The sequence below is a fragment of the Sphingobacterium sp. WM genome (assembly GCF_029542465.1).
Taxonomy (GTDB): domain Bacteria; phylum Bacteroidota; class Bacteroidia; order Sphingobacteriales; family Sphingobacteriaceae; genus Sphingobacterium; species Sphingobacterium cellulitidis.
This window is the reverse complement of record NZ_CP120709.1, coordinates 865,072-1,787,817: the sequence shown is the minus strand read 5'-3', so window position 1 is coordinate 1,787,817 and position 922,746 is coordinate 865,072. Positions and strand designations below refer to the sequence as shown.

The following is a 922,746-nucleotide window of genomic DNA, read 5'->3' as shown; positions in this document are numbered from 1 at the left end:
GCTTAGATTTGGAAGCATTAGCTGAGAATCGACGGATAAACTCCTGCAATTCCTTCACTTTATCTTCCATTTTCTTGTTTTGGTCAGCACGTTGTTTTAATGCTAATTGCGACGACTCATACCAGAACGTATAGTTACCAGAATAAATAGTCATCTTACCAAAGTCAATATCCACAATATGCGTACATACTGCATCCAAGAAGTGACGGTCGTGAGATACTACCAATACGATCGCTTCATAGCTAGCAAGGAAGTCCTCTAACCAAGCGATGGTATTAATATCCAAGTCGTTGGTAGGCTCATCCAGGATTAAGATATCTGGATTACCAAATAAAGCCTGTGCCAAAAGGACACGAACTTTTTCATTACCATCCAACTCCTTAACTAATTTATAGTGTAGATCTTCTTTAATCCCAAGGTTACTTAATAAGGTCGCTGCATTACTTTCAGCATTCCAGCCATCCATCTCTGCAAAAAGGCTTTCCAATTCACCAGCTCTTTCACCATCAGCATCAGAGAAATCTTCTTTCATGTAGATTTCATCCTTTTCTTTCATCACCTTATATAGCTCTTGGTTACCCATCATTACCGTTTCGATAACTGGGAACTCATCAAATGCGTAGTGGTTCTGATTTAATACAGACATCCTCTCCCCCGGAGTGAAGGCTACTGATCCAGAAGTAGGATCTACTTCTCCAGAGATAATTTTTAAAAAAGTCGATTTTCCGGCACCATTCGCTCCAATAATACCGTAACAGTTTCCAGGAGTGAACTTTAAGTTGACATCTTCGAATAGGACACGTTTGCCATAACGAAGAGATAAATTCGAAACGTTAATCATGTCGCAAAGATACAGTTATTTATTGAGTTTGGGAAGGTAGTAATCTGGCCTTTTTATCGCGTGTTCTTGACGAATTTTTCCGCAACTAACTCAGCTTCATTTTGTTTCGTGAACATTATGAAACAGTAGATTAATTTTATTGAAATTTTTTAAAAAATACTCTTAAACCTTTCATAAATTGCGCAGTCAATAGGATATACTTTAACAATTATTAATTATTTTAACATGAAAGCAGTATTTTTAATTGCCCTAGCATTTATTGTTTTATTCACAAGCTCATGCGGAACTATTTTTACGGGAACCAAACAAGATGTAATGATCAAATCGTTTCCAAGTGGTGCAAAAATCCAGGTGGACGGGATAGATCGAGGTGTCACTCCTGCCACTGTGTCCTTGAAGAAAGGATTTAATGGTCCAGTCATTACGTTAACCAAAGACGGTTATGAAAAGTACCAGTTCAATCCTGAAACTACATTTAACACAGTTTCCATTTTGAACCTCCTGGGCATGGTAGGTTGGGCCATTGATGCTGCAACTGGGGCAATGATGAAATATGACCCTAAATTCTATGAACTAGAATTGAAACCAGCAAATCAATAATTTTTAGATTTATCGGAAAAATGCCATGATTTAATAAGCATGGCATTTTTTTATAGTCTTTCCAATTCAGAAGCCAATGCTTTTAAATCCTGCTTCATCAAATTGATATTTGACTCCAGTTGATCATACATGTCTGCGCGGTTTTCTAACTGCTCACTCGTATACTCGCCCCCTTCTCCAAAATAAAGCTCCAACATCTCCTCCTCAGACCCCTTCGTTATCTGCCCGAAACTACTCCATTTCTGAATAATCTGCTCCCGTAGTGAAGTCTTGATTCCATTCTCAGGACTTGAATAATTCAAATAATACCAAACCGCAGCCGGAAAATTCTTTGATGTCGATGCTCCAAACCAAACATCCTTTAATGCATTTCGCTTATGGAAGAAATCGGTCTTCTCATCATTCAATAACATCATGACCCCAAATGTGGCCTCTGCAACACCCGTTGAAATACCAACCACATGACTGGCCGTCTCTTCTTTTATCACTCCTTCAGTAAGAATAGCTCCCAAGGCACCTACAACAATCGCTGCAACCGTAAGCTTCGACTCCTTCTCCTGAATCTTCCCTTCCAGGTAATTGGCAACCTGGCTCGTCCGCTCCTCTTCACAATCCATCTCCGATGAAATAGCCGAAATCTCTAAGGATGATGTATTGATTTTTTGATCTATTGCTTGCTTTAATTCCAATAAGGTCAGTCGATAATTCAAATCCTCGCCCTTGGGATTCTGTTTCAATTCAACATATTTACTCACCAGATCCAAAATCCCGATAGCATTAGCCATATTCAAACTGTTAAAAGAAAGCTTCTTATCTAACAATGGTGATATCTCCTGTTCATGCAATGGGATTGGCAAACTATCCTCCGTATACTCATAAACATTCTGCTGATTACAATTACTATGATGCAAGAGGTCCCTTATCTCCAGATTCTTAACTGACCGACAAGAACTGATCATAAGACCAATAAATAGAAATGCAAAGATGAGGATGGACTTATTCATAGGCTAACTTGCGAATAAAGAAATAAATAATAAGACAATATTCCCGCTTGCAATTGAATTTTCCAAAATTAAATTACTTTTTTTCGATGATTGACAATTCCTTAATTATAGCTTTCATCGCAATATCATTACATTTTGTCCGATAATTTATTTGCGTTTTTTTCTAAAAAAAACCTTTACTTTACACAAATAATTAATGGCTAATAACTATTTAAACCAAATTAATGGATAATATTATCTCCTCGGTCTCCAACTTGGTGTGGAGCGATGTCCTAATTTATTTGTGCCTTTGCACAGGTCTATACTTCTCAATCCGAACCGGATTTCTCCAAGTTACTTACTTAAAAGATATGCTCAGATTACTTTTCGCTAAGAAAAAATCTGATGAGGGAATATCTTCCTTTCAGGCCTTTGCTCTGGCTATTTCCGGTCGTGTGGGTACTGGAAATATCATTGGGGTGGCTACTGCGATCTTTTATGGCGGCCCAGGTGCTATTTTCTGGATGTGGGTAATCGCATTCTTAGGATCTGCATCCGCATTCGTGGAAGCAACTTTAGGACAGTTATACAAACAAAAAGAAGGAAATGAGTTCCGCGGAGGTCCTGCTTTCTATATTGAGAAAGGTTTAGGCGTGAAATGGTATGCAGCAATATTCGCAATTCTAACCATTATCAGTGCCGGATTACTTTTGCCAGGTGTACAAAGTAATGCTATTGCTTCCTCGGCATTTAACGCCTATCAAATCCCAACCTCCTATACCGGAATGGCAGTAGTTGCCCTATTGGTCTTGATCATCTTCGGCGGTGTGAAAAGATTAGGAACTGTTGCTGAGTTTGTTGTTCCATTTATGGCGGGAGGTTATATTTTGATGACCTTGATTATTATTGCCTTAAACTATCATCAAATTCCGGAAGTCTTTGCATTGATTTTCAAAAGTGCTTTTAGTTTAGATGCTACTTTTGGAGGTATCATCGGAATGGCAATCGCTTGGGGTGTAAAACGTGGTATCTACTCAAACGAAGCGGGTCAAGGTACTGCTCCACATGCTGCAGCTGCAGCTGAAGTATCCCACCCTGCCCAACAAGGTCTCGTACAAGCTTTTTCTGTATATGTAGATACCCTATTTGTTTGTACCGCAACAGCATTGATGATTCTATTCACCGGGATGTATAATGTTACAGAGGTAGATGCCGCTGGTCAACCCACAACGCTGATTGTAGAAAATCTATCCAATGTTGATTACAATGGCTTTACCCAAGCAGCGGTATCCCATCATTTCCCAGGTTTCGGAAATGGATTTGTCGCAATTGCCCTTTTCTTTTTTGCATTCACCACCATCATGGCGTACTTCTATTATGCCGATACAAACATTGCTTATTTGGTGAAAAATGAAAAAACCAGAAAAGTAATTGGTTGGATTTTCAAAATCGTATTCTTATTCACTGTATATTTTGGAACGATTAGAACAGCCGATACAGCCTGGGCCATTGGAGATATTGGTGTTGGATTAATGGCATGGACAAATATTATTGCCATTCTTTTATTGAGCAAAATAGCCATGAAAGTTTGGAAGGATTATAAAACAAAAAGAAAACAAGGCATCGAAGATCCTAGCTTTGACCCTAAGGAACTCGGTATCAAAAACGCTGATTTCTGGGAAAACAACCAAGATTAAGATGAACCCACATTAAAAAAAGCGAGACTTGATAAAATATCGAGTCTCGCTTTTTTTAATGAATCCCGAAGCAGGTAGTAGCAAAAACTAAAACAAATGCCACTAATAACAACAGAATTAAAGTTGTCAATGGGGTTCTTTTCATTTCAATTGTTTTACGTTTATTTTGGTGATTGTAACTAAAGTTACACATTATTTCGGTTTAGCAAAGCATTAAGCCTTTGAAAATCAGTTTTTAATACATAATCTATAAAATTAATATAGCTAATAACATTCTATATTGACCTTGTTTTCATGGGGTTTGTGATTATTATACTACTTTTGGAAAATTTTTACTTAATCTAAGCTTATGAATAAAGGCAGTATTTGGGCCTTATTACCATTAATCCTCTTTGTAGTGATATACTTTGCAGGATCTTTTATTTTAGGTGACTTCTATGCATTACCAGTATTGGTTGTGTTTGTATTATGTCTGTTTGTCGCATTTTTTCAGTTTCCGAAAAAGCCTTTTCAGGAAAAATTGGTAAACTTTGCCCTAGGTGCTGGCAATGAAAATATCTTGATTATGATCTTGATATTTCTTCTTGCAGGTGCATTTGGTGAATTATCAAAGAACATCGGTGCGATTTCTTCAACCATTAACTTCGCCCTCACCTATATCCCACCGCAATTTGTGATATCAGGATTATTCTTGGTTTCTTGCTTTATTTCTACCTCTCTTGGTACCTCTGTGGGCACGATCGTAGCTCTTGCTCCAATTGCCGTAGGACTCGATGAAAACATCAGCGGAATTATGCCTATCGCTTTAGCATCCGTTATTGGTGGATCCATGTTTGGGGATAATCTTTCCTTTATTTCGGATACGACCATTGCCGCCACTAGAACACAAGGCGTCGGTATGAAGGAAAAATTCAAAGTCAATTTCAAAATGGTCCTTCCTGTAGCCATTGTTGTCATGATCATTTATGCCTTTCTGGGAAATCAAATGCTCCATAATACCGCAGATATGAATGTCGGAGACTTTGAATTAGTTAAAATCTTGCCATATATCGTGGTATTTATCTTAGCTCTTTCTGGATTGAATGTAATCTGGACACTGGGTATAGGTATTCTATGTGCTGCAGTAATTGGTATAACAACTGGATCAATAGACTTCTTAACCATCCTAAAATCAATAAACGATGGCTTTGCGGGAATGTTTGAACTCAGTATCTTATGTTTGATTATTGGGGGTGTTGTTGGAATCATTCGTATGAATGGCGGGATTGACTACTTGCTGAATACGGTCACCAAAAGAATCAATTCCAAAAAAAGAGCCGAACTCAGCATTGCTTTTTTAGTGAGTTTAGTCAATATGGCAATTGCTAATAATACCATTACCATTGTTATTGTTGGACCAATCGCCAAAGATATTTCGGATGAAAATGGACTACAGGGAAGTCGGGTAGCGAGTATATTGGATACAATTTCTTGTTTTGTTCAAGGTCTGGTCCCTTATGGAGCGCAAATCTTGGCCGCATTAGCTGCTGCAAACGCTGTATTATCCGAAGAACAAGGAAGAGAACTCTTATCTCCAATTGATATCATGCAATATTTATACTATCCTTTCCTAATGGGAATCGTGGCTTTCTTGTTTATCTTATTCAGAAAAGAAAAAGAAACTGCATAATAAATTATAGTTTTTATAAGGCAGGAAGCTCTATAGCATCCTGCCTTTCATATCTAATTTCTTAATCAGATTAGATTTCACAATAGAAAATAAACTATCCTTCGCTTCCGCAAATGAAAGCCCATACCTCCGGCTTTTAGGATGCAACTCCTCCGGAAAACGTGCTAACAAGGAATCATAATACGAATCCAAGGCAACTTGGTCCGGCATTTCATAATGTATCCGGATTTGAAATCTCCTGATTAATGCTGAATCAATAATATCAACATGATTCGTCGCACAAATTAATAGGACATCATTCGGTAAATAATCTATCTGCTGGATAATAGAATTAACCAACCTCCGCATCTCTCCAACATCATTATCATCATCTCCCCTGGCTTTACCTAATTGATCAAACTCATCCAAAAACAAAACCGCCTTATCTCGAGCAGCTCGATCAAAAACCTGCTTCACATTCTGGGAAGTCTCGCCTATTCTCGAATTAATAACATTACTCAGATTTAAAATGATCAGTGGCTTATGTAGGCTATTTGCTATGGCCTTTGCCGTTGTGGTTTTCCCACAGCCTGAATGACCAAATAACAACACTTTATTGCTAACAGGCAGACCGTACTCACTCAACTCCTCAAAATATCGATGCTCCTTAATCAATTGGTCAATCTTAACCCTATTTTCTTCACTCAAAAATACATCCTCTAATAAAACAAGGTCTTTGTCCTTAATTATAAGGTCTTGAATATTCATAATTTTCAATTAGCATTAAAACCCAAAGATAAGCCTATTCGCCCATAAAGAAGAAAGCCGTTTAATACAATTAAACGGCTTCCTCTGTTATATTTTCTTTCGGTTATCCTCCGAATCTGTATCCAATAACTTATAATTTGGATCAACCCCCACCTGCACAGGCTTCTTGTCAACCACAAACTTCAACTTATTGTTGATCTCTGAAAGCTTAACCTTCTTCAATAAAATAGGATTATCAAATTTAAACCCATTTTTCTCGGTCTCCTCCGCAAAAATCCCTATTTCAACATAATCCTCCAATGGCAAGGATTGAATGCTTTTCTTGCCTTCTTTATGGGTTAAGGCTGTCCCTTTTATATCCTCATAACTTTTCTTGCCTAAAGGATCTGTACGATATTTGGAAACTTGAAAGCTAATCTCCACCTCATATTTGTTATTACCCAAATCCTTCACCTTAGCATCCGTAACCTTATTGTCGTAAATCGTCACAGTCTCGAAAAGATCTTTAACCAAATATTGTAATGAATCCGGAACTACTGGTTTCAACATATTTACAAATTCAATCGAAGTAGTGTAAGGCGGATTTTGAAACTTATATTGACTCGTGTAGTTTTTCAAGAAATCATTAAACTTTTGCTCTCCTAAATAATCACTCATGGCATACATAACCATAGAACCCTTATTATAGTGAATATAGGGTTGATTTTCATTGAACATCAATGGGTTTTCCCGAATTTTCTCATTGGAACGCCCAAGAAGATATTTATCAAGTGCATCTTTCAAGAAACGGAACATTTGTTCCTTTCCATAAGTATGCTCCAAGACCTTTAATGAACTATATTCTGCTAGCGATTCTGACATCATTGTTGAACCTTGAACATAGGCACCAATCACCTGATGTGCCCACCATTGATGTGCAAACTCATGTGCAACCACGGAATATGCATAATCCACTGCATTTGGATCTTTTTCATCAACCTTGGCAATAAATCCTATCCCTTCCGAGAATGGAACCGTATTGGCAAATGCTTGGGCAAAAGTTCCCATACTAGATGGAAATTCAATGATCCGCATCTGTTGGAATTGGTATGGACCAAAGTTGTGTTCATAATAATCCAAGGACTTCTTCATCGATGCCATCATCCGGTCTAGATTAAACTCATGGCCTTTATGATAATAGATCTCTAAATTCTTGCCTTTATACTTTTCTTTTTTCGTCTCATATTTTGCAGACATAAAAGAATAGAAATTTAAGATTGGAGCATCCATTTTATAATGGAAATAACGCTTGCCATCCTTCTCCCACTCCTTCTGAAGATAACCCGGCGCAATCGCAATCTGATCCTTATCAGTGCTCAAAGTCGCCTCAAAAGTAATCCAATCAGCATCCTGAGAAATATAATTATTCCCTAATTTACTCGAGTCCCTTGGGTCAGGCATTCGCATTTTATCTGGCAAACCATATTTCTTGCGAACATTATTATCTACAAGCTCACCTGATTCTGAATAACTTAAAACCGGAAAAATAAGGTTGTTTAAGAAAGTTCCATTCTCCAAAACAGAGGACCTATCAAATAAGAAACCATTTGCCTTATTCCGAATAGTATAATCAATCTTTAAGGTATCTCCTGGATTTAATGCTTTGGACAGAAAATATATATCCACTGCCAAGACACTATCTTGAACAATTCGCTTAGCATCTCGATCAAATTTTGCAGAAATAATATTGTCAGGACTTTTGTTCATGAAAATGGTATCAATAGGCTCTGATGTTTTATTGACATATACAAATTTGCCCAAAGTGTTAAAGTTCCTGTTCTTAGGATCAATATCCATATCGACCTTCACATCCACTAATCGTGGAATCGAACGTCCCTCATAACGCTTGTATTGCTTTTCATAATCAACTTGCTGCAACTCACGTTCTAATGCTGAATAATGGGGTTGTTTGACATTATTCTCACTATAAATACCATATCCCAAACCAATAAATCCAGCAATTGCCAAGACCATTGGCACTATCAGCTGTGGTTTCGCGCGTTGAGCAACTAAATTGAACTTCTCCTTGATATTACTGATGATTCCACGTCTCCAGAATAACAAAGTCAAGCCAAACATGACAATGCCCAATAAGATCCAATAAATTCGGTAATAAATAAAATGGCGAATTTCCCCATAACCATTCATATCCGAATAATTGTAGGATGGATCTGCATGCGGACGGAAAATCATTTGTTCAATGCCAATTTTGGATAAAAATGGAAGACTGAAAAATAATACCAAACAAATGATAAAGCCTATAAAATAGTTCTTAAAGAAATTGTGAATGAAAAAGGCAAATAAGATCAAATACAGAACTTTAATAGGAATCAACACAAAAAGCTCATACATATAATGGCCAATTTCAAATTGGTAATATCCCTCATAGATTTGATAAACAATACCATTGATCAGACAAACCAACATGACCAGGTAAACCATCTTAATCATGGCAATTACTTTTGAAAATAAAAGAACCCAGTTTGGAACTGACGTCGCCTCAATTAACAAAAACATATTCGTCTGCCTTGACCTCTGAATCAGCATTCCTGAAAACAAGAAAATCATAATATTCAAAAAGAAGCTATAAATACTTCCCATGGAAATCAATACCTGCCAGGTCACAGGATAGGTAGAGGTCCCAAAGATCTCCCCAGAAACTGAAATTACCACCAAAACAAATAGAAAGGCAATAATCAACAGAATAATGAATGTCCAGTTTTTAACCAGGAACTTAAAATCATTATTAGATAATCGCCAGCTTAATTTCAAATTGCTCCAGAAACTGTAATCCTTCTTTACTTGAGGTAAGGCAATCTTAAGTATACTTCCGAAATTATCTTTGACCATCCGATCGCTGGACTTGGCCTTCTTGAAGGAAATACCCAACTGCGAAAAGCTAAATTTATAATAAACAAAACCAAACAGCAATGCTGCAAAACCTAACCAAATCAGCCTATTATAAATCAATACCCCACGTATGGGTAGTAAATTGGTATTCTGCTCATCCACACTCCAATATCGACTATAATACTGAATAGGTTCAAAACCAAATGGATCCAGGATTGCAGCCAAATAACGATTATCCATATTTTGCATCGCAGCATCCAACAAGGATTGAAGCAGGAATAAAATCAGGACAAAGACAAAGCCTACATAGATATTCCGACTAAAGGTTACTAAGGCAAATATGATAATCCCAAATAATATAAAGTTTGGAATAACCGTAACCAAGAATCCCTCAACATAGGCTCTAAAGTTATTCGGGCCTAAAAGATCTTTATTGATATTTGGCTGAAACTGTCCCAAATAGAAGGCTAGCACACATAACAATGCAATAATCGTCACAATAACCAATGAACTCAGGAATTTTGCCGATAAATAATTCAGCTTATTCAAAGGGTATGAGAACAATAAGGTATGCATATTATACAGGTAGTCTCTGTAAACAGAAGCTCCAATTATTGTGGGTAATAGAAAATAAATAAGTGTTGAAAAACTATTGAGAAACCCGGCAATATGCAATGGCGAATTAATATTTACAGGAGTAGAGGTTGTACTGCTTATTGCATCAAAAGCTCCTAAACTTGATATCGTCGTAAAATAGGCCAATCCAAAATAAATAGCACAATAAACATAAAAAACAGGTTGCTTCAACCAGCGTTTTATCTCGAACAAGAAAATAGTCTTAAACATTTACCTGATCACTTTTTAAAGTCACAAAATAAACGTCCTCCAAAATTGGCGTCGCCAAGCTAAAGGATTCATCCGGTTGAACATCCGCAAACACCCTAATATTTAAACTATTATCTTGATTATAGTTGGATGAAATAATATTATAAATCGCATTTTCCTTATCAAATTCGGAACGGTCAATTTTCTTCTTCCATATTTTTCCTACCAATGAATCCGTTCCCTCTTGAGTCGTACCTCTGAACAATACTTTACCCCCATTCATGATTGCTAACTCATGACATAACTCTCGCACATCATCCACAATATGAGTAGAAAAAATTACCGTATGCTCAGCACCAATTTCCCGTAGCACATTCAAAAAACGATGTCGCTCCGCAGGGTCTAAACCTGCCGTCGGTTCATCCACGATGATGAGTTTCGGATCATTCAACAACATCTGAGCAATCCCAAACCTTTGTTTCATACCCCCTGAATATCCACTTACATTTTTATTCTTAAAATCGTATAGATTGGTTATTTCCAAAGCATTATTGACAATCTTCTTGCGGTCTTCTTTATTGACGATGCCCTTTAACTCTGCAAAATAATTCAACAAATCCTCAGCAGATAAATTGGGATAGACACCAAACTCCTGCGGTAAATACCCTAAAACCCTTCTCAATGCATTATTATCCTGGAGCACATCAATATCTCCAAATTGAATACTTCCTTTATCAGGACTTTGTAAGGTCGCAATCGTACGCATCAAGGATGATTTCCCAGCTCCATTGGGCCCTAATAACCCAAACATTCCCGTCCCAATCTCTAAATTCACATCATCCAAAGCCTTCACCCCATTATTATAGGTCTTTGTTAAATTACTAATCTTAAGTTCCATTTATAATTCGTTTTTGTTAGTTAATCAATTAGTATGTTCTTGTTAAAAAAAGTTACAAAAAAATTAAATAATTATTGTATTTATTTGAAATTAGAACTCTAAAACTCTGAAATCATCGATTATTAAATGCTGTGTAAATTCTTGTGAAGCAAATAAAACGGTTATTTTTACTCGGTATCAGAACAAAAGAAAAGGCCGATAATTTCTTATCGGCCTTTTCCTGTATATTTTTAACTTATTGTTTTTTATAATACTTCATCGCTTCTGGAACCATGGCTTGCAATTGACTGATACGTCTTGCATCACTAGGGTGAGTACTTAACCATTCTGGAGGGCTTCCCTTTTTACCTTGCGCCATTCTTTCCCAGAATGAAACCGCTTCTTCCGGATTATATCCTGCCATCGCCATTAGAATTAAGCCTGCTTTATCTGCTGCTAACTCATCATTTCTAGAGAATTTCAATGATCCTACTTGGTATCCAATACCATAGATCTGATTGAATAATCCTGTATATCTACTATTGCTGATTGTTCCTGCTGCGTTTAATAACTGTGCACCAAATTGTGCTGCCATCGCATTGGAAACTTGCGATACGGAATGCTCTTCAATCGCATGGGCAATCTCATGCCCCATCACTGTAGCTAATCCGGCATCATTCTTTGCTATCGGTAAAATACCTGTATAGACAGCTACCTTACCTCCTGGCATACACCATGCATTTACTTGGTCACTCTCAATTAAGTTAAACTCCCAATTGAAAGAAAACTTATCTGCAGCCCCAATCTGCCTTAAATATTCATTCGTTGCTGCTGCAATCCTATTTCCTACTCGTTTAACTTGTGTTGCTGCCGCAGTACCAGTTTCTACTTTCGAACTGTTCTTACTCAAAAAATCTTTATAGGCTAAAGCCGCTTGATTATTGATGGTCTGGGAGTCAACCAGTTTTAGGTATTTACGTCCGGTAATTGCGGATGTAGCACAACCTACCAGAGTGGCTCCTAAAAGTACCATGGAGGCGTATTTTGTGAATCGTTTCATAAGTGTTCTTGATTTAGTTTATCTAATACAATACTATTATCTAGAAGTATTAAACAAAACTTGTACCCAAAAGTTTAATCTTGATTTTTTTTCTTGAATAAATATATCTTAGATTCCTTTCCCTTCAGTAAACGCTCAATATTTTTTTGATGGGTAACCAGGATTAAGGCACAAATTGCAATTCCATATAAGAGAATAGAAGGAACTGTGGTCTTAAATATAAAAGCTACACTAAATGGAAAGGCAAAACCTGCCATAATGGAGCTTAAAGAAACATAATGCGTAATTAATAATACCAACAGGAATACCGACACACACACTAGGGCTGCCGGCCAATGAATGGCAAGTACCATTCCAAATAAGGTTGCAACACCCTTACCACCTCTAAAGCCTGCAAAAATCGGAAACAAATGACCTAATACCGCAATCACGCCTAAAGCCAATTGCACATTTACAAATTGTGGCGCATCATGATTTCCAACGATACTACTATCTAGAAGATAAGGCAAATTGGTCGCTGTCCATCCCTTTAAGATATCGACAAACATCACCACAGAGCCCGCCTTCTTTCCTAATACACGAAAGGTATTTGTGGCACCAGCATTTCCACTCCCATACTCACGAACATCAACTCCATAAAATGCCTGTCCAAACCATACTGCTGTAGGGATTGAACCGAAAAGATATGCTAATATGACAATTCCAACAAGGTATATTGATATCATTTACAGCAATTTACTAAATAAGTTTTGCTTTTAAGCTTAAATCCAGGCTTTTAACCGAGTGGGTCAATGCACCTACAGAAATATAATCTACCCCTGCCTGTGCATAAGCTGCTATGCTGTCTAAAGTAATTCCGCCCGAAGCTTCCGTCACTAACCGATCCCCAACTAATTCTACCGCTTCTTTCACTTCAGCAGGACTAAAATTATCAAACATCACACGATCAACCGCCTCTAAACTTAAAACTTCGTTTAACTCTTTAAAATTTCTAACCTCAACCTCAATCGCAATATCTAATTGGTTTTGTTTCTTATAATCAAAAGCAGCATTCACCGCTGCAGAGATCCCTCCAGCATAATCAACATGATTATCCTTGATCAAAATCATATCATAAAGCCCAAATCGATGATTTGAACCACCACCAATCTCTACTGCTTTCTTCTCCAAAAATCTTAACAAAGGCGTGGTCTTACGCGTATCTAAAACCTTCGCTCCGGTTCCAGAAATCGCCTGAACATACTTTGAAGTTTGCGTAGCAATACCAGACATCCGCTGCATGATATTTAATACCAAACGCTCTCCTTTAAGGATTGTATGGATACTTCCTTTTATCTTGAAAGCAATGTCTCCATAGTGGACATGGCTCCCATCAGAAATAAGTGGGTTAAATTCTAATTCAGGATCTATTTGGGAAAATATTTCTTTGGCAACTTCTACTCCAGCAAGAACCCCATCCTCCTTGACCAATAATTGAGCCTCACCTAATTGATCTTCTTTTATCGTAGATAATGAGGTGTAATCGCCTGAACCTACATCTTCTAAAAGGGCCTCTTGAACAAAATGTACTAGTTTATCTTTGAATTCTCTCTCCATTTACCATTTAAAATTAAGCGAAGATGAATAAAAATATATTTATTTGGAAACTTAAATTCGAAAAACTGTAGTTTATTCTATTCTTAGCTCGTTGATTTGCGCATCGGATCCCGATTGCACAAACTTCACAAAAACACGATAAGAACCTTGATTGGTCTTGATTTGATAAACTATATAAAAACTATTGTTGTTACGATTGGTCCGTTGAACTTGCTTGGCCTCGCTTGTCTTTGTAAGCCTGAAAAAATCACTCAATATAACTTCGGCTTGAAACTTAGAATAATATCCCGAATCGTTTTTTATCGATAAGGATACATTCTGTCCAAAAAAGTTAGCAATGTTCTTCGCGTTATTCGCCTTTAATGCACCTAATAATTCAAGGGAAACATCCGACTGGAAACTAGAGAATATTAGCAATGGCAAAAGCATCATTGCTACCGCAATAAGCCTCATCCTTATACCTATACCTTTAATTGTCGCAATCATAATTGACTTGGGGTCATCAGCGCAGTACACAAAATTTACTGCCACTTAACATTAAATTCATTTTTCAATAATGTTTTAGCGAAAATTATGCCAATCCCTGTTGCATTCAGCAAAACCAATACAAATATTATATCGCCCTTACAGGTTCCTCCTTTTAGCATTTTTATGAATAATAAGTATATTTGTGTAATGAGTTCTGAAAATAAAAAAGTAGCACTACTAATTCTGGATGGATTAGGCTACGGAAAAAATGATAATTCAAACGCTGTAATAGCCGCTAACACTCCTTTTTTAGACTACTTGCTTGCAACCTACCCTAACTCCAAACTTGAAGCATCTGGCGAAGCCGTAGGTCTACCTGCTGGCCAAATGGGAAATTCTGAAGTTGGCCACATGAACCTTGGGGCCGGAAGAATCGTATACCAGGAATTAGGCCGTATCAATAAGGCTGCTCAAGAAGGTGTATTTAAAGTTGACCCTACTATTCAGGCTGCATTTGAATATGCAAAATCTAATCATAAAAAGGTACATTTTATTGGTTTGCTATCCGATGGTGGTGTGCATGCCCATATCGAACATCTAAAGGCTTTAACCGATGCCGCTAAAGATGCAAACCTTACAAATGAACAAGTATTTATCCATGCTTTCTTGGATGGCCGTGATACCGACCCTAACGGCGGTGTTGGTTATGTGAAAGATCTCGATAATCACTTGAAAAATTCTGTCGGCACCATCGCATCTGCTATCGGTAGATATTATGCCATGGACCGTGATAACCGTTGGGAACGTGTAAAACAGGCTTATGACCTTTTAATCAAAGGCCTAGGAACACCTTCAACTGACCTTGTAAATTCTATTGAAACTTCTTATAAAGAAGGGATTACAGATGAATTCTTGAAACCAATCGTGATGGTAGATGCCCAAGGTTCGCCTAAAGCAACTATCCACGAAGGTGATGTAGTAATCTGTTATAACTTCCGTACAGACCGTGGTCGTGAAATTACAGTAGCTTTAACTCAACAAGCATTTCCAGAATATGATATGCATCCGTTAAATCTTTACTATGTGACCATGACCTCTTACGATGATACTTTCAAAGATGTAAAGGTCATCTTCCAAAAAGATAATTTAACTCAAACCCTGGGTGAAACCCTTGCATTACAACATAAAACTCAAGTCAGAATCGCTGAAACTGAGAAATATCCACACGTTACGTTCTTCTTTTCAGGTGGTCGCGAGGAACAATTTGAAGGTGAAAGAAGGTTATTGATCCCTTCTCCGAAAGTTGCGACCTATGACTTGCAACCTGAAATGAGTGCTAATACCATTGCAGATTCTATTTGTAAGGATATGGTTGAAAACGGACCTGACTTTATCTGTTTGAATTTTGCAAACCCGGATATGGTCGGTCACACAGGCGTATTTGAGGCAGTAGTTAAAGCTGTTGAAACCGTAGATAACTGCACCAAGCGTGTTGTTGAAACGGGAATCAATGCAGGTTACTCCTTTATTATCCTGGCTGACCATGGTAATTCTGAGTTCATGATCAATGAGGATGGTTCAGTGAATACAGCACATACAACCAATTTGGTTCCGTGCATATTGATTGATAACCAATATAAAAATATCAAAGATGGTAAATTAGGCGATGTAGCACCAACAGTTCTGCAACTACTTAATCTTCCTATCCCAACTGAAATGACTGGTAATGTCCTTGCATATTAATCATAAGTTATTCAAAATATTAGCAGCAGTAATCATTACTGCTGCTTTTTATGCTTGTAACCCTTCCAAGAAATCGGAACAAGCAGCTATTAATCAGGAGAAATTCTTCGACATCCCGACTTTTTTCCAAAGGGAAATTGATTCCTTGGCATCTGTAAATCCCGAAATCAATAAAACGGTAAAAAAAGATGATCAGGAAGAAACGAAGAAGCTTAAAATTAAAGATTGGGCAGTTGAACTATCCAGTTTTCAGGCTATAGACTTAAACAAACCAGCTTATGCAGGTTTTGTGAAAGTTGACCGTACGGACAGCTTGATTCAATATAGTTTTACCAATCCGGAATTAGATTTGTCTTGCGTCCGCATCAAATTGGATGCCCAAGGAAATCCACACATGATCTCAGTTGAAAAACAGGTTAAAAACACCTTATATAAAACCTCTGAATTCTTGGCTTATGAAAAAAATGGATTCTATTTAGTAGAAAAGAATCAGCAAGTCAAGGTTATGGGGGATAATTATTATAAAGTCCAAGGTGAATTCTAAAAATAATAATTGAGGGCATAACCCTCAATTTATTTTTTAGTTATAGTGGACTAATGAAATAATACGTTCACTAAATCGGGTTAACCTTCCTGCACTTTGCAGAAAATCCAGACTAATTACAAAAGAGTAACCTGTAATTACTCCACCCAATTTTTCTACTAATTTACTGGCAGCAACAACGGTTCCGCCTGTAGCCAATAGATCATCATGCATCAATACTTTTGTTCCAGCTTGGATAGCATCTTCATGCATTTCAATGGTAGCCTGCCCGTATTCCAATTTATAGGATTCTGATATCGTATGGAAGGGTAATTTCCCCTGCTTGCGAATCGGAACAAATGGTTTATTCAACTCCTGAGCCAATAAAAAACCAAACAAAAACCCACGGCTTTCTATTCCAGCAATCACATCGATCTCTATCCCCTCTAATTTTCGAACAAATTCCTTTACCGCCAACTTCACCAAATCCGGCTGTTGAAGTAAAGGTGTAATGTCCTTAAATACAATTCCTGGTTGCGGAAAATCAGGAATATCCCGTATATATGCTTTCAGCTGCTCTTCAATCATAGATGTTATCTAAATTCCAAATAAAGTTCAATTTTACTAAAAAATTCCTCATCTAAAGAATGAATATTTCTCAGATCTGAAAGACTTTTAAACGCACCGTGTTGATCCCTATAATTGATAATTGTTCTTGCTCGCTTATATTTTATATAAGGATGTTTTCCTAAATCATTAACATTGACCGAATTGATATCTATTTTCTTGACCAGGCTCAAATCTAATTTTAAGTAAGGCAAAATGGCGACATAAGTTTCCGCAGGGATGCCATATACCTCTGAAATCTGTTCAAGCCTTACAAAACCTCCCAATGCCTCCCGAAACTTGATAATCCTTTTGGAATAAACCGGACCAATTCCATTCAAACTGATAAAACCAAGACTATCTGAACTATTCAACTCAATAATTTCGGGCGCTTTTTTAAACCTGAAATTCTTTTCCTTGGGATATTCAATATTTGCAAAAGAAGGTCTCTCTTCCATCTTGGAAATTATCACATAGGGCAACAGTTCCTGGATTTTCATACTATCCAATGAATATATTTTCCTTAAATCTTCCTTTTTATAAAACTTGCCACCCTTGTTTCTATAATTAATAATGACCTGGGCTTGCTTATCACTAAGCCCTAATTTTTCCCAACCTGCTTTATCCAAGGTATTAGGATCAAATGGAAAAAGGCTTACTGCTTTTCGGAATTTATTTTTTACAGGTTTTATGCTTTTTGGGGCTTTGCCTGTGAAAAGGATTTCTTCAGGAAAATGTTTGATAAGGATATTGATATCTTCTGGAGGATAAAAAACGGGCAAAAAAATATGACCTAATAGGAGGAGGAAAATAATCCAAATCAGAAAGAAATAGCCTCTTTGCTCCTTCCGATTTAATTGAAAGTACTGGACCAGCTTATTCATTAACAAAGATTAAATACTCTTTTCATACCTAAACTTTGATTAAATTTGTAAAAATATCTGATTGATACAATATGCATTTTGTCCGCCCTTTCTTTATCCTCAATTACGTTTATCCACAGGCGATTTGGCGAAAAGAAAAAGATATAAATAATATTTACTTAACATTTGACGATGGTCCTATCCCCGAAATAACGCCATGGATATTGGATTGTCTGAAGGAAAAAAAGGTGAAAGCGACTTTCTTCTGTGTGGGAGAAAACGTAAGCAAATATCCTGAAATTTTTCAACGGATTTTAGATGAAGGTCATGCCGTAGGAAACCATACCTACAACCATTTAAAAGGTTGGGTAACGGATGATCAAAAGTATTTTGAGAATATTGAAAAGTCCAATAAATTAATCCAATCCAATTTATTCCGCCCTCCTTACGGCCGAGCTTCCAAATCTCAAATGAAGGAGTTGGCGAAAGATTACCAAATAATCATGTGGGACGTTTTAACGGGCGATTATGACAAAAACATTAGCCCCGAACAGTGTTACAAGAATTGCATCAACTACAGCAGAAACGGAAGTATCATCGTATTCCACGACAATATTAAAGCCATTGACAATGTTCAATACGCCCTACCCCGAAGTATAGATTACCTTTTACAAAAAGGCTTTCAATTCAAGACCTTATTCGTCTGAGGGTTTAGCAATTTCTACCTTGTAATCACGTGCACTGCTAACACTAAAGTACCCCATTGCTCCATTATCGATATTTGAGGTTGGATTCCCTGGTGCTGCACTCCCCGGATTGGTGGACATATATTCAGACCAATAGTTGTAGGACTCCTTACTGATAATAAAGCGACGGATCAATAATTGATCTCCAGGTTTGATTTCATTGCCATACTCCCGACCTAATTGATGCGTTACCTCATTCCCATCATTAAATTTATCCGAGAAGACAGCATTCGACTTGAACGCTTCTCCATTTCTGGAAATGCTATATCGATAGTAATTCGCTTGCCCAGTAGGATCAAAAAATTTAAGATTGATAAAGTAATAGGTTTCATTCAGCAAAGTCTCTTGGTTGACTCCAATGGATTCAACATCTATAAATGGTAGCATCGTAGTCGTTGATTTATATTCTTCGTCATCGACCATCACCACCAAGGTATAAGTCTCTCCTGCTGCCAAGGCAATACTGCTATTACGATATTTACCCTCTCCTGCTGAATTAAAATAATAAGTTCTACCACTTTTGGATTGAATATAAACCGTCGCATTCAAGATTGGCTCGTAAGGTATAGGTTCATCAAAATCAACAGTCCTACTTACCAGAATTTCATGAATCTTCTCTTCATTATTAATGTCTGCAACAATGACAATCCTTGGATCAGTCTTATTCAGGTCGACATCAATTAAATCTTCACAACTGCTAAACAACAGTAAAAATGAAAATATTAGGATATGATATGTTAATCTCTTCTGCATCTTCTTAAAATTTAAAATTCCAGGTCACGGATGGAATTGCGCCAAATAAGGCAATTCTATAGGCCTCGGTAATATTTGGATTTTGTTCACTCTCTCTAAAGTCAATCATATAGGCATTCTTGCGGTTATAGGCATTATATACACCGATGGTCCAACTCGAATTAAACTTCTTATCCTTACGGGTTTCATAGGTTGCCGATAAATCTAAACGATGATAATCTGGCATTCGATAGCCATTCCTTTCGGAATAATAGAACATGGTCCGACCATCCACCTGATACTTTCCACTTGGAAAAGTAATGGCGTTACCAGTATAATAAACAAAGGTCGCACCAACTGTCCAGCGTTTGCTCAATTGGAAAATTCCAACTACTGAAACATCGTGGGTTCTGTCTTGTCGTGCATTAAACCAATTGCCATCATTGATTTCATCAAATTGGCGCTCACTCTTTGCCAGGGTATATCCAACCCATCCTGTCAATCGCCCTTTATTTTTACGCATAAGGAATTCCGTACCATAGGATCTGCCAATACCATACAATAAGTCGCCTTCCATGAATTTATTCGCTTGTAGATCGGCTCCATTTCTGAAATCAATCTGATTTTCCATGGTTTTATAATAAGCTTCTACCGAAAACTCATAGACATTCCCTTGGAAAGTGCGGAAATAACCTAAAGCTCCTTGATTTGCAATCTGAGGCTTTACATTTAAACTGCTGACAATATATTGGTCAGTTGGTAAACTCGCCGTAGTATTGGTCAACTGATGCAGGTTTTGAGCCATTCTATTAAAACTAGCCTTGATACTATGATTGCTGTTCAAAGCATAGGATAAGGATAAACGCGGTTCAAAATTTAAATAATGTTTCGCAATGACCTCCCCAAAATAGGATTCCGAAGTGGGCTCGCCCTCTTCATCAAATTCGTAAAATGTCCCAGGACCCATCACCATGAAATCACTTAATCGTAATCCATAAATTAAATTTAACTTCTCAAAAGGTTTCCATTCGTGCGATACGTAGGCAGAAGCCTCAATCCCTTGTCTTCTCTCAATTTCAATAGAATTAACATCTGAACCTTCTCTGGCTTCAATACTCGCCGGACGAATTTGTTGATGCAAAACATTCACTCCAAACTTCAAGGCATTATTGTCGTCCGAATAATAGGAGAAGTCCTGTTTGAAATTTAAATTCCGGATTTTAGACGCAATGGAGAACTTAGATTCATCACTGTTTACATTAACGTCATAGGAAAAGTCGCTATAAATTAATGAGGTATTACTAAATAATTGGGAATTCAGAATGGAATTCCAACGCACCGTAGCGGTAGAATTCCCCCAATCAAACCCGAATAAATCACTATATCCTAAATCATCCTTCCCAAAATAGCCCGATAAATACAAGGTATTGCGATCATTCAGCTTATAATTCATTTTTGCATTCAGATCGTAGAAATATAATTTACTGTTTTTGGTTTTATGGTCTTTGGATAATTTCAAGAATAAATCGGCATAGGTTCTTCTTGCACTCAGCATAAAGGAACTCTTATCTTTTACAATGGGGCCTTCCAACTTCAAACGGGAAGCTATCAATCCTACTCCACCTTCAGCACTGAACTTTTTACTATTTCCATCCAGCATACTGATGTCCATTACCGAAGAAATTCGACCACCATATTGCGCCGGAATCCCGCCTTTGTACAAATTGGCATCTTTTATTGCGTCTGAATTGAAAGTCGAGAAAAAGCCCATAAGATGGGAAGCATTATATACTGTAGCTTCATCCAATAGAATTAAATTCTGGTCTCCACCGCCCCCGCGAACATAAAAATTAGCACTTCCCTCACCTCCTGAGGAAACTCCCGGCAATAACTGAATGGATTTCAATAGGTCCTTCTCCCCAAATAAAACAGGTATATTCTTTAATTCTTCCATGGTGAACTTCAGATTACCCATCTGTGCAGAGGTAACATGATCCTCCTCTTTTTTGCCAGTCACCACAACTTCTTCGATCACATTGGAATTGGGAGTTAACTCAAAATTATGGCGTTTATCGGCAGAAATTTGAATGGTTTCAACCTTATTCGCATAGCCAACAAAGGACAATTCTACTTCATGGGTTCCCGCAGGAATTGAAATGGAATAGAATCCATAATTATTGGAATAAGTACTCAGGTTTAAATCTGAAACCCGAATTACCGCGGCGATTAAATTTTCCCCAGTATTAGCATCCTTCACATAGCCACTTAGCGTCAGTTTCTCTTGACCTAAAGCAAAATTGAACATAAAAATGAGCAGCATCAGCAAGCTGATACTCAGGAATTGAAATTGCGACTTTACGCGCCTTAGGTTAAAAATCATGGTCAAAATTAAAAAAGCCATTCTGAACATCAAAATGGCTTCTACAGGTTTATCCTCTCGTAGATAAATCAAATTTATCAATATTATTCAGATTCGCAAATAAATTATCCGATACCGCCAGCATTTCAGGCCTTTGAAAAAAAGTCATGAAAAAAAGTTAGCTGATACTGAATAGATTTGCTCCAATAGTCCCAATTATGCGCTCCTGGCATAGTTAAAAATTTATGCGGAATATTTAAGTAAGTTAATTTTTCGTGTAACTTATTATTAACCCCATAAAAAAAATCATCCGTGCCACAATCAATAAAAATTTCTAAAGATTTTGGTTTTATCAGGTGGGTTAGCTCCATAACAGTATGTTTATTCCATGATTCAGGATGCTGATCATAGGCTCCTATACGCTTTGCCATATCCCAATTATTAGGAAATGGGCGAATATCAACTCCTCCTGCTGTACTACCAACCGCTGCAAAAACATCTTGATGACGGATCGCTAGATACAATGCGCCATGGCCACCCATACTCAATCCCGTAATACCACGTTTACTCCGATCTTTGATTACTGGAAATTTCCCTTCCACATACTCCAGCAATTCCTTGGCCACGAAGGTCTCATATTGGAAATTAGGATCTTCCGTATCCCAATACCAACTTCCAAAGCCTCCATCCGGACAAACAATAACCATCTCATAGCGATCTGCCAATTCTTTGATGGCCGGAACCTTATTTACCCAATTACTATAACCACCTGAGTACCCATGCAGTAAATACAAAGTCGGAAATTCCTTTTTCTTCGATCCTTCAGGCTGAATAACAACCGTCTTGATCGATTTCTTCATGGCAGCACTTGGGATCGCCAAAGTATCCACTTTAGCAGCTTGGGCAAAAACAACCGTAAATAAAAGTAATAGCAGTAAAAATCTGGATTTCATCAGTTTTAAGGTTTTGAAATATAATAGTAATAAAGATAGGAGTCTAAACCAAAAGGTCGTTCACTAATCGTGTAAAATCCATCTGACAATCGATCGAATGTAATGGCTTCTCCTTGTGGCTCGGGTTCATAAGGAATAGGTAAATAAGATTTCTGTAAAGCTTTAACTATGGATTCATTAGAACCTATAGGCCAATAATATATATTGGTTAAATTCTTCATGATTATAGCATCCCTTTTCGAGGAAATATCCGCAGCGGTGATAAAAGTAAAAGGAAATCTCATTAATGGTTTCAATTGGAAATGATCAATAGCAGAACCAAAAATTGCGGCTGTATAGAGGCTGGATTGAAATTCCCGTTTTGAAATAATATAAAACTGCTTGTCCAGTGGATCCACAAATATCGCTTCAGCATCTCTGGCTTTGCCGGGATAGCTCAAAGTCTTGACCGATATGGATGTCTTAGCAATGGTATCCTGTTTATTGCCTTTCGAAAAAACTGGCTCCGGAAAGACATATAAGCTAATATTGCTACGTTGTCCTAAGTTATCCCCTACATCAGCCAATACAATATGAGACTTCCCATTGAGCTCCACCCAAGCGATATCTTCAATATCGATAGCATCAATTCCATCTAATTGATAGGTACACATCAATTGAGCTGCTGAATCAATTAAATAAACCCTCGCCTTATCACCACTATCATTATGTACCCAAAACATGCCTGGGTTATTTATTGATGAAATAATCCCGGAGATCTCGCCCAAAACAGGAGAGCTAATCTTGCCTCTAATGGATCGCTCCGAATGCTTGACTTCCTGAGAAAAGCCTAGATTCCAGCTTGTCAAGCATATCAAAAATGTAAAAAGAAAAATTTTCATCCTATTCATTCAGCCATTTCAAAATAAGTTCCAAGCTCGACCGCCGCCCGAAATCAGAAAAAAAAGGGTAACCATATTGGAAACCCTTTCTAAAATACATTAAATTATGTTTTATTTACCTTCAAAGGCTGAAATAATTGCAGCCCGGAAGGTTGAGTCTTTCTCACCCAATTCAAAAGATTGTTTATAGGTATCTATTTTACCAAACATCTCTGCCTCTTTCCCTGTTCCATTATCAAAGAAATATTTGAAACTATAGGTACCAGGATTGGATAAATCAACTTTCTTATTATTAGAAGAAAACACCAATGGATCTAAAGTATTAGTTGTCATCTTTCCATCTGTAGGAAGTTTAAATAAGGTTCCCAAAGTCTTGACGAAATTGTCAGATGGAGCACCATTGGAACTAATCCTAACCGCACCTTTTCTAAAGCCTAACTCTTCGTCCGCCTGACCTTTTTCATTAATCCCAGGCTCTATATTTTTTAATACTTCAACCTTAAACCCTACAGGTTCATTATTGAATTCAGCTTTTGCATCATAGACCATCGATGAGTCTGTAGCACTTGGATTCGTAAGATCAAAGTACAAATGAAACTGATTACTCTCCTTTTCATTGGTCAAGGGTTTTAATCCCTTTGCCACATTGCTACTTGTTGAATCGCCTGTTTTATCGCCTTTGTTATTAGCATTTCCACATGAACCCATCCAAACTGCCGTGGAAAGTAAAACTGCAAAAGTTGTTATCTTTTTCATAATTTCTCTGTTTATGTTTAATACAATAATATCCTTTTTTTGTTTATTATTTCTTAATTAAGGCATTATACATAATTTCTACCGGATGGTACGATTTTCTTTGCAAACCATCTTTGATTTGATGCCTACAACTTGTTCCAGCCGCCGCGATGATATAATCATCTGAAGTCTTCCTCAAGGTTGGGAACAATACAAGTTCGGCCACCTTTTGAGAAACTTCGAAATGCTCCTTTTCATATCCGAATGAACCCGCCATTCCACAACATCCAGATGGAATCACCTCCACTTCATAGTTGGATGGGAAGGACAATAATTCCTTCGTATAATCCACCAACTTAAATGCTTTCTGATAACAATGCCCATGTAACTTGATCTTTTGCGGTTCCGAGGTAAACTGCTCCGGATGCAATCTTCCAGCTTTTATTTCCCGAACCAGGAACTCATCGATCATCAAGGCATTCTTGGCAAGGTTATTTGCTTTTTCACGTTTCGAAGCATCCACTAAATCTGGATACTCATCCCTAAAAGTAATAATGGCAGACGGCTCTACCCCTAGCAAAGGTGATTCAGTGGTTACCTCCGCAGCTGCCAAATCAACATTCTGATTCGCCAGTTCTTTAGCCTTCTTGACAAAGCCTTTGGACAAATAAGTCCTACCACTTTCCTTTAACTTAGGAACGATAACTTCATATCCCAGAGCTGTTAATAATTTATAGGCAGCAATACCTACTTCGGTATCGTTGTAATTGGTAAACTCATCACTAAAAAGAAATACCTTCCTTTGTTGAGAGCTTGCTGGTTGTTTTGCAGCCCATTTACTGAAGGTGGTGCCATGAACTTTTGGCAATGACCTTCCCGGCGCAAAACCGACAACAGATTTTATGATACTGGAGGTAAATCCATTCGTTGCAAAGAAATTATAGATCGGAGCTACCAATGAACCTAATTTCTGAGACTCCGTAAAGTTAGCGATCAATTTCGCTCTGAAAGGACTTCCATTGGCATCATAATAGTGCTGCAGGAACTCCGCTTTCATTTTGGCAATATCCACACTCGATGGACACTCAGTTTTACAGCCCTTGCAACTCAAACAAAGATCCATCACATCTTTAATCTCTTCATGGTTAAAACGGTTGGTTTGTGTTGAGTTGGTTAGGAATTGGCGCAACATGTTTGCCCTGGCACGAGTAGTATCCTTTTCATCACGCGTAGCCATAAATGATGGACACATCGTTCCACCAGTGATTTCAGTTTTCCGACAATCCCCCGATCCGGAACATTTCTCCGCCAAGCGAAGAATGCTCTCGTTCTTTGTAAAATCAAAATAGGTCTTGATACTCTTGCCATCAGTCACCTGATCATAGCGCAAATGTGTATCCATTGGAGGTGTATTGACAATCTTTTTCGCATTAAAGACATTATGCGGGTCAAAGATGTTTTTCACCTGTAACAGAAGATCATATACCTTTTCTCCCAACACCTTTCCGATAAACTCCCCTCTCAATCGACCATCGCCGTGCTCCCCACTTAATGATCCATTGTACTTTAACACTAGATCAGTAGTTTTCTCTAAAATGCGTCGAAATTGTTTCTTTCCTTCAGCAGTTTTCAGATTAATAAAAGGTTCGATATGAAGCTCCCCTGCACCAGCATGGGCATAATAGGAAGCATGCACATTTTCAGTTTTTAGTAATTCCTGGATATCGGCAACATAATCGGGTAAATCCTCAGGAGAAACCGCACAGTCCTCGATCAGATTGACAGGCTGAGAATCTCCCGGTAGATTTCGGATCAAACCCAATCCAGCTTTCCGAACATCCCAAACTAAATTGGTTTGTTCAACCCCTGTAATCCATGGATAAGCATAACCCAGGCCTTCCGCCTTTAATTCAGCAATCAATCGTTCTGCTTTAGCAGCAATTTCAGCTTGTGAATTTCCTCGGAATTCAACGATTAATAAGGCTTCCGGATCTCCTTCAATGAAAAACCGATTATATTGATAGGTAGGATGTCCTACCGTAAAATCTAAAATATATTTGTCTACCAGTTCGGAAGCTTCAGGCTTATTGTTCAGTGCAACCACATTCCCACGCATACATTCCACCATATCCTTGAAATGCACACATAATAAACCAATTTCCTTTGCAGGTAATGGCATAAGCTTAATCTTTGCCTCTGTGATAATACCAATAGTACCTTCAGAACCTGCCAATAATCGGCATAGATTAAATGGTTCACTGGTATCACTCAACATATCCAAGGCATAGCCTGTATTTCTACGGGTAATCTCAGATTTTGGATAGCCTGCATGGATGGCATCCTGATTCTCCTTATTGGTCAACAGGTTGTTCAAGCCACGGTAAATATCACCTTCTCTATTTTGCTGGGAAAGCTTCTCAAAGTATTCCGTTTCGTTAAGGCTTTTGAATACTACCTCGGACTCATCATCCAATATCACATTCGCTTCCAACAAATTATGGCGCGTATCTCCCCAAACGATTGAATGCAATCCGGAGGAATTATTACCGATCATTCCTCCAACCATGGCCCTGCTGGCAGTAGAAGTCTCCGGACCAAACATCAATCCATAGGGTTTTAAGTAGGCATTCAGATCATCCCGAATCACGCCAGGCTGAACCCGCGCCCATTGCTCTTCCTGATTAACTTCCAGAATCTGATTGAAGAACCTGGAAATATCAATCACAATACCATTACCCACCACTTGTCCTGCCAAGGAAGTTCCGGCAGTACGAGGAATCAAGGTAACTTGGTTTTCCCGAGAAAAATGAATCAATTTCTTCAGATCCTGAATTTCCTGAGGGATACATACGGCTAATGGTAATTCCTGATAAACCGAGGCATCGGTGGAATAAGCTAAACGCATCGTTTGATGGGATGCATTTTTTTGATCATAAAATAAATCTCCCTTGAGAGATTCCGCTAAGGCTACTAATTTTAACTGTACTGACACTGTAGATAGATTGAATAACAAAACTACACATTGTTTCATAAATAATAAGTCATAAACATATATTTCCAGTTATTTATCAATTTCCGTATATTCGTGTACCTTCCAAGCCTATGGATTGATTTCCTAATCCATTGATAGACTGAATTTTTGCAACAATTATCTCCAGCAAGTCATAATCCACTGAATAAAATTCATTTTTTTGTTCATTTCTTTGAATTTAATTCGGAATTAGCGATATTTGCGGCATTATGGCAAAACTTGAAATTTCATTAGATCAAATTGACCTTCAGATCATCCGGATCATGCAAGATAATGCCCGTACCAATAATGCGGATATTGCCCGTGAACTTGGTATGGCACCTTCCGCTATCCTGGAGAGAGTCAAAAAACTCGAACAAAAAGAAGTTATCCTTCAATATAATGCTCGCATCAACCCAGCTGCTCTCGACCAAAAGATGCTTTCGTTCATCTTTATCAAGACCCAAGATATTATCGGTGTTCAAAAAGTAGGCTTATTATTAGCTGAAATACCAGAGGTATTGGAAGTACACGATATCGCTGGTGAAGATGGTTACCTGATCAAAGTCAGAACCAATGATTCTGCTGGATTGGTTGACCTTATGCGCAACACCTTGAGCAAGATAGAGGGTATTATCTCTACAAGAACTACAATCGTTTTAGAAACAGTGAAGGAAGACAATAAATTGGTTATTCCTTCAAAGGATTAAAATAAGTCATGGTTAAATCATCAAGTCCATCAGGCAGTCTTATCATCTTCGCCTATCTGGTGGTCTACATCGTTTGGGGATCTACCTTTTTCTTTATTGAGAAAGCATTACATGCTTTCCCTCCCTTTGTCCTAGGCTCCATCCGCTTTATTATTGCGGGTAGCTTATTGATGCTTTATTGCTGGCTGAAGGGTTATAAAATTTATATCAAGAAAGCAGTAAAGGATGCCGCTTTGGTGGGTTTCCTCTTGCTATTTATTGATATGGCGGCCATTATTTGGTCCGAACAATATATTTCCAGTGCGATTGTTTCCATTCTGTCTGCTGCAACAGCCATCTGGTTTATTATTCTAGATAAACCCAAATGGAAGGAGAATTTCTCCAGCATTCCAACCTTATTGGGACTTATCCTAGGTTTCATGGGTGTTGTGATGCTCTTTGCAGAGCAGATCTTCGGTGCATCTGCCGATGATGGTTCTTCGGATAAGAAGTTAACGGCCATGATTGTAATGACCGTAGGAACCATTGGCTGGACCGTTGGTTCATTGATTTCGAAATACAGCAAGAAGTCGGAAAACAATAAATCTTCTGATTCCACAGCTCCCAAAGAACCTGAAGAAGACCTGAATGTAATGGTAAAAACTGCTTGGCAAATGGTCGTAGCAGGGATAGCCTTTACAACAGTTGCCCTACTTAATGGGGAGTACATGAACTTCGACGTCAAGTCAGTTCCATTGGAATATTGGGGTGCCATGGTTTATCTGGCATTGATGGGTTCCATTCTAGCCTTTAGTTGTTATATCTTCCTATTACAGGTTCGTCCAGCAACTGAGGTGAGTACCTATGCCTATGTAAATCCAATTGTTGCCTTAATCTTGGTTCATTTCTTCACGGACCATATTGTGAGCAGGATGCAGATTATTGGGCTTGCAGTAGTATTATTCAGTGTATTATTGATGAACTGGAATCTATATCGGGATTCATCACTCATCAAAAATTACAAACGCAGACGTAAGATTCGCAAACTACGCTATATGGCACCGAAAAGTAGTATTCCTCGTATTGTGGAAGTTGCAGAATTCGGGAAGAAAAAACCAAAGAAACCAAAGGAAGGCGAAAAGGATATCAACAAATCCGAGAATCCAAACCCGGAAAAGAATAAAAATCAAAACTACGATCAAGAGTTTTACGATTAATCAGTCCAAAAAATATTAAAAACCCCGATGCATATCAGCTCGGGGTTTCTTTTTTTCTTTAATTCCTATTACTTCGCTCCTGTTCTTTCCAATCACTTGCTTATACTATTCCAATTTGGCTTTAATTATAGCTTTATACAGTTCAAACTAGGAGCTTTTCCGAACCTTCTTCGGACCTTCCTCGGAGGTTTTCCTGACCTTGTTCGAAAAAATTCGGCCAAGGTCCGAAGAAAGTCAGACCAAAATCCTAAGAAAGCCGGACCAAAGGTCGAATTATCCCCAAATTTGACTTAATCTATCTCAGAATTTAGCAACAGAATAGGGAATGGATTCATCTTGAACCAAAACAATTTTGTCATGGAATCGCCAAACTATTAGCCAATTGTCATATCAAATAATAATTATTGACTAAATATCATAGAAAAGTCAAATCGTCAATTCACTTCTTTATAAAATCATCAATAATATCTTTATTTGCAATACTTTTTGAATAACGATATAAAAAAGTCAAAAAGTCACAACATGAAAACGAGATTATTTTACTTGTCAATACTCTTTGGAATGTTATTTTCATTCCAATTTATTTATGCTCAGGAATTTATCACCATCAAGGGGAAAGTGATGAATGCTGACAATTACGAAGCTATTCCGTATGCATCCATCAAAGTGTTGGGTGCTGCAAAAGAAATGGGTACCAGCTCCAATGAAAAAGGTGAATATACATTGACCATCCCTTCCGAATACAAGAAGATCAAAATTAGTTCTGTCGGCTTTGATTCTGAAGAATATCCGGTTAGTGCTGAAAAGGAACAAACCATCCGTGTGATGTTGTTCCCTTCTAACTCCATTGAGGAAATTGTGGTTCGTGCTCCTAAGCGAATCAAATACTCCAATAAGAATAATCCTGCCGTAGAATTAATTCGCAAGGTAGTAGAACATAGGGACCAAAACCGATTGACAGGTCAGCAGTTTGCTGAATTTGACCAATATGAGAAAATAAGCTTGGGATTGAGCAACCTGGATGAGAAGTTCAAGAACAAAAAGGTATTCAAGAAATATCAATTCCTATTTGAGAAAGATGACACTGCAAAAAACGATGCTAACTATGTATTACCAGCATATATGGAGGAGAAATTCTCAAAGGTTTATTTCCGTAAAGATCCCAATGCCAAGAAACAATACATCCTTGCAGATCGCAAGGCAGAGTTTGATCCTAAATTCATTGATAACGATGGATTGAGCAAATATTTCAATAGACTCTATGATGAGATTGAAATCTATGATAACAATATCACGATTTTGACCAACCAGTTTTTGAGTCCGATTGCAAATACCGCACCTACTTTCTATCGCTTCTATATTACCGATACGATCAAGAATAAGGATGAGTCCTTGGTAGAATTAAGCTTTTACCCAAGAAACAAAAATGACCTTTTATTTAAGGGTAAACTTTATGTAACCCTAGACGGTAACTATGCTGTAAAAGCGGCGGAAATGACCGTAAGTGATGAAATCAACTTAAATTTTGTTCGAGACCTGAATATTGAATTAGGCTTCAACAAAACCGAGGATAATAAATATTACTTGAACAAATCCAGCTTGGGTATTGATTTCTCCATCACTAATAAAGGAAAGGGAATCAAGGGTAAGCGCGTGGTCTTAATCAATGATTATGTCAATGGTCAGGTTCGTCCGGATAGCATCTATGCTGTACCTGATAAATATGTGGTTGTCCCTGCTGAAGAAAACAAGGTTCAAGAAACGAAATCCGAAAGTTATTGGGCTACATTGAGACCGGAACCATTGAGCAAATCTGAACGTTCCATTTATACCAATATTGATAGTCTTCAAAGTATGCCCTCCTTCCGGACCTTTATGGATATTTCAGCATTGGTATTTTCAGGATATAAACAAGCAGGACCCGTTGAAATTGGTCCGGTTAATACGTTTTATTCGTACAACCCAGTTGAAGGATTTCGTCTTCGTGTTGGAGGTCGTACAACAGAACAGTTGAGCAAGAGATTTTATGCGGAAGGATATGGCGCCTATGGTTTCGAGGATCAGAAATGGAAATATTTCCTTGCAGGAACTTATTCTTTAAACAATAAGTCTATCTATAAATTCCCGCAACACTATATCCGGGTTTCGGCTTCTTATGACACCAAAATTCCGGGACAGAATCTAGAATTCGTTCAGGAAGACAACGTATTGCTTTCGTTCAAACGTGGTGAAAACAAAAGTTATCTCTACAATGAGGTTTATCGAGTTGATTATAAGGTTGAATTCAGCAATAACTTCTCCGTAAATGCTGGTCTAGGCACTTGGAAACAAACGCCTGCTGGGGTTCTTTCTTATTCCCTACCCATGGCTGATGGCTCTCATAAAATCATCAATAACCTTCAAAGTACAGAGGTTAATGTTGGTCTTCGTTGGGCACCTAAGGAGGAGTTTTATCAAGGGAAACTATACAGAACTCCAATATTCAACAAATATCCAATCATGACCTTAAATTATACCGCTGGTGTAAAAGGGGTTTTTGGCGGCGAATATAACTACCACAATTTCTCTGCTGGTATCTTCAAAAGATTATACTTATCTCAATTGGGATATGCAGATGTGAATGTCGATGGAACTTATATCCTAGGTAATAATTTACCTTTCCCAGTGTTGAATATCCATCGCGCAAACCAAACTTATGCTTATCAGTTGCAATCCTATAACTTGATGAACTTCATGGAATTTATTTCCGACCATCATGTTTCCTGGAATGTGCAATATTATATGAATGGCTTTATTTTCAATAAAATTCCTTTGTTGAACAAATTGAAATTGAGGGAGGTATTTAGCTTTAAAGGGGTATATGGTGGTCTTCGTGACAGCAACAACCCAAGCTTGAACAACCAGGTCTATTCTTGGCAAACAAATGGCGATGGCGATCAAATGTCCTTTACTTTTGGTAATAAGCCTTATATGGAAGCTAGTGCCGGCGTTGCCAATATCTTTAAGGTATTACGTGTGGATGTGGTAAAAAGGTTGAATTACCTGGATCATCCTGATGCTCCTGAATGGGGAATTAGAGCGAGAGTGAAGTTTGATTTCTAGTGAAGGTAGATGTGAGATGTGAGATGTGAGTATTGAGATAGTGGAAAGGAGTATTGAGAAGAAGATATTGATGTTGTGGGTTATGATTTGGGATGAAAAGCGGGTTAAAGACCGCTTTTTTGTTTTGGAAAATTTGTATATTTAATTTGAGAAACACTAACTACCTAATTGATTATGAGTCAAAAGACATCGAATAGTATAAACATTATTGTTGCCTATTTATCATTAATACTGAATTTGGCGTATTTAGGCTCTTGGATTTATTTTTCAAAAAATTCTACTGGATTTGATGAGGCCAAGGCTGATTTTGAAGGATTATGGAAGGTTGATGTGACTTACCTCACTATTGCACTCATTATTCTAAGTATTTTTTCATTTATCTATTTTGCGAGAACCAAAGGTATTGTTCCCAAAATATTGATGCTGGTTCAAATAATCATTGCTGGATGGCTCAGCTGGTCTTTATTGTAAGGATCGAGGAATTAGGTTAATCCGAATGTGAAAATTAACATATTGATCTTTTTTTAATTATTTCCTTGCATGACAAACTGATATCCATTACATTTGTTGCGATTATTAAAATGAAGAACGCTTGTACACATCAATACGTAATGCATCATCGCCATTGTGGCGATAGATATTAGTATTGGCTTCTACGTGAGGCGCAAGTAAACCCCAGATTCTTTTTTATTAATAATTTTTTACACTCAACATAAACTCTATATTTTGAAAAATCTCAAAATAGCTATCCAAAAGTCGGGTAGATTAAACGAAAAATCAGTTCAATTACTAAAAAATTGCGGATTGGACTTCGAAAACTATAAAAGCTCCTTAATCACTACCGTTTCTAATTTTAATCTTGAAATCCTTTTCCTTCGCGATGATGATATTCCTGGATATGTTGAACAAGGTATTGCAGATTTAGGAATTGTTGGTGAGAATGTGATCGAAGAAACCCTATCCAATGTTCAATATTTACAACGATTGGGATTTGGAAGATGCACCTTGAAATTGGCGATTCCCAAAGACTCTACCATCGATAGACTCGAAGACCTTAATGGCAAATCCATTGCTACCTCCTACCCTAATATCCTACAACAGTTTTTAGATGAATATAAAATCGAAGCTGACATCCAAATGATCTCAGGTTCTGTAGAAATTGCTCCTGGATTGGGATTGAGTGATGCCATTTGTGATATTGTTTCTACCGGCGGAACCCTAAAGAGTAATGGATTGAAACCATTCGTGGATGTTCGTAATTCTGAAGCCATATTAATCGGTAGAGATGGACTGGAAGAGAACCCTATTATCTGTGAGTTATTGCAGCGAATTCAATCTGTCCTTCGCGCGAAAGAAACGAAATATGTTGTTTTGAACGTTGAGAAGAAGAATCTGACGCAAATTACAGAACTCTTGCATGGTGTAAAGAGTCCTACTGTTGTTCCATTAGCGGAAGAAGGTTGGGTAGCAGTACACACTGTTATTTCTGAGGATGATTTTTGGGATAAAATCAACAAATTAAAGGCGGCCGGTGCGCAAGGTATCGTGGTGATGCCAATCGAAAAAATTATTATGTAATGCTAAAAACCTATCTATATAAAGATTTAAGCAAGGAAAAGAACCAGGAGCTGGTAAGTCGCAACACGGATCCCAATCATGCCATTCAGGATACCGTCCTGAATATCATTGAGGAGGTGAAGAACCATGGCGACTCTGCTTTAAAATCTTATGCCAAACAGTTTGATAAGGTTGAATTGGAGGAGTTATATTTAGGGCAGGATGAGATTGATGCGCTGGCAATGGGGATTTCCCGGGATCAGATGCGTGCATTGGAGATTGCCTTTCAGAATATCCATAAATTCCATCAGACTCAATTAAAAAGAGAACGTACTGTGGAAACCATGCCGGGAGTAAAATGCTGGCGTGAGGTTCGACCTATTGAAAAAGTAGGATTATATATTCCGGGTGGATCGGCAGTATTACCGAGCACATTATTGATGTTGGGTGTACCTGCGCGAATTGCTGGATGTAAGGAAATCGTGGTTTGTTCGCCGCCGCAGAACAATGGTAAAATCAATGGCTTTGTGGCTTATTGCCTGAAACTGTTGCAGATCAATAAGATCTACCTGGTTGGTGGTGCTCAGGCTGTTGCAGCCATGGCTTTTGGTACAGAAAGCATTCCGAAAGTCAATAAGATCTTCGGACCTGGGAATCAGTTTGTTACCAAAGCTAAAAGCATCATTCAGGGATTGACCGATGTAAGCATCGATATGCCGGCAGGTCCTTCAGAAGTCTTGGTTATTGCAGATGAAAGTGCCAATCCAGCTTATATTGCGGCCGATCTATTGGCGCAAGCTGAACATGGAATCGATAGCCAAGCTATTTTGGTTGCTACCTCCGAAACGATTACAGAGGCTGTAAAAAAGGAATTGGAAAGCCAGTTGCAGATATTGCCGAGAAAAGAATTGGCGGAGCAGGCGATGAAGAATTCGTACATGGTCGTGACTGAAACCCTGCAAGAAGCCATGGATTTCTCAAATCAATATGCTCCCGAGCATTTGATTTTAGAAACCAATGAATGGAAACCATTAATCAATAAGGTATTAAATGCAGGTTCAGTATTTCTGGGACATTTAACACCAGAGAGTGCCGGTGATTATGCGTCAGGTACCAACCATACCCTACCGACTTCTGGTTTTGCCAGATCCTATTCCGGGGTATCGGTAGATTCTTTTGTCAAGAAAATTACATTTCAACATATTTCAGAGGAAGGGCTGGAACAGATCGGCTCGACTGTAGAGATATTGGCAGAACTGGAAGGCTTACATGCCCATAAAAATGCGGTCAGCATCCGCAAGAAATAAGTTTATTTAAGACATAAAAAGGGATATCTGAGCAGATATCCCTTTATCAATCTCGATTGATTCCTCAATTATTTCTTTTTCTTCTTTTTACCATTATCGTCACCTACGATTTTATGGTAAATTTCAGCGAAAGCATTTTTCAATTTCTTTAAGGTTTTACCTTCATTCTTTTTCGTCTTTTTAGCTGTTTTTTCATCTTTTGCAGCATCTTTTTTAGACTTTTTCTTTGGAGCCTTCTTAGCCTTGGCTTTTTCTTCCTTAGCTTTTAGCTCGTCTTTTTTCTTCTTGCTGTCTTTCGACTTTTTGGCATCCTTGGATTTCAATTCCTTTTTATCAGATTTCTTTGAATCAGATTTCTTCTTCTCTGCCTTTTCAGGTTTTGATTTCTTATCAGGATTTTCCTTCACCGTTTTATTATTTGGAACTTCCTCCTTGTAGGAGGCTTCTTTTTCAATTTTCACTTCTTCAGTTTTCGAAGGAACAGTAGCTTTTGGAGCTTCTTTTTGCGCACTTGCTTTCGCAACCGGAGCTGCTTTTGGAGCTGCTGCGGGTTTAGCCGCTGTAGCTTTTGCACTTGCTGTAGTTTTAGATGCAGCAGGTTTTGCAGCGCTTGTTGTTTTAGCAGGAGCAGCTTTGCTTGCTGCAGAAGTTGCTGTCGCTTTACTAGCTGTTGAAGCAGCAGGCTTAGCCGCTGAAGCAGCCGCTGGCTTTGCAGCGGTTTTAGTTGCTAGGCTAGTCTTTGCAGCAGCTGTTGTAGTTGCTGATTTGGCTGCAGTTCTTGCAGCAGGTTTAGCCGCAGCAGGTTTCGCAGCACTTACTTTAGTTGCAGGACTTGCCTTCGCAGCCGTTGTAGCAGTTTTCGTAGCTGCGTTGCTTGCTGGCGTAGGTTTTGATTCTTCCATTGTCGTTTTGCGAGAACGCGTACTCGAGCCTTCCCCATTTCCTTTTCCAGGGTTAGGCGTATTTCTAGGAGCTGGAGTTTTTTCGGTTTCCTGTTTTGCAGGCCTTTTAGTCGGTGCTTTTCTTGTGCTAGCTACCGGTTTAGCGGGAGTGCTGTTTTCGGTTCCAGTTTCCGTAGCTGTTATTTTCGGGTTGTTTTCCTCAGCCATTGTGTATAGTTTTAGTATAGTACAATAATTTATTTCAACTCTGATTATTAAAAAATAATCGTTTATATGGTATAAAAAGGCAATTATTACCTTAGGTATTATGTTATTCGCTTGAAAATCAATTTCTCGATTCTGAGATGCTTTTTATTTTGTTAAAAACAAAAATCATAAAGGCCTAGAATATTAATTCAATCAAGACAATATTTTAACCTATTGTCTTTTAAAACAGTAATATAGCAATTATGTTTATAAAATCCTATCCAAATTAAACATCTTAGGGTTTTTGAAGTCCAATAAATTGATTACATTTGTTGCCCATACATAACGGGGTCGACCGGAATTGACAGGATAGCGATGGTTATGTAAGCATGCAGTGCATTGTTAGTCTAGCACTTTAATCTGAACTTTCAACTTTTCAAATGGCGAAGAAAACTACGCCTTAGCTGCTTAATTTAGAATTAAGATTTAGCTTTTGTCTCGTCAAGCTTTGTTCTACCGCTTGACATTAGAGGCACCGAATCGTAGAACTGGTCCTTGCGATTTTGCTAAGTAAGGATAAGACCCAGCAAATACGGAGTACGGTATAGGTAAGCAACTCACCTTCCCTCTCCCGACAATCAAAGAGAAGCTAAGCATGTAGAAAGCGTAAATCATACTATGTTTGGACGAGGGTTCGAATCCCTCCGGCTCCACAAAAACGCCTGTAAATCAATAGTTTACAGAATTTACACCCAAAATTACACCCAATAATTTTGGGTGTTTTTGTTTTAATACATTTAAGATGTTTAATTAGTCAGTTCATTTAATAATATACCGTAATCGTGTAATTCTGAAATTACCGAAGATATAGTGAATAGTTCGAATCCTGTTACCCCGACAAAAGCCACTGATTATCAGTGGCTTTTTCTTTTTTCGGACACATTTCGGACAAATTATATCTGAATATTTATTATTCAATAACCTAAGCAAAGTTAAGTTAAGCTAGAAGAATAACCCTTCTTAAAGAATGATTGGAGCATAATGCTTGTTTCTATAGAGCGTGAAAAGTTCATCTTATTCTTATAAAAAATCAAGAGGGCTAGGAGTCTTTTGCTTGTCTATGTCAGTGATATGAGTGTAGATCATAGTCGTTTTTATATTTTCATGACCCAATAACTCTTTTACAATTCGGATATCGATACCTGATTGGATTAAATGTGTGGCATAAGAATGTCGCAATGTATGTACAGAGCCTTCCGACTGAACATTTGCTTTGATCAATGCTTTTTTCAGAATCAACTGCACACTTCGTTCGCTATACTTGCCACCCTTCTCACCTTCGAAGAGGTACTCCTTTGGCTTGAATGCTTGATAATAATATCTCAAAGTCGCCAGCAATTTGTCTGGTAATGGTACAATCCGATCTTTATTACCTTTGCTTTGATGGATTCTGATAATTCCATCGGAAGATTTTATGTCTTTGATTTTGAGATTCAACAGTTCGCTAAGACGTAGTCCACAACTATAGATTGTCATCAGAATAGCCTTGTGTTTTAGATTTTGAGTGTTATCGAGAATATTTCTTACTTCTTCTTTTGAAAAGAATTTAGGTAATTTAGAAAATGAGCGTTTCGGGTATAAGTAATCCAGTTGGATTTTTTTGTCCAATATCAGTTCGTACATCTTCTTGATTGCGCCCACTAATCCTTTTTGATAGGAAACACTAATTTTCCCATTTTGAACTTTTTCGTTTATAAACGCCTCAATATCTGACAGTGGAATTTCTTCAAGGGAGGGATATTTGCTAACATGTTTAAGAAATATACTAGCGTAATCCTTGTACGATCTAATGGTATTGCCAGCATATCTCTGCATCAGCAATCTCTTTACGAAAGTTTCAAGTATGATTTCGCTATTCATATCAGGGAAATAGTATTTTATAATATTTTGTTTCGCTATTTGTGCGGTTTTATTTTTTAAATACAAATATATCAATATCTTAGGTAGAAAGAAAAGTCAAATAACGAAACACGTATATAGGGTTGGTTAAGCGAAATTATCCGTATTTTCGTTTCGTTAAAACAGATGTTGTTAGCAATCCGCTGCGCTCCTTGCTAACAATGGCTCGGCGACTTACGTCGCTTGCCGTAAGCCGCCGCTTCGCGGACTGCTTACAACAAGCGACTTGGCTAAATAGCTCCGCTTTTGTATCTTCGATACAGCTTCGCTACTTCGCCAATTCGCCGAGCCATTATGCGGCAGCTTAAAAGACGACACCAAACCAAAAAAATCATCTTGACAACCACCCGACTTTGAACTACGAAGGATGAAATTTTTCAGGGACAACTTCCAGCATTTCCAAAAAACAGTTTACCCATTGACTTGGAGACAAACAAACAATTTGAGCATTAAGGTTTAAACCGAATTTTTCCGAAATTGACCTGACCTGACTTTTCCTGAAAATCGACTTTAAAGCTGTTTTTACAGATAAATCAGGTTTCTCTAACAGACAGGAAATAAATGCTAAGTATTTGGCTTTAAACTTAAAATCAAAAAATAAGTGTTTTCTTTTAATGTTTAACAGGGCTGATTTGACAGTTGGCGGTGGCAAGAAACTTTCAGGACCTACCTCATAGACAAGTTTCAAATCAAAAAAAGTATGATAGAAAACGGTATATGGATTGTAAAGCTTCCTCGAAAATAACTTTTGTGTAGGTTCTAACTGAAGGATAATGGAACCTCCCAGAAAATTTCCAAGACTCTCAAACATCAGGATTTTGAAAATATCGGAAGTAATGCCATAAGGAATATTTGACACCACTTTGAAAGGAAATTTCGGAACTGCAAAATTCCTAAAATCACAACCGACAACTTGAACATTTCGGGCATCAGAAAATAATTTTCGTAAATGTTCAACCAAAGCTGTGTCGTTTTCAATAGCAACAACATTGTTGGCGATTTTTAATAAATGAACAGTAAAAAACCCCTTGCCTGCCCCAATATCTAAAACCGTATCCTGATTACTTATATTTGCTTGTCTTATTGCATCTTTTATTAGCACTTTATCAATAGTAAAGTGCTGACCCGTAAAACGAACGGGCAATTTCTTTTTTGTCATTACTGCAAATTTAGTAACTTTGCTTGACAAATTAACGAGAAAGAAGAGAAAATGAAAGCCGACCGCATAACATCACCTATACGCAAGCAGGGGGTTCGTGCTTCGTAAGACAGGAAAGTGGTAAATTTGAAGTTCAGTTCTTCGTAGGAAGTTCAGTGGTTAAAATCCCTGCCTGCGTATAGCTGAGAACCGTTATGTGCCATTTTTGAATGACAATGCGAATAGATACAGACAAACAAATGAATTTACTTAGTGATAAGAACGTTGCAATAATTGGTGGTGGACCCGTTGGACTGACTATGGCAAAATTATTACAGCAAAACGGCATAGACGTTTCAGTTTACGAAAGAGACAACGACCGAGAGGCAAGAATTTTTGGTGGAACCCTTGACCTACACAAAGGTTCAGGTCAGGAAGCAATGAAAAAAGCGGGATTGTTACAAACTTATTATGACTTAGCCTTACCAATGGGTGTAAATATTGCTGATGAAAAAGGCAATATTTTATCCACAAAAAATGTAAAGCCCGAAAATCGATTTGACAATCCTGAAATAAACAGAAATGACTTAAGGGCTATCTTGTTGAATAGTTTAGAAAACGACACGGTTATTTGGGATAGAAAACTTGTTATGCTTGAACCTGGTAAGAAGAAGTGGACACTAACTTTTGAGAATAAACCGAGTGAAACAGCAGATTTGGTTATTCTTGCCAATGGCGGGATGTCCAAGGTAAGAAAATTTGTTACCGACACGGAAGTTGAAGAAACAGGTACTTTCAATATACAAGCCGATATTCATCAACCAGAGATAAACTGTCCTGGATTTTTTCAGCTATGCAATGGAAACCGGCTAATGGCATCTCACCAAGGTAATTTATTATTTGCTAACCCCAATAATAATGGTGCATTGCATTTTGGAATAAGTTTTAAAACACCTGATGAATGGAAAAACCAAACGCAGGTAGATTTTCAAAACAGAAATAGTGTCGTTGATTTTCTTCTGAAAGAATTTTCCGATTGGGACGAACGCTACAAAGAATTGATTCATACGACGTTGTCATTTGTAGGATTGGCTACACGGATATTTCCTTTAGAAAAGCCTTGGAAAAGCAAGCGCCCATTACCCATAACAATGATTGGGGATGCCGCACATTTGATGCCGCCTTTTGCAGGGCAGGGAGTAAATAGTGGGTTGGTGGATGCCTTGATATTGTCTGATAATCTAGCCGATGGAAAATTTAATAGCATTGAAGAGGCTGTTAAAAATTATGAACAGCAAATGTTTATCTATGGCAAAGAAGCACAAGAAGAATCAACTCAAAACGAAATTGAAATGTTTAAACCCGACTTTACGTTTCAGCAATTGTTAAATGTATAAAATGGAATAAAACGGCACATAACAAACAAATTGGCAATAGAGCCGGTGAAGTACTTCTATTGAACTTTTGTGCAATGTTGAAGATTAGTAATTCTATTCAACATTTGTGCTAAAAGTCGGCTCCATCGCCAATTTGCCAAACGTTAGCGGGCATTGTGAAAGATACCAGCATAACAGTTAAACATTGATAAATGAAAAAAAAACTACTTTGGATATTAATTTTAGGACTGATAATAATCAGTTGCAAACAAAGGAAAACAGAAATGAAAGAGAAAATAATTAAAACAAACGGCATTGAACTCTGTACGGAAAGTTTTGGAAATAAGAAAAATCCAGCAATCCTTTTGGTAGCAGGTGCAACCGTATCAATGCTGTATTGGGACACTGAATTTTGCCAACAATTATCTGAAAAAGGATTTTTTGTTATTCGTTACGACAACAGAGATGTAGGAAAATCCACTAATTATGAACCAGGTTCTACTCCATACGATATTGTTGACTTAACTAATGACGCTATTTCAATATTGGATGGCTACAAGATTGACAAAGCACATTTTGTGGGGATTTCTTTGGGCGGACTAATTTCTCAAATAGCATCAATAAAGTTTGCCGACAGAGTTAACTCCTTAACTCTTATGTCATCAGGCCCTTGGGGAGACTCAGACCCAACTATACCTGAAATGGACACGAGTATTTTAGATTTCCATAGTAAAGCAGGTACAGTCAATTGGACAAATGAAGACAGTGTGGTAAACTATTTAATTCAGGGTGCAGAATTAATGAGTGGCAAGAAACAATTTGACAAACAAAGAAGTGAAAAACTGATAAGAGCTGAGTTCAATAGAGCCAACAATTATATAAGTATGTTCAATCACGCTGCATCGCAAGGTGGTGGTGGTGAAGAATATTGGAACAGATTAAACGAAATCAAACAACCCACCTTAATTATCCACGGAACAGACGACAAAATTTGGCATTATAAGAATGCAGGTTTTTTACTAGAAAAAATAAAAGGTTCAAATCTAATCACCCTTGAAGGTACAGGACACGAATTACACGTTGATGATTGGAAATCAATTATTGATGGAATAGAAAAACACATAAATGACTGATAAACAAAAACAACGCCCCGCGTGGGCCTATACGCTGCCGGCAGCACTGCTGCTGATGGCTCCTTTCGACATCCTCGCTTCACTGGCGATGGATATTTATCTCCCTGTCGTTCCAGCGATGCCCGGCATCCTGAACACGACGCCCGCTATGATCCAACTCACGTTGAGCCTCTATATGGTGATGCTCGGCGTGGGCCAGGTGATTTTTGGTCCGCTCTCAGACAGAATCGGGCGACGGCCAATTCTACTTGCGGGCGCAACGGCTTTCGTCATTGCGTCTCTGGGAGCAGCTTGGTCTTCAACTGCACCGGCCTTTGTCGCTTTCCGTCTACTTCAAGCAGTGGGCGCGTCGGCCATGCTGGTGGCGACGTTCGCGACGGTTCGCGACGTTTATGCCAACCGTCCTGAGGGTGTCGTCATCTACGGCCTTTTCAGTTCGATGCTGGCGTTCGTGCCTGCGCTCGGCCCTATCGCCGGAGTATTGATCGGCGAGTTCTTGGGATGGCAGGCGATATTCATTACTTTGGCTATACTGGCGATGCTCGCACTCCTAAATGCGGGTTTCAGGTGGCACGAAACCCGCCCTCTGGATCAAGTCAAGACGCGCCGATCTGTCTTGCCGATCTTCGCGAGTCCGGCTTTTTGGGTTTACACTGTCGGCTTTAGCGCCGGTATGGGCACCTACTTCGTCTTCTTCTCGACGGCTCCCCGTGTGCTCATAGGCCAAGCGGAATATTCCGAGATCGGATTCAGCTTTGCCTTCGCCACTGTCGCGCTTGTAATGATCGTGACAACCCGTTTCGCGAAGTCCTTTGTCGCCAGATGGGGCATCGCAGGATGCGTGGCGCGTGGGATGGCGTTGCTTGTTTGCGGAGCGGTCCTGTTGGGGATCGGCGAACTTTACGGCTCGCCGTCATTCCTCACCTTCATCCTACCGATGTGGGTTGTCGCGGTCGGTATTGTCTTCACGGTGTCCGTTACCGCGAACGGCGCTTTGGCAGAGTTCGACGACATCGCGGGATCAGCGGTCGCGTTCTACTTCTGCGTTCAAAGCCTGATAGTCAGCATTGTCGGGACATTGGCGGTGGCACTTTTAAACGGTGACACAGCGTGGCCCGTGATCTGTTACGCCACGGCGATGGCGGTACTGGTTTCGTTGGGGCTGGTGCTCCTTCGGCTCCGTGGGGCTGCCACCGAGAAGTCGCCAGTCGTCTAACCGACGACTGGTAGCAGGCCCGCTCCGATGCGGCGCACTAACCATCGAAACCTCGTGAATGTCGGTATCCTGTCTGGCAGGATACCGCTCATTTCCCTTGTTCAGTTCAACATCGCATTGGCAAAATGGCGGGTTAAGTTCAAAATTCAACTTTTGTGCTTTTTATTCCGCCGAATGTGTCCCACATTCAGCTTTTTTTTAATAATTTAGCTTCTGTGGAAACACATCGGCTACGTCACTGCTAAATTGAACTTTCGGTTCAATTTATCCGCCACTTCGCCAATGCGTTTCCCGTTATGTGAAAGAATAAAACGGCACCTCCAAAAAGAAAGTGCCGTTTCGAAATTAAATTTATAAATTCTCAATCCACTACTTCTGAAACAGTTGATTTTTCTATTAGAAAAATTCCGTCAAAAGCTTCTTCTATTTCAGTTTTTAGGCACATCGAATCAAATCGAATCTTATTACAATTTTTTAATTCCGTACTTCTGTTCATTAGTAAACAGCATTCTTTTCCTCCAAATTCTTGCATAATAAATTCAACAGAATCCGACTCTGGAAAATCAAGTGGAAATTTATCAACCCTAAAGCCAAATTGATAATCATTATCAGGATACAATGCCGCAGTTTCTCCACGTAGATTAGTTATTGCAAATGCTTTATATTTTTCTCCAAAAGTCATCGAAAGTCTTTGCCCCATTGGATAACAACTAATAAATCCATCAAAATCTACCGGAGTTTTTTGAATGTGAGCATTGTGGGCAACCAAAATAATCTTTTTACCAAGTGAATTTTTCAAAAACCAATCAATGCTTTCTGCCATATACTGGTCTTTTGCTCCCATATCTCCTTCAATTCCCCTTTCAGTAATGAAACTTTCCATAGCATCAGCATTATAATTCATATAAATCAAGCCTTTAACTTGATGAACTATCGATTGAAATTCTAAACTTTCTAATTTTGGTTGAAGAGTAATCAAACGAATGTAAACTTTTAATAGCAATGCTTTTAATTCATTATGTTCAGCTTCATCAAAAAGCGATAAATTTAACGCAAGCTGAGAAGTCGAATAGAAATCAAATTTCTCAGCAAGATTTAAAATCTTCTGTAAGACATCAGAAGAAACGATTGAAAGTCTTTGCAAATAATCAGATACAATACGAAAGTTTGGAAAATAAGAACCTCCATTTTTAGGAATATCCACACCTAAAAAGGTAATTTGATTATTATTGTCTTGATTATACCGACGAAGCCATAGCAAAGTATCTTTAAACTCATTTGGATAATAAAAGTGTGACAGTAACTTATCCAAATCGTCGAATGGAATTTGTGATTTTATCCACTTATCAACTTCTAATCCTTCAGAAAAACCAAACTCAAATGCCAAGGTGTCAAAATCACATTCAGTTACTAAAAACTCAATAACTTGATGCCTGAATGTAAAAAACTCTTTTATGAAATGTGCGTTTTCGCCTAAACCAACAATTGTAGAAGAATCAAAATATTCTCGAAATCGAAAAAGACTTTGTTTTATGGATGTATTATTTTCCGAATTAAACGGAAAAGTTAAGGGTTTTATATTTTTCATTATTACCTTATTTTAAATTAAAAATTAACGTACCAAATAGCAACCGTCTCAAAAAGACGATTTAATAATTTACTTTAATTTTTAATTACCAAGGCTTGCTGAAATACATAAAATGTGAATTATTTGAATACAAAGATACTAAAAATTCCTTCACATAACATCGCATTGGCAAAATGGCAGGTTAAGTGCTAAATTGAAAGTTTCTGCATTTTATTCCGCCGAATGTGTTCCACATTCGCTTTTTATTTGTAAGTTAGCTCTGTGGAAACACATCGGCTACGTTCTCGCTAAATTGAACTTTTTGTCCAATTTATCCGCCACTTCGCCAATGCGTTTCCCGTTGTTAGCAATCCGCTGCGCTCCTTGCTAACAATGGCTCGGCGACTTACGTCGCTTGCCGTAAGCCGCCGCTTCGCGGACTGCTTACAACAAGCGACTTGGCTAAATAGCTCCGCTTTTGTATCTTCGATACAGCTTCGCTACTTCGCCAATTCGCCGAGCCATTATGTGTAATTTTAGCCGCAAACGCAGTTAAAACAAAAAGGCTCCGAATTTCGGAACCTTCTTTTTATCATTTCATTTTTCTAAAAAACTTGTACAACAAATCGATTTTATTTGAACAAAGAATTGGCATTGCTTCAAAAAGGGTTTCTTCATCCCATTCCCACCATTTCATTTCCTGCAATTTTTGGATGTCATCATCACTAAATCTCTTTTTTATCAATTTGGCTGGATTTCCCCCTACAATTGAATAAGGTTCAACATCTTTTGTAACCAAAGCACGACTGCCAATAACAGCTCCATCTCCTATCTGAACTCCTGGCATTATCATAGCTTCACTACCAATCCAAACATCATTCCCAACAACTGTATCTCCTGCTTTTTGAAATCCATCTTGGCTTTTACTGAAAACATCAAATTCAGACATATAAAAAAATGGAAAACTGGAAATCCAATCATATTTATGACCTTGATTACCTGCCATTATGAAACTTGCACCGCTCCCTATTGAACAATAAGAACCGATAATTAGTTTATCGACATCATTCCTGTCCGGAAACAGATAACGAGCACAATCGTCAAATGAATGACCGTGATAATAACCAGAATAATAAGAATATTTACCCGAAATTATATTGGGATTAGTTATGTGGTCTTTGATTATTTTTCCTTTAAAAGGACTTTCGAAGTAATTTTTCATTATTTAACATATTTAATTTACAATAAGAGACAATAAGGAAACGAAGAATAATACTAAACTATTCTCTTCCTATACGTTGCGTAAAGTAAATTTGCTAATCTGATAATTTCATCTGACAAAGATACTAAAAAACTACACATAACATCGCATTGGCAAAATGGCGGGTTAAGTTCAAAATTCAACTTTTGTGCTTTTTATTCCGCCGAATGTGTCCCACATTCAGCTTTTTTTTAATAATTTAGCTTCTGTGGAAACACATCGGCTACGTCACTGCTAAATTGAACTTTCGGTTCAATTTATCCGCCACTTCGCCAATGCGTTTCCCGTTACCAGCAAGCATAAAAAACAAACCAAGAAACTAATGAAATCAATAAATCTATTTTTTTTTATTACCACACTATCTCTAATTTATGGCTGTTCGTCAAACAAACAAGCAGACGAAAAATCAAATATTTCGGTTAAAACTGAAATGACTGTACGGGACGACTTCCAAAGTTACTTTGACAGTTGTGGAGTTGAAGGCTCAATTGCTATTTATGATATAGAAAGTCAAAAATGGATTGTATCAGACACAGTTGGACTAGTAATCGAAACGCTTCCTGCGTCTACATTCAAGATTATTAATTTATTGATTGCCCTTGAAACTAATACTATAAAAGATGAAAACGAAATAGTAAAATGGGTCGGTAGTACAGATACGGTTAAATATGGTTATAGACCTGAGATTTATCACGATATGTCAGTCAAAGAAGCCTTTGAATTATCAGCAGGTTGGGTTTTTGTTGAACTTGCAAAGAAAATGGGAAAAGATACTTATAAAAAATACCTCACAGAGAGCAAGTATGGAAACAATAATTTGACCCAAACAGAAGCCGATTTTTGGAATTTTGGAGACTTTGCAATTTCCCCTAAGAATCAGGTTGAATTTTTAAAATCTTTATATGAAGAAAAATTACCCTTTTCCAAGCGGAATATTGACATTGTTAAAAACGTAATGATAACGGAACAAAATGAAGATTATATTACAAGGGGTAAAACAGGGTGGACAAGAGAAAATAACATCAATACAGGTTGGTGGACAGGGTACATTGAGACCAAAAATGGGACTTATATTTTTGCAACAAGACTTTTACAAGACAGAAAAATGAACAGGCCAGATTTCGGTAGTTGCAGAAAAGAAATTACCAAAAAAGTATTCAAAGACTTGAAAATAATTTAAAGAATGCCAGCAGGTAACAGACGTTTGGCTCAATGGCGGGTGAAGTGGTTAATTGAACATTCTTTCTCGCGTCAACTTTTGTGGTTTATTGACAGTTTTGTGCTCCGAAATCCGCCACTGCGCCAAGCGCCAAACCGTTGTTGAGAGGAAATCCCTCCGGGCTTCCCTCTCAACGGATCAGGCGCTTGCCGGAGTACAGCCCTTCGGGACTGTCCTCTAACACGCGCTTGGAGCAATGCTCCAACACGTGCGCCAAGCGCCTGATCCGTTGTGTGAAAGCCATTAAGACTATCATTAACCATAAGAAATATGATTCAACATGACCCATCCGAATACATCAGAGGTATTCAGCAAATACTAATTTCAGATAAAAAGAAAATAGGTTTCCTTTTTGGTGCAGGAAGTTCATTAGCGTACAAAAATGAAAAATCACTAACAGTTCCAGCAATTGGAAAGATGACCTCTGAAATTGTTGAAGAAGTAATTAAAATAAGTAAAGATTTTGAAACGGCTTTAAAAGAAATTAAAGATGAGCTTGGAGAAAGCAATTTTAATATTGAAACTATCCTTTCGAACCTTGAGCTAAAATATTCATTTATTGGTAAAGGAGTCCTTAATTCGCTTGACAAAGAAGGTTTTGCTAAACTCATATGTGAAGTAAAAAAGGGCGTAAGAGATAAAGTTAGTGTTCACCATGTAAGAAATGCAGATAATGATCCCCTTCAAATTGTAAAAAAAGAAGTAGTAGCAGAATTAGTACAAACAGACTTTGCAAACTGGATTGGGAAAGCAGAAAGAAAATATCCAATAGAAATTTTTACCACTAATTATGATTTCCTTTTTGAACTCGGGCTAGAGCACAAAGAAGTACCGTATTATGATGGATTTTGTGGAAGCTTGAGAGCTTTCTTTAATCCTGAGTCAGTTGAGGATTTTAGATTTCTCCCGAAGCAAACAAAGTTATGGAAAATACATGGTTCTTTAGGTTGGCATTTCGATAAGGATACTGAAAAAATTCTAAGAGTTAGTCCTGATGATGAGGATATATTAATCTATCCTTCTACTTTAAAATACAAAGATTCAAAAAAACAACCTTATGAAAGTTTATTAGATAGATTATCTAACTTTCTAAAACAGGATGATTCTATATTAATAACATGTGGCTATTCTTGGGGTGATGAACACATTAATTCACGAATAATTTCCGCTTTAAAAACGAATACCACATCACATGTCATAGGTCTGATTTTCGATAAATATGATCAAATTGATGCCGATTCGAAAGTGTCAAAAATAGGATTTGATAACTCTAAAATTTCATTTTATACTTCAAGAAACGCGATTATAGGAAATAATTTTGGAGAATGGAGAATTAAAAATCAAATGAATGTTGATAATAGTACGAAATTGTATTATGAACTTGACAAAAATGAAGAAGATACTTGGACAGGAAAAGGAGAATTCCACTTACCTGATTTTGGTAGTCTTGTTAATTTTTTAAACTCTATGATTAATGATAATGAAATTAAAAAATTAGGAGAAAATGTCAAGAAATAAAATAACAGAAATTGGAGAGATAGACAGCATAAGTGGAAATAGTATTTCAGTAAAACTATTAGATAATATTAAATCTAATATGCCAATTATTGATGGAGTTGTTTACAGAGTTGGTCAAATAGGCTCTTTTGTAAGAATTCCATTAGGATATGCTAATTTATATGGCATAGTTACTCAAATTGGCTCAGCAGCAATACCTGAAAGTTTAAGAGAAGCTGTAGCAAAAGACTATGAACATCTAAAGAACACACAATGGATAAACATTGTTTTAGCAGGAGAACAAGTAGGACATAAATTCGAACGAGGTGTTACTCAATATCCAACAACTGGTGATAAAGTTCATTTAGTAACTATTAATGACTTAAACATAATTTATGGCGGATATGAAGAAAACAATTCTATAAATGTTGGTAATATTAGTGTTTCAGAAAGTTTAGATGCTAAAATAGATTTAGATAAGCTTATTTCTAGACATTGCGCAATTGTTGGTTCAACCGGTAGTGGGAAATCAAATTCTGTTTCAGTTTTACTACAATCTATTGCAAGTAGAAACTTTAAAAGTTCAAGAATTATTGTAATTGATCCACATGGTGAGTACAATGACGCTCTATCTCAATATTCTAAAGTTATTGAGATAAATGCTGACAAAGATGAAAATAAACTTCATATTCCTTTTTGGGCTTTATCTTTTAATGAGTTAATTAATATATTTTCAGGAAATATAACAGACCAAAATAAAGAATACATTAGAGAAAAAGTTGTAGACGCTAAAATAAGAAGTGCAATAGTTAATAATATTACAGTTTCTAAAGAATCGATTACTGCCGATTCTCCTATTCCATTTAGTATAAGGAAACTATGGTTTGATTTAATAGATTTCGAAAAGCAAACTTTTTCGGATGCAGCTAGAACTACATTAAGTCCCTTAATTGTTATTGGAAATCCAGATAATCTAATTGCTAATGAATATACGCCAGCTGGTATGGGCAATACAGCCCCTTTTTTAAATCAAAAAGCAAAAGGATTATTAAGTTTTTTGGATAGTATGAGAAACAAATTAAATGACAGTAGTTATAGTTTCTTGTTTTCACCTGGAAAACTTAATCCAGATATTAATGGAATAATCACAGTAGACTTAGACTCTATGTTTATCAATTGGTTAGGTAATAATTTACCAATTACAATATTAGACTTATCTGGTATACCAAGTGAAATAATGTCATCAATTTCTGGAACACTTTTAAAAATTATATACGACGGATTATTTTGGGGTGTTAATACAAAAGTTGGAGGGAAAAATCAACCTTTACTCATCGTCTTAGAGGAAGCGCATAGCTATTTAAAGGCTGGTGAACATTCTATTTCTTCTAGAACAGTTCAAATGATTGCCAAAGAAGGAAGAAAATATGGTGTAGGCCTATTACTTGTAACTCAAAGACCCTCAGAACTAGATGAAACAGTTTTAAGTCAGTGTGGAACCATGATTGCATTACGAATGAATAATTCTAAAGATAGAGGTCATATTCGTTCTGCGGTACAAGATGAATTACAAAGCATGGTAGATTTATTACCAAGTTTGCGTACTGGTGAAGCTTTAATATCTGGTGAAGCTGTTAAAATTCCTTCTCGTGTGAAATTCTTTAAAACGACTAATGCACCGAAAAGTTCTGATCCAAAACCATCGGAAAAATGGGTTGAGAAAATAGAAAACCCAGAGAATGAGTATAAAAATTTAATTAAATCTTGGCGTAATAAAAATTATAAATTATGAATTTACCTGAAATGATAACAGTTAGCTCTTCAAACATTGCAAGTATAGGTTACAATGATGAAAATCAAGAAGTTTATGTTAGATTTCTTAACAATAGTCTTTATGTTTACAGGGGAGTTCCAGCACACGAATTTCAAAATTTATTAGAAGCTCCTTCTCAAGGAACTTATCTTCATGCTAATTTCAAGAATGTTTATCCTTATGAAAGAATAGAGTAAAATGGCCTTCACACAACATGGGTTTGGCGCAATGGCGGGCTAAGTGATTAATGAAAGTTTCGGCTTTCTATGTCGCAAAAAGCCAATTTCATTGACTTTTTTTATAAATTTATTCAATGAATTGGCTTTTGCTTACTGTGTCGCTAAATTGAAATTTTTCGCTTCAATTTCCGCCACTGACGCCAAGCGCCTGATCCGTTACCAGCAAGCATAAAACGACACGACACCAATGGAACAACAGGACATAAAAAATAAAATTTGGAGTAACCTTGACAAACTTCGGACTGAGCGAAATTTTATAGGTTTTCGTGACACCAAATTATTAGAACTCATCGGAACGACATTTGGAACGGAAAAACTTGACAGCATTTTTCAAGACAAAGAATTACTTGCTTTATTGACAAACTCTTATTCAATTACAGCACCGAACTATGTTTTTAAGTTCATAGAAGAACTAATAAAAGAAGATAACCATAAATCTGTCTTTGACCCTTGGTTGACATTATCTTCACCGTTGTTTTATATTCAAGCCGACAATCTAAATGGTACTTGTATAAATCAATCTGAATTTGAAGCAATTAAAACTTTGTTTAAAGACGAAAGCAAAAACTTCATACTTGGCGACACATTAAATCAACTTTCACAATCAAACGACAAATTTGATTTAATTCTTTCTTTTCCACCTTTTGGAATGCGGACACAAAGCATCAATGGAACAAAAAGTCCATTTGATTTTGCGACAACATTACTTTTGAAATGTGGAGAGAAAATTGAAAATACTGGAAAAATGATTTTCCTTGTTTCTAATTCTTTCCTAATGGACGACAAAGGAAAAGAAGCATTAAAAAAAGAAGGTCTTTTTGTTGAAGCAGTTTTTGCTATTCCTTCTGGTGCGTTTGCACCAATGACAAATATTTCTTCAAACTTAATTCTTGTTTCTAAAAACTCAAAAGAAAAAACATTTGTTGCCGAAATTTCACAAGATGAAACAACTAACAAAACTATTTTACAAAATTTCAAATCACAAAAAGAAGGCAAAGCGGTTCAACTTGGTACTTTAATAGATTTACCAGAATTCAAATCCTTAAACGCATTGGTTTCTGAAAAAGAAATGCAAGAATTGGTTAAAAGAATTGGCTATCCGCCAATTCTTTTAACTGACATTTCTGTTTCAATTAATACACTTAAAGCCGATAATTCCGAAGATGTTGAACATTTGGCAAATTCGATCTATTTACCAAAAGTGGGAAATAGTCCAGTTGTTGCAAGTTTGTCTGAACTGAAAATAAAACCTAAAAACTATTATCAAATTCAGCTTGACGAAACAAAAGCTAATTCAATTTACGTTGCCAACTATTTCAATACACCAGTTGGGAAAAAGTTAAGAGAGAGCTTAGAAGCAGGAGCTGTCATACCACAAATTTCAAAATCGCAACTTTCAAAATGTATATTTTTTTTACCCGATTTGGCAACACAAGCGGATTTAATAGAAGTTGACAACAAAATCCAGCAGTTTTCATTTAGACTTGACGAACTAAAAAGAAATCTTTGGAAACAACCTAAAAGCTACAAATCAATAGCAAAAGAACTAAAAACAATAAATCAAGAAGAAAAATTAGAAAATTGGATTGACAAATTACCTTTTCCAATTTCTTCCATTCTTTGGCGTTATTATGCAACCAAAGACAACAGTAAAAAAATTGAACACCTATTTCACTTTTTTGAAGCATTTTCCGAATTCCTATCAATGCTGATGTTAAGTGCTTTGGTTCAAGACAAAGAATTTTATAAAAAAGAAAGTCATAAATGGATTGGAAAGGACGAAAAATTTCAAAATTGGTATTTAAGAGCAACTTTTGGAAATTGGAATAACCTAACTTCAAATCTTTCAAAAGCAATCAGAACATACTTGACAGAGAATGATAAAAAAGAATATTGTAAAAATCTTTTTGGAAATCCGAGTGAAGCTTTTCTATCAATGATTACAAGTAAGGGAATTGTAAATGTTCTATTTGAGGTTGCAAATCTTCGCAATAAATGGAAAGGACACGGAGGAATAACAAGTGAAGAAGAAAACAACCAAAGAGTTCTAACACTTGAGCAACAACTAAACGAATTTAGAAAATACATTGCTGATGCTTTTGAGGACACAAGAATGCTTTCACCGACAACAAGCAGTTTTGAAGACGGAATTTTCACTTTCAACGCAAAAGAATTAATTGGAGCAAGAACACCTTTTAATGAAATAACAATCAAGAGTTTAATTCCACTTGACAGAAAGAAACTTTATTTAAGTAACTCACAACAGACAAGACCTTTGGAGTTGCTTCCTTTTATTAAATTTATAGAAGCATCAGACGCAATTTACTTTTATACAAGTATAGAAAGTAAAGACGTTCGTTGGGTTTCATATCATTTTGACAAAGAAGCAGAACTAAAACAACCAGCAGATAATGAGCTATTTAAAGCGTTCGATTTCCTTAAACCATAACGGACAAACAGAAATGCCAGCTGGTAACATCGGTTTGGCAATATGGCGGCTGAAGTGCTTCTATGAAACATTTGTGCAAGATTCAACAGCAGTAATTCTATTCAACTTTTGTGCTAAATATCCGCCACATCGCCAAGCCGCCGACCCGATCCGTTATGGGGCATAATAAGAAATGACAGACAGAGACTTTAAAATAGAATTTGAAACTTTAGTAAAGGAAGTAGTCGCACCTATTTTCCAAGGACTTGACTTTAAGAAAAACGGAAATAATTTCTACAGAGAAATAAACGGTATCGGACAAGCTTTCAATGTTCAGCAAAGCCAGTGGAACTCTAAAGACGACAAGGCTTTTATTTTTAATCTTGGCCTTATTGACAAAGAAACATATTCTGAAATCTACAAAAAAGAACTTCCAAAGTTTCCGAAAGAATATGACTGCGAAATCAGGTTACGACTTGGACACTTAATGAACAAAGGCGACAAATGGTATGACTTGAACCAGCGAACTGACTTTTCTAAACTAAAAGAACAAATTAATAAAGACCTTAAAACTTTTGCAGTTCCTTTTTATGAAAAGTATTCAGACCCTATGAAGTGGCTTAAATTCTTTGAGTGGAAGTATGAACCACTTACAAGTCCCATAGGAAAATTTTTAATTTTAGAACGATATGGACAACGTGAAAAAGCAGAAATATTTTGGAATAAACTATATAATGAAGCATTGACACCAAAGCCAAGCGTAAGCGAGATTCACACAAAGAATGGAGAAATAATTAGAACCGAATCTGAGCCGACTGTAAATAAAGAATGGCTCGGTAGACTTGAAAACTTTGCAAAAAGAAAAAACGTAGAGCTGAAAATTACGCCCCATAACAGCACCTTGCCAAAAGCGGGGCAGTCGTGGTTAAAGAAACTTTTCGGCTCCGAATAAACATTAATCGTAGCTTGACAGATAGTGCTCCGAACGCCTGATCCGTTGTGCCTCATTGTAGAAAGCCGACTGCACATTCAAGCACATTTGGTTTTTGCCGACACACAAAGCTTAAACAAAAAACCAAAAGAGCTTGAATTTTGCCAACGCTCAATAAAGATGACCTGCTGACTTGAGACGCTGAAAAATACGTTCTTTGAAATCCTGTGGAGAATTAACCTTGACTTGTTCTCCGAAAGAAAGAATCAATCTTTCCAACTCAAAATTTGGGATGACTTTGATTTTTACTTCAAGACCAGTTGGGTCATTCTTGTGCTTCTGACTAGGATGAATAGGCTTTGTGATGACATAAGGTGCAACTTCAGGAGAAAATTTCAAAACTATCTCCTGCAACTCGACACCTTCAGAACGAGTAACACCGACCAAATCAAAAAAGTACTCTTCCCAATCGGTTGCAGATGGTTTGTACTTTAGGGCAGTTTCTGACAAAAACTCAATTCTGTCTAAAGCAAGATTCCAATTCGGGACTTGATTATCGGAATTAAGCCCAAAGACAAACCACCGATTATTGTACTGCTTCAAATAGTATGGATGAAAAGTGATTTCATAGGGTTCTGAACTTTTAAAGTCCTTGTATTTGACAAGTAAAACCCGCTCATTAACAATAGCATTAAACAGTGGAGTTAAAAAATGAAGCCCTTTAAGGTCAATATTGCTCTCAAAACTGATGATTTCACTTTTACGCTCAATTAAGCCAAACTTAGATTCAAGCATTGGAATCATTTCATTGACCCACTCAAACTGAGGTGTACCGGAGAAACGAGAAAAAATTTGAAGAGCTGACTTTATTTGTTCGGCTTCCGAATCATTCAAAGGTTGGTTGCTGATTGAAAACGACAAATCTTCATATCGGTAATAAACCTTTCTACCATGACGGATTCTGCCAAGTGGGACAGACCAACCAGCTTCACTTTCCATGAAACGAATGTCGTCAAACAATTGCCTTCTTTGTATTCCTTCGCTGTTTGGGTCAAAATCCATTAATGCCTTGTTGCACTCTTCGAGTAGGTCGTCCCAAAAATACATCCTGCCCGTGTTGCGGAAGCAACGGTCTAAGACCTGATAGCGAATAAGTGCATTTTTATTGATGGACATACTATACGACTTTTAAGTGCAGATTGAATGCACAACACAAAGATACTTTTATTCCCTAAATGAGCAATGAAATGAGCAGAATCACAAAATACGCTTTTCAAATTTATTTTTATCTGTATTTTTACCGTGCAGATTGAGTGCACAGAAGCACCATACTTTTGCAGAAGTTCTTTGAAACACTTGTCACAAGATATTGATTCGTGGGTGCTGGTCTCAGATTTCGGTATGAGACAATGATCGGCATCTTTTCCCAACCCCTGGTTGGGATGAATGTCACTTAGGCATTGTTAACAGCGTTTATTGATTTCAATGTCAATAATATGAAGTTGTTATTGATGTAATTATTAGTGATGAATAGGTATTGAATTTAGCTATAGCTGAATTATTCATACAAAAAGAGTATCCGGCAGGTGTTTTCAAAGTCCTTCAAAACTTTAGACATGAAAATTGAACAGGCACATATCGACCAAATACGGAAGCAATTTGCAGAACTGCAAAGCAAGGAGGAATTAGTGAAACTATTAAGTGACGCTAAAAACATGCTTTATGGTGAGGAATGTAAGCGTGTTCAATTGAAGTCATTGACCTATTACGCAAACCCTGTTCTATGCAAGAAGCGTTACCAGACTTTTATCATCAAGAAAAAATCGGGTGCTGATAGAACAATTCATGCACCTGTTAAAGGGTTAAAATCTATTCTTTGCTCGTTAAACTTTGTCCTGCAATGCGTGTACGAACCGCATGAAGCAGCTACAGGTTTTGTTTTGGAAAAATCCATCGTTGATAATGCAAAAAAACATGTTGGGCATCATTACGTGCTGAATATGGACTTGAAAGATTTCTTTCACACTTTCGACAGAAACAGAGTGAAGATGGGCTTCATGTTTGAACCTTTTAACCTGAACGGAGACAAAGAACCTTTGGCGTTTTTATTAGCAAGTCTTTGTACGCATCCCTTCGAAATTGACGGAGAAGTAAAAACTGTGCTTCCACAGGGTAGCCCGACATCTCCGACTTTAACGAACATTCTTTGCAAAAAGCTTGACCGTAGATTGACCGGACTTGCCAACCGATTTGGTGCAACTTACACAAGGTATGCAGACGACATTACTTTTTCATCACCGCATAACATCTACACAGATGAAGAATTCAACAAGGAGCTAAAGCGAATTATTGAAGAAGATCAGAAACTGGTTATCAACCCAAAGAAAACACGTCTGCAAAAAGCCGGGTATCGCCAGGAAGCAACAGGCTTGATTGTAAACGACAAGGTAAATGTCCGCAGGAGATATGTGAAGCAAATACGCATGTGGCTGTACTATTGGGAAAAGTACGGCTATGAAAAAGCGGAGCAGATTTTTAAACGAGATTACATTGCCGATAAAGGACATGTAAAAAATATCAATGCTCATTTGGTGAATGTACTTGATGGGAAATTGGAGTTTTTGAAAATGGTGAAGGGAGTTGAGGATGGGACTTATATGGGATTAAAGGAGAGGTTTAATGAGTTAACCGGAATGAAAGATAAAAAGGATAATGAAAAAATTGACTTAGAAAGTGTAGTAAACACTATATTGAATAAAGGGCTTGATGAGGGCATAAACCTTTACGATAGGTTCAAAAACAGATAAAAATGAAGGATAGGGATAAACTTAAAAAACTTGTTCAAATCGTTGGAGACCTTCTAAAATTAGAAGGTAATGAATGGTTAATTGATGAAATATTGAAAATCATTGGTGAAACATCACCTATTGAAGAAATAGCAAAACATTCTGTTATTCAAAGTATCCATGAATATTGTGTTGAACAAAAAATTGAAAAACAAGCAACTGAGTTCTATAATTCATTCCCTATTCAAGAAATTAAAGACCAGCTAATTCAAGACTATAGAAAAATGGAGCATGAAAGGCGAAGAGATGATTTTGAGGGATTTTGCCTAAGCATGTTTCAGCAAATCGAAGCTATTGTAAATTTTCTATTTGAATCAGAATTGATAAAAAGCAAACTACAAATCGAGAGAAAATCACCTGCATTTTTAGAGTGGGATTCAGAAAAAAGAGTTTGGACTCGTAACAGCAATCAACGTTTAGTGCCATTCTTACTAATGAAAGTAAATCCTGAAAAGAATCCAAATTCTCCCAAATACAATCCAAATTCAAAAGCATCATTTTATGAAATGGATGAAAAAAGTGAAGATGCATATTTTGATAAAGATGGTAAACCAGTAATTGATTATAATCCAAATAAGAAAAGTTGGGGATTTGTAAATAGGTTTCGTGCAGTACTTTTTTATTACTACTTTAAAAGCGAACTGAAGCAAATAGATTTTGATAAAATTTATAAACCGGGATACGACCTTTATATAATGAGAAATCAAAATCACAGAGAAAGTAAACCTACAGACAATCAAAAGGAAATAATTGATACAATAGCAGGAAACGAAGGAAAGTATTTTTTAAAGTTTTATGGCTTTTTAGAAGACTTCATTTCACAAGTTGAACAGACTTTATTATCTCAAAATGTTCCAAATAACATTAGTAATCAAATAAATAAACCTAAACAGAAAAATAAATTCTCTAACACTCTTGGTGATGACCCTAAACTAGCCAAACTCTTTGAAAAATTAAAGAAAAATGATTAATGCAGATACACTGCACAGATAAAAATAACCTTTACATGAAAGAATAGCAGCCATGAAAATATTTGACCATTTCCAACATATCAATCTCACCAATGACCAACACCATGCGTTGGAAAAGCTTCATGCTTTTTTAGAAAGTGATGAGCGGATATTCATCCTTCAGGGATATGCGGGAAGTGGTAAAACCACTTTGCTCAAAGGTTTTGTTGAATATCTTCAATCTTTAGAGAAGAAATACCAATTGATGGCACCAACTGGAAGAGCGGCAAAAGTCGTTAGAGAGAAAACAAACAAAGAAGCCACAACAATTCACCGTGGCATTTACAACTTTGAAAGATTGGATACCATTGAAGCTGAAAATGAACTTGTGGAAGAACAATCATACCATTATGTTTTTCCTATCAATCAAATTAGTGAAGGCGAAAACATTCTTATCATTGACGAAGCGTCCATGATTTCTAGCAAAGAATCTAAGCATGAATTATTTACATTCGGCACAGGTTTTTTACTCAATGACCTTCTTACATATGCTAAAATTTCAACAAGCAAAAACAAGCTCATTTTTGTTGGTGACCCTGCACAGTTACCACCGGTAGGTGATAACAAATCCCTTGCACTTGACCCTGATTATTTTATCTGCGACCTTAATTTAAGTACTAAAACAGCTGAATTATCGGAGGTAGTTCGACAAAACGATAACTTAATTCTAAAAAATGCAGAAAAAATAAGGAACTTGATTTTTTCTGAAACTCGAAATGAATTAAAGTTTATTTACGATTCAGAAAGTTTCGTCCAATCCAATCCAAACGATTTTTTTGAGCATTTTGCAGATACCTTTCCCACTCCAAAAGTTGGCGATGGTGTAATTATTGCGTATTCAAATGGCCAATGTTTTCATAACAATATTGCTATTAGGGAAAAGCTATTTCCTAATCAAAAGGATCTGGTGGTTGGTGATATTATTCTCATCAACAATAATAACTACCACACCTATGGCACTGAATTATTTAATGGAGATTTAGCACAAGTTGTTGAAGTTAATCCAGCCACAATAAGTCAATCAGCTCCAGTAATGATAGATAAAAATGGAAAAAAGGAAAGAGTAGTTATTACATTAAGGTTCAAATGGATTAAAATTCGTCTTCCACATTTTTCCGAAGATATTTCATGCTTAATACATTACGACTTACTGAACTCTGTGAATAGGGATCTGAGTATAGATGAAATGAAAGCCGTGTATATTAATTTTTTAATCCGCTTTAATGAGAAGCAAAAAGAACAAAAAGAAAAAGGTCTACAAAGTTATAAAATAGGAAGTGAGGAGTTTAAAAACGCTCTAAAGTCTGACCCATTTTTTAATGCTCTTAAAATTAAGTACGGCTATAGCATTACATGTCATAAATCACAAGGTGGTGAATGGGATAAAGTGTTTGTTGATTATAGCGGTAGAGTAAGTTTAAAAACAGAACCATTAAAATGGTGCTACACGGCTACTACTAGGGCAAGAGAATCAGTAATTTGTTTGAATGCACCAAACTTCGGAACTTTTAGCCAGCTGAAATTTAGTCCTATAGGCCAAATTGGTCATTTTCCTAAAAATGCAATTTCTTATCTTGGGGTCAAAGATTCTCCTTTTCATAATAGCAATGCACACAAATGTAAAAGCTTAAAGTACTGGGAAATTTATGAGAAATTGGAGAACACAAATTTTAAAATTCAAAATGTATTCTCGCCTGTAAATGGATTTTTAGAAAGGTATCTTATTAATAACGAAAAAAACGAGATTATAGAGTTGGATTGGCATCACAATGGTGCCGGATACTTTACCCAAGCCTTCAAAGCAACGAGTAAACTTGAATTACCTGATGCAACAGAATTAGAGACAATCTTTAACGCTCCTTATGAAAGGCATTACTTGATTGATTGGAATCCTGTGGAGTCCTTTCTTAAAGAATTACATTCTTCTGTCTTACAAGCTTGTGATGAAAGTAATAGCGCCCTGACGAATGTTGTAAAAACGGGGAAATATGATGTAACCTACTACTTCATAACAGACTCGGTATGTTCATACATACAGTTCTACTATAATGGTCAAAACCAATTTACTTCTGCTTTACCCAAAAAAATCGGATCTCAAGAAGATGTAAAACTAAACTTAATCATTTCAAATCTGGAGTCTCATGTCATTTAAAGAAATCAAAGAACTAAGACAAGCAGGTAAGCTTGAAGAAGCTTTGCAAATGGCAAATCAAGCTTTGGAAACAGAACCCGAAAACATTTGGAACAAGCGGGCTGCTGCATGGGTGTATTATGATTATCTCAAGAAGAACGCTCAACCTGAATTATATGAAGCATTCAAGGATAATCTTACCAAAATTAAAGACCTGCAATTACCGGAAGATGAGAAAATGGTCTTTGTCAATTGTGCTTGGCAAATTGGCAGTTTAATTTTTACATTACAAAAAACAGAACATGTTGATTATGGCAAAATCAATGAGTTGTTTGAAATTATCAGAAACTTTCATTTCACCAAGCCATCTGAGGCGTATTCCTTTATTTACAAAGCCTTTCACAAAGGCTATCAAAACTGGTCCAACTATCTAACTTTTGCCGATTGGTGGAATTTCGATAACCTGCGTTCCGAAGACTATTTAAAAGAGGAATTCAATGGCAAAAAGATGATGTCTATTGCCGAACAGGCGTACATTGCTTATTCCAAGAAGCTTTTGGAAGGAGAACCTTTAGATCCTTTTGGACAGCAAAGGGCTATTGACAAGGAAAAGATCCAATTATTCTTGCCAAAACTTGATTCTTTGACAGAAAAACATCCCGACTACCAATATCCACCCTATTTCAAAGCAAAACTTCTATTGGCATTAGGCAGTGATGAAAATGTTTTGTCCGCTTTTCTACCTTTCGCAAAACAGAAAAAAAACGACTTTTGGGTTTGGGAATTGATGGCAGAAATATTTTCAGAAGATAGAGAAATTCAATTTGCTTGTTATTGCAAGGCATTAAGCCTAAAAACCCCCGAAGACTTTTTGGTAAAGCTAAGACAGACTTTTGCTGAAATGTTAATCGAAAAGAGAATGTACAATGAAGCAAAAACGGAAATCCAAAAAGCAATAACAGTAAGAGAGAAACACGAATGGAAGTTGCCAAACCAAATAGTTCAATGGACAGAACAGGATTGGTATAAATCAGCCACATCAAAAAAGGACAATTTAGATTTATATTCAAGTCACATCAAGAAAGCAGAGGAAATATTGTTTCAGGACATTCCAGAGGAAGTAATCGTAGTTGAATTTGTGAATGAAAATAAAAGCATGTTGAATTTTGTAAAGGACAAGAGAAAACATGGCTTCTTCAATTACTCTGGAAATTTGAATAAACCAAAAATTGGAGATCTGCTAAAAGTCCGATTTAATGGTGACGGGCAAGATGGTTTTTACAAAATTTTGACTGCAAAGAAAGCTGACTCAAATACAAAATCAGACGCAATAAAGGATTTTAAAGGAACATTGAAGTTAATTTCTCCACAGAACTTTGGTTTCATAGAGGACATCTTCATTGAACCTAAAATTATAGAAGAAAGCAAGCTAACTGACGGACAGGGAGTAAATGGAAGAGCAATACTATCATTCAATAAAAAGAAAAATGAATGGGGATGGAAAGCAATAGATATCAAATAGCCAACGCTCACAGTCACACACATTACAAAGCCGCTCAAGCCAACGCTGCAACCAAAGCTTTGCAAAGAGTGTGTCTGTCCCAATGCCCGACAAACAAACAGACGTAAAAGAACAACGAAGTCACAACATCACCTATACGCAAGCAGGGGTTTCGTGCTTCATAGGACAGGAAAGTGGTAAATTTGAAGTTCAGTTCTTTGTAGGAAGTTCAGTGGTAAAATGCCCTGCCTGCGTATAGCTGCAAAACGTTGAGAGGAAATCCCTCCGGGCTTCCCTCTCAACGGATCAGGCGCTTGCCGGAGTACAGCCCTTCGGGACTGTCTGGAGTTCATACACCCTGCGGATTCGTTTGTAGTTCCACTTCAGTCCCTCGTGTCGGATACGTGAATAGTAAAGGTCCTGTCCTTCGGTTGGATACCGATCGGCCAGCTCCCGGAGTTTCGCTATCGTTTCGCTGTCGTCCTTCCTGTTCCTGTAATAATACATCGACTTGGGCAGGTTGACAACCTTGCAGGCCCTGCTTGATCTGGTGCATAGAGATCACATAAGCAGCCATATCCTTGCGGTGGCAGGGCCTCAGAACTTTTTTGAGAGTACGTCCTTGAGGATCTTGTGGTCCAGGGCAAGGTCCGCATACATCTGCTTGAGACGACGGTTCTCTTCCTCCAGTTCCTTCATACGGCGCAGCTCTTGGCTGTCCATCCCGGAATACTTCTTCTTCCAAGTGTAAAAGGTGGCTTGGTGGACACCCAACTCCCTGCAGATGTCCGAAGTGCTTTTACCCGATTCATGTTGCTTGATCGCCGAAACGATCTGGCTCTCGCTGATTCTTGCTTTTTTCATTGTACTCTTCTAAGTTACGAATTTTCGCGTTTCAGACAGTCCGACTTTTCGGGAGGGTTACGCTGATAATCAATCAGTTACAGAATTTACACCCAAAACCACACCCAGTTTTGGGTGTTTTGTTATATAAATCTTTCTAAATATTTTTCAATCTCTGTGATTCGACTTTGATGATATCCTGTATTGTTATGTGGCTATTAATAATTAAATTTTCAAGATGTCCACGGTTTAGTAATGTTATGTCGTTAGACTTTGCTAAAATTGTTGCAGATGAACTGTAATCATTATTGGTTATTGTCAGCAATTTGAATTGCTCTTTAAATTTATCCTCGTAATATTTTTTTGCTGTACAAATTTCTTGTATCGCTTCATTACCAACTAAGGATTTTGTCTGTTTAGCTTGTATAAGATAATTTTCTCCGTTCTTTAAAACTACAACATCAACTCCTTTGTCGTTGGAATATGGTGTTAGATATACTTCAAAACCTTGTTTGTTATATAATGCTCCAATCGTTGCTTCAAACAAGTTTGGATTCAAACGGTCTATGTCAGTAATTGTCTGAACCTTTGGTTTACTTTCGGTTTTTGTTCCAAAAATATTTCCAAATAGTTCATCAGGTGTAATTTCTGCTTGTTCTGTTGGGAACAACGTATTACTTGCCAATGCTTTTTTGTTATTCAATAAGGTATCAAGAATTTCATCAAAAGATTTCATTCTGTTACCTTCTTCATCTTTCATATCATCAGGAAAAATTGCCATTGGATAGTAAACATAAACATCTTTTTGTTGCCCAATTCTATATGCTCTGTCTGTTGCCTGTTCCTCTTTTGCAGGATTCCAATGTCGAGTGTAATGAATGATGTGATTTGCTTTAGTAACGTTTAGTCCAACGCCTGCCGCAATAGGCGACATTATGATTACATTGAAGCCTTCCTCTTCTTGAAAACGGTCAATGGTTTGTTGTCGGCTTAGTTTGGATTTCCCTTCAAGTTGTTTTGTTGTAGGTGTATCTCCATTTATAATGCTCGTGAAAATTCCAAAAGTATCATAAACAACTTTCTGTAACATCTTTTGAGTTTCTCGCCTGTCTGCAAATACAATTACTTTTTCATTTTTGGATTTTATGTCTGCCAAAATCCCCACAGTAGTTTGTAGTTTAGACGAACTGTTAATAAGTTCATCGCTGGTAAAATTCAAAATTTGGCTTTCCAATAAATACGGGTGGTCTGAAATATCTCTAACTGCCCAAAGTGATTTCAGTTTTTGATTTCTTTTTTCTACACCTTCCAATTCTGAATTATTTGCCATTTCAATTTCCTGTTTGTATCGGTCTAATTGAACGGTAGGCATTATTTTTTTGATTCTTGAATTTTGATTATCGTGTTTTATAGGTAAATCTTTTGCAACATCGCTTTTTAATCTTCTTTTGATAAATACACCAATGTTGTTGCGAAGTTGTTCCGTTAATGCTTTAATGTCTGTATTTTCATCGCTCAATGGCTTTTGATATTCTTTTGCAAAATCTTTGGCATTCCCCAAAAGTCCGGGAACTGCAAAATCCATTAAACACCAAATATCAACGAGTGTATTTTCTACTGGTGTTCCTGTCATAGCGATTTTAAAATCGGCTTTGAGAGCTTTACTTGCATTGGTTATAAGCGTTCCTGGTGTTTTTATTTTTTGTGCTTCATCCAAAGCGATAACTGCAAAATCAACTAAACCCAAACTAATTTGGTACGACCTCAATGTTTCATAATTGGTTAGAATAATCTGTTTGAATTGTAGCCGTTTTGCGTCTTGCTGGTTTTGAATTGAATTGTTTTCTTTTGTTAATGATACACCGCCATACAACTTACATAATGGCAAATTCTGTGGACTGAAAAATTTCGCATATTCGTTTTCCCAATTTTCGAGCAAACTAACGGGTGCAACAATCAAGTAAGGTTTGTTATCATTGTAAGTTTGGCTGTGCCATTCTATGAAATACAAAAGTTGTAACGTTTTCCCTAATCCCATATCATCGGCAAGTAATCCGCCCGCAAAGTTTTCTTTGAACAAGGATTGTAGCCAAGAAATCCCTTCTTTTTGATGTTCTTTTAAACTAATGCCGTTATTCAAATTATGTATTTTGTAAAAGCTATGTTTCAAGTTTTCGGGCAATTCATTTCCGTTAGAAAACTCGGTTAGTTCTGCATTTTCTTTGATAATCAGAACTTCGTGGTCTGTTTTCTTTTCTTGTTTTATGAGTTTGTTTGGGTTTTCAAATTGCTTTTTTGCAGTCTTAATAAATTTTTCAGCATCTTCGATAGGAATTTCAGCATTTTCCCATTCAACAGTTTGCTTCTTTTCTTTTATGGCTTTTTCCTTTTGCTCAATAAAGTCATTGAGTTTTTCTGGCGTTTTGAAATAAATTTTCTTTTCTCCGTGAATTTTATCTTTTATTACAATTCCCGGGATCCATTGTGATTTATATGGGCTTGCAAAAGGGTAGAACTTCGGACTGTAAACGCCAATTTCCTTTACTCTATCGCTATAAAAAACAGTAAAATCAATTACATCATCATCAAAAAATAATTCGGGGTGTTCAATAATTTCCTGAATTGCTTCTTGATCTGAAATTTTCCTATTCTTTTTTATTTTTTGAAGTTCAGCTTTCTGACTTTCAGAAATAACCACTCTCGTTGTTTCTCCATTATTTGATGATACTGGATAAACATCACGAACCATTGGCAACTTGTCAAAAGTATTGGTGAAGCCAATTGCATTGTCAATTTCTATTGTTGGAATTATCTCAAAAAGTCCGTTATTAAAATCAACATCCAATTTTATTTTTTCAGGAATAAATAATTCCTGATTGTTTAGAAATTGTTCCAAAGTCAATCCGCTTTCTTTGGATAGTGTTTTTAATTCGGATAGCTTTTTTAGATTCGTTACATTTCCTTTTTCAACATCGGGTAAACTGTTAAATTCTTCAATAGCTTCACAAAGCAAATATTGATTTTCTGAAAGTAAGTATTCAGTTTGTTCAATTTTAATTATTGCACCGTTCCTGCTTATTTTTAATCTTGTTCCATTTGGTGCAAAATCGTAAAATCCATATTTGAACTTAAAGGAATTATGTGTTAAAGTTCCGTCTGATTCAACTAAAATTTCATAGGGATAACTGTTTGGTAATTCTAAAATTAGCTTATCTATGTCGTTTAGCTTTAAAATATCAATACTTTCAACTTCGCACGAGTTTTCCGTATAATCTGCTAATCCATTATCGTGTAACTCGTTTAGAATTGCAAGCTGTGATAAAAATTCTGATTGCAATTTTCCCCAATCCGAAACAGTTATTTTATTCCCTGAATTATGAAGGAAATAAAAAGAAAATTTTTTGTTTTTTTGTGTATATCTAAACATTTATCCCTGCTATATTTTTAAACCAATATTCAAATACTTGTTCCCAATTCAAGTCACCATCATTATGCGTTAAGCGACCTTCTCTGTTGGTGTCGTTAATACTATATCCAGAACGATAAACTAGCATAGGCATTGAACCATTCCTTAATTCATCTACACTTTCCAATCGATAGTTTAAATTTGGTTTATTTGTTCCGCTCATTTTGTAAGCATAGAAAGCATATCCTGCATCGCTAAATTCAATTAATATATAATCATTAATATAAAGTATAAACGCTGATACATCTCTGTTGCTAGAAACTGTTTGAAATCTACCGTCTAAATATTCAGTTATTCTATCATCTTGTTGAAGAATCCGTTTAGTTCTATTTGGACCATAAACCTTAAAGGAAACTCTATTTTTTGAGGCAATTTTAAGCCAAAAACGTTTTCTTCTATTATCATTAATACATACTCTAAAGAAAATATCAATGAATTGTTTTGCAATCCATTCATCGAGAATATTTCTCGCTTCAATAATTTCTCTGCGTTCCACTTCTGTTGCGTTGTCAAATGCTGCCCAATTGGAAACATTGCTTGGGTCGCCTATTTGAGTAAAGGCAATCTTTTTCACACTGTCTTGTAGAGTAGAAAATTCGGGCTTATTGGCTTGAATAATTATTTTACTGATTAACCTTTTGCTTGTTACTGAGCTATTGTGTTTTAATAAGACTTCATTCAGATTATCAATTTCACTTGATATATTATTTTTGTTTCTTTCGTAATAGGTTACAATAACTTTAGAGAAATAAGCATAGTCTAACCAGGATTCAGGCACACCTAATATTTTTGTAGCTTCTTGAATTGGCTTGTTAAGTTTTGCGATGGTGTCACCTAAAATTAAATCTCCATTTTTTGTGTTGAAAAATCTTTTGTTGATTTTGAATGAAGTTAATGCACTCCTATTGCCTGAATAACTGTCTAATTTTTGGCTGATGAAATTTTCTAATTGCTCTATTGATTTTAGAAACTTTGTTTCCCAATTTTTCAAAAAGCAATCTATTAAACCAACTAAAAATGAATCACGCCAGTTTGACTCTAATAATGTCAAAGCATATTTCAACTCATTTTCATTACTGAAAATTTTAGTCAAATTTTGTTCTGCATAATTTAAAGAATAGGTAAGCGTTCTTAATTCTCTGCGTTCAAAATCTGTATCGTTATTATGGATAGATTTTTTGAATTTTCTAAAAACTTGTGGAATAAGATTGTTCCCTGAAAATGAAAAAGAATTTGCCCCAACTTCTTCTGTTATTTTTTGAAGTTTGTCAATTCGATGGTCATTCAACGATTTAAGCGTAATGGGAATAATCTTTTGTGCCGACTGCTGAAATGTAGTCGGTGAAAAATGAAATTGTAATATGTCTTGTGTTGTTGGCATATTAGTTTCTTCTTCCGTTCAATTTGCTTAGTTGTTCAGTCAACTCTTCCAAAATATCTTCTTGCTTTGATGAAGCTCCTGCAAGTGATTCTGCTGTTTTAGTTAAGGCATCGGTGTACTTTCCTAAATACGTTTCAAGACTTTCTCTCACCGTTGTTTGATAGCCTCTTAGTCCTGTGTCAAGGTCTGCAAATACTTTTGACAGTCCTTTTTCAATAATTTCAAACTTCTGTGCATAATCAGTAGAAACACTTTTTGCTATTTCCAAAGATTTTTGAATTTCAGCGATAGTGTTTGAATTATTTTGTAGGAATTGGTTTGAATGTTTTGAAAATTCGTTTTGTGATTCTCCAAACTTGCTTGATGATGTGTTTATTTCCTGCGAAACATTTCTGAAAGTTGAAATAACCTTTTCCAATTCTGTTTGAGCCTGATTAAGCTTTGAAATGCTACCGTTTACTTCGGTAGAAAGTCCATTCATTTTTTCAATGCTTGTATTAAAAGCACTCAAAAGATTTTCGGAAACTTGTAAGTTTTTAGACTGTTCAGTAAGTAAAGTTTGTTGTCCTGATTGCAAATCTCCGACTTTGCTTCGTAGTATTTCGCTCATATCCTCTACCTGCTTTCTCATTTGATTAGTTGATTCTTCTGATTGAGAAAGTGTTTGCTTAGAAATTTGTTGTACAACTTCTTGTAGTTCTCTAAAGTTTTCATTGAGGTTGTCGGTCATATTTTGCAATTTCAAAGGGAAGTCGGTTAAAGAACCGCCTGCTTGTCCAAGCAATCCTGCCAAACGTTCCATTTCATTTTTAGTATCTCCGCTCATTGAAGTTTTAAATTCTTCAATCATTTTGCCCATTGATTCCTGCAATTCCTTTACAATATTTTGGGTCATATCTGTTGCAGGGTCTTTAAGTTTGTTGCCTAAACTTTCGATTTCTGCTTTTAATAATTTTAGTTCTGCTACAACACCTTCGGTTGGGTTATTTAAAATTTGTTCAAAACCAGCTGAAATGGTTAATGCCAAATCACTTGAAAATGTTTGCAAAGAAGTTGATTGCTTTTGGGATTCCTTGTAAATATCTCGAAATACATTTCCAGGCTTAATCGTATTCCCATTCTCATCAGTAGAAGTAAGTTCATTTCTTAATTCTATGATTGATTCAATTAATTTATTAATGGCATTGGTTTCATCACTTAAAACTCCTTTCTCATTTTTGTTTTTAATAAAAGAAATCCGTTTTGAAAAAATTATGGAAAGAGCAATCCCAAAAATCGAAGCAAAAAAAGCGGTTTTTAATCCCTTGAGTAATGTTGGAATACTTTTTTCTATGTCCTCTGGATTAAAGAACCAAAGTCCATAAGCAATACCGCCAAATGTTCCCAAAATCCCAATAGTGGTAAACATTGAGGGAATTAACTCCAAATCGTTTTGGTTCACTTGTGAGTAATCTTTCTTCGCTATATTAAGAACGTAGATTCCATAAATTAGATATGAAATCAGCCCTATTGCTATAATTATTTCAACTATGTTCATTTGTCATCAATATTTTTAAGTGCTTCGTTAATGATTGCTTCGCTTGTGGTTACTATTCTAAATTCAACCCTTCTTGATTTGTCGTTGTCAATCGGTTGTTTGCTATCAAAGGAAAGTTTGTAATCATTATCAACAGTCCGACCATAAGATAAACCGTTTGCAGTAAGCCAATATTGCAGTCTTTCTTGTTCCGTTGGTTGCAAGTTTTTAAAGCAATCTTGCGAACGAAGAAACGCTAATACATTTCTTCCTCTGTCTTGCGAAAGTTTCATATTGTCAATGTACGGGTCGCTTGTTAAGCCGATTGGCTTTGTGTCTGTATGTCCTTCGATTCTGATTTCAGCAATTTTGTCTTTGTATTTTTCCTGCAATACAACAGATAAATATTTTGGAAGGAAATCCGTTAAGATAGTTTGAAAATGTGGGGTAATATCAGACTTCCCAGTCTGAAAAAGCACTTGTGGATTTGTAAATTTTATAGAAAGGTCATTGTCGAGTTTTAAATCCCATTTCGCAAAATCGTCTTTAAATGCTTGGTTTAACTCATTGTACAATGCAATTTTTGATTCTTCATAATCTTTGAATATTTGGTTTTGCTCCTTTTGGCGTTTTTCCATTAGTGACATATATGAAATAGACATAAACAGAAAAATGACCATTAAAACGGTCATAAGGTCGGCTAATGGAATCCAATGGCTTTCATGTTTAGAAGACATAAATCAAATATTTAGGCAAAATACTATAAATGGTTAAAGTGAAAGTGTTATAAAAACACACTTAGATTTGCGTAAATATAATAAAACCAATAATATTAATAAATTGCAATATGCATTTTATAATTATTATTAAATTAATATGCTCTATGGCAATAAGTCCACGTACTCACATTCGAGGATTTGTTTTAATTTGACAAGCATATTTAGATTATATTTAGCTCTGTCTTTCGAGCTTTCCACATGACCAATAAAGCCAGCTGATACATCTAAAACATGAGCTAGTTGAGCTTGTGAAATTCCCTTTTCGGTTCTCAACTTCTTTACTCTCTCTATTAAATAGATCTCAACTTCGGTTGCATGTGGCTTATTTTCCATACATGCAATTAATAAAAGTTAAATTCCAAAAACACCGCTACATGTGTCAGTAAAATTTACTATATTTATATTATGAAATGGATATTTTGGTTTTTTATAGTAAATTTTATAAGCGTGATTGCAGCTTTCCAATCACTTTTTGCTAACACAAACAAAGGGTTTATATTCGCTCTTATAGCTTGGGCTTTATTAATTTGGGCTTTTAGAAAAGATCAAAAGAAAAAGCAGGAAGATCGTAATAGAAAGCGAATGCTTGATGAGTACTTACGTAGAAATCTCCAAAAGTAAAATTTTACAGATATTCTGTTTAAAGTATAAAAAAGCCCAAAGGATTTACACCTATGGGCTACGAAAGCGACTATTATTGTTTATCTAATTCTATCAATTCACGTTGCTTTTGCAGGACACTCCATTTAAGCCTTTGCTCCTCTTCTCGCTTTATAACTTTTGAATCAAATCTTTCAGAATCTATCGTATATAACGAATCTATAGACTTGGCAACATGGGGAAGTTCTAGACCTATCATCCGATAACGCATTTCATATGATTTTGCTCTATTCAATTGATGATTTATTAACCATATTTGGCCAAAGCTAAATAATGCAATACAGGTAATTATTGATAATATAGCTACTACACTCATTGATTTATAATCCAAGCTGTGCTTGTTGTGAATGAGTGTTTTAGTTGGAATCTGTCGTACAGAATTAATCAAAGATTTTTCAGCAAGTTCGATTTTCTTAACTCCCTCATCAATAGCGTCATCAATAATTGGGGTGAAATTTTTATATTGCTCAATAGTTAGTATAAAAGGTTGTAAAAACTTCACAAAATCTACAAGAGATTTCTCTCTTACATCGATCACTTTGATTAATCTTTGCATCTCACTTTCTAGTTCTTTTGATAAACTCGTGTTTTTCTTAATCAATTCATCAATTACTGGTGCCACATTAAGCAATTCTCGCTGTAATGCTTCAATAGTGTTATTTAATGATATAAGTGTATTTTCTAAATTATTATTATCCATTTTTAAAATTTCCTTTTACGTTTACGCTTATTAATATTTTCATCTTCTTCAGGTGCTACTCCAATTGAAGGTAGGTGCAGCTTTATTAAAGAATCAGATTGTGACTTAGTCTGCAATTCATGGTTTGGGTCAGATATTTGATCTATAGAATTATTAATTGAATCAACTTTAATTCCTTGATCAAAAACTTTATTAATTTTATCATACGACAAATCACGACCTAACTCAGACCCTTTAAATCGAAACTCTCCTTTAGCAAAAGATACACCCTGAATTTCATCGCTCTTTCCTTTGATCTTAAATTCAACCGTAATTCCTTTAGTGTTCAAATAGCGGTTTAGCTCATTCCAATTTTTACAAGGATTATTACCATGTATAGCCTGACGCAGATAATATGTTAACTCCTTCTTAGTTTGATAAAACTTATTCTTGGAATCTGTAAATGGACTATTTTGATGCTGTTGCTTGAATTCATATTTAAGATTAATCTCACGTATTGCTTTTAGAGATTTTAATTTGATATAGCTTTCATCCAACTTTTTATTACCTAAACTATTTTTCGAAAAAATGATATGACAGTGGGGGTGTTTACGGTCCTCATGTCGAACCACTACTAATCCAGTATCTCTAATTCCTAATTTCATTAGATAATCTTGTGCAATCATTCGCATAATATCATCTGATAGTTTATTATTCCAATCTTTTGAAAAAGAAAGTACGATATGACCTAAAGGATTTTTAATCCTATCATTACATTGAGCCAAAGTTTTCAACTGAAGAGCGATAAATTTACTATCTCCCAATCGAACGTTTTCAGTGTGTATAATCTTGGATTGATCTCGATTCAATACATAGTCCAATGAAGCTGAAAATCCAGATTTTGAATTAATTATTTTTGCTATCATGATTTAGGATTTTATGTATATAATGATCAATATGATCCAAAGTATTTTCCAATCTAATTACCAAATTGGGATCTTTACTTTGCGTATGAAGGGCTTTAGCAGCCTGATTCATATTGTTAGCTAAATTATATAGTCTGGACATGAATTGACGTTCTTCGTCAGAAAAATTCGGTTTAATTTCCTTCTTAAAACAAGCCGTTCTAACATATCGGCTTAACGTCATATTGCATTGATTAGATATAGATTTTAATTTATCAAAATCAGTTTCACTTAGTCGAATTACTAATTTCTTATTTAATATTTCTTTTTTCATTCTTTAAAATTTTAAGAGACCAACGGGATTACAAATGACTGATCAAATTTTATTTGTTCAGTCATTTGTACATCTTGCAAATACTAAACTATCTACCTTTATTTAGATTCATACGCTTAAGCGCTTCAATCATTTTATTCATTGCCACTAATGATTCGTTCAAGTCTACGTATCCATCGTATATAATTGAAAAATCAAATGCATGAGGAAACTCTTCTAAGATTAATTTAGTAGCATTCATACTAACATTATCTCTATCTAGAAAAAGTTGAATAGATTTATAGTTATCAGCATATTTAGAAATATATGGCGCATTGTTAATAGAGTTCAGCACTAACACATCACCTTTCAAAAGTTCATGATCATTACCATTAAATTTTTGGAAGTAGGACAACATAGAGAACATCCCCTCAAAGACTTGCAGCTTATCATAACCATGTTTAAAATAAGATTCTCCGCTACCGATTTTACCTTTGAAAAACTTATTTCGAACTGAGAATGAATTCTCATTTACAGTTGGCAAACCAATAGCAAAAAAGCTTTTTGTACCATTACTGTAATAAACTTCAGTACAGTAACGACCAGCAACATCAATATCAATGTATCTTGATAAAAGATATTTATTCAAAATCGGATTAGTTCCAATTGTCTTTTGCGCTAATACTTTTATTTTTCTATTAGCCGCACTACTTTTAACTTGGGTATTATCTAGTTTTGGAATAAACAAAGTTTCCACTTCATTCATTAATTCTTTCAACTTCTTTAAACCACCGCCTACTCCTGTTCCAAAATCCATAAATACATCTCCTTGAACTTTCATTGATGGTGTACGATCTTTACGATAGGGTGCATGATACATGCTATAATTTCTATATTTACGAGCTGGGGATATCCCTTTCGAAGACAAATAGTCTTCAATTATATTATTGTTATTCATGAAATTTTAAGATTTTTCGTAGTATTCGTAACCCTCGTAATTTTTCCGAATTACGAATGTTACGAGAATTACGAGCCTACAATCAGTTTACAATTAATTATTTGCTTTCTCCAACCAATTACGAATTGTACCTTCACTCCTACCAATTTGTCGTGCAATTTGGACGTTACTCATTCCTCTTGATTTTAATTGAAGTACTTCTTGAATTTTATCTTCATAACTACTCGACTCCTGAGCTTTAAGTAAGTCTCTTTCGTTCTGATATCCGATTTCTGATAAACCTAAAAATCCGCTTCGAGTGGTAAGTTCACATACTAACACATTTTCCTCATCATAAACTAATTCCCCACTCCTAACTTTTAACTGTTTGATGTATCGAATATTCTTGTCGTAGGCTGAGCGTCCGATGGTAAATACAGAATCAGCGAAGTTTGACTTCATTTTTGATCCCTGAAGGTCGTTCAAACTAATTGGCTTCCATTCATCTACTTTCTTATTATGCTCAAGGACTAAAAAAGTTATTCCTTGTTCGAATTTCATAGCTGACAATGCGTTCATGATCGGAATCGTACTCTTAGCAGAATCAGTTGAACCTGAAACAACTTTTGTCATATTATCAATGATAACTACCTCAGCACTAAATTCTTGAATTCGATCTCTTAAAGAACTAATAAAAAAGTCTTCATAAGCAATATCTTCAGGTAACTCCTTTAAAATTTCATAAGTCGCTCTGTAAAAATTAGCTGGAAAACTAAAGTGCTTACCCTCATCATTGCGATACCTCTTTTCAAATTGTTTATCTGTCAATTCGAGATCTACATACAATAGTTTGTACTTTTTAGCTATATAAATTGCTATCATCACACTCAATGCAGTTTTTCCGATTCCTGTATCCGCAAATAAAATCGTAATCTCTCCTTGAACTATAAGTGGAGCGTATAAAAAAATAGGATCGGGCAACAAAGCTGCATCAGCAAGTGTTTGGTTAGCAGATTTTATTGCCAATAAATTGAATTTATTTGTCATAAAAACCTCCTTTTTTTATTTCTCGAATAGTTCTGAAATAATGACAAGGCTTTCTTTACGTCAATAATAATCGTACGCTGATCTTGATCAATAGCATCTTTGATTATGCCATCCTTTAATTGTTGTGCTTTAGATTTAGAACAGCCAAAAATTCGCATTATACCCTGAAGACCATATTCATATTCAGGAATAGTCTCAACTATTGTTTCCTTAGGAATTTGTTTAACTGCTTCCGTTTGAAGAGCTATCAACTCCTCTCCTGTCATCATAGCGACAGGCTTTTTTAATAATGAATGTATATCCATTCTTTTAAAATTTAACGTTTAGAAATAGCTGTGTACAGCAGCCTGTTACTTTCGTTCTAGAACACGTTATAAAGGTAGAGTAAATCTCAGGTGCAGAGGAGTGCAGTAATTTGGTATATTGAAAATTATATCACTTAATACCAACGCTTTAAATAAATATATTTAGAAAAAAAGTGCACCTAAGGTGCAAGGTTCTCTAAAAACATCAAATAATATTTTTAAGCGTCGAATGTTGGAAAATATAAACACAAAAAAGCCCCAACATTATAAATATTGAGGCTTTTAAAGCTAAAAAAATAGTATTCGATTTAGCATTAGGAGTTTAACTACAATTAATACTAAATTAATCGAAATTCCTATATCACATTAATTCAATAAAGCTTTACGTCGCTCTATTTCAGCTTGAAGACTATTAAACCACTCACTATAAACCTGTGGCTCATAGATCATCTTTTCCTTCACATCTTTATTCACCGTACCCCAATAACCATTAGAGCTCGTTTCTGCACCCTCATAAAGCGTTATCTTAACCTCGCAAACCTCCTTATTTATAGCTTCTATATAGATCATAACCTTTGACGTATTCGCATCCTTCGAGGTGCCTACCAAAAAGCGTTGCATAGCCGCATTTTTGTTCTCTATACGTTTTGAACCATTTATCAAACCTGTTTCCTTGTCTGCACGATCTACTATATAACTTTCCGATTGTAGCAAGCTAATAACCGATTTAAATATCAAGTCATGATCTGACTCAAATTGCTTGGTCGTCATCATTTTCACCTCTGTAGGCGATTTAGTAACCATCTGTGTTGCACATGAACTAAACAACAATACAACGCCCAATAGATATAAAATTCTTTTCATAATGTATGTGATAATATGTATTAAAATGCTGTAGAAATAACCGAGTAATCATAAACTACATCCTGGTCATCGAACGTAATAATCAAATCAAATGAGCGACTACTACTGCTTTGACTTGCCCGTTGTCCAGTGAAGAAATCTGTCGATCCTGCTTTCTGTTCAACCGACATTCTATTGTAGCTCCAAACCTCACGATTCGATTTGTTTTTTAAAACTAGATTAGGTGAACCAAATAATTTAATAATCTCGTCTTGCGTTGTAGTACCCTTTACTATTTTGCTCTTCACAATACCCATAGTAAGGTTACTCTTTTCCGCAGTTCCTTCTGTGCCATACTTGTAACTATTACAAGAAATCAAACTCAGCACGATCAAACCAGTTAGTAGTGTTTTAATCATTATACAATTTTATATTTTCATAATTAGCTTATATTACAGCTGCCCGTAATATTCAGTCTTAAACTTGAACAAAGAAATAAACCAATTGTGAAGCCTATGTTCACTGATAAAATAATCCAATGAACATACAGTGCACTGAAATCGTACATCTTTGGAAATATTAATCTTTAAAACTTCAATCAATGAAAAGAAAAATTATGACTACAGCACTTTTAGCTGTATTATTCACGTCTGCATCTGCTCAAATGACTCGTGAACGTAATGGCTATATTGGTATCAATATTGGACCTTCTTTCCCAACTGGCGAGTTGAAAGCTGATGGACTAGCTAAAACTGGCCTAAATCTTTCACTAATTAATTTTGGTTACATTATATCCAGCAATTTTGGTATAGCAGCAAAATGGTCGGGCAACTCTCACCAAATCGATGACTCAGGTGAATATTGGGGTTATGGAACGTTGATGGCAGGTCCTTTATATTCTACTCCGATCAGTAATAATACCGAATGGGATCTTAGAGGATTAATTGGATTTGGAACAGCTAGTCTTGATACAGATTATGTAAAATATTCTGGTAATGGATTAGCTTACAGTATAGGCACAGGAATACGTAATAACTTTGCTAAAAAATGGGCACTAACTGTTAACCTAGACTACTTAAATTGTAAGCCGAAAGGTGATTTTTCAGGTGACAAATTTTCTGCTGTTGATTTATCGATTGGAATTGCATATCGTATAAAATAAATATATTAGTGCGTTTGTTTAACAACTAACAAACGCACAATTTATAACCAATCATGGCCACAAATAAACATGCACTAATTAGATACGAAGCTTTAGACAGATGCTTTTCAAATAAAGGCCGAAAGTTTTTTATTGAAGATTTAATACAATACGTATCCAATGCCTTGTATGAATATACAGGCTCTAACGCTACCATATCGAGAAGACAAATCTTTAAAGACATCAACTTCATGCGTGATGTAGCAGGATTTAATGCACCCATTATTGCAATCAAAGAAGGCAAAAGAGCGTATTATAAATACGAAGACAGTAATTACTCCATTGCCCTACAACAAATAAATCCTATCGAAGCTGAATTACTTAAAAATGCACTGGAGATATTGAAGAGATTCAAGGGGATACCCCAATTCGAATTTATTCAAGAGCTAAGCTTAAAACTGAAAAAATCATTCCACTTAGAAGAACTCGACCATATCATCTTCTTTGATCAAAATGAATACCTCAAGAACCTAGAATATTTAGCTCATCTTTTAAAAGCTATACAAGATAAAGATGTTATACAGGTTAACTACAAATCTTTCAACCAACTGCAAAGTGAAGAATTCATTTTCCACCCATACTTTCTAAAGCAATACAACAAACGTTGGTTCCTTATTGGGCAGCGAACAGAATTCGATACCTTGACGACTCTAGCCCTGGATCGTATTATTTCATTTCAAAAAGCTTACGACCAAACCTTTGTCCCTATCAAAGAAGATCCCGAAGAATACTTTGAAGATGTCATCGGTGTCAGCAAACCAATGGATGCTGAAGCACAGAAAGTGAGAGTGAAATTATCGAAAGCCATCTGGCTATATGTTGAGTCCAAGCCAATTCACCCTTCACAAAAAGTTGTACAACGTGAAGAGGAATTCCTAACAATCGAGTTAGAGATAATTCCCAATTACGAATTTTATTATCTTATGCTAGGCTTTGGTAATGCTGTCGAAGTAATAGCTCCATCCGATGTAAGATTACAACTAAAGGAAAAGATTGAACAAACCTGGAAACTATACACTTAACATCTTCTGTGAACATATAGTGCACAAATCACCTTTATATTTGTTCATATAATTGAATCAATATTTAGAATTATGATTGAATTTAAAAATAGAGACCTAAAGTTTGAGGTAGAAGATCACCTTTTTTGGATGTATCGAGTAACATACGAGATCGAAATGCATATTAATGCCGTTATTTCATTAGAAAGATTAATTTCAGCGAACTTATTATTTAGTGACATCAGCTCTGATTTGATTTTTTATCACAATGAATTAGCTCTAATTCGAACTGCCTTTATTCTGAAAAACAAAACTAGGGGTGATGAAAAACACTCTTTATTAGGATTGCAGAACTTTCTAGACGGTAAGCAAGTAAAAACCAATCATAATTCCATTAAAAGCATATTTGAAAAAATTTCCTCATTTTATCACACCTACCAAGCGGATATAGATATGCTAATCAAAAAGCGTGATGCTGAGGCTCATGAATTTAAGGTTGGAAAGCAAATCAAAATTTCAAATGATAATCCTATCAGTTTAATCAAGCAACTAAATATTGTTAAAGAGGTAAGAGCAATCATCACAGAACTATACATGTTGCTATTCCAAAGAGATTTACCTCTAAATTTACACTACCCGATTGATCTATACAGTAAAATATACAAACACAGTATAGGAATAATCGCCTCAGAAGTACAAGTACAATATTCAACTTAAAATATTTAAGCAACATCTAGATTGCCACGTCGTGCCTCCTCGCAATGACGAACGCAAACAACGTCATCACGAGCCAAACAAACCAATCTCTTCCAACTAGCAATCCAAATAGTTTGAATAATTGCCTATCTTTAACCCTATAAATGTTTCCTATTTGCAACATACGGAAACTCGCCAAATTAACTTTAGTTTTTTTTTGACTTTAAATTGTTGATTTTAAAACATGATCACCGGAGAATTAAAATCCCAAATAGATAAAATATGGAATGACTTCTGGACCGGAGGTATTTCAAACCCATTAACTGTAATCGAACAGTTTACATACTTGATTTTCTTAAAACAACTCGATGACAGACAAATCACCATCGACAAAGAAAAGCAATTGCTTGGCGCATCAAAGAAAAAAGACATCTATACCGAAGCGCAAAAACCACTGCGTTGGTCTTACTTCAAAGAGCTAGATCCTGAGCGAATGATAGAAATATTTCGCATACCGCAGACAGACATAGACAATCTTACGGCATTCGATTTTATGCGTACCCTTGGTGCTTCTGGCGGCAAATTCTCCGAATACATGAAAGGTGCTACCTTCATGATTGATTCGCCGACACTACTCGACAAAGTTGTCCAACAAATCGATAAACTTCCGCTTAATAATCGCGATACCAAAGGCGATCTATACGAATACATGTTGAGCAAAATTGCCGAAGCCGGTACCAATGGTCAGTTTCGTACTCCGCGCCACATCATCCGTATGATGGTTGAAATGATGCAACCTCAGCAAGACGACACCATCTGCGATCCAGCAATGGGAACTGCAGGCTTTTTAGTTAATGCGGCTGAATACATCCAAGAAACAAACGAAGACTGGTTCCTAGACAAAAATTTCCGTGAACACTACTACGGTAAAATGTTTAACGGCATGGAGATAGACCCATCTATGTTACGTATTGCTTCGATGAACCTTCAATTACATGGCATTGAAAACCCGGTGCTATACTCGGGATCCGCATTAGCTGAACGTAACGATATTAACGCGCAATATTCACTTATTTTAGCTAATCCGCCTTTCAAAGGTGCGTTAGATAGCAACGAAGTAGAAAACTCGTTGCTGAAAATGACCAACACCAAGAAAACGGAGATCCTATTCCTTAGCCTTATGCTGCGCATGATGACGCTAGGTGGTCGTGCTGCAGTGATCGTGCCCGATGGCGTACTTTTCGGCTCTTCAACGGCACACAAAGCTATCCGCAAAGAACTCGTTGACAACCAAAAACTTCAAGCGGTCATCTCGATGCCTTCAGGCGTATTCAAACCCTATGCAGGGGTATCTACCGCGATTCTCATCTTTACCAAAACCAATTCAGGTGGTACAGACAAAGTTTGGTACTACGATATGAAAGCAGACGGATACAGCTTAGACGATAAACGTAACGCTATTCAAGCAAACGACATTCCCGACATCATTGCCCGATACAAAGACCTGGACAATGAAGCAGCTCGTACACGTACCGAACAATCTTTCTTTGTTCCTGCCGATGAGATACGCGCCAATGCCTACGACTTGAGTATCAATCGCTACAAAGAAGTAGTCTACGAAGAGGTTTCTTACGAATCTCCTTCGACTATTTTAGAGCAGATCGAGCAAATCGACAGCGAGAGACAGAACCTAATTTCTCAACTTAAAAATTTATTGTAGTATGTGGGAAAAAGTTAAGTTGGGGACTCTATGTAAAATGAATAGTGGAGGAACTCCTTCAAGGAGCAAAGCAGCTTATTATGAGAATGGAGATATTCCTTGGGTAAAGATTTCAGATATTGAAAATGCCATAGGTGGAATAATTTATGACACCGAAGAAAAAATAACAACGGAAGGTCTAAAATCAATTAACAATCGGATTTTTAAACCCGGTACACTTTTACTAGCAATGTACGGTTCTGTAGGGAAAGTTGCATTTATAAAAAAGGAAATGTCAACGAATCAAGCAATTTTAGGTATAAATATCTTAAGAACTGATTTACTTAGTTATAAATATCTGAAATTATGGTTCACTACAATCAAAGAAAACCTTTCAAATAGAGCTGTCGGAGGAGTTTTAAAAAATATTTCATTAGGAATCGTCAAAGACCTCGAAATCCCACTTCCTCCACTTCAAATCCAAGAGCGAATTGCTGAAATATTGGATAAAGCGGACGAATTACGTCGTAAAGATAAAGACCTGCAAGAAAAATACGACCAACTAGCAAAAGCCATTTTCATCGACATGTTCGGCGATCCAGTCAAAAACGATAAAGGTTGGGAAAAAGGGACAATTAGAGATCTAGTGCAAGAAGTTAAATACGGCACAAGTTCACCTGCTGAAGAAAATGGTTCATATCCTTATTTAAGAATGAATAATATTACTTATGAAGGGTATTGGGATTTTTCAAATCTAAAGTATATAAATGCTACTGATACAGATTATGCTAAGTATGGTTTAGAATATAATGATTTAATTTTCAATAGAACTAATTCTAAAGAATTGGTAGGTAAGACGGCTCTATACAAAAGCTCTGAAAGAGTTATTATTGCAGGTTATTTAATACGTGTCAGAGTAAATAGTCTTGCTCATCCTGACTATATTTCTGCTTATCTTAATTCTAGTCATGGGAAAAAGACTCTGGCAAATATGTGTAAAAATATTGTTGGTCAAGCAAACATTAATGCTCAAGAACTTCAAGATATAAAAATACTTATTCCACCGCTTTATCTTCAAGAAGAATTTGCAAAGAAAATAGAATTGATTAACGAATTGAAAGCAAAAGTTAATGCTGAAAAATCCGAAGAGCTTTTCCAATCTCTTCTCCAAAAAGCTTTCAAAGGCGAGCTAGTAAGTTAATCTTGCTAACTCATACCCATAAAATTATCATGCAAATAACAAAAGCACAGCATTTTGTATGGAGAAAATATTTGGAAAACTGGTGTGTAAATAAGCAGCTATTCACTAAAGATCTAAGTACTGGGAAAACTTTTAATGTCAACCCAAAAAATCTTCTTAAAGAAAATTACATTTACAGAATACCAATTCTAACTGTAAATGAATTAATTGAAATAGAAGCATATGTAAAAAAATTATCAAACAACTCAGCGAAAGATTTAAACCTTATATTTTTTAAAATTATTAAAGATTTAGCATTACTCAATTTTGTAACAGCAAATAATAAAAATTTTGATATTACCCCTTACGAAAAGAATGGGTTAGAAGATTTTTATACAAAAATTGAAAATTATGGCAAAGAGTTAATTGAAATTACTTCAATTTTAGAATTAGAAAGATTACTTAAAAGTCATCAAGACAAAATATTAACTTTCATTCTTTTTCAATACATGAGAACTCAAAATATGAGAAATAAATTAAGGGCTTTAATAATTCGTGACTCAGAAAATATCAGACTCGCTAAAGAATTATTAACTCCCATAATAATAGCCAATAATATCCTTTGTGCTACTAATAATTCTGTAAAGTTTAAAATTTTAAATAATCAAACAAATACAACATTCATAACTTCAGACCAACCAGCTAGTAATCTTAAGAAAGATCAGGTAGATGAACATGAAAACGTAGAAGAATTAGTGGTCATGTATCCATTAAATCCCAGAATGCTATTAATTATCGACTTTAATTGTGATAAGACAAACATTGAAATTGTGACATGTGACATAGAGACAATATTGTATTACAACAATCAAATAGTATTTAATGCTAATAAATTTTTGATCAGCAGTGAAAGCGCAATATTGAATAGTATTTGATAATCATTGTTGTTACACACTATTAGGTACAAGATTCATTCTAATAAATAATGAAATAAATGAGATTTACCAATGCTATTTCTCCCTTTCCACCTAACCAAATATTGTTTATCTTTAATGACAAACGCAGTGACTTATAAATGGCATCAAATTTTGATTTTTTAGCGGAAGAGTTTCCTCTTATTTACCAAGAAATTGCACAAGCAGAACAAAATACGTTTACTGCACCTCGCTATGCGGCCATGCTTTGTCGCTCTACGTTAGAAATGTCGCTTTTTTGGTTATACGAGAACGATCCCGATTTCGAGATGCCATTTGACAAATCCATCAATAGTCTACTTCATACGGATTCTTTTCGTGACAACATACGTGCTTCGGTACGTGAGGAATTAAATACAGTGCGCTTATTAGGGAATCTTGCTGCGCACGCTGGCAAAGGTAATGCCGTAAAGACAATTAAAGACACTGAAGCTTTACATGCAATAAAATGCATGTACAACTTCCTCCATTGGATTGCCAAGTTATACGCTAGGCGTTTCCCTACAGATTTACAGTTTAATGAAGAACTTATCCCTCGTGGTAGTCTTACAGATATCAATGCCAAGAGGGTTAAAGAACTAAATCACTCTTACCAAGAAGCGCAAAAACGCGCTGAAGAATCTTACAAAGAAAAGCAAAAAGCATTACTTCAGAATGAAGCACTACGTAAACAGCTTGAGGAAATTCAAGCTCAGTTAGCTAACCGGAAAGAGGAACGAGAACAGATAATTGCTGAACTACCACAACCACCTTTGTTGGTGTCTGAGTATGAGACTCGCCGTTTATTAATTGACCTTTACTTACGTGAAGCGGGGTGGGAAGATCTTCAAAAGCCTCGTGATCTAGAATACGAAGTGTATGGAATGCCATTATCAACTAATCGTTCTGGAAAAGGATTCATCGACTATGTGCTTTGGGATGATGATGCCAAACCCTTAGCCATTGTCGAAGCAAAAAGTACATTGCATGATTCGAATAAAGGACAACATCAAGCTTCGTTATATGCCGATTGCTTAGAAAAAAGCACAGGTCAACGACCTATTATATTTTATTCTAATGGCTACGAAACGCATATCTGGGACGACCTGTTTTATCCTCCTCGCAAGATTCATGGATTTTATACCAAAGAAGAATTACAGTCTTTAATTAAAAGAAGAGAATCACGACAAGATATCAGAAACTTTGAAGTCAATACAGCTATCGCTGGTAGACCATACCAATTGGAAGCTGTACAACGTCTGTCTGAACATTTCGTGACAACTAAAGACAATAGACTAAGAGGAACCCATCGCCGTGCTTTATTGGTGATGGCTACTGGCTCGGGTAAGACACGAACAGCCGCAGCCATCGTGGATATGCTGACGAAATGCAACTGGGCAAAACGTATCCTTTTCTTAGCGGATAGGAATGCCTTAGTCAGCCAAGCTAAAAATGCCTTCAAAGAACATTTGCCTCATTTATCAGCTGTCGACCTTACCAAAGAAAAAGAAACTGGACACACCAGACTTGTTTTCTCTACTTATCCAACTATGTTGAACTTCATCAATAATCAGATGGAAGGCGAACATAGAGATTACGGAGTTGGGCATTTTGATGCTATATTCATAGATGAAGCACACCGGTCAATATATCAAAAATATAAGTCAATTTTTGATTACTTTGATGGCTTACTGATTGGTTTAACGGCTACGCCAAAGAAAGAATTAGATTCTGATAAAAACACATACCGCTTTTTTGATTTAGAAGATGACATCCCAACATTTGCTTATGAATTAGATACAGCTGTTGCCGATGGCTATTTAGTTCCACCCCGCTCCTATTCAGTACCCGTTCAAATGGTTCGCGATGGTGTAAAATACAAAGACCTTTCAGACCAGGATAAGGAAGAATTAGAGGAAAAACTTGGATTGACTGAAGTATCAGACGAGGCATTGCAAGAATTTGAAATTGGTTCTTCACAAATCAACTCCTTTTTATTCAATGAGAATACGGTTGACCTGGTTTTAGAACATTTAATGAATCATGGTCTTAAGGTAGCTTCCGGTGATAAAGTGGGTAAAACCATCATATTCGCCCGTAACCATCGCCATGCTGTTTATATCGAAGAACGTTTCAATAAAAATTATCCAGAATATGGTGGCAGTTTTTGTCGAGTAATTGACAATTACAATGACAAAGCACAAGACTTATTAGAGAAATTCTGTTACGACAAAGAAGAGCTTAATCCTCAAATTGCTATATCCGTCGATATGATGGACACCGGTGTAGATGCACCTAGCATTCTAAACTTAGTGTTTTTTAAACCCGTAAAATCATACGCCAAGTTTTGGCAAATGGTTGGTCGTGGTACGCGTTTGCGTCCTAATTTGTTCGGTCCTGGAGAAGATAAAGAGTACTTCTTAATATTTGATTATTGTCGAAATCTAGAGTTTTTTCAGGAAAATCCGGATGGTCATACAGCTAGTTTACAAAAACCTTTAAGCCAACTCTTGTTTCTTGAGCAGTTGAACATTATCAACTTAATTCAAGAAAATGCAGATGCTAACGCAGAAGATTTAGAATTAGCAAGGCAATATACAGACGCTCTACATAGTAAAGTAGCTCAACTAGATACAGCCCGTTATGAAGTCCGAAAACATCTAGCTGTAGTACAACAATTCTCTAATAGAGTCAAGTGGAACAACCTGTCAAAATCCGATATCCTAACGATTGAATCAGAATTATCACACTTAGTTCCATACACAGAGGATACAGACGAAATGGCCAAAAGATTCGATTTGAACAGCTACAAATTACAAGTAGCCATGTTAAACTCGTCTCCACGTCAATCGACCATAATCCAAAACTTTATGGATATAGGCAAAAGACTACTTAAAAAAAGAAATGTGCCTGCCGTAGCTGCTAAGGAAGTATTTATTCGCGAAATGGCATCAATTGATTTTTGGCAAGAATTAACTATTACCAAAGTAGAAAACATACGTAAGCAAATTAGAGACCTCATACATTTACTTAAAGAGGAGAATAACATTAAGCCGATCTATACCAAACTGGAGGATAATTTATTACGCGATGAAATTGTAGAATATGATATTATTGAGAATTTCAAAAATCTGCAAAGCTATAAAGATCGGGTAACTGCTTTTATCAGAAAAAATAAGCACCATATAGTTATTGATAAATTGCATAAAAATCGTCCAATCAATGCTTTTGAATTTCAACAACTCGAACAATACTTAATTGCTGAAGCTTTGGGTTCTAAAGAAGAATTCACTAAAGAATTTGGTGATCAACCTTTAGGTACATTCATCCGCTCAATTATTGGTTTGGATCAAAGTGCTATTCAATCTCATTTTACTAATTTTATTGCAGAAGCCAACTTATCAGCAAAACAGATAAAATTTATGGATACTGTCATTCGCTATTTTGTAACCAATGGTTATCTCGATACAGCAGATTTGATGGAACCTCCATTTACTGAATTAGATGATAGTGGTGTAATTGGATTATTTGATGAAAATAATGTTATTAAACTTATTGGATTAATAAAGCAGGTAAATCAGAACGCTGATATAGTAGCTTAAATTCTATGACAAACTAATAAGAAACTATATCAATATATAAAGATGTAAAAGAATAAAAAGGATTACTCTATTATCGCAACTAGATTGACAACCATTGACACAGTTTATTTTACACTCCCTTGGTCCCTAAACAACAACGTTTTATATAATGTAATTTTAGCTATCTCTTTTGGCTTCAATCTCTTCAATAATACTATCTAAATTATTTCCATTAATCACAATTAACTCCCCTTTTTTAAATCGTCGATTTAATTTTTTCAATTCGGAAATATTGAAAGAAGTAATAAAAGAAATAGGTATCAAACAAGCAAGCTTAGATTTAAACTCAAAATTAGCACTCTTCCCCTTCTGTGAGAATAATCTTTTAAGTCTTTCTAAATCTAGATCCCAATTTATAAATTGAACAATATGCTTCAACCAAGCATCTCTTTTTTGACTTTCTTTTATTAAATAAGATAAGTGTTTTAATGCAAAATAAATCTTATTAAGGGAATTATGTTTCAATTTAAACTTCCAGTTCGTAGTATTTCCCTGAAAAACATACTTAAATTCTTGTAATGTTATATTATCGAAGAGTTCGCTTTCAAATAAAGCAAAAACATTATTTAAAACTGAATTATCAAAGTAAAGTTGTTCTATATATTTAACTTCTAAAGGTCTATCGCTTTCTAAGCTATCATTATTTTTAACCTCGTTTTCTATAGTTTGATCTATTTTGTTGGTCACGAGATCAATACTTTTATCAATATTAGAGTTCGTTTCTACTACTAACTCTTTAAGTTCCTCTAGTTGTACAGTTAATTCAGTATTATTCTTCATATACTTATCAACGTTTTTTGTCAACTCTTCAATTTTTTCTTCTGCTTTATTATTATTTAGATGATCAATAGCTGAAACTATCTCTTCCACTAGTGTTGAAAACAAATCATTTTGTTCAATACTTCTATTTCTATTAGAATCTATGTATTCCTTTATTTGTTGAATTAAAATATCTATACTCTTTCTTTTAGAATTTTTTTTAGGTCTAATGAATGAATTATTTAAAAACTCATCCATATACGACAATAATGAATTATGCTTGCCTTCTATAAATATAGAATTGTTATTCCGGAACTCACTCTTATCGGCATATAATTGCTTTAATTTTTTTCTTTCATCCTTTAACAGTGGTTCAATAATCAGTTTTTCACTTTCAATATTACGCAGCACCACTTTCCTTTCTTCTTCGGAAATACTATACCCATGCCAATCCAATTTTTTATTTAATTCTTTATATTCATCATCATAAACCTTCAATCTCTTATGTTGTTCATCAATTAAATACTGAAACCATTTATCCTTTAAGTCCATCACAGATGCAAAAACATTCTTACCATTACATAATTCCAATCGTACTATAAGATTTTCTAGCGAATTTCTGCATCTCATAAATAAAGTAAATATTTCCTCGTACGAACGCTCTTTCGATTTTAAAATTTCACTTTGAATACTTGATTTAAAATCATCGTTGGTCAGGATAAATTTTACTTTTTTTTGTATCTCTACTATTTCATCCCATTTTATAGATTTATCCGAGCAAACTAACTTAGTAAGCTGAATATATCGATCAACAACATTTATTAAATCATAAGTTGCTTTACTCATATTATATATTTATTTGGGCAAATAAATATACTTAAAACCATCAAAACACACCTCAAAAGAAATTATTTAAAAATTTAACACTATAAAACTACATGTTATTGAACATCTCCATTGCTTTTGAACGCATTGAATCGACTGTATCAATATATGGACGCATTGAATCATAATCAGAATGTCCTGTCCATTTCATCATTATATGCACGGGTATCCCCATATATAAGCCATTACAAATAAAGCTCCTTCGGCCTATGTGTGATGTAAAATGTGCGTACATAGGCCTTACAGATTCCAATCGATCATTTCCTCTAAAGTAGACTTCTTTAACAGTTTCATTAAACCCTATTAACTCACCTAACTCTTTCAAATAATCATTATACTTTTGATTTGATATTACAGGTAAAACCTTATTTTTTGGAAAACGTGTATATCTATATTTCTCAATAATTGCTCTAGTATGATCATTGAGCTCAACAATAATTTTATCATCTGTCTTCTTCGTTATGAATTCCAAAGAATCTGATTTCATGTCGTCCCAAGTCAGTGCGTATAAATCAGAATAACGCATTCCTGAAAAACAAGAAAAAATAAGCACATCTCTAACTCTTTCTAAATATTGTTTTTCAGAGGGTATTTGAAATCTTTTAATCCTATCAATATCATCTTTAGTTAAGAAAATCACCTTCTTACTTACCTTTTTAATTTTTGGAAAGTAAGACTTGTAATCATCATTTGAGATGAAACCTTTATTTACACCCCATTTCAAAAAGCGTTTTAGAAACTTCAAATGCTTTTCGAGAGTCGTATTTTTGTATTTATGCTTAGTTACAAGATAATCTAAATATTTGTCAAGCTTTTTATGATCAAAGCTATCTAATGAAATACGACGATCAAATTTTTCCAAATTATTACGCAAGGTTGTATACTTTTTAATTGTACTAATTGTCCAATTATCCTCTTTTGCGCATTCTCTTAAAAAATGATTGAAGGTTTCAAAGAAATTTATTTTGGTGGTTTTATTTTCAACAATTGGAGTCTGATTCTTAATTTTTGCGTTTATATCCTCTTTAAGAACTGACAAAGACGGAATTTCTTCCTTTACCTCATATACTTTGAAGATATCTTGAATTATACTTTCTATTTTAGTTAATGAAGCATTAATTTCACTTGCTGCTTGTTTTAATTTATTAGTTGTAGAAGGCTTCACTCTTTGCTTACCTTCATCCCACTTAGTTAAATCCACACGATACCCAGTAGATAAATCAAGCCGTTCACCAGCATATATGATACGAACTCGAATTGGCAGATTCTCTACTATTTCAAGACCATTCTTTTTTCTTTTTTCAAGACTGAATATTATGTTACGTTTGATAATCATTTTTGGGTGTTAGTTCTAATCCACACCCAAATTTACACCCAATTTCTAAGAATACCTAATAACATAAAAAAATACACAAAACAAATAAATAACTATTAATCAATAATTTAAAAACAAAAATGAAATCATAAAAAACCTTATAAATACTTATAAAAAGAGCCACCGGCTCCACGAAAAAAAGCTCATCGAAAGATGAGCTTTTTTTGTGGGCCGCAGGGGTTCGAACTAGCGATGGCGTCCCTCGTAAAGAACAAGTTATATTTTATAATCTCTATATAAACAATTTCAGCGTCATAGATTATTACCCTAGCTTCCTTAATTCTTTGGAATATTTAACATTATCTATGTTAAAGGAATAATAACTTTGGATTCTCGCTGTAATTATTTCTTGCTTGCCATCCTTTAATAAAAATAAGTTAACATAATAAGTATCCTTAAAAATTCCACTCCGCAGATTATCAAGCAATAGAATGAAAAAATTCACTTTGAACTCTCCTGAGTTCAAGAATAATGGTTCAAAACTTTTCAGCTCAAATCCATATTCGTTTAAATCATAATCAATATATTCATTAATAGCTTTTCTAATAACAGTTTTTCTTGCATATAAACTATAAAATACTATTAATATAACTAACGTAATAAATATAAATACCTCTTGATGCACTGAACTACCTCCTAATTTATCATTCCCATTTTTAACAAGATACTTCCGCCCACGAAACCCGCGAACCCTGAAGCTCCTAATTGAATTCCACTAATATTTTTAATGGAACCATTACTTCGAAAATCTGTATTATGAAAAATAATCCAGACCCTACAGATAAGGTTCTTTTATCATTCTCAAGCGTATAATTTGGTCCGAAACCACTTGCATATACATACCTTGCCCCGTAGTCCTAAGTTAAAGAGCTATTTATATCTACTTCATTTAATTTCTTTTTGAATAGCCTTTCTGTAAAACGAAGTCATTCCAATTGAAAAATACTTTCCTTTTCTGAAGACCATTATCACCGAATCCCCTTTAACCTTACTTATTGAGTCTCCCACCTCCATTTGACTTACAAAAGCACCATTTATACCAATTACATCCCCATACATAAATTCGACCATTGAACTGTTATGATTTGATTTATCGTTATATATTTCCTTAATTACTCCTCTATAATCAGATTCAATCTCCAAAGCATAGTTTTGTTTTAACAAATAAAGCGTGTTTTTTTTTGTAATTACGAAGTAAATTACCCAAACGATAAAACATAGTATTAGGCAAAATAATACAGGGTTGTTTACAACATTTTTATTTGGCATAATCTTATTTTATTAAACCTAAAATTTCAAAATCCAAGTTCTTGTTGCATCGGGCATAACGGTAATTGTCCGCAGATCGATAAGCCATATTTGGTTTCGGCCCTTGCCAAGCGCATGGCATTCTTATAGGAAGACCTATAGACCACTTGTCCCGGATTGTATTCCATGGCAGCCTTGGAGAGCACCAATTTCCCATCAAAGTTCCTGATCCTTCGGAATAGCCTGTCAGGTTCAGCGAGATACTGCTTATGGTCACGTGCCATCTGAGCTGCAGACCTCCCCTCCTTGATACCCATGACCAAGTTGTTCTCAATCTCGAACCGGAACTAATTATGGTAGTTCCAAACCCTTTGGGAAAGGTCGAGCCCATTGGATCTGCTCTTTCGGGAAAGGAAAGCTTCAAGTGCATCACTATTTATTAAACACAAAGCTTCCTGGATCAAAGGACTGATGGTCTTTTCAAAGGTGTACTGTCCAAGGATTTCTTCAAAGCTTTGTTTCCGAGAGGTTCCATGCTTCATGGACACCATTAACCATGATGGTCATAAATTCTTCCTACCATTCGGCAAGGACATTATCGCCAAACCGATTGAGCTGAGGGATCCTTCCAATATCGAACCTGTCCTTTGCTTTCACATTGGGCAAGCCAGCAAAAATCTTGTTGATTGCCTTTTGAAAAGCATTCTTGACCTTTGCCTGGTTATTCCTGATATCGTTAAGATGCTTCTGATTAAACAGCCTTTTTATTTTATCGGTATTTTGCATTTTAAGCAATCAAATTTTAAGATTTACCACTTAAAATATTACTTTTAACAAAAATACACAAAATGAATGATTTAGGGGTCTATTTAGATAAAGTTGTAATTGAAAACTATAAGTGTTTTAGTGGCTCATTTTTATTAAACTTTTCAGTTCAAGGAAAAGTCTCCCAATGGAATGTAATTTTAGGAAATAATAATAGTGGTAAGACAAATATTTTAAAAGCTATCGCTCAATTAGAACCACACTTTTTAATTCATAAAGAAGGAGAAAAAAAATGTATTCCAATTGTTGCTATAGATAGTGATTATCCACATAAAAACACTTCAAAAAATTTTTTTATTGGCGCATCCTTTCTCTATTCTGATAAAAAAAACAATCACGCTAATCTTAAGGGACCATTTAAAAATTATAAACGAACTTCAAGCAATAAAATCCATAAATACTTTGGAATAGAGGATTCAAAGTCATTTGTTAATATATTGCCATGGGGATTTTCTAGAGAAGCTTTCACTGGAGGAGATGGAGATATTTTAGAAAATTTTGTGATTTTCAGCTATGGTGTATCAAGAAAATCAGGTTCAAAAGGTTTATCTATAGGTTCTAATAAATTTCAAAAAAAATCAAATCTCCTTGAACCAGAAACTCAATTGATAAATATTGAAGAATGGTTATTACAATTAGATTATGCGACGAAAAACGGCAATAAACAGGCTAAGAATCAATTAAAAAAACTGAAAGAACTAATTACTACTGATATTTTTCCTGGGATAACAGATTTTAAATTTATATCAAATGAGGAAGATGGCAATATTGTATTATTTAATTCGCAAAATCATTGGCGAAAACTAGATGAGCTAGGATATGGTTACCAAACTACATTTGCTTGGATATTTGATTTTTGCAAAAAGATGTTTGACCGTTATCCCACCTCAAAAAATCCTTTAGAAGAACATGCAGTATTATTAATTGATGAATTAGATTTGCACTTACATCCAAGTTGGCAAAAAAGTATTATCAAATATCTTTCTCGAATTTTCCCTGCAACTCAATTTATAGTAACTACTCATAGTGCTTACATTATTCAATCAATTCCAAACATAAACTTACATATTATTCAAAACAACGAAGGAAATGTCACAATAACACAAACAGACTTATCTACTTATAAAGGTTGGTCTTTTGAAGAAATTTCTGAAAATATTATGGGGCTTAATGAAGGAAAATTTAGTGAAGATTTTATAAAATTGGTCCAAAGGTTTGAAGAATACCTGGATGATAACAATAAAAAGGAAGCTAAAATAATTTTTGATAAAATTTCACAAATTATTCATCCAAATAGTCCAGAAAAAAGAATATTCCAAATTCAATTAAATCAAATTTCAGATGATTAAGCTAGAATACGCTTTAGCTCCAATTGAACTTAGTGAAGATTTTATTAAACAAAACACTGAAGAATATAAAAAAAAATCTACTCATGTTTGGGGAGTGAATTTTATTAAGGAAGGAGTTTATAATAGTTCATTCGGGAAATGTTGTTATTCGGAATCACAATTAAATGTTGAAGGAAAATATATGGAAATTGATCATTTTTTTCCAAAAATTCATTTTCCGCATTTAATACTTGAGTGGACCAACTTGCTACCGTCCAATAAAAAATGTAATACCACTAAAGGAGATTTAAACCCACTTGAAATAAAAATAATTAATCCTTATTCTGATAATCCAAAAGAGCATTTATATGTAAAAAATTTTAGATATTATCATTTGACACCTATTGGAAAAAATACTATTGATTATACAGCAATAAATGATTATTCTCATTTTACAAAAGTGAGAAGTGAAATTTGTTTGGAAATAATAGATGAATTAGATTATTTAAATGATAATTTAACAGAAGCCATTTCTTCTAAATCTCTAAGGAAAACAACTATTACAATCAATAAAATTAAGAATCTTTTAAAAAATGGATTTAGAACGCAAACATATGCAGCAGTGATTTCAACTACAATCCTTGCTGATGTTAAATTTATCGAGATTCGAGAAATTTTGACAAGAAATGAAAAGTGGGATTCTGAATTAAATGATATAATTAGTGAATTAGAATATTGTGCTCTTCCATCCCCGTAATGAAAAAAATCATATAGTATTTAAACTAAAAATTAGGTTTACCCCCTTCATCCGCTGTAAACAAAACCATTGGGGGTAAACCATTTCCACATATTGAAACTATGATAAGTCTACCAGCAAGTATCGCTTTGATATCCTCTTTATTAGGCAGCCATACCATATTGATGTAAGGATTCCCCTTTTCATCCTAACCTAAATAAGTATGTATTGGAAGACATTAACTTTTATCCATGGTAACCGGCTTATTGAAAGTCACATAGGTTTCATTAAAGTCTATTGGTCTAATTTTACCATTCAATTTTAACTGTGATTAAATCCTTCATGTCCTTATTCAAAATATTGCTGATTTCAAAAAGTTTGATCACAAATTCCTTTTAATTTTTAATCCCTACTTTTAACAAAGTAGTGAAAAAGTTGAGTCGTTAAAACACTTATTTATATTAAAATTAACCCCTACCTATACCAGCAGTCATCGTCCTCTTTACTTTTACTTGGAAATATAATATCTTGTTCGGTATCTTCATCATATTCAAATCCATCAAATTTCAATTCATTATCTCCGAAATAATCAATTTCTGATAATTTAATACCGCCATAATGTATCTTCAAAAATATGATCACATTTGAAGTCAAAATCTACAGATCCATTATCAGAAACTTTTTCTATTTTCTATAAACAAAAAATACAATTGATCCAGATTTAGCCGATTTTATTCTTGGATATAAAATGAAATAAATTGAGAACTTAATTCTGATCTATTTAATAAACAATTCACTTCCTTTTTCGAAATGTTCAAATAATACTTTGAGGATTATTGGAACTGTAAGGAGCGATTTATTGATAACTTTCTGTTCTCCTGTTTGTCCATTGAAAATAACAGATGACAGAAGCATTTATAGCAATATTAAATTTTTCATATATGAGTGCAGGATTAAATGTCTTAAAGGCATTTCCACAATAATTTTAATAATTTAAAATTTCCTCAAATAATAGGACAAACTAAGCAAAAAATATTGCTGTAGATTATTATTAATGGATTGTCCTATAATATTATTATATCCATAGTTTCGAACACCTTTCCATTGTCCCAATAGATCATATGCAGAAACTTTAATTTCTAAGTTCTCTTTTTTTAATGTTCTAAAAGATAGGTGTGCGTTCAAAAGATTTATTTTGCTTTGATTTACAGAAAAAGAGTTATCATTTATAAAGCTATAGCTTGCTAAAAAATACAGACCATTAAATGCTGTTAAACCAGTTTCAAGGCTAATACTGCTATGGTGGTACTTATTCTTTAAGGAGGTATTGGATGATGAAATAGAATTGAAGTAAGAATTCATTACTCCTTTAAGGTTAAAATCCAGCAGATCATTAAACTTGAATCCTACAGATAGATAGGAGTTAATACTTTCTTGCTTAAAGGAAAATAGTTCTTGGTTGAAATAATAAGATTTTTCTTTTATCGCGCTATTTAAATATCCCATAATGTTTACAGGAATATTTCCGTCAAATGAGGATCTGAAATCATAATTTAGATAATATTCAGGGGCTCTTTTACCATTAGTATTATAGAGTGTCCTACCTCCCAAAATATTTACGATTGTTGAATCAATTATTTGCTTATGGATTATATGATATCTGAAAACAAGGTTATGGCTTGTTTTATTTTCGATTCTGGACCTACTGTATTTCAGCTCATAGTTATCTGAATTCTCAGGCTTAAGATTGATATTTCCGCCAAAATTAAAGTCCTTTTGCGCGGTGTCAATTAAAGCAACTTTCTGAGATATTTCAGGGACTTTTATTAATCTTTTATATTCCAGCTCGAACCTATCTATATTTCCTCCAAAATTTTTGTCATAATATATCCTTGCATTAGGTAGGAAATTATCATAGTTGTCAGAGAAGTTTCTGGCTTCATTTTTAGAAATGTTTTCAACCAGATCATTTTGAATCAACATTTTTGCCTCAATTCCAAAACTTATTAATCCCCTTGCGACTCTTTTATTTCTATTCTTGGAATAAGCCAAGGAATTCATAATGCTTCTACTTTGAGATTTATCGAGATAACTTAAAAAATCGTTCCTAATCAATCTATTGGGCTCGTCAATATTCTCGAAGACATATACTTGGTTATCATTGTTTTTATTTAATATGATTTTGGATTCAATATTAAAAAACCCATGATTTGACAATCCCTTTCCTGCAAAAAGACTGTTTATGTTTAAGTCTACTATTCCTTCATGATAATCAGTATTTATCGTATTTGACTTTTGAAAATTATATTGAGTAGTATCATTCTTATCTTCACTAAAGGAATTACTTTGTTTAAGAGAATTGTTTTCTCTTGCATTTAGATAAGAGTAGTAGATCTTAAGTTTATAGTCAAAGATTTTGTCTGGAAAATAGTATTCACCAGTCAAGCCTTTAGCTATTCGCTTATTATCTTTAGTACTTATTTTATCGAGATCAGATAAAAATTTCCCATCTAAACCAAGGATGTAGCGATTATTTAAGGCAGATTCATTATTCTGAATATTTTCATAAAATCCGCCAAATTTATATCGGTTTATATTTCCTTCATTTTGGACATAAAAAGACCCCTTATAGACTTTGGTATTAAACACATTATCAGAGCTATCCTCTATTAATTGCTCTACTGTACCGGAATTCAACAGCTTTTCAGTGGATGATTTTTGGGTTTTATTATTTTTCTCAAAGAAAACAAATTCCATATTAGAACTTATAGAGTCTTTCCATACTCTTTGGTGTTTAGCTCCAAGCGTTGAAAACTCGTTATAGCCAGACATTAAAAAAGGAACTGAAAATGAATTTATATCATTAAGGCCTGGTTTGTAGGCATCGGCTCTCAGGAAATCAGATACGGAATAGGATTCTTTGTTTGTATTGTTTTTTGCGCCATAAAGGCTCAGTTGATCTTTCTTATTAAAGTAGTTTATTGAAGCACTACCTTCCATCCTATCTTTTGTACCCGCTCCGAGGGTTAATTTTCCAAACATTCCTGTATTGTTTTTTAAGGTTACATCCATAATTAATGGATTTTCAGTTTCCTTATTTTCTATCTTTTGGTTGACTCTTTCATACACTTTAATAGTCTCCAGAGAGCTGCCGGGAATATTTCGAGTGGCAATGTAATCTTCCCTATAAATAGCTACGATTATTAATGTAGTTTTATAATTTAGGGACAATGAAAAAAAGTAAGTTCAGCGAATCGCAGATCATCAAGATTTTATCACAGCAGGATTCGGGACAATCGGTTTCCGATATTTGCCGGGAACATGGTATTAGCCAAGGTACATTCTATTCATGGAAGAGCAAATACTCTGGTATGGAAGTATCTCAGCTCAAACAACTCCGTGAAATGGAAAAGGAGCTGGCCCAATATAAAAAGATCGTTGCCGAGCAGACCCTTCAGATTACCGTGCTAAAAGACGTTATCGAAAAAAAGCTTTAGGGCCTGCCGAAAAGCGTGAGCTTGTAGGTTATGCCCGTGAAGATTTTGGGATGAGCCTACGGCAGGCCTGTGCCGTATTTAATATCAGTACGTCTGTTTTTTATTACCGTGCAAAGCGCAGAGACGACACAGAAGTCATCGAGCAGCTTTCAAAGCTGGCCAGTCTGCACCGTACATGGGGCTTCTGGATGATGTACCACCGTCTCCGAAAGCTACAATATATGTGGAACCACAAACGTGTTTACAGAATATACACCGCCATGCGATTAAATTTGCGGAATAAGCGCAAGAAGCGTCTTCCTGCTCGGGTAAAAGCACCACTGCTGTGTCCTGTTGGGCCGAACATCACCTGGAGCCTTGATTTCATGCACGATACGCTTGCCAGTGGGAAAACGATCCGTACACTAAACGTCATCGATGATTTCAGCCGGGAGGCTCTTTCTATTACGGTGGACACCAGTCTGCCTGCACAACGAGTGATCCGAGAACTAGAAAAACTACTGGAGTGGCGCGGCAAACCCGACAAGATCCGTTCTGACAATGGTCCTGAGTTTGTTGCTGAGGCTATGCGGGGATGGTGTGAGCAGAACGGTATACAGTGGGAGTTTATCCAACCGGGCAAGCCTACACAGAACAGTTTGATCGAACGGTTTAACAGGACATTCAGGCAAGATGTACTAGATAGCTATATGTTTGACAGTTTGCCCGAGATAAGGAAATATGCAGATGCATGGGCATGGATGTACAACAATGAAAGACCCCATTCCTCATTGGGACAATTAACGCCGACAGAGTTCCTGTTGAAATATGGAAAACTCTCCGAGTTTCCCACATTCCAACAGGATAGCAATAGCAAATCTGATTGGAATTTTTTAGTTTTGAATGTAGCTAGCTAAGGGAAGATTACAGCAACAACTGGGTCTCCTCCAAAAAAAGGTTTTCCGTTAACTAAAATTTCGGAAACCGTTTTGCCATTAACAGTGATCTTGCCATCAGACCACAACACAATTCCTGGAACTTTAGATAGAACATCTTCCATCACAGCATTCTCTTTAAGATTAAAAGCATTAGGATTGATAATTAGTGTGTCCTTTCTTAGAAATATGGGAGGGCCATCTACAACAACCTCCTCTATGGAATTAGATTTAGGATTTAGATAGATGCTGTCTAGAACCAGTCCTTTTATTATCTTACCGTAATCTAACTTCTGAATTAGGGGTTCAAAATTAACATGGCTTATTTGCAGTTCCAATGAGTCATTCATTGCGGTCTTACCCATTATTTTAAATGATCCATTTTGTGAGGTAAACTGGTACTCAAGAATCTCTTTTGAATTTATCTTTTGGATGCTAACAGTAGCGTTGGGAACTGGCTGCTTGGTATTTTTATCGTATATAGCACCTTCTATTTGATATCCTTCTTGTTTAGATTGTGCTAAAAGAATATTGGAAAAACTAATAAAGAAAACAAAGGCGATGAAAATATTCAATTTATTGAATATAAAATTTGTTTTCATAATAAAAGGTCTATTGATAAACAAACATACAACTGGTATTCTAATCTGGTTAATCTCTCATTAAAATAATGATTTTTTCTTAGCGGAAAGAATTTGAAAATAAAATCCTACTTTTATTCAAACAACAAATTATAAACTATACGAATAATCTATTTTTATCGCTTTTGGTCATGATAGTTTATTTAATTCCACAAGCTATTTATTGATTTAAAAATCTTCCTACCTACCCATTATTGTCATTAAAATAAAAGCTATGAATAATATTCAAAAACTAATAATGTCAATTCTTTTCATGAACCTAGGAATTCACACAAATCTTTGGGTGGATTCAAGTACAATACTAAACGGTTCTGAGAAATTGGATATAGTTGAATTGAGGATTGACCCCAATTATTCGTCACTGATTGATTCATCTAATAATGCAATTACTACCCAAACCTTCCTACAACTTGAAACAAATAAAAACTGTGAAATTTCAAATATATCAGAGCTACAGGTAAGTTCTAATAATTTTTATATTTTAGACGAAAATCTAAATAACTTATTCATTTTCAATAAGAATGGTAAATTTTTGAATAAGGTCAATAATAATGGGAAGATCGATGTTAAAAACATTCATAGTTTCAGTGTTTCAGACTCACAAAATTTATTAAAAATAAATGATTCTCATTCTCCGTATTTCTACTACTTCGACCTTGAAGGGAATTTCATAAAAAAAGAAGAAAAAGTAAATTATGATGAACTAGATTTTACTTTAACAGATTACGGGGAAATCATTTATAAAGGTTTCCCGAGCAAAGAAGAGTCCCCATCCTCTTCAGAAAATTCATTTTTATCGCTTAAATACTTGAATAACGGAACAGTAAAAAACATCTTTCCAAATGAATTAAGAGGTATTAATTCAGAGGATATTTATGAAACAAGAAATCATTTCTATTCAAATACACCAAATAGGCCAACATTTGTTATGCCTTATGATTATTCAGTTTATGAGATAGACAGTCTAGGTACAATTTTAGAAAGATTTAAGTTCATTTTTCCAATTTCAAATACCATCCCGAAAGATTTTTTGATTGATGAAAAATACAAAGGAAATAGACAGAACTATCTTTCGAATAACAATTCCATAATTTATTCTTTTGAAGATGTTTATTACAACCAAAATTGGATAACCTTTAACGTCATAAATTATGGAGCTTTACTACTAAACCTGCAGACATCACAATTATTTTCATTGGATAAGTCCAAAATTAGATATAACGATGTTTCGATAAATCTAAATTATTCTCGAGTGTTGACAATGGAAAATGATCAAATTATCACAGCAATATATCCAAATAGCATAGTCAGTGAATTGAAAAAAGCGAATAAAAAGTTATTTGACAGTATGCCAAAAGAGTTGCAAAATTTAAAGACTTCAGGTTTTCAGAATCCTATTCTAATATTCTCTAAACTAAATTGATTAGATTGGAAATTCAGATTTGGGAATTTAAGTTATGACTGGCTAAACTAAAATAATAACCAATTATTTATGAATAGAATAATGATCTTACTTGCTTTAATTCCTTTGATGAAGGATGAAATTTTCTTCTTCACCATTTATTATTACTTTAACTTAAAAAAGTGGATATGGCATTACTTGAAACTATATACGTTGGAATCGGTGGCACAGGTGGGCAAATCATCAAATCCCAGGAGTCATTTTTTAGAGAGAAACAATATCTTTATTTGGATAGGGAACCGGATCTTCAATATGGATATGATGAACTCGCTGGGATTGAGCGAAATATCTATTCCAAGGATAATTTGTCCAGCTATTTTAGCACAGAAAATCGCTATATACTTTTCCTTGGACTTGGTGGCAAAACAGGCTCTTACATTATCTCCGAGATACTTGGCTATTTGGTTCTGAACAATATTGAATATAAATGCTTTTGTTTTTACCCATACCATTTTGAGCCGAAATCACGACTAACTATTGCTGATGAAACTTTGGCTCGCCTGGAGAGATATCAAGACGTAACCATTCTGGATATGTATGAATTAAAGAAGCGATTTCCTAACTTAAGTCTAGCGTCACCTTTTAGGATTCCAAATGAGATTTTAGTGCAGGAGTATTTAGGTTAGAAATGTAAAAACATGACAGAAGTATCGATCCGATTTGGAGAAGTATTTTCAATCGATTAAACAATCAACAAAAAAATGATTTTAGAAGTTGCTATATTAAATGTGAAGGCGGGAAAAGCAAAAGAATTTGAGGATGATTTTCGAATAGCTAGCCAATATATCTCTTCCATCGAAGGGTATATTCAACACACCTTAAAAAGATGTTTTGAAGTCGACAACCAATATATTTTATTGGTGGAATGGATTTCTTTGGAGGCACATGAAGTTTTGTTCCGACAATCAGAACAATACCAGAAATGGAAGGAGTTGTTACATGATTACTACGATCCTTTTCCGCAAGTTCTGCACTACGAAGATGTTAAAATGGAAAAGTTTTAAGGTAATATTAATGGGTCTGAATAGGCTTAGTTTTAATAATAGATTATCCATACATATGAAAATATATACAGAAACAGACCGCTTGCTTTTAAGGGAAATATTACCAACGGATGTCGACGCCATGTTTGCAATGGATTCCGATTCTGAGGTGCATAAATATTTAGGCAACAATCCTGTAAAAGATAAGGATCAAATTCGCGGTGCTATAGAATTCATTAGGGGGCAATATGTTGAATTTGGAATTGGCAGATGGGCAATTGTAGACAAAAAGACAAATCAATTTATCGGATGGGCAGGTCTAAAATATGTTACTGAAGAGACCAATGGCCATAAAGACTATTATGATCTTGGATATCGATTAAACAAGCAATATTGGGGAAATGGATTCGGTACTGAAGCTGCCTTAGCTTGTATTGAATACGGCTTTAAGATTCTTGGGTTAAATGAAATCTATGCTATTGTAGACCAAGAAAATGATGGATCAAATAAAATTTTGAAGAAAGTTGGATTTACCTTTATTGAAACTTTTGAATTGGATAGGATACCACATAATTGGTATAGGATGGAAAAATAAAAATTTAATATTAGTGGTAATTGTTCCTAGTGTTATAATTTCAAAAAACTGGTGAGTTTTTAAACGAACTTATGAAAAAATAGAAGCAGTGGAGGAATAATTGGAATAGTATTCCAACTCTACTTTTCAGAAAATTCATAATTAGAAATGAATGGGAAAAATTTTATTGCACGATGAGTATTTGCTACACTGGTCATTCTAATATTGACATTTTCCATAATATATTTATATAATCCTGCAATATCTGAAGGAGTAAATTCTGTTGATTTAGAAACCATAAATGATAAATCTAAGATATCTGCATTACCATCAATCATAAAAAACACATTAATCCAATCATGATTGTTTTTTAGGCTATTATAATTTGGCAGATTTTCTAAATAAGAGTAATAAGTATTATAATCATATACTCTTACTGAACCCATCACACTCTCTATTTTTATGTTACCAACAAAATCGGGATTTTTAGGAATTCCGTCTGAAAATTTACCTGTTTTTATTATAAATATATCGGGGTTGGAATCAGGATTTGATACATAAAAAGTCTCATTACTTATAGTAAAACTACCCACAGCAATTTTATCTTGACCATAAGCCATGGAATAACAAAGAAATAAAACAATAATGTAAATGGCTCTTTTCATAATTTGAGAGTAGATGAATAGATGTAAATTAGGTAATAATTTTTAATGCTTGGAAATATTTTAACATTACCAGTTGCCAGAGATAATATTTCATTAAGTGATTTAACATAATAATGAAATTTTACTTTTTATTGTAAGAAAAACCGTCAAAAGCTGACGGTTTCAAAGTTATTTTTCTTTAGAAATATTTAATTATTGATTAATTCAATAAAATCTACATATTCTGCATCTAATTTCTCAATAGCAATACTGAATTTTGATTTTTTTTCTTCCAATTTCAATAGCTCAATTTTACTTTCATTCAATTCTGACAATCTACTATCAAAGCTATTTTTAATATAATCCTCCAAATTTCTTATACAAGAATTTTTAATAGAATTAGAAAAACTTACTATAGTCGAAAAATATTGATTTTTTGCTTCTTTTAACACTTCTCTATTCTTTTCCTCTTTTATATTTGAATAATACTCTAATCCAATACCTACTACAGAAATAGCAGGTCCTAGAAATTTACCAAATTTCCCTACATTATTAGCAGTTTTAATAGCCCCCCAAGGTTTAAATTTATGACCGAAAAATTTACCAACTTTTAAAATCGCATTATGCATATTGCTACCACTAACATTACTAAAGCCGCTACCAGAGAGATTATTGAAACTCATTGAAGCTATTTTATCACCACTCTTTCCTAAAAAACTCAAAATTTCTTTTTGTTTTTCCAAATTCTGTTTCAATTCTTTAGGTATTTTAATATTCCCTAATTCCCTTTCCAAATTACCAATAAATGAATTAAAAGTTGGTTTAGATGTAAATTGATCAATCTCCGACATTAGCTTTTCTTCCTCATTTTCAATCACATTTTGGATTTTATCTTCAAGATCAGCAATTATTTGTTCAACCGAGAAATTAAAATCATCTTCATTAGATTTGAAAACACTTTCATATTTTACTTCTCCAATTTTATTAGTTAACTCTTGACCACGATTTTTAATATCAGTAATCGCGTCATTTATCAATAAATTAACTGTACGAGTAATATTTTTTTTAGCGTTCTTAATCTTGGATTCAGCCTGTTCTATTAAAATTTGTAATTCAGGATTTGCACTAGCTAATGCAATATCAGAAACTCCACTTTTCAATATTCTTATCGGTGTATCAAATTGCTTTTGAATAATTCCATTTTTTGCAACAAAATGATTGAGGGAAGAAATAAAAGCACTGAAGTTACTTAATTGAATAAAATCTTCATCACCTTCTTCTTTTCCTTCAATATAATCAGCTGCGTCCATAAAAATGGTTTCAAAATCAAATTTATACCCTCTTTCAGCAAAAATTTCTGACAAAGATTGCTTATAATTAAGAACAAGGTTATCAAATTCTCCTGCTTCCATAGACATTTTATTGATAGCAATAATCATTTTATCTTTTAAATGCTGCTCAAATGAAAGATTAATAAAATTCTCAAAAATAATATCATCAAATAACTGACTAGTAATCACATATACGATTAAATCACATTCTTTTAATGCTGATTTAGTAGCTTCGTCATGGCTTTCAATTTTACCAGCTAATATACCTGGAGTATCCATTAAGAGAATGTTATACCATCTATATTCTGAAACAACATCTGTTGCAACATTGGCATCAATTTTTATATTTTTATCACCTGTTAGAGCAGAGATAATAGTTGATTTACCTGAACTATATTGGCCAACGAAAGCAACTTTTAATACAGTTCGGTTTTCTAAATCTTCTAATTCTTGTTCAATTCGTTTTTTTATTTCCGTACTATTAGTTTGATCTAATAATTCAAATGTTTCGAAAACTAACTTTTTTAATTGTATATCTAACTCTTTAATTTTTATTTCTACCGACATATTTTTTTAGCCTATTATTATATTTAATTGTAATGCCTTATTCAACTGGATTACCTCTTCCTTTTTTAGTTTATATTTTGTATCAATAATTAAATTCTCCTTCTCTCGAGTGATAGTTGTATTTGCTAAATATCTATTTACTGTTTGTTCAGTAAGTATTCCCTTAAGCTTTATTTTACCCAAATGTTCTAACGACCTAAAAAATAAAACTTTATTAAAATAATCAGAATATGTTTTAGCATTTTTGTTAATGGATTTTAATACTTTCAAAATGTTTATTAAACCATCGATCATTTCATCAAAATTTGTATTGAGTTTGTTCTTAATTTCTCGAGAAGATTTTAAAAATTCTAAATCTAAATTCATCATAATTTCTTTTTCATTTTCCTGAATTTTTGGTTGGATAATGGTAATAATTTTCTCAACAGCTTTTTTTATTTTCTTTTCTTTACTATCAAAACTAAAATTTATTATCATTCCTACTCCTGATAGAGCTGCAGTAATACCAGCTGCTGCCCAACCAGTGGGATTCCAGAAATTAATTGCAGCAAACTTCATTGTTAAAACCAAAATAGCACTAACTATACTGTGCGCAAAAGAAGCTACAAATTTATAATTTGAAATATCGACTTCTATTTTCGGTATGTCTAAATTTGAAATATTTATAGTTATATCTTGTAGACTTTCCTTAATCTTTGCTTGAATATTTTGTTGAAAATCTGATATTACTTCTTCTAATTTCAAATTTAATGAGTTATAGTATCCTTTATCTTCTAAAAATTTTTTCCAAGAATTGCTGATATCTTTATTATGATATTCATTATTTGCAAATTCCTTTAAACCAGCCTCCATTTCTTTATGAATACTTTTTATTATCATACGTATTTCTTGAATAGTACTTTTCTCTAACTCTTCAAAATATTTAATCAAGCTTATCTTTTCAGATTTAACTTGCTTTAATAATATGCTTAATTGATTAATATCATTCGTGGTTTTATTTAGTGTAAGACTAGTTTGGTAATTACAACCGTCAATAATATTTTGCATTTTTTTTAAATGTCCATTCCTAAATACAGTTTGTTTTATGACTTTATTATACAACTTAATATTTGATCCATCTATAAGCTGTTTGTTATACTTTCTATGGACTTCTTTTGCTAATTTAGCAGCTAATAAATGAACAGGGATTATCTCAATTAAATTAGGATCATAATGAAATTTTGAAATCATTTCATTAATTCGCTTTATATGTCCATCTAATGATTTATCATTTTTATTTTCTAACCACGCTTTAGGATTTTTCAAAAATTTTTCTAACCTTATTGGATGTTCTAAATTTTCTTTGTAATTAATGATGACAAATATTGGTTTGTTTTTATTCTTTAATTCCGATAAGAAATTAAATTCAGTTTCTTGAATTGCATCATTAGTTACAACATAACATACTAAATCTGCTTCATCAATAATTGACCTAGCAACTTCAATATCATTTTTACCCCCAGGCGCACCAATTCCTGGTGTATCGATTATTCGAAGATTTTCCCAATTAAAAATTCGATTGAATCGAGTAGTTCTCAATTTACCAATTCCAACATCATCGGTTTCTTCTCCTGTAATTAATTTATGAAAGGTACTTTTCCCTGCCTTTGTACGACCCAAGAATGCTATTGTAAAATAATCGACTGTGTATTTTTTTTTCTCTAATACTTGGGTATTATCATTGATTGAAGTAATAATATCCTTCTTAGTTTCTTGATTTAACTTTCTAATAAATTCTAAGAGATTATCTTTTTTATGCTGACTATCAATCTTTTCTATTTTTTCTGAGTATGTTTCAATCTTATTGAAATTCTTTTCTAATAGTGAGTTGAACTTCAACATTTTTTCTGAAGTTAATTCAAGATCATCCTTTGCTCTAGCTGCTATTTGTTTGATTTTTTCAACAAAACTATTACCTTCTAAAAGATTTTCTTCAAAATATTCATCATCAGTAAAATCATACAATATTTTATTAATTGATTCATTTATCTTCTCAAATATTGATTGCTTCTTATTACTATATAATATTTTAAAATCACTTCCAATTCTATGAATAAGATGGTCAACAATAGCAGACTCAACTTTAAGACTTAAACCAACTTTCTTTATAAAATCACTTTCTTTCTGATGAAAATAACCATCAGAATACGAGAGTTTAATTAGTAACTCTAAAAAAACAACCTGATCATTTTTGTCAATAGATTTTAGTTTATCTAGTATTACTAAAATGTCAACTTTTTCATTATCATCAGACAAAATTTTTTTAGCCTCAATTTTTAACTGTTCCCCTAATTCAAATTGTTGGTTTTTTAGAAATTTTAATTCTTCAGAGTGAATTTCTTTATCAATAACTAATAAATAAATACATACTAAGTATTTATATTCTATTATATTCATTAATTTCTTAAATTAACTTTCTTTTTAAATATTCACCTCTTTCAACATTTTTGACACATAACCATCGTGCCTAAACCAGTTATGCGCCCAATTTGGTACCATAAAGATGTATCCACTTGGATCCTCATGAGGAGCACAATCCAATTGGTTACCAATAGCTAGGGTTGCTTCCATGACGGACATTCTACAGACTTTAGCAACTTCTTTTCTTAATAAATCATAAGTCACCTTCCTAATCATATCAGCAGTTACAGACTTTCTATTTAATGCTTCCGAGGTCACATTATGTTGAGTTAGAATATTTCTTAATTCATTCACATCAGGAGCCTTAACAACAGGAGAAATTCTCAATCCCCAAAAACAATATTCCCCATTAATCTTGTACATCTTGAATCCAGATCTAGAGTTTCTAGAATTACATTCTTTAGAGAAACCTGTTAATTTTTCATTATTAATACCTACCAACAATTCATTAATTATAGGCTGCCTTCTAAGTTGTCCATAAGAGTAACCTTCTCGATTAATTCCTCCATAACCTTGAGGTACATCGTTATCAGAAATTAAACAAAGCTCTACTTGTTTTATATGAGAAAAATTTGGGTAATCCTTGTTCTGTTCAATAAAATCTTTAATAGTATTCATATTAATAATTAGGTAATAAAACTACTTTTTCACCCTATTAGATTGGGTTTTTGTAAGCATTTAAATATAGCTACTAAGGTTAATATTATTGTAATAAATTTATCGTAATTCAATATGAAAATCGAATCCCCTGTATTTCAAAAAAATAAAATTCAGTCCTTTATTCAATTTTTTTTATAATTCTATAAATTTTCATCATTTATTTGATTAAAACGAATCGATAAAACAGCAAGTAAACAATCTATATTCTCTGAATATTAATATTGATTACTAACCTTTCTAATATCAAATATGATAACCTAATACGCCAAAATATGACGTCTAATAAATATATTTCAGAATCGAAGTTCGATTAATAAACCATCACTTCTTTACGGAAAACCGTATATAAACCTAATTACTGCTCTTTATTTAAAAATTCATAATACCGTCCCCTTAATCTTCCCTATCAAAACCTCTAAATCCTTCACTTTATGATCATCATTTATCAAAATCTATTTAACCTAATTAATTTCTTTGATGCTAAACTTTATCCTAGGCCAAGTAAATAAAGTGATGTTTACATAAGGTATTGTAAAAAGTATTCCTTTTACTTCAGCTAAGAATATATATTTTTACTTTATGGCTGAGAAAACTTCTTACCTTATTTACTTACGCGTTATTGCAACGATTTTTGTTGTATTAATTCATGCCTCTACTGGCTACCTCAATCGCATAGATACCCATGCCTTTGATTGGAATTATGCGAATTGGATCAATGCTGCTACACGTTGTTCTGTTCCAATATTTGTTATTATTTCAGGAGCCCTATTATTATCAAAGGATGAGGATACATGGACCTTCTATAAAAAACGTCTCCACAAGTTATTCTACCCCTTCCTATTTTGGACAATAATTTATCTCATTTATTATTTCTATCGATACACCAATTTTAGCTTGTTATCATCCGAAAAAATATGGTCAATAAGCCAGGATAAATTATTACATGGCTCATCAGCCCACCTGTGGTATCTATATATGATTATCGGATTATATTTAGCAATTCCCTTTTTACGAAAGATCCTGATTCACTGTACAAACCGAGAAATTGAAATCTTTTTGCTGCTCTGGCTATTGTCAAGTTGCTTCATGAGCAAACCACTTTATTCAGTAATGCCGAAGTTTGATTTGACATTTTTTTCTGGTTATATCGGATATCTTGTCTTAGGATATTACATCTCCATAAAAACATTTACATTTAAATACCAGAAAGTAATTTGGGCATTGATTTATATATTAATGGTCGCAATTTCTGCCATTGGAACAAACCTGCTCAATCAAAGTGCTAACAAACTCAACACATTCTTTTATAACTATACCTTTGCCACAACAGCTATTGCTGCAGGAGCATTATTTTTATGGGTAAAGGTCGCAACAGAAAATAAGAAGGTTCTTAATTGGATAATGGTGACCGATAAGTATAGCTTCGGAATTTATTTGGTACATATACTTCCATTGAATTATTTCCATCCTCTCATTGCAAAACAGGTAAGCACTCTTTGGGTAATTCCATTAGCTACCATTATTACGATAATTTCGTCCATCGCAATTACTTATTTAATTCGAAAGATTCCATATGGTAAATATGTTAGTGGTTAAGGTTCTGAATAAAAATCGCTAAGGAAAATATTTAGTAATAATCAGTAAACATTTGATATCTTAATACTGTTTATTAATAAATCACATCATCACTAACGTCATTTATAGCCATTTACTTCATAATATGTGATCCTTAGAAAACCATAATCTATATTTCCTATGAAAAAAAGATGGATAACTTATTCTATCATTAGTCTTATGATTAGTTTTTTTGCTAATGAGTCCTATTCTCAAGGTCAGAAATTTGTTTTTGCAGAAGGGTTTGGTGCAGGCATGTTACTCAGTGCCAATTATGATATGAGATTTCAGGCTGGTTCAAGAGAAGGTATGGGATTAAGAGCTGGTGTAGGTTCAGGAATTCTATTAGGGTTTTGGGACGCTACCCTTAATTTTCCTGTTGGAATAAATTATGTGAAGGGGAAAAACAAATCGGCTTTTATTATGGGGGTAAATCTAACGACCAGTATACTTTCTGATGGATTTGCCGGAGAAGCTGGAGTTAAAGCTATTCCTTCCCTTGAAATTGGTTACAGATTCAGACCAATAACCAAAGGATTGGCTTTCCAAGTAACCTATAATCCGACTTACCTTCCTGGAGATGAATTTTATCCCCTATATGGAGGAATTGGAATAGGTTATGCCTGGTAGAATAACCAAAATATCGATTGCTAAAGTTTTATCTCAAGCAATAAAAATTATTAGGAACATTTAACAATAGAGAACTAACGATAAACTTGCTGTTCACTAACTACTTTCTATGGCCAGAAAGACTTTGCTAAAGTCTTTTTTCGCTAGATCACTTTTATGAATTACGAAAAATAAATCTCCTGCATCTCCCCATTGAAAATCCCCTATTGACTTGACGAGCAATAAAATAATCCAATCCTGAGGTTTTCCTTTCCAATTTAAAGCTGTTTGCAGTTCCGGAGATTCATGTTGTGTAAACCCATAGGTATTCACAGCATGATCATATTCATTTAATTGTAGGACAGGCTTCTCAAAAATATCATATAAATTATAGAGAAAATCTTCTTTCCCAGCTAGAGATTTTGCATCCTTTTCAAATAAATAGGTATTGACATGATTTGCATAGAAAGAAGGCACTGAAACAGTGACGAATGCTTCTGCTTTGTAAGGGGTATATTCATTATCTAGAGAGTCAAAGAAATCTTCCTCCGAAAATTCAAACCTAGTCCCGGAAGCTAAATTTTTATTGTCCTCAACATAAATAATTTCAGCATTATTTAATTCATCTGAACCAATGAATTGCATGGAGGTAATAAAGAAAAACAAAGTACCTGTTCGAGGTAGATATTCCTGAAGGTGAGCAATTTCCTCACAATTTATTTGGGCAATAAATTCATAGTGGTAATCTTTATCCTCATAAGAATAATGATAAATTGGATAGGATATTTCCATAGGTAGGTCAGGTCTTCCACCAAACCGGTGATTTCCAATTTTGGAATAATCATCCTGCGTCGTTTGCTTAAATCCAATTGTTCTTTTTACCAATGATAGAAGAGCTTTTTTGTCTTTTGATAGTTTATTCTCTTCGATTATCTTTTCTACAGGCGCGATAAGTTCAGTATCTTTCGAAGCAAAATATTCAGTATCATCCCATTTTACTATTCCAGTTCCATCTGCTCCTTTATAGGTTGTATCTAGTAATCGATCCTTCTCCTCTTTGGTCAGTTCCAATCCTTTGAAGAAATTATATTCACTTGGAAGTTCAACAAAAGGATTATCTGAAGCATTGATGCTTTTTAGATTAGGTTGCTGAACCAAGGATATTGGCAATGTTGAAAGTAAATTCTTTCCTAAGTGGATGGACATTAATGAAGGTAAATTAATGTTTTCGGGAACGGTACGAACCTGATTTTGAGCGAAGTCCAAATATTTAAGTTTAGGCATGGAGAAAATAGAGTCCGGAATGCTGGAAAGTTTACAATTCCGAAGGGTCAATCTTTCTAATTCTTTAAGCTTTGAAATGGACTCGGGAATGGTGGAAAGGTCTGCTTTCAAAACCGTAAAATCTTTCAATTGGGTCAATTCAGCAATTCTCTCACTTATGTTTATTAAGGGCAGATAGGATTCTTCCCAATAATTCGACGAGTTAGTGATTTGTAGAATTTCTAAGTTCTTAAATTCAAAGATTCCTTCAGGAAGTTCCTTAAAGGTTGGATCCTTTAATTTAAGATAGGTTATTTTGTTAGGATCAATTCCTTTGGTTTCTTCTAAACTATTGAAAATATATTCTTTCCAGTTCAAAACTTGTGGATCAAATTTGATACTTGCGAACACTGGAAAACCTGATTCATTCCCATAAGGTTGCTTAAAGGTTCCGTCAATGATCACCCATCCCTCTTTGTACTCAATATTACCAAAGAAATCAAGGCTGTATTCCATACCTTCTTTCAGAAAATGGGTAAAGGTTTCGATATTTTTATCTTCTTCATAATTCAATACTCCGGTCGGAATACCGAAATTATTGATGCCAGAAGCTTCAAATGAAATTTTTACCTTTCCATCTTCAAAATAATCATCCAATAATCCTTTCTTTTTATCAGCTTCAATTTGCCTGCTTTGAATCGATATTTGAGTGTATAGAGTTTTGCTCAATTCTCCAATCACCCAACGTGTTTCATTTTCTAAAATATCATACTCGATTCCATCAATTAGAAATTCTGTTTTAAGACTTTGCACATTTTCCATACGAAGTAGTTTACGGTGTGACCTAACTCTAATTTAACGAAATCTAGATAAAACTATTTCCAAATTCCGTTAAAAAAAGAAAAAAATCCATTATGAGTATTCTAAAATAATCTTACATTTGAAAATCACAAATTACTGATTATTAATATTTTAATTAAATATTTTTAATAAAAATTTTTAATAAAAACGAGATTTTCAAAGCAACGGATTATTGGAAAATTCCATTCAGTAAGGAATACTTTTATTTATTGAATATTAGCTATCATAATATGATTTTCGTCTCATCTCTTTTGAAAGATAAATACAGCAGCATTTTTAATGATTTGAAAAAGAATGTTCAGGTAAAAGAAATCCCTAATACAAAGGATATTTGGATTAGAGATTTCATGCCTATTTGGTCAAATAACAATTCATGGGTGTTATTCCAATACTTCCCAAAATATCTACGGAATCCAAAATTTCAAAATCTAATCTCTGATAATCGAAGCATTTGCAATCAACTCGGAATAGATTATCAATACTCAGAAATCATTTTGGACGGAGGTTCAGTAGTTTATTTCAAGGGTATCTTTCTCGTTTCAGACCGTATCTATCTGGATAATCCAACTTTAAGTAAACAGCAAATCAGAACTAGTTTGGAAAATCTATTTCATTCTGACAAAATCATTATTGTACCTGCACTAGACCATGATTTTACCGGCCATTTGGATGGAATTTTAACTATCATTGATTCAAATTTGATTCTAATAAATGATTTCCAAGAAGAGGAGTATAAAAACCAATTGACCAAACTCCTGAGTCCAATTTTTGAGATTGATTTCCTCCCCTACAACCCTTATAAAAACAGAACCTATCAATCTGCAAAGGGCGTTTATATGAATTTTATTGAAACTACAGATTTTGTTCTTGTTCCGGTATTTAAACAAATTGAAGATGAGTTAGCAATAGAAAAATTAAATACCATATATTCAAAAAAAACCATTGTACCTATTAATTGTAATGTGTTGGCAGGCGAAGGAGGATTATTGCATTGTATAAGTTGGTCCTCCTACCCCCCATTAATCTGTAAAGAATCAAAAAATTCGGTGACAAAATAATAGGCTTCAAATTCAAGAATATAATCATTGAACAACAGGTCCAATTTGTTCTTGAGGAACAATTTATGATCTACTGACAGCATTTTATCCAAGTAATCAAATCCTTCAGAAATAGATCGCAGCTGAACAGGAATATCCTTTGAATGACTCTCCTGAAGAATTTCTGAAAAACTATAGGCCTCCCTACCCCAAAAAAGAATATTGAACATTTGTTTATCATGACCTTTTAGGAATGACACAATAATTAATAGAGCTAATAAATTTAGAAGGCTCTCTTGATCCATAAATTGGTAGTAGGTCTTCATGTATGCAAAATGCTTTAATGAAACTATCCATAAGTCATCAGAACACATATTGGAAATGAAATTGTCAATCTTGTTTTTCAATTTATTGATTGGAAAAGTAAAACTATTGGGATCATAAATAATATTCACCTTCTCTTGGAGAAAGGCACTTAAAGGTTTACGAATAATCTTAGGTCTTATTGAATCATATCCCAGTTTGGAGGCTAATAAGTTTGCTTGACCAGAAATCAACTGGTGCATAATTCCTGAAAACCTTATTGAAGATAATTTTTCTGAAAAGTGATCGGAGAATAAAATGGTAGTCTTAGGTCTGGAATTTAATTTTTGGAGCAAACTCCTAGTAATCTGGAAATTATTAGTGTTTTCAAATTTAAATGGAATCCGAATTAGAATCTGATAATCCGTATCTAAGATGTATTTAAGCACGGTATGAGAAATTGGTTCAGATAAACAAAGAACAAAAACAGCATCTTCTTTAACCTGACTCAATAGATCCAAAAATTTAGGTTCATTAAAATTATCAACCTGATACAACTCTTGTTTTTCAGCATAAAGGAATTCCTTTTTTCCTGGAAATGGAATAAAGTAATCTGCCAATTGCTTGTCCATGGAAAAATCAATATAACCTACGTTCTTAATACCATAATCTAGGATAAGCTTGGATAAAATGAGTTTCCCTTCAATGCCAATTCCGATTATACTCAGGTTATTGATCTTTAAGGATTGCTGAGTTGGCAATAATCCTTGAAATATTGCCCTTGGATGATTAAGAGTGGAGCTGAGTATTTGATTTGTCTGCATAAAATTTCAATATTTTGGGTTTAGAATATTTCATATAAATCCAAAATTGAATGCAGAGGCTGTCAAAATAGGTCGCTATCATTATTAATAAAAAAGATTTAAAGTCTAATGTAAAACGTCATATTTTGTCGTCTTGCTTTCTTATGTTTGCATTAACATAGATTATATCATGTCAGTAAGAGAAACCATAATTCGTCATAAACTAATCATCAATTACCTTAGAAATAAACCAAGGACATGGTTGGAAATTGATCAATACCTAAAGCGGGAATCTGAATTGCAGGATTATAAGCTTTCCATAAGTCAGCGACAGTTTCAGCGTGATATTGAAGATATACTTCCTTTATATGGTGTCATTATACAAAATAATCGTTCGAAAAAATGCTATTATATTGAGAATCTCGACAATGAAGCTGATCGTCCATTGGAAATCCTCGATGTATTGAACATATTGAGAATTGGGAATAACGGGAGTAATAACATTGTCTTTGAGAATCGTCGTCCCAGTGGATCTGAGAATTTATGGCCAATTGTTCAGGCTATGAGAGGCGAAAGGGCAATTAGCTTTTCCTACCATAAATTTTATGAAAATTATGCTGAAGACAGGAAGTTGTTTCCAATGGTTTTAAAAGAAGTAAAAAATAGATGGTATATATTGGGTCATGACTTAGAAAAGATGAGCTTACGTGTATTCGGATTGGATCGAATTACGGATTTGGAGATTGGAGGAAAACTTTCAATACCAAAACAATCCTTGGATACTGATTTTCTTTTCAAACATTGTTTTGGAATTATCCTTCCGAATAAAGATCAGAAAGTTGAGGAAGTTATTTTATCCTATTCACCTTTTCAGGCACGTTATGTAAAGTCTTTGCCCTTGCATAATACTCAAGAGGTAATACTCGAAAATGAAAATGAAGTAAGAATTAAATTGAATATTTATGTAACACATGATTTTATTATGGAAGTACTCTCCGTCGCCGGGGAAGTAAAAGTAATAGCTCCTGCATCCTTGAAAGAGGAAGTCGCTAGAGAGCACCAAAGAGCATTAGTCCCATGATTAATATTTAAAGATTTAAAAAGTTAAAACAAAAAAGCTCAAAATATTTGAGCTTTTTTGTTTATCTGATTATTGATTTGAAATCCATATTAATTTCCTTCTATAGCATTTTCCAACCCCTAACACAGATGCTATCAAACTGATAAATAACAAAGTGCCGAATAAAATAAATTCAATCAATTTCTTTTCTCCTGAATGCGGTTTTCTCAAATACAATACCCACAAGAAAAGCTTTCTTAATGATATCTGAAAAAGAAATACAATCAAGTTTAATATGAGAAATATTAACAAAGAAGGTAAATAAAAGACAAATCGAATCGCAAGGATTAGGTATCTGAATAAAACATTATTGCTTATTGAAAAATACTTTTTGCTGAAGATATCATAGAATTCAGATTTGAAAATAGATAGTTCACCAAGTACTTTTTTATATCCTTCCATCCTACTTAATAATATACCAAATAATAAATACACTAAGTTCCAGTCGAAGATCCTTTAAATATTTATCAATGCTTTTTAAGCTGTATTCCCAATAATAAATAACTGGCAAGGAAGGTTTTGCCAGGTCAGGAAATGCTATGTGGTATCCTTGAGTGATCACATTTCCGAATAAACCATAGCGAAGGACTTTAGCAAAAAACTCATAAATTAAGCCACATAATCCAATTATAGGCCGCAACAAAAACATCCTTTTGAAAAGTAGACTGATAAAGTAAATGGGGAGCTTGATAACTAAGAATAGTAGGTATTTTATTCCAAGATTCCTAAAAATAAAATACCATTTAAAAAGATGTTTAATGCCTATAGGCAGTTTGTCATAAATATTAAATCCATGATTAATACTTTTGACAAGTCGTACTCTTAAAGATTTTTTTTCTTCCTTCTCAAAGATCATGATTTGAAAAACATTGTCTTTCAAATCTAATCTTGGAAACGACATGCCAGGTCGCGATAACCTAGCCATTTGATATTAATCTCTAACTAAATGTAATACATCAGGTGCGGCCGTATTTGATATTTCATCCAGTACAATCTCATTGTCATTCTTGAAAGTAACTACATATACGATATCAAATAAATTTTTTAGAGTTAATACATATTTGCTATAAGTATAATTGCCTTTGACATTCTTATCAGCATTGCTACTGATCTCAAATTCATACGTATTATTTTCATGTAGATTTAAGGCAGGGACCGATTTCCCATCCGCTAGAACCCACCGGCCAACTATATATTCGGACTTTACAATTGGTTCTTCCTCAGAACAAGAGGTAAATGATAATACGGCAATGGTTGCTATAACTAGTTTCTTCGTTAATAGCTTCACTCTTTTTTCTATTGCTAACATTGATTAATTGAGAATAAATTATATTATAAATATCAAATATTAATTGAAGTAATCAATGTTTTATCGAAAAATTATTTTCAGTATTACTAATTTCCATTCTAGATAGCACCAAAAAAAAGATCGAGCAAATAAATTTGCCCGATCTCCATTTATTGATTTTTAACTATATACATTACCTATCCCAGAAAATTCTTCCCTGCGATTGATTCTGTTGCATGTATTCAGGTTTAGAAACTAACTTTTGAATCGCTTCAGTATAATTAGCCTCATTTGCCGAATTTGGATTTGGTAATTTTGATCTTCTAGGAATTAAGAAGGTCGTTCCACCCGACTTAATCTCATCTAAGAATGCTGTTCCATCTTTAGGATTCGGACTTTGATAAGCCTTAAATTTCGGCAATCCTGTTCTTTTCCAAGTTGCCCACGCCTCCTCAGGTCTCATAAAGAAGTTAACCCATGCTTGAGAAATAATTAATTCTAATTTATGTTGTTGGCTTCCTGTATACTGAACTTGCGGTTGTGCCAAGTATTCCGAAATTTTAGCATCATCAATTGGAGCGTAGTCAGCTACGGTATTATTAGCTGCAGAAAGCACTTTCATGCGAACTGCCCATGTCTGATATTGACGCATAGAGGCTGCAATTCCAGCTTCATACCATGCTTTTGCATCCTTTCCACCTTTTGCTGAGCCTAATTTTTCACAGATCTCTGCCATCATGAAACAAGTCTCGGCATAAGTGATTTGCGGAGAAAATAATTTCATATCATCATTATTGTCATAACGAGGATAATCAATATTTCTTGCTCCACCACCTGTCTCAGCATTACCACCATTCTTTACATAAAACCTACTTTGAACCTGTGAAATGGCACGAATAGTATAATTCAATGGACCACCTGGTTTATTCTCAGAGAAACTTAAAAATTCCCTAGAATCGTCAATTGTCGAATTATCCGGAGATGCTGGCATCCCTACATATCTCTTGGTATATTTTGAATATTGTGGGTCAGTTGCAAAATTCGGATGATATTTCTTCAATGAATCCGCTAGATTATCATTTGTGGGATTATTATTACCTGGACCGAAGCCATTCTTACGAATTAAGATTGGAAGCCTTGGATCGTTGTTGTCCTGTAGAAAGGAAACAAACGAGTTACTCGCAACAAATTGATAAGTTAAAATCGCTGTATCCCAAGTATCATTATTGTGTTCAAGGTTATGATAGTAAATACATGACTCCTCATTGTTCGAAATAATTCCTCCTGAATTAGTGAAAACATCATCAACTACACTTTTATAATGTGCGTTATCCACCTTTTCAAATCTTTGAGCCATTTTTATCCTAAGGGTATTTCCAAATTTCACCCACTTGGCAATATCGCCGCGGTAAAAGTAATCGTTATTTCCAAGCCCAATTTGATCAGCAGGATTGGAAATCAACTGCGTTACGGATTCCTTAATTATCTTATCAAATGCTTTATATTGATCTTCATACATGTCATATTTAGGAGTATTATTTCCTTGTAACCCTGATAAAGCTTCGGTATAAGGAGCAGCTCCATGGGTATCAAACATTAAGAATGCTTGATAAGTCTGAAGAATTTTGGAAATGGAACTGATGTTCTGATATCTGTCTTTGTCGGTTCTATTTGGAATTACAAAAGTAATCAGGTAATTCAGCTTGTTACCATAAGCGTTATAATAATAATTGTAATATGGCAAAAATGGACTTGGATTATCATTTCTTGTAGGATTCGCATAAATTCCTTCCGATGCTCCCCCATTTGACACAACATATTGCATCAATTGCATTACACCGCTGTATTTACTCATCAAATCCCCACGACCTGAATTATTCCAATTCAATGTAGCATTTGTGAATACGTATTTAGGATCAGTACTTACCAATAATTCCTCATTCGTATTCATATCTATCATGTCTTTCTTACAGCTAGTCATCATCAGACCACCTAAAAGACTATATATAATTATATTTTTAAACTTTTTCATCTTAGAATTTTACATTAAGTGATACAGAGAAACTTCTAGAATAAGGAACACCACCATACTCATATGGAGTCAATGGGTTGTTCGATTGGATGGATTCTGGATTCAAACCTCCTTTTAGACCATTGTAGATATAAAATAAGTTTCTACCTGATATTCCTATTCTAGCATAATCCATTTTTAACCTTTTAGTTAAGGATGTAGGTAATTTATATCCAAGAGTCACCTCTCTCATCATGATCCAAGAATTATCCATAATTGGATCCTGAACATTCGCACCCCAACCGAAGTTGTAAGCATAATATGCAGATGCTTGGATTGGCTCAATCAGACCTGACTCTACTGCTTCTTTGTAAGTCAATCCACCTACGTCAACCATATTTGCTGGGTTTGCTTTTGATGGAGCTGTTGTACCTTCTCTAAATACCGCATCCAACATGATTCCGTCGTATACAGTTTCTCCTTTGTAATTCGTTCTAGCGATACCACCATGGCCAGCAGAACGACCAATTAATGCATCCTCTAATGCTCCTCTACCCATGGCATATTTATAGGTATGTGAGAAAAATTGACCGCCAATACGACCATCTGCCTGTAAGAATAAATCAAAATTCTTGTAATATAAGCTGGTATTTAATCCACCAATAAAATCAGGCTCAATCTTTCCAATAGTTTTCCTATCTGGTTTACCCATATCCACATCAGTCGTCCAATAATAAACCGTTGCAGCATTAGGGTTTCCAGTTCTACCAGCGTATTCTAGAATACGTTTACCGTTTCTTGAATCATTTGGATCATCAGGATTTTCAAATATAGCAGGTGCTGAAGCATAGGAATTATTATATCCAGATGTAATGACACCAAACTCGCCTCCTTCGTAAGCCCAAATTTCAGGTCCCGCATCGGCAGAACCCATTAACTGCCATTCCTTGATTTCAGGATGTAACTTCTTAATCTTACCACGGTTAACAGTGTAGTTAAACTGAACATTCCAACGTAGTTTATCGTTACGGATTGGATCAATATCCAATAACAATTCTATACCTTGATTCTGAATATTACCTGCATTAATTCTTCTAGTTGAAGATCCAGATTCTAATACGTTTCCTAAGGTCAAAATTTGATTGAAAGTATTGGTCTTATAGTAGGTAAAATCTACTCCAAAACGATCATTTACAAATCTTAAATCAGTACCCAATTCAATAGATTGTTGGATCTCAGGTTTAAGGTCCGTATTGGGAATACTTGAAATATTTGGACTTGCAGAAATTACATTATTACGGTCTTGATCAAAAATGGTACTTTGGTTAAAACCTCCAGCACCATCACTAGTAGCAAATGCTCTAGAGCCCATACCTACTTGTGACCATGAAGCTCTCAACTTACCAAATGAAAATGCACTTGGAAGTGATTCTTTAAAAGTATCAGTGAATACCCAAGATAGATTTGCTGATGGATAAAAAATAGAATAATTATTCTTCCCAGATTCTATCCATGTTGGATATAATAATGATGAGTTCCAATCATTTCTTGCCGATAATTCTAAAAATACTTGATTTTTATACGCTAAGTTGGCAACAGCGAATAAACCTATAACTTGATAATTTCCTTTTGTATAATTATATGTTGGATAAATAGTATTTACTGAGTTTGAAAAAGCAAAAAGTCCAGGTACAATTAGCCCACCATTGGTGTTCTTTCCCCAGTTTTCATTTACCCCATTTCCATAAACTTCAGAAGCAATTTTTAAGTTAGTTTCAAGGTCTCCATCTAAGAAGTTCTTGCTACCATCCAACATAAATAGGAAGTTATAATTATTACGTCTTGTTCCATTTACGCCATAATAACCACCACCACCTAAGTAAGGTCCAGCACCATATTGTTTATTAACGTTTAAGGTGTTATAGATTGAATAGTTACCTTGAGCCAATGCCCGAATATTATCAGTAATCGTTGCACGTAAAGCCACATTTCCAATAACACTTTCTTCATCCCTATCCTCATTATAATAATCTAACCTATGTAAGAAGTTTGCTATTGTACCATATAATGGTTGGGATTTAACTGCATTGGTTACAGGATCACGATAAGTATCATAAAACTTTGCTAGATCCAATGAACGAGGCATATAATAAGTAGTCATTAGAGCCAAGTTTTGACCTTCTCTCCAAAACCCTTGATCATAAGCATTCTTTGCTTTTGACTTTGCATAGTTTACTCCAAAATCAACAGAGAAAATATCATTAATTTTTCCATTGGATTTCAAGCTAATTGCATCTCTCTTAAATTCATTGTTTTTTAAAACACCACCATTATCGGTGTGTGAATAAGATAGTCTAAATACAGCACGCTCATTACCTCCATTCACTGCTAGGTTAGTATTTGAATAATTACCATTTTGGTACAAAGCTCTCCAATTATCTGGTTGCGCTGAATAAGCAATTTTCTCTCCGTCATTGTAATATTGGTTTACCAATTGGCCATTATACTGAGGACCAAAACTTGACGTAGTTTGATTTGGATTACCCTCTGGTAAGAAATCACCTTGGTAACCATTTCCTACACTTCCTGCTCCAAATTCATTTTGTAATTTGATGTGTGGCGCATAGATATTTTGTATCTGATAGTTCTGTGAGAAATCAATACCTAGCCCTTTACGTGCCATCCCGCCTTTAGTTGTAATAACGATAGCGCCATTAGCACCGCGTGAACCATATAATGCAGTAGCTGCAGCACCTTTCAACACGTCTATACTCTCGTAATCATCAGGATTTAAATTCTTTAACTGAGAACCCCAATCCTTACCCCCGTAAGTATCTGTAATATTATTTTCCATTACAATACCATCGATTACAAAAATTGGTGAGTTGTTTTTGTCGAGTGATTTTGCCCCACGAATAGTAATGCTCGAAGATGAAGTAACCCCAGAAGTTCCAACAGCATTGATCTGAACCCCAGCTACCTTACCTTGCAAGGCATTAACGACATTGATGGTGTTAGTTCTTTGGATTTCTTCAGGTTTTACACTTGTAGCAGCATATCCTAATGATCTAGTTTGTTTTGTGATACCCATGGCAGTCACCACCACTTCATCGATCGAACTATTATCTTCTTCCAATGTAATATTAATCACCTGCGAAGAAACCGTGACCTCTTGTGATAAAAATCCTTGACTCGAAAATCTTAACTTTTCTCCATTGCTAGCTGCAATCCGATATTCCCCATTTAAATCGGTTTGGGTAGCCCTCGTAGTTCCGACTACGGAAATGGAAACACCAAGTAGTGCTCCATTACTGTCTGTCACCTTCCCAGTAACAAACTGTTGTGAAAATGACATATTGATGCAAAACATCAAAAGCAATGTCATTAAACACCCTTTGTAGATTTTACTCATAGTGAATTGGTTTATTATTATTAATATTTTATTGTGAAAGTTTGGTTTTACAATAACAATAGGTTACCCCTGTTTTAATCAGGGTCAAAAAATAATTAGTTAGTTATGATTATATGAAGGAGTTGTCAAATCCTTCTTTCTTAATAAATTTTTGTCTGAATGTTCAATACAAATACAAGCAGACCCTAGTAATTGCACATTATTTAAATCTGAAAAAACTATTTCTGTATTTTTTGAAAGCCTTGAAATACTAAATTCCAAAAGCGAACTTTTAATCTTTGGTGCTAATATCTCCTTAGCCTTTGACCCTCTACCACTTATTACAATAAGTTGAGGATTAATAATATGGATAAGTGTTGAAATGCCTTTTCCTAAAATATATCCTATTCTATTAATGGATTCCATAGCCAACTGATCCCCTTGGGTGGCCGCATCAATTAATTGCTCTCCTGTAATATATTTTTGATTAATGAAATCCTTTTGTAACGAAGATGGACTTCCTAATTGAAGAGTTTGTATAGTTGATTCTACTGCAGCAAGTAAGGATGCCTCAACTTCTAAACAACCTTTCTTTCCACAAGAACATAGTTTATTGGAATCCGATAATGGAATGTGGCTAAACTCACCAGCAAAACCTGAATGACCCCTATAGAGTTCATTATCCAAGATCATCCCCAGTCCTACTCCCCAATTTAAATTGATAACCATCACATCCTTGTATGATTTAGCTACTCCAAAATTATGTTCAGCAATGGCAATTGCTTTCGAATCATTCTCTATAAAAACTGGTAAATTAAATTCTTTCTGGAGATTTTTCTTCAAATTATGAAGCGGAGAATCAACTGGATAAGAATTATTCAATCCACTTTGATAATCGACAAATCCCGGAATTGTGACGCCAATTGCAAAAATTTCAGATACATCTGTCATTTGAAGACTTTCCTCAATTAGTTTGACGATTTTAGAATATGCATCAGTAGAGGCCAAGGCAATTTGAACTATTGCTACTTCGGTTTTAAACTGTCTATTAAAATCAATAATTACAGCTGAAGAATAAAACTGGTCAATTGCAATAGATAGAATATTAGGTAGTTTATCCTGATTAGGAATAAATTGACTTGCCCTCCTCCCACCTGTGGAAGCTGCAAGTCCTGCTTGCAAGATTAAACCCGATTGTAAAAGCCTATTAATGGCATTCGTAATATTAGGAATACTCTTCCCAATGGAAATGCTCAAATCCGCAATTGACTGTGGATTAGAAAAATATAGCCTTTTTACAATAGCAAGTTCAAGTGTAGGCATGACTTTATTGATTAGACAAGTAATATATTTTGTTAATAATTGTTAAGTCTAAGCTAAATAAAATATATTCTAATTCAAAAATACTTTTTAAAAAAAATAAAAAGTATCTCAGGATATAATAAATAAAAAATTAACATAAGGTTATTTTAATGGTTAATTCTTCAATAAACACAAAGAACTTGTCTGCTAACAATTTGCTTTTTAATTTTAAAAATAATTCCAAGTCCAGAATCTTATGTATCAGGATGATCCCCAGCATAAATCTTTGTCAGATATCCATGAAAGTATAGATATCAGTAAAAAGAAATCAAAATATAAAAGAATATTAGGCATGTTTGGACCTGCCTATCTGATAAGTGTTGGGTATATGGATCCTGGGAATTGGGCAACTGACCTTGCTGGTGGAAGTCAATTTGGCTATGCCTTATTATGGGTATTGCTGATGAGTAATATCATGGCTTTATTGCTTCAGAATTTATGTGCTCGTTTAGGTGTTGTTCGGGGGAAGGATCTGGCACAGTGTAACCGCGAAACCTATCCGAAAAAGGTCAATTTCGCACTTTACATCCTTGCTGAAATCGCAATTGCAGCTTGTGATTTAGCCGAAGTATTAGGAATGGCAATCGGACTGCATCTACTCTTTGGAATTGATATCATCTGGGGTGTATTAATCAGCTTTGCCGATACCTTCCTGCTCCTGTATCTTCAAAAGTTAGGAATGCGAAAGATGGAGCTTTTCATTATCGGATTGATTTCATTGATAGGCATGTGTTTTATGGTAGAAATGTTCTTAGCAAAGCCTGATTTTGCAGAAGTAGCTACGGGATTGATCCCAAGCATCCCAAATAGTGCCGCATTGTATATCGCAATAGGAATTATTGGTGCAACCGTAATGCCACATAATCTATACCTGCACTCCGCATTGGTCCAAACCAGAAAAATTGATAGAGACGCAAAATCCATAAAAAGATCTTTGAAATATAATTTCTGGGATAGTGCAATTGCCCTCAATATGGCCTTCTTTGTCAATGCAGCAATATTAATCCTCGCCGCTTCCGTATTTCACAAAAATGGATTACATGAGGTTGCTGAACTAGATGATGCCTACCATTTATTAAAAAATATTCTAGGTACAGAATTGGCTCCTAAATTATTTGCTGTAGCTTTAATTTTAGCCGGTCAAAGTTCAACAGTTACTGGTACTTTAGCTGGCCAAATTGTTATGGAAGGCTATTTAAGATTAAGAATCAGCCCTGCCCTTAGAAGAATAATTACCAGATTGCTGGCCATTATTCCGGCAGTCTTAGTAATTCTTATCTCTGGTGAAGACCATGTAGGACAACTCCTTATTTTTAGCCAGGTTATTCTCAGCATGCAATTGGCCTTTGCAGTCATCCCATTGATTCATTTCGTTTCTGATAAAAATAAAATGGGAATATTTGTGATCAATAACCTAACTAAGGTTTTTGCATGGCTTATTGCCGCAGTAATTGCAATATTAAACTTTAAACTGGTTTACGATGAATTATATAAATGGATCCAAAATGCAACAAACCCATTAGTTCCCATGCTGGTAATTCTATTGGCATTAGGATTAATCCTCCTATTATTGATCACCTTCTTCTACCCGATTTTCTGGAAAACAAAAACTGTTGAAACAGACGTTCACCAATCATTTGAACCCATCGCCATGGAAACCAAGAAATCCTTTAATACAATATTGATTGCTTTAGATTTTTCAATTTCAGATCAGAAGGTCATACAGTATGCATTACAACTAGCAGATTCCAAGAGCAAGTTTGTCTTGATCCACATTGTGGAAAGTGCATCAGTTAAATATGACGGCAACTCTTCTGATGATCTGGAATCAAGACAGGATTTGGAAAGACTAAAACGCTTTGCAGATTTTCTGATTTCCAATGGACATCAAACCCAATTTGAATTAGGGTATAATAACAGGATTAAGAATATCGTGAGGTTCTGTGAAAAATATCAAGCAGATCTTTTGATAGTAGGAAGTCATGGCCACAGAGGATTTAAAGATTTTATTTTTGGCGAAACAGTTAATAAGTTGCGCCATGCGGTTAATATCCCTGTTTTTATCGCCAAATAACTCTTCCCGAAATCTAAATAAATTAATTTACAAAATAGATACTTTATTGGTATGGTTTTGGTTTAACTAAAACAGCAAAATCACACTATACTATATGAAAAAAAGAATCTTATTTGGTGCAGGTATAGCACTATTCTCTGCACTAAGTTTTAGCTGTAGCAAAGACGATGGACCGAATGGCGAAGTTGGAAACAATTATTTTTCAGTTAAGATTGATGGAAAGGAAAAAACATTTCCAATTGTTGAAGCAGCTTGGGTTGAAGGCGGAAATTACCTAATGATTAGTGCAATGGATAACGGAAAAGAGTCCGTTATGATTTCTGTGATGTCAGACAAAACCAGAGTTCCAGCTGGTACTTATACACTTCAAGATAACTCTGGATTCTCCATCCTAGCAGCTCATAATACCACCAAAGATGAGGTTCAAGTAAATTCTACAGCTTCTAGGGATACCGATGCGCCTGAAGATTCTTTCAATTTGAAAATTGATAACATAAACAACAATCTCGTTGAAGGGACATTCTCAGGAACTTTGATTCGGGTTCAAGGATTAGAAACTCTTGGCTCAACCAAATTAACAGATGGGAAATTTAAGACTAGTATACAGCCTAACTAGTCTATAAAATATTTACTGAACTCTACCTCTATCAATTGAAATAGAGGTAGAGTTTTTTATACCTTTTCTTCAACAAAAATGGACCGAATTGACTCAATAAAATTCTTTTCCAGATTTTTAACCTTTTTCCTGAAGAAATCAAAATCCCCAATCAATTCATCGTAATTTGCTAGCATATCCTTTATTTTCGATACTACCAATTCCTCATTATTAAAATCCTCAAGTTTATATTGCTCAGGAATAGCTACATCAAAATTATTTTCTGAAGCATTTCTTTTCCCAACCAATAACATGGTACCATTTAAAACGGTTTCCTTAGGAAGTCGTTCAGGACCTGGAAATTTTCCAAAGTCAACATACAACTTACTCTGTTGAAAAAGGTTTTTCATGCCTTTTACATCCAGTCCTTGTATAGGTTCAAATTCTAAGTCAGTACGAGTTAATAACTTCTTCATGATCGTTGAACTTTTCGAAGGATTATATAAAATTTTATTACCCCGGTTTTTAGAGGATAAATCAATATCTCCAAAATCTAAAAACTCCATACCTAATGGTTCGACAAGCAGATGTACATTATTGAACTTTTCTTTAGTAAATTGATAAGTAAACATGGAACCACATAAATTATAGTCCTCTGGTTTAATTTTATAGGCTTGTACCAAATATTTTTCGTAATCAAATCTTTTATAAAACTCTTTTCTTAATTCAAAAATAGAAGAAGGTATGATTTTCCTAAGTTTGGATTTAATCTTACGCCTGATCGTTTGCGGAAATGCATCAAAGCCATCATAAAATTGTAATCCCAGCCACCAAATACATTTCCTCGCTTTCTTGATTTGATTGAGATATATGGTATGCATCTCCGGAACGATAATCACGTTCTCCTTACTATCTACAACTTGATCGATTGGAATTATCTGCGGAGTATATTTCTCATATTGTGGGTGCAACTTTGCATCCTGAAAATAAACCAAACGGGTTTGATACCCAGATTTGATTAAATAGTAATGCAACTGATGTAATGCTTCTGGACCACCAGATGCTAAATTACCCGGCGCTAAAACATAAATGATTGATTTCTTGAATAATTGAATCATCAAATAATAATATAAATAATAATATGGTTTGTTTTAATGTTGCTTAATTATTAATTGCTAATTTAATTAATTTTCAACTCATGCCACAAATTATTGCTCTAAACAATTAAACATCAATGCCTTTTAGATTATTTTTTTTAATTTTTAGCTCCTATCGTAACAATTTCACTTACACATAGTAATCTCTCTTTCATCTCTTAAAAATTTCATTTTTAATGACTTAAATTAGTTCTACCTAAACAAAAACAACTACCAATGGATAACAGAAGAGAATTTTTAAGGAAAATCATCATGCTTTCTGGCGCTACTGGAATGGTAAATGTGATTCCTTCCTCGATTCAAAAAGCAATGGCTATTGACCCAACCCCGGGAAGTACTTACTTAGATGCTGAACATATCGTAATTCTGATGCAGGAAAATCGTTCATTCGATCATGCATTTGGATCGCTTTCAGGCGTTCGTGGTTTTAATGACCCCCGTGCTGTACTTCTCCCTAATAAAAACCCTGTATGGTTTCAAACGGACTTAGTGGGTAAAACATTCGCTCCTTTCCGTTTAAACATGAAAGAAAGCAACAGCACTTGGACAGGTGATCTGCCACATTCTCGAGCAAGTCAAGTGGATGCCTACAATCTTGGAAAATATGATAATTGGCTTCCCTCTAAACGTTCTAATCATAAAAAATATGCTGATATGCCATTGACTCTCGGTCATTATACCCGAGAGGATCTTTCTTTCAATTATGCTTTAGCAGATGCTTTTACCATCTGTGATCAAAATTTCTGCTCGGCAATGACCAGCACCACTCCAAATCGATCTTTCTTTTGGACTGGAAAAATTATGAGCCAGGAAGATGGCTTAGCAAAGGCGAATATTAGAAATGAGGATTATTCTTATGGTAAACAAAAATGGAAGACTTTCCCTGAAGCCCTGGAGGAAAATGGAATTTCCTGGGGATTCTACCAGAATGAATTAAGCAGTGGCGGTGGGTTTCAGGGAGAAGAACGTTCCTGGTTAAGTAATTTTGGCTGTAACCTCCTTGAGTTTTTCCAAGCATATAATGTAAAATTCAAAGACAGATATATCGAAAATCTGCAAAATAGAGTGGATAAACTACCCGGTGAAATAAACCAATTGCAAGAGGAAAGCCCTTCTTCCGAAGATCGAGCAAAAAAAGTTCAAGCCAGTATTAGAGATAAACAAAATGCGCTCAATGATGCGCAAGAAGAATTGAAAATATGGAATAAAACAAATTTCAATAAACTTTCTTCCTCTCAAAAAAACTTATTTAACCGGGCATTCATTACCAATGAGAAGGATCCTGACTACCGAAGTTTAGATCAGCTTTCATATACCGATAATCAAACAAAAAGAGAACTAGCAGTTCCCAAAGGCAATCTCTTCCACCAGTTTCAAGAAGATGTAAACTCTGGAAAATTACCTACGGTTTCATGGTTGGCAGGACCACAAAATTTCTCTGACCATCCTAGTGCTCCTTGGTATGGAGCATGGTATGTTTCTGAAATTTTGGATATCCTGACCAAAAATCCAGAAGTATGGAAAAAAACTATTTTTATTGTTACCTATGACGAGAATGATGGCTATTATGACCATATTCCGCCTTTTAGTATTCCAGATAAAAACAAACCTGAAACAGGAAAGGTGTCAAATGGCATAGAAACGGAAGACGAATTCGTCCGGCTCTCCAATGAAATAAAACAAGGTGTTCCTGAAAAACAAGCGCGTGGTGCGGCCGTAGGCCTCGGATTTCGAGTCCCTATGATCATTGCTTCCCCTTGGAGTAGAGGTGGAAAAGTATGTTCTCAAGTATTTGACCACACCTCTACCCTACAGTTCCTGGAACATTTTGTCAATAAAAAATTCAAGAAAAATATCAATTTTGAAAACATTGGAACCTGGAGAAGAACTATTTGTGGAAATTTAACTTCTGCATTTACTGCATTTGATAGCAAGGATAAAAACCTGAATTTTATTGATAGAAATCCTTTCTTGGAAACAATTTATAATGCAAAATTCAAAGATAGTCCGGGAAATTTCAAAGAAATCAGTAAACAACAAATCCAAGAAGCCTATAAAACAAAAGATTATGCTTCCTTAATGTCCCAACAAGAGGTTGGTAAACGTCCATCGACAGCATTACCTTATCAGATCAGTGCCCATGGCCAAGTGAATAATGATAATTTCATTATCCGCATGAAAGCGGAAGATAAATTATTTGGAAATCAGTCCGCAGGATCACCATTTACGGTATATGCTCCAAATAATTTCAAAGATGAAACTTCCCCGGCAGAAGCCTGTAGAAACTGGTTCTTCGCAATTAAACCTGCTGATGAAATCCAATATGAATGGCCAATTAATGGTTTTGAAAATGGAAAATACAATCTCCATCTTCATGGTCCGAATGGTTTCTTTCGAGAATTCTCAGGCACTGCAAATGACCCTCATGTTTCAATTGAACTACTCTCTGAATTAAAAAGAATTACAAAAGCTCCTACTGAAAGCATGATATTAAACCTGAAAAACAATGGTAATTCCCCTATACAATTAGTTGTGAAGGATATGAGCTATGAGAGTGGAACCTTTTTTGAAAATAGTATTGCTGCAAATTCAGAAATAAAAATAAAATTAAATTTAGAAAAGAGCTACGGCTGGTATGACTTCATTGTATCCTCTCCCTCAAACCCGGAATTTTACCAAAGGTTTGCTGGAAGGATGGAAACAGGTAAGGAAAGTTTTACGGATCCTATAATCAATAGAAGCTAAACCCCAAGCTTTACTTGAGGCATGTTGAATCGACAATAAAATGCTTTGTATGTTATTTTAGATAATTATTTTTATCTTAAAAGAAATTTTATTTACAACAAAGATTTAACATGCCTCAAGTTCCGAAATGGATGACTGATGCCATGGAGTCCCTCTTCAAGGGAACCTATCACTCCGTAAAAATTACAACAATCAAATACATAAGTCCTTCCCTCAAATACATCCGCTTTAAAGGTGATTTCTCCCGTATTAAAAATGATTTTATTCCTGGAAATGTTATTGAATTTAGAATCAGTGACCGAGATTTCAGACATTATACTCCAAGTTACTTCAATTTGAAAAAAGGTATCTGCGATGTAATTTTCTATATCAATGGTAAAGGACCTGGAAGTATTTGGGCGGATAATCTAGCCTTGGATGATGAATTAAAAATAATGGGACCAAGTAGTAAAATGAACTTCAATTATTCTGCAAGTAGTCATGTTGTATTTGGTGATGAAACTTCTTTAGGCCTTATGCAGCACATCCATCTGGAAGCAAAAAAACAAGGTAAACCCTGTTGTTGCTTAATTGAAATTAATCCCAATCATTTGGATTGGCTCGATCATATACGAATAGATTTTGAAAACATAGTGGTTCTTGATTCCAGCACAGCAGGCATTGGACAAAGCACTTTTAAAGAATGGTTACTTAATCAAAGACCTATTCAATCCGAAATGGAATTTTACCTGACTGGAAATGCCAGTTCCATTCAAAAAATTCAAAAAGATCTTATTTCAAATGGCTATTCAAAGAAGCAGATTCAGACCTACCCTTATTGGGCTCAAGGTAAGGTAGGTCTCTAAATCTTCGAATTATTTAATTAATGATTCAAGCATCAAGGTTAGCATTTGTTCATTATCTGAATCCACCATAAAATCAGAATAGACAATTCTGCCTTCCTGATCAACTATGATATTGGTGGGTGCAGCATAGATCTTATAGTCTTTCTTTATCTCCTTTGAAGCACCTAAAGGTTTAAAGGTAAATCCGGTGTTTTCAATAAAGGGTTGGACAAGATGATCTTGTTCCCGATAAATATTGACTCCAAGGTATTGGAATTTATTCCGATCTATACCCTTTATCGCATTTTCAAAATGTGGCATCTCACCTCTACATGGTCCACATGCTGGATACCAAAAGGTCAGTAAGGTAACTTTACCCTTTAAATCATCTAGGGTAACTTTTTGCTCTGAATCAAAAGAATCTATTGAAAAAGGAAGTGCTTCTTTGGAGTTTGAAATGGCAAGTTGATAAACATCTCCTTTTACATCAGTCTCGGTTTTGCCTAGTTTCTTTCCATATGCAAAGATCGCTTCTTGAACTGCAATAGAAGGTTTTGTTGATTGGATAATAATCAAACTATCATAGGCAGCTTGAGTTTCCTTATTCGCATCTAAAGCCAATGCTTTATTCAGCATCAGTAAACTACCTAAATCATTGCCGTTCAAAGTTCTGTATTGGAGATTAATGATTTGCTCTTTGGCCTCAGCATACTTGCCGGCACGCATTTTTTCCTCATATAGCTTTAAGTCCTGTGCCAATTTAAGATTTTTGCCAAGACCTAAATCCGACTCGCCCTTATCCTTATACTTTGTGGCAACTTCAATTGCTTGATCATATTGTCCCTCCATTAAATAAGTATTCACCAATCGGGTTATGGCTACTAGAAAAACCATACTTTCTTCATCTGGAAATAGGGTCAGCATCTTTTCTCCTAACCTAATTTTCTCTTCATTGTTTTCCAATTCTAATCCAGCAATATTGAAAATCAACAATGCTTGTTCTGATTTCGGATATTGTTCAATAAAAGCATTGGCCTTTGTACTAAATTCATTTGGGTTATGAGAAAATAAGAAAACATATCTTACTTTTAAATCCAAATTATCAGGACTAGCTTGCATTGCTTGCTCAATATAGTTGATTTCATCTTCCTTATTCCCTTTAAAAGCGGCATCAGTAGCAAGGTTTTCCCAATTCTCAATATTTGAAGGGTCTATCTCCGCAGCTTTTAATAGATATTGCTGTCTTTTAGGACTAAAATCACCTAACTTATTGGCTATTGCTATCTGTAAGGTTGCTGACTTAGGATGTTTGGCAATAATTTTGGCATATTCCTTTTCCGCTTGTTCTGGATTGGCAAAACCTGCCAAATATTCCTCATTCAAATCCATGCTATCAGGATTTGCCATAACCGCAGCCCGCAATTCTGCCATTTCTTTCGCCGATAGCAAAAACTCTTCTGTACTTTGAGAATAAACCCTTGGAATATGACCTAAAACAAGTAGAAATAATGCTAATATTTTTAAAGAGTTATTTATCATAGCTATATTATTCTTAGTATTTATTCTGTTCTATAACGCCATTACTTGCTTCAATATCCGAAACAGGAATAGGTGCTGCCCAACGTCTAGACCCTTTTTCCAAGGTATAGTTCTGAACTTTCTGGTCGTCTAAAACAATGGAATTATCAAAAGGATAAAATGATCGCTTCAACAGAATATCATCTGTAGCAATCTCATTATGATTATATCGACGAACATCAAACCATCTTTGCGAAAATGGCATTTCTCTCCTTCGCTCTTCGGAAACCTTTTTTATCGCATCTTCCTTATTGGCTGCCGACAAATTTACCCAAGCTCCTGCAACCATTCTTTTAGCCCGCAAGGAATTCAATGTTTGCATTGAGGCTGCTGCATTTCCCAAATGTGCCTGAGCCTCAGCTTTGGTTAATAATACCTCTGCCACAGTTGGTCCTGAAGGAATTCTGTTTTTATAAAAAAATACATATCCAGGATAATTATAAGAAGGTTTGATCATTCCACGATCATAGGAATAACCTTCTACAACATTATATTTATAGCGTAAATCATGCTCCTTATCATATAAATTCAGCAATTCCGGACTCGGAATATACCAATACGAGTCATTTGCAAGCATTCGAAAATATAAAAACTCCTTCCAGCCTATCATATCCGTATATTCCACTTGATTATTATGCGTATATGGAAACTGGATTGTGAAATTCTTCTGACTTGCAGTTCCTGCATCCAGGGTCACTGTCTTTGGAATACCATAACGCATTTGAGTATTATAATCAACTAAAGTACTGTATCCAGCTAATGCCTCATTTGCATATTGCAATGCCTTATTGTAGTCATTTCTATTTAACCAATATCTAGCTGCAAATGCATTGACAGCCGTTTTATTGGCTCTCCAATGTACTGAACGACCACTTTGAACCAAAGGCGTACTAATCTGTAATGCCTCAGTTAGGTCGCTTTCAATCTGTTGATAAGTGGTTGCCAAAGACTGTCTTTGCGCATTTTCTTCAAAACTGATGGTTTGTTTAATTGGTAATCCTGGCTCATTCTTGTTAGCTTCAGTATATGGTAGACAGTAGGTGTTTACCAATACCCAATTGCTATAGGCTCTGATAAAATGAGCCTCTGCTTTTAAATTATTTTTCTGCTCTGCAGTCCCTCCAGATACTTGATCTAAATAAGTGAGCACCGTATTCGCATAAAATATTTTTTTATACTCATTCCCCCAAAAATCATCTCCAATATTCGTTGGTAAAAACTTGCTGTCCCATAAGGCATATTTAACCCGACTAATTGCAAACACGGAAGGGTCAGAATCATACATTGCAGAACTTAAATAGTAATCATCCGAACTAAAAACTGCAGTTTGATTTAACTCCTCCGAAAATACGCCTGAATAATTATTCAAGAGCTGATTGAGCTGATCAAAAGTCTTGATTTCCAACTCCGAAGTTTTACTCGGTGGAACATCTAAAAAATCATCGATCTTACTACAGGAACCTAATAATAGCGAGGTTAATATAATGATGGAAAATATTCTTTTTTTCATTTTTCAAAATTTTAAAAGTCGAACTTCAATCCAAAAGTATAGCTTGGCATAAGCCTCAAACTTCCCATCGGATATTCAGGATCCTCACCCGCTTTATTGGAATAAAAACTAAATAGATTATTCCCCTGGGCATACAATAACACATTATTCAATCCTATTTTATTTGAAATAGAACTCGGGAATGTATAACTCAAATTAACCTCTTGAAGTCGAACATGCGACGCTGATTGTATCAAATAATCCATTGAACTCGTGAAATACTCCCAGATATAATACTCTGAATCATCTTTATTTAATGGTAATGGAACTATCTTCGAAGGATCGCCGCTATTGACCTCTGTCAACTTAGCATTAGGTAATACTCTGGAAACCCAATTCGGTGGATAATTAAAACCTAAGGTCTGAAAGACGTGCCCAAATTTCCCAGTGACAATAAATGAAAAGTTGAAATCCTTGTATTTGAAGGAGTTCATAAAACCTAATGTATAAGGGGCAACCATAGTTCCCATATTTTTTAAATAGGTTAATGGATCCCCTTCCGGAAATGCAGAAAGTGGGAAAGGCTGACCTTCAGGACCTATTTTGGTCGGTTGATTATTTTCAATTCCCGAATATTGCCACCTCCATGCTGTATTCGCATCATAACCCTTGACATAAGCTGCTGTACCTCCTAATGGCATTTGGAATGCATTATAATTAACAACAAACAAGTCTGTGATCTCATTTTTATTATAAGAGAAATTCAGATTCCCCGTCCATTGTAAATCAGAACTTAAATTTTGTGAAGTCCCTAATTCAACTTCAACTCCTTTATTGACCATGGCAGCATTGTTGAGTTTCTGCATGAAAGTTCCATGAATTGATGGTATCGATAGCTCCGCCAATAAATCTGTTCCGTTTTTCTTATACAGGTCCAGCTTACCAAATAATTTATGATCAAATAATGAAAAGTCTACTCCCAAATCCCAATTGCTGGTTTGCTCCCATCTCAAAGTTGGATTTCCATAACTTGCAAAACTCGCTATTAATCCATTGATATAAAGGTCGGGAGATTGACTCGGTGTAATCAATGGCCTAAAGGTAGTGGAAGGATCATAATTCCCTAATTTACCATAGGTTATGCGAGCTGACAAGCGATCTACCCAATCAACATTTTCCATAAAGCCTTCTTTATGAGCATGCCACATCCCTCCAATGGAAAAGAATGGTGCATACCTATACCGAGGATTATCAGTGATTAAATTGGATGCATCAAAACGATAGCTACCACTTAAAACATACTTTTGTTTATAGGTATATGCTGCATTTCCATAGGCTGAAAATAAACGTTGCGTAGTATATCCGAAGGTATTTAGGTAAGGGAAAGTAATCTCTTGTCCCATGTAATCATATATTGGGCTATTGGGTCCTCCAGGGCCATTTGGAAAAGTACCAACAGCCAAGGTCTCTTCATTGTATCCATAGGCTGGCGGATTCTCAAAAGTTTGACCAACCAAACTCTGAAATTCCATTCCCGCAAGAGCATCCAGTTCATGATCCATTCCTAATTCTCGATTATACCTTAGTTGACCCCTTACATTATATAAATCTGTCCGAACTCGTTTTTGCTTTAAGATTCCTCCTAATGGAAGATTTGCAATAAATACATTTGGATCAACGGAGGAATCCCATGTCGTCGACTCATTGACAGTTTTTCTTACTTCAAAGCTATTCTCATTGTATAATTCTCGAGTATTATAGTTACCATATTCATATTGTCCCCTCAATTCCGCTGTTAAGCCATTCAATAGTTTAAAATTCAATGCTCCCTGAAATCTTGCCTGACTCTGGTCTACGCTAAGCTTTCTGTTAGCAATTTCTAAAATCGGATTGTAGGTCCAATCCGAATATGGAAAAGATGCAGTAGGAACATCCCTATCTAATATTGGTGTATAATATCTATGAATATTGGTATAAGATCCATCCGGATTCTTTAACATATCATATGGGGACCAACTGTTCAGATCTGTCAGGGTTACTCCGTTATTATTATCTTTATTATATAGATAATTCGCACCCAAGGTTAGATCCAACCATTTGGTAATACTTGAATTATTCCTAAAATTGATAAGGTATTTCTTAGAGTCTGTTTCTTTAAAATTGGATTGATTACTTTGATGCATTAATGACAAGTAATTTGTCATCCTTTCTGACCCACCTGAGATGGATAAATTATATTGAGTAGCAGTTGGATTCGCTAATAGATAATCTGAAATTTGTTTCTTATTGTCCAAGGTTTTCAAATTTGCCAGTTGGGCATCTCGCTCAGCTTTTGAAATAAATCCATAATTTGCTTCATTCATCACAATGGAGGCAGTACTCCAATCGTAACCAACATCAAAAAATGAAATGGGATCAGGTAAGGCTCTCCAATTTTCGTAGGCTTTCATCTCATAATCTACCGTTTCTGAAGACGACGCCAATGGACGTACATAATCCAAATCCATTTTCGGAGAAATTTTGGTGAACACATTTAAATCCACCTTTAAAGGCGAATTCTTACCGGCATTCTTCGTCGTAACGACGATAACCCCATTTGCTGATCGAGCACCCCAAACTGAACCTGCTGCTGCATCCTTCAACACAGTAACTGATTCCACATCATTGGGATTGATTGAAGCAAAGTCTCCTTGTATAGGAAACCCATCTACAACAACCAATGGCGATGCATTAGCCAATAAACTCGATTGCCCTCGGATTTCAAACTTCGGATTTCCTTTATCGTCGATGGAGCGTGCTTGAACACCAGCAATAGTACCTACTAACCGTTGCGAAATATCAGTTGCCGGTTTCTCAAGTTGTGCTTTCGAAACAGTCCCATAAGAACCTGTAGAGCGTTCCTTTGAAATCGTTTGAAAACCTGTATTGACAACAGTAACCTCTCCAATACTTTCTGGCTTGGGGTTTAATTGGATATTATAGAACTGTTTGTCATCAACCTTTACTTGCCCCCTTTCATAGCCCAAATAGCTGATTTCTAACACATCATTTGTCCGGACCTCATCAATACTAAAACTTCCCTGAGCATCCGTCGAATAGCTTTTGCCTGTACGAAGATTTTTGATGGTAGCTCCTGCCAACTTCTCTCCTTTTTCATTCAGCACCTGGCCTCCAATGGTTTCTTGAGCATTCGATTCGGAACTTTCCTTAATTGGAGAAATTACATTTTTTGAAATTGGCTTCATGGAAATTGAAATAGACTTTCCACTTCGCTTATATTGTAAAGGCCTATCCTCCAATAATTGCGGCATAACTTCTTGCAGCTCCTGATTAGAAACTTTTAGATTGACTTTCCAATTAGGATTAATGGACCCCTCCTCATAAATAAAAATAAAACCCGTCTGCTTAGTAATCTCTAAAAAAGCCTTTTTTAAAGTAGCTCCCTTAAGATCTAGGTTAATTTTCTGAGCATTGGAATTAGCCATTGCGCCAAACATGGAAAATAAAAACAAAAAGAAAGTTAGTTTCATTTTTAATAAAAAAACACGCTTTTTATTGCTCATTGTGAAATCATAAATGAACAATACACCCATTAAAAATTTTCAAGATGCTATTAAAGCTCTTTAATCACATCTTATTATTAAGTTTGTATTGTCTGGTTTAAAAAATAGTTAGCTAAACTCTATTTTGGTCAGGTAAATCTGCCAGAGGTGTCTTCAGCACCTCGGCAGACTTTGTTGATATTTCAACTCATTCGAATTACTTCTATTGATAAGCTGAAACTCTCCTATCCTTTACACTAAATTTAATTTTTGTATTTAATTCAATTGCCTCTAAAACTTCGTTCAATTTGACATCCCTGCGGATGGTTGCAGATAATTTTCGATCCTTAAATTTCCCCATATCTACCTCCACATCATACCAACGCTCAATCTGGTTTCCAAACTCCTCCAGGGTCAAATTATTAATCACATAAATACCATCTTTCCAAGATGCATACTCATCAATATCTACTTCCTGCGTCTTTAAACTCCCTTCAGAGGAAAGAATCGCTTGTTGTCCGGGTTTAATCAATACCTTTTCTTGGCTCTTTGTTGAACTCACCTCTAAACTTCCTTCAACTAAGGTCGTCAGGTATCGACCCTTATCCCCATAAGTGTTCACATTAAAACTAGTCCCCAGAACCTTAATCTCCTGCCACCCTGTTTCAACAATAAAAGGCTGCTCAGGGTTTTTACTAACCTCCAAATAGGCTTCCCCACTAACTTTTACTCTTCGGCTTGGTCCAACAAACTGCGTTGGATATTCTATAGAAGACGCAGAATTCAACCACACTTTCGTTCCATCTGCCAACTTAACTTGATACTGACCAGAACGCGGAGTACTCACCCTCGCAATTTTTACCGCATCAGATTTAACAAGACTTGTTCCATCGGAATAACTCATCCCATCTTCGGAAACAATTAATCCAGTTTGCGCTTCGCTTAGTGTAATGGATTTTTCACCTTCAAAGGATAAGGTTGCTCGATTGGATCCCGGAAGAATTTCTTCTGCTACAATTTGTACTTCTTGTCTTTCTTTACCTTTATTCAACATATAATACCAAACTGAACCAATGGTTAATAGTAGAACAATTGCAGCCACATATTTAAAATACTTCTGAAATTTATTTTGGGGAATTCTTAAAACGTGATTTTCTTCGTTGAGTTTTAGGGTTAATTGCTTCCAGGTTTCATCAACTATTGGCAAAGATTTATCCAATAATGCTTGGTCTGGCTCCTCCTCTTCGGATAACTGGAAATATTCTTTGAAACAGGCTTCTCGTTCGGATTCATATTCCTCCGACTCAATAATGGATGCTAACAACTCTAGTTCTGCTTCATCCAAAGTATCATGTATATATTTATAAAATAAAATACGATAATGTACCTTCTTTTCCATGCTGGATTTATAAAAGGGTCTTATTAATAGTTAGTAGTGTGTATATAATAAGTACACCAGCAATCCATAAACTAACAGTTCATCTTAATAAAAATTTTCAAATATTTTATAAACCCTTGTTTATCAATTAAATAAAATAACAAATTAACTCTTAAAATAATCGCTAGATAAAAAAGGAATAATAAAAAACAACAATTGGGGCAGATGATTTTGAAGATAAAGTCTGATTTGTTTATTAGCGAGTTGCAAATGTTGATTGATTGCTGAATGACTTATTTTTAGCGTATCGCTGATTTCCTTATAACTCTTACCTTCCAACTTATGCATCATATAGACTTCTCTTTGTCTATCAGTCAATGTGCTGAGCGCATCATTAAACACCTTATTTGTTTCTGCAAATTGCAGATCCTCCTCTATATGAGAATAGGATTCTCCAGGCTTGATTTGCATTATTCGGTTTTGTTCTCTGACTGCAGTTCGATAAGAATTAAGGGAAAGGTTTGTCGCCATCGTATATAGAAGGGCTGCAAAGGATCGCTCTTCCTTCAAGTCAGCACGCATTTGCCAAATTTTTAGAAATATGTCTTGTAATAGATCTTGAGCTAAATCCTCAGATTTTACCAATTGAAGAAGTTTTACTGTTAGTTTGGGCGCATATTGATGGTAAAGCTTCTCAAAAGCAACACGATCACCTTGCTGCAATTGTACAAGCAAATCTCTTTCATCAATATGGTCTGGTTTAATCATTTATTAGAGTGAATATCCTATGAATTGCACTAAAATACAAAAACAGTTCATTTTTGGTCATTTTTAAATCACGGAAAATATTAATTTTCAAATCTCCACAAAAAGGCACATCAGTTATCCATTTTTTATAAAAAAATTTATCTTCTGGTCGAAAAACATAATTCTAGAGATAATAATTCCACCCAAAATGCGATATTATTTTATCTATTCACGAGAAATCAAAGATGAGTAAAAGCAATTTTTTCCTTTATATTAAAAATCATTGACTATAAAATCATATAAAATATGGCCTCAAAGGCTAGAAATCGCATTTTACCCCCTGTTAGTAATTTCCTTAGAATTGTTAAAACTTACTCTATACTAAATGGTTGAACAAATAAATGTTCTTTTTAAATTTATTAACATAGATCAATGAATAACCCCTCCTCATAAAATACCTTTGAAATATACTTACATACAGAGATAATAATTTAAAAAGCAACTATTATTTAACTATTTATTTTTTCACTATTTAATTAAAAGATTATGACTTCCACAAATCCAACCCCAGCAAAATCACTTTTGACACCAGACAATCATGCTTTAGTGTTAATCGATCATGAAGGACAAATGGCTTTCGCTACTTCTTCTATCCCTATGATGCAATTGAGAGCGCATGTGGCTCTACTTGCAGGTGGATCTAAAATCTTCAATGTGCCTACAATCGTAACCACGGTTGCTGAAGAAACCTTCTCAGGACCTGTATTCCCAGAAATCGAAGATGTATACCCTCAATCATCACACCCTTATATCGACCGTACAACTATGAACACTTGGGAAGACCAAAATGCGCATGATGCAATCGTTGCAACCGGTAAAAAGAGAATTGTAATGGCAGGTTTATGGACTAGCGTTTGTATTGCAATGCCAGCATTATCTGCAATTGATGAAGGCTATGAAGTTTATGTAGTTACTGATGCATGTGGTGATATCACTCCTGAGGCTCATAACATGGCTATGATTCGTATGCAACAAGCTGGTGTAATCCCTATTACTGCTGTACAATATGTGCTTGAACTTCAAAGAGACTGGGCTCGCCAAGAAACTTATGAACCAGTAAACAACCTAATTAAACAAAGAGGTGGTTCTTATGGACTTGGTGTTCATTATGCAAAACATATGTTGAACAAAAACAATTAATCTTCTAGCCTTATTAAATATTAGAAGATGATAAAGAAAACCAAAAACTGGCGAATGATAATAAGTAAAGCTTTGCTATTAATAATTTTATTATTACCAGTTTTTGGTTTCTCTCAACAAAAGGATTCCACACATACTAATACCAAAATAAGTTTCAAACAGGGAGGAGATATCCGCGTGCAATACTTTCACTTCGATAACCAAGACTGGGAAAAAAACAATAATTCCAACTATTTATTGACCCGATTCTTATGGAATGCTGCACTTAATTTTGGAGATAATCATCAAATAAAAGTCGAATTCCAAAGTGGGTTGGCGAATGGGATTCCTAAGCCCGTCTCACCGGTCGATGAAAATGTATTGGACCTTCATCAAGCTTATTACAAATACACGCTTAATACAGGAAAGAAAACTAAACTCGCTGTGATTGCTGGTCGTCAGGAACTCCAATATGGTTCTCAAAGAATTATCTCCGTAAGAGAAGGCCCTAATAACAGGCAATCATTTGATGCGTTAAAAGTTAAATTTGAACAGAAAGATTTGACTTTGGATGCCTTCATTTCCACCTACGTACAAGCAAAAACTGGCTTCTTTAATGATAAATTCCTAAATCAAAATAATATCCTTTGGGGCATTTATGCCGTCAAGAAAAATGTCCCCCTGATTCAAAACTTGGACATCTACTACCTAGGAATTAAAAGGAATAAGGAAGTCATCAATCTACATACCTATGAAACTAAGAAACATTCTTTAGGTCTTCGTGTATGGGAAGGTAACTCAAACTTCACATATGACTTAGAAGCATTGCTCCAATGGGGAAAATCCAATACGGAAGATCGAATAAAATCATCAACCGCTTCGGCACATATTACCTATAAATTCGATGATTGGAAATGGAAACCCATCCTAGGAATCAAAGCACAATATATCTCTGGGGATAAAGACTCCACCGATAAGATCATAAACACCTTTGACCCGATCTACCCTAAAGGCGCATATTTCGGTTTAAGCCCTATCATAGGACCTAAAAACTTAACAAACATACATGTTTACAGCAAATTGAATCCAATTCAGGATTTAACCGTTTCCTTGGAATACATCTATTTCTGGCGAAACTCTACCCAAGATGCTGTATACGATGTCGGCGGAAATCCTTTGATCAATAGCTTGAATCAAAAATCTAAAAATATTGGTAGTCAATTTCAAATCAGTCCCCAATATCACCTCAAAGAAAAATTGGTGCTTATGGGTGATTTTGCCTACTTCAAAACAGATCAATTCTTAAAAGAATCGGATGCTGTGGATCTGTTCTCCGCTGCATTGGGAATTCAATATTCATTTTAGAAGTATAAACTTTAATTATAAATAATCATGAAAGCAGACATTATATTATACAACGGAAAGATTAATACTTTAGATAAAGAAAACCAAATAGCCAATGCAGTGGCTATAAAAGATGATAAATTTATTGCCGTTGGTACAGATAAAGAAGTAATGGATTTCGCAGACAACAAGACTAAACTTGTGGATTTGCACCAAAAAACTGTTATCCCTGGGATCAACGATTCTCATACCCATCTAATCCGCGGGGGATTAAACTATAACTTGGAACTACGTTGGGATGGTGTCCCTTCATTGGCAGATGCTCTCAGAATGTTAAAAGAGCAAGTTGACAGAACACCAAACCCACAATGGGTGCGCGTTGTCGGTGGCTGGACAGAACAACAATTCGCAGAAAAAAGAATGCCAACCCTGGAAGAAATCAATGCAATAGCTCCGGATACCCCGGTATTTATATTGCACCTTTATGATCGTGCTTTCTTGAATGCAGCAGCTTTGCGTGCAGTAGGATATGATAAAAACACGCCAAACCCTCCAGGTGGAGAAATCCAAAAAGATGCTAGTGGAAACCCTACAGGGTTAATTCTGGCAACTCCGAATGCAACAATCTTATACGCTACACTAGGTAAAGGTCCTAAATTGACCTTCGAGGAATCTTTGAACTCTACAAGACACTTTATGCGTGAATTGAACAGATTCGGAATTACCAGTGTTATCGACTCTGGTGGGGGTTCCCAAAACTATCCTGACGATTATAAAGTCATTGAAACCCTAAGGGATGAAGATGAACTTACCGTAAGAATTGCTTACAACCTATTCACTCAAAAACCGAAAGAAGAATATCAAGACTTCCAAGGCTGGATCGATAGTGTAAAACTATTCCAAGGTGATGATAAATACAGACATAATGGTGCTGGTGAAATGCTGGTCTATTCTGCAGCTGATTTTGAAGATTTCTTACAGCCAAGACCGGATCTACCTGATACTATGGAAGAAGAACTTGAAAAAGTGGTCAAATTATTGGTGACCAACAGATGGCCATTCCGATTACATGCTACTTATAACGAAAGCATCAATAGATTTTTAAATGTCTTTGAAAAAGTGAACAAAGAAGTTCCTTTTGATGGCTTACATTGGATCTTTGACCATGCTGAAACTATTACTGAACAGAACATCGAACGTGTTAAGGCATTGGGAGGTGGTATTGCAATTCAACATAGAATGGCATTTCAAGGTGAATACTTCTCTGATCGCTATGGTAAGGAAGCAACTGAACATACGCCACCAGTCAAAAAAATGTTGGAAATGGGTGTTCCTGTTGCTGGAGGTACCGATGCAACCCGTGTTGCCAGTTACAACCCTTGGATAGGATTATATTGGTTGACCGCTGGTAAAACCGTCGGTGGACAACGCATCTATTCTGATTCTACAGTTCTTGATCGTCAAACCGCACTCGAATTATATACGAAAGGTGGATCTTGGTTCTCCAATGAACAAGGCAAAAAAGGGGAAATAAAAGTAGGTCAGTTAGGAGATCTTGTCGTATTGGATCGTGATTATTTTAATGTTCAAGAGGACCAAATCAAGGATATTGAAGCAGACTTAACAGTAGTTGGGGGGAAGATCGTATATGCGAAGGGGGATTTCAGAAATGAGGCTCCTCCGGTTCTTCCAATTCTTCCAGATTGGTCACCAACTAAAAGCTATAATGGATATTACCCTGGTTCTAACAACTTGGAATTATCAAGCTATAATAGAAATGCTTCAGATGTAAATACAGCGAAAGCAAGAGCAATGGCTCAGGCACAAGCTCAATATATCCATGCTTGTATAGGTTCTTGTAACGTCCATGGACATAACCATAACGTAGCAAGAATGAGCAACATTCCTGTAAATAATTACACCTCTTTCTGGGGAACTTTAGGTTGTTCTTGTTTCTCATTTTAATACCTATCCATGTTAGAGCTATTATCCAAAATATTATACTCTGATTTAGGATCAGAATTTAACAACTGGGTATTCCTAGGATTTAGGGTGTTACTGATGATTGAACTTATCCGTGTCCATGGATTAAAAAAACTGGATGCACATCACGACACCCCCAATCCTTTGGGATTACCTCGAAAACTAAATAATTTCATTTCTGTTTTCGCGACACTTTATCTTCCAATCTTAGGAATAGTAGGCCTTGGAACTCGATTGGTTATCCTGCCAGCTTTAATGATTACCGCAATTGGGTACTTCGTAATCCATAGAAAGGATAGCGTAGTCGAAAGAGATGTACCCTATATGTACACTTTGACACTATTGCTTCTTGTATTATTAGGCCCTGGAACCAAATCCCTGGACTACTGGATCTTAAACAATTTTCTACATTAATTATTATGGAAAACAACATTTCAAAAATCATCTCTAATTTCCTCCTTGTATTCGTCGCTGGATATGCAGATACCGCAACGTTCACCTCTGGAAATGAAGTATTCTCGGCCCATGTGACAGGAAACTTTGTGGTATTTGCCAATAAATTGATCCATAATCCACAGCTCGCTGACTTTAGTATTCTGCTCACCTTTCCTGTTTTTATTATCGCGGTGTATTGTACAGGTTTCCTGAACAATAAAATCAAGGATGAAAGAGCATTGTACTTGGTAATGGGTGTAATATTAGCAATATCTGCATTGTTATCATACTTTGTTGGTAAGGATTACCCAGTAGAATCCTTTGTGAATTTCGCAATCGTACTGGTTGTAGTATTCGCTTTGGGAATCCAAAATGCAGTAAATAAACTTTATGGGAATTCAACATTTGGACCGACAACAGTGATGACCGGAAATGTTACGAAAGCAACCCTTGATTTCTGCCATGCATTTACTGGTGAAGAGAAAAATGCAGAGACCAAATCTAGCTTTTGGAGAGTCCTTGTATTAATCATAGGCTTTTTAATCGGATGTATCCTAGGTGCAATCTTATCGGCAAAATACGGACTGGTGGTCTTATTGATTCCTGCTCTATTAGTTCTTGCATACTACGCATTATTCTTCCAGAAAAAAAACGTAAGTAATTAGTTCATAAAATAATATCGATCATGAGAAACTTAAAGAATACCTTCCTGACTACATTTTTAGCTATCATAGTTGCACTTTCCTCTAATCATTTATATGCTCAAGGAAATGCTGATATCATAATATATAATGCTAAAGTCCATGCAATGGATGAAAACAATACAACTGCGGAAGCAATTGCTCTAAAAGGCAACAAAGTTCTTGCAATTGGAACAAATACAGAGATCAATAAACTTCGCAGCAAGAAAAGTAAGTCTATCGATGCGAAAGGCAAAACAGTAGTTCCGGGATTATTCGATTCTCATGCGCATGTTATTCGCGCTGGACGATTTTATAATAGTGAACTACGCTGGGACGGAGTGAACAGCCTCGAAAAAGCACTTCAAATGCTAAAAGAACAAGCCCAAAGAACACCAAAAGGGCAATGGGTCCGAGTAGTAGGTGGATGGTCACCATATCAATTCAAAGAAGAACGATTCCCAACACTTGAAGAAATCAATGCCGCAACTGGGGATGTTCCTACCTTTGTACTGTATTTATATGGGAAAGTGTATCTGAATAAAGCTGCAATTGCTGCCTTGAAACTTAATTCGGAAAGTGAAAACCCTCCAGGTGGATTAATTGAACGTGATAAGCATGGAAACCCTACGGGAATGCTATTTGCCGAACCTAATGCTTTTATCCTCTACTCTACCCTGGCTAAACTTCCTGAACTTTCTGATGCCGAAAAGATCAATTCCTCCTTATTGTATATGACGGAATTGAACAGATTGGGAATTACTTCCGTAATGGATGCGGGTGGTGGTTTCCAAAATTACCCTGATGATTACGGTATCACCGATCAATTAAATGAAGAAGGGAAAATAACCATTCGACTTCCACATTATCTGTTCGCACAAAAGAAAGGTCAAGAACTAAATGATTATACCAAATGGGTGGGCATGGTTGATGTAGGAATTCATCCCAAAGCAACCGCAACACCTAAGGATTATTATGTAGCTGGTGCGGGTGAAAATATCGTGGCTGATGCAGGAGACTTTGAAAACTTCCTTTTCCCTCGCCCTGAACTCCCAGATTCCATGGAAACTCAATTATTGCCAGTAATCCGATTATTGGTCAACAATAAATGGCCTTTCAGGTTGCACGCAACTTACGACCAAACCATTGGTAGAATGTTGGATGTAATCGAAGCTGTCAATGAGGAAAACCCATTGGGCGATCTGGTTTGGTTTATTGACCATGCTGAAACAGTCAGTGATGCAAACCTGAAGAGGATAAAAGCCCTAGGCGGTGGAATTGCAATCCAAAATAGAATGTCCTTTCAAGGTGAAAATTTTATTCGTCGATACGGAAAGAAAGCCGCCAATGAAGCCCCGCCAATTCATAAAATCTTAGAAATGGGCATCCCTGTTGGTTTAGGGACAGATGCTACCCGAGTATCTTCGTTCAACCCCTGGTTGGCAATCCATTGGTTGGTATCGGGAAAAACTGTCGGTAACACAGAAGTTCTACAGAAAGAAAATCGACTGGATAGAAATTTAGCATTAAAACTAATGACTAAAGGCGGCTATGACCTGATTAAACAAAGCCACGAAAAAGGAATGTTGAAACCTGGTTATTTTGCTGACTTAATTATCCTTAATGAGGATTACTTCAATATCCCTGAAGATAATATTAAAAACCTTAAATCTAACCTTACCATTGTTGATGGAAAGGTGGTATATGCTGATGATCAATTCCAGAATTTCAAAAAACCTGAGCTGGAAGTAATTCCGAGTTGGAGCCCTGTTAAATATTATGGAGGATACCAACATAATTAACATCCTTCTTTAATTAATAAAATTACCCTACTAGCAGAAGCCTACCCAGCTTCTGCTAGTCTTTTTATACCTTTCAATGCTTGACTCACATACAGCATAACCCAATGTGCATTGGTTTGATCTCTACCTTCTTCTTCCAATGGTTTAGCTTCCAAACATAAACTTATCCCCACAATATTCTCTTTTAAGGTATAGATATAATCAATATTATTTTCAATATCCCAATGGTTGATATAGGTCTTCTCCGAATCTACACGAAGCTCCTTAAAAATCTCAATGCCTGCCTCCCATTCCTTTATGTATTTATGGTTTACCAATAGCTCTTCAACGAATTCTAAATCTGCATTTATTGCAATCTCTTCATAGTACCTCATATCTAAAAATTTTGATCTTCTCATGGATGTATTTCCAATTATATAGAACCAAAATTAGTGCGCTTTATAAGGAAAACCGTTTCAACTTATAGTTTGGAACAACTAAAATAAAAAACAATCAAAAACCTGATTAAGTGTTAGTTACAAGTTCCACTTTATAAATACGAACAAGTATATCTAAGAATTTAGTTAAAATTCGTACTCGGCTTAAACTGTTTTAGGATTTGGATTGACGGAATTCGGATGGGGTCTGCCCTGTCATGTTTTTAAAAACAGTATTGAAAGCAGTTTTCGAATTAAAGCCAGAAGCAAATCCTATGGAAACCATATTATAGGCTTCCATGTCGGGATCGACTAACAGCTTTTTTGCCTTTTCAACACGATAGGCATTGATATATTGAAAGAAATTAACCTCGAAACCTGAATTGATAATATAAGACAACTGATGACTATTCAAATTCATCCTTTGTGCTAGTTTTACCAAATTTAACTCAGAATCTAGATAAACCTCCTCGGATTCCATTAATTTCGCAAGTCTTGACTTTGCCTCTAACAATTCCTTATCGCTCATCAATTTGACTTTGGCATCCGAGTTCTCACTCGAAATGGAACTAGCAGATTCCAAAGTTTCCTCCAACTTCAAGCCCACTGGAAAAATCTCAACCTGCCGAATGGAATAAAAAGTAACTAAATATAGAATGAACAAGAAAAATAGATTGGTTAATGAATTCAAATCCCTATCAGGATAAATCAGGTTCAGCATTAAGAAAAACACGGAGCATAGAAGGCAGAAATAGATAATGTATTTGATCCAACTTAAATCAATATTATAAGTATTGGAAGAAAAGGATTCTATTACTTTTTGATGTTTTTGTACTTTAAAATATGCCAACACATTACAAGCTAAAGCTTGTGTAAAAAACAAACCCATTAATATGGTTTTATAACCTTTAAATTCATGGTCCTTTCCTAAAAACATGACCGATAAAAAGATGACGGGTAGTACGAGAAAGAGTAAATCCCGGCTTTTGAATTTATAATGCGGATTGGTGTAGAACACAACACTTCCTAAAAACACCAATGGAACCATAAATTGTAAAAATCGGAGACTAAAGAAAATGGAATCCGAAGGAAAAGTTTGGGCTGGATAAATCATCTCATCGAGCCAAAAGCTGGACCAAATCAATACAAAGAACCCAAACCAGATATTAGCTTTTTTATTTACCCTTAATGCATTACTGAAGTTTAGAAATGCCAATAAAAACATTCCGCCTACAATCAGGGTTTTGATAAGGTTACCTAAGTCCATTAATAAACTTCTTATTCAAGCTAAAATCTTCCATAAAGAAAAATAAAACAAACCAAAGTCCAAAACTTTATGTTATCTCTTCAGTTGAATTAATAAAATATAATATTATATCTATTTATTTACTAATATATCAATTAAAACAGATTACCTTTGCAAATCATCGAGTTAATCTACTTATGAATTTAAGAACGCAACTATTAATTATTCTAGTATTTTTTTTAGGTTTTGGCTCACTAAATGTGCAAGCCCAGGATAGTAACCTGAATTCAGATGAACTTTTTCAAAGAGCTCGAATTGAGGCTTTTGACAATAAAGATTATCCAAAAGCAGTAAATTTAGCTAAAGTAGCTTTGGCTAAAAGTCCGGATTATACTGATATCAGTATTTTCCTGGGTAGGTTATACACTTGGATGGATAAAATAGACTCCGCGAGAATCGTATTTAATCAGCTTGATGTCAAGGATGTAAAAGATCCTGACTTCTATTTCGCTTATGGTTCGCTGGAGTACTGGGAAGATAATTATCCTCAAGCATTAACAATTGTAAACAAAGGCCTTCTTAAGGATCCTAAGTCAATGGATCTTCTCCTTCTAAAATCTAAAATTGCCAATGCCTCTAAGGATTATAAGTCCGCAAAAATCACATTGGATGAGATCTTAGAAATTGACCCTAAAAATGCAGATGCTAGAACCCTGCAAATCGCCATCAAAGAACAGGTTGCCAGCAATGAGGTTGGGATTAATTACAACTGGATGTATTTCGATAAGCAATTCGATGACAACTGGCATATTCTGGGATTGAGCTATAAAAGAGGAACCTCAATTGGATCCTTTATTTTTAGAGCAAACTTGGCCAATAAATTCGGAAGCAACGGAACCCAATTCGAATTGGAAGCCTATCCCCGTCTCTCCAAAATGTTTTATATGTACCTAGGAACAGGCTTTTCTAATAGTGAGGGACTATTCCCAAAATTTAGAACCGCAGCATCCTTATACGCTAATCTTCCCGCCAGCTTTGAAGCAGAAGTTGGTTTCAGGCAATTAAAATTTACTGATAATGTATGGATGTACACCGCATCCATTGGAAAGTATTATAAAAACTTCTGGTTCAATGCCAGAACTTACCTAACTCCTGGAGAAAACAATATCTCGCAATCCTATGCCGGAACGGTACGCTATTACACAAAAGGATCTGACGATTATTTAGGATTTATTGTAGGAACGGGTATTAGCCCTGATCAAAATCGAGAAAATCTTTTATTCGATAATGAATATAAGTTGAAGACCTTTAAAAGTGGGGTTGACTATAATTTCTCCCTAAAATCTAAGAATATATTTAATATCTCAGCAACTTATTATAATGTTGAATACAAACCTAAGACTCGAGACAATCAAGTTGATGTTAGTATTGGTTACAGAAGAAGATTCTAAATATTTAAGGCTTAAAATAGGATGAAAAAACACTATCAGGCAAGAGCTTCATCGAAGAGGTAAATTGCCTGTTCATCTTTTTGAAAATCTCAAATTTCTCATTCGCTTCTCGACCTCTCGAATCCATTTCTATTCGATCCTCAGTCATACCTTTGTTCAATTGATATTCGACACCTGAATTCAGATGAATATCGCCATAAACAAAATCAACCAACTGGGATTTACTCTGCATAATAGGAATACCAAATCCTTTTTTACTTCCTCCAACATCAAGTCCTTGACCTATCCAGGTCACCTTTTCGGGCACTTTTAGTTTATAATTCTCCTTGTAATACGCCATTATCGTCGGAGCAAGATCAAAATGACTTACAACCTGTTGGAACCTTCTTTTCGACTTTAATAATGGCGAATAAACAATCAATGGCACATGATATCGGTCAATCTTACTTTGCAATGGTATCTCTGGCATACTATGATCCCCCGTAATAATGAAGATAGTATGATTAAAATCCGTCCTTTTTTGGTAATCCATAAAGAATTCTCTCAAGGCATCATCCACATTCAATACTGAAATCAATTGCTTTCTATTCTCTAATGCGAATTTCTTTTGAACAGGACTCAGTTTTATTTTTTGAACCCTCTGATCAAACATGGCCCCATATTTCGCCGCATCATTGATCAAAAATGGATTATGGGTAGATAAGGTCAATGCGATATGGAAATGTTTTCTTGGATTGCCTCGGTCAGCCAATGCCAATTGATTCAATACTGCCTGATCTTCATATCCCCAACTTTCACCATTGCTGCTCGGTAACTTTTTGTAACCTTCCGGAAATGATTTCACATCTACTAAAGCATCAACCTTGTTCACCTCCAAGTATTTAGCCATGTAGTCAAATTCAGAATCCCCACCATAGAAAAAAGAAGTAGAAAACCCATTATGCTTTAGGATATTGATCAGATTAAAATGATTTGGATAGTCATTTAACTCCAAGAAACCAGAATTTCCAAAGGGTAGAGATCCTAATATTGTCGGAAGTACCGAAAAGGTACGTCCCGATGAACTCAAGTTATTTTCCCATACCAATGAACTATCTTTCAATCCATTCAGGAAAGGGGTAAAATCTCCAATATAACCGTTCGGGTCACTGTATGCATTTCCCAATCCTTCCACTAGGATTAAAACCAAATTTGGAACCGAATCACTATGACTCATCAATGGCCCCAAAATATCCTTTGTTTGGTCTACTTTAAGAAATGGATAATCTCCTGAAACTTGAGCATATATTTCATTATTTTTCGTTATTCCCAAGGTTTCTTCCAGGTCATCCATTAGCAATTTGGCATTGCTCTCAATAAAAAAGCCTAGTTTACTTTTTTCTGCACTCTCTAAAAACTCGTCTTTCGAGGTACTCTTTATTTCTCCACCTAATGAAAGATAACCAAGCGCTATCGCAGAAATACACAAGAATCCAAATGCCAATTTACCTGATCCCTGATACTTCTTTGTGATTTTATGAAATACAAAAAACAAGATACCTAGTCCGATAATTAACCCAAGTATATTCAGCCAATTCAAAACGCCACTTGCTAATAAAATATTCCTTAATTCTTCGGACGTGTAAAAAAATAAATCCGTTCCCAGGAGGTTTCGAGATTCTGCAAAATAAAATGCCAGAACAAGCTGTGAAACCAAAAGAACACTCGCCAAAACTTGAAGGGTTAATATGGATAAATGTCGATTGAACAATGATATTATCCCATAAATAACAAAGAACAACATCAAGATCACAAAGCCAATCAAGATATTATTCAACAAGAGCATAAAAAATGAATCAAGATGTGCGAATTGAGGGATATTATTCTTATAAATAAAGAATTCCAAGATGCTAAAAACAGAAATCAGAATCATAAAAACACTGGCCACGGAACTAAATTCTCTGAACAATGATTTTGCAATTCGTATTGCCTTCTGTTTGAAGGTTTCATCTTCCTGATCGGAAAATCCGCGTCTTGTCATTTCTCCCCAGGAATTATTTTTACGAAAATAATCTATCATTCCCCGAATTCCTGCCATGGTTACAATAGGATGGAAATAGAAAGGTTCAATAACTGCTGTCAGAATCAATTTTGTCAAATCCTTTCTTTTAGTATAAACCTGATAGCTGACCAAATCGACAGATATGGCGTATACAGAATAAAGAATACTAGAAAATAAAACTAAAGCAAATAAGGCTAGGAAAAAGGTCCAATTCAGTAGTCCGGCAAATAGAAATATCCAGAATATGATATAACCTGAAAACTCTATAAATGGACCTAAAAATTCAAAGAAAAACCAGTAAGGTAAACTTAGCATTCCCATTTTACCATACCTTGGATTGAACATCATTTTTCTATGCTTCCAGAGCGTTTCCATCGTTCCTCGCATCCAACGATTTCTTTGTTTCTTCAAAACAGCCTTATCTTCTGGAACCTCTGTCCAACATAATGGATCTGGGATGGTTATTACCTGATGGGGCAATTTATTCTCTTTCATGTAGCGTCGCATCCGAACGACCAATTCCATATCTTCTCCAACTGTATTAGAGTCATAACCACCACATGCCAGAACTATTTCCTTATCAAAAGCACCAAATGCCCCTGAAATTAAAATTAAACCACTGGCCCTAGACCATGCCATTCGACCCAATACAAATGCACGGATATATTCTAATGCCTGACTCCGTCCCAACCAACTCTTCGGTAAATTCACCTCCACGACCTTCCCATTCTCAACCTTGCAATTGTTTGCCAATCGAATGGTACCCCCACAAGCTATCAATCGCTTATCTGTTTGCTCCATAAATGGCTTTGCAAGGCGCAAGATTGCATCTTGCTCTATAATACAATCAACATCAATACATACTATATAATCCGACTTTGAAATATTGATCCCAACATTTAGGGCATCTGCTTTACCTCCATTCACTTTATCAACAACAATCAACTTTTTAAATGCTGGGTTCTTACTTTTATAGACCTGCAACACCTCCTTGGTAGGAATATTACCTGGAATAATATAAGAGACCTTCTCAAGTTGATAGGCTTCAATTAATCGAGCAATTGAATCATCCTTAGAACCATCATTGACAATGATAATCTCCAGTTTATGATAATAAATCGATAATAAGGAACGAACATTCTCAACCACTGTCATGCCCTCATTATAGGCTGGAGCAATTAAACTGAAACTCGGTGCGTTGGGATTGGAAGCAATAATCGAATAATCTGTAAAAATATTACCATGTTTATACCGCAATACAGCTCCATAGGAAAATAGTGCAATCCATGTATAAACACTAAAGATTCCAATGGAATAAATTAAAAACAACCAAACTATGATTTCATAAATAATCTCAGTCATCGTTAGGATTTTTTCTGTAAAGCGTGATTTAAAACCAATAAAGCAGGATCTTCGGGATCCAATTGATTACTTAGGTCAATTAAATACTTGAATTCGCCAAGGTTTGCCAATGCTTCGGCAGCCATGACTTTATTCCGTTTGGTAGGACTATGCAATAGATTAGATTTTAAAAAATCTACTTGATCAAAAGCCCTGGTTTGTCCCAAACCTTTTAAGATTTCAAATTGAATATTTTCATTCAATTCAGGATAACGCTCTACCAACATCGTGGATGTATCTTGTGAATCCAAACTGAACAATGTCTTGATAACCTCTTTCTGGATAAAATCATCCCCTTGCCCCAGAAAACTCATTACCAGGTCGTGTAACTCAAAGATTTGAAATTTCCGAACCAACTTTAAGGCAAACAACAAAACAGACGGATTATTGGATTTTAACCAAGAAGCGATCTTTGAAACGGAGCCCGCTGGCAAGGATTTTATATTATTGAGGATGCGTAATTGCTCCCAATTAGAAAGAACTCCTTCCAAATTATCCATAAAGGATAAGCCTTCGAATCCATTAAAGTATACCATGGCATATTGAACTTCATGGACCACATTTTTATTGCGGTGATTGATCTTGGATTCAATTTCAGGCAAAGCATCCCGCACATTCATAATGGTCAAGGCCTGTATTCCTCGAGCAACCAAGTGCCCCTTGAAACTCCTTAATAAATCATAAGACTCCTGATCCAAATGGTAGGTATAATACACTTTTTGAAGGCTAATGGCTGCAGCCCCCGAAAACTTCCGATCAGCCTCAATCAACTGACCTAAAAAAAATCTTCTGAACCGTTCTTGTTTTAATAATTCAGATAATTTTGGTTCAATGTTCAACTCCGCATTATTGCCTTCAACAATAACTTCCATCAGCCTCTCATTAAGCATATTCTTCCAATACTTCCTATTGATCTCCAATTTATACGCCCGAAAACTGTAGATCAGTAATCCAAGCGTGAACAGAAATACCAATATTAAAATGGTTAATATCCCTAATGTCAACTCATGAAGGGTAAACATTTGTCCCATATTTCTATTTCAACAATCTATTTACACGAATAATCAATTCATTCGGACTAAATGGTTTCACCATAAAATCAGAAGCTCCTAAATCAAATGCCTCCAATACAGTTTCCTCCTGTCCCATGCTCGATAACATTATAATTGGAACCCTTTTGTCTAGATTTTTCAGTTCTGAAAGTATCTCAATCCCTGATGCAAATGGCATCATGATATCACTGATAATCAAATCGATGTCAGTATTTTTCAATAAATCAATTGCTTCCATTCCATTTCTGGTTAGGATAACTTGATAACCCTCTTTTTTAAGTTTATGTTCGATAGTTTTGAGGATTAATTCATCATCTTCAGCTAATAACACAACCATCTTTATTCCTTTATGTCTATTAATAATTTTTGTAAAATTTCAATTTCTCTTAACACCATAGGCATATGATCCCAAATCTCTACTCCTTTGTCAAACTGACTCTCCAACTCAACCAGCATTTGATTTAGTTCTTTCAGCCCTGCACTACCTGAAGTTCCTTTTAACTTATGCAGGATTCTTCCCAATAAGGCTTCATCTCGATTTTCTATGGCTTGCTGTATATCCAAATCCTGCATTTGCAGCTCTTGAATAATTAATCCATAAAACTGTTGTTTGAAAACAGGATCTGAGTCTGTTGCCTCCTCGATCACCTCAAAATCGATGTGCTGAACCTCATTCAATTTCGTTGTATTCTTATGCGTTGCTTGACGAAGTGAATTATAGATTACTTCTTTAAAGCTTTCTACTTTAATAGGTTTGGTCAAAAAATCATTAACCCCTACTTGCAAACAACGTTCTCTTTCTCCAACTACATTTGCTGCTGTGATGCCAACAATTGGAGTCTTATCATAGGCTGCTAAAGTTCGAATTTTGCGAGTGGCCTCTAAACCATTCATGACAGGCATCTGAATGTCCATCAGGATCAAATCAAAAGAATGCTTTTCGCAAGATTCCACCGCCAATAACCCATTCTCAACACAAACCGTTGAACAATTGGGAAGTATATTTTCAATCAATCGATTATTCAAGGCCATATTCACGGGATTATCATCTGCCAATAGTACATGGAATGATTTATTTATGAATTGCTCCTCATCGCTGACCGAATGAATTCCATTGTTTTCAAATGCTTGGCTTGCTGAATTATCCTTATTTAATACCCGATAAAGATCTTCAGAAATTATAGGTTTAGTTAAGATATAGGAGTTTGGTTCCTGTCGGAAATGGCCAATATGATTTTGATCATCAGAAGAAGTATGAAGCACTAGAATAGGTAATTCTTCCTTTTGAAGCGCATAAAATTCTTTGATCTTCTCTAAGGTTTCTAGGCCATTTAAAATGGGCATCCTATAATCCATTAGAATTGCATCAAATCGCTTACCTGTGCTTAAAAGTTGGAGTGCCTCAAAGCCATTTTCAGCAGTTTCAGTCTCAACTGATTTATGGGCCAGCATATGTTCCAGAATCATTCTATTGCTAGCATTATCATCTACAATCAGAGCTGTTTGAATTGATAATTTATTCTCTGATTCAATCGGACTTTCATAAGGAACTTCTATTTCAAAATAAAATTCAGAACCTTCAGCAATTTTACTCTTTAAGGATAGATTACTACCCATATATTTTAAGATATTATTTGAAATGGTCAATCCTAAACCAGTTCCCCCAAATCTCTTGCTTACTGAACTATCCTCTTGGATAAATGCATCAAAAATTCTTTGTTGTTTATCCTCTGGAATTCCAATCCCGGTATCTCGAACCGTAAATCTTATCCCTACTTTCTCTGAATTCTTGAAAGTCTGTTCTACTCGTAATTCAATCTCCCCTTTCTCCGTAAATTTAACAGCATTCCCCAATAGATTAATTAGCACTTGCTTGATCCTGGACTCATCAATTTGTATTATGGCTGGCAAGCCTTGATCAATATTCAGAAGCAATTCGATGTCCTTGTTCTGCGCTTGATACAAGATGACATGGATAACTTGGTTGACTAATTCATAGAGATTATACTGGTCAACATAAAATTCCAATTTCCCAGACTCAATCTTAGAAAAATCTAGGATATCATTGATGATGGCCAACAAATTCGTGCCCGATTCGTTGACATATTTCAGGTATTGTTTTTGAAGATCATTGAGCGGTGTTTTTAACAACAAATCGGAGAACCCAATTACCCCATTTAATGGAGTACGGATTTCATGACTCATATTGGCTAGAAACTCAGACTTGGCTTTACTTGCTAAATCTGCCAACTGTTTCGCCTTCCGCAACTGTTCATTGATCTCTACCTGCTCAGTAATATTTTGTGAAAAAATTATTATCCCGCCAATGCTGTTATCCGATAGTCGCCATGGACGTACCTCCCAATTATAGTGTTGATTTTCTTCACAACCTTCAACCTCCACAATTTCATCCAAATTTTTATAAGGAATGCCTTCCAAGGCCTTTTGATAAATTTCTTTCCTACTTTCTGGTACATTTGGAAATAGTTCATAGAGATTTTTTTTCCCTTTTTGATTAGCCCCTCGATGGAATTCTTCAATCCATTGTTGACTAATAGCCAAATAATTCAATTCCGTATCAAACATCGCTACGGATGCCGGGACATGCTTCACAAAAGTTTGAAGCATTGCTTCCTTCAATTCAAGATCTAAATATAATTTCTTACTCTGATCGATATCCTGAATGATTCCAAATACACGCTCACAACGCCCTTCAATAATTTCTGGAATCCCTTTTAGGCGTACCCAGATCTGCTCAGAATTTGGCTTCCGAAGCAAGATCTCAAAATCATAGGACTTTCCAGTAGTTATCGCCGTAGAAAACTTATGTTCTATATATGCCCGTTCATCGGATTCAAAAAATGAAAATACATTCTCCATATTTGGAACGAAATCATCGGAAACCCCATGTATATATCGAGTGGAGTCTGACCAATAAATCTCATTCTTTGCAATATCAACTTCCCAACCCCCCACTTGTGCGACAATATTCGTTTGCTCCAAGATCTGTTTGGTATGCTGAAGGTCCTTCTCCAATTTGATCCGGTCGCTCAGGTTTAATGCTGAACTAACAATATATTTCTTTCCATTCTGATCCTCTTCCAGCATATTGTTGTACAACCAATAAATCCACTCACCATCCTTCCGCTTCAATATCATCATCCCAGAATCCTCCCCATTCTCCAAAATCCGATCTAAATATAGCTGGACGAGATGCCTCTTTTCTTTCGGTACCAAATCCTTTAAATTAAGGCTTGGAATCTCCGCTAACTCATAACCCAAGGTCTGTCTTCCTTTTTCATTGACCTCTAGAATATTCCCTTGGAGGTCATGCATACTCATCAAACCAATTCCGTTTTCAAAGAAATTCCTAAATCTTCGTTCTGAGATTTCCAACTTTACCTTCTCTGAGTTTTCCTTGGTGATGTTTCTTCCAAAAGCAAAGATTTCCTTATTCTCCTGACCATGCTTTAAATGCCAGTCAATTGTTGCAAACTCTTCCTCTGAGATTGGAGTATTAGTCTGTACATTTACCTCTTGTTGGGAACTACGAACGGATTTAATCCTAGTAGAAACCTGGGAATCGCGCACTTGAAGTACTTCTAAAAAGCTTTCTCCAAGTAAATCCTTGACAGGTCTTTGCATTAATGCAGCAAAAGCTGGATTCGCCTCTTTTATACTAAAATCTTCATTCAGAACACAAATCATATTCTGAGTAACTGAAAGAATATCTTTGAAATATCCGGCTTGATTTAGTTTTCGCTTCGCCAAAAGAACGGTCACAACCGCTTTAGCCAGGTCTTTCAACTCTTGTAATTGATGTTGATTTAAGGTTTTAGGAAGGTAATCAATCACACAAAGGGTTCCCAAGGCAATTCCGCGATCATCTAAAAGTGGCACCCCCGCATAAAATCGAATTTGACCAGCAATAATCAAGGGATTAGTGGATGTACGAGGATCTAAAAAAGTATCCTCAATCATCAATGAATCATCACTCAGTAAGGTATATTGGCAAACCGTATTTTTTCTTTCCACGGTTTCTAAATCCAGACCTATACAACTTTGAATCCGCTGCATGTCTTTCTCCATAATGGCTATGATGGAAGTCGGACAATTGGTAATCCGGCAGGCCAATTCCGCAAAAATATCGAGTTCCGGAAGTTTACCCAATCCAATAAGTCCAAACGAATAAAGGATATTCAAACGTTCCGCTTCATTTTCCGGGACAATAGACATGCTCATAGATAATTATGGTAGATTAATAACTAATGCAATTTAGCTATAACAAATGTTATAACGTATGCTTTTATTAATTTAAACCATAAATTTGCTATATAGTTCTAAAATTATTTTAAGATTTTAAAAAAAATTAACCAAACAAAAATCATATTATATAAATAACTTTCTTTATTAAATATTTTAGCGATAAACATCAGATTTTAATTGTAGGTTTTCAACCAGGCATAAAAAAGGATGGATATCATCATATCCATCCTTTTATGAAAATCTATTTCAGCTAATTTCGCCTTATTTCAAAAATTCTTTAATATTCTTATTGCTACCGTAGATCACGATAATCTCACCCTCCTGTAAAACAGTATCCGGTTTCGGAATTCCATGAAGAATGGTAGTAATAATTCGGCTCTTCCCAAATAAGGTATCACGCTCCGCACTTTTTAGAATCGTAAGCACCAAGATTTCATATTTTTCCCTAAAGCCAATTTCTTGAATGGTTTTTCCGATATACTGTGCTGGGATTATCGCTTCCACAATGCTATAATTGGCATTTAATTCAAAAGAATCTACCAAACCTGATAAACATAGTTTCTTGGACCAACGTTCTGCAGTTTCTTCCTCTGGATGAACTATTTCTGTAACTCCAATGGCATTTAATACTTTTTCATGTAAGGCATTCACCGCCCTACTCACTAATCTCTTGACTTGTGCTTCTTTACACAGGGCAGTGACCATAATATTTGCACCCTCATCTTCGCCAATAGCAACAATGACAACATCTGTATTCTTCAACGGTAATGAATGAAATGCATTGGGCTCAGCAGCATCCAAAGCAATAGTATGGGTTATCTTCTCTTTCAAAGCAGTAATGCGCTCCAACTTTAAATCCACTCCGATGACCTCATTCCCTTGCGCCGTCAGTTTCATAGCTAATGAAGCCCCAAAGTTTCCTAATCCTATTATGATGAATTTCATGTCTTAATTTATTGTAAGTTCTTCTTTTGCGTATCTATAATTTGTAAACTTCACTTTCTTGAACATCGCAATCATGATGGTCAACATGGTTACCCGACCAATAAACATCAGGATAATCAAGGTTGCCTTGCTGCCTACTGAAAGTTTTGCCGTAATGCCTAAGGTCAATCCAACCGTACTATAGGCTGAAAAACACTCAAAAGCAATTTCCAGTAAAGTACATTCTGGATCAAATATCGAAATGGAAATAATACAACATCCAATGACGAATAAGGACAGGGTCATAATGGCAAATGCTCTTTTTATGGTAATTCCCGCAATTTCTCGCTGAAAGACTTCTACCCTTTCCTTTCCTTTTACCAAACTTAATATATTTAATATTGCAACTGCGAAAGTACTCGTCTTAATACCACCCCCAGTAGAATTTGGAGAGGCTCCAATCCACATCAACAAAATAATAAATAATATGCTATACACATGGAGAGCCCCATAATCGATACTATTGTAACCGGCGGTTCTTGGTGATACAACGGTGAATAATGCTGTAACAAATTTGCCTGAGCCTTCATGCGTCACCAAGATATTATCATACTCCAAAATAAATATCAAAATGGTAGCAAAGACCGTAATACTTATGGTTGTGATCAAATTGATTTTACTATTGATATTAATAACCCAAGGCTTATAATCAAATTCCCTATAGGCCATTTTTTTAAAGATTCTACGAAATAAATGCTTTAAATATTTTAAGATATTTATTACAATCGGAAAACCTAAACCTCCAAAAATAATCAATATAATCAGCACCATTTGAAAGGAATAATTATGGATGACCAGCGGATTAGTCAAACCATCCGGCACCAAGGAGAATCCAGCATTACAAAAAGAGGATATCGAATGAAAAATAGAAAAGAACAGATGTTCCAGAAAGGTCTGATCCATCAGTTTGGGCGTAAATAAAAAAATAAAGATAGCCCCAACCATTTCAATGGAGAAAGTAATGATAATAATGCGTTTCAACATCAGAAATACCTCACCCAGTTTCTCATTATTCGAAAAGCTATTGGTCGCGATCTGATTTTCATAAGTACTAGCTCCCTTAAAGAAATAGGCGAAATAATTCGTAAAGGTCAAGATGCCTAATCCACCGATCTGAATCAGCAGAATAATAATAAAATGGCCAATGGGTGTGAATGCAGTTCCAGTATCCAAGGTCGTCAATCCTGTTACACAGACTGCACTGGTGGCGGTAAATAAGGCATCGATAAAGGTAATGGGAACCTTGGTCGAAAAGGGTGTCATTAGCAATAAGCATCCCGACAAGATGATTAAAATAAAACTAAACGTAAACAGCTGAGCTGGGTTATAGAATGATCTCAAATTTTTCATATTACAGAACGATGACAAAGTAAGGATAATTTCAAAAAATCAGGAATTATCCCAAAATACAGAGCTAATATTGCTTATTAGTTTATTTTTTAATACCTTTGTATCTTATTTATTAAAAAAAATCTGCAAATCCCATTCTTGGATTTACAATTGATTCCCATTTATTTTTCGTTAAAAAGGATAAATCCTGGGGAATTACCCGATCCCTCACCGGATCATTTTTTAATTATTCTTACAAGTCTAACTATTAATTATCACAACAAAAAAATAGAAAAAAAATGCAAAATGCTAATCTGAATGGAATTGAGAGTAAGGTTGAAAAATTTATTGATAGTGCGATCGCCTATGCACCTGCACTAATCAGTTCTTTGATATCCGCTACATTAGTCCTATTCTTTGGTTTATGGATGATCAAACTATTTGGAAAACTTCTTAATAAAATTTTTGAAAAACGGGATGTGGATCCGAGTATCCGAACTTTTCTCGGTAACTTCTTAAATTGGCTCTTAAAAATCATATTATTTATTGTTGTTGTCAGTCAATTAGGAGTTCAGACCTCTACCTTTATTGCCGTCATTGGTGCCGCTGGTTTAGCAATTGGTATGTCACTGCAAGGATCCTTATCCAATTTTGCCGGTGGTGTATTAATTCTTTTGTTTAAACCATTTAGAGTCGGAGATTATATTTCTTCATCCTCAGGGGTAGATGGAACAGTAAAGATTATTGATATTTTCAACACCAAATTAGTAACTCCACAAAATCAATTGGTCATAATTCCCAATGGTGAACTTTCGAATAGTAATATCACCAACTATTCTGAATTAGGAACCCGAAGAACTTGGTTTAATATTGGTGTAGGCTATGATACAGATTTAAAAGCCGCCAAAAAATTATTATTGGAAACCATATCTAAAAATGAATTTGCGTTTAAAGAACCTGCGCCAGATGTTGTCGTGACAGAATTAGGCGATAGCGCAATTAACCTTTCTATTCGAGTAACCACCTCCAATGAGAATTTTTGGGCCATGCAGGAACAACTTATTATCAATTGCAAAGAGGATTTGGATAAAGCAGGAATTGATATTCCCTTTCCACAAACCGACATACATATCAAAAAATAAAAAAAGGCGAGATGTTAATTCATCTCGCCTTTTCTCTGCATTTGATTTTTATTTATGTGATAAAATCCAAGTTACGATTTCATCTAAATCAGCATCTTTCAAATTCGGGTGAGCAGCCATAGCTACTTCTCCCCAAACACCACTACCACCATTCTTAATCTTTTTCACTAAGATACTGTGCGCATCTTTATTGTCTTTGTAGTGCTTAGCAATTTCTACATAAGAAGGACCTACAGATTTCTTATCCACTGCGTGACAAGCTTTACAATCTGAGGCTTCAATCAATGCTTCTCCTTTTGGTTTACTACTTCCTTGTTGATGTCCCATTGGACCTGCAACGCTAGCATCGCCATCTCCTTTAGGAGCTGTTGATTTATCTGCAGAAGCTGGTACAAAGTCAATTCTTGAAATTGCAGCATCCGGATTTTTACTAAACCAACCACTTCCATATTCCAACACATAGAATTTACCATCTGGACCTACTTCCATATCAATAGGGCTATTAAATTTAACACCTCCCATAAATGGCTCCATCTTATCAAAATCACCATTCGGAAGCATGGTTACCGCTTTGAACCATCCACGAATCCAATCATAAATAAATAGTTTGCCTTCATAATAATCCGGATAACGGGTTTCTTTAGGGAACATCTCCGCATAATAAATTGGTCCTGCCATAGCATTTCTACCGCCAGATCCTACTTGCGGGAATTCCGGAGAATCTGCATATGGATACCAAATAAATGCTGGCATAGCCTCTGGCAATTCTTTCAACCCGGTATTATTTCTGGAATCATTTATTGGTTTCTTCGCATCATATGCCGGACCGGTTTCACCCGTCTCATAATTGTAAGGATGGTATGCATAGTTGTTACCAACAAAATATGGCCAGCCAAAGAATCCTGCCTTACGCGCTTGATTAACCTCATCGTATCCTCTTGGACCTCTATTAACAGAATCCTTATTCGCATCCGGCCCTACTTCTCCCCAGTACAAGAACCCATTCTTCTTATCAATAGAAATTCTATAAGGATTACGGTTACCCATGACATAAATTTCAGGCTTGGTTTTTTCAGTTCCTTTAGGGAATAAGTTTCCTGCTGGAATATCATAAGTACCATCTTCCTTCACAATAATTCTTAAAATCTTACCACGTAAATCATTGGTATTACCCGAAGATCTTTGAACATCATATTGCTCATGTCCTGCTCTAGAATCTTTTGGCGAATATCCGTTACTAACAAATTTCTGATTCGGCTCATCAAATGGTGTGGAGTTATCCCCAGTGGAAAGATAAAGCATTCTATCTTGTCCAAAAGCTAAGGAACCACCAGTATGACAACATATATCACGTTGTGAATAGAACTCAAGTACAACTTTCTCTGATCCCATATCCAACTTGTTATCCTTAAACACAAAACGTGAAAGTCTATTCACAGAAGTATCCTTTGGACTATAGAAAGCATAGATATAATTGTTTTTAGCAAAATCAGGATCTGCTGTCAATCCCATAAAACCTTCCTCAGCATTCACATTTGGAGTCTCCGTTTTATGATAAACATCTAACATTCCAACTTGGGTAACTTTATTGGTTTCTTTGTTGTACAATAATAATTCTCCACGACGTTGTGCAATTAATATATCCAAATTAGGAAGGATTGCCATTTCAGTAGGTTCAAAAAACTCCCCTTCCGCCATGGTTACTTTTTTGAATTGATCAGCCGCTGGAACTTGCTTGCTCTTTGCTTTTTTGTAATCTAATTCATAATTCTTACCAATGGCATACTCGATTCCCCCTAAGATATGCTTCAAGAAATTAGGATCCGAATATTCGGCATCCTCATGTCCCAATCCTGTATAAAACGAACGACCTCCATCATAGTCATGATACCATGCCACCGGAGAATCTTTAATTTCATCCTTATTCGGGAAAACAGATTTATTTACGTTCAAAAGGACTTTTACAGAAGGATCCATCTTTTTGAAAGTGTACCATTCATCTATAATTTCCCAAGGATTAGGTAATGATTTTGTTGAAGGATGGTTTTTGTCAACAATCGTTAACTCGCCTTTCTTCAATTCTGGCTCTGAGCCAAAATAGCCCCCTACCAAACGACCATACCAACCCCAATCAATTTCCGTATCTGCTGCGGAATGAATACCCACAAATCCACCACCTGCTTGAATATAACGTTCAAAATCAGCTTCTTGATAATTATCCAAAACATCTCCAGAGGTATTTAGAAAAACAACTGCTGAATAGTTCTTTAATGAATCTTCTACGAACCTATCCGCATTTGATGTTGTATCCACTAGAAAATCATTCTCTAGTCCTAATTTTTGAATCGCAGCATTCCCTTTTTCAATTGAATTATGGTGAAAGCCCGAGGTTTTGCTAAAAACCAGTACTCTAGCTTTACCAGAGCGTTTTTGTTGACAAGAACTCATTACCGCGACAAGCATCAGTAATAGAGAAATCTTGGATAAACAATTTTTGATCATACCTGTGTTTATTTATGTTTTATATGTGTTTAGGTTTTTGCTAATCCGTTTTAACAATTTAGCAAATGTTAGTAAAAAAACAAATATGCAATTTATTATGACAGTCTGAAATTCTGCATTAAAAAAATTACATGCCTTGTATTGGTTTTGAATTAATAAGAATTGAATTTAAGAAAAATATCTTATGCAAATACCTAAAAAATACAATTCAAATTCATTGTACTACCGGATATTTGCCGGACCTTCTCCGGACTTCCTTCGGACCTTGGTCGAAAAAATTCGAACGAGGTCCGACGAAAATCCGGCAGAAGTATGAATTTGACTATAATGAAAACATAAATAAAACAAAGGATTTCCAAGCTTCACAACCCTTACACTAGAATGGAATTGTTCTAGCTGAACATACTCCGTTTAATAAAAAACGGGCTAAGTGAAACACTTAACCCGTTAACTATTTATTTTTACTATTGTTCACTACGATACAAAACTCATCCAGTCTGAATTTAATCCATACTCTACTAAAGGATTTGCTGTGTTTTTACTTATATATTGACCATGGAACATCGTTAAATCCATGACCATATGTTGACGGGTCATCTCAACCAACTCCGGGTTAAAACCATTCATTTGTAATACAAATTGGAAACTAATCACCCGAGCAATCATTCTACCAATGGTCACCAGATCTCTTTGTGGAATTCCTCCTTCTAAATTGAAGTTAAGCTGTTCCTTGAAATAAGCTGCACTTAAATTTGACGTAGGATAATTAGAAAGGAAATCAAAAAGATTAGCAGTTTTAGACTTACGCATTAATTTTGTAATTCCTTCTGCGATCTGAGCATATAACATTTCGTTTGATCCTTCGAAGATTTGAAATGGTCTGCTATCAACCACAGAACGTCCTGCAATATGATCCAAGCGATAACCGTTTGCGCCTGCTAATTGTAGGCTTATCTGAGCAGATTCTTGCATTAAATCAGTTACCAGAGCTTTTAATGTATTAGCTTCAATACTCAAGCCTGAAAGGTCATGCTCAATTCCTGATGTTTGAACGGAATAAGCGCACATTCCTGAACAGATAGTAAATGCTGCCTGAATACGTGATAGTTGATATTTTACGGAATCAATATTGATTAATGGATTTCCACTCACAATACGATCTTGGCAGTGTTGCAAGGATTCATCCATCAGACGTTTAATAAATCCTAATCCCATTCCTGGGAATTGCAACCTGCTTCTATGAAGCATATCTAACATTAATTTGATTCCGGTACTTTCAGGGTTTAATTTTTGATCTTCTGGAACAACCACATCAATTGGATTCACACCATAAGGAATGGCATATAGTCCAAGATTATTATAGCGTTCAACCATTGGGATATGTTGTTCTGGATTTCCGTTCTCCGTCACGAAGAAATCGATATCCCTGGTCAATTCACCAGTTGTTGTATATTTTCTGGCAGTCACCAACCAATAGTTGGCAGCACCACTTAAGCCTTGCCAATGCTTTTCACCTTTTATTTTATAGGAATTACCGATATGCTCATATCCTGTTTTCATATTTAAGGCATCACTTCCGTATGCTTTCTCGGTAATCATCAAGCCGCCCATGGCGTTATTTTCCATGAAGTCTTTAAATACACGCTCCTGAACGGAGAAATTACCATACTTCGCCAAAGGCTCAAGGAAAAGGGCGATATTGATTCCGAACATCAAGGATAAAGCCAAGGATTCGTAGGAAGCAGCAGAAAGTACAGCTAAGCATTCTTTAACTGAGACTCCTCGCCCTGCGTGCAATTTTGGAATAGCAACCGCCAAAGGCTTCTTCTTCATAATCTCCGCCAAGAACTCAGCTGGAAAATCACGCTTTAAACTTATTGATCCGTAATCAAACTCTTCTCTAAATAGATGGTATAAATGTTTTCTAAATGATGAAATATAGCTGTCAAAGTCTACATTTTCTATTACCTGGTTCATATTGTTTCAATCTAATTTTTACTTGTCCCATTGATATAGGTAAATCTCAAATTACCTATAGAGATTTATCTAGGTAGATATGATAAATTCACTAAGTGTAAAATTAGGGGGAATAGCAAGTAAGAACTATGAGGAATAGGACAATAGTTAGGACAAATCGTGCATGAATGTTAAAACAAGTTAATTCACTTTTTTCCGATACTCTGTTGGTGATATTCCAACAATTTTTTTGAATAATCTGGTAAAATAAGATGGGTCGTCAAATTCCAATTCATAGGCGATGGTAGCGACGCTTTTATTGGTTTCAAGTAACATTAATTGGCTATGAATAATAGCCACTTCAAGAATTAGCTGTTTAGACGTCTTTTTAAATACGGATGATACGCATCGGTTCAAATAATTAACAGAAACTGCCAATTTATCTGAATAAAAATTCACTGACTTATGCTTATTGTAATGTAAATGAACAAGTTGTTTAAAAGCGATGGCAACTTCTTGACGTCTCGCCAAGGATTTATTAGAATCTGAAATTTTAATGATCTTCAACATGACTGTTTTAAAGATACTTTCATAATACGCCTGATAAGGATTTTCAGTGTATATCTCCTTATATAATAAGTCGAGTAAAATATTGAGTTCTTTATTATCGGTATTATGGAGATTTAACAAAGGGGAGATCATAAAAATGTTCAGGATTTCCTGTTCCCGGAACAGGGAAGTCATTGCCTGTTCTTTTATTAAGATACAATAACCTTGTGCGGATTTATCAACTGAATCTATAGCAGAAATATTACCATAATTGGAAATAAGTACGGCAGGTGCCTGAACCATAAAACTTGTGGATTCGATCTGATGTTTAAAATACCCTTTATTGATATATATTAAAAGGTTATACCCAAAGAAGATTGGTGGAATTGGGGTTTTTAGATAGGGAGCAATATCACGTAATGGAAAGATTTTGATTGGCGTATGGATATAGGTCAGGTGTTTCAGGCTACCTGCCATGAACTTCTCAACAAACTCATCTGCATTGATTTTATTTTTTTCCATCAGTTTATTGGATTATAATAAAACAAACATAATAAAATTGAATGAGTAAGAATTACTGCCTTACCTGAAATGGGTAGTATTCTATTCTTAATTACGTTCCATGATTTTCAAACTATTATTTCTTGGTCTAAAGCAAGTGATAATAGGATTTGGAGAATGACAGTAAGCAAATATTACCCTAAAGATAATTTTTTCCTATTAGAGTATTTACAAAATCAACAGTTGTTACTGAAAACCAAATAATTAAAAATTTTATAGTGGTTTAAGCATAATATTCACTTTTTTCTCATTATATTCAATTCTGTTATTATTGACCATAAATAATTACTAATTTTGAAACAGTTTTTCAAGTAAGAAAGTAATGAGTACAGAAAATAAAATTAATGTGTTGTATTTAGATGATGAAGAGAACAATTTATTTTCTTTTAAGGCGGCCTTTAGGTTAAAATACAATGTATTTACAGCTATAAAGGGTGCTGATGCCTTAGACATCATTCGCAACAATGATATTCAGATCATTATTACAGACCAGCGTATGCCAGAAATGACAGGGGTTGAGTTTTTGGAGAAGGTGATTAAAATTAAGCCGGATCCGATGCGTATTCTGTTAACAGGATATACGGATATGGGTGCTGTAGTAGATGCGATTAATAAGGGTAAGATATTTCACTATCTTAATAAGCCATGGAGCGAGGAGGAATTGACCCAAACCATTTCTCGAGCTTATGAAATTTACTTAAACAAGAAGAATATCATCGATCAAAAATCGAAGTTGGAAATTTCTAATGAACAATTGGAGTTTTTACTTCGTCAAAGACTACTTTCATAAAATGGTAACTATTCCTTTGACGGAATAGTTACTATAAATTTTGAACCTTCATCAGGTTTGGATTCTACTACGATTTCCCCTTTTAATTTTTGAATGGCAGTTTTTACATTGTATAAACCAAAGCCCATTCCCTCTGCTTGGTCACTTGCTCTGAAAAACAAGCGGAATATATCATTAATGGATGATTCTGAAATTCCGATTCCATTATCTGAGACTGTTATTATGGCCTGCCCATTTTCCGTATTTGCGGAAAGCTTGACTTTCTTTTCAACAGTTTCATTTTTCTGATATTTAATGGCATTGGAAACCAGATTATGTAATATCAATTCTAAAATTGATTTATCATTGATAAAGGTATTCTCTTGATTCACTTCATAACTGATTTCAACACCCGAACTTTGGGTATATACTTTATAGAAATCCAAAATATCCTCGAAGATGACATTAAAGTCAATTTTAGATAGATTAAGTTCGCCTCTTCTTAGCAAATAATAATCCCTTAGGCTATTGATATAATCTTCAAGTTTCACCACTGAAGCCTTCATTAGATTCAATATTTCATGAACCTGCTCAACACTCTTGAAATCTAAGGCAATGCGGATTGCACCAAGGACACCCGCTAAAGGATCTCTTAAATCATGACTTACGCTATATGCAAATTTATCAAGTTCTTCATAAGCTTTTTGAAGCTCCATATTTCGGATGTCCAATAAGGAATTGGTCACATAAAATTTATTAGCTTCTTCAATACAAGAAATAATTTCAGCTTCTTCCCAAGGTTTTTTAATAAACCTAAAAATGTGTCCACGATTAATGGAGTCAATCACCGTTTCCATATCAGCAAATGCTGTTATCAGAATCCGAATTGGTCGTGGGTACTCCTTTTTGATTCGGCTAAAAAAATCAATACCGTTTTCTCCAGGCATCTTTTGGTCACAAAAAATAACCCTGATATTCGGATGAGTCATCAAAATATTTTCAGCATCTGTGGTATTGCTTGCAATATGTATATTGTAATGGAATCGCAACGCTGCCTTAAACCCAACTAAATTATTGTACTCGTCATCAATGTACAATACCTCAAAATTCTTATCCATACTATTACCTTTTAGTGTGACCTAAAAACTCATTTAAAAATCTAATACCTTATTGTCTTACAGGTAACTCAATATCAAAATTAGTTCCTTTGCCCTCAACAGAATTTAAACTAATCTTGCCATTATGCCTTTCAATTGTTTTATATGCAATTGACATCCCTAGGCCTGTACCTTCGCCAACATCTTTCGTCGTGAAAAATGGTTCAAAGATTCTTCCTACCACTTCTTTAGGAATTCCTGTACCGTTATCACTAATACTTATTATTACTTTCGACAAATCGTCGTTCAATTTTGTTTCAATTTTTATTTCTCCACCTGGATTTCCATTAAATTTTTTCTCAACTGCATAAATAGCATTTGAGAGGATATTCATAAAAACCTGATTTAATTTGCCAGCATAGCATTCCACCATAGGAATATTATAATAATTCTTGACCACTTCAATCCGTTCCTTGGTCATTGAATTCAATATTACCAGGGTAGAATCCATACATTCATTCAAATCGGCACGCTTTAAAGTGTCTTCATCAATTCTTGAGAATATCCGTAAGCTTCGGACAATCTCAGCAGTCCGTTCTGCCCCTTCTTGAATACCTTTCAACAAGAAATCTATTTCAGATTTCAAGTAATCCAAATCATTATTATCCTTGATGCTTTTAATCATCGATTGCTTTTCAGCAGTATTCAGTTTGTCATTCAAGGCTATCAATTCAATTTCGTCGATAATTTCCCAGAGGATTCCAACATCTCTACGCAATGGATTGACATTTGAAGTCACAAAATTAATCGGGTTATTAATTTCATGTGCAACACCTGCGGTCAGCTGTCCTAAGGAAGCCATTTTCTCTGACTCCACTAATTGGGCCTGAGCATCCTTTAAATTATCCAAGGTAAGACTTAAGGATTTATTGGACTCTTGTAATTCCTCTGTTCTTTCCAACACCTTTTTCTCCAAGATTACATTCTGCTCTCGAATAAGCTTTTCATTCTCTTGAGAAATCGCCAATTCACGAACCTGTAATTCCAGCATTTCTTTTCGATAAGTATTGATCTTATCTGCTAATGCAAATGATAAGAGAAGTGCCTCGATCACTGATCCAATTTGCACAGAGCGAGCTGTAAAAACATTGTTTGGCAAAACCCCGTAATCTTTTAGGACGAAAACTAGAACAGAGATCAAAAAGATACACCAGGCAAAAAGGAAGAATTTAGTTTGGCTATATTTTCTTCTTGAAAGCTCAAAGGCAAAAATTAGGACTATAGCTGCACCACCTCCAGCAACCAAATTCACGATTCTATAGGCAGGCGTGATATAGCCTATTATTAGTAAAACAATTGCAAAAAAGTAACCTAATAAAAAGACATTCAACAATTTATTAAACCCCTTAGCTTCGACGGATGTATGTAAAAAGGATTTCACAAATATGATGGCTCCAATACCAGACATTGCCCCCGAGAAAGCCAATATACGGGCAGAAATCCATTCGCTATGAACATTGAAAATCCGTTCAAATAATCCTTGAACAGCCATCTGAGCAAAGAAAACCCAAAAAATATAGTTCACATAACTCAGGTAATGCTTCTCACCGGTTGCTACGTATAAAAAGGCATTATAAAGCACTAGAGATAGCATCAATCCGATGTAAATTGCGGAGAGGATATCTTCTTGTTGTAGAAAGGAAAACAAACCTGCTGGGGAATGAATAGTAAGCGGAACAATGACTTGAGTTTCACTTTGCAACATCAAATAACAAGTTGCCTTCTCACCTTTTTGAAGCCTTAACTCAAAGAGATAAAATTGATGCGGGATTTCACGTTCCGCATAGTCATTCCCAATAGAATAACTTACACTATCAATTTTTGAATTAATGATCGAGTAAAATTTTACGTTCCCAATATTTGGATGTGATAAATCGACAATAACATGTTCCTCATCTGTGTTATTGATTACTTCAAATTTTAACCAATGGGGATTCTTGACAATGCCAAGGTTTGGTACATCCGTTAGGCATTTTTTAAATAATTCAGGATGGGCAATAACATCTTGCAGGGAAACCTTATTTGAACCTTCCTCATATAGGGATAAATACTTGCCAATATTTTTAATATCCTTTCCATTAAAATGAACGATACTATCCACGGCAGCAGTGGCCTGAATACTGCAAAGATTCAAGAATACAATAACAGAAAGTAGGAAATATTTAAACATTATCCACGTGTTAATTAGTACTATTCGCACTTAGAATCTTTTCTAAATCCACGTAATACCTACCTGAATTTAGCGTTTGATTCAATAATAATTTCCTTGAAGCCCAAGTGGAAATTCCACCACCTAAAATAACTTCTGAGGCCAATTGAGGCCATGATTTCAGCGATTTCCCAAGTTCCGGCAAAGAATCTTTCATCCTTTGCGACAAATCCTTAGCATTGACAATTTTCATGAGAATTCCCATTCGAGAATTAGGATCCAAGGCCTTAACTTCTTCGAGAGAAAGGTCCCCTACTAGTCCGTGAAAGATTTGTAAATCGGGATTTAAATCAAATCGCTCTATATCTAACATAGCTCTATCATTGGTTTCCATAATAACTGGAATTCCTAATGCACGAGCACGAAGTCTACTTTCGACCTTGACTTCAAAACTATCACAGACTTCAATCAATAGGTCTAACTTTTGATCGCCAAGTAAAAAGTCTTCGAAATTATCAGCATGAACTCCTTCAGGGAAGATTTCAATTTCCAGGTAAGGATCAATTTCAAAGATTTCCCTTGCAGCCAGAATAACTTTCGGGGTTCCAAGATGGAAAACACCAGCCCGCAATCTATTTAGATTACTCAGATCCAGACTATCAAAATCTGCCAGTTTTAGTTTACCACAACCGCGCTCCATGGCTATCGTCAAGGCCACAGATTGCCCAACTGACAGACCTAAAATCCCAATGGTTTTAGTAGCAAGGAGATCTTGCTCCTCTTGAGAAATTTTTAACTTATTTCGGTTTGTTCTTACCTCGATAAAATCCTGACGGTTCAAAATGTGTACTAAAGTTTTCCTCCATGGGTAAAATACCCATGCTCCCAATTCTTCCAAAGGTTGATTTTTACTGAATAAACGAAGAAATGCCTGAAATTGTTCTTCATTTTTTTCAGAAGTTGGATTTCGACAAACGAAGAGGTCGCGGACCTGACGTTCAAATTCATCCTGAATAAAAACGATCTCATTGGCATCAATAAGATCTTGAATTTCTTTGACATCCCCAGGTTTCGATTTATCAAAAAATATGGGTTTGAAAATATTTTTGGAGTCGGCTATTAGAGCTTTCATAATCAATTATAAAATATTTACCTCATCAGGATTTAAGCCTTGGTCCAAGGACCTAGGGCCATCAGCCATATGGATAATTTCCTGTAAGTTCCAATCCTTTAAATCATTCAGACTAAGGTCGTAATGGATTTCGATTTCTTTGTTTCGGAGGACTTCGATTCGAGGTCCTACGGCTAATTCCCTTAAGGAAAGAATGGCATTTCGGTCTTCCTCCGACGCGGTGGGTACATTCACAACATCATCCAAAACCATCGTAGTCGCAAGGAGGTCTAATTTGGGATAATAGAAGGTTCCATTATTGCCAACTCCAAATTCTTGTCGATAACCGACAGCTTTCGTTAAATTAATGGTATATGGAGCACAGAGTGCGAAGAGTGTTTTTAAACCAATTCTGGGTGCAATGGCGATTGCTGCGCGGGTTAGAAATATACTTCCAATCCCATAACCAGCAATTTCTCGGGAATTCCAAAGTCCACAGCCTTCGCCTGTTCCTTCTTGAGCATAAGACCATACTAGATCAAAAATTTTGGGGTCCATTTTTCCGGTGGCTTCTTCAATAGGGAGTGCTTGGGTTCCTCCGGCTACGTGAATTCGAGCCCCACCATAAACATTTTCTCCATCCAACGATTCAACAATCAACACAAAAGATGCAGGATTAAACATCCATTCATCCTTTGAAGAGGTAACTTTCTTGACGCCAATTGAGGTCAAAACGTGTTCATGACCTTTGATAAATCGTAAACAAGTTTCAGGGTCATCTATTGCTCTAAATGCCCTTAACCTAACAACAGGTCTACCATTTTTTAAAATTAATGTCACTTTTCCTTCGGCTATTTTTAATAAATAATATAAAATTTATTTTAAAGCTAATATTGCCAGCATCACACTAACATCCTTGTCGTCATATTAGTTAATTTATTGACACAATCAGCTTATAAAAACCAACACTGTTAATTGAAAAATTACCTTAATTCTATAGTTCTCGTTCGAACAATAAATGTTCTATGACAAATCTGGTTTGGTTCTTCATGCATTTTTCAATGAATAGGATGCTTTTTCTAACGATTCCAATGTAGTCTCCAATTAAGAGATGAAAATATCATTTACAATGACATCGGTTAATATTATTAAATGAATTAAAATTTCTTAAACTCATAAAATAAAATACCCCCTCATTTTCCTCGCATTTATTCATTTACAAATGCATAAATTCAATCTTTCAATGGTAGTACGTATAAAAATTTTGCAGATAATTTTCAACAAAACCCTTACAAAAGAACGCATTACCACGATTTAGATTTAATAATTGTGTTTATTAATAGTAAGTGTCATCATGATTATATACTCAGGTTAACAGGCACAAGTTAGCACTTTTTTTAATCTTATTTAATAAAATTTAAACGATAATGTATCGATTTTAGGGATTTTTCATGGAGTCAGGAACAAAAATTTCTTTATCTTTACTATAATTCTGGTATAGGTTTTCTAAAAACCTCCCGAGGAACACTAAAATATCTCACACTAATTATCACATCTACCAGAATAAAACTGGACAATTGCTTAATTGAAATGAAAATTCAAAACGCAGAAGACGAAATAAACTCGCTGAAAAGAAGACTGAAAGATTATGACCAACTCATTTCGTCCATCGATGATATCATCTTTGAAATCGATCAAGATGGTAGGATTTTGAATTGTTGGACCTCTACACCGGAGGAATTATTTTTTGAAAAGGAGAACTTCATCAATAAGACCATTGAAGAATTGTTTCCTGAAGAATTTTATAGAAGCATTTTTTATATCCTGAACAAGTCCTTTAGCAAACGCAAAGGTTATTCACTAAAATACAGGTCACCGTTTAAGATTGAATCTGAACAATGGTATAGATTAAAAACAAGAATAATCGATGATGTATCAGACCGACTTTTAATTATTATCACTAATATTACCCGCGACCAAAGGCTTTTTTCAAATATTCAAATCAAGGAAGAAAAGTTCAACAGAGCGTTCAAGAACTCTTCCATTGGGATGCTCCTCTTGAGTAGTAAATTGAAAGTGATTGAATATAATCAAGAATTACAGGATATGTTAGGCTATCCGGAAGCCGAAGAAATGTTGGAGAAAAAGCTAACCTCCTTCATCGACCCCGATCATTTAGAATATGTAAAAACGGCGATGGAAGAAGTAAAAGACGGGATTAAAGAAAAAACTATTATTGAAGCAAGCTGCATCGGCAAGGATGATCGTCCGATTTGTTGCCTAATCAATATTTCCTCCATTCGGGATGTTTCAGGAAAACTTATTTACTTTCTTTGTCAAATTCAGGATCTTTCTTTATTCAAAAACAATGAGATCAAACTTAATCAGCAAAATATTTTGTTGGAAAAAAGGAATTATGAATTAAAAGTAAAAGTAAATCAATTAGAAGCCTATAATCAGATTCTTACCCATAATTTGCGGACGCCAATCAGTAATATTGAAATGATTATTGGGCAATTGATTGAAGAAACTGATCCCAAAGAGAAAGAGATATTAATTAAATACCTAAAACAGAGCAATACTAAATTTCTGAATTTATTTGATCGACTAATTGAGAGCTTAGAAATTCAGAATTCCAATGATTCACTTTTTCAGATTTCTAATATGGAGGAAATATGCCAGCACCTCCTACTCCATTTTCAATCTAAGATTGAGAGTAAAAAATTGGTGATCGCTTGTGATTTTGAAGTCAAGGAAATTGCTTTTCCAGCAATCTATTTCTATAACATCATTCTTTATCTTATCTCAGAAAGTTTAAAGGGAGTCCAGTCCAATAAAGAAATTGCTATAAAAATAACTACTAAAATTGTAAACAATAATATTCAATTAATTGTTAAAAATAACTGTGAATCAATACGTTGTTTTGGAATTGAAAGAGAGCTAGAATCGAATGATTTAGAGGTAGATGAAAATACGTTGTTAGATTTGCATATGGCAAAACAACAAATCCAGAATTTTGGTGGTAACATACTAATTTCCAGAGATGTTGAATACGGTAATGAAATCATTATCACTTTACCAATTACTATCAAAGCCGAATAATTATGAATGATACCATAAAGGTTGCATTAGTAGATGATGATTCCATTTTTTGCTACCTCTTCAAAAAATACATGGAGAATTACACTCATAAAAAAATTGAGTTAAAGATTTTCTCTGATGGAATAATTGCGGCTGAATATTTTAGAAATAATGCGAATAATGCAAGTAGTTATCCGCAATTCCTGTTTATTGATATTAACATGCCATTGATGAATGGTTGGGAATTAATGAAAACCATCCGTGAAGAAAAGCTATTTCCAGAGAAAACTGTTCGAATTTATATCATAAGTTCATCCATTTGCATTACAGATCGACAAAATAGAAAAGACGAGTATCAATATATTGAATACCTAACTAAACCAATAAACTCCAAGACCTTATTTGATGTCCTAGACACCTCTAAAAACGATTAATAGTTAATTATACGCTTTATATTAAAACCAATTATTACTTAATATTATTAATTCATTACAGCTAGCAATTGTTAACAATATATTATCATTTAATTTATTTCACTAAAAACACGGTGAATACAGTCTAATTTTCTTTAATAAGATTAACTTTGTTGCGTTCTTATTAATAAATTAAGGCTATGCAGGATCGCACTATTTTCAAAATAAGTAGTAAAATAAAAGAAATCAGGAAGCAGAAAGGTATTACTATCCAAGCGTTAGCTAATCAAGCTGGGGTGAGTAAAGGATTAATCTCTCAAATAGAAAATAACAGAACCGTTCCATCGCTTTTGGTTTTAATCAACATTATTAATTCGCTTCAAATTGATCTTGATGAATTTTTTGAAGATTTTAAAGGTGCAAGAGAGCAAGGAATAGTACTTGTCATTAAGAAAGATGAGTATAGCCATTTTGAAAACGAACAACATAGTATTGGTTTCGACTACCAACGAATATTAAATAGCAATATTGAAAGCCACAATGTTGATATTGTATTATTACAAATAGCTCCTAAGGTAGAGAATACAGCTATTAAATCCGATGCATTCGTTTTTCAATATGCCATCCAAGGGCAGATTGAGTACATATTTGCGGACCGTACGATTCAACTGGAAGAAGGAGACTCCTTAATCTTTAACAGTAGATCAGCGTATGCAACAAAAAACATCAGTTCCGAAAAATGCCTTTTGCTAATGGTGAATTTTATTAAAAACAATTAATACTTAACGGTATCAGATTCTAAGAATGGTAAATTATAGTTTCCGGTATCGATTTTTGATTTCCCATTAGTTTTTTGCGCCTCTGGATTGAACTTAGCATCAGTTTGAAAAGCATAAATATTGCTTAGTGATTTGATTGAATTCAACTGTGTAATTCCTTGTTCGGAAACTTTTGTTCCCACCAGATTGATATAGTTTAATTGAGGTGCAGTTTTTAGCAAAGCGAGACCTTGGTCACTAACTCCAGTATATTCCAGATGTAATCGCATCAAATTTGGCATGGCTGCGATTTGCTTTAAACTCTGATCCGTTATTTTCGTATGTCCTAATTTTAGTTGAACAATGTTTTCTTTGATTTGCATCAATTCTTCCAAGTCTTTATCCGTTAATTCAGGATAATTGATGGCATTGACAACAACATAATTATTTTCCGCTGAGACTGGTAAGATTTTGATTCCTTTCGCCTGCCAATCATTGATTTTGTTTTCTGGTAAGGAAGGAGCTTCAGGTAAACTCGCGTATAATACTTCACTTTCCTCACTTTCTGCAGGACTTTCGAGTTTTTTTAGGATGGCAGCAATTTCCGGATTTTGTTGAATCTCACTGACTTTATTCTCGAAAGAAAGTCCTGAGTCGATCCACCAAGCAATCAATTTGATTTGGTCTTGGGTAATTGGCTTCCTTCCCTTTGGCGGCATTCTATCTTCATGGCCTTCCGGCAGGATTAATCTTGCATATAATTCACTTTTATCTTTGTTTCCCTTGATTAACAACTCTCCTGAATCTCCTCCTTTTATAAGGTTCTCCTTACTATTAAGTGCAAAGCCTCCCTCCTGCTTTTTCTCACCATGACAGCTCTGACACCTGGCTTGAAAAATAGGCTGGATCACTTCATTGTATACCTGAGCATTTTGTACATTTTCCAAAGGCAATATTTCATTTTCTTCAGGTTCAACACCCATAAAGTCCTTGATTGCGGTTGGCAAAGCATCTTTGATATAACCTTTTCCATGGGTTAATGTTCCACCGAAATGACCCGTAAAACCTAATAGTAAAACGATAATTCCAAGGAACAAGAAACGCTGAGACCGAAGTTTAGCAAGTTTATCTGTGCTGGAACCTTCTTTTTTATAGAGTACATAGGTAAAACTACTAACGATTGCTACGGCAATTCCCAGTTTCTCATGAAATTCCAATACATCTTCATCATAACCGCCGTCATTCGATAGGAGAAATCCCGTCACTGCAGCAACTATTGCTGCAACTGCACCGACCAATAATGAAAAACGAATTGCCGGGTTAAACTCGTCAGTCTTTTTGAATTTTCCAAAAAGCGCCATAAAAAATGCCAGTACCAACATTCCAATTGGCAAGTGTACTAAAATAGGATGAAATCTCCCGATAAATGAACCTAACTCTTCAAAGAAAATCATAACGATTGGTATCTATTTTTCAGGAGGTCTAACATATATTTATTAATTGTCCATTGGTCAGCCACAGGCTGTTGGGTATAAGGTAAGGTTGGCAGGTATCCATCTGGGCCAAATTCCATACACATCGTTAAAGTCTTTTTTCCTTGTTTTTTATGCAGTTCCACAATTTTATCCCACCAAGCGAGGTGTTGGTCAAGAGCAGCTTTCCATTCAGGAGCTGCAGGATCATTTACCTGAGGTCCTTCAGGATGTCCAACCCGTGTATGGATATGTCCTGTCCGCGATAAGGCTAAATCCACCACGTCTTTTTGATCAGTAAGCAAAGATTCATGAACTACACACCAATGCGAGATATCCAGCGCTAGTGTTAATTCAGGGATTTTCTTTAAATATTCTTGCGTAATATTTGCTGCGAAACTAAATCTTCCGCGATGAGTTTCATGGTAAATCGGAATACCAGACTGCTTACTGATTTCAAAACCTAGTTGAATTAATTTTTTATTCTGTTCAAAACTGTAATATTCCTTACCCGTATGGCAATTAATATAATCAGGTTTTATTTGAATGGCTTCATTGAGGCTATTACGAAAAGATTCATAATAAGACTCAAAATCCTTACCTCCGCCACCTGCTAAAATCCCAAGGCTTAGATTATTATTTTTCAAAGCGGTTAACATCTCCTTTCTTTCAGTTTCGGAGCCTGGCAACCAGGTTTCAACACCATCATATCCAGCAGCTTTTACTTTTTTGGAAAAGACCTCCCAAGAGTCAGTCATTCCCCAATTTGTACAATAATATTTTATGTTCAAGTCTGATTTGGATTGCCCAAGCAAGACATTCCATTGGCATGCCAATACGATAAATAAGCAGTAAATTAATCTCATTTTATGATTAAATAATATCCTTGATTACAACACCTTCAACATCTGTCAACCGGAAAGGCCTTCCTTGAAATTCATAGGTAAACTTTTCATGATCAAAGCCCAATAAATGGAGCATGGTAGCATGCACATCATGCACTGAAGATCGACCACTAACACCAGTAAAACCAATTTCATCCGTTTCACCATAGCTGATACCATTTCGGATACCTCCACCAGCCATCCAAATGGTGTATGCATCGGTATGGTGGTCTCTGCCTAAAAATGGCATATCATTATTATCCCGATTTTCCTGCATTGGCGTTCTTCCAAATTCCCCACCCCATACGACCAGGGTTTCTTCCAGGAGTCCGCGTTGTTTCAAGTCCATGATCAAAGCGGTCATTGGACGATCAATTTCACGACATTTATTTCGAAAACCTAAGTCAATTGAATCTGCAGGATTTGTACCATGGCTGTCCCAGCCCCAATCAAATAATTGCACAAAACGAACTCCTTTTTCCACCAGTTTTCTGGCTAAAAGGCAGTTGTTGGCAAAGGATTCCTTTCCTGGTTCTGTCCCATATAATTCATGGATATATTCAGGTTCATTATTGATATCCATCACTTCAGGAACCGCAACCTGCATTTTATAAGCCATTTCATATTGGGCAATTCTGGATAAGGTTTCAGGATCTTTAAAGGTCTTAAACTCTTCTTTATTGACGGTATTTATAGCGTCTATGGCATTACGTTTTAAATCGCGGTCCATCCCTTCGGGGTCTGCAATATATAAAACAGGATCACCTTTAGAACGGCATTGAACCCCCTGATAAACGGAAGGCAAGAACCCACTTCCCCAAACACTTTTTCCGGCATCTGGGGTTTTACCTCCTGAAGTCAGCACCACAAAGCCAGGGAGATTACTATTTTCAGAGCCCAGACCATAAGTTACCCAGGAACCGATGCTCGGTCTTCCCAATCGGGCACTCCCGGTATGCATAAATAATTGTGCGGGTCCATGGTTAAACTGATCGGTATGTACTGCCTTCAAGAAACTAACTTCATCAACCACCTTGCTAAAATGAGGTAAATGGTCAGAAACCCAGGCACCACTTTGGCCATATTGCTTAAAAGTTGCTTGAGGGCCTAACATTTTAGGAACTCCCCGGATAAAGGCGAAGGTTTTTCCTGCCAATAAAGACTCCGGACATGGTTGATCATGCAATTTCTGTAAGGCCGGTTTATAATCAAATAATTCTAGTTGCGATGGTGCTCCAGCCATGTGTAAATAAATAACATTCTTGGCTTTTCCAGCAAAATGTGGCGCACGTGGGCTCAAAGGGTTCAATGAATTCAAATCAACCTCATCAGCCTTTCCAGAGGAAAGAGGACCTATACAATTTGCCATCATGCTGCCTAAAGCAATACTACCAATTCCAGCGACACATTTCTTTAGAAAATGTCTCCTAGTTTCTGCCTGTAATTGTTTATGGTATGCTTCTTTTACCAACCTATCAAAATCTTTCATCCTCTTATGATTTGGTTAAAAATTCATCTAAATTCAATAATGCATTTGCTACCAATGTAAAAGCAGCATCTGTTAATAATTCATTACGATTTGCAGCCTTATGGTTCTCACCCATGAACTTTTCAGCTTCACCCGGTCTCTTCTCAAAATTCTCCAAGGCCTGCGCATAGAGCTTTTCAAGGGCAACTAATTTATCCTCAGAAAGTTTTCTAAACATGGTATGCTGGTAACCAGCGGCAATACTACTTTTCAGATCACCCTTGCCTTCCTTTTTCATAATTGATGCAAGACTTTTTGCTGCTTCAATATAGACTGGATCATTCAAGGTAGTCAATGCTTGTAAAGGAGTATTGGTTCGGATTCTATCCACCAAACAAACCTCCCTACTGGAAGCATCAAAAGAAATAAAGGAAGGATAAGGACTAGTACGTTTCAAGAAGGTATAGATTCCTCTTCTGAATTGGTCCTCGCCTTCGCTCTTTTTCCATGCTTCCCCGCTGTAAACCGTCATCCAAACCCCATCAGGTTGATAAGGCATCACACTAGGTCCGAACATTTTATTGCTCAATAAGCCACTCACCGTCAAAGCCTGGTCACGAATTTGTTCGGCTGATAACCTAAATCTAGGCCCTCTTGCCAAATAGTAATTTTCAGGATCTTTCTGTGCGTCTTTGGATTTCAGACTAGAAGATTGTTTATACGTGGATGAAAGCACCATATCCTTAATCAAGGATTTAATACTCCAATTCTTTTCATGCATCAGGTCCAAAGCCAAATAATCCAATAATTCACGATGGATTGGCGGAATACTTTGGGTTCCCATATCGCCTAATGGTTCAACGAGTCCTCTTCCAAAAATTTGAGCCCATACCCTATTCACTACTGTTCTAGCCGTAAGCGGATTGTCCTTAGCAACTAACCATTGCGCAAAACCTAGACGGTTATTAGGAGCATTCTTTGGAAATGGATTCAAGGTTTCCGGAACTTTTGGTTCCACGACATCCCCTAAAGCCAATCGATTTCCTCTTTCGAAAACATGCGTTGTACGCCTCATCTCCTTCGGATTCTCGATCATGATTGGCACGGATGAAGGGTTCGTATTTACCAATTGAAGGATACTTTTTTGAATGTGCTCTGAATTAGGTGCATCCGTATTTGGAAATGGTTCACGGAATGCAAACCATTCAATCATACAAACAGGTTGATCTTTACCAAGATTAGGATTTTTAAAAACTAGGTATAAATCATGTCTTCCAGTGACTTCAGCAATTGGAGCTTGAATTACCTGCCTACCATTTGTATTTGGAAGGTCGATTTCAGCTATGATTCCACCACCAATGGTATCCTTATGGATTTCCAGTTTACCACCCGTATTACCGGTCCAGTAATTTAAGTAAATCAACTTTTTCCCATCTAACTGAATATCCCTTAATCTGGCATTACCACCATTTCTTACCCCTAACCATTTGGTATCATACAATGCAGCGTTGACCAATCGATCTGAATAATGAGCATGGATTTTTGGTTCCAAGCTTTTCAAGAATAAATCGGTGGAATGCAATAGTTTTTCATTTCCGTATTTACTAAGCCAGGTTTTAATACTGTCTACACGTAATTGGTCGGCTTCACCATAGAATCTTAGTCTTGGATGATCACCTTCTGTATCTTCGTCGCGGGTATTATTAAAAAAGGCGACAGATTTATAATATTCCTCAAACTTAAATGGATCATAGGTATGACTATGGCATTGAACACATTCAAAAGTGGTACTTAGCCATACTTGGTAAGTTGTATTGACACGGTCCAGGACAGCTGCCACACGGAATTCCTCACTATCGGTACCACCTTCATCATTATTCATGGTATTTCTATGAAAGGCTGTAGCAATTAATTGATCCTTGGTCGGTTCAGGCAATAAATCACCGGCCAATTGCTCAATGGTAAATTGATCATAAGGCATATCCTTGTTAAAAGCCTTAATTACCCAATCTCTATATTCCCAGATTTGCCTAGATACATCCTTTTCATATCCTTTGGTATCCGCATATCTCGCCATATCCAACCACCATGAGGCCCATTTTTCACCATATTGTTCAGAAGCCAACAAGCTATCGATACGTTTCTCATAGGCATCCTCACTTTTATCATTAATAAACGAATTTACTTCAGCAAGACTTGGGGGAACTCCAGTCAGGTCTAGGTACAGCCTTCTTAATAAAGTTTCTTTATCCGCTTCTTCAGCAAAAGAAAGTCCTTTTTCATCTAATTTATCTTGAATAAAGTAATCGATATTATTGGAGATTCCATCCGGTTTAAAGCCAAACAAGGAAGCGAAGGAGAATGACTTTGGTACTTCCACCGTTTCAGGTAATTCATAAGCCCAGTGTTTACCCCATTTAGCACCTTGATCTATCCATTTCCGCAAAATATCAATTTCTTTATCATCCAATTTTGCCGCATTATAAGGCATCCTTAATTCAGGATCATCCTCCAACAAACGCTTAATTAAATTACTATGTTCAGCATCTCCACGGATAATGACAGGTTCACCAGATTTGGCATTCGCAAATGCTTCTTCTTCAAACAAAAAACTCAAGTCCCCATTCTTCTTCACTCCACCATGACACGAAATACAATGTTTGTTTAAGATTGGTTTGACATCATTACTAAAATCCACTTCCTCGTGGTTATGTACAGTAAAAAAACCAACCGTTACAATCAGCACAGCCAAAGCAGAAAAAACTAATAATTTCCTTTTCATTTCGGGTTTATATTACTTCTTGATTATTAGGTTTATCATTCAGACAATCATGCATCTTGTCCTTCACTGTAAAAATAAATTAGAATTAATAGACAAGCTAATACTAGATTGACCAATATTAACACTTTATTACCCTAGCCCATGAAAATCAATGATGGATTCAGGTTGTTATACAATAATTTACTATGAATCAGATTTATAATGATTTAAATTACTAAAAATTTAGTCTAGAATATGTATAAATTTTGAGACCAATAAAATAGTCCCAAGAATTGGGATTATAAGTTCGGATACTACTCTTGTATCCCATCTTAAGTTAATTTTTGCCAGATTTTATAATTGGGATTAATTTTTATATTTGTAATAATGAAGTTTATTTCTTCCATATTAATGATTTATGTCATGGTTTTAACCCTAATTCCATGCAGTGATCATATTGGGGAAACGCATACACATGATCATGGTAAGATCAGTCATCAAAACCATGAGAAAGAGGATACCAATGGCACAGAAGATAGCTGTACTCCATTTTGTACCTGTTCATGTTGTGGAATTTCGTTGACTGCTGCTAGTTTCCATATTTTCCAATTGGAAAATCCGGCGGAATCATTCAATCATACCGAACTTCAAGAAAAGGAATATCCTTTGGTAACCAAATACCAAGAAAACATCTGGCAGCCGCCACAAGCTTAATTTTCAGTATTATTTTCATTTATCCTAAACATTCAGCTTAGGATTATACTTAATGTAGGTAGAACTAATTCATACCTGCAGGACAATCAATAAATTGTTGAATTTAAAGCTATTCACGTGCTCGATAAGATCATTAAATTTAGTATTAAGAACAAGATCATTATAGGGATAATGACATTGGCATTAATTGTTTGGGGGCTTTGGTCTGCAAGCAAACTGCCGATTGATGCAGTCCCTGATAATACAAACAACCAAGTTCAAATATTTACAAGTACTCCTACCCTTGCCGGTCAGGAGGTTGAGAGGTTAGTCACCTTTCCAATAGAACAAAGCATTGCAAATATTCCTGATATTGAGGAAATAAGGTCTATTTCTCGATTTGGACTTTCCGTTATTACGGTGGTCTTCAAGGAGGAGGTCGATATCTATTTTGCGAGACAACTAATCAATGAGAAGTTAAATGAGGTCTCGGAAGATATTCCAAAAAATATCGGGAAACCTGAAATGTCTCCTGTCAGTACAGGATTGGGTGAAGTCTACCAGTATATTATTCACCCTAAGAAGGGAAGCGAGAATAAATATACCTCAATGGACCTCCGTGAAATCCAGGATTGGATTGTAGCGCGGCAACTTTATGGTACACCTGGAGTTGCAGAGGTCAACAGCTTCGGAGGACAATTGAAACAGTATGAAGTAGCAGTACATCCAGATCAATTGAGAGCAATGGGCGTAAGTATTCCAGAAATATTCACTGCCCTTGAAGAAAATAATCAAAATACAGGAGGTGCCTATATAGATAAAAAACCTAACGCATACTTTATCAGAGGAATAGGACTCGTAACTTCATTAGAAGATATAGGTAATATTCCAGTGAAAACCAATGGTGTAGTACCAATTTTCATCAAAGATGTTGCCGATGTACGTTTGGGATCTGCGGTTCGTTATGGGGCCTTAACCTATAATGGTGAGGTCGATGCTGTTGGTGGTGTAGTCATGATGCTGAAGGGGGAAAACAGTAATGAGGTAGTCAATCGAATCAAAGAAAAACTCCCTACCATTCAAAAATCTTTACCGGATGATATTATCATTGAGCCCTATTTAGACCGGACCGACTTGATTGACCGAGCGATTAGCACGGTAGAAAAGAACCTTGTTGAAGGAGCATTAATCGTGATTTTTGTTCTGGTTCTTTTTCTAGGAAATTTGAGAGCAGGTTTGATTGTTGCATCTGCCATTCCATTATCCTTACTTTTTGCATTAGGGATGATGAATGTCTTTGGTGTCAGCGCTAATTTGATGAGCTTGGGAGCAATTGACTTTGGGCTCATTGTAGATGGGGCGGTCATTGTTGTTGAAGCGACCTTGCATCATTTAGGACTTCGGAAATCAACACATCGTCTATCCCAGCAAGAAATGGATATTGAGGTGTTTAACTCTGCCTCGAAAATCAGAACCCAAGCTGCTTTTGGGGAGATCATCATCCTGATAGTTTATATTCCAATATTAACCCTGGTTGGTGTAGAAGGGAAAATGTTTGCTCCTATGGCAAAGACCGTAGGTTTTGCCATATTTGGAGCCCTTATTCTTTCCCTGACCTATATCCCAATGATGTGCGCTTTATTCTTGCCTAGAAAAGGTCATGACAAAAAAACCTTCAGTGATAAGTTTATTGAAAAGCTGCATCAGTGGTATGCCCCTTTATTTGAAAAAGCTATCCGCGTAAAATATGTAATTGTATCCATTGCGGTTGCTATCTTCTTATTTAGCATTTTCATTTTCAATCGCATGGGTGGTGAATTTATACCGCAACTCCAAGAGGGCGATTATGCATTTCACTGTATCCTTCCTCCCGGCACCTCCTTGAGTCAGAGTATTGAAACATCAATGCAAGCCTCCAGAATTATTAAAAAATTTGATGAGGTAAAAATGGTGGTTGGGAAAACAGGTTCTGCGGAGGTACCAACCGACCCTATGCCTCCTGAGGCCACAGATATGATGGTTATTCTAAAACCGCAGAGCGAATGGACTTCAGGTAGGTCTTATGAAGAACTTGGAGATGCCATCATGGAAAAATTGGAAGTGATACCAGGGGTTTTCTTTGAAAAAAATCAGCCGATTCAAATGCGGTTTAATGAACTAATGACTGGAATTCGTCAAGATGTCGCGGTGAAAATATTTGGAGAAAATCTGGATAGCTTAATGAGTTATGCCAATAAGGTAAATTCAATTATACAGACCGTTCAAGGCACTACGGCTCCGCAGGTGGAGCAAGTTACTGGCCTTCCGCAAATCAATATTAAGTATGACCGGGTTAGAATGGCGAATTATGGGCTAAGCATCGAGGATGTCAATGATATTGTCAGTACAGCTTTTGCAGGAAAAAGTAGTGGAATGGTCTACGAAAATGAAAGAAGATTTGATTTGGTCGTTCGTCTACATGATGAACATAGAAACAATATCGATGATGTCAGTCAATTATTGATACCTACAAAAAACAATCAACAGATCCCATTATCCCAGGTTGCAACTATTGATTTTACGGTTGGACCTGCACAGATAAGTCGTGAAGAAGGGAAAAGAAGAATTGTAATAGGCTTTAATGTTGCAGGCAGAGATGTTCAATCTGTTGTTGAAGAAATTCAGCAAAAGTTAAGTTCTGAAGTCAAGTTGCCTTCGGGCTATTATTTCACCTATGGCGGTCAATTTGAGAATCTTCAAATGGCAAGTGCGAGATTAATGATAGCTGTGCCTATTTCCCTGTTGTTGATTTTTATGCTTTTGTATTTCACTTTCCATTCCTTTAAACAGGCGATTTTGATTTTCACTGCTATCCCTATGAGTGCCATTGGTGGGGTTTTCGCATTACTGATAAGGGATATGCCTTTTAGTATCAGTGCCGGCGTTGGCTTTATAGCTTTATTTGGTGTAGCAGTATTGAACGGGATTGTGTTGATTGGCAAATTCAATCAATTGGAAAAGGAAGGGATTACAGATATTATTGAACGTGTAAAAATAGGGACTGAAATTCGATTAAGACCAGTATTAATGACGGCGACCGTTGCTTCCTTAGGTTTTTTACCAATGGCAATCAGTACCAGTGCGGGAGCAGAAGTGCAGAAACCATTAGCCACCGTGGTGATTGGAGGATTGATAACGGCAACTTTGTTGACCTTATTTGTATTACCCTTATTGTATATAATTTTTGGTTCAAAAGGAAAAATAAAAGGTGGGAGAATGAAAACAGTTGTTTCCATAATTGTATTAATATTGTTAAGTTTTTCAACGTTAAATGCTCAGCAAAAAATCGGAATTGACGAAGCAATTCGAATTGCCGTAGAGAACAATAAAGGCATCTTAGTAAATGACTTGGAAATTAAAGCCAGTGAAAGTCTATTGAAGACTAGTGGAGAATTACCAAAGACGGATTTAAATTTTCAATATGGCCAGAATGATGGTTTTGAGCAAAATGATGCGATATCCATTGCCCAAACGATTCCTTTCCCATCCTTATTCAAATCTAAAAAAGCCTTGATTAATGAACAGATAAAAGCCAAACAGGTTGAAAAATCTGCCAACTTGATTCAATTAAGACAGGAAGTTCGGACTTACTTTTATCAAATTGCTTATTTAGAAAACAATGACAGGGAGTTAAAATCTTTGGACAGTATCTATAAGGATTTTATTCGAATAGCGGAGGTCCGATATAATGCTGGTGATACCAAGAAAGTGGATATCAATACTGCCCAGGCAAAACAGGGAGAAATCAATCTACTGTTCACTCAAAATGAAATGTTAAAGCGGAATGCCTATAACAGCCTCAAAAACTTGATGCAGATTTCTGAGGATTTTGAGATTGAAACTGCTGATATTTTCGAGCCAATAAAGCTTACGGAAATTTTAGATACTTCAAAGATTTCTGAACATCCACAGATTCAAGCGCTATATCAGCAAGCAAAGATTGCTGAGTCTAGTAAAGCTGTTGAAAGGGCATCTGGCCTACCTGATTTTAATATTGGTTACACCAATGCATCCTTAATTGGGATGCATGAACGTAATGGCATAGAGAAGTTCTATGGACGTGGACAAAGGTTCAATTCCTTCGATATTGGGATTGCCATTCCGTTGACTTATGGAAGCACGAAAGCAAAAATCAGGTCCTTGGATTTTGAAAAACAAGCAGCAGAGATGTCCGCTGAATGGGAAAAACAAAAACTACAGAATGCATATATCAATTTGATGAATCAATATGAGCAGAATCTTGCTCAATTTAATTACTTCAAAAACAATGCACTTCCGAATGCCAATGAGATCATCAATGCGGCAAAACTCGGATATTCTGCAGGAGACATCTCCTATGTGGAATACCTGTTTGCCTTACAGACCACCACTGATATCTATTTGAATTACTTGCGTAGTATTCAAAGTATCAATGAGTCAGTTATATCAATTTATTCAATTATCAATCTATAAAAATATGCGTATCCTTAATAAAATAAAACTTTTCATTTTTTGCCTGCTCCTCATTGGTTTTGTGTCTTCTTGTACATCTAAAACTGGAAAAACAGAAGAAGCAGCAGAGCAAGAAGGAGAGCATGGGCATGGACATGGTTCTACGGAGAAAACAACCATTACCTCGCTGACCGAGGAACAAATCAAGGAGGTTGGAATTCAATTTGGCCAAATCGAACAGAAAAATTTAACTGCTAAAATTTCTGCCAATGGGGTTTTAAATGTTCCAAATAATAATAAATCCAGTGTCACTCCATTATATGGTGGAGTCGTACAGACCTTAAATGTACAATTGGGTGATTATGTTCGGAAGGGACAGACTGTAGCGACAATTATCAATCCTCAATTTATCCAATTACAGGAGGATTATTTGAATGCTAGCAATGAAATACAAGCTGCAGAACAGGAATTACAAAGACAGCAAGAGTTGAATGCTGGAAATGCAGGTGTCAAAAGGAATTTGCAAAATGCGGCCAGTAATCTTAATATTTTGAGGACAAAGAAGGCTTCTTCTGCAAAGCAGCTTCAAATGCTGGGGATTAATCCAGGTTCCGTTTCTACGAGTTCATTAAGGTCAGCATTATCCATTTCAAGCCCTATCAATGGGGTGGTATCAAATGTATTTGCAAAACTAGGAAGTTATGTAGATGTCTCCTCTCCCATTGTTGAGATCGTGGATAATAGTATGATTCACTTGGATCTTCAGGTATTTGAGAAAGACTTGACAAAATTAAAAATAGGTCAGGAGATAAACTTCACCACCACCAACAATCCTTCACAAGTGTATTCAGCAAAAGTATCCAGAATAGGTGCTTCCTTTGAAAATGAGAGCAAAACCATCGCTATCCATTGTTTGGTAACAGGAGATAAAACTGGATTAATTGATGGAATGAATACGACAGGTTCAATTAGCATTGATAATGTCAGCAGTCCGGCAGTTCCAGATGAGGCCATTGTAGAATCAGAGGGTAAGACTTATATTTTTGTGGAGACCACAAAAGAGGCAGAGGAAGAACATGAAGGTCACGACCATGGAGCTGAAGAAGAACATAATCATGCTGAGGAGCCACATGTTCATAAAGAGGGTGAAACACATGATCATAGTCATGAAAAAACAATCAATTTTGAGAAAATAGAAGTGCTAAAAGGGGTTTCAAACATGGGTTATACAGGGATTACAACAGTTGTTGAAATTCCACAAAACTCAAAAATTGTGGTTAAGAATGCTTTTTTCATCAACGCAAAAATGATTGGAACAGTGGGGCATAGTCATTAAGGAAATATAATTAGAAGGGAACAAAAAGGATTTCGAATTCTTTTGTTCCCTTTTCAACTATTTTTTGTTTTGATTGTTCAACCACAAAGAACGAGTTATGAAGAATTTTATTCCTGCACAACATGAAGGAAAGGATATGACTATTTCCGATTCGGTTGAATTCGAAAATGAGATTCAGGCGAAGAATTTTTATTTAGAAGCAAAAAACAGGGTTTTGGCAATAAATGATTGGGATGAAATCGGGAAGTTTTCAATTTCCACCTTTGAGCATCTTGATCCCTTTGGCAAACATTCTGAGGAGAAACCTCAAGAAGGTGACTTTGTTAAGATTGATATTCCAGGACCAGGTTTGTGGAGTAGTTCGGGTTATGATTATGTGCAAATTGAACAAATCACTGAGACCTCAGATAATTCCGAAGAATTATTCAGCTTGACTTTACGACCAAGTTCTATGCCTATGGGGAATGATGATCATGAGACCAAACATTTCTTTAAGAATATGGCTACTTCCACCCTTCAAATCAAGAGGGATGGAAAAACTGTAGAGGCTTCCTATTACGGTCGTAATGAAGTCATGAACTTGGATCTTAACTCCATCATTGATCGGCTTCGAAATATTTTCGTGGCTTTAGGTGCAAAACTAGGTGCATCCTATCCGCAATGGAAGTCCTTAATTGCTGGAATATTGGAGAAATAACTTACGATTTTCCTTCTTGCAGCAATGTATCCAACAATTCGCTTAAACATACTGTTGCATAGGTAGACTCATGATCGGAATAGGCATATGGTAAAATCAATTGATTGTTATGGATGATTTGTCCGCAGGAGTACAAAACATTCGGAACATATCCATTTCTTTCTTCTTCATTTGCAAACAGCAAGGGTTCTTTTAGTTTTCCAATAACCTTTGTCGGATCTTTCAAATCAAGCAGCATTGCCCCTATTACATACTCTCGCATGGGTCCAACAGAATGGGTAATAACCAGCCATCCTTTTTCGGTCTCTAAGGGGGATCCGCAGTTGCCTACCTGAATAAATTCCCAAGGACATTCTGGTTCTGCAACAAGATGGATTTCTTCATGCCAATTCGTGATTGAGTCTGAAAAAGACACATAACTATTTTCTCCATCCACACGACACAACATGACATATTTCCCATTTACTTTTCGTGGAAAAAGAGCAGCCCCTTTATTGGCAATCCTTCCATTAATTGGTTGAATTTTAAAATTGATAAAGTCCTTTGTTGAAAGAAGTTTTGGAAGGATAGAATGTCCGTCATAAGCGGTGTAGGTTGCATAATAAGTAGTAACTCCTTTATCACTTTTATAGGCCACAAAACGTGCATCTTCAATACCATTCTTTTCAGTATCAGATATTGGAAATATTACCCTTTCAGAAATAGAGGTATCCAAGGAATAGGAAATTTCGTAATGCGAAGATGCCAACCAATGAATTTGCTGCATTAAAATTTGATTATCATGTGTCAACTCGTTCTCTTCTTGTATTTCCTTGACAAATCGCAATAATTCATCATATATAAAAGTGTCTGTAAACTTCTTTTCAAGAATGGATAAAATCTCTTTATTTACAGAATGTATCTGTAATAGTTTTTCTAAAAAATCGTCTTTTTTGTACCTATAATTTTTGACATGTTTAGGCTTATCCAATAAAATACCAACTTCGTCTAAAGTAATATTCAGATGATTATCAATAATTCCTGATCGAAACACGATGGAAGAGAGATGCCCCTCACCTACAGCTCTGAAGCTTAATATTACTCTTTTCTCACCTTCATGGGTTTGCGTTTGGTCCGGAGATAAAACGATGGAAGGATTAAAATAGGCTGCTGCTTCAATTGAATATTCCATAGTGAAAAATGATCCTATCAGTAATTTTTCAACGTCAGAGAGTTTTTTAATATCAATTTTTAATTCCTTGAACTCTTGTTCTTTTAATTTAAAATTCCGCTCCAGTACATTTAATACACTTCGATGTCTACGCGCATAATTCCTTAAGATTTGAGTAATTAATGCGTTTTTACTTTCATCTGATAATTTCAGCACCCTTTCAATTATTCTTTTAGAACGTTCAGGAGACAGGTTAAATCGGCGAGCAAGTACGCGGTCCAATTTAGGTTTAAACAAAATATTTTTTCGATTTATAGTAATTCCCATAACAAATGATCTTAAGTCACAATAACTTATTAATAACGATTTAAAGTTTGACTTGTTTAATCTTTGTCATTTTAACTATTAATTCCTGCATTCAAGAACAATTTCATTTTACGGAATGTTCATAAGTAACTATAGCGTAGTTATAAACAATTTGCAAAAGGATATCTATGAAAATTTTAATTATTGGCACCTATATACCTAGGAAATGCGGAATTGCAACATTCACACATGATTTATTTAATTCGATTAGGGATTATTCCAATAAGGTCGATGTGATTGCTATTTCGGATGGTACAGAGAATAGCTTCCCGTCTGAGGTAAAAAAAGTAATTCAAAGGGACAATAAATTAGATTATATAGAAGTTGGAAAGTGGGCGAATCAGCAAAACTATTCAATTTGCATTATTCAGCACGAGTTCGGAATTTTTGGTGGGGAGGCTGGTGATTTTATTCTGGATTTTATATTAAGCATTAATTTCCCAATAATTTCAAATTTGCATACCATCCTGCAACATCCCAATCCGCAGGAATTTAAGGTGATTCAAAGACTTTGTTCACTCAGTGATAAAATTACAGTCATGACTACTCGGGGAGTACAAATGATGCAATCGGTATATCATATTAATCCTGAAAAAATCTCCTTAATTCCACATGGAGTTCCAAATTTTACACTCACAAAAGAAGATGCCAAATTTTTATTAGGATTGGAAGATAAAAAAGTGATGCTCTCATTTGGACTATTAGGTCGAAATAAAGGTTATGAAATTGCTATTGAGGCGACTTCTAAGGTTATCGCCGATGATTTCGTTTATATTATTCTTGGCGCAACTCATCCGAATGTTTTAAAGGAAGAAGGTGATTCCTATAAAAATAGTTTAATAGACCTTGCTGGCAAATTAAAGCTTTCTGGAAAAGTATTTTTTATCAATCATTTTGTAAGTGATGAACTGCTACAGCAATATTTAAAGGCCTGCGATATTTATGTGACCCCCTATCCAAATGAAAATCAAATGAGTAGTGGTACCTTATCCTTTGCATTAGGGGCTGGAGCGGCAGTAATTTCAACACCATATTGGTATGCTAGGGATTTATTAGCCAATAATCGCGGTATTCTCTTTGATTTTAATGATGTGAATGGATTAGCATCGAATATCAATCAGCTCCTTTCAGATCCAGAAAGTATGAAAAATTATCAACGAAGAGCGGAAGATTTCGGAAAATCTATGTCCTGGATGAATGTTGGAAAAATGCATCTGCGTTTAATATCTTCATTAATTTCTTCAAAAAAGAAAATCCAGGTTATTCATAATCAAGATAAAACCTTAAAATACTTAGCTCCAGGAAAAACTAAAAATTTATTATCATCCTAATTTCAGGTCCATTGGAGGTGTTTCTATTGAAGAATAATAATATAAAAGAACCATTAGCCGCATTTTTTGCTAAAGTTCCAGAATTGGATTTATCCTATATTGAAATTCTTACAAATCCTACCGGGATCTTCCAACATGCAAAATTCAATATTCCAGACTACAACCATGGGTACTGTTTGGATGACAATTGCAGAGCTTTATTACTGTTGCTGAAAGGACAAGAAAGTGTTGATCCCGCGAAGGCAACAAAATTGATCAGCACCTATTTAGCCTACATTTATTATTCCCAAAATTCGGATGGAACATTCCGGAATTTTATGTCTTATGATTTGAATTTCTTAGAAAGTATTGGATCAGATGATAGTATGGGACGAACGTTATGGATTTTGGGATACTTATTATCACGCCCAGAAAGTGCACAGTTCCACAATATTAGTAAGGAAATTTTTGACCGAACGATACCTCATTTAAAATATTGTAAATCAGTGCGAGCCATTTCCTTTTACATTTTAGGACTTCTATATTTTTTGGAAAAATACCCCGAGAATAAAACGGCTATTCATCAGTTAGAAACTTTTTGTGATTTTTTGATTCATGAATATAAGGTTTGTAGTATCGAGAATTGGCATTGGTTTGAAGAGGTCATTTCTTATGACAATGCCATTATTCCGTTGAGTTTATTAAAAGCTTCTCGATATTTCAAGAATGCAGGATTACAGAAAATTGGACTTGAAAGCGCTGATTTTCTAGACAAAATTTTATACAGGAATGGTCATTTTGCTCCCATTGGGAACCAAAACTGGTATAAAAAGCATGGAGAAATAAGTGCGTATGGGCAACAACCTGTTGAGGTATGTAGTTCAATTTATTTATATCAAGAATTAAGACAACACAACACTCAAATAAATTGTAAAGAAAGAATAAGAGATAGTTTTTTGTGGTTCCTAGGTAAGAATGATTTGAATATATCCTTATTTGATCATGAAAATATAGCCTGTTATGATGGTCTTGAACAATATGGAATAAATAAAAACCAAGGGGCTGAAAGTAATATAGTTTTTTGGTTATCCTATATTGAAGTAAAGAAAGTTTTATCCGTTTAATATTCAAATGCTTAATTCAAGTATTTATTCTCAAATTCAAGTATTTAGCTCCAAACAAATGATTTTTTCAGACTGTTTAATATGTATAAAAAGATACGGAGGTGAAAAGATGAAAAAGCAAACACAAGCACCTATTGATAGGCATCCACATAATAAAGACTCATTAGATTCTCGGAAAAGTAATGTTAAAGCCGATGAATTAGAAGAAAGTTCAAAATCAGATTTATTAGCAAAAGCTCGCGAAATCGGTATTACTGGAAGACATCAAATGAGTAAAGGCGAATTAATTGATGCTATCCGGAATCATTAATTAAAAGTATGGATAAATCCTTTACCCCAATTCCTTCCCCTAACAAGACAGGAATTAAGTATATTGACAGTAATATCGCTGGTTATTCAAGAGCTAAAAAGGGTAAAGGATTTTCCTATCAAGATCATAATCATCATAAAATAACCAATTCTAAAATTCTAGCTCGCATACATTCCTTAGTCATTCCTCCCAATTGGCAAGAGGTCTGGATTTGTCCTTTCGCAGAAGGACATATTCAAGCTACTGGAATTGATGACAAAGGAAGGAAACAATATATTTATCACCCCAAATGGGTTGATAATCGAGATGAGCATAAATTTGAGCTTCTTTCCATTTTTGGAAAAAACCTTGAAAAGCTTAGAAAACAGATAAAAAAAGATTTAAATCGAAAGGATTTAGATTGTCAAAAAGTATCTGCAATTGCTTTAAATATTATGGATTTAACCTCAATGCGGTCAGGTAATGAATATTATCAGAAGCATTATGGATCTTTTGGATTGACCACTTTACAAAATAAACACCTCAGCCTTGAAAACAACAAAATTTCATTTAAATACATTGGTAAAAAAGGTGTAAAACAGGAGAAAAATATTCAAAAAAAGAAGTTGGCAAAGCTCCTAAAAGAACTATCAGAATTAAAAGGTAAACGCCTATTTCAATATTTGGACGATCAACAAAAGGTTCGCCCATTGGAAGCTATTCATCTCAATGAATACTTATTTCAAGTCTTTAAAAAACATATCACCTGTAAAACTTTTAGAACCTGGAATGCTTGTTATTGCTGTATGGAATCATTACTATCAGAAAATAGCCCAACTAATCAGAAAACACGATTGAAGATTATTAAAAATGTAATTAATTCGGCAGCAAATGAACTTGGAAATACAAAAGCTGTAGTAACTAAACATTATATACATCCTGGAATTATTTCTACTTACAAGGAAGGAGCTTTAGATTCATGGATAATGAAAAACAGAAACCGTTCTAGGTCAATGAAGAAGAAAACCATTAGCGATAAACTTTTAAAAATAATATCCTCATGACCCTATCAAGTATTTTTACACAGAATAGTGTACAAATACCTGAAAATTAAAAACTTAGAACTTATCTCTTAGTTAAGGGTTTTGAAAATACTAATATGATAAATCATGGAGAACGTAGATAAAAAAATAGATATAGTTAATCAAGCTGTTGAGATTAATAATGACCGAATAAAAGGTTATGAGAAAGCCGTTGAAATTGCAGGAGAGTCTAATCTTCGGGAGTTACAGGCATTATTTCGGCAATACATTGATCAGTCGAGACAATTTATCATTGAATTGAGTCCGTATTTGGAGCAGTTTGGGGAGGAGCCAACTGAAGACACCAAATTTAGCGGCAAAATTTTTCGGATATGGATGGATATAAAATCAGCCATGTCACCTTCGATCAACCAGGCAATTTTAGAATGTTGTGAAAAAGGTGAGGACGAGTTTAAGGAGACCTATAAAAAGCTCCTTAGCGAAAGTTTGGATGATTATCAGGACTTAATTGATTTATTACAAAATCAGCTAGCCATAGCCATGGAAGCTCATCAACATATTAAAGAATTAAGAGATTTATAGTAGCACTCAAAAAACCCATTTCCATATTGTCAGGCAAAAGAACACCTCAATTCTTTTGCCTATTTTATTATTTAGGAATAAATACGGGATTATTTGGGGAAACTACGGGTTTTAATTGTGATTTAATTTAATATAACAGTAAATCAGTATTTTAACAGAAAGGATACCCAATGGAATCTATTACACTTACTATCTTTTTGATAGTTCTATGCATTTTAGTTATAGGATTTGCTGTTTATGGGATTCGATCAAAACGAAGAAATAAATCTAATCCGGACTAAGGGCACATAAAAAAGAATCATAATAACATACATTCATACTGTATTCGTTTATTTATTAATACCTTCATTTTTCCAAAACCTTTAAACTCCCCGTTTAAAGGTTTTATGTTTTAAGCAGGTGGTATCAACAATATTTATTATTAATAGCTTTAGTCCATTTTTTATGTTGACAAACAGGGCATGTAAAATCTATGTTAACATGTTCCAAAACCTTTCCACAATACATACAAGCATAAGGGCCATGGCTATTAACTGAAGGGACAATTTCTATGTAGTCATCTGGAAAAAGTGGTAAGCCAAATTTCACTTTAGAATTATCATATCGGAGTATGCTCATTGATCCATCTGTTTCCAGTACAGCAATCCTAACTTGGCCTAAATGTTCTATGGAGCTATTTCTTAATTCAGCGAAGAATTCCATTTTTGAAAAGCTGCTGATATTTTCCTCTGTAACCGCAAATTCCCCGTCTCTGACCACTACAAAAGGCTCTCCTTCCATGATTCGATTCACAAAGGTAAACTTTGCTGTTAACCAAGTAATTCCTTTGTAAAGTAGAATAACAGTCAGAAATACTAAGATAGCGTGAAAAATAGGTAGATCCTCCTGAAACATCGGATCTCCAGCGGCTGATCCCAGGCCCAAGATAATCGCAACCTCAAATAATGTTAGTTGTCTGACTCCCCTTCTTCCCGAAATTCGAAGGATTATTAAAATTAAAAGGAACATAATTAATGTTCTCAAAATAATCTCTACCAATAGATTAGGGCTTGCTCCATCGAATAAAATCTTATATAAACTGTTATCGGCCATTTTAATGAATGCTTTTTTATGCAGAACGATTATCCATTGAATTTGTTCTAATACTAGACAAGCAAATAATTGATTAAAGAAAAAGCAAATGAAAAATCAGAATTCGCAGAATCCAGAGACAAAGTATCCGCAACCACCATTCAAGACTCAGCCTCAATCTCCGCCAGGCGAAACAAAATTAATGGATCCAAGACCCGATCATGGAGAAGAAACCTATGTTGGACATGGGTTAATGGAAGGTAAATCAGTAATTATTACTGGAGCAGATTCAGGTATAGGAAGAGCGGTTGCCATTGCCATGGCTAGAGAAGGCGCAAATATTGTAATTGCTTACAAGGATGATATTGAAAATGAAGATGCTTATGACACAGCAGAATGGGTTAAACAAGCCGGTTCTAAAGTCATTCTATTTAAGGGTGATCTCAGTGAAGAATTAAACTGTAAAAATCTGATTGAAAATACCATCACAGAATTTCAAAAGATTGATGTATTAATTAACAATGCAGCCTACCAGATGACCTATAAAGATATTGAAGATATTACTGCGGAGGAATGGAATAAAACGTTTGAAGTAAACTTGAGTGCGATGTTTTATCTGGTCAAGTTTGCTAAGAAATATATTCCTGCAGGCGGCAGTATCATAAATACTACCTCTGTAAATGCTTATGATCCCAACCCCACTCTACTGCCATATGCAGCGAGTAAAGCGGCCATTCAAAATTTCACTTCCAGTTTAGCTCAAATGTTTCTCGAAGAAAATACAGGAATAAGGGTCAATGCAGTTGCACCAGGACCTATTTGGACGCCATTAATTCCGAGTACTATCCCTGATCATGAGAAATTCGGTAGTAATACCCCAATGGGAAGACCAGGACAACCTGCTGAAATCGCTCCAATCTATGTATTCTTAGCATCTGAAGCTGCATCCTATATTTCTGGTGCTACCATTCCTGCAACAGGTGGCAGAGTAACAATTTAGAGAGTGAAATCATGCTAAAAAGAGGGCTTTTATACTGCTCCTTGAACTAAATTGCCTAAAAATTGTTATTAAAAATAAAAACGACATGAAAGCAATATGGACTGGCGCGATTGGTTTTGGACTAGTAAATATTCCTATCAAAATATTTTCTGCTACGCAAACTAGCAGTCTTGATTTGGATATGCTGGATAGAAAAGACCATTCGAACATAAAGTACAAAAGAGTCAACGAAAGTACAGGGAAAGAAGTTACATGGGATAATATTGTGAAAGGATATCTCTTAAAGGACAAATATGTAGTCTTGGAGGATGCAGATTTTGAAGAGGCCATGCCTGAAAAGAATAAAATGATTAATCTTCAAACTTTTGTTAAGCTTCAGGAAATTGACAGTATTTATTTTGATACTCCCTATTATCTGGAACCGCAAAAGTCTGGGGAAAAAGCATATCAATTATTACTACAAGCCCTTGAAAAAAGTAAAATGGCAGGTTTAGGGACTTTTGTCATGAGAAGCGTTGAGAATCTGGCGATTATTAAACCCTACAAGAATATATTACTCCTTAACAAACTACGCTTTGAGGAAGAAATCCGAGATATAGACGAACTTAAAACTCCAGCGACTAAAATTTCAAAGCAGGAAATGGATATGGCACTTCAGCTAATAAAAATGAATAGTAAGGAATTTGATATTTCTGCATTCAAAAATGAATATTCTAAAGAATTGCTGAAGATTATCACCCAAAAAAGTAAAGGTAAGAGGGCAACCATTCGTAAGATTAATGTAGAGAATACAAAAGCTACGGATTTATTGGAAAAATTAAAGGCCAGTTTAGCTTAAAATTTAGCTAAAGCTGATTTGATATCTACCTTCATCTTTTTAATATCTATCCAAGGATCCTTCTTCTCACTAACACGCTCATATATATTGTGAATGGTAAACTGGTCTATCGATAGATCATAAGTAACTTCTTCCCAATCTATAGGTGTACTGACTGTGGCTTGAGGCTTAGGTCTGACTGAATATGGGGCAACAATAGTTTGTCCCTCTTTATTTTGCAAATAATCCAGATATATCAGATTTTTTCTTTTTTTTGGATCGCGAACCAAGCTTGTCGTGTCGGGGTGTATTTGTTGAATCAATTCTGCAATAAATTGTACAAAATCTCGGATAACCTGATAGTCATATTTCGCATCCATATTCATAAAGATGTGTAGTCCTGTGGACCCAGAGGTTTTAATAAATGCTGGAATATTTCCTTTATCCAATATCTCTTTAGCTGTTAATGCCACATCGATCAAGTCTTGCCATTTAGCACCATTGGGATCTAGATCCAATACTGCAAACTCTGGTTTATCCGGTTTCTTATAGGTCGATAGCCATGGATTTATTTCTATCGAACCCAGGTTTACAATATATAATAGACTGGGTAAATCATTGCATAGAAGGTAATCTATGTTTTTTTCAGTACTTTCCGAATAAACTTCGGTAGTCTTTAACCAGCTTGGTATCTTCTCAGGATCCACATCCTTTTGGAAGAAATTCTTTTCTTCGATTCCATTCGGAAATCGATTCATGGAAATTGGTTTATCCTTAAGAAAAGGGAGAATATATTCACTCATGCTTTCATAATAATGCAAGAGCTCGCCCTTTGTTATCTTTTCCTGAGGCCAATATATTTTATCTAAATTGGTTAGTTTAACAGTCTTCTTCCCGAATTTTAATTCTTTTTCCTTTTCCATAACTTTATTATCTAATTCCTCCTTCGTAGTTTCAAAAGCTGACTTATCATCTCTTAACCCTTTAAACACCGGATGTCTTAAGTGTTCTTCCTTGGTCCATTCCGAATAATAAACATCACAAACCAATTCAGGCTTAAGCCAAGTCACCTCTTTTTCTTTTGCTACAGTTATATTATTTGGAAATGGTTTAGAATTGGACTCATAGTTTTTGAATAACTGATGTAATTGTTTCAAGGATTTTTCACTGAAACCGGTACCACAATTCCCAATATATTTCAACCCCTTTGGCGTTTTTATGCCTAATACGAGAGCTCCAAAATAAAATCTTGAACCTTCGGGTTTTGTATAGCCACATATTATTGCTTCCTGCGTATTTCTAATTTTAATTTTCAACCAATTTCCATTCCTTGAAGCCTCAGCATAGGTGCTATTTTTTAATTTTACAATTACACCTTCCCATTTTTCTTTTTTTGCAAATTCGATTAAATCTTTTTTACCCTCATCCAGACTTTCCACTGGTCGAACATGATTGAAACTGTATTTTTTCAAAAGTAAGTCTAGAATTTCCTTTCGCTCAGATAATTGGAATGCTGTCAAATCATTATTGTCTAATTGCAGAATATCAAAAACATAATAATGGATTTTAAGATTTTTGGGAATAGGCTCTCCAGATTGAAGTAACTGAAATTGGGCAAGTCCTTTTTCATCTTCAATAACTACTTCCCCATCCAATATACATGGCCTGTCAATAACTTTTAAATCTTCAAACACGGAAGGGAATTTATCTTTTAAAGATTTTCCATTTCTGGATAATAATTTTCGGGTTTTCCCATCGAAGAAAAACAAGGTCCGGAAGCCATCAAATTTTTTCTCAAAAAGCCATTCACCTGAGCTTGGAATTTTCTCACTTAATTTTGCAAGCATAGGTTGTACACTACGCTGCTGGTTTTGATCAGGCTTTTTTTTTAACTTTTCGGAGAGAGATTTCTTGGAGTTTTCCTTAAAATCTTTACCTTCTTTTTTGATGGTTGTGCTTACCAAATCCTCGATATTATAAGCTTTTTCCTTGGCATATTTATCCTGATGTTTAATCAAGAGCCAATTCTTTCCATCCTCGGTATGCATTCGAACCAATGCAAAGTCCCCTTTCAATACTTTTCCATGAAGGGTAAATTTTATGGACCCCTTTTTCCAATTTTCAAGAAATTCTTTATTTGACTTCGTTTCAAGGGGATCATAGCTTCCTTCATCAAAAATACTCACTGTACCGGCGCCATAATTTCCTTTAGGAATACTTCCTTCGAATGAGCCATAACTCAAAGGGTGGTCTTCCACTTCGACGGCTAATCTTTTATCTTTAGGATTCATGGATGGGCCTTTGGGAACAGCCCAGCTTTTTAATGCCCCATCTATTTCCAACCTGAAATCATAATGCAGACGACTAGCATCATGACGTTGGACAACGAAACGATAACTGGCGGGTTTATTCTTTTCCTTTTCAGCTTTAGGCTCGGCTGTTTGAGAAAAATCACGCTTTTTATTATATAAATTAAGGTTCGACATGTTTTTTTATACTGAACAAATCGAACCTTAATAAAGTTTAATTAATTATTGAATCAATCCATTTAGCACTGCATATTTGATTAATGCAGGGGTATTTTTGGATTTAGTTTTATCTATTAAATTTTGTCTATGTCCTTCAACAGTTCGCTTGGATAAAAACAACTTTTTGGAGATTTCCAAATTGGTATATCCTTCTCCTAATAACTCCAAAACTTCCAGTTCTCTGGCGGTTAATTCTAAATCGATTGGATCTATCTCAGCCGCTTTTATTTTATTCTTATCAATTCCATTTTGGATCAGAGACATCATTAAATCTTCGCAAAGATGTTTTCCACCGGCAGCAACATGATTTATACAGTATATTAATTCTTCAGAACCCACATTTTTAACTAAATAAGCCTTTGCTCCATATTCAAAAGCTTTAAAAACGTGTTGTTCACAATCAAGCATAGTCAATACAATAACTTTGATATGCGGGTAAATAGAATTTACTTCTTGAATTAATTGTAACCCATCTAAGTTATTCATACTTAAATCTGTGATGATTATATCAATCGATACTCCAGAGTTTAATGTATCCAGAGCTTGTTTACCATTACTGACATCGGCTACAACCTCAAAGTTTTCTTGAGAATTCAAAAGTAATTTAATACCATTTCTTACAACTAAATGGTCCTCGGCTAATAATATTTTTATCTCGCCCATTTCTTTAAACCAAATTTAAAGTTATACTTACCGCACTTCCCTTCTTTAGGCTTATTATCTCCATTTCACCTTGATATAAATCTATTCGATTCTTTATACTTCGCAATCCAATTCCTTTCTTCATTTGTTTATTGAGATCCTCATTAAATCCCACACCATTATCTTTAACTATTATCTGAATTTTATCCTTGACCATTCCTACTTTCACGGCTACTTTGGAAGCCTGGGAATGTTTTAGGCAATTATTCAACAACTCTTGAATAATTCTATAAATAACTAATCTGATATCTTCATCATATTCCTCCACTTTTTTGGTAATAACAATTGATACTTGAAAATCTGGACTTTCAATTCGATTAACCATAAATTGGATGGCAGCTTTCAATCCAAAATCATGCAGGACAACAGGTACTAGGTCAATTGAAATATTACGGATTTGGGAAATTGCTTCATTCAACATTAACTTAATAGATTCAATTTCCTTGGATTTTTCTTTCCTCTCGCCCTCTAATTGTCTTAGGTTTAATTTTATCGCATACAGAGTTTGCGCAACACTATCATGTAATTGGGTTCCTATTCTAAATCTTTCTTGCTCTTGGGTATCCACAATAGCCTGAAAAATCTCCTTTTTTAATTCAACCCAATGATGATGTGGATAAAATTGTTTATCAAATAATAATAAGCAGTATAGAGGTTCATGAAATCGATTAGAGAATTTTTTGACAAAAGTTTCTATCCTTAAAAAAGGCTCTTTTTTATTTTTAAATCCCAACGATATTAATAACGGTTTAGCAGAAGTATCCCGATTTTCAAAAATACCTTTCAATTGATAGGCATCTTCAGTATTTAAAAATTCAAAAATATCCCGCTTTAATAAATCCTTTCCACCTAATCCGAAAATATAATCAGATCTACCATTGACGCGTTTGACATGGAAATTTTTATCCAACACAATAATGGCAAATGGGCCCTCTTTAAAAAACACATCAAAACATAGTAAATCACTATTGCAATCTTCCTGTAAGAGGGTAAACTGCCTCCCAGAGTCCGATTTATTATTTGATTTGTCCTTAGTTGAAGTTAGCATGACTAATTAATCTTTTATATATTACTTTAATTAGTTTACTGGCACCATATGACTGAAAAATTCAATCTATCCAATAATTAATTTCAAAATCCACAGGTTGTACTTAATTAAATTTTTATTAAGCTATTAAAATTAACTAAAATTAATCGCTAATGGCTTTGAGGAAAGCTCAATTAAAGATAATTAAGTACTTTTTAAGTCATTTCAGGTATTTGTCGCAATTTCGCTACAAAAATAACGTGTAACATTTCTTCATTCTAAGTATAAAATCAAAGGAATAAATAGTTAAAGCATACCTAAAAGCATTGATTAGCAATATTTTCATCCTCGAAAAAGAACCCTGATTACAAGTAATAAATACCTAAAAAAAATCAAAATACCTGAATGCAGTTACACCTACCTCCAACACAAAACATACTAATAAACAATACGTTATAATGTTACACTTCAATTAATATGTATAATCATGAAAAACTTAATAAATGATGTCATCCTTGAGAACTCACCCATACTCCAGCGTTTAGCTAATAATTTCACAACGGACCCAGATGAAAAGAATGACTTAGTACAAGAGACCTTTATTCGATCACTTAAATCCTTGGAAAGATTTATCAACCATCCAAAAATTGTTTCTTGGTTATATGTAATTATGAAAAATGTATACTTGAACAAGTATCGTCGAATGAACCTACATCGATTGGCAGAAAATGAATTAATCCATTCCGGAGAAAATAACACCTCCAAAAATATTGCAAATTCAAAATTTGTATTAAATGATATAGAAAAGGCAATTAAATCATTGTCAGAGGAAAATTATACTATTATTAGTATGTATTTGGAAGGCTTTAAGTATCATGAGATAGCGAAACAGATGGAAATAAAAGAAGGGACAATTAAAACCAGGATTCATAGCATCCGTAAATCTTTGAGAAAAAAGCTAGAAGTATATGCAACTAGTTAGAAAAATAAAAAAAATAGGTTAATAAAGATCCCTATTAATACAAAAGTCAAGGATTTCCCCTTGACTTAATACGATCTTAATAAAATTTACTCTTCATACAACTGTTCGGCATTGATTCCTAATGCTGTAATCGATTGTAAAATAGAATAGCTAACAATATTTATCCCTTTAACTGACAATAGATAACCATTAACATATGGTGCTATTTGCCAATCATTTATATTGGATATTTCGTTTAAGGCATCTTTTACTTTACTTAACTGATGAAGCGTAACTTTTCCGATTTCAAACTTTAAACTTTCCATGATATACCTCCTATTCTTTATGTTTTTCTTAAAAATGTTAATTACTATGTGGAAAAGATGTTAAGCCATGGATATTTATTTATCCATCAACACACTATCTATCAACAAGTTACGTAATTTATAATTATCTAGCAATAGCTTGATAAGAAAATCTAATAAGCAGGTAAATTTTTGTTATAAATTCAAAATTGATGGGTATATCAGTAAAAATTTTACAAAAAATATAGAAGGACCCTTTCAATATTTTTATTTCAATTAGGAAATTCCGTATATTTACTATGCAAACATAAGAAACTCTACCATGAAGTTCAGAAAAGCCCAAATTGTGGATCTAGAGAGAATTGTAGAATTACTTTCAGATGATACCTTGGGAAATATGCGGGAGGCCTTTCGCCAACCACTTCCAGCGGAGTATATTACAGCCTTCAATAAAATCTGTGAAGACAAGAATCAAGAACTCATTATATTAGAGTCTGATGAGGGTCATGTGATTGGATGTATGCAACTTAGTTTTATCCAATACCTAACCTATCGTGGCGGTATCCGTGCACAATTAGAAGGTGTAAGAATTGATAAGAAAGAACGATCCAAAGGTCTTGGGCAAAAAATGATTCGGTATGCAATCCGTAGAGCTAAAGAAAGAGGTGCACATATGATTCAATTGACCACCGATAAGGTGAGACCCGAGGCATTGAATTTTTATGAAAAACTAGGCTTTAAGTCTACTCATGAAGGGATGAAACTTGTTTTATAAACGAAAAAAACTGTTTAACAATAGCTATGGCGAAAGCCATATAAAATGAAACCCCAGTCGCCTGACTGGGGTTTTCTTTTTAGAATTATTCAGGAGAATGTTTTTCTAAATAAATCCCTCTATATAACATCCGTTTTTAAAAATTCTTATTTTTTTTAAACGGACTTTTCTATATTTCTTATTATTCCCTATCCTTCTGTATTACCTGGATCGGTTGGTTCTGTAGGAATCTCCGGAGTACCTGTGGTATCTGCAGGAGTTACCTTTCTATATTCCTCAAAAGCACCACTTTGAGTGCCATAGCCTAGGCGAAGTGTATTACCATGAACAACCACGGGCATTCCGCGATTACACTTATCAAACTTTATTCTATCAGCAGTTCCTCCAAGTTCAGAATTATTGACTGAGTAATACTCATAGGCTGCTTCTTGATTCTTATCGCGTTTTGTACCGAAATTACAGCACTCACCACGGCTTACCTTTACCTTTGCTGCGTCTAAAAATTCAATGACTTTAATCGTATCTAGATGCGGACCATCGACAATACTCGTATCAGCACCACCTGTCCCATCTATCCGCGCCCATTTGCCAATTAATTCAGCAGTGTCTTTTGGATTTTTTGCTTCTTCATCATCCTTTGAACATGAGGCAAACCCAATAACAATGGCGATAAATAAAAGAATATTTAATGTATTTTTCATATTAGCTCTAAATTCATTTTTTTAAGGATCAAATCGGCTTAGGAATAATGATCCAGATATGCAGCACAAAATGCACAAAATTTATGCCTCTTACAAATATTTTAGTGTTTTGCCTTCCCCAGTCCAAAAACCTTTTGAACCAATAACACAATCCCTAACACCACAAAACCAACAATAATACCCATTCCAAATTCTTTTACTATGGAAGGTATATTGGGAAGTAGATGATGGAAATAATCAATATTATGAACGAAAATACCTCCTGCTACTAACAATAGTGCAATGGTACCAATAACTCCTAAAGCCTTGATAACTATCGGTAATAACTTTACCAATAAATGTCCCAATTTAGCTGCTATACCCTTGTCGTTCGATCTTTTTATTAAACTATGTCCAGCATCATCCATTCTTACAATCAGTGCTACGATTCCATAAACTCCGACAGTCGCAACAATTGCAACAACAGAAACCGTCAATATTTGAATCGCCAAACTTTCCTCTAGAACTGTTCCTAAGGCGATGATTACAATTTCTACGGATAAAATAAAATCTGTTGTGATGGCGGATTTAACTTTTGCTGACTCGGCAGCCTCTCCTTCCAAAGCTTGCTCCTGAATAACCTCCTGTCCCTCTTTTTTCCGATGAAAAAGGTAATGAATAACTTTCTCCGCACCTTCATAGGCTAAATATGCGCCACCTACCAATAAAATATACTTGATTAATACAGGTAAAAAGGCATTCAACAAGAGTGCTATCGGAACAATAATCAGTTTATTGATAAATGAACCTTTTGTAATTGCCCAAAGGACGGGCAATTCTCTGGAGGCCAGGAATCCCGTTGCTTTTTCAGCATTTACGGCTAAATCATCCCCTAATATACCTGCGGTTTTTCGGGTTGCAATTTTACTCGCTACTGCTACGTCGTCCATTAGAGCGGCGATATCATCCAAAACCGCAAATATTCCTGATGCCATATATGTCTTTTAAATTCCTCCTAAAAATAAATAGATTTTGCGCAAATCCATGCATTGCCTTAATTTATTTGAAAAATTAGCCGGAAAATCAATAAAAAATTAGATGATTTTCAAAAAGCAAATCATATACCAAAGAAGCAGAATCTCAGCATTTTTACCAATTGTCTTCCAATTTCAACCATGCTAAAATATCCTTCAGAAAACTAAATATTAATCATTGGTTTTCCCGAAAAACCATTGGTTAATCAGAATATTATTTCGTTAAAATTTTTAATTAATGAATATTATTCGTACCTTTGTAGCAGTGAAGGAAAAAAACACATTTTTGTGTACAATGATCATTCAGCATCACCTAATTAACATCTTCCTTTAATTTAGCGTTTCTATTAATCGTAAAATTTTTACGACACTAATAAACACGCCTCCTATTTCCCCTGATGGGGACCTATAAAGCCTTTCGCATTTTCAGCAATTAATGGCTTATTGAAAAATGGATTTTTAAATTATAAAATAAAAGAATAAAATATGACAGATTTTAAAGTTGGAATTATTGGAGCTGGCCCTAGTGGTTTAGCTATGTTAAGAGCATTTGAATCAGAACAGAAAAAAGGTAATCCCATCCCAGAAATTAAATGTTATGAAAAACAAGATAATTGGGGCGGCATGTGGAACTATACCTGGAGAACAGGTGTAGGTAAATATGGCGAACCATTGCATGGTAGCATGTATAAATATTTATGGTCCAACGGACCAAAAGAGTGTTTGGAATTTGCCGACTATACATTCTCAGAACATTTCGGCCAACCTATCTCTTCTTACCCTCCAAGAGAAGTATTATTCGATTATATTCAGGGTAGAATCAAGAAAAGTAACGCAAGAGATTATATTAAATTTAATACGGTTGCCCGCTGGGTAGATTATATAGAAGATAAAAAACAATTTAGAGTGGTATTTGATGACCTTCAGAAAAATGAAACTTTCGAAGAGTATTTCGACTATTTGGTAGTTGGAACAGGTCACTTCTCTACTCCAAATATGCCTTACTTCAAAGGTATTGACAATTTCCCCGGAGCTGTTATGCATGCCCATGACTTTAGAGGGGCGGATCAATTCATTGGCCAGAAACTGCTTTTGATTGGTAGTAGCTATTCAGCTGAAGACATCGCTGTGCAATGTTTCAAACATGGCAGCGAGTCAGTGACCATTTCCTATAGAACAAACCCTATCGGAACAAAATGGCCTGAAGGAATCAAGGAAAAACCTCTGGTAACTCATTTTGAAGGCAACACAGCCTTCTTTAAAGATGGCACTACAGAAGATTTTGATGCCGTAATCCTTTGTACTGGATACCAACATAAATTCCCGTTCCTTCCGGATGAATTAAGATTGAAAACTAAAAACTGTCTGTACCCAGACAATTTATATAAAGGCGTGGTATTCAATGAAAATGAACGACTTATATTCTTAGGAATGCAAGATCAATACTACACTTTCAATATGTTTGATACCCAGGCTTGGTTTGCTCGAGATTATATGTTGGGAAGAATTGAATTCCCAGAAAAGGAAGTTAGAGATGCAGATATTAAGCAATGGATGGACTATGAGGCTAAAACAGTAACTGGTCCAGACCATGTGGACTTCCAAACAGATTATATTAAAAATCTGATCAGCTATACGGATTATCCAGCATTCGATCTGGATCGCGTAGCTGAAATGTTCAAAAGCTGGCTGAATGATAAAGAAGTCAATATCTTGAACTATAGAGATCAGGTTTATAAATCAGTGATGGATGAAACCAGTGCAGAACCGCATCACACCCCTTGGATGAAGGAACTTGATGATAGTCTTGAACGCTATCTCAATGAGGTCACCATGGATGAAAAAGAACTAGATAAGGTTATTAATTATTAATAACCACAACGCCAATCATACGATTGGCGTTTTTTTATGGATCATCTCCTCGGAAATCATCTTTTTTTTAAAATTGGGGTTTATTCTAACCTTTAGAATTCCTAAATTAGTTATCTAACTATTAAAAAACATCTATGGCAACCCAATCGCAGAATATTACGGATTACCCGAATAACAACACTATTTTCTCAGTTTGGAAATTTAAAGAAGGAACTGACTATAAGCCTGTTTTTGAAAGACTTTGCGCCTTGGTTTCTAATCTTAACCATTCCTTTGTGGTTCGTATTCCCGAAGGTAGAACCAGCTGTATCATGGGAATAGGATATGAAGCCTGGAAAAAATTAGGAATGCCTACCCCACTGCCTAAAGAACTTAAAACCTTCGAACCTATCGCAGGAGCTAAACATACCGCGGTTTCCACCGAAGGCGATTTGCACTTTCATTTACGTGCCATCAATGCTGGTATTTGCTACGAAATGGCTAAGGATATTTATGATATTATCAACCCAGTGGCAGATAATCTGGTCGAAGTTCATGGATTCAGATATTGGGATGGAAGATCCATCCTAGGTTTTGTCGATGGAACTGAAAACCCTATCGGTGATGAAAGAGCTCAATTTGCCTTGGTTGGCAAAGAAGATCCGCAGTATGAAGGTGGCAGTTACCTATTCGTTCAGAAGTATCAACATAATTTAAAGGCCTGGGAAGAATTACCGACTTCGGAACAGGAAAAAGCCTTCGGCCGCTATAAATTAACGGATATTGAAATGACCGATGAGGTAAAACCTAAGAATGCTCATAGTGCCTTGGCAAGTATTACCGACGAAAATGGTAATGACTTAAAAATCGTTCGTGACAACCTCCCATTTTCTAACCCCTCCAAAGGTGAATTTGGCACTTATTTTATCTCCTATGCAAATACCTTCTCCACTACCAAAAGAATGCTGGAGAATATGTTTCTAGGCGATCCAATTGGGAATTACGACCGGATCCTTGACTTTAGCACCGCAGAAACAGGAACCTTATTCTTTGTTCCTACACAAGAGATGCTAGACGGATATACCGCAAACCCATAAATTAAACCTATGTAAAATAATATTTCTCAAACCTTAGTAATATTTTCTTAAAATTATCATTCTAGGGTTTGAATATTATATCTACTTTTGTTGACTTTTAAAATCAAACCATCGTAAATGAGAAATAAGCTCTTCAAAAGAAAAAGTCTTGAACTAATTATCAAGGAAAAAGGTCAATCTGAAAGTTTGAATAAGGTCCTCGGGGTTCGTGACTTGGTTTCTTTGGGAATTGCCGCTATTGTGGGAGCCGGAATATTCAGTACCATTGGTCTTGCCAGCTTCGAAGGTGGACCTGCCATTTCCCTACTCTTTGTTTTTGTTGCCTTCGCCTGTGTTTTTACTGCTCTTTCTTACGCGCAATTCGCAAGTACCATCCCTGTTTCAGGAAGTGCTTATACCTATGCCTATGTGGCATTCGGAGAACTGTTTGCCTGGATTATTGGTTGGGCACTGGTATTAGAATATGCAGTATCCAATATTGTCGTCTCCATTTCCTGGTCCCAATATTTTGTAACCATGCTAGAAGGCTTTGGTATTCATATTCCTGCATGGCTCTCGATGGCGCCGCAATATGCTCTGGAGGCTCATCAGAAACTCATTATAGCAGGCCCTGAAGCACTGACGGTCGCTGATAAACTTGGCCTGAAAGCTTATGAATCAGCTCCTAGAATAGCCGATGTCCCTATTATTTTTGACCTTCCTTCGGGAGTCATTATCACCTTGATTACTTGGTTGGTTTACCGCGGAATCAAAGAGTCTCGACGCGCAAGCAATATCATGGTGATGGTCAAAATTGGAGTTATCCTAGCAATTATCATCGGTGGTGCATTTTTCGTCAATCCAGAAAACTGGGTGCCCTTTGCTCCTAATGGATTACATGGTGTCCTAGGATCAGTAGCCGCCGTATTCTTTGCTTTCATTGGTTTTGACTCTATCTCTACCACCGCTGAAGAATGTAAGAACCCACAAAGAGACCTTCCAAAAGCCATGATCATTACCTTGTTGATCTGTACAGTTTTATATGTAGGCATTACCTTGGTATTGACCGGAATGGTTAACTATACCGAGTTGAATGTAAAAGATCCATTGGCATTTGTGTTTAAATATATTGGGGTAGATTATCTTGCAGGAATAATCTCAGTAACCTCCGTTATTGCCATTACCAGTGCTTTATTGGTGTATCAATTAGCTCAACCAAGGATATGGATGACCATGAGTCGCGATGGATTATTATGGAAAAAATTCGCTACCATCCATCCAAAATATAAAACCCCATCCTTTGCAACGATTGTTACTGGTTTCGTAGTCGCGCTTCCATCGATGTTCTTCAAGATGGATTTCTTCGTAGACCTAACTTCGGTAGGCACATTTTTCGCCTTTATTCTAGTCTGTGCCGGAGTACTTTATATGGACTATTCTGGACTCTCAAAACAATCTAAATTCAGGGTGCCTTATGTCAATGCTAAGTACCTGATTGGAATAGGATTCATAGCTGCTTGGCTTTTGATATGGAAGTTCAACCCAGGAGTTTTCCAAGAATGGAAAGACCTTGATTTCCTTTATATCTTGGAGCATAAATCGCTTATCATCATCTTTTGGTTGGTTTGGATTATTATGTCTGTCATGGCTTATAAATTCAACTTTTCATTATTGCCAGTCATTGGAATCCTGATCAACTTATACTTAATGACCGAACTAGGAACCAGCAACTGGATTATCTTTTTGATTTGGTTAGCAATCGGACTTGTGGTATATTTCTTCTACGGATATAAACATTCCAAACTGAATAATTCAACCGAATAGATAACAAAAAAGCCGCATTCAATCGAATGCGGCTTTTTCATTATATAATTAGCTTTTATTTCCAGCCTTCATTTTGTGTTAAATTCTTATTTAACTCCAATTCTTGAATTGGAAGTGGATAGAAATAATCTCTTTTCTCATCAAACGTCTTTTTGATATGGGCGTTGATAATAACATTTCCACTAGTACCATTTTCCAATAAGATCTCCGATCCAAGTTTCAATAATTGAACACCTGGAGCTGTTGGTTTTGTTCCTTCATAGATCCAAACATCTTCTTTTCCATCCCCATCCAGATCAAATTTTCCAATACTTGGGAAATACATTCCTTTAAATTGACGAGTCAGGAATTGACCATTTTTCCAACGTAAGATATCGTCCCAACGATAAGATTCCATCACCAATTCAATTCTTCTTTCACGACGGATTTCTAAAATTGCACCTTTCATGCCGCCAGCTACATTCGGGTAACTTTTAGCAAGGTAGGCATCTGGTTTAGCATTAGCTGCCGCTAAAGTCATTGCAGGCATGTCTGCTCTTGCTCGGATTAAATTGATGGAGGCATCCAAATCTGCTTGACTCAATGTTCCTAATTCTGCTTTAGCCTCTGCGTAATTCAATAGTACTTCCGCATATCTAAAGATTGGCATATCATTTTCAGAACGGTTATAGTTGTCATATTTAACATCCCCTACAAACTTGATCAATTGATATCCAGTCACTGAATTACCAAAATTTGGAGCTATTGGCGCTGCACCCCCTATTCTCGTATATCCCGGAGTACGAATGGTTTGCTTTAGTCTCGGATCCCTATCCTTTACCTCCTCTAAAAAGGTCATTTTATCATAGTTGGGCTTATCCGTAAAACGAGAACCATCCTTCATCAAATAGGTGTTCACTAAATCCTTCTCTAAGCCTGGCTTTCCGTACGAGGCCGTAATCGTGTAATAGTTCACATTATGCCAGATCTGTAAAGCATCTGAGAATTTACGAGCCAGAATGACTTCTTGAGGAATACTAGTCACCGAGCTGAATAACTTACCATAAGATTCTGCACCAGCACCAGTATATAAACTGTATTGTCCAGCATCCATCAACTCTTTGGAAGCTGCTGCTGCCATTTCCAGATACTTATTCGCATCTGGCAAATTCAATTCGGTATGATACTTCCTGAATGTACCTTCAAATAATGCAACTCTTGATTTCAATGCCAAAGCTGTCCATTTCGTTGCCTTTTCATCTGATTTGGAATTAATCATATTATTGATCGCAAAATCCAAATCTGCCATAATAGAATCAATGATTACAGTTCTCTTGTCACGAGGCTTCATCAATTCCGCTTCATTATTTTCATCCAATACCTTCCCGTACCATGGCACGTCTCCGTACCTTCTTACTTTGTCATAATAGAAGTAGGCTCTGAAAAATTTCGCAACCCCAGCGTAAGGCGCTGCTTCTTCCTTCGATAAATGGTTATAACAATTCTCTAAGAAAAAATTAATGTTTCTTAAATTTCCCCATGACCAACCACCACCACTTACAGGTACGATACGTTTTCCGGTCAATTCATCTTGAAGGGTAGTTTTAACAATGTTGTCAATCGCTTCATTGTAAATCCCTTCGGCCGAAGGTAAGGCTGCATCATAGAAAGAATTGGTAAACAATTCCAAATCTTTGACACTCTTGAAGGATACATCCGGCGTAATATTCGCTCCGGGTTGCCTATCCAAATAATCTTTACTACAGCCTGTAAATAGTACAGCTAGTAGAATATATAATATAAATGAGTTTTTCATGGTTTAGAAAGTAAAATCAAGTCCAAAAGAAAATGTTCTAGAATATGGGTATGCTCTACCATTGGATTCTTGGGCGGCCTGCTCTGGATCAATATATTTAGACCTCAATTTTGTCGCTGTCCAAAGATTTTCACCCGATAAATAAATTCTAGCACTGCTCATCTTTAATTTGCTCATGATGTTGCTGGAAAGCGTATAACCAATGGTCAAATTCTTTAAACGGATATATGCCAAATCTTGTAAATAACGATCTGACTTCACATTCAATGAACTATTACCATCTAGCGCAACATAGCCACGTAGCAATGGAAAATAAGCATCCCGGTTCTCAGGTGTCCATACATCCTCTACGAAATCCTTAGGGATAAATGAATAATAGGGTCTTGAATATGGACCCCAGAATTTATCTGAATTTGATCCCGGCCACCAATTTTGTTTTCCTATTCCTTGGAAGAAAGCCGAAACATCAAATCCTTGCCAATTAGCACCTAGGTTAACCCCAAAATTATATCTCGCTCTATTATTACCGATGATGATCTGGTCGCCAGGATTATCCAAAGTGTTTAATCCCTGACTGATTTCCTTATCACCATTTAAATCAACAAAACGTGGATCTCCAGCTTGTAATTTAGACCAGTCTCCAGGCGCTGATAAACGACGTGCATCCACCTTATCTTGGTTCACATCCCAATTTGCAGCCTCTTCATTCGATTGGAATAAGCCATCAATCTTATAGCCCCATATTTCACCCAATGTTTGACCAACATAGTAGTTGTTCAACAACATCTCACGATTGTCAAACCTCGTAATTTTCGCCTTCGAATCCGATAGACCTAATCCAAAGCTATAGCCAAATGGTTTGTCTGCAACCTGGAATTGATCTCTCCAAGCCATCGACAGCTCCCATCCTACGTTCCTTAAATCGCCGGCATTGGTTTTCGGAGAACTCGCTCCATAAACCGAAGGAAGGGTTTTCCCAGGGATTAACATATCTAAGGTTTCGCGGATAAAGTAGTCGAATGAAGCCGTCAATCGGTTTTGAGCAAACTCGAAGTCTGCCCCGAAATTTAACGTGCTTGTTCTTTCCCAGGTTAAATCTTGTGAAATAGGAGATGGTGAACTTAAATATTGCGTTCTCCCCCCATTGGTGATATAAGCTGAGTTTCCAGCACCCAGCAATGGAATATATCCATAAGCACTTGCTTCTTGGGCATTACCCAATGATCCATAAGACACCCTTAACTTAGCCTCATTGATGTAGGATTTTGCAGATTCCAAGAATGGTTCTTCCATAATACGCCAACCGGCAGAAAAGGAAGGAAAGAAACCATATTGCTGACCTGCAGGGAATTTCGACGTACCATCATAACGACCATTAACCTCTAAAAGATAACGACCCTTATAATCGTAGTTAATCCTTCCAAAGAACCCTTGTAAGGCCCAGCTTTGCTCGCCTCCACGTAGTAATGGAACCCCTGTACCTAAGTTAAAGTCATTTAAATCTTCCGATAATAGGTTAGTTTGCGTTCCACCAACATTTCTCCATATACTCAATTCTTGGTTATAACCTGCAGTAGCACCAAAATTGTGATCCCCGAAACTCTTATTGAAGTTCGCGAAGATGTTTAAGGAATGTTTTTTATAGTTTTCTAAATTCTGTACCAACTGGTCATTCCCTAAATAGCTGATAACCCCAGGATAAACGGACCATGGAGCCTGAGCCCTTCTGTTAAATTTATCAATAGGATTATAAGTAAAGGTATAATTACCTGTAACTGTTAACCCTGGCATTACTTGAGCTACTGCCTCAAAAAGGTTGATAAACTCATATTCCTTCTCCCCACCTTTGGATTTACCATATAGCAAATCCGCCATGATACCATCACCAATGTTATAGTTATTCAACTCAGTTCTATAAGTGGCTGTTCCATCCGGATTCTGTGCGACATAGGATGGTAAGGCATGCACTGTGGTTGAAATAAAGTTATTATTCGCATCCACACTACCATTCCAGCCTGGGAAGGTATAATTCTGATAGTTGATCTGGCTATTATTGCTCACTTTCAACCAATCCCGAACTTGACCATTCAGACGTGCTCTTAGGTTATAGCCTTCAAATTTATCCTGCTGAATTTTCATGATACCACCTTTCTTATACATCCTTCCAGAAATATAATAATCCATTTTTTCCGAACCTCCAGAAAAAGTCAGGGCATGTTCCATGGAATTCATCTTATCCCTATAGAAAGTATTCCACCAATCTGTATTCGCATAATACACATATTGATCTTTACCATTTCTATTTTGAATCACTACCGAAGGTAATGAAGGATCATTCTTACGTTTTAATAATTCCGCATAATCCTCATCCGTATAACCTGTATAGCGGTTACCCGTAGCTCTTAGGAAGGCTTCATCATTTAAAACAGCAGCATCATACCCTGTGGTAATAAAATCAGTATTTACAGTAAGGTCAGAACTTCCGAAGTTATTGCTATACCCTATGGTCATTTTTCCAGCCTGTCCTTTTTTCGTAGTAACAAGCATTACCCCAAATGCACCTCGAGCACCATAAATTGCCGCTGCGGATGCATCTTTTAATACCGAAATGGATTCAATGTCTTTTGGGTTGATTGTGTTGATGTTCCCCGGAACTCCATCGATTAAGACCAAAGGAGCCGCATTCGCGGAGTTAATGGAGGCAAACCCACGAATATTGACTTTTCCTTCTCCTCCTGGCCTACCATTGGTAAAGTTAATGTTCAAGTTAGGTACTGCCCCTTGCAATGCCTGAGTAGCATTGGCAACTGGTCGGTCCTGTAAAACCTTGGAGTCAATTTGAGCAACGGCTCCCGTCAGATTCACTTTCTTCTGTTTACCATAACCTACTACGACCACTTCATCAAGGTTTTGGTCCGAGGAAACTATAGTCACATTCATCTGACTTCCAGTTACAGAAATCGTTTTAGTTGTGAAACCAACCATAGAAATTCGAAGTTCATTACCAACTGATCCTGATAATTCAAAATTCCCGCTCTCGTCCGTCTGCGCCACGGAACCCAACGTGATATTACTCACCGTCGCTCCTGCTACTGACTCACCAGTCTCGGAAACTACCTTGCCTCGAATAATGTTTTGACTAATTTCATACGCCCGATCATGGGGTACATGCCTATAAGTGGCATGTGCTGCTGACCAAGAAAGTAGCGATAAGCCCACTAGAATGGGCACAAATGCAGAGTGTTTTTTCATGGTTTAAGTTCAATTTCTTTGCATGCAAAGAAAGGTTACACAATATTGGCTTTTCGTTAATTAAATATTATTATATAATTAACTTCATTAAAATTTTGTTAGTTACTCGTTTAAGTTAATTCAAAAATAACAAAAAGTAAGGCTGATTTCAATATATTTTAAACAAAATAAATAAGCAATTTTTAATTATTAGTTCACTATTATATTACTTATTAAGAATACTAATGTATCAAAATAATGGAAAACCAAATGTTAAAACACAGATCATAAAAAAATTTGATGCCCGAACTATTTCTCAAAAATTTAGAAATATTTGGAAAGCATATTAAACAACACAGTTCCCCCAAATTCGCTGATATCAGGGATAGATATTTAGATTCTTTATTTTCATTTTTGCATTGTAACATTTATCGCTAATGAAAAAACTATTTATCTCCATCCTTTTCCTTTGCATGGGTCAATCGACCCTGCTAGCTCAAAATCAGAAAGTCCACAAGATCGACTATCAATCTTTCTCAAGCGAACAGGATATGGACAAATTAAAACCAACTGAAGATTTCTTTTTGAGAGTTTGGTTAAATGATAACTTTATTAAAATCACAAAAAACGAGGCAACCCCTAGCTTTTTGATTATTAACAAATCCAACAACCAATCTTATTATCTATTCACTGAATCTGAAGAATATTATAAAATGGGCGAAGGTTCCACTTTTGAAACTCAGGAGGACCTCGTTTCTATTGAAACGGTACCCGGTAAAACCAAAACCATTCTAGGTATGCCTTGTAAACTAGCTATTGCTACTATGGATTTTGAAACAGAAGAAAATCAAAACCTCAAAATAGAAATCTGGTATACGGAGAAATTGCCTAAACTTTATTGGAGTGAATTCTCTTTCCTAAAAGATGTTCCAGGCGCATTAATGGCCTTATCTGTTGATGGAAATGGTTTTATTGCAAATAAAATCAAACAAGAAACCCTGCCTACTTCGGAGTTTGAAATCCCTACTTTTTATTCGGAACTCCAGGTTGATACTGTGGCAACCGAAACTTGGGATGAAGGCGATGAATTAATCTCTGAAGAACAACAAGTGGATACGGATCGCTTCCTATATCAGGATGAGGATTCCGAATTGATGGGACTGAAAGATGAAAACGGCAATATCATTACAGAAGCAATTTATGGATATGTTGACCAATTCATGGCTGGAATCAGTACGGTTATCAATGCCGATAGCAAGTATGGTGCAATCGACAAAAATGGAAATATCAAAATTCCTTTCAAATATGACTTCCTGGCTTACGACCAAGAATACCAACAATATATCTATGCTGAGGGTGATAAGTTCGGAATCCTAGCGGCTAATGATCAACCTATCATTAAAGCCCAATACGATATGGTTAGTCATATGAGCCATGGGTATTTGACAGCTACAATTGGTGAAAAAACAGGGATACTGGACAAAACGGGAAAAGAAATCGTGCCTATCTCCTATCCGCTCATTATAGAATTCAATGCGGAGGTCTTTGTCACTGCAGATGAAAATTACTATCAGTTATATAATATTAAGAATAACAAGAAAATTGCCACCGGCTATAACCTGATTTCTCTTTCTGAAAGTGAACCTATTCATCTTGTTCAAAAAGGTGAAAAGTTTGGATACATCAATAATCAAGGGAAAATCGTTATTCCTATTAAATTCAGTAGTGGAACTACCTTTGATGATGGTACTGCTTCGGTCATGGACTCAGATGATGATGACGCCTATTTTATTAATAGCAAAGGTGAAAAAGTAGAAATTGATTAAAAGAGAAAAACTACATAAACAGAGTCTAGCTATTAGGCTCTGTTTATGTACTTTTGAGAATAATATAATTAAATAGCAGGGACTGAACATGAATCTGGAAAAATTTAAATCACACTTCAACTTCTTTTTTCTTTTTTTATGTTTTATTCTATGCCCTGCAATGCTAAAGTCTCAAGATCTAGTTGAGAAGCTTCAAAAGGAGTACAATCAATACCCTGAAAATAACCCTGAAAAATTCTATACCACCGGGAAATTAGCACAAGCCTTATTTTTTAATCAACGTGAATCTGAAGCCATCGAACTTTTGAATCATGACCTGGCCATTGCCAATAAATTAAAGGAAAGTAAATATGCTGCCTATCTGAATACCATATTGGCAATCAACAAATTGATTATTGAGGAAACGACCAGCTCCAGACAACATATTCTGAAAGCAAAGGCCCTAGCAGACCGTAGCAAGGACTTAGAAATCAAAGGTTATGTCTATTATGGTTATGGATGGATCTTAGCCAGACAGCAACAGGAAGCTGAAGCAGTGAAGCAATTCCTGATTTCATTGAGTTACTTGGATCAAGCTAAGGATTCGCCAACCATTTATAACAGGAAAGCGAATGTATATAAAGAACTGACCGCCATCTATTCCAATTGGAACGAATTTGACCTGCAGGAAAAATATAGCAAGCTCGCCTTAAACCTCGCCCTGAAACAAAAAGACCCTTTGACAATTTTTGACTCGTATATGCTCTTGGGCTATATGTACGAGCAAAAGTATCTGGAAGATGACAGCCAGCAGGAATATAGGAACTCAGCGGAACAATATTACCTGAAGGCCTTGGATACCTATCTTTCTAAAGAAAATGAAATCCCAATTCCTTCTAATCTAGCATTTGTAGCCAATAATCTGGCTCACCTGTATTTTAAATTTTATCCAAAGGAGTATCAGAATAAGGTCGTACATTATGCAGAACTTGCTAAAACCAATGCTCTAGAGACCAAACAATATAATCTAGTGGCATCTTCTTATGGGATCTTGTCTGAATTGGAACTGGACAAAGGAAATTTTAAAACAGCTAAAGAACATCTGTTGTCATCTTTGATTGAAATCAATAAGTCCCAGGTACAAGACCAACAAATCCTGATGAGCATTTACCATACCCTATCCCAAATCAGTGAAAAGGAAGGTAATTATGCTGATGCAATCAAATATAATAAAGATTATATCCAGCTCTTTACAACTGTTTATGATCAGGAAAAACTAAATATCGGCAAGCGTCTTGAAGCCCAATATGAAAAAGGAAAGCAAGATCAGGAATTGGCCTTATTACAGGTTGAGGCCGAAAAGAAAGAACAGCAGATCCAACTGATGGCTGCCCTGGGGATCCAACAAAAACAAGAGCTGGAAAACCTAAAACTGATCCAGGATAACCAGTCAAAGGAATTGGTTTTATCGAAATTAACAGCTGAAAAGCAGGTTAAAGAACTCCAGGTTTCTAAATTGGAGGCAGAAAACAGAGCCCAAGAAATCAGCACCTATCAAAAGGAAATTTCCTTCAAGGATAAATTGAACAAGTATTTTATCGCCTTGATGTTAACAGCACTTGCCATGCTGACCTTACTATTTTATGCTTACACCCAACGTTCAAAGCATATGAAACAAAGGGAAAAATTGCATAATCTGGCGATTGATCAGGAAAGACAGCATGCTAAAATCTCCATGCTGACGGCTTTATTGGATGGACAGGAACAGGAACGCGCAAGAATTGCTCGAGACCTGCATGATGGCCTCGGCGGACTCCTTTCTGGAACTAAACTTCAGCTTTCTCATCTGAATGATAAGGCGTCCTTAGAGGTACAGGAAAAAATGCAAAAAGGAATCTTCCAGCTCGATATGGCAGTAGATGAATTAAGACGGGTTGCACACAACCTGACCCCTGACCTTTTACAGAAATTTGGACTTCAAGAAGCTTTGAATGACTATGCCTCCAGGATGTGCAATGAACAGCTCGACATTGATGTACAATTCCTGCATTATACGAATTCCTTGACTCCGGACCAGCAATTGCTGATCTATCGCATTATTCAGGAATTAGTGAATAACGCCATAAAGCACGCTGATCCTTCTCAAATTATTATCCAATTGGTGGAAGAAGATCAGCAATTTAATATTACCGTAGAAGATGATGGTAAGGGTTTTGATTATGACCTTTCCAATCTGAACAAATCTGCTGGCCTGCAGAATATAAAATCCAGGGTAGAATTCCTGAAAGGATCCTTCCAGGTTCATTCCGAAACTGGGCAAGGTAGTAGTTTTGAAATTTACATCCCCAAATTCATAAAATCATGATAAATATCGCCATCACAGATGACCATCCTTTATTGTCTGAGGGATTAAAAAATATCTTAGCTCAGGAACCCGATTTAAATATTATCGGTTGTTATCCTACCGCGAAAAGCTTAATTGATGCGCTCAAGCAAACCCGTCTCGACGTATTACTATTGGATATCAATTTGAGCGATGCCAATGGATTGGAACTGATTCAACCCTTATTAAAAAGTAATAAGGACCTGAAGATTATTATGCTGAGTGTTCATAATGAATTTGCAGTGATAAATAGTGCTTTTCAAGAAGGTGCGCATGGTTACATCCAGAAAAACGCTTCCATCGATGAAATTAAACTGGGGATCCAAGAAATTCTGTATGGAAAGAAATTCCTCTGCAAGCAAACCCAGCAAATCATTGATAAGAAGAATAGTACTGAATTAAAAAGCGTCCCTAAATTGACTCGCCGTGAAAAAGAAATCCTTGCCGAAGCAGCATTGGGATTAACCACTCATCAAATTGCAGAAAAGCTTTTTATCAGTCATCATACTGTGGAAAGTCACCGTAAAAACCTGATCGAAAAATTCAAAACCTCTAATTTAAGTTCGGCTATTAAAATGGCTTATGACTACGGATTAATTAGAGAAGTCACTGGTTAACAGCTTTTTTAAACAAAACCTCTTCTAATTTGTTATATACTTTAACTAATGGAGGTAAATTATGCAAGAAAAAGAAGATGAACAAGGGAACAAAATCAATAATGCAGAAGATGTAGATCCTACAAAGGTTCCAGAAACTGTCATTAAAGAAAAAGATGACCAACCCGCTGCGAATAACATGAAGCGTACAATTATTCTTGCAATCGTTGTATTGGTGATCTTCTATCTGATCTATGAATACGTATTAAAAAGTCAATAATTTATTTTTCAAAAAAAAAGGGTCGTTCAAAAATTTGAACGACCCTTTTCTTATTTATGAAATCCTTAGAACCCAATGGTTCTTCCATTTTCTATTACTGCATTTTTCTTGATCACGATAATGCCATCGCAAATGGTATATTCTGGAAAATCACCATCTTTTAATTGCTTACCCCCTTTAATTCTTACATCATTTCCAATCCGACAATTCTTATCAAGGATAGCATTTTCAATATAACATCTTTCACCGACGCCAATTGGTGGTGGGGCCTGTGATGAAGTCAATTCAACCACCTCGTTCAATTCCTCATAATAATCCGAACCCATCATATAGGTCATTTTTATTACTGTTCCCTCCCCAATTCTAGATCGAATCCCAATCACGGAACGTTGGATTTTTTCAGCCAGAATAATACATCCATCGGCAATAATTGCATTATTCAAGGTCGTTCCAGAAACCTTAGATGGTGGTAACATACGCGCTCGCGTATATACAGTTTCACCAAATAAATTAAACTCTGGAATATCATCGGTTAATCCAATGTTCGCCTCAAAAAAGGAAGCTATCGTACCGATATCTGTCCAATAACTATCAAAAGGATAACTTAATACCTTGGAATTTTCGATCGCATCCGGAATGATTTCTTTACCAAAATCCATTCCGTTGTTTTCAGCAAGCATCCTCGACATCACTCCTTTGGAGAATACATAGATCCCCATCGAAGCCAGGTAATTACGTCCTTGCTTCTCAAGGTCCTCAGAAACTTCAGAGGTCCAGTCTGCTAATAAATCCTTGGTCGGTTTTTCAATAAATGAAACCACATTATTGGCTTCATCTGATTTTAATATCCCAAAGCCTGGCGCCTCTTTCGCGCTAACAGGAATTGTTCCAATCGTGATTTCGCCACCATTCTGCACATGGAAATCTACCATCGCAGAATAATCCATCTGATACAGTTGATCGCCCGAAAGAATCAAAACATAATCATAATCTACATTGACTAGATTCTTTTGCGTCCTACGAACCGCATCGGCTGTACCCTCAAACCAGCGGTCACCCTCATTGGTCTGCTCAGCAGCCAAAATATCCACAAAGCCCTTACTGAAAATACTGAAGTTGTAAGAGTTCTTGATATGCTTATTTAAAGATGCTGAGTTGTATTGCGTCAGTACATATATCTTATTATAGCCAGAATTAAGACAATTTGAAATCGGAATATCTACCAAACGGTATTTCCCCGCAATAGGAACAGCTGGTTTTGATCGTTGGTCTGTCAACGGATACAAGCGGGTTCCTCGACCCCCTCCTAATACAATAGAAACAACTTTATGCGACATATCATTTAAGTAATTGGTTATATAACTCTTTATATTTCTTTGCTGATTTATTCCATGAATAATCTAAGACCATAGCGGCATCCCTCGTCTTTGTTAAATTATCCGAATAGCTCAAATATTTTATGGCTCTTGTTACTGTAGCTGCAGCCTCTTCCGCATCTACATCATTGAAAAGAAACCCATAGCCGCCTTCTTCAACGTCTTTCACTGTATCCCCTAAACCACCAATCTTTCGAACCACAGGAATCGTCCCATATTTTAAAGCATACAATTGGTTCAACCCACATGGCTCAACCCGTGATGGCATAATCAATAAATCCGAAGCAGCATAAACCCGATGAGCTAATTGCTCATTGTAGCCAAAGAATACTGCTAAATCATTTTTATAGTTAGGAGCTATGTCCTGAATCGATTGCTGTATCAGCGCATCGCCAGAACCTAGTATAAATATACTTAATTTACCCGAGTTTTTCTTCAAAAGATTTTCTATTAAGTCTGGCAAAATATCTGCCCCTTTCTCAGTTGCAAAACGCCCTATATAACTTAATAAAGGCTTGCTCGGATCTAATCCAAACTCCTTGCAAAAACTCAACTTATTCTCGTCCTTACCCTGATCTACCGTTACCATGGAATACTGATGGTCAATTAGAGAGTCAACTTCCGGATCCCAGAATGAGGTGTCGATCCCATTCACAATGCCAACGGCCTTTCCTCTTTCATCTGAAAATAAATCCTGCAAGCCATTCGCATTCTCAAAAAGCTCTTTTAGATAGCCCTCCGAAACTGTGGTATAAGCATCGCAACACTTAATCGCTGTAGCCAAGGGATTGATTAATCCATCCCAATCCAATAAACCCCATTTCCAGGTATCAAATGCAGGTAGGACAATGCCTTTGCTCCATGACATCCAGCCTTGGTACTGCCCATTATGAACCGTTACAACGGTCTTAACACCCTTAAGTTCATTGAACTCATTGCTCCATTTCGTCAAAAACGGAACCAAGCCAACATGGTGATCATGACAATGCAATACATCCGGTTGAATATTATTGTACTTCAGATAATGTAAAACAGCATGTTGAAAAGCAATCCATTGATCCGCCTCATCTTGATAACTGTATATCTCCTCTCGGTCCAGAAGATTTGGAATCCTTACTAAGTATAACGGAAAACCCAGTTCATCTGTCTTTTCCTTCAATATTTCGTAAGTCAGCAAACTCGAACCCTGAAGAAATTCTCCTTCAGCAACTAGGTCAAATTCATGCTCCTGAGTAAACTTCCTATTAAAATAGGGCATGATCACCGAGGCATCAATCCCTAATTCTCTTTGATACTTAGGTAATGCTCCGACAACATCTGCCAATCCCCCAACCTTTGCGACTGGGAAACACTCTACACTTAAATGTATGACTTTCATTTGCCAAGTTTTCTTTTAAAAATTAAACCACTTAGTGGCGGTAGATCTACTGTTATGGATTGGTCTTGGCCCATCCATGATATATTTTCCGTAGAAATTACTTTTTTCACAGGTACGGCGCTTCCATTAAATTCTGCATCATCCGAATTCAAGACCAACTCCCATTGACCAGCATGCGGCACTCCTAATTTAAAATTATGACGCACGACCGGGGTGAGGTTTAAGATGACAACCAGGTCATTCTCCAAATCATGTCCCCTACGGCAGTAGGCGAAAATACTTTGTTCCCGATCCGCCAACTCAATCCAGAAGAACCCTTCCGGACTAAACGCCTTTTCGTATAATGCCGGATAGGTCTTGTAAACCTCATTCAACTTCGACACAAACTGCTTCATGCTCTTATGAGGCTTATATTGAAGCAAGTGCCAGTCCAAGGATTGGTTAACATTCCATTCCGAAGTCTGTCCAAATTCAGCACCCATAAACAATAATTTGGTGCCAATGAATGTGAACATGTATAAATACAAACTCCTTAAATTCGCAAACTTCTGCCATTCATCGCCCGGCATTTTATAGATCAGGGATTGCTTTCCATAGACCACCTCATCATGTGATAATGGCAACATGAAATTTTCCGTAAATCCATAAACCGTGGCAAAAGTCATTTTATCATGATGGTAGGTTCTATTGATAGGATCTTCCTTAAAATAGGCCAGCGTATCATGCATCCAACCCATCATCCATTTCATCCCAAAGCCTAAGCCGCCTTGGAAGGTGGCACGGCTAACGCCAGACCAGGAGGTCGACTCTTCTGCAATCGTCTGAACACTTGGATAGTATTTTGAAACCGCTTCATTGAATTCTTTCAAAAAGGCAACTGCCTCCAAATTCTCATTCCCTCCTAATTCATTGGGATCCCACTCTCCTGCTTTTCTGGAATAATCCAAATAAAGCATCGAAGCCACCGCATCCACTCTTAATCCATCAATATGGTACCGATCCAACCAGAAAAAGGCATTACTGATCAAAAAGGATTTAACCTCATTTCTTCCGTAATTAAAAATATACGATTGCCAATCAGGATGAAATCCTTTCTTTGGGTCGGCATGTTCAAAAAGGTGTGTCCCATCAAACTTATAAAGTCCGTGTGCATCCCCCGGAAAATGCGAAGGAACCCAATCCAAGATCACTCCAATATGGCTTTCATGCAGAAGTTCAATTAATTTCATCAGGTCCTGTGGACCGCCAAATCGTGAACTCGCCGCAAAATATCCCGTAATCTGATATCCCCAAGAAGGATAATAGGGATGCTCCATAATGGGCATAAACTCCACATGTGTAAATCCTGTTTCTTGGATATATGGAATTAGTCGAGCCGCAATCTCCTCATAGGTCAGGAACCGTTCTGGATCCTTTGGATCACGCATCCAGGAGCCCAGGTGCATCTCATAAACCGACATCGGCCGATCGAGCGCATTGTACTCCCGACGATTATACATCCATTCCGAATCATTCCAGCCAAACCATGTGGTGGCAACAATAGATGCCGTCATCGGTGGAATCTCCGTGTGCAAAGCAAAAGGATCCGATTTCTCCAGATGCTCCCCCGTATTCGAATGAATGTGGTACTTATAAACTTCTCCGTTCTCTATCCCCGGAATAAACCCCTCCCAGATTCCACTGCTATCCCAACGGACATGTAGCTGATGAGAATGTGGATTCCATCCATTAAAATTTCCGACGACCGAAACTGTCTGGGCATTGGGCGCCCATACCGCAAAATATACTCCTTTTACCCCATTCACTAATAATTCATGAGAACCAAACTTCTCATAAAGCTTATAATGACGTCCGGATTTGAATAAAAAAACATCAAATTCAGACAATAAGGAGTGTACTTCAACTGGTTGAGGCATAATTAGTTTTTTTAGCTTTTATATGTTATTGAATATTAATTTTCTTGAAATCGCGATCTAATTTTATAAATAACTTCCCTTCATCATCCTGCTGCATGGAAACCTTATTTCCGTCCACTGTGATTTGCTTTGGCTCAAATGGTAATCCAACCAGATACAAATTAAAACCAGTATAATATGGCGTGTACAAGCCATCTTCTCCTTGAATGACATTCACTTGCTTCGCATCACAGGTCGTAATAAAATGCTTCTCTACATAAACCCCTTGTTCGTATGCAAAGGTTTCACCATGGTCAGAATATAAGGACGATGTATGCTCTCCTTCGGCATAATATAGGTTCAAACGCAAGGATTCTACTCTGCGCTCTCCTGTAAATTGCATCACCGGATATTCTGGAATAATGGATCCACCACGAACAAAAAACGGCATTTCATCCAATGGGGTATCGATGGTATATTCCTGACCTCCTTCATAATATGTATTATCAAAATAATAATACCAGGTTCCTTCAGGCAAATAAACAATCTTATTCGCTTGACCTGGATGAAGTACTGGCGATACCAACAATTGGTTACCAAAGCCAAACTCCTCTTCACGAATCATATTCTTGGCCTTTTCTTGTTCCAGCATGGCAATAGGCCTCAAAATAGGTTCACCATATTTATGCTGCAACCAAAACGTAGAATAGATATATGGCAATAACTTGTATCTCAGCTCAATAAATTTCTTACAGATTGCCTCCCACTCTGGACCAAAGCTCCATGGCTCACGATCGCGGGTGTCTCCAGCTGAGTGGACCCGCATAAATGGCGAGAATACGCCAAACTGCATCCAACGCGTGTACAATTCCCCATCTGGTTCGCCTGTGAAGCCTCCAATGTCAGTTCCACAGAAAGATAATCCAGAAACAGAAAGACGTTGCAACTGCAGCGTTCCTATTCTAAGGTGCTCCCAGGTCGCAATATTATCTCCCGTCCAAACCGAAGAATACCGTTGTGTCCCAGCATAGGCAGCCCGGGTAATCGTAAATGGACGCTTATTTTTATATAATTTTTTCAAGCCATCGTAAGTCGCTCGAACCATCTGCATCCCATAAACATTATGAGCTTTACGATGGGAACCCCGATGTCCTTCAAATTGATGCCTTACATCATTAGGAAATGTTCCGCGACCAAATACCGCCGGCTCATTCATATCGTTCCAGAATCCTGCAACGCCATCATCAACCAACCCTTTGTATAAAGTTCCCCACCAGGTTCTAACTTCTGGATTGGTAAAGTCTGGGAATTGACATCTCCCTGGCCAAACAAATCCTTCCATAAAGTAGTCATCCCCACGGCGACAGAAGTAATTATTGTCCTTTCCTTGCTTGAATACCCAATAATTATCATCAACCTTAATCCCCGGATCAATCATCACAACCGTTTTGAAACCATTGGCATTCAAATCCGAAATCATCTTTTTAGGATCTGGAAAATAGCGTTTGTTCCAGGTAAAACAACGGTATCCATCCATATAATCAATATCCAGATAAATCGCATCACAAGGAATCTCCCGCTTCCTGAATTCGTAGGCAACTTCACGGACCTTGTTTTCCGGATAATAACTCCATCTGCATTGGTGATATCCTAATCCCCACATGGCCGGCATATAATGCGTTCCTGTAAGTTTATGATAGCGTTTCACCACATCCATCATCTTAGGACCTTGGATATAATAATATTGCAGCTCCCCACCTTCCGACCAAAAACTGGTCTGGTCCTGATGCTCTGCCGCAAAATCAAAATAGGTCTTGAAGGTATTATCAAAGAAAATACCGTAAGCCTTCCCTTCAGTCACACCTATATAAAATGGAATCGTTTTGTATAATGGATCCTGATTAAATGCATAGGAATAAGTGTCCGAATTCCAGTTCTTAACTCGTTTACCACGTAAATTCAGATTGGTTGCTTTATCGCCCAATCCGAAAAATGCCTCGTCAGCAGCTGCTTCCTTGGTACAATAAACATAGTAACCTCCGAAATCCACGTTCTCTTCCCAGTGCATTGCCGAATGATCACGGTTCAGCACCTGACCTTCCATATCGGAAAATGAAATATTAAAATCCGACTTACGGATCAAACAAATCGTAGTATTGGTCTTGACTTTGTAATATTCAGAGTCCTCAATGACCTCCACACTGACATAGTTATCCTCCTTAAAACTGATAGCATAGGAAAAGTCTTCCAAGAAGGAACCTTCGGGCGCTAATCGAATCCGAATGATATCTTCCGAGTAAACTTTAACTTCCACTTTGGATTTGCCATCGGTAAAATAAACCGTATTGGCTTCCTGTGAATAGCCTTTAACTGCAGTTAAATATAGTTTCTCAATGTTGGGCAGGTCTAGGACCGGGTTGTTGACGTGTTGAATTGTATCGTCTAAGGTTTCAGGGTTAGGTAGTAAATCGTTCGCAAAATCCCCCTTCTTTGTTGTATCCGCCATAAAAATAATATTCTAAAATGGTAATAGACAGTGTAAATGTCAGTTTTAAATTACAATATATTTTATAGAAATCAATGTTATTAAATAAATTCGTTTTAGTTGGACCAGAATTGTACCTCCATAGCTACAGGATTTTTCTTTAGGATTATCATTAAATTGTTGTAATACAAGAAAAAGGCAATAATTCAGCGAAAAATTCGTAATTTTGTAAGCCTTTTTAAAATCTAGCCCCAGTAAGGCTAGAGGGCATAATACATCAGTAGAATAACATGAAATTATCTCAATTCAACTTTAATCTTCCTGAGTCATTACTAGCATCTGAACCTTCAGAACAAAGAGATGAATCTCGTTTAATGGTTTTACACCGCGATAGCGGAAAAATCGAACACAAGATCTTCAAAGATGTTCTGGATTATTTTGATGATAAGGATGTAATGATTTTGAACAACACTAAGGTTTTCCCTGCTAGAATGTATGGCAATAAAGAGAAAACTGGCGCGACAATCGAAGTATTCTTATTAAGAGAACTTAATAAAGAATTACGTCTTTGGGATGTTTTAGTTGATCCAGCACGTAAAATCCGTGTGGGTAATAAATTATATTTCGGAGATGATGATTTATTAGTTGCGGAAGTTGTGGATAATACAACCTCACGTGGACGTACAATCCGTTTCCTTTTTGATGGTACTGACGAAGAATTCCGTAAGAATATCGAAATCTTAGGTGAAACTCCGCTTCCTAAATACATCAAAAGAAAAGCAACCCCGGAAGATAAATTCCGTTATCAAACAATCTATGCGAAAAACGAAGGTGCTGTAGCGGCTCCAACCGCAGGTCTACACTTCTCACGCGAACTTATGAAACGCCTTGAACTTAAAGGGGTGGATTTCGCCGAAGTAACCCTTCACGTGGGTCTAGGTACGTTCCGTACAGTGGAAGTTGAAGACTTGACGAAACATAAAATGGATTCTGAACAGTATATCATTTCTGAAGAAGCTGCTCGTATCGTAAATAAAGGTATTGACGACAAACGTAAAATCTGTGCCGTAGGTACTACTTCTATGCGTGCTATTGAATCTTCAGTGTCTGCTGACAAACACTTGAAAGCTGCGAATGACTGGACTTCAAAATTCATCTACCCACCTTATGACTTCAGCATTGCGAACTCAATGATTACTAACTTCCATACGCCTCAATCTACCCTATTGGTAATGATTGCAGCATTTGCAGGTTATGAAAACGTAATGAATGCTTATGAAGTGGCTGTAAAAGAAAAATACCGCTTCTATAGCTACGGGGATGCGATGTTAATTATTTAATTAAATTACTCCTATATACGAAAACGCAGATCCTACGATCTGCGTTTTTTATTTCCAATAATTTACTTACTTTTCCAAATTAATAGTGATTTAAGGTATGTCTACGCATTTTGTAATTATAGTTGCCGCCGGTACGGGCTCCAGGATTGGAGGAAATCTCCCGAAACAATTCTTATTGCTTCAGGAAAAACCCATATTGATGCATACCGTGGAAAAATTCGCCAACTCCAACTGCAAGCCCCAAATCATCCTCGTTCTTTCTGAACAAATGATCGATTACTGGAAAGAAATTTGTCAAAACTATAAGTTTAATATCCCACACCATATTACCATAGGTGGAAATAGCAGATTTCAAAGCGTAAAAAATGGTATTGAATTTATCAGGAATACCCAAACGCTAACAGCAGATTCTAAAATCGCTGTACATGATGCCGCAAGACCGCTGGTAAGTTCTGCATTGATTGATAATCTCTTCCTGACTTGTAATAAGAATCGCCCTGCAGTAATCCCTGCCGTACAAAGTACCAATTCAGTAAGATTAGGAAATCAAGAGAATAGTCATGCTGTCGATAGACAAACGGTTTGGTTGGTCCAAACCCCGCAATTATTTATGGCTGACCTTTTAGTAGAAGCTTACGAACAACCCGAGGAGGATTATTTTACCGATGATGCCTCTGTTGTTGAAAAGCTGAGCAACAACCTCTATCTCCTACCCGGTGAATATCAAAATCTGAAAATCACCTTCGAAGAAGACTTAGCCATTGCTCAACTCTTATTTAATAAAATCTAAGCGTTACCTCTGATTATTCTTAATAACACCACAATGATGGCAATAACCAATAAGATGTGGATAATACCACCAGTAGCATAACCTCCAAAAAAGCTAATTGCCCAAATGATGACAAGAATAACTGCGATTAAATACAAAATATTTCCCATAGTAGTTAAAATTTGTGTTTTGTTAAAATAGTTTATTCAATGATTCAATTTCATAAGGATAAACACACAGTTCAAACAAATTGTTTTAAACTGCCAATTTTTTTTAAAACAAATCAATAACTAACTGATCGTAAGATAGATAAATTCCATCCGGTAGACTAGCACTTATGTCCTCGTGCCGTCCAAATCGATGTGAAATATGGGTAAGATAGGTTTCTCTGGGTTGAATTCGATTGGAAACTTCAATCGCTTCTTCCAAGGTTAAATGAGAAATATGGGGTTCTCGTTGCAGGGCATTCAGGACTAAAACCTCTACCCCCTCCAGCAATTTGAAGCTCTCCTCCGATATGGTTTTGGCATCCGTGATATAAGCAAAATTATCAATCCTAAACCCCAGAACGGGCATCTTATAATGCATAACCTCGATAGGCAAAATATTTTTCCCGTAAAGCTCAAAAGCCTTTCCCGCGAAGATTTCTTCCAACTCCAATTGGGGTACCCCAGGATATTTATAATCACTGAAGGCATAATAGAATTCCTTCCTTAAAGCATCATGCGTCGCCTTATTGGAATAAATGGGAATAGATTGCTGTTGCTGATAATTATAAGCTCTGACATCATCTAAACCTGCAATATGATCTTTATGGGAATGAGTCATCAGTACCGCATCCAGGCGATTCACCGGTTGACGCAACATCTGATATCGGAAATCAGGACCCGTATCAACAACTAAGGTATGGTTATTATATTCAATCAATATCGAAGAACGTAGGCGTTTATCGCGCTTATCCTCCGAATGACAAACCGCACATGGACATGCTATAACCGGAACACCTTGCGAGGTCCCTGTACCTAAAAACGTTATTCTCAAACCGTAATCCTTGACTTTTTTATTTGCTGATAAAAGGCTTTTAACTTCTCCTGAATTAATAATTCATCAACTTCCATCGTCTCCAAGATCTGTAATAAGGATACAACCTTCATGTCGACCGTAGAAAATTTATTGACAACCACGACTTTGGAATTCTGCAAAACACAGGCTCCGGTTCGGAAAGAACCTTTTTCATAGCGCAATTTATAGCCTAAGTCGCCAAATAAGGCCTCTAATTTATCTAAACTTCCTTGTGTTAATGAAATCATATTTTCTCCTCATCACAATTTAAGAAAGCACAAGGAATTTATCAATTCTTTGGCCCCTTTTTATCCGTAATAAATTTATGTGCATATTGACTCAAAAAGCCTGAACCGTATGCAATCAATTGGGTAAAAGCCGCTACAACAGATAATATCGCCACCTTTAAGCTCTTCGTACTGACCAAGGCATGCAAGAATAATAATCCCGTATAGATTAGCAAGAATAAATTGCCCAATAAACCCAAAATATGCAAGAAATAAATTTCGTCCATGGTCAATAAGTTGATCACATTGATCATGAGCAAACCTATCAAACCCAATACAAATACTGCTGGTAAGGCATGAACAGGCTTTAATTCCTTAGGATATAAACAATAGATATCAATTCTTCCCTTTCCAAAATTATAGGTCTGTTTATAGAATTGACTAAAACTGGTTCGACGTTTATGGTAAACAAAGGCATCTGGTATTAAACCTACCTTAAACCCGGAATTTATCATCCGAATACTGAATTCAATATCTTCCGATCGTCTGGATAATTTGAAACCGCCGGTTTTTTCCCAGACCTCCCTTGAAATTCCTAAATTAAAACTCCGGGGATGGAATTGACCAACATGCTTTTTATTGCCACGAATCCCTCCTGTGGTAAATGGAGAAGTCATGGAATAACTTATGGCCTTCTGAATAGGTGTAAATGATTCATGTGCTGCATCCGGACCGCCAAAGGCATCCCAGTGATCCTTCTTAATGCCTTCCAGCACTTTGTTCAGGTAATCAACCGGTACAATGATGTCGGAATCAAAGACGATAAAATAATCCCCTTTCGCACGTTCAAAACCGTAGTTCCTAGCGAATCCCTGACCTTCATTCTCCTTAAAGAAATACTGTATATCAAGCTTATCTTTGAACTTATCTACAATATGTTCTGATTTATTCTTTGAACCATCTTCTACGATGATAACCTCAAAATCCTTGTAATCCTGATCCAACAATGAGGTCAGCATTTCCTTGATTTCTACTGGTCTATTATAGAGCGGAACAATGATGGAAAAAAACATATTAGATGACTTCGTCTACATGGTATTTATTTCGATCAGAACCGTTTCTAGAAACGAGCTCCGCCACAAATCCTGTCAAAAATAATTGTGATCCTATTAGGATGGCTACCAATGATAAGTAGAACAAAGGTTGATCCGTTACATTTCTATACTCTGTACCATTGGCAATGCTCATCAACTTTTCGCAAATCAACCAGATGGTAATAAAGAATCCTAACAAAAAGCTGATTACTCCCAATGGACCGAAAAAGTGCATCGGACGTTTGGCAAACTTCCCAACAAAGAAAATAGACATTAAGTCAAGGAAGCCTTTTACGAAACGACCCGGACCAAATTTTGTAGTACCATATTTCCTAGGATAATGCTGAACAACCTGTTCTTGGATTTGACTGAATCCTGCCCACTTCGCCAATACTGGAATATAACGATGCATTTCACCGTATACCTCAATACTCTTGACCACATCCTTCTTATAAGCCTTCAATCCACAATTAAAGTCATGTAGATTGTCAATGCCCGACATGCTACGTGTCGCCGAATTGAACAGTTTGGTAGGAATAGTCTTGGTTAAGGGATCATAACGCTTTTTCTTCCATCCAGACACCAAGTCAGCTCCTTGATTCTTGATCCGGTCGTATAATTCCGGAATCTCATCAGGGCTATCTTGCAAGTCCGCATCCATCGTGATCACAACATCGCCTTCCGCCGCTGCAAAACCAACATTTAAAGCCGCTGATTTTCCATAGTTCCTACGAAAACGAATCCCAATAATATGTTCATCCTGTGCCTTTAAGGACTTGATGACCTTCCAAGAATTATCCTTACTGCCATCATCTACCATAACAATCTCATAAGAGAAGTTATTGGCATCCATGACGCGCTTGATCCAAGCACTCAATTCAGGAAGTGATTCTTCCTCGTTGTATAATGGTATTACTACTGAAATGTCCATAATTAATAAAGAACAAAGGTATCATTTTTGGATGATACCTTTATCATATAAACGTTAGCGTTTATTATGCGTTATTGTCGTTGTTTTCATTACTCTGCCAAGGATGTGCATCACCCGCTGGACTTGCTGTCTTAAACATGGGCTTCTCTTTCCTGAAAATTGCAGCAAAAATCAATGCTAACACAAAATATAATAATAAGGAAATTGCAAGGCCTTTCAAGGTTTGACCAATAGACATGGAACCCAAAGCCTCTTTTTGTTGATCCAATAATTCTAATGTCGCATCAATTTGTTCATCCGATTGATTACTAGCTTCCATCATCTCAATCGTCAGATTTTGCGTATTCTCAATGGCTTCCCGCTGAAAATCCGGATTGATCACATTGAAAACTGTTATGCCGATTAAACCAATCGTTGCAGTGATTGCCAACATGATGAAGATATTCTTTAAGGCAGTGGAAAAATCCCAATACCCACCGTTAGCTTTTCTTAATTGCAATACAAAAAACACTGCGATCGCTATAAAAACAACATAATTTACCACAATGTTTAAAATGGTTGATGTCACGATGGACGTCGAAGTTTTCGAGAAATAAAGTGAAATAATGGAAAGAATAATAGAAATTACTCCTAAAATAACACCATTGATAATGGCTTTTTTCTTTACATCATTTGAAGGGTTGATAGCATCCATGATTTATGAGTTATAGTTTATGATTAGTTGCAATAGGGCAAGATCCAATGCTTTGTTGGGAGCTGCCTCAGCATAGGCTTCCAATTGCTCAGCATTAGGATTTTGTTCATTAAAAAAGGATACCAATGGATAAAACAGGTCCTGTAACTCATCATCTTCTGAAAGACCCTTCGCAATTTTTGAAATCTCAGGATAACTGCTCTCCACCAAGATCTGATTGGCAATTACCTTCTCATAAATTCTATATTCATCCTGAAACTCATCTTCCTCGACCAATAAAAACTCTTTTAAGAAGTCATCCAATGAAGGTTCTACATCATCGTCAGCACATTCACGTAGGTACAATAGAATATTCAATAACTCTGAACCACGATCCAATGTCTCCTCTTCAATAGCTTCCCACTCCTCGGAATCCAAATAATCCTCTTCCAGTTTTTGAACATCCTCCGCGAAGAAATTGATCATCAGTAAATCAAATGCGTATTCACGAAGTTCTTCAAATCGTTGATTATCATCAAAAACGCTATCCATAGCATCCACCTTCTCCATGAATGGTGCTTCTAATTCAAAAGCTGAAGCTAATCCTGGAAGAATGGATTGACCATCAATTTGCTCGATTGTAGCATAATTATTTACAGCAGCTTCTAGAGCTTTTTTTACTTTAGTATCCATATCATAATTAATTGATGTGCAATTTATTATTATTAATTACAGCCAAAACCTGACCCGTTAATTCTTGTCCAAATAATGGACTATTTGCCGATTTAGATTTATTGCTGTCTCTATCAAATATCCATTTTTTCGTTGGACTAAACAACAATAAATTTGCTTCCGCGCCTTCTTCAATCACTGGAACTTCCAATCCAAGGATTTTTCGAGGATTGATCGACAACTTCTCTACAATTTGCTCTACTGTCAACCCTGCCTTCAACAATAATGGTAACACAGTCTGAGAAGCAATGATTCCATTCTTCGCAATCTGAAACTCCACTTGTTTGAATTCAATTTCTTGTGGCGTGTGCTGGGAAACAACCGCATCGATTACCCCATCCTTCAAACCCTTGATCAATGCTTTTACATCTTTCTTGGTACGTAGTGGCGGACTTACTTTATAGTGGCTATCAAAACCTTTAACATCCTCATCTGTAAACACTAAGTTATGCGCAGCTACATCACAGGTTACCTTGATACCCTTGCTTTTTGCCTTCTTGATCAAGTCCACGGCCTCTTCTGTTGAAATGGTACTGAAGTGGATAGGCGCCTCATTATATTCTGCTAAGAACAGGTCTCTGGAAATCATCACGGATTCAGCAAGATTTGGAATACCTTTCATTCCCAAATAGGTGCTGACCTCGCCTTCATTCATCTTGGAATCTGCAGCAATGGAATCATCCTCCGGAAATGCCATAATCAAGCCACCAAATCCTTTTGCATATAATAATGCTCGAGACATCAATCCTGCCTGTTGAATGCTATGTGTTCCATCGCTATAAGCTACCGCTCCAGTGATCTTCATATCATAGAGCTCAGCAAGCTCATTGCCTTCGCGCTTTTTACTGACTGTTCCAACGGGAAAAACATCCACTAGATTTCCTTTCGCCGAATTAACGATCAATGCTACTTCCGAACGACTATGGATAGGCGGATTGGTATTGGGTTGTACAGCTACTGCTGTGAATCCTCCTGCCGCTGCTGCTGCAGTACCCGTCTGAATATCCTCCTTGGTCTCATATCCCGGTTCCCCGAAATTTACATTGAGGTCAAAAAAGCCAACCGAAAGAAAAGAGCCTTTCCCATCGATTACCTGAATCTTCTTGTCTTCTGACTTGATTTGCTTAGCAAGCTGTTCAATCTTGCCATTTTTCACAAGTACATCAACCGTAGACATATGCAGTGGGTGTCCTGCCGAAACCAAAGTCGCAGAATTAATTAATATTGTAGCCATGAATTGAATTGAAAATCAAAAAATTGTGCTGAACGCAATTGTTTAGTTTGTGAAAACCAGCCAGCCAATCATAGGTTCTTTTCCAATGAGCATTTTCAAAAACCTTCTTCAAGTATAAAAACTCCTTATTCGAAGATGTTAACAGCTGTTTCATTAAAAAACAAAAGTACAAAATTCAGTGAATACTGTAATAATATTTTTAGGAATCGTTCTTTTGACACTGAATCTGCTTACTCAATCTTCAGCTTGCGTATGGAAGTCTATGCTATTCTTTCCCCCAACGAAAACTGTCGAGTTCAAAGCCTGCAATATCTAATGCGCGATCAATCACTGTCGCTGCAAGCTCTTCAAATGTTTGTGGACGACTATAAAATGAGGGCGATGCCGGACAAATAATACCACCTGCCTCGGTTATCAGCGCCATATTCTGGATATGTATGCTACTTAAAGGAGTCTCCCGAGTAATCAAAATCAATTTGCGACGCTCTTTCAGGATAACATCCGCGGCACGTGTAGTCAAATCCGAGGAAATCCCATGCGCGATTCTGGCCATTGTCCCCATGGAACACGGAACTACGAACATGGTATCATATTTTGCTGAACCGGATGCAAAGGGCGCCATAAAGTCATTTTTCTGGTAAGTGGGGAAGTCATATTGCTTATAACCATCGTCATCCAGCTCAAAGCGCCACACATCCTTGGCATTGTCGGACATCACGACTCCTACCGCCTCGATCTGATCTGAAAGCTGCTGAAGCTTATCCATTAACACCTTCGCATAGATGGATCCGGACGCGCCAGTGATGGCTACAACGATTTTTTTCTTCCTCATGTTACAAACATATAAAACTTCCCGCAGACTACCTAAAACAGGGTTTTTCCAATGATTTTTAGATGTTTAAACAAATACCCTGAAGTCAAAAAATTACCAATTAGAAATTAAATCTGAAGAACTAAGAAAAAAAGGGTCGAATTAGATTAATTCGACCCTACATCTACCTATGAAAAACATGCCCTTGGGGAGGGCATTACAAAAGTAAAAAAATCATCAGAAAAGTTATAAGACTACCTGCTACAATTCCTATTTTGTAGACAACTAGCTACAAAAATTAAATAGTGTTCGTAACCGAACAAAAAAAATTGTATAGATTACATTTATTATTGGAAAAATTTTTATAAGAAAACAAAGAAATTTAGGCTATTAGTAACTTTAATTTAACTTTTTTTTGTTTATTTCGTAACGAAAAATTAGGACTATGAGTTTGACAGTACTGGAAGAATATATAGAAACCGGAAACTACCAAGATTTAGATTTATTACTTAGCCAAAACCCTGAACTTATCAAGGAAAATACCAGCCATGATATTTCAGCCCTCCTGTTGGCCTGCTATTATCAAAAAACACAGATCGTTCAGGTCATCCTAAAATATATAAAATCCATTACCATCCATGAAGCCTGCGCCGCCGGCCTGACCGAACAGGTGCAGTTTATGGTCGATCAAAAACCGGATGTCATCAATGAATTATCTTCCCATGGATTCTATCCCCTGGGGATCGCAGCACATTTTGGAAAAGAAGATATCGTAAGAATCCTCCTTCGCAACCGTGCTAACCCTAATTCATCATCTCAAAACGGCTATCAGGTTTTCCCATTGCATTCCGCATTGAGTAACAATCAAAATAATATCGCCAAAATGTTGATCGAAGCCGGTGCTGAAGTCAATGTCTTGCAATCATCCCGAATCAGCCCTCTGCACCTCGCTGCACAAGAAGGAAATATCGATTTGATCATTGTATTATTGGAACATGGAGCCAATATCGCCCAAAAGAATGAACTCGGACAGACAGCTTCAGACTTGGCAGCTCAAAAAGGATTCCTCGAAATCGCAGAAATCCTGAAAGCTTAACTCCTCTTTACGATAGATAAGCCAATACCACATTCTAAGCAACGCTTGGAATTACAATAGGCAGACCGCAAATGTAACACGGCTTGGGTTTCCAATGCATTGTACAAGGACATGCCATGTGCCGTATAGCGTTTACAAACTGAATTCACCTCCGGCTTTAATCCCTCCAGCCAATTGACGGCCCGATCCATATAGCTTTGGTTACCAATATAACGGCCATAAGAAAATAACAAGGGGATAAAACAGTTGATTGCCAGCAGATGGAAGAATTGATCCGAAATCCCACAATTATGATTCACCGATTCTTTTTCCAAATGAAAATGCGTCTTCCAAAAGACCGGAATAATCACTTCCGAACAATATCCCCGCAATTCCTCAAGATTTAATGCCGAAGTGATCAATGAAAACCAGGAACTGAACAGAGTGTACATCCCAGCCATTTGTGCCAGCTTTAAGGTCGGAAAATTATAAGGCCGCATCCGCATAAACTTCCATTGAAAAGCAGACAGTTCATTCAACTTATGACTTGATTTCATAAAATCATAGCGCTCCTTCAAACATAGAATATAGGCGTCATCCCCCTTATAAACCTTCAGGAAACCTGCCTGACCAAAAAACAAGGCCTGTATACTATCTCCATTATTCTTAAACTTTTGCATCAGCTTGAGTGATAATATCTGGCTCAGATCCAAAAAAGACTGTTTATTCACCTTGACACCAAATGCAGCTGCCATTAAGCCCAAGCATACCCGCTCCCAATCCCCACGGTAGGAATTCAACATCAAAACCACAATTTTGTATCGATGCTCCAACCTTTCCACCCCCATTCTATTCAACACCTGCAACTTTTGGAATTCCGGAACCTCCGATAAACCATAACTACAGGGCAACCAATGATTATTTTGTAACAATTGATCAATATTCTCCAGAAGTTCCGCATCTACCCTATCCTTCAACTCCAAACAAGGCAATTTGCTCCCATCTTCTGAAAAACAATCCTGCTTCCATTCCCAGAGCACATGCAAAATCACTGCATTATAGGCTTTGTCCATATGATGCCTATGCAAATTCCAATCGCCGGAATCTACATGGATCTCAATATGACCGTGCCATTCCTGATTATTGATTCGTAAATGTGCATGTAAAAAGTCCGGTCCAGAATCGGTATTGTAGTTCCCCGGATGTAAAACCTCAATCGTCTCACCATTCTTGCCGCTAAGCCCCAATGACTTAAACAATCGAAAACGCCAAATAAAATGTAATATATGCTCTGCTATTCGCATGATTAAATATAAATATATTTAATCTGCAATTACTATATTTAACCTATTGATAATATTTAGAAACCATTATCTCTGAACAGCATGATGTTCCATCATGCCTGTAACTAGCTAAAGAATACTTTTTTTTATGTTTTAAGGATTGGGAATATAAATATTCAATCGATCAGAACCGACCAAGGTGCTTTCTTTTAATTGTCCAACAAATTGAGGCGGCTTCATTCCTTCCGCCCATTCTTCTTTGCCCACAAATACCCGGGCTTCATCCCATAATCCAGCCTGAATAAATAAATCCAAGGTCTTCTTCCCACCTTCAATTATGATCGACTGAATATCCATCAGGTATAATTGATATAATATTTGCTGTGGCAAATAGAGATCAAAATTCTCTAATTCTATATATTTCCGATTTCCCTGCCAATCTGTTTTCAGCGCATTAAAAATAATGGTCTCCGCTGAATCATCATAAATTGCCAAATTATCCGACAGTTCCAATTGCTTATCAATCAAGACCCGCTTTGGATTCTTGCCTTCCCATTCCCGAACCGTCAAACTGGGATTATCAATTTCCGCAGTGCGCTTCCCAACCAAGATAGCATCCTCTTCTGAACGCCATTTATGAACCAATTGCTTGCTCGCCGCGTTACTGATCCAGCGCTGCCCTTCAACCGGCGCAAAATAACCATCCGAAGTCTCCGCCCATTTTAATATTACATAAGGCCTAAACTCCTTCAACTTGGTAAAAAACCTACGATTTACCCATTTTGCTTCTTCTTCCAACACTCCTACTTCAGTAACTACTCCTCCCTCCTGCAATTTCTGCAAGCCTAAGCCATTTACTTTGGCAAATGGATCCAAACATGCTATTACAGCCTTCTTGAAGCCCATCGCAACGATCATATCTGCGCAAGGCGGAGTTTTTCCAAAATGCGCACAAGGCTCCAAGCTAACATAGATGGTACTTTCCGAAAACATCTGCCTCGCATGCTCCTCTCCATATTTGGCAATAACGGATTGAACAGCGTTCACTTCTGCATGTGGCCCTCCATAAGGCGATGTATACCCTTCTCCAATAATCTCATTATTCCAGACAATGACCGAACCGACCATCGGATTCGGACTGGTTTTGCCTGCTCCTAAAACAGCCAATTCCAAACATCGTTTCATATAACGCTCATGCATGTTTCAAAGATAGGGATTAGTTTGATTATTGAGATTGCCCTTTCATGACAACAGCAAAATCGCCACTCATCCAATGCCGTTTTCAAAAATACTCCACGCATTTTTTTCGCTACCTTTGCTTTATGGAAACTCTGGGCAGCTTAAGACAACAATTTCTAGCAGATTTAGCTTCAATCTATGATCAAGATGAAATCCGCAGCATTTTTCAGATTTCTACGGAACATATCCTCGGCTATTCCAAACTTCAAATCAGTCTTAAACTGCAGGAAAATCCTTCAACCGAACAAGTGCAGGATTTCCAAGCTATTTTATCCCAACTCCAAACTGGCCGCCCAATTCAACATATTCTTCAAAAAGCCCCCTTCTACGGAATGGAATTTATTGTTTCGGAAGACACCCTGATTCCAAGACCTGAAACGGAAGAATTGGTTGATTTAATTATACAAGACCATATCAACACATCTAACTTAGAAGTTATCGATATTGGTACGGGCACTGGCTGTATTGCCATTAGTCTGGCTAAACACCTTAATCAAGCTGAGGTAACTGCAGTCGACATTTCTGCTGAAGCCATTCAAATTGCCCGCAACAATGCGGAAAACATGCAATGTGCCGTTCAATTCCGTTGCCTGGATATTTTAGAATGGAACCTCGTATTCGACAGCGAACAATTCGATATTATTGTCAGCAACCCACCTTATATCACCCAAGAGGAGAAATATGAAATGCACCGCAATGTCCTACAATTTGAACCGCATACTGCTTTGTTCGTCGAGGATTCTGCTCCACTCCTATTTTACGACTATATTTCATCCTTCGCCTTGCAACATCTCAAAAAAGATGGAACCCTCTATTTTGAAATCAATCAATACCTTTCCCTAGAAACCAAAAACCTTCTGATCAAAAAAGGTTTTAAGACCGTAGACATCATCAATGACATCAATGCAGTCCCTAGGATGATAATAGCTAAATTCTAGGCTTAGAAGGGCTAAAACTTAGTGTTCCTGAATTGATAACTTCAGTACTGCTTTCTCTTCATTTATTTCTTGGAATTATAAGTCATTTTAGTTCTCTCTAAAAATCTTTTTATTTCTGCCTTTTCCTCTATTGTTTCCAGAGGACATCAGAGTTTTAGATGCGACTTTTTGTTTCCATTTATTTTTCCGGCTTATATTTTATCCATAATCGGGAGGAATACTGCTCAAACTATGACCTTCTCCGGACCTCCTTCGGACCTTCTGGGGACTTTTTCCTGACCTTTCTCGAAAAATTTCGAACGAGGCCCGAAGGAACTCAGAAGAAAGTGAGGCGAAAGGTATAGTTTGGGCTGTTGTAAGGTTGAGTAAATGTAGAATTGGGAGTGTAGGGCTAAGGGAAATTGAAAGGGAGGAGATGATTGAGATGAGTGTGTAGAACGGAGGTCTGGAAATGGGTGAAATAGATTAATCCAACAGAAGGGTTCTAAAAATGGATGAGTTGATTAAAATAGATTGTGAATAACGAAGGTCTAGAAATGGTTGAAATAGAATGTTCCAACCGAAGGGTTCTAAAAATGGATGAGCTGATTAAAAATAGATTGTTCTCGCTGCTCACAATGACAAAGTCATGGGGTACAAAAAACAGATTCCTCGTTGCACTCGGAATCCCTCTAATACGAACAAATCTGAAAAGGATTTTATTATCCAAACGGAATTGGAAGAAGAAAATTAAAAATAGATTGTTCGCGTTGCTCACAATGACAAGCTCATTGCTGTAAAAAACAGATTCCTCGCTGCACTCGGAATCCCTCCGATGAAAGAAATCTGAAAAAGGATATTATTATTCAAAGGGAATTGAAAGAAGTAAATTGAAAATAGATTGTTCGCGCTGCTCACAATGACAAAGTCATGGGGGTGATAAAAAACAGATTCCTCGCTGCACTCGGAATCCCTCTCAAACAAAGAATTCTGAAAAGGATATTATTATCCAAACGGAATTGGAAGAAAAAAAAATGAAAATAGATTGTTCGCGTTGCTCACAATGACAAGGTCATAGGGGTAAAAAAAACAGATTCCTCGTTTAACTCGGAATCCCTCTCAAACGAACAATTCTGAAAAGGATATTATTATCCAAACGGAATTGGAAGCAGAAAATTGAAAATAGATTGTTCGCGCTGCTCACAATGACAAGGTCATGGGGGTAAAAAAAACAGATTCCTCGTTGCACTCGGAATCCCTCCGAAGAAAACTCGATTCGGCTAGATAGATTTTTTATTTCATTTTAGGGAAATCCTTGAAGTTTGAAAAGTATTTGGAGGTTAAGCTTTCCTAAATTTTCGCAAAAAACACAAAAAACCATACGGAGATAATGGGAAGTCCATTTTTTTATTCATTTTTTTCAAACTGAAAAACAGCGACTTATTTGATTAAACACAAATTTAAGTTCAAAAGATTTGGCACATATTAAGGATTTTTCTACCTTTGCATCACTTCAAACAACGAAGGGTTCTCGATAAAAGAACAACGATTCCGTAGCTCAGCTGGTAGAGCAATACACTTTTAATGTATGGGTCCTGGGTTCGAATCCCAGCGGGATCACAAAAAAAGCTTCACAGAAATGTGAGGCTTTTTTTGTATCCGCTGGATTCGAAAAAAGAGCTTGCCTGAGTTCGATTCTGGAAGGCTCAGGGTATGTGTTTGGGGTGCGCGGGGCTGAGCCAATCCCAGCGGGATCACAAAAAAAGCCTCAATCACAGATTGAGGCTTTTTTTTGTATCCGCAGGATTCGAAAGAAGGGCCGGCCTGGGTTCGATTCTGGAAGGCTCAGGGTGAGTGTTTGGGGTTGAGGGGCTGAGCCAATCCCAGCGGGATCACAAAAAAAGCCTCACAGAAATGTGAGGCATTTTTTTTTGTGCCCGCCTGGGATTCGAGTAATTGCATGTTCCGGATTGGGCTGTGGGCATGGCGTCTATATAGCTGCGAAGAGAATTTTCCGAATCAGCTCTGTTCTCAAAAGCATTTGCGTCCAAAGATTGATCAATCAGATTATTCCAGAGATATACATCCTTGAAGAGCATATTCACAGAATCAAGAATAGTTGGTTCCTCTTTAACCGGATCAATAGGTTTGGGCGAATCTTGCTTACATCCGGCCAAAATTAGTAGTAAAGCGAGTCGGCTGAATATTCCATTCAATTTGGGCATGATCAATTTGGGTAAGTGTGATATACGACATCTGCAACACCAATATTGTTACCGGTGCTGCAGATAATATGTGGAAGTAAAAACCTGTTACTCCACTTCGATTTCTATAAAGGTCTTGTCGTTGTTCGTAAAATACATGAAAACATCAGTCCAGTATCCCGGGGGATCCTTCTTTCCTGAGGAAAATCTTATAGGTAATGTACTGTATATCCTGTTTCCGTATTCATCCTTGTCGAAGCTCCCATGGATGCCGTAATCGATGTGGAACTTGCCCGCTTTTTCCAGTCTGTATGATTTCCTGAAGGTATAAGTTCGATTATCTTGAGAATATCGTTGAAACCGTAAGTTTTCAGTATTTATGATGTGAAATACGTTAGCATGTACATTAAGATTGTCGACAAAAAAGACTCGGAAATCTGATATATAAAGATCGCTCACTAACCATGAAAAATCTGGCAACTTTAAATTCTCCGCCAGAATTGTTCCATCAATCGAGATCGTGTCACCTACAGCATATACTTTCTTCCTGGGCACAAGCGTTAGCATTACCTCAGATCCCTCAATCCTGTCAATACCTTTAAACGACTCAAAATACTCAAGCTTTTTACATTGTGAAGCCGTGCAGAGTGACAAAATCACCACCGACAAGAATATCACCAGTCTTCTGTTTTTATTATTAATAGCCATATAACTTGAATAATTCTATAATTTCACCATTTGTATTTTTATTTGGATACTGCGCAATAATCTTGCTTTTCAGTTTAGGTATTTCGGTAATATCATTCGTCAATAGCGCATAGATCTGTCCGAATGTTGTGATTTCGTTTTCTGTTTCAGGCACTATGGACTTTTTTTGACATGATACTACAAAAATGGCAAGCATCATAAAAGTTAAGAAACGTGTTCTTTTCATTTTAATTTTTTCGCTAAAATATACACCATTTATATACGAACTAATAATATTTATTTTTTTAATAATTTGTTATCATTAATCGTATTTCTAAAAACTACAACAACACGCAACAATCACTGACTCCCAACAATCCTAAAAAACGGTGGAATAATGAGATTCTTAAAAAGATCCAAATTGACACATAAAATTGAAAACAAAGATTTTCAATAACTCGTATCATTAATCAAAGTTTCATCTGTTTATTATACTTAAGTTTAATGTAAAAAATATGAAGATAGGTTATGCAATAGATTCCATTAAGGACCAGAATTTGGATTTACAAATTAAAGCTCTGGAAAATGCTGGCAGTACCTCAAGATAGGATTGAATCTATATTGTCTATGACTAAAACGCCTAATAAAAGCTTTTCAAATGAGCAGGAAGAAATCTACCAAAGAATTTTCTTGAGTAATAGGAAAGCTCATAAAATAAAGCAGTCAAAGGTTATTAAAAAGATTTCTGGAAAACCTAATCCGTTTATGTAATCGTCAAACTTACTTGTTTCATTCATTGACAATTCAATCTCTTTTTGTGATAGTAAAATCGATTTAACCCCAGATGATACCTCATCCTTTTGCGGAGTACTTAAGTAAATAGGTTTAGGTAGGTCAATCCAATTATTTCGACCCGACCCTTTCTTAGCATATTCCTTAAGGAGATAGAATGAATTTCTAAACTCTATTTTAAATAGTCTGGTTAATATCGTAAATATTTGAACCTGTATCTAAATCGAATGATTGTAAAGAATATTTTCCATCAATTGTTTTGTAAAAACTTGCAACTGACTTGCTTGACAATTGCTCTTGTATAAATGTTTTACCCTCACTTCCAACTTTCCTTGCCCTCTTTGCTTCTTTGTGCTCAATAGTATTGGCAATCTCAACAATCGCCTTCGTATCTTTATCGAAAACTATAAAGCCAGAGGACTTTGTTGTTTGATTTGCTACTGAAGACCAATCAGAGTCGTAATGTACATTAATATGCGTATCAGTACTATATAGTTCTGTCATATGAAGCGAGAGGGTATATTTTATTAATTGTCTAATGTATCTATTCAAATAAAGCATTGATATTTTAGATCGAAGTTCAAGATAGCCTGACTGATCCGTAATATTATGTGACGGAACATCAAAGAAAACATTCATAGGAAGATTCTTTTATACTTAAAAGCCGATAGGAATTCACGTCAATCTTTTGGGATTAAACCTACTTTCAACTTATTCAATCGCCTCAAATCTTCCAATAAAAGGTTCAAGTTTTGTATCCGCTGGATTCGAAAGAAGAGCCCGCCTGGGTTCGATTCTGGAAGGTTCAGGGTATGTGTTTGGGATACGCGGGGCTGAGCCAACTACCTCGTTCAGGGTCGAGTTCGGGGAATACGGGGCTGAACAAATCCCAACAGGATCACCTCTTGGGACAAGTCTAAAAAATTTAGATTTGTCCCATTTTTTTTGACTCGTAACTTGCTGTTATTCTGATAGATAAGTGGGATGGCTGAATTGAGTTTTGTGGTTCGATGTTGTGTACCGTCAAATACCAAAAATTCAGGGAACATCGAACCAATTATTATTCGTTTTTCTTCAATATTGCCGTTTTCATACCTTCTATCGATGTTTGCAATTTTTTTTAGGGCTGATGCCACCAAGTCTTTAATTTCCGTTCCAACCTGCGCTAATTCGTTCAAACGCTTTTCTAAACTTTCGATCTTTCCTTTGATCAGGGATAGTTTAGGAATCTAAAGTCTTTTTTATATTCATTATGCCATCCTTCTCTTCTGGAGATGATCAGCAGGTATGAATGTGATGAGACTCTACCTTGATGCAGCAAAGAAGATCGCTTCGTCACTGGACGTGACGCTGAACAATCTTGCTAGCGAGGCTAGAAGGAAAGCTTTCGACCACCGAATAGTAGAAAGGATAGGATATCGAACAGCTCGAAGAAGGCCAAAAGCAGCATGTATTCGCCTCTGCTCGATGCGTCCCTCGTAAAGAACAAGATTCAGGTAATACTAGAGTAAAAAAGCCTGAACTAAACAGATCGGGGACAGATTTTCCTTTTCCTCAATCAGTCTGCGGTTTGGTATTGCCATTAACCGCTCCAGATAATCAATCACATTTCAGTTTAAGCCGTTTGTAATACCCGATACCAATAGAAGTTTTGACTTTTTTGAATCTCCTAATGTTGTTCCTTCAAAAGTAGTAATGTATGGATTTCTTCATGTCATCAACCAAATATGGTGGAATTATTCCATTAAAACCGTTTACATAAGTAGAATCAATGTGATTATATTTAGAAAGCATAGCAATAATTTCAACATTGATTGGCGTATCGGAAATCTGCCAGAAAGACAGCTTATTATTTATTTATATAAACTCTGTTGGGAATTCAATTGCAAGCGAATCAACTTTATCTTTAGGGTTTGCATAATATTTATTGTCCAGACCAAAAACTGAATCCTCCTCTACTTACTATTAAAAATAGAAAGAAAAATCTTGAACTCAAATAGACCTGCTTCGGACCTCAGCTTGACATTACCCACACCTCACCCACAATTTTGCGAATGAGTCTCGAATGAGGTACGGCTGAGCTGTGGGTGAGCAGGCCGTTTGATTTCGCAATAAACCGTGTTGAAATCCAATGAAGAGGGCTGGGTTTCTGCTGTTATTGGACGGAATTTGCTAAATGACGATTGACAAATTGATCGGTTATGGGACTAATTGAGAAACAGGAATTGTAACAATGTCAATGGCGCTATTTGCCTTATGCTGGATTAGGACAATGAGGGAAAGCAAAGTGTGTTTTTGAAAGAGCTTGTTTCTAAAAGGCATCAAGAAATTCATGCCTGTTGATGATTCAAGGATGTGATGAAAGTATTATTTTGAGCGGACTGGATCCTTTACTTAGTCCACAGCTTTTGTACATGATCCATTACAAGGCAAGGAAAACATATGTGCAATAAATAACACTGCCCAATCTTCATTAGATTGGGCGGTGTTATGAAATATAAAAACAACTACTTTAGTTCCTCCGAAATAAAGTTATCTAAAAGATCTAAACGAACCTGTAACATTTCAGCGTATTCTTTAGTAGGAGGAACCTCTACCGGATAACAATCTTCAACCGATTCTCCATCAAGCACAGTATCAACCCAATCTCGCATAATTGCCACATAGCTTTCAAGCGCTCCTTGAGGATCTCCTCCACTCTCTACATCAATATATGCAGGAGGAATATCGCCAACAACAATCCAAACATACTTATCAACACCACTCACCGCCGGTTCTATCTCAAAAAGAAAGACCCCTAATATCTCCTCCCAATAAACAGCTAACCATCCAGAAAGGATATCCTTGCACCATGTATGCCGTAATAGATAACTCTTCGCTTCTAAAGACAGATTATTTAGACTTTCATCATTTTCTTTGCTTATATCGATCAAACTATCAAAAGTCGATGATTGAGCTTTTAAATTCTTGTAATCATTCATAAAACTACTGTTTTCTTTTTTTATTTATTTCTTTGGCCCATCTTTTGAAATCACCTTTAAGTTTATGTGTTTCTTGATGTAACAACCAAGATTGAGGAAGGATATTATCAAGATCATTGCTACCACCATCTTTTAATGCTTTCCGATGACTTACGCTCTGATTTCTTCCAGCATACTTTTCATTGCTCCTTCCATCTGGCAAAAAGTCAGGCTCTTTGGGCCATGAGTCATTATTGGCCTTCTCCCATTGCTTTCTAAGCGTAGCAGAAGCAACTCTTTTCGTCCCTGCCTTGGCTACTTGCTTCAGTGTGTGCGAGACGGCTGTCTTAGTTCCTCCAGAAAACAGATCAATCAAGTTCTCCACTGCTCGGAACTCCGAATAAGTAGTAGCATGTATACTCCTTTCCCCTGGCGTAGGAGATTCTTGTTGACTATAGTTCGTGCCTATTCCAGATGTGTACTCCACATCAACATCCATCTCCCATTGAGTAATCCCACCATCACGAAACACTTTATCAAGGTCAATAACTGTTACGCCCCAGTCCAAGTATCTTACATTGTTGTTTGACACTTAATTCATGGTGTAAGGGGAAAATAAGATTGCATTTTTCTGACAGACTCAATTCCCCAATACTTTTTTTAGGAAATCTACCTGAACCTAAAGTTCTCCTATTTTGGAATACAGCTCTTTTTCCTCCAAGCTATCATCCTCAGTAGAGGATTTATCGGATGGAAAAACCGAATCTGCATTCTCTAAAAATTCTTTCTTCCAGGTGTTGATCTAGGTAGGATGTAAGTCGTATTTAGAAGCCAACTCCTGAATGGTTTGCTGCTCCTTAATCGCTTCAATGGCTACCTTTGCCTTAAAACTTGCGCTGAATTTTCTGAGTTCTTTTCTCATTTTCAAACTACTAAGTTAAACATTTCCAGTTCAGCTTCTGGACTAAAATTTTCGGATGGGCAAATTATCTGGTGTCAGACAATAGCAACTATCTTTATGATTATCGAATCGCTGAGAATCTGCTCCATAGGCATGTTCTTATTCAGAGCCCACATATGGAAAGGATCGAAAAAACCCTAAATGGAAAAATTTTAAAATTAGATAAAAACAAAAAGATAAAATCATCGAAACCTTGTTAAAATTAAGCTCAAAAAATCTGATAATACAAGTTATTTCTATATAAAACCTACGAACACTAACAAATCTGTTCGTGTTATTGTTGATATTAATAAATTAAATGATTCGCAAAAAGCCGCATTTGCTAAGGACTTTATTTTGAAGACTATCTTTAAATAAATTATTGTCACTCTAAAAGGCTTGTTAATAATTAATCTCTGGCTTTATGTATTTGAATTGAGAAGGCATATAAAGGATTATTTTTCTTTGGGATGAGGTATTAAGGGCCAATTTCTGTGGTGGTCACATAACCGCAGGATTTAGCAAAGGAAAGAAAAAACACTACCTGTATTACCATTTTGTAAAACATAGCTCTGTCAATATCTGTTAGTGCCAATGAAAAATATCTGACAAAAAAAAATTGCCATAACATCGAGATTAAATGTGTCCGGATAAAACAATATTTTATTCAATATTACCAACCAGCGACATAAACCTATAGGTATAATAACATCCCATAAAATGTTTTACAAACAAATCAAAAATGTATCTTAAATTAGTCTAAAAGCTGCCCAGAATATGGGTGGATTATTAATCTAGTAGTAATAACCCAAATTAGACTTCAATTATGCTTGGAATAAGGTGGACCAGATGGAGTCAATGCTTAACTCCATGTATATCTAATCAAGTCTAATCAAAGAAATTGACTATAAAATTTTAATTTTTAATAATGAATGAAATATGATAGGGTTTGAGATTACGATAAATAATAATCGTCCAATAGCTATTGCGAGCGATAGTTCTCAACTTTTTTTAACAACAGATCAAAAGAATATTTATTTATTTTCAAGTGGAATTGATAGAAATGAAAATCGATTGAAATGGGCGGACTTGAAATTAAATAAAGGAGATAGACTAACTATTAAAGTAAAAGAGTTGGATATGATAACTCCGCCTTTATCCATTGAGAAAGAGGATATCAATTACTTAAAGGAAACATATTATAGGCTTAAAGCCAAACTTGAAAAGAAAGGGTTAATATAATCATGATTGGCTTTATTACAAATCGGAATAGCCATGAATTCCGAATTCCAGATCACCTAGTGTTTACTATTAATATCGATCAACAAAAATTTATTGTTGAAGGATCTGGTTATCTGTTTTCATTACAGAAATTAAAACCAGGTTTCGAATATGATTTTTTAATTACTGAATTTGATGAACCGTCTCAATTATTATCTCCAATGGATGATGCAGCTGAAATTGACCAACAACTTGTAGAGATGATAAATGATGAAAATTGGCAATTGCAACAAGATTTGCAGGAATTTCGAAGATTAGAAACGATATTGAAAGCAGAAGGAATTATTTAATCTCACCCTCCTTCCCTGGGCAAAACTGTTCTTTGTCTATCAATTCTACTCTATCTGATGTTTTCATTTCTTCAATAAAATTGAATAATATTCGATAATCTTTTTATTTAATGGCCTCAAATCTTAAATTTATTAGTTTAAGCTTTATCCCAGCGGGATCACAAAAAAAGCTTCAATCATAGATTAAGGCTTTTTTTTATCTGCTGTATTCAAAAGAAGTGTTAGCTTGGGTTCCAAGTTTTAGAATTTTAAAACAACTTTCTTATTTAATAACATATAGTTGATACCTTATAAAAATTTATTAATTTTTATAAGGTATCTAAATAGCCTGGGGAGTATGGTTTAAATAACTCAACTAATTTCTGTTCATCAAAGTTTATATTTTTTTCAGTTACTCAACAACTACTTTTGCCATTTCCCTTGAACTGAACGGATTTTGGCCAGTTATCAAATTACCATAAACAACTACATTGGAGGTCATTGGGATCAGAGCTTTTTTAAAATTGGCACCTCGTTCTTTGATGGCAGCTTCAAGATTGAACGGTACTTCCCCTTTTCTTCTAGCAATGCTTTCCTCAAACCAGTCAAATCCTGTCATTGATTTTCCTTTGATCATATACTCACCATTGGTTAGCCTTACATTTAACAATCCACCTACACCATGACAGATTGCGGCGACCATTTTCCCGTTTTCGAATTGTTTACTGATAATGTTTTTAATATTCTCATCATCTGGAAAATCATACATTGTTGCATGCCCTCCAGCAAGATATACAGCATCAAAAGATTCATTTATTACTTCGTTTAGATCTTTTGAATGGTTCAGCTCTTCCATAAATAATGGATCTTCATAAAAATCTTTTGATACTTTATCAAGAACAAATGGTTTAAGACTTTCAGGGTCAATTGGTACATGACCTCCCTTTGGACTTGCTATTGTTATTTTCCATTTGTTCTCTTTGGCTTTATGATAAATATGGGTAAGCTCACTGAGCCATAATCCAGTTGGCAGGCCGCTTGTATATTTATCGACATTGGTAACTATTAATAAAAGCTTTTTCATAGATAACTTATTTGAATACCATAAAATTCGCAATATTAGATTATTTGGAAGTAGCTAAATTAAAGGAGTTACTAACTAAATCTCTGTTTTTCAACTTTTGTTTTAAAGCGATGTGCTAATTTAATGATGATCTGAATTGCAGTGGGGAAAGTGATGTTCGGCTTTTAAAAAGACGGTGAAATGATTGCGGATGTTCAAATCCAAGCTGATAAGCAATTTCTGAGACCGAAATTGAGGTATTAGAGAGCAATTCTTTTGCTTTCTCGATTAATCTATTCTGGATATGCTGCTGCGTGGTTTGCCCTGTTTGCACTCTTAACATATCGCTCAAATAATTTGCACTTAGGTGTAATTTATCAGCAATGGAGTGAACAGAAGGTATTCCGCTAATGGATAAATTATCATTTTTGAAATAATCGTCCAGTAATAGTTCCAACTTGGAAAGGAGGTCACTATTCACTTTCCTGCGGGTCAAAAATTGGCGGTTATAGTAACGGTCACAATATTTTAACAAAAGTTCAAGGTTCGAGACAAGTAAATCTTGAGTAAATGAATCCATGTTGATATCAATTTCCTGTTCAATATTCGCTATGATATCAAAAATGGTTTTCTCTTCCTTTACAGAAAGGTGCAAAGCTTCATTGGCCGAATAGGAAAAATATCCATATTCTTTTATGTTGGCTGCCAATCCATAACCATGCAGAAAATCCGGATGTACCAGCAGGACAAACCCTCTTACTTTATTAAGCAATATATCATCAAACCGAAGGACCTGATGTGGTGCAATAAAATACATGATACCTTCATCAAAATCATAGTATTGCTGGCCATATCTGCATTTTCCACCTGCACAGTCCTTTTTTAGGGCAATAACATAAAAGTCAGTGCTGATTGCATTGAGAAAAGTTTTCGATTCCAGATTAACATCATCAAAATTAAATACACTAATCAGCGGATTAGCAGGTTTCTCCAACCCTAAGAATTGATGAAGTGTACTTATTGATGATACTTTTTCCGGAGTATTCATATGTTTATTTTCATATTTAAACATGACTAATTTACTTAATTATTTTGTTTCCTAATCGTTGTTCATCTTTGATAATACTGATTCCCTGCTTATATGATGTGACCTGAAAGTCTGGAAATTTTTTTCTGAATTTTGAATCGTCAAATATATTATCATGTTCATATCGAGGAAGAAGCTCCAGTAATTCCTTTAAACTTTTGTTAAAAAATGAACCTATTTTAAACATCAATTTTGGAATAACAGAATATTTCAGGTCTCTGCTATAAATGCTTGAAGCTATTTGGATAAACTCTTTATAGGTAGAATGGCTTTTATCTACTGGGAGATGCCATGTCTGACCAAATGCGTCAGGGGTGTTCCCAATTAAAGCAGTAGCCCGACTTGCATCAGGAGTCCAAATCAGGCTTCTTTTCTTATTTACGCTCAAAGGAACTTTCAATCTTTTACCTTCTTTTATGTTGTTAAAAATCAAGGTATTTGTAATACTCTGCGTTTTGCCAGGACCATAAAATTCTGGAGCACGACAAATAACCGCTTCCAATTCACCGGATTCAATTTCCTTTAACAGCATTTCCGCCATTTTTCTTCTAACTCTACCCTTTCTTCCCACTGGGGCAAAAGCTGTTTTTTCGGTCAATACCCGATCATCCTGGGGATACATATATGTATTATCAAAGAAGACCAATTTTGTATTATTAATCTTACAGGCATCAATTACATTACGAAGGATAAGCGGAAACTGCCTTTCCCAAAGATCTGAACTGATAGGAAGTCCTAATGTAAAATAGGCAACATCACTGCCTTTTACCGCCTCTATCGCTTTCTCACGAATCGATAAATCTGCAGAAAAAACTTCGTCGGTGTCATTTACCTTTTTCGCAGCTCTACTGACAATTCGTATTGATGAAGTAAAATTTCTTTTAAGTTCTCTTGCGAGTTCTTCACCAATCTGACCATTAGCCCCTAATATCGTTTGCATATCTTTTGCTGTTTAAATTATAATACAAATTTCAGAAACCTACCTAAATGCAGAGTATCTGAATTAACGAAAGTTGTAACTTAATCTCTGATACATCCCTGATTCACATTAAAATCCTCTAACTGGCTAAATATATCATTTGAGTATTTGTATCTAATCAAGGAAATTTGCCAAGTAGTGTTTATTAAAAAAATAGTAAATTCAAAATGAATAATGAACAGAACATATTCATCCATTCTAAAAAGAGACAGTAACGTTTATTAGCTATCATAACATGAAAAAGACAATATTATTTCTTTTTGTTATTACACTATTTTCTTGTCAAGGAAGCTCAAATAGAGCGCACCAGGAGGACAACAAAGCAGTTTCAAAAGGAGATGATGTAGTTGCCTCGGTTAAATCGGATACTGCTTATGAATCAAGTGATGTGATGCAAGAAAAGGATATCCGCTTCAATGGTAAACTAAAAAGGTTTTTCACGCTCAAAGAGTTTGAACAGGTTTTTGGCAGGCCAGACAGTATCAGGTTGTTGAAGGATGAAGAACCATGTGTCACTATCTTCGGTACTGAAGCCCCGGAGGATAAATACTTGTACAAGAACGGTTCGCGTTTTGAAAATAATAAAGACAGTATTGCCGTGGATGAGTTTTGGTTCCAGCAAGGAAATTTTATCACTTATAAGGGCATCAGAATTGACGCCGAAACAACAATGGAAGATATCCAGAAATTGTTTCCTACTGCCGTAAAAGGAATGTTAGGACTCGACAAAGAAGGAAAACTATGGGTCGTTAAGCTCAGGGAAGATGAAAACGGTTTATCCGATGGGCATATCAAACTGTTTTTTAAAAACAACAGGGTTTATTTTATGCACTGGTGGTTTCCCTGCTAATAATAATTTGAGGAATATGGTAAAATTTACTACTATTTTATTGATAGCCGCATATTTTCTTTCATCTTGCTATGACAAGTCGCAAAAGGTAAATAGGTTATCACAAACAAAAACGGAATCTGCCATTGAAAAAGACGTCCTTGCAGATACTGCTAAAGAGATCTCCCCTACTTCAATCCAGTTGTTGAAAACACTTCCAATCCGAAATTTTCCGATAACTGACAGCACAGGTTTCGATAATTTTAATCAGATCGGGATTCCTGATAACGGATTTTTAAAACGTATTCAATTTAATCCGGAACATACTGAAGCAAAAAATTTCAGATTGAATTATAAAATACCCTTTTCCGAAAGCTTTACCTCCTTAGTGATTACCTATCAGCGCGGCGAACATGAGTTAATCAGCATGTTGTTAACAGTGAGTAAGGAAGAAAAAATAATAGATAGCTTGGAAATTTCTTATGATGAGATAGCGGAGTCTGCGTTTTCAAAATCCAGTATGATAGAAAAGAACAAAATAACCGTAACGGACTGGAACTGGATGAGTGGAGATGAACCGATCTCTGAAACGCATAGATATAAGCTGAATAGCAATGGTACTTTTGAATAAATTGAAAGGAATTCCGAAAAATTCAGCGATCAAAATATATAGCATGAAAATTAATTTATCGAAAGGATTAATTCGTTCAAATAAAATTATACGGATGACAACAAAACTACTTTTATCAGCTATACTTTGGAGTTTGGTTTGTTGTACTCCCTATAAATTTAAACGCTATGAAGGTTTTATCTATCAGGCGGAAAAACCACTCCCCCATGTCGAAATTTTCGAGCAGGATAATCCCGAGAATAGTACGCAGACCGATGAGGATGGATTCTTTAGTTTAAACAAACGAGATGGCGCTGTGTCCAGGTTTTTAATGGTCAGAAAAAACAATGCCATCATTGACTCCATACAGGTAATCCGTACGTCAGCTGGAGAACAGCTTGCATACTATTTTACTGAAAGCAGGAAAGACACCTTATTCCTTAAACCGGATACAAACGGGATGAATTTAGAAAGGAAGTAATTTTATTTGGGATATTATTCCTTTTTCAGGACTAGTCAGAAATTATTGGCGGCTCTAATCAGTAGTTAATCTCGCAATAGTAAACTTATACTATTCAGAATTTCTTTTGAGCCAGGACGCGGTGCATTTGCATTCCAAATATTTCCATTTGTATCTAGCAATACATAACGTGGTATTGATTTTATCTGTAATTCTTTAAGCAATTTATTATCCCCACCTACCAAATAACTGTTATCCATATTGAGTTTATATTTTTCAACTGCTTGTTGCCATTTTTCCATATCCTGATCTATGGAAAAATAAAGAATAGAAAACTCATTTTCTGAATATCTTTCTAATAATTTATTTGAATTAGGAAACTCTGCTATACAAGGTTGGCACCAACTTGCCCAAAAATCAATTAAAATTACTTTTCCCTTATGCTTATCTATTATATCTTTTAACAAAATAGGGTTATTAGATTTGGAGTTTAAATAGCTTCCATTGGCAAGTAAATCTTGTTTATGATTGAGCATAGTGACTTTTTTTGTTAAAAAATTAGAATATGGCATTTCTAATTTTACAAAATTTCGGTAATGATCTTTAGCGATAATATCATTCATAATCGCTAGATAAACATATCGAGAAAGAAGGAAATCTTTGGCTTGAGGTTGTATATTCTTGCTAATAAAACTAATAGCAGAATCGAATTTTGTTCTATTATCTAATATATCCTGAATATTAGCTGCCAAATTAACCAAATTGCTATTCACGAAATAATATGGAAAACTCCCCTCAAAACCTAAGCTACTTGCACTGGAAGAAACAACAGATAATTTTGAGGTAAATAGATTTAAATCCTCTAAAATCTTTCTATTATTTTGATACAATAAGATAGAATCATTCACTGCTGCAATATTAATAAAATCATTACTCACCTTTAATGCCGAATCAGACATCGTAAATTTTTCATGATATTCTTGTAAAAATTTTAACCGATCTTGTTTAAGTTTATTTATTTCAGTTTCAACTAAATTGATATTAACCTGCGAATTAACTCTTCTATGTTGTGGCGGTAAGTCGAAAACAAAAGGAAAAATTGCCCCATGTTTTCTTATTACTTCCTGCATAAATGTTATAAAATCATTTCTTTGTTTATTATTACTTCGAATAACAACAGAACCATCTGCTTCTGATCTAGAAAAATAAATGCTGTCTCCTTCAGAAACCCAAATAGGAGCTTGACTTTTATCAGATAATATAATAAATCCATCAGGCCCTGATAAATCAATTGATAAAGAATCTAATAGTTTGAATGGTATCCCGAAAAAAAGAGAATCATGTTGAAGAAAATTTAAATTCAAATCGTTGATTTTAGCTCCTTTATTTTCTAAAATAAAAATAACCTTATTACTTTTTTCGGTATTAATATTTGCAGATACCTGGGTAGATATTTTTGATTCATTGTTTACAGAACTTAAACAAGAAAATAGGCTTAATACAGATAATAACAAAGTAAATTTATGCGTTTTTAACATAAAGATATTATTTTGTCAAAATAAGTAATTGATTAAAATTATAAACACTAAATTAACTCAAATATTAAAATTTAACAACTATCACTGTACCACAATATTCTTCTTGCAGATTCTTTTAGAAAAAATGCAACATTCTGAAATGAAGTTCACTCTTTCATGTAATTACGATATATTAGATAACCAATCTTTCGTAAATATTATTGGTTAATATGATGCAAGAATTTTATATAAAAGAGTTTTTACATATTCCCGGAATTAGTTCCGCCTCTGGATTGGAATTTTTGGATGGGCATATTTATCTAGTATCAGACAATAGCAACTATCTTTATGATTATCGGATCTCAGAGAATCTGCTCAATAGGCATGTCCTTTTACCATGCCCGCAGATGGAAGAGATCGAAAAACCTCAAAAACTAGACCTGGAAGCAATGCTCTTTACTGCTGACCGAATATATACTTTCGGCTCTGGTTCTACTCCTGTGCGGGAACGGGGATTTTCCATTTCCAAAAATGACTGGAAGAGTACAGAGCTGGACATGAGAGATCTGTACAGTGCTATGAAAAAGTCGGCTAATATTACGTCTTCTGATTTTAATATTGAAGGGGCAGCGATCCATGGAGACAGCTGGATTTTCTTAAACCGTGGAAATGGTCCAGCTGGCCGTAATGTAACTTTCAAGGTTGAAGGAGATGATTTATTCAAGGACTTTAAGATTACATCCTTTGAAATTGACTTACCCCAGATTGATGGTTTGGTATTTGGTTTTTCAGGTGCTTCGGTAGTAGCTGATTCACTTTATTTCATCGCCACTGCAGAAGATGGATTATCAACTTATGACGATGGTGAAATCGGAGGAACAATATTCGGAAAACTAGATTTAAACAATATGAGAATTGATCACTGTCAAAAAATTTCAGCAGATCAGAAATTTGAAGGTATTACTCATTTTGAAATGCAAGCAGATATGATTTCTTTCCTATTGTGTGAGGATAGCGACGGTAGTTCCAATTTAACTACGATATTCAAGCTCGATATCAAACATTCATAATGAAAAATTCCATTTATCTGTTCTGTAAAATCTATCAAATACAATTTAGCTGTTAACTAGCCTTTCTATCTTATTTAACTAGAGATTTTGCAAAGCTTGTTTTACCAAGTCTTTGTTTGGCTTAGACACAGAATCACAAAACATAGCATTAATTAACAACAAATCAGAAAACCCAAACTTAATTTTAAGTTAAATCACATATTAACTCCATTAATGATTTAACGATGTTTTAACACAAGGCATCCATAATAGACATACTGCGTTTTTAATTTTATAGAAATTATTTTAACATATAAACAATATTAAAAATGAAAACAAATCTATTATCCTTATTATTGATTTTTTCAGTTGTCCTATTCAGCTGTAAAAAAGATAAAATTGTGCCTAAGGTAACTCCACCTCCAAAACCCACCACTACGAAAGAAGTTAAGAATCCCTTTAAAGGTACTGTCTTTGAAAATTACGAATCAAATAAAGATTATTCCTCTTTCCTATCCTTGGCATCAAAATCAGAGATTTCACCTGAGTTGTTAAAGCTCAAAAACAATTATACCTTAATGCTGCCTGACAACAAAGCGGTGGATGCCTATTTAAAGGACAAAAAGTTAGCTTTGGACAAGATCAGTAAAGAACAAGCTTTAGCGATCATCCAATATCATATTATTCCTTCCAAACTAGATAAGGATCAATTTGTGGCTAAATATAAATATGAAGCCTATAAAAATACGGATGGTAAATTTCACTATCATTCTTCCTACCATCAAACGATGTTAAGTTCGAGTTTTGGCGCGAAACTAAGTTTATTCGTATTTGGGGAACAAAAGTGGACCGACAAAGTAAAAGGAAAAGTATTCATTAACTCTACATTTGAACAAGACAAAGAAATTGAAAAATTCTTTAAGGGTGAGCCTGAAAACAAACTCCCTGTTATCGAAGTTTTGGATTTCGACAAGACTGAAGTAAAAGCAAACTCCGCTATTGTATATAAAATCTCAAATGTATTGATTCCATTAAACATCAGACAGTTTTTTGTTGTTGACCGAATTAACAACTCCGATATGATCAAGAATTATATTGGCGATGAAATCAATAAAAATCTTAAAGGCAAAAAGAATATTACAGTCTTTATTCCTCAGAGAAGATCTGGAGACCGATATTCAATTTTACAACTTTTCAAATTGGTTGGAAGTGCCAAAAATATTTTCCAATACCTCTCTCTAAACCAACCTTTGGAATTCAGTAAGCTTGGAAATAGTGCTGTGACCAACTTTAATGGTGAGAAGTTAATATTTGACACCAAGAAGGATGAAATCACAGATAGCAATAACCTAAAAACCAAAGTAATCATTAAGGATATTGTCAGCACTGATGGAGTATGCCATTACATTGACGACATTCTAGCTCCAAAAGGCCTAGGTATCTAAATTCTCGTTATCAAAATAATCGATTATGATACGTGCCAATCATTTTTTTCATTATAGCCTTTTATGGGCTATAATGATTTTAATTCTGAGTTCTTGTACAAAGGAGGAAGTGGAAATTGCGACCGGAAGAGGTCAGGAACATCAAAGGCTCTATAATATTTCATATGGATAGGGTTTGAGAAGACAAATGGATGTGTTCCTCCATGAGGAAAGATCGTCGGATAAGCCTTTTTTGATTTTTGTACATGGCGGTTCATGGGCATTTGGAAGTAAGCTATTGTTGGCTGGTCTACAAGAAGAAATGCTTCAAAAAGGTTATTCATCAGCTTCCATAAACTACTCTTTTGTGGGACCTACAACAAATTATACGCATCTCATGAATGACCTCAATGTTGTTGTAAGTGATATAAAAAAGCAATCTTCCAAATGGAATATTGCAAAGGATCAATATATCATGGTTGGCCATAGTGCGGGAGCTCATCTTTCCCTATTATATGGATACTCCCAACAAACAGGAAAAGAGGTTAAAGGCTTGGTTTCATTAGCTGGTCCTACCGATTTTACCAATGAAACTTTGGTAAAATCAATGATCGCCAAGAAACACCCTTTATTGGACCTAATCGAAATGATGGTAGGAAAACCTGCCGACCGCAAAAACCCAATTCCCCTTCCTGCTGAATATAAAGCTGCAAGTCCAGTCCATCAAATAAAGCATTTGATTCCTACCCTAATTATTCATGGTAAAAAGGATGAAACAGTGCATATATCACAAGCTGAAACATTAGTTACGGCCTTAAAGTCAAAAAAAGTCAATCACGAATTTATCACGCTTGACGCTGATCATTCGCTCGGACTATTCGATGGAAAAGACTCACATAAAATATCAAACCTATTGTTCAACTGGATAGAAAAAAACAAATAATTATGCCATTCGTTAAAATAGGGTTTATATTCATCATCTTATTGATGATATCAAGTATTGTACAGGCCCAGGAAATAAGCATATCAGGCAAAATAACTGATGACAAAGACAATCCCTTATCTGAGACAACTGTTAAAATAAATAAATCTGAGGTAAAAACAGACCATACCGGTGCATATAACTTAATTGTACCGACTACAGGAAAATATGAAATTATTATTCATCGATTAGGCTTTAAAAGTATCAATCAAACAATTGATATTAACAGTCAAAATCAAGTTTTTGATTTCAAACTTTTCCCGATGGATTATCATATTGAAGAAGTCTTGATAAGTACCCAAAAAAGGGTTCAGAATAAAGTCGATGTTCCAATTACCATTGATGTTCTGGGCGGCGAAAAACTAAATCGTTTGAATCTACAAGAGCTAAATGAACTTTCCGCATTTACGCCTGGGGTTCAATTGGCAATTCAAAGTGTAAACAATCCTGCATTTGTGATTCGAGGGATTACCTCAGATGATTTAGATCCAAGGTCACAGCCTCGAGTATCTCTAAGCATGGATGCTGTACCAATCTCTAGGCCAGCTCTAGCTGTTTCTGAATTATTTGATATGGAAAGAATTGAAGTAGCAAAAGGTCCTCAAGGAACTTTGTTGGGAAGGTCTGCACAAATTGGAGCCATTAACATGATCCGTAAAAAGCCAATCAAAGATCAGCAATTAGACTTCAAAGGACAATACGGAAATTACAACCGAAGGTTGATCAATGCAATGTATAATTATGGTTCTGAAGATTCCAGATTTGCCAACAGATTTTCATTAGCTTATCATGCACAAGATGGATTTGTAAAAAACCTTTCAGGTGGAACATTAAATGGGAAAAACACCTTGGCTTTCCGTAATTCTAGTCGTTATTTCCTGAAAAATGATGGCACTATAGACCTTATCCTAAGCTATCAACATGATGATGCTCCAGGAACCTCCTTCAAAAATGGGGTATGGAAACCAAAGAATGGGGACTTGAAACCATCAACTTTCGCAGATCTGGATAAAGGAAAAGAATTAGGAATAAAACGGGATGTATATAGTGCAACTTTATTACATGATCAAAGACTTTCGGAATCATGGACCTTGTCCACAGTCACAGGATTTAACAGGTATGATGCCAAAGAAAATTTTGATATTGATGGTACTGCAGCCCATGTTATCAATGGAATGGATCATTCCTTTGGAAACCAATTCTCTCAGGAATTAAGGCTGAATTACAACAAAGGCAATAGGTTCAATGGATTTATTGGGTTGAATTATTTCTATGAAGACTCTAAGGAAACGGTTGGATTAGATGTGAATGAACAAAATCTTTTCCCCGCATTTGCTTCTAGCCTATTCAATGCACAGTTCAAAAAACAACTGACAGGAGCTTTTAAAAACATGGGCGACGGAGCTTCAAGTTTTGCTCAATATACAGGGGTAATCAACAATTTAGTGGATAAGATTTTTCCTTTAAGTCCTCCGCTCCTATTGAATGGAGTGCCTCAACCCTACAGAACAATGCCCAACATTTACGAGATGTTAAGCTATGAGCTGAATTCCATGAATTTTATGGTTGTATTACCTGCTGAATATCAAGCTTTACTCAAACAGCTGGTTCCATCTGGTGAATTGACAGCTGATGTTTTAAAGAATTTACTGAATAGGTTTGCTGCAGAACAGGCAGAACAATTGAATGCTATTTCAGGAGCTCCATTGAGTCCTTCTCATAATGAAAGCTATTCCTTACTCGGAAGGACTAATTCCTTTGATATTTTCTTGGATGGCACCTATGATCTGACTGAAAAACTACAATTAACAGCTGGTATCAGGGGTACTTTTGAACGATTAACAGGTGGATATCTCGCGCCAGAATCTAAAGACCCGAGCATTATCGCTCAGATGCAAAACAAAAACAATAATCTGCTTGCACCAGTTGCCAATGATTGGATTACGGAATCGAAAAACTACTTCTCCTATGTAGGTCGTTTGGCCATGAATTACAAATTTCATAGCCAACATAATATCTATGCAACAGTGTCAAAAGGTAGAAGACCTCCGGTAATTTATATCTGGCCTGGAGCCAACAAAAATTTAAAGGCGGAGATTGTATGGAACTATGAACTAGGAATCAAAGGTATATACAACAATAAACTGTCTTATTCTTTTGCAGGTTATTATTATGATTGGTCAAATTTCCAAACAACGAGATTAGTTCAAGTAGAAGGAACTGTAGGTGTACAACCTGTTGCTGAAGATGCTGGTAAAGCAAGGTCCTATGGTTTTGAAGGAACAGTTGAATACCAACTACTAAAATCATTGAATGTATTTTCTAATTATGCTTATGTGGATGCTAGGTTCAACGAGAAAGATTCTCAGGGAAACCAACAGGTCTTTGCAGGCAATACGTTCAGAATGGTACCTAAGCATAGTATAACCGTTGGTTTTGATGCAGCACATGAATTATCCCCTACAAAACAGATTTTCCTTAGACCGAATTTCAATTTCAAATCCAAGGTTTACTTTGAAGACGAAAACCGCGAAGTGCTTTCTCAGGAAGGGTTTGGAATCATGAATGCGACCCTAGGGTTCAAGTTCAAAAAATCTAATAAACGCAGCTTTGAAATTGGCGTTTTCGGCAAAAACATCCTTGATCAAAAATACGTGATGGACGCTGGAAATTCTGGTGACAATATTGACTTACCTACGTTTGTGGCTGGTCCACGTGCAATTTATGGAGCCTCATTTGGATTAAATCTATAATCATGAAGAAGACTTTATACATTGCCATTCTTTTGTTGGGAATTTTAGCTGTACTGCCTATCTATATCTATTATTGGGCAAGCGGACAGACTCATGATAAGCGAGCCGTTAGTCAAATCATAAGACTATCGGACCAAACCTTGAGTTCGTCTTCAAAAAATGATTCTACTCTAAGTATAATGACTTATAATATCGGCTACCTAAGTGGAATGACCAATAATTTGCCAGTAAAGCAAGAGAGAAAATTCCATGAACAGAACCTATCTTTTATGAAATCTTTTCTCAAAGAATTAAATCCTGATATTGTTGCTTTCCAAGAAATAGACTATGGCTCGCATCGCAGCTTTGAAATTGACCAAGAATTTGAATTGGCCAATAAGCATTATCCTTATGCTGCTAGGGCAACTAACTGGGACAAGGAATATGTTCCCTACCCCTACTGGCCGATCAATATTCACTTCAAAAAGATTATTTCTGGTCAATCCCTAATTTCAAAATTCGAAATTAAAAAACAGAAGATAGATACCTTAGCTAGTGTGGAAAGTGCTCCATTCTATTACAAGGCTTTTTACCTGGACCGTCTGGCTCAAATATGTACTTTAAAGTTCGAAAATCAAGATATCTTGGTCATCAATGTACATCTTGAAGCCTTTGATCAAGATACCCGACAAAAGCACTCTGAAACGGTCCTTGAATTATATGAAAATTGCATCAAAAGATATCCAACTATTTTAGTTGGTGATTTTAACAGCAGTCCTGAAGAGAGAAATCCAACAATTAAGACATTCTTGGGTAAGAACATTCAGGCTGCAGCAATGAATGATAAAGGCAACTTCTTCACCTATCCATCTGACAAACCAGCAATGCGGTTGGACTATATCTTCTTCAGCGATCATTTTGAACTACTGGAAAGTCGAGTAATAAATGAAGTTGGTTCTGTTTCTGACCACCTGCCGGTGTATGCAAAGTTGAAGTTGATAAACTAGGAATAAGTTGCTGGAATTTGACTATTGACAAAAAAAGATCACAAAAAAAGCTTCATGGATTGAAGCTTTTTTGTGATCCAATATATTCGAAAAAAGAGGGCTTGTCAAAATTGGCAATAAAGAACTCAGGGTATGATTAAAAAGTTATTAAGGCCTTTTTTATTTGTTATCCCACAAACCATAAATCTCTCGAAATATCTGTATGTTGATCTGGACAACATCTCCATTTCTTACCTTATATTTCCTCAGAAGAGGGCTACCTTGAACATAAATGACTTTTGCTTCAATCAATTTATTCAGTTGGCTTGTTGAAAGATTTAGACAGGTCTTAATGATGGACGATGTTTTAAGTTGAAAATTAAACGGATAATCAATTCGAAAGACCATCGCACTATAGTCAGACTTTAATAAATCCTCTAGTTGATCGCCATTGTATTTTATCTGATATTCAACACTGCCAAAGTCAATTTCGACATTATTTTTCTTTCCAATTTCTGATGAAAAGGCATATTCCCAGGCTGTTTCTTTATCATTCTTAGAAAATTTATCGAACAAACCTTTGTCTATTAGATCTGATTTAGTTCTGGACAGGATGGTCATATTGAAGGTATTATCACAGCTTGAACATCTGTAAATTAACCAGATATCAATGTTCTTTTTTTGAGCATTCATTCTGAACTTCTCACTACAATAAAATTTATGGTTTTTGCAACGGTTGCATTGTTTATTTAAATGTGGAGGATTAAGAACTTTTATCCTCCATGTACTTTCCTTAATCATTATTTATAATCTCGCTTAATAAATTCTTTAGTGAATTTTTCGATATCATTCAGAATGATCGAAGGCAGCTTGGAATGGATGAGTTTATTGAATCATACAAAACACATTATGAGAATGCTCAATAATGCAAGGCTACGAATGAATGATATGATGAAATGAAAAACCGGTTAGGGCAGAATTACCCCAACGAAAGAATTATCAGCCTGTGGTTTTTGAGGCTAATATTAAGCTACTATAAATTTAAGAGTTGTTCTCAAAATATAAGATGTATATGTTCTTATGCTAAATATATTTAATTTCAATCAAGATTTAACAAGAAATCATCTTATAATTTTAATTTCTGATTGAATTGCTCATCATTAAGATTCATTTTTTATCAGAATTGTGAGCTGAAATTATGATTTATTGTTTTGAGCAAGATTTGAAATATTGACTATTTAAAATGTATAAGAAAAAATAAAGCCTTTATTCCAAGAAAGAAATTATATCTGAAAACTTATGTTCTCTTGCCAATTCCAGCGCTGTTTTCCCAAATGAAATATCATCTCCACAATCGAAGGTTTCTGGCTTATTTTTATCCACATTTTTACCAATGAGATATTTTACCATTTTTAAATTATTTTGCCTTACAGCAATAATCAAGGCAGTTTCACCATTACAATTCGAGTAATTGAGTTCATCTTTTGATAGGTTTAATAAATCTAACACTTCATAATCAGATTTAAGTACTGCCTTTTCAAATACCCAAATTTTTCCTCTTACATCACCCAATTCTTGATTGGCTCCTTTTTGCAAGAGTAATTTTGCACCCTCATAAAACTGATAAAATCCTGCCTTATTGAAAGCTTCATTATTTTTTATATCACAACCTATTTCAATCAAATACTTCAAGATCTCCAGTCGGCCATATTCGGATGCAGTCAATACTGCTGAAAAATCTTTGTTATGAATACCCGCACCTCCTTCAACTAACAACTTTACTAATTGTACATTATCGAAAGTCCAGATAACAGCCTGTAATGGGGTAATTTTATTTTTAGGCGCATAACTAGCTGGGAATTCTGTTTCCAACATTAGTTCAACTTTTTTAGCATCCTTATCGAAAATAGCTTTGTAGAATTCTTCAACCGTTTCAGTTGCCGGCGTATCAATTTGAGGGGATTGATTTCCTTGTTTTATATCATTGTCCTGTTGTGCGTTCTCAGCTTGGACTTGTTCATTTTCACTGATATGATTGGGACTTTTAGCCGATTTTTCAACTTTGTTTTCGCATGAAAACAAAATAAATATTATTCCTAGAAATAGTGGAAGTGAACTATTCATAAAATTGGACTGAATCATTCTACATTTTCAAGGTTTAATGAATTGATGATTGTATGGAAGCAAGTATTTCATTTGATATTTTCTTACTATAGCCAGACCATCCTTTGATAATTTTCCCATTTTTATCAATCAAGTAAAAGGTAGGATATCCGTTAATATTAAATTTTTCCAGATTACTCTTCGTATTCTCATTATTTAAGAAGAACTCATAATTGACAGCAAAACTTTGATTCATTTTGAGGACATTTTCCTTATTGTCCAATGGATACAAAGAAATAATTTTCAAATTCTTATTTGTAAACTGTTCCTTAAGCATGTTTAACATTGGAATAGATTGCATACAATGTGGACAACCAACCCAAGTGATATTTAGCAAAACTGTATTCCCATAAAAGTCCGACAAATTCATCTCCTTTCCATCCTCATTTCTAAATCCTAGAACTGGTGTAGCAGTTCCTTTCTCTAATAAGGGATTAATTTTGCGAGGAACTTCAAGCTTAATATGTTCAGGAATCCGCATATCTGCAATATCCAAGAAGTTAACATCATCCAATTTCAGATTTGTAATCCAATGTTCTTCAAAAAATACAATATGGGTTTCTGAATCGTCAATAAACCCCTCATCTTCTACTCTCAAATAAGCTGGAATTTGATTTTTTTTATCTACTAATAAAATCATTCCAGTATAAACTCTTTTCCCATGCTCAATGGAGTCAAGAGAAACATATTTATAATATAGATATGGAATATCATTAACTATGGTATCTTTTTGAGGTAATAGGGATTTACTTTTGGGATTCTCCTTAAAGAAACGCTGTAACCTTTCATTGAAAGAATTATAAATTAATCCTGCAAATTCATTTGCATTCTTAAGTCTGTAGGTACTATCATTTTTATCAATTAATACCAACTTATTAGGATCTCTCCAGGTTTCATATTTTGCAGTTTGGACTTTAATAAGGGTATCCTTATCTGAGTAATCAAAGTAAGCAATTGCAGTATCTCGAAACAGCTGATCACTAAAAAGATCTTTTTGTAATATATGGTCTGTATAACTAATATTTTTTGCACTAAGCAGTGGTTTAAATATTTGTTCCAAATCCTGGGCATTTAAATGATTTATGATAGAAAACAGGTATAAAAATGGAATTAACTTTTTCATAAAATGGTTGTAATTAATGGAAAGTTAAATGCTTATTTATGAGGAGCTAGTTTATAAAAAAATTGATATATTTCGCCTAATCATCTAATATATAAAATTTTATTTTTTTGATTTCTCTATAAGTTAATCTTTATATACAACAAGTCTTATCTCTCTATAACCATTAATATTCCTTTTAAACATAAATAAATATGCATTGAGTCCATCTGCTCTTTTAAATTTTAAATCATCTCTATAAGTCTTGTCACTGTCAGTAATGTGCTCAATATTTTTTAAGATAGGATTTCCGAATTCTCGGTAAAGAAAATTAGCTAATGAATCAAATTTTAATTGAAAAAAATCAGCATTTTTCTCATAATTTTCATCTTCAAAAAAGTCATCTTTCTTATGTTTGACAACGATCCATTCGTATAGTATTACTTTTACCAAACTGTCTTTTTCCGAATAGAAATAATTAGTTTTAAGATTAAAAATTGGCTTATCGTAAATTTCATAAATCTGAGGTATCCCCAAAACATAATTCTTTTTATTGGGATATAAATTTTTTCCTAATCCAAATTTATGTTTTGGAGTAATATCTTTTGATCTACTTTCATTTTTGATAACAGTTTTTAAATGGAGATTATCTAATTGAAAAGTATCCTTATAATGAACGACTAGTTGTTTTGATTTGCATGAGGTCAAAATAATTAAACAGATTGCTAATATTAAATTGGTTATTTTCATTTAATTGGCATTTATTTCAATATAATAATTCAAATGATTAATATTAAAAATAATCAAGTTATCAACATATTAGTAATAAATAGTCAGTTAATTAATCTATGAGAGTTGCAATAATAGGAGCCTATAATTTTTCCAAGGTCCAAAGAATAGCTTGTTCTTTTTTTGCTCTGAAAATGGTAGAGTGTTCCTCGTTTGGTTCAGGGGCAAATCCCCAGTCTAAATTTGGGGTATCGGTATGCTCCAGAATTTCCGCTAGTTTATGCGTATTATTTGAGATATCCGTAGCATTGGATCCGGCGAACCAAAGGGCCTTATGATCAGATGGTAATTTTGCCAGATGTTCTTTGGCAGAATTCAGCAAACTGGAATTGTTCCACCATAGTGAAGGGTCAAAGGCAATGTAATTCTCAAACATATCTGGATCTAGAAAGAATGTTTCCATTACAAAGAGCCCAGCCAGGGATTCGCCAATGATAGTTTTTCGATGAGTTGTCCGGTATCGTTTGTTGATTTCAGGGATAAGTTCCTCTTTGATAAAAGCTCTGAATTTTGCAGAACCTCCTACTACAGGGGCAATTTCTTTATCTTTTGCCACTTCAGTAGGGCCAGTTAAGTCTCTTCTTCTTTCAGTATTTTCTATCCCCACAAGAATCAAAGGATCTATCTTGCCTTCTTCCACGAGTTGTGCTAAAGTATTGGCAATATGAGGAAAATCTTCTTTAATTCCGCCATCTGGCATATACATAACTTCCAAGGAGTCCGTACTAGTCTTATAATTTTCGGGAGTCCAGACATTTATCGTCCTATCCTCATTTACTTGGGCGGATTTAATGGTAAAAGTTTCATGAACTGGAATTGGATCATTATGTTGAGTAGGGTTCGAACAACTTGAAAATAATAATAGCATTAGGAAAAAATAATATAGATTTCTCATTCAATGAAATTGGTTAATTACATTTATTAAAATATGATAGCCTATCAAATTTAAGAGTAAATCTAATTTTTTTCTTCAATCCTTTTACTATCTGACAAACAATTTTTTATATGATTCAAGTAGAATATTTCGTCAAACCGAATTGAAGGATTGCAGCTTGTTCCACTTAAGCTTCTATTGATAAGAGCGACAAATTTATTGATGTTTTAGTCATAAATTTGATAATATATAAATCTATAAGAAATTTGTTTAATCCGCTAATTAGCTCTATATTAGGTACTAACAATTCGCTATACTGGTTATTAATTTAGAAATACTGATTATGGAATTGAATATACCTTATATTAATCCAAGAGCCTATTTAAATTCCCTAACGCAGAATTATAATTTCATTGAAAATTCGGCTTGGAATTCAGTACAGATTGTTACACCAGATGAAATAGCGAGTGGTGGTCTCCTACTTTTTATTCGGAATGATTTTCATTTTATTCGGGGGAAGTGGAATTTCAAGGAAAGCACCCATTTTATATCCAATAATCCGGTTGGAGAAAAGGGAATGGTCGACCTCAGGATAGATAAACCAGGACAATTAAGATCAGCTAGTATACAAGGCGACAAGCAGTTTGAGTGGGATATTACGGAGGTTGATGGTTTTCGATTCTTTATACCTGAAAAGTATTTTTCAATTAAGAACCAGCATGTTTCTGAATGCTTTAGAATCTTCTGTGAGCATCCCAATATTCAAAATTTACAAAATCAGATTATTCAGATTTCACCCATGGATCTCGAAAAGACCATGTTATTGGAAAGTAAAATGTTGGAATTCCTGTTTTACTGGCTTGAATTTCAAAAAACTTTTGAAATTGATCAGCATTTTGAAAAGTTGTCAGATAAAACGAGAGCCATCGTTCAAAATGCAAGGGATATCATTCATGAAAACCTTCAACAAACCATAACCATCAAGGAAATCTGCAGGAAGGTAGGTATCAATGAATTTGACCTCAAGAAAAATTTCAAAAAGATGTATGGTCTGCCCATTCATCAATACTTAATTAAAGAAAAATTAGAACAATCTCGACACATGATTATTCATACGGACCTTCCTATTTCGGAGATTTGTCATCTCTATGGTTATAATAATCGAGGCCACTATGCAAACCTTTATAGGCGATTTTTCGGGGTTAGTCCATTGCAGGATCGAATGAAACAATGAAATATTCCTGTTTCGTATCAAAAAGCTCCTGTTTCGATATGAGTTTTTTATTATGCAAGCATAACTTTAAATAAATTTTGAGCCAATTCTTAGCAATTGGTATAACCAATAATAGCTTATGTTAATCTTTCCATCATTTTTGAAGATTCTATAAGACGATTTCCAGAAGAAACAGCAATAAGTTTCATAAAAGGATTTGAATTGGATTAGCATTAACTGGAACAGGGCAATATATAAATTAATTATAAAACCTTAATCTCTAAAAATATGAAATGGTCAATTTATTTTCTCAGCTTAATATTATTATTGAGTGGTTGTTCATCTCAAAAGTCAGTTAGTAGTTCGGAATCGATTATACTGAAAGATGTTGCCTATGGAACAGATGCGAGGAACATCATGGATGTGAAATTACCAGCCAAGCGCAACAAAGAGACTCCATTTGTTTTACTAATTCATGGCGGAGCTTGGACGATTGCCAACAAGGAAAATGTTCAGGATTTTATGGATACGCTATATACCAATGGGATATCAGTTGCAAGTATCAACCATCGATATGCTAACCATGAGAATGTCCATTATAAGGAAATGCTTGCTGATGTAGATGCTGCATTGAATTATTGTATTTCCCAAGCTGATAACTGGAATGTCCGCAAGAATGGTTTTGTGATGTCTGGAGTCAGTTCAGGTGCGCATTTAGCCATGTTATATAGTTACACTACAGACAAGAAAATCAATGCTATAACTGAATTTTGCGGACCTGTGGATTTTACGAGCAAAGAAATGATGGGCTTTGTTGAAAAAGCTGGTCTTAAGGAGGTTTTGGTAAAGATGACGGGTAAGGATTATGATATAAATAAGGATATTGACCCGGAATTCGTTTCCGCTAGTCCGGTCAGATTTGTAAAACCTATTCCAATACTAATTGTACATGGTACGGATGATAAAGTCGTACCATTTATCCAAGCTCAAATTCTAGTAAAAGCTTTGGAGGACAAGAAGGTCAAGAATAAATTCATTCCTATTCAAGGCGCAGGTCATGATCTGAACCTTAAAGATAGCAGCATCCGAAAGTTAGTCTATTCCGAAGTTGTCAAATGGGTCAAACAATATGGTCAATAATCAACCTCTTTAAATATGAAAAATATACTTATTTATTGCCTGACCTTTATTTTCCCCTACCTGTTACAGGCTCAGGAACATAAAGAGATAAAAATTTTAAGCAAAGAGGAGGTTAGCAAGCGTTTGCTGCCGCAATTTTCGCCACTTGCTTTCATGCCAGTTATGGAAGTTAATTTAAAGCATATTAAGGAAGAAAGAGAGAAGCAGGGGAAATTGGAAATCCCTAAAATTAGCAATGCGGATAGCGTTGATATTATCTATAAAAAGATTCCAGGTTTGAATGCTGGCGATCCCGAGATTCCAATCAGGATTTATAAGCCTAAAACTTCGGAAAAGACTCCCATATTTTTATGGTTCCATGGCGGCGGTTATGTTTATGGCAGTTTAAACTGGGACCATCAGAATTGCGCGAGTATTGCGGTTCGGTCAAATGTTTTGGTTATTTCGGTAGATTATCGATTTGCACCAGAGCATAAATATCCAGCTGCAGTTCATGATGCCTATGCTTCATTTTTATGGAGCATCAAAAATGCTCCGCAACTCAATGCAGATCCATCTTTAGTAGGTGTTGGAGGTGGTAGTGCAGGTGCAGGAATTGCTGGAAGCTTGGTCTTGATGAATCGCGAGAAGAAAGGTCCTGAAATAAAATTACAAGCCCTATTTTTTCCTCCGGGAAATATCGATACCACTTCTGTTTCAATGCGTGAATTATGGGAAATCCCTGGGGTGAAGGGTGCAGATATTCCTATTTTATTATCCTATTACTTTGGAGAAAATTATAAAAACAATTTGCCGAAAAACGCCATTTTAGGGGAAATTGAGGATTACAGAAACCTACCAGCTACCTACTTAGCAACATGTGGAGTAGATCCATTAAGAGATGCGGGATTGGATATTGGGATCAAGTTAATTGAAGCTGGAGTTCCTGTTGAATTACATAATTTCCCAGGTTATCCGCATGGGATGTTACCAGAAAGAGTGTTCCCAGAATTATATCATTTTCTCAAAACATATTACTATTTAGATCATTCCCTAAATAAAAATACATTGGCAAAATCACAGGATTAGAAATATAACAAGCCAATAATTCTGCGCTTAAGATAAGAACCTTTAAATTCTAAAAACATGAAAATTAAGATACCCTTTATTGGCTGTCTAGCCCTTGCTATGCTTATGCTGTTCAACATAGAGATTACTTGGGCCCAGGGAAATAACATCTTGGGAAAGATTCAAGATGAGCAAGGAATTCCTATTTCGGGAGCAACCATCAGAATCAAAAACAGCAATCGCAGCGTTCCGTCGGCTACAGATGGAACATTTGAAATTCTTAATGTAGAATCTCAGGAACTAACCTTGCAGATTAGTTTTCTAGGATATCAAAATCAAGAACTGAAAGCAAGTGCTGGGCAGTTCCTCACTGTAATATTATTACCATCCAGCAATACGATGGATCAGGTTTTTGTGACGGGGACCTTTGACAAACGAAAGCGAATGGATGCTTCAGTAGCGATTTCCACCTTAAATGCGAGTCAGATGGAGAAATTAGCGAGCACTTCAGCAGCCGATTTATTAAAGAATGTTCCTGGAGTTTTTGTGAATTCTTCATTGGGTGAAATTAGAAACTCGGTGGCTAGCCGTGGGATAACAGTAGGAACGCAAGATGGAAGTTTTGGATATGAGTATGTTTCCATGCAAGAAGATGGGATTCCTATTACGAATGCCACTTACTTCAACTATGGTCCGGACTTTTTCTTACGTCCAGATGTGACTTTATACCGTTTAGAGGCTGTGCGTGGTGGTACAGCATCCATAACAGCGGCAAATGCTCCTGGAGGGATTTTTAATTATGTTTCCAAAACTGGATCAGATACTAAGGAAGGAGAAGTTCGCTTAAAATATGGACTATTGGATCGTGATGGGCATAGTTATTCACGGGCTGATATTTCCTATGGGGGTCCATTGGGAAATAACTGGTATTACAATATTGGCGGTTTTTTCTGATATGACCAAAGTGGACGATATCCAGGATATGCCATGAACAATGGTGGACAGGCGAAAGGAAATCTAATGAAGAAATATTCCAAGGGTACATTAAAAGTATTTGTAAAATACTTGAATGATAAAAATGGTTATGCACAATTCATTCCGACCCACGGCTTTGACAATCCCGAGCCTGCAAATGGTTTTAATATTTATTCCAGTGTTCTGATGCCAGCGCTGGATTATTCTTCTCAAGACTTTATTTATGGAGGCTCAATGAAGTTCAACCCAAGGAACCTGGTTCACAGCAAATATCGTTCAGTTGCCATGAATTGGGAGCATCAGTTAGGCAACGATTGGACCTTTAACAATGCGGCTAGATATGCCAAAAACAATATTTTATACAATACTCCGGGTTCAGTAACCACAATGAGTGCCACAGATATCACCTCCTATTTCTTGTTATCGGGGATGACAGGTCTAGGCATTGGTTCTTATTCTTTTAAAAATGCGAAGACGGGAGAAGAAATGATGCAAGTGGCATCTGCTTTAGGTCCGGGTGGAATGCCTAATTATACGGTCAGCAAAAATGAGCTACCGGGTCAGGATTTATTGGCAAATGGAGTATTCATGACCACGTTTGGGGCCTACCACAACGATGTAAAGGAGTTTATCGATCAATTCAGTTTTCAGAAATCGACAGCTAACATGAACTTTACCATTGGTGGATATTTTGGTCACACCAATGTTGAGCGTTATTCAGGTATTGATGGTGTTGCAATCAGTACCATTGAAAACCGTCCTCAATACTTGACATTGGATTTTACGGGCGGAACACTAGGCGGGACCACAGGTCTACATCAGGTGACAAATTCGGATGGGATTGCGCAGGCGAATGGGGATAATGGAGCTTCCTTAACCTTTCATGCAAAACAGAGGTTAGCGGCTTTATTTTTCGGTCATTCCTGGAATATCAATCCGAATTTAACATTCGATTGGGGCGTCCGATATGAAAACATGAATGTAAAAGGGAATAATGATCGCGTATATATGAAAACCGGAGTCCAAGGAGGAGTCGATGGAGATCCTAAAACTTTCTATGACAATAATACGGTTGATAGAATATCTTCCGTAGACTTCAATAAAACCCTGCACAGTTTTTCATTTTCCGGAGCACTGAACTATAAATTCAATGAAAATTTAGCTTTATATGGCCGATATTCTCAAGGTAAGAAAGCACCAGATTTGGATATTTACTTTGCAGCAAACCGAGAGGAAACCATTGGATTGTTAAACCCACAGCAAAGAACCACACAACAGGTAGAATTGGGGTTAAAGGCAAGAACCGATCAATTAAATTTATTTGTCACTCCCTTTTACAGTATGTTAAGTGGGGTTCCAAATTCTCAATTTTTCCAAGCAGAAAGTGGCGGATTCTATGTTCCTGAGATGCTTTACGGAAAATATAGTACCCTTGGAGTTGAGGTTGAAGCAGATTGGCAGGTATATAAATCCTTGAGCGTCCGAGGAATATTAACTTTACAAAAATCCAAAATCAATAACTTGGAGCAATGGGTAGCCAACGAACCTGGACCAGATGATGATACAAAAATCTCATATTCAGGCAATGAAACGGACAATAATGCTCGTATAATTATGAACATCACTCCTACTTATACCATTGGAAAATTCTATAGTTTCCTTACTTGGTCATATCTAGGGAAAAGACAGGCGAATGTGGTCAATGCATTTACATTACCAGCTTTCTCACAATTTGATTTTGGTGCAGGATATGATATCAACAAAAGACTCAAATTGAGTCTGAATGTTAATAATTTATTGAACAAATATGCAGTCATGAGTTGGGTCAGGCCAGGTGGAATCTTAGAATCTTTGGCGGGGAATAATAGTTTCACGAAAGAGCAATATGATCAAGCTGTAAAAAATAATGCTTTATATTCTACAGTTTCCAATCCTCCAAGAGCATTTTATTTAACCGCGACCATTAAATTTTAAAAACAAACCTCACTAATTATTATATCTAATCAGGCGAAAAGGAATCTCAGTTTCGCCTTTTCTTATGATTATTTTCTAAAATCTATCAGGTTATAACTATAAAATATAAATAGAATTAAAAAGTCAATTCAATTTTTATTAACTTAAAGCATCCATTCACTAACCAATTGTTAAATGAAGTATCTATCTCTTTTATTGCTGATTTTCACATATTTCACTGTCCAAGGTCAAAAGGGTAGTTTTACCATAAATGCTGAAATAACAGGTTTTCCTGATGACACTAAATTTCATCTTTCTAGTCTTGGCAAAATTAGTGATAGTTATATCGGCACGATGAAAGATGGGAAACTGACTATTAAAGGCGAGGTTTTGGAACCATCAAGTTATCGCTTACAAGCTGAAAACGGCCCATATGTTTCCTTGTGGATTGAAAAAGGCACTTGGATAGTTAAAGGAGATAGTTCCAGTTTTGATAAATTAATTGTTGAAAATTCAGAAATTAATAAGTTAAATAGAGAAATTTCAGATCAACTTTCACCCTTATGGGATAAGCATAGTATGTTATATGAAAAGATTGAAGCAGAAAGCGATAAGGAGAAGAAAAAGATTTTGATCAATAAGTTAAGTCAATTTGGGGATTCTATCGATCGAGTGAGGGTCATAAACATTTTTTCCTTGGAGCCCTCCTACCCCTTGATGCAAGAGGTTTATTTTTTAAGAAACACCCTTTCAAAAGATAGTCTTAAGCTGGCATATGATCGATTTCCAGAAACCATACAAAATGGTTCCATGGGGAATTTTATAAAGGATTTTTTAAAGACCACTTTGCTTAAATCTGGAGATATAGCTCCCAACATCGAGGGTAAGACTGTAGATGGAAAATTAGTGAAGCTAAGTGATTTGAGAGGTAAGATGGTTTTATTAGATTTTTGGGCTGCATGGTGTGGACCATGTAGGCTAAGTAATAAGCAATTGATTACCTTATATAATCAGTATAAGGATAAAGGTTTTGAAATTTATTCCTTTAGTATAGATACGAATTTTAATGCATGGACAAAGGCGAGTCAGGAAGACCAGATTACCTGGACGAATGTTTCTGACCAACTGGGCATGTATTCTCCTGAAGCCATAAAATATAGAATTCAGGCTATTCCTAGGGCTTATCTTCTTGACAAGGATGGTAAGATCCTGGAAATATTTAGAGGATATTCAGAGGATAATCATGAATTGATTGAAAATCACTTAAAAGGTTTGTAATAGCAGGCAGTATGAACATGAGCCCATTAATGCCTGCAGAGATAATACGAGTCCTATGCGTTAGTCTTTAATGCTGTTGCTATTGGAGCATATTTACCATGAATACCCTAAATAAACACCACCCCAATAGTGGGTTCTTTGAAGTTCAGTTTTTAATTCTGATGTTCTTCCGGCATTAACGGCCCAAGTGACATCCAATGATCTTTTTGTATTTTTAAAGGGAATATGAGCACTTATTCCGGTTGTCCATTCAAGAATTAGATGATTAGTTTGGTTCCAATTCAAGGTATGGACTGAATTTCGCCAAATTGTTCCATTTAGCATGGCATTATAGGCCATAAAAGTAGGTTGAGCAGAAGCGAATACATATATTTCACCTAATTGTCTACCAGAATTATTATCTGTAATTCGTTTGCTCATATTTCCTAAAGGATTGAATTCTTGTATCCAGTTCCTGGAATCTAATAATCCTAATCTTAACGAGGCAAAACCATTTACCTGAGTATAATAACCCACAGAACCACCTGTACCAATTTTCATATCGAAATAGGATCTATTTTGTTTTTGTGACGGTAAGTCAACGACTCTTTTTCCAAGAGATAATGCATATAAGAATGCCGGTGCAAAGCCATTAGCAATTTGATTATGCCAACCACGTGGGGTATAAGGAGGCTTTGTATCATTTTCATTTGCATGTTCATGAATTTTTGTTTGTACCCATTTCCCTATATTTAAACCAAATGCTCCTATATTCAATTCTGACCTGAATACCATATCTCTTTCTGAGTCGATATATCCTCTTTTAGTAGATAGCGCTAGTAAAAAAGCATAGGGTCGATCATTAGTTATGGGCTCGGTAGATCGAAGGTCATCCGGAGTGAAGGCAGTGCCATTTAATGAAATTGATGGCGGCAGTACAATTGTATTTAATCCTTGAGTAGTGTTTTTCCCTAATATCCAATTATCAATTTTGGTAACCGGAGCAAAAATAAACCAAGATTTATATCTAAGACTTGAAATACCGAATCCAAAGCCCATCGTATAATTTTGGTCGGTTGCTTTAGGAAAAAGTTGAATGGGATTCAAATCTTCATCTGAATACAACTGGAAAGTTGTTATGGTATCTATAAATATTTCAGAATTATTTATAGATGATTGGGCGAAAAGGTTGCCTACTAATAATACCATCGTTAAGGAAAGGAAGATATTTTTCATGATTAATAATTTGAGGTAATTTGTGGAAATTAATTATTTAGGATCTCGGGAAAGAGGCTTGGTCCCTAAAAGGTACTGCGATTTTATCATCATCGAAATTGAAAGAGAGATTGACTCCCCTTCTACTTATTTCAGTATAAACAGGTTCTTGATTATCTTTTATTTTTTTATAAACTTTTTTGAATAGATCCCGGAATGATAAATTACTTGATGTATTTACGAATTGGAATAAAGTTTTAGTAAATACAGATCCACTATTGTCTAATTGAGCTAAGCGACCATCAAGTGAAGCACCTAAGTAAATAATTTCTGCGGAAAGACCGTCAAAATTATTTGTTTCTGATTTTTTAAAAAATGTTTCTCTATGTACATTTTTTTTATTCAATTTATAAGTTGTACCTGATGAGCATGCATCAACTACAAAAATAATTTGAGTTCCTTCTTCAAATTTGCAAAAGCAATCAAAGAGGTCATTATCAAGAAGTTTATCCCCATTATCCAAAAGAATGATTTCATCTTTTCGATCAATTTCACCTGGATCATTTTCAGCGCGTTGTTGGTCGCCATGTGCTGTAATATAAAAATATAATCTGTCAGAAGATTTCATTAAACTTGCAAAATACTGAAGACATTCTAACACCTCTTTGCTTCCTATCATAGTACCTTCCAAAAGCTTATATTCACTAATCGGAACAGGAACCTTGGCCAATAAACTATACCACATTTTCATGTCAGAGAGAGCCGCAGGATTGTAATGGTTAACTCGAAGAAATAATGAATAATATTTTACTGAAGAACCTAGTTCATTATTCGGGTTTTCATTTAATTGCTGCATAACTTAGAGTTTATACTGTAAATAAAAAATGATGTAAAAATAATTGGCTTATTCAATCTAATAATCAGGTACTTTCGGAAAGTATATACTAATTTAATTTCTTTTCTCAATAAAATAAAATATTATTGATGTTTGATGAAAAAATAGGCTACTACTAGCTAATAAATAAATATTTTTAACAAAATATTAATATTAAACATTGGTTTAAACGTCTAATGAGTCAGTTATCAAACTATTAGGAAAACAAAAAGAACACCTATATTAAATCGGGAATATTTACTAAATAACCCTATAAAAATTCAGCCTCTAAAATATTCTTTTAGAGGCTGCTTGATGATTACTCAAATATTAATTTTTATTTCCTAATATCCAATACTATTATCTACATCGTATTTCATACTAGGATAGTCTAAGATTCTACGCATTAAGGCCATCTGACCACATAGGTAATCCTCTCTTCCAATACACATACCAATGAAGTTCAATTTGTCTTCTTTGATGAATGGAATATCCATATGGATTTCAAAAATTTCTGCGAGTTGATTATCATCGGCATTCAATAATGTCTGATATACTTTTGGTGAAATGTGATGAAAATTATCGAGTAATTGCTTTAAAGAAGGGTATTCTTTCTGTGGATCTAGAGTTTTTCCCATATAAAATAGGTCTTGATAAGGATCTTCTTCTTTTAATCCCAAAATTGACCCCATGCTATAACGTACATTCACATAATTTCCAGCCATCCAAATTAAATTGTTTGTGCGGTCTTCAACTCTTTTCTTGGAATCTTCTTCAGAGACGCCATCCAATACATTGATAAACGTCTGGGTATGCATTCTATAGGCAGGGATAATAATATTCAATTGTGCTGATTTTGCTCTTTCCATGATTTTTTATTTATTAGTGTTAATCAAAGTTAGCCTATCAATCGGGGGAAAAACTTGCCCTATGACAAGAATTATGATTTAATAGGTTGGTTATGGGCAAAATAAAATATAAATTTGATTCCCACTCATAATCGATCGGTTTATCTACCTAGCATCAATAGAATAGTTTGGGCACCAATTATGAAAAGAAAAAAATCAAAATGAAATTAATTGTAGATGAGGACATCGTTTTGGAAGGCTCTTCCATCATGTATGTTTCTGAGTTATTCGAAATCATTCAAAACAATAGGGATTATTTATCGGTATTTCTTCCTTGGGTGGACCACATGGCGAAGGAAGCAGATTTTAGAGAGTATATTCTAAATGCAATTTTTAAAAATCAGGAGCATTATGAGGCGAGTTTTACCATTATATATCAAGGGAAAGCGGTAGGTCGGATTGGATTACATCATCTCAATAGGCACAATAAATTAGGAGCAATAGGATATTGGATCGATCAGAAAAAGAATGGTAAAGGCATTGTGGTAAAATCCTGTAAAAGATTGATAACCTATGGATTTGAAGAATTGGGATTGAATAGAATTGAGATAAAAGCAGCTGTAGAGAATCTAAAAAGTCAGGCTATTCCGCAAAAATTGAATTTTAAAAAAGAAGGGATTCTCAGGCAGGCGGAATATGTCAATGAAAAATACCTGGATTTAACCTTATATTCCTTACTAAAAGATGAATATCTGGCTTCCAAGTAGTTTGAAAGATAAAAGATGCTACCTTCAATTATTTGAGATCAAATTCAATGCAATTATCGTCTAAATTTTGGATTTCTATGAAGTTCAACCTTTGCAATAATTCAATTGCCTTTTTATTATCCTGATTAGTAATTGCAAAAATACGCTTCAGCTTTAAGTTAGTTCTTCCATAATCAATGGCTTGCTGAAGTGCCTGAGTCATATATCCTTTGCCATAATAATCAGAAAGCAAAATGCAGCCCAGTTCTCCAGCATTATCTTTGAATCCACGATAATAACCACAAGTGCCAACAATTTGCATGCTTTGCGAATCATAAATTCCCCAATGAATAGCTTCCCCATTTAAATAATCCTTATATATTTTCTCAAGAGTTTCAATGGTTTCAATTTGGGTAGATGGCAAAACTCCATCATAATAACAGATTTCCATAATTTCGTCCAGGTCAGAAAGAGCTATTTGCTTTAAAATAACCTTTTCACCTTTAACAGTTGGATAGTTAGGATCTTGGCTTAACTGCATTTTAATTATATTTATTCTAGTCTAAAATACTGGAAAATCTATTAATTTTAGTTTTGTTGCAAACATTTATTAAGCGGTTGATATTTTGTTAAATATCCATCAGCTTTTGGTTGTTGGATCCTGATAGAATAACTAGATTTAACAGAAAATTCATCACATTAATCAATGGAGGATTTAATTCTAAAAACTTGCCTTATCAATGATAAGAAGTATAAGATTAAGAATGTCCGAAAGATAGATCATTCCAAATTCACTCTACTTTCGGAAATGCTGGATAAAGATGTTAGTGGATTAGACCCTGAGTTTTTGGATGGGGTTTTATTAATGAGCTATCAAGATAAAATTCTCATGGATTACAGTTATTGGGATGATATCACAGATCTCTGGCATTATTTTATCAATTCAATTGAAGAGTTGCAAACCGCATCAAAAAGCTATTTTACCTTCCCTAGTCAACCCTTACCTGTGTCCATTGAATTAAATGCGGATAGAATCAAGATGACCATTGATGAAAACAGCATCAATATAGATGCAAAATCATTTTTTGCCATTATGATTCAGGAAGCGATAGATTTCTTTTCAAGGTTAAAAATATTGTTTCCCAGACATGAACTTGAATATAGCCTTGCATTGAACCGGATTGAAAAAATCAAAGCTGGATTTTAGGAAAAAAATCCAATTCTCTTGTAACCTTTCCAGTTGTCACTTACCCTAATTAAGTACAAACTTATTAAAAAGAAAAAACATGGAAAGTTCAATCAAGAATACCAGTTTGGTATCAACATTCAATTTATTAAAATACACATTTGTCATTGTACCTATTGTTGCTGGCGCGGACAAATTCACTAACTTGCTTACAGATTGGTCCCAATATGTAAACCCATCCTTTGCGTCCCTGTTGCCGGTTTCAGTATCGGTATTTATGATGATTGTTGGGGTTATAGAAATTGTGGCGGGGATTATTGTGTTCAAGAAAGCTGAAATTGGAGGTCTTATTGTTGCGGCATGGCTGACCTTGATTGCAATTACCTTATTAGCGGGATTTATGTATGTAGATGTGGCAGTACGTGATTTGGTTATGGCCATTGCCGCCTTATCCATGGCCAGACTAGCAAAAATAGTAGGATAATGATCATGAATCAGACAGAGCAATTAACGGAACCTGAAATTATCGAGCGCATATTACATGGAGAAAAGCCATTGTATGAGATCATTGTCAGGCGCTTTAACTCCTATCTCTATAAGATTGGCCGCTCTTATAATTACAATCATGAGGATACGCAGGATTTAATGCAAGATAGTTATATCGATGCATTCAAAAGTCTGGCTCAATTTAAACAAGGTTCCAGTTTTAAGACCTGGATCATCCGGATTATGCTGAATAACTGCTATCGTAAAAAACAGAAGTTCAGCTTCAAAAACGAACTTGCCAATGAACTTATTAATGAAAATGTAAGGCCTATGTTCAACAACACAAATAACGACGCTCAAAGGGAAGTTTATAGCCATGAATTGGGGAAAATAACTGAAGCTTCCCTGCTGAGGATCCCGGAAGATTATAGATTGGTTTTTGCACTTAGGGAGATCAATGGGTTAAATATTTCGGAAACTTCAACCTTGCTCGACATCAGTGAAGCTAATGTTAAGGTTCGCCTGAATAGAGCAAAGGGCATGTTGCGTTCTGAAATTGAAAAATCCTATTCCCCAGAAGAACTCTTCGATTTCAATCTATGCTATTGTAATCCTTTTACCGAAAGAGTCATGAAAAAAATTGAAGAAATTTAATTCTTCGGCTGAGTAAATACGAGAAGTTAACACCCATTTTTCTAGCAAATAATCCATCAATTTCTCCTAGAGAATTGAAATAAAGAAAGGTCATTTGATAGGTTAAAACCATTTCAAATGACCTTCATAGTGTAGTATTATCTTGAAAAAAACTTTACTAATTTGGTTCTAAATTATTGCTTTGTCCCTTCGAAGCTATACATTTTTTCACCTTCAGAAGTTACCTTAGCAACAAAAGATACCGCCTTATTTGACACGGTATAAATGAAAATTCCATTTGGCTCAGTGGAAGTGGTCAGAATTCCTTGACCTGCATTATTATAGACCTGAACCTCTTTTACAGGCAGATTTAAACTGCTGTTCTTAGCAGTAATCTTTATTTTATCATTCGATACTTTTGTTACCTCGATCAGCTCATTATATTTATCATCTCCACCAATAATTTTTATTGTCCCTTTATAGGTTCCTACAGCGGCGTCAATATTGCCACCTCCAGTGTCAGGATTATCGTCATCCTTAGAACAGCTGGAAACAATTGTTGCTAATCCTACCAACATAATTAGCATAGCAAACATCCCTTTTAATTTGATTATTCTTTTCATAATAAATATTTAATTTTTCTATAGATCTATTGGATTTTATGGAGTAAATCCTTTCTGAAATGCATTTCAGATGTTTACTCAGTTGTGTTTATCAAAAATATAGGCTGAAGGAATGTTAGTCAATCCCTAAATATCAGTATTGATTTTACCTGAAATCAGGTAATTTTTGTTGGATGTGGAATGGATATATGAAACGGCTTGTAGGGGCGGATTGCATACGCCCATTTATGATAAAATGGGGTTACAACAAATATGTCGCCCCGATGGGGTTTGATAATGTAGGATGGAATGGATAATGGATATTTAAAACGCATTGTAGGGGCGGATTGCATACGCCCATTTATGATAAAATGGGGTTACAACAAATATGTCGCCCCGATGGGGCTGTATACTGATAAATGATTTTTTGCTACAAATATGTCACCCCGATGGGGTTTGATAATGTAGGATGGAATGGATAATGGATATTTAAAACGCATTGTAGGGGCGGATTGCATACGTCCATTTATGATAAAATGGGGTTACAACAAATATGTCGCCCCGATAGGGCTGTATACTGATAAATGATTTTTTGCTACAAATATGTCACCCCGATGGGGTTTGATAATGTAGGATGGAGTGGATAATGGATATATAAAACAGATTGTAGGGGCGGATTGCATACGCCCATTTATGATAAAATGGGGTTACAACAAATATGTCGCCCCGATAGGGCTGTATACTGATAAATGATTTTTTGCTACAAATATGTCACCCCGATGGGGTTTGATAATGTAGGATGGAATGGATAATGGATATATGAAACGGATTGTAAGGGCGGATTGCATACGCCCATTTATGATAAAATGGGGTTACAACAAATATGTCGCCCCCATGGGGCTGTATACTGATAAATGATTTTTTGCTACAAATATGTCACCCCGATGGGGTTTGATAATGTAGGATGGAATGGATAATGGATATTTAAAACGCATTGTAGGGGCGGATTGCATACGCCCATTTATGATAAAATGGGGTTACAACAAATATGTCGCCCCCACGGGGCTGTATACTGATAAATGATTTTTTGCTACAAATATGTCACCCCGATGGGGTTTGATAATGTAGGATGGAATGGATAATGGATATATGAAACGGATTGTAAGGGCGGATTGCATACGCCCATTTATGATAAAATGGGGTTACAACAAATATGTCGCCCCCACGGGGCTGAATACTGATAAATGATTTTTTGCTACAAATATGTCACCCCGATGGGGTTTGATAATTCTGAACGGAATGTATAAATGAAACGAAATGTAGGGGCGGATTGCATACGCCCTCTAACCTGTGCCCATTCAGTATAGTTGAAATAGATTTTTGTTATTCAAAGCCTATAAAAGAATTGTCGGTATTAATTGCGATGACATTGGGTTGTTCATGATTTGGGGACTTGTGGATATTATCTACGATTTGTTTAAAGGCTCTTTTGCTTTCTCGGTTCAACATGTTGCTCCAGAAGAAGACAATGGTGCTTTGATCTTTTGATACTGGGATATTGAAATTGGATGTAATGGAATGTAAGCCTTTATTATTCGGTATCTCTAATGCGGTTTTGGGGAAATAGTTGTCAAATTTGCCGTCATAGTTCCAATCTAACCTCATGGTCAATGAGGGCTTTGCATAGCAGTTTGCATGAAATGATTTTAGTTGATCTTTATCAAAGTATAAAATTTGAATAGGCTGATCGAGTTCATTACGGGAAAATTCTGCAAAGGATTTTCTGTATGTTGTAAAAGCAGAGTCTGAAACGTAGATGGATTGGGTTGCAGGGTATAGTTCTTTGAAATATTCGGTCGTTTTTTCAAAATTCACTGAATCGAATTCCTGGATTTTCTTTATTCCAGCGGCACTCATCAGGATTTTATTACAGGAAGTCAGGGATAACAACAAAGGAAAGATTAAGAACACAATTGCCTTTTTCATGAATCATTAATTTACAGATAATTAAATCTATAAAAATTTCAATAAATTTCCTATACCTTAGTTTCTATTACTCAGTTTCTATTCAACCTTAAAATTAACCAATAGCGATGAACATAATGGTTGTCAGTACCTCCAGTAATGGAAGTCAATCTATTCCAGAGGTCATAATTGAAAAACCATATCTCCTATTGATCTGACCATATTTCGTAAATCATAATCAACTTTTACATTTCCAATTTGACTGATCCTATTCCATAGATCATAGTACACCTTATCATTTCCTATTCTTTCAACTCGATTATCAAAATCATACTCGATTTTTTCATCTCCAATTTGTTCAACCGCCTGATTAAAAAAACTGTATTTCACTCTACGGTTTCCTATTCTAGAAACACTATTATCAATAGAATTATAGTCGATTCTTTGATCCCCTATCCTGTCAATCCTATCATCAAAGTCATAATGGAAGTCAAGATTTCCAATGGATCGGATTCGACCCTGAAAATCATAATCCAATCTTACACCGGAGATAGATCTAACCTTATTATCAAAATCGTAATCAATTCTATTATGGAAATCATCAACAATTACGGGATCGACTGCCAATATTTTCCCTTGAATGCTGACCAGAAAATGAGCTTCATTAAATTGGATTCCAAAGTCTTGTTTTGTTTGATTTCCACTTAACCAGATTTGCTGAGAAAAAGCAGTTTGTAATGAAATAAACAGTAATAAAAGGCCAGTAAAATATCGCATAGGTCATTAATTAAATTGTCTATTGGTAAGACAAGAAATTCAAAGATAAGTTTAACCTTGACGATTAAATTTTAAATGAATAAAAACATTGGTTTTTGATCTGAAGAGATTAATCTTCCAAGCCTAAATCCTTTATTTTCTGCAATAGGTTGACGGTTTTGTTGACATTAAATTTCTGAAGGAGATTTCTACGATGGGTATCGACGGTAAATGGACTAACAAACATTTTTTCAGCGATTTGAACCGAGCTTAAGCCTTGGGCGAGGTATTTAATGATTTCCTTTTCTCGCCGTGTAATTGGCGGGAATTCTTCAGCGAGATTCACTTGCGATGAACCCAGACTTTTTTGTGCATTCTGATCCAAATAAACCCCACCTGCATAGATATGTAAAATAGCTTTCACGATTTCATCCATCGCAGCACTTTTAAGCAGATAACCCGAAGCTCCAGCATTCAACATCCGAAGGATAACATGCCGATCATCCAAATTACTAAGGCCTAAAACCTTGATATGGGGGTATTCCTGATTGATTTCGGCACATATTTCAACTCCATTCCCATCCGGCAATTGGATATCCAAAAGTAAAACATCAATTTCTTCTTCAGACAAAATGTTTTTAAGGTCGATAGCGGTAGAACTAGCACCAATAATTTGTATTTCATCATGAGAAGCGAGGTAACTTCTTAATCCTTGAGTTATCAAGGGATGGTCATCGCATATAATAGTTCTAATCATAATTTACAATTGACATTCAATAATAATATGAGTTCCTTCATTCGGTTTGGAATCAATTTTCATGCTTCCAGACATGGTTTTTAATCGAGATTCCAAGTTATCCAATCCCATATTCCGATTGATTTTGACAGGGTCAAATCCTTTTCCATTATCTTCAGCCTCAATCAAGAGGTAATTATTCTCCAGGGAACATTGCAATAAAATATGGGATGCATTCGCATGTTTTACTGCATTGGTAACCAACTCCTGCACGATTCGATAAATCGATAGCTGTAAGTTTTTATCAGTAATAGCTTCCATCCCATGCCCATAATAGGAAATCTTGGTTTTATCTGTCTGCATAGATTGGCAGAAATGTTGAATAGCTTCATTCAATCCATTCCTTTTTAGGATTGAAGGTTCCAAGTTTTGAGCAGTATGCCTTAAATCGTTGATAACAGTTTCCAGTTCACTGATCATCATGGGGTATTCATTTTGAGATTTATCTCTCGCTATTCGTTCGACATTCATTTTCAGTCCAGTCACGCGTCCCAATAATCCATCATGGAGCTCTCTTGCCACCCTTTTTCGTTCCTGCTCCTCTCCTTCTACCAATGCTTTGGCAACATCAATTTCACGTTGTTGCCGCAGTAAAATAGTATCCTTTAAATTCCTTTTTTTACGAACGTTCCAAGCGTACCATAGCCATGATCCCAATACAAGAACTAAAAAGGCTCCACCAAAGATTAATGCTCGGTTCAACAGGTTCCTGTTTTCGAGAATTTCAATTTCTTGTTCCTTTTCCTTGGTCCGATATTGGGTTTCCATCTCTGCAAGTTGCTTTCTGAAATCCAAAGCACTTAAGCTATCATTTGCGAGTTTATGTTTTAGAATTAACTCATATGCTCCTTTATAATTCCCTAATTGGAATTCCAATTGAGCGAGTTCAGTAATAATTGCCAAGCGGCTTTTGGTCATTGCAGATCCACGAGTATCATTCAAGAGCTCGGCAAGCTCTGTTTTTGCTGCTTGCAAATTTCCTGAGTTCTTATAAATCTGAGCCTTTTCATATTTTAGGGAGTAAAAATCCCAATAAGAATTATATTCCTTGGCAGCAGCCATCCCCTTTTCAATATTTTGGAGGGCTTCTACATATTTTCCTTCCTGGTTTAAGGAGCGAGCCTTATTTTTATATAATGCTCCGGCGAGTTTTTGTTCTGGCAGTTTCTTCAAGAGCGCTTCTGCTTTCTCCAAGATTCGCATCTGTTTATCTCGTTCCTTTTGATAGAAATAGACATCGAACATATTAAGATAGGTCCAAAGTAGGTTTTCAGTTTCATCCTGTTCTGTTTTTACCAACGAGACTGCTTTTTCATAATAATCCATGGCTTTCCCATATTCATTATTATTATAAAAAACCATTCCTACATCTGTAAAATAACTCATTAACAGATTATTATCTCCTGATTTAATGGCAAAGGGAATACAATAATTTAGGGTGATGTCCAGAAATAGCTTATCATTATCAGATTGCTGTTCCAGCGATCCGTAATTATGCCACAATTTCGCTCTATAACCGTAAGCTTCAGGACTTTCTATATGCTTAAAGTATTCTTCAGCCTCCATATAGAGTTTTTGGCTTTTAGGATTATCATAGCCATAATAAACCCCAGCTTGATAAAATAAGTATCGTGCTTGTCTGTATTTATCGCCTTCGATTAATGGCTGTGCTATTTTTAAGGATTCAAAGGATTTTGCAGTATCACGATAAGACCAATAATCGGATAACTTCAGAAGGGCACTGAATTTCTCTTCTTGATTTTTTGCTTGATTCAATTTATTTGACAACTGTTCAAATTCCTGCCCATTCACAAAAAGATGGATTAAGCTTAATAAGGCGCATTTAATATAAAGCTGAAATTTGGACATTAGGTTATAAGTTACGGTGATTTTATCAATAAAAATAACCAAAAAATAAAACTACTATAAAACTAGTAGAAGGAATTAATCAATTTAGAGTATTGCCTCCCCAAAAGACGACAATTAATTTTGTTATACCCCTTTAGGTAGAAAGATATGGAACTAATAATCAACCAATATTCATGAGGTCAATATGAAAACAAGATCAATATTATTCCCTTTAATACTGCTTTTTATGATTTCCTGTGCGGGCTGCAGTAAGGATGATCAAAGTTTAGGAGGATCGGGGAAGGCATTAAAAAATTTACCGGGCAGTCTTTATTGGCAGTTTGCAGGGGATGTTGGCCAAATGGATTTTAGTTCAGGTAAGAATTCCTCCCGATTATTAGGTGTTGGTCCGGGATCATCGCGATATGACAGCTATGATATTAGTTGGGACAATAAAAAAGTTTTGATTACCATGGATGTTGAAGGGGCATTTAACTTTACAGAAAGACGGTTTGTATTAAGGGATAAAAACTCAAAACTGGACTATAATTCTTTAAATGATGGCAATAATAACTTTGATATCCGCTACGAGGCAGATGATATTGAAATTACAGATGCTCATATATCACCAGATGAAAGATTTATTGCTCTAGATGCACAGCATTTTGCAGATTTACCGGTCACTATTATTGATAGCAAGACTGGCAATCTGGTAAGCTCCTGGATGGTTAAAGGCGTCAGCTTTTTAAATTATGGTATTCCTGTTTGGACTTCCGATAACACCTTATATTTCAGGATAGGCAATTCAGTGTATAAATCATTTGCTGCCGATGGATATCAATCTGCTCCGAAAGTATTCTCCATGGAAGGGATTTCATCCCTTACCGTGAATCCCCAAGGGACAAAGTTTGCCTTTCGGAAAAACAGGCATTTATGGATGTGTAATATTGATGGTAGTGATCTAAAGCAGATCACGACGAGTCAATTATCGGAGGTAATCAGCTATGATGGGGAGCATAGGCCAATATTCTCGCCAGATGGAAAATACATTGCTTTTACCGGTGCTAGTCAAAGAGGTACCCCATGGAGTGACCACGACTATCCAGATGGTTCATGGGTAGCAACAGTGGGTGGAAAATATGGTTATATCGTCATAATCCCAGCCGATGGGAAACAATATAACCTAGAAGATAAAGATAGTGGCGCAATATGGTTAAAACAACCAGATTCAGATTACGCAGGAATTCCCTGTAGTTCGCATTTAATTTGGCGATAGATTACTTACATCTAATCCTAGGTAGAATAGGATTCTCATAGTAATAATTAATGTTTCAATCGACCAAACAGACAGGAAGTCTGTTTGGTTAATTTTTTTTGGATTTTTAAAGAACCCGCAAGACTTAATAAGGGTTATTCAAACTTCTTACAATTCACTTTTGGGCTTAATCATTTCGTATTGATAATTATTAGAAAATAGGTAATAAGAGATAATCACTGTCAAAATTAATAGGACAATTGATAAATCATAAAGCATTAAAATAATTGCCATAAAAAAGAAAGTAAAGAGTACTTTCAAAATCAACATGGGTCTATTCCCAATTGACAGGACCATCGTTTTTATGAATAGCATGAAAATCAGCAATGAAAACAGAAACACTAAAAAATTAATTCCATCAAAATAAATAATGGAGACAACCTCTTCAGGAATCATCATGATTAAAAAGAATGGAAATGGCTTTAAAAATCTTTGATATTTTGACATTGGGAAATTCAAATAGAATTTCATTTTCGTTCCTTCGAAAACGCTGTCTTGATAGATTAGGATGGAGCTGAAAAGTGCAATAGATAGTGAGCAGAAAACTATTGCCTTAAATGCGATATTATCCCCATCAGTATTAAAATAGTTTGCAACTATAATAATGGTTATTATTCCTAAGATCTTGGAACCTATCCAAATAGGAGCCATTGATTTATACATGTGAATCAAATTCAATAACCACTTGTTGTTCTTGGGGTTTAAATTTTGAATTAGAATTCCCAGTTTTCCAAATGATTCCTTAGAACTGAATCTCCTAGAATCTGTAAGGAAGACCAAAAACAATAAAAGAATCAAACAGAACAAAAGCGTCCAAAAGCCATTCAAAGATTTTAAAATAACCAGTCCTACAATGGTGGAATACAAGCTAAAAAGCAGGATAGGCAAATAGATTAAAGAAAACAGCAGCAACCAACTTTTTAACCTTTTAGATTTTTCAATAGTGAAAAAAGTACATTTCAAAAATTCTAATTTTTTAGATTTTATTTCATTATTCACAAACCTAAAGGCAAGGATAGCATAACAAAAAGCAATTATCCAAAAGAAAAGAATAAACAGAGGGTCTGTGGCGAATTTTAAAGGAAGAAATAAGGTCCAGAAGTCTCTATTATGACTTAAAAATACACCTGCAATTTGAATAAACAGGAAATAACTAGCAAATAGGCAGAAACTTATAAAAAACAACTTGGTATATTTTTTATAAAACTCGCTTACTAACACTCTGGTAAGAAATTTATTCATTTGGAAATTCTTAAGGTTGCTTTGTTAATTCGACGTTAATGGTTTCAAAAGGAAGTTTTTCAAGATGAGAAGTTAGTATGATTGTTTTTCCATTTTGTTTCTGAATCATCAAATAGGCATTCAATACAGAAATAGCATTTTGGTCCAGTGTAATGTAAGGTTCATCTAACAAGATAACATCAGGATTCCCTATAAAGGCAAGGATAATAGAAAGTTTCTTTAACATCCCGCTAGAGAAATTTGAAACGGGTTCATTATCAATATAAAGCAGCATTTCGAAATCCTGGATTAATTTTTCTACCTCATTGATACTCCCCTTTTTACAGGAAATATAAAAATTAATCAATTGTCTGGCAGTTAAAAACTCCGGATAGATCGGTTCAGTTTCTGAGAAGTTCACCAGTTTTAAATAATATTCTGGCGACTTCTTTAGTGATTTACTATTTAATGAGATTTCACCTTGAAATGATAACAAACCGGCCAAGCACTTCAATAAGGTACTTTTCCCGGTCCCATTTTCTCCTTTTACCCAATATATTCCATTTTGAAATTCTAAAAGTTCCAATTGGAGAATAAGTTTTCTCCCATACGATTTACTAAAATTCTCGACCTTCAGCATAAGGTTTAATTTCGTTGGTTATAATAAAATCTAAGTGTAATTTAAGAATATAACACAGTTAAAAATCTCAATTACTGTTAATTAACTAAAAATAACATTATTCGTTTTTTGAGCCAATAATCCATTCCCTTCCAGGAAAACATTAAGTATATTTGTTAATAGACACTATGACTGATATGCTGCAGGATAAATTTGGGAGGACGATAAATTATTTAAGGTTGGCAATAACTGATCGTTGCAATCTTCGATGCACCTACTGTATGCCAGAAAATGGCCTTTCATGGATAAAAAAGCCTGAGTTAATGGCCGATGATGAAATCCTACGATTATGCAAAATCTTTACTGAATTAGGTGTCAATAAAATTCGAATCACAGGTGGTGAACCATTTGTTAGAAAGAACTGTATTGAGCTAATGGAGAGTATAGCTAAATTGGATAATATAACTGATTTAGGAATTACCACAAATGGCCTCCTAACCGAACCTTATATTCCTCAACTCAAAAAAATTGGTATTAAATCCGTGAACTTAAGTTTGGATAGCTTAGATGCAGATCGTTTTTTTAAGATAACCCGACGGAATGAGTTCAGCAAGGTTATGGAAACCTTGGATAGTCTATTGGAGCATGATATTCAGGTTAAGATCAATTGTGTAGTGATGGATGGGCAAAATATTGATGATATTATCCCTTTGGTTGAGCTAGGCAGGAAATTACCGATTTCTGTTCGTTTTATTGAGGAAATGCCTTTCAATGGAGATTCCAAGGAAGTTTCCTTGAAATGGAGTCATCAGACTATTTACGATTATATTCAAGATCATTTTCAGGAAATTCAAAAATTACAGGACCCCAAAAACTCAACATCCTACAACTATAAAATCCCAGGATTTATTGGCGAGTTTGGCATTATCGCAGCTTACACCCGCACTTTCTGTGGCGACTGCAATAGATTAAGAATTAGCCCACTAGGAATATTAAAAAACTGTCTTTACGAGAATGGCGGCATCAATTTAAAGGATGAATTACGTTCGGGAAAAAGTGATGAAGAATTGAAAAAGATCATCATCAACAATATACAACATAAACCTAAAGATGGATGGGAAGCAGAAAATGCAAATATAGATACAGCTTTTATCCATCAATCAATGGCAACAATTGGAGGTTAAGATGGAAATGATTACTGTAGAACAGGCTGAAAAGATAATTCTAAATGAAATCCGAGATTTTGGTATAGAAACTATTTCTTTTGACCAAGCCTTAGGAAGGGTTTTAGCAGAAGATCTATTTGCAGATCGAGACCTCCCTCCTTTTGACCGAGCAACTGTGGATGGTATTGCCATTCAAAATGAAGCTTATCAAGGAGGAATTCAAAGCTTTAGGATCAAAGGAATTCAAGCTGCAGGAGAAGTTCCTATTTCAGTGGATTCTAAGAAGGAATGTATTGAAATCATGACTGGTGCAGCATTGGACCAATCTTTAGATACAATAATCCGATATGAGGATATAACGATATCGAATGGGATTGCAACATTACAAACAGAAATTAACAAGGGGCAAAACATTCACCCTAAAGGCAAGGATAAATTGAAGGGCGAAGTTTTGGTTTCGACGAATCAAATTATTACTCCTGCCATCCTAGGAATTGCGGCCTCAATTGGGAAAGTCTATATTCAAGTAAAGAAATTGCCGAGGGTTGCTATTATCTCAACAGGCGATGAAATGGTACCTGCAGATACTGAACCAACAGCTTTTCAATTACGACGGTCCAATGGAATCAGCATTCGATCGGTTCTAGAGAGGTATAAAATTGATGCTGATTCATTTCATTTGAATGATAATTTGGAGGATATTAAAAAGTCCTTAGAACAGTTTTTAAAGGAATACGATGTCCTGATCTTAAGTGGTGGTGTTTCCATGGGTAAATACGATTATTTACCGACAGCATGTTTAGCACTTGGCGTTGAACAGTTATTTCATAAAATAAAGCAAAGACCGGGGAAACCATTTTGGTTTGGAAAGAATAAGGATGAGAAATTGGTATTTGCTTTTCCTGGTAATCCGGTTTCTGTTTTCATGTGTCTGCATCGGTACTTTATTCCTTGGTTGGAGAATTCCTTACAAGTACAAGGAGGTTCACCTGTAAATGCTGTTTTACAAAACGATATTGATTTTTCACCGTCCCTACAATATTTTGCTCAGGTAAAACTTAGGATAAATAAAGTGGGGCTATTAACTGCAGAATCTGTCCATAGCAATGGGTCTGGAGATTTTTCACATCTTGCTGAGACCAATGCTTTTATGGAGGTACCATTGGAAGGCCATAGTTTTAAAAAAGGAGAAGTCCACAAAGTATGGATTTATAATTATTAGAGAATGACTGATTTTTCACATATCAATAAAAAGCAACAACCGGGAATGGTCAATGTGACTGCGAAAAAAGTGACTCGTAGGAAGGCTATGGCGAAGGCAATAATCGAGCTTCCTGCGGATGTAATGAAGAAATTGCTGGAAGTAAATTTCAATACTGCGAAGGGGTCGATTATTCAGACTGCGATTATTGCAGGTATCATGGCTGCCAAGAAAACTGGCGATTTGATTCCTTTGTGTCATCCAATAGGATTGGAAAATTGTGAGGTTGATATTCAGTTTGATGAAAATCAAAGCAGCCTGAGTATATTTTCCACTGCTGAAGTAGAATCGAAAACAGGTGTCGAGATGGAGGCATTAACTGCTGTTTCAATTGCTGCCCTAACGATCTATGATATGTGCAAGGCATTAAGCCATGATATCATCATACGCGAGATTAAATTGATGGAAAAAACTGGAGGGAAGAATGATTTCAAAAGAGCAGAATAATGTCCCTGAAATCTACGGTTTGGTCTTAGCGGGAGGCAAAAGCCGCCGCATGGGCAAGCCAAAGGATTTAATGGATTGGCACGGAAAGGAACAGCGCTATTTTGCAGCCGATTTATTATCGGAGTTCTGTGAACAGGTTTTTATTTCGTGTCGAGAAGATCAATTGGAAGACTTTGATTCCCATTATCAATCATTGACAGATAGTTTTTTGAATATGGGTCCATTTGGAGGGATCCTGACGGCATTACATGCTCATCGAGATAAAGCTTGGCTGGTTGTTGCCTGTGACCTACCCTTGTTGGATCGCGAAACCTTAAATAATTTAGTAGAAAACCGGGATCCAGAGAGAATCGCCACAACCTTCAAAAGTCCTTTTGATGGTCTTCCCGAGCCTTTGATTAGTATTTGGGAGCCCAAGAGTTTTGGGAGTTTGCTGAATTCATTGGAAAAAGGTATTACCTGTCCGCGAAAAGTCTTAATCAATGGGGATATCTTGATATTAGACCCCGAAAGTCCCGATGCATTAATGAATGTAAACAGTCCTGAGGATGCCCAAAAAGCAAAACAGGTTCTAAAGGATGAAGGGAAAAAATAGATGGAAAGCAATTTTGGAAGATATCATTGTCAGATTGCCTTGCCAGGTTTTGGAAATAAGGGCCAGCAGCAACTACAAGAGGCGAAAGTACTTTTGATTGGTTTGGGTGGACTTGGATGTCCTGCAGCACAATACCTAGTTTCGGCAGGTATTGGAAAACTTGCTTTGCTGGATGATGATATTATTTCACTTTCCAATTTGCACCGCCAAATCCTTTATACTACCGAAGATATTGGAAAGTTGAAAGTTGAAATCGCGGCAAAGCGATTAAGCCTTCAAAATCCAGAGGCTACCATTATTCCAATTCCTGAACGAATAACCTCAGATAATGTAATTCAACTTATTCAAGAATACGACCTGATTATTGAGGGAACCGATAACCTTGAGACCAAATGTTTGATCAACGATGCTTGCGTTATTGCAGGAAAACCATTGGTTTATGGTGCCATTTATCAATTCGAGGGGCAGGTCAGTATTTTCAATGTTAAACAGGAAGATGGAAGTTATTCAGCGAATTATCGGGATGTCTTTAAGAATGCGGAAGAAACGGAGGTTCCAAATTGCCGTGAAGGTGGGGTTATTCCTTCATTAGCAGGTATTGTCGGTTGCATGCAGGCCAACGAAGCTCTCAAATATCTAACAGGAATTGATAATCTGACAGGGAAGTTATGGTTGTTTGATGCTAGTTCTGGCAGCGCCAGGACTATAAAATTGAAGAAGACCGATATAGAAATCAATACCTTAAAACCCACTACTCCTACGGTTTCATTTGAGGAATTTAATCGTCAAAGACCAAGTTTTAGTTTAATAGATGTTCGCCAAGAAGATGAGCATCAAACTTTCAATTTGGGTGGAAAGAATATTCCCTTGGATAATTTAGAATCCCATATTCAAGACTTATCAGAAATTAAGGGAAAGATATTGTTTTACTGCCTTTCCGGAAAAAGAAGCCTTGAAGCTGTCAAAAGAATAAAATCTATCTTTCCAAAACTAGAAGTCTTTTCTTTAAGAAATGGTATCCAAGATCTGAAAAGATAATTGCTTTATTAACAACCTAATCCGAAACTCTAGTCTATTATTTCTCGAAATGGTTGAGTTGTTTTAGTAATTGGATTACCCGGTATTTCCTGAATAGTGTCTTCAATCATTTCACTCATGCTATTTAAGGCAAGATCATTTGCTTCGGCACCAAATGGCTCTTCAATTTCATCAGCAATCGCTTCAAATGCCACAAAAGTATAAGCTATAAAAACTACTATTAGAGGCATAAACCAACCCAAGGAATCCACCAATCCTAATGGTAGCATAGCACAATAAATATAAATGGTGCGGTGCAAAAGAACACTATAGCTGTAAGGCAAGGGGGTAGAAATAATTCTTTCACATCCACCTACAATATCGGACAGTTTATCTAGGTTCTCATCCATTCTTGCTTGTTGAATGGAGTCAATCTTCCCTTCCATTTTGGTCTTTCTAATTTTCTCAGCCATCAACCTCATAATAATTACAGGCTTATATTTTGCGGCTTGCACTACTTCAAAGTCCTCCAAAGATAATCTCTTCTCCAAATCCCCTTGAGGCTCTGTCCCACGTAGCTCATGTTTTAATGCAAATACAAAACAGCTAATCAAAGCAATAAAATCGCTAGTAAAGGCTTTATCCGGTTCAGTATTATTCAGAGTAAGAATTTGTCTTGCCAAAGATCTAGAGGTATTGAGCAAAGCCCCCCACAACTTCCTACCCTCCCAAAAACGATCATAACTGGCATTATTTCTAAAACCTAGGAATAATGCAAGTACAAAACCAAATAGGGTTAATGGTGCAGGATTTAATGGAACTTTAAAATCTAAGACAGTACCGTGGAAATAAGCTACCACGATCGAAAAGGCAAGAAGTAGCAATAAACGCGGTACCAAGGAAGGTAGTACCGATCCATGCCAAACAAAAAGCATCTTGAACCAATGCTCTTTCTTTCTAATAATCATATTGAAATTACTGTTAGCGGATAAATTTAATCTTTTACTTTACCTAGAATCAATGCTTCTACTTGGTAAGAGCTACGGGCAAGTTTTTTCTCACCTTCTGCAACAATGCGAAGAGGTCCTCGATTTTCTGCTATTGCTTTCCCATCCATTTTATCAGCGAGAATAACATTTTTATCAGCAATAGATTGATCTAATTCTGCCAAGGAAAACAAAACTTGATAACCATCTGAGCATTTTACCAAAACGTATTTTAACAACTCTTCTCCTCGTAAATCTTTACCTGAAGGCACCCCTGCTTTTTGGAGAATCTCCCTTAAGGAAACTCCCTCATAAACATGCTTTCCACCATCTTTATCAAGTAATACTGCCTCTTTTCGAGGCATTTCTTTAAGGTCTGCCAAGGATAATTCCAAAGGCTTCTCAATTTCTCCTGATACTTTTAGCTTAAACTGCGCAAAAGCAGGTGCGATTCCAATTGCCAAAAGTAGGACTATTGTGCTGAATCTCCTTAAATAAATGTTTTTTAAGAGGTCTTTCATATTAATTATGGCCTTTGAATAGCTCCTTGATACAACATTTGATCTACTTTTTTATAGACTTCAGGGTCATGTTTCTCGATCTTAATCTTCACATATTTTGAAGCCGGCATATTACTTTCCTTGACCACATTGTTCACTGAAACCAAAACATTTGTTTCCGGGAAATAAGTCACAGTATTTTTTTCGGGAATCTGATAAGAAACGATGATAAATAATGGAGCAACCCGCTCTATTCCATCATCAAAATTATAAAGGTCTACCTTATCCCCTGCTTTAAAACCTGCTTTATCAATATCCTTCTGATTCATGAAAATCACACGTCGCTCATTTTTAATACCACGATAACGATCATCCAGTCCATAGATCGTCGTATTAAATTGATCGTGAGTTCTGGTGGTTGCCATCATATACTCATCTTCAGCTAGCGTATTATCAGGAATCTCGGTCAGGGTAAATGGTGCTCGACCATCCAATTTTTTAGAGAAATATTGTTTATCACGGGCAGCATTCGGTAGGTAAAAACCACCTTTCTCCCGAACACGTACATTATAGTTTTCAAATCCAGGAATACATTTCTCAATATCATCCCGAACAGCATCATAGCTATCATGATATTTTTGCCAATTTACAACCGACCGATCTCCTAAGGTTGCCATTGCCATTCGGCAAACAATCTGAGTTTCATTGATAAGGTTATCTGAAACAGCATCTAACATACCTTTCGATTGTTGAACCACACCCATGGAGTTTTCAGTGGAGATAATCTGGAGTTCACCATTGACAATATCTTTATCGCTACGACCATAGGTAGGCAGGATAATAGCCTCTTTTCCATGCACAAAATGCCCTCGATTCAACTTAGTCGAAACACAAACCAATAAATTAAGCTTGCGTAAAGCATTCGCGGTAAATGTGGTATCTGGAGTGGCAGAAAGGAAATTCCCACCCATACAAAACATTACCTTGATTTTTCCTTCGTGCATTGCTTTGATTGCGCGTACCACATCATAGCCATGTTCTCTAGGAACCTTAAATCCATAGTGATTTTCTAAGCGATCTAATTGTTCATTGGATGGTTTTTCATCAATCAACATGGTTCTATTTCCCTGGACATTACTATGGCCACGAACAGGACATACCCCAGCACCAGGAATTCCAATGCTCCCCTTGATCAGATGGATATTAAGGATTTCACGGATCATATCAACTCCGTTAGGTTGTTGGGTTAATCCCATCCCCCAGCTGAAGATTATCCGTTTCTTAAAAGCAATCATTGCAGCTGCTTCATAAATCAAGTCTTTGGAAACACCTGATAATTCAGCTAAGTGATCCAAATCATAATGATCAAATTGCTTTAGAAACTCATCAAAACCAACAGTTTTATTATCTATAAATTCCTGATCAAAAACAGATCCTGGGCTTTTCTTTTCAAATTCAATTAATAACAGTTCGATAGCTTTCAATAAAGCCATATCACCATTAATCTTCACTGGTAAATATAAATCTGCCAATTTCACCCCACCTTCCAAAACCCCTAAAACACTTTGGGGGTCTACGAAGCCCATCAGACCAGCTTCAGGTAAGGGATTGATAGCAATGATTTTAGCGCCATTTTTCTTTCCTTTCGATAACGCACTCATCATTCGGGGTGCATTGGTCCCAGGATTCTGACCAATGATTATGATTAGATCAGTATCATGAAAATCCTCCAATGTCACAGTACCTTTTCCAATCCCGATTGTTGGTCGTAAGGCTGAACCAGAAGTTTCATGACACATATTGGAACAATCCGGCATATTGTTCGTTCCATATTCCTTTGCGAATAATTGGTAAACAAAGGAAGCTTCATTGCTGGTTCTACCAGAGGTATAAAAAGCAGCTTCATCCGGAGATGACAAAGCATTATAATGTTCAGCAATTTTCTTAAAGGCATCCTCCCAACTTATCGGTTGATAATGGGTAGCTCCTTCTGGCAGATACATTGGATCAGTTAAACGGCCTAATTTTCCTATTTGATAGTCATCAAGTTTTGCGAGGTCATTCACGGAGTTTTCCTTAAAAAACTGTGGAGTTACCCTTTTACTGGTCGCTTCCTCAGCCAAGGCCTTAGCCCCATTTTCACAGTACTCACCCAGAACTGAACGTTCATCATCAGGATCCGGCCAAGCACAACTAGGGCAATCAAAACCATCCATCTGGTTCATCTTAAATAATGCTCGCCCACCTCGGAGAATAGTTTTCTCCTCAAATAAATCACTGAAGACTGCCAATACCGCAGGAATACCTGCTGCCTTCTTCTCCACATGAGTAAGTTTTAAATCAAGTAAACGGAATGGGTTTTCCGCACTGGGCTCTGATTTAATTTCCTGCTCTATTATTTTTTTATCTAATTCTTCCATGGCCTCACATTTTTAAGACGATCAACATTTTAGATTTGGATTCGGATAGTTGTCACTCTGATCCTCATCAGTATTATCAATACAAACAAAATCCTTTTCAATTAATAATTTCACTTGCCCAGATATACCGTCAAATCCCACCGTATCCGAATTTTTTAATTCCTCAAGAAATTCCACAGGAATTTTCATCGTAATTCTATTATCAATAAAATCAGCTGCTAAATCCGTTCCCTCAAAGCGTTCTACAGCATATTCAAATGGTTTGTCCAAAAACTGAGTGGATCTTGAAATAATACCATTATCATATAAATCTTCAACTTCAGACTGTGTCAGACGAAGTCTAACGGAATTATCTTTTATTCTAATCTTCATATCAAATTATTAATAGTTAGAGTTTCGGCTTGATGGTAAATATTAAATCTATCAGAACCAAGGAAACCCAATAAAGTAATATCAAATTCTTTCGCCAAACTTATGGCTAAGCTTGATGGCGCTCCTATCGCAGCAATGATTGGTATCCCAGCCATGGCAGCCTTTTGTACCAGTTCAAAGCTTGCACGACCACTCAACAACAAAATTCTATTTTGAAGAGGTAATTGATTGTTCATGAAAGCATAGCCAATCAACTTATCTAAGGCATTATGCCTGCCAACATCCTCCCGGAGGCCAAGTAAATTCCCTTCAAAATCAAATAGTCCAGAGGCATGAATTCCTCCTGTAGAACTAAAGTTTTGTTGAAAGGTTCTCAATTTATCCGACAACCCATATAGTAAATCTAATTCAATGACTGAATTCTCTTTTTGAATTTTTAAGAATGGATTCACTGTCCGTATTGATTCAATAGAACCTTTTCCACAGACCCCACAACTGGAGGTTGTATAGAAATTACGATCCACATTCATCAATTGCGGATGAATACCTTCATTTAATTCAACAATTATTATATTCTCATTGTTTTTTGAGCATTCGGATTGTGGATTTTGAATGCTTTTTACTTGATCAGAACTGGTCAGTACTCCTTCTGTAAATAAAAATCCTACAGCTAATTCTGGATCATTCCCAGGAGTCCGCATGGTTACCGATAGGTTTTTAGAAAATCTATCATCAGCATTTCCATAGAGCACCCTTATTTCAAGAGGTTCCTCCACCGAAACATCATCCTGAAATTGAAAACTACTGGAATTCTTAACTTTTATGATATCCAAACTTTGGATGGAACTGTTTTTCAGGGTATCTGCTTTCATCACTCCTCAAGGCTTATCTATTAAATATACGAAAATTTTAACGAATTAAGGGTGAGCTGAAACCCACTCTGCGCCATCTTCAAAAATTTCTCTTTTCCATATCGGCACAGTTTCTTTCAAGGTATCAATGATATAACGGCAAGCATCAAAAACTGATTCACGGTGACCATCATTGACCACAATAATAACCGCAACATCGCCAGGATACAAAACCCCAATCCGATGATGAATAACAACATTGCGAACTGCAAACTTCGCTATAGCAGATTCAGCAATCTTCTTCATTTCCTTGATTGCCATAGGCTCATAACATTCAAACTCAAGCTTTACAACTTCCTTTCCTTTGGTATTGTTTCGAACAGAACCAATAAAAGTTGCAACTCCTCCACTTTCTAGATCTTTGGAAATCTCTAGACAAGAAAGCAGGTCCAAAGCCTGATTTGAAATCTTTAACTCAATCATATTTTACCCCCCACTAACCGGCGGAATTACCGCAATCTCATGTAAATTGGAAATCTCCTGATCCTCATCAGCATATTCTTCATCCAATGCAATCATATAGGATTTGAGACTCATCATCTTTGGATACTTAGTCTCAAGAACTCCCCTTAATCCACTGACAGTCAAACCTTCATCAACATCAATCTCAATAGATTGGTTTCCAAAAATTTCACGTACAATTCCAAATCCTAATAACCTAATTTTCATATTCCTCCTCTACCAATATTTTATCAACACATTTATTCCAGCTATCAAAACTAGAACCGCTGTTACCCGCTTGATCACTAAAGGATTCCATTTCAATGACATCCTTGAACCCAGCTGTCCTCCTATCAGAACCGATAGACATAAAATGGAAATTCTCGAAAAGTTCATTTCCACAGAAAATTTCGAAAGTTGGCCAAGGATTCCCGAGATGGAGTTCATTAAAATAAATACACTTGAACAAGCAGCTATTTTTCTAGCGGTATCCCATCTCATCAGGTTTAGCAAGGGCGATAAAAAAATCCCACCACCTATACCTACCAATCCCGAAAGAAAGCCTATTCCTCCACCTAATAAACTATTCTTTACCAAACTTGGTTTTTCTGCGGATGCTATTTCTTCAGCTGTCGATGGTTCTGTTTTCACCCATAACAAGATGGCAGCAATCACCAAGGTAATTCCAAGAATTAAAAAGAAAGTTTCCTGGCTCAGCTTGACGATAGCTCCTAAAAAGGCCATTGGAACACTGATAATGGCTAAGGGAAGTATTTTTCTCCAATCTATCTGCTTGTTTTTATAATAAATAATCACTCCACCTATTACCACTATCACATTACAAATCAAGGCAGTAAGACGAATTTCCTGATATGGCAAACTGTAAACCGCTAGAACAGCCAAATAACTGGAGCCACCACCAAATCCTACAGATGAATATACAAATGCAATCATCAAAAAGATGAATATGAGCTCCCAATGTTCCATAGATAATACTTGATTCAAGGAAATAATTCATGTCAAAGACCTAAATTATTAACCGCTTCTTCAATTTACTAAAGTTTAAGGGAATTACTCATAAAATTCGGAAGGATATTGGACTATTCCACTGACTCCTTTTAGAGTATTTGGAATTAACTCGATGACCATGCAGTTTTCATCAGGCACATCAAATGGAAGTTTAATATCAAAATCTCGTGCTTTTCGGTATCCAAACCGAGGATAATAATCCTCATGGCCCAACAAAACAACTGATTCATAACCTAACTCTTGTGCCCTCTGATGGGCAAAATTCACCAATTGTGAACCAATTCCTTGGCCATGAAATTCAGGTAATACAGCAACTGGAGCAAGTGCTAGAATAGGATGTTTAGTTCCATTGATAGACAGGATTTCAACCTTTGTCAATAAAATATAGCCAACAATGCGTTCTTCAATCTGTGCAATTAAGGCTAAGTCGGGGATAAAACCTTTGGATAAACGCAAGCGATGAACAAGAAACTGTTCTTGATGATCGCTCATTTCTTCATTTTCAAAAGCTCTTTTTATTAATTCATAGATTGCTAGAAAATCACTTCCTTCTTCCCTTCTTATAATTAGATCCATATTCCAAAGTACAGATTATCTTTCTAAAATTATGAGAAGAAGAGGCCTAATCATTTCCAAATAAGGCTTTTTTAAGACCTAGAGCAGCTAATTCTGTAGAAAATTTAACCGCTTCGATATGATCCAAAGGATTTAACAAACCATAATCATGGATAAAGCCATTATAGCTTTGAATTGTCGTAGGGACTCCTGCTTCATCCAGTTTTCTTGCATAAGCCAAACCTTCATCATAGAGAATGTCATTTTCTGCCAACTGCACCAAAGCTGGCGGCAAGCCCTTCAGTTCTTCTATCCTGGCATTAAACGGAGTCGCATAGTATTCTTTTCTTTTGCTGACATCAGGCAAATAGTTATCCCACATCCATTTCATCATATTCGAGGTCAGAAATCTACCTTCTGCATATTTAGTCCAAGATTCACGTGAGAAATCCGCATCTGTGACTGGCCATAACAACAATTGGAACTTGATCTTTGGCCCAGCTTTATCTTTCGCCATCAGACAAGTAACCGCAGTCATATTTCCACCCACACTATTTCCAGCAACTGCAAGGTTGCTTCCATCGACGCCAATTTCATCACCATTTTCAGCCACCCATTTCGTTGCAGCATAGATTTCATTGATAGCTACTGGATATTTCGCTTCTGGAGAAGGCGTGTAGTCTACAAAAACAGCTGCAGCGCCAGAATGAACAACCAGATCGCGAACCAACCTTTTATGTGTCGGATAATCACCCAGTATCCAGCCTCCACCATGAATAAAGATAAATACCGGAAGTTTCTCATTTTTAGCATTTTCAGGTTTTACCACATGGATATTAGCAGTAATTCCATCTTGAGTAATCTTTCTTTCAGATTCACTAATACCTGAATAGTCTACTTTGACAGATTTCTGCGCATCTACCAGTACTTGGCGTGCATCCGCTGGAGAAAGGGTTTCTAAAGGTTCTCCTCCACTATTGTTAAGTTCACCTAAAAATTCACGGATTTGTACAATTATTTGTGGATCTTTTTCAGCTTTTTCGTGTGACATATTTTTCAGTTTTATTCAAAAATTCATTCTTTATGAGTACCTACCATAAGGTAGTCACCCATTTATTACAACAGAAAACCCTGACTTTTGTTGAAAAAGAAATGAATCTAAACTTTTAACCCCTAAGTATTCTTTTCCAAGCATTTTAGCAGAAAAGAAAGATAATCAAACAGTCTATACCCTTGATTCTCACTTCCAAACAACAAAATTTTTACATGAAGGTACAGGATGGTACTTGTTAAATAATACTTAACTTTAATGTATCTCTGGTCATCAAAAAAGGACCAAACATGTATAAACCGAAGTTTCAAAAGATTTTTAACATCAATAAATCCGCATTGCTATTCGTGGCCTTGATGCTTATTTCATGGAGCATAATGGCACAGGAAGCTACTGTGGAAATAGTGGAAGAGGTCAGCAAAGATGCAGACCCCTGGTGGGGATGGGTATTTTTAGGCAGGCTACACCCCATTCTAGTCCATTTCCCCGTTGCCTTAATTTTGGTAGCTGCATTCATGGAATTAGCAAAATTGAGAACCTTTCAATCTAACCTGCGATCTGGAATCAATTGGTTGATTTATGTAGGCGCTGCTTCTGCTCTGTTTGCAGCAGTCTTGGGTTTATTCCTCGCCAATACAGGCAGCTATGCAGGTGAAACATTTGAATGGCATCAATGGTCCGGAATAAGTACAGCAGTCTTTAGCTTATTAACAGCAATAATTCTGTGGACCATAACCAAAAAAGATAAAAAAGGGCTTATCCCTTTCTATCGTTTTACTTTGGTATTGAGTGTCCTCAGTATTTTTATGGCAGGTCATTTTGGGGGCTCTCTAACTCATGGTCAGGATTATCTATTGAGTACTACTCCTTGGGCTCCAAAAGACGATAGCCTTGGCGAACTGGCAGGTGCGGCTCCATCAGCAGAATTTGATTTTGCATCCTACTCTTCTGAATCAGATAGCCTTTCCGAAGAGCAACAAGTGAATCTGAATCTAGCCGTTCGCACTATATTTGCCCATCATTGTTTTCAATGTCATGGCAGTGATAAGACTGAAGGTGAGTTGCGTCTGGATCAAAAGGATTTGGTATTCAAGGGTGGTGAATCCGGAAAAGTAATTATCCCGGGCGATTCAGAGCATAGTGAACTCCTTAGACGAGTTTCTCTCCCACCTGGCCATAAGGAAGCGATGCCTGGAAAAGGAAAACCGCTAGGTGAAAAAGATATCGCCGTTATCAAATTATGGATTGATAAAGGCGCACCATGGCCCGATAACATCAAAGGAATTTTCCCTAACGCACCATTAGCTCCTAGAAAACCAGAGTTACCCCCTATTTCTGCAGGATTAGAAAATCCAATCGACCGCTTGGTGAATGTTTATTTCCAGAAAAACGGAATAAAATGGCCAAATCTGATTGATGACAGAACCTATATCCGTCGGGTTTACTTTGACCTGATTGGTTTACCACCTACCGAACAAGAATTAAAGAATTTCTTAGCCGATGGAAATCCAGATAAGCGAAATAAGCTTGTTGAAACCTTATTGGCAAAGGATCAAGAATATGCTACCCATTGGACGACATTCTGGAACGATCTTTTGCGAAATGATTATACTGGAACCGGATATATTACTCAAGGTAGATTCAATATCTCAGATTGGTTATTTAAATCCTTGCAAAGTAATAAGCCATACAAGCAGTTTACCATGGAGTTATTGGACCCAACGGAAGAATCCAAAGGATTTATCAAAGGTATAGCATGGCGTGGTGCTGTAAATAGTAGTCAAACGACTGCAATGCAAGCTGCCCAAAATGTATCGCAAGCCTTGCTTGGGGTGAACCTTAAATGTGCTTCTTGCCATGATAGCTTTGTAAGTGATTGGAAGTTGGATGATGCCTATGCTTTTGCCAATATCTTCTCTGAAGAAGCCTTAGAAATCAACCGCTGTGATATTCCCACTGGAAAAATGGCGGACACCCGCATCTTATGGCCTGAACTCGGAAATATCACTAAAACCGCATCTGTAAAAGAAAAGTCTCAAGAACTCTCCAATATTTTGACGCAACCTGAAAATGGACGCCTGTATCGAACATTAGTTAATCGTATCTGGGCTCAATTGATGGGTCGAGGTATAGTTTCGCCAACGGATGAAATGGATAAAAAACCTTGGAGTACGGATCTTTTGGACTGGATGGCTGTAAATTTTGTTGAAGAAGGCTATGACATCAAAAAATTATTATACCTGATTACCACTTCCAAGACCTATCAGCTACCATCTATCGGTTTAGCTGACCAAGCAGCCATCAATGCCGAGAGCTTCGTCTTTAAAGGCTTATTGAAAAAGAAATTAACAGCTGAGCAATTTTCAGACGCCTTAAGCACAGTGGTTTCACCTGTTTATTCGGTAGAATCCTTAAAATATAACCCACTAGCTGACCCTAAGGCTTATATGGACGCCTCCGCATTTGTTCGTGCCGCACTGGTTCAGAATGATCCATTTCAAACAGCCCTAGGAAGACCTAGTCGCGAAAATATCATCAGCGTGCGTGAAGGCCATGTCACATTGCTACAGGCAATGGAACTTACAAATGGTACGAAATTAAACGAAACCTTGATTCAAGGAGCAAAAAGATGGGTCTCGCAGTACAAGGATCCTAATGAAATGATTCAAGCGATATATGGACAAACTTTAGGAAGAAAACCTTCCAGCGATGAACTAAAGATTGCCAACGAACTATTCGACGGAAAAATAGATGAAGGATCGGTACAGGAATTACTATGGGCAATTGTACTACTGCCGGAATTCCAATTCATCGAATAGAATTGAAAATACAATGGGAGTTTGAAACAGAATTAATGAGTAATGATATAAGCGATGAAACTGAATTTTAATAGAAGGGATTTTTTAAAAACTGCAGGTGCAGGAACCCTGGCGGCATTAGCCGCAGGCTCGCCCTTGTCATCCATCTTATCTTCTTGTTCTCGCGGTAACAATTCCACTGCTGACAGTGTTATATTACTGTGGATGGCTGGCGGAATGGCACATACGGAAACCTTCGACCCTAAAAGGTATACCCCATATGAAAAAGGATTGGATTCAAATAAGGTGCTAAGCACTTTTAAATCTATTCCAACTGCATTGGATGGAATCGAATTTTCAGAAGGCTTGGAATCAATCGCTGCATTAATGGACAAAGGGACCTTGATTCGGTCTTATATGGCTGCGGACTTGGGACATATTTTGCATTCCAGACATCAATATCATTGGCATACCTGTTATGAACCGCCTCAAACCGTTGCAGCACCACATATTGGCTCTTGGATTGCCCAAGAATTAGGACCTAAGAACCCTGTAATCCCTGCCTTTATCAATATTGGACAAAGGATGACCGTTGGTGAAGCCGAAGAACTGAAGGCTTTTCATACTGCGGGAATATTGGGTAGTGAATTTGGACCTTTCATGATTCCAGACCCTTCATCAGGTTTAGACTCAGTGAAACCACCAGCTGGCATGTCATTCAGTCGTTTTGAAAGACGAAATCAGCTTTACAATGAATTGCTCAATAAAAACCCCATTGGAGAATTTGGTAGTGACTATCAAAAAGAATCCTTCAAAAGATCCATGGAGCAAGCTTATAGATTATTAAAATCACCTGAAGCCAAAGCCTTTGACCTCGCCTCTGAACCCAAGGAAAGCTATGATATTTACAATACCGGAAAATTTGGACTAGGTTGCTTAATGGCTAAGCGATTAGTTGAACAAGGAGCACGATTTATTTCTGTTACTTCCGAATATGAACCCTTTATGGGTTGGGATACCCATGAAAATGGGCATACCCGGGCAAAAGACATGAAAAAATTAATAGATGCTCCAATTGCCCAATTATTGAAGGATTTGGAAAAAAGTGGTCATCTTGATCGAACTTTAGTGATTCTGGCAAGTGAATTTAGCCGGGATATGGTGATGGAAGGTAGACCAGGTGCTGAAGTATTACACCAGGTAGATCAACCAGATGTCATCAACGACATCAAAAACTACGGTATGCACCGCCATTTTACAGATGGTAGCTCCATATTGATGTTCGGCGGTGGAGTAAAGAAAGGATTTGTCTACGGGAAAACAGCAGATGAACGCCCTTGTAAGACCATTGAAAAACCTATCCGCATAGAAAGAATCCATCAATCCATATATCATGCTCTTGGCGTTGATCCTCAAAAACATGTGGTAGTTGAAGGTAGACCATTTTACACCACTCCTGACGGAGTGCATAAAGCAGAATTAGAACTGTTTATTTAATTCCTTAATAACCAATTCTATTTTTGATAAATCCTAACATAATCGATCATATAGCTATGAGGGAATAGGCTGTCATCAATTCCTTTTTGACCTCCTAGACCTCCTCCTATTGCTAAATTTAGAAGCAAGTGGAACTTTTGATCAAAGGGCCATTCCGCAGGAGTTTTTCCTTCATTCTTGAAATTGAAATAAAGCTTTTTATCGACGAAAATCTTGATTTCGTTGGCATCCCATTCCAATACATAAGTATGAAATTTTTCATCGGCATCGGCTACTCTCGTGGACTTTCCTTTCTGTGTACCAATGATATGATTATAACTCTCTGTATGCACTGTTCCCAAAACTGTGTCCGGATCTGAACCTACATATTCCATAATATCGATTTCTCCACTTTTAGGCCAACCGCCATACGTATCCTCCGAAGGCATCATCCAGATAGCTGGCCAGGTTCCATTGCCACTGGGAACCTTCGCTCGGATTTCAAATCTTCCATATAACCAATCTCCTTTATGCAAGCTGCGTAGACGGGCTGAAGTATATTTTTTACCCCCAGCATCCTGTCTTTTGGCAGTAATGGTCAAGAAACCATTTTTCACGTAGGCATTTGAAGTGTCCTTATCCGTATAATGCTGCGCTTCATTATTCCCCCAATTATAGGCATTCCCTTTTGTATCAAAACTCCACTTCGTGGAATCTGGCAATCCAACATAATTAAACTCGTCTTGCCAAACTAACTTCCACATCTTATTCCCTTTACTCACTTTCTGAGCAAACACCGAGAAAATCAGGCAGGATAGAACAAGGGTTAATGAAACCTTTAGAAACGTCTTCATAGTGTGTGATTATAAAACAAACATACTAAATTCCCAAAGGGGATTAACAGGCAAATGAATTCCCATTTTCTACAACATTGATATAATTGCTGGGTCTCATTCCAAAATACTTGTAGAAATCTCTTGAGAAATTAGATTGTTCAGAATAGCCAACCATACTAGCAATTTGAGATACCGTGAATTTCTTCAATAACAAAAGCTCGGCAGACCGTTCTAATTTTGCCTGTTTTATTAACTCATTAGGTTTTAGTTGAGTATACTTACTGATTTTACGATAAAGGGTTGGACGTGATACATTCATTAGCTTTGCCAATAGATTTACGGACACATCCATATCCGAAATACTTTCCTCAATAATAGAATAAAGTTTATCCATAAATTGATCTGCAGGATGAGTTCTCAAGGATTTTTTAGTATAAATCGAAGGACTGCTGCTGAAGTAGTTCTTTACTTTCTGCCTGTTGAAAAGGATATTTTCAATTTGAGCTTTTAGAAAATCAAGTGAAAAAGGCTTTTCTATATAGGCATCAGCCCCACTATTCAGAACCTGAATTTTCATTTCCAATTCTTTGTGAGAAGTTAAAAAAACTACGGGGATATGAGAAAACAAAGCCGTGGACTTAATGGTTCTACACAAGCTTAAACCATCAGTTCCAGAAATAACAACTTCTGTAATAACCAAATGTATTTTATGTTGGTTCAGGATTTCATCGACTTCATAAGCATTAGAAGCACGCAAGATTACATATTGAGATTTCAGTTCCTTGTTCAGATTAGCGAGTAATTCCTTATCATGATCAACCAGTAATATCACTGGCATTTCCATTTCATACTTATTAATTACGGCTTCTTTTTTCTTGTTTGTCGACAGATTTAGTAGACTGGATTGACTGTTACTTAAAATTATAGAATTTGTACTCATAATCGATAAAGTTTACAAAAGTTTAATTAGTTAATCTAGGTATATACCTAATTTACAAAAAAATTTAATAATTAATCAAATTTCTTGTATTCAATAATTTCTTTTCCGCACTTAACACTGAGTTAAACCTAAAATTGTAAGCAATGTAACAAAATGATATAAAATTGAAACGATTTGACATGATTTAAGCTTCTAATTTATTGACTTTTATACTTAAACAGAACTAAACATATATGAACCTGACAATCTATGTGCATCATTTGCAATGTTTCATTGCATGGTGGTGCAAACTACAGCAGCAATTTTTCGAGATTGCAATCCCCTTTAGATTTAATAGACAAACCATTACCTATGAATTAATTAACATCAAATCTGTCAATTAAGTCTATAAAACCCTAGCTATACCTTTCATTAAAAACATTTGATTTTAACTTTATGAAAAAGACATTACTTAAAAAGTACTTACTCACTCTTATAGTACTAATGGTTTCCTTGGCAACCTTTGCCCAAGAGAAAAACATTTCAGGTACTGTAACAGATGAGGCTGGTAGTCCTTTAGGAGGAGCTACCCTAAGAGTAAAAGGAACAACAGTAGCCACAAGCACTGACAACAATGGTGCATTCTCTTTTAATGTTCCTAACGATGCAAAAACTTTGGAAGTTTCCTATATCGGATTCCAAAGTAAAGATGTGGACATTACGGGAACTGAAATTAACATTCAATTACAATCTTCAACAGACCAAGGCCTCGATGAGGTGGTAGTAATTGGATATGGAACTGCCCGAAAAAAAGATCTGACAGGTTCTTTGGTAACCATCCAAGCTAAGAACTTCAATAAAGGCTTGGTAACAGCTCCCGATCAATTGATTCAGGGTAAAACCCCTGGGGTAATGGTGATTAACAATACTGGACAACCAGGTGGTGCAGCAACAGTTCGGATCCGTGGTAACTCATCTATCCGTTCTAGTAACAACCCTCTATTTGTTTTAGATGGGGTGCCGATGTCAGGAAACTCCCCACTTCCTGAAGGCCGTGGAGGATTTTCTTCCGATCGTGGTAACCCATTGACTTATTTGAACCCAAGTGATATCGCAAGTATGGACATCTTAAAAGATGCTTCCGCAACAGCGATTTATGGTTCAAGAGGTGCAAATGGTGTCGTAATTATTAGTACGAAAAAAGGAGTCGCAGGTTCTCCGGTTGTAAGTGTGGGAGCAACAGCAGGTGTATCTAACATCCGCGAATACCCTAATATTTTGGATGCTGGCAGATTTAGAGAAGCATTAAACTATTACACCCCTTCTGAAGCGAGTACCTCCGATTACGGCGGTAATGAAAATGCCTTCAAAGCTATTACCCAACAAGCAGTCACCCAAAACTATTATGCTGATGTTTCGGGTGGTACTGAACATGGTAAGTATCGCTTGTCAGGTGGATATTTAAACCAAAATGGTATTATCAAAGGCTCTCAATTGAAGAAATACACTGGTAATTTCACTGGTAACTTCAATTTCCTTGAAAGCAAAAGATTAGGTTTGGATTTATCCCTATTCTTAACTCAGTTGGATAACCGTTATGCTCCAATCAACGTTTTTGCCGGAGCAGAAGGGAACTTGATCTCGCAAGCCATGCAATGGAATCCAACCCTGCCGTTAATAGATAAGGATGGTAAAAATACCTTCGTCAGTACCATGACCAGAAATCCTCTGACTTCCCTTGATGCCTTTAAAGATCGTGCAACAACCAATACAATGGTGGCTAACGTATCGCCTTACTATAAAATTACCGATGATTTGGAATATCGTTTTATCTATAGCATAATGCGTCAAACAGGTGGTCGTGAAGGAATGTATCGTTCAGGTTTAATAGATCCTTCTGCATCCAAAAATGAACAAGCATTTATTTCAAACAACAACGAAACTAACATGCAAATGACCCATACCCTATCCTATAACAAACAGGTTAATGAGGATTGGAATATCAACGCTTTATTGGGTTATGAATATTTGAACTATAATTTCAAAAACAACTTATCATTTGGTGGTGGATTTAATTACATGGGATTAGATTACTTTGATTATCTACAATATTCATCCATCTCTACCCGCGATATTTTATCCTATAGAAGCCCAACCAACGAATTACAATCCATGTTCTTACGTGGAGGATTTAACTATAGAAACCGCTATTTATTTACAGCAACAGTCCGTCGCGACGGTTCTACCAAATTTGGTTCTAATAATAAATATGCAATCTTCCCTTCCGTTGCTGCTGCATGGAACATCAATGAAGAAGATTTCATGAAAGACAATGAAATATTTGATCAGTTGAAAATCAGATTAGGTTGGGGTAAAACTGGTAACCAGGAATTCCCTTCTGGAGCTTCATTGAACAGATTCGTATTTGGAAACCAAAGCATCAGCCAGGTGAATTACGGAAATGATGACCTTAAATGGGAGACTTCAGCAACGATCAATGCAGGGATCGATTTCTCCATCTTTGACAATCGTTTATATGGATCCATCGATTATTTCAATAAGAAAACTACCGATGCCCTATTCGAACAAACTCTTGCTCAACCTGCTCCAAGTGGCCGTATCTGGGTAAACCTGGATGGTGAGATTGTCAACAAAGGGGTGGAAATCGCGTTGACCGGAAATATTGTAAGAGGTACGGATTGGAACTGGGACTTAACAGGAAATCTTACCCTACTTAAAAACAGCGTAAGTGGATTGGTTGGATACTATGAAACAGGTGCTCTTCGTGGTCAAGGTTTTACAGGAGTATTAGGTCAGCGTATGGTTAATGGTCAACCATTGAACGTATGGTACCTTGCCCAATACGAAGGAATTGATCCTCAAACGGGCATGAGCATGTACCTAGGCCAGGATGGAAGCATTAACAGCACCAATGACCCTGCAATTAATAAATTCTATTCCAATAGCCCGAATCCTACTACTCTAGTGGGTTTATCAACCAACGTGAGTTACAAGAAATTCACTTTCTCAGCGAATATGAACGGAGCATTTGGACATTACTTATTCAATAATACCGCAGCAACCGTTTTAGGATTGAGTAACTTATCTTCTAGAAATATTGGATCTCAATTCTTCGATACTTCGGTGAAAGAATCGACATCAAACTCGGCAGCACCTTCAACAAGATTCTTGGAAAAAGGTGATTACCTGAAAATGGCAAACCTAACATTAAGCTATAATGTGGGAAATATTGGCAATACATTCAAGAACTTTAATATATCCTTGACTGGCCAAAACTTGTTCATCATCACAAAATATTCGGGCTTCGACCCGGAAGTTAATACGGATGGTGCAAGCAATGGTATCCCTTCTTTGGGTATTGAGTATTTGCCGTATCCACCGTCCAGAAATATTTTATTAGGTGTCAATTTCTCACTTTAAGTGAGGTCGGTTATTTATAGTTTATTGATAAAATAAAAATTTAGACAGATGAAATTAAGATCATTATTATATATCGCTTTGGCAGGGACCGTGTTTACTGGCACCTATTCCTGTACCAAACTGAATGAGGAATTTAAAAGTGAGATGGAGGAAGGCGATGCAACCAATATCGACCCTGCAGGTTTATTGATTACTGCTTACAATTCCTTGAATACGCCATATCAACAAGAACAACGCTGGGTATTACAGGAGATTTCAACAGATGCCGCAATGGCGCCTACTCGTGGGGGTGACTGGGATGATAACGGAATGCACCGTGCCATACACCTCCATACCTGGAATGCTGATAATGCGTACATGGACGGAACCTTTGTTAGCTTAGGAACCGTCATTTATAATACCATTACGGTTTTAAAATATAAACCTACTCCTCAACAAGCCGCTGAAGCTCGATTTATTCGCGCATTGGCAATGTTCGATTTATTGGACTTATATGGTGTAGTTCCAATTCGTGAGGGGGACGCAGTGGATGATTTCAGAATTGCACCCGAAGTTTTGCAACCTCAGGCCGCAATCGACTACATGGTCAAAGATTTAAATGAAATTATTAATACACTCCCAGACAACGGACCATCATCAGCTTATGTTGCTAATAAAAATGCAGCTAAAACATTGTTGATGAAAATTTACCTGAACAAGGGAACTTTCTTAAATCGTAAGGCTCCTACTTTCGCGGCAGAAGACATGAATAAAGTAATTTCCTTAGCTAAGGAAATAACGGCCTCAGGTAAATATTCCGTTTCAGTTAAAGGTAAATACTTCGATAATTTTGCCCCAAACAATGATGCCATATCCACAGAAAACATTTATACCCTCTACAACAAAAATGCTGATCGTGGTGGTAATGTGGACCGTACATGGAATACCATCGCACATTATAACTTAAATCCAGGAGGATGGAATGGCTGGTGTACTTTATCTGATTATTATGACAAATTTGAAGCTGCGGATGAAAGAAGAGGTATCTATTACGAATATCCAGCAGATACTACCTCAAATCGCTTAAAAGGCTTCCATAGACAGAATGTAGGCTTCTTTGCTGGCCAACAATATAATTGGAGCACCAATAAGCCTTTAATGGCAAGAAATCCTGCAAATGCACCACTGGTATTTACCAGAGAAGTTACCATCCGTACTTCCGGCGCAACCCTGGAAACCGCAGGTATTCGTCCTATGAAATATGCATTTGATTATTCCGTGGAAGGACAACGTAATAATGACTGGGTGGTATATCGCTATTCTGATGTATTGCTGATGCAAGCTGAAGCAATTTTAAGAGGTGGAACTGGTTCTCCGGCGGAAGCTCTTACTTTGGTAAACTCTATTCGTACAAGACGTGGAGTTGCTGCCTTTCCTTCTTTGACATTAGAAAATCTACTTGATGAGCGTGCGCGTGAATTATATTGGGAAGGTTGGAGAAGACAAGATTTAATTCGTTTCGGAAAATTCCTGGATGCTTGGCAAGAAAAAGTCGCAGATCCTGATCCTAAGACTTTGGTATACCCTATTCCAAGTCAACAGATTTCGGTGAACCCGAACTTGAAACAAAATGAAGGTTATTAAGATCTGAATAAAATTTGGATTTTAAAATCCAATTAGTATAAATTAAAAATCCCTCGATTGGAAATCAATCGAGGGATTTTTAATTTAGCAGGAATACAGGATTAATAAACTATCCTTCACCCACTTCCAATTTAGATTGAACCTTATCAGATTCCACCTTGCTAATTCTCTGCAACTCCTCCCCTTTTAGCTCATACGTATCCGTCTCTGTCCAGGTCAAGGATGTAGCCTCCCTTAAATTAATGGCATTAATTTTTGAAACCACCATAATTTGATTCCCCTTGACTTCTAAATTGATTTCATCAAAAGTACTTTGAACAGTCGCTCCATCTGGGATGGTAGGACAATTTTCTAATTCCTCCAATATCTTTGGTTCACCTTTGAACCATTGCCTTAGAAAATCCTTATGCTTGGATGAACATTGGTAACCTAAATCCAAAGCCCATAAAATCTTACATTTCAAATTACTTCTATCTTCTTTAACAGCACCATCCCATTCACATTCATTACCCACAAAGGTCGCAACCAAGGCTAGCGCTGCCTTCTCTGGCTCGCTGATCGTCTTAATGTAATCCTCATTTAAAACAATGCTATTAACTTCTGCCTTTAGGTTTGAATCGTATTTATTCTCCCTACAAAGGAACTTAATATTTTTATCGCTCAATTTTGCTACAACCCCTGAGCTATCAGAAGAATGAGTCATAGAATCAACTTCAACGGTAATCGAATCTTTTGAACTGCTATTGTTTATCTTCGTATTTGAATCACAGGATTGGAATATTATTGCAAATAGTATAGCAAGAAACGCTTGACTTGAGAAGCTTATTTTCATCTCTTTAATAAATTAGTGAGGTATAAAAATCAGAAATATTGCTTTAAAATAAAAATGAATTCTTGGGACACAAGCATTGATACCCATTATTTTTTTAGAAAAAAATGGATGGAAATTAATCTTTATCCTAACTTAGTATTGTTCTTTACTGCTGAGGTATTTTTCAAATAAAACAGCATCCCATGAACATTAAATCATTAAACCAACAAACAAAAACATTCAATGGATTGGAAACCTAATATTGATCGCTACGATCAAATGCTTTATAATCGATGTGGCAAAAGTGGTCTACACTTACCAGCAATTTCCCTTGGATTATGGCATAATTTCGGCGATGATACGCCTCACAGCAGAAAAGTTGAGATCTGCACAACCGCTTTTGACTTAGGAATAAATCATTTTGACCTAGCAAATAACTATGGCCCTCCAGCGGGCAGTGCCGAACTTGCTTTCGGAAGAATATTAAAAGAAGAATTCGCCGGATTACGTGATGAACTCATTATTTCTTCAAAAGCAGGTTATCTCATGTGGCCTGGACCTTACGGCGAATGGGGAAGCCGTAAATATTTGATCGCTAGCTGTGATCAATCTCTAAAAAGAATGGGCGTTGATTATGTCGACATTTTTTATTCTCACCGCTTTGACCCTAATACGCCATTGGAGGAAACCATGTTGGCTCTTGATCAGATCGTACGCTCTGGAAAAGCTTTATATGTCGGAATATCATCCTATAACTCCGAAAGAACAAAACAGGCTTATGATATTTTGAAATCTTTAGGTACCCCATTTATTATTCATCAGCCTAGTTATTCCATGTTGAATCGCTGGGTAGAGGAAGATGGCTTATTAAATACCCTTGATGATTTAGGATTGGGCTCTATCGTATTCTCTCCCCTTGCCCAAGGAATGCTGACCAATAAGTACCTCAATGAGGTTCCTAAGGAAAGTCGCGCAAGCCAAGATAAATCCTTGGATAAAAATTTCCTTTCAGAAGAGAATTTAAAAAATATCTGGGCGCTAAATGAGATAGCAACAGGAAGAAACCAAACATTGGCGCAAATGGCAATTGCATGGGTGCTGAAACAAGGGCGTGTGACTTCTGCGCTAATTGGAGCAAGTAAACCGCAACAGGTAATAGATTGCGTTGGAGCATTGAAAAATCTAAATTTTACAGATGCGGAATTAAAACTTATCGACCAATATGCTAAAGATGCTGGAATTAATATCTGGCAACAATCTGCAGAATTGTAAGAAGAAAAAATAAAAAAGCCTCAATTAAATTGAGGCTTTTAAATTAATTGAATTGTGGACCATTGATGACCCCATCCAACCAATTAATTCTCGCTGCCATAAAATTCCTGATAAAATCTACATAATCCTGATGGCTTGTACCAACATACCAACTTTGATTAATATTAACCCCAATTACCTCCCAGCGGATAAAATTAAACTTTTGACTATAATTGATTTTTTTAGCGCGTTGATCTATATATTCAGGCATAGATTGAAGACTTCCTTTTACAGCATTCCAACGAGTCCGAACGAGTTTCTTGAAAGCCGGATCACTCATCAGCTTATTCATCCATGCGCGGGGCTCATGTGCCTTCGTTAACATCAAGACCTCCTGCGAATCCCCTAACCTTTTGTCACTGTTGAACGCAAGATCAAAATCCCAAACTGGACCAACATATATCTTTGGATCCGCATTACTCTTCTTGTACATCCGCATACTCCAAAGCATATCTGAATTACCACAAATTTCATTTGTCAGGTAATAATTCACAAAACTTGGAAGGTCAAAGAATTGGTTATAGTCTGCTGCTGCTCCCTCAACTTTATATAAGCTATTCTCAAAGGATGTCACATAATTCTTGATATAATCAAACTGTTCTGGCGTAATATCATCCTCATCAGGAAACTTCACAGTAATAGGCATATTTTTAGGAGTTACAAAATGAACAGGCTCTGAATAAGCATAACCGTCCTCTTCAAGGATAAATCCCCCATTATCTTCATCTATCGCTACCCTATCCTTCCCTTCTTTGATATGCTCCGTTAAGGTATAGTTCCCCATATATTCTCCATTCAGAAAAAACTCAACATATTGTTGCCTAGGAGTATAACCTAATTCTAATCTTCTACTAACCTCAAAGGCAACATCATTTCTTAGAAGGGATTGATCACCATAATTTGCCATCAAGGCCCAACTTTTATCCTCAGGCATCCCCAATAATCCTGCTTTTTTATCCAGTTTTATCCGATATGGCTTCTTAGGCATCCCCCAAGTGGAATTTCCCCGCCCTTTAACCTCTGTAACACCTTGATATACTACATTCCTGCCAAAATCTGAGGTGATCCTGATATCCCCAACGATATAATCCTCCTTGCTAACAATAGGCTTCCCATTGGTTGAAAGGTAAATCGCTGGCAATCCCGTATCAATAAATTTGACAACATAGGTTTTCTCATCACCATTTTCAGCAGCGACCGTATATTTAACTAAGTCCGAAAAATTCTGCTTGTCAACAGCACTCTTCTGTTCAACATTGTTTACTAATACCTTAACACCTTTATGTTCAAACTCAGGAATCAAGGAACTCACATCTGTACCTACCAAGGTGCGTGCAAAAATAGTATCCCCAATAATCTCGGTGACTATATCATTCTTTAAATTACTCTGATTTTCCTTCTTGATAACAAAACTGATCAGCTCATTCTCCGCAGATAACTTGGGTACAAATTTATCCTTCGCACAGGACAGGGTAATAAAGAGTAGAAGGGTAAAATACCATATTCTATGAATCGGTCTCCTGTTTATCATAATTAGATTTTTAATTGAGGTGATTTATTGGACTAAATGTAAAGACCTAGAAATAAATCCAATATTAAAAATAGAAAACGACATCTGTTAAAACAAATTTTAATCATAGATAAGTCATATCAGACATCTTCTTGACTACATTACTCAATATTCCCCTTACTTTTGATGTAATAAACCAGTAAATAAAATATCAAATGAATAAGAGAATCAATATCCAGGAACTTGAACCCAATGCATATAAAGCTATGCTAGGACTTGAACAATATCTTAGCAATTGTGGCCTTTCAAAAACTCATCATCATTTAATTTTAATCAGAGCATCCCAGATCAACGGTTGTGCTTTTTGCATAAATATGCACACATCGGATGCTGTTAAAGATGGGGAACGTCCAGAGAGAATATATTTACTAAATGCTTGGAAAGAAGCCGATATTTTTACTGAAGAAGAACAAGTTATCCTAGCAATGACGGAAGAAATCACCCTAATCTCGAAAAATGGCCTTTCTGAAGATACTTATCAAAAAGCTAAAGAAATATTCGATGACCATTATATCGCAAAAATTATCATGGCGGTGGTTACTATCAATGGTTGGAATCGAATTGCAATCAGTACACAAAAAATCCCAGAATTTACAAAAGCATAATACTTTCACTCTGATTTGGATTAAAAAAGGTACAGCCATCTTGTAGTGCAAGAACGCTGTACCTTTTTAAGATTTACTTCTAGTAATCAGAATAATCTGTGGGAGTACATAAAATGGTCACATTTTTAGAAACATTGTTCTGATATTTTGGCATCTCACTCATCGGTTTGTATAAGGGGCCAAATGCTTTCCAATGTTCATCCCGGTCGGCCATATTCTCAAAGCTGGTCAGATACATTAAGTTCGGCATTGTACTGCCTGCAATCACCTGACCATAAAATACTGCATTGAAATTCAGTTTTTTAAAGATCTCTATTTCACCGTTGTTAAACATCGACACCTTATTGGCTGCCAATTTCTCCGTTGGACCTTCATAACTCCGCAATTCATAAATCCGCTCTTTCTTTGCTGATTTCAACTTTGGAAGTTCCATGTAGGGCATTCCTTCAAATGCTTTCATCAAAATCGTTTCTATGCGACTAAATGGAGCTCTATTATGCGCCAAATCCAAGTAAAATGCTCCCGAACTTAAATATGCTGGATCCTTCAAAAGACCAACATCTAGATTTGCAAAATCCTCCAATTTAGGAGATGAACTCAACACATAAATTAACTTATCCGCATTCTCTGAGTTTTTGATAGGCTTAAATACTCCTACTTGCTTAAATCCTAATTTATGAAGTGCAGGTAAGTATGCCTTCTCCAAATACTGGTCTAACAGTTGCTCCTGTTCACTGGTTTGAAAATGATAAACTAACAACTGAAAATAAGTAGTCTTTGCCTTTGCAAAAACAAAATGATTACCCATGCTCATTAATAGCATGAGAAAAATTATGCGATAATTCAGCATTTTAATACATTTAGACATATTGTAATTTTAGGTTTAGGAACAATAAATTGTATCTGGATTTCATAACTCTTTGAAATATTAAATCCAAAAGTTAAATTAAAGATAATGATATTTTTAAGCTAAAAGATATATCGTAATTTAATAAATACGATTAACTCAAATTCAGGTGTAACTTTATTCAGATATTTCGACTAATATTTAAAATGATTCGAATATGCGAACTATAATTTTTTTGAAATTTCTGTTGCTATTGTTATTATTTTTGACATAATAATTTGTAAATACGTATTTATGTACACACGTGTTTACAAATATATTTTTATTTTAAACAAATTACCTAATTCTTATACCATTTTCAATATTGTAAAAAATTTTGTATTTTCTTTAAAAAAAACCGTAAACTTGGGTGTAATTATTTATCAATTTATTATTAACCATTTTAATTAAGTTTAATTAAAAACTCAATTAAAATGTAGGGCTAATCATTTTCTGTTACAGATATTTTATGTTAAAAAAGAAAGGTCTTCCAATTCCGAACAACTATGTTGCTTTATTATTGTTAATTTTCGCGTATTCGAGTGTCGCAGCAGTTAGACTTGGCGATGCAGCAGGATTATTCGCTCATAACCCTGTTGTGGGGGAGCTATGTTAGCTGTAACAGGAGGATGTTTAGTTTATGGAATATATAACGCTTTAAGTTAAAAATGAAACTATTAAAAATAATTTCAATAGTAATTACAGGATTGTTTTTGGTTATGAATCTGTATATGTACCTATATGGCAATTACTCAGAAAAAGAAGAAAATTGGATATTAATAGGGCTTTTTCTTTCGTTGTTATTTACTATATCTGTACAATATTACGATAATAAGAAAAACTCTAATAATCCTCAGAAAAATACTTGAAATTAATTTCTGGAGTTCAGTTGTATTTTTATAATTGAGCTCTTTTTTGAAATAAAAATTCATTTACAGCAATGCTCCAACTATTTCTCGCATAGTCTTTTTTATTTTTGTCTAATCTGCGATTTTACCTTTCATACTTTTAATGATGCTTATATTGTAAAATACATAATACAACTCCCTTATCTTCCTGTTTTTCTATTTCTTCCCATCTCAGCTAAAGTATTCTCAATTTTCTCTCTTTTCCCTCCAGAATAGGTGTCTAAAATTCCCAAACAATCCTATGGTCAACCTCCTTCATGTATTTCCGAATAGCCTCATCGATAACTAGTCCTTTGTCAGCTCCCCTTATTCTAGCTTTACGTTGCACTTCTTTAACTACCTCCTCCAATGCCTTTTCAAAACGTTGAGCAAAAATTTGCTCCCTATAATTTGGATCAATTAACAGCTTCTCTCTGGCTTCAGCTAACTGTTCATTCCGTTTCTTTAGATTATTAAGTCGATCAGATTGATTATGCTCAAAATTCTTAATAATAGTACCCTTTTTCTTCAATTTTTCCTGTCTTGATTTTAAAGCTGTCTTCCCAAAAGGAAAGATGATCAATAGATTTAAAGAATCAGCAACTGAAAAAATAGGTTCTCCTTTAACTGAAGATTTTGGAAAGGTAAATCAAAAAGAAGCTTTTGAAAACATCTTGAATATTGTAAATGAAGTTAGAATGAAGTATCACCTTGAGCATTCTAAAATATATTTGTGTGGAATGTCAAATGGAGGCTCTGCTACCTTTTGGTTTGCATCTCAAAAACCCAATATTTTCAATGGTTTTTTTGCCATTTCTGCTTTCCCGAAATTAAACTTTTCCGAAATTAACTTTGATAATATTTCCCAAAATAAACCGTTTATCATGCTTAGTGACCTAAATGATAAACTCTATAACCCTACTAACTATGTATGCAAAGGATTTCAAGGGAAAACACCCTAAATTTTACCATGGAACTAAAGCCGATTTAAAAATTGGAGACTTATTAACTGCTGGAAGAAATTCAAACTACCATCCAAATGTAATTATGAACCATATTTATTTCACAGCCCTGCCTAACGGTGCAGGTTTAGCTGCAGAACTCGCTCCGGGTGATGCTGAGCCAAGGGTATATCTAGTGGAGGCAACTGGGGAAATTGAGGATGACCCCAATGTTACTGATAAGAAATTTCCTGGCAATCCTACACAGTCTTACCGAAGTAAACAGCCCCTAAAAATTATTGCGGAAGTCAAAGATTGGACCAGGCTCACTCCTGAAGAACTAAAGAAATGGAAGGATAACTTAGCAAAAATCCATAAAGATCCCGATGCAAAAATCATCAACTAATAGATTATCCTCAAATTAATTCACATTTGATGCTTTCAATGCTTTGGCTTTTGCAAAATCTGCTTCTGCTTCTGTGTTTTTATTTAATTTTTTATACAGTTCACCTCGCTTCTGAAAGAGCTCAGGATCCGAGGAATTCAATTCAATAGCCTGATTGATATCTATCAATGCATGATCATAATCCTTATCATAATAATACATCGCGGCTCTATTGCTATAGGATTCACTATTTTTCGGATTTAATTTTATGGCTTTATCAAAATCTTGAATTGCCGCCTTATAGTTTTTTGATTCACTAAATAAATAGGCACGCAATAGATAAGCACGCTCGCTCTCAGGCTCCAAGGAAATAACCTTATTGATGGAAACCATCCCTTTCTCAAATTCCTGCATCATCACCTCAATAACAGCAATGGTAAGATAAGGCGAACTGTTATTGGGATTTAACTGAATGGACTTCTCAGCATCTGCATAGGCATTTTCAAAATCTTGAGTAAATATCTTTGCTTCAGCCCTTTTGTAATACCCCACTGAGGAGGTATCAGATAGCGATATCACCTGCGTAAATCAGAAACTGCTTGGTCAAAACTCCCTATAACCATATATTCGGACCCTCTTTTTAATAAACAGGAAATACATCGAGGATCTGATGCCAATTCTTTATTTAAGGAATCTATAGTAGCACTATTCGGGGCCTCTTGGGCCATAACATTACCCATGAAAATAAATGACATAGTGAAAATACAAAGGAATATTCTCCTTAATAATTGGATTGGTTTATTATTCATTTGGTTAGTTATTTATATCACATCTAATTTAACCAAAAAATAATATTCAATCATGTAAAATAAAAAAGATTCCTAACCTGTCGGTAAAGAACCTTTTGAATATTACTTAATCTAAAATAACTCAGGTTTTAATTCTTGCTGCTCAGAACCTGAGTTTAATTGGTTTGGCAAAAATTTTATTTACCCTCGGCTAAGCCGTAGATGTTAATGCGATGTTTATCGCGGATGGTTCTATCAAAAATTTGAACGGCTTGACCAACAAATTGACTGCGATTATTCACTAGCTTTTTGAATGCAGTTTTTATGTTCCTTTCCAATTTACTGACATTTTCCAGCCAAAATTGATCGGCTCGAAGCCGTCTTTCTGTACGATCGGATTTTAACTCCTCCAAATAATCATTGTATAAATAACTGTAAGCAACAATTGTATTGATATATGTCGTCATATGTGAGTCGTAAGGATTGAGATCCTTTCCTTGTCCATTTACTTTTTTAATTACTCTTTCCATTTCAATAAGCATAATAGTAGAAGCATTAATTCAACATAACCACTCAAGTCCTCTTTGAACTTGATATATCAAAATTAATGCTCCAAATTCGCTTATAATAGAGCAACAACACGGTATGTACCGATTCCGTATTTATACGGAATCCTTACTTCTTGGGTACAAAAATTTCATTCGCCAAGGCATAAATCACCAAGCCTATCGTATTCTTTAAACCTAATTTATCCAATACCCGTTGCCGGTGACTTTCAACAGTCCTTTTGCTTAAAAATAATTGATCAGCAATCTCCTGATTCGTAAATTCCTGACATATTAATCGGATGACCTCCACCTCTCGATCCGTCAATTGATCCTTTAAATCAAAGGATACTTTCTTATTCGGATTGTTTAAATATTGATGTAATAATTGATAATCTGCCGCCGAAACATAAACCCCAGTTTGATAAACTGTTTTTAAGGCAAGTTTTAATACTTCTAAATCAACAACCTTCGGCAAAAATCCAGAAACCCCAAGCTTCAACATATGGCCAATCATATTGGACTTATAATGAGAAGACAAAATCAATATTTTTATATTGGGAAAATTTGGCAGCAATTGTTCTACTAAAACCAAACCCGAAATAGGCTCCATCTGTATATCCAACAGCAAAATATCCGGCAATTCCTCCTCCTTTAGATCTCTGAAATCCTGAATCAAGGTCGCTGGATTATTATTCTTATAGACCACCTGACAATCCGGAATCCGCTCAATTAATAGACTTAATCCTTCCGTAAAGAGCAATTCATCATCCATTAACCCAATTTTCATCATACTCATAAATTAATTTGATTTTGGAAATACCATGATTAACCTTGTCCCTTTGTTGGGAAATGAACTCAATTTAGAATGTCCATGCAGCAAATCCACTCGATTGCTCATATTGGAAACCCCCATCCCATTTCCTTTTTCTAATGAAAATCCTTCCCCGTTATCCTTTAATAAAATGCAAAGTGATTTCAACCCCTCCCGTATTTGAATGCTGATTTTATCCGCATTGGCATGCTTGATGGTATTGCTCACAAATTCTAAAATAATCCTATATATCTGAACCTCAAATTCTATAGGTCGCTCTTGATAGGGTCTTAGCAGTACTAACTCTAAATCATAGCCTACAAGATTTTCCCGCATTTCTTCCAAGGTTAGCTTCAACCCAAAATACTCCAAATTCACTGGATACATCCGATGGGAAATCTCTCGAGCTGAATCAATCAATAACTCAACCTTCTCATTTAACCCTGCAAACTGAACGGAATCTATTCGTTCTCGTTCCGAAATCAAATTAAGCTTTAAAACCTGTAATTTATTACCTATTTCATCATGAAGGGTGCGCGCAATTCGCTTTCGCTCTTCCTCTTGGGTCTTGATGGCAAGCGTCCTCACCTCTGTCTGAAATTGAAGCTCTTGTTGATGCCTTAAATCATTCTCCTCCTGAATCTTTTTATAATATTGGTTATATAATACGATAACAAATAGAACAATGAATAAAGCTAAAATCAATAGTATGATTAGCTCATAAATTTCCAGGTAGATTTTCGAAAAGAATAAAAATAATAAAGACATACGGCATATAAACTTATGGACAGTAGGTTATTTATGGACCACAAAAAAGCAGCTTTTTCTATTCCTATTGTGCTCAATTGGTGTAGAATCAAAAACAAAATCGTTGACACAAAATAATAAAACAACAGGGCAAATAAAACATTGAACAATCCGGGATTTGTTCCCTTAAAACCTGACTTTAATGCAAATAATAAACACCTACCTAATTCAAAAACTATAATAATGTTGGATATCGGCTTTATCCAAATCACCCAAGAAACCTCTTGAAAAAAAGTATGGATAAGCGCTGACCCTATTGAAAATAACAGTAAACCAATGTAAAACACCGAAATTCTGTTTTTCTTAGATACTATGCTATTGGTAAAATTTATTAAAAATAATAGTTCGCCTGCGACAAATATGCTGAACAAAAACTCCATTTTCTCAGCATGAAAAACATAAATCAATAATTTGGAAATCACTTCTATTCCCAAAAGAAATAATAGAAAATATCTAAGATTTCTAGATGGAATTGAAAAATCAAAATGATACTTCAAATTCCAAAGACTCGCTAACAACAACATGACATTGGAGAGACCAATTGTCAAGTACAGAAAGAACATAATTAATCTTCAAGTAATGTAAAACCACCCTTAGGCCTGCAAAATGGCGGACAAGGTTGGGACCAGTTATATAAATTCGTCTGGACCGAATGCAACTTTTGGCTCTCTAAAACCTTACTAGCATGATGAACAAAAATAATAGTAGGCAATATTTGACCGTAAACCTTTGAATATTTGAATGCAAACAATCCTGTAATCTCGGTGCATCCCTCTGAAATATCTTCAATCGGAATATTAAATACATTGAAAATGGAAGCACCTCCACTATCACTGATTTGCTTGAAAAACCAGTCCGCCGAATCATTCCGCCAATCTTCAACCTGCTCTAAAATCGTATCCTGACACTCAATATCATGTTGATATAATGGCCGAGTCTCAGTGATTTCTCTCGAACTTATTTGTAAATCCGTAGATAATACGACAGTTTTCCTTACTGTCTTTACCTCCTGTTCCACAAACCTCAACTCCGAGCTCAAAGGCTCCAAATAAGAAACCGCATATTCTGGCAATCGCAATTCTCCACCTGAGGAATCCAAGGGAAATAACATCATGACCGATTGATTATTATGAACACCTATATAGGCATGGAACCGATCATTGTCATTGTTTTTATTCAACCATTCTATAGATTTCCCCGAAATTGTAAATACATAGTGTGAAGGGACTAGCCTAAGTACTTCATCAATATCACCCTTGGCAGTTTGCCACCTTTTCAGGGCCAATTGACATTCTTTTCTGCTTAGCATAATCGATTAGTTTTATAGATAAAGATAAGGAAACTAATCAAGCAATTCAATGTAAATACGCATTATTAGTAATTACAACATATTGATTATTAAAAACTTATAGAATTTTTATTATCAAACTTGATTAAAAATTTAATAAAAAAATGATTCATGGACGTATTAATTAATCAACTAAATTTGAATGAAAAATTTAGTTATTTCAGGACATTCATTTTGATTAAAATTTTAGTGATTCTGCAGAACTTCTAATAAAAAAACTCATCTTTCGATGAGTCTTATCAATTAAAATCTTGTCCATTTTTGCTCGGATTCATTGGACTCCAAAACCCGATCAATAAATAACATCCCTCGAATCCCCTCCTCTATATTCGGATATTCCGGAAAATTAATCTCTTCCTCCACTCCTGTCAATCGTTGCAATAACCGAACGGCAAAGGATTGATAAATATTGGCAAAGGCCTCAATATAACCCTCTGGATGACCGGTAGGTGTCCGCGTAAATGCTCCTGTCCCGGGTGACATCTGATAAACCTGATTTCCTCCAGTCCTATAAATTTGAATAGGTTGATCAACCCATTTAACTAATAAGGTATTGGGTTCCTCTTGGCGCCATTCTAAGCCTGCCTTCTCGCCGTAAATTCGGATTTTTAAGGCATTCTCCTCCCCAGTCGCTACTTGAGAAGCACTCAATACACCCGTAGCACCCGCCTCAAACTTTAATAAAATATCTCCATCATCATCAATCACTCTGTCCTTGCCGTAAATGTTTAAATTCGCACAGAGATGGGTAATCTTTAGTCCTGAAATATGCTCCGCTAAATGAGCCGCATGCGTTCCAATATCGCCCATACAACCACTTTTACCACTTCTCTTTGGATCTGTACGCCAAGCCGCTTGCACACTACCGGAATTTTCTATCCCTTTACTCAACCAACCTTGAGGATATTCCACATAGATCTTCCGGATAGGCCCGATTGCTCCTTTATCAACCAAATCCTTCGCCTGCTTAACCATGGGATATCCAACATAGGTATGGGTCAAACATAACATCAAACCTGTTTCCTCTACAACCTTAGCCAACTCCTTCGCCTCATCCAAAGTAAAGGTTATTGGCTTATCAATAACCACATGAAAACCATTTCTCAAGGCTAGAACTGCTGGCTCAAAATGCATATGATTCGGCGTAACAATAGACACAAAATCCATCCTGACATCCTCCGGAAGTTCTTTTTCCTTCTCAATCATTTCCTGAAATGAAGTATAAACCCGATTCGATGGAATGGCTAAATCTTTTCCGGATTGCTCTGCAACATCTGGCCTTGAACTGAAGGCTCCACAAACTAACTCTATCTTACCATCCAACAATGCCCCTGAACGATGAACAGCCCCAATAAAGGAACCTTGTCCACCTCCAATCATACCCATCCTTAATTTTCGATTTTCCATAATCAAATTTCTTATATGCTTTAATTAAAATCCTAAACTGAGTTAACTATTCAAATGGCGAGGGACTCACTGAAGTCCAGCCCCCATCAACCACTAAGGTTTGACCAGTGATATGTTTCGCATCTTCACTTACTAAAAACAATGCCGTCTGAGCAATATCAATCGGATATGCTGCTGAACCTATAGGCGTTAAATTAGCCCAAATCCGCTTATATTCCGGGTCTTCCAAAGTCCGCTCTGTCAGCGTCGCTCCGGGAGCTATGGCATTCACATTGATTCCATATGGCGAAAGCTCCAAAACCAAATGCTTCGCCAATAATTCTATCGCTGCTTTGGTCATCCCATAAGCTGCTAAATCTTTATGTGCTTGATGCCCGGTTACCGAGGACGTAAATAATATCGATCCTCTTCTCTTATTCGCAATAAAATACTTACCTGCCGCCTGCGCCAAAAAGAAAGTACCTCCAATATTCACTTGGAGAACCTTATAAAGATCTTCCGCCTGATAATCCAAGAAACTACCAAACAAGGTGATCCCTGCATTAGCCATTACCACATCTAATCCCCCAGTTTTTGAAACGGCAAAATCAACAAGTCCCTGATTAAACTCTGCTGTTGCTACATCGCCAGGAAAGGCTAAACAGTTCCCAAACTCCGATAATTTTCTTGCCGACTCCTCACACAATGCCTCCTCCACATCATTCAAAATCACCTTAGCACCTTCTTCCAATAAACTCTTGGCCATCTCAAAACCTATCCCTTTTCCTGCACCCGTAACAATGGCGGTTTTATTCTCAAATCTTCTTTTTCCCATTCCTATTATCTTATTTGATTAATGTGAATCGCGTAATACCTCACTGCCAGATCCACCTTTTAGAAAGTCCAAATCTGCACCCAAATGGGCTTGCTCAACATGGTCTACATATAACTTGCAATAACCACGACTATAAACATTAAAATCCTGTTTTAAATTTTGTTTTCGCAGATTCAGCTCTTTTGCATCAACCAATAGATTGAGCTTCCTAGCTTCTACGTCCAATTCAATCTCATCTCCATCCTGCACCAATGCTAAGGTTCCGCCAATGGCCGACTCTGGTGAAACATGTAAAACAACCGTTCCAAAGCCTGTTCCACTCATCCGCCCATCTGATATGCGAACCATATCATTGACTCCTTTTTCCAATAACTTCTTTGGAATACCCATGTTCCCAACTTCTGGCATCCCCGGATATCCTTTTGGTCCCACATTTTTTAAAACCAAAACACTGTTCGCATCTACATCCAGGTCCGGAGAATCAATCTTAGCTTTGTAGTCCTCAATATTCTCAAATACTACGGCTTTTCCGCGATGCTTCATCAATGCCGGAGTAGCTGCTGAAGGCTTTATTACAGCACCATTCTCACATAAATTCCCCTTTAACACCACAATCCCCGATCTGGGATTAAAAGGTTGATCGGTACTTGAAATAACTTCATCATTTAAACTGACCTGATCTGCAATATTCTCTGCGATGGTCCGACCATTTACCGTCAAAACATCTAGGTTTAAGGCTGCTTGAATGCTGTTCATCACCGCCGGAATGCCGCCTGCATAATACAGGTCTTCCATAAAGTATTTCCCCGAAGGTTGAAGGTTTGCTACCAATGGAATATCTTTTGAAAAATGATCAAAATCCTCCAGATTTAATTCAACACCTATTCTTCCTGCAATGGCCATTAAATGAATAGCAAAATTCGTAGATCCGCCAATAGCAGCATTTACCTTAATCGCATTCTCAAAGGCTTCCCGCTTGAGGATATCCGACATTTTAACATCATCCTTGATCAGCTGAACGATCCTTCTTCCCGACATTCTCGCCAATACTTTCCGATTGGAATCTGCAGCTGGAATTGCCGCATTCCCCGGTAAAGTCAAACCTAAGGATTCCACCATGCCGGCCATGGTAGATGCTGTGCCCATAACAGCACAATGACCTATACTCCGACACATACCTGCCTCTGCCATATTCATCTCCTCCTCCGACAACAAGCCTTTCTTCGACTCATCCGCAAATCGCCATAAATCACTAGTGCCTATATCTTTGCCCTTATATTTCCCCGTCAACATAGCACCCCCAGAAACAACAATGGTAGGTAAATCCACACTGCATGCCCCCATTACCAATGAAGGCGTAGTCTTATCACACCCACATAGTAGAATTACCCCATCTATCGGATTGGCTCGGATGGACTCCTCAACATCCATACTCGCCAAATTTCTGAACAACATGGCAGTGGGTTTCATCAAGGTTTCCCCCAATGACATGACCGGAAATTCCAATGGAAAGCCGCCAGCTTCCAAGACTCCTTTCTTTACAGCTTCCGCTAAATCCCGTAAATGCGCATTACATGGAGTCAATTCCGACCAGGTATTACAAATGCCAATAACCGGCTTCCCCTCAAACATATCCGCCGGAATCCCCTGGTTCTTCATCCAGGCACGATAAATAAAACCATCTTTGCCCTTCCGAGCAAACCATTCTTTGCTTCTTAGTTTCATATGCTATAGCTTAAATTTCTTTTTATAGGGCGCCAATGCTAACCCTTTTGAATTCATTTTGATAATAAATACCTTCCCGCTATCGGGGTATTTTTCTAAATCCTCTTGACTCAAATCTTTCCGAGAACTCGTAACTAATAAATGATCTAAATCCGGTCCTACAAAACAACAGGAAGAAACCTGCGGTATTGGCAAATCTAGAACGTCTTGAACCAACCAAGAGGAATTCCCAATTGCCTCTTGATGAAAACTTATTTTATCTGTCAATTTATTTGTGTCTATTCCCACAATCCGAAATCCTGACCAGATAGCAACCCATAAAACCCCATCCGAATCCATACACATCCCATCTGGAAAACCAACATCTTCTGAAACATCAATTTGAAAAGGTAATGCTTTTAGATGTGCCCCCTGAAACTCATAGCTATTTATTCTTCTATAACCACTGTCTGTATGGAAAAGAAACTTCCCATCAGGACTCCAACATGGCCCATTGGAAATACTCACATCGGATAAAACCTTATCCAACTTGCCATAGGAATCATAACGATATAAGACACCGGCAGCTTCTTGATGATCAATATGAGTCGTACTAAACCATAAATTCCAATCTGGATCAATGGCAGCATCATTACAGCGGGTTTCAAGCCATTCAATTCCCAAATCATCAAGAAGTTCCACTTGCTGGGTTTGCAGATCATATATCCCGACGCCACCCTGATACGTAATAATCAGGTTCGATAAATCATCCGCGATTTCAAAAATGGCAGATACCATTTTAGGTGCAGCATACTGACTAATTGTTTTGTTTGCCCAAGAATATTCAATGATTTGATCGGAAAGTATATCCACCCAGAAGGCCGATTGCCTTGCTGAATGCCAAATCGGCCCTTCCCCATGTTGGCAAATCGGAAAATCTAACATTTCAATTCTCTTCGATTCAAGCATTGCTTATAATTTGGTCTTTTGATTCATATAATTTACTGATTCTATTACGTCTTTTAAATTATTATCCCAATTATGTTCACATTCTATAAAAACATCCCCTACAAAACCTTGTCTTTTTAATTCCGAAACCACGGCATCAAAATCAATAACACCGGCTCCTGCATTAACATCCTTGGCATTAGGATTCCCCGCTGAATCTAGATCTTTCACATGAAGACTTAAGATATTTCCTTCCAACTTCTTCAAACATTCAACCGGATCCAACCCACTCCGAACCCAATGTCCAATATCAGCACAGGCCTTGAGATGAGAACGTCCATTGATAGCCGTTAATACCGAATCTGGATGCCAATAATGACTTAATCCTTTCGCATGCTCATGAATCCCAAATGGCAAATCATACTTCTTGGCAAGGTTATTTACAACATCCAATAGTTGCGGATCCGGCTCCCCAACAAGATATTTTAAGCCCAATTTATCCGCTTGTTTAAAAACCTTTTCCCAATCTGAAGTAGTTTTTGCATCAACATACATAGACTGCATTTGGATATTATTTGTTTTCAGAATTTCCTTCATTTTAGCAAGCTCTGAATCTGTCAGATCTACAAACAAAGATTTACCGAATTCTCTCCCCAATTGATGAAAGGAAAAACCCTCCACATTCCGGACATTTGCCTGTTTGGACATCTGAACCGCCTCTTTGAATGGAAACTTATTAAAGGAATATAGCCCAACCCCAATTTCAATTTTCCCTTTGGTCTGGGATACGACGCGAGTAGGCAACAACATAAAGCTGAACAGTAGAATGAACAGAATTGAACCTAATGGTGAAAAGAATGGTTTCATTAAATTAAGTTTAGGTTTATGATGCTTTTTAAAGCATCGAAAATGGTATTAATACCCTTAAATTTAATGAATATAAAAATACCCCTAACATCTTTAGAGGTATTTTTATGAAATAATTATGTTACTAGCTCAAGTCGTATTGGGAAGCAATTCCCAATTAAACTTTAACTTTTAAGCCTATCGATGGAGTCAAACGCTCCACTTTTCTTCAACAACCACATGCCTAATTTTTCCTCTGCTATTCCCTCCTTAATTTTATAGGTGAAAATCGGCAGTCCTTCTGAATCATTTTCAATGAGCATTTTATAAAAACCAACCGAAGGAATCTCGACAAGCTCCTTGGCTAGCTCGGTAATATGCGAGGAAACAATTACATAAGGCCCATCCACATCAGCCAGATTCTTTAATACTTTTAAAATGGCATTATAGGCATCAATATGATTGGTTCCCTTGAATAATTCATCCAAAATAATAACCGCATTGGAGTTCTTTGGCAATTGATCAACAATCGTTTTCAATCGAATGGCCTCCACATAAAAGTGACTATACCCAAGATCCAGGTTATCCTGCAAATTAATACTCGTAAAAACCCCATCAATTAAATCTGTCCGCATAGCATCTGCTGGTACTGGAAAGCCTATATGGGTTAAATACAAAGCTGTAGAAATCGTTTTGATGATGGATGATTTTCCCGCCATATTAGCACCCGTCAAAAACCAAATCTTCTTCCCTCGCTCCATCCGAATATCATTCTTGACCGGATTCTTATGAAAGGTATGATAAACCCCATCCATCTCAATTACCCCGGTCTGATTCTTTGGATAAACCTCCGGATAACAGAATCCATGTGCTTTCGAAACTTTAGCAACTGATAAAAAAGCATCAATCTCATAAAAAAATGAAATGATCTTTTTCAGTTGCGGCGCCAAGGTATACCGAATCATTTTATCAAAATTCTCAATATTGAAAATATTGATCTTTAATTTCTCAACATCATAATTTTTTTTCTTGAAAACCATGGATAAACATTCCTCAATTAACTGGATCATATCGTCTACGTCCTGATAAAAGGCATGTTGATTAACTTTCTTATAAAAATTCTGGCACTTGATCATAAATTCGCAAGCCTCTATAATAGATCTTTTCTTATAGTAATAGGCTGGAGCCTTTACTCCAATAAAATCCATTAGTGTCAAGGATGCTGCGCGACCTGAATGTGAAGACTTTACATATTTCTCCAAATCCTGGATAATTACCCGATAGAATAGAAATTCCTCATCAGCAACCGGCTCCAACCGACGGATCTTCATCTGTCGATCCTTGATAATATCAATATCCAAAACCGCATCATAGAAAATATCCATTAAGTAAAACATCCCCCCGTCCGTAATGGTATTATCAAAAAACTGTAGCAGCGTCCGACTATGACGGTCTCTCAGCTGTAAATCCTTCAGGGTTTGTTCATCTATCAGAAATTTTTCACTCATAATAATTCAATTTGAAAGATTTAGGTTTATCAATTTTTATGTCCAATTTGAAGCCTTTTCTAAAAATACAATTTTCATTCTTAAATAGATTATTTAACCGCTTCATTTTCACATTCCAATTGTCTACTATTTAAGATGAAAATTAATACACAATTCCATATTAATTCTCAATAAATCTAAAACACAATTGAGAATGAAATCTTTATAGTTTTATTTATAAAGAAAAGTTTATTTATTTTTTTTGATTTCTACAACCGTATCTATCTAAAAACTATTAATTTACCTAACATCTTCGAAAACAAAATGAAGGAAATTCATATTTATTATCTTATAATTTAAATTATCGTGACAATTTATCGACATAATTTAATTAATATGGCATGATATTTCATAATAGAATAATATCAAATAAACATTCTTATGAAATTACTACAAATTAGCACAGATCTAACTGGCGCAAACAACCTCTTGGACCAAGGAGGTGTTTGGATGATGAAAATCAAAGACATGGCCTTAAGTTATGCCCCGAAAATCCTGGGAGCTTTACTCGTTTATCTCATTGGACAATGGATCATTGGTCGAATTGGAGCCCTGTTTAGAAAGGTATTGGCAGGCAAAAATTTTGACCCTTCCTTACAGAATTTCCTGGTCTCCATTGTAAAAGTAACCCTGACCATCCTGATGTTCTTAGCCATTATCGGAATGCTGGGTGTCAACATCACAAGTTTTGCAGCCTTATTAGCAGGTGCAGGCTTAGCCATTGGGGCTGCCTTGAATGGTTCCCTTGGAAATCTTGCAGGTGGCGTCATGTTAATGATCTTTAAACCTTTTAGAATTGGAGATATTATTGAAGCCCAACAAAGCATGGGGCTGGTGACCGAAATCGGAATCTTCAATACTACCTTATTATCACCCGAAAATAAAACCATCATCCTCCCTAATGGAGCATTATCAACTGGGGTGATTGTTAATTTTAATACCCACGGAAACCTAAGGGTAGATATGAAATTGGCAGTAGGATTGGATCAGAACATTGATTTTGCAAGAGAAGTTGCTATTGGGGCTATGAAGCAACATCCTAAAGTTTTGGAAACTCCACAACCTGAGGTAAGTGTAATGGAAGTAGCAGATGGAATGACAACCTTAGCAATCAGACCCTACACTACCCAAGAGAATTATTGGACTGTCTATTTTGAAGTGCAAGAGTTAGTGAAAAAAGCTTTTGACAGCAATGGAATTAAAGCTCCAATCCCTCATCGGGTGATTATTAACAAATCCAACAATTAAGACTATTACTACATCTTAATACCCTGGGAGCTCCGAATTATTTTGGGGCTCCTTTTTTATTCCCCCAGCCTAACGCCCAAACTTCTTGATATAATCCCCTGGCGTACAATTGTGAAAAGCCTTGAATTGTTTTACAAAATAACTTAAGGAACTAAACCCAGTCTTATAGGCAACATCTGAAATATTGGAATCTGCCTGTAATAAAAGATTTCGAGCATTAAGCATTCGCTCCTGTAAAATATAGGCCCCAGGTGTAATCCCACAATAGGTTTCAAACATCCGATGTAAGGTACTTTTACTGCAATTGCCAATCTTCATCAATAGTTCCGAATTTAATGGCTGCCCCAGATTTTCCTTGATAAAATTCTTGATCACATGCAATTGACTGTTGGATTGTAAACTATTTTCCTCCCGAGCATGCTCCTTTTGAGACTCAATAATCCTGATCAAAAAGGACTTCAGCAATAAATCACTCAAGGGAAGATTAGGTTCGTCTTGTGTGGCAACCTGAAGCAACTCATTAAAAGCCCGAACCAAACCCGAGTTATTATTAAAGTGAAAATTTGAAAAATCTAAGGACCAGTTCTCATTCTCCGGATAATTTTCATTTAGAAATTTTAGTTGCCCCTCCAGAGATTCACTTGAAATCAAAATCGTAGCACATTGAACCGGATTCTTTAAATCCGCCTCCGGAAAGTCAGCAAAAATAGTCTCTCCCTCAGGCAAAATCAATGAGCTTCCCGGTAAAAATTTAAAGGTCTCACCCCCTTGCGTAAAAACCGTTTTATACCCTCTGATCATACTGGAAATGGACAAGCCCTGATAGGTAATTTTAACTTTCGTGGAGGATTGAAAAGTCTCGAATATATTGACCTCAAACTCCCCACAATCGAACCGAGTTTGATGCTCCTGACCACTTCGAAGATGCTCAGGCGTTTGTATAGACAATAAATCGATGGTATAGCTCATAAATTCCGCAGGTTCACACTCTTTTAAAGTTAAATTAATTTTTTGAAACTATCGTAATACTTAATGAAACTATACTTACATCTTCCTTGCCCTACATCCAATAACTTTATAGTATATAAACTTAAAAAACAATCAGCTATGAGTAACATCACATTAGAACAAGCAAGAAAAGTTGTGGACGCAGCTATTAAAAAATCCCAAGAATTAGGTGTTAAAATGAATATTGCAGTAGTAGATTCAGGAACCAATTTGGTGGCTTTTAATAAAATGGATGATGCCTGGTTGGGATCTATTGATATCTCACAAAAAAAGGCGCGTACAGCACGATATTTTAATATGGATACTGGTGAAATTGGTAAACTTTCTCAGCCTGGAGGACCATTATATAACATCGAACACTCCAATCATGGACTAATCAGTTTCCCTGGGGGTGTCCTGATCAAGGATGCTAGTGGCAATGTCATTGGTGCTGTTGGTGTCAGCGGTAGCACTGTGGAAGATGACCATGCAGTAGCTGCTGCAGGTGCGTCAGCAGTTTAAGATTTTTTAAACATTAAACCTATTTATTATGTGTCAAAATCACGGTGTTGTATATATGGGACCCGGAGAGGTTCAGGTACAAGAAATAGATTATCCAAAATTGGCGCTCGGGGATCGCAAATGTGAACACGGCGTAATTTTAAAAATAGTATCCACTAATATTTGTGGATCAGATCAACATATGGTCAGAGGACGGACAACGGCATCAGCGGGATTGGTACTGGGACATGAAATCACAGGACAAGTCATAGAAAAAGGTCGGGATGTGGAATTTATCAACGTGGGTGATATTGTCTCAGTTCCTTTTAATATAGCATGTGGACGATGTCGAAATTGCAAAGAAGGTAAAACAGGAATTTGCTTGAATGTAAACCCTTCACGTCCCGGTGCTGCTTATGGCTATGTTGATATGGGCGGCTGGGTCGGCGGACAAGCTGAATATGTAATGGTTCCTTACGCGGATTTTAATTTATTAAAGTTCCCCGATAATGAACAAGCATTAGCCTACATTCGCGATCTTACCATGCTTTCGGATATTTTTCCAACAGGATTCCATGGTGCTGTCTCTGCAGGTGTAGGACCCGGTTCTATTGTCTATGTTGCGGGAGCAGGACCTGTAGGATTAGCATGTGCTGCAAGTTGTCATTTATTAGGTGCCGCCGTCGTTATTGTCGGTGACCTCAATGAAGAAAGACTTGCTCAGGCTCGTAGCTTCGGCTGTGAAACCGTGAACTTAAATTCAGGAGCAGAACTGGCAGACTTGATTGAAGATATTATTGGAGTTCCAGAGGTAGACTGTTTTGTAGACTGTGTGGGCTTTGAAGCTCGAGCACACTCACATTCAGGAGCATCTGAAGAACAACCTGCTGTGGTCCTAAATCAAGCTATGGAAGTGACCAGAGCCGGTGGTGCAATTGGAATCCCTGGTCTCTATGTGACTGAAGATCCAGGCGCTGCAGATGGTGCCGCAAAACAAGGAAATCTCAAAATCCGATTCGGATTAGGATGGGCAAAATCTCACTGTTTCTATACAGGTCAATGTCCGGTTATGAAATATCATCGCCCTTTAATGAATGCAATCCTTTATGATAAAATAAAAATCGCAGATGCCGTAAATGTGCAAATCATTACGCTAAATGACGCGCCACAAGGTTATTCCGATTTTGATAAAGGTGCAGCAAGGAAATATGTCATTGATCCGCATGGCATGATTCCCGCATAGGAAATCAGATTATTTTTAAACAGGTGTAAAAACCATGTATGTATAAATAGGCCCGAATTTACCTATTGAAATCAAAAAGCCCCGAATAATCGGGGCTTTTTACAAAATATAAAACACAAAAATAGGTGTTTCACAAAATTATATATTGAAATAAAATAATTACTCGGTATCTAATTTCATTATTCAATTGAAATTATTATTTTTGCGCCGTAATAAATTAATTCAATTATAAAATATTGGTTGCAGCTGTATTTTCGAGGATAGCATCATTTTTAAAGACCGAGTCAAGTCTAGATGCCCTTCGAAACATTTTGGTAATATTAGTTCCGAGTTTCTTTATCTTCTTTTTCATTGATGGAGCCATAGCCATTGCCTTCGCTGTCGGAGCACTTCTAGCTGCTTTAACAGATGTTCCAGGTAATAAAACTGACAAACTTAGTACCGCAGCGTATTGTATACCTATATTTTTAATTACAGCGCTTTCCGTCTCTTTTACAATTTTTCATCATTCCTGGATTATCATTCCTCTGTTGGGAATTTTTGGGTTTATATATACCATCATTGCTTTACTCGGATTTCGAATAAATGTAGTTGGAAATTTAGGATTAATTGTGGCCAGTTTCACAATCGGCCTCAAACCTACGGACCCAATTATCTTTAGCTTATCCCTCACCGCAGGAGCCTTATTCTTCTTTATTGTTTGCATAATCCAAGTCTACCTTCACCCTCATCGCTCACTTCATTATGCTTTAGATGCTGGCTTGAATTCAATGGCAAAACTTATCCGTCTAAAAGTGGACTGTTATGATGAAAATGCTGCTCTTCCTAAAACATATAAAGATTTAAGTGCTCTCCATAGTAAATTGAGTGATCAATTGGAAGCCATCAGGTCCATTCTATTACGAGATAAAAAACTTCATTCTGAAAAGGATCAAGAAAGCAAAATTTGGCTAGCGAAACTCTACCAACTAGTCGATCTGTATGAATTATTGATGGCGATTGATAATGACTATGAGCATATCCGGGAAACCCTGAAAGGTGGGCAGACGCTGAAATTAATTCGCCAGGCTCTATTACTGCTTTCAAAGGAAACTAAAAGATTAACGCTTGCCAGCAACCTTAGAAAATCAAAAACCAAAAGATATAAATTAGAAGAATTATTGCTGCAATTAGAGACTGATGAGGCTGATGCCTCGCCAGAAAAATGGGCTTTAATTTGTTCTATTAGCACCCAACTGAGACATGTAGCAGACATTCTCCAAAAAATTGAAGCAAAGGAACTCTATCAAGATAACACTCTGGTCGAATCCAAGAATTTTGAAGCTTTTGTTGCTCCGAAGAGTAGCTTCAATACCATTATCAAGAACCTGACCTTTAAGTCTTCAATATTCTCTTATGCCGTTCGAATGGCCATTCTTCTTATGGCAGCTGGATTGATTGGATTTCTTCTTCCTGAGTTTAGATATGCATCTTGGATTTTACTGACCATTATCCTCGTTGCTCGGCCTAGTTATACCACGACCCAAAAAAGAAACTACGAACGTATCATTGGTTCTGTTATTGGCATAGCAATCAGCTTGATCCTCTTAGTATTCATTTCCAATACGTTCTTATTAATTGGTATAGCTGCACTATGTTTATACTTGTTCCTACTCTTCAACAAGCCCAATTACTTGGTCTGTGTAATCTTTATTACCATCACAATATTACTGGGGCAACATGTGCATGAAGGCAGTATTCAGGATTTATTGGGCAGCAGGTTCGCATTCACTTTACTAGGATCCATTTTTGCGGTTTTAGGCTGTCTTGCCATTCCAATCAATCACTATAGAACAGTGGAACAGAGTACAAATGCCTTAATGCAACACTTTACATCCTACCTCAAGAAAATTCAGGAAAGTTATTATTCAGGAAGTTTGAATTATTATGATTTAAGGTTACTTAGAAAGTCTACACAGGCCTCTCTAGCTCAATCCTATGATTCCTTGGATCAACTTGCCAAAGAACCACTCAAAGGCAAATACTTTAAGGCGGACATTGCCCACTTCCAAACCTTAGCATACCGCATCAATGCCCTTCTGGTTGGTTTATCTGTCAATATGACCAAGCTTGGTTTTACCCTTGCACAAGAGGAAATGGAGTTAAAAATAAATTATATCAACAGCATTATTGCAGAAGCTGAAGATTGTGCCCAAAAATTTTCCAAAGGCAAGAAAATAAAGACTGCTAATCCTATTAAATTCGAGACCAGCAAGTAATCTCTTATCCTGACAAGAAAAACAGCAATATCTAGAGTGATTTTAATTGCCTTTTCTTTTTGGCATCGGTGCTTTATTATTTTTCAGGATGGTCTGCAGTTCTGATTTCAAACTTTCAGCGATTTCTTGCATACCTTCTTTTTCTATAATATTATTTTGTTCTCCTAAATCCTCTTCTAAATCAAATAACTCAAAAGAATCATTTCTTAATGACCAAACAAGCTTATATTTTCCTTTTCGGATTGCAGATCGATAGTTAAAACCATCGCCATCACTCTTAGTCCACTTATTAGGAATATGGAATACCAATGGACGTTCTTGCCTTACTGTCCCTAAGTTTTTCAATGCACTCAATTGACTAATCCCATCTATTTCTTGAACAGTTTTTACCTTCTTTATCTGTGCCATATCTAGAACGGTAGGAAAAATATCCTCCACGATTACGGGCACATCATTTCGCTTATTTTTCACATTATTCTTAATTCCCTTTATCATCAAAGGAACTCGAATCCCACCTTCATAAATAGAACCCTTTCCAGAGCGTAATGGCTTATTATGTGTATGGGCAACCCCGTCCCTCGGGGGAATTGTACTTAACCCACCATTATCACTGATGAAAATGATATAGGTATTATCTTGGATATTTTTGCTCTCCAGAAAATCCAAAATTTCTCCTAAACTCTTATCCATGCTTTCGATCATGGATGCATATTTTGCCTCGTTTCGACTGAGCCCCTGATCCAGATACTTTTGAAAATATCGACGATCTTCCATTAAAGGGTCATGTAAGGCATAATGGCTTAAATGGAGGAAGAAAGGAAGCTTATGCTGAATCGGAAATTCCAAACTCTTTAATGCCTCTTGGGTAAGGGCTTCCGTCAAATTTATTTCTTGACCAAAATATTCTTGCAAATTCTCAATTCCATGATAATCTGTACTGGTCCGACCAAAATTCTGTTCCCCCCAATAACTTGCTGGTCGACCCGTTGAGGTCCCAGCGATATTCACAGTAAATCCAAGGGAATATGGATTCGAACCTGCTGTACCTGCAGAACCCCAATGTGCTTTCCCTGCATGAATGGTAAAATAACCATGATCCTTTAAGATTTGTGCCAATGGAGTTGCATAAATAGTATGCTCCACCCCGGCAATGGGACTCATCCCATTAAAATTCCAGTCCGGTTCTTCCATCTCCTCATCCTTATTTCCAGTTGGATTATCTTTCATCGGTGCTGTCCAATTGGTGACATGATGTTTGCTGGCGTTCATCCCTGTAATTAAACTAACCCTCGTAGGTGTACAAACAGGTGTACTATAAGCATCTGTAAAGGCCACCCCAGATTTTGCCAATCGCTCCATATTAGGAGTATGATATCTTGTATTGAATGCTGTAGTATTAGGTCCAAAGGGATAGGAAGTATCTTGCCAACCCATATCATCTACCATAAAAATGATAATATTAGATTTTTTCTGCGCATTAACAGCAAAACATAAAAAAATAGACAACATGCCTAATAAGACCCTCTTGAAATTCATAATAGATCGGTTGGAAAAAGTATATATAAAGTTTAAGTATGGAACAGAAGATAAGGATTTTTGAATATTATTAAAAATATTATATGCATTTCCTTTCATCTAAGCATCCTATAAATATGAAAACAATAACCATAATTATCCTAAGTTTCTTATGCATCCATGCTAATGCAAAAGAATATACCAAAAAAGATTCCTTAAAAAAAAGAATTGAAAAGCGGCACAATAGTGAATTAAAGGAGGATAGTTCAATTACAATTTCAAACGTGTCTTATTATAATTTAGCCGAAACTGTTCCAGTACAATATCCAGGCGGAAAAAATGCCTTTCGAGAGATATTATTCACTGAAATCTCAAATAAAATTGATTACCAGAACCTTAACAAATATGATTGGGACAAACCAATTACCTTTGTGGTTAATAAAAATGGCAACTTTAAATTCCAAAAAGATAATAACCTGAGCGAGTTGATCGATACAACTAAATTTAGAAAATTTCAACCTGGAATTGTAATGGGCAGGCCTGTTCCCTTTTATTTTGAAGTCCAACTCCCTCAACCCGAAAAACTCTTGGACTGGAAAGAGTTAAATCTATTTCATCGTAATTACCAAATTATCACTCACTCTTCAAATGGCGAACCTATATATATGAGTCCAACCTTGCCTAAAACAAAAGACAATTTGATAATTATTTCTTACCTATGTACACATCAATTAAATGAACCTCAGATAATTCAGGGTGATAAAAATGACGCCAATCATTTAAAACAACATCTAGCAAAATTAACAAACAAAGAATTACAAATTGATGATTTTTTTAACAATAAAAGGATATTTATTATGATGAAAAAAATTGCAAGTCTTTAGTTTATTAGTACTCTTATTTAGTTCTAATACTAACTCCAAAATCCTTGTCTTCAACTTGAAATTCTTTTTTTAATTTATCTTTATTCAACACCTTCAGCAAAATAAAATTTTCATCATTTATTTTGGACAATGCTTTTTCGACATCTTGTTTAACTACCTGGTTGTTGATAATAAACTGAACATTAGCATTTAGGTTATCCTCCATTATTAATTTTCGGAACTTTGCTGATTTGGCCCCTAAATAGTTTTGATATTTTTTTCTATTAGCAGATTTACTAATAATAAAAATGGCATCATCCTGAGTTTTTATACCTAATTGCTGAAGAATGGGATCCGTTGATCTTAATATACTAAATTCACTGACCTCATCTTTTTTGATTAGATATTCTACGGAATCTCTAGGTACCAAAACAGAATCCAATAAGAAAATAGTAATGTTATTTTTTAACCTGTTATGTTCTATCTTTTGTCCATACGAAGGCAAGAAATACAGAAACGCTAGAAAAATCAACAGAAATCGCATAATAATTGGGCTTATTTTATATTAAATTTAATAAAAAAGGTCAGTATTATTATACTGACCTTTAACTAATTAACAAATTAATTTTACTTAAAAAATTCTTCCACTCGATTTGGCGACAGCATTTGCCATAAAGAAGCTACGGTCCATCCCGGTGCGAAAATATCATTGTAGAATCCCTTTCCATTCTTTCCATAATCCCAGTTTGTATGCTGAACAACCTCTGGATAATAGCCTACTTTTGCAATATTATACAGTTGGCCTTGAATTGGCATTAATTGCAACATGGAAGTTTTGATCACCTTTGAAAAATCTGAAAAACGGCTTTGCTTTCTTTCTTTCGCTAACCAATCCAAAACTGTTGCGAACTCGAAAATAAAGACATCAACATGATTATTCTCCACGGAAACATTTCCCCAACCCCTGGATTGAAATCCAACATCGCCTAACATCTGACCTTGCGCAAATGGAACATCCCATGTATAATACCAAGTCAAACAAAAATAAGCCGCCTTCATACTCTGATCAACGTAATGTTGATGCTCCTTCCCTTTGGTTGCCATCGCCATGTAATACATGGCTGTAGATGCATACAAAGAAGCCTCTTTATCTTCACAATTCGCATCTAACGTTGATGAAAAATAATCTGATTTATTGATGATTTCCTTTTCAAGATAATCAGCAGAACGCTTCGCTTCTTCCAAATAGGATTTCTTTCCAAAATATTTATAAGCCATGGTTAATGGCAATGTAGCCGATGGAGTACTACCACCACTTTCATCCTTAACTTGAAGATTATCATCAAATTTCCTAGGAAAACTACCATCAGCAAGTTGCAGCTTCGAGAAGTTCGCCAAAATCTTCTCCATCCTCTTTTCCCATTCCGGATGCTTCCTTCCTTTGGATTTCTCGTACTTTAAATAATTTAATATCGCAAATACTCCTTCTGATTGTCTGCGGATGCTGAACACATCATCTTCTCGATTCCTCTCAAAATCAACAAACTCCTTGAAAAAACCATTCTTGGTAAATCCATTCTTCAAATAACTTTCAAATATGGCATTCGCATCTGCCATAAGTTTCTGATCTTGATGCTGTTCAGCAAACTCAAGGGAATTGTAGGCATTCAATAATACACGCCCCACAAATCCTATTTCAGCGGAACCCGTACTTACGCAATCATCTGTCCGCAAATGAACGCCTGAATAATATTTTAAATCATACTTATCAACGAAACTTTCCTTGAAAAAATTAGTCAGAATCTTCTTTGCTTCCTCATTGCTATACTTAGGTTGCAATGGTTTTGGAGCTTTGCTATCATATGCATAAGTCCAAATCTTGGAAACGAAATCTGAATAATCTGAAGCGTTTCCATGATTTATTTCCCATGTTAAGCTCCGAGTTTCTCCTGGCTCTAATTTTTCAAAAGCTATAATTTCTGGGACCAAGGTCAATTTCCGGATATAGGATTTCGGCGCTTCATGATATGGAAAGCCAAAAACCAAGGCTGAAGATCCATTTTCATTCTTGAAACCTGTAAACCCCAAATCTGTTTTCGAACTCAAGATCACTTCTCCGGATTGATGTTGAGCAATAGCATCTACCTTGGCTTCATCCAAACGTAAAACAGAATAATAAGCACCTTGCTCTTTATTGAATATCCCTGTCATCGCCGTACTCAAACGGTCTTCACGAACCTGCCAACTATCACTCGTAGCAAAGGATGGAGCCTCCTTGGGAGAGCGTAAATTCTTGTGATACCAAAATCCCGGCATGATAAATTCGCTCTCTTGATGTTTAAAATCATTGATTTTAAATGTCTTCTCAAAATTAAAATAAACCCGCTCCTTTGCAGTTAGGGTGACTTGGATCTTTGTACTTTTCCCGTTTTCTTCAATCTTTTGCTGAATCTCCAACGGAAGGGATTCAGTTGATTGAAGGCTCGTCCCATTCACAGTTAAATTATACTTCGTGGCAGGATTTCCAGGATTTTTTATAATGACAGCTTGACTCATCTCCTGCCCCTTCCCAACTAAGCAGAGCGCAACAGCAATTAAAGTCAGTTTCAATTTTATTTTCATATCGTTTGTGCGTATTTGTTGATTTATCTTCTTAAAGAATTATTTATTTCAATTTCGGACGAATAATTTCCCCTGTTATTTTCATAACAGGCATGGCATCATTAGTAAAGGTTACTTCGGCAATATACATCGCTCTTGGATGGATACTATCCTTGGAATGATGAGCATGAAAAACAATTCTCAATTTACCATCCTTATCCTTAAACATCGCACTATGCCCTACCCCCACCAGATCTTCCGGCATTTGTAGAATAGGATTCTTATCATATTTGGTCCATGGTCCATTGACCGATTTAGAAGTTGCAAATCCTACTCCGTACGATTGACTTTCATAACTGTTCCCTGAATAAGTCAGGTAATACAAATCCTTATGCTTAACTACAAAAGCACCTTCATTCACCCTGGGCCAAACCGTTTCCCAATCTTGCGAAACATGAATACATGGCTTCATACTGGCAAGATCAATAGTCTGTAAATCATCCTGTAACCCAGCTACCCAAATATTAAGTCCATCGTTAAAACGATCGAAGTATAAATAGGGCTTGCCATCACTATCGATAAATAATGAATTGTCAATGGCTTTCTCATCGGGTAGCATAGGTTCTTTTTTCTCCTGCACAAATGGTCCTAAAGGCGAGTCAGATGTGGCCACACAGATATGCTCATTGGCAGAGTAGTACATAAAGAATTTATTCTTTTCCTTAATATAATAGACTTCTGGAGCCCAAAACCAACGACCACCCCAAGAATCCTCCGATTTAAGGGCCAATGAACTTTCCTTGGTCCATTCCTTCAGATCGTCAGACGTATATACCTCAATTCCATTCTGCGCTTTGGTGCCATAGGCATAGTACTTCCCTTCATGCAACATGATAAAAGGATCACCCAATGGAACGGGATTTTTAAATTCAAAATCGGATTTTTCTGTTTTTGCGCAACCTATTAATGATAGCAGCATCAGAAAGAGAAAATAGCTTAGTTTTTTCATATCGTTTAATTTAAGTCTGTGACAATCCTCCTGATTATCTATTAATAACCAGGGTTTTGAGTCACATTTGGATTATTATTTACCTCATCCGAAGGAATTGGTAAACTGCGGTGTTTCTTGATTACAAAATTTTCAAAGTCAGGATCTCTCCCTTTCAGCTCATTCAAACCTTCTTGGCTGTCTAAAAGCCCCCAACGTTTCAAATCAGCCCAACGATAGCCTTCAGTCGCCAATTCTAGGAATCGCTCCATCTGCAACCTCTTCAGAAAAGCCGCTTTACCGCTGCTCGCAGAAGCATGATTTACGGATAATTTAGGCATATTTACTCGATTTCTAACTCGATCGACCATAGCAACAGCATCCGAAAGGGAACCATTTGTTTCAGCAATACATTCTGCATACATCAATAAAACATCTGCATATCGGATCAAGCGAACATTCGTAGGATTATAATAATCATCATAGGTGCGGTAATAATCAGAACTATATTTCCTGAAAAACACACGCCCTTTATAATTATCCTTATTCCATTGAGCTTCATTACTAACCAAACCATAAATCTTATCATTATTGGGAAAATCCAAATGCATACTGCTGTAAAATGCTGTATAGCGTAATCTGATATCAAAAGTATTGGTTACATTTTTTTCCTTTTTGAATTCATCGATAATCCATGGCCTTAACTCCCCATCGGTCCAGCCTATGCCTGGAGGCGCAAAAAACTGTCCCCGGTTCAATCCTAAGTTTGGATCTACACTGAAATCGCCATCTCCCGCTGGTGCAGGATTAGCATCGGAGTACTGGATTTCAAAAACCGATTCTGGATTGTTCTCCCGGTCTTTGGTGAAATTATCAAAATAATTTGCCGTTAGATCGTAGTACTTCTTTCCTACCCCTGTAACCAACCAATCCAAATCAGCTTTAGCCTCCGCAAATTGATGCATTTGCATATGACATTTTGCTTTGAATGCTAGTGCTGCACCCTTGGTTGCTCGGCCTTTATTTGGATTATCCCATTCCTCAGGCAAAAGTTCAGAAGCTTTCTTCAAGTCGGCAATTGCCTGTGCAAAAACTTCTTTCTCAGTATGCCCTTCCGGTTGCATCCCAGGAGTAGATGGCTCCAATACAATCGGAAGGCTCTTGCTTTCACTGCCCCACAACACGGTTAAATAGTAATAATAGAGACCTCTTAAAAAATAGGCTTGACCTAATATGTATTCCTTTTGTTTAGCATCAGCAAATTCGATCTCCGGAACAAAATGCAGCACTTGATTTGAACGGAAGATGGCTTCATAAAAATCCCGATAAGTCCATGCATTTCCTTCCCAGAAATTATAGTTATTGTATCTAAATTGAGTCCATTCCTTTAATTCTGCCCATGGACTTTGGCTAAAGCCTTCATCAGAAGTCAAATCCAACCGAAACCACAACCAACGACTAAAAGTACCTGGTTTGTAAAACATGTTGTATGCCGCATTGATACCAAATTGGGCATCTTTTTCACTTTTCCAAAAGGTCTTTGTCGAGATGGTATTTGGGTTATTTACTTCCACACTACAGCTTGTCATCAAGCAAGCCGCAAACAATATATTGATTAACTTTTTCATTGTTCTTTCTTAAGGTTAAAAGGTGATTTGTGCTCCAAAACTAAATCCTCTAGGGTTTGGAAATGATCCCCCATCATAACTACGCTCCCAGATACTCCGATTCAAAAACTCCGGATCCAAGCCTCTGTATTTAGTAAATGTGACCAGGTTCTGCGCATTCACATAAAGCCTAACTTGACTAAATGTATTACCTAAAATTGATGCAGGAAAATTATACCCTAGTGCCATTTGACGAATTCTCAGGTAATTACCATTTTCCAACCAACGATCTTGATCTGGACGAACATTTCTTGAATCTGCATAGATTGGTCGTGGATCCTTAGCATTTGGATTCTCAGCAGTCCATGGATCATAATCTGCACGATAATTGGAATTATCGTCAAATCGATCATAACCACTACGTGGACCATTAAATGATTTAAAGCCAAATGCTCCGGTCAACTGAAACTGCAGGTCAAAACCCTTGTATTCAAATCCTAAATTTGCACCAACCTGATACCGAGGCATGCTGCTTCCCATATACTGTCGGTCAGCCTCTGTAATTTGTCCATCATCGTTAAAATCAATAAATCGAACATCCCCAGGTTTAGCATTTGGTTGAATAAGTTGACCCGCACTATTTTTATGATTTTGTACTTCTTCCGCGCTCTGGAATAGACCGTCAGTTTTTATCAAATACCAATTTCCGATACTCTCACCAACTCGAGATTTAGTATTCCATTGTGTAAATTCTTTTCGATCATAACCTAATTCTACAATCTTGTTCTTGATATATGATGCATTGAATCCGATTTGATATTCAAAATCACCAACTTTATCCCTCCATTCTGTGGTCAACTCCAAACCAGTATTCTTTAAGGATGCCGAATTAACTACTGGATTACCACCATTATTACCAGTGGTCAATAAAATAGGCATGGGAGTCAGGACATCCTGTGTATTTTTTTCAAAATAATCCAAGGAAAGACTTAGCCTATTATCCGCTAAGACTGCATCAAAACCCGCATTTAACTGAGCAACTTTTTCCCATTTCAAATCCTCATTTGCCAACTTAATCTGAGTCATACCTGTATTTACAACCTGATCTGTTCCAAATACCGCTTGCGGAAACACTGTAATAAATGAAACCCAATCCCATACATTAATATTAGAGGTGCCTAATACACCGTAATTCGCCCGTAGTTTTAACTCATTGATCCAAGGCACATTAAAGAATTGCTCTTTACTGACTCTCCAGCCGGCCGCAACAGATGGGAAATAGCCAACACTTAAATCAGGATTGAATTTTGAAGACTGATCTCGACGCATGGTTAAACTCAATAAATAACGCTCATCATAGGTATAATTAACCCGACCAAAAACTGAAAATAGCTTTTCTAAATCCTGATAATTCCCTGTCTTGGGATTACTCAAGGCTGCATCAAGATTAGTAAAATAATCAGCACCATTCATTAATAGGTCGTTTTTTGTCCCCCAAATCTGCTCATAATTCGAGGTTTGATAACTGATCCCTGCAACAGCAGAAATATCATGCTTTCCGAATATCTTGGCGTATTCCAAGGTGTTATCATAAACATAACCTTGGTATTGGGCTTGGTTTTTATTCAAGGATGATGGATCGTATGGTTGATTATAAGTCCAAAATCCTTCTTTTCGTAATGCCATATGCTTATCATTGCTCAAATCAAAACCAAAATTCAACCTGTATTTCAACGATTTAAAGAATTCTAACTCAGTAAACACATTACCTCGGGTCCGTAGATTTCCATTTTCAGTTACCAAAAAATCTTCAATTGCAAATGGATTGGTTCCGAAGGTCACATCCCTACTGCCTTCACCAAAACCGTAGCCTCCTTTTGCCGCATTGTTTGGATCATAAATTGGAATGGTCGGCAACATTCTATAAACATCAATAATGGGGTTAGTATTGAGTTCATCGACTTGGAAATTACTCAATACTATGTTTTCGCCAAGACTAAATTTTATATTCTCCCCAAAGTTTCTTGAGGTTGACATATTGGACCTAAGGGTAAAACGCTTACTGGAAGCCCCTATCGTTGTGCCACTATTTGCTTGATAATTCCCAGAAAAAAAGTACCGGCTTTCCTTTCCTCCACCTGAAAAGGAGATATTTTGGTCCTGTAGCCAGCCGGTCTTGAATACCTCTTCTTGCCAGTCGGTATTGGCATCAAAGTGATTGGCAGGCGTTCTGTTGGCATTACTAAAGGCTAGATCATTCATGCTTATCCACAAATCTCGATCCGCCAAATTATAGCGTGGCAACCATTGGGCCGTTCCTCTGGAAGAGACATCAATTTTCATCTTGCCTTCACGACCTTGTTTAGTGGTAATAATAATCACCCCATTTCCTGCTCTAGAACCGTAAATCGCAGCTGCCGACGCGTCTTTTAGAACCTGAATACTTTCAATATCATTAAAGTTGAAATCCCGATTTGCCCCAGCAACTATTCCATCAACAACATATAGAGGATTGCTTGAGCCAAAAGTTCCAGTTCCTCTAATCTCGACTTTACCTTCTGAACCCGGGTTTCCAGCAGTTCTAACATTTAGGCCAGGTAAGGTTCCTAAGGCATCACCCACAGTTCCTGTAACCGTTGTATTTTTCATCTCACTCGGTTTAAAAACCGAGACTGCACCAGTCAAATCAGACTTCTTGACGGTCTGATATCCAATTACAACAACCTCATCTACTTGTTCATCCTCAGGTTTAAGAACAATATCCAATGTAGTCTGACTATTAATTTGCACAGTTTGGCTGCTATAGCCTATGATGGCAAATTGTAATGCCTGACCTGATTGAACAGGAATTTCAAAATTCCCATTATCATCTGTCATGACAGCAGTGCTGGTTCCTTGCACAGTAACCGTTACATTCGCTAACGATTCACCGGCATCGTTTGTGACCCTTCCTTTTATATTTCTGTCTTGAGCAAATGCTGATACAGAAATCAGTAAAATGAAAAGGATAATAATACTTTTCCGCATGTTTATTGGGTTTATTAATTTGGTTATAGAAATTTTTGGTTATATCAACATCTCAAATAAGCTACTTACCTGAGGTTATTTTTTTTCAATTAAAATGGTTTATAAGGTTCTTGAATTTTAATTAACAGATGGAAATCAGAGCGTTTTCAATTCATGTATTAAAAAAAAGCCTATTTTTCTTTAAAACCTAACAATGGTTAATTTTTACAACTTTTTACTAATAATTGCTATTTTTAGATATAATCCTGATAACCAACCGTAAGCTTATTAATGATGACATCGTGAAGACTTATCTAATATCCTTTCTTATTCTCCTGTTTTCCAGCATTTTTCATTCTGCATGGGGACAAAGACCCTCGAATATGCATTTCAAAAAATTGCAAGTTGCAGATGGTCTTTCAGAGAATAGCGTGTATTGTATTCTGCAAGATCAAACTGGATTTATGTGGTTTGGCACTAAAGATGGATTAAACAGGTACGATGGGAATTCTTTCCGGGTCTTTCAAAAACAACACCAGGATAAAAACAGTTTAGGGAATAATTTTGTTCGGAGCTTGGCTGAAAAAGATTCTAACTCCCTATATGTTGGGACTGACCATGGTCTTTATATCATGGATAAAACCAAAGAGGCTTTTTATTTTCTAGACCTCAAAACCAACCAAAACCTGAAGCTGCACTCCGCCATCAATACTTTGAAAATTGCAAAGGATGGAAGCCTGTGGATTGGAAGTATGAACCAGGGAATATTCCAATATTTTCCGAAGGAAAACAAGCTTATTCATCTGGATATTGAAAACGGAAACTTAGGTCAAAATGCCACTTGGGCGATATTCCAAGATCAATCAGGGGCAATCTGGGCTGGAACAAGGTTAGGCTTGTTAAAATATAATTCCAGCCTAGGGAAATTTCAGGCCGTACCAAACCTTTTTAACTCTTCTGATAACCCTGAATATGAAATTCTTTCCATTGGCGAGGATAAGCAGGGGGATTTATGGTTAGGAACCTGGGGAATTGGTCTGATAAGATTTAATAAACAGTTGGGCGTTCAAGAAAGATACATGGATAAATCCTCCATTGCTTTTGTCTCCCATATCCGTTCAATTTTTGAATATGATGAAAACCAACTCCTGATTGGATCAGACGATGGCCTTTACCTTTTTAATATAAAATCTAAGAAACAAAGCCGGGTAGATATCCCGCAATTCAAATATAGCCTCAGTGATCAAAATGTCTATTCAATTGCCAGAGATAAAGAAAATAGTATTTGGATTGGAACATATTTTGGAGGAGTCAATTATTTAAACACCTCCCTCCTACAAATTGAAACCTTTTATTCCGATATTATCAGGGGTTTTCTATCTGGAAAAGCTGTTAGTCAAATTACGGAGGACAGCAAGGGAAATATGTGGATTGCTACGGAAGATGGCGGAATAAATTATTTCGACTTAGAGAATGGAACGATTAGCCAACCCATAAAAACATCCTACCACAATACACACGCCTTATTATTAGACCAGAATAAACTCTGGATAGGAACTTTCTCAAGAGGTCTTGATGTATATGACTTAAATTCGAAAACCCTACTAAATTTCAGACATCAGGCATCCAACAAAAATAGCATCAATGATGATTGTATCTTTTCATTGTATAAGTCAAAGGCAGGAAAAATTTATGTAGGTACGCCAGCTGGCTTAAGCATCTTTAACCCCGAGAAGAATGCCTTTGACCGCATCGAAGGCATCCATGAGTTTATTTATGATATCAAGGAAGATTCTGATGGCAATATATGGCTGGCATCTTATGAAGCCGGACCTATTAAATTTGATCAGAAAACAAAAAAGTGGATACATTATAGTAAAATCAGACCCAATGAACCTATATCCTCGAGTAAATTAACCAGCATCTATATTGACAGTCAAAATAGGCTTATTTTCAGCAGTGAGGGAAAAGGTATTTTCATCTATCAGAAAGAAAATGATTCCTTCATCAATATTTCTCAGAAAAATGGTCTCCCCAACAATGTTATCTATGGGGTATTGGATGATCCTGAAGGCAATTTATGGTTAAGTAGCAATAAAGGAATTATCCATTTCCATCCCGATCGTCCAGCAGAATATGAATTATATACTGTTAATAATGGCTTACAAAGCAATCAATTCAATTTTAAATCCTCCTTCAAAAGCAGGGATGGAAAATTCTATTTTGGCGGAATAAATGGCTTTAGTAGTTTTTATCCACAGACTTTTCAAAAAGCAAAAAATAAAACCCAACCCAATGTGGCTTTTACGGGGCTTCAACTATTAAATAACTCAAGCTCTGAATTCGACCAAGAAATTCAAGAGAAAATCAATACGGGCCAATTAATTCAACTCCAATACAACCAGTCTTCATTTAGTATTTCCTTTGTCAGTTTGAGTTTTCTCTCGCCTTCTGAAAATCAGTATGCCTATATGCTCGTAGGTGCTGATGAAAACTGGACGGCTGCTGGAAACAGGCAATCGGTTTCTTATGTCAATCTCCCTTATGGAAAATACACTTTCCGTGTTAAGGCCAGTAATAATGATAAGCTCTGGAATCAAGAAGGCATCAGCATTGAAATCGAAATCTTACCACCATTTTGGTTAAGTGTGCCCGCAAAAGTAATTTACCTCCTACTATTTGTTACTGGTATACTGCTGTTGTTCTATTATTATGCAAAGGCAAATAAAGCCAAACACAATAGGCAACTTGCCAATTTTAAATTGGAACAAGAACAAAAATCATATTCATCAAAAATCGAATTCTTTACGAATGTGGCGCATGAAATTAGAACGCCAGTAAGCTTAATCAGTGCTCCATTGGAAGAAATCCTACATAAGGATAATATCAGCACGGACATTCGTAATAATCTGCATATCATCGAGAAAAATTGCGAACGATTACATATCCTTATCAATCAATTATTAGATTTCCGAAAGATGGAAGAAGGTCGCTTACAGATTAACCCTGAAAGCATTAACCTCAACAGCTTTTTATTGGAAATTTATGAGCGCTTTAAGAAATCAGCGCAAAGCAAGAAATTAAAACTTGATCTACAACTACCTTTGAAAAATGAAATAATTGTAGAGTCTGATATAGAGGCCTTAAACAAAATCATCAGCAATCTATTAAGCAATGCTATTAAGTTTGCGGATAAAAAAATAGAACTGAAGCTGGGTATCAATCCGGATCAGAGTTATTTTATCAGTGTAAGTGATGATGGTAAAGGCATACCCAAGGAATTTAAAAGCTTAATATTTGACCCTTTCTATCAGGTAAATTCAAACAAGGGCCATTCAGGAACTGGAATAGGTTTATTTTTAGTAAGGCATTTCAGCAACCAGATAGCAGGAAAAATAGATGTATTTGACCTCCAGCCCAAAGGCACCAGCTTTGTATTTAGTTTTACAAATTACCCTAAACTTCCGGAAATAACCTTGGAGGCGAGCGAATTGGAGGAACTCGAATTGGAACATAAGGATTCAGTAGGTTTACAGAAAATCTTATTAGTGGATGATAACCCTGAAATAACAACTTTCATTGGACAATCTCTACACGATGATTACAAAGTTGATATCGCTGAAAATGGTAGGGTAGCCTTAGAAAGGCTCGAAAAAAATAGTTATTCATTAATCATTTCAGATATTATGATGCCTGAAATTGATGGGATCAATTTATCAGAAATCATTAAAAGCAATCTGAATTACTCCCATATACCCATTATATTATTATCGGCAAAGATTGAAAATTCAACAAAGATCAAAGGTTTAATGACTGGAGCAGATGTATTCATTGAAAAGCCATTCTCCATTAACTTTCTTCGGGCACAGATCAGCAGTTTGCTGCGAAACCGAAAGAATATCTTAGAAATCTTCAATAACAATCCATTAGCCTCCTATTCATCCCTTGTGACAAACAAAAGTGATGAGGCATTTTTAAAGTGCATCAATGAAGAAATTGAGAAGAATTTAGCGGATGATCAATTCAATGTGGAATCTCTTACTCAGGTTCTTGGTCTTAGCCGTTCAAATTTCCAACGCAAATTAAAGGCAATCTCAGGTCATTCCCCAGGAGATTATGTCCGAACCTACCGACTCAAGAAGGCATGCAGCTTATTACTGGAAGGAGATTATCGCATTAATGAAGTTTGTTTTATGGTAGGTTTTAGTTCAGCCTCTTATTTCAGCAAAGCTTTTATCAAAGCGTATAACCTGACGCCAAAGGAATTTGTAAACACAATTAAGACTCAGGATGTTGAGTAAAAAAATCGGGATTAATCGACATTCGATAAAACAAAAAAAAACCGCTATCTATAATCGGTAAGTTGTGTAAAATATGTGTTCGTTTACGGTAAACCGTAGTGAATTCAGCGCGATTATAGCTACTTTAGTTTATCACACTAACGCAATGGAAACCACCGATTTTAACTTTTGGCTAAACCAAAATGTTAAGCTATCTAACATTAATCAGGTTTGGACTTTATACCATGCTGTAAGAACTGAAAGTAATGAGTTTTTTTCCTATTCAATTTATAGAGATGAGCATCGTTTAATCATAAAATGTGCGAAGACTCAGAATATTTTAATCATTGAAAACGAGGAAATAAAATTCAGGTTTTTACACACGCTTGAATATCCATTTCTGTATCAAGGAGGAATTGATACAGCTAAGGAGTTGAGCAAGAACTTTGCATAGCACTGGCTAGAAATAGCCTTTAAATATCATAGAAGGCAGCTGATTGGATCAGATTCAATCTTGCTGCCTTTGCTAAGCTTTTTCTTTCACTTTCAATTATCCACAGCTCGAATTTTTCTAAGAAATAGAAATTAAAAGTTCCTTGTTTTCCGAGAGGACAATAGGGCTATCAAAAACTATTATTATTACATCATTTTTGCTTTCAGTATTTTTAATTGACACGGAACTATTTCCAATTTTTGCTGTGACTTTGCTCTTAACAGTTGATTCTTTCAAGTTTGGCAATGTTAATTCCGCGATTTCCAGATTTCCATTCGCCAAGTCAATAATCGCTTCTAGCCGGTTATTTGATGAAATTTTCTGTGTATAACTCCCCCATCCATCTGCAGCGGTAAAAGCAGCCTTAAAGTTTTCCGGATTTATTTTAGGGTGAAAACCTATCTGTTTCTTCGGACCATGGTAGGTAAAGCCACAAGCATTGATAAAAGTTCCATAGCTAGCCATTGCTCTAGCATAATGATCACTACATTCAATTTCATTAAAAGGATTTCGCTTGGAGGCGTGATACCGTTCATGAATCTTTCGAGTTAAGATCATACTCTCATCAATCATCCCTTCAGCCATCATATGTGCCGCTACCTGATGCTCGAATCCTGTCATGCACTCATGAAAATATCCCAATTGCCAAGTTTCATTCTCCCCATAGGCATGTTTTTCATTTTTTGGATTGGTATTCATCACCATTCCAGCATCTCCGGCAATCGCATATGGTCGACCTTGTAAATGTGTTTTAATATACGGGCCAACATCTGGAGCATAATTATATTTCCACAAAGCCTGTAATGCCGATAATGTTTTCGCTTTATCATTCACCCTAGGCAATCCTAATTGAAACGTCCAGGCCTGCCCGTAAACCTGATCAATATGGCAGGTATTGTATGACCCTAATTTCTTTCTTCCAAATTCCTTATTCGGTCTATGGATATAATATTCTCCATTAAACAGTTGACTGTCCATATTTTTTGAACCTTTTGAAAAATAGCTGGCACATTTCTTCTCAAATTCAAGATCTCCAACCTCATTGGCCATTTTCTCGGCTGCTTTTATGGCGGCTAAACTCAAGCCTACGATCCAAGCAATCTCCCCTTCCCAGACAGCGTCCAAGGTATTCTCCATCGGGGTATCAGTCATTCCATCCCCATTTTTATCCTGATTCAAAATAAATTGACTTGCCTTTTTTATGGATGGCCAGTTCTTCTTTAAAAAAGTATCGTCCTTACTGGTTTGATGATCGCGATAAGTTCTTAAAATAACACCTGCCTGACCATCTATCGCTGGCCTGGATTCATATTCCGCCCGAAAGATAATAGCTCCTGAATTGGCATTAAAGCCTACGCCATAATCAGTAGTCTCCCGAAGGTTCCGTTCTAAGCCTGGGAATATTCTCCCCATGGCCTGTCCGTATTGCCAAACATGGGTACAGGTTCCTGCACAAGCGCCGACACCTTCCCAGCCCCAAAACCTCCCTGTTCCAAAACGCATGGTATTGGCTGTTGCCAAGCTGCCTATATTCACAAAGGTTCGGTCTAAAAACCAATATGGTAAGGTGGAATCATTCCAGGTCTGAACCCATTTCATCGTTTGACGATCCAACTCCTCCAGATGTGCTGCATAATAATTCAAAACCTCTGACGCATCTTTAAACCGCTTCCCATACCAATAGCCTTCCTTCGCATCCTTGAGATGCTCCTGTAATTTTGGATGTGGATTATTGAAGTACCAAGCAACAGAAAATTGAAAATCCTTTTTGCCATTACCTTCCACTTTCCCCTTGGAACTGATACTGGAAATCTGCAAATCCTTGAAATCTACAAGGGATCGTTGATCCGAACCTTGCAGATTTTCAGCCTGTACCGGCCAAGATTCAAGATTGCAAATTATTTTTGCATGCCCATCATGAGCCATAAATGCCATGTTACCATGGTCAGTAGCTTTTTGAAACTCCGTAGGGACCGAATCGCATTCAAAATAAACATGTCGATTGGAACCATTGCTTTCTTTGACGGAAGCCAGCTTTTTGACAGCATCAAAATCCTTCCTTCCCTTATGTACGCCATTTTCAAACCAGCCGATCACCTCAACTTCCAATGACTCGGAATTCTTATTTTTTATTTCAATATGAAAGGTTGTTAAGGGCAAGGAAGAGTTATCTTCATCCAAAGGAATAAACGGTGAAAAGGCGGTCAATTCAACATCCACAGGAAAGGACGCACTGCTATATAGTACTTTGCAGGTTGGGTAGCTAGGTTCAAAGATCACCTCATCCCATTGATTGGCTTCCAAGACCTTCTGCAGAACTTTACCATTCCGCTTTACCGAAACCAAAAAGCCTTGTTCCAAAATCCTTAGGTTATCTGAAAGTGCGGGCTCCACAAATGCTGCCCCATCTCTGGGTCTAACCCTTTGCATTTCCCGACCATTGTCCCACAAAACCACCTTATTCTCGACCCCTTCATTTAAACCATCATAAGAGGTATTAAAAACTTGCCACAACCATAAACGACCATCCCCAGAAATATAAACGGTACCCGAATGCAAACCACCAACAGGCATGCCTATATATTTAAACTCATTTAAGCTCTTTTTATATTGGATTTTCTCACCCCGACCATACAAAGATTTTATCCATTCCTTGCTATATCCTTTCTCAATAGGAATATTGTGAACAGCTGCATCCCAGGAAAAAATACTCCTTCCCCAAACTGGAAATTGACTAGCAAATACTCCAAGTCCCAATAAACTTGAATTTTTTAAGAAATTTCTTCTGTTCATAAATGAAAAAGATAGGAATTCTAGGTATACTTTGGATAGCTAGAATTAGGTTTATGATTATTTCTAAATTAAAAATTATTTCCTGAATCCTCAGCCCTAATAAATATTTATTTAAATTCGTATAAAAATTTTACAAGCAATGTTTTCAGCAGAAACCTATCAAAATCGAAGGAAAAACTTAAGAAATGAGGTATCGAATGGTGTAATCTTATTATTAGGTAATATTGAAAATCCTATCAATTTTGAACACAATACTTATCCATTTAGACAAGATAGCAGTTACTTATATTATTTTGGGATTAAAGCTCCGAATATTGCCGCAATAATTGATATTGATGAGCAAAGAGAAATAATTTTTGGGGATGAATTAGATACGGATGCCTTGGTATGGATGGGCAGACAAGAAACCTTGAAGGAGAAAAGTCTGAAATCGGGGGTTACAGAAACATTACCTTTCAAAGATTTAGAATCCTATCTTCAAAAAGCAAAATTCAACAACCGTACGATCCATTTCTTACCTCCTTATCAATCCTTCAATAAAATCTTATTGAGCAGATTGTTGGACAGGCATCTGGATGAATTATTGCCATCAGAGAAATTAATTAAAGCTGTTGTAAACCAACGATCTATTAAGGAAGCTCAAGAGATTGAACAAATCGAATCTGCATTAAAAGTTTCCACAGATATGCATTTATTGGCGATGCAGGTTGCCAAGCCAGGCATGAAAGAGTATGAAATTGTCAATGCAATTCAAAAATTTGCTGCTGATCAAAACTTCAGATTTGCTTACCCTCCTATTGTTACGGTTCATGGGGAGATCTTGCACAATCAATTTCAAGAAAATATATTAAAGAATGGCGACCTGATTCTAAATGATTCAGGAGCTGAAACACCGATGGGTTATGCAGCGGATCTAACCCGTACATTTCCAGTTGCTGCAACCTTTACTGAACGTCAAAAAGACCTTTATTACATCGTCTTACAAGCATTTACCGATGCTAGAGATCTCTTAAAGCCTGGTGTCAAATTTAAGGATATCCATTTGAAGGCGGCTAAAACCTTGGTTGAAGGGCTAAGTTCAGTAGGATTAATGCGTGGAAATGCTGAAGATGCGGTCGACAACCATGCACATACCATGTTTTTCCAATGCGGTTTGGGCCATATGATGGGGCTTGATGTTCATGACATGGAAGATTTAGGTGAACAATATGTGGGCTATACCGAATTCGAACCTAAAGACAAAAAAACATTCGGACTCAAATCCTTACGCCTAGGGAAGGAATTGCAAGCCGGAAATGTCCTAACGATAGAGCCTGGTATATACATTATACCTGATTTAATCGATATCTGGAAGGCCGAAAAGAAGAATCAAGAATTCATAAATTATGATGTCCTTGAATCTTTCCGTGACTTTTCAGGAATCCGGATTGAAGATAATTTCCTAATTGAAGAAAACGGTTATCGCTTGCTAGGTCCTGACCTTATAAAAACGGTATCAGAAATTGAAGATTTTAGAAAGATGAGCTTAAGCTAATTAAATCATGATTTCCCACTCGTCAATAAAATTTTTTAAAGATTTTACATTCAAATTTATCTAGCATCGACGAATAAACGCTAATTTTGCGAATGTTTCTTGTTCAAGAATTTGTTTGAACATCAAAATTTATTATTCAATAATGAGATCAACTGTAAAGTTTAACAATATAAATAGTCTTTTTTCAAAGACTTTAAAACAAAACATCAACGATTATTTTCAAAGTACAATCCAGAAAAAAACAGGTAATAGAAAACTATTCATCAAAGCAAGTATTCTATTATTATCCTTTATTACCCTGTATACGCTTTTAGTATTCATTCAACCACATTGGAGTATTTCAATTATCCTATGCATCTTGTTTGGGGTAAATTTTGCTGCAATTGGTTTTAATATTATGCATGATGCAGGTCATAATTCCTTTTCTGAAAACAAGAAAGTGAATAGTATTATGTCCTATTCCTTAAACCTATTGGGTGGGAATATTTTCTTTTGGAAATTAAAGCATAATATCGCGCATCATACATACACCAATATTGATGGTGAAGATCCAGATATTGAGGTGAATTTTATGAGGTTGCACCATGAGCAAAAATTAAAAAAGCATCATAAGTACCAACATTTATATTTTATTTTCCTGTACGGACTTTCTTACCTCGCATGGATCTTTTATCAGGATTATGAAAAATACTTCAAGCAAAAAAAGAGCGGATTGAGAAATAAATTTGATTTTGAATTTCCATTGAAGGAAAAACTAATATTCTGGATTAGCAAGATTCTTCATGCGTTTATATTCATTGTTGTTCCTATCTTGATGGTAGGCTGGATTCAAACCATTATTGGTATATTGATCGTTGGTGCGGTTTGTGGAATCTGTTTAGCGATTGTTTTCCAGTTGGCACATGTTGTTGAGGAAACTGAATTCAAATCCTCTAATCTTGACAAAATTGAAGAAGAATGGATGATTCATCAAATTCAGTCGACAGCAAATTTTTCAACGAATAACCGATTCTTAACTTGGTTATTAGGAGGATTAAATTTTCAGGTTGAACATCATTTATTTCCCAAAATAAGTCATATCCATTATCCCGAGATCAATAAAATAGTTCGGGAGACTTGTCAGAAATATAACATCAAATACAATGAGTTTGGAACCTTTTGGATGGCGTTCTCATCCCATGTCAAAGTTATCAAACAGATGTCTGTAGCATAAAAAAAAGGAGCTGAATTCAGCTCCTTTTTTTTATGCCTAAAACTCCTTCTAGGCTAATAATATTTTGATACTATATTAGTTCTACTTCAGAAATTTGATTTCCTTGTCTAGTTCTAGTGTATTTGTATCTCACATTTTGATTCAAGGAAAGGACTTTACCAGCAAGGGTATCATTAAAATAAACAGTCTCTCTCGTTTCATTATCACGAATAAAACCATAATGACCTGCTTCATTGTAATATGATACACGACCTAATAAGAATTCATCTTCTGGATCTTTAGGACGTTCTAAGTCTTCAGGTTTAAACTTATAAGTTTGTGTAGGTGGAGTATCAGAGATATTTCCAAATTCATCAACATAGGCAAACATCTCTTCCAATGCTTTTCCTTTATTGTTATTGGATTTATTAACTTCTCTACGTTCTTGTTTCTCCTGAAGTTTCTGTTGTTTTCTTTTTGCTAGCTCTTTTTTCTTGAATGTGAGTTGGTTTCTTGACATTAAATCTGATTAAGTTAAAAAATGAAAGGGATATCTTTTTTTATTTAGCGGGACTTGCTGCGGATTAAGATAGGGGCCTTTTTTGAATGAGTACAAATATACGCAAAATTTACGACAATAGCTAATTTCCGCAGTAGCAGTAAATTGTACCATAATACGGAAACAATTCAGGTCAAATAAAAGGTTTCTCCACATCTCAGCCGCGGTTTCTCCGGACCTTGTTCGAAAAAATTCGAACAAGGTCCGCGAGAGGTCCGAAGAAGCTCCGAAGAAGGTCCGGAAAAAGGCTTAATTATTTCCAAACTATTCCCCTATTTATTCCCTATCACTGAATGAAATATTCTCAAATCCGGTATCCAAAAACGCTATTTGTCAAGCTGTAGAAATCAACAAAAAAAGGACATCAATATCGATGTCCTACCTCATTTTGTAATAGTATTAATTATTTTAATAATCTGAATAATATTCACTTTGGCTAGAAGCAGATAATTGACGAACCAAAAATAATAGGATACTCCGTTCGTTCCGATGCCTTTCAAGCATCTTGTTCCATGCCGCCTGATTAAATTCTATTTTACCGCTTTCATTATCATTATACACCCATACTCCAAAAATATCTTTCTTCAAGGTTGCTGTGAATTTATTTCGGGTATAAGTCAATGACTTATCCAAGTTTCTTTTTATTGAAATACTTCCATTTTCTCCTTCCTCAGCGTAATATTCATGTCCGAAAATATCCACACCGGATTCGACACTATTTCCTCGGTTATCTTCAAAGATTTCTTTACCAAGAATATCGATTTCATGGGATGCTCGATATCCGGATTCTCGAATATATTTTCGAACCAAATACTTTAGAAAATCCACTTTCATTTCATTATCCGATAAAATTCCTGACATGTGACGATCAAGATATTTTTTCTCGAAAGTAACTGTATTTCGGGCATTATCAGAAAACTCCAGTCCATTAAAAAAATTCTTCTCCAAAGTGGCAGTATATCTTCCATCTGCAGAATTGAATTCTAAATGACCAAAGAAATTATTCTTAACGGTCCCCAATTGACCGAAGGAATATTGTGTGCTAATCAGCATCATAAGGAAAAGTAGGAGCTTATTCATATGCTTATTTTCTTATTTAGAACTCAAACCTTCAAAATGGTTTAACCTTTACGAAATTAAAAAATAATATAAAAATCATACCATACATATATTTAACCTGATTTTTTCATAGACTTTATCGACAAACAATCAATCATCTTGTTTTCAGGTTGTTAATAAAATATTATTTTAGGAATAATATTTTATTAACTTTAGATAGGGTATTAAATTAACGTAATCTTCACATAAAATTAGCTTGGTTTAGACAAATAGATATTTTACATGAAAATTAATTTTAGTGTTTAAACATTCTTCCTTATTTTAGAGTAAGTGAATTTATAGTTAATAAGCAAACCAGATATTAATTATTATGAATAACCTAGATGCGCAATTATTTGAGATCTCAAATGGTCTTCGAATAGGTGAATACACCGCGCCGGAGTTAGGGGCAATTTTACCGGCAAGTTTGATGATTCATGAATTGGAGGGAATAAACCCTGCTGGCTGCAGTTATATGAATAATTGGGGCACTAATTTTCTGGGGAAATATCCCGAGGAAATCCAGCAAATGGGGATGCGATATTATGATGAATTCTTCGTTCGGGAAGAAGCAATGGCGGCTTTGTCCGGATTACAACTATACTTAAATGACTCAGATGCTGACCTGAACTACAATTTCTTTCAACGCGTAAAATCTTATGCCCAGCAGAAATATAAATGGTGTTTTACCTCCTGTAAATTAGTGGAGTTACAAGCCGAAAATAAATTAGTAATTCTTTCCTCTCCTATTGATGGGATCGATACAATTATCCAAAGGGTCACAAAAACGCTGGACCAGAATGAATATGTTAATGCGAATTATAAAAAGTATGCTCAATTAACCAAAAGGGAAAAAGAGATTATCCGATTATTAGCAAACGGCAATTCAACCAATGAAATTTCGGATTATCTATTCTTATCCAGCCATACGGTTTCCACCCATCGGAAGAATATCTGTCGAAAACTAGAAAACAAATCTTTTGCAGAATTATTAAAATTCGCGGTTCATTTTAATTTGACTTAGGAGAATAGGATATAATCCGAATTTTCGAAATAAATATTAAAGAATAGCTATTAAAGTAAAAAACCTGAGCTGGGGAAGCTCAGGTTTTTTTAACTAACCAATTATTAACCTAAATTATGAAATTATTTACTCTTTACTTTTTTACTCTATTTGTACTTTAATAACGCAAAGCCAATGCCGATTGTATAAATAGCAAGATGTATTAACATTTTTTAACAAGGAAGACCATAAAAAAAGGCCTCAGAAGAATCTGAGGCCCGCTATTTATTTTGGTTAATAAAGATTGGTCTGTTTTGATAACTCAAAGATATTTGAAAAACCTATACTTTTATTACGGTTTTCCGTATTGTGATGAAAATCACTAAATCAATCCTTTATCCTTGCAATACAATACTAATTGTTCGTTTTTCGTGAAGCCTAAAACTTCCTTCATCAGGTTTAATCTTTTTTCGATACTACTCAAACCAGAGGGTCTGATATTCAGGTCCTGCAGAATTTGAGGGATATTCTTTTGTAAAATACCTTTTGATAAGGAAGATATTATCTGAATATCCATATTGGTAAATTCATGTGAATTTCGGGATCTCAGGGCAAGACGAATATCAGGGGACTGATAGATCTTATTCGTAGATACGGCTTTCATTGCATCCTTAAAATGCTGTCCATCGTGTCTTGCTTTACGGACATAGCCATCAATTTGATAATTTCGGAATAAATCTTCAATCAAGCTAATCCGATCAATTGAAGAGAAGACAATAACTTTCAATTCAGGCTGGATTTCTTTAGCCGCCTTGATTAAATCTTTGCCATGGGAAATTTTCTGGGGCACAATATCATCCTCAAATACAAGATCGGTGACCAATAGATCATAAGGTTCCCCTTCGCGGATTGCATTTTTTATCCAAGTAAGCGCATCATCGCAATAATATACGTAGTTAACTTGTTCAACTCCCAATTCTTGAACTGTTTTATGGACAGACAAATTAGCGACCTCGTGGTCTTCTGCAATTAATACTTTCTTAAACATAAAGTCTAATTTTGAGCTGGAATAGAAATATGAATCCCTAAACCATTATTATTATTTTTCTCAAATGTAAGGGTACCCTTCAATAGATTTATACGGTTTTCCGTATTCTTAATTCCGTTTCCATATTTAATGGAATCTGCGAGTCCCACTCCATCATCCTTGTAGAAAATATTTAGATTTTCACCAGAATATTCAAAGCGGACAATCACCTCATTTGCGCCAGAATGTTTTCGCATATTGACCATTAACTCCTGTAAGATCTGTTCAATTTCGCCTTTCTGTTTAGCATTAAATAAATCCCAAACAGTTTGGTCATTTCCCGCAATTAATATAGTTCTACAATCATTTGAGAAGGATTTCAATAATTCAGAGACTTGCAAGTGGAACGGTACCTCACTCATTCCCTCTTCTTCGACTTCATAGGATATATCCCTGGATTTATCATACATGATTTCTAAACGGTCCAATAATTCTTCCCGATCAATATCATCCCGATTTTCTAGTTCAGCCATTACGCGATATATTCCATTCGCAACAACATCATGTACCTTTCTAGAGGTCCTTAATTGACTCTCTTTCACGCGATTATCTGCTTCCAGTTTTAATCGTTGTTTTTTTCTATTATACCAACTCCAGATATAGTAAGCAGATAGTCCAACAATAATCAATATGGCAAGCAAGAAAATTCTAGTCAGGTTCAGACGATATTGTTTCTCAGCGATTTCATTGCTCAACTTCAGATTATCTGTTTTGCTTTTTTCAACCTCATAGCGTATCAGGGCAAATTGATTTTTCGCAGACAACCTTGCAATTTCCACGGAGTCTTCAATATGATGATATTTCCTGAGTAAGGCTTTATTTTTGTCGATGACGGTCAGGTTCAGGATGGACTTTAAAGCATCCATTTGAACATCTGGGTTTTTGATATCTTCTGCTAAATCTAACAGCATTTGAGAATAGAATAAAGCTGAATCTATATTTCTGTTTTTATAATAATTCATGAGATGGGTATAACTAGAGTTTAACCCAATGCGATCATTCAATTTTGTACGTATGGATAATCCTTTTCTAAATTCAGGAAGAGGGTTATAATTAGAATCTAGTTTAGTTTTTGCTCTGGCGTAATTGGTAATAAAGCGGGCATAATCTTTAGAATTAGGTTCGGAGGAATTTAATAAATCCTTCAAAAGTTCAACAGCTTCCTTCGGTTTGCCATAATTCAGGTAGGCATTCGCTAGGTTATTTTCATATACTCTTTTATTACTAGGATCTTTGGCATATTTAATTGCCAATTGAATGCTTTCCAGCGATTGTTTCGGGTTTTTTAAGTAATCATAGATTGTACTGAGGTTCCCATATACCATTGCCAGGAGAGAATATTGGGAAGTATCATTAAGATTAAGGAATTCCAGGGCCTGAGTTGAAGTTTCTTGGGAGCCATAATAATCGCCATATTCCAATTGGGAAACGGCCATATTAATTAAGCTCTGAGCAGCACCAAGGCTATCGTTGTTTTTAACAAACTCTTCCCTAGCCTTTTCAAAGTAAACGAAGGAACTATCGATTTCATTTTTATCCAAGAAATCATAAGCTTGTTCGTAATAAACATTCTTAGGAGATTCTGTAGGATTTGGTTTCGGACTATGACAAGACACAAAAAAGAAAATGCCTATCAGGAACAATAATGGCTTCACAGGTACAATAATTTGACCTAAAATAGGCAATATTACCAACACTTCCCAGATTAATATTGCTAATAAGGACGTAAATGAAATTATATTACGGATAAGGAAATTGTAGTCATGCTGAGAATTTCAATATTTTTTTTTGACTTTTTCTATAAGAAACTGTTATTCAATTTTTTAAGTTAGATTCATTATTGAAAACCATAAAAACAAATTAGCTGTTACAAAAGGGTTTAGGAGCGGATAAATTGGCAAATTTTTAATAAAAAGAACATTATAATCCTATTTTATATTAAAACTTACGTTTAGTTGAGGAGAAATTAATATTACCACTTTTCAATCGAGAAGTATTTTCGCTAACAAACAGTAGATATAACACTACGAAAATTGAATTTCTTACCTCTTTACAAAAGTCTTATTATGGATTTCCCACATCCTTTCTTAACTTAAATCTTTGAAAAGACAAACAACAGTAATTGAGAATAATATTATGGGATTTTTAAATAGATTATTTGGAAAATCTACAATTAAAAAAGAACCTGAAGTAAAGGAAAAACCAACAACCGAAACGACAACCCGGATAGAACCTATAAGAACCGAAAACGAATTATTTGAAAGATACGTAGGTTTAGGATTTGAGAAACAAGTTGATTTCTCTGAACTTATTGAAGGCAAGGCATGGGATGCTGATTTAACTCGTGGCACGATCACCTTTGGAGATGAATTTGAATTCCCCTTACAGATTATAGGTAGCTTTTCCTATTCTGTCAATACTTGGTTATGGTCTTGGGCGAATAAACAATCAGACCTACCTTTAAATTTGCTAGTGGATGCCAAAAAGCTGAAGTCTTATGGCATTCAGAACAAGATCAACAGACTTAGAACGCCGGAATATGCCTTCAAGCAAGATGATTTACATCGACTAGGCATTATTGCCATGGGGATGTTTGATGCAGATGGTTATTATTTTGCGGATTATGGTAGTGGGATTATGTTGATGACTGTAAAATCCGATCAAATTCGAAAAAACAGAAAAGACTTTCACCACCGTATCTTCAGTACCTTTCCGCAGGTTATATCGAATTTCCAAGTTGACCACAGAAACAGCCTTATTAATTACTTAAAAAGCAAGGGCTATAATATCTTAGAAAAGGACAATCAAATCATCGGCACGAAAGGTAAAGAAACCTGCATCACTACCCTAGATAGCGCAAACAGAGTGAGCAACTTAGAAGGTTAAAGCTATTAACCTTTTCTAATTGCCTTTATTAATTGCTCCTTATTCATATTATGTCGACCTTTAATACCTATTTCCTTAGCCTCAGCCAATAAATCAGATTTAGACCTTTCCTCCAATTTTTTTGAATTATGATCAATCGTTCCAGCTGCCTGTGCATTTGAAATTCTGGCCGCTTTTTCCTTACTCATTCCTTTATCAACCAATGCATCGTAAGTATCGGGCTTTTTCAATTGTGGTGTTTTATCTTTGGGCATAATTTTTATGTGTTGTTTTCTACCCATTGAACACTCGACTGCTAATTTTGTTGGTTTATTTTCACAGGTTTGCTTTTTGGTTCTGCCCTTTTAGAAAATATAGTGGTGCCAATACTAGCAATAACGACGCAGAAAACGGAAAGCCATTGATAAATAGACAAGTATTCATGCAAGAATATTAAACCGGATAATGCAGCAAAGGCCGGTTGAAGGCTGGTCAAGATGCTGAATGTTTTAGCAGGTAATTTACCTAACGCGATCATATCCAATGAAAATGGCAAAGCTGAAGATAGAATAGCTACCAATAATCCTTTCGAAAAAAGAGAAAAGTTTAGATTCAGGATAGCACCATCATAAATAGAAAAAGGAATAATAAACAGTGTAGCGATGAGCATACCGGTTGTTACCGCTTGTTTTCCCTCCATAATTTTGGATAATTTAGCCCCCATCATAATATATACAGCCCAAAAGGAACCAGCTAGTAATGCCAAGCCTAAGCCAACAGGGTCAACTCCGTTACTTTTCCAAGGCACAATTAAGAGAATTCCTGTCAATGCCAATGCGGCCCAGATAATATCAGTCCATTTTTTAGAAAGGGCGAATGCCAGGAACAATGGTCCTACAAACTCGATTGTTACACCTAATCCGAGAGGAATGCGCTGAATCGCCATATAAAAAACGAGGTTCATGACCGCAATTCCGACACCATATAACGCACAGTAAAGCCATTGTTCACCACTGAATGTAAGCAACTTAGGACGGTTGATAATATAAAGTAGAATAGCAGATAAACCTATCCTTAAGGTCGTGGTGGCAATGGGTCCAATTGCAGGAAACAACTGTTTGGCAAAAGAAGCTCCTCCCTGAACACAAATCATTGACAATATAGCTGCCACAACAGCAAAATTAGCATTACGGGTCATACTAAAAATGAATAAGGATAATAATTAAATGCTCCCAAAAATAGTCTTTCCAAAGAACTATTGAGACCTTTTTTAATTAAATATTATGTAATGAGAAAGTTTGGGTGGAAAAATTATTAAAATGTTAAATTTAGTTATCGTATTAGCTTGATTATTTGCTATTTGTTAATTTAGAATGGATTCCTAAAATTGAAAAAAGGAGGACTTTTATATGCCAAACAAACCAATCATTTTCTGTTTATTTTTATTTTTTACCCTCTCCTATTCTTTCGCTCAAGTTTCGAAAAGATATACAGGTACTATTTATTCCATAGATAGCACCCTATTGATAAAAAATGTGGATGTGATTAATCTACGAACCCAGCAAATGATTCGTTCAGATTTTGATGGTTCTTTTGGCATTGATGCCAACCCGATGGATAGTATTGCATTTGTTCACCCCCATTGGACTAGGAAAAGTGTGCTTGCACGTGAATTGACGAAGGATATATACCTACAAAAAAAGGCCCTGGTCATTGAGGAGATTGTCATTATGGGGAATACGAAGGCGGCAAAAATCAGGGAATTAGAGCAAATGAAGAAGGATTACAATGTGAAGGGTGGGTTATATTATTCAGGAGAACCGCCTTGGTATCTGTTATTACCATTTGGGATGCCGACAGTGACCTATTTTTATGAAAAGTTCAGCAAGGCTGGCAGAGATGCGAGAAGGTTTGATGCCTTTATGAAACAAGAGATTAAAAACATGGAGGTGGATCAGATTTTTAATAAATCTACGATTACAGATGTTATTCCCATGGACACTGAAGAATTGGAAAAATTCATGGTAGAATATCGACCCGATTTTGAAGTTGCCCAATATTGGACGACTTATGACCTGCATGTTTATGTGAAAAAACATTACAAGGAATTTAAGGAAAAAAGCCCCTCAAAATAAGGCTTAAGGGATACCATAAATTATATGAAGCAAGAAAATTATTTCTTTTAGTTAAATCTATTGACTAACTTGCGAAAGCTTTAGGGGTGTCTGCAATATTTGCAGGCTGAGATTTTACCCTTATAACCTGATCTAGATCATACTAGCGTAGGGAAAAGTAAAATGTCTTCATGGGTGCGTCCTGTACCTATTGTAGCCATTCCTAAAGCATTAATGCTATAAATAAATTAGGAATGCTACTCATCATTAATCATCAAACAAAACATTTCAATTTAGGTTCCTTGAACCTGAAAGAACTAATGGATTTGGAGTTAAAAGGCAAAACCAAAGGGATTGCTGTGGCTTTGAATAATCAGGTAATCCCCAAGGATTCCTGGTCAGATCAACTTTTGAATGACAACGATTCCATACTAATCATTACTGCCACCCAAGGCGGATAAACCCGAAATTTTAAAGACATGACAGAACAAACAATTACAACCCAACCATTTCCCAATTCTAAGAAAGTATTTATTCCAGGGAAGATCCATCCTATTCAGGTAGCGATGCGAGAAATCAGTTTGAATCCAACAAAATTAAGCAATGGAGGTTTGGAGATAAATCCGCCTATCAGCATTTACGATACATCAGGGCCCTACACGGACGAAAAAAGTGAAATTGACATCCGCAAGGGAATCAGCAGAATTCGGGAACAATGGATTCTCGATCGTGCTGATGTCGAAATACTATCAGGTATTAGTTCGGATTACGGAATAGAAAGACTGAATGACCCCAATTTAGCGGATTTACGTTTTTCATATAACCATAAACCAAAGCGTGCATCAGCAGGACAAAATGTAACCCAATTACATTATGCAAAGCAAGGGATTATAACCGCGGAGATGGAATATGTAGCGATTCGTGAAAATCAAAAGATAGAACAGTTACAAGCTGCTACCAAATGCATGGCAGATCAACATTTGGGAGAGAGTTTTGGTGCAAATACTCCAAAATATATAACGCCAGAATTTGTAAGGGATGAAATTGCTGCCGGCAGGGCTATTATTCCAAACAATATCAACCATCCAGAGAGTGAGCCCATGATTATTGGTCGCAATTTTTTGGTGAAGATCAATGCCAATATTGGAAATAGTGCCGTTAGTTCCAGCATTGAAGAGGAAGTAGAGAAGGCTGTTTGGGCATGCAGATGGGGAGCTGATACCATTATGGATTTGTCAACTGGTAAAAACATCCATGAGACGAGGGAATGGATTATCCGAAATTCACCAGTTCCAATTGGTACAGTACCAATTTATCAGGCACTTGAAAAGGTAAAGGGAGTTCCGGAGGATTTAACCTGGGAAATTTTCAAGGACACCTTGATTGAGCAAGCCGAACAGGGTGTTTCGTATTTTACGATTCACGCAGGTGTTTTGTTAAGATACATCCATTTAACGGCAAAACGTGTGACTGGGATTGTTTCTCGTGGCGGGTCAATTATGGCAAAATGGTGTTTATTTCATCATAAAGAGAACTTTTTATACACTCATTTTGAGGAGATCTGCCAGATTATGAAGCAATATGATGTTGCTTTTTCCTTGGGAGATGGACTTAGACCGGGTTCCATTGCAGATGCAAATGATGCGGCCCAGTTTTCTGAGTTGGAAACATTGGGTGAGCTTACCAAAATAGCTTGGAAACATGATGTGCAAGTGATGATTGAAGGGCCAGGTCACGTGCCTATGCATATGATAAAAGAAAACATGGAGAAACAACTTGCGGAATGTGATGAAGCTCCATTTTACACTTTAGGGCCATTGACTACTGATATCGCACCAGGGTATGATCATATTACTTCCGCAATTGGCGCTGCGATGATTGGTTGGTATGGTTGTGCCATGTTATGTTATGTGACGCCAAAGGAACATTTAGGATTACCGAATAAAAAAGATGTGAAGGATGGTGTGATTACCTATAAGTTGGCGGCACATGCAGCAGATCTAGCGAAGGGTCATCCGGGGGCACAATATCGTGATAACGCATTAAGTAAAGCGCGATTTGAATTCAGATGGGAAGATCAATTTAATCTATCCCTTGATCCGGATACTGCACGCGAGTTTCATGATGAAACCTTGCCTGCTGATGCTGCAAAAGTAGCTCACTTTTGTTCGATGTGCGGACCGAAATTCTGTTCCATGAAGATTACACAAGAAATCAGGGAAGCAACCGAAGAAGGAATGTTAGAGAAATCCAAAGAGTTTATTGAAAGCGGAAAAGAAATCTATCTATGATTATTGTGATTTCGGCAAATGGTTTAATTCCCAATGAAATTCAGATGTTGAACAATTTGTTTCAAAAGGGGCTTGAGCATTTTCATTTTAGAAAGTATGGGCTTTCTGATGATCAAGCTTTGGAATATTTGGAACAAATTGATCCTTCTTATTTAGGTAGAGTGGTTCTCCACTCCCATCGGCATTTGGCGAATGATTTGAAAATAGAAAGATTACATTTCAATACCTCTGACCGAATAGCCAATAAGCATATGGATCTTGAAAGGAAATATCAACTATCAACTTCTACCCATTCCATTCAAGAATTTAATGCCTTGGATAAGGTCTGGAATTATGCCTTTTTAAGTCCGTTATTTCAGAGCATTTCAAAACCGGGCTATGGTCGTTTTGAGTCTGTATTTACAGAAATCAAGCATAAGAAAAATGATTCTATTGCCTTAATTGGGCTTGGGGGTATTGATTATCAGAATATGGAAAGTGTATTTGAAATAGGTTCAGATGGGGTTGCATTATTAGGTAGCCTTTGGAATCAAGCAGATCCAGGCAATTATTTTTTGGCTTGTAAACGAAAAGCAAGTATTTGGAACAGTAAAAAAACAGATGGACAAAAAATTCAGTAGAATACAATATATCTCCAATGGATTGACCATTGAAGAACAGGAGAAAAATATCAGAATCGCCTTGGATGCTGGAATAAAATGGGTTCAATTACGATGGAAGAATCCAGGTTCTGAATTGAAATTATTTCAATTGGCAGAAATTTGCAAGAAGCTTTGTCAAAGCTATCAGGCAACATTCATCGTCAATGACCATGTTGATTTGGCCAGACAATTAAATGCGGATGGACTTCATTTGGGACTAACGGATGAGTCAGTTGAAAATGCACGCTTATTATTAGGTGAAGATAAAATTATCGGCGGTACAGCCAACAGTTATACAGATGTTCTACAACGCTGTGTTGAGAAATGCGATTATATCGGATTAGGCCCGTTCCGATTTACGGAAACCAAACAAAAACTAAGTCCCATTTTAGGGATATCCGGCTATCAGGAAATCATGGATAAATTAAAGCGGGATCAGGTTCAAGCAGTTCCAATTTTCGCCATTGGGGGTTTGCAGGAGAATGACATTATGATCCTCCATAACATTGGAATTCAAGGAATTGCTGTTTCAAGTTTGATCCAGAAAGATCCTAGCGTGGTATTACGAATAAATCAATTTTATGAAAAAGAATATGTTGAAGATTGGAGATAAAACCTTTCAATCCCGTTTATTTTTAGGTACGGGAAAATTTGGGAGTCTATCCCAAATGGAGGAGTCGATATTAGTTTCACAAACGGAGCTTGTGACCTTGGCCTTAAAGAGAATTGACCATCAATCTCAAGAGGATGATCTATTAAACTCTATCAGTTTGCCACAGGTTGATTTATTACCCAATACATCTGGAGCTAGGAATGCTAAGGAAGCAATTTTGGCTGCTCAGCTCGCTCGGGAAGCTTTGGAAACGAACTGGATAAAATTGGAAATACATCCAGACCCTCGATATTTAATGCCCGATCCCATTGAAACCTTGATCGCTACGGAAGCACTTGCTAAGCAAGGCTTTATCATTATGCCCTATATCCATGCGGATCCGGTTTTGTGCAAAAGATTGGAAGATGCAGGAACTGCGGTTGTTATGCCTTTAGGTTCACCTATAGGGAGTAATAAAGGATTGAAGACTGTTGATTTCTTAGAGATTATTATTGAGCAGAGTCAAGTGCCTGTGGTTGTGGATGCAGGAATCGGAAAGCCATCAGATGCTGCTCTGGCCATGGAGCTGGGTGCGGATGCAGTTTTGGTCAATACGGCAATTGCTACAGCCAGTAATCCAACGAAAATGGCTGAGGCATTTAAATTGGCAGTTATTTCCGGTCGGATGGCTTACGAGTCCGGCCTAGCAAGTAAATCCTTGAGTGCAATGGCATCTTCCCCACTTACAAGCTTCTTAATAGATTAATTAAAATGGATATCAAAGAAATCATAGCTCAATACAGTTGGAAGGAGATCCAGGACATCTTAGATCGTTGTACTGAAAAGGATGTTGAACTTTCCTTATACCGAGGAAAGAAATCAATTATGGATTTTTTGAATTTAATATCCCCAGCTGCGGAACCTTATTTGGAGGTCATGGCCAATATGAGTCATCAGATTACTCAACAACGATTTGGCAAGACCATTCAGTTATATGCTCCGCTTTATTTAAGCAATGAGTGTCAAAATATTTGCACCTATTGTGGCTTCAGTATGGACAATAAGATCAAACGGAAGACCTTGAATAATTCGGAAATTATTGTAGAAGCCATGGCTTTAAAAGAAATGGGGATCAACCATGTTCTATTGGTTTCCGGAGAAGCAAATAAAACGGTGGAAATCCAGTATTTCCTCAATGCCATTCGGATCTTGAAGCCTTATTTTGCAAATATTTCGATTGAAGTCCAACCCTTGCTGCAGGAGGAATATGAACAATTACATCAAGCGGGAGTTCACTCAGTTTTGCTGTATCAGGAGACCTACCATGAGGATGTTTATAAAGAATATCATCCCAAGGGCAAGAAATCAAATTTCAATTTCAGATTAGATACCCCAGATCGAATTGGCAAGGCTGGCATACATAAAATAGGGTTGGGTGTTTTGTTGGGGCTTGAGAATTGGCGGGTAGATAGTTTTTTCAATGCTATACATTTAAACTATTTGCAACAACGTTATTGGCAAACGAAATATTCCGTTTCATTCCCTAGGTTACGACCAGCAGAAGGAATTATTGAGCCGAATTTCATCATGGAGGATCGGCATTTATTGCAATTGATCTGTGCCTATCGGATTTGGAATCCTGATTTAGAGATTTCAATTTCTACACGTGAGAGTGAGAATTTTCGGAACCATATTATTTCATTGGGTGCTACCAGCATGAGCGCTGCATCAAAGACTAATCCTGGAGGTTACGCTGTGGACCCACAATCCTTGGAGCAATTTGAGATATCGGATGAACGCAGTATGGAGGAGATTAGAAGACAGATCCAATTGAAGGGCTATGACCCGGTCATGAAAGATTGGGATTCTTGTTTTTCTACGAGTAGCTCAATTTGAGATAACGATGGAAAAGAAATTTAGCCGGTACAGTCGACAAATCTTTATGGAAGAAGTCTCCATAGAAGGACAGAAAAAGTTAGATCAATCCAGGGTTTTGGTCATCGGTGCTGGTGGACTTGGATCGGCAATCCTTCCCTATTTAGCAGCCGCGGGCATAGGGAAATTAGGAGTAATAGACTTTGATCAAGTCGAATTCCACAATTTGAATAGGCAGGTCATCCATCAGGAAAAATTTGTGGGACAGTCAAAGATTAAAAGTGCTGAATCTTATATTCATCAATTTAATTCAGACATTGAATTCATAGGCTATAATGCTAAATTAACCTCTGGAAATATTGAGGAAATATTTTCAGACTATGATATGATTGTAGATGGATCGGACAATTTTGAAACCCGATATTTAGTAAATGACTTTTGTGTCAGCATGGGAAAACCCCTTATTTATGGAAGTATTTATTCCTTTGAGGGTCAGATAGCCGTATTTAATTATCAGGGGAGCAAGAATTTAAGGGATATCTTCCCTTTGGCACCGAATTCAGAGGATGTTCCCAATTGTGATCAGTTTGGGGTATTAGGAGCTTTAGCAGGAATGACGGGTAGCATGATGGCGATGTTGGCCCTGAAAGTGATCTTGGAAATTGAGGTTCCCATAAACCAGTTGACCATTATAGATAGTAAGCACTGGTCCTTTTTACAAGTGGGTTTTTAACAAGAAAATATCCAATATTTTCGAAGATAAAAAACAGGAAGGCAGATTTGAGAGTCTGCCTTTCCTGTCATTAAACTAATAAACCTAAACCTAACAATTATTTTTTAAGGACCACAGACTGACCCAGCGAGTAAACATTCTGGGCATAATTCGGGTCTTTTAATTTTGTCCATCCATTTAATCGAACCACAATATGATATTCACCACTTTCATTGGGGATATCAAAGAGGAATGAGGTCGCTTCTTCGTCGATGGTATGATTGAAAACGGTAATATGTTTTGTAGGACCAATAATTTTATTGACTTCCAAAGCAACTTTTAACGGTCTTTCAAATTCAGCAGGAATCTGTTGAGGTATACTCCAGGAGAGTTTTACCTGGTTTGCCCCTGCAGCTTCTGATTTTAGATTTTGAACGGTTGGCAAGGAAGGTCCCGCCTTCATTTCATATTCATTTTTTCGACAGGCACTGATTATTGTGATTGCCAAAAGTGCAATAATTAATCTTTTCATAATTCAAATCTTAATACCCTGGATTCTGTTTATATGAGCCTTTAGACCAGTTCATTTGTTGTTGTGGAATAGGTAAATATTCATCTCTTCCCGAGACAAACCGGCCTTGATTATACCAATCAAATCTTCCTTTTTCCTTATTGATGAAGGCATTCATTGTTTCAGGTAAGAGTCCCCAACGAAGGAGATCAAAAAACCTTCTACCTTCATTGGCGAATTCCAAACGGTTCTCCCAGATGATCGCCTTTTTTAAATTTTCTTTGTTCAAGGTGAAATTAACCCCAGGTTTATACTCTTGGATTTTATAATCCATCCATAAAGTACCATCTGGTTTTTTGAGCCTAGCCAAACTCGTTGCAGCTCTGGCTCGGATACGATTGACAAGATTCAATGACTCCTGGAGTTGACCTTGTTCCATTAATATTTCCGCTTTCCACAAAAGGACCTCTGCATATCGGATTTCCTTTTTGTTCATTGAATTGTAGATATAGAATGGTTTAAACAAGCAATTACAATTCGGATCTACCTGTTCCTTCATGGAGTTAAAGTATCCATATTGGAAAGGTGCCCTGGAGCCAGCTTCCTGATAAAGGATTGCATTATTATATTTCCATGGATAACCCGGGATAGCCGCTGTATGGCCCAATCGTGGATCGAAGGAATGCTGGGTAAAATATTCTTTATATTTACTTCCCTTAAATTCTGTTTGATTGTAATTTTCAAAGTCCGGCACCCCTGTTTTATCCGTTTTAAACGCATTGATCATGGTATAGGAAACCTTATGGAAATCGCAACAGCTGAAATAAGGTGCCCACCAAGGCGCATTCAATTCATCCCCTCGATTTATCCGGCCATCCGTAGTTCCATCATCAATGGAATACTGGACCTCCCATAAGGATTCTTTGGTATTATTATCGAATTCGGGAAGGAAGTTATTGGCGAAATCAGGTTCAAGGTCAAATTGACTTTTATCTTTGGTCATGATTGTATTGATATGATCCAAAGCCCTTTGCAGGGTTTGTTTATTGATATTCACCACTTTGTGTTGATCATTTTGTTCATAAGCCCGGAATAACAAAGCCTTTGCGGCAAAAGCATGCGCAGCATATTTTGTAGGTCTCCCCTTATCTGTTTGAATATCAGGGAGAACTTTGGCGGCATCTTCAAAATCCTTGATGATTCGATCCCATATTCCTAAGTCATTCTTCATTGAATCGGGTCTATTCGACATTCCTTCTACTACTACCGCATCATTTGGCACGGTTTCATCCATGAAAGGAATATATTTCCAGCGTAGTTTCATGCCGAGATAAATCCAGCTTCGAATGAATTTCATTTCAGCGATCCTGGAGTCCTTCATTTCATAAACTGCAGGATCAATTTCATTGAGTAATCGAATGGCCGTATTACAACGGCTTACTGCTACATAACCCAGATACCAAGGGGCATCATTGTTTCCGATATTTGGGGTAACAGCTGTAAAAATTTCCATTTCGTACCATGGAGTTTGGTCACTTAAACCACCACCACCTTTGTAAGCATCATCCGAGCGGACACTTTGTATCCAAGGGGCATGGGTAGTCCCGAAGCCTAATCCAGGCATGGTTGCATAAGCTGCCACCACAAAATTGTCTATTAACTCAGGTTTTGAAACCTGTTCTTCCGACAATACTCCCTTTGGGTTGACTTCCAAAAAGTCGGAACATCCAACGACAGAAAGGAGAAATAAGATTGCTATTATTGATTTAATTATTTTCATAACAAGGGCATTAGAATGAGACATTTAAACCGAAATAAACTGATAGAGGCATTGGATATCCGGTTCCAGGATTTTCTGGATCCATTCCAGTGAATTTATCATCCCCCCATGTTTTCTTGATTGCAAAAAGATTCTGCGCAGTAACATGGATTCGAAGATTGGACAGTTTAATTTTATCAACTACAGAAGAAGGAAAAGTATAACCCAGATTGATATTTCTCATTTTCAGATACGAACCATCTTCCACAAAGTAACTTGAGAATCTTTTCTCTCCATTTGCATCCCGACGAGATAAAGCAGGGATATTGGAATCTGGATTCGTAGGTGACCAAGCATCCAGGATTCTGCTAGGGTGGTTACGGTCATTTTGAATACCAATATTCCAAAAATCACTTAATTCTTTCCAGGTATTATGCACAGAATTTCCGAATACCCCTTGAAGGAAAAAACTAAAATCAAAGTTTTTATAAGCGGCTTCAAAATTTAATCCAGCAGCGAGTTTAGGGTCTCTTATACCCAACCATGTTCTGTCAAACACTTCGTTGATGACTCCATCTCCATCCAAGTCCTTATAACGAATTCTTCCAATACCTTTACCGGGCTGAATAGGACCATTATCCACTTCTTCTTGGGTTTTATAGATTCCATCAGCCACTAGGCCATAAAGGGAATTAAAAGGACGTCCGATTATATTATCCAACAAACCATTCCCTCCAAAAGCATATTTCACATTTTCAGGTATGGAGTTGATTTGATTTTTGTAGGTTGAAAGATTTCCCGAAACTGAGTATCTAAAATCATTAACAGTTTCTGCCCAGGTAAGTTGAAGTTCAATACCCTTATTGGTCATGTTGGCGGAGTTTATCCAACGATTTCCCCCTTCACCCAAAGCAGCAATGTAGGGAGGTTCGAACAACATTCCGGTTGTTTTTTTATTATACCAATCCAATGAACCGTAAAGTCTATTATTTAGAAAGGTAAAATCAACTCCAAAATTTGTTTGGGTTGTAGTTTCCCATTTTAAATCAGGGTTTCCTAGACTTCTTCGACGGAATCCAGAAGGAATACTTCCTGTTTCATTCCCTCCAATGGCGTAAGATGTTCCATTGATATCGGTGATATAAATATTAACTAATTTACCAGCGTTCAGCGGTTCGGAGTTACCATTTTGCCCCCAGCTGGCCCGAAGTTTCAAATCATCAATCCATAACACATCTTTCATAAATTCTTCGTTTTTCACCCGCCATCCTAAGGAGAAGGAAGGGAAATTTCCGTATCTATAATTTTTTCCAAATACTGAGGAACCATCTCGACGGAAGGTCGCAGAAGCTAGGTATTTCTCGGCAAAAGTATAATTGGCTTTAGCAAAAAACGACAGCATGGTTCTTTCATTACCACCACCATTGAAAGTTCTTTGGTCGCCGGTGGCAGTTGATAGGTAGGCGTAATCCCGATCTTCCAATAATATTCCAGAACGATATCCATTCAAGCTTTCATTTAAGAATTTAAATGCCTCAATACCACCCAATAAATCCAATTGATGTTGATTTTTTGAGAAATTGTACAATAAGGTATTGGTCCAGGTCCGACCTAGGTCATGCCAGTTATTTTGGGTAACACCATTAATTGTTCCTGCTTTACCGCCTGCTTCTTCCCATTTTTTATCGATTTTGCGATCATACCACATACTATAATCGACACCAAATTGAGAACGGAAGGTTAGGTTATTAATAATTTCAGCAGATAAATAGGCAGATCCCAAAACCTTCAAGAAATTACCGGTATTATCTTTATTGATCAGCATATCACGGACAGGATTAGCAAAATCATCCATACCAAGCGGCATGGCTACCCCACCCCAGGCACCATCATTTGCATAAACAGGGACATTTGGCGGCATGACCAATAAACCATACGTACTATTAACATCCCGCATTTTGAGGTTGGTTAAGGTTAGATTTTCTCCAATCTTCACGCGGCCATTAAAAAATTGATATTCATTATTTAATCTAGCTGCCAATCGCTTAAAGAAGGATGTTATTTGAGTTCCTTCATTGTTATAGTAATTGACTGAGAAAAAACTATTTGAGTAATCTGTCCCAGAGGATATCGATACCTGATGATTTTGTTGTACACCAGTTCTCATCCCTTCATTAAACCAATTTGTATTTGCTGAAGGCATTGTTTGGGCAGCATTCAGCCATTCGATTGGTTTTACGGAATTCAGGATAGGTATGCCCTGGGAATTGACTGACCAATCGTAATCATAATATCGAACAGCAGCTGCCGGATCATCACCATCATTTACTGTTGCTTGCCAAAGTGCTCGACCATATTCTTCGGCACTCAGCATTTTCGGCACATTTCCAGGGTTATTTAAGGCTACATAACCTTCATAAGTTACTTTTGCAGCACCTTTTTTCCCTTTTCGAGTAGTTACTAAAATCACCCCACCAGCTGCCCTCGAACCATAAATCGAAGCCGAGGATGCATCTTTTAAAAACTGGACGGTTTCGATGTCATTCGGATTGATATCGCGGAGGTTGATGGAAACAGGTTGGCCATCAATCACGATCAAAGGTGGTGATGAATTAAAAGAGGTAACACCCCGAAACTGAATTCCAACATTTTCAGCGGGATTTCCGTCGGTTGTAATACGAACTCCTGGAATTTTACCCTGTAAAGATCGCATCACATTCGCACTTGGATTATTTACAAAGTCTTCTCTTTTAATGACGGATACAGCACCTGTTAGATCCGCTTTCCTTTGGGACATATAACCTGTAACCAAGATTTCATCGACGCCAAGAACATCTTTTTCAAGAATGATTTTTGAAGCCTGCGCAATGGGTACATCTTGTCTTTTATAGCCGATTGCGGAAATGCGGATTTGGGTACTTCTACCGACTTCCAAGGAGAATTCACCATTTTCCCCAGTTTGAGTAACTTTTCCGGAAGGCAATGCGGTGACTGTTGCTGAAACAATAGGTAAGCCATCGGCATCGACAATTACCCCTTGGATTACTGCGTCTTGGGCCTGCAGCGAAGGCATCCCCAAGATTTGGAACCAAAAATACAGTGCAAATAGCCCTGATATTCGGAATTTTTTCCATCTAAAATAAGTCATAATTGATAGTTTAATCGATTAAGCATTTAAGCAGCAACGAAGTAATTGCCACCTATTGGAATAATTATTTAATTAGAAATTTAGTTTATAATGAATACAAGTTTAATGCTTAACCGATTAAGTTCCAAATTTATTTCAGATAAACAGTCAAAAATTAATTTAGGGGGGAAATTATGTAACAAACCTTCCATGAAAACAGTATTCATGAAAGGTTATTTAAATGGTTATAACGAATTTTCTGACATGCTTAATCTTCTCTAGATCCATCATCAGCCATTCTCACAATTTTAGGGTGAAAAGTTGCGACAGTTTCTACGAGATCCTTTTGTGCATCCATTACTTCATGGATATTTTTATAAGCCATTGGCGCTTCATCTAAGTCAGCACCGATCAGCGTAATACCGAGGTCTTGCAAGATGGCATTGACTTCAGATTTTGAGATTACTTTTTTGGCTTGAGTTCGGCTCATCAAACGTCCGGCACCATGCGATGCAGATTGAATAGCCTTCTCCTCTCCTTTTCCACGCACCAGGAATCCAGGGGCAGCCATGGAGCCGGGAATAATTCCTAATACCCCTTTTGCTGCTGGAGTAGCACCTTTACGATGGACGATAAGCTCCTCACCTTTCCATTGCTCTTTCCAAGCGAAGTTATGATGGTTTTCCACCATAGCCAATCGTTCAGCGCCTAGGGCGTTAAAAACTTTTTGATGAATGACTTCATGACAAGCAGAAGCATAGTCACCGGCAAGGTTCATTGCTAACCAATACTCTTGGCCTTCAGCAGAATTCAAATCGAAGTAAGCCAGATGTTTCGCCTCATATGGTAGCTTACAAATTTCCATAGCCAATTTGGTATAGTGATTCGCAATCATTGCACCTAATCCACGAGAGCCAGAATGGGTCAATAATGCCAAATAAGTTCCTTTAGGAATTCCTAATTCAGCATCGTCTTGAGCAAATTCCATTCGTCCAAATTCCACGAAATGATTTCCACCTCCAGAAGATCCCAATTGAGTCCAAGCCTTATCCTTCAATTGCTTAACGAAAGGATTTTCTTGGAACTGTTTGTTTTCCAACACCTCATGATCGATTCGTTCATGCTTTAAAAATCCATTACCGGCACCAAATCGAGAGCTGTTCAGTAATATATTCTTTAAATCATCCCGATTGGTTTCAAGATAATCTGCTGGTAGGTCAAAAATGGAAAGCGCCATACGGCAACCAATATCCACCCCAACTCCATAAGGAATGACCGCATTATTCGTTGCTAATACCCCGCCAATCGGCAATCCATAGCCTTGATGGGCATCTGGCATTAAAGCTCCAGCAACAGTAACTGGTAATTTCATAGCAGTTTGCATCTGTTTTTTAGCGCCTTCCTCAATATTTTCGACGCCATAGACCTCATAAGCTTGAGCATCAGTCTTCAAGGCGATTTTATCCTTTTCAATCAACTCAATATTCAACAAGAGATGAGAAAGTTTGGAAAAGTTAGGATCTGTCAAAAAATCATTTGGGTTTTCCAAAACATTTTTGAACATGTTCAACATTTCTTCACGATTATAGCCCAATCGTTTTTTATTGATTTTTAGGGCTTCCCCTAAAGCTTCATTCTCCTTATATCCGATAGCAATTAAATCATCGCCATTAATTCGTTTATTTTCCATTTTATGAATTTATTAATTCTTTAAATCATTTAATATGCAGGGCCAAATTACCCTGCATAGCTTCCTATTTATTCAAGAACAATTGTTTCAATTGATCTACGACTTGTCCATTTCCAGATACCGAGATACTGTTAATTTTTTCAGCGATTTTCTCGACGTATTCCATTTCTTTCAATCGGAATAACATGGCGTTCTCTTCCAAAAGCTTCGCAGTATTCAACAAACTCCTAGTTGAAGCGGTTTCTTCTCTTCGAGTAATGGTATTAGCCTGAGCTTTCTTTTCAGCGATCAACACTTGGCTCATGATCTCCTTCACCTCACCAGGTAAGATGATATCTTTGATACCCATTGACAACAATTGTACACCTAATTTTTCTGCCGCTTTCTTTCCTTCTTCCAAGATTGTTTTAGCGATAGAATCTTTATTTTCCAATAAGCTATCCAAAGTTTGATCGGCAACAAAAGTTCTAGCCATCATTTGCATCAACAAATACAATTGAGAATCATATTGCTGATTTTCCAATAAAGCCTTTTTCACATCCACTACTTTGTATTGAAAGCTAACATTCAACCTTATTTGAACTTTATCCTTGGTCAAGATCTCTTGTCCTGGTATATCCATATAAAGCACCCTTTGGTCCACATACAAAACCTCCAATTCATTTCTATATTTCCAGAAAAAGTACTCACCAGGCAATAATTCTCGTTCAAATTTACCATTGACAAAAAGTAAGCTTGACATATATTCTGCAACCTTGACCCTAGAAACATAAGGTTTGAAGACATCCAACATCAAGTATGATTTATTGATGCTATCTTGCACCTCCAAAGAATCCATGGATTCGATTTGAAAATGATAATCTGCCAAACCTTTCCAAAAGACATGTCTACCAGCAGGTAAGACGCGGCTAAAGTTATTATTGACGAATATCAAAGCGATTTCATTGTCTAATACTTCAACGATCTCAACAATTTCATCAAATTCCGGAATAGTCAATAAGACATCAAGATTATGATTAACATTGAAAGGCAATGACATATCATAAATTTCAACCTTCTCAGCGAAACTTAACCAATATTTACCTTCAGTAACAATGCGTTTTACCCCATTATTTTTGATGATAAATCCTATTTGATTTCTGTTAATTACTATCCTTTTCATTTTATTATGTTTTTAATTTTTCATTATTTAATTAAAAAGCTATTGTCAAGAATTCATCCCTCCGAATCGGAATTTAAAGGTAGTTCTGAAGTATTTATACTTAGTTCTTTACATAGTATGTTTACTTCAGGTCTAGCAAAAAATTGCAAGGATTCTTCCTGATTGTTCAAAACAAATTCATGTTTTGAACCGAATCATTGACAATAAGCTTTTGATCTTTTTAGAGAAGACCGAAACTCAACATTTGCGGTTTCAGCGCATGAAGGCATCTTTCGGATGCATGATGGTCCTATTTCAACCATGTTTGTTATTCTACCAATTGAACTACCCTGAAAATCAGGGGCAGGATTCGAACCTGCAACCAACAGATTTATTAATCCGACTCCTATCAGCATACTTAGACCGATTGGTTAAGCACTAGTCTGCTATTTCGAAACAGAACCCTAGGATCATGAATTCGTCTTAATAAACCATATATCCATTCGGACATATATCTTAAAAAAAGCTTATCGCTTGTTTGATCAAAGAACATTTGTCGTACCCGACATTACAAAGGTGCACCTACTATTACGCAGTACTTTTGCGCATGAAAGAAAAAGATTAAAAAAAGAAGAAATAAAACTACAAAACACTGTATATCAATAATTTTAATTTCATATTATTTAATGAACAAAATGAAATTAACCTTTACTACGCAAATCAATTGCGTAGTAAAAATCATTTCACTAACTTTAAATAAGAGAAAAGAGAACACGAACGCCATGTCGACTAATAAACTTGCATTAATCCGGTATAAAATCATTGACCAATGTCTACAGCAAAAGCACAGGAAATGGACCTTGGAAGATTTAATTGAGAAAGTTTCGGAAGGGCTTTACGAATTGGAGGGAATCCACAGTGGTATCAGCAAACGTACCATTCAAGGGGACATCCAATTAATGCGGAGTAATAAATTGGGATATAATGCACCAATTGTTGTAAAAGATAGGCGATATTACAGTTATGAGGATCCGGATTATAGCATCAGTAACTCTCCTATTTCGAACATGGACATGCAAAAGATCAAGGATGCCCTAGATCTTTTGAAGCATTTAAATGGTTTTTCATTTTTTGAGGAAATGAGCGATATGATCATTCGACTTGACAACCGTTTAAATTCTTCACACAAAGATGGCAAATCAATTGTTCAAATGGAGGCTAATCCTTTATTAAAGGGATTGAAATGGATAACCCCATTATATCAAGCCATAAAGGAGAAAACCCCTGTATTAATCAAATACAAATCTTTTCGATCCAAGCATGAGAGTTCAGAGGTTTATAATCCCTATCTACTAAAAGAATTTAGGAATCGATGGTTTTTGATTGCTCGAAAAAAGAATGAAAGCAGCTTGATTACGCTGGCATTAGATCGGATCAAGGAGGTTGATGAAATGTCAAAAGCTGGATATCAGCCAAATGAGGACATTGATTTTGACCGTTATTTTTCAGACACTATAGGTGTCACCAAATCAGCGAAGGACCGCGGACAAAAAGTAATTTTGGAGGTCGATGCCAGCAATGCACCTTATGTAGAAACTAAACCATTTCACGCATCACAACAGCTTTTAAAAAAGAACGATGATGGTTCCATCAAGATTCGGATCGATGTGGTTTTAAACTTAGAGCTGGAACGAGAAATACTAGGTTTTGGTGAATGTATTAAAGTAATTCAGCCTAAATCATTAGAACGGAGAATATCCTATCGTTTGTTCAAAGCGACAAAGCAGTATTTTGAAATTAATCGAATTTATCCAGAATAGATAGCAAAAATTAATTAATGGTTTAATCAATTTGCATCCAATAAAAAGAAGATTGCGTAAATTTAACCCTGTATTATTTAAATAGACATGAAAAGCACTCCGTCATCTGAACAAAAAACCAGAAAAGTAACTTCAGGTCCTGTTCGGGAAAAGGCAAGAACCAGCAACAAGATTATCAATGCTGTTGGAAAAGTTTTAAAAAAACATGGTTTCCCAGGATTGACAATTGCAAACATAGCGGCTGAAGCGAAAGTAGATCGCAAATTGATTTATACTTATTTTGATAATTTAGATAATCTCGTTGAACAATACATCGAGAAGCGAGATTATTGGAAAACAAAGGCTAAATCAACCATTAGTACCTTATTGAATCAAGAGTCCATTAATCATGAGGAAATGCATTCCTTGTTAATTGGCCAATTCAATTCGGTTTATAAGGACGAAATTCTACAAAGAATTATACAATGGGAATTATCGGAGGATAAGGAAATCCTAAGGAAGTTGGCAGATAGTCGGGAGGAAATTGGTGAAGAATTGATAAAGAAATACAGCAACAATCAAAACCCAGAGGTTGATACCCGTGCGATTTTAGCATTGCAAACTGCTGGATTATATTATTTGGCGATGCATGCCAGGACTAATGGAAGTACATTTTGTGGATTAGACCTAAACAAAGAAGAAGATCAAAAGAGAATTTCGGATACTTTAGATAATATTTTAAGAAAGAGTCAAACATGAAAAGAGTAATTGAAATCGATTCAAACCTTTCCTTGAAAGCTTTAGTGGAGAGCGATGCTATTCGCATGTTTAACATTATTGATACTCAGCGTGAATATTTGGGAGAATGGCTACCATTTGTTCAGTTCACAAATAAGATTGAGGATAGCAAAGGATTTGTTGAGATGGCAATGAACAATCGTAAGATCAAAAAAGACTATGTGTACAAAATCTGTTTGGAGGATCGCATGATCGGATTGATTGGTACAAAGGAGATCGACCTGATCAATAAAAACACAGAAATAGGGTATTGGTTATCTCGGGATTTTCAGAACCAAGGGATTATGACCAAATCGGTTCAAGCATTAATCCAAGAACTCTATGAAGAGCTGAAGTTGGAAAGGATTCAGATTTGCTGTGCCGTGGGTAATGAGAAAAGCATAAATATTCCTAAACGATTGGGGTTCAAATTAGAAGGAACCAAGCGGAATGGAGAATGGATAGGTAATCTTCAATTTAGGGAGTTGTTGGTTTTTAGCAAGTTAAAATCAGATTTCGATTAATTGATGATTATATTATAGCTAATTGCTTCTGTGAAGTTCATTTAGTTTATAACTAGTTTGAAAAATAAAAAAAGCCGGTAATACATTGAGTACCGGCTTATTTTTTGGCTTGGCAATTACCTATTTATTATTTTGCTTTTTCGCTTCTTTCATGGGATTACTTTCTGCGGACTGGCCACGAGCTGCTCTACCATTTTGTTGATAGATTTCAAATCTTGAAGGCTGAGCTGATCTTGGCCAAGCATTATTTGATTCATCGATATCTGCAGTTTCACGAAGTGGATCCAATTGGATTGATGCTACTTGTTTACTTTTTGCAAAGACCTTGGTAGCTTCGTTTTCATCCATTCTCCAAATATATGCTGGTACATAATCCTTCTCCTTTGATCCATCTGTAAAAGTCCATTCAACAATCAATGGCATGACTAATCCGCCATTATTCTTGAAGTTCAACTCATAAAATGAAGTTTTACCATTAAAAATATCTTTTTCTTTCTCGTTTAGCTTATTATAGAATTCTTGATAATTAGCTTCATCGGCAGGTTTCACAGCAAAACGGTCCCATTTGTTATAGAAATCCAATAAGGAGGTATCCTTATCAACCAGGAAAGCCATGTTTTCTTCCATATTACGTTGGCGGGTGATACTATTCAAATCTTTCTCAAAAGCATCTTTACGCTCTTGTTGTGTTTTTTTAGGATCGGCACCACTCATACGATATTGGGTTACATTTTCCAATGAGATTTCAACAGGGTCTGTACCAAAGAACCATCCTCTCCAGAACCAGTCCAAGTCCACCGCGGAGGCATCTTCCATTGTACGGAAAAAGTCTGCAGGAGTAGGATGTTTAAATTCCCATCTTCTAGCGTATTCCTTGAAAGCATAGTCAAATAACTCTCTACCCATAATGGTTTCGCGAAGGATATTCAATGCTGTTGCAGGTTTTGCATAGGCATTAGGTCCAAATTGAACAATATTTTCCGAATTGGTCATGATAGGTTCCAATTGATCTTTTGGAAGTTTCATGTAATCTACGATCTTATAGGCAGGACCACGACGAGAAGGGAAATCTTTATCCCATTCTTGTTCTGTTAAGTATTGTAGGAAAGTATTCAAGCCCTCATCCATCCAAGTCCATTGACGTTCATCGGAATTGACGATCATCGGGAAAAAGTTATGTCCAACCTCATGGATAATAACACCTATCATTCCATATTTCACAGCCTCCGTATAGGTTCCATCCTCATCTGCACGACCATAGTTGAAACAGATCATTGGATATTCCATCCCATTGGCAGCTTCTACAGAAATAGCAACCGGATAGGGATACGGGATTGAGAATTTAGAATATGTTTTTAAAGTATGTGCAACTACCTTAGTTGAGTATTTACGATACAAGGGATAAGCCTCAGGACCATAGTAAGACATGGCCATCGGTTGATTTCCAGGTACACCATCATTTACTTTCATGGCATCCCATATCAATCGACGAGAAGTTACGAAGGCGAAATCACGCACATTCTTAGCTTCATAAACCCAAGTTTTCTTGGCTGTTGATTTTTGTTGAATAGCTTTATTAGCATCTTCTAAAGTCACAATTTCAACCGGTTCTTTAGTTTGTTGTGCCTGTTTCCAACGTGCTAGTTGGGTAGATGATAAGACTTGGCTATAGTTTTGACATTCACCAGTAGCACCTACGATATGATCAGCAGGAACAGTGATATTTACTTTATAATCGCCGAAAACTAGAGCAAACTCTCCCCTTCCGGTAAATTGTTTATTCTGCCAACCTTGAAAGTCTGAATAAACAGCCATTCTCGGGAACCATTGTGCAATGGTATACAGATAATTATCATCTTTAGCGAAATGCTCATAGCCACCACGACCACCTTCAACCATACGGTCAGAGATTTTATAATCCCAATCAATTTTAAGTACAAACTTAGCTCCTGGCTTCAATGCTACGGGAAGATCAATTCGCATCATCGTGTAATTGATCGTATATTTTAATGGTTTATTAGCACCATCAGTTACTTTATGAATATTGACCCCAAAGCCTTTATTCTCCGGAACCAATGATTTTAGTTGATCGATGGACATTTTCTCACGAAGACTACTTTGCTCAAAACGCTTGTTTTCGGCATTGTCAGCATGCTCATTCTCATCCAACTGCAACCAAAGGTAGGTTAATGGGTCTGGCGAATTATTGGTATAGGTAATGGTTTCAGAGCCTTTTAATACCTGATTGGCATCATCCACTTCTACATCAATCAAGTAATCTGCTTTTTGTTGCCAATACATGGAACCCGGGGCTCCCGAAGCAGTACGAAAGATATTAGGATCGGTGAGCAGGTTTCCAAGTTGCTCGAATTTATTACCATGGTTAGACCCAGGGTTATGCTGCATTTGCGCATGTGTGGATAACCAACTAGCTGAGCCCAATAGAGCCAAGCATATGGTTTTAAATAGATTATGATTTATTTTCATAAGGGTATACGTTCAAGAGCCATAATAAAGGAAATTCCAATTACTGCTGATGATAAGAAGAAACTCCAATCACGATTGCTGACTGCAAAAATCTTTAACATCAATTCAGATAACAGAATAACAAAAAAGACAATAATTAGTTGCCCAAACTCTAGACCTATGTTAAAGGAGAGCAAAGGGATAACGATATTGGCTTCCTGACCTAATAAAGACTGTAAATAATTTGAAAAACCAAGACCGTGAATCAATCCAAAGAATAAGGTCATGGCATATAAGACATAGGTATTACGCTGTTTTCTACGTTTCGGCAGATTATAGAATGCCGTTGCGAGGATTGTAACCGGGATGAGGAATTCCACCCAAGCCGTATCCACACGAACTATTTTAAAAGCGGCTAAGGCTAGGGTTATGGAATGTCCTACCGTAAAGGCAGTCACCAACCATAATATTTTCTTCCAATCTTTTAGGGTATAACTACAACACAGGACCAATACAAAAAGTATATGGTCATAACCCGTCAGGTCTAAAATATGCTGCCAACCAAGCTGAAAATAGATAGAAAAATCGCTCATTAATTAGGTCTTGTAATAATTACATATCAAAATTAATATTATTTTAACATACACAAACGGAATTGCTAAATTTATACAGTTTTACACATAATTGTTGCAAAACTCTGCAAGATGAAATTGAAAAAAATACGTTTGGGATTGGTGTTATTGGGGTTAGGAATTGCCTTATTTGCCTATGCACACCCATTTTATGTAAGTATTACTTCCATAGATTTCAACCCCAATAAAAAAAGGATTGAAGTTTCTTGCAGACTATTTTATGATGATCTGGAAATGGCATTGAAAAATCAATTAGGACAACACATTGATGTCATTCATCCGAAAAACAAAGCCCAGGCAGATTCTGCCATTTCTAAATACATTCGTCAAAACCTAAAAATCAATGTAAATAATAAAGCCTATAACCTTCAATACGTCGGTTACGAGATTGAAGAGGATGTAGCATGGTGCTATTTGGAGTTAAAAGATATTTCGGCTGTCAGTAAATTGGATATTGTAAATCAGCTCTTGTACAAAGATTTTAAATCACAATCCAATATCATGCATATCAAGGTCAGCGACAAAAAGAAAAGCACGAAACTCGACAATCCTAAAAGAACAGCCAGTTTTACATTTTAAATAAGATTTTCTTGGAGAATGAAGGGTATTTTGGAGAGATGAACCCCTCTAAAACACAAAATGCTTTTTTCTCAAAAAGCACGTCTAAATTAATTTGTTTTGTTTTTTTAGAACGGTTAACTTTTCTTGTTAACTCTTCTATCTTGTGGGCTTGGTTGGTTTCCGATAAACCCGACATTTGTTACGTAAAATGAAAATGGGTTTTGGATTAGTTGTTCTTTGTTCTTTCTTTCTTTTTTAATCATATTATATTACCTTTCTTTTATTGTTTGCGAGTAATATAACAAATTTTGAGCCAAAAAGCAAATATTTCAATAATTAAATTAATAAAGCCATAAAAATTTCCTTCTAAAAAGATTGTTATCTTTTAGATTTTAAGCAAAAACTTGATATGTTGATGGGCCCTTTTCTTTTAGTTTGCCAGATTAACAGCATGTCGATGGATAAATTCTGAAGGCGAACTATGCAAAATATGTTTAAAGACTCTATTAAAATGTACGACGGTATTGAATCCACATTGATACGCAACTTCGGAAATATTTTCGGTTGACTTGTTAATTAACAATTGACATGCTTTTTCAATTCTGATTTCATTTAAAAAGGTCACATAGGTCTTCATGGTATGCTTTTTAAAGTATTTACAGAAGGCAGACGGAGTCATATGTATTAATTTAGCCACCGCATCGATACTGATCTCTTTATTATAGTTTTCCAATGAATAGCGAAGTACCTCATTAATCCTCACCCCTACTTTATCATTAAAATTAGACTCAGGCAATCCAGAGTACAAGGAAATCATTTCTTTTTCGTTCGCAATCAGATAATCGAATATTTCCAGTACACGCATTAGTTTCGGCAAACCGTCTTCTCGGAGAAGCGACTGAAAGATAGATCGAACTGGCAAGCTGTATCTCTGAAGTAGTTTTTTACTGGAATCTAGGGAATTGAAGATGTCTCGAATCCGATGCAACTCCTGCATATTGAAAAATGATTGCATCTTATCAAAGGCCACAAAGATATGGACAACATGGATTTGATCTTGATCGGCACCTTCCTTGATAAAGATGTGCGGATCATTAGCCTTTAAAATATAGATTTCATTTTCAAAAAATGGCTGAATCAAGTTTCCAATCACCACAGAACCTCTCCCTTTCAAAATATAAGAGATTTGAATTTCCTTATGTCTGTGATAGTGGCTATAGAAATCCTCTCTGAAGTCTTCTTGAATATAAAATGAACCAGCGCCAAAAGCGGGCACAGTAAATTCAATTGGAAATCTTGCCTCCATAGTTTTTAAAGCTTCCATACAATCCTAATTTTGTTCCCTTTCTACTGGTTAGTGGAGATTGGGAGTTGGTTTTCATAATTTAGTTATAACAAAAATATCATATTTTTTCAATCGTGAGGTATATTTTATAATAATATCCGATAATTTTGAAAAATATTTTCCGTAAAGAATTATTCCTATTTAATTAACAAGGGTTTGTATCATAACTGGATTAGTATCTTGGAATGGAAATTATTAAATTCGACCTACAATTCAATCTAAAATTCAAATTCTAAATGGTAAAAGAGGCAGTATTAATAGGACTTGGTGGAGCTACTGGAAGTATTTTAAGGTACATCTCCGGACAATTCATCAGTAAAAATTTCCCAAGTCAAATTCCAATGGGCACCTTGGTCGTGAATCTTTTGGGATGCCTATTAATTGGAATATTGGTTGGTTATTTCAGTAAAAATCAGATTTCCGGCAATGAATGGAAATTATTGTTGGTCACAGGCTTCTGCGGTGGATATACCACCTTTTCTGCATTTGCGATTGAAAATATCAATTTAATTCAAAATCAACAAGTCAGTCAAGCCCTAATTTATATTGGGCTAAGCATCATCCTAGGACTCTTAGCCGTGTGGCTAGGCTTAACGGTTGTTAAACTTTTTCAATAGTAATTCTTATTCCCGGCTCTTAGCCATCAATTCTGAGTTTAATACCTTTTTATGAATGGTATTATCCTTGATTTGTTGGGTCAATGCAATCACACTTTCTTTCGCTAACTGCTCAATTGGTTGTTTTACATGAATAATTGGGTGATAGAAGAAATCATAAACCTCACTAAAGTCAAAACACATCACATTGAGGTCTTTTGGTATCTGGATTCCTTTTTGGGTAAGATATTTCAAACCATCCACTGACAAGGTATTGGTTGCAAAAACTATTGCATCGGCTTTTTGGGAATTCAATATTTCATCAAGTGCCCCATTCAATTCCAACTGTTGCTTACTGAAATTAATCTTATAAACCTTTGAATTCACTTTGGAGCTAGCGTCCAGGAAACCTTGCTCGCGATCTTTCATATGTTGCAAACTACTATTGTAGGCTACAAAGGCTAGGTTTTTATAACCTAGGTCCAATAAATGACTAACAGCTTTTGTCATGGAGCTTTTGTTATCTGTTACCACATAGCTAGAGTCAACGTGATCAAAATGTCTATCGATCAAACAAATTGGAATCCCGAGGGATATGATATATTCAATGGTTTCTTCAGAGTTATCTGGTGGCGAGATAATGAAGCCATCTACCTGTCTCTTAATAAAAACATCAACGAGGTTTTTTAATTTCTCTGTGCTTTCATCCGAACTACCGATAATGGTTGTAAGACCATAATGACTGGTTTCATCTTCCACCCCACGAGCAATGGATGCAAAGAAGGGGTTGGAGATATCAGCCACGATAAGCCCCACTGTATTGGTTTTTCCTGTTTTTAAACTTTTAGCAATATGATTTGGTTGATAGTTAAGTTCTTTGGCTGCTTGACGTATTTTTTCAGCAGTTGCCTTTCCTACTCTACCCTTTTCTTCGTTACCACTTAATACGTAAGATACTAATGCTGTAGAAACCCCAATTTTCTGTGCAATATCTTTTAATGAAACCTTTTTTACCATTTTGTAAATATATTATTATTAATTCATAATTAGCCTTGCGCTACCATTCTGCAAGGACCTTTTCACCCCAGTGGTCAATAATTCTGTTGACGGCTTCCGCAGCAGCACCATTGCCCCAATCATAGATAGTAAACTCTCCAATACCTATTCCATTGGAATCCGTATGCCCATCATGGCCGTAATTCTCCATCATAAAACCGTAATCCTGAGAACCTAAGAATGGCCAGCGTTGTTGCCATTGCGCCATCGTTTCTTTATTCTCCGGTGCATACATCATCACAAAGGATGCTTTCAATGCAGCAATTCCACGCTGCATATAATCTTTTCTTTTCAACAACTTTCCATATTCCATAATGAGTTCAGCGAAAAGACTCTGACGGGAATCATTCCATTCCGCATCGGCATTCATCACACCAAAACCTCCAAATGCATGGATATAGATAAATGAAGGCTGCCAAACTGCTTGCCACATCAGCAATTCATCAAGCACCCTTTTGCCAGTTTTTAAATAACCTTTCTGTCCTGTTATTTTATAAGCTTCCAACGCCGCTTGAGCTGTATAATACATACTTAAGGTGTTCTGCTTATACATATTATTGCGTTGAAGTTTTTGGTCTACCAATTTATCATGACCTAAACGACTACAAGACCAATAAGTCTCAAAATCTTCCCAGCGACCTACCGGAACTATTTCCTTTTCAATAACCGCCATAGCTTTCAATGCAGCCGCTTTATATTTTTCGTTTTTATTAATCTGATATAGTTTCAGCAAGAAAGTGACAGACATGGCTGATTCTGGCGATCGACTCAATATTTCCATATCTTTTTGATCCTCCAAACTCAACCAAGCAGGAAAATAACCATCCGGTCTTTGGATACTAACCAATGCATCTGCATAGGTGGTTGCATAGTCTAAAAGTCTTTTATCCTGCTCCAGTTCACTGTACCATTGCAACATTAACAAGGCCGTATAGCTCATATCCAACACATGATATGGGGACTCCTTGGCATTCCAGGTAAATGGATTCCGATTGGAATTTCCAAAATAATAGGTATCCCAACCTGCAGAACGCCAGTATTTCTTGCCATCGATTACCTGCTCTTTCATTTCCGTTCCTATCAGTCCAGGAAAGAATCCATTTTTCTGAGGAAAAGAGAGCGCAAGTTCTTTTGTTAAATTAGCGTAGTTCAGTAAAGAGTCAACCTGTTTCCTTCTGGCATAGCGGAATAATCCAGATGCTGAGCGCAAAGAATTAAACCATGCTTGGTTCCAGATAGACCTGAATTCCCGCTCATTAACTTCACCTTTATAATTTGGGCTTTGCGTCACATTGACAATAAATGTTGGAGCACCAACCTTTTTACCCTTTAAATCAAATTCTTGCCATACCGCATCCCTCCAATGATTAAATGCCCAATTGTAGGTGTAGTCCACATAAGGATCCAGATTATTCTCAGGAAAAGGTTCGCCTTTTTTATAAAGTTCCTCTCCCCATTGCTTCCACATGAATTGATTCAATACAGCAAATGGATTTTCTATTTGGCGAGCCTTGGATGATAGTAAAACATAGAAAGCAAGCTTATAGCTACCCTTCTTAAAGTTGGTTATATCGGTTTGTTCATAAAGAATATGGTCCGTAATCTTGGAATCTGACTGCCCTAAGGTCAATAGGTTATCTTTTGCATTCAAGTCCATGAACCAGGGCACTAAAGGTTTTTCCTCCAATAAAGTCACATCCGGAACAATGGTCAAGGATTTCTTGGCATCATGGACAATCATTGCTGCCGAACGAAATACATGTTGCGCAATAATATGGTTGTCTGTAGGCGTTAAATGTGGAGCCCATTGAAAGCTAGGTACAAAATTAGGCTTGATGGACACATATAACCTCTTGAAACTGATATCATTGGTAATCGTCCAATCTAACTCAACCCGATAGGTTGACTTATTAATTTTCTTGAAATTAATTTCAGGGTTCTTCCCTTCAATTTGTGCATATTCTAAATTTGCTATATAGGGCATTAATGCTTTAGGAATATCATTGGCAGTGCTTTTTGATATCCCGAAAGGATTAATCCAACACAATAGCATAATTAAGATATGAAAACTATGAAACTTCATTCTTAAAACTTAATCATTATTTATTACGGTTCCGAAATAGAGGTATTTCTGATAACGCTTGTCATACAATTCTTTATTCTCTGGATTAGGAACATATTTTTTTTCGAATCCTGAACCCATTTCATCCATGGCATCTGATAAAGTTGGATATATGCCGGCAGCAGTTGCGGCCAACATACATGCGCCCATGGCACAAGTTTCATCCGAGCTGTGTACTTTTATTGGCCTCTGGAGCACATCTGCCAAGGTTTGCATCACATAATCCGATTTTTTTGCAATCCCTCCGATGCCAATTACCCCTTTGATTTCGACCCCTTGGGTTTCGACATGCTCAACAATAGCTCGCGAGCCAAAACAAGTGGCTTCCACCAATGCCTGAAATAAGCTGACGGGACCTGTAGCTAAATCAAGATGAAATAGTGCTGCTGTCAGAGTCGGATTAACATTGGGGGTTCTGCGTCCGTTAAACCAATCCAAGGCGAGCTCTGAGTCTTCGGTAATCGGCTGTTGTTTAGCCAATTCGGAAAGATCGGAAAGTAAAGATTGCTCAAGCTTTTCATGTAAATCGGAAATCGCCTGACTACCCATAGATGCATCCTCCTTCAAATTATTCCTAACCGGCCACAACAGCAAGTTCTTCAACCAATTATACACATCGCCGAAAGCAGACTGACCTGCCTCTAGCCCGATATATTGTGGAACGATAGATCCTTGAACCTGTCCACAGATTCCACGAACCAATCGATTCTGTAATTCTTCTTTTTCAATAACCATCATATCGCAAGTCGATGTCCCCATCACTTTGCACATATACCCCGGTTTTATTTGAGCTCCGATTGCTCCAACATGCGCATCAATGGCACCCACACAAATCAATACCTCTTCGTTAAGTCCAAATTTATCAGCCCATTCCTGAGAAAGGGTTCCAACGACCTCATCAGCCGTGTAAACCTCTTTGCCAATGGAATGATAAATCCGTTCCAGTTGAGGGTCTAAATGATTAAAAAAATCTACCGGAGGATAACCACCCAATTCTTTTGCCCAGAGAGCCTTATGCCCTGCAGCACAAACATTCCGTTGAATTAAATTAGCGTCCTGCTGACCTGTCAACAGATAGGGCAACCAATCACTTTGTTCCAACCATGAATAGGTTTCTTGGAAAACCTCTTGATCTGTTCTTACCAAGTGCAATAGTTTCGACCAAAACCATTCTGATGAATATGCTCCCCCACAATAACTGAGGTAATTCACATCAAAATCTTCGGCTTTCTTATTGATTTCCTCAACCTCTTTAATCGAGCTATGATCTTTCCACAGGAAGAACATCGCATTCGGGTTTTCAGAAAACCGTTCGGATAAAGCTAGCGGCTGTCCATTTTCATCTATCGCAACAGGTGTAGAACCGGTTGCATCTATGGAAATGGCAACAACATTCTCTTTTACGGAGTCATCCACATTGGCTAAACAGCCTTGCACACAAGCCTCCAAACTTTCAATATAGTCCAAAGGATGTTGTCTGAATTGACTACGTTTTGGATCGCAGTACAATCCCTCCTTCCATCTTTTGAAATTTGAAACTGCAGAACCGATTACTTCTCCATTCGAAGCATCAACCAATAAAGCTCTGGCTGAGTCGGTTCCAAAATCAACTCCAATAACATATGATTGTTTCATTCGATCATTTTTAATGCGTCGGATTTGACATATCCAACTTACCTTCTACTTTTCCCACACCCCAGATTGCAAAAATGGCAATCACCACATAACATAATACAGGAATAATAAAGCCTGTCGCCATAGAACTATGATCTGCGATCAAGCCCATTAATGGTGGACAAAATGCACCTCCAGCAACTGCCATAACCAAAAAGGAGGATCCTTTTTTGGTTAATGTTCCTAAATTGTTAATGCCTAAGGCAAAGATTGTTGGGAACATGATTGACATAAAGAAATAGGTCAAAAAGAGGGCAAAAACTGAAACCCAGCCTAAGTTCAGGAATACTAGGATATTCAGGATAACATTCATCACCGCATAAAATCCTAACAAACGATGCGGTGCAATAAACTTCATGAGATAGGAACCTGTAAGACGCCCTATCCAGAATGCTCCCATACCACCAATCGCTAAGATTAAGGAAGCGGCTTGTTCATCATTTTTAGGCATAAAGAACTCACCAAATGCCCCTAAATGATTCATAATATTTGAAATCGGAGTTTTTAAATCATGAATAGCATCAATCACATAATTGATGAAAAATGAATTCGTACCTGTTTGAGCAGCTACATATAAAAATTGAGCTATTACAGCAAAAATAAACACCGGGTGCTTCAATAGATTCCGCATTGGCGGATTCTCTTCATACTCACCAGCCTCTTTTTTCTCCTTAATCTCCGGAAGTTTGATAATGAGGAATACAATCGCCACCACAACTACCACACAACCGATTCCAATATAGGGCTGAACCAAGGAATCAAACTTATCATGTTCTCCTTCAGACTCTGTTCCGAATATCATCAATCCCCCAATCAGCGGGCCTAATATCCAGCCCAATCCATTGAAAGATTGCGATATATTAATTCTTCGAGCAGCTCCATCCTTGGATCCTAATACGATCGAATATGGATTGGCAGCAGTTTCCAGGAAGGCAAGTCCACAGGCAATAACGAATAAAGCGGTCAAGAATGGAATAAATGCGGCCAATTTAGCTGCTGGATAGAACATAAATGCGCCAATGGCAAACAACGTCAATCCGAAAATAATCCCTTTCTGATATCCGAACTTCTTGATAAATAACCCTGCCGGAATAGCCATCGCCAAATAGCCGATATAGAGCGAGAATTGTACAAATCCTGATTGTGCTTTGGATACATGCAACAAATCTTGAAAATGCTTGTCTAATACATCCAAAAAACCGTGGGCAAAACCCCAAAGCAGGAATAAACTACAGATAAATAAGAATGGAACCAATAGGTAGTTCCCTTCATCATCTCTAAACAAAGATTTCTTCTGATTGCTCATGTCTTTTATTTATAAAGTGGTCCAAATACCTCACAAGCCCTATAGTCTGCTCCTTCTTGATTCATTCCGAATGCTGCCCAAGTTGCAGGTCTAAACAATCGGTTAGCTGGTACATTGTGCATACATACTGGAATTCTTAACATCGCTGCCATGGTAATCAGGTCATGGCCGATATGGCCATAACTAATGGCTCCGTGATTTGAACCCCAATTTGCCATTACAGAATACACATTCGTAAAGGCTCCTTCTCCAGTCAATTCAGGCACAAACCAAGTGGTAGGCCATGTTTTATCCGTACGTTCATCCAGCACTTTATGTACTTTTTCAGGAATATCAATGGTATAGCCCTCAGCAATTTGTATCGTCGGACCTAAACCTTTAATCAAATTTATTCTACACATCGTTACCGGCATCCCACCCTTACTTAAAAAGTTGGAGGAATAACCACCACCCCTGAAATAATCCCGGTTAGCAGGATACCAAGTCGTTGCTTTTAAACATGCTTTAGCTTCCTTGTCTGAGATTTCCCAATAGGGTTTCATAACTGGTTTTCCATTTGCTGTTTGTTGTCCGGTTCCATCAAGTGTTGCCGAACCTGAATTTATCAAGTGGATAAAGCCATCTTTGGCAGCTCCGGTAGGTTTCCATCCGCTTACTCTTTTAACAGCATCAGGCGACCAGTACGTTCTCACATCCGCAAATATTTGCGCTGTATTGGTTAAAAGATAATTGAAAGCCATAGAAACACCATTCAAGGAGTCATTTTCCGTAGCAACCATGTAAGGAGCTCTATTTCCATTCCAATCAAAGGAGGAATTTAGAATTGCTTCCGAGAAATCGCCGTTAGGCAAAAAGTCGGTCCATTGTCTTTGTCCCTGAAATCCCGAAATAAAAGCATGGTGACCCATCGCCTCTTCAGCATGTCCCATCTCCTTTAACTTTGGATTTCCAATCATCAAATCTCGGATGATCAAGGTCATTTTTACTACAAATTCCCAATCCTCATCCTTTTCCTTCCGATTTTTTACTTTATGTTTCTGATTAAAATCAGCACCTTCTTTACAGTGTTTCTTGGTCCAAGATAATGCTTTCTTGAACTCCTCTTCATCGTAGATACCCAACTGAATACGTCTCAACACTTCCGAAGAATCCACATATTCATTGCGCATTCCTAGATATTCCTGGAAGAATTCAGCATTAACGATAGATCCCACGATACCCATAGATACCGATCCGATCGCCAAATAACTCTTACCGCGTAAAATTGAAACCGCTAAACCAGACTTAGCAAAGGATAACAGTTTATCCCGAACATCATTTGGAACTTTCGTATCCCCCATGTCCTGAACATCATGTCCATAAATGCTAAATACAGGTAATCCTTTTTGGTTATGCGCAGCTACTGTAGCAGCCAAATAGACTGCTCCAGGTCTTTCTGTTCCATTAAAACCCCAAATCGCTTTAGGACGAATAGGATCCATATCCATGGTCTCAGAGCCATAACACCAGCATGGAGTCACAGAAAGTGAAACGCCCACCTGTTCTAAATCAAACTTCTCTTGGCAATCTGCTGCTTCTTTCACTCCGCCAATGCAACTATCTGCAATTACACATTGTACAGGACTCCCATCCGGATATTTCAATTCAGATTCATATAATTTCGCAACAGCTTTTGCCATATTCATGGTGGTGTCTTCCAAGGATTCTCGGATACCACCCCAACGGCCATCGATTATTGGTCTAATCCCAATTTTTGGATATTTATTCATGTTGTAGTGCTTTAAAATGCAGATTGAATATCTTGAACAGTTATATTAAATAACGTTTTTAACAAACTAGCTATTTGCTCTTTATCTCCAATAAAATGATAGACATTATGCGTATGTTCCAGCTTTTCCGAAGGCTTTAAGAATGCAGCAGGTGAGACACTTTCAATTTCATAAAATGGCCCCATCTGACCTCCATCTTCCAATGGTCCATCATTATAGGCATTCACAGCATCGCCTAGGAATGGATCTTTTTCAGTTGTCCATTCTTGATTCAGATAAGTCTTACTGGGATCAACAGAAAACTTCGTCACCGTTAATACACCATGCTCTAAATCATAGCTCCCAGCAATGGTTTTAGCACGTGCTGGCGAAAGCCCAAGTTTGCCACGAGACTTACCATCGGCTTTGAAGTACAATATTCCATCCTTATAGCTGATTCGATCTTTATCGATTTCTCCGAAATAATCCGTTGTTGCCACCTTTCCCTTCGCTGCTTCTTGATACGGCACCAAAATAACCGTGCTGTCTGATGGCATAAACATATCTAAACTCCATAGACAAGGCGCACCTGTTTCTTTCGTCCAAGCTTCCTTACCCGTGTTGGTGATTCCATTCAACGTACTAAAACCTACAGATTTGATTTGATCATTCAATTGGATTCCTAAATCTGATTCGATTTGGGAATTACTAAGCATCTTGACCTCACGATTTAATTTCATCGTTAATACGGTTCCTGCATAATTCTTTAACTCCGCAGTTTTTTCCATGCTAGCCGAGTTTCCATTTGATGACAGCAAGGTCCATGCTTCCGTATCGATAGCGCTAGGTGTTTTCCAATAGTCATAAACCATTTCATTGCCTTTTTCAAAGTACAATGAAAATGGACCACCTTCAGGCCCTAACCATAAACGATCTTCACCACCATAGGCATTCATGTGCGGATCAACTGGAGCTGAAAATGCTTTATAATTCACCCAACCAAAGCTTTTTCCATCTGGTCCATCAGCTGTGGAAGTAAATACTTTACCTTGATATTTCGGGGAAACCAAAATCTGGCCTAAACCACTCTCATTACTCAAAATCAATACGCTATCGTATTTTTGTAAAAATTGTAGATCATATCCGAATTGACCTGCTTTATATGTTGTATTCACTGTTTTCTCGGTTGATGAATCACTTTTCTTATTTTGTTGACAGGAGCTAGCCATCATGACTGCTGATGCCCCCATTAACGCATATACCAATGTTTTTTTCATAGATATTAGTTTACTTCTAAATCATTTTTGGAAGGAAGATTCGGGAACTTACCATGCGGCTCTGCTTGATACCAGTACGCTACAGAGATCATATCTGATTTCTGAGGAAGGTACCGACCTTCTGATCGCCAGCCCAAATCCTGAATGGTAACCTTTAAATCACCATCGAATCTAACTGGATCCAAAATATGCCAACGGTACATCCCAAACCTTTGCTGAGACTCATAAACACCATCAGGACGTATGACTTGATGAAGTCCTGCATATGGCGTCGAATATTCTTGATATTGTCGAGTTGCTTTATTTTCAAAATTGTATGAACCACAGAAATAATCCTCCAACCCAGTTCCTACGATGGTAGCATAATCTTTATCTCCATCCATAAAGAACTTGATTTCACCTTCTCCCCACCAGCCGATATTGTTCACTCCTACTGCTAAATAGGTTCCTACATATTGTCCTTTGCCTTTTATTCCATCAATAATGGTATGCAATGACCCTTGGGTAGGGTTTGAACGACGATATTGGGCATGAAAATAGGCCTCATCCTCAGGCACCTCTGTAACTGTATAATCGATTTGGTAATAAAGGTTCATGGGCTCACCGGAAATATTCTCCATCGTGATCTTGCAACTCTTCCGGAATGGCATTTTCCAGTAAGAATTAAACGCACTACCCGGGTTCACGGTGATGGCCAAACTATTCAATGGTGCAAAACGATGCCAAGCCATTCCAAAAAATGGACCTACAGGAGATTCTACAGATGGATTGGACTCTCCATCCCAATAAATTCTAAAAATAGTATGATTCCAATTCCCGGTTGGCGTCATCCACATATGCTGAATTACCCCTGACTCATTGATTTCAGCCATGGTAAAGGTTTCTCCAGGTTGAATGGTTATATAAGGATTCACTTTCCAGCCAACGCCCAATTCTCTGGATGCATGGGACGCATTTGCAACATTCTTCTGCCCAGCTTGCTTCGCTGGATCGGCCATGCCCCCTTTCCCTTTTTCACCCGTAAAATTCTCCGGACTGATCGATCTGGTCTTCGCATTTGAAAGCTTGGACAAAGTTCCCATATTCATATCAATCCCATTAAATTGAGGCTTTTGCTGGGCATAGGTCATACCACTGAGTAATAAGGAAGCTAATAATAATTTTATTTTCATGATTTATGTATTAGTTGATTATTCACATGTTTAATTGGAATCAATCTTCAACTTGAAAGAGCAAGCTTATTTTCCCGGTTAGAAGGAATGCTTTATCATGCTTTAAACGTTTAAGCAATTAGGCAAAAATCAAATCATTGTTGCAAATGATTTCTTTAATAAAGCTGTGATACTTTTAAGTTTATAATTACACAATGTTAATGCTTAAACGTTTAATATCAAAATAAATTCCAATATTTTTTAATCATTAATCAATAAATTATCAGTATTTCGAAGGGAAAAAGAATAAGAAATCTTAGGTTATTTTAAATAAAACAACATTTTTGAGAAATAGTTCTTTTTTGTAACAATTTAAAAAATCAAAATCACAAAATCATCTTACCATTTCCACTTCCCGAAAAACATTAATGTCGGGATGGTTCCAATTGAGTGGGGAGAGAAATAAAAAGAGCTGCATTTTACTCAAAGCAGCTCCTGGTCGTTTACAAAAGGTAGTAAATGAATTTTAATCATTAATCAAGGCTCGATCCAAGTGAACATAGCCTCCGTCCACATGAATAAGTTGACCCGTGGTATGACTCGATCGATCCGAAATTAAGAATACTGCCATATTCGCAATTTCTTCAACGGTCGTCATTCTATTCTCCAGCGGAATTCTACTCGTTATTTTCTTTAAGGTTTCCTCCGGATTTGGAATGGTTTTAATCCAATTTTCATACTGTGGAGTCATGCTTTCAGCAACAACAATAGCATTTACTCGGATGGAATAAGGCAATAATTCCACTGCCCACTCCCGAGTTAGAGCATTCCTACCGCCATTTGAAGCCGCATACCCTGACGTTCCGCCCTGCCCTGTTTCGGCAGTCTTGGAAGTAATATTTAATATCGTTCCTTTATTTTTCTTTAGTTCAGGCAAGCAATAATGGGCCATCAAATAATAATGCACCAAGCTATTATGCAAAGATTTTACGAATGAATCATAATCCCCATCTTCCAAGCTAACTCCATCATTCAGTCCGGCATTGTTTACCAAAGCATCTATCTTGCCTAATTGAGAAACAACTTGTTCAACTGCAATTTTACAGTCTTCAGGCTTCGTCAATTCGGCCACTACTCCCAGGGACTGAAAGCCTTTCTCCGCCAACTCTGCTACCACTAAAGCATTATCTTTTTCTTTTCGGCCGATGATTACCGGAATAGCACCTTCCTCAGCCAACATCTCGACGATACCTTTTCCAATTCCCTTAGCACCGCCTGTAACCAATACTACTTTACCTTTTAAATTTAAGTTCATATAAACTATTTTAAACTATAGAATTTCACCGCATTATCACCCCAAAAACCTTTCAGTTCTGACTCACTGAAATCTCCCAAACGATGCTCAACAATCCGCAAGGCATCCTCATAACTACCAGCCAACAAGCACACCGGCCAATCCGAACCAACCATCAATCTATCCTTTCCAAAACATCTTATCACATGGTCTAAATACTCTGTGAAATGATCCAGCTTCCAGTTCTTCCAATCAGCCTCCGTCCCAAGTCCGGAAATCTTACAATGTACATTGGGAAAAGCAGCCAAATCCTCGATATATTTAGCCCAATCTCTAAATTCCTGAGACTTGATGGGCGGCTTAGCGATATGGTCCAGCACAAATGCCTGTTTCGGATTTGCTGCCACACAAACCAAGGAACTCTGATAATGCCTTGGTCGAAGCAACAAATCATAGGTATAACCATATTTCGTTAGAGCTGCAATCCCTCGCAAGAACTCATCTCTATTCAGAAAATCCGGATCATCCTCCCCTTCAACAACATGTCTGAACCCTTTGATAACCTCATGTTTCGAGAAATTTTCAAGATACTCCTCAACCCTTTCTGACCGTAAATCAACCCAACCTACAATTCCCTTAATCAGTTTATAAACCTGAGCTAACTCCAATAGAAACTCTGTTTCCCGATGCGACTGATCCGCTTGAACAGCTACGACCCCATCGAAACCTAATTCCTTCAGGGTTCCAGAGATATCATTGGGCAAAAAATTCCGCTGGATCGCCGACATTTCATCGGTAATCCAAGCATCCTTCTCAGGATGATAAAGCCAAAAATGCTGATGAGTATCTATTCTCATAACAATGGATTATGATTTTTGAAATGCAATAACTTCCTGACGTTGTTCACCTAAATGATCTGCACCTAATTCAATAACATCTCCAGGTTGCAAATAAATTGGCGGATTGAACCCTAAACCTACTCCTGCTGGTGTTCCAGTGGAAATAACATCCCCAGGCAACAAAGTCATGAATTGAGAAACATAAGAAACCACAAATGGAACATTGAAGATCAGGTTTGAAGTATTTCCATCCTGGTAAGTCTTTCCATTCACCTTCAACCATAATTTCACATTATTGATATCAGGAATTTCATCCGAAGTGGTCATATAAGGTCCCATTGGAGCAAACGTATCACAACCCTTCCCTTTATCCCATGTACCACCACGCTCTATTTGGAATTCACGCTCCGAAACATCATTATGCAAAACATAGCCACAAACGTAATCCAATGCTTCAGACTCATCTACATAAGATGCTTTCTTACCGATTACTATACAGAACTCCACTTCCCAATCCGTCTTCACAGAATTCCTAGGAATCATTACCTGATCGTTAGGTCCAACCAAGGCGGTTGTAGACTTCATAAAGATGATTGGTTCTTCTGGAATCTTTGCCCCTGTTTCATTGGCATGATCCAAATAGTTCAATCCAATACAAACAATTTTTGAAGGTCTTGCGAATGGAGCTCCAATTCGGCTATCTGCTGGAATCTCAATCAACTTACCATGGTTCGCCTTTACAAACTCCTCCAATCGCTCCAAACCATTATCCGTGAAGAACTCCTCATTATAATCTCCGCCAAATGCTGAAACATCATAGTTCTTACCATCAATATGAACTCCGATTTTCTCTCTTCCTGAATCTCCGTATCTAATTAATTTCATATGTAAAAAGTATTTCGATATGCGATTTAGGCCCCTAAAGTCTTAAACCTAAACCTCTATCCTGTAAAAAATATATTAAGCCAATATTAGATTGTAAGCTGAATAAATGCTGGTCGATCTAATCAACTCCAACATATTGGTTTAAGATCTAATTATTCAATTTAACAAATCCACCATCGATAGCATAGTCATTACCAGTGATAAAGCTAGCATCATCTGAACAAAGAAATAAAGCCAATTTTGCAATTTCCTCTGGCTGCGCCATCCGACCAATCGGTTGGGTTTGCGATAATTTCTCAAACATTTCCGCCTCTTGACCCGGATAATTCTTCGCAATAAACCCATCCACAAACGGCGTATGAACACGCGCTGGTGAAATTGAATTCGAACGAATATTATCCTTCAAATAATCTTTGGCTACCGACAAACTCATAGCGTAAATTGCCCCTTTACTCATCGAATAAGCAAAACGATCTGGTATACCAACCAATGTCGCTATGGAAGCTAAATTTAAGATGGCACCACCAGCATTTGCTTTCATAACCGGAACGACCGCAAATAAAGCGTTATAAGCGCCTTTTACATTCACTTGGTATATTCTATCAAAATCATCCGAAGAACAGTTCTCAAGCTTTCCTACATGGGCAATACCAGCATTATTCACCAAGATATCAATTCTGCCAATTTGCTTGACTGTTTCCAGAACCTCCGCCTGCTGACTCACATTACAGGTATGGATCTCACATTTCCCGCCTTGCGACTCAATATCAGCCTTCGTATCTTCTGCACCTGTAGGATTCAAATCCAAAATATGGACTGTCGCTCCCTCCTTGGCAAACAAGGTTGAAATCGCTCGTCCAATTCCGCTTCCTCCTCCGGTCACAATGGCTACCTTATCTTTTAACCTAGACATATTATATTGTATTATAGTATTTTAATTATTACATTTTAAAGTGAAACTCCACGTCTCCAAGGAATAAAATCATCCTGCCCAAGCTTCACCGCTTTGGCAGTAACCTCGCCACTTGCTACTGCAATGACGTATTCCAAAATCCGATGTGCCGCCTCAGCAATACTTTCTTCGCCGTCAATGATGGTCCCGCAATTTAAATCGATGGCATCATTCATTTTATTGAACACCTTGGTATTCGAAGCCACTTTGATCACCGGGCTAATCGGGTTACCAGTCGGCGTACCTAATCCTGTTGTGAACAAAACTATATTCGCACCGGCAGCAACCTCCGCCGTGGTACTCTCTACGTCATTTCCTGGGGTACAAAGTAAATTCAACCCGGGTTGATTTGCCAACTCTGGATAATCCACAACCGCAGCAACTGGGGATGTTCCACCCTTTTTAGCTGCTCCGGCTGATTTAATCGCATCAGTAATCAATCCATCCCGTATATTTCCTGGCGATGGATTCATGTAAAAACCTGAACCATCAGCCTCTGCTTTCGCATTATAAGTTCGCATTAAGTGGATAAACTTCTCAGCGGTAGGTTCGTCTATGCAACGATCACTCAACTCTTGCTCCACTCCACAAAGCTCCGGAAACTCAGATAAGATTACTGAACCTCCCAAAGTCACCATCATATCAGAAAGATATCCCAAGGTAGGATTGGCAGAAATCCCTGAAAATCCATCTGAACCTCCACATTCCAAACCAATACATAATTTATCCAACCCTGCAGGGGTTCTTTCCAATTTATTCGCTTGAACCAAACCTGTAAACGTAGATTTGATAGCTTTTTGCATCAATTCCTGTTCAGTTCCTTCAAACTGTTGTTCAAAAACAAACAATGGCTTATCGAACTCCAGATCCCGTTTCGCAATTTCAGCCTTCAGAATCGAAGCTTGCGCATGTTGGCATCCCAAACTCAATACGGTCGCTCCCGCAACATTAGGATGGGTGATATACCCTGCTAGCAATCCACATAAAGCATCCGAATCCATCCTCGTTCCACCACAACCCATGTCATGATTCAAGAACTTAACCCCATCCACATTCGGAAAAAGCTTGTTCTTGCCCTTGTTGGCCCGTGCAGTACTTAAATCAACCGCCATCAATTCATCTACAGAAGCTCCATTTTTATATTTGGAAATCAACTCATCTACCTCATCGGAATAGTCCTTCGATTCAACCTTATACCCTAACTTCTCCTCCAATGCTGATTTCAAGGTCAATACATTCCTGTTTTCGCAAAATACCAGGGGAATAACCAACCAATAATTGGCAGTTCCAACCAGACCATTACTACGGTGAAAACCCTTAAAACTGCGTTCTTTAAATGCCGAAACATCCGGTTGAACCCATTCTAACTTTCTCTCACCTAACTTAAAGTCCTCCGCAGCATGACGTAAATTATGCACATCCAGCAGCTCCCCTGCATCCAGATCTTCATTTACCTTCCCCACCAAAACACCATACATGTAAACCTCAGAATCCTTCTTCATAGGTTCAATCGTAAACTTGTGCTTTGCCGATACTGCTCTTTTCAAAACAACTTCCTTACCTTGAAATTTCAAGGTATAACCCGCTACTAAATCTCGTAGCGCTACTAATACATTATCTTTTGGATGGATTTGTAAAAATTCCAATCTCTCTTTTTCCATTTGATTTTATAATTCAAATATTTGTTCCATCATTACCCACTTTTCACCAGGCTTCGACCCTGGTATGGACTGCTGATATTTCCACATTAATTGCTCCCAAACCTGTACAGCAGGGTTCTCAGCATCCATCTGATCTTTACGCTCAAAGCTAAAGGTTTCATCCACTTCCATAATCATAAACAACCGATTACCAAAGCGATATATATCCATCACTGTGATACCAGCATCGGTTATTGATTTCTTTATTTCGTTAGAAACTCGCCTATGATGATCCTCATACTCAGCGATCATCGTCGGGTCATCAACAAGATCCAATGCTAAAGCATATCTTTTATTACTCATATATTTATTCTCAATGTCCTTGTTTAACAGCCAGGTTATTACTCTTGTTTTGAGAAGCAAATAACGCCACAACCAAGAAACAAACCAAAACTACAAAATATCCGTATTGCATATTGCCGGTTAAGTCCGATACATAGCCCAATACTGGTGGCAATAATGCTCCACCAACAATTGACATAATAATCAAACTTGATGCTGACTTGGTATCACTTCCAGTTCCTTCAACGCCAATCGCAAAGATCGTAGGGAACATAATGGACATGAAAAATGCGATAGCAACCATACTGTACATAGTTAGCTTTCCACTTCCAAAAATGCAAACTAAGGTCAATAGCGTTGCAATTCCGGCATAGTATAACAATAATTTTGATGGAGCGATATATCGCATAAAGAATGTTCCAACGAATCTCCCCAACATAAACATCAAACCTGCTACTCCGGCATAATATTTTGCCTCTTTCGCTTCAATACCTGAAACCTCAACGGCATACACAATTAAGAAACTCAAAACACAAACCTGAGCGCCAATATAGAAAAACTGCGCTAAAACAGCCCACATCACATTTTTATGGCGCAATGCTTTAATAAAGCTTGTTCCACCCTCTTCTTCATCTTTAACTTCTGGAAGTTTGATGAAAAAGAATATGATGGCTACCAATAAAATGATAACCCCTAATATCACATAAGGTCCCTTGACCACAGCCGTTTCGGTTTGAATATATGCTAATCGCTCTACATCCGACAATGCCGCAACCTGCTCTACAGTCTTGGGGTCCTCCGCCAAAATAAACTTCCCCCCTACAATTGGAGCAACAAAAGCAGCTAATCCATTAAATGATTGTGCAAAATTCAACCGCTGAGTTGCCGTATTGGGATCTCCCAAAACAGTCATATATGGATTTGCTGCCGTTTCTAGGATGGTTATCCCACAGGCTACAACAAACAATGCCGACAAAAAGAACACATAACTCATCGTGTTTGCAGCCGGAACAAATAAGAAACAGCCTATAGCAAACAAAATCAATCCAACCAAAATCCCAACCTTATACCCATATTTCTGCATAATCAGTCCGGCCGGAATACCCATCACCAAATAAGCCACAAAAACTGCGGAATCCACTAAAGAGGCTTGTAAATGACTCAAGCTAAAGGCACTTCTTAAGTGCGCAATTAGGATTGGGTCCAGATTATGAATAAAGCCCCAGAAAAAAAACAGGGACGTGATTAATATAATAGCTACCGTATTACTCCGATTGTTCATAGTGGATTATAATTGAAAATCTAAATACGAGATATTTAGCTAAAAAGTATTGAACTATATTACCTTCTTTATAAACTATTTTAACATTATTCTCCTTTGATATCCATTTTTTATGAATAAATTCGACAACAATGATCATTAAACAACTAGCTGTTCCAAAATCACACAATCAAAGCTTCCAAATGCGTAGGGATTATTATCCGAAACATCAGTCCATTTGGCACTACCACGAAGAACTAGAATTGGTGTATGTCAAAAAAGGATCAGGCACTTTGTTCGTGGGTGACCGCATCAAGAGTTTTCAACCCGGCATCGTGGTATTGATCCCATCCCAGATTCCTCATTATTGGCTATTTGATGAAACTACAAAAGAGGATCAAAATGAACCCATTGACTGTGTCGTAGTTCATTTTATTAATGATTTTGGTATCCAAAATTTTGTCAACACTCCTGAAATAAGTTCGCTAAAACCCTTATTGGAATTATCGTTCAAAGGAAAATTAATGCAGGTCGAACCTAATGATGATTTTGATCGACATATTCAGAGTTGCTTAAATAGCAATGGATTAGCCAAACTATTCCATCTTTTGGAAGGTCTTAGCCTTCTCCAACAAGCAGATTCTGTTGAACTCATTAGTGAAAATTACTCCATCCTAAATCAATCCGAAGATCAATTTAGAATGAACAGTTTAATGGGCTATATCCGTCAGAATTACAAACATAAAATCATGCTGAAGGACCTGGCAAAGGTCGCCGGAATGACTGAAAACTCCTTCTGTAGATATTTTAAACAAAAGACAGGCAAAACCCCAGTACAATTCATCAATGAATTACGAATTTCTCACGCTTGCTTCCAACTAAAGAATAACAACCTGAATTTGAAGGAGATCTGCTATGACTCCGGATTCAACAACTTCGTGAGCTTCCATAAATCCTTTAAAACTATCACTGGGATGACTCCAGGCCAGTTTAGAAGTTAATCTACATTCTTTCGAAAAAAAATTTACCGAATCCAACAATACATTTCTCAATTTAAGGGAAAAATATATTTTTGCAGCTTACAAAACGTCTCCAATGAATAAATTTTATCGATTCTTCAATTTGCACTTTGGCGAAGAAGCCAAAGACAAAGTGTTAGAAAATGTAACCTCGAGCATCTCCTTTCGTGGTGCTAATGTTTGGATTCTTGCCTGTGCCATCGTGGTAGCTTCGGTAGGTCTAAATGTAAACTCTACCGCTGTTATTATTGGAGCCATGTTAATTTCCCCTTTGATGGGACCAATCGTAGGTGCCGGCTTTGCACTTGGAACATATGATTTTAATTTATTGAAGAAATCCATCAAGAACCTTGGTATTGCAACCATCGTCAGCTTGTTTGTTTCCTTCCTATATTTTCTTTTAAGCCCTTTTAAAGACGCGTAATCTGAATTACTAGCCAGAACCGCCCCGAATATTTACGATGTCTTAATCGCTTTCTTTGGTGGTTTGGCGGGAGTAATCGCTTTAACACGGGTGGAAAAAGGGAATCCCATCCCGGGTGTGGCAATCGCAACTGCCCTCATGCCCCCTCTTTGTACTGCCGGTTATGGCCTTGCCATCGGAAATCTATCCTATTTCGGCGGAGCCCTTTACTTATACACCATAAACTGCTTCTTTATCTGTATATCAACCTTCTTGATTGTCAAATTGTTGAAATACCCTAAAGTAAAATTCGTAGATCAGGAAAGAGAAAAAAAGATTACCAAAACTATCAGTACATTGATTTTGGTTATTCTGATCCCTAGCTTCTATTTGGCTTACCTGCTTTTACAAGAGAAAAAATACAGTCAAAATGTAGATAATTTTATTCAAAATGAGTTTACCAGTAAGGGCTACACCTTAATCTATGAAAACACCCATTTCAATGCAAATCCTAAAAAAATAGAATTGGCTTTTCTTGCCAAAAAATTTGATTCCCTGGAAATTAAGGAGCTAAACAATAAACTTCTATCCTATAACCTCGGAAATACCAACCTGGTAATCAGACAGGATAGCACTGATTTAAAACGTGATATCCTTGCCGAGATCAATAAACAATCTAGAAATGTGTCGGAAAAGGATGTAACCATACAGAATCTAAGAAGGGAACTTTCCACCTATACATTTGATGACTCTGACTTAATCAAAGAAATTAATATCTTATTTCCTGAATTGGCTCCATTCAGCATAGGAAAGCAATTGGTGGTAGTGAATCCGGACAGTAGTTTTTACCAAAATACAATTACCTATACAGCACAAAAACCGCTTAACCCCGAGGTTTCAGCCAAACTCAAAAAATGGCTCGAAAACAAATTGCAAACAGAAAATATCAAAATTGCTCGAACGAATTAAATCAAAAAGAGGTAGCTGAATAAGCTACCTCTTTTTGATTATTTATATTCCTTTTTAGAATTTAGCGCCAGATAACCAAATATTCCGGCTAATAAAGATGTCACTAAAATGGAGAGCTTTGCCTCTGAAACGTGCTCCGGATCATTAAAGGATAAGATTGCAATGAAAATTGACATGGTAAATCCAATTCCCGCCAATAAGCCTACACCAATGATATGTTTCCATTCACTACCTTCCGGCAAACTACTCAACTTCGCTTTAGTACAAATAAATGAGGTCAACAAGATACCTACCGGTTTACCAACCAATAATCCTAAGGATATTCCTAATCCCAATCCAGAGGTCAATCCACCAAGCATTTCACTTTCCAAAGTAATATTTGTATTTGCAAAGGCAAACAATGGAATAATCAAGAAGTTTACAGGCTTAGTCAATGCATGCTCCAAACGCTCCAATGGCGATTCTACATCCGTTTCATTGGTTGGAATAGTCATAGCAACCAATACCCCTGCGATAGTCGCATGAATCCCTGAATGGTGCACGAAATACCAAATAAATGCTCCTGGAATCAAATATAGGTATGGATTCTGAATATTGAATTTGTTCATTAAAATCAATACCACCATACCAGCAACTGCATAGTAAAGATAAGTCAATTCAATTCCTGAGGAATAGAAAAAGGCAATAACGAGGATGGCAATTAAATCATCCACAATCGCTAATGCTGCCAAAAAGATCTTTAAACTTGAAGGAATACGATTTCCCAATAAATTGATCACCGCCAATGCAAAGGCGATATCTGTCGCCATGGGAATCCCCCAGCCGCCAGCTGTTTCTTTTCCTGCATTGAATGAAAGATAAATCAATGCCGGCACAACCGCCCCGCCAATCGCACATAAAATCGGTAAGGAAGCTTTTTTAGGGGATGACAACTCGCCTTCTACGATTTCACGCTTGATCTCTAAACCAACCAATAGAAAGAAGATCGCCATTAAACCATCATTGATCCATAATAAAACCGAGTATTTTAAATGAATTGATTCTGTTTCGAATCCTAATGGTAGGTCCAATAGATTTTGAAGCGATCCTGCCAAAGGACTATTTGCGAAAATCATGGAAAGGATAACACAGATAAAGAGCATGATCCCACCAGCATTACTGGAAGCAAAGAAATCCTTAAAAGCGTTTAGATTAATTAGTTTAGCCATAGATAATTATATAATTTATTTTTTCTCCCAAATTTCGACGTCAGAAAACTTAGTCTCCTGATTATTAAAGACCGGATCTTTTCCTTCTTTCCGTTGTTGATTGTAATCCTTAAACAGTTTCAACACCTTATTGTGCAATAGAATTATGGCGATCATATTCAACCAGGCCATCATGCCTACACCAATATCTCCTAAATCCCAAGCCATTTTTGCGGTCGAGATACAGCCAAAATAGACGGAACCCAAGATCATCGCTCTCAACACCCAAATCATCGCCAACCTACTTCTTTTCTTTCCCAAGAAACTTACATTACATTCCGCAATGTAATAGTAAGCCATGATGGTTGTAAAAGCAAAGAACATCAATGCAATCGCAATAAATCCCGAACCTATATTTGGGAAATGCTGCGAAACAGCCATTTGTGTAAATTCTGGCCCAGCTTCTATGCCAGGGATATGTTGAACGATAAAACCACCCTCTGGATGAACTACATTATACTGACCTGTAAAAAGGATCATTAAGGCTGTTGCTGTACAAACAAATAGGGTATCCACATAAACGGAAAACCCTTGAACCAATCCTTGTTTAATGGGATGGCTTACTTCTGCTGCCGCTGCAGCATGTGGTGCTGTACCCTGCCCTGCTTCATTGCTGTAAATACCACGCTTTACTCCCCATGAAATCGCCGATCCCACTATCCCACCAAAAGTCGCCTCTAAATTCAAGGCCGACTGAAATATCAATTTGAAAATCGCAGGTACCTGCTGAATATTTAATACAATGATGACAATAGCCATTAGAATATAGGCACCAGCCATAAAAGGAACTACAAACTCCGCAACCTTACTGATTCGCTTCACTCCACCGATAATGATAAATCCTAATAATAAAACTAAGAAAAGTCCGACAATTCCGGGTGAAAAATTAAATGCAGATTTCATTGCCACGGCAATACTATTACTCTGTACACTAGGCAGTAAGAAACCCGTACTGATAATGGTTACGATGGCAAAAACCCAGGCAAACAGTTTAATCTTTAATCCTTTTTGAATATAGTATGCAGGTCCGCCTCGGTATTGACCGTCTTTTTCTTCTTTATAAAGCTGTCCTAAGGTGGCTTCTATGATTGCGGACGAACTTCCCAGAAATGCGATTACCCACATCCAAAAAATGGCTCCTGGGCCTCCCATTCCGATTGCCGTTGCCACACCGGCTATGTTACCGGTACCCACACGACCAGAAATCGCCAAGGAAAATGCCTGAAAAGATGAAATCCCTTTCTTGGAACTTCCTCCCTTAAATAGCAAGCGGACCATCTCCTTGAGGTAAATCAGTTGTGGAAGTTTAAAACGGATACTAAAATAAACACCCGCTAATAAACAAAGATACACTAAGGCATCACTCCAAACTATACTATAAATTTTGTCTATAATTTCCTGCATAAATCCGCCCCTAGATTGGTAGGTCCGCTAAAATATAGAATACTTCTAAGCCTTTCTCGAATTTTTGCATAGATTCTCTCTATATTAACCGCTAATTTTATAGAAAGAATTGACACAGTTTTTCTATATATTTCAAATGGAAAATATAAGGGATTCAAGAATTTATCGATTTTCAGGTCTATTTTCCCACTCTTTTATTAAAATTAACACAATTCTATCCTTCCCGGTTTCAAATTCTGGAAAAGAAAAAAGCACCTTAATTCGGATCAACCTTCTTAAGATGCTTCTTACATTTCAGAAAATATGTTTATTTAGACTCTTTTTCGCTGCTCTTCGCACTTGTTTTATCTTTCCAAGGATCCCTCGGACGTTTTTTTCCATAAGATCCCATAATTATTTTGCCTCTTCTACTTTTTTTATCTCCTTTTCCCATAAGCTAAGTTTTATGTTATTGTTAAATAAAATTTGTTTCGAATTCTCAAGTTACTAAAAATCAGGTAGATTACAAAACTAATTACACAGCAAACCTAAAACTTACCTCATTCAAAAATTTCAATCACAAAAGTAAAATCCATGCTATTCTAAAAACAAAACAGGGTTATGGAAAATCCATAACCCTGTTTTTATACCCCATATCGGATATCCTTATCCTCTACTGTTGTAGTTAGGTGCTTCTTTTGTAATTTGGATATTATGCGGATGTGACTCCCTTAATCCTGCACCTGTAATACGAACAAATTTAGCTTCTTGTAATTTTTCAATTGTTGCAGCTCCACAGTAGCCCATTGATGCACGTAATCCACCAATATATTGGTAAACTACTTCAGCCAAGGTTCCTTTATAAGGAACACGACCTACAATACCTTCTGGAACCAATTTTTTGATATCATCCTCTACATCTTGGAAATAACGATCCTTTGAACCTTTTTCCATCGCCTCAACAGATCCCATTCCTCGGTAAGATTTGAATTTTCTACCTTCTAAAAGAATCGTTTCTCCTGGAGCTTCTTCAACACCTGCAAATAATGAACCTGCCATGATGGTGTTTGCACCAGCAGCAATTGCCTTCGCAATATCGCCAGTCTGTTTGATACCTCCATCAGCGATCAATGGAACTCCTGTTCCTTTTAATGCTTTTGCAACTTCATAAACTGCATATAACTGTGGTACTCCAACTCCTGCGATGATACGTGTTGTACAGATTGAACCTGGACCAATACCAACTTTAACCGCATCGGCACCTGCATCTGCCAACATTTTAGCGGCATCTCCAGTAGCAATATTACCAACGATAACCTGTAAATTAGGATATGCTGCTTTTACTTCTTTTAATTTATTGATAACACCTAAAGAGTGACCATGGGCAGTGTCTATGGTAACAACATCTACTCCAGCTTTTACTAAAGCTTCAACACGCTCTAAAGTATCTCCAGTAACACCTACCGCAGCGCCTACCAATAAACGTCCATGTTCATCTTTAGCAGCATTTGGATAGTGTTTATATTTCTGAATGTCTTTAAAAGTAATCAGTCCTTTTAAAATCCCATTGGCATCAACCACTGGCAATTTTTCTATTTTATGATTTTGAAGAATTTCTTCTGCTTTAATCAAATCTGTTCCTTCAGGAGCAACAACCAAATCAGTGTGAGTCATCAACTCAGAGATCGGACGCGTCATGTCTTTTTGGAAACGAAGATCACGGTTTGTAACAATGCCGACTAATTTATTCTCTAAATTAATCACCGGGATTCCACCGATCTTGTGATCTTTCATAATCTGAAAAGCATCACCAACCGTAGCATTCTCCAATAGAGTAACTGGATCTTGAATCATCCCGCTCTCCGAACGCTTGACTTTACGAACTTCCGCCGCTTGTTCAGCGATCGTCATGTTCTTATGTAACATTCCTATTCCACCAGCCTGCGCAATCGCAATAGCTAAATCAGCGCCGGTAACTGTGTCCATAGCTGCTGATACCAATGGAATATTTAATTTGATTTTCTTTGTTAAGAATGTACTTGTATCTACATCACGTGGTAAGATTTCCGAGTAAGCTGGGATTAATAATACATCGTCGTAGGTAAGTCCTTCTTGTACGAATTTTTGTGGATCTAATTGCATAGCAAATATTAAATGGGGTTTCCTATTTGCGAGGCAAATTTACGAAAATTTATAAAATAATAAAACTCTATACAACTATTTACATAAAATCGACATTAGCAATACCTTACCTAAAAACAGGTATTTTAGACAATAGTTAAAACTATGTTAAAATTTTGGCAAGCTAATTGCTAATCATGTACTAAATTAAAGTTTAATTAACACAATATTTATGAAAAAGACATTACTATCACTAGCAGCTGCAGCAGCATTAGTTTTTGGCTTTAACGAAGCAAAAGCTCAAACTCCTTATAAAACAGCAATCGGTCTAGGTATTGACTTAGGCGATGGCCCAACTTTATTTGGTCCTCAAGTTAAACACTCGTTTGGTGGTGCTAATGCAGGTCAAGCTCAAGTATTATTCGGTGATCACTTTACTGTGATTGGAGTTGATTACTCTTATAACCGCCCATTCTCTGGTGCTGGTGGCTTAGGTTGGTACTTAGGTGTTGGTCCTCAAATCGCTTTCGCAAATGATGATTCTGCTTTCGCGATCCGTCCAGCAGCTGGTCTTGAATACAAGATCCCTTCTACTCCACTTGGTATCCACTTCGATTGGAAACCTTGGTGGAACTTATCTAATGAATCTAACTTCGAAGCTGGTCGTTTCAGCTTAGGATTTAAATTTATCTTAAGATAATCCATTCAAACAATCATAAAAAAGGCTTTTTCAATTGAAAAAGCCTTTTTTATTTCCCCATTTCTTATTCCTCTAAACTCCTTTAAACCAGTCTTGAAACATCCCTCCAACTACAGGTACTGCTGTCTCTCGTCCATTGATTGCGCCAATTAATCCTATAATCCAAAAAATAAATAAAGCCAGAAATACAACATATAATAATATCCCGCCAATTCCCGGAATAAACCTCACTAATCCCCCAAGGATACTGACCGCAAAAAGACCTAAGTTTTGTCGGATATGAAATTTAACATAGGGGTCATTCTTATCCCGATTCATTAAAAATGCTACCAATAACCCAACCCAGGTTAGATAGGAAATTATCCCAAGGGATTTATTATCCTGAATCTTAATGTCTTTTGTGTTTAAATCGTTTCTTTCCATTGTGTGATTAAATTAAATTGTAAGCCTAATGATTGAAATGTTCACTATTAAATACATCTTGGTCAAATTTAGGGATACAGAACTCAGTAAAACATCCCTGAAAACAGGGCATTTTATTAAATCTTTAACAAAGGTACTGGTCACAATTTCCACTGAAAATGAAACAAATATTTAAAAACAAATTTTTCCGTATTAAGTTTGATATACTGTTTTCATTATGTAATTTTTTTATACCTTTGCGAATCTTGGTAAAATATTATTAAGCTTAAAAAAGAACATAAAAACCATAATTTATTACGATTAGACAATGAGTAAAGGGCTGATTAAATTTTTGGTGATAGTGGTTTCCTTAGCGTGCCTCTACTCCTTATCATTCACTTTTGTAACTAGAAAAGTTGAAAAAGACGCAGCGGAATACGCCAAAGGCGACATGGCTAAAGAAAAAGCCTACCTAGATTCCATTGCTGGTGAGGTGGTATATAATATAGGTATTGCTAAATTCACCTATCGCGAAGCGAAATCCAATGAAATTGCATTAGGACTAGATCTTAAAGGTGGTATGAACGTTACAATGGAAATTTCATTGAACGAATTGATTGCCAATCTAGCGGATAACCCCAAAGATGCAAACTTCAACAAAGCATTAGAAAATGCTGTAACAAAAAGTAAAACAAGTAACACTTCGTTAATTGAATTATTTTTAAACGAGTACAAAGAAACTGGTGCTTCTACACAAATTGCATCTTTCTTTGCAACCAAAGATAACGCTGCAATCATCAATGGTAACAGCTCTGAATCCGATGTACGTAATTTCTTGAATAAAGAAGCTGACAACGCAATCCAAAACTCGTATAAAGTTTTGCGTACGCGTATCGATAAATTCGGTGTTGCTTCTCCTAACATTCAAATCCAACAAGGAACCAACCGTATCTTAATCGAACTACCAGGTGTAAACGATGAAGAACGTGTTCGTAAGCTTTTACAAGGTTCTGCGAAATTGGAATTCTATGAAACTTACCAAAATCCTCAAGTATATTCACTTTTAGAAAATATCAACAGAACTTTAGCAACTACTTTAAAAGCAGATAAACCTGCTGCTAATGTAACTTCTGATTCTACTGCGACTGCAGCTGCTGATACGACTAAAAAAGAAGAAAACTTATTGGCAAAATTAGGTGCAAACCAAAAAGGAACAGATTCTGCTAAAGCAGATTCTTCAGCTCAACCTGATGCTACAGCATTAGCTGAAAATCCTTTATTCGCGGTTCTATCCCCTGCAACTTTCAACCAAAACGGACAACAACAATTGGCTCCTGGTGCTGTAGTGGGTTATGCGAACCTAAAAGATACAGCTAAAGTAAATGCTTTCTTCGCTCGTCCGGAAGTAAAATCTATCATTCCTGGAAACTTAAAATTGTTATGGGCTGTAAAACCTGAAAACAACGCTAAAGATTTCCTTTCTTTATACGCTATCAAAACTACAGGTACTGAAAATGGTCCTGTAATGACTGGTGAAGTGATCACGGATGCACGTGAAGGATTTGACCAACAAAACAGCCCTATCGTTTCTATGGAAATGAATGCGGATGGTGCGCGTCAATGGAAACGTGTTACTGCGCAAGCAGCACAAAATAGAGATGCTATCGCGATCGTATTGGATGGTGTGGTGTACTCTGCGCCAGGTGTAAATGAAGAAATTCCAAATGGTAACTCTCAAATCTCTGGAAACTTTACAATTGAAGATACCAAAGACTTAGCTAACGTATTGAAAGCTGGTAGACTTCCTACAACAGCTAAAATCGTTGAAGAAGCGATCGTAGGTCCTTCATTAGGTCAAGTAGCTATTGACTCCGGTGTAAACTCTGCAGTTATCGGTATTATCGTAGTAATGGCGTTTATGATCGCTTACTACAACCGTGCAGGTATCGCTGCGAATATCGCAGTTATCTTCAACGTGTTCTTCTTGATGGGTGTTCTTGCATCTTTGAATGCTGTACTGACCCTCCCAGGTATTGCAGGTATCGTGTTAACCATGGGTACGGCGGTGGATGCCAACGTACTTATCTACGAACGTATGCGTGAGGAAAAAGCCCTAGGTAAATCCCCTCGTCAAATCGTTGCTGATGGATATAAACATGCCATGCCTTCAATCCTTGACTCCCAAGTAACGACTTTCTTGGTTGGTTTAATCTTATTCTTTACAGGATCAGGACCAATCCAAGGATTCGCAACGACGTTAATGATCGGTATTATCACCTCTTTGTTCACTGCAATCTTCATCACTCGTTTGATTTTCGAATACATGTTGAGCAAAGACATGAAAATCACTTTGTCATTCCCTTGGTCTGATCATACAATGAAGAATGCTAACTTCCAATTCATCAAGAAGAGAAAAGTAGCATATACGATCTCCATTATTGCCGTGATTATTTCATTTGCTGCAATTATGATCAAAGGTTTCTCATACGGTGTAGACTTCCAAGGTGGTCGTACCTATACAGTACGTTATGACCAAAATGTTGCTCCAGAATCGATTCGTGAGAACTTGGATAATATTTTTGGAACTACAACAGAAGTAAAAACTTTTGGTAGTGAAAACCAATTACGAATCACTACTTCTTACCATATCGAAGAAACAAGTGACGAGGCTGACAAACAAGTATTAGCAAAATTGAACGAAGGTTTATCCAAAGTTCAAGGCAATAAATATGAGATCCTTTCTCAACAAAAGGTAGGTCCTACTATCGCCAGTGATATTCGCGATCGTGCAATTTATGCTTCAATCTTCTCAATTCTTGTGATTGCAGCTTATATCTTGGTTCGTTTCCACAAATGGCAATACTCTGCAGGTGCAGCAATTGCAACTATCCACGATGCGATCATCTTATTAGGTTTATTCTCCATCTTGGACGGAATTGTTCCTTTCTCATTGGATATTGACCAACACTTTGTTGCGGCGATCTTAACTGTATTAGGTTATTCAGTAAACGATACAGTCGTAGTATTTGACCGTCTGCGTGAATACTTGAAAAAACCAAATGCTCACCATGAAGATATGGGTTCAACTATCAACAATGCAATTAACTCTACATTAAGCCGTACCGTGATTACCTCATTGACTGTAATCTTCGTATTAGCTGTATTATTTGTATTTGGTGGTGAAGTTATCCGTGGTTTCTCATTCGCTATCCTTGTGGGTATCGTTGTAGCAACTTACTCTTCAATCTTCCTAGCAGCGCCTGCTATTTATGACCTAAGTGCTGGTAAACACTTAGCAGATTCAGCTAAAGAAAAAGACAAAAAACAAGCAAAAGTAGTAACTCCATAAGGAAATCTACCTTGAAAATAGAAGGCCCTGATTATTCAGGGCCTTTTTTTTTGCTCAGCAAGCAATAATTACCTTCCCCAATTCTGATTAATTCCTTCAAACTGAAAATTCTAGAATAATCTAAACCTCTAATAGAACTAATCAGGGTTCTTTATGTCAAAATACTGTTTTATCTATTGGAAGAATCCACTTACTCTATATTTTTTATTAGTTTTGAGTCTTAATTATAAGACATGAGAAATAAATTAATTCTATCCTCTCTTTGCCTTTCATTAGGTGTTTTAGCTGTGGGATGTAATAATCAGAACAATAAAACTGAAACTACTGAAGCACATGACGATCATGCTGGACATGACCATGCCGGACACGATCATAGTGCTCATGAACATGCTACTTCAGAACAACCTAGTACAAACCCCACACCTGCTGCAGCACAAACGGTAAAAGCCGCTGCATTAAGTATTCCTGACTTTAATTTTTATAAAGTGAAATCTGGAATCTCATTTACCAAAGCTGATATCCCTGCCGGAAAAAATACCGTCTTCGTACTGTTTGATCCAGGATGTAGTCACTGTCAAAGTGAAACCAAAGGATTGGCAAAAAACTACGATAAAATTAAAGATGTCAATGTGATCTATGTTTCCATGAATGATCCGGCTCTAGTTGCTCAATTCCTAAGTACTTTCGGAAAGGAACTAGAAGGAAAATCAAATGTTCAATTGCTTTGGGATAGAAACCAAGAATTCATTCAAAAATTCCATATCCCTAAAATGTTCCCAGCAAACTATGTTTATGGTCCTGACGGCCAATTGAAAACATATTGGGAAGGCGAAAAAGGAATTAATGATATCATTGCTGAATTTAATAAATAATGAAAATTGCCATCAATGGGTTTGGTCGTATCGGCCGTCATACCTTAAGAAATCTACTCAATCGAAACCTTGATCAAATCGAGGTACTGGCCATCAATGATCTTGCAGATGCAAAAACATTGGCACATCTCTTCAAATATGATTCTGTGCATGGTCCTTTAAATCGACAGGTGGATTTTGATCAGGAACACCTCTATATTGATGGCAAGGCTATAAAAATATTCAACAAGAAAAACCCCGAGGAACTTCCTTGGAAAGACCTGGATATTGATGTGGTCATCGAATCTACAGGGCTTTTCGTCAAGAGAGAACTGGCCGCTAAACACTTGCAGGCTGGAGCCAAACAAGTGGTTATTTCTGCTCCTTCTCCGGATAAAGAAGTTCCAACGGTTGTCCTAGGTATTAACGACCAGGATTTTGATTGGAATATTCCAATTTTTTCAAACGCCTCTTGTACCACAAACAATGTGGCTCCCCTGATTAAAATATTGGATGAAAATTGGGAAATTGTGGATGGTTATATCACTACTGTCCATTCGATGACTGGCGATCAAAATTTGCATGATGCTCCCCATCGTGACCTAAGACGCTCCAGAGCCGCATCGGCATCCATTATCCCAACCACAACTGGCGCCGCCAAAGCAATTACCAATGTTTTTAAACACTTGGATGGTAAACTGGGTGGTGCAGGGATACGTGTCCCAGTATTGAATGGTTCCTTAACGGATTTCACCTGTAACCTGGCCAAGGAAACAACAGTGGAAGAAATCAACCAAAAGTTCAAGGAAGCTGCGCAAAATGAATTAAAGAATGTTTTATACTATACTGAAGACCCTATTGTTTCGGTAGATATCATCAATAACCCGTACTCTTGTGTGTTCGATTCGGAATTGACAAGTATTGTTGGTGGCTTGGTAAAAGTTGTAGGATGGTATGATAATGAATTTGGATACTCCAACAGGTTGGTTGATATCCTAGAGCGATTATCAAATCGATGATTAGATTTATCAACGTACAGGACACATTAGCCCTAAGAAGCACTGTACTGCAAAAAGGGAAAGCATTGGATCTTTGTATTAACCCGGAGGATTTAAAGCCTGACAGCTTTCATTTGGGCTTATTTGACGAGGAACAAAAGCTTCAATGTGTTTTGACGGTTCATAAAACCAATCATCCAAAATTACCGCATGAAGGTTATCGCCTGCGTGGAATGGCAACACATCCGGAAGCAAGAAGAAAAGGCTATGCTAAACAACTCCTGAGCGCTGCTATTGAACACCTCCAATCCCAGTTGCACGCTGATTATTTATGGTGCATTGCTCGTGAAGTAGCCTATCCTTTCTATTTGGAAATGGGTTTTGAATTTATGTCGGATGAATTCGAATATAAGGATGCAGGTATGCACAAGGAAATGTATATTCCTTTTTACTAAATCCTGGATATTATAACTCCCCCGCAACGCCGAGTCCGAATAGCGCAAAATCATATTTCACCGGGTCATTGGGATCAAGTAACCTTAGATTTTCAGTTAATTCCAGTGCTGTTTTCCAATTGACCTTATCGGATTGGATCAACCCGAATTTGCGTCCTACCCGCTCCACATGCACATCACAAGGACAAATCAAATCTTTAGCCTGCAATCTATTCCATAACCCAAAATCGACCCCTTTGTTATCCTTTCTGACCATCCAACGCAAAAACATATTCAATCGTTTACAACTCGATTTCTGAAGCGGAGAACTCACATGTTTCCGGGTCCTTTCTGGAAAATCTGCCAAAGAAAAGAAATAAGATTTAAATGAATTTAAGGACTGTTCTGTCGTAAAATCATCCTCGAGGCCATCCAATAAAAAAGCATCCTCAAGACTCTCAAAATGACGATAATGGTACTGAAAGAAACTCACAAAATATAAGAGGTCGGTATCGTTGAAGGTTCGATGCTTAAATCCAAGAAGACTTTTCAAATCTTCTTCCTGATGATGCAAGATGAATTCATAGGGACTTCCATCCATACGTTGGATAAGCTCATTGCATTTATTGATAATGGTTTTTCTTTGTCCCCAAGCCAAAATGCTCGCAAAGAACCCCATAATCTCTATATCCTGTTTTCGCGTAAATTGATGTGGAATACTGATGGGATCATTGGGTATAAAATTCGGTTGATTATATTCTTCTACCTTCCGATCTAAAAAATCTTTTAATGCTAAATCCATTGCTGCAAAATTAAGGAAAAGAATTCTATCTCTATCTAGATTCAAATTCAGTTTAAGATTGACCAGCAGACAAGGAGATTTAAGAGAGATATTAAAACAAAAAAGCCATCTTTCGATGGCTTTTGTTTATTGTTCGTTGATTGCTTTCCAAATCATATCCTTAAGTTGCTGAATATTTTTTCCAGTAACGGAGGATATAAAGAGATAAGGAATCCCCTTTGGAACTTGCAGAGCCATTTCTTTTTCAAGCTCTTCATCCAGCATATCCGATTTACTAATCGCCAATAATTTTGGTTTATCCAGTAACTCGGGGTTATATGCTGTCAATTCATTCAACAGAATATTGTATTCTTCTTCTATTGTACGATCAGTATCGGCAGGAACAAGGAATAACAAAACAGAATTCCTTTCGATATGACGTAAAAATCGATGTCCTAGCCCTTTTCCTTCGGAAGCCCCTTCAATAATTCCAGGGATATCAGCCATGACAAAGGATTTGCCATCACGGTAACTTACGATTCCCAAATTCGGCACCAAGGTAGTAAAGGGGTAATCGGCAATTTCAGGTTTTGCTGCAGATACAACGGATAGTAAAGTTGATTTACCCGCATTTGGGAATCCTACTAATCCAACATCCGCCAAAACTTTCAATTCCAAGATCATCCATTCTTCCTTACCCGGCAATCCCGGTTGGGCAAATCGTGGAGTTTGAACCGTTGAGGACTTAAAATGCCAGTTTCCTAATCCACCACGACCACCAGGAGTTAAAATTTTGGTCTCACCATCTTCGGTGATTTCAAAAAGTACTTCTCCCGTCTCGGCATTTTTTGCAACGGTACCTAGTGGAACTTCCAAGATTTCATCTTTTCCATTAGCACCTGTACGCAATGCACTACCTCCGGCTTCACCAGAATCGGCAATAATATGTTTTCTGAATTTCAGGTGTAGCAAGGTCCAGTGCTGATGTGATCCCTTTAGAATAATATGTCCACCACGACCGCCATCACCACCATCAGGCCCACCTTTTGCCGTGTGTTTATCACGGTGAAGATGCGCTGAGCCGGCACCACCATGTCCTGAACGGCAACATACCTTTACATAATCAACAAAATTTGACCCCTGAGCCATACTATATCCTTAATCAGATTTTTTATTAATAATTATCGATAACGTTTGAAAGATTAGCGAAGATCTCCTCGATATCGCCAATACCATTCACTTTGCTAAGTTTACCTTGGCCTTCATAGTAAGGTAACACGTGAATCGTTTTTCCAAAATATTCTTCGATACGTTTTTTCAATTTATCAGCCGCGTCATCTGCACGTCCTGAAATTTCCTGACGTTTCGCGATACGCTGTGTAAGTTCAGCTTCATCTACATCTAAAGCAATGACACCAGTAATTGCGGTATTGTTTGCTTCCAAGAATTTATCCAAAGCCTCAGCCTGCGCTACAGTACGTGGGAAACCATCGAAAATAAATCCTTTTGCATCAGGATTATTTTTCAATTCTTCTTCTAACATAGAAATAGTGATCGAGTCTGGAACTAAATTTCCATCAGCAATAATCTGACTTACTTCTTTACCAAGTGCTGTCTGATTTTTGATGTGTCCTCTGAACATATCTCCTGTTGAAATATGATGTAAGGCGTATTTGTCGATCAATTTAGCCGACTGAGTTCCCTTACCTGCCCCTGGAGGTCCGAATAAAACTAGGTTTAGCATAATTTGTTGTTATTTCTTTAAGATGTAAAAAAAACAAAAGCCTAATCCCGTATAAGAATTAGGCTCTTTCCAAGTGCGCTCAAAGGGAGTCGAACCCCTAACCTTCTGATCCGTAGTCAGATGCTCTATCCAATTAAGCTATGAGCGCGGCAACCAATACTATACGACTGACGCCCTTTCTGTTTTGGTGATGCAAATATAAGGAAATAATAGTGTCAGCAAAATTTTTTTTTAATTTTAAAACCAATTGCTTTCATGCTCAACGAGTTATTTTTACGTTATGAATATGTTAAAAAAGAATCAATGTGGAAATCAATGGGATTCGGTTTAAAATAAAGAAAGTGCGCTCAAAGGGAGTCGAACCCCTAACCTTCTGATCCGTAGTCAGATGCTCTATCCAATTAAGCTATGAGCGCATTCTTGCAGGACATATTGTCCTTTGAGGTGGCGCAAATATCGTTACTTTTTTAATTATTCCAAATCCTTTTTCCCTTTTTTAATCAATTTCAAACTATATTTTGCTTATCGTGTTGATATTTATATATTTAAAATTATGGCCGAACGTATAATTAAAAGCAACAAAATCCGAATCGGAGATATTAGCATCTCCTATTATATAAAAAAAGCGACTGAACAGCCCGAAAAAACCATTATTTTCCTACACGGCTTCCCTTTCAACAAAAAAACTTGGCGTGAACAGCTCGAAAGCCTCGAAGATAATATCACCGGAATTGCTATCGATATCCGAGGACATGGTAATAGCACAAAAGGTCATGGTTTTTTCTCTATCGATGTTTTCGCAAAAGATTTAGGTGCATTCATGCGTAAAATGGAAATTGAAAAAGCAGTGCTTTGCGGAGTTTCCATGGGTGGATATATCGCACTTAGAGCCTATCAACTTTTTCCGGAACGCATCTCCGGACTGATCCTGTCGGATACACATAGTAAACCAGATGATAATGCTGGTAAGCAGAAACGTTTTGACGCTATTCAGGCGGTACTACAATATGGACGCCGTCCTTATGCTATCGGATTTATCGCCAATCTCTTCTCAAAAAAGAGTATAGAAAATAACCCGGATGCTGTAGAACTGATTAAGAGTAGCATCCGAAGAAATAGTATTGAATCCATTTGTGCTACCCTATTGGCTTTGGCAGCAAGGACGGATACTACCGAAGTCCTGGAGAAAATTTCTGTTCCGACCTTGATCATTCGTGGTAAAGAGGATAAAATTACTCCAGCCCCTTTGATGGAAGAATTATCGAAGCTTATCAAAGGTTCAAAATATATTGAAATGGAGGATTGTGGACATCTTCCAAACCTGGAACATCATGAAGAGTTTAATCTTCACATGAACAAATTATTATTAGAGGTCGAATAATCGACCTCTTTTTTTATTTCAGAAATTTCTTTGGGAATGAAAATGGAAAATCTCCATTTTCTTAAGATACTTTTCGCTCTTCTTTTTTAGGACTATCAGTTGAAATTCTCTTCTTTATTGGCACATCCGGCACCACTTTCTCAGTCAATTCTTTACCCTTTTCTATCATAAAGGATGCCTTATCATAATCCCAGATTCCCGCAATATTATGGGGTATATTAATGACATAATCGGGTTTATAAAGCTCTACACTTAACTGACTCAATCTTCTACGCATCATGAAATAGGACTCCTGCAACATGGAAATCGCATTTAACCCTTTTGCACCATTATATGGTCCATATTCTGAGTCTGGCTTTCCATCCAGATTCACTGCAATAACGATATTCCGCCGTTTTCTGCGAACATAATTGATAGGCAATGGATTGATGACACCGCCATCTACCAAATTCCAATCCTCACTTTCTATACTAGTGAATACTGCTGGAATTGCAATGGAAGCCCGAATAGCTTTGTAAACGCTACCCTTATCAAAAACAACTTCTTTTTCACTGACCATATCGGTAGCAATCGCCCGAAATGGAATATCCATATCCTCAATATTCTTGTCAGGAAAAATATCCTTAAGAGATTCAAAGACTCTTTCTCCCTTGAGTAATCCAAATTTAGGATTCGTAAAATCCATTAATTTAAACACTTGTCTTCTGGTTATGGACCGCATCCAATCTTCCAAATTCTCCAACTTCCCTTCCACATAGGCAGCGCCAATCAAGGATCCAATCGAACATCCTACGACCTCGTCAATCTCATATCCTTTTTCTTCTAAACAACGAATTACTCCAATTTGAACCAGCCCCCGAGCCCCTCCGCTCCCGAGAACTAATGATACTTTTCTCTTACTTTTTAAGAAGTTCATTCCTAAAGTTAGTCTTTATTTCCCAAAGCTAATTGTCATATTGATGTTTGTTTTTAATAGATGTTTGCAACATCTAAATATCATTGTTACTTTTGCTAACACTGTTAACTAAATGAGATATGGGACTGACGGAAAGAAAAATCAGACAACAACAAGAACTTAAAGAACAGATTATCTGCTGTTCCCGAGAAATCGTGGAAAATGAGGGTTGGGCTGCACTTTCTATCCGCAAGATTGCCGATGCAATTGAATATTCTGTACCTGTTATTTATAAACATTTCGAAAATAAAGAGGCCATATCTGCCTATTTCGTGCAAGAAGGATTTCAAAAACTCCTTCAATCCATGGATCAAGAAATTCAAGCAGACAAAGCTATCGCCATTAAAATTGATCAATTGGCCAAAGCCTATTGGCTATTCGCAGTCGCACATCCAAAACATTATGAAATTATGTTTGGATTGGGCATCCCAACCTGCGAAAAAACCAGGGAGTCCGAAGATATTAAAAAAGTATCCGACAAGATGCTGGATTTAATTGATGAAGCAATCTTAGAAAGTGGAAAAAAGAAAATTGATAGATATCTGAAACTGAAAACGCTATGGTCTATACTACATGGCATCGTAGCAATTGATCTTTTATCCATTGACTCGAATGAAAGTAGATGCCCATCGGAAGTCCTTGCAGACGCCATGGATGGTTACATCAAATCTATACTCGTATAATTCTAGAAACAACAAATTAATATACTAAAATGAGCTTATTACAAGACTTAAAATGGAGATACGCCACTAAAAAAATGACTGGCGCAGCTGTAGAACAAGAAAAAATCGACTATATTATTGAAGCAGCGCGTCTTGCTCCTACTTCTTCTGGACTACACCCTTTCAAAATCATCGAAATCAGCAACCAAGAAATCAAAGAGCAAATCCGTCCATTAGCATACAATCAATCACAAATCGTAGATGCATCCCACTTATTGATCTTTGCGGCTTATGATGAATATACCCAAGACCGTGTAGATTCGGTTTTCTTATTACAAGAACAAGAACGCGGATTGCCAGCAGGATTTGCTAATGACTATAAAAACAGTTTAATGACTCGTTTTAACCAACAAAGCAAAGAACAACATTTCGAGCACGCTGCTCGTCAGGCCTATATTGGATTCGGAATGGCAATCGCTGCTGCTGCAGAACAACGTATTGATGCTACCCCAATGGAAGGTTTTGACAATGCTGCATTAGATCAATTCCTTGGATTAAACGAACTTGGCTTACGTTCAGTAACCATCTTAGCATTAGGTCATCGTGATGAATCCAATGACTGGTTGGTGAACTTGAAAAAAGTAAGAATCGCAAAGGAAAACTTTGTAATCAGCAAAAACTAATCGCATAATAATCTTTTCTGAGCCGCCACTTTTGGCGGCTTTTTTATTTGTCAAAAAATTCTAAAGACTCACCTTGCAATCCGAATTTTATTCCAGAGACATATTCGACTTTAAGCAATCCAAAATCCAATAGAAATACTGCGTTTTATCGGACTTTCTCCGGACCTTCTTCGGACCTCTGTCGGATGTTGTTCGAATTTTTTCGAAGGAAGTCCCCACCAGGTCCGAAGGATTTCAGACCAATATCCGGTAGTCTCATTTATTTATCCTGAATTCATTCCCTATCATTTAATAATGCTATCCATAAAAAACTTCCTATCCTTCATTGATTTTTTTTATTTTAAAGAACGATTGGCTCTTAAAATCGATATTTTCAATATATAGCCACAATGAAATCCACTAACAACAATAAAAAGGACAACAATGAATAAGACTTCGAAAGAAAAGATGATAGCCGGAGAACCCTATATAGCATCTGGGGATGAATTATTTAAGGAACGACAGCATGCTAAGGTTGAATTACAAAAGTTCAACCTCATGGATCCCACAAAAATCAAAGCCAGGAATCAAATCATCAAAAAGCTGTTTGGGAAAACGAGCAGTAGATTTTTCATTGAGCCTCCATTTTACTGCGACTATGGCTATAACATCGAAGTTGGCGATAATTTTTATTCAAACTATAACTTGACCATCCTGGATTGCGCCAAGGTGATTATCGGGGATAATGTCATGATTGCACCCAATGTAAGTTTATTTACGGCGGGACATCCTGTTGACGCCGTACTTCGTGTTGAAGGGTGGGAATACGCCATGCCGATTGAGATTGGCGACAATGTTTGGATTGGTGGGAATACCGTCATTAATCCTGGCGTAAAGATCGGCGCAAATACGGTGATTGGATCCGGATCAGTTGTGACGAAAGATATTCCGGATAACGTGGTAGCAGCTGGAAACCCATGTAAGGTAATTCGGGAAATAAATGCTAGAGATAAGGTTTATTATTTTAGGGACAAGAAATTCGATTTTGAGGCGGATTAAACCCCTATCAAATAAAAATACCTGAGGTTGGGAACCCCAGGTATTTTACCAAACCAATTATTAACCTAAATTATGAAATTATGAATTTACTATCTAAACGGTAACTAAAACGCTTTATTATTAAGGATTAAGTTTTTTTTCAAAAATTTTATTCTCTACAATTGGTCTAAAAACAAAAATACCCGGAGCGGAGAACTCCAGGTATTTTACCAAACCAATTATTAACCTAAATATTTTCTATTTATCTAGATAGTGTAATAACGACATATATCTTGCCATATTGTATTATATTTTAAAAAAAATAGTCTATTATTTGACAAGGCTATATAAACAATTGATTTACAGATAAATAAATTTACAATTATTTTGAAATAACTTCTACAACTTTGTCGCTTAACTTAGTAATGTCGGATTTTAAACCGACCATTATTGAAAGCACATTCACTGGATTACCTTGCATTTTGCGGAAGTTGTGCAAATATCCGACTTCCATTCCAAGGAAAAAGCCTTTGAATTTATAATCGGAACCTACCCCTAATTTCACTGCTGGGGAAATACTATATTCATAATTCAATTCCACCGTTCCGTCTCCTACATCTTCCGATCGGGGTTCCATATTCAGTGCGCCAGATGGTCCTAAGTATGCATAGGTATTTAATCGTTCCCATTGCCTTCGAATTCCGCCGGCTAAGCTTAGGACGTACATCGTAGAGCGAGCATTCTTTAACACCCGATTATACTCTGGATCATCTTGCAATTGGTCGTATCCAAAACTGAGCATATATAAAGTGGGCTGTAAATAATATTTGGGATTCTTCAAGGATATATCCAAGCCCATGCTTCCGGTAAACAGTTTTGTCGTCAATACATTTCTGGTTTTCCCGATAGGGAACGACAAGCCCGTACCCCCAAAATAATACACCTTTCGGTAATGGAGGGTATCAGCTCCCGATTGTGCAAACGCGGAAATAGCTAAAAAAATGCAAATGCAGATCAATACAGTTTTCTTCATGAAATAGACGGTTTAATGGACAACATTAAACATAAACAAAATGTTTCACGAAGAAAATAAAAACTTATTAGAAATAGTTTTTCGATTGAGGACCTTGACTAAACAACAGGTCAATAATACTCAAGTTTGGTAAAAACCCGTTCTTATCCTCAAACAGCTGAAAATATGGCTTTTGATCAGGAACCAGGGAAGGTTTTTTAGGATGAATTACATTCCGATAATCCAGCGCATTGGACGATTCTGCTTCATACTTATCGTTGAAAACAATTTCACGATTCAACTTGAGCAGTTTTAAAATCAATTGCAGTTGCTCCACATTGTACTCGAGCAGGTGGCTGTACTCTTTTTCATAAAATCTACGAAAGTCATCTTCATAGAATTCAAAGTAAGCCGAACTACGGTAAGCCGTTTGGAGGCTTAACCAATGTAAACGTTGCCAAGGATGATCATAGTTGATCAAAACTTCATTCAATTTTTGTCTTTGTTTTTTACCATGCTGTATTGGCACCAGTAAGTCCAGAACACCATTTGCTGTTGCAATTTGGGTTCTTGTACGGAAGGTTTGTTTTGGAAAGTGCTCCCACTGCTCCACAATAATTGACCCTTCATTATTTTTGATTGTATGAAAATAACTGATATTGGGCAAATAAAACGCTGGTAATAATAATCCTACTGACATAAACGAATAATCACTTCAATTTGTCCGCAAAAATAACTTTATTTGGGGATATTTGTAAAGTACTTTAAAAAGGCATGAAGGAAAAACTGATTTATGGCACATTATATTTGATCTCCCTCCTGCCCTTTTGGTGCCTTTATATCCTCTCTGACTTTCTTTTTTTGCTGATTTACTATGTTTTTGGGTATCGCAAAAAAGTCGTTTTTCAAAATTTAAGAAATGCCTTTCCTGAGAAATCCGAGGCAGAAATTAAAGAAATTGCCTATCGTTTTTACCGTTATTTTCCTGATTTGCTGGTCGAGTCCGTTAAAATGGCGACCATAAAACCAGAGGAAGTCATCAAAAGGATTGAATTACTAAATCCTGAGGAAGTATATCAATATACCGAGCAAGGTAAGGGAGTCATCGGTGTGACCTCGCACTATGGGAATTGGGAGTTATCCATTCATCGCTTATCCTTGATGATGGATGTTCCAGAGCTAATTGTCTACAAACCATTAAACAATAAAGTTTTCAATACGATTCATAATCAGATACGTTCGCGATTTGGAGCCGAAATGGTGCCGATGAAACAGATTTTGAGACATATTATTAAGTTGAAAAATGTCCCGCATATTAGTATGTTTGTAGCAGACCAGACACCTACCTATCAGGATTCTGATTATTTCATGGAATTTTTGAACCAGGATACATTGGTTTACACTGGGGCAGAGCGAATTTCACGATTAACAAAATTTCCGGTGGTATTCTGTGAAGTTAGGCGAAAGAAAAAACGAGGGTATTATTCATGTAAGTTTACAACCTTGGTTGAAAATCCAGATGCATATCCGGAGCATGAGATTACCCATATTCACAATCGCTTTACGGAGGAAATCATCAAATCGGAGCCTGAATATTGGCTATGGTCCCATCGCAGATGGAAGCGTAAAAGAAGAAATTAAATGTCAAATTACCCGAAAGTTGCCGTTGTCATATTAAATTGGAACGGGAAGTATTTCTTGGAGAAATTCCTTCCTTCGGTATTTAATAGCACATACCCAAATATTGAATTTATCATTGGTGACAATGGTTCAACCGATGATTCTATAGCCTATGTGGAAGAGAACTTCCCGATGTTCAAGATTATCCGTAATCCGGAGAACCTAGGATTTGCGGGTGGCTATAATGAAATCCTAAAACAAGTTGAGGCGGATTATTTCATTTTACTGAACTCGGATGTTGAGGTTTCAGAAAATTGGGTTGAACCCGTGATTAAATACATGGAGCAGGATCCGTTAATGGTTGCTTGCCAGCCAAAGATCCAATCTTACCATAGCAAAGGTGAGTTTGAACATGCCGGAGCAGCAGGAGGATACCTGGATTATTTTGGTTTTCCTTTTTGTCGAGGTCGCATCCTGGACAAGGTGGAACAGGACAAGGGCCAATATAATGATGCAAGGGAGGTCTTTTGGGCAACGGGTGCAGCCTTGTTTATCAAATCCAAGGCATGGCATAAGGCCGAAGGCTTTGATGCGGATTTTTTTGCTCATTTTGAGGAAATCGACCTTTGCTGGCGATTAAAAAAGATGGGCTATAAAGTTGGTTATTGTCCGAACTCAGTGGTATACCATGTCGGGGGTGGTACATTAAAAACCAGCAACCCACAAAAGACCTATTTAAATTTCAGAAATAATTTAGTCATGCTCCAAAAGAACCTATCGGTTGGAGCGGCGATATGGAAAATATCGATTCGCTTATGGTTTGATTTATTCGCTTTAATCAAGTTTCTTTTTGATGGTAAATCCGCTGATGCTTGGGCAGTCAGCAGAGGACATCAATATTTCTTCATGAATTTCTTCAAAACCGCAAAAAAGAGAAAGAAATATCAGCAGAAAGAAAACAAGAAAGGACAATATAAAAATTCCATTATTTGGGATTATTACATGAATAATATCCATAAATACTCCGAACTGAATGACAATAATTTCCATTAAGTGTTAAAGTTCTGAATTATCTTTTATAGTTTAATTTTCAAGGTTCTGCAACACTTTGCGCAATTAATTAAATAGTTGTTTTAAATTATTTTACCCTTAATATATTTTGTATTTTCGTGGTCTATGTCAATAGATATTCAAGCGAAAATAGCAGAACTTACACGCGAGCTGAATGAATATAATTATCAATATTATGTTTTGGCTCAACCCTCTATATCTGATTACGATTTTGATCATAAATTAAAGGAACTAGAAGCTTTAGAACTTCAACATCCTGAGTTTAGGGATCCTAACTCCCCTACTTTAAAAGTAGGTGGTGATATCACCCAGCGATTTCAGACGGTTCGTCATAAATGGCCAATGATGTCTTTAGGAAATACCTACAACGAACAGGAGTTAAAGGATTTTGATAATCGTGTCCGTAAAGTAGTTGGAGATCAAGTTCAATATGTTGCTGAATTGAAATTTGATGGACTATCGATTTCCATTTCTTATGAGAATGGAAAATTGGTCCAGGCAGTAACTCGCGGAGATGGAACACAAGGTGACGATGTGACCAATAATGTAAAAACCATTCGGAGTATTCCGCATCAATTAAGAAAAGGAAACTACCCTGAGAGCTTTGATATTCGAGGTGAAATCTTTATGCATAAATCTGCATTTCTAAGATTAAATAATGAGCGGGAGGAAAACGGAGAGCAAACCTATGCCAATCCGAGAAACTTCGCTTCCGGGACCATCAAGCTACAGGATTCTGCAGAAGTTGCCAAAAGACCGTTGGATTGTTTTTTATACTTTTTGTATTGTGACAATCGCAACAAGCTTTTCCATGACCATTGGCATAGTATTGAAGAGGTAAAATCCTGGGGTTTTCCAGTTTGTGAGCATAGCAAATTATGTAATTCAATCGATGAGGTTTTAGAATTTATCCATTACTGGGACGATGCCCGTCATCAATTATCATACGAGATTGATGGGATTGTGATTAAAGTCAATGATTTTGTTCAACAAGAGGAATTAGGTTTCACAGCGAAATCTCCGAGATGGGCAATCTCTTATAAATTTAAGGCAGAACGGGTTGAAACCATTTTGAATAGCATCAGCTATCAGGTAGGTCGAACCGGAGCAGTTACACCAGTTGCTAATCTTAAACCCGTTTTATTGGCAGGCACCACGGTAAAACGTGCTTCCTTACACAATGCGAACGAAATTGAGAGATTGGGACTTCATGTTCATGACACTGTTTTTGTAGAAAAAGGGGGCGAGATCATTCCAAAGATTATTGGTGCCAATGTTGAGAAACGTCCTGAAGGAGCAAAACCTTTTGAATATCCGACACACTGTCCAGAATGCGGAACAGAATTGGTTCGTGAAGAGGGAGAAGCCGTGCATTATTGTCCAAATGAAGATGGTTGTAAACCTCAAATTGTAGGAAAACTACAACACTTTATTGGTCGTAAAATGATGGACATCCAAGGATTGGGTGATGAAACGATTGAAACATTTTTCCGTTTGGGCTTGATCCGTAAAATCTCTGATATCTATACCTTAAAAGATCGGGAGTCCGAATTGGTAGGCATAGAACGATTTGGACAAAAGTCCATCGACAATATGATAAAGGGTATTGAACAATCCAAGAGCAAGCCTTTTGAAAAGGTATTATTTGGATTGGGTATTCGTCATATTGGAGAAACTGTTGCTAAGAAACTTGCACAGCATTTCAAAAATATCGATGCTATTCGATCTGCGAATGTTGATGAAATACTTTCGGTCCAAGATATTGGATTACGCATTGCCGAGAGCATCAATGCCTACTTGGTCAATCCAGAACATTGGGAAGAGATCGAGAAATTAAAGGCCATGGGCCTTCAGTTTGAGATTGAAGAGAAGGAAGTTGTTTTAGCTGGAGATAACTTATCAGGGAAGACCTTTTTAATTTCAGGCGTGTTTGCAGATTATTCAAGAGAAGAATTGACTGAATTAATCGAGGCTCATGGAGGCAAGATGATCAGCAGTATATCTTCTAAATTGAATTATTTGGTAGCCGGAGATAAAATGGGTCCTTCCAAGTTAGCGAAGGCTGAAAAATTGCAAATCCCAATGATTTCCGAGAGTGAATTATTGGCGATGATTAATAAATAGAATTAAAATAACAAAATATATAATAAACGATGAACGAGCTTCAAGGTGCGGGAGTAGCATTAATAACTCCATTTCACGCAGACGGCACAGTAGATTACGACACTTTAGGAAATTTGATTGATTTTCAAATTGAGGGTGGAATTGATTATTTAGTTTCATTGGGTACCACTGGCGAAACAGCGACCCTAACTCAAGACGAACGAAAGAAGGTGTGGCAATTTACTTCCAAACACGTGAATAAACGCATTCCTCTGGTAGCTGGTATTGGTGGGAACAACACCTATGAAATCGTGGAGCAGATCAAGAATTTTGAAACATTGGATTATGTTGCGATTCTTTCTGTATCTCCATATTACAATAAACCAACACAAGAAGGTATTTACCAACATTATAAAGCCATTGCCGAAGCTTCAAAACTTCCTATTATTCTGTACAATGTACCGGGAAGAACAGGAAGCAATATGACGGCAGCCACAACGGTTCGTTTAGCGAATGATTTTAAGAATATCATCGCGACCAAGGAAGCTTCAGGAAATTTTGCGCAGTTCAGTGAAATTCTTCGGGATATGCCTAAAGGTTTCCTATTAATTTCTGGGGATGATCCAGTTACTTTGCCAATGATGGCCATGGGTGCTGCAGGAATTATTTCGGTGGTAGGAAACGCCTACCCGACCAAGGTTTCAGCATTAGCTCATCTATGCCGCGAGGGCAATTTTGAAGAAGCTAGGGCCATTCATTTGGAATTATTAAGAATCATTGACCTGTGTTTTGTGGAAGGCAATCCTGCTGGTGTAAAATATATTCTTGAGAAAAAAGGAATCGGACAAGATCATGTACGCTTGCCTTTGGTACCTGTCGGTCCGAAGACAAGAGAAGCAATAGATGCAGAGATGCAGCTACTAGCATAAAAAAATAACAGGTTGGCAATGAAAATTGACCAACCTTTTTTATTTTTAGGTATTCTTTTTGTTACCAAAATAAAAACTGAATTAAGAAAAATGGAAACAACAAACCAACAACCTAGTAATCGAGGCTCAAAATTCAAGAAATTCATAAGCTGGTTACTTTTAGTCCTATTTTTAGGCTTTGCCGGATTCGTTTACTTTAAATATTACTTTGTATTTGGTGAAGGTGTTAAATCTGGAGTTCTTAATTACGCAGTGAAAAAAGGAAATCTATTTAAGACCTACGAGGGAAAACTTATCCAAGAGGGAATTCGTTCGCAAAAAACTGGTACAGGATTATCGAGCAATGAATTTGAATTCTCCATTGAAAGTGATTCTGTATTTCATGAGTTAGAATTAAATAGCGGAAAGGCATTTGATTTACACTACAAGGAGTATCACGGGGTTCTTCCATGGCGAGGAAATACGCGATATGTAGTGGACAAGATCATCCAAATGCGTGATGCTAAACCAAATAGCTTTTAAAAGCATTTAATGCCAAGACCAGGCATTGGAGCTTCAATTAATGAGATGGAATATTTCAATCATTAATTGAAGCTCTTTTTATTTGGCATTCCACACTAAAATTAACCCTTACTTATTTCCTTGAAGAACATGCTTTTAGCAGGTTTTCAACAATCTTTTTTGAAAAAGATTGCAAAATTAAATTTCGTGAACTATATTTGCGGAGTACTTCGATAGTGGTACGCTAATCATTACCTCTCTAAAAAGATGGTCTTGATTTATAAAGAAGTGGCGAGAGACTGGCTCAATGACCCACTGGCAACCTTCAATAAGAATTGAAAAGGTGCCAATTCCTGTCCGAGGCAATAAAGCCCAGGAGCATATAAATGAAATAGACTATGACTTCAAAATTTTCAAAATCGGAATTATTGTATCTTGTTGGAAAACCAGCAAAGAATCAACTTATTCAATTTATTTCTTCTTGTATTGCGGGTGCTGCACGAATGCGATAGCCGTCTGTAGATTTCTACACGATAGGTATTTATCGTGCGGGGAATCATGTAGTCGGCCAAATCATCAAGCAATCAAGGGATAAAAAAAATCATTCAATTTACTAACATCTATAATCAACATAAAAATGTCGGAAAACAAAAATCTTAAATTTGAAACATTGCAAGTACATGCAGGACAAGAAGTAGACCCTACAACTGGTTCAAGAGCATTACCTATATACCAAACCTCATCATACGTTTTTGAAAATGCAGAACATGGTGCAAACCTATTCGCATTAAAGCAATTCGGAAACATCTATACCCGGATCATGAATCCTACGACGGATGTTTTTGAAAAACGCATTGCAGCCTTAGAAGGCGGTGTTGCAGCACTAGCTGTTGCATCAGGCCAGGCAGCTCAATTTATTGCATTGACAAATATCCTTGAAGCAGGTGAAAACTTTGTTTCAGGAGCTAACTTATATGGTGGTACTTATAACCAATTCAAAGTATCATTCAAAAGATTAGGTATCGAAGCTCGATTTGCTGAAGAATCAGATGCTGATAAAATCGAAGCCTTGATCGACGATAAGACCAAAGCGATCTACGTAGAAACCATTGGTAACCCAAGCTATAATATTCCTGACTTTGAGCGCATTGCTTCCGTTGCGAAGAAACATGACTTACCATTGATCGTGGATAATACATTTGGTGCAGGAGGTTATTTGTTCAAACCTTTGGAACATGGTGCAAACGTTGTAGTAGAATCAGCAACCAAATGGATTGGTGGACATGGTACAAGTATCGGTGGTGTTATTATCGATGGTGGTAACTACAACTGGGGTAATGGTAAATTCAAGCAATTTTCAGAACCATCAGAAGGTTATCATGGTTTAGTATTTTCAGATGTATTTGGCGAAGATGGTCCATTTGGAAACATCCAATTTGCTATCCGTGCGAGAGTTGAAGGATTGAGAGATTTCGGCCCTGCCCTATCTCCATTTAATTCATTTTTATTGGTTCAAGGTTTAGAGACTTTATCATTAAGAGTTCAACGTCATGTGGACAATACTTTAGAAATCGCACAATGGTTAGATGCGCATCCACAAGTGGAGCATGTAAGCTATCCAGGTTTGAAAAACCATCCATATCATCAAAATGCTCAGAAATATTTGAAAAATGGATATGGGGCGGTTCTTTCATTTACAGTAAAAGGTGGAGTTGATAAAGCTAATGAGTTTATTGATTCGTTGGAATTGATTAGCCATCTGGCGAATGTTGGGGATGCGAAGACATTGATCATTCACCCAGCAGCAACCACCCACCAACAATTAAGTGCTGAGGCACAGAAAAAAGCAGGTGTAGAACCAGGTCAATTGAGATTGTCAGTTGGTATTGAACATATTGATGACATTAAAGCTGATCTAGCACAAGCATTTGACAAAATTAAATAAGGGGGGCCTTATTTAATTTTTATGGAGGAAGATAATTTAATAGAATGAGTGTAAAGACTTTCGGATATAGCCAAGACTTCGAATTAGAAAGCGGGAAAAAACTGGCAAATCTACAGATAGCTTACCATAGTTATGGAGAGCTAAACGAAGATAAATCCAATGTGATATGGGTTTGTCATGCTTTGACTGCTAATTCAGATGTATTTGACTGGTGGCCAGGATTATTTGGCGAGCATGAGTTATTCAATGATAAAGATTATTTTATTATTTGTGCCAATGTATTGGGTTCACATTATGGAACGACGAATCCCTTATCCATTGACCCCAATACAAACCTGCCCTATTATTCAGACTTTCCACAGTTCACCATTCGTGATATCGTAAAAGCCCATCAATTGCTGGCAGACCATTTAGGGATAAATGAAATAAACACTTTGATCGGTGGATCCTTAGGTGGGCAGCAGGCATTGGAATGGACGGTTGCAAAAACTATTAAAATCCATAACCTGATAGCCATCGGAACCAATGCGTTCTTTTCTCCATGGGGCATTGCATTTAATGAGAGTCAACGACTGGCAATTGAGGCAGATTCAACCTTTACTGAAAAAAGAGACGATGCTGGTATGAAAGGCTTAAAAGCCGCACGCAGCATGGCCTTATTATCTTATCGAACATACAATGCCTATGGCACCACGCAGGTAGAGTCTGACCATGATAAGACGGATGCCTATAAAGCATCTTCCTATCAATCCTACCAAGGCGATAAATTGGTGAGAAGATTCAATGCATTCTCCTACTGGTATCTGACCAAAGCCATGGACAGTCATCATTTGGGAAGAAGTAGAGGCCAGGTAGAACAAGTTTTACAATCCATCGAAGGAGTTAATGCCCTAATCATAGGAATTCCTTCGGATGTTCTCTTTCCGCCACAGGAACAAGAATTTATTGCTAAAAACATTCCACATGCAGAGTACTATGAACTACACTCCTTTTTTGGACATGATGGATTCTTGATTGAAACAAAAACCCTAACTCAAGTCATTGGAAACTTTCTTGAGAAAAATAATACAAAAGCAGAAAATCACTTAAATTTAATTAAAGAATAATGAGTAAGAAACTTACCATCGGGATGTTTGGATTTGGTGTGGTGGGACAAGGTTTATACGATATCATAAAAACAAAGAACCTAAACTTAGAGATTAAGAAATTCGTAATCAAGAATGCAGACAAGAAAAGGACATTGCCTGCAGAGTTATTCACTACAGATGCCAATGCGATTTTAAATGACCCAGAAATCAATACGGTAGTTGAATTAATTGATGATGCGGAAGCTGCTTTTGAAATTACAAAAAGAGCGCTGACAAGCGGAAAAAATGTAGTTTCAGCCAATAAGAAAATGATTGCAACCCATTTGGAAGAATTAACGGAGATTCAAAATCAACATGGGACTTCCCTATTGTATGAAGGAGCTGTTTGTGGAAGTATTCCAATCATCCGGAATTTAGAGGAGTATTATGACAATGAGCTGTTGCACTCTGTGAGTGGTATTTTCAACGGTTCATCAAACTATATCCTATCCAAGATCTTCAATGAAAATCAAAGCTATGATGCAGCATTGAAGAAAGCACAGGAATTGGGATTCGCAGAAACTGACCCAACCTTGGACGTGGGAGGATATGATCCAAAATATAAATTGGCTATCGTGGCATCACATGCTTACGGAATCTACATCAACCCGGATGAAATCCTTAATTTAGGTATTGACACCTTAGGAGATGCAGATATTCGCTATGCAAGGGAGAAGAATTATAAAATCAAATTGATTCCATTGGCGAAGGAAATTTCCAACAATAAAGTAGTTCTTTATGTGCTTCCGAAATTTATTTCAAAAGGCAATATCCTACAAAATGTTGAGAATGAGTACAACGGAGTATTGGTAAAAGCAGCCTTTGCAGATGAGCAATTCTTCTATGGTAAAGGTGCTGGCGGTCATCCTACAGGATCAGCGGTTCTATCCGATATCGCGGCCCTGAGATATGATTATAAATACGAGTATAAAAAACATTTAGAGGCACAGCAAGTAAGCTACTCAACGGATTATAGTTTTAAAGTTTATTTCCGTTACGAGGATGAGGATGTATTGGAAAACATTGAATTCAGCAGTATTTCAGAGCGTTTTTACAGTGATGATCATAAATACGTAATTGGGACAATCAACCTACAGGAAATTATTGCAAAACGTGAAATTATCCATCAACAAGGTAATTTCTTAGCAGAGATTCTATAAATTCCATTTTAAATTAAAATAGAAAGTGTTTTTCCTTAATTGGATTAACACTTTTTTATTTTTAGAGGCTAAACCTCTCTATTTTAGGGATAAAATTATTTGAGAGTAAAAATCTTCAACAATATTATTTTATTTATAAACGGGAAATTAATGGCTGCCTAAAAAGTAGGACAATAAATTGAAATTTAGACTAGGAAGTAAAAAATTTTTTACGATATTAGCTAATATTCCCCTACCTAGAGTAACATTCTTATTACATAGTAGTTTTTTGGCATTTAATAGGTTAAATATCTGTTAATACATTTGCTTTGTCATGGTTTTTGCTTTATATTATCAAATATTTATTATATAAACTTAAAAATCAAGGTGATCATGAGAAAGTGGAATGTGTTAGTACTACTAAATGCAGTATCTATTGGTTTGTTTGCACAAGACGGAACCAAAACTAGCACGAGCGAGGGATCTGCATTAACGTATGTAATTATCGGAATTATTGTTTTGACAGTAGCTATTTATATGTTATATAGCCGTCAAAAGAGAAAGTTTAACGATTAAAAACGTATTTAAAATACGAATAATAAAAAAGGCCTGATTTCATCAGGCCTTTTTTGATTAATCTCTTTTAAGTCCAAATTTTTCAATTTTACTATAAAGATGACTACGTTGAATATCTAAATCATCTGCAGTTTTGGATACATTCCAATTGTTTCTTTCCAACTTATATTTAATGAATTCACATTCAGAGAAGTCTTTGAAGTCTTGGAAGGAAGTAAATTGTTCCATATCAAAACCATTGGAGTTATGATTGGAGGAATGGTTATTTGAAGCTGCCGGTCCACCTGGGTTAGCAAATTTCAATACATCTTCTTCGGTGATTTTCTTATCACAAAGAATAATCAAACGTTCAATCATATTTCTTAGCTCACGGATATTACCTGACCAAGGCAAAGATTGCAAGGCTTTCATTGCATCTGCTGTAAAGGCTTTCACCGGCATACTGTATTCGGCACAAATCTCCTCACAGAACGCTGTTGCTAAGGTTGGAATATCGTCTTTTCTTTCGGCTAAGGAAGGAACGTGAATTAAGATAACGCTCAAACGGTGGAATAAGTCCATTCTGAAGTTACCATCTTCAATTTCTTTTAGTAAATCTTTGTTGGTCGCTGCAATAACACGAACGTTGACATCAATTTCCTTTTCACCCCCTACCCTTGTAATTTTATTTTCTTGCAAGGCTCTCAACACCTTAGCTTGGGCAGAAAGGCTCATATCACCAATCTCATCCAAGAATAAAGTACCATTATTAGCTTGTTCGAATTTACCGATACGTTGTTTTACGGCAGAAGTAAAGGACCCTTTTTCATGTCCAAATAGTTCAGACTCGATCAATTCAGAAGGGATAGCCGCACAGTTGACTTCGATCAAAGGCGAGCTGGAGCGCGTAGATTTCTCATGCAACCAACGAGCTACCAATTCTTTACCGGCACCATTGGCACCTGTAATCAATACACGAGCTTCTGTTGGAGCAACCTTTTCAATGGTATCCTTAATTAAACTAATACCTGATGAATCTCCTAGGATTTCTTTGGTTTTGGAAATTTTACGTTTTAAGACTTTGGTTTCTTTGACCAAGGAGCCTTTTTCCAGCGCGTTTCTAACGGTTATTAATAACCTATTGAGGTCTAGCGGTTTTTCAAGGAAATCAAAAGCACCTTTTCGAGCTGCCTCCACGGCTGTTTCGATGGTACCATGTCCGGAGATCATGATGAACGGGATATCGGAAAATTCTTTGGCTGAGGTCAGTACTTCCATACCGTCCATCTTATTCATCTTGATATCACATAATACCAAGTCGATTTTTTCCTTTTGTAAGATTTTCAGACCATCTTCACCGTTATCAACATCTAGGACCTTATAGTCTTCGTATTCCAAGATGTCACGTAACGAGCTACGAATTGGACGCTCATCATCTATAATTAAAATTGTTGTCATAATTAACACACTTGTTTATAGGCAATAGAAAATGTTTAAATAAAAAGAAGCAAACTTTGTAAGCCGGGTTCTGTATTCTAAAATAAGAATTTCTATCATTTATCTAGGTTTGCATTCACATGCAAACTCCATCAACCTACCCATTGCAATTGCTCAAGGCAGAAAACGAGCAGCTTTCAATTCTTGCAACCTATTTGGTCTTTCAACATACGAGGTTTACCGAGATGCATGTTGCCATGCAAATCCGTGAGCTCTTACCTCACGTTTTCACCCTTACCCCGAAAGGCGGTATATTTTCTGTGGCACTTGCTGTCTAATTTTTTCAAATCAGCCTTCCCGTTAGGAAGCGTATTGCTCTGTGTTGCCCGGACTTTCCTCTTCATTTTTAAAATGCAGCGATAGAACCAGTTTGCTTCAATGTGCAAAATTACAAAAAATTCAACGGAATAAGGCTAAACATACATGTTAGGATAGGTTAAAAATATTTTTAAGAAATATGTAAAAATTTTCTTTAGCAGCTGTAGCGATATAAATAATTGTGTCGTTATATGATAAAACATAAGTCGACAAGATGTTCTTTTAACTATTTATTAATTTAATTTATATAACAAACAAAATGAAAACTACTACATTTTTAAGAACATTATTAGCTATTACGGCAGCAGCAGGTGCAATGACATTTATTTCTTGCAAAAAAGACGATCCAAAACCAAAACCTAAAACAAAATTGGTGAATGTGGTTTACAAAATTGACTCCAAAGAAAAGGATCTGAAATTGACTTCTTTAGTAATTACTGGATATAAAGGTCAAGATTCAACCGTTTCAACAAAAGATCTAAAATTCCCTAAAGAAATTAAATTGAGAAGACCAGCTCCAAAAAAGAATGCCATGTTGAAAATCAAAACAAAAGTAGACAAACCTGGAAAAGTAAATTTGGAAATCTTAGTTGACAATAAATCTGTTAAAAAAGCTGAAGCGAACATCACCGACATCAAAAATGAAGGCGTGATTGAACACAAATTCTAAGGAAAAAAAATTAAAAACAATTAATACTTCTTACCCAATAAAATTACCAGGCTGTACATTCATTGTACAGCTTTTTTTGTTTGAAAGAATTAAATATCTTGTGCAATAGCATAGCCAGCAGCCCATGCCCATTGGAAGTTATACCCGCCTAACCAACCCGTAATATCCACGGCTTCTCCTCCAAAATATAAACCCTTAATTTTCTTGCATTCTAAGGTTTTGGGATTTAATTCATCCGTAGAAAGACCTCCACGCATGACTTCTGCTTTATCATAACCTTTATCTCCTGCAGGTTTAACTTTAAACTGATGAATGCTATCTGCTAATAACTTTGCATCTGCTTTGCTTAGGGAGGCTATTTTGAGGTGAATTGGCAGAAAGGCTCCAAGTGCATCGACCATTTTTTTGGTAAAATGATCATTTAATAATTGTCCGACGGTCCTTCGGCCGCCTGCATTTCGCTCTTCTTTGATTAGTTGATCAATCTTGAATTTGGGCAACAAATCAATGGTGAATTGCTGACCTGGTCGCCAGTAAGATGATATTTGAAGAATAGCAGGTCCACTCAATCCCCAGTGGGTAAAAAGAATATTCTCCTCAAAGGATATCTTTTCATTGTAAACTCGAGAATAAACGGAATTTCCAGCAAGGGATGCATACCAATCGGCATCCTTACCTGTTATGGTCAATGGAACCAAGGCTGGAGCAGTTTCTACGAGATTGAGATTAAACTTTCTAGCCAATTTAAGAGCGAAGTCTGAAGCTCCTAATTTAGCTACCGGCAAACCGCCAGTGGCAATGACCACTTTCTTCGTTGATATTTTAGAGGCTTTCCCTTCCTTCTCCACCGTTATTTCAAAACCGAACTCAGTTTGTTTTACCTCATTTACCAAGGCGTTCAACCAAATATCTTGTCCAGTGTCATACATGAGTTTTGTAAAGACAGCAACAATATCCTTGGCTTTATTTGTTGTGGGAAACAATTGGCCCAAGGTTTTTTCCTGTCCTCTGATTTGGCCAAATTGTTCAAAAAAATTGATGGTATCCTCTACAGACCATTGTGAAAATACTGCATTAAGAAATTTGGGATTTTCGGAAACGAAGTTATCCGTAGAGGTATAAATATTGGTAAAATTACAGCGACCACCACCTGAGATTAGGATTTTTGCTCCCGGTTTATCATTCCTTTCGATCAATAAGGTTTTCTTTCCAAGAAGACCGGCTTGAACTGAACACATTAATCCACAAGCACCGCCTCCAATGATAATCGCATCGTAATCTTTCATTAGGAAATCAATTCTCCTTCCAATGAAATTGTTCTTTGTTCCGCCCAGGATTTTTCGGCAAGTTCTAAGATTCGAATGACATCTCTCGCTTGTTCTGGTTTAATATATAAATCTTCTTCTCCACGGATTGCTGATACGATATTTTTATAGAAATCTTGTCCAGACCCCCACTCACTAACTATTTTTTCTTCAACATCTGCCCCATTTTCCAGAATTGAAAGTGTTCCTTGAAATGCCGAATCTTCTTTTCCCCAGTCATTCACCGATGATGGAGATACTCCATCGCGCAGCAAAGTTTCTTGTGGGTCAACTCCCCATTTGACAAAACAGCCGTTCATTCCATAGACCGCATATCTTGCCGTCGATATTTTGGCTAGCATTTGACCTTTCAAGGAGACCTTGATTCCAGGGAAGGATAAAATAAATTCAAAATCATCTATCGCTTTTGCGCCATCGCGTTGAACTCGAAGGTCAGCAAAGATGGCCGTCGGCTTTCCAAATACTTGCAAAGCTTGGTCGATCAGATGCGCACCAAGGTCATAATGAATACCTGAACCTGGTAAATTCTCCTCACGCCATGCTCCTTCTCTCAGGAAATTTCTGAAACGATCATAGCGGGCCTCATAATTGACCACACGTCCTAATCTTCCAGATTCAATCACCTTCTTCACTGTTTTAAAGTCTGAATGATACCTGGCATTGTGATGCACAGAAATCAATAGATTTTTCTCTTTTGCCAAAGCAATTAGTTCATCAGCTTCGGAGCTGTAGTTGGTGAAAGGTTTTTCAACAACCACATGTTTGCCAGCCTCCAATGCTGATTTAGCCAAACTAAAGTGTACATCATTTGATGTAGCAATCGCTACAATATCCACTTCAGGATCATTGATGATATCATCTGCCGATAACACTCCAATCGCATCAGGATAGCGTTCCGCCAACATTTTCTGCTGCTCAGGTTTGCGGGCAGTGACCTTATATAACTCCAGATCAGGATTGCCATTAATAAATGGGGCATGAAAAACATGCCCACCTATTGAAAATCCTATTAATCCAACTTTAAGTTTTTTCATATTTACATTCTTTCAGGCACCTGAATACCTAATAAGTTCATACTTTCAGCAATGACTCTTGCAGCAGATGCTGACAATTGCAAACGGAATCCTTTGACATTTTCGTCTTCTGCCTTCAGGATGGTTTCCTCATGGTAAAATTTATTGTATAGCTTCGCTAAATCATAAGCGTAGTTGGCTAATTGCGCCGGGCTAAATTCATTTGCTGAAGCTTCGATAATCGCAGGATAATTTGATAAGGCCTGAATCAAATCTCGTTCATAAGAAGAAATAGAGGCAGGAGTTTTCACTTCAACAGCTTGATATTCAGCTTTACGCAACACTGATTTAATACGAGCATGGGTATATTGGATAAACGGGCCTGTATGACCTTGGAAATCCACAGATTCATTCGGATCAAAAAGAAGACGTTTTTTAGGATCCACCTTCAATAAGAAATATTTCAAAGCCCCCATACCAATGGTTTGGTACAAAGCAGTCTTCTCTTCTTCGTTGAAGCCTTCTGTTTTTCCTAATTCTTCTGTTCTTTCTTTCGCTGTTTCAATCATTTCGGACATTAAATCATCCGCATCCACTACAGTTCCTTCTCTAGATTTCATCTTTCCTGAAGGAAGGTCAACCATACCATAGGAAAGGTGATACATTCCATTAGCCCATTCCTTGCCTAGTTTTTTAAGGATTGCAAACAGCACTTTAAAGTGATAATCCTGCTCATTTCCAACCACATAAATAGACTCATCCATTTTGAATTCATCATATTTCAATTGGGCAGTCCCTAAGTCTTGGGTGATATACACAGATGTGCCATCACCTCTAAGCACTAATTTTTGATCTAATCCTTCATCCGTTAGGTCAATCCAGACTGAGTTATCTTCCTTTTTGAAGAAAACTCCTTTTTCAAGACCTTCCTGGATAATATCTTTTCCTAATAAATAGGTTTCTGATTCATAGTAGAATTTATCGAAATCAACACCCAACTGTTTGTAGGTTTTATCAAAACCTGCATATACCCAGCCGTTCATTGTTTTCCAAAGGTTGATAACCTCCGCATCGTTTGCTTCCCATTTCTGAAGCATCACTTGTGCTTCTTTCATCAATGGAGCATTCTTTTTGGCATCATCTTCAGATTGACCTTCTTGTTTTAGTTGATCAATTTCCTTTTTATATTCTTTGTCGAATACCACATAGTATTTTCCTACAAGATGGTCGCCTTTAAGTCCGGAAGATTCTGGTGTTTCACCGTTACCGAACTTCTGCCATGCCAACATGGATTTACAGATATGAATACCACGATCATTCACAAGGTTGGCTTTCACCACGTCATATCCGTAAGCTTTTAAGATTTCAGCAACGGAATACCCCAATAAGTTGTTACGAATGTGTCCAAGGTGCAATGGTTTGTTCGTATTTGGAGAAGAGTACTCCACCATAAGCTTTTTACCATTTTTAGGGTACTTAGCAAATGATTCCGAAAGGATGGTTTGATTTAATAATTCGATCCAATAGGTATCTGAGAAACTAAGGTTTAAAAATCCTTTGATGACATTGAAGTCCGCAATTTCTTGGATGTTTTCTTTTAGATAAGTACCTATTTCATTTCCAGTCACTTCCGGAGATTTTTTAGAAAATCGGGTAACAGGAAATACAACTAATGTGATTTGACCTTCAAACTCTTTTCTTGTCTCTTGTAATGCAAGCTGGGATGCAGGGATTTCTGCTCCATACAATGCACTTACCGCTTGAACTGTCTTCTCAATAAGCAGTTCTTGAATTGATTTTGCCATGTAAATATTTCGTAATATTCGTAACTTTCTGATAATGAATTTAAAAAATAACGCCTTGATTATTTAGGTATTCATCACGAAAGCATATCTTTGCCAAAAATAATAAAAAATGCAGAGCTATCAGGAATTTCTTGACTTAAGTGTTGGTTTTCCGCAAGACGGATTCGATATCATCGATGACGAATTGTACTTCCACGATTTGAATTTGATGGAAATGATAGAAACGTACGGTACGCCGCTACGTTTTACCTATTTACCCATTATCAGTAAAAAAATACAACAAGCGAAGATTTTATTTCAAACAGCCATGTTGAAATACAATTATCGCGGATCCTATAAATACTGTTATTGTACGAAATCTTCGCATTTCAAGCATATCGTAGAAGAGGCTTTGAAGAATGATATCCACTTGGAGACCTCTTCAGCTTTCGATATGCCAATGATTGATGCGTTGGAGAGACAAGGCAAAGTCACAAAGGACATTACAGTAATCTGTAATGGTTTCAAGACTTACCAGTACAAGCAATATATTGTAGACATGTTGCATGATGGTTTCCACAATATTATCCCTGTATTGGATAATAAAGAGGAGTTCAACATGTATGACGACGAGGTTGAATTATCGGAACCTTGTAATTTGGGTATCCGTATTGCTGCTGAGGAGCAACCTGATTCTCAATTCTATACTTCCAGATTAGGAATTAGAATGGAGGATGTTATTGATTTCTATAACAGCAAAATCGTTGATAATCCACACTTTAAAGTGAAACTATTACACTTCTTTATCAACTCGGGTATTTCGGATACTCCTTATTACTGGAATGAGTTAGAGAAATATGTGACGCTTTATTGTAAATTCAAGAAGATCAATCCGGATTTAGATACCCTAGATATTGGTGGTGGTATGCCTTTCAAAGATTCATTGGTTCATGATTTCGATTATGAATACATGGTCAATGAAATTGTCAACCGCATCAAACAAATCTGTGCGCACCACGAAGTCGTGGAACCAGATATCATTACTGAATTTGGTAAATACACAGTAGCAGAGGCTTCAGGAATTTTATATAAAGTATTAGGTAGAAAACAACAAAACGACCGTGAGAAATGGTTAATGTTGGATGGTTCATTTATTACGAACCTACCTGATGTTTGGGCATTGAACCAAAAGTATATCTTACTTCCAATCAATAACTGGGATTCAGAATATGAGCGCGTAAACTTAGGCGGTATCACTTGTGATGGTCAGGATTATTACAATCAAGAAGCCCATATGAACTCTGTGTTTATGCCAAAAACTAGAAAAGTGCAGTATTTGGGATTCTTCCATACAGGAGCGTATCAAGAAGTATTAAGTGGCTATGGTGGTATTCACCATTGTCTATTACCATCTCCAAAACATGTGTTAATTCGTAGAAATAGAGACGAAACATTTAACTATGAGGTATTTGGAGAAGAACAAAACTCGAAACAAGTAATGAAATTATTGGGCTACCAATAAGATCATCTCATAAACGAAAAAAAGCAAGTTAAATCAGATTAACTTGCTTTTTTGTTTTAAAGTGTAGGTGTTCAACTTTTAATTTCCCTCCTTTAGCACTAAACTTTTAATTTCTTTTCTTAATTCACGAGGTAATTGCATAAATACCTCTGGTTTTAAATTGAGTTCAACAGAACTAGATTTTGAAGTTCGGTGGACAAAAAATAAATTGATAAATCCACCTCCTAACCACTTCCCATCCTTGATTAGGTACTCGCCATACTTCAAATCCAATTCATTAATTGTGTTAAAAAACTTCTGCTGCGCAGAATTCTCAATTAAATACATGAATTTTTTGTTTAATGTGAAAGAACTGTGCACAAAAGTAAAAAACACATGATTAATTATTTGTTAAATTTTTAATTATTTTATAATATTAAACCACAAAGGTTAATCGTTAAGCGGATGCAATATCCTATTTTGAAATATTTTATTACAATTAGATTACAGTTTATGCTGTAAATTGCTTCGCATTAACATGAAAAAATTTTTTAAAATCCTTATGTATATCATACTTGCATTGGTCCTGATTGTTGGACTTGCAGTCTATCTTCTAAGCCGTTCTGAACAGATGGGAGCCTTAGCTTCAGGCGACCGTATAAAAAGAATGGAGAATACTTCAACTTTTAAAGATGGCGTATTCGATAACCTTGAAAAAACACCTGCAATAAAAGAAGGAGTTAGTCAGGTTTCTGTATTTAAATCCTTTTTCTTCGAGAAGGATAAAAGAAACGTTCCTTCGAAACCATTACCTGTTGAAAAAACAGATTTAAAGAACATTCCTCTGAATGAAAACGTATATGTTTGGTTTGGTCACTCATCTTACTATATGCAAATTGATGGAAAACGGATTCTTGTGGATCCAGTGATGAATGGACATGCCTCTCCTATTCCAGGAAGTGTAAAGGCTTTTCAAATGACTCATAAATATCAGGTTGAGGATTTTCCTGAAATTGATATTCTAATCATAACACACGATCATTATGATCATCTTGATTACCCAAGCATTTTAAAGTTAAAAACTAAAGTAAAGGATGTCGTAACGAGCTTAGGTGTTGGTGCGCATCTTGAGAAATGGGGCTACTCAAATGAACATATTCATGAATTATATTGGGGTGAAAAGTTAAAATTGGACAGTTTAGAATTTACTGCTGCTCCCGCAAGACATTTTTCAGGTCGTTGGTTAAAAAGAAACACCAGTCTTTGGTCCTCTTTCATACTTCAATCTGATTCTTTAAGAATTTTTGTTGGTGGTGATTCAGGATATGGAAAGCATTTCAAGGAAATCGGTGATAAATACGGTCCATTTGATATCGTAATCTTGGAAAATGGCCAGTATAATGAGCTTTGGAAATACATTCACTTGATGCCTGAGGAAGCGGTTCTTGCCGCCCATGATTTACAGGCCAAGAGAATTATACCGGTTCACAATTCTAAATTTCCTTTGGCAAATCATGCTTGGGATGATCCTATGATTCGAATTACGAAGGAAGCAAAGAATCAGAATTTTCCGATATGGACGCCTAAGATGGGGCAACTCATCTATTTAGATAAACCCAATGAAACTAATGAATGGTGGTTGGGAATAGACTAAAAATTAAGGGCTGCCAAAATTGGCAGCCCCACTTTTTATTAATAGTCTAGTTGTATCCTGGATTTTGTTTTACAGCGCCATTTGACTGATTTACGGCAGCTCTTGGTAAAGGATAGAGTACGACATGATCTCCCGGGGTATAGCCATCATCCTTAGCTCTCTGAACATATAAGCCCCAACGGATTAAATCGTCACGACGAACTCCTTCTTCCCATAACTCAAACAGTCTTTCGTTTTGTACTGCTTTTCTAAAGGTATCTTTCGTAAGACCCGATAAAGCTGGCAATTTACCATGAACAGTACGAACATCGTTCAAGAACGTATAAGCTTCAGAAGTTGGTCCATTGAGTTCATTCAAAGCTTCTGCATATAATAATTCGACATCAGCATAACGATAGACAATCACATCAACAGCTGTAGACATGGAAGATACTTTTGCTGGATCTGGACCGTATTTATCCATCACGGCTCCAATATCACCTCCTGCCCTCGCGTCGCGGTAAACGACCTTACCACCTTGCATAGTCGGGTATTTCTCCAATAATAACTTCAACCTATAATCCGCTTTGTTGAATTGATCATATGTTTTCCAAGGCATTCTATAACCTCCCCATGGAGCATCACCTCCCCCTACAGTCACATCATAATAATCGGTTGGTAGATAATGCGGTCTATAGCCATTCCCAGTGGTACTTGAAGTAGCATTCGCCACTACCGCGAGAATGATTTCATCGTTACCACCTTTGTTATTCATATTAAAGTTGTCTTCGTATTTTGGAGTAAGGCTGAATCCTATAGCTTTAATTTGTTTACCCATTTCAATGGCATCAGCCCAACGTTTCTCTTGCATGTAAAGTTTCATCAAAGCAGTCAGACAAGCTGATTTGGAAAAACGACCATAGTCTGCACCTTCAAATTTGGCAGGCAATACAGCAATAGCCTCCTTAAAGTCCTTTTCTATGAAGCCAATCATTGCTTCTTTAGTAGGACGAGGAATAGTATTTGATTCTGGAGTGTTCACCAAACTTGGATCTAAAACCACAGGAACTGGACCATAATATAAATACATTATCTGCATAAAGAACCCTCTCAAGCCTTTTAATTCTGCTATATATCTCTTTTTAAGGTCCTCATTCATAGATACTCCCTCAATCTGAGGAATCAATGTGGTAATCCTGGAAGTATAGCGCATTAAAAACACATAGTGTTGCGTAATCTGAGAGAAATCTGGATCAAAGTTCAACATATTTAGTTTTTTCCAACGACCAGCATCATCCCAGTTACATATAGCTTCATCTGTCGTCTGACCCGCTTGGGTCGTGATACCCGTCATTGTAGCTCCGTATCCATTCCACATACTTCCTTGCATAATTCCAGAATACATGGCTGTCACCGCGGAAGTCACATCATTTTCTGTTTTTAGGAAATTTGAACCGTTCAATTCCTGATCATCTCTGTATTCCAAACCTTTTTCACAAGAAGTGAAAATTGGGGACAAGGCAAGCATCAACACTGTTGCCTTAATCCATTTGTTCGTTATATATTTTCTTTTCATTATGCCTGCAATTAAAAACTAAGGTTTACACCCAATACGTAAGAAGTAGTAAGTGGGTAATAATTATTTTGATTCAATTCTGGGTCAAGTCCCGGATATTTGGTAATTGTCCAAGGATTTTGAACATCAAAGGAAATTCGAGCGCCTTTTATAACCTTCTGATTCTGCAACCATGCCGAAGGGAAAGAATATCCTAAAGTGACATTTCTTAACCTTAAGAAACTTGCATTCATCATCCAGTAATCTGAGTTGTTTTGATAATTGGCATATCTTGAATCAGATAAACCTGTTGGAAAATTCGCATCTGTATTATCAAATGACCATCTCTCTAAGCTAATTGGCATGGTATTCCAATCGAATGAGCCCATGTTTGCTGCTAAACTAGCAATACGGAAAGATCTGTTTGGTCCATATGGACTCCATGCTTTCAGGATAGCTCCTGAGAAAAATACATTCAAGTCAAAATTCTTAAAAGTGAATGTGTTTCCAAAACCAAAGTTGAACTTAGGATCTAAATTGGCAATCAAGGTTTGATCTGCTGCATTAATGATTCCATCAGGTCCTGCAAGATTACCTTGGTCATCATAACTCGCACGGTCATTTAGAATTAAGCTACCTGGTAATAAATTAGGCATATGTGCAGGAGCAGCTCCTTCTCCTCTGAAGATTCCATTCGAAATATATCCAAAGGCAGGGTTATAAAGTGCTTCTTTTCCTGTAGCTGCCTTAAATCTTTCTAGTGTTGCCAAAGTCTGTGGAGCACGCTCTGTCCAATAACTCAAATAATGTGAGAAGTTAATACTCGTCGACCAGGTAAATCCGTTATTACCGGACTGATCAACAACATTTTTTGTTTGAAGGGAAATATCATATCCATCGGTACGAGTTTTACCAGCATTGACAGTCTGAAGTCCAACTTCATAAGGTGAAGGCGTTACCACATTAAACAATAAACCGTTTATTGTCTTGGTATACACATCCACTGATCCTGAGATACGGTCGTTAAACAATCCAAAATCAAGACCTGCGTTCAATTCTTTGGCTGTCTCCCAACTTAAATCAGGATTTGCTAACCTACTAATACCAAATCCTGTTGCTGGATTGGTCCCATCTCCAAATAAATAGCTATAATAATAGTTACTAGATCCCTCACGAAAATAATTCAAGTAAGCCATTTGAGCTGCACTTGCAATATCTGAGTTTCCAGTTTCACCATACGAAAGACGCAGTTTCAAGAAATTAACAGGTCCTTCTGAATCTTTGATAAAGCTCTCCTCTGAAATCAACCAGTTCAAAGCTACCCCAGGGAAATAACCCCATTTCTTGTTATCAGCAAAGTTTGAGGCACCGTCTCTACGCAAGGATGCCTGTAAAGTATATCTATCTTTATAAGTATAGATTCCACGGATAAAGTAGGATGCAATAGTCTTTTCACTTGAACCCGATCCAACAGAAGGTTTCGGACTTTGGCCTACTCCTAAGTTATGATAAAGAAATGCATCTGTCGGGAAGTTTTGATTCCCCGCACTCATAAATCTCGTTTTAAATTGGTTGTAGGAATAACCTAACACCCCATTGATTTGATGATCAGATCCAAATCGCTTATTATAAGCTAAAGTATATTCTAGCAATTTGATACCAGCATCATTTTTTGACACATTACCAATACCGCCAGAACGCTCTCCTAATAAATATGTTCTCGGAAGATAAACATCACGGCCACTTGTAGAACGGTCATAACTGTACATCCCTTTAGCTGTTAATCCATCAATTATTTCCCAAGACAAGTAGGCGTTGGTTAATAAACGAAATGTATTCAAATCATTGGTAACATCTTGATAAGAAAGAGGATTTGGAAGATTTGGATATCTAGGATTTATTGGATAAGTACCATCAGGATTTTGAAGTGGTAAATTAGCTGGATGATACAAAGCCGCAGTTAAAACACCTCCTGCTTCATTAGCACCACCAGTACCTGTTGCTAATATTTTTCCATCTGACATGGTAGCACTGATTCCGGTTTTAATCTTATCTGTAATGTTTTGATCGAAATTAGCTCTAAAGTTATAGCGCTTCATTCCACTCGCAATCAACACTCCTTTTTGATCAAAATAGTTACCAGAAACAAAGTATTTAGTGTTTTCAGATCCTCCGGAAAGAGAAATGTTGTGTTGCGTGGTATAACCATTTCTATGAACAGCTTCCATAGCATTTGGCAACATCGCTGTATTCGCAATTTCATCTGTAGTAAAACGCGGTTTATATGGCGTAAGCGTTGAACCATCAACAGTTCCATAAAATGGTCCTACTTTATTATTCTGCATCCATCTCTCCAAACCAATTTTATTCACCTGTTCCATATAGGTTCTTGTATCTAGAACCTCATACATTTTATCAGCTTGTTGGAAACCATATGTCCCAGTATAATCAATCTTAGGAATTCCGGCTTTACCTCTTTTAGTGGTAATCAAAACTACACCAGCACCTGCCCTAGCACCATATATGGACGCTGAAGCCGCATCCTTTAACAACTCAATGGATTCAATATCATTGGAATTGATAAAGTTCAATGGACTCACATCCTGATTACCCTGTGTTGATACAGGTGATCCTGGAATGGATGCTCCACCATTTACAGGAACTCCATCCACAACATACAATACGCCAGCACTGGCATTTGAAGGGTTATTTCTAATTCTTACTGAAGCATTAGCACCCGGCTGACCCGTTGCTTGCATCACCTGAACCCCAGCAGCTTTACCTTGTAAGCCCTGCGTAAAGTTAGAAGTTGTGGAAACCGCAGCAAGGTCTGAACCTTTTACTGTAGAAACCGCACCTGAAACATTTTTACGGTTAACGGCCCCATAACCAATCACAACCAATTCTTCAATAGCTTCTGAGGATTCATGTAATACGATATTCTGCAAAGCAGCTGTTGAACTTACTGGAATCTCAAGGGTTTCATAGCCTAAAGACTTAATGACCAAAACATCTCCAGGGTTCACATCAATAGTAAACTTTCCTTCAGCATCTGTAGATGTTCCTCGGGTAGTACCTTTCACTGTAACTGTAACACCGGCCAATACTTTCCCTTGACTATCTTTAATTGCACCATTTACAGGATCGAAGGTCTTGGCAGATTGGTCTCGCTGAATCGAAATTGTTTTTCCCTTAATCGTATACTTAAAAGGAATATGCTTAAACAATTCATCCAAGGTTTCTGAATTCGACTTGTTGGCCATATCGAACTGCTTTACCCAAACATCTTTTATTTCAGATGTTTTGTAAAAGAAAACATAACCTGTTTTCTTTTCAACAGATTTCAACATTTTCTCAAGTTCAACCGAAGGAGCCGAAGAAACAACTGTCTGCGTATTGACATTCGCGTAAGTTTCTTGCACAGATGCACCTACAAGAATAAAGGAACACTGAATGGCAAACAAAAGGTTAGACTTGCGCTTCCAGAATTGATGAGATTCCTTCAAAGAACCGCATTTTCTAATTGATAATTTGGTCATTTTAGTTATTATGATTTATAATTTATTTATTATTCAGACTAAGAATCAACGGGGATTCTTAACCTTAATGGTTATTCAACAATTCGAATTTTATGGCTTGAAATAACTTTATATTTCAAATTGGTTCCTCCCAAAATCTCCAAGACTTGATTCAAAGTCAGATCCTTACCTATCTTTCCAGAATATTTTTCAGATTTTATAGAGTCTGGGAATTCCACCTCGAAATTATACCATCGACCCAATTCGGTCATGACATCCTTCAAATCCGCATTATTAAAGCTGAAGAAGTTCTCTTTCCAGGCTATATGATCATCCGGATTATCAAGTAGGCTTACAGTTATATTTCCATTTTTTGCAGCAAAAGCGACTTCTCCCGGTTTCAATATCCGATTTGAAGTACCATTGACCACCTTCACTTTTCCCTCAAAAAGTGAAGTATAAATCCCATTATTTTCTGGGTAGTTCCGAACATTAAAATGGGTTCCCAATACCTCTACTTCAGAATCTTGGTTTTCAAATTTTACTCGGAATGGTTTATTAGGATTTGAAGCCACTTCAAAGTAGGCCTCACCTATCAAATAAACCTCCCTTACCCCAGAACCAAATTGAATAGGATATCTCAATTTACTACCTGAATTCAACCAAATGGAAGTCCCATCACTCAGGTTAACTTTAAACTTTTTGCCTTTAGGAGTTTCTATTTCTTGATATACCAAGACGTCCATAGCTTTTTCCTGGATTATCGAATAGGTAGCATCGCTTCGATTTACCTGGATTCTTACATTTTCGATTTCATTGATCGTAGACTTGCCTTCAGGTAATGAACCCAGATCCAATATCTTACCACTTTCAAGTTTCAGAATACCACCATCAGTTCCTGGTTGAAAATCTTTCACAACAAAGCTTTCTTCTATTTCAGGAACCGACGATTTATGCTGTTTATAGAAGTAAAGGGGGATAATGGCCATTATGATAATGGCAGCAGCAATTGAAAACCACTTGATATAGCTTCTTTCCTTGAAAACAACTGGCGGCAATTCACTTTGGGAAACTTTATCAATTTCAAATATCTCATTAAGGCTATCTTGAAATTTCTCCTCCGAAAATGACAAACCTGAAGAAGATTCAGATAGTTCATGCATTAACAATTGCAACTTTTCTTCAACTAAAGATGGATTCTGAGACAGTAATTCCTCAAATTCAATCCATTCTTCTGCTGACAGGCAATCATGGTAATACCCCTTAATTAAATAATAAGCTCTGGTTTCTTGCATGGTTAGTAATAATTGAACCCCTATTCGAGTAGCTTCATATAGTAATGAATACAGTTTTGGGGACTACTACTATTCAAAGTGAAAAAATATTTAAATTATTTTCAGTGTGACCAATAATAGCAAGGTGATTTGGAAGTTTTGACTCTCTAAAGATTTTCGAATATCTTTTAATGCAGAGGTCAGGGTATTATACACCGTATTGGGAGAAATATTTAATACAACAGCTATCTCAGAGGCAGAAAGCCCTTTTTCTCTACTCAAAAGATAAACTTCCCGCCTACGTTCAGGCATATTCAAGATGGTTTCTTGAACCAATTGTTTTATTTCATAGAGCTCTGTAAATCGTGGATTTTCGAATCCCTGCAGATCTTTATTATCGTAAAGAGCTTTTAAATTATTTGCTTTTGTTTTTTGCTTTACTTCTTTGCGAATGAAGGTTAGACTTTCCGTGCTGACCACTTTAAAAATCCAAGCTTCAAAGTTTTCAATCTCAGATAATCGATCCCTATTAATCCAAACCCTCAAAAATGCTTCTTGCAAAATATCTGAAGCATGAGATTCATTAGATTTATAAATCCTGGTCAAATAAGCGTTCAGTTTAATAAAATAACGACGATAAAGTTCTGTGAAAGCACTTTCTTTACCGTTCGAAATCTCAATTAACAAACTCTTATCATCAATATTTTTCATCTAAGAGGACAGGAACAAATAGTTGTGAAAAATGGAAACAATTCAATAGTCAGGCAAAAATAATTAATATTGGAATAAATATTTTCCTGTTATCGCTTGTGAATATACAGTTATTAATGCTCCAAATTGAATAATTTATTGTAAAAAATTCAAATTAGAACTAAAATGAAAGTTTAACCACATTTTATTCCACTTTTTAACTATTCTTTTATTGCCTATTAAAGTTATTGCAGATTTTCAACGTATTAAGAAGTTTTTCTATAATTCCATATCGCCAATCCATTCAATAAAATTGCAAAGCCAATAATGATTAAGAAATGCTGTTGGATATCGGCAAAATCGCTTCCTTTTAAAACTATCATCCGAACCACTTCAATAAAATAGGTCATTGGGATAAACCTAGCAATAATATAAGCCCATTCCGGCATACTATCAATAGAAGTAAACAAGCCACTCATCAACATAAATATCATGATAAAAAAGAAGGCCACAGACATGGCTTGTTGCTGTGTTTCAGAAATTGTTGAAATAAGTAAACCTAATCCCAATACAGCGATCAGATAAATTGATAGGTATGCATACAACCATATTAAATTACCGACTGGTACAATTCCATAGATGAAACGTCCTACGACAAATAAACCTACAGTAAATACAAACAACCCTATTATCCAAAATGGAATTAGTTTCCCAAGGATAAACTGATATTTTTTGATCGGAGTCACATTGATTTGTTCAATGGTACCCACCTCCTTTTCCTTCACGATATTTAAGGCGCACATATAGGAACAAACCATGGTAACCAAGGCAACCAAAATTCCAGGAACCATAAATTTATTATAAATCAAATATGGATTAAACCAACTGGAAGAGGTAATATCAATTAATGAAGTCCCTGATTCTCCTTGCTGATTCAACCATTTCGTCCGGATATCAGCATTAAAATCCTTTATGATTCGACTTAAATAACTTGAACCCAATCCAGCTTTAACCCCATTGATAGCATTTGCTGCCACAAATAGTTCTGCGTTCTTTTCTTTTACAAGATCCCTTTCAAAGTGAGCCGGAATTTCTAAAACCAAATCAGCCTTATCCTGCTCTATTTGCTTTAAACCTTCTTTAAATGATTGTCCATAGTCGGTCAATCGAAAATAACCCGAGGCAGTTAACTTTGAAATCAACACCTGTGAATATGGGGAATGATCATGGTCAATGACTGAAATATTGATGTTCTTAACCTCAAAATCTGCAGCCAATGGCAAGATGATCAATTGCATGATCGGTGCAATAAAAATTAAAGGTAGCAAAGCTTTATTTCTAAAGATCTGTTTAAATTCTTTTTTCAATAAAAACATTAATGATTTCATTCCAACCTGGTTTTAAAATTCTTTAAACTTAAGAACAGTAACAAAACGGTCATTCCAACCAATATCAAAGTCTCCTTCCAAACTGCTGCTATCCCCAATCCCTTCAACATAATAGATTTCACAATAATGTAATACCATTTAGATGGTACAATATTCGAAATCAGTTGCAATGGCAGAGGCATATTCTCTACTGGAAACATAAAACCAGTGAACAACAAGATCGGCAACATCATCCCCATCATTGAAATCAACATGGCTGCTTGCTGTGATTTCGTAACATTAGAAATCAATAAACCCACCGATAAAGCACAGATAATCAAAAGAGCACTTTCCGCAATCAATAAGAGTAAACTTCCATGAATCGGCATCCCCAATAAAGTCACCGCCATGATTAGAATAACTGCTAGATTTATTAAGGAAAGAATAAAATAAGGAAGTGCTTTCGATACGATCACTAAAAAAGGATTGAAGGGTGAAACCAATAGGATTTCCATGGTCCCCATTTCTTTCTCCTTCACAATGGATACTGCAGTCATCAACACACATACCAACATCAACACCAACGCCATAATCCCAGGCACAAAGTTCGTTGCTCCTTTTAATTCTGGATTATACAACATTCTTAGTTCCGTATTTATGGAGTAAGGCTGGCTTTGGTTTTGCATCATCTCATTTTGATAGTCCATTATGATGGAGTTCGCATAATTTTGAAGCGTACTAGCCGTATTCGGATCTGAGCCATCCGATATAACCTGAATCTGAGCCTTCTTAAGATGCATCAAATCTTCATTAAAATTCACCGGAAAAATAATGGCCAACTTGATATTCTCACGCTGAAAGGATTCCTCTATCTGCTGATGATTCATCAAGGATTTAGTCAATTCAAAGTTTGGATTTGCTTCAAATTTCCTTGTAATTTCCATGCTTGCAACATCCTTAGCATAGTCGCAGATTACTATTTTGGCATTTTTAACCTCATTAGTCAAAGCAAATCCGAAGAGGAAAATCTGAACAATGGGCAAACCAAAAAGCATCAACAGGGTTTTTCTATCCCGAAAAACATGATAGAACTCCTTTCTTACAAATGACATAAACTGTTTCATTTAATCTCCTTTCCTTTTTGCGCCACGTGCTAAATCATAAAATACCTCATCCATCGTTTCAACGCCGAACTGCTTCTTTAAATTAATCGGACTATCCAAAGCCTTGATTTCCCCATCAACCATCATGGAAATCCGATTACAATATTCCGCTTCATCCATATAATGCGTCGTCACAAAAACCGTAATTCCATTTGCCGAAGCCGCATAGATCAAGTCCCAAAACTGTCGTCTCGTCACTGGATCAACACCTCCGGTCGGTTCGTCCAGAAATACAATCTTAGGATCATGAATGATAGCAACAGAAAATGCTAACTTCTGTTTCCAGCCCAAGGGCAATGAACCCACTAATTTCTTAGCCTCACTCTCCAGCCCCAATGTCTGAAGCAACTCCGCTTTTTTCGTCTTCAACTCCTTATTGTTCAAGCCATAAATTCCAGCGAAAAAATCAATATTTTCATTCACTGACAAGTCCTCATACAAGGAGAATTTCTGACTCATATAACCAATGTTCTTCTTAATTTCCTCCGTCTGCTTATAAATATCAAAGCCTGCAATACTCGCCTCCCCAGAACTCGGTTTCGATAAACCACATAGCATTTTCATCGCAGTAGTCTTACCAGCACCGTTCGCCCCTAAAAAGCCAAAAATCTCGCCCTTATAAACTTCAAAGCTAATGGCATTCGTAGCTATAAAATCCCCAAACTTCTTCGTCAATTTATCCGTTTTAATAACTATTTCTCGATCCATATCAATTCATCAGTTGAATAAAACAATCTTCAATATTGGGTTGTATCTTCTTGATTTCAACGCCTTTTTGCCCCTCTTCTTCCAATGACTTCAACAAATCATCAGTTTGATTCTCATTCATTTCATTGAAACTGATATGATGATACTCCCCAAATGCATTACAAGTTTTAATCATTGGATTTTTTCGAAGATCCAATAATAATTTCCCCATATCATTTGATTTAATGGCATATAATGGATCAGGATATTGTTTAATGATTTCATCCGGTGTTTCGACACTCAATATTTTCCCATTTTGAATCAATTCAATCCTTTCACATAAGGTCGCTTCATCCATATAAGGGGTGGAAACCAAAATGGTAATCCCCTGTTCCTTCAACCTGGATAGCATGTCCCAAAATTCCTTCCGGGATACAACATCTACACCAGTCGTAGGTTCGTCCAAAAAAAGAATCTCAGGCTTATGAATTAATGCACAACATAAAGCCAACTTCTGCTTCATTCCCCCAGATAGTTTCCCCGCTCTTCGATCTTTGAAAGGTTCAATCTGCACATAGATATCCTTGATCAAATCATAATTCTCCTCGATGCTCGTATCAAAAACGGATGCAAAGAAATTTAAATTCTCCTCCACCGTCAGGTCTTGATACAACGAAAACTTCCCCGGCATATAACCAACCATCTTCCGGATCTTTTTATAATCCTTCACCACATCCAATCCTCCAACACTGACATTCCCTTCATTTGGAAGCAACAAAGTCGTCAACACCCTGAAAATACTGGTCTTCCCCGCGCCATCAGGACCAATCAAACCAAATATCTCCCCTTTGTCAACCGAAAAACTAACCCGATCAACTGCCGTCAATGCCCCCTTATTATAGGTTTTTACCAAATCTTGGACTTGAACCATTTCCATGTTTACATGAATTTTATTTCGCCGTACATCCCTATTTTATAGCGACCATCGTTCTTAACCCTTACCTTAATCGCATAAACCTGATTTGCACGCTCATCCTTGGTTTGAATCGTCTTTGGTGTAAATTCAGCCTTGTCATTAATCCAGGTAATGATTCCTTCGGACTCATAGTAACCCTCGTCACCATTATCCGTCAATACTTTTACCTTCTGATTTAACTTCACATTCGGAAGCTGAGAACCAGTAATATAGGCCCTCAGAATCATGGTCGACAGATCAGCAATCTTATATAAAGGTTTTCCCATTCCTGCTGCTTCATTTACTTCTGCATATTTCGTCAACACAGTTCCATTGACCGGATTGATAATTTTTGATTTCTTCAATTGATCATCCAACTGATAGATTTGAACCTCCAAGGGAACAACCTCTTTTCCAATACTTTGATTTGATATCGACAATGATGATTGTTGAGCGTCCATTTGTTTGGTCAACAATTTGATTTGCGCTTCGATATCATCCAATTGCTTTGGTGTCGCAGCATCCCCAGCAATCAAATTTTGAGTCCTTACTTTCTCCTGTTCCAAGTGTCTGATCTGTTCTTTCAATGCCGATAATTGCACCGGAATATTGGGTTTTCTACTTAAGCCAGCCCCTACTTGCGCCTCCAACTGACGCTTCTTTAGATAGGTTTGAACCGTATCGATAAAGCCTACTTGCTGGCCTTCCTTCAATTGGTCACCTTCCTCCAAGTTAAACTCTTTGATCGTACCATTTGCCTCAGCGGATATAATGGTTTCAACAGCTTCAAAACTGCCCGAAGCATCAAAATCATCCTTATTATTTTTACAAGAACTCAAAAACAGTCCTACCATTAAAACCAAGCTTATATTAATTTTTTTCATACTGTATTAGTTGTCAATTGTACCTGAAGTTGTTAGTAAATTATATTGTGCCATCAAAAGCTGGACTTCATGAATCGCCAAACTTTGCTTCGCTTGTTCCACCACATTGACAGCGATGAGGTAATCATTGCTGGTCGCTGTACCATAATTCAATTGATTCAATGTCGAATTCTTTACCTGTTCTCTTAATTCAATAATTTGTTGATCTGTTTTTAATAGCTCTTGAATTTTCAAAATCTCGGTTTCCTGTTGGCTTAAATTCATTTTCGTATTGAATAGAAAGGTCTCCTCCTGCACATCCAGCATCTCTTGATTGGTTTTTACCAAACTCTTTTCATTACGTTGGGTATAGAACGTATTTAAATTCCAGGCTAACCTCAATCCGGCAATATAAAACCCCTGAGATTTATTACTCAACATATTTAAGGCAGGTTGTCCAACACCACCCTGAACAAACATGCTGAACTGCGGCAAGGATTTATCATCAATTAATTTATTCTGAACATCAAGAGCCTTTCTCTGTAAGGAAAATAAAGCTTGCTCTGGTCGATTAATCTGATCTGAATAGGTTGCTGACTTTGGAACAATCAATTGAACTTGATCATCCAATTTTTGACCAATCAAAATAGACAGAACATTCAAAAAAGATTTCTTGTTATATTGGACTTCAACGATTCGCTGTTCTGCCTTCAACCTTTCTGCTTGTAAATTACTGGCCGAACTCCGAAGGGCAACCCCATTCTTAACAGCTGTTTCCATTTTATCAATACCACTCTGAAGATCCACAATGCTGATCTTGATTTGTTCCTGCTGCTTATCCAACATCAGAATGGAAAAAAATAAATTATTGATCCGCTCCCTCAACTTATACATCTCAACCTCTACCTTCTGCGTTTCAACTGCCGAACTAGCTTCCAAATTCTCTTTCTGATCCTTAAGGTTTAGCAAACCTGTGATGGACTGTGAAATCTCTGCATAAACCTTGTATTGGTTTTTACTTATACTTGGAATATCCATGTTCGGCAAACTAATTGGAAGAGAGGTCACATCCGATTGATGGGTAGCTTGTCCAGCAATATTCATTTGGGGTAGAATTGCTTTTTCCATATTGTCCATGGAGAAATCCTTTGTCTTTTCGATCAATGAATGTTGTTTGATCATCGGATAATTTAACCGAGCCAACTTATAGCACTCCTCCAATTCCAAAGTTTTCATTTGCTGCCCATATCCCAGACTTAGCTTGAATCCGAGCAGAATTCCAATTAATAAAATTTTATAAAAGACATTTAACTTAATCATACATTTTAATATATTGATTTAAACATTTGACCAATTTTACCCTCAAAAAAAGAGTACTATGCCTTTAGCATAGCCTCTATCCAGATCGGAATCAACTTCTTACGCTGATCCATCAATTTGATAAACTCTTCATGATTGACACCTGTTCCATTCATAATCAGGGGTTGAGCAATAAAAGGAAACAAAACCAAACCCAACATATTCATCATAAATTGAATCGGGTTCACATCTTTCAAATTGCCTTTTTTTAGCTCCTCGTTGAACTGACGGATAATAACAGAATTCCCTAGAATTTCCTTGACGGGAATCCTTTCTAGGATATTATTTACATTATGACGAATTTCACTGATAATGAATCCAGGGATTTCTGGCTCCTTTTTGATGGAATCTATATAATGGTCTGCGACGGCACTGACTTTTTCAACTAAACTCGTGTCTTCATTATTCAAAACTGGAAACAAGCCTTTCACAAACTCACCCAAGGTCTCGAACATGATAATTTCAAAGAGTTTCTCCTTACTCCTGAAATAATAGTTCAACAAGGATAGGTTGATATCGGCCTCCTCCGCAATATCGCGAGTCCGCGTTGCCGCAAATCCCTTCTTATGAAAAACACGGCGTGCAGCTTCTTTTATTTTCTCCTCCGTTGAGGTATCCCGCTCCTTATCTGCAATTTTCTTAGCCATATTATTAACCTTGATTTCTCACAAAGTTAACAACAAAATAATATATTGAACAAATATTTTAATCAAATGACCAAATATTTGTTCAAAATATTAGTTTACTATACTAAAAACACTTATTTCTTATGTAAAATCATCCCGTGATCAAACCTTAAACTATCCATATTCGTAAATACCATCATCGAATCTCGCTCCTCTACATCCCCAAATCCTTCAATCAAACCTTCCGGAACAATCCCAAATACAGTCTCCCGTACCGAGCTGACTCCCTCCGACATAAACGTATATTGACCCACTAACAAGGAGTCCTTAATCACCCCTCTGAAAACTCCTTCGTTTTTATCCTTCTCCTCAAAATTATAATTCAATGGACCGACTAATGAATCATTCTGGTTATTTAATTCTAAAACTATGGTATCACCGCTGTCCTCAAAACTATATTTACCCGCCAACTCCGATGCCGTCCAATCTTTTTCTGATTCTGTCGAATGCCCAACCTCAGATTTTGGCTTTGAATTCTGACAAGAACTTAAACTAAATACTAATACGGAAACTGCAAGTAAGGATAATATCTTATTATTCATGATGTCTGCTTTTTTTATTGTTATAACAACATAATAATACGTAATGTTTCCGTAAAATCTTGCTAATTGTTCTTTTACAAGCAATTTTCCCTGAATTTATATTCGTAACTTTATATTCTATGAATATTCTAACAAAATCGTTCGAAACGAACTATAATACAGCTCCTTTTTCTAAAATTAATAATCAAGACTATGTCCCAGCATTCAAAGAGGCCATAGCTGAAACCAAAAAAGAAATCGAGCAAATCACAACTAATACTAATCCTGCGACATTCGAAAACACTATAGAAGCACTTTCCTTCTCCGGAATGCAGTTGGATAGAATCTCAAATATTTTCTTCAACCTTCACTCCGCAGAAACAAATGAAGAAATTGAAAAAATCGCCGTTCAAGTAGCACCCTTACTAGCCGAATTAAGCTCGGATATAACTTTGAATTACGACTTGTTCTTAAAGATAAAAGAAGTATATGACCAAAAGGATAAACTATCATTAAATCCTGAACAAGAAACTTTATTGGACAAATACTATAAAGACTTTGTTCGTAATGGCGCATTGCTTTCCGAAGACAAGAAAAAACAACTACGCGAAATTGACCAGGAAATGTCCGTTCTGAAATTGAACTTTGCTGAACATGTCCTTGCTGATACCAATGCTTATCAATTGCATATAACCAAGAAAGAAGATCTTGACGGTCTTCCTGATGCCATTGTAGAAGCCGCTCATGAACTAGCCAAAGACGAAGGTAAAGAAGGATGGATATTTACCTTGGATTACCCAAGTTATATTCCCTTTATGACCTATGCTAGCAATCGTGAACTCCGTAAGGAATTAGCAATTGCTGCGGGTAAAAAAGGATTCCAGGATAATGAAAACAACAATGAAGAAATTATCCTAAAAATCGCAAAATTAAGACATCAACGTGCAATTCTTCTAGGTTACGATTCCCATGCACATTTTAAACTGGAGGAAAGAATGGCCCAAAACCCTCACACGGTAAAGGCTTTTCTAAATGACCTCCTAGCTAAAGGAAAACCAGCTGCACTAAAAGAATTTCAGGAAATCTCTCAATATGCCAAAGAAAAAGATGGAATTGAAAAGCTGGAAAAATGGGATGGCAGCTACTATTCTGAAAAACTTAAACAGGAAAGATTTAACCTGGACGATGAAAAACTAAGACCCTATTTCAAATTAGAAAATGTTCTCAACGGTGTCTTTGAAATCGCTCACCGTCTTTACGGATTGAATTTTAAGGAAATCCATAACATCGATAAATATCATCCTGAAGTTCAAACTTATGAAGTAAGTACCGATGAAGGTGAATTGGTAGCAGTATTCTATGCCGATTTTTTCCCTAGAAAAGGTAAAAGAAATGGAGCTTGGATGACTTCCTATAAATCACAATTTATTAAGGATGACCACAATGAAAGACCCCATGTATCCATCGTCTGCAATTTCACCCGCCCAACAGCGAGCAAACCTTCCCTGTTAACATTCAATGAGGTCACTACCCTATTCCATGAATTTGGACATGCCTTACATGGTATTCTTGCTGACACTACTTACCCTACGCTTTCCGGAACATCAGTTTACTGGGATTTTGTAGAATTGCCAAGTCAAATAATGGAAAACTGGTGCTATGAAGAAGAGGCCTTAAAGCTCTTTGCTAAACATTATGAAACCGGCGAAACCATTCCTATGGAATACATCCAGAAAATTAAAGATAGTGCATCCTTTTTAGAAGGGTTGGCAACAGTCAGACAACTGAGCTTTGGCCTTTTGGATATGGGTTGGCATGGTCAAGACCCTAGTTCTATCGCCAATGTCAAAGATTTTGAAACCAAGCAATTTGAAGAAACAGCCATCTATCCGGATGTCAAGGAAAACGTAATGTCAACCTCCTTCTCCCATATTTTTGATGGTGGATATTCCTCTGGGTATTACTCCTATAAATGGGCTGAAGTATTGGATGCCGATGCATTTGATTATTTCAAACAGGAAGGTATTTTCAATAAGGAAGTCGCTCAAAAATTTAAAGAGCATGTTCTTTCCAAAGGCGGAACTGAACATCCAATGAAATTATATAAACAATTCAGAGGTCAGGAACCTTCAGTGGACCCTTTACTAAAACGGGCGGGATTGATTTAACCAAATAAAACATTCTATTTGCATCATAAAAAAAGGCTTAGATTAAATATCTAAGCCTTTTTGCAATTCTGCCTCAAATACAGAATCTATTTTCCATGTCGTTTTATCTTTTGAAGCTTTGACCGCCAATTGATCGCATCGCTCATTTAAGGGATGCCCCGCATGCCCTTTTACCCAAACCAACTTAATCTGATGAAGTTTGTAAACATTCATCAATCGTATCCATAAGTCTTTGTTCTTTTTCCCTTGAAATCCTTTTTTGATCCATCCATAAACCCATTTTTTGTCTATCGCATCGATAACATATTTGGAATCTGAAAAAATGGTCACTTGTTGATTGAGGTTTTTGAGAGCTTCCAAGCCAATAATTACAGCCATTAACTCCATTCGATTGTTGGTCGTTTTCCGAAATCCACCCGAAAATTCCTTCTCTATTAACTTCCCTTGAAACTCAGGATTTGAACCTTGGTAAATGGCTCTTAAGATAGTGCCATAGCCTCCAGGCCCCGGATTACCACTAGATGCGCCGTCAGTATATAATTCAATCATTGCCGTAAAAATAAGGATTTAATTGAAACTGACCGAGGATTAATACAAGTCCCTCTTATTCAGGTTCTGTAAAAATCTTGTACTTATCCCTTAAGAATTGAATAATCCCAGAAGTAAGGATGACGATAGTTAATCCAATCACACATCCCAATCCCGTAGAAAGGGCTCGGTAAATCGGTGTATAGGTAATTTGTGTATGATGTGGCTCTATCATAATAATCAATAGGGCAACGATGGCCACCCTTGCCATATTCAAAATCTTAAAACCCCAACATAGAATAATCGTAACGACAATTCCTACCATAATGGAATATACAGATTTCGGCAACAGCCAAACACAGGCCATCGCGACAACCGAACCAACAAAATTTGATTTGAAACGCTCAATGGATAATCTTTTGGAATCTTTCTCCTCTGGCGATATCACCAAGATAATCGATAATAAGGCCCAAAAAACTTCAAATTGCTTAAATCGTAGATACAGGAGGTAACCAAGTACAAATCCTATCAGACATCGAATAATATAGATCAATAGTGCAGAACTAATGACCCGCTTAATAAACCTTGTTGCAGAGCTATTGGGATTCATTGTCGCAAAAATACAGCTTATTAAATCATAATAAAAATTAAGGTTCTAAGATTAAATCAAACTGACAATCCTAACAAAAAAAGCACAACCCGCTGGGTTGTGCTTTTGATATATAACAATGTAGTTTTAATAATTATCACGGATTAGAACTTTTGCGTTCTTTACCTTCTCATCCAATAAGGCTAGTTTAACAACCTCACGCATTTCAGTTACATAATGGAAGTTCAAATCTTTGATATAATCTTCCTTAATTTCTAAAATATCCTTCTGATTAGACTTGCTCAGGATGATATCTTTAATGTTAGCACGTTTTGCTGCTAAAATTTTCTCCTTGATTCCTCCGACAGGCAATACCTTGCCACGAAGCGTAATCTCTCCAGTCATCGCCAATTTTGGCTTTACTTTATGCTGGGTAAATAAAGATGCCAATGCCGTCAACATCGTAATACCTGCTGATGGACCATCCTTTGGAGTCGCTCCAGCAGGAACGTGTATATTAACGTCCCATTGGTCGAAAATCTTGAAATCAATCCCAAATTCATCTGAATGCGAACGTAAGTAAGCCATCGCAATCGCGGCCGACTCCTTCATCACATCCCCTAAATTACCAGTCAAACTTAACTTGCCCTTCCCTGGACTTAAACTCGACTCAATAAATAATATATCACCGCCTACAGAAGTCCAAGCCAAACCTGTTACTACCCCAGCAATATCGTTATTCTCATATAAATCCTTATCGAAAATTGGTGGACCTAAAATCTCTTCAATATCATCTGAAGCTAAATTATGATCATATGGCTTCTCCATTACAATCCGAGTAGCAATACCACGAACTATGGAACCTATCTTCTTCTCCAAACCACGAACCCCAGATTCACGAGTATATTCCTCTATAATCTTCTCGATCATTTTAGGCTTCAATGCAATATCCTTTGCTTGAATACCATGCATCTCCCTTTGTTTAGGTAGTAAGTGCTTCTTCGCAATCTCAATCTTCTCTTCTATCGTATAGCCGTTTACCTCAATAATCTCCATACGATCCAATAAAGCCGGTTGAACTCCACTTAATGAGTTTGCAGTAGCAATAAACATAACCTTGGAAAGATCATACTCCATCTCTACATAATGATCGTAAAAATGAGTGTTCTGTTCTGGATCCAATACCTCCAATAAAGCTGAAGAGGGATCTCCTTTAAAATCAGAACCAATCTTATCAATCTCATCCAAAACAAAAACTGGATTTGAAGCTCCCGCTTTTTTCAAGGACTGAACAATACGACCCGGCATCGCTCCTATATAAGTCTTACGATGTCCTCTGATTTCTGCTTCGTCACGGATACCTCCTAAAGCCATACGGGTATATTTTCTACCCAAGGCCTTTGCGATGGATTTTCCCAAGGAAGTCTTACCAACCCCCGGAGGACCAACCAAACATAAAATCGGAGCCTTCATATCATTCTTCAACTTTAATACAGCCAAATACTCAACGATACGTTGCTTTACTTTCTCCAAGCCATAATGATCCTTATTCAGGATCTTCTCAGCTCTATTTAAATCAAAATTATCCTTGGTAAATTCACCCCATGGCAAATCCAACAATAATTCTAAATAATTCAATTGAACGGAATAGTCCGCAGCAGCTGGATTGATTCGGGCTAGCTTCTCCAATTCTTTTTGGAAATGCTTACTTACCTCTTCATTCCATTTCTTGGATTTTGCACGTTTCTTCAACTCCTCAATCTCCAAGTCAGGGGTATTGCCACCCAGCTCCTCTTGAATCGTCTTCAACTGTTGACTCAAAAAGTAATCCCTTTGTTGCTTGTCTAAATCAATACGAACCTTATTCTGAATCTGATTCTTCAACTCCAACATCTGAATTTCAGTCGTCAAATGCTCCAATAGTTGTTTAGCGCGTTTCACAAAATCCTTGATCTCCAATAAATCTTGCTTCTGTTCCAATTCTAAAGATAGATTCGAGGAAATAAAATTCACCAAAAAGGTTGGACTCTCAATATTCTTAATCGCAATCCCAGCCTCACTAGGAAGGTTTGGCGATAACTGAATAATCTGTAAGGCCATTTCCTTCACTGAAGAGATCAATGCTTTGAATTCTTTGCTACTGGTTTTAGGCTTATCCTCAGGGAATTTTTCAACTCTCGCTATTAAATATGGCTCTGTTTGTACCAATTCCTTAAGCTTTACCCTTTGCTTACCTTGAATAATAACAGTAGTGTTACCATCAGGCATTTGAAGGATCTTAATGATATGCGCCACAGTACCAATTTTGTTCAGCTGTTCAAAGGAAGGATCCTCTACTGTCATATCTTTCTGTGATACCACAGCAATTGTACGATCTCCTTTATATGCATCTTTGACCAACTTAATGGACTTATCTCTACCCACAGTAATTGGAATCACAACCCCAGGAAATAATACCGTATTCCGTAATGGTAAAATCGGCAATTGATCCGGAATCTCTGCGTTCCTCATCTCATCCTCATCTTGCTGAGTCAATAATGGAAAGAATTCAGTTTCTTCGTTTATGATAGGTAATGTTTGATTAAAATTGAATGAATCAAATTTGTTCATATGTATATATCCAGCTGCCGACATCTTGTCAGAACGTCAGCATATTTTTTCTTTAAATTTATTGAACCCTTATAGTACAAGCAGAATGCCAATCATGAAATTTGGTACATTTTATGCTATTATTGATTTGTATCTGTTAAATCGTCAGTAATCAGCACATTCTTTGTCACCTTTGTGTACTCTTTAACAATAAAAACTTACGCAAGTTACAAAATGTGGAAATGTTTATAACTATTGATTGCCAGGTTAAACTATTTAATAGATTTTTACTCTATTAGTAGGAGTATTGTATTTTACTGGAAAACAACATAAAAATTCAGACATGAAATTAAATAATTTGAATACGCAGATGAAGTCGATTAAGATTGGGTTAGCTACGGTTGCATTAGCACTAGCTACAATGGGTGCGCAGGCACAAGAAAAACAACAACACAGCGATCCTAATGTACGTGCTGGTGAAAAAGCACTTCTAGGTGGCGATTTCAAAACTGCTGCAGCTCAATTCGAAAAAGCATTACCTAATGCTGGAAATGAACCTGAAGTTGTCTATTTATTAGGTTATTCTCAATTCCAAAATGGAGAATACAAAAAAGCAATCGCAAACTTTACGAAAGTAATTTCTTTAGACCCGAAAAATGTTTCTGCTTACTACTATAAAGCGAAAGCAAACAATAATATGGCGGTAAATAAAGAACTTAAGTTAAGTAACCAAGAACGCGAAGGATTGTTGAAATCAGCAACTGCTGACTACACGAAAGCGATCGCAATCAATGCAACGGATGCAAAATTATACCAAAACCGTGCTATTGCTTACCGTGACCTAGGAATCTTGACTGGTACTAAAGGGGCTGCAAACTATAACAAAGCAACAGCTACTGATGCTTACAACAAAGCAATTACTGACTATGAGAAAGTATTAACGTATGATGCTTCTCGTAAAGACATTCAAACTGAAGTGAAAAAAGCTACAGTTTACCGTGATAACCTTAAATAGGGATATCCCTTATACAACAAAAAAGCTCGCGATTAGCGAGCTTTTTTGTTGTATATCCTTAGACCAATTGCTTTTTATAAGCTGATGGACTCAGTCCTGTGGTCTTTTTAAATTGATTACTTAAATGAGCAATACTGCTATATTGTAATTGGGATGCTATTTCAGCCAAAGTAGCATCATATCCCAGCAACTCCTTAACCTTATCTACTTTAATCCCTATTAGATATTTCTCAATGCTTTCTCCATGAACTTCGGAAAATACATTGCTTAAATAAGAATATTCCAGGCTAAATCTTTCCGACAAATAGCTGGAGGTCTTAATCAACATTGCATTTTCATCACTGATCATCTCTGCTAGAGCGATTTTTATCTCCTCCACCAAAACCGCCTTCCTATCCTTCAAAACCTGAAAACCAATCATCTGAAGCTCCTGATCAAAAATAATCTGCTCTTCCTCTGAAAGATTCCGACTAAGATTTACGGACCCAATATTCACCTCGCCAAATGGAATTTCCATTCGATTCAATATCTGTTCCACTGCCATAATACAACGTGGACAAACCATATTCTTGATGTGAATTTGCATAAAGTAAAGATAAAGAATATTTATCGGACACAAATTGACCTACAACATCATTTCTTTATCATAATTTCAGGAATTCCCTTAAAACTCCATAAATGCTGAACCTAAATGTTCAATGATATCGGTAGCAACCAAACTGGTCTCACCTACCCAATCTTTGGCATAATCGCCGGCAGATCCATGAATATAAACTCCTAAAACGGCCGCATCAAAAGCCGAATAACCTTGGGCCAACAAACTACTGATAATCCCTGTCAAGACATCGCCAGAACCACCGGTCGCCATCCCTGGATTGCCAGTCGAATTAAAATAAATCTCTCCCGACGGATTAATTATCGAGGTATTCGCCCCTTTAATAATTAATATGATTTGATATTCCTTTGAAAATGCCCTCGCCTTTTCCAATTTATCCAGATCATTCGACCAATCCCCAATCAAACGTCGCAACTCCTTCGGATGTGGCGTCATAATACTATTCTTAGGTATATATCGTAATAAATGCTCTTGCTCTGACAAAATATTCAATGCATCGGCATCCAAAACTAATTTTACATCTTCTGCTAATGATTGTAACCAGATTCCAAATCCGCGAATCGTTTCTTCATTGCGTCCCATCCCAATACCAATCCCAATCGCCGAAAAGGATCCTTGTACATTAAAGTCAACCAACAAATCCTCCGATGAATCCAGTTGAACCATCGCCTCAGGAAACCCAATTTGAAGAATTTGATAGCCACATCTAGGAATATAGGCGGTTACCAAACCGCAGCCTGATTTTAAAGCTGATTTGGATGCCAATAAAACCGAACCTATTTTGCCCAAACTCCCCCCAATAATGGCAACATGACCAAAGGTTCCCTTATGATCGTATTTTGTCCTTGAACGATACAGAACATCCAGCATATCTGAATCCACATACCGCATGCTGGTTTCCTGTTTATTAATCGAATAATTATCCAAGCCTATATTGACAAGCTCAAATTCCCCAACAAAATCGGAATTATCCGGAAGCAACAAGGCTAATTTGGGAACCTGAAAAGTATATACCTTTTCCGCACAGACAATAGGGTTCATATTTTCTCCAATGCCATCAACCATTAATCCCGAAGGCATGTCAATAGAAAGGATTCTCCCTGGAAATTCGTTGATCTGATCGATAATTTCCATCCAATCTTCCCCAAGTGGCGAACTCAATCCATACCCAAATAAACAATCAATCAAAAATCCTTCTGTCGGTAATTCCAGTTCTTCATTTAATTCGAAATATTGGATATCATCCAACATCTTCTGGTTTATCAGATTATCCCCCGAATAATCCTCCGATTTTATCAGACATATTGTAACTGGGTATCCTGATTCGCGTAAAATCCGGGCAATACACAAGCCATCACCTCCATTATTTCCCTTTCCACAGATCACCACAATGGAAGAATACTTAATCTCTTCTGAATAATCATCCAAAATAGCTGATGTAGCCATATGGGATGCTCGTTCCATCAATTCCCATGAACTGATTCCTTCATTTTGAATGGTCTCTTGATCCACCACTTTTAACTGCTGTGTGTTTAGAATTTTCATAAGGATATTAAATAAGTATAGCCCCTAAATTTAGGAGCTATACAGTTATATAACAACAGATTAATTTAAATGTTTGTGGAAAAAGCCCATCATGGCCTTATAGAATTCTATCTGATTCTCCTCTTTTCCAAATCCATGACCCTCATCATATTTTACCATATACGGCACATCGACCCCTTTCTCTCTTAAAGCTTTTACAATCTGATCTGCTTCCGCAATTTTTACCCTTGGATCATTCGCCCCTTGTACAACAAATAATGGTGCTTTTATTTTATCAACGTGAAATAAGGGAGAAACCTCCTTCGCAATTTCTGCCTCTTCTTTGTTATTTGGATCATACCAAACCTGATATAACATTTCAAGATAGGGCTTCCAATATTCCGGAATTGAATTCAATAAAGTGAAAATATTAGAAACTCCTACGTAATCAACACCTGCTTTATATAAATCTGGCGTCTTCGTTAATCCACGTAGAACTGCATATCCACCATGTGAACCGCCATAAATAGCTACATTATCCTTATCAACCCAACCTTGGTCGATGACATATTGAATTCCATCCTCCACATCATCCATCGCCTTTCTACCGACCTCCTTAAAACCTGCCTTCAAAAATTCTTTCCCATAGCCTCCAGATACTCGAAAATTAACCTGAAGGGTTGCAAATCCATGCGCCGCAAACAACTGAGTCTCCGGATTGAAGCCCCAGCTATCCCGAACTCCTTGTGGACCTCCATGCGGATTTACAATTAATGGAACTTTCTTCCCCTCAAGCGCAGCCTTTGGAAGCGTTATATATCCATGAAGAGTCAAGCCATCCCTCGATTTAAAGGTAATAGGACGCATATCAGCCATATCAGCCTCCTTCAACTGTGGCATCAAATCATATAACAACGTAATCTTATTCGATGTGGCATCCAAATGGTAATATTTTCCATAAAGCTTATCACTTTGGACCATTACCAAATACTGGTCTTCATTATCCGTCTTGCCAACAATCACATATTCATAATTCGGGAACTCCTTTTGAAATAAATCAAAAATGCCTTTAAAGGTCTTACTCTTAGGCTCTATCTCAACCTTTTCGCCTTCATAACCCACATAATCCAACTCCCAGTTTCTCTTTCTCGAAAGACCTAGGATCGTCGCATCATAATCTGGGTTTGAATAAATTTCCTTGATAATTTTCTTCGCAGCTAAATCATATAACACAATTCTGGCCTTGTCCGAATCAAGGTTTGTTAAAACGTAGGCTTCATCTGGATTCTTCGAAGCATAATTAAAGGACAAAACAGAAAACGTATCATACCATTTTGTGGTTCCAAATAATTCAAAATCTTGCTTGCCTTGTGGCTTATAGAAAAATTGGGTATTTATTCCATTTAGCATTTTCCCATAACCGCGCAAAACCCCATCCTTATCAAACTCATAGCCTACGATAGCATTTTCCGGATCCGTATTCGTAAATAACTTCTCCATCGCACCTGTCTGAATATTGACTTTATATGGCTCAAAAATCTGCTTATTATCCTTATTCATTTGAATAATGATATAATCTTTTTGCTCCTTCAGCATATTTAGGATGCCAGCTTGAACACCTTCAAATGGAGTAAGGTCTATATTATTACTTCCGTCAATATTAACAGCATATAAATGGTAATTCTCATTCCCGCCTTGGTCCATAATGTAAACCAATCGCTCATCATTTACCCAGCCCATGCCACGAATCAATTCATCCTTCTCCTCAATGGCACGCACAACCTTGCCTGTTGCTACCTCCTTAATCATCACATGTCGCTTATTTTTTTCATCTTTCTCCCGATAGGAAATGTATTTACCATTCGGTGAAAGTGCAAAACTTGATGATTTTGGCTTCGCAAAATAGTCTTCAACCTTGTACTTGTAATTTCCATTGCCAAGTGCAATTAATTTCGCAAGCTCAGCTTCCGAAGAAACTAAACTCGGATCCCCTGGCTTCGTAATTTTTGTCTTCTTTAATAGGAGCGGAAACTCCATCCCAGCTTGTTTAAATTTCCCTTCAATGGATTCCCCTTTCAGTTCCCCTTCATAAGAGAAACCAGCCTGTTCCATCGCAAGATTAAGCTTATTGTTTTCAAACTTTGCAGTCGTCATCGCTAATCCTGATGCACCTTGTGCTGGAATATCTAGGGTAGCCGATAAATTTCCGTCTTTTTCACTGATGTGGAAGATCATTTCCATTTTGGTGCCTTGGGCTTCCAATTCACCTTTCCAATCACCAGCAACTTGAGCTTTCGTTGTTATCATACTCAAAAGTAATAACAGCAGTGTGAATAATTTTTTCATAATCAAAATTTAATTAAATGGTCCTTAAATTTAATTAAATTATAGCAACAATTTCCTAGTAAAAATTATTCTTTCCTCAACACCTCCAATGGGGAACGATTGATGACTGTCAAGCTATTAATCAATCCTATCAGTACCGTTAATCCTACAATCACAACCATCAAGATGAATATCATCAGAAAGGATGGAACAAACACGGCTTCAAAAACAAAAATAGCCAACAAATAACTCGCAATTACCGCTATGACTATCCCTGTCAGAGCCGATAATAAGCCTAGAAATAAATATTCGCTGATCGTAATGAGAAATATTTGCTTCCTACTGGCTCCTATCGTTCTTAACAGAACATTCTCTCGAATCCGCTGATATTTACTGATCCGTACGGATGAAATAAGGACAATAACTCCAGTAAGAATACTGAATGCCCCCATAAATTGTATTATAAAACCAATCTTATCCAATATCTCCTGCAACACCATCAAAACAGCATTCATATCAATCACGGATACATTCGGAAAACTGTTGACAATTTTCTGTTGAAACTTACTGGACTCTAGTTCTGTTGGAACCTTGGCCATCATCAAATAGAATTGAGGCGCTTTATCAATACTTCCGGATGCAAAGACCACCCGAAAATTCGATTGAAACCTATTCCAATCAACTTGCCGGATACTGCCAACCTTCGCCGGAATGATTAATCCCTGCACATTGAAAGATAGCTTGTCCCCAACTTTAACTTTGATGTTCTCAGCATAATTTTTATCCAAGGAAACTATAGCGGTATCAGAACCACCAACCTTTGAAACCCATTTTCCTGAAGTGATCCGCTCGGTTGCCGTCAAGGAATCCCTATACGTTGCTCGGATCTCCCCTCGAAACGCACGCGAACTTACTTCATTACTCGTATCTGCTACTACATCCTTTAAGGTCACCCCATTCACACTCGCCAATTGCATGGTAACAACCGGCACAGATTCTAATATCGGATAGCCTTCCGATTTTGCTAAGGCATCCAAAGGTGCCCGCTGTGAGGGCTGAATATCAAACATGATCATGTTCGCCTGACTCTGCTCAGAAGATAGCTTAACCCGGTTAATCAATAGATCCTGAACCAAAAACATCGTGGCAATCAATGCTGTACCCAACCCTATGGATATCATCAAAATAACGGTCTGGTTGTTCGGACGATATAAATTCGATAAGCCCTGCCGCCATAAATATGGCCAGCCTTTTGGGAAATATTTCTTGATCAAAAAAGTGAATACCTTTGCCACTGAATAAAGTAGCAAAAAGGTCACCCCAACGCCTAGCACAAAAATGATGGTTTGCCCCCAATTTGGCATTTGTAGGCGAGCAAACAAGGTAATAAATACAAGAATCAATATATAAATCCACCAGCTCATCTTATCCTTCAAAACACTCTCTTCCTTGTCTGAAACCCGAATAGAATTTAATGGTGATATTTTCCGAACAGATAACAAGGGTAACAAGGCAAATAAAACCGCTATAACAAGTCCGAGTGCTATCCCTTCAAGAACGGCAAGCCAAGAGATTCCTGTACTTAAACTTACGGGTAATACATCCTGCATTACCACTGGAATGATATATTGAATCAAAGAACCTAGGACAGCACCTATAAAACCTCCTATGAGTCCTATTCCTGCAAATTGAACCAAAAATATATAAAAAGCCTGCTTCGCTGTTGCTCCTAGACATCGTAATACAGCAACGGAGAGTAATTTCTCCCGCACATAAATCTGAACTGAACTGGATACGCCAATACAACCTAGTAATAAGGCTACAAACCCTACCAACTCCATAAAACTGGCCATATCTGCAAAGGATCGCCCAGTATTTTCTTTGGTGCTCTGAATCGTGGATGCCCTCAATTGCAATTCCGTAATTCTATTCTCAAGCTCTTTAACCTTCTTATCTACCTGAAACCCTTTGGGAAGCTTAAAATAATAATGATACTCAATTCTGCTTCCTGTCTGTTGTAAACCAGAATTCTTTAACTGCTCGATCGGTACAAATACCGAAGGAGCCATCGCCCCAGAAATTGCTGTCTGCCCTGGTTGGGATAAAACATTCCCCCAGATTTCATAACTATTGTTCCCTAATTGAATGGAATCTCTGACATGGGCGTCAAATTGTAATAAAAGTGAATTCTCAACAAAGATAGCCTTATCCTTGCCAAATTCTTTAAAACTATGTGCGGGATTGGTTTCTACATCCCCATAAAAGGGATAACTCCCTTCAATCGCTCGGACTTGAACTAATCGCGATCCATCAGCTTTCGGAAAACGGATCATCGACATGAATCGCTCTTCCTTTGCAAAATCCTCACTCAAGCCTTTAAGTGAATCTATGAATTGCATGGCCTCAGCAGATGGCTCCCGCCTACTCTCCAACTCCAGATCTGCGCCTATCAATTCCGCTGCCTGACTATCAATATCCCTCCGTAAATTCTCATTAAAGGAATTCATGGCGACTAAGGCCGCAATCCCTAAAATTATAGAAGAAATAAACAGAAATAATCTCGACCTGTTTTTGCGGCTATCCCGCCAGGCCATTAAGAAAATCCATCGCCAATTCATTGAATCTTCCCTCCCTTGATTGGAATTATTTTTTGTGTCTTTGCCGCCAAATCCAAATCATGCGTCACGATAACCAAGGTAGTCCCTGACTCCTGATTTAATTGAAATAGCATTTCCTCAATAATAGCACTGGTTTCCGCATCCAAATTCCCAGTCGGTTCATCCGCAAATAAAATCTTTGGCCGGTTCGCAAAGGCTCGAGCTAAGGAAACGCGTTGCTGCTCTCCACCAGATAATTGCGATGGATAATGATCCGCACGTCCAGACAATCCAACTCGGTCCAACAACTCCAAGGCCTCTTTCTGCTTATTTCTTTGTCCCCGCAATTCCATCGGAACCAACACATTTTCTAAAGCGGTCAAGGTTGGTAGCAATTGAAAATTTTGAAAGACAAAGCCCACATGTTTATTTCTGATTTGGGCCAATTTATCCTCGTTTAAACCACTTAGTTGAATCCCATCCAAAATAATATTTCCCTCGGTGCTCTGGTCCAAACCTGCACATAAACCCAAAAGAGTAGTTTTACCACTTCCTGAAGGTCCAACAATGGCCACCGTCGAACCGGCCTCTATCTCAAAATTTATATCTTGTAAAACGGGTAATTGATGATCTCCAATCTGATAACTCTTGAAGACATGCTGCACTTGTAGGATCATAGTTGATGTCATATCTAATAAATTTATAGATATTTTTTAATTAAATTAGCTAGATGAATCACATGAAACCCCTAATCTCTATCATTTTAGCAGTTTTTTTACTTGCATCTTGCAATAATGCCAATCAACAGAACAATACAAGTGCTCCAACAGATATTACAAAATCTGATTCCATCCCTACGGAAACAACAAAACGCATCTTATTTTTTGGTAATAGCTTGACCGCTGGTTTAGGGCTAGATGATCAATCCTTGGCATTTCCAGCTTTGATTCAACAAAAAATTGATTCCTTGAAATTACCTTATACTTGTATTAATGCCGGATTAAGTGGTGAAACATCAGCAGGTGGAAAAGACCGGATCGACTGGCTATTAAAGGAAAAAGTCGATGTATTTGTATTAGAATTAGGTGCTAATGATGGTTTAAGAGGAATCTCTACAGAGTCTACCTATCAAAATTTAAATGAAATAGTCAATAAAGTTAAAAAGGCTTATCCTGAATGCAAAATGGTATTGGCTGGAATGATGGTTCCACCGAGCATGGGAGAAAAATATTTTAATGACTTTGCAGCAATCTTCCCCAAATTAGCCAAAGAACAAAATATGACTCTTGTACCCTTCTTATTGGATAAAGTTGCTGGAATACAAAATCTAAATCAAAATGACGGAGTACACCCTACCAAAGAAGGTCAAGAAATTCTCGCAAACAACGTTTGGCAACACTTAAAATCAATAGTGCAATAAATCTTACTAATTTTATTTATTGATTAACTGCAGTGCCTTTGCAAGATAAGGATCATGATGGTTTCGAACATCCTTCACTTTAAGCTCAACCTTTATATCAGGAACGATACCCAGCCCTTGGGTTTCCGTTCCGTCTGGATAATAAACCCCAAGTGCTGAGAAAGCTGTTCTATATCCGAATGGAAGTGGAATCCAACTAATGTTCCCATCAGCCCCTGCAGTTGTAGATCCCACAACTGTCACATTTGCTGATTGTCGAAGAGCCATAACCTGATACTCGGAAGCGCTTTGTGTATCCTCATTGATCAATACGATTACCTTGCCTTTGTAAAGTGGCGCCCCTTCATGTTTTAAAAATGATGAATAACTAAACCTAAATTCTCCAGGCCTAAATCCCATATTGGAACTGAATTTCACATATTCACTCTTCTTCGAAAATAAATATTTTGCAAATAATTCATGTGAATAGATTTTGGGATATCCCCTGAAATCCAAAATTAACCCCTTCGATGCTTCTAATATTTTAATAAAATCTTCAAAATCATCCTCAACAAAATTCCCAATATTAAGATAAGCTATATCAGCATCAATTAGATAATAAGGTCGAGTATCTTGTGGAAAGGGTCTTACCTCCTCAAAAGAATAGGTAGGAACCGTAATGGTTCGCTCTTTATTTCCATTTGAAATCCGGAGTTCTAAACTGTCAGCATTGGTCTGTGTCAATCGCTGTGCAAGGTCTCGCATTGCTACAACCTCATTTGATGCCGCAATAAATGGTCGTAATACCTTAATCCTTTCGGAAACTCGAATCCCCCCAATTGATTGAATAACATCGCCCACCTGAATAGATTTACTCAATCCTACGCTATCCGATCCTAAAGAATTGATTACCAAATTATTTTCAACTAGTTTTGTAGAAAAACTCAACCTGCGCTTTCCAAATACTCCCCTATGGTAATAATCTGATAACTCTGAAAATGCATGCGTATCATTAATTTTTGAAAACAATTGTAAATACGCACTATCTAACTTGGCCTCCGTATTCGCAGCAACGAATGTTGGGATAAATTTTTCAAGCTCTAATTCCCAAGGAGTATCGATCAAATAACGATAAGGATAATAATATTGTATGGTATTCCAATATCGGAACAATCCCAATAATCGGAAACCAACATCCGATTTTGATACCGAGGCATATTTAAACTCATTTAAAGATACATGACTGGCCGACCCAAAATAACTTACATAAACATTCGTATCGCCTTTTTCAGCCATGGTCAGATCTTTTAGCTTTTGTTTTAAACCAGAAGAGAAATCAAGTTTATCAATCCAAGTATGGTCTGCTTTTAACTTGATAGAATCTGTTTCAGGTTGATTCAAAGTATTCAGCTTATTAAAAACACCAAATTGATCAATCCAGCCGATAATTTCTTGTTCAAACTCAAGGGCGGACTGATTCTTCAATATTGAAGGGAAAAATTTGAACAACTCCGTATCCATATCCCATTTTCCAACCATAACTTGTGGATGAAAATATTTCAATAAACCCCATACTTGACCTGTCAATTTTATCCGTTTTATTCGTTCGCTAGTTAATTCAAAATCTGGAACATGAGAATTAAAATTATAGATACTATCTGATAAAATTTTAGGCTGGTAAACAGATGATTTACTGTAGTCAATATCATCAACAAGTAATTTCAAATTCTTGAATTTAGCCGTTCCCTTCCCAATTACATATATCCCTATTCGAATTTTCTTTGTTTCCTTCGGATTAAGGTTTATAGAAATACCATAATTATTCCAATCTGTTGTCCCATTAACCTTATTTCCCAACATATTCATAATATCAACCTTAGGCATAAGGCTTAAATATAAACCGGCTGATCCATCTGAAACAATTGAATCTGTACTGATATCAGCATATAATGTCAACTTTTTCCCAGCAAAATTATCATCGATATCAAAATATACAAAGCCAACTTCATCTGGGCTAAGTCCTTTATTTTTGATTGAAAAAATAGTAGTATCACTCCCATTGTTTGTTGCTTGATAGTCGCTAAACATACTGCCATCAATTTTCCAGCCTCTAGGAATATTATTTTCAACATGTTTAAAGCTCAGGTTATACCGATTGGTATCTATTTGTGAAAACCCCAAAAATTGTAGGAGTATCAAGAAAGAAAGTGAAAACAGGAATTTAAGCATAACATTGGTATTTGTTAATCAAAACTAAACTTTTAAATAGCATGCAACTGTTAAACAGGAGTTAAAACTCAATCAATTAGGTTAATAAACGTTAATTCCGTTTGTATTCTAACCATTGACCTTCAAGTCAAGGGAGAATACCGCTCCCAGTATGCCCGAACTTTCCAAAAGAAAAAGAAGGTGTCTAAAAAGGCACCTTCTTTTGTTTTAATACCTTTCTTGATCTCAATTATATTTTAAACAATATTAAGCTGCAAGTCGATTTTCTGTACTTTTCATCACGCTGATAGCTTGATTTATCGCAAATAGGGAGTTGTTGCCACCAGGTTTACCAATTAAAGTTTTGCTTTCCCACTTTTTTGCCCATTTTCTTAGGTTATGGGCAATAGCCATCAATCCGAACTCCACAGTAACTTTCTCGAGTCCTTTCATACTAAAGCGGGTAAACTTGTTGTTGCTTTTCATCTGTCCAAATACCGCTTCGACTTCCACGGGTCTTTTGCTTCGATGGTATAGCCCTTGTGTCGATAGTAGTCTTTCTCTAGCTTTAGCCTTGAGCCAAGCAAGGCGGTGATTGACTTCAATCAGACGATTGCCCTGTGCTTTATGACACCCATCACGCATCGGACAGCCCTCACATCGCTGAGCTTGATAGCAGCTCACCTGGGCGGCATATCCGTTGGTACTGACCCTGGTTGTTTGTCCGACAAAGCTTAGTTTCTGTCCTGCCGGACACACATAAAAATCCTCCTGATCATTGTAATATAGGTTCTGTACCGAAAAAGGATCCTGCTTATGCTTTCGCTTCTGCTCCATATGGAAGTAATTGTACTTGATAAAAGCGGTTATATCCTGTCCTTCCAACAACTCATAGTTCTGCTCACTGCCATATCCGGCATCTGCGACGATTGACTCACTTTGTTTTCCGTAACGGGACTCAAAGCCTTCCAAATGTTCCGGTAGGGTTGTCGTGTCTGCGGTAGTCTGATGGATACTGTAATGGGTGATGAACTGTTCCTCGGTACTGATCTGTGTATTGTAGGCGGGTTTGAGTTGACCGTTCTTCATGTGATCCTCTTTCATGCGCATAAACACAGCATCGGTATCGGTCTTACTATAACTATTGCGATCCCCTAGTATTTTCAGCTGTTCTTCATATTTCTGCAATCGTGGCAAGTAGTCATCTTCGAGTTTCTTAAGCTGCTTATCGGTAGACTTATTGGCCACTTTGAGCTTTGCATTGATCGCTTTGATCTTTTCCTTCAGCTGCGTGCTGTCGATAGCCTTGCTAACTTCTTGATTGCCTAATGTAGATTGGTCTTGGGTAATCTGCGCATCAATATCGGCAAGAACCGAAGCGATGTTCGCTTCTAACTTTACCTTGTTTTTCTCAACCGATTTCTTCCATACAAACGTATAACGACCAGCTGCAGATTCGATCTTGGTACCATCAACATACTGAACTTTCAGGCTGACGTACTCCATTTCATGTAACATCCGGACGATACTTGCAAACAACTCCTGTATTTGCCCCTTAAGACGCTTCCCCCTGAAATAGTTGATCGTACGATAATCAGGGGTACTGTTGCCAGAAAGCCACATGAAATAGATGTTCTCTTGTAAGGCGCGTTCAATCTTTCGGCAAGAATAGATATTGCTTAAATAGGCGTAGAACAACACTTTGATGAGCATCCGGGGATGGAAACTAGTAGTGCCTCCCCCTTTATAAAGTCGGATAATATGATCCAGATCCAACTGATCAACAACCTGATTCACCAACCGAACAGGATGGTTCAATGGAATACGATCAAAAATATTTTCAGGAAATAGACTCGGACTATTGGATGGAAGAGCTTTGAATTGTATGTTTGCCATATTGTTTTTTGGGTGCACCTTAAGATACTAAATCTTAAGGACAAAAAACAGAAAACCCCGCCATTTTTTAATGACGGGGTTATTTTTTTTTAGAGACCTTTTTAGACAGCTCCTTAAATTCAAAAAAAAAAACTAGCACTAGCATATATCTACATCCTACCTTAAATATACCTGTTGATGCAACTGTTTTAAATCTACATGTGGAAATTGCTTGTCAAAATCAATGACCACGTCACTTGAATCTTTTTTTCCATCGGCATTGGAATCCCAATCCAATGAGACAAAATATTGTACAGAATCGGTTTCCTGAACCTCGGGTTTAATCATCGTACGATGCTCTGAAGGCACCTCAAATTCAACCGTAAATGGAACTGAAGAGGCTTCAAAATCTACTTCAGCAATTAAGGTAGCTTCTACATCTGCTACATTCGCCGGAGCAGCATACAACATAGCTTTTCCTTTTGGATTTTGAATCGTGGAATCTTGCTCCCCTACAAATTCTATAGGTAACAATTGCGGCCCTACAACAGCTTCCCCAGAGCCTTTTAAACCACAACTGCTCATACTGAAAGCAAGCATGCCAGAGATAATAAATAAATTTCTCATAACTTAATTATTTAATGGTTAAAGATAATTTAAATTCTAATTAATCAAATATAATTTTAATTGTTTAACAAAAATCTAACATTAATGTTTTTATTATGAGTTAATTAATATAATAATAACCTAATTGGATGGATAACATTAAATAAAATCACCATACCTAAAAAAGAAAATCTTGAAATACCGCTGTACTTCAAGATTCTCATTTTAACTACTTAATAAACTAAGAGGGAACGGCAGCGTATATTTTTGATCCCCTAGCCAAATTGGCCAGTGATATAATTTGCAGTAACTTCATTGTTCGGATTCCCAAAAATTTGACTGGTCAACCCTTCTTCCTTAACCTCACCCAAATACATAAAAACTGTTTTATCAGCGATACGTTGAGCTTGTTGCATATTATGGGTAACAATCACAATGGTATATTTCTCCTTCAAATGCATGATTAGTTCTTCAATTTTTAAGGTACTCACCGGATCCAAAGCAGAACAAGGCTCATCCATCAAGATAACTTCCGGACGTAAGGCAACTGCCCTGGCAATACACAAGCGCTGTTGCTGCCCCCCTGATAACCGAGTGGCCGGCATCTTTAAGTCGTTCTTGACCTCCTCCCATAAAAAGGCTTCACGCAAGGCCTTCTCAATAACAGCCTTGTCATGTGGCAAATTATTGATCTTTAATCCGTAGGCTATGTTTTCATAAATACTTTTGGGAAATGGATTCGCTTTTTGGAATACCATGCCAATACGTTTTCGAATCTCCGTAACTGGAACAGTTCTCGAATATAAATCCAAATTCTCCAACTTCAGACTCCCCGTGATTTTTGCATCAGGTGATAAGTCATGCATTCTGTTGAATGATCGCAATAGGGTACTCTTTCCGCATCCCGAAGGGCCAATTAAGGCTGTGATTTCATTCTCAGCAAATTCCACATTCACATTGTTCAGTACATGCTTGGTACCAAAACTGATGTTTAGATTTTCTGCGGATAGTTTAGTTTTCATTTTTTCTGTACTTGTAACGAATATAAAATGCTGTCAGGTTTAATAAAAAGACAACAATGATCAATACCAAGGCTGTACCATAGGCAATCGGACGAACCTCATCGATCGATTGATGCTGTGTTGACAACATATATAAATGGTATGGCAAGGCCATAAACTCTTGATTGATAAAAGCACTCGTCCCATTTATATAGAACGCTGCCCCTGTAAATAATATCGGAGCAGTCTCACCTGCTGCACGCGAAAGGGTTAAAACAACCCCTGTCAATATGCCAGACATGGCCGATGGAATAATCACATCCTTGATGGTTTCAAACTTGGTCGCTCCCACCGCTAAGGCTGCTTCCCTCGTACTATTTGGAATCCGCATCAAGGCCTCCTCCGTCGTGGTAATAATATAAGGCAAGGACAATAAGCCTAAGGTTAATCCCGCAGCTATCAAGGAAGTCCCAAAATGCATGGCTTGAACAAATAATGCTAATCCAAATAATCCATAAATAATGGAAGGAACACCTGAAAGATTCCGAATAGAAGCCCTGATGGTTCTGGTTAACCAATTATCCTCTGCATATTCCTGCAAATAAATCGCACATGCTACTCCAAATGGAATCGAAAATAATGCAGTAATCAAGGTTAATAAAACTGTACCGATGATAGGTGTCAAGATACCTCCGCGGGTCATCCCTTCTGAAGGAACCTCACTGACAAAACTCCAGGACAACTGACTTGATCCCTTGGAAACAATTTCCCAAATTACTACAACCAAGAAAAAACAAACCAATAAGGTACTTGTCAATAATGTCCCCCATTCTATAATACTGGAGAATCTAAGTTTTCTATGCTGCATGATATTTTCTGAATCGGTTAATAAAATACTCGCCTAACATATTAGCAGCCAAGGTCATAATAAATAATACGGTAGCAATCGCATATAGTGCGAAATAGTGTGTGGTCTGATAAGGCACCTCACCCATTTCAATCGCAATCGTCGCGGTCATCGTTTTTACAGAGTCAAACATACTCGTCGGCAAGATGGATGCATTTCCTGTTGCCATTAAAACCGTCATAGTTTCACCAATCGCACGACCAACCCCTAACATTACCGCAGCAATAATACCCGGCGCAGCCGCAGGAATGACTACTTTACAAAGGGTCTGCCATTTGGTTGCTCCAACCCCATAACTCGCTTCCTTATAAGTCTTTGGAACAGCATGGATGGCATCTTCTGCAACTGTAATAATCGTGGGCAAGGCCATTACAGCTAATAAAATCGCACCATTCAATGCATTTAAACCATTGGATAAATCCGCTAAACTCGCAATCCCCGGACTCACAACCACAATTCCCAAAAATCCAATAACGACCGACGGAATCGCCGCCAACATCTCAATCGCTGGCTTTAAAATATTCTTTAATCTCGGACTCGCATATTCAGCAATGAATGCCGCTGTCCCAATCCCCAAAGGAATCGCAATTAACATCGCCCCAAATGTCACGATCGTGGTACTTAGGATCAATGGAACCATCCCATACTTTGGATTCTTCCCCGTAGGGTTCCATTCCATCCCTGTAATAAAATCCAAAGGCTTTACATCCAGGAAAAAGGAAAACGAATTGTAAACCAACATCGCTAGAATCCCGCCCAATAAAGCCAATACTAAGAATCCCGTTGCCTTGAAAACGTATTTGAAAAATATGTCCATCGACAGTCTCGCTCTATATTTCATTTTTTTGATTTTCTAATATGTAATAACCATGATCCTCTATCAATACCCTGCCGTTTGGACTGCGTTCAAAATTGATAAACGGACGAACCTTATCCCAAGATTTTGCTAGGATAAACTGATATAATGGCCTTTGAAAGTAATAAACCCCATTGTTGATTGCATCTTGATCCATGGGTGAAATGGATTCACTTTGTTTATCTTTCTTGATCTTTAATATCTTAATTCCTTGAGATTCCTTTGGTTCGGGTGCAACATAGCCTGCACCTACATAACCTATCCCAGTACGGTCTGCCTTTACCCCTTCAATAATTTGTGCATTACCCGTCATCTCTTTTGCCGTATTGGCAAACTCGATCTTCAGCTTCTTTTTCACAAACGAATGAGTTCCCGAACTACTTTGACGTCCATAAATATTAATGGGAGCATCATGTTTTGATACTTCAGACCAATTACGAATACTGCCATCCATAATCTTAGCCAAGGTCTCTACATCGATGGAGTCCAAGGGTAAATCCTTATGTACGATAAATGCAGTCGCATCCTCGGCAAACACAACAGTCTTGATATCAATCTTCTTGTCCTTGAATTGTTGAACTTCCTCCTGGGAAAGTGGTCGCGATGAATTCGCGATGTCAGCCTGACCATTCATCAAGGAGGTTATCCCTAATCCAGACCCACCACCCGAAATGGCAATACTGAAGGTAGGATCAAGCTTGGTAAACTTCTCTGCTAGATTAACTGCTAAATTAACCTCAGTATCAGAGCCTTTCATCTTAATTGAATTGGAATTATTACTACATGAATAGAAAAATGTAGTACCTAACAGGGTTAGGATTGGAAAAATGCGATTAATACCTTTTCTCATCTCCACAAAAATGAAAATTAAGAATTAACAAAATGTTAAGCCAGTATTAACGAATAGGTACTTTGCGTTTTTTGTGTAAAGAAATTGTAATAAAAATATTAAATCTATGTAAGGACTTAACCCAACCGACCAACTTTTAGCCCATCCGCTGTAAAAAATATCCAACAAGGAAATTTTATATGTTTGTCGCGAATCAATAAAATCAATAAAAAAACGTCCCTAGAATTTCTAAGGACGCTTTATTTTCAATTAAATAGTTAGGTGGATTACCATCCGGGATTTTGACCAAGATCTGGATTCACTACTAAATCCGCATTTGATATTGGCTTCAAATATTTTTTATCATCAAACTTACGATTCTCGTCTGCTCGCCAGATAATATGTCCTTTGCTGCCTTCAGTCAATTTCGCCGCTTTTCCATCAACAACAAAATAGGACACTCCTTGTTTTGGACTTGATGGTGTTTTGGTCACAAAGGATACATCAGGCGTTCCATTGCCATCTAGATCCATTTCTTGATCCATTCCCGGTACATAAATACCTTTCCATGGCATCTCTAATAAGGTTCCTTTTTTCCAACGCATCAGGTCATCATAACGTAAACCCTCATAAACCAATTCAATTCCTCTTTCTCTGCGAACTTCCAACAAGTATTTATCTGAAATTTCAGGGAAATAAACCTGTTGCAAATAACGATCAACATCTGCAGGTTGTTTTGAACTGATTCCCGCACGAGTCCGTAATGCTCCTATCGTCTCATTCCACAGGGCAGCATCACCTGCTAATTTACCTAATTCCGCTGATGCTTCCGCATAATTCAGTAAGATCTCCGCATAACGCATCATCGTAATGGAATTGTACCCCTCTGTTACCCCATCTAATCGCTTGTCATCCAAACTGAATTTCATAATATGGTAACCTGTAAAGGTATACCCAAAATTTGCAGGTGCTGCAGATCCATCTGAACGTTTATAACCCAACCCGCGAACCGTCTGTGATAATCGTGGATCGCGATTCTTCATTTCATCTACGAATAATAACTCATCATATCCTGCTTGATCTGTAAAACGGCTTCCATCCACATTCAAATAGGTATTGACAAATTGTTTATTCAATCCCCATCTCGCACCAAATGTAGCTGAATTAAATTTCCAGGTAATTTCATGCCATCTCTTTAAAGCATTATTATAAACATTGGACCACATTACCTCTCCTGAAACGGGATTCTCACTCGTAAATAGAGTTCGGTAATCCTTGCTTGGATTGCCTGTGCTGTATAAGGAGTATTGCTTTGAATCCACAAGCTGCTTGGAAGCATTCAACGACTCGGTCAACCATTTTTCTGCTGTATTGGTCAACTTGATCTCTGGATGATATTTGCGATAGGTCCCTTCGAATAGACAAATCCTGGATTTCATCCCCAAGGCTACCCATTTTGTCATCATGGAAGAGGTATTGTCTTTCTTATCACGAATATTGGCTACCGCATAATTCAAATCCGCAAGAACAGAATCCATTACCGCATGTCTGGGATCGCGACCCTTATATAATAACTCTTTATCTTCTGTTGCCAATGGCTTTGAATACCAAGGCACATCCCCATAATCTTTGACCATATCAAAATAAAACATGGCTCTGAACAACCGGGCAACCCCTGAGTAATGCTTCCTTGCTTCTTCTGGAATGGATGGATTATCGTATTTACTTAAGAAATAATTGATATTCCGAAGTTTCGTCCAGCTCCATGCCCCTTGATCAACAGCTGAGAAATTTCCCGAGATAAATTTTGGTGAATTATTCTTGGAGGTATATTCACCCATTTCATCCGCCTGTACAATGGATAATCCAGATGGGATAAATTGTTGATAGAAGGAATTTGCATATAGCTGTAAATCAGCCTCTGTTGTGAAATAAGTGTTTGGAACTAATTTATCAAATGGCTCACGGTCCAAGAAATCTTTGCTACATGAAGTAAATGCCAGCGCAGCCAATCCTAATATACTATATTTAATTTTTGAGTTCATGATGGTAGAATTAGAATGTTACGTTAAGACCAAAAGTTGTTGTTTTTAATTGTGGATAGGCGTATCCCTCTCCTGAACCATTGGTTAATTCACCAATTGGCTTCTCTATAACTTCTGGGTCAAAATTCTCGGTATGTTTAAACAATCCTGAGAAAGTGAATAAGTTTTGCGCACTTGCAAAGACTTGTACATTGGCTAACTTGGTTTTCTGTAACCATTTTTGTGGCACATTATAGTCAATGGTCAATGATTTTAATCGTAAATAAGAAGCATCTTGTAAATAACGGGTTTGCGGTGCTCCCAATGAACGGTCAGTACCCAAGGCGGTATAACCTCTATATCTAGGGAAATAAGCATCTGGATTCTCTTCTGACCACATATCCTCCATCATTTTGATTGGCTGATATCCATAAGGTCTATTGTAAGGACCCCAGAACAAGCCTGCTTCTGGTGAGAAATAATAATCACGCTTTGCAATCCCTTGGAAAAATGCCGATAAACCTATCCCATTCCATTTTCCGGATAAGGTAAACCCAAATTGGTAGCGTGCTGAATTATTACCAATAATGCGACGGTCTCCAGGATTATCTACGGTATTATCACCTGAGTTTATGACACCATCCACTTCTCCGTTTTGATTTGGTAAGTCTGCAAATTTCAAATCTCCAGGTAACCAAACATTATTGTTCGAGTTACGGATAAAACTTTGATCTGCATGGTTGGCAACATCTTCTTCTGAAGTAAAGAAACCTAAGGTTTCATAACCCCAAATCTCACCAATCTCCTGACCTACATAATAGTTGTTCAATAATTTTTTTGGATTGTTGAAGCGAGTAATATGGGATCTGCTATCCCATAAAGATCCATTGATCCCCCAGTTAAATGGTTTTCCGGCTAATTCAAATTGATTATTGTAATTCACCGTCAATTCCCATCCTTTTGTCGATAAGTCCGCAAAGTTTCCATAAGGAACAGCCGCACCAAAAACATTTGGTAATGGCTCACCCACGGTAAACATATCGTAAGTCATCCGGTTATACCAATCGAAAGTAAAGTTCAAGGCATTATCGAAGAACCCCAAATCTGCACCCACGTTAAACGTTGTGGATCTCTCCCAGGTTAAACCGGATGGAATAACTCCTGGAATGGATGTATAACTTGGTTGAACACCCCCTAGGATTACTCCGGTTTTGGCCACCGACATCTGTTCTAGATAACGGTATGGTACTACGTTTCCATTTCCTAATGAACCATAGGAAGCTCTGAACTTCAAATTACTAACCAAGGGTTTTGCATCTTGGAAAAACGATTCATTGGAAACAACCCATCCCGCTGACACCGAAGGAAAGAAACCAAATCGTTGGTCCTCAGGAAATTTCGACGATCCATCATAACGACCGTTCAACTCAATCAGGTATTTACTATCGTAAGCGTAATTGAAACGGTAGAATAACCCCAAATATGCCCATTCATTACCACCACCTGTAATATTAAAATTCAAACCATCCATTAAGTTGAAATCCGGTTTGTTCGGTAAAATAATACCATCCCGTTGTGAATTCAACTTTTTCAAGGTTTGAGTTTCTACGTTGTAACCTAATAAGGCATTGATATCATGCTTATCTGCAAATTTCTTGGTATAGTTTGCCGTTAAGTTCCCCGCAAGGTATTTTTTACGCTCGCCCAATTGTCTCAATAAGCTTCGACCAAAACGATCTATTACTCCCGGTGAGTTGCTATAATTGATATAATTATTGGTTCTTTGCTCATCTTCCCAAGTTCTGGAATAGGTGAAATCTCCTTTTAGCGTTAGTCCGCTAACCGGTTTGATAATCACTCCTGCGGTATTTCGCAAAACGGTATTATTCAGGTCAGAAGCGTTATTCCCCTCAATAAAGGAAGCTATTCCGGTATATGCAGCTGAATGGGTATAAGTTCCATCAGGATTATAAATTACCGCCATTGGATACCCCTGATGCTCAAACTGCCTCCAGATATTGCCATCACCATCTGCAAACATAGGATAGTGATAATCATAACTGCTGATTTCTGTATTGTTCTGGAAGGTCAACCAATCTGTAACTTTGACATCTCCTTTTCCACGGATATTGTACTTGTTAAACTTGTCTGGATTAAAATTGAATAATCCTCCTTGGTGAAAATATCGGCCAGATAGGAAATATGATGCTTTTTCTCCTCCTCCGGATACGCTCATAGCTTGTTCGGTACTCGGCATATTTTCTCTATAAACCATATTGTACCAATCGGTATTTCCAAAATACTCATAACGATTCGTCGCCTTATTGAAAACAACTTCCTCGCCTCCAGAATTCTCGGAATGCTGTTTCAAAGCTTCCAAATATTCCAATGAAAATGGATATATGTTATTTACGGAAATTGGAGTTGATTTATAATCATACCAGGCATTAAAAGCTTCATTAAAGTTTTTTGCCCATTCATAACCATTGGTCACCAATTTTGGTTCTACCACCCGGTTATTCATTGAGAAGTTAGAGTTTAAGGTTACGGTTGCTTTTCCGGCTTTCGGGTTTTTCGTGGTAATCAATACCACCCCAAACGCAGCTCTGGACCCGTAAATTGCTGCCGATGAGGCATCTTTTAATACCGTTACACTTTCGATATCATTCGGGTTGATCATATTGGGATCTCCTTCTACTCCATCAATCAACACCAAGGCACTACCTCCAGCACCAATCGAGGTTGATCCACGCACATTGAAAGTTGCTCCGCGCGTCGGACTTCCATCAACCATCTTTAGGTTTAAATTGGGAAGTGCTCCTTGCAACATCCTACTTAAACTTGCCGCAGGGCGGTTTTCAAGAACCTCTGAGGTTACCTGTGAAACGGCTCCGGTCAAATTGATCTTCTTTTGAGTTCCGTACCCGACAACCACGATCTCTTCTAGATCGTTCTTGTTGTCCAGCTGAATAACCACATTGTTCAAATCCCCTGAAACCTGTTGGGTTTTGGTGGTGAAGCCGACAAATGAGACAACCAATGTCACATTGGATTTACTACTTTCCAAGGTAAATTGACCATTCTTATCCGTCGCTGTAGCACGATTGCTGCCTTGAATAGCAACCGTCGCGCTTTCAATTGGATTTCCACTCCCATCAACTACCCTCCCCGAAATAGTTTGTTGAAAATCAACTGAATTCATTAACTCTGTCCTCAATTTTGAAGCCGAGCTTTGGATTGGTAAGGACAAAACAGTCCCCGCCAATAGAAATATTGGTATGTAAGATTTCATAAAATTAGAATTCGCTTTTTACTTTAAATTGATGTCAAATTGTAAATGCTTATCACTCCGAATAAATGTTGATATTATTTCATAGGTTAAATTCGATTGCCCTGCGTCGGCAGTCAAGATTTGAGTGGATTCTGGATATAAAACCAATCTCTTGGTGCCATTCCCTGCTTTTAATTCCAACTCAAAATATAAATCACTATTGTTCTTAACTTCGTAATAATTGGTTTTTACCTTGGTCTTTGCATTGGTTTTCTCATGGTAAGCTGGAGAAACTGAAATCGATGCTTTTACTAGATCTCTAACATTTTCTTCCTTTCCAAACAGGTAATTACTTGACCAAACTACCGTCCTACCAGCTTCCAATGCCTCGCGGATTCCGGCAGCTGTACGATCTTTCGCCATGACCAGTGTCATCGTTCTATGCACACCTTGCTTCTCGATGTTATAATCATGAGCAATCAGGTTATGGATATCCGTATTTCCAATAATGGTTAAATTACGGTCCAAAGCCCAATCCAATGCTTTCTTATGAAAACCTAAGCCATTTACAACCTCAATTCCATGCAGCTTTTTCTCTTGATACATCTTCTCAACAAAGTCAATCCATTCATAGGACCCTGGAATTGCAGTTGCTTTCCATCCGGGGTGGTTCCAGAAAATAAATGCTTTTTGGGCGTAAGCCTTGTCGATTGCTTCCTGATCTAAATTGGAATTGTTATCCGATACTAATTCGTTTGCATCTTGAATAAACAAAGCGTTAAAATGTCCTGGAGGCGTTTGTCTTGTTACTTCCGTTCCTTTGACCAAAACAATATTATTCTCCTTTGCCAGTTCAACAGCTAAGTCATGCGAACGATTGTGGTCTACCTTTACATCCGCACTGTGGGGATTATATTCCATATGCTCGGTATATGAAATAGCATCCAACCCTTCACGCCAGGCTTCTTGAATTCTCACATTTGGCCATACATGACCATCGGTAAATACCGTATGCATGTGAAAATCACATTTCAATACTTGATAGCCATTGACATCGGGAATAGTTAGATTTTGCCGTTTTTTTGGATATGCGAATTCTGTTAAACGCATAATGCCATCATCAGTCTGTGCTTGTAATAAGCTAACCGAAAAAAAGAAGATTCCAATTAAGGATAATTTCATTTTCATAGTTCACACTATTAGGTTGATTTATAACGGCAAAAATAATTAAGGTTTGTTAATACAATATTAAGAATATGTTTTCGATTAATTAATAAAAAAAAAGAATTTTAAACATTAATTTATCATTTTGTGCCGAATAATTATTAATAAAATTAAATTTTCCGTTCAATATTAGCGATATATAATTATGGTTATCAATTACTTATATTATCATCAATAATAATTTTACTAGACACACTCAAAAAACAGCATTTCATAACGATTGTAAAATAATTATTTAACATATAAGATTTGTTAAGAAAAATAAACCTATTAAGAAATCACTTTGTTTTCGGTTTATGATGCGGTTCTATGCATATACGACATGAATAGTATTCAAATTCAGGAAGCGGTCGGAGAATGACCGCAGTTCCTTCGGACCTCCTTCGAAAAAACTCGAACAAAATCCGACTGATCTCCGAAGAAGGTCCGGAGAAAGTCCCCAGAAACTCCAATTTTGACTCGAATATTTCCTGAAGTTTTTCTGATACAGAACACTGAATTAATAGCAGGAATAGATTTGGGAATTTTAAGGAGAAAATTTATAGAAGAAATACCCCTGGCAAAGGAATCTAATTGTGTAATTCGGTCAGCATAATTCCGAGATCTTGAATCTGGGCGCTTACATCAAAAGAACCAGGCACTTCCCAACCAATATTACAATGGGAAATATGGAGATCTTCCCATTGACTATCCTTTAAAAAACCATTCTCCTTCGCCAAAAGAAATGCTTTTTTGATTTCAGGGAAAACATCGTATTTCAGCATTTGACCTTTAGAACCAACTTTACTAACATTGTTTTCACCTAAAACCTCCTTCATATCAGGCATATAAATGAACTTTGCGGTAGTATTGAAATCCTTGTTGGCATATTGCGGCGCAAATTGATGCCTAAAATCATATAAGGAAAGTCCGAACCAAAAATAATCCCCAAACCCTGCTGAAGCCTGATTATTATTCTTTATGGAAAGAAACCATTGAAATTGGGCTGAATGCAGGTTCTTATTAAAATTTTTCTTGCTATGATTATTCTTTACCGCGAGGATAGCATAGGTGACTTGCATTTCTACAGATCTTAGATTTGCCAAACGACCTGCTGGATTTTCAATATCCTGCGAAATCAGTAAGTGTGGCCATTTCTGACCTTCTTTTCTTGGATTATCGGGACTTACTTCGTTTTTTCCATACTCTGAAGAAGTGTTTAATTTCAATCGCAACATCCTATTGGCTGTATCTATTCGAAACTCATTCCCAAACCTGGTTTTATAAATATCGATGCCCTTTTGTTTACTGTAAGCGGCATTTTCAATTTTATTATTATAGTTGTTCCATTGCGCTAATTGCCATACTGGACCTTGATGTTGATTAGAGTCTACTACAATTATTTTTTTAATGGTTAAAGGAAGGTTAGGAACTCCGTCTTCAACCATATACACAGAAAAGCCTCTTGAAAAACTTGGATCTTTCAATAGATTGACCTGCGCTGAAGAGTTCAATGCATTCAAAAAGATCATTAGCAAAACCCAAAGACTCCTCATAATTAATTATTTAAGATTAAATTTAATAAAAAACAACCTGAACATATCAAGCTATAAAACTTGTTACTGTTCAGGTTATTGTTTCCTTTGGCAAGATAAAATCCTGCCTTATTTGCTAAATCGGATGGCTCTTAAATTAAAGCCAGAGCGATCTACCACAAATTTTATCTTATGTTTTCCTTCGGTTAGATTAATTTCGACAGGAGTTGTTGGAATGTACCTCCATGAGTTCCAGCTGCCATTGTTAGGAGCTTGAATATCTCCAGGAACACGAACACCATCGACTTCAAGATGGAATAGACCATCGCCATTAGCTGATAAGGATGCATCGAACAGGTATTTACCAGCGTCTTTTACATCCACTGTATATTGATACCAATCCCCAGCGCTGATATAGCCAATATTATTTCCATTGCCTTCAATTTCCACTGGTTTACTTTTGGAATCTCCCTTACTTCGACGGTAATCATCATTTCCAATATTATTGCCTTCATCATCATTAAAGGCATAGCCTAAACCACCATAATCAAAATCTGCCGCCATAATCTCGGTTTGTTTTCCGGTTTGCAAGACATGAGGCCCGTTGAAAGGCGAAGTAAAGGTCACCATAACATTTACTTTTTTAACAATTGGACCCACAGTATATAGGATAGCAGTTTGTCCTTCTCCTACCCCTGTTATTTCACCCAGTTCATTCACCACTGCAACAGCACTATTTTCAGTGCTCCATACTGCCGCCGGAATATCGTTTGCATTATCTGGAACTCGCTGAACAGTGATGATTTTCTTCTCACCTGGCGTCATTTCTAAATCCGTATCGCTCAACACAATATCCTTCAGGCTGATACGAATGACAGAGTAAATCTCTACCTTCTGTCTAATATCCCCCGCTTCTACGACGATATTGGTAAATCCTTCACCGGTGAGTTTGACTTTTCCATCTTGGGAGACCGTAGCGATTTTCTCATCTTCCGAACTCCACTTGAACTGATAGCTACCATCTGTGGGGCTAGCAATTAATTGGACCTCCTCGCCGACAAAACCATTGATGATGGATTTATTCACGTATAACTCCTTGACAACTTCCGTTCGGATATATTCTTCACAACTATTGAAACTCAACAACAATACTAGTCCCAAGCCATATATTATTAATTTTTTCATTTTTCTAAAATTTAAGTCCATAATAACTGGAGGTATTATTTATTTTCAATTTCATCCTCTTCCTTAAATTCAAGTCTTAACTCTTCTTTCATTTCAACCACCGTATTTCCTGAAACATAGTTATACCGCAGCAAGAAAGTCTTGTACGTTTTAAAACCATCATCATCAATTTTGAAGATATTCGGAAAATCAGGATCTCCGTTTACCTGATTAACAACGATGTTTTTATAAGGCTTAATAGTGAGCTTATTGTCAGAACTTACTTCAATTAGAATGGCACCTTGATTAATGACATTGGCATTGGACTCAAAGGCTTCATTACCAGCCATCACCCGTACTGAATTTTTAGTAATGGGATGCATGACCTTATTTCCGGGCATTTCTAATTCCGACGCTGAACCTTGCTCTCTATATTTCCCACGCATGCTATAAATGCTTGTCCCGTCTGATTGAGCATAATAATTCTTTGTCCGGACGCTATACAGGATATAGCTCTTTTTCGGATTCGCTTCATAGGCAGAAAAAGATTGCACACGGAGTGGAATAAAATAAGATGAATCCGGCGATAACCCATCAGGTCTGATTTTGATTGGTAATCTTCCAGAAATCTCGCCTGCAGGAATGTTAAACTTTAAACTGGCAATATCGTATTTATCAGCTGGAAGCGGTCGTACATATTTAGAAACATCGGTATCAAAATTCACCAAATTGAACTGATCGATTAAGGTTTTATCCTCAACCAGACTGATTTCAATACCTTTTTCAATAGGCTCAGTTCCACCCAAGGATGCCGCAACATAACCTATAGACTCTTCGCCAAGCTTATGAAACTTTCGAGCAACATTATCCGATTCACTGATTAAGGCAAATACATTTTTATATTGTTCTTTTTCATATACTTCATCATCATTACATGATTGAAATATGGACAAAACTAGGCCCCCAAACAATACCGTTTTCCAAAACCCGGTATTGAATTTATTTATATTGATGTTTTTTCTTTTCATAATTCAATGGTTTTTAGTTTTCCCAACCTGGATTTTGATCTAAAGAAGGTAGCAATCGCACTTCATTCAGTGGAAGTGGTACAAAAGCTAACCTTTTATTCACGATTCTAGCACCAATTCTCGAGGTATTAGGAATCACCCGGTTAAAGAAAACATCACGAGAGCCTTCGATATTCATTCCGCGGATTGGCACAGATTCAACCTGCTCCATTATTCCCCATCTTCGTACATCGTAATATCTTCTATTTTCAAATAAGAACTCCACCATTCTTTCCTTCTCAATCAACCTTTGGATTGCGGCTTTGCCTTCAGTTCCACGAATCCCTGGTATTCCAGCACGATAACGAACTGGGTTGAAAGCTTTCCTGATCGCTTCCGGATCACGACTGATATTATATTGCTTTCCGTCCAATTCGACCGTATGCGAACCATTGATATTATTCAATGCTTCTGCATATGAAAGTAATATTTCAGCATAGCGAATAATTGGAAATGCTTTATCCATTCTACGCGCATTGGTTCCACCCCAAGCATCCGTTGGATGGATGAACTTTTTCAGAACATAGCCGGTAATCGGGAAATCCACCGGACTACTAACAGAACCTTTACCATTCGGAGAATCAAAATAATATTCAATGGTTTGGTTGTAATAGCCTGAAGAAGTGGATGAAGACATGGTCCAATAACTTCCAGAAAAACCAACACTTGCATAGAATCTAGGTTCTCGATTATTATACATATTGCTCACATTGGCATTCAAGCGAAACCCTGAGAATACTTTGGTCGTATTGGTAAAGCCAGATTCGGTATATGGATAATTGCTGCTTGAGTTAGAGATCTCACGACCATCGACCATGGAATAAGCATCCACGACTTTTTGAGTCACAGATGTACCATTCCATCCATCCAATTTTTGGGGGAAGGACATTCTGGTTTCATCAACCAAGGCTCCACTTCTTCGGGCCCAGACATACTCTGCATTCACAGGCACAACAGATTCGCCGTTGAACATCTCAGAATAGGAACGATAATGATCAATTCCTGCAGCTCCATTAGGCCATTGCTGATAGTAGTTCGGATCCGAAGTCACCCCTTCTGGTAATTCCGGGGTTTCTGAATCTGCAGGAACCACATGCAACCTGAACATACCGGTTTCACCCAGATCAATTATGCGCTTGGCAGCCGCAGCAGCTAATGCCCAACGTTTTTCATCATAGTTCTGAGAAATATAGTTTACCTTATCTGTCGACCTTTTCCAAGTACCGAAATAGGTTCTTGCACTTTCACCTCCATTGAACAATGGACTGGCATGGATTAATCTCACTCTCGCAATCAGACCGTAAGCTGCTGATTTAGTAGGTAATCCAAATTCAACCAAGGGAACTGAATTAGGCAAAAACTTAGCAGCTTCCTCCAATTCATTACAGATATATTCTACTGCCTCATCGTAGGTAGCACGTGGACGATCATAATCCGAAAGTTGAGCATTTGATTCAATAATTTCATCACCCAATAAAATTGGGGGACCAAAATCCATTAAGATATTGTAATAAGCATAGGCACGGATAAATCGTGCATATCCCAAGATCTTAAAACGGTTGTCCGTCTTTAGATCTTTAGCCTCATCAATTCGGTTGAAAATGGTATTACATTTACGAATGATTTTATAATAATTCCCCCATTGATTGAGAGAGTATAAGCTAGTAGCTGTAATCTCACCTAATACGAATCGCATTCCACTATAACCACTTGATGTTAGGAAGGAAGTAAAACCTTCGTCAGTAGCAAATGGTCCGGGAGTATGAGAGTTATTTTGTAACCTTCCTTCATCTGGAAAAAGGTTCGCCGTTCCCCAAAGGTAGGCTTCCACGTATCTTGCTTGCGAAAAAACCGTATCGAGTTTCAGCTCATCACTGAAATAATCATCCACACTTAGAAACTTCTTACATGAGGATGTAGAAACGACTATTAAAATCAGGACTATCGTAAATGATTTTATATGTTTAAAGAAAGTATTCATGGTTTCAGAAATTAAAGGTTTAGATACATTTGAAAGATAAAGGACGTTGGAATCGGATACACCTCCCCATTTCTATAAGCAAGTTCCGGATCAAAAATTTTGACTTTATCCCAAATAACTAAATTATTGGCAACGAGCTGAAAATCAACAGAAGCGATTTTTATGCGTTGCAAGAATGGGGCTCTTAAATTATAATTTAAGTTAACCTCTTGCAATCTTAGGTATCGCGCATCTCCTCTCCAGAAGTCTGAAAGCTGTGAGTTATTTGTGTTATTTCCATAGGTCAATCTTGGATAACGGGCATTAGGATTTTCAGCCAAGGATGGATCGATACCATTTGCAAGTGCATACTCCATTGGGATCCATCTGTTCGAAGGATCACTTGCCAGATTCAGCACATTCCCATTAACACCGTTGAAAAAAGGAACATAACCGGTACCTATTCCATTTCCAGAATAGAAGAAATCCGTTTGACCAGTACCTTTAAATAAGACACCGAGGGTAAACTTTTTATAATTGAACTCACCACCGAATCCATACATCAACAATGGATAGGTGCTATGCGTCAATGGAACCCGGTCATCAGAATTGATTACCCCATCCCCATTGATATCCCTGTATTTGATATCCCCTGGTTGTACTTTTCCAAATTGAGCCGGTGAATTATTGACGTCATCCCAATCTCTGAATAGTCCCAAGGATTGATAACCTCTAATGGAACCATACGGATAGCCTGACACTTCCTGATAAGGATATTTAGGGTTAGCTTCTTCCCAGTTTTGGACATTATTTTTGGAATAGGTAAAGTTACCTCGCACGGTGAAGCTCATATCATCATTGATGGTATGTTTATAAGAACCACTCCCATCAGCACCAATACTCTTCATCCGACCAACGTTTCCATAAGGCATGGTCGTCAGCCCCGCATAATCAGGAACCTGAACCCTTTGCATAAAGATTCCATTTCTTTGGTCATTGAATACATCGACAATAAAGCTTAGTTTATCGTTAAATAAATTCAATTCCATACCAATATTGGCTTTTTCAGCTTTTTCCCATTGTAAATTATCTGCTCCGATAACCGATTCATTCACGGCATCCAATAATGCGGAAGATCCCCAAGGACTAGCTATATAGCTATTGACCATGGTTAAATATGGGAAACGGCGGTCATTGGTGATACGGTCATTACCTACAGTTCCAAATGATCCTCTAAATTTCAGGAAGCTAATCCAAGGAAGGTGATCTTTTACAAATTTATAATTTGAGGGCACCCATCCAGCGGCAACAGAAGGGAAAAATCCATATTGTTTACCTGGTTGGAAGTTTTCAGAACCCGTATAACCAAAGTTAAAATCCACCATATAGGTATCCTGATACCCATAGGTAAACCTACTGGAAACCCCTTGATAGCGAATTGGAATTGCACTTAGGTTGTTTGTCCCCTTATCAGCTTCTTTTTGATCACTCAAATAATAATAGACAAGGGCCGATGTACGGTGATCCTCATTAATTTTCTTCTCATAATTCAAGGTACTTTCAAAATGATATTTACGGAATTGGTTAGTGGATTTACCATAAGAAATCGCTTGTGCAGGCGACCTTTCGATGGTAATCAACTCTCCTTGCTGATCTCTACCAACTGCTTGGAATAGTGCTGGAGAAATCAATCTAGACTCATTAAACCAACTCACGATATCATAAGCCCCTTGACCTCTAATTTTCAAGCCTGGTAGCAGAAAATCCAACTTTTGGTCCAATGCTAAAGTAAATTTACCACGAAACTCTTGGTTAGATCTTCTTCCCATATGGTTGATCATCACCAATGGCGAGCGCAAGGATCCAGTCGTGGATGTAGCAGGCAATTTCCCATCCGAATAAACCAAAGGAATTAACAAGGGATTCAGATTGGATTGGGCATACCAGATATAATCTGTAGAAGCTACCCCTGGCGTATTATTTACCGAAAGAAATCCATCTGTACCAAAGTATAAGGTCGAAGTTGGAGAAAGTTCAAGATCAATATTGGTTCTATAGTTATAGGTTTTATAACCTGCATTTGACGCATATACGCTGGCATCATCAAATTTGTAAGCTGCCGTTTCATCACTCATCCCTAAACTCAAGAAATAACGAGCTACTTGCGCACCACCACGAGCACTGGCATAGAAACTTTTCCGGTAAGCATTATTCCGAAGGACCTGATCTTGCCAACTAACATCTGGATACATATCTCTATCCAAGCCATCTTTTATGATATCAAGTTCAACTCCTGAGTATATAGGTGTTTCACCTCTGACTTCGCGGGCTTCATTTGCCAATCTTGCATAATCATAGGCTCTTAAATAATCCGGTAAACGAGGCAAGAAGTTTGCAGAAGCATTTACCCTTCCAGTTATACTTAATTTTCCTGCCTGTCCTCTTTTGGTCGTAATCAATACCACCCCGTTTGCTCCTCTTACGCCATATACCGCGGTTGCAGAGGCATCCTTCAGGATGGAAAAGCTTTCAATATCTGCTGGGTCGATGGAATTAATATTTCCTTCCAATCCGTCAATCAAAACCAGGGCGCTCGAATTGGCACCAAAGGTTCCAATCCCTCTTACCCAGAATTCTGAAATATTCTTTCCAGGTTCACCACTGCTTTGCAAGGAGATTACCCCGGCCGCTCTACCTCCTAAAAGGTTGGCAATAGAAACCACTGGAGTTTGCAGGGCTTTCACATCCACACTCGTAACGGCGGCAACATTGGATATTTTCCGTTGCTGACCTAGGCCGACAACCACTACTTCGTCGATTTCTTCGGCCTTTTCGTTGAATTGTATGGTTAAATCTGATTTTGCTTCAGTCACCAGGTACTCAATATCCTTGAAACCGACATGTTTAAACACTAACATATCACCTCGGGAGGCTTTGATGGTGAATTTACCATCTTCCAGAGAAGATGTACCAATACTGATTTTATCACGTAGATAAATGGTAACAGCCGGAATCGGGTTCCCTAAATCATCCAATACCGTTCCACTTATATTATAACTTTCTTGGCTATAGGCCGACAAAACTGAGAATGATAGAATTACCATCCACAGAGAAAGGATTTTAAATTTCATAATGTAGAATTTAGGCTTTTAATTAATGGATAGTTTTCTAACACGATTATTATTAAAATCAGCTACATAAACTGACCCATCGGAACTAATTCCGATTCCAGTAGGGTTATTGAACAGGGCATCTTCTTTACCTCCGTCTCTCCAGCCTGCCGTTCCGGGCATTCCAAGAACTGTTTCAACTAATCCTTCTGAATTAATTCTACGAATACAATGGTTTCCGCTATCAGCGATATACATATTCCCGTCGGCATCGGTAAAAATCTGCTCCGGGTTTCTAAATTGGGCGACTTCCAGCTTTCCATCCCGATGTCCACCTGCAGTGGATCCGGACAATTTTTTAAAGGTTGTCTCAGGTTTGGTTACATCGATACTGCAAATACTATTGGCATTGACCCCTGAGTTTCCAAAAAATGAAATATAAAGGATATTCGGATTATTAGGACTAAAGGTTAGGCCGTAGCTATCTCCTTGTTCGGTTTTAAAGATAGTTTCGACCTCATATGTTCGAGGATTGATTTTTACGATATGGCCATAATAGTAACGTGTATAAATAAATCCATCGGAAGGATTTACTACCATGGAATGTTTCCATCCATTTTCTGGGCGGTCCCCAGATGCGGGCCATCTCATTTCTCTAATCCTAGGTCCCCAGAATTCTTTTGGGTCTAAGGAGTAATAGGAACCTACCGTGGTTTCCGTTGGGAAACTGATAATGCCGGTAAGCGGATCTGCTGCTGGCACGTTGGCAATTACATTTCTTGCCACCGTAATCAATTCATTTTTCTCTTCATCAATTCTGGCAACATGATATTGGTCTGGCACCCGATTAATGATAAAGATATTATCATCTTTATCCACGCATAAATACCTTGGTGCAACGATGGATTGGGTGAGGTCGCCATCGCGATAAGTATCGCGGCTTCCGTTCCCTGCTAGCGTTGTTACCGTTACCGAAGTTTTGTAAAAGAAGTCTTTATTATAAGCGATGGAGTCATCGCCGATGGCGACAGAGATCTTACAGGTATCCCCAGGAAGTCGGGGCGCCAAGACATACATTCTACTGCCGGTTGATCCGACTACGGCAGCTTTTTTACCATTGAACCAAACCCGAATTTGCGAGGGGTCTGTTCCAAAATTATCACCGGTAATCATTACTTTTTCCAGGTATTTCCCGGAATCGGGGTAAACGAGATCAACTTTAATTGGTTTTGATGCATCGTAGGGGACATTGATGCCATCTTCGGCTTTTTCATCTTTACAAGAGCTTGAAAGAATCAATAATGCGAAAGCAAAAGCACCTAAAAAATGGCCAATACGCATCATCGAGAGATTGATACTGAACATAATTTTCGTTTAAGTAAATGGTTAGTTTTAATTCTATAAATTAGTGTAAGCTATTTATTATTTGGTTTTAAGAGTTTAATAATTGGTGTTAGTTGATTAATAATTTTCTTTGATAGTGTTAAGACAATATAATTAGACAGTTAGATATTACCATCCTGTACTATCCTGCATAAAAAAAGAGTCAATTCTTGGAATTGACTCTTTTTTCTTATTTTATTTTCTTATTTTTTAAATAATAAGCAAGATTTACCTTTCGTTCTCTTTCGTTAAATCTATCAATCCTTGTTTAAGTTTTTCAGATTTAAAATCCATCATGCCTACTTGTTTTCCAATGATATCACCATTTTTTGCAAAAATAACGGTCATCGGGATGGAGTTGGACATTAATTCCTCCGGCAATTCTGCATCTACGGTATAAAGCGGAAGGGTATATTTATTTTTAGCCATAAATTTTGCAGCTTTATCGATATCCTGATCAACTTCTATAGCCATAAATACGATATCTTTTTCAGACTTCAGCTCCTCATGTAATTTCTGTAGTGAAGGCATTTCCGCAATACATGGAGGACACCAGGTTGCCCAAAAATTCATGACAACAACTTTACCTTTTAAATCCTGAAGCGAAACCGTTTCTCCATTAATATTCTTGAAACTAGCATTTATGCTGTTCGCATTTTCGACCAACTTAGCTTCTGTAACTTCTTCCGTATTCGATTTATTTGCGATAGAATCATTCGATGATTGCTCTTTGACAGCAGTATTACAACCAACCGCTAAAAGGGCCAACATGGACATTCCCAATAAGATTTGTTTCGTTTTCATATTTAAATTTCTTAAGATTATTTGACTATTTGTACAATTTGACCTGAATTTATTTCTTCGGAGGCCTTTTCAATGATTCTGTCCGTAGGTTTGAGATCACCAAATACCTCCACTCCATTTTCCTGGCTTTGACCCAGAACAACTGGCACGCGTTCCACTTTATTAGCTTCGTCAAGTCTCAGAACGAACACCCCAGATTGAGAGTTTACCACACTACTTTGAGGGACAAAGACTGTCGGTCTTTTTCGTTTTAAATTGAGTTGAACATCGGTATAATCGCCACCATTCAAGGCACGGCTTTGATTAGGCACATCAAATTCAAGGGCTAAGGATCTTGATACGGGATCAATCACCAAGGCATTTCGCTTAAGTTTAGCCTTGAACACCGAATCAGGCATACTTAAGACCTTGAACTGGGCTACTGTACTATCAGAGATTGACTGCGCATGTAATTCAGGGACAACCACCTTGAGTTTCAAATTATTATTATCCACCAATTTAAAGAAAGGCATTCCAGTATCCCCCATCAGCGCCCCTACCGAAAAATTACGTTGGGTAATAATTCCGGAAAATGGCGCCCGAACCACCAAATATTCACGCATTTGGTTAGACTTTTTATAGGAGAAATTACTTTCTTCCAATGCAGCACTATCTCTCAACATGGATCCATAAGCCTGTTCAAATTCCAAATCAGAGACTGCACCTACACTTTGGTTTTTAACTTTTTTAAGTCGGTCATATCGACTTTTGCTAACCTCAAAATTTGCTCGTAATTGTTGAGATTTTGCGCGATCCGCTGTAGATTGGATATCCATTTCCGGCGCTTCCAGTACCGCCAGGATTTGCCCCTTTCGCACCTGATCTCCCACATCAACATTGATTTTCCGCACAAATCCTTTGATCTTTGCAAACACATCCACAGATTCATAAGGATGTAGCTCTGCTGGCAATTTCAAGGTATAAGAAGGTTGTTGTTCAATAGGTTGAACAACTTTTACGGAAATTGTATTTTCGGAAGGACTTTCCTTTTTAGTTTTTGTCTCCTCACTGTTTGCCTGGCAACCAGCCAATAACAAGACAAGTCCGAATATGCTAAGTTTTTTCATTGTTTATTTTTCTAAATAGAATTTACTATTGGAATCATCTGGATCTAACGAAGGTGAACCATATGATGCTTTATTCATGATTAAGCTAAAGATTAATGGGATTATTAATAGGATAGTCAGGGTTGAACTCACAAGTCCACCAATTACGGCTTGGCCTAATGGTGCCACTTGTTCACCACCATCTCCCATTCCAAGGGCCATTGGCGTCATTCCCGCCAGCATGGCCAAGGCGGTCATCAAGATGGGGCGAAATCTAGATTTCGCGGCCAACAAGGAAGCCCTTGATGCCGGAAGATGTAATTTCTTGCGATACCACTCTGCTTGATTGATCAACAATACTGCATTCGATACCGACACCCCGATAGACATGATTATTCCCATATAGGATTGTAGATTTAAGGTACTTCCACTGATCCAGATCATGATTGATGATCCTGCAATAACTGCGGGAACAACTGAAAGAATAACCAAGCTGACCCTTACAGATTGGTAATAAGCAGACATCATGAAGAAAATAACAACGATGGCAATGGACAGACCCGACAGCAATCCAGTTAAAGTTTCCTCCAATAACGGCAAGTTTCCTTCCTTCCAAATCCGGGTTCCACGCGGTGGTTCTCCTACTTTTTTCAAGCTTTCATTGACTGCCTTATTTGCAGCACCCAAGTCTTTTTCATGGATATCAGCGAGAATACTCACATACCGATTTGGTCCACGACGATTAACCTGAGCTGGAACTTCATTGGCAGTAATGGTTGCAATATCCTCAAGAACTGGAGTTGAAGAACCTTGTTTTACGGGTATGGATCTTAGATCCTGAAGTGTTTGGATCATATTTTCAGGGACTTGAACCTGGACTTGGAACACCAATCCCGATTTAGGATCGACCCATAGGTTTTTATCTGTAAATCGCGTGGAAGAGGTGGTTGCGGCCAAGTTTCTAGAAACTTCTTGCACGGTCAGTCCAAATTCAGCAAGCCTACGGCGATCGATTTTGATATCAATGGTAGGATAATGAAGCGGTTCAGATATTTGTACATCCTTAAGAAATGGATAGGCAGCAAGCTCCGTCTTAATCTTCTCGGCGAATTTTTCAGCATTTTTCAACTGAGCAGAACTTACCTTAACCTCCACAGGAGTCATTGAACCTTGTCCAATTATTTTTTCCATCAGTTCTATTGGCTCAAAATTAATTCTGGCATCCGGATATTTTTCCTGAACATGATTTCTCACGAACTCCTTGAACTCATCTGTTTTCATGCCCAATTTCTTTTTATCGAGGGACAATTGCATTACTGCTTCCCCCGTTGAACTGGTGAATAAAAAGATCGGGTTGATAGGGTTAGCTGAAGGATGCATCCCGACAAAGGAGGATGATATTTTCAAACTATTTTCAGGAAGTTGCGCCACTAAACTTTTGGTCAATGATTTTACGGTCTCTTCCGTGCGTTCCAATCGAGTACCATCCGGCATGCGTAATCTTACCTGAAAATCACCACCTTCAGATTTCGGCATAATATCCGTTCCTAAAATACTTACGGCTCCAAATACCAATAGAAGGGCAATAACAGCGTAGAGAATGGAAATCAACTTGGATTTTCCAAAGAAAGAACGCAGCTTAAATGTATATTTTATACCTACTTTATCAATGAATGATTTTTTATACTTTCCAGCATGATGTTTCTTCGTTTTCATGATCCAGTTAGCCATAATCGGCACAAAGGTCTGAGAAGAAATAAAGGATGCAATCATGGCAAATGCGACTGCCATTGACAAAGGCATAAACATATCACGCGGTATACCTTCCATCATAAACGCTGGGGTCAACACGGCAAGAATACTTAATAGAATCAGGAGTTTTGGTGCTGATATCTCCAATAAGGCGTCCAAAATGGCTTTAGCCTTTTTCTTTCCGAGTTCCATATGTTGGTGTATATTTTCGATAGTCACCGTGGCTTCATCGACGAGGATACCAATGGAGAGCGCCAGACCAGACAGGGTCATGATATTGATACTCTGTCCAAACATATGTAATGTGATTACAGCGGTAATAATCGCGATCGGAATTGTTAAGATTACGATCAATGCACCCCGAGGGTCACGTAAGAATAAAAAGACCATTAACCCAGTCAGTAAAGCACCTAAGGCACCTTCAAAAATCAAGTTAGAAAGGGATCTTGAAATATAAACCGATTGGTCAAAGGCATAGGTTATCTTGACACCCTCCGGCAATAAGCTTTCTAGCATTGGCAAAGACTTCTTCAGGTTATCCACCGCATCCAAGGTCGAAGCATCTGGTTTTTTGATAATCGGAAGGTAAACTGATCTTTTTCCATTGATAATAGCATATCCGACGGTTTGATCGGCTGCATCCATAACGGTTGCCACATCCCCAATTAGGATTGTTCTTCCATTCAAGGATTTGATTGGGGTTTCCAGGAACTCTTCAACCCCATTAGAAATTGAGTTAATTGGTGCCATTAGATTTTTATCACCAATCCGGACATTTCCTGCTGGTGAGGGCATGGAGTTTTTGGTGACCGCCAAGGTTACCTCCTCTGGGCTCAAGCCATGCGCTTTCATTTTTTGAGGATCAATATTCACGACCAAACTACGCATATTCCCTCCGAAAGGAGCTGGTGCTGTAATACCAGGAATATTGACAAACATGGGCCTCACTTTGGTTACTGCCATGGTTTGGAGTTCGGTGACCGAGTGTTGGTCAGAGTCAAAGACCAATTGACCAACAGGCAAGGAACTACCATCGAATCGTACGACCATGGGTGGTACTGCACCAGAAGGTAAGAAACCCATCGCCCGGGAAACCTGCATACTGATTTCTGCAGATGCCTGAGACATATCTGTTCCGGGATAGAAGGTAAGCTTCATTAAAGACAAACCTTGTACACTCTTAAAATCCAACTCTTTAACACCATTCACAAAGAGCAGGACTTTTTGAAATTCATTCGCCATAAAGCCATCCATATAGGCAGGTGATAAACCACCATAAGGCATGGCGATGTACATGGCAGGAGATTCGATTTCGGGAAATATATCGACTTTAATCTTTTTGATGACCGGCCAAGAGAAATAGGCAATCGCAAAGATTACCATCATGATGGCTATTGGTCTTCTTAAAGCAAAACGTATTAAATTCATAGGGGCTCTTTAAAAATGATTAAACAATTGACTGAAATCAGCCTGTTGGTAGCTTTTATTTACCTGCAGATTCCAATAATTTAAGTAAGCTGTTAGGTTCTGTCTTTCCGTTTGCAGGAGGATTTCCTGAACCTGCAACAGTTCTGCGAGATTGATTAAACCACCTTCATAGCGTGCTTTATACAGATTAAAAGCATCTTCGGCTTGTCTTCTACTGACATTGGATTCATGGATTCCATCGGCAGCAGCAGCAATCTCTGCATTTAACTGACCTAATTGACTATTGATTTCATTTTGAACAAGCTCCTGTTCAAATAAGTTATTCTGAAGCTTCAGGCTATAATGCTTCTTATCCGATTTTGATCTAAACATATCCTGAAGGTTCCAGGTAAGTCCGACACCTACGAAATAGTTATTTGCAAAGTCATTATAGATTTCAGGATAGGCACTATGTACATAACCATTGGAAGTAATTCCTGAGCTTCGATTCGCAAGTCCACCTAAAAGCATAATTCGAGGCAGAACTTCCCTACTTTGTTTTTTCTCCAATAGGTCCAAGGCCTCAGCCTCTTTCTTTTTCATCAAAACCAAAGGATGATCCTGTGCATTAACTTGTGTATTTCCTATTAGTTCTAAAAATGCCTGACTTTTTGATTCCGAATTATTTAGCATATCCTCATTGGTAAATTCCTTCAATAAGATTTTGGCCCCATTCAGTTTACCTTGGATTTGCAATAAGTTACTTTCCACATTCTTTAGGGAAGAAGTTGCCAATAAGGTGTCTGCTCCTGGAATAATCCCAGCTTTTGCAAGGCCTTTGCTAATGTCCAAAATGGACTGATAGCGATCAGAATGTTTCTGATACCAATCATCCATTACCTGAAAAAATAGGAATTCTATATATCGCTTCGTTAACTTCTGTTGGATATTAAAGGCGAATTCTTGTTCTTTTAATCTAGAATGATCGATTTTACTACGGGAAATATCTTTGTCCAGGCTTTTTCTACCGAAGTTGATCAGATCCCAATTCATGCTAGCAGAAAGGAAATGATTAAAGGTACTGGAGGCACCTTGCAATTGGTTTGGCCCAGAGATATTGAGGATTCCCGGCAGGGGCAAAAATGCACCTGAGGTTCCTTCCACAGAGCTTAGCCCTTGTTGCAATTGAGCTTGAACCTGAGGTTTATATTTTATTTGTTGAGCAATACTATCTTGTTTTGCCAGTAAGATTTGTTGTTTTTGAATATCAAATCCCTTATAGTAATTCCTAGTTTTCTCCCAAAGATGCTGAAGGTCTTGACCATTGCTTTGGAAAGCATAGAACAATCCCATGAGGATCAATAGGCTATTGATTTTTAAACCCATATTAAGTATTAAAATTTGTATTGATTGACAGCTTGACCAGAGCTAGTCCAATGAAAAAATGGTACGGACAGAAAAGTCCACATCCAGGTCATCAACATTTGTCCTCGGACAAATGCTTGCTAGGAATGCAATTCTATAAGTTTAATCGACGAAATTGTAGGAATAAGTCATTGGAATTCAGTTTTGGGGTATTCCAATGAAAATTTTCGACATCTTTCCTAGGCAGGAAAGCGAAAAGGATTAAGGCAAGGTTAAATAAAGCAAATACAGCAGGCTGTACCTGAAATTGTTTAACCATGAAATCGTGAGCATTGATTTGCTCGGTAGCCACGCTACAATCAGCCGCTTCATAGTCAATCCAAGAATCAGGCTTCGCAGATTTGTTATTTCTGCTTTCAGTTTTGGTTTCCTGCGCGAGATTTTGCTTGATTGATGCCTTAATCGGACATGAGGTTAAGACAAACAACAATACTATCCCTATTATCTTTGCGAATAGCGGTAGTTGTTGGTTGAACCCGATTGTTGTGTTAAGCATAAATGCAAAGTTAGGGCTAATATTAGGAAATAAAAAATATTTCAAGAATGTTACTAGTCTAGACGAGGACCCGAATTTCGTTTCTCAACAAAACGATTTTGTCTTCATTTTCAAGTTTTTTCAAGATTCTGGACACCACCACACGAGAAGTGTTTAGGTCCATTGCAATATCCTGATGGGTGACTGTTAGAATCCGATCCTCAGTTAATTTCACTTTTTCTTTCAGGTAGTTCATGATTCGATCTTCCATTTTCGAAAAGGCAAGATTATCGATTGCTCCCAGCATTTCATTCATTCTGGAAGAATAACTATTGAGGATAAAGTTCCGCCAGGAGCTGTATTTTCCTAACCATTCATTGAGGTATTGATTGGGAATCATCGCCACTGTGGTTTCCATTTCTGCCTGAGCTCTGATTTCACTTTTCTTATTCCCTACGCAGCAGGCAATGGACATGGTACAGGTTTCCCCTTTGGCGAGATAATACAACAGTAATTCGCCTTCTTTTTCATCCTCACGCATAATCTTGATAGCCCCCGTAAGTAACAAAGGCATTGCTCGAATATACTGACCAATATCAACGATGATTTCTCCCGATTGGAAGGTCTTTAAAGTAGCAACCGCCTCAATTTCTTCAATTAAGGCGGGTTCTAATATTCCTGTATAAGCGTTTTCTATTAGACTCATACTCAAATATACTATTTTGTTGTTTCTTTCCCTTGCTTTTTCCAGTCAATAAAACTACCAGCATAGTTATAAACTTTGTCGAATCCGTTTTTCTCAAGGAAGGACGCTGCAATGGTTGCACGGTCTCCAGATTGACATTGAATAATAATCTTTTTGTCCTTGATATCAGTAGGTAAACTCTTCCTAAACGAGCCTACAAAGCGATGTTCAGCACCTGGGATATGTTCAGCTTTAAACTCCGATAAGCCTCGTACATCCAGTAAGACAGTGTCTGCATTATCTTTCATGGATTCAACTGTATCCGCATCTACAAGATTTGTTTTCTCCAGTTCAGCATCATTTAAATCGGTAACAAAACCTTTGATATTATCCAATCCGATACGCATCAGTTTACGGGTAATTTCTTCTTGATTACCTTCATCCGCAATCATTACCATATTTTCATCGTAACCGATCATCCATCCTGCCCAATTTGCCAAAGAGTTATTATTTTGAATATTAATGGAGTTCTTCAAATGACCTTTTGCAAATTCAGTTTTATGGCGCGTATCGATCAAGGTAATATCTTTCATATCATCCACTTGTTCCACAGAAAGGGTTGGATGTTCAGGAACTTCAACTAAAAGAGGTCTATCCACTTTGTTTAGTTTCTTCATCATTGCAAAGTACACTGGAGCTTCGGGTTGATCACTTAGGAGGTAATTTTTAAATCCTTCGTAATCATCAGCAAATTGGAATGCCCAGTTTCTCAATTTTTCGTATCCTACTGTACTGCTAGGCACAGCTCCTAAAGCTTTACCACATGCAGAACCGGCACCATGACCTGGCCATACTTGCACATAATCAGGTAGAGCTTCAAATTTCTTAAGGGATTGAAACATTTGTTCAGCACCAATTTCTTTGGTACCAACTAATCCAGCGGCTTCTTCCAATAGATCTGGGCGGCCGATATCACCTACGAATACGAAGTCTCCAGTAAAAATCATAACGGGTTCATCCGAAGCAGGATGATCTCTTAACAAGAAGCTGATACTTTCCGGGGTATGACCAGGAGTATGCATAACTTCAAGGCTTAAATTTCCTACTTTAATAAGATCCCCTTCTTTAAGTCCAACGTGCGGGAATTCATATTGCCAATTTTCACCACCCTCATCTGACAAGTACAACTGAGCACCTGTTGCTTCTGCTAATTCACGAGATCCAGCCAAGAAATCAGCGTGAATATGCGTTTCAGCGATATGGGTGATTTTCATATTATTTTGCTTTGCAATTTCCAAATAGGTATCAATATCCCTTTTGGCATCAATTACAATAGCTTCATTTTTTGCTTGACAGCCAATAAAGAAACTGGCTTGCGCTAAGGTTTTATCATAAACTTGTTGAAAAAACATAGTATCCTTTTAATTTAATAATTTATAAATCTGTCTTAGTTAATGTTAATTATTTGTTGTTTTGGATCCAGGCAACATATCCTCCTTGGAGGTCATATATTTCTTTCGCACCAATATTTTCCAACAATTTTGCGGCGATCTGCGAACGCATTCCCGATCGACAATATAGATAAATAGGTTCATCGAGATTCACTTTTTGAGCTGCTAATTCTTCAAAATCTGAAGACTGAACATTGATAAGTGTTGATCCTTCGATTTTCCCTAAATCGTATTCCATTTCTGTTCTAACATCCAAAAGTTGAACAGGTTTATTTTCTATCTGAGCTTTAAACTCTGGGAGTGTTAATATTTTTATCATAACGATTAATTTAATATAACAAAACTAGCCTAGTTTGAAATGATTGACAGCTACTTTTGTTACACAGCAACTTGTTAATGAGGCAATTTATCTTTTACAAGTCCATAAAGATAAGTTCCGAGCACTGCAAAAGCAGCGACGATCAACATGCTATATAATCCTGAACCTATTAGGACAAAAATTGGTCCTGGGCATGCGCCGATTAAAGCCCAGCCTAGGCCAAAGATAATACCTCCAATTAAATAACGAGGGATAGATTTGTTTTTTGGTGCAATTATGATTTCTTCCCCTTTAACATCTTTTACTTTTTTACGTTTAAAATATTGCACGGCAGGCAATCCGATCAATAATGCTGTTGCCATAAATCCATACATATGGAAGGATTGGAAGCTAAACATTTCATAAATTCTAAACCAAGAAGCTGCTTCTGCTTTATACATTGCCATTCCGAAGATGACACCTAATACGATATATACTAATTTTTTCATGTTAAAAAATCAAAGGGAACAACAAGTGAACCATGGTTAAACCACCTATAAAGAAACCAATTACTGCGACTAATGAAGGCCATTGCAAATCACTTAATCCAGAAATTGCGTGTCCGGAGGTACATCCGCCGGCATATCTAGTTCCAAATCCTACCAACAGGCCACCAATAGCAAGGATAGCGATGGTTTTCACATTCCATGTATTGAATATTTCTGTTGGGGAATAGGCTTGTCCCGCACTTTCAAAGCCTAATTCCTTTAATTGACTTACCGTTACTTCGGAGATTTCGGGAATATGATTATCCGAAAGGAAATGAGCGGAGATGAATCCCCCAATGATAGCACCTACGAGAAAAAGCAGGTTCCATTTTTGTTTTCGCCAGTCAAATTGAAAAAAGCTACATGAATTACCTGCTCCCATTGCCGAGCACATGGTTCTAAAATTGGATGAGAATCCAAAGCTTCTACCTAATAATATTAAAGCAATCATTACTAATGCGACAATTCCGCCGCCTACGTACCAAGGCCAAGGCCCCATAATTAATTCCATAGTCTTCAAAAAAAAGTTTATGCAAAATTAAGTTCCAATTATTGCTAATACAGTAACCAATGTTACTTAGGACTGAATTAGCAGAAGATGTTTTCCTCTGTAACTAAAGTAACTGAATTCTGGCAATCTTTCTCTGACCTTTGCTGTACAAAAAATATATTATGGAATACTTAGGATATATAGCATCGATCGGTATTGGGATTTCTCTAGGCTTAATTGGCGGCGGCGGAAGTATTTTGACCGTACCTGTATTGGTGTATTTATTTCATATAGATCCGTTATTGGCAACCTCTTATTCTTTATTTATTGTAGGCGCGACTTCAGCGGTTGGAGCGGTTCCATATTTCAAGAATAATCTGGTTGATTTCCAAACAGCATTATATTTCGGTTTACCATCGATTATTACGGTTTTCTTGACTCGATTATTTGTTATTGAGGCGATTCCTGCACATTTATTTCAGCTAGGGAGTTTCGAAGTCACCAAAAACATGGGGATTATGCTTTTGTTTGCCATATTGATGTTATTTGCTTCTTACAAAATGATTAGGGGAAATAATGTAGAAGGCAAGCCAAAAAACTCTAGTATTTTACCTTTAATCATCCAGGGTGCTGGCGTAGGTTTTATCAGTGGTTTGGTAGGCGCTGGCGGTGGATTTTTAATCATCCCGGCTTTGATTATCTTTAATCAAATGCCGATGAAAAGAGCGGTAGGGACTTCCTTATTAATAATCGCGGCAAACTCTCTATTTGGATTTTTGGGGAAATTAGACTTTCATTTAATCAATTGGACATTTTTATTAAGTTTATCAAGCATAGCCATTATAGGAATACTAATAGGTTCAAAACTTAGCCAGCGGATTGATGGCAAAAAATTAAAACCTGCATTTGGTTGGTTTGTTTTATTGATGGGGATAGTCGTTATCATCCAAGAAATCAGCAAATAAGAGGTCGTTAGAATTTTCACCGATATTTTTTAGGCAGTTACCGAAAATTTATACCGATTAACCTAATCAGCATATTGAGAACGTTGTACAACTCTTATCTTTGATTATCAAATAAATTTAACAACGAATTGTATATCAAATAAAAACGAACAACTATGTCAATTAAAGAAACATTCTCAGTAACAGGAGAGAACTTATTAAAAAGAATCAAGGATTTAATCGCTGAGGGCAACGTTACGAAAATCAGCATTGCTGATAAACATGGCAAAGACATTATGAGTTTTCCAGTAACCCTAGGTGTAATTGGGGTTGTATTGGCACCCATCTTTGCCGCTGTGGGAGCGATTGCAGCCTTATTAACAGAGTGTAAGATCACTGTTGAACGCAGTGACAAGCCTGAAGACAATGATTCAGCTGAAACTCCTAATAAAGAGGAAAACACTCAAAGTACAGATATAGAAGTACACTAATTTCTTAGATTTTTTACTGTAAAAAAAGAGGCCATTGGGAGATCCAATGGCCTTTATATATTTTAATACTGCCACCTTACATCAAGATGGCATCTTTAACTTCTACTTTTGACCAATATTTAGAGAATTTCTCCGAAGCTGCTAAGTGGTCAGGATGATTCTCATAGGTATTGATTTCATCCATATTATTGAATGTAACCAATAGGAAATAGGAGAATGAATTATCGACTACAGGGCGTGGCGTTGTCGGTGCAGGTTTTCCAATTTCTAGGGCTTTAGGTCCTGGAACTTTTCTCAATTCATCAAAGAATACCAAAAATTCTTTTTCTTCTTCGGCCGTAATTCCCTCTTTTAACCAAAAATAAACAGAGTGAACAATCAATCCGGCATGGAGTTCATCTGATTGAACCTGAGTTTGGGATTCGGTATTGGATTGGCTTGAATCAGCAGGAGTTTCAGATTTAGAGCCTGCACTTTCATTAGCGCAAGAACTTAATAAAGCACCTGAACTTGCTCCTACTAAAATAGTGGTAATAAAATGTTTTCTTTTCATGTTTTTAATATAGATTGATCTAGGTACTTAAATATAGGTAATCTTTTTGGGGAAAAGAGGCAGAATACTTAAAAAATAATGATGCTTGGATTATAGCTTGAAATGAAATCGCTACAGATATTATTAAATATTACAAACTATCGAGATTTATTTTTTTGGAATTAATTGGTTACGAAAAAATAAAAATCATTGAATAAATAAGTTTAAATAATAGTTTACTAAGGTTTCAGCATTCCTAAAACACGATAGTTAATGTAAACAAATTGATTATTAATAGAATATACGGTACATTCTTTGCTTTATTTCACCGAAAGACAATAAAGAAAGCTAGCGTAATTTCCTTTCAGAAGTCTATATTTGCAAGGATATTATGCTGCGATTAAATTGATTTATTAATAAACAAATGTGGCAAATAGCTGTTAGTAAGAGATACAACATTAATTATATATAAAAGGATATTTTTCAGGCTTTGAATAGATTTGGTCGAATAGTATTAAAAACTGTCTTGTGGATTATAGGTTCCATAATTGCTTTACTTTTACTTCTTATTTTTCTTATCCGTTTACCATCTGTACAGAATTATGTGGTTGGTAAGGTTTCGAATTATTTAGAAAACAAGCTTGGGACTCAGGTAGATATTGGTCATATTTATATTAATTTCCCAAAAAAGCTTGAGTTGAACGATGTCTTTTTTGCGGATAAATCAAAGGATACCTTAATAGCTGGAGAGTCTTTAATGGTGGATATCAATATGTGGAAATTATTGAAGAACACGGTTGAGATTAATGAGTTACAGCTAAAAGGTATTACTGCAAAAATCAACAGGACCCTTCCTGATAGCAGTTTTAATTTTGATTATATCGTAGCCGCTTTTGCCTCCGAAAAAGAAAGTACGCCTACTGCAGACTCTACTTCCGCTTTAACTTTTGATATTGACAAAGTCCAGTTCGAAAAAATCAATTTTGTCTATAAAGATGATGTCATTGGAACATCAGCGAATATATATTTAAATAAATTTGACACACGGGTTTCAAAATTCGATTTAACAAATAATATGTCCTTCGGGATGCCAAATGTAAAAATCGATGGATTGTCCGCAGATATTAAACAGTGGGCAGTCATTACCTCCCAAGACTCCTTAAAAGCTTCAGATTTTGGGATAACAAGTACCAGTGTAGAACAATCTTCGCTCCTACCTAATATTGATATCAAGACGATTGATTTAAAAAACATCTTTATAAAGTATGATGACAAGGCCATCAATATGCAGAGTAAATTCGACATCAAGAATTTAGCAGGAAATATTGAGCAAATTGATTTAAATAAAGAACTTGTCAAATTAAAAGAGATTAAACTATCAGATTCCGATTCCGAGGTTTTATTTGGAAAAACGACTCGTGAACACACCTTTGATGACAAGGTTGATACTACCAGTAGTTCGAATAACTGGAAAGTTTCTGTTGATAAATTAGCCATTGAGAAAAGTAATTTTTGGTTCAAGGATGATAATCAAGCTCGAACCAAAGGAATTGATTATTTCAATTTGAAGTTAACTGACATTGCGGGTGCACTTGATGAACTATACTATTCCACAGATTCCATTTCGGGAGATTTGAAAGGATTTACCATAAAAGATCATTCGGGCTTTAATTTAAAGCAACTAAAGGGTGATTTTGTTTATACAAATACAGGCGCAACGATCAAGGACTTATTGCTTCAAACGCCAAATACCCTAATTCAGGACGAGATAATCATCTCCTATCCTTCATTGGATGCTGTTTCGAATAATCCAGCAGCAATGACCATCAATGCGAATATCAAAAAGAGCCATATTGATATGAAGGATATCCGTTTATTGGCTCCGGATCTTGAAAAAGAAGAGGTAATGAAACCTCTTATGAACAAGAGATTCTACATTGACGGAAAGGTAATGGGTAAGTTGAATGACCTTCGAATTCCTCGATTTGAATTCAAGACATTAACCAATACCCATGTGATTGCCACTGCGCATATCAAGGGTTTACCTGATGTAGAAAAAATGTATATCGACCTGAACCTTAAAAAAATGGTTACAGGTAGAAATGATCTAAAACAATTAATTGCTCCATCTTTATTACCAGATAGCATTGAGTTACCTAGAAACATTAGTTTAACAGGTACGTTCAAAGGCGGGATGAAAGGTTTTGACACCAACATGAAGCTGATTACAGAACAGGGGAATGCTACAGTCAATGGTAAATTGAACATGGGCAGGGATACCACCTATAATGCTTTTGTGACGGTTGACAACTTCAATTTGGGAGAATTCCTGAAACAAGACTCTGTTCTTGGATATGTTTCGGCTCAGGCTCAGGTGAGTGGTACGGGTTTAAATCCAAAAACCATGCAGGCGGATGTTTTAGGAACGTTGAACCGTTTTGATGCCATGGGTTATAGTTATAAGGATGTGAATTTTGATTTGACGGCACGTTCAGGAGATATTGCCGGAACCATCAAGAGTCCCGATCCGAATATAGATTTGGATGCAAATATCCAAGCGGATATGCGTGGCCAATTTCCTAAGTTATATGCTGAGATGATGATTGATAGCATTAACTTCAAGAACCTGAAGTTAATGGATCAGAATGTTCGTTATCATGGAAAAATTACAGCAGATTTTGAAGCATTGGACTTAGATAATCTGAATGGTTCTCTATTAGTGACGAACTCTTCAATTGCCTATGAAAAAGACCGTTATTCCTTGGATACGGTTTCATTGACAGCCCAATCTGACACTGGAAAGAACACTTTAATCTTAAACTCGGAGTTTTTAAGTGCGCATTTGACTGGAAGTTATAAATTGACCGAGTTGGGATCTTCCATCTCGGATATTATTCAAACCTATTACAATCCTTCCGGGATTAAACAGAAGTATGAGTATTCGCCACAGCAATTTGAGTTTTCAGCTCGATTATATCGTTCGAGGATTATCCGAGACTTCTTACCGGAGTTACAAGAATTACAAGATGTAACTTTAGATGGTACCTTCAATAGTGCTGATCATTCCTTGATGGCCAAGTTACTGGCGCCGAAGGTCACCTATGCCGGTACGGAGATTGAGAATGTCGGTGTGGATATCATTACAGCGGATAGTACTTTATATTATAATGCCTTGATAGGCCATATTCTGATCAACAATATCGAGTTACGCAATACAGTGATGAGTGGTAGTGTGGTAGAGAATAATGTTGATTTTGGATTATGGATCAAGGACAAGGAAGATAAGGAACAGTACCATTTAGGTGCGAAGATGCAAGTAGCGAACAACAGCTATAATATCTCATTGAAGGAAGATGGATTAATGCTGAATTATGAGGATTGGGACATCGAGCCAAACAATATCATCAGTTTTGGAGAAAAAGGGGTTCGTGCGAGTGGATTTATCCTGAGCAATGAAGGTCAGGAACTTCGAATTCAATCGCAGGATTCGACATCCAACTCTCCTATTGACCTTAATTTCAACAACTTTAGGATTGAGACTATTACCGAAATGCTTCAATCTGAGACCTTAAAATTAGGCGGTGGAATTAATGGTAACGCGACGGTTTCTCGTTTTGAGTCCTCCCCTGTTTTTGTATCGGATCTTACAATTGATAAATTCTTCTTTGGCACTGATACCATTGGTAATGTGGCATTGAAGGTCAATAATATTAAGGAGAACACCTATTCGGCAGATGTACGCATTACGGAGAACGGCAATGATGTACACTTTTTGGGAGATGTTATTTCACCACCAGAGGGCGATATGCAGATAGATGCGACCTTAAATCTGAACCCGATGCGGATGCAGACCATTCAAGCCTTCAGTTTAGGTAATTTACGGGATGCGCAAGGAGATTTATCAGGGACTTTAAAAATTACTGGGACGACTTCCGCACCGCGAATAAATGGGGAATTAACATTCCATGATGCTATTATCAATGCCTCCATGTTGAACTCCAATATGCGCGCGGATAATCAGAAGATTTATTTCAACGATCAAGGTATTACCTTCCGTCAATTTAATCTGGTTGATAGCAAAAACAACGTTGCTCGATTAAACGGTACAATCAAAACGACGACCTATACCGATTTCATTTTCAATTTAAACCTGACCACTGATGACTTTGAGGTCATGAATTCCACTAGGTTGGATAATGACTTGTTCTTTGGAAAGATGTATGTGACTTCCAATCTTCGGATAACCGGGAATTTGGACAAACCACGGATAGATGGAAATGTAAAGGCGAATGATCGGACAGAGTTTAATTTTATTGTTCCGAATGAAGATCCGGGAATTGCACAACGTGAGGGGGTGGTTAAATTTGTGGATAAAAGTGACACAGCCAGGGCGAATGTTTTTGCGCAATTGGATTCGATGACCACGGTATCCAGTGAGTTATCGGGATATGATATTGCCTTGAACCTGAGCACGGATCCGGACGCGAAATTCAAGATTATACTAGATGAAGGTACTCAGGATGCCCTCAATATTCAGGGTGTTGCGGAGATCAATACCAGTATTGATGCGAATGACAAGATTACCATGTCAGGAACCTTTACGGTAGAAAAAGGAGATTATACCTTCTCCTTTGGACCAATATCGAAGGACTTTAGTTTCCAGAAAGGAAGTACCATTACCTGGAATGGAGACCCATTGGATGCCAGGATGGATATTACAGCGGTATATTCCGGAAAATTCGCCACTTTAGAATTGGTACAGAATCAAATTTCCTCCGAGAGCCAGAACTTATATAAGCAAAGGGTTCCATTCAATGTATTATTGAAATTAACAGGAGAATTATTCAAACCACAGATCAATTTCGACATAGATCTTGATGAGGATAATGCCATTGTATCGCAAGATGTGGTGAACAAGGTTAATATAGCCTTATCCAATATGCGGGAAGACCCGGCAGAGTTGAACAAACAGGTCTTCTCCTTGATTGCATTGGGTAGATTTATGTCGGCGAATCCATTTGAGAGTTTATCAGGAGGAGGAACTGAGGCGATGGTCAGAAGTACAGTCAGTTCCTTCCTGACAGGACAGTTGAACAATTTAGCTTCTAACCTGATTAAAGGCGTGGAATTGGATTTCAACTTGAATTCGGAGGAAGATTATTTAACAGGAAATGCGGAAACCAGAACAGACTTGAATGTTGGGATATCGAAAATGTTGTTTGATGATCGATTAAAGATAACTATCGGTTCCAATTTTGAGGTTGAAGGGAATACACGTCCAGGAGAAAAGGCATCCAACATTGCAGGGGATATCTCCCTAGATTATCAATTATCGAAGGATGGTCGTTATTTTGCTCGGGTTTATCGTAAGAATCAATACCAAGCCACCTTGCAAGGTCAGTTTGTTGAGACAGGAATAGGATTTATCATCAACATGAGTTATAACAGATTCAGGGAGTTATTCATGAATTCCAAGGCTCTTCAGGAGTATTATAATACGGAAAGCCGCGGATTTAGAAGAAGATTTGATGTGGACCGGATGGAAACAGATTCTGTGTATAGGGATTCCGTAAGGTTGGTAATTCGTGATAGTTTAATGTTGCATAGTCCAGAATTCAGAAAAAGGATTGAGGAGCAAGAAAAAGAAAAACAACAGCTAGAATTGAAAAGGCAACAAGATAGTAGCAGTCTACCAATAGATAGCAATCGTACGAATAGAGATACTTCAAAAAATACAATTGAACCAAATAGATCAGCTATTAAAAATGAAGAAGAGGAAGGAGGGAATCATGAAAATTAAGCATTTATTCGCTTGCTCCCTTGGGTTATTATTGATTGCAAGTTGTAATCCGACCAAATATATTGCTGAAGGCGATAAGTTCTATAAAGAGGGGGATGTTGTCATTCATAATGACACGATTCCGAAGGAACGTAAGGAAGGATTTGAAACCTATCTGGAGAGTTCTTTATTGCCAAAACCGAATAGTAAGTTTTTAGGAGTTTATTTTAAGGTTGGTTTATGGAATATGGGTGGTGGTCCAGATACGAGTAATAATTTCATTCGTCGTTGGTTGAAAAAACAAGGTCAGGCGCCAGTATTGTTGAGCGATGTCAATCGGGAATACAACGAAAATTTACTACGTAATAAAATGGAGAACCTAGGTTTTTTCACGGCGAGAGTAACTTCAGATACCCTGATTGACGGCAAGATGGCAAGCATTCAATACGATGCATTTCCGGGTCCTATTTATCGAATAAATGAGGTCAAATTTGATGTGGATAGTAATTCCAGATTAGGTAGATCTATTATGGAACATAAGCATGAGAGTTTATTAAAACCGGGAAGCAATTACAACCTGGACGTTATTCTAAATGAGCGAGACCGGATTGATGGGAGATTAAAGGATAAAGGCTACTATTATTTTAGTCCGGATCATCTTTTGGTGGAGGTTGATAGTACGATTGGGGATCATAAGGTTGATATGTTTATGACCGTAAAACCGGAGACACCGCGTCAAGCGAAGGAGCCGCAACATATCGGAAATGTTTATGTATTTGCGGACTACAAAGAAACCAGTGGTAGCAATCGTCGCCGCGTTCCTAGAAGTGTAGAAAAATACGATGATAAATTTTATATCATTGATCCACAGAACAAATATCGTAAGAAAGTATTAGCAAACCATCTATTTTTGGAACCAGAAGCGATGTATAATCGTTGGAACCATAATATGACGATCAATCACTTGGTGAACCTGAATACCTTCAAATTTGTAAAAAATGAATTTGTGGACAGTCCAGATTCAGCCAATCACTTGGATGTACATTACTATTTAACACCAATGGATAAGAAATCCATTCGTATAGAGTTGGTTGGAAAAACTGCAGCGGTTTATAATGGTACGGAAGTAACTGCCAATTGGACTTTAAAAAATGCATTCAAAGGCTTTGAGAATCTAACGTTATCGGTTTTTGGTGGTTATGAGACGCAGACAGGTGGGAATGTGAACTTAAATTCGAGTTATATTCGATATGGTGCAGAAGTAGGAATTACCTGGCCAAGATTATTATCTCCTTATAAATGGGCTCCGAGCAAGCAATATATTCCAAAAACATTCTTAAAAGCTGGATATGAGTTTTTAAATCGAAGGACTGCCTACACCTTGAATTCGATGACCTTGAATTATGGATATGCCTGGAAGGAAAATCAACAGAAGGATCATAATTTAACACTTGCGGAGATTATTTACGTTCAGCCAAGAGGTATTTCAGATGAATATAGGGCACAAATGGATACGGTGCCAACCTTAAGGCATATTGTAGATCCGCAATTTTCCTTTGGTCCAAACTATGTGTACACTTTCACCAATACCATGGAGAACAAGAAACACACCTTTTATGCCAAGGCGGGATTAAATACTTCAGGTAATATATTAGGATTGATCCAAGGGGCAAATTATAAAGAAGGAAAAATCAAGGAATTATTTGGAACTGCTTATTCTCAATTTATCAAGGCGGAAGCGGATTTAAGGCATTATCTGAAGATAACCCCGACATCCACTCTAGCATCGAGATTTATGATTGGGACGAGTTATTCTTACGGAAATTCCCGTTCCCTACCCTATTTAAAGCAATATTTTACTGGTGGTCCAAATGGTCTTAGAGCATTTAGAGCGCGTTCAGTTGGTCCTGGTTCTTCATTACCTGAGAATTTGGGGGAAGAGAATTTCTTTGCTGACCAGACTGGGGATTTTAAATTGGAGCTGAACACCGAATATCGTGCAAAGATTGCGGGTATGCTACATTGGGCAGCCTTTATCGATGCTGGTAATGTTTGGTTACAAAATAAGGATGAAAATAAACCGGGCGGTCAGTTCAGCAAGGAATTCTTAAGTGAATTAGCTGTAGGTGGCGGTTTGGGTTTACGCTTGGATTTAGATTTTCTAATTATCCGTACGGATTTTGCGATTCCATTCCGCGTTCCCTATCGTCCGAAGGATGATCGTTGGGTCTTCAAATATATCGATATTCGAGACCGGGATTGGAGAAGAGATAATTTGGTTTTCAACTTAGCGATAGGTTATCCATTCTAGGAAAAAGAGCAGCAAAATATTTGTTGCTCTTTTTTGTTGGAATTATTGAATTACATTAAATTGACCGTTTTCTCCCTGAATTGACGATAATTTTTGTTAGATTTAATGGATATAAACATAACCCTTAACTATATGAAAATAACCGTAGTTGGAGCAGGGGCAGTTGGAGCAACGACCGCTGATAATCTGGTAAGAAAAAATGTAGCTGAAGAAATCATTTTGTTGGACATCAAGGAAGGATTTGCAGAAGGAAAAGCACAGGATATGATGCAAACATCTGCCCTATTAGGCTTTGATGCAAAAATCAAAGGTGTTACGAATGATTATTTAGCGACGGCAGGTTCATCTGTGGCGGTAATTACTTCTGGAATTCCTAGAAAACCAGGTATGACGCGGGAAGAATTGATTGGCACCAATGCGAATATTGTAAAAACCGTTGTTGAGAATCTAATCAAGCATTCACCGGATATTATCATATTAATTGTATCGAATCCAATGGATACGATGACCTATTTAGCGTTAAAATCGAGTGGACTTCCTAAAAACCGTATTATAGGTATGGGCGGAGCTTTAGATTCAGCGCGGTTTAAGTATCAAATCAGTGATAAGTTAAATGCATCAGCGAATGATCTGAATGCCATCGTTATAGGTGGACACGGAGATACCACGATGATTCCATTAATCAAGCATGCGACTTGGAATAGTGTCTCTGTTTCAGACTTTTTAACTCCTGAAGAGGAGCAAGAAATTGTTAAGAAAACCATGGTTGGAGGAGCGACTTTAACAGCCTTAATCGGCACTTCAGCATGGTATGCGCCAGGTGCTGCAGCTGCTGCGATGGTCGAAAGTATTGTTCATAACCAGAACAGATTGTTTACTGCGTCGGTTTATTTGGAAGGTGAATATGGTCAGGAAGACATCAATATTGGTGTTCCTGTCATCATTAACAATAAAGGTTGGGACCGCATAGTTCCGATGGAGCTTTCAAGTGAAGAAGAAGAACTGTTTAAAGCAAGTGCTGAAGCTGTTAGAAAGATGAATCAGGTGCTATTTGATGAGGGAGTTATAAAGAAATAGCGTAAAGAAGATTATAATATAAATGCAAAATATTCCTTTTGAAGTCATCGGTCTACAGGCCGATGGCTTTCATATTATTACTGAGATCGAGATTTTTGACAAGAAATTCAAGATGGTAATTGACACTGGAGCCTCCAAAACCGTGTTAGACAAAGAAACCTTATTAAATTCAGGGATCAATGAGGAAGAGTTTCTAAATACCGATATCCTATCTACCGGTCTAGGTACCAACACAATGGAGAGTTTTATGATTACCCTTCCTATTTTAAAGTTAGCGGAATGGCAAGTAAAAAACTTTACGGCTGCTGTATTGGATTTAAGTTCAATAAATTTTGCCTATAACCAGATAGGTTTAGACCCTGTTATTGGGGTTTTAGGTGGAGATATTTTAAAGCTTTACGGTGCGCGGATTGATTATCGTAAGAATTTACTGACGCTGAATCAACGCAAATTAAACTTGAATAAGCGACGTTGAATATGAAGTCTTAAATAGATATAAAATCCTATTCCGATTAACATTCCGCACCCTCCCATGATATAGAGGGTGTTTTTTATGCCTACAATTTCAGCAATTGCCCCAGTTAATAAGCTTCCCAGCGGGAATATTCCCTGGAATGCCATCACATAATAGGACATTGCCCTTGCTCTGTAGGCGGGCATGGCATGGGTTTGTATATAAGTATTGATGGAAGAATTCTGCATCATCATGGAGAAAGAAACAGCTCCTGTAAAGAATAAGGCTGAGGGTAAATAATGGGCAAATGCCAATAAAACCAAAGAAATTCCCATAAAAAAGGCTGCGAACATAATTCTATAACGGAGATTTTCACCAGTTTTTAGCCTTGCCATGTTGATTGCACCAATCATTGCCCCTAGTCCGGCAGCACTTTCAAACCAAGAAAAAGTTTGTTCATTACCATGGAATAATTCCCTAGCCACGGCGGGTAACAAGGAGGTATAAGGAATAACCAAGAGGCTTGAGATGGACAAAATAATGATCAGGGAGGCAATATGGGGCGATCTTTTCAGATAATTGAAACCTTTGACGAGTCCTTCAAAGGAGGATTCATTAGGGATAATAATAACATGTTCCGTAACTTTCATCAGCAATAAGCAGATGATAACCGGGATAAAACTGACAAAATTGAGTGTAAAACAAGCTAATTCCCCATAAGTTGAGAGCAAAATACCACCGATTGCAGGTCCTACCATTCGAGCGGCATTGAAAATAGAGCTGTTCAGGGCAATTGCATTCGGTAAATCCCGTCTATTATCGACCAAATTGACCAATAATGCTTGTCTTCCCAGGACGTCAAATGCATTTACCACACCTTGAATAAAGCCTAAAATGGAGAGATAAAGTACAGATTCCATCTTCAAATAGACCAATAGCGCGAGTAAACCGGCTTGAATCATCAATCCTATTTGGGTAATCAATACGAGTTTATATTTCTTGTGGCGATCCACAAATGCTCCGATAAAAGGAGACAGGACAAGCGAGGGTAATAGGGAGATAAAGGAGACAAATCCGAGCCAAAAGACAGAGTTAGTAAGTTGATAAACGAGCCAGCTAATGGCGATTCTTTGCATCCAGGTGCCCAACAGGGATATCGACTGCCCAATTACATGTAATCGATAGTTTGGGTACTTTAGGGATCTAAATATTTGCATGAAATGCGAATTCTTGTTACAGCGAGATAAATATAAAGGATTGAAATTCAAATAGAGAACAATCCAATAAAGCGTGAATAAAATATTACAATTCACTATTGATAACAATGGAAGGGCAAGAATTGTTGTAAAATGGACAGAATTTAGATTAAAAATCAGATAAATAAATTGGATTAGAGGTCAATAACTTCAATTCTTAAAACAATATAACTACCTTTGCATATCCAAAAGGATAATAGAGAATTCTACAAAACAAATTAATTCAAATACTATCATGAAATTTTTTATTGATACCGCAAACCTTGAACAAATCAAAGAAGCTCAAGACCTTGGCGTTTTAGACGGAGTAACTACCAATCCTAGCTTAATGGCGAAAGAAGGTATTTCTGGCGATGAAAATGTAATCAACCACTATAAAGCGATTTGCGAAATCGTTGATGGGGACGTTAGTGCAGAGGTAATTTCTACAGATTACGAAGGCATGATTAAGGAAGGTTTAGCTTTAGCTGCTTTGGACAGCAAGATTGTTGTTAAAGTTCCGATGATTAAAGACGGTGTAAAAGCAATTAAATATTTCAGCAAAAAGGGCATTAAAACGAACTGTACGTTAGTTTTCTCGGCTGGTCAAGCCTTATTGGCTGCGAAAGCAGGTGCTACGTATGTATCTCCATTCATTGGTCGTTTGGATGATATTTCTGTTGATGGTTTAGGATTAATCGAGGAAATCCGTGAGATTTACGATAATTATGGTTTTCAAACACAGATTTTAGCGGCTTCAGTACGTCACAGTGCACATATTTTAGGTTGTGCTAAGATTGGTGCAGACGTTATGACTGGTCCATTATCAGCGATTTTAGCGTTATTAAAACACCCATTAACGGATAGCGGTTTAGCTCAATTCTTGGCTGACCATGCGAAAGCGGCAGGTAAATAATTAGAATTTTCCTGAGAAAATATAGGGCCTCCAATTTGAAATTGGAGGCTTTTTTTATACCCGATTTAAATGCGTAAATTTATAGCATGAAAGCGGATATGAGTACGGAATTGGCTCCAGAAAAACTAGAAGAATACAGCCAATTATTAAAGGCAAATCAACTAAAAGTCACCCAACCAAGACTGCGAGTTTTGGACATAATATCGACAAAAATTTCAGCGATTTCACAACCAGAATTAGAGAAGATTTTAGGGTCTGAAATCGACCGTGTAACTCTCTATAGAATTCTTGCCAGCCTGGAAGAAAAAGGAATTCTTCATAAGGTTTTTGACCTGAATGGGACAGCGACTTACGCGATCTGTTCGACCCGATGTTCGGCGGATCATCACCATGATCAACATGTACATTTCATTTGTTCAGTCTGCAATTCTGTCTACTGTCTTGATGAAATTGCGCTTCCAAAAATCAAGTTGCCCAAAGACTTTTCTTTACATTCCATTGCCATCAATGCTGTGGGAATTTGCGACAATTGCAATAAAAAATCATCGTAATATTTCATAAATTTTATATAAATTGCTCTTGAATTTCAAAAGTACATTGGAAATTCAAGAGCAATTTTTTTGAGTAAAAACCACCTGCTAAACCAATTTTATTTTTCTTGCTAATTTTTAGTTTTAACATTCTTACTACTCTATTTTATAGGAACTTACAAAAATTCAAGTATACATAAATATAATATAAAATAGTTTAGCAAAATAGCATCTAAAACCTATCTTTTCTCATTTACATCTATTAATCAATAGTTTACAAAAAATATAGACAATTTTTGTTTTAGCAAATACAATATATTTTATTAAAAATCAGATACTTAATTAAGCTAAATAAAATTATTTATTCATTTTAAAATGAACTCAAATTTTTAAACTTCAAATTTTGTGTAATGAATCAAAAATGGAGAGATTTCAGTATATTAGATTCGGGGATTTGGATAAGCAAAATCAGGCAAGTAAAATAGCCCTTGTATTTGACCACTCCCCTATCCTTCATAAAAGAAAAGACAGCTGAAGGAACAGACAAAACGACAGCATATGAAATCAAAAAAAGAGAATCCTTACAAAGAAGTTTTAACCCAACTGATCGTTGACATATTTGAAAAATCAGGAAACACCGCACTTAACTATAAGCAAGTCGCAGCCAAATTAAACATCACAGATACGGACTCAAAAGTCACCATTTCGGACATCCTCACGGATGGCAGCAGGACGGGACAATTCAACCAACCCGAGCGTGGAAAATTTCAGCTCAAACAGCTTCATGTTTATGTGACCGGAAAGGTCGATATGACTGCTGATGGATCGGCATATATTGTTCCGGAAGATGATACTGAAAGTGACATTTATGTAGCCCCTCGAAAACTAAGACAAGCCTTACATAATGACATCGTCAAGGTCCATGTTTATGAGCGAAAGAAAGGTCGAAAAAGAGAGGGTGAAGTTGTAGAGATTTTACAGCGTGCGAAGACAGATTTTACAGGTACCATTGATATTTCAAAAACTTATGCATTCTTCCAGCCCGACGACCGGAAAATGCTACATGATATTTTTATTCCCTTAGACAACCTGAATGGTGCGAAAAACGGGGAGAAAGTTTTGGTCTCTATTTTGGAGTGGCCTAAAAACGCCAAAAATCCGATTGGAACGGTGAAGAGTGTTTTAGGTAAGAAAGGTGAGAACAACACAGAAATGAACGCGATCCTAGCGGACTTTGGCTTTCCACTAGAATTCCCTAAAGCTGTTGAGGACGCTGCAAATTCCATTTCCGATATTATCAGCGCAGAGGAAATTGCAAAACGTCATGATTTCAGAAACACAACCACCTTTACGATTGACCCGGCAGACGCCAAGGATTTTGACGATGCTATTTCATTTAAAAAATTAGAAAACGGGAATTACGAAGTTGGAGTCCATATTGCGGATGTTTCCCATTATGTCACTCCGGACTCTACTTTGGACAAGGAAGCATTTGAACGAGGCACATCAGTTTATCTGGTAGACCGAGTTATCCCGATGCTCCCAGAAAGATTATCCAATAATTTATGTTCCTTACGTCCGAATGAGGACAAATTGTGTTTTTCGGCCGTTTTTGAATTGGATGAAAAGGCCAATGTCCATGATCAATGGTTTGGCAGAACGGTAATTCATTCAGACCGAAGACTCTCCTATGAACAAGCACAGGAGATTATTGAAGGAAAAGAGGATGAATTATCCGAACCGATTTTAAAATTGAATGAGCTGGCATTTATTTTACGCGAGCGTAAATTCAAAGCTGGAGCAATCAGTTTTGAATCCGAGGAGGTAAAATTCAACCTTGATGAAAATGGAAAACCCACCGGGGTCTACACCAAGGTTAGAAAAGAAGCTCATAAATTGATTGAAGACTTTATGCTTTTGGCAAACCGAAAGGTTGCAGAATTTATTGGTAGAATGGGCAAAGGGAAAAACAAACTTCCATTTGTTTATAGATTCCATGATGTTCCTAATCCGGAGACCTTGACAAGCTTTTCACAATTCGCTTCGAGGTTTGGGCACCGCCTAAGCATCAAGACCGACAAGGAAACTGCGAAATCCCTAAATTCTTTATTAACAAAAATTGAAGGATCCAAAGAACAAAATCTATTAACCTCCCTAGCAATTCGCTCGATGGCCAAGGCTATTTACACAACGAAGAAGAGCTCCCATTATGGATTAGCATTTGATTTTTACACTCACTTCACCTCCCCTATCCGTCGATATCCGGATGTGATGGTCCATAGATTACTTCAATTTTATCTAGATGGCGGCAGAAAAGTAAATGCTGATCACTACGAAAAGATGTCTGAGCATTCCTCCCAAATGGAGAAGAAGGCAGCAGAGGCAGAAAGAGCATCGATCAAATACAAACAAGCGGAGTACTTACAGGACCAAATTGGCGTTGAATACAAAGGTCTTGTATCTGGAGTTACGGAATGGGGTATGTATGTAGAAATTGAGGAGAACAAATGTGAGGGAATGGTTCGATTAAGAGACATTACGGATGATTTTTACACGTTGGACGAGAAGAACTTTGCAATTATAGGACAAAGGAAGAAGAAAGTATATCAATTAGGAGATGAGGTTCAGATCAAGGTAAAGAAAGTAGATTTAGAGAAGAGGCAGATTGACTTCACCTTATTGAGTTAAGAAATAAAAAGAAGACTTTGGGTCTAAACGAGTGCTCCTTAAGCGATTAGGGAGCATTTTTAGTTGTTGGGGGCATGGGATTAGGGTGAATGGGGTTGGAAATTTCGGGAAAGCGAAAATATTTTAAAAAACTTAACACACAACTCTTTACAGTTTAGATTATTCTTTATATCTTTGCGGACTTAAAAACATTTTTTAACAAAAACAAATAAGAAAAACAGGTAAATGCCTACTATTCAACAATTAGTTAGAAAAGGTAGAGTAGCTCTGGTAGACAAGAGTAAGTCACCAGCGTTGGACTCATGTCCACAGCGAAGAGGTGTGTGTACACGTGTATACACTACTACCCCTAAAAAACCAAACTCAGCAATGCGTAAAGTAGCTCGCGTTCGTTTAACAAACGGTAAAGAGGTGAATGCTTACATCCCAGGAGAAGGCCACAACTTACAAGAGCACTCGATCGTATTAATTCGTGGCGGTCGTGTTAAGGACTTACCAGGAGTTCGTTACCACATTATTCGTGGTGCATTAGATACTTCCGGTGTTGCGGGTCGTAACCAACGTCGTTCTAAATACGGAACAAAACGTCCTAAACCAGGACAAGCAGCTGCTGCACCAGCAAAAGGTAAGAAAAAATAAACGGAGGAAAAGAAAATGAGAAAAGCAAAACCCAAAAAGAGAATCATTTTACCTGATCCAAAGTTTAACGATGTTCAGGTAACACGTTTCGTAAATAACATGATGTTTGATGGAAAGAAATCTATCGCATATTCAATTTTTTACGATGCAGTTGAATTAGTAGAGCAAAAGACTCAAGAGAATGGTCTTGAGACTTGGAAAAAAGCTCTTAACAATGTAATGCCAGCGGTAGAGGTTAAATCTCGTCGTGTTGGTGGTGCAAACTTCCAAGTACCTATGGAAGTTCGTCCTGAGCGCAAGATCGCTTTAGGTATGAAATGGTTAATTTCTTATGCTCGCAAGCGTGGTGAAAAAACTATGTTTGAGAAATTAGCGGGAGAAATCATTTCAGCTTCTAAAGGTGAAGGTGCTGCTGTTAAGAAGAAAGAAGATACGCACAAGATGGCGGAAGCTAACAAAGCGTTCTCACACTTCAGATTCTAATTTTGAACAAAAAGAATCAAATATGTTTACACCGACTTTAGATAATAGATTTTTTCGATTATCAAAGTCGGTGTATTTATTTCAAAAGAAATAACAATCAGCCAATAGGCAAACTGCAATAAAAAACATGGCAAAAGATTTAAAATTAGTAAGAAATATTGGTATCGCTGCACACATCGATGCTGGTAAAACTACAACTACAGAGCGTATTTTATTCTACTCAGGTGTAAACCACAAGTTAGGCGAGACTCACGAAGGATCTGCTACGACTGACTGGATGGCACAGGAGCAAGAGCGTGGTATCACGATTACGTCTGCAGCTGTAACCGTATTTTGGAACTACCGTAACAAAAAATACCAAGTAAACGTAATTGATACACCTGGACACGTTGACTTTACTGTAGAGGTAAACCGTTCATTACGTGTATTAGATGGGTTAGTATTCTTATTCTCTGCTGTTGATGGTGTTGAGCCACAATCAGAGACTAACTGGCGTTTAGCTGATGGATACAAAGTTCCACGTATTGGTTTCGTAAATAAAATGGACCGTTCTGGTGCTGACTTCTTAAAAGTAGTTAAGCAAGTAAAAGATATGTTAGGTTCTGAAGCTGTAGCGCTTCAATTACCTATCGGTGCTGAGGACAACTTCACTGGTGTTGTTGACTTAATCAACAACCGTGGTATCGTTTGGAATGAAGCAGATAAAGGGATGACCTTTACTGAAGTTCCAATTCCTGATGATATGCTTGATGAGGTTGCAGAATACCGTGAAAAATTATTAGAAGCTGTTGCTGGATATGATGAGTCATTAATGGAGAAATTCTTTGATGATCCAGATTCATTAACAGAGCGCGAAATCTTAGACGCTTTACGTAAGGCTGTTTTAGATAACGCTATTGTTCCTATGGTTTGTGGTTCATCTTTCAAAAACAAAGGTGTTCAAACTATGCTTGACTTCGTTATGGAGTTATTGCCTTCTCCATTGGATCAAGAAGCTGTTAAAGGTACAGACCCACGTACAGGTGAAGAGATTTCTCGTAAGCCATCAGAAGCTGAGCCATTTGCTGCATTAGGTTTCAAAATTGCTACTGACCCATTCGTAGGTCGTTTGTGTTTCACTCGTGTATATTCAGGATTCTTAGATGCTGGTTCTTATGTATTGAACACTCGTTCAGGAAACAAAGAGCGTATCTCTCGTATTTTCCAAATGCACGCGAACAAACAAAACCCTATTGAAAGAATCGGAGCTGGAGATATCGGTGCTGTAGTTGGTTTCAAAGACATCAAAACTGGTGACACTTTATGTGACGAGAAAAACCCAATCATTCTTGAGTCAATGGTATTCCCTGAGCCAGTAATTGGTTTAGCGATTGAGCCTAAGACACAAGCTGACGTTGATAAATTAGGTATCGGACTTAACAAATTAGCTGAGGAGGATCCAACCTTCGTAGTAAAAACTGACGAAGATACTGGCCAAACAGTTATTTCAGGTATGGGTGAGCTTCACTTAGATATCTTAATTGACCGTTTGAGACGTGAGTTCAAAGTAGAGGTTAACCAAGGTGCTCCACAAGTAGCATACAAAGAGTCTATCAACGGATCTACAGAACACCGTGAAGTTTACAAAAAGCAATCAGGTGGTCGTGGTAAATTCGCGGATATCAAAGTTGTTATTTCTCCTGCAGATGAGGATTGGGATGTAGTTAAAAACCCTCTTCAATTCGTTAATGAGATTGTTGGTGGTGCTATTCCTAAGGAATACATTCCTTCAGTTCAAAAAGGATTTGAAGTTTCCATGAAGAATGGTGTTTTAGCTGGTTACCAATTGTCAGGTATGAAAGTTCGTTTGATTGATGGTTCATTCCACGCAGTCGATTCAGACTCATTATCTTTCGAATTAGCAGCGAAGATGGCCTACCGTCAAGCACTTCCTAAATGTTCTCCAGTATTAATGGAGCCTATCATGAAAGTAGAAGTATTGACACCAGAAGAGAACATGGGTGATGTAATGGGAGACTTAAACCGTCGTCGTGGTCAAATGCAAGGTTTGGATTCACGTAACGGAGCACAAGTAATCAAAGCATTAGTTCCACTTTCAGAAATGTTTGGATATGTAACACAATTACGTACCATTACTTCAGGTCGTGCAACATCTACAATGGAATTTGATCACTATTCTGATGCACCTCGTAACGTTCAAGAGGACGTAATTGCGAAGTCAAAAGGAAAAGTTAAAGGAATCGAAGACTAATTCATTCGAATAAAAACAAACCGATCCCTGGTTGTAAATAGCTCTAACCAGGGGTCATCTTAAAAACAAAATATATAATGAGCCAAAGAATCAGAATCAAATTGAAATCATACGATTACAACTTGGTTGACAAGTCAGCTGAGAAAATCGTAAAAACAGTAAAACCTACAGGTGCAGTTGTTAGTGGACCTATTCCATTGCCTACTGAGAAAAAAATCTATACCGTTTTACGTTCTCCACACGTTAACAAAAAAGCACGTGAGCAATTCCAATTATGTTCTTACAAGAGATTGTTAGACATCTACTCATCTAACTCAAAAACTGTTGATGCGTTGATGAAATTAGAATTACCTTCAGGTGTTGAAGTTGAAATCAAAGTGTGATAGATTTCTTTTGAAAAAAACATGAAAGCCCATTGAAAAATGGGCTTTTGTTTTTTTCAAGATATGAGATGGGAGATGTGAGATTTGAGAAATTTGAAAGAAGGATAAGATTTCTTGAGAATCTCAAATCTCGAAACTCAACATAAGTTAAGGACCGATATTTAACCCTTAATATCTCAAATTTCAACACTTAAAACTCTCTAAACAACCCAATATTACCCATAATATCTCAAATCTCACATCTCAATACTCAAATCTACCTTCTCTAAAACTGGTAACCAATTCCAAAGTTCATTGTACGCGTGGAGAATTTTTTGGAGTTTTCGGAGGCATTTAAGTTAGATAAACCTAATCCATAGCCGGCTTGGATCAATAGACCATTAGAGAGCTTATACCCTACTGCAAAATTGATTCCGGCGTCCCAGCGATTCATCATTTTATTATCTCCGCTAAAGGAAACATCCTCAGACCTGGTTGTATTAGAGTTTGAGCTGCTGTTTTTTATTTTTCCACTGATGTTGTATCCTAAATAAGGACCAGCTGAAAGAAAAATATCGCCATTCCCGACAGGAACATAATAAACCGCATTGACAGGGATTTCAATGGACATTAAATTGAGATCAGATTTATTTGTCGTAGTGGATCTCTGTTGGAAAATGGGTATTTCATCTTCTATTCTTGTTCCTTTTCCTTGCAAGGAAATTCCTGGTTGGATAGAAAATTTTCCAGATAAAGGAATATCAGCAAAACCAGTAACAAAATAAGAAGGCTTTAATTTTTGGGAATCAAAATTGGTTATTTTCCCAAAGTTCATTCCAGCTTTAAGACCATAGGTCGTTTGAGCATTTGCTGCACCAATGCTTAGTGCAACAACCGCCAATGAAGATAAAATTGTTTTCATATTTAATTTTTTTTTTAGATTATATATCAAAACTAGATATCTAAAGCAATCCAATATGTTATCAACTAGTTAATTAACAAATTTTCACAATCAACAGTTAAATAAAAGGTAGTAAATGAAAAATTAATGCGTATAATTTTAACTTATCTAATAATATTCAAGGATTATCCAGGTGATGGTTTATGTTTGCTGGCAAACATTAAATAAAAAAACATTTTCCAGAGCATAACAACATAAAAGTCTGTTCATAAATGAACAGACTTTTCGAATAATACTGTATGAGTTGTTAGAATTGGAATCCAATTCCAAAATTGATCACTCGGTTAGAGCTATTCTTTTGATCTTTATCCGGGGATAAATTAGATAAACCAAGTCCGTAGCCAACATGAAATAAAATTCCATTATTCAATTTATATCCTACTAAGAAGTTCAATCCGGCATCGATCAGGTTCATTTGTCGATCTTCACCTGAGAATGTCATCTTGCGGGTAGAACTGCCGGTGAACATCTGGTTCAATGCTCCTTCTCCATGCTGTTTTCCTGAAACGTTAAATCCGATATAAGGCCCGGCACCTATAAATAGCTGACCCGGTTCCGTTTGGAAATAATATACAGCATTAAGCGGAATTTCAAGGGACATTACATTTTGTGTTAGGGCAAATTCAAGACCTTCGGCTTCTCCAGAATATTTAGTCCCCTTTCCTTGAAGGGAAATACCAGGTTGAATAGAGAATTGAGAAGTAATTGGAAAATCTGCATAAGCAGTTACAAAATAAGATAGGTTGTTTTTTTGATATTTTTGGAGTACATCTGCAACTTGGGAGTAATTGGCTAGATTCAATCCGGCTTTGACCCCATAACTAATTTGAGCTTGGGTTTTGAACATTCCAAATCCAACGATTACGCAGGTAATCCACATTCTTTTCATCATCAGCTTTTATTACTTTATTATTTAATATTTGAATTATAATTAATTTACAAAGTTTAAGCCAGTTTATGAAGTTTTATATAGAAGTTTTAGCAAATCATTTGGAGATTGACCTATTGTTCTGTTTTGGGAAAAGAAAAAGGCGACCTAAATGGGTCGCCTTTATATTCACTAAGGCTTAAAGCCTCCTAACATTTACTTAGAATTGGAATCCTAAACCGAATGATAATGTACGGTTAGTTAATTTATCTCCATCAGAGTCAGGATTAAGGTTAGATAAACCTAAACCATAACCAGCATTGATTAACAAACCATTATTGAATTTGTAACCAGCCATAAAGTTAGCACCAGCATCGATCAGGTTCATATCTTTATCATCACCTGAGAAGCTCAATTTACGGTCTCCAGAACCTTCAAGTCCGAAAGCTCCACCTTCCCATTTTTGTTTACCAGAAACGTTAAATCCTACATAAGGACCAGCTCCTAAGAATACCTGACCAGATCCAGCAGGGATATAGTAAACAGCATTTACTGGGATTTCAACGGACATTACATTTTGCGTTAATTTTCCGCTAGCATTATCGCCACTTTCCTCATATTTAGAACCCTTACCTTGTAATGATACACCAGGTTGGATTGAGAATTGAGGAGCAACAGGGATATCAGCAAAACCTGTTACATAGAAAGAAACATTGTTTTTTTGATTCTCATCTAATGCACCGCTTAATCCACTGTATTTACTTAAGTTAACACCAGCTTTTAAGCCGTAACTAGTTTGAGCTTGAGCTCCAGCTGCTAATAAAAGTGCAGCGCCAAATGAAAGTAGTAATTTTTTCATATCTATAATTTTTATCTTAACAAAAGCTCTCTAAAAATTTTTATTTGAGAGACACCGAAGTCTTGCAAAGTTTAGACCAAATTACCTCTGCTATAGCTAATGTTATCGCAATTCACTGATATTCAATAGGATAATTTTAGCATATTGACTTATAATTTTAAAAAAGTAAATTCCATTTTGATTAATTAAATTCTAAATCAAGGGATTATAGGGGTGATTTGGAAATACCTAAACAAAAAGCGAAAAAGGATTTTTTTATTTTAAAATTTAATCCTATTTTTGCATGCCTGTAAAGGTAAAAGGGTCGGATGGCCGAGTGGCTAGGCTGAGGTCTGCAAAACCTCCTACAGCGGTTCGAATCCGCTTCCGACCTCGTTAATAACAATAAAAAAATATTTGATACAATGGGAGTTACACGTTTAAAAAGAAAAGATAGAAGAAATAAAACTGTTGCACGCGTTGAAGTACAGTTTTTAAAGCTTGGCCGTAATATTGAACCAGGTTCAAAAAGCAAAATGCCAAAGAACAGCCAAATCACTAAGAACAATGAAATCTTAGATAACCTTTCTGCAGACGCAAAATAAGGTTCGAGACAATATATTAAAAGCCTGTAGAAAGTTCTACAGGCTTTTTTTATGATTGATTTTTATTAAAATCCATTAAAGAAATGGACATAATTTTATTCTACATACTTTGGATTGCAGTAATTATTTCAGCTACCTTCTCTTTCGAACTGTAGATTTCATCTTCATCCATTCCAGTTACTGAATTTGACTTAAATATCATTTTCGAAGGCACTATCACTTTGGCTGAAGAGTGAATACTTGTTGCTTTGGTATAATTTAATATTTCCTTCACATTGCTTGCATCAACACCAGAGCCAGGCATAATTTCAATTCTTCCATTTGCCTGTTCAATTAGTTCTTTCAGGAGGTCCTTACCTTGCCAAGCAGTATTTTGTAGTCCAGAGGTTAGAATACGGTCACATCCTAGTCCAATGATATCCTCCAGTGCTTGTTGAGGATCATTGCAGCGGTCAAAAGCCCTATGGAATACCACGCACATAGGTTTAGCCTCAGTGACTAAAACTTGCATTCTTTCCTTATCAACTGATCCGTCAGCATTCAAGACTCCGATCACTACGCCATCACAACCTACAGATTTACAGTATCGGATATCTTCAATAATTTCTTGAAATTCATCATCGGTATAGAGGAAGTCACCAGATCTAGGTCTTATCAGAACATGAACACCAATATGGAGTTGATTTCTTACCAATTTGATTTGTCCATAGGAAGGTGTTGTTCCGCCATTTTCTAAATTTTGGCAGAGCTCTACCCTACTTGCACCTGCTTGTTGCGCTTGATTAGCTGAATAAATTGAATTGGCACATATTTCCAATTCAATCCCATTTATTTTGACTTCCTTCATAGATTCAAATATATCCATTTGGTAGATTAAAAAGCCTGTGAAATTTTAATTCACAATAAATCAATAAATTAATAAAACAAAATTGAATTTGACTTGTTGAAAATTCTGCGAGCATCCAAAAAAATATACTATGCCACTTATTTCAAAACAACGAGAGGTACAGATTCATTTATCCACGATGTATGATCATCTGCAAACCAGAGTCGAAAAAATGAAAAAGGAACTGAAAATGCATCGTACAGAATACGAAGACGCCTGCCATATGCATATTAAATCGGGTTTTCAGCTTGAGAAGTTATGGTTAAAAGCCGACCAAAACTATCAGAACAAATTCCGCGAGTTTGAGACGCATTGTTTTCTTTTAGAGATTCTATCCGATTATCGGGATGAGGAGGGTAACTTTATTCATCTGGATGAATTCATTTTGACCTTAGATTCCTTAATACAGCAATTTGTAAAGCAAGAGGCCTACGAGACCTGTTCAGTGATCAAGAAATGGCAAGATCACATAAAAAACAACCTTTACGTAAATCGGTAACGGTATTGATTAATGATAAGCTGGATTTTTCTCATTAAATATATTGATTAAGATTGGCCAGTTATGGTTTTCTTCATTCAATAAATCCCTTGCTGAGATTCCATAATTATTTTTCAGATCGGGGTCAGCATGATATTGGATCAATAGGTTGATAATATTGATATCTACATTGTCCATCATGGCACGCCAGAGAGCTGTATTTCCGAAGCGGTCCTGCAAATCTACGCGGACCCCAGAATGTAACATCAGGGAAACGAAATCAAATTCATTCTTTTCCACGGCCACATGCAAGGCCGACAAACCTGTTGTGTCTTGATGATTGATATTAGCATGATGATCAATGGCCCATTTTGCTAATTCCAACTCTCCATAAATAATGGCATTCATGAGAAGTGTCCGATTCAATCTATCGGTTTTATCAATGTTAATGGTCCTATAATATTCTTTTACTTGTTGTATTTCACTTTTTCTTAATGCTTCGAGAGCAGTATCAGTTTTTTTAATTTTTAAAGTCAAAGCCAAACTCCTTTCTTTTCTATTTTGAAATATTCTTTCAATAATCCAGTTATTTTACACTTAAGTCTTAGCTATTCAATAAATAAGTTAACAAATATTTAATAAATCTCAAAATTATTCAAGGCATGAATACATGTCTAGACTATCGTATTCGTCAATCGAATATTTACCTGATTTCAGGGATGTTTCCAAAAATGAATCCTCCTTAAATTAGATTAACCTTTAAGGATGAAGAATTCAAACATTAAAGGGGTACTAGTTTCAATCAAAAACAAAATCAAGATAGCATGAAAAATTTGGGATCAATTTTATTTTTATATGGCATATTAGCCATCATTATGAATTTCTTTAATGCAGTGCCTCGCATTTTAATTTGGATTTATAATTGGGGCGAAGGAACTGCTTGGCTTATTAAAATAGCTTTTGTATTAGTTGGTGCGGCACTATGGTGGTTTGCTGGCAAAGACGAGGTAAAGGATGAGGAAAAAGATGAGGCTCCAACTGATCAGCCAAGCCAGCCTTAGTCCTTGACTAGGTTACTCCCGGAGGTGAATAGTTCTTTTTTCTTTTGCAGACTTCATGGCTGCATCGAGGATTTCGACTGCTGTCACATTGACCTTCAACCCATACTGGTCCAATGGATCCAGGACAATTGAACCATTGACCACTGCTGCTAAGATCGAGAAGGGATCATTGTAGGGAGCTGGACGATTATCCAATTTTATTATTTCCTCAGGTTGATTCTCTTGTAATCGCGTTTTCAGTGTTTTTGCATCCACTGCGATGGCGTAGCCTTTGTTACCATAAACCTCCATATCTTTTCTAGAGAATGTCCAATTCCAAGATCCTTGAATTACACATTGGGCATTCGGATATTGAAGAATAATGGTGGCTTCATCATCCACTTCCTTATATATTTCAGGTTTATTTTGTTGTACCACCGCAGTAACTGACAAGGGTTTTTCTCCATTCATCAACCAGGTCATCAAATTAGCTCCATAACATCCAAAGTCCACCAAAGCACCGGCTCCATTTTTTGCAGGGTCTGTCAATATCTCAAAAAACTCTTTACTCACTCCTATCTCTTTTGGACCTTGATGGCCATCATTCACCATTACCTTTTTTACTTCACCCAACTTTCCATCTTCCAATAATCTTTTTATTCTTTGGTTGCTTTCATACCAAGAAGTTTCAAAATTGGTCAGCACATGGATATTATTTTTCTTAGCGAGTTGTTCAATTTCTTTGGCATGGGCAAAATTCGTTGCCAATGGTTTTTCCACCATGACATGCACCTTTCTGGGGGCACAAGCTCGAACGACATCGATATGCTCAGAGATAGCTCCGAATGCTGAAACCGCATCTGGTTTCACCTTTTTCAGCATTTCCTCCAAATTCGTAAAGAACAAAGATTTATCCAATTGGTACCGTTTGATATATCTTTCTACCAATTCTGGATTTTGCTCATAAATTCCAACCAGGACCATATCCTTTTTGTCCTTCCGATTAAACACCCAATCCACATGGCCATGACTCAATCCCGCAACAGCCAATTTCAAAGGTTCCTGGGCAATCAATGATATTGAAAGAATCATAAAAAACATGCTTGACAAAATTGATTTCATATTGATTAGTTTAGGTGATGGTCTATTTGACTAAAAACATTCTAAATTATATAAAATCAAGAATAAACTCTTCTATCAGCTTCATATTTATCTATTTATAACAAAAATGTTCCATTCCTGATAAGCAGCAATCATAGATTTCCTAGATTAATTTTTTAACTTTAACAACAGTGAACCAAATATAAATTTTATGGAACTACCATGGGCCGAGCCCTATAAAGTAAAGATGGTTGAAGAAATCTTTATGTCTAGCCGAGAACAGCGTGAAAAGTGGATTGAGGAGGAAGGTAACAATCTTTTTAACCTTGCCAGCGACCGTGTTTTTATTGATTTATTAACAGATTCAGGAACTGGAGCCATGTCTGATCGACAGTGGGCAGAAATCATGATGGGCGATGAAAGTTATGCAGGCTCTCAATCCTATCTGAAACTCCGTGAAGTTGTCCGTCATACCTTAGGCTTTCCATATTTCTTGCCAACGCATCAAGGTCGAGCAGCAGAGAATGTGCTTTTCAGTATCTTAGTAAAGGAGAATAATGTGGTACCAGGAAATTCTCATTTTGACACCACCAAGGGTCATATTGAATTTCGTAAAGCGCATGCAATAGACTGTACCATTGATGAGGCTTTTGACATCAATAACCTCCACCCTTTTAAAGGAAATATAGATTTAGAGAAATTGGAAGTGGTGTATAAGGCACATCCAAAGGAAAATATTCCCTTTTGTATGATTACAGTAACCTGTAATTCTTCGGGAGGTCAGCCTGTTTCAATGCAAAACATTAAGGACGTTAAGGCCTTATCCGATCGATATGGAATTCCAGTCTTCTTTGACGCTGCAAGATTTGCTGAAAATGCCTATTTAATCAAAGAGCGCGAAGATGAATACCAAGACAAGACTATCAAGGAAATCGTAAAAGAGATGTTTTCATATGGTGATGGATTTACCATGTCAGCAAAAAAGGATGGCTTAGTAAATATTGGAGGTCTCCTCGGGATGCGTAATGAACAGCTTTATCGTGCCTGTGGAAACATGGGGATTATTTATGAGGGTTTCATTACCTATGGCGGATTAGCAGGTCGGGATCTTGCAGCCTTGGCTCAAGGATTATTAGAATCTACTGAATTACCTTATTTAAAAGCTAGGATTGATCAAGTGGAATATCTTGGGAATAAACTTATAGCATATGGTATTCCCATTCAGAAACCAATTGGCGGACATGCTGTTTTTGTGGATGCCTTAAATTTTCTGACTCATGTTCCTCGTGAGGAATATCCAGCACAGACCCTGGCGATCGAATTATATAAGGAATCAGGTGTTCGAGGGGTTGAAATAGGTACTCTTTTGGCAGATCGAGATCCAGAAACAAGGGAAGATCGTTTTCCAAAGCTTGAGTTACTACGATTGGCAATCCCACGAAGGACCTACAGCTATAAGCACCTGGACTATGTCGCAGCTGCCTTAAAGAACATTTTCGACAGGCGTGAAGAAATAAGATCAGGTCTTGAAATTGTGTGGGAATCAGAAATATTGAGACACTTCACTATTCTGTTAAAGAAAAAATAAATCTGGATGGACTTGAGAGAGATAAAAATCATATACTCTCTCAAGTCTTTATCTTTTAAAAGCCATCATTAAGTATATTCTCAACATAGATGAAGCGTACTATCTGAAATATGATAATGAAGATCAAAGGAATTGTAATTGACTTCGACCTATAGGACATTTGCTTTGAAATAAAATTCTGATTGAAAAGATGAATGATCAATAATCCAACACCTGCTAATACGGTAGCAAACAACCAACTTTCAAAAGTATCATAAAATTGGGCTTCGGGCAGGTAGTTTTGAATTAAGAATATTGATAGGAACAGAAGTAAAATTCCAATAATGAATAAAATAAACGCCAATCCATATTTTTTTAGAATTATATAATTTATCATGGCTAAGATATATCCAAACATAACTCCAAAAAGTAAGCTGATCATAAAAATGGCAAAATTGGTATAGAGTGGGATAGCATTTTCATTATCTGTCAATTTCTTATCAAATACCCTTATTTGCTTAAACTCCTTTTCGTTTTCTTCTTGGACTTTCCCATCAATAAAAGCTTCTACCCTTTCCTTTTCCTCATCTGAAAATTCGCGTCCTCTTTCCAATAGGATTTCATATGCCAATTTAATTGCTTCAGGAACCTTTCTAGAGTCCGGGAGGATAAATTTTTCCAATTCCTTATTAGGAAGCTTTTCTAATACACTTTTCTTAACCATTAAAATTCTATTAAAATCAATTTTTCAAAAATGAATTCATGATTCCGTAAAGATATCATTCAATAGATACTAGATTAAGCTATTATTAAATTATTAAGAAATAGGTAAATAAAAGGCTACAGGATTTGTTTGAAAAGTTTTAGGATGACCAAAGTTAATCAACTACTTGATAGATTCCTTTCTCTGGACCAAATGTTAGTGTATTAGTTACAAAATAAGGAATCCCCATATAGATCAATTCAGTGCCTTTACCAGATATGTATTGGTTCTCCGTAGCTAGCAAGGCAAAGGCCTTACGTTTTTTATCACGCCAGCCATAAGGGGTATAGATTAGACTTCCAAGCAAGGTATCCGCTTTTATCTCTCCTTCTACTTCCCCTAGCACTACATAATCACCAGGGCCAGTTACTTTATATTGTCCAACAAATCGCTTTTTGTGGAGCATCAAATCTATAGTCACGGTATCTCTACCTTGATAGGAAACTAATTTTTTTTCGATTAATTCACCTTTGATGGACTCAGTACAGCTTTGTAAAAAAGCTGAGGCCATGAATAAAAAGAAGGCTATTAAGAATAATAATGTGTTTTTCACTTGTTAAATATAGGCTAATTTTTGACTTGTTGTTTTGTGAAAGGTCTAAAAATAGATTAAAGGATGGGAGTTAATAGGGATTAGAAAGTCAGTTAGATTTAGTTCAAAGAAATTAGGAATTAAAATAAGATGGGGGATTACTAAGAGTAAGGGTTTGGAAAATGGGTGTTGTAACAAAAGCATAACAGTACAGGACAGTGCATTAATTTATATGTGGTACTTTCATATAAACCATTAAAAACTAAACCTTTTACTTAAACCTCAATTATGAAAAAAAGAAAACACCCCATGTTTTCGGGAGGCTTCGTGGCTATTGCTGTGATATTCCTTCTGATTTTAAGTAATCTGTCCGCTAATGCACAAGAAACCATTACTGTGACAGGTTTAGTAACCGATTCCCTTTCCAAACCACTAGCTGGCATTAGTGTTTCATCAGATGGGAAGGAAACAAGTACAGATTCTAACGGAAAGTACGTCCTAGATGTTAAAAAGGATGGGATAATAGTATTTTCTGCTATTGGGTTTGTACAGCTACAGATTCCTGTCGCAGGAAATAACGTAATCAATGCTACATTATTGGAGTCCTCGGCCGAGATTGAATCCGTAGTCGTTACTGCCTTTGGTAAGAAACAGAAGAAGGAAGCTATTGTAGGTTCCGTCACTTCAATCAATGCCAAGGAATTAAAAGTCCCATCGAGCAATTTAACAACTGCATTTGCGGGGCGGCTTTCGGGAGTAATTGCCTATCAACGATCTGGAGAGCCTGGGGCTGATGATGCCTCATTCTTTATACGTGGAGTTACAACGTTTGGAAATGGTAGTGGTAGTCCATTGATCTTAATTGATAACATTGAGCTTACCACGACCGACTTAGCACGTTTGCAACCGGATGACATTGAAAGTTTTTCGATCCTGAAAGATGCAAGTGCCACCTCACTTTATGGCGCACGTGGTGCCAACGGCGTAATTTTCGTCACTACCAAAGAAGGTAAAGAAGGTGCAACCAAGCTGAATTTCAGGATAGAGAATTCTATTTCTGCACCAACCCAAAAAATTGACATTGCAGATCCCGTGACTCATATGAAATTATATACTGAGGCACAATTAACAAGAGATCCCTTATCACACATATTATATCCCCAAAATAGAATTGATAAGGTTGCAGAAGGCGGAAATAACCCCTATGTCTATCCGGCAACCGATTGGTTTGATTTAATGTTCAAGGAAAGGACATCGAATCAAAGATCCAATCTAAGTGTAACCGGAGGAGGAAAGATTGCTCAATATTATGTTGCGGGAGCATATAATATTGATAACGGTATTTTAAAAGTAGATCCAAAAAACAACTTCAACAGTAATGTTAAGTTGAATAGTTATCAATTGCGTTCCAATGTAAACATGCGATTAACTCCGAAAACAGAACTTGTTGTTCGGATGTACGGAATTTTTGATGATTACAAGGGACCAATAGACGGTGGTACTGGGATGTATCAAAAAGCATTACGATCAAGTCCTACCCTATTTGCACCATTTTATGCGCCGGATGAAGCTAACAGTGCCTCACAACATGTTTTATTTGGAAATTACAAGTCAGGAAGTTCTTATTACTTAAATCCCTATGCAGAAATGTTGAGAGGATATAAGGAATATTCGCAATCGAGGATGCTAGCTCAATTGGAACTTAATCAAAATTTATTCTCGATTACTGAAGGCCTAAATGCCAAAGGATTATTCAGTACAAACCGTTATTCATATTTTGATGTTGCTAGGGCTTATGGTCCTTATTTCTATAATATTGGTATTTATGATAAAAACACAGATAAATACACCTTAAACTACCTTAATGAAAAAGAAGGTCCTGCTCATTATGAAGATATCAGGCCATTATACCAAAATAGAAATCTAAGCACCGAGCTTTATGGACAAGTGACCTTAGATTACAATCGTCTATTTAATGAGAAACACAATTTTGGTGGCACCTTGGTATTTGTGATGCAACAGCGATTATCAACCACTGAAAACTTTGATTTACAATCTTCGCTTCCCCATCGAAACATTGGTATTTCAGGTAGAGCTTCATATGCATACGACAATCGTTATTTTGGCGAGTTTAACTTTGGTTATAATGGTTCGGAGCGGTTTTATAGAGATAAGCAGTTTGGATTCTTCCCAACTATTGGTTTAGCTTGGGTTGTATCTAATGAGAAATTTTGGAATGTCTCTTCCATCAATAAATTAAAACTAAGAGGATCTTATGGTTTGGTTGGAAATGATGCCATTGGACGTGCTGAAGATCGCTTTTTCTATCTTTCAAGTGTTAATTTAGATAATGCAGGTCGAGGGGCAACCTTTGGATTTGACAACGGCTATACCGCCAATGGAGTTTCCATTTCCAGATATCCGAATCTGGATATTACTTGGGAAAAATCTTATCAGACGAATGCAGCAATTGAATTGGGATTATTTAATAAGGTCAATCTCGTTGCAGAGGCCTATCAACAAAGAAGAAAGAATATCTTGATGACTCGTTCATCCATACCATCAACCATGGGATTATCCACTGTTACGATGGCGAATGTGGGTGAAGCTAGTTCAAAGGGGGTAGATCTTTCCTTAGATTACACTCATAATTTCAATTCAAATTTCTGGATGATAACCCGCGGTAGTTTCACATTTGCTACCAGTGAATTTGTAAAATATGAGGAACCAGAATATGTAGATCGGTATAAATCACATGTGGGTCAGTCGATTAATCAAAACTGGGGTTATATCGCAGAACGATTATTCATAGATGAGAATGATGTTGCGAATTCACCAAGACAGAATTTCGGATTGTACCAGGCTGGAGACATTAAATATCGCGATGTAAATGGAGATGGTCAAATTACGACCTTAGATATGGTTCCTATCGGATACCCTACAGCACCAGAAATCACCTATGGTTTTGGTACTTCTATTGGGTTTAAGAATTTAGATTTCTCGGTATTTTTCCAAGGCTTAGCGCGGGAGTCCTTTTGGATAGACCCCTATGCTACAGCCCCATTTGTAAATTATGATGGCAATGGAATCAACAATGGGTTTTTAGGAGAAAATGCTTTGTTACAGGCTTATGCTGATAGTCATTGGTCTGAAGAAAGTCGGGATATCTATGCGGTTTGGCCTAGATTATCAACGATTGCCATTGCGAACAACAATCAATCGAGCACTTGGTTTATGCGTAATGGAAGTTTCTTACGTGTGAAAAGCGTAGAGGCGGGTTATACTCTTCCTCAAGACTTTACGAACAGATTCAAAATCACCAATTTCAGGATTTACTTTAGTGGAAGTAATCTCTTCAACTTCAGCAAATTCAAGCTTTGGGATCCTGAAATGGGAGGTAATGGTTTAGGCTATCCATTGCAAAAAGTATTCAACATAGGTCTTAATATGAATTTTTAACCTTTAAACTTTTGTTTAAATGAAAAGATATTTGATTTTAATAATAACTCCCCTACTATTTTCCATTGTCTTCACTGGTTGTAAACGTTATTTGAATGTTACTCCAGATGGAATTGGAACTATAGAATATGCTTTTAGAAAGCGTTCAGAGGCGGAGAAGTATTTATTTACGGTATATAATAATCTTCCTAGCTATGGTAATTCGGCTGCGGATCCAGGTTTTGTTACAGGCGATGAGTTTGCGATTCACTACCCTTCCACCTATTTTGACATAGGTTTAAATCGAATTCAGCGAGGTGAGCAGAATATCGTCAATCCATTTGGTAATTATTGGGATGGCTGGAATGGTGGCAAACCCTATTTCCAGGCATTGCGGGAGTGTAATATTTTCTTGGACAATGTTGAAACTGTACCTGATTTGACTGAGAGCGAACGCAAAAGATGGATAGCAGAAGTGAAATTTTTGAAGGCCTATTATCATTTTTATTTATTTAGAATGTATGGGCCAATTCCTTTAATTAAGGAAAGTTTGCCAGTATCAGCATCGATCGAGGAAGTACGTGTTTCTCGACAACCTGTAGATGAGGTTGTAAGTTATATAGTTAGCTTAATTGATGAATCAGTTACTGATTTACCTCAGAACATATTAAACGAGGCCTCAGAATTAGGTCGGATTACGAAGCCAATCGCATTGGCATTAAAGGCACAGGTTTTAGTCACTGCTGCCAGTCCCTTATTTAATGGTAATCAAGATTACTCAAGTTTTAAGAATAAGGATGGCTTAGGCTTATTTAATTCGAATGTAGACAAGGAGAAATGGAAAGCAGCATTGGATGCTACCAAAGCTGCTATCGATTTGGCTGTAAGTTCAGGTGCAACCTTATATTATTACACGCCGATTTCCGGGGAGACAATGTCAGATTCGACTCGTATAACGATGAATGTGCGAGCGAATATTACTGATAAATGGAATCCAGAGGTAATTTGGGGTTCAAGCAACGCAATGGCATCCAGTGTACAGGGATTGGCACAAGCAAGGATTTCTTCGGGAGATCCATCAAAATTGCCATCGCCACCAAGTACAAATGAGTCGATACGTTCGATGTTAGCACCGCCTTTACATATAGCCGAGATGTTTTACAGCAATAAGGGAGTTCCAATTGAGGAAGACAAAACTTATGACTATGAAAACAGATTCACCAGAATTCGCACTGCAACGGCTCAGGAGAAATATTATATCAAAGAAAATATGTCCACCGTGCAATTACATTTTGATAGAGAGCCTCGCTTTTATGCAAGCTTAGGTTTTGATGGCGGAATCTGGTATGGGAATGGTTTATTTGATGATAATAAAACCTGGTTTATCGAAGGAAAAGCAGGACAACGCGGAGCACAATTAGGAGCTTCTTTATATTCCATCACAGGTTATTGGCCTAAAAAATTGGTTAACTACAAGAATGACTTTGGAAGTAATTCTGACAGTTACACTACGATTAATTATCCATGGCCAGTTATCCGTTTAGCTGAATTATATCTCATGTATGCAGAAGCATTAAATGAATATAGTGGTCCAAGTGATGAAGTATATAAAAACCTTGATTTAGTTCGTAAAAGAGCTGGTTTATTGGGTGTAAAAGAAAGCTGGACAAAATATGCTCGGAATCCAAACAAACCAAATTCACAGGATGGGTTAAGAGATATAATCAGAAGAGAGCAATTGATTGAAACTGTTTTTGAAGGAAAAAGATATTGGAACCTTCGTCGCTGGAAAATAGCTGAGAATTACTTAAATCTACCAATTAAAGGATGGGATTTGGAACAGGATGATGACAATTATTATCGGGTTAAAACAGTGATCAGTCCAATATTTTCACTTAAGGATTATTTATGGCCGATTTCAGAAGATGCGATCATTAACAATCCAAATCTAGTACAGAACCCAGGATGGTAACCTTAAATGAATTTGAAATGAAAAATTTAATTAAATATTTACTGTTTTTTGCTGTTCTAAGCCTAATTGGTTCTTGCAGTAAGAGCGACTTAAATAATCATGAACCCATTAATAAAGATGGGGAAATACCGGGTCAGGTGACCAATGTAAAAATTGAAAACGGACCAGGATCAGCGATTATCACATATACTCTTCCGAAGAGCCAGGACTTACAATATGTCTTGGCAAAATATTCTATTAACAACGAAATAGTACGGGAAGCAAAAAGTTCCAGATACGGAGACACTATTCGCGTGGATGGTTTCAATAAGGAAGGTGAATACCAAGTAGAATTGTTTTCTGTAAGCAAAAGTGAAAGACTTTCAGAGCCAGTTGTTATCAAAGTAAATCCTTCAGAACCAACATTTAGAACAATTGCCAAGAGCATGAGTATTCGTGAGGATTTTGGTGGGATGAATGTAACTTTTCAAAACCCTGAGGAGTCAAAAATTGCCGTTGTGATATTGACCAAGGACAATAATGATGAGTTTTCACCTACAGAAACCTTTTATACTGCCATCAAGAACGGATCCTTTTCAGTTCGGGGATATGAACCAGAACTTAGAACCTTTGGGGTGTATATAAAAGATAGGTGGAATAACCATTCTGATACAGTTTACAAAGAGGTGAAGCCACTATTTGAAAAGATATTGGATAAGTCCAAATTTAGGCAATATGTGCTTCCTGGCGACCAGCCTGCTGCATGGGGCTGGGTGATGTCCAATATGTGGGACAATAAATTAGGTGAACCTGGATTTCACACCTTACAAGGTGCCCTTCCAAGGCCTCATAAATTTACATTTGACCTAGGTGCTGTCGTAAAATTGAGTCGATTTAAATTATTACAACGTACTGGAAGTTGGTTTTATGCACATGGAAATCCGAAGGAATGGCGCATGTATGGTTCAGCGACCGTACCAGATGCTTCTGGAGAAATGGATAAATGGATCAAGTTAATGGATTGTTACTCTGTAAAACCATCAGGATTACCAGTTGGCCAAGTTTCAGACGATGATAGAAACCATGCGAATGGAATTGATGGGCTTGGTGAGGAATTCAATTTCCCATTAAATGCTCCTCCAGTTCGGTATATCCGGATGGAGATCATAAAAAACTGGGGAAATACAGACTTTTTCCATGCACTTGAACTCACTTTCTGGGGTGATCCTCAATAACTTAAATGAAATCAACATGTTAAAAAAATATATTTATTTCGCAACAGGGATAATCCTATTAGCGATTTTTAGTCAATCCTGTAGGAAATGGGATGATTATAAAAAATACATTGAGGATGGCGAGAAGATCTATCCTAGCAAAGCTTCTGATATCAAGGCACATCCTGGCAACGGACGTGTGCTTCTTGCCTGGAAGAAAGAATTGGATGAAAGTGTGACCAAGTTCAGAGTATTCTGGAATAATGGGAATGACTCTTCCGAGGTTGATGCCTCTAAGTTCAAAATAGGCGATACAGTCAAACATTACATTGATAAATTAAAGGAATCGAGTTATACTTTTACCATTTATTCTTATGATGGCAATGGTAATCGTTCGGTAGCTACTGAAATTCCACCTGTCAATATTTATGGTTCAAAATATCAAGCAGCATTATTAAATAGACCTGTTAAAAAAGTGGATTATTTAGCGGATAAATCGCAATTGACAATCGAATGGGGAACTCCCGATACTATTTACATGCATACAGAAATAAAGTATGTGGATTCTCAGAATAAAGCAAGAGTGCTGGTGATTGGTCCGGAAGATGTAACGACCGATTTATCTTGGAAACTGGGTACTAAAGTTTATTACAAATCCACTTATCTCCCTATTACAGGAGCAATAGATTCATTTCAGAATGTGAATCAGGATTCAATTTTAGTTCAAAATGTAATGGTTTCGAAAGAAAAGTGGGTGAAAATTAATTTACCGAATGATATTCCAGCTGATGGTTATGGAACTAAATTATCGAATATCTGGGATGGTCAATTGGGAAGTTTTCCAAATATTTATCATTCAGAGGGAGGAAGTATACCGCATCATTTCACCATTGATTTAGGAGAGAGCAGGCAATTAACCATGTTTGAGGAATCTGGTCGTCAAGATTGTGCTTGTCATAATCCGATAGAGTTTGAAATATGGGGGATAAATGATGTGAAAAATGCTTCTACTGCCCTTCCAGCTACTGATCCAAAATGGTCAACAGAATCAACATCAAAAGGCTGGAAATTACTTAAAACAGTTAAGAGGACAGACAATGGCATTGCGCCATTCAAGGTGGAGTTGGACGAAGGTATACCTGCAGTTCGATATATTCGTATTCGAGTATTGAAAACCCAGGACAATAGCATAGAAAGTCATATGGGAGAAATATCATTCTGGTATAATCCATAATTTAAAAAAATACCTCAGGGATTTTGATTCAAATCTCTGAGGTATTTTTTTATCAGGCTAGCTATCTCAAGCTTACTTCTCTAGTTGTCATTCTGCCCTGTCCATGAATGATTAATTTATCAGGAAATAAACTCATATATCCAAAAGCATTGCTTTTAGTTTCCACCATCCCTTCTAAAGTGATAAAGGGAATAGATTTATACATTTCAAAATTTCCGGGATGATGATGTGCGGAAAGTACCGCCTTGACAGCTTTATGCTTGACAAATAAGTCGATTAATACTCTGTTATTTAAGGTTTCCAATCCATTCTCAGGAAGAAATGGATGATGAGAAAAAACGATGACTTTCAATCCTTTTTTATCTGCAGAATTCAATTCCTTTTCCAACCATCGCAATTGTTTGCTTCCAATACCCCCATTCCAATCCTGCACATTCTGACGACTTTCCGTAGATAAAACTGATTTCAACTTAGTATATTCTTTTTCTAATTTTGAGCCTTTTTTTACAGCATAAGAAGAGAGTTCATTGGTATTCAGGAAAATAAACTTCCAGCCTTCCTTTACTAAGGAATAATATTCTTTATCCATTTCAAAGGTTTTAAAGAGCTTATTCTGATATTCTTTAGGATAATCATGATTCCCTAAAAGGTTAAAATGTGGAGCATTCAATTCATTTAAACGGCTGAGAATTGGCGCTAAATCTTTCGGCCCTTCATCCACTAAGTCTCCCAATACCACATTAAATAGAATAGATTCTTGATTTAAGTAGGAAATTGCCTCTTCGAGTTTTTGAATGGACGATCTATAAAACCTTGATTTTCCATCCTCTTTATCGGCATATTGAATATCGGCAATCAGACCAATCTGCAAAGGTTTGTCTTGAACCTGACCAACAGTTTTGCTCAGATTCATTGATATTAGAAAAGTGAGAAGGAATGCGATTTTATTACTCATTTTGCTGTTCTTTTATCCTTTAAAAATAATAAATGAAAACCTGACAAACCTAGAAAATAAAATAATCTTCTTAGATTTCCACTCTAAGTAAAAATTCCTTCTGAGCGTCGTTTATTTGATAATTTCAATAGCTTCACGTACTTTCAGAAGATCAGGTTGTTGGTCTTTACATTCCTGAACGCCTTCCGGGTATAGGGCTGTGATGAAATTATTGAAATCTTTACAGCTTCGGAAAATATTAAATTCTTGATTTTTCACATCCCATACTATTCCTTTTGATTTAATCGACGCTGAGGCAATGGCGCCGCCAGCTACACCTCCCAAACCATAGCCCAAGCCTTGCTTCCAAGAGTTAGCTAATTCAAGTTCAGTGTATAAGAAGTTATCTCCAGCAATAAGAACTCGACAAAAAGAATTCGGGAAATTTGTTGTTTGGGCCTTATCTTTTTTCTCTCTGTTGGTCAAAATGGAAAAGGCTTGAAAATATAAATTGCCTTTATAACATACGGCGAAAGTTTTCCTCAATTTCTTGCCATTGTGTTTGTATAAAAACAAACATTGATCTGGAATTGTATCTGTGATTTCTTTAGATCCCCAAAGTATACCTTTAGCTATTAACTCCTTTGTATCATTGGGAGTCTTTTTAAGGAAATCTTCTTTGGTAGAATAAATACCCTCTGGGTAGGATAATTCTGGATTTGTTGATACTTGACCATAACTGTACAGTCCAAATATCAAGAACAATCCAATGAGTAATGTCTTGTTCATAATTGGTAAATTTTAACAAACCTAAGCTACAAATAATTCTTTATAGTTATAATTCACCCACTTACCTATCCACTCTCTTTACTTTAAATGTTCCATTGGGTTGAATAAAATAAAGCGCAGAAGCTTTTTTAGCATTATCATCAAATTCGAAGCGAATAGAATATCCTTTCAAATCTTTTAAATTGAAATTATGGTCGCCTTGCGCAATGGTTTCGTAATTGGTCTGGCCCGGAACATCAACAAATAAAACACCCTCTTTTATTGTCACTACGATATTCATTCCTTCAACACTGTATTTCCCTATATAACTTTCAAACAAGTCTTTCGGGATTTCTTTTGCCACAATTTCCTTTATGAATTCAACTGGATTTCCAGAAGGATCATCCAAATCGATCGTAGCGCTTTCAATTTTTCCATCCATACTTGATCGGAAATTAATTTTCGATACGCTTTCTGCTGTGTCTACTTTTCCTTTCTCATTAATTTCTCGCATTTCAAAAACATCAAAATGGTAATGGCTCAGCAAAGCATGCTGCTTTCCTAATGTTATTTTTAATGAGTCGTTTTTCAGTGCTATTTGGAAGGAGCCATAAGCCGGGTTACTAAATTTTCCAATATAGTCAGTTTTAATGTGTGATGGTTTAGTATTTAAAACTCGGACTAAATCGACCTTTTCTTCCTTTTCATCCTCTTTACTTTCTGGCGTAACACTTCGTTCATTCCAGTTGATAGTTGATAATCCTAACCAACGGTCTACGATTAAATTACGTATGATATCAGGCACTTGGGAACTATTTTGATTGGTAAGAACAACAATTCCTAGCTGATCACTTGGAAAGAAGCTGACACTAGCAGAAAATCCATCAATATTCCCACCATGTTCTACTTGGTAATGACCTCTATAGGAGCTTATCATCCAGCCTAATCCATAATTACTCACGTAGATATCGGGATATTTACCTGGTAGCCCTCCTGATATAACCATTTGCGAACTGGCAGCTTGTTCGATGTATTTACTTGGGAGAATTTCCTTTCCTTTAAATTTCCCACCTGCAATCCATAATTTAAGCCATTGTGAAATATCCATAACACTGCTATTAATACTTCCGGCAGGTCCCATACCCTGAATATCAAAATATGGAATTGCTTTGATGTTCTTTTTATCATCTACTGTATATCCTTTGGATGCATCTGGATCTTTTGCCATTTCCTTTACATCAAAATTTGTCCGTTTCATTGACAATGGAGTAAGGAATTGTTCCTTGACATTTTCCTCCCAGCTCTTTTTGGTAATATGCTCGGCAACCATACCCTGTGCCAAGTACATAAAATTATTGTATTGCCACTTTGCTCTCAGGTCAGCGGTAGGCTCCATATATTTTACACGTTGCAAGAGACTATCTCTGGAATCCGTGTTAAAAACATACCATGAATAATCATATCTATTTAATCCTGTTCTGTGAGTCATCAAATCTCTAATGGTTACCTGAAATTCACGGCCATCCTTAAAATGAAGAGATGGTAAATATTTAATAACCTTGTCATCTAGTGAGTTGCCATTATCCAGCAATTTCCCCAACAGAGCTGCTGTAAATGCTTTTGTGGAAGACCCTATTGCATATAAAGTCTGAGGAGTAGCCGGTAATTTTTTTTCCAAATCCCGAAACCCAAATCCTTTCGAATACACGACACTATCTTTATGGACCACTGCCACCGAAAAACCCGATACATGATAATCCTTCAGTATCTTGTTAAATACAGAATCAAGGTTATTAAGTTTATTTTGAGGGGATATGTTTTGGCCAAAACAATAAGCTGAAAGGGTCATGCTAACCAAAATGGAAAGCATCTTTTTGAAATTTGTCATTAATTGGTTTTTTATGTAACAGTTGTTCTAAAGTAGAAATAAGTAACTGAATAATAAAACGCTTTCTTCTGTAATTCAATAAAATTTGAATCAATTAATTTTGATTAGGAGGGTGGATCAAAAACCTCCTAAATTACTTGTATCAAGCTTATTAGAAGATTCTACACCCGGACATAAAAAAAGCCCGACGAAAGTCGAGCTTTTTTGTGCGGCTGTTGTCTAAATACTAAATAATTTCTACTAAATACTAGAGTGGGTGGCAGGATTTGCTGCGCCCCGCGAACCCCAAACTCTTACCCGCAGCGAGAAAAGTTGGCTTCAGCCCCACGAGCCCCAAACGCAAACCCTGAAGCTCCTACGGATCGAACCCCGGTTCGAATCTGCCACACCCGGACATAAAAAAAGCCCGACGAATGTCGAGCTTTTTATTGTGCGGCTGTTGTCTCAATACTAAATACTTTCTACTAAATACTAGAGTGGGTGGCAGGATTTGCTGCGCCCCGCGAACCCCAAACTCTTACCCGCAGCGAGAAAAGTTGGCTTCAGCCCCACGAGCCCCAAACGCAAACCCTGAAGCTCCTACGGATCGAACCCCGGTTCGAATCTGCCACACCCGGACATAAAAAAAGCCCGACGAATGTCGAGCTTTTTATTGTGCGGCTGTTGTCTCAATACTAAATACTTTCTACTAAATACTAGAGTGGGTGGCAGGATTTGCTGCGCCCCGCGAACCCCAAACTCTTACCCGCAGCGAGAAAAGTTGGCTTCAGCCCCACGAGCCCCAAACGCAAACCCTGAAGCTCCTACGGATCGAACCCCGGTTCGAATCTGCCACACCCGGACACAAAAAAAGCCCGACGAATGTCGAGCTTTTTTGTGTCGGGGTGGCAGGATTCGAACCGTTATCATACCCTATTTTTACTTTCCTTATTTAAACCTGATTATTAGGTATTTACAAATATTATTACCTATCTTTACCTAACCTTACAAAGGTGAAATATGGTAATATTAAGCATTTTTGTCCGAAATATGTCCGAAAAATATGAAAGTAAATTTTTATTTAGACAAGCCCTATAACCCTGATATTGCACCTGAAAAGGTCAAACTGGAACTGGCCAAGGTTGGAGGAAAAAAGAAAAACCTTGCACAGAAGTTCTGGAATCCATCGCTCACTGCGCTGTATCTATTCTTTTCACCGGATAAATCCTGTAGGATAAAATACAGGACAAACTATAAGATTTTACCCAAAAGTTGGGATTTTGAAAAGGAAAGGCTTAAACCAAGTGCCAGCGGAGCGTTGGAATTCAATGTCGAACTGAACAACCTTGCCAACCTCTGCATCCGGGAAGCGATGGGCAAAAAAGACAAAAACCAGTTTCTATCCAAAGAAGATTATAAACAGATCATACAGGGCTGTATCGACAGGGACAATGCGGTAAGCAACGAAATATCCATTTCCCACCTAAAAACACAGTTCCTGTCCTATAAATCCAATTTTGTCAAAGACGGCACACTAAAAGAATACAGGACGGTATTCAAAGGTCTGGAAGACTTTGAAAAACAGAAAGGTATAAATCTTGTCCTTAGGGAACTGGACAGCAAATTTCTCGATCAGTTCGAAGTGTTCCTGAGCAAGAAGAGGAATACGAACGATGAAGAAAAGGAAGGTTTGCTAAATGACACCATACACAAATACATATCCACGTTGAAGGTATTCCTAAAGTGGTGCAACGACAATGATTATCTGGTGCATCCCGACGTTTTCAAAACGCAAAAAACAAACTTTAAGAAGAAAGCCTACAATGAGATCATTGCCCTGTCCGAATCCGAAATAGAAAAACTGATGAACCATGATCTTTCGGACAGACCCAGTCTGGAAAGAGTACGGGATCTGTTCTGTCTATTGTGCTACACAGGGCAAAGATTTGAGGATCTGATCAACTTCGATCCAAAGGATATAAAAAACAATGCTTGGGACTTTATTTCGGTAAAGGTCAAGAAAAGGGTAATCGTACCTTTTGAGGGGTATATAGCCCCTGCAAAAGATATCTTGGAACGTATCGGTTACAGCGTACCCAAGATATCCAACCAGAAGTTCAATGAATACGTAAAAACGGTAGGAAAACTCGCAGGACTGGACGAGACCATCAAGATAACACGGTATTCGGGCAAGCAGAAGCTGGTGATAGAAAAAAGGAAGTACGATTTTCTAACCAGCCATGTCGGCAGAAGATCAATGGTAACGAACCTATTGAGCAGAAACGTACCGATCACGCTTGTACAAAAACTGACGGCACATTCTGACATACGGACTTTAATGAAATACGAATCGGCAAGCACAGATTCGTTAATCGATGCACTCAATAAATTTTAAAACTATGGAAGAAATTTTTTTTAAGTTGAGAAAAGCTTGGAAACTTCGAAAAAACAAATTTGATTTAGGTGGATTTCTGAAAGTAGAGCGTTTCCATACCCCAGGTTATTTAGTGATGTGTATTTTCAGCCTGAAAGAGAACGAATACCTACCCTTTTACCGTTACCACCTACAATACTATTTTGAAAACAACCCTCTTGGCAATGAGCAAACATTTCTTACAAAGGTTATCGAGTACGTTGACCAGGACATTAAATCAAGAGAGACATTGCATTATTACAAAACGATAACCAAAACAAGAATATACAGGCTATCCAAATTTAGAGAAGCCTTAAAACAGGTTGACAAATGGGAAGTAACCTTAACAAATGAGGATCGGATTAAAAAATCCGTTTCTTACGTGCAGGAAATCATGAATTGGCAAAACATAAACGACACAAAGACCGTTCTTTCCAAACTCCTATTTGATGAAGTTGGTTCGGACAAGTTTTTCATTGAGTATAAAAATATCATTGAACAAAGAGATCGTTTACAATCCGAACTGGCCGATAAAATCTCTGAATTGAATGAACAAAAGAAGAAGCACAAAGCAATAGCACCAATGACGAAGGTTCAGATTGTTAGCGGTGATCACAAACCCTTGCTAGATCTTTTGCTTCAAATGAAAGATTTAGAAAACCCTTCGACCAAAAGAAATTATTTACAAGGAAGCCCAGACACATGGGCATCACTACTTTCCAATTACTTTGAATATGGAGACAACAATATTCCTAAGGATAATAATCGAGAAATAAATTGGAATTCTGTCAGAGATTATTTTCTAGGAAAAAGTGGAATATCACTGCTTAAATCACACAACAGAGAAAAGTATTTCCATATCAAGGAATCCAATCGAGATTACACATAAAGTAGCTCCATGATACTTTAAACTAATTTTACTCCCTCAAAACCCCCATGACGTTTAACGATATGGGGATTTTTTATCTCTATACTTCCCAACTTTGCCCATGTTAATTCACTCGAAGAAAGTGGCCACGACTTCGAATCATTAAACGTGTAAACATGAGCAAAGTATGATTCAATTTGACCAAAAAGCCCTTAGGGACTGCATCAAGGATGCTGTAAGGGAAGAACTTCACCTTTTTATTTCAGATGTGAAGCACACATCGGACAACACCGAGAACAGATCTTCCGAAAAACTATTGACCAAAAAGGAAATGGCGGACGAACTTGACATTTCACTCGTCAGCCTGACCGAGTGGATGAAGCAGGGACATATCCCCTACATGCGTATGGGAAAGCGGATCTATTTCAAAAAACAGGAGGTAGTGGCTTCAATGGCCGGCTACAACCGGAACAAAGGAGGTAAATAATGATCTCGTTTAACCAGGACACAGCCACGGCACTAGACAGGGCTATAGTAAAAATAACAGATGAATTTTTAGAACCCCCTATCATGATAACAATCAGCAATTCCGATTCCGTTATCGGTACATTAGGGAATTTCAGCGCATCCACGGGAAAGGCGAAGAGCAGGAAAACATTCAATGTGATTTCATTGGTGGCTGCTGCATTGAGCGGAAAACAGATATTACAATACAAGGTCAAAGTTCCCATAAACCGTCCATTGGTGCTGTACTGCGATACAGAGCAGAGCAAGTTCCATTGCCACAGGTTACTTTCAAGGGTCTACAAGCTCATAAATTACCCGACAACGGAAGTCCATGAAAACCTAAAATTCATATCCTTGAGGGAATACCCCACCAAAGAGCGCATTAGTATCATCGAATATGCCCTGTCCAAATATGCGGGCAGGATAGGTCTAGTGATAATAGACGGGATCAGGGATCTTGTTTACGACATCAATAATGCAACGGAAGCGACTGAAATTACCGGCAAGCTGATGAAATGGTCACAGGAACTTAATATCCATATCCATACCGTACTACACTTAAACAAGGGTGATGACAACACAAGAGGCCATTTGGGGACTGAATTGAACAATAAGGCAGAATCCATCTTACAGGTCACCAAAAGCGATCTGGATGCAAACTACAGCACCGTGGCTCCAAAGTTCATCAGGGATATCGAGTTTGAGCCATTTACCTTTTATATAGATGATGGTTTGCCCGTACTGGACGAGAACTTTGACCTGTCAGGCACTGCATCGAGAAAAGGGTTCGACTATCAGGAGCTTTCCAAAGAGAACCATCGGGAAGTGTTACAGGAAATGTTTAACGATAGTGAAATAACCTGCAGTTATGATGACTTTGTCCGAAGATTAAAGGACGCTTATCTAGCAAAAGGCTTCAATTTCGGCATCAATAAAGCCAAACAGCTGAAGACATTTCTGGAAAACAAACGGATAGTCATCAAGAACGATAAGACCTACCGGTTTAATCCTGAATTCTATTACTAAAAAAACAGGTTTAGTTTAGTCCGACCCTATATAGTAATAGACTAAACTAAACCGACTTAAAAGATTACGATTATGACATGTGATGAACTTAAGCGCATACCGCTCATATCCATATTAAATTACCTGCAGATTCCGTGTGCCAGAATGAACAGCCGTGAAGCATGGCTTAGAAATCCGTTCAATGGAGGGAACGAAAGAACCGCTTCGACAAAGGTGGATATACACAGAAATATCTGGTATTCGCATTCGGATGGTTTGGGAGGTAACAACATTGACTTCCTGATGAAGTTTTTGGACACGGACAACCTATCAACAGTATTGGATTGGGCTGATGAAAGAAAAAATATCCTTTCTTTTCACCAGCAGACCGTATTGGATAAAGTACCGATTGTGCAACAGGAAAATAATCGGACGTACACCATACTATCCGTAAAACCACTTACAAACAAAGCGCTGATCGACTATCTGACCGATGTACGCAAAATAGATATTGAAATTGCCAGCGCATACTGTCAGGAAATCTATTACAGGACGGCAAATGGACAGACGTACTTTGCCGTCTGTTTTAAGAATGATGCAGGTGGATACGAACTGCGCAACAGCTATGACAAACGCTCCCTATTGACAAAGGGGATCACTACGATCGGTAACGGTAGCAAAGATGTTGTTGTGTTTGAGGGCTTCACAGATCTGCTGTCCTTTATGACGTTAAAAAAGAATGCAGGTAAGCCGTATCTAAATACGAACTTCTGTATCCTGAATACGACAGCCAATCTGCAAAAAGCATATCCATTCTTAGAGCGACATAACAGAATAACAAGCTATCTGGACACAGATAGCAGTGGCTTAAAATCTTACCACAGTTTGCGAACCCATTTTGAGAAAACGCATGCCGTAAAAAATGGAATGGAAGAATTGCAGAGGCAAGACAACAGGATCAAGGATGTCAATGACTACCTGATATTCAGATCACACAAAGAACAAATTCATAGCACCCAATCTGGAAGAAAGCTATCGAATAGGTAGGAAGCAAGGTTGTGTTTTGGTGACCCCAAAACCGATTGGCTCCCGATGGTCACAGCTAAAAAGAAACAAGATGAAAAATAACAAGAAAAAAGGCGGAAGACCCGCACTCGAAAATAAAAAACAGTTCAGGATCAATGTCCGTTTCGATGAAAGCGAACATAACAGAGTTTTGCATAATGCAAAAATTGCAGGTATGAGCAAATCGGAATGGGTACGCAAATCTGCGATCCTACGAAAAATTACACCTAGGTTTACCGAAGAACAATTGAAAGCTTTTAGGGCGATTACTGGGGCTTCGAACAATCTAAATCAGCTAACTAAAAAAGCACACCAGTCTGGACTGATTGAGGTGGCACAGGAATGCAAAAATACGATCCATCACATTGACCATTGTATCAATAAACTACTGCACCATGATAGCGAAGATAATTGAGGGCCGATCTTTCGGCGGATGCGTTGGATACGCCCTGAAAAAAGATAGTGAGATTATCCATGTAAATGGATTACGGACGGATTCGGCAAAGACCATCACACAGGACTTTAATTTTCAGCGGATGCTGAATCCAAGATTGGGCAAGGCAGTCGGACACATTATTCTTTCGTGGAATACAGAAGATAAAAACAAGCTGAATAATGACATCATGCTATCCGCAGCTAAGCGTTATTTATCAAAATTAGATATTAGGGATACCCAATGCTTAATGGTGCGCCACCACGACCGCCAACATGATCATATCCATATTATTTTTAATCGGGTAAACGATCATGGCAAAACTATCTCCAATAGCAATCAGCGGTATAAGAGCTTTAAAGCTTGTAAAGAATTAAATGCATTATATGGCTTTAAGCAGTCCGAAGGAAAACGAAATGTCAACAGAGGTAGACTGAAAGGTAATGATCTAACGAAATACCAAATTTACGACACCGTCAAGGCAGGCATACGACACAGTAAAAACTGGAAGGAACTACAAAATTATATCCGTTACAGAGGTGTGGAAATGCAGTTTAAATATAGATTGGGGTCGGATGAGGTTCAAGGTATTTCGTTCATCAAAGATGAACAGACATTTCGGGGTTCTGCCATAGACCGCTCATTGAGCTTCGGACAGATCGACAAGGCTTTAAATAGCATAGATAATTCTATTGAACTAAATCAAATTTCTGGAAGCTATGTTTCGAAGGATCATTCTATAGACAGAAATATCGGAGAAACACTTGGTCACATAACATCAGCTTTATTTTCGAACCCCGAAATTACACCAGAGCAAGATGATCCGTTGATCAAGAAAAGAAAAAAGAAAGAGAATTACGGACTAAAACGTTAATACCATGAACACAGAATTAGAAAATATACAGCAACAGGTAAGCGCATTGCAGGAAAACACAGACTTGATCACGCAGGATATTGTACGAATAATGCCTACAATTGTCTCCCTACTTTCTGAAAATGAAAAGAAAATGCAGGAATTTCATGAAATGCGAGCAAAGGATCAGGAACTACTACAACAGATCAAGCAATTTATTAAAAGAGAAAACGATGTACTATCTAAGATCATTAACGATTATGGGACACTTCAGGATGTAGCTAATGAAATCTCCACAATAACTAGACAGGAATTAGCTGTATTAACAATCAAAGAAAAAGACATTGTTTCAAAGATAGCTGAAATTCCTGATCAGGTCATTGTAAAACATCATTACGGCATTGATCTCAAATCAACACCTCTGATCATTGTTATGATAGCATTATCTACCATTATTTCGCTAGGTCTCGGTGTTCTATACGAGAAGAACAAACAATTAGACGATAGAAAATCGTATGAAATGCGTTACCGAATGATAGAATTGGAGCTACCGCATGTAACATCGCATATCGATTCTACTCATTCTCTTAACCCTAAGAAATTCCATAATTTGGTGATTAAAAGAGAGGAAGAAAATAAACTATTAAACAGTATAGACCAAAAACGTCAGGAGATCAAAAACTTAAACAGTCCTGAATAATGGCTCGGCGACTTGGCGAAGTAGCGAAGCTGTATCGAAGATACAAAAGCGGAGCTATTTAGCCAAGTCGCTTGTTGTAAGCAGTCCGCGAAGCGGCGGCTTACGGCAAGCGACGTAAGTCGCCGAGCCATTGTTAGCAAGGAGCGCAGCGGATTGCTAACAACGTTTCGCAGCTTGGCGAAGTGGCGGAAATCGAAGCACAAATGTTCCGTTTTGCACAAAAGTTCAATCGAAGAACTGCCATTGAATTTAGCACTGAACCCGCCATTTTGCCAAACTGCTGTTATGTGTTCGCCCTTTTTGCATTATAATGTTTTGTAGTATTCTTTAATTTTTTGAGCCATTAATTTTCTTCTTAAAGTCAAAAAGTCTTGGTAGTCGTCAATGCTCATTTCCATAATTTCTGTTGGCACGCAATTCATTTTTAGGTTGTCCAAAAGCTCTTGTTCGGTCGAAAGTCCACTAACCAATTTGTTGTCGTCAAGAATTTGCGTTTTGATAAGTTCAAAATAATCTTTAGGTGGTTTGTTACCCACTTTAATATTTACTTCCGATTGCATATAAACGTAGTTTGCAATTTGGTTGTATTTGCTTCTGTCAAGTCCATTTTTGCTTAAATAATCTTTTGGAAACAAATGATGAATGTCGCCACGTAAAGAAATTAAGTCGCCAACCAAAACGTCTTTTGATAAAAATCCTCTGTCGTTGGCTTTTACTTGTGAAGCCAAAAACACGTGAAAATATGGACTACTTGCAACGGAAGTATCTAAACTTTGTGGCAAAGATGCGTTCCAAAATGCGTCTGAAAGTTCTCCGTCTTCTTTTTCTTGTAAATATTCGCCAAATGGTTTTTGAGAAATTTGTTTGATGTCAAAGTCAAATGTACTTTCAGGTGAACCTGAATATCGTCCTGTCAAAATCGAGTAAACCAACCATTTTCTAACATAACTTTCAATGGCAACAGAGTTAACGCCAAGTTCTTTTAGTTTTAGGTAAACAATATAAGCAAAATTCAATGCGTTTTGCGAACGGATAAGTTTTGGCGAAATAAATCCTGCTGATTTCACAATCATTAAAAACCGTTTGAAATTGGTTTCGTTGATGAAGTTGTAAACACCTGTTTTCAATTTCAAAAATGATTGTTCGGCAATTTCTGTTTCGTAGCTTCTTGTTTCAAAATTTCTACCCGATAATAAACTTACCAAATCAGAAAGTCGTCCTCTGTTGAATTGCGAAGTAAATGCAACTCGAATTAAATCGTTGTAACTTGGGTCGTACAAATCTTCGTTTTCGGTTTTAAGCCACGACATTTTTTGAAAAAAATCGGTTTTCGAAAAATCTTTGTCGTTATCTACAATTTGCTTGTAAAATTCTGGTGCAATGGCTAAATGACAAAAATAGTCAATGGCTTTTCTCAGTTCGTTTCCGCCATTTTCTGTGTCAGATGCAATTTTGCTCATTGCAAAATCTGCTTGACTTAAAACAACACCTTTTGAATTTATTCTAATGAAAATTTCCGTTACGGTTTCAATATCCAATTCAGGTGCTAATTCTATCATTCCGATTGGTTTTTTTACAATGCTGATTAATCTTGAAAATGAGTTTTCAATTAAATCTTCGTCAATGTCTGGATTAAGAGCCAAATAATCTCTGACTAATTTTAGTAAACTAATTTTTCCAGAAAAAGCGTCTGTAATGTCGTGAAGCCAAACTTTGTCTTTTAAAATTGCAGGGTTTTGTACTTCAAAACGTTCTTCAATAGGGTTGAAGGCAATTTTTATTTTTATTCTTTGATAATTTTTGTTGATAACATATTGTCCAAGAATTGCAGCAGTCAAAGCTGTTACACGTTGTTGTCCGTCAATTAAAACTTTTTTTCCTTCGCTTAAACTACCATCTTTCAATTTTACGTTCGGGTTTCTCCAAGCGATTACATAACCGATTGGATAACCTTGATACAAACTGTCCATTAAGTCACGAACTTTTGAGCTGTCCCAAACGAAAGGTCTTTGAATTTCTGGAATTGCGATTTCGCCCGAATTTACCCAAGCTAAAATTGTTTCTATTAAATGTTGGTTTACTGAATATTTTTGCATTTGTCTTTTTGTCGTTCGTTTCTATTTGGTACGGTCGTCATAGGGTGACACATAACGTTTTGCAGCTTGGCGAAGTGGCGGAAATCAAAGCACAAATGTTCAGTTTTGCACAAAAGTTTAATCGAAGAACTGCCGTTGAATTTATCACTAAACCCGCCATTTTGCCAAACTGCTGTTGGGCGATCGTTATTTTTTATTTGTTTATTATTTTCCGATGTTCGGCTTTTAATACGTTGGGTTTTTGCATAAATACTTTGTCAAATAGAATTAATTTTTCTTGAAATTTTATCGTTACTTGGTCTTTATTGTCGCACCACCATTTGTAAAATTCAACAGGTTTTTCAGTGTAAGGAATGCTTGCTTTTACTTGTTTGTCATAACCTTTAAAGTCAATTCGCATATTTAGTCCAAGGCTATCACGAAAATGTTCAAAATGGTTTGCTTTAAGTTTTGAAACCAAAATTTCAAATATTTTTCCGTCAATTTTCAATTTGTGTTTTTGGAAGACTGTATGAAAGGAAACAGGATCCTCAACTAACCATTCCGAAATTTTCATCGTTCTTATTCCTTGTTCGTTTTCAATTGTCAATAAATTTGTGCTATTGTAAAACGATTCTGAATTTGGATGAAAAATGTGAATGTTGTTCTTTTCATCTAATTCTGTTGCTTCAGCTTTAATAGGTATAGAATTATTGTCTAAAAATTCTATGATATTTAGATTGTTTGCTTCGCCACCTTTATGTTTATCTAATAAAATATCAACATCTGATCCAAGGAAAAAATCCTCTACAAAATCCCAACGTTCATCGTTAGAAAAACTGCGTAAAAAGAAATGATCAAAAATTTGATTACTCAAATGATGTCTTTCTAAAGTTTTTGATAATAGAGTATTATTGTAACTATTATTGTTAGAATCTCTTTCAATTCTCAATGGATCATTTATACGAATGAAAACCATTGGATTTTCTCCACCTTTAATTTCAAAAGTTCCGAGTTCGAGCATTTCTAAAAAGTATCCAAGTCTTACATAATTAATAGAATTAGATTCTTTATTTGTTACATACCGATTTACAATGTATTCGTCAGTATTCCCGAACAAGTTATTTAGTCTATTTGTAAGTGCTGTAAAACTTGCTAAATATTGATTGTTGAAAATTCTGTATTTATAACCATCAATTTCTCTGCGTTGTTGTAAAAAAGCATTTGCTTCTATCACACCTGGTTGAATTAGTCTGCCTGAATAAGACGAAAGTATGAACTTGCTTATTTTTTCCGCTTTCACTTCGTCATTTAAAAATTTATTTAGTTCGGTTTCCAATTCTTTTTGATTGAAAAACGAACCTTCAAAATTTGCAAATATGGTTTGAATGTTTGCAAATAATGATTGTAGACTTTGATACAAATTGTTGAATGTATCTAATCTTTCAAATGACATTTTTAGTTGTGGAATTACTTCAATTCCATCGTTTCTGAATAAATAACCTGTATAAAAATCTCGTTTTACTATTGGAAAACTTTTATCATTAAAGTTTTGATACCATAATTTGTCTAAATCAATTTCTATAATGTTATTTCCATTTTCTAATGAACTTATATGTGCAAAAGTTTCAGCGTATTTAGCCCTATAAATTGATAAATGTTGATCGGAAATCCTTGCAAAAACTCGAACAAATAATTTTTTAGGTCTTGCAATAATTACATTGAATCGGGTTTTTGCCAAATAATCTTTTTCGATCATCATCAAAGCCGTTAAAACTTTTTGGTCAAGATCAAGAGCATTTTCAAAAATATGCCCAAAGTCATCTACAGATAAAAGCAAGTTTCTGCTTTTGTTGTTTTTAATGTATGCTTTGTGAATTTTTTTTAGAACTTCTTTGATTTGGTATTGTCTTAAAGCAGACATTCCGTGAAGTGCTTTTGTAAATCTTTGATCTTGAGAAGAATAATTTAAAGCTGCAAATCCTTTAATTTCTGGTTTTCTTGCAACTCTACCAATTTCTTGAACATAATCAGGTAATAAACCCGAAGGTGCGTGATGATAAACCAACTCGATGTCGGAAATATCTACACCCATACCAAATGCTTTGGTAGAGATCATTATTTTTTTCTGACCACTTTTGAATTGTCTAAATGAAAATTCCTTTTGTTCAGCAGGCATCGCACCATAATATCCTGTTGCAATTTCAAGATTGTCATTGTTAAGTTTGTCGATTATTTGACGAATATGCTTTGTATAAGGTGTATAAACTAAAGTTTTTAAACCAACTTCATTTATTTTTTTGATAAAATCAACCGTTTGAGCAAGTTTATTACTTTCATAATTTGCAGAAAAACGATCGTGGTTATTTACAGCAAATGTTATATCACTCCTTTTAACTTGTCCAATAAAAACGTGTGGATTGTGCATTACTAAACTATCAATACTATCAAAAACCATATCGTTCGCACCGCCATAAATCGCTGTTGCAGTAACTGCAACCATTGGAAAACTTAGATTGTGATATTTCCTTACTTTTCTAACGTGATTGCCTAAGAACCAATAATCCACACGAAAATCTCTTCCCCAAGTTGTAATTAAGTGAGCTTCGTCAATTACAAGTAAGCCAAGTTTTCTTTCGCCAATAAAATGTTTAATGTCGTAAGACATAAAAAGTTCAGGCGACATATACAAAATGTCGATTTCTCCACTTTGGCAATTTTCTATTACTCTTTCACGATCTATCAAACTTAATTCACTATTCAAATAGGCAACTTTATCAAAATTACGATCTGTAATAATTGCATTTACTTGGTCTTTCATTAATGCAATTAATGGCGAAATAACAATAGTAATGTCGCCACTTTGAGAAACGTAAAATGCAGGTAATTGAAAAAGAAGAGATTTACCTGCACCGGTAGGTGCAGTTAAAAACAAATCTCTTGTTTTTTCATTTCTTTTTGAATTTTCGTATTCTTTAATAATTGTTTCAACAATTAAGCCTTGTGAAATTTCAGAAACTTGATTCCCAATGTCAGGATTGCGATAAACTTTTAATCCTCGAAATTCTGCTTTTTCTCCCCAATATTTTAGAAGCAAATCTTTTGTTGACTGATTAACTTGATAGTCTTCTTTTATTATTTCTTCTTTTAGAAGATTTAATGAACCTCCAAATAGATTTAATACATAATTTACCTTTTCAACATTTTTTATTATTGAGCTATTAATTGGCTGTTTAGGATAAATCTTTACAATTGCATTTTTTTGCAGATTGTTCTCTAAAATACAGGAATTTAAGAAGAAATCTAATGCAGTTTGATCCGAACTAATATCAATATTGTCGAAATCTGAATTGTCGGATTCAATAAGTTTAGTCGTTTCTTCAAAAAGATTTATAGTTGTAAAGTCATCGTTTAATGTCTTTACTGAATAAAAGAAGTAATCTTTTATTTGTATTTGTTCAGCTTGATAAATTGGTATTTTTTCTGGTCGTGTTTCGATATTTTCATCACTGCTTTCCTCCAAATATTCATTCCTATTTATTGGAAAGAGTTGTCTTAAATTATCTTGAATTATTATTACTCTGTCTTTAAAGAATGAACTGTCAATATAGTGGATTAGGTAACTAAATTGAGCAAAGGAAAGTAAATGAAATTGTTTTTCAGAATTCAATTTTGTAAAAACGTTTGTAAACCAATTTTTGTCAAAAAGATCTTCATTTCCATTCAAGTGAAAAGTCTCCACGTCTGTTATGTTGTCTAAAAGAGTTGTTTTATTAATTAACTCCGATTGTCCAAGAAGCACAAATATTTGATTTGTCTTTCCTGCACTTTGTTTAGTCAAGATTTCAATTGTTTTGTTAGAGTAGAATTCTGAAAATGTCATATTGTGTCTTTATTTGCGGTCTGTTTGGTATAATGTCGCCCAATGGCTCGGCGAATTGGCGAAGTAGCGAAGCTGTATCGAAGATACAAAAGCGGAGCTATTTAGCCAAGTCGCTTGTTGTAAGCAGTCCGCGAAGCGGCGGCTTACGGCAAGCGACGTAAGTCGCCGAGCCATTGTTAGCAAGGAGCGCAGCGGATTGCTAACAACGTTTTGCAGATTTGCGATGGGCGGGATTTTTACCACTAATGTTTATGCGGAGCACAAAACTTTCGGTTACCACTAAACTGTCTGCGGAGCATGAAACCCCGCCTATTGCAAATGTGCTGTTACCAGCAGTGTTTTTTTCTCTGTCTAAATGGTCCATATCGAAGTCTGGGTGCTATTTTATTTTTTCAACCTCTATCCAACCTTCGTTTGCATGAAGCATGTAACAGACTATTGCGTCTTTTGCTGAACCGTTACATTCCTTTATCTTCTTGAAAGTCGCTGTTACAGCCGTCCCGTCTGAAAAGGATGAAACCTTTTCGAGGTTGCAAACTTGAAAGTCCTTGCCGTCTAAACGCAAATATGTCCCTGTGCAGTCACGCACTACTGTTACAGTTTGATTTCTCTCTTTTTTACAACTTGTAAACATTGTTGTCAAAACGAATAGAATTAAAATTGTTGAATATGTTTTTTGCATGTCGTATGTGTCTTTTAAGTTTTAAAAAATTGTCTAAAGTTAAAACGATTTATTGTCTATTGTCGTTGCCTACATTCATTTCTCATTTTCAAAAAGCGTTGTCAGTCGTTTTAGCTGATTGTCTGCCCGTGATAATTTTTTTCTTTAAAAGTCAGCGTTGAACTGTCTACCGCCAAAAGTTTAATAAAAGCACAAAACTTAAAAGTTACTGCAAAGTCAGGTCGAAGTCGTGAAGTGGACAGTCCACCGTTGACTTTACAAACTGTCGGGATTGTGCGGTCGTCTAACATTGCTGGTAACGAGCCGCGTATTGGCGATGGGCGGGATTTTTAGCACCAAAGTTGATACGAAGCACAAATGTTGAATTTAGCACTTCCGTTGATACGAAGCCGTTCGCCCGCCTATTGCCAATACGATGTTGGTGGCTGGCAAATTTTGTTGTCAAGTTTAGTCAAAATAATGAACTTTTTTTAATGCTTGTTTAAACTCGTCTTGAAATTTCCGTTGTCCGCCTTGTCCTGGAAATGTAATTCTTTGGTCAATTACGTTTTTGAATTTTTGCTTTAAGTAATAAAAAGCAATGTCGTAAACATTTGCCTTGATTAAAATAATTTGAGTGTTGTCGTCCGCAACAGAATTTATTTTGTCAACCAAACTCGGAAGTTGTGATTGCAAGTCCGTGTCAAGAAGCGAAAGTGGTAATTCAGACAAGTCAAGCAAGTAAAAACTGTCTTGTTGAAGTGTCTGCAAAATTGTGTTTTTTATTTCACTACTTCGTCCACTTAAAAGAAATTGTTCTTTAAGTTTTGGATAAAGTGCTTCTGCTACACCCAAAAATAAATAGTCGTGTTGGCGAACATCGTCGTAGTAGAAAAAACGTTCCAAACTGTCTGGCGGTGCTTCTGCAACAAGCAAATACTTTACTGTTTCGGGTTTGTATTTTTGACGTGCTTTTTCAAGTTGTTTTTTTAGTTGCGAAATATCGGTTGTCGTTTCTGTTGCTTTTGTCGGCTTAACAGTTGCTACTTTTTTTGTCTGTTGATTAGTGGACGAATAATTTGAAATAGCATTTTTTCCTTTGCTTGAATGTGGAATTGTCCAACTTGAACCTTTACCACCTGCTTGAAAAGCGTGTGGTAGTTGTCCTTTACGCAACAAGTCCCGAAGCGGTTTGCCTGGTCTGTCTTTGCTGTCTTTCAAAATTCCTGCTTTCGCAAGCAAATCATTAGCTTCAACAGGGTCAATGTCTGCTCTGCCTGATTTTGTCAAGTAGCCGTCTATGAATTTTGTAATTGCACTCATCTTTTGTCAGTTTTTCTGTCGGTGAAACGGTCGCCCATTGCTTGCCACCAACAATGGCTCGGCGAATTGGCGAAGTAGCGAAGCTGTATCGAAGATACAAAAGCGGAGCTATTTAGCCAAGTCGCTTGTTGTAAGCAGTCCGCGAAGCGGCGGCTTACGGCAAGCGACGTAAGTCGCCGAGCCATTGTTAGCAAGGAGCGCAGCGGATTGCTAACAACGTGCCGCGTATTGGCGATGGGCGGGATTTTTAGCACTGAACTTTAATCGAAGAACAGAAGTTGAATTTTGCACTTCCGTTGATACGAAGCCGTTCAGCCCGCCTATTGCCAATACGATGTTGTACGACGTAGTTATGTTTTGGGTTTTAGTCCAGCTAAATATTTTCGTATGTCATTTTCTAATTTATCCGGGTATTTGTACTCTAATTTTTTTGACAATTCAGTTCCTATTTCTGAAACTAAATCAGTCATTGAAAATAGAGCAGTCCAATTTTCCTTTATATCGCTCCCTGAAAATGTTTGTTCTGTTTTAGCCCACATTTCCTGGTTAAGATACTTTTTGAAAAGTCGTCCATATTTATTGGTCGTTATGTTCCAATTGTGTTCACTTGCAATGTGCCATTCAATTAAAGGAATTAAATATTCTGTGCGAATAACGGTTTCCGACATAAATTTCGCATAGAATATTTCATCTCTCACAAGACACTTTGCCACGTAAGTTGTGTCCCACCAAAAATCGTTTATTAGATTTTGAAACTCTTTTTCAGACGGTTTTTTGATAATGGAAATTTGATAAGTTGGTTTCAGCATTTGCTTTGTAATACCATCTTTATCAATTAAAATTTTATAACCAATATCCCAATCTTCTGGTAATTCTTTCTCTTGCGTTTCCTTTATAAATTTTGATTTGCTGTAAAGTTTAAAATCTACTTTCACACCGTCTTCATAAAGTAGCATTTTCATTGCGTGTTTATGGTTAAAACAACTTTCGTCTTCTTCAATCATAGCAATTGGATTTCCGAATTTAAGCGTCCAGCTTTTGTCTGAAATGTAATTTGTATTATCCTCAAAAACAAATTCAATGTCTAAATCACTAAATTCGTCAACAAGTGCTAAAGGATTTACAAGTGAACTTGTCAGAAGAAGAACTCTTACATCTTCGTTTTTCTCCGACCATTCTATAATTGTTCTTAACTTTTCTTCTCTGACTTTCATTTTGTTTGGTTCGGTTTTACTATGTCGTACAACGGGAAACGCATTGGCGAAGTGGCGGATAAATTGAACCGAAAGTTCAATTTAGCAGTGACGTAGCCGATGTGTTTCCACAGAAGCTAAATTATTAAAAAAAAGCTGAATGTGGGACACATTCGGCGGAATAAAAAGCACAAAAGTTGAATTTTGAACTTAACCCGCCATTTTGCCAATGCGATGTTATGTGTAGTTTTTTAGTATCTTTGTCAGATGAAATTATCAGATTAGCAAATTTACTTTACGCAACGTATAGGAAGAGAATAGTTTAGTATTATTCTTCGTTTCCTTATTGTCTCTTATTGTAAATTAAATATGTTAAATAATGAAAAATTACTTCGAAAGTCCTTTTAAAGGAAAAATAATCAAAGACCACATAACTAATCCCAATATAATTTCGGGTAAATATTCTTATTATTCTGGTTATTATCACGGTCATTCATTTGACGATTGTGCTCGTTATCTGTTTCCGGACAGGAATGATGTCGATAAACTAATTATCGGTTCTTATTGTTCAATAGGGAGCGGTGCAAGTTTCATAATGGCAGGTAATCAAGGTCATAAATATGATTGGATTTCCAGTTTTCCATTTTTTTATATGTCTGAATTTGATGTTTTCAGTAAAAGCCAAGATGGATTTCAAAAAGCAGGAGATACAGTTGTTGGGAATGATGTTTGGATTGGTAGTGAAGCTATGATAATGCCAGGAGTTCAGATAGGAGATGGAGCTGTTATTGGCAGTCGTGCTTTGGTTACAAAAGATGTTGAACCTTATTCAATTGTAGGGGGAAATCCAGCCAAATTGATAAAAAAGAGATTTAGTGATGATGACATCCAAAAATTGCAGGAAATGAAATGGTGGGAATGGGATGAAGAAACCCTTTTTGAAGCAATGCCAATTCTTTGTTCAAATAAAATCGATTTGTTGTACAAGTTTTTTAGAAAAATGAAATGATAAAAAGAAGGTTCCGAAATTCGGAGCCTTTTTGTTTTAACTGCGTTTGCGGCTAAAATTACACATAACGGCTGGCAAATTGGCGATGGAGCCGACTTTTAGCACAAATGTTGAATAGAATTACTAATCTTCAACATTGCACAAAAGTTCAATAGAAGTACTTCACCGGCTCTATTGCCAATTTGTTTGTTATGTGCCGTTTTATTCCATTTTATACATTTAACAATTGCTGAAACGTAAAGTCGGGTTTAAACATTTCAATTTCGTTTTGAGTTGATTCTTCTTGTGCTTCTTTGCCATAGATAAACATTTGCTGTTCATAATTTTTAACAGCCTCTTCAATGCTATTAAATTTTCCATCGGCTAGATTATCAGACAATATCAAGGCATCCACCAACCCACTATTTACTCCCTGCCCTGCAAAAGGCGGCATCAAATGTGCGGCATCCCCAATCATTGTTATGGGTAATGGGCGCTTGCTTTTCCAAGGCTTTTCTAAAGGAAATATCCGTGTAGCCAATCCTACAAATGACAACGTCGTATGAATCAATTCTTTGTAGCGTTCGTCCCAATCGGAAAATTCTTTCAGAAGAAAATCAACGACACTATTTCTGTTTTGAAAATCTACCTGCGTTTGGTTTTTCCATTCATCAGGTGTTTTAAAACTTATTCCAAAATGCAATGCACCATTATTATTGGGGTTAGCAAATAATAAATTACCTTGGTGAGATGCCATTAGCCGGTTTCCATTGCATAGCTGAAAAAATCCAGGACAGTTTATCTCTGGTTGATGAATATCGGCTTGTATATTGAAAGTACCTGTTTCTTCAACTTCCGTGTCGGTAACAAATTTTCTTACCTTGGACATCCCGCCATTGGCAAGAATAACCAAATCTGCTGTTTCACTCGGTTTATTCTCAAAAGTTAGTGTCCACTTCTTCTTACCAGGTTCAAGCATAACAAGTTTTCTATCCCAAATAACCGTGTCGTTTTCTAAACTATTCAACAAGATAGCCCTTAAGTCATTTCTGTTTATTTCAGGATTGTCAAATCGATTTTCGGGCTTTACATTTTTTGTGGATAAAATATTGCCTTTTTTATCAGCAATATTTACACCCATTGGTAAGGCTAAGTCATAATAAGTTTGTAACAATCCCGCTTTTTTCATTGCTTCCTGACCTGAACCTTTGTGTAGGTCAAGGGTTCCACCAAAAATTCTTGCCTCTCGGTCGTTGTCTCTTTCGTAAACTGAAACGTCTATGCCGTTTTGCTGTAATAATTTTGCCATAGTCAGTCCAACGGGTCCACCACCAATTATTGCAACGTTCTTATCACTAAGTAAATTCATTTGTTTGTCTGTATCTATTCGCATTGTCATTCAAAAATGGCCCATAACGGTTCTCAGCTATACGCAGGCAGGGATTTTAACCACTGAACTTCCTACGAAGAACTGAACTTTAAATTTACCACTTAACTGTCCTACGAAGCACGAAACCCCTGCTTGCGTATAGGTGATGTTATGCGGTCGGTTTTCATTTTCTCTTCTTTCTCGTTAATTTGTCAAGCAAAGTTACTAAATTTGCAGTCAAGCAATTTCAATTTTTGAATTATGTATTTCAGCAGACCTTGGACTTCTATCTAAGTGATAGGCAGTCCTGAAAATTCCAATCTCTTTTAGGTCAAGACAATTAGTCTATGGGTTTCGTGTACCGACTTTTTTGTAAAGGCGTTACGTTGTCATAGTTGCTCTGTCGGGTAATACTGTCTATTCACTTCTCCACGATTTGAATTCAAGTATTCACCTGTAAGTGTAATCTTCCCTATAAATAGCTACGATTATTAATGTAGTTTTATAATTTAGGGACAATGAAAAAAAGTAAGTTCAGCGAATCGCAGATCATCAAGATTTTATCACAGCAGGATTCGGGACAATCGGTTTCCGATATTTGCCGGGAACATGGTATTAGCCAAGGTACATTCTATTCATGGAAGAGCAAATACTCTGGTATGGAAGTATCTCAGCTCAAACAACTCCGTGAAATGGAAAAGGAGCTGGCCCAATATAAAAAGATCGTTGCCGAGCAGACCCTTCAGATTACCGTGCTAAAAGACGTTATCGAAAAAAAGCTTTAGGGCCTGCCGAAAAGCGTGAGCTTGTAGGTTATGCCCGTGAAGATTTTGGGATGAGCCTACGGCAGGCCTGTGCCGTATTTAATATCAGTACGTCTGTTTTTTATTACCGTGCAAAGCGCAGAGACGACACAGAAGTCATCGAGCAGCTTTCAAAGCTGGCCAGTCTGCACCGTACATGGGGCTTCTGGATGATGTACCACCGTCTCCGAAAGCTACAATATATGTGGAACCACAAACGTGTTTACAGAATATACACCGCCATGCGATTAAATTTGCGGAATAAGCGCAAGAAGCGTCTTCCTGCTCGGGTAAAAGCACCACTGCTGTGTCCTGTTGGGCCGAACATCACCTGGAGCCTTGATTTCATGCACGATACGCTTGCCAGTGGGAAAACGATCCGTACACTAAACGTCATCGATGATTTCAGCCGGGAGGCTCTTTCTATTACGGTGGACACCAGTCTGCCTGCACAACGAGTGATCCGAGAACTAGAAAAACTACTGGAGTGGCGCGGCAAACCCGACAAGATCCGTTCTGACAATGGTCCTGAGTTTGTTGCTGAGGCTATGCGGGGATGGTGTGAGCAGAACGGTATACAGTGGGAGTTTATCCAACCGGGCAAGCCTACACAGAACAGTTTGATCGAACGGTTTAACAGGACATTCAGGCAAGATGTACTAGATAGCTATATGTTTGACAGTTTGCCCGAGATAAGGAAATATGCAGATGCATGGGCATGGATGTACAACAATGAAAGACCCCATTCCTCATTGGGACAATTAACGCCGACAGAGTTCCTGTTGAAATATGGAAAACTCTCCGAGTTTCCCACATTCCAACAGGATAGCAATAGCAAATCTGATTGGAATTTTTTAGTTTTGAATGTAGCTAGCTAAGGGAAGATTACATAAGAAGTTACTAATGACAAAAAAGAAATTGCCCGTTCGTTTTACGGGTCAGCACTTTACTATTGATAAAGTGCTAATAAAAGATGCAATAAGACAAGCAAATATAAGTAATCAGGATACGGTTTTAGATATTGGGGCAGGCAAGGGGTTTCTTACTGTTCATTTATTAAAAATCGCCAACAATGTTGTTGCTATTGAAAACGACACAGCTTTGGTTGAACATTTACGAAAATTATTTTCTGATGCCCGAAATGTTCAAGTTGTCGGTTGTGATTTTAGGAATTTTGCAGTTCCGAAATTTCCTTTCAAAGTGGTGTCAAATATTCCTTATGGCATTACTTCCGATATTTTCAAAATCCTGATGTTTGAGAGTCTTGGAAATTTTCTGGGAGGTTCCATTGTCCTTCAGTTAGAACCTACACAAAAGTTATTTTCGAGGAAGCTTTACAGTCCATATACCGTTTTCTATCATACTTTTTTTGATTTGAAACTTGTCTATGAGGTAGGTCCTGAAAGTTTCTTTCCACCGCCAACTGTCAAATCAGCCCTGTTAAACATTAAAAGAAAACAGTTATTTTTTGATTTTAAGTTTAAAGCCAAATACTTAGCATTTATTTCCTGTCTGTTAGAGAAACCTGATTTATCTGTAAAAACAGCTTTAAAGTCGATTTTCAGGAAAAGTCAGGTCAGGTCAATTTCGGAAAAATTCGGTTTAAACCTTAATGCTCAAATTGTTTGTTTGTCTCCAAGTCAATGGGTAAACTGTTTTTTGGAAATGCTGGAAGTTGTCCCTGAAAAATTTCATCCTTCGTAGTTCAAAGTCGGGTGGTTGTCAAGATGATTTTTCTGGTTTGGTGTCGTCTTTTAAGCTGCCGCATAACGGCTCGGCGAATTGGCGAAGTAGCGAAGCTGTATCGAAGATACAAAAGCGGAGCTATTTAGCCAAGTCGCTTGTTGTAAGCAGTCCGCGAAGCGGCGGCTTACGGCAAGCGACGTAAGTCGCCGAGCCATTGTTAGCAAGGAGCGCAGCGGATTGCTAACAACGGTTAGTATATGAAAAGTAGGCGATTTCGAAGTGCCAAATTTTCGGTTAAGCACAAAGTATAATACGAGCCAAAAGCCTTGAATTTACTGCTGTTTCGCCTATTTTTTATATACATTGTTAGCGGGTCGTTGTTTTTGTTTATCAGTCATTTATGTGTTTTTCTATTCCATCAATTATTGATTTCCAATCATCAACGTGTAATTCGTGTCCTGTACCTTCAAGGGTGATTAGATTTGAACCTTTTATTTTTTCTAGTAATAAACCTGCATTCTTATAATGCCAAATTTTGTCGTCTGTTCCGTGGATAATTAAGGTGGGTTGTTTGATTTCGTTTAATCTGTTCCAATATTCTTCACCACCTTGCAATGCAGCGTGATTGAACATACTTATATAATTGTTGGCTCTATTGAACTCAGCTCTTATCAGTTTTTCACTTCTTTGTTTGTCAAATTGTTTCTTGCCACTCATTAATTCTGCACCCTGAATTAAATAGTTTACCACACTGTCTTCATTTGTCCAATTGACTGTACCTGCTTTACTATGGAAATCTAAAATACTCGTGTCCATTTCAGGTATAGTTGGGTCTGAGTCTCCCCAAGGGCCTGATGACATAAGAGTTAAGGAGTTAACTCTGTCGGCAAACTTTATTGATGCTATTTGAGAAATTAGTCCGCCCAAAGAAATCCCCACAAAATGTGCTTTGTCAATCTTGTAGCCATCCAATATTGAAATAGCGTCATTAGTTAAGTCAACAATATCGTATGGAGTAGAACCTGGTTCATAATTAGTGGATTTTCCTACATCTCTGTTGTCGTAACGAATAACAAAAAATCCTTTTTCAGATAATTGTTGGCAAAATTCAGTGTCCCAATACAGCATTGATACGGTTGCACCTGCTACCAAAAGGATTGCTGGATTTTTCTTATTTCCAAAACTTTCCGTACAGAGTTCAATGCCGTTTGTTTTAATTATTTTCTCTTTCATTTCTGTTTTCCTTTGTTTGCAACTGATTATTATCAGTCCTAAAATTAATATCCAAAGTAGTTTTTTTTTCATTTATCAATGTTTAACTGTTATGCTGGTATCTTTCACAATGCCCGCTAACGGTTTGGGGCTTTGCGAGGGCGGGGATTTTCAGCAGAAAATCTCGACCGAAGCACTAAGCTACAAATATAGCGAAAATCTCCAACGGAGTATTTTCGCCCCGCTCTTGCAAAACCCTTGTTACCTGCTGGCTGTGTTTTTAGGTTTGGATATTATGTTATCAACTTCTTTTTTCAGATAGTTTAAGTTGATTTTGTATTCTTCCGAATTGAGTTCGTCAAATTGTAATTGTTCGATAAACTCAAAAATATCTTGAAGTTTTCTACTTGTCAGATAATATTGTAAAACCGTTTCATTGATTTGATAATCAGGATTGAGTTCATAATATCTTTTGATAAACAAATCAAAATAAGGTTGCTGATAAATGCTGAAAATATCGGCTTCGGGTGGTGCAAACTTTATTCCTTCCCAATCCAAAAGATATAATTTTTGTTTGTCTGTGATAAGATTCCAATGATGAATATCTGTATGACATAAACAATATTTTAAATCTTTTTCCTTTAAAGCATTTGATAAATTATACCATTCGTTGATTTGATTTTTTATAATTGAAAGATTAGGTTGCAGTACCGTTTTGATTTCCGTTTTTAGTTGGTCAAGGTTTTTGTCTATCCAATTGTTTAGTTTAGAAATAAACGAAAGGTCAAATGTTTCAGAAATCTGCGAAAGGTCAAAAGGAGTTTTTTTTAAATGATGTAACTGACTGACAATTTCGGCTAATTGAGTTATTTGTTCTTTGGTTAAATTTTTTTCTCCAACTGTTTCTCCTTTAATGTAATCAAACAAAACATATATATAATTTTCATCTTCGCACCTAAAATCATCAGATTGCGTTTTAATCAATCGAATGATTTTTCCTTTCAGCAGAGTTTGATTATCAAGCCAATCCACAATGGGAAGATAAAGGTCGATGTGTTCCGTTAAATAAGAAGTTGATTTTCGACTTTTTTCATAAACTTTTAAAAAATAAAAATGCTCGTTTTCATCTTCTATTTTATAAGCCAAAGAAGCCCAACCACCTTTTTGTTTAGAAATTGTGTTTGTTTTGATAAGATATTTTTGTTGCAATGTTTTTATCAATGTTTCAACCATTTTATTTTGTCGGATTTTTGGTTTCAGCTTGCAGGTAATGGCTCGGCGAATTGGCGAAGTAGCGAAGCTGTATCGAAGATACAAAAGCGGAGCTATTTAGCCAAGTCGCTTGTTGTAAGCAGTCCGCGAAGCGGCGGCTTACGGCAAGCGACGTAAGTCGCCGAGCCATTGTTAGCAAGGAGCGCAGCGGATTGCTAACAACGGCTGGCAAATTGGCGATGGAGCCGACTTTTAGCACAAATGTTGAATAGAATTACTAATCTTCAACATTGCACAAAAGTTCAATAGAAGTACTTCACCGGCTCTATTGCCAATTTGTTTGTTATGTGCCGTTTTATTCCATTTTATACATTTAACAATTGCTGAAACGTAAAGTCGGGTTTAAACATTTCAATTTCGTTTTGAGTTGATTCTTCTTGTGCTTCTTTGCCATAGATAAACATTTGCTGTTCATAATTTTTAACAGCCTCTTCAATGCTATTAAATTTTCCATCGGCTAGATTATCAGACAATATCAAGGCATCCACCAACCCACTATTTACTCCCTGCCCTGCAAAAGGCGGCATCAAATGTGCGGCATCCCCAATCATTGTTATGGGTAATGGGCGCTTGCTTTTCCAAGGCTTTTCTAAAGGAAATATCCGTGTAGCCAATCCTACAAATGACAACGTCGTATGAATCAATTCTTTGTAGCGTTCGTCCCAATCGGAAAATTCTTTCAGAAGAAAATCAACGACACTATTTCTGTTTTGAAAATCTACCTGCGTTTGGTTTTTCCATTCATCAGGTGTTTTAAAACTTATTCCAAAATGCAATGCACCATTATTATTGGGGTTAGCAAATAATAAATTACCTTGGTGAGATGCCATTAGCCGGTTTCCATTGCATAGCTGAAAAAATCCAGGACAGTTTATCTCTGGTTGATGAATATCGGCTTGTATATTGAAAGTACCTGTTTCTTCAACTTCCGTGTCGGTAACAAATTTTCTTACCTTGGACATCCCGCCATTGGCAAGAATAACCAAATCTGCTGTTTCACTCGGTTTATTCTCAAAAGTTAGTGTCCACTTCTTCTTACCAGGTTCAAGCATAACAAGTTTTCTATCCCAAATAACCGTGTCGTTTTCTAAACTATTCAACAAGATAGCCCTTAAGTCATTTCTGTTTATTTCAGGATTGTCAAATCGATTTTCGGGCTTTACATTTTTTGTGGATAAAATATTGCCTTTTTTATCAGCAATATTTACACCCATTGGTAAGGCTAAGTCATAATAAGTTTGTAACAATCCCGCTTTTTTCATTGCTTCCTGACCTGAACCTTTGTGTAGGTCAAGGGTTCCACCAAAAATTCTTGCCTCTCGGTCGTTGTCTCTTTCGTAAACTGAAACGTCTATGCCGTTTTGCTGTAATAATTTTGCCATAGTCAGTCCAACGGGTCCACCACCAATTATTGCAACGTTCTTATCACTAAGTAAATTCATTTGTTTGTCTGTATCTATTCGCATTGTCATTCAAAAATGGCCCATAACGGGAAACGCATTGGCGAAGTGGCGGATAAATTGAACCGAAAGTTCAATTTAGCAGTGACGTAGCCGATGTGTTTCCACAGAAGCTAAATTATTAAAAAAAAGCTGAATGTGGGACACATTCGGCGGAATAAAAAGCACAAAAGTTGAATTTTGAACTTAACCCGCCATTTTGCCAATGCGATGTTATGTGTAGTTTTTTAGTATCTTTGTCAGATGAAATTATCAGATTAGCAAATTTACTTTACGCAACGTATAGGAAGAGAATAGTTTAGTATTATTCTTCGTTTCCTTATTGTCTCTTATTGTAAATTAAATATGTTAAATAATGAAAAATTACTTCGAAAGTCCTTTTAAAGGAAAAATAATCAAAGACCACATAACTAATCCCAATATAATTTCGGGTAAATATTCTTATTATTCTGGTTATTATCACGGTCATTCATTTGACGATTGTGCTCGTTATCTGTTTCCGGACAGGAATGATGTCGATAAACTAATTATCGGTTCTTATTGTTCAATAGGGAGCGGTGCAAGTTTCATAATGGCAGGTAATCAAGGTCATAAATATGATTGGATTTCCAGTTTTCCATTTTTTTATATGTCTGAATTTGATGTTTTCAGTAAAAGCCAAGATGGATTTCAAAAAGCAGGAGATACAGTTGTTGGGAATGATGTTTGGATTGGTAGTGAAGCTATGATAATGCCAGGAGTTCAGATAGGAGATGGAGCTGTTATTGGCAGTCGTGCTTTGGTTACAAAAGATGTTGAACCTTATTCAATTGTAGGGGGAAATCCAGCCAAATTGATAAAAAAGAGATTTAGTGATGATGACATCCAAAAATTGCAGGAAATGAAATGGTGGGAATGGGATGAAGAAACCCTTTTTGAAGCAATGCCAATTCTTTGTTCAAATAAAATCGATTTGTTGTACAAGTTTTTTAGAAAAATGAAATGATAAAAAGAAGGTTCCGAAATTCGGAGCCTTTTTGTTTTAACTGCGTTTGCGGCTAAAATTACACATAACTTATTTATTGATACGGCTTTTCTGTACAAAACAGCATAATACTTGATGTTTTTGTGCAGGTTTGTTTCTTTATTTGATCAAATATAACGAAAGTAGGTAGACAATGATTTCTTATTTCTCATCAAGTAATCACGTTACCTCCAATACCTTTTCACTTCAAACGCATAGGCATTTTTCTCATCCACTGCTTGGGTTGCTACCGTTTCAACATTCCAAGCGACAGCTTCGAATTTCGGGAAGAAGGTATCTGCACCAAATTCGCCCTGCACATGGGTAATAAACATCTCTTGAACACAATCAAGCGCTAAAGCTTCTCGGTAAATTTGTCCGCCTCCAATTATGAAAACGGTTCGTTCCACTTCATTTTTATAATGATCCAAACAGGATTCCAAGGAAGAAAAAACAACTGCTCCAGGAGCATGATATTCGGTATTGCGTGTTAAGACCGCATTCTCGCGGTTGGGCAACGGCCGAAAACGTTCCGGAATGGAATCGTAGTTTTTTCTACCTGTAACCACAATATGTCCCGTGGTTGTTTCTTTGAAAAATTTCATATCTGCAGGCAAATGCCACATCAAATCATTGTTCTTTCCAATACCGAATTGCTGATCAACAGCAACAATCAATGCTACTTTCATGGAAGTACTTTGTAAATTGTAGGTGAAATGAACACCATGCGGGGATTTGGAATTACTGCATCGTGAACCTGTGTTCCCCTGGCCTCTTCTTCCGTGAGAAAATAACCAATTACCCAATGATAGGTTCCATCCGGAGCCACCACCTTGTGGATCGTTGGGGTGAATTTTTTTGAGAAATTAATTGGATTGCGAAGTATCCCTTCTGAATACTCTTGGGCATAATACCCTGACAAAAGCAATTTGTAATGAGTCACAACCGTGGAATCAGCATCTACCTTATATTCAACAGATCCTTTCGAATGACTTTGAAAAAGTGCTCTTGAATCGGTGTAAAACAAGTTGCTTTTGGTTTGTACCTCAGGGGTGAAAAAATCCGGACGATGGATGCCATAATCAAACTCCGGTAGAATATAAAATGGTTTCACTGCAGCTTCTTGACGCGGATAAACCCAAGTGAAGGTATGTGTCACGTGTTCAATGTTGACTGCCTCGCTACTTTTTACCAAATCAGCCCGCAAAATCATACCGCCATCCTTGTAACGATCCCGCTTTTTTCATTGCTTCCTGACCTGAACCTTTGTGTAGGTCAAGGGTTCCACCAAAAATTCTTGCCTCTCGGTCGTTGTCTCTTTCGTAAACTGAAACGTCTATGCCGTTTTGCTGTAATAATTTTGCCATAGTCAGTCCAACGGGTCCACCACCAATTATTGCAACGTTCTTATCACTAAGTAAATTCATTTGTTTGTCTGTATCTATTCGCATTGTCATTCAAAAATGGCCCATAATGGCTCGGCGAATTGGCGAAGTAGCGAAGCTGTATCGAAGATACAAAAGCGGAGCTATTTAGCCAAGTCGCTTGTTGTAAGCAGTCCGCGAAGCGGCGGCTTACGGCAAGCGACGTAAGTCGCCGAGCCATTGTTAGCAAGGAGCGCAGCGGATTGCTAACAACGGGAAACGCATTGGCGAAGTGGCGGATAAATTGAACCGAAAGTTCAATTTAGCAGTGACGTAGCCGATGTGTTTCCACAGAAGCTAAATTATTAAAAAAAAGCTGAATGTGGGACACATTCGGCGGAATAAAAAGCACAAAAGTTGAATTTTGAACTTAACCCGCCATTTTGCCAATGCGATGTTGAACTAAACCTCCGGTAGCTTTCCCATTCGCCGTTTTAGTAATTTTGTTTTTATTAAACCCTAAAAAACATATAAAATGGCTACAAAAAAAAATCTCCGGAGGAGTTAAGGACTAACAAGTTTCTCAATCGTGCCTCTAGCGAAGTTAATGGTTTTGCCGAACTCCTGCAACGCTTTGAAAGAAATATTTCCATTCTGGGCAGAAGCAAACGAACCTTTGATAATTATTCCAGGCATGTTGCCGCCTTAGCGCTTCATTTCGGTAAAATCCCTACCGAATTAGACCCGGAAGACATCAAAGATTATCTCTTTGAACTTCTAAAGCGATCAAAAACCCCTTCTCAGTCGTACTTTAAACATACTGTTTACGGGCTGCGTTTCCTGCTGAAAACCGAAGGTCTACCTTACAGCTACCTCCATCTTCCCACCATTCCAAAAGTCAAGAAACTTCCTGTAATTCTCAGCCGGGAAGAGATCTGGCGCATGCTTCAAACCGCCGAACTCCTGAAGCATAAACTGCTCATAGGACTGATCTACGGTTGTGGACTCCGGTGTATGGAAGTGCGGAATATTGAACTTCAGCATCTGGATTTTGACCGGAAAATGCTTCACATTGTGCAGGGTAAAGGCCGGAAAGACCGTTATGTTCCGCTTTCAGAGCATTTAATCCGGGGATTGAAAACCTTTATTAAAGTTGAAAATCCGGTTCAATATTTATTCAACGGAAATCAAAACAGGAATGTTGAAGAGATTGACCAGCCGGATTCTGGCACACCGGATTTCGATTCCCGCTATAGTCAAAGAGGAGTTCAGTGGGTGATTAAAACTATTGCTAAAAAAGCCGGCATTACCAAAGAGGTTCATACCCACACTTTGCGACACAGCTTTGCCACTCATTTATTGGAAGATGGAGTTTCCATCATTATGGTTCAAAAACTTCTGGGCCATGAAAGAATTGAATCGACCATGGAATATTTGCATGTCTGTCAGCTGTCGGATCAGCAGCCGCACAGTCCTTTGGATACCGTGTTTGCTTTATGCCGCAAAAATGGAAACCCGAAGTAAGGGCGGAACTGTTGCTGAAGTTCTCCGCAAAATCGATTTACCGGCCAAAAACTTCAGCGTTCATCAGGAAAAGACACTTCGGGCTTTGTCCTGTTGCCGGACTTCCGCTCTGGGTGGTCATATCGATGCGTGTGACGGCTGCGGAAACCTTTCCATCAGTTACAATTCCTGCCGGAACAGGCACTGCCCGCAGTGTCAGGGACACAAAAAGGAAGAGTGGATCCAGAAGCGCGAACAGGATTTACTCCCGTGCAGTTATTATCATCTGGTTTTTACGCTTCCTGAAGAACTGAACGGTTTGGCCATTGCAAATCCCACCCTCATTTACAAAACCCTGTTTGAAGCCGCTTGGGCAACTTTAAACCAGTTCGGGAAAACCGAAGGAATCCAGTTGGGAATGATTGCGGTTTTGCACACCTGGGGGCAGAACCTGAGCTTGCATCCGCATTTGCACTGCATTGTACCGGGTGGTGGAATCAGCCAGCAGGGAAAATGGAGAAGGAAAGTACGAACAGATAAATATCTCTTCTCTGTAAAAGCGATGAGCAAAGTGTTCCGTGCGAAGTTTGTGGCTTTATTGAGAGCTAATGGTATGAGTGACCAAAACTTGACTGAAAGGCTTTTCTCCAAAAACTGGGTTGTGTATGCGAAAAGACCTTTTGGTGGTCCCAAGCAAGTCATCGAATATTTAGGCAGATACACGCACAAAGTGGCCATCAGCAATCACCGGATTAAGGAAGTCACAGATAAAGAAGTTCGTTTTGCCTACAAAGATTACCGCAAAGGCGGCGAGAAAAAAGAAATGACTTTATCGAATGTGGAGTTTATCAGACGCTTCAGTCTGCATATCCTGCCGAAAAGATTTGTAAGGATCCGCCATTACGGTATTTTAAGCAGCAGCTGGAAGCGTGGAAAACTCCAGGGTTTGCAAGAAAGTTTAAAAGTGGAACGGAGCGTTTTTGTTCCCCAGACTATGCTCAGAAAATGCCGCTGTTGCAAAAAAGGAAACCTGGTGGCCATTGCCATTTTCGGGCAACGTGGTCCGCCACAGGATTTTCTTTTCGTCACCCAAACTTTCTCTGCGAAATAAACTTTGCGGGTAAGGGAAATTATATGCTGAAACGAAAAATCACAGCATTTAAACCCTACAAAGTACCACTTCTGCCCACAAAAAAAGCAGTACTTCTAAAAAAACTGCTTTGTGTATCTAAATTCTAAAAACGATAACTCCATAGACTGCCAAAAAAGCTCCCGAAGCTTCCGTTCAACGGGCTTTCATTGTTGGCTTTTCAAGCCCAACGAAAGCTTAGTTATTATGTGTAGTTTTTTAGTATCTTTGTCAGATGAAATTATCAGATTAGCAAATTTACTTTACGCAACGTATAGGAAGAGAATAGTTTAGTATTATTCTTCGTTTCCTTATTGTCTCTTATTGTAAATTAAATATGTTAAATAATGAAAAATTACTTCGAAAGTCCTTTTAAAGGAAAAATAATCAAAGACCACATAACTAATCCCAATATAATTTCGGGTAAATATTCTTATTATTCTGGTTATTATCACGGTCATTCATTTGACGATTGTGCTCGTTATCTGTTTCCGGACAGGAATGATGTCGATAAACTAATTATCGGTTCTTATTGTTCAATAGGGAGCGGTGCAAGTTTCATAATGGCAGGTAATCAAGGTCATAAATATGATTGGATTTCCAGTTTTCCATTTTTTTATATGTCTGAATTTGATGTTTTCAGTAAAAGCCAAGATGGATTTCAAAAAGCAGGAGATACAGTTGTTGGGAATGATGTTTGGATTGGTAGTGAAGCTATGATAATGCCAGGAGTTCAGATAGGAGATGGAGCTGTTATTGGCAGTCGTGCTTTGGTTACAAAAGATGTTGAACCTTATTCAATTGTAGGGGGAAATCCAGCCAAATTGATAAAAAAGAGATTTAGTGATGATGACATCCAAAAATTGCAGGAAATGAAATGGTGGGAATGGGATGAAGAAACCCTTTTTGAAGCAATGCCAATTCTTTGTTCAAATAAAATCGATTTGTTGTACAAGTTTTTTAGAAAAATGAAATGATAAAAAGAAGGTTCCGAAATTCGGAGCCTTTTTGTTTTAACTGCGTTTGCGGCTAAAATTACACATAACGGCTCGGCGAATTGGCGAAGTAGCGAAGCTGTATCGAAGATACAAAAGCGGAGCTATTTAGCCAAGTCGCTTGTTGTAAGCAGTCCGCGAAGCGGCGGCTTACGGCAAGCGACGTAAGTCGCCGAGCCATTGTTAGCAAGGAGCGCAGCGGATTGCTAACAACGTTTGCGAGTATACGATGTTCACTGGCGGTATAATATCGCCTGAAAGGCGTTACCGCCAGTGAATATGGGTGAGCGACGGCAGGAGCGAACCGTATACTCGCTGTTAAACGACCCGACGACCGAAGGGAGGAGAGCGCAGCGGGGCGCAACTGAAAGGAGCGAGTTTGAAAAAACAAACCGATCATAATTTAAATTTTAGCAATTTTATACTTTGAATCTTTTTTTGAACATGGTGTACCCTTGCTCAAAGGTACACGGATACCCAATCATGGAATCAATCATGATAGAAAGCGGAACTCTTTTGAAATACAATTGCGACCTCTTTAGTATCTGACTGTCTTTTTTGCCAGAGTACAAGTCAAGAACTTTCTCAGTAAATTTCTGTCCATATTCCAATAGGCCACTAAAATCAATTGCTGGATCTCCAAATGCGCGGTCGGAAAAATCTATAATGTTAGTTTGTTTGAGTTTATCGTCCCAAAGAATATGCTCGGCTGATAAGTCATTATGGACGAGCGCATTTGAATATTTGTGGCCGAGAGCGTCTTTTAGTTCAACTAAATAATCTTCAATGAGCTGAATGTCTTTTTTTCGGAGCCGAGGAAAAAGAAGTTTTTTAACATTACTGACGAGTTCTTTGTAGATTTTTTCTTGGTTTTCATCTCTAACGTTGTATTTGGTCATAACTGACTTTGGCGTTGCGTGGAGGGCTGAAATAAATCCAGAAAGTTGTTTGGCAACGGTATCTTTTTCCGAGGCGGAGAGGCGACGAAAACGTGAAACGGTAAGCTCTCGGCCACGTACCATATCATATCCAGCAATTGATTTGTCTTTGGAAATATATTTGTACTCTGGAATACCTACACGGAATCTCTTTTTTAGATAGCGGAGCAATTGTATTTCATTTTGAAACTCGTCTTTGTACTCTTTGTCTTTGGGGAAGCGAAAAATGATTTTCTCATCAAGAACAATGATAATGTGATCCCATCCGTGAGTAAGTACGCGATGCTTTTTCCACTTTATCTGAGGAAAATCATTTTTGATCTTTTGTAAGTAGAGTTCCGCTTTCATAAAATTGCTAAAATTTTCAAATATTAAAAGGTTTGTTTTTTCAAATTTCGTTTAACAACATCTGTTTTAACGAAACGAATATACGGAAAATTTCGCTTAACCAACCCTATATACGTGTTTCGTTATTTGACTTTTCTTTCTACATAAGATATTGATATATTTGTATTTAAAAAATAAAACCGCACAAATAGCGAAACAAAATATTATAAAATACTATTTCCCTGATATGAATAGCGAAATCATACTTGAAACCTTCGAAAAGAGATTGCTGATGCAGAGATATGCTGGCAATACCATTAGATCGTACAAGGATTACGCTAGTATATTTCTTAAACATGTTAGCAAATATCCCTCCCTTGAAGAAATTCCACTGTCAGATATTGAGGCGTTTATAAACGAAAAAGTTCAAAATGGGAAAATTAGTGTTTCCTATCAAAAAGGATTAGTGGGCGCAATCAAGAAGATGTACGAACTGATATTGGACAAAAAAATCCAACTGTATTACTTATACCCGAAACGATCATTTTCTAAATTACCTAAATTCTTTTCAAAAGAAGAAGTAAGAAATATTCTCGATAACACTCAAAATCTAAAACACAAGGCTATTCTGATGACAATCTATAGTTGTGGACTACGTCTTAGCGAACTGTTGAATCTCAAAATCAAAGACATAAAATCTTCCGATGGAATTATCAGAATCCATCAAAGCAAAGGTAATAAAGATCGGATTGTATCATTACCAGACAAATTGCTGGCGACTTTGAGACATTATTATCAAGCATTCAAGCCAAAGGAGTACCTCTTCGAAGGTGAGAGGGGTGGCAAGTATAGCGAACGAAGTGTACAGTTGATTCTGAAAAAAGCATTGATCAAAGCAAATGTTCAGTCGGAAGGCTCTGTACATACATTGCGACATTCTTATGCCACACATTTAATCCAATCAGGTATCGATATCCGAATTGTAAAAGAGTTATTGGGTCATGAAAATATAAAAACGACTATGATCTACACTCATATCACTGACATAGACAAGCAAAAGACTCCTAGCCCTCTTGATTTTTTATAAGAATAAGATGAACTTTTCACGCTCTATAGAAACAAGCATTATGTTCCAATCATTCTTTAAGAAGGGTTATTCTTCTAGCTTAACTTTGCTTAGGTTATTGAATAATCAATATTCAGATATAATTTGTCCGAAATGTGCCCGAAAAAAGAAAAAGCCACTGATTATCAGTGGCTTTTGTCGGGGTGGCAGGATTCGAACCTACGACCTCCACATCCCAAATGTGGCGCGATACCGGGCTACGCTACACCCCGAGAAGGTATCACCTTTTTCTTGTGTGGCACAAATATACAACCTTTACCTACAATCTTCCAAATAGTAATCGAAACATTAAATTAACATATTGATTATTATGAGAATAAATTACTTTTTCTACGACACAATAACCCCCATTTCAACGTTTATACTATTAAATAGGAATTAAATACGATATTTGAACAAGAATGAAACATGCTTTAAACATAATTTCCAAAACAATTATGACGAAACTTTTTAGAAATTGTCTAATCTTATCCCTTTTTCTGACAGCCTGTGTTTCGAATACTAAGGAGGAGAATGGCACCGATACAACAAATGTTGAAAATCCTGAAGAATATAATTTAACAAAGGTGGAAGCATTGGAAGATTATATCCTTGCCTTGGATTCTACTGACATCGAAAGCGTAGGCAAAGCAACCACTAAATTCAAGGAGCTCTTCGAAAACAAAGAAAATCCTGAAAATGATAAAGCAGTTGCTTTACTAATGGATTATATCGATAAAGTGTCCATGTATGGAAACCGTTCCGCATTTGATGAAGAAATAAACTACAGACCCTTAGTAAATATTGAATTCGATGGAGGCAAAGCTGCAGTTCCTTCAGATCTTGAAAAAGCCTATGATAAAATTAATCGTAATGGCTTTAGAGTTCGTGAAACTGAAGGTATGTTTGACTTAGAGCCTAATCCATTGTATTTTCAAGATAATTTCTATCCATACATTTCATCGGATCTTGAGATATTATTGCAACAAATTGGAAGAGATAATATGGAAGGTTATGCAGATGATGCTGCAATTGCAATTCCTTTCCAATCATTGGTTCAAAGAACCGTTTGGTATGAAGATTTTGCAAATAAGACCAAAGGTTCAGTAGCTGGAGAAAAAGCGCAAAAGGAGTACGAGAAATACTTCACAACCCTTACGATTGGAATGGATAATACCCCAGCCATTGAAAGCCAACAAATTTCACCATATTTTCAGGAAGCTTATACTTATTTAAAAGATTTTGCTCCAAATTCTGCGACTTATAAAAAACTAGAACCTTATATCGCATTGCTTCAGGAACAAAAAATCGATGAGGCGAAAGCATTACTTCCTAATCTAATTGGCAGAAGCATCAATTAATATCTTCTTTCATGCGTTCTCTTCCCAAACCCAAAAAGACGGTCGATTTACATGCCGAGGCTTTTCTCGCCGACTTGGATAATTATGAGTTGGATGAATTGCTCATGGAAACAATTGATTACCTCAGGGAACAGCTAGATGCTGCCATTTATTGGGAATATCCGGAAATAAAATTTATTCATGGAAAAGGTAAAGGCGCACTAAGGAATGCCGTCTATGAGGAATTAAAAGTCTATAAACAATCCAATGCAATTAGCCAATTCTACCCTTCATACTCCAATGAAGATATTGTAGTCGTGGTAATTGGCTTATAGAACCTTGATTCGATAAACCTCGTAGGGATATTGAACCAAATCCTTCCCATTATTCCATGTCGGCAATAACTGCATTTGAGCACAAGAAAAATACAAATAACCATCTGAACCTACACCAAGGGAATCAGGCCAAAGTAATCTAGAATCCTGGACCAGCATTTCTAATTTCCCTTCTGGCGTTATTCGTCTAATAGAATAATCCAAGGAGGTTGTCAAATAAACATTTCCAACCTTGTCAGCAACCAAACCGTGAGTCACTCCCACTTCCCCAAGGTCCTCTACTTTTGCTAACAAATCATTTTCTTTTATACTAGAATCAGCCAAGTATTTAGTTTCAATCCTATAAAGATTCAAGGCATTAATGGGTTTAAAATAAAACCATTTATTATCCTTGGTCAAAGCAATACCATTCACATTAGATTTAAAAGGATTACCATCCTTATCCTTCATTTCATGTCCATTATAGGATAAAATAATATTTGGATTGGTTACAGTAAAAGGAGTATTGCTTAATACTTTTCTCGTATTACCAGTTTTCAGATCTAACACAATTATAGAGGCTTGGCCAGGATCTGAAAGATAAGCTAACTGCTTATCAGTATCAACACGGACATCATTCAAGCCGGATTTGTCTTTATCTAAATCCTCAAAAGTAAAGACTTTCTCCACTTGGTTATTCTTCAAATCAATTTGAACAAGCTTGAATTGACCTTGAGAGGTATTATTCCCATCCTTCCCAAAGATAGATCCAGCTGATGCAGGTTTCGAATCCAATACCCACAGTTGATCATTGGTATCAACATAGATATCTTGGACATTGACAAAATGCTTATCATAATCCCCTGAAGTAGCATTCCATTTATCATCTGGAAAAGCCTTCCTTTCACCATTTATAATTTCTGCTAAACCATATAAATATGGCTCTTTATGAGGGAAAGAAACAAAAACTCGATTATCAGAAGAAACGGAAACACCAATGGGTTGTGATTTTCCAAAAGATGCAACCAACTCTAAATGGGGACTTTTAGTTTGAGACATAACATTGAAAGTAAGGGAAATAGCAAATAAAAAGTTTATCAGAAAATACTTCATCATTATATTTTATCGATTGTTAACATGTGTTATTAAAATAACAACTTGAGAGAAATACTGTTTTAATCAATTGATTTTCAATAGCATATTTTAAGAATTTATTAAATAACTCTATGACTAAAACAAAAAAGGCCGCTAAATTTAGCAGCCTTTTTGTTTATTGGATTGTAAACCCTCGATGGGATTGATACAAATCCATGCTCTCAAAATTATTTTTGAGCCTCAGTAATGGTAATTTTTCTAAATTCAATTGGCCCATGATCACCTTGAATATACAATGGTCCTGGTTCTCCTTCTTTAGAATCCAAAGCACCACCAGTGATTCCTGGGATTTCTTGTTGATTAATAACAGTTTGACCATTGATAGCAACTGTTACTAAACGTCCAACTAAGGTAATCTCCATATTATTCCACTCGTTCGGCCCGTTTGTAACCATAGCATTAGGTGTCAAGAAACCGTAGATTGCTCCAAAATAAAGGTTTCCTGGGTGTCTATCTTTAGGGGAATCTTCGATTTGTACCTCATAACGTCCTCTTAAGTAAACTCCCGAGTTACTTCCTTCAGGATATTTGAATTCCAGGTTAAGTTTGAAGTCTTCAAAAGATTTTTCAGTGATTAAGTTAGCACCTGCTTCTTCATTTGTTAAGATTCCATCTATAACCACCCATTTGTTTTTATCATTAGAAGGCTTCCAACCCGTTAGGTCCTTACCATTGAATAATTCAACTGGAGTTCCCCATTTAGGAGCAACAGTTCTATTCAAATATGGAGCTTTAGTTCCTGTAAATGTATATTTTTCTCCATTGTTATTGGTGATCGTACCTTTTAGATCTGCACCTGTTAATTCACCTTCAATTACAACATCTCCTTCGCCTCCTTCCCACTGTGGTGGAATAGCAAACGAAAATTTACCGTCTTGCAATTTAATATGTGAAATAGGTCTGCTACTGCCAGAATCGCCAACCCAATAGCCTACCAAAGTAGTAAAACCAGATAATTTGATTTCAATCCAAGAAGGCACTTGTTTTCCATTCTTGTCTACATTAAGATCCCAGCGACCCAAAAGCTCTTTGGATTCCTCAGGAATAGTTTGTGATGCAGGATTATGTTCCACCTCTTCTTTTTTCTCTTGGTTGTCTGCTTTTTCCTGTGTACCATTTTGACATGAAGTCAAGCCCAATCCAAGGATACTTGAGATAGCTAAACCGTAAACAAATTGTTTGATCATCTTTAATTATTTTTGATTGATTTTTTTAAACTTTATAATATTGTTCGAAACCTTGTCTTGGCGGTGGTCCGATTAATAGTGCATTAGCAAATTTATCATTTGTAATTTCTTTTTTCACAGGATCGAACTTAAATTTTCCATTTAATCGCTGTGCTATCACACCTAAACAGAATACTTGACTCAAAGGTCCTGCAATATCGAATGAAGAACGAGTCTTTTCTTCCCCTTTACAAGCTTTTAAGAAGTTGGCAAAGTGATTAGAAGGAGTATTAGGTACTTCCGGTAGTTTATTCGCCAAATCTTTTGCTTTTGACTCAGGAATAATCGACAATGTACTAGCATGTGAACCACCTTTGAAGGTAAGATCTTTACCATAAATAATTTTTCCTGGATTTAATTTTGCAGGTTCTAGATTTCCTGTGCTTGGCGGTGGAATATTTGGATCCAATCCTGAAACTCCATAGCCCTCTGGAATTGGAGGAAGATTATTAATTCCATCATACCACATAATATCTAATGCAGGCATTCCCTTGCGTTTTGGAAAGCTAAATTTCAAGGTAGAAGACATTGGGAAGAAGAAAGAATTATGTCCTTCTAACATCTCTGCTCCTACTTCCGTAGGTAATCCTAATTTCAGGAACTCATGTGATGTATCCAAGATATGGGCTCCCCAATCTCCTAATGCTCCCATTCCAAAATCAAACCAACATCTCCACTGTCCATTTACAAAATCCTTGTTATAGTTGTGACCCAAGGTTTGCATTTGCCATAAATCCCAATCCATCGTACTAGGAATTGGTTCTGCAGGCGGGAAGTTCTTCATATTTACATCCCAGCCATGCCATCTACGTGGCATATTCATATGGCCTACAATCTGGGTTACATCTTTGATAATCCCAGCCTCTGTCCATTCCTTAAATTGAAAATAGTTGGCTTCGGAATGTCCTTGATTACCCATTTGGGTGGCTAATTTTGGATTTTTCCGAGCCTTTTCCATCATCAACTCCACTTCTAAAAAAGTACGAGCCATTGGCTTCTCTACATAAACATGCTTTCCAAGATCCAATGCCATCATGGTAATCGGGAAATGAGAAAAATCTGGTACACCAACAGTTACCGCATCGATTTGATTCCCCATTTTATCAAACATTTGTCTGAAATCCTGGAATCTCGGAACATCTGGAAATTGCTTGATTGCAGCTTCCGTATGTTTTGCACCCATATCCACATCACAAAGTGCAACGATATTACATAACCCAGTTTTATGAAGTTCCATAAGGATCTCTCCCCCTCTAAAACCAATCCCAATTGCAGCTAAGTTAACTCGCTCATTAGGTTTTGCCATTACAATACTGCCTAAAGGACTACTGGCCAAAGTCAAGGCTCCTCCAGCAATTATGGATTTCTTTAAAAAACTCCTTCGAGAAAAATAATGATTCATCTGTAATATGTTTAGGTTTATGAATGTTACATGAATGATTAGCTTAAAAATAAAAAAAAAACCTAATTTAAGCGACCTTATTGGTTAATAAACTATAAACCTGTTACACAAAACACATAAATGATGAGAAAAACCTATTTGAAATCTATGTTCAGCAGCGGTTTGAGTCTACTTTTACTGACTTCCTTGAACATTTCATGTCAGCAAAATAAAAAAACAGAAGACGGTTGGGAAAATTTATTCAATGGCAAGGACCTCAGTGGCTGGAAAAGTTTAGCTGGAAAAGCAGACTATCATGTTGAAGATGATGCGATCGTTGGAGTAATGACCAAAGGAACACCTAACTCCTTTTTGGTGACTGAAAAAGAATATGGTGACTTTATTTTAGAATTGGATGTAAAATTAGAAGGAAGTACAACTAACTCTGGAATTCAAACTAGGAGCCATTTTGATTCAACAGCAAATAATGGTAGCGGAAGAGTGTATGGAAGACAACTTGACATTGACCCTACTACCAGAGCTTGGACTGGCGGAATTTATGATGAAGGTCGTCGCGAGTGGTTATATCCTTTGGATCTGAACCCTGCAGCAAAAACTGCCTTCAAGCCCAATGAATTTAATCATTTTCGTATTGAGGCCATTGGTAATGAAACAAAAACTTGGGTCAATGGTGTGCCAGCTGCTTTTGTAATTGATAGTTTGGATGATTCTGGTTTTATTGGCCTTCAAGTACATAGCATCCCTGACTCATTGGATGGTAAAAAAGTTTATTTTAAAAATATTAAGATCCAAACCAGCAACTTAAAACCTCAAGAATTTCCTCAGGATATTTATATCGTAAATAAAAAGTCCAACGATCTGTCAGAGGCAGAAAAAGCAGCAGGATATAGCTTATTATTTAATGGAAAAGACAGTCAGGGTTGGCATAGTGCTCGTGGAGATAAATTCCCTGAGAAAGGTTGGAAAATTGAAAATGGCTTAATCGAAGTTCAAAAATCAGATGGCGCCGAATCCACGAATGGTGGTGACATCATAACCGATAAACAATATAAGGCATTTGATCTTGCTTTTGATTTCAAATTGACTCCTGGAGCAAACTCTGGAGTTAAATACTTTGTTACCTTGGATGAAAAGACAGCTGGCTCAGCAATTGGTCCAGAATACCAAATCCTGGATGATGAACTTCATCCTGATGCTAAATTAGGAAAGGATGGCAACCGTACTTTGGCCTCACTTTATGACCTGATTACATCCGACCGTAACCCAAGACCAAGGAAACCAATCGGTGAATGGAACCGCGGCAGAATCGTAGTTACTCCTGATAACCACGTTACATATTATTTAAACGGTTTCAAAATGTTGGAATTCGTGCGTGGCTCTGATGAATTCAGAAAACTTGTTGCAGGAAGTAAATATAAGGATTGGAATAAGTTTGGTGAGGCTGAACAAGGTCATATCCTTTTGCAGGATCATGGAGATGCAGTGTCCTTTAGAAGTATAAAAATCAAAGAACTTTAAGAGCATAAAAAAAGGAGAATAATATTATTCTCCTTTTTTTATCAAATGCAAACCTTATAAGCTTGATTTAAAATCTTTTATTTTAGATTGAAATCCTTCAAATTCAGCAGCCTGCTGGTTGATAAAACTATTATCCTCAAGTCGCCCAACAACTTCATTCATTTCAGCTTCCGATTCATAAACCATTAACCTAAATGGATTGTGATAATCCTTGCTTCTTGATTTATAGATTTCATCACATATCCACCTTTTGGTCTCCAATGCTTCATCAAATAGAGTATTCCAGAAATCTGCATCCCAATTTGTGGAATCTGTCTCCGTAATCTCTTGCAAGGATGCTAAACTATGTACAAGCTTATCTTGGATATATTCACTACTCAATTGATGGTAATTCGAATGAACCTCATCCCAAGAATTGATTTTTTTATCTTTTAGATTCTGTAATAGAGAGTTTAATTTATTCACAGGAACCAACTGACTTCCTACATTTTCAAAGTCTTCTCTTACCAATCCTTTTGTTGCGATAGTACGAATACTGTTTGTAAAATCAGCTGGATCTATCAAATCCAAAACCTGACAAACTGCATAATATCGAATCAACTTTTTGAATAATTGAAAAGATTCTTTAGGCTTTAGCAATACCACTTTCCGCTTTGAAAATTCGGCATTATCCAAGAAGATTTCCTCCGATGATTTATCTGAACTCTCCAACCAAGCTAAAGGATCAGCTGTCTGCAAAGATTTTTTAACAGCCATCTTAATCTCTTCTATCCCCGTAAACAACTCATTCACTGTATCCGGGGCTAGGATATCATATTCAAAATATTGGTTTTTAAATGAACGCTTATCACGACTTAGGAACTTGTTGGTATTACGCATTAATGCATACATATTATACATAAACCAATAACCAGGAACAATAATCAGGCGGTCATGAGTAACATCATTACTTACTAAAGAAAATGGAAATTTAATATCCAATTCATGCAGGAAGTCACCTTTTACAATTAATGTATATGAGGCGAATCTTGAATTATGTTTCAGACTCACACACAGACCTGGCCAAAAGCCTCGACCTGCGATAATTTCACCATCTGCACCTCTTGAGTTATGATTCGAACCTACTGTAGCACCCGCAGCCATATTACTTTGACCTTTTATCAATGCGGCGCATAAAAAGGAGTTATTATGATGCTGCTCATGTGCCGGGAAAATAAGTGAATTCAACACCTCACAACAAGAAATAGTGGAGTTATCTCCCAAGAATGAGTTAATCAACCTCGCACCATATTTCAACTGTGAATAAGAGGATAAAATAAAACGAACAGCTTTAACCCCATAAAACACACGACAACCATATCCTATGATACCATTTACCAACTCACAACCCTCGCCTATTTGGGTATAAGCCTCCGAAGTGGAATTAATGGTCACATTCTTCAATTTACTGATTCCTTTGATATAGGCATCAGAACCGATTTTAACGTTCTTGAAAGTATGCGAATTTTTGATAACTGTACGGTCTCCAATTTCGCTGTAATAGCCCCTGATATCATTGAATTTTTCATTGGTAATATCATAAAACCGCTTTTGAAGTTCCTTATCTTGACGATTACGCGTCCAAAGATAGACATCAGCTGCCTGCATACCATCAAATGGCAATACGGCACGACCTCCATTTTCATTACATAATTCTAAAAAAATCCGACTTGTATCAGGATCTCCAGCCTTCAAGATACCGTTCCCGAATTTAGCATTGGAACTGGTCTCCATCTCATTAACATTTAACAAGATGACTTCATTTCCAACAATAAAATGAGCAATATAACGAACTTGATGCAGTGCCACACAGTCGCCAAGATCACAAGAAATAATTTGAGAATTATAAATCCCTGCCGGTAAGCGGATATCTCGATATTCAAGATAAACCTCTTCCATATCACCAATCCGAATCAACCCAAAGAACTTAGATCTTTTGATTTGTCTTGGAAGAAATTTATCTGTAACCAGGACATCATTCCAATTGGTAGATTCATTATGGTTTAGCTCGAGGATGCGGATTTCCTCCTCGGTTAGATTACGATATTGCTTGTTGGATTTATTTTGTTCAAACCGAAGGTAGTATTCATTCTTCCCTTCTGGTAAATATTCGGCGGGTATGAAGTCATACCCGATCCGATTTAATGGTAATTTTATTATATATCCCATAATACTATTCCACAGTTACTGATTTAGCTAAATTCCTTGGTTTATCAACATCTAAACCGCGGTATACCCCAATGTAATAGGACAGTAGTTGCAATGGTACTACCGTTAATAATGGAGCTATAACTTCATCAGCCTCTGGAACAACCATCACATCATTGGAGATGCTAGGTGTGATTTCATCTCCTTCTGTCATAACAGAGATAACCATACCTTTTCTGGCTTTGATTTCTTGGATATTACTTACGATTTTTTCATGGTAAGCGTCTTTACTCGCAATAAAAACTACTGGTAATTCTTCATCAACCAAAGCGATTGGGCCATGCTTCATCTCAGCAGCAGGATATCCTTCAGCATGGATATATGAAATCTCTTTTAATTTCAAGGCACCTTCTAATGCCGTTGGAAAATTATACCCACGACCTAAGTATAGAACATCACGTGCATCCTTGTACTTATAAGCAATGGCTTTAATATTATCTACTTCGTTGTCTAATACCCATTGAACTTTCTCAGGGATATCGTTCAACTCTTTACATAATTCATCAAATCGTTCGTCACTTATAGTTCCTTTTGCCTTAGCAAGTTTTAATGCAAACAACATTAATACAGCCAACTGCGCAGTATAAGCTTTTGTACTCGCTACACCGATTTCTGGTCCAGCATGGGTATAACATCCCGCATGGGATATCCTAGCGATAGAAGAACCTACAACATTCACAATGCCGAAAATAGTAGCCCCTTGAGCTTTAGCACGTTCTAATGCAACTAAGGTATCAGCTGTCTCTCCACTCTGCGAAATAGCAATGATTACATCATCTGAACCAATTACTGGATTTCTGTATCTGAACTCAGATGCATACTCCACTTCCACATTCACCCGGCATAACTCCTCGATTACATACTCTGCAACAAGACCAGCATGCCAACTGGTTCCACAGGCTACAATAATGATACGTCGAGCATTTGCTAATTTATCTTGGATAGCATCTACTCCACTCAAAATAATACGATGTTCATTTAAAATCAATCGTCCTCTAAGTGAATCTGCAATGGTAGTTGGTTGCTCAAAGATCTCTTTTAACATAAAGTGATCATAACCTCCTTTTTCAATCGCAGCTAACTCAATATCCAACTTCTGAACAAAAGGAGTAATTACTTCATTTCCTAAATTCTTCAAGATTAATTCATCTGGCTTTACGATAGCCAATTCATAATCATTGATATACACCACTTCTTTGGTGTAAGCAAGCATCGGGGAAGCATCAGAACCTAAGAAATGTTCATTTTTTCCAATTCCAATTACCAAAGGACTTCCTTTACGAGCAGCAATGATCGTATCTGGCTGATCGGCAGCAATGATTAAGATCACATAAGCTCCTGTTACCCTTTTCAAGGCAATACGAATAGCTTCTTCTAATCCACATTCATTTTTTGCTTGAATATCTTCGATAAAGTTTAAAAGGACCTCTGAGTCAGTATCTGATTTAAATTCGTATCCAGCTTTAGTAAGTTCGTTTTTCAGTTGGGCATAATTCTCGATAATACCATTATGGATCATCGCAAGTTTCCCTGATTTGGAATAGTGAGGATGCGCATTTCGGTCCGAAGGCTCACCATGCGTCGCCCAACGCGTGTGACCAATTCCAGTTGTGCCAGCAGTAGATTGGTCTCCAACAAATTCTTCAAGTGCAGCTACTTTACCTGCTTTTTTATAGACCATCAAGGAATCTCCCTGTTGAAGTGCAACACCCGCACTATCATAACCCCTATATTCTAATTTCTTTAGGCCATCTATCACAATGGGATAGGCTTGGCGAGTTCCGGTATAACCGACAATTCCACACATACTTTGTTCTCTTTTAATTTAAGTTTTAAAATATTGAATAAATATATAAAATTTCTTCATGCAATCGTTTGCGCGCATTAAAAAACAAAAACCGAACCAATCTGGTCCGGTTTTGTAATTAATATTTTTTATTCAAGTTCGAACTTATAGCCAACCCCTTTTACCGTAGTGACATAGCTATCTCCGATCTTCTCTCGGAGCTTTCGAATGTGTACATCGATGGTCCGATTTGTAACAACGACTGAATCCTCCCATATCGCCTTTAAAATCTGTTCCCTAGTGAAAACCTTATTTGGTTTAGAAGCTAAAAGGTATAATAACTCAAATTCCTTCTTCGCTAATACGAACTTCTCATCTCCTCTAAATACCAAAAAGGAATCTCTATCTATGACAAGGTCCGCAATCTCTAATTTATCCGTCACCTGATCATCGATGACCTCTGTTGTATTTCTTCTTAAAATCGCATTAATCCGACTCATTAATGCCCTTGGTTTGATAGGCTTCGCAATATAATCATCTGCCCCTACATGAAAACCAGCAATCTCAGAATATTCCTCACTCCGCGCTGTTAAGAAAACCATAAAAACCTGTTTGAATTCAGGCATAGAACGCATTAATCGACAAGCTTCTATCCCATCCATCTCAGGCATCATCACATCTAAGATGATAAGGTCCGGAAAAACCTCTTTGGCTACTTTAATAGCTTCTTTCCCATTCGAAGCCGTATATACTTGGTACCCTTCCTTGGTTAAATTGTACGAAATAAGTTCGACAATATCCGATTCATCATCAACCACAAGAATCTTTTGATTATTGGCCATATAAGCTGTTTTTTTTGCTAAAGGTATATACTTAATTATAAAATAAAGTTACCTAAAAGTTATGAAATTGTTAAGCCTTAAAATAGACTTAACAATCTATTCTTATTTTATTAAGGTTTTCGTTAAAAAATCTTCTAATTGCTTACCTCTCAAATTCTTAGCAATAATCACTCCTTGCTCATCTAATAAGTATGATGCAGGGATGCCTTTTATCGAATAATCAATAATCAATGGCGAACTCCAAGCCTGTAAATCAGATATATTGGTCCAAGTCAATTTATCATCTTCGATCGCTCGCATCCATGAACCTGGGTTATTATCCAATGAAACTCCTAAAACAGTAAAATTACGATCTTTAAAAGCATTATATTGTTTGACGATATTTGGATTCTCTTCCCGACATGGCATACACCAGGAAGCCCAAAAGTCTACCAAAACATACTTCCCTTTATAATCAGACAATTTAACGGTTTTATTATCTGGAGTATAAGCCAATATCTCTGGTGCAACTTGACCAACAGCCAATTTCCTCAACTTATCAACCTCTGTCTTAAACTCATTGACAAAGCGGTTGTTCGGAAATTCATCCTTGATCTTGTCAGCGTAAGCTATTAATTCTGGCTCGGCCATTTCAGGATCCAAAGTACTCATGACATAAAAACCTGCTAAATCATTATTCTTCTGTGCAAATGATACAGCCTCAGCAATGTAGTTTTTAAAGAAAGGCTCAAACTTCATCAACATCTCCGAACGTAGGTTTTGAATACCATTGGCATCCATATCCGCCGTCGCACTGGAAAATGATTGTTGCAAGGAATCTCTCACAAAATCAATCCGTGATTTCTGAACAGCAAATTCTTTTAATTTTTGAGATAACTCGGAACCTTGAATATCATACTGCTCTGGACTCTGTAGATTAACATTGAATTCAACGGCCTTACCTGGTTCTAATATTATGGGATATCTATTTTTCCCAACTGCCAATGTAAGCAAACGCTCTTGGGTAGCTGGCCTCTCAAATTTAAACCTATTACCATCTGCAATAAACGTGGAATCTAACTTTTGATCACCCTCATAAAAGCTAACGACTTTTACATTACCTGGGTTTTCTATCACTCCAGAAATTTGAATGGTATCAGAATTTGAACAGGCAGCAAAGGTTGTTGCCAATAATCCTAGTAATCCAATTTGTATTGCAAACTTTTTCATTCCTTTATTTTATGTACTCTCTAGATTTTGAAATCGCTTTTTCTAAACCTGAAGCATCCTTACCTCCAGCTGTAGCAAAGAAGGGTTGACCACCTCCACCACCTTGGATTTCCTTCGCTAAATCCCTAACGATATTTCCAGCATGCATTCCTTTTTCCTTCGCCAGGTTATCAGAGATCATCACCGTAATACTTGGCTTACCATCTATAACTGCACCTAAGACGATGAAAATATCATTAATCGCTCCTTTCAAGGTATAAGCCAATGTTTTCACAGCATCCACGCTCGGAAGATCAACAATCGTAGCAACATAGTTGATATCCCCAACTTTTTCTAACTTCTTCTCGATCTCATCCTTAAGACCTTGAGACTTCTCTTTTACGTAATTCTCAATTTCTTTCTTCAATGAATTATTCTCATCCAACAACTTGGAAAGTGCTGAAACAAAATCCTTCGGATTGTTCATCAATTCCTTTAGATTATCCAATAATTCAAAATGCTCCCGAATAACCAATTCAGAGCGTGTACCTGTAATGGCTTCAATCCTTCTTACGCCTGCAGCAACCGCTGATTCTGAAAGAATCTTAAAGAAACCTATTTGACCTGTCGCAGCTACGTGAGTACCCCCACATAATTCCTTGGAATAAGTATCGTCGAATGTAATCACACGAACATGATCACCATATTTCTCACCAAACAATGCAGTAACTCCCGAGTCAATCGCCTTTTGGAATGGCACATTGCGCTCTTCTTTTAATGGAATATCCTGTCTGATTTTCGCATTGACAATATCCTCGATTTGCTTAATTTCCTCATAAGTTAATTTCGCAAAATGAGAAAAGTCAAAACGTAAAACATCTGGAGAAACCAATGAACCTTTTTGATTCACATGGTCACCTAATACCTGCTTCAATGCAGCATGTAGCAAATGCGTAGCTGAGTGGTTCGCCTCTGTATCTTTTCTTTTCTGTCCATCCACAACTGCCTCAAAACTTCCTGTTAATACAGAAGGTAATTGGTTCACAAAATGAATGAACAATCCATTCTCTTTTTTCGTATCGATGATACTTACTTTTTCATTGGTATCCAACGATCGAATATAGCCCTTATCACCAACCTGACCCCCACCTTCTGCATAGAATGGTGTTTCAGTCAAAACCAACTGGAATTGATCCTTACCTTTACTTGAAACTTTTCTATATTTTACAATCTCAGTAGTAGCATTTAAGGAGTCATATCCTACAAATTCACTTTCTTCATCATCATTCACCAAAACCCAATCTCCGGTATCAATTGCTGTTGCTGCTCTCGATCTTTCTTTTTGTGCTAGTAATGCTTGTTGAAAGCCATTCATATCAACGCTCAACCCTTGTTCTCTTGCCAATAATTCGGTCAAGTCAATTGGGAATCCAAATGTATCGAATAATTCAAAGGCAAATTCACCATCAATGGTCTTATTATCACTTGCATAAGATTCAAAACGTTGAATTCCTTGGGTCAAGGTTCTCAAAAACGAAACCTCTTCTTCTAAAATCACCTTTTCAACAAAATCCTGTTGTTGATATAACTCATCAAAAACTCCTTTGAACTGCTCTGCCAATACTGGAACTAATTCATGAATAAATGGATTTTTGAAATGAAGGAAGGTATAGGCATAACGAACCGCCCGTCTTAAAATACGACGGATCACATATCCTGCCTTATTATTTGATGGCAATTGCCCATCTGCAATCGCAAAACTAACAGCACGAATATGGTCAGATAATACTCGCATTGCGATATCTGTCTTTTCGTCTGCTCCATATTCAATTCCTGATTTCTTCGCTATAAATTGAATCAATGGTTGAAATACATCTGTATCATAATTCGAAGATTTCCCTTGAATAGCACGAACCAAACGTTCAAAGCCCATTCCCGTATCCACATGTTTTGCTGGTAAGGATACTAAGCTACCATCTTTTAGCCTGTTGAACTGCATAAATACCAGATTCCAGATCTCAATAACCTGCGGATCATCCATATTTACCAAATCCTGGCCTTTTACTGCTTCGCGTTCTTCGGTTGAGCGCATATCATAATGGATCTCGGAACAAGGACCACATGGACCCGTGTCACCCATCTCCCAGAAATTATCTTTTTTATTCCCTAATAGAATTCTATCTTCCGGAATCAAGGCTTTCCAAAGATTGAAGGCCTCTTCGTCTCTTTGCAATCCTTCTGTTGCATCTCCCTCGAAAATAGTGACATATAAACGGTCCTTATCTAATTTTAATACCTCCGTCAAAAGTTCCCAAGCCCACTCAATAGCTTCTTTCTTGAAATAATCACCAAATGACCAATTCCCCAACATTTCAAATAAGGTATGGTGATAGGTATCTATCCCTACTTCTTCAAGGTCATTATGCTTACCAGAAACACGAAGGCAACGCTGAGTATCCGCAACACGAGGATATTTTGCTACAGCTTCTCCTAGAAACAACTCCTTGAATTGGTTCATCCCTGCATTTGTAAACATTAATGTAGGGTCATTCTTCACTACTACAGGTGCTGATGGAACAATTTGATGCCCCTTACTTTTAAAAAAATCTAAAAAGGCTTGACGTATATCTCTACTAGTCATTTAATTCGTATCTAATTTTAGCTGCAAACTTACTTAAATTTGATGAGGAAACTCCCCCTTCAAGCCAATTTTTATTAATATGACGCATATTTTTACTAAATTTATCTCAGGAAAAACACACAACAAAATAATTCATGGAAATGACAATTATTGTCCCAACTGATTTTTCTGAAAATGCAAGATTCGCGGCCGATTATGCCTGCCAACTTGCCCAAGGAAAAGGTCATAACATCCACCTATTACATTGCTATACGACAAGCTCTGTCGGTGAAGATTCTTCTGAGGAAAGCAATGGTTCCGGCTTATTGGCGGATCAAAAAATTCAGGAACTCCAAACACAACTGGTTAAATCATATCCTGATCTGCATATCAGTATTGAATGCTCCAGAAGTTTAATCATTGATAAATTGACTGAATTATCGCAATCTGGGAAATATGCTCTAATTGTCATGGGAGCATCTGGGGCTAGTCAATTAAAATCCTTGTACTGGGGTTCGACAACCGTCGCAGTCGCATCCAAATCAGAAGTGCCTGTAATCGTTATTCCTAATCAAGCATTTACTTTTGATATTAACCACGCAGCCTTATTAACAAACTTTAAAGCTGCCGAACTTGACACTCTAAAAGAGTTTCAAGAAATAATCGGAATTCCGAACGACCTTACATTAATCCATGTTTTCAAAGATGGGCCTAAGCCAGAAAATGTAAAAGATGATTTAAATTCTTGGGCTTATAATGTTCGTGAAATGGGAGCCATCCACGAGGTTCTAACCATTGCCGAACCTATCAACAAAGAAGACATTGAATTGGATTCTGTCCCTGAAATGGTGAGTAAGATCATTTCTGAGGTCAACCCTCAAATTATATTAATCACACCAAGTAGAAAAACATTCTTCGAAAGATTGTTTAAGCGTTCTGTTTCTAAGGCTTTAGCCCTAGAATTAAACAAACCCGCATTTTTCGACAAAATTTAAAAAACTATACAGCATGAGTAAATTACTTATACCAATTGACTTTAGTGAGAATTCTGATAACGCAATCCATTATGCTGCTGAAATCGCTCAGCAAACAGGTCAGGAAATTGACTTGATTCATGTGTTCTCTCAACATTCAAATACCTATGCGAATGTTAAAGGAGATACTCCTTTAAATGACCCTAGAGTTCCTGAAGCTGAACAGAACATGATTGCAACCCTTGAAAAATATCAGCAAGAATTCCCATCTGTAAAGCTAAATAGCATTTTCAAAGATGGAAACCTATATGATGAAATCAAGGCTGTAACCAACGCTACTGCTTATGATGCCGTTGTAATGGGGACACATGGTGCTTCTGGATTAGATGCTGTATTTATTGGAAGCAATACTTATGACACCATTTCTAATACCACCACTCCAGTTTTAGCAGTTCCTGAAACATCAACAAAATTCAAAAAAGACAATGTTGCCTTGTTATGTAATTTCAAGGAGGCTGAGCTAACTGCATTACAACAAGCAATCCCTTTGTTCAAAACTGATTACCGTTTGATTTTAATCCATGTTAACACAACGGATAGACCTATAAAGGATATTGATGCTGATTTTAAAAATTGGATCGATAGAATTGAATCTGAATTAGGTATTTCGGATATCTCCTATATTATCAAGCCTCAAACTTTGTTCATGCGACAGAAAGAAACCGTTGCCCAGGCAATAACCTCTGTCCTATTAGATGAACAAGTAGATATTTTAATTCTTACTAAAAGTAAAAAAAGTGTTTTCAGACAATTGACGGAGTCAAATGTAATTAAGAAAATGGCTTTTAACATTCAAATTCCAACCTTTTTCGCCAGAGTACTGAAAGGATAGGTATAGAATTTTGACTACAAACACATGATATTTTATGCACTGTTGCCAAAACGAATTGTTTTGGCAACAAATTTGCCTTGCCAAAGACATAAAAGCATATAACATTATGAAAACACTCTACTTTAAAAAAGCCAGCGCAATTGCCGCAGCTATTTTAATTTCTTCTGCAACCTTCGCTCAAACCAACACGGCTACCGTTGAAGGTACTACCATTTTGGGTCCAACTTCGCAATACAGAACTTGGTCAGTTGGAGTAAATGCAGGAGTGCTAAACCAATCCAATATTTTCGGCTTCAACAGAGCTGGATTCGATAAATTAAACCACAACGTTGGTTACTCCGCTTACATTAAAAAGCAAATCTCACCTTCTTTCGGACTTAAAGCTCAATATATGGGCGGTAAAGTTGGTGGTGTAAATGAAGATGAAGGAATTGAGTTCGAAACTAAAACTCCTTGGTCTGCTGCTTTATCTGGTGAGTTTACAGCAGCTAATACGAACTGGAGATTCTTTAACAGCATTATCAAACCTTACTTCGCTGTGGGTATTGGAGCATTGAATTCTGAAACAACCCTTACTGAAGGTGAAACTTCAACAACTGCTGATTCTCAAACAAAACTTTTTGTTCCTGTTGATGCTGGTTTAAAATTCGCTGTTGCGCGTGGTATTAACGTAGATTTAGGATATCAATTGAATTGGGCTAACCAAAACTTCGACGGTATCCGCGGTGGTCAATACAAAAATGACCTATTCTCTTACGCTCATGCTGGTTTAGAGATTGCTTTAGGTGATGGAAATAAACCTTACTTAGGTAATTCAAACCCTGTTGCAACAATGGCAGCAAAATATGATGAGTTAAAAGCTGAACGCGATGCTTTAGTTGCTGCTAATGAAAAATTACAATCTAATATGGACGAAATCAATGCTGGTTTGGAAGATAACGATGGTGATGGGGTAGCAAATAAATTTGATAAATGTCCTGACACTCCAGCTGGAACTAAAGTTGATGGTGCTGGATGTCCTCTTCCTGAAGTTAAACACGAAACTAAAGTAGTTGAAAAAATCGTTGTTACCGAAGAAGATAGAAAAGTAGTGGATGAAGCTATTAAAAACCTTGAGTTTGATTTGAGCAAAGCAACTATTCGTCCTACATCTTACGAATCTTTAAACAGAGTGGCTGCTCTATTGATCGAGAAAAACTTCAGTTTGAAATTGGCTGGTCACACAGATAACACTGGTTCATTACAATTGAACTTACGTTTATCTAAAGAACGTGCTGAATCAGTAAAAGCTTACTTAGTATCTAAAGGAGCTAACGCGTCACGTATCGAAGCAACTGGATATGGTCCTAACCAACCTATTGCAACTAACAGTACTCCAGAAGGACGTCAGTTAAATCGTCGTGTTGAGTTCACTTTATTCTAAGAATAAATTCGCAATAAGCTAAACAACATACAATCATGAAGAAGGCCTGCGCTAGCAGGTCTTCTTTTTTATTTTATTTCCTCGCCAAATTGCAAGACATATCCATTGTTATCATAGATACCAAACTCCCGCATCCCCCATTCAAAATCTTCCAGCTCATAACATACCTCAACAGTATCTTTTAGTGCCTCCCAAATAGCGGAAACATCCTCACAAACCATATATAAACTCCCCGTAAAAATCGGCTTGCTAAAGGAAACAGAATCTGGAGCTTTTGATACCATGAGTTGTACTTCATCCTTTTGAAATCTGACCCAGGATAAATTCTCTGAACTAGAAATTAACCTGAATCCTAATACCTCGCAATAAAAAATAATTGATTCCTCAATATCCTTGCTATATAAAATGGGTTGTATGGCTGTAAGTTTCATATCCTTAAGTTAAAAAAACAAAGGGGTAGAAAGCAAATGCCCTACCCCTTAAAAAAAATATTATCTTCTTTTATTCAGATGGTCCTGAAGCTTCTGCTTCTTTCTCTTTTCTGATCTTTGAATGTTTATGCCCATATAAGAAATAGAGCACAACTCCAATTAGCATCCAGATCCCTAATCGTTCCCAACTTTCTATCGGAAGACCAGCCATCATCAAGACACATACTAAAATCCCTAAAATTGGAACTAATGGAACCAATGGTGTTTTAAATGGTCTTTCAATGGTAGGATTAGTTTTACGCAATACCAAAACGCCAATACAAACAAGGGTGAAGGCAAATAATGTTCCTATACTCACCATATGTCCTAAATCAGATACTGGAACAAAACCCGCGAATAAACTTACAAAAACCATGAAAATCAAGTTTGTTTTCCAAGGAGTTTGTCTCTTTGATAAATCAGAGAATAACTTTGGCAACAATCCATCCTTACTCATTGAATAGAACACCCTACTTTGACCTAATAACATCACTAGGATTACAGAGGTATAACCAGCAATAATAGTCACAATCATCGCTGTATTCAAGAAGTGATATCCCGTTTTTTCAAATGCTGTTGCTACTGGTTTCGCATCCCCACTAAAAATAGTATATGGTGCTAATCCAGTCATTACGTATGCAAACAATACATATAAAATAGTACAGACTATCAACGAACCGATAATCCCAATTGGCATTCCTTTTTTAGGATCTTTGGCTTCCTGAGCTGCTGTACTGACCGCATCAAATCCAATAAATGCAAAGAATACTACCCCTGCAGCTTGAAGAATCCCGGTCCAGCCATAGTGTCCCCGATAATCACTATTCCAGAACTCCCAAAATCCCATTTGACCATTTTTAACCATCTCCTCACCTTCATTCACTGGAATTAATGGGCTATGATTTGCTGGGTCAATAAACTGCCATCCCAATACAATAAATAAAATTACTACGGCTACCTTCAGGATAACCAAAATATTATTCACAAAGGAAGACTCTTGTGTTCCTCGCATTAATAATAAGGATAGCAAACAAACAATTATGATAGCAGGTAAGTTAATCACGCCTCCCTCAAAAGGTCCCGAAAGAACTTCTGGAGGAAGATGTATTCCCAGGAGCAAGAACAGCTCATTCACATATTGAGACCAGCTGACTGCAACTGTCGCTGCCGCCAATGCATATTCCAAGACAAGATCCCAACCAATAATCCAGGCCATAAACTCCCCCATTGTTGCATATGAGTACGTATAGGCACTCCCCGCAACCGGAATCATCGAAGCAAATTCAGCATAACACAAACCCGCAAAGGCACATCCTACAGCTGCAATAATAAATGAAATCATTACAGCAGGTCCAGCATGGTCTGCTGCTGCTATCCCCGTCAGCGAGAATAATCCAGCTCCAATAATGGCCCCAATCCCTAAGGCAATAAGCCCCGAGCTCGATAAGGTCCGCTTCAGCGTACCTTCCCCACTCTGCTCCGCCTCAGAAACTAATTTTGAAATTGATTTTTTATACCACATAAATTTAGATGAATAATTAAAGAATCAAACCTACAAAAAAATTAAAATAATTAACGAATCATTATAAATTCAATACAAACTCTCCCAATTAGTTCAAATTTCCCCTAATAACCCGCAATTGTTTTACAATAATTCTTAATTGAAATTATTTATCAGAATATATTTTGGCTATTTTTAATATCTCCAAAATATTATTATTGAAAAATATTTGCCTCCTCACTTCATTTTGTAAAATATCAATGATTTTATTTTAAAAGTATTGATTTTTAAACCAATACCTTATATCAACAGATAAGAATAAATTTTTAATAAAGATATTTTAATTCACTGAATATCACCAATTCAACTATTTTTAATAAAAATGGTAGTTTTTAATCCTCAAGCTATTGAAAATTAGGATATATCAATTATTGTGGTTACCTTTGCACCGCCTTAGGCAATTGTGCCTATTGTATATTTTATTTCATGAACCCATTTTTAGAACTGGGAATCCGTCATGAGATTGTTAATGCCATCACTGAGTTAGGTTTCGAGAAACCTTCTCCCATCCAGGAAAAAGCCATTCCTGTATTACTGACTGGTAACGACGATTTTGTCGGATTAGCCCAAACAGGTACAGGGAAGACAGCGGCATTTGGTCTTCCACTTTTAGAACAACTAGACTTTTCATCAAAACAACCTCAAGCATTGGTTCTATGTCCAACGCGTGAGCTATGTTTGCAAATCGCAAGAGACCTAGAAAAATTTGCCAAGTACATCGATAACGTACATGTGGTTGCCGTTTATGGCGGTGCCAATATCGGTGATCAATTACGCCAGATTCGTCGTGGCGTTCAAATCGTTGTTGCAACTCCAGGTAGAATGCTGGACATCATTGGCCGTAATGCCATCGATTTCTCCAATGTTCGCTATGTAGTGCTAGACGAAGCTGACGAAATGTTAAACATGGGATTCCAAGAGGACATCAACAATATCCTTTCGGAAACTCCTGACGACAAAAAAACATGGTTGTTCTCTGCAACTATGCCTAAAGAAGTGCGCCGTATTGCACAAAACTACATGACTGATCCGCAAGAACTGACTGTAGGTACTAAAAATACGGGGAACGAAAATATTGAACACCAATATTTCATGATTAAAGCAAAAGATAAATACGCTGCTTTTAAACGTATTGTCGATTTCTATCCTGATATCTTTGGTATTGTATTCTGTCGTACTAAAATTGAAACCCAAGAAATTGCTGAAGCATTGATCAAAGACGGTTATAACGCCGACTCACTACATGGTGATCTTTCGCAACAGCAACGTGATAAGGTAATGAAACGTTATCGCGAGCGCAACTTACAGCTTCTAATCGCTACGGACGTTGCTGCACGTGGTATTGACGTAAATGACGTAACTCACGTTATTAACTACTCATTGCCTGATGAAGTGGAAAACTATACGCACCGTTCTGGTCGTACTGCTCGTGCCGGTAAAACTGGTATTTCTATCTCATTAATCAATGTGAAAGAAATGAGTAAAATCCGTCATATCGAAAAGATTATCGGAAAAGAGTTTATCCGCAAGCAAGTGCCTCAAGGTACTGAAGTATGTGAAAAACAATTGTTCTCTATCGTGGACAAAGTTCACAACGTAGAAGTACATGAGGAGCAAATCAATGCTTTCTTACCTCAAATTATGGAAAGTCTTCAAGACCTATCCAAAGAAGAGGTAATCAAAAGATTTGCATCTCTAGAATTTAACAGATTCTTGAACTATTATCAAGATGCCCCTGACTTGAACATGGAAGCTCGCGAAGCGAGAGGAGAACGTTCTGAAAGAGGTGAGCGTCGTACTGGATCTAAAGGTTATACTAGATTATTTATCAACCTTGGATCAGTAGATGAGTTCAGCCGTGGAGAAATGCTTTCTTTTATTTGTAATAAAGGTAAAATCTCCGGAAAATCAGTTGGTAAAATAGACCTTAAAGGTGTATTCACTTTCTTCGAAGTATTAGATGCTGACGTGGATAGTGTATTCCAAGGATTTAAAGGCGTTGATTTCAACGGAAGAAATGTAAGAATTGAAGTTTCTGGTGACAGACCTTCTTCAGACAGAGGCGGAAGACGTCGCTCTGGAGGTGGTGGTGGTGACCGCAGAGACAGAGGTGATAGAGGTGGTGACAGAGGTTCGCGTGGTGGATCTGGTCGTAGAGACAGAAGTGATAGAGGTGGCGACAGAGGCGGTTCTGGTGGTGGTTTCCGTGATTTCTCAGGAAAACGTAGAGACAGAGAATCTAGAAGTAGATTTTAAGCATAAAAAAAATAAGCTCCTAATTAGGAGCTTATTTTTTTTATTTTATTCTGATATTTTCTTTATGCTTCTTCATCTTTTTATTTCCATTTGAAAAATTTCGCATTAATTCATACGTATTCGGAATTACAGCTTTAAATCGATCTAATGTCATCTCCGAAACATTCCCTTTATCAAACGGAACAACCTTAACATACTCCTGAATTTCATTTTCCTGACGACCATACTTATAATTATACGTAAATCTCGCCTCCTGCCCCTCTAATTCAACAGACCTATTATCCTGATTTGGAACGGAAATATAAAACTCTGAATTTCTCAACATATCCCCTTTCCCATTAAATAGATCCTTTTGCTCAAGTGCCTCATATAATTCTCTGGCAACAAAAACGGAAGGATCTATAATATGCACCTCATCATCTATCAATGCCTTGTACTTAAATTCACCATCATTCCCTTTATACTCTTTCAACTCAGCTAGTACTTGATTGATTTCTTTAACTAGATATGGATAATGCGTACAACCTAGAATCATAGATTTCAAAGGTTTCGCTCCTTCGGTTTTTCGCATTTGCTCCAAAAGACTCACTAAATGATAACGAATATAATTCTCCGATGAATTTATCTGCATCACACTGCAGTCTTCCGTATCCTTGCTATCGCATAACATTTGATTTTTATCAAAGTTAAAATTATAGATATCCAATAAGGTGCGATCTATTTGAAAGTCTTTATTATCCAAGGCAGGACCGCGATAATCTGATCTTGGGTCTTGTGCACTCCGCTTGATAAAATCAGGCTCCTCATCAACTGCCTCCGCCACGCCGTGACCACCTTGATTGTATATTTGGATATCTCCTGTTAAACCCAGTTGCGAAATCTGTTCTCGCAAAGTTCTCTCATATCCTCCCGAGGCAACCGTACCTACCGTTGCAAACACCGCAATTGAACCTGATTCATTTTTATCAAACAACGCTAAAGTACCTCTAGCAGCTGCATTGATAACACCTATTACAGGAACATTCAGATTTGTTTTATGCATAAATGCTTCGGCATCCTTGTATCCATAAGCAGTGGCCGTATTACAAGCAATCACAATCGCTTTTACCTTCTCTTTATCGGATTTATACTTTGGTGAATCATAACTCGGATAGTATTTATTCGATAATAAAAACTGAAAATCCTTAATAATATGCTCTATCAACAAATCGTCTTTTTTTGCTGAATGGTAGTTTCCATAGGGCATATTTGCCTGATCAGCCAAATAAATAAAATTCTCGTTTCTAAAATCTAGAATCCCATCTTTGCCATTGCTTTTTGAATGGTTATTATGCTCATCAAAATTAACTAAGGCATCTAAGACTGTTAGACCTCCTGTTCCAGAGTCAAAAACTCCAATAGGTAGATTCTTTAATGATTTGGGGTATTCCTTGAAATTGATGTAATAAAAACTTTTTTGATCCTTCAGGATCGCATTTTCAATTTGTAATGAAGTCTGAGCTTGAACACAAAATGTACTGCCAAGCGATAATGCAAAAATAGCAAAGCTATTCATCAGGGTTAGGTGTTTCATTGGACATTCGGTAGATTACCGTAAAGTTATTTGTTTATTCTTAATTTCAAAACAAATAACGCATAAACGTGCAAATATTACGCATAAAAAAGACCAATATTCTAAATATTGGTCTGCTTATTTAAAAACCGTTGTCTCAATTGCCTTCTTCTAGATCGTCTCAACCTGGAATATCGAACTGGATAATGCCTCTTTTTAGTGATATTATTAAAAATCAATGCAACTAACAATAAGATTAATGCGCCAGAAAACACAGGAGAAAGTACATACCAATAGCCTAGTTCCGTTATTTTAGCTCCTCCACTCACTGCAATTAATGCAGTAGCTCCGCCCGGTGGATGCAAGCTTCGTGTAACCTGCATCGCCACTATCGAACTGGCTACGGCTAATGGTGCCGTCATCCAAATAACGTCCGGCAATAGCTTTGCAACTGTTACCCCCACAATAGCAGATACCACATGACCGACAACCAGGTTTCTTGGCTGGGCTAATGGACTTTGAATGGCTCCATATACTAAAACAGCAGAGGCTCCAAAGGAGCCAATCAAGAATACGTTTTCTAATCCCGAAAATTGCAAGGACTGTAGGAAAGCAATAATCCCAATCCCTATAAATGCCCCAAAAAAGGACCAAATATGCTCTCTGATGTCAACTAAGGTCTCTCGATACATCACATAGCGATAGACTCGAAATTGCCTACTTACTGATTTCCTTAATTTTTCCAATTAATTTTAAGAAATATTGCGTTGTCTAACTGCTTCATAAATCACTACTGCCGCCGAAACAGACACGTTAAGCGACTCAATCTCACCAAACATCGGAATCTTAGCCAGTTTATCTGAAATACGAATCAAATCATCTGAAACGCCAACATCCTCTGCGCCCATAATAATACAGCTAGGGGCTGTATAATCTACATCATAAATTGATTCTTTTGTTTTCTCAGTACTCACGACCAATTGAATCCCTGAATCAATTAGATATCTTGCCACTCGTGGCAAGGAGTCTTGCCTACAAACTGGAATCTTATATAAGGCTCCTGCCGAAGTCTTGATCGCATCTGGATTGATTTCCGCTGATCCTTTCTTAGGAACAATGATCGCATGAACACCCGCACATTCCGCAGTACGTGCAATCGCGCCCATATTACGTACATCAGTCACCCCATCTAACATCAATAACAAAGGAGTCTCTCCTTTTTCATAAATACTTGGCAATAAATCTTCAATATCTTGATACGTAATCGGTGAAATAACCGCAACAATCCCTTGGTGGTTCTTACGTGTAATACGATTAAGTTTTTCAATAGGAACTTGTTGATAAGCTAAATTCTGTTCCTTGACCAAAGCTTTGAACTCTGCAAACAATGGACCTGATAACCCGCGTTGAACAAATAAGGATTCGATTTCCTTCCCGCTATCAATAGCTTCCATGACAGCACGAATACCAAAAACCATTTGATTGGTTTCTCGTTTCTCCGACCTGTCCCTACGTTGAAAATTTTGCATGTGTAATATTTATGAATAAAAGGGAATTACACCCTCAAATAATTCGTACAAAGGTAGAAAAGAAATTGATTAGCTTAAACCCAAATCAAATGTTTTTCTTAACTCATCAAGCAAAGGGTTTTTGGCAACCATCGCCTGATACTTTTCCTGTGAGGTATATGGCTTCCTTTCCTTGGTCTTCTCAACCATTACGCCATCTATATCCAAAGAGAAATTTCGTAGTTGAACCCGTAGGTAATTCAGCATATCGATCTTACCCAACTTCAATTCCTCCATCTGCACCATATTCTCAACCTCAACCTTAATTTTGGAACCTTCCAAAACAGGAGCGTTGGAAGTCATAATCGTATATAAGGTAATTTTACTCTCTGACCGAAGTTTTTCCGCAAACTCATTCCATTTACTTAAAAATGAGTTCTGAGTTACTTCATAGAATTCATTTCCTTCAACTAACTCATTCTCTTCCTCCCCATCCTTTTTCTTATCCTCAAAAATGGTATTCAAATTAGGAATGGCAACCGATGTTTTAATATTACCCCAGCCTTTAGAAGCGGGTTTTGGAGATTCTGAAGAAGGATTGCTGCTTGGGATCGTTGAATTTGCCGCCGGCTCAGGTTTAGCAACAACAGGACTTGCCATAGGCTTCGGAATTGAAGCTGCCGGCTTTGTTGTATTTGCTATATGACCTGTGGATACTGGTATTGAGCTGCTTGCAGATTGAGGACTTACACCTGAGTTAGGGAGTTTTTTTTTTAATTCAGCTAGTGCTGACACCCCTTCCGCTCCAAGTTGTATGGCACTCGCAATATGGCACATCTTTAACAAAGATAGCTCCACCTGTAAGCGTTGGTTTTTACTGCTTCGATAATTCACCTCACATTGATTGGCAATGTTTAAGGCCGATAGCAATAAACCACTGGATAATGCTTGAGACTGTTCTAGATATCTTTTCTTTACATTTTCACTTACCTCAAGCAACTTTAAGGTACTCGGTTCCTTGCTTACCAATAAGTTCCTGATATGAGAAGATAGTCCAGCAATAAAATGTCCCCCATCAAAACCATTATTTAACACCTTATCAAAGACCAAAAGACTATTAGCTGCATCTTGTTTTGCTAGCGAATCCATTAACTGAAAATAATAATCATAATCCAAGATATTCAGATTATTGATTACGGCTTGATAAGTAAGGTTTTTATTTGAAAAACTAACGATCTGGTCAAACATCGAAAGTGCATCCCGAAGTCCGCCGTCAGCTTTCTGAGCAATGACATGCAAGCCATCCATCTCATAGGTAACCCCTTCTTTCCCTGCAATTGCAGCAAGATGGTTCGCCATATCCTCAACCTTGATTCTGTTGAAATCAAAGATTTGACATCGAGAAAGAATAGTTGGAAGAATCTTATGTTTTTCAGTCGTTGCTAAGATAAAGATCGCATAGGAAGGTGGCTCTTCTAAGGTTTTCAAAAATGCATTGAAAGCCTGTTGTGAAAGCATGTGAACCTCATCAATGATATAAATCTTGTATTTCCCCGTTTGAGGTGGAATTCTTACCTGATCAATCAACGAACGGATATCATCAACCGAGTTGTTGGAGGCTGCATCTAGCTCATGAATACTGAATGAATTTCCATTTTGAAAAGACTTACAGCTATCACACTGACCACAGGCCTCATTTGAATCCGTAATATGTTCACAATTAATTGTTTTTGCTAGAATACGAGCACAGGTAGTCTTCCCCACACCACGTGGACCACAAAATAAAAATGCTTGTGCTAATTGATTATTATGAATTGCATTCTTAAGGGTACCGGTAATGTGTTGCTGGCCAACTACGGAGTCAAAGGTGACTGGTCTGTATTTCCGCGCAGAAACAATAAAATTATCCATGCACGAAGATAATCATTTTGAATTTTAGCCCAAAGAAAAAGCTACCAAAAGGTAGCTTTTCAAAAAATTAATAAAAAGAATATTATATAATGCTAATTCGCTTTTGGCTCGCTGTAAATTAATCGCCATAGGATAGCGCCAATTACAGCACCTACTAATGGTGCAACCATAAACAACCATACCTGTGAAATAGCATTGCCACCTGCAAAGATCGCAGGACCTAAACTTCTTGCAGGATTCACTGACGTACCGGTGATTGGAATAGCAACCATATGGATCAATACTAAAGTAAATCCAATCGCTAATCCAGCCATCGTGCCATTTCCTAACTTGGAAGTAGTCCCTAGAATAACAAATAAAAATAAGGCCGTCAAAACGGTTTCAGTGATGAAGGCAGCCATCATTCCATACTCATTCTGGTACCCTGCACCCCAACCATTGGAACCAAACGCCCATTCTGAAGCATGAAATCCTGCCAATTGACCCGAATGAATAGTTTTCAACACAAATGCACCTAAAATACCCCCCAAAACCTGGGCTGTAATATAAACGATCGCATCTTTTCCAGACATACGTCCAGATACCAAGACCCCTAAGGTTACTGCCGGATTAATGTGACATCCCGAAACCCCACCAATAGCATAGGCAAAGACCACTACCGATAAACCAAATGCTAAGGCTATCCCCAATAACCCTAAACCTGATGTTTGTGCAAGTGTATCTGCCCCCGCAATCGCAGCAGCACCACAGCCAAACAATACTAAACCAAATGTTCCAATTAGTTCAGCAATGAATTTAGATAATGTTTTTGTTTCCATAATTTATTATTTGAACACAAATTAATAATTAATATTAATATTTTCCTTATAAAATAAAATAGAAAACTATTGGTTTTAGGGAATTAACAGACACTATTTGCCTTTGAAAAAATTAACACCTTGATTCTAAGAAACATCCCCCAAAATCGAAGACATAAAAAAAAGGACCGATATCACATCGACCCTTTTTCTTAATTGTTTTACCTAATAACCTTTAAATCACCAAACAATTTATTGAAACAAATTACTTGACTCAAAAGTAAGGCTAACGGTTAAAGTTACTGTTAAGAGAAAATTAATAAATAAATTCCCTTGCTTATCGTGCTTGTGCTGTCGCCAGCATCCTGATTACCTCATCAATCGTAGTTCGACCCGCCTCTACCATTTTTGTAGGCCCTGGATAATCCGGATCAAACGTGACAGTTTTTGTCTTTTCTTTATAGGCATAGGTCAATTTGAACCTCGGCAAACGCTTTGAAGTTTCTCGCTTTGTCAAATCAACCGTCATATCATCCGGCAAATTCCAAAACCCTAACTCCTGAGCTTTTCGATGCAAAAACAACAAATCATTATCTCTAAGCTTCAATGTATCCTTCACCAATTTGTTATCCTTGGTTAGATAATCATATTGTTGCGTCTTTGAATTGTAATGATTCAACATGGAATCAGGAAACCCATAAGTAAGTTCAATATGATCAAAATCGGAATAGCGATACGGTGCATTTCTTACCATTGAGGAATAATAATATACACAGTAAATTAAAAATGGAACAATGACACAAAGGCCTAAAAAGATCTTTTTCGTTTTTTCTGACATGATACTCTATAAAATGTGCACAAAAATAGGGATTTGTAGACATTTTATCAGGCAATTTTTAGAATAAAGCCTTTTATTGACCATAATATTGTCATAATACATCAGGTCTCTTAGCTCCTTAGCTCTTTGGGGTACCACTACGCTTGAAATACTTGTAATACCAACTGTCGTTCAAGTTCGATATGATTACCCCTTTTCGGGTTGAAACATGAACAAACTTACCATTATGCAAATAGATCCCAACATGATCTATATTTCTTCCTCCAAATGAAAAGAAAACTAAATCCCCTTCCTTAAGCTGATTCTCATATTTCCTCTTCACATTATCCGCCATATCCCGAGAAGTTCGCGGTAGTTCCTTGCCGTAAATTTTATCATACATCAAGGTTACAAATCCAGAACAATCAACTCCGCGTTTATCCATCCCTCCCATACGATGAGGAGTCCCCATCCATTCATCAATCATAAAATAAAGGCTTTTGTTATCGAGATCCTTGGTCCTTACTCCTAAAAGTTCAGCGTAATTATCGAGCCTATTCCCTGAATATTCATTCGCTCGGGCATCACTCGCATCTGAAAGTGGCGCCCCTTTTTTAGGCTTGACACTGCCATAGGAATTCCCTCCCGCAGTCTTACGCTTAGCCCCACAGGAACTGAATAATAAGCCCGCAAAAAGAAGTAAAAATAAACCGTATTTAATCTTCATTCAAAACCTCCAACTCAAAAATATCAACCAACAACCTAATAAACCATCGCTTTTTTTCCACAAATGTTATTTCTTTTTTTGCCGATGCAGCACAATATAGGTTAATATTAGCCCAAAACAATCCAGAAAGGGCAAAATATTTGTTACGACAACCAAACCCAGCCTAACAATTACTGAAATCCCTTATTGTCTTTTCTTTGTCAACAACTTATTTATTCCTTAGCTCTAAGAAGATATTTAACCTACTTTTGCCAGCATGAACAAAACGAAAGGTGCTATTGCTGTTTTCATTGGAGCCGCTAGCTTCGGAATTCTATCAACTTTTGTAAAAAAAGCATATGAACAAGGCTTTAACTTAGGGGAAGTAACAGGGATACAAGCCTTATTAGGTGTAATTTTCTTATGGGCAACTTGGTTACTAATTAAAAACATCCAACCACAAACTAATCACCCTTCTATAAGTCCTAAATGGAAAATATTTCTTAGTGGTATTAGTACCGGAATGGTAAGCATCCTCTATTATAAATGTGTAGAGTTGGTCCCAGCATCCTTGGCGATTGTTCTACTGATGCAATACATCTGGATTGGACAGATTATTGAATTGATATTCTTTAAGGTTAAACCGCAACTAAGCCAAATTATTGTAATTGTCGCCATCTTAGCTGGAACAGTTTTAGCCACAGGAATGATCGAAGAACCCCTTGAATCTTTTTCATTGCTAGGAATTGGCTACGGCTTACTGGCTGCAACTGCATATTCTGTTTTTATGATTGTGAATGGAAGAGTGGGAAATGACTATCACCCTATCCATAAAAGTGCGATCATGATTTCTGGAGCACTTTTCCTTATTGCAATCACGCTTCAACCTATAAGCCTCTTATCTCCGGAGACCTTTCTTGGAATTTTACCTTACGGATTATTACTTTCCTTTTTTGGAACGGTCATTCCTCCCCTATTATTTGCCTATGGAATGCCGAAAACGGGTTATTCCCTGGGTGCCGTATTAAGTGCTGTGGAACTTCCGGTCGCTGTTTGCATGTCTTACTTAGTTTTGAATGAACCTGTAAGTTGGATAAAATGGCTAGGAGTCCTTTTCATCCTATTAACGATATTCTGGAAGAATATTTTAAAAACAAATAGCTAATTTTTAAGGTTTTTACGCTATACTTGCAGTTTTAGAAATTATTTCTCAGCTTATTTATCTGCTCATCAGATAAATCTAGATTAACAACTAACAAAAATATGGAGAACTATCTTTATCTCGTACTCATCACCTTAGCAGTTCTTGCTATAATAGATTTAATGGTTGGTGTAAGTAATGATGCAGTTAACTTCTTAAATTCCGCAATTGGATCTAAGGCTATCCCTTTCAAAAGCATTATGATTATTGCCAGTTTGGGTATCCTCTTTGGATCGGTTTTCTCAAGCGGGATGATGGAAATTGCACGTAGTGGTATTTATGTCCCCAGTAAATTCTCTTTTGATGATGTAATAACGATATTTCTCGCCGTCATGATAACGGATATTATCCTACTGGATGTATTCAATTATTTCGGGCTCCCAACGTCCACTACCGTATCGATCGTCTTCGAATTATTAGGTGCGGCAATTTGTCTTGCCATCTATAATATTGCAATAAAAGATGGCGATTGGTCTTCTTTGGCTTCTTATATCAACACTGAAAAAGCTTCTGAAATTGTTTATAGCATTTTACTTTCCGTCGTCATATCCTTTTCGGTCGGAATGGCTGTACAATATATCTCCAGGTTACTTTTTACCTTTCAATTTGAAAATAAACTAAAAACGATCGGTGTATTCTTCGGTGGAATTGCCATGGCTTTTATCTCTTATTTTATCCTGATCAAAGGTTTAAAAGGCGTATCCTTTATTGGATCAGAGGTTAAAGATTGGGTTCAAACCCATGAACTGATGTTATTGGCAGGTTCTTTTGTGGTCTTCACCATCATTAGCTATATCATCAACCTGCTAGGATACAATATTTTAAAAGTCATTATCGGTATCGGAACCTTTGCTTTGGCACTTTCCTTTGCAGGAAATGACTTGGTAAACTTTATCGGTGTTCCGGTTGCAGCGGTTCAATCCGTTGAGATTTTTCAATCTATTCCAGGTGCTAACCCTGATACCTTTACCATGGATGCCCTAGCTTCAAGTGAAATTATGGCTCCTACTTGGATCCTGTTATGTGCTGGAATTATCATGGTAATAACACTGTGGACCTCTAAAAAGGCAAAGACAGTTATTGAAACTGAAATGAGCCTATCTAACCAAGGTGATGGTACAGAAAAATTCAAATCCAATATGCTTTCTAGAAGCATCGTAAGAGGCTTTATTAAAATAGGATCAGGATTGAGTTATTTAATGCCTAGAACTTTGCAAGCTAGTTTAGACAAGAAATTTGAAAACCCGCTTTTGAACGCTCACCGCAAGAAAAAGAAATCTAAAGATGAACCGATGTTCGATATGATTCGGGCTTCAGTGAATCTGATGGTTGCTTCCAGTTTAATTGCATTGGGTACATCGATGAAATTACCCCTATCAACGACCTATGTGACTTTTATGGTAGCAATGGGTACTGCTTTTGCAGACCGTGCTTGGGGCCGCGAAAGTGCTGTTTATCGAGTATCTGGTGTATTCCATGTTATTGGAGGTTGGTTTGTAACTGCTGGTTGTGCTTTCTTGGGGGCAGTAGTCTTTGCATTCTTCCTGAAAATTGGTGGAATCGTAACTTTTGTGATCTCCCTGATCGTATTAGCGCTATTACTTTATAGAAATGCAAAAAGCCATGACCGTAAAATAAAGGCTAAAGCTCTGCAAGAACTTAATCTTGAAAAAGGTGATATTATTGGACTTCAGCAGGTCATCGAAACCAGTGCGCAGCAAATCAGTGAAACTTTTTCAAAAACAAACCTATTCTTCAAAGAATCTGTTGACTCCCTAATCAAGGAAGACTTAGATGGCTTAACCAATAACAAAAAGTTAATTAAAAAGCTTCAAAACGACCTGAACTCGACAAATAATGCAATGTATGACTATATCCGAAATCTGGACGATAATTCCGTTAAGGGTAGTCGATATTACATTATTTCCTTAGGATATCAACAAGATATGGTTGAAAACGTTGCTGTTATCAACTCAAATGCATTATCTCACGTAGACAACAACCATAAACCACTGAAGATTAGCCAAGCGAAGGATCTTAAATATGTGGTTGAGCGAATCGCAGAATGGTTCTCAAAAATCAATATGACTTATAAGCGTCTTGATTTTAGTAAAATTGATGAAATCATTAAGGAAAGAGAAGAAATTCAGGAGTATATAAACAATTTATTGGATAAACAGATAGATCGGATTAGAACTTCTGAAAACAGTCCAAAAAATAGCCGTTTGTATTTCTCCATTCTACTGGAAACAAACGAATTAATCAGCTCAACCTTCAAGTTGATGCGTCTACATAAAGAATTCGATAGCTTTAGACGTAGAAATGCTTAAAGCGCATAAAAAAATAGGATGCTGAATTCAGCATCCTATTTTTTTTATATCTTTTATTTCTTAATGAACCAATACTTCCGGTAGCTCTTCAATATCCACATCTCCATTTTCTGAAATGGTCAAAAACTTGACTGGAACTACTTCATTGACTAACAATGGATCATAAGGAGTACGTACTTTAACATAGTTTTTCGAGAATCCATGCATAAAACCGTCTTTGATATCACCTTCAAATAGAACTTCATCAATAGAGCCTAATTGCGACTCATAAAATGCTCTTCTTTTCTTTTCAGATAGAATGTGCAACATTTTACTACGATCGCTACGCTGTGCTCCTGGAACAGCACCTTCCATTTGAGCAGCAATGGTATTTTCACGTTCCGAATAAGTAAACACATGCAGATATGAAATATCCATTTCATTCAAGAAATTATAAGTGTCTATAAAATCTTCACGAGTCTCACCTGGAAAACCTACAATGACATCTACACCTATACAGCAATTCGGCATTAATGATTTTATTTTCGCAACTCGTTCTGCATATAATTCTCGCTTATAGCGACGTCTCATCTGTGCAAGGACCTTGTTATTCCCAGACTGCAATGGCATATGGAAATGCGGAACAAATCTTTTAGATTGTGCTACAAACTCAATAATCTCATTGGTTAATAAATTAGGCTCAATACTTGAAATCCTAATCCTATCAATCCCTTCTACTTCATCCAACGCTTTTACCAAATCTACAAAGCGATCTTGACGCTTGCCATCTCGAACGCCATAATCACCAATATTCACCCCTGTTAATACGATTTCCTTAACACCAGATGCCGCAATCTCCTCTGCTTGTAAAACGATATCCTCAATTTTGCCAGAACGACTTGCACCACGTGCCAATGGAATGGTACAGAAGGTACATGAATAATCACAGCCATCCTGAACTTTTAAAAATGTACGAGTTCGGTCTCCGATAGAAAAGGCTGAAACAAATTGATTCGTCTCATCAATTGGAGCATTGTGAACAATGGCCTTCTCATTTTTGGTTAAATCATCAATATGTTCAATGATATTGAACTTTTCTGCCGCGCCCAAGACCATATCAACCCCCGGAATTTCGGAGATCTCCTTTGGTTTCAATTGTGCGTAACAGCCAACAATAGTAATATAGGCATTAGGGGAATGCTTTAAAGCTTCCTTCACAACCTTTCGACATTTACGATCCGCATGGTCAGTAACTGAACATGTATTAATCACATAAACATCTGCCGCACTGTTGAAAGGCGTAGTTTCATAACCCGCATCCTTAAAGATCCGGCCAATGGAAGATGTCTCTGAAAAATTCAGCTTACACCCCAATGTATAGAAAGCAACTTTTTTTCCCATAATATTTTGCAAAAATACATAAAATGATCCAAAATGATAATTGTATAAAAATTGTGATAATTGAATGATGATTAATTTGCACATTTCTGCACCTGAATGTATTATGAAAACGATTTTCTCAATCCATACCAAAAACCGAAATACTTTATCAAAAAAATGGGTATCTTCGTAGGATATAAAATCAGGGAAATTTTCTATGAAACAATATTTAGACTTACTTGAACATGTATACACTACAGGTGTTGAAAAAACAGACCGGACTGGAACAGGAACAAAAAGTGTATTCGGGTATCAAATGCGTTTTAATTTGAAAGAGGGATTTCCTTTAGTAACCACTAAAAAACTGCACCTACGTTCCATTATCCATGAATTAATCTGGTTCCTGAAAGGTGAAACCAATATTCAATATCTGAAAGAAAATGGTGTGAGTATTTGGGATGAATGGGCAGATGAAAATGGAAACCTTGGACCTGTTTATGGTTCGCAGTGGAGATCTTGGCCAACACCGGATGGTCGTCATATCGATCAAATTACCCAAGTCATTAATCAGCTTAAAAACTCACCAGATTCTAGACGGATTATCGTCTCTGCTTGGAATGTAGCCGAAATAGAAAATATGGCTCTTCCTCCTTGTCATGCATTCTTCCAATTCTATGTAGCACCGGCTCAACCAGAAAAAGGAATCATGAAACCTCAACTTTCATGTCAATTATATCAAAGGAGTGCTGATATTTTCTTAGGGGTACCTTTTAATATCGCTTCCTATGCGCTATTAACCATGATGGTAGCTCAAGTTTGTGATATGGAAGCCGCTGAATTTGTACATACTTTGGGCGACGCTCATATCTATAGCAACCATTTTGAACAAACGGAATTGCAATTGTCCCGTGACCCAAAACCTCTTCCTCAAATGATTATCAATCCTGAAGTTAAAAATATATTTGACTTCAAGTTTGAAGACTTTGAACTAACAAACTACGAACATCATCCTCATATTAAAGCTCCAGTAGCTGTTTAATAAATCAAATACCGTAAATGAGTTATCCTAAAGTTACATTGATTGTGGCGGCAGCCGAAAATAATGCTATCGGAAAAGGAAACCAAATGCCTTGGCATTTACCCAATGATTTCAAATACTTCAAATCCAAAACAATGGACCACTCCATTGTCATGGGCCGAAAAACTTTTGAATCCATCGGAAAAGCATTGCCTGGAAGAAGAAACATCGTAATCAGCAGACAACCTAACTTTAAAGCTGATGAAGTAGATGTTGCCAATAGCGTCCAAGCCGTAATGAATTATTGCCGAGATGAAAATGAAATCTTTATCATCGGTGGTGCAGAAATCTATAAACAATCATTACCTCTTGCTGATGAAGTACTCCTAACGAGAGTACATACGACAATTTCTGATGCCGATGCATTCTTCCCCGAATTACCAGCAAATGAGTGGGAATTAATGAGTCAAGACCCACATAAAAAAGACGAAAAACATAAGTTTGATTATACTTTTGAAGTATATAAAAGAAAATAAGGGAGACCAAACTTGGTTTCCCTTTTTACGTTATTAAATTATGAGTAATAGCAGTATACAATTCCAGTTGTCATTTATTGAGCCCCAGGCTCACTATGTCGAAGTCCAAATGATTATTGATGGCTTTAGTCAAGATTTTCTTGACCTTAAAATGCCAGTATGGACACCAGGTTCTTATTTAATCCGTGAGTTTGCCAAAAACATCGAACAGATTAAAGCGGAAGACGCAACTGGCAATTTAATCCCTCTTCAAAAAACAAATAAAAACACCTGGAGACTTCACTCCTATGGTGCTCAGGTCAAAGTTTCTTATCGGGTATATAGTTTTGAACGTTCTGTCCGCACTAATTTTGTCGATGATCAACATGCCTTTATTAGTCCTGCAGGAACTTTTCTTTATATCGATGGATATTTAGACCATACCTCTACCGTAAAAGTTGATCTTCCAGATTATTGGAGTAAAATTTCAACAGGATTAGAATTGGTAGAAGGAAAAATCAATTTGTTTTTCGCGGACAACTTTGATATCCTTTTTGATTCTCCTTTGGAAATTGGAAACCAGGATGTATGGACTTTCAATGCCGCAGGTATTCCGCATGAATTTGCAATGGTAGGTACCGCATCTTACGATAAGGATAGACTGTCTGCGGATATTACAAAAATTGTAGAAGTAGAGACTTCTATTTGGGGCTCTAACCCTAATGATAAATATGTCTTTATTACCCATAACTATCTAAGTTCTCATGGTGGATTAGAACACTTAAATTCAACTGTCCTAGCTGCTTCAAGATCTGCATACAACAATAAAATTACCTATAACAATTTCCTAAGCCTTGTTGCTCATGAGTATTTTCATCTGTGGAATGTCAAACGCTTAAGACCTGCAAACCTTGGCCCTTTTAACTATGATGAGGAAAACTACACCCCTCTATTGTGGATTTTTGAAGGGTTCACAGCTTATTACGATAATTTAATCACGAGACGTTGTGGATTCAGGGATGAACAAGAGTATCTGAATGAATTGGTATCTGAGTTTAACTTGGTTTTAAACCGACCTGGACATAAAATTCAATCCGTAGGGCTCTCGAGTTTTGACACTTGGATCAAACAATATAGACCAGATGAAAATTCTGTCAATGTGAGCATCTCCTATTATAACAAGGGAGCCATGTTAGCAACCATGATTGACATCTATATCATTGCCAAAACAAACGGAAATAAGAGATTAGATAATGTCCTAAAGGCGGCTTATGACAAATATTACCTAATTGAAAATCGTGGCATTACCGAAAAAGAGTTTCAGGATTTAGCAGAGGAAATCGCTGGAGTTCCGTTGACTGAAATCTTCGAAGCGGTTTATAGTACTGAAGAAATTGATTATAATGCTTACTTCAATTTAGTAGGATATCAATTTTACGATATAAATCAAAATAACCAAACTCCAAGTATTGGAATCAAGGTTTCTCATCAGGATGGAAGAACGATTATCAAAAATGTAGATAGAAATTCTGCAGCTTGGAATGACGGATTAAACGTAGACGATGAGATTGTTGCTGTCAATGGCAACAGACTTGATCCTCAAGGAAGAGAATTAGACCAAGCCGTTCTAAACAGTAGCATTGGCGATAATCTTCGTATTCTTGTTGCTAGAGATGGATTAATGCGGGAAATCAGCATCAGCCTGAAAGCCAGCGAAAAAGTTTCTTATATCATTGAAAGAAAAGAAGATAGCACTAAGGAACAAAGAGAGCTTGGAAATATCTGGCTATCCTTGTAATTAAAAAATAATTTTTAGAACAGCATCATATCAACATGATGCTGTTTTTTTATGCTTTACTCAGCCAAAGTATTGCTTTACTCATTTTCGATACCAGTTTTTAGGTAATTCTTTAAATTTAATGTACAATCAAAACATAATTTGTTTGAATCTACGTTCTATACCTACAAATTTAACCAATTGATACCATGCAAATTAAACCCATTCAGAAACATAACTTGTATGCATATCGCCGTCTTCGGCGAGCCATAGGTTATCTAGGTATTTTTTTACCAACGATTCTTGTTTTGCTTTCCTTAATCAAGTTCTTCACAACCAAAATACAACCTTCCATCAGTCATTATTATTATACCAATCTCCGGGAGATCTTTACAGGTACTTTATGTGCAGTAGGTCTTTTCTTGATTTGTTACAAAGGAAACGGAAATAAATCTATTTTAAAAAACGACAACCTACTTACCAATATAGCTGGAATGATGGCCTTTGGGGTAGCATTTATCCCGACTGATCCCATTTCGGATTCTTGCCTTAAATGTACCCTGATAAACTTTAGCCTGACCTGGTTACATTATGCTTTTGCAGGGGTCTTATTTCTAATTTTTGCCTTATTATCCATTAATGTTTTCACCATCGGACAGCAAAAAAACACCGACATTCCTGTAAGCATGTTTAATGAAAATAAGATTTATAGGTTTTGTGGCTACGCCATTATTATTTGTGTCGTATTGGTACCCTTGAAATTATTCCCTTATTCTACTCTCGTCTTTGAGGCCTTGGCTTTATGGATGTTTGGAATCTCCTGGTTGATCAAAGGCCGTGCTTTAGGTGATGAAGGCGTAATTGGCGAGAAAATTTATAGAGAACATAATACCATTGACACCGAAAAGGCAGTCAATTAATACAAAATGTCCAATAAAAAAACACCTTGCATTTTACTGCAAGGTGTTTATATTTTTAAAACGTGTAACGGATAGAAAATCCAACACCGTCCCATATTCTAAATCCACTTTCTTGTAAAAAGTCGAAATAAGGTTTGATATCTAGGGATAATGCCAATGGAGCTTGTGGAATTTTATATTCAACCCCAACAATACCATCGATACTTAATGCCATCTCTGAATATTTATCAAAACGCTGGCCTTCTTTATTCGTATAGGCTTTACCAGAGTAAGATCCTACGGAACCACCAAAACCCCAAAACCATGAAAAATCATTGTATAATGGTAAATGGTTCTCATATAATCCAACCAATCTAAATCTGCTATATTCGGAGTTACTTTGAATACTCAAAATTCCTTCTAGAGCCTTATTTGGATTCATCGTATAACGATAAGTTAATCCTGTTGCAGAACCAAATCGAGCACCAATCGCATGTTGCGATGGTAATTGGGCATGAGCAAAATTTGTAGATGCAATAAATGCGATGAAAACAAATGATAATTGTAAGATTTTTTTCATTAAAAACATATTTCTATTCCTTCAAAAGTACTATTTATTTTTTAACGGTTAAAACCGATTTTCGGTATAACTAAAGTCAAAAATTATTCTGCAAGCATAGTTTTTCTTTAAAAAAACTGATTATCCGTTTATGCACCTGTTATATTCGCAATTACTAGTCTGTCAAAGAGTTTGTCTCCAAAATACCGTCTGTTTAATTTGTAAATAAACTCGTTGAGATACAACTGTAAGTATTTCCTTTTGATTTTATGGTAGTTGCCCAGCAATGTCCGTTTTGCATTACTGATTGCGATATGCACCCATTTGAGTGTTTCCTTGGTGGTTTTGGCGTCTGATTTCTCGGTGACGTGCAATTCCACCAGATCGGAGATGTCAACGTAAGAAGTGCTTTTGTCCGAAAATACGATGGCATCATCCTCCATGCAGTCCCTGACCACGCCGTTGATTCCTTCACTTTGATGGCTATCCAGTACCCTGGCCTTGAAATAACGCACATGCTTCTCCTTTTTGCCCGTTTCGATATCTTCCAACGGGGTGCTTTCGGCCATCACCGCAACGTTCTGCTTTCCCTCGGCTCCCCGGCCACGTGTACCCTTGCCTCGCTCGATTTCCTTACTGGCCACCGAAAAGTTAACGAATTCTTGCGGTTTCTTTCAGCGCCGCCAATACCGCCAGCCCGTCGCGCAAGGGGCGCGGCTCGTGTGTGCGGATGAAGTCAGCTCCACCTGCGGCGGCGGCAAGCTCTGCAGCGAGTGTCGCGGCCCCGACATCCCCCGGACCACGGCCTGTGAGCGCGCGCAGAAAGGATTTGCGCGAAACAGACAGAAGCACCGGCAAATCGAAGCGCAGCCGCAATTCATCGAACCGCGCCAGCACCGAGAGCGAGGTTTCGGGAGCAGCCCCCAGAAAAAACCCCATGCCGGGATCAAGGACAAGGCGGTTGCGTTTGATACCGGCACCCGTCAGCGCCGCGATGCGCGCGTCAAAGAACGCCGCAATGTGATCCATGATGTCGCCAGCGGGTGCCTCGCGCCGATCTGCCTGCCCGTCTTGCACCGAATGCATAACGACGAGTTTGGCAGATGATTTCGCCAATTGCGGATAGAACGCAGCGTCTGGAAAACCGCGAATATCATTGAGATAGGCCACACCACGCGACAAGGCATAGGCTTGCGTCGCGGGTTGATAACTGTCGAGCGAGACGGGAATGCCATCTGCCTTGAGCGCGTCCAGCACCGGCGCGATACGCGCGATTTCTGTGTCGGACGAAACAGGCGCGGCGTCGGGATTGCTGGATGCCGGACCGAGGTCGATCACATCTGCCCCCTCGGCCATCAGCTTACGCGCCTGCGCAATGGCTGCGTCTGGCGCCAGATACCGGCCTCCATCGGAGAAACTGTCCGAGGTTATGTTGACGATGCCGAAAATGATGAGCGATTTATTCATGGGGGCTTCTATAATAATACCTAAAATCCGCAGGTAGTTAATTAGGATGTTTAAAGATTCTGATTATCCGTTTATGCACCTGTTATATTCGCAATTACTAGTCTGTCAAAGAGTTTGTCTCCAAAATACCGTCTGTTTAATTTGTAAATAAACTCGTTGAGATACAACTGTAAGTATTTCCTTTTGATTTTATGGTAGTTGCCCAGCAATGTCCGTTTTGCATTACTGATTGCGATATGCACCCATTTGAGTGTTTCCTTGGTGGTTTTGGCGTCTGATTTCTCGGTGACGTGCAATTCCACCAGATCGGAGATGTCAACGTAAGAAGTGCTTTTGTCCGAAAATACGATGGCATCATCCTCCATGCAGTCCCTGACCACGCCGTTGATTCCTTCACTTTGATGGCTATCCAGTACCCTGGCCTTGAAATAACGCACATGCTTCTCCTTTTTGCCCGTTTCGATATCTTCCAACGGGGTGCTTTCGGCCATCACCGCAACGTTCTGCTTTCCCTCGGCTCCCCGGCCACGTGTACCCTTGCCTCGCTCGATTTCCTTACTGGCCACCGAAAAGTAACCCTCATCCAGTTCTATCATCCCTTCCAGTGTATACCTTGCATCCCGGTTGCCCATCGCCCTGCGGAGTTTGTGTACCATCGCCCATACCGGTTCGTAACGCTTCAATCCTAATTGCTTCTGGAGTTCGTTGGTGGAGAATCCCTTTTTTGTGCAACTCATCAGGAACATCGTTTTGTACCACACCAGAAACGGCAGCTTGGAGCTCTCCATGATCGTACCGCTGCGCAACGAGGTGCGGAAACGGCAACCTTTGCATTCATAACTCCATTTACCCTGTAACCAATAATGGGAAGTGCCCCCGCATCGCTTGCAGACAACCCCTTCCTTATCACGCTGCTCCTTGAAATGCAAACGACAATCTTCCTCCGAACCGAAATGAGCCGTAAAACTGAATATGTTCATAATCCCTGCTTTTTGAGCGCTAATATACTAAAAATATTAGGTGTGTTTGCGGAGAATCAGATTAAAAAATTATATATTAGTCAATACCTACAATATGTATAACCAATTTTTGTATTTTTAAGGGGAGAAAAACTTATGAACAATTATAAAAGATTAATTGACTTAATCAGCAATTACCAAAAAGAATTTGCTAAAGAGATTATGGTGGCCGGTCGTGCAAAAAATGGCTGGAAAACCTATTCAACCAAAGAGTTCGTAGAAATCATCGATAACATCAGTAAAGGTTTATTGGCAAAGGGAATCCAAAAGGGTGACCGTATCGCTTTGATGTCGGGAAACCGACCTGAATGGAACTTTATTGACTTCGCTTGTAACCAATTGGGAGTGGCGACGGTACCTCTATATCCCACCCTGTCTAATCAAGACCTGATCTTCATTCTAAATGATGCTGGAGCTAAACTCCTGTTCGTAAGCAATGAAGACCTTGCAAAAAAAGCGGATTTAGCGTTAAAAGAAAATAACCTTGAATTAGAAGTTTTCACCTTCGACGAAATTGAAGGTAGAAAAAACTATCAAGAAGTAATTGAACTTGGAAAACAAAACGAACAAGATTTGCAACCCTATCGTGATGCAATTCAACCTGAGGATTTATTAACCCTAATCTATACTTCAGGAACCACAGGTAAACCGAAAGGCGTATTTCTTTCCCATCACAATATTATTTCAAATGTTGAAGCTTCTAACCACCTTGTAACCGAAGAATTTAAAAAGGCATTAAGCTTTTTACCTTTATGTCATATTTTCGAGCGGATGGTCGTTTATCTTTACCTATCCAGAGGTGTACAGATATATTACGCTGAAAATCTAGACAATATTGTTGTTGACATTAATGATGTAAAACCCGACTTATTTACAACAGTGCCTCGGGTATTGGAAAAGGTCTACGATAAAGTGGTTGAAAAAGGTAAAAACTTGACAGGAATAAAAAAATCCTTATTCTTTTGGGCTTTAAACTTAGGTTTGCGTTATCAAGAACCAAAAAAGAATTCTGCCTTCTATAATTTCCAATTAGGTATTGCCAGAAAATTAATCTTCTCCAAATGGAAAGAGGCTTTAGGTGGCAATATCAAACTCATTATTTCTGGAGGGGCTGCACTTCAAGAAAGACTTGCACGTGTTTTCTGGGCTGCTGGAATTAAAGTATTGGAAGGATACGGCCTGACTGAAACTTCCCCAGTAATCGCTGTAAACTCCTGGAAAGATGAAGATGTAAAATTCGGAACGGTAGGTCGTGTCTTAAACAATCTAGATGTTAAGATTGCAAAAGATGGTGAAATCCTTGTAAAAGGTCCTAGTGTAACTACAGGTTATTACCACAATGAGGAAGCTACGAAAGAAGCATTTACCGAAGACGGCTATTTGCATACTGGCGACATTGGCGAAATTACTCCAGATGGTTTCTTGAAAATCACTGACCGTAAAAAAGAAATGTTTAAAACTGCAGGTGGTAAATATGTTGCCCCACAGGTTATTGAGAATAAATTGATGGAATCTACATTAATTGCTCAGGTTATGGTCATTGGTGAAAACCAAAGATTCCCGGCTGCATTAATTGTTCCGGCTTATGAAGAACTTGAAAAATACGCCAATCATAAGGGAATCAGTTATTCTTCCAAAGAAGATTTAATCAAAAACGAAGATATTTTATCCAAGTATGATCAAATAATCTCACAATCTATGGCTAACTTTGGCCATTGGGAGCAGGTTAAAAAGTTTAAGTTACTGCCGAAGGAATGGACCATCGATGCTGGTGAGTTGACTCCGAAATTAAGCCTTAAACGAAAAGTAATCCTCCAAAAAAATGAAGAGATCATAAAATCAATCTATTCTGAATAAGGATATTCTATGCTAAAAATAATTTGGACCAAAATAAAGGACTTCTGGCATTTATTAATAAATGCAGGCACTGCATTTGTCGATGATAATTGTATGAAGCTAAGCGCTTCACTAGCCTATTACACAGTCTTTTCTATTGGTCCACTCTTATTAATATTAACATGGACACTCGGTTTCTTCTATGGTAGTGCATTGGATGGAAGTGAAGGGGCCAGAGATCAGGTAATCGATGAACTAAATCAAATATTTGGTAAAGAAATTGCCTCCATGTTAGAATCTACTGTTCATAATCTTTCCTTAGATAGCCGTTCTAATATTGGGATTATTGTCGGTGCGGCAACCCTAATGTTTACTTCAACAACAATCTTTGTTGATATTCAAAATTCCATAAATTCTATTTGGAAGGTGAAACCAAAACCCAAAAAAGGTTGGTTGAAAATCATTATCAACAGATTAATTTCATTCTCCATGATTTTGGGTCTAGTATTCCTATTAATGGCCTCCCTGATTATATCGAGTTTAATTGGTGTTATGACCAATTACTTTAATCAATTCATGGATAACTGGGATATTAGTTTGATTGATTGGGTGAATACCGCAATTACTTTCTTGGTCATCTCTTCTCTATTTGGAATTATTTATGCTTTCCTACCAGATGCCAAAGTAAGGTTCAAAGATATCCTAGGTGGTTCTTTATTTACTGCATTGCTGTTTATGTTAGGTAAGTATCTTATTTCCATCTACCTGTCCCAAAACATCACGGCAACATCCTATGGTGCCGCAGGATCAATCATTATCTTGTTAGCATGGGTTTACTATTCTTCTGCCATTCTTTATTTTGGAGCCGAGTTCACGAAAGAATATGCCATCAAATACGGTAAGGGAATCCAACCTGCCTCATTCGCCGTTTTAGTCAAACAAACTGAATTAGAAATTGACCCTGAAACTGGTATCCGTGAAGTTGTAAAAAAACATAGCGACCCTGTACAATAGTGGAAGATAAAAAGAGCATCCAATACATGTTATTGGCGGGCTTCTTTTTTGCCCTAATGAATATTAGTGTCAAATTGGTATCTCATTTACCAACCATGGAAGTGGTTCTGTTCAGATCCATCGTCAGTCTCATCGCTTCCTACATCATCCTGAAAAAACAAAACATCCCAGTTCTAGGAAACAATAAAAAACTCCTGATTGCGCGAGGTATAGCAGGTTGCCTTGGACTGGTTGGTTCTTTCTATACCCTGCAAAATATCCCCTTGGCCTCCGCAGTTACTATTAATTATACCGCCCCTCTTTTTACAACCATATTAGGAATCTTTATGGTGAATCAAAAAGTTAAATCCATTCAATTTCTTTTCTTTGGAATGGCAATAGCCGGTGTATTAATGATGAAAGGTTTCGACACAAGGATCTCGAATCTCGACCTAATGATTGGCTTATTGTCAGCTCTATTTGCTGCATTTGCCTATAACATTATCGCTAAGATAAAAACCAGCGAACATCCATTGGTGATTATATTTTACTTCCCATTAATCACCATTCCATTTGCAGGAATTTATACTATTTTTAATTGGCAAATGCCTCAGGGAATCGATTGGATCTATCTTTTGTTCGTTGGTATTTTAACTCAATGCGCACAATATTATATGACCCTATCCTACCAAAATGCGAACCTTTCTAAGGTTTCTAGCTTGACTTATCTAGGAGTCGTTTATGCCTTAGGCATTGGTTTCTTTTTCTTTGAAGAATCCTATAATATGTATGCACTGTTTGGAATTGGGTTGATTATGCTTGCGATCCTCTTTAATTTGAGAGTGAAGACCTAATCTGTAAGATGATATCCAACAAAAAAGCAGCAATAAAATTGCTGCTTTTTTGTTGGATGAATCAATTCATCTATTTCACATTATAATAATAAATCTGTCTTCCTACATTACCTTGAAGGTCATTTCCTTCTACAACTACTTTATATTTACCTGTTCCATCAGCATTGAAGAATTCCAAATTTACCTCTCCTTTGGAATCAATCCTTACATCTGGATTCCAATAAACCGTAGTACGGTAATCATTGGTATTTTTAGATTCTGCTGTGTTATACTTAGGCTCATAGAACTTACGCTCTTTCACATAGCCTAAAGGATAAAAATCAATTACATTTGATTTTGGCAACATCGCTTCAATTTGTGACAAGGTCATGCGTGGTTGTTTCTTCTCTTTTTTCGTAATAATGGAAACAACACCATCATTATTGTAGATATTTCTAACCGTCCCTAAATCATCACGCATAAAAATCTCAATAGCTTCAATATCGGCTACCTGAATTGAATTAATCGATGGCTCGTCAATTGGCATACCATTCAAGAAAAACTGTACCGGAACCCGGCTACCCTGATTAAAGTTTCTGGTAATATAGTATTTCTGTGAGTTGACATCGAAGGTAATTCCTGTTAGCATTGTATTTAAACACATACTTAACACATTACATCCTCCGAAGCGGCTACCCTCAATGCGATGCTCTGGCATCGATAATCCCGTTAAGGCAGAAAAATCCTTACTCGTTTGTTTCTTTTCCTGCGTTCCGGTCACCACGACTTCTTCTATTAGGTTATTCACCCTAAACTCCTTCTTGCTGTTATCCAAATACGCTTTTAGGTTATCATCGATATTTTGAATTGAACCAGCCTTATTTGGATTGTTCGGATCGATTTCAGGAAACAATGTCGGATCCAGTGTAATCACTAAACTCCTAAAGTTATCATTCCCCCTCGCATTCAATGTCGCCTTTAGGGAATCACTAAATACTAAATTTTCAAAGATATATCGACCTGAATTATCTGTATAAGCATCCTTTTTTATCGCTGCTCCTGGAATATTTAAAAATAATCCTCCATTAGGTTGAACTCTACCTGTATTCTGACGAAGGATTCCGGTAATCGTGATTCCTTGCTCAGGCATGAATTTTACCTGTGGTAATTTTGCGTTCACCAAATCCTTGTATTCAAACCTTCTAAATCCTTGAGTCATCATCAAAGCGTCCAAAGCTTCCAATCGGTTTTCATTCTTCGGATTGAAATAATAATTTGGCTTTTCAATATAGCCCTTAAGATCTGAGGTCAATAGCATATTACTTACTATACCTTTATCATTATCATCATTATATGGAACTTTGGTTTCATCAATTACCGACACCGAGAAATTACCTGGTAGGCTATCAACCTTCGTATCCAAGTTTAATTTCATTTTTACCAAGTCCTTGCGAGCGTAATCAGATTTATCCGTGCTAACCTGAATTCCGATTAATTCTTGTGGCTGAATAAAAACTAAACGTTCCGAAACTGGCTGCCCGTCTGGTGTCATCAAGGTTACTTGGACTACTCCATTTGGCAATTCCTTTAATGGAATCTTAACAGAAACTGCAGGACTTTTTATCGAAGCTTGCGCAGCATAGATCAAATGACCATTTAACTGGCCAAATACATAATATGGCTTATTTTGAATGGTATTGAAATAGGCATCATTCGTCACCAAACCTAGATTGATAAATTCATTATCTTGAGATACCGCTACAACATTGATCTTGTCATCTACCACTGCTGGTAAATCAACCGTTTTCTCAACGCCATTGGCAATGGTTGCAACTGCCTTATAACTCTCACCTGAAATAGGTAATAGATTAAATGCACCCATACCTATTCCTAAATCCTCAAAACTAGCTACTTCTTTCTTTTTACTATCAATGATTTTTCCTTTAACCCCAATTGCACCTCCAGAGGAAGACATGGATTTAAAAGCGATCTTCTTCGATAATCCTGAAATTAAATCTCCACCTTCTGGAAAAAACTGAATATCAACATCTTGATAAGCATTCGTTAAAGAATACTGCCCAGTTTCTCCATCTTCCAATTGAAGTACCAAGCGACCCGCCTTAAACTTTTCCTTTTCCTTATGGGATAGGTTTATACTAATTCGACCTAAATCATCGGTTTCAGCTTTTCCTTTATCAAAAGCATCCCAACCATCATTCGCCTCCCAATTGAGTTTCTTTCGTCCTAATGCTTGACCATCGCGACCTCTTAATTGAATTGTAGCCTTGGTCTTATTTCCTTCTTGCAAGAACGTAATATTCGCACCCAGTTTTTTATTGATGGCATCTCCTATTGGCACTACCTTATTATAGAAGTAACCCATATCAAAATTCATCATCCATTTACTATAGGCCCTGAATCTATAATTATCCTGAGACCAATATTGAGGATCCAAAACCAATTGTCCTTTACCAGCACCTTCCTTTAATGGCACCCTAAGGGTCTGCATCAAGGAATCCTTACTATTGATGATATCAACATAAATGATTTTACTGGGATCATAATTGAATAGATTCGTATTTAGATAGGTTTTGAACCATAAGGTATCTCCTACAGCGTAATATGGCTTATCAAAATGTAAATGGACTTTTTCAACAGGATATACTGAGAAATATTTTTGAACATTTTCAACTGCAGTATTGATTGGAACTGCAGGTTTTTCTTGGCCCCTTGCCGTAAAAAATATGGAGGTAATTAGGAATACGGCTAAAAGGAAACGATTAGTTAAATTCATCAATAATCTATTTTTTGGAAAAGCTAAATATATTGATTTTTTAGGGAACAAGGGAAGTCTTAAAGAAATTTAACAGATACCTAGAGCAATGGTGCAAGCAAACGACATAGAGAATCTATTCCTCTTTTCCATGGTTTTCTCTTTTTCCAATCTTTGATCGAAATCAAAACACAATTTTCCCGATCTATATCATATTGTTTTTCCATTTCCCTACAGAAATCTCGGTTAGAAATGACTGCCTGAACCTCATAGTTAATGTAAAAACTCCTAAAATCTAAATTTACTGTCCCAACATAGGCGATTTTTCCATCAATGATGGAGGTTTTCGCATGTAAGAATCCTTTTTGATACTGGTAAACCTTCACTCCTCTTTCCAGTAATGGTTTTAAATAAGAATAGGTAGCATGCTGTACTATCCAGGAGTCTCCATCTTCTGGAATCATGAGTTCCACCTCTACTCCTGCTGCTGCGGCAGTTTTCAATGCTGTAGACAACTCTTCTGATGGAATAAAGTAAGGTGTACATAATTTGATGCTTTCACTGGCTTCACCAATACTAATCAATAAGGCTTCCATATTGAATGGACCTATCGAACCTGGATCACTCGAAGATAACGCAACGGCACTTAATTGATCGGTGACGACTGGTGTCTCACGAAGATATCCTTGATCCAGATTAAAAGACGCTCCATCGGTTTGGTTCCATTGATTCCAGAAACTTATTTGAAACATCGCGCCTACATTTCCAACGATCTTCACCGCCGTATCCCGCCAATAAAGTCCAAATTCATTCGGATTGGCATATCGGTCTGAAATATTAATTCCTCCTGTAAAACATACAAAACCATCAATGACCACAATTTTGCGGTGATTCCGGTAATTTGAATTCGCTAAGGATGTAAAGGTAACTGGCAGAAAAGGTTGAAATTCGATTTTACTATCTTTCTTCTTTCGCATGTAGCGAACAACTTTCGGAGAACCAAAACTATCCACAATTAATCTTACAATAATCCCTTCTGAAGCTTTCTTCTCCAATAAATCCAAGACCTTGGTCCCGATATTATCTAAATCGAAAATATAAAACTCCATATGGATGGAATGCTTGGCAGCTTCCATTGCCTCTAAAAGCGCTGGAAACATTTGCTCCCCATTTACCAATAAGGTTACTTCATTGTTTAAGGTGGGAGTAGATAATTTTTCATTTTTTAAATAGGAATAAACTCGGGAGAGATCGCCTATTTTACTTTGTATATTGCGAATAGACCACTGCATTAGTGGTTCCAAGCGTTGAAATTCCTTTTTAAGCCGAAGCGTTTGTTCCTGATTGATCCGCTTTAATTTCTTGACCTTTGAAAACTTCTGTCCAAATAAATAATAAAGTATTAAACCTACGAATGGGATAAATACAATCACTAAAACCCAGGAAATGGTTTTTGTTGGATTGCGGTTCTCAATCAAAATGGTGATGATGACACCCACATACATGATGGTCAATGGGATCCATCCCCATATTTCCAAAAATTGAATGACTGTCTTTATATGTTCGTGCATAGATAGGAATTCTTTCTAAAAACCAATTCTTCCAGCTTTTGTTTGCACAGTGCTGGCAGGACTATCTACAAGATATAAAGAAATATTTATTAAGCGCAATTCATTGCGCCTTCAACCTGTAATAAGGGGCTTAGATATGGGATATCTAAGTTCGCACCACGTAAAATAAACCAGGCGCCCATGATTAAAAATAAAATTGGCAAAACCGTGGAAAAGCCCTTTTTGAATATCCGCTTTGGAAAATTCCCAGCAAATGAAAAGACTAATAATAAGGGTAAGGTCCCTAGACCAAACAATAGCATAAATAGGAAGCTATTGCTTAAGGAATTTGCATTGACAGCAGAGGCCAATGCCATATAAACCATTCCACAAGGAAGGATTCCATTTAATATTCCGGCAACAAAACTTCCTCCAGGACGATATAACCACTGCCCCATAAAGCGTGCAAATGGCTGAATGGCTTTCGTTTGAAGAGCTACAAGTTTGCCTGAACTTTTCCCAAACATGTAGAATAGGCCTATGCTAAAAAGTATTATTCCGGTAACTAAGCTGAATCCTTGCTGCCAACCTTGAATGGTTGCTGCATTTCCAAGTAATCCCAGCAATAAACCTAAGAATCCATAGGTCAAAATACGACCCAATTGATATAATAACTTATTAAATGTCGTTTTCCATGAGATACTTTGTCCTGCTTGAACGGCAAGAAGCAATGGACCACACATCACCGCACAGTGAATGCTTCCCAATAACCCCATAAAAAATGCCAAATAATGATAAGTCATCTTATTGAATAAATACTGCGTGATCCGAAATATAGGACTTGTCTGAATGAACCCAGTCAATCTCTAAATTCCAATTCCCTTTCTTAAACGTGCTAACCGGCAGTTTAAACTGATTCGTTTTACTGAAAAAAGGCAGTTGAAGATCCAGTGATTTGTCATCTAATCGCTTAAAATTCAAATTACCTTCATTACCGGTAGTCGAAAATTGAATCAATAGCGTATCCTTCAGCAATTGAATTTTTGGTCGAGCATGATCGTTCAATAAATTCTCCTTCTTATGAAAGGTTTCATCGTAATTCAATCCTTTTTCATAATAGTCTGACTCAACCAAGGTATCATTGTCATGACTAACCATATAAATCCCTGCGCCAATAATGAAAAGCATAAATGCCCCTAGACCAAAAACTATTTTATATCCCCAGTTCATATCCTTATTTTATTGGTGGAGCAATAAAAGTAGTCTCCATCGTTTCTAATACTTTATCCCCAACCTTAATATCAACCTTTACATCTGTTTTGTATTGCTTGATTGACTTTTGATCGGCTATTAAAAATAAGCTTAATTTCGCATTGCCCTCACGACTTAAATGTGATATAGGATTCACTACTTGAATCTTCACGCCTTCTGTTGCACTGACAAGATCAAAATCCAAATCCTTGCTTGTTTTATTAATAACTTCCAAGGTATAAAGATTGCTCACGGTTCCATCATCGCGTTTTTGATAAGTACTTCCCTTGGCACGAAGCAACCTTCCATCCACATCCGAACGACTGAAAATCATATATCCGAAAATTCCCATGAGCAGCACAAGAATCGAGGTGTAAATCACTGCTCTCGTGTTTCTTTTCTTACCAGTATCTTCAGTTTCCTTGCCTTCTGCCTCGGCTAACGTATAAAACCCGATTAATCGCTTAGGTTTATTGATTTTTTCCATAACAGCATCACAGGCGTCGATACATGCAGTACAGGAAACACATTCCAATTGAGGACCTTTACGGATATCAATTCCGGTCGGACAAACATGAACACACAAATTACAATCGATACAATCTCCTTTAACCTCTGTAGATCCTTTCCTTTGTTTCCCCCTTGGCTCTCCACGCTGAACATTGTATGCTACGGTAACTGAATTATCATCCAATAAAACACCTTGAAGTCTGCCATATGGACAAATCCTCGTACATACAATCTCCCGCACAAAGGCAAATACAAAATAAAACACAAGAGTAAAAACGATAATGGAGATCAATCCCACGATATGATTTTCAATCGGATCTGTTACGATTTTATAAAGAGCATCTATTCCGATGATATAAGAAAGAAATAGATTGGAAATAATAAAGGAAATCAATAAAAATACGGAATGTTTTAATACCTTTTTCCATGCTTTGGCATCGGTATCAGGTCCTTCATTTAATTTCTTTTGTTGTAGCCAATCTCCTTCTATCAAATATTCAATCCGTCTGAATATCAACTCCATAAAAATCGTCTGTGGGCAGGTCCACCCACACCAAACTCGACCGTATACAGCTGTAAATAAAACTATACAAACCATCACGATCAACATCCCGAAGAGAAAAATATGAAAGTCTTGTGGGTAAAAGATGTTCCCAAAAATGGAGAACTTCCGTTCTATGATGTTGAACATCAAGAAGGGATTACCATTTATTTTTAGAATGGGTCCTAAAAAGAAGAACAGTAGTAATCCATACCCCACAACCTGTCGATAATTAAAGAAATGTCCGCCTGGTTTTTTAGCATATACCCAGTTTCTTTTCGATTTATCAATTGGTTTAGATTGGTTGGACTCATTTACTACTGTTCCCATGATTCTATTTTTTAATTTGTTGCTGTACTATCTGCAGGAGCTTCTCCTTCAGCAGATTCTGCAGCTCCACCTTCACTTTCATACTTCACGATTTCTTCCCCCTCAGCACCTTTTGGATTTGCAGGCTTACTGTCCCTCAAGGTGATGATGTAGTTACTGACCTCAGCAATTTGTGCTGGTGTTAAGGTTTGTTCCCATGGAACCATACCTTTTTCTGGCACCCCATATTTTACAGTGTGAAAGATATCTTTAATCTCACCGCCATGTAACCAGAATCTATCAGTTAAATTCGGCCCAATTGTACCTTCACCACTTCCGCCGTGACAAGCCGCACAGTTGGTTGCAAAAATTCCTTTTCCATTCGCTGCCAAGGTACCAGTCTCATCAACCTCAATGGTATTCTCATCAAATAGGTTCGCGGACTGTGCTAGATACTCTTGCTTCGCTATTTCTGCCTTAGCCATTTCTCGCTCATACTCCTGATCCTGATTTAATCCCCATCCAAATACCTGGTATATCAATAGGTAAACCACCGCAAAGACTACCGAAGAATAAAATAAAGCATTAAACCATACAGGAATTGGGTTGTTCAATTCTGAAATTCCATCATACTCATGGTCATCAATAATTAAATCTTTCTCCTGCTCGATTGGCTTTAAGCCCATGATATAATTCCATGTTCCTTTCCAATAGTTTCTTCTCGATATTTTCCGCTCTACAGCCAGTCTTTCTTCTTCTTTTACCACCTCAGGCATGGTCACCTTTAACATGGATTTCAATGCTCTATTGATGGCGATTGCTGCTATTAATACAGCAATCAATAAGATGAAAACTGCCAGATAGAACATATCATTATATAAGTCGCCTGTTCCGATAGCTACCAGCGTCCCGGAAATTGCACTGCTCATGATTACTATTAAATTCATATACGTTCTGATTCAGGTAAATTATCATTCAGTTTGTCGGACTCCTCAAAGGGCAATCCTTTCATGTAATCAACAAAGCTCTTTTTCATGGTAAACAACATGATTGCCACTAGAATAAAAAAGGTTAAGAAGATTAACAATGAGATGATTAGATAGATCTCATCCCCATGTAAATTTGTGATTTGTCTCCACATAGCTCTTTCTTTTTTGTGTTACATTAATTATTCTCTGCTACTTTATTTGCATCTTCCGCAGCTTTCGGCTCAGCTTTAATGTCTGTTCCCATGCGTTGTAAATATGCAATCATAGCAATGATTTCCTTAGTAGGTTCTACCTGTACATCGTTTGATTCCAGATCCTTTACAATAGCCTGCGCTTGTGCTTGTGCATGCTCAACGGCATTATTGATCTCATCATCCGAATATGGCACTCCTAAGTTCTTCATCACCTTCATCTTACCAGTCAAATACTTATAGTTGATATCTTGTTCAATCAACCAAGGATATGGCGGCATAATACTTCCAGGTGAAGTAATGGTTGGATCCAACATATGGTCAAAGTGCCATTTGTGTGGATATTTACCCCCAATACGGTGCAAATCTGGTCCGGTACGTTTTGAACCCCATAGGAATGGATGATCATAAACAAACTCTCCAGCTTTACTATACTCACCATAACGTGCCGTTTCCGAACGGAATGGTCGAATAGTCTGAGAGTGACAGTTCACACAGCCCTCACGGATATATAAATCCCGACCAGTTAATTCTAATGCTGTATATGGTTTTACGGATGCTATTTTAGGTACATTATTAGCAACTGTAAATGTTGGAATCATTTCCACAATACCACCAATTAAGATGGCAATTAATGACAACACCATAAATAATATAGGCTTACGCTCTAAACGACGGTGTGCTGATGGTTCTGATTTCTCAATTGGTTTCAACGCTGGTGCTTCCGCGGCCTCATTGGCAACCAAAGATCCTGTTTTTACAGTTTTAACCAAGTTGTATGTCATCAAGATTACTCCTGACAAGTACAATAATCCTCCTACCGCACGCATCATGTGCATTGGTAAGATCTCTAAGGTTGTCGCTAAGAAGTTAGGGTATTTCAATACTCCTTCTGGAGTAAAGTCTTTCCACATCAATCCTTGAACTACTGCTGCCCAATACATCGGAATCGCATAGAATAAAATACCTAAGGTTCCAATCCAGAAATGCGCGTTGGCTAATTTCTTAGAATATAATTGAGTCTTATAGATTCTTGGGATCAACCAATACAAGATTGCAAAGGTCATAAATCCGTTCCAGCCTAAAGCTCCAATATGTACGTGTGCAACAATCCAGTCTGTAAAGTGCGCAATTGCGTTAACTTGTTTTAAGGATAACATTGGACCCTCGAAAGTCGCCATACCGTAACAGGTCAATGCAACAACCATGAACTTTAAAACTGGTTCGGTTCTTACCTTATCCCATGCACCACGTAAGGTCAACAATCCATTGATCATACCACCCCAACTTGGAGCAATCAACATAATTGAGAACACTACTCCTAAGGATTGAACCCAGCTAGGTAATGAAGTATATAATAAGTGGTGTGGTCCAGCCCAGATATAAATAAATATCAGGGACCAAAAGTGTAGAATACTTAATTTATAGGAATAAACAGGACGGTTAGCCATTTTTGGCAAGAAGTAGTACATTAATCCTAAAAATGGTGTTGTTAGGAAGAATGCAACCGCATTATGACCATACCACCATTGAACCAATGCATCTTGTACGCCAGAATAAACATAATAACTCTTCCACAGACCTACTGGCATCTGAATGGAGTTAACAATGTGTAATACAGCAACAGTAACGAAAGTAGCAATGTAGAACCAAACGGCTACATACATATGTCTCTCTCTACGGCGAATGATGGTACCAAACATATTAATCCCAAATACCACCCATATAATGGTGATCGCTAGGTCAATTGGCCATTCCATTTCTGCATATTCATGCGAAGTGGTCAGCCCTAATGGAAGGGTAATTGCTGAGGCTACAATAATCAATTGCCAACCCCAAAAGTGGATCTTACTAAGTACATCGCTAAACATCCTGGCCTTTAACACCCGCTGCATCGAATAGTATACCCCCATAAATATGGCATTACCCACAAAGGCAAAAATTACTGCATTGGTATGTAAAGGGCGAATACGTCCGAATGTGGAATATTGAAGTCCAAAGTTTACCTCTGGCCATACTAACTGCAAAGCCGCAATTAGCCCTACAGTCATTCCGACGATCCCCCAGATTACAGTTGCGATTCCAAAATCTCTGACAATCTTATTGTCATAATTAAATTGCTCTACCTGCATTATTCTTATATATTAAGTTAACGATTCAAAATTAGCAGTCTACCCATGACATTCTAATGATAATGGGAAGTAAGAAAATGTGATTCCTATCACTTTTTGTAATAATTGAATAATCGCTAAATCGTATAACTAAAGAAAATAAGGTAAGAGCTTGAGGTCAATATCAGGTTAGTGTGTTCTTGTTGTTGAATCGGCATGTTTAAAAATCTCGGATATAGCATAGAGCTTCTCTTTAGTTTTCTCCCATCCAGCACAATCTCTCTTTCAATTGCTAAACAAAAAATCCCTATAAGGGATTTCATTACCCTAAACTTAATTAAAATTTTTAACAAATAGGATTGCATGCATTAATATCAATAGCGAATTAACGGAACCAAGTGAGGCATTCTAAAATTTTAGGCATAAAAAAAGGAAACCTAAGGTTTCCTGATTTGGTATTGTTCATAAAATTAGGCTTTCGCGCTTTATGTAGTTTCCAGAATTGCTTTCATGGAAATTATCTTATATACATAGGCAGCAGTTTCAGAATTCAATTTCAAGTCATAGTAACTATCCTTGTTTTGTCTTCTTAAGGAAGATCTTAAACTTCCTCCACCTACATTATAAGCTGCTGCTGCTAAGGTCCAATCACCAAACTCTTTGTGTAGTGATTTAAGATATTTTGCTGCCGCATGGGTAGACTTTATTAAGTCTAAGCGCTCATCCACACTTCCATTCACCTTTAATCCATACAATCTCGCTGTTGCGGGCATAAATTGCCAATAACCTCCGGCTCCCTTGTGGGAAGTGGTCTTAGGATTCAGACTACTCTCAACTACAGCAATGTACTTGAAATCTTCTGGAACACCGTAACTCTTAAGGATTTTCGCAATGCGGGGAAGTAATTGATCCGCTTTTCTGTGAATTTGATGTGTGGGCTTTTTTAGATAAGCAAACCTACTCAGGTACTTGTCTAGTTTTTTCTTTACTGTAACCTCCTCTAAAGGAATATCGGTCTCAGCAAAAGAAATTCGGCTGTAAATATCATCTTCAGCCTCTTTTTTGTTAGTCGCCATTGCATCTGCAATATTGGCTCTCATCGAGAGGTCCAATGCCTTTCTAAAAGGATCAGCCGTCTCTGGTTGGGGTTTTGAGTACAAGTTCGACATTAACATTAACATCAAAAGTGCACTACTACATAATACTCTTTTTTTAACCATTCATTCCCTTACTGCCACCCTATCCACGCAACTCCTAAAAGCCGATCAAAAAGTAGCTTGGTGAAAAATCAAGCTCCAAAAGTACAGCTTATTACTTTAACGCACAAACAATAGTATTAATAAAGAAAGTTAATTAAAGTTAAAACCATGTAAAATCTACGTTAAAACAACTTTAAACCAATATTTACAAATCCGCCTTTTTTGTAACATTTCCACTGTATTTTATGAGCATTTCATCGCAAGTTTAACCTAAATTTACCAGAACTCATCAATTTTATAGCTTATTATGACAATTCAAAGGTTAAATTCTCATCTTAAATCGGCTAAGATTCTTCAAAATACATAAATTACTAGAAACTAGATTTTTACACCTCTACAGCAAACAAACCGACCTTTTCCTTCTAATATGTCTACAGTTTCTAATATTTATTAAAGTATTCCTCTTAAATGTGGAATGAGTCAAAATTTTGCCTATCTTTGTGGCTCATTTTTTCGAATTATGCCATTCAATAGCAAAAGGAACAGTCGAGAGGACAACTCCAGAAAATCAAGAAGCAATTCCGACGGCTTCAAGAACAATAAAAAGGACGATAAATCATCCTTCGACTCATCAAGAAGTTACAAATCTGATAAATTTAATCGCGACTCAAATTCTGATAAAGGCAGATTTGATAAAGACGCTAAATTTGGAAGAGATTCTAAATTTAACAAGGACTCTAAATTCGCGAGAGATTCTAAATTCAACAAAGATTCTAGACCTGACAGAGATTCCAAATTTGGAAGAGACTCTAAATTTGATAGAAACTCAAAATTTGGTAAGGATTCTAGACCAGATAGAGATTCTAAATTTAGTAGAGACTCTAGACCAGACAGAGATTCTAGATTTAACAGAGAGGATAGAGATTCTAAATTCAATAGAGAAGAAAGATTCAATAAAGAAGATAGATTCAATAGAGAGGAAAGACCTGAAAGAAAATCAAGATACGGCGAAGAAGCAACGAAAAGATCTTCAAAATTCAGTAAAGACTCTAAATTCAATAAAGATGGTAAGTTTGAGAAATCTTTCAACTCAGACCGTCCTTACAAAAAATTCGATGGGAAAGGCAGAGATTTCAGCAAAAGAAATTCTGACCGTGACAACGAAGGTAGATCGGATAAAGATTTCCGCAAAGATAATTTCAGAAAACCTAAGCAAGAAAAAAACTTCAATGTTGAGGATGATGGCTTAATTCGTTTAAACCGTTATATCTCCAACTCTGGGATTTGTTCGCGTAGAAAGGCTGATGAGCTGATTGAAGCAGGTGTAATCTCGGTGAATGGTGAGGTGGTAACCGAGTTAGGAACTAAAGTTGATCCTGCAAAGGACGAAATTAGATATAACAACGAACGCCTAAAACGTGAAAAAATGGTATATATTCTTTTGAATAAACCAAAAGATTATATCACAACAACTGATGATCCTCAAGAACGTAAAACTGTAATGCACTTAGTAGCGAAAGCAACTAAGGAAAGAATCTACCCTGTGGGTCGATTGGACAGAAATACAACCGGACTTCTGTTGCTTACAAATGATGGCAATTTAGCTGAGAAACTTTCTCACCCAAGAAATAACATCAGCAAAATCTATCAAGTTGAATTAAACAAGAACTTATCACAAGGTGATTTTAATAAAATTCAATTCGGTATTGAACTAGAGGACGGATTCATCAAGCCTGACGACGTTAGCTTCGTTGTAGGCGCTTCAAAAAGGGAAGTTGGAATCCAAATCCATAGTGGTAAAAACAGGATTGTAAGACGTATTTTTGAATCATTAGGCTATGAGGTTGAAAAACTAGATCGCGTAGTCTATGCAAACCTGACCAAGAAAGATCTTCCACGTGGTCGTTGGAGATATTTGGAGGAAAAGGAAATTATTCAATTAAAACACTTAATGAAATAGCATACAAGGCGCAATCTAGATTGCGCCTTTTTTATTTGCCCCTACTTTCGTATTTTTAACAAAATTACAATTGATATGACAGACCCTAAATGTTTAACTTCGGTTGCCGAATTTCATAAAACTTTTCAGCATCCGATTTTAGATCAACCAACAATCCCTTCTGAGACGCGTTGCAACTTGAGAGTATCTTTAATCGCTGAAGAATTAAAAGAACTGGAAGAAGCAATTAAGGACAAAGACCTGGTAGAAATTGCGGATGCGCTTTGCGATATTCAATATGTCCTTTCAGGTGCTATCTTAGAATTTGGATTGAAGGATAAATTCAATGACCTTTTCAATGAAGTTCAACGTTCGAACATGAGTAAAGCTTGTAAAACTGAACAAGAAGCAATGGAAACTCAACAACATTATTTAGAAAAAGGTGTTGAATCTTACTATAAAGAAATTGATGGTAAATTCTTGGTTTTCCGTAAAGGCGATGATAAAACTTTGAAATCAATCTATTACTCTCCTGCCGATTTAAAAACAATCGTCGAGAGGTAATCATCAAGATGTTTCAAAAGAAAAGGGTTGCAGACTGCAACCCTTTTTTTATATTGTTAAATCAGCTTCTTTATACGCTGAACCTTGTTTCACACCTCTCTCTTCAAGTCCTTTATCAATTTTGGTTTGGATGCCTGATTTCGGAAATCCCCAATTTGGAGCAATCAATAATTCCTTATCGGCAATCCCAAATACACGTTGGATAATGATATCCGGTCTTAGCAAGGGAATAAATTTGGAAAGGAACTCAGTGTATTCTTCCAAGCTAAATAAGTGGAAGGGTTCTCTTTTATACTTCACACCCATAATGGACCCTTCAACGATATGAAGGTGGTGTAATTTCACAAACTTGATCTTAGGCTGCTTATTAATTTCATCAGCATATCTAAGCATCATCTCTTCCGTTTCCCATGGAAAACCAAAAATAGTATGAACACATAAATCCAAAGATGTATTTTCCAACATCTTCATGGTCGATATAAACTCGTCATGCGAACAGCCTCTATTGATACGCTCCAGCGTATCATTATAAATAGACTCCATTCCCATCTCTAAATCGACGTCAAGACGATCCGTATAGCTCTCTAATAGCGCAATCTTTTCAAAATCCAAGCAATCCGGACGAGTACCAACAGACAATCCAAGAGTATGTTCAGGACAAATACTCAAGGCTTCATCATACATCATTTTTAATAAATGCGTCGGTGCGTAGGTATTGGTATTTGGCTGGAAATAAATGATAAATTTTTCTGCTCCATAACTATTACGAGCTCTTTCAATACCATTTTCAACCTGTTCCCGAATAGAAGGAATCTTCCTTGCTGTATCAGGCGTAAATGAATCAACATTACAATAAGTACAGCCTCCATAACCTTTACTTCCATCACGATTCGGACATGTAAAATTACCATCAACAATAACTTTAAACACCCGTTGACCGTCGTATTTCTCCTTCAAATAAGCCCCATAATGATTATAAGGCTTGACTCCATTATCTAATTGTGTACCCATTGGACAGCAAAGATACGGATTTTTAAATTATTGTTTTGTCTGATTTATCTCCCAAAAAAATACAATATCCTATTCATAACCAATCAGATCCAAGAGGAAGTGAGGAGTAGATTTGTCCTGTAAGTATTACAAGGTCCAGCCCCAGCGGGGCGACATGTTTTTCTTCAGATCGCCAAAAATAGATTCCTCAGCAGAGATGCGGAAAGATAATGATATTAGGGTTTATTAAGAGGGCGTATGCGATACGCCCGTACAGTGCGTTTCATTTATCCGATAGGCATTCCGCCCTGCATGGTTAAACCCCGTAGGGGCGACATGTTTGACAAGCAATAACCAAATAATAAATAAAAGGGCGTATGCGATACGCCCGTACAATGCGTTTCATTTATCCGATTGGCATTCCGGCCTCGATGATCAAGCCCCAGCGGGGCGGCATATTTGTAGCAAGGATCATATAACAAGGTACAGCCCTGTAGGGGCGACATGTTTGTAGCAATGATCATATAACAAGACACAGCCCTGTAGGGGCGGCATATTTGTAGCAAGGGACATATAACAAGGTACAGCCCCAGCGGGGCGACATGTTTGTAGGAACCCCAGAGGGGTTCAATATTAGTAACACGAAGGTAGAAAAAAAAGAGCCCGTCCGCAGAACTGCAATCGCTTTAGCGATTGCAGTTCTGCGGACGGGCTTATTTCATGTTACGTTCCTTTCTACTAACATTAAACTCCTCTGGAGTTTCTTGCACCGCTGACGAGGTTCAAGCCTCGAGGAACGTCAAGTTCGCCTACATATCGCCTAAAATGGATTCCGCATCTTCGATGCGGAATGACAATGAGATCATTACATTAGGTCATGGGTTAAAAAAGGAGCTTCGGCCTTGCCGAAGCTCCTTTTTTAACCCATGACCCTGACACAATGACCCTGTCCTTCTGAGCGTAGCGAAGAATCCATTTTTAGCCCGCCAATCGTAGGGGCGTATCGCATACGCCCTCCTGCCAAAACCAATTCAAAAACGGCCATAAAACCCATATTACAACAAAAAGGGCGTATGCGATACGCCCGTACAATGCGTTTCATTTATCCGATAGGCATTTCGCGGCCTGGATGGTCAAGCCCCGTAGGGGCGGCATATGTGTAGGAACCCCAGCGGGGTTCAATATTAGTAACCCGAAGGTAGAAAACAAAGAGCCCCATCCCAAAGCAATCGCTAAAGCGATTGCTTTGGGATGGGGCATATTTCATGTTACGTTCCTTTCTACAAATATTAAACTCCTCTGGAGTTTCTTGCACCGCTGACGAGGTTCAAGCCCCTTAGGGGCGACATATTTGTAGCAAGGATCATATAACAAGATAAAGCCCCAGCGGGGCGACATGTTTGTCAATCCATGACCCAATAACAATACAAAAGGGCGTATGCGATACGCCCCTACCGACCGGGCCATCCGTTCCATTCATCCAGGCCCCTGAAAACACAAAAAGCCCGTTGTCTTCTGACAACGGGCTTTCGTATAAAATTAGGCACCGACCTACTCTCCCACCTGTTACGGCAATACCATCGGCTCTGGCGGGCTTAACTTCTCTGTTCGGAATGGGAAGAGGTGGACACCGCCGATATAGGCACCTGAATATCTTTTTGGTACTTTCGAGCGTTCCTTGATAGCAGACCCAAGGTCTAACTACTAAATACTAACTACTAAATACTAATTGACATGTTATTGGAAGAAAGGATGTTAAAAAGAGAGAGGACAACAGAACTATCCGCATTGGAAAGCTTCGGGCTATTAGTATCACTCGGCTTTGGTCTTTCAACCTTTACACCTGTGACCTATCAACGTTGTCATCTTCAACGACCCTTATGAGGAAGTCTCATCTCGTGGCTAGTTTCGCACTTAGATGCTTTCAGCGCTTATCTATCCCGGACGTAGCTACCCTGCCGTACACCTGGCGGCATAACAGGTTCACCAGCGGTCCGTCCAACCCGGTCCTCTCGTACTAAGGTCAGATCCACTCAAACTTCCAGCGCCCACAACAGATAGGGACCGAACTGTCTCGCGACGTTCTGAACCCAGCTCGCGTGCCACTTTAATGGGCGAACAGCCCAACCCTTGGGACCTTCTCCAGCCCCAGGATGTGACGAGCCGACATCGAGGTGCCAAACCTCCCCGTCGATATGAGCTCTTGGGGGAGATCAGCCTGTTATCCCCAGAGTACCTTTTATCCTTTGAGCGATGGCCCTTCCATACAGAACCACCGGATCACTATGTCCGTCTTTCGACCCTGGTCGACTTGTAGGTCTCACAGTCAAGCAAGCTTATGCCATTGCACTCCTCGTACGGTTACCAAGCGTACTGAGCTTACCTTTGAAAGCCTCCGTTACCTTTTTGGAGGCGACCACCCCAGTCAAACTACCCACCAAACAATGTCTCCCGCACAGCGGGATTAGAAACCGAATACAGAAAGGGCGGTATTTCAAGGTCGTATCCACGATTCCTGGCGAAACCGCTTCAATTACTCCCGCCTATCCTACACATCCTGTACCCAATTTCAATGTTAAGCTATAGTGAAGGTTCATGGGGTCTTTCCGTCCCGTTGCGGGTAACCGGCGTCTTCACCGATACCACAATTTCACCGAGCTCATGGCTGAGACAGCGCCCAGATCGTTACACCATTCGTGCAGGTCGGAACTTACCCGACAAGGAATTTCGCTACCTTAGGACCGTTATAGTTACGGCCGCCGTTTACTGGGGCTTCGATTCAATGCTTCTCCTTGCGGATGACATCCCCTCTTAACCTTCCAGCACCGGGCAGGTGTCAGGCCTTATACCTCATCTTTCGATTTCGCAAAGCCATATGTTTTTGCTAAACAGTCGCCTGGGCCTTTTCACTGCGGCTTCTCCACCCGAAGGTGGAGGAAGCGCCCCTTCTCCCGAAGTTACAGGGCCATTTTGCCGAGTTCCTTAGCCATGATTCACTCGAGCACCTTAGGATCCTCTCCTCGACTACCTGTGTCGGTTTACGGTACGGGTATTGATAACCTGGAGCTTAGCGGGTTTTCTTGGAAGTCTGCTTACCTGCGCTATCAGCGCCCCCGAGGGTTTGCTGTACTATCGGGCTTCAGCTGTACCAGCGGATTTGCCTACCGGTCCAATACCTTTGCCCTTCAACGAACTATTCCGTCAGTTCGCGGCAGTGTCACTACTCCGTCACCACATCGCAGTTATCAATAGTACGGGATTATTAACCCGTTGGCCATCGGCTGCCTCCCTTCGGATGCGCCTTAGGTCCCGACTAACCCTGATCCGATTAGCGTTGATCAGGAAACCTTAGTCTTTCGGTGGGCGGGTTTCTCACCCGCCTTATCGTTACTTATGCCTACATTTGCTTTTCCATCAGGTCCACCACGGGTCACCCCGCGGATTCACCCCCGATGGAATGCTCCCCTACCAGTGCAATAAATTGCAATCCATAGCTTCGGTATCGTTCTTGATGCCCGTTTATTATCCACGCCCGGCCGCTCGACTAGTGAGCTGTTACGCACTCTTTAAATGAATGGCTGCTTCCAAGCCAACATCCTAGCTGTCTGGGCAACCGGACCTCGTTAGTTCAACTTAGAACGAATTTGGGGACCTTAGCTGATGGTCTGGGTTCTTTCCCTCTCGGCCTTGGACCTTAGCACCCAAAGCCTCACTGCCGGCCATATCTAGCAGCATTCGGAGTTCGTCTGGATTTGGTAGGATTTGACTCCCCCGCACCCAATCGGTAGCTCTACCTCTGCTAGACTCATATGCCGACGCTGTTCCTAAAAACATTTCGGGGAGTACGAGCTATTTCCCAGTTTGATTGGCCTTTCACCCCTACCCTCAGGTCATCCGGAAACTTTTCAACGTTTATCGGTTCGGTCCTCCAGTACGTGTTACCGCACCTTCAACCTGCCCAAGGGTAGATCACAAGGTTTCGCGTCTACCTCGTCCGACTATACGCCCTGTTCAGACTCGCTTTCGCTTCGGCTCCTGGCCTTAAGCCATTAACCTTGCCGGACAAGAGTAACTCGTAGGCTCATTATGCAAAAGGCACGCCGTCACGGAATCACTCCGCTCCGACCGCTTGTAAGCACACGGTTTCAGGTTCTTTTCACTCCCCTGTTCGGGGTTCTTTTCACCTTTCCCTCACGGTACTGGTTCACTATCGGTCTCTCAGGAGTATTTAGCCTTGCCAGATGGTGCTGGCGGATTCCCACAGGATTTCTCCGGTCCCGCGGTACTCAGGATACCACTATGGCTGCATTCTTTACCTGTACGGGGCTCTCACCCTTATCGCGCAGTTTCCCACCTGCTTCCAGTTCATAGCACAGTCCAATGGCGTGGTCCTACAACCCCAGTATTGCCGTAACAATACTGGTTTGGGCTCTTTCCCGTTCGCTCGCCACTACTTGGGAAATCATTGTTATTTTCTCCTCCTACGCCTACTTAGATGTTTCAGTTCAGCGCGTTCGCTTCATTTGATGGCATGTCTTCAACATGCCGGGTTGCCCCATTCGGAAATCCACGGATCGAGTCGCATTTGCCGATCCCCGTGGCTTATCGCAGCTTATCACGTCCTTCATCGCCTCTGAGAGCCTAGGCATCCCCCGTGTGCCCTTGTTTACTTTCTTCACGCTATCACCCCTTTTGCTAAGTGATAGGTTGCTTATTGGCCGCCATCCATCGCTGGACGACATGCCTCTGTTGTCTTCTCTTGTTAATCTCTTTTCTTCCAATATGTCAAAGAACTCTTTATCTGGAGTACCTAGTAGTTAGTATTTGGTATTTAGACCAAAACCGTCCCATAAGGACCCAGACCTGTGGAGAATAACGGATTCGAACCGTTGACCCCCTGCGTGCAAGGCAGGTGCTCTAGCCAGCTGAGCTAATTCCCCGTGTGATGGTAGTCCCGAGCAGATTTGAACTGCTGACCCCTACATTATCAGTGTAGTGCTCTAACCAACTGAGCTACGGGACTAGCTTATCTCTCTCATCTCTCGGTGTCACCGTCTGTATGGAAGTTTTTATTATTCGTCGCCAATATCTAAATACTAAATACTAAATACTAACTACTAATCACTCCCCACAGGGTGGGCACTTTCTTCTGAATGTCTTTTTTTTCTATACGATCATGTATGTCGCGCAGCGATCCCAGAGCGGGCTCTAGAAAGGAGGTATTCCAGCCGCACCTTCCGGTACGGCTACCTTGTTACGACTTAGCCCCAATTACCGGTTTTACCCTAACACGCTCCTTGCGGTTACATGCTTTAGGTACCCCCAGCTTTCATGGCTTGACGGGCGGTGTGTACAAGGCCCGGGAACGTATTCACCGCGTCATTGCTGATACGCGATTACTAGCGAATCCAACTTCACGGGGTCGAGTTGCAGACCCCGATCCGAACTGTGAATGGCTTTTCGAGATTGGCATCACATTGCTGTGTAGCTGCCCGCTGTACCATCCATTGTAGCACGTGTGTAGCCCCGGACGTAAGGGCCATGATGACTTGACGTCGTCCCCGCCTTCCTCTCTGCTTGCGCAGGCAGTCTGTTTAGAGTCCCCACCTTGACGTGCTGGCAACTAAACATAGGGGTTGCGCTCGTTGCGGGACTTAACCCAACACCTCACGGCACGAGCTGACGACAGCCATGCAGCACCTAGTTTCCTGTCCCGAAGGACGGATGCGTCTCTGCATCCTTCAGTAACTTTCAAGCCCGGGTAAGGTTCCTCGCGTATCATCGAATTAAACCACATGCTCCTCCGCTTGTGCGGGCCCCCGTCAATTCCTTTGAGTTTCACCCTTGCGGGCGTACTCCCCAGGTGGATGACTTAACGCTTTCGCTTGGACGCTTACGGTATATCGCAAACATCGAGTCATCATCGTTTAGGGCGTGGACTACCAGGGTATCTAATCCTGTTCGATCCCCACGCTTTCGTGCATCAGCGTCAATAACGGCTTAGACAGCTGCCTTCGCAATCGGTGTTCTGAGACATATCTATGCATTTCACCGCTACTTGTCTCATTCCGCCGTCTTCAACCGCATTCAAGCACTTCAGTATCAAGGGCACTGCGACAGTTGAGCTGCCGTCTTTCACCCCTGACTTAAAGTGCCGCCTACGCACCCTTTAAACCCAATAAATCCGGATAACGCTCGGATCCTCCGTATTACCGCGGCTGCTGGCACGGAGTTAGCCGATCCTTATTCTTTAGGTACATTCAGCCCACTACACGTAGTGGGGTTTATTCCCTAACAAAAGCAGTTTACAACCCATAGGGCAGTCATCCTGCACGCGGCATGGCTGGTTCAGGGTTGCCCCCATTGACCAATATTCCTTACTGCTGCCTCCCGTAGGAGTCTGGTCCGTGTCTCAGTACCAGTGTGGGGGATTCTCCTCTCAGAGCCCCTAGACATCGTCGCCTTGGTGGGCCGTTACCCCACCAACTAGCTAATGTCACGCGAGCCCATCCATATCCTATGAATATTTGACAAATAAACCATGCGGTCAATTTGTGTCATGCGGTGTTAATCCGAATTTCTTCGGGCTATCCCCCTGATATGGGTAGGTTGCTCACGCGTTACGCACCCGTGCGCCACTCTCACCAGCCGGTAGCAAGCTACCAACTGGATCCCGTCCGACTTGCATGTATTAGGCCTGCCGCTAGCGTTCATCCTGAGCCAGGATCAAACTCTCCATTGTAAAATGAAGTGTAAGATCAAGACTATTTATAATAAATAGAATTGTCTTGTTTTAATGTTTTCCTCCCGCTCCGGGATATCTGAATTGATTTCTTAAAATCTTTGTTCAGCTATCGTACTCTCGTACGAGTCGCTGCGCTACATGATCATTTAAAGAACTTATATCGCCTGGGCATCTCGCTTCGGCTTTTTATGTTGTGGATCCCTCATCGCTGAAGGCTACAATCTGTCATTTTCTTGTCGCTCCGAGCATCGCGCTCATTGCTGTTTCCCTCGGTTGGGACTGCAAAGGTAGAAACCTTTTTTGATTCCGCAAAATTTATTTTAAAATAATTTTGAGGCGCTTTTTCAAAAGATCCGGCTGCATTGGATGTGACCCCTTTTTCGCCGTGTTCCATTCCCTGTTGTCAGTGGCCTTTCAGCCGTCCCTCCCTTGCGGAGTGGTGCAAAGATAGGGACAAAACATCCATACTTCCAAGACATCCCAGCAACAATTTTTGGCAGCATACCGTAACTCGCTAGCACATTGCACGATAAATTTTCAGGAAGGTTGCATTTTCATTGCCCAGGAGGTATTCCGGGGGCATGAACGGTAGAAAAGGGAGGTTGGAAGCTCTTATAGGTTTGGGATACATTCTGGTCAAATATTAGCGTAGGTTCTTTCGCATATGATTTCCATTGGTATCTATATACCCAATCATTATCGGAAATACTTCGGGAGGAGTTCCTACAAAATTCGACATTCCGGCGCTTCACTAGCGCAGATCCCCCGCAGATCCGCCGGACCTCGGCCGAAAAAATTCGAACAAGGTCAGGAAAAGATCCGAAGAAGGTCCGACCAAGGTGCGGAGAAGGTCCTGATTTGTTCAAAAGATGGACAGAATTATCGCTGAATTCGAAACTGTAGTATTACTGTATTCGAAACGGCAGTATTACTTAATTCGAAACTGTAGTATTACTGATTCGAAACGGCAGTATTACTGTATTCAAAATCGACTTTATTGCGGAATTCAAAACTGTAGTATTACTAAATTCGAAATTGGATTATTAATGAATTTGAAATCGTCCTAATAACAGTATTCAAAACCGATGTTATTACAGCATTAAAAATCTGTATTACGAAAGTATTCAATACCTATACTAATACAATCTTCACAACCTTCATTTGTACAGTAATTAAAACCGACCCTGACAAAGAGCAGAAGTAAAGGATTGATTTTAGTTTAAAATTATTACTGAGAGGAAAGGTTCTAAATAAATAAGATGAATGAATATAAAAGACCAGCACCGGGGCTAACTGCTTTTCAAAAATATTTTCAAATCCCCACTAAACAAAAAAGGGTGGACCGAAGTCCACCCCACCATCTATTTTAAATACCCATTTATTGCCAACCACCACCTAGGGCTTTATAGAGAACAACCTGATTCAGCATTTTCTCCTTATTGATATCCACATCGGCAACTTGTGCTTCAATCAACCCTTTTTGCGCAGTGATGATATCCAGGTAGGTCACCCGGCCTGCTATAAACAATTCTTCTGCCGCTCCAATGGAAGATTCCAAAGCAGCTACTTGGTCCTTTATATGTGTCGAACGATCAACAATCGCTTCCTGCGTATTGATCGCTAATGAAACTTCATTGACAGCATTCAAAACCGATTTCTCATATTCAATGAAATTAATCCCATAAGAGGCTTTCATTCTTTCGTATTCCGATTTCAACTCACGTTGTCTAAAAATCGGCATCGTAATGCCGCCGAACAGTCCATAGGTTACGGATTTCTCTAGATTGAATAACTTATCGAAACTAAAAGACTGTAGACCTAGATACGGACTAATGGCTACCGTTGGTAAAAACGCCAACCTCGAAGATTCCAATTCATGGAACCCTGCTTTTAAGTCCATACCCGCTTTTCGAATATCTAAACGATTATTTAATAAATCGTCAAGAGAACCGACAACCAAGTTTTCAAACAATAAATCATCGTTTATAGGTTCTCTATTTCGTGAAATTGGTTGATACACTCGACCTAATAAGGAATTTATCTGATGCTCATATGCTAAAATTTCTTGTTCCGCATGCGCACGACTAGCCTTTGATTGTGAAAGTAAGGATCTAAACTGTTGAACCGCCAACTCATCTGCTCGTCCGGCTTCCTTCTGTGCTTCAATAATTTCTAATGCACGCTCGTGGAGTTTAATGTTCTGTTCATAAACCTGAATTTTCTCATCTAGACTAATCAACTCATAATAAGAAGAGGCAATGCTAGAGATTAATTCAGTTTCAATTAAACGCTTTAACTCACTCTCAGACATTAATTGAAGAAAGGCAGCCTCTCTCCTGTTCCGAAGTTTTCCCCATAGATCCAACTCCCAGGAAGAGCGAACACCCACAAAGTAATCTGGAATAAAGGGTTCAGGTAATTTTTCATCATCTGTCAAGTTTTCTGAAAAATTAGAATCATAATTACCTATACCCGATTCTGTATAATGGCCATATTTCCTTAAACCGCCTTCAACCGCAGCATCCAAGCTTGGATAAATTGCCGATTTCCGAAACTTAAAGTTCGATTGTGCCATCTCAATCCGGTGGATCGCTTGACGAACATCTAGATTATTAATCAATGCCGAATCGATCAAGGAAATCAATTGAGAATCCGTAAATACATCTCGCCAAGCTAGACTTCCAATAGAAGTTGAATCATTCATCACCTGTCCGGCCTGCCCTGTAAGCTCTGGAGAAATATCTTTTTCTACTGTTGTTTTAGGAACTGAACAAGAACTTATAAAAAGTAAGACCGCAATTGCAACGGTAGCTTGTTTAAGTTTCTTCTTCTTTTCACGTTTAGAAAACAAGACCACCAATCCTGGGATTACGATTACCCCGATAATCGTACCGATTACCATTCCTCCGACAGCGGCTGAACCAATGGTTCTATTTCCGATTGCACCAGCTCCACTTGCCAACATCAATGGAATCAATCCGGCAGCAAATGCAAATGATGTCATTAAGATAGGTCTCAAACGAGCCACTGCTCCTTCAATGGAAGCTGTAAGAACATCCATGCCCTGTTTTCTTTTGAGGTTAGCATACTCCACAATCAGGATGGCATTTTTACCCAATAATCCAATAAGCATTACCAAAGAGACCTGTGCATAAATATTATTTTCCAAGCCAAAGACTTTTAGGAAAAGGAAAGCACCAAATAAACCTGCAGGTAAACATAGTAATACCGGCAAAGGCAATAAGAAACTCTCATATTGTGCAGCTAGTAATAAATAAACGAATACCAAACACAATAGGAAGATATAAGCCGCTTGATTACCAGAAATTTTCTGCTCACGAGTCATCCCCGACCATTCGATGGTATAACCTTGTGGGAGTTCAGCGGAAATACGCTCCACCGTTTCAATCGCTTGCCCCGAACTAAATCCTGGCGCTGCTTGACCTGTGATCATTGCCGAGGTAAACATATTATAGCGCGTGATTTGTTCCGGACCATAAACCCGCTCCATGGTCATAAATGATGAATATGGAACCATTTCGCCTTCTTCAGTTTTCACATAAAGATTCAGAACATCCTCTGGTCTCTGTCTTGCGAAAGCATCCGACTGCACCATAACCTTATACATCTGTCCATATCGGATAAAGTTGGTCGCATATAAACTTCCTAATAAAGTTTGAAGCGTATTCATGGAATTTTCAACAGAAATTCCTTTTTTAGCAGCCTGATCATAATCGATCTTCAACATATATTGAGGGAAGTTAACATCGAAAGTGGTACTAGCACTTTCAATTACTTCATCTTGTTCCAATTTAGCAATAAACTCATTCACCACCTCGTTCGTTTGAGCTAAATCTTCATTTCCAGAACGATCTAACAATCTTAATTCGAAACCAGAAGAGTTACCGAATCCAGGAACCGTTGGTGGAGGGAAGAATTCAATTACTGCATCTGCAATATGTGCTGTTTTTTCACGAAGAATTTTCATCACATCATCTACAGATTCTTTACGATCATCCCAGGATTTGAGGTTGATCATCCCCATACCATAGGAAGCCCCGGAAACCTCGGTTACAATACTATATCCTGCAAGAATGGAAACTGTCTCGACCATTTCCAATTCTCTGGAAATAGCATCAACTTCATTCAATACAGCCTCCGTACGGTCGACTGTAGCTCCGGGCGGCGTAGTAACAGCCACATAAATCATCCCTTGATCTTCAGTAGGAATAAATCCGGAAGGAAGGATCGCTGCGGAACCCCAAGTTGCGACGAACATAATAACTAACCCTAATAAAGTGATTACGCGACGGCCGGCAATCTTAGAGAGCAATCCTTTATATCCTCCGGAAATTCTGTTGTAAACATTATTGAATCCTCTGAAAAAACGATCCAATATATTATTGCTAGGCTTTTTATCATGCGGAGAGCGCAGGATAATAGCACATAGAGCTGGTGTAAGTGTTAATGCATTAATCCCTGAGATCACAATTGCTGCTGCAAGTGTCAAAGAGAACTGTCGATAGAAAATCCCAACAGGTCCAGACAGGAAAGCGACGGGAACAAATACTGCAGACATCACCAAAGTAATGGCAATAACTGCTGAACCTACCTCATCCATTGCCGCCAATGTTGCTTCCATTGGTGAAAGATGCTCTTCCTCCATTTTGGCATAGACGGCCTCGACGACAACAATTCCGTTGTCGACGACAATCCCGATGGCGAGAACCAGAGCAAACAAGGTCAATAAGTTGATCGAGAAGCCCATCATCTGCATAAAGAATAGGGACCCAATCAAACAAACCGGAACTGCCAGAATTGGAATAATGGTAGCACGGAAATCCTGCAAGAAGATAAATACCACTAGAAACACAAGGATAAAGGCCTCAATCAAGGTCACTAGTACACTTGAAATCGATGCATTCAAGAATCTGGAAACATCATAACCCATGGTATAGGTCATTCCCGGTGGGAAAGTAGCTTCCTTCAATTCAGCCATCCTGTCTTTTACCCTTTGGATTACCTCTTGGGCATTGGAGCCTGGCAACTGCTTGATCATAATAGAAGCAGATGGTCTACCGTCAGTTTTGGAAACCATTTCATAATCCAGGGATCCAAACTCAACATCGGCGATATCCTTCACTCGAATAATTGATCCATCCACATTAGCTCGAATAGGAATATTTTCATACTCACTGATTTCAGTAAATTTCCCTGGATAACGCAATACATACTGTTGCATGTTGACTGTTTTATCCGAACTGATCCCTGTTTGACCTGGGGCAGCTTCAATATTCTGTCTCCGTAATGCTGCAACCAATTCTTCAGTAGAAATGGAATATGCAGAAAGACGATCTGGCTTCACCCAAATACGCATGGCATAATCTTTCATTCCCATGATTTGAGCAAAACCTACACCTTCAATCCGCTTCAATTCCTTTAAGATATTGATATCGGTAAAGTTGTATATAAATCGTTCATCAGCAGTTACATCATCCGTATATAAATTCAGATACATCAACATACTGTTTACTTCCTTCTCGGTGGTTACACCGGCCTTGATAACTTCCTCTGGCAATTCATCGAGAACGGTAGTTACCCGGTTCTGGACATTCACCGCGGCGATATCCGGATCAGTACCTACTTCAAAGAAAACCTGAATTAAGGTATTACCATTGTTCGTGGAAACCGAACTCATATAAGTCATTCCGGCAACCCCGTTGATTGCTTTTTCCAAAGGAATTGCCACCGCATTCGTACTTACTTCGGCATTCGCTCCGGTATAGTTTGCCGTCACCACAACGGACGGAGGAACAATATCCGGGAACTGTGTAATTGGCAAGGTAAAGAGTGCCAATAGACCCAAAAGGGTAATAAAGATCGAGATGACCAGCGATAGCACTGGCCTCTTAATAAATTTTTCAAACATAAAATCGCTCTCCCTTTATTAGTTTTTAACCATTCTTGGTTGAATAACCATTCCGTCACGTAGCGATTGTACTCCTTCGTATACTACCTTGGCATCTGCTGGCAATCCGTTTTCCACAACATAATAATGTCCAACACGACGACCATTTTCAAATGGTGTCATTTTCACGGTATCCCCTTTCAAGGTATAAACGTAGGCTTTGTCCTGAATTTCGAAAACTGATTTTTGATGTACCAATAATAGGTCTCCAGTTTGAACCGGAACACCAATTCTACCGGTAGCACCATGCTTTAGTAAACCTTGCGGGTTATTAAATTTCGCACGTAGGGAGATTGAACCAGTACTAGCTTCAAACTCACTTTCCACAATTTCCGCGATTCCTTTATTTGGATATGTTGCTCCATTGGCTAGAATCAGTTGAACCTCTTTCTTGAAATTATTTCTATTAAAGGTAGAATCTGAGGCAATGCCTAAATATTCTTGTTCTGAAATATCAAAGTAAACATTCATATTGGCCATATCAGAAATGGTCGTCAATAGGGAACCTTCTTCTAATAGGGAACCTTCTTTGAGTTGAATCCGGTCGATTCGGCCATCAAAAGGCGCACGAATCTGGGTGTTTGATAATTTTGTTCTTGCTTGGTTCAATACGGCCTCTGCTTCAGCAACCTTTGCCTTTGCAGCACGCAATTGAACTTTTAATAAATCATACTCGGTGGAGCTCACGATATTTTTCTGAACCAACTTATGGGTTCTTTCCATTTCAAGCTCAACTTTTTTCACTTCAGCTTCAGCACTGCTAACAGAGGCCTGAGCTTGTGCTAGATCAGCTTTATACTCATCGGCAACCAAAGAGAATAAGACTTGTCCTTTGCGGACGTAAGCGCCCTCATCCACAAAGATTCTATCTAAGAATCCAACTAGGCGAGAACGCAATTCAACATTTCGTTGAGATTGGATATCTGCGATATACTCTTTGTAAACCACAGTATCCAATTGAACTAAATTCGATACAGGAACAACCTTAGGCGCATTAGCAGTAGTTTTTTCGTTACTAGTTGCTGTACATGACGCAAAAAATAATGCACAACCTGCTACTGATAGTAGCATGATATGTTTTTTCATAGCAAATAAAATATGGGTATTAATATAAAATAGAATACAAAGTCGAGGCGCTGGCTATAGAAAAACCCATAGCAAGCAACATCACTTCCAGAATGGAGGTGAAAAGGAATTTTAATTAGAAAGGACGGTATCTATACAAAAACTGATAATAGCCGGGAAGGCATAAAGTTTTAGATAGATAAAATGGGTGATTTATGCTGGATCTAACTCGATAGATTCGAGAAACCAGCCATGCAAAAAATAGAACTAATGGGATTAATCCTAGGAATAATGAGAAGATTCGATAATCATCAAAAATAATCTCCGGTAGTCTCTCCGAATGATCAGCATGAGAAAGATCAAGTACCTCTTCTAGTACAACTTCAACTAAGGTTTCACTGGCAATTATATTAGCAGAACCAAAGAGGTCCATCGATTTTACCTCCAAGCATAATACATTGAGGTAACCGAATAGCGCCAAGAAATGCAATAGTCGAAACATACAGCGCAAAGATAAACAAGCCTGTAAGCATTAAAGTATCAGGAATGTAAAAAAACTGTGATTTTAGGTTTTTGAAGTCGCTTTTTTGTCATTTTCGACTTCAGTTTCCAAAGGTTCGTCATCAAACAAGATTCTTACTGATGGCGTGTAAGTATCATCATGTTGTCCATTTTTGCTAGCCCAGAAAAAGGCTCCCAAAAAGAATAAAGCGATAAGAACACTACAACCGATTAAGAAAAATATGATGTTCATAGTATAAAGTTAAATTAATTTTCTCCGTTTTGCATATCCCCGAGTCATTAAACTGGTAAAAGATATGATCGTAACGGTACTAATAGGCATTAATATCGCTGCAAATAAAGGCGACATCGTGCCCTGCACAGCAAAACTAAGCCCGATAAGATTATATAAGATGGAAATGACAAAGGACATTTTGATCACTTTCACCGCATCTTTACTGAATTGGAAAAATCTTGGCAATAAATGAAAGGACTCCCCATCTAATATGGCATCGCATCCTGGAGAGAAATTATTGATATCATCCGATACCGCAATCCCTAGATCGGCTTTTCGTAATGCCCCGGCATCATTTAATCCATCACCAAGCATACATACCTTTTGCTTTTCGTCTTGCCAAGCAGTGATTTTATCCAATTTGGCAGCTGGTGTTTGATTAAATAACAATTTCGCATTGGATGGAAATATCATACGCAAAGCATCTGCTCGTCTTTCATTATCGCCAGAAATTAAATGCAAATTATAGCTCTCCCCTTTCAATTCATTGATAACCTCGGATAATCCGTTTCTCCAGGACTGTTCTAAAGTGAAGAATCCTTTTAAGACATCATTGATCATCACATAAACTACAGAACCTTCCAAATCAACCTTTGCCGTATTTACATAACTTGCACTACCGATTTGGATACTATAATCCTGAAATTTCCCCGATTGTCCCCTACCGACAACTTCTTCGTAGTTCTCGATATTGACCATCTGCACATCCCCGAGCCATTTAATAATTTCACGGCTTAAAGGATGATTGGAGTTTCTACACAAGGAAGCCAGTAAATCTTTTTCAAAGGAGTTTAGCTTGCCTTCAAAATACATACTCGACGCATTTGGCGAAGAAATAGTTCCTGTTTTATCAAATACCACTGTATCAATGCTAGCCATTTGCTCGATGGCTGCTGTATTTTTTATATACAATTTATTTTTATCGAAAATACTGAGTGCTGCAGAAAGGGTAAATGGTGAACTTAAAGCCAGTGCACAAGGACAAGCAATAATAAGGACTGCTGTAAAAGCTGCCCACGCCTTATCCCCAGTTCCTGACAGCAACCAAAATACACAGGCTGTAAATGCGATTAATAAAAGTCCGATGGTGAAGTATTTTGAAATGAAGCCAACGAAGGTGTCAAACTTCTTTTCATATTGTTTAAAGCTGTCGTTATTCCATAACTTGGTCAGGTAGCTTTGCGAGACGGCTTTTACGACTTCCAATTCTATCGCCTCGCCCATTTGCCGTCCACCAGCATATACAACCTCGCCCAATACCTTTTCCACGGGTTTACTTTCTCCGGTAACAAAACTAAAATCGACAGAAGCATTACCATTCAGTAAAATAGCATCTGCAGGAATAATCTCATTATTGCGAACCAAAATTCGATCTCCAACTTTAAGATCTGCAATCTGAGTAGGTTTTGAAACACCTTCTTGTAAGACTGTGACGGCAACTGGAAAATAGGAACGATAATCTCTTTCAAAAGAGATATGATAATAAGTCCTTTGCTGAACATATTTCCCGATCAGGATAAAGAACACCAAACTACAAAGGGTATCCATAAATCCAGCACCGGTTTGAGTGATGATTTCTATTGCGGAACGAAAAAACAAGACAAAGATTCCGAGCGCCAAAGGGACATCTAGATTAAGTCGTTTTTGTTTCAGGCTTATCCAGGCAGATTTGAAATAATCGGAAGCACTATATAATAGGACTGGTAATCCGAATGCTAAATTCATATATCCGAAAAAGTTGGAATACTGGCGTTCAAAATCTGCCATTCCAAAATACTCTGGAAATGAAATCATCATGGAGTTACCAAAACAGAATCCCGCAACTGTAAGTTTAGCGATGAGCCCATTCTGATTGATTTTCTTTCCTTCCTTAACTACATCCTGTAGGGTTATTTTTGGATCATATCCGATCTTATGTAATAAATCAACCAATTCACGGAGGGAAATTTCTTTTTTCCTGAAGGTGATACTTGCTTGCTTCTTCATAAAATCAACCTGCGAGTTTTTAACTCCGGGGTTTAATTTATAGAGATGTTCCAATAACCAAATGCATGAACTGCAATGGATCGCGGGAACATAAAAGGTAATGATTGCCAATTCATCATCCTGATAATCGACCAATTTGGCAATGATATTTGGTTCATCTAAATAAGATAAGTCTTCTTTCTGGGCTTTTTGAGACTTACCGGGATGGGAATTATACTTATAATAGCTCGCCATATTGTTATCATTCAAAATCTGATAAACCGTTTGGCAACCTAGACAACAAAAGCGATGGTCTTCTAAAATATAGGCAGCATCTTCTACCGGGTCACCACAGTGGTAACAGGTAGTATTTAATTGCAATCCCTCTTTTGTCGACATAATATAAATATAGGTTAAATAGCCTGACTAAATAAGTTTTCTCTTTCCTTGGTTTTTTGAAGTCGCTCATCAAATGCCATACAAACATTTCGAAGAAATGATTTCCCAACTTCTGTAATCTGGATGGTATGATGATCCACTTCAACTAGTCCATCTGCCTTTAATGGTATCAGGCGAATTAGAATTTTCTCATTCACTTCAAATCCATCCTTTAGCTGAACTTTTCCGCGACACATCATATCCAAAATATACTCTCGGATCACTAAATCTTCTTCATTTAAGATATGTCCTTTCACCACTGGCAGTTTTCCCTGACCGATTAATTCATGATATTCTTCCACAGTTTTAACATTTTGGGCAAATGCTGTCCATGAATCAGAAATGGAAGAAACCCCTAATCCTATTAATAAAGGAGTATATCGGTCGGCATAGCCCATAAAATTACGATGTAAGGTCCCATCCATTGAAGCCAGATAAAGGGCATCATCGATTTTCGCGAAATGATCCATACCTACATCTTGGAAACCATGATCTTGAATCATTTGTTTTCCAAGTTTATATAGATTCAATTTTTCCTCGCCTACAGGCAAATCATGTTCGGTGAATTTTCGTTGCCCCGGTTTAATCCATGGCACATGGGCATAACTATAAAAAGAAATCCGATCAGGATTCAATTTCATGGCATGTTCAATGGTCATCTTGACAGATTCTGCAGTTTGCAAGGGCAATCCATATATCAAATCAAAATTGATGGATTCATATCCTAGCTTACGAGCATCTTCCATGACACGAGCAACATCCTCTACAGTTTGATGCCTATTAATAATGTATTGAACTTTTTCATCAAAATCCTGAATTCCTAAGCTCAGTCTTTTAAAACCTAATTCATTTAATGTTTTCAAATGTTCATAGGTTGTATTTGCTGGATGGGCTTCGAAGGAAAATGATGCATCTGCAGTTTTTTCATTTCCTTCCAATAAGCCAGCGATCAATCGATGTAGATTTTCGGCAGTAAAGAATGTTGGAGTACCACCACCGAGATGAATCTCTGCAATCTTTAATTTTTCTTCTTGCAGAATCTCCTTATACATGTTCCACTCTTTCAACAAGGAGGTGATATAAGGATCTTCAACTTTATGATTTTTGGTAATTCGAGTATTACAGCCACAATACGTACAAAGGCTTTCACAATATGGCAGGTGGACATAAATACTTATTCCTTGGTCTTTGGATCTAGAGAAATTTAAGGCAACTCGATCTTTCCAATCTGCTGCATTGAATTTTTCATTTTCCCAGAAAGGTACTGTTGGATAACTGGTATAGCGAGGTGCCGCTACATTATATTTGTTGATCAGTTTGTTTAGAATCTCCGTTTCCATATTTTCTTAAATTTACCTTGTTCTTGCAATCTATACGACATTGACACGCATCCCCCGTACATCCGCCAACCATCCATTGTGTTAAATTGGAGATGGTTTCTCTGGCAATACCTTCCAGGGTATTTTCATACGGAACGTTGGCAACATGCATTTTGAGTTCTCCGGCATAATCTAGGTCAATATGTTCAGTGGATCTTGAACGGGTGATAATATTTCGTATCCCAATTTTGTAGAGTTCATATAACATTACTCTATCCAATAAATCACGGTCTGAAATGATAATCGCCTCTTTGCCCATCGCATAATGCATGGTACTAAAATTCAACTCATTCGATATTAAAGTCAAATCATGTACCTTTCCATTCGCTTTGGCGAGGTGCTCCTTCTCAGGCCCCAAAATGTTGTATGCAATCACTCTCATCCCTAAAGTAAAGTTGTATGATTCCAAAAGTAGCAGATAAGGCCTCAGAAACGAATGCAGTCCATCATCACAGAAAGTGATATAAATCATGTTTATCAAAAAAAACGAGGGATGAACTTTTGGTCCATCCCTCGTTTTATTTTAGATATGTGTATTACTAATCTTTTTTCTTATTGTTTTTGACATCAGATGCTAAAGAAGAATCATCATCTTTTTCCTTTTTTGCGGAAGAAACAACAATATCTTTCTTTTCTTCATCAAAATCTACCAAGATGGTATCGCCTGCCTTCAGTTCTCCTTTAAGGATTTCCTCAGCAATTGGGTCTTCAAGATATTTTTGAATAGCACGTTTCAAAGGTCTTGCACCAAAGTTACTATCATAACCTTTCTCAGCAATATAGTTTTTGGCATTTTCAGTCAAATTAATTTGATGACCTAAGCCTTCGATACGAGCGAATAGAGATCTCAATTCGATATCAATGATTTTGAAGATATGTTCTTTTGTCAATGAGTTAAAGACAATGACATCATCAATACGGTTCAAGAACTCAGGAGCGAAAGCACGTTTTAATGCGGTTTCAATTACTCCTCTTGAATGCGAATCAGCTTGATTTTCTTTGGCAGCAGTAGTAAATCCTACCCCTTGTCCAAATTCTTTTAACTGACGAGCACCAATATTCGAAGTCATGATAATGATGGTATTTCTAAAGTCCACTTTGCGACCAAGACTGTCTGTCAACTGACCTTCGTCCAAAACTTGTAATAACAAGTTAAATACATCGGGGTGAGCTTTTTCAATCTCATCGAGAAGAACAACAGCATATGGTTTACGGCGAACTTTCTCAGTTAACTGACCACCTTCTTCATAACCTACATATCCCGGAGGCGCACCTACCAAGCGTGATACAGCGAATTTCTCCATGTATTCACTCATGTCAATTTGAATCAATGCATCTTCAGAATCAAACATGAACCTTGCTAACTCTTTTGCTAACTCCGTTTTACCCACACCAGTCGGACCTAAGAAAATAAATGATCCAATTGGTTTCTTAGGATCTTTCAATCCTGCACGAGTACGTTGAATGGCTTTCACCAATTTCTGAACTGCATCATCTTGACCGATAATTCTACCTTTCATGGAATCACCCATGTTCAATAGTTTTTGGCTATCAGATTGACTTACTCGTTGAACAGGAATACCTGTCATCATGGAAACAACCTCAGCAACATTGTCTTCAGTAACGGTGTAGCGTTTGGTTTTTGTTTCTGCTTCCCAGGCTGCTTTTTCTTTTTCCAATTCTTCAATCAACTTCTTCTCGGTATCACGAAGTTTGGCTGCTTCCTCATATTTCTGACTGCGAACAACTTTATTTTTCTCCACTTTTACTTCCTCGATTTTTTCTTCGATATCAATAATCGACTGAGGAACATGGATATTATTTAAGTGAACACGAGATCCTGATTCATCCAAGGCATCAATAGCCTTGTCTGGTAAGAACCTGTCAGTAATATAACGTGTTGTCAAGGACACACAAGCATCAATCGCTTCTGGGGTATAGGTAACATTATGATGTTCCTCGTATTTATCTTTGATACGGTTTAAGATTTCAATCGTATCATCGATAGAAGTAGGCTCTACGGTCACTTTTTGGAAACGACGGTCTAATGCACCATCTTTCTCGATATACTGACGGTATTCATCTAATGTTGTAGCACCAATACATTGGATTTCTCCACGTGCTAATGCTGGTTTAAACATGTTTGAAGCATCCAAAGAACCAGAGGCACCACCAGCACCTACAATGGTATGAATCTCATCGATAAACAAGATTACATCAGGTGATTTCTCCAATTCGTTCATTACGGCTTTCATACGTTCTTCGAACTGGCCTCTATATTTAGTTCCAGCAACCAAAGACGCTAAATCAAGCGTTACGACACGTTTATTGAATAATACGCGGGATACTTTACGTTGGATAATACGCAGTGCCAGGCCTTCAGCAATTGCTGATTTACCCACACCAGGTTCACCAATTAAGATTGGGTTGTTTTTCTTTCTACGGGAAAGAATCTGCGAAACCCTTTCGATTTCTTTCTCACGACCTACGATAGGATCTAATTTACCTTCTTCAGCGGCTTTGGTTAAGTCGCGTCCAAAGTTATCTAGAACTGGAGTTTTAGATTTGATATCAGAAACCTTCTTAGGTGAAGAAAATTGTGAATCTTCATCAGCGTATTCTTCATCTCCTCCTGGAGGAGTGCTTGAAGCTTCATCAGTAATACCAGTAGCATTTTGTTCGACTTCAGTTTTGAATACGTTATATGAAACATTAAATTGTTGTAAGATTTGCGATGCGATGTTCTCTTCATCACGTAATATGGCTAACAATAAATGCTCGGTTCCAATAATATCACTTTTAAAAATTTTAGCTTCCAAATAAGTAATCTTAAGGACCTTTTCAGCTTGTTTAGTTAGTGGCATATTACTAATTGGAGAGCGTGAAACGGAAGAACCTTTCACAGCATCCTCCACTGATTGGCGGACTGCGCCCATGTCAACGCCGATATTTTTCAATATCTTAATTGCCACTCCATCGCCCTCACGTATTAATCCCAACAATAGATGTTCGGTACCGATATAATCGTGACGCAATCTGAGTGCTTCTTCACGACTATAGGAGATAACATCTTTTACTCGGGGTGAAAATTTTGCTTCCATTAAATTCCTTTCTCAATTAAATTCGGGTGATCAACAGTATAAATGTACTAAAAATACAACTCACACCCATTTGTTATAAATATTTTTTATCAACAATTGCGCCATCACGCTAAAACTATCAATTTGTCAGTAATTCCATTATCTTTGTGTAAAAACACAAAAAGAAACTTTCAAAGCACCTATGTCTGACGAAAAAATAATCTTCTCAATGGCTGGGGTAAACAAAATTTATCCCCCATCCAAACAAGTACTTAAGAACATTTACCTTTCCTTTTTCTATGGAGCGAAAATTGGGGTAATTGGTTTAAATGGTTCCGGAAAATCTTCCTTATTGAAGATCATTGCTGGCTTGGACAAATCCTACCAAGGAGAGGTAGTCTTCTCACCAGGTTATTCTGTGGGCTATTTAGCGCAGGAACCCGAATTAGACCCTACAAAAACAGTTAAAGAAATTGTAGAAGAAGGCGTTGCGGAAACGGCATCCATCCTCAAAGAATACGAAGAAATCAATGAGAAGTTTGGCCTTCCGGAAGTTTATGAAAATCCAGATGAAATGGATAAACTTTTGGCTAGACAAGGTGAATTACAAGATATTATCGACGCCACAAATGCTTGGGAATTAGACAGCAAATTAGAGCGAGCAATGGACGCGTTAAGATGCCCTGAGCCTGACGCTTTAATTGCCAATTTGTCAGGAGGAGAGCGAAGAAGAGTAGCAATGTGTCGACTTTTATTACAAGAACCTGACGTTTTATTATTAGATGAGCCTACCAACCACTTGGATGCCGAATCTATTGACTGGTTAGAACAACATTTACAACAGTATAAAGGAACGGTGATTGCCGTAACGCACGACCGTTATTTCTTGGATAATGTCGCAGGCTGGATCCTTGAATTAGACCGTGGTGAAGGTATTCCTTGGAAAGGAAATTATTCCTCTTGGTTGGATCAAAAAGCTAAAAGATTAGCTCAGGAAGAAAAAACAGAAAGCAAACGTCAGAAAACCTTAGAACGCGAGTTGGAATGGGTGAGAATGGCACCGAAAGCCAGACATGCCAAATCAAAAGCACGTTTGCATAACTACGAAAAACTAGCCTCTGAGGAAACGAAAGAGCGCGAAGAAAAGCTAGAATTATTTATTCCACCAGGACCTCGTTTAGGAAATGTGGTTATTGAAGCCACTAACGTGAGTAAAGCATACGGAGATAGAATTTTATTTGAAGATCTAAGCTTCTCTTTACCACCAGCAGGAATCGTTGGGATTATTGGTCCGAACGGTGCTGGAAAAACTACGCTATTCCGTTTGATCACTGGTCAGGAGCAACCTGATACAGGAACCTTCAAAGTTGGCGAAACTGTCGCTTTGGGTTATGTGGATCAGATGCATGATGACCTTGACCCAAACAAGACGGTATGGGAAAACATTACAGGAGGAAATGAAAACATTTCATTGGGGAACAAATCCATGAACTCCAGAGCCTATGTTTCTAAATTCAACTTTAATGGAGCAGATCAGCAAAAGAAAGTTGGGGTTCTATCCGGTGGGGAAAGAAATCGTGTTCACTTGGCTATCACTTTGAAAAAAGGATCAAACGTGTTATTGCTGGATGAGCCTACCAACGATATTGACGTGAATACATTACGAGCCCTGGAAGAAGGTTTGGAAAACTTCGGTGGTTGTGCTGTGATTATTTCTCACGACCGTTGGTTCTTAAACAGAATATGTACGCATATTTTGGCGTTTGAAGGAGATTCTCAAGTTTACTTCTTTGAAGGAAACTATACAGAATATGAAGAAAACCGTAAGAAACGTTTAGGAGATGTTGGTCCGAAACGTATCAAATACAAGAAATTAGTAAAATAACAACGTATTGGAATCAGCTAGGTTATTAGAAGCCATTATCGACAATGCCATTGATGGCATTATTACCATTGATAATCGTGGAATTGTAGAAAGCATCAATCCCGCAGCATTGGAATTATTCGGTTATGCTGCAGAGGAAGTCGTTGGTAGAAATATCAACGTCTTGATGCCTGAGCCAGACCGCTCGAACCATGATCGCTATATCTCCAACTACGAAGAAACTGGTAGAAAGAGAATCATTGGGATCGGACGTGAAGTAAGGGGTTTGAAAAAAGATGGTTCTACCTTCCCTTTTCGCCTAGCTGTCAGCGAAGTTTTTTATAAGGATCGTAAGATTTTTACCGGGTTTATTCATGATTTGACAAAAGAGAAACAAGCGCAAAATGAGTTAAAAAAACATACTCAGGAGCTTGAACTCAAAGTTCGTGAAAGAACCAAGGATTTGATCAAACTGGTTTCCGAACTGGAAAGAGCAAAAGCGGATGTCAGTGTTTCTTTGGAAAAAGAAAAGGAGTTGAGTCAACTAAAATCAAGATTCGTCTCCATGGCATCCCATGAGTTTAGAACTCCCCTTAGCTCGGTACAACTATCAGCTTCACTGATTGACCGATATGTTGAAAAAGGTGAATATGGACCTATTGAAAAGCATACCAATCGAATAAAAGGGTCTGTTCAATTACTGAACACCATTTTAAATGATTTCCTTAATCTGGAGAAATTGGAAGCTGGTGTTGTTGTGGTAAATAAATCAAACATTAACATCGTCCATCTAGGGGAAGAAATCGCTGAGGAAATGCAATTGATCTGTAAGAAAAATCAGCATATTGTTTATCAGCATACAGGTGAAGAGTCTGGTTTCTATATAGACCCTAACCTCCTAAAAAACAGTATCATCAATTTGATTTCCAATGCCATTAAATATTCTGGAGAAGATACCTTTATCGAATTCAATACGCAAATTGCAAGAAATCAATTATTGGTAACTGTGAAAGACAATGGAATAGGAATTCCATTGGAGCAACAGGTTAGTTTATTTGAGCCATTCTTTAGAGCTAACAATACGGGAAATATTCCAGGAACAGGATTAGGATTGAATATTGTGAAGCGCTATGTGGAACTGATGGGTGGAAGATTGGAATATTGGTCGGAAGTAAATCAAGGAGCTATTTTTAAGATGTTTTTTATCCAAGAGTAATGGAAAAAAGGAAAATATTAATAATCGAAGATAACAGTGATATTCGCGAAAGTACAGCAGAGATTCTGGAATTAACTGGTGAGTATTCTGTTTTAGTCGCTGAAGAAGGTAAAACTGGGGTTGATATGGCTATTAAACATAAGCCAGATTTGATTCTATGTGATATCATGATGCCTGAGCTTGATGGCTATGGGGTTTTATACATGTTGAGCAAACATGAAAACACCCAACAGATTCCCTTTATTTTCCTAACGGCTAAAACTGAAAAAGCTGATCTTAGAAAAGCCATGGAAATGGGTGCTGACGATTACCTAACTAAGCCATTTGATGATATGGAATTGTTAAATGCGATAGATAGTCGATTTAAAAAGCGTGCTCAGTTACAGACTAAGGCTGTCCCTAGTATGGATAGTTTAAGATTGGATGAACATGAGCAAGCATTTTTACTTCAGGATCTGGTAGAACATGGTCGTATAAAGAACATCAAGAAAAAACAGACGATTTATGAGTCCGGGGATACACCTATCTATGTATACTATATAAAAAAGGGGAAAGTACGCAGCTATCTGAATTATAAGGATGGTCGTGAATTGTCGACTAATATTTATATAGAAAATCAGTTTTTCGGGTTGGAATCCGTTTTATTGAATGATAAATACGGAGATAATTCGGCCACTTTGGAAGATGCTGAAATTGCCTTGATCCACAAGGATAACTTCTTTGAACTACTTTACAAAAAACCAGGAATCGCTTCTAAATTAATTAAGGAATTATCTCAGAATATCCGCGAAAAGGAAGAGCAGATGTTAGGTTTTGCGTATGACTCGGTTCGCAAACGCGTAGCCAATGCCTTGGTTAATGTGGCTGAGAAATCAGATCAGAAATCGGATGAAGTAACCATCAAAATTTCGCGAGATGATTTGGCAGCATTAGCAGGCACAGCCAATGAGACTATCAGCCGTATGTTAGCTGATTTTAAAGATGAAAAATTATTGACTAAAGAAGGCAATGCAATCATAATTTTTTCGGTCCACAAACTAAAAAACATCAAACAATAATAGAATAGATTTAGCTTTTTACCGTTTTTTCATAAAAATGGTCATGTTTTTGCAATAGCATTTAAACTTTATTCAGATTTAGCTGTCTGTATAAATAAGATAAATGAAATTATTTACTATAAACATTACCACTCATGAAAAAACTTTTATTAGCACTCGCAATAGGTACTGCTTCATTGGTAGGCTTTAGCTCTTGTACAAAAGAATATGTTACCAATAATTTTCTTCCTGGTGTAAGTTACTACAAACCTGTGAGCAACAAGGATTGGAAAAAAACTAGCGAAAATACGTTTGAAGTTGTCCTCTCTTTACCACAATTAGAAGATTTTATCTATGATGATGGTGCGGTAGATGTTGCAATTCAATTCGAAGACAAGAAAGGTATTTTTTATAACATCCCTGCAGAAGACCCTGATAACCGTGGACATGGATACAATGCTTCTTATGAGATTGGAAAAGTTCACTTAAAAGCATTCGACTTGTTTGGTGAAAACGCTGCTCCTGATGATATGCGAGTGAAAATCACTTTAACAGAAGGTGATATCGGCAACTAAGAAATAATAAAGGAGCATTAAATAATGCTCCTTTATTTTATTTCAACATTTCTTTGGCATGTTGAATTGCCGTATCTTCTGGATTTGCCCCACTCAACATTTGTGCTATCTCTAAAACCCGCTCCTCTTCGCTCATCAGCACAATATTCGATTTAGTTTTGTTTCCTTTATCTTCTTTATATACCTTAAAATGGCTATTCCCTTGGGAAGCAATCTGAGGCAAATGGGTAATACTAATAACTTGCATGTTTTCAGACAGCTCTTCCATCAACTCCCCTACTCTTAATGCTACTTCGCCGGAAATACCTGTATCAATTTCATCAAAGATAATTGTTGGCAATGCTGAGGTCTTGGCCACTAAAGATTTGATAGCAAGCATCACTCTGGAAAGCTCCCCTCCTGAGGCTACCTTATGAATAGGTTGTAGAGACTGGCCTTTATTTGCTGAAAATAAAAATGACACTTCATCCTGTCCACTAGATTTGAAACTGGAAAGCTTATTCAACTCCACATTCAATTGTGCATGTGGCATCCCAACTCGACTAAGCACCTCTTCAACTTCTTTCTGTACTACCTTGGTTGCTTTTAGTCGGTTTTTGGTTAACTGTTCTGTAATTTTTGAAATATCCTGATGAAGATTATCAATCTTCACTTTTAATAATTCAATTTGTTCTTCCTGTGAATCCGTTGCCTGCAATTTGTTTTCCAGCTCTGACTTGAGATCAAGTAACTCCTTGACAGTTGTAACCCGATGCTTTTTTTGGAGGTCATAAAGGATAGATAACCTTTCATGAACTATACTCAAGCGTTCCTCATCCATAGTAACTCCTTCAGCAACCTGCTCAACCTCGGCACTTAAATCCTTCAACTCTATCAAAGCGCTTTGAAGACGGTCTAATAAAGACTCCGAAGATGGTAAAAATCGTGCACCATTCTGAAGAGATGATTGAACTTGTTTTAGACTATCCAAAACATTGATTTCACCATCTTGTAACTGAATACTTGCGGCATGAAAATGACGTTTTATCTCTTCTGCATTTTCCAATTGGGATTGTTCGGATTCCAATTCCTCTTGTTCATTTTCCTGCAGATTGGCCTGATCCAACTCATTGAATACAAATTGTTGATAATCTGCTTCAGACTGGGCTTTTGCGAAATCATCTTCCAACTGACGCAGTTCCCCTAGGCTTTTCTTATATTCCTGATATCTTTTTTTGTAATCTGTTAATACCGATTGATGTTGAGCAACAGTGTCCAAAACCAATAATTGAAAAGACTCTGTATTGATTTGTAAAGTTGCATGTTGAGAGTGGATGTCAATAAGCTTTTCGCCAAGCACTTTCAAGGTTTGTAAAGTAACGGGGGTATCATTTACAAAAGCTCTTGATTTCCCATCGGCATGAAGTTCTCTACGGATCAAACTGACATCCTCATAATCTAGATCTAGAGATTGAAATAGTTCTCCTAAATTATAGTTCTTGATATTGAAATGCCCTTCAATGATACATTTACGAGATTCATCGAAAAAATGTTTACTTTCTGCACGATTTCCTAAGATCAATCCCAAAGCTCCCATGATAATGGATTTTCCAGCTCCGGTTTCACCGGTTATGATATTGAGTTTTTGGTCGAAATTTATGTCTAATGCATCAATTAATGCATAGTTTTTTATCTGTAGTTTACTTAACATCCGATCTTTTCTGTTTGAACTTTAAAACTATATTTAATAAATTCTAAATAGTCCTTAAGCTTATTCATCAAATATAAATAATTCTGAACCCATGGTAAAATTAAGCCTTTAATATTCTGAAATCTCCGAAAAACTAATAAGTTTGTAGTTCATGCCTGATTTTAGTAAACAGTTAAGTAAGTATATACCATCTGCCGCTGCACCCATCATTTCTGAATGGATAAATGATACTGGATGTCGGTTTAAGGTGACTCGTTCCAGAGCTTCAAAACTGGGCGACTATCGTTCGCCATTTAAAAATGAACCGCATCAGATCACCATCAATCATGATCTAAACCCCTATTCCTTTTTGATTACCACCGTACATGAGTTTGCCCATTTGAAAACTTGGCAGATGTACAAGAATAAGGTCAAACCCCATGGCTTAGAATGGAAAAATAATTTCAAAAGTTTGATGGAATCCTTTATCAAACTGAACCTATTTCCGCAAGACATTAATATTGCCTTGGTTAAATACATGAATAATCCAGCTGCTTCTAGCTGTACCGATTTAAACTTGTATAAGGTCTTGAAATCTTATGATACCACCGAAATAGAAACGGTAACGATTGATACCATTGAAATCAACAGCTATTTCACTATTAAAAATGGAAGGGTATTCCAAAAATTGGAAAGATTGAGAAAAAGATACAAATGTATGGAGGTAAAAACCCAAAGAATCTATCTATTTCATCCAATTGCTGAGGTAAAACCTATAGAATTAGAATCTAATTCTTAAATTGCGGAAAACCAAAGAATCTAAAATTGATATTCAACAAACATCATGAACAATAAACTATTTATTAGTGCGGCCTTATTATTAGGCTTGGCATCTTGTAAATCGGGGAGCGATAGTTCTTCCTATGACAAAAACAGTTTAGACTCGACAGCTCTTGCGGCCATTACTGAAGAAAGTTATAAGGCTTATGTCGCTAAATTATCTTCAGATGAATTTATGGGTAGATTACCTTTTAGTAAAGGTGACACTCTAACTGTAAATTACATTGAAGAACAATTTAAATCTCTTGGACTGGAACCAGGCAATGGGGATTCTTTCTTTCAGGAAGTCCCTATGGTTGAGATTAGCTCAAAACCTGTAAATCCAACCATGACCTTCAAAGGTAAGAACGGTGAACTTGCAGCAAAATACCTCGATGATTATGTAATCGGCACTCCCCAAATGGCTGAAAACATTGATGTAGAAAATACAGAACTAGTTTTCGCAGGCTTCGGAATTGTTGCCCCAGAGTATAAATGGAATGATTATGAAGGATTAGATGTTAAGGGAAAGACTGTCGTAGTGATGGTTTCTGACCCTGGACGCTATGATCATAATTTATTCAAAGCTGACACCATGACTTATTATGGTCGTTGGATCTATAAATTCGAAGAAGCTTCAAGACAAGGTGCTGCTGGTATCCTTCTGGTTCATGAAACTGAAGCTGCAAGCTACGGCTGGAATGTCGTAAGAAGCGGTTGGACAGGCCCTAGGTTATCTTTAGTACCTGAAAACAAAGGAGCTGATCTTACCAAGTTCCAAGGTTGGATTACGAATGAAACCACTAAAAAGTTATTTCAATTGGGTGGTTTGAGTGCTGATCTCATGGAACAAGCTAAAAAACCAGGTTTCAAAGCTGTTCCACTAAATGTGACCACCAATGTTAAATTGGCGAATACCTTAAGAGAGTCCAAATCAAACAATGTATTGGGAACTATTAAGGGATCGAAAAGGCCAGATGAAACCATCATATACACTGCCCATTGGGATCATATAGGAGTTGGTGAAGCTACGGCTGGAGATTCTATTTTCAATGGTGCTATCGACAATGCTTCAGGTGTTGCTGCATTATTTGAATTGGCGAAAGCTTTTAAAGCTGCAAAAGTACAACCTGAGCGTAGTATTGTGTTTTTGGCAGTAACTGCTGAAGAACAAGGCTTATTAGGTTCACAATATTATGCCGAACACCCAGTTTACCCATTGAATAAGACCGTTGCAAACATCAATATGGATTCATTCAATCCAGTCGGTGCGATGAATGGATTCCGTATCACGGGAACCGGACAAACAGAACTGGAGGATTATGCCATCCTTTCAGGCGCTAAATTTAACCGTAAGATGATACCAGAAGGAAAACAAACTACTGGTTCTTTCTACCGTTCTGACCACTTTAATTTTGTGAAGGTAGGTGTTCCAGGATTGTATATGGGTAGCAGTGGTGATTATTTGGAGACTGACACTACGGTAATTAAAAGCCGTCAGAAAGCATTAGCAGGCCGTTATCATGCTGTAACCGACGAATTAGATGACAATTGGAACTTCGATGGAATCCTTGCTGACATCCGTCTTTACTTCGATATTGGCTATACATTAAGTATGGATAAAATCTTCCCTAACTTTAAAGCAAAATCAGAGTTTAAAGAAATTGGCGATAAACGTCTTTCAAAATAGTATATTTGTGTTTATATAATTGAAAACTATGCTTACAGGAATGAAACATCTACACTCTACCTTAGCTATTGTATTGTTAATAGCTTTAGTGGTTGCTATTCTAATTACAATAGCAAATTACGCCGGAAACAAACCCTACAACCGTAAAATTGCATTGATCGGTTTAATCAGTGCACACATTCAGGGATTAATTGGGATCATACTTTATTTCGTATCCCCACTAGGATTAAGTAGCTTTTCCGGTGAAAACATGAAAAATGGAGATTTAAGATTATACTTTCTTGAGCATCCAATTATGATGATCATCGCACTTGTTTTGATCACAATGGGTTATTCAAAGGCAAAAAAACTTACTGATCAAAAAGCTGCCAATAAAACAGTGATCATATTCTACATCCTTGGATTGATTTTAATCCTGACTAGAATTCCTTGGTCTACTTGGTCTATTTTAAACTAGTATTTAGTATTTAGTATCTAGTATTTAGTATTTAGACAAAAATAAAAAAGGGGCAATGAAAATTGCCCCTTTCTCTTTTCTTACAGATAGCCATAGGTCTAAATACTAAATACTTACTACTAAATACTACAAAAAAGAGAGGGCTAAACATCTGTTTAGCCCTCTCTTTTATATTTTCTTACAATTATTTTTTGCTGAATCCTAAGATTGCAAAAACAACTTTGAATGCTAAGAAAGAAGCAACAAGAATTGCGATGTTAGCAACCCAAGAGAATAAAGAACCCATTTGGTCCAAAGCTGGGATAACATCCGGTACAAAACGAATAAACACTCCTACTAATCCGATTACGATTGCAACAGTTAATGATACATAATATTCAGTACGGTTTGCATTATTGTCCGTATGTTTTGCTGGTCTTTCTACAGTTGTATTTTCCATAATTGATAATCTCCTATTAAAGCTGCACAAATGTACAAAAGTCTGTGTGCAAATAAAATAATAATTACAATAATTTAACGTGATAGGGCTTGTTCCAAATCTGCAATCAGATCTTCTTCATCTTCAATCCCTACCGATAAACGTAATAGATTGTCTACTACTCCTACTTTCTCCCTAGTTTCTTTTGGAATGGAACCATGTGTCATGGTCGCAGGATGGTTGATCAAAGATTCAACCCCACCTAATGATTCTGCAAGTGTAAACACCTTAAATCCAGAAGCAATACGGAAAGTCTCTGCTAAATCAGCACCCTTAAGTACGATAGAAACCATTCCACCAAAGTCTTTCATTTGTTTCTTGGCAACATCATGTCCCGGATGATCTTCAAATCCTGGCCAATAAATTTTCTCTACTTTAGGATGGTTCTTTAAATATTCAGCAACTTTTCTTCCATTTTCACAATGTGCCTTCATACGTAGGTGCAAGGTTTTAATACCACGCAATACTAAGAAAGCATCTTGTGGTCCTGGGGTTCCCCCACATGCATTATAGTAAAACCAAAGTTGCTTGTAAAGTTCTTCATCATTCACGATCAAAGCACCCATTACCACATCCGAGTGACCTCCTAAATATTTAGTTACAGAATGCATAACGATATCAGCACCTAAATCCAATGGATTCTGAAGGTATGGCGATGCGAATGTATTATCAACTGCGTAAAGAATGTTCTTTGCTTTAGCTACTTTACCAATCGCTTCAATATCCGCCAATTTCAATGTTGGGTTTGTTGGAGTTTCAACCCAGATTAATTTTGTTTTTTCGGTAATAGCTTCCTCAACAGCTTTTACATCTGAAGTATTAACGAACTTGAAAACAATTCCTAGTGGTTCATATACTTTCGTAAATATTCTGTAGGAACCGCCATATAAGTCATCCCCTGTTACCACCTCATCTCCTGGCTTCAACAATCTCAGAACACAGTCCGTAGCCGCCATTCCGCTTGAGAAAGCTAAACCGAACTTACCATTTTCCAATGCAGCAAGACAATCTTCCAAGGCCTTACGCGTAGGGTTTGTACCACGAGAATACTCAAAACCTTTGTGATCACCAGGTGCTTTTTGCTGATAGGTAGAGGTTTGATATATTGGCGTCATCACCGCGCCAGTTGTAGGATCTGCCTCCTGTCCGGCATGAATTGCCTTGGTTGCAAATTTGTAATTCATATGCTTTTTATTTTCTGACTAAGTTATTAAAATTCTAATGGAGAAGGGTGTTTAAACTCATAATTCAACAAATCTATGATCTTATCCCCTTGGATAATCTTCTGAAAACTATGGCTTGGCTCGAATGCTGAAGGGTAACTGAACATGTATTTCTGTGCACTCCGCAAAATAACATCCTTTTTCAAAGGATGCTCCGGAGCAACAAGGTTATAATAGGTATATGGAATATTATTTTCCAAAGCTTGCTCAATCAATCCAACAACATCATCAAGGTGGATAAAATTAGCAGGTTGATCTCCGGTGCTCACGATTTTATCCTGAAAATACTTTCCAAAAATCCGATTCTTGCCAAATAAACCTCCTAATCGAAAGGTCATACTATAAGGTAAACTCATCATTTTCTTCTCCGCCATCCTTAATTTAGGAGACATTAATTCTTCTTCCTGATAAGTTTCATTAAAGGAACCATCCAAATCCGGGTATACCCCAACTGAACTCAAGAAAATATGTTTCTTATAGTTTACGGAGCAGAGAATGTTAAAAACATGTGAAAAGCGATGTTCAATTTCTGCTTCAGAATTTTTCTGGCTGGCTGGAATGGAATTTAAAACAGCATCAAAACTGACATCAACAGGTAAATCCAGGTAAAGGTCCCTATCAAAATCATGGATAAATGCAAAAATACCATCGGCTTTCAACCGATGGTATTTTTCTTCTGTTCTGGTTGTCACCCAGATATTCCAACCTTTCTTTTTGAGATGGTAAGCAAGCTCTTCACCTACCCATCCACAACCCAAGATCAAAAGGTTTTTCATGTTTTATTCTTAATATGCTTTCGCAAATAATACGCGTTGTTTAGAAGGTTTTCCAGTGAAAATACAAACACCTTCTTCTTCTTTTGCATCCAAAGGAATACAACGGATTGTAGCTTTTGTTTCTTCCTTAACGCGTTTTTCCGTTTCTACAGTACCGTCCCAGTGTGCAGAAATAAATCCGCCTTTTTCTTCCAATACTTGTTTGAACTCATCGTAAGAATTAACCTCTGTAATGTGTTCATCACGGTAAGTTAATGCTTTATTATAAATGTTATCTTGAATATCATTCAATAAAGCTGCAATACGATCTGGCAGTCCAGCTTGTTGAACAGTTTCCTTGGTTTGAGTATCTCTACGCGCAAGTTCTACTGTTCCGTTTTGCATATCACGAGCACCTAAAGCTACACGCAATGGAACGCCTTTCAATTCCCATTCAGCAAATTTGAATCCTGGTCTTTGGGTATCGCGGTCATCGTATTTCACGCGAATATCCAATTGTTTTAAAGCAGCAGATAATTCATCAACATACGCATCAAGATTAGCTTTTTCTTCCTCAGTTTTATAGATAGGAACAATAACCACTTGAGTAGGTGCCAACTTCGGAGGCAATACCAATCCTTGGTCATCCGAATGCGCCATGATCAATGCGCCCATCAAGCGAGTTGATACACCCCAAGATGTTGCCCATACATAATCCAGTTTACCTTCTTTCGAAGTAAATTTAACATCAAATGCCTTTGCAAAGTTCTGTCCTAAGAAATGTGATGTACCTGCTTGTAAAGCCTTTCCATCTTGCATTAATGCTTCAATACAAAGAGTATCTATTGCACCTGCGAATCTTTCATTCTCAGTTTTTCTACCACGAACAACAGGAACGGCCAAGGTATTCTCTGCAAATTCAGCATATACCTCCAGCATTTGTTCAGCTTCTGCAATTGCCTCTTCGCTGGTAGCATGTGCCGTATGGCCTTCTTGCCATAAGAATTCAGCTGTACGTAAGAACAAACGAGTACGCATTTCCCAACGAACCACATTCGCCCATTGATTCACCAAAATCGGAAGGTCACGGTAAGATTCAATCCAGCCGCGGTAAGTATTCCATATAATGGTTTCCGAAGTAGGTCTTACAATTAATTCCTCTTCCAGTTTCGCATCCTCATCCACGATAATATTTCCAGAACCATCGTTTTTCAATCTATAGTGGGTAACTACAGCACATTCAGTTGCAAAACCTTCAACGTGCGATGCTTCCTTGGAGAAAAATGACTTGGGGATAAATAAGGGGAAATAGGCATTAGAATGTCCGGTTTCTTTAAATCTCTTGTCAAGAACAGCTTGCATTCTTTCCCAGATTGCATATCCATATGGTTTGATCACCATACATCCTCTTACTGCAGAATATTCTGCTAGATCGGCTTTTATTACCAGATCATTGTACCATTGCGAATAATCCTCGCTTCGGCTTGTTATCCCTTTACTCATTCGAAATATTAAATAGTATTTTAACCAAAAACATGGGTTTAAGTGTACTTTAACACATAAATAACCAAAGCAAAAAAATAATTTGTAATTTTGATTGGTAGATTAAACCCTGACGATAAAATCGGGTCTAAGATAATAATTAATGACTGTAATATCGAATTTTAAACTGTTTTAGAATCATGAAAAACAACAAGATATTTTTGGGAGTGCTAACTTTAGCGATTGCAGCTTTGTTTAGCTCCTGTTCGACTTCTAGCCGGACAGTTTACCGGGATGATGTCTACAATAATAGAGACAACGGAGCGGTATACCAAAGTCCCGATTACTATTATACTGATGGCACGGATGATGAATCCCTTGCACAATCAGAGTATTATGCCGATGACTATTCAGATGAGGATTATGTAGAAGGTGGTGTTGAAGAGTTAGAATATGCTAACCGTATCAACAGATTTTACTACAACTCCCCAGGAATGATGTACTATGATCCATGGTTCGACCCTTGGTATGGTTATTCTGGATTTGGATTCGGATGGAACTCCGGATTTGGAATGTCCTTCGGCTGGGGATGGGGAAGCCCATACTATGGTTTAGGTTGGGGATGGGGAAGCCCATACTACGGATTTGGATACCCTTCTTATTATGGATGGGGTAACTACTGGGGACCTCAATCCTACTATAGCTATTGGGGACACCCTTACTACTATGGAAATGGTGGTTACTATGGCAACTCATACGGTGGAAACTACTACGGAAACAGAATCGCTTCTGGTAGAAGTTATTCTCCGAACTATGCCCCAAGAAATAATAGTGGTCGCGTGACTAGAGATGCAAGCGGTAGATTTGTAAATAGCAGATCAGGCATCGCATCCAATCGTAGCGGCTCAAGGTCAGATGGTACAATAGGTAGAACACCTTCTTCAAGATCAGGCTCTAGATCAGATGGAGCTATTAACAGAACTCCTTCTTCTAGATCAGGTTCAAGATCAGATGGTACTATCAACAGAACGCCATCTTCTAGATCAGGTTCAAGATCTGAGGGTACTATCAATAGAACTCCGTCATCTAGATCGGGTTCAAGATCTGAAGGTACAATCAACAGAACTCCATCTTCAAGAGGTACAATCAACAGAACACCATCTTCAAGATCAGGATCTAGCAGATCTCAAGGAACTATTCAAAGAACTCCTTCTAGATCATCTGCTCCTAGTACTAGATCATCAGCACCAAGCACGAGATCATCAGCTCCTTCACGTCCAAGCAGTGGTAGCTTCGACCGCGGTAGCTCATCAAGTGGTGGTGGATTTAGTAGAGGAAGTAGCTCCGGCGGCGGTAGCAGAAGCTCCGGTGGTGGCGCAACGTCCTCAGGAAGAAGCGGAAGCAGACGCTAATAAATAAGGATTACATATAGCCAATATTTTTAATATTGGCTATATCTTTTTCCCAAATTGCCATACCAATTTATCCTTTCAGAAAGATATTCAAGAAGCAATTCTTGTTTCAATATAGCATACAGAACCAGTACATAAAATGAAAAAATCATTACTATCTCTAACCTTTCTCGCATTAGCTTTTAACTATTCAAATATCCAAGCTCAATCCTTAGTCGATAATACCTTTATGATTTCTCGTGATCTGACAAATGGTACTGCCCGCTTTAAAGCAATGGGTGGTGTAAATACGGCATTAGGTGGAGATATTAGTTCAATTTCTGGAAATCCCGCAGGCTTAGGTTTCTACGGACAATCCGACGCCTCTATTTCCCTAAACTATTTGAACAATGAAAACAAAGCTACCTACTTCGGTAATTCAGTAAATCAAACCAAAGGAAAACTTGGTCTTGAAAATATTGGTGTAGTGATCCACTACCCTACGCATAATAATACAGATTTTGGCTGGCAGAATTTTAATGTCGGACTTAGTATCGACAAACAAAACAACTTCAATGATAATTTGAAGTATTTAGGAACCAATAATCAAAATTCGATCGTTCATTCATATACAGACATCATGGATGAAGATGCTGAGTTTGCTGGTGATTTCTGGAATTCCTATTTAGTTGACAAAGGTGCTGCAAATAGTGGTCGATATTTTCCTACTACACTAGAAGCTGATGACAAAAATCAACAGATGGACTTGATTACCACCGGCTATAAGTACAATACCAATGTATCTTTTGGTGCTAATTATGGCAATAAATTCTATATCGGTGCGCGCTTTGGATTCTTATCCTTTAATTATGATTCCAAAAGCACATTTCTAGAAAGTGGCTGGACTAAAACTGCAGATGAAATCAAAGCCGAAAATCCAACGACTGACTTTGCAAAACCTAGTAATCCTGCTTACCAGTACACAGATATAACCTACGACCTGACCGACATTAATGACCTTACCTTAAAAGGAACAGGAATCAATGCAGGCTTAGGTATTATTTACAAGCCAACTTGGGATTGGAATATTGGTGTCAACATCACCTCTCCTACTTGGACTGAAATCCAAGAAGATAGTAATATTGAAACCTTGGTCGATTATTATAAAGATCCCAATACCACGACTACCCTACATCCTGGATATGGTTCCAAAAACTACGGGCAATCCTTTGATTATGCAGTTATTTCACCATGGAAGTCATCAATAGGATTAACCAAATTCTTCGGAAAGGGTTTAATCTCAGCTGAAGCGGAATATATAAACTATGCTTCCATTAAATATCGTAAAATAGTTGCTAATGCAGACTTACAATTTGAATCCGAAACCAATTACCAGATTAAAAACTCCTTTAAAGGTGCTTTCAATTTAAAAATTGGTGGTGAGTTGTTAATTACAGATCAATTGGCAGTTCGCGCTGGATTCCATTATTTAGGTTCTCCTTATAAATATGACTCTCAAGACGATTATATTGCAAGTTTAGGTTTTGGCTATGTGATTACCCAATCATTGTATATTGATCTCGCAGCAATGCAGTTCAAACAATTCAATTATGGAAATTCACCTTATTCCTTTAAAACCTGGAATACTCCAACTCCAACCGCAGATGTAACAAATACTAGAACCAATGTAGTCTTAACTTTAGGCGCAAAATTCTAGATCAAATAAATAACAAGAAAGCCCGGAAATTATTTCCGGGCTTTCTTGTTTATGCTTTCTTTTCAGATAACTTTCTAACGAATAAGTTGTAGTTCTCATGCTTCTCCACATAGATTTCCTCACCAACATCGATATAACTATCTAAGGCTACCGCATCGTACCATACATTATCGATTTCTATTTTTCCACCTGGACGAAGAACGGTCTTAGTAATCCCAACCTTATTGATTAGATTAGGTTTCGCCACAGATGAGGTATAACCTTCCGTAGCTTTCTGTTCATCTTCCAGAACAAGTCTTTTAAATGTAGGAGATTGAAGTATATTTTTTCCGAAGATCACCATTAATACAATGGTCAAAATCATAGCTCCTATTACAATAATAAAGGAATTCATTAATAATCCTGGTTGGGTAAGTTTAAAATCAAAATAATCATTAGCCACCATTGAGAAGGCTAATCCACATAAAACTAATATAATTCCCGCAATTCCGGCGACTCCGAATCCAGGAATCACAAATATTTCAAGAACTAATAGGATGACTCCTAGAACAAAGATGGCAATCTCCCAATTATCAGCAAGCCCTTGCAGGTACAATGGAGCAAAGAATAACGCTCCACAAACTAGAGCAACCAACAGTGCAAATCCAATCCCTGGACTTTGAAGCTCAAAATAGATTCCGCCGATAATCCCCATAATCAGCAACCCACTTACCAACGGATTGATTAACCATCCGATTAGATGGTCAACCCAGGTAGTTTGATGCTCTTGAATTTGAGGCTTTTCGATATTTAAATCAGAGAAGATGTCTACCTCACTCTTGATCTCTTTTTTCGCAATCCCCACTTTTACAGCTTCAGATGCTGTTAAAGTCAGCAGTTTACCGTCTTCCTTCAACTCAGGAACAGAAATGGCAGGATCTACAAATGCTTCTGCGATTTTAGGGTCACGACCCTTCGCTTCCGCAGTGGCACGCATCAATCCACGCATATAGGATTGATACTTTTCAGGTAATATTTCCCCATTTTGATTCACTACGGATGCAGCACCCAAACTTGAACCAGAATGCATATAAATATAATCAGCTGCTAATGAGATTAATGCACCAGCAGATGCCGCATTATTATTAACATATACAATAGTTTTGAACTGATTTTCGTTTAATAGGCTAGAACGAATAGAATCAGCAAAATTTAGAGCTCCGCCGAACGTATTAAGATCAATTAACAAATACTCTGATTTATTTAATTTCGCCTGCTTAATCGCATTTTTCATGGTACGCCATGCATTGGGACCTATATCCTCCTTCAGGGGCACAGAATAAACCGTCTGGGCCTTAGCTTGGAAGAAACTCACAAAGCAAATGACGAGAATACCTAAAATGTATTTTGTAAATTTGTTCATAGTAGTATTTTTAACCGAATTTGCTTGTCATCGGATGACTAAATATACGATAAATAAAATTTTCGAGAAAGCATTCCCAACGAATATCTGGAAAATAGAGATTGATTCCGTCAAACCCTACATAGCTGTGGAAACTAGGGATGTGGAAACTACCTATGCCTCTTTTTTCGCTTTTGATTTTCAAGGGAATTGTTTAATGGATCCATGCCAAGCAGATGGAAAAGAATGGACCCTGGACTCTATTCAAAACGGTCACCTTATCCTGAAAAGAGTCGGTGAACAAACGCCTGTGCAGGAAGGCATACAAATCATTCAAATTGAAAACAACCAAGTCATTTTTAGCAGCTATGAATTTGTATTGATTGATGTTTACAAAGATTATATCCATGCCCGACACCGTAGTATTTCATCTGGCGAAAGTATCGCCATAGAAATTCTATCCGGTGAATACGCCAATGCCAATGAAATCCAATTTGATATGGCTTGTAATAAAATCCAATATCCTGTTACCTCACAGCAAACGCCTAGATTCTTAAAACAAGAACATAATACCGGGCCACTATGGCTTAGCAAAAGTGGTCACCATTTCCTTTGGTGCTACCATAAACAAAACAAATCCCGCTACGACCTTTGTCTAGCAACAAGTAATTTAAACCAGATACTAGATCAACAAGTCATACTTCATGACATGGAGAAAATGATTCCCCAACCTTATTTCCAATTGGGGAGCCAGGTCTTTTTTATGTCTTTTAACAAGAGAGAAATTGTTTCATATTTAGTATAATTGCAATTCATGATGAGAAAAAGAGTATTCAACATGTCTTTCAGAAAGACAATTATTATATTTTCTGCCACTTTTTTATTCGCCGGAGTATCTCTGGCTCAGGCACAATCCAATAATCCAAGTCAAAAAACTACAGTAGTAAACGGAAAAACTTTTATTGAACATAGCGTTAGTGCAAAAGATACCTACTACCAGTTAAGTCGGATTTACGGCATTCCTGTGAAGGATATTATGAATGCCAACAACAAAAAAAATCTTCGGGTAGGTGACTCTGTATATATCCCATATAAGGAGCCTGAAAAAAAACCGGATGAAAAACCTCATGTAGTTCAAAATAATACCAATAAAGACCGGGAATCAAAACCTCTGGGTGACCCGAATGGAAAAACCATTGAAGCGAAAATCTTAACGGAATATAAGGTCGGCTCCAATGAAACCCTTTTTTCTATTGCTAAAAGATTCTCAACCACGGTCGATAATATCAAAAAACTGAATGGTTTGAATTCTGATACGCTTCAAGAAGGACAAACTTTAAAGATTCCTGATGGTGATGTCATCGTTATCCAGAAGGAAGTGCCATCTTCATCGATCAATCTGCCAATCCCAGATAATATTAGCAAGGAAGAAATCGAATTCGAAACCAATCGTTATGGTATCCGTGAGAAAAAAGAAAAAGGTATTGGTATCTGGATGGAAAACCTTGAATCTGGTGGTCGCAGTAATTTAGCCTTACACCGTACTGCACCCGTAGGAACCATATTAAAAATTACAAACCCATTGACAAAAAGTGTTACCTTTGCCAAAGTTGTAGGAAAATTCTCCGATACTGCAGAAAGCAGAGATGCTATTGTGATTCTTTCAAAATCTGCAGCATCCTATATTGGAGCTCTTGATAAACGATTCCTTATAGAAATTGCCTACGGCGCTCCAGTAAATTAGTGCAAGCGTAAAAATGGACAAACCCTACGTAATTGGGATCGCCGGAAGTAGCGGTTCTGGAAAAACATTCTTCTTAAAAAGTTTTCTAAATCATTTCAATCAAGAAGAAGTCACCTTGATTTCGCAAGATGATTATTACATCCCTGCAAACACAAAGACCAGGGAAGAAAACAGACTCTATAACTTCGATTTACCAACTTCGATTGATAGACCCGCATTTTTCCATCATATCAAAGAACTGTTTGATGGAAATACGGTATATCAAAAGGAATATACATTCAACAACCCCGATCTTGAGCCTAAAATGCTTGAGATCAATCCTGCCCCTATCCTGGTCGTAGAAGGACTCTTTATTTTTCATTACGAAGAGATCAATGAATTATTGGATTACAAGATCTTCTTGGATGCTGATGAACCCGTAGCATTAGAAAGAAGGTTAAGAAGAGATTTGATTGAACGCGGTTACGACCATGACGATGTCATGTACAAATGGATTAACCATGTGGTTCCTTCTTATAATCAATACTTACTCCCACATCGGGATGAATGTGATCTAATTATTCACAATAATGTAGATGATCCTTTGATTATCCAAGCTTTCACAAACGACATTGCTACAGAATTAAGAAAAAGAATAGGTTAACTATTTTTAATTAATCTAAATTAGCTATCTTTGCATCATGTACGAGTCCATGATCAAGCTGCATATTTTAGAAAACAATCCATTTGAGAATTCAAAAGGCCATTCTCCTTTTAATTCCAATGGAGATTCTGTCTTTAAAAAATGTTGTAAAAAATATAAAAAGGGCAAAAGATGCAAGAAGTGCCCCGGTAGAATTGATTAATTTTAAATTCGGTTCCTTACTCTTCAACGTAATCCAAATCCTTATCAAAACTTTCTTTGAGTCTTGTCAAAGCAAATATGGCGATAAAGGAAAGCAGAACGATCATAATCATTGCCGCATAAATTATTCCTACCCAGTTTACCAGCACACCATATAATAAAGTTGATGGAATTAAAGCTCCCCTAACAAAGTTAGGTGCTGTGGTAGTAACTGTCGAACGGATATTGGTTCCAAATTGCTCGGCTGCAATCGTGATAAATGTCGCCCAGTAACCAACCCCCAATCCCATCAGAAAGGCTAACCATAGAAATTCATTTTCAGAAATCCCTTGTCTTGTCAGATAGATACAGGAGAATAGCAGAATCAAAATCTGATAAATAAACACCACTTTACGTCTGGATTTAAAAATCTGTGCCATCCAGCCTGCCAAAAAATCACCTAATGAGATTCCCAGATAAGTAAACATTACTCCCTTCCCTGCACTTAAAGTGGTTTGAGCATTTAATGCCTGACCAATCTCTGGAGCCTGAGTCACCAAGACACCCACTACAAACCAGATCGGTAGACCTATACATAAACAATATAAATACCTTCGGAATCGAGGCCCATTATTAAACAACATGGAAATCTTTCCTTTTTGCACTGACTTATTCTCCAAGGAAGAAAACATGCCCGACTCCAAAACGCCCACCCGCATAAAAAGTAATAGGATACCCATCCCCCCGCCTACAAAATAGGCTGTTCTCCAACTAAACCATTCAGAGATAAAATAAGCCAGGATGGCTCCCAATACACCTACACCAGCAACTATCATGGTTCCATAGCCTCGTTTCTTCCGATGCATGGACTCAGAAACCAAGGTAATCCCTGCTCCGAGTTCGCCCGCTAATCCTATCCCTGCAATAAACCGAATAATACCGTAGGTCGTCACATCTTGAACAAAGCCATTGGCAATGTTCGCGATAGAATATAACAGGATGGAACCAAATAAGACCTTTAATCGACCGTATTTATCCCCTAAAACACCCCAAATTATCCCTCCAATCAGCAATCCTCCCATTTGCATATTCAATACATACTCACCTTTGGTACGCATTTGATCGGCAGCAACGCCTATATCCGTAAAGGATTGAATCCGTACAATCGAAAAAATAATGAGATCATAGATATCCACAAAATAGCCTAACGCGGCTACGAAAATTAATATCCAAACATTCTTATTGGCATCCTTAGGGTTCATAATTCAGGAATATTTATTGAATATAAGGCTCAGAATCTTTTATTACAATAGAAGGATGTTATTTCTTAGAAATTAACTGTACTTTTACGCCCATGAAAGTATCTCCAAATACTTTAAAATGGGGCTTGCGATTATACCCACCATTTTTCTTCCAACGCATTTGGGTGCGGAAGATTTTAGATAATTTCCTGGGCGCAGAGGTTAAAATCAATAGAAGTCTGCTCAATATTAATTCTAATAAAACCATATTTGGAGGAACGATCTTTTCCGCTATCGATCCATTCTACCCTATCCTTTTGGATCAATACTTCAAACATCAAGGAATTACGAGGACAGTAGCTTGGTTAAAAACAGCGCATATTGATTATATAAAACCGGGAAGGTTTGACCTGGAAGTCAGTATTAAATTAAACCAAGAAACCCTGGACGAAACCTTGAGAACCATTAAGAAAGAGGGAAAAGTCGTACGAACCTTTCAAACGCAGGTCTTCGATAAACATGGTACATTATGCGCGGTAGCTCATAATGAAATCTATATCCGTGACCTCGACTTCAATTTTGAATCATTAAATCCTTCTCCTACTCAAACTGAGAAATCGAGTATTGAACTATAATTTAATTAATCATGAAAAAATTAATCGTATTAAGTGCAGCAATTTCGTTTGCTTTTGTTTCTTGTCAAAACAAACAAGTGGAAAACAAGGATCAAAAACTTTCTGAGCAAGCTATTGCTATACATGATGAAATCATGCCTCAAATATCGCAATTCGACAAAACAACGGTCGTTATTGATTCTATCATCACGAACTTGGCAACCATCAAAACAAGCAAAGCCGATTTAGATACTGCAAAAACTCGTGTTGAGTTGACCAATCTAAAAGATAGCATCGAAGATGCAACCGACCATATGATGACTTGGATGAAAGATTATGACGCCATGAATGAGGATGAAACCTACCAACAAAAGGAGGTAGATAAAATTACATCTATGAAAAAACAATTTGAACGCGTTTCGGAACAAATTAAAACTTCATTAGCAGCATTTAACTAAAATCCCTTATTCCAATGAAAAAGTATTTAGGCGGAGTATTAGCAGTGGCTTTAGGTAGTACCTTATTATTTTCTTGCGGACCAACTGAACGGAAACTTCCCATCTATGGCGAACGTTCTCCTGTTGAAAGAGAAGTCGATGGCAAAAAAGTCGTAGATACCATCTACCATACGATTCCAAATTTTTCTTTTTTGAATCAGGATAGCACGACTATCACCCAAGATTTTTTTAAAGATAAAATCTATGTCACCAACTTCTTCTTTACGCATTGTCCGAGTATCTGTCCGACGATGCAACGTAATTTGTTGAAGGCCTATGAAAAATATAAAGGCAATGATAAAATTGTCTTCCTTTCCCATAGCATTGATTTTAAATACGATCAACCATCCGTACTTAAAGACTATGCTACGAAGTTAGGAGTAGACGATGATCATTGGCAATTTGTAACTGGTAGCAAAGCCGATATTTATGGCATTGCTGAGAAATACATGGTTTACACCAAGGAAGATGCAAATGCTCCGGGGGGTTATGACCACCAAGGTTATTTAGTCATTATTGACCCTGAGAAAAGAATTCGTGGTGCCTATGACGGTACCAATGATGAACAGGTCAAACAGTTTTTGGAAGATCTTGATGTTATTCTAGCGGAATATAAATAATGATTAATCGCTTCACTTTCGGCACAATATGCCTCGTTTCCATGCTTTACCTCTTGTTTTCATGTAATTCAGACTTAAGTGTGGAAACGATGCAATATGCTACCAATGGTCAAAAACTTTATGTCAAGCACTGTCAAAACTGTCATGGTGCCAATGCTGAGGGATTAGGTAAACTCTACCCCCCACTAACCGATGTTCAGTACTTAAATGAAAATCGAAGCAAACTCGCCTGCATTGTAAAAAATGGAATGTCCGGTGAAATCAAAGTCAACAATGTCACCTATAATCAACAAATGCCTGGAGTACCTGAACTCTCAGCGGTTGATATCGCTTATGTTCTTACTTATGTCACCACCTATTTTGGTGATAGTAAAACACATTTCAAGAAAGAAGAGATCGAAGAATTCTTAAAGAATTGTAAATAAAATTATTCATCTCGGTCAATAACTTTTGGGCTCACCAAAATCAAATCTCTCCTAGAGAAAAATATTCTTTTTTTCAACCTAATTTTTCCATTAAAAATTTTAGAAATTTGGTCTTTAGACCTCAAGAAATTTTATTTTTTTCAGCATTTAATCTTTTGAAGATTCTTGATCAGGCATTGATCAAGATCAATTGAACTCTTCTTTTCACCTCCTGGAAACACCCCCCCCTTCAACCCCTCATTATCAATACTTTAACTCAATTCCTATAAAAAGAAAAAGGTTTTCAAACGGGGAGAATGAAAACCTTTAATAACCAATTATAAACCTAAATTATGATACTACAAAGGTAAGTGTAAAAACTACACCAGTCAAGAGTAATTTGAATATTTAACAATTTGTTAACATTGGAATAAATTAATCGCCATTATAACGAATACGTGACAAAATTAGCGTAAAAAAAAGCCTACATTTGCAACCGAATGAACATTCAATTGACAGAAAAAAAAGAGCAGATATTTATTAGCACATTAAAGCTTATCAATATTCATGGGTTCCACGGATCCCCGATGAGTAAAATTGCTAAGGATGCCGATGTAGCAGTAGGCTCGATCTATCATTATTTCCCGTCTAAGGAGGATTTGATCTTAGAATTATACTGGTATTGTAAAGAAAAACTTAATAATAAAGTTTTTTCAATCGTCAACCCTACATTCGCATACGAAAAACGATTCAAGGAAATCTGGAGAAACTTAGTCCTGTACTATTTGGACAACTTAGACCACTTCGGATTTTTAGAACAATTTTATGGCTCACCTTTCTATGAAGGTATCCGAAGTAATCTTTTCCAACAAAAATCAGAAAGAAACGTTCTAATGCATTTTTTGGAGGAAGGGGTACGCTTAAAACATTTAAAAGATTTAAATGTTCGACTATTAATATCAGCCTATCTAGGAGTCGCTATCTCCCTGGTTAGAGGCAGTTTATATGAAAAAACAAAACCTACCGACGAAGAAATTGAAACCATGGTAGAAATCATTTGGAACGGGGTTAAAAAATAATATATATGAATTTTAAAATTAAGGACTTAGTAGTATACCTTTCCTTCACTGCGATCTCTGTAGGATCTGTATTTGCCCAAACGACAAATAACCTTAACAGTAATGCCACATTGGATGAATTAATCCAATATGCCTTGGAAAACAAAATCGAAATCAAACAAGCAAAGATTGATCAGGAAATTGGTGAACGTGAAATTGCTTCTGCCCTTTCTGGATGGTTTCCACAAATCAATGCCAATGGTAGTCTAACCCATTTTCTGCAATTACCAACAGCCAATATCAATGGTCAAAACATTGCAATGGGTCAGAGCAATACTTCCGCATTGACTTTTCAAGCTGATCAGGCAATCATTAACCCAGGCTTGTTCCAAGCAAATAGAGCTGCCAAATATATCAGACAACAAAATAATCTAAGTGTAGAAGACACCAAGATCAACACCGTTGTTGATGTCAGCAAAGCTTATTATGATATCTTGACCAGTGAGGAACAAATCAATATCATTCAAGAAAATATCGCTCGTCTGAATAGACAGTACACCGAAGCAAATGCACGCTACGAGACTGGTTTAGTTGATAAAACAGATTATAAAAGAGCGCAAATCTCATTGAATAATGCGAAAGCGGAATTGAAAACAGCCCTAGAGTTTAGAAAATATAAATATGATTTTCTAAAAACATTGCTCGGCATGAATCCTAATAATGGTTTGACGCTATCTTTTGAAAATCAAAACATGGAATCCAATGTCTTAATGGACACGACTGAAGTTTTAAATTTCAATAACCGCGTTGAACTTAGACAATTGCAGACTATCAAGGATATCCAGAAATTAAATACCCAATATCAAAAATGGCAATTCCTTCCTAAACTAGGAGCTTTTGCAAACTACGGACTTAACTATAGAAACAATACGTTCTCAGATTTATATTCAGATAATTTCCCACAGTCTAGCATTGGACTAAGCCTGACCTTCCCTATTTTCCAAGGTGGAAAGCGTATTCAGGAAATTAGAAAATCTGAATTGCAAGAATCCAGAATTGATATGGACATCGAAAATTTGGAAAACCAAATTGGTGCTCAATACTCAGCAGCGATGGCAGCTTACCGCGCAAATATGAACGAATGGAGAAATGCAAAGGAAAATGTTGAGTTATCCGAAGAGGTTTATAACACCATCAAATTACAATATGATGCAGGGGTAAAAACTTACCTGGAATTAATGACTGCAGAAACAGACTTGAAAACCAGTCAACTGAACTACTTGAACTCTCTGTATGCCGTATTATCTAGTAAGCTAGATATTCAACAAGCTTTGGGTACCGTTCAAATTAATAATTAAGATTACAATCAACCGCAACAAAATATACAAGAAATTACGACACAATATGAATACGACTCGTTTATTTTCCACGATACTTTTAGGCTCAGGACTGTTTTTTACAGCATGTGGCAACAAAGAAGGCGCAAAACAGCAAGGTGGTCCTGGTCAGATGCAAGCTCAAGCTATGCCGGTTACCATGGCTGTTGTCCAACATGAAATTGTTTCCGGTCAACACAGTTACCCGGCAAACGTAGTACCTCTTCAAGAAACTGAAATCAGAGCTGAGGTTTCTGGCTATATTACCAGTATCAATGTAGCTGATGGTGCTTTTGTGAGCAAAGGACAGAAGTTATATGAAATCGACAGAGTTCGTTATGCTGCTGCTGTAGATCAGGCAAAAGCTAATCTAGAAATCGCAAAAGCCAATTTAGCTCGTGTTGAAAAAGACTTGCAACGCTATCAAACATTAGCAGAAAAAGATGCGATTGCTAAACAAACATTAGATTATGCATTTACCGATGTCAATAATCAAAAAGCACAGGTTCAAGCAGCAGAAGCTGCTTTAACTACGGCTAGAGTCAACTTACAACGTTCAAACATCGTTGCTCCATTCTCAGGAAATATTGGTATTTCACAAGTTCGTACAGGAGCTTTAGTTTCTGCAGGTACTACATTATTGAATACCATTAGTTCGACTAACCCGATTGCTGTAGAATTCCAAATCAATGAAAAAGAAATTATGGAATTCAGCAACCTTCAATCCGGAAAGGCGAGCACAGAAATTAACTTAACACTTCCTGATGCTAGTACCTATGGTTCGCAAGGCCGCATTTCAACAATCGACCGTGCCGTAGATCCGCAAACAGGTACATTGAAGGTGAGAGCAACATTTGATAATCCGAACAATACCTTACGCGCTGGAATGAACTTAAACTTAAATGTTGTGAGTACTTCCAAAGAAGAAGCCGTGGTAATTCCTTACCGTGCGATCTTCGAGCAATTAGGTTCCTTCTCTGTTTACACCGTTACAGATAGTAATACAGTTGATTTGAAACAAGTAAGCTTAGGCCAGAAATTAGGCGATAGAGTGGTGATTTCAAAAGGTGTTAACCCAGGTGAGAAAATCGTCGTTGACGGAGTTTCATCTTTGAAACCAGGTGCAAAAGTAGTGGATAAAGCAACAATGACTCCACAACAACCACAAGCTCAACCAAAAAAATAAGTGCTATTCCTATAAAATATTAAAGAATGATCTCAGAAGTATTTATAAAAAGACCGGTAACGGCGATGGTGGTCTCCATTTTGATCTCGATCATTGGGGTTATCGCCATCACAACCTTACCAATCAGTCAATATCCCAATATTGCTCCGCCTACGGTTTCTGTTTCAGCAACCTATACTGGTGCGGATGCTCAAACTGTAGAAAAAACAGTAACAACGCCTATTGAGAGCCAGATCAACGGTACTCCAGGAATGATTTATATGAGTTCCAACAGTACCTCCGATGGTGGATCTAGGATTACAGTAACCTTTGAAGTAGGTACAGATATCGATATCGCGACGCTGGATGTTCAGAACCGTGTGAGTATTGCTGAACCCGTATTGCCAGAGGCAGTTCGTCGTTTAGGGGTAACCACTCGTAAGGTAAATACGGATATCTTAATGATGGTATCCTTGGTATCTCCAGATGGTAGCCGTGATATCAATTTCCTATCCAACTACATTAACTTATACCTAAAAGACGCTTTATTACGTGTTCCAGGTGTGGGTGATGTGCAAGCATTTGGACAACCATTTGCTATGCGTGTATGGTTAGATGCTAATAAATTAGCAAATATCGGGATGTCACCAGCAGATGTAAACACTGCGATTCAGGAGCAAAACTCGCGTATGCCGGGTGGTTCCGTAGGTGCTCGTCCGCAAGAAAACATGCAGGTATTTGAATACCCTATTGTAATGGACTCCGATTTGGAAGAAGTTGACCAGTTTGAAAACATTGTTGTAAAAACTAATGCTGACGGATCCATTGTTTTATTAAAAGATATTGCTAGAGTTGAATTGGGACAATTTAACTATGGTATTACCAATAAGGTGAATGGAAATACGGCTTCAGGTATGATGATTTCCCAGACACCTGGAGGAAATGCGGTACAAACAGCTGACGGAATTTACGAAACCTTGGAGGAATTGAAAAAATCATTCCCTACTGGTGTTGATTATGTTGTAGGTTATGAAACTGTTTCGGTGGTAAATGCATCCATCAGCTCCGTAATCCACACCTTGATTGAAGCCTTGATCTTGGTAACCTTGGTGGTATTCTTCTTCCTTCAAAGCTGGAGAGCAACCTTGATTCCATTATTGGCGATTCCAGTATCCATTGTCGGTACGTTTATATTCTTTACGATGTTTGGATTCTCCATCAACAACTTGACGATGTTAGCATTCGTACTCGCCATTGGTATTGTGGTGGATGATGCGATCGTTGTGGTGGAAGCCGTCCAGCATTATATCGACCATTATAAGATGGATGCGAAAGAAGCAACCATGCGTGCGATGAAAGATATTACAGCGCCGGTAATTGCGATTGCATTGATCTTGGCAGCCGTATTCGTTCCGGTAGGATTTATCCCAGGGATGGTAGGTAAATTGTATCAACAATTTGCGATAACCATTGCTGTATCCGTAATGCTTTCTGCATTTATTGCACTTTCCTTGACGCCAGCACTTTGTTCAATCATGTTGAAACCTTCTGCAACAACGAAGGATTCTAAAGGCTTGAACAAGTTCTTCTATAAATTCAACGTTTGGTTTGATAAAGTGACTTACAGATACTCCAAAGGGGTAAAAAAAGCCATTAAATCAGCACCACTGGTATTAATTATCCTGGTATGTATTTTCGTAGGTACAGGCTGGATGTTCAGTGCCAAGAAAGCCGGATTTATTCCAAACGAAGATGGTGGTATCTTCTTTATGGGGGTGAGTTTACCTGAGGGTGCTTCAAGTGCCCGTACAGAAGAGGTATTGACCGAACTTACCAATGATTTAAGAGAGACCTTCCCAGAAATCAATTATGTGACTTCCATTAATGGTATGAACTTATTGAACCGTTCAGCAAAACCGAATGGTGCATCCCTTTTCGTTTCCTTGAAACCTTGGGATCAACGGGAAAAAACAGTTTCAGAAATCACAGGAGCTATCATGGGAAAATATCGTGGATACTCTAAGGCAACAGTTATTGCGGCAACTCCGCCTCCAATTCCTGGTTTAGGTACAGCGGGTGGTTTTACCATGGAGATCCAGGATAGACAAACCGTCGACATTAAGGACTTTGAAGCAATGGTAGGGCGTTTCCTTGCTGCAGCTAATCAACGTCCGGAAATCGGAATGGCTTATACCCTATTCAACAGTAATTCACCAAACTATAAGTTACAGGTGGATCGTGAAATGGCTAAGAGAATGGGGGTTCCTGTTTCCAATATATATAGTACGATATCTTCTTATTTAGGTAGTAGTTATGTGAATGACTTCACCAAATACGGACGTAACTTCCGTGTAGTAACGCAGGCTGATACCAGCTACCGTATGCATATTGAGGATATCAATAAATTATATGTGAAGAATGTACAAGGACAACCAGTTCCTATTTCAAACTTGGTAAGATATGAATTGACGACCAATCCTTCGATTGTAAACCACTTTAATATCTTCCGTTCGATCCAATTATCCGGTGAAGCTGGCCCAGGTTATTCTTCGGGTGATGCAATCCGTGCATTGGAGGAAGTAGCAGCTCAAACATTGTCTGATGGATATTCTTATGAATTCTCAGGATTGTCTTTGCAAGAGAAACAATCGGGTAGTAAAACAATTCAGATCTTTGCGCTCTGTATCCTGTTTGTATTCTTGTTATTGGCATCCTTATACGAAAGTTGGTCTGTACCATTCTCGATTTTATTATCGGTACCATTGGGTATTTTCGGTGCGATCCTAGCCTTGACCTTGTTACCAAAACTAGATAACAATATTTATGCTCAGATTGGATTGGTTACCATTATCGGTTTGGCGGCGAAGAATGCGATTCTAATCGTTGAATTTGCCAAGGAACGGGTCGATATTGGAATGAACCTGGTCGAAGCAACCTTAGATGCTGTAAAACTTCGTCTTCGTCCGATTATCATGACCTCCCTAGCCTTTATCTTAGGTATTATTCCTTTGATGTTGTCAACAGGTGCAGGTGCAGTTTCCAGACAGACTATCGGTTGGACAGTATTTGGCGGTATGACCGCAGCAACTTTCCTTGCTATCTTTATTGTACCTGTACTATTCGTGGTGATTACCCGAATGGCTTATGGTAAAAAGAAATTAGCTGAACTAGAAGCTAACTTCGATGAAGAGAAAAAGAAAAGTTTAAGTGCGCACTAGTAGTAGTTAACTCCATAATTTCAAAGGCTCGTTCAATATTGAACGAGCCTTTTTATTTTTTGCTTTACTTCCAAAATCCAGAGTCTTCTTTTCTCGGATTTATTGCAAATAGTTAGTGTGATTCCAATTTATTAACCTAATAAACCTCTCCATCTGGATTTGGCTGTTTATCTAATCCATCCTGAAAACCCATGGATGCATGTGTTCCATCACAAAATGGTTTATTGGACGATTGTCCACAGCGACATAAGGTTTGTCGATTCCGAACTTCATAATATTTACCATTAGCACTCTTCAGGGGAATCCCTCCCCATAATGCCAAAGGTCCCGCACAACTGTTAGGCATATCCTCGACCAATCCCACGCGAGGTTTGATATCCTTATCTTCAATTGGCTTTCCTCCATCCCAGACGATTAATCGACCTGCTGGACAATGATGAGCCATGGATACACTTAATTCTATGGATTCATGATTCGCCTCCATCACCTCATTCCAGATCCGCTGCCCATTATCACAAAATCGAGCAAATGCACATAATTTCTCATCATCAGATAAGGAAACTACAGGTCCTTCAATAATTTCGGCAGTAACGAATTCCGGTTTGAAGGTCGCTGTCTCGGTTAGATCAACCCCATTTTCTCGTGCTTTCAAATGGGAATTATCACAATAGGGTTTGTTTTTTGAAAGGCCACATCGGCATAAGTAGGTGTCGGTATCCTCTGCTTTAAATTCTTTCCCCTCCTGATAAGCGATTGATATTCCAGCATTATTAGCGATGATAAACTGTTGAATAATCTGGGCTTTTCCATGTAAAACATAAGGCCCATCCTTGGTCACTTCAATAGAAATGTCTTCCTTATTCAACTCCGTTCCTAATTGAATATCAAGTTTATCTTTTTCTAGTTTCATGTGATTGAATCTTATTGGGAACATCCCCTATTAATGGATAATATAAAATCCATTCCATTTGTTTTTTGAAGACCTCAATAAGTACCTTTCAACATAAGGTCAAATTCGATATTACGCCGGACTTTCGCCGGACCTTGTTCGAAATTTTCCGGCCAATGTCCGGAGAAGGTCCGAAGAAAGTCCGGCAAAAATCCGGTAGTAGGACGAATTATTCTTGAATTTTTCATGAATTAGTATACAATAAAAAAAGGTCCTCCATCTGTATTTTAGAATGGAGAACCTTTTAAAAAAAAATTTTATCCTAACTAGTAGTCGGGATCAATCTTATGGATTAGAATATCTTATTTCAACATAATCCCTACAGAGAGGTTGATATGTTGGTGGGTAAAGTTGGATTCATAGAAATTTCCGCGTAATTGTTGGATTGCATACGTTGCGGAAACGGTAAACTTTGTTTTGCGAATAGAATCATACAAATAGAAAAATCCCATTTTCCCCATAAATCCTCTATCATAAACTGGACCTATACTTGGAGCATAACCTACATTGGCTAAAGCTCCTACTTTGGATACCAAACCAAAATCCATAAAAGGCAATCGACCATCAATAAAGATTGGGAATAAATTACGGTCGTATTTGATCGTCCTTACATCTTCATTCGCAGTGTTAGCTGATTTAGAATAATCTCCGCGAAGCGTTTCATTTCCTAGTCCTAAACCTAGAAATGCTTTTTCATTCAAATTCCTTCCAAAAATAAAATGTAATGAATAACCATTGAAACTACCTTCGTATTTAGGAATTTGAACTCCAATATTTCCACCAGCTTGGATCACGGTATAATAGGTATTTTGTCCAAAGCCTAGATGGCCAAGCAAGGACAGGCATAACACAGCAAGTAACTTACGCATAAGAATTAGTTTAAGATTTTATAGATCAATTCGGTCAAGAGGTCTCCGGATTCAGTAAGATGACCAACATTCATTCCTTTGGATTTCAGATCGAATTCCTTGATGAGGTGAATAATTTCGAAGGTCTTCCTGCGGTTGAAATTCCGGGCAGCATATTCATATTCTTTCACAAAGAAAGGATGAACTCCGAGTTGCTTGGCCGCTGCAGCCGAGGATTTATCAGGAAGGTAATGGTATTTTAGAATTTTGGTAAAGTAAGTCCCCAGAGATCCTATCACTACAGGCATGGGGGTACTTTTTGGATTTGCAGCAAAATAATCAACGATTTGAAAAGCTTTCAAGGCATTCCGTTTCGAAAGAGCAGTATTCAGTTCGAAAACATTGAAATCCTTACTGATACCAATATTCTGTTCCACATCCGTGGTTGTAATTTCTTTATCAGCTGCAATATTCAATTGCAGTTTTTCGATTTCATTGGCAATCTTAGAAAGGTCGGTTCCCAGATATTCGGCCATCAATGCCGCAGCTTGAGGATGTAGTTTCCGACCGGAGGCTTGCAACTGTTCGCTGATCCATGCCGCAACTTTATCGTCGTAGAGCTTATTTGACTCAAGGACTACCCCTGCTTTTTCCAACAATTTGAAAGATTTTTTCCGTTTGTCAAACTTGCTGTATTTATGTGCAAAGACTAAAACAGTCGTTGGTGTTGGTTGCTCAAGATATTTTTGCAACAAATCGTCATCTTTCCATTTGAGGTTTTGGGCTTCCTTGACCACGATTACCTGATGATTGCTCATCATGGGATATCGTTTGGCCATACTGATAATATTTGAAAAATCAGTATCCTTTCCATAGACGACAGATTGGTCGAATCCTTTCTGGGCATCATCTAGGACAGAATGTTCGATAGCATCGGAAATCAGGTCAATAAAATAGGGTTCTTCACCATGCAACAGGTAAACGGGTGCTAGTTTTTTTTTCTTGATATCTGATAATATGGTTTGGACATTCATGCTGTACGAAAGTACGAAAATTGATAGACTTTTGGGAGTTGGAAAAGGTTGGAAAATTTCGTAATTTTGTAAATGTTTAGACCAGTTCCTTTGAACTTACCGCCCTTTCCGGCAAAAATCAGCAAAAAACAGGATCAGTATTACATTTTCGACGAACTGCGGAAGAAGCATCTGTTGTTGACACCGGAGGAGTGGGTACGACAACACTGGGTAAGTCATTTGAACAAGCATTATCAATATCCGATGGCATTGATGAAGATCGAGGGCGGATTATCCTTAAACGAGTTACAAAAGCGCAGTGATTTGGTAATTTATAACCGCGAGGGATCACGCGTACTTTTGGCAGAATTTAAGGCTCCATCTGTCAAAATAACAGAAAAAGTCTTCGAACAGATCGCAAATTACAACAGTATTTATAAAATTCCCCTTCTTTTAGTCAGTAATGGAATTGAGCATTATTATTGTAGAATAAATTTCGAGCAGGAGAATTTCACATTTATAACGGAACTGCCATCTTTTAATCAGGAAGATTTTGGATATTAAAATAAATATTATATTAGTAGTTTAAAGACAGAAGGACACACAATGAATATAGATAAGAACGAATTTAGAAAATATGCGATTAAGCATCATAGAATTGGTAGCCAACATGTAGATGGTTATATTTCTAGGTTACAACAACAGATTCCGAGCAACTTGACACCTTATATTATTGAGGAGCGTCAATTGAATGTAGCTCAGATGGACGTTTTTTCACGCTTGATGATGGATCGTATTATCTTTTTAGGAGATGGGATCAATGATCAGGTTGCTAATATCGTTCAAGCGCAGTTGTTGTTTTTACAATCGACTGATGCACAACGCGACATTCAGATTTACATTAACTCTCCAGGGGGTAGTGTATATGCTGGATTAGGTATTTATGATACCATGCAATATATTTCTCCGGACGTTGCGACTATCTGTACAGGTATGGCGGCATCCATGGGAGCGGTATTATTAGTAGCGGGTGCAAAAGGTAAACGTGCTGCATTACGTCATTCACGAGTTATGATCCACCAACCATCAGGCGGTGCACAGGGTGTTGCTGCGGATATGGAGATCAACTTACGTGAGATGTTGAAATTAAAAGAAGAATTATATACGATTATTGCTGATCATTCCGGCCAGACTTATGACTGGGTTGAGAAGTCATCAGATCGTGATTATTGGATGCGTGCCGCTGAAGCCAAAGAATTTGGTATGATAGATGAGGTATTGCTACCTAAGAAAGAAACAAAATAAAAACAATGAGTAAATCGAACAATAGAGATATCCATTGCTCATTTTGCGGAATCAGTAAAAATGAGGCGCAAATGCTTATTGCGGGTGATGGTGCGCATATCTGCGACAGATGTGTGCAACAAGCTGGGGAGATTTTGGCGGAAGAGCTTAAGCAACGCAAGAATAAATCTATTCAAACTGCTCTTAAATTAATCCGTCCAAAGGAAATCAAAGAACATTTGGATCAGTATGTGATTGGCCAAGATGATGCGAAGAAAGTTATTTCTGTAGCGGTTTACAATCATTACAAGCGTTTAAACCAACGTATTGATTCGGATGAGACTGAGATTGAGAAATCAAACTTGATTATCGTTGGAGAAACCGGTACAGGTAAGACCTTATTGGCTAAAACCGTTGCCAAGATTCTGAATGTACCATTTTGTATCGTAGATGCAACGGTATTGACAGAGGCAGGTTATGTAGGTGAGGATGTTGAGAGTATCTTGACGAGATTGTTGCAAGCAGCGGATTATGATGTTGCTGCAGCAGAACGTGGAATCATCTATATTGATGAGATCGACAAAATTGCGAGAAAAAGTGATAACCCATCCATTACTCGCGATGTATCTGGTGAAGGGGTTCAACAAGCTTTATTGAAGATCTTGGAAGGTACGAATGTGAATGTTCCACCTCAAGGTGGTCGTAAGCATCCGGATCAAAAAATGATCTCGGTAAACACCAGCAATATATTATTTATTTGTGGTGGAGCTTTTGATGGTATTCAAAAGAAAATTGCAAACAGATTGAGAACTCAAACTGTTGGTTATAAAATGAAAGATGAAGATCAGGAAATCGACCTGAACAACTTATATAAATACATCACGCCGCAAGATTTGAAAAACTTCGGTTTGATTCCAGAGTTGATTGGTCGTCTACCTGTATTGACGCATCTGAACCCATTGGATAAGGAAACATTATTGAATATCCTGACCAAGCCAAAAAATGCTTTAGTAAAACAGTACATTAAATTGTTCGAGTACGAGGGCGTTAAATTATCATTTGAACCTGAGGTTTATGACTTTATTGTCGACAAGGCATGGGAGTTTAAATTAGGGGCTCGAGGATTACGGAGCATTTGTGAGGCCATTATGCTGGACGCGATGTTTGAGACGCCGAGCAATAAGGAAAACACAGAAGACAAGACCTTGCAGATAAGTTTGGATTACGCAAAGAACAAATTTGCCAAGACGGACTTTAAAAAATTGCAAGTTGCATAAAGACCTAAACCCTCGCCTACGTTGCGAGGGTTTTTTGTATTATTAGATTATTAAGAAAGGATGAAATTATGACTAAAAAGAAAACTGAAAACCAAGAGAATATCCAAGAAGTTAACTCCCCTATTAAGGCAGGATTAAAAACCAAAGAAGATATTGTGAACAATTGGTTGCCTAGATATACTGGAAGACCTTTGAAAGAGTTTGGTGAATATATTTTATTGACAAATTTCAGCAATTACGTCAAACTATTTTCTCAGATGCATGGGGATGCTCCTATTCTCGGAGAGGATAAACCTATGCAAACTTGTACAGCGGATGGCATTACCATTATTAATTTTGGGATGGGTTCACCGGTTGCTGCAACCGTGATGGATTTACTGACTGCCATTCATCCAAAAGCGGTATTATTCTTAGGGAAAACAGGTGTCTTGAAAAAGAAAATTGATGTTGGGGAATTGATATTGCCGATTGCAGCCATTCGTGGAGAGGGAACTTCCAATGATTACTTACCAGCAGAGGTACCTTCCTTACCGGCCTTTGCCTTGCAGAAAGCAATCTCTACGACCATTCGCGATCACTCCAGGGATTATTGGACCGGAACGGTTTACACAACCAACCGTCGAGTTTGGGAACATGATAAGCAATTTAAGAAATACCTGAAGAGCATCCGTGCGATGGCTGTCGATATGGAAACAGCGACCATCTTCTCGGTGGGTTTTGCGAATAAAATTCCGACAGGAGCTTTATTGTTGGTCTCTGATCAGCCGATGGTACCAGAAGGTGTAAAAACTGATAAATCAGATGTAACAGTAACCAAATCTTATGTGGAAACCCATGTAAAAATTGGTATTGATGCCTTAAAGCAATTAATCAATAATGGATTAACGGTAAAACATCTGAAGTTCTAAAAAATATCTACTTTTGTGGTAGACAACAAACAGACAGAAATTCACCTATGTGGTATAACAACATTTTAGAAACCATTGGGAACACTCCCTTGGTTAAACTAAACAAGATAACGCAAAACTTAAAGGGCACTATATTAGCCAAAATTGAAACCAGCAATCCTGGGAATTCCATTAAGGACCGTATGGCTTTGAAAATGATCGAAGATGCGGAGGAAGCAGGACTCTTAAAACCTGGAGGTACCATTATCGAAGGTACTTCAGGAAATACCGGGATGGGATTAGCCATGGCGGCAGTGGTCAAAGGTTATCGTTGTATATTCACGACTACGGATAAGCAGTCGAAGGAAAAGATCGATGCTTTACGTGCATTTGGTGCTGAAGTTATTGTCTGCCCGACAAACGTTGATCCGGAGGACCCTCGCTCCTATTATTCTGTTTCAAGCCGTTTGGAGAAAGAAGTTCCAAACGCATGGAAGGCAAATCAGTATGATAATTTATCCAATTCCAAGGCTCATTATGAGCAAACGGGACCAGAGATCTGGGAGCAAACGGAGGGTAAGATTACACACTTGGTTGTAGGCGTAGGAACGGGCGGTACCATCTCAGGAACAGCAAGATACCTCAGAGAAAAGAATCCTAATATTAAGGTTTGGGGTATAGATACCTATGGCTCCGTCTTCAAGAAATATAAAGAAACCGGAATTTTTGACAAGAATGAAATCTATCCATATATCACAGAAGGTATTGGGGAAGACTTTTTGCCAAAAAATGTGGATTTCAGCCTTATTGATTTATTTGAAAAAGTGACTGACAGGGATGCGGCATTAATGACGCGTGATTTAGCCAGAAAAGAAGGAATTTTTGCTGGTAACTCTGCGGGAGCTGCAGTTGCAGGACTAATGCAATTAGGACAAGACCTTAAAGAGGATGATGTGGTTGTGGTTATTTTCCATGATCATGGATCTCGCTATATGGGTAAAATGTACAATGAAGATTGGCTTCGTGAACGTGGGTTCTTAAAAGACGAAAAGTTGACTGCAAAATCCATCTTGAAGAAGCGTGGTGAGCAAGCAATTATTACAGCTGATGCAAACCAAACGGTCTTGGAGGCTTTCAATACCATGAAGTCTTTAAATATCTCTCAGATTCCTGTAACACAACAAGGCATGGTCATCGGAAAGGTTACTGAATCTGATATCCTGACAGCCTTATTGGAGAATCCATCCTTAAAATCCTCAGCAGTGGAAGACATCGCTACCAAGCCATTTCCATTTGTGGATTTAAATACCTCCATTGATAAAATATCTGGATTGATCAACAAAGATACGCAGGCCGTATTGGTGGAAGATGAATTAGGTAGGATCAATATCATAACACAATATGATATAATTAATGCCATTTCAGAAGTTTAGGTTTTTTCCATTTTTTGGGTATATTTAAAATTATCTACCAAAAAGAATGGAAAGAAACGACAAACTTAAAAGATTAGAATATTGGGTAAAAGCACGTATTGGCAAGATAGCATTTATTGACGTTGAAGAAAAACGTGCTAAGGAATGGTATGGTAATGGTTATGGTGGTTTTTATGTAGACCCTAGCCTAGTCCCTGACAATGCGATAGTTTATTCCTTTGGAATCGGAGAAGATATTTCCTTTGATAAAGCGATTATAGCAAAGCATGGCTCGAAGGTGTTTGGTTTTGACCCGACGCCCAAATCCATCAATTATGTTCGCAATAATGAAACCCCGGAGCAGTTTTATTTTCATCCTTATGGCTTAGGTGAGAAAACCGAAATGGTAACTTTCCACTTGCCCAAAAACAAGGATCATGTATCAGGAAGTGTATACGACCATAGTCTAGTTAATGAGAAGGATTCTGTGGAGGTTCTTTTAAAGGATTTTAACGAGATTGTAAAGGATTTGGGGCATACACACATAGATGTCCTAAAAATGGATATAGAGGGCTCAGAATACGTTGTTATGGATGGTATTTTGAATTCAGGAATACCAATCAAACAGATACTGGTTGAAACCCACGAGCGGTTCTTCGAGAATGGTAAAGAAAGAGGGAAGAAGTTTTTTAAGCAATTACATGATCATGGTTACAGGATCTTTGCTATATCAGACACCTATCAAGAAATATCATTGGTAAAAAGTCATTAATACTAGAAGGATAAACTTATTTATACACAAAAAAGAGCTTGGAAATAATCCAAGCTCTTTTTTTAGTTATTTTCTGGAGCATCTATTTCGGTAAGGATATAGACATCTTCATGGTCTTTTTTCATTTTATATTTTTCGCGGGCAATCCTTTGAATTTCACTTTGATTGAACTGCACGTCTTTAATGGATTGGGAAATGCTTTCAATTTCGTTGGTATAGTATTCCTTTTCTTTTTCCAGCTTTGTTTTTTCTGTTTGAAAATTATACTGGGTAGTAATATCGTAACGGTCGAAAAAGCACATCCAAACAATGAAAGCGACTCCGGCGATTAGATATTGATTACGAATAGTATTAATAAAGCGTTCCATAGGCTCAACCAAAGAAATTTAAATTCGGTTAAAGATAACTATTTTAGGATGAACAAAACAAGGATAGAACAAGGATTGTCAAATAATTAAATTAACCTATGTGGAAAAATAATCCTATCATGAAGATGATGTATCCTAGGTAGGTAAAAAGCGAATTTATTCCATAAAAAAAAGGAACCGATTGGTTCCTTTTCCTATTTAATATGATAATTATTTTTTCGGAGCGTATTTAAAATCTTTTCCGATGAACTTAGCGTTGTTGCCTAATTCTTCTTCGATACGCAATAATTGGTTGTATTTCGCGATCCGGTCAGAACGAGAGATAGAACCAGTTTTGATTTGACCACAGTTTAAAGCTACTGCTAAATCTGCGATTGTAGTATCTTCAGTTTCTCCAGAACGGTGAGACATTACAGAAGTATAACCGTTTGTTTGTGCTAAGTGAACCGCATTGATTGTCTCAGTAAGAGATCCGATTTGGTTAACTTTTACCAAGATTGAATTTCCGATACCTTTGTCAATACCTTCTTGAAGACGTTTTGTATTTGTAACAAATAAATCGTCACCAACTAGTTGAACACGGTCACCGATTTTCTCAGTTAACAATTTCCAACCTTTCCAGTCATCTTCCGCCATACCATCTTCGATAGAGATAATTGGGTATTTAGCAGTTAATTCAGCAAGGTAATCAACTTGTTCCTCGATAGTACGAACTGCACCGCCTTTACCTTCGAATTTAGCGTAGTCATATTTTCCTTTTTCGAAGAATTCTGTAGAAGCACAGTCTAATGCCAAGCAGATTTCTTTACCCGGTTTGTAACCAGCTTTTTTGATCGCTTCAAGGATAGTTTCAATAGCATCTTCAGTACCTTCGAAAGTTGGTGCGAAACCACCTTCGTCACCTACAGCAGTAGATAAGTTACGGTCATGAAGGATTTTTTTCAAGCTATGGAATACTTCAGCACCCCAACGTAAAGCTTCAGAGAAAGATTCAGCACCCACTGGCATGATCATAAACTCTTGGAAAGCGATAGGAGCATCAGAGTGAGCACCACCGTTTACAATGTTCATCATTGGCAATGGAAGTGTATTTGCATTTACTCCACCGATATAACGATATAATGGTTGACGGCTTTCTTGAGCTGCTGCTTTAGCTACTGCTAAAGAAACCCCTAAGATTGCGTTTGCACCTAATTTACCTTTGTTTTCAGAACCGTCTAAATCGATCATTAATTTATCGATTGCATTTTGTTCAAATACGTCAACACCTTCTAAAGCTTTAGCGATTTTAGTATTTACGTTTTCAACAGCTTTCAAAACACCTTTACCTAGGTATTTCTTTTTATCACCGTCGCGTAATTCTACAGCTTCGTGTGCACCTGTAGAAGCTCCTGAAGGAACTGCTGCACGGCCAACAAAACCGTTTTGCGTTGTTACATCAACTTCTATTGTAGGATTTCCGCGCGAATCTAAAATCTGGCGCGCATGTACGTCAATTATCAAGCTCATTTTATCTGTGGTTTATTTAAATATCTTACTTAGTGTATTTAAGACACTAATATAGCAATAATTCTTTCTTAATCAAAAATATGAAAAAATCTAAGTCATTCGCCTTATTTGATAGAAAAATTACCACCATCGAGGAAATAATATTATTAAAATCATAAATATTAGGGAGCTAAGGTCTAAGGAATTATTTCGATACCTTCCAACCGTAACATCTGTATTGCCATAACACTGGAAAATGAAGGATAAAAAAAAGGTCGCATCCTTGCGGATACGACCTTTTCTAAAATTTTATATTATTTATGATTTTACCATGGCGATAAAATCATCGAATAAATATCTAGAATCGTGAGGACCTGGAGAAGATTCTGGGTGATATTGTACCGAGAATGCATTCTTACCTTTTACACGAATACCTTCAATAGAGTTATCATTTAAGTTTACGTGAGTGATCTCAACTTTATCTGATTTTTCAATATCCTCAGCCACTACTCCAAAACCATGGTTTTGAGAAGTGATCTCACATTTATTAGCGATAATATTTTTTACAGGGTGGTTGATACCTCTGTGACCATTATGCATTTTTTGCGTTCTGATATCATTTGCTAATGCTAAGATTTGGTGACCAAGACAAATCCCGAACATTGGTTTATCAGCAGCTAAAATATCTTTCACGGTTTGAATAGCATAATCCATTGCAGCCGGATCACCAGGACCATTAGAGATAAAATAACCATCAGGATTCCACTCCTGCATTTCCGCGAAGGTAGTTTTTGCTGGGAAAACCTTAGCATAAACTTGACGCGAGTCGAAATTTCTCAGGATGTTCTTTTTGATACCTAGATCTAATACAGCGATACGTGTAGGAGCACCTTCTTCGCCATAATAATAAGGTTCTTTCGTTGAAACTTTAGAAGATAGTTCTAAACCATCCATAGAAGGAACTTGAGCCAATTGCGCTTTCAATGCATTCTCATCTAGGTTCTCCGAAGAAATAATCGCATTCATAGCACCTTTACTACGAATATGGCGAACTAAAGAACGCGTATCAATATCTGAGATACCGACCAAATTTTCTTCTTCAAAATAGTTTTGGATGGATTGATCAGCCATTTTACGGCTGTAGTTAATGTTGTAGTTTTTACAAACTAAACCTGCAATCTGAATTTCTTTAGATTCTTCATCTGCATCATCGATACCATAATTCCCGATATGCGCATTGGTTGTAACCATGATTTGTGCATAGTAGGAAGGATCTGTAAAGATCTCTTGGTAACCTGTAGTTCCAGTGTTGAAACAAATTTCACCTGTGGTAGTACCGATTTTACCTGCGGCTTTACCATGAAAAACTGTTCCATCCTCTAGGACTAAAATTGCTGGCAATTTGCTGTAGTTGGTCATTCTTATTTCTAGTTAAAACGTATTCACTAAATTAATGATTGATTTTCTTAACACCCAAACATAAAAAAAGCCCAAACGGGCTAACAGATCAATTAATATATTGACGAGAAGTAGAAACTACTTTTTGATTCGCTATCGGGTAGAAGGTCTCTTTCATTTTTATCGGGAGACAAAGGTACAAATTATTTTAATTTGCAAACAATTGTTTTTTATAAATTATCTCAATTCCTAATACACGATAAAGCCCCAAGATGTTTTACACCTTGGGGCTTTTCTTTTATTTTATTGGAATTACTTCGTCAATTTGAAAATATCATTTCCAAAGACAAAGATCATTAAGGCCACAATGATAAAGAAACCCACAATTTGAGCTTTCTCCAAGAACTTGTCACTTAATGGTTTTCCTTGAATCATTTCTACTAAAAGGAAGATCACATGTCCCCCATCCAGTGCTGGAATAGGTAAAATATTCATAAAGGCTAAAGCCATAGAAAGCATACCTACCAAGCTCCAGAATTTAACCCAGTTTACCTCTGTACCGAACATGGTTGCAATCCCTACAGGGCCAGATAATGCCTTGTCAGCACGAACCTCACCTTTGAAGATCTTACCAAAACCCTTGATATTATCCGTAATAACCGAGAATGCTTTGGCAGTACCAATAGGCAAGGATTCCATAAATCCATATTGATATTGAACAACTGGTAGGTTAGAGAAACCTAATACCGAGGAACTATCAGCTGCTGCCTTAAGAACCATCGGGCTTCCCTTACGAACTACATCCAAGGAAACTTCTTTATTTTTGTTGGCTGCTAATTCTGATTTAAACAGATCCAATTGTTGTACTTGCACGCCATTGATAGATACGATGCTATCTCCTACCTGCAGTCCCATTTTATCCGCACGACTTCCTTTTTCCACCAAAGTGATTGGAAGCATCTTGAACATAGGTTGAACCAATTCATTTTTCTTATGTTCAGAAACATCATTCAGGATATCTTTAGGCAAAGTAATATCCAATTGTTGCCCTTGGCGTTCAACTGTCAATACCGCATCCCCCATCAATACATCAGAAGTCAATAAGTCCTGATAGAACAAGTTTGCTTTTTTACCATTTACGGCTAGGATTTTATCACCTTCTTTAAGACCAACTTTTTCACCGATAATACCTGGTTTTACCCCATATAACTGGGTATTGTTTAAGTCAGTTGTACCATACTTGAAGGTCAACATCCAGAAAACAATAATACCTACAATCACATTGACGATAATACCACCAAGCATGACAATCAATCTTTGCCAAGCAGGTTTAGAGCGGAATTCCCAAGGTTGAGGTTCGCCTTTCATTTGCTCTGTATCCATCGATTCATCGATCATACCTGCAATTTTCACATAGCCCCCTAATGGTAACCAGCCAATACCGTATTCACAGCCTTTATAATTGAATTTGAATAATTTTACACCCCAGGCATCAAAGAAAAGATAAAACTTCTCCACCTTGATTCCGAATGCTCGAGCAGCTAAAAAGTGCCCAAGCTCATGCAAGATGATTAATAATGACAAGCCTAAAAGTACTTGCCCAACCATGATTACAATTCCCATCTATTATATTTTTATTAATTTATTTAAATTTATTTAATTCGTTCTATTAAACTTCGTGCCACAGTTCGGCTTTCTAAATCGAACTGCAAATAATCCTCTAAACTTAACGTTTTTTGTGATTTCACCTGACACAATGTCTCCTCAATCACCTCACTCATTTGTACAAAGCCTACTTTATCTTGCAAGAACGCTTCAACCACAACTTCATTGGCACCGTTTAAAACACAAGGTGCATTCCCCCCTTCTTCCAAAGCTTGAAAAGCAAGTTTCAGGTTCTTGAACACTTGTAAATCTGGCTGTTCGAAGGTAAGATTAGGATAATCCAGGAAATTAAATCTCTTAAAGTTGTTTTCGAAACGTTGCGGATAGGTTAAGGCATACTGAATTGGGAGTTTCATATCCGGAAGGCCCAATTGAGCTTTTAAAGATCCATCTTGAAACTGCACTAAGGAGTGAATGATGGATTGCGGATGGATAATCACATCGATTTGATTGTATTCCAATCCGAATAACCATTTCGCCTCTATAACCTCCAGGCCTTTATTCATTAAGGAAGCAGAATCAATAGTGATCTTTGCTCCCATGGTCCAGTTAGGATGTTTTAAAGCCTGTGCTTTGGTAACCTGCAAGAGGTCATTCAAAGTTTTTCCGCGGAAAGGTCCTCCAGAAGCTGTTAGGATGATTTTTTCAATAGGATTGGCTTCTTCACCAGCAAGGCATTGAAATATTGCAGAATGTTCCGAATCAACGGGAAGTAATTTGACCTGATGTTTCTCTACCAAGGAGGTAATCAATTCACCAGCGACAACTAAAGTTTCCTTATTCGCCAAGGCGATATCTTTTCCCGACTCAATTGCAGCAACCGTAGGTCTAAGACCAGCCGCTCCCACTACAGCCGTAAGAACGATATCGATATCGTCTCTTTTCATGGCATCTACCAGTGCATCTTCGCCGAACAGCACTTCAATCCCCTTCCCTGCCAATTCCTGTTTCACTTTTTCGTAAGCTGTTTGGTCGCAAAGGATCACCGCTGCTGGCTTAAATTTTAAAGCCTGTTGAATCAACAAATCAGCATTTTTCCCGGCAGATAAAACAGTAATTGAAAAATGATCAGGATATAGTTCTACTACTTCTAAGGTCTGTGTACCGATACTCCCTGTAGAACCTAATATGGCTAATTTTCTTTTACTCAAAACTTAAATGATTTTTAAATAATGTTATCCATAAGGGATGGGTCAGAACCACCCTTATAGGCTTTCATCATATCAATATACACAATTGACATGACAAGACTAACCACGGGAATAATAACAAAGGCATTGATAAGGCTCAAAATCTTTGAAACTAGTGAATAACCCATGTATTCCGTACCTAATTGTAGTAGATGAGTGAATGCAACGATAAATATTATTGTCAGTAATTTCAATACATTCCCTTTGGTCATTGCCAAGCTGAAACGGTATGATTTGAACGTATTGAAGCCATTCTCTAGAATAAAGAATGGAAAGAATGTGGTTCTGATCAATACAAACAACATAATCAATCCGGTTAAGAAAGGATGGATTTCGGTTTGAACAGTATTCATATTTACCCCAAGATATAACAGCGGGAATAAAAGGACATACATCACGATATAGACCACGAAGGCAATCAAACTATATAAAAGCAGACCCAAGATATAGTAACAGAATTGCGGCATACTAGGAAGGTAATCCATGATACCATGACTTTTTTCTTCCTTGGCTAAAAATATTGCCTTCTTAAGGAGTACCAATTGCAAGCTGAAATAAACCCCAACAAACAATAATAACAAGCAGATTTTAACCAAAAGATTGGAAGAATCCAGATACAATGCTAGAAAGGAAGAAAGGTTGGAAGTTACAAAAAGTAAAAAGCAGAGACCGGCGATAGAAATATAATTCCGCATCAGGATATCTACCGCTCTTAAAACAACGTCGTTAGCTTTAAATGTAATGTCTTTAAGAAAATCTAGCATGTCATAAATAATATTGCAAATATGATAATTTTTTTCGGTGGAATCAATTATCTGAAGGCGGTTATCACATAAAAAAAAGGCTAAGAAATTACATTCTTAGCCTAATTAAAACTTTTATTATTTCAAATTCTCCGGAATTGGTTTTTCCAGAAGATATTGATAATAGAATCTTGTTCTTTCCTTGAAATCATAGGCACTTTTTGAGCGTTCAAAACCGTGTCTACTTCCCGGATAAATCATTAATTCAAAAGGTACAGCTCTACTGGTAAGCGCATCCACCAATTGAATGGTATTCTGCATATGAACATTATCGTCCATATCACCATGCATAATTCTCAAACGGCCTTTATATTGATTTACATAAGGTAAAATAGAACCGTTTTTATATCCTTCAGGGTTAGATTGCGGGGTATCCATCCAACGCTCGGTATAGTGGGTATCATATAATTCCCAACTTGTTACCGGAGCACCAGCAATACCGAAATCAAAATAATCGGCACCTTTGGTCAATGCTAAACATGTCATGTAACCACCATAGCTATGGCCAGTCATCAATAATTTGTTTTTAGCCACATAAGGTTTAGCTTTCAACCATTTCGCAATGGTGATATAGTCTACCAATTCCCAGTTTCCTAAATTTCTATGCATCCAAGCGACACCTTGTTTACCAAAATGACCAGATGCTCTGTGATCAGCTTCAATCTGGATTACACCTTCTTGCGACCAAAACTCTCCATTCACACCTTTCCACGTATTTTTTACCGTTCCCGCATCAGGACCACCATAAATACTCATGATCACTGGATATTGCTTTGACTCATCGAAATCCGTAGGATACGTGATAATCACCGGAAGGTTGAACTTGCCATCCTCCGAAGGAACGGTCAGGTATTCGCGTTTTGCTACTTTATAATTTGCAAAATCATCAGCTTTGCTATCCGCCAATTCCTTCAATACTTTGCCTTTGTTATCAAGCAAAGCGACCTTATTTGGAGTCAGGATATTGGAATAATTTGTAATGAAGTATTTTCCATCAGGAGAAACCATTACATTGTGCGTATAATCTCCGAAAGTCAATCTCTTCATATTCTTGCCATCAAAACCAATGCGATATAGGTCTTTGGTTGCCGAATTTTCTTTTCTGGCAGAGAAATATAGCACTTTACCCTTCTCGTCGATATGTTCGATTGCTGTCACTTGCCAATCACCTTGTGTAATAGGATTTACTAATTTTCCATCCAGGTTATACAGGTAATAATGCGCCCAACCAGTTTTATCCGATTTTAAGATGTAATGTTTATTATCTGCTAAATAAGTGATTCGCTCATCATGGTCAAGATTGATCCAAGTAGGCTGTTCCTCATTATAGATTTCAGATTTTTGACCAGACTGCGGATTTACAGCATAGAATTTTAAATTATTTTGCTCTCTATTCATCCACTGAACCATGATAGACTTGCTATCAAAGCTCCAGTATGGTTGACCAAAATATTGATCGTCTTTTTCGTTAAAATCAGCCCATACAATTGGAGAACCTTCAGCTTTTACGAATCCTACTTTTACTTCAGGGTTTGGATCGCCAGCTTTCGGGTATCTGGTTTCTTCCAAGTAGCCATGTTGCCCTTTCGAAACATAGATTGGGAACATAGGCACCTTTGTATCATCAAAACGCATAAAAGCGATTTCTTCACTGTTAGGAGACCACCAGAATGCACGGTAGTTGGTTGGACGACCTAAGATTTCTTCATAATACACCCAAGATGACCAACCGTTATAAATTACATCTGTACCATCATTGGTATAGCGAATCTCTTTACCTGACGCTATTTCGAGGCCATATAAATCACTTTTGCGGGTGAAGGCTACATATTTACCATCTGGGGATAAAGTAGGGTTTTGTTCATCAACTTCTGGGGATTGGGTAAGTTGCTTGGCTGGAGAGTCAGGATATTGGATATAAACATCTTTATCCTTGATAAATACCCGTGTAGACGTATTGACAGGGTAGCTATAACTTTCTCTTTTACCAGATTTAACATTGACTTTATAGAGCTGATTATTTGCTCTTTCAATATAGTGGTTAGCATCCGCCCAACCTTCGAATCGACTAATAGTTTTAGTTAAAGAGGGAGCTTGGTTCCAAGCTTGTTCAAAAGAAAGTTTCTTAGTTTGCGCGATTGTCGCATCTGTGGAAAGGATGAACAGAGCGAAGCAAGCCGCAGAAAACAGTTTATTCATATGTGATAGTTTGTAATTTGATTCAATAAACTTCGAAAATAGGAAATTCATATCAATCTGTTAAGAAATGCCTGTAACATGTTTAACGAAATCGATGGCGTAAAATTCGAAGGGATTAAATTGGTTATTCGAAATATAAAAAGAGCCACTAAATGATTAGTGGCCCATTAATAATTTATTCAAAACTAAATTAAAAAGAGTAATTGTCTTTTTGTACTAGCTCGCCATTGTTTTCAAAACCTTGATCGTCTTGATTTGGCTCATATCTTTTTTCCACAACATCCTGGTTCGCTTTAATGTATTCAACTACATCTTGAAGTCCTTCAGCAAACTTTTCAAAGTCTTCTTTATAAAGGAAGATCTTGTGTTTGATGAACTGTCCATCTTCGAAGCGTTTTTTGCTTTCAGTAATTGTCACATAATAATCGTTCGAGCGAGTGGCTTTCACATCAAAAAAATAAGTACGTTTGCCCGCTCTCACCTTTTTTGAAAATACCTCTTCACGCTCTTTATTGTCAAAATCTCCCATTAGATTAATATAAAATTTAAGTTTAACCCTCTATTTTCAGTCATAAATATATAATAATTAATTTCAATCATCCAAATTTTATTTAAAAATTATTATTATAATAATTAAAATATTGCTACAAAATTGAGGTTGTCTTAAAAGAGATTTGAGTTTTTACCGACTAATTCTCGTATTTCACCGAAAAAAATGCCCAAGAGACCTATTAGCTCTGTTGCTATGCTTATATTCGCTATACTTTTGAGTAAACTAATTCAAAAGGAAACAACATCATGAACAATCAAACAACGAAAACAGATTACGGAAAGCCACCAAAAAACAATAAATCTTCGAATTTAGTTGGGTTTATCATCGTTTTTTTAGGAGTAGCCATTCTTTTTAAGAACATGAATATGGGTAACATCATCCCGAATTGGATGTTTGGATGGGAAACCATATTGATCATTATCGGTCTTGTAATTGGGGTAAATTCAAAATTCGAAAAGAAATCTTCGATAGTCCTTATTATTATAGGTTCGGTATTCTTACTTAAAAATGAACTTGATATCCACTTAGGAAAATTCATAATTCCAGCTGCAGCAATCGCATTAGGCTTTTACCTGATCAATCGTAACAAAAGCAACCCGCAATTGCCTCCAACAACTCCTCCGCAAAACGATGAGTATGATTGGGATAGACGTGTAAACCAAGATCAACCAGGAAATACCGATGGAACAAATAATCCATCGTCAACAAATCCTAATGATTCCTATGCTCAGGCCAGCGGTACTGAGCATAGACCTTATGGCAGAAATTTCTTACCTGACTTTGAAAACTATTTAAAGGTGGACAATTTCTTTAGTGATACTAAAAAAGTAATCCTAAGCAAGAACTTCTTGGGCGGAAATATTACCTCTGTATTTGGAAGCACTCAATTAAACTTCTTACAAGCGGATTTGAAACAACCGGTAGTAATTGATACTTTCCAACTTTTTGGAAGTACAAAAATCATTGTTCCAACCAACTGGAAAGTATATTCTAATGTTTCTTCCATTTTTGGCGAAGTTGATGATAGAAGACCGATGATCGAAGTGGTTACAGATGAAAACAAGAAAATTTATATCACAGGGACCTCTTTATTTGGGGGATTAACGATTAAGAACAGTTAGTTTAAGGCATGCAAAAACCCATTAGTGAACAATCCAAACGCTATGTAATCCATGCCTCTTCGTGGATTATTTGTGTTTTATACTTTCTTATAGTTTACGGGCTATTGCTATGGTCCAATATCGCCAAAGTAACTGCAGCTTATGACGCAGTGATTGGTGCCTTGACCATGACAGGTATTTCATACCTCATCTACAGTACCTTGCAGTTTTATCTTCCAAACAATAAAAACTATTGGAAGCTGTTTTCCATGGCTGCGATTTTTTCAGCAATCAGTGTGCTCATCATCCGTATCTTGATTATTCAGGTAACACCTGATGACAACCTGGTTTACCTGGACTTTTCCCTACCCTTTCGTTTTGTAATCAATTTCCTGATCATTACCTGTGTAATGACAATCAATATTTTCTGGAACATCCAGGAAGAATTAGTTTTTAACAAGAGAAGAAAAGATGAAAGTGAGCGCATGGTTCGTGATGCCGAATTATATAATTTAAGACAGCAATTACAACCTCACTTTTTATTCAATAGCTTGAACTCCATCATCGCCTTGATTGGTAGCAAACCTACTGAAGCGCGGAATATGGTTTTTCAATTATCAGATTTTTTGCGTGGAACCATGCGCAAGGATGAGAAACAATTTACAAGTGTTGAAGAAGAAATCAATCACTTAAGCCTATATTTGGATATAGAAAAAGTGCGTTTCGGCCACAGGCTGAGCACTGAGTTTGAATATGACGAAGAGGTTTTTAATGCAAAAATCCCTGTTATGATTCTTCAACCCTTAGTAGAAAATGCGATTAAATTCGGTTTATATAATGTAACTGATCAAGTAACTATTAAAACGCGTATATATTTAGAGAACAATCTGCTGACCATTGAAATCAGTAATCCATTTGAAATGGATCAACCGGAACAGAAGAAAGGAACTGGATTTGGTCTTACCAGTATTCAGCGAAGACTATTCCTTCTATTCGGCAGAACTGATTTATTGCAGACAGCGGTTGACGGCAATACATTTATATCCACCCTAAGAATCCCACAATTATGATAAAGACAATCCTTATAGACGACGAACCATTGGCACGTAGTATGGTGCTGGAATATTTAAAAGAACATCCTGATTTTGAAGTATTGGCTGAATGTAATGATGGATTTGAAGGTGTGAAAGCCATCCAACAACACCAGCCAGATTTAGTATTCCTGGATATTCAAATGCCTAAATTGACAGGCTTTGAAATGTTGGAGCTATTGGATAACCAACCTCATATTATCTTTACGACAGCATTTGATGAATACGCACTAAAAGCTTTTGAAAAGAATGCGATTGATTATTTATTGAAACCTATCCGTCCGGATCGTTTTCAAAAAGCTATTGATAAATTCAAGGCTTCCTTTGGGACGCAACAAGCTCCAAAAATAGATTCTGCTAAACTGCAGGAAACTATGGAAGAAGATAGTTCCTTGGAGCGTATTGTTGTAAAAACAGGAAATCAAATCAAGATTATTCCGGTTCAACAGATTAATTTTTTAGAGGCCTATGATGACTATGTAAAGATTCATACTCCTGATGGCATGTTCCTAAAAAATAAAACCATGAGCTCATTTGAAAAGCAATTGGACGGAAAACAATACGTTCGTGTTCACCGATCATTTATTGTTAAGGTGGACCAATTGCAGAAGATTGAACCGATGGAAAAGGATAGTTATATAGCCACTTTACTAACCGGCGAAAAGGTAAATATTAGTAAATCTGGATATGCACGCTTAAAACAAGTTATAGGTTTATAATTTGTTTTGTATTTTTGGGCATGAGTAAAAAAGCATTCAACTTCCTCATTATCCTTTTATTAACAGCCTCTGGGTTTACAAAAGCCCAAACTATTGATGAAAACAACAATAGAGCGGTTTTTAATCGGATTGAGTATTTTTACAATTCGCAACAAACGGATTCCATCTACAACTTAGCAAGTGAATCATTTAAAGAGGGTATCAGCCTTGACAATATGAAAAGCTTGCTGGAGAACCTATATACACTTGGGAAAATTAAAAATGTTACCAAGGAAGCTTTCAGTAAGGGAATTGCTACTTACAAAGTAGAACTTGAACAGACGACTTTTAGCATGTTATTATCTATTGATTCTACCATGCACTATAATGGCTTTCAGATAAAGCCTTATGAAGCCAAGGCTGTTCCGCAGAAAGAGGAAATCATCTCTAATGTAGAAGCAAAAAGTCCTTTGGATTTGTATGTAGATTCAGTAGCACGGAAATATGCTAAAAATGGAAATGCACATTCCTTGTCGGTTGCAATAATACATCAGAATAAAATCAACACCTTCTTTTACGGAGAAACGACCCCTGGAAATAATAGCCTGCCTGATGCAATTACCATTTATGAGATTGGTTCAGTAACCAAAACTTTTACAGCGACCTTATTGGCTGAAATGGTAAATAAAGGCATATTGTCATTGGATGACTCCATTGCTAAATATTTACCTGACTCGGTAGCTCAGAATCCAGACATTCAAAAAATAACATTCAAAATGCTTGCGAACCACACTTCGGGATTACCTAGGTTGGCCAGCAATTGGAATAAGGTTCCGAAGCATTCAGACAGTGACCCCTATGCTGTATATGATAAAAAAGCTTTATACTCTTATTTAAAGGACTACAAAGCAAGCAAGGAAGCAGGATTGGAATATGAATACAGCAATCTTGGATTTGGATTGTTGGGCGATTTACTGTCCACTATTAGCAAGAAACCGTACATGACGATGGTCAAGGAAATGATCCTTACACCCTTGGAAATGACCAACACTTCGGATAAAATCAACCCAAAGGATAAAAATATTGCACCTCCATTTGATGATAAAGGACAACAAGTTCCATTTTGGAGCTTTCAATCCATGTCAGCAGCGGGTTCATTAAAATCAAGTCTGAACGATCTTCTTCGCTATACTCTTGCACAGTTGACTTATCCGGAGACAGAGGTTCAAAAGGCGATGAATCTGACCAAACAGTTTACTTTCTTAGTACCTCCGAATGGAGACATTGGGTTAGGATGGCATATGAATATGTTGGATGGGGTGATTTACTACCATCATACGGGTGCTACAGCGGGCTCCAATTCATTTGTAGGTTTTGTTCCAGATGAACACTCCGTAGTTATTCTATTATCTAATTCCAGCAATGGTTTGGGAGAAATAGGAATTGAATTACTTGAGAAAGTTTTATCAACTAAATAGTCTATTTAACATGAGATAAGCTAAATATTTAGCTTAGGAAAAGATAAAAAATAAAGGGGAGGATTCTTTCGAATCCTCCCCTTACTTGTTGTTTAGTTCTCATTAAAATTTGTGTCTTTGAATCAATTCTGTTTAGTGAATAGATTTCTTGATGTAATTCCAAGTAAGAATTAAAAACCAATCGCTATTTCAATCGACATTGAGTTAGAAACTTTTATTAAAGAAATGATTATCTAATTAATAATCGTTTCTAAACTCAATATATAGAATGAAAAGGAATATGCGGGTTTAATAAAATGTGTGCATACTGTTAAACTTCTGCTATTAGATCTACTTCAATTTTAAATCCATGTCGCAATGCTGGAACTGTAATGACAGTTCGCGCTGGTTTATGCTTTCCAATAAAGTCTGCAAATAAGGCGTTAAATTGGGGACAAAATTTAACATCACTTAGATAGGCTGTCACCTTCACAATTTTGTGCAAACTACTTGAAGAGGCTAATAGGATATTTTCAATGTTCTGAAATACTACAGTAAACTGACTTTCAAAGTCTTCATCTTCATAAGGTTTTCCGTCAGCTGAAATTGGTAGTTGACCAGAAACAAATAATAGATGGTTTGACACAATAGCTGTACTATAATGTCCGTTTGGTTTTGGAAGGCGATTACCCTGTAATATTTTCATGTTAAACAATTGTTTTATATCCGCTTATTACAAAATAAACCTATGCTTAAAATTTAAAATAGAACGAAATTAGCGTCAGTTCTTCTGAAGCTCTTTAGGCAAGAATCCAATCATTTGACGAAAGTACCTCGTGAAATGACTTTGATCTGAAAACCCACACAAAAAAGCTATCTCAGTTAGCGAATAACCGCTAATATACATGAGTTCCAATGCTCGAATCATTCGTATCTTCCTCTGGTACAGCAGTACTGTACTACCAGCATATTTTTCGAAATATTTCGATATTGTTACTTTATGTACTGAGCAAAGCTTGGATAATTCATCCAAAGAGATCTGCTTGTTCCAATGGTCTTTAATATAATCTTTGACAATATACACCCAATCAGGAAACTGGTTAGAAACCAATTTCTTTTGAGGTCCCAGGTCAAGTGAATTAATTAAAGACTCCACCGCAATAAAAGATTCTTTATCACGGTAATTTAATTCCTTATAAATGTTAATCATAAATAAATAAATACATCAACCAAATTGTAATTTAATTGGCCCTTACAATATTCTATTCTTGGTTGGTTGATACTCGCAAAGACAGTATTTTTTTGAAAATGTTTAATGCAGCTTGAAAATATTTTCTTACTTAAATCGCCGATTGAACTTGTACTATCCTGCAGGAAACTAAAAACAACTCATTCCCAACAGTTTAACGATTTCCTAGTTAGTAATATTATCAATAGTTTTGCTCCAAATGATCTCTAAAAAATGGATCCTAGTTTTTCTTTTTAGGTATTCATTATTCGCACTTTCCATTACCCTACATAAATTTCATTTAAAAAAACAATAATCTCAATGCTAGATATCAAATTTTACTACCAATCAAGAATAGTTTTTTCCTTTAAAACTTTTAACGATGTAAATATATGAAAACAATTAAATAAATAATATCACTTTGTTTTATTAAGAAAATTTTAATAATAAAAAGTAATTTCTGAAAAGTTTAACTTTATGATAGTTCTAGTCCTGTTTTTCAAGGTATAATAGGAGTTTTTCGGCCTTATTTTCGCCGTCAAATTGTTTGATTATTTGTAGAGATTTAGCTTCATAAATATAGCTGGATGGAAAATTCTTTGGATTGAATTTTAGGATAAATTCTCCCTCAGGATCGTAAATAAATTTAACCCGCTTATCAGATTTTAACGGTTTTGCGAACATATTGATGAAACCATCCACCAAAGGCTTCTCTTGCATAGAGATAAAATAGAAGTCTACATCCTCTCGAATCTTGCCCAATGCCTTTCCAATACCTTGTCCTAACTCTTGACAATGCCCACAACCTGGATCGAATAATATAAAAACTTGAGTATGTTGAGTGTTCAATGAATCAGAGGTGAATTTAGCGCCAGTATTCATGTCAATAAACTTAGAGAAAGCAGGAATTTTCTCGGGGATCTGGGCGGTGCAGAAACCAACAGATGCAAATACTAAAAACATGGTAAAGATAAAATTCCTCATAACTGAAAAATTAAGCTAAATGATCTTAAATCTAACAAATTTGCCTCAATGTTGCAGCAAATTAGGCCTTTATTGCAAAAAATCAGCTATATTTGTCAAATAATTATTTAAATATCTCAAACGATAACACACTGTGAAAAAGCGTATTGCTATTTTTGCTTCAGGTTCCGGATCAAATGCCCAAAAAATCATGGAGCATTTCAAATATTCTGACGGCGCTGAAGTTGCCTTAGTTTTAAGTAATAATCCAGATGCATATGTTTTACAACGTGCAGACAACTTTGAAATCCCTACTCACGTATTTGATAAACATGATTTCTATCAAACTGATGAAATCGTTGACCTATTAAAAAGACTTGAAATTGATTTAGTTGTTTTAGCTGGCTTCCTATGGTTAGTCCCTGAAAACTTGTTAAAAAGTTTTCCTAATAAAATTATTAATATACACCCTGCCCTATTACCAAAATTTGGTGGCAAAGGCATGTATGGTGACCGTGTCCATAAAGCAGTATTGGAAGCAGGAGAAGATGAGCATGGTATAACCATTCATTTTGTCAATGAGAATTTTGATGAGGGTGAAATCATCCATCAGGCAAGATTCAGAGTAGATCCTGGAGATACTTTAGAAATCCTTAAATTCAATGGTCAACAACTGGAGCATACGCACTACCCTAAGGTCATTGAAAACCTTCTAAAAAAATATAATTAATATAACTATCCATTATATAAAAAAAGGCCGAAGCTAACTTCGGCCTTTTTTTATTTACCCACTGGCTTGAAAAGGTGACTTGTAAACTCCACTAAGTAATCTCTCCAATTTGACCAGGTATGTCCACCTTCGGATTCGTGATACACATATTCCATTGTGATACTATCAATTTTTTTTCGAAAATCAACACCAGTCTCATACAAAAAGTCTTCCTTCCCCATTCCTATCCAATATAACTTATAGCCATTTTTATTTTGTGTCAATAGATTTTGTTCAAAATTATCATAGACATCTCTTTTTATCTTATCATTAATTCTATAAGCTGCAGAGAACAATCCCACATAATCAAAGGTATTTGGATAGTAACTGGAGATAAATAGAGAATGAGAGCCACCCATGGACAATCCTGCAATCGCTCTATTGGCTTTATTCTTTTTAACCCGGTAGTTCTTCTCAACGAAATTGATCACTTCAGCAAAGTTGGTCTCCATATCACCTGACCCTACATCAGGAGTAAAAAACTCTATTTTATACTCTCCTTTTTCCGAATTACCAGGAGCCGCTGAATTACTGGTATGTCCATTTGGCATAACCACAATCATGGGTTTTACTTTACCTTCAGATATTAAGTTATCCATGATCTGTGAAACCCTGCCTAAGGTTGGCCAAGCATCCTCATCTCCCCCCATTCCATGTAATAAATAAAGGACTGGAAACTTTTCCTTGGACTTCTCATATCCTGGAGGAGTATAGACTGTCATTCGGCGTTCCGCATTATTAATGGCAGATGGATACCATTGTTTAATCATTGAACCATGAGGAACTGCCTTAGTTTTATAATATTCAGCATTACCTCCATTCGTAATAAAGTAATTGAATACATTGCTTACATCCCTTACTTGGTAAACATTCAAGGGGTCATTGATACGAACTCCATCTATAATAAAATTATAGAGGTATAAATCAGAGCCGATGTTATTCTGACTCACTGACCATAGGCCTGAAGCATCTTTTTTCATTTCAACTTGCGGTGCAGCTTGCGAAGTCTGTTTCATCCAATTTCCTGTTAAATAAACAGAATTTGCCTTTGGTGCTACGAGGTTGAATGATACGGAATTGTCTGCGGAAACAATCGGGGAAGCTGTTTTTATTTCTTTGGCGCCTATATTTTCTTGAGCACTTAATTGACTGCTGCAAAGGCCCATCGATACGGCTAACAATAGGAAGATGTTTTTTCTCATGTTTAAGTCTTGTTTTTAAATTGGGTACTCCAATATACTAATTATTAAAGATTGTTTAACCGCATAGTTATAATTAGGTAACAAAATTGAGAAAATTAGATTTTAAATTTTTATCTTTGCGGCTCCAAACAAAGCACAATGAATCATCCTGTTAAGATTAAAAATGCATTGGTTTCAGTTTATTACAAAGATAACCTTGCACCTCTAATTCAACTACTAAACAAATACGGAGTTACATTTTATTCCACTGGTGGAACTGAGTCATTTATCCGCGATTTAGATATCCCTGTTGAGCGTGTTGAAGATTTAACTGGTTACCCTTCAATTTTAGGTGGCCGCGTAAAGACTTTACATCCAAAAGTATTCGGAGGAATTTTGTCTCGCCGTCCTTTGGATGACGACAAGAAACAATTGGAGGAATACCAAATTCCAGAGATTGATTTAGTAATTGTAGATCTTTACCCATTTGAAGAAACTGTAGCTTCTGGTGCTTCAGAGCAAGATATTATTGAAAAAATCGATATCGGCGGGATCTCTTTAATCCGTGCAGCAGCGAAAAACTTCAATGATGTTGTAATTATCTCTTCGAAAAACGATTACAAAGAACTTGAAGAAATATTAGCGGCTCAAGAAGGTGCTACTTCTTTAGAACAACGTAAATCATTCGCAAAACGTGCTTTCAATACTTCTTCACATTACGATACTGCAATTTTCAACTATTTTAATCAGGAAGAACCATTAGACGTTTTCAAACAGTCTGAGCAAAATGCTCAAGTATTGCGTTACGGAGAAAACCCACATCAAAAAGGTGTTTTCTACGGAAACCTTGATGCTATGTTTGATAAATTAAATGGTAAAGAACTTTCTTACAACAATTTAGTGGACGTAGATGCAGCTGTTGCGATTATTGACGAGTTTAATGAGCCAACATTCGCGATCTTAAAACATACCAACGCTTGTGGAGTGGCCTCACGCCCTACTATCAAAGCAGCTTGGGAAGCAGCATTAGCTTGTGATCCTGTTTCTGCTTTCGGTGGTGTATTGATCACAAACGGTGAAGTTGATAAAGCTACTGCTGAAGAAATCAACAACCTTTTCTTCGAAGTTCTAATCGCTCCTTCATACACTGAAGAAGCTTTACAAATCCTTACTGCTAAGAAAAACCGTATTATCCTTCGTCGTAAAGACGTTCAATTACCTGCTCAACAGTTTAAAACTTTATTGAACGGTGTAATTCAACAAGACAAAGACAATACTGTTGAAGGTCCTGAATTAATGACCGCTGTAACGGAAGTAAAACCTACAGAAGAGCAATTAAAAGACCTTTATTTTGCTAACAAAATTGTAAAACATACTAAATCAAATACAATTGTATTTGCAAAAGACGGTACTTTAATCGCTTCAGGTGTTGGTCAAACATCACGTGTTGATGCGTTGAAACAAGCAATCGAGAAAGCACAATCCTTCGGTTTTGACATCAAGGGTTCAGTGATGGCATCTGATGCTTTCTTCCCATTCCCTGATTGTGTTGAAATCGCTGGAGATGCTGGTGTTTCGGCTGTATTACAACCAGGTGGATCCATTAAAGATCAATTATCAATTGACATGGCGAATGAAAAAGGAGTAGCCATGGTGACAACTGGTGTTCGTCACTTCAAACATTAATAAAAACATTAGCTTCGGCTATCAAATAAAGCCCATTGTAAAATTTACAATGGGCTTTTTGTTTATTCTCACCTCCTTGGAATTATTTTTGCACCCTCCCTACCAAACTATTAATAAAAACATATGAAATATCTAGCAATATATTCAGTAGCGACCATCCTTGCTCTCAGTGCTTGTCAAGGAAATAAAAATCAAGGAACAGATCAAGCTGATACAAGCAACACACAGGAAAATCCAGTAATAGACAGTAATGCGAATGTTCATAACACAGATTCTACCCTAATCGTTCGGGAAAACTTTGAGAGAATCAATGGCATTAAAGACTGGGATAAAATAGACTCCGCACAGATTCATGAGTCTACCGAAGGTGGTGTTGCTACCTATTTCTTTAAAAACAACAACCTTGAATTAATCAAGGTCAGAAACTATGGTGAAGGTGGGTATTTATTACAAGACATGTATTTAAAGGATAACAAACTATCTTTTGTATATGAGCAAATCTATAATTACAACACTCATATCATCGATCCTAAATTTGATATGAAGCAGACCAAAAAAGCTGGTGAAGCCAGATATTATTATTTCGACGATAAACTCTTCAATATCATTGCTACTGACAAGGAAAACGAAAAATACTTGAAGGAGGATACACGTACTGACAGCAATATGAAACGTTTATTCAGTCAATTGATCAAGGTCAAGGACAATGGATTTAACCCTAAAGGTATATCTGAATAAGGAAACAAAGACTTATTTAAAGGAAATAACTTAAGATAACTCATGAATTGGTTTATATTAAGTAATATATTCAAAGACAAACCTCTCTAAACGAAATATTTTCGCAATAATCGAGAGGTTTGTTTATTTTTGCAGCACGATGTCAGATTTAAAATACAACCAACGAGGTGTATCCGCAGGGAAAGAGGATGTACACAACGCAATCAAAAACATTGATAAAGGATTATTTCCGAAAGCTTTCTGTAAGATAGTACCGGATATTTTAGCAGGTGATGAGCAATATTGCAACATTATGCATGCTGATGGTGCCGGAACAAAATCTTCTTTAGCCTATGTATATTGGAAAGAAACTGGCGATGCATCGGTATGGCGTGGTATCGCTCAAGACGCGATCATCATGAACCTGGATGACCTATTGTGTGTTGGAGCTATTGACAATATTATTCTTTCATCTACCATTGGTAGAAACAAAAACTTGATTCCTGGAGAAGTTATTGCTGAAATCATTAATGGAACGGAAGAAATTCTTGCTGAATTAAGAGAATTGGGTATAGGTATCTACTCAACAGGTGGTGAAACTGCTGATGTTGGTGACTTGGTGAGAACCATTATCGTAGATAGTACAGTTACTTGTAGAATGAAACGTGAGGATGTGATTTCCAATCACAAAATCAAGGGTGGAAATGTGATTGTCGGACTTGCATCATACGGAAAAGCAAGCTACGAAAAAGAGTACAATGGCGGAATGGGATCCAATGGATTAACTTCAGCACGTCATGACGTTTTCAGCAAGTATATTGCTGAGAAATATCCGGAGAGCTTTGACCCAGCGGTGCCATATGATTTAGTATTTGCAGGTGGAAAAGCATTAACGGATCAAATTAAAACCGAAACAGGTGAAGAAGTGACAGCAGGAAAGTTAGTATTATCTCCTACTCGTACATATGCACCTGTTATCAAGCAAATTCTGGACAAATACCGTAGCCAAATTGATGGTATGGTTCACTGTTCAGGAGGTGCACAAACTAAAGTATTGCATTTTGTAGACCATGTACATGTGATCAAGGATAATCTTTTTCCAATCCCTCCACTATTTGAATTGATTCAAAAAGAATCCAATACAGAGTGGCAAGAGATGTACAAGGTATTTAATATGGGACACCGCATGGAATTATATGTTCCAGAAGAGATTGCGGCTGATATTATTCAGATTTCAGAGTCATTTGGAATTCCTGCCCAGATTATTGGACGTGTAGAATCTTCAGAGAAGAAACAGGTGACCATCCGTTCAGCATTTGGAGAATTTGTATACGAATAGATTTGGCTGTGAAAGGTAAGAAAACCATTGGCAGAACAGAAGTTATCGATCTTCCGGAACTTGGTCTTTACAATATCCATGCAAAGATAGATACCGGCGCGGAAACATCCGTTCTCCACTGTGAAGAAATGGAAGTGGTCAAAAAATCCGGCCACTTATATATTACCGCCTATATCAGACCTGATGAAGACAGCGAAAAGACCTTGAAGCTGACTTTCCCAGTTCACCGGGAAAGAACAGTTAAAAGCTCTTTTGGACAATCGGAGATACGCTATATCTTTTTGACCAAGATCCGCATGTTCAACCAGCTATATGATATCAAATTGTCCTTTCGAAATCGATCAGCAATGTCCTATCCCATGTTATTGGGACGTAATTTTATTACAGGGAAATTCTTGGTAGATGTATCTAAAAAAAATCTAGCAACTAATATCATATAGAACACGGAACATCGTTTATCTGTTTAACAAATAAAGAATTGTGAAAATAGCCGTTTTATCGACGAATAAGTCATTATATTCTACTCGTAGACTAGTAGAATCTGCCATTAATAGAGGTCACGAATGCGAAGTGATCGATCATAGCAAATGCTATGTAGGCATTCAGCAAGCAAAACCCTCCATTCATTATAAAGGTCAAGATATCGCAGAGGTTGATGCCATTATCCCTAGGATTGGTTCATCAGTTACTTTTTATGGATCTGCTATTGTACGACAATTTGAGGTTATGGGCGTTATTTCGGCCAATCCCTCACAAGCCATCACCAGATCCAGAGACAAACTGAGATGTATGCAGATCCTATCAGGTGCAGGTCTTGGTTTACCTATCACGGGATTCGCAAGAACCGCATCCAATGTGGATGATTTGATATCTATGGTAGGTGGAGCTCCTTTGGTGATCAAACTATTGGAAGGAACCCAAGGAATCGGAGTCGTATTAGCAGAAACCAAGAAAGCTGCTTCTTCTGTTATTGAGGCGTTCTATGGTTTAGGAAATAACATCTTGATCCAAGAATATATCAAAGAAGCCAAAGGTACTGACATCCGTGCTTTTGTGGTTGATGGAAAAGTTGTTGGCGCAATGAAAAGAACTGCTAAAGAAGGAGAATTCCGCTCTAATCTCCACCGTGGTGGTACAGCTGAGGTTGTTAAATTAACCAGAACAGAAAGAGAAACTGCGATTGCTGCTGCCAGAGCTATGGGATTAACTGTTGCTGGTGTCGATATGTTACCTTCAGCCAGAGGTCCTCTTATTCTGGAAGTCAATTCTTCTCCTGGATTAGAAGGTATCGAACAGGCAACGGGAAAGGATATCGCCGGAGAAATTATCAAATATCTGGAAAGACAATATGAAGCTAAACAATTAGCTAAACCTGTTACTACCAGAAGAAAATTGAAAAAAGAAAGTAATCTTTAAGCCAGATGTGAGATGACCTATAGTTACTTAAAAATCTCACAAAAAAGAATCTAGTTTTATATGAAGGTGTCTAAAAAGGCACCTTCTTTTGTTTTAATACCTTTCTTGATCTCAATTATATTTTAAACAATATTAAGCTGCAAGTCGATTTTCTGTACTTTTCATCACGCTGATAGCTTGATTTATCGCAAATAGGGAGTTGTTGCCACCAGGTTTACCAATTAAAGTTTTGCTTTCCCACTTTTTTGCCCATTTTCTTAGGTTATGGGCAATAGCCATCAATCCGAACTCCACAGTAACTTTCTCGAGTCCTTTCATACTAAAGCGGGTAAACTTGTTGTTGCTTTTCATCTGTCCAAATACCGCTTCGACTTCCACGGGTCTTTTGCTTCGATGGTATAGCCCTTGTGTCGATAGTAGTCTTTCTCTAGCTTTAGCCTTGAGCCAAGCAAGGCGGTGATTGACTTCAATCAGACGATTGCCCTGTGCTTTATGACACCCATCACGCATCGGACAGCCCTCACATCGCTGAGCTTGATAGCAGCTCACCTGGGCGGCATATCCGTTGGTACTGACCCTGGTTGTTTGTCCGACAAAGCTTAGTTTCTGTCCTGCCGGACACACATAAAAATCCTCCTGATCATTGTAATATAGGTTCTGTACCGAAAAAGGATCCTGCTTATGCTTTCGCTTCTGCTCCATATGGAAGTAATTGTACTTGATAAAAGCGGTTATATCCTGTCCTTCCAACAACTCATAGTTCTGCTCACTGCCATATCCGGCATCTGCGACGATTGACTCACTTTGTTTTCCGTAACGGGACTCAAAGCCTTCCAAATGTTCCGGTAGGGTTGTCGTGTCTGCGGTAGTCTGATGGATACTGTAATGGGTGATGAACTGTTCCTCGGTACTGATCTGTGTATTGTAGGCGGGTTTGAGTTGACCGTTCTTCATGTGATCCTCTTTCATGCGCATAAACACAGCATCGGTATCGGTCTTACTATAACTATTGCGATCCCCTAGTATTTTCAGCTGTTCTTCATATTTCTGCAATCGTGGCAAGTAGTCATCTTCGAGTTTCTTAAGCTGCTTATCGGTAGACTTATTGGCCACTTTGAGCTTTGCATTGATCGCTTTGATCTTTTCCTTCAGCTGCGTGCTGTCGATAGCCTTGCTAACTTCTTGATTGCCTAATGTAGATTGGTCTTGGGTAATCTGCGCATCAATATCGGCAAGAACCGAAGCGATGTTCGCTTCTAACTTTACCTTGTTTTTCTCAACCGATTTCTTCCATACAAACGTATAACGACCAGCTGCAGATTCGATCTTGGTACCATCAACATACTGAACTTTCAGGCTGACGTACTCCATTTCATGTAACATCCGGACGATACTTGCAAACAACTCCTGTATTTGCCCCTTAAGACGCTTCCCCCTGAAATAGTTGATCGTACGATAATCAGGGGTACTGTTGCCAGAAAGCCACATGAAATAGATGTTCTCTTGTAAGGCGCGTTCAATCTTTCGGCAAGAATAGATATTGCTTAAATAGGCGTAGAACAACACTTTGATGAGCATCCGGGGATGGAAACTAGTAGTGCCTCCCCCTTTATAAAGTCGGATAATATGATCCAGATCCAACTGATCAACAACCTGATTCACCAACCGAACAGGATGGTTCAATGGAATACGATCAAAAATATTTTCAGGAAATAGACTCGGACTATTGGATGGAAGAGCTTTGAATTGTATGTTTGCCATATTGTTTTTTGGGTGCACCTTAAGATACTAAATCTTAAGGACAAAAAACAGAAAACCCCGCCATTTTTTAATGACGGGGTTATTTTTTTTTAGAGACCTTTTTAGACAGCCCCATCACATATTCCAATAATTTCAAGTCCCTATAAACCTTTTTAAACATCCCTATTTCATTCATTCAATGGATGTGGACCATAGTTTTCCATGGGTGGATTCTCAGGTCCATTAGAGGAGTCCCTATCTGATGACTCGTCTCCTACTGAATAGTAATAATTTTCCTTATTGTATGGTACGGTAAAAGTTTCTTTCACCCTTTTGGAAACCCGTAAATAAATGGCCCATGCTATAATTATTAAAATAGACCAAAAGTCTGCTGGATTCATAAAACCCCATGCTAGACCATCAGGATAAATAATTGTATATCCCATATTAGCTAGAATCAGAAGCACCAACCCACCCAAATTCACGAAAAAATAGGTCTGAGGAAATATATCTCTCCGTTCTAACAACAATACACAAGAATAGATAGTAAAAGCTAAATAAGCAGCCTGAAACACTAAATAGACTATATTAAAGAGAAGCAAATAGCCATAGGCATGACCGACCTTATCTAGCATTGACCATAAGCTATCACTAACTGAGTTTTCTGCAACAAATAACATGAGTACTATTGCAAATGTTGTAATGACAATCCTAATTAACAATACGATTAACCATCCCCCAATACTATTTCGACGAGATACATGGTCCAGGTTGATAAATCCAGTCGGTTTTGTTTTATAATGAGTCTTAAATAAAAAGATCAGTGTTGCAATAACGATGATGAAAAAGGCAAGCAGGGCTCCATAATTCATTTTGGAGATTTTAGGGGTGTTAAAAGACCCAATCGTTAGATATCCATCATTATTAATAAAATAGCTATATCCCAATCCCTCTCCCATCAGCTTATGATCCTCTAGGTATTGTTGAGCTTGGTCCATTGGAATAAAGGAATCATTATTACGAAAATTGAAGGTAATCTTGAGGGTATCCTTATCCGGGTATTCAGCTCTTGAATACCAATATGTTTCACGTTCTATAACCTTTTCTTCCGACTGAAAAAAGCCCACGGCTTTATTGTCCTTATTAACAATCTTGATTTCATGATGGACATCAAAGGGAAAATCAATAGCAATTGGTTGTATGACGCCTTCTTGTACTTTTGGAAGACGATCATAAATGTATTTGCCATATATTGGAGCTGCCTTTTGCTCATCCTCTTCGATGATATATGCCTCCAAAAGATATTCTTCTTTGATGATCAAAATATTATTTTCCAAATCATCATCAATGGTCAAGGGACTAACATTCCTGGCTTTGTTATAAATCCGTTGATAATAATCTTCATAATCCTTCTGCAACTGTTTTTTTGAAGTACTTTTAAGTTGGTTTCTTATTCCATCAGCCTCCTGCTCATAGTAAATGGTCTTTACCTTAAGGTTTGCCTTGCCATCATCCAAGATCTGGATTACTTCTTCGATATTGATAAAGGAACCATGCTTTGAAATGGGTTTACTTACTTCGGAAAGTTTATTGCCATTTTCAAGAAACAATACTTTCCCATAATAAGGAAAATATCGATTCAGGATGCTTCCCCCTTGGTTACTAATCGTTGGATCGACAGCAATCATACGACCATCGATTACAGCTGCCAAGACCACATGATTAAAGGCAAATGGACTTGGTTGCACCTTGTCTAATTCCTTGTTTTGATAGGTATTTGCAAAGATCAGTGATGAACTAATGCCTTTACGCTTAAGCATGGACGCCAATAAAAGAGATTTATCCTTACAATCTCCATACCGTTGGTTGAATACCTTTTCAGGGAGATGGGCTCGATGGGAATGCTCTCCCATTTCAATGCCCATATAACGGATAGAATTCTGAACGAAATCTAGACTTTTCTGAAAAAATTTCAAACTGTCTCCATCTGCTTCCTTCCAGAATTTTTGAATCTCTTTATCGAGGGCAGTGCCGGCTTTAACATCAGGAATCGGATTGATCCTTTTACCCCAATCCGCTACTTGTCGCCAGGTTGAAAATTCAGAAACCTCCACACGGGCAGTATTATCATACCAACTTGGGGCATATATTCCGATTTGTTCATTTGCCATCATGGGTTGTTCCCAATAATAATAGGTCAAATTCCCAATGACCTCACGTTTCTCTGCTGGTGCATTATAATGTTTTCGGATGTTTAATATACGTCCTTCTGGAACAATATAACCCAGATGCACTAGCCCATTGGGCTCTGATCCTTCTAAATAAAAAGTATTGGCGAATTTCCCTTCAAATACCGGATTGAAACCAATTAGAGAATACGAAAATACAATCTTATCATCTTTCCTGATATCATCTAAAACAGCAACAGCGGAGTATGTGCCATTGTATATCATCCTGGAAAGATCAGTTTCAACTGCTACGGTCTTGAATTTGGAAAGATCCAAGCGATTGAAAACTTCACCATTTCTGATAATATTTAACTCATGGATAACCAGTTTTTGGTAGCTGGGGTCAAAGCTGACACTCGCCTGGCCTGCATTTTCCGCTCCAGCATCCTCAGTAACGACTTTTATGGTTCTATTGAAAAGAGTCTTGTTCTGCAGATTATATTGGCTTTCAATCAATTCAAAATAATACCCCATACTGATTTCATTTAAATCAACGGATTGGGGCTTCATTTTAGTTGCTCTCAACCAAGTTGGAAGATTGGACTTGCTAATATTTACTGCCGATTGGGCCCATAAAACAGTGCTACCAACCAGTAGTAGGAGTACGGTTAGAAAAATTAGTTTTCTCATGTGTTAATAATCAGAAAACGAAGATACTGATTATTAAAGCCGCTTTATCAGGCAAACAAAAATTATTAACAACTGATAAACAACAACTTAAACCAAAACAACTTTCGTCACACTCAATAACCGTTAAAAAACAAAAAAGGAAACCAGTGTTGGTTTCCTTATTCTATAAACTTAATTAACCTTGGGTTATTTAATAGCTCTACTGACCTCTATCGGCAAATCTGATTCCAATACAGTTGCTCCATCTGCAAAAACAGCCCTATATTTTTCAGCACGCTCTTCTACAGTTGGCAACTTATCATATGTTGGAGCCGAAGAAATCATACATAACACCCCTTTTTCTTTGAAGAAGCTATACATCTCTTGATTTGAAGCCTTTATTTCCGGACCGATATATACAATCATCCGATCATAAGGCAAGCCTGAAGCTTTAAAAGCCTCTAAATCCGCTTTCGTTTTAATGTGCATGGATAAGTATTGCTTTGGATTTTTATCCAAATAAAACTTCGCCTGCTCAACATTGTGTACAGTTACCCAAACCCAAGCATAGGCATTATGCTTCCGGATAATTTCAGCCGTCATTTCCATAGGAAGATCTTTCTTATCCAGGTTTAAAACAGTCTTCCCCTTTGCCCACTTGATCATCTCCTCCAAAGTATTGATCTTATACTTCGTTGCATTTCCTTTATGATCCTTCAAATTCAACCTCTGAAGTTCCTTCCAGGTAAAGTCACTCACCTTCCCAGTTCCGGTGGTTGTGCGGTCCAAGGTAGCATCATGAACCATGACCGGCACTCCATCCTTAGTTAACCGAGGATCAATCTCAAAGATAGCTGAGGTATGCTTCAACACCGCTTCCATTGATGGAATAGAATTTTCCGGCATTTGTTCTTCAATAGTACCACGATGGCCTGAGATAATCTTCTTGCCATCCGCATATTTAAAATATGCATACATGTCCTCAACCTTTTTAAAATTGAGTTTATGCAATTTCTGAGCAGATGCTGGCAGGCCCTGCATCAACGCCATTAAAGTAAATAAAGCGAAATAGGTCTTCTTCATAGGTTGTTTTTCAAGATCTAAAATTAAGCATTCAGTTTTAACAAATTAAAACCATTATGTTTATCCAAGGTTACCATTGTCAAGGCGGAGTTCTCCTGAACAATTCTTCGATAGTTCTTCAATGGCATCCCCAGTTGATGAGCCATAAAGAATCTATTTACACCATTATGCCCAACGACCAAAATGGTTTGTCCATCGTATTTATCAAGCAGTTCCGAATAGAAATTATCCAATCTGTTGATGACCTGACTTGCATTTTCACCGGTTCTTCCTGCTTCAAAACTCCCTGGGTCGGATAACCAATTATACCAGGAGTTCGGGTCTTCAGCGATGAAATCTTCAGAACGCTTTCCTTCCCACTGCCCAAAGTCTACCTCAATCAACCGTTCATCCACTTGCACCTTCTCAGGCGTTCCTGAAGCAATTTCAGCGGTATTCTTTGCTCTTTGTAGAGGCGAACAAAAGATTTGGTCAAAAGTCACATCTTTCAACAACTCCTGCATTCTTTTTGCCTGGGACAATCCCTTTTCAGTCAAAGGTATATCTGTTCTTCCACAGTACTTATTTCCGTCGGCATTATAGGCTGTTTCTCCATGCCTCAATAGACAAATTGTAATCATCTATAAATAGTTTAAATCTTTAAGCTTCTGTTTAAAATTCTCGTATTGTAATTGATAGGATTCAATCAACCTTGGGTCTGCATGGACCACCTTTTCTATGGCCGTCATTTTTTCGGAGGCCTCCGTAAGCGAATGATAATAGGTATTGGAAGCCGCCATGATGGCTGCACCAAATGCCCCACTCGCTTCTTTACATTTGTAGATGGGCACATTCATCACCGAAGCTCTAATTTTTAACCAGACATCACTATTGCTTCCACCACCAGCAGAGTAAATGGCATCTACTTGTTCGCCTGATAAATCTTCAATAATTTCATAGGCCAATTTTTCAATGAATGCCACTCCTTCCAGGTTTGCTGCGAATATTTTTTCACGCTCTAATCCTTTTGGTGCAAATCCTTTCGCTTGGGGTGCCATAATTGGATATCGCTCGCCTTCTTGCAATAATGGCCATGCCAATTCGCCTGTCGGTATTAATTGCTCTGCCTCCTGATTCAATTCTTCCAATCCTTCGGAAAATTGCAATGAAATCCAGTCCGCACCTGTATTACTTGCTCCTCCGGGCATCCAATAGCCCTCTGGATGGCGATGACTATACAACCGACCTAATGGATCAACCACATTGGATTTAGTCACTCCTTTAATCACCAAGGTCGTGCCGATAGTAGTGTTCCAAGTTCCCGGTTTTACAGCACCTGATGCCATTTGCGTAGCACAGCCATCAGTCATTCCAACTACGACCTGAATCTCTGGTATTCCCCAAGATTTGGCTAATGCGGGCAATAAATTCCCGACAACGGTTCCTGATGGAACCACCGATTGAAGCCATGATTTCTGAATCCCAATTTCATCGCTTACAAAGGCTGGCCATTCCAATTTCTCGAGGTCGAAAGCTGATTTCAACACATTGGTATAATCCGTGCTTTTGAAATTTCCAGACAATTGACCAACCAAGTAGTCGGAAGCATGTATCCATAAGGCAATGTCCTTTACCTTTTCAGGAAAATTTTCGATGTACCATAGCATTTTACTGATTCCACTGGATGCATTAAAACCTGTATATCCATTTGGAACATGCTTTTTGGCAATAGCTTTAATGCGTTGCCCTTGATCTGCAGAACGAGGGTCACTATACATGATGGCATCATGCAAAGGATTATTCTGCGAATCCATGGGTATAACAGTTCCAGAGGTGGATGTCACGGAGATTGCCAGGATATCTCGTTTATTTATTTCCTCCGGAAGATTATGGATTAAAGCACTCAGCATTTCCTCACAATCCTTCCACCAGATGGCTGGGGATTGTTCTTCACGGAAGGTATCTGTTAACTGGAATTTTCGGGAATCGGATGCGATTAATTCACCCTTCTCATCCACTAGTACTACTCGAGCGCCTTGAGTCCCGACATCCAATCCAAAAAAATATTTACTCATTTACGAAATGACCTGTTTAAATGTTTTACGAGCGTTTCTCCACTCTTGATATAGCTTTTCAAACTCCTCATGGTCTTTGGGATGAACTTCTTCCAATAATTCCGGACTAACATTCTTTACCCCCAATGCATCGTTGCATAGGAACACTCCGCCCAATACCGAAGCCTGGCGAAAGGTATCTCTGATTTTGATGCTCTTTCCAAATAGGTTGGCAATAAATTGACGTAGTTTCCTACTTTCTACTCCACCCCCACAGGCCCATATATAGGATTCTTGATGCGGAGAGACTGCGCTCAAAAACTTATAATTCTCATAAATACTGCAAGCAATATCCCATAAAATCGCAAAGACAAAGCTCCCACGAGTTAGTTGATGAGATACCGGTGCATTGAAGATAAAACCGCCTTTGGTCAATGGTTCTTCTTCATCAGCAATCAAGGACCCCAAGGAAGCTACACATTGAGAATATGTCGCATCCTCCAGCTCCTTCTCGATAACATCATATCCTTCATTGGGGTAAAATATCTCCTTCAAGCGTTGATAATTTAATCCAGTTACCCCTGCATTCGCCTCTAGAATAAAATTATCCGCATCAATATGACGGCTGGTCCAAGTGCGCTGCTCGGCATCTTTTTCATAGGTATTGACGATTTTTATTATCGGTGTAGTCGTACCCGAAACAATAACCACATCGTTTGCTGATGGCTCCATACTGCGAATTGCTAATTGCGTATCTCCACCTCCAACAACCACTACCGCATCCGGATTGATCCCAAATAATTCAGCTATTTCAGGCTTAACCTTTCCAAGAATGGATCCTGAATCTTTGACTTCCGGCAGGATACTCGCTGGCAATTGAAATTGTTCCAATAAGGCTGCTGACCACGATTTCTGCTCAACATCATATAATAAGGTTTCTGAAGCCTGTGAATGTTCATAACCATGGATTCCGGAGAATTGAAATTGAATCCAATCACTGATACTCATGACAGAGACAATCTGTTCAAACAGTTCAGGATACACCTCCCTAACGCCTACCAGCTTGAAAGCTGAAAATAAAGAAGTCGGATAACGACCAGATAGGTTATAAACCAAATCTTTATCCTTCAGATCTCTTTCCCATTTACGGCCTCGGTGGTCTATATTAGGCATGCCCAACAAGGATTTTCCTGCGGCATCCACGACCACTATTCCCTCCCTTTGGCTGGTTGCAATGATTGCATTGATCTGAACCTCTCCCGATTCCGCCAAGGCTTCTTTAGATAGCTTTAATATCTGGGTCCATAATTCCTCTGGATTGAAATAGATAGAATCATCATATTTCAAATCCGATTCATAATGAACATTCTCCCTTTTGATACTCAAGATCTCGCCATCTGTAGCACAAACAGCTACCCGAGCATTCCCAGTACCAATATCAACGATTAAATAAGCTTCTTTTTTTGCCATGATTAGCTAATTGATGTTTTCCCTATTACAGCTTTATTAACAAGTTGTTTAATAGATTTATTACCCTTGTGAAAATATTCTTGCAAGTTATTGTTCATGATAAATGCATGATGGTCTTCAACTTCATGGGTTGCGCCGGCGATATGCGGTGTTGCAATAACATTCTTGTTTAAGATCATCTTATAGTCGATCTCATCCGGTGGTTCATTGTAGAACACATCTAAAACTGCACCTCGGATTTGTCCTGATTCAATGACTGCTAATAAATCCTCACGGTTGACCACTGTAGCACGGGCAGTATTCACAAAAATGGAATTCTTGTTCAACAGCGATAGATATTTCTTGTCGATCATGCCGGTAGTTTCAGGAGTAACGGGAAGATGTATTCCAACCACATCGCAGCTTGAAAACAACTCCTCCAGTTCAACTTTTTTATAGTCAGTGCTCGGATCAGTATAATAAGGGTCGAAGTAATAAATTTCACATGGAAAGTTTTGCAACATTCTTGCTATATGCTGACCAACAGCACCAAAACCAACCATGCCCACTCGCTTACCTGCCAATTCATTCCCTTTAAATTCCAAATAAGAAGTATGTGCACCTTCGCCCCAATTTTTACCTTCCAACCAGTTAATAGCTGGCATGGTATTCCGCATTAATGTAATCACATTGGCGATAAACATCTCCGCAACAGCTTGTGCATTTCTTGCTGGAGTATTGAAAACTGGAATTCCCAATTCGGTTGCTACCTTCAAATCAATATTTGATGGAGTACCGCGGCAGATTCCCACAAATTTCAAATGTGGATTCTCACGTAATACTTCCTCCGTAATTTCATCATGCTCCGAAATCAAGGCATCAACTCCTGTTTCTTTCAGTAATGCATTTAATTCAGCCGGATTATAGGCACGCCCATGAGGTTTCCAAGAACGATAAATGACTTCATCAAAAAGGCCTTTTAGCTCATTCAATGCTTTTTCGTTCTCATAAGGCGCAGTTAACAATACTTTCATAGGTTGTAAATTCAATTTTATTCTATACTCAATTCTATTCGACTTTCAACTCTTGTTTCGATTCCTTAGTCGCATCAGGAATCGTAATAAACTTGGTTAATATTGCACTGATCACATATAATCCAGCCAATACCCAAATCACCCCTTCACTTCCAATGGTCCCGATGAGCAATCCTACGATGGCAGGTCCCACAAATACCGGCAAACCAGCACCCAGGTTGAGGATAGCCATGGCTGCTCCTTTATCCTCCTTCACCAAGGAAGGAACCAATGCGGACAAAGGAACATAACCGGCCAATAGCCCTCCCCAAGCTATACCTGCTGCCATTACTGCCCAATAGGCTCCTCCGAACCATACCGGCGAGTAATAAAATAAGACCGTAGTAATCGCACAGCCTACACCACCAAACCACATAATGGTGCGCTGCCAACCTAATCGGTCTCCAACAAATCCAAATATTAAATTAAAGGCTATGTTACTCGTGAAAATAGTCCCCCAGATCTGTAACCATTCCTTGGTATTGAATCCATGCTCTGCCATATACATAGGCAAGAAAACTGGAAACGCAAATTGAGCAGTCGTATTGATGACCCGTACAATTCCGCCAATCAATACTTTTGGTTCCTTTTTCACGATGGTAAGCCCGTTTAATAATTCCTGCCCTTTTGATCCTTTGGAAGCTTTCGTTTCAAACTTGTCACGATTCAATACCAGTGCAAAAAATGCCCCGATCAACACCCAAATAATCGAAGACCACAACGTGTTCTCATATCCAATTCGCTCTAATGCCCAACTTGAATAGTAAGCCCCAAGGACATTCAAACCTCCCGTGAATACAAACCAAAACCATCCTACAGCACGACCTAACATCTGCTTTGGACTACGGTAGTTAATCCAGACCATAAAGGAATACGCAAATAAGGGATAACCAAAACCACGTATTGCATAAAATAGAAGCATGGCATTGTAATCCAATTTGGCCATTCCCATCGACACAAAACCAATGGTCCCAATCAGGTACAGAATCAAACCCATAAACATGGATTTCCGCGGACCATAACTTTCGGCTAACACACCTGAAAACCATGATGAAATAGCAATTGTGATTCCATATACCGTGAAAAGCGCAGCAGATTGCTCCATACTCATTCCATGATCAATCAGGTATGGACTCAACCAACCCTGCTCTACACCGTCACCCATCATGAAAATAAGAATGCCTAGGTAGCCCCATTTTAAATTACTAGGTATCCCTAGCTTTTCAATTGAATTCGTCTGTGTCATTTAATTTTGTTAAGGTTTATTTAGGTTTAATAGATTATAAAAATAAAAATAAACAATTTTTAACATAATTAAACCTTTTATAGCTAAAAAAGACCAAATTTTATTCTATCCTTTTTTCCTTAACTAAACTTGTTGATTATTGGCACCCTAAAAGGAATGCAAAAAATAATGAACACTTGTAAGTAAAGCCTTCTACTACCCTTGATAATATCGGGGTCAACATTAAAATCACCAGTAAGAATCTGGGCAAGACCATTTTGACATTGTGAAAGCCATCTCCTGGATCTAATTAGGTGGGTAAAGTGAATTTCGACAAAAGACGGATTCTGTTATAAATTATTCTCTGTAATAAATTCAAATGCAGAAACAAATGAATAAAAAAGAAATATTTTTAAATAAAAAAAAAGAATAGGCAAGTCCGAAAAACCTAACTATATTTGCTTTTATATTAACTTATTTAAATGAATTATGATGAATATCACGGACAGACACGAATTCATTCTAAAAAGCTTAAAGGAAAAAGGAAAAATTACGATTGACTGGCTTTGTGAAACCATGAAAGTTTCCAGTGTAACCATCCGCAAGGACCTGAAGGTATTAGAAGACAAAAACCTGCTATTCAGAATTAAAGGAGGGGCCTCGAATAGCAACCCCTACGCCATTGATCGACCGATCGTGGTTAAGGAATCCATCAACAGCGAAGAAAAACAACGTATTGCTCAAGCCGCAATTAAATTAATCAAAGACAATGATTCAATTATGATCGGTTCGGGAACAACGGTTTTTACTTTAGCTAAAAACATCGAATCTACGCATATGTTAACGGTCATTACCCCCGCGTTAAAAGTAGGTTTGGAGCTCAGTGGCAAACCAAATATTGAAGTTTTACAACTCGGTGGTCTTATCAGATCCAACTCATCCTCTGTTGCGGGACAATATGCCATTCGCATCCTTGATGAGATAAGCTGTGGAATCTTATTCCTTGGTGCGGACGGTATTGACCTCGAATTTGGAATCTCAATCAGCAATCTCCCCGAAGCAACCCTCAATCAAAAAATGATCGAAACCTCTCAAAAAATCGCTATCCTGGCAGATAGCAGTAAATTCGGAAAAAGAGGTCTCGGAAAAATCTGCGAACTTATTGACGTAAATTACATTATTACTGACAACAAGGTGTCCCCAAACATCGTCAAAGCTATCGAAGACCTCGGTATCAAAATCATATTAGCATAAAGCTACCCCTAACTATACTTTTGAAGAAAAAAGATTTTTAAATATTTAGTTTAAAAATCTTTTTTTTATTTTCACACACTCTAACAAACACACTAGTTATTGTTATTTTCTAATGAAAACGATTGTTATATTGGTTAATTCGCCATATTTTAACATAACAAAAACGCTGAATTAATAATGATTTAACGTTATTGATCTCCTTTTGAAATAGTCTTATACATATTGTAAGGGCATTAAATTACTACTATTACCGCCTTCAAATAGAACCTATTTTATTAAATACACAGCTAAATGAGCAAGCAATCTCAACTTATTTCTTGATGCAATCCCTGCTTATAAAGCATCTACGGATACTGAAACAACTATCGCTTACAATTCATACAAACACTTTAATTTCTCAACCGTGACCCGCCCAGGTCACGGTTGTTTTTTTTCCAAGCAATTATTATTAACTTCATCGTATGAAAACCAATTCTCATAACCGAAATTGTTGTTATTGCGATAAAGATTTATCCAGCAATCTGGTTCTAAAAATAATTTTCAACAAAAAATCAATTACCTGTCCTAAGTGTAAACATGTGAATAACATTGAAATAAAATCCACGAAAAGGAGTTTCAGTTTAGGTGCGGTATCCGGAGTTATCTTTGGCATATATATCAATAGGTTAAAATTATCAATACAAAAAGAGATAATTATATTCCTGATCGCATTAACATTGGTAGTCCTATTAACAAGTCTCCTGGAATTGAAGAAGGTCAGTTTGGAAAAGGGAGATGAATTAGGTTTGGAATCCTCCCAATAAAGAATCATATAAACAACAAAAGCCATCCCTAAAAGGAATGGCTTTGAATATCTAACAAAATGATGCGGTTTAAACTTATTTTACTGCGTCTACAACTGCTTTGAAAGCATCTGGATTGTTTAAAGCTAAGTCAGCTAATACCTTACGGTTTAGGCCGATGTTTTTAGCGTTTAATTTACCAATCAACTGAGAATAAGAAATTCCGTGTTGACGAGCTCCAGCGTTGATACGTTGAATCCATAAAGCTCTAAACTCGCGTTTTTTGGTTTTACGGTCGCGGTAAGCGTACTGTAAACCTTTTTCTACTGTATTTTTAGCAATAGTATATACTTTGCTACGAGATCCGTAATAGCCTTTAGCTAATTTAAGGATTCTTTTTCTTCTTCTTCTAGAAGCAACTGCGTTAACCGAACGTGGCATAATTTTTAAAATTTAATTTGGTAAAAGGTGTTACGTTTTTCAGCAATCTTACAACCCAATACCCGGTTAAAAAAATATTGTTATAAAATGTTTTTCTAAACTTATTTACCGATAGCAAGCATACGTTTAACGTTGCCCATATCAGCGTCATTAACATAACTAGTAGTAGTTAAGTTACGTTTTTGTTTAGTCGTTTTCTTAGTCAAGATGTGGCTTTTGAAAGCGTTTTTTCTTGCTATTTTACCTGTTCCAGTCAATTTAAAGCGTTTTTTCGCGCTGGAATTGGTTTTAACTTTTGGCATAATACTTATATAATTTATTTCAATCTGTTAGATACTCCTTATTTTTTGGGGCTAGCTTTTGGCGCCAAAGTCAGGAACATACGTTTTCCTTCTAACTTCGGCAACAATTCTACCTTACCATAATCCTCAAGGGCTTGCGCAAAACGTAACAACAAGATTTCACCTTGTTCCTTAAACACGATTGCACGACCTTTAAAATGTACGTAGGCACGAACTTTCTCCCCACTCTCCAAGAAACGCATCGCGTGTTTCAACTTAAATTCGAAGTCATGCTCGCTGGTATTCGGTCCGAAACGAATCTCTTTAATGACCGTTTGCTTCGCATTCGCTTTGATTTCCTTTTGCTTTTTCTTTTGTTCGTAAACGAATTTACTGTAATCAATAATCTTACAAACAGGTGGCGTAGCATTAGGAGAAATTTCAACCAAATCCAACTCAAGCTCATCAGCTAGTGCCAAGGCTTGTCTTGTTGGATACACCCCTTGTTCTACATTGTCACCAACCAACCGCACTTCTGGAACACGGATATGTTCATTGATACGATGTTCGGGTTCTTTTTTCCTAATCGGGCCTCTAGGGCCGAAATTGTTACTTTTTGCCAAATGTTTCTTTAATTAAACAGTTATTTCTTTTATTAATAAATCTTTAAATTCCTCTGCTGTGATTGAACCTAAATCAACCCCACCATGTTTACGAACTGAGATTGTTCCGCTTTCCATCTCCTTCTCCCCTACAATCAACATGTAAGGCATTTTCTTCACCTCCGCATCACGGATCTTACGCCCAACTTTCTCGTCACGCAAGTCAATCAGACCGCGAATATCGGAATTATTTAGCGATTCCAAAAGTTTTTGAGCATATTCTTCATATTTTTCTGACACTGGCAGGATGATAAACTGCTCAGGAGCAAGCCATAACGGAAACTGACCCCCACAATGCTCGATCAATACTGCAACAAAACGCTCCAAGGATCCAAACGGTGCCCGGTGAATCATGACTGGACGATGTTTCATATTGTCACTACCGGTGTACTCCAACTCAAAACGCTCCGGAAGATTGTAGTCAACCTGGATTGTTCCTAGTTGCCATTTCCTTCCTAAAGCATCCTTCACCATGAAGTCTAACTTAGGACCATAAAACGCCGCCTCACCATATTCCACAACAGTAGGCAATCCCTTTTCAGCAGTGGATTCAATAATCGCTGCCTCAGCTAATGCCCAGTTCTCATCAGAACCGATATATTTAGTTTTGTTATCCGGGTCACGTAAGGATATCTGAGCAATAAACTCATTAAACCCTAAAGCACCAAATACATAAAGAACTAAATCAATTACTTTCTTGAACTCTTCTTTCACCTGATCAGGACGACAGAATAAGTGCGCATCATCTTGAGTAAACCCTCTTACACGAGTTAATCCATGTAACTCACCAGATTGCTCATAACGATAAACAGTTCCAAACTCTGCAAAACGAACCGGTAACTCCTTGTAAGAGCGAGGTTTAGTCTTGTAAATCTCACAGTGATGTGGACAGTTCATTGGTTTTAATAAGAACTCTTCACCATCAACCGGAGTCTTAATCGCTTGAAACGAATCCGCACCATACTTTTCGTAATGGCCAGAAGTGATATAAAGTTGTTTATGACCAATATGCGGAGTTATTACAGGCTCATAGCCTGCTTTGATCTGCGCTTTTTGTAAAAAGTCCTGAAGTTTTTGTCTCAAGGCAGTACCTTTTGGTAACCACAATGGTAATCCCATCCCTACTTTTTCAGAGAAGGCAAATAACTCCAATTCCTTACCCAATTTACGGTGGTCACGTTTCTTTGCTTCTTCAATAAACTTCAAGTATTCAGTTAATTCTGAAGCTTTTGGAAAAGTAACACCATAAATACGAGTCAGTTGCTTACGTGATTCATCACCACGCCAATAAGCACCTGCCACATTGGTCAATTTAATAGCTTTGATAAATCCTGTATTCGGGATATGTGGTCCACGACACAGGTCTGTAAAGTTACCCTGAGAATAAAAAGTAATCTTTCCATCCTCTAGATCCTTGATCAAATCCAGCTTGTATTCATCGCCTTTGTCCTCGAAATAAGCTAATGCATCCGCTTTTGAAACCGCTTTACGTTCAAAAACCTCTTTTTGCTTCGCCAATTCCAACATCTTGTCCTCGATTTGTTTAAAATCATCCGAGGAGAACTCACGGTCACCGAAATCTACATCATAATAGAACCCAGTTTCAATTGCTGGACCAATCCCAAACTTAACACCTGGATAAAGCGCTTCTAAAGCTTCTGCTAATAAGTGTGCTGATGAATGCCAAAAAGTAGATTTACCTTTATCATCATTCCAGGTTAACAATTTAACCGAAGAGTCTTCTTCAATAGGTCTTGAAGAATCCCAAACCTCAGCATTCACCTCTGCCGCTAATACATTTCTAGCTAATCCTTCGGAAATTGATTGGGCAACCTGCATAGCAGTTGTACCCTTTTCATACTGACGTACTGAACCGTCAGGTAATGTAATATTAATCATTTACAACATGATTTATTGTTTGTATAAAATTGTGACCCTTCCAATATGTACAATTATATTGCTTGATAAAGGTCACCTGAATAAATGCAAGACAAAAATACGGAAATTTTCAATCAATTCGAAATGAAGTTTCCTGCAAAAAAGTTTATTTACAGTGATTTCACAATTGATTTTCATCTTTTTATTGAAATCAACACAAAGCAGAAATTAACCTAGCAGATTATTTATATCCTAAATAGGGAAATATTCGGATCAATTTCATCCCACTATCTGATTTGGGTTGGACATTGGCCTCAACTCCTCCGGACCTTGTTCGAATTTTTTCGACCAAGATCCGCCAAAGGTCCGAAGAAAGTCCGGAGAAGGTCCGATAAAACTAGGATTTTGAACCATATTTCAAGCCTACCTGATACGAATATGAAAGACCGTTTTTTACCAACGCTTTTCTCATGATTCTGTCAAGTGCTTGTAATCACAATTCCATTTATCTTGATTTTTTGCTAATTTTGCAACTCAAATTCAGAGACATGTCAAATCAAGTTCCAGAGGACGGCACATTTCTTCCTTTAATGGAAGAATTCTACACGATACAGGGGGAAGGATACCACACCGGAAAAGCAGCATATTTTATTCGATTAGGGGGATGTGATGTGGGTTGCCATTGGTGTGATGTTAAGGAAAGCTGGGATGCTGAATTACATCCTTTGACTTCAGCAGATGTGATTGTTGAACATGCCTTGCAACATCCTGCTAAAACCGTGGTAATAACGGGTGGTGAGCCTTTATTATATAATCTGACTTACCTGACTCAAAAATTAAAGGAAGCCGGAATCAAGATCTTTTTGGAAACTTCAGGCGCCTATCCTTTGACAGGATATTGGGATTGGATCTGTTTGTCTCCCAAAAAATTCAAAGGCCCCAGAGAAGATGTCTTGAGTGCTGCTGGTGAATTGAAAGTTATTGTTTTCAATAAAAGCGATTTCCAATGGGCAGAAGATCATGCTAAGTTTGTTAATGCGAACTGTAAACTTTATTTGCAGCCAGAATGGTCAAAAGCAGCTGAAATGACTCCATTGATTATTGACTACGTAAAGGATAATCCAAGATGGGAAATATCCTTACAAACTCATAAATACTTAAATATTCCTTAATGGAATGGGTTGATATAAAAAAGCGGGATACCTGGTCAGGTATCCCGCTTTTTTATGTTCTAATAATTTTATTGAAAGGGAAAAATCTCACTTTCTGTTCTGGCTTCAGCCATGATTTTTTTTGCTTTTTCCACTAATTCCGGATGTTTATCCGCGATATTATTTTGTTCCGCAATATCCGTAGGAAGATGATAAATGGCAATTTCAGCATTCGGATTCCCTTTGGCATTCAAGCGGATTGCTTTGTAATCCCCTATTCTCAGTCCTTGTTTTCCGCCTTGCTCATGAAATTCCCAATATAAATAGTCATGTTCCTTTTGTCCTTTTTTACCAAGAAGTGTTGGAAGAAAACTGATTCCATCGGTTTTCTTTAAAGGTTTAGCTTGTGCAATTTCCAACAAGGTTGGAGCGATATCCCAGAAAGCACCGATATGGTCTGAAGTAGAATTCGCTTTTACTTTTGCTGGCCAATGTACGATAAATGGCGTACGAACACCACCTTCGTAGACATCTCTTTTATTTCCTCGGAAAGGCCCTGAGCTTTTAAAGAAATCAGGGTCAGCTCCACCTTCGCGGTGTGAACCATTATCACTAGTAATAATGATGATGGTATTATCTAGAATTCCTTCTTCCTCCAAGGCTGAAACCACCTCACCAACTTGCTCATCCATGCGAGTTACCATGGCAGCAAAGGTTGCTCTTGGCTTAGCTTGGGTGGTATATCCTGGTCCTGCATTAGGACCATAAGGACTCCCCTGATAGGGTTTTTCCTCAAATTTACCATCAAACTTCGCAAAGATTTCATCCTCTGGAACGATCAATTCCGCATGTGGTAATACCGTTGGAATAAATATAAAAAGGGCAGCATCCCGATTATTATGAATAAAGGTCAAAGACTTTTTATGAATAAGATCAGGCGCATAGGTGGTCGTTTTCATCAGGTCCTCATTCCCTTTCAGGTCAATGCGTTGTTCATTTTCCCAGAGATGTGTAGGATAATACCGATGCGATTGACGTTGACAGTTGTACCCATAGAATTCATCAAATCCTTTTCGCAAAGGATCACCTGTGGTTCCAACCATTCCTAATCCCCATTTACCAAAAGCAGCAGTCAAATAGCCTGCTTTTTGTAAGGACAGGGCAAAGGTCTCAATATCCTGGGCTAAAGGCTCCTGTCCTTCTGGGACAATCTCCTTATTCCCACGGATATAAGTATGGCCTGTATGTTTACCTGTCATTAAAGCTGATCTTGAAGGCGCACATACCGGAGCACCCGCATAAAAATCAGTAAATAACATCCCCTTTTTAGCTAAGGCATCAATATTTGGGGTACTAAATTTTTCTTGCCCATAGACACTGAGGTCTCCATAACCAAGATCATCTGCAAGGATTAATACAATATTCGGCTTCTTAGACTGCGCAAATAGCGACAGACTAAACACCGTAGCTGCTAACAATACTAGATATTTTCGCATGTTATAATTTTACTATCCCTCCAGTTTTTACTGACTCATCACAAGCAATGGCAATCTGCAAACTATTGATTGCATCCTGCATGGATTTATCCAAGTTCAGATCCTCTTGAATAGCTTTCAGGAAAAAGCTTTGCTCCCGATTACATAGTTCCTGATGATCAGGCTCATCGGTCAAATCGATCCATTCATCAGCTTTTATAAATTCATTTTTTGTGTTGATATCGGCATAATGAACTTTTAAGGATTCTGTTTTGGTGTGCGACTCCACGGAGTCTGAATTCCCTGCTTTTCCAGCTTCTTTAGCTACAATGGAAACACAACCTTTTGGTCCGATGACATCCTTGATAAAGAATGCCGTATCACTAATCATAGGGCCCCAGCCCGCTTCATACCAACCAACACTTCCATCATCAAAGCGAATCTGCAACTGCCCGTAATTATAATTATCCTGAGGAATATCATCGGTCAATCGAGCTCCAATAGCACTCACCGATACCGGATTGGCGTTGGTCATTTGGCACATGACATCAATATAATGCACCCCACAATCTACGATTGGGCTTAAACTTTTCATCAAGTTACGATGCACATCCCACATATAGCCCTGACTCTGTTGATTTAAATTCATCCGCATAACCAAGGGATGGCCCATGGTTTTGCCAATTTCAATAAATTTGATCCAGGAAGGGTGATGTCTCAGGATATAGCCCACCACTAACTTTTTGCCAACGGCATTTGCGGCATCGACTACTTTTTGAGCACCAATGACGGTATCAGCCAATGGTTTTTCGATAAAAACATGCGCATTAGCTTGGAAAGCTTTGATGGCATAATCTTCATGTGTATCCGGATAGGTGGATATGCATACGGCATCAGGCTTACTTTGCTCCAATGCTTGTTCGTAATCTTCATACAAGGGGTAATCAGCCCCTAATTTTTCATTTAATTTCAGTTTGGAATCACCACGGGAAACTAAACCCACAATTTCAAACGCTTCCATATCGTGATAGGCTTTGGCATGAGAAGCCCCCATATTGCCACAACCAACCACTAAAATTTTAATTTTTTCCAAAATTCCTTTCTTCAATTATGAATTAGCTAAACCTGGTCTAGGGATTCTAGCTGTATCAATTGCCATTTCCCAATTATACTCATCGGCACTCGGACCATAGGTTTTGGTTGAGTTTTCGATTTCATCCAAGGAGATAATGCTTCCTGAATAAGCAGCTTCACGAGCCCAGATTGCCATTAAGGTAGAATCAGCCATGAAATCACCATCATTGATGACTTGCTTATTCTTCACTGCGGCAAAAAGTTCATCATGTTGGGTTTGGTACATATTGTTCATTTTCCCTTCAAACTTCCATGGGTTCGCACCATTGATTTGGTAAGAACTTAATAAGCTTACATTGAAGTTACCTTTCGTCCCTAATGCTTCCACGGAATTTCTAGGTTGCGTACCGTTTTGTTGTCTACCAAAGTGGAAACCTTTCATTCCATCACCATAGTCAAATTCAATTGCGAAGTGATCAAAAACATTTCCGTATTTATCCCAAGGTCGACTTTGTCTACCACCAGTTCCGGATACCGTTTTCGGCAAGCCACGGTTTAAGATCCAGTTCATAAAATCAATACTATGAACGGTCTGTTCTACGATAATATCGCCAGAATAGCGTTGGTAGTAGAACCAATTATATAATTGATATTTAAGATCAGTCCAATCTGCTTGTTTAGGTTTTTCAGTTAATTCACCACCCAGTCTAAAAGTACTGATGGAGTAAATATCCCCGATAGTTCCGGAATGAATTAGTTTTGCTAATTCGCGGTTAGGGGTTGAATATCTAAAGCAATAGCCTGAAACAATATTTAACTTTTTATCTTTTGCTAACTTTACGGCTTCACGCACTTTATGTACGCCTGGAATATCGACAGCCATTGGTTTTTCACAGAAAATATGTTTTCCTTTTTTCACGGCTTCTGCCAAATGATCCGGTCTAAAGCAAGGCGGTGTAGCCAATAATACGACATCAACATCGGTTGCCATCAGTTTTTTATAGGCATCAAAACCAATAAATTTCTTGTTTTCCGGTACATTTACGCGGTCCTTATGCGCTTCTTGCAAGGAAGCGAGGGCAGTTTCCAATTGTGGGGAAAAAATATCAGCTAAGGCTACGATTTCCACATCTGGATCTGCAGTTAATGCTTGAAATGCCGCACCAGTTCCACGTCCACCACAACCTACTAATCCGACTTTTATTTTTTTCTTGAAGTTTAGGTTTGTATTTGATAGGTCTAATGAAGTGGCACCAAGGACAATACCACTATTTTTAATAAAATTTCTTCGGTCCATTCGATTTATTTTTGAAGGATTCAGATTGATTTAATAATGTTGATAATATGATTATTTCAATAAATAACTGAAAAAATAGCTATTTTCACAGCAAAATAACAATTATTACAATTTTATGCAAATAACCGAGACAGAAGCCACAGCATTGATACAAAACACAACTGTTGTTTTTGGCCTATTAATGACTATCTTAGGTTTAGTATTCTATACCTCTAGTTTATCCAATAAATATGTAAAAGGTTTTTACAATGTAATTCCACCATTATTACTCTGCTATTTTCTGCCGGGATTATTAAATTCATTTAATATCATTGATGGGGCAAATTCTCCCCTAACTACAATTGGGAGTCGATATTTCTTACCGGCATGTTTGATACTTTTTGTGATCAATCTTGACCTCAAGGAAATGTGGGCATTACGCAAACGTGCAGGATTAATGTTTATTACAGGTACGGTGGGGATTCTGTTAGGCGGACCCTTGGCGGTTTACCTAACATCACTGGTTGCCCCTGAAGTTGTTGGAGGAACAGGTCCTGATGAAGTTTGGCGAGGGCTAGGAGCTTTAGCAGGGTCATGGATCGGGGGAAGTGCTAATCAGGTCGCTTTAAAAGAAATTTTACAGCCATCTCCGGCACTTTTTTCTTCCATCATTGCCGTGGATGTCTTTGTCGCTTATATCTGGATGGCCATTTTATTGTATGGAGCGAGTAAATATAAGGTCGTTGATAAATTTTTCAAGGCCGATTCCCAAGATGTGGAGCATCTGAAAGCAAAAATGGATGAACGCGTGAAAGTCAACAGCAAGATCCCAGAAACCAAGGATTATATGATTATGATTGCTTTGGCCTTTGGTGGAACTGGATTGGCGACTTTACTTTCTGAACCAGTTGCCAACTTTATGGCAACACATTATCCAGAGACTGAGAAATTCTCCTTAACGAACACCTTTTTTTGGCTGGTATTTTTTGCTACTGTTTTTGGGATTGCTTTATCCTTTACACCTGCCAAAAAATTGGAATTCGCTGGGGCTTCCAAAATTGGAACGGTATTACTTTACGTTCTGATCACGACCATTGGAATGCAGATGGATATTATGGCCATACTAGGAAATCCTGGTTTATTTATAGTAGGATTTTTATGGATCAGTTTCCATGCTATATTATTGATTATTGTTGCGAAGATATTTAAGGTTCCATTTTTCTATCTATCCGTTGGTAGTATGGCCAATGTTGGTGGGGTGGCATCAGCCTCGGTCATGTCTGCAGCTTTTCATCCATCCCTTATTTCTGTAGGAGTGATCTTATCCGTCTTTAGTTACGCTATCGGTACATATGCAGGTTGGCTAACTGCACTCTTAATGAAATTAGCCTCCGGAGTATAGATATCAAAACTGAATTAATAAAAAGAAAATTCGATTTAATACCTCTATAATAACCATAAAAAAGGAGCCGAAAACTTAAGTTTTCGGCTCCTTTTTTATGGTTAAGACCTTCTCCAACTATTAATTTCTACCTGCAACGGTCAGGTTTTTTTAATAAACCCCTGAATATCAAATACAGTCGACCAATTTTACAACATTCTTGTTACATTCATCTTCCCTATTCAAGGCAATATTTTAACAATAAATTAATCAAATTAAATTTTAAAGATTGTTTTAGCTGATTCAACCGCCTTATTTAGGAATTTAAGTTAAAGTTTGTGTTATTATTATATAATTTATTTCAAGGGTTACAATTATTACCTAATTTTGATATCGTTAGTTAAAAATCACTTTATTAAGGAAATACAAGGGGTTGATTACTGATAAACAATCAATAAAATAGATCAATAAACCAATTAATATATGAAGGCCAAACACAATATTTTAGATTGGGAAATTCAGCGATTGAAGGGTCCCACTTCAACTTCTTTCCGAAGACCATATATGGCTCCCAAGGTAACTCTGCATAGGATTAATTTAGAATTTGATATCCTGATAACCTCTAGCAACATTCGAACAGCGGGGCCTGGAGATCAGCGACCAGAAGTGGAAAATTGGGAGGACGAGAGTGATTATACCCACAACATAGATTTTTAAAGATCTGGCAAAAAAATATTTATGATTATGAAAACTAGATACAACCTTTCTTTTCTGATAGGCTTCATTTGCATGACCTTATTCAGCAACTGTAAGCGACCTATAGAAGATTTACCTTCCGATAAGGGATTAATTTTTGGCATTAATGGCTTGGATGAAAATTCCGATTCCGAGGATATTATTACCAAAGGAAGTCATTCTAATAGCGATACTACGTTTAATTATTATCAAAAGAATGCAGGTGCAATTGATGGATTGGAATATGATCTTTTTATAGAAGAAAAGGCGAAACGAGTTCCAACGAAAGCAGTGACGACGACTCGTTTAGCTAACAACACCAGGTTTCGGGTATTATTATTTAACACTGATGCACAAGGCAATACCACTGATTTTGAGGCTCAAGGTGAATCCAATGCAGCAAGCAATCTTTCGCTTCCGGTTTATCGGAATAAACAATATCGATGGATTGCCTATTCATTCAACAATTCCACGGAGATTCCTACTTTAGATCCAGCGAATCCCACTCTAGCCATTAAAGCAACTTCTACGACCGCCGGCACTGACCTATTGTACGCGAGCGGGTTGATTCGTACATCGGATGATGGTAATGCTGAAAACCGCATCAACATAACATTTAAAAGGATGGTAAGTGCAATTCGATACGAAATTGACGCACGCGGGGCATTCACCAGCATTAAGGAATTGGTGATGGATTTTATCACTTCGCAAACTCGAGGTTTAAGAGATGGTATATTTCATGTGGTAAATGGGTCTTTTACCTCCACTAGTATACCTCCTGATTTTAGACTGACAAATTGGGATAACGTAATCTCTGATACCATTCCGACAGGTTGGGTGAAGTATAAACAATTTCTAACAGTCCCATCTAGCAGCCCTATGAATTTTGTTGCGGTTATCAGGTATATTACTTTAACGAGCCAAATGATAAATCCAGATAATCCCACCACAGAAATTCCTGTTGACCGTCAATTCAACACTATAGAATCGGTCACCCCTTTATTTTATGCTCCATTTAATATCGCTTCTGGAAAACAATACAACATAAAAATGAGATTAAGAGAATCAGCAGTAGGGTACTCAGGAACATATTGGGCACGGGGCAATTTAACTTACAATCCAAATGTAGACCGCAACAAATACAGGATTCAGTACAATAATGTTCTGATAAAGAACATCAACGGGGGAATGAACAATTTTTTGGAGCGGGATTATTTTGACACAAGACCACCCCAACAACCACAGGGCAATCCTAGTAATTGGGATCCTTGCCAATTAGTCTATCCGGAAAAAACATGGCGGCTCCCTACCGTTATAGAAGCTACATTATTGGTAGGTTCAACTAATTATGCTGATAGGAGAAGGTTCTCCCAACCGGGAAATGCTGGTTGGTATATGCATTTTGAAAATGTTGCTGGAATGGGAGAGCCTCGCTATCCAAATAGGCATTTAACTTTTGTTGCAGCAGGACACCGGAATAAAGATCGGGCATTGGTAGATTTCAATTATCAAAGTGGAAACTCCAATCTCCCACCCTTTCCAATAGTTTATGGAGATGTAGGTTATTTCAGAACGAATGATACCTCCCAATTTATCGTCACAAGATACCGAGGCGGAGAATGGGATTTCAACCTATTTATGGGCGTAAGTGAATTTAATGATAGGAGAGCTGCGAATGTAAGGTGCGTTAGAAACAACTAAGTATAGAAATATTTTTTGGCCTTTTCGTTCAAATGTGAAATTAAACCATGTAATAAAGGAGAATCGAAAAGGTCAAAAAAAGTATTATCTATTAACTTGACTCTAATTTATAACAAGCAATATTTAGAATTATGGAAATACCTTATAAATATCGTTTCTTTTGACAAATCGAGCTAATTCAATAGTATTTTCATATTTAAAAAAACCTAAACGATATTCGCCAATGCGAAATCGATAGGCAGTGGAGAATCCTTTCATTTTAACAATATCAGGAATTTCAGTTAAAGTCTTAGCCTTTTCTACCTGAATGATAAATTCTTTGATCTTTGACTTAATAGATTTGTCATTGATTTTTTTAATATCATTGACAAATGATCGCAAAAAAATTATTTCCATTAGTCTAAAATATCCATTACCTCTTCACGAGTCGAAGTATCATTTCTATCTGATTGTTGCATTAGCAATAACAAGCCTAAATCTTCTTTTTCTTCCTCCGTCAACATCTTAAAACGCTCATGCTCTTTATATTCCACATAAAAGGAAACTGCTTTTTCTAATAGATGCTTTACACTTATACCTTCAAAAGCTGATAGAATTTTAACTTTCGTTAGGACACTATCTTCAAGGTCGATATTCTTTCTCATAGTCTTTATTTTAATTGCAGTAAATATACTTTATATATACAATATACAGCATATATTTATTATTAATGTAAGATTAAAATTCATGTTGAATTGATATTTTAAACAAGCCTCATCCAAAAACCCATAAAAAATCGAACATTAATTTTAAAGATTATTTATTAAATTCAACTGAATTGTCAATTAGCTGGGAGAAACGGTTGATACAATCATGAAATCACGCATACTATATATGCAAAATTGCATTTTATTAAATCAAGAATTTATTAAGATTGTGGCTAATGAACTATGGAGAGATTTTAAGCGAAATAAAAAAATATTATCCGTTTGGCATTCCTTTTATGAGTCCCGACTATTTAAGTAGTAAAGAATTTCAAAATAACAGAAAGGTCCTAAAAGAACAATATGAACAAGAGTCTGCAAACCTCATTAACACCAAACAGGAACTAGGCAGGTTGTTGGATTCAGAAATATATATTTTCGCTTTTGCTGCGGGACATTTTTGCCTTCATTATACTTTTTTTATCCAAGGAAATCCAGACAAATATTACTCAATACTTGTCAGTACGATTATTCCATTTTACACGATACGAATACTTGATATAAAAACGTGGGAGACAGATTTTTCATCATTTCAGGAAAAATTCCCCCTGAATGCGAAAATAATTTCGGAATATATTGAAGAGCACTTCGCCGGCTATCAAATCATTACTGACAATGAACTATTGAATAGGCCTATTGAAGGGGTTGAGGTTGATGAAAGCGACCATCCAAACTTACTTAATCTGGCCTTTACGAGCATACTGACTTAAGGCATTAAGAACATTAGCTAACAGCTAAATAAGGATCAAAAAAAGAAGGCCCCGATAATCGTGGCCTTCCATTTTTATTAAAATTACTAATTTTTAGCATCAATAATATCCTGAAATTCTTGCCAATTATAGTAATGGAATACCATTCCGTTACTCATAGCAACTAACATTCCTTTCGGGAATTTGCTACCAATCGGCATTGAGATTGCATCAGCGCCATCACATTCAATTGCTGATACGGGCACTTCGGCAATACGAGTGTATTGATTCGGGTTTCCAGCATCACCTTCACGAGGATAGATATTGAAAGAGTTATTTTGTTGGTTAGACGCTACAATATAACCAGTACTATCTGTTGTTTTATAAATAGCAATACCTTCATGGTCCCCTTTAAAATCCTTTTGACCAAAAATCGCCAGTTCCTCATTTCCTTTACTTGGATCAGCATAGTATTTATGGATTCCAAATCCTTCATCCGAATAATATACATAGCCTAATTCATTATCAACCGCAATGGCTTCAATCTCTTTTCCTCCTTGAAAACTTCCAAACTCACGAACCTTAGCTCCTACAATTACTCCATCTTTATCTTGAAGTTCGTATTGATACAGGTATTTACCTGAAGGTCCAATCTTTCTACCTACGATGGCGTATATTTTATTTCCGGTCGAGTCCAATTGCGTATACAGTGCAATACCCATTGGAGATCTTTCCGTTTCACCTTCAAAAACGGGGATACCACCATTATCTAGAGGTTTCAAATCAGGAAGACTAAAAACTCTGATTTTATCTGTACCACGTTCAGTAACTACAGCGATATCTTGTTTTTTGCCAGCCAAGTTGAATCCGTATGCGATATCTACATTATTGGGTCTATCCAATGGAACAACCTTATTAATGATCTTACCATCCATATCGTAGGCATACAAACCGCCTGTTTTTTCATGTTTATCAGTTCCGATAATGATGACTTGGCTGCTATCATTTGGATTCACCCAAATAGCAGGGTCATCGGTGTCATTAGGTACAACTTCAGTTGTTACTGTTGGTTTCAAAGCATTTTCAGCTACTGGAGCCAGTTTATCTCCACATGAGGCAAATACGATTGCCGCAAAACTTAGTAATGTAATTTGTTTCTTCATTTGATTATCCATTATAAATCATATTTCACACCAAGCGTATAACGAGGCTTGTAATATTCTAATTGAAGCATGCGTTGTACTTCACCTTGGTAGTATCGTAATGGTTGGTTCGTTAAGTTGTTGGCTTCAGCAAAAATGCGGATAGACTTGGTTACTTTATAAGCCGCATTTGCATCAAGGAAGAATTGCTTATCATAGTAAGCATCTGAAAACGCATCACTTCCGATTTCATCCAAGTAAGCAGCTGTATAGTTCGCGGATACGCGAGCGGAGAATTTATTATTTTCCCAAGACAAAGATCCGTTTAACATGTGCGGCGCCGTTCTAGGTAATCCCAATCCTTCACGTAAAACACCTTTTTCACCTGAAATACCTTTAGCTTTTGATTTGGTAAAAGTATAATTCGTATAGATTGCCAATCCTTGTAAAAATTTTCCAGGAAGAAAATCCAACTGTCTTTGGAAGGCAACCTCTAATCCATACACATCTACTTTTTCACCGTTTCTAAATTGCGAGAAGTTCCAATCTTCACCTGCCTGAATAGGGTTATCTAATGTTGGGAATGCTTCTTTAAAACGTTCTGAGGTAAAACGTCTATCATTGTACATGTAGATAAAGTTTTTCAAGTTTTTATAGAAGGCACCTCCTGAAATAATACCCACATTTCTAAAGTAATGCTCCAACATTACATCGTAGTTAGTTGCGTAGGTAGCTTTCAAGTTAGGATTTCCGGCTAAAAGCTCTTTATCTTCTATTTTAGTATTTACATAAGGAGCTAAGGCATAATAGTTAGGTCTTGCCAAGCTTGTTGTTACAGCTGCACGAAGAACGAAGTTATCCGTAAAATTGTGTTTTAAAGTAATACTAGGAAGGAAGTTGGTGTAGTTGTTTTTATTGCGAATCTGTCCTTCCAACTCTTTTTCATCAACTACATTATTACCAGTATAATCAATTCTGGTATGTTCCACACGACCACCTAAAATCAAGGCTGTATTTTCAGTAATATTTTGATCCCAACGAATATATCCTGCGTAGATATGTTCTTTCGCATTGTAGTTTACGGAAAGGAATTCTGAAGGATCAGACTCTTCGGTAAATTGAGATTTATCATGAAGATTTAACCCACCTAAGTAGTTTTTATCTACAAAAGTACCTGCAGCATATCTTTCACCTTGGTCCCATCCTTTAGCGCTCCAATTTACTAATGGCAAAGCTGACATATCATTAAAGCCTTTTGAAGGTTTACATTCGAAGAAGTTATTATTTCTTTCTTTCGTTTTTAAGCGAAGACGACCACCGAAGCGTAATCTACCTTTTTGACCATCAATAACTGATAGGGGTAATCTGAAATTTAATTTAGCACCGATTTCATCTTCATCAGTATTATTTTCGTTTTCAGTTATTTTACCAAATTCAAATTTGCTCAAATCGGCACTTGTAGGATTTACAAAAGGTAAATAAGGATCAGAGATATCTACCGATACAGGAGTTTTTGCTTGTTCATAAGCAATGTACCTTTCATTTGGTCTCCATTCAGAAGCTCTAGAATAAGATGCAGACCAGTCCATATCCAAGAATGAAGAGATCAGGTGTTCCCCTTGTAGGGAGAAATTCATGACTGTTTGACGTTCAAGACGACGACCTTTATTACGGTCATTATCTATACCACCTTTAGTTTCACGTTCAACTTGTGCGGTATAGGTCTTTGATGCTTCATCGAATTTAAATTTTGAGTATTTTGTTGCGAAACGGTTTTCACGGTCATCGCGCCAGTTATACATAGCATTCAAAGCGATTCTATTTCTAGCATTAAAATCATAATCTAATGCCGCAGAAACACTACGACGAACACGAGTTACATCATATTTACGGATTTGCATTTTATTCAAGGATACTTTTCCAGCATCCTCTTTCCATTCTGCCTCTATATTATTCGAGCCAAAATCATTGGTTTGCATAGTTCCACTCAATACAATACCCATTTTATTATTTAAAAAGCGATTACCGTAGATTAATGATCCGTTATAAATAGCTTTTTCACGAACTGGGGAATAGCCTCCCGCCAATGTTGCTGAAATCCTTTGTTTATTAGGGGCAGCACGCGTAATCAAATTGACACTACCACCGATTGCATCAGCATCCATATCAGGAGTAAGGGTTTTATTTACTTCGATGGAAGAAATCATATCCGAAGGAATTAAATCCATCTGTACATTTCTATTGTCACCTTCTGCCGATGGAATCCGGTCACCATTCAATGTAACAGAGTTTAACTCAGGAGATAAACCACGAACGATAATATTACGGGCTTCACCTTGGTCATTTTGCATTGTAATACCGGGCACACGTTTCAAGGCATCTCCAATATTTTGGTCAGGGAAACGACCAACTTGGTCTGATGAAATGATATTACTGATATTACTGTTGTTTTTTTGTTGATTCAGGGCTTTGGCCTGTCCTTTTGCAATATCTCCAATGACTTGCACCTCGTCAATCGTTTTACTTGCTGGTTCTAGTAAAATCTCAATGGCTTGATTGGTTGTATTGATTTTTTGTTCATAATGTTGGTAGCCTAAATAATCTACAGAAAGAGTATAAGTTCCTGCAGGTAGGTTTAAAAATTCAAAATTACCATTTGCATCCGAAATGGTGAATTTGTTACCTTCAGCAATTCTTAATGTTGCTCCTGGTAACGAAAAATGATCATTGCTGTCCATAATCTTTCCCTTCAAAACTGTGTTTTGAGCAAAGGAAATACAGCAGATTAAGTTGAATAATAGTAATAGAGATATTCTCATAAAGTCAATAATTTATTGGGGCAAAAATATTTACAGAGGTTTACTAGACTATTAACCAAATGTTATTAAAATATTAACAAATAAGATATTACATTTTCTTTAATAAACATTTTTGCGGTTATACGAAAGCGATTAAGAGCAATAAATTAGGACAATTCATAAAGCGTGCATGCTACCATCATGTTAATGTTAGGATCGATTAAATCCTGCAAAGCATTGTATATTTTTCATATTTTTAGAAAAAAAGTTTAGGATTGATTTTATGGAAAACAATATTTTTTACGAAGGACAGGTGTTATGGTCACAAATTGATGCGAATGTACATTTACGTCATTCAGCATATGCGGATTTTTGTGCTCAAGCACGAAGCAACATGTTAAATCAATTGGGATTATCCTTAGAGGAATTCAATAAACGTAAGATTGGACCTATTTTATTTAGGGAAGAGTTAAATTATCTACGGGAAATTGGATTGGACGAGCGTATTAAAGTGAGCGTTGTTATTACCAAGTTCAACAGCTTGAATTCAAGGTTTTCATTTCGTCATGAGATCTTCAAGGAAAACGGTGTTAAAGCCGCGGTTGTGGTTGTAGATGGGGCATGGATGAATATAATAGAGCGTAAATTGACGAACATCCCTGATGAATGGAAGGAAATTGTTCGTAATATTCCTAAGTCCGAAGATTATACCGAAATAGATTCTTAGTTTATCGTTATCTTTGGCATATGTTATACATCGTTCCCACCCCCATTGGAAATTTGGAAGATATGACCTTTCGGGCAATCAATGTTCTAAAGCAGGTTGATATTATCCTAGCGGAAGATACGCGAACAAGTGCACCTTTGTTAAAGCATTTTGGCATCGATAAAAAGGTCTTTGCCCATCATCAGCATAATGAGCATAAAGCGGTTCAGGAAATTATCCGATTATTAAAAGAAGGAAACCAAATAGCCTTAATTTCTGATGCAGGAACTCCTGCCATTTCAGACCCGGGATTTTTATTAGTTCGCGAAACAATCAAAGAGGGGTTGGATGTTCAATGTCTGCCAGGAGCTACGGCTTTTGTTCCGGCATTGGTAAATTCAGGGCTGCCAAATGATCGGTTTTGCTTTGAGGGCTTTTTGCCAGTAAAAAAAGGTAGGCAGACGAGGCTGAAATCCTTGGCAGAGGAAAAAAGAACGATGATTTTTTATGAGTCACCACATCGAATATTAAAGACTATCGATGAGTTTATCCAGGTTTTTGGCGCTGAGAGGCAGGCATCAATTTCGAGAGAAATCAGTAAATTGTATGAAGAAACTGTCCGTGGAAGTTTAGCTGAGGTAAAAGCACATTTCGAGGCGAATCCCATCAAGGGAGAATTTGTATGCTGTGTGGCAGGACACGAATAATTAGGTAAGAATAAAAGACGAAAATATCAGATCAATGGAAAATTATCAAATCGACAAATTTGTTCAAGATGGACAGGATGCAAAAGTGGTTGAAAAGATCCACGGTAAGATTTTAGATATGCTGACCCCTGGGGAATCCATTAATTACATTGCATTGCAAAAGAAACCAGCTGTAAATCTATTACCAGATAGTATTACGGTTTCGAATAATAGAATTTTTCTTTGCGAATTCACCAAATTAGGATTGGCGACGAATTTTGAAATCTTTCCTTGGAAGGATATTAAAGATATAGCATTTAAGGAAGAGATTTTTGGTTCGAAAGTTACGGTAATTCCATTTACGGGAGAAAATTTAACAATTGATTACATTCCAAAAACACAAGCCAGGAAATTGTATCAGTTGATCAAGGATGCATTAGCGAATTTACAAAACCAAAAAGCTGAAAATAAAGAAAACAAGGTTGTGATTGAAAACAAACCAGTTTTCAATGCTCCGGTTACCAAGCCCGAGGAGAAGGTTGAACCGATTCAACCTGTTGCTCCTATTGAACCTGAGCGTCCTACAGAACTTCCAAAATTTGAGGAAAGACCTAGTTTGAATTCTATGTTTGCGCAGCAAAATCAGCAGCAGCATTCGAAACCTGAAAACCAAGGTTTTCAACAGCCAAATAGTTATACTCCCCCTACTCCAGCTGTTCCGGAACCAATCGTATCGGAAAACAAGGTTGAAGAGGATGATGAGATTACTTTGAAGTTAAAAAAACTTAAAACACTTTACGATAAGCAGCTTATTACTCAGGCTGAGTATGAAACCAAAAAAGCTGAGGTTTTAAGCCAACTATAAAACATGAAGAATAATTATTTTCTATCCATTCTGAGTGCAGCCTTATTATGGTTGGCATGGCCACCGATTCCTTATACAAGCTTTTTGTTGTTTATTGCTTTTGTACCTTTATTAATAGCGGTTGAAAACATTATCCGTGGGGATTATAAGCACAAAGGTCGTAAGGTATTTGGATTTGCATTCTTAACTGGAGTAATTTGGAATACAGCCTCAATTTATTGGGTTTATAATGCGATGAATGCATTTTTAGGCGCATTTCCATCCTTTATGATATCTCTAATTCCATTTACTCTTGCACCATTATTAATGGGATTGGTTTTTCGTCTGTATTACCAGTTACGGAAAAAGAATTCTATTCTGATCAGTTTTATGGGATTGGTTTCCTTTTGGATGGCCTATGAATATTTACATCAGAGTTGGGAATTAGCCTTTCCATGGATGACCTTGGGCAATGGTTTTGCCAACTTCCATCAGATTATCCAATGGTATAGTGTGACCGGGGTATATGGAGGGACCTTGTGGATTTGGGTAGCAAATATCTTGGCATTTTTATGGTATTGGCAGCGAAAGGAGAAAATCGAAGTCTATAATCAAAAGGTATTATTGGCAATTTTTGGAGGATGGGTTTTAATTCCAGCCATTGGTTCATTCATTGGCTACAGCAGTTATGAAGAACATGTAAATCCATCGGAGGTAGTAACTGTACAGCCCAATATTGATCCCTATTCAAAATGGGGACCGATTTCACCAGAGGAACAATTAAAGACCCTGACGGATCTATCTCAGAAAGTTGCTAAGCTAAATACAGAGTTTTTCATTTGGCCTGAAACAGCAATTTCTGGTTCAAATGGGATAAATGAGGAAGAGTTCAGAGAATATGACCAATACCAGACGGTCGTTGACTTTTTGGAACCATATCATAATGGCAATGTGCTTTCAGGAATTGAGAGCTATGTCATCTATCAGGATCAAAAGACCATTACGGCAAGACCCATTGGCAATGTATTTTATGATAGTTTCAATGCGGGGGTATTAGTTGACGGCTCAAGTAAGCTACAATTTTATCACAAGTCAAAATTAGTACCTGGAGCTGAGAAAATGCCTTTTGGGAAGGCTTTAACGATCTTAACACCCTTGTTTAAACATTTTGGTGGCACCACTGGGGGATATGGCAGTCAGGCAGAACCTTCCGTTTTTTATTCAGCAAGTGGAATTGGTGTAGCCCCCGTGATTTGTTATGAATCTATTTGGGGGAATTATGTTGCTGAATACATTAAAAAAGGTGCTCAGTTTATCGCTGTGATTACGAATGATGGTTGGTGGGGAGATACTTCGGGCAAGGACCAACACCTCCAATATGCGAAGCTACGAGCCATAGAAAATCGTCGTTGGGTGGTTCGATCAGCCAATACGGGTATTTCAGCTTTTATCAACCAACGAGGTGATATTGTTCAAAAGAGTTCTTGGTGGGTACCAACTGCTCTCTCCCAAGAAATAAATTTAAGTGAAGACTTGAGTTTCTATACAAAATATAGTGACTTAATAGTCTATTTTTCCTTCATAACAGGCTTATTATCAATTGTCTTAATGATTGTCAGAAAAAAATAAATATATCTTCTTTTTCCTATTGAATAATTATATTTGCCGACATGCAAGTTTATTTTGATAATGCCGCCACCACTGCCTTAGATAAGGAAGTTATTGAGGTCATGGTACAGATGTTGAATGAGAATTTCGGGAATCCCTCATCGATCCATGCACATGGTCGAGAAATGAAAACCATCGTTGAAAAAGCACGTAGATCCGTAGCTAAATTATTGAATGCATCTCCATCGGAGATATTCTTTACTTCAGGCGGTACAGAAGCTGATAACATGGCAATTGTACGAGCGATTGAAGCCTATAATATTACTCACGCAATCAGTTCACCAATAGAACACCACGCTGTTCTTCATACTTTAGAAGAGATGGAGAAAGCAGGTAAGATTCATTTAGATCTACTTTCAGTAGATTCCAAAGGGAATGTAGACCTTGTTCAGTTAGAAGAATTACTTTCAAAGAATCCAAGAACCTTTGTTTCCTTGATGCATGCCAACAATGAATTGGGTAACCTAACGGATTTGAAAAAAGTAAGTGAGCTATGTGAGCAATTTGATGCAGTTTTCCATTCGGATACTGTTCAAACAATGGGTCATTATGCTCATGATTTATCCAATTTAAAAATTGATTTTATCACTGGAGCAGCCCACAAATTCCATGGTCCAAAAGGCGTAGGATTTTTATATATCAATAGTCGTAACAAAATTAAGCCATTGATTTATGGTGGTGCTCAGGAGCGTAATATGCGTGGGGGTACTGAAAATGTTTATGGCATTGTAGGATTGGCTAAGGCTTTGGAAATTGCTTATGCTGAAATGGAAGAGCATCAAAACTATATTCAATCATTGAAGGATTACATGAAGGATGAGTTGATCAAAGCAATTCCAGATGTAAAATTCAATGGTGAAGTAGATGCTGACAAATCTTTATATACGGTATTGAATGTTTCATTACCATGTACTAACATGGGCGATATGTTATTATTCAATTTGGACATCAAAGGCGTTTCAGCTTCCGGTGGTAGCGCTTGTAGTTCAGGCTCAGAAATTGGTTCACACGTTCTTCAAGGTATCTGTGCAGATTCAAAAAGACCATCAGTAAGATTCTCATTCAGCAAATACAATACGAAAGAAGAAATTGATTTTGTAGTGCAGATTGTCAAAGAAATCTGCGAACATAAATAAGCGAAAAGAGCTGTCAGAAATGGCAGCTCTTTTTACTTGTCCTTGTGCAGCTTTACAAGTATGAAATCATGACCTTTCTTCAGAGAAAGATGCATTTCATCATTTGCTAGATATAGAACCTGGAAGGTTGTAAGATGTGTATTTGTAGAATCATTCAGGATAAGCTTTGCCTCTTCTAAGTCCAATTCCCAATTGGCTTTAATGGTTTGGTTATAGGATTCATCATAGACCATTTGTTGGCATCCAGAATCAAAAGAGTTTTTCTTATAAAACTGCTTTTCATAAATCTCTGCTTTAGCATTGGCATTAAAATTTATCTTAAAGTATTCCAAACGTTGTTCAATCTTACTTAGTTTATCTGAACAAGGTTTTTCGATGGAATTGAAGGTGATCAATTTATTGATTTGATTTATTTGGGAGTAATCGAAACTTGAGAGTTCACCTTTAGGTTTAATGTTACTATCGTAGTATTCGTAAGCAGTCCAATGACCGACAATTTGATGAGCCAATTCATAGGAATCCTTCTTTTCACTCAACACCTGAAAAAGGGGTCCAAAACCTATTAACAACAATAAAAGAAGGGGCAAAATAAAAAAGGAATATTTGGTTTTCATGAATTCATCATTAGTGCTTACCAAATATAAATAACCGATAAGATTGCAAAAATACCTAGTACTAGGTATTCATGTAATTCAATAAACCATGAAAATAGAGAGATTCTGAAGCTCGAGTAATAAAAAAGACCTGTCGAAAACAGGTCTTAATTTATTTTTTGAAGGATATATTTTTCAGCGAGATCGCCTTTTATTTCTTTTCCGGCGAGGTCTAACTGATTTAATTGTCCTTTAGAGATTTTGAAGCTATAATCGACATTTTCCAAACTCAAAATGTCTTTATTAATTATCCATTTACCAGTACTTTCAAATACCTCGCTACTTTTGCCAACATATTCGTAGCGCATGGAATAAGTTTTATTTTTATCCAGATTTAGTACTGTCGCAATTGTAGTACAATCAGCACAGGGTAATTTCCCTTCATAGGTGCCTACTATTGCGATTCCTTTGATAGCATTGTCCTCGGAACCAACAAGCTGATTGACATTGGACTTGTTATTTATACAACTAAATCCAAAAATCAAGATGATGACTCCAATTAATGACAATGTTAAAGCTCGCATAGTTAAATTCTATACCTAATAAAAAAACAAAAAAGATACCACAATTCTGTTTTTTATAAAATTTAACATTAATCTTCGTCGTCAAGTAATCCTTGAGCTAATAAGAGGGCGTTTTTCAGTTCGCCTAAAGCATGGAAATTTCTTTTTTGTTGTGCGATTAGGATTCCTTTTTCATAGATTTCAATACCTGCATCTTTTTCATTTTCAGCTTCTAAAAACTTTCCGAAATGATAGTAGGTGCCGACATAATCAGGGTGAGCTTCCAATAAATCTTCAAAGCCTTTTCTTGCGTTTTGCTTATCCCCCAATTTCAGGAATTCCATGGTCAGGGCATATTTCAGGAAAGGATCATTTGGACTTTCATTTAAGAAATCCTGTAATTGTTCGAGTCTACTTTGCATAGACAAAAGTAAATAATATTTGGGAATGGTTTAGGGTCAGGAAATAAAGTAAAAATTACTATGCTAGCATAGAAAATGACAAATCTATGACTATTGGTTTTTTAGCCTTTTTGTTGCCATATTTTAAATTTTATAAGGGCAACCGGTTGTTATTTTAAATAATCATCAAATCACAAGCTAATTAATTGAAATTTTATCAATTAACAAATATTAGCGCAGATGGGAAAACGATGAATTCTTGGCTTTGAAATGCTCGTTAATTAATGTAGGTTTGTGTAAAACGTAAGAATTATGAGAATATTAGTATGTATAAGTAATGTCCCAGACACCACTTCAAAAATAACATTCAGCAACGATAATACAGTTTTTAATAGTAATGGTATTCAGTATATCATTAATCCATATGATGAGATTGCTTTATCCAAGGCAGTTGAGTTGGCAGAAGGCGGAAAAGGTACTGTCACAGTAATCAATGTTGGCGATGCGAGTACAGAGCCTACGATTAGAAAGGCATTGGCTATTGGTGCTGACGATGCAGTTCGCATTAACTCACAGCCTAGAGATGCATGGTTTGTGGCCAACCAGATTGCCAATTATGCTAAGGAGCAGAATTTTGATTTGATCTTAACGGGTCGTGAATCCATAGATTATAACGGTGCGCAGGTTGCTGCCTTATTAGGTGAATTATTGAATTTACCTTCAGTTTCGATTGCGAAGAAATTAGATATCCAAGACAACAATGCAACCATCGATAGAGAAATCGAAGGTGGTAAGGAAGTATTAACAGTATCCTTGCCAGTTGTAGTAGGTACAGCCGAAGGTGTTGCGGAGCCAAAGATTCCAAATATGCGTGGGATCATGGGCGCAAGAACAAAACCTTTGCAGGTAATAGAGCCGATCACGGTGAATGAATTATCGAGCATTTCGAAATTTGAATCACCTGCTCCACGTGGTGCAGTGAAATTGGTGGAAGATGTGGACCAATTGGTTCAATTATTACACAGTGAAGCAAAAGTTATTTAATTCATTTATCCTTAAGAAATTATCATGGCAATTTTAGTATATATTGAAAATACAGATGGAGTATTAAAGAAGTCAGCATTTGAGGTTGCATCTTATGCAAAAGCAATTGCTGATCAGTCAGGCGATTCTGTGACTGCACTTTCCATAGGAAATGTAGAGAAATCAGAGTTGGAAAAACTAGGAAAATACGGAGTATCCAAAGTGTTGGATGCTAATCAAGATAAATTAAAGAGTTTTGTAAATAAAGCTTACGCTTCGATCATTGCATCGGCAGCGAAGCAAGAGGGCGCCAAAGTCGTTGTGCTTTCAAACTCCTTCAGCGGAAAAGGATTGGGACCGAGAGTTGCTGCGAAATTGGATGCTGGATTTGCAGACGGAGCGATTAACTTACCTACTTTCAATGGAGAGCAAATGGAAGTTAAGAAAACTGCGTTTTCAAATAAAGCATTCGCAACAGAAGTCATCAGTTCAGCTGTTAAGGTAATTGCTGTAAACCCGAATGCCTTTGAATTGAAGGAAAATGCTGGTTCGGTAGAAATCGTTGATTTCACTCCAGAATTACAGGATCAAGACTTTAATGTTATGGTTAAGGAGATTGTTCGTGCAACGGATAAGATTTCATTACCAGAGGCAGAGATTGTTGTATCAGCCGGTAGAGGGCTGAAAGGTCCTGAGAACTGGGGGATGATCGAGGAATTGGCGGAAGTATTAGGTGCAGCTACAGCATGTTCAAAACCAGTTTCCGATGCAGGTTGGAGACCACATTCAGAGCACGTAGGACAAACAGGAATTGTTGTAAGTCCAAATTTGTATATTGCAATTGGTATTTCAGGAGCGATTCAGCATTTAGCTGGGGTTAGCTCATCGAAAAATATCGTAGTAATCAACAAAGATCCGGAGGCACCCTTCTTTAAGGTTGCGGATTATGGGATAGTTGGGGACGCGTTTGAAATCGTACCCAAGTTGACAGAAGCGATTAAAAACATTAAAAACAACTAGGAATAACTAAACAATGAACGAGTGGCCTTGCCTAAAAAAACGCAGGGTCACTTTTTTTTTGCTGTTAATATTCCCATCTTTGTAATCACGTTAACGTGTTATCGATGAAGAAAATCAAGTTAGATATCGTAGGCTTATCCTATAGCCAGACGCAGTCAGGAGCATACGCTCTTGTCCTAGGAGAGGTAGGAGGAAACCGTAGACTACCTGTTATCATTGGTGGTTTTGAGGCTCAATCCATTGCCGTAGAAATTGAAAAAATGACTCCTAGCAGGCCACTAACGCATGATTTATTCAAATCATTTGCAGAAACTTTCAAAATAAAACTCGAAGAAGTACTGATTTATAATCTGGTAGATGGAATTTTCTTTGCCAAGTTAATCTGTACCGATGGCGAGCAAACCTCCGAAATCGATGCAAGAACTTCTGACGCTGTAGCTTTGGCTGTACGTTTTGAATGTCCGATTTATACCTATGATTTCATCATGAATACAGCTGGTATTGTCATTGAGGGCAATGATTTTGCCTTTTTGGAGAACATTGAGAACGTTGGAAATTACAAACAAACTGAAAATCCAAGCGAGGAGAAAGAACACGAAAGTGTTGAAAAAGAAAAAGAAAAAGAACCAGCAAAGAACAAACCATCACCCTACGCCTCATTAACGCTGGAACAACTTGAAAAAACCCTAGAAAAGGCTATCGAGAATGAACAATACGAGACAGCTGCCAAAATTAGGGACGAAATAGAAAAGCGAAAATCATAATTTCTACCTAAAACATCCATAACAAAAATACGATGTCAATTAAACTGAGGTTAACAATCATGAACTTCCTACAATTTTTCGTTTGGGGAGCATGGTTGATTACAATTGCAAACTATTGGTTTGGGACTAAAAATTGGGGAGGTACCGAGTTTGGTGCTATTTTCTCAACCATGGGGATTGCCTCATTATTCATGCCTACGCTGATGGGAATCATCGCGGACCGCTGGATCAATGCAGAAAAATTATATGTTGCTCTACACTTGCTGTATGCTGCATGTTTGATTTATCTGGCACAAGTCCAGGATCCTAGTTCCTTCTTTACGGTCATGTTATTAAGCATGTGTTGTTATATGCCTACGCTGGCCTTATCCAACTCCATAGCTTATACCGCGTTAAATCAAGGGAATTACGACTTGATTAAAGCCTTCCCTCCTATTCGGGTTTGGGGAACAGTTGGATTTATCGCAGCGATGTGGATGACCAACCTAAGTGGCAGTAAAGCAACCGAAGGTCAATTCTATATTGCTGCCGGAGGTTCTATCCTATTAGGAATCTATTCGATTTTCAACCTGCCTAAATGTCCTCCTCAAAGAAATATTAAAGAAAATGCCAGTATATCGGAATTGTTGGGCTTGGAAGCATTCAAACTTTTCGGCAATTTCAAAATGGCCATGTTCTTTGTATTTTCCATGTTTCTAGGAGCAGCATTGCAACTTACAAATGCCTATGGAGATGTATTTTTGGACGAATTCAAGTTTTTCCCTAAATACGTAGACTCCTTCGTTGTTAAATATTCGACCATCATTATGTCGATTTCCCAGATTTCAGAAACCTTGTTCATCCTTGCTATTCCATTCTTTTTGAAGAAATTCGGAATCAAGCAGGTTATGCTGATTGCAATGGTTGCCTGGGTATTGCGCTTTGGATTGTTCGCATATGGAAATCCTTCATCAGGTTTATGGATGATCATTCTTTCCTGTGTGGTCTATGGAATGGCATTTGACTTTTTCAATATCTCAGGTTCCTTATTTGTGGAGACCAATACCAATAACAAAATTCGTTCTTCGGCTCAAGGATTGTTCATGATGATGACGAACGGTTTTGGGGCTGTTTTTGGCTCTTGGGTATCGGGATGGATCATTGATAGGTTTTACACCCTATCGTTTACTGACAGCTCTTCTTTGGCTCAATTTTTAGATACTACAGCCGATAACAGTAGTCTCCAAAATTTCATTACTTCCAGAGGGGTCTCTGTAAGCAATGGAATCTTTGATCAGGTTATCCACTTGAAAGATTGGCATCATATCTGGCTAGCCTTTGCTTTATACACACTCGTAATTGCTATTCTATTTGCAGTTTTGTTTAGACATAAACATGAAACGCAAGCGTAGTAGTAAAGTATTTAGTATTTAGTATTTAGACTTATGGCGGGCGCATAGTTTTAGGGATTGAATAGATTATAAAGTCAAAATATTAGAATTAATAGAAATGGTTTAGGGGTTGAATCTCTTAAACCATTTTTATTTTGGGATGGTTTTTTACTCTTTTATTGGGGTTAATACTCTATTCTAGGGAAGTTGTAATTGTGTGGATTATGATTGCTTGAATGCTGAATAATATTTTTTTGGGGGATAGGGATTGTATGGAGATTAATATTTGGGGTTGGTTTAATAAGAGATTAGAAATTAATAGCCATTAATTTTTGTAGAAAGGTGTTGATGGGATCCTTATTGATAAGATGGGTCTAGATGGGATAGATGTTGCTTCAGATACTGATTGTTGTGGATAGGTATTGTGGGAAAGGACAGTTTTACTGACAGGGGGATTTATTTTTCTGGGGCTGAAGGTGAGGATTTGTTAGCTGAAAGTCTTTGGGGTCGGTTTTTGTCATGGAATTCTAACGGGATTGTTAAAAGATGTTAATAGCAATAGGTAGAAATACAATCGGCATATGCTTTGCGTTATTATAGTACAAACAGAGTAAAAGAGTAAAAATTTCATAATTTAGGTTAATAATTGGTTAGTTAGAAATCCTGAGGTTCCCCGCCTCAGGATTTTTTTATATATATGAAGTTTGTGTGCAATAACCTTATAGTAGAAGATAAGATCTCGTAAATTCTTTGATTAATTAAGCTCCAGTCCATACATAAAAAAAGGACTGCCATAAATGGCAGTCCTAATTGTATTTGATAAACTATTTTTTCTTTGATTAAAACTTGTATTTAGTCCATCCGAATGCTGATACATCAGCACCTTTTAAACCGTCTTTAGCTGTAGCAGTAGTTCCAGTAACTGTTTTTACTTTAGCTTTGTCAAGGTTGTTTTCTTTTACAATAGTATATTCAATAGAAGTTCCAGCAGCTGCATCACCGTTTTTGTCTGTGTAATCAGCTAAGTCAACCACTACTGCACCTTTATCATCAAGGACATTAGTTTTAGGGCCAAATTTCACGAAAGCATTCGTAATTGTAGCTTTAGCACCTCTTCTGATTTTGAATACATCGTGCATTGTTAAGTTAGCACCAAGACCTGGAGCATTGTTGATAATTGTAATACCATCAACTTTGAAGTTTGATTGGTTTACATGGGTTGGAGCCTTACCATCCATGTTACCATCAGCTTCGATACCACGAGGGTCAACAGTTACAGGTAAGTAACCTTCTTCACGGATACCATAAACGTTTTTCACAGTTCCAGAATAACCTTCAGTAAAGTCGAACATATCATCAGTACAGTTAACTACTAAGATGTTCGTAGCGTTTACTGAACCACCGAAGAATTCGATTGCATCATCATCACCGTAAGCAAGGTAGATGTTTGATAAAGTAGTTTTGTTACCAACACCGTTTAAAGTAAGACCGTTGTGTTCTTTTTCTTCAGAAATACGTGCACCAGTATATTCAATTCTAACATAGTTAAGAATACCTGAGTTATCATCCACTACACTACCACCATATTTGAATGCTTCACCGATTTCGGCATTGTTTTCTGTAACTTTACCAGCATCACCTGAGATTGGAGCCTTACCATTGATTAATACACCACCCCAATCACCTTCTTTAGGTTTTGCAGCTTTAGAAGTAAATACGATTGGTTTGTCAGCAGTACCATTAGCCATGATCTTTCCACCACGTTCAACCATTAAGTAAACGTCAGTACCACCATCTAATGCTTTAATTACTGTACCTGCAGGGATAGTTAAAGTTACTCCATCTTGAACATATACCGCTCCTGTCATTGTGTACTCGATATTCGCATCTAAAGTTGTGTTTTTAGTGATTTTACCGATAAGGTTTTCTTCTCCCTTCTTGTCAATTGGCTTAACTGTGTTGTCAGTTGAACAAGCTGTAAATGCTAGAGCGCTAGCTGCTAAAATTGAGAATAATTTTGTCTTCATAATCTTTTAATTTCTACACAAAGAAACCGCTATGGATTAACCTTTATGTTAGTTATTTATTAATTTATTGTTAAAATTTATAAGATACACCTGCACTGAAATCAATTCCACGTTTGAAACTTTCGACAAGGATACTTGGAGCACCATTTGCGAATTCACGATTGTATTGTCTTTCAGGATTTAAGATGTTTTCTGCTTTAATATTGATTCCAAATTTCTTGTTGATTGTACCATTCATTACGAAATCAAGGGTTGGATATCCTTTTTCCATTACGTTTTTATAGCCATTGGTTCCCAATGCATAAATACGGTCAGAGAAGTAGTTCAAGACTAGGGTTGGTTGTAAATCAAAGTTTTTGAAATACGCTTTATACGAGATATCTGCATTCACTAGGATTGGAGAAGCACCTTCCAACATATCTTCGGTACTTTCAAATCTTGCGAAAGAGTAATCTAATTTTTGTTTAGAATATAGGTATGAGAAATTCAAGCCTGCTGAAAGAACATTTTCACCAAAGTCACCAGCTGTACGCAATAAGTCTTTTTTAACTTCTAACTCAGCACCTAATACTGTTGCTTGGCTACCTGTATTAGCAAATGTAAATGGGTTACCAGCAGAGAAGATTTGAATTCTCGAGATTGGGTTCTTGATATGTTTATAGAATACACCTACTGAAACTAGATCACCGGCACCTGGGTATAATTCCCATTTTAAGTCAGCATTGATTACTTCCGAAGGAACTAAGTTACTATTACCTTGGGTTGTGATATTTTGACCATTATAAAGCATTGGCGCAATCTCGATAAATTGAGGTAAGATATAGGATTGACTTCCTGAAGCTCTCAAGATCATCTTATCTGTTAAACTATATTTAAGGTTCAAACTAGGTAATAAGTAGTTCTTGTCTATAATAGAAGGACCATTCACGTCGCTATTACCAACGTTGGTATTGTATGTAACAGTTTGTTTGACTTTGTCGAAACGAAGACCAACCAATGCTGTAAATTTCTCATCGAATTGGTAAGTCAAATTCGCCAATGCAGAATGAACATCTTTATTTCCTAAGTAATAGAAAGGATCCACATTACTTCTACCACGTCCAGTTTCGATATTGTATTTAGTTCCAAGATTTTCTTGTGTAAAGAAGTTGTCTAACCCATTGATATCAGCTGTTTCAGGATAAGGAGGGGTTAATTTGAAGGTATAGATGGTTGCTTTAAAATCTCTCTTTACAATATTACCGTTATAACCGAAGTCAATTTTTCTTTCAAAATCTTGATTATCACCTAATTTGTAAGATAAGATCGCTTTTGCAGTCAAACCTTTTTCATTCATGTAAGAATAGAATCTTTCATTGCTATTTGCAGAACTAGTGTGGAAAGCATATTTATCATTTCTGAATAATAGCTTGTTACTTCTACGATCAGGTTCATTTCCGATGGTATAGTTAAATCCTAATCCTAAATCAGCAGAAAGTTTTTCTGTCAGGTGTAATCTTGAAAGTAATTGGTTTACAAATAAATGGTTATCATTTATTTGTTGTCTTCTGTTTAATTCTTTATCACCTTCTAATTCATTTTCACCCATACCGAACATATCCCAAATAGTTTGAGTTTGGTCATGGATATAAAGTGAATTGTAGCTGACGTAACTATTATTCCAAGTGTAACGAACATTCAACATACCGTTTTGTGATACATTGTACTCATTCGATGAATAATCTTTATCTAAATACAGTTTACCTTCGTTATTTGCCGCTTGGAATTTACCTTCATAGAAGCGGTATTTACTTTCCATTCCAGCTGTAAAGAATACGCTTAAAGGATTATTATTAATCAAGAATCTTTTATTTGCTGCTAGCTTGATTCCAGAGTTAATCAAGTTTTTGATTGGGGAAGGAGTCCAAGCATTTTGGAAACCATAAGTATTCAAATCAGCAAGTGGAGGTTTAGATCCAGCAGGAAGAGTCCCGAACCAGTTAGTTCCATCAATTCTACGGAAATTATCTTGACCGATTGTTTGAGAGTTACCACCACCCGAAATTCCGATCTCAAAGCTGTTTCCAGTAGCCTCTTTGGTGAAGATATCAATATTTGCACCTGCTACATCACCAGAGATAGTCGGGTTAAAGGTTTTGTTCACATTGATATTTTGGATCACATCAGTACCAAAGAAATCAAGGGAAACGTTTTTATACAATGGATTTTCAGAAGGCAAAGGCAAACCATTTAGGGAAGTAGAGTTATAACGATCACCTAAACCACGTACCAATACGTTTCTTACACCTTCTTGTCTAGAAACACCGGCCATTTTAGTCAATGCTGCCCTTGCATCGCTAACACCTTTTCTAGAAAGTTCTTGAGCTCCAATGGACTCAATCATCAGGTTTGATTTTTTTCTTTCTTCCAATAGCGCCAATTCAGTGAATTTCTCACGGCGTCTAGTTACCACGACTTCTTCGATTACGGCATCTACATTTTTAAGTGCAAAAGACAAGAACTCAGTGTCGTTGGATTGAAGGGTAAAGTTAAGTTCTTGGGCATCGTAGCCCATTAGAGTTGCACGAATTAGGTATTCTGCAGATTTATCACTAGGTAGCGGGATGTAAAATTCTCCCTTGTCATTGGTAGTTGTTCCTAATTGGGAGTTAGCAATTGTTACTGTAACACCTGCCAGCGGTTGGTAAGACTCGATGTCGACAACCGTTCCTTTTACTCCAAATGGTGCTTGCTGAGCATAAGTCATTAATACGCCTAAGCATAGGACCAACAATGAAAATAGTTTTTTAATACAATTCATACTATGTTAATATTATGTTGCAAAAGTATAATCGCATTGTTACGTGAATATTAACACTCCATTATGTTAATATTAGTCTCTGGTTAATTAATTGTTAAGACATCTATTAGTCAAATTGTTACCCTTTAGATTGGTTTTAGCCAACAATTAGTGTTATTTTGCAACAAAGAAATATTATGAGCGATTTTGTATTAAAGACTTCCAATTTATCGTATCAATATCCAAAAGGTCCCCAATTATCTTTTCAAGATTTACAACTTTCTGACCAGGAGCATACTCTAGTTTTAGGGGACTCAGGTTCTGGGAAATCCACTTTATTGAATCTAATTGCAGGATTTTCATTACCGACAACTGGCGAGGTAATTATTAAGGGTCAGAATTTATACCAACTTTCGGGGAGTGATTTGGATAAATTCAGAGCGCAAAACCTAGGATTTATTTTTCAGGAGGCTCATTTATTAAAAAACTTAAATGTAACAGAAAATATCAAATTAGCTCAGAGTTTGGCAGGTCTTGCTACGGATGCTTCAGCGATCCAAACCTTGTTGGAGAAATTACAACTTGGAGGTTATGGAAACCGGAAGCCCAATGAATTAAGTCGGGGTCAGGTTCAACGAGTGGCCATTGCAAGAGCATTGATCAATAAACCGGCTTTATTGATTGCGGATGAACCAACGGCTGCATTGGATGATAAAAATACTTTTCTAGTAGTGGAATTAATCAAGGAACTGGCGAAAGAACAAGGCAGTACCTTATTAATATCGACCCACGACAAGAGATTGAAGGATGAATTTACAAACAACTATATATTAGCTGCTCAATAAGATGAATACATTACAATTAGTTTGGAAAAACATATCACAACAATGGGGATCCACTTTGTTAAGTATCATCCTAACTGCATTTGGCGTTGCGATTTTGGTCAGTATCTATATTACAAGCGATACGTTTGAAAAACAACTGGATAGTAACAGTAAGCAAGTCGATTTAGTGGTGGGTGCAAAAGGAAGCCCATTGCAATTAATTCTAAGTTCGCTATACCATGTAGATAACCCAACAGGAAACATCAAACTGGCCGAGGCAGAAAAGTTGATGCAGAATCCATTTATTGAGAAAGCAGTTCCAATTTCCTTAGGAGATAATTTCAAAGGACATCGTATTGTAGGTACTGACACCAGTTTTATGGGCCTGTATGAATTGCAACTTGCTGAAGGGAAATTATGGGGGAAAAGTTATGAGGTTGTCATTGGAAGTGAAACTGCGAGAAAAAATAAATTAAAATTAGGTGATAATGTTCATGGCGCCCATGGTTTGGCTGAAAATGCACATGTTCATGAAGACCATCCTTTTACTATAGTAGGTATTTTAAAACCTTCAGGATCCATTGTTGACAATCTGTTGTTGACGAATTTGGAAAGTGTGTGGGATATTCATGGTATTGGTCATGAAGACCATGATCATGAGCATGACCATGCAGAAGGAGATCATGATCATGACCATGCTGACCATAGTCATGAACAGGATGATCATCAACATGAGGCTGGTCATTCACATGAGGATCATGATCATGCTGACCATGACCACGATCATGCGCATGAAGCCGAAACTCCTCAAACAAGTCCATCAGCGCAGGTAACTGAAGATAGTCTTGTAACCGAGCGACCAAGATCGGATGTATTTGTAAAAAGTATTGCTGATGACATTGTTCAAGATAAAGGATTAGAAATTACTGCTTTATTGGTGAAATTTAGCAGTCCTGCAGCCATTGGGGTTGTTCCTAAATTGGTGAACCAATCCACAAGCATGCAAGCGGCATCGCCGGCATTAGAAACAGCCCGTCTATTTTCATTGATGGGGGTTGGAATTGACTCCTTGGAGATCTTGGCATACGTGATTATGATCATTGCAGGTTTGAGCGTATTTATTAGTTTATATAATGCATTGAAAGACCGCAAATATGATCTTGCCATCATGCGGACCTTAGGCGCCAGCAAAATTAAACTATTCACTATGCTGATTGTCGAAGGATTAGTAATAACATGTATCGGAGGGATTCTAGGATTATTGATTGGACATATCGGACTATATTTGATCAGCACCCAAACGAGTCAAAGTGCTGACTTTATACATGCATTCCAGATTTATAGTAAAGAATGGTTAATTTTGCTTACTGCTTGTTTGATTGGTGTGATTGCATCGATCATCCCTGCGGTGAAAGCATACAACACAACAATTTCTACCATTTTAGGTAATAAGTAATGATGAAGAAGATTTTATTTACAGTATTCGTATTGATGATGACAGTGAGCTTTTCAAAGGCTCAGATTGGGAATTATAGCAGTGAGGCTCAGGTACCGGATCATACTCCAATGATGAACAGCACCTGGGAGGCCATTGATAAGATGATGTATAAGGTTTCGACGGTTGGAAATAAAAAAGTTTATACCCCCACCTATCCACCTGCATTAAAAAAATTGGAAAACACCGTGGTAGATTTACCAGGTTATATGGTTCCATTGGTAAGTGGAAGAAACCACAGTACTTATATGTTATCGGTATTGCCGATCACGCAATGTCAATTTTGTGGTACTAATGGTATTCCGCCAATGGTAGAGATTTTTATGAAAAAAGGTACTGTTAAATTCACGGACGAACCGATCAAGATCAAAGGCAAGATGAAATTTAATCCGGAGCCATTAAAAGGGAATGCCGAGATTCAAATTATTGATGCGGAATTAGTAAACTAACGGTTTAGAAGCGCAATTTCTGCGCAGGCATATAAAGCGGCCGTTTCTGTGCGTAATCTGGCTTCTCCTAGAGAAACTGGAATAAAACCTACAGAAATGGCTTTTTCTATTTCTGATGGGGAGAAATCTCCTTCAGGGCCAATCAGGATAAGGTAGTTTTGATGAGGCTTAAATTCTTGATTCAGGAACTTCTTATCTTGATCTTCAACACAATGAGCAATGGCTTTATTCAGTGATTGATGGTCTGCAATATTCTTCAGGAAGGAATCTAAGGAGGTAGCTTCGTTTAGAACGGGCATATAAGCCTTTAGAGACTGTTTCATCGCGGAGACGATTACTTTATTCAAACGTTCAGTTTTTACGTCCTTACGCTCAGAATGCTCCGAAATAATAGGTGTAATTTCTTGAATTCCGATTTCAGTTGCTTTTTCCAAAAACCATTCGATACGATCAATATTTTTGGTAGGAGCTACAGCAATATGCAAATGATATTGCGGCTTCTGAAATTCGGCTTGATAAGAAAGAATGTTTAATTGAGTTCTTTTTGGATGTGGATCTGAAATCTCAGCATCATAGAATCCCCCTACTCCATCAATGAGTTGAACTTTGTCACCTTGATTCAATCGCAATACACGAACAGCATGCTTACTTTCTTCTTCAGAAAGCTGATAAGATTTTTGTTCGGGAATTAAATCAGCTGTATAGAATAAATGCACAATATCAATAATTATTCTTCGTCCTCGTCGTTTGCAGTTTCGACAAGATCAAGTTTTACAAATTCAATATTTTGCTGTGTTTTTTTGATAATGGTAAATCTATACCCAAGTTCTTCAGTACTATCGCCTACATCAGGGATTTTTTCAAATAAATGAGAAACCAATCCAGCTACAGTATCGTAATCAGAACTTTCAGGTAATTCTAAAGGAAGATATCCATTGGCATCATGCACACTAGCACCTGCGTCTACCATAAACTCCGTTTCAGAGATTTGCTCAACAACTGGTGTTTCTTCATCATACTCATCCTGGATCTCTCCAACTAACTCTTCTACAATATCCTCCAAGGTCACCATCCCTGCCGTTCCACCAAATTCATCAAGTACAAATGCGATCTGAATTCTCTTTTGTTGGAACTCAGTCATTAAGTCATTGATTTTCTTTGTTTCCGGGATAAAATAAGGCTTACGCATGATATTCTTAAGAACGACCTCTTTTCCTTTAACTAATAAAGGAAGGATATCCTTCGTATGGACAACACCGATAATTTGGTCGATATTATCATCATAAATAGGAATACGTGAGTACCCTTCTTCAGTCACAGTATTGATAAAATCTTCAGCAGAATCGTCTTTATCGACCGCTACGATCTTGGTTCTAGGAACCATAATATTCTTAACAATCCGCTCATTGAAATCGAATACATTCTTGATCAATTCATGTTCTGCATTGTTCAATGCACCGCTTTCTTTACCTTTCTCAAGAAGGTATTGTAATTCTTCAGAAGAGTGGCTGGCTTCATGCGCACTTACTTGAATTCCGATTAATCTTAAAAGGAAATTTGCAAAGCCATTCAAACACCAGATTATAGGTCTGAAGATGTAATAGAAAAATTGAAGGGGAAGCGCCACTTTCATTGTAGTAGCCACGGGTTTTTGGATCGCAATAGATTTAGGTGCTAATTCACCAAAAACAATATGTAAGAAGGTAATGATACTAAATGCAAGGACGTGTCCTAGATTAGTAGCTAATTTACCAGTAAGTTCAATGCTGAATACTCCGAAGATTTGATGCACAATTTTGGTCATCACGGCTTCACCCACCCAACCAAGTGCTAGGGAAGCCAGGGTGATACCTAATTGAGTCGCTGCGAGGTAGCCATCCAAATGTTCAGTAATGTTTTTAGCCATTTTGGCCACATTACCTCCGGATTTAGCTTGCAGCTCTATTTGAGAGGCTCGGACTTTAACAATAGCGAATTCAGCTGCAACGAAAAAACCATTTGCAAGCACTAAAAAGATAGTCCAAAAAATATCAATTGCCATGATTTAGGTTTTTATTAGCGAATTCTTTCTTGTACAATTCTAAACTCTCTAATATAACATTTTGAGCGATAGCTCGATTACTTAATTTATTAATAATAACTTTTTTTCCTTCAAGGTTTTTATACTCTTGAAAGAAGTTCACGATTTCTTTCATGGTATGGGGAGGGAGTTCGGAGATATCGTTGATATAATTTACGGCCATATCATTTTTAGCTACGGCAATAATTTTATCATCTTGATCTCCAGAATCGGTCATGCTCATCACACCAATGACCTTAGCATCTACTAGGGATGCAGGAACAAGATCCACTGAACATAGCACAAGTATGTCCAGTGGATCTTTGTCGCCACAGTAACTTTGTGGAATAAAACCATAATTAGCAGGATAGACCATTGAAGAATGTAAAACTCTATCCAACTTAATCATTCCGGAAGCCTTGTCAATTTCATATTTCCCTCTGGATCCTTTTGGGATTTCAATGACTGCAGTTACAGTATTTGGAACATCTTTCCCAGGGGAAACTTGATGCCAAGGGTGCTGTTCTTGTCCTAGCCCAGTAAGGCTGGAAAACATTAAGAACAGGGACAATAAAATTGAGAGGTCCATGAAAATGGTTACTTAGTCCTAATTTCTTTATTGTAAAGTTCTACACTTTCCATGATGATATTTTGGGCATAAGCGCGGCCATAAAGATTTTCGATGGTCACATTTTTGCCTTCAAGTGCTTTATAATCTTGGAAGAAGCGAACGATTTCCTTCATTGTATGAGGAGGTAATTCAGATAGGTCGTTAATGTAATTTACGGACATATCGTGTTTAGCTACAGCAATGATTTTATCATCTTGTTCACCATTATCAATCATGTGCATAACACCGACAACTTTGGCTTCGATCATACACATAGGGTAAACATCAACTGAACATAAAACCAAGATATCCAAAGGGTCTTTATCGTCGCAATAAGTTTGAGGAATGAATCCGTAGTTTGCAGGATACATTACAGAGGAGAACAAAACGCGGTCTAATTTAATCAAACCACTGTCTTTGTCGATTTCGTACTTCGCTTTAGAACCTTTAGGAATTTCGATAATGGCATTTACGGAGTTAGGCAAGTCCTCACCAGGAGACACTTGATGCCAAGGATGTTGTGTACTCATTAAATAATTACTGTTTGTTTATTTCGTTTTTCGTTTTTCTATTTTTCAACCACTTTTTAAGTAGTGCAATTGCAATTGGAAGGAATGCTATGACGATTAGACCGACGATGATATATTCAACATAGTCAATAATCCAAGGGAATTTAACGCCCAAATAGTATCCAGTTAGTGTTAACAAGGACACCCATAATAATGCTCCCAAGATGTTATAAAGGACGAACTTCCTGAAGTTCAGCTGTACAACACCTGCAAATATCGGTGCAAATGTACGAATAATGGGTACAAATCGTCCAATTATTAATGCAGTTCCGCCATATTTCTGGAAAAACTCTTCCGCCATGATGACATATTTGCGTTTAAAAAGGATGGAATCCTTTCGTTTAAACAGCATTGGACCCGTTCGATGGCCAAACCAATAGCCTGCGAAGTTACCGAGTATTCCGGCGGCTAATATGCCGAAATAAAGTGTAACAATATCTACATCTATTTTATGAAGGGCACAGAAAAGACCTGCTAAAAACAGCAAATAATCTCCTGGAAGGAAGAATCCAAAGAAGAGACCGGTTTCGGCAAAAACGATAAGACAAACGATGTAGAACCCACCGTGACTTAAAAGATATTCAGCATCTAGCAATTGTTGAAAAGACAACAAGTATTCTTGCATAGTTAAGTATATTTCCCGCTATGAAATTAAGCTGGGTTTGTTATTGTTGAGATTGCTTCACGAATATTGTCTGCAATAGTATTCATTGTTTCCTCTGAAAGTTTCAACTTTGGTTTTTCAAAGTTCATGTCATGGACATGATTCAAAGGCATCAAGTGAATATGAGCGTGGGCAACTTCTAATCCTACTACAGCTACACCGACTTTTTTACATGGATAAGCTTGTTTGATTCCTTGCGCTACGATTTTAGCGAAAACCCACATTCCCATATATTCTTCGTCATTAATATCAAAGATATAGTCTGTTTCTTTTTTGGGAATTACTAGGACATGTCCTTCTGTTAGTGGATTTACATCTAAAAAAGCTAAGTAATCATTGCTCTCGGCAACTTTATAGGCAGGAATTTCTCCTGCAACGATTTTAGCGAATATGGTTGACATAAACTATAGTTCAATTTCGTGAGAAACAAAGATAATAATTTTGTGCAGATATGAACAGGAAATAGCCCCCATAACAGCGTAAGATTTAACTTGAATGTGACATTTAATGATTTCTTAATACTAAAAACAGACAATTATTGGCAAATTCTTAAAAATTCCTGAAATCCTAACGCCTTTATGCTCAGATGTAAGCCATTGAAAATCCCTAAAAACAAAAAAAGCCCCTCGATTGAGGGGCTCATAAATTTTAAGATAAGTGCGGTTATGGCATACCGCACATAACCTATATATCGTTATCTTGAAATCTCCAAAACTTCTAACTCCAGCTGTCCTGCAGGAACGTCAACCGTCGCGATATCGCCAACCTGAAGCCCTAAAAGACCCTGGGCAATCGGTGATTTAACAGAGATCTTTCCTGCTTTTAAATCAGCCTCAGTCTCCGATACCAATTGATAGGACATCACTGCTCCGTTCTTCTTGTTCTTTATCTTCACATATGATAATGCCAATACTTTGGAAGTATCGAGATTTGATTCATCAATGATTCTTGCAGATGCCAATACTTCTTCTAATTTCGCAATCTTCGCTTCATGTAGCCCTTGAGCTTCTTTCGCGGCATCATATTCTGCATTCTCAGAAAGGTCACCTTTATCTCTCGCTTCAGCAATCGCTTTAGCAATGTTTGAACGACCTTCTGTTTTTAGGTATTGTAGCTCTTCTCTTAGCTTTGTTAGACCTTCTTCTGTGTAATAAGTTACTTCTGCCATAATATTAACCTTTTACCCTCTTTTTATAGTTTTCTAATTTTTTAATAAACAAAAAAAAAGACAAGACCACACTATCCACTAATAGGACAACATGGTCTTGCTCTTCTGACGAAGTTATATAATTTAATTCAATAAACCAAATTTCTAACTTACATCTTCATTCTCTTCATTGATGAATCTATAACCCAATCCTCTAACCGTTTGTAAGTAGTAAGGTTTATCTGGATTGGTCTCAATTTTCTTTCTTAAACGCACAACGTGCATGTCTAATGTACGGGTATTTACATTTGAACTATAACCCCAAACGACCTCCATTAATTCCTCACGAGTAATATCGCGACCTTTATTCTGAAGGAAGTGCAATAAAATTCGGTTTTCAAGAATGGTAAGCTCGATTTTCTTGCCATCACGTACTAAGGAGTGTACATTCGGATGGTGTTCGGTATCACCAAAGTGATACACTTCATTTTGTGTTTTAGGCACAAAGAAACGAACCTTATTCTCAATCATGGCCACTAACACATCCATATTGAATGGTTTGGTGATATAATCAGTTACACCATAGCTGTATGCATCAATTTTATCGATGTCTTGAGATTTTGCGGTCATCATAATGATGATGTTTTCAAACCCAGATTTTCTTACTGATTCACATACATCTATCCCTTCCTTTCCTGGCAGCATCCAATCCAATAGAACGATATCAGGTTTTTGATCCAGAATTATTTTTTCTGCTTCTAAACCGTCACTGCATTGAATCACTTGAAAATTCTCGGTTTGCAGACGGTGACTAACCAAAAACCTTAGGTTATCATCATCTTCTACAACGGCAATAGTTATATCTTTATTCATAGTATTCTAAACATTATTTGGGAAAGCTTAAAGTAAAAGTCGTCCCTTCACCCTCTTCACTGCTCACTTTAATCTCGCCCCCCATAAATTCGGTAATCTCTTTACAAAATGCTAATCCGAGCCCTACACTTCCACCCTGATTAAATTGATTCTTTACTCGATAGAATTTCTTAAATATATTCTTTAGTTCATTTTTGTTAATCCCAATCCCCTTATCACTAAATTTCATAATGAAGTGTTTTTTGGATTGTTGAACACTAATATCAATAAATTTTCTCGAAACTTCGGAATATTTATAAGCATTATCTATTAAATTCTGGAACACGGAATTCAATAAAACCGGATCAGTATGCATTTTACTATCCACATCAATATGATGGGTCAAGTTTAAATCCGGATACTTAATTCGTGTAGCCTCAAATACTTCCTCGCAAAAACTGTTCAAATCAATGTATTCTCCCTTGAATTTTAACGATTTATTTTCTATCTGCGTGAAAGACAAGAGTTTATTCATTAAATTATTTAGCTTATCCGCCTCCTGATCTAAGATCTTCCCATACATCGCCCGCTCTTGGTCACTAATCTTCTCCGCACTTCTAATATTATTTCCCGCAATCTTGATCACACTTACCGGTGTTTTAAACTCATGTGTAAGGTTGTTAATAAAATCATATTGCAACTGAAATAACCTACTGTTTATTGAAATATTCCTATAAATTAAATAAATAATTAACAATAAAATTAAATATAAAAGTGAAACTCCCAATACTACAGGAAAAAATCTTCTATTTATTTCTCCTCTCAAAAAATGTTCCGAGGAATCAAACTGCAATTTATAATCCGACAAAGCCCCTGGCAAAGGCATATCCGTTGATAAATAAGCCTTTTCCTCCATCACATTTGGATCAGCAACTGCCTTTATCCTAATACTTTCAAATAGTCGCTGTTGATTATTGACAATTTTAATCTTTTGAGGATTGACCTTATAAACGAATAAATCCTGGTCAAATGCTACAGGTGTGGTGACAGAAGTAGTATCATCCATCAATGATTTATAGGCACGAAGGGTATTTACTCGTGGAATATTTAAATAAGTAATCTTTCCAGGTACTGTATTATAAAATATTCTATAAATATCATTTTCACTTAAAGAGGTAGAATCGTCCAGGACGTCCAGGAAATTCACCATCTTAATCGCCATATTATTGAAATCATCCGAATTTAATCGGTTCTCCATCCCCGAAATACTCTCCTTGACCAATTTATTTTCTTTATCCAACTTATATGAAAAAATAGATCTTGGATAAATAAATAGGTTTTGAAGCCTCACTCCTCTCACGGCAGCATTTTGATTCGTGAATAGAACATCATAAAATATGATTTCATCCACAAAAGGATTCTTCCTCAGAACATTCTCTGAATAATTGATGGCATGCGTAGAATCCAAATAACCTTGGTAATTGGAAACTTCAGAAATATCGTTGTTAAAAAAGCTGTTGAAGGGCTTTAAGGTCGCATCGAAGACATCGACTTTACGGTTGTAGAATTCGGATTCCACAAAATTCGACATCATGGTTCTAGCCAAAAAAACTGAAATGATATACAAAACAGTCAAAAAGGCTAAAAAGGCTATTAATAAACCGATGTTTTTTCTGTATTTACTAGCTCTCTTTACCATAATGGTCTACTTCAGGTATCCGGCAAGAAATTTTTCAATCTCCTGGTAATATTGCACAATATTCTCTTCATTTCTAAAACGCTTACCTTCCTCCTTCTTGAAGATATATCGTACAGGTATCTCATTGCTCTTCAATTTACCAACAAATTGATTAGCATCCGTCACTGAGCTATATTTATCTTTTCCTCCTTGGAAAAATAATACAGGAATACGCACTTTATCAGCATGAAATATTGGGGAAATAGCTTGGAAAAGCTCTGGTTCTGTTTCCGGATTCCCAATGATTCTATAAAACAATTGCACATAGTGCTTTAAGTGCGGCGGGATTTCTCTAAAATAGGTAAATAGATTACTATATCCTGAAGAGGAAATGGCGCATTTATAGAGAGACGGATTAAAGGCCGCTGCATAAAGCGCTGAATAACCGCCAAAACCTGTCCCCATGATTGCGATCTTCTCTTTATCAGCAATCCCTTGGTGAATCAGCCAGGCCACACCATCCGTGATATCCGATTGAATCTTGCCACCCCATTCCTTAAACCCTGCGGTCCAGAATTCTTTACCATAACCTGTGGAGCCACGATAATTGACCTGAAAAACAGCATAACCTCGGTTAGCCAAAAACTGCACCTCTGGATCAAAGCCCCATTCAGACCTCCGATTTGGACCATCATGGACCAAAACGACTACCGGACTATTCTTTCGTTTATGCTTCGGATAAGTAATATAGGCATGAATGGTTTTATTATCACGTGAAAGAAATTCGACTTCCTCCATCTGATTGAATTCCATCCCTTTCAACTTCGGATTCTCCTCATTTAACAATTGTAGATCATCCTTTTCCTTATTGTAATAATAGGTCTCCCCCGGGTGAACATCACTATACACCCTCACAATGAACCCATTCAAACTTTTATCACTATCCAAAAAGCCAATTTCAGATTTGTCAAATTTCTTTTTCAGTTTTTTGTAAACCTCTTTATAGGTTTCGTTGAAGATGTTTTTCTTGTATTTATCAATAAAAGAAGTGGCATAAAGCATTTCTTGCAGATTCGCAGAATATCCTTCAGCTCCTAAATCACCTGATTCATTCTCATAGATATTTCGGACTTCTTTTCCCTTTTCCACATCAAATTCAACCAAGGCTAATTTATCCCGCTCCTGATTAGATAAGGCATAGACATTTTTCGGAGAATTCTTAACAAAGCCTAACGGAATAAACACCGTTTCAAAATCATTTTTCATGACCTCCTTGAAGGGCTGGTTTTCTGCATTTCGATAAAGAATGGACTCCTGAACACTATCGCTGGTCAATGCCATCCTTACCACTGCATCTGGTGCACCAATCCAACTCACGACATTCCCAGGGTTGCGATGTACCAATTCTGGCTTTTTCCCATTAAGATAAATTCTATAGAGGTCAAAAAGCGAAGAATCACGCAAATTCATACTTGCCAAAATACTACTGTCTTTCTCAATGATTGGATAAACCCAGCGTAACTTGGATTTCTTCGGTTCAAACAATGCCTGACGTTTTTCCGTACGCACATTGATTTGAAACATTCTTAAACTATCTGTTGGGGATTGTGTATTAGAGAAGATAATCTTATCATTATTCAGCCAAAAGAAACTTTGGACATTGAGGTTGATCTGATAAGTGAGTTGTTTTGAAGAATCCGGCTCTATTAAGTCCAGAATAAAGATATTTTTACAATGATCATGTACGCCTAAGTAAGCAACTTTACTCCCATCAGGAGACAGTCTAAAAGAGGTTCTTTCAGGTTTTACAAAAAAATCCTCAATAGGGACACGTACATGTGCAGCCTGCTCTTGTTTACATGACGATAAAGCAATCAACATAAGTAGAACAGAGAACAAGTAATTAATATTCATTCTATTTTTTTAGACTCTAATCAAATATTATAAAAAAATACCGTAAAGTTCCTTTTGCAACCTTAATTTTACAGCATTAAAAAAGTTTAAATAATTATGTTTTTATACAACGTATCCATCATCATAGAAGATTCTGTACATCAAGAATTAATCAATTGGACGAAAGGGTTATTAAATGAAAACCCTGACTACACCATTAAATTATTAAAAATGCTGCATTCTCCACACGAAGGACAAACGTATTGCCTTCAAACTATTTTGAATAGTGAAGAAGAAATTGAGATGATTAAAGAACAGGTTATTCAGAAACTCCAGGACTATATTAGCACACATCATGTTGAAAAAGCATTCCTTTTTGACAGCATCATGCAATATATCCCTCATAATTAACCTCCTAAATTTGCACTATTCTTTCTGTCCCCATATAGTTTTGGGTCAAAAGACACCTTTGGAGAAAGGTAGTGCAATAATACTAATCTTGAATAACGGTAATTAAAAGGAGCAAATATTATTATGGCAATGAACAGAACTGCGATATATAACCAAGGGGACTCACTTCCTGTAAAGTAGGCTGTAGCCAAGGCTAACATCAAAACTTCTGCAACTGAAAATGCATAACTTACATACATGGCTGCATAAAAATAGCCGGGCTCTATTTCGAATTTAAATCCACAATGTGGACAAAATTCATGCATTTTCTGCTTTGATAAACCATATGCTGAACCAGAATACATATTCCCAGTTCTACATTTTGGACATTTACTTTGACAAACAGCTTGAAATTTTGAAATCATTTTTTATTCCTCAATCTGTTTTATCATGTGCATAGAATTGGAACCACTCGTGTTTCTGAATTTTTTGTACCATAAAAATCCAACCCCTGCGGCTATCATAAATGGCATTGCTAATAAAAACAAAATACCATCATTCAAACCTTTCCCTTGGGTATTGCCTTCTTGCGTACTATTCTCAGCATTCAAAGTACACATCGCACATTGAGCCGAACTCACAGTAGGCAAAGTCATAAGCGTAATACTCAATAGACTAGCAATTAAACTTATTCTGAATTTATGAATGATACTCATACCGCAAAGTTAACGTAATTATCCTAAATTTCTTATATGTTTCCTTTAATCAGGACATTAAATTTCTCCCAGAAGCCATCTTCAGGCAATGGCGCCTTAATGATCATCGCTTCTTCTTTGATCGGATGGACAAAACTTAAAGACCTAGAATGCAAACAAATCGTACGTCTATGGCTTCCACGTTGGTAGCCGTATTTGTTGTCTCCAACAATCGGACATCCCATATAAGCCAGTTGGCTACGAATTTGATGCGTACGACCTGTCAACGGATTCACCTTCAACAAATAATAGCCATCTAACTGTCCAACAACCTCATAATTCAACTCCGCATAACTTCCATTCTTTACTTCACGATCATAAGCCTTGGTAATCATCTTCTTCCGATCCCGGAGTAACCAATTCTTAAGTGTTCCTTTAGGATGTTTCGGTTTTTCACGAACTAATGCCAAATAGGTTTTCTCCACCTTACGGTCATGAAATAATCGATTCATTCGGTCCAAACCCTTACTGGTTTTGGCAAATAAAATCATCCCACTTACCGGGCGGTCCAAACGATGGATTACCCCTAAAAATGCTGCATTCGGCTTATTATATTTCTTGGCTAAAAAATCCTTCAACATGTCTTCCATGGATGCATCTCCTGAAACATCGACTTGGACAATGTCTCCACCTCGTTTATTGATCGCTATTAAATGGTTGTCTTCGTAAAGAACATCCTTTTCTGAAATACTCATATTAATTATAAAAAAAGCGTCTGCTATGGACGCTTTTTAATTTTTTATTTAATTCTTGAAATTATTTGATTGAATCTTGTGCTGCAGCTGCTTCTTCTTTTGCTTTTTTCTTGAAGAAACCTCTTAACAAGAAATTGCTTTGTAAAGCCTCCATATTCTGATCCAATTTCTCAGTGCTCAAGTTCAAGTTTCTTAAGATCTGCTTGATCTCATTTGCAGCCTCCGGATCGTTGGTCAACACCCCGATTGCATTGTCCTTATCATTTAAACGCTCAGTAGTTTGGTTCAAATTAGCCATTAATGCTGAAGCTGTTTGGGTAACTCCTTGCAATTGAGCCGCTGATTCTCTTAAACTAGCGAATACTGCAGTATCAGTGGATAACTCATGAATTAATCCTTGATTGCTGTTTAATTTCTTAGTCAAAGTAACCAAGTTATTAACTGCTTGATTCGCTTGAGTCATGGTTCCATTTAAGGTTGTAACCGACTGTTTTAAGTTATTAGCAATCGTTTCATCGGTCATCATCGCTCCAACAGCACCTTTTCCTTCTAGAAGATTCTTCGATAATGCGGCGAAGTTTTTAGTGATTTCCACAAGGTTTTCATTGTTTACTTGTAGTGTAGCCAGCATCGCATCCATTCCTCCTGAAACTCCAGACTTGATTTCATCTCCATTTTCAATCTGAGGGTAAGCTTCTGTCCCGCCAACTAAGCTAATAATCGCATTACCAATTAATCCATCTGAACTCAAGGTAGCAATCACGTCCTTACGAATGAATTTGCTTGATTTCTCCTCCACATTCATGACCACACGCACATTCTCAACGCTTTCAAATCCTATCTCCTTGATAATACCAACTTTAACCCCTGAAAACCAAACGTTATTCCCAACTTTCAAACCTTTTACATCTTTGAAATATGTTGTAACGGTCAAGTTTTTAGAGAATTTGTTTTGCTGAGTTCCAATAACTAAAATCCCTGCAACTAAAATGATTAACCCGATAAAGGTAAACAACCCTACTATAATCGATCGTTTTCTCTCTGATGCTGCCATATATTCTGTTATACTATAAAATTATAATCATAAAAAGGTTTAACTCTCTCATCATCTGTATCAAATATTTCTGAGAATTTACCTACTCGTTCAAATTTACCTTCCAATAACATCGCCACGCGATCACCTACCATCTTTGCACAAGCTAAATCGTGGGTAATAATAATGGAGGATGTTTTATATCGTTCCTGAACCTCATTGATCAAGGTATTAATATCCAAACAGGTTAATGGATCCAATCCAGCTGTTGGTTCATCATACATCATGATATCAGGTCTCAAAATCAATGTTCTAGCAATACCTATCCGTTTTCTTTGTCCACCAGAAAGCTCCGAAGGCATCTGATTAATAGTCCTCAACAACCCCACCCCATCTAACACATCTTCAACCTCACGGTTGATTTCTGCCCTGGTCAGATTTCTTTTATTCCTAACTAAAGGAAACTCAAGGTTTTCACGAACAGTCATACTATCATATAACGCACTATTCTGAAAAGAAAAGCCTATTTTCAAACGTAAATCCCGCAATTCCTTTTCATTCAATTCATTGACAACCTCTCCTAGAACAGTAATATTCCCTGCATCAGGTTTTAATAATCCGGAGATTAATTTGATCAATACAGATTTCCCTGTACCCGATCTCCCCAAGACTACCAAGTTCTCGCCATTATATAATTGTAAATCAACGTTGCGCAATACATGCAAATCCCCAAAGGACTTACTTACACCCTCAACATTGATAACAACATCTTCGTAATTAATATCTACTGGTTTTTTCTGTTCCATAAATGATTATCCCATTAATGCTAGAACCTGAACAATTAATAATTCCTCAATAAATACAATAAACATGGAAGCAACTACAGCACTATTTGCTGCTTTACCAACTCCTTCTGTACCTTTTGAAGAATAATAACCGACATAAGTACTCACAAACCCAATTGTAAAACCGAATACAATAGCCCTGAAAACCATTGCAAAAATATCTTTTGGCGCAATGGCTTCAAAAACTTGAGTAATAAAACTTAATATACTTAATTGATCTTTTGAAATAATACTCAAATATCCACCTGCTAATCCAATTCCTGCTACATAAAAACATAAAACAGGAATCATAAAAGTTGTAGCAATTATTCTACTAACAATCAGAAATTTAAATGGATTTGTACCAGACACTTCCATTGCATCGATCTGTTCAGTAACATTCATGGAACTTAGTTCCGCCCCAATCTGTGAACCTACTTTCCCAGATGCAATCAAAGCCGTCACCAATGGTGCTAAGGCCCGAACAATAGCGATTGAAATCAATGCTGGTAGCCAAGATGCTGCTCCAAACTCCTCCAATGAGGGCCTAGACTGCTTGGTAAATACAAAACCAACAATAAATCCAGTTAAACTAATCAAAGGAAAGGATTTCCATCCAATTTCATAACACTGTCTGATGATCTCTTTAAACTCGTAAGGTGGGCTCACCACTTCGCGAAAAAAACGCATCAGAAAGCGGTGAATCTTCGCAAACTCTAGTAATAAGGACTCAATTTTCTTAGCCATTAACTATCTGTATTATCGTATTTCTTCAATATTGAAATCGGAAATATTTCGTGGCAAATGTACAAAATTTCTATTATCCATGCGGAAACTGTATTCAATATTAGCAGAAACAGCTTCACAGCAAAAAAGTTTGACAAAATTATTATACAATTAAACCTTTCCTAAAAACCTCATGTCATACCTACAAATTATGGTGAAAAATAAACATTTTGACATATGAAAAATTTGAAAACATCCACAATATACAGCGCATTTCTAATAATGCTTCTTGGGTTATTCAGCATGAAACCTGCCGCTGCCCAAGGTTATGATGATGTCGATTTCGATGTTTTTCATGAAGAACTGGATCCGTATGGTGACTGGGACTATGATGATGAATATGGAAATGTATGGTATCCAGATGAAGATGATGATTTCAGACCTTATGGCTCTAACGGTTATTGGACAATGACCGAATATGGTAACACTTGGGTTTCAAATTATGACTGGGGATGGGCGCCATTCCACTATGGTCGCTGGATTCACAGACCCCATAGAGGATGGGCATGGATTCCAGGATATGAATGGGGACCTGCTTGGGTAGATTGGCGTACCGGTGGTGGATACTACGGTTGGGCTCCTATGCGCCCTGGTGTAAGTGTAAATGTGAGCATTGGATTGCCACTTGACTTATGGGTATTTATTCCAACGAACCGAATCTATGATCGTTATATAAATAGACATTGGTCTTATGGTCGTCGTAATATCTATAACAACACAACAATCATCAATAACACCTATATTGTAAACAACAATCGTTATTACGGTGGTCCCGCTCGTCGCGACATCGAAAGACATATTGGTAGACGCGTTGATGTTAGAAATGTAAACTTCGATAATAGACGTGGGGCATCACGTGTTAGTCGTAGTTCAGTTTCAATGTACCGTCCTGACCGAAACAACCGCAACGATCGCGCTCTAACTAACAGAAGTGGTCGCCTTGAAAACTCGCGTAACTCCCGTTCGAATGACAGATCTCCAGCAAATCGCGTAGAGAAAAGCAGAACTTCTGGACGTGGAAATAGCGAAAGAAGCAACAATGGTTATAGAATTACCAGAAATGCAAACGGCCAACGTGAAATGCATATCGGAAGTGGAAATTCAAGCCGTGCCGAACGTGGAAACAGCAATAATTCTCGCTCTGGTAGAGTAGAAAGAGGAACCAGCACTAGAGATCGTCAACCAACTTCTCGTGGTCAAGTTTCAATGGACCGTTCTAACTCTAGAAACGAATCCGTGAACCGTAACTCTAGATCTTCTAGAAACGAGTCAATGAATCGTAGTTCTAGACCAACTAGAAACGAATCTATGAACCGTAGTTCTAGACCTACTAGAAACGAGTCAATGAACCGTAGCTCTAGACCTACTAGAAACGAATCCATGAACCGTAGCTCTAGACCTGCTAGAAACGAATCCATGAATCGTAGTTCTAGACCTGCTAGAAATGAATCCATGAACCGTAGTCAACCAAGACAATCGGCTCCTCAAAGAGAACAACGTCAACCTAGACAAGAATCTAGGTCACAAAATAGAGTATTCCAAGCTCGTTCTTCTGAAAGACCTCAAAGCCGTCCTTCAGTTCAACGTAGCTCCAATGAATCTCGTTCTTCTGCTAGACCATCCAACAGCCAACGTGCTGAACGTGGTTCAGGAAGAGGAAATAGAGGATAAATTTTTATTTAGTTGAAACAATTTGTTAAAACGGTCCGTCGATTGGCGGACCGTTTTTATTTTCACTTCATTTCCTAAAACCTTTCAACTTCTTTTTTTGAGTTAAAATCAACCTTCATTTTTGTTTAGTAAAAGAGAAAAAAGCATTTTTGTGCCTCCTTTTTGTTAACTTCAATAAAGCACAAGAATAATTTTTACAGTAAATGGCGAAACTTACATCCATTTTAGACAATGATTTTTACAAGTTCACAATGCAATATGCTGTTGTGAAACTCTTTCCGAAAGCGAAAGCACGATATCAATTTATCAACCGCGGAAAACATCAATTCCCTGAAGGCTTTGCAGAAAAACTAAGGGAAGCTGTAAATCAATTGGCAAATCTAAAGCTTACTGCCGCCGAGAAATCTTTCTTTGCCAAAACTTGTCCGTATATCGACCCTACTTATTTTGATTTTCTTCAAGGATATCATTATGACCCCGATGAAGTAACAATTACCCAAGATGGACCTAACTTATCTGTAAAAGTCGAAGGTTACTGGTATAGAACCATTCTTTGGGAAGTACCGCTAATGGCTTTGATTTGTGAAACGTACTATGAGGTGACTGGACAAAAAAGAGTTGATGATGCTGAAGTCATGAAAATTGTCAATGACAAAATGGATAAGTATGATAAACTCAATATTACTATCGCAGACTTCGGAACCAGGAGAAGACATTCTTACGCAGTTCACAACCTGGTGATTAAAGCATTGAAAGAACATCCTTCCAAAACATTTATTGGAACTAGCAATGTTCATTTTGCTATGAAATACCATATCAAACCTATCGGCACTCATGCCCATGAATGGTTTATGTTCCATGCTGCTAAATACGGCTATAAAATGGCCAATCTATTAGGTCTCGAAAATTGGTCTGACGTATATCGGGGCGACTTGGGGATTGCCCTTTCGGACACTTACACCACCGAGGTATTCTTTAAGCAATTTGATAAAAAACTAAGCAAATTATTTGACGGAGTAAGACATGATAGCGGAGATCCAATCGAATTTGCTCAAAAAACAATCGACCATTACAAAGGCAAAGGCATTAACCCACTGACTAAAACTATTATCTTCTCGGATGGATTAGATTATGAAAAAGTGGTGAAAATTGTCAATTTCAGTAAAGATAAAATTGGACATTCCTTTGGTATTGGAACAGACTTCACCAATGATGTAGGTCTGTCTCGAATGAATATTGTCATTAAAATGACCGAAGCATTCCCTGATGAAGGCGAGTGGACTCCCGTAATCAAACTTTCTGATGAACCAAACAAGCACACCGGTGATCCTGAAGAAATAAAAATGGCAAAACGTTTTTTAAATATCCATGGCCATGAATAGAGATGTATATGGCGAAGCCCTCTACGATTATCATGCGCTTGGCAAATTGAATGAACCTCTCCTATTGCATAGCAGCTATGGGGACATCGAAGAAATGCCTATTGAAGTGTTCTTTCGTGAGGAGGAAGATATTCCTGAATTGGAATATATCGCACTATCACTATGTGATGGCAAAGTTTTAGACGTCGGTGCTGGCGCAGGTGTGCATGCCTTATATCTGCAGGAAAAAGGATTCGAGGTTGTTGCCATGGAGATTTCTGAGACAGCTTGTAAGATCATGGAAAAACGTGGGGTAAAGAATATTATCCATGCTGATTTCTTTGACTTCAAGGATCAAAAATATGACACCCTGCTATTTTTAATGAATGGAATAGGGATCGCTGAAACTCTAGATGGGTTTAAGAAGCTCCTGCAACATGCAAAATCGATCCTCACTGACAAAGGACAACTGATCTTTGATAGCTCCGATATTTCTTACCTATACGAAGAATATAGAATCCCTAGACCCGAACATTATTTTGGAGAAATCAATTTCCAATATGAATACAAGGGAAACTTGGGAGAACCTTTTCATTGGCTCTATATTGACCAACAAACCCTTATAAAAATTGCTCATGAAGAGAATTGGGTTGTTCAAATTCTTTTCGAAGATGACAACGATCAATATTTGGTGAGAATGGAACCAAGAAAAGAAATGGATGACGAAATCGATGAAAGTATATAGATTTAAAAAATCAATAAATTAGAATCCTATAATCATTCTTTAATAAAATCAGAAATAAAGAATATTAAACAATTCTATCTCAAATCTCACATCTCATAATAAAAAAATCCCCTCTTTTGGAGGGGATTTTTTATTATGAGATATATTCAAAACCTACATAAGGTACCAGTACCTCCGGAATCTTGATTCCTTTTTCGGTTTGATTATTTTCTAATAGGGTTGCTACGATTCTTGGCAATGCAAGCGCAGAACCATTTAAGGTATGTGCTAATTGCGTTTTTCCATCTTCACCTTTGAAACGAACTTTTAGACGGTTCGCTTGATAAGTTTCGAAGTTTGAAACGGAAGAAACCTCCAACCAACGCTCTTGTGCTGCAGAATAAGTTTCCATATCATAAGTCATCGCTGAGGTAAAACTCATATCTCCACCACATAGACGTAAAACACGGTATGGCAATCCCAATTTTTGCAATAAGGATTGAACATAAGTACTCATCTCTTCCAAAGTTTCATAAGATTTCTCTGGATTTACAATCTGTACCAGCTCTACTTTATCAAATTGGTGCAACCTGTTCAAGCCACGAACATGTGCTCCGTATGACCCTGCTTCTCGACGGAAACAAGGTGTATAACCACAATGTCTGATTGGGAAGTCTTCGCTTTTTACAATCGTATCACGGTAGATATTTGTAATTGGAACCTCTGCTGTTGGAATTAAATAAAAATCGTCATTTGTAACATGATACATCTGCCCCTCTTTATCTGGCAATTGTCCGGTTGCATATGCTGAATCTTCATTTACAACAATTGGAACTTGAACCTCACGATAGCCCATCTTCGCAGCCTCATCTAAGAAAAAGTTAATCAAACCACGTTGTAAACGAGCTCCTTTTCCTTTGTAAACTGGAAATCCAGCACCCGTGATTTTTGTTCCTAATTCAAAATCGATGATATCGTATTTCGCCGCTAGTTCCCAATGTGGCAATGACCCTTCAGGCAATTGTGGAATAGAACCATTTTCTAAAACCACCTCATTGTCCTCAGGAGTTAACCCTTGTGGAACCATTTTATAAGGAAGATTCGGTAATTGAATCAACTTGTCATGCAATTCCTTTTCAACCTTATCCAAGGACTCTGTTAGTTCCTTGATTTGCTCCTTATATGATGCAGATCGCGATTTGATTGCTTCAGCTTCCTCTTTCTTACCTTGACGCATCAAGTCCCCAATTTGCTTCGCGGACGAATTTGCCTCGGCTGCAATAGAGTCAGATTGATTTTGAGTTTTACGACGTTGTTCGTCTAAAGCAATGATCTGATCGACCAATTCTACCTCGTTGAAATTCTTAACTTTTAGTCTCTCAACTACATGGTCCCGATTTTCACGGATGTAATTTAATTGCAACATATAATTATGCTTTTTTATTGATAACGGTAGCAAAGATAAGAAGACAACCGCAATTAATAAACTTGAATTTATTTCCTGACATTTCTAGAATCCATTCATTTTTGTATCATTGCATCATGAAAAACAGATGGTTTCTTTACTTATGCCTTGGTATCATGTACCTTATGCCTCAATTTTTATTGGCGCAAAACTCAATTATTAAGGACTTTACCGTTAAAGAAAATCTTTCTCAGAATGGTAAACTGGCAATTATTGCGATTGATACCGCCGAAAAAACTGATAACACCGTAAATGGTGATTACAATTTTACTATCAACGGTTTTTCCCAAAATCTTAAATTTATTGATGGTGTCGCTGTTACAAGCAACCCTATTGAATCTTCTACCTTCGTATTCTTCAAACATAAATTCGCCGGCTCCGATTTAGGAAAACTCTTCTTCTTGAGAGTGACCGACAAAGGAATAACACCCTACAAAATCAGTGGATTCTTATTGATTATTCTTCCTCTTCTGATTTTATACATCGCCTACAAGTTCAAGCGATTCTTGATTACACTATTAATTATTGCCGCTGTATATTTCTACCTGAACTACAGCAAAGGTTTGGATGTTCGCCAATTAATCGAAAGTAGTATTATGAGCTTGAAGGAACTCTTCTAGAAAGGCATTCCTACCCCGAAGTTGTATTGGATAAAACTATATCTGTCTGGCCAGTTGGTCTGATAGTAATCTTGTTTGAATTTCTTGGAATTGAAAAAATCCTTGATGACCCATTGATTTGAACCTGTAAATTGTGGATCTTTTAACTTCAAACCCGCATCTAAGCGGATAATAAAGTAATCCAAATCAACTCGCAATCCAAATCCTGTCCCTAAAGCTATCTGTGACAGGAATTTGTCGCCTCGGAATTCTCCATTCGGATTGATGATGTCTTCGCGTAATCGCCAAACGTTTCCCGCATCCAAAAAGGTCGCCCCATTTAATTTGGCACCAAAGAAATTATTTAACATCCGGAACCGAAATTCCGCATTGGACTCTATCTTGATCTCTCCTAATTGATCTAGGTTACGAAGGTTTACACGAAATTCAGGATTGATGGAGGAGCGGTTGTAACCCCCTGGACCTAACGTTCTAACCTGCCATGCCCGAATCCCATTCATCCCCCCCGCAAAAAAACTCTTCTCAAAGATCATATTCAATGAGGAATTATTTCCATATGGAACTGCAATCCCTGAATTTAAGCGGAATACAAACTGCTTATTCCCGCCTAAATGTCTATACCACCTGTAATCCACCTCCCCTTTGACATATTGCAGGAATGGAACCCCAAAAATCAACTTCTCACCATCTTCATTTTGCTCAAATTTCATCACATTCCCCAACAATCCTAGTAAATTACCACTCACATCTAAGGCTCCACGGAAATAACTGAAATTCTCCTTACTGGTCAGCTTCGGAGCATTATAGGTATAGGCATATTGTGCCCCCAATCCAAAATACTTACGGTCATTGCTTCGAACATATAGGCCATAGCCCTGGTCATTTAAACTCTGCTTAAATTCTTCATTTAATTGCCCATGCCTATACTCTAAAACAACTGGAGTCAAGCTGTGGATCTTATTGACAGCTTGATACCAAATATAATTCAAGCTATTGATCCAATAACGGTTTGCATAGGTCTGATCTTGAAAAAACAACTGTAAGCTGGATGAAAAAGTGGTCCTTGGCAATCCGTATCGGCCAACACTCCTTACCCTAAATGGGGTAAGCAATCTTGGAAACGACAGGTTCACACCCACCTGAAAATCATTATTGAATATTTTATCTGCCAAATTTCCTGGTAACCTTGAATCAAATAAAACCCCATAGCGTAATTTGACCTCGATAGTTTCAGATCCACCAAATACATTCCGATGGGAAAAAGTATTTCCAACGTTGAATCCGCTCATCCCTGAACTAAAGGTAAACTCCCCTTCTATTTGGTTACTCATGGCTGAACGCGGAACCAAATTATAGTGAACATCCAACTTATTGGAGTCTTTCTGAACATAATTAATCTTTACAGATCGAAAACCATTCATTTCATATAATCGGTCATAGGATAACTCTTCATTACGGCTATTGAACTTGTGCCCTGTTCTTAACAATGCATATCGCGACAAGGGTCTCAACTTAAAATTACCAGTTTGATCGGTATAGAAGATCTTGGTCAAGCTGTCATATTTCCCTTCATTATTCCGCTTTAATTCTGGATCTGCAGCCTCCACGGTGAAGTACACGCTATCTATATAATAAATCTTATGTTTAGTAGAATCCTCCCTGTTGGACACTTGAATCAACAAATCAGCCTGATTTGGCAGTCCAATTGTGTCAATTCCCGTACGCATATATTGTCGCAAATAATCATAGTAACCTGACTCTCGCATTTGGGTGTATAAGCGCTCGCGTTCCAGGTATAAATCTCCGGCATCATAGCGCTTGCCAGATTTTAATAAACTATTCGGAACTACCTTCTCTTGATAAATGGAATCTACCGCCGGATCCTGAACATTGCGACTGATTTCCCGAACAGTATAAGGGTTTCCTAAGTCAGCATTGAAATCAATCTTTGCTTTCTTTTTATTGAACTCTATCTTCGGCTCTACCTTCGCATTGAAATAACCTTTTGTTTGTAAAAATCGTTGAATTTGGGTCGCAGACAATTCCACAACTGCCGAATCTAGAACCCTAGGTGCCTCACCCACATTCTTGATTTTCTCAGTTTTATATCGACCGTTTCGAGTATTGAATAAATTATAAATAGTAAGGTATAGTGGAGAATTTGGACGGATTTCGTTAGCCACATAAAGTCCCGCTGGCTCTTTTAACTCAGGCGTAACACCATTTAAATCAACATCAGTCACCAAATACTGATTATCATCCAGATATTTCGCTGAACGACAGGACGCAATAATTAGCGACAAAAACGTTATACTTGCAAAAAATAAAAAACTTCTTTTATTAGTCATTCATCCCATGTTGTCAAAAGCTCAAATCAGTCTAATTACTTCATTGCAGCATAAAAAGTTCCGTACTCAGCATAACTTATTTGTGGTCGAAGGCATTAAATCCGTTTTGGAATTTATACATTCTTCCTACAAGATAAGTAAAATATTCGCGACAGCTGAGGCAGCTGCAAAATTGGGCAAAATACCGCAAAATATAAAACTTGATGAACTTACAGATGCTGAGTTTAATAAAATAAGTGGATTAAAGAACCCTCAGGGCGCTTTAGCATTGGTAGAAATTCCCCAATTTGACCAATTGCACATTACGAATTTGAAAGGAAAACACAGTTTGATCCTCGATGATGTCCAAGATCCAGGAAATCTAGGAACGATTATTCGAACCGCAGAATGGTTTGGAATCGAAAATATCATCTGCTCAATTGGAACGGTCGATGCCTATAATCCTAAAGTCGTTCAAGCGACCATGGGCTCGCTATCAAGAATAAAAATCCACTATCTCGACCTTGAAGAGTTTATTCTCAAAAACAACATGCCAATTTTTGGAGCTTTATTGAATGGGGAATCCATCTATGAAACCAATTTCGGTGATGAAGGGTTTATTATGATGGGAAATGAAGGAAATGGAATCCGCGAAAGCTTAATCCCAAAAGTGGACAAAGCCGTCACCATTCCAAGAGTAGGAAATGCAGAATCATTAAATGTCGCCGTTGCAACAACAATATTTTGTTCAGAATTGACTCGACAAAATATGGAAAAGAAAAATGGATAAAATAGAAAACGAAGAACAACCTCTATACACCCTCCAGTTTGGACTGCTCTGCCTGAGCTCGCTGCTTTTCTCAGCTAGCTTTAACATGATTATTCCAGAATTACCAAATTACCTCTCCTCTTTAGGTGGTGCTGCCCATAAAGGATTAATTATCGCTCTCTTTACTTTAACAGCCGGAATCTCTAGACCTTTCAGTGGTCGACTGACTGATAAATGGGGTCGTGTGCCTGTAATGGCAATCGGTTCTACCGTTTGTGTGATCTGCGGATTTTTATACCCTTTCCTGAGCAGCGTCTCTGGATTCTTCTTACTTAGACTCGTACATGGATTTTCGACAGGCTTTAAACCAACCGCAACATCCGCCTATATATCAGATATCATCCCTTCCAACCGCTGGGGTGAAGCCCTGGGAATGCATGGATTATGCTTCAGCATCGGTGGTGCTGTCGGACCTGCAATCGGTAGTTACATCGCATCAAATTTTGATCTCAACACGATGTTCTATAGCTCCTCTGCTTTCGCATTCTTCTCGATTATCATCGTGATGAACATGAAAGAAACCCTCAAGGATAAAAAACGATTCTCCCCTGAAATGCTCAAAATATCACGCCGTGATATTATTGAATTCCGTGTAATACCGGCCGCCGTAGTAACTTTACTTTCCTATACGGCATATGGAGTAATCCTGACTCTAATCCCCGATTGGAGTGAACATCTAGGAATAAGTAACAAAGGACTGTTCTTTACCGCTTATACCCTGGCATCCATCGGAATAAGGTTTGTTTCCGGAAAAGTGGCCGACCGGTATGGACGAATCAAAGTGATGAAGGTCGGTTTGATTGTGATTGCAATTTCAATCCTTTATCTTGGATTTGGAAATAGTGTCACCCACTTGGTTATTGGTGCCTGCTTATATGGTATCGGAACGGGAATCTTCTCCCCTGCAGTCAATGCTTGGACAATAGATCTTTCCCTTCCCCAGTACCGCGGAAAAGCAATGGCAACAATGTACATCGCCTTAGAAGCTGGTATCGGTTTTGGTGCATTATTTGCTGGTTATATTTATCATGATCATATCCTGAGGATTCCGTATATATTTTATGGAAATGCAATAATAATCTTACTCGCATTTTTTTACGTGATACATTGGAATTCAAAAAACAAAAAAACTAATAACCTGTTATAGCAATCATATGGAAAACAAACAAACCAAGAGACCTTATTCTTTTGAGCTTGCATCCAGCCTAATGGCTCTGGCCTTAATCTTAGCACTAATGTATGTCACCCAGGGCGTATTGTTACCCCTGATTTTTTCAATCCTGATCTCAATATCCCTCTATCCCTTAGCCCGTCTTTTCGAAAGAATACGCCTCGGGAAAGCCTTCTCAGCAATCTTGGCCGTAATTGTAGCCATTGCTATTATCTCAGGTCTGTCTTGGTTTATTGTTTATGAAAGTATCCTCATTGGAAAAGATGCCTCTGCAATTACGGATAAGGTATTGTCTGTTCTCGAAGGTGGACAAAAATGGCTCGAAAACCAATTCGGAATTGAAAGAACAGAGGTCATGGAAAAACTCCGTGAACAAGGTGAAAAAGCAATGGAAAATGCCGGCGGCATGATCTCCACGACCTTCGGATCCATCGGAAATATCCTGGCTAGCGCAATCCTAGTTCCTCTACTAAGCTTTTTCCTACTATACTATCGCGATTTCTTCCGCGAATTCTTCTTCAAAGCCTTCAAATCATCCCCTCAAAGTAAAGTCAATGAGGTGCTGAATAAAATATACGAGGTAGTTCAAAGTTACCTAGTCGGATTAATTACTGTAATGGGAATTGTAGCAGTTTTAAATACTGTTGGATTAATGGCATTGGGAATTGATTATGCCTGGTTCTTCGGATCTCTGGCTTCCCTACTAATGCTTCTACCTTATATTGGAATTGCTATTGGATCAATTTTACCAGCCCTATTTGCTTTGGCAACTAAAGACAGTGCCCTGTATGCCCTTGGTGTGGTTGCTTGGTTTCAAGTCGTGCAATTCTTGGAAGGAAATATCATTACCCCGAATATCGTGGGATCAAAAGTCAGCATTAACCCGCTGATGGCAATCATCGGAATCTTGTTGGGAGGTATGCTATTTGGTTTAGCCGGATTGATCATCGCCCTTCCTTTCATCGCAACATTGAAGGTCATCTTCGATGCTAACCCGAATATGGAAGCCTTCGGATTCCTAATCGGCGAACCTGAAAAACTACATCTTAAACGAAATTCAACACAGGAACTGCTGATGAAGTGGGGAATCGTTAGAATGCCTAAAAACAAGAAAAAAATCGAAATGGATATCAATGTCAATGTCGATACTCCCGATGAAACTCCTCATACCGAAGTAACCTATAAAGAAATTAATGAATCCGAAGAACTTCCTTATGAAGATCTTCCCCAAGATGAGTTCGACAAAAAAGACGACGATAAAAAAACAGAATAAAAATAATATGCAATAGGCCTAAGCAGCGAAGAAATTTCAACCCTTAGGCCTATTTTTTTATCTATTGCCCAACATTAAAACCTAGCTTCCGCATCGCAGAAACCTCAATACTAAACACTCCAAACTCTTCCATTACCCGACCATGCAACTCATAAAACCCACTCCCCTGAAATGGATATTGCCTTAATGTCGGTGGAAAATGAACCGTATCCAACCAGTCCCCATCAACATCTAAAAAAGTACCAAAACTCATCCGTTCCTTCTTGATCGTACGCGTTTCTTTTATGGTTACTAAGCGTCCCACAATCTTTACTTGTTGCCCTAAAAGGCTATCTAATTGATTTACCCGTATCGTTCCTTGCAAATGAATCGGATCCAATAACTCATAAAAATCCCCAACAACAAAACCTAGTAAATCAAGTTCATCCCGTAGGTCATCCATTCTGTTTTTCTCGAAATCAGGCAAGGAAAACTTGATCTCTTCAGTTTCAAATAAGGTAATGGGATCATCCTTTTCTGTCCTTTTATTCCTGAAATTCGCTTCCCATAACAGGGTTTTCTTATCCAGACCTGTAAAACGCAAAGCTCCAATTCGGATCAAAATATTCAACTGCTCAGGTGCTGGATGTAGACGCTGTAGAACATCATTCAAATTCTTGTACATGCCATTCCTTTGCCGCTCCTCTACAACCCTATGGGCAAACTCCTGCTCGAGACCTTGCAAATGAATAAATCCCACAAAAACCTGGTTGTCTTGAATATTAGTCAGAAAATCACTGTTGTTCATGCAGGGAAGCTCAATTATCCCCCCATTCCGCCGCAACTCATGAAAGTAAAACTCCGTCCGATAGAAGCCCCCGAAATTATTTATTACTGCAACATAAAACTCACATGGATAATAAGTCTTCAGATAAAGACTCTGATAACTCTCGACTGCAAATGAGGCTGAGTGCCCCTTGGCAAAGGAATAGCCCCCAAAACTTTCCATTTGGCGCCAAACCTCCGCCGTCGTCTCTTCCTCATAACCTTGAGCCCGACAATTCACAAAGAACTTCTCCCGCATCAATTCAAACTTGTTCTCTGAACGATATTTGCCACTCATTGCCCTCCGTAGAATATCAGCCTCTTCCAAAGATATGCCCCCAAAATGATGCGCAACCTTGATCACATCCTCCTGATAAACCATAACCCCAAAAGTCTCCTCCAACAACTCCTTCATTTTGGGATGTAGATATTCAATCTTATCCCGATCATGATATCGCTCTATATATTGTTTCATCATCCCCGACTGCGCAACACCAGGCCGAATAATAGAACTCGCAGCCACTAAAGTCAGATAATCTGAACATTTTAACTTGCCCAATAGCTGACGCATAGCCGGACTCTCGATATAAAAACAACCAATGGTATCCGCTTTCCGAATCATCTCCGCCAGTTTCGGGTCTTCAAAAAATCGATCTACCTGATGAATGTCAATATGCTTGCCCTTATTTTGTTGAACCAATGCCAGTGCATCCTTAATATGGCCTAAGCCACGTTGACTCAGGATATCGAACTTGAATAAGCCAACCCGGTCCGCCTCAAACATATCCATATGCAAGGTCAGAAAACCCTTTGGCGGCAATTCCAAGACGCCATACTCATTCAAGGGCTTCTCACTAATCAATACACCCCCCGCATGAACACTTATATTACTTGGAAAATCAACCAACATGGCACCATATTTCTGAATCCAACGCTGAATCTTATCCTCTGCACTCCATTCCCGCTTATGAACCAACTCGTCAATCTCTTCCTTCGGCAATCCAAAAACCTTCCCCAATTCCCGAATAATCGCACGACGCTGAAAGGTATTGTACATCCCCAATAATGACACATTCTGCCGCCCGTAACGCATAAACAGATATTCAAAAATCGAATCCCGATCCTTCCAACTGAAATCAATATCAAAATCCGGAGGTGAAGTCCGATTAGGATTCAAAAATCGCTCAAAATAAAGATCCAATTTAATCGGATCTACATCCGTAATCCGTAAACAATATGCAACAACAGAATTCGCCCCGCTCCCCCGACCAACATGATAAAAACCCTGCTCATTAGCATATCGCAACATATCCCAAACTATTAAGAAATAGGAATTAAACTCAGATTGCTTGATGATCCCCAACTCCTTCTCTACCCGCTCCATCGCCCGTTTATTCTTTGGCCCATACCGAATCTTGCAACCCTCGATAGCCAACTTCCGCAATAACTCATGATCCCCCTCCTGGGACGCTGTAAAATGCTTCTTGTTCTTGTCAACATGAAATTCCATCTCAATCGAACAGCTCTTGACAACCTCCATCGTCCTGCTAATAAGCGATGGAAATCGCGCAAAAGTGGAAACCAAAGACTCTTCACCGATTAAAACCTCATTAGGTCGCGCATAATCATCCTTCGTCAACTTCGATAATAAGGTGTTCTTCGCAATGGCCCTTAAAATCCGATGTAAATCATAATACGACTTATCCTGATAGGTCACCGGCTGCAATACCACCCAACAATCCGCCGATAAGGCCTCTTGCCAATTTAATTTATTTAGATCCTCCTGCCGGATTCCAATTAACTCTTGACGACCCAAGTCCTCAATCGCTGGATGATCATCATAAGAATAAATAATCCAAACATCATCAGAATCAAATGGTAGCTTCTTTGGAAAATTCAACTTCCGCTGCTTATAAAACGAAAGAAAACTCTGAATAACCAATAAACCCGCATTGTTCTTCGCCAAAAGTATATAGCAAAACTCATTCTCATTCCGAATCTCTACACCCAAAATAGGCTTGATCTTTGCCTCCTGACATTTTAAGACAAAGTCCCAACAATCCGCAGTACTATTGATATTCGTTAAGGCCATGGCCTTAACTCCCAATGACTGCGCTCGCTCAACCAAATCCTTCGTAGGATAGGTCCCATAATGAAAACTAAACCAAGTCTTGCAATTCAAAAACATTTTACAAGATTAAGAATTTTTTAAATCATTTTACTAAAAATATTAGCAAAATTAAATAGTTAAAATGCCCCAATCCCTCAGAATAAAACAAAATATTGAACGCAATTACCCTCTGCTATTGGCAATTAAGCTCTATCCAAAAAAATTAAAATAAAAAAAAGCCGAGAATGGGAATTCTCAGCTGATCACTGTTATATATTTAATGGTTAATCAAATTTTAATGCCCCTAATCTTCCCATGTCCAATTCAATTGCATGGAAACCGCAAGGTGATCGGATAGGGCTTCTCCTTCGGTATTCGTGAAATGTTGGATCTCTACCTGATAATCCATCGGCTGAAATTTCAAATGAGCACTGTTTCTATAAAATATCTTATCCAAACTTTCAGTCTCATTACTCAAACTCAACATATGTTGCGCAATAAATTTGGGAATAACCTCTGGAAAAACTCCTTTCCGAAGAAACTGAACCCAACCATCAGATAAGCCGGTGGTCAATAAAAACTCATGTAAATTATCACGCTTATAAGCATAATGGGCATTAAAATCACCCATCACAATGACTGGCCGATCTACTGAATGCTCATTGATATAGTTTGCCAATTGACGAAAGTTCTCGCGCCTTGCTCGCGCTGCGCGGGCAACATCACTGGAATTGGCATGAACATTATAAACATCAACCGTAACCTGATTCGCAAGTTGAATCTGAGCAAAACTAAACCCCTTAACCGTCCAACAATCTGGCCCACTACAATGACGCCATGGAATCCTTCGGTACTCGATAATAGGAAATTTTGATAAAGTATTTAAACCATCCCCAACAGGAATCTTCCCTTTTGTTTGGGTCCGATAAGGATGTAAGTTTCGAGAATAAAATGAACTGTTATAGTTAAAATCTTCCTGAACATTCACAATATCATAGGGCGCAACTTTCTCTCCAATATCCGCAATACTTAACTTCCTCGGTAACTTCGCCGCAGAAATCCCCTGAGGCAAACCCGCAATATTATAAGTCAATAAGGAGATTTCCCCCTGTAAAAAACGCTCTGAACTCGTCTCCTCCTGTGGAATGGCTACCTCAATCAATTTCCCCTTCAAGCCCTTAAAAATGAATAGTAAAACTATGATTACCCCTGCAAGTATAAAAAGTATGGTCATCTATTAACTTATATGAAATAAAAGTATTGTCTTCAAATTATATAATCTGGAATTCTGTATTAAGTTTTTGTTACTTATCAACATCTTAACGCCAATTCCTAAACTATAAACCAGAAATAGGATCGGAATGTCCCAATGAATCAGTCAATTCCCATTCCAACTTTAACGAAATAGCACAATGATCGGATAAGGGCTCCCCTGCTGCTGTGCTGAATAAATCATGCTCAACCTGATATTTTTTCGGCGTAAAAACAATCTGATCGCTATTCCGGAAATATATTTTATCTATGCTCTCGCATGAATCTGTAACCGTCAAGGCATGCTTCGCCATAAAATTCAACTCAACACCTGGAATCATCCCACGATTATGAAGCAATGCCCAGGTGTCAATCAAGGACATCTCCTCACGAAAGGAAACTACATGGTCCTCTCCAAAAGCATAATGTGAATTAAAATCACCCATAATCAACAAAGCCTCACAGGATGATTTATCTTCAATATAGCTCTGCAGCTGTTTTAAGTTCTTCTTCCTCGCCAAAACTGCAACCGGATTGTCCTGAGCCGTAGCATGCACATTATAAACATCGATAAAAACGCCCTTCGCAATTTCTAATCGGGTATAGCTAAACCCCTTGGGCGTCAAACAATCACTCCCACTGCAATCCTTCCAGGCAACACGCTCCGTCGCGCGAATCGGATATTTCGATAAGGTACTCAAACCATCCCCAAATGGAACTCCTCCCATACTCTCCGTCCGAAATAAATGTAGATTCGATGAATATAACTCGGAATTATAATTGAAATCTTCTTGAACATTCACTATATCAAAGCGGTTGATCCGCTCGCCTATGCTTCGGATACTCGAGGCTCGCGGGGTCTCCGCACTCGAAATCAGCTGAGGCAAACCCGCAATATTATACGTCAATAAACTCAATTCCCCAGAATGCCTTTTTTCCAACTCCAACGTGGGACCCAATAAACTCGGCTTTGAACCATTACTGCGCTTATAACTGAAAATAAAGAGAAGGGAAAATATAACCGACATCAGTACCAAAAACCTGAAATGCCACGCTCTACTTTTTGGAGGATAAGGAAGGTTGATTAACATATCGATCATTCATAAATCCTATCACAAAATTATCGTACACAATTAAATCTAATCTTAAATCAATATTAAAGGTTTGTTGATTCAATGTTTACAACCTGTTAAGCCTTTACTAAACATAAACATTTCATTCACAATAGCTTAATGAGAAATTAGCAATAAGGAAATATTGAGACAATACTTTTACCCGATAGACAATTGAATTCTAAATGAAGAAAGTTGCTTTTTTTTCGGAAATCCTAATTGAAGATTTCGATGGCGCCTCAAGGACCATGTTTCAAATCATAAACCGTATCGATCACGCGGCATTTTCTTATCTTTTTATCTATGGTAAAGGTCCTGAAAATTTCAGAACCCACCAGTCTTACCAGGTCCCGACCTTTAAAATCCCGATCAATGACGACTACTCTTTCGCAGTCCCACAACTTTCAAAGTGGAAACTCGAAGAAACCCTAGATAATTTTGCCCCTGACGTTATCCACATCGCAACTCCATCCCTCTTGGGATTCTTCGCCATGAAATACGCCAGAAAAAAGAATATCCCCATTATTAGTATTTATCATACCCATTTTATCTCTTACATCGCTTATTACCTTCGAAACCTATCTTCTCTGATCAGACCTGCTGAGTATTGGATGCGTAGAGCAATGTTGAGATTCTATAATAGTTGCCATAAAATTTATGTCCCTGCAAATAATATCATGGATGAATTGAAAGAAATCGGCATACAACCCGATCGGCTTACCTTATGGCAACGTGGAATTGACCTACGATTGTTTAATCCCGAAAAAGCCGACTCAAACTATATCCGTAAGATCAGCAATAACGATAAACCAAACATCTTATTCGCCAGCCGATTAGTATGGGAGAAAAATGTGCAAACCTTAATTGATATTTATCAGCAGCTCAAAAAGTCAAATATCGAGTATAACCTGATTATTGCTGGTGATGGTGCAGCCAAAGAAGAGGCCCAAGCGCTAATGCCTACTGCAATCTTCTTGGGAAAATTAGACCATGAGGAACTTTCTAAATTATACGCCTCATCGGATGTATTCCTCTTTACCTCCACTTCTGAAACCTATGGCAATGTGGTCATTGAAGCAATGGCTTCCGGATTACCTTGTGTAATCGCCAATGGCGGGGGGAGTTCAAGCCTAATCGAACATGGTCGGACTGGCTACAAATGTATGCCTAACAATGCCCTCGAATACGTGTATTTTATCCATAAAATACTTAGTGACAACAGCATTAAACAAGAATTCCAACAAGCAGGATTATCCTATGTGAAAAAATTAGACTGGGGTAAACTCGCTGAAACATATTTTGACGATATCCAAGAACTCGCTTCGGAACCCCTAAACTCTATGGCATGGGCCAACAACTAAGGATTAATAAAAAAACAATTAAACTTATTTTAATCCTGGTGATCCTTGGATTTATCACCGTATTTATTCTTAACACCGATTTTTCAGCAACAAAGGAAGAACTCAATAAAATCAACTATAAATTTGTCTACCTCATTGCAGTCACATTCTTAGCTTATTTCTTCGGAACTTGGTCTTGGTACACCTGCCTAGCCGATGATCGCAAAAAAATAAGCCTCTTCAGACTCTTTATGATTCGACAAGTCGGTGAAACCGTCGGACAATTCAACCCCACTAGCATTCTCGGGGGTGACCTCCTCAAAGCGGAAATGCTCAGACCTTATGAAATCTCTAAAGAGAAGGCATTGAGCGCGGTTGCAACTTCTAGAATTACGCTAGTCCTCTCGCAAATCCTTCTGCTCCTATTGGCTTGTTTATGGCTTAGCAATACCCAAATCGGAATGGCGGCCCTACAAAATATCAGGATCCCATTCTATATCTTTATTGCCCTGTTGATTTTTATAAATTTTGCCTTTTTTTATTGGCTCATCTTTGGTGAATCAACACCTGAACACTCCGCAAAAAATCCAAAATCATTCCTCGGAAAACTAAAGAGTAAGATTATTCAGCTTATTTTCAATATCAGAACTGCTTATCGTGCCAACCCTAAATCTTTTTGGTATTCCTATCTGCTCGCTGGAATCCATTGGATCATTGGAAGTCTAGAGTTTTATCTCATTATTATTTTTCTTGGCTACCATATCCTCCCTATGCATGGCTTATTGCTCGATATGGGAATTATTGTTTTCAAAAGCGCTGCTGCATTTGTCCCAGGACAATTGGGCTTCGAAGAGTTGGGAAATAAAATGATGCTCCAAATCATCGGTATAACCTCTGCCTCTGTTTGGATATCAGCATCCATTCTACGTCGAACAAGACAGTTGTTTTGGATTGCAATCGGATTCATCCTTTACCTTTTCATAAAAAAGGATAGTAAAAACACCGCTACTTTACAAAATGGAAATATTATTTGTTAGCCATAAGTATCCACCAGCAACTGGTGGAATGGAAAAACAATCCTTTGAACTAATTAATGCTTTTTGCAATAACCCGCAAGCCCAGGTGCATATGCTGGTATATCAAAAAGATCAGGAAAGCCTATTGTCTTTTTTCTGGAACCTCAATAGCAATATCTTGAAAATCATTCATGCTAATCCCAATATCCAATTAATTCACTTTAATGATGGACTTATTGCCTCCCTTGCTTTATTCCACTCGGGATATAAGCATCTTAAAAGAGTCGTAACCATCCATGGACTCGATGTGGTATTCCCCTGGAAATATTTCCAGAAGAAAATCCTCACCCGATTCAATGAATATGATCATATTATTGCCGTAAGCTCCGCAACAGCCAATGCTGCCATTCAACGTGGCATTGCTCAACATAAGATCACCGTTATCAAAAATGGCGTCGACCATGATATTGCTCATGCTGAACCCATCCCCCTGGAGCAAATTAAATCCTATTATCCCCAAGTTGACTTCAATAAAAAATTCATGCTTACCCTCGGTCGACCTGTCAAAAGAAAAGGGTTCTCCTGGTTGTTAAAAGAAGTGGTACCAACCTTGACAGATGACTTTCAGCTTCTCATGATTGGCCCCTTCAACCAAAAAGCTAGCAGAATAGAAAAAATACTCCGTATCCTTCCAAAAGGAGCATATCACTTGATTACTCTCTTCTTAGGATACCCTTCGGATGAAAGAGAAATCCGGAAACTCCTTCAACAGGAAAATATCAATAGTCGGGTCAAACATTTAGGTAAAATCCCATTTCCTCATTTACAGTCCCTACTTGCTCATGCTAACGCATTCTTGATGCCTAATATTCACGTAAATGGCGATATGGAAGGCTTTGGATTGGTTTGCCTCGAAGCCTCACTCGCAGGGACAATCGTTATTGCCTCCGCAATGGAAGGAATAACAGATGCTATTCAATATGAAAAAAATGGAATCTTGCTCCCCTCCCAAAATCCGAGAGCCTGGAAAAAACAAATCAATGAAATTTTAGCTGATCCTGAAAAATATCAGCTCTTGGCCAAGTCTTATCAAAAGTTTAGCATCGAAAATTATAGCTGGGAAATTATGGCATCCCAATATTTTAAGACCTTCCAAAATATTACCTACGGAAAGCCTTCTTTAAAAGTAGTGCATTTCAAACCATATTAAATTAGAAATGCGGACTACGGTCTTTCTTGTTAATCTCTTTTAGAGAGATTGCCCGCTTGATCGCCTCATCGCCATATCGAGCACGCATCGCGTCCATCGCCTGATATAAACGAACCGCCTCTTCGGTATCCTCAAATAAATTAATCTGTTGAGACCCCTGAACCAAATGACTGAAACGAACACCAATTAATCGAACCAACATCCGCCGATCATATAGCTTCGCAAATAACTCCTTGACCTTCTTCAGCAAAACAGTATCTGAGGCTGTATATGAAATGACCATTTGCTTACTCACCGTATCAAAATTCGCATACCGTAGCTTCACCGTAACACAACCCGTCAAACGCTCCTGCTTCCGTAACTGAAACGTCAAACGCTCCGTCATCCGAATTAACTCACTATTCAAAAACTGCATATTAATCGTATCCTGGACAAACGTCTCCTCGGTACCAATGCTCTTCTGCTCAGAATATGGAATAATCGGTGAAGGATCAATCCCATTTGCCTTCCTCGATAGATCAATCCCATTTTTCCCCAATAAATTATGCATCATCGGAACCGGAATCTCACTCAAAATCTTAATCGTCCTAACCCCCATCTGCAATAAAAGAACACTCGTCTTCTCGCCAATTCCAGGCATCCGTTGGATCTTCAAAGGAGCTAGATAATCCTTCTCTAATCCATGCAGAATCTCCTTCTTCCCATCAGGCTTCGCATCATCCGTCGCAACTTTACTAATCAACTTATTCGAAGCCAAAGCGTAACTGATCGGTAGACCACTCTCCTTCTGAATCTTGCTCTTCAAATCTATCATAAACTGACTGCAACCAAAAAAACGATCAACTCCAGTCAAGTCCACATAAAACTCATCAACACTAGCCTTCTCCATCACAGGAACCGTTTCCCGAACAACATCCGTCACCACTCTCGAATAATAACTGTAACTATCCATATCCCCTCGAACAACAATGGCATGCGGACAAAGTCGCAATGCCAACTTCATCGGCATAGCACTGTGAACCCCAAATTTCCGAGTCTCATAACTACAGGCCGAAACAACCGCTCGATCACTCATACCACCCACAATCAACGGCTTCCCAATGAACTTACTGTTCTTCAAACGCTCAACGCTTACAAAAAACGTGTCTAAGTCCAAATGAGCCACAAAACGCTTGCTATCAACTAAATCCATAGTAATTCCAATTATCAGATAATTCAAAATTACTAAAAATATTAGCAAAACAAGAGTTTATTTATTTATTCAAACGTGCAATTTCCTTAAGTAATAGGGGGAAAGCAGGATACGTCATCCCATGATCATAACCATCCAATTCTAACAGCTTCACGTCGGGATGACCAACAATCTTAAACATCCGGGCTAAATACGCATTCTCTTCATATCGACCTACCATTTCCAACTCCCGATCTCCCGTAATCAAGGTGATAGGAACCTCGTTCTTACGAACCCAATAAAGCGGCGCATATTCATCCACAACAGGTTGGTTGATGCCAATTCCACGCTCTGAACGAGCCGTAAAATGACTGATACATTGCGCACTAAATGGGATCACAGCAAATAAATCATCCGCATTAATCCCCTCATCAGCCAAATACCGTGGGTTTAAAGCCAGCATCAAATTCAAATACCCCCCAGCAGAATGACCCGACAAAACAATCTTTTTATTGCTCCCCCCGAATTCTGAAATATGATCAAAGGTCCAATGAACTGCCTTTGCAGCATCTTTGATAATATCTTCAACTTTCACCTTGGGCGACAAACGATAACCAACACCAATAACAGCAACCCCTTTATCCTTTAAGTAGGCAGGAATTTCTTTCCGACCCTCCGTCAAACCACCTCCATGAAACCATAAAACCGTCGTGAAATCTTTCTTGTCCTTCGGATAATAAACATCCAATTGACATCGCTCCTTGCTATAAGAATCTGCTGAAGAAGAAACGTAAGAAATATTTTCTTTCAATTCATACTGCCCTTCTTGAGCAAAAAGAAGGTTGATGGAAAAACAAAAAATCAATAGAAATATAAAGTATCTCATAGTATGGTTTCAATAAATTGTAGAATAATCCTAAAAATAAAACAAATAAAATGAATTTCGTATTTTTACGAGGTTTGCAGAAATCATTCCTGTAAACCCATCAAAATCTTACGGAAAAGTTCATGAGTGACGAAATCAACGATATAGAAGAAAATAACGACTCAAACCCAAATCAAGACCAACAAAGCAATACTATCCCCTTGTCGGGACTATATGAAAATTGGTTTCTGGATTATGCTTCTTATGTAATATTGGACCGTGCAGTGCCTCATATCAATGATGGCTTCAAGCCGGTACAACGTCGGATCCTCCATTCCCTTAAAGAAATGGACGACGGACGATATAATAAGGCCGCAAATGTCATTGGAAATACCATGAAATATCACCCCCATGGGGATGCTTCAATTGGTGATGCCATGGTACAATTGGGACAAAAGGATTTATTGATCGACTGCCAAGGAAACTGGGGAGACCCCATTACTGGAGACTCCGCTGCCGCACCAAGGTATATTGAAGGGCGTTTATCCAAATTTGCCAATGAAGTCGTCTTTAATCCCGATACAACAGATTGGCAATTAAGCTATGATGGCCGTAATAAGGAACCTATTACACTACCCGTAAAATTCCCGCTCCTCTTAGCTCAAGGTGCTGAAGGTATTGCCGTAGGATTGGCAACCAAAATTATGCCCCACAACTTCATCGAACTTATCGATGGCTCCATCCAAGTTTTAAAAGGCGAAAGACCAGCCATATATCCAGACTTCCCAACAGGAGGAATGGCAGATGTTACTGGGTATAATGAAGGACAACGTGGTGGAAAAATCCGCGTGCGTGCGAAAATCGAAGAACGCGACAAAAAAACACTCGCAATAACGGAAATCCCCTTCGGAACAACAACCGGTTCATTGATAGACAGTATTGTCTCTGCCAATGAAAAAGGAAAAATAAAAATTAAAAAAATTGAAGATAATACAGCCGAATTCGTAGAAATCATCGTCCACCTTGCCCCTGGAATCTCTCCAGATGTAACAATCGATGCCCTATATGCTTTCACTGGCTGTGAAACCTCTATATCTCCAAATACCTGTGTCATCAAGAAGAATAAACCTCATTTTATGAGCGTGAATGATATCTTGATCGAAAACACAAAACAAACCAAGAGCTTGTTGAAACAAGAACTTGAAATCAGACTACACGAACTCCAGGAAAAGATCTTCTTTAGCTCATTGCTGAAAATCTTTATTCAAGAAGGAATGTATAAGCACGCTGATTATGAAAACGCAGGTGATTTCGAAACCGTAGTAGAGGTCTTAAACCAATTATTCAGCCCATTCTTCGACCAATTCTATCGTCCAATTACAGCGGAAGATTATAAACGATTGATCGATAAACCAATGAGTAGCATCACCCGATTCGACGTTAAAAAAGCAGACGATCAGATGAAAGCGCTCGAGGATGAAATAAAAGAAGTTAAAAAGAACCTCAGAAACTTGACCGAATATACCATCAAATGGTATGAGTATATCCGTGGAAAATATAGTAAAGGAAGAGAACGTAAAACCGAATTACGTGTTTTTGACAGAGTTGAAGCAACACAAGTAGCCTTGGCAAATGCTAAACTTTATGTAAATCGCGAAGAAGGATTCATCGGTACCAATATGCGTAAGGATGAATTGGTTTCTGATTGTTCCGATATCGATGATATTATTGTATTTAGAGCAGATGGAAAATATTCTGTCGTAAAAGTACAAGACAAAATCTTTGTGGGCAAAGACATTATCCATGTTGCAGTCTTCAAAAAAGGCGATGAAAGAACCGTCTACAATGCAATTTACAAAGACGGAGGAACCGGCACCAGCTATATCAAACGTTTCTCGGTAACCGCAGTAACGCGAGATAAGGATTATGACATCGGTAAATCGAGTAAAGGAACTAAAATCCTATACTTTACGGCCAATCCAAATGGTGAAGCTGAAATTGTCAATATCCAGCTTAAACCGCATACCAAATTAAGGAAGCTAAACTTCGATATGGACTTCGCTGAAATCGCCATTAAAGGTCGTGCATCCCAAGGAAATATTGTCAGCAAATATCCAGTGAAAAAAGTCACTTTCAAAAGCGCTGGCGTATCTACCCTTGCGGGAAGAAAAATCTGGTATGATGATATCCTGAAAAGATTAAATGCAGATAATAGAGGAAAATTCCTTGGTGAATTTGATGGCGATGACAAAATTTTAATGGCCGTAAATGATGGTTCTTACGAGTTGTCAAACTTCGATTTGAATAATCACTTCGATGAGAAAATGATTCGCCTCGAAAAATTTATCCCAGGGCAAATCTATACAGCAATCCATCAAGACACCAAAACTGGAACCTACTTCGTCAAAAGATTCAATTTTGATGATAATCCTGTTGGTAAACGTGTGAGATTTATTCCTGAGGAAAGCAAACTCATCCTCTTGACCAACAACGACGCACCAGTGGTCGCATTGGATATTCTAAAAGGTAAATCCCAAACCCATGAGCATCTAGAGCAAGAGTTAACCGAGATCGTTGATGTCAAAGGTATGAAAGCCCAAGGCAATAGACTCTCTTTCCATACAGTACAAAAAATCAAACTTCTGTCGGATGAAAAAGACCTTTCAATCACGGAACAACCAGCCCTGAATGAAACGATAACTCAAGAAACCCCGATCGAAGCAGAAAAATCAGCCCCTGAAAAACCAGCTGCTGAAAAGGAATCTGAAAAATCAAAAGCAGAACCGACTGAAAAAACAGAACAAAAACCTGCTCCAGTGGATGATATTCCATTTGAAATAACAAACCCTGATGATATCCAAATGGATAACAATGGTCAACTTGGTTTATTCGGAGCCAATGATGATGAAGAAGACTAGTCCTTCGATAAATTTATTGGTAAAGGGAGAATATTCAAATTGAATATTCTCCCTTTTTATTTATTAAAAAGGAGCCATATACAAATATGAACTCCTAAAAAATCAATAGTAATTATAGAAAAATTAGTGCATCCAATGGAATAACTTCGAATAGGAGGAAGCTTGGTTCCATCCTAAACCCTGATAATATTTATTTAAATCCAATTCGGATTCAATCGGAATATAACAGGATAAACCTGAAAAAACCTCTATAGGAGTTCCTAAAAAATGTGTCGTTGACACTTTGAACAAAACCGTTTCTTTCAACTGTTTTTTTACTTTTTCCACATCCGCTTTTGAAAAATTCTTCTCACAAAAATCTAGCAAATCAAATGCTGGAACAGTCTGTGTAGCAAATGGATCTAAATCCAACCTTTGCACATTAGCCCTGATAACCTGTCTTGGGCCATTCTGCCTATTAATCACAGATCCCATCACTACAGCTAAATTTTGCATCTCTTTCATATTTATCAACGAAAAACTTGCTGAACGCATTTTGCCTTGTTTACTATTATAAAAATCAAAATATACTTGTCCAGCATTCGTTAAGCCTCGCTCAACATTTTCATCAAAAAGATGCGAAATAATCTGATCATATGGCATTCCCACACTGATGACCTCCGTAGGAGAAGCTAATACATAGGGCACCAAATCTTTCAACTCATATAATACCTCAACTGATCCCATGGAACATGCATCAAAAACTAGATAAGATAGATTATTGGGTAAAGCCTTTTTCAAATCCTTTACATCCATAGTATCACCATTGTCCTCTCCAAAGGATTTAACCTTGGCCATTTTCTTATTTCCAGGATACCAATTTGTCGCATGGGACCATAAAACCGCAGCATAACTCCTCGCGCGTCCTAGACTCTCCATATCCTCAAATACCATTTTCATCGTTGATGGATCAGAGGCATTATGTTCTGGGTATTCTTTCAATACTTTACTCATGATTTTATCAGAAGTATCATGAATTACTTCATAAATCCTTGGCCGCTGACCAAAAATTTTGGCATAAACCAACAGCTTTCCATGAGCTCCGCTAAAGCCCGATTCCATCTGATTGAGGTTATCAATGGCCTCACTCGCTAAATTATTATTGGCAGACATATAAACCATTACTGTTCTTGATACCTCCGCTGAAACTTCATTTTCCGAATCTTTCGTACAAGACACAAACAGAATGATCGGAAGTAAATAAAATAATAGGATATTGGAATGCCTGCTCATAATTTTCTACTCAATTTCTTTCAACAAATAAATAAGGACTGGAAAGTGATCCGAGTACCCATTCTGAAATAAATTCCCCGAAAAAGTCCGTAATGGGTAGCCTTTATATCGTCCATCCTTGCTAATCAAAAAATCAGCGTTGTAAATTTCGGACTTCCAAAGTTTTAATGCCTTACGATCCTCACCCAAAAGTGATTCTGAAACAATAATCTGATCAAATAAACTCCATTTAGCCTGATAACCTAAAGACCCAATCCCTTTGGAATAATGCTTATACATGGTATTGTACAACTCCCCAACTCTTACTTCCTCCCGCTTACCCTTTGCTCCTAAAACATTCTTCACACTGATATCTACCGGATCATCATTCAGGTCACCCATGATAATAATCTTTGCCTGTGGATTTGATTGATGGATAGAGTCTACCGCATTTTTTACAAGACTCGCTGCAAACTCCCTTAATTCGGAAGACTTCCCACCAAAACGTGATGGCCAATGGTTCACAAAAACATGAACCATCTCATTTGCAATAACTCCTTTCACCATTAAAATATCCCGCGTCACATAATCCTCCTTACCCGGAAACCTGTATGGTATTAAACTCGAACTTACATATCTGAAAAATTGCGGATTATATAACATCGCCACATCAATTCCCCGTCGGTCTGGAGAATCATAATGAACAATTTGATAACCCCTGTGCGATATATCCTTTTGCTTCACCAGATCCTCTAATACCTTTCTGTTTTCAATCTCTGATAATCCAATCAATACCGGTCCTGTCTGACCATATTTTTGACCTATCCTCCCTAATACCGATGCTATTTTTTCTTGCTTCTTCCAGTACTTATCCTTGGTCCAATTCATGCCACCTTTAGGCGTAAATTCCTCATCCAAAACCGTACTATCCCGCTCAGTATCAAACAAATTCTCCACATTATAAAATGCAATTGGATAAACCGAATATTGCTTGGCCTGCCCCCGTAGGGTTAGCCCTGAAATCAATAACAAGCCCAAAAAGGAGAACCTGACCATCAATTCTCTAATCATGACTCTTCTTTTCTCTAATCAGTATTATTTCCTTTTTCCCCACAGCCCCATCGCCCCCAATCAACTCTATATTATCTAGACGGAAACCAATTTTATTTTCAGAAGCCGCAGAAATAAATTCAATTGTCAGATTATTGACTTGAGGAAGCTTGGGAATACTGATAGTAAACCACTTGTTATTATCCCCAGCCGAATTGGATACCACTTTCGAAGGAACCGTAACTCGCTGCCCATTCACCTTGAGGGCTATTTGATTTAGATCAGCAGTCGCCGTTGGCTCAAATAAATTTGCCGTCAGTTGATAATTTAATGTCACCTCTCCCTTCCCTTGCGTATTGATTCCAGATACTACAATGCTGGCATCTCGATTCGCTGGTAACCAAATATGAGCACCATTGTCCCCAGAAACACTTCGTATATCTGCAGTCCCAGAATCATCCCGGTATTGAACCGGTGACTTCATGTCAAAATCCTTGAAATCATTGATCTTAGGACGATTGCCAGACGGATAAGTCCCTAAACCAAAAGTCTCCTTGAAAAAACTTCCCGAAACGGGTTTCACCTCCTCTGGATCTTCCCCATCAAATTCCTTAACATCATTCTTCGTTCGTAAAATTAATTGCCAAGCCCCATTAAACCGACCCAAAATCCCAACCAAACTCCCCGTTCCTCTCGGTAATAAGTCCTGAGAAAAATTGGAATAATTACTCGTCCGAACAATTAACACCTTCCCTGATTTATCTTTTATCTCTTCATTGCTAGTAGCATCTTTATCAGAAAAAGTCTTCTTCCCCCCATTACTAAAACGGATATCCGTAACTTCTACCAATTGATGAACCAAATCGTCTGTTAACTTATCAAAACTCACCTGCCGTGGCTTCACATTCGACGGATTTGGCCATGAATGCATCTGAACCTTCTCCTTGAAACTCTGCCACGAAATCCGATTCGCATTCGTCGTGCCTAAACCAACCTGCAACTCACCTCCATATTTTAATATATAAAGCTCCTTCAAATTCACATAAACCTCTTGACCTACCTGGTAAGTGGCATAAACCGAATTCTGCTCTACGCCAATGTTGATTCCACCCGTACCATCTTGAATATAGATCTGTTTATAGATATTCCCCGATTCATCATTCGCAGAAACAACTCCCTTGATCACCAATTCCTCCTCCAGAAAAAATGGATCCTTAATATCCTTGAAACGATCTTTTAATTGCTTGATCGTAATATTAGCCAACTTCCCTTTATAGGTTGGCTCATTTAAAGCAGGTGGCGTATATTCCCGTTCACATGCCATAAATAGCAAACTGAATAGAAACAAATAAACTAACCTCATATTTTTCATGCTCTGTAATTTTTAAAACCTATAACTTGTATTGAAAAAAACATTCAACCCCTGCATATAGAAATAGCGGGAACTAAACTTATCCGGGTATTCTAAATCCAATCTACCCTGCTCAAATCCCCCTGTACCAACATTCCTGGCATTCAACAGGTTCATCACCGAAAGATTGAAATTCAACGATTTTCTGTTCTTTAAATAAACCAGCTTTCCAATAGAAGCATCAAAAGTTGTCCGACTCGGCAATCGCTCCTGATGGGTTAGCTTCTGATAAGCTTGAAAACTCTCCTCCTGATACGGATTTACCGTGGTATAAACAGAAGCCATCCGACGTAAAGCTGCCGGTGACATATAATTCCATCCAACCATATTCCCGCTAACCTCAAAAAACCAATAATTATAAAAGTACCTCGCAGCTACAATACCCGCCGCCTGTGGTGTGCCTGACACAAAGAGATTCTTCATAATGACCTGCTCCTCCAAATTCACCAATAACCCATTCTCAGAATTTAAAGTCCCCATCGGATTATTACTGTAATAATACTCCGCCAAAGTCCCTATAAAATCAAAATTCCAATTCTGATTTAAACTATATGTAACACTCGCCTCAATACCGCGATGCTTCCTATCTACCCCACTCAAATTGTGAAATACAAAGGTCCGCTGAGAATCATGATAATAATTCATCCGCTCCAATTGATCATAAAAGTTGGTCTGAAAAACAGAAACACGCCCCGCAAGATGTGGCATCGAAAACACATAATTAATATCACTGTGAAAAATCCTCGAACTCGATAAACCTTTCACCACCCGATCCGTAACCCTCGGCATCACATAGGAACGATCAGGAATTGGTGGTTCAGTAATATATGCCGTATTCGCAGATATAAAATTCCGGCCATCTAACTTATACGTCAAGCCTCCCTTGACTGTAAAATCTATAAAATCATACTTCGGACCATAGCCATACGAATGATCTGGAAATCGACCATTCTGCATATTCCCCTTCCGCTGAAAATCAGTATAACTGATCTTCGTACCATAATAAACTTCCAAATTCCGGGTCTGAAACCCATTCGAAACCCAAGCATTCACCGATTGAACATCAATATCATAATCGTATCCAAAAATGTCCCCCCGGTAAACCTTGCGGTCTGGAAATAAGAGATCATTCTGCTTGACTTGTGCATTCCCCGGATTCTCACGCTCCGCAAACTTATCCAAGTCAACAACATGGTTCGAACCCATTAAATCATCTACCGTCTTATATTGATAAGATTTACTCTTCCTCGCTTCAACACCAGCTAAAATCGTATAATTATTATCATACAATTTGTTGAACGTAACACTCATCGTCCCCTCTAATAAATCGGAATGCCTCCGCTCAACCATATACAAGGCCGCCCCATTATTTTTACGCCAATTCTCCACGTTCATATTCTGCCGGTACATCTCATCCCAATTTAATTGGGTGACCTTGGGATCCCTGGATTTCCACAAATCGGTATACTGCGCAATGGTCCGCACATCCAGATAAGGCGTAAACCTTGAAAAATTCGATGGCAAATACCGGTAATAATCTGGCCTTGGATCCATCGCATCATACCAGTTTAATGCGCTATTGCTATATCTACCATAATGAAACATTCCGCCTGAACTTAAACTGGTCTTCTCATCTATTTTCCATCGATGCGAAATAACCATGCTCGGATCAAAGGCATGGACCACCCTCGAATTTCGAACCTTCCCATCTTGGTAGCCCCAATTAGGATTGTACAAATTATCCCCCACCAGATCATAAACCTCCTGAAAGGAAGACCCCTGCTGCCCACGGACAACCGGAGAACCATAAGTGAGTAAGGATAAGGAATGTGCCCCATTTGCCCATTGCTTCTCCATCGAAAAAGCATAGGATAAATTCTGATACGAGGTTCCCGGAATATATCCCTTATCGGAATACCGACCGCCAATAGCTCCCGTAAATGCCCAACCCTTGTCGTTTAGCCCAGTCGAATAACTGAACATCGAACGCGCATAATAATTTCTGTTGGTATAGGACAAAGTAACCTTCCCCCCTTTGGCAAATGAACTTGCCCGCATATTGATATTTTCAGAACCTCCAATGGTTCCGAAACTGAATGTTCCTGTTTGATTGTAATTGACCACATCCCCATTCCGGGTCAAGTCATTTAATGCCCCAATGGAAGCATAATTGAAAACACGACGATATTGATCATTGGCCAAAACACCATTGATATACGTCTGCTCATAAAAGGGATCATAGCCCCGAACACGAAATCGATACGGCGATAATTTAAACCCTACCTTATTCAAATAAATATCATTGGAAAGAATAACAGATGCCTGAATATCTTGTGAACTCATGTCCCCCTCCGAAGAAATCACATCGTCATCAATGACCCCCATAACCGTCTGTACATCAATCTGATTCTCAACATCTAATGCAATGTCCTCCAATATAGTCTCGGAATCCTTTAATTCGAATTCCATTTCAAAATTCCTGAACCCTGCCGCCTGAATAATCAATCGCTCCATCCCTGGCCTTAGATTCACAAAAACAAAATCCCCCTCCTCATTACTACTACTGCTCATTTTGTTCCGCTCCAGGTTAATTGTAATTCCAACCAACGGAACTTTCGTCCGACTATGAACCACCTTGCCCCTAAGCTGAACAGCTTCTTGACCAAATCCAGCACTTAAACTAAAAATGAACAAAAAGATAATTGCTAATATCTTTTGCATATCCTATCTCAATCGAAAGAATGTAAAGTACAAGGATGAGGCTTCAAACCCCATCCTTGATGAATTTGATTAATTATTTTGTACCTAATAACTTGATGTTATCTAAACGATATCCCGCTTTGTTTACCGAAGCATCTGCCGAAAATTCAATCGTCAAATTGCCTGTTGGAACAGCTGAATTAACTTGAATAGTCGTGAATTCATGCTGCGCTCCTAAATTTCCGTTTGGCGTAGTAGTCATCTCCTGACCATTTACCTTAACCTTAACCACACCGATTGGTTGCTCGCTGCCATTTGCCGCTAAACTGTAGCTTAATTTAAGATTTGAATAGCCCGTAGCATTTACATTTTCAATCTTGATACCTGTAGTTCTGTTCGCCGGCATCCAAACGTGCATACCAATAGTTGATGTCTTGCGGATATCAACATATGAATCTGTATACAAATCAGAATATTGTACAGTCTTGTTTAAGAAATACTTATAATCAGCAATTCTTACTCTTGACACATCTTCTGTTGGATCTCCAAAAGTCTCCTCATAAACAGTTTCTTCTTTTCCTTCCGTAACTGGAGGTGTAACTGTTCCTTTGTCTTTTTCAATCGTATAAGATCCACCTGCAACTGATGTCCAATCTGTAATGGTTGCTGTTCCTTCAACCTTTACTGCACCACCTACTTGAAGCGTAATATTGTATGAATATTTCTTACCTGATTCATATTTTGAATCCCCAGGTAATGCCCATTTGTAAGTATCCGCACCAATACTGAAAATCACTTCCTTAGCACCATATTCGCCTGGAATTAAAATCGCTTCAACAAGCTGATCTGTATTCTGAGCCGCAACTTTAGCCGATACATTCGCTGGACTTGTTCCTGCACTGATCGCTCCTGTTCCTAAATCCAAACTTGAAACCGTTGGAATAGCTTGGTAAGAAACTGCTAAGCCTGATAAACTAGAAACACCTGTTCCCGCTTTTACCAATAATTCAATCTTCGATAACTTGTGAACAAACTCCAATTTCGGAGAACCCGAGTTCTTGTCCAAATTCTTCGCATTGTCAGAATACATCACATCGATCGCCGCCTGGCTACTTTGATTTGATACATTAATACCCAATGAAGTACCTTCTAAAGAAGCCGAATAAGGGTAGTAAGCAATAAAATCAACAGCACCCGTCTCTGGATAATTGATAAGGTCAGAACCTGAAGCCGTAAAGTTTCCGTTTCCTTGGGTTACATACTTTTTGTTCGACGCTAAAGCATTGTTTAATCCAACACCTTGCTTCATGTAAACACCGATTTCATCATTCGCATCCCAACTTGTACCTGACGCTTTGGTCAGCTGGTTGCCCACAATCTTCGAAGTAAACTGTACCTCCGAAGGATTGCCTTTTTCTAATTTCCTGTAATCATCCTTCTTACAAGAAGAAACTAAGGCGATAAACGCCAATGCAGCACCTAATAATTGATTTGTTTTCATTGAAATTTATTAAATTGATATTTAGTAAGTCTTAATTCCAGATCGCATTATTGATCGTCTTTTTCTTTTCCTCAGCAAGACCAGGGAAAAATGTATATCCCGTCTCCTTCTCTAAGTCACTGACCGTCATCCGATAACTACTGATTAATGCGTTCGTCTGAGTAACCTCATTTTTCATGTAGTACCCTATCGTATAGTACTCCGTCCCTCTTTTTACCGCTAATGCTTTGAAGTAGGATTTAGGCTTCGCAACCTGCTTTTGATTGTTGTCCTGTACATATTCAATCCGACTATCGGTTTTTGTTTTTATCAGCGCACCAGTGACCACATACATGGTGTCAACCCCACTGCTAGTTGCCCATTCCCGAACTTTCCCCTCTAACTTCGCCCAAACCCCTTGATTCAAAGTAGCCTCCTGCGCAGTCATATTCGTATAGTAAAATGTAGTTGCATTCTCCGCATAATTCTTCGTGCGATCAGCACTCGGAAGCTGATGCCCACGATCTATTCCCGTAATGCCAAACCCTTTTTTTAAGTAGGGTTGAAAACCATATGAAAAATCTGGATCGTAATCCCAATCATCCGTCCGACTCTGCCCCCCCAAATAACTCCGACTTAAGGGATATGCAACCCAATAAGCTAGGCGGTTCTCCGTATCATAAAGCATCGAAAAATTACGCTTGGAACCATCTGGTGTCATCTTGAACTTGTATTCCAATTTTCCAGCATTTGAAATCACCGGTATCTCCATGTAGGAAACATTCGGTTGTGGATTTATAACCCCAGAACCTGATAAATTAATGGTATACTGATAGCGATTCCCGCGCTCAAAGGAAACAGCCTGCTTCCCTATCTCCCATGTAAAAGTCTCCCCCTGTTGATTCTGAAACACAATTTTGGATTGCTCCTGTAATCGCCCCGGAAATATAACCCACTCAATAACCGCCTCGGAACCCGATTGAACCACTTTCCCGAAAACTTCCTTACTGCCACCTGAAACCGATAATTCACCCTTACCCAAATCAAAACTCCCCGAAGTGGACAATCCATGCAGTTTCGCCGTGACACCTTCCCCCTGACTCGGAATCCGAACCTGTATCTTCGACATGATCCGCTCAAATACTAGCGGTACCGGACCACTAGTCAAATTCGTAGCCTTGCTATTCCTGCCATATAAATAGTCTATCCCAGCAAGATTCTCCTGAGAGGATATATCCAGCTTCATCACTAATTGATCCGTTTCCTGATAAGGATAAAAACCCACAAAATTTGCCGCCTTCCCCACCGGAAATACGATGGAATCTGAACCTGTCCTTGGTGAAAAATTTCCCGATGAATTGCTGATGAAATGACGGTTAAATCCGCCCTTGAAAATTGAACCTAAATGAAGCGTATTGCCCTCATACATAAAAATTGAAATCGAATCACCATTATCCCATGAACTCCCCGAAACCCTCGTCTGAACCTGACCCGAAATCTTACTCGAAAATAAAACTACCCTCGATTGTTGCTGCTGGTCAATAATGAAATCCTTCCTACATGAACCAAATAACACAACCGCAGCAGTAAGAATAAATAATAATTTTTTAATCATTATTTTAATATTTCTATAATTAAATTTATTGTTATCGTAATAATTAGTAAAACACACAAAATAAATCCCATAATTCTGTAAATCCCATAATTACTTTGTTTGTTTAAACAAATTTAGGTTTGACGTGATAAAAATTAATTAAAAAGACATTAAGAATTTGTTATTAAAACGAAGTAGTTTTAAGATATTGTTAAACAATAAAAAAATGCCGGATAAATAATGATAACCCCAGAAAAATTTACAATATTTACAGCACAGGACAGTAGACACAATATAAAAAGGCAAAAACAGATTTCTGTTTTTGCCTTCTTTAATTAATAAATCTAAATTTTCTATTTTGGTTGGTAATGAAACTTACCTTTCTCTATTAAATCTTGCTTTTCTGAATCACAAATCGCAAATGTAAACCCATCCTGCAACGCATAGGATCCATATTCACCATTTTTATTCAAAGCCAAAAACCCGACTTGGATATCCTTGGCAATATCAGGCTTCTTCTTCACAATCCGCATGACAGCCTCCTTACAGGCATCCTCCGGTGAATATCCCTGACGCATCAACTCTACTACCAAGAAACTACCTACATTTCGAATAACCTCTTCCCCAACGCCTGTCGATGTGGCTCCCCCAACCTCATTATCCACATACAAGCCTGCACCAATAATTGGGCTATCACCAACCCGGCCATGCATCTTAAAGGCCATACCACTCGTCGTACAGGCTCCTGAAAGATTCCCATCCGCATCAATTGCCAACATCCCAATGGTATCGTGATTGTATTTATTCCCCGGAAGTTTCTCCGTCGCAAAGGATTTATTCTCAATATTCATTACAGGTTTGTAGTTCTTCTCCTTCAACCATTCTTTCCAGGCCTCTTCTGAACTTGGAGTCAATAAATTCTCCGCCTGAAAGCCGTTTTCTAATGCAAATTGCCTAGCCCCTGCTCCCATCAACATCACATGCGGCGTTTTTTCCATCACCAATCTCGCAACAGAAATCGGATGTGCAATATCCTCCATCGCTGCAACCGAACCACAATTCCCCAACTCATCCATAATACATGCATCCAAGGTGACATGACCATCCCGATCGGGATAGCCTCCCTTACCAACCGTAACATTCTTTAAGTCCGCTTCCGGAACCTTAACACCAGCCTCAACGGCATCTAATGCCCGACCATTCTTTTTCAAGATCTCCCATGCAGCCTGATTCGCCGCAACACCAAAATCCCAAGTCGAAATTACTATCGGCTTCCGAACAGTTTTCTTCTCTTTCCCCGCCTCCTGACAGGAAATCGCCGAAGCAACCGTACCAAGACTAGCTGCCCCCAATATACCTTGTTTGATAAATTTTCTTCGTGAATGCATATATTACAATATTAGGAATACAATTTACAATGTACAAACTCAATTTATGTGTAAAATATGCGTTATCTCCTTTAAATTATCAGGAAAAAACGTAAAAAGATGCTTCAATCCGCCCAATATTTCGCATATTTATGCGGTTTTACCCAAATAACTAATATTTAAGACTAGAATGATGATACGTATTGCTTCGCTATTCTGCACATTTATCTGTTTGAACAACCTTTCTTATGCACAAACAGACTCTACAATTTACAAAAAAGTAGACCTTATTGTTCAAGATGCAAAAAAACAATTTGCACCTGATAAAAGAACTAAAATTGTGGCGATCACTGCTGCCAATGCTATTAATAATAACTATGTAATTGAATCTTCAGTCCCTGAAGCCAGTCAATTTATCAAAACTCAAACAGCAAATATCCCCGCACATATTCAAATCAACCCTTTACCAGACGCTACAGTCGGCGAAAAACAACATGGGGTTGTGAATCTTTCTGTAGCTAACTTTAGGACAAAACCTGGAAATGCCTCTGAAATGGCAACACAAGCTATCCTTGGTACAGAAGTGGACTTATTACAAAAAGTCGATGGCGAATATCGTGCTAGAACTCCAGAAGGTTATATCTCTTATGTTCCTGCTTCTTCTGTTGCTGCAATGAATGAAACAGAATTGCAAAACTGGAGAAAGCTTCCCAAAGTAATCTATACTGCTGAATTTGGAAAATCACTTTCTAAAGCTGATTCTAAAAGCATCCGTGTCTCTGACCTCGTTTATGGAAATATCCTGGGACTGCTGGCAGAGGAAGGAAAGTTTTACAAAGTCTCCTATCCTGATCAAAGGATAGCATATATCCCTAAAGATGAAGCCTTGACTTTCGAAAAATGGATTAGCTCTCGCAATCTTACGCCTGAAAATGTTATCAGTAGCGCAAAAACAATGATGGGACTACCATATTTATGGGGCGGAACTTCGGTTAAAGGTGTCGATTGTAGTGGCTTCACCAAAACAGCGTATTATATGAATGGCTATATCATCCCTCGGGATGCCTCCCAACAAGTGTTGGCCGGACAAACCATTGATATCCTCGATAAAGACGGTCATTTTGACCCAACAAAAGCACTTAAAAATCTTAAACCTGCAGACTTACTATTCTTTGCTTCTGGCAAAAATAGTAACCCGAATGCCAGGGTAACACACGTTGCGCTTTACATTGGCAATGGTGAATTTATTCACTCTGCTGGAACCGTACGCATCAATTCTATGCTTAAGGATGCCACTAACTATGACGACTTCCAAACGAGAACAGTCGTAGCCGCTAAAAGATACATCGGTGTTCAAGACCAACAAGTTCAAAAAATTCAAGAAAACCCTTATTACAACCAAAAATAACCATGAACAGCAACGATTGGCATAGCAAAAAAATGGGGAAATTTACCCTTCGCTTTAAACCATATACCTTGGAATTACGCCATGTATTCACCGTCGCTTCTTTTAGCCGATCCACAACTCCTGTAGTTCTTACAGAATTGGAATACGACGGAATAATTGGTTATGGTGAAGCTAGTATGCCTCCTTATCTTGGTGAATCCCAAGAGTCGGTCATGAATTTCCTCAGTAAAGTGGATCTTTCTGATTTTGATTCCCCATTCCAAACGGAAGAAATCTTACACTATATCGATCAGGTCGACAGCAAAAATACCGCTGCAAAAGCAGCCGTAGATATCGCCTTGCATGATGTACTTGGTAAATTAATGGGGCAACCCTTTTATAAAATCTGGGGCTTGAACCCAGACCTTATCCCTCCGACTTCCTATACTATTGGTATTGATACGGAAGATATGATCCGTAAAAAAGTGGCAGAAGCTCAACAATTCAAAATCTTGAAAGTCAAGCTTGGCCTCGATACGGATAAAATGATCATTGATACCATCCGTTCAGTAACTGATGTCCCACTTTGTGCTGATGTCAACCAAGGTTGGAAAAATAAAGAGGAAGCCCTCGAAATGGCTAATTGGCTCAAGGAAAGAAATGTTGTGTTCTTGGAACAGCCCATGCCTAAGGAGATGATTGATGAAAATGCATGGTTGACTGAAAATTCACCAATTCCTACCATCGCTGATGAAGGATGCCAACGCCTAGGGGATGTTCCGGCCCTGAAAGGGGTGTACTCTGGAATCAATATCAAATTGATGAAATGTACAGGAATGCGAGAAGCTAAAAAAATGGCTGAGTTGGCTCGCGCCTTAGAAATGAAAGTTATGTTAGGCTGCATGACTGAAACATCCTGTGCCATTACGGCGGCAGCTCAATTAGCTCCTTTAGTGGATTGGGCGGACTTAGACGGCGCTCTATTAATAGGAAACGATATCTATCACGGAATGACCGTGAATGATGGCTTATGCCATCTGCCTAACCGTCCAGGAATTGGAATCCAAAAAATTTAACTTACTGATTACCACATAATCTACAAACAAACAAAACAGACACAAATACCTATATTTCAATAGTTTACCTATAATAACAAATTACCAAAATTATGAAACATCATTTACTCACAACTTTGTGTGTAATGGCTTGTACATCCATGCAAGTCGTAAATGCACAACAAATTGCTGTGGCTGGTAAAGTTTCTGCTTCTGATGGAACTCCACTCGTTGGAGTGACAATATCAGTAAAAGGAACTTCACTCAGCACCAGCAGCAATGAAAATGGCTTGTTTTCTTTAAATGCAGATCACAATGCCACCCTAACTGTATCTTATATCGGATATAAAACCCTGGAAATCCCTCTGAACGGAAGAAAAACAATCAACATTACGCTTGACCAAGATGATCAAGCTATTGATGAGGTTATGGTCATTGCCTATGGAACAGTCAAGAAAAGCTCCTTCACGGGATCCACTGCCAATATCAATTACGCTGAAAAAGCAAAGGACGTTCCTGTTACTTCCTTCGAACAAGCCTTGAATGGTAGACTTCCAGGTGTTCAAATTAATACGACATCAGGACAGGCAGGCGCAACCTCTACTATCCGAGTTCGTGGTATTGGTTCTATGAACGCCTCCAACGAACCTTTATATGTGGTCGATGGTGTTCCAGTAACCTCTGGAAATGTCGGACAAATGGAAGGAAAACTCGCTGGAACAACCAATAATATCATGTCTACCATAAATCCTAATGACATTGAATCCATCAACGTCCTAAAGGATGCTGCCGCAGCCTCACTATATGGTTCAAGAGCAGCAAATGGGGTAGTAATGATTACCACCAAATCAGGAAAATCAGGAAAACCAAAAATTGATTTTAGAACCTCCCTTGGATTGACCCCAACTTGGGCTACTGATAACTATAAACCTGCAGATGTTCAAGATCAAATCCAATACATGTATGAAATCTTCCATGATTACAGAACATCAAATGGATATACCGATGAACAAGCAAATACTTATGCCCTAAACAGCATCAATAATAGATTTGGAAAACATGGATATGAATTTAAAACCAATGGAACCGGTCTTTTTGATAAAGTTAATATCACTGGTAAAACAGACGGTGTAGAAAATAGAGATGGAAAATATTTCGATTGGAATGACGCTTTATTCCGTACCGGTAAATTCCAAACCAATGACCTGGCAGTGAGTGGAGCAAATGATAAAACCCGATACTATTCTTCTTTATCATATACCACTGATAAAGGCCGTGCTTATACCAACGAATATGAAAGAATTGCAGGTAGATTAAATCTATCGCAAAAACTTTCTGAAAAAGTAGAATTTGCGACCAATTTTAATTTAAGCCATAACGATAAACAAGGATATAACGATACAAGAAACAATGGTACTAACTATATGTACCTTGCCAATAACTTGCTCTTCCCTTTATACTGGCCTACGGATTATAAAACAGGAGATGAATATTCCTTACGTTTTGGATCATTGGGATACAACCCGCTATATTACGATAAACAATGGGAAAACAATTCTAAGACCCTTAGAATGATTGTTTCTCCATCCTTAACCGTAAATCTCGCGCCTGGTTTGGTTGGAAAAACCGTATTCTCTTATGATAATTCTGAAGTAAAAGACCATTTATATTATAGTGGCAAACACTTCCATACCACTTACGGAGCAACTGCGAATGGTTCTGTGTTTGAATACAGCACCAATTATATGAAAATGGTTTCTTCAACGACCTTAACTTATAACAAAAGTTTTGATGACCATAACATCGATTTATTAGGTGGTTTCGAAGCTGAAAAAAATAAGGTGGACTATCAATATGCGAGTGGATCAAACCTTCCGAACAGCTCCCTACATACGGTAGCAACGGCAGGGATAAAAGATGCAAACGCTTATTCTTGGGGACATAATATGATGTCTATTTTCTCAAGGGCACAATATAATTTCCAGGAAAGATTTTTTGCTTCTGCATCTTACCGTTTTGATGCTTCTTCTAAATTAAGTCCAGACTCGCGATGGGGTGACTTTTGGTCGATCTCAGGTGCTTGGAACTTGAAAAAAGAATCTTTCTTTGCTGATATACAACAAATCGACCAGATTAAGTTAAAAGCTTCATATGGTACCAATGGTACTCTACCAACCGAAAATTTCGGTTATATGAGCTTAGCAACTTTTGGATTCAATTACAATGGTAAACCTGGTGGTGCCATTACTACCATTGCAGATCAAAACCTGAAATGGGAAAAAAGCTATTCCTTCAACGTAGGAACTGAATTTGCCTTATTCAATAATAGAATCAATGGTTCTGTGGAGTATTTCTCCAGAGATTCAAAACAACTATTACAGGATGTGAACATTTCAAATGTCACTGGATTCTCTAACATCCTGAAGAATATAGGTACTGTTAATAATAAAGGTGTGGAGATTTCCATTGCTGGTGATATCATCCGCAATGAAAACTTAAGATGGTCTGCTGGTGTAAACACGTCTTTAATCAAGTCTAAAGTCATTGCTTTAAATGAAGGTCAAGATGTTATCTGGAGTGACCCTACTGGTGGCGATGGCCGTGTTGACTTTATTTACCGTGAAGGTGGAGACGTTTATACCTTCTACCTTAAAGAATGGGCTGGAGTAGACAAGACCAATGGTAAACCTATTTGGTATACCAACGACGGAACTGAAGGTGAATTCTTACACAACGGTCGTGGAGCAACTAATAAAGTAGCAGATGCTGATTATGTTCCTTTTGGAACCCCAATTCCTAAAGCTTTTGGTGGTATCAATACAGATTTAGAATACAAAGGATTTAGCCTATCCCTTAACTTTAATTATAAGATTGGTGGCAAATTATTTGACCACGCTTCAAGGGATGTCGCTGAAGACGGTTATTACTGGGAAAGAATCCGTTCTTACTATGCTTATGAGAATGCTTGGACTCCTGATAATACCGATGCCTTGTATCCTAAGATTAGTGGAAATGACCCTGAGGATGGTATTGCATATTCAACCCGTCACCTATACGACGCCTCTTTTATCCGCTTGAAAAATGTAAACCTAGCTTATAGATTGCCAAGTTCAATAACCAATAAAATCGGATTGAGCAGCACTAGAATCTTCTTCAATGGAACAAATTTATTAACGTCTTCTAAATTCAAATGGGCAGACCCTGAGGTTAACCAATATGGAACGAGAGGTTGGGAAACACCTTATGGTAAGACCTATACCTTTGGTTTAGAAATCAGTTTATAACCTTCAATTATTATCCACATGAAAAAGAAATCTTTATATATCATAGCCTTAGCAAGTTTATCATTATTTTCTTGTAAAGGATTTTTGGATGTTGATCCAACCAACTCGATCGAAGCCTCGGCTACGATCAAGACTGTAGAAGATGCCCAAGTCATGATCAATGGCTTAACCAGCAAATTAGGCGCCGGTTCTCTTTATGGTCGTAATATACTATTATACGCAGATGCAAAAGGTGGCGATTTAACAATCGTTTCCCAAGGTCGTGGTTTAGATGCCTTTTATGTTTTTAATCATAACAAAGACAATAATAGCTACTCCGGATTTTGGACCGATGGATTTAATGCCATCCTGCAAGCCAATAATATTATCAGTAACATCGAAGCACTGCAAGCTGCCGGTTCCACCCTTAAGTTTGACAATGAAAAAGGACAAGCATTGACCCTTCGCGCAATGATGTACTTTGATCTGGTGAGAATTTATGGCAAAACCTATACGGATGATCCTAATGCATTGGGAGTTCCAATTACAACAGCTTTATTAGAGGATACAGCAAAACCTTCACGCGAAAAAGTAGCCGATGTCTATAAGCAAATCCTTGCTGATTTAAACGCAGCAACGGCAATCTTGCCTAAAAATATTAATCATGGCTACATTAATTACTACGCTGCAAAAGCAATTCTTTCCCGAGTGTATTTGACTATGGGGGATTATGACAAAGCTTTGGAAGCCGCAGATGAAGTCATCGCCAGTAAAGCTTATTCCCTTTATTCCAATGAAAATTGGGTAGCTTCTTGGTCTAAAGAAAAAGGTTCTGAGTCCATCTTTGAAATCATTAAAATGAAAGACCAAGGCGATTTAGGTTCATCCTCTCTTGGGTTCTATTATTTAAGAAACAAGGATGAAAACGCTATTGGAAATTTCACAGCATCTGATTACTTCGTCAATCGTTTGGCTCAAGACCCTAATGATGTTCGTTGGGGAATATTCACCAAAGATGAATTAGACCGCGTTGCAGCTTGTTATAAGTATGTAGGTGGTACTGCAGCTAAAAAACCAGGTGATGGTAAAACACCTTATACTGCTGTTAACATTAAGGTGATTCGTCTTTCGGAAATGTACTTAACTGCAGCGGAAGCAGCATTAAAGAAAAAAGCAGCTGATCCTGCAAAAGCAGCTGAATATCTAAATCAAATCCGTAAAAGATCTCCTGACCTGGCAGCAGCAACCGCAGCAACTATTACTGAACAGATGATCCTGGACGAAAAAAGTAAAGAATTATATGGCGAAGGTCATCGCTTCTGGGATATGATCCGCCTGAATAAAACAATTACCTTTAATGATGAACATGTTGGTGTCGCAATGACCCACCGTGAGAAAACCATTACAAGGAAATTCTATAAAACATTGTTACCTATTCCACAGGTAGAAATCAATGCTAACCCAGGATTAGAAGCACAACAAAACCCAGGGTATTAATATTACAATATTCTAGAAATGACAAGGACGATCACATGTGATCGTCCTTTTTTTTGATCCTCATATCAGTTCCGCCTTTTCTGAAAAACTTCACAAACACGCAAAGATTATAATAGTATTCGCAAAAATAACCCCATTAGGTAATGAATACAACAATGCATCTTGCATATTTTTGCAATTTATTCATTGTTTTTAACATGAATCCGTTATATTCGTTTATCTAAATAACCAATAACTCTAAAAATGAATCTACCAACTTGCTTATCAATTGCGGTAGCATCCTTGTGTTCCATACAGATGCTCTCCGCACAACAATTGTCCATAGCTGGAAAGGTGACCAATGCCGAAGGAGAACCAATTGTAGGGGCTTCTATCTTTATTAAAGGCACGCAACAAGGAACCGCCAGCAATGAGAACGGATTGTTTTCTTTGAATGCCCCAAGTAATGGGATTTTAACGATTCGTGCAGTAGGATACAGCAGCATTGAAGTACCTATCAATGGAAAGACAAACCTGTCTGTACAACTACAACATGTAGATAGTGAAATCGATGAAGTCGTAGTCACCGCACTCGGGATTCAAAGAAGTGAAAAATCTCTAGGATATGCCGCTCAAGGTGTTACAAATGAAACTTTGAACAGCAACAAACAACCGAACCTGGTAAACGCCTTACAGGGTAAAATTGCAGGTGCTACCATTAGTTCTACGGGGGGTGCTCCAGGACAAGGTGCAAATATCCAAATCCGCGGGATCAACTCCATCGACCCAACCCGAGACAACAACCCTCTTTTCGTAATAGATGGTATCCTAATGGATAACTCTACTTCGGTTCAAGGTGGCGCTGAAGTTCGCGGTATGAGTAACCGTTCGGTTGATATTAATCCCGACGACATTGAAACCATCAATATCCTAAAAGGTGGTGCAGCAACCGCCCTATATGGCTTGAGAGGAGCAAATGGGGTGGTAATCATTACTACAAAAAGCGGTAAAGCTGGAACCCTCAAAATTGATTACCAAGGAACTGTTGGCTTTGAAAATGTCAATAAATTCCCTAAAATGCAAGATACCTATACCCAAGGTTGGAAAGGGGTATATAATAAAGATGATTTCTGGCCTGCATGGGGACCTACAGTAGAAGAAGCCATGAAAGTAGACCCTACCCATCCAAGTACATTATATAAACCTTTTGAAGAAGCATTTGATACCGGAAATCAATTCCGTAACTCCCTAAATATTTCGGGTGGATCCGAGAAATTTACTTTCTTAACCTCCCTTTCTCAAATGAAACACAATGGGGTAATGCCGTCCACCGATTTCAAGACTTACCAGGCTCGATTGAATACCAATTTTATTATTAGTGAAAAATTTAAAGGTGGGTCTTCCCTAGCTGTATCTAATTCAGGTGGCTATCGTGGAAATGCAAACCGATATGCGGAACAATTAATCTATTGGACTCCAAGATACAATATCAGGGATTACTTGATGGAAAATGGAACCATGAAATCTTATGGTGATACCGACAATCCAATTTATGTCGCGAATACCAATAGATTGAAAGATGATGTTTTACGGGTTATTGGTGGAGTCGATTTCACCTTTTCCCCAGCGAAATGGTTAGACCTAATGTATAGAGCAGGGATTGACGCCTATCGCGATAATCGCGAAGGAACAGCCATCGGCTACCAAGGTCTTGCCGATGAAAGACTGGTCTATGATAATGGTGTTGAAGGGGCTGATGGACGTGGATTCTATAATGTCTATAGCAATAATTTCAGAGCTATTAACAGCACCTTTATTGCAACCTTCAAACATGATTTCAATGAAGATTTCAATGCAAAATTGAGACTTGGTCAAGATATTTATGATCGATATATCAAGAGAACATCTACACAAGGTGGTGACTTAACAGTCTATAATTGGTTCGACTTAGGAAATGCTAACATCATTAAGGCCGACTCATATATTGAAAAATATAGGTTGATGGGATTTTTTGCTGAATTAGAAATGACTTATAAAGATTTTCTATTTTTAACACTAACCTCTAGACAAGATATAACTTCTTCTTTAGCACCTAAAAACAGATCTTTCAATTACCCTTCTGCAACCGTTAGTTATGTAATTTCCGACCATATCACTCTTCCGGAAGTCATTAACTTTGGAAAGCTGAGGTTCTCCTATGCTCAAATTGGTAAGGATGCTCCTCCATATTCTACAAGTTCAGGTTTTGGACCTTATAGCAACCTGCCTACAGGATATATTGGTTTTACTAGACCTGCACTCCTAGGAAATGTTGAGTTAAAACCTGAATTCACAGACACTTATGAAGCTGGATTTGAATTGAAATTCTTTCAAAGTAGACTAGGATTGGATTTTACTTTGTATAATTCTATCAGTAGGGATCAAATCATTCAAGTACCTGTGACCTCGGCAACCGGTTTTGTAACGGCATCAATAAATGCTGGAAGTATCCGAAACCGTGGTTTGGAATTAACCCTGAATACGGTACCTGTTAAAAAAGACAATTTTACATGGAACTCAAATATCAATTTCTCCATCAATAGAAATAAAATTCTTGAAATTCGCGAAGACCTAGATGATGAAATCGTTGTTTCATCGGAATATGGTTATTTGAACTCTACAGTTTCCATGCGTATTCGTCCAGGTGAATCTTATGGTACACTTTACGGTAGAACTTACAAACGTTATTACACAGCTGATGAGATCGCTCAAGGATTGGACAAAACTCGTGAGTATGACGAAAGCCGTCCTTTATTGATCGGTGCTAATGGTTTCCCAGTATTAGAATCTACATCAGTACCTAAAAAATTAGGAAATGTGCAGCCTAGCTGGGTGGGTGGTTGGAATAATACCTTCAACTATAAAAACCTTTCCTTAAATATCTTGGTGGATGCTCGCGTAGGTCAATCCCGATATAATCAATTAGGAAACTTTATGGCCGCATTCGGTGAAGCCGATTATACGGAAGACCGTAATGATTATAAAGTATTTGACGGGGTACTAGCTGATGGAAGCAAGAATACAAAAGAAGTATGGTTAGGACAAGGTAAAGATCCTAAAAATGGCGTTGATTATGGAAATGGTTATTACAGGGATAACTTCCGTGGAAACTCTCAGTTTTTCGTAGAAGATGCCTCTTGGTTGAGACTACGCTCCGTTTCAATCGGCTATAGCCTCCCTCAACAATGGTTAGATAATAAAGTTATTAAGAATGCTCGGATTTCTGTTATTGGAAATAACCTTGCACTGTGGACTAAATATTCAGGTTATGACCCTGAAAACTCAACAACAGCAAGTGGATCAAATATCGAAGGTTTTGCTGGGATGACTTATCCTGCAGTTCGTAGTTTCTTATTCAGCTTAAATGTTGGCTTTTAATACTTAAAATCATGAACAAATTCATCAAAATAGGAAAAATATCGTTATTAGCTTTGGCCTTGTTCTCAATGAACAGCTGTAAAGACTATTTCGATTTAACTGAAAATCCTAACTTCGTTCAAAATCCACCTTTGACCGCATTATTATCTACAGCTACTCATAAGGCGGCGTATAATAATTACAGAATAGCGTACTTTAATAATCAATATTCGCAATATTTCGCCAGTCCATCCGGAGGTTCGGATACAGATACCTATCAGATCACAAACAACTCCACTACTTGGAATAATTTGTACTATGCTTTGGCTGATCTGTATGACTTGATGGTCAAATCTGAAGAAGTAGGTGCTTATCACCATTTGGCTGTTTCGCAAGCATTAACTGCCTACCAATTGGGTTTAGTCGCTGATACTTGGGGCTCCGCTCCTTACAGCAAAGCCTTCGGAAAAGAAACAATCCTGACTGTACCTTACGATTCTGAAGAAGATCTTTATAAAGCGCAAGTTGACTTGATCAATAAGGCTCTTGAAAACTTCAAAAAAGCCGATCCATCCCAACAATTAAGTGAAAAAGACGACTTATTATGTGGCGGAGATATCGACAAATGGATCAAACTTACCAATGGTCTGAAAGCTCGTGTATTAAATAAAGTCAGTAAAAAATCCTCTTATAACCCTAAACAAGTATTGGCTGCTGCGCAAGCTTCATTGGAGTCCAATGCCGAAGACGTTGGAATGAGCACTTTCCAAGGTGTTAACCCTTGGGCATCAATTTCAATCAGTAACTTATTAAACAACCTTGATGGCTGGTTAGGTAGTAATTTCATTGATCAATTAAATGGAAAAACCTACGGAATCGAAGACCCACGGGTATCAAAGATTACTGAAAAAACAGTGCATGGTGTATATGTTGGTACTGTAAGTGGCCAAGGGAATGTTGGAGCAGCAAATACCGTCCGTGATGAATGCTATATAAGCTCTAAATCTCCGGTAAGTAGCGAAACTTCTCCATTAATGATCCTGACCTACGCTGAGGTGAAATTCATTGAAGCCGAAGCCGCATTCAGGGATAATAATAAACCTGTTGCGTATGCTGCATTCCTAGCAGGGGTCAAAGCCAGTATGGATAAATTGGGTGTTCCTGCAGCCGATGCAACTAAATACATTACCGCCATCTCTAAAGGACAAGCTAACTTGACCCTTTTGGATATCTTCCGCGAAAAATACGTGGTAACTTATCTGAATGCAGAAGCTTGGAATGATGTGCGTCGTTTTGATTATAAATACAAGGATTTCAAACTTCCTATTGGAGCGGTCCTTGGTGATAAATTTATCCGTAGAGTAGCTTACCCTGCTGATGAAATCACAGAAAACGGATCAAATGTCCCAGCTGAAGTGCCTTTAAGCACTGAATTGTGGTGGGATAAACCATAAAAACAGAAAGGGGCATATGATTATGCCCCTTCTTTGTTTATATAAACCCCTCTAAAGGACTTTATTCTTTAACAATCCTATTTCCGATAACGGTTTGGATAGGTCAATTAAATAACCGTTTAGGATAGCATATTTTAAATTAGCATTGGAATCCCCAATATAGAAATTTGCTGTTCCTCCTAAATCAATTACTGGCGTTGTCGCAAAGGCTTGAGCTCCATAAACATGTATTGGAAGGTTGTGCAACATACTCGCCTGCTCCGGTTTTAAGCTAGTCACTTGAACAGCCATATATCCTTTTTTCAAAAGATCATAGGCAATTTCAGGGGTTATTGATTCAAAAGTCGGAACCGGCTTCTCCGCAATCTTTCCCTGTATAAATTTTAATCCCTCGCCATCGACCTCATCATAGCCAAATGATTCAGGTAAATCTCCAATATCTTCTACACGGCCGCGGACAAAGTAATCTCGTCCCTCGGTGCTTTCACCACGTCGAATAGCAATATCACTCTTTAAAGGAATGGAATCTGAACCAAATTCTAAACCACGGATTACAATATCATGCATATTACTTGCATTAAATGGAATCTCCTCGTAGCCCTTGGCATCATAGTTCTCATAGGTCCCTTGTGCAATTTCCATCAAAGCATTCAGGATGATTACAAAATTCAACTTTCTGATTTCCTGTTTTTCAGGATCTCCCTTCAATCCGCCAGATTCAATTAAGACCGTACTAGCTCCCCAGGATTGGAAATTATCACCAAACCCTCTAGGAGTATAGGTATCATCATACTTCGCAACGGCATCAGGTATATACTGCTGAAGAATTTTATTCATCCCCACAATAATTTGCATCGCTCCTTCCCGAACCTCATTGATTTCTCTCTCCGTATTGTAAGCGGGTGCCAAAAGGGAAATGGTCACTGGATTTTTAGTTCCAGGAACATTGTAATAAATATTTTGATCATGAAGATTGAAGCCATACCGAGGTTGAATAGCCTTTGCTCTAGACTTTAATAAAGCCCCTTCAACCGTTTGGGATGCTCGAGCATCTCGATTTAAATCAATGCTCTGTGCATTTCTACGTAAATAACGTTCTGCACCATCAGGATTCAACATGGGTATAAAGTGAATATTCAACTTTTCCTTTAACAAGGTGCGGACGGAATCAAACCCATCCCCTTTGCCTTCCAAAAAATTGAACAAATCAAATAATGCCATCGTTGCAGTCGGTTCATCACCATGCATCTGGGACCATAACATTACTTTTTTATCGCCATTTCCATATTCCAATTCATTGATCGAACGGCCTTCAACTGATTTACCAATTTCAGTGATCTTAAATAGATCACTTTTTCTATGTAATTGAATCAATGAATCAACATCCTGATGTTTGAATCTTCTTGAAAATAAAGCCGATTCTTTATAGGTGGAATGTATCTTATTCATCTGCGCAGTATCCAATTTATACCCCGGAATATTCCCGTTGGAAGACCCTGAGAATGGATTACTGCAGGCCGTTGCAGCCAAAAGACTTAAGGAAATGACAAAAAACTTCATATTATACTAACGCTTTTTCTAAAATTTCTATTGTACCCTTATTCGCATCAATTCTTGCTTTTACACCAACCGGCAATAAAAACTGATCATTGATATGCCCAATAACTGCTCCTGAGTAAGATGGAATATTCAATGGTTTGATATAATCCCTTAGAATCTGATCTAAGTTCAAGGAACCATAACCTCCCGAAGGCGAACAGTCTGTACATTTACCAAAGACAAACCCCTTTATTTGTGAAAGGATTCCAGCGTTCATCAATTGACAGAACATCCGGTCTACCTTTTCCGGGGATTCATTGATTTCTTCCAAAAACAAAATACTATCCTTGAAATCCGGCAAGAATTCAGAACCACATAATCCCGAAATCAAAGTCAAATTCCCACCTAATAGTTTCCCTTCTGCAACTCCTGGATTGATGGTGCTAATCCTATCTTTATACTGAACAATATCATCCCCTTTTTTCTCAGGGTTTGTATAGGTCACTAACTTATTTTCAATGAATTGATCTGTAAAGGTTTTAGCAACAAAATTACTCCAGGTACTTGTACCAACAGGCCCATGAAAAGTAACCATGCCAATTTTGGCATGAAAAGCCATGATCAATGCCGTAATATCACTATATCCCAATAAGGCTTTCGGGTTTTTGGCTATCATATCATAATCGATACGCTTCAATAACCTGGAGGCGCCAGCACCACCACGAATGCATAGTATACCAGCGACAGATTTATCTGCAAACATCGCATGTAAATCCTCCAAACGTTGGTCATCCGTTCCTGCTAAGTTTCCATAGCGTTCTCGGATATATTTTCCTTCTTTTACTTTAAAACCAAAATACTCTAGAACCTCTTTGGTCAAGCTAATGGAATCTTCACCTGTAACTGCACTCGCCGGTGCAATAATGCCAATAGTATCACCAGCTTTTAAGACCTTTCCTTTAATTAAAGGTTTCAACTGGTTGGCAACAGCCATGGCTTCCGTCTTCCCAATTAATGGAAGTGCCGCTAATCCTATCCCCAAGGATTTAATAAATGAACGTTTATTCATGGTTAACGATTGAATAGTAAACGATGTCCTGAACCTACTTCCTGAATCTGCCCCTTGGTATAAGCCAATAATCCCGAAACAATAGTATGTTCAATAGTCGAAGTAAATGTATGATTTTCAAAAGGAGACCAAGCGCACTTGGATAAAATATTCTCTTTTGTTACCGTATAAGGTTTGTTCAAATCTACCAAGACCAAATCCGCCCAAAATCCCTCTCGAATAAATCCTCTTTGTTCTATTTGAAATAGAATGGCCGTATTATGAGCCGTCTTTTGAACCATCTGCTCCAAGGTCATTTTCCCTTGCTTAACCATATCCAACAAAGCTTGAAGGGCATGTTGAACCAATGGCCCTCCTGATGGGGCTTGCAAATAAGCCTGTGATTTTTCCTCAATGGTATGTGGAGCATGATCAGTAGCAATCACATCAATATGACCATCCAAAACTGCTTTTAAAATCGCATCCCGATCATTAGCCGTCTTTACCGCTGGATTCCATTTGATAAAATTCCCTTTGCTTTTATAGTCTGCATCTGAAAACCATAAATGATGAATACAAGCCTCAGCTGTTATTCTTTTTTGATCCAATGGAATGGTATTATCAAATAAACCGGTCTCTTTGGCGGTCGAAATATGCAAGATATGCAAACGGGTATTATTCTTTTTTGCTAATTCAACAGCTTTCGAAGAAGAAAGATAACAAGCCTCGGCAGAACGGATCAATGGATGCATTTCAATGCTTACATTCTCGCCATATTGATCTTTATATTTTGCTAGATTCGCCTGAATTGTAGCTTCATCTTCACAATGGGTAGCAATTAAGGTTGGAGCCTGACTAAAAATAGCCTCGAGTGCCTTTTCATTATCTACCAACATATTCCCGGTGGATGAACCCATAAAAACCTTAATCCCACAAACATCCCGAGGATTTGTTTTTAAGACCTCATCTAGGTTATCATTGGCGGCTCCCATAAAGAAAGAATAATTCGCCAAGGAACTATCCTGTCCAATATCGTACTTGTCTTGAAGTAATTTTTGAGTCAAAGTATTGGGTACAGTATTAGGCATTTCCATAAAGGAAGTTGTTCCACCAGCAACTGCAGCCCTACTTTCTGTAAATATATTCGCCTTATGTGTTAATCCGGGTTCGCGAAAATGAACCTGATCATCAATCAGACCTGGAAACAAATGTAATCCTTCTGCATTGATGACTTGGTCAGCATCCATGTCGATGCTGCCAGCAATCTTTTCAATACGACCATTTTTAATAAATAGATCCAACACCTGGATGCTGCCTTCATTTACAACATGGGCATTCTTTATCAATATTGTAGACATGTAATTTATCTTTAAGGGTTTTGCTAAGCAAATATACTAATTTAGAGGTGCCTAATGGAGAATAAGCCATTTAAAACCGAATATTAAGCCTCCAAATTTGGATCTCGGCGAACATCAAAAGTCCCGATGGGAACATAGAATTGTTCCAACTCTTCCTTCTTATTAATTTTTCGACAACCGCCATTTTCCAGTAACAGCAATTGGTTACTGATATCCAAAACATTCATATAATCATGATCAGAAACCAAAATACCTTTGATTCTGGATTTCTCAATTATTAAGGCCTGTATTTTCTCCTTTAAAATGGGTGATAAACCCGTAAATGGCTCATCCAATAGAATAAATGTAGCATCCTGTTCCATTAAGAGCATAATCTCCAGATATCTTAATTCTCCTCCCGCTAGCTCTGCAATCTTATTACCGAGAATACGAAAGATCACCTCATCCCGTTCCAAATTGGAAATACGTTGGGAATCGGAAAGCATAAACTCAATTGATTTTTTGACCGTAAAATTCGTGGGTAAAAATGAATCCTGTGGTAAATAACAAACATCCTTTGATGGAAAAGCTTTCCTAATCTTCTTTCCATTCAATCGGATATATGCATATTGAGCTCGTAAATCACCGAAGATTATCCGCATAAAGGTAGACTTGCCTGATCCGTTACGCCCCAATAATCCAATGATATCCCCTACTTTTAACACTAGATAGCCCCCTGTCAAAAGCGGTCGGTCACTTTTATAGCTAAATTGAACAGAGTCCACAAACAATTCTTTATCGGCTAAATCCATAGTAAAAGATCAGAATAAATACGAAAGAAATTATCAGATTGGCAATAAAGGTATAGAGGACTAAATCCTTTCTGGTCAAACCGAGATTAAAAAACAGATACTTGGTATTTCCTTCAAAAAAACGAACTATCGCTGCTGAACTCAGATATCCTGCCGTCATAAATACATAGGGATAATATCCTAAATATTGAACACTCATCGCCAAACTCAAGGCAAGATTGATGAAGAAAATCGGCTTATAAAATTGCCAAAGATGTTTGAAAGCTATCGGCATAATTAAATCTACTAAGAAATTAGCCAAGTGCAAAATAAATAAACCAATAATCAACAGCACCTTAAATACAAAAAAGGAGCCGTCTATAAAGACGGCTCCAAACCAATTTACCCTATAATAGATTAGATCTACTTATAATAACAAAAAGGTCATCACAACGCCTGGTTTTTCCACTCCAGTAATTCTACCGTAAGAAACGCCAGATTCTTCGTAATAATCCAATTTAAAACTACTTTCCAATAGGAATTTCTCCATCTGATCCATAATTGCTGACACATAACCTCCAGTAGCATTAGAACGCTTACTGAATTTGAAGGTTTGCGAAGCTTCATCAAAGACATAACTGAAACCAATAGTCGTGTTCCATCCTGATGCTCCTCCATTTTGACTACTAAATCCTATTAAGTTTACACGTTGATTGAAACTATCCCATGTAAAATAGAGGTCACCATAATTGAATGGGAATCCGGTTCCATTTAATAGTCCATCATGGTAACGTTTTAAAATCGTCAAACCATCAGCTGATGTACCAGGGAAATAAGTCTTATACGGTGAAAACAAATACTTGAACTTAATACCTATCGCTTTGTTCAAAGGAATAACAGCTTCCGTATGGTTCTTAATCTCATATTTCTTGCCGTTGCTATCGTGAATAAACAAGCGATTGCCTTCCCAAACTGCTTTCTTGAAAATTACCCCAAACATACTCACACTATCCGTGGTAAAATCCAAACCTGTCAGATTGAAAGTAAAGAGACTATTCTCCCCACGAACCAGTTTTTCTTTAGTCATCGTTGAAAATGACGTGGTTTTCATGACCGGATATAAATCCACAGCAACCATATTATTTACGCCAGCGGAGTCAATTGAAATATAAGAATAGGGATTATCTATGAAAAACTGCTTGGTCTTATCCATTGAAGTTTTTAACCCTTTATTCATATAACCATCACTCTCTGCCTTGGTAGCTTTCACTAAAACCAACGATTGATCATACTTTTTCCCACGCATGTAAATACTGTCCCCGGATTGTTTGAGATATTCAAACTCAATATCACTCATATACCCATTTGGCGAGACACCTCCGAATTGTGAAGAAGGCTCTTGAAGCATGGTGATGTAATTAAAGGAATCAAACAATAATGAAGCATTCATAGTCCACAATACGCGATAGGTGGATTGTGAGGGAACCGTCGCTGTCTCATCAGTAAAGTCACTGATCATCGTACAGAACTTGTCATCATCAAATTTAAAATAGAAAGAATATGAGCTCATAAGACCTACCATTAAATTTGCCTTCCAACCGTTCTCCGATGATTTCAATAAGGTACGAAGCTCGGTTAAACGTTCGTTCATCCTTTCTTCAGGCTTCTCCCCAAAGGTTAAATCAACATGCTCCTTTCTACAGCCCGTAAAGAGTATAAAAAGAAAGGCTATATATAAAAATCTTTTCATGATTATTTCTTATTTAAGTGTAACTGGTCCATAAAAATAACTCGACGGATTGTCCTTCACATAGAATCCAGCAAACTTCATAAGGTTTCCTGAACCAACAATTGTCGGCGATACCCAATTCGTAGTGAAAGTATTGTTCTGAATATATCTCAACAAAGGAGCAAAGCCATCGAAAACAAACCGTCCATTATTATATTGAGTTTGATCTATCCCTTTATCTACAAACTTGAAATTAATGGTCCCGTCAGGATTCTGAATCATCTGGAAATCATAATATGCCATATAAGTAGTGGATCCATCTCGTTCTGAGAAAATGGCCTGTACTTGCATTTCTGTCTGCGATACAAAGGAAACAGTAAATGCACCTGGCTTAAATCCACGATTATTATACATTGGAGCTAATGTAGCTCTAACTTCTTCCCAAACCTTCGAAAACGCCTCTGATTTTCCATACATCGCAGTAGCACTTCCATCCATATCAACCACCAAGTTTTGGATATTGTTGGATTTCAAATAGGTCAAGAACATCATCGACTGATCATTATACCTGGTCGCTAACGTTTGTTGGAATTCATATTGCAATTTCTTGAAATCAATATTCAGATATTTCATGAAGTAATCTTCAACAAGGCTCTGTTTAAGCTTTAACTTAGCTTGACCATCAGCAGTTGAACCCGCGGCATAGATATCATACCAAACCTGTCCCTTTACTAATAGATGCGCTACGGTTTCAGCAAAATCCTCCGGAAAACTACTCCTAGAATATCTGGAAACAAATCCTAATGCTTTTGCTTCCGCATCGGTATTGGCAGCTGCCAACCAATCTGCTACGTAGTCCGTCGTAACGGTACGGAATGCTTCCTGAATTGGAACAATCTGATTCAAAATATGCGTGAACTCGTGGTGAATAGTTTGCAAACGGCGACTAATATCCGATGGACTATTCGCATTGATATTATTCACATCATATAAAACCACGCGACGTCCTCCATCTGCTGTTCCTAAGGTCACTGAACCGTTGGCATTGTAGGCATGTGAACCAAACAACACAAACTGTTTCGGGGTATAGGTTTTAATAAATGTTGGTCCAGCTACTCGTTCGTAAACCTTAATAAATCCCTCTAATACCATATCAACGGCCGGTTGAACTTGATTGATAACAGGCGGTGAAATATTCTTAGATATATCAGAATGACTGCGGTCAAATCTATAAATGACCTCCACATTATATGGCTTGGTTAAATTTTCACTGATATAATCGTCAATAGGTAATTTCTCAAAATCATCATAATTGTATGAGTCCATATCCACATCAAGGACTTCATTTTTATCGCAAGACGTACTGCTTACCAATAAGGATAAGGCCAGTAAACTAAAGATTATTTTTTTCATAACGGTTATCTTGGATTTTGTTCAATACCTGCCAATTTACCTTCCACCGGAATTTGGAATACCCGGCGCAAATCTTCTGGCTTTAATTCTCTAATCGTCTCCGTATCTTTCGCATCTAGATCAATATGCTTCACTGTGAGATCATGTCTGATAATATCCATCCAACGAATTCCTTCACTCATAAATGCAGCACGTTTTATTCTTAAGATTGCCTCTAATAATGCCTTCTTAGGATCAGAAATTCCGTATGATCTCAGCGCCTTATCAACTGTTAAATTGTGAACTGAACTGTTGTAATTCCTTACACGAACACTTATAAATTGGTTAATATCGATGAGACCTTTAACAAAATCTCCTTTTTGTACATAAGCCTCTGCTCTATTGATCAAAGCTTCATCCGATGTAAACAATGGTTGCATGATATATGGATAACCAATACCTGCCTGTGCATTTGTTAAATAGAAATACTCATTGTACATATACACCGTATAATCCTGACCTGAGCTATAACTGATACCTCTGGAGTATAAGGTAGTTCCTTCAAATACCGGAGTTGAAAACAACTCATTGTACAAGGTCTGGCTATAACCGTAGCGTTGGAATGTAGCATCACGTTGGTACACCGAATAGGTTTCTCTCAATAACAAGTTATATTCTTTATCCGCTTTGGTATACTCAATTAATTGTTGAGCCAAACTGTACGCTTGAATAGTAGTTGTGATGGGTCTTAATTTCCCTGCAAAGTCTCCGTTTGGAAATATTTGATTTGCTGCTTGAATGGCTTTGTCATATTCCCCAATAAATAAATAGAAGCGTGCTGCAAATGCATAGGCCGCTGCTGGAGTAAAGTGATATTTTGGAACTTTCCACTGTCCGCCAGCTAATAAGGCTAAGCCTTCTTCTAAATCTTGACGAATCTTATCATAAGTTTCCTTCACTGTACCTCTGGTATACATTGGTAAAGCTTCTTTCTCTGGCTCTGATACATAAGGTATCCCGGCTGTTGAGTTATCTCCGCCAATATTATAGGGTTGTGCAAAGAAAATAGCCAACATAAAATGTCCATAAGCTCTGGCAATCAATGCCTCCCCTTTATATGGATTGACTTCTGGACCAAAGTTGTTCGTACGAATCGCTTCTAAGGCATGGTTTGCCGCAGAAATCCCCTCATACACACCATTCCAATATTGAGTAGGTGTATTATTATCATCACCGGCCACGTCTACCCAGTTGTAATAGGAAACATAAGGTTCATCAAGATTGCCTATTCCAACTCCTTTATCATGGATGTTATCAGAATAGGATTCTGCCATCGCTAAATAATTATAGGATGGATAGGCCGAGCCTACCAACTGCGCTACCTTCTCCACATCGTCAATTTGTGTCCTCATATCTGGACTTTGGTCCAAATATTTATTGCAAGAACTCGTGAATAACACCCCTGCAAAAACAAATAGTATATATCTATTAATTTTCATTTCTCTTATTTTTAAAAACCAACCTTCAATGAAAATGTATATTGCCTTGGAACTGGCATAGCTACACCACCATTATTAAAGAACTCAGGATCTGCTCCATTTAATTTCTTATCTGAATAAAGCAAGGCAATATTGTTTCCTACCAACGCTACTTGCGCAGATCTCATCTTCAACCTGGAAAGGAAGCTTTGTGGAAGGATATAAGATATTTGAACTTGTTTTAATCGGATAAAATCTCCCTTGGCAACACGCTGATCTGAGTAATTATAGTGATTGTAGGTATATCGAGGATCAACTGTATTTCCATTTGGCCTCTTGATTCTATAACCAAGGCTAAAGCCATCCAAAAGGGATGGAATATTGGTTTTTTCTTCATCACCAGGCATAATCCATCTGTTTACCATGTCTTTACTCACGGATACCATATCATCATATGCATATTCATATGTTGGCTGTAACCTGATGTAGTTACCTGTAGCAAATGTGAATAATGCTGTTAAACCAAAGTTCTTGTATCTGAAGTTATTGTAGAAACCTCCCGTTAAGATTGGGTCTACTGGACCATGATATTTTAGGTAATCGATATCCTCACTTTGTAGGTACAAATAGGTGTCTTTTGTTCCTTCTGTACCAATATAAGTTGGATAACCATAGTTAGGATCCAAACCATCAAAAGCTATCGAGAATAATCCTCTCTGCGCATGGCCTTCAACCGCAGCTCCTTCAGCACGAACCAAGGTCCAGATATTTTGATTTACCTCTAGCTTGGTAACCTCATTCTTGTTGTAACCAAAATTAAACTGGGTTCTCCAATTAAATCCATCTGCATTCTGAACTGGATTTCCTGCTACAGTCAACTCAAAACCTGAAGATTTCATATCCGCGTAATTGGCCTGTTTTCTACCCTGACCTCCAATTCCTGAAGTACGAATAGTTCCAATCAAATCGAAAATATTACGATTATACCAATCTGCTGTTAAATCAATTTTATTGAACAATTGCATATCAGCACCGATGTTCAATTCGTACAATTTCTCCCAAGTCAAGTTACTGTTTTCAAGACTGGAAAGATTAGTAATCGCTTCTTTTTCAGATTCATACGGACGGTAAGCAATTTGGTTATAATAAATTGCTGTTGAGTTTCTTGCATTTCCAAGACTGGCAACCAAACCATATGTACCACGAATTCCAATCGCTGACACGATACCATTATCTTGGTTGAAGAATTCTTCTTGGTCAATATTCCATTTACCAGACACGTTCCAAGTAGGTAACCAACGTGCAACACGGGATTCACCTAATTTATTGGAACCATCTAAACGAGTTGTGACGTTAACACTATATTTGTCCTTGTAAGCATAGGCTGCTCTAAACATCCCAGCAACAAAACGGTCATACTCATATCCCATTCCAAAATATGGATCCCCAGCTTCGATCATCTTTTTGAAGTATCTATAATTTGGATTTACTAATCCGCCATTCTTGTATTGATAGCCAATCCCTTCATAGTCGGAATTCTGTCTATCCGTATAACGCACCTCAAATGAACCGAATAAATTTAATCGGTGGTCCATGTTATAGGTGTCATCATACTCTAAATTTGAACGGAAATAATAATTCTTTAAGTTATTCAAAGAAGTATTGTAGAAACCTCCTTCAGGTAAAATAACTTGTGGTAAGGAGTTTGGTAAATCTGGATCAGAATATAAGAAATCATTACCATCCATAATGGTTGCATCTCCTGCCGCCCTAAAAGTCTGCGCCATATTCGAATTTTCTAGAATATAGTGCTGTCTTTCTGTTCTCGCATAACGATAAGCTCCATCTACGGATGCTGTCAATTCAGGAAGGATTTTATAACGAAGTCCACCCTGAACCTTTAAGTCCATATTTCCTAATTTCAAATAGTTTTGATCAAGCTCGTTTAGAATATTAAATGGAGCATAGTTTCTTGTAAAATATTCTAAATTTCCATTCTCATCATAAGGAGTCAACAAACGGCTGGTATTCAACGCATAGGAATATGGATTGATATCAAAATCTCTGGAATATTTACCATACACTGGATCGGACTCCCTAGTTAATGTACCTGGAGCTCTTTGATCACGAACGGATCCATTAATTAACAACTCTGCCGAGAATTTCTCACTAAATCTCAGGTTATTTCTAATGTTGGCTGTATAACGTTTTACATTATCCCCTAAGGTCTGACCAGAATCATGGATAAAACTGGTAGAAACATACGTTTGTGATTTCGCAGATCCCGATGTAATACTAACAGAATGGTCTTGTAATAAGGATTGCTTAAATAATACATCAAACCAATCGGTATTTGCTTTGGTATATCTTTCTAAATATCCCAGTTTAGCTTCACGTGTGTTCTCTAATCCAAATGTTCCATTCGATTCATCATAGATATACATTTGGTTGTACATCTTGGAAAAAATTCCTCCGTTTTTACTTCTTGAAGCTGCACTGTGGTTAAAGAAACCTTTATTGTCAAGCTCTAACAAAATGGACATCTGCTCAGCAGAGTTCATGATATCGAATTGACTATATTCCGGTTTCAAATAAGTAGTAAAGTTACCTGTGTAATTTACTTGTGCTACTCCATCGGTATTTCTACCTTTTTTGGTGGTTACAACGATTACACCATTCATCGCACGTGCACCATACATCGCAGTAGCTGCAGCATCCTTTAAGATGGTGAATGATTCAATATCATCAGGGTTTAATCCAGCAACGGATGAACCAATCAAGGTATTTGCATCACCAGTAGAAAGCGCTTCATTAGAAATATTCACTAAGTCTTCCAAAATGATTCCATCCACAACCCATAAAGGCTTATTTTCACCGGATAGAGAAGTTGCACCACGCACACGAATTTTAGGAGCAGCCCCGAATGTACCAGATACGTTCTGTACTGATACCCCTGCAACCTGTCCTTCCAACATTCTGGAAATATCAGGAACCCCGTTACGTTCTGCATCTAAGGCATTTACTTTAGCTGTAGCACCTGTAAATAATTTACGATCTAGATTTTGGTAACCTGTAGAAACTACATTCACCTGCTCTAAAGTATTACTTACTGCCGTTAAGGTAATATTGATGTTTTTTCTATTGTCTACTGGGATCTCACGAGATTGGTATCCAATATACCGAACAACCAAGGTCGCATTCGATGCGGCCTGAATACTGAATTCACCGTTCGAATTCGTCGTCGTTCCTGAGGAAGAACCTTTCACTAAAACCGAAGCTCCGGAAAGAACCTGCCCTTGGTCCGAACGAATAACCCCAGTTACTGTATTTTGTTCCATGCTTGTATTCGATTCCACAGAAGTTACATTTGCGGAATTGACAACTGGAGAACTGATCGTAATGGTTTGACCAATTATTTGAAAATTGAATTTATTATCCTTCAATAATAATAAAACCGCCTCCTTAATAGGAGAATTTTCAATGTTTAGGTTTACCCTTCGAGCATGCTTTACAAGGTTGTCATTATAAAGAAATTTAAACTCAGTCTGTTTAGAAATTTCCTTAAAGGCATCCTCCAACTTTGCATTTTTCAATGCAAGCGTAACTTTTTGAGCTTTACCACTAGCATATGCACAAGTCAGCCCAATTAGCATCAACGCTGTCGTAATTTTCATAATTCGGAAAATTCTTGGAAAAAGGGAATAAGATTGCATACCTCGCCTTTTGCCAAATGTTAAGTTATTCATACATTTGATTGTTGAGTTAATGTTAATAATTAGTAATTCGCGTTAGCTTAATAGTCTTGAACAGGGATGCTGCTACATCTCTGTTCTCTTTTTTTCATAATTTTTTAGTAGTAATTTATTTCATAGTTATTTATTTAGGATAAGTAATTTGTTTCCTTGAATTCTAAAATCGAGGCTACTGACATACTCCAACATATTGAGTACCTCAGATAATTTCGCATCTCTTTTAATTTCTCCTGTATAGGTTTGGGTTAATGAAACTTCTTTTGAGAAAGAAATTTCCAAATCATACCAATTCTGTAATTGCTTCGCAATATTGACAATATTGTCCCCCTTGAATTGAAAAATATTGTTCTTCCAGGCCAAATCCTTCTCGACATTTGCTTCCCCTACATCCACTTTGGATTCTGAAATAATGGCTTGTTCCCCAGGGATGAGCTCAACTGTCTTCTTGCCATTGCTTACTTGGACCTTTCCTTCGGCCAAGGTTGTTTTACAAAAAGCTGAGTAACTGTTTACATTGAAGTGTGTTCCTAGAACCTTGATTTCTGCGCCTTCACTTTCTACGTAAAAGGGTCTTTCCGCATCCTTGGCAACTTCAAAATAAACTTCCCCTTTCACCTTCACCCTTCTCTCATGCGCACTAAATACCGATGGAAAGCGAAGTTGGGAGTTCGCATTGATCCAGACTTTGGTACCATCCGATAATGTCAAATTAAAAAATCTTGCCGAAGGAACAACCAGGGTATTCTCCATGGAAGGTTGATCTTCCTTGCCTAACAAGGACTCTCCTTTTTCGCTGGAAATATCCCCATTCTTTTGAACCACTACATTGCCTTCAACCTGAACCTGCTCACCTTCTTCATTAAATAAATAGGCGCCATTTCCTGCTGGCAATACGTCGTTCTGATGTTTAACACTTTCGATCTGCGTAAAACGATTATCCGCAGCTTCAGGTTTATTCAAGAAAAACACATAACCAAGTCCAATTGCGAATAAGATAGCAGCAGCATAGGCAAGAAACCCAAATCTGCGACCCTTATTCTTTGCTTGAAAACTTTGAAATGCAGCTTCTTCGTCGAATTTTTCGAAAATAGATAGGTCAACACCTGATTTCGCTTTCTCCAATAAATCATTCGCTAATTCCTGATTCTTCGGATTAGAGGCTAACCAAGTATTCAACACTTCTTCTTCTTCCTTTGTAAGAAAAGAATGATGTTTTTTGATTAATAATTTAGAAATATAAAATGATTGGTCTTTCATAATTTAAGTACAAGAAACCTAAATCACGAAAAGGGGTGACAAGTATTTAATATTTTTTTAACAAAAAAATAATGCAGCAAAAACAACCATCAATTCTGGGTTCAGATTCTGCCTGATAACTTTTAGGGCGCGTTGTTTTTGGGTTTTGATGGTATTGACAGAAATGGATAATTCATCCGCAATTTGTTGATTAGACAAACCTTCAACATAGCTTAAATTAAAAATTTGCTGACAACTTGCAGGCAAGGCCGAAACTATTTTATAAAGTTCAGCAAAAAACTCACTGGTAATCAATTGATGTTCATAATCGATGGTATCAATTTCATTATTTCCCAAGCGATTAAAATATTTTTGAATGACTTTATTCTTACGCTGAATATTGTACACGGCATGTCGCACCGAACTATACAGAAAGGCCTTGATGGAATCTTCTTCAATGGACACCCTACTTCTATTGTTCCAATAGGCAGTAAAAGCATCCTGAACCAAATCCTCCGCTAAATCTGAATCATTCACCATTTCCCATGCAAAAAAGCACAGGGGTTTATAGTATTTCTGAAAAAATGCTCTATCTAGATTTCCGTCCTTCATAATTCATAAATCCATTGGTCGTGGATCATCAATAATTGTAATAAAAATCAATTTGCTAAAAAAAGAAAAGAAAAACAAACCATTCCTGTAAATAAAATTAACATTGACAATATTTTTCTTGATTTTTCAACCTCCAAAGTGAACAAACCTCGATTTAAAGCTAAAAATGATGATATTTTCGAAATATTAAATTTTCCATAGAAGTAACTAAATCTAAGAGATTCCTTTCAAACTTAGTTCGAATTCAATATTAGTTCAGAGCTTCTTCTGACTTCTGTCGGAGCTTGTCCGCAAAAATTCGAAGGAGCTCCGAAGAAGGTCCGGCGAAGCTGCGGAAAAAGTCCGGTAGAACGTGCCATTTGAACTGTTGAAAAACAGTCCAAATCTCGAATATTCATTTAGCACCAAACCGAGATAGCAATCCGATTATTTTTTAGTTTTTTGAAATTATTTTACAGTGAATTCAGGTAGATTCGACCACCATTTGGTTAATATCTTCGCATATTTTTTGGCGAGCTTCTTCCTTTCACTTGCAAGGTTATGCTGTTCATGAGGATCTGAACTTAAATCGTATAATTCCATCTCCGATTGATCTTCATTCATGAAGAATTTCCAATTTTGGTCTCGTAAGGCCAAGGCAGGACTTCGATTGATTTTTTTCGGGAAACTGAAAACCGTGGAATCATTTCTTCCATATTCCCAGATTAATGGTTCTTTTCTTTTGATGGGAGAACCAAAAAAAGCCTGACTTACATCTTGGCCATCCAAGACCTTGGTTTCAGCTATGGGGGCATCTGCAATTTTTGCCAAGGTCGGCAGCAGGTCCAACGCTGAAATAATGGTTTGTTGATCTTCTTGATTTGCTTTGATCTTTGCTGGCCAACGAATCAACATGGGCATGCGTATGCCACCTTCATATAAGGATAACTTACTTCCACGTAATCCTGCAGAGCGGTCTTGTCGAAAATTCGGCAAGGGTCCATTATCACTAATAAAAATAACAAGGGTATTTTGATCAATGCCCAAGTCCTTTAATCCGGTCATTAATCTCCCGATCTGCTTATCATATTCTTTGAGAACATTTTTAAAACTACGCTCCTCTTGAGGTTTCCAATTGTATTTTCCTTGTTCATCATCGGCAGCAATCCAGGGGGTATGAACATCGTCGGTCCATACATTAATAAAGCAGGGTTTTTCTTTATTTTCCTTCAGGAAATTAAGGGTTTTATCCACAAAATACTTGGTCCTATTCCAGCGTTTGATACTGTCTTGGTCAGACCAGATCCAATTACTGGCGGTTATTGCGGGATCAGGATCCGGACTTTCATAAGTTCCAGACCATGCATCAAAACCATATTGATCAAAGTTTGGAGCATTCGTAACATCCCTGCCACCACCTAAATGCCATTTCCCAAAATGCGCTGTCTTGTATCCTTGATTTTTCAAAACCTTAGCCATAGTTTGAACATTAGGATCCAAGAAATCAACCTGTTGTTTTTTTCGATTATCTTCGCGGGTATTTAGAAAGGTGGTGAAATGTAGTTTTGCTGGACGCTGTCCCGTTAACAATCCAGCTCTAGAGGGGGAACAGATTGGTGAGGCACTATAATAATTGCTAAACTTGATTCCTTCTTTTCCAAGTTGATCCAAATAAGGGGTTTCATACTTATTGTAATAAGTCGACAGGTCGCCTATCCCCAAATCATCTGCGAGGATAATGATAATATGAGGTTGTTTATCAGTTTGAGCCTGACTTTGTAAAAAGAACAGGGTCAATAGAAATACAAAACTGGATTTAAGAAAAGAATACATAATTTTTGGGTTTAAGAATTTAATCAATTTCGATCCTGACTGATTTCTCTTCGAATTCTACTTAAGGATTGTGCCGTTATTTTTAGGTAGGATGCGATATATTGCTGAGGAACTTGAAGTGCTAAGTTAGGATATCGACGTACAAATTCTAGATATTTCGTCTTTGAACTTCCAAAATTTAGAAAGTCATTGTCCTTGATTTTATTCAATAAGGTAGCCTCAGTAATGCTTTTTAGAAAAATAAAGAAATTAGGAATTTTTTCACAGAGCTTTTCAACTTGTAACTTATGGATAGTAAAAAGTTGGGTATCAACTACAGCTTGAAATGCTTCACTTGAAGGTGTTGCTGAGTAATAACTTTCGAGATCAACAAAGAATTGATTCTCTTTAAAGAAATATTTTGTGATTTCATTTCCCTCCTGATCTGGTTTAAAGATTCTCACAATTCCAGATTCAATAAAAGCGATTTCATGTGCAATTTGACCTATTTCCAAGAAATATTCGGAGGTCCGCAGGGATTTACTTTTAAAGTGAGCAGCAATCTCATCAACGTCTTGATCCGACAAGATTGCCCCAAACTTCAATATGGATTTTAGCTTTTGCATTTACTTAACGATTCCAAGATTAATAACACTGTTTGCACATGCTAGGATAGATTCTTCCATAGAATAAGGATTCCATTTCAGGATCCGATTGGCTTTACTGGCATCCACCTTTCTTTTCAAACCTAAATCTAATAAAACGGGTTTTAATGCAGGTTCAAAAATAGAGATTAACCGAGCCATAAAATTCGGCAATTCCTTACTACTGATTTTACGATCAGGAAATTGAGTTTTTAATATTAAGGCTAGGTCTTTCATAGTCAGATGTCCAGCGGAAGCCATAAAACGGTGGCCAGCAGCTTGTTTTAATTCAATAGAATCCACCAACAATTGAGCCACAGATCGTACATCTACGATTTCAAAGCCAATTTTTGGCATTGCAGGCATACCTCCAGAAAGAATCTTGATTACGATATTTGCTGAAGTTCCGAAATCATGCTCTAAAACTGGACCTAACATCGCTCCAGGCAGAATGCTCACCAATTCCATGCCCTTTCCTTCCTCTTCAATAAACTTCCAAGCCGCCTTTTCTGCAATAGTCTTGCTTCTGAAATAAGGCATGGTATCCTGGCTATTCTTTTCATCCGTCCAATCTTTTTCAGTGAAAATCCTATTCAAATCCCCCCTATTCTTTCCATAAACCACTGTTGAAATGGAGGAAACCAAGACCACACGTTTTACCCCATTTAGATTTGCAGCTTTGAGTACGTTTAGGGTTCCGTCATGCGCAGGAATGATTAATTCATTTTCGTCCTTGGGGAGTTCCCTTGGAAATGGAGAAGCTGCATGGATGATGTAATCCATACCTTTGCAAGCCTCCAACCATACTTCTTTTTGGAGGAGATCTGCCTGGATAAAACTCAATCGATCACTATGATCTGTATATTTTGCAATAAGTTGTCGGATGGAGTCGGCTCTTTTAATATCCCTCAAAGACCCTTTGACCCTATATCCTCTATTCAATAATTCGATTGCCGTATGAGTTCCAAGAAAACCTGTTACTCCAGTTAATAATACCTGAGAATTTTCCATGATAGTAATTTTTGTTTTAAACAAAGTACCTGAACATGAAGAGGTTCTCAATTACCAAATGGTAAAAAATAAAATTTAAAGAAGAAGGACTGCCTTTTGAGCAGTCCTTCTTAAATATTTAAATAATTTTATTCCATGGTTGGGTTGAATGTTCCACCCCAATCTTTATTTTGTAGAACTTTTGGATTTCTATCAATGATAGATTGTTGAATTGGAAAGAAATAATAAGTATCAGGCACTTCACTTACCTTCACCCCATTTTTAGGAACTTGAAGGATACTGTATTTAAAGTTAGCTTCCTTCAACTGATAGGTTTTTGCAAGGGTATTCGCTTGTTTAATATCCATTTCAGAACCATCGGCATTAATCGCTATGGCTTCAACGCCGTATTTTGTTCCCTTATCAAGTGTTTTTAATTTATTGCTTCTTCTCAAGTCCCAAAAGCGATGACCTTCAAAACAAAGTTCAATATTTCTTTCAGCCAAAATTGCTTCGCGCATTTGGTCACGGTTGGAAGCAGTTACACCATATTTTCCATCAGCTCCAGGTTCGATACCAGCACGTTTCCTCAAGTGGTTCAGCATTTCCTGTGCAGTAGCTAAGTCGCCAGTTTCATTTGCTGTTTCTGCGTAATTAAGCATAACCTCTGCTAGTCGCATCAACACAAAATCCACATCGTATTGAGTTTCCACCTCCGTTTGCTTTAAGGAAAGCTTACTATTCTTCAGAATAAAGAAACCACTATATCGATCTTGGTTGGTCGAGTTTATACCTGCAGCGGGGTTAATTCCAAAGTTATCCAATGCATCTGCAATCCCTAAAGAGGTATACTGACGTTTACCGGCTTTACCTGAAACTTCATAAATCTTACCATTCCAAACAATTGATTTATCAAATCTAGGATCTCTATTCATCCAGTAGGATTGCAAGAAATCAGTTTCAGATTTAAAATATTTTCCTGTTGGATCTGAATAGATTTTCCCATCTTTCATTGGAAATTCTTTTACAAAATCCCAAGTTGGTACGGCCCCAGCAGGTCCACGGCTTTCATAACCTGGTCTCACTCCATAATCCCAGTTCGCGACTTTATTAGGATAGGTATTTATCACTGCAAAGACCACCTCAGGTCCTTTCTCTTGTAAAGTAATATTCGCATAATCAGGGGTCAATGAATAACTATTTTTTATCAATTGCTCATATGCAGTTTTATTTGCAGCATGAGCTTCTTTCCAATAGGCGTTATTAAAAGGATTTGAAGGATTAAATTGCGGTGAAGCTTTATACAATAAAACTTTTGCTTTAAAAGCTGCTGCAAAGTTTCCATCAATCCTACCATAATTCGAGGAGGATTTTTCTATAGTCTGCGGCAATAATTTGATAGCTTCATCCAAATCTTTTACCAATAAATCAAATGTTTCCTTGGTTGAATTCCTTGGTGTATTCAAATCATCAGTTTTTGCATCCTGAGGAATAGTAATATAGGGTATACCACCATATAATCTCAACATATCAAAATATACGTATGCCCTTAAGAAATAAGCTTCTCCTAGGGTTTTATTTTTAACATCTTCAGTAATGCTCGTACTCTCTTGTACTTTTTGAATAGCCGTATTGATTTTTCGGATATTGGTATAGTTCCACGTTTTAAAAGGTCCTGCAGTTGGAGTGATCGTATTCAACTGCATTGGAATTCCAACGAGTTGTTCACTATAAGCATCAGCGCTGGTATTCCAGTTTCCAAAGACCGTATACAAATTCGCCATATAGGCATTGATTAAATTTGGATCTTTCCACACCTTCTCTTCATCTAATGATTGAAGGTCTTCTATATCCAACACATTTTTACAGGAAGTAAAGATGGCGGATAGTCCAATTGCTACTAATAATATCTTTTTCATGATTAATTCCGGTTAAAATTTAATGTCCAAGCCAAAGGTGAACGTCTTCATTAATGGGTAAGAGTCATAATTCAATTGCTCAGGGTCATGAAACTCCGTCATAGGTGAGAATACAAATAGGTTAGTACCATTGAAAAATACATTGATACTGTTCATTTTTATTTTCTCAGTGAAACTAGTTGGCAATTGATAGGCAACATTCAGATCTTTCAATCTGAAAAATGCACCACTACGCATCCAGAAGGATGAAGGATTAGTTCCTGATTCAGCCCAATTATAACCGACCGGTCTAGGATATTTGGCATTTGGATTTTCAGTAGTCCAAACATCATCAGCCCAGATAGGATAATACGGTCTAAAGGTACCACCATGCTGACGCATACCCCCACCTTCTTGGTTAGAAATCATCCGATCATAATTGAAAACACCTTGGAATAATGCATTCACAGAAATTCCTTTCCAAGAAGCATTTAACCCCAATCCATAATCCCATCGTGGCGAGTTATTGGTCGATAGCAAGGTGACATCATTTTCATCAATTTTTCCATCGGGGGTATCAGAATATCCTTGTCCACGAATATCATCATACAAGATCATTCCTAAATACGGATCTCTTCCATAAGTTTTAAATCCTTTGGCTAATAGGTCATCTAATTCCTGTTGGGTTCTCACGATTCCTAAGGAATTCAATCCATAAATCACATTATTAGGTCTTCCGATTCTGGATCTGAAATGTTCCAGACCACCGTCAGCATAGGCTGCAGGTTCGTCAAAAATATCCCATTGATCCACCGCATAACCTAAATTACCCGAGATTCCATATCCAACTTCACCGATTCTATCATTCCAGTTGATCGAAATCTCACCTCCTTTATAACTTCTAGCAGCATAGTTTTCAGGTGCTAGAGCACGTCCATAGGTATCTGGTAATAAAACTGTTCTTGGACCTAAAATATTTGATTCAGAGCGTTTAAAGACTTCAATTGAACCATTTAACTTATTATTGATAAAACCATAATCTAGACCAAGGTTATAACTTTCGGATTTAGTCCAAGTGATTGCGCGATTAGGGGTAGAACCATAAGCTAAACCATTATAATAACGATCTCCAAAGATAAATCCGGTTGTAGTGGTATATTTCTCAACAAATGAGAATGGGTTAATAGGGTTACCATTTACGTCGAGGTAATTACCTGTTGCACCATAGGCGAAACGAAGTTTCAAATCTGAAATTTTGTCCTTGATATTGGCAAAGAATTCTTCTTCAGAGATTCTCCAAGCAGCAGAAACTGAAGGGAAGAAACCAAATCTTTTTTGTTCAGGGAACAATGCCGCACCATCATAACGGAATGAGGCTTCAAGAAGATATTTACTTCCATAGGCATAATTAAAACGACCGATTACAGATTGTCTAGCATCAATTCCTTCTAATCCATTTGTTGACCTAAAGTTTCGGTCAGTCGGATACACATGCATTTGGTCCAAAGGAGTAATAGGACTTTGCGCCATGGAATTGATATTGGTATATCCTTTTTCTCCTTGTTCAAATACCAAGGTTGCTCCAACATCATGCTTTCCAAAGGTTTGCATATAATTCAAGAAGAAGTTCATTTGATATTCCCATTTCCGCTGCGTATAATAATCCATAAATGGATTCTGCTGGCTAAATGTGAAAATATTGATTCGATCTTCAGAAGGAGGTGCCGGAATAAATGGATTTCCGTCAGGATTCAAGGAAGTGAAAGTGTAGTTCTTTTGGAAACTCATATATCTTTTTCTGAGGTAATCCTCAGCGATATAACTTCCTACAAATTTGGTCGATAGACCAGGGATCAATTTATCCAACTTTAGGTTAAGAGACAATATAGGATTGATCTGTCGAACTTTTCGGTCAATATATCGGTCTCCGATTACCTGATCAATGACATTCCATGCTTGCCAGCTTCCCATTGGAGTTTGTACAGGGAATTCAGTTGGCGTATCACTTGGCGTACCATCTTGCGTCAGATAGAATGGATACATTTTTGGCCAGTTGAAAGTTACCCTATAGAAATCGGAAACATCAAAATCATCATCATTTGATGAGGTACTGAAAGGCCAATAGAAGCGATTAGAATTTTGCTGATTAGCAGAGATATTCATATCAATACTAAAGGCATCGGTAATATTCGCGGAGACATTTGATCTCAAATTAAACTTTTGATGATCGATGGATTTATAGGAGCCATTTTCATTTCTGAAGCTCAAAAGGTTATAATAAGTAATTTTTTCACTACCACCGGAGACTGAAATAGACTGGCGATGACTTACAGGATTTCTCCAGATAACATCGTTTACACTATAGCTTTTATCCTTGAAATAATTGAATTCCTCATCACCATTAGGGATTGGGAGACCTTGAAATTCTGCTACTCTATTTTGATAAATCAATTCATCAGTGGCTGTGGTTAGATCTGCCAAAGGGGTCATTGTAGGGTTTCCAATAGCGACATTGGATTGGAAATTAAATTCAGGTTTTTTTACGGTTCCTTTTTTTGTTGTGACAATCACAACCCCATTACCTGCACGAGTTCCATAAACTGCAGCCGCACCTGCATCTTTTAAGAATGACATTTGTTCAACCTCATTAGCTTCTAAGGCGTCAAATGCAGCTTTATCACGCACTATCCCATCAATAACGAATAAAGGTTCGGCAAAACTTCCCCTGAATCTAATTTTTGATGTTGCACCAGCAAGGCCTGAAGTACCCGTTACTTTAACTCCGGGAGCACGACCAGCAATGGCGTTAGAAAGATTAGATGGAGAAACATTCTTCAAGGCATCTCCATTTACCGTTGATATAGCGGAAGTAATATTGGCCCGTTTTTGAGTACCATATCCGATCACAACAACCTCATCAATATTGGCATTATCAGGGAGTAACGTGATGGAAAGGGGTTGGGTTCCTGAGACAGTAATATCTTGGCTCAAATAACCTAAATTTCGAATAATAATAATATCTCCATTATTAGCGGAAATTGAAAATTCGCCTTTTGCATCAGAACTAGTGGCCTTCGTAGTCCCTTTAACAAGGACAGTAGCCCCTACGATTGGGTTTCCAGCCTCGTCTTTTATCGATCCGGAAACAGTTTGTTGTCGATGCCCAACAACAATATTGGCAATATCCTTTTTATGAGCAAATACATCCGGGGAACTTAATAATAAGCACACGGTCAGTATCGAAAAGGATTTTGCCCCAAAAAAAGTTCGATTTTTTTGAGTCATAATAGTAATAATTGAAATTGAAAGATTGCCTAAATAGGCATTAATTAAGGTTTATTTGTTTGTTTTTCAGGTGTTCGGAGGTAAGTTAGTTTTAATTCATCTTTATCATTTTAGGTTAGAATTTAATTTGATTAGGATGAAAATAAAGCATAGAAATTTATTTGCAAAATCATTTTTTGGGGAATTCAAGATAATATTAGATTATTACCTACAAATATAATTATCTAATAAAAAAGCGTTTTAAATTTCAAACTAATTAAAATTTAAACATTTATTAAGCAAAATTAAGCTAACTAAAATTTACTATTGTAACAACCTAAATTGCTTATATGAGAAAAAAGGGGTAAAAAAATAACCTTCTGAGATTCAGAATTGAATTGAAATCAAACAGAGCAACAATCAATCAATTCCGAACCTAGAAGGTTTATAGAAAAATAGATAAATTATTATCCTCCACTTGGAAGGTGAAGGAACATAAAAACATAATACATGGCCCAACCTATAAATACAATCATAATAATCCAGACCCACCAAGGAATACCTTGCGGGGTTTCACTACCGTCAATGAGAAAAGTTTCTGAATTACCTTTTCCATAGGCATTGATCATAATTGGCACCCGATCGTCAAGCACCGCATTTTCTCTGATTCCTGTGATTTCTATTGCAGGACCGTTACGAACTTCAAAAGGAATAATTCGAATTCCTTCCTTACCTTCAGGGTCTTTACTGACAATTCTTAACTGATGCTTCCCATCGGCTAATTTATGGGTATCCAATTCAAAGTTGACAGGACTATAAGTTTCTGCAATTGGGATATTTTCATCATCGATAAAAATGAATATTTTACTTTTTTGGCTCATAGTTTTCAGGATTTAAGATACCTCTTTTAATATGGTCTGCTTGGTTTTCACCGGGTTTGATCAACATTTTAATAAAAAGGATCAGTGCAATAACCGAGATGAGGAATATAGCGAGGACCAATACATATTCAAGATCGCTTTTTGGCATTGTTCCATGCGCCCAGCCGCGAAAAATTTTGGGTTGATTTCGTTCACAAACGGGACATGCCATCAAGAAAGAATAGATAGAGCAAAACAGTAGGGTTAATTGAAATTTCTTCATGTTAGTTGGATTGAGTTTTTACGAAATCAACAATTTGTTTAATATCTTCTGGTTTAATTTTCTTGCCATTATTTCCCCAGCTTGTTCTTTCATAATTAATAATTGCGGCGACTTCTTTTTCAGTAAATCCTGCGGTTACACCTACTGGGGCCATAACACCATATTCAGGTCTACTATCGTAGCCATTCATGATGATATCCACATACAATTCGAGGTCATCGCCAGTTACTACGGGACTACCTTTCAAAGGTGGAAAAGCTCCCGGTAGCCCATTGCCATCGGCTTGATGACAGGCTTGACAATGAGCTACATAAAGTGCCTCTCCGTCTAATTCATCATTAGCTGCACCCGAATTGGAGTCGGCAGGAGCTTTCCTCTTATATAGAAATTCTGGAACATCAGCTTCCAGTTTAACTTGTTTCAGAGATTGTAAATAGGCAATTAGTTGCAAAGCTTCTTTGCTGGCAATAACTTTATGACCATTACTAGGAGCAAATTCTTCAGGAATATTTACCACTACATCATTTTTTCCTGGAATGGATTTCGATTCAAACAGGAAAGGGTAAGCCGGCATAATGGATTCCTTTACGACAATTCTAGGGTTGTAAAGATGGACAAGATTCCATTCTTTACTTGGTTGGCGATTACCTACATCTGCTAAATCAGGCCCTGTTCTTTCAGTTCCCATTAAGGTCGCAGTGTTTCTCCACAGGTCCATTCGTTCGTTTCGGGCATAATCTGCCGCTACACTGGGACGTTGACCGAATACCTTATCCATATCCACATTTCTGACTTGTTGGGTATGACAGGCCACACATCCATTGGCAATAAAAAGAGACTTACCAGCCATGGCATCTTCGGAAAGTGGTTCAGAGTCCGGCAATGGCGCATTAATCAGCTGGTTATTCAATGCTGGAAGAATGGCCACGAAGACGGTCAGCAGCACGAAGAACAAGGTTGCTGTAATAAATAGTTTTTTATGATCGTCAAAAAAATTCATGATCGATAGTTTTATTTTTGAACTCTAAGAGTTGACTGGTTTTCAAATTGGGTTGTTATTTCCTCCGCGATGTCTATTTCTTTGACTGGGACCATCATCTTGTATAAGTTATATGCAAATATGAGGTGGGAAAGCCACATCAAACTACCTCCTATCGCTCTCCATAACCAATAAGGCGCCATAAACATGACTCCATCAATAAATGGTTTACCTTCCAGCCACATGATCCCTTTCAATGTAGATCCATACATCAATGGAACGGTATACATGAGCATACCAATAAATGCGAACCAGAAGTGTGCACCAATACTAATCTGTGGGGCTTCTTTTCCAGTAAAGCGGGGTACAATCGTATATATTGATGCCCAAAGGAAGAAGCTAATGATGCCATACATGGTCAGGTGTGAGTGTGCAACGGTAAAGTCGGTGAAGTGCCAGATCAGGTTAGTTTCGCGGAAGGCTTCTGCTGTTCCTTGCATAGATCCGGTGAAGTAAAAGATAATACCGACCAAGAAAAATGGAAGGATATAACTATCTCCTAATTTGTACCAGGATCCCTTGAAAGTCATCAGGAAGTTGGTTGTACCCGCAATAACAGGGATTGCCATTCCTGCACTTCCGACGATTGCAACAGTTTGCAACCACCAAGGAATCGAACTAAAGACAAAATGGTGACTACCGATGAGGGTATAAAAAAGAATCTGGGTCCAGAAAGCCAAGATACCTAAGCTATAGGAATAGATAGGCCTATTCAATTGCTGGGGCAAAAAGTAATATACCAGGCCTAAGCAGAAAAGCATAAACCACATTCCTACCCCTTGGTGCATAAAATATCCCTGGATAATTGTTTCACCAAGACCCTTTTGCCAGAAAGGTAAGTAGGCTGCCAAACTGATGACAATCGTAAAGATTACCGCTGATACGATATACCAATTTGAGATATAGATTTCTTTTGTCGTTCTATTTGCAATGGTCTTATAATAATTGATTAGTGTTAATACCAATGCAATTCCGAACAGCAGCATAATAGGCCATATATATTCCCTATACTCGCCACCACTATTGTTAATTCCGGCCATCAAGGCGATGGTCCCCAGAGTTACACACAAATTTATTAGGAACAGGCTGTACCAGCCTAATTTCATACTAAAGAGTTTTGTATTACTCACCCTTGGTACTACATAGTATCCTAAGCCGATCATGGCTAAGGATGCCCAACCCCAAAATACAGCATTGGTATGAACAGGTCTTAGTCGGCCGAAGCTCAACCAACTCAAGTCTTCCATATCAGGAGCTACGAATTTAAAGCCAAGATATTCACCAATAGTAGTTCCGAATACCAGCCAAAAGGTGGCGGAGATTAGATAGCAATTCACCATTTTCGATAACTTGACATCAAAATTTGTACGAAGGGTAGCTTTTTTCTTTTTGGAAACAATTGGAATACCTTCTACTTCATTTAGGGTCAGTAGACCTTTTGGATCTTCCGCGGGATCTTTTCCAGCGAGGAGATTTTCCTCCAGTTGATAATCGGCAGCTTCCTGAAAAGCGGTCAATTCTTTTTGAACCTCAGCTAAAGGCCTTTTTTCCAATTCCTGCACGATTAAATCTGCTTCCTCTTTTTGGGCCTGAATATTTAAATGGGTTAGCTTTCTATTGATTCTAACAAACAACAAAACTAGAATAAAAATAGTCGGTATCAAGAGCAAAACCAACGTAATAATCACACCCGCTTTAGACCAAACGGATTCACTGATACCATCAATTGAAACGGTTTGAGCAAAGGAATCGAGCGGAAATAAAGAGCAGCCAAAAAGGAAAAAGGCCAGTAACCAAGATTTAATTTCTTGTTTACTCTTGTGTTTAAGGATCCGAGCAATTTGGTTTGAGTTCATTTTCCGTAAAGCATTCTTGAAGGGGTTTTGAGAGAAATTTGATTTCTCTTTTAATAGATAAGTACTGATTTGTTTAATACGATCAATCAAAAGCAGAACCACGATCAATATGGACAGGAAAATCAATAAGAGAAATCCTAGCCAAAACTCAATCGGACTGATTTTGGAGTGAAAGAAAATGGATTGGAGGAGTAAACCATGTGCTGAATCCGCAGCAGAATGGAATAAATTAAAAGTTAAAATTGAACCCATGTTAATTTGTTATGACCTTAGCATTCACATCAAATCATCATTTTTGTCCAAATTGGATATGAGGATTTCCCGATAGAACTCAATCAATTTGATGACTTGATTGGACAAAGTTAAAACAAGAATTAATAAAAGACAAATTTATCTTTTATTAATTCAAAGGAAACATAAGGTGAAAAATATGTTAAGCTCCTGACAAGTGTTTAAGGTGTCTTATCAGGAGCTAAAGGAGTTCAATTGAAATAAGCGAAAGAGAAGAATTAGACGGCTTGTCCAAAAGTTATCAGGTTACTATCAGGGTCGAGGATTGCAAATTCCTTTTGCCCCCAAGGTTTGACAGCAAGGCTGCCGTTTGGATGAATATTTACCCCTTTTTCAATTAATTCCTGATACAATTGGTCAATATTGTCTACACGAATATAAACTTGTCCATAATTTTCTTCAGGAACAAGATCCAAGAAAATGAAAAAATGGAGTTCCACATTATCTTTTTTCAAGATCATATAACTTTCAAAGTTTGCGAATCCAATTTCCTGGAAACCTAACTGATTCAAATAATATTCTTTCGTCACTGTCTTGACGCGCATGGGCAATTTAGGGCAAGCTAATGTTAACATAGTTCAAATTTTTAAAGTTAAAATATGGATAAAATCTTAGAGTTTGAATAGAAAGAGCCATCCCCCCACTCATTTCTCTATTGGGATACCATTACCTAAAACAACTACTCAAAATTAAATTATTTTCTGTTCAAAATATTATTTTTACCCGCCAAATCAAAGCAGGATTAATTTGAGATTAGTAGCTAAAAATTATTAATTATTTATTCAGTATATAACCAATTAGTTTACAGTAACATATGATTACAAGCGCTTTTGAAAAGCTTTTTACTTGAATTTTTAACATAAAAAGACAAAATATATCCCCCATATGTACGTTTTGTAATCATTGTATCATTGTCGTTACAATAAAATCACATTCATAAACTTCAATTATGTATAAAACACTAACCCATCTATTTCTATGGCTATTTGCTATACAATTAACTTATGGACAGCAACGAACAATAAAAGGGACCGTTGTTGATGAACAAACAAAATCAGCGATTGTTGGTGCTACTGTTCGTTTAGATGCCAGCAAGAAAGCCACTTCGACCGACGAATCAGGAAAATTTAGTTTAGAGGCACCCGCAGGCTCTGTAAATCTAAGCATCAGTGTTTTGGGCTACAACACTGTAAAGCAAACTGTATCAGCGACTGATTCAGTGATCAATATTTCGATGAGTCCTCAGACTGCTCGCATCGATGATGTCGTAGTAACTGCACTTGGGGTACAACGAAAATCTAAAAGCCTAACCTACTCTACACAAACCGTTAAAGGGGAAGAGTTGACCAAGGTAAAAGATGCGAATCCTATGAACAACCTGACAGGTAAGGTATCCGGGATGCAAATCAATCGAAGTTCTTCCGGTATTGGAGGTTCGGTTAATATTGTTCTTCGGGGATTTAAGTCCAACCGGAATAATCAGCCTCTCTATGTAATCGATGGACTCCCAATCACCAATACAGGGGGTAGTGGTTCAGAAGGAGCCTTTGGTGGCGGCCCAGATCGAGGGGATATTTTAAGTACCTTGAATGCCGATGACATCCTAAGCATCAATGTTTTGAAAGGAGCATCCGCATCAGCCTTATACGGTAGTCAAGGTGCCAACGGAGCTATTATGATTACCACCAAGAAAGGTGCTGAAGGAAATCTAAAGATCGATGTATCCTCCAGCATCACCGCGGATCAAGCATTTTATCTTCCGAAATTACAATACCGATATGGTCAGACCACCCAAGATTCTGAAGAGAGCTGGGGTGAGAAAGGTTCCTTTCAAGATCCAGTGGACAACTTCTTTAATACAGGTACGACCTTAATCAATACCATTTCCTTGAGTGGTGGAACCGAAAAGATGCAAAATTATTTCTCTTATGGTAATACCAGCAATAAAGGAATTCTTCCAACCAATTCTTTTAAGCAGCATTCAGCGACTTTTAGAAATTCGACCAATTTTTTCGATAATAAATTAACCTTTGATGGAAGTATGATGTACTCCAGACAAGACATTCATAATCGTCCATCTTCGGGTTTATATTTTAATCCTATTGCGGGTTTATACCTTTTCCCAAGAGGCTTGGACTTTGACAAATACAAGAATAATTACGAATACCTATCCCCGACACGGAATTTATACCTTCAAGATTGGTGGAATATCAATGCGGATGCAGGGTTGACAGGAACGCATCATTCACAGAATCCGTTTTGGGTGTTGAATAGGAATCCGACTTTCCAATGGAGAGATAATATTATCGCCCAAGGGCAATTAAAATACAACATTAATGAGTGGTTATCGGTAAGTGCCAGAGGTACCTTGAACAAACGTTGGGATAAATGGGAGCGTCATGTCTATGCAGGTACGCAGGGAGTTTTATCAGGTGAGAAAATTGAAGGTGTCTTAAATGATAATGGCCGATATACCCGCGATCAAACAGAAAGCACAGCGTTATATGGAGATTTATTGTTCATTGGAAATAAGACCTTTGCTGAGGATTGGGATTTGAACTTTACTGCAGGAACATCCATTAACGATACCCGTTCCAACGGATGGAATTTAGATCAGTTAAAACTAGCCGTGGCGAATAAGTTTTTGCTCAGCAATATATACCGTGATGCACCCATCAATGTCCTGAACGAATCCATTAGCAGAAGGCAATTGCAATCTCTTTTTGCATCGACCAATTTAGGATATAAGGATAAGATCTTTTTGGATTTGACCGCACGTAACGATTGGGCCTCTACCCTAGCGAATACACCGCAGGAGAAAAAAGGATATTTCTATTGGTCCGCAGGTTTATCGGCAGTCCTTTCAGACATGATAAAAATGCCAAGCTTTATTACCTACAGTAAACTTAGGTTAACCATGGCAGAGGTAGGAAACGATGTGGGAATTTATAGTACCATTCCGACCAATACTTTAGCGACCGGTATCCTGAATGCCAATGTTTCGGGTCCATATCAAGGTTTACCACTTCGTCCTGAAATCAGTAGAAGTTATGAAGTTGGGTATGAAGGTAGATTTTGGAATGATCGGATCAACTTTGATTTAGCCCTTTACAAAACCAATACCAAGGATCAGTATTTTTCGTATGAAGCAACAGTTGGTCAGGTCTATACCACGGTATTTTTGAATGCAGGAAATGTGGAGAACAAGGGTATAGAAGCTGCCTTGGGGATTGATGCGATTAAGAAGGATAATTTCACCTGGAATACCTCGGTAAATTTCACTGCAAATAGAAATAAGATCTTGGAGTTAGCCCCGAAACTTGGGGAGCGTTATTCCGTAGGTGGTAATTTCAATGTTCTGAGATTAAATGGATCATTTGGGGATTTTTGGGCAAGAACATTTTTAAGAGACAGTAACGGCGTTATGGTTGTTGATGACACTGGTAGGCCACAAATTGGACCTGAAGGATATATCGGCAATAACAATCCTAAATCCATTGTGGGATGGAATAACACGATCAATTACGGAAAATTCGGATTGAGTTTTACGATTGATGCTAGATTTGGCGGACAAGTAATTTCAGTAACAGACGGGTATTTAAATTCCTTTGGTGTTAGTGAGGAAAGTGCTGCCGCGAGAGATGCAGGTGGATTGGATATCCCTGCCGTGAAGGTGGATGGAACCCCATGGCAAGGAAAGATTCCTGCTCAAGCATATTATAGTGCCGTTGGGAATCGCGATGGTATAATCGAGGGTCAGGTTTATGATGCTACGAATATCAGGATGCGTGAGATCGCATTGACCTATGCATTACCAATCAAATGGAAAGGTGTAAATAGTGCATCGATTTCATTGACAGGTAGAAATTTATTTTTCTTCCGCAATGATGCGCCCTATGATCCAGAGTTGAATACGACCACTGGTGTTGGAGCACAAGGCTATGACAGCTTTTCCTTACCAGCAACACGTAGCTATGGACTAAACCTAAAAGTATCCTTTTAATAACCAAGAGAAACGAAATGAAGACATTAAAATCATATTATAAATTGTCGGGAATATTATTGAGTAGTTTATTCCTGACCATGAGCTGTACCAAGGACTTTACAGAATTAAATACAAATCCTGCAGGTGTTACGGATGAAGAAGCCATGGGAGACTTTGCCTTGGTCGCTTCTTTCCTTGCACAAGGTCAGCGAGCGATCTTATCCGAAAATGTTGGAGAATATCAGGTATCGAACAACTTGACGAGTGATGCCTATGGCGGGTATTTTGGAGCGGAAGCACCCTTTGTAGGAAATGCCAATAACCTGACTTATAGTTTGGTTCCGGGTTGGTATTCTTCCCTATGGGTTGACCGTTATATCCGCGCCATGAATCCATTGTTTCGAGTAGAACTAATGACCCGAAATGATGAAAAGATGAAGGATATTTTTGCTTTTGCTAAGATTCTTAAGGTTTCGGCCATGCATAGAACATCGGACAAAGTTGGGCCAATTATCTATAGTAAATATAATGCACCAGATGAATCCGATCAAATTCATTATGATAATCAGGAAGATGCCTATAAGAACTTTTTCAAGGATTTGGATACCGCAACGACTATTTTAAAGACTTACAAGGGGAAAGAAGTATCTGCGGCAATGAAAAAATCTGATTTAGCCTATACATCCAACAATTATGATCGTTGGTTAAGGATTGCGAATACCTTGAGATTACGATTAGCCTTACGAGTAGCCTTCAAAGATGCAGCTTTGGCAAAAACAGAAGGTGAAAAAGCGCTAAATCCAGAAAATGGAGGATTACTAGAGTCCACGGCTGACAATTGCTTTATCAAATTGAGTACCGACCATCCTTTAAATATTATTACTACGACCTGGAGTGATACCAGGATGCACGCTAGTATTGAATCGTTTTTAGGTGGATACAAGGATCCACGTATGGAAAAATTGTTTGAAAAGGCTACTGATCCTGCTGTCAAAGGACAGTATAAAGGGATCAGGACAGGTATTGACATCGATGCAAAGAGCAGGTATGATAATTATTCCAAACTTCTCCCATTACCAAATAAAATGCAATTAATGGTTTCTTCCGAGAGTTGGTTTCTAAAAGCTGAAGCTGCTTTGAGAGGATGGAGCAATGCTGGGGATGCGAAGAGCAATTATGAAAAGGGAATCGATAGGTCATTTGAAATGTACGGATTGAGTGCGGCAGCAACGGCTTATAAAAATAATTCAAGCGACAAGCCTATGCCTTACATCGATCCAAAGGCAATCAAAGCAGGGCAAAATGATATCAAAGCGGGTTCACCGTTTTTAAGTACGATCACCATTGCTTGGAATGAGGCTGATAGCAAGGATCGAAAGTTAGAAAGAATCATCACCCAGAAATGGATATCGATGTTTCCTGATGGAGATGAAGCCTGGGCCGAATATCGTAGGTCGGGCTATCCAATTTTATTTCCAGTAGTGGTTAACTACAGCAATAACACCATTCCTACGAATCCTGGAATTCGCAGAATGCCATATCCTGAGCGAGAATATAACAGCAATAGCGCTGCGGTGAATGAAGCGGTAAAAATGTTGGGAGGTCCTGATAATGGTGGAACCAGATTATGGTGGGATTCAACAAACAAAAAGTTATAATAAAATTCAATGGGTAGTATAATAAGCGGGTAGGAGAAATCCTACTCCGCTTTTTTTATGCCCCACACGTTCATTTTTGAACATAAGCTGTCCGAAAACGAACACAATAAAGGCTACAATAAAGCGTAATTTATTAAAAACAAACAACTTATACCGATGGCAATGAAATTGCTCTTCGAGCTTCATATTTAAACTATTAATCAGCATTTGCAAAATCCTAAAAAATGAATTGGAGTTATATAAAAATTGCTTGGCGAAATATTAGCAAGAAAAAACTACAGAACATTATCAATTTAATCGGATTAATCTGTGGAATTACTTTCATAATGATCGTAGGCGCCTACATTTGGGATGCTAAGCAGGTAAATGCCCATTTAAGAAATAAGGATCAGCAATATTTATTACAGAGCACGTATAAAAAAGAAGGTTTAGGAATTGAGCTCACTACCCTTGGGGCACTTCCTAAAGCTTTGGCAGAAGAATATCCACAGCTAGTCAAAAACTACTATAGAATAGACGGGTTGACCTGCATTGTTTCCAATGGATCAGATAAGTTTGAGGAATCAGCTAGTTTAGGTGACCCCACATTCTTAGCTATGTTTGGATTTGAGCTGCATGCTGGAGATGTAAATACCGCCTTGGTTGATCCTTTTTCATTAGTTATTACTGAGGCTGCCGCGATAAAGTACTTTGGTCGGATAGATGCTTTGGGAGAACAACTTTCCATTAGAAACTTCAAAGGTGAGAAACATGATTTTAAAGTAACTGGGATCATCAAACCAAATTACCGAAATTCAGTTCAGGAGTTAACTCCAGGCTTAAAAGGGGATTTCTTTTTACCTATTGCTTCCGAGAAATATTTTGGTCGAGAGCTTGATAGCTGGGAGAATCCTTATATCGTAGGATTCGTAGAATTGGAAAAGAATGTTTCTTTAGATCAACTCAAAGCAGCTATTAAAACCTTAGTGGGCAAACATACTGACCAGGTATTTTCAGACAATTACAGTCCGGATCTAAAACCTCTCAAGACCTATTATCTGGAGAGCAATAATGGTGCAATTCAAAAAATGATTGATATCCTCCTTTACATTTCCGGATTCATCCTGTTGATGGCTATTATTAATTTTATCAATTTCAATTTAGGTCAAAACATAAGTCGCTTAAAAGAAATTGGCATCAGGAAGATTATGGGAGCTCGTTCCAATCAGATAGCCAGCCTCCTACTTACGGAATATGTCATTCTCCTTGTTTTGATTTTATTAATCTGTTTTCCATTATATGTGTTTGCCAAGCCCTTATTTGAAAACATCTTTATGCGAAAACTACCCCAGATAACGGAATTGCCTTATTATTTTTATTTGGGTATTTTCTTATTTTCAATTTTAATAGGTTTAATCTCTGGCTTTTATCCAGCAATTAAACTTTCAAGGAACAGTTTATTGAATTCTGTAAAACTTCAGTTTGATAAAGTAAAAAACAAACAGAGTCTCCGAAAGACCTTGCTATTCCTTCAATTTACCACCGCCATTATTATTTTGACTTCCACCATTATCGTTGCTAGACAAATCCACTTGTTTGTAAATAGTGATTTAGGATATAATAAAGATTACATACTAACGGTCCAAACAACACGGGATTGGAGTCCGGAAGGTGTTCGGAAAACACAAACCATCCAACAAGAACTAGGGAAGCTGAATGAGGTTGAAGAGATCAGTTTATCTTATGAAACGCCAAATAATATCGTTGGGAAGGCAGAAATAGCCTTAATGGATAAGTCCGACGAGCCCATTAATTCTCAAATGATCATTTCCGATTCCAAGTTTGCTGAGACCTATCAGATTCCAATGTTGGCTGGCAGTTTTTTCAGTTCGGACCTTGTTGATTCGATGGCACCGAAAGAAGTGGTAATGAATCGAAAAGCGATGAATGTATTGGGCATACAGCATGCTGATGATGTAATTGGTAGAAATCTAAAGTTTAATGGCACTCCTGATCCTGTGCGCGTAGTTGGGATAACTGAAAACTTTATTCCTAATTCCATGCATAGTCCTAACACGGCAATTATTTGGCTGAATGTATCACAAAACAATCTCTATAGGTATTTCAATATTCGCATGAAACCCGGATCGATATCCAGTTCGATTGATAATATTGAGAAGAAATGGCATTTCCTGATGCCTGAAGCACCTTTTGAATATCATTTTATGGAGGAGAATATTCGAAAAATGTATGAAACCGAATTGCAATTGTACAGAGCTTCGATTTCAGCAACGGTAATTACATTAATCATCGTTTGTTTGGGTATTTTAGGTTTAGTTTCCTTATCCATTACTGCGCGAAGCAAGGAAGTTGGAATGAGGAAGATATTAGGCGCAAAACTATCAGATTTACTGATATTATTTTCTAAAGAATATTACCTTTTATTTTTCACATCTATCCTCGTTGCAGTACCAATCAGCTTCTTGATGATGAAAAAATGGTTGTACAACTATGAGTTTAGAATAGAAATTTCAGCATGGAATTTTTTATTGCCGATCTTAATCCTATTGACATTATTGGCAGGAATAATATTATTTGTTTTATACAAAAAAGGTAGGGGTAATCCTATTCACCGTTTAAAAGAAGATTAAGAAATCACCTAATAAAAAAGCCGGTATAAGCCGGCTTTTTTATTTTATTCTTATACTTTGGGCAATTGATAGCCATTATGATATTTAGCGGCTAAATAAGTATTAGCCTCCTCATCTGTAAATCTGGCTTTATTTTTATCCCAATAGAGTTTTTTTCCAGTTCTATAGGCGACATTTCCCATTTGGGAAAGAATAGCGATATGAGCACCTGCTTCGACAGGAGCATGGAGGATACTTTTGTCATTGGTTCGGATTGCGGTAACAAAATTTTCCATATGTTTTTCCAATCCATTGTCTTTCGAAGGTTGAGGAATTACTGCCTGCATCCTACCTCCTTCTGGAATTACCTCCCAACTGCCTCTATTCACGACCAGGGTTCCATTGTTTCCGATAAAGGCAACGCCATGATCTTTTCCATAGGGACCAAGATCTATACCAGTAGCTTGTTCCCATTGCAAGTAAAAATCATCAAAAGCGAATACCGTTATTAGGGAGTCTGGAGTTTCGGCGGCATCATCAGGATATGCGAATTTACCTCCTGTTGCCATGATTGAAATCGGGTCTGAAACTTTCATTCCAATCAATGCGAAATCCAACATATGAACTCCCCAGTCAGTCATCAGTCCGCCAGCATAATCCCAGAACCATCTGAAGTCAAAATGGAAGCGATTCGGGTTGAAAGGTCTTTTAGTTGCTGGTCCCAGCCATTTATCATAATGCACACCAGCAGGCGGAGCAGAATCCGGTTTTACCGGAATACTCTTCATCCATCCTTGGTATGCCCATGCTTTTACAGATCTGATTTTCCCTAATTTTCCACTATGGACAAATCCCATTGCATCCCTAAAATGTTGTTGACTACGTTGCCATTGGCCGACCTGAACAATTTTATTGTATTTTTTGTCGGCTGCAAGCATTACTTCACATTCCTTGATGGAGTTTCCGAGCGGTTTTTCCACATAAACATGTTTTCCAGCAGCAACAGCATCGACCATGATCATACAATGCCAGTGGTCAGGGGTTCCAATAATAACCGCATCAACATTCGGATCTTTTAACAAGTCCTTATAATCAATATATTTTTTGACTTTGATATTCTTTTGTTCGAGTTCGTTGCTTCTTTTGTTCAGTACATTTTCATCCACATCACAAAGCGCTGTACAGGTCACTTTATCAATCTTTAAAATTGCATTTAAGTTTGACCAGCCCATACCATTCGCACCGATAAGACCGATTCTCAAAGGTGAGTTTTGATTGGCAAAGGCTTGACTTCGAAAAAACAAAGAAGATGCAGCAAGTACAGCTGAACTTTTAATAAAATCTTTTCTTTTCATTTATGAATAATGTTTTAGGTTTAAAAAAAAGATATACAACGAGGGAATTGTTAATCTTTTAGAAAGATACAAAAATTCCAAAATAAAAGTTCTTCAAAATTCAAAAGAAGTATCGAAAAGAGTTAAGGATATTTTAGTATCTTGTAGAGAAGCAACGTTTATCCTATGGACGAAAAGACGACATCAGTTCCTATAAACTTGCTCATTGTCGAGGATCAACAGATTATAGTCGATGGTTTGGTCATGATATTGAGTGGGCATCCGCAATTTGGCAATATTCAATCCTGCACCAACCCCAAGGAGCTGCTGGCATCTATTGAGCAGAACCGTCCTGATGTGATATTGATGGATTTCAATATGCCTGATATGGACGGGATTCAATGTATAGAAGCTGTTTTAGAAGAGAATCCTGAACAGAAAATATTAATGCTTACCGGCTACGATGATACGGAGCTTATCCGAGAGGCCCTACGAAAAGGAGCTTTAGGCTATGTATTAAAAAACATTGCGAAGGAGGAACTCATAAAGGCTATTGTAGCAGTCAACGAACGCAAAAGACATCTTGACCAGCAGGTTCAGAATAAAGTCGTTGAAGCCTTTTTAATGAATGAGGAATCAGGAAGCCTTGATCAAAATTCGAAAAAGGATAGTTTCAACCTATCGCATCGGGAGTTGGAAATCCTCAAGCTCATAGCTGAGGGTAATTCCAGCAACAAGATCGCAGATCAGTTATTTATCAGTTCGAATACCGTGGATACCCATCGCAAGAATATCATGGCCAAATGCGGAGTCAAGAAAATAACGGAGTTGATCACATTTGCCAATAAAAATCAGCTACTTTAATCCTGAATTGGCAAAGTAATGGAGAAAAAAGAACCAGCATCCAGTTTGCTATCGACTTCAAATTTCCCTCCGATCAATTGGGATCTGGTAAGAATACTTTTTAATCCTAGACCTGTAGTTTTTTCCGGATTATAAATAAAGCCTTTACCATTGTCTTCCAAACTTATGATTAGCTCTGCTTCATTTTGGATCAATTGAATATTTATCTCCGTAGGCATGGCGTGCTTGATCATGTTATTCAGCAATTCTTGGATAATCCTATAAATATGAACCTCCTTGTTTGGAGCTAATTTTTTAGAATCGTATTGCTGAAACAGATTAATTTTTATGGCTGGATAACTGGATTTAACATGATTGACCAATTCTTGGATAGCCGCTTTCAACCCCAATTTGCTCAATGAAATTGGCATCAGGTTATGGGAAATCGTTCTAATATCTGAATTTACACGATCAACATCCTGCATTAATTTTCGAATATTATCACTCATAAGTTTATTTTCCAATTGATCTTCGAGATGTGTTAATTTCATGCGGATAGCTGACAGCTGAACCCCGGAGCTATCATGCAATTCCTGGGCAATTCTTTTCCTTTCCTGCTCGACGGTCGCCATAAGAAGCTTCGTGTCTTCCTCTTGTTTTTTTCCGAGCTCAAGTAACATTGCATTGTGCTGTTCATACATTTTTTTCAGCCGCAGCATCATCAATGTAAATACAATCAATACCTCCCAGACCATGGACCAGAGCATCATATTCTGCACATGAATGGTCCACAGAAAGAAGGGAACCTTGGAGACTATATCGAGTTCCAAATTAAAATAATATTGTCCCAACTGACGGATACTGGTAGTAAGAATGGTATAAGCATGTGGGGCAAATGCGATCATAAACCAAATGGTTTCGGTCTTATTCCGCTGTCTCGTCAATAAAATTATTAATATGTACAGAATAATAGCACAGGTCATTGAAAACATGATTGTATTCAATTTTTGGATCAGCGAAAAAAGACCATGTGGAATCCATTGATAACCCATTGCAATTATGGTCAAGGCTAGAGAACAAAGAACAAAAATCCATAATACCTGATCAAGTTTCCGCACAAATCGTCTGGTTACAAAATATTCCCTGAAGAAGCTCACTCCAAAAATCAGATATAGATTAGTAAAGATATAGCTGGAAATATTTTGAATCGACGGATAATTACCCCAAAGGTTTTTGTAGGATAAGCCCAGGTCTGAGTAGATATAACAGGCACCAAAAAGAATATAAAAGAAGAAAGTCCATTGTTTCTTTTCCTTGGTTAGGATTAAGGTTATTCCAAGAACAAAAAGGAAAGCAGTTGTAATAAAAAAGAAATAAGAAATGGTGGTGGTTTCTTTCAAATAATATCCTTCTCGTTCATGTTTATCCCAGAGCAGGAGGTTAAAGTTGATTGCCGAATAATTGGAATGGACCTTAATATAATAATTAGCAATTTCTAAGGGGTCCAATTCCAATTGGAATATTAAATTTTGATGATTGACCGATCGGTTATGATAAGGATAACTGGAACCTAAAATTTTGACCAATACCATGCGATCAGCATACTTTTTATATAAGGTCAGGGAATTGAGGTTGGGATTGGTAAATTCCAAATACAGGGTTCTTTTGATAGAATCTTGATTTGCTAGTATTGTCCGAATCCATAGGTTGCCATCCTTTTTACCGAAATTATAAATTGGTTCCTGAAAGGGTTGGAATTGATTTTCTGGGGGTACAGAATCATTTGCAGACTCATCATAAAAGAAAGCGGTTGATTGGGCGATATTCAAATGATTGGCTGTATCGGGCAATAGAATGGTCTGGGCTTCCAGTTTTACAGAAAACAGGAAGAACAGCATATTCACTGCCAGTGTCCATATCAGTCCATGCATCTTCATCAATCTAATTTACAGTTAAATCTGTTAGAATAAGGAGGTAAATCACTAGAAAATAAGGTTTCTAATGGGAATATCACCTTTTCAGGTTATGGAAATACACCAAAAAAGGGATTTGGATAAAATCCTCTTTTTGGATGTTTTCTGCTATTCTAAAATGTCGTCACTTTGAATTAACCAATCAGAAAGGAATTACAAAATGAAGACATTAAAGATAAAATCACTATTCATTATCCTTGGGCTTATAGGATTGAATTATTTACAAAGCTCATGTAGTCGTTATTATTATCAACCGAATGCGGTCAATGCTCCGATGATGAAGGAGAAGGGCGATTTAAAAATTGGCATTTCGGGAACGACGAGTTCAGGAGATTTAAATGGGACAAATACCAGTTCTTCAATTTTAAATCTACAAACAGCCTACTCCCCTATTCAATATCTAGGGTTAATGGTAAACTATTCGAATTACAATTATAGTTTTGGGGAGGAGGATCCTTCGAAGGGGGATGTTGATGCCAATGCGGGTTTATTTGAAGGTGGAGTTGGGGGATATTACCCTATTATCAATAGGGAGAGTGGTTTTGGATTGATTGCTGACACCTATGTAGGTTATGGTGGCGGAAAGTTGAGCAGTGATGTCAACATGAATTTTAACAGGTTATTTATTCAACCGGGTATCAATGTTACATTTCCCTATTTTGATATTGGATTGGCAACGAGGATTTCAGGCATTAAATACAGTAATTTTGATGCCAACGGCATGAGTCCGGAATATATATCGCAACAAGGATTGACAGAAATTACGCAGAAAAGGCATTATTTCTTTGAACCGGCCTTAACCTTACGTGCTGGATACAAATTTATCAAAGCAGAATTGCAGGTGGTTGGAAGTACTCCTATGAATGAATTAGATTGGGAAAGCAATGGTACAGTCGTAACCTTTGGGATTCATTTTTCTTTAATGGATGCGATTAAATTTGGAAAAAGCAAAGGGTTTTAAATTTGAATTTCACCAATAAAGACACTTAAAAATAGTGCAGCAAAAAAAGTGTTTATCGACCAAAAGAATCAGAATATCGATTCTTTTGGTTATTTGTTTTATTGCCAATGGGAAAAGATTTTCTAAAGATTAATAATCCTAGATGAATGTTTATTTTAAAGGTTCAATAAGTTTTATTTTCACCCCACTAAAACAATCATCCATACAGCCTTTAGGCCAAAATCCAGCTAAGGAAATCATTCCGTTATTATTATTCTCAAAAAAAACATCTACTTTATCATTTTTTATTAACCATTTATTTTTTGCTCTTTCATAAATTTCATCCAAAGTAATAGTGGAGAAAGCACTGTGGTATTTACTTTGACCTGTAAACTTGCCATTTTCTTCTGTAAAGGATAGGATGTCTAAAAATGAAATACCTTCTTCTTTCAGCGCCTCAAAATAGCTTTCAGGGCCGTCTGCAATAATTTTATCGAGGTCATTCTCTGTCCAACCATTTGCTGGTTTTTCAAAACGATTAAAAACGAGGTATTGATATTCACGTTTCACTACTGTCCCATTTTTTACTGTAATGGTAGTCTCCCAAGAAAAGCCAGCATATGAATCACCACTCACTACATAGCGATAACTATTATTATTCTGGGCTTTAAAAGATTTGAAGGCTTTCAGGCTCGATTCGTATTCCGAATTAAATTCGATATCATCTTTTTCACAAGAGCTAGACAGAAATGTAATTAGAAAGAGGAATAATAAGTTCTTTAGTTTCATAAGGTTATAATTAATGTTGATAATTAGCTTTTAATAATGACGATAGCATTTTTAAAAATGCTACAGAAGGGGGAGTATTATTTATGGATTCAAGATATAAATACTTACTTCTGGCCTAATAGGTTATCTAACCAACTTTTTCGTTTTTTTACAACCCCTATCTTTTTCTTTTTCGGATTCCAGAGGGAATTAGTTTGAGTAGTAGCATATTTTTCAGCTATTTCTGCGTAATTCTGTGCTTGCTCAAAATCCCTTTTATATTCTGCATAATCCCAGATGTATGTTTATTTTAAAGGTTCAATAAGTTTTATTCTCACCCCTCTAAAACAACCATCATTACAGACTTTAAGCCAAGATCCAGCTAAGGAAATCATTCCGTTATTATTATTCTCAAAAGATACATTTACATTATCATTTTTTATTAACCATTCATTTTTTGCTCTTTCATAAATTTCATCCAAAGTAATGGCGGAGAAAGCACGGGGGTATTTACTTTGACCTGTAAACTTGCCATTTTCTTCTGTAAAGGATAGGATGTCCAAAAAGGAAATACCTTCTTCTTTCAAAGTCTCAAAATAGTCTTTAGGACCTCTTGCAATAATTTTATCTAGGTCATTCTCTGTCCAACCATTTGCTGGTTTTTCAAAACTATTAAAAACGAGGTATTCAAATTCGCGTTTCACTACTGTCCCATTTTTTACTGTAATGGTAGTCTCCCAAGAAAAGCCATCATATGTATAACCACTTTCTACATAGCGATAACTATTATTATTCTGGGCTTTAAAGGTATTGAAGGCTTTCAGGCTCGATTCGTATTCCGAATTAAATTCGATATCATCTTTTTCACAAGAGCTAGACAGAAATGTAATTAGAAAGAGGAATAATAAGTTCTTTAGTTTCATAAGGTTATAATTAATGTTGATAATTAGCTTTTAATAATGACGATAGCATTTCTAAAAATGCTACAACACAGGCATTTTAATATTAATTGGGCCAAATCAACCTAAATATATTAGATAGCCTTAGTACCTCTTACTTCTTTTAATTTCATGGTCATGCGTTTCGCAGTATCCAAGATCCATTCATCGTATTCTTTGATAGCTTTCAATCTATCTTCTTCCGAAATATACCCTTCCTCTACTACTTGTTTTAAGTTGGCAACCTTAGACCAAATTCCAATTCTTGAAATAAAATTATCATCTCCTTTTTGGTATGTTTCATCGGAATTAATGGTTTCGATATCACTAAATCCAGCATCTTTGAAATAGTCGGCTAGATCTTCAGAAATATGATTGTTCATTCCCGCATCTGCTCGCCAATTCAAAAAAGCTTTGTAAAACAATTGCATGCTTATAGGAGGTCGAGGTTCCCATTCCAATTGTTCATGATTATAATCTAAGATGGACAATTGACCAGCAGGTTTCAATAATTCCTTCATTTTTAATATAGCCTCTCTTGGATTACTCAACCATTGCAAGGTTCTTGCAGACACAATCAAGTCGAATTTTTCATCAGAATGAAAATTAAATAGATCACAATGCTGCAGTTCTAAATTTTTAGTATCTGAATAGGTATCCTGACCACTTAAGATAAATTTTTCAGTATTATCAATTCCAACCACAGAACCCTTTGGTCCAACATAATTAGCTATACCATTGGATATTGCACCAGTACCACATCCAATGTCCAAAACATGCATTCCCTCTTTTAGAATTGGTATTAATGTGGCATAGTCCTTTTCAAGACTTCTATCATCAAATATTTTATTAGAAATTTTAGCATCACGATTTATTACTTTGTTTGCCATAGATTTGAAATTAGGTTAGGATGTAATTTATGGTTTATTTAAGGAATCAAGAAAATAATATTTACTTCCGTCCTACTAGCTTATCTAACCAACTTTTTCGTTTTTTTACAACCCCTATCTTTTTCTTTTTCGGATTCCAGAGGGAATTAGTTTGAGTAGTAGCATATTTTTCAGCTATTTCTGCGTAATTCTGTGCTTGCTCAAAATCCCTTTTATACTCTGCAATTACCGCCATTACTGAATACATAATATAATTTTCAACTGGAAAATATAAGCCGTTATTATTAATTTTTTGGGTAAATATATTTTCAACTTTTTCATATAATTCTGTTTTATTCGTTCGAATAACAGTTTCAGAAAAATTCAAATAGGCAGATGTAATAGAATGTGGAAATTCTTTTTCAGCGTCAAGTGCTTTTTGGAAATAAGCTAAGGCAGTTTCATATTTTTCTCTTAAAATATTAATCTGACCTAAAGAATTGTAAACTGAACTTTTTTCCATTTGGTTTTCGGGATATTCTGTCAAGATCCTATTTAGCAACATTTCGGCAATGTATATTAGATTATTATCCTCAGTTGCCATAAGTTCTCCAGCTTGAACTCTTAAATATTGGGGCCGGTTATATTTTCTTGCACGTCCAAGTTTAACGAAGAATTCATCTTCGTCAGTTTTAGTCCAAGTTTTTCTTCTATACCAATCATTCATATCTATGCTTTTCTAATGGTTACATTTCGGCTCTGAATAAATCGAGAAAGGCTGGTGCAGATAAGTTAAAAAAGTCAACCAGAAAATGAGATAAAATAACCCATCTTAAGCTATTCGTTTTTTTATAGGTTATGGCCCAAACTATTCCCATAATAAGGGTTGAAATTACGACAGCACTTCCTCTAAATATTTCTGAGTTTATACCGAATACAAAATGATTGCCTGCAAAAACGATACTAGAAAATAGAATCGATAATATACTATTCCAATTCTTAGTTGCATCAGTCAGAAATCCTCTCCAATAGAACTCCTCAAGCCAAGGATTTATGAGGGCTAGAAGTAGCCATGGGATGAATATGGTCCAATCTTGTAATAAATGATAATGTTTAATAAAAATCGGAATTGGAATTAACCCAACGAATAAAGTCACTATTATCCATAACCAATTTGTATTTCCTTTTTTTAACCAATTTTTTATGGATGATCTATCTCCAAATTTGAGAATGAAGAATAAAAAGAGAAACCATTCGATAATAATTAATGGAATGAAAGACCATTTACCAATTAGTTTCCCAAAAATTAATGCAGAGAAAATATTTACTATAATAATAACAAAAGGAGAAAAAAGAACAATAGATTGTTTTGATATGGTACTCATAAAATTTACTTAGGGCTTTGCATTCGTGATATAGTGAAACAATAATTCTCACGAAAATAAAAAATTTCTTTTGCCCTTCGGCTTTGATATATTGCAAGTTTTAGATTTCACAATAACTTAACAGACTATACTTGTCTTCTATATTTTATCAGGGTTAGGATGTGGTAGAGGGTGAGGGTCTTATGGATCGAACTCCGGTTCGAATCTGCCACACCCGGACACAAAAAAAGCCCGACGAAAGTCGAGCTTTTTTGTTTATGGTTATCGTTTTCTGTTGTGATTTCAAATCCATTCTTGTTAAGTTTTATTGACATCTTATATTTCTACTGAAAATGGTATTAGTCTAATTATTTTTAGTTTTCATAATCAATAAAATAAAGGTTGGATTTTTTATTATTTTTTATTCTCCAAATACTTACGAGCAGTTACATTTTCTGAATTTAATTCCAAAGATTTTCTATAATTAATAATTGCCTCTTTTTGTTTTCCAATAGATTCAAGAGTCTCAGCATAACTATCATATACATTCCAACTATTAGGGAATAAAAAGGTATTTAATTTGAAAACCTCCAGAGCTTCATTTATTTTATTTTGCTCTACTAATTGATATCCCCAGGTGTTAACTTCATCCTCCATTAAAATAAAATTTTTATTAGATTGGCTTAACTTATGGTAAACTTTAAAAATATTTTGAAAATTACTTTTAATAACTTTTTCTCGGAATAATTTCAAATTCATACTGAATCCAAAACCGTTTTCTACTTTCATATCAGGAAAATAATAGCCGGCAATCTCATCTATGAACCATTCTGGATTTGATCCTTGAAGATTGGTTAAAATTATTATTGATAAATCATCTATTGGGTACACAAATAATGCAGATCGCATGCCTCCAACAGGCGAAACTGCAGGATGTTCATCTCTTTCAACGGTTGGCCAACCTAATGCATAACCATTTGTCAATTTATTGAATCCTCCAAATTTTCCATTATTTAATTTTGTGGCAGTAAACATTTGATTTATACTTTCTTTATTTTTCAATAATTTTCCACTTTGTAGGGCTATTAACCATTTACTCAAATCTTCTGCAGTTGAAATGATTCCAGTTGCAGTCCGGAAGAATAAAGGAAATGAAGCATAAGCATTGTGCAATTTTCCATCATTTATCCATTTTCCGTCAATATTAATTAGCGTTGAATAAGAATTTGAATTGTGAGGAATAATGTCGAATGAATCTCCAAATACAGTTGAAGACATCTCGCAAGTTTTAAATTGATTTTCTTCTATAAATTGAGTAAAATTTTGACCACTTAAGGAATCAATAATTCTTCCTAAAATATAATATCCTGTTTGATTATAACTAAATTTTTCACCAGGTTTAAATTCCAAAGGAAGTTGTTTAACCATTTTCCAATTTAAACTTTCTGAACCATCACCAAGGACTTGTTCTTTCTCATCAATATTGTTAGGAAGCCCAGAAACATTACTCAAAATTTGCTTGATTGTAATTGATTCCCAAGTTTCTGGTATGTCTGTTATATATAGGGAAATAGAATCATCAATATTTAACTTCCCCTGTTCTTGTAATTGCATTATAGCCACCCCAACAAAAGCTTTCGTCATTGAATTAATAGAAAAAGTAGTTTTTGTATTAGTAGGAATCTGGTGTTCAATATTTGCAACACCATAATTAGCCACTTTATCTAATTTCCCATCTTTAATAATTGCTAATTGAAGACCAGGTATTTGAAGTTGACCCATCTTCCTTTTGATAAAAACATCAATGCTATCAACTGTATTTTGTGCAAATGCCTGTTGGGAAAACAATATTACTATTTGCAAAATAATCAAGTTTAATTTCTTCATTTTATTATTCAATATGACATTAACACTTCTTGTTATATTAAAAAACTTAAAAAATCTTTAAAAAACTATCGTTTAACGAAGCTAATTTACAAAATCCATCCTTTATATAAACCCTTTAATTGATGAGATAGCATGGATAACTATCTGTTAACCACGAGTTTTTTTTCAAATGTTAATCGAGTTGAAGCTCCTACGGATGGAACCCCCCTTTCGAATCTGCCACACCCGGACACAAAAAAAGCCCGACGAAAGTCGAGCTTTTTTGTGCGGTTGTGTCTAAATTCTAAATACATTCTACTAAATACTAGAGTGGGTGGCAGGATTGGCTGCGCCCCGCCAGGCCCAAACTCTTACCCGCAGCGAGAAAAGTTGGCTTCAGCCCCGCGAGCCCCAAACACTACCCTGAAGCTCCTACGGATCGAACCCCGGTTCGAATCTGCCACACCCGAACACAAAAAAAGCCCGACGAAAGTCGAGCTTTTTTGTGCGGTTGTGTCTAAATTCTAAATACTTTCTACTAAATACTAGAGTGGGTGGCAGGATTGCTTCAGCCCCGCGAACCCAAACTCTTACCCTGAAGCTCCTACGGATCGAACCCCGGTTCGAATCTGCCACACCCGGACACAAAAAAAGCCCGACGAAAGTCGAGCTTTTTTGTACGGTTGTGTCTAAATTCTAAATACTTTCTACTAAATACTAGAGTGGGTGGCAGGATTGCTTCAGCCCCGCGAGCCCCAAACTCTTACCCTGAAGCTCCTACGGATCGAACCCCGGTTCGAATCTGCCACACCCGGACACAAAAAAAGCCCGACGAAAGTCGAGCTTTTTTGTGTCGGGGTGGCAGGATTCGAACCTACGACCTCCACATCCCAAATGTGGCGCGATACCGGGCTACGCTACACCCCGAAAAGGTATCACCTTTGTTTTGTGTGGCACAAATATAAGGGGATATTTTTTAAATCCAATAGTTAAATTTCATTTTATATGTAAACATCTGATAATTTGAATAATATTTTTATTTCAGCCCTAAAAAGAGGTGTCAAATTTCATTAAATAGGAGTAGTGAAATGTGTTCCAATGGCTATTTGTATGAGCAATTAAAGAATATACTTATATAAGTAGAATAGAAATTTTGAGAATGCGAACTTATTCCTTCTGGTTTTTTAAGAAAGAGGAAAGAGTCTAAAAATTTAGGGTAAAAAGATAACAAACTCATTTTATGTAGTTTAATTTGGGCTAAGGAAGAAATAACAAAAATATTCAGAGATATTGTGAAATAGGTATGGGAATCTTTTATATTTTATTTACTTTTGCAGGCATTCTATGGAAAGTAGAATATTTTTAAAAAAGAATTTTCAAATATCAAAATAAAGCTGTAATATTGCATTCCGATTTTTACAGGTTAAATATCGTTATTAATTACTCAGAATCATGGATTTAGTAAAATTTGTAGAAGAACAAGCGGTAGTAAAAAATGAAAATCCCGCTTTCAAAGCCGGAGATACCATCAGCGTTCATTATAAAATTCGCGAAGGAAATAAAGAGCGTGTACAGGTGTACCAAGGTGTGGTAATTCAATTAAACAGCGAAGGAGCTAATGCTACTTTTACCGTTCGTAAAATTTCTAACGGTATTGGCGTAGAGCGTATTTTCCCTGTAAATTCTCCAAACATTGAGAAAATCGAAGTTAACAGCATTGGTAAAGTACGTCGCGCGAAATTATTTTATTTACGTGGTCTTACCGGAAAAGCTGCTCGTATCAAATCAAAAAGATAATCGAGAGACTTTAAGAATTATATTTAAGGGCTTTGCAATGCGCGAAGCCCTTATTTATTGATTCTTTCTTCCAATTAATTTTGAATTACGACGGGTTTAGTTCCCATTATCTCGTCTATTTTTTCCTTGACTTCCGCCGTTATCAAAGGCAAAACCTCTAATGCTTTCAGGTTTTCTGTGAGCTGACTTTCTTTGGTCGCTCCAAGGATTGCTGTTGTTACATTCGGATTGCTAATACACCAGGCGATACATAATGTTGGCAAGGATACGCCTAACTCATTAGCGAAATCTCCCAATGCCTTTACCCGGTTCAATTTATCATTGACAACCGCCTTATCCCTTAACCATTCATAGCCTTCCAATGACATTCTCGATCCTTCAGGGATACCATCATTATATTTACCTGTCAATAATCCCGATGCCAAAGGACTCCAAATGGTGGTTCCCATTCCGATGTTTTTAAAGATAGGAGCATAATCCACTTCGATTTTCCTTCTATTGAATAAATTATATTCAGGTTGCTCGACAGAAGGTCCTTCCAATCCCATTTCTTTAGCATGCATATGTGCTTCCATGATTTCAGAAGCGGACCATTCTGAGGTTCCCCAATAAAAGATCTTACCTTGTTGGATCAAGGTATTCATCGTGCGCACCACTTCTTCAATTGGAACATTAGGATCAGGACGATGGCAGTAGTATAAATCCAAATACTCAACTTGCAATCTTTCCAATGCTTCATGACAAGCTTCCATCAAATGCTTTCTACTCAAGCCATGCTGGTTAGGTTTTTTATCCAGCCCTTTCCATCCAAAGAAGGCTTTACTTGATAATACATAGGAGGATCTATCCCAATTCAATTTTCTTAATACCCTGCCCATCATTTCTTCAGACAGCCCTGCAGAATACACTTCGGCATTATCAAAAAAGTTTACTCCGGCCTCATAAGCTTGAGCCATTAGCCTTTCATTGGTATTATCATCTGTTTGTCGAGCAAAGGTAACCCAGGAGCCAAATGACAATGCACTTAGCTGGAGGCCAGTTTTACCCATTCTTCTATATTCCATAAAATTCAATTTTATGATAAAGTTAGCAGAAATCTACTGCTGGAGATATCTGATTTAAGTAAAAAAATGGATAAAAAATGGTTCAAGTGATTGACAATGGTTTTGTTAGGCGGGCAAAAGCGTTGGATAGTTTTTTTTTGGCCCATATTTAATAAAATTTCGTACCTTTGTATCCCGTACATAGAGCAGATGAACGATGCTTTTTATCTAGGCATCTAAGTTAGAAATCCATTATTGTTATGACTAAATATATCTTTGTTACGGGCGGCGTAACTTCGTCGTTAGGGAAAGGAATTATTGCAGCTTCCCTTGCCAAGCTTCTCCAAGCACGTGGTTTAAAAGTAACCATCCAGAAATTTGACCCGTACATCAATATTGATCCAGGAACGTTGAACCCTTATGAACATGGCGAATGTTATGTTACAGAAGATGGTGCAGAAACCGATCTTGACTTAGGTCACTATGAGCGTTTCTTAAATGTTCCGACCTCACAGGCGAATAATGTGACTACCGGTCGTATTTATAGCCATGTGATCGAGCAAGAGCGCGCGGGTGCCTATTTAGGTAAGACTGTTCAGGTAGTTCCACATATTACTGATGAGATCAAACGTCGCATGTTATTATTGGGACAGTCTGGAGAATATGATATCGTCATCACTGAATTAGGAGGTACCGTTGGTGATATTGAATCCTTACCATTTATTGAGGCAGTACGCCAATTACGTTGGGAGTTGGGCAATAACGACTCTTTAGTAATCCACTTGACCTTAGTTCCTTACCTTGCAGCAGCTGGTGAGTTAAAAACTAAGCCTACACAACATTCAGTAAAGACTTTATTGGAATATGGTGTTCAACCAGACATTTTAGTTTGTAGAACAGAACATAAATTAAACAATGATATCCGCAAGAAACTTGCATTGTTTTGCAATGTGAATATCAATGCAGTAGTTGAATCTATTGATGCACCTACGATTTATGATGTACCATTGAATATGTTGAAAGAGCAATTGGACAAGACTGTCTTGGCGAAATTGAAACTTTCTACGAAGAATGAGCCGGATTTAGAGAACTGGAAATCATTCTTAGGCCGATTAAAAAATCCAACTGACGAGGTTAATATTGGTTTGGTAGGTAAATACGTTGAATTACCAGATGCCTACAAATCCATAGCGGAGGCATTTATCCATGCAGGGGCGACCAATGAGACCCGTGTAAAGGTAAAATATATCGCTGCTGAGAGTGTTAACCAGGAGAATGTATCGGAGAAATTAAAAGGCCTAGATGGTGTTTTAGTAGCTCCTGGATTTGGAGAACGCGGATTGGAAGGCAAGCTAGAAACTATTCGTTTCGTTCGTGAGAACAAAATTCCATTCTTTGGGATTTGTTTAGGAATGCAATGTTCAGTTATTGAATTTGGTAGAAATGTCCTAGGATTAAAAGGAGCAAACAGCTTTGAAATGGACGAGCATACCCCACATCCAGTTATCAATTTGATGGAGGAGCAAAAGAACATCAAAAATATGGGTGGCACAATGCGCTTAGGAGCTTACGATTGTGAGATCAAAAAAGGAACGAAAGCGTATGGGGTTTATGGAAAGTCAAAAATTTCGGAGAGACACCGTCATCGTTACGAATTTAACAATGCGTATCTAAAAGATTACGAAAATGCCGGAATGATAGCCTCAGGTATCAATCCAAGCACAGGATTGGTGGAAATTGTAGAATTGAAGGACCATCCATTCTTTGTTGCTGGACAATTTCATCCAGAATTAAAGTCAACAGTGGTAAATCCTCACCCACTTTTTGTTAGCTTTGTAGCCGCTGCATTAACGCATAAGAAATCACAGTAGAGTTTCGACCTCTACATATTTATAGTAATTAATAAACAATGGATAGAAATAACATTCTAGGTTTCATCTTTATCTTCGCCATCTTGGCAGGTTCTTTTTATTTTTTGAAGCCCTCTGATGCTGAGATTAAGAAAGAGCAACAACATCAAGATTCAATCAAAAGAGCAAAAGACGGATTAGCTCCGATTAGCGATTCATTAAAAGCCGCTACTACCGTGACTCCTGCAGTTGCTGACTCTGTTTTATTAAGTCAACCATTTGGGGCAGCCTCCGTAGGTTCAGAACAAATCGTGACTTTAGAGAACGAGCTTATCAAAGTTAATTTGACCAACAAAGGAGGTCGAGTAAAATCAGTTGAGTTAAAAGGAGAGACTAATTTCGATGGTTCAAAACTTATTTTATTTGAAGGTAATGACAATCGTTTTGGTCTTGAATTCAATATCCCAGGGAAAGCTGTAAAAACGAACGATTTATTTTTCCAAGCACAAGGAGCTAGCGTTTCTGTTGCTGGACAAGATTCCAAATCGGTAACTATGCGTCTTTCATATGCTGCAGATAAATACATTGATTACATCTATACCTTAAAAGGGAATGATTACAACGTTCAATTCGACATTAAAACTGTAGGCATTGGAAGTTTAGTAGATGTTAATTCTAATAAAGTACTATTAAATTGGGAAACTACATTATTGCAGAAAGAGCGTAATGTAAAGTCCGAGCGTGAGAAATCAGCAATCTTCTATAGAGAAGATGATGGTTCGGTAGACCACTTATCGGAATCAAGTGATGATGAGGAAAAGGTTGAAAAGAAACTTTCTTGGATTGCTTTCAAACAACATTTCTTCTCGAGTATCTTGACTAGTAAGGAAGGGTTTGTGAATGCAGATCTTAAATCTACACTAATTACGCAAGACAGCGTTGTAAAGCATTATCGTGCTACAACGGAATTAGCTTTAAACAAACAAAACGATAGCCAACATGGCTTCAGCTTCTTCTTTGGTCCTAACAAATATAAAACGCTTAAAGCAGAAGGAAATGGATTCGAGAAGATCATCAATATGGGCTGGGGACCAATGGGATGGATCAATAAATTTATCACAGTTCCAATTTTTGACTTCCTAGACGGATTCAACATGAACTATGGTATTGTGATCTTGATTCTGACCTTGTTCTTAAAACTTCTAATGTTCCCATTAACTTACAAATCATACCAATCCATGGGTAAGATGCGTGTGTTAAAGCCACAATTAGATGAAATTAAAGCCAAAGTAGGTGATGACAATCCAATGTTGTTGCAACAAGAGCAAATGAAGCTTTATAAACAAGCTGGTGTTAACCCATTGGGTGGATGTTTACCATTGTTGCTTCAAATGCCATTCACTTTAGCGTTCTTCTTCTTCTTCCCGAATTTATTTGAATTACGTGGTGAGAGCTTCCTTTGGATTAAAGATTTATCAACATACGATGCGCCGATAACCTTCGCTCCTCTTCCTTTATTAGGAGTTGATCACATTTCATTTATGTGTATCCTGATGACATTGACTACCTTGTTAACGACTTGGTATAACAACTCGACATCTGGTGCAGTAAACAATCAAATGAAATACATCGGATACATCATGCCATTAGTATTCTTCTTTGTATTGAATAGCTTCCCAGCAGGTTTGAACTACTACTACTTCTTATCAGCAGTACTTACGTTCTTAACTCAGGTTATTATCCGTCAATTTGTTAATGACGATAAAATCCTTGCAGGAATCGAAGCAAACAAAAAGAAACCTAAAGCTGAAAAGAAACAGTCTTCCTTCCAAAAGAAAATGGAAGAAATGATGAGAGCTCAACAAGCCGCTCAACAGAATAAGGATAAGAAATAAAACAAAAAACTCCTCGGCCAAATGACCGAGGAGTTTTTGTTTTATTTCAGATTTGAGATGTTAGATCTGAGATTTGAGATAGTAGAAAGAATGAGATTATCTCAAATCTCATTATTCAGTACTAATCAATTTTCTATCTCAATACTCACATCTCAAATCTCAATACTAATCCGATTACTATCTCAATACTCAAATCTCAAATCTCATATCTACCTTATACAAACGCGCTGAAGCCTGTGATGCTTCTGCCGACGATAAGGGAATTGATTTCTTTGGTTCCTTCGTAGGAATAGATAGCTTCGGCATCGGCAAGGAAGCGAGCTACATTATATTCCAGGAGGATACCGTTCCCACCCATTACCTCACGGGCTTTGGAGACAATGTCCCGCATTCTTAATGTACAGAATACCTTTGCCAGGGAAGCGTGTTCATCTTTTAATTTCTCGTCATCCTGTAATTCTGATAAGCGGAATACCAATGTTTGCATGGCAGTAAGGTTTGAGAGCATTTCGACCAAATGATTTTGAATCAACTGGAATGAAGCGATTGGTTTACCGAATTGCTCTCTTTTGATAGTATAGTCCAAAGCATTTTCATAAGCTCCTCTAGCACATCCAACAGCCATCCAGGCTACCCCTGCCCTTGTCATCTGCAATACCTTAGCTGTATCCTTGAAGGAATTGGCATTTGGCAGGCGATCAGATTCTGGCACTACGCAGTCTGTTAAAGTAATTAATCCATTTTGAACAATCCGAAGGGCCATTTTATCTTTTATCTTCTCTACTGCAAATCCCGGGTTTTCCTTACGGACGATGAATCCTTTCACTTGCTGGTCATCAAGATCCCTTGCCCAGATAATGGTAATATCAGAGAATGTGGAGTTTCCAATCCATTTTTTCTGACCATTCAGCACCCAATTATCGCCATCGCGTTTACAAGTAGTGGTTAATCCACCTGCTGTTGCCGAACCAACCAGAGGTTCTGTCAGTCCAAATGCTCCAATTTTATTCAGTTGTTGCATTGCTGGCAACCACTCATTTTTCTGCTCATCGGATCCACACATATAGATGGAGCCCATTGCCAATCCACTTTGTACACCTAGGAAGGTTGCGATTGAAGGGTCGACACGGCCAAATTCAGCAGCGATAATTCCATCCATTAGGGATGTACCACCTGCACAGCCATAGCCATCATATACATAACCACAGACATTCAGTTCTCTTAACTTGGGGATAATTTCAAATGGAAACTCATCATGTAGCCAATATTTATTGACAATAGGTTTAATTTCAGTTTCCAGGAAAGATCTAACTTTCATTTGTAAGGCTCTATCTTCTTCGGAAAGTTTTGCGGAGATATCGTAAAAATCAGCATTAATTGGCGGAGGATCTTTTTTCTTTTTACTTCCCGTCAACATTTTCATGGCCATTTTAAGTTGATTTTCGTCCATTTTAGAAACAGCACCTAAAACTTCCGCCAAATCCACCTTCTTTGAAATCTTGTCTAATTGCTCCAAATCGACTGATTTCATGAGCTTTAGGATATTCTGTAGTCTTTCTAGCATAACATTCTTTTAAAAAATTAACAGAAATATAACAATTTTTGTTTTTTGTTGTTGCAAATCAGCAAAACAGTAGTATATTTGCGCTGCCTTAAGGAAAATATTTAAAATCAAACGACTGAAAATCAAAAGGTTCAATAAAAATTTTAAAAAAACTTTATTTCTTGGGTTACCTTTTTAGGTATTGGGTATTAAGAATTAAATAAACAAATTTGTTTCAACTAAATAGAAAATTAAAAATGAAAAATTTATTCAAATTCGGATTCTTAGGTTTAGCATTAACTATCGCTGTTGCTTCTTGTAACAACGCAGAAACTAAAACTGAAGCTACTGCTGACTCTTTGTCAAACGTTGTAGATTCAACAACTGAAAACGTTGCTGATTCATTAGAAAACGTTGCTGATTCAGTACGTGCTACTGGTGATTCAATCGCTGATTCTTTGAAAAACGTTCAATAATCCGAACAAAATTTTTAAAAATACATCAAGAGCTCGTTTTAGAAACGAGCTTTTGTTGTTTTTGGGGTAAAGTAGTATTGAGATATGAGATATGAGTATTGAGATATTAACTTTCTTAGTATTGAGATGTGAGATATGAGTATTGAGATATTAACCTTCAAAAACATCTCAAATCTTTTTTCTAAGTAGTACTACACTCACTGTCACAAATCTCATATCTCACATCTCACATCTATTTCACAAATCTCATATCTCAAATCTCACTTCTATTTCATATCTATTTCTTATTTTTGCATCCGTACAAAAGAAAATAAAATGACTTTATCAGCATTAACTGCGATTACACCCATCGATGGCAGATATTATAACAGCACCAAAGATCTTTCGAATTACTTTTCTGAATTCGCTTTAATCAAATACCGAGTATTAGTAGAGGTTGAATATTTTATTGCCTTATCAGAATCTGGTATTTCTCAATTAAGCCATTTTGATGGTAGTTTAAATGATAAGTTGCGTGATATCTACCGTAATTTTAGTCAGGAAGATGCTCAATGGATAAAGGATACAGAAAAGGTTACCAACCATGATGTTAAAGCTGTTGAGTACTTTTTAAAGAATGAATTCGAAAAATTAGGTTTACATGATTCCCTGGAGTTTATCCATTTTGGTTTAACATCGCAGGACATCAATAACACGGCGATTCCTCACTCTTGGAAAGATGCCTTAAAGGAAGTTTATCAGCCAGCGATTCAGGAATTAATCGATGAATTAAAAAAACTGAGTGCTGAATGGGAGAATGTTTCGATGTTGGCAAGAACCCATGGACAACCAGCCTCTCCTACTCGTTTGGGAAAAGAGATCAAGGTATTTATTGAGCGTATTGAAAAACAAATCCATTTGTTGAATCAAGTTCCATTTTCTGCAAAATTTGGTGGTGCAACAGGTAATTTTAATGCTCATCATGTGGCATATCCAAATAATGACTGGGTAGCATTCGGAAACAAATTTGTAAATGAAGTATTAGGTCTTGACCGTTCCCAAACAACCACGCAAATTGAGCATTACGACAATTTTGCGGCTAGCTGTGATGCAATGAAACGGATCAATAATATCATAGTTGATTTATGTCGTGATATCTGGACTTATATATCCATGGATTACTTCAAACAAAAGATCACTGCGGGTCAAATTGGATCATCGGCAATGCCCCATAAGGTCAACCCTATTGATTTCGAAAATGCAGAGGGTAACTTAGGCTTAGCTAATGCTGTTTTTGAGCACCTAGCGGCAAAGCTTCCAATCTCAAGATTACAAAGGGATTTAACGGATTCTACGGTTTTAAGAAATATAGGAGTTCCATTTTCATATACGTTAATTGCTATTAAATCGACATTGAGAGGTTTAAGAAAATTAATTTTGAATGAAACAGCATTCCAAGAGGATCTGGAAAACAACTGGGCAGTTGTGGCAGAAGCGATTCAAACGATTTTAAGAAGAGAAGGATATCCAAAACCATACGAAGCATTAAAGGACCTTACTCGTACAAACAGTCATGTGACCAAAGATACCATTGCGGTATTTGTGGATCAACTGAATGTTACAGACGAGGTCAAAGAAGAGCTGAAAGCAATTTCCCCAAGCAACTATACAGGGGTTAAGTTATAAGCTTTTACGCAGTAATGACGGATAGCAACTAGATTAAACAGTATATTTGTATCTTTAATTACAACTTGAATACATGGCGACTATTAACGTATATACAGAAAGTACTCCTAATCCAGCAACGATGAAGTTCTTGGTCAACAAATTGTTGATTAATGGAAGCTTGGATTACCCAGATAGAGAAAAAGCTCAGGAATCTGCATTTGCAAGGGAATTATTCAAATTCAACTTTGTAAATGGTGTTTTCTTTGCGAGTAACTTCGTTACAATCACCAAAACTGAGGATGCGGAATGGGATGATATCGAAGCCCTATTAAAGGAATTCGTTAAAGGAGCTGTTGAGTCAGAATTGGCGGTTAAACCAGAAGAACATTCTGAAGAGATTAATTTTGAAGGTTCTGAGGTTGAAGTTAAGATTCAACAAGTGCTACACGACTATGTACGTCCTGCTGTAGAACAAGATGGTGGAGCTATTGCTTATAAATCATTTGACAATGGAACAGTTACGGTTGAGCTTCGTGGTTCATGTTCAGGCTGTCCATCTTCAACCATCACTTTGAAAGCTGGAATCGAAGGTTTATTGAAACGTATGGTTCCTGAAGTTGAAGAAGTGGTTGCAAATGCGATGTAGTATTTAGTATTTAGTATTTAGTATTTAGTATTTAGTATTTAGTATTTATAATAATTAAAATTAATTATTAGATACTTGAAGAAATAAATGGGAAAGCCTGATTGAGAAATCAGGCTTTTCTTTTCTGATAAAATCTCAGGAGCTATCTCTTTCTTTGGGGTAATTGGTTTCGGGCAGGTTTTAGTTTTTCTAAACATTTCTATTATTTTTTGTAAATTCCGATTAATTCAATGCGAACCTGAATATTAAAATTTTCATAAATGTGAATTGTGGACAAAAATCTTTTAGAAGTTGGGATTAAGGGCTAAATAATTCAGCTTTTTCAAGGGCACTCCATTAAAAATCACTACCTTTATCGGCAAAATAATCGAAACTTTATAATTAAAATGAGTGCAGATATAAACAAACTAGAACAGATCGCTTCGCAAGTAAGAAGAGACATCGTTCGTATGGTACATGCATGCCAATCAGGTCACCCGGGTGGATCCTTGGGCTGTACTGATTATTTTGTGGCCTTGTATTTCCACGCAATGAAAAATGACCCATCTTTTAACATGGATGGCATTGGGGAAGACATTTTCTTCTTGTCAAACGGTCACATTTCTCCAGTTTTCTACAGTACCTTGGCTAGAGCTGGATATTTTCCAGTGAGCGAACTTGCTACTTTCAGAAAAATCAACTCACGTCTTCAGGGTCACCCAACTACGCATGAGCATCTTCCAGGAATTCGTATTGCTTCGGGTTCATTAGGCCAAGGCTTATCAGTTGCGTTAGGTGCGGCACAAGCTAAAAAGTTGAACAAAGACAACAATTTAGTTTATGTATTGATGGGTGATGGAGAATTGCAAGAAGGACAGGTTTGGGAAGCTGCGATGTATGCTCCGCACAATAAAGTAGATAACATTATTGCTGCTGTAGATTATAACCGTGCTCAAATTGATGGTTCTACTGATGATGTATTATCATTGGGCAACCTACGTGCGAAATGGGAAGCATTTGGATGGGATGTTTTAGAGGTAGACAAAGGAAATGATATGGCATCAGTAATCGCAGGATTAGATGAGGCTAAATCACGTACAGGAAAAGGAAAACCAGTTATCATTTTATTACACACAGAAATGGGGTCAGGTGTTGATTTCATGATGGGTTCACATAAATGGCATGGTGTTGCTCCAAATGATGAGCAATTAGAATCTGCATTAAACCAAATCCCTAGAACGATAGGTGATTATTAATCATTGATTACACGATAGTATTAGTAATGAAAAAATATACATACACAGAATCAAAAGATACACGTTCAGGTTTCGGCGCCGGGTTATTAGAGGCTGGTCAGAAAAATGAGAACGTAGTAGCCTTATGTGCTGACTTGATTGGTTCATTGAAAATGAACGACTTTATAAAAGCTTATCCTGAGCGTTTCTTCCAAATTGGTATTGCGGAAGCTAACATGATGGGTATTGCTGCAGGACTTACCATTGGTGGTAAGATTCCATTCACAGGAACATTTGCGAACTTCTCTACTGGTCGTGTTTATGACCAGATCCGTCAATCCATTGCTTATTCAGGTAAGAATGTAAAAATCTGTGCTTCACACGCGGGCTTAACCCTAGGTGAAGACGGAGCTACACACCAAATTTTGGAAGATATCGGATTAATGAAGATGTTGCCAGGAATGACTGTGATCAATCCATGTGATTACAACCAAACAAAGGCAGCTACTGTTGCGTTAGTAGACCATGAAGGTCCTGTATATTTACGTTTTGGTCGTCCAGTAGTTCCTAACTTCACTCCTGCGGATCAAAAATTTGAGATTGGCAAGGCAGTTATGTTAAACGAAGGAACAGATGTAACGATTATTGCTACAGGTCACTTGGTTTGGGAAGCTATCCAAGCGGGTGAGGAATTGGAGAAATTAGGCATCAGTGCTGAAATCATCAATATCCACACGATTAAACCATTGGATGAAGAAGCTGTATTAAAGTCAGTTACGAAGACAGGTTGTGTCGTTACCGCAGAGGAACACAATCGTTTGGGTGGACTTGGCGACAGTGTGGCCCAATTATTGGCACAGAAATTACCTACTCCACAAGAGTATGTTGCAGTAAACGATAGCTTTGGCGAATCAGGTACTCCGGCACAACTGATGGAGAAATACGGATTAAATGCTGCAAACATTGTAAATGCAGTACGTAAAGTAATTACAAGAAAATAACAATCTATGGAAGATTCCCTGATAATAGCCAAGTTTGCGGATGAAAAGACTCGAGAAGAGGCATTCCGTTTACTGCTAAAAAAATATCAGCAAAAGATTTATTGGCATGTCAGACGAATGGTTATAGACCATGACGATGCTGATGATGTTGTACAAGATATATTTATCAAAGTATGGCGTAATCTTGAGAAATTCAGGGAAGATTCTCAATTGTACACTTGGTTATACCGCATTGCTACCAATGAGTGTATTACCTTTTTGAACAAGAAAAAACAAAAGCAGAGTGTTTCATTGGATGATGAAAACTCTGCTTATTTAGCTGATTCATTGGCTGACGGCGCTTATTTCAATGGTGACAAGGCACAGATGAAGCTACAACAGGCCTTATTAACCTTGCCTGATAAACAGCGTTTGGTTTTTAACATGAAGTATTTCGAGGATATGAAATACGAGGAAATATCCGAGGTGTTAGGAACAAGCGTAGGAGCATTAAAGGCTTCATACCATTTAGCAGTTAAAAAAATAGAGAACTTTTTTGCCTCAAACGATTAAACCTTTTGCCGCAAAAACCATCTATTATGGTACTATGAAAGAAAATAACACATATTACGAAAATTTAGGAGACAACCAACTACCTAACTCGTTGCGTGTCAACCCTTTCATTGTACCTGAAAATTACTTTGAAAAGCTAACCGAAAGAAGTTTATTCTTCGCTAAACTTGATCAGATTTCAGACACAGGAAAAGTAGGATTGAGCACCCCTCGTGGATTCTTTGAACAACAAGAATCGCAACTATTAGGTCAGATAAAGATTGACCAGTATAGAGATGTTGCTGCCTTCAATGTTCCTGAGGGTTATTTTGATCAGATGAGCGAGCAAATCCTTTCCCAAGTTCATATTGAAGAGGTGAAAGCGATGGAAGAAAATGATGTTCCGGCTGGTTACTTTGATAACTTGACTGCTCGGATTCTAAACAGAATTGAAGAAGAAGAGTTAACCCTAGAAATAGCAGAACCTGGATTTACAGTTCCTGAAGGTTATTTTGAAGAGGCAGATGATCAAATCATGGCTTCGATTTATACGGAGGAATTGAAGGCTCAGGTAGCGACAGAAGGATTTGAAGTACCTGCGGGATATTTTGACCAGATGTCAAATGCTATTCTTGACAAAGTACAGGACAAGAAGGTTATTCAAATGCCTTCGCGTAATGAGTCTGAAACTTCAGTATCTGGGAAGAAGAGAAAAGTCTTTACTTGGTTGACATCCGCTGCGGCTGCATGCGTTGCTGCAATAGTTGCTGTATCTGTATATAATGCAGATCAGAATCAACCAATGAAAACGGAAATGATGTCGTTGAATGAAATCCCTGAGGATGAAATTATCAACTACCTTTCCAATTACAGCGATGCTTCTGATCTAGAATACTATGCTGAGTATATCTATCAACCAGAAGAGTCAAAAGAGGTGGGATCTGGGATTGATAAGGAAGTTTTAGAAGATTACTTAAATTATAATTTATAATGATTCGTTTAAAACATATTATTTCAACAATTTGTTTGATTTGTATAGCTTGTTTTGTTGCGAATGGACAGTCACGTCAGGAAAGGTTTGATGCTATTGAACGCCAAAAGGCTGCTTATATTTCTAAACAATTACGGTTAACACCAGTGGAAGCACAACAGTTCTTTCCCTTATACAATATGTATTCGAAAGAAATCAGGAGTGTGAAATCAAAGAAATCGCAAGGACATCAGAATTCTAAATCCCAAGGAAATTCCTTTCGATCAAATAATGATGTTATTGAATTTGATGCACAAGAGGTCGACATAAAGAAGAAATATCGGGCGAAGTTTGCTGATGTCGTCGGGCAAGCCCGAGCATCACAGTTCTTTGCCGTAGAACAGGAATTTATTGAACTGCTCTACAAAGAACTCAACAGTAGAAGACATTAAGAAAGAAGCTCTCCATTTAGAGCTTCTTTTTTTTGATGTGCCTAAACTATTTTCCAATAGGATAAGTTATAGGTTTGTAGGCTTTATACCTATCTTTGCAACATCATGATAAGTAATAGAGAACTCTTCCTAAAAAACACTGCCCAAACTTCAGATTCACCAAGATTATTAGAAATTGATCGTGCTGAAGGAGTTTACCTATATGGGCCAAACGGAGAGAAATATATTGATTTGGTTTCTGGTTTCAATGTGAGCAACATTGGCCATAGACATCCACAAGTATTAAAGGCCATTCAAGAACAATTAGATCGTTTCATGCACGTGACGGTGTATGGTGAATTTGTTCAAGCACCGCAAGTCCAGTTCGCAACAGAACTTCTAGAAGTTCTTCCAGAAAGCTTTCAATCGGTTTACTTCACCAATTCTGGTGCTGAAGCTGTTGAAGGATCGATGAAGGTTGCCAAGAAATTTACAGGCCGCAGGGAGATCATCGCTGCCAAGCAGGCCTACCATGGCAGTACGCAAGGAGCATTAAGTTTAATTGGAAATGATGAGTATCGGGAAGCTTATGCTCCCCTATTGCCTGAGGTTTCCTTTATAGGCTACAATAACCTTACTGACTTGGATAAGATTACGGATAAAACCGCAGCAGTCATAGTGGAAGCAATCCAAGGTGAGGCAGGTGTTCGAGTTCCAAGCAAGGAATACATGCAGGCCTTACGCCAGAAATGTACTGAGACTGGCGCTCTATTGATATTTGATGAAATCCAAACGGGATTTGGAAGAACAGGAAAACTATTTGCTTTTGAGCACTTCGGCATTATTCCAGATATTCTAATGTTAGCTAAAGGAATAGGTGGTGGAATGCCATTAGGCGCCTTTGTTGCTCCAAAAGAAATGATGGATGTCATCAAATCTAACCCCATGCTTGGGCATATTACAACCTTTGGTGGACATCCTGTAAGTTGTGCAGCTGCTCGCGCCTCCCTAAAAGTCATTCGAGATGAGAAATTAGTTGAGGATGTGGAGCGGAAAGCGAATTTATTCAGAACAGAACTCAATATTCCGCAGATAAAAGAAATCCGTGGCTTGGGATTAATGATGTGTCTTCAATTGGAGAACTTTGACCAAGTGTATCAAGTCAGTAATTATTGTGCAAGTCAGGGATTAATTATTGACTGGTATCTTCACTGTGAAACTGCTCTAAGAGTAGCTCCACCGCTGACCATCAGTGATGAGGAAATTATACATTCCTGCAAAATAATTAGGGAAGGGATTGAAAAATTCTGTTAGAATAGGTAAATTGCTTTAACACAATCAACCTAGTTATTATAAACAATGGAAAACAGAAGAGACTTTTTAAAGAAGAGCTTGTTGACTTTGGGAGCAGCCGGCTTAGGGACTTCCTTAGCAAATGCTATTGATTTTTCAACCGGTGCTAAAGCAAAATTAACGATCAACAAAGGGGATGTTATCTTATTTCAAGGCGACTCCATTACAGATGCTGGTCGTAATAGAGAAAACCTAAAGCCAAATGATGGCAATGCCTTCGGAAACGGCTATGCATTCATGGCGGCAAGTACTTTGTTAAATAAATATGCAGATAAGGATATCAAGGTTTATAACCGCGGTATCAGTGGTAACCGTGTTCCTGACTTAATCAATCGATGGCAAACTGATGCATTGGATCTAAAGCCTAATATCCTAAGTATTATGATTGGGGTAAATGATTTTTGGAGAACAATGGATAGCGGTGCGAAAAACTCACCTGAGCAATATAAAGCTCAATACAAAGAGTTACTTGATAAAACAAAAGCTGCCCTTCCAGATGTTAAGTTGATTATTATTGAACCATTCGGTGTTAAAAATGTAAAACATGTAACGGATGCATGGTATCCTGAATTTCCAAAATATTTGAATGCCGCCAAAGAAATTGCTCAGGAATATGGAGCTATATTCTTGCCGTATCAAACGATTTTCGATCAAGGATTAAAAAGAAATAAAGATGGTGGCTATTGGACAACAGATGGAGTTCACACCACGATGGCAGGTGCCAACCTTATGGCAGAAGCCTGGTTGAATCTGATAAAATAATAAACAAACAAAACCGCCTCAGTTTTTCTGAGGCGGTTTTGTTTGTTTATTAGATATGAGAAGTGAGATGTGAGTATTGTGATATTAAACGGGTTAAATTATCGCCAGAAATTTCTCAAATCTCAAATCTCATATCTCATTTCTGTTTAAATCAGACTACTCTGACCAATAATCCTTTCAAGTATTCACCTTCAGGGAAAGAAGCTCGAACGGGATGGTCTTCGGGTTGGCAGTATTGATAGATAAACTGAATTTCTTTTCCGGCATCCAACGCAGCCCAGGCAATCACTTGTTTAAAAGTTTCAATATCCATAGCTCCTGAACAGGAGAATGTTGCTAACAGTCCGCCACTGTTGAGAAGCATTAATCCGCGGCGGTTTAAATCTTTATACGCTCTAGAAGCTTTATCTAGGGTTGCTCTTGATGGAGCATATTTTGGTGGATCCAGGACGATTAGGTCAAACTTCTCACCTTTTTCACCCAGCTCTCTCAAATATTTATTAACATCAGATTGCACTGCAATATGTTTGCTGCTATCGAAGCCATTATTCTTTACATTGTTTTTAAGGGTTTCAATCGCCAAAGCAGAACTATCTACAGAGGTCACAGAAGATGCGCCCTCATGGAATGCATTCAATGTAAATCCTCCGGAATAACAGAAACAATCCAATACCGATTTTCCTTTGGCATATTTTGCTGTAATGGCTCTATTTTCTCTTTGATCACAATAGAATCCCGATTTCTGCCCCTCAGCGATATTGACCTGATAATGTATTCCATTCTCAATGACATCCACAAATTCAGGCGGCATAATTCCGAATAATTTTCCATTGGTATCCGGCAAGCCTTCATATTCACGAGACTTTAAATCACTACGTTCATAAATTCCTTGTGGTTGTAATAACTGCACTAACTGATCTACAATTATATCCTTCACTCTTTCGATACCCGTAGAATGCACCTGAACAGAGATAAAGTCAGCATATTTATCGGCGATTAAGCCAGGAAGGAAATCGGCTTCTGCGAAAATCAAACGGACCGTATTATTTTGCTCATTCAAGAGGGACTTACGGTTATTAACAGCCTTGGTTACACGATTTCGCCACCATTGCTCATTAATTTCATTTCGAGGATCCCATTCCAATAAACGAACAGCAACCCTAGAGTTTCCGTTATAAATTCCGTAGGCAATAAACTCATCTTCTATATTAAAAACAGAAACGATATCTCCATTTTGCGGTTTCCCCAGGGCAGCTGAGATTGCACCGGAAAAGACCCATGGATGTAATTGCCAAGCAGCTTTATCCTTTCCTTTGTTCAGGATTATTTTATTCATGACTGCAAAAATAAATAGAATTGAAAGAAATTAATTCATCATGGAATAAAAAACTTTGAATAACATCCTTCTTTTCTTGATTTAACCTCCACACTTTTCTTAATGTTGGATCATTTATTCTTTTTCAATAATTAATTTCATTAAATTCATATAACCATCTAATAAACAACTTATGAAACTTTTCAATACCGTAGTCCTCTTTATTGCGGTTCTTTTTCAATCCGTAGTGGCCCAAGAGATAAGCATCAAAGGAAGCATCAATAACCTTGACGATAGTATTCAGTATATACACCTATCAAGTTTTAATGGCTTTCAAGTTCATAAATTGGAAAACAATACTTTTGAATTTAAGATACCTGTTGAATTGCCTAAGGAACAGGTAAACCATTCTTTCTTTGTACTGAGCAAAAATGAATATCCAACATTCGATGAGTTACATGATGAATTGTTAAAAAGAAAGGAAATCAACTATGAAAGAGATGCATTGTCTATAATCGTGGATAATAAAAACATGATAATAACCTTAGATGCAAAAGAGAAAAAAGCATCTGTAGAGGATAGTGAATTGAATAAGCAACTAGCTGAAATGAATGCCATCCAAATACAACAAAGAGAAAAATACAAGGAAAAGAAGTTCTCACTAGAAGAGATTACAGAATGGGGATTTAATGAAAAGATCAATGCACTAAATAAATACCCGAATTCCTTATTGACAGTTGAATATTTGGGTAATTTTTTAACGAATCCGTTTATGTCTACAGGCTTTCCAGAATTATCGCCGAAGCATTTGGAGCGGATTGAGCAATTAATAGCCAAAGTTAAAGAACAGGACCTTTCTCAGAGCAAAATCAATGAGTTACAGAATCAATATGATATGGTAGATTACAAGAATAAATCGATGACTGACATATCTTTCCCAGCGTTAAAGTTAAGTAACCTCAAGAATGAAAAACTCAATATCAAAGATTTATACAAGGAAGCAGACTATATAGTAATTGATGTTTGGGCAACATGGTGCGTTCCTTGCCTTCAACAGCATCCGGAGTATGAAAGGATAGCAATTACAAGTAAAAAGAACATCAAATTTATTGGGCTCTCCATAGATCAAAAAGAAGATGTTTGGAAAAACCACCTAGCCAAAGAACCAAAGAAATACGATAATTTTTGGTTGGATAAGTCGGAAGTAAAAGTTTTGGAAGATTCTTTATCTGTACAAAGCTACCCTACCTATATGATCATCAATACAAGGACTGGGAAATTAGCGAAAATCAGGTTCCATCTGGATAAGTTGGAAGAAATATTGGCAACTTTGGAATAACTTGCTTTATTAGAATAAAAAAAGGATCAATCCGACATTAATGGACTGATCCTTTTTTATTTAAAGAAGATATTAATTGTTCTCTATTAAATAAGCTTTGAAAGCGACGTAATCTACTTTCAATTCTTCAGCTAACTTGGGTAATCCTTGTAGTTTTTCTGCTCCTGCTGGAAGTTTCACTTCTTTATAAACCTCTTCTGAAATCGCTTCTGGGAATTTGCATGGATGTGCCGTGGATAGGAACACTGAGGCATATTCACCTGGATGGTCTTTTCTGTAAGCTTTGGAGGCTAGATACGCGATTGCTGTATGAGGACAAGCCACATATTTGAACTGCTCATATAGCTCATCCATTCCTTTTTTCGTTTCTTCATCATTGTAGGTGTATGAACTGATCATTCCCTGCAATTCGGAAAGGTTATTATGGAAAAGGTCTTGAATCCGCACCCAGTTGCTTGGGTTTCCAACATCCATAGCATTTGCCAGAGTTTGTACAGAAGCCTTAGGTTCATACAATCCCGAATTTAAGAAACGAGGTACCGTATCATTAACATTGGTTCCCGCGACAAAATGCGAAACGGGCAAGCCCATTTTAAAAGCTAATAAACCTGCACCAATATTTCCAAAGTTTCCACTTGGCACTGTAAATACGACCTCACCCATTCCTTGCGATTTCAACTGAGCATAAGCCCAGAAGTAATAGAAGGTTTGCGGGATTAATCGTGCGATATTGATTGAATTAGCAGAGGTAAGTCTTAGCTTTTGATTCAATTCAGGATCATTGAATGCTTGTTTGACCAAAGCTTGGCAATCATCAAAGGTTCCTTCCACTTCCAAGGCTCTGATGTTTTGTCCATTGGTTGTCAATTGTTCTTCCTGAACCTTGGACACTTTGCCTTTAGGGTATAGGATTGTCACTCTCGTACCTTCAACGCCAAGGAAACCTAAGGCCACTGCCCCACCGGTATCACCTGAAGTAGCCACCAAGACATCTAATAACTGATCCCCTTGTTTCGAAAAATAGCCCATAACCCGGCTCATAAATCTTGCACCGAAATCCTTAAATGCATAGGAAGGTCCATGGAAAAGTTCTAAAACTGCTGTTTCGGGACTTAGGAACCTTAATGGTGCATCAAAATTAATTGCATCCTCGATGATAGCTTTCAGGTCTTTTTCAGGTATATCGTCGCCAATTATGGCATTCGCAATTTGGAAAGCAATTTCCTGAAATGAATATTGCTGTATATTTTTTATGAAATAAGGATCTAAAGTTGGAATATTTTCAGGCATATAAAGTCCCTTGTCCTGAGGCAGAGAATTGAAAACGGCTTCTTGGAAGGATACTCTTAGATTTTTATTGTTTGTACTATAAAATTGCATGGTAATAAGTTTAGATTTAAGAAAGAATTTTTGGTCCTTCAGCATTTACAGCAGATACAAACTGTAAACTTTCAATTCCATTCGCTGTTAAATGTTCCTGAATACGGTTCACTGCCAATTGAGCAGCCTCAGCACCTTTGCTGATCGCAACTACAGATGGTCCCGATCCGGAGATACCAAAGCTCAAAGCTCCAGCTTCCATGGCGATTCGTTTCATCTCATAGAATTCCGGGATCAATATTGCTCTGGTTGGTTCAATCAACACATCGTGCATGCTTCGACCAATAAGATCATAATCGCTCCTATATAAACCCGCAACCAATCCTGCGATATTTCCCCATTGATTGACAGCATCTTTTAAAGAAACTTTCTCTTTGATCAACTGCCTAGCATCCCTTGTCGGAACATCCACTTGCGGGAACACGATTCCGGCAACTAAATCTTCAGGAACGGGCAAACTGATGATATCCAATGGTTCGTATCCACGAATCAAGGTGATACCGCCCATTAATGCCGGAGCAACATTATCTGCATGTCCATGGCCACAAGCCAATCTCTCCCCTTCCACACAAAATGGCATAAGTTCGTTTTTGGTCAATGGGTTTCCAAGCAAAGCATTGATGGCAAATAATCCGGCAACCGTACTTGCGGAACTGGAACCTAATCCACTACCAATTGGCATATGCTTGATTAAATCGATTTCAACACCTATTTCATTTTCAATCCCTAGGTGGTTCAATAGCATTTTTACACAGGCACTCACTGTATTTTTATCCGGATCTAATGGCAAACGGCCATCGTCTCCTTTGATCGAGCGGATTCTAACCCCTACCTCTTCCACCTGCTGCATGAATACCTCATCGCCAGGTTTTTCAACAGCAAAACCCAAAATATCGAAGCCACAAATCATATTTGCCACTGTTGCAGGTGCAAAAACTCGTACTTCTTTTAACCAATTATCTGGATTCAATGTATTTTCCTTTTTTATTAATTGTTCAGGATTTGACATGTTCTTAGTTTTTATGATTTTGAATTATGCACCTACGTTGACTAAATCGGCAAATACACCAGCTGCTGTCACCTCTGCTCCTGCGCCAGGTCCTTTCACCACCAATGGTCTTTCCTTATAACGTTCCGTAGTAAATGAGATAATATTATCACTACCAGATAGGGCATAAAATGGATGACTCTCATCGACCATCTGTAAGCTGATGGCTACTTTACCATTCTCCAGCGTTCCGATATAACGAATTACCTTTCCTTGCTGCTCTGCTTCTTGCTTGATGTTATTGAAGAAATCATCCGCTTTCAACAGTTCTGCATAGAACTCATCCACCGAAGAAGCTTTCAAACAGCTTTCAGGAAGGATATTTCCTAACTGCACATCTGAAGACTCGATTGGATAACCAGCATCACGACCAAGAATCAACATCTTTCTCATGAAATCTATTCCACCAAGGTCATCCCGTGGATCCGGTTCAGTGTATCCCAGTTCCTGTGCTTTTTTCACCACATCGTAGAAGGATGCATCCCCTTTAAAGTTATTAAAGATATAAGAGATAGTTCCGGAAAGAATAGCTTCAATTTTCAATAATTGGTCTCCACTCATCATCAAGTCCTTCAAGACGCGAACGATCGGTAAACCTGCCCCTACGTTAGTTTCATAGAAGAAATCAACGCCATGTTTGCGGGCAGTTTCATGGAGTAATTTATATTGTGCATATTCTCCAGAATTGGCAATCTTATTACAGGTTACAACTGAAATATTGGATTTAAATATATTCTCATAATAAGTTGCCGGAAGCTTGCTTGCTGTATTATCGATAAATACACAGTTAGGCAAGTTCATTTCCTGCATTTTTGAGATAAAGGTTGCTAAGTCAGCTACCTCTCCATTTGCATCCATTTCTGCTTGCCAGTTTCCTAAATCAACCCCATCAGCATTGAAATACATGCGTCTAGAATTTGAAATACCCACAACTTTAATCTCAACATCATTTTGATCTTCAAGGAAGGAATGTTGTTTATGTAATTGACTGAACAAAGTAGAGCCAATATTTCCGGTACCTATATTAAATACATGCAGCGTCTTTTTCAACTCTGCGAAGAAGGCATCATGTACTGCATTTAGAGCTTTTGATAAATCTTCCTTATTGATAATAACAGAGATATTAAATTCAGAGGATCCCTGTGCTATTGCACGAACATTGATACCATTTCTACCTAAAGCATGGAATAATTTACCTGACATCCCTGGCGTACGCTTCATATTCTCTCCTACGATTGCCAAGATGGATAAATTATCCTCCACCACAGGCATAGCGAGTTTATTAGCCAGTAGCTCCAATTCAAACTCATTCTGGATTAGATTAACTGCTTTTTGGGAATCACTTGGATTTACCGCAAAGGTGATGCTATGTTCAGAAGAAGACTGCGTAATCAAGATCACATTGATCTGCTCTCTCGCCAACAAGGTAAATAAC

747 protein-coding genes, 8 tRNA genes, 3 rRNA genes, 2 other RNA genes, 4 pseudogenes and 2 riboswitches (2 of these 766 cut by a window edge) are annotated in these 922,746 nt (G+C 37.3%); of the genes and pseudogenes, 318 read left to right on the top strand and 446 right to left on the bottom strand.

All coding sequences use genetic code 11. The annotated features are described in order from the left end of the window. Positions 1–841 carry the 5' portion of an ATP-binding cassette domain-containing protein gene (locus tag PZ892_RS07580; RefSeq protein WP_094258091.1) on the bottom strand. It extends 785 nt beyond the left edge of the window, so 841 of the gene's 1,626 nt are visible here — the first part of the coding sequence; its start codon is at positions 839–841; its stop codon lies beyond the left edge, outside the window. Positions 842–1,066: 225 nt separating this feature from the next. Here PZ892_RS07580 and PZ892_RS07575 point away from each other — a divergent pair, with 225 nt between their 5' ends. Continuing rightward, positions 1,067–1,441, top strand: a complete 375-nt coding sequence (locus PZ892_RS07575; protein WP_094258154.1) for a PEGA domain-containing protein — start codon at positions 1,067–1,069, stop codon at positions 1,439–1,441. 50 nt (positions 1,442–1,491) lie between these two features. Here PZ892_RS07575 and PZ892_RS07570 read toward each other — a convergent pair whose 3' ends face one another. Further along, positions 1,492–2,445: a hypothetical protein gene (locus PZ892_RS07570; protein ID WP_277712645.1), complete on the bottom strand. Its 954-nt coding sequence runs from the start codon at positions 2,443–2,445 to the stop codon at positions 1,492–1,494. Between the two features lie 224 nt (positions 2,446–2,669). On the opposite strand from PZ892_RS07570, the gene PZ892_RS07565 reads away from it, so the two are divergent. Beyond that, positions 2,670–4,121 carry an alanine/glycine:cation symporter family protein gene (locus PZ892_RS07565; RefSeq protein ID WP_182498721.1) on the top strand — a complete coding sequence of 484 codons (1,452 nt, stop codon included), beginning with the start codon at positions 2,670–2,672 and terminating at the stop codon, positions 4,119–4,121. Positions 4,122–4,470: 349 nt separating this feature from the next. Next, positions 4,471–5,790, top strand: a complete 1,320-nt coding sequence (locus PZ892_RS07560; RefSeq protein WP_277712644.1) for a Na+/H+ antiporter NhaC family protein — start codon at positions 4,471–4,473, stop codon at positions 5,788–5,790. A 30-nt stretch (positions 5,791–5,820) separates the two neighbouring features. Here PZ892_RS07560 and PZ892_RS07555 read toward each other — a convergent pair whose 3' ends face one another. From PZ892_RS07555 to PZ892_RS07525, 7 genes are all read right to left on the bottom strand, one after another. Beyond that, a complete protein-coding gene (locus tag PZ892_RS07555) occupies positions 5,821–6,537 on the bottom strand; it encodes an ATP-binding protein (protein ID WP_277712643.1) in 717 nt (238 codons plus the stop codon). Positions 6,538–6,624: 87 nt separating this feature from the next. After that, positions 6,625–10,272, bottom strand: a complete 3,648-nt coding sequence (locus tag PZ892_RS07550) for a M1 family aminopeptidase (protein ID WP_277712642.1) — start codon at positions 10,270–10,272, stop codon at positions 6,625–6,627. Continuing rightward, a complete protein-coding gene (locus PZ892_RS07545; protein WP_277712641.1) occupies positions 10,265–11,149 on the bottom strand; it encodes an ABC transporter ATP-binding protein in 885 nt (294 codons plus the stop codon). The genes PZ892_RS07550 and PZ892_RS07545 overlap by 8 nt, the downstream gene beginning before the upstream one ends. A 235-nt stretch (positions 11,150–11,384) precedes the next feature. Beyond that, positions 11,385–12,188: a M48 family metallopeptidase gene (locus PZ892_RS07540; RefSeq protein ID WP_094257167.1), complete on the bottom strand. Its 804-nt coding sequence runs from the start codon at positions 12,186–12,188 to the stop codon at positions 11,385–11,387. 74 nt (positions 12,189–12,262) lie between these two features. Next, positions 12,263–12,913: a glycerol-3-phosphate 1-O-acyltransferase PlsY gene (gene plsY / locus PZ892_RS07535; protein WP_094257166.1), complete on the bottom strand. Its 651-nt coding sequence runs from the start codon at positions 12,911–12,913 to the stop codon at positions 12,263–12,265. A gap of 13 nt (positions 12,914–12,926) precedes the next feature. Further along, on the bottom strand, positions 12,927–13,784 hold the full coding sequence (gene nadC, locus PZ892_RS07530) for a carboxylating nicotinate-nucleotide diphosphorylase (protein ID WP_277712640.1): 858 nt from the start codon (positions 13,782–13,784) through the stop codon (positions 12,927–12,929). Between the two features lie 72 nt (positions 13,785–13,856). Continuing rightward, complete coding sequence (locus PZ892_RS07525) at positions 13,857–14,270, bottom strand: DUF4783 domain-containing protein (protein WP_277712639.1); 414 nt, start codon at positions 14,268–14,270, stop codon at positions 13,857–13,859. Positions 14,271–14,435: 165 nt separating this feature from the next. Between PZ892_RS07525 and gpmI the strand changes: the two genes are divergently transcribed. Both gpmI and PZ892_RS07515 read left to right on the top strand, forming a co-directional pair. Next, entirely contained in the window at positions 14,436–15,995 is a 1,560-nt protein-coding gene (gene gpmI, locus PZ892_RS07520) for a 2,3-bisphosphoglycerate-independent phosphoglycerate mutase (RefSeq protein WP_229678270.1), read from the top strand. After that, positions 15,979–16,539, top strand: coding sequence for a hypothetical protein (locus PZ892_RS07515; protein ID WP_277712638.1), 561 nt, complete (start codon positions 15,979–15,981; stop codon positions 16,537–16,539). Before gpmI ends, PZ892_RS07515 begins: the two co-directional genes overlap by 17 nt. Positions 16,540–16,575: 36 nt before the next feature. Here the strand turns inward: PZ892_RS07515 and PZ892_RS07510 are convergent, their stop codons facing one another. Both PZ892_RS07510 and PZ892_RS07505 read right to left on the bottom strand, forming a co-directional pair. Beyond that, positions 16,576–17,106 carry an adenine phosphoribosyltransferase gene (locus PZ892_RS07510; RefSeq protein WP_277712637.1) on the bottom strand — a complete coding sequence of 177 codons (531 nt, stop codon included), beginning with the start codon at positions 17,104–17,106 and terminating at the stop codon, positions 16,576–16,578. 5 nt (positions 17,107–17,111) lie between these two features. Continuing rightward, positions 17,112–18,008: a helix-hairpin-helix domain-containing protein gene (locus PZ892_RS07505; protein ID WP_277712636.1), complete on the bottom strand. Its 897-nt coding sequence runs from the start codon at positions 18,006–18,008 to the stop codon at positions 17,112–17,114. Between the two features lie 71 nt (positions 18,009–18,079). Between PZ892_RS07505 and PZ892_RS07500 the strand changes: the two genes are divergently transcribed. Beyond that, positions 18,080–18,694 (top strand): polysaccharide deacetylase family protein, encoded by a 615-nt coding sequence (locus tag PZ892_RS07500; protein ID WP_277712635.1) that lies wholly within the window; start codon positions 18,080–18,082, stop codon positions 18,692–18,694. On the opposite strand, the gene PZ892_RS07495 is transcribed toward PZ892_RS07500, so the two are convergent. From PZ892_RS07495 to PZ892_RS07470, 6 genes are all read right to left on the bottom strand, one after another. Continuing rightward, positions 18,683–19,486: a DUF4249 domain-containing protein gene (locus PZ892_RS07495; protein WP_277712634.1), complete on the bottom strand. Its 804-nt coding sequence runs from the start codon at positions 19,484–19,486 to the stop codon at positions 18,683–18,685. The genes PZ892_RS07500 and PZ892_RS07495 overlap by 12 nt on opposite strands. Before the next feature lie 4 nt (positions 19,487–19,490). After that, on the bottom strand, positions 19,491–21,917 hold the full coding sequence (locus PZ892_RS07490) for a TonB-dependent receptor (protein WP_347176398.1): 2,427 nt from the start codon (positions 21,915–21,917) through the stop codon (positions 19,491–19,493). A 53-nt stretch (positions 21,918–21,970) separates the two neighbouring features. Continuing rightward, positions 21,971–22,777, bottom strand: coding sequence for an alpha/beta hydrolase family protein (locus tag PZ892_RS07485; protein WP_277712633.1), 807 nt, complete (start codon positions 22,775–22,777; stop codon positions 21,971–21,973). Between the two features lie 5 nt (positions 22,778–22,782). After that, positions 22,783–23,658, bottom strand: coding sequence for a hypothetical protein (locus tag PZ892_RS07480; protein WP_277712632.1), 876 nt, complete (start codon positions 23,656–23,658; stop codon positions 22,783–22,785). 111 nt (positions 23,659–23,769) lie between these two features. Next, a complete protein-coding gene (locus tag PZ892_RS07475) occupies positions 23,770–24,414 on the bottom strand; it encodes a hypothetical protein (RefSeq protein WP_094257156.1) in 645 nt (214 codons plus the stop codon). 46 nt (positions 24,415–24,460) lie between these two features. Beyond that, positions 24,461–27,385, bottom strand: a complete 2,925-nt coding sequence (locus tag PZ892_RS07470) for an FAD-binding and (Fe-S)-binding domain-containing protein (protein ID WP_277712631.1) — start codon at positions 27,383–27,385, stop codon at positions 24,461–24,463. 248 nt (positions 27,386–27,633) lie between these two features. Between PZ892_RS07470 and PZ892_RS07465 the strand changes: the two genes are divergently transcribed. The 6 genes from PZ892_RS07465 (at position 27,634) to hisD (ending at position 35,275) form a co-directional block, all read left to right on the top strand. Further along, positions 27,634–28,113 carry an Lrp/AsnC family transcriptional regulator gene (locus PZ892_RS07465; protein ID WP_093095838.1) on the top strand — a complete coding sequence of 160 codons (480 nt, stop codon included), beginning with the start codon at positions 27,634–27,636 and terminating at the stop codon, positions 28,111–28,113. Between the two features lie 8 nt (positions 28,114–28,121). Next, positions 28,122–29,309 (top strand): EamA family transporter, encoded by a 1,188-nt coding sequence (locus PZ892_RS07460; protein WP_277712630.1) that lies wholly within the window; start codon positions 28,122–28,124, stop codon positions 29,307–29,309. A 522-nt stretch (positions 29,310–29,831) separates the two neighbouring features. Next, positions 29,832–32,411, top strand: a complete 2,580-nt coding sequence (locus PZ892_RS07455) for a DUF5686 and carboxypeptidase-like regulatory domain-containing protein (RefSeq protein WP_277712629.1) — start codon at positions 29,832–29,834, stop codon at positions 32,409–32,411. 174 nt (positions 32,412–32,585) lie between these two features. Then, on the top strand, positions 32,586–32,882 hold the full coding sequence (locus PZ892_RS07450) for a hypothetical protein (protein ID WP_277712628.1): 297 nt from the start codon (positions 32,586–32,588) through the stop codon (positions 32,880–32,882). 255 nt (positions 32,883–33,137) lie between these two features. After that, entirely contained in the window at positions 33,138–33,989 is an 852-nt protein-coding gene (hisG, locus tag PZ892_RS07445; protein WP_094257150.1) for an ATP phosphoribosyltransferase, read from the top strand. Further along, a complete protein-coding gene (gene hisD / locus PZ892_RS07440) occupies positions 33,989–35,275 on the top strand; it encodes a histidinol dehydrogenase (protein ID WP_277712627.1) in 1,287 nt (428 codons plus the stop codon). Before hisG ends, hisD begins: the two co-directional genes overlap by 1 nt. A 68-nt stretch (positions 35,276–35,343) precedes the next feature. Here the strand turns inward: hisD and PZ892_RS07435 are convergent, their stop codons facing one another. Further along, positions 35,344–36,384: a hypothetical protein gene (locus tag PZ892_RS07435; protein WP_182498735.1), complete on the bottom strand. Its 1,041-nt coding sequence runs from the start codon at positions 36,382–36,384 to the stop codon at positions 35,344–35,346. 326 nt (positions 36,385–36,710) lie between these two features. Here PZ892_RS07435 and ssrA point away from each other — a divergent pair. Continuing rightward, positions 36,711–37,079: a transfer-messenger RNA gene (gene ssrA / locus PZ892_RS07430) on the top strand. A gap of 364 nt (positions 37,080–37,443) precedes the next feature. Here ssrA and PZ892_RS07425 read toward each other — a convergent pair. Together PZ892_RS07425 and erm(F) (PZ892_RS07420) are read right to left on the bottom strand one after the other, a co-directional pair. Beyond that, positions 37,444–38,283 (bottom strand): tyrosine-type recombinase/integrase, encoded by an 840-nt coding sequence (locus tag PZ892_RS07425; RefSeq protein ID WP_277712626.1) that lies wholly within the window; start codon positions 38,281–38,283, stop codon positions 37,444–37,446. 397 nt (positions 38,284–38,680) lie between these two features. Beyond that, a complete protein-coding gene (gene erm(F), locus PZ892_RS07420) occupies positions 38,681–39,481 on the bottom strand; it encodes a 23S rRNA (adenine(2058)-N(6))-methyltransferase Erm(F) (RefSeq protein ID WP_182650836.1) in 801 nt (266 codons plus the stop codon). A gap of 209 nt (positions 39,482–39,690) precedes the next feature. On the opposite strand from erm(F) (PZ892_RS07420), the gene PZ892_RS07415 reads away from it, so the two are divergent. The 4 genes and pseudogenes from PZ892_RS07415 to PZ892_RS07400 form a co-directional block, all read left to right on the top strand. Then, on the top strand, positions 39,691–40,857 hold the full coding sequence (locus tag PZ892_RS07415; protein ID WP_008651082.1) for a tetracycline-inactivating monooxygenase Tet(X2): 1,167 nt from the start codon (positions 39,691–39,693) through the stop codon (positions 40,855–40,857). Positions 40,858–41,048: 191 nt separating this feature from the next. Continuing rightward, the gene (gene estT / locus PZ892_RS07410) at positions 41,049–41,969 is read left to right on the top strand and encodes a macrolide hydrolase EstT (protein ID WP_046701559.1); all 921 of its coding nucleotides are present in this window, start codon (positions 41,049–41,051) and stop codon (positions 41,967–41,969) included. Then, complete coding sequence (gene floR, locus PZ892_RS07405) at positions 41,962–43,185, top strand: chloramphenicol/florfenicol efflux MFS transporter FloR (RefSeq protein WP_014053560.1); 1,224 nt, start codon at positions 41,962–41,964, stop codon at positions 43,183–43,185. Before estT (PZ892_RS07410) ends, floR begins: the two co-directional genes overlap by 8 nt. Positions 43,186–43,212: 27 nt before the next feature. Further along, positions 43,213–43,311: pseudogene (locus PZ892_RS07400) on the top strand (LysR family transcriptional regulator); the annotation flags it as partial. Between the two features lie 235 nt (positions 43,312–43,546). Here PZ892_RS07400 and ere(D) read toward each other — a convergent pair. Together ere(D) and catB (PZ892_RS07390) are read right to left on the bottom strand one after the other, a co-directional pair. Beyond that, positions 43,547–44,773, bottom strand: coding sequence for an EreD family erythromycin esterase (gene ere(D), locus PZ892_RS07395; protein ID WP_009040233.1), 1,227 nt, complete (start codon positions 44,771–44,773; stop codon positions 43,547–43,549). A 571-nt stretch (positions 44,774–45,344) separates the two neighbouring features. Further along, on the bottom strand, positions 45,345–45,974 hold the full coding sequence (gene catB, locus PZ892_RS07390) for a type B chloramphenicol O-acetyltransferase (protein WP_010256763.1): 630 nt from the start codon (positions 45,972–45,974) through the stop codon (positions 45,345–45,347). Positions 45,975–46,335: 361 nt separating this feature from the next. Here catB (PZ892_RS07390) and PZ892_RS07385 point away from each other — a divergent pair, with 361 nt between their 5' ends. The 6 genes from PZ892_RS07385 (at position 46,336) to PZ892_RS07360 (ending at position 54,161) form a co-directional block, all read left to right on the top strand. Further along, positions 46,336–47,193, top strand: coding sequence for a penicillin-binding transpeptidase domain-containing protein (locus tag PZ892_RS07385; protein ID WP_277712625.1), 858 nt, complete (start codon positions 46,336–46,338; stop codon positions 47,191–47,193). 309 nt (positions 47,194–47,502) lie between these two features. Beyond that, positions 47,503–48,750 carry an SIR2 family protein gene (locus tag PZ892_RS07380; RefSeq protein WP_277712624.1) on the top strand — a complete coding sequence of 416 codons (1,248 nt, stop codon included), beginning with the start codon at positions 47,503–47,505 and terminating at the stop codon, positions 48,748–48,750. Then, positions 48,737–50,521 carry an ATP-binding protein gene (locus PZ892_RS07375; protein ID WP_277712623.1) on the top strand — a complete coding sequence of 595 codons (1,785 nt, stop codon included), beginning with the start codon at positions 48,737–48,739 and terminating at the stop codon, positions 50,519–50,521. Before PZ892_RS07380 ends, PZ892_RS07375 begins: the two co-directional genes overlap by 14 nt. Continuing rightward, positions 50,518–50,739: a KTSC domain-containing protein gene (locus PZ892_RS07370; RefSeq protein WP_277712622.1), complete on the top strand. Its 222-nt coding sequence runs from the start codon at positions 50,518–50,520 to the stop codon at positions 50,737–50,739. The genes PZ892_RS07375 and PZ892_RS07370 overlap by 4 nt, the downstream gene beginning before the upstream one ends. A 229-nt stretch (positions 50,740–50,968) precedes the next feature. Further along, positions 50,969–53,230 carry an N-6 DNA methylase gene (locus PZ892_RS07365; protein ID WP_277712621.1) on the top strand — a complete coding sequence of 754 codons (2,262 nt, stop codon included), beginning with the start codon at positions 50,969–50,971 and terminating at the stop codon, positions 53,228–53,230. A gap of 172 nt (positions 53,231–53,402) precedes the next feature. Continuing rightward, positions 53,403–54,161 (top strand): DUF4304 domain-containing protein, encoded by a 759-nt coding sequence (locus tag PZ892_RS07360; protein ID WP_277712620.1) that lies wholly within the window; start codon positions 53,403–53,405, stop codon positions 54,159–54,161. Between the two features lie 150 nt (positions 54,162–54,311). Here the strand turns inward: PZ892_RS07360 and PZ892_RS07355 are convergent, their stop codons facing one another. Beyond that, complete coding sequence (locus tag PZ892_RS07355; RefSeq protein WP_277712619.1) at positions 54,312–55,316, bottom strand: WYL domain-containing protein; 1,005 nt, start codon at positions 55,314–55,316, stop codon at positions 54,312–54,314. Positions 55,317–55,756: 440 nt separating this feature from the next. Here PZ892_RS07355 and PZ892_RS07350 point away from each other — a divergent pair, with 440 nt between their 5' ends. From PZ892_RS07350 to PZ892_RS07335, 4 genes are read left to right on the top strand one after another with little or no spacing between them, the layout of a single operon-like run. Then, positions 55,757–56,947, top strand: a complete 1,191-nt coding sequence (locus tag PZ892_RS07350) for a reverse transcriptase family protein (RefSeq protein ID WP_277712618.1) — start codon at positions 55,757–55,759, stop codon at positions 56,945–56,947. Positions 56,948–56,949: 2 nt separating this feature from the next. Then, complete coding sequence (locus tag PZ892_RS07345) at positions 56,950–57,957, top strand: hypothetical protein (protein WP_277712617.1); 1,008 nt, start codon at positions 56,950–56,952, stop codon at positions 57,955–57,957. 52 nt (positions 57,958–58,009) lie between these two features. Continuing rightward, a complete protein-coding gene (locus tag PZ892_RS07340) occupies positions 58,010–60,148 on the top strand; it encodes an AAA family ATPase (protein ID WP_277712616.1) in 2,139 nt (712 codons plus the stop codon). Continuing rightward, positions 60,138–61,649, top strand: a complete 1,512-nt coding sequence (locus tag PZ892_RS07335; RefSeq protein WP_277712615.1) for a hypothetical protein — start codon at positions 60,138–60,140, stop codon at positions 61,647–61,649. The genes PZ892_RS07340 and PZ892_RS07335 overlap by 11 nt, the downstream gene beginning before the upstream one ends. Positions 61,650–62,225: 576 nt before the next feature. Here the strand turns inward: PZ892_RS07335 and PZ892_RS07330 are convergent. The 6 genes from PZ892_RS07330 to PZ892_RS07305 all read right to left on the bottom strand — a co-directional run bounded on the left by PZ892_RS07330 (position 62,226) and on the right by PZ892_RS07305 (position 69,946). Next, positions 62,226–62,492: a transposase gene (locus tag PZ892_RS07330; RefSeq protein WP_277712614.1), complete on the bottom strand. Its 267-nt coding sequence runs from the start codon at positions 62,490–62,492 to the stop codon at positions 62,226–62,228. Between the two features lie 136 nt (positions 62,493–62,628). Further along, complete coding sequence (locus PZ892_RS07325) at positions 62,629–65,898, bottom strand: SNF2-related protein (RefSeq protein ID WP_277712613.1); 3,270 nt, start codon at positions 65,896–65,898, stop codon at positions 62,629–62,631. Then, entirely contained in the window at positions 65,891–67,318 is a 1,428-nt protein-coding gene (locus tag PZ892_RS07320; protein ID WP_277712612.1) for an EH signature domain-containing protein, read from the bottom strand. The genes PZ892_RS07325 and PZ892_RS07320 overlap by 8 nt, the downstream gene beginning before the upstream one ends. Position 67,319: 1 nt before the next feature. After that, positions 67,320–68,855 carry a hypothetical protein gene (locus PZ892_RS07315; protein ID WP_277712611.1) on the bottom strand — a complete coding sequence of 512 codons (1,536 nt, stop codon included), beginning with the start codon at positions 68,853–68,855 and terminating at the stop codon, positions 67,320–67,322. Beyond that, positions 68,852–69,571 (bottom strand): OmpA family protein, encoded by a 720-nt coding sequence (locus PZ892_RS07310; RefSeq protein WP_277712610.1) that lies wholly within the window; start codon positions 69,569–69,571, stop codon positions 68,852–68,854. The genes PZ892_RS07315 and PZ892_RS07310 overlap by 4 nt, the downstream gene beginning before the upstream one ends. Positions 69,572–69,715: 144 nt before the next feature. Next, positions 69,716–69,946: a helix-turn-helix transcriptional regulator gene (locus tag PZ892_RS07305; RefSeq protein WP_277712609.1), complete on the bottom strand. Its 231-nt coding sequence runs from the start codon at positions 69,944–69,946 to the stop codon at positions 69,716–69,718. A gap of 72 nt (positions 69,947–70,018) precedes the next feature. On the opposite strand from PZ892_RS07305, the gene PZ892_RS07300 reads away from it, so the two are divergent. After that, positions 70,019–70,234: a hypothetical protein gene (locus tag PZ892_RS07300; RefSeq protein ID WP_277712608.1), complete on the top strand. Its 216-nt coding sequence runs from the start codon at positions 70,019–70,021 to the stop codon at positions 70,232–70,234. Between the two features lie 73 nt (positions 70,235–70,307). On the opposite strand, the gene PZ892_RS07295 is transcribed toward PZ892_RS07300, so the two are convergent. From PZ892_RS07295 to PZ892_RS07260, 8 genes are all read right to left on the bottom strand, one after another. Then, on the bottom strand, positions 70,308–70,973 hold the full coding sequence (locus PZ892_RS07295) for a hypothetical protein (RefSeq protein WP_277712607.1): 666 nt from the start codon (positions 70,971–70,973) through the stop codon (positions 70,308–70,310). 2 nt (positions 70,974–70,975) lie between these two features. Next, positions 70,976–71,878: a relaxase/mobilization nuclease domain-containing protein gene (locus tag PZ892_RS07290; protein ID WP_277712606.1), complete on the bottom strand. Its 903-nt coding sequence runs from the start codon at positions 71,876–71,878 to the stop codon at positions 70,976–70,978. Beyond that, positions 71,859–72,191: a hypothetical protein gene (locus PZ892_RS07285; RefSeq protein ID WP_277712605.1), complete on the bottom strand. Its 333-nt coding sequence runs from the start codon at positions 72,189–72,191 to the stop codon at positions 71,859–71,861. Before PZ892_RS07285 ends, PZ892_RS07290 begins: the two co-directional genes overlap by 20 nt. 88 nt (positions 72,192–72,279) lie before the next feature. Beyond that, entirely contained in the window at positions 72,280–73,128 is an 849-nt protein-coding gene (locus PZ892_RS07280) for a hypothetical protein (RefSeq protein ID WP_277712604.1), read from the bottom strand. A 93-nt stretch (positions 73,129–73,221) separates the two neighbouring features. Further along, a complete protein-coding gene (locus tag PZ892_RS07275; RefSeq protein WP_277712603.1) occupies positions 73,222–74,154 on the bottom strand; it encodes an AAA family ATPase in 933 nt (310 codons plus the stop codon). Beyond that, positions 74,151–74,459 (bottom strand): DUF3853 family protein, encoded by a 309-nt coding sequence (locus PZ892_RS07270; RefSeq protein WP_277712602.1) that lies wholly within the window; start codon positions 74,457–74,459, stop codon positions 74,151–74,153. Before PZ892_RS07270 ends, PZ892_RS07275 begins: the two co-directional genes overlap by 4 nt. A 366-nt stretch (positions 74,460–74,825) precedes the next feature. Further along, positions 74,826–75,323, bottom strand: coding sequence for a hypothetical protein (locus PZ892_RS07265; RefSeq protein ID WP_277712601.1), 498 nt, complete (start codon positions 75,321–75,323; stop codon positions 74,826–74,828). Between the two features lie 20 nt (positions 75,324–75,343). Next, positions 75,344–75,721: a hypothetical protein gene (locus PZ892_RS07260; RefSeq protein ID WP_277712600.1), complete on the bottom strand. Its 378-nt coding sequence runs from the start codon at positions 75,719–75,721 to the stop codon at positions 75,344–75,346. 182 nt (positions 75,722–75,903) lie between these two features. On the opposite strand from PZ892_RS07260, the gene PZ892_RS07255 reads away from it, so the two are divergent. The 7 genes from PZ892_RS07255 (at position 75,904) to PZ892_RS07225 (ending at position 85,634) form a co-directional block, all read left to right on the top strand. Next, the gene (locus PZ892_RS07255) at positions 75,904–76,464 is read left to right on the top strand and encodes an outer membrane beta-barrel protein (protein WP_277712599.1); all 561 of its coding nucleotides are present in this window, start codon (positions 75,904–75,906) and stop codon (positions 76,462–76,464) included. A gap of 53 nt (positions 76,465–76,517) precedes the next feature. Next, positions 76,518–77,525, top strand: a complete 1,008-nt coding sequence (locus tag PZ892_RS07250; protein WP_277712598.1) for a WYL domain-containing protein — start codon at positions 76,518–76,520, stop codon at positions 77,523–77,525. A gap of 72 nt (positions 77,526–77,597) precedes the next feature. Further along, entirely contained in the window at positions 77,598–78,221 is a 624-nt protein-coding gene (locus PZ892_RS07245) for a hypothetical protein (protein ID WP_277712597.1), read from the top strand. Positions 78,222–78,444: 223 nt separating this feature from the next. Continuing rightward, positions 78,445–79,920 (top strand): class I SAM-dependent DNA methyltransferase, encoded by a 1,476-nt coding sequence (locus PZ892_RS07240; protein WP_277712596.1) that lies wholly within the window; start codon positions 78,445–78,447, stop codon positions 79,918–79,920. A 1-nt stretch (position 79,921) separates the two neighbouring features. Further along, positions 79,922–81,100, top strand: a complete 1,179-nt coding sequence (locus PZ892_RS07235) for a restriction endonuclease subunit S (RefSeq protein WP_277712595.1) — start codon at positions 79,922–79,924, stop codon at positions 81,098–81,100. A 29-nt stretch (positions 81,101–81,129) separates the two neighbouring features. Then, complete coding sequence (locus tag PZ892_RS07230) at positions 81,130–82,014, top strand: DUF4238 domain-containing protein (protein WP_277712594.1); 885 nt, start codon at positions 81,130–81,132, stop codon at positions 82,012–82,014. Between the two features lie 140 nt (positions 82,015–82,154). Continuing rightward, positions 82,155–85,634, top strand: a complete 3,480-nt coding sequence (locus PZ892_RS07225) for a DEAD/DEAH box helicase family protein (RefSeq protein WP_277712593.1) — start codon at positions 82,155–82,157, stop codon at positions 85,632–85,634. 156 nt (positions 85,635–85,790) lie between these two features. Here the strand turns inward: PZ892_RS07225 and PZ892_RS07220 are convergent, their stop codons facing one another. The 6 genes from PZ892_RS07220 to PZ892_RS07195 all read right to left on the bottom strand — a co-directional run bounded on the left by PZ892_RS07220 (position 85,791) and on the right by PZ892_RS07195 (position 90,726). Then, positions 85,791–87,278, bottom strand: coding sequence for a hypothetical protein (locus PZ892_RS07220; RefSeq protein WP_277712592.1), 1,488 nt, complete (start codon positions 87,276–87,278; stop codon positions 85,791–85,793). Between the two features lie 88 nt (positions 87,279–87,366). Further along, entirely contained in the window at positions 87,367–88,653 is a 1,287-nt protein-coding gene (locus tag PZ892_RS07215) for a site-specific integrase (RefSeq protein WP_277712591.1), read from the bottom strand. A 924-nt stretch (positions 88,654–89,577) separates the two neighbouring features. Next, on the bottom strand, positions 89,578–89,961 hold the full coding sequence (locus PZ892_RS07210; protein WP_182498736.1) for a hypothetical protein: 384 nt from the start codon (positions 89,959–89,961) through the stop codon (positions 89,578–89,580). Between the two features lie 26 nt (positions 89,962–89,987). Next, positions 89,988–90,257 carry a hypothetical protein gene (locus PZ892_RS07205; protein WP_182498737.1) on the bottom strand — a complete coding sequence of 90 codons (270 nt, stop codon included), beginning with the start codon at positions 90,255–90,257 and terminating at the stop codon, positions 89,988–89,990. A gap of 30 nt (positions 90,258–90,287) precedes the next feature. Next, positions 90,288–90,482 carry a hypothetical protein gene (locus PZ892_RS07200; protein ID WP_182498738.1) on the bottom strand — a complete coding sequence of 65 codons (195 nt, stop codon included), beginning with the start codon at positions 90,480–90,482 and terminating at the stop codon, positions 90,288–90,290. 34 nt (positions 90,483–90,516) lie between these two features. Further along, positions 90,517–90,726 (bottom strand): hypothetical protein, encoded by a 210-nt coding sequence (locus tag PZ892_RS07195; protein WP_182498739.1) that lies wholly within the window; start codon positions 90,724–90,726, stop codon positions 90,517–90,519. 62 nt (positions 90,727–90,788) lie between these two features. On the opposite strand from PZ892_RS07195, the gene PZ892_RS07190 reads away from it, so the two are divergent. Together PZ892_RS07190 and PZ892_RS07185 are read left to right on the top strand one after the other, a co-directional pair. Beyond that, positions 90,789–92,114 (top strand): ATP-binding protein, encoded by a 1,326-nt coding sequence (locus PZ892_RS07190; RefSeq protein WP_182498740.1) that lies wholly within the window; start codon positions 90,789–90,791, stop codon positions 92,112–92,114. After that, the gene (locus tag PZ892_RS07185; RefSeq protein WP_182498741.1) at positions 92,107–92,850 is read left to right on the top strand and encodes a hypothetical protein; all 744 of its coding nucleotides are present in this window, start codon (positions 92,107–92,109) and stop codon (positions 92,848–92,850) included. Before PZ892_RS07190 ends, PZ892_RS07185 begins: the two co-directional genes overlap by 8 nt. A gap of 453 nt (positions 92,851–93,303) precedes the next feature. On the opposite strand, the gene PZ892_RS07180 is transcribed toward PZ892_RS07185, so the two are convergent. Both PZ892_RS07180 and PZ892_RS07175 read right to left on the bottom strand, forming a co-directional pair. Beyond that, positions 93,304–93,459 (bottom strand): hypothetical protein, encoded by a 156-nt coding sequence (locus PZ892_RS07180; RefSeq protein ID WP_182498742.1) that lies wholly within the window; start codon positions 93,457–93,459, stop codon positions 93,304–93,306. Between the two features lie 363 nt (positions 93,460–93,822). Next, positions 93,823–95,901: a hypothetical protein gene (locus tag PZ892_RS07175; protein ID WP_277712590.1), complete on the bottom strand. Its 2,079-nt coding sequence runs from the start codon at positions 95,899–95,901 to the stop codon at positions 93,823–93,825. A 158-nt stretch (positions 95,902–96,059) separates the two neighbouring features. Between PZ892_RS07175 and PZ892_RS07170 the strand changes: the two genes are divergently transcribed. Continuing rightward, a protein-coding gene (locus tag PZ892_RS07170; RefSeq protein WP_277712265.1) for an IS3 family transposase occupies positions 96,060–97,222 on the top strand; the annotation gives its coding sequence in 2 pieces (ribosomal slippage) (positions 96,060–96,312 and positions 96,312–97,222; 1,164 coding nt in all). Here PZ892_RS07170 and PZ892_RS07165 read toward each other — a convergent pair. After that, positions 97,219–97,842: a carboxypeptidase-like regulatory domain-containing protein gene (locus tag PZ892_RS07165; RefSeq protein ID WP_277712589.1), complete on the bottom strand. Its 624-nt coding sequence runs from the start codon at positions 97,840–97,842 to the stop codon at positions 97,219–97,221. The two genes, PZ892_RS07170 and PZ892_RS07165, sit on opposite strands and share 4 nt — an antisense overlap. Positions 97,843–98,095: 253 nt before the next feature. Between PZ892_RS07165 and PZ892_RS07160 the strand changes: the two genes are divergently transcribed. From PZ892_RS07160 to PZ892_RS07145, 4 genes are all read left to right on the top strand, one after another. Beyond that, entirely contained in the window at positions 98,096–99,304 is a 1,209-nt protein-coding gene (locus PZ892_RS07160; RefSeq protein WP_182498744.1) for a 6-bladed beta-propeller, read from the top strand. A 167-nt stretch (positions 99,305–99,471) separates the two neighbouring features. Then, entirely contained in the window at positions 99,472–99,969 is a 498-nt protein-coding gene (locus tag PZ892_RS07155) for a hypothetical protein (protein WP_182498745.1), read from the top strand. Between the two features lie 75 nt (positions 99,970–100,044). Continuing rightward, the gene (locus PZ892_RS07150; RefSeq protein ID WP_182498746.1) at positions 100,045–100,347 is read left to right on the top strand and encodes an antibiotic biosynthesis monooxygenase; all 303 of its coding nucleotides are present in this window, start codon (positions 100,045–100,047) and stop codon (positions 100,345–100,347) included. A 55-nt stretch (positions 100,348–100,402) separates the two neighbouring features. Continuing rightward, positions 100,403–100,921: a GNAT family N-acetyltransferase gene (locus PZ892_RS07145; RefSeq protein WP_182498747.1), complete on the top strand. Its 519-nt coding sequence runs from the start codon at positions 100,403–100,405 to the stop codon at positions 100,919–100,921. Positions 100,922–101,040: 119 nt separating this feature from the next. Here the strand turns inward: PZ892_RS07145 and PZ892_RS07140 are convergent, their stop codons facing one another. The 4 genes from PZ892_RS07140 to PZ892_RS07125 all read right to left on the bottom strand — a co-directional run bounded on the left by PZ892_RS07140 (position 101,041) and on the right by PZ892_RS07125 (position 106,520). Then, on the bottom strand, positions 101,041–101,565 hold the full coding sequence (locus tag PZ892_RS07140; RefSeq protein WP_182498748.1) for a hypothetical protein: 525 nt from the start codon (positions 101,563–101,565) through the stop codon (positions 101,041–101,043). A gap of 188 nt (positions 101,566–101,753) precedes the next feature. Further along, positions 101,754–103,442 carry a GTPase gene (locus PZ892_RS07135; protein ID WP_182498749.1) on the bottom strand — a complete coding sequence of 563 codons (1,689 nt, stop codon included), beginning with the start codon at positions 103,440–103,442 and terminating at the stop codon, positions 101,754–101,756. 6 nt (positions 103,443–103,448) lie between these two features. Continuing rightward, positions 103,449–105,878, bottom strand: a complete 2,430-nt coding sequence (locus PZ892_RS07130) for a GTPase (RefSeq protein ID WP_277712588.1) — start codon at positions 105,876–105,878, stop codon at positions 103,449–103,451. Between the two features lie 24 nt (positions 105,879–105,902). Next, positions 105,903–106,520: a hypothetical protein gene (locus PZ892_RS07125; protein WP_220476701.1), complete on the bottom strand. Its 618-nt coding sequence runs from the start codon at positions 106,518–106,520 to the stop codon at positions 105,903–105,905. 621 nt (positions 106,521–107,141) lie between these two features. Here PZ892_RS07125 and PZ892_RS07120 point away from each other — a divergent pair. Both PZ892_RS07120 and PZ892_RS07115 read left to right on the top strand, forming a co-directional pair. After that, the gene (locus PZ892_RS07120; protein WP_182498751.1) at positions 107,142–108,158 is read left to right on the top strand and encodes an acyltransferase family protein; all 1,017 of its coding nucleotides are present in this window, start codon (positions 107,142–107,144) and stop codon (positions 108,156–108,158) included. Between the two features lie 198 nt (positions 108,159–108,356). Continuing rightward, on the top strand, positions 108,357–108,806 hold the full coding sequence (locus PZ892_RS07115) for a hypothetical protein (RefSeq protein ID WP_182498752.1): 450 nt from the start codon (positions 108,357–108,359) through the stop codon (positions 108,804–108,806). A gap of 96 nt (positions 108,807–108,902) precedes the next feature. Here the strand turns inward: PZ892_RS07115 and PZ892_RS07110 are convergent, their stop codons facing one another. Next, positions 108,903–110,870 (bottom strand): DUF1963 domain-containing protein, encoded by a 1,968-nt coding sequence (locus PZ892_RS07110; RefSeq protein ID WP_182498753.1) that lies wholly within the window; start codon positions 110,868–110,870, stop codon positions 108,903–108,905. Between the two features lie 269 nt (positions 110,871–111,139). On the opposite strand from PZ892_RS07110, the gene PZ892_RS07105 reads away from it, so the two are divergent. Further along, entirely contained in the window at positions 111,140–111,967 is an 828-nt protein-coding gene (locus PZ892_RS07105; RefSeq protein ID WP_182498754.1) for an agmatine deiminase family protein, read from the top strand. Here the strand turns inward: PZ892_RS07105 and PZ892_RS07100 are convergent. Then, positions 111,919–113,073 carry a hypothetical protein gene (locus PZ892_RS07100; RefSeq protein ID WP_182498755.1) on the bottom strand — a complete coding sequence of 385 codons (1,155 nt, stop codon included), beginning with the start codon at positions 113,071–113,073 and terminating at the stop codon, positions 111,919–111,921. The two genes, PZ892_RS07105 and PZ892_RS07100, sit on opposite strands and share 49 nt — an antisense overlap. 169 nt (positions 113,074–113,242) lie before the next feature. Between PZ892_RS07100 and PZ892_RS07095 the strand changes: the two genes are divergently transcribed. Beyond that, the gene (locus PZ892_RS07095) at positions 113,243–114,133 is read left to right on the top strand and encodes a WYL domain-containing protein (RefSeq protein WP_277712587.1); all 891 of its coding nucleotides are present in this window, start codon (positions 113,243–113,245) and stop codon (positions 114,131–114,133) included. 442 nt (positions 114,134–114,575) lie between these two features. Here PZ892_RS07095 and PZ892_RS07090 read toward each other — a convergent pair whose 3' ends face one another. The 5 genes from PZ892_RS07090 to PZ892_RS07070 form a co-directional block, all read right to left on the bottom strand. Continuing rightward, positions 114,576–115,097, bottom strand: coding sequence for a hypothetical protein (locus PZ892_RS07090; RefSeq protein WP_182498757.1), 522 nt, complete (start codon positions 115,095–115,097; stop codon positions 114,576–114,578). Between the two features lie 6 nt (positions 115,098–115,103). Beyond that, positions 115,104–115,481 (bottom strand): hypothetical protein, encoded by a 378-nt coding sequence (locus PZ892_RS07085; protein WP_182498758.1) that lies wholly within the window; start codon positions 115,479–115,481, stop codon positions 115,104–115,106. 172 nt (positions 115,482–115,653) lie between these two features. Continuing rightward, a complete protein-coding gene (locus tag PZ892_RS07080) occupies positions 115,654–117,492 on the bottom strand; it encodes a SusD/RagB family nutrient-binding outer membrane lipoprotein (protein WP_182498759.1) in 1,839 nt (612 codons plus the stop codon). A gap of 1 nt (position 117,493) precedes the next feature. After that, on the bottom strand, positions 117,494–120,883 hold the full coding sequence (locus PZ892_RS07075) for a SusC/RagA family TonB-linked outer membrane protein (RefSeq protein ID WP_220476703.1): 3,390 nt from the start codon (positions 120,881–120,883) through the stop codon (positions 117,494–117,496). A 99-nt stretch (positions 120,884–120,982) separates the two neighbouring features. Continuing rightward, positions 120,983–122,185 carry an ROK family transcriptional regulator gene (locus PZ892_RS07070; RefSeq protein ID WP_182498760.1) on the bottom strand — a complete coding sequence of 401 codons (1,203 nt, stop codon included), beginning with the start codon at positions 122,183–122,185 and terminating at the stop codon, positions 120,983–120,985. A gap of 235 nt (positions 122,186–122,420) precedes the next feature. On the opposite strand from PZ892_RS07070, the gene PZ892_RS07065 reads away from it, so the two are divergent. Further along, positions 122,421–124,298, top strand: a complete 1,878-nt coding sequence (locus PZ892_RS07065; protein ID WP_182498761.1) for an Nramp family divalent metal transporter — start codon at positions 122,421–122,423, stop codon at positions 124,296–124,298. 94 nt (positions 124,299–124,392) lie between these two features. After that, positions 124,393–124,914 carry a hypothetical protein gene (locus PZ892_RS07060; protein WP_094281530.1) on the top strand — a complete coding sequence of 174 codons (522 nt, stop codon included), beginning with the start codon at positions 124,393–124,395 and terminating at the stop codon, positions 124,912–124,914. Positions 124,915–124,970: 56 nt separating this feature from the next. Here the strand turns inward: PZ892_RS07060 and PZ892_RS07055 are convergent, their stop codons facing one another. Continuing rightward, complete coding sequence (locus tag PZ892_RS07055) at positions 124,971–126,011, bottom strand: hypothetical protein (RefSeq protein WP_182498762.1); 1,041 nt, start codon at positions 126,009–126,011, stop codon at positions 124,971–124,973. A 255-nt stretch (positions 126,012–126,266) separates the two neighbouring features. Here PZ892_RS07055 and PZ892_RS07050 point away from each other — a divergent pair, with 255 nt between their 5' ends. Both PZ892_RS07050 and PZ892_RS07045 read left to right on the top strand, forming a co-directional pair. Continuing rightward, complete coding sequence (locus PZ892_RS07050; RefSeq protein WP_182498763.1) at positions 126,267–128,795, top strand: phospholipase C, phosphocholine-specific; 2,529 nt, start codon at positions 126,267–126,269, stop codon at positions 128,793–128,795. 110 nt (positions 128,796–128,905) lie between these two features. Then, complete coding sequence (locus PZ892_RS07045) at positions 128,906–129,640, top strand: siderophore-interacting protein (protein WP_277712586.1); 735 nt, start codon at positions 128,906–128,908, stop codon at positions 129,638–129,640. A 9-nt stretch (positions 129,641–129,649) separates the two neighbouring features. Here PZ892_RS07045 and PZ892_RS07040 read toward each other — a convergent pair whose 3' ends face one another. The 5 genes from PZ892_RS07040 to PZ892_RS07020 form a co-directional block, all read right to left on the bottom strand. After that, positions 129,650–131,158 (bottom strand): redoxin domain-containing protein, encoded by a 1,509-nt coding sequence (locus tag PZ892_RS07040; RefSeq protein WP_182498765.1) that lies wholly within the window; start codon positions 131,156–131,158, stop codon positions 129,650–129,652. 13 nt (positions 131,159–131,171) lie between these two features. Continuing rightward, complete coding sequence (locus PZ892_RS07035) at positions 131,172–132,707, bottom strand: RagB/SusD family nutrient uptake outer membrane protein (protein WP_182498766.1); 1,536 nt, start codon at positions 132,705–132,707, stop codon at positions 131,172–131,174. 11 nt (positions 132,708–132,718) lie between these two features. Then, complete coding sequence (locus tag PZ892_RS07030; protein WP_277712585.1) at positions 132,719–136,216, bottom strand: SusC/RagA family TonB-linked outer membrane protein; 3,498 nt, start codon at positions 136,214–136,216, stop codon at positions 132,719–132,721. 235 nt (positions 136,217–136,451) lie between these two features. Beyond that, positions 136,452–137,627 carry a FecR family protein gene (locus tag PZ892_RS07025; protein WP_182498769.1) on the bottom strand — a complete coding sequence of 392 codons (1,176 nt, stop codon included), beginning with the start codon at positions 137,625–137,627 and terminating at the stop codon, positions 136,452–136,454. A 144-nt stretch (positions 137,628–137,771) separates the two neighbouring features. Beyond that, on the bottom strand, positions 137,772–138,374 hold the full coding sequence (locus PZ892_RS07020; protein ID WP_277712584.1) for a sigma-70 family RNA polymerase sigma factor: 603 nt from the start codon (positions 138,372–138,374) through the stop codon (positions 137,772–137,774). Positions 138,375–138,899: 525 nt separating this feature from the next. Here PZ892_RS07020 and PZ892_RS07015 point away from each other — a divergent pair. The 6 genes from PZ892_RS07015 to PZ892_RS06990 are packed head-to-tail and all read left to right on the top strand — an operon-like array spanning position 138,900 to position 145,776. Next, a complete protein-coding gene (locus tag PZ892_RS07015; RefSeq protein WP_094281514.1) occupies positions 138,900–139,553 on the top strand; it encodes a hydrolase in 654 nt (217 codons plus the stop codon). 27 nt (positions 139,554–139,580) lie between these two features. Then, entirely contained in the window at positions 139,581–140,897 is a 1,317-nt protein-coding gene (locus PZ892_RS07010; protein WP_188713406.1) for an alginate export family protein, read from the top strand. A 27-nt stretch (positions 140,898–140,924) separates the two neighbouring features. Further along, positions 140,925–142,841: an amidohydrolase gene (locus tag PZ892_RS07005; protein ID WP_182498772.1), complete on the top strand. Its 1,917-nt coding sequence runs from the start codon at positions 140,925–140,927 to the stop codon at positions 142,839–142,841. A 9-nt stretch (positions 142,842–142,850) separates the two neighbouring features. Next, complete coding sequence (locus tag PZ892_RS07000; RefSeq protein WP_094281508.1) at positions 142,851–143,273, top strand: DoxX family membrane protein; 423 nt, start codon at positions 142,851–142,853, stop codon at positions 143,271–143,273. A gap of 5 nt (positions 143,274–143,278) precedes the next feature. Further along, positions 143,279–143,959, top strand: coding sequence for a YoaK family protein (locus PZ892_RS06995; RefSeq protein WP_182498773.1), 681 nt, complete (start codon positions 143,279–143,281; stop codon positions 143,957–143,959). A 20-nt stretch (positions 143,960–143,979) separates the two neighbouring features. After that, positions 143,980–145,776, top strand: coding sequence for an amidohydrolase (locus tag PZ892_RS06990; protein ID WP_182498774.1), 1,797 nt, complete (start codon positions 143,980–143,982; stop codon positions 145,774–145,776). Between the two features lie 41 nt (positions 145,777–145,817). On the opposite strand, the gene PZ892_RS06985 is transcribed toward PZ892_RS06990, so the two are convergent. Continuing rightward, entirely contained in the window at positions 145,818–146,150 is a 333-nt protein-coding gene (locus tag PZ892_RS06985; RefSeq protein ID WP_182498775.1) for a hypothetical protein, read from the bottom strand. Positions 146,151–146,367: 217 nt separating this feature from the next. Further along, complete coding sequence (locus PZ892_RS06980) at positions 146,368–147,459, bottom strand: helix-turn-helix domain-containing protein (protein ID WP_182498776.1); 1,092 nt, start codon at positions 147,457–147,459, stop codon at positions 146,368–146,370. Positions 147,460–147,635: 176 nt separating this feature from the next. Between PZ892_RS06980 and PZ892_RS06975 the strand changes: the two genes are divergently transcribed. Further along, entirely contained in the window at positions 147,636–148,889 is a 1,254-nt protein-coding gene (locus PZ892_RS06975; protein ID WP_182498777.1) for a YaiO family outer membrane beta-barrel protein, read from the top strand. 4 nt (positions 148,890–148,893) lie between these two features. On the opposite strand, the gene PZ892_RS06970 is transcribed toward PZ892_RS06975, so the two are convergent. From PZ892_RS06970 to PZ892_RS06945, 6 genes are all read right to left on the bottom strand, one after another. Continuing rightward, positions 148,894–152,292: a sulfatase-like hydrolase/transferase gene (locus PZ892_RS06970; protein WP_277712583.1), complete on the bottom strand. Its 3,399-nt coding sequence runs from the start codon at positions 152,290–152,292 to the stop codon at positions 148,894–148,896. A 2-nt stretch (positions 152,293–152,294) separates the two neighbouring features. Continuing rightward, on the bottom strand, positions 152,295–153,362 hold the full coding sequence (locus PZ892_RS06965; RefSeq protein ID WP_182498779.1) for a hypothetical protein: 1,068 nt from the start codon (positions 153,360–153,362) through the stop codon (positions 152,295–152,297). 4 nt (positions 153,363–153,366) lie between these two features. After that, complete coding sequence (locus tag PZ892_RS06960) at positions 153,367–153,720, bottom strand: response regulator (RefSeq protein ID WP_094281492.1); 354 nt, start codon at positions 153,718–153,720, stop codon at positions 153,367–153,369. A 2-nt stretch (positions 153,721–153,722) separates the two neighbouring features. Further along, positions 153,723–157,619: a response regulator gene (locus PZ892_RS06955; protein ID WP_182498780.1), complete on the bottom strand. Its 3,897-nt coding sequence runs from the start codon at positions 157,617–157,619 to the stop codon at positions 153,723–153,725. Between the two features lie 291 nt (positions 157,620–157,910). Further along, positions 157,911–158,594 carry a TrkA family potassium uptake protein gene (locus PZ892_RS06950; RefSeq protein ID WP_182498781.1) on the bottom strand — a complete coding sequence of 228 codons (684 nt, stop codon included), beginning with the start codon at positions 158,592–158,594 and terminating at the stop codon, positions 157,911–157,913. A 3-nt stretch (positions 158,595–158,597) separates the two neighbouring features. Next, the gene (locus PZ892_RS06945; protein WP_094257054.1) at positions 158,598–159,983 is read right to left on the bottom strand and encodes a potassium transporter TrkG; all 1,386 of its coding nucleotides are present in this window, start codon (positions 159,981–159,983) and stop codon (positions 158,598–158,600) included. Between the two features lie 278 nt (positions 159,984–160,261). Here PZ892_RS06945 and PZ892_RS06940 point away from each other — a divergent pair, with 278 nt between their 5' ends. After that, complete coding sequence (locus PZ892_RS06940; RefSeq protein WP_182498782.1) at positions 160,262–161,104, top strand: mechanosensitive ion channel domain-containing protein; 843 nt, start codon at positions 160,262–160,264, stop codon at positions 161,102–161,104. A gap of 48 nt (positions 161,105–161,152) precedes the next feature. Here PZ892_RS06940 and PZ892_RS06935 read toward each other — a convergent pair whose 3' ends face one another. From PZ892_RS06935 to PZ892_RS06925, 3 genes are all read right to left on the bottom strand, one after another. Then, positions 161,153–163,606, bottom strand: coding sequence for a ThuA domain-containing protein (locus PZ892_RS06935; protein WP_220476709.1), 2,454 nt, complete (start codon positions 163,604–163,606; stop codon positions 161,153–161,155). A gap of 474 nt (positions 163,607–164,080) precedes the next feature. Continuing rightward, positions 164,081–165,583, bottom strand: coding sequence for an acyl-CoA dehydrogenase family protein (locus PZ892_RS06930; RefSeq protein ID WP_182498783.1), 1,503 nt, complete (start codon positions 165,581–165,583; stop codon positions 164,081–164,083). Positions 165,584–165,763: 180 nt separating this feature from the next. Beyond that, the gene (locus tag PZ892_RS06925; RefSeq protein WP_277712582.1) at positions 165,764–166,633 is read right to left on the bottom strand and encodes an AraC family transcriptional regulator; all 870 of its coding nucleotides are present in this window, start codon (positions 166,631–166,633) and stop codon (positions 165,764–165,766) included. Positions 166,634–166,994: 361 nt separating this feature from the next. On the opposite strand from PZ892_RS06925, the gene PZ892_RS06920 reads away from it, so the two are divergent. Further along, a complete protein-coding gene (locus PZ892_RS06920; protein WP_094257049.1) occupies positions 166,995–167,462 on the top strand; it encodes a response regulator in 468 nt (155 codons plus the stop codon). Positions 167,463–167,470: 8 nt separating this feature from the next. Here the strand turns inward: PZ892_RS06920 and PZ892_RS06915 are convergent, their stop codons facing one another. The 4 genes from PZ892_RS06915 to PZ892_RS06900 are packed head-to-tail and all read right to left on the bottom strand — an operon-like array spanning position 167,471 to position 172,698. Beyond that, on the bottom strand, positions 167,471–168,559 hold the full coding sequence (locus tag PZ892_RS06915; RefSeq protein ID WP_182498785.1) for a hybrid sensor histidine kinase/response regulator: 1,089 nt from the start codon (positions 168,557–168,559) through the stop codon (positions 167,471–167,473). A gap of 49 nt (positions 168,560–168,608) precedes the next feature. Beyond that, positions 168,609–170,768, bottom strand: a complete 2,160-nt coding sequence (locus PZ892_RS06910; protein WP_182498786.1) for a 7TM diverse intracellular signaling domain-containing protein — start codon at positions 170,766–170,768, stop codon at positions 168,609–168,611. A 10-nt stretch (positions 170,769–170,778) separates the two neighbouring features. Beyond that, on the bottom strand, positions 170,779–171,879 hold the full coding sequence (locus PZ892_RS06905; protein ID WP_277712581.1) for a ThiF family adenylyltransferase: 1,101 nt from the start codon (positions 171,877–171,879) through the stop codon (positions 170,779–170,781). Between the two features lie 6 nt (positions 171,880–171,885). Next, positions 171,886–172,698: a hypothetical protein gene (locus tag PZ892_RS06900; RefSeq protein WP_229678272.1), complete on the bottom strand. Its 813-nt coding sequence runs from the start codon at positions 172,696–172,698 to the stop codon at positions 171,886–171,888. 750 nt (positions 172,699–173,448) lie between these two features. Between PZ892_RS06900 and PZ892_RS06895 the strand changes: the two genes are divergently transcribed. The 3 genes from PZ892_RS06895 to PZ892_RS06885 all read left to right on the top strand — a co-directional run bounded on the left by PZ892_RS06895 (position 173,449) and on the right by PZ892_RS06885 (position 176,131). Beyond that, positions 173,449–174,960, top strand: coding sequence for a PAS domain-containing protein (locus PZ892_RS06895; RefSeq protein WP_277712580.1), 1,512 nt, complete (start codon positions 173,449–173,451; stop codon positions 174,958–174,960). A gap of 2 nt (positions 174,961–174,962) precedes the next feature. Then, complete coding sequence (locus tag PZ892_RS06890) at positions 174,963–175,373, top strand: response regulator (protein WP_182498789.1); 411 nt, start codon at positions 174,963–174,965, stop codon at positions 175,371–175,373. A 179-nt stretch (positions 175,374–175,552) separates the two neighbouring features. Continuing rightward, positions 175,553–176,131, top strand: coding sequence for an XRE family transcriptional regulator (locus PZ892_RS06885; RefSeq protein ID WP_182498790.1), 579 nt, complete (start codon positions 175,553–175,555; stop codon positions 176,129–176,131). Here the strand turns inward: PZ892_RS06885 and PZ892_RS06880 are convergent. The 4 genes from PZ892_RS06880 to PZ892_RS06865 are packed head-to-tail and all read right to left on the bottom strand — an operon-like array spanning position 176,128 to position 182,716. After that, positions 176,128–177,564, bottom strand: coding sequence for a c-type cytochrome domain-containing protein (locus PZ892_RS06880; protein WP_277712579.1), 1,437 nt, complete (start codon positions 177,562–177,564; stop codon positions 176,128–176,130). The two genes, PZ892_RS06885 and PZ892_RS06880, sit on opposite strands and share 4 nt — an antisense overlap. After that, positions 177,561–178,448, bottom strand: a complete 888-nt coding sequence (locus PZ892_RS06875; protein ID WP_277712578.1) for a TIM barrel protein — start codon at positions 178,446–178,448, stop codon at positions 177,561–177,563. Before PZ892_RS06875 ends, PZ892_RS06880 begins: the two co-directional genes overlap by 4 nt. 7 nt (positions 178,449–178,455) lie before the next feature. Next, positions 178,456–179,955 (bottom strand): DUF1501 domain-containing protein, encoded by a 1,500-nt coding sequence (locus tag PZ892_RS06870; RefSeq protein ID WP_277712577.1) that lies wholly within the window; start codon positions 179,953–179,955, stop codon positions 178,456–178,458. A 4-nt stretch (positions 179,956–179,959) separates the two neighbouring features. Continuing rightward, positions 179,960–182,716: a DUF1553 domain-containing protein gene (locus PZ892_RS06865; protein ID WP_277712576.1), complete on the bottom strand. Its 2,757-nt coding sequence runs from the start codon at positions 182,714–182,716 to the stop codon at positions 179,960–179,962. Between the two features lie 366 nt (positions 182,717–183,082). Between PZ892_RS06865 and PZ892_RS06860 the strand changes: the two genes are divergently transcribed. From PZ892_RS06860 to PZ892_RS06845, 4 genes are all read left to right on the top strand, one after another. Then, entirely contained in the window at positions 183,083–183,409 is a 327-nt protein-coding gene (locus PZ892_RS06860) for a DUF6660 family protein (protein ID WP_277712575.1), read from the top strand. Positions 183,410–183,526: 117 nt separating this feature from the next. Further along, a complete protein-coding gene (locus PZ892_RS06855) occupies positions 183,527–187,879 on the top strand; it encodes a CusA/CzcA family heavy metal efflux RND transporter (RefSeq protein ID WP_277712574.1) in 4,353 nt (1,450 codons plus the stop codon). Further along, positions 187,839–189,194, top strand: coding sequence for an efflux RND transporter periplasmic adaptor subunit (locus tag PZ892_RS06850; RefSeq protein ID WP_277712573.1), 1,356 nt, complete (start codon positions 187,839–187,841; stop codon positions 189,192–189,194). The genes PZ892_RS06855 and PZ892_RS06850 overlap by 41 nt, the downstream gene beginning before the upstream one ends. Positions 189,195–189,291: 97 nt before the next feature. After that, positions 189,292–189,891: a hypothetical protein gene (locus PZ892_RS06845; RefSeq protein WP_182498796.1), complete on the top strand. Its 600-nt coding sequence runs from the start codon at positions 189,292–189,294 to the stop codon at positions 189,889–189,891. 1 nt (position 189,892) lies between these two features. Here the strand turns inward: PZ892_RS06845 and PZ892_RS06840 are convergent, their stop codons facing one another. Beyond that, a complete protein-coding gene (locus tag PZ892_RS06840) occupies positions 189,893–191,368 on the bottom strand; it encodes a glycoside hydrolase family 130 protein (protein ID WP_182498797.1) in 1,476 nt (491 codons plus the stop codon). Positions 191,369–191,535: 167 nt separating this feature from the next. Here PZ892_RS06840 and PZ892_RS06835 point away from each other — a divergent pair, with 167 nt between their 5' ends. The 5 genes from PZ892_RS06835 to PZ892_RS06815 all read left to right on the top strand — a co-directional run bounded on the left by PZ892_RS06835 (position 191,536) and on the right by PZ892_RS06815 (position 195,755). Beyond that, complete coding sequence (locus tag PZ892_RS06835; protein ID WP_277712572.1) at positions 191,536–192,738, top strand: glycosyltransferase family 4 protein; 1,203 nt, start codon at positions 191,536–191,538, stop codon at positions 192,736–192,738. 11 nt (positions 192,739–192,749) lie between these two features. After that, complete coding sequence (locus PZ892_RS06830) at positions 192,750–193,841, top strand: hypothetical protein (protein ID WP_277712571.1); 1,092 nt, start codon at positions 192,750–192,752, stop codon at positions 193,839–193,841. 7 nt (positions 193,842–193,848) lie between these two features. After that, a complete protein-coding gene (locus PZ892_RS06825) occupies positions 193,849–194,151 on the top strand; it encodes a Rho termination factor N-terminal domain-containing protein (RefSeq protein WP_277712570.1) in 303 nt (100 codons plus the stop codon). Between the two features lie 8 nt (positions 194,152–194,159). Continuing rightward, positions 194,160–195,194, top strand: coding sequence for a DNA topoisomerase IB (locus PZ892_RS06820; RefSeq protein WP_277712569.1), 1,035 nt, complete (start codon positions 194,160–194,162; stop codon positions 195,192–195,194). A 105-nt stretch (positions 195,195–195,299) separates the two neighbouring features. Beyond that, positions 195,300–195,755: a PA2169 family four-helix-bundle protein gene (locus tag PZ892_RS06815; protein WP_277712568.1), complete on the top strand. Its 456-nt coding sequence runs from the start codon at positions 195,300–195,302 to the stop codon at positions 195,753–195,755. 405 nt (positions 195,756–196,160) lie between these two features. Here PZ892_RS06815 and PZ892_RS06810 read toward each other — a convergent pair whose 3' ends face one another. Next, positions 196,161–196,847 carry a YetF domain-containing protein gene (locus tag PZ892_RS06810; RefSeq protein WP_182498802.1) on the bottom strand — a complete coding sequence of 229 codons (687 nt, stop codon included), beginning with the start codon at positions 196,845–196,847 and terminating at the stop codon, positions 196,161–196,163. Between the two features lie 88 nt (positions 196,848–196,935). Between PZ892_RS06810 and PZ892_RS06805 the strand changes: the two genes are divergently transcribed. Beyond that, positions 196,936–197,826, top strand: coding sequence for an SDR family oxidoreductase (locus PZ892_RS06805; RefSeq protein ID WP_182498803.1), 891 nt, complete (start codon positions 196,936–196,938; stop codon positions 197,824–197,826). Between the two features lie 85 nt (positions 197,827–197,911). Then, positions 197,912–198,664, top strand: coding sequence for a Ku protein (locus PZ892_RS06800; protein WP_094281444.1), 753 nt, complete (start codon positions 197,912–197,914; stop codon positions 198,662–198,664). On the opposite strand, the gene ligD is transcribed toward PZ892_RS06800, so the two are convergent. The 3 genes from ligD to PZ892_RS06785 are packed head-to-tail and all read right to left on the bottom strand — an operon-like array spanning position 198,661 to position 202,921. After that, the gene (gene ligD, locus PZ892_RS06795) at positions 198,661–201,129 is read right to left on the bottom strand and encodes a DNA ligase D (RefSeq protein ID WP_277712567.1); all 2,469 of its coding nucleotides are present in this window, start codon (positions 201,127–201,129) and stop codon (positions 198,661–198,663) included. The two genes, PZ892_RS06800 and ligD, sit on opposite strands and share 4 nt — an antisense overlap. Before the next feature lie 45 nt (positions 201,130–201,174). Continuing rightward, positions 201,175–201,834: a response regulator transcription factor gene (locus PZ892_RS06790; protein WP_182498806.1), complete on the bottom strand. Its 660-nt coding sequence runs from the start codon at positions 201,832–201,834 to the stop codon at positions 201,175–201,177. A gap of 4 nt (positions 201,835–201,838) precedes the next feature. Continuing rightward, positions 201,839–202,921, bottom strand: a complete 1,083-nt coding sequence (locus PZ892_RS06785) for an ATP-binding protein (protein ID WP_277712566.1) — start codon at positions 202,919–202,921, stop codon at positions 201,839–201,841. 466 nt (positions 202,922–203,387) lie between these two features. Between PZ892_RS06785 and PZ892_RS06780 the strand changes: the two genes are divergently transcribed. Beyond that, the gene (locus PZ892_RS06780; protein ID WP_182498808.1) at positions 203,388–203,882 is read left to right on the top strand and encodes an RNA polymerase sigma factor; all 495 of its coding nucleotides are present in this window, start codon (positions 203,388–203,390) and stop codon (positions 203,880–203,882) included. Between the two features lie 86 nt (positions 203,883–203,968). Here PZ892_RS06780 and PZ892_RS06775 read toward each other — a convergent pair whose 3' ends face one another. Continuing rightward, positions 203,969–204,187: a hypothetical protein gene (locus tag PZ892_RS06775; RefSeq protein WP_094257023.1), complete on the bottom strand. Its 219-nt coding sequence runs from the start codon at positions 204,185–204,187 to the stop codon at positions 203,969–203,971. Between the two features lie 301 nt (positions 204,188–204,488). On the opposite strand from PZ892_RS06775, the gene PZ892_RS06770 reads away from it, so the two are divergent. Beyond that, positions 204,489–204,941, top strand: coding sequence for a GNAT family N-acetyltransferase (locus tag PZ892_RS06770; protein WP_277712565.1), 453 nt, complete (start codon positions 204,489–204,491; stop codon positions 204,939–204,941). Positions 204,942–205,129: 188 nt separating this feature from the next. On the opposite strand, the gene PZ892_RS06765 is transcribed toward PZ892_RS06770, so the two are convergent. Continuing rightward, on the bottom strand, positions 205,130–205,642 hold the full coding sequence (locus tag PZ892_RS06765; RefSeq protein WP_094257021.1) for a hypothetical protein: 513 nt from the start codon (positions 205,640–205,642) through the stop codon (positions 205,130–205,132). Between the two features lie 101 nt (positions 205,643–205,743). Beyond that, complete coding sequence (locus tag PZ892_RS06760; protein WP_277712564.1) at positions 205,744–206,616, bottom strand: DUF808 domain-containing protein; 873 nt, start codon at positions 206,614–206,616, stop codon at positions 205,744–205,746. 525 nt (positions 206,617–207,141) lie between these two features. On the opposite strand from PZ892_RS06760, the gene PZ892_RS06755 reads away from it, so the two are divergent. The 3 genes from PZ892_RS06755 (at position 207,142) to PZ892_RS06745 (ending at position 211,406) form a co-directional block, all read left to right on the top strand. Next, the gene (locus PZ892_RS06755; RefSeq protein WP_277712563.1) at positions 207,142–208,527 is read left to right on the top strand and encodes an NAD(P)/FAD-dependent oxidoreductase; all 1,386 of its coding nucleotides are present in this window, start codon (positions 207,142–207,144) and stop codon (positions 208,525–208,527) included. Positions 208,528–208,661: 134 nt separating this feature from the next. Beyond that, on the top strand, positions 208,662–209,603 hold the full coding sequence (locus PZ892_RS06750) for a Dyp-type peroxidase (protein ID WP_277712562.1): 942 nt from the start codon (positions 208,662–208,664) through the stop codon (positions 209,601–209,603). A 117-nt stretch (positions 209,604–209,720) separates the two neighbouring features. Then, positions 209,721–211,406, top strand: coding sequence for an amino acid permease (locus PZ892_RS06745; RefSeq protein WP_277712561.1), 1,686 nt, complete (start codon positions 209,721–209,723; stop codon positions 211,404–211,406). Between the two features lie 55 nt (positions 211,407–211,461). Here the strand turns inward: PZ892_RS06745 and PZ892_RS06740 are convergent, their stop codons facing one another. Both PZ892_RS06740 and PZ892_RS06735 read right to left on the bottom strand, forming a co-directional pair. Then, complete coding sequence (locus tag PZ892_RS06740) at positions 211,462–213,201, bottom strand: RagB/SusD family nutrient uptake outer membrane protein (protein WP_094281424.1); 1,740 nt, start codon at positions 213,199–213,201, stop codon at positions 211,462–211,464. Positions 213,202–213,204: 3 nt separating this feature from the next. Then, on the bottom strand, positions 213,205–216,453 hold the full coding sequence (locus PZ892_RS06735; protein ID WP_094281422.1) for a TonB-dependent receptor: 3,249 nt from the start codon (positions 216,451–216,453) through the stop codon (positions 213,205–213,207). Positions 216,454–216,869: 416 nt separating this feature from the next. On the opposite strand from PZ892_RS06735, the gene PZ892_RS06730 reads away from it, so the two are divergent. From PZ892_RS06730 to PZ892_RS06715, 4 genes are all read left to right on the top strand, one after another. Further along, positions 216,870–218,258, top strand: coding sequence for a WG repeat-containing protein (locus tag PZ892_RS06730; protein ID WP_277712560.1), 1,389 nt, complete (start codon positions 216,870–216,872; stop codon positions 218,256–218,258). A 160-nt stretch (positions 218,259–218,418) separates the two neighbouring features. Further along, positions 218,419–220,602, top strand: a complete 2,184-nt coding sequence (locus PZ892_RS06725) for an ATP-binding protein (protein WP_277712559.1) — start codon at positions 218,419–218,421, stop codon at positions 220,600–220,602. Then, complete coding sequence (locus tag PZ892_RS06720) at positions 220,599–221,237, top strand: response regulator transcription factor (protein ID WP_182498816.1); 639 nt, start codon at positions 220,599–220,601, stop codon at positions 221,235–221,237. Before PZ892_RS06725 ends, PZ892_RS06720 begins: the two co-directional genes overlap by 4 nt. 61 nt (positions 221,238–221,298) lie before the next feature. Continuing rightward, the gene (locus tag PZ892_RS06715) at positions 221,299–221,496 is read left to right on the top strand and encodes a hypothetical protein (RefSeq protein WP_094257011.1); all 198 of its coding nucleotides are present in this window, start codon (positions 221,299–221,301) and stop codon (positions 221,494–221,496) included. 65 nt (positions 221,497–221,561) lie between these two features. On the opposite strand, the gene PZ892_RS06710 is transcribed toward PZ892_RS06715, so the two are convergent. From PZ892_RS06710 to PZ892_RS06695, 4 genes are read right to left on the bottom strand one after another with little or no spacing between them, the layout of a single operon-like run. Then, entirely contained in the window at positions 221,562–222,833 is a 1,272-nt protein-coding gene (locus tag PZ892_RS06710; protein ID WP_277712558.1) for a glucose-1-phosphate adenylyltransferase, read from the bottom strand. Between the two features lies 1 nt (position 222,834). Next, the gene (locus PZ892_RS06705) at positions 222,835–224,250 is read right to left on the bottom strand and encodes a glycogen/starch synthase (RefSeq protein WP_277712557.1); all 1,416 of its coding nucleotides are present in this window, start codon (positions 224,248–224,250) and stop codon (positions 222,835–222,837) included. Then, on the bottom strand, positions 224,247–226,166 hold the full coding sequence (glgB, locus tag PZ892_RS06700; protein WP_277712556.1) for a 1,4-alpha-glucan branching protein GlgB: 1,920 nt from the start codon (positions 226,164–226,166) through the stop codon (positions 224,247–224,249). The genes PZ892_RS06705 and glgB overlap by 4 nt, the downstream gene beginning before the upstream one ends. A 25-nt stretch (positions 226,167–226,191) precedes the next feature. Beyond that, positions 226,192–228,651, bottom strand: coding sequence for a glycoside hydrolase family 31 protein (locus PZ892_RS06695; protein ID WP_277712555.1), 2,460 nt, complete (start codon positions 228,649–228,651; stop codon positions 226,192–226,194). A gap of 269 nt (positions 228,652–228,920) precedes the next feature. Here PZ892_RS06695 and queA point away from each other — a divergent pair, with 269 nt between their 5' ends. Both queA and PZ892_RS06685 read left to right on the top strand, forming a co-directional pair. Beyond that, positions 228,921–229,970 carry a tRNA preQ1(34) S-adenosylmethionine ribosyltransferase-isomerase QueA gene (gene queA, locus PZ892_RS06690; RefSeq protein WP_094257006.1) on the top strand — a complete coding sequence of 350 codons (1,050 nt, stop codon included), beginning with the start codon at positions 228,921–228,923 and terminating at the stop codon, positions 229,968–229,970. A gap of 97 nt (positions 229,971–230,067) precedes the next feature. Then, positions 230,068–230,760, top strand: a complete 693-nt coding sequence (locus PZ892_RS06685) for a 2-C-methyl-D-erythritol 4-phosphate cytidylyltransferase (RefSeq protein ID WP_277712554.1) — start codon at positions 230,068–230,070, stop codon at positions 230,758–230,760. Here PZ892_RS06685 and PZ892_RS06680 read toward each other — a convergent pair. From PZ892_RS06680 to PZ892_RS06640, 9 genes are all read right to left on the bottom strand, one after another. Continuing rightward, the gene (locus PZ892_RS06680; RefSeq protein ID WP_138090834.1) at positions 230,757–230,909 is read right to left on the bottom strand and encodes a lmo0937 family membrane protein; all 153 of its coding nucleotides are present in this window, start codon (positions 230,907–230,909) and stop codon (positions 230,757–230,759) included. The two genes, PZ892_RS06685 and PZ892_RS06680, sit on opposite strands and share 4 nt — an antisense overlap. Before the next feature lie 103 nt (positions 230,910–231,012). After that, on the bottom strand, positions 231,013–231,780 hold the full coding sequence (locus PZ892_RS06675) for an MBL fold metallo-hydrolase (protein WP_277712553.1): 768 nt from the start codon (positions 231,778–231,780) through the stop codon (positions 231,013–231,015). Continuing rightward, the gene (locus PZ892_RS06670) at positions 231,777–232,049 is read right to left on the bottom strand and encodes a hypothetical protein (RefSeq protein ID WP_094257003.1); all 273 of its coding nucleotides are present in this window, start codon (positions 232,047–232,049) and stop codon (positions 231,777–231,779) included. The genes PZ892_RS06675 and PZ892_RS06670 overlap by 4 nt, the downstream gene beginning before the upstream one ends. Before the next feature lie 41 nt (positions 232,050–232,090). Beyond that, positions 232,091–233,101, bottom strand: a complete 1,011-nt coding sequence (locus PZ892_RS06665; RefSeq protein ID WP_277712552.1) for a glycosyltransferase — start codon at positions 233,099–233,101, stop codon at positions 232,091–232,093. A 1-nt stretch (position 233,102) separates the two neighbouring features. Then, positions 233,103–234,053 (bottom strand): glycosyltransferase family 2 protein, encoded by a 951-nt coding sequence (locus PZ892_RS06660; protein WP_094281406.1) that lies wholly within the window; start codon positions 234,051–234,053, stop codon positions 233,103–233,105. 64 nt (positions 234,054–234,117) lie between these two features. Continuing rightward, positions 234,118–234,747: a DUF4199 domain-containing protein gene (locus tag PZ892_RS06655; RefSeq protein WP_182498822.1), complete on the bottom strand. Its 630-nt coding sequence runs from the start codon at positions 234,745–234,747 to the stop codon at positions 234,118–234,120. Between the two features lie 3 nt (positions 234,748–234,750). Then, a complete protein-coding gene (locus PZ892_RS06650) occupies positions 234,751–235,419 on the bottom strand; it encodes a hypothetical protein (protein ID WP_277712551.1) in 669 nt (222 codons plus the stop codon). A gap of 7 nt (positions 235,420–235,426) precedes the next feature. Continuing rightward, positions 235,427–236,692 (bottom strand): dihydroorotase, encoded by a 1,266-nt coding sequence (locus tag PZ892_RS06645; RefSeq protein ID WP_277712550.1) that lies wholly within the window; start codon positions 236,690–236,692, stop codon positions 235,427–235,429. A gap of 265 nt (positions 236,693–236,957) precedes the next feature. Beyond that, positions 236,958–237,524: a UbiX family flavin prenyltransferase gene (locus tag PZ892_RS06640; protein WP_277712549.1), complete on the bottom strand. Its 567-nt coding sequence runs from the start codon at positions 237,522–237,524 to the stop codon at positions 236,958–236,960. Positions 237,525–237,948: 424 nt separating this feature from the next. Between PZ892_RS06640 and PZ892_RS06635 the strand changes: the two genes are divergently transcribed. Continuing rightward, positions 237,949–238,599 (top strand): ankyrin repeat domain-containing protein, encoded by a 651-nt coding sequence (locus tag PZ892_RS06635; RefSeq protein WP_094256996.1) that lies wholly within the window; start codon positions 237,949–237,951, stop codon positions 238,597–238,599. Here PZ892_RS06635 and PZ892_RS06630 read toward each other — a convergent pair. Beyond that, a complete protein-coding gene (locus PZ892_RS06630; protein ID WP_277712548.1) occupies positions 238,596–239,882 on the bottom strand; it encodes a DUF2851 family protein in 1,287 nt (428 codons plus the stop codon). The two genes, PZ892_RS06635 and PZ892_RS06630, sit on opposite strands and share 4 nt — an antisense overlap. A 132-nt stretch (positions 239,883–240,014) precedes the next feature. Then, entirely contained in the window at positions 240,015–241,061 is a 1,047-nt protein-coding gene (ribD, locus tag PZ892_RS06625; protein WP_277712547.1) for a bifunctional diaminohydroxyphosphoribosylaminopyrimidine deaminase/5-amino-6-(5-phosphoribosylamino)uracil reductase RibD, read from the bottom strand. Between the two features lie 122 nt (positions 241,062–241,183). On the opposite strand from ribD, the gene prmC reads away from it, so the two are divergent. Continuing rightward, positions 241,184–242,038, top strand: a complete 855-nt coding sequence (prmC, locus tag PZ892_RS06620; protein ID WP_277712546.1) for a peptide chain release factor N(5)-glutamine methyltransferase — start codon at positions 241,184–241,186, stop codon at positions 242,036–242,038. 1,526 nt (positions 242,039–243,564) lie between these two features. Beyond that, positions 243,565–243,637: transfer RNA gene (locus PZ892_RS06615), tRNA-Lys, on the top strand. 692 nt (positions 243,638–244,329) lie between these two features. On the opposite strand, the gene PZ892_RS06610 is transcribed toward PZ892_RS06615, so the two are convergent. The 6 genes from PZ892_RS06610 to PZ892_RS06585 all read right to left on the bottom strand — a co-directional run bounded on the left by PZ892_RS06610 (position 244,330) and on the right by PZ892_RS06585 (position 249,252). Next, a complete protein-coding gene (locus PZ892_RS06610; protein WP_277712545.1) occupies positions 244,330–244,776 on the bottom strand; it encodes a hypothetical protein in 447 nt (148 codons plus the stop codon). Between the two features lie 142 nt (positions 244,777–244,918). Beyond that, positions 244,919–245,155, bottom strand: a complete 237-nt coding sequence (locus PZ892_RS06605) for a hypothetical protein (protein WP_277712544.1) — start codon at positions 245,153–245,155, stop codon at positions 244,919–244,921. Between the two features lie 722 nt (positions 245,156–245,877). Further along, the gene (locus tag PZ892_RS06600) at positions 245,878–246,339 is read right to left on the bottom strand and encodes a hypothetical protein (protein ID WP_277712543.1); all 462 of its coding nucleotides are present in this window, start codon (positions 246,337–246,339) and stop codon (positions 245,878–245,880) included. A gap of 212 nt (positions 246,340–246,551) precedes the next feature. Next, positions 246,552–246,878 (bottom strand): hypothetical protein, encoded by a 327-nt coding sequence (locus PZ892_RS06595; RefSeq protein WP_277712542.1) that lies wholly within the window; start codon positions 246,876–246,878, stop codon positions 246,552–246,554. 1,329 nt (positions 246,879–248,207) lie between these two features. Beyond that, positions 248,208–248,681 carry a hypothetical protein gene (locus PZ892_RS06590; protein WP_277712541.1) on the bottom strand — a complete coding sequence of 158 codons (474 nt, stop codon included), beginning with the start codon at positions 248,679–248,681 and terminating at the stop codon, positions 248,208–248,210. A 4-nt stretch (positions 248,682–248,685) separates the two neighbouring features. Next, positions 248,686–249,252 (bottom strand): hypothetical protein, encoded by a 567-nt coding sequence (locus tag PZ892_RS06585; protein ID WP_277712540.1) that lies wholly within the window; start codon positions 249,250–249,252, stop codon positions 248,686–248,688. 1,287 nt (positions 249,253–250,539) lie between these two features. Here PZ892_RS06585 and PZ892_RS06580 point away from each other — a divergent pair. Continuing rightward, positions 250,540–250,842: a hypothetical protein gene (locus PZ892_RS06580; protein WP_277712539.1), complete on the top strand. Its 303-nt coding sequence runs from the start codon at positions 250,540–250,542 to the stop codon at positions 250,840–250,842. Positions 250,843–250,844: 2 nt separating this feature from the next. After that, a complete protein-coding gene (locus tag PZ892_RS06575; RefSeq protein ID WP_182498836.1) occupies positions 250,845–251,171 on the top strand; it encodes a hypothetical protein in 327 nt (108 codons plus the stop codon). Positions 251,172–251,562: 391 nt separating this feature from the next. On the opposite strand, the gene PZ892_RS06570 is transcribed toward PZ892_RS06575, so the two are convergent. The 3 genes from PZ892_RS06570 to PZ892_RS06560 all read right to left on the bottom strand — a co-directional run bounded on the left by PZ892_RS06570 (position 251,563) and on the right by PZ892_RS06560 (position 254,240). Then, on the bottom strand, positions 251,563–252,234 hold the full coding sequence (locus PZ892_RS06570) for a type 1 glutamine amidotransferase domain-containing protein (protein ID WP_277712538.1): 672 nt from the start codon (positions 252,232–252,234) through the stop codon (positions 251,563–251,565). A 115-nt stretch (positions 252,235–252,349) separates the two neighbouring features. After that, on the bottom strand, positions 252,350–253,261 hold the full coding sequence (locus PZ892_RS06565; protein WP_277712537.1) for a helix-turn-helix transcriptional regulator: 912 nt from the start codon (positions 253,259–253,261) through the stop codon (positions 252,350–252,352). Positions 253,262–253,292: 31 nt separating this feature from the next. After that, positions 253,293–254,240, bottom strand: coding sequence for an NAD-dependent epimerase/dehydratase family protein (locus PZ892_RS06560; RefSeq protein WP_277712536.1), 948 nt, complete (start codon positions 254,238–254,240; stop codon positions 253,293–253,295). 274 nt (positions 254,241–254,514) lie between these two features. On the opposite strand from PZ892_RS06560, the gene PZ892_RS06555 reads away from it, so the two are divergent. The 3 genes from PZ892_RS06555 to PZ892_RS06545 all read left to right on the top strand — a co-directional run bounded on the left by PZ892_RS06555 (position 254,515) and on the right by PZ892_RS06545 (position 256,199). After that, positions 254,515–255,129 (top strand): hypothetical protein, encoded by a 615-nt coding sequence (locus PZ892_RS06555; protein WP_277712535.1) that lies wholly within the window; start codon positions 254,515–254,517, stop codon positions 255,127–255,129. A gap of 16 nt (positions 255,130–255,145) precedes the next feature. After that, the gene (locus PZ892_RS06550; protein WP_277712534.1) at positions 255,146–255,739 is read left to right on the top strand and encodes a hypothetical protein; all 594 of its coding nucleotides are present in this window, start codon (positions 255,146–255,148) and stop codon (positions 255,737–255,739) included. A gap of 94 nt (positions 255,740–255,833) precedes the next feature. After that, positions 255,834–256,199, top strand: a complete 366-nt coding sequence (locus PZ892_RS06545; RefSeq protein WP_277712533.1) for a hypothetical protein — start codon at positions 255,834–255,836, stop codon at positions 256,197–256,199. A gap of 65 nt (positions 256,200–256,264) precedes the next feature. Here the strand turns inward: PZ892_RS06545 and PZ892_RS06540 are convergent, their stop codons facing one another. Continuing rightward, positions 256,265–257,716 carry a thioredoxin-like domain-containing protein gene (locus tag PZ892_RS06540; protein ID WP_277712532.1) on the bottom strand — a complete coding sequence of 484 codons (1,452 nt, stop codon included), beginning with the start codon at positions 257,714–257,716 and terminating at the stop codon, positions 256,265–256,267. Positions 257,717–257,925: 209 nt separating this feature from the next. Between PZ892_RS06540 and PZ892_RS06535 the strand changes: the two genes are divergently transcribed. The 5 genes from PZ892_RS06535 to PZ892_RS06515 all read left to right on the top strand — a co-directional run bounded on the left by PZ892_RS06535 (position 257,926) and on the right by PZ892_RS06515 (position 264,889). Then, positions 257,926–258,765: a hypothetical protein gene (locus PZ892_RS06535; RefSeq protein ID WP_277712531.1), complete on the top strand. Its 840-nt coding sequence runs from the start codon at positions 257,926–257,928 to the stop codon at positions 258,763–258,765. Between the two features lie 308 nt (positions 258,766–259,073). Then, positions 259,074–260,189, top strand: coding sequence for a fasciclin domain-containing protein (locus tag PZ892_RS06530; RefSeq protein WP_277712530.1), 1,116 nt, complete (start codon positions 259,074–259,076; stop codon positions 260,187–260,189). 175 nt (positions 260,190–260,364) lie between these two features. Further along, positions 260,365–261,111 carry an alpha/beta hydrolase gene (locus PZ892_RS06525; RefSeq protein ID WP_277712529.1) on the top strand — a complete coding sequence of 249 codons (747 nt, stop codon included), beginning with the start codon at positions 260,365–260,367 and terminating at the stop codon, positions 261,109–261,111. Positions 261,112–261,113: 2 nt separating this feature from the next. Next, complete coding sequence (locus PZ892_RS06520) at positions 261,114–263,903, top strand: TonB-dependent receptor (protein ID WP_277712528.1); 2,790 nt, start codon at positions 261,114–261,116, stop codon at positions 263,901–263,903. A gap of 2 nt (positions 263,904–263,905) precedes the next feature. Continuing rightward, on the top strand, positions 263,906–264,889 hold the full coding sequence (locus tag PZ892_RS06515) for an endonuclease/exonuclease/phosphatase family protein (RefSeq protein ID WP_277712527.1): 984 nt from the start codon (positions 263,906–263,908) through the stop codon (positions 264,887–264,889). 159 nt (positions 264,890–265,048) lie between these two features. Here PZ892_RS06515 and PZ892_RS06510 read toward each other — a convergent pair whose 3' ends face one another. The 5 genes from PZ892_RS06510 to PZ892_RS06490 form a co-directional block, all read right to left on the bottom strand. Next, positions 265,049–265,561: a DUF1062 domain-containing protein gene (locus PZ892_RS06510; RefSeq protein ID WP_277712526.1), complete on the bottom strand. Its 513-nt coding sequence runs from the start codon at positions 265,559–265,561 to the stop codon at positions 265,049–265,051. Positions 265,562–266,134: 573 nt separating this feature from the next. After that, positions 266,135–266,992, bottom strand: a complete 858-nt coding sequence (locus PZ892_RS06505; RefSeq protein WP_277712525.1) for an ankyrin repeat domain-containing protein — start codon at positions 266,990–266,992, stop codon at positions 266,135–266,137. A gap of 34 nt (positions 266,993–267,026) precedes the next feature. Further along, the gene (locus PZ892_RS06500; protein WP_277712524.1) at positions 267,027–268,154 is read right to left on the bottom strand and encodes a TlpA disulfide reductase family protein; all 1,128 of its coding nucleotides are present in this window, start codon (positions 268,152–268,154) and stop codon (positions 267,027–267,029) included. Between the two features lie 123 nt (positions 268,155–268,277). Next, positions 268,278–268,880: a hypothetical protein gene (locus PZ892_RS06495; RefSeq protein ID WP_277712523.1), complete on the bottom strand. Its 603-nt coding sequence runs from the start codon at positions 268,878–268,880 to the stop codon at positions 268,278–268,280. A 121-nt stretch (positions 268,881–269,001) separates the two neighbouring features. Next, positions 269,002–269,787 carry an alpha/beta hydrolase-fold protein gene (locus tag PZ892_RS06490; RefSeq protein WP_277712522.1) on the bottom strand — a complete coding sequence of 262 codons (786 nt, stop codon included), beginning with the start codon at positions 269,785–269,787 and terminating at the stop codon, positions 269,002–269,004. A gap of 349 nt (positions 269,788–270,136) precedes the next feature. On the opposite strand from PZ892_RS06490, the gene PZ892_RS06485 reads away from it, so the two are divergent. From PZ892_RS06485 to PZ892_RS06460, 6 genes are all read left to right on the top strand, one after another. Next, on the top strand, positions 270,137–271,027 hold the full coding sequence (locus PZ892_RS06485; RefSeq protein WP_277712521.1) for an AraC family transcriptional regulator: 891 nt from the start codon (positions 270,137–270,139) through the stop codon (positions 271,025–271,027). A gap of 267 nt (positions 271,028–271,294) precedes the next feature. Beyond that, complete coding sequence (locus PZ892_RS06480) at positions 271,295–272,146, top strand: alpha/beta hydrolase (RefSeq protein ID WP_277712520.1); 852 nt, start codon at positions 271,295–271,297, stop codon at positions 272,144–272,146. A 15-nt stretch (positions 272,147–272,161) separates the two neighbouring features. Next, complete coding sequence (locus tag PZ892_RS06475; RefSeq protein WP_277712519.1) at positions 272,162–273,214, top strand: alpha/beta hydrolase; 1,053 nt, start codon at positions 272,162–272,164, stop codon at positions 273,212–273,214. A 57-nt stretch (positions 273,215–273,271) separates the two neighbouring features. Then, on the top strand, positions 273,272–274,147 hold the full coding sequence (locus PZ892_RS06470) for a TonB-dependent receptor (protein ID WP_277712518.1): 876 nt from the start codon (positions 273,272–273,274) through the stop codon (positions 274,145–274,147). Positions 274,148–274,180: 33 nt separating this feature from the next. After that, on the top strand, positions 274,181–276,142 hold the full coding sequence (locus PZ892_RS06465; RefSeq protein WP_277712517.1) for a TonB-dependent receptor: 1,962 nt from the start codon (positions 274,181–274,183) through the stop codon (positions 276,140–276,142). Positions 276,143–276,316: 174 nt separating this feature from the next. Beyond that, a complete protein-coding gene (locus PZ892_RS06460; RefSeq protein WP_277712516.1) occupies positions 276,317–277,399 on the top strand; it encodes a TlpA disulfide reductase family protein in 1,083 nt (360 codons plus the stop codon). Positions 277,400–277,492: 93 nt separating this feature from the next. Here PZ892_RS06460 and PZ892_RS06455 read toward each other — a convergent pair whose 3' ends face one another. The 3 genes from PZ892_RS06455 to PZ892_RS06445 form a co-directional block, all read right to left on the bottom strand. Next, positions 277,493–278,614: a lipid A-modifier LpxR family protein gene (locus tag PZ892_RS06455; protein WP_277712515.1), complete on the bottom strand. Its 1,122-nt coding sequence runs from the start codon at positions 278,612–278,614 to the stop codon at positions 277,493–277,495. Between the two features lie 37 nt (positions 278,615–278,651). Further along, on the bottom strand, positions 278,652–279,449 hold the full coding sequence (locus tag PZ892_RS06450; protein ID WP_277712514.1) for a caspase family protein: 798 nt from the start codon (positions 279,447–279,449) through the stop codon (positions 278,652–278,654). Between the two features lie 362 nt (positions 279,450–279,811). After that, positions 279,812–280,336: a DinB family protein gene (locus PZ892_RS06445; RefSeq protein ID WP_277712513.1), complete on the bottom strand. Its 525-nt coding sequence runs from the start codon at positions 280,334–280,336 to the stop codon at positions 279,812–279,814. A gap of 200 nt (positions 280,337–280,536) precedes the next feature. Between PZ892_RS06445 and PZ892_RS06440 the strand changes: the two genes are divergently transcribed. Beyond that, positions 280,537–281,082: a GNAT family protein gene (locus tag PZ892_RS06440; RefSeq protein WP_094257186.1), complete on the top strand. Its 546-nt coding sequence runs from the start codon at positions 280,537–280,539 to the stop codon at positions 281,080–281,082. Positions 281,083–281,110: 28 nt separating this feature from the next. On the opposite strand, the gene PZ892_RS06435 is transcribed toward PZ892_RS06440, so the two are convergent. Next, positions 281,111–281,602 (bottom strand): GNAT family N-acetyltransferase, encoded by a 492-nt coding sequence (locus PZ892_RS06435; protein ID WP_277712512.1) that lies wholly within the window; start codon positions 281,600–281,602, stop codon positions 281,111–281,113. 165 nt (positions 281,603–281,767) lie between these two features. Here PZ892_RS06435 and PZ892_RS06430 point away from each other — a divergent pair, with 165 nt between their 5' ends. The 3 genes from PZ892_RS06430 (at position 281,768) to PZ892_RS06420 (ending at position 283,387) form a co-directional block, all read left to right on the top strand. Then, complete coding sequence (locus PZ892_RS06430; RefSeq protein WP_277712511.1) at positions 281,768–282,268, top strand: hypothetical protein; 501 nt, start codon at positions 281,768–281,770, stop codon at positions 282,266–282,268. Positions 282,269–282,347: 79 nt separating this feature from the next. Beyond that, positions 282,348–282,731 (top strand): hypothetical protein, encoded by a 384-nt coding sequence (locus PZ892_RS06425; protein WP_094256960.1) that lies wholly within the window; start codon positions 282,348–282,350, stop codon positions 282,729–282,731. Continuing rightward, complete coding sequence (locus tag PZ892_RS06420; protein WP_277712510.1) at positions 282,731–283,387, top strand: sigma-70 family RNA polymerase sigma factor; 657 nt, start codon at positions 282,731–282,733, stop codon at positions 283,385–283,387. Before PZ892_RS06425 ends, PZ892_RS06420 begins: the two co-directional genes overlap by 1 nt. A gap of 173 nt (positions 283,388–283,560) precedes the next feature. On the opposite strand, the gene PZ892_RS06415 is transcribed toward PZ892_RS06420, so the two are convergent. From PZ892_RS06415 to PZ892_RS06395, 5 genes are all read right to left on the bottom strand, one after another. Next, positions 283,561–283,989 (bottom strand): hypothetical protein, encoded by a 429-nt coding sequence (locus PZ892_RS06415; protein ID WP_277712509.1) that lies wholly within the window; start codon positions 283,987–283,989, stop codon positions 283,561–283,563. Positions 283,990–285,351: 1,362 nt separating this feature from the next. After that, positions 285,352–285,954 (bottom strand): hypothetical protein, encoded by a 603-nt coding sequence (locus tag PZ892_RS06410; RefSeq protein WP_277712508.1) that lies wholly within the window; start codon positions 285,952–285,954, stop codon positions 285,352–285,354. Between the two features lie 162 nt (positions 285,955–286,116). Next, positions 286,117–286,710: a hypothetical protein gene (locus PZ892_RS06405; protein ID WP_277712507.1), complete on the bottom strand. Its 594-nt coding sequence runs from the start codon at positions 286,708–286,710 to the stop codon at positions 286,117–286,119. A 109-nt stretch (positions 286,711–286,819) separates the two neighbouring features. Then, on the bottom strand, positions 286,820–287,446 hold the full coding sequence (locus PZ892_RS06400; protein WP_182498866.1) for a response regulator transcription factor: 627 nt from the start codon (positions 287,444–287,446) through the stop codon (positions 286,820–286,822). Between the two features lie 3 nt (positions 287,447–287,449). Continuing rightward, positions 287,450–289,354, bottom strand: coding sequence for an ATP-binding protein (locus PZ892_RS06395; protein WP_277712506.1), 1,905 nt, complete (start codon positions 289,352–289,354; stop codon positions 287,450–287,452). A 184-nt stretch (positions 289,355–289,538) separates the two neighbouring features. Between PZ892_RS06395 and PZ892_RS06390 the strand changes: the two genes are divergently transcribed. After that, positions 289,539–290,609, top strand: coding sequence for a hypothetical protein (locus PZ892_RS06390; protein WP_277712505.1), 1,071 nt, complete (start codon positions 289,539–289,541; stop codon positions 290,607–290,609). A 147-nt stretch (positions 290,610–290,756) separates the two neighbouring features. Here the strand turns inward: PZ892_RS06390 and PZ892_RS06385 are convergent, their stop codons facing one another. Next, the gene (locus PZ892_RS06385; protein WP_277712504.1) at positions 290,757–291,311 is read right to left on the bottom strand and encodes a hypothetical protein; all 555 of its coding nucleotides are present in this window, start codon (positions 291,309–291,311) and stop codon (positions 290,757–290,759) included. A 589-nt stretch (positions 291,312–291,900) separates the two neighbouring features. Beyond that, positions 291,901–292,509, bottom strand: a complete 609-nt coding sequence (locus PZ892_RS06380) for an ATP-binding cassette domain-containing protein (RefSeq protein WP_277712503.1) — start codon at positions 292,507–292,509, stop codon at positions 291,901–291,903. A gap of 167 nt (positions 292,510–292,676) precedes the next feature. Between PZ892_RS06380 and moaA the strand changes: the two genes are divergently transcribed. The 5 genes from moaA to PZ892_RS06355 are packed head-to-tail and all read left to right on the top strand — an operon-like array spanning position 292,677 to position 296,995. Further along, on the top strand, positions 292,677–293,672 hold the full coding sequence (gene moaA / locus PZ892_RS06375; protein ID WP_347176397.1) for a GTP 3',8-cyclase MoaA: 996 nt from the start codon (positions 292,677–292,679) through the stop codon (positions 293,670–293,672). 1 nt (position 293,673) lies between these two features. Continuing rightward, entirely contained in the window at positions 293,674–294,876 is a 1,203-nt protein-coding gene (locus PZ892_RS06370; protein WP_277712502.1) for a molybdopterin molybdotransferase MoeA, read from the top strand. Positions 294,877–294,879: 3 nt separating this feature from the next. Further along, a complete protein-coding gene (gene moaC, locus PZ892_RS06365) occupies positions 294,880–295,362 on the top strand; it encodes a cyclic pyranopterin monophosphate synthase MoaC (protein ID WP_277712501.1) in 483 nt (160 codons plus the stop codon). Beyond that, positions 295,340–295,957 (top strand): NTP transferase domain-containing protein, encoded by a 618-nt coding sequence (locus PZ892_RS06360; protein WP_277712500.1) that lies wholly within the window; start codon positions 295,340–295,342, stop codon positions 295,955–295,957. Before moaC ends, PZ892_RS06360 begins: the two co-directional genes overlap by 23 nt. After that, positions 295,958–296,995: a HesA/MoeB/ThiF family protein gene (locus PZ892_RS06355; protein WP_277712499.1), complete on the top strand. Its 1,038-nt coding sequence runs from the start codon at positions 295,958–295,960 to the stop codon at positions 296,993–296,995. A gap of 29 nt (positions 296,996–297,024) precedes the next feature. On the opposite strand, the gene PZ892_RS06350 is transcribed toward PZ892_RS06355, so the two are convergent. From PZ892_RS06350 to PZ892_RS06305, 10 genes are all read right to left on the bottom strand, one after another. Continuing rightward, positions 297,025–297,942: a bestrophin family ion channel gene (locus PZ892_RS06350; RefSeq protein WP_277712498.1), complete on the bottom strand. Its 918-nt coding sequence runs from the start codon at positions 297,940–297,942 to the stop codon at positions 297,025–297,027. Between the two features lie 26 nt (positions 297,943–297,968). After that, positions 297,969–298,481 (bottom strand): molybdopterin-dependent oxidoreductase, encoded by a 513-nt coding sequence (locus PZ892_RS06345; protein ID WP_277712497.1) that lies wholly within the window; start codon positions 298,479–298,481, stop codon positions 297,969–297,971. A 5-nt stretch (positions 298,482–298,486) separates the two neighbouring features. After that, complete coding sequence (locus PZ892_RS06340; protein WP_277712496.1) at positions 298,487–300,880, bottom strand: FdhF/YdeP family oxidoreductase; 2,394 nt, start codon at positions 300,878–300,880, stop codon at positions 298,487–298,489. A gap of 21 nt (positions 300,881–300,901) precedes the next feature. Further along, on the bottom strand, positions 300,902–301,252 hold the full coding sequence (locus PZ892_RS06335) for a hypothetical protein (protein ID WP_277712495.1): 351 nt from the start codon (positions 301,250–301,252) through the stop codon (positions 300,902–300,904). After that, on the bottom strand, positions 301,249–302,124 hold the full coding sequence (gene fdhD, locus PZ892_RS06330; RefSeq protein ID WP_277712920.1) for a formate dehydrogenase accessory sulfurtransferase FdhD: 876 nt from the start codon (positions 302,122–302,124) through the stop codon (positions 301,249–301,251). Before fdhD ends, PZ892_RS06335 begins: the two co-directional genes overlap by 4 nt. Positions 302,125–302,169: 45 nt before the next feature. Further along, positions 302,170–302,586: a molybdenum cofactor biosynthesis protein MoaE gene (locus tag PZ892_RS06325; RefSeq protein WP_277712494.1), complete on the bottom strand. Its 417-nt coding sequence runs from the start codon at positions 302,584–302,586 to the stop codon at positions 302,170–302,172. Positions 302,587–302,589: 3 nt separating this feature from the next. After that, positions 302,590–302,832, bottom strand: coding sequence for a MoaD/ThiS family protein (locus PZ892_RS06320; RefSeq protein ID WP_277712493.1), 243 nt, complete (start codon positions 302,830–302,832; stop codon positions 302,590–302,592). A 9-nt stretch (positions 302,833–302,841) separates the two neighbouring features. Continuing rightward, positions 302,842–303,591 (bottom strand): sulfite exporter TauE/SafE family protein, encoded by a 750-nt coding sequence (locus tag PZ892_RS06315; RefSeq protein ID WP_277712492.1) that lies wholly within the window; start codon positions 303,589–303,591, stop codon positions 302,842–302,844. Positions 303,592–303,675: 84 nt separating this feature from the next. Next, a complete protein-coding gene (locus tag PZ892_RS06310) occupies positions 303,676–304,209 on the bottom strand; it encodes an N-acetyltransferase (RefSeq protein ID WP_277712491.1) in 534 nt (177 codons plus the stop codon). Positions 304,210–304,255: 46 nt separating this feature from the next. Next, positions 304,256–305,239 (bottom strand): alpha/beta hydrolase, encoded by a 984-nt coding sequence (locus PZ892_RS06305; protein WP_277712490.1) that lies wholly within the window; start codon positions 305,237–305,239, stop codon positions 304,256–304,258. A gap of 290 nt (positions 305,240–305,529) precedes the next feature. Between PZ892_RS06305 and PZ892_RS06300 the strand changes: the two genes are divergently transcribed. Beyond that, a complete protein-coding gene (locus tag PZ892_RS06300) occupies positions 305,530–308,058 on the top strand; it encodes a DUF1549 domain-containing protein (protein WP_277712489.1) in 2,529 nt (842 codons plus the stop codon). A 54-nt stretch (positions 308,059–308,112) separates the two neighbouring features. Then, on the top strand, positions 308,113–309,534 hold the full coding sequence (locus PZ892_RS06295) for a DUF1501 domain-containing protein (protein ID WP_277712488.1): 1,422 nt from the start codon (positions 308,113–308,115) through the stop codon (positions 309,532–309,534). A gap of 17 nt (positions 309,535–309,551) precedes the next feature. Here the strand turns inward: PZ892_RS06295 and PZ892_RS06290 are convergent, their stop codons facing one another. Next, positions 309,552–310,367, bottom strand: coding sequence for a glycoside hydrolase family 16 protein (locus tag PZ892_RS06290; RefSeq protein ID WP_277712487.1), 816 nt, complete (start codon positions 310,365–310,367; stop codon positions 309,552–309,554). Between the two features lie 43 nt (positions 310,368–310,410). After that, on the bottom strand, positions 310,411–311,289 hold the full coding sequence (locus tag PZ892_RS06285) for a response regulator (RefSeq protein WP_277712486.1): 879 nt from the start codon (positions 311,287–311,289) through the stop codon (positions 310,411–310,413). A 435-nt stretch (positions 311,290–311,724) separates the two neighbouring features. Between PZ892_RS06285 and PZ892_RS06280 the strand changes: the two genes are divergently transcribed. After that, positions 311,725–314,709: a SusC/RagA family TonB-linked outer membrane protein gene (locus PZ892_RS06280; RefSeq protein ID WP_182498887.1), complete on the top strand. Its 2,985-nt coding sequence runs from the start codon at positions 311,725–311,727 to the stop codon at positions 314,707–314,709. Between the two features lie 48 nt (positions 314,710–314,757). Continuing rightward, positions 314,758–316,332 carry a RagB/SusD family nutrient uptake outer membrane protein gene (locus tag PZ892_RS06275; protein WP_094256937.1) on the top strand — a complete coding sequence of 525 codons (1,575 nt, stop codon included), beginning with the start codon at positions 314,758–314,760 and terminating at the stop codon, positions 316,330–316,332. A gap of 109 nt (positions 316,333–316,441) precedes the next feature. Here PZ892_RS06275 and PZ892_RS06270 read toward each other — a convergent pair whose 3' ends face one another. After that, positions 316,442–317,164, bottom strand: coding sequence for a hypothetical protein (locus PZ892_RS06270; RefSeq protein WP_277712485.1), 723 nt, complete (start codon positions 317,162–317,164; stop codon positions 316,442–316,444). A gap of 222 nt (positions 317,165–317,386) precedes the next feature. Between PZ892_RS06270 and mgrA the strand changes: the two genes are divergently transcribed. Continuing rightward, positions 317,387–318,415 (top strand): L-glyceraldehyde 3-phosphate reductase, encoded by a 1,029-nt coding sequence (gene mgrA, locus PZ892_RS06265; RefSeq protein WP_094256935.1) that lies wholly within the window; start codon positions 317,387–317,389, stop codon positions 318,413–318,415. A 43-nt stretch (positions 318,416–318,458) separates the two neighbouring features. Here the strand turns inward: mgrA and PZ892_RS06260 are convergent, their stop codons facing one another. Then, complete coding sequence (locus PZ892_RS06260; RefSeq protein WP_094256934.1) at positions 318,459–319,985, bottom strand: CotH kinase family protein; 1,527 nt, start codon at positions 319,983–319,985, stop codon at positions 318,459–318,461. Between the two features lie 194 nt (positions 319,986–320,179). Between PZ892_RS06260 and PZ892_RS06255 the strand changes: the two genes are divergently transcribed. Continuing rightward, positions 320,180–320,629 carry a carboxymuconolactone decarboxylase family protein gene (locus tag PZ892_RS06255; protein ID WP_094256933.1) on the top strand — a complete coding sequence of 150 codons (450 nt, stop codon included), beginning with the start codon at positions 320,180–320,182 and terminating at the stop codon, positions 320,627–320,629. 79 nt (positions 320,630–320,708) lie between these two features. Here PZ892_RS06255 and PZ892_RS06250 read toward each other — a convergent pair whose 3' ends face one another. Then, on the bottom strand, positions 320,709–321,437 hold the full coding sequence (locus tag PZ892_RS06250) for an NIPSNAP family protein (RefSeq protein ID WP_277712484.1): 729 nt from the start codon (positions 321,435–321,437) through the stop codon (positions 320,709–320,711). Between the two features lie 547 nt (positions 321,438–321,984). Between PZ892_RS06250 and PZ892_RS06245 the strand changes: the two genes are divergently transcribed. Beyond that, positions 321,985–322,131 carry a hypothetical protein gene (locus tag PZ892_RS06245; RefSeq protein WP_179221449.1) on the top strand — a complete coding sequence of 49 codons (147 nt, stop codon included), beginning with the start codon at positions 321,985–321,987 and terminating at the stop codon, positions 322,129–322,131. A 512-nt stretch (positions 322,132–322,643) separates the two neighbouring features. On the opposite strand, the gene PZ892_RS06240 is transcribed toward PZ892_RS06245, so the two are convergent. Then, positions 322,644–322,934 carry a hypothetical protein gene (locus PZ892_RS06240; RefSeq protein ID WP_277712483.1) on the bottom strand — a complete coding sequence of 97 codons (291 nt, stop codon included), beginning with the start codon at positions 322,932–322,934 and terminating at the stop codon, positions 322,644–322,646. A 43-nt stretch (positions 322,935–322,977) separates the two neighbouring features. On the opposite strand from PZ892_RS06240, the gene PZ892_RS06235 reads away from it, so the two are divergent. Together PZ892_RS06235 and arr are read left to right on the top strand one after the other, a co-directional pair. Next, positions 322,978–323,364, top strand: a complete 387-nt coding sequence (locus tag PZ892_RS06235) for a prolyl oligopeptidase family serine peptidase (RefSeq protein WP_277712482.1) — start codon at positions 322,978–322,980, stop codon at positions 323,362–323,364. Further along, the gene (gene arr / locus PZ892_RS06230; RefSeq protein ID WP_277712481.1) at positions 323,330–323,749 is read left to right on the top strand and encodes an NAD(+)--rifampin ADP-ribosyltransferase; all 420 of its coding nucleotides are present in this window, start codon (positions 323,330–323,332) and stop codon (positions 323,747–323,749) included. Before PZ892_RS06235 ends, arr begins: the two co-directional genes overlap by 35 nt. Positions 323,750–323,764: 15 nt before the next feature. On the opposite strand, the gene PZ892_RS06225 is transcribed toward arr, so the two are convergent. The 11 genes from PZ892_RS06225 to PZ892_RS06175 all read right to left on the bottom strand — a co-directional run bounded on the left by PZ892_RS06225 (position 323,765) and on the right by PZ892_RS06175 (position 335,257). Further along, a complete protein-coding gene (locus tag PZ892_RS06225) occupies positions 323,765–324,280 on the bottom strand; it encodes a tetratricopeptide repeat protein (protein ID WP_277712480.1) in 516 nt (171 codons plus the stop codon). Positions 324,281–324,713: 433 nt separating this feature from the next. Further along, complete coding sequence (locus PZ892_RS06220) at positions 324,714–325,046, bottom strand: hypothetical protein (RefSeq protein WP_144043689.1); 333 nt, start codon at positions 325,044–325,046, stop codon at positions 324,714–324,716. Positions 325,047–325,191: 145 nt separating this feature from the next. Beyond that, positions 325,192–325,860: a response regulator transcription factor gene (locus tag PZ892_RS06215; RefSeq protein ID WP_182498895.1), complete on the bottom strand. Its 669-nt coding sequence runs from the start codon at positions 325,858–325,860 to the stop codon at positions 325,192–325,194. Between the two features lie 3 nt (positions 325,861–325,863). Beyond that, entirely contained in the window at positions 325,864–326,643 is a 780-nt protein-coding gene (locus PZ892_RS06210) for an ATP-binding protein (protein ID WP_182498896.1), read from the bottom strand. Positions 326,644–327,247: 604 nt separating this feature from the next. Then, positions 327,248–327,991 (bottom strand): hypothetical protein, encoded by a 744-nt coding sequence (locus tag PZ892_RS06205; protein WP_277712479.1) that lies wholly within the window; start codon positions 327,989–327,991, stop codon positions 327,248–327,250. A 282-nt stretch (positions 327,992–328,273) separates the two neighbouring features. Next, the gene (locus PZ892_RS06200) at positions 328,274–329,437 is read right to left on the bottom strand and encodes a Gfo/Idh/MocA family oxidoreductase (RefSeq protein ID WP_277712478.1); all 1,164 of its coding nucleotides are present in this window, start codon (positions 329,435–329,437) and stop codon (positions 328,274–328,276) included. Positions 329,438–329,483: 46 nt separating this feature from the next. Then, the gene (locus PZ892_RS06195; protein ID WP_277712477.1) at positions 329,484–330,251 is read right to left on the bottom strand and encodes an SDR family oxidoreductase; all 768 of its coding nucleotides are present in this window, start codon (positions 330,249–330,251) and stop codon (positions 329,484–329,486) included. An 18-nt stretch (positions 330,252–330,269) separates the two neighbouring features. Next, a complete protein-coding gene (locus PZ892_RS06190; protein WP_277712476.1) occupies positions 330,270–331,976 on the bottom strand; it encodes an IlvD/Edd family dehydratase in 1,707 nt (568 codons plus the stop codon). Between the two features lie 3 nt (positions 331,977–331,979). Further along, positions 331,980–332,924, bottom strand: coding sequence for an SMP-30/gluconolactonase/LRE family protein (locus PZ892_RS06185; protein ID WP_277712475.1), 945 nt, complete (start codon positions 332,922–332,924; stop codon positions 331,980–331,982). A 3-nt stretch (positions 332,925–332,927) separates the two neighbouring features. Continuing rightward, positions 332,928–333,770 (bottom strand): sugar phosphate isomerase/epimerase, encoded by an 843-nt coding sequence (locus PZ892_RS06180; RefSeq protein WP_277712474.1) that lies wholly within the window; start codon positions 333,768–333,770, stop codon positions 332,928–332,930. Between the two features lie 164 nt (positions 333,771–333,934). Continuing rightward, positions 333,935–335,257: a hypothetical protein gene (locus tag PZ892_RS06175; RefSeq protein ID WP_277712473.1), complete on the bottom strand. Its 1,323-nt coding sequence runs from the start codon at positions 335,255–335,257 to the stop codon at positions 333,935–333,937. Between the two features lie 420 nt (positions 335,258–335,677). On the opposite strand from PZ892_RS06175, the gene PZ892_RS06170 reads away from it, so the two are divergent. After that, positions 335,678–336,544 carry a mechanosensitive ion channel family protein gene (locus tag PZ892_RS06170; RefSeq protein WP_094280523.1) on the top strand — a complete coding sequence of 289 codons (867 nt, stop codon included), beginning with the start codon at positions 335,678–335,680 and terminating at the stop codon, positions 336,542–336,544. Positions 336,545–336,613: 69 nt separating this feature from the next. Here PZ892_RS06170 and PZ892_RS06165 read toward each other — a convergent pair whose 3' ends face one another. Next, positions 336,614–337,513: a helix-turn-helix domain-containing protein gene (locus PZ892_RS06165; protein WP_182498904.1), complete on the bottom strand. Its 900-nt coding sequence runs from the start codon at positions 337,511–337,513 to the stop codon at positions 336,614–336,616. A 138-nt stretch (positions 337,514–337,651) separates the two neighbouring features. On the opposite strand from PZ892_RS06165, the gene PZ892_RS06160 reads away from it, so the two are divergent. From PZ892_RS06160 to PZ892_RS06150, 3 genes are all read left to right on the top strand, one after another. Beyond that, positions 337,652–338,053 carry a heme-binding protein gene (locus PZ892_RS06160; RefSeq protein WP_094256916.1) on the top strand — a complete coding sequence of 134 codons (402 nt, stop codon included), beginning with the start codon at positions 337,652–337,654 and terminating at the stop codon, positions 338,051–338,053. A 28-nt stretch (positions 338,054–338,081) separates the two neighbouring features. Beyond that, positions 338,082–339,275, top strand: coding sequence for a formaldehyde dehydrogenase, glutathione-independent (fdhA, locus tag PZ892_RS06155; protein WP_094256915.1), 1,194 nt, complete (start codon positions 338,082–338,084; stop codon positions 339,273–339,275). A gap of 236 nt (positions 339,276–339,511) precedes the next feature. Beyond that, on the top strand, positions 339,512–341,533 hold the full coding sequence (locus PZ892_RS06150) for an FUSC family membrane protein (protein ID WP_277712472.1): 2,022 nt from the start codon (positions 339,512–339,514) through the stop codon (positions 341,531–341,533). Between the two features lie 42 nt (positions 341,534–341,575). Here PZ892_RS06150 and PZ892_RS06145 read toward each other — a convergent pair whose 3' ends face one another. Continuing rightward, a complete protein-coding gene (locus tag PZ892_RS06145) occupies positions 341,576–343,069 on the bottom strand; it encodes a sulfatase (RefSeq protein ID WP_277712471.1) in 1,494 nt (497 codons plus the stop codon). 263 nt (positions 343,070–343,332) lie between these two features. On the opposite strand from PZ892_RS06145, the gene PZ892_RS06140 reads away from it, so the two are divergent. Beyond that, positions 343,333–343,932 carry a hypothetical protein gene (locus PZ892_RS06140; protein ID WP_277712470.1) on the top strand — a complete coding sequence of 200 codons (600 nt, stop codon included), beginning with the start codon at positions 343,333–343,335 and terminating at the stop codon, positions 343,930–343,932. A gap of 13 nt (positions 343,933–343,945) precedes the next feature. On the opposite strand, the gene PZ892_RS06135 is transcribed toward PZ892_RS06140, so the two are convergent. From PZ892_RS06135 to PZ892_RS06115, 5 genes are all read right to left on the bottom strand, one after another. Then, positions 343,946–344,455 (bottom strand): hypothetical protein, encoded by a 510-nt coding sequence (locus tag PZ892_RS06135; protein WP_277712469.1) that lies wholly within the window; start codon positions 344,453–344,455, stop codon positions 343,946–343,948. Positions 344,456–344,538: 83 nt separating this feature from the next. Beyond that, the gene (locus tag PZ892_RS06130) at positions 344,539–346,533 is read right to left on the bottom strand and encodes a hypothetical protein (protein ID WP_277712468.1); all 1,995 of its coding nucleotides are present in this window, start codon (positions 346,531–346,533) and stop codon (positions 344,539–344,541) included. Between the two features lie 43 nt (positions 346,534–346,576). Beyond that, positions 346,577–347,521 carry a glycoside hydrolase family 43 protein gene (locus PZ892_RS06125; protein ID WP_277712467.1) on the bottom strand — a complete coding sequence of 315 codons (945 nt, stop codon included), beginning with the start codon at positions 347,519–347,521 and terminating at the stop codon, positions 346,577–346,579. Between the two features lie 41 nt (positions 347,522–347,562). Next, on the bottom strand, positions 347,563–349,128 hold the full coding sequence (locus PZ892_RS06120; protein WP_277712466.1) for a RagB/SusD family nutrient uptake outer membrane protein: 1,566 nt from the start codon (positions 349,126–349,128) through the stop codon (positions 347,563–347,565). A 15-nt stretch (positions 349,129–349,143) separates the two neighbouring features. Next, on the bottom strand, positions 349,144–352,134 hold the full coding sequence (locus PZ892_RS06115; protein ID WP_277712465.1) for a TonB-dependent receptor: 2,991 nt from the start codon (positions 352,132–352,134) through the stop codon (positions 349,144–349,146). 362 nt (positions 352,135–352,496) lie between these two features. Between PZ892_RS06115 and PZ892_RS06110 the strand changes: the two genes are divergently transcribed. Next, positions 352,497–356,414 (top strand): hybrid sensor histidine kinase/response regulator transcription factor, encoded by a 3,918-nt coding sequence (locus PZ892_RS06110; protein WP_277712464.1) that lies wholly within the window; start codon positions 352,497–352,499, stop codon positions 356,412–356,414. A gap of 73 nt (positions 356,415–356,487) precedes the next feature. After that, positions 356,488–356,847, top strand: a complete 360-nt coding sequence (locus PZ892_RS06105) for a hypothetical protein (RefSeq protein ID WP_141202080.1) — start codon at positions 356,488–356,490, stop codon at positions 356,845–356,847. A gap of 117 nt (positions 356,848–356,964) precedes the next feature. On the opposite strand, the gene PZ892_RS06100 is transcribed toward PZ892_RS06105, so the two are convergent. Next, entirely contained in the window at positions 356,965–359,679 is a 2,715-nt protein-coding gene (locus PZ892_RS06100; RefSeq protein ID WP_277712463.1) for a GH116 family glycosyl hydrolase, read from the bottom strand. A 139-nt stretch (positions 359,680–359,818) separates the two neighbouring features. On the opposite strand from PZ892_RS06100, the gene PZ892_RS06095 reads away from it, so the two are divergent. Both PZ892_RS06095 and PZ892_RS06090 read left to right on the top strand, forming a co-directional pair. Next, positions 359,819–361,213, top strand: a complete 1,395-nt coding sequence (locus PZ892_RS06095; protein ID WP_277712461.1) for an aminopeptidase P family protein — start codon at positions 359,819–359,821, stop codon at positions 361,211–361,213. Between the two features lie 142 nt (positions 361,214–361,355). Then, positions 361,356–362,426 carry an acyl-CoA desaturase gene (locus PZ892_RS06090; RefSeq protein ID WP_094256904.1) on the top strand — a complete coding sequence of 357 codons (1,071 nt, stop codon included), beginning with the start codon at positions 361,356–361,358 and terminating at the stop codon, positions 362,424–362,426. A gap of 70 nt (positions 362,427–362,496) precedes the next feature. On the opposite strand, the gene PZ892_RS06085 is transcribed toward PZ892_RS06090, so the two are convergent. Continuing rightward, entirely contained in the window at positions 362,497–362,925 is a 429-nt protein-coding gene (locus tag PZ892_RS06085) for a cold-shock protein (RefSeq protein ID WP_229678276.1), read from the bottom strand. A gap of 447 nt (positions 362,926–363,372) precedes the next feature. Further along, positions 363,373–364,044: a hypothetical protein gene (locus PZ892_RS06080; protein ID WP_277712457.1), complete on the bottom strand. Its 672-nt coding sequence runs from the start codon at positions 364,042–364,044 to the stop codon at positions 363,373–363,375. A 349-nt stretch (positions 364,045–364,393) separates the two neighbouring features. On the opposite strand from PZ892_RS06080, the gene PZ892_RS06075 reads away from it, so the two are divergent. After that, entirely contained in the window at positions 364,394–365,086 is a 693-nt protein-coding gene (locus PZ892_RS06075; RefSeq protein ID WP_277712456.1) for a helix-turn-helix transcriptional regulator, read from the top strand. Between the two features lie 361 nt (positions 365,087–365,447). On the opposite strand, the gene PZ892_RS06070 is transcribed toward PZ892_RS06075, so the two are convergent. Then, a complete protein-coding gene (locus PZ892_RS06070) occupies positions 365,448–366,113 on the bottom strand; it encodes a response regulator (RefSeq protein ID WP_094256901.1) in 666 nt (221 codons plus the stop codon). 5 nt (positions 366,114–366,118) lie between these two features. Further along, positions 366,119–367,807, bottom strand: coding sequence for an ATP-binding protein (locus PZ892_RS06065; protein ID WP_277712455.1), 1,689 nt, complete (start codon positions 367,805–367,807; stop codon positions 366,119–366,121). A 445-nt stretch (positions 367,808–368,252) separates the two neighbouring features. Here PZ892_RS06065 and PZ892_RS06060 point away from each other — a divergent pair, with 445 nt between their 5' ends. After that, complete coding sequence (locus PZ892_RS06060) at positions 368,253–369,038, top strand: DUF6882 domain-containing protein (RefSeq protein WP_141202078.1); 786 nt, start codon at positions 368,253–368,255, stop codon at positions 369,036–369,038. Between the two features lie 5 nt (positions 369,039–369,043). Here PZ892_RS06060 and PZ892_RS06055 read toward each other — a convergent pair whose 3' ends face one another. Continuing rightward, positions 369,044–369,292, bottom strand: a complete 249-nt coding sequence (locus PZ892_RS06055; protein ID WP_094257176.1) for a Rho termination factor N-terminal domain-containing protein — start codon at positions 369,290–369,292, stop codon at positions 369,044–369,046. A 41-nt stretch (positions 369,293–369,333) separates the two neighbouring features. After that, on the bottom strand, positions 369,334–370,215 hold the full coding sequence (locus PZ892_RS06050) for a DMT family transporter (RefSeq protein ID WP_277712454.1): 882 nt from the start codon (positions 370,213–370,215) through the stop codon (positions 369,334–369,336). 211 nt (positions 370,216–370,426) lie between these two features. Between PZ892_RS06050 and PZ892_RS06045 the strand changes: the two genes are divergently transcribed. The 8 genes from PZ892_RS06045 (at position 370,427) to PZ892_RS06010 (ending at position 377,263) form a co-directional block, all read left to right on the top strand. After that, positions 370,427–371,152 (top strand): hypothetical protein, encoded by a 726-nt coding sequence (locus PZ892_RS06045; RefSeq protein ID WP_182498921.1) that lies wholly within the window; start codon positions 370,427–370,429, stop codon positions 371,150–371,152. A gap of 72 nt (positions 371,153–371,224) precedes the next feature. Then, a riboswitch (TPP riboswitch) is annotated at positions 371,225–371,323 on the top strand. A gap of 62 nt (positions 371,324–371,385) precedes the next feature. Continuing rightward, positions 371,386–371,592, top strand: coding sequence for a sulfur carrier protein ThiS (thiS, locus tag PZ892_RS06040; RefSeq protein WP_094256896.1), 207 nt, complete (start codon positions 371,386–371,388; stop codon positions 371,590–371,592). A gap of 18 nt (positions 371,593–371,610) precedes the next feature. Beyond that, positions 371,611–373,422, top strand: a complete 1,812-nt coding sequence (thiC, locus tag PZ892_RS06035; RefSeq protein WP_277712452.1) for a phosphomethylpyrimidine synthase ThiC — start codon at positions 371,611–371,613, stop codon at positions 373,420–373,422. Then, on the top strand, positions 373,419–374,042 hold the full coding sequence (locus PZ892_RS06030; protein WP_277712450.1) for a thiamine phosphate synthase: 624 nt from the start codon (positions 373,419–373,421) through the stop codon (positions 374,040–374,042). The genes thiC and PZ892_RS06030 overlap by 4 nt, the downstream gene beginning before the upstream one ends. Then, positions 374,023–374,676, top strand: coding sequence for a thiamine phosphate synthase (gene thiE / locus PZ892_RS06025; RefSeq protein ID WP_277712449.1), 654 nt, complete (start codon positions 374,023–374,025; stop codon positions 374,674–374,676). Before PZ892_RS06030 ends, thiE begins: the two co-directional genes overlap by 20 nt. Continuing rightward, complete coding sequence (locus tag PZ892_RS06020) at positions 374,645–375,421, top strand: thiazole synthase (RefSeq protein WP_277712448.1); 777 nt, start codon at positions 374,645–374,647, stop codon at positions 375,419–375,421. The genes thiE and PZ892_RS06020 overlap by 32 nt, the downstream gene beginning before the upstream one ends. A gap of 5 nt (positions 375,422–375,426) precedes the next feature. Next, positions 375,427–376,551 (top strand): 2-iminoacetate synthase ThiH, encoded by a 1,125-nt coding sequence (thiH, locus tag PZ892_RS06015; RefSeq protein WP_277712447.1) that lies wholly within the window; start codon positions 375,427–375,429, stop codon positions 376,549–376,551. A gap of 7 nt (positions 376,552–376,558) precedes the next feature. After that, on the top strand, positions 376,559–377,263 hold the full coding sequence (locus tag PZ892_RS06010) for a HesA/MoeB/ThiF family protein (protein ID WP_277712446.1): 705 nt from the start codon (positions 376,559–376,561) through the stop codon (positions 377,261–377,263). A 97-nt stretch (positions 377,264–377,360) separates the two neighbouring features. On the opposite strand, the gene PZ892_RS06005 is transcribed toward PZ892_RS06010, so the two are convergent. The 5 genes from PZ892_RS06005 to PZ892_RS05985 form a co-directional block, all read right to left on the bottom strand. Next, a complete protein-coding gene (locus PZ892_RS06005; protein WP_094256890.1) occupies positions 377,361–377,774 on the bottom strand; it encodes a DUF4945 domain-containing protein in 414 nt (137 codons plus the stop codon). Positions 377,775–377,784: 10 nt separating this feature from the next. Continuing rightward, positions 377,785–379,533, bottom strand: a complete 1,749-nt coding sequence (locus PZ892_RS06000) for a RagB/SusD family nutrient uptake outer membrane protein (protein ID WP_182498927.1) — start codon at positions 379,531–379,533, stop codon at positions 377,785–377,787. Positions 379,534–379,543: 10 nt separating this feature from the next. Continuing rightward, a complete protein-coding gene (locus tag PZ892_RS05995; RefSeq protein WP_277712445.1) occupies positions 379,544–382,660 on the bottom strand; it encodes a TonB-dependent receptor in 3,117 nt (1,038 codons plus the stop codon). 247 nt (positions 382,661–382,907) lie between these two features. Continuing rightward, positions 382,908–384,329 carry an RtcB family protein gene (locus PZ892_RS05990; RefSeq protein WP_277712444.1) on the bottom strand — a complete coding sequence of 474 codons (1,422 nt, stop codon included), beginning with the start codon at positions 384,327–384,329 and terminating at the stop codon, positions 382,908–382,910. 64 nt (positions 384,330–384,393) lie between these two features. Then, on the bottom strand, positions 384,394–385,491 hold the full coding sequence (locus tag PZ892_RS05985; protein ID WP_277712442.1) for a slipin family protein: 1,098 nt from the start codon (positions 385,489–385,491) through the stop codon (positions 384,394–384,396). Positions 385,492–386,165: 674 nt separating this feature from the next. On the opposite strand from PZ892_RS05985, the gene PZ892_RS05980 reads away from it, so the two are divergent. From PZ892_RS05980 to PZ892_RS05970, 3 genes are all read left to right on the top strand, one after another. Continuing rightward, positions 386,166–387,290 (top strand): WYL domain-containing protein, encoded by a 1,125-nt coding sequence (locus PZ892_RS05980; protein ID WP_277712441.1) that lies wholly within the window; start codon positions 386,166–386,168, stop codon positions 387,288–387,290. 87 nt (positions 387,291–387,377) lie between these two features. Beyond that, on the top strand, positions 387,378–388,028 hold the full coding sequence (locus PZ892_RS05975; protein WP_277712440.1) for a TetR/AcrR family transcriptional regulator: 651 nt from the start codon (positions 387,378–387,380) through the stop codon (positions 388,026–388,028). Continuing rightward, positions 388,025–388,570 carry a GNAT family N-acetyltransferase gene (locus PZ892_RS05970; protein ID WP_277712438.1) on the top strand — a complete coding sequence of 182 codons (546 nt, stop codon included), beginning with the start codon at positions 388,025–388,027 and terminating at the stop codon, positions 388,568–388,570. Before PZ892_RS05975 ends, PZ892_RS05970 begins: the two co-directional genes overlap by 4 nt. 120 nt (positions 388,571–388,690) lie before the next feature. Here PZ892_RS05970 and PZ892_RS05965 read toward each other — a convergent pair whose 3' ends face one another. Both PZ892_RS05965 and PZ892_RS05960 read right to left on the bottom strand, forming a co-directional pair. Beyond that, complete coding sequence (locus PZ892_RS05965; protein ID WP_277712436.1) at positions 388,691–391,057, bottom strand: M1 family metallopeptidase; 2,367 nt, start codon at positions 391,055–391,057, stop codon at positions 388,691–388,693. Then, the gene (locus tag PZ892_RS05960) at positions 391,054–391,629 is read right to left on the bottom strand and encodes a HupE/UreJ family protein (protein ID WP_094256883.1); all 576 of its coding nucleotides are present in this window, start codon (positions 391,627–391,629) and stop codon (positions 391,054–391,056) included. Before PZ892_RS05960 ends, PZ892_RS05965 begins: the two co-directional genes overlap by 4 nt. 111 nt (positions 391,630–391,740) lie before the next feature. Between PZ892_RS05960 and PZ892_RS05955 the strand changes: the two genes are divergently transcribed. After that, positions 391,741–392,247, top strand: a complete 507-nt coding sequence (locus PZ892_RS05955; RefSeq protein ID WP_182498934.1) for a DUF6702 family protein — start codon at positions 391,741–391,743, stop codon at positions 392,245–392,247. Between the two features lie 412 nt (positions 392,248–392,659). Here the strand turns inward: PZ892_RS05955 and PZ892_RS05950 are convergent, their stop codons facing one another. Continuing rightward, positions 392,660–393,553: an AraC family transcriptional regulator gene (locus tag PZ892_RS05950; protein WP_094256881.1), complete on the bottom strand. Its 894-nt coding sequence runs from the start codon at positions 393,551–393,553 to the stop codon at positions 392,660–392,662. 257 nt (positions 393,554–393,810) lie between these two features. On the opposite strand from PZ892_RS05950, the gene crcB reads away from it, so the two are divergent. Continuing rightward, positions 393,811–394,191, top strand: a complete 381-nt coding sequence (gene crcB, locus PZ892_RS05945) for a fluoride efflux transporter CrcB (protein WP_094256880.1) — start codon at positions 393,811–393,813, stop codon at positions 394,189–394,191. 6 nt (positions 394,192–394,197) lie between these two features. Here the strand turns inward: crcB and PZ892_RS05940 are convergent, their stop codons facing one another. The 14 genes from PZ892_RS05940 to fucP (PZ892_RS05875) all read right to left on the bottom strand — a co-directional run bounded on the left by PZ892_RS05940 (position 394,198) and on the right by fucP (PZ892_RS05875) (position 411,738). Continuing rightward, positions 394,198–395,187, bottom strand: a complete 990-nt coding sequence (locus tag PZ892_RS05940) for a LacI family DNA-binding transcriptional regulator (RefSeq protein ID WP_182498936.1) — start codon at positions 395,185–395,187, stop codon at positions 394,198–394,200. A 40-nt stretch (positions 395,188–395,227) separates the two neighbouring features. Further along, positions 395,228–397,309, bottom strand: coding sequence for a hypothetical protein (locus PZ892_RS05935; RefSeq protein WP_277712433.1), 2,082 nt, complete (start codon positions 397,307–397,309; stop codon positions 395,228–395,230). 9 nt (positions 397,310–397,318) lie between these two features. Continuing rightward, positions 397,319–398,983, bottom strand: a complete 1,665-nt coding sequence (locus PZ892_RS05930) for a ribulokinase (RefSeq protein ID WP_277712432.1) — start codon at positions 398,981–398,983, stop codon at positions 397,319–397,321. A 10-nt stretch (positions 398,984–398,993) separates the two neighbouring features. Then, positions 398,994–400,328, bottom strand: a complete 1,335-nt coding sequence (gene fucP, locus PZ892_RS05925; protein ID WP_277712431.1) for an L-fucose:H+ symporter permease — start codon at positions 400,326–400,328, stop codon at positions 398,994–398,996. Between the two features lie 5 nt (positions 400,329–400,333). Further along, positions 400,334–402,097: an L-fucose isomerase gene (locus PZ892_RS05920; protein ID WP_277712430.1), complete on the bottom strand. Its 1,764-nt coding sequence runs from the start codon at positions 402,095–402,097 to the stop codon at positions 400,334–400,336. A gap of 11 nt (positions 402,098–402,108) precedes the next feature. After that, positions 402,109–403,353 (bottom strand): DUF6786 family protein, encoded by a 1,245-nt coding sequence (locus PZ892_RS05915; protein WP_277712429.1) that lies wholly within the window; start codon positions 403,351–403,353, stop codon positions 402,109–402,111. A gap of 5 nt (positions 403,354–403,358) precedes the next feature. Continuing rightward, positions 403,359–404,525, bottom strand: coding sequence for a glycoside hydrolase family 172 protein (locus PZ892_RS05910; protein ID WP_094280485.1), 1,167 nt, complete (start codon positions 404,523–404,525; stop codon positions 403,359–403,361). 505 nt (positions 404,526–405,030) lie between these two features. Then, on the bottom strand, positions 405,031–405,819 hold the full coding sequence (locus PZ892_RS05905; RefSeq protein ID WP_277712427.1) for an SDR family oxidoreductase: 789 nt from the start codon (positions 405,817–405,819) through the stop codon (positions 405,031–405,033). Positions 405,820–405,824: 5 nt separating this feature from the next. Beyond that, on the bottom strand, positions 405,825–406,655 hold the full coding sequence (locus PZ892_RS05900; protein ID WP_277712425.1) for an amidohydrolase family protein: 831 nt from the start codon (positions 406,653–406,655) through the stop codon (positions 405,825–405,827). 9 nt (positions 406,656–406,664) lie between these two features. Further along, the gene (locus PZ892_RS05895) at positions 406,665–407,522 is read right to left on the bottom strand and encodes a fumarylacetoacetate hydrolase family protein (RefSeq protein WP_277712424.1); all 858 of its coding nucleotides are present in this window, start codon (positions 407,520–407,522) and stop codon (positions 406,665–406,667) included. A 148-nt stretch (positions 407,523–407,670) separates the two neighbouring features. Next, a complete protein-coding gene (locus PZ892_RS05890; protein WP_277712411.1) occupies positions 407,671–408,435 on the bottom strand; it encodes an SDR family oxidoreductase in 765 nt (254 codons plus the stop codon). Between the two features lie 35 nt (positions 408,436–408,470). Next, positions 408,471–410,135, bottom strand: coding sequence for an altronate dehydratase family protein (locus tag PZ892_RS05885; protein ID WP_277712409.1), 1,665 nt, complete (start codon positions 410,133–410,135; stop codon positions 408,471–408,473). A gap of 6 nt (positions 410,136–410,141) precedes the next feature. Further along, positions 410,142–410,477, bottom strand: a complete 336-nt coding sequence (locus tag PZ892_RS05880) for an L-rhamnose mutarotase (RefSeq protein WP_182498946.1) — start codon at positions 410,475–410,477, stop codon at positions 410,142–410,144. 10 nt (positions 410,478–410,487) lie between these two features. Then, a complete protein-coding gene (gene fucP, locus PZ892_RS05875; RefSeq protein ID WP_094256866.1) occupies positions 410,488–411,738 on the bottom strand; it encodes an L-fucose:H+ symporter permease in 1,251 nt (416 codons plus the stop codon). A 131-nt stretch (positions 411,739–411,869) separates the two neighbouring features. Between fucP (PZ892_RS05875) and PZ892_RS05870 the strand changes: the two genes are divergently transcribed. Both PZ892_RS05870 and PZ892_RS05865 read left to right on the top strand, forming a co-directional pair. Next, a complete protein-coding gene (locus PZ892_RS05870) occupies positions 411,870–412,718 on the top strand; it encodes an AraC family transcriptional regulator (protein WP_277712406.1) in 849 nt (282 codons plus the stop codon). Between the two features lie 94 nt (positions 412,719–412,812). Then, positions 412,813–414,108 (top strand): annotated as a pseudogene (locus PZ892_RS05865) (DUF389 domain-containing protein). Positions 414,109–414,146: 38 nt separating this feature from the next. On the opposite strand, the gene nhaA reads toward PZ892_RS05865, so the two are convergent. From nhaA to guaB, 4 genes are all read right to left on the bottom strand, one after another. Further along, positions 414,147–415,316 (bottom strand): Na+/H+ antiporter NhaA, encoded by a 1,170-nt coding sequence (gene nhaA, locus PZ892_RS05860; RefSeq protein ID WP_094256863.1) that lies wholly within the window; start codon positions 415,314–415,316, stop codon positions 414,147–414,149. Between the two features lie 15 nt (positions 415,317–415,331). Then, complete coding sequence (locus PZ892_RS05855) at positions 415,332–416,759, bottom strand: alanine/glycine:cation symporter family protein (RefSeq protein ID WP_277712403.1); 1,428 nt, start codon at positions 416,757–416,759, stop codon at positions 415,332–415,334. 307 nt (positions 416,760–417,066) lie between these two features. Beyond that, on the bottom strand, positions 417,067–417,192 hold the full coding sequence (locus PZ892_RS05850; RefSeq protein ID WP_094256860.1) for a 30S ribosomal protein THX: 126 nt from the start codon (positions 417,190–417,192) through the stop codon (positions 417,067–417,069). Positions 417,193–417,404: 212 nt separating this feature from the next. Next, positions 417,405–418,880: an IMP dehydrogenase gene (gene guaB, locus PZ892_RS05845; RefSeq protein ID WP_094256859.1), complete on the bottom strand. Its 1,476-nt coding sequence runs from the start codon at positions 418,878–418,880 to the stop codon at positions 417,405–417,407. Positions 418,881–419,091: 211 nt separating this feature from the next. Between guaB and PZ892_RS05840 the strand changes: the two genes are divergently transcribed. After that, entirely contained in the window at positions 419,092–419,559 is a 468-nt protein-coding gene (locus PZ892_RS05840) for a hypothetical protein (RefSeq protein ID WP_094256858.1), read from the top strand. Between the two features lie 72 nt (positions 419,560–419,631). Here PZ892_RS05840 and PZ892_RS05835 read toward each other — a convergent pair whose 3' ends face one another. Beyond that, a complete protein-coding gene (locus PZ892_RS05835; RefSeq protein ID WP_094256857.1) occupies positions 419,632–419,982 on the bottom strand; it encodes a DUF4870 domain-containing protein in 351 nt (116 codons plus the stop codon). Positions 419,983–420,289: 307 nt separating this feature from the next. Between PZ892_RS05835 and secDF the strand changes: the two genes are divergently transcribed. The 4 genes from secDF (at position 420,290) to PZ892_RS05815 (ending at position 425,614) form a co-directional block, all read left to right on the top strand. After that, positions 420,290–423,310 (top strand): protein translocase subunit SecDF, encoded by a 3,021-nt coding sequence (gene secDF / locus PZ892_RS05830; protein WP_277712397.1) that lies wholly within the window; start codon positions 420,290–420,292, stop codon positions 423,308–423,310. 233 nt (positions 423,311–423,543) lie between these two features. After that, entirely contained in the window at positions 423,544–424,182 is a 639-nt protein-coding gene (locus PZ892_RS05825) for a redoxin domain-containing protein (protein ID WP_094256855.1), read from the top strand. Continuing rightward, positions 424,182–425,180, top strand: a complete 999-nt coding sequence (gap, locus tag PZ892_RS05820; RefSeq protein WP_179221445.1) for a type I glyceraldehyde-3-phosphate dehydrogenase — start codon at positions 424,182–424,184, stop codon at positions 425,178–425,180. The genes PZ892_RS05825 and gap overlap by 1 nt, the downstream gene beginning before the upstream one ends. After that, complete coding sequence (locus PZ892_RS05815; RefSeq protein ID WP_182498952.1) at positions 425,177–425,614, top strand: GNAT family N-acetyltransferase; 438 nt, start codon at positions 425,177–425,179, stop codon at positions 425,612–425,614. The genes gap and PZ892_RS05815 overlap by 4 nt, the downstream gene beginning before the upstream one ends. 10 nt (positions 425,615–425,624) lie before the next feature. Here the strand turns inward: PZ892_RS05815 and PZ892_RS05810 are convergent, their stop codons facing one another. From PZ892_RS05810 to PZ892_RS05790, 5 genes are all read right to left on the bottom strand, one after another. Beyond that, entirely contained in the window at positions 425,625–426,395 is a 771-nt protein-coding gene (locus PZ892_RS05810; protein WP_277712393.1) for a TIGR02757 family protein, read from the bottom strand. A gap of 126 nt (positions 426,396–426,521) precedes the next feature. Continuing rightward, positions 426,522–427,523 carry a GTPase ObgE gene (gene obgE, locus PZ892_RS05805; protein ID WP_094256851.1) on the bottom strand — a complete coding sequence of 334 codons (1,002 nt, stop codon included), beginning with the start codon at positions 427,521–427,523 and terminating at the stop codon, positions 426,522–426,524. A gap of 25 nt (positions 427,524–427,548) precedes the next feature. Then, positions 427,549–428,118 (bottom strand): adenylate kinase, encoded by a 570-nt coding sequence (locus tag PZ892_RS05800; RefSeq protein ID WP_277712390.1) that lies wholly within the window; start codon positions 428,116–428,118, stop codon positions 427,549–427,551. A gap of 74 nt (positions 428,119–428,192) precedes the next feature. After that, positions 428,193–428,266, bottom strand: a tRNA-Arg gene (locus tag PZ892_RS05795). A 194-nt stretch (positions 428,267–428,460) separates the two neighbouring features. After that, positions 428,461–428,534 (bottom strand) — tRNA-Arg (locus tag PZ892_RS05790). Between the two features lie 137 nt (positions 428,535–428,671). Between PZ892_RS05790 and PZ892_RS05785 the strand changes: the two genes are divergently transcribed. After that, complete coding sequence (locus PZ892_RS05785) at positions 428,672–429,499, top strand: alpha/beta fold hydrolase (RefSeq protein WP_182498955.1); 828 nt, start codon at positions 428,672–428,674, stop codon at positions 429,497–429,499. 61 nt (positions 429,500–429,560) lie between these two features. On the opposite strand, the gene PZ892_RS05780 is transcribed toward PZ892_RS05785, so the two are convergent. After that, positions 429,561–430,415 carry a patatin-like phospholipase family protein gene (locus tag PZ892_RS05780; RefSeq protein ID WP_277712387.1) on the bottom strand — a complete coding sequence of 285 codons (855 nt, stop codon included), beginning with the start codon at positions 430,413–430,415 and terminating at the stop codon, positions 429,561–429,563. Between the two features lie 119 nt (positions 430,416–430,534). Between PZ892_RS05780 and PZ892_RS05775 the strand changes: the two genes are divergently transcribed. From PZ892_RS05775 to PZ892_RS05765, 3 genes are all read left to right on the top strand, one after another. After that, a complete protein-coding gene (locus PZ892_RS05775) occupies positions 430,535–431,137 on the top strand; it encodes a TetR/AcrR family transcriptional regulator (RefSeq protein WP_094280468.1) in 603 nt (200 codons plus the stop codon). A gap of 29 nt (positions 431,138–431,166) precedes the next feature. Next, on the top strand, positions 431,167–431,799 hold the full coding sequence (locus tag PZ892_RS05770) for a nitroreductase family protein (protein WP_094256846.1): 633 nt from the start codon (positions 431,167–431,169) through the stop codon (positions 431,797–431,799). A gap of 423 nt (positions 431,800–432,222) precedes the next feature. Continuing rightward, on the top strand, positions 432,223–432,837 hold the full coding sequence (locus PZ892_RS05765) for a sugar O-acetyltransferase (protein ID WP_277712385.1): 615 nt from the start codon (positions 432,223–432,225) through the stop codon (positions 432,835–432,837). Between the two features lie 361 nt (positions 432,838–433,198). Here PZ892_RS05765 and PZ892_RS05760 read toward each other — a convergent pair whose 3' ends face one another. Both PZ892_RS05760 and PZ892_RS05755 read right to left on the bottom strand, forming a co-directional pair. Beyond that, positions 433,199–433,849 (bottom strand): hypothetical protein, encoded by a 651-nt coding sequence (locus PZ892_RS05760; RefSeq protein WP_094256844.1) that lies wholly within the window; start codon positions 433,847–433,849, stop codon positions 433,199–433,201. A gap of 67 nt (positions 433,850–433,916) precedes the next feature. Continuing rightward, a complete protein-coding gene (locus tag PZ892_RS05755; protein WP_277712384.1) occupies positions 433,917–434,528 on the bottom strand; it encodes a WbqC family protein in 612 nt (203 codons plus the stop codon). A 74-nt stretch (positions 434,529–434,602) separates the two neighbouring features. Here PZ892_RS05755 and PZ892_RS05750 point away from each other — a divergent pair, with 74 nt between their 5' ends. The 8 genes from PZ892_RS05750 (at position 434,603) to PZ892_RS05715 (ending at position 444,284) form a co-directional block, all read left to right on the top strand. Further along, the gene (locus PZ892_RS05750) at positions 434,603–435,469 is read left to right on the top strand and encodes a lysophospholipid acyltransferase family protein (RefSeq protein WP_094256842.1); all 867 of its coding nucleotides are present in this window, start codon (positions 434,603–434,605) and stop codon (positions 435,467–435,469) included. Then, the gene (locus tag PZ892_RS05745; RefSeq protein WP_277712383.1) at positions 435,470–436,501 is read left to right on the top strand and encodes a glycosyltransferase family 2 protein; all 1,032 of its coding nucleotides are present in this window, start codon (positions 435,470–435,472) and stop codon (positions 436,499–436,501) included. Between the two features lie 123 nt (positions 436,502–436,624). After that, positions 436,625–438,643, top strand: a complete 2,019-nt coding sequence (gene ligA / locus PZ892_RS05740) for an NAD-dependent DNA ligase LigA (RefSeq protein WP_094256840.1) — start codon at positions 436,625–436,627, stop codon at positions 438,641–438,643. A 29-nt stretch (positions 438,644–438,672) separates the two neighbouring features. Continuing rightward, a complete protein-coding gene (gene dapA, locus PZ892_RS05735) occupies positions 438,673–439,551 on the top strand; it encodes a 4-hydroxy-tetrahydrodipicolinate synthase (RefSeq protein WP_094280460.1) in 879 nt (292 codons plus the stop codon). 90 nt (positions 439,552–439,641) lie between these two features. Next, positions 439,642–440,073, top strand: coding sequence for a hypothetical protein (locus PZ892_RS05730; protein WP_094257172.1), 432 nt, complete (start codon positions 439,642–439,644; stop codon positions 440,071–440,073). A 254-nt stretch (positions 440,074–440,327) separates the two neighbouring features. Further along, positions 440,328–440,441: riboswitch (SAM riboswitch) on the top strand. A gap of 248 nt (positions 440,442–440,689) precedes the next feature. After that, positions 440,690–441,997, top strand: coding sequence for an O-acetylhomoserine aminocarboxypropyltransferase/cysteine synthase (locus PZ892_RS05725; protein ID WP_277712379.1), 1,308 nt, complete (start codon positions 440,690–440,692; stop codon positions 441,995–441,997). A gap of 44 nt (positions 441,998–442,041) precedes the next feature. Then, positions 442,042–443,103, top strand: a complete 1,062-nt coding sequence (gene metX, locus PZ892_RS05720) for a homoserine O-acetyltransferase (protein ID WP_094256837.1) — start codon at positions 442,042–442,044, stop codon at positions 443,101–443,103. Beyond that, entirely contained in the window at positions 443,103–444,284 is a 1,182-nt protein-coding gene (locus PZ892_RS05715) for a homoserine dehydrogenase (RefSeq protein ID WP_094256836.1), read from the top strand. Before metX ends, PZ892_RS05715 begins: the two co-directional genes overlap by 1 nt. Before the next feature lie 612 nt (positions 444,285–444,896). Here PZ892_RS05715 and PZ892_RS05710 read toward each other — a convergent pair. Then, positions 444,897–446,276, bottom strand: a complete 1,380-nt coding sequence (locus tag PZ892_RS05710; RefSeq protein ID WP_094256834.1) for a sigma-54 dependent transcriptional regulator — start codon at positions 446,274–446,276, stop codon at positions 444,897–444,899. 43 nt (positions 446,277–446,319) lie between these two features. Next, an RNA gene (rnpB, locus tag PZ892_RS05705) (RNase P RNA component class A) lies at positions 446,320–446,691 on the bottom strand. 201 nt (positions 446,692–446,892) lie between these two features. On the opposite strand from rnpB, the gene PZ892_RS05700 reads away from it, so the two are divergent. Then, positions 446,893–447,303 (top strand): hypothetical protein, encoded by a 411-nt coding sequence (locus tag PZ892_RS05700; RefSeq protein WP_277712375.1) that lies wholly within the window; start codon positions 446,893–446,895, stop codon positions 447,301–447,303. Between the two features lie 89 nt (positions 447,304–447,392). On the opposite strand, the gene PZ892_RS05695 is transcribed toward PZ892_RS05700, so the two are convergent. Genes PZ892_RS05695 through argS form a run of 3 tightly spaced genes read right to left on the bottom strand, consistent with a single transcriptional unit; the run spans position 447,393 to position 451,446 of the window. After that, positions 447,393–448,589 carry an aminoacetone oxidase family FAD-binding enzyme gene (locus PZ892_RS05695; protein WP_277712374.1) on the bottom strand — a complete coding sequence of 399 codons (1,197 nt, stop codon included), beginning with the start codon at positions 448,587–448,589 and terminating at the stop codon, positions 447,393–447,395. Next, positions 448,589–449,662, bottom strand: coding sequence for a Gfo/Idh/MocA family oxidoreductase (locus PZ892_RS05690; RefSeq protein WP_277712372.1), 1,074 nt, complete (start codon positions 449,660–449,662; stop codon positions 448,589–448,591). Before PZ892_RS05690 ends, PZ892_RS05695 begins: the two co-directional genes overlap by 1 nt. A 2-nt stretch (positions 449,663–449,664) precedes the next feature. After that, the gene (gene argS, locus PZ892_RS05685; protein WP_277712370.1) at positions 449,665–451,446 is read right to left on the bottom strand and encodes an arginine--tRNA ligase; all 1,782 of its coding nucleotides are present in this window, start codon (positions 451,444–451,446) and stop codon (positions 449,665–449,667) included. 109 nt (positions 451,447–451,555) lie between these two features. Here argS and PZ892_RS05680 point away from each other — a divergent pair, with 109 nt between their 5' ends. Beyond that, positions 451,556–452,947 (top strand): arginine decarboxylase, encoded by a 1,392-nt coding sequence (locus PZ892_RS05680; RefSeq protein ID WP_094256829.1) that lies wholly within the window; start codon positions 451,556–451,558, stop codon positions 452,945–452,947. Positions 452,948–453,025: 78 nt separating this feature from the next. Here PZ892_RS05680 and PZ892_RS05675 read toward each other — a convergent pair whose 3' ends face one another. After that, positions 453,026–453,274, bottom strand: a complete 249-nt coding sequence (locus PZ892_RS05675) for a hypothetical protein (RefSeq protein ID WP_094256828.1) — start codon at positions 453,272–453,274, stop codon at positions 453,026–453,028. A gap of 190 nt (positions 453,275–453,464) precedes the next feature. Between PZ892_RS05675 and PZ892_RS05670 the strand changes: the two genes are divergently transcribed. Further along, a complete protein-coding gene (locus PZ892_RS05670; RefSeq protein ID WP_277712366.1) occupies positions 453,465–454,580 on the top strand; it encodes an MBL fold metallo-hydrolase in 1,116 nt (371 codons plus the stop codon). Positions 454,581–454,626: 46 nt separating this feature from the next. Here the strand turns inward: PZ892_RS05670 and PZ892_RS05665 are convergent, their stop codons facing one another. From PZ892_RS05665 to PZ892_RS05610, 12 genes are all read right to left on the bottom strand, one after another. Continuing rightward, on the bottom strand, positions 454,627–456,135 hold the full coding sequence (locus tag PZ892_RS05665) for a RagB/SusD family nutrient uptake outer membrane protein (protein ID WP_182498963.1): 1,509 nt from the start codon (positions 456,133–456,135) through the stop codon (positions 454,627–454,629). A gap of 11 nt (positions 456,136–456,146) precedes the next feature. Further along, positions 456,147–459,653 (bottom strand): TonB-dependent receptor, encoded by a 3,507-nt coding sequence (locus PZ892_RS05660; RefSeq protein WP_277712363.1) that lies wholly within the window; start codon positions 459,651–459,653, stop codon positions 456,147–456,149. Positions 459,654–459,724: 71 nt separating this feature from the next. Continuing rightward, positions 459,725–460,927, bottom strand: coding sequence for a FecR family protein (locus PZ892_RS05655; RefSeq protein ID WP_277712362.1), 1,203 nt, complete (start codon positions 460,925–460,927; stop codon positions 459,725–459,727). Positions 460,928–461,017: 90 nt separating this feature from the next. After that, positions 461,018–461,617 (bottom strand): sigma-70 family RNA polymerase sigma factor, encoded by a 600-nt coding sequence (locus PZ892_RS05650; RefSeq protein ID WP_277712360.1) that lies wholly within the window; start codon positions 461,615–461,617, stop codon positions 461,018–461,020. Between the two features lie 245 nt (positions 461,618–461,862). Further along, complete coding sequence (locus PZ892_RS05645) at positions 461,863–462,984, bottom strand: ABC transporter permease (RefSeq protein ID WP_277712359.1); 1,122 nt, start codon at positions 462,982–462,984, stop codon at positions 461,863–461,865. Next, positions 462,981–464,075 carry an ABC transporter permease gene (locus PZ892_RS05640; protein ID WP_229678280.1) on the bottom strand — a complete coding sequence of 365 codons (1,095 nt, stop codon included), beginning with the start codon at positions 464,073–464,075 and terminating at the stop codon, positions 462,981–462,983. The genes PZ892_RS05645 and PZ892_RS05640 overlap by 4 nt, the downstream gene beginning before the upstream one ends. A gap of 12 nt (positions 464,076–464,087) precedes the next feature. Beyond that, positions 464,088–464,834 (bottom strand): ABC transporter ATP-binding protein, encoded by a 747-nt coding sequence (locus PZ892_RS05635; RefSeq protein WP_277712358.1) that lies wholly within the window; start codon positions 464,832–464,834, stop codon positions 464,088–464,090. Position 464,835: 1 nt separating this feature from the next. Next, positions 464,836–465,750, bottom strand: coding sequence for an ABC transporter ATP-binding protein (locus PZ892_RS05630; protein WP_277712356.1), 915 nt, complete (start codon positions 465,748–465,750; stop codon positions 464,836–464,838). Positions 465,751–465,752: 2 nt separating this feature from the next. Next, positions 465,753–466,652 (bottom strand): HlyD family efflux transporter periplasmic adaptor subunit, encoded by a 900-nt coding sequence (locus PZ892_RS05625; protein WP_277712355.1) that lies wholly within the window; start codon positions 466,650–466,652, stop codon positions 465,753–465,755. Positions 466,653–466,658: 6 nt separating this feature from the next. After that, a complete protein-coding gene (locus PZ892_RS05620; RefSeq protein WP_277712354.1) occupies positions 466,659–467,951 on the bottom strand; it encodes a TolC family protein in 1,293 nt (430 codons plus the stop codon). Between the two features lie 56 nt (positions 467,952–468,007). Continuing rightward, positions 468,008–468,637: a TetR/AcrR family transcriptional regulator gene (locus PZ892_RS05615; protein ID WP_277712353.1), complete on the bottom strand. Its 630-nt coding sequence runs from the start codon at positions 468,635–468,637 to the stop codon at positions 468,008–468,010. Between the two features lie 113 nt (positions 468,638–468,750). Next, complete coding sequence (locus tag PZ892_RS05610; RefSeq protein ID WP_277712352.1) at positions 468,751–469,218, bottom strand: hypothetical protein; 468 nt, start codon at positions 469,216–469,218, stop codon at positions 468,751–468,753. A 119-nt stretch (positions 469,219–469,337) separates the two neighbouring features. Here PZ892_RS05610 and PZ892_RS05605 point away from each other — a divergent pair, with 119 nt between their 5' ends. After that, entirely contained in the window at positions 469,338–471,365 is a 2,028-nt protein-coding gene (locus tag PZ892_RS05605) for a M3 family metallopeptidase (RefSeq protein WP_277712351.1), read from the top strand. Between the two features lie 42 nt (positions 471,366–471,407). Here the strand turns inward: PZ892_RS05605 and rnhA are convergent, their stop codons facing one another. The 3 genes from rnhA to lon all read right to left on the bottom strand — a co-directional run bounded on the left by rnhA (position 471,408) and on the right by lon (position 475,092). Continuing rightward, on the bottom strand, positions 471,408–471,914 hold the full coding sequence (gene rnhA, locus PZ892_RS05600) for a ribonuclease HI (RefSeq protein WP_094256814.1): 507 nt from the start codon (positions 471,912–471,914) through the stop codon (positions 471,408–471,410). Between the two features lie 55 nt (positions 471,915–471,969). After that, complete coding sequence (locus tag PZ892_RS05595; protein WP_094256813.1) at positions 471,970–472,503, bottom strand: FUSC family protein; 534 nt, start codon at positions 472,501–472,503, stop codon at positions 471,970–471,972. Positions 472,504–472,629: 126 nt separating this feature from the next. After that, a complete protein-coding gene (lon, locus tag PZ892_RS05590; RefSeq protein ID WP_182498976.1) occupies positions 472,630–475,092 on the bottom strand; it encodes an endopeptidase La in 2,463 nt (820 codons plus the stop codon). Between the two features lie 322 nt (positions 475,093–475,414). Between lon and PZ892_RS05585 the strand changes: the two genes are divergently transcribed. Further along, positions 475,415–476,086 (top strand): tetratricopeptide repeat protein, encoded by a 672-nt coding sequence (locus PZ892_RS05585; protein WP_094256812.1) that lies wholly within the window; start codon positions 475,415–475,417, stop codon positions 476,084–476,086. A 58-nt stretch (positions 476,087–476,144) separates the two neighbouring features. Here the strand turns inward: PZ892_RS05585 and PZ892_RS05580 are convergent, their stop codons facing one another. The 5 genes from PZ892_RS05580 to PZ892_RS05560 form a co-directional block, all read right to left on the bottom strand. Continuing rightward, positions 476,145–476,672 (bottom strand): helix-turn-helix domain-containing protein, encoded by a 528-nt coding sequence (locus PZ892_RS05580; protein WP_277712349.1) that lies wholly within the window; start codon positions 476,670–476,672, stop codon positions 476,145–476,147. A gap of 78 nt (positions 476,673–476,750) precedes the next feature. Next, on the bottom strand, positions 476,751–478,247 hold the full coding sequence (locus PZ892_RS05575; RefSeq protein ID WP_277712347.1) for an NAD(P)H-hydrate dehydratase: 1,497 nt from the start codon (positions 478,245–478,247) through the stop codon (positions 476,751–476,753). A 60-nt stretch (positions 478,248–478,307) separates the two neighbouring features. Further along, entirely contained in the window at positions 478,308–480,572 is a 2,265-nt protein-coding gene (locus tag PZ892_RS05570) for a S9 family peptidase (RefSeq protein ID WP_277712346.1), read from the bottom strand. Positions 480,573–480,637: 65 nt separating this feature from the next. Beyond that, on the bottom strand, positions 480,638–483,169 hold the full coding sequence (locus tag PZ892_RS05565; protein WP_277712345.1) for an FtsX-like permease family protein: 2,532 nt from the start codon (positions 483,167–483,169) through the stop codon (positions 480,638–480,640). Beyond that, positions 483,166–483,837 (bottom strand): ABC transporter ATP-binding protein, encoded by a 672-nt coding sequence (locus PZ892_RS05560; RefSeq protein ID WP_277712343.1) that lies wholly within the window; start codon positions 483,835–483,837, stop codon positions 483,166–483,168. Before PZ892_RS05560 ends, PZ892_RS05565 begins: the two co-directional genes overlap by 4 nt. A gap of 41 nt (positions 483,838–483,878) precedes the next feature. On the opposite strand from PZ892_RS05560, the gene PZ892_RS05555 reads away from it, so the two are divergent. Then, complete coding sequence (locus PZ892_RS05555; protein WP_277712341.1) at positions 483,879–484,568, top strand: arylesterase; 690 nt, start codon at positions 483,879–483,881, stop codon at positions 484,566–484,568. A gap of 12 nt (positions 484,569–484,580) precedes the next feature. Here PZ892_RS05555 and PZ892_RS05550 read toward each other — a convergent pair whose 3' ends face one another. The 26 genes from PZ892_RS05550 to PZ892_RS05425 form a co-directional block, all read right to left on the bottom strand. Then, the gene (locus tag PZ892_RS05550; RefSeq protein WP_277712340.1) at positions 484,581–486,776 is read right to left on the bottom strand and encodes a S41 family peptidase; all 2,196 of its coding nucleotides are present in this window, start codon (positions 486,774–486,776) and stop codon (positions 484,581–484,583) included. A 246-nt stretch (positions 486,777–487,022) separates the two neighbouring features. Beyond that, the gene (locus PZ892_RS05545; RefSeq protein ID WP_277712172.1) at positions 487,023–488,651 is read right to left on the bottom strand and encodes an IS1182 family transposase; all 1,629 of its coding nucleotides are present in this window, start codon (positions 488,649–488,651) and stop codon (positions 487,023–487,025) included. Positions 488,652–488,807: 156 nt separating this feature from the next. After that, positions 488,808–489,257, bottom strand: a complete 450-nt coding sequence (locus PZ892_RS05540; protein WP_094256804.1) for a hypothetical protein — start codon at positions 489,255–489,257, stop codon at positions 488,808–488,810. A gap of 254 nt (positions 489,258–489,511) precedes the next feature. Continuing rightward, entirely contained in the window at positions 489,512–490,258 is a 747-nt protein-coding gene (gene pstB / locus PZ892_RS05535) for a phosphate ABC transporter ATP-binding protein PstB (RefSeq protein WP_182498983.1), read from the bottom strand. Beyond that, positions 490,248–491,105, bottom strand: coding sequence for a phosphate ABC transporter permease PstA (gene pstA, locus PZ892_RS05530; RefSeq protein ID WP_182498984.1), 858 nt, complete (start codon positions 491,103–491,105; stop codon positions 490,248–490,250). The genes pstB and pstA overlap by 11 nt, the downstream gene beginning before the upstream one ends. Continuing rightward, entirely contained in the window at positions 491,095–491,985 is an 891-nt protein-coding gene (gene pstC / locus PZ892_RS05525; protein WP_277712338.1) for a phosphate ABC transporter permease subunit PstC, read from the bottom strand. Before pstC ends, pstA begins: the two co-directional genes overlap by 11 nt. Continuing rightward, positions 491,975–492,811: a PstS family phosphate ABC transporter substrate-binding protein gene (locus PZ892_RS05520; protein ID WP_262890308.1), complete on the bottom strand. Its 837-nt coding sequence runs from the start codon at positions 492,809–492,811 to the stop codon at positions 491,975–491,977. The genes pstC and PZ892_RS05520 overlap by 11 nt, the downstream gene beginning before the upstream one ends. Positions 492,812–493,116: 305 nt before the next feature. After that, the gene (locus tag PZ892_RS05515) at positions 493,117–494,874 is read right to left on the bottom strand and encodes a RagB/SusD family nutrient uptake outer membrane protein (RefSeq protein WP_277712337.1); all 1,758 of its coding nucleotides are present in this window, start codon (positions 494,872–494,874) and stop codon (positions 493,117–493,119) included. A gap of 10 nt (positions 494,875–494,884) precedes the next feature. Then, positions 494,885–498,145, bottom strand: a complete 3,261-nt coding sequence (locus tag PZ892_RS05510; protein WP_277712336.1) for a TonB-dependent receptor — start codon at positions 498,143–498,145, stop codon at positions 494,885–494,887. 18 nt (positions 498,146–498,163) lie between these two features. Next, positions 498,164–499,312 (bottom strand): Sb-PDE family phosphodiesterase, encoded by a 1,149-nt coding sequence (locus PZ892_RS05505; RefSeq protein WP_277712335.1) that lies wholly within the window; start codon positions 499,310–499,312, stop codon positions 498,164–498,166. A gap of 605 nt (positions 499,313–499,917) precedes the next feature. Beyond that, on the bottom strand, positions 499,918–500,883 hold the full coding sequence (locus tag PZ892_RS05500) for a hypothetical protein (RefSeq protein ID WP_277712334.1): 966 nt from the start codon (positions 500,881–500,883) through the stop codon (positions 499,918–499,920). Between the two features lie 108 nt (positions 500,884–500,991). Beyond that, entirely contained in the window at positions 500,992–502,047 is a 1,056-nt protein-coding gene (locus PZ892_RS05495) for a carbohydrate-binding protein (RefSeq protein ID WP_182498991.1), read from the bottom strand. 35 nt (positions 502,048–502,082) lie between these two features. Beyond that, a complete protein-coding gene (locus PZ892_RS05490; protein ID WP_277712333.1) occupies positions 502,083–503,054 on the bottom strand; it encodes a DUF4361 domain-containing protein in 972 nt (323 codons plus the stop codon). Between the two features lie 13 nt (positions 503,055–503,067). Continuing rightward, on the bottom strand, positions 503,068–505,074 hold the full coding sequence (locus tag PZ892_RS05485; protein WP_094258303.1) for a RagB/SusD family nutrient uptake outer membrane protein: 2,007 nt from the start codon (positions 505,072–505,074) through the stop codon (positions 503,068–503,070). Between the two features lie 11 nt (positions 505,075–505,085). After that, positions 505,086–508,184 (bottom strand): TonB-dependent receptor, encoded by a 3,099-nt coding sequence (locus tag PZ892_RS05480; protein ID WP_182498993.1) that lies wholly within the window; start codon positions 508,182–508,184, stop codon positions 505,086–505,088. 18 nt (positions 508,185–508,202) lie between these two features. Beyond that, positions 508,203–509,528, bottom strand: a complete 1,326-nt coding sequence (locus tag PZ892_RS05475) for an IPT/TIG domain-containing protein (protein WP_218823959.1) — start codon at positions 509,526–509,528, stop codon at positions 508,203–508,205. 246 nt (positions 509,529–509,774) lie between these two features. Then, the gene (locus PZ892_RS05470; RefSeq protein WP_182498994.1) at positions 509,775–510,350 is read right to left on the bottom strand and encodes a TlpA disulfide reductase family protein; all 576 of its coding nucleotides are present in this window, start codon (positions 510,348–510,350) and stop codon (positions 509,775–509,777) included. Positions 510,351–510,367: 17 nt separating this feature from the next. Next, a complete protein-coding gene (locus tag PZ892_RS05465) occupies positions 510,368–511,456 on the bottom strand; it encodes an efflux RND transporter periplasmic adaptor subunit (protein WP_277712331.1) in 1,089 nt (362 codons plus the stop codon). Positions 511,457–511,459: 3 nt separating this feature from the next. Next, on the bottom strand, positions 511,460–514,615 hold the full coding sequence (locus PZ892_RS05460; protein ID WP_277712330.1) for an efflux RND transporter permease subunit: 3,156 nt from the start codon (positions 514,613–514,615) through the stop codon (positions 511,460–511,462). Between the two features lie 9 nt (positions 514,616–514,624). Beyond that, on the bottom strand, positions 514,625–515,980 hold the full coding sequence (locus PZ892_RS05455; RefSeq protein WP_277712329.1) for a TolC family protein: 1,356 nt from the start codon (positions 515,978–515,980) through the stop codon (positions 514,625–514,627). Positions 515,981–516,113: 133 nt separating this feature from the next. Then, positions 516,114–516,515, bottom strand: a complete 402-nt coding sequence (locus PZ892_RS05450) for a hypothetical protein (RefSeq protein ID WP_094258297.1) — start codon at positions 516,513–516,515, stop codon at positions 516,114–516,116. Between the two features lie 58 nt (positions 516,516–516,573). Further along, complete coding sequence (locus tag PZ892_RS05445; RefSeq protein WP_182498998.1) at positions 516,574–517,200, bottom strand: Crp/Fnr family transcriptional regulator; 627 nt, start codon at positions 517,198–517,200, stop codon at positions 516,574–516,576. A gap of 11 nt (positions 517,201–517,211) precedes the next feature. Then, positions 517,212–518,591, bottom strand: coding sequence for an MBL fold metallo-hydrolase (locus tag PZ892_RS05440; protein WP_182498999.1), 1,380 nt, complete (start codon positions 518,589–518,591; stop codon positions 517,212–517,214). A gap of 49 nt (positions 518,592–518,640) precedes the next feature. Continuing rightward, positions 518,641–518,949, bottom strand: coding sequence for a rhodanese-like domain-containing protein (locus tag PZ892_RS05435; protein ID WP_277712328.1), 309 nt, complete (start codon positions 518,947–518,949; stop codon positions 518,641–518,643). Between the two features lie 74 nt (positions 518,950–519,023). After that, positions 519,024–519,437 (bottom strand): DUF6691 family protein, encoded by a 414-nt coding sequence (locus PZ892_RS05430; protein WP_094258293.1) that lies wholly within the window; start codon positions 519,435–519,437, stop codon positions 519,024–519,026. Between the two features lies 1 nt (position 519,438). Beyond that, a complete protein-coding gene (locus tag PZ892_RS05425; protein ID WP_182499001.1) occupies positions 519,439–519,987 on the bottom strand; it encodes a YeeE/YedE thiosulfate transporter family protein in 549 nt (182 codons plus the stop codon). 161 nt (positions 519,988–520,148) lie between these two features. Here PZ892_RS05425 and PZ892_RS05420 point away from each other — a divergent pair, with 161 nt between their 5' ends. After that, complete coding sequence (locus PZ892_RS05420; RefSeq protein ID WP_094258291.1) at positions 520,149–520,931, top strand: sulfite exporter TauE/SafE family protein; 783 nt, start codon at positions 520,149–520,151, stop codon at positions 520,929–520,931. Between the two features lie 155 nt (positions 520,932–521,086). Then, complete coding sequence (locus PZ892_RS05415) at positions 521,087–521,401, top strand: DUF4342 domain-containing protein (RefSeq protein ID WP_182499002.1); 315 nt, start codon at positions 521,087–521,089, stop codon at positions 521,399–521,401. A gap of 76 nt (positions 521,402–521,477) precedes the next feature. On the opposite strand, the gene PZ892_RS05410 is transcribed toward PZ892_RS05415, so the two are convergent. Then, positions 521,478–521,954, bottom strand: coding sequence for a Dabb family protein (locus tag PZ892_RS05410; protein WP_094258289.1), 477 nt, complete (start codon positions 521,952–521,954; stop codon positions 521,478–521,480). Between the two features lie 505 nt (positions 521,955–522,459). On the opposite strand from PZ892_RS05410, the gene PZ892_RS05405 reads away from it, so the two are divergent. From PZ892_RS05405 to PZ892_RS05390, 4 genes are all read left to right on the top strand, one after another. Further along, positions 522,460–527,733, top strand: a complete 5,274-nt coding sequence (locus PZ892_RS05405) for a translocation/assembly module TamB domain-containing protein (protein WP_277712325.1) — start codon at positions 522,460–522,462, stop codon at positions 527,731–527,733. After that, positions 527,699–530,023: a BamA/TamA family outer membrane protein gene (locus PZ892_RS05400; RefSeq protein ID WP_277712324.1), complete on the top strand. Its 2,325-nt coding sequence runs from the start codon at positions 527,699–527,701 to the stop codon at positions 530,021–530,023. The genes PZ892_RS05405 and PZ892_RS05400 overlap by 35 nt, the downstream gene beginning before the upstream one ends. 132 nt (positions 530,024–530,155) lie before the next feature. Beyond that, positions 530,156–531,100 carry a malate dehydrogenase gene (locus PZ892_RS05395; protein WP_277712322.1) on the top strand — a complete coding sequence of 315 codons (945 nt, stop codon included), beginning with the start codon at positions 530,156–530,158 and terminating at the stop codon, positions 531,098–531,100. Between the two features lie 22 nt (positions 531,101–531,122). Continuing rightward, complete coding sequence (locus PZ892_RS05390; protein WP_182499006.1) at positions 531,123–531,575, top strand: retropepsin-like aspartic protease; 453 nt, start codon at positions 531,123–531,125, stop codon at positions 531,573–531,575. On the opposite strand, the gene PZ892_RS05385 is transcribed toward PZ892_RS05390, so the two are convergent. Next, positions 531,542–532,771 (bottom strand): MFS transporter, encoded by a 1,230-nt coding sequence (locus PZ892_RS05385; protein WP_094280415.1) that lies wholly within the window; start codon positions 532,769–532,771, stop codon positions 531,542–531,544. The two genes, PZ892_RS05390 and PZ892_RS05385, sit on opposite strands and share 34 nt — an antisense overlap. Positions 532,772–533,045: 274 nt before the next feature. Between PZ892_RS05385 and fsa the strand changes: the two genes are divergently transcribed. From fsa to rpsJ, 7 genes are all read left to right on the top strand, one after another. After that, complete coding sequence (fsa, locus tag PZ892_RS05380; protein WP_094258283.1) at positions 533,046–533,705, top strand: fructose-6-phosphate aldolase; 660 nt, start codon at positions 533,046–533,048, stop codon at positions 533,703–533,705. 86 nt (positions 533,706–533,791) lie between these two features. Continuing rightward, the gene (locus PZ892_RS05375; RefSeq protein WP_277712320.1) at positions 533,792–534,256 is read left to right on the top strand and encodes a transcriptional repressor; all 465 of its coding nucleotides are present in this window, start codon (positions 533,792–533,794) and stop codon (positions 534,254–534,256) included. Between the two features lie 537 nt (positions 534,257–534,793). Next, on the top strand, positions 534,794–536,923 hold the full coding sequence (gene rnr, locus PZ892_RS05370) for a ribonuclease R (protein WP_182499007.1): 2,130 nt from the start codon (positions 534,794–534,796) through the stop codon (positions 536,921–536,923). 225 nt (positions 536,924–537,148) lie between these two features. Further along, on the top strand, positions 537,149–537,562 hold the full coding sequence (gene rpsL / locus PZ892_RS05365) for a 30S ribosomal protein S12 (protein WP_002993550.1): 414 nt from the start codon (positions 537,149–537,151) through the stop codon (positions 537,560–537,562). 15 nt (positions 537,563–537,577) lie between these two features. Next, positions 537,578–538,045, top strand: a complete 468-nt coding sequence (gene rpsG / locus PZ892_RS05360; RefSeq protein WP_094258280.1) for a 30S ribosomal protein S7 — start codon at positions 537,578–537,580, stop codon at positions 538,043–538,045. 127 nt (positions 538,046–538,172) lie between these two features. Next, positions 538,173–540,296: an elongation factor G gene (gene fusA, locus PZ892_RS05355; RefSeq protein WP_182499008.1), complete on the top strand. Its 2,124-nt coding sequence runs from the start codon at positions 538,173–538,175 to the stop codon at positions 540,294–540,296. 77 nt (positions 540,297–540,373) lie between these two features. Continuing rightward, a complete protein-coding gene (gene rpsJ / locus PZ892_RS05350; protein ID WP_013667229.1) occupies positions 540,374–540,679 on the top strand; it encodes a 30S ribosomal protein S10 in 306 nt (101 codons plus the stop codon). Between the two features lie 265 nt (positions 540,680–540,944). On the opposite strand, the gene PZ892_RS05345 is transcribed toward rpsJ, so the two are convergent. The 3 genes from PZ892_RS05345 to PZ892_RS05335 form a co-directional block, all read right to left on the bottom strand. Then, positions 540,945–541,580, bottom strand: coding sequence for a porin family protein (locus PZ892_RS05345; RefSeq protein WP_277712313.1), 636 nt, complete (start codon positions 541,578–541,580; stop codon positions 540,945–540,947). Positions 541,581–541,866: 286 nt separating this feature from the next. Continuing rightward, complete coding sequence (locus tag PZ892_RS05340) at positions 541,867–542,511, bottom strand: porin family protein (RefSeq protein ID WP_182499010.1); 645 nt, start codon at positions 542,509–542,511, stop codon at positions 541,867–541,869. A gap of 196 nt (positions 542,512–542,707) precedes the next feature. After that, complete coding sequence (locus tag PZ892_RS05335) at positions 542,708–543,346, bottom strand: porin family protein (protein ID WP_277712310.1); 639 nt, start codon at positions 543,344–543,346, stop codon at positions 542,708–542,710. A gap of 302 nt (positions 543,347–543,648) precedes the next feature. Here PZ892_RS05335 and PZ892_RS05330 point away from each other — a divergent pair. Further along, positions 543,649–543,719: transfer RNA gene (locus tag PZ892_RS05330), tRNA-Cys, on the top strand. 31 nt (positions 543,720–543,750) lie between these two features. Next, the gene (locus PZ892_RS05325) at positions 543,751–543,930 is read left to right on the top strand and encodes a spore protein (RefSeq protein WP_094258275.1); all 180 of its coding nucleotides are present in this window, start codon (positions 543,751–543,753) and stop codon (positions 543,928–543,930) included. 100 nt (positions 543,931–544,030) lie between these two features. Here the strand turns inward: PZ892_RS05325 and PZ892_RS05320 are convergent, their stop codons facing one another. Beyond that, a complete protein-coding gene (locus PZ892_RS05320; protein ID WP_277712308.1) occupies positions 544,031–544,777 on the bottom strand; it encodes a copper homeostasis protein CutC in 747 nt (248 codons plus the stop codon). A 130-nt stretch (positions 544,778–544,907) separates the two neighbouring features. On the opposite strand from PZ892_RS05320, the gene PZ892_RS05315 reads away from it, so the two are divergent. Then, on the top strand, positions 544,908–545,315 hold the full coding sequence (locus tag PZ892_RS05315) for a hypothetical protein (RefSeq protein WP_141202136.1): 408 nt from the start codon (positions 544,908–544,910) through the stop codon (positions 545,313–545,315). 9 nt (positions 545,316–545,324) lie between these two features. On the opposite strand, the gene PZ892_RS05310 is transcribed toward PZ892_RS05315, so the two are convergent. Next, positions 545,325–545,831, bottom strand: a complete 507-nt coding sequence (locus PZ892_RS05310) for an ankyrin repeat domain-containing protein (RefSeq protein WP_277712305.1) — start codon at positions 545,829–545,831, stop codon at positions 545,325–545,327. Between the two features lie 287 nt (positions 545,832–546,118). On the opposite strand from PZ892_RS05310, the gene PZ892_RS05305 reads away from it, so the two are divergent. Further along, complete coding sequence (locus PZ892_RS05305) at positions 546,119–546,355, top strand: hypothetical protein (protein ID WP_277712304.1); 237 nt, start codon at positions 546,119–546,121, stop codon at positions 546,353–546,355. Between the two features lie 12 nt (positions 546,356–546,367). On the opposite strand, the gene PZ892_RS05300 is transcribed toward PZ892_RS05305, so the two are convergent. Next, the gene (locus tag PZ892_RS05300) at positions 546,368–547,456 is read right to left on the bottom strand and encodes a Gfo/Idh/MocA family oxidoreductase (protein ID WP_277712303.1); all 1,089 of its coding nucleotides are present in this window, start codon (positions 547,454–547,456) and stop codon (positions 546,368–546,370) included. A gap of 190 nt (positions 547,457–547,646) precedes the next feature. Here PZ892_RS05300 and PZ892_RS05295 point away from each other — a divergent pair, with 190 nt between their 5' ends. Then, positions 547,647–549,023 carry a tryptophanase gene (locus tag PZ892_RS05295; RefSeq protein WP_277712302.1) on the top strand — a complete coding sequence of 459 codons (1,377 nt, stop codon included), beginning with the start codon at positions 547,647–547,649 and terminating at the stop codon, positions 549,021–549,023. 55 nt (positions 549,024–549,078) lie between these two features. On the opposite strand, the gene PZ892_RS05290 is transcribed toward PZ892_RS05295, so the two are convergent. Together PZ892_RS05290 and PZ892_RS05285 are read right to left on the bottom strand one after the other, a co-directional pair. Further along, positions 549,079–549,726: a hypothetical protein gene (locus PZ892_RS05290; RefSeq protein WP_277712300.1), complete on the bottom strand. Its 648-nt coding sequence runs from the start codon at positions 549,724–549,726 to the stop codon at positions 549,079–549,081. A 154-nt stretch (positions 549,727–549,880) separates the two neighbouring features. Further along, complete coding sequence (locus PZ892_RS05285; RefSeq protein ID WP_277712299.1) at positions 549,881–550,318, bottom strand: hypothetical protein; 438 nt, start codon at positions 550,316–550,318, stop codon at positions 549,881–549,883. Positions 550,319–550,585: 267 nt separating this feature from the next. Here PZ892_RS05285 and PZ892_RS05280 point away from each other — a divergent pair, with 267 nt between their 5' ends. The 4 genes from PZ892_RS05280 to PZ892_RS05265 are packed head-to-tail and all read left to right on the top strand — an operon-like array spanning position 550,586 to position 558,134. Beyond that, complete coding sequence (locus PZ892_RS05280; RefSeq protein ID WP_277712298.1) at positions 550,586–553,756, top strand: TonB-dependent receptor; 3,171 nt, start codon at positions 550,586–550,588, stop codon at positions 553,754–553,756. Positions 553,757–553,775: 19 nt separating this feature from the next. Beyond that, positions 553,776–555,707, top strand: coding sequence for a RagB/SusD family nutrient uptake outer membrane protein (locus PZ892_RS05275; RefSeq protein WP_277712296.1), 1,932 nt, complete (start codon positions 553,776–553,778; stop codon positions 555,705–555,707). A gap of 17 nt (positions 555,708–555,724) precedes the next feature. Further along, positions 555,725–556,921 carry a DUF5000 domain-containing lipoprotein gene (locus PZ892_RS05270; RefSeq protein WP_277712295.1) on the top strand — a complete coding sequence of 399 codons (1,197 nt, stop codon included), beginning with the start codon at positions 555,725–555,727 and terminating at the stop codon, positions 556,919–556,921. 16 nt (positions 556,922–556,937) lie between these two features. Next, entirely contained in the window at positions 556,938–558,134 is a 1,197-nt protein-coding gene (locus PZ892_RS05265; protein WP_277712294.1) for a DUF4998 domain-containing protein, read from the top strand. 61 nt (positions 558,135–558,195) lie between these two features. On the opposite strand, the gene PZ892_RS05260 is transcribed toward PZ892_RS05265, so the two are convergent. From PZ892_RS05260 to PZ892_RS05250, 3 genes are all read right to left on the bottom strand, one after another. Then, a complete protein-coding gene (locus PZ892_RS05260) occupies positions 558,196–559,089 on the bottom strand; it encodes a metallophosphoesterase (RefSeq protein WP_277712292.1) in 894 nt (297 codons plus the stop codon). A 111-nt stretch (positions 559,090–559,200) separates the two neighbouring features. Further along, positions 559,201–559,857: a hypothetical protein gene (locus tag PZ892_RS05255; RefSeq protein WP_277712291.1), complete on the bottom strand. Its 657-nt coding sequence runs from the start codon at positions 559,855–559,857 to the stop codon at positions 559,201–559,203. Between the two features lie 61 nt (positions 559,858–559,918). Then, the gene (locus tag PZ892_RS05250; RefSeq protein ID WP_277712290.1) at positions 559,919–561,724 is read right to left on the bottom strand and encodes a serine hydrolase; all 1,806 of its coding nucleotides are present in this window, start codon (positions 561,722–561,724) and stop codon (positions 559,919–559,921) included. A 1,042-nt stretch (positions 561,725–562,766) separates the two neighbouring features. Here PZ892_RS05250 and PZ892_RS05245 point away from each other — a divergent pair. The 8 genes from PZ892_RS05245 to PZ892_RS05210 all read left to right on the top strand — a co-directional run bounded on the left by PZ892_RS05245 (position 562,767) and on the right by PZ892_RS05210 (position 569,547). Next, entirely contained in the window at positions 562,767–564,098 is a 1,332-nt protein-coding gene (locus tag PZ892_RS05245; RefSeq protein WP_150452512.1) for a site-specific integrase, read from the top strand. 4 nt (positions 564,099–564,102) lie between these two features. Then, positions 564,103–565,005: a hypothetical protein gene (locus tag PZ892_RS05240; RefSeq protein WP_150452511.1), complete on the top strand. Its 903-nt coding sequence runs from the start codon at positions 564,103–564,105 to the stop codon at positions 565,003–565,005. Positions 565,006–565,171: 166 nt separating this feature from the next. Continuing rightward, the gene (locus PZ892_RS05235) at positions 565,172–565,471 is read left to right on the top strand and encodes a helix-turn-helix domain-containing protein (protein WP_150452510.1); all 300 of its coding nucleotides are present in this window, start codon (positions 565,172–565,174) and stop codon (positions 565,469–565,471) included. After that, the gene (locus tag PZ892_RS05230; protein WP_150452509.1) at positions 565,471–566,517 is read left to right on the top strand and encodes an AAA family ATPase; all 1,047 of its coding nucleotides are present in this window, start codon (positions 565,471–565,473) and stop codon (positions 566,515–566,517) included. Before PZ892_RS05235 ends, PZ892_RS05230 begins: the two co-directional genes overlap by 1 nt. A 144-nt stretch (positions 566,518–566,661) precedes the next feature. Next, positions 566,662–567,543 (top strand): toprim domain-containing protein, encoded by an 882-nt coding sequence (locus PZ892_RS05225; RefSeq protein ID WP_150452513.1) that lies wholly within the window; start codon positions 566,662–566,664, stop codon positions 567,541–567,543. Between the two features lie 70 nt (positions 567,544–567,613). Then, positions 567,614–567,976, top strand: a complete 363-nt coding sequence (gene mobC / locus PZ892_RS05220) for a plasmid mobilization relaxosome protein MobC (protein ID WP_150452508.1) — start codon at positions 567,614–567,616, stop codon at positions 567,974–567,976. Then, a complete protein-coding gene (locus PZ892_RS05215) occupies positions 567,957–568,868 on the top strand; it encodes a relaxase/mobilization nuclease domain-containing protein (RefSeq protein ID WP_150452507.1) in 912 nt (303 codons plus the stop codon). The genes mobC and PZ892_RS05215 overlap by 20 nt, the downstream gene beginning before the upstream one ends. Before the next feature lie 4 nt (positions 568,869–568,872). Continuing rightward, positions 568,873–569,547: a hypothetical protein gene (locus PZ892_RS05210; RefSeq protein ID WP_003013290.1), complete on the top strand. Its 675-nt coding sequence runs from the start codon at positions 568,873–568,875 to the stop codon at positions 569,545–569,547. A gap of 305 nt (positions 569,548–569,852) precedes the next feature. Here PZ892_RS05210 and PZ892_RS05205 read toward each other — a convergent pair whose 3' ends face one another. The 5 genes from PZ892_RS05205 to PZ892_RS05185 form a co-directional block, all read right to left on the bottom strand. Next, the gene (locus PZ892_RS05205) at positions 569,853–571,643 is read right to left on the bottom strand and encodes a DUF262 domain-containing protein (protein WP_277712286.1); all 1,791 of its coding nucleotides are present in this window, start codon (positions 571,641–571,643) and stop codon (positions 569,853–569,855) included. A 193-nt stretch (positions 571,644–571,836) separates the two neighbouring features. Continuing rightward, a complete protein-coding gene (locus PZ892_RS05200; RefSeq protein WP_277712284.1) occupies positions 571,837–575,505 on the bottom strand; it encodes a DEAD/DEAH box helicase in 3,669 nt (1,222 codons plus the stop codon). A gap of 379 nt (positions 575,506–575,884) precedes the next feature. Continuing rightward, positions 575,885–576,187 carry a hypothetical protein gene (locus PZ892_RS05195; RefSeq protein WP_277712282.1) on the bottom strand — a complete coding sequence of 101 codons (303 nt, stop codon included), beginning with the start codon at positions 576,185–576,187 and terminating at the stop codon, positions 575,885–575,887. A 447-nt stretch (positions 576,188–576,634) separates the two neighbouring features. After that, positions 576,635–577,489, bottom strand: coding sequence for a hypothetical protein (locus PZ892_RS05190; protein WP_126731997.1), 855 nt, complete (start codon positions 577,487–577,489; stop codon positions 576,635–576,637). A 350-nt stretch (positions 577,490–577,839) separates the two neighbouring features. Then, complete coding sequence (locus tag PZ892_RS05185) at positions 577,840–578,703, bottom strand: aminoglycoside 6-adenylyltransferase AadS (RefSeq protein WP_003013318.1); 864 nt, start codon at positions 578,701–578,703, stop codon at positions 577,840–577,842. Between the two features lie 358 nt (positions 578,704–579,061). On the opposite strand from PZ892_RS05185, the gene catB (PZ892_RS05180) reads away from it, so the two are divergent. Next, entirely contained in the window at positions 579,062–579,691 is a 630-nt protein-coding gene (gene catB / locus PZ892_RS05180; RefSeq protein WP_010256763.1) for a type B chloramphenicol O-acetyltransferase, read from the top strand. 211 nt (positions 579,692–579,902) lie between these two features. Here the strand turns inward: catB (PZ892_RS05180) and tet(X) (PZ892_RS05175) are convergent, their stop codons facing one another. Beyond that, positions 579,903–581,069: a tetracycline-inactivating monooxygenase Tet(X) gene (gene tet(X) / locus PZ892_RS05175; RefSeq protein ID WP_005783159.1), complete on the bottom strand. Its 1,167-nt coding sequence runs from the start codon at positions 581,067–581,069 to the stop codon at positions 579,903–579,905. A gap of 488 nt (positions 581,070–581,557) precedes the next feature. On the opposite strand from tet(X) (PZ892_RS05175), the gene PZ892_RS05170 reads away from it, so the two are divergent. Continuing rightward, positions 581,558–582,720 (top strand): IS3 family transposase gene (locus PZ892_RS05170; protein ID WP_277712265.1). Its coding sequence is split into 2 segments (ribosomal slippage): positions 581,558–581,810 and positions 581,810–582,720, totalling 1,164 coding nucleotides; the frame shifts between segments, so codons are not numbered across the junction. Positions 582,721–582,745: 25 nt separating this feature from the next. Beyond that, positions 582,746–583,546: a 23S rRNA (adenine(2058)-N(6))-methyltransferase Erm(F) gene (erm(F), locus tag PZ892_RS05165; RefSeq protein WP_277712263.1), complete on the top strand. Its 801-nt coding sequence runs from the start codon at positions 582,746–582,748 to the stop codon at positions 583,544–583,546. Positions 583,547–583,918: 372 nt separating this feature from the next. Here erm(F) (PZ892_RS05165) and estT (PZ892_RS05160) read toward each other — a convergent pair whose 3' ends face one another. The 3 genes from estT (PZ892_RS05160) to tet(X) (PZ892_RS05150) all read right to left on the bottom strand — a co-directional run bounded on the left by estT (PZ892_RS05160) (position 583,919) and on the right by tet(X) (PZ892_RS05150) (position 587,484). Then, on the bottom strand, positions 583,919–584,833 hold the full coding sequence (gene estT / locus PZ892_RS05160) for a macrolide hydrolase EstT (protein WP_154469528.1): 915 nt from the start codon (positions 584,831–584,833) through the stop codon (positions 583,919–583,921). Positions 584,834–585,001: 168 nt separating this feature from the next. Beyond that, entirely contained in the window at positions 585,002–585,973 is a 972-nt protein-coding gene (locus PZ892_RS05155) for an aminoglycoside phosphotransferase family protein (RefSeq protein WP_015431540.1), read from the bottom strand. 344 nt (positions 585,974–586,317) lie between these two features. Then, entirely contained in the window at positions 586,318–587,484 is a 1,167-nt protein-coding gene (tet(X), locus tag PZ892_RS05150; protein ID WP_005783159.1) for a tetracycline-inactivating monooxygenase Tet(X), read from the bottom strand. A gap of 343 nt (positions 587,485–587,827) precedes the next feature. Between tet(X) (PZ892_RS05150) and catB (PZ892_RS05145) the strand changes: the two genes are divergently transcribed. Next, positions 587,828–588,457 (top strand): type B chloramphenicol O-acetyltransferase, encoded by a 630-nt coding sequence (catB, locus tag PZ892_RS05145; protein ID WP_010256763.1) that lies wholly within the window; start codon positions 587,828–587,830, stop codon positions 588,455–588,457. 203 nt (positions 588,458–588,660) lie between these two features. Here the strand turns inward: catB (PZ892_RS05145) and PZ892_RS05140 are convergent, their stop codons facing one another. From PZ892_RS05140 to PZ892_RS05130, 3 genes and pseudogenes are all read right to left on the bottom strand, one after another. Continuing rightward, positions 588,661–589,164 (bottom strand): dihydrofolate reductase, encoded by a 504-nt coding sequence (locus PZ892_RS05140; RefSeq protein ID WP_038694170.1) that lies wholly within the window; start codon positions 589,162–589,164, stop codon positions 588,661–588,663. After that, positions 589,161–589,688 (bottom strand): hypothetical protein, encoded by a 528-nt coding sequence (locus PZ892_RS05135; protein ID WP_185250310.1) that lies wholly within the window; start codon positions 589,686–589,688, stop codon positions 589,161–589,163. The genes PZ892_RS05140 and PZ892_RS05135 overlap by 4 nt, the downstream gene beginning before the upstream one ends. Then, positions 589,684–589,932: pseudogene (locus tag PZ892_RS05130) on the bottom strand (FAD-dependent monooxygenase); the annotation flags it as partial. The pseudogene PZ892_RS05130 and the gene PZ892_RS05135, both read right to left, overlap by 5 nt. Positions 589,933–590,463: 531 nt before the next feature. Between PZ892_RS05130 and PZ892_RS05125 the strand changes: the two are divergent. From PZ892_RS05125 to catB (PZ892_RS05115), 3 genes are all read left to right on the top strand, one after another. Next, the gene (locus tag PZ892_RS05125; RefSeq protein ID WP_347176400.1) at positions 590,464–591,363 is read left to right on the top strand and encodes a tyrosine-type recombinase/integrase; all 900 of its coding nucleotides are present in this window, start codon (positions 590,464–590,466) and stop codon (positions 591,361–591,363) included. Next, the gene (locus PZ892_RS05120) at positions 591,347–592,453 is read left to right on the top strand and encodes an IS91 family transposase (protein WP_277712258.1); all 1,107 of its coding nucleotides are present in this window, start codon (positions 591,347–591,349) and stop codon (positions 592,451–592,453) included. The genes PZ892_RS05125 and PZ892_RS05120 overlap by 17 nt, the downstream gene beginning before the upstream one ends. A gap of 365 nt (positions 592,454–592,818) precedes the next feature. Beyond that, positions 592,819–593,448 (top strand): type B chloramphenicol O-acetyltransferase, encoded by a 630-nt coding sequence (catB, locus tag PZ892_RS05115; protein WP_010256763.1) that lies wholly within the window; start codon positions 592,819–592,821, stop codon positions 593,446–593,448. Between the two features lie 437 nt (positions 593,449–593,885). Here the strand turns inward: catB (PZ892_RS05115) and PZ892_RS05110 are convergent, their stop codons facing one another. Continuing rightward, positions 593,886–594,752, bottom strand: a complete 867-nt coding sequence (locus PZ892_RS05110; protein WP_185250308.1) for an aminoglycoside O-phosphotransferase APH(2')-G141 — start codon at positions 594,750–594,752, stop codon at positions 593,886–593,888. 226 nt (positions 594,753–594,978) lie between these two features. Between PZ892_RS05110 and PZ892_RS05105 the strand changes: the two genes are divergently transcribed. After that, positions 594,979–595,818 (top strand): tyrosine-type recombinase/integrase, encoded by an 840-nt coding sequence (locus tag PZ892_RS05105; RefSeq protein ID WP_185269625.1) that lies wholly within the window; start codon positions 594,979–594,981, stop codon positions 595,816–595,818. 177 nt (positions 595,819–595,995) lie between these two features. Here PZ892_RS05105 and PZ892_RS05100 read toward each other — a convergent pair. Continuing rightward, positions 595,996–596,069, bottom strand: a tRNA-Pro gene (locus PZ892_RS05100). Between the two features lie 225 nt (positions 596,070–596,294). Between PZ892_RS05100 and PZ892_RS05095 the strand changes: the two genes are divergently transcribed. Both PZ892_RS05095 and PZ892_RS05090 read left to right on the top strand, forming a co-directional pair. Further along, positions 596,295–597,197, top strand: a complete 903-nt coding sequence (locus tag PZ892_RS05095) for a hypothetical protein (RefSeq protein ID WP_277712256.1) — start codon at positions 596,295–596,297, stop codon at positions 597,195–597,197. Positions 597,198–597,208: 11 nt separating this feature from the next. Next, a complete protein-coding gene (locus PZ892_RS05090; protein ID WP_182499026.1) occupies positions 597,209–597,511 on the top strand; it encodes a Smr/MutS family protein in 303 nt (100 codons plus the stop codon). Here the strand turns inward: PZ892_RS05090 and PZ892_RS05085 are convergent. From PZ892_RS05085 to PZ892_RS05075, 3 genes are all read right to left on the bottom strand, one after another. Beyond that, positions 597,506–598,549, bottom strand: coding sequence for an L-dopachrome tautomerase-related protein (locus PZ892_RS05085; RefSeq protein WP_277712254.1), 1,044 nt, complete (start codon positions 598,547–598,549; stop codon positions 597,506–597,508). The two genes, PZ892_RS05090 and PZ892_RS05085, sit on opposite strands and share 6 nt — an antisense overlap. Positions 598,550–598,812: 263 nt before the next feature. Continuing rightward, positions 598,813–599,832, bottom strand: a complete 1,020-nt coding sequence (locus PZ892_RS05080) for a DUF1080 domain-containing protein (RefSeq protein ID WP_277712253.1) — start codon at positions 599,830–599,832, stop codon at positions 598,813–598,815. A gap of 25 nt (positions 599,833–599,857) precedes the next feature. Further along, entirely contained in the window at positions 599,858–601,273 is a 1,416-nt protein-coding gene (locus PZ892_RS05075) for a Gfo/Idh/MocA family oxidoreductase (RefSeq protein WP_277712251.1), read from the bottom strand. Positions 601,274–601,393: 120 nt separating this feature from the next. Here PZ892_RS05075 and PZ892_RS05070 point away from each other — a divergent pair, with 120 nt between their 5' ends. Continuing rightward, entirely contained in the window at positions 601,394–602,791 is a 1,398-nt protein-coding gene (locus PZ892_RS05070) for a DUF1080 domain-containing protein (protein WP_277712250.1), read from the top strand. Positions 602,792–602,845: 54 nt separating this feature from the next. Here PZ892_RS05070 and PZ892_RS05065 read toward each other — a convergent pair whose 3' ends face one another. The 5 genes from PZ892_RS05065 to alaS all read right to left on the bottom strand — a co-directional run bounded on the left by PZ892_RS05065 (position 602,846) and on the right by alaS (position 611,495). Beyond that, complete coding sequence (locus tag PZ892_RS05065; protein ID WP_277712249.1) at positions 602,846–604,999, bottom strand: DUF4954 family protein; 2,154 nt, start codon at positions 604,997–604,999, stop codon at positions 602,846–602,848. Positions 605,000–605,003: 4 nt separating this feature from the next. Continuing rightward, positions 605,004–606,845 (bottom strand): glutamine--fructose-6-phosphate transaminase (isomerizing), encoded by a 1,842-nt coding sequence (gene glmS / locus PZ892_RS05060; protein WP_094258210.1) that lies wholly within the window; start codon positions 606,843–606,845, stop codon positions 605,004–605,006. 128 nt (positions 606,846–606,973) lie between these two features. Then, positions 606,974–607,666, bottom strand: coding sequence for a response regulator transcription factor (locus tag PZ892_RS05055; RefSeq protein WP_094258209.1), 693 nt, complete (start codon positions 607,664–607,666; stop codon positions 606,974–606,976). A 102-nt stretch (positions 607,667–607,768) separates the two neighbouring features. Further along, positions 607,769–608,875, bottom strand: a complete 1,107-nt coding sequence (locus PZ892_RS05050) for a TlpA disulfide reductase family protein (protein ID WP_277712248.1) — start codon at positions 608,873–608,875, stop codon at positions 607,769–607,771. Between the two features lie 4 nt (positions 608,876–608,879). Then, entirely contained in the window at positions 608,880–611,495 is a 2,616-nt protein-coding gene (alaS, locus tag PZ892_RS05045) for an alanine--tRNA ligase (RefSeq protein WP_277712247.1), read from the bottom strand. Positions 611,496–611,629: 134 nt separating this feature from the next. Here alaS and PZ892_RS05040 point away from each other — a divergent pair, with 134 nt between their 5' ends. The 3 genes from PZ892_RS05040 (at position 611,630) to PZ892_RS05030 (ending at position 614,763) form a co-directional block, all read left to right on the top strand. Next, positions 611,630–612,469, top strand: a complete 840-nt coding sequence (locus PZ892_RS05040; protein WP_094258206.1) for a universal stress protein — start codon at positions 611,630–611,632, stop codon at positions 612,467–612,469. A 13-nt stretch (positions 612,470–612,482) separates the two neighbouring features. Next, positions 612,483–613,340 (top strand): universal stress protein, encoded by an 858-nt coding sequence (locus PZ892_RS05035; protein WP_094280369.1) that lies wholly within the window; start codon positions 612,483–612,485, stop codon positions 613,338–613,340. 106 nt (positions 613,341–613,446) lie between these two features. Continuing rightward, on the top strand, positions 613,447–614,763 hold the full coding sequence (locus tag PZ892_RS05030) for an OmpA family protein (RefSeq protein WP_094280368.1): 1,317 nt from the start codon (positions 613,447–613,449) through the stop codon (positions 614,761–614,763). A gap of 68 nt (positions 614,764–614,831) precedes the next feature. On the opposite strand, the gene PZ892_RS05025 is transcribed toward PZ892_RS05030, so the two are convergent. Then, positions 614,832–615,194, bottom strand: a complete 363-nt coding sequence (locus tag PZ892_RS05025) for a VOC family protein (protein ID WP_182499032.1) — start codon at positions 615,192–615,194, stop codon at positions 614,832–614,834. Between the two features lie 70 nt (positions 615,195–615,264). Further along, complete coding sequence (locus tag PZ892_RS05020) at positions 615,265–616,755, bottom strand: amino acid permease (RefSeq protein WP_182499033.1); 1,491 nt, start codon at positions 616,753–616,755, stop codon at positions 615,265–615,267. Positions 616,756–617,220: 465 nt separating this feature from the next. Between PZ892_RS05020 and PZ892_RS05015 the strand changes: the two genes are divergently transcribed. After that, positions 617,221–619,050, top strand: a complete 1,830-nt coding sequence (locus PZ892_RS05015) for a DEAD/DEAH box helicase (protein ID WP_094280365.1) — start codon at positions 617,221–617,223, stop codon at positions 619,048–619,050. Positions 619,051–619,090: 40 nt separating this feature from the next. Here the strand turns inward: PZ892_RS05015 and PZ892_RS05010 are convergent, their stop codons facing one another. From PZ892_RS05010 to PZ892_RS04980, 7 genes are all read right to left on the bottom strand, one after another. Further along, a complete protein-coding gene (locus PZ892_RS05010; RefSeq protein ID WP_277712243.1) occupies positions 619,091–620,623 on the bottom strand; it encodes an aspartate/glutamate racemase family protein in 1,533 nt (510 codons plus the stop codon). A gap of 101 nt (positions 620,624–620,724) precedes the next feature. After that, positions 620,725–621,348 (bottom strand): HPP family protein, encoded by a 624-nt coding sequence (locus PZ892_RS05005; protein ID WP_277712242.1) that lies wholly within the window; start codon positions 621,346–621,348, stop codon positions 620,725–620,727. Positions 621,349–621,354: 6 nt separating this feature from the next. Next, on the bottom strand, positions 621,355–622,131 hold the full coding sequence (rlmB, locus tag PZ892_RS05000) for a 23S rRNA (guanosine(2251)-2'-O)-methyltransferase RlmB (protein ID WP_277712240.1): 777 nt from the start codon (positions 622,129–622,131) through the stop codon (positions 621,355–621,357). A gap of 69 nt (positions 622,132–622,200) precedes the next feature. Next, positions 622,201–624,021, bottom strand: a complete 1,821-nt coding sequence (locus tag PZ892_RS04995) for a DNA polymerase III subunit gamma/tau (RefSeq protein ID WP_182499037.1) — start codon at positions 624,019–624,021, stop codon at positions 622,201–622,203. Positions 624,022–624,113: 92 nt separating this feature from the next. Continuing rightward, the gene (gene aqpZ / locus PZ892_RS04990) at positions 624,114–624,839 is read right to left on the bottom strand and encodes an aquaporin Z (RefSeq protein WP_277712238.1); all 726 of its coding nucleotides are present in this window, start codon (positions 624,837–624,839) and stop codon (positions 624,114–624,116) included. 316 nt (positions 624,840–625,155) lie between these two features. Continuing rightward, positions 625,156–625,656 (bottom strand): hypothetical protein, encoded by a 501-nt coding sequence (locus tag PZ892_RS04985; RefSeq protein WP_277712236.1) that lies wholly within the window; start codon positions 625,654–625,656, stop codon positions 625,156–625,158. A 118-nt stretch (positions 625,657–625,774) separates the two neighbouring features. After that, entirely contained in the window at positions 625,775–626,362 is a 588-nt protein-coding gene (locus PZ892_RS04980; RefSeq protein WP_277712234.1) for an NlpC/P60 family protein, read from the bottom strand. 256 nt (positions 626,363–626,618) lie between these two features. On the opposite strand from PZ892_RS04980, the gene PZ892_RS04975 reads away from it, so the two are divergent. Together PZ892_RS04975 and PZ892_RS04970 are read left to right on the top strand one after the other, a co-directional pair. Next, positions 626,619–627,506 (top strand): DMT family transporter, encoded by an 888-nt coding sequence (locus tag PZ892_RS04975; protein ID WP_094258193.1) that lies wholly within the window; start codon positions 626,619–626,621, stop codon positions 627,504–627,506. Between the two features lie 98 nt (positions 627,507–627,604). Next, positions 627,605–629,872, top strand: a complete 2,268-nt coding sequence (locus PZ892_RS04970) for an inorganic phosphate transporter (RefSeq protein WP_094258192.1) — start codon at positions 627,605–627,607, stop codon at positions 629,870–629,872. 60 nt (positions 629,873–629,932) lie between these two features. On the opposite strand, the gene mtaB is transcribed toward PZ892_RS04970, so the two are convergent. Continuing rightward, complete coding sequence (mtaB, locus tag PZ892_RS04965) at positions 629,933–631,252, bottom strand: tRNA (N(6)-L-threonylcarbamoyladenosine(37)-C(2))-methylthiotransferase MtaB (protein WP_094258308.1); 1,320 nt, start codon at positions 631,250–631,252, stop codon at positions 629,933–629,935. 196 nt (positions 631,253–631,448) lie between these two features. Here mtaB and PZ892_RS04960 point away from each other — a divergent pair, with 196 nt between their 5' ends. From PZ892_RS04960 to PZ892_RS04945, 4 genes are all read left to right on the top strand, one after another. Then, positions 631,449–632,270 carry a thymidylate synthase gene (locus PZ892_RS04960; protein WP_094258191.1) on the top strand — a complete coding sequence of 274 codons (822 nt, stop codon included), beginning with the start codon at positions 631,449–631,451 and terminating at the stop codon, positions 632,268–632,270. A 17-nt stretch (positions 632,271–632,287) separates the two neighbouring features. Then, complete coding sequence (locus tag PZ892_RS04955) at positions 632,288–632,785, top strand: dihydrofolate reductase (protein WP_182499040.1); 498 nt, start codon at positions 632,288–632,290, stop codon at positions 632,783–632,785. A 40-nt stretch (positions 632,786–632,825) separates the two neighbouring features. Then, positions 632,826–634,562 (top strand): PDZ domain-containing protein, encoded by a 1,737-nt coding sequence (locus tag PZ892_RS04950; RefSeq protein ID WP_277712230.1) that lies wholly within the window; start codon positions 632,826–632,828, stop codon positions 634,560–634,562. A 188-nt stretch (positions 634,563–634,750) separates the two neighbouring features. After that, a complete protein-coding gene (locus PZ892_RS04945; RefSeq protein ID WP_277712229.1) occupies positions 634,751–635,461 on the top strand; it encodes a hypothetical protein in 711 nt (236 codons plus the stop codon). 55 nt (positions 635,462–635,516) lie between these two features. On the opposite strand, the gene PZ892_RS04940 is transcribed toward PZ892_RS04945, so the two are convergent. The 4 genes and pseudogenes from PZ892_RS04940 to PZ892_RS04925 form a co-directional block, all read right to left on the bottom strand. Beyond that, positions 635,517–636,020, bottom strand: a complete 504-nt coding sequence (locus tag PZ892_RS04940; protein WP_094258307.1) for a hypothetical protein — start codon at positions 636,018–636,020, stop codon at positions 635,517–635,519. A gap of 128 nt (positions 636,021–636,148) precedes the next feature. Then, positions 636,149–636,649: pseudogene (locus PZ892_RS04935) on the bottom strand (IS1595-like element ISBbi1 family transposase); the annotation flags it as partial. A gap of 1 nt (position 636,650) precedes the next feature. Next, the gene (gene sul2, locus PZ892_RS04930) at positions 636,651–637,466 is read right to left on the bottom strand and encodes a sulfonamide-resistant dihydropteroate synthase Sul2 (protein WP_001043260.1); all 816 of its coding nucleotides are present in this window, start codon (positions 637,464–637,466) and stop codon (positions 636,651–636,653) included. A 71-nt stretch (positions 637,467–637,537) separates the two neighbouring features. Beyond that, a complete protein-coding gene (locus PZ892_RS04925; protein WP_005807145.1) occupies positions 637,538–638,446 on the bottom strand; it encodes an IS1595-like element ISBbi1 family transposase in 909 nt (302 codons plus the stop codon). Positions 638,447–638,581: 135 nt separating this feature from the next. On the opposite strand from PZ892_RS04925, the gene PZ892_RS04920 reads away from it, so the two are divergent. From PZ892_RS04920 to PZ892_RS04910, 3 genes are read left to right on the top strand one after another with little or no spacing between them, the layout of a single operon-like run. Then, positions 638,582–640,342: a long-chain fatty acid--CoA ligase gene (locus PZ892_RS04920; protein WP_182499043.1), complete on the top strand. Its 1,761-nt coding sequence runs from the start codon at positions 638,582–638,584 to the stop codon at positions 640,340–640,342. Between the two features lie 9 nt (positions 640,343–640,351). Then, the gene (locus tag PZ892_RS04915; RefSeq protein ID WP_094258186.1) at positions 640,352–641,335 is read left to right on the top strand and encodes a YihY/virulence factor BrkB family protein; all 984 of its coding nucleotides are present in this window, start codon (positions 640,352–640,354) and stop codon (positions 641,333–641,335) included. Further along, on the top strand, positions 641,335–642,168 hold the full coding sequence (locus PZ892_RS04910; RefSeq protein WP_277712227.1) for a DMT family transporter: 834 nt from the start codon (positions 641,335–641,337) through the stop codon (positions 642,166–642,168). Before PZ892_RS04915 ends, PZ892_RS04910 begins: the two co-directional genes overlap by 1 nt. Positions 642,169–642,238: 70 nt before the next feature. On the opposite strand, the gene PZ892_RS04905 is transcribed toward PZ892_RS04910, so the two are convergent. The 9 genes from PZ892_RS04905 to PZ892_RS04865 form a co-directional block, all read right to left on the bottom strand. Beyond that, positions 642,239–644,941: a carboxypeptidase regulatory-like domain-containing protein gene (locus tag PZ892_RS04905; protein WP_277712225.1), complete on the bottom strand. Its 2,703-nt coding sequence runs from the start codon at positions 644,939–644,941 to the stop codon at positions 642,239–642,241. An 80-nt stretch (positions 644,942–645,021) separates the two neighbouring features. Then, positions 645,022–646,491 carry a cardiolipin synthase gene (gene cls, locus PZ892_RS04900; RefSeq protein WP_182499044.1) on the bottom strand — a complete coding sequence of 490 codons (1,470 nt, stop codon included), beginning with the start codon at positions 646,489–646,491 and terminating at the stop codon, positions 645,022–645,024. An 89-nt stretch (positions 646,492–646,580) separates the two neighbouring features. Further along, the gene (locus tag PZ892_RS04895; protein WP_182499045.1) at positions 646,581–647,273 is read right to left on the bottom strand and encodes a sulfite exporter TauE/SafE family protein; all 693 of its coding nucleotides are present in this window, start codon (positions 647,271–647,273) and stop codon (positions 646,581–646,583) included. A gap of 1 nt (position 647,274) precedes the next feature. Beyond that, complete coding sequence (locus PZ892_RS04890; protein ID WP_182499046.1) at positions 647,275–647,700, bottom strand: FixH family protein; 426 nt, start codon at positions 647,698–647,700, stop codon at positions 647,275–647,277. Between the two features lie 4 nt (positions 647,701–647,704). Next, positions 647,705–649,102 (bottom strand): cytochrome c oxidase accessory protein CcoG, encoded by a 1,398-nt coding sequence (gene ccoG, locus PZ892_RS04885; protein WP_094258180.1) that lies wholly within the window; start codon positions 649,100–649,102, stop codon positions 647,705–647,707. A gap of 11 nt (positions 649,103–649,113) precedes the next feature. Continuing rightward, positions 649,114–650,028 carry a cbb3-type cytochrome c oxidase N-terminal domain-containing protein gene (locus PZ892_RS04880; RefSeq protein ID WP_277712223.1) on the bottom strand — a complete coding sequence of 305 codons (915 nt, stop codon included), beginning with the start codon at positions 650,026–650,028 and terminating at the stop codon, positions 649,114–649,116. Next, a complete protein-coding gene (locus tag PZ892_RS04875; protein ID WP_094258178.1) occupies positions 650,025–650,222 on the bottom strand; it encodes a hypothetical protein in 198 nt (65 codons plus the stop codon). The genes PZ892_RS04880 and PZ892_RS04875 overlap by 4 nt, the downstream gene beginning before the upstream one ends. Positions 650,223–650,245: 23 nt before the next feature. Beyond that, entirely contained in the window at positions 650,246–652,393 is a 2,148-nt protein-coding gene (gene ccoN, locus PZ892_RS04870; protein WP_277712221.1) for a cytochrome-c oxidase, cbb3-type subunit I, read from the bottom strand. A 464-nt stretch (positions 652,394–652,857) separates the two neighbouring features. Further along, positions 652,858–653,541 (bottom strand): lytic transglycosylase domain-containing protein, encoded by a 684-nt coding sequence (locus PZ892_RS04865; RefSeq protein WP_169715222.1) that lies wholly within the window; start codon positions 653,539–653,541, stop codon positions 652,858–652,860. 550 nt (positions 653,542–654,091) lie between these two features. Between PZ892_RS04865 and PZ892_RS04860 the strand changes: the two genes are divergently transcribed. Beyond that, positions 654,092–655,531, top strand: a complete 1,440-nt coding sequence (locus PZ892_RS04860; protein WP_277712918.1) for a pseudouridine synthase — start codon at positions 654,092–654,094, stop codon at positions 655,529–655,531. Positions 655,532–655,606: 75 nt separating this feature from the next. Continuing rightward, positions 655,607–656,074, top strand: coding sequence for a nucleoside triphosphate pyrophosphohydrolase family protein (locus PZ892_RS04855; RefSeq protein WP_094258173.1), 468 nt, complete (start codon positions 655,607–655,609; stop codon positions 656,072–656,074). 48 nt (positions 656,075–656,122) lie between these two features. On the opposite strand, the gene PZ892_RS04850 is transcribed toward PZ892_RS04855, so the two are convergent. The 14 genes from PZ892_RS04850 to PZ892_RS04785 all read right to left on the bottom strand — a co-directional run bounded on the left by PZ892_RS04850 (position 656,123) and on the right by PZ892_RS04785 (position 678,521). After that, positions 656,123–657,085, bottom strand: coding sequence for a TIGR01212 family radical SAM protein (locus PZ892_RS04850; RefSeq protein WP_094258172.1), 963 nt, complete (start codon positions 657,083–657,085; stop codon positions 656,123–656,125). Positions 657,086–658,602: 1,517 nt separating this feature from the next. Further along, a 5S ribosomal RNA gene (gene rrf, locus PZ892_RS04845) occupies positions 658,603–658,714 on the bottom strand. Positions 658,715–658,851: 137 nt separating this feature from the next. Beyond that, positions 658,852–661,740, bottom strand: a 23S ribosomal RNA gene (locus PZ892_RS04840). Between the two features lie 190 nt (positions 661,741–661,930). Then, positions 661,931–662,004 (bottom strand) — tRNA-Ala (locus PZ892_RS04835). 6 nt (positions 662,005–662,010) lie between these two features. Further along, positions 662,011–662,087 (bottom strand) — tRNA-Ile (locus PZ892_RS04830). A gap of 189 nt (positions 662,088–662,276) precedes the next feature. Further along, positions 662,277–663,806, bottom strand: a 16S ribosomal RNA gene (locus PZ892_RS04825). Together the 16S, 23S and 5S rRNA genes with 2 tRNA genes alongside form the textbook arrangement of a ribosomal RNA operon. 1,381 nt (positions 663,807–665,187) lie before the next feature. Further along, complete coding sequence (locus tag PZ892_RS04820; RefSeq protein ID WP_277712219.1) at positions 665,188–669,738, bottom strand: efflux RND transporter permease subunit; 4,551 nt, start codon at positions 669,736–669,738, stop codon at positions 665,188–665,190. A gap of 18 nt (positions 669,739–669,756) precedes the next feature. Continuing rightward, positions 669,757–670,863, bottom strand: a complete 1,107-nt coding sequence (locus PZ892_RS04815) for an efflux RND transporter periplasmic adaptor subunit (protein WP_094280911.1) — start codon at positions 670,861–670,863, stop codon at positions 669,757–669,759. A 115-nt stretch (positions 670,864–670,978) separates the two neighbouring features. Then, the gene (locus PZ892_RS04810; protein WP_094258832.1) at positions 670,979–671,344 is read right to left on the bottom strand and encodes a hypothetical protein; all 366 of its coding nucleotides are present in this window, start codon (positions 671,342–671,344) and stop codon (positions 670,979–670,981) included. 63 nt (positions 671,345–671,407) lie between these two features. Then, on the bottom strand, positions 671,408–671,596 hold the full coding sequence (gene ccoS, locus PZ892_RS04805) for a cbb3-type cytochrome oxidase assembly protein CcoS (RefSeq protein ID WP_094258833.1): 189 nt from the start codon (positions 671,594–671,596) through the stop codon (positions 671,408–671,410). A 9-nt stretch (positions 671,597–671,605) separates the two neighbouring features. Further along, positions 671,606–674,002 (bottom strand): heavy metal translocating P-type ATPase metal-binding domain-containing protein, encoded by a 2,397-nt coding sequence (locus tag PZ892_RS04800; protein ID WP_277712216.1) that lies wholly within the window; start codon positions 674,000–674,002, stop codon positions 671,606–671,608. 14 nt (positions 674,003–674,016) lie between these two features. Further along, positions 674,017–675,381: an oxygen-independent coproporphyrinogen III oxidase gene (hemN, locus tag PZ892_RS04795; RefSeq protein ID WP_277712215.1), complete on the bottom strand. Its 1,365-nt coding sequence runs from the start codon at positions 675,379–675,381 to the stop codon at positions 674,017–674,019. Then, on the bottom strand, positions 675,341–675,892 hold the full coding sequence (locus PZ892_RS04790; RefSeq protein ID WP_256962540.1) for a lactate dehydrogenase: 552 nt from the start codon (positions 675,890–675,892) through the stop codon (positions 675,341–675,343). Before PZ892_RS04790 ends, hemN begins: the two co-directional genes overlap by 41 nt. A 67-nt stretch (positions 675,893–675,959) precedes the next feature. Continuing rightward, the gene (locus PZ892_RS04785) at positions 675,960–678,521 is read right to left on the bottom strand and encodes an ATP-dependent Clp protease ATP-binding subunit (protein WP_094258836.1); all 2,562 of its coding nucleotides are present in this window, start codon (positions 678,519–678,521) and stop codon (positions 675,960–675,962) included. 181 nt (positions 678,522–678,702) lie between these two features. Here PZ892_RS04785 and ettA point away from each other — a divergent pair, with 181 nt between their 5' ends. The 4 genes from ettA to PZ892_RS04765 all read left to right on the top strand — a co-directional run bounded on the left by ettA (position 678,703) and on the right by PZ892_RS04765 (position 683,192). Then, positions 678,703–680,385: an energy-dependent translational throttle protein EttA gene (gene ettA / locus PZ892_RS04780; RefSeq protein WP_094258837.1), complete on the top strand. Its 1,683-nt coding sequence runs from the start codon at positions 678,703–678,705 to the stop codon at positions 680,383–680,385. 7 nt (positions 680,386–680,392) lie between these two features. After that, positions 680,393–681,580, top strand: a complete 1,188-nt coding sequence (locus tag PZ892_RS04775) for a PAS domain-containing sensor histidine kinase (protein WP_277712213.1) — start codon at positions 680,393–680,395, stop codon at positions 681,578–681,580. Beyond that, complete coding sequence (locus tag PZ892_RS04770) at positions 681,580–682,638, top strand: response regulator (RefSeq protein WP_094258839.1); 1,059 nt, start codon at positions 681,580–681,582, stop codon at positions 682,636–682,638. The genes PZ892_RS04775 and PZ892_RS04770 overlap by 1 nt, the downstream gene beginning before the upstream one ends. 134 nt (positions 682,639–682,772) lie before the next feature. Continuing rightward, positions 682,773–683,192 carry a hypothetical protein gene (locus PZ892_RS04765; protein ID WP_182499401.1) on the top strand — a complete coding sequence of 140 codons (420 nt, stop codon included), beginning with the start codon at positions 682,773–682,775 and terminating at the stop codon, positions 683,190–683,192. A 37-nt stretch (positions 683,193–683,229) separates the two neighbouring features. Here PZ892_RS04765 and recN read toward each other — a convergent pair whose 3' ends face one another. Further along, positions 683,230–684,882: a DNA repair protein RecN gene (gene recN, locus PZ892_RS04760; RefSeq protein WP_277712212.1), complete on the bottom strand. Its 1,653-nt coding sequence runs from the start codon at positions 684,880–684,882 to the stop codon at positions 683,230–683,232. Positions 684,883–685,033: 151 nt separating this feature from the next. On the opposite strand from recN, the gene PZ892_RS04755 reads away from it, so the two are divergent. From PZ892_RS04755 to PZ892_RS04745, 3 genes are read left to right on the top strand one after another with little or no spacing between them, the layout of a single operon-like run. Beyond that, on the top strand, positions 685,034–685,660 hold the full coding sequence (locus PZ892_RS04755; RefSeq protein WP_094258842.1) for a sprT domain-containing protein: 627 nt from the start codon (positions 685,034–685,036) through the stop codon (positions 685,658–685,660). A gap of 45 nt (positions 685,661–685,705) precedes the next feature. Beyond that, positions 685,706–687,370, top strand: a complete 1,665-nt coding sequence (locus PZ892_RS04750; protein WP_277712211.1) for a M20/M25/M40 family metallo-hydrolase — start codon at positions 685,706–685,708, stop codon at positions 687,368–687,370. A gap of 40 nt (positions 687,371–687,410) precedes the next feature. Next, the gene (locus tag PZ892_RS04745; RefSeq protein WP_094280920.1) at positions 687,411–687,827 is read left to right on the top strand and encodes a hypothetical protein; all 417 of its coding nucleotides are present in this window, start codon (positions 687,411–687,413) and stop codon (positions 687,825–687,827) included. A 184-nt stretch (positions 687,828–688,011) separates the two neighbouring features. Here the strand turns inward: PZ892_RS04745 and PZ892_RS04740 are convergent, their stop codons facing one another. From PZ892_RS04740 to proS, 4 genes are all read right to left on the bottom strand, one after another. Further along, positions 688,012–688,266, bottom strand: a complete 255-nt coding sequence (locus PZ892_RS04740) for a hypothetical protein (RefSeq protein ID WP_094258844.1) — start codon at positions 688,264–688,266, stop codon at positions 688,012–688,014. A gap of 74 nt (positions 688,267–688,340) precedes the next feature. Continuing rightward, positions 688,341–689,489, bottom strand: coding sequence for a cystathionine gamma-synthase (locus tag PZ892_RS04735; RefSeq protein WP_277712210.1), 1,149 nt, complete (start codon positions 689,487–689,489; stop codon positions 688,341–688,343). A gap of 26 nt (positions 689,490–689,515) precedes the next feature. After that, complete coding sequence (locus tag PZ892_RS04730) at positions 689,516–690,304, bottom strand: NAD-dependent epimerase/dehydratase family protein (protein ID WP_277712209.1); 789 nt, start codon at positions 690,302–690,304, stop codon at positions 689,516–689,518. A gap of 9 nt (positions 690,305–690,313) precedes the next feature. Further along, entirely contained in the window at positions 690,314–691,786 is a 1,473-nt protein-coding gene (proS, locus tag PZ892_RS04725; protein WP_277712208.1) for a proline--tRNA ligase, read from the bottom strand. Positions 691,787–691,965: 179 nt separating this feature from the next. On the opposite strand from proS, the gene PZ892_RS04720 reads away from it, so the two are divergent. After that, positions 691,966–693,177, top strand: coding sequence for a hypothetical protein (locus PZ892_RS04720; RefSeq protein WP_277712206.1), 1,212 nt, complete (start codon positions 691,966–691,968; stop codon positions 693,175–693,177). A gap of 139 nt (positions 693,178–693,316) precedes the next feature. Beyond that, a complete protein-coding gene (locus tag PZ892_RS04715; RefSeq protein ID WP_277712205.1) occupies positions 693,317–694,873 on the top strand; it encodes a hypothetical protein in 1,557 nt (518 codons plus the stop codon). A 49-nt stretch (positions 694,874–694,922) separates the two neighbouring features. Here the strand turns inward: PZ892_RS04715 and PZ892_RS04710 are convergent, their stop codons facing one another. Next, positions 694,923–696,275: an NfeD family protein gene (locus PZ892_RS04710; protein ID WP_094258850.1), complete on the bottom strand. Its 1,353-nt coding sequence runs from the start codon at positions 696,273–696,275 to the stop codon at positions 694,923–694,925. A 34-nt stretch (positions 696,276–696,309) separates the two neighbouring features. On the opposite strand from PZ892_RS04710, the gene PZ892_RS04705 reads away from it, so the two are divergent. The 3 genes from PZ892_RS04705 to PZ892_RS04695 are packed head-to-tail and all read left to right on the top strand — an operon-like array spanning position 696,310 to position 698,641. Further along, positions 696,310–697,059 (top strand): hypothetical protein, encoded by a 750-nt coding sequence (locus PZ892_RS04705; RefSeq protein WP_094258851.1) that lies wholly within the window; start codon positions 696,310–696,312, stop codon positions 697,057–697,059. Positions 697,060–697,068: 9 nt separating this feature from the next. Continuing rightward, on the top strand, positions 697,069–697,998 hold the full coding sequence (locus PZ892_RS04700; RefSeq protein ID WP_277712203.1) for a LysM peptidoglycan-binding domain-containing protein: 930 nt from the start codon (positions 697,069–697,071) through the stop codon (positions 697,996–697,998). Between the two features lie 13 nt (positions 697,999–698,011). Continuing rightward, on the top strand, positions 698,012–698,641 hold the full coding sequence (locus tag PZ892_RS04695) for a uridine kinase (protein ID WP_094280899.1): 630 nt from the start codon (positions 698,012–698,014) through the stop codon (positions 698,639–698,641). Positions 698,642–698,859: 218 nt separating this feature from the next. Here the strand turns inward: PZ892_RS04695 and PZ892_RS04690 are convergent, their stop codons facing one another. After that, positions 698,860–700,083 (bottom strand): MFS transporter, encoded by a 1,224-nt coding sequence (locus PZ892_RS04690; RefSeq protein WP_277712202.1) that lies wholly within the window; start codon positions 700,081–700,083, stop codon positions 698,860–698,862. A 92-nt stretch (positions 700,084–700,175) separates the two neighbouring features. Between PZ892_RS04690 and PZ892_RS04685 the strand changes: the two genes are divergently transcribed. The 8 genes from PZ892_RS04685 (at position 700,176) to PZ892_RS04650 (ending at position 709,014) form a co-directional block, all read left to right on the top strand. Further along, positions 700,176–700,697 (top strand): DUF4442 domain-containing protein, encoded by a 522-nt coding sequence (locus tag PZ892_RS04685; protein WP_277712201.1) that lies wholly within the window; start codon positions 700,176–700,178, stop codon positions 700,695–700,697. A gap of 11 nt (positions 700,698–700,708) precedes the next feature. Further along, complete coding sequence (locus tag PZ892_RS04680) at positions 700,709–701,134, top strand: hypothetical protein (protein WP_094280896.1); 426 nt, start codon at positions 700,709–700,711, stop codon at positions 701,132–701,134. Positions 701,135–701,148: 14 nt separating this feature from the next. Further along, positions 701,149–701,793 (top strand): SCO family protein, encoded by a 645-nt coding sequence (locus PZ892_RS04675; protein WP_277712199.1) that lies wholly within the window; start codon positions 701,149–701,151, stop codon positions 701,791–701,793. Beyond that, on the top strand, positions 701,793–702,218 hold the full coding sequence (locus PZ892_RS04670; RefSeq protein WP_277712197.1) for a cytochrome c: 426 nt from the start codon (positions 701,793–701,795) through the stop codon (positions 702,216–702,218). Before PZ892_RS04675 ends, PZ892_RS04670 begins: the two co-directional genes overlap by 1 nt. A 479-nt stretch (positions 702,219–702,697) precedes the next feature. After that, positions 702,698–703,276 carry a TetR/AcrR family transcriptional regulator gene (locus tag PZ892_RS04665; protein WP_094258859.1) on the top strand — a complete coding sequence of 193 codons (579 nt, stop codon included), beginning with the start codon at positions 702,698–702,700 and terminating at the stop codon, positions 703,274–703,276. A gap of 5 nt (positions 703,277–703,281) precedes the next feature. Further along, positions 703,282–704,613: a TolC family protein gene (locus PZ892_RS04660; protein ID WP_182499389.1), complete on the top strand. Its 1,332-nt coding sequence runs from the start codon at positions 703,282–703,284 to the stop codon at positions 704,611–704,613. Between the two features lie 46 nt (positions 704,614–704,659). Continuing rightward, positions 704,660–705,817 (top strand): efflux RND transporter periplasmic adaptor subunit, encoded by a 1,158-nt coding sequence (locus tag PZ892_RS04655; RefSeq protein WP_277712196.1) that lies wholly within the window; start codon positions 704,660–704,662, stop codon positions 705,815–705,817. A gap of 26 nt (positions 705,818–705,843) precedes the next feature. Then, on the top strand, positions 705,844–709,014 hold the full coding sequence (locus tag PZ892_RS04650) for a multidrug efflux RND transporter permease subunit (protein ID WP_277712195.1): 3,171 nt from the start codon (positions 705,844–705,846) through the stop codon (positions 709,012–709,014). 136 nt (positions 709,015–709,150) lie between these two features. Here PZ892_RS04650 and PZ892_RS04645 read toward each other — a convergent pair whose 3' ends face one another. The 4 genes from PZ892_RS04645 to holA all read right to left on the bottom strand — a co-directional run bounded on the left by PZ892_RS04645 (position 709,151) and on the right by holA (position 711,845). Beyond that, on the bottom strand, positions 709,151–709,924 hold the full coding sequence (locus tag PZ892_RS04645; protein WP_182499387.1) for a CDGSH iron-sulfur domain-containing protein: 774 nt from the start codon (positions 709,922–709,924) through the stop codon (positions 709,151–709,153). A 74-nt stretch (positions 709,925–709,998) separates the two neighbouring features. Then, positions 709,999–710,151, bottom strand: coding sequence for a hypothetical protein (locus PZ892_RS04640; protein WP_277712194.1), 153 nt, complete (start codon positions 710,149–710,151; stop codon positions 709,999–710,001). Between the two features lie 114 nt (positions 710,152–710,265). Further along, positions 710,266–710,832, bottom strand: a complete 567-nt coding sequence (locus PZ892_RS04635) for a hypothetical protein (RefSeq protein ID WP_182499385.1) — start codon at positions 710,830–710,832, stop codon at positions 710,266–710,268. Between the two features lie 5 nt (positions 710,833–710,837). Further along, positions 710,838–711,845 carry a DNA polymerase III subunit delta gene (holA, locus tag PZ892_RS04630; protein WP_277712193.1) on the bottom strand — a complete coding sequence of 336 codons (1,008 nt, stop codon included), beginning with the start codon at positions 711,843–711,845 and terminating at the stop codon, positions 710,838–710,840. A 72-nt stretch (positions 711,846–711,917) separates the two neighbouring features. Here holA and PZ892_RS04625 point away from each other — a divergent pair, with 72 nt between their 5' ends. The 6 genes from PZ892_RS04625 (at position 711,918) to PZ892_RS04600 (ending at position 717,456) form a co-directional block, all read left to right on the top strand. Then, on the top strand, positions 711,918–712,388 hold the full coding sequence (locus tag PZ892_RS04625; RefSeq protein ID WP_094255053.1) for a type I restriction enzyme HsdR N-terminal domain-containing protein: 471 nt from the start codon (positions 711,918–711,920) through the stop codon (positions 712,386–712,388). A 42-nt stretch (positions 712,389–712,430) separates the two neighbouring features. Further along, positions 712,431–713,129 carry an ATP-dependent Clp endopeptidase proteolytic subunit ClpP gene (gene clpP / locus PZ892_RS04620; RefSeq protein WP_094255054.1) on the top strand — a complete coding sequence of 233 codons (699 nt, stop codon included), beginning with the start codon at positions 712,431–712,433 and terminating at the stop codon, positions 713,127–713,129. A 5-nt stretch (positions 713,130–713,134) separates the two neighbouring features. After that, positions 713,135–714,385: an ATP-dependent Clp protease ATP-binding subunit ClpX gene (gene clpX, locus PZ892_RS04615; protein ID WP_094255055.1), complete on the top strand. Its 1,251-nt coding sequence runs from the start codon at positions 713,135–713,137 to the stop codon at positions 714,383–714,385. Positions 714,386–714,453: 68 nt separating this feature from the next. After that, positions 714,454–715,293 carry an AMP nucleosidase gene (locus PZ892_RS04610; RefSeq protein ID WP_277712191.1) on the top strand — a complete coding sequence of 280 codons (840 nt, stop codon included), beginning with the start codon at positions 714,454–714,456 and terminating at the stop codon, positions 715,291–715,293. 47 nt (positions 715,294–715,340) lie between these two features. Next, positions 715,341–716,705, top strand: a complete 1,365-nt coding sequence (locus tag PZ892_RS04605; protein ID WP_277712190.1) for a pyridoxal-phosphate dependent enzyme — start codon at positions 715,341–715,343, stop codon at positions 716,703–716,705. Positions 716,706–716,751: 46 nt separating this feature from the next. Beyond that, positions 716,752–717,456 carry an FkbM family methyltransferase gene (locus PZ892_RS04600; RefSeq protein ID WP_094255058.1) on the top strand — a complete coding sequence of 235 codons (705 nt, stop codon included), beginning with the start codon at positions 716,752–716,754 and terminating at the stop codon, positions 717,454–717,456. A 62-nt stretch (positions 717,457–717,518) separates the two neighbouring features. Here the strand turns inward: PZ892_RS04600 and PZ892_RS04595 are convergent, their stop codons facing one another. The 8 genes from PZ892_RS04595 to PZ892_RS04560 form a co-directional block, all read right to left on the bottom strand. After that, positions 717,519–717,824, bottom strand: coding sequence for a septum formation initiator family protein (locus PZ892_RS04595; RefSeq protein ID WP_094255059.1), 306 nt, complete (start codon positions 717,822–717,824; stop codon positions 717,519–717,521). A 210-nt stretch (positions 717,825–718,034) separates the two neighbouring features. Further along, entirely contained in the window at positions 718,035–719,333 is a 1,299-nt protein-coding gene (gene eno / locus PZ892_RS04590; RefSeq protein WP_094255060.1) for a phosphopyruvate hydratase, read from the bottom strand. A gap of 297 nt (positions 719,334–719,630) precedes the next feature. Beyond that, positions 719,631–720,731, bottom strand: a complete 1,101-nt coding sequence (gene carA / locus PZ892_RS04585; protein ID WP_094255061.1) for a glutamine-hydrolyzing carbamoyl-phosphate synthase small subunit — start codon at positions 720,729–720,731, stop codon at positions 719,631–719,633. A 291-nt stretch (positions 720,732–721,022) separates the two neighbouring features. Continuing rightward, positions 721,023–722,333 (bottom strand): RIP metalloprotease RseP, encoded by a 1,311-nt coding sequence (gene rseP, locus PZ892_RS04580; protein ID WP_277712188.1) that lies wholly within the window; start codon positions 722,331–722,333, stop codon positions 721,023–721,025. Positions 722,334–722,362: 29 nt separating this feature from the next. Next, positions 722,363–723,526: a 1-deoxy-D-xylulose-5-phosphate reductoisomerase gene (locus PZ892_RS04575; RefSeq protein ID WP_182499382.1), complete on the bottom strand. Its 1,164-nt coding sequence runs from the start codon at positions 723,524–723,526 to the stop codon at positions 722,363–722,365. 14 nt (positions 723,527–723,540) lie between these two features. Then, positions 723,541–724,329 (bottom strand): hypothetical protein, encoded by a 789-nt coding sequence (locus PZ892_RS04570; RefSeq protein ID WP_094280887.1) that lies wholly within the window; start codon positions 724,327–724,329, stop codon positions 723,541–723,543. A gap of 117 nt (positions 724,330–724,446) precedes the next feature. Then, positions 724,447–726,567, bottom strand: coding sequence for a DPP IV N-terminal domain-containing protein (locus tag PZ892_RS04565; protein ID WP_277712185.1), 2,121 nt, complete (start codon positions 726,565–726,567; stop codon positions 724,447–724,449). A 190-nt stretch (positions 726,568–726,757) separates the two neighbouring features. Beyond that, the gene (locus PZ892_RS04560) at positions 726,758–727,096 is read right to left on the bottom strand and encodes a DUF3276 family protein (protein WP_094255066.1); all 339 of its coding nucleotides are present in this window, start codon (positions 727,094–727,096) and stop codon (positions 726,758–726,760) included. A 269-nt stretch (positions 727,097–727,365) separates the two neighbouring features. Here PZ892_RS04560 and PZ892_RS04555 point away from each other — a divergent pair, with 269 nt between their 5' ends. The 4 genes from PZ892_RS04555 to PZ892_RS04540 are packed head-to-tail and all read left to right on the top strand — an operon-like array spanning position 727,366 to position 731,487. Continuing rightward, a complete protein-coding gene (locus tag PZ892_RS04555; protein ID WP_094255067.1) occupies positions 727,366–728,241 on the top strand; it encodes a LiaF domain-containing protein in 876 nt (291 codons plus the stop codon). Between the two features lie 8 nt (positions 728,242–728,249). Next, positions 728,250–729,290 carry a histidine kinase gene (locus PZ892_RS04550; RefSeq protein WP_094255068.1) on the top strand — a complete coding sequence of 347 codons (1,041 nt, stop codon included), beginning with the start codon at positions 728,250–728,252 and terminating at the stop codon, positions 729,288–729,290. After that, a complete protein-coding gene (locus tag PZ892_RS04545) occupies positions 729,287–730,030 on the top strand; it encodes a response regulator (protein ID WP_094255069.1) in 744 nt (247 codons plus the stop codon). The genes PZ892_RS04550 and PZ892_RS04545 overlap by 4 nt, the downstream gene beginning before the upstream one ends. 20 nt (positions 730,031–730,050) lie before the next feature. Further along, positions 730,051–731,487: a serine hydrolase gene (locus PZ892_RS04540; protein WP_277712182.1), complete on the top strand. Its 1,437-nt coding sequence runs from the start codon at positions 730,051–730,053 to the stop codon at positions 731,485–731,487. 310 nt (positions 731,488–731,797) lie between these two features. Here the strand turns inward: PZ892_RS04540 and PZ892_RS04535 are convergent, their stop codons facing one another. From PZ892_RS04535 to PZ892_RS04525, 3 genes are all read right to left on the bottom strand, one after another. After that, the gene (locus PZ892_RS04535; RefSeq protein ID WP_182499376.1) at positions 731,798–732,172 is read right to left on the bottom strand and encodes a RidA family protein; all 375 of its coding nucleotides are present in this window, start codon (positions 732,170–732,172) and stop codon (positions 731,798–731,800) included. Positions 732,173–732,247: 75 nt separating this feature from the next. Then, entirely contained in the window at positions 732,248–732,676 is a 429-nt protein-coding gene (locus PZ892_RS04530) for an AraC family transcriptional regulator (RefSeq protein ID WP_094255072.1), read from the bottom strand. Positions 732,677–733,180: 504 nt separating this feature from the next. Beyond that, the gene (locus PZ892_RS04525) at positions 733,181–733,678 is read right to left on the bottom strand and encodes a redoxin (protein ID WP_182499375.1); all 498 of its coding nucleotides are present in this window, start codon (positions 733,676–733,678) and stop codon (positions 733,181–733,183) included. Positions 733,679–733,811: 133 nt separating this feature from the next. Between PZ892_RS04525 and purN the strand changes: the two genes are divergently transcribed. Further along, complete coding sequence (gene purN, locus PZ892_RS04520; RefSeq protein WP_277712180.1) at positions 733,812–734,387, top strand: phosphoribosylglycinamide formyltransferase; 576 nt, start codon at positions 733,812–733,814, stop codon at positions 734,385–734,387. Between the two features lie 50 nt (positions 734,388–734,437). Here the strand turns inward: purN and PZ892_RS04515 are convergent, their stop codons facing one another. Next, positions 734,438–735,628, bottom strand: coding sequence for an alpha/beta hydrolase-fold protein (locus tag PZ892_RS04515; protein ID WP_277712178.1), 1,191 nt, complete (start codon positions 735,626–735,628; stop codon positions 734,438–734,440). A gap of 138 nt (positions 735,629–735,766) precedes the next feature. On the opposite strand from PZ892_RS04515, the gene purH reads away from it, so the two are divergent. The 5 genes from purH (at position 735,767) to rimK (ending at position 740,765) form a co-directional block, all read left to right on the top strand. Beyond that, entirely contained in the window at positions 735,767–737,293 is a 1,527-nt protein-coding gene (gene purH, locus PZ892_RS04510) for a bifunctional phosphoribosylaminoimidazolecarboxamide formyltransferase/IMP cyclohydrolase (RefSeq protein WP_277712177.1), read from the top strand. 123 nt (positions 737,294–737,416) lie between these two features. Continuing rightward, the gene (locus PZ892_RS04505; protein ID WP_277712175.1) at positions 737,417–738,031 is read left to right on the top strand and encodes a hypothetical protein; all 615 of its coding nucleotides are present in this window, start codon (positions 737,417–737,419) and stop codon (positions 738,029–738,031) included. Between the two features lie 139 nt (positions 738,032–738,170). Next, entirely contained in the window at positions 738,171–739,349 is a 1,179-nt protein-coding gene (locus PZ892_RS04500) for an AIR synthase related protein (protein WP_277712174.1), read from the top strand. A gap of 8 nt (positions 739,350–739,357) precedes the next feature. Next, entirely contained in the window at positions 739,358–739,789 is a 432-nt protein-coding gene (locus tag PZ892_RS04495; protein WP_094255705.1) for a RimK/LysX family protein, read from the top strand. A 40-nt stretch (positions 739,790–739,829) separates the two neighbouring features. Next, positions 739,830–740,765, top strand: a complete 936-nt coding sequence (gene rimK, locus PZ892_RS04490) for a 30S ribosomal protein S6--L-glutamate ligase (RefSeq protein WP_094255079.1) — start codon at positions 739,830–739,832, stop codon at positions 740,763–740,765. Positions 740,766–740,897: 132 nt separating this feature from the next. Here rimK and PZ892_RS04485 read toward each other — a convergent pair whose 3' ends face one another. From PZ892_RS04485 to PZ892_RS04450, 8 genes are all read right to left on the bottom strand, one after another. Then, positions 740,898–742,526, bottom strand: coding sequence for an IS1182 family transposase (locus PZ892_RS04485; RefSeq protein WP_277712172.1), 1,629 nt, complete (start codon positions 742,524–742,526; stop codon positions 740,898–740,900). Between the two features lie 167 nt (positions 742,527–742,693). Then, the gene (locus PZ892_RS04480) at positions 742,694–745,363 is read right to left on the bottom strand and encodes a DUF3857 domain-containing protein (RefSeq protein ID WP_277712171.1); all 2,670 of its coding nucleotides are present in this window, start codon (positions 745,361–745,363) and stop codon (positions 742,694–742,696) included. A gap of 186 nt (positions 745,364–745,549) precedes the next feature. Further along, complete coding sequence (locus PZ892_RS04475) at positions 745,550–746,425, bottom strand: glycerophosphodiester phosphodiesterase family protein (RefSeq protein WP_277712170.1); 876 nt, start codon at positions 746,423–746,425, stop codon at positions 745,550–745,552. 23 nt (positions 746,426–746,448) lie between these two features. After that, positions 746,449–747,045 carry a histidine phosphatase family protein gene (locus tag PZ892_RS04470; RefSeq protein ID WP_277712169.1) on the bottom strand — a complete coding sequence of 199 codons (597 nt, stop codon included), beginning with the start codon at positions 747,043–747,045 and terminating at the stop codon, positions 746,449–746,451. Beyond that, a complete protein-coding gene (locus tag PZ892_RS04465; protein ID WP_277712168.1) occupies positions 747,046–748,479 on the bottom strand; it encodes an FGGY-family carbohydrate kinase in 1,434 nt (477 codons plus the stop codon). Then, positions 748,480–749,928 (bottom strand): FGGY family carbohydrate kinase, encoded by a 1,449-nt coding sequence (locus tag PZ892_RS04460; RefSeq protein WP_277712167.1) that lies wholly within the window; start codon positions 749,926–749,928, stop codon positions 748,480–748,482. 2 nt (positions 749,929–749,930) lie between these two features. Next, positions 749,931–750,941, bottom strand: coding sequence for an NAD(P)-dependent oxidoreductase (locus tag PZ892_RS04455; RefSeq protein ID WP_277712166.1), 1,011 nt, complete (start codon positions 750,939–750,941; stop codon positions 749,931–749,933). Between the two features lie 34 nt (positions 750,942–750,975). After that, positions 750,976–752,226, bottom strand: coding sequence for an MFS transporter (locus tag PZ892_RS04450; protein WP_182499363.1), 1,251 nt, complete (start codon positions 752,224–752,226; stop codon positions 750,976–750,978). A 468-nt stretch (positions 752,227–752,694) separates the two neighbouring features. On the opposite strand from PZ892_RS04450, the gene PZ892_RS04445 reads away from it, so the two are divergent. After that, the gene (locus PZ892_RS04445) at positions 752,695–753,459 is read left to right on the top strand and encodes a DeoR/GlpR family DNA-binding transcription regulator (RefSeq protein ID WP_179221472.1); all 765 of its coding nucleotides are present in this window, start codon (positions 752,695–752,697) and stop codon (positions 753,457–753,459) included. An 878-nt stretch (positions 753,460–754,337) separates the two neighbouring features. On the opposite strand, the gene rplT is transcribed toward PZ892_RS04445, so the two are convergent. The 4 genes from rplT to thrS form a co-directional block, all read right to left on the bottom strand. Next, positions 754,338–754,682, bottom strand: a complete 345-nt coding sequence (rplT, locus tag PZ892_RS04440) for a 50S ribosomal protein L20 (protein ID WP_093098929.1) — start codon at positions 754,680–754,682, stop codon at positions 754,338–754,340. Positions 754,683–754,783: 101 nt separating this feature from the next. Beyond that, on the bottom strand, positions 754,784–754,984 hold the full coding sequence (gene rpmI, locus PZ892_RS04435) for a 50S ribosomal protein L35 (protein WP_094255093.1): 201 nt from the start codon (positions 754,982–754,984) through the stop codon (positions 754,784–754,786). 38 nt (positions 754,985–755,022) lie between these two features. Continuing rightward, on the bottom strand, positions 755,023–755,586 hold the full coding sequence (infC, locus tag PZ892_RS04430) for a translation initiation factor IF-3 (RefSeq protein ID WP_220476805.1): 564 nt from the start codon (positions 755,584–755,586) through the stop codon (positions 755,023–755,025). A 12-nt stretch (positions 755,587–755,598) separates the two neighbouring features. Next, the gene (gene thrS, locus PZ892_RS04425; protein WP_182499361.1) at positions 755,599–757,524 is read right to left on the bottom strand and encodes a threonine--tRNA ligase; all 1,926 of its coding nucleotides are present in this window, start codon (positions 757,522–757,524) and stop codon (positions 755,599–755,601) included. 527 nt (positions 757,525–758,051) lie between these two features. On the opposite strand from thrS, the gene PZ892_RS04420 reads away from it, so the two are divergent. Beyond that, entirely contained in the window at positions 758,052–758,675 is a 624-nt protein-coding gene (locus PZ892_RS04420; protein WP_094280870.1) for a 7-carboxy-7-deazaguanine synthase QueE, read from the top strand. Positions 758,676–758,743: 68 nt separating this feature from the next. Here the strand turns inward: PZ892_RS04420 and PZ892_RS04415 are convergent, their stop codons facing one another. The 3 genes from PZ892_RS04415 to PZ892_RS04405 are packed head-to-tail and all read right to left on the bottom strand — an operon-like array spanning position 758,744 to position 762,500. After that, the gene (locus PZ892_RS04415; protein WP_277712162.1) at positions 758,744–760,150 is read right to left on the bottom strand and encodes an arylsulfatase; all 1,407 of its coding nucleotides are present in this window, start codon (positions 760,148–760,150) and stop codon (positions 758,744–758,746) included. Position 760,151: 1 nt separating this feature from the next. Further along, positions 760,152–761,222, bottom strand: a complete 1,071-nt coding sequence (locus tag PZ892_RS04410) for a Gfo/Idh/MocA family oxidoreductase (RefSeq protein ID WP_277712161.1) — start codon at positions 761,220–761,222, stop codon at positions 760,152–760,154. Between the two features lie 15 nt (positions 761,223–761,237). Continuing rightward, complete coding sequence (locus PZ892_RS04405) at positions 761,238–762,500, bottom strand: Gfo/Idh/MocA family oxidoreductase (RefSeq protein WP_182499358.1); 1,263 nt, start codon at positions 762,498–762,500, stop codon at positions 761,238–761,240. Between the two features lie 115 nt (positions 762,501–762,615). Between PZ892_RS04405 and PZ892_RS04400 the strand changes: the two genes are divergently transcribed. The 3 genes from PZ892_RS04400 (at position 762,616) to PZ892_RS04390 (ending at position 766,296) form a co-directional block, all read left to right on the top strand. Then, the gene (locus PZ892_RS04400) at positions 762,616–763,881 is read left to right on the top strand and encodes a DUF819 family protein (RefSeq protein WP_277712160.1); all 1,266 of its coding nucleotides are present in this window, start codon (positions 762,616–762,618) and stop codon (positions 763,879–763,881) included. A gap of 462 nt (positions 763,882–764,343) precedes the next feature. After that, a complete protein-coding gene (locus tag PZ892_RS04395) occupies positions 764,344–764,577 on the top strand; it encodes a hypothetical protein (protein WP_277712158.1) in 234 nt (77 codons plus the stop codon). A 27-nt stretch (positions 764,578–764,604) separates the two neighbouring features. Next, entirely contained in the window at positions 764,605–766,296 is a 1,692-nt protein-coding gene (locus tag PZ892_RS04390; RefSeq protein WP_277712157.1) for a fimbrillin family protein, read from the top strand. Positions 766,297–766,425: 129 nt separating this feature from the next. Here PZ892_RS04390 and PZ892_RS04385 read toward each other — a convergent pair whose 3' ends face one another. Further along, on the bottom strand, positions 766,426–766,692 hold the full coding sequence (locus tag PZ892_RS04385) for a plasmid stabilization protein (RefSeq protein WP_182499354.1): 267 nt from the start codon (positions 766,690–766,692) through the stop codon (positions 766,426–766,428). Next, positions 766,692–766,940 carry a hypothetical protein gene (locus PZ892_RS04380; protein WP_182499353.1) on the bottom strand — a complete coding sequence of 83 codons (249 nt, stop codon included), beginning with the start codon at positions 766,938–766,940 and terminating at the stop codon, positions 766,692–766,694. Before PZ892_RS04380 ends, PZ892_RS04385 begins: the two co-directional genes overlap by 1 nt. Positions 766,941–767,218: 278 nt before the next feature. On the opposite strand from PZ892_RS04380, the gene PZ892_RS04375 reads away from it, so the two are divergent. After that, positions 767,219–767,749, top strand: coding sequence for a hypothetical protein (locus PZ892_RS04375; protein WP_277712156.1), 531 nt, complete (start codon positions 767,219–767,221; stop codon positions 767,747–767,749). 86 nt (positions 767,750–767,835) lie between these two features. Here PZ892_RS04375 and PZ892_RS04370 read toward each other — a convergent pair whose 3' ends face one another. Beyond that, the gene (locus PZ892_RS04370) at positions 767,836–768,891 is read right to left on the bottom strand and encodes a phytase (protein WP_277712155.1); all 1,056 of its coding nucleotides are present in this window, start codon (positions 768,889–768,891) and stop codon (positions 767,836–767,838) included. 11 nt (positions 768,892–768,902) lie between these two features. Then, positions 768,903–771,689 (bottom strand): TonB-dependent receptor, encoded by a 2,787-nt coding sequence (locus tag PZ892_RS04365; protein ID WP_277712154.1) that lies wholly within the window; start codon positions 771,687–771,689, stop codon positions 768,903–768,905. A gap of 262 nt (positions 771,690–771,951) precedes the next feature. Here PZ892_RS04365 and PZ892_RS04360 point away from each other — a divergent pair, with 262 nt between their 5' ends. Genes PZ892_RS04360 through PZ892_RS04340 form a run of 5 tightly spaced genes read left to right on the top strand, consistent with a single transcriptional unit; the run spans position 771,952 to position 776,708 of the window. Beyond that, positions 771,952–772,395 (top strand): acyl-CoA thioesterase, encoded by a 444-nt coding sequence (locus PZ892_RS04360; protein WP_182499349.1) that lies wholly within the window; start codon positions 771,952–771,954, stop codon positions 772,393–772,395. A gap of 20 nt (positions 772,396–772,415) precedes the next feature. After that, positions 772,416–773,081 carry a 16S rRNA (cytidine(1402)-2'-O)-methyltransferase gene (rsmI, locus tag PZ892_RS04355; RefSeq protein ID WP_094255106.1) on the top strand — a complete coding sequence of 222 codons (666 nt, stop codon included), beginning with the start codon at positions 772,416–772,418 and terminating at the stop codon, positions 773,079–773,081. Positions 773,082–773,115: 34 nt separating this feature from the next. Then, positions 773,116–773,925, top strand: a complete 810-nt coding sequence (locus tag PZ892_RS04350; protein WP_277712153.1) for a PH domain-containing protein — start codon at positions 773,116–773,118, stop codon at positions 773,923–773,925. Positions 773,926–773,928: 3 nt separating this feature from the next. After that, positions 773,929–775,533 (top strand): apolipoprotein N-acyltransferase, encoded by a 1,605-nt coding sequence (gene lnt, locus PZ892_RS04345; protein ID WP_277712151.1) that lies wholly within the window; start codon positions 773,929–773,931, stop codon positions 775,531–775,533. Positions 775,534–775,574: 41 nt separating this feature from the next. After that, a complete protein-coding gene (locus PZ892_RS04340) occupies positions 775,575–776,708 on the top strand; it encodes a cysteine desulfurase family protein (protein WP_182499346.1) in 1,134 nt (377 codons plus the stop codon). A 32-nt stretch (positions 776,709–776,740) separates the two neighbouring features. Here PZ892_RS04340 and PZ892_RS04335 read toward each other — a convergent pair whose 3' ends face one another. From PZ892_RS04335 to PZ892_RS04325, 3 genes are all read right to left on the bottom strand, one after another. Beyond that, positions 776,741–777,322, bottom strand: coding sequence for a hypothetical protein (locus tag PZ892_RS04335; protein WP_182499345.1), 582 nt, complete (start codon positions 777,320–777,322; stop codon positions 776,741–776,743). Between the two features lie 146 nt (positions 777,323–777,468). Further along, positions 777,469–777,885 carry a copper resistance protein NlpE gene (locus tag PZ892_RS04330; protein ID WP_182499344.1) on the bottom strand — a complete coding sequence of 139 codons (417 nt, stop codon included), beginning with the start codon at positions 777,883–777,885 and terminating at the stop codon, positions 777,469–777,471. Positions 777,886–777,953: 68 nt separating this feature from the next. Next, entirely contained in the window at positions 777,954–778,286 is a 333-nt protein-coding gene (locus PZ892_RS04325) for a tetratricopeptide repeat protein (RefSeq protein WP_182499343.1), read from the bottom strand. A gap of 291 nt (positions 778,287–778,577) precedes the next feature. Here PZ892_RS04325 and PZ892_RS04320 point away from each other — a divergent pair, with 291 nt between their 5' ends. From PZ892_RS04320 to PZ892_RS04305, 4 genes are all read left to right on the top strand, one after another. Next, positions 778,578–779,309, top strand: coding sequence for an electron transfer flavoprotein subunit beta/FixA family protein (locus tag PZ892_RS04320; RefSeq protein WP_094255113.1), 732 nt, complete (start codon positions 778,578–778,580; stop codon positions 779,307–779,309). Positions 779,310–779,333: 24 nt separating this feature from the next. Continuing rightward, positions 779,334–780,308: an electron transfer flavoprotein subunit alpha/FixB family protein gene (locus tag PZ892_RS04315; RefSeq protein ID WP_277712150.1), complete on the top strand. Its 975-nt coding sequence runs from the start codon at positions 779,334–779,336 to the stop codon at positions 780,306–780,308. A 104-nt stretch (positions 780,309–780,412) separates the two neighbouring features. Then, the gene (locus PZ892_RS04310; RefSeq protein WP_182499341.1) at positions 780,413–781,072 is read left to right on the top strand and encodes a bifunctional nuclease family protein; all 660 of its coding nucleotides are present in this window, start codon (positions 780,413–780,415) and stop codon (positions 781,070–781,072) included. A gap of 32 nt (positions 781,073–781,104) precedes the next feature. Next, on the top strand, positions 781,105–782,463 hold the full coding sequence (locus tag PZ892_RS04305; protein WP_094255116.1) for a nucleoside permease: 1,359 nt from the start codon (positions 781,105–781,107) through the stop codon (positions 782,461–782,463). A gap of 818 nt (positions 782,464–783,281) precedes the next feature. Here PZ892_RS04305 and PZ892_RS04300 read toward each other — a convergent pair. Beyond that, the gene (locus tag PZ892_RS04300) at positions 783,282–784,469 is read right to left on the bottom strand and encodes a hypothetical protein (RefSeq protein ID WP_182499340.1); all 1,188 of its coding nucleotides are present in this window, start codon (positions 784,467–784,469) and stop codon (positions 783,282–783,284) included. Positions 784,470–784,539: 70 nt separating this feature from the next. Further along, positions 784,540–787,269: a TonB-dependent receptor gene (locus tag PZ892_RS04295; RefSeq protein WP_277712149.1), complete on the bottom strand. Its 2,730-nt coding sequence runs from the start codon at positions 787,267–787,269 to the stop codon at positions 784,540–784,542. 176 nt (positions 787,270–787,445) lie between these two features. Here PZ892_RS04295 and PZ892_RS04290 point away from each other — a divergent pair, with 176 nt between their 5' ends. The 3 genes from PZ892_RS04290 to PZ892_RS04280 are packed head-to-tail and all read left to right on the top strand — an operon-like array spanning position 787,446 to position 790,016. Continuing rightward, entirely contained in the window at positions 787,446–788,093 is a 648-nt protein-coding gene (locus PZ892_RS04290; protein ID WP_094255119.1) for an ABC transporter ATP-binding protein, read from the top strand. Between the two features lies 1 nt (position 788,094). Next, on the top strand, positions 788,095–789,528 hold the full coding sequence (locus tag PZ892_RS04285; RefSeq protein WP_182499338.1) for an ABC transporter permease: 1,434 nt from the start codon (positions 788,095–788,097) through the stop codon (positions 789,526–789,528). Then, positions 789,528–790,016, top strand: a complete 489-nt coding sequence (locus PZ892_RS04280; RefSeq protein ID WP_094255121.1) for a hypothetical protein — start codon at positions 789,528–789,530, stop codon at positions 790,014–790,016. Before PZ892_RS04285 ends, PZ892_RS04280 begins: the two co-directional genes overlap by 1 nt. Here PZ892_RS04280 and PZ892_RS04275 read toward each other — a convergent pair. The 10 genes from PZ892_RS04275 to PZ892_RS04230 form a co-directional block, all read right to left on the bottom strand. Further along, positions 790,013–790,732: a 16S rRNA (uracil(1498)-N(3))-methyltransferase gene (locus PZ892_RS04275; protein ID WP_182499337.1), complete on the bottom strand. Its 720-nt coding sequence runs from the start codon at positions 790,730–790,732 to the stop codon at positions 790,013–790,015. The genes PZ892_RS04280 and PZ892_RS04275 overlap by 4 nt on opposite strands. 11 nt (positions 790,733–790,743) lie before the next feature. Next, positions 790,744–792,057, bottom strand: coding sequence for a hemolysin family protein (locus PZ892_RS04270; RefSeq protein WP_094280849.1), 1,314 nt, complete (start codon positions 792,055–792,057; stop codon positions 790,744–790,746). Continuing rightward, positions 792,047–792,631 carry an inorganic diphosphatase gene (locus PZ892_RS04265; protein WP_182499409.1) on the bottom strand — a complete coding sequence of 195 codons (585 nt, stop codon included), beginning with the start codon at positions 792,629–792,631 and terminating at the stop codon, positions 792,047–792,049. Before PZ892_RS04265 ends, PZ892_RS04270 begins: the two co-directional genes overlap by 11 nt. 41 nt (positions 792,632–792,672) lie before the next feature. Further along, positions 792,673–793,215, bottom strand: a complete 543-nt coding sequence (locus PZ892_RS04260) for an inorganic diphosphatase (protein ID WP_094255125.1) — start codon at positions 793,213–793,215, stop codon at positions 792,673–792,675. A gap of 7 nt (positions 793,216–793,222) precedes the next feature. Then, positions 793,223–793,879, bottom strand: a complete 657-nt coding sequence (locus PZ892_RS04255; RefSeq protein ID WP_094255126.1) for a VTT domain-containing protein — start codon at positions 793,877–793,879, stop codon at positions 793,223–793,225. 26 nt (positions 793,880–793,905) lie between these two features. Beyond that, positions 793,906–794,319, bottom strand: coding sequence for an HIT family protein (locus tag PZ892_RS04250; protein ID WP_094255127.1), 414 nt, complete (start codon positions 794,317–794,319; stop codon positions 793,906–793,908). A gap of 293 nt (positions 794,320–794,612) precedes the next feature. Continuing rightward, complete coding sequence (gene greA / locus PZ892_RS04245; RefSeq protein ID WP_094255128.1) at positions 794,613–795,086, bottom strand: transcription elongation factor GreA; 474 nt, start codon at positions 795,084–795,086, stop codon at positions 794,613–794,615. Between the two features lie 144 nt (positions 795,087–795,230). Continuing rightward, a complete protein-coding gene (locus PZ892_RS04240) occupies positions 795,231–795,938 on the bottom strand; it encodes a response regulator transcription factor (protein WP_094255129.1) in 708 nt (235 codons plus the stop codon). 13 nt (positions 795,939–795,951) lie between these two features. Next, complete coding sequence (locus tag PZ892_RS04235) at positions 795,952–797,616, bottom strand: HAMP domain-containing sensor histidine kinase (RefSeq protein ID WP_094255130.1); 1,665 nt, start codon at positions 797,614–797,616, stop codon at positions 795,952–795,954. A 6-nt stretch (positions 797,617–797,622) separates the two neighbouring features. Beyond that, complete coding sequence (locus tag PZ892_RS04230) at positions 797,623–799,509, bottom strand: S9 family peptidase (RefSeq protein ID WP_277712145.1); 1,887 nt, start codon at positions 799,507–799,509, stop codon at positions 797,623–797,625. A gap of 96 nt (positions 799,510–799,605) precedes the next feature. Here PZ892_RS04230 and PZ892_RS04225 point away from each other — a divergent pair, with 96 nt between their 5' ends. Continuing rightward, complete coding sequence (locus PZ892_RS04225; protein WP_094255132.1) at positions 799,606–799,899, top strand: DUF4286 family protein; 294 nt, start codon at positions 799,606–799,608, stop codon at positions 799,897–799,899. Here the strand turns inward: PZ892_RS04225 and PZ892_RS04220 are convergent. From PZ892_RS04220 to PZ892_RS04195, 6 genes are all read right to left on the bottom strand, one after another. Beyond that, positions 799,896–800,303: a DUF983 domain-containing protein gene (locus PZ892_RS04220; RefSeq protein ID WP_094255133.1), complete on the bottom strand. Its 408-nt coding sequence runs from the start codon at positions 800,301–800,303 to the stop codon at positions 799,896–799,898. The two genes, PZ892_RS04225 and PZ892_RS04220, sit on opposite strands and share 4 nt — an antisense overlap. A gap of 3 nt (positions 800,304–800,306) precedes the next feature. Further along, positions 800,307–800,594: a hypothetical protein gene (locus PZ892_RS04215; RefSeq protein ID WP_094255134.1), complete on the bottom strand. Its 288-nt coding sequence runs from the start codon at positions 800,592–800,594 to the stop codon at positions 800,307–800,309. A 32-nt stretch (positions 800,595–800,626) separates the two neighbouring features. Beyond that, positions 800,627–801,328, bottom strand: a complete 702-nt coding sequence (locus PZ892_RS04210) for an RluA family pseudouridine synthase (protein ID WP_094280844.1) — start codon at positions 801,326–801,328, stop codon at positions 800,627–800,629. Positions 801,329–801,389: 61 nt separating this feature from the next. Continuing rightward, positions 801,390–802,382: an MlaD family protein gene (locus tag PZ892_RS04205; RefSeq protein WP_277712142.1), complete on the bottom strand. Its 993-nt coding sequence runs from the start codon at positions 802,380–802,382 to the stop codon at positions 801,390–801,392. 8 nt (positions 802,383–802,390) lie between these two features. Next, a complete protein-coding gene (locus tag PZ892_RS04200; protein ID WP_182499333.1) occupies positions 802,391–803,167 on the bottom strand; it encodes an ATP-binding cassette domain-containing protein in 777 nt (258 codons plus the stop codon). Between the two features lie 6 nt (positions 803,168–803,173). After that, positions 803,174–803,932 (bottom strand): ABC transporter permease, encoded by a 759-nt coding sequence (locus PZ892_RS04195; RefSeq protein ID WP_094255138.1) that lies wholly within the window; start codon positions 803,930–803,932, stop codon positions 803,174–803,176. A gap of 216 nt (positions 803,933–804,148) precedes the next feature. On the opposite strand from PZ892_RS04195, the gene PZ892_RS04190 reads away from it, so the two are divergent. The 3 genes from PZ892_RS04190 (at position 804,149) to PZ892_RS04180 (ending at position 807,748) form a co-directional block, all read left to right on the top strand. Beyond that, on the top strand, positions 804,149–805,642 hold the full coding sequence (locus PZ892_RS04190; protein ID WP_277712139.1) for a DUF6600 domain-containing protein: 1,494 nt from the start codon (positions 804,149–804,151) through the stop codon (positions 805,640–805,642). Between the two features lie 203 nt (positions 805,643–805,845). Further along, a complete protein-coding gene (gene pncB, locus PZ892_RS04185) occupies positions 805,846–807,024 on the top strand; it encodes a nicotinate phosphoribosyltransferase (protein ID WP_182499331.1) in 1,179 nt (392 codons plus the stop codon). Beyond that, the gene (locus PZ892_RS04180) at positions 807,017–807,748 is read left to right on the top strand and encodes a class I SAM-dependent methyltransferase (protein ID WP_277712138.1); all 732 of its coding nucleotides are present in this window, start codon (positions 807,017–807,019) and stop codon (positions 807,746–807,748) included. The genes pncB and PZ892_RS04180 overlap by 8 nt, the downstream gene beginning before the upstream one ends. A 133-nt stretch (positions 807,749–807,881) precedes the next feature. On the opposite strand, the gene serS is transcribed toward PZ892_RS04180, so the two are convergent. Continuing rightward, positions 807,882–809,153 carry a serine--tRNA ligase gene (gene serS / locus PZ892_RS04175; protein WP_277712136.1) on the bottom strand — a complete coding sequence of 424 codons (1,272 nt, stop codon included), beginning with the start codon at positions 809,151–809,153 and terminating at the stop codon, positions 807,882–807,884. A 116-nt stretch (positions 809,154–809,269) separates the two neighbouring features. On the opposite strand from serS, the gene PZ892_RS04170 reads away from it, so the two are divergent. Beyond that, positions 809,270–809,812 carry a hypothetical protein gene (locus PZ892_RS04170; protein ID WP_277712135.1) on the top strand — a complete coding sequence of 181 codons (543 nt, stop codon included), beginning with the start codon at positions 809,270–809,272 and terminating at the stop codon, positions 809,810–809,812. Here the strand turns inward: PZ892_RS04170 and PZ892_RS04165 are convergent. Continuing rightward, a complete protein-coding gene (locus PZ892_RS04165; protein ID WP_277712134.1) occupies positions 809,809–812,115 on the bottom strand; it encodes a BamA/TamA family outer membrane protein in 2,307 nt (768 codons plus the stop codon). The genes PZ892_RS04170 and PZ892_RS04165 overlap by 4 nt on opposite strands. 52 nt (positions 812,116–812,167) lie before the next feature. Here PZ892_RS04165 and PZ892_RS04160 point away from each other — a divergent pair, with 52 nt between their 5' ends. From PZ892_RS04160 to PZ892_RS04150, 3 genes are read left to right on the top strand one after another with little or no spacing between them, the layout of a single operon-like run. Beyond that, on the top strand, positions 812,168–812,929 hold the full coding sequence (locus PZ892_RS04160) for an RNA methyltransferase (protein ID WP_277712132.1): 762 nt from the start codon (positions 812,168–812,170) through the stop codon (positions 812,927–812,929). After that, a complete protein-coding gene (locus tag PZ892_RS04155) occupies positions 812,922–814,115 on the top strand; it encodes an MFS transporter (protein ID WP_094255146.1) in 1,194 nt (397 codons plus the stop codon). The genes PZ892_RS04160 and PZ892_RS04155 overlap by 8 nt, the downstream gene beginning before the upstream one ends. A 7-nt stretch (positions 814,116–814,122) precedes the next feature. Continuing rightward, positions 814,123–815,412: an AI-2E family transporter gene (locus tag PZ892_RS04150; RefSeq protein ID WP_094280839.1), complete on the top strand. Its 1,290-nt coding sequence runs from the start codon at positions 814,123–814,125 to the stop codon at positions 815,410–815,412. A 61-nt stretch (positions 815,413–815,473) separates the two neighbouring features. On the opposite strand, the gene dnaE is transcribed toward PZ892_RS04150, so the two are convergent. From dnaE to PZ892_RS04135, 3 genes are all read right to left on the bottom strand, one after another. Next, entirely contained in the window at positions 815,474–818,404 is a 2,931-nt protein-coding gene (gene dnaE, locus PZ892_RS04145) for a DNA polymerase III subunit alpha (protein ID WP_277712131.1), read from the bottom strand. A 226-nt stretch (positions 818,405–818,630) separates the two neighbouring features. Then, positions 818,631–819,560: an endonuclease/exonuclease/phosphatase family protein gene (locus tag PZ892_RS04140; protein WP_182499324.1), complete on the bottom strand. Its 930-nt coding sequence runs from the start codon at positions 819,558–819,560 to the stop codon at positions 818,631–818,633. A 103-nt stretch (positions 819,561–819,663) separates the two neighbouring features. Then, positions 819,664–820,668, bottom strand: coding sequence for an endonuclease/exonuclease/phosphatase family protein (locus PZ892_RS04135; RefSeq protein ID WP_277712130.1), 1,005 nt, complete (start codon positions 820,666–820,668; stop codon positions 819,664–819,666). A gap of 206 nt (positions 820,669–820,874) precedes the next feature. On the opposite strand from PZ892_RS04135, the gene PZ892_RS04130 reads away from it, so the two are divergent. From PZ892_RS04130 to PZ892_RS04120, 3 genes are read left to right on the top strand one after another with little or no spacing between them, the layout of a single operon-like run. Further along, positions 820,875–822,050 (top strand): glycosyltransferase family 1 protein, encoded by a 1,176-nt coding sequence (locus PZ892_RS04130; protein WP_094255150.1) that lies wholly within the window; start codon positions 820,875–820,877, stop codon positions 822,048–822,050. Continuing rightward, positions 822,035–823,066, top strand: a complete 1,032-nt coding sequence (locus PZ892_RS04125) for a lysylphosphatidylglycerol synthase transmembrane domain-containing protein (protein ID WP_277712128.1) — start codon at positions 822,035–822,037, stop codon at positions 823,064–823,066. The genes PZ892_RS04130 and PZ892_RS04125 overlap by 16 nt, the downstream gene beginning before the upstream one ends. After that, the gene (locus PZ892_RS04120) at positions 823,047–824,255 is read left to right on the top strand and encodes a glycosyltransferase family 4 protein (RefSeq protein ID WP_277712127.1); all 1,209 of its coding nucleotides are present in this window, start codon (positions 823,047–823,049) and stop codon (positions 824,253–824,255) included. The genes PZ892_RS04125 and PZ892_RS04120 overlap by 20 nt, the downstream gene beginning before the upstream one ends. Position 824,256: 1 nt before the next feature. Here the strand turns inward: PZ892_RS04120 and dinB are convergent, their stop codons facing one another. Continuing rightward, the gene (gene dinB, locus PZ892_RS04115; protein WP_094280834.1) at positions 824,257–825,447 is read right to left on the bottom strand and encodes a DNA polymerase IV; all 1,191 of its coding nucleotides are present in this window, start codon (positions 825,445–825,447) and stop codon (positions 824,257–824,259) included. A gap of 61 nt (positions 825,448–825,508) precedes the next feature. Next, positions 825,509–826,312, bottom strand: coding sequence for an alpha/beta hydrolase (locus tag PZ892_RS04110; protein ID WP_277712126.1), 804 nt, complete (start codon positions 826,310–826,312; stop codon positions 825,509–825,511). Positions 826,313–826,434: 122 nt separating this feature from the next. On the opposite strand from PZ892_RS04110, the gene PZ892_RS04105 reads away from it, so the two are divergent. Next, positions 826,435–829,209 carry a DNA gyrase/topoisomerase IV subunit A gene (locus PZ892_RS04105; protein WP_277712125.1) on the top strand — a complete coding sequence of 925 codons (2,775 nt, stop codon included), beginning with the start codon at positions 826,435–826,437 and terminating at the stop codon, positions 829,207–829,209. A gap of 123 nt (positions 829,210–829,332) precedes the next feature. Here PZ892_RS04105 and PZ892_RS04100 read toward each other — a convergent pair whose 3' ends face one another. The 7 genes from PZ892_RS04100 to PZ892_RS04070 all read right to left on the bottom strand — a co-directional run bounded on the left by PZ892_RS04100 (position 829,333) and on the right by PZ892_RS04070 (position 840,083). Next, entirely contained in the window at positions 829,333–830,481 is a 1,149-nt protein-coding gene (locus tag PZ892_RS04100) for a clostripain-related cysteine peptidase (RefSeq protein WP_277712123.1), read from the bottom strand. A gap of 6 nt (positions 830,482–830,487) precedes the next feature. Further along, on the bottom strand, positions 830,488–831,531 hold the full coding sequence (locus PZ892_RS04095; RefSeq protein ID WP_277712122.1) for an endonuclease/exonuclease/phosphatase family protein: 1,044 nt from the start codon (positions 831,529–831,531) through the stop codon (positions 830,488–830,490). After that, positions 831,524–832,882 carry a DUF5689 domain-containing protein gene (locus PZ892_RS04090; protein WP_220476804.1) on the bottom strand — a complete coding sequence of 453 codons (1,359 nt, stop codon included), beginning with the start codon at positions 832,880–832,882 and terminating at the stop codon, positions 831,524–831,526. The genes PZ892_RS04095 and PZ892_RS04090 overlap by 8 nt, the downstream gene beginning before the upstream one ends. A gap of 12 nt (positions 832,883–832,894) precedes the next feature. Beyond that, positions 832,895–835,642 carry a carboxypeptidase-like regulatory domain-containing protein gene (locus tag PZ892_RS04085; protein WP_182499315.1) on the bottom strand — a complete coding sequence of 916 codons (2,748 nt, stop codon included), beginning with the start codon at positions 835,640–835,642 and terminating at the stop codon, positions 832,895–832,897. Between the two features lie 73 nt (positions 835,643–835,715). After that, complete coding sequence (locus tag PZ892_RS04080) at positions 835,716–837,122, bottom strand: fimbrillin family protein (protein WP_182499314.1); 1,407 nt, start codon at positions 837,120–837,122, stop codon at positions 835,716–835,718. A gap of 31 nt (positions 837,123–837,153) precedes the next feature. Beyond that, on the bottom strand, positions 837,154–838,716 hold the full coding sequence (locus PZ892_RS04075) for a DNA/RNA non-specific endonuclease (protein ID WP_182499313.1): 1,563 nt from the start codon (positions 838,714–838,716) through the stop codon (positions 837,154–837,156). 332 nt (positions 838,717–839,048) lie between these two features. Next, entirely contained in the window at positions 839,049–840,083 is a 1,035-nt protein-coding gene (locus PZ892_RS04070) for a N(4)-(beta-N-acetylglucosaminyl)-L-asparaginase (RefSeq protein WP_182499312.1), read from the bottom strand. Between the two features lie 169 nt (positions 840,084–840,252). Here PZ892_RS04070 and PZ892_RS04065 point away from each other — a divergent pair, with 169 nt between their 5' ends. The 6 genes from PZ892_RS04065 (at position 840,253) to PZ892_RS04040 (ending at position 852,093) form a co-directional block, all read left to right on the top strand. After that, positions 840,253–841,470, top strand: a complete 1,218-nt coding sequence (locus PZ892_RS04065; RefSeq protein WP_182499311.1) for an SH3 domain-containing C40 family peptidase — start codon at positions 840,253–840,255, stop codon at positions 841,468–841,470. Positions 841,471–841,472: 2 nt separating this feature from the next. Next, positions 841,473–842,525, top strand: coding sequence for a dipeptide epimerase (locus tag PZ892_RS04060; protein ID WP_182499310.1), 1,053 nt, complete (start codon positions 841,473–841,475; stop codon positions 842,523–842,525). A gap of 92 nt (positions 842,526–842,617) precedes the next feature. Further along, positions 842,618–845,788 carry a TonB-dependent receptor gene (locus tag PZ892_RS04055; RefSeq protein ID WP_182499309.1) on the top strand — a complete coding sequence of 1,057 codons (3,171 nt, stop codon included), beginning with the start codon at positions 842,618–842,620 and terminating at the stop codon, positions 845,786–845,788. Between the two features lie 18 nt (positions 845,789–845,806). After that, positions 845,807–847,264, top strand: a complete 1,458-nt coding sequence (locus PZ892_RS04050; RefSeq protein WP_094255166.1) for a RagB/SusD family nutrient uptake outer membrane protein — start codon at positions 845,807–845,809, stop codon at positions 847,262–847,264. Positions 847,265–847,507: 243 nt separating this feature from the next. Next, positions 847,508–850,660, top strand: a complete 3,153-nt coding sequence (locus PZ892_RS04045; RefSeq protein ID WP_182499307.1) for a SusC/RagA family TonB-linked outer membrane protein — start codon at positions 847,508–847,510, stop codon at positions 850,658–850,660. An 11-nt stretch (positions 850,661–850,671) separates the two neighbouring features. Beyond that, a complete protein-coding gene (locus tag PZ892_RS04040) occupies positions 850,672–852,093 on the top strand; it encodes a SusD/RagB family nutrient-binding outer membrane lipoprotein (protein ID WP_094255168.1) in 1,422 nt (473 codons plus the stop codon). A 51-nt stretch (positions 852,094–852,144) separates the two neighbouring features. Here the strand turns inward: PZ892_RS04040 and PZ892_RS04035 are convergent, their stop codons facing one another. The 21 genes from PZ892_RS04035 to PZ892_RS03935 all read right to left on the bottom strand — a co-directional run bounded on the left by PZ892_RS04035 (position 852,145) and on the right by PZ892_RS03935 (position 880,498). After that, positions 852,145–853,653, bottom strand: coding sequence for a M14 family zinc carboxypeptidase (locus PZ892_RS04035; protein WP_182499306.1), 1,509 nt, complete (start codon positions 853,651–853,653; stop codon positions 852,145–852,147). Position 853,654: 1 nt separating this feature from the next. Then, positions 853,655–854,701, bottom strand: coding sequence for an LD-carboxypeptidase (locus PZ892_RS04030; protein ID WP_182499305.1), 1,047 nt, complete (start codon positions 854,699–854,701; stop codon positions 853,655–853,657). Positions 854,702–854,703: 2 nt separating this feature from the next. Beyond that, complete coding sequence (locus tag PZ892_RS04025; RefSeq protein ID WP_182499304.1) at positions 854,704–856,038, bottom strand: dihydroorotase; 1,335 nt, start codon at positions 856,036–856,038, stop codon at positions 854,704–854,706. An 83-nt stretch (positions 856,039–856,121) separates the two neighbouring features. Continuing rightward, on the bottom strand, positions 856,122–856,829 hold the full coding sequence (locus PZ892_RS04020) for an ATP-binding cassette domain-containing protein (RefSeq protein WP_182499303.1): 708 nt from the start codon (positions 856,827–856,829) through the stop codon (positions 856,122–856,124). Then, a complete protein-coding gene (locus PZ892_RS04015; protein ID WP_277712121.1) occupies positions 856,813–857,130 on the bottom strand; it encodes a hypothetical protein in 318 nt (105 codons plus the stop codon). Before PZ892_RS04015 ends, PZ892_RS04020 begins: the two co-directional genes overlap by 17 nt. Positions 857,131–857,235: 105 nt before the next feature. After that, a complete protein-coding gene (locus PZ892_RS04010) occupies positions 857,236–858,558 on the bottom strand; it encodes a DUF4302 domain-containing protein (protein WP_182499301.1) in 1,323 nt (440 codons plus the stop codon). Between the two features lie 9 nt (positions 858,559–858,567). Then, on the bottom strand, positions 858,568–859,950 hold the full coding sequence (locus PZ892_RS04005) for a substrate import-associated zinc metallohydrolase lipoprotein (protein WP_182499300.1): 1,383 nt from the start codon (positions 859,948–859,950) through the stop codon (positions 858,568–858,570). Positions 859,951–859,955: 5 nt separating this feature from the next. Then, positions 859,956–861,428: a RagB/SusD family nutrient uptake outer membrane protein gene (locus PZ892_RS04000; RefSeq protein WP_182499299.1), complete on the bottom strand. Its 1,473-nt coding sequence runs from the start codon at positions 861,426–861,428 to the stop codon at positions 859,956–859,958. Positions 861,429–861,439: 11 nt separating this feature from the next. Beyond that, positions 861,440–865,081: a SusC/RagA family TonB-linked outer membrane protein gene (locus PZ892_RS03995; RefSeq protein WP_182499298.1), complete on the bottom strand. Its 3,642-nt coding sequence runs from the start codon at positions 865,079–865,081 to the stop codon at positions 861,440–861,442. A gap of 198 nt (positions 865,082–865,279) precedes the next feature. Next, positions 865,280–866,416, bottom strand: coding sequence for a FecR family protein (locus PZ892_RS03990; protein ID WP_277712119.1), 1,137 nt, complete (start codon positions 866,414–866,416; stop codon positions 865,280–865,282). Between the two features lie 57 nt (positions 866,417–866,473). Next, entirely contained in the window at positions 866,474–867,007 is a 534-nt protein-coding gene (locus tag PZ892_RS03985) for an RNA polymerase sigma-70 factor (protein ID WP_182499297.1), read from the bottom strand. A 447-nt stretch (positions 867,008–867,454) separates the two neighbouring features. Next, entirely contained in the window at positions 867,455–868,819 is a 1,365-nt protein-coding gene (locus PZ892_RS03980; protein WP_182499296.1) for a sulfatase-like hydrolase/transferase, read from the bottom strand. Between the two features lie 23 nt (positions 868,820–868,842). Then, complete coding sequence (locus PZ892_RS03975) at positions 868,843–869,424, bottom strand: Crp/Fnr family transcriptional regulator (RefSeq protein WP_182499295.1); 582 nt, start codon at positions 869,422–869,424, stop codon at positions 868,843–868,845. Continuing rightward, positions 869,425–870,453, bottom strand: coding sequence for an aldehyde reductase (locus tag PZ892_RS03970; protein WP_182499294.1), 1,029 nt, complete (start codon positions 870,451–870,453; stop codon positions 869,425–869,427). It abuts the gene before it with no gap. Positions 870,454–870,581: 128 nt separating this feature from the next. Continuing rightward, positions 870,582–872,351 (bottom strand): RagB/SusD family nutrient uptake outer membrane protein, encoded by a 1,770-nt coding sequence (locus tag PZ892_RS03965; RefSeq protein WP_182499293.1) that lies wholly within the window; start codon positions 872,349–872,351, stop codon positions 870,582–870,584. Positions 872,352–872,363: 12 nt separating this feature from the next. Further along, positions 872,364–875,615 (bottom strand): TonB-dependent receptor, encoded by a 3,252-nt coding sequence (locus PZ892_RS03960; protein WP_182499292.1) that lies wholly within the window; start codon positions 875,613–875,615, stop codon positions 872,364–872,366. 446 nt (positions 875,616–876,061) lie between these two features. After that, on the bottom strand, positions 876,062–876,475 hold the full coding sequence (locus PZ892_RS03955; protein ID WP_094255181.1) for a cytochrome C: 414 nt from the start codon (positions 876,473–876,475) through the stop codon (positions 876,062–876,064). After that, entirely contained in the window at positions 876,459–876,737 is a 279-nt protein-coding gene (locus PZ892_RS03950) for a hypothetical protein (RefSeq protein WP_182499291.1), read from the bottom strand. Before PZ892_RS03950 ends, PZ892_RS03955 begins: the two co-directional genes overlap by 17 nt. 1 nt (position 876,738) lies before the next feature. Continuing rightward, positions 876,739–877,737 carry a cbb3-type cytochrome c oxidase subunit II gene (locus PZ892_RS03945; protein WP_182499290.1) on the bottom strand — a complete coding sequence of 333 codons (999 nt, stop codon included), beginning with the start codon at positions 877,735–877,737 and terminating at the stop codon, positions 876,739–876,741. Between the two features lie 11 nt (positions 877,738–877,748). Beyond that, positions 877,749–879,884, bottom strand: coding sequence for a cbb3-type cytochrome c oxidase subunit I (locus PZ892_RS03940; RefSeq protein ID WP_182499289.1), 2,136 nt, complete (start codon positions 879,882–879,884; stop codon positions 877,749–877,751). A 257-nt stretch (positions 879,885–880,141) separates the two neighbouring features. After that, positions 880,142–880,498 (bottom strand): VOC family protein, encoded by a 357-nt coding sequence (locus PZ892_RS03935; RefSeq protein WP_182499288.1) that lies wholly within the window; start codon positions 880,496–880,498, stop codon positions 880,142–880,144. 374 nt (positions 880,499–880,872) lie between these two features. Between PZ892_RS03935 and PZ892_RS03930 the strand changes: the two genes are divergently transcribed. The 3 genes from PZ892_RS03930 (at position 880,873) to PZ892_RS03920 (ending at position 888,196) form a co-directional block, all read left to right on the top strand. After that, the gene (locus PZ892_RS03930) at positions 880,873–883,926 is read left to right on the top strand and encodes a SusC/RagA family TonB-linked outer membrane protein (RefSeq protein WP_182499287.1); all 3,054 of its coding nucleotides are present in this window, start codon (positions 880,873–880,875) and stop codon (positions 883,924–883,926) included. A gap of 17 nt (positions 883,927–883,943) precedes the next feature. Then, positions 883,944–885,566 (top strand): SusD/RagB family nutrient-binding outer membrane lipoprotein, encoded by a 1,623-nt coding sequence (locus tag PZ892_RS03925; protein WP_094255187.1) that lies wholly within the window; start codon positions 883,944–883,946, stop codon positions 885,564–885,566. Between the two features lie 224 nt (positions 885,567–885,790). Then, the gene (locus PZ892_RS03920; RefSeq protein ID WP_182499286.1) at positions 885,791–888,196 is read left to right on the top strand and encodes an ABC transporter permease; all 2,406 of its coding nucleotides are present in this window, start codon (positions 885,791–885,793) and stop codon (positions 888,194–888,196) included. Between the two features lie 50 nt (positions 888,197–888,246). Here PZ892_RS03920 and PZ892_RS03915 read toward each other — a convergent pair whose 3' ends face one another. Next, complete coding sequence (locus PZ892_RS03915) at positions 888,247–889,530, bottom strand: Gfo/Idh/MocA family oxidoreductase (protein WP_182499285.1); 1,284 nt, start codon at positions 889,528–889,530, stop codon at positions 888,247–888,249. A 165-nt stretch (positions 889,531–889,695) separates the two neighbouring features. Here PZ892_RS03915 and PZ892_RS03910 point away from each other — a divergent pair, with 165 nt between their 5' ends. Then, on the top strand, positions 889,696–890,373 hold the full coding sequence (locus PZ892_RS03910; protein ID WP_182499284.1) for a response regulator transcription factor: 678 nt from the start codon (positions 889,696–889,698) through the stop codon (positions 890,371–890,373). On the opposite strand, the gene PZ892_RS03905 is transcribed toward PZ892_RS03910, so the two are convergent. Beyond that, positions 890,370–892,289 (bottom strand): 7TM-DISM domain-containing protein, encoded by a 1,920-nt coding sequence (locus PZ892_RS03905; protein ID WP_182499283.1) that lies wholly within the window; start codon positions 892,287–892,289, stop codon positions 890,370–890,372. The genes PZ892_RS03910 and PZ892_RS03905 overlap by 4 nt on opposite strands. Before the next feature lie 196 nt (positions 892,290–892,485). Between PZ892_RS03905 and PZ892_RS03900 the strand changes: the two genes are divergently transcribed. Beyond that, entirely contained in the window at positions 892,486–893,286 is an 801-nt protein-coding gene (locus PZ892_RS03900; RefSeq protein ID WP_094255192.1) for a hypothetical protein, read from the top strand. Between the two features lie 150 nt (positions 893,287–893,436). Here PZ892_RS03900 and PZ892_RS03895 read toward each other — a convergent pair whose 3' ends face one another. The 7 genes from PZ892_RS03895 to PZ892_RS03865 all read right to left on the bottom strand — a co-directional run bounded on the left by PZ892_RS03895 (position 893,437) and on the right by PZ892_RS03865 (position 899,997). After that, on the bottom strand, positions 893,437–894,054 hold the full coding sequence (locus PZ892_RS03895) for a hypothetical protein (protein ID WP_182499282.1): 618 nt from the start codon (positions 894,052–894,054) through the stop codon (positions 893,437–893,439). Between the two features lie 284 nt (positions 894,055–894,338). Then, complete coding sequence (locus tag PZ892_RS03890) at positions 894,339–894,956, bottom strand: hypothetical protein (RefSeq protein WP_182499281.1); 618 nt, start codon at positions 894,954–894,956, stop codon at positions 894,339–894,341. A gap of 110 nt (positions 894,957–895,066) precedes the next feature. Beyond that, positions 895,067–895,861, bottom strand: coding sequence for a methyltransferase domain-containing protein (locus PZ892_RS03885; RefSeq protein WP_182499280.1), 795 nt, complete (start codon positions 895,859–895,861; stop codon positions 895,067–895,069). 61 nt (positions 895,862–895,922) lie between these two features. Next, a complete protein-coding gene (locus PZ892_RS03880) occupies positions 895,923–896,567 on the bottom strand; it encodes a hypothetical protein (RefSeq protein WP_182499279.1) in 645 nt (214 codons plus the stop codon). Between the two features lie 19 nt (positions 896,568–896,586). Continuing rightward, positions 896,587–897,225 (bottom strand): CPBP family intramembrane glutamic endopeptidase, encoded by a 639-nt coding sequence (locus PZ892_RS03875; protein WP_094280790.1) that lies wholly within the window; start codon positions 897,223–897,225, stop codon positions 896,587–896,589. A 393-nt stretch (positions 897,226–897,618) separates the two neighbouring features. Then, complete coding sequence (locus PZ892_RS03870; RefSeq protein WP_182499278.1) at positions 897,619–899,091, bottom strand: serine hydrolase domain-containing protein; 1,473 nt, start codon at positions 899,089–899,091, stop codon at positions 897,619–897,621. Between the two features lie 832 nt (positions 899,092–899,923). Then, positions 899,924–899,997: transfer RNA gene (locus PZ892_RS03865), tRNA-Pro, on the bottom strand. A 525-nt stretch (positions 899,998–900,522) separates the two neighbouring features. Here PZ892_RS03865 and rplS point away from each other — a divergent pair. After that, positions 900,523–900,867 carry a 50S ribosomal protein L19 gene (gene rplS / locus PZ892_RS03860; RefSeq protein ID WP_093098782.1) on the top strand — a complete coding sequence of 115 codons (345 nt, stop codon included), beginning with the start codon at positions 900,523–900,525 and terminating at the stop codon, positions 900,865–900,867. Positions 900,868–900,941: 74 nt separating this feature from the next. Here the strand turns inward: rplS and PZ892_RS03855 are convergent, their stop codons facing one another. Then, positions 900,942–901,931: an aldo/keto reductase gene (locus tag PZ892_RS03855; protein WP_182499277.1), complete on the bottom strand. Its 990-nt coding sequence runs from the start codon at positions 901,929–901,931 to the stop codon at positions 900,942–900,944. Positions 901,932–902,170: 239 nt separating this feature from the next. Here PZ892_RS03855 and PZ892_RS03850 point away from each other — a divergent pair, with 239 nt between their 5' ends. Together PZ892_RS03850 and yidC are read left to right on the top strand one after the other, a co-directional pair. Then, positions 902,171–903,781, top strand: coding sequence for a CTP synthase (locus PZ892_RS03850; RefSeq protein ID WP_094255198.1), 1,611 nt, complete (start codon positions 902,171–902,173; stop codon positions 903,779–903,781). A gap of 38 nt (positions 903,782–903,819) precedes the next feature. Beyond that, on the top strand, positions 903,820–905,655 hold the full coding sequence (yidC, locus tag PZ892_RS03845; RefSeq protein ID WP_182499276.1) for a membrane protein insertase YidC: 1,836 nt from the start codon (positions 903,820–903,822) through the stop codon (positions 905,653–905,655). Between the two features lie 214 nt (positions 905,656–905,869). Here yidC and PZ892_RS03840 read toward each other — a convergent pair whose 3' ends face one another. Then, positions 905,870–907,219, bottom strand: a complete 1,350-nt coding sequence (locus PZ892_RS03840; protein WP_182499275.1) for an acyl-CoA dehydrogenase family protein — start codon at positions 907,217–907,219, stop codon at positions 905,870–905,872. A gap of 236 nt (positions 907,220–907,455) precedes the next feature. On the opposite strand from PZ892_RS03840, the gene PZ892_RS03835 reads away from it, so the two are divergent. From PZ892_RS03835 to PZ892_RS03790, 10 genes are all read left to right on the top strand, one after another. Continuing rightward, positions 907,456–907,674 carry a hypothetical protein gene (locus tag PZ892_RS03835; protein WP_093098774.1) on the top strand — a complete coding sequence of 73 codons (219 nt, stop codon included), beginning with the start codon at positions 907,456–907,458 and terminating at the stop codon, positions 907,672–907,674. Positions 907,675–907,989: 315 nt separating this feature from the next. Further along, positions 907,990–909,339, top strand: coding sequence for an adenylosuccinate lyase (gene purB / locus PZ892_RS03830; protein ID WP_182499274.1), 1,350 nt, complete (start codon positions 907,990–907,992; stop codon positions 909,337–909,339). Positions 909,340–909,412: 73 nt separating this feature from the next. Next, complete coding sequence (locus PZ892_RS03825) at positions 909,413–909,967, top strand: NifU family protein (protein WP_094255202.1); 555 nt, start codon at positions 909,413–909,415, stop codon at positions 909,965–909,967. 386 nt (positions 909,968–910,353) lie between these two features. Further along, positions 910,354–911,202 (top strand): transketolase, encoded by an 849-nt coding sequence (locus tag PZ892_RS03820; RefSeq protein WP_094255203.1) that lies wholly within the window; start codon positions 910,354–910,356, stop codon positions 911,200–911,202. Between the two features lie 26 nt (positions 911,203–911,228). Further along, a complete protein-coding gene (locus PZ892_RS03815) occupies positions 911,229–912,182 on the top strand; it encodes a transketolase family protein (RefSeq protein ID WP_094255204.1) in 954 nt (317 codons plus the stop codon). Positions 912,183–912,188: 6 nt separating this feature from the next. Continuing rightward, positions 912,189–912,734 carry an RNA polymerase sigma factor gene (locus tag PZ892_RS03810; protein WP_094255205.1) on the top strand — a complete coding sequence of 182 codons (546 nt, stop codon included), beginning with the start codon at positions 912,189–912,191 and terminating at the stop codon, positions 912,732–912,734. 34 nt (positions 912,735–912,768) lie between these two features. Next, a complete protein-coding gene (locus PZ892_RS03805) occupies positions 912,769–913,704 on the top strand; it encodes a hypothetical protein (RefSeq protein WP_182499273.1) in 936 nt (311 codons plus the stop codon). Continuing rightward, positions 913,704–914,135: a hypothetical protein gene (locus PZ892_RS03800; RefSeq protein WP_220476802.1), complete on the top strand. Its 432-nt coding sequence runs from the start codon at positions 913,704–913,706 to the stop codon at positions 914,133–914,135. The genes PZ892_RS03805 and PZ892_RS03800 overlap by 1 nt, the downstream gene beginning before the upstream one ends. 105 nt (positions 914,136–914,240) lie before the next feature. Further along, positions 914,241–915,428, top strand: coding sequence for an aspartate aminotransferase family protein (locus PZ892_RS03795; protein WP_182499272.1), 1,188 nt, complete (start codon positions 914,241–914,243; stop codon positions 915,426–915,428). Between the two features lie 45 nt (positions 915,429–915,473). Further along, complete coding sequence (locus PZ892_RS03790; RefSeq protein ID WP_094255209.1) at positions 915,474–916,229, top strand: SGNH/GDSL hydrolase family protein; 756 nt, start codon at positions 915,474–915,476, stop codon at positions 916,227–916,229. Positions 916,230–916,380: 151 nt separating this feature from the next. On the opposite strand, the gene PZ892_RS03785 is transcribed toward PZ892_RS03790, so the two are convergent. After that, the gene (locus PZ892_RS03785; protein WP_182499271.1) at positions 916,381–917,565 is read right to left on the bottom strand and encodes a class I SAM-dependent rRNA methyltransferase; all 1,185 of its coding nucleotides are present in this window, start codon (positions 917,563–917,565) and stop codon (positions 916,381–916,383) included. Positions 917,566–917,737: 172 nt separating this feature from the next. Between PZ892_RS03785 and PZ892_RS03780 the strand changes: the two genes are divergently transcribed. Further along, positions 917,738–918,883 carry a thioredoxin family protein gene (locus tag PZ892_RS03780; protein ID WP_182499270.1) on the top strand — a complete coding sequence of 382 codons (1,146 nt, stop codon included), beginning with the start codon at positions 917,738–917,740 and terminating at the stop codon, positions 918,881–918,883. A gap of 72 nt (positions 918,884–918,955) precedes the next feature. Here PZ892_RS03780 and thrC read toward each other — a convergent pair whose 3' ends face one another. The 3 genes in view from thrC to thrA are tightly spaced (at most 24 nt apart) and all read right to left on the bottom strand, a layout consistent with a single transcriptional unit that may run on beyond the window. Continuing rightward, positions 918,956–920,263, bottom strand: coding sequence for a threonine synthase (thrC, locus tag PZ892_RS03775; protein WP_182499269.1), 1,308 nt, complete (start codon positions 920,261–920,263; stop codon positions 918,956–918,958). 16 nt (positions 920,264–920,279) lie between these two features. After that, complete coding sequence (locus PZ892_RS03770) at positions 920,280–921,272, bottom strand: homoserine kinase (RefSeq protein ID WP_182499268.1); 993 nt, start codon at positions 921,270–921,272, stop codon at positions 920,280–920,282. A 24-nt stretch (positions 921,273–921,296) separates the two neighbouring features. Then, positions 921,297–922,746, bottom strand: the 3' portion of a protein-coding gene (gene thrA, locus PZ892_RS03765; RefSeq protein ID WP_182499267.1) for a bifunctional aspartate kinase/homoserine dehydrogenase I. Its footprint extends 998 nt past the window's final position; 1,450 of the gene's 2,448 nt are visible here — the last part of the coding sequence; its start codon lies beyond the right edge, outside the window — the gene reads right to left on this strand; the stop codon is at positions 921,297–921,299.

What these genes read in the sequence shown, in the direction of transcription:
- PZ892_RS07575 (WP_094258154.1), top strand. Translation starts at nt 1,067, where the DNA reads ATGAAAGCAGTATTTTTAATTGCCCTAGCATTTATTGTTTTATTCACA.
- PZ892_RS07570 (WP_277712645.1), bottom strand. Translation starts at nt 2,445, where the DNA reads ATGAATAAGTCCATCCTCATCTTTGCATTTCTATTTATTGGTCTTATG.
- PZ892_RS07565 (WP_182498721.1), top strand. Translation starts at nt 2,670, where the DNA reads ATGGATAATATTATCTCCTCGGTCTCCAACTTGGTGTGGAGCGATGTC.
- PZ892_RS07560 (WP_277712644.1), top strand. Translation starts at nt 4,471, where the DNA reads ATGAATAAAGGCAGTATTTGGGCCTTATTACCATTAATCCTCTTTGTA.
- PZ892_RS07555 (WP_277712643.1), bottom strand. Translation starts at nt 6,537, where the DNA reads ATGAATATTCAAGACCTTATAATTAAGGACAAAGACCTTGTTTTATTA.
- PZ892_RS07550 (WP_277712642.1), bottom strand. Translation starts at nt 10,272, where the DNA reads ATGTTTAAGACTATTTTCTTGTTCGAGATAAAACGCTGGTTGAAGCAA.
- PZ892_RS07545 (WP_277712641.1), bottom strand. Translation starts at nt 11,149, where the DNA reads ATGGAACTTAAGATTAGTAATTTAACAAAGACCTATAATAATGGGGTG.
- PZ892_RS07540 (WP_094257167.1), bottom strand. Translation starts at nt 12,188, where the DNA reads ATGAAACGATTCACAAAATACGCCTCCATGGTACTTTTAGGAGCCACT.
- plsY (WP_094257166.1), bottom strand. Translation starts at nt 12,913, where the DNA reads ATGATATCAATATACCTTGTTGGAATTGTCATATTAGCATATCTTTTC.
- nadC (WP_277712640.1), bottom strand. Translation starts at nt 13,784, where the DNA reads ATGGAGAGAGAATTCAAAGATAAACTAGTACATTTTGTTCAAGAGGCC.
- PZ892_RS07525 (WP_277712639.1), bottom strand. Translation starts at nt 14,270, where the DNA reads ATGATTGCGACAATTAAAGGTATAGGTATAAGGATGAGGCTTATTGCG.
- gpmI (WP_229678270.1), top strand. Translation starts at nt 14,436, where the DNA reads ATGAATAATAAGTATATTTGTGTAATGAGTTCTGAAAATAAAAAAGTA.
- PZ892_RS07515 (WP_277712638.1), top strand. Translation starts at nt 15,979, where the DNA reads ATGTCCTTGCATATTAATCATAAGTTATTCAAAATATTAGCAGCAGTA.
- PZ892_RS07510 (WP_277712637.1), bottom strand. Translation starts at nt 17,106, where the DNA reads ATGATTGAAGAGCAGCTGAAAGCATATATACGGGATATTCCTGATTTT.
- PZ892_RS07505 (WP_277712636.1), bottom strand. Translation starts at nt 18,008, where the DNA reads ATGAATAAGCTGGTCCAGTACTTTCAATTAAATCGGAAGGAGCAAAGA.
- PZ892_RS07500 (WP_277712635.1), top strand. Translation starts at nt 18,080, where the DNA reads ATGCATTTTGTCCGCCCTTTCTTTATCCTCAATTACGTTTATCCACAG.
- PZ892_RS07495 (WP_277712634.1), bottom strand. Translation starts at nt 19,486, where the DNA reads ATGCAGAAGAGATTAACATATCATATCCTAATATTTTCATTTTTACTG.
- PZ892_RS07485 (WP_277712633.1), bottom strand. Translation starts at nt 22,777, where the DNA reads ATGAAATCCAGATTTTTACTGCTATTACTTTTATTTACGGTTGTTTTT.
- PZ892_RS07480 (WP_277712632.1), bottom strand. Translation starts at nt 23,658, where the DNA reads ATGAAAATTTTTCTTTTTACATTTTTGATATGCTTGACAAGCTGGAAT.
- PZ892_RS07475 (WP_094257156.1), bottom strand. Translation starts at nt 24,414, where the DNA reads ATGAAAAAGATAACAACTTTTGCAGTTTTACTTTCCACGGCAGTTTGG.
- PZ892_RS07465 (WP_093095838.1), top strand. Translation starts at nt 27,634, where the DNA reads ATGGCAAAACTTGAAATTTCATTAGATCAAATTGACCTTCAGATCATC.
- PZ892_RS07460 (WP_277712630.1), top strand. Translation starts at nt 28,122, where the DNA reads ATGGTTAAATCATCAAGTCCATCAGGCAGTCTTATCATCTTCGCCTAT.
- PZ892_RS07455 (WP_277712629.1), top strand. Translation starts at nt 29,832, where the DNA reads ATGAAAACGAGATTATTTTACTTGTCAATACTCTTTGGAATGTTATTT.
- PZ892_RS07450 (WP_277712628.1), top strand. Translation starts at nt 32,586, where the DNA reads ATGAGTCAAAAGACATCGAATAGTATAAACATTATTGTTGCCTATTTA.
- hisD (WP_277712627.1), top strand. Translation starts at nt 33,989, where the DNA reads ATGCTAAAAACCTATCTATATAAAGATTTAAGCAAGGAAAAGAACCAG.
- PZ892_RS07435 (WP_182498735.1), bottom strand. Translation starts at nt 36,384, where the DNA reads ATGGCTGAGGAAAACAACCCGAAAATAACAGCTACGGAAACTGGAACC.
- PZ892_RS07425 (WP_277712626.1), bottom strand. Translation starts at nt 38,283, where the DNA reads ATGAATAGCGAAATCATACTTGAAACTTTCGTAAAGAGATTGCTGATG.
- PZ892_RS07415 (WP_008651082.1), top strand. Translation starts at nt 39,691, where the DNA reads ATGACAATGCGAATAGATACAGACAAACAAATGAATTTACTTAGTGAT.
- estT (WP_046701559.1), top strand. Translation starts at nt 41,049, where the DNA reads ATGAAAAAAAAACTACTTTGGATATTAATTTTAGGACTGATAATAATC.
- floR (WP_014053560.1), top strand. Translation starts at nt 41,962, where the DNA reads ATGACTGATAAACAAAAACAACGCCCCGCGTGGGCCTATACGCTGCCG.
- catB (WP_010256763.1), bottom strand. Translation starts at nt 45,974, where the DNA reads ATGAAAAATTACTTCGAAAGTCCTTTTAAAGGAAAAATAATCAAAGAC.
- PZ892_RS07385 (WP_277712625.1), top strand. Translation starts at nt 46,336, where the DNA reads ATGAAATCAATAAATCTATTTTTTTTTATTACCACACTATCTCTAATT.
- PZ892_RS07380 (WP_277712624.1), top strand. Translation starts at nt 47,503, where the DNA reads ATGATTCAACATGACCCATCCGAATACATCAGAGGTATTCAGCAAATA.
- PZ892_RS07375 (WP_277712623.1), top strand. Translation starts at nt 48,737, where the DNA reads ATGTCAAGAAATAAAATAACAGAAATTGGAGAGATAGACAGCATAAGT.
- PZ892_RS07370 (WP_277712622.1), top strand. Translation starts at nt 50,518, where the DNA reads ATGAATTTACCTGAAATGATAACAGTTAGCTCTTCAAACATTGCAAGT.
- PZ892_RS07365 (WP_277712621.1), top strand. Translation starts at nt 50,969, where the DNA reads ATGGAACAACAGGACATAAAAAATAAAATTTGGAGTAACCTTGACAAA.
- PZ892_RS07360 (WP_277712620.1), top strand. Translation starts at nt 53,403, where the DNA reads ATGACAGACAGAGACTTTAAAATAGAATTTGAAACTTTAGTAAAGGAA.
- PZ892_RS07355 (WP_277712619.1), bottom strand. Translation starts at nt 55,316, where the DNA reads ATGTCCATCAATAAAAATGCACTTATTCGCTATCAGGTCTTAGACCGT.
- PZ892_RS07350 (WP_277712618.1), top strand. Translation starts at nt 55,757, where the DNA reads ATGAAAATTGAACAGGCACATATCGACCAAATACGGAAGCAATTTGCA.
- PZ892_RS07345 (WP_277712617.1), top strand. Translation starts at nt 56,950, where the DNA reads ATGAAGGATAGGGATAAACTTAAAAAACTTGTTCAAATCGTTGGAGAC.
- PZ892_RS07340 (WP_277712616.1), top strand. Translation starts at nt 58,010, where the DNA reads ATGAAAATATTTGACCATTTCCAACATATCAATCTCACCAATGACCAA.
- PZ892_RS07335 (WP_277712615.1), top strand. Translation starts at nt 60,138, where the DNA reads ATGTCATTTAAAGAAATCAAAGAACTAAGACAAGCAGGTAAGCTTGAA.
- PZ892_RS07330 (WP_277712614.1), bottom strand. Translation starts at nt 62,492, where the DNA reads ATGAAAAAAGCAAGAATCAGCGAGAGCCAGATCGTTTCGGCGATCAAG.
- PZ892_RS07325 (WP_277712613.1), bottom strand. Translation starts at nt 65,898, where the DNA reads ATGTTTAGATATACACAAAAAAACAAAAAATTTTCTTTTTATTTCCTT.
- PZ892_RS07320 (WP_277712612.1), bottom strand. Translation starts at nt 67,318, where the DNA reads ATGCCAACAACACAAGACATATTACAATTTCATTTTTCACCGACTACA.
- PZ892_RS07315 (WP_277712611.1), bottom strand. Translation starts at nt 68,855, where the DNA reads ATGAACATAGTTGAAATAATTATAGCAATAGGGCTGATTTCATATCTA.
- PZ892_RS07310 (WP_277712610.1), bottom strand. Translation starts at nt 69,571, where the DNA reads ATGTCTTCTAAACATGAAAGCCATTGGATTCCATTAGCCGACCTTATG.
- PZ892_RS07305 (WP_277712609.1), bottom strand. Translation starts at nt 69,946, where the DNA reads ATGGAAAATAAGCCACATGCAACCGAAGTTGAGATCTATTTAATAGAG.
- PZ892_RS07300 (WP_277712608.1), top strand. Translation starts at nt 70,019, where the DNA reads ATGAAATGGATATTTTGGTTTTTTATAGTAAATTTTATAAGCGTGATT.
- PZ892_RS07295 (WP_277712607.1), bottom strand. Translation starts at nt 70,973, where the DNA reads ATGGATAATAATAATTTAGAAAATACACTTATATCATTAAATAACACT.
- PZ892_RS07290 (WP_277712606.1), bottom strand. Translation starts at nt 71,878, where the DNA reads ATGATAGCAAAAATAATTAATTCAAAATCTGGATTTTCAGCTTCATTG.
- PZ892_RS07285 (WP_277712605.1), bottom strand. Translation starts at nt 72,191, where the DNA reads ATGAAAAAAGAAATATTAAATAAGAAATTAGTAATTCGACTAAGTGAA.
- PZ892_RS07280 (WP_277712604.1), bottom strand. Translation starts at nt 73,128, where the DNA reads ATGAATAACAATAATATAATTGAAGACTATTTGTCTTCGAAAGGGATA.
- PZ892_RS07275 (WP_277712603.1), bottom strand. Translation starts at nt 74,154, where the DNA reads ATGACAAATAAATTCAATTTATTGGCAATAAAATCTGCTAACCAAACA.
- PZ892_RS07270 (WP_277712602.1), bottom strand. Translation starts at nt 74,459, where the DNA reads ATGGATATACATTCATTATTAAAAAAGCCTGTCGCTATGATGACAGGA.
- PZ892_RS07265 (WP_277712601.1), bottom strand. Translation starts at nt 75,323, where the DNA reads ATGAAAAGAATTTTATATCTATTGGGCGTTGTATTGTTGTTTAGTTCA.
- PZ892_RS07260 (WP_277712600.1), bottom strand. Translation starts at nt 75,721, where the DNA reads ATGATTAAAACACTACTAACTGGTTTGATCGTGCTGAGTTTGATTTCT.
- PZ892_RS07255 (WP_277712599.1), top strand. Translation starts at nt 75,904, where the DNA reads ATGAAAAGAAAAATTATGACTACAGCACTTTTAGCTGTATTATTCACG.
- PZ892_RS07250 (WP_277712598.1), top strand. Translation starts at nt 76,518, where the DNA reads ATGGCCACAAATAAACATGCACTAATTAGATACGAAGCTTTAGACAGA.
- PZ892_RS07245 (WP_277712597.1), top strand. Translation starts at nt 77,598, where the DNA reads ATGATTGAATTTAAAAATAGAGACCTAAAGTTTGAGGTAGAAGATCAC.
- PZ892_RS07240 (WP_277712596.1), top strand. Translation starts at nt 78,445, where the DNA reads ATGATCACCGGAGAATTAAAATCCCAAATAGATAAAATATGGAATGAC.
- PZ892_RS07235 (WP_277712595.1), top strand. Translation starts at nt 79,922, where the DNA reads ATGTGGGAAAAAGTTAAGTTGGGGACTCTATGTAAAATGAATAGTGGA.
- PZ892_RS07230 (WP_277712594.1), top strand. Translation starts at nt 81,130, where the DNA reads ATGCAAATAACAAAAGCACAGCATTTTGTATGGAGAAAATATTTGGAA.
- PZ892_RS07225 (WP_277712593.1), top strand. Translation starts at nt 82,155, where the DNA reads ATGGCATCAAATTTTGATTTTTTAGCGGAAGAGTTTCCTCTTATTTAC.
- PZ892_RS07220 (WP_277712592.1), bottom strand. Translation starts at nt 87,278, where the DNA reads ATGAGTAAAGCAACTTATGATTTAATAAATGTTGTTGATCGATATATT.
- PZ892_RS07215 (WP_277712591.1), bottom strand. Translation starts at nt 88,653, where the DNA reads ATGATTATCAAACGTAACATAATATTCAGTCTTGAAAAAAGAAAAAAG.
- PZ892_RS07210 (WP_182498736.1), bottom strand. Translation starts at nt 89,961, where the DNA reads ATGCCAAATAAAAATGTTGTAAACAACCCTGTATTATTTTGCCTAATA.
- PZ892_RS07205 (WP_182498737.1), bottom strand. Translation starts at nt 90,257, where the DNA reads ATGGGTATCAAGGAGGGGAGGTCTGCAGCTCAGATGGCACGTGACCAT.
- PZ892_RS07200 (WP_182498738.1), bottom strand. Translation starts at nt 90,482, where the DNA reads ATGAAGCATGGAACCTCTCGGAAACAAAGCTTTGAAGAAATCCTTGGA.
- PZ892_RS07195 (WP_182498739.1), bottom strand. Translation starts at nt 90,726, where the DNA reads ATGCAAAATACCGATAAAATAAAAAGGCTGTTTAATCAGAAGCATCTT.
- PZ892_RS07190 (WP_182498740.1), top strand. Translation starts at nt 90,789, where the DNA reads ATGAATGATTTAGGGGTCTATTTAGATAAAGTTGTAATTGAAAACTAT.
- PZ892_RS07185 (WP_182498741.1), top strand. Translation starts at nt 92,107, where the DNA reads ATGATTAAGCTAGAATACGCTTTAGCTCCAATTGAACTTAGTGAAGAT.
- PZ892_RS07175 (WP_277712590.1), bottom strand. Translation starts at nt 95,901, where the DNA reads ATGGATGTAACCTTAAAAAACAATACAGGAATGTTTGGAAAATTAACC.
- PZ892_RS07165 (WP_277712589.1), bottom strand. Translation starts at nt 97,842, where the DNA reads ATGAAAACAAATTTTATATTCAATAAATTGAATATTTTCATCGCCTTT.
- PZ892_RS07160 (WP_182498744.1), top strand. Translation starts at nt 98,096, where the DNA reads ATGAATAATATTCAAAAACTAATAATGTCAATTCTTTTCATGAACCTA.
- PZ892_RS07155 (WP_182498745.1), top strand. Translation starts at nt 99,472, where the DNA reads ATGGCATTACTTGAAACTATATACGTTGGAATCGGTGGCACAGGTGGG.
- PZ892_RS07150 (WP_182498746.1), top strand. Translation starts at nt 100,045, where the DNA reads ATGATTTTAGAAGTTGCTATATTAAATGTGAAGGCGGGAAAAGCAAAA.
- PZ892_RS07145 (WP_182498747.1), top strand. Translation starts at nt 100,403, where the DNA reads ATGAAAATATATACAGAAACAGACCGCTTGCTTTTAAGGGAAATATTA.
- PZ892_RS07140 (WP_182498748.1), bottom strand. Translation starts at nt 101,565, where the DNA reads ATGAAAAGAGCCATTTACATTATTGTTTTATTTCTTTGTTATTCCATG.
- PZ892_RS07135 (WP_182498749.1), bottom strand. Translation starts at nt 103,442, where the DNA reads ATGTCGGTAGAAATAAAAATTAAAGAGTTAGATATACAATTAAAAAAG.
- PZ892_RS07130 (WP_277712588.1), bottom strand. Translation starts at nt 105,878, where the DNA reads ATGAATATAATAGAATATAAATACTTAGTATGTATTTATTTATTAGTT.
- PZ892_RS07125 (WP_220476701.1), bottom strand. Translation starts at nt 106,520, where the DNA reads ATGAATACTATTAAAGATTTTATTGAACAGAACAAGGATTACCCAAAT.
- PZ892_RS07120 (WP_182498751.1), top strand. Translation starts at nt 107,142, where the DNA reads ATGGCTGAGAAAACTTCTTACCTTATTTACTTACGCGTTATTGCAACG.
- PZ892_RS07115 (WP_182498752.1), top strand. Translation starts at nt 108,357, where the DNA reads ATGATTAGTTTTTTTGCTAATGAGTCCTATTCTCAAGGTCAGAAATTT.
- PZ892_RS07110 (WP_182498753.1), bottom strand. Translation starts at nt 110,870, where the DNA reads ATGGAAAATGTGCAAAGTCTTAAAACAGAATTTCTAATTGATGGAATC.
- PZ892_RS07105 (WP_182498754.1), top strand. Translation starts at nt 111,140, where the DNA reads ATGATTTTCGTCTCATCTCTTTTGAAAGATAAATACAGCAGCATTTTT.
- PZ892_RS07100 (WP_182498755.1), bottom strand. Translation starts at nt 113,073, where the DNA reads ATGCAGACAAATCAAATACTCAGCTCCACTCTTAATCATCCAAGGGCA.
- PZ892_RS07095 (WP_277712587.1), top strand. Translation starts at nt 113,243, where the DNA reads ATGTCAGTAAGAGAAACCATAATTCGTCATAAACTAATCATCAATTAC.
- PZ892_RS07090 (WP_182498757.1), bottom strand. Translation starts at nt 115,097, where the DNA reads ATGGCTAGGTTATCGCGACCTGGCATGTCGTTTCCAAGATTAGATTTG.
- PZ892_RS07085 (WP_182498758.1), bottom strand. Translation starts at nt 115,481, where the DNA reads ATGTTAGCAATAGAAAAAAGAGTGAAGCTATTAACGAAGAAACTAGTT.
- PZ892_RS07080 (WP_182498759.1), bottom strand. Translation starts at nt 117,492, where the DNA reads ATGAAAAAGTTTAAAAATATAATTATATATAGTCTTTTAGGTGGTCTG.
- PZ892_RS07075 (WP_220476703.1), bottom strand. Translation starts at nt 120,883, where the DNA reads ATGAGTAAAATCTACAAAGGGTGTTTAATGACATTGCTTTTGATGTTT.
- PZ892_RS07070 (WP_182498760.1), bottom strand. Translation starts at nt 122,185, where the DNA reads ATGCCTACACTTGAACTTGCTATTGTAAAAAGGCTATATTTTTCTAAT.
- PZ892_RS07065 (WP_182498761.1), top strand. Translation starts at nt 122,421, where the DNA reads ATGTATCAGGATGATCCCCAGCATAAATCTTTGTCAGATATCCATGAA.
- PZ892_RS07060 (WP_094281530.1), top strand. Translation starts at nt 124,393, where the DNA reads ATGAAAAAAAGAATCTTATTTGGTGCAGGTATAGCACTATTCTCTGCA.
- PZ892_RS07055 (WP_182498762.1), bottom strand. Translation starts at nt 126,011, where the DNA reads ATGATTCAATTATTCAAGAAATCAATCATTTATGTTTTAGCGCCGGGT.
- PZ892_RS07050 (WP_182498763.1), top strand. Translation starts at nt 126,267, where the DNA reads ATGGATAACAGAAGAGAATTTTTAAGGAAAATCATCATGCTTTCTGGC.
- PZ892_RS07045 (WP_277712586.1), top strand. Translation starts at nt 128,906, where the DNA reads ATGCCTCAAGTTCCGAAATGGATGACTGATGCCATGGAGTCCCTCTTC.
- PZ892_RS07040 (WP_182498765.1), bottom strand. Translation starts at nt 131,158, where the DNA reads ATGATAAATAACTCTTTAAAAATATTAGCATTATTTCTACTTGTTTTA.
- PZ892_RS07035 (WP_182498766.1), bottom strand. Translation starts at nt 132,707, where the DNA reads ATGAAAAAAAGAATATTTTCCATCATTATATTAACCTCGCTATTATTA.
- PZ892_RS07030 (WP_277712585.1), bottom strand. Translation starts at nt 136,216, where the DNA reads ATGAAACTAACTTTCTTTTTGTTTTTATTTTCCATGTTTGGCGCAATG.
- PZ892_RS07025 (WP_182498769.1), bottom strand. Translation starts at nt 137,627, where the DNA reads ATGGAAAAGAAGGTACATTATCGTATTTTATTTTATAAATATATACAT.
- PZ892_RS07020 (WP_277712584.1), bottom strand. Translation starts at nt 138,374, where the DNA reads ATGATTAAACCAGACCATATTGATGAAAGAGATTTGCTTGTACAATTG.
- PZ892_RS07015 (WP_094281514.1), top strand. Translation starts at nt 138,900, where the DNA reads ATGACTTCCACAAATCCAACCCCAGCAAAATCACTTTTGACACCAGAC.
- PZ892_RS07010 (WP_188713406.1), top strand. Translation starts at nt 139,581, where the DNA reads ATGATAAAGAAAACCAAAAACTGGCGAATGATAATAAGTAAAGCTTTG.
- PZ892_RS07005 (WP_182498772.1), top strand. Translation starts at nt 140,925, where the DNA reads ATGAAAGCAGACATTATATTATACAACGGAAAGATTAATACTTTAGAT.
- PZ892_RS07000 (WP_094281508.1), top strand. Translation starts at nt 142,851, where the DNA reads ATGTTAGAGCTATTATCCAAAATATTATACTCTGATTTAGGATCAGAA.
- PZ892_RS06995 (WP_182498773.1), top strand. Translation starts at nt 143,279, where the DNA reads ATGGAAAACAACATTTCAAAAATCATCTCTAATTTCCTCCTTGTATTC.
- PZ892_RS06990 (WP_182498774.1), top strand. Translation starts at nt 143,980, where the DNA reads ATGAGAAACTTAAAGAATACCTTCCTGACTACATTTTTAGCTATCATA.
- PZ892_RS06985 (WP_182498775.1), bottom strand. Translation starts at nt 146,150, where the DNA reads ATGAGGTACTATGAAGAGATTGCAATAAATGCAGATTTAGAATTCGTT.
- PZ892_RS06980 (WP_182498776.1), bottom strand. Translation starts at nt 147,459, where the DNA reads ATGGACTTAGGTAACCTTATCAAAACCCTGATTGTAGGCGGAATGTTT.
- PZ892_RS06975 (WP_182498777.1), top strand. Translation starts at nt 147,636, where the DNA reads ATGAATTTAAGAACGCAACTATTAATTATTCTAGTATTTTTTTTAGGT.
- PZ892_RS06970 (WP_277712583.1), bottom strand. Translation starts at nt 152,292, where the DNA reads ATGACTGAGATTATTTATGAAATCATAGTTTGGTTGTTTTTAATTTAT.
- PZ892_RS06965 (WP_182498779.1), bottom strand. Translation starts at nt 153,362, where the DNA reads ATGGGACAAATGTTTACCCTTCATGAGTTGACATTAGGGATATTAACC.
- PZ892_RS06960 (WP_094281492.1), bottom strand. Translation starts at nt 153,720, where the DNA reads ATGGTTGTGTTATTAGCTGAAGATGATGAATTAATCCTCAAAACTATC.
- PZ892_RS06955 (WP_182498780.1), bottom strand. Translation starts at nt 157,619, where the DNA reads ATGTCTATTGTCCCGGAAAATGAAGCGGAACGTTTGAATATCCTTTAT.
- PZ892_RS06950 (WP_182498781.1), bottom strand. Translation starts at nt 158,594, where the DNA reads ATGAAATTCATCATAATAGGATTAGGAAACTTTGGGGCTTCATTAGCT.
- PZ892_RS06945 (WP_094257054.1), bottom strand. Translation starts at nt 159,983, where the DNA reads ATGAAAAATTTGAGATCATTCTATAACCCAGCTCAGCTGTTTACGTTT.
- PZ892_RS06940 (WP_182498782.1), top strand. Translation starts at nt 160,262, where the DNA reads ATGCAAAATGCTAATCTGAATGGAATTGAGAGTAAGGTTGAAAAATTT.
- PZ892_RS06935 (WP_220476709.1), bottom strand. Translation starts at nt 163,606, where the DNA reads ATGATCAAAAATTGTTTATCCAAGATTTCTCTATTACTGATGCTTGTC.
- PZ892_RS06930 (WP_182498783.1), bottom strand. Translation starts at nt 165,583, where the DNA reads ATGAACCAGGTAATAGAAAATGTAGACTTTGACAGCTATATTTCATCA.
- PZ892_RS06925 (WP_277712582.1), bottom strand. Translation starts at nt 166,633, where the DNA reads ATGGAAAAAAATAAAATCAATGCAGATGAGTTTGTTGAGAAGTTCATG.
- PZ892_RS06920 (WP_094257049.1), top strand. Translation starts at nt 166,995, where the DNA reads ATGAGTACAGAAAATAAAATTAATGTGTTGTATTTAGATGATGAAGAG.
- PZ892_RS06915 (WP_182498785.1), bottom strand. Translation starts at nt 168,559, where the DNA reads ATGGATAAGAATTTTGAGGTATTGTACATTGATGACGAGTACAATAAT.
- PZ892_RS06910 (WP_182498786.1), bottom strand. Translation starts at nt 170,768, where the DNA reads ATGTTTAAATATTTCCTACTTTCTGTTATTGTATTCTTGAATCTTTGC.
- PZ892_RS06905 (WP_277712581.1), bottom strand. Translation starts at nt 171,879, where the DNA reads ATGAAAGCTCTAATAGCCGACTCCAAAAATATTTTCAAACCCATATTT.
- PZ892_RS06895 (WP_277712580.1), top strand. Translation starts at nt 173,449, where the DNA reads ATGAAAATTCAAAACGCAGAAGACGAAATAAACTCGCTGAAAAGAAGA.
- PZ892_RS06890 (WP_182498789.1), top strand. Translation starts at nt 174,963, where the DNA reads ATGAATGATACCATAAAGGTTGCATTAGTAGATGATGATTCCATTTTT.
- PZ892_RS06885 (WP_182498790.1), top strand. Translation starts at nt 175,553, where the DNA reads ATGCAGGATCGCACTATTTTCAAAATAAGTAGTAAAATAAAAGAAATC.
- PZ892_RS06880 (WP_277712579.1), bottom strand. Translation starts at nt 177,564, where the DNA reads ATGATTTTCTTTGAAGAGTTAGGTTCATTTATCGGGAGATTTCATCCT.
- PZ892_RS06875 (WP_277712578.1), bottom strand. Translation starts at nt 178,448, where the DNA reads ATGAGATTAATTTACTGCTTATTTATCGTATTGGCATGCCAATGGAAT.
- PZ892_RS06870 (WP_277712577.1), bottom strand. Translation starts at nt 179,955, where the DNA reads ATGAAAGATTTTGATAGGTTGGTAAAAGAAGCATACCATAAACAATTA.
- PZ892_RS06865 (WP_277712576.1), bottom strand. Translation starts at nt 182,716, where the DNA reads ATGAAAAGGAAATTATTAGTTTTTTCTGCTTTGGCTGTGCTGATTGTA.
- PZ892_RS06860 (WP_277712575.1), top strand. Translation starts at nt 183,083, where the DNA reads ATGAAGTTTATTTCTTCCATATTAATGATTTATGTCATGGTTTTAACC.
- PZ892_RS06850 (WP_277712573.1), top strand. Translation starts at nt 187,839, where the DNA reads ATGAGTCAGTTATATCAATTTATTCAATTATCAATCTATAAAAATATG.
- PZ892_RS06845 (WP_182498796.1), top strand. Translation starts at nt 189,292, where the DNA reads ATGAAGAATTTTATTCCTGCACAACATGAAGGAAAGGATATGACTATT.
- PZ892_RS06840 (WP_182498797.1), bottom strand. Translation starts at nt 191,368, where the DNA reads ATGGGAATTACTATAAATCGAAAAAATATTTTGTTTAAACCTAAATTG.
- PZ892_RS06835 (WP_277712572.1), top strand. Translation starts at nt 191,536, where the DNA reads ATGAAAATTTTAATTATTGGCACCTATATACCTAGGAAATGCGGAATT.
- PZ892_RS06825 (WP_277712570.1), top strand. Translation starts at nt 193,849, where the DNA reads ATGCTTAATTCAAGTATTTATTCTCAAATTCAAGTATTTAGCTCCAAA.
- PZ892_RS06820 (WP_277712569.1), top strand. Translation starts at nt 194,160, where the DNA reads ATGGATAAATCCTTTACCCCAATTCCTTCCCCTAACAAGACAGGAATT.
- PZ892_RS06815 (WP_277712568.1), top strand. Translation starts at nt 195,300, where the DNA reads ATGGAGAACGTAGATAAAAAAATAGATATAGTTAATCAAGCTGTTGAG.
- PZ892_RS06810 (WP_182498802.1), bottom strand. Translation starts at nt 196,847, where the DNA reads ATGGCCGATAACAGTTTATATAAGATTTTATTCGATGGAGCAAGCCCT.
- PZ892_RS06805 (WP_182498803.1), top strand. Translation starts at nt 196,936, where the DNA reads ATGAAAAATCAGAATTCGCAGAATCCAGAGACAAAGTATCCGCAACCA.
- PZ892_RS06800 (WP_094281444.1), top strand. Translation starts at nt 197,912, where the DNA reads ATGAAAGCAATATGGACTGGCGCGATTGGTTTTGGACTAGTAAATATT.
- ligD (WP_277712567.1), bottom strand. Translation starts at nt 201,129, where the DNA reads ATGTCGAACCTTAATTTATATAATAAAAAGCGTGATTTTTCTCAAACA.
- PZ892_RS06790 (WP_182498806.1), bottom strand. Translation starts at nt 201,834, where the DNA reads ATGGGCGAGATAAAAATATTATTAGCCGAGGACCATTTAGTTGTAAGA.
- PZ892_RS06785 (WP_277712566.1), bottom strand. Translation starts at nt 202,921, where the DNA reads ATGCTAACTTCAACTAAGGACAAATCAAATAATAAATCGGACTCTGGG.
- PZ892_RS06780 (WP_182498808.1), top strand. Translation starts at nt 203,388, where the DNA reads ATGAAAAACTTAATAAATGATGTCATCCTTGAGAACTCACCCATACTC.
- PZ892_RS06775 (WP_094257023.1), bottom strand. Translation starts at nt 204,187, where the DNA reads ATGGAAAGTTTAAAGTTTGAAATCGGAAAAGTTACGCTTCATCAGTTA.
- PZ892_RS06770 (WP_277712565.1), top strand. Translation starts at nt 204,489, where the DNA reads ATGAAGTTCAGAAAAGCCCAAATTGTGGATCTAGAGAGAATTGTAGAA.
- PZ892_RS06765 (WP_094257021.1), bottom strand. Translation starts at nt 205,642, where the DNA reads ATGAAAAATACATTAAATATTCTTTTATTTATCGCCATTGTTATTGGG.
- PZ892_RS06760 (WP_277712564.1), bottom strand. Translation starts at nt 206,616, where the DNA reads ATGGCATCAGGAATATTTGCGGTTTTGGATGATATCGCCGCTCTAATG.
- PZ892_RS06755 (WP_277712563.1), top strand. Translation starts at nt 207,142, where the DNA reads ATGACAGATTTTAAAGTTGGAATTATTGGAGCTGGCCCTAGTGGTTTA.
- PZ892_RS06750 (WP_277712562.1), top strand. Translation starts at nt 208,662, where the DNA reads ATGGCAACCCAATCGCAGAATATTACGGATTACCCGAATAACAACACT.
- PZ892_RS06745 (WP_277712561.1), top strand. Translation starts at nt 209,721, where the DNA reads ATGAGAAATAAGCTCTTCAAAAGAAAAAGTCTTGAACTAATTATCAAG.
- PZ892_RS06740 (WP_094281424.1), bottom strand. Translation starts at nt 213,201, where the DNA reads ATGAAAAACTCATTTATATTATATATTCTACTAGCTGTACTATTTACA.
- PZ892_RS06735 (WP_094281422.1), bottom strand. Translation starts at nt 216,453, where the DNA reads ATGAAAAAACACTCTGCATTTGTGCCCATTCTAGTGGGCTTATCGCTA.
- PZ892_RS06730 (WP_277712560.1), top strand. Translation starts at nt 216,870, where the DNA reads ATGAAAAAACTATTTATCTCCATCCTTTTCCTTTGCATGGGTCAATCG.
- PZ892_RS06725 (WP_277712559.1), top strand. Translation starts at nt 218,419, where the DNA reads ATGCTAAAGTCTCAAGATCTAGTTGAGAAGCTTCAAAAGGAGTACAAT.
- PZ892_RS06720 (WP_182498816.1), top strand. Translation starts at nt 220,599, where the DNA reads ATGATAAATATCGCCATCACAGATGACCATCCTTTATTGTCTGAGGGA.
- PZ892_RS06715 (WP_094257011.1), top strand. Translation starts at nt 221,299, where the DNA reads ATGCAAGAAAAAGAAGATGAACAAGGGAACAAAATCAATAATGCAGAA.
- PZ892_RS06710 (WP_277712558.1), bottom strand. Translation starts at nt 222,833, where the DNA reads ATGTCGCATAAAGTTGTTTCTATTGTATTAGGAGGGGGTCGAGGAACC.
- PZ892_RS06705 (WP_277712557.1), bottom strand. Translation starts at nt 224,250, where the DNA reads ATGAAAGTCATACATTTAAGTGTAGAGTGTTTCCCAGTCGCAAAGGTT.
- glgB (WP_277712556.1), bottom strand. Translation starts at nt 226,166, where the DNA reads ATGCCTCAACCAGTTGAAGTACACTCCTTATTGTCTGAATTTGATGTT.
- PZ892_RS06695 (WP_277712555.1), bottom strand. Translation starts at nt 228,651, where the DNA reads ATGGCGGATACAACAAAGAAGGGGGATTTTGCGAACGATTTACTACCT.
- queA (WP_094257006.1), top strand. Translation starts at nt 228,921, where the DNA reads ATGAAATTATCTCAATTCAACTTTAATCTTCCTGAGTCATTACTAGCA.
- PZ892_RS06685 (WP_277712554.1), top strand. Translation starts at nt 230,068, where the DNA reads ATGTCTACGCATTTTGTAATTATAGTTGCCGCCGGTACGGGCTCCAGG.
- PZ892_RS06680 (WP_138090834.1), bottom strand. Translation starts at nt 230,909, where the DNA reads ATGGGAAATATTTTGTATTTAATCGCAGTTATTCTTGTCATCATTTGG.
- PZ892_RS06670 (WP_094257003.1), bottom strand. Translation starts at nt 232,049, where the DNA reads ATGATTTCATTAACACAAGGAAGTTTAGATAAATTAGAGGCCTTATTT.
- PZ892_RS06665 (WP_277712552.1), bottom strand. Translation starts at nt 233,101, where the DNA reads ATGTTTTTTTCCATCATTGTTCCGCTCTATAATAGACCAGTAGAAATC.
- PZ892_RS06660 (WP_094281406.1), bottom strand. Translation starts at nt 234,053, where the DNA reads ATGGACATTTCAGTAGTAATACCATTATACAACGAGGAAGAATCACTT.
- PZ892_RS06655 (WP_182498822.1), bottom strand. Translation starts at nt 234,747, where the DNA reads ATGGATGCTATCAACCCTTCAAATGATGTAAAGAAAAAAGCCATTATC.
- PZ892_RS06650 (WP_277712551.1), bottom strand. Translation starts at nt 235,419, where the DNA reads ATGGATACTAAAGTAAAAAAAGCTCTAGAAGCTGCTGTAAATAATTAT.
- PZ892_RS06645 (WP_277712550.1), bottom strand. Translation starts at nt 236,692, where the DNA reads ATGGCTACAATATTAATTAATTCTGCGACTTTGGTTTCGGCAGGACAC.
- PZ892_RS06640 (WP_277712549.1), bottom strand. Translation starts at nt 237,524, where the DNA reads ATGAGGAAGAAAAAAATCGTTGTAGCCATCACTGGCGCGTCCGGATCC.
- PZ892_RS06635 (WP_094256996.1), top strand. Translation starts at nt 237,949, where the DNA reads ATGAGTTTGACAGTACTGGAAGAATATATAGAAACCGGAAACTACCAA.
- PZ892_RS06630 (WP_277712548.1), bottom strand. Translation starts at nt 239,882, where the DNA reads ATGCGAATAGCAGAGCATATATTACATTTTATTTGGCGTTTTCGATTG.
- ribD (WP_277712547.1), bottom strand. Translation starts at nt 241,061, where the DNA reads ATGCATGAGCGTTATATGAAACGATGTTTGGAATTGGCTGTTTTAGGA.
- prmC (WP_277712546.1), top strand. Translation starts at nt 241,184, where the DNA reads ATGGAAACTCTGGGCAGCTTAAGACAACAATTTCTAGCAGATTTAGCT.
- PZ892_RS06605 (WP_277712544.1), bottom strand. Translation starts at nt 245,155, where the DNA reads ATGAAAAGAACACGTTTCTTAACTTTTATGATGCTTGCCATTTTTGTA.
- PZ892_RS06600 (WP_277712543.1), bottom strand. Translation starts at nt 246,339, where the DNA reads ATGAATGTTTTCTTTGATGTTCCGTCACATAATATTACGGATCAGTCA.
- PZ892_RS06590 (WP_277712541.1), bottom strand. Translation starts at nt 248,681, where the DNA reads ATGAATGATTACAAGAATTTAAAAGCTCAATCATCGACTTTTGATAGT.
- PZ892_RS06580 (WP_277712539.1), top strand. Translation starts at nt 250,540, where the DNA reads ATGATAGGGTTTGAGATTACGATAAATAATAATCGTCCAATAGCTATT.
- PZ892_RS06575 (WP_182498836.1), top strand. Translation starts at nt 250,845, where the DNA reads ATGATTGGCTTTATTACAAATCGGAATAGCCATGAATTCCGAATTCCA.
- PZ892_RS06570 (WP_277712538.1), bottom strand. Translation starts at nt 252,234, where the DNA reads ATGAAAAAGCTTTTATTAATAGTTACCAATGTCGATAAATATACAAGC.
- PZ892_RS06565 (WP_277712537.1), bottom strand. Translation starts at nt 253,261, where the DNA reads ATGAATACTCCGGAAAAAGTATCATCAATAAGTACACTTCATCAATTC.
- PZ892_RS06560 (WP_277712536.1), bottom strand. Translation starts at nt 254,240, where the DNA reads ATGCAAACGATATTAGGGGCTAATGGTCAGATTGGTGAAGAACTCGCA.
- PZ892_RS06555 (WP_277712535.1), top strand. Translation starts at nt 254,515, where the DNA reads ATGAAAAAGACAATATTATTTCTTTTTGTTATTACACTATTTTCTTGT.
- PZ892_RS06550 (WP_277712534.1), top strand. Translation starts at nt 255,146, where the DNA reads ATGGTAAAATTTACTACTATTTTATTGATAGCCGCATATTTTCTTTCA.
- PZ892_RS06545 (WP_277712533.1), top strand. Translation starts at nt 255,834, where the DNA reads ATGACAACAAAACTACTTTTATCAGCTATACTTTGGAGTTTGGTTTGT.
- PZ892_RS06540 (WP_277712532.1), bottom strand. Translation starts at nt 257,716, where the DNA reads ATGTTAAAAACGCATAAATTTACTTTGTTATTATCTGTATTAAGCCTA.
- PZ892_RS06535 (WP_277712531.1), top strand. Translation starts at nt 257,926, where the DNA reads ATGATGCAAGAATTTTATATAAAAGAGTTTTTACATATTCCCGGAATT.
- PZ892_RS06530 (WP_277712530.1), top strand. Translation starts at nt 259,074, where the DNA reads ATGAAAACAAATCTATTATCCTTATTATTGATTTTTTCAGTTGTCCTA.
- PZ892_RS06520 (WP_277712528.1), top strand. Translation starts at nt 261,114, where the DNA reads ATGCCATTCGTTAAAATAGGGTTTATATTCATCATCTTATTGATGATA.
- PZ892_RS06515 (WP_277712527.1), top strand. Translation starts at nt 263,906, where the DNA reads ATGAAGAAGACTTTATACATTGCCATTCTTTTGTTGGGAATTTTAGCT.
- PZ892_RS06510 (WP_277712526.1), bottom strand. Translation starts at nt 265,561, where the DNA reads ATGAATGCTCAAAAAAAGAACATTGATATCTGGTTAATTTACAGATGT.
- PZ892_RS06505 (WP_277712525.1), bottom strand. Translation starts at nt 266,992, where the DNA reads ATGAATAGTTCACTTCCACTATTTCTAGGAATAATATTTATTTTGTTT.
- PZ892_RS06500 (WP_277712524.1), bottom strand. Translation starts at nt 268,154, where the DNA reads ATGAAAAAGTTAATTCCATTTTTATACCTGTTTTCTATCATAAATCAT.
- PZ892_RS06495 (WP_277712523.1), bottom strand. Translation starts at nt 268,880, where the DNA reads ATGAAAATAACCAATTTAATATTAGCAATCTGTTTAATTATTTTGACC.
- PZ892_RS06490 (WP_277712522.1), bottom strand. Translation starts at nt 269,787, where the DNA reads ATGCTATTATTATTTTCAAGTTGTTCGAACCCTACTCAACATAATGAT.
- PZ892_RS06485 (WP_277712521.1), top strand. Translation starts at nt 270,137, where the DNA reads ATGGAATTGAATATACCTTATATTAATCCAAGAGCCTATTTAAATTCC.
- PZ892_RS06480 (WP_277712520.1), top strand. Translation starts at nt 271,295, where the DNA reads ATGAAATGGTCAATTTATTTTCTCAGCTTAATATTATTATTGAGTGGT.
- PZ892_RS06475 (WP_277712519.1), top strand. Translation starts at nt 272,162, where the DNA reads ATGAAAAATATACTTATTTATTGCCTGACCTTTATTTTCCCCTACCTG.
- PZ892_RS06470 (WP_277712518.1), top strand. Translation starts at nt 273,272, where the DNA reads ATGAAAATTAAGATACCCTTTATTGGCTGTCTAGCCCTTGCTATGCTT.
- PZ892_RS06465 (WP_277712517.1), top strand. Translation starts at nt 274,181, where the DNA reads ATGAACAATGGTGGACAGGCGAAAGGAAATCTAATGAAGAAATATTCC.
- PZ892_RS06460 (WP_277712516.1), top strand. Translation starts at nt 276,317, where the DNA reads ATGAAGTATCTATCTCTTTTATTGCTGATTTTCACATATTTCACTGTC.
- PZ892_RS06455 (WP_277712515.1), bottom strand. Translation starts at nt 278,614, where the DNA reads ATGAAAAATATCTTCCTTTCCTTAACGATGGTATTATTAGTAGGCAAC.
- PZ892_RS06450 (WP_277712514.1), bottom strand. Translation starts at nt 279,449, where the DNA reads ATGCAGCAATTAAATGAAAACCCGAATAATGAACTAGGTTCTTCAGTA.
- PZ892_RS06445 (WP_277712513.1), bottom strand. Translation starts at nt 280,336, where the DNA reads ATGGAAAGAGCAAAATCAGCACAATTGAATATTATTATCCCTGCCTAT.
- PZ892_RS06440 (WP_094257186.1), top strand. Translation starts at nt 280,537, where the DNA reads ATGAAATTAATTGTAGATGAGGACATCGTTTTGGAAGGCTCTTCCATC.
- PZ892_RS06435 (WP_277712512.1), bottom strand. Translation starts at nt 281,602, where the DNA reads ATGCAGTTAAGCCAAGATCCTAACTATCCAACTGTTAAAGGTGAAAAG.
- PZ892_RS06430 (WP_277712511.1), top strand. Translation starts at nt 281,768, where the DNA reads ATGGAGGATTTAATTCTAAAAACTTGCCTTATCAATGATAAGAAGTAT.
- PZ892_RS06425 (WP_094256960.1), top strand. Translation starts at nt 282,348, where the DNA reads ATGGAAAGTTCAATCAAGAATACCAGTTTGGTATCAACATTCAATTTA.
- PZ892_RS06420 (WP_277712510.1), top strand. Translation starts at nt 282,731, where the DNA reads ATGATCATGAATCAGACAGAGCAATTAACGGAACCTGAAATTATCGAG.
- PZ892_RS06415 (WP_277712509.1), bottom strand. Translation starts at nt 283,989, where the DNA reads ATGAAAAGAATAATCAAATTAAAAGGGATGTTTGCTATGCTAATTATG.
- PZ892_RS06410 (WP_277712508.1), bottom strand. Translation starts at nt 285,954, where the DNA reads ATGAAAAAGGCAATTGTGTTCTTAATCTTTCCTTTGTTGTTATCCCTG.
- PZ892_RS06405 (WP_277712507.1), bottom strand. Translation starts at nt 286,710, where the DNA reads ATGCGATATTTTACTGGCCTTTTATTACTGTTTATTTCATTACAAACT.
- PZ892_RS06400 (WP_182498866.1), bottom strand. Translation starts at nt 287,446, where the DNA reads ATGATTAGAACTATTATATGCGATGACCATCCCTTGATAACTCAAGGA.
- PZ892_RS06395 (WP_277712506.1), bottom strand. Translation starts at nt 289,354, where the DNA reads ATGTCCAAATTTCAGCTTTATATTAAATGCGCCTTATTAAGCTTAATC.
- PZ892_RS06390 (WP_277712505.1), top strand. Translation starts at nt 289,539, where the DNA reads ATGAAAACAAGATCAATATTATTCCCTTTAATACTGCTTTTTATGATT.
- PZ892_RS06385 (WP_277712504.1), bottom strand. Translation starts at nt 291,311, where the DNA reads ATGTATAAATCAATGGCTCCTATTTGGATAGGTTCCAAGATCTTAGGA.
- PZ892_RS06380 (WP_277712503.1), bottom strand. Translation starts at nt 292,509, where the DNA reads ATGCTGAAGGTCGAGAATTTTAGTAAATCGTATGGGAGAAAACTTATT.
- moaA (WP_347176397.1), top strand. Translation starts at nt 292,677, where the DNA reads ATGACTGATATGCTGCAGGATAAATTTGGGAGGACGATAAATTATTTA.
- PZ892_RS06370 (WP_277712502.1), top strand. Translation starts at nt 293,674, where the DNA reads ATGGAAATGATTACTGTAGAACAGGCTGAAAAGATAATTCTAAATGAA.
- moaC (WP_277712501.1), top strand. Translation starts at nt 294,880, where the DNA reads ATGACTGATTTTTCACATATCAATAAAAAGCAACAACCGGGAATGGTC.
- PZ892_RS06360 (WP_277712500.1), top strand. Translation starts at nt 295,340, where the DNA reads ATGATTTCAAAAGAGCAGAATAATGTCCCTGAAATCTACGGTTTGGTC.
- PZ892_RS06355 (WP_277712499.1), top strand. Translation starts at nt 295,958, where the DNA reads ATGGAAAGCAATTTTGGAAGATATCATTGTCAGATTGCCTTGCCAGGT.
- PZ892_RS06350 (WP_277712498.1), bottom strand. Translation starts at nt 297,942, where the DNA reads ATGATTATTAGAAAGAAAGAGCATTGGTTCAAGATGCTTTTTGTTTGG.
- PZ892_RS06345 (WP_277712497.1), bottom strand. Translation starts at nt 298,481, where the DNA reads ATGAAAGACCTCTTAAAAAACATTTATTTAAGGAGATTCAGCACAATA.
- PZ892_RS06340 (WP_277712496.1), bottom strand. Translation starts at nt 300,880, where the DNA reads ATGGAAGAATTAGATAAAAAAATAATAGAGCAGGAAATTAAATCAGAG.
- PZ892_RS06335 (WP_277712495.1), bottom strand. Translation starts at nt 301,252, where the DNA reads ATGAAGATTAGAATAAAAGATAATTCCGTTAGACTTCGTCTGACACAG.
- fdhD (WP_277712920.1), bottom strand. Translation starts at nt 302,124, where the DNA reads ATGAAAGCAGATACCCTGAAAAACAGTTCCATCCAAAGTTTGGATATC.
- PZ892_RS06325 (WP_277712494.1), bottom strand. Translation starts at nt 302,586, where the DNA reads ATGATTGAGTTAAAGATTTCAAATCAGGCTTTGGACCTGCTTTCTTGT.
- PZ892_RS06320 (WP_277712493.1), bottom strand. Translation starts at nt 302,832, where the DNA reads ATGAAAATTAGGTTATTAGGATTTGGAATTGTACGTGAAATTTTTGGA.
- PZ892_RS06315 (WP_277712492.1), bottom strand. Translation starts at nt 303,591, where the DNA reads ATGGAACATTGGGAGCTCATATTCATCTTTTTGATGATTGCATTTGTA.
- PZ892_RS06310 (WP_277712491.1), bottom strand. Translation starts at nt 304,209, where the DNA reads ATGGATCTAATTATAAGAAGGGAAGAAGGAAGTGATTTTCTAGCAATC.
- PZ892_RS06305 (WP_277712490.1), bottom strand. Translation starts at nt 305,239, where the DNA reads ATGTCACACGAAAAAGCTGAAAAAGATCCACAAATAATTGTACAAATC.
- PZ892_RS06300 (WP_277712489.1), top strand. Translation starts at nt 305,530, where the DNA reads ATGTATAAACCGAAGTTTCAAAAGATTTTTAACATCAATAAATCCGCA.
- PZ892_RS06295 (WP_277712488.1), top strand. Translation starts at nt 308,113, where the DNA reads ATGAAACTGAATTTTAATAGAAGGGATTTTTTAAAAACTGCAGGTGCA.
- PZ892_RS06290 (WP_277712487.1), bottom strand. Translation starts at nt 310,367, where the DNA reads ATGAAGACGTTTCTAAAGGTTTCATTAACCCTTGTTCTATCCTGCCTG.
- PZ892_RS06285 (WP_277712486.1), bottom strand. Translation starts at nt 311,289, where the DNA reads ATGAGTACAAATTCTATAATTTTAAGTAACAGTCAATCCAGTCTACTA.
- PZ892_RS06280 (WP_182498887.1), top strand. Translation starts at nt 311,725, where the DNA reads ATGAAAAAGACATTACTTAAAAAGTACTTACTCACTCTTATAGTACTA.
- PZ892_RS06275 (WP_094256937.1), top strand. Translation starts at nt 314,758, where the DNA reads ATGAAATTAAGATCATTATTATATATCGCTTTGGCAGGGACCGTGTTT.
- PZ892_RS06270 (WP_277712485.1), bottom strand. Translation starts at nt 317,164, where the DNA reads ATGAAAATAAGCTTCTCAAGTCAAGCGTTTCTTGCTATACTATTTGCA.
- mgrA (WP_094256935.1), top strand. Translation starts at nt 317,387, where the DNA reads ATGGATTGGAAACCTAATATTGATCGCTACGATCAAATGCTTTATAAT.
- PZ892_RS06260 (WP_094256934.1), bottom strand. Translation starts at nt 319,985, where the DNA reads ATGATAAACAGGAGACCGATTCATAGAATATGGTATTTTACCCTTCTA.
- PZ892_RS06255 (WP_094256933.1), top strand. Translation starts at nt 320,180, where the DNA reads ATGAATAAGAGAATCAATATCCAGGAACTTGAACCCAATGCATATAAA.
- PZ892_RS06250 (WP_277712484.1), bottom strand. Translation starts at nt 321,437, where the DNA reads ATGGGTAATCATTTTGTTTTTGCAAAGGCAAAGACTACTTATTTTCAG.
- PZ892_RS06245 (WP_179221449.1), top strand. Translation starts at nt 321,985, where the DNA reads ATGTTAAAAAAGAAAGGTCTTCCAATTCCGAACAACTATGTTGCTTTA.
- PZ892_RS06235 (WP_277712482.1), top strand. Translation starts at nt 322,978, where the DNA reads ATGATCAATAGATTTAAAGAATCAGCAACTGAAAAAATAGGTTCTCCT.
- arr (WP_277712481.1), top strand. Translation starts at nt 323,330, where the DNA reads ATGTATGCAAAGGATTTCAAGGGAAAACACCCTAAATTTTACCATGGA.
- PZ892_RS06220 (WP_144043689.1), bottom strand. Translation starts at nt 325,046, where the DNA reads ATGGAAAGAGTAATTAAAAAAGTAAATGGACAAGGAAAGGATCTCAAT.
- PZ892_RS06215 (WP_182498895.1), bottom strand. Translation starts at nt 325,860, where the DNA reads ATGAGTATGATGAAAATTGGGTTAATGGATGATGAATTGCTCTTTACG.
- PZ892_RS06210 (WP_182498896.1), bottom strand. Translation starts at nt 326,643, where the DNA reads ATGTCTTTATTATTTTTATTCTTTTCGAAAATCTACCTGGAAATTTAT.
- PZ892_RS06205 (WP_277712479.1), bottom strand. Translation starts at nt 327,991, where the DNA reads ATGCTAAGCAGAAAAGAATGTCAATTGGCCCTGAAAAGGTGGCAAACT.
- PZ892_RS06200 (WP_277712478.1), bottom strand. Translation starts at nt 329,437, where the DNA reads ATGGAAAATCGAAAATTAAGGATGGGTATGATTGGAGGTGGACAAGGT.
- PZ892_RS06195 (WP_277712477.1), bottom strand. Translation starts at nt 330,251, where the DNA reads ATGGGAAAAAGAAGATTTGAGAATAAAACCGCCATTGTTACGGGTGCA.
- PZ892_RS06190 (WP_277712476.1), bottom strand. Translation starts at nt 331,976, where the DNA reads ATGAAACTAAGAAGCAAAGAATGGTTTGCTCGGAAGGGCAAAGATGGT.
- PZ892_RS06185 (WP_277712475.1), bottom strand. Translation starts at nt 332,924, where the DNA reads ATGCTTGAATCGAAGAGAATTGAAATGTTAGATTTTCCGATTTGCCAA.
- PZ892_RS06180 (WP_277712474.1), bottom strand. Translation starts at nt 333,770, where the DNA reads ATGAAACCATTCTTTTCACCATTAGGTTCAATTCTGTTCATTCTACTG.
- PZ892_RS06175 (WP_277712473.1), bottom strand. Translation starts at nt 335,257, where the DNA reads ATGAGTGAAAAATTTCTGATAGATGAACAAACCCTGAAGGATTTACAG.
- PZ892_RS06170 (WP_094280523.1), top strand. Translation starts at nt 335,678, where the DNA reads ATGAAATTACTACAAATTAGCACAGATCTAACTGGCGCAAACAACCTC.
- PZ892_RS06165 (WP_182498904.1), bottom strand. Translation starts at nt 337,513, where the DNA reads ATGAGCTATACCATCGATTTATTGTCTATACAAACGCCTGAGCATCTT.
- PZ892_RS06160 (WP_094256916.1), top strand. Translation starts at nt 337,652, where the DNA reads ATGAGTAACATCACATTAGAACAAGCAAGAAAAGTTGTGGACGCAGCT.
- fdhA (WP_094256915.1), top strand. Translation starts at nt 338,082, where the DNA reads ATGTGTCAAAATCACGGTGTTGTATATATGGGACCCGGAGAGGTTCAG.
- PZ892_RS06145 (WP_277712471.1), bottom strand. Translation starts at nt 343,069, where the DNA reads ATGAATTTCAAGAGGGTCTTATTAGGCATGTTGTCTATTTTTTTATGT.
- PZ892_RS06135 (WP_277712469.1), bottom strand. Translation starts at nt 344,455, where the DNA reads ATGCGATTTCTGTTGATTTTTCTAGCGTTTCTGTATTTCTTGCCTTCG.
- PZ892_RS06130 (WP_277712468.1), bottom strand. Translation starts at nt 346,533, where the DNA reads ATGAAAATAAAATTGAAACTGACTTTAATTGCTGTTGCGCTCTGCTTA.
- PZ892_RS06125 (WP_277712467.1), bottom strand. Translation starts at nt 347,521, where the DNA reads ATGAAAAAACTAAGCTATTTTCTCTTTCTGATGCTGCTATCATTAATA.
- PZ892_RS06120 (WP_277712466.1), bottom strand. Translation starts at nt 349,128, where the DNA reads ATGAAAAAGTTAATCAATATATTGTTTGCGGCTTGCTTGATGACAAGC.
- PZ892_RS06115 (WP_277712465.1), bottom strand. Translation starts at nt 352,134, where the DNA reads ATGCGGAAAAGTATTATTATCCTTTTCATTTTACTGATTTCTGTATCA.
- PZ892_RS06110 (WP_277712464.1), top strand. Translation starts at nt 352,497, where the DNA reads ATGCATTTCAAAAAATTGCAAGTTGCAGATGGTCTTTCAGAGAATAGC.
- PZ892_RS06105 (WP_141202080.1), top strand. Translation starts at nt 356,488, where the DNA reads ATGTGTTCGTTTACGGTAAACCGTAGTGAATTCAGCGCGATTATAGCT.
- PZ892_RS06100 (WP_277712463.1), bottom strand. Translation starts at nt 359,679, where the DNA reads ATGAACAGAAGAAATTTCTTAAAAAATTCAAGTTTATTGGGACTTGGA.
- PZ892_RS06095 (WP_277712461.1), top strand. Translation starts at nt 359,819, where the DNA reads ATGTTTTCAGCAGAAACCTATCAAAATCGAAGGAAAAACTTAAGAAAT.
- PZ892_RS06090 (WP_094256904.1), top strand. Translation starts at nt 361,356, where the DNA reads ATGAGATCAACTGTAAAGTTTAACAATATAAATAGTCTTTTTTCAAAG.
- PZ892_RS06085 (WP_229678276.1), bottom strand. Translation starts at nt 362,925, where the DNA reads ATGTCAAGAAACCAACTCACATTCAAGAAAAAAGAGCTAGCAAAAAGA.
- PZ892_RS06080 (WP_277712457.1), bottom strand. Translation starts at nt 364,044, where the DNA reads ATGAATAAGCTCCTACTTTTCCTTATGATGCTGATTAGCACACAATAT.
- PZ892_RS06075 (WP_277712456.1), top strand. Translation starts at nt 364,394, where the DNA reads ATGAATAACCTAGATGCGCAATTATTTGAGATCTCAAATGGTCTTCGA.
- PZ892_RS06070 (WP_094256901.1), bottom strand. Translation starts at nt 366,113, where the DNA reads ATGTTTAAGAAAGTATTAATTGCAGAAGACCACGAGGTCGCTAATTTG.
- PZ892_RS06055 (WP_094257176.1), bottom strand. Translation starts at nt 369,292, where the DNA reads ATGCCCAAAGATAAAACACCACAATTGAAAAAGCCCGATACTTACGAT.
- PZ892_RS06050 (WP_277712454.1), bottom strand. Translation starts at nt 370,215, where the DNA reads ATGACCCGTAATGCTAATTTTGCTGTTGTGGCAGCTATATTGTCAATG.
- PZ892_RS06045 (WP_182498921.1), top strand. Translation starts at nt 370,427, where the DNA reads ATGCCAAACAAACCAATCATTTTCTGTTTATTTTTATTTTTTACCCTC.
- thiS (WP_094256896.1), top strand. Translation starts at nt 371,386, where the DNA reads ATGCTACTCATCATTAATCATCAAACAAAACATTTCAATTTAGGTTCC.
- thiC (WP_277712452.1), top strand. Translation starts at nt 371,611, where the DNA reads ATGACAGAACAAACAATTACAACCCAACCATTTCCCAATTCTAAGAAA.
- PZ892_RS06030 (WP_277712450.1), top strand. Translation starts at nt 373,419, where the DNA reads ATGATTATTGTGATTTCGGCAAATGGTTTAATTCCCAATGAAATTCAG.
- thiE (WP_277712449.1), top strand. Translation starts at nt 374,023, where the DNA reads ATGGACAAAAAATTCAGTAGAATACAATATATCTCCAATGGATTGACC.
- PZ892_RS06020 (WP_277712448.1), top strand. Translation starts at nt 374,645, where the DNA reads ATGAAAAAGAATATGTTGAAGATTGGAGATAAAACCTTTCAATCCCGT.
- thiH (WP_277712447.1), top strand. Translation starts at nt 375,427, where the DNA reads ATGGATATCAAAGAAATCATAGCTCAATACAGTTGGAAGGAGATCCAG.
- PZ892_RS06010 (WP_277712446.1), top strand. Translation starts at nt 376,559, where the DNA reads ATGGAAAAGAAATTTAGCCGGTACAGTCGACAAATCTTTATGGAAGAA.
- PZ892_RS06005 (WP_094256890.1), bottom strand. Translation starts at nt 377,774, where the DNA reads ATGAAAAGATTAATTATTGCACTTTTGGCAATCACAATAATCAGTGCC.
- PZ892_RS06000 (WP_182498927.1), bottom strand. Translation starts at nt 379,533, where the DNA reads ATGAAAATAATTAAATCAATAATAGCAATCTTATTTCTCCTTTCTGTC.
- PZ892_RS05995 (WP_277712445.1), bottom strand. Translation starts at nt 382,660, where the DNA reads ATGACTTATTTTAGATGGAAAAAATTCCGAATATCAGGGCTATTTGCA.
- PZ892_RS05990 (WP_277712444.1), bottom strand. Translation starts at nt 384,329, where the DNA reads ATGGAAAATAAACGAATTAATGGCGATGATTTAATTGCTATCGGATAT.
- PZ892_RS05985 (WP_277712442.1), bottom strand. Translation starts at nt 385,491, where the DNA reads ATGAAAAGGATAGTAATTAACAGAAATCAAATAGGATTTATCATCAAA.
- PZ892_RS05980 (WP_277712441.1), top strand. Translation starts at nt 386,166, where the DNA reads ATGAAATTAACCTTTACTACGCAAATCAATTGCGTAGTAAAAATCATT.
- PZ892_RS05975 (WP_277712440.1), top strand. Translation starts at nt 387,378, where the DNA reads ATGAAAAGCACTCCGTCATCTGAACAAAAAACCAGAAAAGTAACTTCA.
- PZ892_RS05970 (WP_277712438.1), top strand. Translation starts at nt 388,025, where the DNA reads ATGAAAAGAGTAATTGAAATCGATTCAAACCTTTCCTTGAAAGCTTTA.
- PZ892_RS05965 (WP_277712436.1), bottom strand. Translation starts at nt 391,057, where the DNA reads ATGAAAATAAATCATAATCTATTTAAAACCATATGCTTGGCTCTATTG.
- PZ892_RS05960 (WP_094256883.1), bottom strand. Translation starts at nt 391,629, where the DNA reads ATGAGCGATTTTTCTATCTATTTTCAGCTTGGTTGGCAGCATATTTTA.
- PZ892_RS05955 (WP_182498934.1), top strand. Translation starts at nt 391,741, where the DNA reads ATGAAATTGAAAAAAATACGTTTGGGATTGGTGTTATTGGGGTTAGGA.
- PZ892_RS05950 (WP_094256881.1), bottom strand. Translation starts at nt 393,553, where the DNA reads ATGGAAGCTTTAAAAACTATGGAGGCAAGATTTCCAATTGAATTTACT.
- crcB (WP_094256880.1), top strand. Translation starts at nt 393,811, where the DNA reads ATGGTAAAAGAGGCAGTATTAATAGGACTTGGTGGAGCTACTGGAAGT.
- PZ892_RS05940 (WP_182498936.1), bottom strand. Translation starts at nt 395,187, where the DNA reads ATGGTAAAAAAGGTTTCATTAAAAGATATTGCACAGAAAATTGGGGTT.
- PZ892_RS05935 (WP_277712433.1), bottom strand. Translation starts at nt 397,309, where the DNA reads ATGAAGTTTCATAGTTTTCATATCTTAATTATGCTATTGTGTTGGATT.
- PZ892_RS05930 (WP_277712432.1), bottom strand. Translation starts at nt 398,983, where the DNA reads ATGAAACAATCATATGTTATTGGAGTTGATTTTGGAACCGACTCAGCC.
- fucP (WP_277712431.1), bottom strand. Translation starts at nt 400,328, where the DNA reads ATGAGCAATCAGAAGAAATCTTTGTTTAGAGATGATGAAGGGAACTAC.
- PZ892_RS05920 (WP_277712430.1), bottom strand. Translation starts at nt 402,097, where the DNA reads ATGAATAAATATCCAAAAATTGGGATTAGACCAATAATCGATGGCCGT.
- PZ892_RS05915 (WP_277712429.1), bottom strand. Translation starts at nt 403,353, where the DNA reads ATGAAAAAAACATTGGTATATGCGTTAATGGGGGCATCAGCAGTCATG.
- PZ892_RS05910 (WP_094280485.1), bottom strand. Translation starts at nt 404,525, where the DNA reads ATGAAAATAAAATTATTATTAGCTTCCTTATTACTCAGTGGTATGACC.
- PZ892_RS05905 (WP_277712427.1), bottom strand. Translation starts at nt 405,819, where the DNA reads ATGAACTTAAATTTAAAAGGTAAAGTAGTATTGGTTACAGGCGGTGCT.
- PZ892_RS05900 (WP_277712425.1), bottom strand. Translation starts at nt 406,655, where the DNA reads ATGAGAATAGATACTCATCAGCATTTTTGGCTTTATCATCCTGAGAAG.
- PZ892_RS05895 (WP_277712424.1), bottom strand. Translation starts at nt 407,522, where the DNA reads ATGAAATTAATTAGATACGGAGATTCAGGAAGAGAGAAAATCGGAGTT.
- PZ892_RS05890 (WP_277712411.1), bottom strand. Translation starts at nt 408,435, where the DNA reads ATGTCTAGGTTAAAAGATAAGGTAGCCATTGTGACCGGAGGAGGAAGC.
- PZ892_RS05885 (WP_277712409.1), bottom strand. Translation starts at nt 410,135, where the DNA reads ATGGAAAAAGAGAGATTGGAATTTTTACAAATCCATCCAAAAGATAAT.
- PZ892_RS05880 (WP_182498946.1), bottom strand. Translation starts at nt 410,477, where the DNA reads ATGAGTAATAAAAGATATGCTTTAGCATTGGATCTTGTTGATGACCCG.
- fucP (WP_094256866.1), bottom strand. Translation starts at nt 411,738, where the DNA reads ATGAACAATCGGAGTAATACGGTAGCTATTATATTAATCACGTCCCTG.
- PZ892_RS05870 (WP_277712406.1), top strand. Translation starts at nt 411,870, where the DNA reads ATGATCATTAAACAACTAGCTGTTCCAAAATCACACAATCAAAGCTTC.
- nhaA (WP_094256863.1), bottom strand. Translation starts at nt 415,316, where the DNA reads ATGGCTAAACTAATTAATCTAAACGCTTTTAAGGATTTCTTTGCTTCC.
- PZ892_RS05855 (WP_277712403.1), bottom strand. Translation starts at nt 416,759, where the DNA reads ATGCAGGAAATTATAGACAAAATTTATAGTATAGTTTGGAGTGATGCC.
- PZ892_RS05850 (WP_094256860.1), bottom strand. Translation starts at nt 417,192, where the DNA reads ATGGGAAAAGGAGATAAAAAAAGTAGAAGAGGCAAAATAATTATGGGA.
- guaB (WP_094256859.1), bottom strand. Translation starts at nt 418,880, where the DNA reads ATGCAATTAGATCCACAAAAATTCGTACAAGAAGGACTTACCTACGAC.
- PZ892_RS05840 (WP_094256858.1), top strand. Translation starts at nt 419,092, where the DNA reads ATGAAAAAGACATTACTATCACTAGCAGCTGCAGCAGCATTAGTTTTT.
- PZ892_RS05835 (WP_094256857.1), bottom strand. Translation starts at nt 419,982, where the DNA reads ATGGAAAGAAACGATTTAAACACAAAAGACATTAAGATTCAGGATAAT.
- secDF (WP_277712397.1), top strand. Translation starts at nt 420,290, where the DNA reads ATGAGTAAAGGGCTGATTAAATTTTTGGTGATAGTGGTTTCCTTAGCG.
- PZ892_RS05825 (WP_094256855.1), top strand. Translation starts at nt 423,544, where the DNA reads ATGAGAAATAAATTAATTCTATCCTCTCTTTGCCTTTCATTAGGTGTT.
- gap (WP_179221445.1), top strand. Translation starts at nt 424,182, where the DNA reads ATGAAAATTGCCATCAATGGGTTTGGTCGTATCGGCCGTCATACCTTA.
- PZ892_RS05815 (WP_182498952.1), top strand. Translation starts at nt 425,177, where the DNA reads ATGATTAGATTTATCAACGTACAGGACACATTAGCCCTAAGAAGCACT.
- PZ892_RS05810 (WP_277712393.1), bottom strand. Translation starts at nt 426,395, where the DNA reads ATGGATTTAGCATTAAAAGATTTTTTAGATCGGAAGGTAGAAGAATAT.
- obgE (WP_094256851.1), bottom strand. Translation starts at nt 427,523, where the DNA reads ATGGCTCAGGGGTCAAATTTTGTTGATTATGTAAAGGTATGTTGCCGT.
- PZ892_RS05800 (WP_277712390.1), bottom strand. Translation starts at nt 428,118, where the DNA reads ATGCTAAACCTAGTTTTATTCGGACCTCCAGGGGCAGGTAAGGGAACT.
- PZ892_RS05785 (WP_182498955.1), top strand. Translation starts at nt 428,672, where the DNA reads ATGGCCGAACGTATAATTAAAAGCAACAAAATCCGAATCGGAGATATT.
- PZ892_RS05780 (WP_277712387.1), bottom strand. Translation starts at nt 430,415, where the DNA reads ATGAACTTCTTAAAAAGTAAGAGAAAAGTATCATTAGTTCTCGGGAGC.
- PZ892_RS05775 (WP_094280468.1), top strand. Translation starts at nt 430,535, where the DNA reads ATGGGACTGACGGAAAGAAAAATCAGACAACAACAAGAACTTAAAGAA.
- PZ892_RS05770 (WP_094256846.1), top strand. Translation starts at nt 431,167, where the DNA reads ATGAGCTTATTACAAGACTTAAAATGGAGATACGCCACTAAAAAAATG.
- PZ892_RS05765 (WP_277712385.1), top strand. Translation starts at nt 432,223, where the DNA reads ATGAATAAGACTTCGAAAGAAAAGATGATAGCCGGAGAACCCTATATA.
- PZ892_RS05760 (WP_094256844.1), bottom strand. Translation starts at nt 433,849, where the DNA reads ATGAAGAAAACTGTATTGATCTGCATTTGCATTTTTTTAGCTATTTCC.
- PZ892_RS05755 (WP_277712384.1), bottom strand. Translation starts at nt 434,528, where the DNA reads ATGTCAGTAGGATTATTATTACCAGCGTTTTATTTGCCCAATATCAGT.
- PZ892_RS05750 (WP_094256842.1), top strand. Translation starts at nt 434,603, where the DNA reads ATGAAGGAAAAACTGATTTATGGCACATTATATTTGATCTCCCTCCTG.
- PZ892_RS05745 (WP_277712383.1), top strand. Translation starts at nt 435,470, where the DNA reads ATGTCAAATTACCCGAAAGTTGCCGTTGTCATATTAAATTGGAACGGG.
- ligA (WP_094256840.1), top strand. Translation starts at nt 436,625, where the DNA reads ATGTCAATAGATATTCAAGCGAAAATAGCAGAACTTACACGCGAGCTG.
- dapA (WP_094280460.1), top strand. Translation starts at nt 438,673, where the DNA reads ATGAACGAGCTTCAAGGTGCGGGAGTAGCATTAATAACTCCATTTCAC.
- PZ892_RS05730 (WP_094257172.1), top strand. Translation starts at nt 439,642, where the DNA reads ATGGAAACAACAAACCAACAACCTAGTAATCGAGGCTCAAAATTCAAG.
- PZ892_RS05725 (WP_277712379.1), top strand. Translation starts at nt 440,690, where the DNA reads ATGTCGGAAAACAAAAATCTTAAATTTGAAACATTGCAAGTACATGCA.
- metX (WP_094256837.1), top strand. Translation starts at nt 442,042, where the DNA reads ATGAGTGTAAAGACTTTCGGATATAGCCAAGACTTCGAATTAGAAAGC.
- PZ892_RS05715 (WP_094256836.1), top strand. Translation starts at nt 443,103, where the DNA reads ATGAGTAAGAAACTTACCATCGGGATGTTTGGATTTGGTGTGGTGGGA.
- PZ892_RS05710 (WP_094256834.1), bottom strand. Translation starts at nt 446,276, where the DNA reads ATGACAACAATTTTAATTATAGATGATGAGCGTCCAATTCGTAGCTCG.
- PZ892_RS05700 (WP_277712375.1), top strand. Translation starts at nt 446,893, where the DNA reads ATGAAAACTACTACATTTTTAAGAACATTATTAGCTATTACGGCAGCA.
- PZ892_RS05695 (WP_277712374.1), bottom strand. Translation starts at nt 448,589, where the DNA reads ATGAAAGATTACGATGCGATTATCATTGGAGGCGGTGCTTGTGGATTA.
- PZ892_RS05690 (WP_277712372.1), bottom strand. Translation starts at nt 449,662, where the DNA reads ATGAAAAAACTTAAAGTTGGATTAATAGGATTTTCAATAGGTGGGCAT.
- argS (WP_277712370.1), bottom strand. Translation starts at nt 451,446, where the DNA reads ATGGCAAAATCAATTCAAGAACTGCTTATTGAGAAGACAGTTCAAGCG.
- PZ892_RS05680 (WP_094256829.1), top strand. Translation starts at nt 451,556, where the DNA reads ATGCAGAGCTATCAGGAATTTCTTGACTTAAGTGTTGGTTTTCCGCAA.
- PZ892_RS05675 (WP_094256828.1), bottom strand. Translation starts at nt 453,274, where the DNA reads ATGTATTTAATTGAGAATTCTGCGCAGCAGAAGTTTTTTAACACAATT.
- PZ892_RS05670 (WP_277712366.1), top strand. Translation starts at nt 453,465, where the DNA reads ATGAAAAAATTTTTTAAAATCCTTATGTATATCATACTTGCATTGGTC.
- PZ892_RS05665 (WP_182498963.1), bottom strand. Translation starts at nt 456,135, where the DNA reads ATGAAAAGAAAATATATAACGAACAAATGGATTAAGGCAACAGTGTTG.
- PZ892_RS05660 (WP_277712363.1), bottom strand. Translation starts at nt 459,653, where the DNA reads ATGACCAAATTATCAATTAGAAAATGCGGTTCTTTGAAGGAATCTCAT.
- PZ892_RS05655 (WP_277712362.1), bottom strand. Translation starts at nt 460,927, where the DNA reads ATGCAAGAAACCAGAGCTTATTATTTAATTAAGGGGTATTACCATGAT.
- PZ892_RS05650 (WP_277712360.1), bottom strand. Translation starts at nt 461,617, where the DNA reads ATGAAAAATATTGATGATAAGAGTTTGTTAATTGAGATTTCGAACGGT.
- PZ892_RS05645 (WP_277712359.1), bottom strand. Translation starts at nt 462,984, where the DNA reads ATGAAATCATTAATGTTTTTATTGAAAAAAGAATTTAAACAGATCTTT.
- PZ892_RS05640 (WP_229678280.1), bottom strand. Translation starts at nt 464,075, where the DNA reads ATGTCATTTGTAAGAAAGGAGTTCTATCATGTTTTTCGGGATAGAAAA.
- PZ892_RS05635 (WP_277712358.1), bottom strand. Translation starts at nt 464,834, where the DNA reads ATGGATCGAGAAATAGTTATTAAAACGGATAAATTGACGAAGAAGTTT.
- PZ892_RS05630 (WP_277712356.1), bottom strand. Translation starts at nt 465,750, where the DNA reads ATGGAAATGGTTCAAGTCCAAGATTTGGTAAAAACCTATAATAAGGGG.
- PZ892_RS05625 (WP_277712355.1), bottom strand. Translation starts at nt 466,652, where the DNA reads ATGAAAAAAATTAATATAAGCTTGGTTTTAATGGTAGGACTGTTTTTG.
- PZ892_RS05620 (WP_277712354.1), bottom strand. Translation starts at nt 467,951, where the DNA reads ATGATTAAGTTAAATGTCTTTTATAAAATTTTATTAATTGGAATTCTG.
- PZ892_RS05615 (WP_277712353.1), bottom strand. Translation starts at nt 468,637, where the DNA reads ATGGCTAAGAAAATTGCAGATAAGGAGCGGGATACCTCAACGGAGGAG.
- PZ892_RS05610 (WP_277712352.1), bottom strand. Translation starts at nt 469,218, where the DNA reads ATGAATAATAAGATATTATCCTTACTTGCAGTTTCCGTATTAGTATTT.
- PZ892_RS05605 (WP_277712351.1), top strand. Translation starts at nt 469,338, where the DNA reads ATGAATATTCTAACAAAATCGTTCGAAACGAACTATAATACAGCTCCT.
- rnhA (WP_094256814.1), bottom strand. Translation starts at nt 471,914, where the DNA reads ATGATTGAATTATATACTGACGGCGCATCTAGTGGTAATCCGGGGCCT.
- PZ892_RS05595 (WP_094256813.1), bottom strand. Translation starts at nt 472,503, where the DNA reads ATGAATCCCAATAGCTCTGCAACAAGGTTTATTAAGCGGGTCATTAGT.
- lon (WP_182498976.1), bottom strand. Translation starts at nt 475,092, where the DNA reads ATGAACAAATTTGATTCATTCAATTTTAATCAAACATTACCTATCATA.
- PZ892_RS05585 (WP_094256812.1), top strand. Translation starts at nt 475,415, where the DNA reads ATGAAATTAAATAATTTGAATACGCAGATGAAGTCGATTAAGATTGGG.
- PZ892_RS05580 (WP_277712349.1), bottom strand. Translation starts at nt 476,672, where the DNA reads ATGCAAATTCACATCAAGAATATGGTTTGTCCACGTTGTATTATGGCA.
- PZ892_RS05575 (WP_277712347.1), bottom strand. Translation starts at nt 478,247, where the DNA reads ATGAAAATTCTAAACACACAGCAGTTAAAAGTGGTGGATCAAGAGACC.
- PZ892_RS05570 (WP_277712346.1), bottom strand. Translation starts at nt 480,572, where the DNA reads ATGAAAAAATTATTCACACTGCTGTTATTACTTTTGAGTATGATAACA.
- PZ892_RS05565 (WP_277712345.1), bottom strand. Translation starts at nt 483,169, where the DNA reads ATGAATTGGCGATGGATTTTCTTAATGGCCTGGCGGGATAGCCGCAAA.
- PZ892_RS05560 (WP_277712343.1), bottom strand. Translation starts at nt 483,837, where the DNA reads ATGACATCAACTATGATCCTACAAGTGCAGCATGTCTTCAAGAGTTAT.
- PZ892_RS05555 (WP_277712341.1), top strand. Translation starts at nt 483,879, where the DNA reads ATGAATCACATGAAACCCCTAATCTCTATCATTTTAGCAGTTTTTTTA.
- PZ892_RS05550 (WP_277712340.1), bottom strand. Translation starts at nt 486,776, where the DNA reads ATGCTTAAATTCCTGTTTTCACTTTCTTTCTTGATACTCCTACAATTT.
- PZ892_RS05545 (WP_277712172.1), bottom strand. Translation starts at nt 488,651, where the DNA reads ATGGCAAACATACAATTCAAAGCTCTTCCATCCAATAGTCCGAGTCTA.
- PZ892_RS05540 (WP_094256804.1), bottom strand. Translation starts at nt 489,257, where the DNA reads ATGAGAAATTTATTTATTATCTCTGGCATGCTTGCTTTCAGTATGAGC.
- pstB (WP_182498983.1), bottom strand. Translation starts at nt 490,258, where the DNA reads ATGAAAACTAAACTATCCGCAGAAAATCTAAACATCAGTTTTGGTACC.
- pstA (WP_182498984.1), bottom strand. Translation starts at nt 491,105, where the DNA reads ATGCAGCATAGAAAACTTAGATTCTCCAGTATTATAGAATGGGGGACA.
- pstC (WP_277712338.1), bottom strand. Translation starts at nt 491,985, where the DNA reads ATGAAATATAGAGCGAGACTGTCGATGGACATATTTTTCAAATACGTT.
- PZ892_RS05515 (WP_277712337.1), bottom strand. Translation starts at nt 494,874, where the DNA reads ATGAACTCAAAAATTAAATATAGTATATTAGGATTGGCTGCGCTGGCA.
- PZ892_RS05510 (WP_277712336.1), bottom strand. Translation starts at nt 498,145, where the DNA reads ATGAAATCTTACATACCAATATTTCTATTGGCGGGGACTGTTTTGTCC.
- PZ892_RS05505 (WP_277712335.1), bottom strand. Translation starts at nt 499,312, where the DNA reads ATGAAAATGAAATTATCCTTAATTGGAATCTTCTTTTTTTCGGTTAGC.
- PZ892_RS05500 (WP_277712334.1), bottom strand. Translation starts at nt 500,883, where the DNA reads ATGAGGAGTCTTTGGGTTTTGCTAATGATCTTTTTGAATGCATTGAAC.
- PZ892_RS05495 (WP_182498991.1), bottom strand. Translation starts at nt 502,047, where the DNA reads ATGAAAAAATTAATAATATATGGCTTGGGACTAGTATTGTTGTTGAGT.
- PZ892_RS05490 (WP_277712333.1), bottom strand. Translation starts at nt 503,054, where the DNA reads ATGAAAAGAAAAAACATCAATATAAATAAATTCAATACCGGGTTTTGG.
- PZ892_RS05485 (WP_094258303.1), bottom strand. Translation starts at nt 505,074, where the DNA reads ATGAATACTTTCTTTAAACATATAAAATCATTTACGATAGTCCTGATT.
- PZ892_RS05480 (WP_182498993.1), bottom strand. Translation starts at nt 508,184, where the DNA reads ATGAAATTTAAAATCCTTTCTCTGTGGATGGTAATTCTATCATTCTCA.
- PZ892_RS05475 (WP_218823959.1), bottom strand. Translation starts at nt 509,528, where the DNA reads ATGTTCAGTATCAATCTCTCGATGATGCGTATTGGCCATTTTTTAGGT.
- PZ892_RS05470 (WP_182498994.1), bottom strand. Translation starts at nt 510,350, where the DNA reads ATGAAAACGAAACAAATCTTATTGGGAATGTCCATGTTGGCCCTTTTA.
- PZ892_RS05465 (WP_277712331.1), bottom strand. Translation starts at nt 511,456, where the DNA reads ATGAAAAAACTTAGCATATTCGGACTTGTCTTGTTATTGGCTGGTTGC.
- PZ892_RS05460 (WP_277712330.1), bottom strand. Translation starts at nt 514,615, where the DNA reads ATGAATTTAATACGTTTTGCTTTAAGAAGACCAATAGCCATCATGATG.
- PZ892_RS05455 (WP_277712329.1), bottom strand. Translation starts at nt 515,980, where the DNA reads ATGGGTTTAAAAATCAATAGCCTATTGATCCTCATGGGATTGTTCTAT.
- PZ892_RS05450 (WP_094258297.1), bottom strand. Translation starts at nt 516,515, where the DNA reads ATGCTTAACACAACAATCGGGTTCAACCAACAACTACCGCTATTCGCA.
- PZ892_RS05445 (WP_182498998.1), bottom strand. Translation starts at nt 517,200, where the DNA reads ATGAGTCTAATAGAAAACGCTTATACAGGAATATTAGAACCCGCCTTA.
- PZ892_RS05440 (WP_182498999.1), bottom strand. Translation starts at nt 518,591, where the DNA reads ATGTTTTTTCAACAAGTTTATGATAAAACCTTAGCGCAAGCCAGTTTC.
- PZ892_RS05435 (WP_277712328.1), bottom strand. Translation starts at nt 518,949, where the DNA reads ATGATAAAAATATTAACACTCCCAGAGTTTAAAGCTCAGATAGAAAAT.
- PZ892_RS05430 (WP_094258293.1), bottom strand. Translation starts at nt 519,437, where the DNA reads ATGAAAAAATTAGTATATATCGTATTAGGTGTCATCTTCGGAATGGCA.
- PZ892_RS05425 (WP_182499001.1), bottom strand. Translation starts at nt 519,987, where the DNA reads ATGGAATTAATTATGGGGCCTTGGCCTTGGTACGTAGGCGGCGGAATT.
- PZ892_RS05420 (WP_094258291.1), top strand. Translation starts at nt 520,149, where the DNA reads ATGGAATACTTAGGATATATAGCATCGATCGGTATTGGGATTTCTCTA.
- PZ892_RS05415 (WP_182499002.1), top strand. Translation starts at nt 521,087, where the DNA reads ATGTCAATTAAAGAAACATTCTCAGTAACAGGAGAGAACTTATTAAAA.
- PZ892_RS05410 (WP_094258289.1), bottom strand. Translation starts at nt 521,954, where the DNA reads ATGAAAAGAAAACATTTTATTACCACTATTTTAGTAGGAGCAAGTTCA.
- PZ892_RS05400 (WP_277712324.1), top strand. Translation starts at nt 527,699, where the DNA reads ATGAAGAAGAGGAAGGAGGGAATCATGAAAATTAAGCATTTATTCGCT.
- PZ892_RS05395 (WP_277712322.1), top strand. Translation starts at nt 530,156, where the DNA reads ATGAAAATAACCGTAGTTGGAGCAGGGGCAGTTGGAGCAACGACCGCT.
- PZ892_RS05390 (WP_182499006.1), top strand. Translation starts at nt 531,123, where the DNA reads ATGCAAAATATTCCTTTTGAAGTCATCGGTCTACAGGCCGATGGCTTT.
- PZ892_RS05385 (WP_094280415.1), bottom strand. Translation starts at nt 532,771, where the DNA reads ATGCAAATATTTAGATCCCTAAAGTACCCAAACTATCGATTACATGTA.
- fsa (WP_094258283.1), top strand. Translation starts at nt 533,046, where the DNA reads ATGAAATTTTTTATTGATACCGCAAACCTTGAACAAATCAAAGAAGCT.
- PZ892_RS05375 (WP_277712320.1), top strand. Translation starts at nt 533,792, where the DNA reads ATGAAAGCGGATATGAGTACGGAATTGGCTCCAGAAAAACTAGAAGAA.
- rnr (WP_182499007.1), top strand. Translation starts at nt 534,794, where the DNA reads ATGAAATCAAAAAAAGAGAATCCTTACAAAGAAGTTTTAACCCAACTG.
- rpsL (WP_002993550.1), top strand. Translation starts at nt 537,149, where the DNA reads ATGCCTACTATTCAACAATTAGTTAGAAAAGGTAGAGTAGCTCTGGTA.
- rpsG (WP_094258280.1), top strand. Translation starts at nt 537,578, where the DNA reads ATGAGAAAAGCAAAACCCAAAAAGAGAATCATTTTACCTGATCCAAAG.
- fusA (WP_182499008.1), top strand. Translation starts at nt 538,173, where the DNA reads ATGGCAAAAGATTTAAAATTAGTAAGAAATATTGGTATCGCTGCACAC.
- rpsJ (WP_013667229.1), top strand. Translation starts at nt 540,374, where the DNA reads ATGAGCCAAAGAATCAGAATCAAATTGAAATCATACGATTACAACTTG.
- PZ892_RS05345 (WP_277712313.1), bottom strand. Translation starts at nt 541,580, where the DNA reads ATGAAAACAATTTTATCTTCATTGGCGGTTGTTGCACTAAGCATTGGT.
- PZ892_RS05340 (WP_182499010.1), bottom strand. Translation starts at nt 542,511, where the DNA reads ATGATGAAAAGAATGTGGATTACCTGCGTAATCGTTGGATTTGGAATG.
- PZ892_RS05335 (WP_277712310.1), bottom strand. Translation starts at nt 543,346, where the DNA reads ATGAAAAAATTACTACTTTCATTTGGCGCTGCACTTTTATTAGCAGCT.
- PZ892_RS05325 (WP_094258275.1), top strand. Translation starts at nt 543,751, where the DNA reads ATGGGAGTTACACGTTTAAAAAGAAAAGATAGAAGAAATAAAACTGTT.
- PZ892_RS05320 (WP_277712308.1), bottom strand. Translation starts at nt 544,777, where the DNA reads ATGAAGGAAGTCAAAATAAATGGGATTGAATTGGAAATATGTGCCAAT.
- PZ892_RS05315 (WP_141202136.1), top strand. Translation starts at nt 544,908, where the DNA reads ATGCCACTTATTTCAAAACAACGAGAGGTACAGATTCATTTATCCACG.
- PZ892_RS05305 (WP_277712304.1), top strand. Translation starts at nt 546,119, where the DNA reads ATGAAAAATTTGGGATCAATTTTATTTTTATATGGCATATTAGCCATC.
- PZ892_RS05300 (WP_277712303.1), bottom strand. Translation starts at nt 547,456, where the DNA reads ATGAAATCAATTTTGTCAAGCATGTTTTTTATGATTCTTTCAATATCA.
- PZ892_RS05295 (WP_277712302.1), top strand. Translation starts at nt 547,647, where the DNA reads ATGGAACTACCATGGGCCGAGCCCTATAAAGTAAAGATGGTTGAAGAA.
- PZ892_RS05290 (WP_277712300.1), bottom strand. Translation starts at nt 549,726, where the DNA reads ATGGTTAAGAAAAGTGTATTAGAAAAGCTTCCTAATAAGGAATTGGAA.
- PZ892_RS05280 (WP_277712298.1), top strand. Translation starts at nt 550,586, where the DNA reads ATGAAAAAAAGAAAACACCCCATGTTTTCGGGAGGCTTCGTGGCTATT.
- PZ892_RS05275 (WP_277712296.1), top strand. Translation starts at nt 553,776, where the DNA reads ATGAAAAGATATTTGATTTTAATAATAACTCCCCTACTATTTTCCATT.
- PZ892_RS05270 (WP_277712295.1), top strand. Translation starts at nt 555,725, where the DNA reads ATGAAAAATTTAATTAAATATTTACTGTTTTTTGCTGTTCTAAGCCTA.
- PZ892_RS05265 (WP_277712294.1), top strand. Translation starts at nt 556,938, where the DNA reads ATGTTAAAAAAATATATTTATTTCGCAACAGGGATAATCCTATTAGCG.
- PZ892_RS05260 (WP_277712292.1), bottom strand. Translation starts at nt 559,089, where the DNA reads ATGAGTAATAAAATCGCATTCCTTCTCACTTTTCTAATATCAATGAAT.
- PZ892_RS05255 (WP_277712291.1), bottom strand. Translation starts at nt 559,857, where the DNA reads ATGAACAAGACATTACTCATTGGATTGTTCTTGATATTTGGACTGTAC.
- PZ892_RS05250 (WP_277712290.1), bottom strand. Translation starts at nt 561,724, where the DNA reads ATGACAAATTTCAAAAAGATGCTTTCCATTTTGGTTAGCATGACCCTT.
- PZ892_RS05245 (WP_150452512.1), top strand. Translation starts at nt 562,767, where the DNA reads ATGAAAGTAAATTTTTATTTAGACAAGCCCTATAACCCTGATATTGCA.
- PZ892_RS05240 (WP_150452511.1), top strand. Translation starts at nt 564,103, where the DNA reads ATGGAAGAAATTTTTTTTAAGTTGAGAAAAGCTTGGAAACTTCGAAAA.
- PZ892_RS05235 (WP_150452510.1), top strand. Translation starts at nt 565,172, where the DNA reads ATGATTCAATTTGACCAAAAAGCCCTTAGGGACTGCATCAAGGATGCT.
- PZ892_RS05230 (WP_150452509.1), top strand. Translation starts at nt 565,471, where the DNA reads ATGATCTCGTTTAACCAGGACACAGCCACGGCACTAGACAGGGCTATA.
- PZ892_RS05225 (WP_150452513.1), top strand. Translation starts at nt 566,662, where the DNA reads ATGAACAGCCGTGAAGCATGGCTTAGAAATCCGTTCAATGGAGGGAAC.
- mobC (WP_150452508.1), top strand. Translation starts at nt 567,614, where the DNA reads ATGAAAAATAACAAGAAAAAAGGCGGAAGACCCGCACTCGAAAATAAA.
- PZ892_RS05215 (WP_150452507.1), top strand. Translation starts at nt 567,957, where the DNA reads ATGATAGCGAAGATAATTGAGGGCCGATCTTTCGGCGGATGCGTTGGA.
- PZ892_RS05210 (WP_003013290.1), top strand. Translation starts at nt 568,873, where the DNA reads ATGAACACAGAATTAGAAAATATACAGCAACAGGTAAGCGCATTGCAG.
- PZ892_RS05205 (WP_277712286.1), bottom strand. Translation starts at nt 571,643, where the DNA reads ATGCAAAAATATTCAGTAAACCAACATTTAATAGAAACAATTTTAGCT.
- PZ892_RS05200 (WP_277712284.1), bottom strand. Translation starts at nt 575,505, where the DNA reads ATGACATTTTCAGAATTCTACTCTAACAAAACAATTGAAATCTTGACT.
- PZ892_RS05195 (WP_277712282.1), bottom strand. Translation starts at nt 576,187, where the DNA reads ATGCAAAAAACATATTCAACAATTTTAATTCTATTCGTTTTGACAACA.
- PZ892_RS05190 (WP_126731997.1), bottom strand. Translation starts at nt 577,489, where the DNA reads ATGAGTGCAATTACAAAATTCATAGACGGCTACTTGACAAAATCAGGC.
- PZ892_RS05185 (WP_003013318.1), bottom strand. Translation starts at nt 578,703, where the DNA reads ATGAAAGTCAGAGAAGAAAAGTTAAGAACAATTATAGAATGGTCGGAG.
- catB (WP_010256763.1), top strand. Translation starts at nt 579,062, where the DNA reads ATGAAAAATTACTTCGAAAGTCCTTTTAAAGGAAAAATAATCAAAGAC.
- estT (WP_154469528.1), bottom strand. Translation starts at nt 584,833, where the DNA reads ATGAAAAAAAAACTACTTTGGATATTAATTTTAGGACTGATAATAATC.
- PZ892_RS05155 (WP_015431540.1), bottom strand. Translation starts at nt 585,973, where the DNA reads ATGGTTGAAACATTGATAAAAACATTGCAACAAAAATATCTTATCAAA.
- catB (WP_010256763.1), top strand. Translation starts at nt 587,828, where the DNA reads ATGAAAAATTACTTCGAAAGTCCTTTTAAAGGAAAAATAATCAAAGAC.
- PZ892_RS05140 (WP_038694170.1), bottom strand. Translation starts at nt 589,164, where the DNA reads ATGAAAGTAGCATTGATTGTTGCTGTTGATCAGCAATTCGGTATTGGA.
- PZ892_RS05135 (WP_185250310.1), bottom strand. Translation starts at nt 589,688, where the DNA reads ATGATTTTGCGGGCTGATTTGGTAAAAAGTAGCGAGGCAGTCAACATT.
- PZ892_RS05120 (WP_277712258.1), top strand. Translation starts at nt 591,347, where the DNA reads ATGGAAACCCGAAGTAAGGGCGGAACTGTTGCTGAAGTTCTCCGCAAA.
- catB (WP_010256763.1), top strand. Translation starts at nt 592,819, where the DNA reads ATGAAAAATTACTTCGAAAGTCCTTTTAAAGGAAAAATAATCAAAGAC.
- PZ892_RS05110 (WP_185250308.1), bottom strand. Translation starts at nt 594,752, where the DNA reads ATGAAAGCGGAACTCTACTTACAAAAGATCAAAAATGATTTTCCTCAG.
- PZ892_RS05105 (WP_185269625.1), top strand. Translation starts at nt 594,979, where the DNA reads ATGAATAGCGAAATCATACTTGAAACCTTCGAAAAGAGATTGCTGATG.
- PZ892_RS05095 (WP_277712256.1), top strand. Translation starts at nt 596,295, where the DNA reads ATGACGAAACTTTTTAGAAATTGTCTAATCTTATCCCTTTTTCTGACA.
- PZ892_RS05090 (WP_182499026.1), top strand. Translation starts at nt 597,209, where the DNA reads ATGCGTTCTCTTCCCAAACCCAAAAAGACGGTCGATTTACATGCCGAG.
- PZ892_RS05085 (WP_277712254.1), bottom strand. Translation starts at nt 598,549, where the DNA reads ATGTCTCAAACTAAAAGTCCCCATTTAGAGTTGGTTGCATCTTTTGGA.
- PZ892_RS05080 (WP_277712253.1), bottom strand. Translation starts at nt 599,832, where the DNA reads ATGATCAAACAATTTGTTTACGGTTTAGCTATCTCAAGTATCCTTGGA.
- PZ892_RS05075 (WP_277712251.1), bottom strand. Translation starts at nt 601,273, where the DNA reads ATGAATCATTATTTTTCTCGAAGGAGTTTTTTAAAGAAATCCATAATT.
- PZ892_RS05070 (WP_277712250.1), top strand. Translation starts at nt 601,394, where the DNA reads ATGATGAGAAAAACCTATTTGAAATCTATGTTCAGCAGCGGTTTGAGT.
- PZ892_RS05065 (WP_277712249.1), bottom strand. Translation starts at nt 604,999, where the DNA reads ATGGGATATATAATAAAATTACCATTAAATCGGATCGGGTATGACTTC.
- glmS (WP_094258210.1), bottom strand. Translation starts at nt 606,845, where the DNA reads ATGTGTGGAATTGTCGGTTATACCGGAACTCGCCAAGCCTATCCCATT.
- PZ892_RS05055 (WP_094258209.1), bottom strand. Translation starts at nt 607,666, where the DNA reads ATGGCCAATAATCAAAAGATTCTTGTGGTTGATGATGAATCGGATATT.
- PZ892_RS05050 (WP_277712248.1), bottom strand. Translation starts at nt 608,875, where the DNA reads ATGAAAAAGTTTGCAATACAAATTGGATTACTAGGATTATTGGCAACA.
- alaS (WP_277712247.1), bottom strand. Translation starts at nt 611,495, where the DNA reads ATGACTAGTAGAGATATACGTCAAGCCTTTTTAGATTTTTTTAAAAGT.
- PZ892_RS05040 (WP_094258206.1), top strand. Translation starts at nt 611,630, where the DNA reads ATGGAAATGACAATTATTGTCCCAACTGATTTTTCTGAAAATGCAAGA.
- PZ892_RS05035 (WP_094280369.1), top strand. Translation starts at nt 612,483, where the DNA reads ATGAGTAAATTACTTATACCAATTGACTTTAGTGAGAATTCTGATAAC.
- PZ892_RS05030 (WP_094280368.1), top strand. Translation starts at nt 613,447, where the DNA reads ATGAAAACACTCTACTTTAAAAAAGCCAGCGCAATTGCCGCAGCTATT.
- PZ892_RS05025 (WP_182499032.1), bottom strand. Translation starts at nt 615,194, where the DNA reads ATGAAACTTACAGCCATACAACCCATTTTATATAGCAAGGATATTGAG.
- PZ892_RS05020 (WP_182499033.1), bottom strand. Translation starts at nt 616,755, where the DNA reads ATGTGGTATAAAAAATCAATTTCAAAATTAGTTTCTGAGGCGGAGCAG.
- PZ892_RS05015 (WP_094280365.1), top strand. Translation starts at nt 617,221, where the DNA reads ATGAACCCATTTTTAGAACTGGGAATCCGTCATGAGATTGTTAATGCC.
- PZ892_RS05010 (WP_277712243.1), bottom strand. Translation starts at nt 620,623, where the DNA reads ATGAAACACCTAACCCTGATGAATAGCTTTGCTATTTTTGCATTATCG.
- rlmB (WP_277712240.1), bottom strand. Translation starts at nt 622,131, where the DNA reads ATGCAAAATTTTCAACGTAGGGACAGGTCGGAGAAACGAGAAACCAAT.
- PZ892_RS04995 (WP_182499037.1), bottom strand. Translation starts at nt 624,021, where the DNA reads ATGGATAATTTTATTGTTTCTGCGCGGAAATACAGACCAGTCACCTTT.
- aqpZ (WP_277712238.1), bottom strand. Translation starts at nt 624,839, where the DNA reads ATGGAAACAAAAACATTATCTAAATTCATTGCTGAACTAATTGGAACA.
- PZ892_RS04985 (WP_277712236.1), bottom strand. Translation starts at nt 625,656, where the DNA reads ATGTCAGAAAAAACGAAAAAGATCTTTTTAGGCCTTTGTGTCATTGTT.
- PZ892_RS04980 (WP_277712234.1), bottom strand. Translation starts at nt 626,362, where the DNA reads ATGAAGATTAAATACGGTTTATTTTTACTTCTTTTTGCGGGCTTATTA.
- PZ892_RS04975 (WP_094258193.1), top strand. Translation starts at nt 626,619, where the DNA reads ATGAACAAAACGAAAGGTGCTATTGCTGTTTTCATTGGAGCCGCTAGC.
- PZ892_RS04970 (WP_094258192.1), top strand. Translation starts at nt 627,605, where the DNA reads ATGGAGAACTATCTTTATCTCGTACTCATCACCTTAGCAGTTCTTGCT.
- mtaB (WP_094258308.1), bottom strand. Translation starts at nt 631,252, where the DNA reads ATGGGAAAAAAAGTTGCTTTCTATACATTGGGGTGTAAGCTGAATTTT.
- PZ892_RS04960 (WP_094258191.1), top strand. Translation starts at nt 631,449, where the DNA reads ATGAAACAATATTTAGACTTACTTGAACATGTATACACTACAGGTGTT.
- PZ892_RS04955 (WP_182499040.1), top strand. Translation starts at nt 632,288, where the DNA reads ATGAGTTATCCTAAAGTTACATTGATTGTGGCGGCAGCCGAAAATAAT.
- PZ892_RS04950 (WP_277712230.1), top strand. Translation starts at nt 632,826, where the DNA reads ATGAGTAATAGCAGTATACAATTCCAGTTGTCATTTATTGAGCCCCAG.
- PZ892_RS04945 (WP_277712229.1), top strand. Translation starts at nt 634,751, where the DNA reads ATGCAAATTAAACCCATTCAGAAACATAACTTGTATGCATATCGCCGT.
- PZ892_RS04940 (WP_094258307.1), bottom strand. Translation starts at nt 636,020, where the DNA reads ATGAAAAAAATCTTACAATTATCATTTGTTTTCATCGCATTTATTGCA.
- sul2 (WP_001043260.1), bottom strand. Translation starts at nt 637,466, where the DNA reads ATGAATAAATCGCTCATCATTTTCGGCATCGTCAACATAACCTCGGAC.
- PZ892_RS04925 (WP_005807145.1), bottom strand. Translation starts at nt 638,446, where the DNA reads ATGAACATATTCAGTTTTACGGCTCATTTCGGTTCGGAGGAAGATTGT.
- PZ892_RS04920 (WP_182499043.1), top strand. Translation starts at nt 638,582, where the DNA reads ATGAACAATTATAAAAGATTAATTGACTTAATCAGCAATTACCAAAAA.
- PZ892_RS04915 (WP_094258186.1), top strand. Translation starts at nt 640,352, where the DNA reads ATGCTAAAAATAATTTGGACCAAAATAAAGGACTTCTGGCATTTATTA.
- PZ892_RS04905 (WP_277712225.1), bottom strand. Translation starts at nt 644,941, where the DNA reads ATGAATTTAACTAATCGTTTCCTTTTAGCCGTATTCCTAATTACCTCC.
- cls (WP_182499044.1), bottom strand. Translation starts at nt 646,491, where the DNA reads ATGCACGAACATATAAAGACAGTCATTCAATTTTTGGAAATATGGGGA.
- PZ892_RS04895 (WP_182499045.1), bottom strand. Translation starts at nt 647,273, where the DNA reads ATGACTTATCATTATTTGGCATTTTTTATGGGGTTATTGGGAAGCATT.
- PZ892_RS04890 (WP_182499046.1), bottom strand. Translation starts at nt 647,700, where the DNA reads ATGAACTGGGGATATAAAATAGTTTTTGGTCTAGGGGCATTTATGCTT.
- ccoG (WP_094258180.1), bottom strand. Translation starts at nt 649,102, where the DNA reads ATGGGAACAGTAGTAAATGAGTCCAACCAATCTAAACCAATTGATAAA.
- PZ892_RS04880 (WP_277712223.1), bottom strand. Translation starts at nt 650,028, where the DNA reads ATGAATTTAATAGTAATCATGAGCAGTGCAATTTCCGGGACGCTGGTA.
- PZ892_RS04875 (WP_094258178.1), bottom strand. Translation starts at nt 650,222, where the DNA reads ATGTGGAGACAAATCACAAATTTACATGGGGATGAGATCTATCTAATC.
- ccoN (WP_277712221.1), bottom strand. Translation starts at nt 652,393, where the DNA reads ATGCAGGTAGAGCAATTTAATTATGACAATAAGATTGTCAGAGATTTT.
- PZ892_RS04865 (WP_169715222.1), bottom strand. Translation starts at nt 653,541, where the DNA reads ATGTCGAACTTGTACTCAAAACCCCAACCAGAGACGGCTGATCCTTTT.
- PZ892_RS04860 (WP_277712918.1), top strand. Translation starts at nt 654,092, where the DNA reads ATGCCATTCAATAGCAAAAGGAACAGTCGAGAGGACAACTCCAGAAAA.
- PZ892_RS04855 (WP_094258173.1), top strand. Translation starts at nt 655,607, where the DNA reads ATGACAGACCCTAAATGTTTAACTTCGGTTGCCGAATTTCATAAAACT.
- PZ892_RS04850 (WP_094258172.1), bottom strand. Translation starts at nt 657,085, where the DNA reads ATGGGTACACAATTAGATAATGGAGTCAAGCCTTATAATCATTATGGG.
- PZ892_RS04820 (WP_277712219.1), bottom strand. Translation starts at nt 669,738, where the DNA reads ATGTTTGAAAAATTTATTAAGAGGCCAGTGCTATCGCTGGTCATCTCG.
- PZ892_RS04815 (WP_094280911.1), bottom strand. Translation starts at nt 670,863, where the DNA reads ATGAAAAAACATATCATGCTACTATCAGTAGCAGGTTGTGCATTATTT.
- PZ892_RS04810 (WP_094258832.1), bottom strand. Translation starts at nt 671,344, where the DNA reads ATGTTTCGACTATTGCATTTCTTGGCGCTATTCGGTTACCTCAATGTA.
- ccoS (WP_094258833.1), bottom strand. Translation starts at nt 671,596, where the DNA reads ATGAACATCATATTTTTCTTAATCGGTTGTAGTGTTCTTATCGCTTTA.
- PZ892_RS04800 (WP_277712216.1), bottom strand. Translation starts at nt 674,002, where the DNA reads ATGTCGACAAAAGAGGGATTGCAATTAAATACTACCTGTTACCACTGT.
- hemN (WP_277712215.1), bottom strand. Translation starts at nt 675,381, where the DNA reads ATGGAAACGGAGATTCTAAACAAACTGATCAACAAATATAATGTAGCG.
- PZ892_RS04790 (WP_256962540.1), bottom strand. Translation starts at nt 675,892, where the DNA reads ATGATTTATATCACTTTCTGTGATGATGGACTGCATTCGTTTCTGAGG.
- PZ892_RS04785 (WP_094258836.1), bottom strand. Translation starts at nt 678,521, where the DNA reads ATGGAAGCAAAATTTTCACCCCGAGTAAAAGATGTTATCTCCTATAGT.
- ettA (WP_094258837.1), top strand. Translation starts at nt 678,703, where the DNA reads ATGTCTGACGAAAAAATAATCTTCTCAATGGCTGGGGTAAACAAAATT.
- PZ892_RS04770 (WP_094258839.1), top strand. Translation starts at nt 681,580, where the DNA reads ATGGAAAAAAGGAAAATATTAATAATCGAAGATAACAGTGATATTCGC.
- PZ892_RS04765 (WP_182499401.1), top strand. Translation starts at nt 682,773, where the DNA reads ATGAAAAAACTTTTATTAGCACTCGCAATAGGTACTGCTTCATTGGTA.
- recN (WP_277712212.1), bottom strand. Translation starts at nt 684,882, where the DNA reads ATGTTAAGTAAACTACAGATAAAAAACTATGCATTAATTGATGCATTA.
- PZ892_RS04755 (WP_094258842.1), top strand. Translation starts at nt 685,034, where the DNA reads ATGCCTGATTTTAGTAAACAGTTAAGTAAGTATATACCATCTGCCGCT.
- PZ892_RS04750 (WP_277712211.1), top strand. Translation starts at nt 685,706, where the DNA reads ATGAACAATAAACTATTTATTAGTGCGGCCTTATTATTAGGCTTGGCA.
- PZ892_RS04745 (WP_094280920.1), top strand. Translation starts at nt 687,411, where the DNA reads ATGAAACATCTACACTCTACCTTAGCTATTGTATTGTTAATAGCTTTA.
- PZ892_RS04740 (WP_094258844.1), bottom strand. Translation starts at nt 688,266, where the DNA reads ATGGAAAATACAACTGTAGAAAGACCAGCAAAACATACGGACAATAAT.
- PZ892_RS04735 (WP_277712210.1), bottom strand. Translation starts at nt 689,489, where the DNA reads ATGAATTACAAATTTGCAACCAAGGCAATTCATGCCGGACAGGAGGCA.
- PZ892_RS04730 (WP_277712209.1), bottom strand. Translation starts at nt 690,304, where the DNA reads ATGAAAAACCTTTTGATCTTGGGTTGTGGATGGGTAGGTGAAGAGCTT.
- proS (WP_277712208.1), bottom strand. Translation starts at nt 691,786, where the DNA reads ATGAGTAAAGGGATAACAAGCCGAAGCGAGGATTATTCGCAATGGTAC.
- PZ892_RS04720 (WP_277712206.1), top strand. Translation starts at nt 691,966, where the DNA reads ATGAAAAACAACAAGATATTTTTGGGAGTGCTAACTTTAGCGATTGCA.
- PZ892_RS04715 (WP_277712205.1), top strand. Translation starts at nt 693,317, where the DNA reads ATGAAAAAATCATTACTATCTCTAACCTTTCTCGCATTAGCTTTTAAC.
- PZ892_RS04710 (WP_094258850.1), bottom strand. Translation starts at nt 696,275, where the DNA reads ATGAACAAATTTACAAAATACATTTTAGGTATTCTCGTCATTTGCTTT.
- PZ892_RS04705 (WP_094258851.1), top strand. Translation starts at nt 696,310, where the DNA reads ATGACTAAATATACGATAAATAAAATTTTCGAGAAAGCATTCCCAACG.
- PZ892_RS04700 (WP_277712203.1), top strand. Translation starts at nt 697,069, where the DNA reads ATGATGAGAAAAAGAGTATTCAACATGTCTTTCAGAAAGACAATTATT.
- PZ892_RS04695 (WP_094280899.1), top strand. Translation starts at nt 698,012, where the DNA reads ATGGACAAACCCTACGTAATTGGGATCGCCGGAAGTAGCGGTTCTGGA.
- PZ892_RS04690 (WP_277712202.1), bottom strand. Translation starts at nt 700,083, where the DNA reads ATGAACCCTAAGGATGCCAATAAGAATGTTTGGATATTAATTTTCGTA.
- PZ892_RS04685 (WP_277712201.1), top strand. Translation starts at nt 700,176, where the DNA reads ATGAAAGTATCTCCAAATACTTTAAAATGGGGCTTGCGATTATACCCA.
- PZ892_RS04680 (WP_094280896.1), top strand. Translation starts at nt 700,709, where the DNA reads ATGAAAAAATTAATCGTATTAAGTGCAGCAATTTCGTTTGCTTTTGTT.
- PZ892_RS04675 (WP_277712199.1), top strand. Translation starts at nt 701,149, where the DNA reads ATGAAAAAGTATTTAGGCGGAGTATTAGCAGTGGCTTTAGGTAGTACC.
- PZ892_RS04670 (WP_277712197.1), top strand. Translation starts at nt 701,793, where the DNA reads ATGATTAATCGCTTCACTTTCGGCACAATATGCCTCGTTTCCATGCTT.
- PZ892_RS04665 (WP_094258859.1), top strand. Translation starts at nt 702,698, where the DNA reads ATGAACATTCAATTGACAGAAAAAAAAGAGCAGATATTTATTAGCACA.
- PZ892_RS04660 (WP_182499389.1), top strand. Translation starts at nt 703,282, where the DNA reads ATGAATTTTAAAATTAAGGACTTAGTAGTATACCTTTCCTTCACTGCG.
- PZ892_RS04655 (WP_277712196.1), top strand. Translation starts at nt 704,660, where the DNA reads ATGAATACGACTCGTTTATTTTCCACGATACTTTTAGGCTCAGGACTG.
- PZ892_RS04650 (WP_277712195.1), top strand. Translation starts at nt 705,844, where the DNA reads ATGATCTCAGAAGTATTTATAAAAAGACCGGTAACGGCGATGGTGGTC.
- PZ892_RS04645 (WP_182499387.1), bottom strand. Translation starts at nt 709,924, where the DNA reads ATGAAACTAGAAAAAGATAAACTTGATATTCAATTAGGAACGGAGTTG.
- PZ892_RS04640 (WP_277712194.1), bottom strand. Translation starts at nt 710,151, where the DNA reads ATGAAAAATTCAAGAATAATTCGTCCTACTACCGGATTTTTGCCGGAC.
- PZ892_RS04635 (WP_182499385.1), bottom strand. Translation starts at nt 710,832, where the DNA reads ATGCGTAAGTTACTTGCTGTGTTATGCCTGTCCTTGCTTGGCCATCTA.
- holA (WP_277712193.1), bottom strand. Translation starts at nt 711,845, where the DNA reads ATGAATGTCCAAACCATATTATCAGATATCAAGAAAAAAAAACTAGCA.
- PZ892_RS04625 (WP_094255053.1), top strand. Translation starts at nt 711,918, where the DNA reads ATGTTTAGACCAGTTCCTTTGAACTTACCGCCCTTTCCGGCAAAAATC.
- clpP (WP_094255054.1), top strand. Translation starts at nt 712,431, where the DNA reads ATGAATATAGATAAGAACGAATTTAGAAAATATGCGATTAAGCATCAT.
- clpX (WP_094255055.1), top strand. Translation starts at nt 713,135, where the DNA reads ATGAGTAAATCGAACAATAGAGATATCCATTGCTCATTTTGCGGAATC.
- PZ892_RS04610 (WP_277712191.1), top strand. Translation starts at nt 714,454, where the DNA reads ATGACTAAAAAGAAAACTGAAAACCAAGAGAATATCCAAGAAGTTAAC.
- PZ892_RS04605 (WP_277712190.1), top strand. Translation starts at nt 715,341, where the DNA reads ATGTGGTATAACAACATTTTAGAAACCATTGGGAACACTCCCTTGGTT.
- PZ892_RS04600 (WP_094255058.1), top strand. Translation starts at nt 716,752, where the DNA reads ATGGAAAGAAACGACAAACTTAAAAGATTAGAATATTGGGTAAAAGCA.
- PZ892_RS04595 (WP_094255059.1), bottom strand. Translation starts at nt 717,824, where the DNA reads ATGGAACGCTTTATTAATACTATTCGTAATCAATATCTAATCGCCGGA.
- eno (WP_094255060.1), bottom strand. Translation starts at nt 719,333, where the DNA reads ATGAGCTTGATAATTGACGTACATGCGCGCCAGATTTTAGATTCGCGC.
- carA (WP_094255061.1), bottom strand. Translation starts at nt 720,731, where the DNA reads ATGACCAACTACAGCAAATTGCCAGCAATTTTAGTCCTAGAGGATGGA.
- rseP (WP_277712188.1), bottom strand. Translation starts at nt 722,333, where the DNA reads ATGGGAATTGTAATCATGGTTGGGCAAGTACTTTTAGGCTTGTCATTA.
- PZ892_RS04570 (WP_094280887.1), bottom strand. Translation starts at nt 724,329, where the DNA reads ATGCTAGATTTTCTTAAAGACATTACATTTAAAGCTAACGACGTTGTT.
- PZ892_RS04565 (WP_277712185.1), bottom strand. Translation starts at nt 726,567, where the DNA reads ATGAATAAACTGTTTTCTGCGGCTTGCTTCGCTCTGTTCATCCTTTCC.
- PZ892_RS04560 (WP_094255066.1), bottom strand. Translation starts at nt 727,096, where the DNA reads ATGGGAGATTTTGACAATAAAGAGCGTGAAGAGGTATTTTCAAAAAAG.
- PZ892_RS04555 (WP_094255067.1), top strand. Translation starts at nt 727,366, where the DNA reads ATGAACAATCAAACAACGAAAACAGATTACGGAAAGCCACCAAAAAAC.
- PZ892_RS04550 (WP_094255068.1), top strand. Translation starts at nt 728,250, where the DNA reads ATGCAAAAACCCATTAGTGAACAATCCAAACGCTATGTAATCCATGCC.
- PZ892_RS04545 (WP_094255069.1), top strand. Translation starts at nt 729,287, where the DNA reads ATGATAAAGACAATCCTTATAGACGACGAACCATTGGCACGTAGTATG.
- PZ892_RS04540 (WP_277712182.1), top strand. Translation starts at nt 730,051, where the DNA reads ATGAGTAAAAAAGCATTCAACTTCCTCATTATCCTTTTATTAACAGCC.
- PZ892_RS04535 (WP_182499376.1), bottom strand. Translation starts at nt 732,172, where the DNA reads ATGAAAATATTACAGGGTAATCGCCTTCCAAAACCAAACGGACATTAT.
- PZ892_RS04530 (WP_094255072.1), bottom strand. Translation starts at nt 732,676, where the DNA reads ATGATTAACATTTATAAGGAATTAAATTACCGTGATAAAGAATCTTTT.
- PZ892_RS04525 (WP_182499375.1), bottom strand. Translation starts at nt 733,678, where the DNA reads ATGAGGAATTTTATCTTTACCATGTTTTTAGTATTTGCATCTGTTGGT.
- PZ892_RS04515 (WP_277712178.1), bottom strand. Translation starts at nt 735,628, where the DNA reads ATGAGAAAAAACATCTTCCTATTGTTAGCCGTATCGATGGGCCTTTGC.
- purH (WP_277712177.1), top strand. Translation starts at nt 735,767, where the DNA reads ATGAATCATCCTGTTAAGATTAAAAATGCATTGGTTTCAGTTTATTAC.
- PZ892_RS04505 (WP_277712175.1), top strand. Translation starts at nt 737,417, where the DNA reads ATGAAATATCTAGCAATATATTCAGTAGCGACCATCCTTGCTCTCAGT.
- PZ892_RS04500 (WP_277712174.1), top strand. Translation starts at nt 738,171, where the DNA reads ATGTCAGATTTAAAATACAACCAACGAGGTGTATCCGCAGGGAAAGAG.
- PZ892_RS04485 (WP_277712172.1), bottom strand. Translation starts at nt 742,526, where the DNA reads ATGGCAAACATACAATTCAAAGCTCTTCCATCCAATAGTCCGAGTCTA.
- PZ892_RS04480 (WP_277712171.1), bottom strand. Translation starts at nt 745,363, where the DNA reads ATGAGAAAACTAATTTTTCTAACCGTACTCCTACTACTGGTTGGTAGC.
- PZ892_RS04475 (WP_277712170.1), bottom strand. Translation starts at nt 746,425, where the DNA reads ATGAAGAAGACCTATTTCGCTTTATTTACTTTAATGGCGTTGATGCAG.
- PZ892_RS04470 (WP_277712169.1), bottom strand. Translation starts at nt 747,045, where the DNA reads ATGATTACAATTTGTCTATTGAGGCATGGAGAAACAGCCTATAATGCC.
- PZ892_RS04465 (WP_277712168.1), bottom strand. Translation starts at nt 748,479, where the DNA reads ATGAGTAAATATTTTTTTGGATTGGATGTCGGGACTCAAGGCGCTCGA.
- PZ892_RS04460 (WP_277712167.1), bottom strand. Translation starts at nt 749,928, where the DNA reads ATGGCAAAAAAAGAAGCTTATTTAATCGTTGATATTGGTACTGGGAAT.
- PZ892_RS04455 (WP_277712166.1), bottom strand. Translation starts at nt 750,941, where the DNA reads ATGAAAGTATTGTTAACTGCGCCTTATGAGAACGAAAAAGCATTGAAT.
- PZ892_RS04450 (WP_182499363.1), bottom strand. Translation starts at nt 752,226, where the DNA reads ATGACACAGACGAATTCAATTGAAAAGCTAGGGATACCTAGTAATTTA.
- PZ892_RS04445 (WP_179221472.1), top strand. Translation starts at nt 752,695, where the DNA reads ATGATGAATATCACGGACAGACACGAATTCATTCTAAAAAGCTTAAAG.
- rplT (WP_093098929.1), bottom strand. Translation starts at nt 754,682, where the DNA reads ATGCCACGTTCGGTTAACGCAGTTGCTTCTAGAAGAAGAAGAAAAAGA.
- rpmI (WP_094255093.1), bottom strand. Translation starts at nt 754,984, where the DNA reads ATGCCAAAAGTTAAAACCAATTCCAGCGCGAAAAAACGCTTTAAATTG.
- thrS (WP_182499361.1), bottom strand. Translation starts at nt 757,524, where the DNA reads ATGATTAATATTACATTACCTGACGGTTCAGTACGTCAGTATGAAAAG.
- PZ892_RS04420 (WP_094280870.1), top strand. Translation starts at nt 758,052, where the DNA reads ATGTCAAATCAAGTTCCAGAGGACGGCACATTTCTTCCTTTAATGGAA.
- PZ892_RS04415 (WP_277712162.1), bottom strand. Translation starts at nt 760,150, where the DNA reads ATGCGAAAATATCTAGTATTGTTAGCAGCTACGGTGTTTAGTCTGTCG.
- PZ892_RS04405 (WP_182499358.1), bottom strand. Translation starts at nt 762,500, where the DNA reads ATGGACCGAAGAAATTTTATTAAAAATAGTGGTATTGTCCTTGGTGCC.
- PZ892_RS04400 (WP_277712160.1), top strand. Translation starts at nt 762,616, where the DNA reads ATGCAAATAACCGAGACAGAAGCCACAGCATTGATACAAAACACAACT.
- PZ892_RS04395 (WP_277712158.1), top strand. Translation starts at nt 764,344, where the DNA reads ATGAAGGCCAAACACAATATTTTAGATTGGGAAATTCAGCGATTGAAG.
- PZ892_RS04390 (WP_277712157.1), top strand. Translation starts at nt 764,605, where the DNA reads ATGAAAACTAGATACAACCTTTCTTTTCTGATAGGCTTCATTTGCATG.
- PZ892_RS04385 (WP_182499354.1), bottom strand. Translation starts at nt 766,692, where the DNA reads ATGGAAATAATTTTTTTGCGATCATTTGTCAATGATATTAAAAAAATC.
- PZ892_RS04380 (WP_182499353.1), bottom strand. Translation starts at nt 766,940, where the DNA reads ATGAGAAAGAATATCGACCTTGAAGATAGTGTCCTAACGAAAGTTAAA.
- PZ892_RS04375 (WP_277712156.1), top strand. Translation starts at nt 767,219, where the DNA reads ATGAACTATGGAGAGATTTTAAGCGAAATAAAAAAATATTATCCGTTT.
- PZ892_RS04370 (WP_277712155.1), bottom strand. Translation starts at nt 768,891, where the DNA reads ATGAAGAAACAAATTACATTACTAAGTTTTGCGGCAATCGTATTTGCC.
- PZ892_RS04365 (WP_277712154.1), bottom strand. Translation starts at nt 771,689, where the DNA reads ATGAGAATATCTCTATTACTATTATTCAACTTAATCTGCTGTATTTCC.
- PZ892_RS04360 (WP_182499349.1), top strand. Translation starts at nt 771,952, where the DNA reads ATGGAAAACAATATTTTTTACGAAGGACAGGTGTTATGGTCACAAATT.
- rsmI (WP_094255106.1), top strand. Translation starts at nt 772,416, where the DNA reads ATGTTATACATCGTTCCCACCCCCATTGGAAATTTGGAAGATATGACC.
- PZ892_RS04350 (WP_277712153.1), top strand. Translation starts at nt 773,116, where the DNA reads ATGGAAAATTATCAAATCGACAAATTTGTTCAAGATGGACAGGATGCA.
- lnt (WP_277712151.1), top strand. Translation starts at nt 773,929, where the DNA reads ATGAAGAATAATTATTTTCTATCCATTCTGAGTGCAGCCTTATTATGG.
- PZ892_RS04340 (WP_182499346.1), top strand. Translation starts at nt 775,575, where the DNA reads ATGCAAGTTTATTTTGATAATGCCGCCACCACTGCCTTAGATAAGGAA.
- PZ892_RS04335 (WP_182499345.1), bottom strand. Translation starts at nt 777,322, where the DNA reads ATGAAAACCAAATATTCCTTTTTTATTTTGCCCCTTCTTTTATTGTTG.
- PZ892_RS04330 (WP_182499344.1), bottom strand. Translation starts at nt 777,885, where the DNA reads ATGCGAGCTTTAACATTGTCATTAATTGGAGTCATCATCTTGATTTTT.
- PZ892_RS04325 (WP_182499343.1), bottom strand. Translation starts at nt 778,286, where the DNA reads ATGCAAAGTAGACTCGAACAATTACAGGATTTCTTAAATGAAAGTCCA.
- PZ892_RS04320 (WP_094255113.1), top strand. Translation starts at nt 778,578, where the DNA reads ATGAGAATATTAGTATGTATAAGTAATGTCCCAGACACCACTTCAAAA.
- PZ892_RS04315 (WP_277712150.1), top strand. Translation starts at nt 779,334, where the DNA reads ATGGCAATTTTAGTATATATTGAAAATACAGATGGAGTATTAAAGAAG.
- PZ892_RS04310 (WP_182499341.1), top strand. Translation starts at nt 780,413, where the DNA reads ATGAAGAAAATCAAGTTAGATATCGTAGGCTTATCCTATAGCCAGACG.
- PZ892_RS04305 (WP_094255116.1), top strand. Translation starts at nt 781,105, where the DNA reads ATGTCAATTAAACTGAGGTTAACAATCATGAACTTCCTACAATTTTTC.
- PZ892_RS04300 (WP_182499340.1), bottom strand. Translation starts at nt 784,469, where the DNA reads ATGAAGACAAAATTATTCTCAATTTTAGCAGCTAGCGCTCTAGCATTT.
- PZ892_RS04295 (WP_277712149.1), bottom strand. Translation starts at nt 787,269, where the DNA reads ATGAATTGTATTAAAAAACTATTTTCATTGTTGGTCCTATGCTTAGGC.
- PZ892_RS04290 (WP_094255119.1), top strand. Translation starts at nt 787,446, where the DNA reads ATGAGCGATTTTGTATTAAAGACTTCCAATTTATCGTATCAATATCCA.
- PZ892_RS04285 (WP_182499338.1), top strand. Translation starts at nt 788,095, where the DNA reads ATGAATACATTACAATTAGTTTGGAAAAACATATCACAACAATGGGGA.
- PZ892_RS04280 (WP_094255121.1), top strand. Translation starts at nt 789,528, where the DNA reads ATGATGAAGAAGATTTTATTTACAGTATTCGTATTGATGATGACAGTG.
- PZ892_RS04270 (WP_094280849.1), bottom strand. Translation starts at nt 792,057, where the DNA reads ATGGCAATTGATATTTTTTGGACTATCTTTTTAGTGCTTGCAAATGGT.
- PZ892_RS04265 (WP_182499409.1), bottom strand. Translation starts at nt 792,631, where the DNA reads ATGTTTTCCAGCCTTACTGGGCTAGGACAAGAACAGCACCCTTGGCAT.
- PZ892_RS04260 (WP_094255125.1), bottom strand. Translation starts at nt 793,215, where the DNA reads ATGAGTACACAACATCCTTGGCATCAAGTGTCTCCTGGTGAGGACTTG.
- PZ892_RS04255 (WP_094255126.1), bottom strand. Translation starts at nt 793,879, where the DNA reads ATGCAAGAATACTTGTTGTCTTTTCAACAATTGCTAGATGCTGAATAT.
- PZ892_RS04250 (WP_094255127.1), bottom strand. Translation starts at nt 794,319, where the DNA reads ATGTCAACCATATTCGCTAAAATCGTTGCAGGAGAAATTCCTGCCTAT.
- greA (WP_094255128.1), bottom strand. Translation starts at nt 795,086, where the DNA reads ATGGCAGAAGTAACTTATTACACAGAAGAAGGTCTAACAAAGCTAAGA.
- PZ892_RS04240 (WP_094255129.1), bottom strand. Translation starts at nt 795,938, where the DNA reads ATGAATAAAGATATAACTATTGCCGTTGTAGAAGATGATGATAACCTA.
- PZ892_RS04235 (WP_094255130.1), bottom strand. Translation starts at nt 797,616, where the DNA reads ATGGTAAAGAGAGCTAGTAAATACAGAAAAAACATCGGTTTATTAATA.
- PZ892_RS04230 (WP_277712145.1), bottom strand. Translation starts at nt 799,509, where the DNA reads ATGAATATTAATTACTTGTTCTCTGTTCTACTTATGTTGATTGCTTTA.
- PZ892_RS04225 (WP_094255132.1), top strand. Translation starts at nt 799,606, where the DNA reads ATGTTTTTATACAACGTATCCATCATCATAGAAGATTCTGTACATCAA.
- PZ892_RS04220 (WP_094255133.1), bottom strand. Translation starts at nt 800,303, where the DNA reads ATGATTTCAAAATTTCAAGCTGTTTGTCAAAGTAAATGTCCAAAATGT.
- PZ892_RS04215 (WP_094255134.1), bottom strand. Translation starts at nt 800,594, where the DNA reads ATGAGTATCATTCATAAATTCAGAATAAGTTTAATTGCTAGTCTATTG.
- PZ892_RS04210 (WP_094280844.1), bottom strand. Translation starts at nt 801,328, where the DNA reads ATGAGTATTTCAGAAAAGGATGTTCTTTACGAAGACAACCATTTAATA.
- PZ892_RS04205 (WP_277712142.1), bottom strand. Translation starts at nt 802,382, where the DNA reads ATGGCAGCATCAGAGAGAAAACGATCGATTATAGTAGGGTTGTTTACC.
- PZ892_RS04200 (WP_182499333.1), bottom strand. Translation starts at nt 803,167, where the DNA reads ATGGAACAGAAAAAACCAGTAGATATTAATTACGAAGATGTTGTTATC.
- PZ892_RS04195 (WP_094255138.1), bottom strand. Translation starts at nt 803,932, where the DNA reads ATGGCTAAGAAAATTGAGTCCTTATTACTAGAGTTTGCGAAGATTCAC.
- PZ892_RS04190 (WP_277712139.1), top strand. Translation starts at nt 804,149, where the DNA reads ATGAAAAATTTGAAAACATCCACAATATACAGCGCATTTCTAATAATG.
- pncB (WP_182499331.1), top strand. Translation starts at nt 805,846, where the DNA reads ATGGCGAAACTTACATCCATTTTAGACAATGATTTTTACAAGTTCACA.
- PZ892_RS04180 (WP_277712138.1), top strand. Translation starts at nt 807,017, where the DNA reads ATGAATAGAGATGTATATGGCGAAGCCCTCTACGATTATCATGCGCTT.
- serS (WP_277712136.1), bottom strand. Translation starts at nt 809,153, where the DNA reads ATGTTGCAATTAAATTACATCCGTGAAAATCGGGACCATGTAGTTGAG.
- PZ892_RS04170 (WP_277712135.1), top strand. Translation starts at nt 809,270, where the DNA reads ATGAAAAACAGATGGTTTCTTTACTTATGCCTTGGTATCATGTACCTT.
- PZ892_RS04160 (WP_277712132.1), top strand. Translation starts at nt 812,168, where the DNA reads ATGTTGTCAAAAGCTCAAATCAGTCTAATTACTTCATTGCAGCATAAA.
- PZ892_RS04155 (WP_094255146.1), top strand. Translation starts at nt 812,922, where the DNA reads ATGGATAAAATAGAAAACGAAGAACAACCTCTATACACCCTCCAGTTT.
- PZ892_RS04150 (WP_094280839.1), top strand. Translation starts at nt 814,123, where the DNA reads ATGGAAAACAAACAAACCAAGAGACCTTATTCTTTTGAGCTTGCATCC.
- dnaE (WP_277712131.1), bottom strand. Translation starts at nt 818,404, where the DNA reads ATGTTTTTGAATTGCAAGACTTGGTTTAGTTTTCATTATGGGACCTAT.
- PZ892_RS04140 (WP_182499324.1), bottom strand. Translation starts at nt 819,560, where the DNA reads ATGACCATACTTTTTATACTTGCAGGGGTAATCATAGTTTTACTATTC.
- PZ892_RS04135 (WP_277712130.1), bottom strand. Translation starts at nt 820,668, where the DNA reads ATGTTAATCAACCTTCCTTATCCTCCAAAAAGTAGAGCGTGGCATTTC.
- PZ892_RS04130 (WP_094255150.1), top strand. Translation starts at nt 820,875, where the DNA reads ATGAAGAAAGTTGCTTTTTTTTCGGAAATCCTAATTGAAGATTTCGAT.
- PZ892_RS04125 (WP_277712128.1), top strand. Translation starts at nt 822,035, where the DNA reads ATGGGCCAACAACTAAGGATTAATAAAAAAACAATTAAACTTATTTTA.
- PZ892_RS04120 (WP_277712127.1), top strand. Translation starts at nt 823,047, where the DNA reads ATGGAAATATTATTTGTTAGCCATAAGTATCCACCAGCAACTGGTGGA.
- dinB (WP_094280834.1), bottom strand. Translation starts at nt 825,447, where the DNA reads ATGGATTTAGTTGATAGCAAGCGTTTTGTGGCTCATTTGGACTTAGAC.
- PZ892_RS04110 (WP_277712126.1), bottom strand. Translation starts at nt 826,312, where the DNA reads ATGAGATACTTTATATTTCTATTGATTTTTTGTTTTTCCATCAACCTT.
- PZ892_RS04105 (WP_277712125.1), top strand. Translation starts at nt 826,435, where the DNA reads ATGAGTGACGAAATCAACGATATAGAAGAAAATAACGACTCAAACCCA.
- PZ892_RS04100 (WP_277712123.1), bottom strand. Translation starts at nt 830,481, where the DNA reads ATGAGCAGGCATTCCAATATCCTATTATTTTATTTACTTCCGATCATT.
- PZ892_RS04095 (WP_277712122.1), bottom strand. Translation starts at nt 831,531, where the DNA reads ATGATTAGAGAATTGATGGTCAGGTTCTCCTTTTTGGGCTTGTTATTG.
- PZ892_RS04090 (WP_220476804.1), bottom strand. Translation starts at nt 832,882, where the DNA reads ATGAAAAATATGAGGTTAGTTTATTTGTTTCTATTCAGTTTGCTATTT.
- PZ892_RS04085 (WP_182499315.1), bottom strand. Translation starts at nt 835,642, where the DNA reads ATGCAAAAGATATTAGCAATTATCTTTTTGTTCATTTTTAGTTTAAGT.
- PZ892_RS04080 (WP_182499314.1), bottom strand. Translation starts at nt 837,122, where the DNA reads ATGAAAACAAATCAATTATTAGGTGCTGCATTGGCGTTTATCGCCTTA.
- PZ892_RS04075 (WP_182499313.1), bottom strand. Translation starts at nt 838,716, where the DNA reads ATGATTAAAAAATTATTATTTATTCTTACTGCTGCGGTTGTGTTATTT.
- PZ892_RS04070 (WP_182499312.1), bottom strand. Translation starts at nt 840,083, where the DNA reads ATGCATTCACGAAGAAAATTTATCAAACAAGGTATATTGGGGGCAGCT.
- PZ892_RS04065 (WP_182499311.1), top strand. Translation starts at nt 840,253, where the DNA reads ATGATGATACGTATTGCTTCGCTATTCTGCACATTTATCTGTTTGAAC.
- PZ892_RS04060 (WP_182499310.1), top strand. Translation starts at nt 841,473, where the DNA reads ATGAACAGCAACGATTGGCATAGCAAAAAAATGGGGAAATTTACCCTT.
- PZ892_RS04055 (WP_182499309.1), top strand. Translation starts at nt 842,618, where the DNA reads ATGAAACATCATTTACTCACAACTTTGTGTGTAATGGCTTGTACATCC.
- PZ892_RS04050 (WP_094255166.1), top strand. Translation starts at nt 845,807, where the DNA reads ATGAAAAAGAAATCTTTATATATCATAGCCTTAGCAAGTTTATCATTA.
- PZ892_RS04045 (WP_182499307.1), top strand. Translation starts at nt 847,508, where the DNA reads ATGAATCTACCAACTTGCTTATCAATTGCGGTAGCATCCTTGTGTTCC.
- PZ892_RS04040 (WP_094255168.1), top strand. Translation starts at nt 850,672, where the DNA reads ATGAACAAATTCATCAAAATAGGAAAAATATCGTTATTAGCTTTGGCC.
- PZ892_RS04035 (WP_182499306.1), bottom strand. Translation starts at nt 853,653, where the DNA reads ATGAAGTTTTTTGTCATTTCCTTAAGTCTTTTGGCTGCAACGGCCTGC.
- PZ892_RS04030 (WP_182499305.1), bottom strand. Translation starts at nt 854,701, where the DNA reads ATGAATAAACGTTCATTTATTAAATCCTTGGGGATAGGATTAGCGGCA.
- PZ892_RS04025 (WP_182499304.1), bottom strand. Translation starts at nt 856,038, where the DNA reads ATGTCTACAATATTGATAAAGAATGCCCATGTTGTAAATGAAGGCAGC.
- PZ892_RS04020 (WP_182499303.1), bottom strand. Translation starts at nt 856,829, where the DNA reads ATGGATTTAGCCGATAAAGAATTGTTTGTGGACTCTGTTCAATTTAGC.
- PZ892_RS04010 (WP_182499301.1), bottom strand. Translation starts at nt 858,558, where the DNA reads ATGAAAAGATTTTTATATATAGCCTTTCTTTTTATACTCTTTACGGGC.
- PZ892_RS04005 (WP_182499300.1), bottom strand. Translation starts at nt 859,950, where the DNA reads ATGAAAAAAATAATCTTTAGTTTACTGGCCTTATCCTTATTGGTAAGC.
- PZ892_RS04000 (WP_182499299.1), bottom strand. Translation starts at nt 861,428, where the DNA reads ATGAAAATTAATAGATATATACTATTTGTTTTTGCAGGGGTGTTATTC.
- PZ892_RS03995 (WP_182499298.1), bottom strand. Translation starts at nt 865,081, where the DNA reads ATGAAAATTACGACAGCGTTGATGCTAATTGGGCTGACTTGTGCATAT.
- PZ892_RS03990 (WP_277712119.1), bottom strand. Translation starts at nt 866,416, where the DNA reads ATGAAAGACCAATCATTTTATATTTCTAAATTATTAATCAAAAAACAT.
- PZ892_RS03985 (WP_182499297.1), bottom strand. Translation starts at nt 867,007, where the DNA reads ATGAAGGACGGAAATCTAGATAGAGCATTTTTTCAGAAATACTATAAA.
- PZ892_RS03980 (WP_182499296.1), bottom strand. Translation starts at nt 868,819, where the DNA reads ATGTATTCTTTTCTTAAATCCAGTTTTGTATTTCTATTGACCCTGTTC.
- PZ892_RS03975 (WP_182499295.1), bottom strand. Translation starts at nt 869,424, where the DNA reads ATGCAAAAGCTAAAATCCATATTGAAGTTTGGGGCAATCTTGTCGGAT.
- PZ892_RS03970 (WP_182499294.1), bottom strand. Translation starts at nt 870,453, where the DNA reads ATGGAAAATTCTCAGGTATTATTAACTGGAGTAACAGGTTTTCTTGGA.
- PZ892_RS03965 (WP_182499293.1), bottom strand. Translation starts at nt 872,351, where the DNA reads ATGAAAAAGATATTATTAGTAGCAATTGGACTATCCGCCATCTTTACT.
- PZ892_RS03960 (WP_182499292.1), bottom strand. Translation starts at nt 875,615, where the DNA reads ATGACTCAAAAAAATCGAACTTTTTTTGGGGCAAAATCCTTTTCGATA.
- PZ892_RS03955 (WP_094255181.1), bottom strand. Translation starts at nt 876,475, where the DNA reads ATGAGCCAAAAAAGTAAAATATTCATTTTTATCGATGATGAAAATATC.
- PZ892_RS03950 (WP_182499291.1), bottom strand. Translation starts at nt 876,737, where the DNA reads ATGAAGAAATTTCAATTAACCCTACTGTTTTGCTCTATCTATTCTTTC.
- PZ892_RS03945 (WP_182499290.1), bottom strand. Translation starts at nt 877,737, where the DNA reads ATGAATTTTTTTGACGATCATAAAAAACTATTTATTACAGCAACCTTG.
- PZ892_RS03940 (WP_182499289.1), bottom strand. Translation starts at nt 879,884, where the DNA reads ATGGGTTCAATTTTAACTTTTAATTTATTCCATTCTGCTGCGGATTCA.
- PZ892_RS03935 (WP_182499288.1), bottom strand. Translation starts at nt 880,498, where the DNA reads ATGTTAACATTAGCTTGCCCTAAATTGCCCATGCGCGTCAAGACAGTG.
- PZ892_RS03930 (WP_182499287.1), top strand. Translation starts at nt 880,873, where the DNA reads ATGTATAAAACACTAACCCATCTATTTCTATGGCTATTTGCTATACAA.
- PZ892_RS03925 (WP_094255187.1), top strand. Translation starts at nt 883,944, where the DNA reads ATGAAGACATTAAAATCATATTATAAATTGTCGGGAATATTATTGAGT.
- PZ892_RS03920 (WP_182499286.1), top strand. Translation starts at nt 885,791, where the DNA reads ATGAATTGGAGTTATATAAAAATTGCTTGGCGAAATATTAGCAAGAAA.
- PZ892_RS03915 (WP_182499285.1), bottom strand. Translation starts at nt 889,530, where the DNA reads ATGAAAAGAAAAGATTTTATTAAAAGTTCAGCTGTACTTGCTGCATCT.
- PZ892_RS03910 (WP_182499284.1), top strand. Translation starts at nt 889,696, where the DNA reads ATGGACGAAAAGACGACATCAGTTCCTATAAACTTGCTCATTGTCGAG.
- PZ892_RS03905 (WP_182499283.1), bottom strand. Translation starts at nt 892,289, where the DNA reads ATGAAGATGCATGGACTGATATGGACACTGGCAGTGAATATGCTGTTC.
- PZ892_RS03900 (WP_094255192.1), top strand. Translation starts at nt 892,486, where the DNA reads ATGAAGACATTAAAGATAAAATCACTATTCATTATCCTTGGGCTTATA.
- PZ892_RS03895 (WP_182499282.1), bottom strand. Translation starts at nt 894,054, where the DNA reads ATGAAACTAAAGAACTTATTATTCCTCTTTCTAATTACATTTCTGTCT.
- PZ892_RS03890 (WP_182499281.1), bottom strand. Translation starts at nt 894,956, where the DNA reads ATGAAACTAAAGAACTTATTATTCCTCTTTCTAATTACATTTCTGTCT.
- PZ892_RS03885 (WP_182499280.1), bottom strand. Translation starts at nt 895,861, where the DNA reads ATGGCAAACAAAGTAATAAATCGTGATGCTAAAATTTCTAATAAAATA.
- PZ892_RS03880 (WP_182499279.1), bottom strand. Translation starts at nt 896,567, where the DNA reads ATGAATGATTGGTATAGAAGAAAAACTTGGACTAAAACTGACGAAGAT.
- PZ892_RS03875 (WP_094280790.1), bottom strand. Translation starts at nt 897,225, where the DNA reads ATGAGTACCATATCAAAACAATCTATTGTTCTTTTTTCTCCTTTTGTT.
- PZ892_RS03870 (WP_182499278.1), bottom strand. Translation starts at nt 899,091, where the DNA reads ATGAAGAAATTAAACTTGATTATTTTGCAAATAGTAATATTGTTTTCC.
- rplS (WP_093098782.1), top strand. Translation starts at nt 900,523, where the DNA reads ATGGATTTAGTAAAATTTGTAGAAGAACAAGCGGTAGTAAAAAATGAA.
- PZ892_RS03855 (WP_182499277.1), bottom strand. Translation starts at nt 901,931, where the DNA reads ATGGAATATAGAAGAATGGGTAAAACTGGCCTCCAGCTAAGTGCATTG.
- PZ892_RS03850 (WP_094255198.1), top strand. Translation starts at nt 902,171, where the DNA reads ATGACTAAATATATCTTTGTTACGGGCGGCGTAACTTCGTCGTTAGGG.
- yidC (WP_182499276.1), top strand. Translation starts at nt 903,820, where the DNA reads ATGGATAGAAATAACATTCTAGGTTTCATCTTTATCTTCGCCATCTTG.
- PZ892_RS03840 (WP_182499275.1), bottom strand. Translation starts at nt 907,219, where the DNA reads ATGCTAGAAAGACTACAGAATATCCTAAAGCTCATGAAATCAGTCGAT.
- PZ892_RS03835 (WP_093098774.1), top strand. Translation starts at nt 907,456, where the DNA reads ATGAAAAATTTATTCAAATTCGGATTCTTAGGTTTAGCATTAACTATC.
- purB (WP_182499274.1), top strand. Translation starts at nt 907,990, where the DNA reads ATGACTTTATCAGCATTAACTGCGATTACACCCATCGATGGCAGATAT.
- PZ892_RS03825 (WP_094255202.1), top strand. Translation starts at nt 909,413, where the DNA reads ATGGCGACTATTAACGTATATACAGAAAGTACTCCTAATCCAGCAACG.
- PZ892_RS03820 (WP_094255203.1), top strand. Translation starts at nt 910,354, where the DNA reads ATGAGTGCAGATATAAACAAACTAGAACAGATCGCTTCGCAAGTAAGA.
- PZ892_RS03815 (WP_094255204.1), top strand. Translation starts at nt 911,229, where the DNA reads ATGAAAAAATATACATACACAGAATCAAAAGATACACGTTCAGGTTTC.
- PZ892_RS03810 (WP_094255205.1), top strand. Translation starts at nt 912,189, where the DNA reads ATGGAAGATTCCCTGATAATAGCCAAGTTTGCGGATGAAAAGACTCGA.
- PZ892_RS03805 (WP_182499273.1), top strand. Translation starts at nt 912,769, where the DNA reads ATGAAAGAAAATAACACATATTACGAAAATTTAGGAGACAACCAACTA.
- PZ892_RS03800 (WP_220476802.1), top strand. Translation starts at nt 913,704, where the DNA reads ATGATTCGTTTAAAACATATTATTTCAACAATTTGTTTGATTTGTATA.
- PZ892_RS03795 (WP_182499272.1), top strand. Translation starts at nt 914,241, where the DNA reads ATGATAAGTAATAGAGAACTCTTCCTAAAAAACACTGCCCAAACTTCA.
- PZ892_RS03790 (WP_094255209.1), top strand. Translation starts at nt 915,474, where the DNA reads ATGGAAAACAGAAGAGACTTTTTAAAGAAGAGCTTGTTGACTTTGGGA.
- PZ892_RS03785 (WP_182499271.1), bottom strand. Translation starts at nt 917,565, where the DNA reads ATGAATAAAATAATCCTGAACAAAGGAAAGGATAAAGCTGCTTGGCAA.
- PZ892_RS03780 (WP_182499270.1), top strand. Translation starts at nt 917,738, where the DNA reads ATGAAACTTTTCAATACCGTAGTCCTCTTTATTGCGGTTCTTTTTCAA.
- thrC (WP_182499269.1), bottom strand. Translation starts at nt 920,263, where the DNA reads ATGCAATTTTATAGTACAAACAATAAAAATCTAAGAGTATCCTTCCAA.
- PZ892_RS03770 (WP_182499268.1), bottom strand. Translation starts at nt 921,272, where the DNA reads ATGTCAAATCCTGAACAATTAATAAAAAAGGAAAATACATTGAATCCA.